Origin of the sequence: Micromonospora pattaloongensis (assembly GCF_900107255.1) — a bacterium.
In the GTDB taxonomy this organism is placed as follows: Bacteria; Actinomycetota; Actinomycetes; order Mycobacteriales; family Micromonosporaceae; genus Micromonospora_I; species Micromonospora_I pattaloongensis.
Genome location: NZ_FNPH01000001.1, coordinates 563,034 through 1,233,161, shown reverse-complemented (window position 1 = coordinate 1,233,161; position 670,128 = coordinate 563,034). Strand labels below are relative to the sequence as shown.

Genomic DNA, 670,128 nt, shown 5'->3' with positions numbered 1-670,128 from the left:
AAGAACCATAAAGATCCAAGCCGGCCGGGGTATAAATCAATTTGGCACTGGCTTATCAAGCACCCTGTTGAGTTCTCAAAGAACAAACACACACCGAACAACAACCCACCAACCAGGCGGGCCGCCCCTCGGGGCAACTCCTCAACCTTACACGCCCCGCTCCGGAAGTCAAGCCCCACCCTGTGGAACCCGAACCCATCACCAGACGCCCACACACACCAACCACCACACAAAAAGTGATGATCAGAAGGTGGAAGAAACCGCCAGACCGGCCGCACACCACGAACCCGCAGCACACGCGCCCGGCTCCCGCCGGCTCCAAACACTCTACCCGGTCAGCCCCGCAACCTCAAACCGGCCTCAGCCAGCGAAGCGCACCACCCGGGTAACCAAGGTCCGTGGAAACTAACACCCCACCACCCCGGAAGATTCCCGCCCGGGTCCGCCTGAGCGGACCGACCGGAAACCAACCCCGCGGAGATGCAACTCCCCACGGGGCCCGGACATTCCCCGTCCCGTCTGCCGAAGCAGACCGACCGGAGAACCATGGAGCTCTAACCCCATACGAACCTCGGATCTTCCCGCAGCCGGCCTTCGGCGTTTTCCACCGTTTCGTCCGTTCCCTGCGGGCAGAGAGAAAGTTACGCGGCCCGCCAACAGGACGCAAATCAACGTTCGTCGCTGTCGCTCTGACCGTCGCGGTCGCGCTGAGCACAACCGTCCTGGCCGGCCGAACATTCCGCACCCGGCGGCGCTCTTCCGTCCACCCCGTTACGGTCGGGCTGTTCCCGCCCGGGGGACCGCTGCACCACCGCGCCGCGGCCGGGCTCGGTACGTCCCTCGCCGTACACAACCGCGCCCGGACGCCGGAGATTCCCCCGCGACGCGCCCTCAACCCATCGAAAGCGGCGAGCCACCGGAGAGAACGGTCCGGTAGCCTTGCACCGAAGGGCTGCTAGCTCAATGGGCAGAGCAGCGGACTTTTAATCCGCGGGTTCAGGGTTCGAGTCCCTGGCGGCCCACCAGCACCAGAGATCAGGGGCGGTCATCGTCTGACCGCCCCTGATCCTCCGGTTTGACCCCCACCTCGGCCATCCCCGGATAACTCGGCTCGTCGGTGCTCCACCGGTGGCCTGTCACGTTCCACCCGGACGAAGCGTCCGGTCTACATGGACGGCAAGGCTAACGGCCGGCGGCGCGTCGCCGGCCGAATCGTCACGGCAGCTCCGCCTCCAGCATCCCGCTCACCACCCGGGTGCGCAGGACCTGTTGGTCCGTGGCGGCCGGGCCGGCGGCGACCGTGCCGTCGGAGAGCCGGAAGGTGCTGCCGTGCCACGGACAGACGACGCAGGCGTGCCCGTCCGAGCTGGCGATCATGCCGTGGTCGAGCGGACCGTTCTGGTGGGCGCAGCGCGCGAGCATCACGGTGACGTTCTGCCCGTCCCGGTACACCAGTACCGGCACCTCATCGACCTGCTTGGTCACGAGCGTCTCCTCGGGCAGCGAGGCCAGGTCGGCCACCGGGTGCCATCCCGCGGTGATCCGGTGCAGCGAGGGGGCCGACTGGTTGACGCCGGCCGCCTGCCGGTAGGCCAGGTGCCCGCCGAGGTACGCCCCGGTGAACGTCGCGCCGAGCCCGAGAAAGCCGAGCGTCCGACCGGTGTCGTATCGGCCCCGCAGCCGGGCGAACAGCGAGGCGCTGTAGAGCATCAGCGCGATCGTGTTCGACGCGGCGTGGACCAGGCCGACCCGGCGCTGCTCGCGGGAGAGCGAGGCCCAGTCGTTCAGGCCGGTGATCATTGTCGGTACGGCGGCGGCGGTCCCCGTCGCGACGAGCACGGTGGCGCCCCGTCGCTGCCCCGGCGTCAGATCCAGCACGGCCGCGCTGACCCATGCGCCGATCGGAAGCTCCACCAACGCCGGGTGCAGCGGATGCCCCAGCCACACCCCGTGCAGGACGTCCCGCAGGGGCTTCGGGCCCAGCGCCCGGTCGGCGGCCCGCTGCAACCGCGCGCTCACCCGGTCGAGTCCGGTGGCCTGCTCAAGCTTCATCAACAGTCTCCGCACCGAGCGCTCTTTCCCCGCGCCAACCACCCCAAACGGGTCACTTCCGGCCCGTGACATCCGGTATGAGGCATGGGCTGCGGGCTCAGGGGTAGACCTCTCCTCATGCGCATCGCGATCACCGGGGCCACGGGCAACGTCGGGACCGCCCTGCTGCGTCGCCTCGCCGATGAGTCCGACATCGAGGTCGTCGGCATCGTCCGTCGTCCGCCGCTGCCCGGTGCGGGGGCGCTGTACGACGCCGTGGAGTGGCACGCGGCGGACCTCGGCGAGCCGGCGAGCGTACCGAGCGTGACCGGTTGGCTCGGCGGGGTCGACGCGGTGGTACACCTGGCGTGGCAGATCCAGCCCAGCCACGACCGCGAGCGGCTGCGACGGACGAACGTGACCGGGACGCGTCACGTGCTCGACTCGATGCGCCAGGCCGGCGTCACCAGACTGATCTACGCCTCGTCGGTCGGGGCGTACGCGCCCGGCCCGAAGAACCGGCACGTCAACGAGAGCTGGCCGGTCACCGGCGTGCCCCGCTCGGACTACAGCGTGGACAAGGCGTCCGTGGAGGCGCTGCTGGACGGCGCCGAACGCGAGGATCCGCGACTCCGGGTGGCCCGGATGCGCCAGGCGCTGGTCTTCCAACGCGACGCCGGCGCGGAGATCACCCGTTACTTCCTCGGTCCGCTGGCGCCGGTCTCGCTGCTGCGGCGCCGCGTGCCCGTCGTACCCAGCAATCGCCGGCTGCGCGTGCAGGCCGTGCACGCCGACGACCTCGCGGAGGCGTACCTGCAGGCCCTCCGGGGTGACGCGGCCGGACCTTTCAACATCGCCGCGGACCCGGTGCTCGACGGGCCGATGCTCGCCGCGGAGCTGCGCGGCCGGGCGGTCCCGGTGCCGCTGCCCGTGCTCCGTGCGCTCGCTGCCGGCGCGTGGTGGGCGCGGCTGCAACCGACCGCGCCCGGTTGGCTCGACCTGGCCGCGGCGGCCCCGCTGATGGACTGCACGCGCGCGCACGAGGAGCTCGGGTGGCGGCCACGCCGCGATGCGCGACAGGCGTTGCGCGAGCTGATCGCCGGTATGGCATCCGGCGCCGGCACTGCCAGCCCATCGATGCGGGTCGCGCCCGGGACCTCCCGACGCCTCATCGACCGACTGCCGGGACACGGCAATCCGGCCTGAGTTCGCGGTTGGCCCTACTCGGAGTGCCGATGCGCTACGCTGCCGGCTCTAGCTGCTTTCCGGCGGTTAGTCGCCGTCGCCGACCTGGAGGCACTGGCATGGGCCGCACGACTCACGCTCTCCGGTCCCGCCCGCGTCAGTTGACCGTCGCCGACGCGACTCAGATCCCGCCCCCGCGGGTAATACCGGCCCATGGCCAGCGCTGACCCCCCGGCTGCGGCCGGCCCCTTCTCCCCGCCAGCGCCGCGCGCGCACGCGGCACCCCAGCTCGACCAGCGCTTCGGCCGGCACGACGTGCACACGCTCCGAGCCGCCGTCGCGGCGCACGCCGCCCGGCTCGGCGCCGGGGCGATGCTCACCGAGGACGTCGTGCTGATCGCCCACGAGTTGGCGAGTAACGCGATCCGGCACGGCGGCGGCAACGGACGGCTCCGGCTCTGGCAGCGCGACGGCCTGCTCTACTGCCAGGTCAGCGATGGGGGTCCGGGCTTCAGTGACCCGGAGGCGGCGGGGCGGCAGCGGCCGCCGCAGGGAGCCGCGGGCGGGCGCGGCCTCTGGATCGTGCGTCATCTGGCCGACCGCGTGGAGCTGCGGTCGGATCGAACCGGCACGGTCGCCACTGTCGCGGTCGGACTGAACCGGCACGCGTAGCGACGCCCCGTTCACCATCGCATCTTCCAGCCGGGGCGCGGGAGGCGGCATCCTATGGCGATGGGCGTACGGGTGGAAAAGACCGGGGCGGTGACCACGGTCGTGCTGTCCCGACCGGAGACGCGCAACGCCGTGGACGGGCCCACCGCCCGGGCGCTGGCCGACGCGTTCCACGGCTTCGAGGCCGACCGCGACGCGTCGGTCGCCGTGCTCTGGGGTGAAGGGGGCACCTTCTGTTCCGGCGCCGATCTCAAGGCGATCGGCACGCCGCGCGGCAACCGGGTGGAGGCCGAGGGCGACGGTCCGATGGGGCCGACCCGGATGCGGCTGAGCAAGCCCGTGATCGCGGCGATCTCCGGTCATGCCGTCGCCGGCGGCCTGGAGCTGGCCCTCTGGTGCGACCTGCGGGTAGCGGAATCGGACGCGGTGCTCGGTGTCTTCTGCCGCCGCTGGGGGGTGCCCCTGATCGACGGCGGCACCGTGCGGCTGCCCCGGTTGATCGGTGAGAGCCGCGCGATGGACCTGGTTCTCACCGGCCGTGCGGTACCGGCCGTGGAGGCGTACGAGATGGGGCTGGTGAACCGGTTGGTCGCCCCCGGTGAGTCGCGGGCGGCGGCCGAGACGCTCGCCGCGCAGCTCGCGGCGCTGCCGCAGACCTGTCTGCGCAACGACCGGCTCGCCCTGCTGCACGGCGCCGGCCGGCCGGAGACCGAGGCGATGCGCATCGAGTTGGCGTACGGAATGCAGTCGCTGGCCGCGGACGCGGTGACCGGGGCGGCGCGCTTCGCCGCGGGAGCCGGCCGGCACGGGGCGCCCACCATCGACGCGGACCGGTAATAACAGCACCGTGGTTCACCTCGTGCATCACGATGCACGAGGTGAACCACGGCGTGCGGGCCATGTTCAGCCGGCGTAGACCTCGAACTCCGAGAGCTGCCCGGCCGGCCAGCCGGTGTTGCCGGTGAACGTCAACCGCAGATAGCGCCGACTCGTCGCCGCGAAGCTGATCGTCACGCTGTTACCCGACGCCGGGTTGAACGTGTAACCCGCGGAGTTGACCACAGTGGAGTACGACGACCCGTCGGTCGACCCGAGGACCGAGAGCGTCTGCGTCCGGGTCTGCCACGCCGATATCGGCGGCAACTTCAACACCAGCCGCGACACCGACCGCGCCGAACCGAGATCCACTGTCAGCGACTGCGGAAACGCGTGGTTCGCGCTCTCCCAGTACGTGTTCGCGTTGCCGTCCACCGCGTTCGTCGCCACGTACACGTCGGTGTGGCTCGTCTCTGTCACGGGGCGGCCCTGCGCCAGGTTCACGTTCGCCGGCGGCTGGGTCGGCGGCGTGGTGGGCGGGTTGGTCGGCGGATTGCTCGGGCCGCCGCCCCAGACCGGGGCCGGCCACGGCCCGCAGTACGGGGTCGCCGTGTACCAGCCGGAGTTACCGGCCCCCTGGGTGATCTCGAAGCCGCTGCCGACGCAGTTGTGGATCGGGTTGCTCTGGGCGATGTTGCGGGCCCGGACGTTCGTGAAGGACGCGGAGCCCGGCGACTGGATCTGCAGGGCGTACGTCCCGGCGCCGTCGATGTTGACGTTGGTGAAGTTGACGCCCCGGACGGTGCCCTCGATGAAGTGGATGGCGGCGTACGAGCTGTCCAGGATGTCGGTGTCGGTGACGTTGATGGTCGCCTGGGTCATCGGCTCGTTGAGCGCGTTGAACCAGATCGCGCCGACGCCGAAATTCCAGTTGTAGTCCGAGTTGCCGGCACGGATCAGCGTGTTGCGGGCGATCGTGAAGGTCCCGGACACCGCCGTGCCGCTGCCCGAGTTCACGCCGGGATACCGGTTCCCGACGTGGATTCCGCCGCCGTTGGTGACGGTGTCGGCGACCACGTTGTCGCTCACGGTGATGTCCCGGCCACCGTAGATGGCGATGTTGTTGGCCAGCACCGTCACGCCGACCGTGTTGAACGTGAACTTGTTGTTGACGTTGGGGACGTTCTCCGCCCACATCGCCAGCGCGTCGTCGCCGGTGTTGCGGACGAAGGTGTTCGTCACGGTCGAATTGGTGACGCCGTAGTGGAAGTTCACCCCGTCGGCGGTCTGGTCCAGGATGCGGCTGTCGCGGATGGTGAAGTTGGTCATCGGGCCGTCCATCCACGCCCCGACCTTGTTGTGCTGCATCCAGACGTTCGAGACGACCGAGTTGCTCATCGCGCCGCCGATCGCGTTGACCTGGTCGCTGTCGTTGCGCTCCATCACCTCGCCGAGGATCGCGAAGTCCCGCAGCGTGACGTTCTGGCTCGGCCCGCCCTGGTTGACGTACTTGCCGTAGACGCCGACCCGGTTGCCGGCCAGCTCGCTGTACCACGGGCCCGCGCCGCGCAGCGTCACCCGGTCCACGATGATGTGGCCCGTGACCTTGAACCGGCCCTGCGGGATCCACACCTCGCGGCCCTGACTCGCGCCCGCGTTGGCCGCCGCCTGGATCGCCGCCGTCGAGTCGGCCGCGCCGCTCGGGTCGGCGCCGTGACTCACCACCGAGATCGAGTTGGCCGGCTGTGCGATCGGCGCGCCGACCAGCTCGAAGTCGGCCAGGTCGATGGTGAAGGTCGGCGAGATCGCGGTCGACGCCACCTGCACCCGCACCTTGGTGCCGGCCGCCAGCGTCGAGCCGAACATCGTGCGCACCTCGTCGTAGAAGTGGTGCGGGTTGCCGGCGCCCGGGTTGTTGGTGAACGGATAGCCGCCGTAGTACCAGCCGTACCGCGAGGTCAGCGACAGGTCCTTCAGCTTGGTGCCGTTGACCCGCAGATCGATCGGGGCCGTGATCCCGGTGCCGGCCGCGTTGTCCGGAATGCTGTAGCGCAGCACCATCGCGTTCGCCGGGGCGGTCAGCGTGAACTCGACGTACTCGCCGGCCGCGTCGAGGGTGACCGCACGGCGTCCGGACGCCTCCGACGGCAGGGTCGTGTAGAGCCGGTTCGGGCCGATCACCGTGCCGTTGGTGGCGACGTCCTCGGCCTCCTGCTCCCGGAACGGCACGGTCGCGCCGCGCCCCGGAATACCGACCGGGGAGAGCGCGGCCTGCGCCGGCGGCGCCGCCGACCAGGACGCGACGGTGACCGCGGAGGACGCCGCGACCGTGGCGGCGACCGTCGCGAGCAGCGTCAGGCGGAAGCGGCGGGGGTGCGAACGGGTACGTGCTCCAGGGGTGCCGGCCGTGGGGGCGCCGGCGCTCGTGTCGGCCATGAGGGGTCCTTTCGTCGGGTTGGTCAGATCCCCCGTGCGCTGTGGTGCCGGACCGCTACCTCCCTTCGTCCCGTGCGACGCGCAGCCAGGCGGCGGTGTCCGGCGGTAGCAACTCGCCGTCGAGCGGGCCGCTGGTCAGCAGGCAGGATTCGTACGCGGGCAACGGCACGGACCGGTCGGAGAGGTTGACGACACAGGCCACCGCCACCGCTTCGCCGTCGCGCGCGAACGCCAGCACGTCATCGGCCGCCGGCAGCCACCGCAGCGTGCCGTCCCCGAGCGCCGGCTCACTGCGCCGGATCCGCAGCGCGCTCCGATAGAGCTCCAGCATCGAGTGCGGGTCGCCCTCCTGGGCCTGCACCGTCCGGTCCTTCCACTCCGGCGGCTGTGGCAGCCACGGCGCCGCGGTGGCGTACGCCGGGCTGAACCCGAACGGCGGCTCCACACCCGCCCAGGGCAGCGGCACCCGGCAGCCGTCCCGGCCGGGGTCGACATGCCCGGAGCGGTGCCACATCGGGTCCTGCCGCAGCTCGTACGGGATGTCCTCTACCTCCCAGAGCCCCAGCTCCTCGCCCTGGTAGACGTAGGCCGCGCCGGGCAGCGCCAGGCAGAGCAGCGCGGCGGCGCGGGCCCGCGTCTCGCCGCGGTGCAGATCGGTGGGGACGCCCTCGCGCTTGCGGGCGAAGCTGAACGAGGTCTCGGCGCGGCCGTACCGGGTGACCGGGCGGGTGACGTCGTGGTTGGAGAGGACCCAGGTGGCCGGGGCGCCGACCAGGGCGTGCGCGCGCAGGGTCTCGTCGATCACCGCGCGCAGCCGGTCCGGCTCCCACGGGCAGCAGAGGAAGTCGAAGTTGAACGCGGTGTGCAGCTCGTCCGGGCGGAGGTAGTTGGCGAACCGCGCCGGGTCCGGCAGCCACACCTCGCCGATCAGGATCCGCTCGCCCGGATAGCCGTCGGCAATCCGCCGCCAGCTGCGGTAGATGTCGTGCACCCCGTCCAGGTCGGTGTACGGGTTCAACCGCGCCGGGTCGGCGTCGGGCAGCAGCGGATCTTTGACCAGCAGCGCGGCCGAGTCGATCCGGATGCCGTCCACGCCCCGGTCCAGCCAGAACCGCAGGATCTCCTCGAACTCCGCGCGGACCCGGGGGTGGTCCCAGTTGAAGTCGGGCTGCTCGGGGGCGAAGAGATGCAGGTACCAGTCGCCGGGGTTGCCGTCGGGGTCGATGGTGCGGGTCCAGGCCGGCCCGCCGAAGTTGGAGACCCAGTCGTTCGGCGGGAGGTCGCCGCCGGGGCCCCGGCCGGGGCGGAACCAGAACAGTTCGCGCTCCGGGCCGCCGGCGAGCGCCGCCCGGAACCACGGGTGCGCGGCGGAGCAGTGGTTCGGGACCAGGTCGATGATGACGCGCAGCCCGACCGCATGCGCCCGGGAGACGAGGTCCCCGGCCTGTGCGAGCGTCCCGAAGACCGGGTCGATGTCGCGGTAGTCGGCGACGTCGTAGCCGGCGTCGGCCATCGGGGACGGATACCAGGGGCTGAACCAGACGGCGTCGACACCGAGCGCCGCCAGGTGGTCGAGTCTGGCCCGTACGCCGGCGAGGTCGCCGATCCCGTCGCCGTCGCCGTCCGCGAAGCTGCGGGGGTAGACCTGGTAGATCACCGCATCCCGCCACCACGGGCGGCTGTCTGCTGTGGACACGGGCACCTGCTTTCTGGTCGGTTGCGCGGCCGGCGCCGCATGTCGTTACGCGCGTCAGCCCTTCATGCCACCGGCGGAGAGCCCACCGATGATGCTCCGTTGGAAGATCAGGAAGATCACGATCATCGGGACACTCGCGATGACCAGGCCGGCGATCATCTGCGTCGGCGGCACCTGGCTCGTGTTCGACAGCCGGCTCAGCGCCACGCTCAGGGTCTGCGTCTCCGGGTCCTGCAGTACGAGCAGCGGCCAGAGGAAGTCCTTCCACATCCCGATCACGGCGAAGATCGAGACCACCCCGAGCACCGGCCGGGACAGCGGCAGCACGACGCTCCAGAGCATCCGCAGCCGCCCGGCCCCGTCCAGGTTCGCCGCGTCGAGCAGGTCGTCGGGGATCTGGTCGAAGAAGCGCTTCAGCACGTAGATGTTGAACGCGTTCGCCGCCGCCGGCAGCCAGAGCGCCCACGGGGTGTTGAGCAGGTTCACCCCGACGATCGGCACATCGGTGATCGTCAGGTAGGCCGGGACCAGCAGCGCCGCCGCCGGCAGCATCAGGCTGGTGAGCATCATGCCGAGCACCAGCCGGCCGAGGACCGGGCGGAGCTTGGACAGCGCGTACGCCACCGCCACGTCCACCACGAGCTGGATCAGCCAGCCGCCGAGCGCGTACCCGACCGTGTTGGCGAAGTACCGGGCGATGCGCATCTCGGTCCACGCCCGGGCGTACGTCTCCGGCTCGAACGTGCGGGGCACGAACGTCGGCGGGGTGAGCGCGAACTCGGCCGGGCTCTTCACCGCGCTGCTCACCATCCAGTAGACCGGGAAAAGGAAGACCAGCGCGAAGCCGACCGTCACCAGGGTCAGCGCGACGCCGTACCAGACGCGGGTGCGGCCGCGGCTCAGCTCGAGGTCGGAGATGAGGGTGCGGACGCCGCGGGCCGGCAGCGGCCGGCGGGACCGTCGGAGCGGGTACGACGCCGTCGTCGCGGTGGGCCGGGGCGGGGCGGTGATGTCCATGTCCTCTCCCTGCCGGGTCAGGTGGCGCTGCGGGTCAGCCGCAGGTAGAGCGCGGAGAAGGCGCCGAGGACCACGAAGAGCAGCACGCTCATCGCGGCGGCGAGCCCGAAGTCGTAGTTGACCGTGAACGCGTACCGGTAGATGAGCACCATCACGGTGACGGTGTCCGGGTTGGTGGTCCCGGTGAGCTGGTAGGGCTCGATGAACACCTGCATGGTCGAGATGATCTGGAGCAGCAGCAGGACCAGCATGATGAAGCGGAGTTGCGGGAGCGTGACGTGCCGCAGCCGCTGCCACACGCTGGCGCCGTCCAGCTCGGCGGCCTCGTAGAGCTCGCCCGGGATGCCCTGCAGCGCGGCGAGGTACATCAGCGTGGCACCGCCCAGGTTCGCCCAGGTCGACACGAGGACCAGCGAGATCATCGCGGTCGACGACGACTGCGTCCACTGCGACTCGGGCAGGTGCGCGCCGCGCAGCAGTGTGTTGAACAGGCCGTTGCCCGGGTCGTAGAAGTACTTCCAGAGCAGCACCACCACGATCGGCGGCAGCATCACCGGCAGGTAGACCGCGACCCGGAAGAACCCCGCGAAATGCCGCAGCTCGTTGAGCAGGATCGCCAGACCGAGCGGGACCACGTAGCCGAAGACCAGCGCCAACCCGGTGAAGAGCAGGGTGTTGCGCCAGGCGGTCCAGAAGAGCGGGTCGTCGAAGAGCGCCCGGAAGTTGTCGAGCCCGACCCAGTACGGGTCGCTCACGAAGTTGACCTGCTGGAAGCTGAGTAGCACGCCGCGTACCAGCGGGTACCAGGAGAAGAGCGCGAAGCAGACCAGGCCGGCGGAGAGGAAGGCGTACGCCAGGAGGTTGTCGCGCACTCTCCGCCGGAGCCGCGCGGAGAGGCCCGTTGTCATCGATCTGCGCATCGGGCCCCTCCGCACCGGCTACTTGACCGTCGACAGAATCTGGTTGACCTGCGTCTCGGCGTCCGCCAGCAACCGGCCGACGTCGGCGTTGCGGTCGGTGAGCACCTTCTGCATCGCCACGTCCAGCACCGCGTAGATCTGTTGCGCGTTCGGCGGTTCGAGCTTGATCGGGATGTTCGGGGCCGCGGCCACGAACGGGGCGTAGTTCTGCTGCGGCACGTTGGCGTACTGCTTGTCGGCGGCGGCCTGCTTCTGCGCCGCCTCCCCGGTGTAGATCGCCGGCTCCGGGAGCCCCACCACGTTCTTGCTCTCCGCCGCCCACTTGTTCTCGGCCGCGATCCGGTCGGGGCTGGTGAACCAGAAGGTGAGCCACTTCAGCCCGGCGCGGATCTTTTCCGGGGTGGCCTTCGCGTTGAACATGTAGCCCTCGCCGCCGCCGAGCGTGCCCTGCCCGCCGGGGATCGGCCCGAGCCCGTAGTCGGCGAACCGGCCCTTGTACTGGTTGACGATCGTCGGGATGTTGTCGGCGGTCGCCACGTACATGCCGAGCTTGCCGGAGCCCATCAGCTGCAGCAGATCGGCCCACTCCAGCAACTGCCGACTGCCCATGCTGTTGTCGGTCCAGCGCATCTCCCTGAGCTGCTGCAGGACCTGCCGCCCCTTGTCGTTGTTGAACGCCGCCTTCCAGCGGCCCCCCTCGTTGACGGCGACGTCCCCGCCGACCGAGTAGAGCTCGGCGGTGAAGTGCCAGCCCCCGGTGTTGTTCTTGCTGTACTCGCCGTACCCGATGTGCCCGTCGCCGAGCGCGGCGATCTTCTTCGCCGCCGTCCGCACCTCGTCCCAGGTCTTCGGCGGGTTGTCCGGGTCGAGGCCGGCCCTGGCGAACAGGGTGCGGTTGTAGAGCAGCCCCATGGAGTAGTTCTTGTACGGCAGGCCGTAGACCTTGCCATCCGGCCCGGTGAAGACCCTCATCACCTCGGGCTTGACCTGCTTGGTCACCGGGAAGTCCGCCAGGTACTTCGAGATGTCCGCCGCCTGGCGCTTGGCGATCAGGTTGGCCGGGTCGGTGAAGTAGACGTAGAAGACGTCCTCGAGCTGCCCCCCGGCGAGCTTCGCCGCGAAGGTCTGCGGGTCCATCTTCCCCTCGCGGGCGTCGATGGTGATGTCCGGGTTCTGCCGTTGGAACTCCGCGACGTTGTCGAGGAAGCGCCGGTGGTTGGCGGCCTCGGTGGCCGGGGGCAACCCGTTGACCGTGATCGTGACCTTGCCGTCGGCCGCGGGCTTCTCCTCGTCACCGGAACAGGCCGCGGCGGAGACCCCGAGCCCGATGGCGAGCAACAGCGCGACGGGAGCGCGCAGGCGGATTCTCTTCATGGAACGGACACCCTTCGGGAGGTGTGACCTTCATCGATGCCATGTTGCGTGCGGATGACGATACAAACACCGACCGATGAACGCAATAACTCGACGGAAAGGAGAAAGTTTGCGACTGCAGGGGTCGCGGGCACGAAAAGAGGGCGGACCGTCGCGATCCGCCCTCCGCCGGAAGGTATCGATGCGGGTCAGCCGCGGGGCGCCGGCGCCGTCGACCCCCGCACCACCAGCTCCGGCTCGAACAACAGCTCGTCGGGGGTCACCCCGCCCCCCTCGATCTGGGTGACCAGCAGGTCCACCGCCGCCTGACCCATCGTCTCGATCGGCTGCCGCACCGTGGTCAGCGGCGGGTCCGTGCACGTCATGATCGCCGAATCGTCGAACCCGACCACCGAGACGTCCTCCGGCACCCGGCGGCCCAGCCGCCGCGCCGCGCGGATGCTGCCCAGCGCCAGCACGTCGCTCGCGCAGACGATGCCGGTCACCCCGCGGTCGAGCAACTTGGCCGCGGCCACCCGGGCGCCCTCCATCGAGAAGCTCGACCGCTCCACGCAGGCCGCCTCCCCGCCCCGCCCGGACCAGCCCGCCACCTGCGCCATCGCCGCGAGCTTGCGCCGCGACGGCACGTGGTCCCCCGGTCCCAGCACCATGCCGATCCGCTCGTGCCCCAACGACCGCAGGTGCCCGTACGCCTGCTCGACGGCGACCGCGTCGTCGGTGGAGACGCGCGGGAAGCCCAACTCGTCGACGCCCGCGTTGACCAGCACCACCGGCAGCCCGCGGTCGGTCAGCCGCCGGTAGTGGTCGTGCTTGGCGTCGGCGAGCGCGTACGAGCCACCGGCGAAGATCACCCCGGAGACCTGGTGGTCCAGCAGCATCTCCACATAGTCCGTCTCGGAGACCCCGCCGATGGTGCGGGCGCAGAGCGCGGGCGTGAAGCCGCGCTGCGCGAGCGAGCCGGTCACCACCTCGGCCAACGCCGGGAAGATCGGGTTCTGCAGCTCCGGCAGCACCAGCCCGACCAGCCGGGCCCGTTCGCCGCGCAGCTTCGTCGGCCGCTCGTAGCCGAGCACGTCGAGCGCGGTCAGCACCGCGGTCCGGGTCGCCTCGGAGACGCCCTCCCGACCGTTGAGCACCCGGCTCACGGTCGCCTCGCTGACGCCGGCCTTGCGGGCAACCTCGGTAAGTCGTCGCGTCACAACCGCAATCGTAAGTCAAAACCCTGCAAGAATTTTGCAGGGCGATGACGCATCAGGTGAGCGCGCGAAGCGCATCCTCGATTCCCCGGTGGAACGTCGGGTAGGCGTAGATCATGTGCCGCAGCTTCTCGACCGGCACCTCCCCGTGCACGGCCACCACCAGCGCGCCGAGCACCTCGCCGCCAGCCGGCCCGGCCGACGTCGCCCCGACCAGCACCCCCCGATCGGCGTCGACGACCAGCTTCACGAACACCGCGCCGTCCGCCTGGTGGATCCAGCCCCGCGCGCCGAGCTCCGCACAGCCCGTCCGAACCCGCAGTCCGCGATCGCGCGCCTGCCGCTCGGTCAGCCCCACCGCACCGATCTCCGGGTCCGTGAAGGTGACCCGCGGCAGCGCCCGGTAGTCCGCGCCGGGCCCCTCCTGTCCGAGAATGTCCCGCACCGCGATGCCCGCCTGGTACATCGCCACGTGCGTGAACGCGCCCGACCCCGTCACGTCGCCGACCGCCCAGATGCCGTCGCCGGCCCGCATCCGCTCGTCCACCGACACGGTCTGCGCGCCCGGATCCAGCCCCACCGTCTCCAGCCCCAGCTCCCCGAGGCGCGCCCGCCGACCGACGGCCACCAGCAGCCGCTCCCCGATCAGCGACGCCCCGCCGGCGAGCCGCACCGTGAACCGCCCACCGTCGTGGTCGATCCGCTCCGCCGCCGCCCCGGTGCACACCTCGATGCCGTCGGCGCGCAGGGCCGCATCGACCACCGCGGACGACTCGGGCTCCTCGGCCGACAGCAGCCGGTCGGCTGCCTCGATGACGGTCACCCGGGCGCCGAACCGGGCGTACACCTGGGCGAGCTCCAGCCCGATCGCGCCGCCGCCGAGCACGATCAGCGACTCCGGGAGCGTCGTCGCCTCGATCGCCTCGCGGTTGGTCCAGTACGGCGTGCCGGCCAGCCCGTCGATCGGCGGAATCGCGGCCGACGTGCCGGTGGCCAGCACGATCCCGCGACGGGCGTCGAAGCCCTGCCCGTCGACGCGCACGCGTCCGGGACCGACCAGCGTCGCGGCGCCCCGGACGAACCGCGCCCCCTTGCCGGTGAGCCGGTCGACGGCGACCGTGTCGTCCCACGAGTCGGTGGCCTCCTCCCGGATCCGGGCCGCGACCGGCGCCCAGTCGGGTCGTACCCGGGCCTGCCCGGCGAGCCGGTCGACGCGGCGCGCCTCGGCGAGCGTGGCCGCCGCGCGGATCATCATCTTGCTCGGCACGCAGCCCCAGTACGGGCACTCGCCGCCGACGAGGTTCCGCTCGACCGCCACCACGCTCTGGCCCGCCTCGGCGAGCTTGCCGGCGACCTCCTCGCCCCCCACGCCCAGCCCGACCACGACCACGTCCACCGGTTCGAAGCCGTTCATCCCGCCAGCATCGCACCGAACGGCCGGACTCGCCGGGCCCGTCGACCCGCACGAAGATCGCCGTGATCACGCGGGATCCGTCACGGCACGCCGACGACACGCGCGAGCCGGTCCCTGATCACGGGGATCAGGGGGATCAGGGGGCGAGCAGGGAGCGGGCGGCGAGCGCGGCGCGGCGGCGGGCGGGCACGACCGCGCGGCGGGCGAAGACGTCGTAGCCGGCGGCGGCCACCTCGTCGAGGATGCCCTGGTAGAGCGCGTACGCGGTGCGGATGCACGCCTGCGAGCCGGGGGCCAGCATGGCCACCCCGGGGGCGGCGGCCGCGTAGTGCGCCCGCGCCCGCCCGACCTCGTACTCGATCAGGTCCCGGATCGCCGGGGTGGCCGCGCCCGCCCGGGCGGCCGCGCGCAGGTCCTCCCGGCCGACCCCGAACGTCGCCAGGTCCTCGTCCGGCAGGTACGTGCGGCCGCGCCGCAGATCCTCGGCGACGTCCCGGATGAAATTGGTGAGCTGGAACGCGAAGCCCAACTGCCGGGCGGGCTCGCGGGCGGCGACGGGGTCGTCCGCGCCGAGGATCGGCAGCATCATCGTGCCGATCACCGCGGCGGATCCCTCCATGTAGTCGAGCAGATCGTCGTAGCGCGGGTAGGCACCGACGGTCAGATCCATCGCCATGCTGGCCAGAAACGACGCGAAGTCGGCGCGGTCCAGGTCGAAGACCGCGATGGTGTGCAGCACGGCCGGGAGCAGCGGGTCGTCGACCGGCGCGCCGTGCAGGCCCGCCACGAACCGCTCCGACCACGCCCCGAGCTCGGCCGCGCGCTCGGCCGGCGACGACCGCTCCGTGCGATCCACGATCTCGTCGGCGTAGCGGGTGAAGCCGTAGAGCGCGTGCACGTGCCGGCGCTTCCACGCCGGCAGCAGCCGCGTCGCGAGGTAGTACGTGCGCCCGTGCCGTCTGTGCAGCTCACGGCAGCGCTCGTAGGCCGCGGCGAGATCGCCGTCCACCGCCCCTCCTCGTAAATCGACGCAGTAATCGACGCAACTCGACCCCTAGAGTACGCTCATTCCGGATTCAGCGATGTCCGCGGAATCATGACGCTGTCGGGAGGTGATCGCGTGCGAACCGTGACCGGAGCCACGGACCGGGTGGTCGTGGTCGGCGCCGGGCTCGGCGGCCTCGCCTGCGCGCTGCACCTGGCGGGCGCCGGGCGGCAGGTCACCGTCGTCGAACGTGAGACGGTCCCCGGCGGGCGCGCCGGGCGGCTGTCGCTGGACGGCTACGAGTTCGACACCGGACCGACCGTGCTGACCATGCCCGAGCTGATCGCCGAGGCGCTGGGCGCGGTCGGTGAGGAGCTTCCGGACTGGCTGGACCTGAGCCCCGTCGACCCGGCCTACCGCGCGCACTACCCCGACGGCTCGACGTTGGACGTCATCACCGACACCGTCCGGATGGCCGCCGAGGTGTCGCGGGTGTGCGGACCCCGCGAGGCCGACGGCTACCTGCGCTTCGTCGACTACGCGCGCCGGCTGTGGCAGCTGGAGCGCCGCGACTTCATCGAACGCAACCTCGACAGCCCCCGCGACCTGCTCACCGCCAACCTGCTGCGGCTGCTCGCCGGCGGCGCGTTCCGCCGGCTGCAAACCAAGATCGATCAGTTCTTCACCGACCCACGGACCCGGCGGATCTTCTCGTTCCAGGCGATGTACGCCGGGCTCGCCCCGCAGGACGCGCTCGCCATCTACGCGGTCATCGCGTACCTGGACTCGGTCGCCGGGGTCTACTTCCCGCGCGGCGGCGTGCACGCGGTCCCGGCGGCGCTGGCCGGCGCGGCCGAGAAGCACGGCGTACGGATCCGCTACGGCACCACGGTGACCCGGGTGGAGACGTCCGCGGGGCGCGCCACCGCGGTCGTCACCGCCGACGGCGAGCGCATCCCGGCCGACGTCGTCGTGCTCAACCCCGACCTGCCGGTCGCCGAGCGCGAGCTGCTGCCGTCGGCGCGGCGGCGTCCGCTGCGCTACTCGCCGTCCTGCGTCGTGCTGCACGTCGGCTCCCGCCAGAGCTACGGCCGGATCGCGCACCACAACATCCACTTCGGCCGGCAGTGGAAGGGCACCTTCGACGAGATCATCAAGCGCGGTCAGCTGATGTCCGATCCGTCCCTGCTGGTGACCAACCCGAGCCGGGCGGACCCGTCGCTCGCGCCGCCCGGCCGCCAGACGTACTACGTGCTCGCCCCGACCCCCAACCTCGACCGCGGGCGCGACCTCGACTGGCGCGGGGGGCTGACCGCGCGGTACACCGACGAACTGATCGAGACCCTGGAACGGCGCGGCTACCGCGGCTTCCGCGACGGCATCGAGGTCTCCCGCGTGGTCACCCCGGCGGACTGGGCCGACCTCGGCATGGCGGCCGGGACGCCGTTCGCCGCCGCCCACAATTTCATGCAGACGGGGCCGTTCCGTCCGCGCAACCTGCACCCCACACTGGGCAACGTGATCTTCGTCGGTTCGGGCACGCAGCCCGGTGTGGGGGTGCCCATGGTCCTGATCTCCGGCAAGCTCGCCGCCGCCCGCGTCACCGGGGGCCCGCGGTGACGGCCTCGCGCGAGACCCACCTGGTCGAACTCGTCGACACCGCCGGCCGCGCCACCGGCGCGTGCACGGTCAGCGAGGCTCACCAGCCGCCCGGCCGGCTGCACCGGGCCTTCTCGGTCATCCTCACCGACGCGGACGGCCGGATCCTGCTGCAGCGGCGGGCCAGCGTGAAGACGCGCTTCCCGCTGCTCTGGGCCAACGCCTGCTGCGGCCATCCGGCCCCCGGCCAGTCCCCCGCCGAGGCGGCGAACCTGCGGATCGCCGAGGAGCTCGGCGCCGGGCCGGTCGCGCTGACCGAGATCGGGGTCCACACGTACTACGCGGAGGACTCGGTGACCGGGCGGGTGGAGTCCGAGTACGACCACGTGCTGCTCGGCCGGTTCTCGCCGGACGAGCCGCTGCGCCCGGACCCCGCGGAGGTGGCCGAGCTGCGTTGGGTCGACCGCGAGGAGCTGCGCGCCGACCTGATCGCGAACCCCGGGAAGTACGCCCCGTGGCTCGCCGGCGTGGTCGGCAGGCTCGACGCGCCGGAGCGGTCGCTTGGGCGATGACGCCCTGAGCGCGGGGGCGGTCGCCCGGCGTCTGGGCGTCGCCGTGACGACGCTGCGCACCTGGCACCAGCGCTACGGCCTGGGCCCCAGCCGGCACGTCCCCGGACAGCACCGCCGGTACACGGGCGACGACCTCGTCCGGCTGGAGATCATGCGCCGGCTCACCGCCGAGGGGGTGCCGCCCGCCGAGGCCGCCCGGTGGGCGCGGCGCGCGCCGCACGTACCCGAACCGACCCCCGCGTCGGTCGGGCCGCCCGGTGCGTCACCGCCCCAGCCGGCGTCGCGACCCGAGCCGGCGGCGCCCCGCGACGGCGGCGGCTTCGCGATCCCGGTCGGGCGGGCCGGTCCCGCCGCCCGCGGCCTGGCGCGGGCCGCGATGCGGCTCGACTCGGTCGCCATGCGGGAACTCATCGAGCGCTCCGTCGCGACCAACGGCGTCGTCCACACCTGGGACGCCGTGCTGGTGCCCGTCCTGGTCGGCATCGGGGAACGGCACGCCGCCACCGCCGGTCTCGTCGAGGTCGAGCACCTGCTCTCCCGGTGCGTCTCCGAGGTCCTGGGTGCGGTCGCCCGGCCGCACCCGGCCGCGCCGGCCCCGCGGGTGCTGCTCGCCTGCGCCGACGAGGAGCAGCACAGCCTGCCCCTGGAGGCGCTCGCCGCCGCGCTGGCCGAGGTCGGGGTCGCCTGCCGGCTGCTCGGCGCGCGGGTGCCGCCGGCCGCGCTCGCCGAGGCCGTCGCCCGTACCGGTCCCGCCGTCGTGGCGCTCTGGTCGCACGCGCCGTCGACCGCGCGGACGGATCAGCTCGGCGGGCTGCTGACCGGCGCGCACCGCCCGCTGCTGGTGCTGGCCGCCGGCCCCGGATGGCGGCGCGACGCGCTGCCCACCGGCGTCGCGCAGCCACGCCGATTGATCGAGGCGATCGCCCTGATCGTCGCCGCCGAGGCAAGCTGAGGCGATTCAGAGGGTTTTCACGGTTGTCCCGCCTCCGCTAGCGTGTGGAGCCTTACCCGCACCCCGCATCGGGAGTTGACGATGCACAGACGCACCCCGGCCGTGGCCGGCGTGGTCGCGCTCATCCTCCTGCTCGCCGCGCCCTGGGCCCTCGCGGCGGACGCCTCGGGTCGGGCGGAGCACACCCGTCACCGCGCCGTCGCGCGGCCCGTCCCGACCCCGACGACCCCACCGAAGCCCGGACAGGCGGCGGCGGTCCCGCAGCGCGTAACGGGGCCGTTCGGCACGCAGCGCACGACGGGTCGCAAGCAGGTCGCGCTGACCTTCGACGACGGGCCGGACCCGGTCTGGACGCCGAAGCTGCTCGACCAGTTGCGTACGGCCAAGGTCAGCGCGACGTTCTGCGTGATCGGCACGCAGGTCCGGCGCCACCCCGCGCTCGTGGCCCGGATCGTGCGCGAGGGGCACACGCTGTGCAACCACAGCTGGCGCCACGAGTTCAACCTCGGCAAGCTGCCGGCCGCCACGATCCGCGCGGACCTGGTGCGGACGAACCGGGAGATCCAACGGGCGGTGCCCGGCGCGAAGATCCGGTACTTCCGCCAGCCCGGCGGGAAGTGGACCGCCCGCGTCGTCGCCGTCGCGCGGGAGCTGGGAATGATTCCGCTCGGCTGGGACGTTGACCCCCGAGACTGGGCGAAGCCGGGGGCAAAGGCGATCCGCACCCGCGTCGTCCAGCAGGCCCGGCCCGGGTCGATCGTGCTGCTGCACGACGGCGGCGGAAACCGCAAGGGAACCCTTGCCGCGTGCCCGACAGTGATCGCCGCGCTACGCCAGAAGTACGGCATCACCCAGCTCAGGTGAGGTTCGAGCGCTCGCTGGACGCCGAAGTGTGACGCGCGCGGTACCGGTTTGGTCGTAGGGCTCGGCGTCACGTATGCTTTCGAAGCCTCCGGCGGGGCCGGATGGGAGCACAGCCGCTTGAGTTGCCATGTGCAATGATTGCGGGGCCGCCCTCATCGTCTAGCGGCCTAGGACGCCGCCCTTTCAAGGCGGTAGCACGGGTTCGAATCCCGTTGGGGGCACGACCGGCGCGAGCCGGAGCAAGAGCAAGGTCCTGTGGAGCAGTTGGAGTGCTCGCCGCCCTGTCAAGGCGGAGGTCGCGGGTTCAAGTCCCGTCAGGACCGCCAAACGCCGTCCGCCGTGCGTGCAACGCGCGGCGTTCTGCGTTTTCGGGACCGTGACAACCCGCTCCGGCGAGATCGTCGCCGGACGGGTAACATGGCCCGAGTGCCCGGCCAGGTAGCTCAGTTGGTACGAGCGTCCGACTGAAAATCGGAAGGTCGGCGGTTCGACCCCGCCCCTGGCCACATAGCCTTTCGCCGGGCTATTGCAGCGCCCACCAGCGGAAACGCCGGTGGGCGCTTTGCTTTGCACCCCGGGAACCCGCCTGTCCGGCCTGCCCCTCGTTGACCCCGGAATCCCGCTGATGGCCGTCCGTTGTTGTACGTGGACTGCACGGGCGGTGGTCTCTGGTAGCGGACCCTCTGATCCGTAGATTCCCAAGACCACTCCGCGCCGTTCGGCAACGTCCACGTCGCCCTGGTCGCCGCGCTCTCGGCAACTGGATCGGTCCGGGCTCGTCCGGCTCTGTTCGCCTGGGTGGCTTCCGCGTGGTGGCTACGCAGGTGTTAGGCGTCGTCTCCGAGCTGCACGCCCTTCCTCATGCTCGCCCAGCCAGCACCGATCGTCCGCCTCCCCGCGCGACGCGGGTTGGCCATTCAGCGCACGATGTCGTACCCGACACGCACTATGCAGGCCATGTCTCGGAGATCTCCGCACCCACACCATGCCGTCGACTACGTGGAGTTCACGGTCACCGACCTCGAACAGGCCAAGCGCTTCTACGCCGATGCGTTCGACTGGCAGTTCAACGACTACGGTCCGGGGTACGCCGGCATCCGGAGCCCGCAGGGTGACTCCGAAGTGGGCGGTCTCTGCAAGGACCAAGAAGTGCGACCGGGCGGCCCGCTCGTGCTGCTCTATTCGACCGACCTGGACCGGTCTCTAGAGGCGGTGAAGAACGCCGGCGGCCAAGTGGTGAACGGGCCGTACGAGTTCCCCGGTGGACGCCGGTTTCACTTCACCGACCCGAGCGGGAACGAACTGGGCGTCTGGGCCGAGGCGTAGGGAGCGCCGACCAGCGGAAACGCCGGTCGGCGCTCTTGCGTTGCGGCCCGGGACGGCAGCTGTCTGGTCGTTCGGACGTACAGTGCCTAGCCGTGGGCGATCTTTTCGGGACGCTGGCGGCTGCCGTCGGGGTGTTCGCCGGGACGAACGTCGACGACATCATCGTGCTGACCGTCCTGTTCCTGTCCGCTCGGGCGTCCGGCAAGCCCCGGCTGTGGCAGATTTGGGCCGGCCAGTACAGCGGGATTGGCGCCCTGGTGGCGATCTCCGCAGTGGCAGCCCTTGGCCTGACGATCGTGCCCGACCAGTGGGTGGGTCTGCTCGGCTTGATCCCGTTCGGGCTCGGGGTGAGGGGCCTCATCGGGGCCATCCGCCACCGCAATGACGAGGAGCTGCCGACTCCGGCCGTGGCTTCGGGTCTTCTCTCCGTGGCCGGGGTCACGGTCGCCAACGGCGCGGACAATATCTCGGTCTACACGCCGATGTTCCGCACGATCGGTCTCACCGCCACCCTGATCACCGTCGCGGTGTTCGCCCTCGGGGTAGCCGTCTGGTGCCTGACGGCGGCCTGGCTTGGCTCCCACCGCAGCGTGGTCAGCGTCATTGAACGGTTCGGGCACTGGATCGTGCCAGGCGTGTTCATGCTGATCGGCACCGTGATCGTGATTGAGTCCGGCGTCCTTGGTCGGATAGCTGGGTAGCCGCTCCTGGTGGTTCTGGCGGATCTCTGAGGAGGGCCGGGTTCGGGGCAGCGCCCCGAGGTCTTGGTTCTCGTTCTCGCTCTCTCCTGTCACGGCACCTGCTTGACAGCGGCGTCCCACCAGATGCTTGACATGATCTGAGAACCGGGACTGTCGGAGCGACCAGTGTCGGCGGCCAGGTGGAATTCCCCGTGGACGGCCAATTCCGAAACTACGGAAGGTAACGGCGGGTAGCTCATCGCCCGGCGTTCACGAAGGCAACGATCTCGTCGAGTCCGGGACGGTAGCCGTCGCTGGTGTCCACCTCGACCGCGGGCACGTCGAGCCGGACGCGCTGGAAGCCGTGGTGGCCGACGGCATGGGTCTGATGGTCGCCGAGGTACGCGTCGGCGTGGGCACGCCGGGTCGCGATTTCGTCCTGCCGTCGCTGGACGCGGTCGAAGGCCGTCTGCGCGGGGACTTGGCAGTGCACAACCCGAATGTCGGCGATCCCGATCAATGGCTGCAGGCCGGGGCTCCACGCCGCTGCCGGGCACCATCTTGTTTCAGGCGTTCGGCCTGCTACAGCACCACCGCGAGGGGTTCGATCCAGCAGCTCGCGACGTGGGGCTCGACCAGTCGCTTCGCCTCCTCGGCGTCCGTCTCGGTGAGGAAGACGCCCACGTTGTGCCGGCTCCGGCGGCCGTTCTCCTCGGTCACCGCCGTGAGCACGTGGACGTAGCGGTGCCGCTCCCGGCGTACACCCTCCGGCAGGCCGGTGAGGAACGCCTCCGCTACGTCGTGCGGCGAGGCGATGTCGAACTCACCGCCGACTCCGTGGAGCGGCTTGACCGGCCACATCGGGTCGTACGCGCTGAACGTGTTGAAGAACGACGGTTGCAGGTCCGACAGCACGCCTTCGCACCACCCCACGGCAGCGGTGATGACGTAATCGGTCACCCCCTCGCTCTCCAGCATGAGCACGCGGTCCTTCTCCGAGAGGCACCAGCCCGAGGTGTCCCGGTCGATCTGCGCGGCCTCCTCCTCGGTCGCGCACCGGATCACCAGGCCGCGGTACGTCCCCTGCATCTGCACCGCGTCGACCGGTTTGAACAGCACCTCCGTCGTCGTCGAAAGGCGGTGGCCAGCTCCAGGCATTGAGTCCGCCCGCAACAGCAGCTGGCCGTGGGTCGCCGAGTACGACCACCATTCGAAGTGCCGCTCGCTGCGGAAGAGTTCGGCGCCCGGGCGGAAGTCCTCATCCTTGTGAAGCCACACGCTCGACGTCATCTCGTCACCATCAGACACCCGGACGGCAGACGTCAAGATCAGAAGCGCCGGTCGGAACTCTCGCAGATTTCGGAGTGTCGGGGCATCCCGATGGCGAGGCGACGGGGCCCGCCCAACCAACGAGATCGGCTGAGATCGAGACTCAAGTCCCCATGATGCTGCGCGTTCCTCGGCACTCTCTGGTGGCTGCCGTCTGGCGCCCTGGCGACGCCCCGACGCCCCGAGCACGCCTGATCCTCGTGGAGCTTCAGCGGGCCGTCCAGCCGCTGGCTCGTTTCGGCGCGAGTCTTGGCCAATCACAGCCGCAAGTCAGTCTGCGAGGGTGGAACCTTTTCGTCGCGCCGGGAGTGGAGGTGGAGGAGAAGGGAGGTGACGGTGTCCGACGATGATGTGATCGGTGACGTGTACGCCGGGTGTTTCCGGCGCTTGGTTGTTCAGCTTTACGCGGTGACCGGGGACCTGGGTGAGGCGCAAGAGGCGGTGCAGGAGGCGTTTACTCGTGCGCTCGCCGCCCCCCGGCGGTTCGCGGGCCTTGACAATCCAGAGGCGTGGCTGCGTCGGGTGGCGGTCAACGTCGCCCGCAGCCGCCATCGGCGACGGCGGGTGCTCGATGCGCTGCTGCGCCGGATTGGGCCGCCGCCCGTGGTCGCTGACACCGCGCCAGAGCACCTTGCGCTGCTGGCGGCGCTGCGGCGTTTACCCGAGGGGCAAAGGCACGCACTCGCCCTGCACTACCTCGTGGATTTGCCGGTCGAGGAAGTGGCGCAGACATTGGCCGTCTCCGTCGGCACGGTCAAATCCCGGCTGTCCCGGGGACGTCAGGCGCTCGCCCTACTGCTCACCCCCGCTGACAACGCAGATGCCGCAACCCCCTATGGGAGGGTCGATGTCCGATCGTGAGTTCTCCGGCTTCGACGTCGAGACAGTCAAAGACAATGTCAGCCAGCCACCGCTCGATGACCTCCGGGCGGCCGCCCATTTCCGTCGTCGGCGACGCAAGGGCGGAGTCGCTCTGGCCGTTGTAGCGGTCCTCGCGGGTGTCGCCTTCGCTCCGATCGATCGCAGCCCAGACCCGCTCGAATTCGCCGGCCCGGACCCGACGGGTTCGGCAAGCCAACGCCGCGCCAGCGAATTGGTCGTGCTCTCCGACAAGGCCGCTGTGGCTGTCGAGGTGGCAGAAGAGGGCTGCAGGATCAGCTTCGCTGCGACCATCGATGCCGGACGGAGCTGGTCGGATTGGCAGGCCGCCCGCCACAGCGGCACCTGCACCATGAGCACCAACGCCGAAAGCCTCGGAGCAACGGACGTTCGGTACAGCGTGCTCAGCGAGCAGAGCTACCTGGTCAGGTTCGACGACGAGTTGGTGCTATCCACCGACGCCGGGCGGACCTGGCACGACGCCAACTCCACCGGCACTGCCGTCACCGCCTTCCCCAAGAAGGCCCGACCGGTCCCCTGCCAGCAAGGCTGCGGCGCGATCAACCAACCACTGGCCGTCGATCCCACATCCGGCCGCGTCTTTCGGCTCACCGGGCAACCACCGTCGCCCTATCCTCCCTACAACATCTACGAGAGCCCGGACGGGGCTCTCTGGATCACCTACTGGCCGGGAGAGTACGGCCGACCTTCCGTGCTCGCCCGCAGCGTCGACCGGGGTGCGACCTGGCAGACGTCGCAGGCGCCCGAGGGAACGACCTCGATCGGCGTGGCGGCGGTCAGCGGCCAGGAGGCTTACCTCCTGACCGAACCCCTCCCAGCTGATCCAAACGGACCCCGGGCCACCGCTCCGTCCCGACTGCTGCGCACCATCAACGGCGGCCAGTCATGGACAGACGTCGGCACCGATCTGCCCACCACGGATGGGGTCCGTCCGTTCACCATCGGCGCGGACGGCTCCCTGATGGTCCTCCACACCGACGCCACTCCCGCCTTCGTAATGATCAGCCGAGACGGCGGGCGGCATTTCACCAAAGCACGGGAGTACGGCGACGGTAGAGCAGATGCCAACCCGGGCCGGGCATGGCTCTACGGCCGCGACGATCAGTCGGTCGGCGGAGCGGACCACGTGCAGCTCACCACCGACGGGTCGAGCTGGACCCGCTTCCCACTCCCTCATTGACGACCGGCGGCACCGCCCGGTGAGACCGGCCGGTCTCACCGCGCGGTGCCGCCGAGCGGTTTCGTACCCCCCGGCCGCAGGCCGGTGCCGCCGAGGTCCGCGCGGCGGCCGGCGGCCGCGCCGAGCGTCATGCCGGTGCCGGCGAGCCGACGCGGACCGGCCGAGCGCAACCGCGGATACACCTCGGCGATCCGGCGCTCGACGTGCGCCGACCGGTCCGCGAGCACCAGCGCCAGCGACCCGCCCGCGCCGGACTCGGCGGCCGCCGCCGACTCCGCCTCGTGGAGCCGCGCGGCCACGGCGGCGGCGAACCCGGCGAGCCAGGAGCGCCGGAAGGCCGCCGGGTGCTCCCGCGGTGGGACCGGCGTCGCGGTGAGCCCGTGGGCGGCCTGCACCAGCAGCGACGTGAAGAGCAACTCCACCCGCTCCAGGTCGCTGGCGTGCCCGAAGAGGTGCATGGTGAAGCCCTCCGGGCCGCGCCGGCGCACCGCGCGGCAGCGCAGCGCGGTGGCGACTCCGGCGAGCAGCCCGGCCTTGTCCAGCGCGTACGGCGGCAGCAGGTCGATCAGCCGGTCCCCGACCGGGTCGCTGGCCGGATCCCGGGCGGCCAGCAGCGCCCGGTCCACGCCGTACTTCGCGATCAGCTCGGTCGCTTTCGCGGTGAACGCCTCGGCCTCGGCCACGGTGCAGGCCGGGTCTTCGGCCTTGGCGAGCAGCTTGCGCACCTTGGCGAGGATCGCGTCGGACATTCCACCAGAGCTATCACATCCCGGCGCCGGGCCGGGCAGGGCGCGCGAGGTCAGACGGTGCGGCGGCGCAACGTGGCGACCGCGGAGCCGGCCAGGGTGAGCAGGCACTCCGGCAACTGGCCGTCGGCCAGCGCGGCGCCGAAGAGGGCTTCCCCGGTCGGCACGTCGGAGTTGGCGTACGCGCTGATGAACCGCGCCACCCAGCGCGCGTCGTAGCGGGCCTCGTCGATGCCCGGGAAGTCGAGGGTCCAGGTTCCGTGCGGCACGCTGTCGCCGACCATGGCGGCGGCCAGGCACCAGGCCACGTCGTACGCGCCCGCCATTCCGGAGCGGTCGACCACGGCGTCGAAGGTGTCGACCACCGCGTCGCTGTCCCCGGCCAGGGCGCAGTGCAGCACCTGCGCGGCGTCGTCGCGCGCGTCGGGCGGAACGTCGGTCACGTCGTCACCTCGCTACGCTCCGCTTACCTCGGTCATGAGCGGAAGGGTATGCCGATCGGTCAAGGCACGCACGGCGAACGGGACAGAACGACTGCCGCGCCGTCACCGCCCAACTACCCACCGAATCCCCCTCTGACCTGGGATGTTGCTCGATCGATCCGCGCGCTAGGGTGCCGCCACGGACTCTTCCGGGGAAGGACCCACGTCATGCTCATGCGACGCGGCTCGCGCAACGCCGCTCTGGCCGCCTGCGCCTCGTTCCTGTTCACCGTCGCCGTCACCGGCTGCGGGTCGGACGATCCGGGGAACGCGGTGGCGCCGCCCGCGGTGCGGCTCTACGGCACCGACGGGAACATGGGCAATTCGTTCGGCGCGGAGTTCACGGACCAGGCCGGGCTGCTCGCGGGGATGAAGGGCACGACGCCGCTGACCCCGCTCTCCGAGGACTTCAAGACCCGGCTGCGCAGCGTCGCCCCGAAGCTCGGCGACGTCGTCTACGCCGCCGAGACGTACGACGCGGTCGTCATCAGCGCCCTCGCCGCGCAGCTCGCCGGGGAGGTCACGCCCGCGAGGATCGCCGAGCAGATCAACGGCGTGACGACCGCGGGCACCCAGTGCGACACGGTCGGAGATTGTCTGCGGCTGGCCCGGTCGGGCGCTGACATCGAGTACCGGGGCGTGTCGCTCAAGCGTGGGGGCTTCACGGACGCGGGCGAACCCTCGACCGCCACCTTCGCCACCCTGCACTTCGACACGAACAACCAGATCAACGACGGGAAGACCGAGTTCGTCGGCGCGGGCAACGAGGCGGACACCACGCGGAAGCGGCCGCCCGCGGCCGAGCGGCAGCGCCCGAATAACCGCAGCGAGCAGCCATTGACCATCGGCGGGCTGCTGCCGAAGACCGGCGACCTGGCGATCCTCTACCCGCCGCTGGCCGCCGGCGCCGCACTCGCGATCAAAGAGATCAACTCCGAGGGCGGTGTACTGGGCCGGAAGGTGCAGTGGGTCGACGGCGACGACGGCACCCGGCCCGACGTGGCGAAGGCGACGGTACGCGAGCACGTCGCGGCGGGCGTCCACGTGATCATCGGCCCGGGCGCCTCCGGCATCGCCCGTGCCGTGCTGCCCGATGTCGTCGCCGCCGGTGTCGTGCTCTTCTCCCCGTGCAACACCGACGCGGGGCTCAGCACGGTCGAGGACAAGGGACTCTACTTCCGGACCGCCCCGTCGGACCTGCTCCAGGCGCGGGCGCTCGCCGACGTGATCCTCCGGGACGGGTCGCAGCGGGTCGCGATCGTGGCGCGCAAGGACTCGTACGGCGACGGCCTGCAGAGCAGCGTGCGCACGGAGCTGGAGCGGACGGGGATCGCCGCCGACCAGCTCAAACTGCTGAGCTACGAGCCGCCGGCCGGCCCGGCGACGCCGCTGGACTTCTCGGCCGGCGCCGCCGAGCTCAAGAATTTCCGGCCCGACGCGGTAGTGCTGATCGGCTTCGGCGAGTCGGCACAGGTCATCAAGGCGCTCGCCGCCGCGGGCGTCACCCTGCGGCACTGACCGCGGGCCGCCCGCGACGTGACGCCCGCGCCGCGCGGCTGACCGGCGGTGGCGGTCAGCCGCGCCTGCGGTCGAGGAAATCGGTCATCCGCTGCCGCTTCTCCTCGTCCTCGAAGAGCACGGCCTGGCTGACGAGGTCGAGCTGCGGATGGGCCGCGGGCGGGGCGTCGACGGCGAGCTTGGTCAGCCGCAGCGCGAGGCAGGAGCCCTTCGAAATCTCGTCCAGCAGTCCGTGTGCGGCGCCGAGCAGCTCCGCGGGGTCCTCCACGACCCGGTTGACCAGGCCGATCCGCAGCGCTTCGGCGGCGTCGACCCGACGTCCCGTGAAGAGCAGCTCCTTGGCCCGCGCCTCCCCCACCAACGCCGGGAGGCGGTGCGTCGCCCCCGCGCCGGCGATGATGCCCAGCCGCACCTCGGGCTGTCCGAAGATCGCGCGCGCCGTGCAGATCCGCAGATCACATGCGTACGACAGCTCGGCTCCGCCGCCGAGGGCCGGGCCGTCGATCGCGGCCACGGTGGGCAGCGGCAGCGCGCGAATCCGGGCGAAGATCGCCGAGTTGATCGCGGCGAGCGCGTCGAGCCGGCCACGGTCACGCAACTGGGCGATGTCGGCGCCGGCCGCGAAGACGCCCTGCACGCCGCCGGTGAGCAGCAGCAGGCGCGGCTCGCGTTCGAGCCGCGCGCACACGTCGTGCGGCGCGTCGACCATCCCGGCGTCGATCGCGTTGCGCTTGTCGGGCCGGTTGAGGGTCACGACGAGGCGGTCGGCGCGCTCCTCGATCTCCAGGCTCACTGCTTGACGCCCCCTTCCCAGCGGTAGAACCCCTCGCCGGACTTCTTGCCGAGCCGTCCGGCCGCGACCATCTCCTCGAGCAGCGGCGGCGGCGCGAAGCGATCACCGTACGCGGCCTGCAGCGTCCGGGCGATGTCCAGCCGCACGTCGAGCCCGACGAGATCGGTCAGCTCCAGCGGGCCCACCGGATGCCGGTAGCCGAGCACCATCGCCTTGTCGATGTCGGCGGGGCTGGCGACGCCGTCGGCGACCATCCGGATCGCCTCCAGTCCGAGGGTGACGCCGAGCCGTGAGGTGGCGAAGCCGGGCATGTCGCGTACGACGACGGGGTCCTTGCCCAGCCGCGCCGCGAGCGCGACGCCGGCCGCGGTGGTCTCGGCGGCGGTGACGGCCCCGACCACCACCTCGAGCAGCGCCATCGCCCAGACCGGGTTGAAGAAGTGCAGCCCGAGGAAGCGCTCCGGGTGGTGCAGGCCCCGGGCGAGCTCGCCGATCGGGATGCTGGAGGTGTTGGTGGCGAGCAGCGCGGGGCGGCGCTGCTCGGCCGCGGCCAGGACCGCGCGCTTGAGGTCGAGGCGTTCGGGAACGGCCTCCACGATCACATCGGGGGCGTCGGCGACGTCGTCGAGGTCGCTCTTGACGACCAGACGGGCGCGGCTCGCGTCGGCGTCCGTTGTGGAGAGCTTCCCGCGTGCCACGGCACGGTCCCAGAGCCCGTGCAGCGTGTCGAAGGCGGCGGCGGCCCGCCCGCGGTCGATCTCGACCAGCTCGACGGCGTAACCGGCGCCGGCCGCCACGTAGGCGATGCCGAGCCCCATGGTCCCGGCACCTACCACCACGAAACGATCGTTCATGGACCCGACCCTATGCAGTCGGGTCGCGGGCGGAGCGCCGGGGCCCTACTGTCGAGACCCGGATGATCCGCGACGGAAGGGACACCGATGAGCGAGCCGCAGGAGATCGTCGAGACCCGCGGGGACGATCGCGTCGACCTGCTGAAGGTGGACGCCAACAATGACGGCAGGACCGACGTGTGGGTGGTGGACACTGACGGCGACGGCAAGCCGGACGTCTTCCAGTTCGACACGACCGGCGACGGCAGCGTCGACATCACGATGGTGGACCTGGACGAGGACGGCACGCCGGAGCAGGTGGTCGACGGCGACGGCGGACTCCCGCCGGCCTGACGCGCGCCGGGAGCCGGCGCGTCACTCGGCGAGGCGCAGGGTGGCCAGGTAGTACGGCGCGTCCGCGAGATCGACGTCGACCAGCCGCCACGGCGTGCCGTGCACCAGCCCGGCCAGCTCCTCGGGCGAGCACACCAGATAGTCGAACCAGCCGGTGGCCAGGTCGCGGTAGCGCAGCCGCAGCCGCAGCTGGCCGCCGAGCCGGCCACGATCCCGGTTGCGCTGGTGGTAGGAGGTGTGCACGGGATCGCTCGTGCCGTACGGGTCGGTGCCGTGCGCGATCACCTGCGCGCCGGGCCGGGCCATCGCGGCCAGTGCGGCGAGGAACTGCGCGGCCCGGTGCCGCCCCTCGATCAGCCCGAGGTTGTTGCCGAGCAGCAGGAACGTGTCGTAGCGCCGGCCGGACCCGGCGTGCTCGTCGACGGTGGCGCGGACCAGGTCGCGCACGCCGCGACGGCGCGCCACCGCCAGCGCCCCGGGCGAGATGTCCAGCCCGGTCACCGGGACGCTCCGCTCCTGCAGCAGCAGCGCGATCCGCCCCGCCCCGGCGCCGATGTCGAGCACCTCGCCGCGCACCCGGTCGACCGCGCGATGGTCGTACGGCTGCCACGACTCGGGGCCGTCCAGGTAGTGCGCGGCGGGCGCGCCGTTGATCAGACCGTCGTCGCGTTCGATGATCTCGATGACCGGCCGGGGCAGTCGTCCGCCGGCCAGCGGGCGCGGGCCGACGCCGGTCGCCACCGCGAGAGCGTCGCGCAGCAGTTCGCCGAAGACATCGCCGATGCGCGGTTCGGTCACCATTGCACCGACGCTACCGCCGCACACCGGCCTCGGCAGCGCGGCCGTCGCCGTACCCTGACTGGTGTGACGGCGCTGGACCGACTCGGTGAAGAGAAGTACCTGCTGCTCACGACGTTTCGGAAGGACGGTCGGGCGGTGGCCACCCCGGTGTGGGTGGTGCGGGACGGCAACGCGCTCGGGGTCTGGACCGCCGCCGACGCGGGCAAGGTCAAACGGATCCGCAACATCGACGCGGTAACGGTCGCCCCCTGCGACTTCCGTGGCAACCAGAACGCGGATCCGGTGCCGGGCCACGCCTCGATCATCGACGGGGAGGCCACGGCGCATCTCCGGGACCTGCTGAAGCGCAAGTACGGCGTGGCCGGCCGGCTCACGCTCTGGGGCAGCCGGCTGCGCCGCGGCAGCGACGGGACGGTCGGCATCCGCATCGTGCTCGACGAATGACCCGGGCGCGGAAAGGGACAGGGGCGAGGGTCGCGCGGTCGCCCGCACGTCCCCCGCCCCTGTCCGATGCTCGGCCGGCGGAAAGCTCTCTCAGTCGCCCTGGCGCTGCTGAGGAATCTGGCCCTGCAGCAGGGCGCGAACCTCCGACTCGCGGTAACGACGGTGTCCGCCCAGGGTGCGGATTGCGCTGAGCTTGCCAGCCTTCGCCCACCGCGTCACGGTCTTCGGGTCGACTCGGAACATCGACGCGACCTCGGCCGGTGTAAGTAGCGGCTCAGGTTCATGCGTTCGCGATGCCATCGGTCACTCCTCCACAGGTGTAGACATCGGCCGGGGTCCCGCCGACCGACGCGTATCCCATGGTCCGGCTAGTCCCCGATGTCCGACATGGGCCGAACGGCCGAACGTCCCTGGATAGACGGACGAGCAATGACTGATTTATGACGCTTTTTTATGCCAGAAACCGCCTTATTTGGACTCTTGATCACGCTTCGTGACGCGGTAATTACGAGCGATCTTCAGGTTGGGAGCGCTTCCACTCGCCGAGACTCGTCCCGTTTTTGCCCTAATTGCATCGTTCGAGCAACTGGACCGCGCGCCACCGCGCCACGAGCTTCTCGTACGCCTCGCTCGCCGACTCGGCGTCCCCGCGGGACAACGCGGCGAGCCCCGAGGCGACCAGCGCCGGCGAGTCGTCGGCCGCCAGCGTCTCGTCGGGCAGCAGGTCGACGAGCCCGCCGTAGTCGAGCTCGATCACCGACCGCGGATGGAACTCCTCGAGCCACCGCGCGCCCTCCTCCACCGCCTCGGTGATCGGCGCGTCGCCGACGGACTTGCGCAGCACCGCCAGCCCGCGCGAGGCCCGCCGCCGCGCCTTCGAGATCTCCGTGCGGTAGCGCAGCATCCGCTGCCCCGGTCGCGTGCTGAACTCGCGCTCACTCTCCTCGATGAACACGAACCAGCGCAACGGCACGCCCCAGGTCGCGATCTGCTCGTGCACCCGCGGCATCCCGTGCTCCAGGACCCGCGCCCCGCTGCGCCAGTCCTCCACCACCGCCTTCGCCTGGCCGGCGAGGATCGGCGGCACGAACGCGTCCGCCAGCACCGACGGAACACCGTCGCGGGCGCTCAGCGCCGCCTCGGCCACCCGCACCCGCAGATTCCACGGACAGATCAGCAGCGTGTCGTCGTGCTCCAGGACGTACGCCTCGTCGGGCGGATCCGGCAGCCGCGTCCACCCCGCGCCGAGCGCCCCGATCACCGCGGTGCGCTGGCGGCCCGGGCCGTCCGGCGGCGCGACCGCCCGGCCCTCCTGCACATAGCGGCGCCAGAAGACTTGCCGCTCGCGGTCGAAGGCGGTCAACGGCTCGTACACGCGCAGATATGAAGCGAAGAGCGACGGCACGGCGCGATCCTCCCATGAAAACGACCTTCGCTGCCGCCTGGAGCGAGCGGCCGAGCGGCGCCGGAACGCAAAGCGGGCACGCGTACAGGCCGATATTAGGCTCAACATGACCGGCACCACCCCGCCGGCCACCACACGGGCCCGCACCCCACAAGGGCGCCCCACCGACGTCAGGAGCAGCCATGGGCGTATTCGTCAGTACAGACGGCACCGAATCGGCCGGACACGAGCAGGTCGTCTTCTGCCAGGACAAGCAGACCGGCCTGAAGGCGATCATCGGCATCTACTCCACCGCGCTCGGCCCCGCACTCGGCGGCACGCGCTTCTACCCGTACGCCACCGAGGCCGACGCGCTGCACGACGTGCTGGAGCTGTCGCGCGGGATGGCGTACAAGAACGCCCTGGCCGGGCTGGACCTCGGCGGCGGCAAGGCGGTGATCTGGGGCGACCCGGAGCAGATCAAGACCGAGGCGCTGCTGCGCGCGTACGGCCGGTTCGTCCAGTCCCTCGGTGGCCGGTACTACACCGCCTGCGACGTCGGCACCTACGTGCCGGACATGGACATCATCGCGCGGGAGACCCGATTCGTCACCGGCCGCAGCGTCGAGCACGGCGGCGCGGGCGATTCGTCGATCCTCACGGCGTGGGGCGTCTTCCAGGGGATGCGGGCCGCGGCGGAACACGTCTGGGGCTCACCGACACTGGCCGGGCGCCGGGTCGGGGTGGCCGGGCTCGGCAAGGTGGGCAAGTACCTGGTCGGCCACCTGATCGAGGACGGCGCGTCGGTCGTGGCCACGGACGTCAGCGAGCGGGCGCTGGAGTGGGCGCGGCAGACGTACCCGCAGGTCGACCTGGTCGCGGACGCCGCGGCGCTGGTCGCCGCCGACATCGACGTGTACGCGCCGTGCGCGCTCGGCGGCGCGCTCGACGACGACACCGTGCCGGCGCTGCGCGCCAAGGTGGTGGCCGGGGCGGCGAACAACCAGCTCGCCCACCCCGGGATCGAGAAGCTGCTGGCCGACCGCGGGGTGCTCTACGCGCCCGACTACGTGGTCAACGCCGGTGGTGTGATCCAGGTCGCCGACGAGATCGAGGGCTTCAACTTCGAGCGGGCGAAGCTGCGGGCGACGCGGATCTACGACACCACGCGCGAGATCCTGCGGCTGGCCGACGCCGAGGGCGTGCCGCCGGCCGTCGCGGCCGACCGGCTGGCGGAACGCCGGATGGCCGAGGTCGGCCGACTCCGGACCATCCATCTCGGCTGACGCGCGTCACGCCGCTCCCCGCCGGTCACCGAATCCGTGTTGATCACGCACAACGTCACAGGGCGCGAGATCGCATTCTGTCGAACAAGTGCGTGATCACCGGATAGGCGCGTGATCGGCGGGGACGATGGGCCGGAAACGCCACCCGTGGTCGTCATGACCGAATCCGCGTGCAACTCCTTACGATCCACAAATTGCGGCACGTCGCGCGCGAGCGCGACGCGCCGAAGCGACGCGGGTAACCCGAGGTGCCGAACGGGGTCCTCCCCATGTACCGTAAGAGCCACGAGAGATGCCTGACGTCATCGGGGCCCGCCTTCGGGCTGCCCCGAATTCTGTGCGAGGGGGTCGAGCCATGGGGCGCGGCCGTGCTAAGGCCAAGCAGACAAAGGTGGCCCGGGAGTTGAAGTACCACTCCCCGAACACCGACCTCACTGCACTGCAGCGAGAACTGGCCGGCAGTCGGAAGTCGGACCGTGACTTCGACGACGACTACAAAGAGTTCGTCGACGACGATGACGAGGACGACGCGGACGACCCAGGCAACTGGGCGACTCCGACTCGCTGACCGATAGTCAGATCAGAGCACGCGGTGACGCCCGCGTGCTCATGCATGTCCGTCCGGTGCCGGTCTTCGCGGACCAGGACTGCTTGTTGTGATCAAGGGCGTGTCGGGGTCTCGATTCCGACACGCCCTTCCTCGCCGAGAACCCCCGGCCGCGTTCACCGCGGCCGATTGTTCCAGTTGTAGAACGTCGGGATGTTCTCGAAGTGGTTCCAGGCGCAGACGGCGCTGCCCCCATCCTCCGCGGCCACTTCGGCGCGCCGCCGGCGGGCCGCTTCCGCCTCGGAGAGCAGCGCGGTGAGCCCGGCCCGGGCACCGCGCACCCGCTCCGCGACCGGGTCGGGGCAGGGATCCTCGACGTGGTCAGGGCGCCGGCGACTGGTGGTCTCGGGCATGGTCCAACACTCCCTCCAATAGGCGGATCTTGCTGTTCCGGCAGTGGTTGGTCTCCGTACCGTCGAAACGCCCGTGCTCGAAGTAACGGTTGGCGGCGTGGGCGCCGCCACAGAACCCGAAGTACGGACACTGCGTACGGCACGCCTCCACCCCGGTGAGGAACTCCGCCACCCAGGGCGTCCGCTCCGGCGCCGACAGGAGTTCGGGCAACGGCGTCGCCAGGACGTTTCCGCTGCTGAAGTCCGCGTACCGCGGATCGGAGAAGCCCGCCAGCTCCGGTGAGAGCAGCACCACGGACCCGTCGTACGCGATGGTCGGGATCGGGTCGAGCTGGGCCGGCAGAACCTGGTCAGCGGTGCCGTCCAGTACGGCGGCCGCGTAGCGCAACGACCACTCCACCTCGCGGACGTGGATCCGCGGATCCCGCCGCCACGCCCCGACGAGCTCGCTCCAGAAGGCGGTCACCGCCTCCGCGGGGTGGTCGTTGCCGCGCCGGTTCACCCCCTCCATCTCCTCGATGTTGATGCCGAGCACGTCACAGCCGAGCGCGAGAAAGTACTCGTAGAGCTCGGTGGCCAGCCCCGGCTCCGGGCGGCTCACCACGCAGAGCGCGGAGAACCCGATCCCGTGGCGGCGCAGCGCTTCCACTCCCCGCACGATCCGGTCGTACGCCGGTCTGCCGCCCCGGCCGACCCGCTCGCCGTTGCGCTCCGGCGGCCCGTCGACGCTGACGCTGACCCGGATCCGGTGCGCCGCCAGGAACTCGCACCAGGCGTCGTCGAGCAGCGTGGCGTTGGTCTGGACGTGGTGCTCCACCGACGCGTCGAAGGGGGCGAGCAGGGCGGCAAAGTGCTCGCGCCCGGCCGCCAACGGCTCGCCGCCGTGCCAGACCACCGAGAACCGACCGTGCCGTGCCCACTCGTTGACCGCGCCGGCGACCGCGGTCGCCACCGTCACCGGCATCCGCCGGTCCTCGGACCGGAACGGCAGATAGCAGTAGGTGCAGTCGAGATTGCACAACGAGGTGGGCTGCATGACGACGTACGTCGGCACGGAAGCGATGCCGCGCATGCCGGGAACCGCCTGGCGCTGGCGCGTCACCGTCCCTCCTCGGGCTGTCGGATGCCGCTTCAGGCTAGGCGGAGGGATCCGCCCGGGTGAAGCCCCAATGAGGTATGCGCACGATCAGCAGTCAGTGACACGGCCGGGTCGTCAGCCGCGGGTGTGCTGCCCGATCATCTGCACGGCCCCGGATCCCTCGATGATCTCGCCCGCCTGCCACGCCTCGACGCCGCGACCCGCGAGGAAGGCGAGCGCGCGATCCGCGTCCTCCGCGGACACGATCGCGAACATGCCGATCCCCATGTTGAAGGTCGACTCCATCTCCGGGTCCTCAATCCGCCCCTTGGCCTGGACGAGGTCGAAGATCGGCTGAGGCTTCCAGGTCGAGCGGTTGACGACCGCGTCGACGTGCTCCGGCAGCACCCGCACCAGGTTGCCGGGAATGCCGCCCCCGGTCACGTGGGCCAGCGCGCGCACCTCGCACTCCTCGATCAGCTTGAGGCAGTCCTGCGCGTAGATCTTGGTCGGCGTCAGCAACTCCTCGCCCAGCGTGCGCTGCCGGCCGAAGTCCTCGACGACGGTGTCCAGCCGCATGCGCCCCGCGCCGAGCAGCACGTGACGGACGAGCGAGTAGCCGTTGGAGTGCAGGCCGGAGGAGCGCATGGCGATCACCACGTCGCCGACCTCCACCCGCTCCGGGCCGAGGATCTCGCTCTCCTCCACGACGCCCACACCGGTGGCCGACACGTCGTACTCGTCCGGGCGCAGCACGCCCGGGTGCTCGGCCGTCTCGCCGCCCAGCAGCGCGCAGCCGGCGTACCGGCAACCGTCGGCGATGCCCGCGCCGATCTCGGCGATCTTGTCCGGCACCACCTCGCCGGTGGCGATGTAGTCGAGCAGGAAGAGCGGCTCGGCGCCGCACGCGACCAGATCGTCGACGACCATCGCGACCAGGTCGATGCCGATGGTGTCGTGGATGTCGAGCTGCTGGGCGATGACCAGCTTCGTGCCCACACCGTCGGTCGACGAGGCCAGGATCGGGTTGCGGTACTTCTGGATGTCCAGCCGGAACAGCCCGGCGAACCCGCCGATACCGCCCATCACCTCCGGGCGCGTGGTCTGCCGCACCTTCGACTTGAGCAGCTCCACCGCCCGGTCCCCGGCCTCGATCGAGACTCCCGCATCCGCGTACGTCGAAGCCCGCCTGCGGCCCGTACGGGTCGCTCCCGCAACCCACGGCTGACGGGTGCCGGTCTCCGCGCCGGAGGCCGCGCCCCCATCCGGTCCGACTCCCGCGCTGCCGCGCTCGGTCACGTGCGTCACGGTTCTCCCCTTTGTGTTTCTCGCGGCCAGCCGCGTCGGGTAGGGGTCGAGGATCGCTCGACGATGTGCTCACTGCCCCGGACCGGCGTCCGGGGCACTGCTACGGGCGGTGCGACGTCTCAGCGCCGCCGGCGACGGCGACGTACGGCGAGACGGCCGGCGCCGGGCTCACCGGCCCGGCCAGGTTCTCCTGCTCGACGGTGTCCGACCCGTCGCCGGCCCCGCCGGCGACCCGGCGGCCCACACCCTCGAGCACGTGCTTGCCGACCAGGTTGCCGGCCGGCAACTCGATCGGGTATTCGCCATCGAAACACGCCCGACACAGGCGCGTCTTCGGCTGCTCGGTCGCCGCGATCAGACCGGTGAGCGAAACATAGCCCAGCGTGTCGGCGCCGATCGAGCGCCGGATGCCGTCGGTGTCCAGACCGTTGGCGAGCAACTCCGCCCGAGTCGCGAAGTCGATGCCGTAGAAGCACGGCCAGTTCACCGGCGGCGACGAGATCCGGACATGCACCTCCAACGCGCCGGCCTCGCGCAGCATCCGCACGATCGCGCGCTGCGTGTTGCCCCGCACGATCGAGTCGTCGACCACCACGATCCGCTTGCCGCGCACGTTCTCGCGCAGCGGGTTGAGCTTGAGGCGGATGCCGAGCTGCCGCAGCGTCTGCGAGGGCTGGATGAAGGTCCGCCCCACGTACGCGTTCTTCACCAGGCCCGCGCCGTAGGTGATCCCCGACGCCTCCGCGTAGCCGATCGCCGCGGGCGTGCCCGACTCCGGCACCGGGATCACCAGGTCGGCCTCGACCGGGTGCTCCTCGGCGAGCTTGCGGCCGATCTGCACGCGCGCGGCGTGCACGTTCCGTCCGGCGATCGTGGTGTCCGGGCGCGCGATGTAGACGTACTCGAAGAGGCAGCCCTTCGGCTCGGGCGCCGCGAAGCGGGCGGAACGCAGCCCGTGCTCGTCGATCGCGATCAGCTCGCCCGGCTCGACCTCGCGCACCACGCTCGCCCCGACGATGTCGAGGGCGGCGGTCTCGCTCGCGACCACCCAGCCGCGCTCCAGCCGACCGAGCACCAGCGGGCGCACACCGTGCGGGTCACGGGCGGCGTACAGCGTGGTCTCGTCCATGAACACGAAGCTGAACGCGCCGCGCAGCGTCGGCAGCACCTCGAGGGCGGCCGCCTCGACGGAGAGGTCGGGGCGGCTGGCCAGCAGCGCGGTCACCAGCGCGGTGTCCGAGGTTGACCCGTCCACGCCCATGCCCCGCGCGCTCACCTCGCGGGCCAGCTCCGCGGTGTTGACCAGGTTGCCGTTGTGCGCCAGCGCGATCGTGGTGCCGGTCACGGTGGCCCGGATGGTGGGCTGGGCGTTCTCCCAGGTCGATCCACCGGTCGTGGAGTAGCGCGTGTGCCCGATCGCGAGGTGCCCGCGCAGGCTGGCCAGAGTCGGCTCGTCGAAGACCTGGGCGACCAGCCCGAGGTCCTTGTAGACCACGACGCCGGAGCCGTCGCTGACGGCGATGCCCGCCGCCTCCTGGCCGCGGTGCTGCAGCGCGTAGAGGCCGAAGTAGCTGAGTTTGGCAACTTCTTCCCCCGGCGCCCACACAGCGAAGACGCCGCAGGCGTCCTGTGGGCCGGGCCGTTGCGGGTCGAGCTCGTGACTCAACCGGCCGTCGCCTCGGGGCACCTGTCGCTCCCTCGTACTGATCTGCTGCGCTGGTCACCGCGCCGGTGCGCGGTCGCTGCCAGGTCCGTCGCGGAACAGTGTACGCGAGCCTCCGCGGATAACAGAGAGCAGCTTTTTGAGCGCTCTCAGTGATAGTCGCCAATCTTGCTGGGGAACTAGAACGGGATGTAAGCCGATATGTCGGCCCGGTGCCCGCTCGCCCGCACCCGCCCGTCGGCGAGCGCATCGGGCCACGACAGCCGACCCGTCGCCAGCAGCACCCAGGTCACCGGATCGGTCTCGACCACGTTCGGCGGAGTCCCCCGGGTATGCCGCGGACCGGCCCCGCACTGAACTGCGCCATAAGGGGGGACCCGCACCTCCACCGTTCGGCCGGGAGCGCGTCTGACCAGCTCGGACAGGAGCGCGCGGACCGCGTCACGCAGCTCCTCCCGGCCCGGATGCACGCCCGCGTCGAGCGCCGCTTCGACCGCGGCGACCGCGGAGGACTTATTGTGCGCAGAGGACACGACGGGACGATACGACTCACCGTCGCGCTGCTTCATGCCGGGCCTGGGTCGCGCCGATCCGGTCAGACAAGGCATAGTTGCCGACGGTGTACTCGTCACGGGTGGCCCCTGCCCGAAGACATCGGTCGGGGAAGATTTCAGACCGGAAGGCGGTGGACGTGACAACACACCGACGAGCCTGGTTGACGCGGGCCGGTGTGGTCGTGGCGCTGGCATGCAGTGCCCTGGTCGCCGCCCCCGCAAACCCCGCCCTCGCAGAAGCGCCGACGGTGCAGATCACCAGCCTCGCGACGACTCTATCGCCAGGCCAGACCGTCACGCTCAAGTTCCGGGTGAAGAACAACAATGCCGGCGGGATCGCCGGGCCCGAGGATGACCAATTCACGATCAACGTGAGGTCGTCCTTCCCGGAGCTCTCCTGCCAGAGCGGTTGCTCCGCCACTGAAACGATCAGGCGCGGCGAGTCGGCGACCTTCGAAGCGACGCTGCGCGCAGGGAACGTTGCCGCCGGGCAGAGCAAGTCGGGCCAGCTTCAGATTCAGGCGCAGGCGGGGAGCGACACCGGATCGGCGCAGCAAAATGTGACCGTCAAATCGCAGCAGGCCGCGACGGTCAGGTCGGTGTCGGGGAAGGTCACCGACATCGACACCGGGGAGGCGATCCCGGGCGCGACGGTGGCGATGAGCGACTCCAAGGGCCACCGCTACACCACCAACACGAACGACAGCGGCAACTACCGCTTCACGTCGTCCGATTCCAACCCGATCTCCCCCGGCGAGATCATCGTCGCGGCGCAGGCCGACAAGTACAAGCAGAGCGAGCCCAAGACCTTCAACGCGGCCGCCGGGCAGTCGGTGACCGGCCCGACGCTGGCGCTGAAGACCGAGGCCGCTCCGACGCCGTCCGCGACGCCGTCGCCGACCGCCGACGCCGCCAACGAGGAGCCGGCCACCGACGAGAGCGAGGCTCCGGCCGCGGCCGACCCCGCCACCACCGAAGCCTCGGACAGCAGCGGTTTCAGCTCGTGGCTGCTGATCATTGGCGGCGTTCTGCTGCTCGCGCTCGGCGTGGGCGCGATCGTGCTGCTGCTCGTCCGGCGCAAGGAGAACGAGGACGACGCGGAGAACGACGAGGACGCGCCGGCCGGACGTACCGGGGCCGGGGCGGCGGCGGGCGGCTACCGCGGCGGCAACGATGCGACCCGGATCGGTGGCCCGGCCGGCGGCGGCGCGGACGCCACGATGGTCACCGGCGGCTCGCTCGCCGACGCGCCGACCATGCTGCACACCATGCCGCCGATCGACGACGAGTACCCCGACCCGTACGGGGCACCGCTGCCGCCGGCGCAGCCGGGCGGCCCGCAGGGACCGTCGTACGGCGGTGGGTACGGCGGCGGCGCGCCCACCCAGCCCGGCTACGGCGCGGCCGAGGCGACCAGCGTGTACGGCGGTGGGGCCCCGACCCAGGCCGGCTACGGCGCGGGCGACGCGACGAGTGTCTACGGTGGCGGTCCGGGCGGATACGGCAACGCCCCCTCTTCCGGCGGCGGCTACGGCGCCGGGCCGGCCGGCCCGCCCGGCGGCTACGGCGCGCCGCAGGGACCCGGCTACGGCGCCCCCAACGCCCCGTCGTCCGGCGGCGGTTACGGCGCCCCCAACGCCCCGGCGTCCGGCGGCGGCTACGGCGCCCCCGGCGGCCCGGCCGCTCCCGGCTACGGCAACGGCCCCTCGCCCGGCGGCTACGGCGCGCCGGGTCGCGGCCCGGGCGCCGAGGGCTACGGCGGGCACGACTACGCGGGTCCCGCCGGCCAGCCGGCCCCGGGTTACGGGCAACAGGGCGGCTACGGCGAACGCTACGACGAGCCGACGGGCCGCTACGACGGCGGCGCCGACCCGTACGCCCGCCCGGCGGCGCCGTATGAGCGGGACAACGAGCCGGGTCGCGGCGGTTACAGCCCGGAGCCGGGCTACGGCCAGGGTGGCGGCTACGACGCGCCCGCCGGCGGCTACGACCAGCCCGCGGGCGGGTACGACCAGCCCGCGGGCGGGTACGACCAGCGCGGCGGCGGGTACGAGACGCCGAGCGCGGGCAGCGGGTACGACCCGGGCGCCGGCTACGGCGGGGCTCCCGGCGGCTACGACCAGCGCGGCGGCGGGTACGACCAGCGGGGCGGCTACGGCGGTCCGGCCGGGCCGGACCAGCGCGGTGGCTACCCCGGCGCCGACCAGCGCGGCGGTTACGGCGGCCCGGAGCAGCGCGGCGGCCCGGACCAGCGCGGTGGCTACGGCGAGCGCGGCTACGACCAGGGCGGCTACTACGATGACCAGCCGCCGGCCGGCGGTCAGCCCCGACACGGCGGACCGCCGCAGCCGGGCCGGTCGGAGCGGCGGTCGCTGGACTGGCTCGACGACTGACGAGGCCTTCCGTCAGGGGTCTCGGCCGGGGTTCCCACCCCGGCCGGGGCCCCTGATCACTTTGCGGTGAAGACGCCGTTGCGTAGCACCGGGACCACATCGGAGACTCCCGGCTCGGCGGCGATCGCGACGTCCTCGGCGAAGCCGCGTCCGATGAGCTCGCGGCCGGATACGCAGCCGCGGACGGCAGCCGGCACGTCGGGGACGCTGGCCAGGGCCGCGAGCGCGACGGCCGCCTCCACGGACAGCCCACCGGGGACCGTGGCGAGACCGTCCAGGATGGCGGCGGCGCCGAGCAGATCCTCGACACCGGGGCGCAGCCCGCCGTCCGGCCAGCGCTCACCGGCCGCGATCACGCCGATCGGGGCGTCGGCGGTGCCGTACCCGTGGTCGATGAGCCAGCGCGCGACGGCGGGTGCGTTCCGCAGGCACCCGGCGAGCACGGGCAGGCCGGTGGCGCTGGCGGCGGCGCAGATCGCCGAGCCGTTCGGTGAGGGCAGCACCAGGTCGGGCACGACCGGGGCGTCCCGCAGCGCGGCGGGCGACACCGACCACGGTCGGTGCGGCGTGACGGCGCCACGGGCGACCCCGGCGACCGCACCGATCCGGCGCGCGTACTCGGCGGCCTGAACGCCCCAGGGGAACGGGTGCACCCGCGTTCCCCGGCCGACCGCCACGACGACGGCGGTGGTGAAGGAGAGCACGTCGACGACGACCAGGGCGGCGCAGACGCGGCCGAACTCGGCCGCGCCCGCGAGCCCCCAGTCGAACCGCGCGCCCGTGCCCGGCTGCGTGTGGACGGGCTCCGGCACCCGTCAGCCGTTGTCGGCGGCCGGCGCTCCGGGCGTCTCCGCCGCACCCCCGTCGCTCGGCGGCGCCTCCGGCGGCGCGGTCTGCGCGCTCGCCGACGCCGCGACCGGCACGCCGGCCCGCGCCGACGCCCCGGCGTCCTCGGCGGGATCGTTCACCGCGGGCCCGAAGAGCCGCGGCAGGGTCGCCGTGAACGCCGTGCGGAGCTCGTCGAGGCCGATCGTGAACTGGTCACGGACCTCAAGAGCGCCGCTGATGGCGTCGGTGACGCCGATCAGCGTGGCGGGGAGCTCGTGCTGCGCGCAGATCTCGCCGAACGCGTCCTCCCGGTCGCGCGGCACGACCACGATCGCGCGGCCGGCCGACTCGCTGAAGAGGTAGACGAACGGCATCGAGCCGGTCGCGAACTCCTCCGGCACGGTGATCTGCGCGCCGACGCCGCGGCGCAGGCACGACTCGACCAGCGTCTGGGCGAGACCACCGTCGGAGAGGTCGTGGGCGGCGCTGACGTGCCCGGCGCGGGCCGCATCGGCGATCACCCGGGCGAGCACCTGCTCGCGGACCAGGTCGACGCGGGGCGGCACCCCGCCGAGGTGCTCATGCGTCACCCACGCCCACTCGGAGCCCGAGAGCTCAAGCCGGGTCTCCCCGAGCAGGAAGATCAGATCCCCGTCCTGAGTGGTCGGGGTCGGGAAACCGATCGGCACCCGCCGCGCCACGTCGTCGACGATCCCCAGCACGCCGACGACCGGCGTCGGATGGATCGCCGCCGCCCCGGTCTGGTTGTAGAAGCTGACGTTGCCACCGGTGACCGGGATGCCAAGCTCCGCGCAGCCGTCGGCCAGGCCGCGGACGGCCTCCGCGAACTGCCACATCACCGCCGGGTCCTCGGGGGAGCCGAAGTTGAGGCAGTTCGTGACGGCCACCGGCTGCGCGCCAGTCACCGCGACGTTCCGGTACGACTCGGCGAGCGCCAGCCGGGCCCCGTTGTACGGGTCGAGCCGCGCGTACCGGCCGTTGCCGTCGAGCGAGAGCGCGACGCCGAGGCCGCTCTCCTCGTCGATGCGGATGACGCCGGCATCCTCGGGCTGCGCCAGGACGGTGTTGCCGAGCACGTAGCGGTCGTACTGCTCGGTCACCCACGTCTTGTCGCAGAGGTTCGGCGAGGCGACCATCCGCAGCAGCGTCTCCCGCAGCTCCTCCGGGGTCGCCGGACGGGGCAGCGTCTCGGCCCGGTCCGCCTGCAGCAGGATCAGGTCCGCCGGCTCGCGCATCGGGCGCGCGTAGACGGGCCCGTCGTCGGCGAGCGATCCCGGCGGCACGTCCACCACCGTGTGGCCCCGCCACGTGATGACCAGCCGCCCCGGCTCGCCGTCGGCCCCGGCCGGGGTCACCTCGCCGATCGGGGTCGCCAGCACGCCCCATTTCTCCGCGGTCGCCAGCACCGCGTCGAGCTTCTCCGGCTCGACGATCAGCAGCATCCGCTCCTGGGACTCACTGGCGAGGATCTCGTGCGGCTCCATGGAGGGCTCGCGCAGCGGGACGCGTTCCAGCCAGACCTGCATGCCGGTGCCGGCCGCGGCGGCGGTCTCGGTCAGCGCGCAGGTGAGACCGGCACCGCCGAGGTCCTGGATGCCGACGACCAGACCGGCGTCGTACAGCTCCAGAGACGACTCGATCAGCAGCTTCTCGGTGAACGGGTCACCGACCTGCACCGAGGGCCGGCGCTGCTCACTGCCGTCGTCGAAGGTCGCGCTGGCCAGCACCGACACCCCGCCGATGCCGTCGCGGCCGGTCTTCGCGCCCATCAGCACGACGACGTTGCCCGCGCCGGCGGCGGCCTTGTTCTGGAGCCGGTCGACCGGCAGCACGCCGATGGAGAGCGCGTTGACCAGCGGGTTGCCCTGGTAGCAGGGGTCGAAGACGACCTCGCCGCCGATGTTGGGCAGCCCGAGGCAGTTGCCGTACCCGCCGACGCCGGCGACCACGCCGGGCAGCACCCGCGCGGTGTCGGAGTGGTCGGCGGCGCCGAACCGCAGCGCGTCCATCACCGCGACCGGGCGGGCGCCCATCGCGAGGATGTCCCGGACGATGCCGCCGACACCGGTCGCCGCGCCCTGGTACGGCTCGACGAAGCTCGGGTGGTTGTGCGACTCGACCTTGAAGGTCACGGCGAGGGTGTCGGAGACCTGGATCACGCCGGCGTTCTCGCCGATCCCGGCGAGCATCCGGTCGCTGGGCGGTGCCTTCTCACCGAACTGCCGCAGGTGCACCTTGCTCGACTTGTAGGAGCAGTGCTCGCTCCACATGATCGAGTACATCGCCAGCTCGGACTGCGTCGGGCGCCGCCCGAGGACCTGCCGGATCCGCTCGTACTCGTCGTCGCGCAGCCCGAGCTCCGGGTAGGGCTGCAGCTCGGCCGGGGTGGCGGTGGCCCGTTCGACGGTGTCGGGTCCGGCCGGGTACGCGTCGACGGCGAGACCGTCGGCGGGCGCGGGCTCGGCGGCCGCCGCGGCGCCGTCCGGCGCGCCCGCGTCCGGCGCGGCCGGGTTGGTCACGTCGGTCGCCTCGCTCGACGCGATGTCGGGCTGAGTGGTCATGCCGGCGCTCCCGCGAGGTGCTTGAGGATCGAGGTGAAGAAGCCGAGCCCGTCGAGGGACGGGCCGGTGAGGGCCTCCACGGCGTGCTCCGGGTGCGGCATGATGCCCACCACGTTGCCCGCCTCGTTGGTGATCGCGGCGATGTCCCGCTGCGAACCGTTCGGGTTGCCGCCGACGTACCGCGCCACGACCCGGCCGGTCGCCTCCAGCTCGTCGAGCGTGCGCTCGTCGGCCACGTAGCAGCCCTCACCGTTCTTGACCGGGATGAGCACCTCCTGGCCGCTGGTGAAGCTGTTGGTGAAGGCGGTGTCGACCGACTCGATGCGCAGCAGCTGGTCGCGGTTGCGGAAGTGCAGGTGCTGGTTGCGGGTCAGGGCGCCGGGCAGCAGGTGCGCCTCGCAGAGGATCTGGAACCCGTTGCAGATGCCGAGCACCGGCAGGCCGTCCCGGGCCGCGGCGACGATGGACTCCATCGCCGGCGCGAACCGTGCGATCGCGCCGCAGCGCAGGTAGTCGCCGTACGAGAAGCCGCCGGGCAGCACCACCGCGTCGACGCCCCGCAGGTCCGGGTCGTTGTGCCACAGCCGCACGGCCTCGCCGCCGGCCAGGCGTACGGCGCGGGCGGCGTCCCCGTCGTCGAGCGAACCGGGGAACGTGACCACGCCCACCCGGGCGGTCACGACCGGCTGTCCACGGCGTCGGGCTCGGCGTCGACCACGCGGATCGAGAAGTCCTCGATCACGGGGTTGGCGAGCAGCTTGTCGGCGATCTCACGAGCCCGGTCGAGGTCGGGCTCACCAACAAAGTCGATCTCGATACGGCGGCCGATGCGCACCGATGCGACGTCGTCCACTCCGAGCCGCGGCAGCGCGTTGGCGACCGCCTGGCCCTGAGGATCGAGAATCTCCGGCTTGAGCATGACGTCGACGACGACGCGAGCCACGGGGCACTCCTGACTGTGTACGCAGTTGGGTGCCGACCCAAAGGGGCGAGCGCGCCCAGCCTACCCGGTAGATACACGCGTCGACGCGGGGGCCGCCGGCGGTAGCGGCTGGTGGACGCCGTGTGGAAGTGGTGTGGAGCGCCGGCCCGGCCCCGACTTATCGACCCGATCGGTGATCAATCGATCCACGTCGACGGATGATCGGGCGGAAGCATCAGCCCATCGTATGACCTCGATTTGATTCTTGTGGATGACCACCGAACGTCCTAGCGTCTGACGTCAAACAGCCGAAGTTCACATTCGAACGTCGGATGTAACACTCCGCCGGCCGACCCCCCGGCTCGCGGTGGCTCACCGACCCGGCACGCCCGGGCAACCCCTCGGAAGGAGCCCTCCATGCGTCTTCGCCTGACCCTGGCGGTCGCCGCCACGGCACTGGTCGGCGCGCTCACCGCGCCGGGCGCGGCGGTCGCCGCGCCGCAACCCATCATCGGCGGCGGCACGGTCTCGTCGGCGCCCTGGGCGGCGGCCGTTCTCAGCAACGGCTCGTTCACCTGCTCCGGCACGATCATCGCGTCGCGCTGGGTGCTCACCGCCCGGCACTGCCTCGGCGGGACCATGTCGGTGCGGGTCGGCTCCGTCAACCGCACCTCCGGCGGCGTCACCAGCGGCGTGACCGCTACCTACAGCCAGTCCGACCTGGCGCTGCTGCAGCTCAGCACCGCGATCAACACGTCGTACGTGACGCTCTCCAGCAGCTACCCGCCGGTCGGCTCGAACAACAGCATCTACGGCTGGGGCATGACGTGCTACAGCGGCTGCTCGGCGTCGACGGTGCTCAAGACCGCCACGGTCCAGGTGACGAGCACCAACGTCACCGACGCGTACGGCGGCCGGGCGATCCGCAGCACGCGGGTGAACGGCAACGCCTGGCGCGGCGACTCGGGTGGTCCGCAGTTCTACAACGGGGCCCAGGTGGGCGTCGCCTCCACCGCCGACGGCCAGAGCATCCAGAACTACGGCAGCGTCGCGTACAACCGCTCCTGGATCCGTTCGGTCTCGGGCGTCTGACGCCGAACGTCCCGACTCTGCGCTGCTGCGGCGCGGACTCCCGATCCGCCGGGGAGTCCGCGCCGCACTGTTTTGCACATCGCGGCCGGCCGGTTACTCTCCGCAACTGCCGTGATCGCCGCGCACCTAGCATCAGGCCGTGCTGGTTGTGACGACGAATGATCTGCCCGGATTCGAGATACGCGCGGTGCTCGGCGAGGTGGTCGTCTCGGCCGTCCGCTCCATCAACCCCTTCAAGGAAGGCGTGAAGAGCCTACGGGGCGGCAAGTCGGACCCGCAGGGCGCGGACAACCTCACCAAGTACCGGATGGACGCGATCACGAAGCTGGGCCAGGCGGCCCAGAAGAAAGGGGCCAACGCCGTCCTCGGGATGCGGTTCGACTGCCGCGAGGTGGGCCCCACCCACATCGAGCTCTGCGCGTACGGCACCGCCGCGGTTGTCCTCCAGATCCGGCCCGAACCGGACAAGCCGGAGAAGTCGCACCCGCAGCCGCCGCAGGGCAACCAGAAGACCGGCAGTGAGCAGGGTACGAACGCGGCAGCGGGTTCGACCTCCGGGGGGAGCTGACCGGGGCTACAGGATCGGCGCCGGGGCGTACCGGGCGGCCTCCGGGTGCGCGGCGACCACCGCGGCGATCCGGTCCGCGACGGCCCGCACCTGGGCCGGCGCGGCACCGACGAACGCGGCACGGTCCGCGACCAGCTCGTCGATCTCCGCCCGGGCCAGCCCCAGCCGCCCGTCGGCCGCGAGCCGGTCGAACAGGTCGTTGTCGGCCGCGCCCTTCTCCCGCATCGCCAGCGCCACCGCGACCGCGTGCTCCTTGATCACCTCGTGCGCGACCTCCCGGCCGACGCCGCGGCGCACCGCGGCGACCAGGATCTTCGTGGTGGCGAGGAAGGGTAGGTAGCGGTCGAGTTCGCGACCGATCACCGCCGGGTAGGCGCCGAATTCGTCGAGGACGGTCAGGAAGGTCTGGAAGAGCCCGTCGGCGGCGAAGAACGCGTCCGGCAACGCGACCCGGCGCACCACCGAGCAGGAGACGTCGCCCTCGTTCCACTGGTCGCCGGCGAGCTCCCCGACCATCGACAGGTAGCCCCGGATGACCACGGCCAGCCCGTTGACCCGCTCCGACGAGCGGGTGTTCATCTTGTGCGGCATCGCGCTGGAGCCGACCTGACCCGGCTTGAAGCCCTCGGTGGCCAGCTCCTGACCGACCATGAGCCGGATCGTGGTGGCCAGCGACGAGGGCGCCGCCGCGGTCTGGGCGAGCGCCGAGAGCACGTCGAAGTCGAGCGAGCGCGGGTAGACCTGCCCGACGCTGTCGAGCACGCGGCGGAACCCGAGGTGCCCGGCGACCCGCCGCTCCAGCTCCGCGGCGCGCTCCGCGTCGCCGTCGAAGAGGTCGAGCTGGTCGGCGGCGGTGCCGACCGGGCCCTTGATGCCGCGCAGCGGGTAGCGGTCGATCAGATCGTCGAGCCGCTCGTACGCAATCAGCATCTCCTCCGCCGCGGACGCGAACCGCTTGCCCAGCGTCGTCGCCTGCGCCGCCACGTTGTGCGACCGCCCGGTCATCACCAGCTCGGCGTGCTCGACGGCGAGCCGGCCCAGCCGGGCCAGCGTCGCCACGACCCGATCCCGGATGAGTTCCAGCGACGCCCGGATCTGCAGCTGTTCCACGTTTTCCGTCAGGTCGCGCGAGGTCATGCCCTTGTGCACGTGCTCGTGCCCGGCGAGCGCGCTGAACTCCTCGATCCGCGCCTTCACGTCGTGCCGCGTGATCCGCTCACGCGCGGCGATCGAGTCGACGTCGACCCGGTCGAGCACCGCCTCGTACGCCTCGACCACCCCGTCCGGCAGCGGAACGCCCAGGTCGCGCTGCGCGCGCAGCACGGCCAGCCACAGCCGCCGCTCCATCCGGATCTTCTCCTCCGGCGACCAGAGCGCGAGCAGCTCCGTCGAGGCATAGCGGCCGGCGAGCACGTTCGGGACCTGCGGGCGTTCAGTCTGCGTCACCCGGCCATTCTCCCCGACCGCCCTCCAGCGCCCGCCACGGCCTCGTGGGGAGCCCGGCCACGCTCAACGCGGGCGGAACGCGCTGTGTTGGCGCGGCTGACAAAACCGCCTACTACGCTACCAACCCCGATAGGGCCGATTGCGCTGATGAGGCGGCCGCTGCCCGCGCGCGGGAGCAGGGCGCGTCCACGGTCGGGTCTTGAGCACCGACAGCACGTCACAGCGAGACCGGATCCACTCAGCGGTCTCCGGGCAGGTCCACTCCGCGAGCGTCAGCGCTTTCTCATGCAGGTTCTGGAGGGGCCGGTTGTAGATCGGCTCGTGGTGAGCAATCCGGTTGCGTAGGTCTAGAAGCTCACCGAAGGGTTCGTTGACGGCTTGGCGGAGGCTTTGACCTGGCCAGACGTGCCGTAGACACGGCTTCCACAGGGATCGGTCGTAGGCGGAAATGAGGAGGAACCGCCAGAACCCGAACGTCAATTCCGCGACGACACGGCCAGGAGTCTCTCGGCGGTTCTTCATTATTGCCGTCTTCCGAGCGTTCTCGATTGTCTCGCGACCCTTAACCGTGAAAACGTTGCCTGGATCGAGATACCACCTGGGCTCGCTGTACGTTTCCGTCGACCACTCGGTCAGCCGCTGGTGCATGGCATTGCGGACCAGTACCTCGACGTGGCCAAGAGTTGTCCAGAAGGTAGCCGCCATCTTCGCATTCCACTCGTACAACACGAATGCGTCCTGAAGGTCGCCACCGACAGCCTCGCGGTACTTGCTCAGCCGCTCAAGGGAGAACCGCTGTTCCAGTAGCGTGGGTTCCGCGACCACGAACTACCCCACCCCCACCCGCACATCATCATGAAGGACCGAACCTGCGGAAAGCATGCTTCCGACATGAGGTCCCAGGCCCACGCAGACGACAGGTTACGGCTTCGCAGCGCGGGCGAGAAGATTCTGGTTGCAGCAATCTGACGCGCGAGGGCTGAAACAGGAATGACGCCCACCGCAACACGGTGAGCGCCATCCAAGATATCGCCAGAACTCCGGTGGCATCGTTGAGCGGCGCCCAGAGCTTTCGGGTGAAGTGTAGCGCAGGCTGGCCGTCAAGACCAGGTTTCGATGAAGACGTGGTCTGGCCGATGCAGCGTCCCGGCGGGGGCGGCAGCGCGACATCGCAGGCCACGGAGACGCCTAGCACGGCCCGAAGGCGCCTTGTTTGGCACCGTCGATAAATGTGCGCCACCCGGCGGGGTCGAACATCAGGACCGCGCCGTCGGGCTGCTTGGAGTCGCGTACGGCGATCACGTCGTGGACGGCGGCGACCTCGACGCAGTCGCCGTTTCCGCCGCCGCTCGAGCGGGTGCTCTTGCGCCACGTGACGCCTCGCAGGTCCACTGCCGCCGTCCTTACTAGGTCATGTCCCGCGCCCGCGCGATCAGCTCACGGGATTCTTCGACGCCCGCCGCTGCCGCGCGCAGGTAGTCGAACGCAAGGGTATACCTCCGCACGTCCTCCTCCCCTTCCACGTCGAGGTCGCCGGCGAGCGACTCGACGAACACCACTGGCGGATGCGCCGGGAAGGTCATAACGGTGAACGCGCCGTTCAGCCCGGCGTGCCAGACCGTCTGCTGCTTCAACACCTGGATCGTGACGTTCTTCCGCGGGACCAGCAGGTGGTCGAGCTGCGCCCGCAGCACCTCCGGCCCGCCGATCGGCCGGTGCAGCAGCGACTCGTCCAGCACCGCCCACAGCTTGAGCGACCCATCGATCAGGCGCTGCTGGCGCTCCATCCGCGCCTCAACGAGCTTGTCGATCTCCTCGGGCGTCCGGTCCCGGCCGGCCGGCTCGCCCATGAACGTGGCGCGGGCATAGTCGCGGGTCTGCAACAGGCCGTTGATCGTCCCCCAGGACCAGGAGTGCAGCTCGGACGCCTCCGCCTCGAACGCGATGTAGACGCTCAGACCACCGGTGATGATGTCCCGATAGTCCTCCCACCAGCCGCGGCCGCGGGCCTCGCGGGCCAGTCGCCAGAACTGCTCCTGCCGTTCCGCGTCCGTGATGCCGTAGCAGGCGAGCATCAGGAACAGGTCCCCCTTGCTGATGCCGGTCTGCGCCAGCTCGATCCGTGAGACCTTCCCCTGCGAGCAGCCGAGCTCCTCGGCGACCTGATCCGCGGTCAGCTTCGCCTCGATCCGCAGCCGCTTGAGCTCGATCCCCAGTTGCCGTGCGCGCACGGTCGGCGTGCGCCGCTCCCGCTTCTGTGCCATCCGGCAAGTCTCGATGAGGCGGGTCGATAGATCAAGGCCAATCAAACTTCATTGAAGTTCGTGACATGAATGGCCTTGCGGGATACATGTCGCCACCCAACACTGTGAATGATTCACATGCATCGCTTCAGGCGAAGGTGGCGGAGCCGCCGTCGCTCCTCCGGGTCGAACGGGAGGGACCACCAATGCCGCTATATCTCGCGGTCGCGGGAGTGCTGGCCGCCGCCGTCCTCGGATTCGCCGGCGGCATGGTCACGTACCAGAAGTCGCGCAGATGGTGCACCATCTGCGGGTCGTCGCTGCGCTGCCCGCGCTGCGCGAGGTGGAACCAACGATGAGCCCCGCACCGCCCGCCGACCGACCTCTCTCCCCCGAGTTGGTGCAGCACTACCGGGACGTCGTCCGCATTCACGCCGATGACCCCGTGATCGGCGCATGTCCCGTCTGCTTGCGGTCGCGATGCCGCGACTGGCGGTACGCCCGCGAGGCGTTGATCAGCGCCGGCGAGTTCGCAGCCGGGCCGGAAGACGCGGATGCGGAGCCACGGTGAGCGAGCACAACCCGGTGCCAGCCGACTGGACGTGCGCAGGCTGCGGCGGGCAGTGGCCCTGCCGCACCCGCAAGCGCCAACTGCTTGCCGAGTTCGACGGCGCACCCGTGTCGCTGACGATCTACCTCGGCGCGTACTTCGTCGACGCCGCACCCGACCTGCCCGACGTGCCCGCCGGCGACCTGCACGCGAGATTCGTCGGTTGGGCAGTCACCCGCTAGACGCTCGTTGATCGCGAAGGATTGCTGCCGTCACAGCACCAGCAATCCTTCGCGATCGTGCACGTACGCCCGGGGTCAGCGTTCCAGGATCGCGGTCACGCCCTGCCCACCGGCGGCGCAGATCGAGATCAGACCGCGGCCGGAGCCCTTCTCGGCGAGCAGCTTCGCCAGGGTCGCCACGATCCGGCCGCCGGTGGCGGCGAACGGGTGCCCGGCCGCCAGCGACGAACCGTTGACGTTGAGCTTGTCCCGGTCGATCGCGCCGAGCGGCGCGTCGAGCCCCAGCTTCTCCTTGCAGAACTCCGGCGACTCCCACGCGGCGAGGGTGGCGAGCACCTGCGAGGCGAACGCCTCGTGGATCTCGTAGAAGTCGAAGTCCTGCAGGGTCAGGCCGGCGCGGGCGAGCATCCGGGGCACCGCGTAGGCGGGGGCCATCAGCAGCCCCTCCTCGCCGTGCACGAAGTCGACGGCCGCGACCTCCGAGAACGAGAAGTACGCCAGCACCGGCAGCTTGTGCTCCTTCGCCCACTCCTCCGAGGCGAGCAGCACGGTGGACGCGCCGTCGGTGAGCGGCGACGAGTTGCCGGCCGTCATCGTGGCCTTGTCGGCGTCCGGGCCCCGGGTGCCGAAGACGGGGCGCAGCTTGCCGAGCTTCTCCAGCGTGGTGTCCGCACGCAGGTTCTGGTCCCGGTTAAGCCCGAGGTACGGCGTGACCAGGTCGTCGAAGAAGCCCCGGTCGTACGCGGCGCCGAGGCGCTGGTGCGACGCCAGCGCGAGGGCGTCCTGGGACTCCCGGTCGATCCCCCAGCGCGCCGCGGTGATCGCCGCGTGGTCGCCCATCGACAGCCCGGTACGCGGTTCGGCGTTGCGCGGGATCTCCGGCTTGAACGGCTGGAGCGGGCGCAACGCGGTCGCGGCGCGCAGCCGCTCGCCGAGCGTACGGGCTGAGTTGATCTTCAGCAGCGTCCGACGCATCTCCTCGTTGAGCGCCAGCGGCGCGTCCGAGGTGGTGTCGACGCCGCCGGCGATGCCGACGTCGATCTGCCCGAGGGCGATCTTGTTGGCGACCAGGATCGCCGCCTCCAGGCCCGTGCCGCAGGCCTGCTGGATGTCGTACGCCGGGGTGCGGGGGTCGAGTTTCGAGCCGAGCACCACCTCACGGGTCAGGTTGAAGTCCCGGGCGTGCTTGAGCACCGCGCCCGCGACCACCTCGCCGAGCCGCTCGCCGGCCAGCCCGAACCGGGCGACCAGCCCGTCGAGCGCGGCGGTCAGCATGTCCTGGTTGGACGCGGCGGCGTAGCGGCTGTTCGACCGGGCGAACGGGATCCGATTGCCTCCGAGAATCGCGACGCGACGTACCGTCTCCACGACTTCGCCTCCAATGGGTTGCCTCTAACCTACTGGCGAGTAGGCTACGCCCATGAGTGACAGGTACGCGAGCTTCGCGCACTCCGGACCCGGCAAGGCACTCGTCAAGCGGCTCGGCCTGCCCGATCCGCCCCGGCTGCGCCGCCACCGGCCGGGCGACCCGCTGGCACCCGGGCCGGTGCTGCTCGGCGCCGCCCCCGGCGGCCGCCTGCTCGAACCCGTACGCAAGATGCTGGCATCGGCCGGGGTCGAGCTCCGCGACGCGGCGCCGGCCGGCGAGAACGGGCGGCCCGCGCCGCACGCGGCGCTGATCTTCGACGCCACCGGCATCACCGACTCGACCGGGCTGCGCGCGCTCTACGACTTCTTCCACCCGGTCGCCCGCGCGCTGCAGCCCAGCGGTCGGGTGATCGTCCTCGGCACGCCGCCCGAGGCGTGCGACGCCCCGCGCGAGGCCACCGCCCAACGCGCCCTCGAAGGACTCACCCGCAGCATCGGCAAGGAGTTCGGCCGCGGCACCACGGCGCAGCTCGTCTACGTCACGCCCGGCGCGGAGTCCGCCGTGGAGAGCACGCTGCGGTTCCTGCTCTCCGGCCGGTCCGCGTACGTCTCCGGGCAGGTGATCCGGATCGGCCCGGCGGCGGCGGTCAACCCGCCGGCCGACTGGGACCGGCCGCTGGACGGCAAGGTCGCGCTGGTCACCGGCGCGGCGCGCGGCATCGGCGCGGCGATCGCCCGGGTCCTGGCCCGGGACGGCGCGCACGTGATCGCGCTCGACGTGCCCGGCGCCGGTGACGCGCTCGCGGGGGTCGCCAACGAGATCGGCGGTACGGCGCTGCAGCTCGACCTGACCGCCCCCGACGCGCCGGCGCGGCTCGCCGATCACCTCGCCGAGCGGCACGGCCAGGTCGACGTCGTGGTGCACAACGCGGGCATCACGCGGGACAAGACGCTCGGCAGGATGGACGCCGGACGGTGGGACTCGGTGCTCGACGTCAACCTGTCGAGCACCGAGCGCATCAACGACGTGCTGCTGGAGCGCGGGCTCATCCGCGAGGGCGGCCGGGTCGTCGGCGTCGCGTCGATCGCCGGCATCGCCGGCAACCGGGGCCAGACCAACTACGCCACCTCGAAGGCCGGCGTGATCGGGTTGGTGCAGTCGATGGCGCCGGTGCTCGCCGAGCGGGGCGTGACCATCAACGCCGTCGCGCCCGGCTTCATCGAGACGAAGATGACCGCGAAGATCCCGATGTTCATCCGCGAGGCAGGGCGCCGGATGAACAGCATGGCCCAGGGCGGGCTGCCGGTCGACGTCGCCGAGACGATCGCCTGGTTCGCCTCGCCCGCGTCCGGCGGCATCTCCGGCAACGTGGTCCGGGTCTGCGGCCAGAGCCTGCTGGGGGCCTAGATGGGTGTCATCGAGCTGGACCGGCCGCCCGCGACCGGGGCGCTCTACCGGCGGGCGGCGCTGGGTGCGCTGCCCGGCTTCGGCCGCCGGGGCGGCGACGCGCTGCCCGACGTGGAGCTGATGCTGCGCGGGGTCACCGTGGACCGGGCGCACCTGGCGACGTACGACCGGGTGTGCGGGTTCCGGCTGGCGGACACGCTGCCCGCCACGTACCCGCACATCCTGGCGTTCCCGCTGTCGATGCGGCTGATGTCCGGGCCGGGGTTCCCGTTCCCGGTCGTCGGGCTGGTGCACGTCGCCAACCGGATCACCGTGGAGCGCCCGATCGACGCCGGCGAGACGCTCGACCTGTCGGTGCGCGCCGTCGACCTCCGCCCGCACGAACGGGGGCGGCAGCTCGACGTCGTGGCCAGCGCGTGGGCCAGCGGCGAGCTGGTGTGGCGGGGCGTGTCGACGTACCTGCGGAAGGAGCCCACGGGCGGCGGTGAGCGGCGCGAGCCGGGTGAGCGGCCCGCGCCGCCGGCCGCTTCCGGGCAGTGGCGGGTCGCGCCGCGGGTGGGTACGGACTACGCCGCGGTCTCCGGCGACCACAACCCGATCCACACCTCGCGCCTCGGGGCACGGGTGTTCGGGTTCCCGCGTCCGATCGCGCACGGGATGTGGAGCAAGGCGCGTTGCCTGGCGGCGCTGGAGGGGCGGCTGCCGGACGCGTACACGGTGGACGTCGCGTTCAAGCTGCCGATCCTGCTCCCCGCCACGGTGGCCTTCAGCGCCACCCCAACCTGGGACTTCGCCCTACACGACGCCCGCTCCGCCAAACCCCACCTGTCTGGCACGGTCCGCTGAGCCCTTTCCACGTCGATCTTGCAGTTGTGGCCCTGCTTTTGCGGTAATTCGAACCCTTTTGCCCCGGCCATAACTGCAAGATCGACGCGTCTCTGCGGGGGTGGGGGTATCGAAGTTCTTCGAGGGGTGTGTTGACAGGGGGTGGGGGCATCGATAGCCTTCGCTGGTAGAGGAAAGCGCTTTCCGAGTAGGTTCCACTTCCCCGACTCGGAGGTTCCACCATGTCAATCGCGCACTCCGCACTGCGGCGGATGCCCGGCCTTGCCGCCACGGTTGTGGCGGTGCTGGTCGCCACCACCCTCAACGCCCCGAGCGCCGCGGCCGCGACGTTCAACCTCGAGGGCTGGGGCACCCAGGGTGGCGGCACGACCGGCGGCGGCAGCGCCGCCCCGGTGACCGTCACGTCCGCGGCGGACCTGATCAGCAACATGCAGGCCAGCGGCGCCCGGGTGATCCGCTTCTCCGGCACCATCTCGATCAGCGGCATGCAGAAGGTCGCCGCGAACAAGACCATCATCGGCGTCGGCAGCGGCGCCACCATCACCGGCGGCGGGCTCAACGTCGACAAGGTCAGCAACGTCATCATCCGGAACATCAACTTCCGGAACTGGAACGATGACGCGATCAACGTGCAGTACTCGACCCGGGTCTGGATCGACCACAACAGCTTCAGCAACGGGTACGACGGCGCCGTCGACATCAAGCGCGGCTCCGACTACGTCACCGTGTCGTGGAACCGCGTCTTCAGCCACGACAAGTCGATGCTGCTCGGCCACTCCGACAGCAACGCCGGCGAGGACGTCGGGCACCTGCGGGTGAGCTACCACCACAACTGGTTCGACGGCTCGAACCAGCGCCACCCGCGGGTGCGCTTCGGCAACCCGGTGCACGTCTACAACAACTACTACCGGTCGAACGGCGGCTACGGCGTCGCCTCCACCTGCAACGCGGGCGTCCTGGTCGAGGGCAACTACTTCGAGAACGTCGAGGACCCGTACCACCGCGGCGAGGGCAGCTCCCCGGTCGGCGGCCTGGTGGCCCGCAACAACCACTTCGTCAACTCGGGCGCCGGCCAGACCGGCGGCAGCGTGGCGAGCATCCCGTACGGCTACAGCCTCGACCCGGCCGCCAACGTCAAGTCGATCGTCACGGGTGGCGCCGGCACCGGCAGGATCTAGTGCGGGAAACGACTCCTTCCTATCGCGTTCCGCATAGGAAGGAGTCGTTTCTATGGGTCGGTGGGGTGCCAGGTGTCGCCGGCGAGCAGTTGGGCGGCGCCCAGCCAGGCGACGTTCATCATCCGGGTCGCCGTCTTCTCCGGATCGGCCTGCGGGTGGTCGGCCAACCAGTCGGCCAGCGACTCGCTCGCGCCGACCAGGGCGTACGCCATGACCTCCAGGTCGATCTCCCGGACCTCGCGCCGGTCCACGTGCGCCGACCGCGCCTCCACCGCGCGGCCCAGCATCCCCGCGACCACCTCGATGATCCGGCTGCGCATCTCCGCCAGCTCCCCGGCGAAGCGCTGCTCGGCGCGGGCCTGCCGGTAGAGCACCGCCCACCCGTCGCGGTGCGCGCCGACGAAGCCGAAGAACGCGCGCAGTCCGCGCCAGAGCTGCTCGTCCGGCGGGAGGTTGTCCCCCACCACCGCGGCGATCGCCTCCATCATCCGGGTGCCCTCGCGGTGCAGAGCCGCGATGAACAGCTCTTCCTTCGTCCCGAGGTAGGCGTAGACCATGGGCTTGGAGATCCCGGCATCCTCGGCGATCTCGTCCATGCTCGCCGCGTGGAAGCCGCGCCGGGAGAAGACCTTCACGGCCGCGTCGAGCATCTGCTGCTCGCGTACGGCCCTGGGCAGGCGCTTGAAGGTGGGAGCGGTCGACACCCTTGCGAGCATACCTACTCGTGCGTAGGGTTACGCACGAGTAGGTTTACCACCCGTCCGGAAGGTTTTCTGCGATGACCGAGTTCGACCCGGCCACCTTCGCCTCGGTGGACCCGAAGCAGTTCGCCCAGCTCGTCAAGTCCACCCCGGACGCCCAGATCGCCGAGGTGATGAGCGGCGACCTCCGCGGCAAGATCCTCGACGAGGTCTTCGGCCGCATGCCGTCGCTGTTCCGCGCCGACCGGGCCGGCTCCACCAACGCCGTCATCCACTGGAACATCACCGGGCGCCCCGACGGCGGCACCGACACCTACGAGGTCGTCATCGAGAACGGCACCTGCACCACCTCCGCGACCCCCGACCGCGACCCCAAGCTCACGCTCACCATGGGCCCGGTCGAGTTCCTCAAGGTCGTCTCCGGCGGCGCCAACCCGGTCATGATGTTCATGACCGGCAAGCTCAAGGCCAAGGGCGACCTGGGCCTCGCCGCCAACATCGCCAACCTCTTCGACATGCCCAAGGCCTGATCATGGAGTTCTCGCTCGACCTGACCGAGGAACAGCGGGACCTGCGCGACTGGGTGCACGGCTTCGCGAAGGAAGTCGTGCGCCCGGCCGCCGCCGAGTGGGACGCCCGCGAGGAGACCCCCTGGCCGGTGATCCAGGAGGCGGCGAAGGTCGGCCTCTACGGCTTCGAGTTCATCGCCAACTGCTGGGCCGACCCCACCGGCCTGTCGCTGCCGATCGCCAACGAGGAGCTCTTCTGGGGCGACGCCGGCATCGGCCTGGGCATCTTCGGCACCACCCTCGCGGTCGCCGCGATCTACGGCTCCGGCACGCCCGACCAGATGGTCGAATGGGTTCCGCAGTGCTTCGGCACGGTCGACGAGCCGGCGGTGGCGGCGTTCTGCACGACGGAGCCGGAGGCCGGCTCGGACGTCGGCTCGATGCGCACGCGGGCGGTCTACGACGAGGCCTCCGACGAGTGGGTGCTCAACGGCCAGAAGGCGTACGCGACCAACGGCGGCATCGCCGCGGTGCACGTGGTGACCGCCTCGGTCGACCCGTCGCTCGGCTCCCGCGGTCAGGCCGCCTTCGTGGTTCCGCCCGGCACGCCCGGACTGGTCGCCACGAAGAAGCTGAAGAAGCTCGGCCTGCGCGCCTCGCACACCGCCGACATCTTCCTCGACGACGTACGGCTGCCCGGCAGCTGCCTGCTCGGCGGGAAGGAGGCGCTCGACGAGCGACTCGCCCGCGCCCGCTCCGGCCAGCGCGCCTCGTCGCAGGCGGCGATGCGCACCTTCGAGCTGTCCCGGCCGACGGTCGGCGCGCAGGCGCTCGGCATCGCCCGCGCGGCGTACGAGTACGCGCTGGACTACGCCAAGCAGCGCGTCCAGTTCGGACGGCCGATCATCGAGAACCAGGCGATCGCTTTCGCGCTCGCCGACATGAAGATGGAGATCGACGCCGCCCGACTGCTGGTCTGGCGGGCCTCCTGGATGGGCCGGAACAACCGCCCGTTCTCCGCCGGCGAGGGCTCGATGTCGAAGCTGAAGGCTGGCGAGGTCGCGGTCGCGGTCACCGAGAAGGCGGTGCAGGTGCTCGGCGGCGCCGGCTTCCTCCGCGAGCACCCGGTGGAGCGGTGGTACCGGGACGCAAAGATCTACACCATCTTCGAGGGGACCTCGGAAATCCAGCGTCTGGTCATCTCCCGGGCAATCTCGGGAATGCAGATTCGCTGATCCCTGCAATAGGCTCCCCGCTACCCGGTTCGCGCGTCGCTGAGCGGCTCGCACCCGGCGGCGGGGAGCCTTCCTCGCATACCGGCCGCCAGCGGACCGCGCCGCCCACTCCGGCGTCCGCGTTGGCGTGACCCTGCTGAACGGAGGCGCGCGCTGATGGATCTGCCGTTTGTGATCGCCACGCTGGCCCGCCGGGGGCTGCTCACGCCCGGTTCCCCGCTGCGGGTCGCGGCCCAGCTGAACTCGCTGCGGAAGTGGAGCTTCACCATCGCCGGCGAGCTGCGGCAGGCGGCCGCCCGCGACCCCCACCGGGTCGCGCTCATCGACGAGCAGCGCGGCGAGATCACGTACGCGCAGCTGCTGCGCCGCGCCGAACAGCTCGCCCGGTCGCTGCGCTCCGCGGTCGGCATCCGCGCCGGCGACCGGATCGGCGTCCTCTGCCGCAACCACAACGGACTCGTCGAGACGATGGTCGCGGCCACCCTGCTCGGCGCGGACAGCGTCCTCGTCAACACCGGCCTCTCCGCGGCGCAACTCGAACTCGTCGCCCAGGAGCAGGAACTGCGCGCGCTCGTCCACGACGCCGAGTTCACGGAGCGGATCGTCCGGCTGCCGGCGTCGGTCGAGCGGATCGACGAGGGGCGGCTGGAGGAACTCGTCCAGCAGGCGCCCCCTGGCCAGCTGCGCCACCCCGAACGCGACGGGCGCACCATCGTGCTCACCTCCGGCACCACCGGCACCCCGAAGGGGGCGCGCCGGCGCACGCCGAGCGGCTTCAAGCCGCTGGTCTCGATCATCGATCGGATCCCGCTGCACGCGCGGGAGCAGATCATGATCGCCGCGCCGATCTTCCACACCTGGGGGTACGCCGCCCTGCAGGTGTCGTTCGCGCTGCGGGCGACGATCGTGCTCCAGCGCCGGTTCGAGCCGGCCGCCACCCTGCGCGCGCTCGACGAGCACCGGTGCACCGCGCTCTTCGCGGTGCCGGTGATGCTGCAACGACTGCTGGAGGTGCCGCCGCCGGCGCAGCGGCCGCCGCTGAAGGTGGTCGCCGTCAGCGGCTCCGCGCTCCCCGGCGGCCTCGCCCCACGCTTCATGGACGTCTACGGCGACGTCATCTACAACCTCTACGGCTCGACCGAGGTCTCCTGGGCCTCCATCGCGACCCCCGCCGACCTGCGCCGTGCCCCCAACACCGCCGGTACGCCCCCGTTCGGCACCCGGCTGGCCATCCTCGATCCCGCCGGCGAGCCGGTGCCGGCCGGTCAGGTCGGGCGGATCTTCGTGGGCAACGAGATGCTCTTCGAGGGCTACACCTCGGGGCTCGGCAAGGAGAGCCACGACGGCCTGATGGCAACCGGCGACCTCGGCCACCTGGACCCGGACGGGCTGCTCTTCGTGGACGGCCGCGAGGACGACATGATCATCTCCGGGGGCGAGAACGTGTTCCCGTCCGAGGTCGAGAACCTCCTCGCCGAGCTGCCCCAGGTCCGCGAGGTCGCGGTCATCGGCGTCCCCGACCCCGAGTACGGCCAGCGCCTCGCCGCCTACCTCGCGCTGCACCCGAACGAGACGCTCGACCCCGACGCGGTGCGCGAATACGTACGCCACTACCGCGCGCGCTTCTGCGTGCCGCGCGACGTGTTCTTCGTACCGTTCCTGCCGCGCAACGCCACCGGCAAGGTCGTCACCCGCGACCTGCCCCGGCCGCAGCAGCGGTAGGCGCGGCCCGCGAGCGCGCGCGTCGGCGCTCGCGGCCAGCGTCCTCGCGGGCCGGCGGTCCTCGGTGCTCGCGCGGGCCGGCGGGCCTCAAGGGCCGGCGGCGCTCGCGGTCCTCGGTGCGCGCGGACCCGGCGGCGTCAGCGCTCGCGGAGGTGTTGCGCGACCTCCTGGTGCTCGCGGTACCGCGCCCGCTCTGCCCGCTCCGGCGGGCCCACCTCCGGGGCGAGCGCGGTCGCCGCCGACCGCACCACCTCGTTCTTGTTGCGATAGTCCAGCGGTGGCAGCGCCCGCAGCGCCTTGAGGACGTGCTGCGGCGCCCCCTGCTGCTCGACCTGCCGGACGAGCTCCCATTTGTCCATCGGAAAGTCCAGCGTCTTGAGGTACCGCAGCACCTCTTCGTTCGTCACCATCACCATGGCGTCGCGTCCTCGCGTCGTCGGGTCGGCCTCGTCGCTGCCGGATACCCGCACATCGCCGGTCTACCCGCCCCCCTGTCCTTCCGTTTTGCCGAGGTAGCGCGGGGTAGCCACCGTGAGATGCCAGATGGCGAAGGAGGCTGGGACGTGAAGTACGACAAGTTTGTCGACACCGTCGCCCGGCGGACGAAACTGCCGTACGAGCAGGCGGAGGTCCTCTCGTACACGACGCTGCAGACCCTTGCTGAACGGATCCCCGGCGACGAGGCCCGCGACCTCGCGGCCCAACTGCCCAAGCCGTTGCACGAGCCCCTGACGAAGCGGCAGGTGGTGGCCGAACAGTTCGACGTCGACGAGTTCCTCAACCGTGTGTGGCAGCGCAGCGGGCTCGACGCCGAGCAGGTCACCGACGGGGTGCGCGCAGTGCTGACGACGGCGCGCAGCGCGGTCACGGCCGGGGAGTTCGAGGACGTGATGGCGCAGTTGCCGCAGGAGTTCCACGAGCTCGCCCCGGTGCCGGTGCGGTAGCGACGGGTCCCGCTCCCGCGGCCGGCGGACCCCCACGCGTTGCCCCGCGGGGGCCCACGCCGGGGCGGCGTCGCCTAACGCGGGACCCGGACGCGCCCCTCCAGCGCCGCGAGCGCGATGTCGCGCCGGTGGTGCGAACCCTCCAGCCGCACGCCGTCGACCAGGGCGTACGCCGCCGCGCGCGCCGCGCCGAGGTCGGCAGCCACCGCGGTCGCGCACAGCACCCGCCCACCGGCCGAGAGCAGCTCGCCGTCCGGGCCGCGCCGCGTGCCGGCGTGGATGATGCCGGCGGACTCCCCGCCGGTGATCACGTCACCGCTGCGGGGGCTGGCCGGGTAGCCGGCGGACGCCACGACCACGGTCACGCCGGCCCCGGGACGCCAGCGCAACGGCGGGTGCGCGGCGAGCGTGCCGGTCGCGGCCGCGTTCAGCAGCCCGGCGAGCGGCGTCTCCAGGAGCGCCAGCACCACCTGCGTCTCCGGGTCGCCGAACCGGGCGTTGAACTCGATCACCTTCGGGCCGGCGGCGGTGATCGCGAGCCCGACGTAGAGCAGGCCGACGAACGGGATCCCGCGCTGACGCATCTCGGCCAGCGTCGGGTGCACCACCGTCGCCATCACGTCGTCGACAAGCCCGGCCGGCGCCCACGGCAGCGGCGCGTACGCCCCCATCCCGCCGGTGTTCGGGCCGGTGTCCCCGTCGCCGACGCGCTTGAAGTCCTGCGCCGGGAGCAGCGGCACCGCCGCCTCACCGTCGGTCACGACGAAGAGCGACACCTCGGGCCCGTCGAGGAACTCCTCGATCACCACCTGGCCGCACTGCTGCGCGTGCGCGAGCGCGGCGGCGCGGTCCCCGGTCACCACCACGCCCTTACCGGCGGCGAGCCCGTCGTTCTTCACCACGTACGGCGGACCGAAGTCGTCCAGCGCCGTCGCCGCCTCCTCGGGCGTGCGGCAGGTGTACGCGCGCGCGGTGGGCACCTTGGCCGCGGTCATGATCTCCTTGGCGAACGCCTTCGAACCCTCCAGCCGCGCCGCCGCGCCGCTCGGCCCGAAGCAGGCGACCCCGGCCGCGCGTACCGCGTCGGCGACCCCGGCGACCAGCGGCGCCTCCGGTCCGATCACGACCAGGTCGGCTGCGGTCTCGACGGCGAGCGCCGCGACGGCCTCGGGGTCGTTCGGGTCCACCGGACGCAGCTCGGCGACGGCGGCGATGCCCGGGTTGCCGGGCGCGGCGATCAGATGCTCGACGGCGGGGTCGGCGGCGAGGCCGAGGGCGAGCGCGTGCTCGCGCCCGCCACCCCCGATCAGAAGTACGCGCACGATCCCCGATCCTACCGACGCCCCCAGCTCCTCCCGTTGATCAAGGGGCCAGCAGCAGAATTGGGGACTCCCGACGCTGCCATCCCCTTGATCAACGGGAGTGTGCCGCGGCGAGCGCGGCGCGGACGGCGTAGGGGATGTAGTCGGGGCGCAGAGTGTCGGACCAGGTGAAGCGGAGTACCGACCAGCCGGCGTTGACGAGGCGGTTCTGGCGGCGGCGGTCCTGGTAGAGGGCTTCCGGGCCGCTGTGCGGCCCTCTGCCGTCCGCCTCCCCGACGATTCGTGCACGCAGCCACGCGAGGTCGCCGATCCCGAGTAGGTAGCCGTCCTCATCGCGTATCTCATGCTGCAGCGTGTCCGGCGGCACCCTCCCGTCGGCGCAGCGCAACCGCACGCGCGTCTCGAGCGGGGACTGCGCGCGGGGATCCGCCTCGGTCAGAAAGCCACGCGCCGCGACCGCCCCCCTCCGCCCGCCGATCAACCCGGCCACGACCGCAAGATCGTCTACGGCCAGCAGCTGTGAGTTGAGCGCCGAGTCGATCGCCGACACAGCCGTCAGCCGGTCCGCGCGGAGGATGACGTCGGCAACGGTCCTCACCGGCGTGGTCGCCGGAATCCCGGAGGCGACCGCGATCGCGCTCCGCTGCAGGGTCAGCTGATGAACGACGACCGAGGGGTCACGGAAGCGCTGCCCCCGCGGTTCGTCGACGGGAACCGAGACGTGGATCTCCGGGGTGGGCCGCAGGCCCGCGATTCCGTACAGCTCGGCCGCGGTGTCGAGCACCGCGACGGCCCGCGGGCCGAGTGACGTGACGGCGGCACGGATCCGGGCCCGTCTCGGCACGTCCGGAACGAGGTGCGCGTCGACCAGGTACGTGCCCAGCGCGAGCCGTCGCCATCGGCCCGAACGGCAGAGTGAATCCACCTCGTTCTTGCGCAACCCGGCGTCGCGCGCCTGCGCCAGCGTCACCACGCCGTCCTGGCCCGCCGCCACCCCACGAATGAGCGTCTGTGCGTCCACGGCTGCCACCCTGGGCGACCGCGAGAGATCGATGTAACCCCTGGGGATAACTCAGCCCCACACCCTCCCCCACCCCTGTGGATAACCCCCCGGAGCCCTCAGGTGATCAAGGGAACGGCAGCACGGAACGTGGGCATTCCTGCTGCCGTTCCCTTGATCAACGCGCAGACTCGGGGAGGGGGAAGGGGGAGGGGGTTAGGCGAGGAGGTTGTGGCGAATGACGTTTTCGTCGCGACCGGGGCCGACGCCGACGACGCTCACCCGGGCGCCGCACAGCTCCTCGATCCGCGCGATGTAGCGGCGGGCGTTCTCCGGCAGCTCCGCCTCGGAGCGCGCCTTCGAGATGTCCTCCCACCAGCCGTCGTGCTCCTCGTAGATCGGCACGGCGTGGTGGAACCCGGTCTGCGTCATCGGCATGTCGTCGTAGCGCTTGCCGTCGATCTCGTAACCGACGCAGATCGGCACCTTCTCCAGCCCGGTCAGCACGTCGAGCTTGGTGACCACCAGGTCCGTGATGCCGTTGAGCCGGACCGCGTACCGGGCCACCACCGCGTCGAACCACCCGCAGCGACGCTCCCGGCCGGTCGTCGTGCCGTACTCGGCGCCGATCTTGCGCAGGTGCGCCCCGTTCTCGTCGAACAGCTCCGTGGGGAACGGCCCCGAGCCCACCCGCGTGGTGTACGCCTTGCTGACCCCGATCACCCGCGTGATCGCCGTCGGCGGGATCCCCGCGCCGACGCAGGCGCCGCCCGCCGTCGGGTTGGACGAGGTCACGAAGGGGTACGTGCCGTGGTCCATGTCGAGCATCGTGGCCTGGGCGCCCTCCAGCAGCACGATCTCGCCGCGGTCGAGCGCGTCCCACAGGATCGTGCGCGTCTCCGCGATGTACGGCCGCAGCCGCTCCGCGTACGCCAGGTACTCCTCGGTCACCGCGTCGACGTCGAGCGCCTTGCGGTTGTAGACCTTGAACAGGATCTGGTTCTTCTCCCGGAGCGCCAACTCCAGCTTCTTGCGCAGGATGCCCGGGTCGAGCAGGTCCTGCAGCCGGATCCCCATCCGGGCGACCTTGTCGCCGTAGGCCGGGCCGATGCCCCGGCCGGTCGTGCCGATCCGCGACGACCCGAGGTAGCGCTCCACCACCCGGTCGAGGGCCCGGTGGTGCGGCATGATCAGGTGCGCGTCGCCGGAGATCCGCAGCCGGGACACGTCGACGCCGCGCTCGGCGAGACCGTCGATCTCGGCGAGCAGCACCTTCGGATCCACCACGACGCCGTTGCCGATCACGATGACCGCGTTGGGCGACAGCGCGCCCGACGGCATGAGGTGCAGGGCGTACTTCTGACCGTCCGGAGTGATCACGGTGTGGCCGGCGTTGTTGCCGCCGGAGTACCGCACGACGTAGTCGACCCGTTCACCCAACAGGTCGGTAACCTTGCCTTTGCCCTCGTCGCCCCACTGCGCGCCGATGAGCACGATCGCTGGCATCTCTAACCCGCCTCCAGGGGGCTCGGGTGCCAGGTGGCGACCGGTCGGCGAGCCCGAGGTGTCAGGCTAACAAGAGGTGACGGCCTCCAGTCAGGGCCGTGCGGATCGGCGGGAGGCCAAAACGGTGTACGACGTGGTGCTGCTCACGCTCGGCACCGGTGCCGGGCCCGGCGGCGGTGGCGACGCGTGCTGCGGATCCTGCACGGAGGGTGAGAGCGACCGCTGCGGCGACGCTCCCCGGGTGCCGGTGCTGCGCTGCGCGGATGCGCTCACCGCCGCCGGGGCCCGGGTCGAGACCGTCACCGCGCACTCCGACGCCGAGATCGACGCCGTGCTCGCCCGCCTCGACGGGCCGCCCCGCCCCGACGGCCTCACCTGGCCGGATCAGGACGGCAAGACCCGGCTGATCGTGGCCGCGGCCACGGACGGACAGTTGCGCGCCGTGCTGCGCCGGCTGGTCCGGCGGTACGCGCCACCGCCGAGCCGTCGTCCCGCCGACCTCGCCGACAACCGCACCGTGCCCGATCTTCCCCCGATCGGCGTACTCCCGCTCGATCCGGCCCGTGCCGGCGCGCAGCGCGACCTCGCCGCCCAGCTCGGCCTGCCCCGCGAGCCGGCCGCGGTCGCTGCGGCGGCGCTGGACGGCCGGGTACGCCGGCTCGACCTGCTCCGCACCGACGGCGGCTCGGTCACCCTGGACGGCGCGCTGCTCGGCGGCGCCGACGAGGCGGGGCGGCCGCTGACGTGGCGCGGACGCGTCGAGGTGGACGACGCCGTGCTGAGCAACGGCGAGGACCCGGTGCTGGCCTGCGCGATCGGCAACGCGGGCGGGTACGCGACGCTCGACGGGCTGCCGCTGCTGGCCGGCCCGGACCCGGCGGACGCGGTCATCGAGGTGGCGATCGCGGTTCCGGTGGTGGTCAAGTCGCCGTTGCGGAAGCCGCGGACCCGGATCGAGGTCCGGCGCGCCCGCGGCCGGGCGGTCGCGGTCACGCCGCGGGACGGGGAACTGCCGTTCCTCGACGACGGGGTCGCCGGCACGCTGACCCGAAAGCGGTCGTGGTGGGTCGAGCCGGGCGCCTGGGGGGTGTACGCCGGCTGACCGCTCCGGCAGCGGGGCGGGACCGTGGTGCATATCCTCGGGGCGGGAACGACGGGAGGTAGACGTGGTGGACGACTACGGAGATCAGGTCTACGTGCCGGGGCAGGGCCGGCCGCAACCGACGCCGGACGTCGAGCCGTTCTGGCCCCCCGACGAGGTCGTCGCCGACCGCCGCGACGAGACCGGGTACCCACCCGCCGCGCCGCCACGCCCCGCTCCCCCGCAGCCGGTCGCCGGGCCACCGACCGCGCCCACCCCGCGCCCGGACGAGCCGGCGGTGTCCGCGCCGCGCCCCGGTGAGCAGGCGGCCGTCCCGCATCCGACCGGCCCGCGCCCCGGTGAGCCGGCCGTCGCCGATCCGCCGACCCGCGCCTGGCCGGTGGTCACGGGAGCCCCCGGCCCGGTTGCGGCGCCGCGTCCGCCGGAGCGGCCGGTCGGGCTCGACCAGCCGTTCACGTTGGACGTTCCGTTCCAGGTCGGTCCCGGGCCGATGCCGCCGCACGACGCGCCCGTCCACGGTGGGCCCCCGCGGCCGGTGCCCGGCCGCGCCGGGCCGGCCGACCGCCTGTCCGCCGACCCCGTCACGGGGGACACCGCACAACCCCGGACGGCCACCCCCGCCGCCGATACGCCGCCGGCCGCCGCGGCACCGCCGCAGGAGACGCCGCCGACGCCGGGCGTCGCGGCCGACGGCCCGGAGCCGCCGCACGCCCCGACGTCGCCCTGGGCGCAGCCGCCGCAGCGCCCCGCCCCGCCGCAGCCCGCCCCGAACCCCGCGCCCGCGCGCGGCCAGGCCCGCCCCCCGGTGGCCGGCGACCCGATGTCGCCGCCGCAGCACGAGGTCGGAACGCGGGAGCCGGCCCCGCCGCAGGCCGTCGCGCCGCCGCTGGCACAGCCTGCCCCGGAGGAGTGGGGGTCGCCGGCCGCGGCCCCGCCCACCAGGCCCACCCATCCCGCGTCGCCGTACCCGGGGCCGGCCCATCCGGTGTCACCGACACCCGGGCCGACGCACCCGGCGCCGACGCCACCCGGTCCGACCCGCCCCGGTCCGCAGCATCCGGGGCCCACGCATCCCGCCTCGCCGCATCCCGGCCCGAGCCATCCGGGACAGGAGGCCGACCCACTGCCGCCGCAGGCCGCCGCTCCGCAGCCCGGGGCGGAGACCCATCCCGGCGTGACGGAGGTCCGGCCGAACGGCGCCCCCGGCGTCTACTCCGTGCCGCCCGCGGCGTACACCGAGCCGGTCTGGACGCCGGAGTCGTTCGTGCCGACGGCCGAGGACTTCGCGCGGCGTCGCGCGGCACGGCCGGCCGAGCCAGTGGCCACGATGGGCGTCCGCGCCGCGCTCAACAAGAGCACGCTCGGGCTGGTCAAGCTTCCGCCCGGTCGGCACGAGCAGGAGATCAAGCGCGACATCGAGATGGTCCGCCGCAACTTCGGCGGGCTGCGTCAGGTCACCGTGGTGAACCCCAAGGGCGGCGCCGGCAAGACCGTGGCGATCCTGCTGCTGGCGATGACGTTCGGGCAGAAGCGCGGCGGTTACGTGCTGGCCTGGGACAACAACGAGACCCAGGGCACACTGGGGATGCGGGCACAGCAGGACTTCCACTCGCGTACGGTCCGCGACATGCTCCGGGACCTGTACCAGTTCCAGGGCGCGCAGGGGCGGGTGGGCGACCTGTCGCAGTACGTGCGCTCGCAGGGCGAGGGCATGTTCGACGTGCTCGCCTCCGACGAGTCCGCCACCGCCGGCGAGATGCTGACCGCGACCGCGTTCGCCGAGATCCGCGAGGTCGTGAGCCGGTTCTACAAGTTGATCTTCGTGGACACCGGTAACAACGTGCGGGCGCAGAACTGGCAGGCCGCCATCGACGCCACCGACCAACTCGTGGTCACGATGTCGGCCCGGAACGACTCGGCCGAGACGGCGGCGCGGATGCTCGACCACCTCGAGCAGACCGGCCGGCAGCGGCTGGTCCGGCAGGCGGTCACGGTGGTGTCGATGCCGCCGTCGCGGCGGGAGATCGACCTTCCGCCCATCCAACAGCATTTCGCGGCCCGGACCAGGGCGGTGCTGCTCGCGCCGTACGAGCGGCTCATCGACGCCGGTGAGCCGATCCGCTACGCGCAGCTCTCGTCCGGCACGCGGGACGCGTGGCTCAAGATCGCCGCAGCGGTGGCGGAAGGCCTGTGACGCGCCGCCGACGGCGGTGACCCGGGGGATCCGGTACCGCCGTCGGCCGTCACAGCCTCAGGAGCCGGCCAGGGCGTCGCCGGCGGCCGGGTCACAGTCCCGCAGGAACTGGGCGCACCGCGCCGCCTCGTCGGACTCGCCGATCTCGCCCGCCGCGCGGGAGAGCAGGTGCAGGCAGCGCAGGAAACCACGGTTGGGGCGGTGGGCCCACGGGACCGGCCCGTGCCCCTTCCAGCCGGCGCGACGCAGCTGGTCGAGTCCGCGGTGATACCCGGTACGCGCGTAGGCGTACGCGGTGACGGTCCGGTCCTCGGCGAACGCGCGCTCCGCGAGCGTGGCCCAGGCCGCGCTGTAGGTCGGGAACCGGGCCGCCACCTCCGCGTACGCGTCATCGGTGTTCACCTGCGCGGCCGCGGCGAGCGCCGCGTCGGCCTCTTCGTTGCCGGGCAGCAGCGTGGCCGGCGGTTCGGGCAACAGGTTCTGCATTCGGCCCATTCAACCCGGAACGGCCGGTGCACGGTGACTGAACGGCTGAGGGATTCGTCACGCGAGCGGCGGGTGTGCGCTCCACTCGACTGGACTACAAATAGAGGTCCGGAGCCTCCCCAGGACCCGGTGATGGGAGCCCGGTGGCGCAGGCCGCCGGGCTTTCCCGCGTCGGTGGACCTGCGCCGGTGGCGGCGGCGGAGGAGAATGACCTTGTGCCGACGCCACCCCCCGCAGATCTCTTCGAGCCGCACGACACCACCCCGCACGAGGTGGAGTCCCGAGCCGAGTTCGACCGCCACCTGCGCACCGGGACACTCGCCGGGCTGACCGTGCAGGGGCTGCCTCTCGACGTCGACCCGGTGCCGGACCTGTCCGCCGTCGACGTCACCGACACGTTCTTCCTGGGCTGCCGCTTCAGCTCGACCGAGGCGGAGGCGGAGCTGGTCCGCCGCGGCGCGCACGTGGTGCCCGCGTTCACCGCGCTGCCGTACCCGACCCATCCGCCGCGGCTCTACACCGCGGAGGACCTCACGGCCGGCTTCGAGACCGGCGGGTTCGCCACCATGTACGACGCCGTGGTCTACGAGCACTTCCGCGCGCACGGTGGGGCGCTGCCGGAGGTGCGGGAGGCGCTCGCGCAGCGGATGCACGACCACGCGATCGACAACGCGCTCGCCGACGTCACGGACGCGTGGCTGGCGCGGCACGGCGCGGCGTCGGTGGTCGGGGTGATGGGCGGGCACGCGGTGGCGCGCGGCACCGCCGCGTACCGGCTGGCCGCGACGCTCGGCTGGGAGCTGGCCCGCGCCGGTCGGCTGGTGGTCACGGGCGGCGGTCCCGGCGTGATGGAGGCGGCGAACCTCGGGGCGTACCTGGCGACCCGCTCGGCCGACGACCTCACGCTGGCGATCGATCTGCTGGCCACCGCCCCGAACTTCGCCGATCACGATCCGTACACCGCCGCCGCGTTGGAGGTGCGGGCGCGTTTCGGCCCGGCGCCGGAGGCGACGGACGCGCCCGACGGCTGGGCGCGTCGGGGCGGGCTGGCGATCCCGACCTGGCTGTACGGGCACGAGCCGGCCAACCTGTTCGCCGGCCGGATCGCCAAGTACTTCTCCAACGCCATCCGCGAGGACACGATCCTGCGGCTCGCCCGCGGCGGCATCGTCTTCGCGGCCGGCCGCGCGGGGACGGTGCAGGAGGTCTTCCAGGCGGCGACGAAAACCTTCTACGGTACGGACGGCGCGAGCGGGGCGTACGTCTTCCTGGACCGCGCCTTCTGGACGCAGACCCTGCCGATCGAGACGCTGCTGCGCCCGTTGCTGGCGCTCTCGCCGTTCGGTGACCTGTCCCGCTCGATCCACCTCACCGACGACGTGCACGAGGCGGTGCGGCTGCTGATCGGGGAACCGGCCGTCGCGGTCGCGCCCGTGCCCCGGACGTCGGATGAGCCGATCGAGGAGATCGCCGGAGGGTAGGGGTCAGGCGATGGAGACGCGCCGCCAGAAGCCGATCGGGAGATCGACGTCGGGGGCGTCGCTGAGGGCGTTCTCGTCGAGCGCGTTGTAGACGGCCAGCCGGGCGCCCTCGAAGAGGAACTCCACCCCGTACAGCACCCGCGGACGCCACTCGGTGGGCGTGATCCGCTCGATCACGTTGACCGCGCGCAGTCGTCGGCCGCGGACGGTGAGCAGCGCCGGGTGACAGTACGCCCGCCAGTCCAGGGCCAGGCCGGGCCAGGCCAACGGCATCGACATGTCGATCTGGCCCCAGGTGATCGCGCACTCGTCGAACTTGCGGTGCGTGACCTCGATGTTCACGTCACCGAAGCCAAGGATCACCGGGCCGGCGGCGAACCAGTCGCCCCGCCGGGCGTCCCACATCAGCCAGGCACCGTCCAGCGGCCGGCCGACGATCCGCGCGCAGCGCGCCCGGTGCGCGGCGGCCAGCGCCGACGCGCGGTGGCACCACTGCGGCTCGTACCCTTCCGTGCCGAGCACGACGGGACCTCCCGGGGACGGGCCCGCCGCCGGGGGTCGGCGGCGATTCGATTCGGCAGATCTGGACGATCGTAGCGACGCCGTCGCGACCCGCACATGCGGCGCGGCCGGCTCCCCGCCTCTGGGGAACCGGCCGCGGCGACGAAGGTGTTACTTGGCCAGGGTGGTGCCGGTGGAGCGCAGGTGCTCGCAGGCCTCGACGACCCGGTTCGCGAGCCCCTCCTCGGCGAGCTTGCCCCAGGCGCGCGGGTCGTAGGCCTTCTTGTTGCCGACCTCGCCGTCGATCTTCAGCACGCCGTCGTAGTTGGTGAACATGTGCGACACGACCGGGCGGGTGAACGCGTACTGGGTGTCGGTGTCGATGTTCATCTTGACCACGCCGTAGTCGACCGCCTCGCGGATCTCCTCCAGCAGCGAACCGGAGCCGCCGTGGAAGACCAGGCTGAGCGGCTTCTCCTTGCCGTACTTGGCGCCGACCGCGTCCTGGATCTCCTTGAGGATCGACGGGCGGAGCTTGACGTTGCCCGGCTTGTAGACGCCGTGCACGTTGCCGAAGGTCAGCGCCGCCATGTAGCGGCCCTTCTCCCCCAGACCGAGCGCCTCGACCATGGCCAGACCGTCCTCGACGGTGGTGTACAGCTTGTCGTCGATGGCGCCGACGACGCCGTCCTCCTCGCCGCCGACGACGCCGACCTCGATCTCCAGCACGACGTGCGCCGCGGCCGCCTCGGCCAGCAGCTCGGAGGCGATCTCCAGGTTCTCCTTCAGCGGGACCGCCGAGCCGTCCCACATGTGCGACTGGAACAGCGGCGCCTCACCGCGGGCGACCCGCTCCTTCGAGATCGCCAGCAGCGGCCGGACGAAGCCGTCCAGCTTGTTCTTCGGGCAGTGGTCGGTGTGCAGCGCGATGTTGACGTCGTACTTCTTCGCGACCTCCTGCGCGAACGCGGCAAACGCGACGGAGCCGGTGACCATGTCCTTGATCGTCGGGCCGGAGAGATACTCGGCGCCGCCGGTGGAGACCTGGATGATGCCGTCGCTCTCGGCCTCGGCGAAGCCGCGGATCGCGGCGTTCAGGGTCTGCGAGGACGTCACGTTGATCGCGGGGTACGCGAACGCGCCGTTCCTGGCGCGGTCGAGCATCTCGGCGTAGACCTCGGGGGAGGCGATAGGCATATCGAACGCTCCTTCAGTACCGATCTCGGCAACCGGGGACTCCGGTGTGCCCAATGTGTGTGCGCCGGACCGCGCTGTCCTCCGTGGGCAGTATCCCGCAGGTCACTGACGTTGCGGAAATCACCCCTCGGCCCGCTCAGTCGCCGGGATCGGGAACCACGAGGCTGATCACCCAGCCGACGATCGCCACCACGATCGCTCCCCAGAACGCCGCCCAGAAGCCGCTGATCCGGAACGGCAGATCGAACAGGCTGGCGATCCAGTCCGTCAGCAGGAAGAGCAGCGCGTTGACGACGAGCGCGAACAGCCCGAGCGTCAGAACGTAGAACAGGCACCCCACCGACTTGATGATGGGCTTGAGCACGGCGTTGACGAGCCCGAAGATGACCGCGACGATGACCAGCGTCAACGCGTTCCGGGCGGGCGAGCCGCCCGTCACCTCGATGCCGGGCACCACCAGCGTGGTGATCCACAGCGCGACCGCGGTGCTCAGGATTCGGATCAGGAAGCTCACGACGACATGGTGTCATCTCGGCACAATCCGGGGACATGGAAGGGCACAGGGTTTTCCCGGCAACCAGGCACCCGTCGATCTCGGTAACCCGTACCGTGGGGGGACGGAGCATGCCGCGGCTCGGAAGGAGGCGACGACGATGCAACCGGAAGAGGACCTCGCCCCCAGCGAGCACCTCAGCGCCGAGGAGCGTGACCCGGAGGCGCCGGCGGCCGACGCCGTCGAACAGGCGACCATGGCCAACCCGGCCGACCAGGACACCGAGATCCGGCGCGGTTTCGAGGTCGACGAGTGGGACGCGATGGAACAGGCCCGCGTCATCGACCTCGACGACGACTACCGCTGAACCCGTTCCGCCGGGCGCCGCGCAAACGCGGCGCCCGGCGGGACGATCACTATCGGGTGATCTGATCCGGGTGCGCGGTCGCCCAGGCCGCGACCTCGTCCCGCTGCACGGCGTCGACGAGCGCGCGCAGCGACACCCGGTCCAACTCCACCGAGCCGACGCGGTCGAACCCGCGGCTGTGACCGCGACCTTCGACCACGCCGCCGACGCTCCGCAGCGTGATGCCGGCGACGCCGTCGGCCGGGATGGCGCGGGTCGCGAACAACAGGTCGGCGAGGTCGAAGCCCTTCATGTCGAGCGTCAGCCCCGGCCCGGCCGCCCGTAGCACCTCGTGCAGGCGCAGCGGGTTGTCCCGCACCTGGGCGCTCGTCGCCTTCGCCAGTAGCGCCCGGAGGTAGCGCTGGCCCATGCGGTCCCGGCCGAACGCCCCGTCCGGCAGATCGAAGCGCTGCCGCAGCAGATCCATCGCCGCCGCGCCGTCCAGGTCCTGGCAGCCCTTCGGGAAGACCCGCTCGGTGTGTGCGGACCGGACCGGCCGGTCCAGACACATCCGCACCCCGCCGACCGCGTCGGTGACGCCGCGTAACGCGGAGAATTCCACGACCGCCGCCCCGTCCAGCTCGAGCCCGGTGAGCTGCTGGACGGCACGTGCGGTCAGTCGCAGCCCACCGGGGACGTCGAGCCGGTCCCCGCGTTGGCCACCATGGAAGAACGCGCTATTGATCTTGTCTGCGCCGTGCCCCGGGATCGCCACCCGGGCGTCCCGCGGGATGGAGATGACGAAAGCGCTCCTCCGGTCCCGCGGCACATGCAGGATCATCACCGTGTCCGCGCGCACGTCGGCCGACCCCGGCCGACGGTCCAGGCCGACCAGGAGGAAGTTCAGCGGCTTCGCCGGAACGGCGGGACCGGCGTCACCGCCCAACAAGCCGGTCCCGACCGATACGGGCCCACCGAGCACGCTCCGGGCCAGCGCCGGGACCGCGGCCCCGGCGAGCAGCACCAACGCGGCCGCCGTGGCGACGACCGTACGACGCCGGCGACGACGGCGGGCCGCCGTCCGGTCGATGATCGCCCGCAGTGGGGCCGCCGGCGGTGTCAGCTTCTCGTGCCGGGCGAACGTCGCCCGCAGGTCGTCCTCGATCACCGTCATGCCTCCACCAACTCGGCGCGGAGCGTGGCGAGCGCCCGCGAGACCGACGCCCGGACCGTGCCGACCGCACAGCCGAGCACCTCGGCGATCTCAGCGTCGGGCAGGTCCTCGTAGTACCGCAGCACCAGCGCCGCCCGTTGTCGGCGCGGCAGCCGCGCCAGCCAGGACCAGATCTGGTCCCGGTCCGCCGTGGCCTGCGCGTGGTCCGGCAGCCCACGCGGCTCCTCGTGCTCGGCTCGGAGGATCACCCGGCGAAACCACGATCCCCGCCGCCAGTCGACGTACTGGTTGGTGAGCATCCGGCGCACGTAGCGCTCCGGCGAGTCGGCGCGCGCCACCCGGCGCCAGTTGAGCTGGACCCGCACCATCGTCTCCTGCAGCAGGTCCTGCGCAAGGTGGGGGTCACCGGTCAGCATCACGGCATAGCGCAGCATCGCGGTGAGTCGGGAGTCGGCGAACTCCTCGTACGTCACGGGCACCTCCGATGGGCTCTCGACCCTAATGACGGAGGCGGGCATCGAAAACATTGCGGCGGCAACCGGAGCGCATCGAGATGGGAGGGCTCGCGCGGCGGCCACCTGAGACGATCTTCGCCGTGTTGTCGCGCTGGCGCGGCCACGCACCGGTCGCCGGAGCTGACCGCCGCGGGCGGCGCGGGAATGGTGGTGACGCCGTACGCCGGCCCGGCGCGGTGGACGGCCGGCGGGCGCTGCTGCAGCCGGGGATCAAGGGCCGGGACCGCACGTACCTGCGGATCGACCCGGCCGCCTCGCCGAGGTGGCCGGGCTTGGCGCCCCGGCCGGCCGGTCGAGAGCCCCCGAGGGCTCGCGGGACCGCCTGGCGTCACCTCACAGCGGAGGGACGCCAGGCGCTCCCGCGCTGATTCAGCGAGCCTTCTTGGTGGCGCGCTTACGCGGCGGGGTCAGCAGGTCCGCGATCGTGGCGATCGCGGCCGGCACCAGCCGGTAGTAGGCCCACACGCCACGCTTCTCCCGCTCCAGCAGGCCTGCCTCGGTGAGGATGCGCAGGTGGTGGCTCACAGTCGGCTGCGAGAGGCCGAGCGGGGCGGTGAGGTCGCAGACGCAGGCCTCGCCCTCCGGCGCCGACTGGATCAGGCTGAGCAGCCGCAGTCGGGCAGGGTCGGCGAGCGCCTTGAGGACCCCCGCGAGTCGCTCGGCGTCGGCACGTTCGATCGGCTCGCCGGCAAGCGGCGAGATCTGAGGCATAGTCATTTCAGCCAACGCAGTTCCCACGAAATCCATCCTTCCACCAACAGCATCGACCCGCCTGCATATCAGCAGGTCCGAATCGGCAAACTTTTAGGCCACTAGGCCGAGGTCGGCCAACGTGTAGGCCGCCCGATAGGGAAGACCAGCGGCCCGCACCGCGTCGCCCGCCCCTCGATCGACAATAACCGCCACGCCCACGACCTCGGCTCCCGCTTCCCTTAATGCCTCCACGGCGGTGAGCACACTGCCTCCCGTCGTCGAGGTGTCCTCGACCGCCAGCACCCGGCGGCCCGCGACGTCCGGTCCTTCGATCCGTCGCTGCAGCCCGTGCGTCTTCTCCGACTTGCGGACCACGAAGGCGTCCAGTCGACGCTGCGTGGCCGGAGCCGCGTGCAGCATCGACAGGGCGACCGGGTCCGCGCCCAGCGTGAGCCCGCCGACCGCGTCGAACTGCCAGTCCGCGGTGAGGTCCAGCAGCACCCGACCGACGAGCGGTGCCGCCGCATGGTGCAACGTCACGCGCCGCAGGTCGACGTACCAGTCCGCTTCGCGTCCGGAGGACAACACCACCTTGCCATGTACGACAGCGAGCTCAGTGATGAATTTACGCAGGTCGTCGTGGTCGCCCATGGCGGACAAGACTACTTGTCACCCCTGGGAGGGAAACTGTGGGCCCGGCGGGTGCACAGCTGGCGGTTGATCGGCACGAACGGGAGGAAGACGCAGGTCAACGCCGGGTGTGCCGCCGCGTGCGACGTCCAGCCCCGAAACGACATATTCCCACGTACGAAAGGACGAAACATCGATCGACGACACAACGCTCACGCGCTGATTTCCAACGGAATTCCGATGTGTGTGCCCGGCGACGCGCAATCACGGCCGGTCGATAAGACCGCGCGGCGGGGCGTAACACCCGACTCGGGCGCGCGCGGGCGTCGTGCCGACGACCGCGACCACCAGCGGGAACATCAGACCGATCGCTCTCGCGGACGGGTCGCCGCCGCGCGACGGTCCCGGCACGGAACCGTCGGACCCGGCGGCGCAGGTGGGTCGAGCGGGTCGGCACGGGCGACGTCGCCGGGTCGGGGCCAACTGCGCGCCACATCGGGGGCGACGCGGGGCGCGGATGAGCCGCAGGACGCCCGCCGGAGGCGGCCGGCCGGCTCGCGAGCGCGCTCCCACGACGTATTCATCGCCGCGATTTTTCACTCAATCGGGCGTCATCACTTCGATGTCCGTCGTCGGCCGAACCGCCCCGACCGCCGCCCTAAACGGCACGCGCGGTGACCGGACGGATGAACGGGGTGTCTCGCGGCCGGACGATCAGCGCTCTTCCCGGCCGATCCGCCCGCGCGTGTCCCGCGCCACCGCCTGCAGCAGCCCCCGCGGCGCGTGCCGCAGCCCGAGAACCGCGAGCTTGTACTTCCAGTCCGGAACGCTGACCTGCTTGCCACGGCCGAGATCCCGCAACGCGGCCGCAACCACGTCGTCCGCGGCCAGCCACATCCATGCAGGGGTTTTCGACATGTTTATCCCCGCCCGGTCGTGGAACTCCGTGCGCGTGTACCCGGGACAGAGCGCCATCACCCGTACGTTGAACGGCCGGACCGAGAGCGCGACGGACTCGCTGAAGTTGGTCACCCAGGCCTTGCTCGCGGAGTAGGTGGAGCCGGGCATCACCGCACCGAAGCCGGCGACGGAGGAGACGTTGATCACGGCACCGTGGCGGCGTTCCGTCATGCCGGGCAGCACCGCCAGGGTCAGCCGCATCACGGCGTGCACGTTGAGCCGCAACAGCCGCGCCTCGTCGTCGGCGGTCGAGCGTAGGAACGGCTTGTTCAGGCTGATGCCGGCGTTGTTGACCAGCAGCTCGACCGGGTCCGCCGCGTCACGCAGCCGCTCCTCCACCGCCCCGCAACCGTCGTCCGTGGACAGATCGGCCGGCAGCGTCACCGCCCGCACGCCGTACGCCGCCGTGAGCTCGGCGGCCTGCCCGGTCAGCCGCTCAGCGTCCCGGGCCACCAGCACCAGGTCGAAGCCGTCCGCGGCAAGGCGACGGGCGAAGGCGGCGCCGATGCCGGCGGTGGCCCCGGTGACCACGGCGGTACGGCGGGAAGCGGACGGTGCGACCACGACGGTTACCTCAGATCGACGGTGGGACGGGCCCCGACGCCGGCGGTGGCCCGCTCACGGGAGGCTCCCGCCGGAAGAAGGCGGTCGACGCGGGAAGCGCCAGCAACAGGGCCACCACAAGGTAGCCGAGCGCCTGGCTCACGGAAAGACCGCCGCTGAGCCAGATCCACCAGGCCGGGTAGGCGTCGGCGAGCGCGCCCAGCAGCTCCACCCGGCCCGGGCTGCCCGCCACCTCCACCTCGACCGCGCGCTGCCCGAGGGTCGCGATCGCGGTGGCGCAGCCGCAGAGCAGCCCGAACGCGCACACCACCCAGGTGCCCACCCGGGCCGCGCTGCTGCCGCGCGCGATACCGAAGGCGAGCAGGATCAGCAGGAACGCGAAGAGCAACCCGATCAGCGCGGCGGCGATCGCGCCGGCGCGTACGCCCCACACGACGGTGTCGGCGTCCGAACCGGCGACACCGACGGCGTGCGCGGCGTTCCGCACCCGGTCGACGACGCGGGCCATCACGGCGAGCCCGGCCAACGCGTGGACGAGTCCGACGACGCCCATCAGGATCAGGATCGCCACGGCCGCGGTCACCGGCGGCGGGCGGACCGGGCTCGGCTGCCCGACGGCGGGAGCGCCTGGGTACATGGAAATCCCCCCGAGTAGTGGCGAACGCTTCGAACCTACTCGGGGGGATATCCGTTCCGGTCTACTTTTGCCCGATCAGCTGGAGGGCGGAGCGGGCGGCTCCGAGGGACCCGACGGCGGGTTCGCGGCGGGGTTGCTCGGCGGCGCCGGTGGCGTGCTCGTCGACGGCGGCGTACTCGTCGCCGGCGTGCCCTGGCCGGACGGATAGCCCGGGGTCGCCGGGTATCCCGGGTAGGGACCGCCCGGGACCGGCGGGTACCCCGCGCCCGGCACCGGCGGCTCCCAGGCCGCCTGCGGCTTGCGGAAGAACTCGTTGGACGCCGGCAGCGCGAGCAGGATGAGCGCCACGAGCAGAGCGATCACCGAGATCACGCCGAGCACCACGCTGACCGGGGTGTACCAGGGCAGCTCCTGCTCGATCCGGCGCTGGATCTCCGCCTGGTCCGGCATGCCCGCGCCGCCGGACGAACCGCCGCCCAACGCGCTGCCCAGCGCGCTGCTGAGGACCCCGAAGCCCGAGCAGCAGGCGAAGAGACCGCCGAGCACCCAGGTGATGATGCGGGAGACGTTCTTGCCCCGGTTGTTGAGAATCCCGAGCACCACCAGGCCGATCGCGACGATCAACCCCAACACGGCGGCGACGACCATCGCGGCCGTCGCGAAAGCCGCGCCCGGCCCCTCGGTCCCCGCGAAGGCGTCCTCGTAGATCTCCTGCAGCGGGCCGAGCGCGGACAGCGCAACGACCAAGCCGATCACCTGAAGCGCGGCGACCAGATACAGCAGATAACTCGACACGGTGACGCTGGTCGGCCGCGCCCTGCCCGGCGGCGGGGCCGGATTCGTCAGCTCCGACACGGCTCTTCCTCCCTAGATCGTGAAGATCACGCTATCGATACCCGTCCAGTGATACACGTCAAACCGGGGATCAGTAGCCCCGCCACTCCGCGCGCGCGTATTCGAGCACCCGCGGATGCAGCAGCGTCGACGGCTCGACGGGCACCCGGCGACGGTCCGGCGGGAAGTTCGCGGCCGACACCAGGGTCTCGGCGTCGAGCGACCGCAGCGGCGGCGCGTCGGCCGGCAACGCCAGCGACGGCGGGCCGGAAGCATCCGCCCCGAGCACGAATCCCCAGTCCCCGAAGGACGGCACGTCGACGTGGTACGGGCGGGTGGCGAAGCCGGCGCCCCGCAGCGACGCCTCGATGCACCAGTACGAGCGGGGCGCGAAGTACGGCGAGCCGGCCTGCACCACGATCCGGGCGCCGTCGGCCAGCACGTTGCGCACCAGCGCGTAGAACTCCACCGAGTAGAGCTTCGCCGTCGCGGTCTCGTCCGGGTCCGGCAGGTCGACGATCACCGCGTCGAACCGGTCCGCGGCGCTGCGCAGCCAGCCGAACGCGTCGGTGTGCACCAGTCGTATCCGGCGGTCGTCGAACGCGCCCCGGTTCAGCGCCCGCAGCTGCGGTTCGGTCCGGGCCAGCGCCACCACGGCCGGGTCCAGCTCGATCACCGTCACCGACGCGACGTCGGGGTAGCGCAGCAGCTCGCGCACGGCCAGCCCGTCGCCGGCCCCGAGCACCAGCACGTTCCGACGTGGACCGTTCAGCACCGGGTGCACCAACGCCTCGTGGTACCGGTATTCGTCAACGGAGCTGAACTGCAGGTCGCCGTTGAGGTAGAGCCGGAGGTCGGTGGCGCCCCGGCCGGCGGCCGGCACCGACCGGGTCAACACGATCTCCTGGTAACGGCTCCGCTCGGCGTGCACCACCGGGTCGCGGTAGAGCTGCTGCCGGGCCGTCACCTCGAAGTCGCGCGCCACCGCGTAGGCGTACCCGAGGCAGAGCGCGACCACGGCGGACCCGGCGGTGAGCGCGACGACCGACCGCCGGCCCAGGTCGCGCCGGAAGACGGTCAGCACCAGCGCGAGCCCGGCGGCCGCGTTCACGGCCCCGACCACCAACGCCCCGCGGAGCTGGCCGAAGACCGGCATCAGCAGGAACGGGAAGGCCAGCCCGCCCAGCAGCGCGCCGACGTAGTCGGCGGCGAACAGGTCGGCGACCGCGCTGCCCGCGGCCTGCGCGCGGATCCGCTGCAGCAGCACCATCAGCAGCGGGATCTCCGCGCCGATCAGCAGGCCCAGCACGAGCGCCGTGACGACCAGCGCCGGCGCGTAGAGATCCAGCCAGGCGAACGCGGCGTACAGGCCGAGCACCGACAGGCCACCGAGCAGGGCGAGCAGCAGCTCCACCGCGGCGAACGCGACGGCCGCCCGGCCCTGCAGCGGCTTCGCCGCGAGCGCCCCGATGCCCATCGCGAAGACCATCACGCCGAGCACGATCGACGCCTGCCCGACCGTGTCGCCGATCAGGTAGCTGCCGAGCGCGACGAGCGCGAGCTCGTACACCAGGCCGCAGGCCGCGCAGACGAAGACCGCGACCAGCACGGCGGCCCGGGCCGCCCGCCGTCGCGGTCCGGCGTCCACCCCGGGTACGGCGTCGCTCATCGGCGCTGCCCGGCTTTCGGCTTGCGCGTCCGCTCGACGGACGGCGGCCGGACCGCGGCGAGCTCGTGCCGGCGCTGGAACCAGCCGATGGTGACCAGCACCGCCGTGACCACGAAGAGCAGGAACGCCCCGACCAGGTAGGGGCTGCGGTCCCGCGCGAAGTCGCTGCCGGCCTCGGGAAGCGGACTCGGTTGCGCGGTGGGCGTGCCGGTGGCGACCGGCGCCGGCTCGGCGTGGCCCGCCTCGGCCGTCAGCAGCGGCAGCGCGACGGCAGCCCGACAGATCGCCCAGCCCGGCTCGTCGAGGAACGCGTCGTTGTCCAGGCCGAGCCGCTCCAGGCCGGCAGTGAACGCGCCCTGCCACAGCGGGTCCGCGCTCTCCACCTGGACCGAGGCCCAGTCCTCGGACTCGCTGCTCTCGCTGGTGTAGGTCACGGTGGCGACCACCTCGACCCAGCGCGGGCAGCGCGCGGGGTTCGTCGCCACGGCGACGTTGTCGCCGAGGTTGGAGCCCACGCTGACGATGTCGCCCTCGCCGTCCTGCAGCCGCCAGCCGTAGCAGACGTCCTGCGCGTCGGCGCTGCGTTCGAGCACCGCCACGGTGTCGCGGCGCTCGGTCTCCGTCGGGGCGGGCACCACCGTCGAGTCATCGTCGCTGAACGCGCCGAGAAGGCAGAACCCGACCAGCAGCAGGGCGCCGAGCGCAATGCCGACGCCCTTGATCCACCCGACGACCCGCTGGTCGCGGGAGGGCGCCGCGGGGCGCTTCCGCGCCGCCATCAACTGATCGCCGCGGCGACCACGGCGCCGGTGGCGAGGTGGATGACCGCGGAGACCCAGACGGCCGGATGCGGCTCCGGGTCCACCAGGATCTGCCCGAGCTTCCCGGGCGTGGCGAGGTCCAGCAGCAGGAACGCACCGGCCATGACCAGCAGGCCGACGAGACCGTACGCCGCGGAGCCGATCAGCCCGAGCAGGAAGCTCTCGTCGCTCGCGTTGATCGCGGCGACCACGATGATGCCGACGCCGGCGAGGTTGGAGGCGAGCAGCAGCGCCGCGTTGCGGTTGCGGTCGGTCCAGATCAGCTCGTGCAGCCGTCCCGGCGTCGCCACGTCGACCAGGACGTAGCCGATGCCCATCAGCAGGACGCCGACCGCGCCGTAGGCGAGAGACACCAGCAGGTCGGTGATGAGGGTGGTCAACTTGAGCTCCTGTCGGGAAGGTCGTGCTACTTGCCGGCGCCGGGGCCGCCGCCCCGGATGGTCGTGCCGCGGCCCCAGCCCCAGCCGCCGCCCACGATCCCGTGGTAGCGCGGATAGGCGGTCGACATCCGCTCGAGCAGGATCACCGAGCCCGCGGCCAGCGGCAGGATCACCACGGAGTCGTCGTCGTACCGCAGGTAGATCCCGCTGCCGTCGACGTACTGGTCGGCCGGCTCCCAGGCGCCGGTGATGTCGGCGGCGACCTCGCTCGGCGACTTCGCCGACGTGTACGCCTCGGCGTCGTCGCCGATGTCGTGCGCCACGGCGCGGCTGTACCGGTCCTCGACGTAACCGCGCGGGGAGAAGTTGCCGTAGAAGATCCCGAACGCGGCGATGAGCACGCCCGCCAGCGCGAACGCCGCTCCCACCACGAACCACCTGCGGTACGTCATCGCAGCATCACCGCCGTCTCGGTCTCGACCATCTCGCCGCTCTGCGGGTACGCGTGCCAGGTGCGCCACCCGACCTCCGTGCCGTCCGGCCCCGGCGCCCCCACCCGCGCGTGCAGCGCGGTGATCGCGTCGGCGCTGCCGGGAAAGACGCCCACCAGCGCGTACGGGTCGGCGGCGAGGGCCCGGCGCAGCACGGCGGCCCGGGCGGAGATCTCGTCCGGGTGCAGCCGGTGCACCGTCGCGGCGAACCGGTACCCGGTGGCCCGCTCGTGCACGGTGGACGGCAGCTCCGGTGCCCGGCCCGGTAGGCAGGCGACGGTCTCGACGAGCTCGGTGGCCGCGGCGCGCAGCACCACCTGATGGGAGGCGCCGAGCAGCCGCAGCCGCAGCGCGCCGTCGGGAACGCCGGGCACGTCGAGGTCGAGTACGTGCAGCGCCGGCTGCTCGGGCAGGCCCAGCGCGAAGCTGAGGTCCGCGGCCGTGGTGTCGGCGTACGGGGCGTCGATCGTGATGAGCACGGTCACCGGCCCCGTTCCGACTGCGGGTAGATCATGACTTCCCCGCGGTGCAGCCGCTCGCCGCGACCGACCTCCCAGCGCGTGCTGTCGCCGTAGGATTCGAACGAGAGCAGCGCCCCGTCCGGGGCGGCGTAGTCGTGGTAGCGCACCGTGCCGGTCGGGTCGAGCCCGGTGGTGCCGGTGGCGGTGTAACGGGCCCGGCCGGACTCGTCGCGGGTGTAGCGGCGTCCGTCGAAGTCGACCGTGGCCGCGCCGGGCTTCACCGTCGCGCTCGGCACCTCGGTCCAGAGCGCCAGCTCCAGGTCCGGGTCCTCCTCAACCGAGAGCCAGACCTTCCGGCCCTGCGCGTCGTCGAGGAGGTGCTCCGCCCAGCTCCAGGCGCCCTCGGTGAAGCGCAGCGTCCCCCGCACCCCGTACGACGTGCCGCGGATCTCCACGATGTCGCCGGGTCCGATCCGACGCGGGTCGCCGCGCAGCGCGTCGGCGTCGTCGTCCACGCTCCGGAACGGGTCGGCGGTGCCCTTCCGGGCCGGGCCGGCGCCGCGGTCGGCGCGGCGCACGGCGACCACCGCCACCACGACGCCGGCGACCGCGACGAGGCAGCCCAACCCCGTGACCAGGAACGCGACCGTTCCGTTCATCGCCTCAACCCTCCCGAGCAGCGGTTCCGCCGGCCGACGGTAACAACCACCGGCACATGGTGAACCACAAGGTCAACTCGGTGACGGACCGCGCAGGTCTGGCGACGGACCGCTGGGCGAAGATCCGCGTGATCAGGAGAGATCCACGACGGCGCGCCGACGACACGCCCGACGTACTCCCTGATCACGCGGATCTTGCGGTTAGGCGGGCGAGATGGTTAGGGCGTCCTTCGTGTCAGAGAGGTCCACCAGGACGGTGTTGCCGTCGCGGATGTCGCCGGCCAGGAGGGCCTTGGCCAGTTGATCGCCGATGGCGGACTGGACCAGGCGGCGGAGCGGGCGGGCGCCGTAGAGCGGGTCGTAGCCGTGCTCGGCCAGCCAGCCCCGCGCCGTGTCCGTGACGTCGAGGGTCAGGCGCCGGTCGGACAGGCGGCGGCGCATCCGCTCCAGCTGGATGTCGACGATCGCGCGCAGCTCGTCGCCGGTCAGCATCGCGAACACCACGATGTCGTCGAGCCGGTTCAGGAACTCCGGCTTGAAGTGCGTTCGCACCACCGCGAGCACCGCGTCGCGACGCTGCTCCTCGGTCAGCGTCAGATCGGAGATCACCGACGAGCCGAGGTTGGAGGTGAGGATCAGGATCGCGTTCCGGAAGTCCACCGTCCGGCCCTGACCGTCGGTGAGCCGGCCGTCGTCGAGCACCTGCAACAGCACGTCGAAGACGTCCGGGTGCGCCTTCTCCACCTCGTCCAGCAGCACCACCGAGTACGGCCGACGCCGCACCGCCTCGGTGAGCTGCCCGCCCTCCTCGTACCCGACGTAGCCGGGCGGGGCGCCGACCAGCCGCGCCACGGAGTGCTTCTCGCCGTACTCGCTCATGTCGATCCGGACCATCGCCCGCTCGTCGTCGAAGAGGAACTCCGCGAGCGCCTTGGCCAGCTCGGTCTTGCCCACGCCGGTCGGGCCGAGGAAGAGGAAGCTGCCGGTCGGCCGGTCCGGGTCGGCGATGCCGGTCCGGGCCCGCCGGACCGCGTCGGAGACCGCGCCGACCGCGACGGCCTGCCCGATCACCCGGCTGGCCAGCGACGACTCCATCCGCAGCAGCTTGGCGGTCTCGCCCTCCATCAGCCGCCCGGCGGGGATGCCGGTCCAGGAGGCGACGACCGCGGCGATGTCGTCCGCGCCGACCTCCTCCTTGAGCATCGCGCCGTCGGTCTGGAGCTGCGCCAGCTCCTCCTCGGCGCGGGCCAGATCCCCCTTGAGCTGCGGGATCCGGCCGTAGCGCAGCTCGGCGGCGCGCTCCAGCTCGCCGTCGCGCTCCGCGCGCTCCGCCTCGCCGCCGAGGCGTTCCAGCTCCTCCTTGGCCGTGGAGATCTTGGTGATGTGCTCCTTCTCCAGCCGCCACCGGTCGGAGAGCGCGCTGAGCTGCTCGCGCTTGTCCGCCAGCTCCTTGCGCAGCCGTGCCAGCCGCTCGGCCGACGCCGGGTCCGGCTCCTTGGCCAGCGCCATCTCCTCGATCTCGAGCCGCCGCACCGCGCGCTCGATCTCGTCGACCTCGACCGGCCGCGAGTCGATCTCCATGCGGAGCCGCGACGCCGACTCGTCGACGAGGTCGATCGCCTTGTCCGGCAGGAAGCGGTCCGTGATGTAGCGGTCCGAGAGGCTCGCGGCCGCGACCAGCGCCGCGTCCGTGATCCGTACGCCGTGGTGCACCTCGTAGCGCTCCTTGAGGCCGCGGAGGATGCCGATCGTGTCCTCCACGGTCGGCTCGCCGACCAGCACCGGCTGGAAGCGCCGCTCCAGCGCCGGGTCCTTCTCGATGTGCTCGCGGTACTCGTCCAGCGTGGTCGCGCCCACCATCCGCAGCTCGCCGCGGGCGAGCATCGGCTTGAGCATGTTGCCGGCGTCCATGGACCCCTCGCCCTTGCCGGCGCCGACCACGGTGTGCAGCTCGTCCAGGAACGTGATGACCTGGCCGTCCGAGTTCTTGATCTCCTCCAGCACCGACTTGAGGCGCTCCTCGAACTGGCCGCGGTACTGCGCGCCCGCCACCATCGCGCCCAGGTCGAGCGAGACCAGCTTCTTGTCGCGCAGCGACTCCGGGACGTCCCCGGCCACGATCCGCTGGGCGAGCCCCTCCACGATCGCCGTCTTGCCGACGCCGGGCTCGCCGATCAGCACCGGGTTGTTCTTGGTACGCCGGGAGAGCACCTGGATCACGCGACGGATCTCCGAGTCCCGGCCGATCACCGGGTCGATCTTGCCGGCGCGGGCGCGCTCCGTGAGGTCGACGCCGTACTTCTCCAGCGCCTGGTAGGTCTGCTCCGGATCGGCCGTGGTCACGCGCCGGTCGCCGCCGCGCACGGCGGGGAACGCGGCCACCAGGTTCTCCTCGGTCGCGCCGGCCGACCGCAGCGCGGTCGCGACCGCCCCGCCGACCTGGGCGAGACCGGCGAGCAGGTGCTCGGTGGAGGTGTACTCGTCGCCCAACGGACGCGCGATCTGCTCCGCCGCCCCGATCGCGTTCGCGAACTCGCGCGAGACGCTCGGCTCGGCGACGCTCGACCCGCGCGCGCTCGGCAGCGCGTCCACAGCATGCACGGCGGCGCGCCGGAGGTCGGCCGGATTGGCGCCGACCGCGCGCAGCAGGCCGGCGGCGGTCGAGCCGCCGGTGTCCAGCAGCGAGAGCAGCAAATGCCAGGGCTCGACGGTCGCGTGGCCGCGGCGCTTCGCCATCGCGACCGCGCCGGTGATGACTTCACGACTCTTGGTGGTCAGACGTTCGGCGTTCATGGGCTCCCCTGATCGGCGTGTCCACTGGTGACGACACAACCAGACTTGAGCGTATTCCACTCAACCTTACGCCGCGACGTGGATCACGTCCGCTCCAGAACCAGCTTGATCCACCGCCGCTGCCCGAACATCCCGGAGCCCAGCCAGGCGTTCCCGTCGGACGCCCGGGCGAAGAGCGTGCCGTCCGGCAACAGCTGCAGATACTCGTTCCGCACCGGCCAACGCACGTCGCTGTAGCGGGCGGCGTCGTCGCCGGCGCTGATCACGCCGGACCCGTCCGGCCCCGTCACCGCGAGCAGCCCCGCGCCGAGCGGGACCAGTGAGGTGACCGGACCGGGATAGCCGGGCACCTCGACCCGGGGACACCATTGGTCGCACCGCCACAACTGCGGAAACCGCGTGTCACCCGGCCCGGCGCTCCCGATCAACCAGACGTCGCCGTGGTTGCCCACGACCCGAAGCACGGCGGGCGGCCCGTCGGGAGGTGCGACCTTCATCGGCCGCCATTGCCTCGCCGCCTCCGACGAGACCGCCGCCGACAGCTCACCGTCACGCTCTCCCACCGCCACCAGCCGTCCCCCGGCGAACGCCACCACGCGCAGGCCGGGCACCGGAGGCTGCGCCGGAACGGGGCGCAGACGGTCACCGACTAACTCGACCACCCTCGGCGGGTCCTCGCCGTCGCAGCAGAGCTGAAACCGGCCCTCCAGGGTCCGCACCGCCGCGGGTGGCTCGGCGCTCATCGGCTCGCGGCGGAACGTGCCGCCCCGGTCGTTCGAGATGTACCAGCCGTGCGGCTCCGCCAGCAGCAGGAGCTTCTCCCCGGCCGCGTACAGCTGGTGGTTATTCGCCAGCGGCTCCGGGTGTCGCAGCCGCCGCCAGGAGCGTCCGCCGTCCGACGTCGCGAGCAGGATCGCGCCGCAGTCCGACGCCGGCGCCGAGGTGGCCTCCGGGTTCCCGCAGCGGGTGAACAACGCGTAGCCCTGCTCCGCGTCGGCGAACTCGACGAACGGCGTGGCGTACTGCCGTGGCACGGGCACCGGGACCCGCCGTACCTCATCGGGCGGCGACGCGACGGGCGATGACGGTGCGGGCGGCGGCGCGGGGGTCGGCGGCCGCCGCCGGATGTCCCCGATGGAGCAGCCGGCGGTGGCCACGACCACCGCCGCGAGCAGGACGAGCCGGTGCCGTACGTTGCGCCGCCGCATTGACCTAGTCCAACACGGTACCGTGATCACGTGCGAGTACGGGTAGAGCAGACGTCACTGCCGGGAATCGGCGTACGCCACGACCTGATCACGGAGTCGGGTCGGCGCATCGGTGTCGTTTCCCATCGATCGGGCCGCCGTGACCTGGTGCTGTACGACGAGGACGACCCGGACGCCTGCACCTCCGACATCCCGCTCACCGACGACGAGGCGGAGGCGCTCGCCGACCTGCTCGGCGCGTCGCTGATGCTGGGTCAGCTCTCCGGACTCCGGCAGCAGGCCGCCGGGCTCCTCACCGAGCAGGTCCCGATCCCCGCCGGGTCCCGCTTCGTCGGGCGCACCCTCGGCGACACCCGGGCCCGCACCCGGACGAGCGCCTCGATCGTCGCGGTGCTGCGCGACCGCGAGGTCATCGCCTCTCCCGCCCCGTCGTTCCGGTTCGACGCCGGCGACGTGGTGGTCGTGGTCGGCACCCGGCAGGGACTCGACGGCGTCACCGCGATCTTCGCCGACACCGACCCGGCCGACTGACCGCATGCACGACACCACAGAGCTGCTCATCGAGGTCGGCACTCTGCTGCTGCTCCTCGGCCTGCTGGGCCGGATCAGCCGGCGGATCGGCCTCTCCCCCATCCCGCTCTACCTGCTCGCCGGGCTCGCGTTCGGGCACGGCGGGCTGCTGCCGCTGCCGGCCAGCGAGGAGTTCTTCGCGATCGGGGCCGAGATCGGCGTGATCCTGCTGCTGGTCATGCTCGGTCTGGAGTACTCGGCGGGCGAGCTCGTCGGCAACCTCCGCGCGGCCGCGCCGGCCGGCCTGATCGACGGGCTGCTCAACGCGCTGCCCGGCGCGGCCTTCGCGCTGCTGCTCGGCTGGGGCTGGGTGACCGCCGTGGTGCTCGCCGGGGTGACCTGGGTTTCCTCGTCGGGCGTGATCGCCAAGGTCCTCGCCGACCTCGGCCGGCTCGGTAACCGGGAGACCCCGGTGATCCTGTCCGTGCTGGTCATCGAGGACCTGGCGATGGCCTTCTACCTGCCGCTGGTGACGGCCGTGCTGGCCGGCGCCGGCTGGGCCGTCGGCGGCAAGATGCTCGCCATCGCGGTCGTCACGGTCGTGCTGGTGCTGGTCGTCGCGATCCGGTACGGGCGCGTCATCTCCGAGGCGATCTCGGCGAAGGACCCGGAGGCGCTGCTCCTCGGCGTGCTCGGCCTGACCCTGCTGGTCGCCGGCGTCGCCGCACAGCTGAAGGTCTCGGCGGCGGTCGGCGCGTTCCTGGTCGGCATCGCGCTCTCCGGCCCGGTCGCGCACCACGCCACCCAGCTGTTGTCGCCGCTGCGCGACCTCTTCGCGGCCGTGTTCTTCGTCTTCTTCGGGCTCGCCACCGATCCGCGCGACATCCCGCCGGTGCTGCTGCCGGCGCTGGGCCTGGCCGTGGTCACCATGGCGACCAAGGTCGTCACCGGCTACATCGCCGCCCGCCGCGCCGGGATCGCGCTACCCGGACGGTGGCGCGCCGGCCTCGGGCTCATGCCCCGCGGGGAGTTCTCGATCGTCATCGCCGGTCTCGCCGCCGGCACGGCCGGAGTCGCCCCGCAGCTCGCGCCGCTCGCCACCGCGTACGTGCTGATCACGGTGGTGACCGGGCCGGCGCTGGCCCGGCTCCCCGACTTCGCGTGGTTCAAGCGGATGGTCCGGCGCCAGGCGGCGCCGCGGGCGGCGACGGTGTCGGCGCACGAGTGACCAGCGGGCGATACCGACTGTTGGGAGACGAGCGGCGACTGTCGGATTTCCTCTTCCCCACGTCGGTCGGCGCACGCTACCGTGTCGCGGCAGCGACTAGTGGGGTGCCCGGGCCACGGACGGCCCGACAGACGCGAGCGGAAGGTCATTCCGGGTGAGCTTGCAGCAGTCCGTGTTCCGCGGTTTCGCCAATCCGGTCGATCCGGCCCCCGACGAGCTGCGGGCATGGGCGTTCCAACCCGGCTCCGTTCCGCTGGAGTCGATGCCGAAGGACTGGGATCTGCTCGTGTCGGGCGACCGCCTGATCGGCACGCTCTTCGATCTGGCGATGGACCGGTCGTGCCCGGCGCGCCGCTTCGCCCTGCACTGCCTCTACATCTACGCCGCGGACGGCATCCGCACCAACTTCAAGGCCCATCCGCGCCGTCGGCTGCGCAAGCTGGTCGAGCAGGCGCAGGAGCTCGGCGACGAGATGATGCTGACCTGGGCGCACAACACGCTGGTGCTGATGGCCAAGCCGCAGCTGTTCGACTACCACAACTGGTGCGAGGGCGGGCTGGTACGCAGCGGCCAACGGTTGAGCTGACCGGCGACGGTTGGGTTGACCGGCACAAGTCGGTAGCCCGGCGCCGGTCCGTCGGCCCGATCACGCCGAACCGTTCACGGGGCCGGGCGGTTGCGGTCCCTGACCTCGCGCTGCCCGCGCCCCACGTCCATGCCCCGGTCGAGGTGGTCCCAGTACGCCCCGCGATCGGCCTCGTCGGAGCGCTCGTCGACCGACGTCGCGTCGTCGTCGGCACGTCCGGCGTTCATCTCGCCGCTCGCCCGGCCGGCGGTGTTCCTGATCGAATCAGCGTCCCCCATGGGTCTCCCCCTCAGCGCCGCGCGACGTCCGACATGACCTCTGAGCGACGCTAGTCCAGGTTCGTGGGGGTCCGCGGGGAAACGGCGGGCCCGCCGGCGCTACGAGCCGGTCGGACGCCAGATCACGAGCGCGTTCGAGACGCGGGCGGTGGGGACCAGATCACGGCGGGGGAAGGGGGACATCGCCTCGAGCTCCGCCACCCGCTGGTGCGCGGCGGCGAGCTCGGCCTCCATCCGCAGCAGCCGTTGCTGCAGCTCGACCACGAGCTGTTCCAGGTCGATGATGCGCTTGATGCCGGCGAGGTTGACCCCGTCGTCCTGGCTGAGCCGCTGCACCTCGCGGAGCAGCGCCACGTCCCGGACGCTGTAGCGGCGGCCGCCACCGGCGGCCCGGCCCGCCTGGACCAGGCCCATCCGGTCGTACTGCCGCAGCGTCTGCGGGTGCATCCCCGCCATCCGCGCGGCCACCGAGATGATCAGAACCTTGGCGTCGGAGGCCACGTCGATGGAGATGTTCACATCCTCGTCCACCCGGCTCACCTCCTTGTCGCGTCGTCGAAGCGGCGCACCCGCGCGTCGATTCTCTCCCGAGTCGCCACCGGTGCCTCAAGAGCAAATTTCTCCAGCGCCGCCCGAGCCTCGTCGGAGAGGTCCTTCGGGACCGACACCTCCACCGTCACCAGCAGGTCCCCGGCCTGCCCGTTCCGGCGCACCACGCCCTTGCCGCGGGCGCGCAGCGTGCGGCCGCTCGGCGTGCCCGGCGGGACCCGGAGGGTGACGGCGCCGTCCATCGTCGGTACCCGCAGATCGGTGCCGAAGACCGCCTCCGGGAAGGTGATCGGCACGGTCAGCGTGAGGTCGTCACCCGAGCGACCGAAGAGGTCGTCCTCGCGCACCCGCACCAGGACGAAGAGGTCCCCGGTGGGGCCCCCGCGCTCGCCCGGCTCGCCGCGACCGCTCAGCCGGATCCGCTGGCCGTCCGCGACCCCCGCGGGGAACCGGACGTTCAGCGTTCGGGTCTTGGTGACGCCGCCGCTGCCGTGGCACTCGGGGCACTTGTCCTCGACGATCGACCCCACGCCCTGGCACTCCCGACAGGGCTCGGAGAAGCTGAAGGAGCCCTGATTGCGGTTGACCAGCCCCGACCCGCGGCACTGTGGGCAGGTGCGCGGCTGGGTGCCGGGCTTGGCGCCGTTGCCGTGGCAGGTGTCGCAGACGCCCGGCGCCCGCAGCGTCAACGGCAGCGTCGTGCCGCGGACGGCGTCGGCGAAGTCGAGCGTGACCTCCGCCTCGACGTCGCGCCCCTTGGCCGGCCCACGCCCGCGCGGACCGGCGCCACCGCCCGAGAAGATCGAGCTGAACAAGTCGGAGAAGCCGGCTCCGCCGAACCGCCGGTCGCCCGTTCCGCCACCGGCGCCGCCGCCGGAGAAGTTGCCGAACAGGTCCGCCGGGTCGAAACCGGCGCCGCCGCCGCCGCGGGCGCCGCGCCGGAACGCGCCGGACCCGAAGAGCGTGCGCATCTCGTCGTACTCTTTGCGCTTCCGCTCGTCGGAGAGCACGTTGTAGGCCTCGGAGACCGCCTTGAAGCGCTCCTCCGACGCCGTGTTGCCGGGGTTGTGGTCGGGGTGCAGCTCCCGGGCCAGCTTCCGGTACGCCTTCTTGATCTCATCCGCGGAGGCGGACTTCGGCACCCCGAGCACGGCGTAGAAGTCCTTCTCCAGCCAATCCTTGGAACTCACCGGGTCCACCTCCTCGGCTGCGCGTTGTCGATGAGCAGATCGTCCTGCCGGCCGGGGAGTTGACGGGACGGACCCGCCAACTCCCCGATCAGCGTCGTCGTTCGGGTCACTCCGGGTCGGCGACCGCGACCAGCGCGGGCCGGAGCAGCCGGTCCCCCACCTGGTAGCCGCGGCGCATCACGTCGATGCACGTCGGCTCGGTCACCTCCGGCGAGGTGAGGTGGGCGACGGCCTCGTGCCGGGTCGGGTCGAAGGGGTCGCCCTTCTCGCCGAACGCGGTCAGCCCGAACTTGCCGAGCGCCGCGGTGAGCTGCTCGGCCACCGTCCCGAACGGCCCCACCAGGTCGCCGTGCTCGCGCGCCCGGTCCAGGTCGTCCAGGATCGGCAGCAGCGCGCCCAGCACGGTGGCCGTGGTCTGTTCGGCGGCCACGCCCCGGTCCCGGTCGACCCGCTTGCGGTAGTTGGCGTACTCCGCCGACACCCGCTGCACGTCCCGGGTCCGCTCCTCGAGCTCGGCGCGCAGCGCCTCCAGCTCGGCGCCGAGCGCACCGGAGCTGGCGACGGGGCTGCCGCCCCCGGGCGCGACGCCCTCGGTGCTCACCGGGGCGCCGCCGTCCTGCTCGGGCCCCGTCGCCGCGGTCGGCTCCGGGGCCTGCGCGTCCGCGTCCTCGGCGTGCTTGCCCGCCTTGCCGGCGGACACGTCGATCTTCCGCTTGTCGCGGATGACGACGCGCTCGTCGGCCTGGCCGTTCTCCGGCCCGTCCGGCGCGGAGCCACCCCGCGCCGGGCCGGCGGTCTCCGGGCCGGCGGCTCGTGGCTTGTGCGTCATGGGGCTACCTCGCTCCGTTCATCGGTGGGACGACGGGTCACTTCTTGTCGTCCTCGACGATCTCGGCGTCCACCACGTCGTCGGCGCCACCGGCGGCCCCGCCCGGCGCACCCGCGCCCGCGGCGCCCGCACCCGGCGCACCCGCACCCGCACCCGCACCCGCGTCGGCGCCCGGGCCGGCCTGCTCGGCCTGCTGCGCGTAGAGCAGCGAGCCGGCCTGCTGCGAGACCTGCGCCAGCTTCTCGTGCGCCGACTTGATCTTCTCGATGTCGGTGCCGCCCAGCGCGCCGCGCAGCTCACCGAGGGCCTCGTTGATCTGGTCGCGCGACTCGGCCGGCAGCTTGTCGCCGCTCTCGGCGAGGAACTTCTCGGTCTGCCACTGCAGCTGCTCGGCGACGTTGCGGGTCTCCGCCTCCTCACGGCGGCGCTTGTCGTCGTCGGCGTGGTCCTGCGCGTCGCGCATCATCCGCTCGATGTCGTCCTTCGGCAGCGCGGAGCCGCCGGTGATCGTCATCGACTGCTCCTTGCCGGTGCCGAGATCCTTCGCGCCGACGTGCACGATGCCGTTGGCGTCGATGTCGAAGGTGACCTCGATCTGCGGGACGTTGCGCGGCGCCGGCGGCAGGCCGGTCAGCTCGAAGGTGCCGAGCTTCTTGTTGTACGCGGCGATCTCCCGCTCACCCTGGAAGACCTGGATCAGCACCGACGGCTGGTTGTCGTCAGCGGTGGTGAACACCTCGGAGCGCTTCGTCGGGATGGTGGTGTTGCGCTCGATCAGCTTGGTGAAGATGCCGCCCTTGGTCTCGATGCCCAGCGACAGCGGGGTCACGTCGAGCAGCAGGACGTCCTTGACCTCACCCTTGAGCACACCGGCCTGCAGGGCCGCGCCGACCGCCACGACCTCGTCCGGGTTGACGCCCTTGTTCGGCTCCTTGCCGGTGAGCTGCTTGACCAGGTCCGAGACGGCGGGCATCCGGGTGGAGCCACCGACCAGGATGACGTGGTCGACGTCGCCGACCTTGATCCCGGCGTCCTTGATCGCCTGCTCGAACGGGCCCTTGCAGCGGTCCAGCAGGTCCTGCGACATCCGCTGGAACTCGGCGCGGGTCAGCGTCATGTCCAGGTGCAGCGGGCCCGCCTGGCCGGCCGTGATGTAGGGCAGGTTGATGCTGGTGGTGGTGGCGGCCGACAGCTCGATCTTCGCCTTCTCGGCCGCCTCGCGGAGCCGCTGCATCGCCATCTTGTCCTGCGACAGGTCGATGCCGTGCTCACCGCGGAAGGTCTTGACCAGGTGGTCCATGATCCGCTGGTCCCAGTCGTCGCCGCCCAGGTGGTTGTCACCGCTGGTCGACTTCACCTCGATGACGCCCTCACCGAGCTCCAGCAGCGAGACGTCGAAGGTGCCGCCGCCGAGGTCGAAGACGAGGACGGTCTGCTCCTTGGAGCCCTTGTCGAGGCCGTACGCCAGCGCGGCGGCGGTCGGCTCGTTCACGATCCGCAGCACGTTGAAGCCGGCGATCTCACCGGCCTCCTTGGTGGCCTGCCGCTGGGCGTCGTTGAAGTACGCCGGAACGGTGATCACCGCGTCCGTGATCTGCTCGCCGAGGTACGCCTCGGAGTCGCGCTTCAGCTTCATCAGCACCCGCGCGGAGATCTCCTGCGGGGTGTACTTCTTGCCGTCGATGTCGATCGACCAGTTGGTGCCGATCTCGCGCTTGACCGACCGGATGGTCCGGTCCGGGTTCGTCACCGCCTGGCGCTTGGCGACCTCACCGACGAGCACCTCGCCGTTGCGGGCGAACGCGACGATCGAAGGCGTCGTACGCGAGCCCTCCGCGTTGGCGATGACCGTGGGCTCACCGCCTTCGAGAACGCTGACGCAGGAGTTCGTCGTGCCGAGGTCGATGCCGACCGCACGTGCCATGTTCGCTTCCTCGCTTCGTTCCAAGAGCAGGTGCCGGGCACCGCCCGCAGCACACCCACCCGCAACTTGAGTGGACCGGACTCAATAGTGCCACGATGATCCGGGGCGTCAAGTCGGGGTTGAGTGAAGTTGGCGCAACTTCAGCGGCGCGGCGCTCACGCAGAGCGCCGCGACGACCACTGTTCCGGTTGTCTACGGTGCATAGATCGGGCACGCTTTAGCAGTGACCATGCACGGTGAGCCCGCGGCCGAGCCCGGCCGGGCCGTCGTCGTGCCGGACTCTCCGTCCGACGACGGCACGCCCTCCGACGGCGCGCCCTCCGACGGCGCGCCCTCCGACGGCGCGCCCTCCGACGGCGCGCCGGACGCGGCCGCGCGCAGCGGCGCGCCCGCGGCCTCCCCGGAGTCCGTCGCGCCCACCGAGCTGGCCGCACCCACCAAGCCGGACACGCCCACCCAGCCGAACGCGCCCACCGGACCCGGGCTGCCCGCCGCGCTCGCACGACTGCGGGCAGCGGTGGCCGCGGTGACGTACCCGCTGGTGATGCCCTCGGCCGACGAGGCGCGACGGGTCGCCCGCGGCGTCGTCACCCAACTCGACGACTACCTGCTCCCCCGGCTCGCCCGGCTCGACGCCCCGCTGCTGGTGGTGGTCGGCGGGTCCACCGGGGCGGGCAAGTCCACCCTGGTCAACAGCCTGGTCCGTGCCCGGGTGAGCGCCGCCGGCGTGCTCCGCCCCACCACCCGGTCCCCCGTGCTGGTCTGCAACCCCGCCGACTCGGGCTGGTTCCGGCAGGGCGAGCTGCTGCCCGGCCTGACCCGCACCGCCGAGCCGACCGACGAGCCGGACACGCTGCAGTTGGTCGCCGCGCCCGCGCTCGCCCCCGGCCTGGCGCTGCTCGACGCCCCCGACATCGACTCGGTGGTCGACGCCAACCGGGCGCTCGCCACCCAGCTGCTCGCCGCCGCGGACCTGTGGCTCTTCGTCACCACCGCGGCCCGGTACGCCGACGCCGTGCCGTGGGAGCTGCTGCGCACCGCGCGGGCGCGCGGCACCGTCATCGCGCTCGCGCTCGACCGCGTCCCGCCGGAGGCGGCCGACGAGATCTCCGCACACCTGTCGGAGATGCTCGCCGCGAACGATCTGGCAGCGGCGCCGCTGTTCGTGCTGCCGGAGACCGAGGTCGACGGCCAGGGGCTGCTGCCGGAGCCGGTGACGGCCGAACTGCGTGAGTGGTTCGACCGGCTCGCCGGCGACGCCGCCGCCCGGGCCGCGGTGGTGCGGCAGACCCTCGACGGCGCGCTGGCCGCGCTCGTCCCGGCGGTCGCCGGTCTGGCCACAGCCGCCGACGAGCAGGCGGCGGCGGCCGCCACGCTGACCGAACGGGTCCGCGGCGCGTACCGGGGGGCGCGGACCGGGGTCGAGCAGGCGATGCAGGACGGCCGGCTGCTCCGCGGCGAGGTGCTGGCCCGGTGGCAGGAGTTCGTCGGCACCGGTGAGCTCTTCCGGACGCTGGAGGCGCGGATCGGGCGTCTCCGCGATCGCGTGGTCGCCGGGGTGACCGGCCGCCCCGGGCCGGGCCGACAACTGCAGGCGGCGATCGAGTCGCAGCTCGTGACGGTGCTGCGCGAGGCGGCGGCCGAGGCGGCCGAGCTCGCGTACACCGGGTGGCAGGCGCACCCCGCGGGCGCCGCGCTGTCGACCCCGGAGCTCGGCCGCCCGAGCGACGACCTGCCGGACCGGGCCGAACGCCTGGTGCGGGACTGGCAGCGCGACGTGCTGGAGCTGGTGCGCGCCGAGGCCGGCGAGCGGCGGTTCGTGGCGCGCACCGCGGCGTACGCGGTCAACGCGACCGGTCTCGCCGTCATGGTCGCGGTCTTCACGGCGACCGCGTTCATCCCTACCGGCCTGGAGGTCGCCGCGGCCGGCGGCACCACGGTCGCCGCGCAGAAGGTGCTGGAGGCGATCTTCGGAGACCAGGCGGTCCGCAACCTCGCCAACAAGTCGCGCGCCGGCCTGCTCGGCCGGGTCGACGCGCTGTTCGAGGCGGAGGCGGCGCGCTACTCGGCGCGGATCGAGGCGATCGGCGTGACGCCGGCCGCCGACGCCGGGGGCGCCGTGGCGGCGACAACCGACGGGGCGGCGACAACCGAGCACGCGGCGGCAACCGAGCACGCGGCGGCAACCGACGGGGCGGTGATGAGCGTGGCCGACCGGCTCCGCGGGGCGGCGGCCGAGGTCGAGCAGGAGCGGATGCGGGCGCAGCTCACCGAGGGCACACCGCTGACACTGCCGGCAGTGGCGTCGTGACGGGCGTCGTCGGCAAGGTCCGGGACGCGCTGCGCGGCGAGCGGCGGGTCGACCCGGACGCGTTGATCGGGCGGATCGGGGCGATGGAACGCTTCCTGGCGCTGGCCACGGGGCACCTGCCCGAGGAGCGGCTGGTGCCGGCGCACACCCTGGTCGAGCGGGCCGGCGCCCGACTGCGGCTCTCCCGCGACCACACCGTGGTGGCGCTCGCCGGCAGCACCGGCAGCGGCAAGTCGAGCCTGTTCAACGCGCTCGCCCGGCTCGAACTCTCCCCGGTCGGGGTGCGCCGACCGACCACCGGCGTCACGCACGCCTGCGTGTGGGGCCCGCTGGAGGGCGCCAACCAGCTCCTCGACTGGATCGGCGTGATCCCCCGGCGCCGGTTCGTCCGGGAGAGCGCGCTCGACGGCGACGACGAGGCCGCGCTGCACGGGCTCGTCCTGCTCGACCTGCCCGACTTCGACTCCGTGGAGCAGGCGCACCGGCGGGAGGTCGACCGGCTGCTCGGCCTCGTCGACCTGGTCGTGTGGGTGGTGGACCCGCAGAAGTACGCGGACCGCGTCGTCCACGAGAGCTACCTGCGCGAGTTCCACCGGCACCGCGACGTCACCGTCGTCGTGCTCAACCAGGCCGACCGGCTGCCCGCCGCCGAGCTTCCGCACGTCCTCGACGACCTGCGTCGACTGTTGAAGGCCGACGAGCTCGACGGCGTTCCCGTGCTCGCCACCGCGGCGGTCGACCCGGCCGCGACGACGAACCTGCGGGCACTGCTCGAACGCACCGTCGCGGAGCGGCAGGCCGCGCTGCGCCGCCTCGCCGGCGACGTCGACGCGGTCACCGACCGCCTCGGTGACCTCGTCGGGCCCGCCGTGGCCGAGGACGGCGTCGACCGGGCGACCGCGCAGCGGCTCACCGGGGCGCTCGCCGGCGCGGCCGGCGTAGCGGTCGTCGCCGAGGCCGCCGAACGCGCGTACCGGCATCGGGCCGGCGCCTCGACCGGCTGGCCCCTGGTCCGTGGTTGGCGCCGGCTGCGTCCGGACCCGCTGCGCCGGCTGCACCTGCCGCAGCTCGCCGGGCCGGCCGATCCGACCCGTCCGGTGGCCGCCACCTCGATGCCCAACCCGACCGCCGCGCAGCGCTCCGCCGTCGGTCTCGCCGTCCGCGCGGTCGCCGACGGCGCCGGCGCGGGACTGCCCGCGTCCTGGCCGAGCGCCGTCGCCGCCGCCGCGCGGTCACGGCTCGACGACCTGCCCGACGCGCTCGACCGGGCCGTGGCCGGCACGGACCTGGGGCTCGACCGGAAGCCGGTGTGGTGGCGGTTGGTCGGGGCGCTGCAGTGGCTCGTCACCCTCGCCGCGGTGGTTGGTCTCGGCTGGCTGGCCGCCGGGTACGGGCTCCGGGCGCTGGGGCTGCCGCGGCTGGAGTACCCGATGGTCGGCGTGGCGCCGCTGCCCACCGTCCTGCTCATCGGCGGCCTGCTCCTCGGCCTGCTGATCGCGGCGCTGGTGCGGCCGGTGACCGGCTGGGCGGCCCGCCGCGCCGGTCGCCGGGCGCGACAGCGGCTGGAGTCCGCGGTCGCCGAGGTGGGCCGGGACCACGTGGTGGCGCCGGTCCGCGCCGTCCTGCGGTCGTACGCCGAGGCGCGGGACGCGCTGCACGCGGCGAAGTCGCCGGGGTGATCCGGCGCGCGGCGCGGGCCCGGCTGTGCGTGCCCGATCACGGCAACCGGGCGTAGGGTCGATCCATGGCGACGCCCCTGACCCCATACGACGCGGTGCTCGAGGCTGCCCGCGACGTCACCAAGCTCGACTGCGCGCTCGACGCCGAGATGCTCGGCGCGGCGCTGCTGGGCAGCGTCTACGCCGTCGCCGAGCACGACCGCGCCGGCGCGATGCGCGACTTCGTCGGCGGGTTCCTCTCGGCGACCGCCCGCCGGCGCACCGCGGCGGCCATCACGATCCGCAACGTCTTCGCCCACCTGGTGCCGGACGCGCCGGGCGCGGCGGCCGTCAGGGTCGGCGCGTCCGCGCCGCCCTGGTCGCACCAGCTCGGCCGGGTACGGCTCACCGGCAGCTACGCGTACGGCGACGTCTACGGCGACCAGACCTCGTACGTGGCCACGTTCGCGTACGACGACAGCGACGCCGGCGGTCCGGAACACGCCGTCGTGGCGCTGATCGACCACAACATCGGCATCACCAAGGACGTGTACGTCGGCGGGCCGGCCGAGCGGGTCCTCGCGCAGGTGCGCGAGATGTGCGCCTCCGACGAGCTGACCTGGTTCCGTGAGGAGGATCCGGGACGGCTGCGCGGCGAGGTCGACCGGCACCTGGGCATCACGGACGAGCTCCGCGCGCTGCCGGGCCGGGGATCGCTGGCGACCGACCGGGCACTGGTCGGCGCCCGGCTCGCGCTGCTGCCGGCGCCCGCCGGGCCGACCGTCACCGACGAGCCGGAGCCGCTGTCGGCCGACGCGCGCACGCTGCTCGTCCGTGGCTTCCTCGCCTCGCCGGCCGCGGCGCGCTTCGGGCTGCACGAGGTTTCCGAGCCCGACCTGGCCTCGCTGCACTTCTGCCTCAGCCTGGTCCTCGACCACGCGGCGACCCTGCCCGACCCCGACCCGCTGCGGTGGAGCCCGGCCGTCGCCGAGCTCTTCCTGCTCGACTGGGTGCACCGCCGGGCGGTGCTCGACATGGACGACGCCGCGATGCTGCCGCGGGTCGTGCGCGGCTGGGCGGCGTACGCCAGCGAGCGGCGGGGGCTGGCGGAGCCGGCGGCGACGCAGACCGACACCGCGATCGAGGAGATGATCCCGGAGTTCGCCCGCCTCTACGCCACCGGCGAGCGGCGCAGCCCCGCCACCGCCGCGGTCGCGCAGCTCATCGCCGACGGGGTGGACCCCAACGACCCGGCGGCGCTGGATGCCTGGATCGAGGCCAACCGGCACCGCCTGTCGGACGAGCCGGGCTGAGCGGCGCTCGCGCCCGTACGACAGCGGGAGGCGACGCCGTGCGCCGCCTCCCGCCCGTCGGTTCGTCGGGTCAGCTCTCCAGCTCGTGGTCGTGGTCGTGCAGGCCGCCGCCGCCCTGCGCGGGCGCGGTGGTGCCGCGCGCCGTCCCGCTGGTCGGGCCGGTGACGCTCCGGGTGTCGAACGCGTACGTGATGATGGCGTGCGCGACGGCGTCCGACATCTCGTCGATCGCCGCGCGGCTCACGTTGTCGATCGTGTCGCACGCCTGGTGGTAGCAGGGGTCGTACGGCTGCCCGGCGGTGCCGCCGTAGGCCGCCGCCTCCTCGGCGGTCTTCACGCCCTCCGCGCCGGTGAACAGACCGCCGGACGGGATGTCGACGCCGGCCGCGATGAACGGGCCGTAGTCGCTGCGGCCGGAGAACGGCGTCTCGGCGGAGTCGAGCCGCTGGGACTTGAAGTAGTCGTGGAACAGCTTCTCGATCGCGCCGGAGCCGGCCGGTCCGGGCGCGGAGCCGGTGCCGGGCGGGAACGCCGAATTGTCGCCGTCGTAGACGAAGCGCACGTAGTTCGGCGAGCCGATCATGTCGAAGTTCAGGTAAAGCGCGATCTTGTCGCGCTCGGCCTGCGGCAGGTTGGCGATGTAGTGCGTGGAGCCGACCAGGCTCGCCTCCTCGGCGGCCCAGAGCGCGAAGCGCACCTTGTTCTTCGTCGGCACCAGGCGCATCTGCTCGGCGATCTCGAGCAACGCGGCGGTGCCGCTGGCGTTGTCACTGATGCCCGGGCCCTCGGCGACGGAGTCGAGGTGGGCGCCGGCCATCACCACGTTGTTCGGGTTGCCCCAGCGGGACTCGGCGAGGATGTTCTCGGTGGTCGCCATTCCGCGGAAGGTGTCCGCCTGCACCCGCAGGGTCAGCCCGTTCGGGACCTGGGCGACCAGCTCCTGGCCGAGCGCCTGGGTGATGCCGACGGCGGCGATGTCGCGGGTGAAGGTGTTGCCGAGCGTGCCGTTGAGCTCGCCGGTGGTGTTGTTGTAGATGACCACCGCGGCCGCGCCGGCGTCCGCGGCGTTGCTCGCCTTCTGACCGAAGGGGCAGGTGCCCCGGCTGACCAGGACCACGGTGCCGGCGTTGGCCGGCCCGAAGTCGCCGGCGGCGCAGCCGAGCGCGTTACCGGTCGGCACGGTCGCGCGGGCGGTGGCGTCGCCGCTGCCGGAGTAGCTCATGATGCGGTTCTCGAGGTCGCCGGCGGGCGCCGGGGTGACCCGGTGCAGCACCGACGGTGCGTTGGGGATGAAGGTCTGGAACTCGAACGCCTGCCGGGTCACGCGGTAGCCGGCGCGCCGCAGGACCTTCTCCGCGTAGTCGACGGACCGGTCGTACCCGGGGGCGCCGGAGACGCGGTTGCCGCCATTGCGCTCGGCGATCTTCTGCAGTTCCTTCAGGTGTTCCATGACGCCGTTGGCGCTCACCGCCTTGCGCAGCGCCCACGACCTGAGATCGCCGGGGTGCGCCTGCGCCGGCGGCTGCGCCACGACGACTGCCACGCTGACCGCGGTCGCCGTGGCCAACAGGCCTCGACGCCACGTACGACTGGATAGAGCCACACTGCCCTCCGTTCGAGCGTCCGGGGTGGCCGGACTTGATCGACATCGGCGAGCATAGCCACCCGTCACTCCACGATGAACGGGGCGAACGGCGGTCATCGTCGGACCGAACGGGCGGGCGGGCGGCCGACAGGCAGGGCAGTTACCGATCACGATGCCCGTGCCACGCCGCCGGACCGCGCGGTCGGGTCAGCGCGAGCGGTGCGGACGGGAGCGGTGCCCCGTCTTCCCCTTCGCCTTCGGCTGCGACCCGTCCTTTGCACGTGGCTTCACCGTCGGGCGGTGCCGGGCGACGGCGGTCGGCTTGCGTGCGCTCGTCCGGCCGCCCGCCCGGCCGGTCGAGCGCTGCCCGCCGCTGTCGCCGCGCTCAACGGTGACGCGCCGCGTCTGCACCGTGTCGGCCCCGCTCGGCTGCTTGCCGGCGCGCGGGTTGTTGGGGCGCTGGGTCTTCGGGCGCTGGGTCTTCGGCTGCTGCGTCCCGGCACGCTGTTCGGTCGCGTGCCGCGTCCGGTTCCGCTCGGTTCGGGCGCGCTTCTCCGCGCGTTCGTCCTCGTCGCGCACACCGCGCGCCCTGCCGGGCGGGTTCGGCGCGGCGCCCGGGCTGGTCGACCGGCACGACGGCGACGCCGATTCCCGGATCGGCCGCCAGGGCTCGAACGGCGCGGCGGGCAGCACCGGCAGGAGCGGGATGCAGGGGGGCGGGGTCGGGCTGCACGGGCGGCTGCGCCATTCGCACCACTGGCCCGGCTCCTCTGACGCGCCGCCCCGCTCCGGCGCCGACTCCACGGGCCGCTGCGGCGGGGGCGCGTCGTTCCCGCGCGCGGGCTGCGGCGCGGCGACCGGCTGCCGCGCGACGACCGGCGGTCCCGCGGCGACCGGCGGTCCCGCGGCGACCGATTGACTGGCCGCACCGGCGGACGCGACCGGCTGCCGGGGCGCGGCGAGCAGGCCCGCCGGGTCGCCCACGCGTACGACCACGCGCGGGGGCAGCACCGACGGCGGCAGCGGCACGACGACGGGGCCGTCCGACGGCTGCGGGATGAATGGTGTCACGCCGCCGGGCAGGGCGCTGTCGTTGATCGTGGACGATCCCGCGCTGATGGACGCCAGCACGGGCAGCGAGGTCATGACGACGAGCCCCAGGACGATGAGCGCGTAGCGGCGCGTCGGCCCGGCGAGTCCTTCGACGCGGTGGGCCCCCGGGTTCTGACGGTAGGACCCGCGTCCGCCACCGGGCTGCCGGTGGCGCGGTGATGGCGAGGGTAAGGGATCGTCCCCGTGGTCCCGCACGGTTCGACCTCCTCGTCGTCGTGCAACAACGACAGCGGGTGTCCGGCTGTTGCAGGCCAGACCAATAGAGTGGCCTAGTAACCGTCCGTTGGCCAGTCATCTACAGCGTGTCAACGCGACAAGTTTCGTCACCGCGTTGACGCATCTACCCAAATAGGCATACACGTCGCAAAGATCCTCTGGCCCCGATAAATGATCGAGGCCGTACTGTGGGCGGGCTCACCTCCTCTGCGAATATGGACCCGACGGCAACGCCGCCGTGGTTTCCCGCTCCACCAGCGGAAGGCGCGGCACGGGGCCGACGCTCCCGGACCGGATTCGGCCAGAATCCGGTCCACGCCGCGCGGCAACCCCACCGGGCTAGGCGTGGCAGGCGACAGCTCGGACGGCACCAGCCGGCGGGCGCGAACAGCTGCGCGGTCGGGACACCCCCGGGGCCGACGCACACAGGACAGGGAGAGACGGATGGCGAAGGGCGACCGCGGGACGACGACCCGCGGCAGGCAGACAACTGCCCGACCACGGGGGCCGAAAGCGGCGGGCGGGAACGAACCCGAGCTGGTCCAGCTGCTCACCCCCGAAGGTGAGCGCGTGGAGAAGGTGACCGGCCCGGACGGGACCGAGTACACCGTGGACTTCACCGACGAGGAGTACCGCGGGCTCTACCGCGACCTCGTCATCGTGCGCAAGCTGGATGCCGAGGCGACGGCGCTGCAGCGGCAGGGCGAACTGGGCATCTGGGCGAGTCTGCTCGGCCAGGAGGCGGCGCAGGTCGGCTCCGGACGCGCGCTCCGACCCCAGGACATGGCGTTCCCGACGTACCGCGAGCACGGCGTGCTCTACTGCCGCGGCATCGACCCGATCATGCCGCTGGGCCTGTTCCGCGGCGTCGACCAGGGCGGCTGGGACCCGAACGAGTTCAAGTTCAACATGTACACGATCGTCATCGGCGCCCAGACGCTGCACGCCACCGGCTACGCCATGGGCGTCACGATGGACGGCAAGACCGGCGGCGACGACGGTGAGGCCGTCATCGCCTACTTCGGCGACGGCGCCACCTCGCAGGGCGACGTGAACGAGGCGTTCGTCTGGGCCGGCGTCTTCAACGCCCCGATGGTCTTCTTCTGCCAGAACAACCAGTACGCCATCTCCGAGCCGCTCGAGCGGCAGACCCGCATCCCGCTCTACCAGCGGGCCGCCGGGTTCGGCTTCCCCGGCATCCGGGTGGACGGCAACGACGTCCTCGCCACGTACGCGGTGACCCGCGCGGCACTGGACAGCGCCCGGCACGGTCAGGGGCCCACCCTGATCGAGGCCTACACGTACCGGATGGGCGCCCACACCACCTCGGACGACCCCACCCGCTACCGCATCGCGAGCGAGGTGGAGGCCTGGCAGGCCAAGGACCCGATCGCCCGGGTACGCGCCTTCATCGAGAAGCAGCAGATCGCGGACGCCGACTTCTTCGCGGAGATCGACGAACAGGCCCGGCGGGAGGCGGTGGACCTGCGCGAGCGCGTGCTGGCGATGCCCGACCCGCAGCCCGACACGCTCTTCGACCACGTCTACCCCAACGGGTCCCCGCTGCTCGACGCGCAGCGCGACCAGTTCAGCCGGTACCTGGAGTCCTTCGAGGGGAGCGCGCACTGATGGCCACCGAGACCCTCACCCTGGGCAAGGCGCTCAACACCGGACTCCGCCGCGCGCTCGAGAACGACCCCAAGGTCGTCATCATGGGCGAGGACGTCGGCAAGCTCGGCGGCGTCTTCCGGATCACGGACGGGCTGCAGAAGGACTTCGGCGAGAACCGGGTGATCGACACCCCGCTCGCGGAGTCCGGCATCATCGGCACCGCGGTCGGGCTCGCCATCCGCGGCTACCGCCCGGTCTGCGAGATCCAGTTCGACGGCTTCGTCTACCCCGCGTACGACCAGATCGTCTCGCAGGTGGCGAAGATGCACTACCGCTCCCGGGGCAAGGTGAAGCTGCCGATCGTCATCCGGATCCCGTTCGGCGGCGGCATCGGCGCGGTCGAACACCACTCCGAGTCCCCGGAGGCGTACTTCGCGCACACCGCCGGGCTGAAGGTCGTCTCCTGCGCCTCGCCGCAGGACGCGTACTGGATGATCCAGCAGGCGATCGCCTCCGACGACCCGATCGTGTTCATGGAGCCGAAGCGGCGCTACTGGGAGAAGGGGCCGGTCGAGCTGGACGCCCCCTTGACCGGCGCGTACCCGCTGCACTCCGCCCGGGTCGTGCGGCCCGGCTCCGACGCGACCGTGCTCGCGTACGGTCCGATGGTGCGCACCGCGCTCGACGCCGCGACGGCCGCGGCCGAGGACGGTCGCGACCTGGAGGTCATCGACCTGCGCTCGCTCTCCCCGCTCGACCTCGGGGTGGTCTACGAGTCGGTCCGCCGGACCGGCCGCTGCGTGGTCGTGCACGAGGCCCCGTCCAACCTGGGCCTGGGCGCCGAGGTGGCGGCCCGGATCACCGAGGAGTGCTTCTACTCCCTGGAGTCGCCCGTGCTGCGGGTGACCGGCTTCGACACCCCGTACCCGGCCGCCCGGCTGGAGGAGGAGTACCTGCCGGACCTCGACCGGGTGCTCGACGCCGTCGACCGCGCCTTCGGGTGGTGACCGGGATGTCGCGGATCAAGGAATTCCCGCTGCCGGACCTCGGGGAGGGGCTCACCGAGGGTGAGATCCTGAGCTGGCTGGTCAAGGTGGGCGACACGATCGAGCTCAACCAGCCGATCGTGGAGGTCGAGACGGCGAAGGCGGCGGTCGAGATCCCGGCGAAGTGGGCCGGGCAGGTACACGCGATCTTCCACCCGGAGGGCACAACCGTCGAGGTCGGTACCCCGATCATCGCGATCGACACCGACCCGGGCGCCGGTCCGGTCGGCACGGACGGGGCGGCCGCGGCCGGCGACCTGCCGACGCCGTCGGCCGCGTCCCTGGCGGCGGTCGAGCTGGCGCCCGCCGAGGGCGCCGTCGAGCCCGGCCTGATCGGGGGCCCGGCCCCCGGCGGCCGCACCGCGGTTCTGGTGGGCTACGGCCCCCGCACCACGGCGGCCAAGCGCCGCCCGCGCAAGACCCCCGCCGAGCCGGCGCCCGCGCCGCGCGCGGCCGGTCTTGCGGTGACGGCGCCCGACAGGCCCGCCGATCCGCCGACGAGCCCGGCCCCACGGCTGCCGGATCGCCGGACCGGGGCGGGGGTGCTGGCGAAGCCGCCGGTACGGAAGCTCGCCAAGGATCTCGGCGTCGACCTGAGTACGGTGACCGGGACGGGGCCGCTCGGGTCGATCACCCGGGAGGACGTACAGGCGGCGGCCGCCGGCCCGGCGACCGGGCCCGCCCCGAGCCGCGCCGTCTCCGTCGCGCCGTCCTTCGACGGCGGACGCGAGCAGCGGATCCCGGTGAAGGGGGTACGGAAGCTCACCGCGGAGAACATGGTGGCCTCGGCGTTCAGCGCGCCGCACGTCACCGAGTTCCTCACGGTCGACGTGACCCGATCGATGAAGGCGCTCAACCGGCTGCGGGCGCTGCCGGAGTGGCGCGACGTACGGGTCTCGCCGCTGCTGCTGGTCGCCAAGGCGGTCCTGCTGGCGGTCCGCCGCCATCCGATGGTCAACTCGACCTGGGCGGGCGACGAGATCGTCGTCAAGGAGTACGTGAACCTGGGCATCGCGGCCGCCACCGAGCGTGGGCTGATCGTGCCGAACATCAAGGACGCCGGTCGGCTCTCCCTGCGGGAGCTGGCGGACGCGATGACCGGACTGGTGCAGACGGCGAAGGCGGGTCGGACGGCTCCGGCCGACATGTCCGGCGGCACGTTCACGATCACCAACGTCGGGGTGTTCGGCGTCGACACCGGCACCCCGCTCCTGCCGCCCGGAGAGTCGGCGATCCTGGCCTTCGGGGCGGTGCGCGAGATGCCGTGGGTGCACAAGGGCAAGATCCGCGCCCGGCAGGTGACGACGCTCGGCCTGTCGTTCGATCACCGGATCATCGACGGCGAACTGGGCTCGAAGTTCCTGCGGGACGTCGGAGCGTTCCTGGCCGACCCCGAGGCGACGCTGCTCGCCTGGACCTGATCGCCACCGCGACGCGCCCGGCCGGCGTGTCCCCGCAGCCTGCGGGGACACGCCGGCCGTTCTCTTGTCGGCCGCCACCGGCCCGGTGACCCTCCCGGTCGGCAGGTAGAACCTTCAGCGCTACCCGAGGTCTAACTTTAGATTATTCAGCGCGTGGCCCAACTCACCTAATAATCGATGGCGGACGCGGCGTCAATCCGGTCTAATGGACCCAGACGACACGACAGGCCGACAACCGGATCGGCACCAGGGAGCACGCCATGAGCACCATGATCGACCGCCTCCGCACCCGTCGGGACGCCACCCGCCGTGCACGTGCCATCGAGCGCGCGCTGCGTTCCGCTACGTCGCCCGCTGTGCGCGACGAGATCCTCCTGATCGCGCAGCGCTACTACGGCTGAGCGGTCCGCACCGCCGGATCGCAGGCTGCCACAGCGCGCCGCGGTCCGGCGGCCACCAGACCAACCCTCCCTCCAGATCGATGACCCGTCCGGGCTGCCACCCGGGCGGGTCATCGGCATTTCTGGACGGCTGACACCGGGATTCCTCCGACGAACGGGGACCGGTACGGTTGGCGTCGGTCACATCCGGTCTCCCCCGAACCGCGTAGTCGGAGCTTCGCAACGGCTCAGGGGCCGCCCGGTCGGTGACCCGCCCCTCGAACGAACGGTCATCGACAGTTACGTTCGAGGAGCGCGCACGGCCGATTCGCCGGCGTCGCTGGCAACCAGGCCAGAGAGCCGGAGCGAAATCGGCACGGCCAGATATGTCATGGAGGAGGCGCACATGACGTCCGAGGGCCTGCAGCACCCGGGTCAGGAGCCGGACGAGGCGGCGCCGGGCAGCGGCGGGACGCCGTACGGCGGGACCGCCCCACGCACCGCGGAGCAGCCACCCCCGCAGGGCGACGAGGGCTCGGCGAACCGCGGCACCTGGACCCCGACGGCCCCGACCGGCTGGGAGCCCCCGCCGCCGGCCGTCGTGCGGTCCGCCCCGGTCGCACCGTGGCCGGCCCCGCCCGCGGCGGCCGGTCCGGCCGACCGCGAGCCCCCGGCGACCGCACGGACCAGCTCGGGCTTCCCGCCCGACTGGGCCGCCTCGCCGCCCCCGTTCCCACCGCCGACCGGATCGGCGAGCGTGCCATCCGCCACGGCCGCGGCGCCACCCGCGCCGCAGCCCCCGCTCGCCGCCGCCCCCGAGCGCGACCGCGCGTCCTTCGACGAGCCCGCCGGGGAGCGGAACAACACCTGGCCACCGGTGGACAACACGTGGCCGCCCCCGCCGGGCGCGGCCGCCCCGCGACAGAACGCCTGGGCCGCGGTCGCCGCCGATCCGGAGCCCTGGCCCGCCAGCGAGGCCTGGGGCACCGCCCAGCCCGCGGCGCGGCCGCACACCGACGACGACCCGAGCCCGGCCCCCATCGACGAGGCGACGGCTCTGCCGCCGTCCCGCGAGGGCGCCGTGGAGGCTCCCACGCCGGACGCCGCCGCCCAGCTGCCGCAGCGCAAGCCGGCATCGTTCGAGCCGGCCTCCTCCGGGCCGGAAGCCACCTGGTCCGAGACGCCGCGGTCCGAGCCGGAAGCCACCTGGTCCGACACGCCGCGGTCCGAGCCGGAAGCCACCTGGTCCGAGCCGGTGCGGTCGGAGCCGGTGCCGTCGGAGCCGGTGCGGTCGGCACCGGTCCGCCCGGTGCCCGGGCCGGACGCGTCGAACGGCCGCGAAGCGACGCCGTTCGGGTCGCGCCCGGACGCCGCGGGCCCGTCCGCGACGTGGCAGGAGCCGTCCGCGAGCTGGCAGGGGCCGGCCCAGCCGGAGCCGGGACCGGAGCCCGCCCGGGGTGAGGCGCCCGGCTATCAGCCCGCGCCCGCGCCCGTACCCTTCGCGGGGCCGGCTCCGCTGCCGCTGCCCCCGCAGGAGGTCCGCGTCCCCGGTGCCGCGCTCGCGGCGTCTCCTCCCGAGGACTACGCGCCGGCATACCCGCCGCACCCCGCCGACGACGCCCCCTACCGCGCGGCCGTGGCGCCCCAGGCGCCGGAACCCGGCGGGCAGGAGCGCGAGCCGCAGCCGTTCGCCCCCACGGCCCAGGAGCGGCCGCGGCAGGACTTCGAGACCCCCGAGTACGAACGCGCCCCGCAGAGCTTCGAGGCCCGCGAGTACGAACGGACGCCGCAGGGCTACGAGGCCCGCGAATACGAACGCGCCCCGCAGGACGTCGAGGCCCGCGAGTACGAACGGACGCCGCAGGGCTTCGGGGCCGGTGCCCGGGAGCGCGAGCCGCAGCCGTTCGCCCCCACGGCACCGGAGCGGCCGCGGCAGGAGTTCGAGACGCCCGAGTACGAGCGCGCACCGCAGGGCTTCGAGCCGGCGCCGGCGCCGGAGCGGGGGTCGGCGGGACAGGCGGTGCCGCATCCGCGGGAGTCGGCCGAACCGCAACCGGCGGCGTCGGCGGCGGCCCCGGTCTCGCCGGCGCAGCCGGTGCCCGTGGAGGCGGGACACGGCGCGGTGGGCCGGGCGGTCTCCGCCAGCGCGTCCGTCCCGGCGACGAGCCGGGTGACGCCCCCCAGCGACCACGTACCCGCAGCGGCCCCGAACCCCCAGCCGCGGGTCTACGGCCGCCGCGCCGCGCCCGAGGCCGTCCAGGACGAGGACCAGAACGGGTACGGCCCGGCCACCGTGCCGCCCGCCTTCGGCGGCACCACGCCGCGCCCCGCGAGCGCGTCGGCCCGGGTAGCGCCGCCGCCCACGTCGGCGCCGCCGGCGCCGCCGGTGTCAGCGCCGCCGGTGTCAGCGCCGCCGGTGTCAGCGCCGCCGGTGTCAGCGTCACCGGTCTCGCCGTCGCCGGTGTCGCACGTGCCGGTTCCCGCCCCGGCGGCGCCCGCCTACGATCCGGCGGTGCACGGGCAGCGCTCCACCGCACCGGTCTACGGCGACCTGATCGACCACGTCGCCCCGACCAGCCCGGCGAACGCACCATCGCGCCCCGGCGGTTACGGCGATCCCGAGCCGGGTGGCCACCCGGGCTACGGCGCCCCCGGTCCCGGCGGTCACCCCGGCTACGGCGCCCCCGGTTCCGGCGGTCACCCCGGCTACGGCGATCCCGGCGCCGCCACCCGCCCCGGCTACGCGCCGTTCCCGCCCGACCCGGCGGGAGGACACCCCGGCGCCCGGGGGCAGTCCGGAGCGGCAGCGTCCCCGCCGATCACCGCCTGGAGCACGACGAACGAGGACGATCAGGGTCGCTTCGACGCGTTCAGGCCCGAGGAGAGCGCGAAGCCGGCGCAGGAGTCGACCGCCGAGCCGACGCCCCAGGTGCGCAACGGCCGGGTGCTGCTCGCCGTGCTCACCGTGGCGGTGCTGCTGCTGGTCGTGCCGCTGGGCATTGTCTGGCTGGTCACTCGCGGCGGGGACGCGGGGTTCGACCCGAAGGTCGGCGACTGCGTGAAGCAGGCCGGCGCGCAGGCGCAGGCGGCCGACTGCGGCGACCCCGGGGCGTTCTCGATCGTGTCCAAGGTCGACAACAAGGACCAGTGTCCCGACCCCGGTCAGCCGCACGTGATCGTGACCGGTAACAACGGCAAGGACCAGGTGCTCTGCCTGAAGGCCGCGGCGGCCGGATAACCCTGGAACCCGCGTCCGCCCGACGCCCCTCGGCGCCCCCGCGCCGGGGGGCGTCGGCGTGTCAGGCCGTTTCTCGGGTGGGTGACGACCCGGCCCTCTCTGCGCCCATCAGCGTTGGCAGACTGGACCGCATGACGGACATCCGCACCGCCCGCGTTCGGGCACCCGAGCTTCGCGGCCGAGGCTGGCTCAACACGGGCGGCAAGGATCTGACCCTCGCAGACCTGCGCGGCAAGGTGACGATCGTCGATTTCTGGACCTTCTGTTGCATCAATTGTCTGCACGTGCTCGACGAGTTACGGCCGCTGGAGGAGGAGTTCGGGGACGTGCTCGTCGTCGTCGGCGTGCACTCGCCGAAGTTCGAGCACGAGCGTGACCCCGACGCGCTCGCGGCGGCGGTGGAGCGCTACGGCGTCGCGCATCCGGTGCTCGACGACCCGGACCTGCAGATGTGGCAGCAGTACGCGGCGAAGGCGTGGCCGACGCTCTCGGTGATCGACCCGGAGGGCTACGTGGTCGCCTCGATGGCCGGCGAGGGCCACGCCGAAGGGCTGGCGCGGCTGATCACGGAGCTGATCGAGACGCACGAGGCGAAGGGGACGCTGCACCGCGGCAGCGGGCCGTACGTCCCGCCGGCCGAGCCGGAGACGGCGCTGAGGTTCCCGGGCAAGGCCGTGGCGCTCGAGGGGGGCGGGTTCCTCGTCACGGACTCCGCCCGGCACTCGGTGGTCGAGCTCGCCGCCGACGGCGAGACCGTGGTGCGGCGGATCGGCTCGGGGACGCGGGGCCGCGCGGACGGCGCGTCGGCCGAGTCGTCCTTCTCCGAGCCGCAGGGCCTCTGCCTGCTGCCCCGGCAGACGGCCGAGATCGCCGGGTATGACCTGGTCGTCGCCGACACCGTGAACCACCTCCTGCGGGGCGTGCGCCTGGCCACCGGCGAGGTGCTGACGGTGGCCGGCACGGGGCGGCAGTGGCGCTCCACGGTCGACAACCACCCGCACGACGCGGTCTCGATCGACCTCTCCTCCCCCTGGGACGTCGCCTGGTACGACGACCGCGTGATCATCGCGATGGCCGGCATCCACCAGCTGTGGTGGTTCGATCCGGTGAAGCGGACGGCCGGGGTGTACGCCGGGACGACGGTGGAGGCGCTGCGTGACGGTCCGCTGCCGGACGTGTGGATGGCGCAGCCGTCAGGCCTGTCCGCCTCGGCGGACGGCCGGAGACTGTGGGTGGCGGACAGCGAGACGAGCGCGCTGCGCTACGTCGAGGACGGCGCCCTGCACACCGCGGTCGGGCAGGGGCTGTTCGACTTCGGTCACGTGGACGGGCCCGCGGCGGAGGCGTTGTTGCAGCATCCGCTCGGGGTGTGCGCGCTTCCGGACGGCTCGGCGCTGGTGGCGGACACCTACAACGGCGCGGTGCGCCGCTTCGACCCGACCGCCGATGCGGTCTCCACCGTCGCGGACGGGCTGGGCGAGCCGAGCGACGTGGTGCTGGGCCCCGAAGGTGAGGTTCTGGTCGTGGAGTCCTCGGCGCACCGGCTGACCCGGCTCGCGCCGGGCGCGCTCTCGGCGGCAGGGGCGAGGACGGTGACCGGGCAGCGGCACCGCACCGAGCGACCGCCCACGGAGCTGGCCGCCGGCGAGGTGACGTTGGAGATCGTCTTCACGCCGGCGCCGGGTCAGAAGCTGGACGACACGTTCGGGCCGTCCACCCGGCTGGAGGTGTCGGCTTCCCCGCCCGAGCTGCTCGTCGAGGGGGCCGGCTCGACCACGGAGCTGACCCGCCGGCTCGTCATCAACCCGGCGGTGTCCGCGGGGGTGTTGCAGGTGGTCGCGCAGGCCGCCACCTGCGACGCCGACGTCGAGCACGCCGCCTGCCACCTGACGCGGCAGGACTGGGGGGTGCCGGTCCGGGTCACCGACGCCGGCACCGGGCGGCTACCGCTGATCCTGCGGGGGCTCGACGCCTGAGCCGCGGCGGCGCCGGCCGCCGAGACGAAGCCCGGCGCGTCCGGTCTAGGCGAACGGCGCCGGGTCCAGGCCGGCATCGACCAGGGCCGCGCGCACCTGCCGGGCGATCGTCACGGCGTCCGGGGTGTCGCCGTGTACGCAGATCGACTCGACGCGGACGGGCACGATCGGCCCGTCGACCGAGACCACCTCGCCGTCGACCGCCATCCGGAGCGCCCGCCGCGACACCTCGTCGGGGTCGGCGACCAGCGCCCCCGGCGCGGTGCGCGGCACCAGTCGCCCGTCGGGCAGGTACCCGCGGTCGGCGAAGCCCTCCGCGACGGCGCGCAGCCCGGCGCCGGTAGCGAGCTGGGCGAGGACCGAGCCGGGCTGGCAGAGCACCGGCAGCGTCCGGTCGTAGTCGACGACGGCGGCCACGACGGCGGCGGCCTGCAGCTGGTCGACGGCGGCGGTGTTGTATAGGGCGCCGTGCGGCTTCACGTACCGGACGCGGGCGCCGGCTACCCGGCAGAAGCCGTCGAGCGCGGCGATCTGGTAGAGCACGTCATCGCGGAGCGCGTCGTACGCGTACTCGATCCGCCGCCGGCCGAAGCCGGCCAGGTCCCGGTAGCCCACCTGCGCGCCGACCGCGACGCCGCGCGCGGCGGCGTCGGCGCAGATCCGCCGCATGGTGGAAGGGTCGCCGGCGTGGAAGCCGCAGGCGACGTTCGCCGAGGTGACGACGTCGAGCAGGGCGGTGTCGTCGCCGAGCTGCCAGATGCCGAAGCCCTCGCCGAGGTCAGCGTTGAGGTCCATGCCCTCGCACGGTAGTGCCCGCGGCGGCGCGCGACCGGACTGCACGGCGGAGCGGGAAAGGGGGACGCGTGAGCCGCTTCACTACTGACGAGTAACCTACGGTGCCGTAACCTGAGATGGTGACGACCCAAGCCCCCCTTCGCCTGAAGCCGGTCGACATCGGCAAACCCCGAATGCGCGGCTGGCTGCACACGTACGCGTTCTTCGTCGCTCTGGCGAGCGGCATCGTGCTCTGCTCGCTCGCCGCGACTCGGCCCGGCGTCGCGCCGTTGGTCAGCTGCGCCGTCTACAGCCTCACCGTCTGCGGGCTCTTCGGCACCAGCGCCCTCTACCACCGCCGGGTGTGGTCGGAGCGCGGCTACCAGATCATGCGGCGTCTCGACCATTCGATGATCTTTGTGTTCATCGCCGGCACGTACACGCCGTTCTGCGTGCTGCTGCTTCCCCAGCGCGGTGCCACCACCCTGCTCGCCCTGGTCTGGGCCGGCGCGGTCGGCGGGGTCGCGATGAAGCTGGTCTGGCCGCACCTGCCGCGCTGGGCCGGGGCCCCGCTCTACATCGCGCTCGGCTGGGTAGCGATCGCCGTACTCCCGGACATCCTGCACCGCGGCGGCGTCACCGCGCTGGTCCTGCTGATCGTGGGCGGCGCCGTCTACAGCGTCGGAGCGGTCTTCTACGCCCTGCGCCGCCCCAACCCGTGGCCCACCGTCTTCGGCCACCACGAGTTCTTCCACGCCTGCACGCTCGTGGCGGCGCTCTGCCACCACATCGCGATCTACTTCGCGCTCTACGCCTGACGCACCCCGGTCAACGAACGGGGTCGCGGCGCGCCGTCGCGCCGCGACCCCGTCGTGGATCGTGCCGGGATGGATCAGACGGCGTTCCCGGGGCGGCGGACCTCCCGGTACTCCTCCACCACGCGGTCCGTCTGCTGCGGCGCCACCACGCGGCGCTCCTCGACCGGAACCTGCGTGACGACGGCACGGCGCCGGTTCTGCCAGAACCACATGGTGAGGATCAGACCGACCACGCCGGCGAGCATGAGCACCCAGCCGACCACCTGCACGTCGAGGAAGCCCAGGTTCGCATCGACCGCGAAGGCCAGAATCGCGCCCAGGGCGATCAGGAAGATGCTCCCACCGATGCCCATTCGTTCCTCCTTGGCTACCGGCTGGCTCCTTCCGCCAGCCCTGGCCGCTTACGAGGTTGCGGCGGTTCTGGAGTTACCCATGTGCTTCGGCTTTCAATCAGGCAAGCTGGCGCTATGCCGGAACGCACCATCGTGCTGCTGCGCCACGCGAAGGCGGAAAACCCCGACGGGATCGCCGATGCCGATCGTCCGCTGACCGCGCGCGGCCACGCCGACGCCGCCGCGGCCGGCGCGTGGCTCGCGCACAGCGGCCACCTGCCCGACCTGGTGATCTGCTCCCCCGCCAAGCGCACGCGGCAGACCTGGCACGGGGTGGCGCTGGCGCTGGCCGAGGCGGTGACGTCGGCGGAAAACCCGGCCGAGTCCTCCATCGCGTCGGCGACGGACCCCGACATCGCGCGCGCGACGGGGTCGTCGCCGGTCGTGCGGTACGAGGACAAGGTCTACAGCGGCAGCGCCGAGGACCTGCTGACGCTGGTACGCGACGCGGACGAGAGCGTGTCGGCGATCCTGGTCGTCGGGCACAACCCCGCGATCTCGCAGCTCTCCGCGCTGCTCGACGCCGCGCTCACGCCCGACTCGGACGGGCTGCGCACGAGCAGCCTCGCCGTACACCGTTTGAACGGCTCCTGGCGGGAATGCGGTCCCGGTGCGGCGTCCCTGCTCGCCTCCCACACCGCCCGAGCGCCCGGCTGAGGCGCCGGCCGCCCGCAGCGGCCCGTCGTGGCCGGGCAGCGAACGGCCGGCCACGCGTCACGCGGCCGGCCACAAAAGCGCCCCGGCGGGCCCGGAACGGGCAGCCGGGGCGGGACGTGCCCTGCTCAACAGGGCGGTGTCGGCGGCTCGGCCGGAGGTGGGCAGACCTGAGCCGGGTGAGCCAACTTGTTCTCCTCGACAATCACCGTACGTGCCCGGCGACGGCGGTCGTTCCAGAACCAGAGCACGGAAAACAAGATCGTGGCGCCGGCCAGGATCAGGACCCAGCCGACCGTGTGCACGTCGAGCCACCAGACGTCCGCGCGGATCGCGAACGCCAGGATGGCGCCGAGTGCGATGAGGAAAATTCCACTACCGATGCCCATCGCGTAGCACTCCTTGTCGCGGTCGCTCCAAGTTGTGCGTTCCCTACTAGGCCTACCCCCGCCCCCTGGCGCCAAACGATCAGCGGCGGCCCGGGCCCTTGACGGCGGAGCGGCCGGCGAGCAGATGCTCGCCGGCCGCTCGGCCGAACCCACCGCGGCAGTTCGGTGGGATCAGAAGGCGTCTTCGGAGAGGTCCATCAGGTCGAGGTTGCTGGACTCGATGATCCGCCGGTCGGCGCCGATCCGCGGCAGCACCTCGTGGGCGAAGAAGCGGGCCGCCGCGACCTTGCCCTCGTAGAAGGACTTGTCGGCCGGGGACACCTCGCCGCCCAGGGCGCGCAGCGCCACGTCGGCCTGCTTCTGCAGCAGCCAGGCCACCACCAGGTCACCGATGGCGAGCAGCAGGCGCCGGCTGTTCAGGCCCACCTTGTACAGCGAGCGCACCTCGCCGGCCTGGACCTCGCCCAGCCACCCGGTGAGCACGCCGAGGATGTTCTGCACCTCGGCGAGCGCCTTGCCCAGCGCCGCCCGCTCCTCCTTGAGCTGACCGTTCCCGCCCTCGGACTCGATGAACGCCTGGATCTCGCCGGCCACGGTCATCAGGGCCTTGCCGTTGTCCTTCACGATCTTGCGGAAGAACAGGTCGAGGCTCTGGATCGCGGTCGTGCCCTCGTACAGGGTGTCGATCTTCGCGTCCCGGACGTACTGCTCGAGCGGGTAGTCCTGCAGGAAGCCGGAGCCGCCGAACGTCTGCAGCGCCTCGTGGCCGAGCAGCTCGTACGCCCGCTCGGAGCCGACGCCCTTGACCAGCGGGAGCAGCAGGTCGTTGACCCGCTTGGCCAGCTTGGTGCCCTTCTCGTCACCCGCGGCCTCGGCGATGGCGACCTTGTCCTGCCAGGTCGCCGTGTAGCAGACCAGCGCGCGCAGACCCTCGGCGTACGACTTCTGCAGCATCAGCGAGCGGCGCACGTCCGGGTGGTTGGTGATCGTGACCCGCGGCGCGGTCTTGTCGGTCGACCGCAGCAGGTCGGCGCCCTGGACGCGGTTCTTGGCGTACTCCAGCGCGTTCAGGTAGCCGGTGGAGAGGGTTGCGATCGCCTTGGTGCCGACCATCATCCGGGCGTACTCAATGATCATGAACATCTGCCGGATGCCGTCGTGCACGTCGCCCAGCAGCCAGCCCTTGGCCGGCACGCCGTGCTCGCCGAACGTGACCTCGCAGGTGTTCGAGACCTTGATGCCCATCTTGTGCTCGACGTTGGTGACGAACGCGCCGTTGCGCTCGCCCAGCTCGCCGGTCTCCTCGTCGAAGTGGAACTTCGGCACGACGAAGAGCGACAGCCCCTTGGTGCCCGGGCCGCCGGCACCCTCGACGCCGACCGGACGGGCCAGCACGTAGTGGACGATGTTGTCCGAGAGGTCGTGCTCACCGGAGGTGATGAAGCGCTTCACGCCCTCGATGTGGTACGAGCCGTCCGACTGCGGGATCGCGCGGGTGCGACCGGCGCCCACGTCCGAGCCCGCGTCGGGCTCGGTGAGGACCATCGTCGAGCCCCACTGCTTGTCGATGAAGAGCTTCGCCCACTTCTTCTGCCGCTCGGTGCCCTCGACGTGCAGCACGTGGGCGAAGGACGGGCCGGAGGCGTACATCCAGATGGGCGCGTTCGAGCCGAGGACCAGCTCGGCGATGGACCACCACAGCGCGCGCGGGGCGTTGGTCCCGCCGAGCTCCTCCGGCAGGTCCATCCGCCAGAACTCGGCGTCCATGAACGCCTTGTACGACTTCTTGAACGACTCCGGCAGCGGCGCGGTGTGCGTCGCCGGGTCGAAGACCGGCGGGTTGCGGTCGCTGTCGACGTAGCTGGCCGCGAGGTCCTCGCGGGCGAGCCGGTCAACCTCGGCGAGGATGTCCCGGGCGGTGTCGGTGTCGAGTTCCGAGTACGGCTGCTGGCCGAACGTCCGGTCGGCACCGAAGACCTCGAAGAGGTTGAACTCGAGGTCACGGAGATTGCTCTTGTAGTGGCTCATGCTCGCTGGCCCCCGCTTTCGGGCAGGTGTTACCGGTCAGTAACGTCACTATATTACTGGCCGGTAGCCTGCGACAAGTGATCGCCCCGAGTCGCCGGGATCACATCTGTCACCCTGCGGGATGATCTCGGGTTTACCGGCGAACGTGAACGGTTATTCGCGTCCCCACCGAAGCACCGCTGCGGAGAAAACCGCAGGTAAATGGGGAGGACAGCATGGTCGCCAAGATCCTGGACGCGCTCTTTGAGCCGACCCGCCGTTACGTGGGACGCCACCGTGCGCCCGAGGCCTGGCGTTCCGCGGAGACCGCGGACGGTCGCCGCCGGGCGGCCTGACCGGTCAGCTCTCCGCCGCGCCGACCTCCCAGCTGGGCACGGCCGCGGTGGTCACCGGACGGGGTCCGGAGTATTCCATCAGCACGAGCGCGATGTCGTCGTCGAGTCGCCCGTACACCCACTCCACCAGTGCGGTCTCCAGCGAGGCGAGCCCGTCGCCGACCGTGCCGTGCCCGAGCAGCCGCCATGCCCGGTCCGCCGTCGGGAAGAACTCGCCCTCCCGGCGGGCTTCGCCGAGCCCGTCGGTGAAGAGCAGCAGCCGGTCGCCGGGCTCCAGCCGCTCGACCCGGGGGCGCACCACGGGCATGAAGCCGAGCGGGGGCGCCGGAGCCGGCGGTTCGAGCGGGATCACCTGGCCGCGGCGGAGCAGCAGCGGAGCCGGGTGCCCGCAGTTGACGATCGTCAGGGTGCCGCCCCGCTCCTCGACCAGGGCCGCCGTCACGAAGTCCTCGTCGCCGACGCTGCGCGCCACGGCCCGGTCGAGGTCGGCGACGATGGCGCGCAGATCGGCCCGCTCGTACGCGACGTGCCGGTACGAGCCGAGGACGATGCTGGCCAGCCGGACCGCGTCGAGCCCCTTGCCACGCACGTCGCCGATGATCATCCGGACGCCGTACGGGGTGTCCACCGCCTCGTAGAGGTCGCCGCCGATGTCGGCGGTCGCGGTCGCGGAGATGTAGCGGCCGGCGACCGCGAGCGTGCCGACCTGCGGGCCGATCGGACGCAGCACAGCCTGCTGGGCCACCGACGCGAGCTTCGACAGCTCGGCGATCCGTTCGGCCTGCCGCTGCCGGATCGCCGCGACCGCTCCGGCCAGACCGGTCGCCAGGCCGATGCCGACCACGTTGACCGCGGTGGCGATCGTGACCATCTGGCCGGTCAACGCGAACGCGCCACCGACCACGGTGGCCAGCGCGCCGACCCCGAGTACCACCCGCCAGCTGGCGAACGCCGCGGTCAGGAACGGCGCGGCGGCGACCAGCCCGACGTAGTTGGTGCCGGATCCGTCCGCCAGCTCCACGGCGGACACGAGCGCGAGCAGCACAAGGGCCGCGCCGATGCCGGCACGGGATCCTGGGCTCAGCGGGCGTCGGCCCGTCGGAATGATGCGCATGGGTACGCCGAACAGCATGCACGATCCGAACGCTCGACTGAACGAGGTTGACCCCTCGGCCGATGCGGAAATGACCGGCCGGCGTATTGGAAAAGATCAGTATTTGGGACAACCACCAACCGTCCGTCAATGATCGCGGCGCGGTCGTCAGCGTGAGCTGACTCAACAGTCAGTCTCCGGTCCCGTACCCGGGACTCACCTGTGGACGCGGTCGGCGCAGGATGGAGCCGTGCACAGCGAGCTGACGAGACGACTGACCGAGACGTTCCGGTGGACGGATCCGGGCCCGCAGAGCACGCACCTGGTCAGCGACGTCTCCGGCTGGTGGCGCGAGCCGCTGGTCCTGGCCGGGCTCGGACCCGCGCTCGCCGCGCTGCACGCCCCCGCCCGTCCCACGGTGGTGATCGCCCCCGAGGTGACCGGTCTGCTGCTCGGCCCGCTGGTCGCGACCGCGCTCGGCGCCGGGTTCCTCCCCGCGTACAAGGACACCGGGGCACGCCGGATCGCCGAGCCCACGACCTGGGAGCGGACCGGCGGCGACTACCGCGGTCGGCGACTGGCGCTCGGCGTACGCGATCGACACCTGAACCCCGGCGATCGCGTCCTCGTCGTCGACGACTGGGTCGCCACCGGCGCGCAGCTGCGCGCCCTGCACCGGCTGGCCGCCGCCCGCGGCGCCGAGGTGATCGGCACCGCGGCGATCGTCGCCGACTGCGCGCCCGCGCTCAGCGCCGAGCTGCGGCTGCGCAGCCTGCTGCGCGGCTCGGACCTCGCTCCCTGACCGCTACATCAGGGAGGTGGCGCGATCCTCCGGGCCGCGCGCCAGGTCGTCGAGGAACACCTCGATCGCGCTGCACACCTTGCCCAGCGCCTCCGCCGAGCGGGCCATCGGACCCGGCACCAGCAGACCGTGATCGGCGTCCGGGATCTCCAGGACGTACGTGGTGAGCCGGCGCGCGGTCTCGCCGTCCCACGACGCGTCGGCGCCCCCGCCGATCAGCAGGAACTGCGACGGCGACCGTTCGAGCTCGGCCACGACGCCCGGGTAGCGCAACAGCGGCGTCAACCAGACCGCCGGCAGCCGGCGCTCGGCGGCGAGCGGCACGGCGAGCGTGCCGAGCGACTTCCCGACGAGCAGATCGGTCCGATCATCGATCGCGGCGGCCACCTGCCGCTGCACCCACGGGGCGCGGTCGGCCTCGGACAGCTCCGACGGCACCTGCCACTCGATGCCGGACGGCTCCAGGCCGCGCCGGGTCAGCGCCTCGGCGGCGTACGCGAACAGCGGGTCGCGGACGGTGTATCCGCGTCCCGGAATCAGCACGGCACGGCGGCGGTCCGTCACGCTTCGACGCTCCTCATGGCCCTATGTGAGCACACCGCCCGTTCGCTCGCCTGGTAATCGCCGACGGACCGGGTTCGGCCAGCGCCGGTGTTCCCCGTTGGCGTGGGGATCCTGCTACGCCTTCGGCTCCGCGACGAAGACACCGACGCCGTGTGCGCTCTCCACGAGCCCCTCGGTCCTGAGCGCGTGCATCGCGTAGCGGATCACCGAGTCCGATACTCCGTGCTCCTGCTTCAGCTGTGCCGTCGATGGCAGGCGGTCACCCGGCCGAAGCTCACCGGACTCAATCTGTTGACGGATGTGGGCAGCAAGCTTCTCCCACTTGGCTGCGGGTGGCATAGGCACTCCTTGGTCTCCGCTGACCATGAGAGCACGCAGCTAGTTGTCGCAGCAAGAACGCAGTACAGCGCACTAGTACCGTTGACTTGAGTGCACTAGTTCGCTTAAGTTCCTGAGGCGGGCAGCCCTTGGTCTCCAAACTGCGGATCGGCCCGCAACCTTCGGCCGGGGCGGATCTCCAAAGGCAATCAGCCGTCCCGACCCCAGCTCCCCATCGCCGATGCCGTGGTCGCTGCGGCGGTGGGTGCGAGAGGGGAAGGCCGCCGAGCCCTCGCGGCGGCCTTCCCTACCCGGCTGTCAGGAGGTGGCGATGTCCCGCTTCACGCGAGCCCTGGCGCGGCTCCGCACTGCTCACGATCCGCACCGACACTCCGGCGAGGAGATCCCCCACGGCGTCTACGGCGGCCGCCGTTCTCAACGAGTCCTGCCGGGCGAGGTACGACGCAAGCGGTTCCGGCCGACGAGGCTCGGACGGCGGGGCCTGGACCCGGAGGAGGTGCACCATTTCCTCAACCGCGTCGCGGAAGAGATGAACGCGCTGTACCGCGACCTCGCGGTGTCGGAGGAGCAGGCGGCGCGAATTCGCAACGCACTGCGCGAGTGGCAGACGCAGCAGGCGCGGCATCGGTACGACGGTCCTGGGCAGGCGCAGCAACGACCGCCGGGACGGCACGGGGCCCGGCAGCCTTCTCCACCGCACCCGAGCACGAGGTTCGGCATTGGCTGACTACCCACCGATCCATGCACCGCTTCAGCCGAGCTGGCGGTGCAGCGCATGCGGTGCCGAGTGGCCTTGCCTCGCGCGGAAACGACAGTTGAAGGAGTTTCTGCGCTGCGACGTCGAGCGCCTGCGGCGCTACATGCGGCCGTACCTGCGGCTCGCGCTGACCGAACTCCACGACCCACGGATCCGGGACCGTTTTCTCGGCTGGTGCGACAGGCCGCTGCGGTCAGCACGCGAACGGCCGAACCGGCGCGGCATCGGCCGATAGCCCGCGCCACCGGGGTTTTGGGTGCATCTGTTGCTGCTATGGCCGCAACAAGTGCATGCAAACCCTCGGCGCGCCCGCGCCATCACGTTGCGGGCCGCGGCACCGGATGGGCACGCCGTGTCGCGACCACGCGAGTACGTTGCTCGGAATGGAGCAGCGCATCAGCCTGGTCACGCTCGGGGTCGCCGACGTCACCCGGGCGCGGACGTTCTACGAGCAGCTCGGCTGGCAGGGGCAAGAAGTCGAGGAGACGGTTTTCTTCCAGGCCGGCGGCGTGGCCGTCGTGCTGTGGGGACGCGACAAGCTCGACGCCGACGCCGGCGTCGAGGGCCGCAACGGCGTCGGCTTCGGCGGCATGACGCTGGCGCACAACGTTCGGTCGCGGGCCGAGGTCGACGAGGTGTTGGAGGCGGCGGCCACGGCGGGGGCCGTGATCACGCGCCCGGCGCGCGAGACGTTCTACGGCGGCTACGCCGGCTGTTTCACCGATCCGGACGGCCACGTCTGGGAGATCGCCTACAACCCCGGCTTCCCGATCGCCCCGGACGGCGCGATCACGGTTCCCGACTTCGGCGCGTCGTAGCGACCGGGCGGCAGCTCCGGATGCGGGCGGTCGCCGTCAGTCGCAGAACTCGGCCTGCGCTCGGAGCGCGACCGCCGGCGCCTCCCCCTTGCCGTACGTGGTCGCGCACACCACCACACCGGTTTCGGCGTCCGCCCAGGTGGACAGTGTTCCCTTGACCCTGCTCCCGTCCTCGCATTCACCGGTCAAGGGAACAGACACCTTTTCCACGGCTGAATAACCGACGTATGTGCGCGATTCCTTGACGCCGGACAGGAACCGGTCCAGTTCAGCGAGCGTCCCACCAGTACCGGAGGCGGCATATTCGAGCGAGTTCTCGATCGCCGCGACGGCAGCGTCCTTGTCGACGCGAGGGGACTCCCATTCGACGCCGGCGACGAATGCCTTGTCCAGCTCGGCGGGACGTGTTACCTCTCCCCATTCCGGCTCTACCTTGCGGACTGCGGTGAACACCCACTCCCGGGAGCGCGGGCCGGCCTCGGCCGCGGCGACGTCAACATGCCGGCACCCGCTGTCGGCGACCGGAGTTCCGGCGGGTCGGCTCCCACCTTTCGACGCTCCGGCGGGTCGGCTCTCACCTTTCGACGGCTCGCCGCTCGCGGTGCAACCCCCGGTCGACAGCGCAAGAACAGCGGCAGTTGCCAGCACCGGCGCAAGCCTCATGGGACGACCTCGTTCTCGATGATGGGCGGTGCCCATGGGGCCGACCCCGCACTGCGCGGTCGGCCCCGCCGGGGACACAGACGGTCAAATCAGCAGTACTGGCTCTTGGCGAGCGCCGCCATGCTGCCGGAGGGCTGGGTGATGTCGCACTGAGCGGCCCCCACCTCCTGCACGTGGAAGGACTTGCCGGTGCCCTGCCCGGAGGTGACCACCATGCTGCCGCCGCTGGAACAGGTCTGCTTGATCCAGTTACCGGTGACCTGGACCCGGCCCGCATAGGTGACCACGTACTTCTTCGGCTTCACCGTGGCGGTGACGGAGACCGAGGACGAGGTGGTGGCGCTTCCGGAAACGGCGAGGGACATGCTCGTGCTCGCCTCCAGTTCCCCGATGATCGCGCTGGCCGAGATCGACGAACCGCTGGTGATCGTGATGCCGGCGGTGAGCGTCAACTGGTGACCGGTGGTGTAGTTCGATGTCATGTCCGACGAGGTGCCGTTGTAGTGCCGCGTCGCGTGGGTGATCTTCTTCGGCTTCGCCACGTTGGACACGGCGTACCAGGATCCGACGTATCCATCACAGGGAATCCCCATGACGCTGACGTCGCCGTCACCGGAAGGCGGTGCCGGGTTACCTGCGGCAAATGCTGGCGAGCCCGTGCCGGCGGCCAGGGCCAGGCCCAGCAACGCTACGGCTGCCGGACGACGTACCATGCTGAGACGACGGTTCACGTGCATCTCCTCTTTCCGGGTGGTGGATGTGAATTGCCGTTCAGGTGGAGTCGCGGTTGCAGCGCGGCTCCACCTCTCTAATTCGGGGTGTGCACGGTCCGTCTCATGGCCCGACTCGGAAGTCAAAGCCCCGATTTCGGCGCCCCCTACGTCGTTGTCAGTCCCCTCGGGTGCAGGAAACTTACATGATCTACAGAAGACGCGGAAGACTCTTCACTTTTCGGTGATCTCGATCGGGCTAACGTCCCCTGCCTGCCGCCCTTACCGAGCTCGGCGACGCCACCGGGCCCGCCACTGCATCGAAGGCCCTGCACAAGGTCGTCCGAGCCGGACGCACTCTCGGGGCGTCAGGGGCGGCCGCGTCGACCCGCGGCGTCCATCCGATGGCGCTCACCGTTCCGCGAGAGTTATCAGCTTGTTCAGCATTCGACCCAGGTGCGGTTCGACGGTCGCTGGGTCGGCGTCCGTTACCTCTTGCGGCGTCCACCATCGAACGCCGCGAAACTCGCCGGAATCCGGGACGAATTTCTGATTGCGACTCCCGCTCAACACGAACCAAAGACTCACATCGACGTGTCGCTCCTCTGGTGGACCAACCGTCTGAGTGACGGTGACGAAGGTTGGACGCTCGCCGAAGCGCGGATGGAACACCGCCGGCACACCCAATTCCTCCATCACCTCCCGACGTACCGTCTCGGCCGGGTGCTCTCCGGGCTCAACGTGACCGCCGCTGGGCAGCCACATTCCGGCCTTGCGGTGGTCGACCAGCAGCACGCTGCCATCCGTCTCGTCGTGCAACAGGAAGTACGCCACCAGGTGCGGCGACGGAGTGCGTGGCTTCTCCCGACGGAATATGTCATGGGTCCCGCCCAACCAAGCCAGGCACTCTGCCCGGTGCCGCGCCTCTAGCTCGTCGGCCGGCACGACCGCCTCAACCAGCGCCCGGATTTCGTTGTGTACCCGCACTCCGCGGATGCTGCCCACCACCCGCAACACCCGTCAACCCGTTGATGGGCCCTGGATCTGGGTGCTGGACTGACGATTCCCGACCACCGGCCGCAAGCCGTACCGACGTCACACGACGCCCATTGATGGACTGTGGATCAGCGGTGGTCCAGAGCCTCGGCCGTACCGACCCCGTCCAGCCGCGCGAGCACCATTTCCTGGAAATGGGGGCACGACTGGTAGTCCGGGTGTCGGCATCGCAATGCGTGCTCCAGCAGCGTCTGCGACAGCGTGAGCCGGGCGATGCGGGTCCGCACCTGGGCCAATTGGCCGCGCAGCAGATCTCGTCGCCGCTCCCGATCCGGAGCGACGAACAACTCCCGCAACTGCTCCAGACTGAACCCCGCCTCCTTACCCAGCAGGATCTCCGCCACCCGGGTCACATGCGCCGCGCCATACACCCGGCGGCCCGCCACCCGCCGCGCCGGCGACAGCAATCCCATGTCTTCCCAATGCCGCAAAACGTGCGTGGCCAGACCGAAGCGGGCCGCCAGCTCGCCGATCGAGTACTCCATCGACCATCTCACCGACTTCAGGTTCACCGTGGCTGGAGCGGAGTTGACTTCAGGTCAACCTGAAGTCGCACCGTAGGACACATGCCCGATACTCACACCGCCCACGCGGACGCCGAAAGGCTTATCCGAACCCTCGACGCCGCCGAAACCGCGCCCGACGCCGCCACGCTACGCGCACGCAGCTACCAGCTACTTCGGCTGCACCCCGGCGCGACAGTGATCGACGTCGGCTGCGGCACCGGCCGCGCCGTCGCTGAACTCGCCCAGCACGGTGCCCGCGCCATCGGTGTCGACCTCGACCCGGCGATGCTGGCCGCCGCCCGCAGCCGGTTCCCCGACATCGACGTGCGCGCCGCCGACGCCACCGACCTGCCCCTGGCTGACGGGCAGGCCCACGGCTACCGGGCCGACAAGGTCTACCACGTGCTGCCCGAACCCCCCGCCGCCCTGGCCGAAGCCCGCCGGGTCCTCGCCCCGGGCGGCCGCATCGTGCTGGTCGGCCAGGACTGGGACACCATGATCATCGACTCCGACCAACCCGACCTGACCCGCCGCATCGTGCACGCGCGGGCCGACGCCATCCCCCACCCCCGCATCGCCCGCGCCTACCGCAACCTCCTGCTCGACACCGGTTTCCACGACGTCGAGGTCGAGGTCCACACCGCGATATTCACCGACGCCACAATGCAGCCGCTGCTCGCCGGACACGCTGACGCCGCCCGTCAGACCGGCGCCGTCAGCGCCGAGCAGGCCGAGGCATGGGTCAGCGAGCAGAACGGCCGTGCCGCCAGCGGCCGGCTGATGGTCGCCGTCCCCATGTTCGTGGCCGCCGCTACCCGCTGACCCCGGACCCCTCGTGAGATATGCCGTAGCGTCGATGGCATGAGGACTATGGCGGTGTCTCTCGTAGTGTTCGTGGTGTTGCTGATCGCGGCGTTCGTCATCGTTGCCTGGCGGGACCGGAAGCGGCTTTCCTCGCCGGAGGATTCGGCTGCGGCACGCGATGCAACATCTACCCAGGAGCGGTACGCGGCCGAGCGTCATGGCGCGCAGGGTGAGGTGTGGCGGCGCGGCCAAAATCCGGGATCACACATCTAGCGACCCGACCCGGAACGTAACGGATCCCATCGGGCTGATCCTCGGGCCCGGCGCCGCGCAGCGCGACCTAAAGCTGACCGTGATGAGTCGGCAAGGCATGCGGAGATGCTGCGGCCGGGCCCGCCCTGCTGGGGCGGGCCCGGCGCTGTCGGCAGCAGCTACGAGCTCACTCGTTGCCAGCTCTGATTTATGGCGGAGGGACGGTACGACCACACCTGCTGCTGTCCGCTTGTGGTCGTGACGGTCACCTGCACGATGTCCCCGCTGACTTCCGCCTTCTCGATACGGCTGACTCCGTTGGTGCCCGACCGGAGAATCTCCCAGCCGAGCGGGTGGTCCCCACCGCGCTGGAAGGATTGCAAGGTCTGCGACATCTCGCCGCTGGGGGACCGCAATGTGAGGATGGCGAACGTCGCTTCGCCGTCGCTGGTGTTCACGAAGGTCACGGCGCCGATCGTGATCGTGTAGCGGGTCGTGCCCTTGTTCGGGTCGCCGTTGTTGTCCAGGTCGGCCTCGCCGGCCCCGTTCACCATCGGCACGCAGTAAAACTTGCCGGACCCGTCGGGATTGTTGCGGCCCATGAGGAGCCCCGTGTTGCGGAAGTCGACCTCGTGGAAGTTCTTGGATGGCACCCGGAAGGTGGTCGGACCGCTCACCTGACGGAAGGCACCATCCCGGAGCGCGTAGCCCCGCACCTGCCGGTCGCAGGGCCGCCACCCGTTGGTCTGGTACGGGCCATAGACGACCAGCCGGACGACGCCGTCATCGACCGTGATGGCCTCGCGGGAGAACGTCGCGTACACATTGGGGGTGTCCGCCGAGTTGATCACGTATCCCAACGATGTCAGTGCGCCGTCCGAGGCGACCTTCAGCGCCAGCAGTTGGGTAACGTTCATCGAGCCCCTGTGCTGGCAGCGGATGGTGGTGAGTTGCTCGTCGCCGGGCACACCATCGAGGTCGGCCTTGATGGGAGCCAGCTCCCCGATGACCAGTTGCACGCCATCCCGGGGCGTCGCCGTACCGTTGACGAATTTCCTCTTCCCCTTCGCCATGCACCCGGCTTCGTAGTCAGGGAACGCCGGCAGGTTGAGGGTGGCATTGCGCAAATCGGCCGCCGCAGGAGCCGACGACCCAGGAGCCGGTGACGCAGGAGCCGACGACGGGGCGAGCGACGGAGTCGGACTGGCCGTTTCGGCGGGGCTGGCGGATCCGACCACATTGGGTGGCGAGTTGTTTCCCCGTGGGCTGGTCGCGTAGGCCGCGATTGGCACGGCGATCAACAACGCACCGGCCACGCTGAATGCCGTGAGGTGGACTCTCCGCCGGACCGCCACCTTGTGGCGGACTGCGGGGGCGCCCGGCGCCGGCAGGTAGGAGGAACGCTCCGCCGCGTCGAATTCAGCGAAGGCGTCGGCAATGAGGGTGTCAAAGTTGTCAGACATAATACTTTCCTTTCCGGTCATCCCTGGAGTTGCTCAGCGAGAGCTGTTCTCCCGCGGCTGAGCCAACTTTTCACGGTGCCCTCGGGCACGTCTTCCTGCGCAGCGATTTCGGCGACGGACAACTGGCCCAGGTAGTGCAGGACGACGGCCTTGCGAAGCTTCGGCGGAATCTTGGATAAGGCCGCAACCAGCGCCACGCGATCTGGTGACGGGCCGGCGTGGTGTTCTTCACGCTGGCGGCGCAGGAATAGCGCCGACGTCTTCTGTCGCCGGAGCCTACTGGTGGCGAGATTCCATGCGACCCGGCGCACCCAGGCATAGGGGTCTTCGTATTTCCTGATCCTGGCCCATCTGGCGTAGGCGCGGCAGAATGCCTCCTGGACCAGGTCCTGCGCCTCTGCCCGGTCACCGAGGTACGCGTAGAGCTGCGACCTGAGAACGTCGAACTTTGCCGAATAAAACTCGTCGAAATTGCGCTGGTCGTCTTTTGTCGAGGCTTGAGGTGCGGCCGCGGCTGCGGTCATCACTGCGGTCACGTTTCCTTCCTCCCGTGGTGCCACCCTCGTGGGCGGGCAGCACGAACACGTGCAGGCACTCCCGTCGGTTGCAAGTTCTTTCCGCTGTCGCGTGCACTCCGGCGGCGGGTGGGCAGCCACTAGGCCGGCGGCCTGTCGAGGATTCCCCGCCGAGTGGGCGAACCGCGACGGCCCGGGCGATCTTGGCGACCTGCCCCCTCGCCGTCCGGACCGGGCGAGCACGAGCGACCTGATGGCGCGGATGGGACACGACTCGCCGCTGGCGGCAATGATTTGCCAGCAGGCAGCGACGGAGGCGGATCGGGCCATCGTGGACGCGCCGCGGTCGGACCGCAAGAGGGCCACGACGTCGTCCGGCGGTCGCCCACGACCGGGACCATTGCCACGCCGCATGATCCTTGACTCTGGAACGTCGAAGGCCCCGATGTCTACCTGTCCAAGGGCTTGGTGGCCTTGTCTCGCGGGTATCGCGTGGCCTCAGCTGGCCTGCGCTGCCCTGGCCGAGTGGCACGATAACGGCACGCCGGGCTTGCTCTCCTCGAAGCGCGGGCAGGACCGAAACGTCGCTGACTGATGCGGCCACCTGATCGGTATCAACCGCCTGCCCGGCATACCACTCGAAGGGATCGCAGCGTGAACCAGCCGATCACCGGCACGCTCCACCACGTCGAAGTGTGGGTACCCGACCTGCAGCGCGCCGTTACCAGCTGGGAATGGCTACTCCGGCAACTCGGCTACACCGAGTACCAGAACTGGCCTGCCGGGCGCAGCTGGCAGCTTGGCCCGACCTACATCGTCGTCGAGCAGTCACCCGCCCTGAGCGGACCCGACCACGATCGGTGCAGGCCCGGACTGAACCATCTCGCCTTTCACATCGGCAGCACCGAGCTGGTCGACGCCCTCACCGCACAGGCTCCCCAGCACGGCTGGACCCTACTGTTCGCCGACCGTCACCCATACGCTGGCGGCAAAAACCACTACGCCGCCTACCTGGAGAACGCCGATGGGTTCGAAGTCGAACTCGTCGCATAAACCAAGCCCGATTCAGCTGCGGGAACTAGCGACGCGACAGTGGAATGAGGCTACCCCGGTCGACTCCTGATCCACGACTAAGAGCGGGCGGCCGATCTGGCGCGGCAACCTTGGCGGCGCGGCCCGGGGCGAGCACTCGCGACCTGATGGCCCGGATGGGGCACGACAGTTCGCATGCCGCGCTGATCTATCAGCACGCCACGGCCGAGGCTGACCGCGCCATCGCCCAGGCGCTGCACGAGGCGGTGCGGGCAGACCGGAAGTCCAAGAAGTCGCGCGGTGGCTCGGGCAAGAAGTCGAGCGCCAAGAAGGACAAGAAGCGGCCAGCGGAGCGCGACGGCGGCCGAGATGACCGGGTGTCATGGCACCCCGCATGATCCTTGACCTTGGAACGTCGAAGGCCCCGGCTGGGACTTGCGTCCTGACCAGGGCCTTCGATCGTGGAGCGGGTGACGGGAATCGAACCCGCACTGTCAGCTTGGGAAGCTGATGTTCTGCCATTGAACTACACCCGCAAGCGCGACCCACTGTACCTGGTCGCGCAACTACGTGCACCCGCCTCCCCCTGCGGCGTCGCGCGGGTCACGGGCGACGGCGGGCGGTGGTGCCGGTGGGCGCCACAGATGCGCCGGTCGGCGCACATCTGTCACCGAAAGTGTTGATACAGATACATCAGCCTCTTTCGTCATCTCCCGGACGGCTGTAGGGTCCCTCGCACCTTTGCGCAGGCGGCCCGGTCCGATCGGCCGGGTCATGGGGAGGAAGAGGGAAGCCAATGCGACAACATCGATCGCGCTGGTCGTGGCGCGCGGCGGGCGTCACCACGACGTCGCTCGCGCTCCTGGTGAGCACCGGGGGTGCGGCCATGGCGCAGGCCACCGCGCTGGGCGGCGCGCACGCGCACACCGGATGCGCCGAGCCGGCGTCCACGCACGCCGATGCGCACACCGACGCCCGCGTGAAGCCCGGCGTGTCGGGGAAGAAGGATCCGAACGAGCTGTCCGCCGCGGAGGTGACGCAGCGCGAGGCGGATCTGGCGAGCGCGCTGAAGGAGAAGGCGCGCAAGGCCCCCGCCGGACCGTCGGCGCTGGCCACCGTCACGATCCCGGTGGTCGTGCACGTCATCCAGCGGGACAGCACGCGGGCCGGCGGCAACATCCCGGACTCCATGATCAGCTCGCAGATCAACGTGCTCAATCAGGCGTACGCCGGCTCCACCGGGGGCGCCGCGACCGCCTTCGCGTTCCAGCTCACAAAGATCAACCGCGTCGTGAACCCGGCGTGGTACCCGATCGTCAGCGGCTCGTCCGCGGAGCGCTCGATGAAGACGTCGCTCCGGGTGGGCGGCAAGAACACGCTCAACATCTACACCGGCGAGTTGAGCGACAACCTGCTCGGCTGGGCGACCTTCCCGAAGCGCACGCTCGACGCGATGGACGGCGTCGTCGTGCTGGCCGAGTCGCTGCCGGGCGGCACCGCGACCAACTACAACCAGGGCGACACCGGCACGCACGAGGTCGGTCACTGGCTGAACCTCTACCACACCTTCCAGGGCGGCTGCTCCGGCCAGGGCGACCAGGTCTCGGACACGCCGGCCGAAGCGTCGCCGGCGAGCGGCTGTCCGACCGGCCGTGACACCTGCACCGCGCCGGGCACCGACCCGATCACCAACTTCATGGACTACTCGTACGACTCGTGCATGTACCAGTTCACGAGCGGTCAGGCCACTCGCATGATCAATGCGTGGAACGCCTACCGCGTTGCGTAACGCAGGCTGAGCCCGTCGGTGCCGGCCCCCGTGGTGGGGCCGGCACCGTCGCGTCTGTGACCGCGCCGCCCGCGGCGGCGGCCCGCCCCCGGCCCGTCGCCGTGGGCGTTGGCGCTGGTCGGGTCGACCCAGACCTGCACCGCCGGTCGGCGCGCCGCGTCCGCCGCCGGCGACACCGACCCGCTGTGGCCGTGGCGGGCCAGCATCGCCACGTCCACAGTGAACTCGAACAGCCGCCAGTCGACCTGTGCGGCCGCCCGCCACCGCAGCGCGAGCCGGGCCACCCGGGCCGGGTCGGTGACCGCCCGCGCGCGTCCCGCGACGTACGCCTCGTCGTTGCTGTCCTCCGGCGGGAAGGAGTGCAGCGCGTACCGGCCGTCGCGCTCGAGGTCGCGGCGTTTCGGCGAGTCGATGACGAAGCAGAAGAGCCCCTCATCGGTGATCACGGGCGAAACCGGATGCACCCGCGGCCCCCCGTCGGCGCGCACGGTTGCCAGGTAGCCCAGACCCGGCCCGTACTGCTGCAGGAGGGAGCGGATCGCGTCGGCGAGCCGCGGCTCGTCGGCGGCGAAGTCGGACCAGGAAGCCATGGGAGGATTCTATCGAACATATGTTCGAGATCGGTAGTCGAACGCGGCCCTCACCCGATCGGTATCGGCCGGTCGCTTAAGGTGTGACGATGCTGCTCTCCGACCGGGATCTGGTCTCCGCGATCAAGACGGGCGACCTCGCGCTGGAGCCGTTCGAGCCGGGGCTCGTCCAGCCCTCCAGCATCGACGTACGGCTGGACCGGCACTTCCGGGTCTTCAACAACCACCTGTACACCCACATCGACCCGGCGCGGCAGCAGGACGACCTGACGTCGCAGGTCGAGGTCCCGGACGGCGAGCCGTTCGTGCTGCACCCGGGCGAGTTCGTGCTGGCCTCGACGCTCGAAGTGATCTCGCTCGGTGACCAGCTCGCCGGCCGCCTGGAGGGCAAGTCGAGCCTGGGCCGGCTCGGGCTGCTCACCCACTCCACGGCGGGCTTCATCGACCCCGGCTTCTCCGGCCACGTGACGCTGGAGCTGTCCAACGTGGCGAACCTGCCGATCACGCTCTGGCCCGGCATGAAGATCGGCCAGCTCTGCATCTTCCGACTGTCGTCGCCGGCCGAGCACCCGTACGGCTCGGCGGTCTACGGATCGCGCTACCAGGGGCAGCGCGGTCCGACGCCGAGCCGCTCCTGGCAGAACTGGCGGACCTGGCCGACCGCCTGACGCACGAAACGAAGAAGGTGTCCTCCCGGACCGTGCGGGTCCGGGAGGACACCTTCTTCTGGTGCGGCCGATGCGCGGTACGCGCCGGGGGAAACGCGCCCGCAGGGGCCGCCGGGGAAAGTTATCCCGGTCGTCCGTAGCCGCTGATCGGGCTCGCGTCGACCTTCGCCATCTTGATCGGCACGCCGGTCTGCGAGGCGTGCACGATCCAGCCGTTTCCGACGTACATCCCGACGTGGTGCACGTCGGCGTAATAGAAGACCAGGTCACCGGGGCGCAGCTCCGCGCGGCCGACCGGGGTGGTGGCCTCCATCTGGGCCGCGGCGTTGTGCGGCAGCTGCACCCCGGCCTGCCGCCAGGCCGCGAGCGTCAGGCCGGAACAGTCGTAACCGTCGGGTCCCTCGGCGGCCCAGACGTAGGGCTTGCCGATCTGTGCGCAGGCGAACCGGACGGCGGTGCCGGCGGCGCCGCCGGGGTAGGTAGCGGGGCACGGGGCCGGCCGCAGCGAGCCGATGCCGCCGCCGCTGCCGTACGCCTTGAGCCGCAGCGCCTGCAACCGCTTGATCTCGCGGTCGATCCCGGCCTTCTTCCTGGCGAGGTCGGCCTCGGCGCGGGTCAACTGCGTCACCAGCGCGTCCAGCGGCGCCTTCGTGGCGGTGTACCGGTCCTTCAGCTCGACCACCGCCCGCACGTCGCTGGCCTGCCGACGGGCGAACCGGTCGAGCAGCTCCAGCTGATCGGCGAACGTGGTCGGCGAGCCGCTGCTGAGCACCGCGTTGATCGCGGCGGTGTTACCGCTCTTGTAGGAACGCGCGGCCAGCCCGCTCACCTTGGCCATCGCCGAGTCCACCCGGATCTGCAGCGGCCGGATCTTCTTGTCGAGGGCGTCGGCCTGCTTCCGCTTGGCCGCCAGCTGCTGCCGCGTGGCGTTGTGCCGCTCGATCACCGGTTCGAGCTTCTGCCAGGCGGCGTCGATCTGCTTCTCGATCTCCGCCACGGAGGGCTCTGCGTGGGCGGGCGCGCCGGCGAGCAGGACGGCGACCGCGGCCAGCGCGGCGGCGAGGATCAGGTGACGCGGGCGTGACGCGGAACGCCACCGGCCGGAGAACGGCCGACGGGACCGCCGCGGGGCATGGGTAGCCACCGGACTCCTTCTTTCCAGTCCGCCTACCGGGTTAGCTGACGGGTTCGGGCGGGAAAGAGTGGCGCCCTACCGCGATGCGGATTCACCCCAGTGGTACGTGGGTCCCCGGCTCGTGCTGCGTGAACGATTCGGCGGCGTCGGGTCGGGGCCGACCAGGTTGGGCGACCGCGTTCCGGCTCGACAAGGACCCACATTAGAGACGCCGGTTCTCCGGGCGCAAGCGTGACGACCACTCAGTTTCGGACGTATATCCGCCGGTAACGCGCCACGCCTACAATCGACCAACGAAAATGTATCGGGCGCAACGGTCGAGGTGGGTCATTGTCGATGGTCTATCGGATCCCACCCCGGGCCCGATGAAGCTTTTCTTCTCTCTCGATGCACCAACCGCAACCCATTGACGGGCGTGCGCGGTCGGGGCGAGGGTGGGCGGGGAAGCAACACCCTGAATGGAGGTCCGAATGCACCGTTCCAAAGCGCTGAGCAGGCTGGCCCTGCTCAGCACCGCGGTCGTCGGGGCGACCACGCTGCTGTCGCCGGGACCGGCGCCGGCCGTGGGCGCCGCGCCCGACGACCGGCAACAGGAGTACGCGGCCGCCGCCGCGGCGTACGGGGTGCCGGAGAGCGTGCTGCTCGGCGTCTCCTACCTGGAGTCGCGCTGGGACACCAACGCCGGCACGCCGAGCACCAGCGGCGGCTACGGCCCGATGCATCTCACCGACGCCGCGCACGTGGCCTCCCCGGGCGGGCAGCACCACGACGACGACGAGGACCCGCGCGGCGATGACAGCCGACCGGCCAAGGACGTCGACTCGGGCGAGACGGGCACGCCGCCCGCCGCCTCGATGCAGACCCTCGACGCCGCCGCCGCGCTGACCGGCGTCGCGAAGGAGGCGTTGCGCGCGGACCCGACGGCGAACATCCGGGGCGGCGCGGCGCTGCTCGCCTCGTACCAGAAGGCGCTCGGCGCCCCGGTCGGCGCCCGCACCGACCCCGCGGCCTGGTACGGCGCGGTGGCGCGCTACTCGGGCGCGGACAACGCCGACGCCGCGGCGGCCTTCGCCGACGAGGTCTTCGGCACGATCCGGGACGGCGCGAGTCGGGTGACCGACGACGGGCACCGCGTCACGCTGGCCCGGCACGCCGGCCTCGTCCCCGTGCGGGCCTGGCTGGAGCGGCTCGGGTTGCGCAAGCCCGCGCGGACCGACGGCCTGGAGTGCCCGAGCGACGTCGCCTGCGAGTGGATCCCCGCCCCCTACGAGCAGTACGGCCCGACCTCGGGCGACTACGGCAACCACGACCTCGCCAACCGGCCCGCGCAGCAGAAGATCGAATACATCGTCATCCACGACACCGAGGGCTCCTACGCCGGCACCATCAACATGGTGCAGGACCCGACGTACGTGAGCTGGAACTACACGCTCCGCTCCGTCGACGGCCACATCGCGCAGCACGTCAAGGCCAAGGACGTCGCGTGGCACGCCGGCAACTGGTACGTCAACGCCAAGGCGATCGGGCTGGAACACGAGGGCTTCGCGGGCGCGGGCACCTGGTACACCGAGGCGATGTACCGCACCTCGGCGAAGCTGGTGGGCTACCTCGCGCAGCGGTTCGACATCCCGCTCGACCGCAACCACATCATCGGCCACGACAACGTCCCCGGCATCACCCCGGCCGCGGTCGGCGGCATGCACTGGGACCCCGGCCCGTACTGGGACTGGGGGCACTACTTCGATCTGCTCAGGGCCCCGTTCCGGCAGTTCGGCACGGCGCGGACCGGACTGGTCACCATCGACCCGGACTTCACCACCAACCGGCCGGCGTTCCAGGGCTGCAACCGGCAGCCGCCGGAACGGCCGGCCCCGCCGGCCCCCGTCCCGCCGTCCGCGCCGTGCCCGTCGCGCGGATCGTCGGCGGTGATCCTGCACAGCGCGCCCAGCCACGACGCGCCGCTGGTCGTCGACCTCGGCCTGCACGCGGACGGTGCACCGAGCACGATGGAGGTCTGGGACCACGGTGCCCGGGCGTCGGCCGGCCAGACGTACGCGGTCGCGGAGCGGCAGCGCGACTGGACGGCGATCTGGTACCTCGGGCAGAAGGCGTGGTTCCACAACCCCGCCGCCGCTCCCACGGCCAAGTGGTCCACCGGCCTGGTGGCGACGCCGAAGGCGGGCAAGGCGACGATCCCCGTGTACGGCCGGGCCTACCCGGAGGCGGCGGCTTACCCGGACGGCGTGCCGGCGCAGGCGATCGTGCCGCTGCAGTACACGCTCGCGGCCGGCCAGCGCTACGCCGTCGGCAACATCCTGCCGAGCGAGTACTACCGCGCGGTGAGCTTCGACGGCTCGGCGCCGGGTGACCGCACGGTCATCCGCGGCGAGCTGACCTACGTGCAGATCCAGTTCGGCCACCGGATCATGTACGTGAACAAGGACGACCTGCGGCTCCTGCCCTCACCGGTGGGTGCCCCGCGCTGATCCCGCGATCACAGCAAGGGCCCCTGCTCGCGAGGAGCAGGGGCCCTTTGCCGGGTGCCGTCGGCGCGCCGAACGTCAGCCGGGTCGGCGGAAGCCCGCGATCGGCAACTGGTTGATGGGCGCCATCCGCACCACGTCACCGCTCGTCGGCGCGTGCACCATCAGGCCGTTGCCGACGTACATCCCGACGTGGGACAGGTCGCTGCGGAAGAAGACCAGGTCGCCGGGGCGCGCCTCGCTCTGACTCACCGGGGTGCCCTCGTTCCACTGGGCGCCGGTGAAGTGGGTGAGGGACACGCCGGCCGCGGCCCAGGCGTACTGGGTGAGGCCGGAGCAGTCGAACGACCCCGGCCCGGACGCGTTGAAGACGTACGGCTTGCCGATCTGGGCGCAGGCGGTCTTCACCGCGATCCCGGCCTTACCGCCCGGGTAGGTCGCGGGGCATGGCCCAATCCGCAGGGAGCCGCCGGCGCTGCTCGAGCCGTACGCGGTCACGCGGAGCTTCTGCAGCCGGTCGAGATCTTTCTCGATCTTCTTCTTCCGCGCGGCCAGCTCGGCGTCCTGCTTCTGCTGCTGCGCGACGAGCGCGTCGAGCTTGCGCTTCTCGCCGTCGAACTTGTCGCGGGCGGCCGTGACGCCGGCGATCTGCTCCCGCTGCTGCCGGGTGAGCCGGTCGAGCAGGGTGAGCTGTTCGGTGAGGGCGCTGGCGGACCCGGATGCGAGCAGGGCGTTCAGATCCGAGGAGGGGCCGACCCGGTACGACTGGTTCGCCATCTGGCCGACCTGGAACATCGCCATCTCGACCTGCAACGACAGCGGTCGGATCTTCTTCGCCAGCTCGGTCTGCCGCTTCTTGTTGGCCTTGAGCTGGCTGTGCACCTTGTTGTACTGCTCGATGACGGGCTCGAGCTGCTCCCACTGGGCGTCGATCTGCTTCTCGATCTCGCCGACCGAGGGCTCGGCGTGCGCCTGTGCGGGCGAGAGCGCGCCGACGGCGAGCACCGCCGCGAGAGCGAGGAGCACACGGCCTGCGACGCGGAGTGGCGGGCGGGAACGCGTCTGCTGATGTTCTCGGTTCTGTGGCTGGCGCAGATTGTCGCGCGCACGTGCCATCGGGCACCGACTCCTTCATCACCGACCGCCGGGGCCTCCCGCGGGGGAAGTGGAGACCGACATCCACAGCGGCCAGTGGCTCACGTTAGAAGAGGTTCCGAACCAAATCAAGGCGGGAAAGGGCGCATGTTCGCTGCGCGGTCGCGCCAATACCATGTGTTGCGTGAGAACGAGACTCATGAATGCCGCGCGTATATTGTGAATGCACTATTTTCGCTAGTCAGCGCGCATTCCCGGCCCCCGAACGCGAAGGCCCACACCGATCGGGTGACCGATGTGGGCCTTTGGTGACGTGCGTTACGCCCCGCTCGCCGCCGGCTCGCGCTCGGCGGTGGTCTCCGGCTTCACCGACCGGAGCAGCACCGTAGCCACGTCCACGACCTCGACGTTGTCGCCGGCCTCGCCGGTCGACTTCTTCCCGGTCACGCCGTCGCCGAGCATCGTGTAGCAGAACGGGCAGCCGACCGCGATGGTCTGGGCCCCCGTCGAGAGCGCCTCCTCGACCCGCTCGACGTTGATGCGCTTACCGATGCGCTCCTCCATCCACATCCGGGCGCCACCGGCGCCGCAGCAGAAGGAGCGCTCGGAGTTGCGTGGCATCTCCGTGAGGCCCTCGGCCGCCGCCGACCCGAGCACCTCGCGCGGCGGGGTGAAGACGCGGTTGTGCCGGCCCAGGTAGCAGGGGTCGTGGTAGGTGACCGCGCCGTCGACCGGCTGCACCGGGGTGAGCTTGCCGGTGGCGACCAGGTGCGCCAGCAGCTGCGTGTGGTGCACGACCTCGAAGTGGCCGCCGAGCTGCCCGTACTCGTTGCCGAGCGTGTTGAAGCAGTGCGGGCAGGTCGCGACGATCTTGCGCTTGGCCGGCTCGCGGTCGCCGAACGCCTCGTTCAGCGTCTCGACGTTCTGCTGCGCGAGCATCTGGAACACGAACTCGTTGCCGATCCGGCGGGCCGGGTCGCCCGAGCACGTCTCGCCCTCACCGAGGATCGCGAACTTCACACCCGCCTCGTTCAGCAGCGTGGCGACCGCACGGGTGGTCTTCTTCGCCCGGTCCTCGAACGCGCCGGCGCAGCCCACCCAGAAGAGGTACTCGAAGTCATCGACCTCGCCGACCCGCGGCACCTCGAAGTCCAGGCCCTTGGTCCAGTCCTCGCGGGTGTTCTGCGGCGCGCCCCACGGGTTGCCCTTGTTCTCCAGGTTCCGCAGCATGACGCCGGCCTCGGACGGGAAGCTCGACTCGATCAGGACCTGGTAGCGGCGCATGTCGACGATGTGGTCGACATGCTCGATGTCGACGGGGCACTGCTCGACGCAGGCGCCGCAGGTGGTGCAGGACCAGAGGACGTCCGGGTCGATGACGCCGCCGACGTCGGCGCCGCCGATCAGCGGACGGTCGCCCTCGGCGAGCGCCAGCACGTCCATGTGCGCGAGCTGCGCGGCGGTCGCCTTCTCCTCGCCGGTCAGGTCCTTGCCGCCGCCGGCCAGCAGGTAGGGCGCCTTGGCGTACGCGTGGTCGCGCAGCGACAGGATCATCAGCTTCGGCGAGAGCGGCTTACCGGTGTTCCAGGCCGGGCACTGCGACTGGCAGCGGCCGCACTCGGTGCAGGTGCTGAAGTCGAGCAGGCCCTTCCAGGTGAACTGCTCGACGTGCGCGACGCCGAACTGGTCCTTCTCCGGGTCGGCCTCCTCGAAGTCGAGCGGCTTGCCCTGGCTCATCATCGGGCGCAGCGCGCCGAGACCGGAGCCGGCGGGCTTGGCCGGCTCGCGCTTGAAGAAGATGTTGAAGAACGCGAGGAAGCGGTGCCACGCGACGCCCATCGTCACGTTGAGGGCGATCACGATCAGCCAGGTCATCGAGATGGCGATCTTGAGCAGCGCGGTGACCGAGACCGCGTCCGGCCAGTTCGGCAGCAGCGCGCCGACGGCGTGGCTGACCGGGGTGGCCCAGACCGGGTACTCGAAGTGGTCGGTGGCGACCTTGAAGCCGCGGATGAAGAAGCCGACGACCAGGACGGCCAGCACGACGGCCTCGACGAAGTAGCCCTGCCACATCGTCGAGCCGGTGAAACGCGAGCGACCCTTGGCCCGGTTCGGGCGGTTGGCGAGTCGGATCCCGATCAGCACGAGGATGCCGACGAAGCCGAAGATCCCGATGAGCTCGGTGACCAGCCCGTACGGCAGCCACCCGCCGACGATCGGCAGCTCCGCCTTCGGGTCCACGACCTCGAAGTACGCCTCCAGCACCAGCGACGACAGCGCGATGAACGCCACCATCACGAACCAGTGCGCGGCGCCGACCACGCTCCACTTGAGCATCCGGGTGTGCCCGACCGTCTCGGTGAGCATGGTCCTGGTCCGGACGCCCTTGTCGCCGAACCGGTCGGGATCGGGTTGGCCGAGGCGGATCACGGCGACCATCTGCCGCACCGCCCGTACGGCCAACCACACCGCGACGGCCGTGACGGCGGCGGCAAGCACCGTAGTGACGATCTGGACGCTGCCCATTGCCTTGGCCTCCCGGTTTGCTGCTTGGCAAGCGCTGGTGACCGAACCAGCCGGTCACAGTGTGAGCGTACGCGCAATGTTACTCATCAGTAGCGTGAGTAACCTCGCAGCTCGCACGCGGTTCGACGGCGCACCCGTCGCAGGTTTCGGCGACCGCCACGGGTGGCGGTCGCCGAACGGGTCAGACGGGTTTGCGGCCCTGCGCCCGGGCCGGCGGCCGGCGCGGGCCGCGGGCTCAGCGCCAGCGGGAGAGCAGGATCAGCGAGCCGACCATCGCGCCGAACCCGACGGCGAGGTTCCAGTAACCCCACGAAGCGACCGGGTAGGAGGTCTCGGAGAGGTAGTAGACCACCAGCCAGGCGATGCCGAAGACGATCAACGAGACGGCGGTGATCGGCAGCCAGACGGGGCTGGGCTTGCGCGTCGCCGCGGTCGCCGCCGGGCGGACGTCGGTCGGCGGCGTGTACACCTTCTTCTTGCGGACCTGAGACTTTGGCACGACGCTCTCCTGAAGGGTGGCAATCCTCTGTCCGGCCTGACAACCGGACGCAGCGGCGACGGTCCATGGCCAATAATGTTCGACAGCTAGCGTAGTCAAGTCTGCGCGCTCAGGCCACGGACGGGGGCGGGGAGATCGCCGAGACGCGGCACAATGGGTGCCAGCAGGGCGGAAACCCCAACGTGGTGGCGCGGAAGCACGAGTCGAGATCAATGCCGGAGGACGGAGGGGAGCCGATGGAGTACACGTCCGGTGCCTCGTCCTGGGGCAAGGCGTTCCGGCGTGCGATCGTCGGCCTGCTCCCCCGCCGTACCCGGCGCCGCAGCGTCTGGTCCATCGGCGTCCCGCTGATCTCCCTCGCCGCCGGTCTACTCTTCACCACCACCGCCACCACGGCGGGCGGCACCTCGCTACGCGAGGACCGGCGACCGGAGATCACGCAGGTGATCAACGAACGCCGCGAGCGGGTCGCCGCGAGTGAGGAGCGCGCCCGGAGGCTGCGCGACCAGACCGAGCAGCAGGCCGACGCGATCGCGGGCAAGGACGGGCCGATCAACGAGCAGCGGGCCCGGGTCGCCCGGAGCCTCGCCGGAGCCGGCTTCACCGCGCTGCGCGGCCGGGGGCTCACGGTCGAACTGAACGACGCCCCTCGACTGAACGACAGCAGCCGCCCCGGCAACCCCAGCAACGATGATCTCGTTGTTCATCAGGGTGACGTTCAGGCAGTCGTCAACGCGATGTGGGCCGGGGGAGCTGAGGCAATGTCGATCATGGGTGTCCGGGTGCTCTCCACCAGCGCCGTGCGCTGTGTGGGGAACACCCTCCTGCTGGACGGGCGGGTCTATTCGCCGCCGTTCCGGATCACCGCGATCGGTGATCCCGCCGCGCTGAGGCGCGCGCTCGACTCCGACCAGGGCGTCCGCGAGTTCAAGGACGCGGTGCTGCACTACCGGCTCGGCTACCGCGAGACCGTCGAGTCCAACGTGACGGTGCCGGCGTACGCCGGGTCGAGCGGGCTCCGCTCCGCCGGCGTCCCCGGGGAGTGACCGCCATGACCGACGAACCGAACCACGGTCGGCACGGGCGACACCGCGCGCGGGACGAGGACGCGACGGCTGTGATGCCGCGCGTCACCGACGCCCCGCCGGACGCGCCCCCGGCGGCTCCCCGCCGGCCCCGACCCGCCCCGTCGGCGGCCGCGCCCGTGTCGCCGCCGCCGACCGGCATCCCGCCGGCTGCGCCGGCACCGCCACACCCACCGTCGGGATGGCCCTCCCCCGAGGCGCCGCCCCGTCCGGCCGGCTACCGGCCCGGTCCGCGCCCCGGCGCGCCGGCCGAGGGGCCGCTGCCCGGCGACCGGCCGACGCCACCGGCGCGCGACTACGGCCCGGACGCCCGCCCCGGCATGACCGCGCGTGACTACGGGCCCGGCGACCGGGCCCGGACGCCGCGCGAATACGGAGCGGGAAGTCCGGCCGGAGCGCTCCACGACTACCACCCGGTCGATCGGGCGGGGGTGCCGCCGCGCGGCCACGAACCGGGCCGGCCGCCCTCCCCCGCGCCGACCGGCTACGAGCCGCGACGTCCCTCGCCGGCACCACCCGGGCCCCCCTCGCCGGCGGTGCCCGCGCAGCCCGGCACCGGACAGCCGCCGCAGCCGCCCCCGCTGAGCGACGCGCCGACGATGATCCAGCCGGCCGCGCTCGTGCCGCCGACGGTCGACGTCCCGACCACGGTGATCCCGGCGATCACCGACCGGCCGATGCCGGCCTCGAACCCGGTGGACAGCGACGCGACGACCGTGCTGCCGGCCCTGCCCGGCCCAGCGGGCCCGCACGACGGCGTACCCGGCCAGGACGAGCGCCCGCCCACCCCGGACGAGCCGCGGCGGGCGTCGGACGATCCGGCCGAGAAGGCCGCGGAGGAGGCGACCGACGGGCCGCAGCCGCGCCGGGGCGAACAGGTCGTCCAGCTGCGTCCGGAACTGACCGACGAGGGCTACAAGAGCGTCTACTCCGAGTTGACCCGCCCGACGATCGGCTCGCGGCTGCGCTCCGGCGCCCGCGCCACCGGCGAACTGCTGATGACGTTCGGCCTGGTGGTGCTGCTCTTCGCCGCGTACGAGGTGTGGGGCAAGTCGGCGATCGTCAACGCCGAACAGCAGGATCTCGGCGCCCAACTCGCCCAGGAGTGGGAGCAGCCGGGCCCGGACCCGACCGTCGGACCGTCCCCGGCGCCCACTCGCTCGCCGACCGCACCGAAGATCGGCAAGCCGATCGCCTGGCTGCACATCCCCAAGCTCGGCAAGGAATGGGTCGTGGTGGAGGGCGTGAGCCAGGCGGACATCCGGTACGCCCCCGGCCACTACCCGAAGAGCGCCGACCCCGGACAGGTCGGGAACTTCGCGGTCGCGGGCCACCGCAACCCGGCCACCTTCTGGCGGCTGGACGAGATGAAGGCCGGCGACGTGATCGTGGTGGAGACCAGGAACACCTGGTTCGTGTACCAGACCACGCAGAACCACATCGTCAAGCCGACCCGGGTCGAGGTCGTCGCCCCGGTGCCGAACAGGCCGGGCGTCAGACCGACACAAGCCTTCCTCACCCTGACCACCTGCAACCCGAAATACGACAACTACGAGCGGCTGATCGTGCACGCCAAGCTCGTCCGCAGCCAGCCGAAGTCGGCCGGCGATCCCGCAGAGTTGGGGGGCTGACCGTGTACGCGTGGATCTGGCGCCGCCTCCCCTTCGGACTACCCGGCAAGATCATTGGTTCGCTGCTGCTCGCCGCCGGGTTCACCGCGCTGCTCTGGTTCTTCGTCTTCCCGTGGGCGGAGCCGCTGCTGCCCTTCGACGACGTGCAGGTGACGCAGGAGGGCGGGGTGCCGGGGGATCCCGGTTCCGTCGACCCCGGCGCCCCCGGGCTCGACGACCACGACATCCCGTACGACACGAGCGAGAACAACCCCGCTCCCTCCGCGACGTCGAACAGGTGACCCGATGCGCGTACTCGTGATCGACAACTACGACTCGTTCGTCTTCAACATCGTGCAGTACCTCGGTCAGCTCGGGGCGGAGTGCGAGGTGCGGCGCAACGACGAGATCGAGCTGGCCGACGTCGGCCGCGCCGGCGCCGCCGGGGTGCTGCTCTCCCCCGGTCCCGGCACGCCCGAGCGGGCACGGCTCTGCATCGACATCATCCGGGAGTACGGCGAAACGCTGCCGATCTTCGGGGTCTGCCTGGGGCACCAGGCGATCGGCGCCGCGTTCGGCGCGACCGTCACCCGGGCCCCGGAGCTGCTGCACGGCAAGACGTCGCGGGTGCACCACCGGGGCGACGGGGTGCTGGCCGGGCTGCCCGACCCGTTCACCGCGACCCGCTACCACTCGCTCGCCGTGGTGGCCGAGACGTTGCCGGACGAGATCGAGGTGACCGGTCGGACCGAGTCCGGGATCGTGATGGCGATGCGGCACCGCACGCTACCGATCGAGGGCGTGCAGTTCCACCCCGAGTCGGTGCTCACCGAGGGCGGCCACACCATGCTCGCCAACTGGCTCGCCGCGTGCGGCCTGCCGGAGGCGCTGGACCGGGCGCCCGCGCTCGCCGCCGAGGTCGACGAGCGCCGCCGCGGTGCGTTCGCGGCCGCCTGACAGCTCCGGCCGCTGACGCCAAACGGCGCCGGCGATCCCCGTGGTCGCCGGCGCCGTTCGCGTTCCGTGGCGTCAGTTCCGCCCGCTGACCGCCCCCAGGCCGCCCCCGAGTCCACCGAGCGGCGGCGTGACCTCGGGGGTCGGTGACGGGTCCGGGGTCGGCTCCTCCTGCTGCTCCGGAGTGACGACGATCGTCACCTGGGAACCCTTCGTCGCCGTCCGCCCGGCCCTCGGGTTCTGGTCGACGACCGTACCCGGCCTGGGGCCCGGCTGACCCTCCTCCACGTTGACCGTGAAGCCGGCATCCGTCAGGAGGCGTCTCGCGGTGCCCTCACTCTCGCCGACCACGTTCGGCACGACCGCCTGGTTCCCCTTCGAAACCTGGAGCTCGACCGTCGCGTCTTTCTTCACCGCCTTGCCCTGCTGCGGCACCTTCACGACCCGGCCCTGGGGCTCCGTGCTGTTGACGTATTCGACCTTGGCTTGCAGATTCCTCTCGGTCAACTGCTTCCGCGCGTCGTCCTCGGTCAACCCGACGAGGGGCGGGACGACGACGGTGTCCGGCGGGGCGCAGACGACCAGCTCGACCGGGCTCCCCTCGTCCACCTGCTGACCACCCGGCGGGGTCTGCGCCAGCACCGTCGGCGTCTTGCAGTCGTCCTGCTCCTTCGGGGTGCTCGTCACGACGAACCCGGCCGTGCGGAGCTGCGCCTCGGCGGTGTTCGCCGGCTTGCCGACGAACGACTCCAGGGCGACCTGCTTCGGCCCGTCCGGTTCCTGCATGGCGAAGATCAGGCCGGCGATCAGGGCGACCACGGCGAGCACGCCGAGCGCGCTCAGCGTGGCGAGCACCCAGGCCGAGTTCTTCCGCTTCGCCTGCTGCGCCGGAATCGCCCGCGTGGCCCCGGTCGGGGTACGGATCGCGGTCGCCGCCGCGGCCATCGCGACGGTTTCGTCCTCCCGCAGCACCGGCGTGGCCATCACCGGCCGACCGTTGGCGCAGCGCAGCAGGTCGGCCCGCATCTCGCCGGCGCTCTGGTAGCGGTTGAGCGGGTTCTTGGAGAGCGCCTTGAGCACGATCGCGTCGATCGGCGGCGTGACGTCGGGGTTGATGTCGCTCGGCGCCCGCGGGTCCTCCCGGACGTGCTGGTACGCCACGCTCACCGGGCTGTCACCGACGAACGGCGGATGCCCGCAGAGCAGCTCGAAGAGCACGCAGCCGCCGGCGTACACGTCGGAGCGGGCGTCCACGGCCTCGCCGCGCGCCTGTTCCGGCGACAGGTACTGCGCCGTGCCGATCACCGCGCTGGTCTGGGTCATCGTGGTGGCGCCGCTGGCCAGAGCCCGGGCGATACCGAAGTCCATGACCTTGACCTGGCCGTTCTGCGTGAGCATCACGTTGCCGGGCTTGATGTCGCGGTGGATGATCCCGTGCCGGTGGCTGAACTCCAGCGCGGCGCAGATGTCGGCGGTGATCTCCAGCGCGCGGCGCGGCATCAGCCGCCCCTCGGCCGCCAGCACCTCCTTGAGGGTCCGCCCGTTCACGAACTCCATGACGATGAAGGGCAGCGCCTCGCCGGTCGGGGCATACTCCTCACCGGTGTCGTAGACCGCGACGATCGCCGGATGGTTCAGCGACGCCGCGTTCTGGGCCTCCCGGCGGAAACGCTCCTGGAAGGTCTTGTCCCGGGCCAGATCCGTCCGGAGCGACTTGATCGCGACATCCCGGCCGAGCCGGAGGTCGCGCCCCCGGTGCACCTCGGCCATGCCGCCGTAGCCGAGCAGCTCGCCGACCTGATACCTGCCACCGAGCAGGCGGGCCTGCGCCGTCATCTCGTCTGTCGTCCTTCGCTCATGTGGTCGTCACCTTGCCGGAATGCAGAATGCGCGCCCACCTGACGGTACGGCGCGCCCCAGTGACCGGCATCATCGACGCCCGCCTGTCTCACGGCCGCGATCGAATGCTGTCGCGTGCCGAGGCCGCTGACGGCGTCGTCCTGCCGCCAGCGGTAGGAGATCGCCGCGGAGCAGATCAGCACCAGTACGCCGAGCAGGATCGCCAGCACCACGAGAAGCTGCCGGTGTCCCGCGTCTCCGCCCCCTTGTGGTGGTGCCGGCGGTCGGGCATATCCATATGAAGTCGATTGCTGTGGGCGCGCCGGGGGTAAGGGCGCCGCTCCCCGATTGTATCCGGGTGCCGGCGGTGGACCGGCCGACGCGATCATGGGGGCGGCCCGGTGCGGAATGGCGGCCGAACCCGCCACCGGTGGCCGGTACGCCGGCGCCGGCGAGACCGGCGGGCGTACCGGTGAGGTGGCCCGGACCTGCGCGGTCGCCGGGCGGGCCGGCGCGGCGAGCGTGGCGGCCTGGCGCGCCACCGCCGCGAGCGTGGCGGCGCTCGGCCACCGGGCCGCCGGGTCCTTGGCGAGTGCCCGGTCGACGATCGATCGAACCGCGGGCGGGGTGTCCGGCGGCAGCGGCGGCACCGGCTCCCGTACGTGCTTCATGGCGATGTCGAGCGGGTTGTCCCCCTCGAACGGGCGACGTCCGGAGAGGCACTGGTACGCGACCACGCCGAGGGCGTACACGTCGGAGGCCGGCGTGGCGGTCGCGCCGGTGGCCTGCTCGGGCGAGATGTACGAGGCGGTGCCGAGCACCGAGCCGGCCGCGGTGAGCTGCCCCACCAGCTCGGAGCGGGCGATGCCGAAGTCGGTGAGCACGAGCGTGCCGTTGGGGCGGACGAGCAGGTTGCCCGGCTTCACGTCGCGGTGCACGATGCCCTTGTCGTGAGCGGCCTGCAGCGCGTCGGCGGCCTGCGCCACCAGGGCCATCGTGCGGGCCGGCGTGAGGCGGCCGACCCGGCTGAGCGTGCGCGACAGCGCGTCGCCCTCGACGTACTCCATGATCAGGAAGGCGAGGTCGCGGTCGCTGCCGTAGTCGTAGACGTCGACCACGCCGGGGTGGTTGATGGTGGCCATCGTGCGGGCCTCGCCGCGGAAGCGCTCCGCGAAGCCCGGCTCCTCGAGCAGCGCGGGCAGCAGCACCTTCACCGCGACGGTGCGGCCGAGCACGTCGTCGATGCCGCGCCAGACGTCGCCCATCCCGCCGCTGGCGATGCGCTCGTCCAGCCGATATCGGCCGCCGAGCGCCACACCGGGGCTCAGCATGTCACTTGCCTCCCCGGTCGGCGATGACGGCCTTCATGATCTGGCCCGCGATCCGGGTGGCCTCCGCGCTGCCGCCGTCGCCGGCCGACTCCAGCGCGACCGCGACGGCGCTGATCGGCTGGCCGTCCTTCATGACGAAGCCGATGAACCAGCCGTGGTCGTCGCTGACCTCACCGGCCTGGGCCGTGCCGGTCTTGCCACCGACGGTGTAGCCGCTGATCTGGGCGTTGGTGCCGGTGCCGTTCTCGACGACGCTGCGCATCATCTGCTGGAGGCTCTGGGCGACCTGGCTGGAGACCGGCTTGCGCAGCTCGCGCGGCGCGGCGGTGTAGTGGATGGTGGTCCGGTCCGGGCCGAGCAGCTGCTGCACCAGGTAGGGACGCATCTGGCTGCCGCCGTTGGCCACGGCCGCAGCGATCATCGCGCCCTGCAACGGCGTCATCCGCACGTTGTTCTGCCCGATCGCGGACTGGGCCAACGCCCCCTTGTCGTCGCTGCCGTCCGGGTTCTTGATCTCACCTGTACGGCTGGGCGCCACCGGCAGCCCGCCCTCGTTGAGCCGCCCGACGGTGAGCTCGGTGTCCTCGAAGCCGAACGCCCGCGCCTTCTCCTTGATCGTGTCGGCTCCCAGCCGGACGCCGAGCTGCGCGAAACCGGTGTTGCAGGACTCGGTGAGCGCGTCGATCAGGGTGACCTGCGACTCCGGGCAGATCGACGGGTGGGCGTTGCGGATCGGCGTGCCGGAGGTCGGCGCCGTGTAGCTGGGGCCGGCCGGGATGTTGCTGTTCGGGGTGAGCCCGCTCTCCAGCGCGGCCGCCGAGTCGATCACCTTGAAGGTCGAGCCGGGCGGCAGCACCTCACTCAACGCCCGGTTCTTCAGCGGGCCGTCCTTGTCCTTCTCCAGCGCCTCGTACGCCTTTCCGGCGGCGTCGGTGCGATGGCTGACCAGCGGATTCGGGTCGAAGCTCGGCATCGACACGAGGGCCTGGATCGCACCGGTCCGGGGGTCGATCGCGATCGCCGCGCCCTTGTCGACCCCGACCCGGTTGCGGGTCAGTTCCCGGTACGCGGTCTCCTGCGCCCGGCGCGACAGCGTCAGCAGCACGTTCCCGCCGGCGGTGTCGTTGCCGGTGAACAGGTCGCGCACCCGGTCGGCGAAGAGCTGGTCGCTGTTGCCCGCCAGGAACTCGTCCTCGCTCTTCTCGATGCCGGTCGGCACCCCGTTCACCGGCTTGAAGCCGAGCACGTGGGCGTAGATCTCGCCGTTGGGGTAGCTGCGCTGGAACTTGAGCTCGCCGTCGGTCGCCCTGCTGGTGCCGATCGCCCGGCCTGCGACCTCGATGTTGCCGCGCTGGCGGTCGTACTCGGCGACCTGCACGCGACCGTTGTAGTCGCTGGTGCGGTACTCGTCGGCCTTGTAGGCCTGCACCCAGTTGAGGTTCGCGAAGAGCAGGCCGAACAGGATCATGACGACCACGCCGACCCGGCGGAGGGGAGCATTCACGGCCTGATCACCTCCGTGGGGGCACCGTGCAGCTGGGCGGGCGGACCGGCGGGAACCCCGGCGGGACGCCCGGGGCCGTTACCGGTCACCGGCTGCCCGGCCGCGTCGGAGATCCGCAGCAGCATCGCGATCAGCAGCCAGTTGGCCATCAGTGAGGACCCACCGGCGGAGAGGAACGGGGTGGTCTGACCGGTGAGCGGGATGAGACCGGTGACGCCCCCGACGATCACGAACACCTGCAGGCCGAGCGTGAACGCGAGACCGCCGGCCATGAGCTTCCCGAAGGAGTCCCGTACGGCCAGACCGGCCCGCAGACCGCGCTCGACGACCAACAGGTAGAGCACCAGCAGCGCGGAGAGACCGAAGAGTCCGACCTCCTCGCCGATGCCCGCGAAGATGAAGTCGTTGTGCACCTCCGGCACCTTGTCCGGCTGACCGCCGCCCGGTCCCGCGCCGAAGAGCCCGCCCGTGCCGAGGCCGAGCAGGCCCTGCACCAACTGGTAGCCCTTCTCGTACGGATCGGCGAAGGGGTCGAGCCAGATCTCGGCCCGCTGGTAGAAGTTGGCGAACGGCCCGCCGATGGTCCCGCCGAGGAAGTACGCCAGGAAGGCGCCGCCGAAGAAGAGCAGCAGACCGATGATCAGCCAGCTCACCCGCTCGGTCGCGATGTAGAGCGTGACCACGAACATGCCGAAGTAGAGCAGCGAGGTGCCGAGGTCCTTCTCGAAGATCAGGACCAGGAGGCTCAGCATCCAGACCAGCACGACCGGACCGAGATCCCGCCCGCGCGGGAAGTCGATGCCGAGGAACCGGCGGCTCGCGAGCGAGAGCACCTCGCGCTTGCGCACGAGGTAGTACGCGAAGAACGACAGCAGGGCGATCTTGGCGAACTCACCGGGTTGGATCGAGAACCCGCCGACCCTGATCCACAGCTTCGCGCCGTTGATCTCCGAGTAGGCCCGGGGCAGCACCGCCGGGATCATCACCAGCACGATGCCGGCGAGGCCCAGGGTGTACGCGTACCGGGAGACCGAACGGTGGTCGCGGATCATGAACAGCAGCACCGCGGCGAGGATCACCGCCGCGAGCGTCCAGGCGAGCTGCCGACCGCCGGTGCCCGCGAAGACCGGATATCCGAGCCGCTGGGCCGGCGCGACGTCGGCCAGGTCGAGGCGGCGCAGGAAGCCCACCCCGATCCCGTTGAGCAACGCCACCGCCGGCAGCAGCGCGGGATCGGCGTACGGCGCCCGGAGCCGGATCACCACGTGCAGCCCGAGGAAGACCGCCGCGAGCGACGCGGTCGGCAACCAGAAGTCCAGGGTCACCGTCTGGAGCATGTTCGCCTCGATGGTCGCCGAGTAGGCGGCCACCACCAGCATCGAGAGCGCCAGCAGCGCCAGTTCCGCGTTGCGCCGGGTCTTCGGTGCCCGGACGCGCGGCATCTCGCCCGTGATGGTGGGCGTGGCTGCCGGTCGGGCGGGCGCGGTCACTGTGAGAATCCCTCGGTCGTCGAGTGTGCGCTCAGTCTGTCTGTCGACAGCCCGCCGGATCGGTGAGCGGCGGCACCGTGTCGGAGGGTTGAGCGTCGGGCGTGGTCGCCGGGGCACTGGTCGTCGCCCTCGGCGTGGCGCCGGGCGTGGTGCCCGTCACCGTTGCGGCCGTGGGGGTGGGCGTCGGCGGGACGGCGCTCGCCGTCACCTCCGGCTCCGGGCTGGTGGAACAGACCGGCTTCAGGTTGGGGTTCAGCGGATTGTCGTTGGTCAGCTCGGCGAGCCGGCGCTCCGCGTCGGACTCGTTCTTCGCCTGGATGCCCTGCTTAACCCGTTCCTGCGCGACCGACGTCAGGTCGTCCAGGGCGGTGTCGCTGGTCGCATGGACGCTGGAGAGACTGACTCCCGCGATCGCCCCCGGCATCCCCTGGAAGACAGCCAGCTGCCCGTCGTCGGTGGCGCCGACGTAGTACTGCCGCTGCGTGTAGCTCCAGCCCAGCCACAGGCCGCCACCGAGGATACCCAGCAGAACGGCGAGCAGCACCGTGGTTCGCACCGGGTGCCGGCGCGGACGCTCCGGATCCTCATGGCGGCCCGCGGTCGCGGCGGCCTCGGTCGGCTCCGGGGTGGCGGGACGGGGCGCCGGCGCGAGCGCGGCGGACGCCCGTGCCGCCGGGGTCGAGTCGTCGGCCGCGGTCGCCATGCCGCGGTCGCGGGCGGCGGCGCCGCCGACGATCGGCGCGGCCTCGACGATGTCCTGGTCGGTGGCGTCGGCCACGATCACCGTGATGTTGTCGGGGCCGCCGCCGCGGAGCGCCAGCTGGACGAGGCGCTCGACGCACTGCTGCGGGTCGACGTATTCCCGCAGCGTGTCCCCGATGGTCTCGGCGCTGACCACGCCGGAGAGCCCGTCGCTGCAGATCAGGTAACGGTCACCGGGGAGCACCTGCCGCACGGAGTACTCGGGGTCGATGTCACGGCCGTCGAGGGCGCGGGTGAGCAGCGACCGTTGCGGATGGCTGCTGGCCTCCTCGGGGCTGATCCGCCCCTCGTCGACCAGCATCTGCACGTAGGTGTCATCCTTCGTGATCTGCGTGAACTCGCCGTCGCGCAACAGGTACGCGCGGGAGTCGCCGATGTGCACCATGCCGATCTTGCTGCCGGAGAAGAGCGTCGCCGTCAGCGTGGTGCCCATCCCCTCGAGCTGGGGATTGGCGTCGACGGTGTCACGCAGGTGCTGGTTGGCGGTGTCGACGGCCGAGCGCAGGGCGTCGACCAGGGCATCGCCCGGGACGTCCTCGTCGAGCGGAGCCATGGCGCCGATGACGATGTTGCTCGCGACGTCACCGGCCGCCATGCCGCCCATGCCGTCGGCCACCGCGAGCAGCCGCGGTCCGGCGTAGACGGAGTCCTGGTTCCCGTCTCGGATCAGACCGCGGTCGCTGTGAGCCGCGTAGCGCAGGGTGAGAGTCATGGCCGTAACTCGAGAGAAGTGCGGCCGATGCGAATCGGCACGGCGAGGGGTACGGGGGTGGGCCCGGTGACCTTAGCGCGATCGAGGTACGTCCCGTTAGTGGAACCCATGTCCTCGATGAACCATTGGCCGTCACGCGGGACGAGCCTCGCGTGCCGGGCGGAGGCGTAGTCGTCCGTGATCACCAGGGTGGAGTCCTCGGCGCGGCCGATCGTGATCTGGGCCTCGCCGAGGGTGATCCGGGTGCCCGCCAGCTGACCGGCGGTCACGACCAACTGACGGGCGGCACGACCTCGCTTCACCTTCGCCGGCCGGTTCTGCCCCGTCGCCGCGCCGACCCCCCGTGGCGCGGCGACCAGACGGCTCGACTTGGCTCCGGCGAACAGGTCCCGGCGGATCACCCCGACCACGGTGAACACGAAGATCCACAGTAGGACGATGAAACCGATCCGGGCGACGGCGACGACGAAGTCGGGCAAGGTTTCTAGCCGTCCACTCGGAACGTGAGGGTGGTCGTACCCAGCTGGATCATGTCGCCCGGGTTGAGGGCCACCGCCGAAACCCGCTGACCGTTGACCATCGTCCCGTTCGTCGAGCCGAGATCGGTGAGCACCACCTGGGCGCCGTCGAAATCGAGCCGGGCGTGTCGGCGGGAGATGCCGACGTCGGGCAGCCGCAGGTTGGCCTGGTCGCCACGGCCGATCACCGTCGAGCCCATCTGCAGCGGGTAGTTGCGCCCGTCACCGGAGACCAACCGGATGTTCCGCCCGCCCTGTCCCGGCGGCGGCCCGTAGCCGCCACCCTGGTCGTACGGCGAGTACGCCGGCGCCGCGTCGTAGGCCTGCTGGGGCACCGGGGCGACGTCGCCGCCGGTGTAGACCTCGGCCGTGACCCGGAACATCCCCGTGTCCAGGCCGTCGCCGCGCTCGATCTCGACGATCACGTCCCCGTAGACCGTCCAGGCCTGCTCGCCGATGAACTCGGCCTGCGACTGGGCGAGCTCCTGCGCCAGCGCGGCGGCGTACGGCGCGAGGCGGCTATGGTCATAGGGCGAGAGATCGATCACATAGCGGTTCGGCACCAGAGTGCGCCCGCCGGCCAGGATAGCCTTGTGCGCCTCAGCCTCCCGCTGCATGGCGTTGAGGATCTCCACAGGGTGGACGACCCCCTTGAACACCTTCGCGAAGGCCCCTTCGACCAGGCCTTCCAAACGCTTCTCGAAGCGTTGCAGCACGCTCACCGGCTCCTCCTCGGGTTCCGAGGACATGATGGTATCCGGCCGTCGCGCGCGCATCTCACGCGCCGATCGGCCCCTGCTTACGGCCTGTGGTTACGGCCGATGTTGCCGTGCTACTCTTCCCAGGCGCCACGGGCGGCGGATACCGCTCGTGACGACGCCAGGGACAGCGTAATATGTCCCAGCACCTGCCGAAGGGTGGGATTGCAGATACTCCTGGGGGAGCACGAGCAATCCGCACGGGACTGAGTATTATGTCCCGAGCCGGCCCGGGGAAGTGGCGGAATGGCAGACGCGCACGGTTCAGGTCCGTGTGCCCGAAAGGGCGTGGGGGTTCAACTCCCCCCTTCCCCACCAGAGCCGAAGGGGCTCCGCGAAAGCGGGGCCCCTTCGGCGTTTCCGGCATCTTCGGCGCCCGCCGGGAGCGCTCCGCACCGGGCCGCGCGCGCCCGCGCCGCGTTATGCTCCTGAGGTTCTGCTGCCCCCCACGCCCTGGAGTGCCGTGTGAGTGTCGCGTTGGTGACCGGATCAGGTGGCCTGATCGGCTCGGAGGCCGTCCGGCACTTCGCCGGGCTGGGCCTGGACGTGGTGGGCATCGACAACGACATGCGCCGGGAGTTCTTCGGGGCCGAGGCGTCGACGGCGTGGAACGTGCGGCGGCTGAGCGAGGAGCTCGGCGGCGCGTACACGCACCTGACCGTGGACATCCGGGACCGGGACGCGCTCGCGGGCATCTTCCGGCGGTACGGCCGCGACATCGCGGTCGTCATCCACACCGCCGCGCAGCCCTCCCACGACTGGGCCGTCCGCGACCCCTTCACCGACTTCGACGTCAACGCGGGCGGCACGCTCAACGTGCTGCAGAACGTCCGCGACCACTGCATCGAGGCGCCCGTCATCCACTGCTCGACCAACAAGGTCTACGGTGACCGCCCCAACAGCCTGCCGCTGGTCGAGCTCGAGACGCGCTGGGAGATCGAGCCGGGGCACCCGTACGAGAACGGCATCAAGGAAGACATGTCGATCGACGCGTGCCTGCACTCCGTCTTCGGGGCCTCCAAGGTCGCGGCGGACGTGATGGTCCAGGAGTACGGGCGGTACTTCGGCATGCGGACCGCCTGCTTCCGCGGCGGCACGCTGACCGGGCCGGCCCACTCCGCGACCGAGCTGCACGGCTTCCTCGCTTACGTGATGCGGTGCAACATGGAACGCCGCACGTACAAGATCTTCGGCTACAAGGGCAAGATGGTGCGGGACGCCATCCACAGCCACGACGTCGTCTCCGCGTTCGAGGCGTTCTTCCGCGACCCGCGCTCCGCCGCGGTCTACAACCTCGGTGGTGGGCGGCACTCCAACACCTCGCACCTGGAGGCGTTCGCGGTCGCCGAGCGGATCACCGGGCAGCCGATGATCACCGAGTACCACGAGGCCAACCGGATCGGCGACCACCAGTGGTGGATCGGTTCGAACGAGGCGTTCCAGCGGGACTACCCGGACTGGAAGCAGGTCTACGACGTGCCGATGATCCTGCAGGAGATCTACGAGGCGAACGTCGACAAGTGGGTGCCGCAGGCATGATCGCGCAGGGTAAGCGCAACGTACTCGGCGTCCTGGTCGACGCGGTCGACTACGAGGCGGCCACCGCCCAGGTGATCGCGGCAGCGCACGAGCGCCGGCCGCTGGCGCTCACGGCGCTGGCGGTGCACGGCGTGATGACCGGCGTCCTCGACCCGGCGCACAACGCGCGGCTCAACTCCTTCGACCTGGTCACGCCGGACGGCCAGCCGGTGCGCTGGGCGCTCAACCTGCTGCACGGCGCCGGCCTCACGGATCGGGTCTACGGGCCGTCGCTGACGCTGAAGGTGCTTGAGCGGTGCGCCGCGGACGGGCTCCCGGTCTACCTCTACGGGTCCACCGACGAGACGCTGTCCCGGCTGTTGCCGGCGCTGGAGCGGATGTTCCCGGCGCTGAAGATCGCCGGTGTGGAGGCGTCCAAGTTCCGGCAGGTGCAGCCCGGCGAGGACGCGGAGATCGCGGACCGGATCCGCTCGTCCGGCGCGCGGCTGGTGCTGGTCGGTCTGGGCTGCCCCCGCCAGGAGGTCTTCGCGTACGCCATGCGGCCGCTGCTGGACATGCCACTGATGGCGGTCGGCGCGGCCTTCGACTACCACGCGGGGCTGCTGCGCAAGCCGCCGCCGTGGATGCAGCGCGCCGGCCTGGAGTGGCTGTGGCGCCTCGGCCTGGAGCCGAAGCGACTGTGGCACCGCTACATCGTGCTCAACCCCGCCTACCTGGCGCGGCTCGGGGCGCAGAAGACGAAGCTGTGGGCCGCGACGCCGCCCCCGGCCGCGACCGAGCGCCCCGCCTCGTTCAGCGTCTGACCCGGCCGCAGTTCCCGCGTCGCGCACCGACGTCGGACATGGTGAGGTCCCGGCGCGAGCGGCGCCGGGACCTCAGCCGACCCTCCCCAGGTCGGTACGGGGGCTGACTAGACCGTCAGCGTCCAGGTGTCGACAAACCCGGTGTCGCCGGAGTAGACGTCGCGGACCTGGAGCCGCCACGTCCCGTCCGCCGCCTCGCCGGACACGTTGACCGTGTACGTGGCGTTCACGTTGTCCGCGCCGTCGAGGAAGCTGCTGTTCTTGAGCCGGTACGCCGACCCGTCCGGGGCGAGCAGGTCGATGACGAGGTCGCCGCGGAACGTGTGCCGGATGTTCACCGCGACCGTCGCGGACGCCGAGGCGGCCCGGCCACAGCCGGCGATGCTGATCGCGCTGGTCACCGCGGCGCCCGCGTCCGGGATCGGCACGTCGGTGCCGTTGCTGCCCGAGCAGCCGATCGGGGGTGGCGGCGGCGGGGGCTCGGTGCCGCCGTCACCGACGTAGAGCAGGCGGTTCGGGGTGCCGCTGCCCGGGTTGGTCACCACGTTGGGGGTCGCCTTACCGACCAGCTCGTCGCGCACCTGCTGCGGCGTCCAGCTCGGGTTGGCGGCCAACACCAGCGCGGCGGCGCCGGCCACGTGCGGCGACGCCATCGACGTGCCGCTGATCGTGTTCGTCGCCGTGTTGTTCGTGTGCCAGGCGGAGGTGATGTCGACCCCCGGCGCGAGGATGTCCACGCAGGTGCCGTAGTTGGAGAAGCTGGCGGCGGCGTCATTGTTCTGCGTCGCGCCCACCGTCACCGCGGCCGGCACCCGGGCCGGCGACGTGTTGCAGGCGTTCTGCCGGACTCCCAGGATGTTGCCGTTGCCGGCCGCGATCGCGTACGTGATCCCCGAGTTGATCGAGTTGGCCACCGCGTTGTCGATCGCGGTGTCCGCCGAGCCACCGAGGCTCATGTTGGCCACCGCCGGCTTGACCGCGTTCGCCGTCACCCAGTCGATGCCGGCGACGACCTGCGCGGTGGTGCCGCTGCCCTGGCAGTTCAACACCCGGACGCCGACCAGCCGGACGCCCTTCGCCACGCCGTACGACGCGCCGCCCACCGTGCCGGCCACGTGCGTGCCGTGCCCGTTGCAGTCGTCCGCCGACCCGCCGTCGACGGCGTCGAAGCCGCTGGTCGCGCGGCCGCCGAAGTCGTTGTGCGCGAAGTTGATCCCGGTGTCGATGACGTACGCGCGGACGGTGTCCGCCGTACTCGGATAGGTGTACGAGTTGTTCAGCGGCAGGTTGCGCTGGTCGATGCGGTCGAGGCCCCAGGACGGCGGGTTGGGCTGGGTGCCCTGGATCGTCACGGTGTGGTTCTGCTGGACGTACGCGACCGCCGGGTTCGCGGCGATCCGGGCCGCGCGGGTCGCGTCCAACCGCACCTCGAAGCCGCGCAGCGCCGCGCTGTACGTGTGCCCGAGCCGCCCACCGTGCCGCCCGGCGAGATCCCGCGCGGCCGCCGCGACACCGCCACGGCTGACCGAGTTGTCCTTGAAGACGACGATGTAGCTGTCGGCGATCGCCGTGTCACCGCCGACGTTCAGGATCGCGCCCTCCGCCGGCGCTGCGGCGGCCGGCACGGCCGCCGCGGCCAGCATGGCCGACGCGACCGCCCCCACGACCGCCGATCTCCGCGGGATTGTCATGACTTCCTCCCCTCCGACCGGCACGCGCCGCCCGCACGCCGCGCGGCGAGGAATCAGCGGTGCCCGATCTATGGGAAGGCTATTGGGTTGGGCTGGTCGGGTACAGATGCCGGAGTTCCCATACCGCGACGCGATGCACCCGTACGGGGTGCGGATCGGGGAGGCGCCGGGGCCGCGCCCGGATGCGCGGGTGCCGGGCGCGCGGCGACGCTGATGCGGTGAACGCCGACCTCGCCCTGCTGCTCGCGACCGCCGCGGTGTGGCTCGCCGCCGGCGTCATCGTCGAAGGGCTGCCGCGGACCCGCTCGGCACGGGCGCTGCGCCGCCGGGCGGTCGGCATGGTCGTACTGGCCGGGGCGGGACTCGCCGCGATGGCGGGCGGGACGCTGGCCGCGCTCGGCACGGCGGATCGGGGACCCGATCACCTGCTCGCCGCGTTCGCGCTGCCGGCCGGACCGGCGTTCGCGGTGGCGGCGGGGACGCTGCGCCGGCTCCGCCGGTTGTGCCGCACGGCGGCCGCGTTCGCCACCGCGCCCCGGACACCCGCCGCGCCGACGCTGCGGGCCTCGGCCGCGCATCCCATGGTGGCGCTGCCGGTGCAGCTCACAGGCCTGGCGATGCTACCGGGAACGGTCGCGGCGACCGGCGTCGTCGAACTCACCGGCCCCGCCGGAACCGGTCCGGTGATCACCGCCGCCGTGATCGCGGCGGCGGTGATCGGCGCGCGTCACGCGCTCCGACACAGCCGGCTCGTCGAGCGGGTGGTGGCGCCGTCAGCGACCGCGGGTCATGTCCTGCGCGTACAGCAGTTCGAGGATGGACCGGGCGGCCTCGAACCACCGGTCGAGCCACTCCGCGCTCGGCGCGTTGCCCTTCGGCGGCAGCTCCATCAGCAGGCCACGCAGGACCGGGTGATCCGCCAGCGAAGCGCCACCGGACGCGTCGAGCCAGCCGGCCGGCGGGAAGACCGGCTCCTTCAGCCCGCTGTCGAGTGAGGGCAGCGCCGGACGGTCGGACGACGCACGAGCGGCAGCGGAGCCGTTGCGCGGCGCGAGGTCGTCGGCGGTGTCGCCGTTGAGCGCGTCGCGGCGGCTACCGCGGTACTGGCTCCCGAACCGATCCTGCGTCGCCGAGCCGTTGGTCAGATTCTCGGACCCCATGGTCATCACCTGTCGCCTGTCCCTCGCTCGGTCTGCGAACCCGCGCGGCGGGTTGACGCGGCATCCGCCGCGCCGTTGGGTACAACGACGTGTCGCCGCGCCGGCGACGGGCACGGACGGGTGACAACCGCCACGCGGAAGGCGTCAGACCAGGTCGAACTCCCCGTCCCGCGCGCCCCCGACGAAGGCGTCCCACTCGTCCGGCGTGAAGATCAGCGCCGGGCCGGTGGGGTTCTTCGAGTCGCGGATGGCGATGGCGCCCCCGACGAAGGCGACCTCGACGCAGTTGTCGCAGTTGGGTCCGCTGCGCGAGCTCTTGCGCCACTCGGCGGCGGTCAGGTCAACCCGGAACCCCTTGATCTCAACGTCCACAATGGCTCCTTTGCCAGCTTTGCGATAACCGACACGGACTCCTCCGGTCGGAGGGCGGCGGCGCAGACGTGGTCGAAGATGAAGACGTACTTCCGCAGCTCCTCCGCCTTCTCCAGGAACAACCCGCCGGTGGCGTTCTCCGCGTACACCACCGCCGGATCGTTCGGCTCGGGGAAGTCGAGGATGGCGAAGGTCCCGTCCATCCCGGCGTGCGCTCCGGCGTCGAACGGCAGGATCTGCAGCGTCACGTTCGGCAGCTCGGCCGCTTCGAGAAGCCGCTCCAACTGCGCGCGCATCACCGCGTCACCGCCGACCGGTCGGCTCAGCACCGCCTCATCGAGCACCACCCGCAGGTCGATTGGATCGTCCTGGATCAATAACGATTGACGGCCCAATCGGACGCGCACCCGCCGCTCGACCTCGTCGGCCGTGATGTCCGGCCGGGCCGCGCGGATCATCGCCCTGGCGTAGTCGGCCGTCTGCAGCAGCCCGGGCACCACCTGCTGCTCGTACGCCCGGACGGAGGAGGCCGCCGCCTCCAGCCCGACGTACGCGCCGGTCAACACCGTGCTGTACGGGTGCCACCAGCCCTTCTGCCGCGCCTCCCGCGCGATCTGCACGAGCTCGTCGCGCTCCGCCCCGGCAGTGCCGTAGATCGCGAGCATGTCCCGGACGTCCCGCGGCGTCGCGCTGGTGTGCCCCGTCTCAATCCTCGACACCTTGGACGCCGAGCACTCCAGCAGCTCGGCGACACCGTCGATCGTCACCCCGGCCGCCTCCCGGCGTCGGCGCAGCTCGGCGCCGAGCCGGCGGCGACGGATGGTCGGGCTCCGGCGCTCGGTCACCGGTCACCTCCGTAGCAGGCGGTCGGGCGAGCGCACCGTAGCCGTGTCGACGCGGACGGCGGAGCGGGGAACCGTCGCGGCGTCCCGCTCCCCCGGCAGCCCCGCCGGGACATCAAGGATCAATTCCGCCCGAAACAAGGCAGGTACGCAGGCCCACATTGCAACTTGCATTGAGCATACGGTTCGTGCACCCTGTGCGTATGCCGTGGGTCACTCAGCGTGGCGGATCGACCGGAGAAGGCGCTGGCCGCCCTCTCCAACGATCCACCGGGCGCGGGGCGACGGCATCACAAAAGCATGCCGGGGCGGCGCCACCGGAATCCCGGAGGGACGCCGCGCCGCATCGGTGGAGACGCTGACACCGCGGCGACGGCTCCGGGGCGACGGCGGTCAGCCGACCCCGGGCGCGGGCAGGCAACCACGCTGGATGCCCGCGGGTCGCGGCGGGAGTACCGCACGGGTCGACTCGACCGGGTGATCTGTGGGATGCGGACGGGGGTCCGGGGTAAGACGCGAACGATCGCACGGCCAAAATGGCAGATTCGGGACAGGAGTCGATGTGCTACCCCGCTCTGGTGACGTCCTCCATGTAACCCGCGCGGCGAGCGTGCAGTTCGCCGAGCCCCTGCTCTTCCGGGTGATCCGGGTGCACGACTGGCCCACCTACGACGGCTGGATCTGGCTCGACGGGTACGAGCTCAACGCCGCCGGCGACGCCGTGGAACGGCGATCGATCTTCGTGCAGGCCAGTGGCCTCCGCCAGGTGCACCCGGCCGCCGAGCTGCGCTCGCGCGGGATCCGCCGGGCCCCCGCCGTGCCGGCGCGGGTTCCGGCGCGCGCCGGCTGACCCGTCGCGTTCACCCGCGCGCCGCCCGACCCACGACGCCGACCGCGCCGCACCGCGTACTGCCGACGCGTCGGTTCGCCTACCGCCGGCCACACGGCGGCGGCGCGCCGTCCCGGGAGGGAACGACTGACGCTGTGATCATCGGGTGCGGGTCGGCTGCGGCGAGGCCGTCGGGCCGGAGGTGCCGGGCGCGGTCCGTGGCACGGCGATCACCAGTGTCACGGGCTCTCCCGGTGACACCGCCGTCCCCACCGGGGGGTCCGTCTCGATGACGGTGCCCGCCGGCTGGTCCGAGCCGCGATACTCCAGCCGATAGATCAACCCGGCGTCGTCGAGCGCGGCACGCGCGTCGGCCTCCGGCAGTCCGATCACCGACGGCACCTGCGCCGGTGCGGCGGTCGTCGCCGACGGCGTCGGCCGAGCGGTCGTCGGCGCGGCCGTGGTCGGCCGGGGCGCGGGTGCGGTCGTCGCAACGGCGCTGGAGGTCGACGGCGATGGCGACGGCAGCACCGGACCGGTTCCGGCGTCACGCGACTGAAGAATCAGCCATACGCCGAAGCCGATGACGCCCACCAGCAGCAACGCGACCAGACCGAACAGGATCGGGAGCCACCACCGGCGGTTCCCGTCCTCGGCGAGCGGCTCCCAGCCGCCCGGTTCCGGGCCGGGCAACGGCCCGGCCGTGCGCGGCGGCACCTCCGCGCGGCCCGCCCACGCCGCACCGGGCGACAACCGCCGCGTCGCGTCCCCGCCGGGCAGATGACTGGTCTCAGCGCCCCGCGGCATCGGGGCGGTTTCGTCGCCCCGCGGCAGCCGCGCCGTTTCATCGCCCCGCCCGAGCTGCGTGGTTTCATCGCTCCACGGCATGGGGGCGGTCTCGTCGCCGCGGGACAACGACATGGTCTGCTCCGGGTTCTCCGGAGCCACCGCGGGGTCGGACGGCTCCTGCGGCGCGCCACCCGGCTCGGGGCGCGCGTCGCGCTCCGCATCGTCGTCGGTCGTCGGATCGTCGTCCCGGAACGGATCGAACGCCTGCGTACGATCCGGCGCCTCCCCCGGGTTCACCTCCCCCCGGTCCGCCGCCGCATCGCGCTGCGCCGACTCGCGCCGCTCCTGACGGTCGTCGGTCATGTCACGTCCTCTCGCGCGCGGTCGAAGCGATCCGCCGTCACCAAGTTATCCGGCCGGTGTCTCGTTCGCCGCGTGCGGCGCGGCGCCGGGCGCGGCCGCGTATACCGACCGACGCAACGGTCACGCGCCACGCATCGTGATCACGGGGATACGGTCACCGGTCGGGACAGCCGAAGGCTCGCCCCGACACGGGGTGAGCGCTACGCTGCCCGGCATGGCCGTTCGAGGCTGGGGAGCGATCGCGAGCGCGATCGGCATTGCTGCTGGCGCCGGCGCGGCACAGCTCGGGCTGGGCTACGGGCTCGGCATCGTCACCTGGTCCCCATCCGTCGGGTTGGCGGGCGAGGCGACGTGGATCGCCAGCCTCACGTGGGCGACCTGGATCGGCGCGACGTCCACTGTGCTCGGAGCGGTCTGCGCCCAGGCTCTCGGCGCCGGACGCGCGCCGTCGCCGGTCGCCGAGGACGCACCGTCACGGGCTTCCGCGTTCGCCACGGCGCTCTGGCGAACGGCGGTGGCGCTCGCCGCCGGGGTCGGGGCGCTCGTCACGGTGGCGCTCGTCGCCGTTCCGGCCCGCGACGCCACCCGCGCGGACACGTTCTCGCCGCAGACGATCGCGGCGGGGTACGCGGTGGTCGGCGTCGTCGTCGGGCTGGTCATCGCCGTCTGGGCGCTCGTCTCCCGGGCCGGCGCCACCAACGTCGTCGCCACCCTCGCCTGGTTGTGGCTGATCGCCGTGCTGGCGGTCGTGCACGGGGCGCTCTCCGGTCGTGGACTGACCGCCGCGCAGCTCGGGGTCTGGGAGATGACCGCCGACAGCGAGCGGTTCTGGTTCCGCAACTACTTCTACTGGCCCGGTGCGGCGTTGGCGCTCGGCTCCGCGCTGGTGATCGGTGCCCTCGCGGCCTGGCCGTCGGCGCGGCGCTCGGAGAACCGCGTGGGGGCGGCCATCTCCGGGGGTGTCGGACCGCTGCTGGTGGCCGCGGCGTACTTCCTGGCGGCGCCGCGGCTGGCCGGCATCCGCGGCGAGCAGTTGTCGGCGCATCTGATGGCGCCGTACGCGGTGATCGCCGGGCTCGCCGGCTCGGTGCTGGTGACCGCGCTCGTGCAGCGCGCGCAGCCGTCGCCGGCACCTCAGCCGGGCCCGGCAGCCGTCGCACCGGAGCGGGACGAGCCGGCCCCGTCACCGGCGGCCGCACAGGGGGACAGCGCCGCGCGCACCGACCAGCCGGCCCCCGTCTACTCGCCGTCCGGCCCGGCCCAGAGTTCGGGGTCGCCGGCGCGCGGCACCGCGTCCGTCACCACCGCCGTCCGCTCGACCGAAGCGGGCACCGCGGAGGCCGCCAAGGCCGGCCCCCGCCGCCCCGCACGTCGCCCGCACTGACACCGCCCCGCCGCGGGCAGGGGCGTCAATCGGGGATCGGCCAGGTGTGCACGGGGGTGTTGCCCTGCTGCAGTTCGCCGTAGCGCTGCAGCATCTCGTGCAGCGCCGCGGAACGGCTCAATCCGCGCCCACGCTCGGCCGCCCACACCGCCTCCGTCTGCCACACCGCGCCGTTGCGGCGCGTCCGGCAGCGCTCCTCGATGATGCCGAGGAGCCGGTCGCGGTCCGCCGGCCGCACCCCGAACCGGTCCAGCCCGGTGTATGCCTTCGGCAGCAGCACGTCCAGCACGAGATCCGTGATGCGCACCTCGCCCATGCGCGGCCAGTGCACGGTCGCCTCGATCCCGCGCCGCGCGGCCGCGTGGAAGTTCTCCTCGGCGGCGCTGAACGTCAACTGGCTCCAGATCGGCCGGTCCGCCTCCGCCAGCTCCCGCACGAGGCCGAAGTAGAAGGCCGCGTTGGCGAGCATGTCGACCACCGTCGGTCCGGCCGGCAACACCCGGTTCTCCACCCGCAGGTGCGGGCGGCCGTTCATCACGTCGTAGACCGGGCGGTTCCAGCGGTAGACGGTGCCGTTGTGCAGCCGCAGCTCGCCCAGCGTCGGGACGCCGCCGTTGTGCAGCACCTCGACCGGGTCCTCGTCCTCGCAGATCGGCAGCAGCGGCGGGAAGTAGCGCACGTTCTCCTCGAAGAGGTCGAAGATCGACGTGATCCAGCGCTCGCCGAACCACACCCGGGGCCGTACGCCCTGCGCCTTCAGCTCGTCCGACCGCGTGTCGGTGGCCTGCTCGAACAGCGCGATCCGGGTCTCGGCCCAGAGCTGCTTGCCGTAGAGGAACGGCGAGTTGGCGCCGACCGCGACCTGGGCGGCCGCGATCGCCTGGGAGGCGTTCCAGTAGCTCGCGAACGTGTCCGGCGCGACCTGCAGGTGGAACTGGACGCTCGTGCAGGCCGCCTCGGGAGCGATCGAGTCGGTGTGGGTGCGTAACCGGTCGACGCCGTGGATGTCCAGGCCGATGTCCTCGCCGCGTGCCGAGACGATCTGCTCGTTGAGCACGCGGTAACGCGCGTTCGTGGAGAGGTTGTCCACGACGAGGTGGCGCGCGGTGAGGGTGGGCAGGATCCCGATCATCATGATCGTCGCGTCCGCCTTCAACGCCCGCTCCTCGGCGCGCCCGAGGCTGGCGCGCAGATCCTCCTCGTAGTCGGCGAAGCCGGCCCCCTCGATGAGCCGCGGCCGCGCGTTCAGCTCGAGGTTGAACTGTCCGAGCTCGGTCTGGAAGGTCGGGTCGGCGAGGTTGGCGAGGATCTCGGCGTTGCGCATCGCCGGTTCGGCCCGGGGGTCGACGAGGTTGAGTTCGACCTCGAGTCCCGTCGTCGGGCGGTCGGCGTCGAAGCCGAAGTCGTCGAGCATGAGCGCGAACACGTCCAGGCACCGGCGTACCTTCTGGCGGTAGCGGACGCGGTCCTCCCGCGAGAATCCGCCCGGCGGGACGTCCTTGCCCATGTGCCCTCCCCGACGCGAGGTGTTGTCGACGCGGTCGCGGGGCTATATGCCCACCGTGCAGCCCGATGCAACGTCCACGGTAAGAGCGCCGACTCCTCTGGGCCAGAGACAGGGCGGGCTGCAGTCACCCGTACGTGAGCGGGTGAGAACGCTATGTCCACCCTTCCACATCCGGTCGGAGTCCTCCAGACCCCGGATACGGCGGCGTCCCGGCCGCCATCGTGGCGACCGGGACGCGACCGTGGCGACGATCAGGCCTGCCGGATGGCCTCACCCTCGATGTCAATCTTGATCTTCTTGCCCACCAGCACGCCGCCGGTCTCCAGCGCCACGTTCCAGGTCAGGCCGAATTCCTCGCGGTCGATCTCGGCGGTCGCCGTGAAGCCGAAGATGTCCTGCCCGTACGGGCTGCGGCCGACGCCCTCGAACTCGACCTCGAGGTCGACGGGACGCGTCACGCCCTTGATGGTCAGCTCGCCGGAGAGCACGAACTCGTTGCCGTTGATCTCCTTCACACCCGTGCTGCGGTACTCCAGCGTCGGGTGGTTCTCCACGTCCAGGAAGTCGGCGCTCTTGAGGTGGCCGTCGCGGTCGCCCTGGGCGGTGCCGATGCTCGCGGCCTGGATCGTCGCGGACACGGCGGACTGCAGCGGGTCCTCGCCGACGGTGATGGTGGCGGTCGCCTCGGTGAACTCGCCGCGCACCTTGCTCACCATCATGTGCCGCGCGCTGAAGCCGACGCGCTTGTGCGCCGCGTCGAGCTCGTACGTGCCGGCGGTCGGGATGGTGAGGCCGTTCCACTCGCGGGTGTTCAGGTCAGTGGTGGTCATGTTGCTTGCCCCTCCGGGACCAGATAGTTGAGGATGCCAACGGCTGACGCAACAACTATAGAACGAACAACATTCCCCGTGTCAAGTACTGCTACCATGGTCGGGTGACCGAGAACATGTCCGACGATCCGCGGATCACGGCGGTCGGCCTCTTCTTCGAGGCCCACGCCGGCCTCGCGGCCCGGTTCGCCGCCCAGTTCGCTGAGCACGACCTCTCCACCGTTGAGTTCGAGGTCCTGATGCGGCTGTCGCGCTCTCCCGGGATGCAACTGAGGATGACGGACCTCGCGGCCCAGACGTCGCTGTCGACCAGCGGCGTCACCCGCGTCGTCGACCGGATGGAGCGCGACGGACTGCTCTGCCGCCGCGCCTGCCCCTCCGACCGGCGCAGCTCGTACGCCGTCCTCACCGAGGCCGGGGTGACCCGCCTCAACCAGACGCTCCCCGGCCACCTGCGGCTGATCGAGGAGTGGTTCACCGGACAGCTCACGCCGACGGAGCTGCGGAATCTGCTCGACGCGTTGCGCAGCGTGCGGGACGCGGTGCACCCGGGCGCGACGGCCGGCAGCACCGAGACCGACCCCGCCGAACTCGGGGCGTAGCCGGCGGAGCCGGGGTGGACCGCACGGCGGGCCGGGGACCGGAGGCGGACCCGGGTGCGGCACCGCGTCAGCGTACGGCCGACACCGGCAGAAAGACCGGCAGAACTGCCGGCGATATCCGGACTCTCTCCGCCAACCAGACAGCTTTCCGTGCCCCGTGCGGCTACGGTTTCACGGCGAGAAGCACCACGGGGGGTGCCGGCGCGGACGACGAGCGAGGGGACTCTTGTCGGGGAGCGCTCGCCCGCGCCGACCCGGGGGCGTGTCGACAGCCGGCACTGGCCGTCCGTGAGGCGGCTCAGTGCCGGCTGTCCACGCCGCCGCCGGGTGCCGGCCGCCGCGCCTCCGCCGACCCGATCAACGCCCGCTGCCGCGGCAGCAGCGTGACCGCCCCGTTCCGGCAGATTTCGGCGAGGCGTTCGAGCGCGGACTTCCGCGCGGCGTCGTCGTCGGTGGTCGCCACGAGCCCCACCAGCGCCTCGACCACGTACCGCGGGTCGTCACCGCCGGTCAACGCCTCGGCCGCCGCCGCGAACCACTCCGCTGCCACCGCGCGCTCGCCCCGGTGCAGCGCCATCGACGCCTCGATCACCGCCGACAGGCCGTCCTCGCTGCGCTCCGGCGACGGCGCGTCCCACCCCCGCAGCTCCGCCAGCACCGCCGCCGCGTCGGGCAGCCGGCCGTCCTGCGCCAGCGCCAGTCCGATCGTGCCGAGCGCGAGCCCGACCAGGCCCACCACCTCGCCGCCCCGCAACGCCGACTCCGCCGACTCCGCCACGTCACCGTCGTCCCGACCAGCGAGGTCGACCGGGGGCGGCAGCGCGCGGCCGGGCGCCGACGCCGGACCGCGGCCAGCGGTCGGGGTCTGACCGCGCGCGGCAGCGAAGAACTCCGTACGGTCGTCGCCCGCGACCCCGAGCGCCGCGGCGAGCAGTTCGACGGTGGTGCGCTGGGGACGCGAGGAACGCCCCCGCTCCAGGTCCCGCACCGTCCGCACCCCGACCCCGGCCCGCCGGGCGAGCTCCGCCTGGGTCAGGTTGGCGGCGGACCGGCACCGGCGCAGCAGCACCGAAAACGGAATCATGCCCTGCTCAGGAGCATGATCCAGTGTCATGGACTGGAGATTACGCACCCGGTCCGACGGACGGGAGTGGTCCGTCGGCGTCGTGACGCTGGAGCGCTCGGATATCCGACAGCTGGCAGCGCGCTAGAGGCCGAGGTCCCGCGCGATGATCATCCGCTGAACCTCGGAGGTCCCCTCCCCGATCTCCAGGATCTTCGAGTCCCGCCAGAAACGCGCCACCGGGAACTCGTTCATGAAGCCGTAGCCACCGTGGATCTGCGTCGCCTCCCGCGCGTTGTCGACCGCGCTCTCGCTGGCGTACAGCTTCGCCATCGCGGCCTGCCGCTTGAAGTCCTCGCCCGCGAGCATCCGCGCCGCCGCGTCGTAGTACGCCAGCCGCGCGGTGTGCGCCCGCAACTCCATGTCCGCGATCTTGAACTGGATCGCCTGGTAATTGCCGATCGGCTGGCCGAAGGCCTGCCGCTGGGTGGCGTACCGGATGGACTCGTCGACGCAGCCTTGGGCGAGTCCGACCGCGAGCGCGGCGATGGCGATCCGCCCCTCGTCGAGAATCCGGAGGAACTGCGCGAAGCCCCTCCCCCGCTCACCGAGCAGGTTCGCCGCCGGCACCCGGCAGTCGTCGAAGGTGAGCTCGTGGGTGTCGGAGGCGCACCAGCCGACCTTCGAGTAGCCCGGTGCGACCGTGAAGCCCGGGGTGCCGGACGGCACGATGATCGTGGAGAGCTCCTTGGACCCGTCGGGCCGGATCCCCGTCACCGCGGTCACCGTGACCAACGCGGTGATGTCGGTGCCGGAGTTGGTGATGAACGCCTTCGAGCCGTTGATCACCCACTCGTCGCCGTCGAGCACGGCGCGGGTGGCGGTGCCGCCGGCGTCGGAGCCGAAGCCCGGCTCGGTGAGGCCGAAGCCGGCGAGCGCCTCCCCCGAGACCAGCTTCGGCAGCCAGCGCTCCTTCTGCTCCGCGGTGCCGAAGCGGTAGATCGGCATCGCGCCGAGCGAGATCGCCGCCTCGAGCGTGATCGCCACGCTGGAGTCGACGCGGGCCAACTCCTCCAGCGCGAGGCAGAGCGCGAAGTAGTCGCCGCCCATACCGCCGTACTCCTCCGGGAAGGGCAGGCCGAACAGCCCCATCTTCCCCATCTGCCGCACGACGTCGTACGGGAAGGTGTGCCGCTCGTAGTGCTCCGCGATCACCGGCGCGACCACGTCGCGGGCGAACTCGCGGACGCTCTGCCGCAGCGCTTCGTGCTCCTCGTTGAGCCGGAAGTCCATCGTTCCTCCTAGATTCCCACGGCATTCGTCCGGGTTCGGGCCGGACGTGTCCGCGTCAGACCGGCGTGACGCCGTGTCGGCGGCGCGAGAAGTGGCGATCCCGGCCGCGGGCGGCGGCGAAGCGGCGAACGAGTTCGGCCCGGAGCTCGTGCGGCTCGACGATGGCGTCGACCACCAGCTCGCTGGCGAGCCGGACGATGTCGATGTCCCGCTCGTACTCCTCGCGCCGGGCGGCGACGAACGCGGCCCGCTCCTCGGGGTCCGCGATGGCCGCGATCTTGTTGGCGTAGACCGCGTTGACCGCCGCCTCCGCGCCCATCACGGCGATCTTCGCGGTCGGCAGCGCGATGGTGGCGTCGGGCTCGAAGCCGGGACCGGCCATCGCGTAGAGGCCGGCGCCGTACGCCTTGCGCACCACCACGCAGATCTTCGGCACGGTGGCCTCGGAGATCGCCGTGATCATCTTCGCGCCGTGCCGGATGATGCCCTGCTTCTCCACCGCCGTGCCGACCATGAAGCCGGGCACGTCCGACAGGAAGAGCAGCGGTACGTTGAAGGCGTCACACAGCTGGACGAACCGGGCGGCCTTGTCGGCCGAGTCCACGAAGAGCACGCCGCCCTTGAACATCGAGTTGTTGGCGACGACGCCGACCACCTCGCCGTTCAGCCGGCCGAACCCGACGGTCAACTCCTTCGCCCACAGCGCCTGGATCTCCAGGAACGACCCGTCGTCGAGAAGCCCCTTGACGTACCGGCGCATGTCGAACGCCTGCCGCTCGCTCGCCGGCACCAACGCGGCCAGGTCCACCTTGGACGACGGCTCGACCGCAGTGGCGCTGGGTGGCTGCTGGGTCCAGTTGTCCGGCAGGTACGACAGATAGCGCTTCACCACGTCGAGCGCCTCGGCCTCGGTCTTGCACAGGAAGTGCCCCACGCCGGATTCGGCGCAGTGCACCCGCGCCCCGCCCATCTCCTCAAGGGTGGTCTTCTCGCCGGTGACCATCTCGACCATCCGGTCGGAGCCGAGATACATGCTGGCGTTGCCCTCGACCATCGCCACCACGTCGCAGAACGCCGGGATGTAGGCGCCGCCGGCCGCCGAGGGCCCGAACAGCGCGCAGACCTGCGGAATGGCGCCGGAGGCGCGCACCTGGTTCCAGAAGATCTTCCCGGCGCCGCGCCGGCCCGGGAAGAGCTCGACCTGGTCGGTGATCCGGGCGCCGGCCGAATCCACGAGGTAGACCATCGGATGCCCCGCGCCGTACGCGCGCTCGATGATCCGGATGATCTTCTCGACGGTCCGGGCGCCCCAGGAACCCGCCTTCACCGTCGAGTCGTTGGCCATCACGCAGACGGGTCGCCCGCCGATGGTGGCGACGCCGGTGACGACGCCGTCCGCCGGCAGCCCCTCGGCCATGGAGTTGGCGTAGAGCCCGTCCTCCACGAACGAGCCCTCATCGACGAGCAGGGCGATCCGTTCCCGGGCGAAGAGCTTGCCCTTCGCGGCGTTCGCCGCGTGGTACTTCTCCGCCCCGCCGGCCCGGACCCGCTTGCGCAACTGCTCCAGCGCCTCACCGTCGAGCGTCACGTGGACTCCCTCGCCGTCACCAACCTGAACGATCGTTAGGCTAGCGCATCTGGGCGGGCCCGGGCGAGTCGACCTGCGGACCGCAAACACGACGAGCGGGGCCCCCGCCGATGCGAGGGCCCCGCCGTGACTGTCGATCAGGGCGCGACGGGCTCAGCCGAGCGGAAGCCCGGCCAGGAGCCGCTGGGCCGCCCCGGCGACCGGGGTCATTTCCGCGTCCGCGGTGCCGCCGTCGGCGTCGTCGTCGCCGCAGGTCCCCATGGCGCCCGCGTCGTCGAGCACGCCCAGCCCGGTCCCGCACACGTTGATCGGCGCCTGCACCGGCGCGTACACCTGCGTGCCGGTCAGCACCCCGTCGTTACCACCGGTGCTCATCGCCGCGCCACCGGCGGCCGCGCCGGCGTCGTCGGCCGTCTCGCCACTCTCGCACTCGGCGACCGCGCCGGCGTCGCCCAGCAGCCCGAGCGCCGTGCCGCACAGGTTGATCGGCACCTGCACCGGCGCGTACACCTGCGTGCCGGTCAGCACCCCGTCGTTACCACCGGTGCCCATCGACGCGCCGGTCCCGTCTGCCAACGGGACGATCGGGGGCACGGCGCTGACGACGCCACCGGCACCGCAGGAGCCGGTGGCGAAGCCGTCGCCGGCGAGCCCGATGCCGGTGCCACAGACGTCCAGCGACAGGTCGACGGGGGCGACGATCTGCGTGCCGCTGCCGACACCGGAGTTGTCGACCCCGCCGAGGTCGGCGGCGTGCGCGGCGGTCGGCCCGAACAGGAGCGCCCCCGCGGCGAGAACCCCGACGCTCAAGGTCTTGCGAACCCAGGTCTTCATGATCAATCAGTACCTTCCGCTAATCGTCAAAGGATTGGTTCCGTTTTCCGCATGCGGTGCGATTTCGGGCGCGGCGGTGCCCGGGCGATTCACTGCTGCCCCGACCCGCCTGTCGACGTGCGCCCGCGCTCATGGCGTGATGTGTCGGCAGATCCCCGCCGATCCGGCGGATCAGAACGAATCTGCCCTGGACGCGACCCACACGGGTCACCGCGGATCCCCGCCGCCACCACCGGCGGCGACGTCACGGGTGACTAGTCGGGTGAGACGGTCGGGGCCTCGGCGTCGTGCCGCGGGACCCCGATGTCGGTCGCCGCCGGGGGCTGGCGGAACGCCAGCATGCTGCCCGCGACCGAGGAGATGACGACGGTGGCCAGGCCACCGTCGACCGGGGAGCCGCCGCCGTTCGCGGGGGCTCCCGGACCGGTGCCCAGGTACGCCCCGAGCGGGGCGGGATGGGTCCGGTCGGGCAGGTGCCTGCCCAGGCGGGCGGCCGACGCGCCGGCCGCCCGCAGCTCCGTGGCGACCGACCTCCGCCCGGAGGCACCGCTGTCGCTCGCCCCGACCCCCTGCCCCGGTTCGACACCGCCGGTGTGCCCGTCCGGGTCGTCGGGGGTCGGGGAAAGAACCGGGGTCTGCGGTTGGGCACCGTCCGGCCGGCCGGTGCCGCCGGCGATCGACCGCACCACGGGCCGCAGCGTCCCGGCGAACGGTGCGGTCAGGCCGTGCAGCACGTCGGTGGCCGGATCGAGGACCACGTCGACCGACGCGAACAGGCCCGTCGGGGCGGTCGGCGCATCGGTCGTCCCGAGCGGGGTGACCAGCCCTACGACGGCGCCGAGCGGGTCGCCGGTGCCGGCACGTCCGGCCCGGTACGCCGCTCGGACAGGGACCGCGTCCGCTCCGGCGGTCCCGGCGGCGTCCGCCGTCGGGTCGGTCGACGCGTGCGTCGATCCGGCGCGCGACGGATCCGCGGTCGGGGTCCCCCGGTCGACCGTCGCGCACGGCAGCGCGACGGCGGTGGCCCGGCGCACGGGCGCGAGCAGCTCGCCGACCGATGACGGGGTCGCGGGACCGGTGCGCCGCCCCGGGACGTCCGTCCCCGGCGTGACCGGCGCGCACGGTCCGTCACCGGCACGCCCGACCGCCCCGCTACCGGAGCCGTTGACGAGCGTGACCACGGGCAGATCGCCGACGGCGATCGTGACGGGCGTGTCGACGTCCGCGGCCCGGGCCGCACCGGCGGTGAGCAGCCAGGCCACTCCCGCGAACCCGCCGACGACGAGGGCACGTACGGCGATCCGCAGCGCGGACCGGCGCCGCCGGAATCGCGACCGTTCCCGCCCCGGCCGGTTGGCCGGCGGCGCCAGCGCCTCGCCCGTCGACCGGGCATGTTCCGATCGTGAGATCGCGCGCGCGGTGCGCCCGACTCCCGACCGTGTCATGTCCCGCCCCCGTCGACGACTCGTTCCCAGCGGGGATGCGGCAATTGCCCGAAATGCCCCACTGCACTGGGTAACGAGACGCTGACGGACGGGTCACGCGTTTCGCCAGAGAAAGTACTAACTAGACAAGACGGGTACGCGGGCCGGCCCGAAGCACCCCGGACGGCAATCGCCGACCGACGATCTCCTCGGCGAGCGCCGCTGCCTCGATCATCGCCTCCAGGTCGATCCCGGTCGCGATCCCCATGTCGTGCAGCATGTGCACGACCTCCTCGGTCGCGACGTTCCCGCTCGCCCCCGGCGCGTACGGGCAGCCGCCCAGCCCACCGACGCTGGCGTCGAACTCGGTGACGCCCAGTTCGAGCGCCGCGAGGATGTTCGCCAGCCCGGTGCCCCGGGTGTTGTGGAAGTGCAGCAGCAACGGGACGTCGGCGTGCCGGTCCCGTACCGCGCCGAGCAGCTCGCGGACCCGCCGCGGGGTGCCCATACCGGTCGTGTCGCCGAACGCGATCCGGTCCGCGCCGTCGGCCCGGACCCGGTCCACGATGCCCGCCACCCGCGCCGGGTCGATGTCCCCCTCGTACGGGCAGCCGAAGCTGGTCGCGATGATCACCTCGACCCGGGCTCCGGCGTCGTGCAGGAGCGCGATCAACGCGGCGATGTCGTCGAGGGACTCGGCGGTCGAACGGTTGACGTTCCGGCGGTTGTGCGTGTCGCTGGCCGACACCACGACCTCGATCTCGGTGAAGCCGGCGGCGAGGGCGCGCTGCGCGCCCCGGGAGTTGGGCACCAGCGCCGAGTAGCGCACCCGCGGCGGTTTCGCGGCCCGCTGCCACACCTCGTCCGCGTCGGCCATCTGCGGGATCGCCTTCGGATGCACGAACGAGACCGCCTCGATCCGACCGACGCCGGTCGCCGAGAGCGCGTCGATCAGCCGCACCTTCGCATCGGTCGGCACCGGATCCTCGTTCTGCAGCCCGTCGCGCGGCCCGACCTCGCGGATCGACACGGACTCCGGCAGTGGTTCCATCTGTCACCTCGCTGTGACGTCCACCCTGAATATTGTCGCGCGCGACTTCGCTCTGCGTCGGCTGCGGAGGCGGCGCCCGGCGGTAAGGCGCGACCCGGGCGCTTCCTATCGGTAAGCAGAGCAAAGGCGCAAACACGCATGCGTCCCGCGGATCCCCCGCCGGGCGGGGGATCCGCGGGAATGCGTCAGCGCATCCGGCCGACGATGCCGGTGTCGTAGTCGCCGGAGACGAACTCGGCGTTGTCGAACAGCTCCGTGAAGAACGGCAGGTTGCACTTCGGACCGGCGATCTCGAAGCCGGCGACCGCGGTCCGGGCCCGCTCGAGCGCCTCGGCGCGGTCGGTGCCGTACACGATCAACTTGGCCATCAGCGAGTCGTAGAACGGGGTGACCGTAGTCCCCGCCGCGTAGCCGGAGTCGACGCGCACCCCGTCACCCTCCGGCTCGACCCACGTCGTGATCGCCCCCGGGCCGGGCAGGAAGCGCTTCGGGTCCTCCGCGTTGATCCGCACCTCGATCGCGTGCCCGCGCGGGGCGAGCGCGGCCGGGTCGAAGGTCGGCGGCAGCCCGGCGGCGACCCGGAGCTGCTCCTCGACCAGATCGACGCCGTAGACGAACTCCGTCACCGGGTGCTCGACCTGCAGCCGCGTGTTCATCTCCAGGAAGAAGAACTGCCCGGTCGTGGGATCGAGCAGGCACTCCACGGTGCCGGCGTTGCGGTAGCCGACCGCTTCCCCTGCCCGCACGGCCGCGGCCAGCAGCTCGGCGCGCAGCTCCGGCGAGACCGCCGGGGACGGCGACTCCTCGACGAGCTTCTGGTTGCGCCGCTGCACCGAACACTCGCGCTCACCGAGCGCGACCACCCGGCCGTCGGCCAGCCCGAGAATCTGCACCTCGACGTGGCGTACCCGCGGGAAGTACCGCTCGATCAGGACGGAGCCGTCGCCGAACATCCGCTCCGCGAACGCGCGCACCTTGTCGTACTCCGTGCGCAGCGCCGCCTCGTCGGCGGCCACGCCCATGCCCATGCCGCCGCCACCCGCGGCGGCCTTGACCATCACCGGGTAGCCGATCTCCGCCGCGGCCGCGACCGCGGCGTCCACATCGGCGGCCGGGTCGGTCGTGCCGGGCGCGACCGGCACGCCGGCCGCGGCCATCAGGTTACGGGCGTTGATCTTGTCGCCCATCGCGCTGATCGCGTCCGCGCCGGGACCGACCCAGATCAGGCCGTTGGCCTCGACCGTACGGGCGAAGTCGGCGTTCTCGGAGAGGAACCCGTAGCCGGGGTGGATGGCCTGCGCGCCGGTGCTCTTCGCGGCGGCGAGGATCGCCTCGGTGTTGCGGTAGCTCTGCGCGGGGTTGGCGGGCCCGACGCAGACGGCCTCGTCGGCCTCCGCCACGAACGGCAGGCCCGCGTCGGCCTCCGAGTACACGGCGATCGCGCGGATGCCCAACCGGCGGGCCGTCCGGATGACTCGACGGGCGATCTCGCCCCGGTTGGCGACGAGCAGCGACTCGATCATTCTTTCCCTTTCATTGCGGTGGTGCGTGACCAGGCGCGGCTAGCCGAGCAGGGCGGCGAGGGTGGCCGCGCGCAGCAGCGTCGCACGCCGATCCCGGTCGACCTCGCCACCGAGGAACGGGGTGGAGTTCATCAGGCCGAAGGCGGCGTGCGCCAGCACGCGGGCCTCCGCCGGGGCGAGCTCACCGCGCAGCGCGGTGAGGACCGTCACCCACTCCTCGACGTAGAGTCGCTGCAACCGCCGGATCTGGCGACGCGGTTCCTCGGGCAACCGGTCCAGCTCGTGCAGGTGGAGCGCGATGACCGCCGGGTTCGCCAGAGCGAACTCGACGTGGAAGTCGATCAGTGACTCCAGCGCCGCACGCCCGTCCCCGGGGTGCCGTGCCACGCGGGCGCGGCCGCCCCCCAGCAGGCCCTCGCTGACCGGGATCAGCGCCGCGACCAGCATCGCCTCCTTGCCGGCGAAGTGGTGGTAGAGCGCGGGACCGGTCACCCCGGCGGCGGCGCCGACGTCGTCCATCGATACGCCGTGATAGCCGCGTGATGCGAACAGACCCACCGCGATCTCGAGGATCTCGTCCCGACGCGACCGCTTCCGAGGGGCGGTCGCCGACGCCCCGTTTATCTGCTGCTCCACCGTCACCCGGCCAGCCTAACCTCGTGTCAAGCCCGTCCTGAACGAGCGTTCACCTACCGCGGCACGCCGGCGGCTGGGAACCGAGCGACCGCCGGGTGGTCACCGATGACCCCGCGTACGTCCGACCGACACGGTACCGGCGTCCACAATCACGTCAGCCCTGCGGGGTGATCCCGCCCGGCTCTTCGCCGCGGGCGATCGGCGCCCGCACCAGGTTGCCCCACTCGGTCCACGAGCCGTCGTAGTTGCGCACCTGCGGGTAACCGAGCAGGTGCCGGAGGACGAACCAGGTGTGGCTGGAGCGCTCGCCGATCCGGCAGTAGGCGATGATGTCGTCGTCGCGCGACAGGCCCAGCTGGTCGGCGTAGATCGCGCGCAGCTCCTCCACCGGCTTGAACGAGCCGTCCTCGTTCGCCGCCGACTTCCAGGGCTTGTTCACCGCGCCGGGGATGTGCCCGCCGCGCATCGCACCCTCCTGCGGATAGTCCGGCATGGAGAGCAGCTCGCCGCTGTACTCCCCCGGCGACCGCACGTCGACCATCGGCCGACCCGCCGACATGTGCGCCATCACCTGGTCGCGGAACGCGCGGATGTTGGCGTCGTTGCGGACCGGGACCGGGTAGTCGGCACGGGGACGCTGCACCCGCTCCCGGGTCAGCTCCCGGCCCTCGGCGATCCACTTCTGCCGGCCGCCGTCGAGCAACCGCACGTCGGCGTGACCGAACAGCTCGAAGACCCAGAGCGCGTACGCGGCCCACCAGTTGAAGTTGTCGCCGTAGAAGACGACCGTGTCGGCACGGCCGATGCCCTTCTCCGCACAGAGCGCGGCAAACCGCTCGGCGTCGAGGTAGTCGCGGCTGAGTTCGTCGTTCAGCTCCGTGTGCCAGTCGACCTTCACGGCCCCGGGAATGTGGCCGGTGTCGTAGAGCAGCACGTCCTCGTCGGACTCCACGACGACGAGGCCGGGCGTGTCGAGGTTGTCCGCCAACCACTGGGTGGTCACCAGGCGCTGCGGCTCGGCGTACCCCTGGAGGTTCGGCGCGGGATCGCTCGGTACAGGCATGTGCTGACCGTATCCCGACCGGCGGCCCGCGGGGCCGGTAGGGGCGTCAGTCCGTCAGCGGCGCGAGCACCGGGCGCTTCGCCGTCACCGTGTCGCCGGACGATCGCCCGGTCAGCCGCCGCTTGATCCAGGGCGCCAGGTGCTCCCCCGCCCACCGCAGGTCCGCGCCGCGCGCCGCGAGCCACGGCGTGGGCGCCGGCTTCGGCGGCACCAGCAGCCATTCCGGGTCGCACTCCACGCCGAGCGCCGTCAGCACCCGCGCCGCGACCCGCCGGTGGCCGTGCTCCGACATGTGCAGCCGGTCCCGGCTCCACAGCAGCGGGTGCAGGAACGCGTCGTCGGCGAAGAGGTCCACCAGGATCGCGCCGTGCCGCTCCGCCGTCTCCCCCACCGCCTTGTTGAGGATCGCGACCCGCGGCGCGACGATTCGCTGCCCGGGCAGCCGCGCCATCACGTCGGCGAACCGGAACAGCAGGACGTCGGCGCCGGTGGCCCGGAGCTCGCCGACGACCGCGTCGAAGCGCTCCATCAGCGCGTACGCGTCGAAGTTGCGGCGCAGCACGTCGTTCCCGCCGGCGGCGAAGCTGATCAGGTCGGGGCGCATCGCCAGCGCCGCCGGCACCTGCTCGGCGACGACGCTCGGGAAGAGTCTGCCCCGGATGGCGAGGTTCGCGTACCCGAAGTCGGGTCCGGCCTGCGCGGCCAGCGCCGTCGCGACCAGGTCCGCCCAGCCCCGGTAGGTGCCGTCCGGGTAGGCGTCGTCCATGCCCTCGGTGAAGCTGTCCCCGACCGCCACGAAGCTGCCCCAGCGCACGTCCGCCCCCTGCCGTCCCTGTCTGCGTGTCGGTCAGTCTGGCATCCGTCACCGGTGCGGGTCGCCGGGCGGACCGGTGACGTGGCGCACGCCGCACCGCCGAATCTCATCGACACCGGCTCCGCGGCGTGCCACGCTGCCCGCATGCTGCTGCGGATGTCGACGTTGCTGCTGCGTACGCTCCGGGACGATCCGGCGGAGGCCGAGGTGCCCAGCCACCGCCTGCTGCTGCGGGCCGGCTACATCCGGCGGGCCGCGTCCGGGGGCTACACGTGGCTGCCGATGGGCAAGCTGGTGCTCGACCGGGTGACGCAGGTGGTGCGCGAGGAGATGACCGCGATCGGCGGTCAGGAGGTGCACTTCCCTGCCCTGCTCCCGCGGCAGCCGTACGAGACGAGCGGCCGCTGGGCCGAGTACGGCGACGACATCTTCACCCTCGCCGACCGACGCGGCGCCGAGCACCTGCTCGCGCCGACCCACGAGGAGATGGCGGCGCTGCTGGTCCGCGACCTGTTCACCTCGTACCGGGACTTCCCGGTGACGCTCTTCCAGGTGCAGACGAAGTTCCGGGACGAGGCGCGGCCCCGGGCGGGGCTGCTGCGCGGCCGCGAGTTCCTGATGAAGGACGCGTACTCCTTCGACCTGGACGAGACGGGCCTGCAGGCGGCGTACGACCGGCACCGCGCGGCCTATCGGCGGATCTTCGACCGGCTCGGGCTGGACTACACGGTCGTCGCCGCGATGTCGGGCGCGATGGGCGGCTCGGCCTCGGAGGAGTTCCTGGCGGCGACCCCGGTCGGCGAGGACACGTACGTGGGCTGCACGGGCTGCGACTACGCCGCCAACACCGAGGCGGTCACGACGCCCGCGCCGCCCGCCGGTGACCCCGACGCGCATCCGGCGCCGACCGTGCACGACACCCCGGACACCCCGACGATCGCCACGCTGGTCGCGCTCGCCAACGAGCGGCGGCTCGGCGACCGTGCCGACTGGACGGCGGGCGCCACCCTCAAGAACGTCGTCGTCACGGTCACCCGCCCCGGCGCCGAGGAGCCCGAGCTGCTGGTCATCGGGGTGCCCGGCGATCGCGAGGTGGACCTGAAGCGGGTCAACGCCGCCCTGCACCCGGCCACCGTGGCGATGTTCGACGACTTCGCCGCCCGTCCGGAGCTGGTGCGCGGCTACATCGGCCCGCAGCTGCTGGCCAAGCAGGGGCTGCGCTACCTGGTCGACCCGCGGGTGTCGCCCGGCACCGCGTGGTTGACCGGCGCGAACGAGCCCGGCCGGCACGCGGTGAACGTGGTCTGCGGCCGGGACTTCACGCCGGACGGCGTGATCGAGGCCGCGGACGTCCGCGCCGGCGACCCGTGCCCCCGCTGCGGCGCGGCCCTGAGCATGCGCCGCGGCATCGAGATCGGGCACATCTTCCAACTGGGTCGCCGCTTCACCGACGCGTTCGAGGTGGACGCGCTGGGCCCGGAGGGCAAGCCGGTGCGGCTGTTGATGGGCTGCTACGGCATCGGCGTGTCCCGAGCGGTCGCGGCGATCGCCGAGCAGCACCACGACGAGCGGGGCCTGACCTGGCCTGCGGCGGTGGCGCCGTGCGACGTGCACGTGATCCCCGCCGGCAAGGGCCCGCAGATCGACGCGGCGCTGCGGCTCGCGGGCGAGCTCAGCGCGCGGGGCCGGCGGGTGCTGGTCGACGACCGGCCGCACGTCTCCGCCGGGGTGAAGTTCACCGACGCGGAGCTGATCGGTATCCCGCGGGCCGTCGTGGTCGGCCGCCGCCTGACCGACGGGTACGTGGAGCTGCGCGACCGGCGGACCGGGGAGCGGACCGAGGTTGGCGTTGGGGACATCGTGACGCATGTGCTCGACGGGGTGTAGCGCGGACGTCAGCGGGTACGGATCAGGTATCGACGTTGGACGCCGGAGGCTCTCATGACCAATCACAGGGTCGCGGACCTGATGACCAAGCAGGTGATCTACCTGCCCGCGGAGACCACCCTTGAGGAGGCCGCGCGCGCGATGCGCGACGCCGACATCGGCGACGTGGTGGTGACCGACGGCCCGAACCTGGCCGGCATGCTGACCGACCGAGACATCGTGGTGCGGGCGATCGCCGAGCGGCGGGACCCGGCCGCGACGACGATCGGTGAGGTCGCCACGCGGGAGATCGTGCTGATCGAGCAGAACGCCAGCCCGGCCGAGGCCGCGCACGTGATGCGCAGCCGCGCGGTGCGCCGGTTGCTGGTCTGCGACGCGGACCGGCAACTGGTCGGCATCGTTTCCCTCGGGGATCTGGCGATGCTGATGGACCCGGAGTCCGCGCTGAGCGACATCAGCGAGGCGACGGCCAACCGGTGAGGCGTCGGCGACGCCGGGCGGGCCGGGTGCCCGCCCGGCGACGGTAGGCTGACGCCATGCCACCCAGGTTGGCCGAGATTGTCGACGAGTTTGCCTCCGCACCCCGTGACGTGGTGCTGGAGATGCTGCTCGAGTACTCCGACGCGGTCCCACCGCTGCCGCCGGGGATGACGGCCGAGGGCATGGAGCAGGTCGTGGAGTGCCAGACGCCGTTCTTCCTGCACGCCGAGGTGGGGCCGGGCGCGGCCGGCGGCAACATCGCCGACGAGCAGGTCACGGTGTGGTTCGACTGCCCGCCGGAGGCACCGACCACCCGGGCGTTCGCCGGCATCCTCGCCGAGGGGTTGTCGGGGGCGACCGTCCGGGACGTGCTCGCCGTACCTGACGACCTCTACCAGCGGATGGGGCTCGCCCAGGCGATCAGCCCGCTGCGGGTGCGCGGCGGCACGGCGATCCTGGCCCGGCTCAAGCGGCAGGTCCGGGAACAGATCGCCTGACCACGGACGTTGCGCCCGGCGTGGAAATTGACATCTACTCCGACGTGGTCTGCCCGTGGTGCTACATCGGCAAGCGCCGGCTGGAGCAGGCCCTGGAGTCGTACGACGGCGACGTGACGATCCGGTTCCGCCCCTTCCAACTCGACCCGACCCCGGTCGACGAGCCGCGGCCGCTGGTCGACGCGCTCGCCGCCAAGTTCGGTGGCCCGGAGCGCGCTCGGCAGATCTTCGAGCACACCACCGCGACCGCGGCGCAGTCCGGCCTGACGCTGCACTTCGACCGCGCGGTCAACGCGAACACCTTCGACGCGCACCGGCTGGTCTGGTTCGCGGACACCCGCGGACGGGCCGCGGAGATGATCGACGCGCTCTACCAGGCCCACTTCACCGAGGGCGTCGACGTCGGCTCGCGCGCCGCGCTGGCCGCGCTCGCCGGGCGGGCCGGCCTGGACGAGTCCGAGGCGCGGGAGTTCCTGGACTCCTCCGCCGGCGAGGCCGAGGTGCGCGCGGAGATCGACGGTGCCCGGCAGCTCGGCGTCACCAGCGTCCCGACCTTCGTCTTCGCCGGCAAGTACGCCGTCACCGGGGCGCAGGAGCCCGAGACGCTGCGCGCCGTGCTCGACGAGGTGACCCGGCGTGAGGCGGCGGACAAGGCGATCCGGCCGCTCGGCCAGCCGGGCGGCACGCCGGCCGCCGGCGAGTGCACGGACGATGCCTGCGCCGTCTGAGCGCGATGCCTCCCGCGCCGTCTGAGCGCGATGTTTCACGTGCAACGGTATTGATCACCGTCGCGGCGCCGGACCGCTCGTCCGGTCCGGCGCCGCGCCGTCACTTCGCCAGGCCCTCGATGACCTCGGCGTTGGGCAGTACGCCGAGTGCGGGACCCGGAATCACGATCTTGCTGTGCCGCACCCCCGAGCCGACAATCACGTGCGGCACGGCGATCACCCGCGAGTCGACCAGGATCGGCCACTCCGGCGGCAGCCCGATCGGGGTGATGCCGCCGTACTCCATGCCGGTCATGCCGACCGCCTCCGCCATCGGCGCGAAGCTCGCCTTCCGCACGTTCAGGTGCCGGCGCACCACCCCGTTGACGTCGGCACGGGTGGTGGCGAGCACGATGCAGGCCGCGTACCGGGTCTCCCCCTCGCGCTTGCCCGCGATCACCACGCAGTTCGCCGACACGTCCAGCCCCACGTCGTACGCCGCGCAGAACGCGGCCGTGTCCGCCAACTCGGCGTCGATCGGCGCCACCAGGACGTTCTCGACGTCGACCGGCGCGTCCGCCGGCCACAGCTCCAGCGCGCCCGCCACCGGGTCGGCCAGCAGGTCCGGACGGCTGCGCGCCGGCTCCGTCTTCAGATTCCCCATCACGTCCACGATCTTCGCACCGGTCGGCCGGTCGCGCCGCCGGGCCCGCTCCCCGGCTACCGCCGCGGGGCCGGCGGGGTCGGGGTGACCGGCACCCGGCGGTACGCGTCCAGCGCCTCCCGCACCGTGCCGTCGACGCGCAACGTCCCCGCCTCGAAGTAGAGCCCGCGCGAGCAGAACCGGGTCAGGTCCGCCTCGTTGTGCGAGACCAGCACCAGCGTGCGCCCCTCCGCCAGCAGCCGCTCCATCGTGGCGTAGCACTTCGCCCGGAACTCCTCGTCGCCGACCGCCATCACCTCGTCGACGAGAAGGATCGGGTGCGGGAGCTGGGCGATCACGGCGAACCCCAGCCGCACCTTCATCCCGGACGAGTAGTGCCGGACAGGGGTGTCGATCGCCTGCCGCACCTGCTCCCCCGCGAACGCCACGATCTCCTCGAACCGCGACCGCAGAAACGGCAGGCCGAGTCCGTGCAACGAGCCCACCAGGTAGAGGTTCTCGCGCCCGGTCAGGTCGTTGGAGAAGCCGGCGGAGAGCTCGAGCAGCGGCGCCACCCGCCCACGCACGTCGATGACGCCCTCGTCGGGGATCAGCGCGCCCGCGATCAGCCGCAGCAGTGTGCTCTTGCCGGTTCCGTTCCGCCCGATCACCCCGACCGCCTCGCCCGGCGCGACCGCGAACGACACGTGCCGCAGCGGCCAGAACCCCTGCCGTTGCGGCTGCCGGCGCCCACCGTGGATGAACAGCTCACGCAGCTTGGCCCGGCGCAGCTGGTGGCGGGTGAACCGGATGCCGAGATCGCGCGCCTCGATGATCGGCTCGGCCATCATCGCCCCCAGGCGGAGCACCGGCTCGACACGACGAAGCCCCCCAGGGACGTGGTGAACGAAGGTGAGGGGTACGGCGCGTACACGTGACGGCCCGACCGTATCAGCGGTGGCGCGCTGATGTGCGCGTTCGGCCAGCTCATCCTGCGACGGCCCGGGACGTGCGCCCCGCGTCGCGCCGGGTGGCCCGCGGCCCACCCGGCGAACCGGTCGTCCGTGCAGGGGTTTGGGTGCGTCTATTGCTGCTAGAGCGACAACAGATGCACCCAGAGCGCCATCGGGCGAGTTGCTGGATCAGCTTTTCGGGGTGGTGGAGCCGAGGGGACTCGAACCCCTAACCCCTGCCTTGCAAAGGCAGTGCTCTGCCAGTTGAGCTACGGCCCCGGATGCGGGCGGAGCCGCTGGGGGGAATGACAGTCCGGGCGGTCGGACTATCGGAGGTCGGGCGCCGTGGTGGCCTCGTGCCAGAGGGCCCGCTCGTCGTTGGAGGCCTTGACCTTCTTGGCGACGAGGGCGACAGCGCCGATCACACCGGCGACGACCAGGAGCTTCTTCATCATAGAGCGGATCCCCTCACGCTCGAATGCTGCCGGACCGGGGTGTGAGTGGGGCTAGCTGGAATCGAACCAGCGACCTCAGAGTTATCAGCTCTGCGCTCTAACCGACTGAGCTATAGCCCCCCGTGCGACCGAGCAAGGTTACCTCACCGCCGGAGCTTCTCCCAACTCGGGGGTCGTCCGGCGGCGGGGGCGCCTACCGTGTCGGACGCTACCCCAAAACGGAACACCGGGGCGACCGCTTTCGCAGCGCCCCGGTGTTCCGCGTACGGGCTCAGTCGCGCTCGGCGAGGGTGAGCTCGATGCCGCCGACCAGGTCGGCGCAGACGTTGTAGATGAACGCTCCGAGCGTGGCGAGCGCCGTGAAGAGCACGACGTTGACCAGGCCGACCAGCGCGGCGGTCCCGATCACGCCCTTAGCCGTGATCTTGAAGCCGCCGCCGGACGAGCCACCGGCGCTGATCAGGTCGGTCAGGCTGCCGTTGACGCTCTTGAAGACCCCCATGGCGTCGAGCGCCAGGTAGAGCACCGAGGTCGCCACGATCACGACGATGAAGAGCACGAGCGAGACCGCGAACGAGAACTTCATCACGGACCACGGGTCGATCCGCTTGACGTTCAGCCGGGCCCGGCGCGGACCGCGGGCGGCCGCCGAGCTGACGGTGCTGCGCGCCGCGCGGACGGCCTCGGTGACCCGCGCCGCCCCGACCGCCTGGCCGACGGTGCGCACCGCGCTGGCGCCGGCGGCCGCGCGACCCGGGCCGGTTGCCACCGGCCGCGGTCCGTCCGGTGAAGCGCTGCCGCCGTCCGAGCCCGCCTTCGTGCCGCCCTGGGCGCTGCCCGGCAGGTCGGTGACGACGGGTGCGGCGACCGCGACCGGGGACTTCGTCCCGGTCTGCTTCTTCGCGCCCGCGGCCTTGCTCTCCCCTTCCGCGGGCGGCTGGTCGGGCGGTGGGGTCATGCCCGGCGCCCGGGTGAACTTTGGGGACGGCGCGTCGGCGGGGACGGCCGCACGGCCGACGGCCGCGCGGCCGGTTGCTGCTGTGCCAGCATCAGCGGCCTCCTCGTCGACGGGGGTGGTCGAGGTCCCGGAAGCCCCCGACTGCGCCTGTGTCTCCGTCATCAACTAGTCCTGTTCGTCAGGCTCGTCGGCATTGCGAGCAATCGCCACGATGGTTACGCCGTCTGGGAGGTCCATGAGCTTAACCCCCATTGTGTTCCGATCCCGCGTGCGCCGTACAGGCTTCACCGGAGTCCGAATGACACCACCGTTGCTGGTGATGGCGAACAGCTCGTCATCCGGGCTGATCACGACCGCTCCGACCAACCCGCCGCGGCGCTCGGTGATCTTCGCAGTCAGCACGCCCTTGCCGCCCCGGCCCTGCACCGGGTACTCCTCGATGGGCGTCCGCTTTGCGTACCCCCCGTTTGTCGCCACCAAAACATCCATGCCCGCGCGAACGACCTCCATCGCGAGCAGCTCGTCGTCGTCGGTGAACCGCATCCCGATGACGCCCGAGGTGGCGCGGCCCATCGGCCGCAGCGCCTCGTCGGTCGCGTTGAACCGGATGGCCTGCGCCTTCTTCGACACGAGCAGCAGGTCGTCCTCGGCCGCCGCCAGGGCGGCGCCGACGAGCTCGTCCTCCTCGCGCAGGTTGATCGCGATGATCCCCCCGGAGCGGTTGGAGTCGAACTCCTCCAGCCGCGTCTTCTTCACCAGACCGTTCCGCGTGGCGAGCACGAGGTAGGGCGCGACCTGGTAGTGCGGGATCTCGATGATCTGGGCGATGTGCTCGTCGGGCTGGAACGCGAGCAGGTTGGCCACGTGCTGGCCCTTCGCCACCCGGCTGGCCTCGGGGAGCTCGTACGCCTTCGCCCGGTAGACCCTCCCCTTGTTCGTGAAGAACAGGATCCAGTCGTGAGTCGAGCAGACGAAGAAGTGGCTGACGATGTCGTCCTGCCGCAGGGTCGCACCGCTGACGCCCTTGCCGCCGCGCTTCTGCGACCGGTAGAGGTCGGTCTTGGTGCGCTTGGCGTAGCCGGTGCGGGTGATCGTGACGACCACGTCCTCCCGCGCGATGAGGTCCTCCATCGAGACCTCGCCGTCGAACGGGATGATCTGGGTACGCCGCTCGTCGCCCCACTTCGCGACGATCTCGCCGAGCTCCTCGGAGATGATCCTCCGCTGCCGCTCCGGCTTCGCCAGGATGTCCTTGAGGTCCGCGATCTCCAGCTCGATCTTGGCGAGCTCGTCGATGATCTTCTGGCGCTCCAGGGCGGCGAGCCGACGGAGCTGCATGTCGAGGATCGCCGTCGCCTGCACATCGTCGATGTCGAGCAACTGGATCAGGCCCTGACGCGCCTCGTCGACGGTGGGCGAGCGCCGGATCAGCGCGATCACCTCGTCCAGCGCGTCGAGCGCCTTGACCAGACCGCGCAGGATGTGCGCCCGCTCCTCGGCCTTGCGCAGCCGGAACGCCGTACGCCGCCGGATCACGTCGATCTGGTGATCGACGTAGTAGCGGATGAACTGCGCGAGATTGAGCGTGCGCGGCACGCCGTCGACCAGCGCCAGCATGTTGGCGCCGAAGGTCTCCTGTAGCTGCGTGTGCTTGTAGAGGTTGTTGAGGACGACCTTCGCGACAGCGTCGCGCTTGAGGACCAGAACGATCCGCATGCCGGTGCGGCCGGAGGATTCGTCGCGGATGTCGGCGATGCCGGCGAGCTTGCCCTCCTTGATCAGCTCGGCGATCCGCTCGGCCAGGTTGTCCGGGTTGACCTGGTAGGGCAGCTCGGTGACGACCAGGCAGGCCCGCCCCCGCTTGTCCTCCTCGACCTCGACGACCGCGCGCATCCGGATCGAACCGCGCCCGGTCCGGTAGGCGTCCTGGATCGCGGTGGTGCCGACGATCAGACCCGAGGTCGGGAAGTCGGGGCCCTTGACGATCCCGATCAGCGCGTCGAGGGTGGTGGCCTCGTCCTCCTCCGGGTGCTCCAGGCACCACTGGACGGCCGCGGCGACCTCGCGCAGGTTGTGCGGGGGGATCTTGGTCGCCATGCCGACCGCGATGCCCTCGGAGCCGTTGATGAGCAGGTTCGGGATCCGCGACGGCAGGATGGTGGGCTCCTTGGCCCGGCCGTCGTAGTTGTCCTGGAAGTCGACGGTGTCCTCGTCGATGTCCCGCAGCATCTCCATCGCGAGCGGGTCGAGCTTGCACTCGGTGTACCGCATCGCGGCCGCGGGGTCGTTGCCCGGCGAGCCGAAGTTGCCGTTGCCGTCGACCAGCGGGTAGCGCAACGACCAGGTCTGCGCCATCCGGACCAGCGCGTCGTAGATCGCGGAGTCGCCGTGCGGGTGGAACTGACCCATGACGTCACCGACGACACGGGAGCACTTGACGTAGCCGCGGTCCGGGCGGTAGCCGGAGTCGAACATGGCGTAGAGGATCTTGCGGTGTACGGGCTTGAGCCCGTCCCGCACGTCCGGCAGCGCGCGTCCGACGATGACGCTCATCGCGTAGTCGAGGTAGGAGCGCTGCATCTCCACCTCGAGGCCGACCGGCTCGATGCGGTCGTGCTGCACGACCGCGGCGGCCGTGACGTCCGGCTCGCCCTCGAAGGACCCGGGAGTTTCCGTCACTGTTTACCCTTATCAGACTCAAAGCCGTTTTTCCGCTGTGGATAACGGCTGTGGAAACCGGCGAAGCTGTGGATAACTGTGTGGAGCCGTGCGGCCGCCCAGGTCGGCGGCCGCACGGCTCCATCGGCTAGATATCCAGGAACCGCACGTCCTTGGCGTTGCGCTGGATGAACGATCGGCGTGCCTCGACGTCTTCGCCCATCAAGACGCTGAACAACTCGTCCGCGGTTGCCGCGTCGTCGAGAGTGACCCGGCGGAGCGTCCGGGTCGCCGGGTTCATCGTGGTCTCCCACAGCTCCGGGTAGTTCATCTCGCCGAGACCCTTGAAGCGCTGGATGTCGTCCGGCTTGGCGTTCGCCTTCTTCTGCTGGCGCAGCGCGATCAGGCCGTCGCGCTCCCGGTCGGAGTACGCGTACTGCGCGTCGTCGCCCTTCTTGTTCCACTTGATCTTGTAGAGCGGCGGCGCCGCCAGGTAGACGTGCCCGAGCTCCACCAGCGGCCGCATGAACCGGAACAGCAGGGTGAGCAGCAGCGTCTGGATGTGCTGGCCGTCGACGTCCGCGTCGGCCATCAGCACGATCTTGTGGTAGCGCAGCTTCTCGATGTCGAAGTCGTCGTGGATGCCGGTGCCGAGCGCGGTGATCAGCGCCTGGACCTCGTTGTTCTTGAGGACCCGGTCGATCCGCGCCTTCTCGACGTTGAGGATCTTGCCGCGGATCGGCAGGATCGCCTGGGTCCGCGGGTCACGCCCCTGCTTCGCCGAGCCACCGGCCGAGTCGCCCTCGACGATGAAGACCTCCGACTCACGTGGGTCGGTGGACTGGCAGTCCGCCAGCTTGCCCGGCATGGAACCGGACTCCAGCAGCGACTTGCGCCGCGCCAGCTTGCGGGCCTGCGCGGCGGCGATCCGGGCCCGGGCCGCCTGCGACGCCTTCGTGATGATCGTCTTGGCCTCGGCCGGATTCCGGTCGAGCCAGTCGACCAGCCACTCATTGCAGATCCGCAGCACGAAGCTCTTCACCGGGGTGTTGCCGAGCTTGGTCTTGGTCTGGCCCTCGAACTGCGGGTTCGCCAGCTTGACCGAGATGATCGCCGCAAGCCCCTCCCGGATGTCCTCGCCGGAGAGCTTCTCGTCGCCCTTGAGCAGCTTCTTGTCCGCGCCGTACTTGTTGATCACGCTGGTCAGCGCAGCCCGGAAGCCCTCCTCGTGCGTGCCGCCCTCGTGCGTGTTGATCGTGTTCGCGAAGGTGTAGACCGACTCGCCGTAGGACTCGTTCCACTGCATCGCGATCTCGACCGACATCCCCTCCTCCGGGTCCTCGGCGCCGAACTCCACCACGCTCTTGTGGATCGGGTTCTTCGACGCGTTGAGGTGCCGGACGAAGTCCGCGATGCCACCCGCGTAGCAGAAGGTGACCTGGCGGGGCTCGCCGTCCTCCTCCCGGGCGCGCTCGTCACGCAGCCGGATGGTCAGCCCGCGGTTGAGGAAGGCCATCTCCTGCAGCCGCCGGTAGATCGTCTCGAACGAGAACTCGACGGTCTCGAAGATGTCGGGGTCCGGCCAGAACGCGACGGCGGAGCCGGTGCGGTCGGTCGGCTCCCCCTTGTCCAGCGGCGACGGCTTCGAGTTCTGGTACTGCTGCCGCCAGACGAAGCCGGTCTTGTGGATCTCGACGGCCATCCGCGTCGACAGCGCGTTGACCACGGAGACGCCGACGCCGTGCAGACCGCCGGAGACGGCGTACGCCTTGCCGTCGAACTTGCCGCCCGCGTGCAGCACGGTCAGCGCGACCTCGACACCCGGCTTCTTCAGCTTCGGGTGCAGGTCGACCGGGAAACCACGCCCGTTGTCGGTGACCCGCACGCCGCCGTCGGCGAGCAGCTCGACGTCGATCGTGTCGCAGTGGCCGGCGAGCGCCTCGTCCACCGCGTTGTCGACGACCTCCCAGACCAGGTGGTGCAGACCCCGCTCGCCCGTCGACCCGATGTACATACCGGGACGCTTGCGGACCGCCTCGAGCCCTTCGAGCACCGTGAGCGACTCGGCGGTGTACTCCTGCTTGTTCTGCTCTGCCACCCTGGCCACTTTCTCGCACCACCCTGGCCGGAGCGCAGAGGGCGCGGGTTCGGCGGGCGGACCACGACGGCAGGCACGTGGGCCGGCGCCACGATCGGCGATCCGCGTATCGTTGGATCGCCGATGGGCGGCGGACGCGTCGGTCGCCGCGGGTCGCCCGCGGATCACGATCGGCTGGGACGCCGCCGGAATGGCGACCCCCGGGCGCCGCCGTAGCGGGCCCCGCGTCGCCGCGCCGAGCGGCATTCCTCGTCTCGACATCAATCCTACTGCGCGAACCGGAGAGAACCGGGATGCGGCACCCCGCCGGGGCGTCTCAGAGGTTCGTAGCGGGCCGAACCCCGCCGGCCGCGACTCCCCCCACACGCACGGGGTCGGATCGTCGGCGTGCGGTGGGAACCACGACCCGTCCGCGGCGCCGGCCGGCACGGACCGGACAGCCCGGCCGGGGGTCGCGCAAACGCCTCGGCATGCCGTAACTTTTCCCCGCCGTTCTCGCACCGGCACCCCGGTAACCCAGCGCACGCCCCGCCGTCCGCGGCGGGTGTCGCGGTCAGGAAAGGTGACGCCCGATGGGGCTGGACAACGTCGCCGTGCAGTGGCCGCGAACCGGCCAGTTCTACGAGCCGGTGGCGCCGGCGGAGTTCGTCGACTTCGGTGACCTGGCCTACGGGCCGGCGACCGCCGCGCCGACCGCCGCGCTCGCCGAGCACATCGCCAAGACCGGCACGGTCCGGGCCACCGCGTACACCGAGCTGGTCGACCTGCTCCTCGGGCTGCAGGGTGTGCTGTACGCCACAGACGCCGCCGCCGAGGACGAGGACCCGGTGATCGACCCCGACGGGTGCGCCTGGATCGCGGGCGGGCTGGAGCGCTTCGTCGAGGGACACGGCGAGCACGGCGAGGTGGTCACGTTCGACAGCACCGGCGCGGTGCTGCGGGGCGCGCTGGCCGACGGGCGCCTCGCGGAGCAGCAGCTGCGCTGGCTGCAGAGCCGGCTCGACGGGATGCGCGACGAGTCCGGGAACGCCCCGCAGTGGAGCTTCCCGCGGTCGGAGCTGGCGGTGCTCGCCCGCTTCTACCGCCGCTGCGCGGATCGCGGCTTCGCGGTCTACGCCGACTCCTGACCGGTGTACGACCGGCGTGTCGTGGCCGTCCCTCCGGCGGGTCGCGCCACCCGATCGGCTCCGCTGTCTCCGCCTCCCGTTCCGGTCCTCATCCATGCCCGGTGAACTGCCTCACCACATGCGAACAAAACGGCTCAACTGAAGCCAGACTTGCCGATCGTCGCCGAGCTCCGGCGATGCATCGAGGACGTCGTGGCGGCCCCGCCAACCGTCCGGAGGGAGGTCTGGCGGCGGCCATGCGTACGACGTTTGCTGCCCTGCGGCACCGCAACTACCGCATCTGGGCGGGCGCGGGATTCGTGTCGATCATCGGCACCTGGATGCAGGTGCTCGGAGTCAACTGGTACGTACTGCAGGAGACCGGGTCGGCGACCAAGATGGGGCTCGCCGTCCTGCTCCAGGCGATCCCCACCCTGCTGCTCAGCACCTGGGGCGGGGCGCTCGCCGACCGGCTGCCCGCCCGCCCGCTGCTGGTCGCCAGTCAGGTGATCCACGCGGCCCTCGCCGCCGGGCTCGGCGCCGCCGCCTGGTCCGACTCCGCCGGCCTCCCCCTGGTGTACGCCATCTCGCTGTTCAGCGGCGCGGTCTCCGCGATCGAGGGCCCGGTGATGGGCCGTTGGGGCTCGACGCTCGTCGACCGTGACACCCTCGGCAACGCGCTGGCCCTCGGGTCGCTGACCAACTCCGCCGGCCGGATCCTCGGCATGAGCGCCGGCGCCATCCTGGTGGCCGCCGCCGGTCCCGCGCCGCTGTTCGCGGTCAACGCGCTCAGCTTCCTGGCGGTGGTCGTCGCGCTGCTCGCCGTACGCCAGCAGGAGCTGCACGCCCCCACGTCCGCGCCGGTCCCCACCCGCAACGCGGCGGCGATCCGCGCCGGCTTCGCGTACCTGCGCCGGCAGCCGGTGATCCTGATCGCGCTGGCGCTCTCCTTCGTGCTGGGCAGCCTCGGCCGCAACTACCAGGTCACGATGGCGGCGATGAGCGACGGACCGTTGGGCTCGGGCGCCTCCGGCTACGGCACGCTGTCGACGGTCTTCGCCGTCGGCACGGTCGTGGGCGCGCTCTTCGCGGCCCGCCAGCGGGAGCTGACCTACCGCACGCTGATCGGGGTGGGCCTGCTGGCGAGCCTGCTGCAGATCCTCGCCGGGCTCGCCCCCGGCACGTGGAGCTTCGCCGCGCTGATCCTGCCGATCGCGGCCGGCGCGGTGCTGATCGACACCACCGTCGGCACCCGCGCGCAGCTCGACACCGACGGCACGATGCGCGGCCGGGTCCTGGCGGCGCTCGCGGTCACCGGCTCGGTCTCGGCCGCCGTCGGCGCTCCCCTGCTCGGCTGGCTCTCCGACCATGCCGGGCCCCGGCAGACCCTCGTGCTCGCCGGCGCGCTCGCCGCGGCCGCCTCGCTGGCGGCCGGCGCGGCGCTGGCCCGCCAGCGCGGGCTCGCGGTAGAGCCGGTGCAGCTGCGGATCACGCTGCGCGAATCCGTCGGCTGGAACGCCGATCGGCTCCGTTCGCGGGTGCCGCTCAGCCGTACGTGTCCCGGGGGCCACGCCCCCGCACGCGTCGTGGCCCGCGCGACCACGACGGGGCGGCCGGCCCGTGAATGTGCAGTTTGCGCACCACGTTATGGCCGACCTCGGCAGCGATCCGCCGCAGCAGCGACGCCGCCAGCAGCCGAAGCTGCGTCGCCCAGGCCGTAGATTCCGCCTCGACCGTCAGCTCGCCGTTCTCGAGCTTCACGGGTCGGCTGTGCTTCGCGATGTCCGGACCGACCACCCGCTCCCAGGCGCCGAAGACCGTCGCCTCGGCGGCCGGCTGTTGCCAGCCGCGCGCCTTCATCAACCGCGCCAGCACGTCGCCGAAGAGTTGCGGGTCGCGCGGGTCGGGGCCGGGGCCGGAATAACCGCGCAGCCGGCGCCGCGGCTGGCCGCCGTCCGCGCCGGACTCACCGTCGCCGGAGCCGGAGGTACGCCGCCGCGGACGGTTCGCCTCCCGCCGCGCCTTCGCGGCGTCCAGCACCGCCCGCGCCAACTGCGGCCCGGTCGACGGCGGCGGCAGTTCGACGCCCTCGACGTTCGGGCGCACCGGCTTCTCCGGGCGCTCCTGCTTCTCCTCATCCGGCACGGCGCGCCTCCCCTTCCCGCACCTGGTAGCGCGCGCCCCGCAACTCCGCCGGCACGTCCTCGGCGACCGCGCACGTCACCAGCAGCTGGCTCGCGCCGCTGACCAGGTCGGCGAGGCGCTCGCGGCGCCCGGCGTCGAGCTCGGCGAAGACGTCGTCGAGGGCGAGCACCGGCTCGATGCCGTCTGCCCGCAGCAGGTCGTACGCGGCCAGCCGCAGCGCGAGCGCGTACGACCAGGACTCGCCGTGGCTGGCGTACCCCTTGGCCGGCAGCGGCCCGAGACTGAGCGTCAGATCATCGCGGTGCGGTCCGACGAGCGTGACGCCGCGCTCCACTTCGGACTGCCGCGCCTCGGCGAGCGCGGCGTGCAGCGCCGCCTCCAGCGCGTCCCGGTTCGGCGCCGGCTCGGCGAGTTCCAACGACGGCCGGTACGCGATGCCGGCCGCCCCCTTGCCGGCCGCCACCGCGTCGTACGCCTTCGCCACGTGCGGCGTGAGCGCGGCGACCAGCTCCAGCCGGCCGGCGAGCAACTCCGCCCCATGCCGCGCCAGGTGCGCGTCCCAGACGTCCAACGTGGACAGATCGCCGCCCCGCGAACCGCCCGTCTTCCGGGCCAGGTACGCGCTGCGCAGCAACGCGTTGCGCTGCTTGACCACCCGGTCGTAGTCCGCGCGCACCCCGCCGAACCGGGGCAGCCGCGCGACCAGCAGGTCGTCGAGATAGCGCCGGCGCTCGGCGGGGTCACCGCGGACCAGCTCGAGATCCTCGGGGGCGAAGAGCACGAGCCGCAGCGCCCCGAGGACCTCGCGGGCCCGCCGCACCGGTGACCGTCCCAGCCGTGCCCGGTTCGCCTTGCCCGGCACGATCTCCAGCTCCACGAGGAGCTCACGTCCATCGTGGACGATCTCGCACCGGATCACCGCGGATGCCGCACCGGCCCGGACCAGCGGGGCGTCCGTGGCGACGCGGTGGCTACCCAGCGTCGCCACGTAACCCAACGCCTCGACGAGGTTCGTCTTGCCGACCCCGTTCGGGCCGACCAGCACGCTGGCGCCGGGATCGAACTCCAACTCCACGCGCTCGTACGAACGGAAGTTGACCAGTTCGAGCCGACGGACGTACACCGGCGTCAGGGGTTCTTGTGGATGGCGTGGCCGCCGAACTGGTTGCGCAGCGCGGCTACCGCCTTCATCGCCGGGGAGTCCTCCTGGCGCGACGTGAAGCGCGCGAACAGCGATGCGGCGATGACGTTCATCGGCACCGCGAGCCGGATCGCCTCCTCGACCGTCCAGCGCCCCTCGCCGGTGTCGTCGGCGTAGCCGCGCAGGCCGGCGAGCTGTGGGTCGGCCTCCAGCGCCGCGTCGAGCAGGTCGAGCAGCCAGGAACGGACGACGGTCCCCTCGCGCCAGGACTTGATGACGCCGGGGACATCGGTGATCAGCTCCGACGCCGCCATCAGCTCGTAGCCCTCGGCGTAGGCGTGCATCAACGCGTACTCGATGCCGTTGTGGACCATCTTCGAGTAGTGGCCGGCGCCGACCGGGCCGGCGTGCACGAACCCGAACTCCCCCGCCGGCTTCAACGCGTCGAAGATCGGCATGAGCCGCTCGACGTGCTCGGGCGCCCCGCCGACCATCAGCGCGTAGCCGTTCTCGCGGCCCCAGACGCCACCGGAGACGCCGGCGTCCACGTACCCGATGCCCTGCGCGCCCAGCCGCGCCGCCCGCGGGCCGTCGTCGCTGTAGCGGGAGTTCCCGCCGTCGACGATGATGTCGCCGGCGTCGAGCAGCCCGGCCAGCTCGTCGATGGTCGCCTCGGTGACGCCCGCGGGCACCATCACCCAGACGGCGCGCGGCGCGGCCAGCTTCTCCACCAGTTCGGCGACGCTGGCAACGTCGCTCACCTCCGGGTTGCGGTCAAAGCCGACCACCTCGTGCCCGGCGGCGCGCAACCGCTCGCGCATGTTGCCGCCCATCTTGCCGAGCCCTACGAGGCCGAGCTGCATCTGACGTCCCCCTCCAGTTTCGCCGGTCACGCGCGTCAGCGGGTTACCCGGATCGGCATGATCAGGTAACGGTAACCGGGAATGATCTCCCCGTCGGCGTCGGCCGGCGTGATCACGGCCGGCTTGAACGCGTCCACGAAGGAGAGCACCGCGTGGGGCGCGTTGAGGTTCTGCAGCCCGTCGATCAGGTACTGCGGGTTGAAGCCGACGGTCAGCGGCTCGCCGGTGAACGTCGCCTCCATCGCCTCGCTCGCCCGCGCCTCCTCGGTGCCGCCGGCCTCCACGACCAGCCCGTCGGCGCTGAAGCTCAGCAGCACCGGGGTGGTGCGCTCGGCGACCAGCGCCACGCGGCGTACCACCTCGACCAGCGCGGAGACGGAGACCTGGGCCTGGGAGTTGTGGGTCGCCGGGAAGAGCGAGCGCACCGGCGGGTAGTTCGCGCCATCCAGCAGCCGACTGGTCGTCCGGCGGGTGCCGCCGGCGAAACCGATCATCCCCTCGCCCGTGCCGCCCTGGGCCAGCGCCATCGTCACCACGCCGCCGAGCGGGCCCATCGTCTTCGCGGTGTCGGCCAGCGTCCGGGCCGGCACGAGCGCGTTGAGGCTCACGTCCGGATTGTCCGGGTGCCACTCCATCTCGCGCATCGCGAGGCGGTAGCGGTCGGTCGCGAGCATCGCCAGGGTGGAGCCGTTGAGCTCGATACGGACGCCGGTCATCATCGGCAGGGTCTCGTCCCGGCCGGCGGCGATGGCGACCTGCTGGACGGCGGTCGCGAACGCGGCGGCGTCGATCCGCCCGGCGCTGGCCGGCATCTCCGGCAGGCTCGGGTAGTCCTCCACCGGCATCGTCGGCAGCGTGAACCGGGCGCTGCCGCAGACCAGCTCGAGGTGCGCGCCGACGGCGGCGATGTCCACCGGCTTGGCCGGGAGCGCCTTGGTGATCTCGGCGAGGAGCCGCCCGGAGACGAGGGCGGCCCCGTCGGCGTCGCCCTGCACCTCGACGGTCACCTGGCTGGAGACCTCGTAGTCGAAGCCCGAGACGTGCAGGCTCCCGTCGGCGACGCGCAGCATCACGCCGGCGAGCACGGGGACCGACGGCCGGCTGGGCAGGCTCTTCGCCGTCCACGCAACGGCGTCGGCGAGCGCGTCGCGCTCCACTCGGAACTTCATGCCATGCCTCCGCGTCGACTCAGGGGGTGCCTCGTGTGCGTATCGACTGTGCTTGCTCAACTGCTGTGCTTGCCCAACCGCTGGGCGTGCCCGCCCGTCGCGCGCCCGTGGGGCGGCGTCGGAGAGGCGACGGGCCGCACGGGCCCTATTGAACTGTAGGGCGGGGCGTCGCGGGGCGTGCGCCCGCCCCCGGTGATTCCGCCTTTTGGTGCGTGACTCTGACCGACCCGTCCGGCAACCCACAGAATCCCCAAGCCTGGTGATTGGGTTTTCTTCTCTTGAAGAAATATCTCATCGTCTTCTTCGGGGCTGTGTGATCTGTGGAGATCGGGCGTTTTCGCAGGTCAACCACGTTATCCACCGGTGGTTTGGGTGTGGAGAACCACGGTAATAACGTGCCCGGATCTCCACAGGCGTCGCCGTTTCCACGGTTGTCCCCAGTTGTCCACCGGTCATCCACCGGATATCCCCTGGGTTTCTCCCCACCTGTGGGGATGATCGCACCGTGGAAGGTCATGTTCTTCCCCAGAACCTTCAACAGGACATGCACAGCCGAGGGCGGGCCGTGGACAACGTGGCCTCCGGTCCGTCGACATCCCCAGAACCTTCAACAGCGTGCACACAGGTGGATTCGAATCCGTGGACAGCCGGCTGTCGTCCACACTGTCGTCCCCAGAAGTTGTCCACAGGTTGTGGGTTCTGCGAGCAGACGGCACCGCCGGTTGTCCACGGGTGGTGGAAAGACGGGGTGGATAACGTGTGGACGAACGTGGAAAAGCCCACGGCCGGGCGCACAGGACGGCGCTGCGGCGGTGGGCCCGGCGGCTATGAGTTCTGCTTGATCCGGTTGGTGAGCTCGGCGATCTGGTTGTAGAGCGACCGCCGTTCGGCCATCTGCTGGCGGATCTTCCGGTCCGCGTGCATCACCGTGGTGTGGTCGCGGCCACCGAAGGCCTGGCCGATCCGGGGCAGGGAGAGGTCGGTCAGCTCGCGACAGAGGTACATGGCGACCTGGCGGGCGTTGACCAGAACGCGCGAGCGCGAGTGGCCGCGCAGGTCCTCCATGCTCACGCCGAAGTAGTCCGCGGTGGAGACCATGATCTGGTCGGCGGTGATCTCCGGCCCGGCACCGTCGGGGATGAAGTCCCGCAGGACCTCCTCGGCCAGCGACAGCTCGACCGGCGATCGGGTCAACGAGGCGAACGCGGTGACCCGGATCAGCGCGCCCTCGAGCTCGCGGATGGAGGCGGAGATCCGGGAGGCGATGAACTCCAAGACGTCCGGCGGCGCGAACAGCCGCTCCTGCGCCGCCTTCTTCTGCAGGATCGCGATCCGCGTCTCCAGGTCCGGCGGCTGGATGTCGGCGAGCAGTCCCCACTCGAAGCGGGTGCGCAGCCGATCCTCCAGCGTCGCCAGCTGCTTCGGCGAGCGGTCCGAGGTGATCACGATCTGCTTGTTCGCGTTGTGCAGGGTGTTGAAGGTGTGGAAGAACTCCTCCTGGGTCCGCTCCCGGTTCTCCAGGAACTGGATGTCGTCGATCAGGAGGATGTCCACGTCGCGGTAGCGCCGCTGGAAGGCGCTGATCTTGTCGTCCCGCAGGGAGTTGATGAAGTCGTTGGTGAACTCTTCGGTGGAGACGTAGCGCACGGAACGGGCGTGGCCCAGCGTCGTCGCGTAATGCCCGATCGCGTGCAGCAGGTGCGTCTTGCCCAGCCCGGAGTGGCCGTAGATGAAGAGCGGGTTGTACGCCTTCGCCGGCGACTCGGCGACGGCGACGGACGCCGCGTGGGCGAACCGGTTCGACGAGCCGATGACGAACGTCTCGAACATGTACTTCGGGTTGAGCCGGTTCCCGCTGCCTCCGGTCTCCGGGCCCGCGCCGGGGCGGCGGTCGTCACGACCGGGCGCGCGGCGGTCGGCCGACAGCCGACCCGGCCCGTTGTCGGTTCCCTCGCGCCGCAGCGGCTCGTCGCGCGGGCCGAGTTGCGGCTGGTGTGCGCTCTCGTGGTAACGCCGGTCCGGCTGCCGGTGGTCCATCGCGCCGCGCTGCGGGTCTCGCTCGGTCTCGCGCGCGTCCATCCCGCGGTGGTCCGCGTCGCGCGGCAACCCCCGATGGTCCGTCGGCCGGTGCTCCGCCTCGGGGTAGCCGGGGTCCGGGTACTCCAGGCCGCGTTGCGTGCCGCCGCGGCGGTCGGGGCCCGGACCCGCCGGGGCGACCTGGTCGGGATAGGGAGCCGCGAACAGCGCCTCCTGTGCGTTGCGGGCCGCCGGCAGTGGGTCGGCCGGGGGCGCGGCGTGCGGGAACGCGTGCGGTGCGGGCGCGGTGTCACGCGCCTGAATGACCGGCTGCTCCCCCGACTCCGATCCCGCCCGGCGTGGCTCGGGCGCCCGACCGAGGCCGCCCTGGTGGTAGTCCTCCGGATAACCGGAGGGGGCCGGGAACCCGCCGTCCGTGGTGGCACTGCCGTACAGCGTGCCGGTGGGGCGACCCTGTCCGTCCTCGGGCGGCCGGACCGTCACGGCCACCTGGATGGCGCGGCCCAGTCTCCGGGAGAGCGCCTCGGTGATCGCCGGGCGCAGTCGGGATTCGATGACGTCGCGGGTGAAGGCGTCCGGCACCGCGAGCAGCGCGGTGTCCTCGACGATGGCGCGCAGCCGGGTCAGCCGGAGGTAGGCACGCTGCTGGGCCGAGATGATCTCGTCCGCCAGCTCCTCCGTCGCGGCCATCCACACCGCGGCAAGGTCGACCGTCTCGGCCACCGTCGCGCCACCCCCATCGCTTCCGCTTCCCGGCCGCCGTCTGACGCTGCCGAGGTGGCCAATTCGGCGCCCGCGCCGCTCGCTACCAGCCAAAATATCCGGTGGGCAGAGCAGCTCCCGGACCGTCGTCCACAGGTTATCCACATCCTGTGTACCGACCGGTCTCGGTCCCCACTCGACGTGACCTTCCTGACGGCCGGGCAGTGCTGAAGCGGGTTCACCTTTCCGAACGATCGACTGCCTCATCCGGTTCTGCCCCCGATGCCCGCGCCACAGGTGCACGAGGCCGACCGGCAAACGGGCACGCTAACAGCGTTGTCCACAACCCTTCAACCGCTGGCCACCGCGCCCGTTCTCGGCATGAGTGAAAACCACCTTCGCGGGCGTACCGTGGAGGCGGGCCGGCACGGCGTGTCCGGTGACTCACGGTGTTTGACGGTGATTGTCGCGGTGCGTAAGCTGGAGCGGCTGCTCCGTTGCCCTCTGGTAGGGTGACGGGTGTTCGCTGCTCGCGGTCGCACGTCAACCGCCGTCGAGCCGCGCAAAGTATGGCCACGACCGCGGCAACCGTCGGCGGTGCGAGGGCCGAAGACCATCACACGACCCCGGACGGCACCGTGCGGGGCGTACGAAGACGGAGAGCCTGACGTGAGCAAGCGCACGTACCAGCCCAACAACCGCCGGCGCGCAAAGACCCACGGCTTCCGGCTGCGCATGCGCACCCGGGCCGGCCGCGCCATCCTCTCCGCCCGCCGCTCCAAGGGCCGTGACCGCCTGTCGGCCTGAGGCCTGACGGCGACCGCTCCGGGGAACATGTAGGCATGCTGTCCGCCGCGCAGCGACTGCGGCGCAGCACCGAGTTCGCCGCGGCGGTCCGTCGTGGACGGCGGGCCGGCCGGGGTGCGGTGGTGGTTCACCTCACCCTTCCGCCCGCACGTGAAGAAGGAACACCGAAGCCGGCGCCGGCCGGGAGCGATTCGCAACAGCTCCCGGCCCGCGCCGGCTTCGTCGTGTCCAAGGCCGTCGGGAACGCGGTCGTCCGGAACCGGGTACGCCGCCAGCTGCGGCACCTCACCAGGGAGCGGCTCGCCGCCCTGCCGCCCGGTGCCACCGTGGTGGTGCGGGCGCTGCCCGAGGCCGCCGGCCTCCCGTACGCCCGGCTCGGGGCCGATCTGGACGCGGCGCTCGCGGCAGCGTCCCGGCCCGCGCGGCGGCCACGGTGAACGCCGACATGCCGCCGCGGCCGCCGACACTCGGTGGCCGCATGCTGGCCGGACCCATCATCGCGTACCGTCGTTGGATAAGCCCGGCACTGCCGGCCCGCTGTCGGTTCTACCCGTCGTGCAGCGCCTACGCCCTCGAGGCGATCGCGGGGCACGGTCCGTTACGGGGGATCGGCCTCGCGGTCCGGCGACTGCTGCGCTGTCACCCCTTCCACCCCGGTGGATATGACCCGGTGCCCCCGGGCCGCCGCCACCCTCGCGTCGACGTGACTGGAGCCCCGAATTGAGTCTCGACTGGGTCTACTGGGCGATCTCGTGGATCCTGCTGTTCTGGCACTCGGTCTGGGACGCGATCGGCGTGCCGGTCAACGCCGTGATCGGCACGAACTGGGCCTGGATCCTCTCGATCATCTTCCTGGTGGTCACGGTCCGGGTGATCCTGTTCCCGGTCTTCGTCAAGCAGATCAAGTCGCAGCGGGCCATGCAGGCGCTCCAGCCCAAGGTCAAGGAGCTGCAGGAGAAGCACAAGGGTGACCGGGAGACGCTCCAGAAGGAGATGATGGAGCTCTACCGGACGGAGAAGGCGAACCCGCTCATGGGCTGTCTGCCCATGTTCCTCCAGATTCCGGTCTTCCTCGGTCTCTTCCACGTGCTCCGCCGGCTCGACCCGGGCAAGCAGGCCAAGACGCTGTACGGCTGGACCGCGGAGCAGTTCGACAGCGCGGCGACCGCGAAGCTGTTCACCGCGCCGATCGCCGGCAAGTTCGGCTCCACCGCCGATGAGCTGGCGCGGCTCCAGGCGAACGGCACCACCGTCAAGGTCATCGCCGGCATCCTCGTCCTGATCATGATGGCCACGACCTACCTGACCAGCCGTCAGATGATCCTCAAGACGGGCTGGGCCGAGGACCCCCAGCAGCGCATGGTCCAGAAGCTCATGCTCTACGGCATTCCGCTCTCGCTGCTCGTCTCCGGCGCGATCTTCCCGATCGGCGTGATCATCTACTGGGTCACCAACAACCTCTTCACCCTCGGCCAGCAGCAGTGGGTGCTCCGCAAGTTCCCGCCGCCACCGGTCATCGGCAAGGACGGCAAGCCGATCCCGGCGCCGGCGAAGAAGGCGCAGCCGACCAAGGGCGGCCTCTTCGGGCGCGCGAAGCAGACCGACGCGCAGCCGGAGACCAAGCCGACGACGCCGGGTAAGGCGCTCGCTCCCAAGCCGGGCGCCAGGCCGGCGAACCCCAAGAAGGGCCGCCCGGCCAAGCGCCAGGGTTGACGCGACCGGTAGGCCGGGGACCGCGGCTCGCGCCGCACGCGACGCCGCTCCCCGGCCACGGTGGCGCTCCCCTCTCCGTCGCGAACGACGGGCGGACCACCAGACGTGCCCGTGGGCATCGGCGATCTCCCGCCGGCCCCGGGGAACCAGCGGACCGGACAGGTCCGGCCGAGCGAGTACGGAGATGAGACCGTGACGGACACCAGCCTTCCCCGCACCGAGCAGCCCGTTGACGAGGAGGACGCCCCGACCACGGTCGCGGTGCAGGACGTGGAGACCGACGACGAGGAGACCGCGACCGGGGCGCGCAGCAGCACCGAGAGCGACCTCTTCCGGCAGAGCGAGATCGCGGCGGACTACGTCGAGGGCCTGCTCGACATCCTGGACTACGACGGCGACATCGACGAACTGGTCGCGGGTGGCCGCCCGGTCGTCGAGGTCGTCGGTGGTCGCCTGCAGGCGTTGGTCGGCCAGCGGGGTGCGACCTTGGAGGCGCTGCAGGAGTTGACCCGGCTCGCGGTCTTCCGGCAGACCGGCACCCCCAGCCGCCTTCTGCTCGATGTCGGCGGCTACCGGGCCAACCGCCGTAAGGAGCTCGCAGCGGTGGCCAAGAACGCGGTCGAGAAGGTCAAGGAGTACGGCGAGCCCGTCCGGCTGGAGCCGATGTCCGCCTTCGAGCGGAAGTGCGTGCACGACGTGATCAACGCGCTTGACGGCGTGCAGAGTGAGTCCGAGGGCGTCGAGCCGAACCGGCGCATCGTCGTGCGCCCGGTCGACTGACGACGCGATGACCGCACCATACGAACGCGCGACTGGCGCAGAGTCCGGCCCGGGTGGCACCACGGCACCCGGGCCGGTCCCGTTGTCGGGCCCGACCGCGCCACCGGCGCACACCGGACCGCGCGCCGTACCGCTGCCCGCGGAGTTGGCCGACGCGGCCCGTGCCCTGTTCGGCGATCGGCTCGACCTGGCCGAGGCGTACGCGGATCTACTCGCGACCGACGGCGTCGTCCGGGGGCTCATCGGCCCGCGGGAGGCCCCGCGGATCTGGGAACGCCACCTGTTGAACTGCGCCGCGGTCGCCGAACTCATCCCGACCGGCGCGTCCGTCGTCGACGTCGGCTCCGGTGCCGGCCTACCCGGACTCGTGCTGGCGGTGGCGCGGCCCGACCTCGCCGTCACGTTGGTCGAGCCGCTCGCCCGCCGCACCGCGTTTCTCTCCGAGGCCGTCGCGGCGCTCGGGCTCGAGGACACTGTCACGGTGCTCCGGGCGCGGGCCGAAGACGCCATCCCCGACGCTGGCCGCGATGCGCTTCCCTCCCCCGCCGACATCGTCACCGCCCGCGCGGTCGCCCCGCTCGACCGGCTCGCCGGTTGGTGCCTTCCGCTGGCCGCGATCGGCGGCCGGGTCCTCGCTCTGAAGGGCGCGTCGGCGGCCGATGAAGTGGTGCAGCACCGTGACGTAATTGATCGCTTCGGCGGTGGCACCCCGGTCGTTAGGTGCTGCGGGGTCGAGTTGATCGAGCCGCCGACGACCGTCGTGGAGATCGTTCGAGAGCGCGACGTCGTGCCGGCACGTGCAGGGTCGTCTAGAAAGGCGGCCCGCTCGGGTCGCCGCTCCAAATCGGAGGGGAGGCCCGGGCGCGGGAGATCGCGGAGGGACTAGATGGTCGGGTGGGGGTCGCCGAAAGACGGCGCAGACTCTGCCACGCCGAACGGTGACGTCGGACACGCGCACGTCGGGCGGACGGTGGAGGTCGGTTGGCCGGTCGACGCCCCACCACGATTCGGTGGAACTCTGCGGCTTACGTCCGGTTTCCTGGTGTTTGTCGTCCCGTCTTCGGGCATCGATCGGGCTCACGTCGCGGACAGCCGTGGCCACAGCAGACCATCGGCCGTAGGCTGGCCGCGCGTCGGTAGTGTGGACCGGGCGGCGGTGAGCGGAGGGATGCAGCCATCGCCGTTTCTTGCCGGTCCATACGCTACGTCCGATAGCGCGGAGGGAAGCGCTGCCGGTGCCGATCCATCCGAAGCGGGCAGGGATGACACGGTGCATGACAAGGGTAGATACGACGACCCGGAGCTGAGCGTGCGCGGCCGTCGCGCTGGCGCCACCCCGGTTTCACGTGAAACCGAGGACGACGGTCGGCCGGGCGACCGGGAGGGCCGGCGGGCGGGCGGCGATGTCGGGGCGGTGCCACAGCCCCGGGTCGGCAGCGGCTACTCGGGATACGCCACGGTGCCCCAGCCGGAGGCCCCGACCAGCGCTCCCTATCCCCCGGCGCCGCGGCCGCCGGCGGCGACCGCCTCCGCCCGTGTCGAGGTGGCGCAGCCGAACCGCGCCGACGCGAATCACTCCGACACGCCCGGCGCTTCAACCGGACCCTTCCCGGATGAACCGGCGGCCGACGGATACGTTTCACGTGAAACTCCGTCGCGTGAAGAGGATGATCCCCCATTGGCTATGGAGGCGTTGCGCGCCGTGCAGATCCTGAATCCGACTGGCGAGGTCTCGATGCCGCGTCCGGCACACACCCGGATCATGTGCGTCGCGAACCAGAAGGGCGGCGTCGGAAAGACGACGACCACGGTTAATCTCGCGGTGGCGCTGGCGCTGCACGGAAACCGGGTGCTCGTCGTCGATCTGGACCCCCAGGGCAACGCTTCGACCGGCCTGAACGTGCCCCATCACGCCGGTGTGCCCGACGTCTACGACTGTCTCATCGACAACGTGCCGCTCGCCGAGGTCGCCCAGGCCGTCGAGGGCATCCCGAACCTCTGGTGCGTACCCGCCACGATCGACCTGGCCGGTGCCGAGATCGAGCTGGTGTCCGTGGTGGCGCGCGAGTCCCGACTCGCCCGCGCCATCGCCGCGCACCCCGAACGATTCGACTACGTCTTCATCGACTGTCCTCCGTCACTCGGGCTGCTGACCGTCAACGCTCTGGTCGCGGCCCAGGAGGTGCTCATCCCTATTCAGTGCGAGTACTACGCGCTGGAGGGGCTGAACCAGCTGATCAACAACATCAACCTGGTCAAGCAGCACCTCAACCCCAACCTCGACGTCTCGACCATCCTGCTCACGATGTACGACCGGCGGACGCGGCTCGCCGACGCCGTGGAGCAGGACGTGCGCAACCACTTCGGCGACAAGGTGCTCCAGGCGGTCATCCCCCGGAACGTGCGCGTCTCGGAGGCACCGAGCTACGGCCAGTCCGTTATGACCTACGATCCCGGTTCGCGGGGTGCGACGAGCTACTTCGAGGCGGCTCAGGAGATTGCGGAGCGCGGGGTCAAAGCACCCCTCGGCCACAATGCGTAGGCGGGACACGATGGTGGGAGGCGTGGCATGAAGAACCGTCCGCGGGGCGGGCTCGGACGAGGGCTCGGGGCTCTGATCCCCACGGCCCCCGTACAGGCGTCGGGGGTCGCCACCGTCGAGGCGCAGCCCAGCCAGCCGCCGGCGCCCGCGCCGGTACCGGCACCGGCAGCAGCGGCACCGGCGGAGAGCGCCGCGCCATCGGTGGAGAGCGCGCCTCCATCGGCGGAAAACGCCGCGACGGCAGAGAGCCCGGCGACGGCCTCTCCCGACGCGACACCGGCGGTCGAGACCACGACCGCGTCCGGGGACGTGCCGGAGGCGGAATCGGCACCTGAGCTCGCGCCCGTGCCGGGTGCCCGGTTCGCCGAGCTGCCGATCGAGTCGATCGTCCCGAACTCGAAACAGCCACGACAGGTCTTCGACGAAGAAGCGCTCGAGGAGCTGAAGGTCTCGATCCAAGAGGTCGGTTTCCTGCAGCCGATCGTGGTCCGGCAACTCGACGAGCAGCGGTACGAGCTGGTCATGGGTGAGCGTCGGTGGCGGGCAGCTCAGGCGGTCGGGCGGGAGACGATCCCCGCGATCGTCCGCGACACCCGGGACGACGCGATGCTCCGCGACGCCCTCCTGGAGAACATCCACCGGGCGAACTTGAACCCGCTGGAAGAAGCGGCGGCCTATCAGCAGCTCCTCGACGAGTTCGGCGTCACGCACGAGGAACTGGCTCGCCGGATCGGCCGGAGCCGGCCGCAGATCTCGAACACAATTCGTCTGCTCAACCTGCCGGCCGTCGTGCAGCGTCGGGTCGCGGCGGGCGTGCTCTCCGCCGGTCATGCCCGGGCGCTGCTCGGGCTGGAGGACGCGGAGACGCAGGAGTCGCTCGCGCAGCGGATCGTCGCCGAGGGGCTCTCGGTCCGCGCGACCGAGGAGCTGGTCTCGCTCGCGCTCTCGGACGGTCCGGCCAAGAAGGCGGCGCCCAAGCGCCGCGCGAAGCCGCACGCGCCCGCGCTCACCGATCTCGCCGACCGGCTCTCCGACCGGTTCGACACTCGGGTGAAGGTGGACATCGGGCGGAGTAAGGGCAAGATCACGATCGAGTTCGCCACCGTCGACGACCTGGAGCGGATCGTCGGCATCATCGGGGTCGAGGACCGCAAGCCCGCAGACTGATTTCCTGCACAGCGCCGATGGCCGCGGACCCGGACGGGTCCGCGGCCATTTTGTTGCCTACGCCAAACCGCGCACCACGTCTCTGAGCCGTTCGGGGTGTACGTCGGCCCTGCGAGCTGCTCGGTGACGCGACGCCGGCCGCGTGTCCGGCGATACCGGTGCCGGCCGCCGTCGCCGCGGTCGCGATCGGCGTCGCCGCGGTCGCCACCCCTCCCTACGCGAAGCCGATGCGCGGATCGTCGTTTCACGTGAAACGCGAATGGGCGCAATGTGTTTGGCCCGGGGCGGATGCGCGTCCCCGTCGCACTGCTGCACGCCGGCGACTCTCCCTGCTGCGTGGTGGGGTCTCGGCGCCAGGAGGGTGGTGGCGCGCCCGGGCGGCCACCGTGCCGGTGGCGCAGAGCGTTGGCGGCGGCGTCGCGGGCGGCGCTATCGCCGTGGAGGGGTCCGGGTCACAGCCCCGGGTAGCTTCGGCCACTCCCCTGCGCTCCCGTCCCCCATCGGCACAGCGGTCTCGTGCCCCCATCGGCACAGCGGTCTCGTGCCCCCATCGGCACAGCGGTCTCGTGCCCCCATCGGCACAGCAGTCGCGCGCCCCCATTTTGGAACCCGGCGCGTGTTCTACGTGGCGGCGACCTGCCTATTGGTTTCGCCGCGGGCGCTTTCGATCCGGCGATCCGTCGAGCCCTCCGGACGCCTACTACCCTGGCCGGGTTGCCGGCGTCGACTGCGGACGCGGACCGCGGACGTCGACGGCCGGCGCGGACCGCGGACGTCGGCTGCCGGACGTGGGCAGCGGAGAGCGACTGCGGACGGCTGACGCCCGCCGACTGCTGGGGCCGATCGTCCGACGTAGGACGCCGCCGCACCACGTCGGCGGCGGACGGAGACGCCGGACGCGGAACGGTCGGACGTCGGCGGCGGACCGCAGGTCGCCGAGCGGCCGGGGCTGGCGGGGGCACCGTTCCCGCGAGGACGGCCATCCGTGATGATCACCCTGGGCGTCTGACGTCGCTCGGCGTGCAATGACTCTGCCCGGACGTGATGCCCGCATGTGCGGCGGCCCGTCCCGGCATCACGGCCGTGCCGAGCGCCGGATGGGCGACCGGCGTCCCGGCAAACCGGCGTGATCCGTCGGGAGACGAAATCGACCCGCGCGGGGCGGGGATCAGATCGCCTCCCGATCGGCCCAGGCGGCACCACCCGCAGCCGCTTGGCCCTTCACTGATACCGCCCCGCCCGCTGGGCTGTGCGTCGGCACCAGCGGATACCGGTCCCCCGCTTCCTCGGTCGGCCTCCGGTGCCGCGCATCGCCGCAGTCGCCGGCCGGAAGGCTCAGCAGCGGTTGCATTCTTGATCTGCTGGTCGTGGTGGCCGGCCGCCCCTTGGTCACCCACGGATTTCTCGGTAGCCAAGCCGACGCGGCACCACGGGCACCGCGTCGTCTCGTGGCACCGGGAGACGAGGTCGTTTCACGTGAAACAAAGCGGGGCCCGCAGGGGGCTCGACTGGGAGCGACGTCCTCCATTGCTCGTACGCACCGGCGCGATCCCAGATCTCCCCCGGGGCATGCCATGGAGCGTCGACCAGCCGCGACCAGCGCCGAATGCAGCGGATGAAACTCGCGGGTGGCCGAAACCCGTGGCCGGCGAGCCCGACGCCAGCACCCGGTACAAAGCGCGCAGCCCCTCGACCGGGTCCTGCGTCCCTGTCAGCCCGCGCGGCCGGGCGTCCGGCGGCCAGGACTGGCCGGGTGCCTGCGAAGCCGCCACACAGAGCCTGCGTAGCTGCCAATCAGGCCCTGGCCGACCCGCGCTCCAGGACTCCGGCGTCTTGCCCCCGAAAACTTGGATCCGCCGGTCACGTCGCCCAACGGGCCGGAGCTGAACAACCAGCGGAGTTGCGGACGGCGAGATGTCGACGCCGCTCATGCGGCCATGCCGCACCGCGAAAACCCCGCAGCGTCGACGCACGACGGTCCGCATCCCCGGAGCCGCCATACCGCAACCCCCGGCACGCGCGCCGTGAAACGAGGATCCGCGGTGCCCGTCAGGTATCCGCCGTCATCCACAGCGGTTTTCCACAGGGCACCCCGTTTCACGTGAAACCGCGCGTAAAACGCCCTTCCGCCCTGTGGACGACGGACCTTTTGACCGCCGTCCCGCATGCTCGGCCCGCACAGCTGCGCTCCACCCTCTCCGTCCGAAACGGGGACGGACAGGCGTGCCTGGCTCCGTTAGGGTCAGCGTCGTGCCTCACACGCCTGGCTCTGTTCCCGACTTCACGAAGTGGCCCTCGTTCCCGTTCGAAGGTGAGCTGCGCGTCAAGCAACTCGATGATCCGGTGGCGGTCGAACCGCCGCGCAAGGGTGAGGACTCTGCCGACTGCAGCGCCTGCGCCGCGCCGGACGAGGCGTACATCTGGGTGAGTGACCGCTGGCGGGTACGCGCCATGGACCGCCCCACCGGACTGCCCATGGTGCTGATCCTGGAGTCCCGGTCGCACCTCGATCTCGGCGACCTGCCCAACCTGCTCGCGGCCGAACTCGGGGTTATGACCGTGCGGTTGGAGCGGGCGATCCGCTCCCTCGACGGCGTTGCCCGGGTCCACGTCAATCGGTGGGGCGACGGCGCCGCGCACCTGCACGTCTGGTTCCTGGCCCGGCCCCGTGGGCGGCTCCAGCTGCGCGGAACCTTCCTCTCGTTGTGGGACGACATCCTGCCGCCGATCCCCGAGTCACAGTGGCGGGAGAACCTGGCGCTTGTGGCCGCCTGGCTGGCCGAGTTCGGCGGGCGGCCGCTGGCGGCGCCGCCCCGGATCGAGTGGCAGGCCCCGTCGAGCCTGACGGACCAGGTGCTCGGGTCGGTGCTCGGCGACGACGATGCGGACGACGCGCGTCCCGACGAGGACGGCCAGAACGCGCCCACAGCGGCGCGAGGCGACCAGGCGATGGCGTCACCGGGACGTGGGGATGCCGGAGGGCGGGCGACGGCGACGCCGGATGCGCCGGGCGTCCCGAAGCGGAGCGGCGACGGGGGTGCAGGACGGGCGGGTGCCGAACCGGACGCGGCGGAGCTGGGCGGTCCCCCGGCGGCCAACGATCGGGCCGTCAACGATGGGTCGGCCGCAACCGCGGGGTCGGGCAGGAACGAGACGTTGGCCGCGTCGGGTCAGCCGGCGGTTCCGCGGGCGACATGGGCGAGTGCGCCCGAGCCGGCGGGGAGCTAACCGCGGCGGGCAGCCGCGCGCGAGACCAGGGTGGCGAGCAGCTTGCCGAAGTCGAGGCCGGCCGCCTGTACCGCGAGCGGCAACAGCGACGTCTCCGTCATGCCGGGCGACACGTTGACCTCCAGCACGTGTGGCTGGCCGGACGCGTCGACGATCAGGTCGACGCGGGACAGGTCGCGTAGACCGAGGGCCGAATGGGCGGCCAGCGCGGTCTCTGCCACCCGGGTCGCCACCGCGGCGTCGAGCCGGGCGGGGGCGTGCCAGGTCGTGAGCCCCGCGGTGTAGCGGGCGGCGTAGTCGTACACGCCGTTGCGGGGCACGATCTCCACGGCGGGCAGCGCCTGCGGGCCCTCACCGAGGTCGACGACGGAGACCGCGACGTCCATGCCGGGGACGTAGCGCTCGACGAGCGCCGTCGAGTCGTACGAGAAACAGCCGACCATCGCCGCCGGGAGCGCGCCGACGTCCCGGACCACCGCGGCGCCGAGCCCGGATCCACCGTGCGCCGGCTTCACCATCAGCGGCAGGCCGATCCGCTCGGCGATCCGGTCGAGTACGACGACCGCGCCGAGCTCGGAGAAGCGGTCGTGCGGCAGCGCCACCCAGTCCGGGGTGGGGATGCCCGCCTCCCGCAGCACCGTCTTCGCCGACGGCTTGTCCCACGCGAGCCGCGAGGAGCGGGCGTCGCAGCCGACGTACGGGATGTCGTAGAGGTCGAGGACGCCGCGCAGTGAGCCGTCCTCCCCCGTCGCGCCGTGCAGCGCGATGACGACGGCGTCCGGCGGGTCGGCCTCGAGCGCGGGCAGCAGCGTCACGTCCGCGTCCCGCAGCTCGGCCTCGATGCCGCTGGCCCGCAGCGCGTCGAGCACCCGCCGGCCGGACCGCAGCGACACGTCCCGTTCGTACGACAGGCCCCCGGCGAGCACGAGGACGCGGATCTCCGACGTCGGGACGGGGGATGGTGCAGTGGGTCGTGCGCTCATGCCGAGATCATGCCAAGTCCGGACCCGGGGTGTCCGACCCGGCCTGTCCGCGGCGCCGACCGGTGGGACCGCCGATGGCCCCGAAGACCTGGCGCATAGCGATCTCCTGCTCCATCACGCCGGCCAGCCGTCGCACGCCCTCACGGATCCGATCCGGGGGCGGGAAGGAGAAGTTGAGGCGCATGTGGCCGGCCCCGTTGCCGTCGGCGTAGAAGCCGGTGCCCGGCACGTACGCGACGCGGGCGGCGATCGCGCGCGGCATCATCGCCTTCGAGTCGAGGCCGTCCGGCAGCGAGGCCCAGACGAAGAGGCCGCCGCCCGGCCGGGTCCAGGTCGTGCCCGGGGGCATCAGATCCTGCAGGGCGGTCAGCAGCGCGTCGCGGCGTTCCCGGTAGACCTCCCGGTACGTCTTGAGCTGTTCGCGCCACGGCATCGTGCTCAGGTACGTCGTGACGGCGGCCTGCGCGTACGCGCTGGGACAGAGGATCTGGGCCTCGCTGGCGATGACGAGCTTGTCACGCACGGCGTGCGGCGCGAGGATCCAGCCGACGCGCAGCCCGGGGGCGAACGTCTTCGAGAAGGTGCTCAGGTAGAAGACCCCGTCGCGTCGGCGGGCGCGCAGCGGGGCGGGAACGTCCCCGTCGAAGCCGAGCTGCCCGTACGGGTCGTCCTCGATGACGAGCAGCCCCGCGCGCTCGCAGATGTCCAGCACCCGCTCCCGGCGCTCCTCGGTGAGCGTCACTCCGGCGGGGTTCTGGAAGGTGGGGATCGTGTAGAGGAACTTGGCGCGCCGGCCCGACTTCGACACCTCGGCGATCGCCAGTTCCAGCGCCTCGGGCACCAGCCCGTCTTCGTCCATCGGCACGTGCACGACCTGCGCCTGGGCGGCCTGGAAGACGCCGAGCGCGCCGACGTACGTGGGCCCCTCGGCGAGCACCACGTCGCCGGGGTCGAGGAAGAGGCGGGCGACCAGGTCCAGCGCCTGCTGGCCGCCGACCGTGACGACCACGTCCTCCGGGGAGGCGCCGCTGCCGACGTCGATCCCGGAGAGGGACATCACCTCGCAGATCCGCTCGCGCAGCTCCAGCGTGCCCTGGCCGATGCCGTACTGCAGGGTGGTCACCCCGTCCTCGCTGCCGAGCCGGCCGAGCATCTCGCCGACGGCGTCGAGCGGCAGCGCCGCGATGTACGGTGCGCCACCGGCGAGCGACACGACCTCGGGGCGGCTGGCGACCGCGAACAGTGCGCGGATCTCGGAAGCCGTCATTCCCCGTACCCGCCGGGCGTAGCGGTCGGTGTAGTCGTCGAGCGTCGTGCCGGTCATGACATCACCTCGATCGCGCGCTTGCCACGCGGTAGTGCCGGCGCCGGTGGCGGCAGAAAAGGGCTGGTTGGTCGATCGTAGTCCGGCGTGTCGCGGCGCGTGGCCGTATCGCGTGTCGGCTCACATGCCGGACAGTGCTCTGTGCCCACCCCGCCCGACCTCTCCCGGCTCGCGAGGTTCCGGCGTACGATCCGACCTTGGGGGCAACGAGGCGGCGCGTGGCAGGCTCCGCGGTGTTTCGACACTCGACCGGTTTTTGAGGATGCGCCAATGTCGCGACGTTTGGTCAGCTTGACGCTGGACACGCTCGAAGACCTGCCGCAGCCGTGTCGGCGGTGCGTCTTCTGGGAGCTCGACCCCGTGTCGGCCGAGCGGGCCCGCGCCGCCGGTGACCCGGGGCTGGAGAAAGAGGCCTGGGTTTCGCAGACGCTGCTGGAGTGGGGCTCGTGCGGCAAGCTGGCGTACGTCGACGGTATGCCGGCGGGGTTCGTGATGTACGCCCCGCCGTCGTACGTGCCCCGGTCGCTCGCGTTCCCGACCTCCCCGGTCTCGGCCGACGCCGCCCTGCTCACCACCGCGCACATCGTGCCGGCCTTCGCCGGCGGCGGGCTGGGGCGGATGCTGGTGCAGGGGGTGGCGCGCGACCTGACGAAGCGGGGCATCAAGGCGATCGAGGCGTTCGGTGACGCCAAGTTCGGCGACGTCGCCGAGGGCATGCCGGGGTGCGTGGCGCCCGCCGACTTCTTCCTCTCGGTCGGTTTCAAGACCGTCCGGCAGCACCCGCGTTATCCCCGACTGCGGCTGGAGCTGCGGACGGCGCTGTCGTGGAAGTCGGACGTGGAGTACGCGCTGGAGAAGCTGCTCGGCTCGATGAGCCCGGAGACGCTGCTCCGGCCGGTCCGCCCAGCCACCCGCAGCACCACGGTCTGACCGGGGCTGAGCGCACCGGCGCGGCTGGGTCAGTCGGCCGCGGCGGCAGCGACGACGGCGCGCAGCGTGCGCACGTCGATCGAGCCGGTCGGCACGTCCTGCTCGATCGGAAAGTACATCCGCTGCACCGCGGCGACGATCGCCTCGACGACGCGGTCCCGGAAGAGCGGGTCGACCAGCCGTGCGCGGTCGGTGGGAGACGTCAGGTAGCCGACGTCGACCCGGACCGCGGGCATCCGGGTCAGGCGCAGCAGCTCCCACGTCTTGGCGTGGGAGCGGCAGTCCCGCAGGTCGGTGCGGACGACGATCTCGCGTTGGACGAGGTTGGCGAGACGCTCCCCCACCGTCGACGTCACACCGTTGCCGGTGCCGAAGTGGTAGGTGGCGACGCCCTCGGCCTCCGGGTTCGCGTGACCGTCGATGTGCAGCGAGATGAACAGATCGCCACCCAGGTCGTTGGCGAGCTGGGTGCGGACCAGGTCGGGCAGCGGCGCGGTCGGCGCCGGGCCGCGCGTCAGGTGCACCCGCATCCCCGCCGCCGCCAGCCGGCCCTCCAGCCGGGCCGCGAGGTCGTACGCCAGATCGGCCTCGGTCCAGCGCAGCAGGCCGTCGGGGACCACGATGCCCGGGTCGGCGGAGCCGTGGCCGGGGTCGATGATGATGGTCTTGCCGACCAGGTTGGGGCCCGACTCGCGCAGCGCGTCGGCCTCGCGCAGCCACTGGGGTCGCCCGCCGATCACCTTGCGGCCGAGCCGACGCAGCGCGTGCATCGTCTGCGGGCCGCAGGACCCGTCGGGCGACAGCCCGATCTCCCGTTGGAACTGCGCGACGGCGCGCGCGGTCCGGGCGCCGTAGACGCCGTCCGGGCGGCCCACGTTGTACCCCATCTCCAGCAGGCGTTCCTGCAGGATCCGCACGTCCTCACCGTTCAGGGGTTCGGGGATGGCGTGGTAGAGCGCCCGGTCCCCGAGCCGCCACCGGGCCGCGTCCAGGGCCCGCCAGGTCTCCGCGCCGACCTGACCGTCGATCGTCAGGCCCCGGCTCTGCTGGAACGTGCGGACCGCCCACTCCGTCCCGGCGTCGAATTCGTCGGTGCCGGGCGCGAATCCGTCCGTTAGATCCGGATCGGTCGGCCGCAGCAGGTCGAGCCCGACGAGAACGGCTCGGATCTCGGTGACCGCCGGTCCGCGGTCCCCGCGTCGGATCGGACGCACGTACGACCTCCCTCTGCGCGCGTGGCGTGCTTGGCGAACCGCGCCCCGTTCGGCGGCCGCAGGGCTTCCGGCTGCACGCTCGGTGAGAACGCTTCCGGAGCGTACCGTGACGCGCTGCGCGGTGTTGGCGTTGTTGACGCTATGCAGCCGGGCGCCGCGCCGGGCGGCGCGGATGCGGCCCGGGCACGGACCGCGCCCCGCATCGGCGGGCGATGCGAGGCGCGGACGGCTGCGGATGGTCGGTCGCTACAGCGCCGATTCGATCAGCTTGACCAGGTCGCCCTTGGGACGGGCGCCCGCCACGGACTGCACCGGCTGGCCGCCCTTGAAGATGGTCAGGGTCGGCACGGACATCACGCGGTAGGCGCGGGCCGTCTCCGGGTTCTCGTCGATGTTGAGCTTCACGATGGTGACCTTGTCCCCCATCTCGCCGGCGATCTCTTCGAGCAGCGGCGAGACCTTGCGGCACGGCGCGCACCACTCGGCCCAGAAGTCGACGAGCACCGGCTTGTCGGACTGCAGCACGTCAGTGACGAAGTTGGCGTCGGTGACCGCCTTGGTTGCTCCCACTAGAACCCTCCCTCGGGCACCCGCTCGGGGTGTGTTTCAGACTTCTTCCAGCGTTGCGATGAACCGCTCCGCGTCCAGGGCCGCGGCACAGCCGGTACCGGCGGCGGTGATCGCCTGACGGTACGTGTGATCGACCACGTCACCGGCGGCGAACACGCCGGGAATGCTGGTCCGCGTGGTCGGGGCGTCCACCTTGACGTAGCCGCTCTCGTCGAGCTCGACCTGGCCGCGGAACAGCTCGCTGCGCGGGTCGTGACCGATCGCGACGAACACGCCGGTCACGTCGAGGACCTTCGCCTCGCCGGTGTGCGCGTTGCGGACGCGGACGCCGACCACCTTGCCGTCGTCGCCGAGGATCTCCTCGACCACGGTGTTCCACTCCACACGGATCTTGTCGTTCGACAGCGCACGCTCGGCCATGATCTTGCTGGCCCGGAACTCGTCGCGGCGGTGGATGATCGTCACCGTCTCGGCGAAGCGGGTCAGGAAGGTCGCCTCCTCCATCGCCGAGTCACCACCGCCGACCACGACGATGTGCTGGCCGCGGAAGAAGAAGCCGTCGCAGGTGGCGCACGAGGAGACGCCGTGGCCCAGCAGCTCCTGCTCCCCCGGCACGCCGAGCGGCCGCCAGGCCGAGCCGGTGCTGAGGATGACCGCCTTGGCGCGGTACGCGGTCTCGCCCACGTACACCGTGTGGGCGGCGCCGGAGCCCGGTACGCCGGTGTCGACCAGCTCCACGCGCGTCGCGTCGTCGGTGATGAACTCGGCCCCGAAGCGCTCGGCCTGCTTGCGCATCGAGTCCATCAGCTCCGGCCCCATGATGCCGTCCGGGAAGCCGGGGAAGTTCTCGATCTCGGTGGTGGTCATCAGGGCACCACCGGACTGGACGCCCTCGATGACGAGGGGCTTGAGGTTGGCGCGTGCGGCGTACACCGCCGCGGTGTAACCGGCCGGCCCCGAGCCGATGATGATCAGGTTACGGACCTCGTCCACTGCCGACTCCCGATAGTCTCTGGTGCGCCGTGCGGTGATGGGCCGACGGCGGGCTGGTTCCGCCCGCGCGGGGCGCAACGGCAACTGCGATGCAGAACGTCATGTTACGAAGCGGAGATTCCCGAACCGGTCAAGTGGTGGGTCACGTCACGTACCCGCCGACCGTCGTTTCACCCTACCCGCGCGTGGTGACGCGTGTCCGAGCCAGCTCCGGGGTGTCCGCACCTCGGACCGGCGACCCACACCCACCGCTCGGCGGTGCCGTCGGTGAAGGCGACGACGACCGCCGGCGCCCGCTGGAAGGACGCGAAGTCGACCACGTCCACCACGATCGGTCCCCGCCCGTGCGCGGTGGTGACCGCATCGAGGCAGGCGGCGAGCGCCGCATCGTCCGCGAGCGGCCGGAGCGCCCGCGGCACCGCGGGGAATGACCCCTGCGCGGCGTCGGTGGCGGTCAGCGGAGACGCGTACCGGGGGCGCCCGGTGTCGTCGGGGAGCCCCTTCAGCGTGCCGGGACCGTAGTCGGTGCCGCTGCTCACCACCCGCGCCGGTCGCCTCGCGAATTGGGGGCTGCCCGATCGCGCGGAGGTCACCGCCGGCGCGTCCTCCTGCGCGTCGCGCGGCCCCACGGTGTCCCTGGCCGCCGTCGAATTGTCCCGCGCGGGCCGGTCACCACCCGTGAGCTGCGTGAGCCCGAAGCCGGCGAACGCGGCCATGCCGGCGGCGGCAGCGATCGGCGCCGCCCACCGGGGCCAGCCGCGACGCGGGCGTACGACGTTGTCGTCTCCGTCGCGTCCGGGAGCTGGCGGAACGACGGCGAGCCCGACCTTCGGAGGTGTCGCGGCGGCGGACGGGGCGTCGCGCAGGTTCGCGTCGACGAGCGCGCGCGCCAGCCGGTCGGCGACCTCCGACGGCATCGGCTCGGGCGTCGCACCCCAGTCGGCGAGGTCGGAGCCGACGGCGCGGGTCGCCTCGGTGAGCGCCATGTGGGCCGCGGCCCACGCCGGGTCCGCGACGATGAGCCGGGCCACGACCGCCGCCTCGCCGGTGTCGTCCAGCGCCCCGCCGACGTAGTCGGCGAGGAGGTCGTGATCGACCTCTCGGAACTCGCCGGCGCTCACTCTTCCTCCTCGCTGCCGTCGCGCGCTGCGCGGGACCCCGATGTGACGTCGGTGCGGGCTGCGAGGTTCCCCGGCGTGACCGACGGCACGGTCACCGCACGCGATTGCGGGCTCCGGTCGGGGCGCAGATAGCCGAGCAGCACGGCCAGCCGCGCGCGCCCCCGGGCGCATCGGCTCTTCACCGTGCCCTCGGCGATCCCCAGGAGTTGCGCCGCCTCCGCCACCGGATAGCCCTGCACGTCGACGAGGACGAGCGCGGCCCGCTGTTCGGGCGGGAGCTGGGCCAGCGCCTGCCGGACGACGAGCGCCGTGTCGTGGTCGGGTGCCGGAGCGGCCGGCTCCGGCCCGCCCGTCGGTGCCCCGCCGTCGGACCGGGCGTGCCCGTCCGGCAGCGGGACCGTGGGATGGGCCTGCCGGCGGCGCAACCGGTCGAGGCACGCGTTGACCACGATGCGGTGCAGCCAGGTGGTGACCGCCGAGTCGCCGCGGAACCGGTCCGCCGCGCGATGGGCGGAGAGCAGCGCGTCCTGCAGCGCGTCGGCCGCCTCCTCGCGGTCGGCGAGGAGGCGCAGCGCGACGGCCCAGAGCCGGTCGCGGTGACGGTGGAACAACTCGGCGAACGCGTCGGGGTCGCCCTGCGCGTGCGCCCGCAGCAGCTCGTCGTCAGCGAGGTCGCTCGACACGTGCGGCCGTGGGGCGCTCTCGGCGGAGCCGGGACTGCCGTCGTTGCGCGGCGCTGAACCGGTCATGGCTCTCCCCCGAGGCGTCCTCCGGTCGACCGCGTCGGGCCCGGCGCGCGGTCACCGTCCCTCGACCGTGATTTCCTGGACGCCGATCTGGAATTTGCCGGCCTCGGAGGCCGGGGGCAGCTCGGTGATCCACACGAGCAGGTAGCGGTAGGACAGGTCCGGCGAGAAGCCGCTGAACGCCATGGTGGTGCCGCGGTGATTCTCCAGCGGCTCTCCGATGCGGCCGTTCTTGAACGCTTTGAGGAGTTGCTCGTCGCCGCTCTTGCTCGAACCGGGGTCGCTGGCGCCGGAGAGCAGCTGGGCGGAGGCACCGGGGGCGGAGAGGACCACCTGGACCGACGTGACCGAGCGCTCCTGCTTCAGGTCGATGAGGATCCCCATGCCCTGCTTGATGTTGCCGAACTTGGGGCTGGTCACGTACGCGTCGGTCTTCCAGCCGGTGTCGATGTTTCCGTCCACGGCCGCCTCGACCCCGTCGAGCTCGTCCCGCTGCCCGTCCGGGTCGACGACCCGCACCTGGTCCGGCCCCAGCGCGATCTTCTGCGGCTTCTGGACCGGCGCGTTGGTCCCCTCTCCGGCCCCCGCGGACGCGTTCGGCGGGTTGGTCGGGTCAGCGGTGTTGTCTCCGCTGCCGTTGCCGAGGGCGTTGATGCCGAAGAACAGCCCGGCGATCGCGATCACCACCAGGGCGGCGACGCCGGCCAGGAGCTTCCGGTTGGTGGCGCGGGGCGGATCCGCCGGCTCGTCGGTCGAGGCGAAACGCAGCGGGCCGGGATCCTCCAGGTAATGCTCCTCCGCGGCAGCGTCCAACCGTGCGAGCTCCGCGGCGAGGACATCGGAGGACGGGGCCTCGACCCGCGGGTCGAGCAGGTCCATCGTGAGGTCGTCCAGGTACGCCGGGATGCCGGCCCGCACCTGTCGCGGGGCCGCGATCGTGCCGCTCGCGTCGCGTACGGCGTCGGGCAGCGTCGAGGCGCCGGCTTCGGCGTGCGGCCAGTGGCCGGTCAACGCGAAGTACAGGACCCCGCCGATCGCCCGCACGTCGGTGGCGTGCGTCTCGCCGCCGTCGGCCCGGGCGTCCGCGAGCACCACGCGGGCGTCGTGGCCGATCATGACCGTCCCGGGGTGGATGTTGCCGTGCACCATCCCCGTGGCGTGCACGGCGGCGACCGCCCCGGCGACGGCGTGCGCGACGCTCGTGGCGCGGCCCGGGTCCAGTGGTCCGCCCTCGGCGACGACCTCGCGCAGCGCCTCGCCGTCGACCCACTCGCGGACGACGTACGCCCGCTCGCCCTCGTCGATCGCGTCGTAGACGCCGACGAGGTTCGGATGGATGACGCGGCTCGCCGCCACGGCGGCGGTGAGCATCTCCATGGCCGAGTCGCCGCCGGGGTAGCGCAGCACTACGGCGACCGGCCGGCGGAGCACGACGTCGACGCCGCGCCATACCTGCCGGCCCGCGCTGTCGTCGTTGATGTGTTCGGCCAACTCGTACCGGTCGGCCAGGATCTCACCGACGGTAGGTGCACCGAAGGTCACCACGGGCGGCGCGACCTGCTCCGCCTCCTGACCTTCGCCGACCTTGGTCACCAGTCCTCCCTCGGTGATCGTTTACGATCGATGGTCCGGTGCTGTTCGGGCTGTCCGCACGTTGAAGACAGCAACACCCGCCGCCGAGCGTCGCTGCACAGCCTAGGCGCTGCGCGCACGGGCCGAGACCGACCTTACCTGTGTTCGTCGGATACCCAACATGTCATCTTCGCGCCACGCCCGTCCCGATGCCAGTCGACACCGGGTGATCGTCCCTTACATCCCTGTTAATCGTCTGTGGGCGTCCGGCGACCGACGTCGTCGGCCGGCGACGGTAGGGCCGGGCGCGGCCCGGAAAATCGCCCATGAAGCCGTAACCGCCTGATTACTGAGAGCGTTATCCACAGGGATATCCCCTGCCTGGCAGCGCGGAGCGGCGAAGTTGTCCACAGGCCCCCGTCCGTGCACAGCCCCACCGTCGTGGTCAGCGTCCGATCTTGCGCCGGACCATCGCCACCACGTCCGTCACCTCACGCAGCCGCAGCGCCAGCGCCACCGCGCCGTAGACTCCGCAGATCACGATCCCGCCCGCCACGAGCGCGACGAGATTGCGCCCTCCCCCGGCGTCCGCCGCGCCCCCGCCACCGAAGATCAGGCTGACCACCGCGAGCCCGGCCACCCCGGCGACGAGCGCGGCGACGAGCACCTTGCCGAAGGAAGTCATGATCTCCCGGAGGCCGATGCGCCCGATCCGCGGTCGCAGCAGCACGGCGGAGAGCACGGCGGCGGCCACGTACGAGAGCGCGTTTCCGACCATCAACCCCGACGCGGTGAACTCCGCCGCGAACGCCAGGAACACGCCGACCTGCACCGCGACCCGCAGCAGGACCACCGGAATGTTGATCAGCGCCGGCGTCTTCGTGTCGGGCAGGGCGTAGAAGGCGAACGTGAAGAGCTGGCTGATCGCGAACGGCACCAGCGCCAGCGCGGCGACGAGCAGCACCAGGGAGGTCGCCGTCGCGTTCTCCCGGGTGAACGCGCCGCGGTTGAAGAGCGTGGTCGCAATCGGCTGGGCGAGCACGGCGTAACAGACCGCGATCGGGGCGAGCACCGCGGTGGTCATCCGGGTCCCCCGCGACAGGTCCGCCGCCAGATCGTGCATGCGTCCGTCCGCCGCGGCCGCGCTCATCCGCGGCATCAGCGCGGTGATGATGGAGACGGCGACGATGCCGTGGGCCATCATCATCAGCAGATAGACGTTGTTGTAGATCATCGCGCCGGCGACGTTGCCCTCGGCGTTGGCCTGGCTGAGCAGCCGGAGCAGCACGATGACGCCGACCTGGCTGACCGCCACGTAGCAGAACATCCACCCGCCGAGCCGACCCAACTCGCGCAGGCCCAGCGCCCGGAAGTCGAAGCGCCAGCGCCAGCGGAAGCCGACCTTGCGCAGCGCGGGCCACAGCCCGAGCGATTGGACCACGATGCCGAGCAGCGTGCCGCCGCCGATCACCAGGACCCGGGCCGGCGTCATCTGGCTCGGCCGGATCAGCTCGGCGCCGAAGACCAGGATGTAGAGCCCGGCGGTGCCGATGACGACCAGGTTGTTGAGGATCGGCGCCCACATCGGCGCCGCGAAGTGCCCGCGCGTGTTGAGCACGCCGCTGAGCATCGCCGACAACCCGGAGAAGAACATCATCGGCAACATCAGGTACGACAGCGCGGTGAGCAGACCCCGCGTGGACCCGTCCGACGTGTAGATCATCCCCAGCAGCGGCGCGGCGAGCACCGCGAGCAGGGTCGTCGCGCCGAGCGTCAGGACCGCCAGCGTGAGCAGCCGCTGCGTGTACGCCTCACCGCGGTCGGCGTCGGTCTTGCGCCGCCGCACCAGCACCGGGATGACGACGCTGGTCAGGATGCCACCGAGCAGCAGCTCGTAGATCATGCCGGGGAAGAACTGCGCCGTGGTGTACGCGTCGCCGACGAGCCCGCCGCCGAGCGCGGCGGCGATCACCGCGGTGCGCAGGAACCCGGTCCCCCGACTGACCAGGCTGCCGATCGCCATCATGGCGCTGTTGCCCGCGGCGCTGCCCCGCCCCGCTTCCGCGCCGGGGTCGCCCGCCGGCTCCGGCCCGGTGCCGGGGGGTTCGGCGATGGCCTGGTCCGCGGCGCGCACCGAGATCAGCGTGGCGCCGTCGTCCGGCGGAGCATCGCCGCCGGGCCCCGCGTTCGCACTGCGGTACAGCCCGCCGCTCATCCGACCTCCTCCAGCGCCAACGGACGGACCGGGAGCGTCCGCCAGACGAGATCCGACCTTAGCCGCCGCGGTGACAGCGGGGCGCGCCTCATCCAGGGGCGCTCCGGAAATGACGGCGCGCCATCGTGCCCGGCTCCGCCCAGACCAGCGCCTCGACCACCCAGCACGCCTGGGCGGGAACCAGCGGAGCCGTCAGCGCGTCCATCACCGTGGGGTGGTCGCACCCGGCCCGTTCGAGGGCCGCGGCCAGTGCCGGCACCTCGGTGAGATCGCCGGTGTCGCAGATCCGCCGCGCGAGCGGGATCACCGTGTCCGGGTCGCGCCAGGGCGCGTCGAGCAGTCCGGCGAGCCGGCGGCGGGCGTGCTTGAGCAGTTCGGCCAGGCCGTAGAACGGAAAGTTCTCGTTGCCGCGCGCCCGCGTGGTGCGCCACATCGTGTCCGGTTCGTCGTCCCCGGCGGCCACCCAGCCCCAGCCGTGCCGGTGCCGCCACGCGAAGCCCGACGACCGGGCGTCGTTCTCCCGTACCTGCGCCGCGATCCGCTGTTCGTCGAGGACCGTGACCGGCGCCGGCGGCGGCGCGGGCCACCACCGCGGATCCTCGAAGAGGGCCAGCGGTGGCTGTTCCGGACCGGTCCGGGGCAGCGGGAGCGCGGGCTCGGGCCGACGCAGGGAACGCAGCGCCGCGCTGAGGAACTCCGCCGCCACCGTGGCGTCGTCGCCGAGGGCGGTCGGGGCGAACCGGAACAGCAGCGCCGTGGGGAGCCCCGGGTGTGGCAGCGAGGGGTCGTCCAGGGCGATCACCCGCCCGATGAGATCCAGCTCCGTCCAGCGCAGGGCGTACGGGTGGCGGTGCGCCGCGTCGATCCGGGCGAGCTCGACCGGCTCGGTGGCGCCCGGGTGGCGCAGCCCGAGGCGGTGCTCGCGGTACGGCAGGTCCAGGTCGAGGACGAGACCGTAGCCGCCGGCCACCGGGAAGGTGATGCGCAGCTCGTCGGGGAGCGCCGCCGCGGCGGGCGGATCGGGCTCGAGGAGGAACGCGCGCCAGAAGTCGTGGTCCCGGGTCAACGTCCGGATGGTCTCGGGGAACGGCACGGGTGACCATCCTGCCCGCCGGGATCGCCGCCGGCCAAGGCGGATAGGCTGGCGATCCCATGTCCGAATCACCCGCTGCCAGCGCTGCCGACCGGCGTGAACTGACCGCCGTCCAGCGCAACGCCGTCACCGAGCTGCTGCGCGTCTCCCCCGTCGCCGACGAGTTGGGGCGCCGATTCGCGGCCGCCGGGCACGAGCTGCACCTGGTGGGCGGCTCGGTGCGCGACGCGTTGCTGGGGCGACTCGGCAACGACCTCGACTTCTGCACGGACGCGGAGCCGGACGAGACGCTGCGGGTGCTGAAGGGCTGGGCGGAGGCGACCTGGGAGACCGGGCGCGAGTTCGGCACGATCGGGGCGCAGCGGCGCGGCCTGCTGTTGGAGATCACCACCTTCCGCGCCGAGTCGTACGACGGCGTCAGCCGCAACCCGGTCGTCGCGTACGGGACGAACCTGATGGACGACCTCCGGCGGCGCGACTTCACGATCAACGCGATGGCGGTGAGCCTCCCGGACCACCGCTTCACCGACCCGTACGGCGGGGTGGACGATCTCGCGGCGAAGGTGATCCGGACACCGGGGACGCCACAGGAGTCCTTCGGCGACGACCCGCTGCGGATGCTGCGCGCGGCGCGCTTCGCCGCGCAGTTGCGGTTCGCGCTCCACCCGCAGGTGCGGGCCGCCATGGTGCAGATGGCCGCCGATCTCGACCGGATCACCGCGGAACGGATCCGTGACGAGTTCACCAAGCTGCTCTGCGGCGCGGACCCGATCCGTGGGCTGCGGCTGCTGGTGGAGACCGGGCTCGCCGACCGGTTCCTGCCGGAGCTCTCCGGGTTGAAGCTGGAGATCGACGAGCACGCCCAGCACAAGGACGTGTACGAGCACACCCTGACCGTGGTGAGCAACGCCATCTCGCTGGAGTCCGACGGCGCGGACTTCGTGCTGCGGATGGCGGCGCTGATGCACGACGTCGGCAAGCCGGCCACGAAGGCGGTCACGCCGGACGGCCGGGTCAGCTTCCACCATCACGAGGTCGTCGGCGCGCGGCTGACGAAACAGCGGATGAAGGCGCTGCGCTACCCGAAGGACGTGATGACGCAGGTGGTCGGCCTGGTGGGCCTGCATCTGCGCTTCTACGGGTACGGCCGGGGCGAGTGGACCGACTCGGCGGTGCGGCGCTACGTCACCGACGCCGGGGATCTGCTGTCCCGGCTGCACAAGCTGACCCGCTCCGACTGCACCACCCGCAACCGCCGCAAGGCGGCGCAGCTCGCGGCCGACTACGGCGCGTTGGAGGAGCGGATCGCGCGGCTGCAGGCCGAGGAGGACCTGGCACGGGTCCGGCCGGACCTCGACGGCAACGCGATCATGGAGCTGCTCGGGGTGCCGCCGGGGCCGATCGTCGGCCGCGCCTGGCGGCACCTGAAGGAGCTGCGGCTGGAGCACGGCCCGCTCGACCGGGACGCGGCCGAGGCGGCGCTGCTGCGCTGGGCCCGCGCCGAGGGGATCGTCGACTGACGGCCGCCGGCGTCGAGGCCCTGTCGACGCCCGCGGAGGAAGAATGGGCGGATGCGCTGGACGTTGGTCGACTCGCCGATCGGTGAGCTCTCGGTCGCCGCTGACGGGGCCGGGGTCTGCGGGGTGCGCTTCGGCGCGATCGAGTCGGCGGCGGCGCCAGAGCTCCCCGACGAGCCGCTGCGCGCCGCGGTGGCCGAACTGCGGGCGTACTTCGCCGGTGAGCTGACCGCGTTCACCGTGCCGCTGTCGGTGCCGCGCGGCTCCGACTTCGAGCGCGCCGTGTGGCGGGAGATGACGACGGTCCCGTACGGCGAGACGCGGACGTACGGCGACGTGGCGAAGGCGCTCGGCGAGCCCGGCGCGGCGCGGGCGGTCGGCGTCGCCTGCAACCGCAACCCGATCCCCGTGATCGTGCCGTGCCATCGGATCGTCGGCGCCGGCGGCAAGCTGGTCGGGTTCGGCGGCGGCCTGCCGCGCAAGCGGCACCTGCTCGAACTCGAGGCGCGGGTCGTGTTCGCGCGATCCTGGGCCTGACGTGGCGGGTCGCCGCCGGGACGCGGCGGCGACCCGACCGTCGATCAGCAGTTCGTGTAGCTGCCCTTCGACCCCCAGCTGCAGGAGTCGATCGTCTTGCCGGACGCGTTGCGGACGTACGCGGCGTCGCCGGTGTTGTTCCAGATGTAGGCGCGCGAGCCCCAGTAGCGGTGCGCGGCGGAGTTGCTGCCGCGTCCGGTGTGGATGGTGACCGACTTGCCGGCGCCCAGGTAGAAGGTCCCGGTGAACGTGTAGACGTGGTTGGACTTGTCGCGCAACGTCCACCGGTAGAGGTTGAGCGTGCCGCGCGTGGTGTTCTTCAGGGTCACGTACTCGGCGTTGAGGCTGCTGTTGGAGCGGTTGTCGCTGCCGGGCGAGTTGTAATAGACCTTGGTGATCTGCACGGCGGGAGCCGCGGCCTGGGCCGCGGTGGCGGGCGCCAGCACGCTGCCGAGCAGCGCGGCGACCAGCACGAAGAGGCGGAGACGCAAGGTTAACCCCTCAAAACTCGTGAATCGGAGGCACGCACGAGGGCACGTACGAGTGCGGTTATGGGGAGTTAACTCTGGGTTAGTTGCGCGAACAATCATCCGCGCGCGCGAGGGTCCCGGCCGATCGGCCCTCGTCGTTGCGCCGCCTGGATGCCCCGCTCGACCCGCCGGTGGGACGCGCCCTGGTCAGCGGCGCGGCGGAAGCCGCGCCGGCAGGGACGCGACCGCGGCGGGCAACGAGCGAGGGGCCGGTCCGTGATCGGACCGACCCCTCGGCTGCTTCGCGACGGTGAATCTACCGCTCGACCTTGCCGGCGATGAAGTCCTCGACCGCCTGGTGGGCGTCGTGGTCGGCGTACTGCACCGGCGGGGACTTCATGAAGTAGGACGAGGCCGACAGGATCGGACCGCCGATCCCCCGGTCCAGCGCGATCTTCGCCGCCCGCACCGCGTCGATGATGACGCCGGCCGAGTTCGGCGAGTCCCACACCTCGAGCTTCAGCTCCGCGTTGAGCGGCACGTCGCCGAAGGAACGGCCCTCCAGCCGGATGTACGCCCACTTGCGGTCGTCGAGCCACGGCACGTGGTCCGACGGCCCGATGTGCACGTCGCCCTTGGTCATCTCGTGCGGGATCTGGGACGTGACCGACTGGGTCTTCGAGATCTTCTTCGAGACCAGCCGGTTGCGCTCCAGCATGTTCATGAAGTCCATGTTGCCGCCGAAGTTGAGCTGGTACGTGCGCAGCAGCTCGACGCCGCGGTCCTCGAACAGCTTGGCCAGCGCCCGGTGCACGATCGTCGCGCCGACCTGGCTCTTGATGTCGTCACCGACGATCGGCAGCCCGGCGTCTTCGAACTTCTTGGCCCACACCGGGTCGGAGGCGATGAACACGGGCAGCGCGTTGACGAAGGCGCAGCCGGCGTCGATCGCCGCCTGGGCGTAGAACTTGTCGGCCTCCTCGGAGCCCACCGGCAGGTACGAGACGACGACGTCGACCCGGGCGTCGCGCAGCGCCTGCGCCACGTCGACCGGCGCGGCGTCCGACTCCTCGATGATCTCGCGGTAGTACTGGCCCAGGCCGTCGAAGGTCGGGCCGCGCTGGACGAGCACGCCGGTCGGCGGCACGTCGCAGAGCTTGATCGTGTTGTTCTCGCTGGCGACGATCGCCTCCGCGAGGTCCATGCCCACCTTCTTGGCGTCCACGTCGAACGCCGCGACGAATTCCACGTCCGATACGTGGTAGTCGCCGAAGGTGACGTGCATGAGACCCGGGACGCGGTCGTTCGGGTCGGCGTTGCGGTAGTACTCGACGCCCTGGACCAGGGAAGACGCGCAGTTACCAACACCGACGATGGCGACGCGGACGGAGCCCATTGCGTGTGCCTCCTTCTCATTCATCACGGCCGCTCCGGCTCTTTCCTGGACTGCCCAGGCGGAGGCGGGCTGTTGTCTTGTCGTGGGCCCCCGTCGTCGGGAGCCCGGCCGGAGCGCTCGTTGGCGATGAGCTCCTCCAGCCAGCGGACCTCGCGCTCGCAGGCATCGAGACCGTGGCGCTGAAGTTCGAGGGTGTACGCGTCCAGCCGTTCAGCGGCGCGGCTGAGCACGTCCCGCAGACCCTCGCGGCGTTCTTCGACCTTGCGTCGTCGCCCCTCGAGGATCCGCAGCCGGGTGGCGCGGTCGGTGCGGGCGAAGAACGCGAAGTGCACACCGAACCCCGTGTCCTCGTACGTCTCCGGTCCGGTCTGCGCTATCAGTTCGGCGAATCGTTCCTTCCCGTCGGCGGTGATCTTGTAGACCACCCGGCCCCGACGGCTGGTCAGCGGCGGTGCCTCCTCCACGTCAGCGGCCGTCGCGGAGGCCTCGGTGATCCAACCAGAGGCCTGGAGGCGGCGCAGCGTCGGGTACAGCGATCCGTAGCTGATCGCCGCGCGGATGGCACCCAGCTTGGCCGTGAGCTCTTTGCGCAGCTCATAGCCGTGCATCGGAGACTCCTGCAGAAGGCCGAGGATGGCAAGTTCGAGCATTGCCTCCGCCTCCTTGCCCGTTCGTGCGCCTGACTAACCTGCCGATGTATCGGAGCGATACATCGCCACCGTAAACAACGGGATGGTTGAGGGCAAACCCCGGGTCCGTACATGTCGAGTAACGCAGCGTCACCTTGGTCGCCACTCCGCGCGGGACCGCGTACCCTCGTGCGCATGCGCACGCAGCGGCAGGTGGTGGACTACTCGCTTCAGAAGCGGGCGCTGCTGCGCGAGGTCTACTCCGGCCGGGTCGGCACCTACGAGGTCTGCGACGCCTCGCCGTACCTCAAAAGTGCTGCTCGCTTCCACGGTGAGCTCACCGAGGAGCGGTGCCCGATCTGCCGCCGCGAGAACCTCACTCACGTCCATTACATTTACGGCGATGAGCTCAAGCAGTCGGCGGGACAGGCGCGCACCAAGGCGGAGTTGCCCGTGCTGGCGATGACGCTGCGTGAGTTCCAGGTGTACGTGGTGGAGGTCTGCCGCGGGTGCGCCTGGAATCACCTCGTCGAGCAGTTCCTGCTCGGCCGCGACGGGCTCTCGGCCGCCGGCCCGGACCCGCAGCGCGGTGGCGCGGTGGCGGCGGGGCTCCCCGGCACGGCCGGCGCCGATCCGCGCGCGGACAAGCGAAGGCGAGAGGGTCGACGGTGATACTCGCCCGCCTGGCCAGTCTTCCGCCGATCCGGCGTAGTCGAGCCGAGTGGACGATCTTTAATCGGATAAGTCCGGTTATTTTTGGTCAGGCAACCTTCGACCGACGCGTCCGGTTCGAGACGGAGCGTGGCCTAACTCACGGCAACCCGGTGGTGTCGCGTACGCGCATCACCGCGACCGGCAGGGTGTGACGAATGAACTCGTACGGCGACCCCAGTTCCGCGCGCGGGCGGGCCAACATCCCCGGCCCGGGCCCCGATCACGGACAGGCCGACCCCTGGGCATCCGCCCCCGGCGCCTACCGGGCGTCGGCCTCCGCCGGCCCCGACCACGGTTGGTCGGGCGGCGGACAGGGATCCACCGGAGCCGCGCCCGCGGGGCGGGCGTCGGTCGGCTCGGCCTCCGCCGGACGTGCGTCCGTCGGGCGCGCGAACATCCCGGCTCCGGCCGCGCCGGCACCGGATGAGTCACTGAGCGCGGGCGAGCGGCCGTCCGGTCGCGCCGTCGTCGGGGCCGCCCGGGTGGGCGGCGCGTCCGGCAGTGGCCGCGCCGCGGTCGCCCGCGCCAGCGTCCGGCCGGTCTCCGGCGCCGGGCCGCGGGCGGGCGGTGGCGCCGGTGGCGGCCCGAACGGCCCAGGTGGCAGGGGCCCCGGCGGCGGGGGCGGTGGCGGTCGGGGCGGCGGCAAGGGTGACCCCGCCGACGCCAAGAAGGCGAAGAAGCGCAAGCGGATCAACCTGATCATCGCCGCGTTCGCCGTTCTGGTCATGCTGCTCGGCTCCGGCGTCGTCGCCTTCACCTGGTTCGCGGACACGGTCAAGACGCCGACGGACTTCGGCGAGCCGATGGCGACCACGATCATGTACAACAACGGGCAGCAGCTCGCCAAGCTCGGCGAGCAGAACCGCACGATCGTGCCCGCCGACAAGATCAACCCCGACGTCAAGCACGCCGTGATGGCCGCCGAGGACAAGAACTTCGAGCAGCACGGCGGCATCGACATGAAGGGCATCGCCCGGGCCGCCTGGAACAACTTCACCGGTGGTACGACGCAGGGCGCCTCCACCATCACGCAGCAGTACGCCCGGCACGTCGCCGAGCTGAGCGGCATCAACTACGCGCGGAAGCTGCGCGAGGCGGTGCTAGCCTCCAAGCTCGAGGACGAGTTCAGCAAGGACGAGCTGCTCGGCTTCTACCTCAACGCGATCTACTTCGGCCGCGGCGCGCACGGTGTCGAGGCCGCCGCCCGCGCCTACTTCGGCAAGTCCGTGCTCGCGCCGCCGGGGCGGAAGGACGCGATCACCCCTGAAGAGGCGGCGGTGCTGGCCTCGGTGATCAAGCAGCCGGAGCCGGACGCGAATACCGGGCACAAGGGCTACGACCCGCAGATCAACCCGGAGGCCGCCAAGGAGCGCTGGGAGTACACGCTCAACAACATGCAGGAGAAGGGCTGGATCGCGCCCGAGACGCGGGCCGCGGCGAGGTACCCCGCGCCGGCCCCGAAGGGCACGCTCCGGGCCTGGGACCCGAAGAAGGACTGCGCGGTCGGCTGCGGTCTGAACACTCCGTCCGGCAACGTCGTGAACTACGTGCGTGCCGAACTGGAGGCGAACAACATCACGGACTGGAAGGAGGGTGGCTACCGGATCAAGACCACCATCAACCAGCAGGCGCAGAAGGCCGCGGAGAGCGCCGCGCGGCGGGCCAGCAAGAGCTCCCCGATGAACGGCCTGCCGAAGCACTACATGGCGGCCCTGGTCGCGGTTGACGTGAAGACGGGCAAGGTGCTCGCCTACTACGGCGGCGACAACGCCTCCGGCACCGACTACGCCGGCCTCAACACCGACAACGGCAAGGTCTACGGCGGCCACTCCCCCGGCTCGACCTTCAAGGTGTACACCCTCGCGGCGGCGCTGCGCGCCGGGATCTCGGTCGACTCGCACTGGGACGCCACCAAGACCAAGGACCCGGAGACCGGGTTCGAGATCTCGAACGCCGGACGCACGAACCTGAACTGCGACAACGGCGGCAAGTGGTGTGACCTCGACAAGGCCACCGTCGAGTCGTACAACGTGCCGTTCTACTGGATCGCGAAGGCGCTCGGCCCGGACAAGATTGTCGAGGCGGCGCGCGACGCCGGTATCCGGACCATGTGGACGGACAAGACCGAGACGATCGACCTGACCAAGAGGAAGCCGGCCGAGGTCGCGCCGGCGAAGTTCGACAAGCAGGTCAGCTACGGCCAGTACGCGGTGACGGTGCTCGACCACGCGAACGGGATGGCGACGATCGCCAACCGGGGCACGTACAACAAGGCGCACTTCATCGAAGAGGTCCACAAGTACAACCTGAAGACCGGTAAGTGGGATCTGGTCTACGGCCCGAAGGCCGACCCGCAGGAGGTTTTCCCGAAGGCGCAGATGGACGACCTCAACTCGGTGCTGAAGAAGATCCCCGGATCGACCGGCGACGCGCTCGCCGCCAACCGTGTGTCCGTCGGCAAGACCGGTACCTGGGAGCTCAACGACACCCAGAACGGGGACGCCTGGATGATCGGCGCTACCCCGCAGATCGCCGCGGCGGTCTGGGTCGGCACCACCGGCAACCGTCGAGCCATCGAGGAAGCGGATGGTTCCATGATGTTCGGTGGCGGCACACCGGCCGCGATCTGGAAGAAGTTCATGGACGACGCGCACGCCGCCATGAAGGTGCCGCAGGAAGGCTTCCCGGAGAAGAAGGGCACCGGCGACCCGAACCCGCCCCAGGCCAACGGGGTGCCGCCGAAGCAGGAGCAGCCGAAGCCCGACAATGGTGACTGCAACAACCCGCTCCGGCTGTTCTGTCCGCCGGACGGCAACCAGAACCCGGGCGGCGGAAACGGAAACGGCAACGGCAACAACCCCGGGCCCGGCAACCCCGGCAACCCCGGCGGCAACCCGGGTGGCGGCGGGGATCCGAACAATCCCGGCGACACCACCAACCCGTTGAACGGCACCGCTCCACCCCGGCAGAACTGACGCCGCGACGCACGCCGGCGGTCGGGCTCAACGCCCGGCCGCCGGCGTCGTTTGTGCCGCGCCCATCGACACGGCGATCCGGAGCAGACGCGACCGGTCGCCGTGCGGCAGGATGCCTGGGCATGAGCGCGCAACAGTCGACGGAGACCGACGGTTCCGACAAGCTCGACCACCCGTCCCGCTCCGATGCGTTCGTCCGGGGGCTCTCCGAGGTGATCGGGGGCCCGCTGGGCGAGCACGCCGTCGGTTACGGGCGTTCGCCGGGCCACTGGCGGGGCCGGTTCTGGACGGCGAGTCGGATCGTGCTGGCGCTCACCTGCCTGACCCTGGCGCTGCACTGGGTGCAGAAGTCGCCGTGCCAGGAGGGCGCGTGGCAGAACAACATCCAGTACACCCGGTTCTGCTACACCGATGTGCTCGCGCTCTACTACGCGGAGGGCCTGAACGAGGGGAAGGTGCCCTACCGGGACCACCCGGTGGAGTACCCGGTCGTCACCGGGTACTTCATGGGGGCGCTCGGCCTGCCGGTGCACGAGCTCGGCGCGACGCGGCCGGAGCTCAACCAGGGCCAGTGGTTCTACAACCTGAACGCGCTCGTGCTCGGCGTGCTCGCGGTCGCGACCGTCGCCGTCATCCTGTCGCTGCGCCGCCGCCGGCCCTGGGACGCGGCCCTGTTCGCCCTCTCCCCCGCGCTCCTGTTGACCGCCACGGTCAACTGGGACCTGCTCGCGATCGCATTCGCGGCCTTCGGGCTCTACGCCTGGGCCCGCCGCCGGCCGATCGTCGCCGGCATCATGCTCGGGATCGGCTGCGCGGCCAAGTTGTGGCCGCTCTTCCTGTTCGGGCCGATCCTCGTGCTCGCGCTGCGCACCGGCCGCTGGCGGGCGCCGCTCACCACGGCCGGCGCGTTCGTCGCCACCTGGCTGGCGCTGAACCTGCCGATCATGGTGCTCTACTACGACAGCTGGAACCGCTTCCGCGAACTCAACTCGACCCGCCCGATCGACTGGGGCACGCTCTGGTACATCGGCCGCTATCTCGACGGCAATTGGGGTGAGCGGGGCCCGTTCCAGTGGCTCAGCGACAACATCCCGGCGCTCAACGCGCTGTCGTACCTGCTGTTCGGGTTGGCCTGCCTCGGGATCGCCGCGCTGGCCGTGCGCGCGCCGCGCCGGCCGCGGCTGGCGGCGCTCGCCTTCCTGGTCGTGGCGGCGTTCCTGCTGACCAGCAAGGTGTGGTCGCAGCAGTTCGTGCTCTGGCTGTTGCCGCTCGCGGTGCTCGCCCGGCCCCGGTGGGGCGCGTTCCTGGCCTGGCAGTTCGCCGAGGTGTGCTATTTCGTGGCCTTCTACGGCGAGCTGCTCGGCGCCACCGGCAAGCAGGTCTTCCCCGAGGGCGTCTTCGTGCTCGCGGCCACGCTGCGCTGGATCACCGTCGCGCTCCTCTGTGGACTCGTCATCCGGGACATCCTCCGGCCGGAGCGCGACGCCGTGCGCCGCAGCTACGACGACGACCCGGACGGCGGTGACTTCGACGGCGCGCCGGACGCGGGCTGGGTGCGACGACGGGTGGACCCGGAGACAGCCGAGGTCCCGGCACCGGCCACGGTCGCGGCCGTGACCGGCTGATCCGACCGCGCCCGGCGCCCCCGAGGTTCGCTCGCGGGCGCCGGGCGCGGTCGGTCAGAGCCGGAACACGAGGGCGTCGCCCAGTTCCTCGCGCTGGATGCCGAGCGAGGTGACCGGAGCATCGGCGGCGTGTTCCCACGACGTGCCCGCTACCCGGTCCCGCAGCAGCACCACCACCCGTACGCCGCGCTGCCGCAGGTAGTCCACGCTCGTGACATCGGGGAAGGTGCCGGCGGCGGCCCGGATGTCGGCCAGGGCCTGCGGGGTGAACCCGCTTCCCCCGTTGACCACCTGCTGGAAGTCGCTGGTCGACCAGAGCATGACGTTCTGGTCGACGTTCTGGTTGGTCGGCAGCACCAGCATCGGTCCGTCGACGGTGCGCAGCGCGGCCGGCTGCGCCGGCACGATCGGATGCTTCGTGACGTTGAGCCCCTCGACCAGAACGAGGATCAGCGGGAGCAGCGTGGCGAGCCGCAGCCACACGCCGGGACGGGGCGGCACCCAGTTCGCGGCGATCTCCGAGACCCGGACCACGAACGCGGAGACCGCGCCCGCGGCGAGAACGCCGAGCAGCAACGTCGTCCAGAGCATCAGCCGTCCGGGCGTACGGATGCCGTCCCAGCCGGGCAGGTACTCGAAGAGCGGGCGGTAGGTGAACGTGCCGTCGAAGAACCTGGTCCCCATCGCGAGGATCCCGGTGACCAGCACCCCGGCGAGCAGCAGCAGGCGCTGGCGTACGGTCCAGATCGAGAAGAACAGCCCGGCCAGCGCCAGCCCGTAGAGCACGAAGCCGGGCAGCAGGGTCATCTCCGGGTGCCAGGGCAGCGCCGCCCGGGCCGGCTCGTGGAGCCCGCCCCAGATCCGCGACTCCGCGGGGGCGGTGAAGAACCCGCTGACCGGCGGCGAGTAGAGCTCGATCTCCTCGATCGTCCGCTTGGCGTACGGGTGCAGCTCGGCGACCTTGAAGTACGGGATCGCCAGCAACGCCCCGGTCGCCGCGAAGATCGCGCCACCCCAGAGGTCCGCGAGGAGGAGCCGCACGCCGAAGGGCCGCTTCACGCCCCAGCCCCAGTGCCGCCGGATGTACCACATGACGGGCGCGACGATCGCGATCAGCGCCATGACGTACGCGAAGGGCAGGCCGATGCCGAAGCCGAGCGTGATCTGCCAGGCGGCGACCAGCCAGCCGGCGAACGCCCACGCCGCCCGGCGGCGTTCCGGGCGGTAGCCGTGGCGCAGCGACCAGCCGTGGCCGCGGGCGAGCATGGCGAGGGCGAGCGGGATGCCGCCGTTGGAGATGACGTGCAGGTGGCCCGCCTGGGCGAGCAGCCAGGGCGCGGTGGCGTAGCCGGCGGCCGCGACCGCGGCGCCGGTGCGGCCCGCGCCGAGCTGTCGGACCAGGGCGTACGCCCCGAGCAGCGCGAGCGCGTGCGCGAGCACGAACACGATGTTGTAGCGGAGCACCGCGGCGACCGGGCCGGTTCCGATCATGCCTGCGGGCGCGTAGCCGAGCAGGGTGTCGGAGAAGGCGAAGCTCCAGGACTCCGGGTAATGGGTGTTGGAGTGCCACAACTGCGTCGGGTCGGTCAGCAGGATGTGGCCGGACCAGGCCATCTGCCAGGCCTGCAGGGTCGGGTCCCAGATGTCGTGCGGGATCGTGTGCAGCGGATAGCGCAGCGTCGGCCACGTGATCAGCACGGCGAGCGCGAGCGCGGCGACGCCGGCCAGGGTCCACTCGTGGGTGAACACCCGGCCCACGGCCCGGACCACTCGGCGCACGCGGCCGGGGACGGGCTCCGACGCCGGTCCGAAGGACGTCCACGGGTCGGCGGTCCCCGACTCCGCGCCCGTCGCCGCATCGGCCTTCGCCGCCTCGGCCTTCGCCGCCTCGGCCGCGCCGGCGCCGTCCTTCTCGGCGCCGCCATTGTCCGCGTCCGGCTTTTCAGTGCCGCCCTTGCCCGCGTCCGGCTTCTCGGTGCTGCCCGGTGCCGTGTCCGGCTTTTCGGCGCCGCCGTTGTCCGCGTCCGGCTTTTCGGTGCTGCCCGGTGCCGCGTCCGGCTTTTCGGCGGCCTTCTCCGCGCTTCCGGCGGTGATGTCGGGCTGTTCCGTGCTCATCGACCGATCCTGCTCCAGCCGGCCCACCTGAGTTACCCGCCGACCCGGTCACGGAGGAACGTGATGTCCGCCGCCTGGGCGTCCGCGCCGCCCGGCGTCTCGACGATCGCGGGGGCGTCGGCCGCCCGCACCACGGCGACCACGAGTTCGGGATCGATCAGACCGTTCCCCAGGTTGTCGTGCCGGTCCCGGCCCGTGCCGAACCCGTCCTTGGAGTCGTTCGCGTGCACCAGGTCGATCCGGCCGGTGATGGCCTTCACCCGGTCCACGACGTCGAGCAGGTCCTCCCCCGCCGCGTGCGCATGACAGGTGTCCAGGCAGAAGCCGACGCCGTACTCGCCGACCGCGTCCCAGAGCCGGGCGAGCGCGTCGAAGCGTCGGGCGCACGCGTTGTCGCCGCCCGCCGTGTTTTCGATCAACACCGGAACCGCGAAGCCGCCGGATTCGGCCGCGTACGCGAAGGTCTTGCGCCAGTTGTCGAAACCGGCCTGGATGTCGTCGCCCTTGTTGACGTGTCCACCGTGCACGATCAGCGCCTTCGCGCCGATCTCCGCGGCCGCGGTGGCGTGGCTGATGAGCAGCTTGCGACTCGGGATCCGGATCCGGTTGTTGAGGGTCGCGACGTTGATGACGTACGGAGCGTGGACGTAGACGTCCACATCCGCCGCCCGCAGCGCCTCGGCGTCCGGCCGCGGCTCCGGCGCCTTCCAGCCCTGCGGATCACTGAGAAAGAACTGCACGGCCTCGGTCTTGCGGGCCGCCGCCTCCTCGAGCGGGGCGGCGGGATCGACGTGGGCTCCGATACGCATGGTGGCGAGCCTACGTCGCGCGGCCCGGCGGGCCGTGACGGCGTCGATGAACGCCGTTTCATGCTCGTACGCCGGAAATCGCCCATCTTCCGTGCGTCACCGCCAGGGCCGCCAGGTCGTTACCCAGATAGATCCCCGTTACATCCCACAGATCCACGGTCCTGCCTCCGGCCGACCGGCCCCGTCGAGCCTTATCGATCTCGGGAGATGGTGAATGTCGCAGCAGCTACGGCAGCGCTCCGCGGCCGCCGCCGTCGCCGTGTTCCTCGCCGGGACGCCCCTGCTCGACCCGAGCGTCGCGTGGGCCGACCCGGTGCCGGCGCCGACCGGGGCCGGCGACGCCAGCGGGGTCGAGGTCGTGTTCACCGGCCGGAATCTGCTCGGCGTCTCGTGCGCGTCGTCGCCGAGCGCCACGGCGGTGACGGTGCCGGCCGAGAGCACGCTGCGGGTGGTCAACGACACCGGTCGACGCGCCCGGCTCCTGATCGACGGCGACACCCGGGGGGAGATCGCGGACGGTGCGGCCGCGGAGGTGCTCTTCCATCGCGGGCCGGTCTCGCTCGCGCTGCGGCCCAACTGCGTCGTGGCCGACGAGTCCGAGGTCCGGGTCGAGGTCGCTCCCCCGCCGCGTCGCTCCGTCGAGCGGCCGGGACCGGAGCGGGTGGCGCCGGTCCCGACGGCGACGCCGGGTACGGGCGATCGACCGGACGGTGCCGAGGCACGGGCGGGTGGGGCCGACGCGTTCCCGGACGTCCCGGACGACGGTGGTGACGATGACGGGTCGTCGCCGCTGACCGCCGCCGCCGGCAGGTCGGTGGGAGAGTCCGACGCCCGGTCGGCCCTCCCCGCGCCGATGCCGCCGCGGGGCGTCGCGGCCGAGCCGACGGCCTCCGTGGAGCCGGTCCGCCAGACCGGGACGGTGGCACTGCTGGCACTGGTGGCCACAATTTCCGTCATTGGCGTGTCAGCGGGTGCGATTCGGGCTATTCTCGCTCAACGTACAAGCCGGACTGTTCCGGCGTAGAATAACTACACACAGGCTCCGCGGGGCGCTTCTTATCCAACCTCGTCGGTGTGGTCGTTCCTCCCCAGGTCCCACCCAAGGAAAGCGGATAGGTCGCGCCCCGCGGCTGGATGTCAGACGGGGGCTCCGTCCGGTCGCGATGCGCGCGCCGGCCGGGGCCCCCGTCGCCGCGGCGGGGCCCCCGAAGGCGTCCGCCGCGACCGGGTATTCTGGTCAGGTTGTGCGTGTCGCCGGGGACCATCCCCGGTCGTCACGCGCCACGACGCATGACCTCCTGCCACGGAAGGACCGTGGCCGCTAGCCCAGAGGAGGTGAGAACGTCTTGCGTCATTACGAGATCATGGTGATCCTCGACCCAAGCCTCGAGGAGCGCACCGTCGCCCCGTCGCTCGACACGTACCTCAACAACGTGATCCGCAGCTCGGGTGGCTCGGTGGAGAAGCTCGACGTGTGGGGCCGCCGGCGCCTCTCGTTCGAGATCAACAAGAAGGCCGAGGGCATCTACGCCGTCATCGACCTGCAGGCCACGCCTGCGGCGGTGGCCGAGCTGGACCGTCAGCTCCGACTCAACGAGTCGGTGCTGCGCACCAAGGTCATCCGGCCGGAGATGCGCTGACGCGCGTTTCCCGGCACGCCCGGATCAGCCTCATCGCTGCTGTCGTACGACTCTGGCAGCCTTACGGCAGACAACGATGAGTGCGCGAGGAGAGGGTCATGGCAGGAGATACCACCATCACGGTCATCGGCAATCTGACCGATGATCCCGAGTTGCGCTTCACCCCCTCGGGTGCCGCGGTCGCCAAGTTCCGGGTCGCCTCGACGCCCCGGTTCATGGACAAGGCGTCCGGCGAGTGGAAGGACGGCGAGCCGCTCTTCCTGGCCTGCACCGTGTGGCGGCAGGCGGCGGAGCACGTCGCCGAGTCGTTGCAGCGGGGCGCACGCGTGATCGTGTCCGGTCGGCTGCGCCAGCGGTCGTACGAGACGCGTGAGGGCGAGAAGCGCACCGTCATCGAGCTCGAGGTCGACGAGATCGGCCCGTCGCTGCGCTACGCCACGGCGAAGGTGCAGAAGATGTCGCGCTCCGGTGGCGGCGGTGGCGGTTTCGGTGGCGGCGGCGGCCAGGGCGGCGGAGGCAACTTCGACGACCCGTGGGCGACGGCGGCGCCGGCTTCCTCGTCCTCCGGTTCGGGCGGCGGCAACTTCGACGACGAGCCCCCGTTCTGATGCCGGCCCCCAGCGGCCGAGATCGCAAACCAGGAGCAAGAGCAATGGCTAAGGCTGCGGCACTGCGCAAGCCGAAGAAGAAGGTGAACCCGCTCGACAAGGACGGGATCACCTATATCGACTACAAGGACACCGCGCTGCTGCGCAAGTTCATCTCCGACCGCGGCAAGATCCGCGCTCGGCGGGTGACCGGGGTCACCTCCCAGCAGCAGCGGCAGATCGCCCGTGCGGTCAAGAACGCCCGTGAGATGGCGCTCCTGCCGTACACCACCACGGCCCGCTGAGAGGAGGCACCGACATGAAGATCATCCTGACTCAGGAGGTGTCCGGCCTCGGTGCCCCGGGCGACATCGTCGAGGTCAAGGACGGCTACGGCCGTAACTACCTGCTGCCGCAGGGCCTCGCGATCGGCTGGACGAAGGGCGCGGAACGCCAGGTAGCGGTCATCCAGCGGGCCCGTGCGGCGCGCGAGATCCGCGACCTCGACCACGCGAACGAGGTCAAGGGCCAGCTCGAGGCGGTCAAGGTCAGCCTCAGCGTGCGGGCCGGCGACGGCGGTCGGCTGTTCGGGTCGGTCACCCCGGCGGAGATCGTCGACGCGGTGAAGGCCGCCGGCGGTCCGCTCCTCGACCGGCGTCGTCTGGAGCTGCCCGGCACCATCAAGGCCCTCGGCTCCTACCCGGTGCGCGTGAAGCTGCACCCGGAGGTCACCGCCAAGTTCGACCTGAACGTGGTCAAGGCCTGACAGCACCGTAGCGAGAAGGGGCGGCACACCGACCGGTGTGCCGCCCCTTCCGTCGTTGTCGCGGTGCCGGGCACCGACGGCGAGGGCTAGCCGGTGACCGCGCTGAACAGCACCGTCGAGAGGCCGCCGCCGACGACCGCGGAGGCGAGCCCCACGCTCGCCGCCCGCCACGTCCCGCTGGCCCAGCGCAGCACGACCGCCACCACCAGGCTGGCCGCGAAGGCGGCGCCGAACGGCGGCGCGCCGCCGATGAGCGAGGCGATCGCCTCCGCGCGCTCCGACTGGCACCCGCCGCCGAGCACGTCCGTGACGCAGCCCGGGGGCGGCGGGGTGTTGTCGAGAGTGAGCAGCCACAGGGCGAAGAACAGCACCGGCACGGCGTACCAGAGGGCGGTGTAGAGCAGGGTCGCGACGTGGCCGCCCGGATCGAAGTCCAGCAGCTCCTCGTCGAGCCGGTTGCCCCGGCCGCGCCGCACCGGTGGGCGATAGGCCGGGCGGGCGGTCGCCGGGGTCGGCCGCACCGTACGGGTACGCGGCGGGGCCGGGCGCACGCTCCGCTGCGGCGGGTAGGCGACGGCCGGCGAGCGGGGCGCGGACGGCGGGGTCTCGACCCACCGCGGGTCGTCACCGGCCAGGCGCGTGCCGGACCAGAACGTGTCGCCGGAGGTCTGCCACGAATCGGCCGGCTCGGCAACGGCGGGGCGTCCCCGGCGCGTCCGCTCCGACCGGTCCCACTCCCCGGTGTTGCCCTCGACGCCCCAACCGGCGTCGTCGGTGACCCGGTCGAACTGTCCGGTGTGCGCGTCGCGGCGCCACTCCCCGGCGCTCGTGTCGTCGCGCCAGTCCCGCGGGTGGGCGTCGCGCTGCCAGTCGTCGCTCACGGCGGGCTCGGACCAGCTGTGGGCGTGCGGATTGCGCCAGGTGCCGGTGTGGGCGGACCGGACCCACTCGCCGGTGTCGTCCGAGCGCTCCCACCGGTCGGACTCGGGCGTCCGCTGCCAATCAGCGGGCTCCGCCGGCCGATCCCAGCTGCGGCCCGGCGACGCCGGTCGCCAACCGCCGCCGGAGACCGGCCCACTGCTGGCCGGCCCGGCGCTCACGGAGCCGCCGCTGATCGGCCGGGTGCCGTACGAGCCACTGCTAACCGGGCTGCTGCTGGTGAAGGAGCCACTGCTCACCGGGCTGCTGGTGGGCCGGCTGCTGACCGGGCTGCTGCTGATCGGGTCGCTGACCGGGTAGCCCTCATCGCTGTCGTCGCGGTGCCGGCCGGTGCCGCGTTGCCCCGGAATCGCGGAGCTCGGCGTCGGCGCCGCGGAGGTGGGCGCCGCCGGGCTCGACGCGGCGGAGCTCGGCGGAGTCCAGTAGGCGTCGTCGAAGTCGGTGTCCGTCAGATCCGCCGCCCCGAGCCCGGGCCGGGGCCGGAGGTCCCATGACGTGCCGCTCGGGTCGTCGGCCGAGCGTCCAGCGCCGTCACCCGCCCAGGAGCTACCCGGGCGGCGCTCATACGGGGCGCGGTCGCCGTATCCCCAGTCCCGGTAGTCCACCGCCGGAGCGTGACCTTTCTGATATCAAGTCGCAATCGGCCATCCGGACAGATCCGTCGCGGCCGATGATAGCGGGTCGCCGGGGTTCCGGCACGGCCGCATTTCTTTCGTCCACACGATGGGGACGCGACATCCGCAGGTCAGCGCGGGTGTGGACAACGATCCTCCACGGTTATACACAGCCTGTGCACAACGTTGCGCACACCCGTCCGGGTTGCTGTCCACAGCTTGTCCCGAACTTCGTCCACGCCGATGTTTGGGCCGTTGACCTCGGGTTTCGTATCGTGGCGGCGGACAAGAATGTCGTACCCCGGCGGTTCGCTACGGGCACAGTCAAACGAGCGGAGGCTCCGGGTGTCGATCACGGACGATGTGCGTGCCGAGGCCGGCCGTGGCGGCGGCCCGCCCAAGGACGCGGCCCCGGCCGGCGGACACTTCGAGAAGACCCCACCGCAGGACATCGCGGCCGAGCAGTGCGTGCTCGGCGGCATGCTGCTCTCCAAGGACGCGATCGCGGACGTCGTCGAGATCCTCAAGGTCAACGACTTCTATCGTCCGATCCACGCGACGATCTTCGACACCATCCTCGACCTGTACGGCCGCGGCGAGCCGGCGGACGCGATCACGGTGGGGGCGGCGCTCGCCGACTCCGGTGACCTGGGCCGCATCGGCGGCGCGCCCTATCTGCACACGCTGATCGCCAGCGTCCCCACGGCGGCCAACGCCGCGTACTACGCACGGATCGTCGGCGAGCGGGCCGTGCTGCGGCGCCTCGTCGAGGCGGGCACCCGGATCGTGCAGCTCGGTTACGGGTCGGCCGCGGGCGGTGGGCGGGACGTCGACGACGTCGTCGACCTCGCTCAGCAGGCGGTCTACGAGATCACGGAGAAGCGGGTCAGCGAGGACTTCGCGGTCCTCGCCGACATGCTGCAGCCCACCCTCGACGAGATCGAGGCGGTCGGCGCGCAGGGCGGCGTGATGACCGGTGTGCCCACCGGGTTCTCCGACCTCGACCGGCTGCTGAACGGGCTGCACCCCGGCCAGCTGATCATCGTCGCGGGACGTCCCGGTCTCGGGAAGAGCACGGCCTCGATGGACTTCGCCCGGAACGCGGCGATCCGGGCCAACTGCGCCAGCGCGATCTTCTCGCTCGAAATGAGCAAGGTCGAGATCGTCATGCGGCTGCTCTCCGCCGAGGCGCGGGTGCCGCTGCACGTGCTCCGTTCCGGGCAGCTCTCCGACGACGACTGGTCGAAGCTCGCCCGGCGGATGGGCGAGATCAGCGAGGCGCCGATCTTCGTCGACGACACCCCCAACATGAACCTGATGGAGATCCGGGCCAAGGCGCGGCGGCTGAAGCAGAAGCACGATCTCAAGCTGATCGTGGTCGACTACCTCCAGCTGATGAGCTCGCCGAAGCGGACCGAGAGCCGGCAGCAGGAGGTCGCGGAACTGTCGCGTGGTCTGAAGCTGCTCGCGAAGGAGGTCGAGTGCCCGGTGATCGCGGTGAGCCAGCTCAACCGTGGTCCCGAGCAGCGCACCGACAAGCGTCCGCAGCTGTCCGACCTGCGTGAGTCCGGCTCGATCGAGCAGGACGCGGACGTGGTCATCCTGCTGCACCGCGACGACTACTACGACAAGGAGTCGCCCCGCGCCGGCGAGGCGGACTTCATCGTCGCGAAGCACCGTAACGGTCCGACCGACAGCATCACCGTCGCGGCGCAGCTGCACCTGTCGCGCTTCGTCGACATGGCGGTCTGACCGGCGCATCCGGTGCTGTGCCGGTCAGCATCTCGGGCCAACGGGTGCCGCCGGTCGGGGTGCGCGCCCGGCCGGCGGCGACGTCCGCAGGTCAGTCGAAGAGCTCGCCCAGGAAACCGCGGTGGCGCTTGTTGCGGTAGTGGCCGTGGTAGCCGTAGTGGCCGCCGTACGCGGGCGCCGGCGGGTACCCGTGGCTCACCGGCTGCGGCGGGACATGCGCCGGCGGGTATCCGGGCTGGTGGTGGCCGGGCGCGGGCGGCGGGGGCGGCGGCGGGACATATCCACCGCCGGCGGCCGGCGCGCCGTGGGCCGGCTGGGGCGCTCCCGGCGGGGCCTGGGGCGTGTGCTGCCGGTTCCAGCTCGCCTCGGCCTCGAAGAGCTTCTCCAGCTCGCCACGGTCGAGGAAGATTCCGCGGCACTCGCCGCACTGGTCGACGACGACGCCGCTGCGCTCGTACTGACGCATCTCGCCATGACACTTCGGACAGGTCATCTGCATCATTCGACGGTACCGGCTGTTGTCACGTGCGCTCCGTCAACATCGCGGTCACCTGCTCGTCGGAGACCTGCTCGAAGTTCTCGTAGAACTGCCCCACGGCGTGAAAGTCGGCCGGCCGCAGCAGACAGAGCAGCTCGTCGGCGTCGGCAGAGACCACCGCGCAGGCCTCGACGGACCCGACCGGCACGGCCACCATGATCCGGTGCGCGTGGAGTTGCCGACAGAGCACCACCGCGGCCCGGATCGTCGCGCCGGTCGCGAGCCCGTCGTCCACGATGACCACCGTGCGGTCGCGCAGGTCCAGCGGCGACCGGCCCGGCCGGTAGACCTCCTCGCGCCGCCGCAGCTCGGCGGTCTCCGCCCGCACCACCTCGGCGATCCGCTCCGGTTCGATCCGCTCCGAGATCTCCGGGTTGAGCACCTGGACGCCGTCCGGACCGATCGCCCCGAATGCCAGCTCCGGCGCCGAGGGAACGCCCAGCTTGCGCACGACCAGCACGTCGAGCTGCACGCGCAGCTCGGTCGCGACGACCGCCGCGACCGGCACCCCGCCCCGGACCAGACCGAGCACCACGACGTCGGGCCGGTCGGCGAGGTGCTTCAGCCGGGCGGCGAGGGCGCGCCCGGCTGCGACCCGGTCGAGGTACGGCTTCTCCATGCATCTGGTCTACGCCTCATCACCGGCGTGCGCTGCGCACTCCGGCAAGCTACCCGGTGGGCCGCGTGCTTACGGCCCGACCCGGCGGGCCGCGTGCTTCCGGCCGGACGCGGCGTCAGCCGGGCGAGCCCGGTGCGACGAGCCACCCGAGCGTGGCCGCCGCCAGCCCGACGGAGAGGGTGAGCACGACGTTCAGCAGGGCCCGGCGTCGACCGTTACCGCCGCCGACGGCAAGGTGGACGGTCTCGTAACCGAAGGTGGAGTAGGTGGTCAGGGCGCCGCAGAATCCGGTCCCGAGCAGCGCGCCGAGCCAACCGGGTAGCGCGGCGCCGGCGCCGGCCAGCAGACCGAGCAGGAACGAGCCTGCCAGATTGACGGTGAGCGTCCCCCACGGCAGGGCGCGGCCGAACCGGGCGGTGACGGCCCGGTCGGTGAGGAACCGGGCCGCCGCGCCGACCGCTCCCCCGGCCATGACCAGCAGCAGCGTCACGCTCCGCCCCCGGCGGGCTCCAGCCGCAGCCGTCGTACGACCAGCATCCCGAGCCGCACCGCGACGAGCGCGCCGGCGAGGGTGCCGAGCACGTACCCGGCCGCGAGGGCGGGCCGACCGGCCGCGAGCAGGGCCCGGGTCTCCACGGCGTACGTGGAGAACGTGGTGAAGCCACCGAGCACTCCGGTGCCGAGGAAGGGCCGGAGCAGCCGGTGCGGGGCGGTGCGGACCGCGATGGCCTGCATGAGCGCCCCGATCAGGACGCACCCGGTCAGATTCGTGAGCAGGGTGGCCCAGGGAAAACTCGCCGGCGGCGCGGGCCAGGCCAGCGCGAGGCCGTACCGGGCGGCGGAGCCGAGGGCGCCACCGGCGGCGACCACGACCAGGACGCAGCGTTCCAACCGGGTCATGCGGCCGGTGCCGTCGCGCGCCGTGACCCGCGGCCGGTGGGGCGTCCGACAGCGCGGACCAGCCGCAGCGCCGGGGCCCAGGCCAGGAACGCGACCGGGTAGAGCAGGTAGCCGAAGCGCGTGGCCGGCATCAGCAGCATCGCGGCGAGCAGTCCGTACCCGCACACCACCGCCGCGTCCGCGGCCGTGCGCGGCGGACGCCGCGCGAGCCGGACGGCGATCGCCAACCCGGCCGCGACCAGCAGTGCCGCGGCGATGGCGCGCCCGGCCGGCAGCGTCGCCGCGATGAGGTGGCCGGGCAGCGGCGATTGGGCGGGACTGGTCACCAGTCCCCGGCCGAGCGGAAAGAGCACGACGTTCTCGACCAGCGCGTCGGCGTCGACGAGCTGCGCCGGGACCAACGCGACGAGCGGCAGCCCGAGCCCGCCGACGGCGAACCGGAGCGCGGTGCGCCGGCCGCGGGTGGCGGCGTACGCGAGGAGCACCAGCGTGACCGGCCAGGCGAAGAGCTTGAGGGCGCCGGCGAATCCGACCGTGAGCCCGGCGGCGCCGTGCCGCCCGGCGGCGCAGAGCGCGAGCGCGAGCAGGCAGAACGCCAGCACGGGGAGGTCGTCCCCGCCGGTGGCCAGGGTGAGCGCGCAGACCGGCAGCACGGTGGCGAGCTGCGCGGCGCGCAGGAGCGACGGCGCCGCTTCGGGGTCCGGCCGCCGGCGGGCCAGGATCGTCAGCGCCGCGGCCAGCGCGATCGTCGTGGCGACCGCGAACCAGACGCGCGCGTCGGTCCACCAGGCGACGCCGGCGACCGCTCGCGGCAGGCCGAAGAGCGCCATCCCGGGCTGGTACGGCAGGTAGCCGAGCAGCTGCTCCGCGGGCGGCAGCGCCGCGATCACCTCGCGACCGAGGTAGGGAGTGCCGTCGTGGAGCAGCCGCAGCCCGCCGTCCTCGACGACCACGACCTCTTCCTGCGCGCGGTCCGGGCGTCCGCCGGCCCGCTGCACGCACTGCAGCAGCATGGGCAGCAGCGCGACGGCCGCCCAGGCCACGGCCGTGACGGTGGCGCGGGCCGCCGCGCCGGTGAGCCGGGGCACGACGCCCCGGCGGCGGGCGACCAGCTGGACCGCGGCGGCGAGCGCCGCCGCGGCGTACCCGATCATGGCCACCGCGCCCCAGGCGCGATGGGGGGCCAGCGTGGAGGTGACCGCGGTGACGGCGGCGAAGAGCGCGGAGAGCCCGTAGAGCAGGAGGTCGCCGCCGAGGCCGCCGATCCGCCGCGCCACCGACCGGAGACGGGCAGGACCGGTCGACGGGTTGGGGGAGATCACGCGGGCAAGTGTGGCAGACGGTCGGGACGGCCACGTCCGCTCGCCCGCCGTCCCGGCGTCAGCCGGATCACCGCCCCGTCGTCGTGCAGCGGTGGCGCGAGCGATCCGGACCGACCGCCGGAGCCCCGCCGCAGGGCGCTCAGCAACCGGGGCGCCGGCATCGGCCGGGCGAACAGGTGTCCCTGCCCGGCCGTGCACCCCAGCTCCCACAGGGCGCGGCGCTGCGGCTCGCTCTCCACCCCCTCGGCGACCACGACGAGCTCGAGGCTGCGGCCGAGCTCCACCGTCGACCGGACGACCGCAGCGGCCTCGGGCGAGTTCTCCATGGCCATGACGAACGCGCGGTCGATCTTCAGTTCGTGCACCGGGATCCGGGACAGGACCGACAGCGACGAGTACCCGGTGCCGAAGTCGTCGAGCGCCAGCCGGATCCCGGCGTCCCGCAGCTGACCGAGGACCCGGTCCACCACTTCGAGCTGACTGATGGTCAGGGTCTCGGTCAGCTCCAGGAAGAGGCGGTCCGGTGGCAGGTCGTGCGCCTGCAACCGGGCCACGACCGAGCTGGGGAAGCGGGGGTCCAGCAGGCTGCGCGGCGAGACGTTGACCGCGACCGGCAGGTCGAATCCGGCATCGCGCCAGGCGCACGCCGCGGCGAGGGACTGATCGAGTACGGCGTCCGCGAAGGCCGGTAGCAGCCCCGACCGTTCGACGGTCTCCAGGAATCGCAGCGGGTCAATGCTGCCCCGGTCCGGGTGGTGCCAGCGCGCCAGCGCCTCGGCGCCGAGCACCTCCCCGGTGCCCAGGTCGACGATCGGCTGGAAGGTGACGGTGAACTCGTGTTCGGCGACCGCGCGGGGCAGGTCGCCGCCGAGCGCCAGTCGCGCGACGTCGGCGGTGTCGCGGTCGCGCGCGTACGTGGCGATCCGCTGGCCGGACCGCTTCGCCTGGTACATCGCCACGTCCGCGCGGCGGAGCAGCTCCGGCATCCCGCCGGTCCCCGGCGCGACCGCGATCCCCCCGCTGGCCTCGACGTTGATCCGCATGCCCTCCAGCTCCATCGGCTCGCGCAGGGCGGTCAGCAGCCCCTCGGCGCGGTGGGCGGCCATCGCCGGCGCCGGCAGGCCGCTGAAGAGCACGGCGAACTCGTCGCCGCCGAGCCGCGCCACGACCTCGGCCGGGCGGGCCGCCTCGCGTAACCGGTGCGCGACCTCGGTGAGCACCCGGTCGCCGGCCGGGTGGCCGAGGGTGTCGTTGATCTCCTTGAAGTGGTTGAGGTCTATCAGGAGCAGCGCGGCGACGCCGTCGGCGTGCCGGCGGGCCAGCAGTTCGGTGCCGCGCTCGAGCAGCTCCCGCCGGTTGGCGAGGCCGGTGAGCGGGTCGTGCGACGCCGCGTGGGCGTGCGCCCGCGCGGCCCGGGCGAGCTCCGCGTACGCGGAGGCGTTGCGGATCGCGGTGCACAGCGCCGACGCGAAGGTGCGCAGCGTGTACTCCTCGCGTTCCGAGAGCGTCACCGGTTGCCGGAAGCGCAGCCGCAGCGCGCCGACGTCCCCGCCGCCCGCGTGGTCCTCCAGCGGCGTACGGATCACCGCGTCCGCCGTGCCGGGCGGCTCGGCGGGGGGCCCGTCGTACGCGATCGCGTCGGCGGTCCCCCGCACCATCCGCGGCTGCGGACCGAGGTGCACCTCGACGTCGACCTGATCGGCGGAGAACAGCTGGGCGGCGCGGGTGACGGCGGTGCGGAGCACGGCGTCCAGGTCGACGACGTTGAGCTCGTCGGTGGTCTGCGCGAGCCGCTGCCACGCCCGGCGTTCCTGCTGTGCCCGCAGTCGGCCGACGTGGGACAGGTGCAGGGCGACCACGACGGGCGGCATCGCCAGCAGCAGTCCGGGACCGTAGCTGAGGATCGCGACGGTGGCGACCGCGATGACCAGGTTCGCGAGCCGGAACGTGATCCGGCTGTCGCTGTCCTGGAAGGCGACCTTGCGCCAGGAGCGGCCGGTGGCCAGCGCCATCACGCGGGTGCCGAGGAGCTCGTCGACCACCGTGTAGAGGGCTGCGGCGGCGAGCAGCCCGACCAGCTGCGGGCCCCAGGCGACGCCCCCGGTCTCCTCCAGCGTCGGCAGCAGCCCGGCCCGGTGCGCCGCGAGGCTCGCCAGCGCGGCGGCGGTGGTGTCCTTTCCGACGTTGAAGGCCAGTTTGATCGGCTGGTTGCGGGTCAGGCCGTTCGCCAGCGCGACGCCGGCGGCGGTGCAGAGCACCACCCAGGGCGGTGGCAGCAGGGCGATGGCGACCAGGATCGCCGCGGAGGTCGAGGAGAAGGCCTTGATCTGGGCGCGGACCCGGATCTTCGCCTGCAGGGCGTTGGTGACGGCGACCAGCCCGGCGAGCGCGATCGGATAGAGGAGGGACCGCGGCGGCGCGGTCAGGTGCGCGACGGCGACGGCCAGGCAGATCGTCGCCGTAACGACGACTAGACCGACGAGCAGCCGGAGCCGCTCTTCGGTCTGGTCGTCAGTGCTCGTAGGTGACCCGTCGTGTCGCATCCCTGCTGCATCGTGACCGATGGGTGGGACCCGCTGTCAACCACGCCGGGTCGGGAATCTGCAGATCGGGCCAAGATAGCCATTCACCGCCAGTCGTAGTCGCGCATGTCACACCTCTCATCAATCGCCAAGCTGAACTTTGGATTAATTCGCCGACTCGGGGTGCCGGATGTCGGGTATCCCGTGGCGAACTGATCAAAGAGTAAATGCGAGGACGGCCATTTGTGAATGATGATATGTCGGTCTTTTCATGAATTGCGAATCGTAAACGCCTTCATCTAATCTCGGTGACCAAATGGCGACGCAGAGCGAAAGTCGGAATGCCGCGAGGGCGGCCGGTGGCGGCCATCCGGCCTGATCCGGCGGCACACCACTCCGTTACCAATCGGGCGCTTCGTGTTCATTTTGTCATCGTTTAAAGCGGTCCAAAGGTTGGCGCGAACGCGTCCATTACCGCACGCGACCGGCGACCGTCCAAGTCGCACGCTCAATATCACGTATCCGGCGACGCGCCGCCCCGCCGGGTGTCTTCCGACGCAATAGTCCACCCCTGTCGGGCCCGCCGATACGGGCGCGACGACCGGCTCCTGGTTACGCTCCCCCGGTGACCGATCCCGCACACCTGACGCACGTCGACGAGACCGGAGCCGCCCGCATGGTGGACGTGACCGCCAAGGGGGTGACCGCGCGGCGGGCGGTCGCCGCCGGGCGGGTGCAGACCACCGCGCACGTGGTCGAGCTGCTGCGCCGCGACGGCCTGCCGAAGGGGGACGCGCTGGCCGTCGCCCGGATCGCCGGCATCATGGGCGCCAAGCGCACCCCGGACCTGATCCCGCTGTGTCATCCGATCCCCCTGCACGGCGTCGCCGTCGACCTGCGTCTCGACGTCGACGCGGTCGAGATCACCGCCACGACCCGGACGGCCGACCGCACCGGCGTGGAGATGGAGGCGTTGACGGCCGTCGCCAGCGCCGCGCTGGCGCTGATCGACATGGTCAAGGCCGTCGACCCGGCCGCGTCGATCGAGCGGGTACGGGTGCTGAGCAAGGAGGGCGGCAAGACCGGCCACTGGACGCGACCCGGGGAGCGCGGATGATCCGGGCCCGGGTGATCGTCGCCTCCAACCGCGCCGCCGCCGGCGTGTACGCCGACACCAGCGGCCCGCTTCTCGTGGCCGGACTCCGCGACCTCGGCTGCCGGGTCGATGACCCCATCGTCGTCCCCGACGGTGACCCGGTCACCGCGGCGCTGCGCAGTGCGGTGGCCGACGGCGTGGACGTGGTGGTCACCAGCGGCGGCACCGGTGTCACCCCCACCGACCGCACCCCGGAGGCGACGCGGACGGTGCTGGACTACGAGATACCGGGCATCGCGGAGGCGATCCGGGCCCACGGCCGGGCGAAGGTGCCGACCGCCGCCCTGTCCCGGGGGATCGCCGGGGTGGCGGGCCGCACGCTCGTGGTCAACCTGCCCGGCTCGACCGGGGGCGCGCGGGACGGGCTCGCGGTGCTGGGGCCGATCCTGGCGCACACGGTGGACCAGTTGCGCGGCGGCGACCACCCCGCGCCGTGACACGGCACCACTGACCCGCTGCTGACACCGCCGGGGCTCCCGTCGATCGCGCGTGACCGGATCGTTCGGCGGCGGGACCGCCGACGATAGGCTCGGCGGGTGACCGCACACAGCGCCGTCGCGGCAGAACACACGCCCGCGCCGGCCCCGATCGCCTGGGACGAGGCCCGCTCCCGGGTCCACGCCGCCGGGCTGGCCGCCGCGCCGGACGCCGTCGAGTTGGCCCTGCCGTTGACCGACGGGCACACGCTCGCCGCGCCGCTGACCACCCGGACCGCGCTGCCGGCCTTCCCCACCTCCAGCGTGGACGGCTGGGCCGTCCGGGGCGCCGGACCGTGGCGGCCGGTCGGGCGGGTGCTCGCCGGCGGCACGCCCGCGCCGTTGACCGAGGACGGCACCGCGGTCGAGATCGCGACCGGGGCGATGGTGCCGGACGGCGCGGCGGCGGTGCTGCGGGTGGAGGAGAGCTCCCGTACGCCGGACGGGCGGATCAGCGGCACGCCCCGCTTACAGCCGGAATGGCGTACGCCCGGGGAGGAGGCCGCCGCCGGTGAGGAGCTGCTCCCGGCGGGCACCCCGGTCGACCCCGGAGTGATCGGACTCGCCGCTTCGTGCGGTCACGACCTGCTGCGGGTCCGTCCGGCGCCGCGCGCGGCGCTGCTCGTCTTCGGGGACGAGTTGCTGACCTCCGGGCCGCCCGGCGCCGGCCGTGTCCGGGACGCGCTCGGGCCCGCCGTCCCGGCGTGGCTGCGCCGCTACGGCGTCCGCGTCGATCCGCAGAACGTGATCGGCCCGGTCGAGGACACGCTCGACGCGCACGTGGGGGCGCTGCGCCGCGCGCTCGCCGAGGTCGACCTCGTCTGCACCACCGGCGGTACGATGCACGGCCCGGTCGACCACCTGCATCCGGCGCTGCGGCAGCTGGACGCGGAGTACGTCGTGAACACGGTGGCCGTACGGCCAGGGTTTCCGATGCTGCTGGCCCGGGTGCGCGGCGCGGACGGCCGGCCCCGGTTCGTCGCCGGCCTGCCCGGCAATCCGCAGTCCGCCATCGTGGCCCTGGTGTCGCTCGTCGCGCCGCTCGTCGCCGGCCTGCAGGGGCGGCCCGAGCCCACGCTGCCGCGGGTGACGCTCGCCGAACCCGTGCCGGGCCGGGGCGACTACACGCACCTGGCGCTGGTGCGGGTCGATCCCCGCGACGGGACCGCGCGCCCGTTGCGGCACGTCGGCTCGGCCATGCTCCGCGGTCTCGCCCGGGCCGACGGCTTCGCCGTCATCCCGCCGGGGACGAACGGCGACGCGGGGTCGCGCGTTCTGCTCGCGCCGCTGCCGCTGGCCGCCGGGGAACGCCCGTGAACCGGCTGCGGCGATCCGTACGGGACGAAAGGGCCCCGCGATGACCTCCTCGACGACCGTACGCGTCCCGCTCTGCGCGGTGACCACGCAGCCGCTCGACCTCGCGGCCCACGAGGCGGCCGTCGCCGACCGCCGGGCCGGCGCGGTGGTCTCCTTCCAGGGTGTGGTGCGGGACCACGACCACGGTCGGACGGTGACGCTGCTGGAGTACGAGGCGCACCCGAGCGCCGCCGGCGTGCTGGGCGAGGTGGCGGCGGAGATCGCGGCCGACCCCGACGTCTACGCCGTGGCGGTCTCGCACCGCGCCGGGACGCTGGCGATCGGCGACGTCGCGCTGGTCGCGGCGGTGAGCACCGCGCACCGGGCGGCGGCCTTCGCGGCCTGCGCCCGGCTCGTGGACGAGGTCAAATCGCGGCTTCCGGTGTGGAAGCGGCAGGTGTTCGCCGACGGCGCCGAAGAGTGGGTCAACTGTCCCTGAGGGTCACGCCGCGACGCGGCCCACCGGCCGCCGGTCGAGGCGCACGCCGTACTCGCCGTAGAAAGCGGGCTCGGCGCCGGGCCGCCATGGCAGCGCCGCCACCAGGACGATCAGCGCCAGCGCCAGCGAGTTCTCCATGAGCAGGCCGAACAGCCCGTCCTGGTAGTGCGAGACCCCCTGTGACAGCTGGTGCTCGTACGGCCAGATCGGCGAGACCAGGAACAGCACGTAGAGCCCGACCGCCGCTGTCGCGTGCCGGAACCCGGTCAGGATCGGGAACCAGATCGGGCTGCGCAGCCCGGTCACGCCGACGATGCCCGGGTTGCCCGACAGCGCGCCGCGGTACGCGAGCCCACGGCTGGCGCCGCGCCGCCGCAGCGCCGCGTCCGCGAGCACCACGATCGCCGGGATCACGAAGACCAGATGGTGCGACCAGGAGATCGGGCTGATCACGTTCGCGGTGAGACCGATCAGCGTGAACGCGGTCAACTCGTCACCGTCGGCGTGCGCGTGCGAGGCCCGGGACAGCCCGAGCGCCAGCATCAGCAGCGCGAACGACAGCCACAGCAGCCCCGGCGTCTCGATCGAGTCGTACAGCCGGGCGAGTACGCCGGCGAGGGACTGGTTGGGGGTCATGTCGGCGGCGCCGACCCGCTCGGTCTGCCAGAGCACGCTGGTGAAGTACGTGGCTGACTCGCGGCCCGCGACCAGGAACGTCCCGACGGTGACCCCGAACGCCGTGCCCACGGCGGTCAGCGCGGCCCGCCACTGCTTCGTCACGACGAAGTAGACGATGAACAGCGCCGGGGTGAGCTTGATCGAGGTGGCCAGCCCGACACCCGCGCCGGCCCACGCCCCGCTCAGCCAGAACCGGCGCAGCAGGCCGGCCGTCTCCTCCCGACGCGCGCCGCCGCGGGCGCGCCACCGGAGCGCGACGAGATCGGCCATGATCAGGGCGAACAGCAGGAGGTTGACCTGCCCGTAGCCGAGGGTTTCCCGGACCGGCTCGATGGCGGTCGCGAGCGGCACCGCCAGCGCGACCGCGAACCAACGCGACCAGCCCAGCCGGTCGGCGATCGGCCGCAGCAGCGCGGCCAGCACGACCGCGAGCGCGGCCAGACTGGCGGCGACGTTGACCCAGCCCGCCGCCTCGGTGGGCAGGGCCGCCATCGGCAGCATCACGAGGCCGGCGAACGGCGGGTACGTGAAACCGAGGGTCGTCAGCGGCGCGATGAACTCGTAGAGATCGTTACCGCCTGCCCACCAGACCACCGCCCCGTGGTAGATCTTCATGTCGAAGAAGTTGTACGGACGCCCGAACGTCTGGATGGCGAGCCATGCAGCGTAGAAGGCGCCGGCGACGATGCCGAGCCGTACCACCGTCCGAAGGTCGATCCCACGGGTCATGCGACGGACTGGGGCAAGGCGGCTCGTCCGCGTCCCGACGGTCGCCGGCATGGCGTGGCCACCCCCGTACCAATGTTGTGCTTCCCGCCCAGGTCCATCCATGAGCCTAGAACGGTGCGCCTGGTGATTGCTGGGCGCGTTACCCGACCGTGTCCGATCCCACACTGGTTCGCGACTTTTACCACCGGATAACGCAGCGAGTGCCGTTCAGGTGGTTGCCACCACCCGATGCCTACAAATTATCAAACGTCCGTATCGACGGTGGTCACCCCGGTAGGTGCCGCGCGGCCGCCGCCGACCGGACCGCGATCCGCGCGTCCCGCTTGGCGGAGCGGACGGTGCGCCGCAGCGCGCGCCGCCCGTCGTCCACGGCGTGTGTCGTGCGCCACCGCAGGCCCGGTCGCCCTTCAGTGTCCGCCGCCGCGAGCAGCAGCCCGCCCAGAAGGCCCAAATTTTTCAGGAAATGTATCTGCTGGGTCTGCCGCTCGACACGGTCGTCCACCGTCCAGAAGGGATGTCCGGCCATTGTGGTGGGAACCAGTGAGCCGGCCAGCACGGCCGCGGCCGGTCGGGTGGCATGGCCGGTCGCGAGCAGCACGCCCCCGACGAGCTGCGCCGCGCCGTTGATCTGCACCAGCGTCCGGCCATCGCTCGGCAGCCGCGCGTCGAGCTTCTGCAGCAACGGCGACACCCGGTCGGTCACCCGTTTCGCGCGTGGCAGGAGCTGCTCGGGGTTCGCCAGCGCCCGCGCCCCGCTGACCACGAAGATGCCGCTCAGCAGCGCGCGGGCGGCGGTGCGTACCGGTGTCATGGACCAGTCATACCCGCTGCGTCCACTCTCCACGCGCGGAATGCCCGACGTGGTGCAGCCGGCGCCGACGTCCGCAGGGGACGGACGGGGCCGCTCGTCGGCGTAGGCGGGACCCGGCCGCCGCGGCTCAGGCCGGTTGGGTACGCAGGTAGCGGCCGAAGTGGGGCACGGTGAACGCCACCGTGCCGCGCTCGCCGGAGTAGATCAGACCCTTTTTGATCAGGGCGTCCCGGGCGGGGGACAGACTCGCCGGCTTGCGCCCCAACGACCTGGCGATCACTGCCGTCGGGACCGCGGCGTCCATATCGTCCCGACCGGCGCCGTCGGACTCGCCGGTCACCGGAGACAGCGCCGCCATCGCCCTCATGTACTCGCGTTCGGCCGGCGTGGCCCGCTCGAAACGCGACCCGAAGAAGCCCACCGCCAGCTCGGCCTCCGCCTCCGGCGCGGCCACCTGGACGTCCGCGGCGGTGATCGGGGAGCTGGGGGCGTGGTCCCAGGTCGCCTTGCCGTACGCCTGGACGAAGTACGGGTAGCCGCCGGATTTCTCGTAGAGCAGCTCCAGCGCCTTCGGCTCGTACTCGACGTCCTCGCGCGCCGCGGGGGCACAGAGCGCCTGCTCCGCGGCGCCGCGGTCGAGCCGGTCGATGCGCTGGTAGCGGAAGAGCCGTTCGGAGTACGACTTGGCCGCCGACAGCACGGCGGGCAGGTGCGGCAGGCCGGCCCCGACCACGATCAGCGCCCCGCCGAGCTGGGAGAGCTCGTGGCAGGCGGCGCAGAGCGCCGAGACGTCCTGGGGGCCAAGGTCCTGCATCTCGTCGATGAACAGGGCGATGCCGGTGCCGACGTCGGTGGCGATGTCGGCCGCGTCGCTGAACAGCTCGACCAGGTCGATCTCGATGTCGCCGGAGTCGGCCCGGCCGGTGGTCGCGGGCACGTCGATCCCCGGCTGCCAGCGGTCGCGCAGCCGGGGCGCGGCACGACCGGTGGTGGTCGCCGGGGTCGCGCGCAGCGCGAAGGCCTTGAGGACGCCGAGGAACGCGTCGATCCGGTCGGGGGCGCGATGGTGCGGGGCCAGCTCGCGGACCGCCATGTGCAGCGCCCCGGCCACCGGCCGGCGCAGCGACTGCTCGGGACGGGCTTCGATCTTTCCCGTACCCCAGAGGCGTCCGATCGCCTGCGAGCGCAGGGTGTTGAGCAGCACGGTCTTGCCGACGCCGCGCAGCCCGGTGAGCATCAGACTCCGCTCCGGGCGACCCCGGGCCACCCGTTCCAGCACGACGTCGAAGACCTCCAGCTCGCGGGCGCGACCGGCGAGCTCGGGTGGGCGCTGCCCGGCGCCGGGTGCGTACGGGTTGCGGACCGGATCCACGCCCAGCACGCTATCGGCCCGTCTACCTCGACGGCTAGACAAACGTAGATGCGGGTAGCGCGTGTCGACTGTGGCCGGCGCGGATCGAGGAATAACTAGGGCTGTCTAGCATTTTCGCTAGACAGCCCTAGTTATTCCTATCGGCCTCTGGTGCTGACGCCGCGGCTCAGCGCTCCTTCATGCAGAGCACGAAGTCGTTGAGGCTCCCCGGCCCGTCGCTGGTGAAGGTCGTGTCCGTCTCCGGCGACCCCATGAACTGGTTCTCGCAGCGCTTCGAATCCGTGGTGAAGGGGATCTTCGCAAGGATCTCGAAGGTGTCCGGCCCGCACGGCACCTTGCGCAGCTCCGCGTCGGAGTCGGTCCCCTCGTTGACCACGCAGTCGCCCTTGACCAGATCGTCGTCGGCGGTGTCGTCCTCGCTGGGGCTCGGGCTGACGCTCGGGCTCTCCGACGGCGACGCGCTGGCCGTCGGCGCCGCCACCGAGTCGGCGGCGTCGTCCTCGTAGTTCGCCACCGCGTACACGAACAGGCCGCCGCAGAGGCAGAGCAGCAGCAGGACGACCGCCCCGATGATCAGGCCGATCTTGAGCCCGCGCTTCGATGACGCGGGGGGCGGCACGGGCATGCCGGGCGCCGGCGGCTGACCCCACGCCGGGGCGCCGGAGGACGGCGCCGGATAGTCGGGGGCCGGGAAGCCGCCCTGCGGGGGCGGCGGAAAGCCACCGGGCGGGGGCGGGGGGAAGGCACCGGGCGGGGGCGGGGGGAAGGCGCCGGCCGGCGGAGGGCTGCCGGCCGGGGCACCCGGCGCCGGCGGCGGGGTATAGGCGGGCGGTGGCGGATATTCGCCGGGTGGCGGCGGCGCCGGCGGCTGGGGCGGCTGCCCGTACGGCTCGTCGGGCTGGCCCTGGCCGGGCGCGCCCGGCGGTCCGTAGCTGGACATGATCTTCCTAGCGTCGAAGGGTGTACAGGGGAGATCGGCGTCGGTGATCGCCCCGTGCTCCCCGCACGGTAGCGTGACCGCGCCAGCCGCCCTGCTCGCGGGCAATCCGGACCACGTCGCGGGATCTTGAAACCGGCGATCACCGCAGCTTGAGACAGAGGACGTAGTCGAGGGCGTTGAACTCCGTCTTGAAGTAGAACCAGTCGGTGTAGCCCGGCACGGCACGGCACTTCTGCTTCGCGTCCGCCTCCCCGGCCGTCGCGCCGTCGAAGCGCGCCAACACCTCGTACGTGGCGGGGCCGCAGGTCGCGATCACCAGCTTCGGCCGGCGCGGCTCCCCCTCGTTGCGCAGGCATTCGCCCGCCTTGACGAACCGCGCGTCCGACGAGCCGGCCTGCGGCGCGGGAGCGCGCCCGGACGCGCCCTCCCCCGGTCCGGCCGCCGTGTCCCCGTCGCCGCCGAGCAGGCGGATCACCGTTCCGGCCCCGACGATCACGAGGAGCGGCACGACCACGGCGAGCACCATCCACCACCGGGGCCGGGATCGGGCCGGCGGCCGGGTGTCCGGGGAGGGGACCGCCGCCGCGTAGTACCGGCCGTCGCCGGCCGCGGGGTCAGGCCGCCCGGCGCGGCCGTCCGGCCCCGCCGCCCGCGGCTCTGCCGCCCGGGGCTCTGCCGCCCGGGGCTCCGCCGGTCGCCCGTACGCCTCCGGTGGCCGCCGGCCGGGATGCGGATCACCGCCGGACGGTCCTCGGTGCGGCATGGGGCTGTCCTCCTGCGCGACGAACCCGGCAACGAAGAGGTGAGACGCCCACCCCGTTCGGGACGGCGACCTCTGGCCACCGTAGCGTGATCTTCCGATGACCTCATCCACCGGAAGCATGCGAACGTCGCCGGGACACCCGCCGGCGCCCGTCCCGGCCGCCACGTCACCGGGACTGATCTGGCTGGCGCTGGCGATCGTCTACGTCGTCTGGGGCTCCACCTACCTGGGCATCCGCATCGCCGTCGAGACGATGCCGCCGTTCCTGTCGGCCGCGGCGCGGTTCGCGACCGCGGCCCTGGTGCTCGCCGTGATCCTGCGGCTCCGGCGCGGCCGTTCCGCCCTGCGGGTGACGCCCCGACAACTCGGCTCCGCCGCGCTGGTCGGCGTGCTGCTGCTCGCCGGCGGCAACGGACTGGTCGTGCTGGCCGAGTCGGGCCCGCCCGGGGTGGCCGTCCCGTCGGGGATCGCGGCGCTGCTCGTCGCGACCGTGCCGCTGCTGGTCGTGCTCTTGCGCCTGGCCACCGCCGACCGGCCCCGGATCGCGACGGTGGCCGGTGTCGCCGTCGGCTTCGCCGGGCTGATCGTGCTGATCCTGCCCGGTGGCGAGGCCGGCGTCGTCCCGATCGCCGGCGCCCTGACGGTGGTCGCCGCGGCCGCGTCCTGGTCGATCGGCTCGTTCGCCTCCGGCCGGCTCCCGATGCCCGACGACCCGTTCGTGGCGACCGTGTACGAGATGCTCGCCGGCGCCGCCGCGATCGCGCTGCTCGCCGTGGCACGGGGCGAGCAGCGCGGGTTCGACCTCGGCGCGGTCTCCACCCGGTCCTGGCTCGCCCTGCTCTACCTGATGGTCGCCGGCTCGCTCGTCGCCTTCACGGCGTACGTGTGGCTGCTGCACCACGCGCCGATCTCGCTGGTCTCGACGTACGCGTACGTCAACCCGGCGGTCGCGGTGGCGCTCGGCGCGCTGCTGCTCGCCGAGCCGGTCAGCGTTCCGGTCCTCGTCGGCGGCGGGATCATCGTGGTCGGCGTCGCGCTGGTGGTCTCGACCGAACGGCGGTGACACCGGGCCGGGTTCACAGCAGCCGCAGCTGGCGGTCCTTCGGTCGGCGCGGTTCGGTCTCGCCGAGGCGTTCGAAGAGCCCGGCGTCGATCGCGTCGAGGAACGGGGTCGGCGCGCAGTCGCGTTCGCTGCCGTGCCGGAGCCGGCGTCGGACGTGGCTGACGTAGAGCCGGTCCTGCGCCCGGGTCAGCCCGACGAAGAACAGTCGCCGCTCCTCGGCCACCTCGCCGTCGTCCGGCGTCGCGCCCGGCAGTCGCAGCGGGAGCAGGCCATCCTCGGCGCCGACCAGGAAGACCACCGGGAACTCCAGGCCCTTGGCGGCGTGCAGGGTCAGCAGCGTGACCGCCTCGGCGCGCGGGTCGAGCGCGTCGACCTCCGCGCCGGTGGCGATCTGCGACAGGAAGAGCGGCAGGTCGTCGCCGCAGCGCTGGGCGAGCGGGGTGAGCACCTCCACCGCGGCCCAGATGTCGGCCGGGGCGACGGCCGGGGTCGCGTCGAGCGTGGGCATCGCGAAGCGGTCGGCGAGAACCTGCCCGGCGAGGCGGACCCGGGCGGCGAGCGACCCGCCCAGCCCGCTCGCGTGCCGCAGCTCGCGCGCGATCGCGGCCACGCCGGGCCGGTCGCGCAGCCGGTCGTGTGACCGCTTCTGCACCGGGATTCCGGCGCGGGTGAGCGCGTCGACGATCGGCGCGGCCTGCGCGTCGGTGCGGTAGAGCACCGCGATGTCGGAGAAGGAGACGCTCGAGGAGCGCCCGTCGATGCGGCCGGTGTCGAGGGAGCGGTGCGAGACGCCACCGACGAGCTCGTCGACCGTACGGGCGACGAAGCCCGCCTCGTCGGCGACGGAGGCGGCCGGGTAGCGGCCGACCAGCGGCGCCTCCGGGTCGAGCCGGGCCGGGTCGAGTCGTCGGCCGCGCACCAGGGTGGTCGGCCCGATCGCCTGCACGGCGGCGGCGAGGATCGGCGGCGACGAGCGGTAGTTGCGGGTGAGGCGCACCAGGCGGGCGTCGACGAAGTCCTCCGAGAACCGCAGGAAGTACGAGACGTCCGCGCCGCGGAACGAGTAGATCGCCTGGTCGGGATCGCCGATCGCGCACAGGTTGCCGTCGGCGGGGCTGAGCAGCCGCAGCAGCTCGTACTGGACGGCGTCGACGTCCTGGTACTCGTCGACGAAGACCCACCGCCACCGGTCCCGGTAGCGCTCGACCAGCTCCGGGTCGTCGCGCAGCAGCCGTACCGGCAGGGTGACCAGTTCGTCGAGGTCGACGAGGCCCTCTCCGCGCAGCAGCTTCAGGTACGCGGCCTCGTTGTCGCCGGCCTCCGCACGGGCCTGCGCCCGTTCGGTGTCGTCCGCGATGCGGAAGTCGGCGGGCAGCCCCGCGGCGCCGGCGTTCTCGCGCAGGATCGTCAGACCCAGCGAGTGGAAGGTGCCGACGGTGACGTCCTCGGCGACCGGGCCGAGCAGCGTGTCGAGCCGGGCGCGCAGCTCCTCGGCGGCGCGCCGGGTGAAGGTGATCGCCAGGCAGTGCTCGGGGTAGACGTTGAGCTCGGCGCAGAGGTACGCGATCCGGTGGGTGAGGGTGCGGGTCTTGCCCGTCCCCGGTCCGGCGACGATGAGCAGCGGCCCGCCCGGCGCGGACGCCGCCACCCGCTGCATCGCGTCGAGCCGGTCCAGCAGCCCGGTCCCGACCTCCTCCATCCCGGCGAGCATCGGTTCGAACGGCTCGTGCGGGGAGGGCGGGGGCGCGATCGGCGGCGCCACCGGCGCGACCGGGGCGTTCTTCACCCGCTGGGGGGCGGAAGAAGGCGCCTTCGCCGTCCGCTTCCGCTTCGGCGCCGGCGCCGCGGTCGGCCGCGGGTCCGGCGCGGGTACGTCGAAGAGCGCGTCGGGCTGGCTGGCGCGGCCCGTCCGGGGCAGCTCGGTCGGGTCGAAGAGCTTGATCACTCCGTACTCCCCGTCGTAGCCGGGCGTGCGGCGCACCTCGCCGCGGCGCAGCCGCCCGATCGCCTCGGCCAGCAGTTCCCCGCCGGCCTGTCCGATGTCGTCGAGCGGGGTGGTCGTCAGGATGTCCAGCTCGGCGCCGAGCGCGGCGACGACCGTGTTGAGCTGGCCTTCCACGGTCTTCGACTTCGGGCCGACGCCGTTGATCTCCCCGAGGATCTCGGGGAGCGGGACCAGGTGCGTGACGTCCCGGGCGTGCGGCGGCCGCTCGCCGTCGGCGCGGTCGGCGAGCTCCTCGACCCGGCTCAGCACCCCGACGGTCAGCGCCTTCCCGCACTGCGGGCACCGCCCCTGTGCCGCGCGGGTCTGCTCGGGCTGCCAGTTGACGCCGCAGAGCCGGTGACCGTCGGCGTGGTACTTCCCCTCCTCGGGGAAGAACTCGATCGTGCCCCGCAGCCCGTCGCCGGTGCGCAGCGCGTCCCGGATCGCGAAGTAGTCCAACGGGGTTTCGAAGACGGTCGCCTCCCGCGCGAGGGCGCCGGGGGAGTGGGCGTCGGAGTTGGAGACGAGGCGGTAGCGGTCGAGGCTGGAGACGCGCCAGTTCATCGCAGGGTCGGAGGAGAGGCCGGTCTCGACCGCGAAGATGTGGTCGGCCAGGTCGGCGTAGCAGTCGGCGATGGCGTCGAAGCCCGACTTCGAACCCAGGGCGGAGAACCACGGGGTCCAGATGTGCGCGGGCACCAGGTACCCGTCGGGACTGGCCTCGAGGGTGATCTCCAGCAGGTCGCGGGAGTCGAGCCCGAGGATCGGGCGGCCGTCCGAGCCGAGGTTGCCGATCCGGCCCAGGGCCGTGTTGAAGCGGGCGACTGCGTCGAGGTCCGGCAGATAGATCAGGTGGTGCACCTTGCGCGTGCGGTCGTCCCGCTTGTAGATCGTGGAGATCTCGACGCTGAGCAGGTAACGCACGGGGTTGGCCTCGGCGACGCTGGCCAGCCGCGGCGGCAGCCGGCGCGCGATCTCGCGCTCGGCGTCGGGGTCGAGACGGTAAAGGCCGGGCTCGGCCGGGCGCAGCGTCTCCCGCAGGTGCTCGAACCAGGCGGGGTGCGTGAAGTCGCCGGTGCCGAGGAGGCTGACTCCCTTGCGTCGGGCCCACCACGCGAGGTTCGGCAGGTTGAGGTCACGGCTGCAGGCACGCGAATACTTCGAGTGGATGTGCAGGTCCGCCACGAACGAGCCGGTGCGCACGGTCGAGCCCCCGGCGGGTACGGCGCTGAACGGAGGCACGCCGCATCCTGTCATGCCCGTCCGGCGGCCGGCGTGTCGCCACGCGCGACCGTGATCTGCGCAATGCCGACCGCGTCGGTGCCGGCGTCAGGCGCTGCGCAGCTCGACGAGGCTGACCTGCGGCGGCGCGCCGACCCGGACGGGCGGTCCCCAGAATCCCGCGCCGTTGGTCACATAGACCTGCGTGCCGTCGACCGTCCCCAGCCCGGAGACGACCGGCTGCTGCAGCCGGACCAGGTAATTGAACGGGACGATCTGGCCGCCGTGGGTGTGGCCGGACAGCTGCAGGTCCACCCCGTGCCGCGCCGCCTCGTGCGCCTGCACCGGCTGGTGCGCCATCAACACGACGGGCCGGCCCGGATCCCGTCCGCCGAGCGCCCTGGCGTAGTCCGGCCCGGACCCCGGGCCCGCGCTGGCGCCCGTCACGTCGTTGACCCCCGCGAGGTCGAGCACCCCGCCGCGCGCCGCGATCTCCAGCCGCTCGTTCTGCAGCACGCGCAGACCGAGCCGCCCCAGCTCGTCGATCCACTCCTCGGCGCCGGAGTAGTACTCATGGTTGCCGGTGACGAAGAAGGCGCCGTGGCGCGACCGGAGGTCCCGCAGCGGGGCCGCGGCGGGCCCCAGCTCGCCGACCGTTCCGTCCACCAGGTCGCCGACCACCGCCACGACGTCCGCGTCCAGCTGGTTGATCATCGCCACGATGCGTTCCGTACGGGCGCGCCCGTTCAGCGGGCCGAGGTGGATGTCGGAGACCGTCGCGATCCGGAACCCGTCCATGCTCCGCGGGAGTTTCGCCAGGGGGATCTGCACCCGGTCCAGCCGGGGCGGTGCCAGGGCGGTCCGCACGCCGTACCCGGTGAGCCCGGCGGCGGTCAGGCCGGCGAAGATCGCGGCGCCGCGGGCGAGCAGCAGCCGCCGCTGCGGGTCGTGGTCCGGCGCCGGCCCGGCCGGCGGCGTGGCGGGCGGCGGGACGGACGGGTCGATGGCCGCGGTGCGCTCCGCCGGGTCGGTCACGCCCGGCCGCGCCGGCTCCGGGTCCGCCGGGGAGCTTGCCACCGGTTCGGTCGCGCCGACCAGCGCCGGCTCCGGCCGCGGCTCGGGTCGCGGGGCGGGGCGGCGGGAGCGCCGGCGCAGCGCGATCCGCACCGGCAGCAGCGGCAGCTCGAGCACGGCCAGGATCACCAACAGGTAGAACATGACGGCCAGCCAGATGTAACCCGGCCAGGCCAGCCAGGTGACGCCCGACCGGGTCCCGACCAGCGTGGCCGGCACGAGCACCGCCAGGGCGAGCATCACGAGACCGCCGACGCGACGCCCACGCCCGGGTCGGGTGGTGTCGCGGATCAGCCGTTTCCACAGGTACAGGTGAATCAGGCCGGTGACGACCGCCATCGTGGTCGCGAAACCCAGGACCGCCACTACGCCAGCTCCCCTCAGCCGCCCGCGAACGGCGGTAACACGTCGACGGTGGCACCTGCGGGCAGCGTCGCCCCATGATCATGCCAGGCCATCCCGTCGACCAGAAAACTCGCCACCGCGAGCACCGCGCCGAGTCGTGCGCCGTGCCGGGAGCTCAACTCGGCGACCAGGGCGGCACGGTCCAGCCCGCACGGCAGCCGTTCCTCGGTCACCCCGGCCGCGGCCCGCGCCCCGGCGAAGTAGCGCACGGTGACCGTGCTGTTCCCGTCGATTCCGCTCACCCCCCGATCGCCGACATCGGGCGAGCCGGCTGCAGGAACGACGGGTCGTCGATGCCGTGCCCCGCCCGCTTGCCCCACATCGCCGCGCGCCAGCGCCGGGCCAGCTCCGCATCGTCGGCGCCCGCGCGCAGCGTTCCGCGCAGATCCGACTCCTCGGTGGCGAACAGGCAGGCCCGGACCTGTCCGTCGGCGGTGAGCCGGGTGCGGTCGCAGTCGCCGCAGAAGGGACGGGTCACGCTGCCGATCACACCGACCCGGGCGGGGCCGCCGTCCGGCGCGGTGAAGCCGTCGACGAGCCAGGTCTCGGCCGGCGCCCCACCCCGGGCCACCGGGTCGGGCAGCAGGATGAACTCGGCCGCCAGCCGGTCGAGGATCTCCGCCGCGGTGATCATCGCCGCGCGGTCCCATGAGTGCTGCGCGTCCAGCGGCATCTGCTCGATGAAGCGCAGCTCGTAGCCGTGTGCCAGCGCGAACCGGAGCAGCTCGGGGGCCTCGGTGTCGTTGACGCCGCGCATCAGCACAGCGTTGATCTTGACGGGGCCGAGCCCCGCGTCGGCCGCGCCGGCCAGCCCGGCGAGCACGTCGGGCAGCCGTCGCCGCCGGGTCAGCTGGGCGAACCGGTCCGAATCGAGCGTGTCCAGCGAGACGTTCACCCGGTCAAGTCCGGCGGCGCGCAGCGGCCCGGCGAGCCGGGCGAGGCCGATGCCGTTCGTCGTGAGCGACAGGGTGGGGCGCGGCGTCAGCGCGGCGGCCGCGGCGACGATGCGCGGCAGACCGGGACGGAGCAGCGGTTCCCCGCCGGTGAACCGGACCTCGGTCACGCCGAGCCGCTCGACGGCCACCCGGATCAACCGTCCGACCTCGTCGTCGGTCAACACGTCCGGGCCGGGCAGCCACGCCAGGCCCTCCGCGGGCATGCAGTACGTGCACCGCAGGTTGCACCGGTCAGTCAGCGACACCCGCAGGTCGGTCGCGACCCGGCCGTAGCGGTCGACGAGCCCGCCCCCCGGCTCCCCCGCGATCGTCATCGCTCGACGGTAGCGCGTCATGACCGCAGCACGGCACGGGCGGCCCGGGCGACCGCATCCCGGTATGCCGCGCCGAAGAGCGTGGTGTGCACCAGGAGGAGATGGAGCTGGTGCAGGGGACGGCGCTCGCGCCAGCCGTCCGCGAGCGGCCACGTCTCGCGGTACGCGTCGACGATCCGGTCGAGGTGCGGCGCCCCGCCGAAGAGGGCGAGCTGGGCGAGGTCGGTCTCCCGGTGCCCGCCGTGCGCGGCGGGGTCGACGAGCCACGGTCGCCCGTCCGCGCCCCACAGCACGTTGCCGGGCCACAGATCGCCGTGGATCCGCGCCGGCGGCTCGGCGCCGCCGTACCCGTCGATCCGGGAGATCACCCGCTCGACCAGCGCGACCTCGGCGGCGGACAACGCGCCGTTCGCCACGGACCGCCGCAGATACGGCTCCAGCCGGCGCTGCGCGAACCACTGCGGCCACGGGCCGGCCGAGGGGGTGTTGTCCTGCGGCAGCGCGCCGACGAAGCCCACCCACTCCGCGCCGAAGGCCGGGGCGCCGGCGCGGTGCAGCGCGGCCAGGTCCCGCCCGAGCCGCTCCGCCGCGGCCGGTGTCGGCGGTCCCGGGTCGATCCATTCGAGCGCGAGCAGCGTCGGCAGGGCCACGATCACCTCGGGGACCGCGACCGCGTCCGCGGCGCGCAGCCAGCGCAGCCCCGCCGCCTCCGCCGCGAAGAACCCGTCCGGCGCGGGTGCGGCCGCGCGCTCGGGCCAGGTCTTGGCGAAGATCGAGGCGCCGTCGTCCAGGGTGAGACGCGTCGTGGTGCAGATGTCACCGCCGGGGACGGGGGTCTCGCGGATCCGCTGGTGCGTCAGGAATGTCGGAAGGTGCTGCGGGTGCGAGCGCAGGTACGACAGATCCATGGGCGCAACGTAACCGTTTCCCACCAACCGGGTGTCGCGGCCCGGCTATGCGGAGTAAGCATGAACCATGACCGATGTGTCGATCCGCCCCTACCGGCCGCACGACCACCGCGCGGGACGTCGGCTCTGGGTTGAACTGGCCGAGCAGCACCGCGAACTCTACGACGACCCGGGCTTCGGCGGGGCGGACCCCGGCGCGGCATTCGACGAATACCTGACCCGGCTGGACCTGTCCGGGTTGTGGGTCGCCGAGGATCCGGCCGACGGGGTGATCGGTCTGGTCGGGCTTCTCATGAAGGGCCGGACGGGGGTCGTGGAGCCGGTGGTCGTGACGGCCGGGCGGCGCGGGCGGGGCGTGGGGCGGGCACTGCTCGATCACGTGGCGGAACAGGCCCGGCGGCGGGGACTGACCCGGCTGACGATCTCGCCGGAGTCCCGCAACCTCGAGGCGCTGCGCTGCCTGCACGGCGCCGGCTACGACGTGCTGTCCGCGCTCGAGTTGACCCTCGATCTCGGGCGGCAGGCGCAGCGCTGGCGGGACGGAATGGCGCTGCACGATCTGCAATTCCGCTCCTGACCAGCGCGGATACTCTCCGTGCCTGTGGATAACCCGCGTGTCGTCCACAGGTGCGACCGGGGCTCCTGGCGATCACGGTGCGTGGCGGCCAGGCTCCCGCCATGACCTCGACCGAGCCGACCAGGCTGTCCGTGCGTTCCATCGCCGATCTGATCGCGGCCGTCCCCTATCTGCTGGGGTTCCACCCGGCCGACAGCGTCGTGGTGGTCGCGATGCGCGGCAAGAAGATCACGTTCGTCGCCCGTGGCGACGTGCCCGACCCCGCGGGCGGCGGGCCCACGCCCGACGCCGCCGCGGCGCACGTCGCCGCCGTCGTCGCACGGCAGGAGGCGCAGAGCGCGACCGTCCTCGGGTACGGGCCGCCGCAGCGGGTGACCGCGGTGGTCGCGGCGGTCGGCGCGGCGCTGCGGGAGCGGGGCGTACGCGTGCTCGACTCGCTGCGCGTCACGGACGGACGCTACTGGTCCTACACCTGCGACAACCCCGACTGCTGCCCGCCCGAGGGCACCCCCTTCGACCCGGCCGCCAGCCAAGTGGCCGCGGCCGCGACCGTCGCCGGCCACGTCGCGCTGCCGGGGCGCGACGCGCTCACCCGACAGGTCGCGCCCGTCGACGGGCTGGCCGCGGAGTCGATGCGGCAGGCCACGACGCGGGCGGACGAGCGGCTCGGCATGCTGTTGGAGCGGGCGCCGTCGGCGGACCTGCTCGGCGGGCGCGCGCTGCGCGAGGCGGGTGCGGCGGCGGTGCGCGAGGCGATGGAGCGGCATCGCGAACGGGGCCGGCTGACCGATGACGAGACGGCCTGGTTGACCGTGCTGCTGCTGCATCTGCCGGTCCGCGACCACGCGTGGGAGCGCATCGGCGACGACGACTGGCACGTCGAGCTCTGGACCGAGGTGGCGCGCCGGGCGCAGCCGGACCTGGTGGCCGCGCCGGCGAGTCTGCTCGCGTTCGCGGCGTGGCGCGCCGGGCAGGGGGCGCTGGCCGGCGTCGCGGTGGAGCGGGCGCTGGGCTGCGACCCCGGCTACTCGATGGCGTTGCTGATGGCCGACGTGCTGCGGCAGGGCGTTCCGCCCGCCACCCTGGACGGCTGGCCCGAGGTGAGCCCGGCGCCTCCCGACCGGCGCCGGGCGCCGGGGTCACGGGGCCGTCGCCGGCGCGCGCGGGCGTGAGCGGTCCTCAGGTCAGCACCCGATGCCCGCCGGCGTAGACGTTCATGGTGGGGCCGCGCAGGAAGCCGACCAGCGTCATGCCGGCCTCGGCGGCCAGGTCCGCCGCCAGGGTGCTCGGGGCCGACACCGCGGCGAGCAGCGGGACCCCGGCCATCCAGGCCTTCTGGGTGAGCTCGAAGCTGGCCCGGCCCGACACGAGCAGCACGTGTCCGCGCAGCGGCAGCCGCCGCTCGCGCACCGCCCAGCCGATCACCTTGTCGACCGCGTTGTGCCGTCCGACGTCCTCGCGAAGCACGACCAGTTCGCCGTCGGGCGTGAACAGCCCGGCCGCGTGCAGGCCGCCGGTGCGCTCGAAGGCACGCTGGGCGGCGCGGAGCCGGTCCGGCAGTCCGGCGAGCGTGGCCGCCGTGACCGTCACCGGGTCGTCGGCGACGGTGAACCGGGACCGCGTCCGCACCGCGTCGATGCTCGCCTTGCCGCAGACGCCGCAGGAGCTCGTGGTGTAGAAGTTCCGGGTGGGGTCGGTCTGCGGCGCCGGGACGTGCGCGGCGAGCACCACGTCCACCACGTTGTAGGTGTTCGGGGTGTCGGTTCCGGCGCAGAGCTGGGCGGTCAGCACGTCGTCGGCGTCCCGGATCAACCCCTCGGTGAGCAGGAAGCCGACCGCCAGATCCAGGTCGTCGCCGGGGGTGCGCATGGTGACGGCGAGCGGCGGTCGCCGCTCCGGCCCCCGCGTCCCGACCCGGATCTCCAGCGGCTCCTCCGCGGCGAGTGTGTCCGGCCGTCGCACCGCTCCCCCGTCGGTCGAGAGATCGATTCGCAGCACCGAACGCCGATCAGTAGCCCGTCCCATGCCGTCATTCTCCGCCAGGACGGTCAATTCGCCCGCGCGCCCCGACGTTGGGCCGGCCGGGCCGGCCGGTGACGGCGCTACGGTGGGGCGATGGCGGCGTTCGCGGCGGCGGTGCTGGCGGGTGGCGCGGCCCGCCGGATGAACGGTGTCCACAAGCCTGCGCTGCCCGTCGCCGGCCGGGCCATGCTGCACCGGGTGCTCGCGGCCGTCGCGCCGGCCGACCCGTGCGTCGTCGTCGGACCCCGGACCGACGTCGCCGTGCCCGGCGCGGTGCGGTGGATCCGCGAGGACCCGCCGGGCGGCGGACCGGTCGCCGCGATCGCCGCCGGTATCGAGCTGCTCGACCCCGGCGCCCAGCTGGTCGCGGTGCTCGCGGCCGATCTGCCGCTGCTGACCACGCCGGCCGTGCTGCGGCTCTACGACGCCGTTCACGCGTCCACGTCGGACGGCGCCGTCTACGTCGACGACGACGGGCGGCGGCAGTCGCTCTGCGGGATGTGGCGCGTGGGTCCCCTGCGGGCGGCGCTCGCCCGGCTCGCCGCCGCGCGACCGGAGGGGTTGGCGGGGGCCTCGATGCGGGGGCTGCTCGGCGGCCTGACCGTCGCCGAGATCGCGTGGCCCGGGTCGGGGCCGCCGCCGTGGTTCGACTGCGACACTGACGCCGACCTGCGACGTGCGGAGGAGTGGGCGCGATGAACGTGCTGGACGAGTGGACCGCGACGGCCTGCCGGGAGCTGGGCCTGGCGCCGGACGACGCCCGGACGAGGCTCGTGCTGGACCTGGCACGGGACGTGGCGCACAACGTGGTGCGTCCGGGTGCGCCGGTCACGGCGTACCTGCTGGGCCTCGCCGTGGGTCGCGGCGCCGATCCCGCGACGGCGGCGGCGCGGCTCACCGCGCTTGCGGCCACCTGGCCCTCCGCGACCCCCGGGGCGGCGTCGGCCGCCCCCTGATCCACGAGCCCGCGGCGCCGGCCGCCCGCGTGACCCACGATCCCGCGGCGCCTGCGGTTCCCTGACCGCCGATCCCGCGGGGCCGGCCGTTCCCCGGTCCGCGATCCGGTGCTGCCAGGCCGACGCCCGGCACCTGCGGCCCGGGTCGCGCTCCGATCACGCGCGACGGGCGCGTACCGGGTGCCCTCGCCCGCCAGAGCCGGGCGCGCCGGCCCGCCGGTCCGGTCGATAGGGTTGTGGCCGACGGACGGGGAGGGTGATCATCATGGCGGACGACGGCGCGGGCGCGGCGAGCGACCAGGCCCGTGAGCAGCCCGGGGACGCGGCCCAATACCTGGACCCGGTGCTGCTCGACGAACCGACGACGGCGGATCTGCGCGCCAAGGTGCGCGAGGCGTGGCAGGAGTTCGCGCGCGCGCTCGGCGACGCGCTGCCGCGGCTGCCGGCCGGGGCGCGCGTCGAGCTGACCCTGGACCCGACAGCCTCCGGCACCGGCGACGCGATCTACTCGGTCAGCGTTCAGATCGGCGACGACGGCCGGATCACCGCGCTGGCGGTCGGCAACGCCGCCCTGCCGCCGGGATTCCGGATGGACCGGGCCGCGGTCGCGGACCTCGTCGCGCTCGGCTGGTCCCCGCCGGGTGTGGTGGAGGGCTCGGGTGAGGACTTCGGGCTGAGCACCACGACCGCGCAGGCCGGCCGCCTCGCCGCGACGATCGCCCGCACGCTCCGCGACGTCTACGGCGCGCCGCACCCGGCGTTCCTGGTCTACCTCGTGCACGACGCCGACGATGAACCGATCGAGGCGGAGCCGATCGGCGCCGCGCGTCCCGAGGCGGTGCGGAACGGCGATCTCGACGCGGCGCTGGAGGCGGCCCGTTCGGCGCAGCGCGACGCGGAGGCAATCCCGCTCGACGAGCGGGTACGCACGGTCGTCGCCACGATGATGAAGAGCAATCCGGAGCAGCTGCAGGTCGACTCCGACGGGGACGTGAGCATCCGCGCCGGTTCGGCGATGGTCTTCGTCCGGGTGCGGGACAATCCGCCGCTGGTCGACGTCTTCTCCCCGGTGCTCACCGAGGTCGAGCCGACCGAGCGGCTCTACGTCCGGCTCTCCGAGCTGACCAACCGGATGCCGATCGGTCGGCTGTACTGCACCGAGGACACGGTGTGGGCGTCGGTGCCCGTGTTCGGCCGGAACTTCCAGGCCAGCCATCTCATGCTCGCGATCCAGGTGATGACCGGCTTGGCGGACGAGTTGGACGATCGGCTGCACGGCGAGTTCGGCGGTAAGCGTTTCTTCGGCGAGGGGGACAAGCCGGCCCAGCGGGATCCGGGTGAGCACCGGACCGGGATGTACCTGTAGGAGCGACCTCACCGAGCGGCGTGTGGGGCCCGGCACGCCGAAACCGGGCCCCACACCACCTGGGGAGGAGAGTCAGGTCAAGGGCGTCCAGCCGAGCCTCTCCATCGTGGACAGATCGGTGGCCAGCAGTCCGTCGTCGGACAACGTCCAGAGCGTGTCGCCCACGACCAGCGACCGGCGTACCGGCACGGCGCCCTGTGCGGCCTTCGGATGGGTGAGCACGCCGAGTCGGGTGAGCCCGTCGTCGGTGACACGCAGGGCGAGGGCGCCGGGGCCGTTGGCGGTGTCGAGGGGCATGACCAGCAGCCGCTGCGGCGGCCAGTAGAGGAACGCGTGCGGGTCGTGCTCGGCCTCCGACGATGCCTCCGGCACGTGGTGCTGGGCGATCCGGGTGGGCTTGGCCGGGTCGGCCACGTCGAAGAGCGACACCTGGGTGCCGGTGACCCGGCCGCGATCCGTCGCCTCCTGGCCGACGCCGATCAGCCGTCCACTGTCGACCGGATGCAGGTACGCCGAATATCCGGTGATTTTGAGCTCGCCGACGAGCCGGGGCGCCCCCGGCTCCCGAAGATCCACTGTGTAGAGCGGGTCGATCTGCCGGAACGTCACCACGTACGCCTTGTCGCCCGTGAAGCGCACCGCGTAGATCCGCTCCCGCTTCCCGAGCCCGCCGAGGCGCCCTGTCTCGCGCAGGGTCCGGCCGTCGGCCCGGAGCACGTAGACAGTGGAGCTCTGCTGGGCGGGATCGCCGCCAAATCCCGATGTGGTGGCGACCCGAAGGTGTCCGTCCCATTCGGACATCGCGTACTGGTTGATCAGCCAGCCCGGCACCTTGGTCGACGTCACGAAGCGCGGCCGTCCCGACGGCCCGAGGGCGAACTGGTAGATCTCGCTGCTCTGTTCGGGCGCGGCCGAGTCCGCCCGCCCCGGCACGACCCGCCAGCGCTGGTCGTTCACGACGTAGAGGTTCGCGCCGTTGCTGTAGACCGTGTCGCCGTCGGCGAGCACCGTCAGGGGGTCGCCGTCGCCGAACTCGGGCCGGGTCAGGTCGAAGCTGAGCACCGTCACCATCGAGGTCCCGGAGTACGTGTCCGGATGGCGGAGGCGGTCGCACCCGATCCGGCCGCTGGTGGTGCGGCCCCCGGAGTCGATCTCGTACCGTGGGAGCCACGCCTCGATCGGGGCCGCGTCGATCGCCTCGCGGTTGGCGGCGAGGCGCTGGGCGTCGGTGCCGCCGCGCGGCGCCGGGAAGGTCAGCCGGGGCGAGGACCGGACGACGACGCGGGCGGCGCCGCCGACCTGGCGGGCGTCGACGAGGGCGCCGTCGATGCGGTACCGACCGAGCAGCTTGGGTGCCCCGGCCAGGTCGACCAGGAGCAGCACGGGTCGCTCGGGGCCGGCGACGATCATCGAGTCGCCCGCGATGTCCGGTCGCGCTCCGCCCCGGCCGTGGCCGGAGATGAGCACGAGCGCGCGGTCGCCGTGCAGCAGCAGGCTGCTCTGCGCCCACCGGTACCCCTCGGCCTCATCGCCGGTGGCCAGCGCCAGCTCGCCGGTGACGCGGCGGGTGTGCGGGTCGACGCTGCGCAGCACCCCCGCGCTGACCGTGACGATCCGCCGGCCGTCCGTCTTGACGATGTCCGGCTCGTCGACGCCGGCCTCGTGCGTGTTGGTGCCGGAGTGGTCGGGCCCGGCAGGGGCGCCGCCACCCGCGGCGGACTCGGCCGCCGCGGCGGGGTTGCCGCCGCGGTCGAGGCCGGTCCGGAAGCTGTAATCGATGGAGCCCGGCAGGCCCCACGGCCCCACGCTCTTTTTCGCCGCGGCCCTCAGCCCGGCGAGCACGTCGGTGCAGGAGTCGAACGCGACGAGCCGCAGCGGCGGCGCCGGTTGGGCCGGCTCGCGGCGCGGCGCGGCGTCGCAGCCGGCCAACAGGAGGACCGCGACGCCTGCGGCGAGACGGCGGCGGGGTGTCATGCCGGGTTGGACGCGGCGCCGCGCCGTCCGGTTCCCGGTCAGTTCGGCGTGATCGCCGTGGCGCCGTCGACCAGTCGGGAGAGGACGATCATGCTGCGGGTCGAGGTGACGAACGGCTCGGCCCGGAGCCGTTCGAGCGCCTGCTCGAGGTGGGAGATGTCGGCGGCGCGCAGGTGGACGAGGGCGTCGGCCTCGCCCGACACGGTGTACGCGCCGACGACCTCGGTGTGCCGCCGGGTCGCCGTCGCGATCTGGGCCGGCGTGGTGCGACCGGTGCAGAAGAGCTCGACGAAGGCCTCGGTGTTCCAGCCGACCGCGGCGGGGTCGACCACGGCCGTGAAGCCCCGGATGACCCCGGCGGAACGCAGCCGGTCGACCCGGCGCTTCACGGCGGGAGCGGAGAGCGAGACGCGCGCGCCGATGTCGGCGTACGAGGCCCGGGCGTCGGCGACCAAAGACGCAATGATCCGCTGATCTACCTCGTCGATCTGCAACGTTCCGCCTCTCGCAAGCAACAGTTGCGGCTGTTATCGCCGCTGCAGCGTACCTACTCTTTGTCCGTGACCCAGCAGCGGAACCCGCGAAAGCGGACATACCTGATGTGCCCGCCGGAGCACTTCACGGTCGAGTACGTGATCAACCCGTGGATGGACACGTCCACGCCGGTCGACGTCGAGCTGGCGCTGAAGCAGTGGGAACGGCTGCGCGAGACGCTCGTCGACCTCGGGCACACCGTGCACGTGCTGCCGCCGCGGGCCGGACTGCCGGACATGGTCTTCGCCGCCAACGGCGGATTCGTCGTCGACGGGACGGTCTACGGCGCCCGGTTCAAGTACCCGCAGCGCGCCGCCGAGGCCGCGGCGCACCGGGAGTTCTACGAGGCGCAGGGCTGGACGTACGTGGCGCCGAGCGAGGTGAACGAGGGCGAGGGGGACTTCGCCTACCTGCCGGACGCGTACGGCGGGACGATCCTCGCCGGCTACGGCTTCCGCACGGAGCCGGCCGCGCACGCACAGGCGCAGGACGTCCTCGGCCGGCCCGCGGTCTCGCTGCGGCTGGTCGACCCGCGCTTCTACCACCTCGACACTGCGCTCGCGGCGCTCGACGACCGGACGGTCACCTACTTCCCGGGCGCGTTCTCGCCGGCCTCGCAGCGGGTCCTGCGGCAGCTGTTCCCGGACGCGGTGCTGGCCGACGAGGCGGACGCCCTGGCGTTCGGGTTGAACCTGGTCGGCGACGGCCGGCACGTCGTGCTCAACGACGAGGCGAGCGGCATGGCGGCCAGGGTGGCGGCGGCCGGCTACGTGCCGGTGCCGGTCGAGCTGTCGGAGCTGAAGAAGGGCGGCGGCAGCGTGAAGTGCTGCGTGGCGGAGCTGCGCCACTGAGCCGTACGGACACTGCGAAAGGGCCCCGCCGACGGCGGGGCCCTTTCCGTCAGCCGAGCGTGGTGAGCTCGTCGATCAGGACGTTGCCGTAGACCGGCCCGTCGCGGCGCACCTCGCGCAGGTACCACTTCTGCTGCGGCGTGCGCCCCTGGTTGAACTGCCACGGGCCGCGCGGGCTGTCCACCTGGCCGACCGTGCCGAGCGCCAGGTTGACCTGCTGCGATGTCGGGCGCGCGCCGGCGTTGCGGATCGCCTTGTCCAGCACGTGCGCGGCGTCGTAGGACGCGACCGCGTACGTGGTGGGGGAGGTCCCGTGCTTCTTGCGGTAGGCCGCCGCGAACCGCGTGTTCGCCGCGTTGCTCAGGTCGGAGGAGTAGTTGAGGGCGGTGCGCGTCCCCACGGCGTCGGCGCCGAGCTCGTCGAGGACGTTGCCCTCGGTGAGGAAGCCGGGGGCGTAGATCCGCCCGTCGTAGCCGGTCGCGCGGAGCTGCCGGATGAACTCGACGGCCGCGGCGCCCGCGAAGAAGCAGTAGACCGCCGCCGGGTCGTCGGCCAGCAGTTCCGCGATGTCCCGCTGGTAGGCGCGCTTGCCGGGGCTGGTCTGGAACGTCGACCAGACCGGCTTGCCGAGCCGCCCGTCCCGGCCGAACGCCTCCTGGAAGCCCTGGACGGCGTCCCGCCCGGCGGAGTAGTCCGCCGCGATGATCCCCACCTTCCCCCGGGGGACCTCCTTCTTCACGTACGCCGCCAGCGCCGTTCCGGGCTCATCGGTGATGTACGAGGTGCGCCAGATGTAGACGACGCCCTGGAGACTGCGCGGCGACGCGTTGGAGCCGATCAACGGGATCCTCGCCTGCTCCACCGTCTCGCGCAGCCCGAGCATGGCCGCGGAGTTGGCGACGCCGGTCAGCGCGAGGACGCCGTCCCTGATGAGCCGCTCCGCCGCCGCCTTGCCGCTCTGTTCGCTCTCGCCCTCGTCGGCGATCAGCAGCTCGACGGGGTGGTCGCCGAGTCGCTTGTTGTTCAGGTCGAGGAAGAGTTGGAACCCGTTGACCAGTTCCTGCCCGATCGGCTTGTAGCCGCCGGTCTGCGGCGCGATCAGACCGATCCGTACCGGCTCACCGGCGTCGGAGTCGGAATCCCCGTCCGTGCACGCGGCGACGAGCCCGGTCGCGCCGAGCGCGGCCAGGAGCTTCAGTGCCTGCCGGCGGTCCATCTGCGACACGGGCTGTCCTTCCACGCGGTCGTCGGGCCGATCCGACCCCCTCGGCGTTCTACCCGGTTCGCGACGCTGCGTCAATGCCGCGTGATCTTCGGTGGCGCTGGTCCGATCGCGCCGGCGTACGCCGACGTCGCCGCCCTGCCACCGAAAGATCCCGTTATGCCGGTCTTGACCAGCCGGAAGGCCGGCCTGCCTGCCGTAGCGCGCGCTCCCGCCGGGCCGCGCTCCGGACCAGCGGAGGCCGAGGATGCCGACGGGCGGCCACTACGATCGGTAACTGAAAGGGTACGCGATCGCGGGGATCCTGGATCCCGGCGCACGGCCGGGGCGGTCGCTGAGCGAAGATGGATCGCATGACCGAAGCGCCGCGAAACCCGGAAGAGAACGAGCCGAAGCCCTCGGTCCCGAGCGCCCCCGGCGCGGTCGTCGTGGTCGGGCCCGACGGCCGCCCGGTGGGCACCGTCGAGAGCGACGCCGACGGCGAGACCGACGCCGAGGACCCGTCGCGGCTGATCGAGCAGCCGGCGAAGGTGATGCGCATCGGCAGCATGATCAAGCAGCTGCTCGAGGAGGTGCGGGCGGCGCCACTCGACGAGGCGAGCCGGCACCGGCTCCGCGAGATCCACCAGCGGTCGATCACCGAGCTGGAGGACGGGCTCGCGCCGGAACTGCGCGAGGAGCTGGCGCGGCTCTCGCTGCCGTTCGAGGAGGGCGCCACCCCGAGCGAGGCCGAGCTACGGGTCGCCCAGGCACAGCTCGTCGGCTGGCTGGAGGGGCTCTTCCACGGCATCCAGGCGGCGCTGGTCGCGCAGCAGATGGCCGCGCGGATGCAGCTGGAGCAGATGCGCACCGGCGGGCGCCGGGCGCTGCCGGTGGGGCCGGGGATGGTGCCGGGGATGCCCGGGCAGCCGGGCCAGCCCGGCGAGGACCCCAGCCGCACCGGCCAGTACCTCTAGGTCCGGTCCGGCGACCCGAGCGCGAACAGCTCTTCCAGGTAGGCGGCGACGCCGTCCTCGGAGTTCGACGCCGTCACCGCGTCGGCGATCTCCCGCACGGTCGGGTGGGCGTTGGCGACCGCCACCGCCCGCCCGGCCCAGGTCAGCATCGGCACGTCGTTCGGCATGTCCCCGAAGGCGATCACGTCGGCCGCGGTCAGCCCGAACCGGGAGCAGAGCCAGGCGAGCCCCGCGGCCTTCGTCACCCCGGCCGCCGAGATCTCCACGAGCCCCGAGTACGACGAGTGGGTGGCCTCGGCGAGCCCGGCGATGGCGCCCGCCACCGTCTTCACGAACACCTCCGGGTCCTGCGTGCTGCGCGCCAGCAGCTTCACCGCGGGCGCGGAGAGCAGTTCCTCCGGGGTGGCGACCAGCCGGGCGGTCGGATGGTCGCTGTTCCAGTGCGTCGGCCAGTCCTCGCCGTGCCGCATCAGGCGCCCGTCCTGCACCTCCACCGCGAAGACCACGCCGGGTACCTCGGCACGCAGCCGGCGGACCACCTCGGCCATCAGGTCGGGGGCGAGCGGGTCGGCACGGAGCACCTCGTCGGTGACCGGGTCGTAGACGACCGCCCCGTTGGCGCAGACCGCGGGCACGGGCGCGTGCAACTGCTGGTAGACCAGGTCCAGCCAGCGCACGGGGCGACCGGTGACCAGCACGACCCGCACGCCCTGCGCGGAGACCCGCTCCAGCGCGGCGGCGGTCCGCGCGCTGACCGACTTGTCGGGGCGGAGCAGCGTCCCGTCGAGGTCCGTGGCGATGAGTCGTGGCGGCTGTCCCATCACCGGGACAGTAGCCGATCCAGGTACACCGCCACTCCGTCGTCATCGTTGCTTAACGTGACCTCGTCGGCGACCGCCCGCAACGCCGGGTGCGCGTTGGCGACCGCCACCCGGCTCCACCCCGCCCACTCGAACATCGGCAGGTCGTTCGGCATGTCCCCGAAAACCAGCACCTCCGACGGATCGACGCCGAGCGCCTGCGCCACCACGGAGAGCCCGGTGGCCTTGTCCACCCGCGGCGGACAGATCTCGATGAAGCCCAGCCCGGACTGCGTGACGGTGGCGAGCTCGGGCGGCATCACCTCGCGCGCCCGAGCCAGCAGGACGTCGACGTCGTGGTCTGCGGCCCGGGCGAACGCCTTGATCACATCGCCGCGCAGGCACTCCGCCCGGGTCCGTGCCTCGAACCGGTCGGGGTAGCGCCAGGACGGATCCGGGTCCCCCCACAGCGGGGCGTCGACCGCGTCCAGCGCCTCGACCATCACGGTCAGCGGCCCGATCGCCGCCTCCAGCTCCGCGATCAGCTCGGCCAGCATCGCGCCCGAGATCCGCTCGTCCCGCAGCACCACGGGGCCGCTCGGGTCGGTCTGGTCGACCACCCGGCCGCCGTTCGCCATGACCAGGAAATCGGCGGCGCGGATGTCGTTGCGGGTGAGCTCGGCCAGCCGGGGGCCGCGTCCGGTCGCGCCGACCACCGGTATCCCGGCCGCCCTGACCCGGTCGAGAACCCCGTGGGTGTACGCGGAGACGGTCTCGTCCGTGCGGACCAGGGTGCCGTCGAGATCGGTCGCGATCAGCTTCGGGAGACCGGGGCGCGGCATCGTTCCTCCTTCACCCCGGAACGGCGGGGCAGCAAACGTACCTCGCTGAATGCGACCGCACCATTACTTCCGGGGGAAGTGAGGCCTACTTCCGGCAGACGCGATTACCACCTTCTCCGAAGAAGCGACCGCCACCTTCCGGCAGCAGCGGTCAGCGCCGCGGCTCCAGCACGTCCCGCCCGCCGACGTACGGCTGCAGCGCCTTGGGCACCCGCACCGAGCCGTCCGGCTGCTGGTGGTTCTCCAGGATCGGCACCAGCCAGCGCGTCGTGGCGAGCGTCCCGTTCAGCGTCGCGGCGGTCTGCGGCTTGCCGTTCTCGTCGCGGTAGCGGACGTTGAGGCGACGGCCCTGGAACGTCGTGCAGTTGGAGGTGGAGGTGACCTCGCGGTACCGCCCCTGCGACGGCACCCACGCCTCGCAGTCGTACTTACGGGCCGCGCTGGAGCCCAGGTCGCCGGCGGCGACGTCGATCACCCGGTACGGAACCTCGACCTTGGCGAGCATCTCCTCCTCCCAGGCCAGCAGCCGCAGGTGCTCGGCGTGCGCCTCCTCGGGCCGGCAGTAGGAGAACATCTCGACCTTGTCGAACTGGTGCACCCGGATGATGCCGCGGGTGTCCTTGCCGTACGAGCCGGCCTCGCGCCGGAAGCAGGACGACCAGCCGGCGTAGCGCATCGGGGAGTCGAGCTGCAGGATCTCGTCGGAGTGGTACGCCGCCAGCGGCACCTCCGAGGTGCCGACCAGGAACAGGTCGTCGGCTTCGAGCCGGTAGACCTCGCTGGCGTGGGCGCCGAGGAACCCGGTCCCCTCCATCGACTCCGGCTTGACCAGCGCCGGGGTGATGGCCGGGGTGAAGCCGTACTCGACGGCCTGCGCGAGCGCCAGCTGGAAGAGCCCGAGCTGCAGCAGCGCGCCGACTCCGGTGAGGAAGTAGAAGCGGCTGCCGGAGACCTTGGCGCCGCGTTCCATGTCGATCGCCCGCAGCGCCTCGCCCAGCTCCAGGTGGTCACGCGGGTTGTCGATCGCCGGCTTGGCGCCGACCTCCCGCAGCACCACGTAGTCGTCCTCGCCGCCGGCGGGCGCGCCCTGCTCGACCACGTTCGGGATCGCCATCTGCGCCCGGCGCAGCCGCTGCTCGGCCTCGCCCGCGGCGGCCTCGGCCGCCTTCACCTCGGCCGAGAGCTCCTTCGTACGCTGCAGCAGCGCCGTCTTCTCGTCGCCGCTCGCCCTGGGCATCTGCTTGCCGAGCTGCTTCTGCTCCGCGCGCAGCGTCTCGAACCGCTGCACGGCGGCGCGTCGGTCCTCGTCCGCGCGGAGCAGGTCGTCGACGACCGACTCGGACTCGCCACGGGCTCGCTGGCTGGCGCGGACGGTGTCGGGATCTTCGCGGAGCAGGCGCAGGTCAATCACGGGGTCTGAGCCTACCGGGGGCCGCTACGAGATTCGCGTCGATATGGGTCCGTCCCGTCCGGCGGCGGCCCCGATCGCCGTTGCGACCGCTGGGCGCTGCGCTCGTACCCGTGTCCCGGCGGCGCCGCCCGGGGGAGCGACTGCGCCTCCGGGTCGAGGAACGGCGGCGCGGGCGTGACCGACAGATCCGCAGGTTGCCGGGCGGAGTCGGACCCCGGCCCGTCGGAGCGGCGCCGCGACGGCCGGCCGGGCTCGTCACCGGACCCGCCGCCACCGCCGGGAAGCGTCGGCGCCCGGCGCGCGAGCAGCAGCGCCGCGCCGAGCATGGCGACCCCGACGAAGGCCAGGACGAGTCCCCGTCCGTGCCGGACGGCCAGCGCCTCGACGCCGAAGTACCGACTCATGATCTGATGCAGGGCGGCGAGCAGCGCGCCGAGCATCACCAGCAGGCCGCCGGCGAGCGCCAGCCCGGCGACCCGCAGCTCCCGCCGGACCGCAGGGGCACCGAACAGCGCCAGCGCGACGCAGCCGGTCAGCGCGAGGACCCCCACCAGGTACGTGGTGCCGAACGATCCGATGTCGTTGACAGTCTGCGGCACGGTGGGCGGCCCGTCGCCGGCCGGCGCGGTGTCCCCGGGCGCGGTGACGGCCCACTCCCCGAACAGCGACCCGGCGACCGCGGCCGTCCCGAGGGCGGCCACGCCGGTGACCACCCGCGGGTCGCGCGCGAAGGCGGTCAGCGGGCTGCGGAGCGGCTCCAGCAGCGGGCCGCGCCGCGGCCCCCATGCCACGATCGTCGGCCCGGGTGCCGGGCCGTCGACGGGGTGTTGCTGGGACATCGGGTACGCCCTCCGTGCGCCGCTTCCGCCGCATCATGGCACGCGCGCAGGGCCACCCAGGCGTTCATCGACGCAGCTGAGCGGGGGTCCGCACGGACAGCAGGGCCGCGCCGAGGGCGAGCAGTGCCGGCGCGGCAACGCCGTACGTGCTGCCCGGCGCGCTTTCGGGCCGGAAGTCCACCTCCGCCAGCCCGGTGGGCAGCGGGGCCACGGCGGATCCGGTGAGCTGGTCGCCGAGCGCGGACGCCACCAGCATCGCCCCGACCCCGACCCCGATGCCGGCGACCGCGGCGATCCGCGCCGCCCGCCCCGACGCCGCCGCCGCGCCGGCGAGGCAGCCGATCAGCACGAACAGCAGGGTGACGTACCACCAGCCGCGGTCGACCTGGAACACCGCGACCGCGGCCGCGACGGAGTCGTCACCGGCGTGCACCTCGTAGCGCGCCCACGGTACGGCGAGCGCCATCAGCGCGAGGACGAACCCGATCGTGCCGAGCAGCGAACCGAGCGTGAGTGCCGCCTTGCGGCCCATGGACCAACCCTCCGTCGGTGAGCATCTCGCCGCATCGTCGCATCACGGTCCGGTTTGGGCTAGCGTCGTGTTCATGCCTATCCGCACCGCATCAGCCCAATGGCAGGGCAATTTGACCGACGGCTCCGGCACCGTCCGCACCGGGAAGGGCGGACTCCAGGGCAACTACTCCTTCCGGTCCCGCTTCGAGGAGGGTGAGGGCACCAATCCCGAGGAGCTGATCGCGGCCGCCCACTCCGGCTGCTTCTCGATGGCGTTCTCCAAGGCGCTCGCGGACGCCGGGTTCAACCCGGTCTCGGTCAACACCACCGCGTCGCTGCACTTCGACAAGACGGACGCCGGCATGACGGTGACCCGGATCGACCTCGACACCGTGGGTGACGTCCCCGGCATCGACGCCGCGCAGTTCCAGAAGCTCGCGGAGGCGGCCAAGGACAACTGCCCGATCTCCCGGCTGCTGTCGCCGGCCGCCCAGATCACCCTCGCCGCGCGCCTCGCGGGCTGACCACCATCGGCGTGATCGGGGACCGGCCCGCGCGGGTCCCCGATCACGCCGATCTTCGTATCGCGCTCGTGCGGCACAATGGACCGGTGCCCGTCGAGATGAGCCGCGAACGCTTCGAGGAGCTGGTCGGCGAGGCCCTGGACGAGGTGCCCGAGGAGTTGCTCGGGCTGATGAGCAACGTGGTCATCCTCGTCGAGGACGAGTCCCCGCCCGACGATCCCGAGCTGCTCGGCCTGTACGAGGGCCACGCCCTGACCACCCGCGGCTGGGACTACGCCGGGGTGTTGCCGGACCGCATCACCATCTACCGCAATCCAATCCTGCGCATCTGCGACAGCGAGGAGGATGTGGTGGACGAGGTGGCGGTCACCGTGGTGCACGAGATCGCCCATCACTTCGGCATCGACGACGAGCGGCTGCACGCGCTCGGGTGGGGGTGAGCGTGCCGATTGGGGGGGATTGTCATGCGCAGTGAACTGTTTGCCGCGGAGAACCTGGAGAAGGAGTCCGCCCAGCCCGGTCTGCGGCTGCAGAACTCCAAGATGCTGAAGATCGAGCTCAACGGCGAGTGCATGGCGCGGGCCGGCTCGATGGTCGCGTACCAGGGTGACGTGCGGTTCCAGGCGCTGGGTGCGGGTGGGTTCGGCAAGTTCCTGAAGCAGAAGCTGACCGGCGAGGGCGTCCCGCTGATGAAGATCTCCGGTCGCGGTGACGTGTTCCTGGCGAACTTCGCCGCCGACGTGCACCTGATCGACCTGGAGCCCGGGGACGCACTGTCGATCAACGGTTCGAGCGTGCTCGCGTTCGACTCGACCCTGCAGTACGACATCAAGATGGTGCAGGGGATGGGGATGGCGTCCTCGGCCGGCCTCTTCAACTGCGTCTTCACCGGGCAGGGGCGGATCGCGATCACCACGAGGGGCGCCCCCGTCGTGCTCACCGTGGACCAGCCCACCTACGTCGACCCGCAGGCCGCGGTCTGTTGGTCGGCGGGGCTGCAGACCGGCTACCACCGCGCCGAGCAGCTCGGCCTCGGCACGCTGCTGGGCCGCAGCACCGGCGAGGCGTTCACGATGAGCTTCGCCGGCCAGGGCTTCGTGGTCGTGCAGCCGTCCGAGGAGCCGCCGGTGGCCGGCGCGGGCCAGCAGCAGGGCGGCGGGGTGCTGGGCGGTCTCTTCGACTGACGGCGCCCGAGAGCCGGCCGCTAGTCCAGCCGCCCGGTCCGCAGGCGGGCCAGCCACGCGGCCGCGTCCGCGTAGTCCACGTCCGACAGTCCGGCGGGCGCCGGCACGGGGCGGTCGCCGGTGGCGGTCCAGCGATGCCTCGGGTAGGACCCGAGGAAGCGCACGTCGGCGCAGATGCGCCGCAGCCCCTGCAGCGCCTCGCCGAGCCGGTCTTCCGCGACGTGCCCGGAGCAGTCGAGGAAGAACAGGTAGCGGCCGAGCGCCTCGCCGGTGGGCCGGGACTCGATGCGGGTGAGGTTCACCCCGCGGACGGCCAGTTCCATCAGCACGGCGAGCAGGGCGCCGACCCGGTCGTGGGCGATGAAGACGGCCAGCGAGGTGACGTCGTCGCCGGTCGGCGGGGGCGGCGGGGCGGGGCGTGCGACCAGCACGAACCGGGTCACGGCGTCGGCGTGGTCGGCGATCTTGTCGGCCAGCACGGTGAGCCGGTGCGCGGTGGCGCCGACGGGCGCGCAGATCGCGGCGTCGTGCTCGCCCGTCGCCGCGCCGGCCGCGGCCGCGCCGTTCGACAGGACGTCGACGACGACCGCGTCCGGCAGGTGGTCGGCGAGCCAGCCGCGGCACTGCGTCGAGGCCTGCGGATGAGCCGCGACGGTCCGTACGTCGGAGAGCGCGACGCCGGGGCGGGCCGCCAGCACGAAGTCGACGGGCAGCACCACCTCGCGGGTGATCACCAGCGGGGCGCCCTCGGCGATCTCGTCGAGCGTCACCCCGACGGCGCCGCCGATCGAGTTCTCCAGCGGCACCAGTGCCGCGTCGGCCTCGCCGGCGCGGACGGCGTCGAGCGCCTCGGGGATGCTCCGGGCCGGCGTGCGGGTGCCGTGCTGGGCGGCGGAGATGGTCCGCAGCGCCTGCTCGGCGAAGGTGCCCTCGGGGCCCAGATAGACGAAGCGCGTCGGCGGTGTTCCCGGCATGGCCCCTAGCCTACGTACCCGGGCCCGGAAGCCGACGTCGCGTCGCAGGCCAGGGCGCGGATTCCGGGCGGGGCGGTGACCCGGACCGGGATGCCGCAGACGTCGGTCCCGGCGGCCACCAGCGTGAGTGCCGTGGGGGTGCCGCTGGTCACCACCTGGAGCGGCTCGCGGCCCGGCACGACGAGCACCGTGTACTGCCAGTCGCGGGCGCAGAGCGGGCCCTGGCGCACGGTCACCCGGGCGTTCGTCGGCAGGAGGCCCGGGGTACGTCGCAGCAGCGCGACGATCTGCGCCCCGTCGGGCCGGCGCCGGCAGTCGACCGCCGTGGTGTCGTTGAATCCCGGGGCCGCGGTGGTCGCGGTCGGCGTGGGGATGACGATGGGTGGCGCGGACGGGGTGGGGGACGGTGTCGCCGTTGCGCCGCCGGTCGGTGACGGCGCGGCGCCGCCGGGCCCGTCGCGCAGCTCGGGCGGCGTGCCGCAACCGACCAGCAGAGCGGCCCAGGCCAACAGGGCGGCCAGGGCGGCGGGGGCAGGGGTGCGGGACACCGGCCGGTTCCTTGCGCAGAGGTGGTCTCGTCGGTCGCGGGGGACCGACCGCCATCGTAGGTGCTCAGACCGTGACTCGGTGCCCGGTCTGGGTCAGCGTCGCCACCGCCTCGTCGGCCCGTACGGCGGGGACGAGCAGGTAGTCGGTGTCGTACGTGGAGAAGGCGACGATGTTGACGCGGGCCTCCGCGAGGGGGACCACCAGCGAGGCGAGGATGCCGGTCAGCGCCAGGTCGAGCGGGCCCGCCACCCGCAGGCAGCGCCACGGGGTCTCGACGACCGCGCCGTCGGGCACCCGGTCGGCCGGGCAGATGATCGAGACCTCGTCGGCCGTCCAGGTCACCGAGACCAGGCCGCCGGCGTCGGGACCGCGCAGGAGCTCGGCGGGGATCGACGTGCCGGCCGGCAGCCGGCACACCGCGTATTCCTCCGGAAGCAGATCGAGGTCCAACATGAGGAGAGACTACGGTTCGTCGCTGGCCGGCCCAACTCCCCGCGGGTGCGTCGATCGCCACATCGGTGAGCGCGAGTGGGTGGTCAGACCTCGGAGAAGAACGTGAGGGACCCGGCGACCACGCCGTCCTCCCACAGGGGTGTGGCGATGGCGTCGACCGTGGCGTCGCCCTCGCCCGCCGGCCCCGACTGGACGCGGAGCAGGCCGCGCGCGAGTCGGCCGGAGGTCAGCGCCAGCAGCGGCGGGATCTTGTCGATCTCGCCCTCGGTGAGCTCGCCACGGGCCGCGGTGAAGTCGAGCAGGCGCAGGACGCCGAGCAGCGGCCGCCCCACCGACTCGGGCCGGGCGCCGATCCCGAGCAGCGAGCAGCAGGAGGCGGAGGCCGCGCAGATCCGCATCTCGACGTCGATCACGAGGCACGGCTCGACCGCGGTCGCGACCGTCGTGCACCACTGGTCGATGCCGGTGGCCGACGGCGGTGACTCGGCCGCGCGCGGCACGAACGCTTCGGAGAGCGAGAGTTCGACGTGCGCCAAGGCGCCTCCCATGCAATTCGCCGGATCACCCGCCACGCTAACCGGCCGGTGGCGATGGCGCAGCGATAGCGCTGTCGGGCCGACAGCCCCGTCGGGACGACAGCGACTGTCGCCAACCGCCGCGCGCGAGCCGGCACCGGATGGGTCAGCGCTCCCGGGTGACGTTACCGGCGCGTTGCGCTCTTGTCAGCCACCGTTCGCCCGTCGCGGTACCAGCGATAGTCGTCACCGCCGCGGTACGGCGCGTTGAGCCAGGTGTTCGGGTTCCCCGCCACCCGGGACAGTTTCTCCGCGGTCGCCGCGCTGATCCGGTTACCGCCGGCGACGAGCAGCCGGTCGAGCTCACGGTGGGTGGCGACCAGGCAGTCGTTGGGCAGCCCGTACACGCTGATCACGCCCGATCCGACGAACGTCAGCACCGGGGTGACCGGCACGGTCAGCCCGACGGCGCGCGAGATCGCCTTGCTCGCCCGGCGCGCGTCCCGCTGCGCCTCGGCCACATAGGGCGGACGCTTCCCGTTGATCTGCACCACGTCGCCGGCGATGAGCACGCGGGCCCGGCCGTGGTCGGCGACGGTGACGGCGAAGAGGCCGCTCGGTCCGATCGCGAGGAAACCGGCGCGCTCCTGCTGCCCCCGCTCGTCGACGTCGAGCCATGTCGCTGCCGGGTCGGTACGCGGCCAGTCCACGACGTGCCACGCCGGGCCGAGGTGGTCGAGCCGGTTGAGCGCCCGCGCGCCGGCGGCCTCGACGCGCCGTGCCTCGCGTTCCGCGCGGCGGCGCCGCGCCCACTCCACCGGGCCGGGTCGAACCGCTTCGAGGGCGCCTGGCGGAGGTGCGGGGGACGGCGGTGTGCTGGTGGCCGCCGGTAGTGCCCGTCGTGGGGGAAGGGCTCGGCGCGCGGGGAAGACTGTCATTCCGACCTCCGGCAAAAGGTCTCCTACAGTTGTCTTGCCACTACCGTAAGTCGCTGTACCCGCGTGGAAGCAAGCCGTGACACCGGAATGAATGAGGATGAATGGCTCATTCACCCGAGCCTGATTCTCCGGATAGTGTGAATCCGCTGCCCTAGGCTGCGGGTGTGACGCATTACGTCGACAGCGAGGTCGGCCGGCTCGGCACGGTGTTGCTGCACCGCCCCGGCCCCGAACTCGCCCGGTTGACCCCGCGCAACAACAACACCCTGCTCTTCGACGCGATCCCCTGGGTCGCGCGCGCACAGGACGAGCACGACGCGTTCGCCGCCCAGCTGACCGCGCACGGGGTCGAGGTGCTCTATCTCGGACAGTTGCTCGCCGAGACGCTGGAGGTCCCGGACGGCCGGCAGGAGCTCACCCGCCTCGTCCTCGCCGACCGCCGGCTCGGCGACAGCCTGCGGCAGCGCGTCGCCGACCACCTCGCCCAGCTCGACCCGGTGGCCCTGGCCGGCGTCCTCATCGCCGGCCTGGCGCACGAGGAGCTGCGGCCGACGGCGGGGCGTTCGGCGGGCCTGGTCTACATGCTGATGGACCGCCACGACTTCGTCATCGACCCGCTGCCCAATCTGCTGTTCACCCGCGACTCGGCGGTCTGGATCCGGGACCGGGTCGCCGTGACCAGCCTCGCCATGCCGGCCCGTCGACGCGAGACCACCCTCACCGACGCGATCTACCGGCACCACCCCCGATTCGCTGGTACGGAGCTGGTCTACCAGCCCTCGCTGGAGCATCTGGAGGGGGGCGACATCCTGTCCCTGGCGCCCGGCGTGCTCGCCGTGGGCGTGGGCGAGCGGACCACCCCCGCCGGCGCGGAACGGCTGGCCCGGCGGGTGCTCGCGGCCGAGCTGCCGGGCGGACCGCTCGCGCACACGGTGCTGGCCGTGCCGATCGCCCAGCAGCGGGCCACGATGCACCTGGACACGGTCTGCACGATGGTCGACGTCGACGCCGTGCTGATGTACCCGAACCTGGCCGACTCGCTGCTGGCGTACACGATCGTCGCCGGGGCGGACGGGGAGCCGCGGGTCACCGGTCCGACCCCGTTCCTGCGGGCGGCCGCCGACGCGATGGGGATCGACGAGCTGCGGGTCATCGACACCGGGCTCGACCCGGTGACCGCCGAACGCGAGCAGTGGGACGACGGCAACAACACGCTCGCGATCGCGCCCCGGCTCTGCGTGGCGTACGAGCGCAACACCGAGACGAACGAGCAGTTGGAGTCGGCGGGAATCGAGCTCATCCGGATCGCCGGGTCGGAGCTGGGCTCCGGCCGCGGCGGCCCGCGCTGCATGTCCTGCCCGATCTCGCGCGCCCCGCTGCGCCCCTGATCCGCGCGACCGCCCGTGGCGCCGGCGGGCACGCGGACCAGGGGAGAAGATCAGCGGATGGTGAGCTGGCGACCCAGCAGCCCCTGCTTCGCCCGGCGGGCGGCGCTGTCCAGCGGCCCCTCCTGCGCCAGCGCGTCGGCGTACCGCTTGGCGAAGTCGGCCAGCGGCGCCTCCCACTCGGCGGCCTCCGGCTCTCCCGGCACGTCCCACACCGGCACCAGCAGGCCGTGCGCCCGGAACATGCCGGCGAACTTCGTCCCCTCCCCGAGCGGTAGCTCGCCGCCGGCGGACAGCCGGGACAGCGCGTCCAGCGCGGTGTCCTCGTCGTCCGGGAGCACCCACCGCACGTGCGCCTTCTCCGGGACACGGCACCAGTACGCGGCGCGGGCCGCCGCCAGCCGGACCGTCGGGTAGATCGACGCGTTGGCGCGTTCCAACGACGCCTTCACGTTCGGGTCGTCCGAGGCCCCCTCGTCGAGCCAGAAATCGAAGCCGTCGTGCATGGTGATGTCGAGCGCCCCGTCGACCAGGATGTCCTGCAGCCGCGGTCCCTGTCCCGGCAGCGCCGGCACCGCCACCGTCCCGCCGGGTTCGGTCTGCAGCGCGCACAGCACCGCGACCGCCAGGTCCCGGGAGATGTCGCCGGACTGCACGTGGCGCTGCAACCCGACGAACACCCGTCCGTCCGGCTTCGTCATCGCGGGCCAGGCCATCGGCAGCACGGTGGCCAGGGTGACAGGGCGGTCGCCGTACTGTTCGACCAGCTCCGGGGCGAGCCGCAGCGGGGCGGACGCCGCCGGGACCAGCTCGCGCAGCGCGATCCACTCCGCCTCGTCGGCGAGCCCCGCGAACGGGCGGGGTACGAACGTGTCGCGCAGCTTCTGCCGCTTGGGGGCCGCTTCGGCGGCGGACCGGGGATTCTTTCGACGCTTACTCACGGCGACACAGCCTAGGCCCCCGGTGGACCGCCCGCGGTGGATAACCCTCCCGGTCGCGCACTTCCCCCGGTCGATCGACGCGCGCGGCGGCGGGTCGACGCCTCAGGAGAGCTGCGCCCAGACGCTCTGCCCGAGACCGTCGCGGTTGACGCCCCACCGGTCGGCGAGCGCCGCGACGATGCTCAACCCGCGCCCGTCCAGCGAGTCGGGGCCGACGGTACGGGGCCGGGGGTCGCCGTTCGCGCCGCCGTCGGTCACCCGCACCTCGACCGTGTCGTTGTCGACGCCCGGGCAGAGCCGCCAGGCGACCCGGATCACGCCCCCGGGCAGCGGGTCGGCGTGGCGCACGGCGTTGCCGACCAGCTCGGCGAGGACCGCCACGGCGTCGGCGAGCAGCGGCGCCGGGACCGCGGCCGAGAGCTCGGCGGCGAGGCGATGCCGGGCCGCGCGGGCCCCCTGCGGGTGGTGCGGGACGACGACGCACCAGGACCGCTCGGACAACGCCATGGACACGCTCGTGCCTCCTCGCACAACGCCCCGGGGGGTTCGCCCCGACGGGAGAACGCCGGCAACCGCCGCGCCGGCCTGTCTCACCCGCGAGGCAGTCGGACCTCTGCGACCGTACCGCCCCCTTCGCGCGGGCGCAGGGAGACCCATCCCTTTTGTCGCTCGACGATCCGCCGCACGAGATAGAGCCCGAGACCGGCCCCCGGATACTGCCGCCGGTCACCCTGCTCCCCCTGCCAAAAGCGGTCGAACGCCCGCTCAACATGCTCCGGGCGTACCCCTATACCCCGGTCGCTCACCCGGAAAACCACCGTCCGCTCGTCCGACTCCGCGGTCAGCTCGATCGGCGTCCCCGGCGGCGAGTACTTCACCGCGTTGGTGGCGAGCTCGGTCAGAACGGTGGCGAGGCTCGCCCGGTCGCCGAGCGCCTTGGGCAGGTCCACGGGGAGGTCAAGGGCCAGCCGGTGGCGCAGGTCGGCGGGGAGCCCCCGGGCGGCGACCCGCAGCGCTTCGAGGAGATCGAACGGTACGGGGGCCGAGCCGCCGACCGGACCGACGTCGTTGGCCGCCGACAGCAGCCGGTCGACCAGCCGCGCCAACTCGCCGGCGCGCTGGCCGATCGTGCGGGCCGCCTGCAGCCGCTCCGATTCCGGCAGCGAATCCCAGTGGTTGTTGAGCGTGTCGGCGTAGCCCTTGATGACGGTGACCGGGGTGCGCAGCTCGTGGCTGGTGACCGCGAAGAAGAGATCCCGGTCGTGGTCGCGTTGCCGCTGGTCGGTCGTGTCGCGGAAGGTGATCACCCGCGACTCCGCCTGCCCGGGCAGCTCCCCGGACGTGATCCGCAGCCATCGGCCGTCCGGCAGCTGGTGGTCGATCACCTGGCCCGGCGGCGGGACCGGGAAGGGCAGCGGCCGGTCGCGCATCTGCGCCGCCGGCCGGCCGGTGACCGTCTCGGCGGCCGGGTTCCAGAGCAGCACGCGGTCGTGCTGGTCGACGATGGCCAATCCGTCGGCGAGCGCCGCCACCACCGGGCCGTCGCCGTGGACGGGCAGCCCGTAGTGGTCGCCGTACATGTGGGCGATGCAGGCGGCGAGGTAGGCGATGAGCACGTGCTGATCGGGGTGCGCCCGCTCGGCGGCGTCGGAGTAGTAGGCGTGCAGCGTGCCGATGACCAGACCGCCGATCTCGGCGCGCGCCGTGAGGACGCGGCGCAGTCCGCGCCCGGAGAGCTGGTTGGCCTGCTCGCCGGAGAGCACGTCGTCGACGCCGAACTCCTGGGTACGCGCGCCGGTCAGCAGCCGGGCGATCCCCGGATCGGTGCGCTCGACCGGCCGGCCCAGCTCCCATTCGGCGGCGCCGACGGCGCCGATGATCCGTCCGGTGCGACGGCCGTACTCGACGAAGGACACCCCGGTGGCGCCCAGGGCGCGCTGGGCGAGCTGCAGCATCCGGTCGAGGACGGGAAGTCCCCCCTCGCCGGAGTTGATCATCTCGATGACCGCGGTGTGGCCGGCGATCAGAGCGGCGTAGTCAGGGCTCTCCGGCATGTCCTGAGTCTGCACTCTCCGCGCGTGCTTTGGGCAGTCCTGCCCGGATCGGAGTCGCTAACGTCCCAGCCGTTGCAGCACCAGGGCCGGCCGGTCGGTGATGATGCCGTCCACGCCGGCCTCCAGCGTGAGATCGAGGTCGTCGGGCTCGTTGACCGTCCAGACGTACACCTGGTTGCCGGCGGCGCGCAGCGCGGGCACCAGCTGCGGCCGGGCGCGGAGCAGGTTGACGCCCGGTCCGGCGATCCGCGCGCCGAAGGGCAGCCGGGTCAGCCGCAGTCCCCGCGGGATGACCTCGAACAGCAGCACGGTCGGCACCCGCGGCGCGAGCTCACGCATCCGGCGTACCGCCAGCGGCGAGAAGGACATGACCGTGACCTGTACGGGGTCGGACTCCCGTGGGTCGGCCAGCCCGTGCTGCCGCAGCAGCGCGACCAGCCGGCGCTCCACGTCCCCGCCGTACCGCGTGGGGTGCTTGGTCTCGATGAGCAGCCGGACGGTGCGGCCGGAGTCGCGAACGGCGGCCAGCAGCCGTTCGAGGGTGAGCAGCCGGGTCCGGTCCGGGTCGGCGGGGACGTCGGTGGTGAGGTCGTCGCTGGTGCCGCCCGGATGCCAGGAGCCGAAGTCGAGCTGGTCCAGCTGGGCGAGGGTGTGCGCGCTGACCCGCCCCCGACCGTTGCTGGTGCGGTCGAGCCGTCGGTCGTGCACGCAGACGAGGTGACCGTCGCGGGTCAGGCGTACGTCGCACTCCAGCCCGTCGGCGCCCTCGTCGAGCGCCTGGAGGTACGCCGCGAGGGTGTGCTCGGGCAGCGCCGCGGACGAGCCGCGATGGGCGAACACCAGCGGTTCGGGCATGCCTACCTACTGATCGTGGAAAGCGGCGGCGGAAGCTACAGCACGCGGGCGGGGGAGCCGTCCTCGCTCACCAGCGGGCGCCCGGCGGCCGACCAGCTCTTCATCCCGCCGTCGAGGTTGCGGACGTTGTCCCAGCCGTTGCCCATCAGGTAGGAGACGACCTGGGCGGAGCGGCCACCCGACCGGCAGACCACCACCACGTCGGCGTCGGTGGGCACCTCGGCGAGCCGGGCGGGGATCTCCATCATCGGCACGTGGTGGGCGCCGGGCGCGTGCCCCGCGGTCCACTCGTCGTGCTCGCGCACGTCGAGGAGGTACGCCTCGCCGGAGATCTCGGGCGCGGTCACGGAAGGAACCTGAGGTCCGAACACGGCTACCAAGCCTAGAGGGCTAGATGCGGTTCACCCACCGCGGGTTGGCCGTGACCCAGCTCTCCGTGTCCGTGCCGCGCAGCGCCGCGAACAGGCTGTCCGCGGCCGGGTCGAGCTGTTCGGAGTAGATCTCGTCGACGACGCTGCCCGTGGTCGGCACCTGCAGCCCGACCAGCGCGTCGGCACGGAGGCTCCAGAGCGCGGAGGCCACGTTCGCCGGCGGCACCCGGTTGGTGTCGACGATCATCGCCGAGCCGAGCGCCCGGATCAGCTGGTCGGCCCGGACGGGATTGGCCAACAGTCCGCCGGTGCCGGCCTTCTGCATGATCGCTTTCAGGATCTGCTGCTGGTGTCGTTCCCGGTCGTGGTCCCCGCCCGGTAGCCCGTAGCGTTGGCGCGCGTAGTCCAGCGCCTGCGCCCCGCCCATCTGGTGACATCCGACGGGGAACACGGCTCCGGTGTGGATCGACCGGACCTCGGTGTCCACGCAGATCGTGACGCCGCCGAGCAGGTCGATCACCTTGCGGAAGCCGCCGAAGTTGATGATCGCCGCGCCGTCGAAGCGCAGCCCGGTGAGCCCGGTCAGCGTCGCCGAGAGCAGTCGCGCCCCGGCCGCGCCGCCGCCGCCGTACAGGAACGCAGAGTTGATCTTGTCGGTGCCGCCGGGGTAGCCGGCCGGGCCGTCCGGGGGGATCTCGGCGAGCAGGTCGCGGGGCACCGAGACCAGGTACGCCCGCTTGAGTCCGGCCGGGACGTGCGCGATGAGGATCGTGTCGGCGAGACCGCCGCCGGGGTCCTTCGGTCGCCGGTCGGTGCCGACGAGCAGATAGTTGAGGGAGCCGGAGACGTGCTGCCGCAGCCAACTGCCCGACTCGTCGCGGCGCGCCGCCGGATCGAGCAGTTCCTGCTTGGTGAGCGCGCGGTCGTACCGTTCGGTCAGACGGTGCAGGGCGAAGCCGGCGGCGCCGGCGGCGATGAACAGCACGAGCCCCAGCGCGATGAGGATGCGGGCCCAACGGGGCGCGTGGGCGTGTCGCGGCCGGCGGCCACGTCGGACGAGAGCGACAGCGGTCGCCGGAGTGCGGTCAGGGTAGCCCGGCCGAGCCGGCGCTCCCCGCTCGGATCGGGACGTCATGCCTCCCAGGCCGTGCCAGGTGAAACCCTCTCACGACCCAGGCTACGGACCTATTTGCCCGCCTTACGGCTATTGCCGTTCTGCCACATTCTTTCCGGGAACCCCGGACCCGCGGCCTATTTTTGCGGGACGAGCACGCTCGGGTTGTTCATGATGAACTCGTCGAGGTTGTCGTTCTTGACCGCCCGGAACATCTCCTGGCTGATCGGCTGCAGCGCCTCCTGCCCGGCGCCGTTGGTGCTGAACGTGCCGTTGTTGGTACGCAGCAGCACCAGGTCGTTGGTGGTGACCCCGCGCATCGTGAAGATGAAGTCCGCGATCGGGGTGCCCCCGGTGTCCAGCACCAACGCCGTGCCGGCGGCCTTGGTGAGCTGCTGGAGCTTCGCGGGGTTGGTCAGGACGCCGCTGGCCATCGCCTTGCTGGCCATCGCCTTGATCAGCTTCTGCTGGTTCTGCTGGCGGTCGTAGTCGCCGTTGTCCAGGCCGTACCGCTGGCGCGAGTAGTCCAGCGCCTCCCAGCCCTTCATCTCCCGGCAGCCGACCTTGTGCACCACCGGCTTCTTCTCGCCGGAGGCGTTCCGGGCCTCGGCGAGCCACATCGGCTTGCCGTCGACCAACATCATGTGCGCGGACGTGACCTCTTTGGTGACGCACATCCGGATCGAGCCCAGCGCGTCGATGATGTTCTTGAAGCCGCCGAAGTTGACGATCGCGGCGCCGTCGAAGCTGATGCCGGTCATGTTCTTGATCGTCTGAGCCATCAGCTGCGCCCCGCCGCCCCAGCCGCCGCCGTTCTGCGCGCCGTGGAAGAACGCTGCATTGATCTTGTCGGTCGTGCCGCCGAAGCCGTTCTTCTTGAATGCCGGGATCTGTGCCTCGGTGTCCCGCGGGATGGAGATCAGGTACGCCTGGTCGTGACTGGCCGGGATGTGCAGCACGATGATCGTGTCCGCCCGGACGTCGTCGGCCTCGAGCCGGGCGCGGGCGTCGACGCCGAGCAGCAGCAGGTCGATGGGGCCGTCCAGGTCCGCGCCGCCCTCGGCGTCGGTCTTGCCCGCGCCGCCGATCAGGTTCTCCGTTTCGATGCTGCCCGTGGCCTGGCCGATCAGGACCTTGGCGCCGACGATCGATCCGCCGGCCAGCACCATCAGCACGGCACCCATGATCACGATGAGGCGGGCCCACGTCGGGTCCTTCCGCCGCCGCGTGGTGCTCTTGCCCGTCTTCGGCCTACCGCCCGGCCCGGCCGGTCCGGCGAGCCGCGTCACGGCGGGCGCGGCGGTCGGCTCGAGCGATGGCGGACGTCGACGGGTTTGCACCGGCATGCGTGCTCCAGGGGACGCGACAAGGGAGAGGGGATCACTCTACGGATTCGACATGCAATCCGCGAGCATCGTTCGGTTTCACCTTCGTATCAAGAAAGTGCAATCCCCATCGGCCGTCCGGCTGACCCCCGCAGGGTCAATGGCCTGCGAATAGAGATGGGAGTCACTTCGGCGGACGGCAATCGAGCAGGTCGGACGCGGTGGCCGGAGCCCGGTCACCCACCGTTCGACCGAACGGGCGGCTTGTTGGCCCGCACCCAGTCGGCCATCTTGTCGTTCCGCATCGCCTTGTACATCGCGAGCGCCTTCTCCCGGTCCGACACGACCACCGATTCGCCGTTGATCATCTGGCTGCCCAGGTGCGGGCTCGTGAGGAACTGCAGGTTCTCGCCACGGAGCTTGCGGAACTGGAGCACCGTGTCGGGCAGGGAGAACCCGTCGTCGACCGTGACCGCGTCGGTCGTCGCCTTGAGGAACGACGTCAGCTTCGCCGGGTTGGTCAGCGTGCCGGTGCTGGCGGCCTTGTCCATCAGCGCCCGCAGGAACTCCTGCTGGTGGCGCATCCGGGCGAAGTCCCCCTCGGGGAACTGCTTGCGCTGCCGCACCCAGTCCAGCGCCTCGGCGCCGGTCATGTGGTTCGTGCCCTTCCGGAACTTGCGGTAGGGCTTGTGGATCGAGGTGATGTTCTGCTCGACGTACAGATCGACGCCGCCGAGCGCGTCCGTCACCTGCTTGAAGCCGGCAAAGTCGATCGCCGCCACGTGATCGATCCGGACGTCGGTGAAGCACTCGACCGTCCGCACGGCGAGCGGGACGCCGCCCCACGCGAACGCGGCGTTGATCTTCGCGCGCTGGCCGGAATCGCACGCGTCGCCCGCGCTCTCCGGGATCGGCACGTAGAGGTCGCGCGGGATGGAGACCAGGTAGGCGCGGTCGTGGCTGGCCGGCACGTGCATGATCATCACGGTGTCGGCACGCCACGCGCCGGGCTTGTCGAGCACGGCGTCGGGGTCCCGCGAGTCGCTGCCGACCATCAGGATGTTGACCGCGCCGCTGGCGCCGGCCGCCGGCCGGCCGCTGGCGATCGGGGAGAACGCGTCGGTGCGCCCGAGCGATCCGTCGAGCCGGTGCACGTACATCCACAGGCCGCCGCCGGTGAGCAGCGCCAGCACGAGCAGGGCGACGACCGCGACCAGCGCGATGCGGCCCCACCGCGGGCGCGGGCGGGGCCGCGGCCCCGGAAGCGGGCCGCCGGGTCCCGGAGGCCCGCCGGCGCGCCCGCCGCCACCGCCGAGGCGCCCACCGCCGCCGCCGGGCCGGCCGGCGTCACCGCCGAGTCGGGCGGCGCTACCGCCGACGCCCACCCGCGCGCCGTAGGCGTCGCGCTCCCGGTCGTCGCGGGAGCCGGTCGGAACGTGCGCGCGGCCGGAGACGCGGCCGGACGTGTCTGGCGTGGTGGGGGGTGTGTGCCCGGACGAGCTGCGGCGGGGGGACCTGCTCACTGACATGCCACCAGCGTACGTACCGGGCGCTGCACGCCCGCTGTGCGCACGCTGTGGGGCGACGGGTGTTACGTCAGGCGCTGCCGGAAGTACTCGATTGTGCGCCGCAGGCCATCCTCCGGAGTGACCGACGGCTCGTAGCCCAGCCGCGTCCGGGCCAGCGTGAGGTCCGGCCGCCGCATCTCCGGGTCGTCCGCGGTGCGCGTCAGGTACGCCACCTCCGACGTGCTCCCGGCCAGCGCGACGATCCGCTCCGCCAGCTCGCGCATCGACATCTCGTGCTCGGTCCCGCAGTTGATCGGCCCGGTCTCGGTGGAATCGAGCAGCAGCAGAATGCCCCGGACGAGGTCGTCGACGTAGCAGATCGACCGGGTCTGCGCCCCGGTGCCGTGCACCGTGATCGGCTCCCCGCGCAGCGCCTGGCTGATGAAGGTCGGGATCGCGCGGCCGTCGTCCGGCCGCATGCGCGGGCCGTACGTGTTGAAGATCCGGACGATCGCGACGTCGACGCCCCGGTAGCGGTGGTACGCCATCGTGGCGGCCTCGGAGAAGCGCTTGCCCTCGTCGTAGACGCTGCGCACCCCGATCGGGTTGACGTTGCCCCAGTACGTCTCGGTCTGCGGGTGCACCAGCGGGTCGCCGTACGCCTCCGAGGTGGAGGCCATCAGGAACCGCGCGCCGTCGGCGGCGGCCCGGTCGAGCAGGTGCAGGGTCGCCAGCGAGCCGACCCGGAGGATCTCGACCGGCAGTGTGGCGAAGTCCTTCGGGCTGGCCGGGGACGCCATGTGCAGGATCGCGTCGAACCGCGGCGCGATCGCCGGGTGGTGCGCGGGGAGCCCGTCGGAGGCGTCGGCCTCGACGAGCGTGAACCGCGGGTGGTCCGCCAGGTGCGCGACGTTCTCCTTCGATCCGGTCACGAAGTTGTCGAGCGCCACCACCGTGCAACCACGGTCGATGAGGGCGTCGACCACGTGGGACGGCACGAAACCGGCCCCACCGGTGACGAGAATCCGATGACCTTCTCCGAAACGCGGACTAACCACCATGACGGTCAGCCTACCGAGACGGACGGACGGGGCCCATTCGCGATGGACCCCGGGTGGCTGTCGCCACCCGGGGTCCGGTGAGAGGTGCTGCGCCGGTCAGTGGGCGCCGGCGCCGGTCAGGGCGCGGACCTCCAGCTCCGCGTACTTCTCGTCGTCACTCTCCTTCGAGATCACCGTGCCGATCCAGCCGCAGAGGAAGCCGAACGGGATCGAGATGATGCCCGGGTTCGACAGCGGGAACCACTGCCAGTCGGAGTTCGGGAACATCGCCGTCGGCGCGCCCGAGACCACCGGAGAGAAGAACACCAGCAGTACGGCGCTGAGCAGACCGCCGTAGATCGCCCACACCGCGCCGGAGGTGTTGAACCGCTTCCAGAACAGGCTGTAGAGGATCGCCGGCAGGTTGCCGGAGGCGGCGACCGCGAACGCGAGCGCCACCAGGAACGCCACGTTCAGGTTCTGCGCGAAGATCGACAGCACGATCGAGATCGCGCCGATCACGAAGGCCGAGATCCGTGCGACGCTCACCTCCTGCCGTTCGGACGCCTGGCCCCGCTTCACGACGTTCGCGTAGAAGTCGTGGGCGAGGCTGGACGACGACGCCAGGGTGAGTCCGGCGACCACGGCGAGAATGGTGGCGAAGGCGACCGCCGCGATGATCGCCAGGAGCGTGGCCCCGCCGATGTCACCGCCGAGGAAGTCGACGCCGAGCGCCTGCGCCAGCTGCGGAGCCGCGGTGTTGCCGGCCTTGTCCTGCGCGGTGATCGCATCCTTGCCCACCAGGGCCGCCGCGCCGAAGCCCAGCGCCAGCGTGAACAGGTAGAACACGCCGATGATGCCGATCGCCCAGAGCACGCTCTTGCGGGCCGCCTTCGCGGTCGGGACCGTGTAGAAGCGGATCAGGATGTGCGGCAGGCCGGCGGTGCCGAGCACCAGCGCGATGCCGAGCGACAGCAGGTCGACCTTGCTGTAGAAGGTCTTCAGCGCGTCGCCGCTCTCCACGCCGTACCGCAGACCGGGTTCGAGGAACGCGTTCCCCTTGCCGGAGGCGGCGGCCGCGTCGCCGAGGAGCGCCGAGAGATTGAACTTGTAGTGCGCGAGCACCAGCAGCGTCATGATCAGCGCGCCGCTCATCAGCAGGAACGCCTTGACGATCTGGACGTACGTGGTGCCCTTCATCCCGCCGACCGTGACGTAGATGATCATTAGGGCGCCGACCAGGATGATCGTGGCGATCTTCGCGGCGTCGGCGTCCATGCCGAGGAACGTGGTCCCGGGACGGATGCCGAGCAACAGCGCCACGAGCGCGCCCGCGCCGACCATCTGCGCCAGCAGATAGAAGATCGACACCGTGATGGTCGAGACGGCGGCGGCGGTGCGCACCGGCCGCTGCCGCATCCGGAACGCGAGCACGTCCGCCATCGTGTACTTGCCGGAGTTACGCAGCAGCTCGGCGACGAGCAGCAGCGCGACCAGCCACGCGACCAGGAACCCGATCGAGTAGAGGAAGCCGTCGTAGCCGTACAGGGCGATGATGCCGGCGATGCCGAGGAACGACGCGGCCGACATGTAGTCGCCGCCGATCGCCATGCCGTTCTGGAAGCCGGAGAACGAGCGGCCGCCGGCGTAGAAGTCCGCCGCGCTCTTGGTCTGCCGGCTCGCCCAGAGGGTGATGCCGAGCGTCACCGCGACGAAGAGCAGGAAGAGCGTGATGGTCAGCGTGCGGGCGGTGCCGTTGGTGGCCTCCGCGGCGAGCAGGATTTTCATCGCGCGGCACCTTCGCTTTCGAGCTCCGCCCGGATCCGGTCGGCCACCGGGTCCAGCTTGCGTTCGGCGTACCGGGAGTAGAGCCAGGCGATCAGGAACGTGGAGACGAACTGGAGCAGGCCGAATACGAGCGCCACGTTGATGTTTCCGACCAGCTTCACGCTCATGAAGCCGCGCGCGTACGCCGAGAGGATCACGTACAGCGCGTACCAGAGGAAGAACGCCACGGTCATCGGGAAGACGAAGCCGCGCAGCGCCTTGCGGAGCCCCGCGAACTCGTCCGATGCCTGCACGGCGAGGTGCCGTTCCGGGCTGATCGGCGTCGTGCCGGCGTCGGCCGCGGCGGTCTCGGTCGCGCCGCCGTCGGGCGCGGCGGTTGTGCCGGCGTCGGCCGCGCCCTCGGGCGCGGTCGCGTCGGGGGCGTCGGTGCTCATGCCGTCACCTCACAGGGGGCCTCGGCGGCGAGAGGGATTATCGGGATGCGCGTGCCTGTTCGCTGGTGCGCACTCACGCGGTTCACCACCTTCATCGGACTACGGTTTTGGCGCACCGTAGGAAGGCGGGAGACGGCGGGGGTAGCAGCGATGGCGGTGCGGCGGCCGGATGCGCCGAACGGCCCCCTGGCTGCGCCGAGTGACCCAGCTCACGCCGCTCACCGGCGCGCCGGCGCCGCCCCTGCATAAACGATCCGTGCGCGATCTCCGCGTCGGCACTGACACCGTGGGCGCCACTGCCGCCATCCTGGAAGCTCGGACCGCCGCCAAGAAAATCTATGACGAACGTACTAGACATCCTTGCCGCGACTAGCTAGTGTTCCTGGCGTTGACAGAAGAGATCCGAGAAAGACGCAGACGAGTCAGACCGAGCGTCAAGCAGGGCCCGGAACCATTTCGTGGCTCGCTCGGCACGGCGGTGGAAGTACGCATCACCGCACGCAGCAAGGCAAGGCACGTGGAAGGTAAGCCCTGATGTAGGTCCAGGTCAGGGCAAAGCAGGCGGGGCGATGCTGATTGAGCGCCCGGCCTGGCAGGACAGTTCGCCGCACGTGTGCGGGGCCATGAAGTTGCGTGGGGCTTCGACACCGGCGGACAGCACCACAGCACCACAGATATCGGAAGCAGAGGAAAGGGAGGGCTGAACACCGTTGGATCGCCCGCCGCCAGGACGCAGTTCCAACTCTGGCGCGGACACCGCAGTTTCCATCGAACGAGAGGTGGTCTCCGGTCACGCTTACGCGATCCTCGCACCCCACGCCGCCGACGGCGGCAGGTGCGGATACGACAACCCGACGAACCTGTCGGTAGATGGTGTTTTCGACCCGTAACCCTGGGCCCCGGCGCTCTCGCGCCGGGGCCCTCGTCATGGAGAGATGTATATGGCCCAACCCGATGACATGTTCGGCGACGACGACTACCCCGCCTACACGATGGGCCGCGCTGCGGAGATCACCGGCGCCTCGCCGGATTTCCTGCGCCGGCTGGACGAGGCGAAGCTGATCACCCCGTCCCGGTCATCCGGCGGGCACCGCCGCTACTCCCGCTACCAGTTGCGCCTCGCCGCCCGGGCTCGCGAGATGGTCGACCAAGGCACCCCTCTGGAAGCCGCCTGCCGGATCATCATTCTCGAGGACCAGCTCGAAGAAGCCCTTCGGCAGAACGAGAATTACCAGCGGCAACAAGAAGCCGGCGCCTGACCCAGTTCGCCTCACGGTCCTTCTCCGCCACGAGAGGGACCGTTTGTCGCACTCTCTCCGCTGATCTGAGCGCAGAGCGCACCGCCCAGACAGGTGACCTCCTGCCGGCTCGCCCCGCTCGCCAGGCCACTACCCGCGCCGTAGCACTACCGGCACCGCCCCGACCTGCACCGATCGCAGCACCGCCGACGTCACGCACTCGTGGCGTCGGCTACCGCCGTTTGGCGAACTCCACGAACGCCCGCCACGCGTCCGGACCGAACGTCAGCATCGGCCCCTGCCGGTCCTTGGCATCCCGCACGAGGACGACCTCGTGGAGGTTGTCCGCGACCTCCACACAGGACCCGCCGTTGGTGCCGGAACGAGTCGACTTCCGCCACCGCGCCGGGTTCAGGTCCACTTCTCCACAGCTCCCTTGATCAGGTCGGCGGACTGTTGGCGTCGGCTACCGCCGTTTGGCGAACTCCACGAACGCCCGCCACGCGTCCGGACCGAACGTCAGCATCGGCCCCTGCCGGTCCTTGGTGTCCCGCACGAGGACGACCTCGTGGAGGTTGTCCGCGACCTCCACACAGGACCCGCCGTTGCCGCTGGAACGGCTCGATTTCCGCCACCGGGCGCGGTTCAGGTCCATGTCCTCGCCACTTCCTTCACCAGCTCTAGTGATTGGCGCCGTGACAGTCGCCGTCGATATCAGCCATCGCCGAGGGTAGTGGTGCGCTGACCGGCCTGTCAGCCCGCGAGCTCCCGGTACCGGCCGCGGTAGTGCAGCAACGGCGGCTCGTCGGCGCCGATCTCGACGGTCTCGATGGTCGCCTCCACGAGCAGTGCCCAGCCGTACTCCCGCGCGCTGTCCAGGCGGCATCCGGCCCAGGTCGTCACCCCGCCGGGCACCGGCCCGTACGGCGTGCGCGTCCAGTCGCCGCCCGCGAACAGCCCGCCGGGGGCCGGGAACAGCCCGGCGAACTGGTCCGCGAGCTGGCGGTGCGGCGGCCCGAGCGGCGCGATCGCGAAGCGCCCCGACTCGGACACCGCCTCCCACACCTCCGACTCGTCGTCGATCAGGCCGAGTAGCCGCCCCGGGTCGCCGTCCACCACCAGGGTGGAGGAGACGGTGAGACCGGCCGGCGCGGCGGAGTTGTCGTACGCGGTCCAGAGCGTGACCGGCGCGGCGAGCCGGCCCCGCAGCCGGCGCAGCGGCGACCGGGCCTGTTCCGGGGTGGCGAACGGATCGGTGCCGTGGATCTGCGCACCGGGTTCGGGCTGATTCACGTGAAACATTCCCCCGTCTCAGCGTCGCGGCGTGACCGTCTGCAGCAGTTCCGGCATGCGCCGGTCGAGCACGTCACCGGCGAGGTACGTGCCGAGCGCGGCCGCGCCGACGCCGTACGCCAGGCCGACGGGCAGGGCCAGCCAGAACCACACCTCGCCGAGCAACGCGGTGGCGATCACCATCGGCATGGCGGCGGCCCCGGCCCCCACCATGGCCAGCAGGCTGAGCAGGCTGCGGGCCATGCCGGCGCCGCTGTTCATGGCGAACGGGTTGGAGGTCTCGGGCAGGGCGTAGGCGCCGAACACGGAGACGAAGAGCGTGATCGCGAGCCCGGCGCCGTACGCGGCGAAGAGCGTGCCGGCGGCGACGCCGATCCAGGCCGGCTCGCGCAGGAAGAGCCCGAGGACGATCGAGATGGCGACGAGCAGCGGCACGATGTAGATCGAGTACGCGACCAGCCGCGCGCGCAGTTCCACCTTGCCCGGCACCCCGGCGATCACGTTGGCCGCGTACGCGCTGCCGTCGAAGCCGAACTGGTTGGCGAGGCTGAGAGCCGCGAGCATGCCGACGAAGAGCATCGAGAGGCCGACCAGCGTCGGCGAGGCGTCGAAGTCGTTCTGCCCGTCCATCAGGCCCTTGCCGCCGACGTTCGCCATCACGGGCACGAAGATTCCGACGACCGCGAAGGTGATCAGACTGGCCCGGCGCCGCGTGTCCCGCCACCAGTACCGCAGCTCGCGCGCCACCAGCGCGCCGTACCGGTCGCGGGACAGCCACCGCGTGCCACGCGGGAAGAGCCGCGCCACCGGCTGCCCGGGCAGCCCGGCCTCCGGTCGCACCCGCCCGGTCGCCGCGGTGCCGACCATCGCCGACTCCAGCGACCGCGACCACCACGCGAGCAGGGCGGCGATCGTCACCGCGGTGATCGCCAACTTCAGCGGCACCGCCCAGGCCCGCCCCTCGACCACGTCCATCCCGACCGTGTACGGGGCGGCGAGCGGCGTCCAGCCGATCACCCGTGCCACCCCGCTCAGCCGCTGCCAGTCGGCGTTGTTCACGGCGCTCATCACGGCGATCTGCAGCGGGCCGAGGAGGGCGGCGAGCACGGCGAGCAGGACCGCGGCCAGGTCACGCACCCGGCGGGAACGCAGCAGCGTGGCGAAGGCGCTGGTCACCGCGCGGCTGACGGCGACGCAGAGGAGCAGCCCGGCGACGATCCCGACGGCCTGCGCCGCGGCGGCGCCCGCGCCGCCGAGCAGGGCGGCCGAGACCACGATCCCGCCGGTGCCGAGGAAGGTGGCGATCGCGGGAACGCCGATCAGCGCCGCGAGGAACATGCCGCTCACGAGGGTGCGCCGACGCAGCGGCAGAAGCGCGAAGCGCGCCGGGTCGAGCGTCTCGTCGACGCCGAAGAAGACCAGCGGCAGGAACAGCCAGCCCAGCACGATCAGCCCACCCGCGAACGCGGCCGTCAACCCGGCGAACTCGGTGTTGTCGGCCAGGCCGGGCGCGGCGAGCAGCAGAAACGCGGTCCCGGCGAACCAGAGCCCGACCAGGACCCCGACCACGAAGAGCGCGATCCGCCAGCCCTGCCCGCGGAAGTTGTTGCCCATCACCCGCAGCTTCAGCCGGACGAAGTGGCGGGGGGAGACCCGCCGCACCGGCGCGCCCGACGAGGCGGCGGCGTTCACCGGGACAGCCACGCCAGCTCCTCGCCGGTCGCGGTCCGACCGCCGACCACCTCGACGAAGACCTCCTCCAGCGCACGGTCCCCGCGTACCTCGTCGAGGGTGCCGACCCGCTTGATGGTGCCGGCGGCGAGGATCGCCACGTGCGAGCAGAGCCGCTCGACCACCTCCATGACATGGCTGGAGAAGACCACCGTGCCGCCCCCGGCGACGTACCGCTGGAGGATGTCCCGGATCAGCGCGGCCGACACCGGATCGACCGCCTCGAACGGCTCGTCCAGCACGAGCAGCCGGGGACCGTGCAGCAGCGCGCAGGCCAGGCCGATCTTCTTCTTCATGCCGGCCGAGTAGTCCACCACCAGGGTCCGCCCGGCGTCGCCGAGCGCGAGCACGTCGAGCAGTTCGGCCGCCCGCTGGTCCACCACCGTCGGGTCCATGCCGCGCAGCAGCCCGTGGTACGCCAGCAGCTCCGCCCCGGTGAGGCGGTCGAAGAGGCGTACGCCGTCGGGCATGACGCCGAGCAGCTGCTTCGCGTGGACCGGGTCGGCCCACACGTCGTGCCCGAGCACCCGGGCGCTCCCGGCGTCCGGCCGGAGCAGCCCGACCGCCATCGACAGGGTGGTGGTCTTGCCGGCGCCGTTCGGGCCGAGCAGGCCGTAGAAGGAACCGGTCGGGACGTCCAGGTCGACACCCGCCACCGCCACCTTGCTGTCAAAGCGCTTCGCCAGGCCGCGCAGGGCGAGAGCCGGGTGCTCACCAGTCATGGGTCCGACCGTATCCGGCGCAGGCCACGTGACACTCCGGCAGGGGGATGGTCTCCCGTCATACCCCAGATGTACGAGGGCCGCGTGCGCCTGGCGGACGGGACAGCACGTTCGCGGATCGCGTGCAACCGCACGCCACGGTCACGGGTGACAGAGGCAGGATCTCGACCGGGGAGGCGCGTTGGACAGAGACGAGGGGTTCGAGGAGTTCTATCGGACCACCAGACATCGGGTCGTCACGGTGCTGTACGCACTCGGCGGTGACCTGAGCGAGGCCCAGGACGCGGCGCAGGAGGCCTACGTGCGGGCGTGGCAGCGCTGGTCACAGATCCCCGCCGGCCGGAGGACCCGCTTGTCATCATCGACTCGGGTTTCGCCGGCGACGAGTCGCTTCTGATCGGTTCGAACGTCGAGGGCACGCAGAGCCGCTGGCTCTTCGTCCGGCAGGGCGACCTGGTGGCGGAGGTCTGGCTGAAAGGCCCGGACGCCCCGGCCGAGGCGCGGCGGACCGGGCAACGCGCGGCCGAGCGGCTCTGTGCCGGCACCGACGCTGCTGACGTCCCGGCCGTTGCCAGCGCCCCCTCCTTACAGCCGCAGGGCCTCGGGCGCGTGGAGGCGGAGCATGGTGGCGCCGACGTCGGCCGGGGCGCGCCGGCGGGTCGCCATCGAGACCGCCACCATCACGGTGAAGGCCAGCGGCACCGTCCAGGCGGCCGGCTGCGCGATGAGCGTGGCCGGCCAGCCGGACAGCGGCGGGCCGAGCACCGTCACCAGCACGGCCCCGACAGCGGCCCCGCCGCCGACCAGCACCCCGGCGGCGGCGCCGAGGTCGGTCAGCCCGCGCCACCAGATGCCGAGCACCAGCAGCGGGCAGAAGCTGGACGCGGCGACCGCGAACGCGAGCCCGACCACCTGCGAGACGTTCAGCCCGGAGACGTTGAGCGCGAGCACCGCGGGCACCGCGCCGGCGATGACCGTGGCCAGCCGGAAGCCGCGTACCGAACCCCGGCCGAGCACGTCCGTCGAGATCACCCCGGCGACGCTGGTGAGCAGCCCGGAGGAGGTGGAGAGGAAGGCCGCGAACGCGCCGGCCGCGACCAGCGCCGCGAGCAGCCGGCCGGTGGTGCCGTCGCCGAGCGCGGCGCCGGGCAGCAGCACCACCACCGCGTCGGTCTGCCCGGTGACCAGCAGTTGCGGGGTGTAGATGCGGCCGAGCACCCCGTAGATGGTGGGCAGCAGGTAGAAGGCGCCGACCATCGCGAGCACCACCAGCGTGGTGCGGCGGGCGGCGGCGCCGTCCGGGTTGGTGTAGAAGCGCACCAGCACGTGCGGCAGCCCCATGGTGCCGAGGAAGGTCGCCAGGATCAGCGAGTACGTGGCGAACAGGCCGCGGTCGTCGGCCCCGGCGGTGCTGGGCAGCAGCCAATCGGACGCGTCGGTAGCCACTCCGGAGACCGCCGGCACCGGGTCGCCGGCGGCGAACGTCAGCTCGTCGCCGGGGCGTACCTCCCGGGTCTGGCCGTCGGACAGGGCGAGCGTCGCCGGGTGCTCGACCACCACGGTGGTCGCGGTCCGGAACGCCGGCCCGTCGGGCGGGGTCACCGCCGGGCGGGCGTCGGCCTGCCACTGCAGCGCCAGGAAGATCGCGGGTACGGCGAGCGCGGTCAGCTTGAGCCAGTACTGGAAGGCCTGCACGAAGGTGATCGCCCGCATGCCGCCGAGCGCCACGTTCGCGGTGACCACGGCGGCCACGACCAGAGCGCCCACCGGGTACGGCGAGCCGGCCACCGTGGCCAGGGTGAGCCCCGCCCCCTGCAACTGCGGCACCAGATAGAGCCAGCCGATGAAGATCACGAACGCGGTGGCCAGGGTGCGCAGCCGCCGCGAGCCGAGCCGCACCTCGCAGAAGTCGGGCAGGGTGAACGCGCCGGAGCGGCGCAGCGGTGCGGCCACGAAGAGCAGCAGGGCGAGGTAGCCGGCGGCGAAGCCGACCGGGTACCAGAGCACGTCGACGCCGTACTTGAGGATGAGGCCGGCGATGCCGAGGAAGCTCGCTGCGGAGAGGTACTCGCCGCCGATCGCGGCGGCGTTCCAGGTCGGACTGACCGCGCGGGAGGCGACCAGGAAGTCCGAGGTGGTGCGGGCCAGTCGCAGGCCGTAGAAGCCGATGGCGACGGTGACCAGGGTGACCGCCACGATCGCCGGCACGAGGTAGGGGTTCGGCACGGTCAGCGCTCCGGCCGCCGCACCAGCGCGGTGAAGTCCTGTTCGTTGCGTTCGGCGAGCCGCACGAAGATCCATCCCACTGCGACGAGCAACGGGAAGGCGGCGACGCCGAGCAGCAGCCACGGCAGGTTGATCCCGAAGAGCGTGGCGGTGCCGACCGCCGGGGCGACCGCGAACAGCAGCGGCAGCCCGCCCAGCCCGATGGCGACGACGAGCGACAACCGCAGCGCCAGGGCGAGCTGCGCGCGGACCAGACCGCGGACGAGCGCCTCCCCGACCCGGGTCTGCTCGGCGAGCTCCGTGCGGGTCCGGTCGGAGTCTCCGCGGTCGCGCGTCACCTCGGCCAGCACCAGTCGGGTCCGCCGGGGCGGGGTGACCGCGCCGGCGGACCCGCTCCGATCAGGGGGTCCGGCCATGCCGGCAGTCTCACCTACTCCCGGCCGATGTCAAGCTCCGCGCGGTTGTGCACAACCTGTGGATAACGGTGGACCCCTGTGGATAACCCTGTGAACCGCCGAAGGGTCCCTCCCGGAACGGGACGTTGTAGCTGAAGTGATGCGCTACTTGCTCCAGTCCTGTTTGGCCGCGCGCACCAGCTTGTCCTTCAGCTCACGCGTGTGCCGGCGGGAGACCGGCAACTGGGCGCCGTCCACCACGACCACGTAACCGGAGTTGGCCAGCCGCAGCTCCGCGATGAGCCGCAGCTGCACCAGGTACGACCGGTGGATCCGGACGAACCCGGCGTCGGCCCACCGCTCCGCGAGCGTCGCGAGCGGCACTCGGACCAGGTGCGACCCCTCCGAGGTGTGCAACCGGGCGTAGTCGCCCTGGGCCTCCACCCACCGCACCGCGGAGCGGGGCAGCATCCGCGTGCTGCCGGCCAGCTCGATCGGGATCGTCGGATCCTCCTCGGCCCGCGCGAGCGCGGCGGGGTGCGTCGGGACCACCCGCGAGCTGACCACCCGGCGCAGCGACTCGGCGAGCCGTTCGGCCCGCACCGGCTTGCGTACGTAATCGGTCACGCCCAGGTCGAAGGCGTCGACGGCGCCGTCGTCGTACGCGGTGACGAAGACGATCGCGGGCGGGCGTGCGAAGCGCCGCAGCAACCGCGCCAGTTCCATGCCGTCCAGACCGGGCATCCGGATGTCGAGGAAGACGGCGTCGACGTCGTTGTCGCGCAGCACCCGCAGCGCGTCGGTGGCGTCCGACGCGGTGTGCAGCCGGGCCACCCGAGGGTCGGCGCGGAGCAGGTAGGCCAGCTCGTCGAGGGCGGGCGGCTCGTCGTCGACGGCCAGCACCCGGAGGAAGGCGGTCACCACGGCACTCTCCGTTCGCGTCGTCACCGGCCGGTCCGTACGCCCGCGTGGAATTTCGGCACCCGCATGCTCACCCGTGTCCCCGCCCCCAGACCGGTCTCCACGACGAGACCGAACTGATCGCCGAAGACCGAGCGCAACCGCTCGTCTACGTTGGACAGACCGACGTGCTGGCCGGAGTCCTCACCGGCGTCGGCCGCCAGATCCGAGATCCCCGCCGCCAGCACCGCCGGGTCCATGCCGACCCCGTCGTCCTCGACGGTGATGTGGCACTCGGCCCCGGCGTCACGCGCCTCGATGCTCACCATACCGACGCCGGGCTTTCGCGACAGCCCGTGCCGCACCGCGTTCTCCACCAGCGGCTGCAGGCAGAGGAACGGCACGCTCACCGGCAGCACCTCCGGAGCGATCTGCAACCGGACCTGCAGGCGGTCGCCGAAGCGCGCGCGTTCGATCGTCAGGTAGCGGTCGATGGAGCGCAGCTCCTCGGCGAGCGTGGTGAACTCGCCGTGCGCCCGGAACGAGTAGCGGGTGAACTCCGCGAACTCGAGGATCAGATCGCGGGCGCGCTCGGGGTCGGTGCGGACGAAGGACGCGATCGCGGTGAGCGCGTTGTAGATGAAGTGCGGGCTGATCTGGGCGCGCAGCGCCCGCACCTCGGCGCGGGCCAGCCGTTCGCGGGACGAGTCCAGCTCCGCCAGCGCGAGTTGGGTACCCGCCCAGCGCGCCGTCTCCAGGGTCGCCTGCACCAGCCCGGGGGCCGGCTGGTCGTCGGCGATCGCGACCAGCGCGGCGACCGGCTTGCCGTCCGGGCCGGTCACGGGCGCGACCACCGCGCCACGTACGGCGCAGTCGATCCGGTCGCAGTCGAGCTCCGACTGCCGCAGCACCGTCGACCGGTGCGCGGCCAGCGCCCGCCGGGCGGCGGCCACCACCTGCCCGGCGTGGTGCGCGCCGTCACCGTCGACCGCCAGCACCTCGACGCGGTCCACCAACGCCAGGCCGGGCGCCCCGACCAGGGTGCGCAGGTGGCGTACCGCCTTCGCGGCCCCCGCCCGGGTCAGCCCGGCGCGCAGCGGCTCGGCGGCCAGCCCGGCGGTGTGCAGCACGTCATACGTCGCCCGCTGGGTGGCGGTGGCGATGCCGCGCCGCCCCCGCAACCGGACGACCGCGAAGACCGCCGCGGCCAACGCGCTGACCAGCGCCAGCACGGCGACCGACGCCGACAGATTCCCACCCACGCACAGATCTTGACGGGTGCGTGGGCAATAGCCAAGGGGTCGTCAGTACGCGCCCTTGCGGGCCAGCACGACGCCGATCGTGCGCCACAGGATGCTCAGGTCGTACGCGAGCGACCAGTTGTCGACGTAGTAGAGGTCGAGCCGGACCGCCTCGTCCCAGGAGAGATCGGAGCGGCCGGAGACCTGCCACAGCCCGGTCATGCCCGGCCGGACCAGCAGCCGCCGCCGCACGTCGCCGAGGAAGTCGCCGTCGTCGGCCGGCAGCGGTCGCGGCCCGACCAGCGACATCTCGCCCTTCAGCACGTTGATCAGCTGGGGCAGCTCGTCGAGGGAGCTGGCACGCAGGAAGCGGCCGACCGGGAAGACCCGCGGGTCCTGCCTGATCTTGAACAGCATCCCGTCGGTCTCGTTCTGGTCGACGAGCGCGGCGAGCCGGTCCTCGGCGTCCACGTACATGGTCCGGAACTTCCAGACCCGGAACGTGCGCCCCTCGTGCCCCACCCGCGGCTGCCGGAAGAAGACCGGGCCCGGGTCGGAGATGCGGATCGCGATCGCGATCGCGGCGAAGACCGGCAGGAGCACCAGCAGCCCGAGGCCGGCGGCGACCCGGTCCATCAGGTTCTTGGCCAGCAGCGCCGGCCCGGACAGGGTCGGCTCCTCGACGTGCAGCAGCGGCAGGCCCTCGATGGGCCGGATGTGCACCCGCGGGCCCGCGATGTCGGTCAGCTGCGGCGCGACCACGAGGTCGACGCCGCTGCCCTCCAGCTGCCAGGCCAGCCGGCGCAGCTCCCCGGGCTCCGCGCTCGCCGACCCGCAGACCGCGATCGTGTCGGCGCCGACCTCGCGGACCAGCGCCAGGACGTCGCGGCCGGAGTACACCGGGACCGGCGTCTCGATCCCGCGGGCCGCCGCGTAGCCGTCGGTGAGATGGATGGCGACCGGGATCAGCCCGGCCGCCGGGCTGCGGGTGACCGCGGTGTGCACCTCGAGCGCCTCGGGGAGCGTGCCGACCAGCACCATCCGGTGGGCGGCGTAGCCGGCGCGCCGGCGGATGATGTGCAGCAGCAGCCGGGCGACGGCGCGCCCGTACAGGATGAACATCATCGCGCCGACCAACGCGGTGGCGACGGAGAGCCGGGACAGGTTGGTCTTGGTGGAGAAGGCGAGGAACGACACGCTCGCCGCCACCGTCACGGCGGCGCGGATCACCCGCTTGAACTCGTCGGTCCCGAGCCCCAGGTAGCGCCGGTCGTAGGCGCGGTTGCCCCAGAGCACGACCAGCCAACCGAGCGGCAGCAGCAGGTAGGTGACGGTGTGGAACCAGGTGGCGTCCTTGTCCGCGTCCGTGAAGCCCGCGGTGGCCTTCTCGAACAACGAGATGGAGAGCCAGCTCGCGAGCACGGCCGCGGCGAAGTCGAGGACGAGCAGGATCGCGATGTAGGGGCGGTGCCAGCGGGAGACGCGTCGTCGCGTACGGGACCACGCGGAGCGGGGCACACCGTTATGCGCCGGCGGCGGCGGGGCCTGGATCTCGAAGCTGTCGACGTGGCGCACGGTGTTGTTGCTCCGGCCTGTGGTGGTTCCCGGGCGATGGAGGCTCGTCGTCACCTCACCCATGTCCTCCCGCGTGACACGTGCCGCCCAGTTGCCGTGAAGGCTCGGGTCGCCCACGGGCCAAGTCTCGCACGGGCCCCGCGTGGGGGCGAAAACCGAAGAGACCTCAAGCCCCACCGACGATTGGTGGGATCCGCCGGCTTCTGCGGCTGAAGCACTGGGACCGGGCAACTATACCGATGGCAGAGCGGGAAAAAAGCCTCCGTTGTGCACCGGTTCATCGCCGTGCGCGCGGTTCTCCACATGTCGTACCGGTGTGGTCACCTAGCGCACGAGCCGGGACAGTCGGCGGTCGGCGAGCGGTTTGCCGCCGGTCTGACAGCCGGGGCAGTACTGCAGGCTGGAGTCGGCGAACGAGACCTCGCGCACCACGTCGCCACAGACCGGACACGGCAGCCCGGTCCGGGCATGCACCTTCAGGCCGGAACGTTTCTCGCCCTTCAGCTCCGCCGCCCGCTGTCCCACCGACCGCGTCACCGCGTCGGTCAGCACCGACCGTGTCGCCTCGTGCAACGCCGCCATCTGGCCGTCGGTGAGCCGGCTGGTGATCGCGAACGGCGAGAGCCTCGCGGCGTGCAGGATCTCGTCCGAGTACGCGTTGCCGACGCCCGCCAGCACCTCCTGATCGGTGAGCACCCCCTTGACCTGACCCTTGCGCCCGCGCAACCGTTCCGCGAAGGCCGGCAGGTCGACGGCGAGCGCGTCCGGGCCGAGCCGGGACACCCCCGGCACCTGCGCGGGGTCGGTCACCAGGTAGCCCGCCAGCTTCTTCTGGGTGCCGGCCTCGGTCAGGTCGAAGCCGGAGCCGTCGTCGAGCCGGACCCGGAGCGCGACCGGGCCCTTGCCGGGCTTCAGCGGTGACGCCGACGGGAACGACTCGCGGTAGTGCAGCCAGCCGGCGCGGGCGAGATGCACCACCAGATGCAGCTCGTCGACCTCGGCGGTGTGGTCGGCGGCGGGAGAGAGCACGAGATCCAGGAACTTCCCGTGTCGCCGGGCGTCGACGACCGGGCAGCCGGCGGCGGCCGTCGGCGGTGGGTCATAGGTCTTCAGGGCGCTGATCGCGGCCACCTCGAGCCGCTGGACCGTACGGCCGACCGCGCGTTCACGCAGGTAGGCCGCGAGCGCTTCCACCTCGGGCAACTCGGGCATGAATTCAAAGGTAGCGTTTATCGGCGTGAGTGAAGGGTCAGCACGGTGAAGGTCGTCGTCGCGCACAACCGGTACCGCGAGGCGCAGCCCTCCGGCGAGAACACGATCGTCGACCTGGAGATCGAGCAACTCGGCGCAGCCGGGGTGCAGGTGCTGCCGTTCCTGCGCAGCTCCGACGAGATCCCCGCGATGTCCGGCGGGCAGAAGGCGCTGCTGCCGATCTCGCCGATCTACGCGCCGCGGGCGCAGCAGGAGCTCGGCCGGCTGCTCGACGAGCACCGGCCCGACGTGCTGCACCTGCACAATCCGTACCCGTTGATCTCGCCCTGGGTGGTGCGGACCGCGCACCGGCACGGCGTGCCGGTGGTGCAGACGGTGCACAACTACCGGCAGGTGTGCGCGTCGGGGCTCTACTTCCGGGACGGGCGGATCTGCCAGGACTGCCGGGGCAAGCTCGTCGGGGTGCCCGCCGTCGTGCACCGGTGCTACCGCGGCTCCCGGGTGCAGAGCGCGCTGATGGCGACGACGCTCGCCGTGCACCGGCCGACGTGGCGTTCGGTCGACCGCTACATCGCGCTGACCTCGGCGATCGCCGATCACCTGCGCGACTACGGGGTGCCCGACGACCGGATCGTGGTCAAGCCGAACGCGATCCCCGACCCGGGCCCGCCGGCGCCGATCGGCGAGGGCTTCCTCTTCCTCGGCCGGCTGTCACCGGAGAAGGGGATCGGGCTGCTGCTCGACGCGTGGACGCGGCACCCGGAGGGCGCGCTGGGGACGCTGCGGATCGCGGGCGACGGCGAGCTGCGGCCGATGGTGGAGGAGGCCGCCGGGACCCGGTCGGACGTCGTCTACCTCGGGTCGCTCGACCGCGACGGCGTCCGGGCCGCGCTGCGGGCGACCGCCGTCGTGCTGGCGACCTCGACCTGGCACGACGTCCTGCCGACCGTGGTGATCGAGGCGCTCGCCAACGCCCGTCCGGTGCTCGGCACGGCGCTGGGCGGCATCCCGTACCTGATCGGGGCGAACGACCCGGCCGGCGCGGCCGGCTGGGCGGTTCCCCCGGAGCCCGCCGCCCTGGCCACCGCGCTGCCGGTCGCCCGCGACCGCGCCGCCGCCCTGGCCGATCTCGCCCGCTCCCGCTACGAGCAGACCTTCCACCCCGACGTGGTCACCAAGCACCTGCTGGACATCTACGCCTCCCTGTCCCGCCCCGCATGATCCGCGGCCCAAGATTCGCGTGATCAGGGAGCCGAATCGCGGCGCGCCGGCGACACGCCGGAGCTACTCCCTGATCACGGGCGAGAGGCGTGGCGGGCGGTGAAGGCGATGCTCGCGAGGAGGAAGCCGCCGTTCACCAGCGTGAACGCGGCGACCAGCCAGGTCGTCCAGTCCGGCGCGAGCGTCAGCACGACGCCGGCGAGCGTGATCACCGCGCCGTAGTCGCGGATCAGCTTCACGAGCCGCACCGGCAGCGAGGTCGACGGCACCATGCTGGCCGCGTTCGGGCCGGACTGCATCACCGAGGTCACCAGGTTGACCATCCAGGTGCCGGCGAACGCGGCGACCAGCCACACCGGCGTCGACGGGCGCTGCGCCACCGCCACCGTCGACAGCGCGGTCACCAGCGTGATCTGCGCCGCCACGTCGCAGAGCACGTCCACCCGCGCCCCGGACGGGCTCGTGCGCCCGGTCACCCGCGCCAGCTGACCGTCGGCGCAGTCCAGGGCGTACGCCAGCTGCCACCCGACGAGCGCGACCAACCCGATAGCCCAGCCGGGCACCGTGCCGGCCGCGACCCGCTCGGCGAGCGCGACGACGGTGACCGAGGTGGCGAGGCCGAGCACCAGGTTGGCCAGGGTCAGCGCGGTCGGCGACAGCCCGAGCCGGTGCCCCAGCAGGGCGAACGCGGCGCCCAGCCGCTGGCTCACCGCCTCGCTGAACAGGCCGCCGCCCCGGTTGACCCGGTAGAAGTCGCCGGCGGTGGGTCGGGAGAGCTCAGCCGAGGTGATCGCGGAGTGCATCGACGTAGTCTGCCAGCCGGCGGTGGATCTCGCCCGGGCCCATCTCGAGGTGTTCGAGGATCGTGTAGCGGTCCGGCCGGGTGCGCGGCGCGAACGCCACCGCCTCGACGAACTGGTCGTCGCTCAGCCCCACGTCGGCCGGGGTACGCGGCAGATTGTGCCGCTCCAGGCAGGCCGCCATCTGCGCGAGTCGCTTCTCGTCGCCGCGCAGGAAGGTGCAGAACAGCGCTCCGAGCCCGGCCAGCTCCCCGTGTGATCCGGTGCCCGGGAAGAGCGCGTCGATGGCGTGCATGATCTCGTGGCACCCGCCGCTGGCCGGGCGGCTGGTGCCGCAAACCGCCATCGCCAGTCCGCTGGAGATCAGCGACTCGGCCAGCACGGTGACGAACCCTTCGTCGCTCATGTCGCCGGGGTGGTTGATGATCGCCTCGGCGCCCGCCCGGGCGAGCGAGGCGGCCAGCCCGTCGACCGGCTCGCCGCGGACCTGCCGGGCGAGCTCCCAGTCGGCCAGCGCGCTGATGTTGCTGACCACGTCGCCGATGCCGGCCCGGTTGTGCCGCTCCGGACCGCTCTCCACGAAGTCGAGGTCGACGATGACCGCGATCGGGATGTGCACGCCGTACGAGCCCTTGAGCCCGTCAGTGACCAGGCTGGCCACTGGAGAGGCGATGCCGTCGTTCGCGAGGGCGGTCGCCACCGACACCATCGGGAGCCCGCGACGCGTCGCCGCGTACTTGGCGACGTCCACGGTCTTGCCGCCGCCGATGCCCACCACGGCGTCGTAGGAGCGGGCGCGCAGCTTGGCGGCGAGATCGTTGGCGGCGTCGAGGGTGCCTCCGGCTGCGGTGAAGACGTCGGCGGAGCGCAGCGTCGGACGGATCAGCTCGGCGATCTTCTCGCCCTGACCGGGGCCGACCACGACGGCGACCTCACCGCCGGCCGAGATCCGGCCGTCGGAGAGGATCGCGCCCAGGTCGACCACCGCGCCCCGCCGCACCTCGATGGCGAGCGGCGCCATCACCGTACGGGCTAGTAGCGGCACGCGATCTCCCGCGCCCGCGCCAGGTCCTCGTGGTTGTCCACCTCGACCCAGGGCACGTCCCCGATCGTGGCGGCGCGCACCTCGCCGCCGCGCTCCGCGTACTCCTGGTAGCCGTCCTCGTAGTAGAGGTGCGGGTCGCGCCGCCAGGTCGCCTCCAGCGCGTCGGCCAGCCCCTCGGCGGCGTGCGCCTCGATCAGCGTCGCCCCGATGTACTCCCCGAACGCCTCGTCGGGGTCCATCAGCTTGGTGATCCGGGTGAGCCGGCCGTCGGCGTCGAAGGTGGTCTTCATCTCCTCCTCGGCCAGCTTCTTCACGTTGTCGACCGCGAGCAGGATGCCGGGGCCGCGCTGGGCGAGCAGGGTGTGCTCGACGCTGACCGGGTGCACGGTGTCGCCGTTGACCAGCAGCGCGCCCCGGGCGAAGTGCCGGCGGGCCAGCCACAGCGAGTACGCGTTGTTCCACTCCTCGGCCTTGTCGTTGTGCACGAGGGTGAGCCGGACGCCGTAGCGCCGCTCCAGGTCGGCCTGGCGCGCCTCGACCGCCGAAGCCGCGTAGCCGACGACCACGACGACGTCGGTGAGCCCGGCCGCCGCGAGGTTGCGCAGCGAGATGTCCAGGATCGTGGTCTCGCCGTCGACCGAGACCAGGGCCTTCGGCAGGGTGTCCGTGTACGGGCGCAGTCGACGCCCGGCGCCTGCCGCGAGCACGAGTCCGATCATTCGGCGATCCTTGTCCGGAGTTGGTGGCGGGTACCGGTGGAGGATAGCGCCGCACGTCGCGGCGTCGACCGAAAGACCTCGTCCGCGGGCGAGACGGGCCGCGCGCGGCGGGGACGGCCACCGTCGGCTCCGCTGACCGGCGACGATGTCGGACATTGATCGGGGTCTTGTGGTTTCGTCGCCCGGAGGGCCAGTATGTCCGTACCGTGCCTTCCGGGGGTGATCAGCGATGCAGGTCCGCGATGCGATGTCCACCGAAGTGCTGATGGTGGGTCCCGAGCACACGCTCCGGCAGGCCGCCCAGATGATGGCCGAGCGCCGGATCGGCTCGGCGGTGGTGGTCGATCCGGATTCCGCCGGCGTCGGCATCATCACGGAGCGCGACGTGCTGTACGCGATCGGCGCGGGTCTCGACTGCGACGCGGAGCGGACGGCGGGCCACATCACCTGGGAGGTGGTCTACGCCGGTCCCGACTGGACGCTGGAGGACGCGGCGTTCGCGATGGCGCGCGGCGGGTTCCGCCACCTGGTCGTGATGGACGGCAGCGAGGTGCTCGGCGTGATCTCCGTCCGCGACATCATGCGGGTCTGGGCGACCAACCGCGCCGGGGCGACCGCCGTCTGATCCGCCCGCCGCGGGCGGAGCGGCCGCTCAGGATGCGGACATCGTCGTGCTGCCGCCGGGTCGCCGGCCCCCGCCCGTACGCTGGAGAACCATGACCGTCGCGCAGCTGATCTCGTTCGCCCGTGGGGCGCCATCGCTGGACATTGTCGATATCGAGGGGTTGAAGGCGGCCGCGGTGCGCGCCTTCGACGCCGACCCGGCCGGTGTCACGGCCTACGGCACTTCGGTGGGGTACCCGCCCCTGCGGAAGTGGATCGCCGACAAGCACGGCGTGGGCGTCGACCAGGTCCTGGTGACCAACGGCTCGCTGCAGGCCGACGCATTCCTCTTCGACTACCTGGTCAAGCCCGGCGACGCGGTCGTCGTGGAGCGCCCGACCTACGACCGGACCCTGCTCAACCTGCGGCAGCAGGGGGCCGAGGTGCACGCGGTGACCATCCAGCCGGATGGGGTCGACACCGACGAGCTGCGCAAGCTGCTGGAGTCCGGGGTGCGCCCGAAGCTCGCGCACATCATCCCGAACTACCAGAACCCGGCGGGTGTGACGCTGTCGCTGGAGAAGCGCCGCGCGCTGCTCGCGCTCGCCGCCGAGTACGGTTTCACGATCTTCGAGGATGACCCGTACGCGGACATCCGGTTCCGGGGCGAGCCGCTCCCCTCGATGCTCTCGATGGACGAGCACGGGGTCGTGGTGCACGCGTCCAGCTTCACGAAGACGGTGTGCCCGGGCGTGCGGGTCGGCTACCTGGTGGGTCCCGCGGCGCTGATCGCGGACATCGCCAAGCGTGCCACCAACCTCTACATCTCGCCCGGCATGGTCGCGCAGGCGATCGTCCACCAGTTCTGCGTCTCGGGCGACATCGACCGGTCGATCGAGACGGTCCGCACCGCGCTGGGGGAACGGGCCCGAGTGCTGGCGGCGTCGCTGCGGGAGCACATCCCGGGGGTGCGCTTCACGGAGCCGGACGGCGGGTACTTCCTCTGGGTGGAGCTGCCGACCGACGTCGACGTCGACAAGCTGGTCCCGGCCGCGGCCGAGCGGGGCGTGGCGGTGGTGAAGGGGAGCGACTTCCTGATCGAGGGCGGCCGGCACGCGCTGCGGCTGGCGTACTCGGCGGTGACGGTCGACCAGATCGACGAAGGGGTGCGGCGGTTGGCGGCCGCGGTGGCGGACGTCCGGGGCTGACCGAATCCTGTCAGATTCTTGACAATCGGCCTTCCTGGCTGGTCCGGGGTTTCCCTCGGGCCAGCCAGCGCCGCACAATGCTGCGAGCGTCAATCGCCATGCGGTTGACCAGATAGGCACAACCCCCCGCCCCCTCGGCGCCGGGTGGGCCGATCGCACCCCCCATCCCCCCGACGCGATCGGTCCACCCGGCGCCACCCCGGCACCGGGGACCCGCCACCGAGGTCGGCGTAAGGTGCAACCGCGGAGCCATCGGTCGGAGCGGGGGAGGCGAGACATGGCGGACGTCGACCGTGACCGGGCCTGGCCGGAAGGCAACCGGCCGCCCCTGTCCCGCGCGTGGTCCGCGCCGGTCCGCGCGGTCAGCCGCATCCTCAGCCCGAACGACGGCACCCAGCGCTTCACCGCTGACGACGCCGGCTCCGACCGCAGCGCCGTCATCGACTGCGCGCTCTACATCGACGGCGTGCGGCAGCCCGGGAAGTGGCAGCACGCCGAGGCGATGGCCGCCGCCCAGCGCGCAGAGAACTCGTTCGTCTGGCTGGGGCTGCACGAGCCGTCCGAGGCCGAGATGGCGGAGATCGCGGAGACGTACGGCCTGCACGAGCTGGCCGTGGAGGACGCGGTCAAGGCGGAGCAGCGTCCCAAGCTGGAACAGTTCGGCGAGGTCGACTTCCTGGTGCTGCGCACCGCGCGGTACGTCGAGCACGACGAGCTGACCGAGAACTCCGAGGTGGTCGAGACCGGCCAGGTGATGCTCTTCATCGGCCGATGCTTCGTGATCACCGTGCGGCACGGCGACGCGTGCCGGCTGGCCCCGGTCCGCGCGGACCTGGAGCGCAAGCAGGACCTGATGGTGCAGGGTCCGTGGGCGGTCGCGTACGCGGTGCTCGACCGCGTGGTGGACCTCTACCTGGAGGTCGCGGACAAGATCGAGATCGATCTCGACACGGTGGAGGCGGAGGTCTTCGCGCGCGACGGTCGCGGCAGCATCCAGGGGATCTATCAGCTCAAGCGCGAGCTGGTCGAGTTCAAGCGGACGGTCGCGCCGCTGCAGCGGCCGCTGATGACGCTGACCGCCGAGATCAACGACCAGGTCCCGCCGGAGATCCGCAGCTACTTCCGCGACGTGCAGGACCACCTCACCCGCACCGTCGAGCAGGTGAACTCCTTCGACGACCTGCTCAATTCGATCCTGCAGGCGCGGCTGGCGCAGGTGACCGTCGACCAGAACAACGACATGCGCAAGATCGCGGCGTGGGCCGCCATCGCGGCCGTCTGGACCGCGGTGGCCGGGATCTACGGGATGAACTTCACGGTCATGCCGGAACTCCAGTGGGCGTACGGCTATCCCACGGTGCTCGCGGTGATCCTGGGTGTCTCGTTCGGCCTCTACCGCTGGTTCCGCCGCAACGGTTGGCTCTGACGCATCCGCCCCCGGACGCGCCGGTGCCCCGACCCGGGCCGGATCGCGCGGGTCGGGGCACCGGGTGCGTGGTCAGGGCCGGTTCGTGGCGGAGTTCCGCTGCCGGGCGACGAAGAGCAGCGCCAGACCGGCCAGCAGGAGTCCGGCCGCCAGGCCGATCATCCCGAACGGCAGCCGGTCGCCGGTCTTCGGCAGGCCGTCGCCACCGCCGGAACCCGAGGCGGTGATGGTGACCGCGATGTCCTGGCTGAGCGGCAGCCCGTTGAGCCCGGTGCCGATCGCCCGGGCGGTGTGCCCGCCGGTCACCCCCTGCGGCAGGTCCGCGGTCAGCGTGGCGACGCCGCTGGCGTTGGCGACGGCGCTGCCCAGGAAGACCGGGTCGGAGTGCAGGTAGAAGTCGACACGGGTGCCGGCGCGGTAGCCCTCGGCGACCAGCGTGACCGTGCCGCCTGGCTCGACGGTGGGCCGGTCGATCGAGAGATCCTTGTTCGTGGTCGGGGCCGGCGTGCGCGGGTCGCTGGCCGGGCTGGCGGCCGAGTCGCCCGCCGCGGACCGCGCGAGCACCTTGAAGGTGTACGGCGTGCCGTTGCTCAGCCCGGCGATGACGCACGACGTCTCGTTGCCCTTGGCGGTGCAGGTCGCTCCGCCGGGGCTCGCGGTGACCACGTAGCCGGTGATCGCCGCGCCGTTCGTCGCCGGTGCGACCCAGGTGATCTTCGCTGCGCTGTCGCCGGCCACCACGGTGGGCTTGGCCGGCGCGGCCGGTGGCTCCGGGTCGCCGCCGAGCGCCCGACCGGTCCGGCTGGCCGACGCGGTGCCGGTGTACCCGGACCCCTCGTTGGCCGTGGCCGTCACGGTGACCGTCGCGCTGCCCCCGGCCGCCAGCCCGGTGACCGTCACCAGCCCGTCCTCGTCGACCGTGGCCTGGGCGTCGTTGGTCGCGGTGATCGCGTAGCTGTACCGCGTCGCGTTGAAGTTGGTGATGGCGAACGTGAAGCCGTCGGCGGTGCGGGTCGCCGCGCCGAGGGCCGGGGCCGCCGCGGCGGCCTCGAGCGCGGAGCCGCTGTACGTGGTGCAGGCCGTGCCGGACGGCAGCAGGTTCGCGTTCACCGTCAGGATCGAGGCCTGGCCCGGCGTCAGGCCCGTCACGGTGGCGATCAGCGGAGGCTGACCCGTCTCCCAGCTCGTGCCGCTGATCGTCACGGTGCCGGGGTTCGCGCTGACGGTGATGCCGTTGGCCCCCGCGAAGATGGTCGTGACCTCGACGGTGTAACCGGCGGCGCCCTTCACCTCGTTGGCGAACGCCATGCCGTGGCACGCGAACGCCGGCGCGGCGGTGGTGGCGACGACCGCGACCGATCCGAACAGGCTGAGCGCGGCGGCGAGGAGCGTGCTCCTCAACCGTCCGGCGGCGCGCCGCCGTGGCCGGGCTGTGTGCACGACTGTGCTCCGTTCTCATGGGGGGCATGTGCGCTGCGCGCATGAGTGATCACACTCAGCAAGACACGATCACATAAGTAACGGGCAACCAGCCGATATGACACGGCAAAGCCGAAAATTGGACGTTTAGGGGAGATGGGGTCGCACGAGCGGCTTCCGCTACACACGCGCGCCCGCGCGGCGCCCCGACGGGGTCGGGACGCCGCGCGGACGGGCGCGATTCCTCCGGCGTGCTCAGCCGCGACCGTCGCGGGACCCCGCCGCCGCGTTGCCGGCGACGTCGCCGGCGAGCTTGTCGCCCTGCTTCTTGGTGCCGCCCGTCATCGGGGCGGCCGGCTGCTCCGACATCGTGAGGTCGGCGGTGCCGTCGGTCGAGCCGCTCGCCGTCGCGCCGTTGCGGGCCATCGACGCCATCGAGGCGCGTACGGGATCATCACCCGACGCCCCGGATGACGGGCCGGCCATCGCCGTGGAGCCGGCGTGCACCGGGTCGAGACCCTGTGTCGGGTCGTACTCCTCCCATTGCTGCGAGCTCCGCCGCCGCCGCATCATGACGCCGGCGGCGCCCACGGCGGCGCCGGCCGCGACCAGCCCGGCCAGCATCGGCCACCGTTTACGCGACATCTGGGACCCCTTCTTCTTCATCATGCGCGGCTTCTTCGGCTTCGCCTTCCGCGCGGCCCCACCGGCCTGGCGGGCGCCCTCGGCGGCGGCGACCGCCAGTGGCGCCAGCACGGTCACGGCTGATTCCCAGCCGTGCGACGCGGTGTTGCGGACCCGGTCCGCCGTCGGTCCGACGAACTCGCGGGCCGCGTTGACCCGCGGGCCGACCGTCGCCCCGACCCCGTTCGCCGCGTGTGTGGCCGCCTGCATGAAGTGATCCAGGCTCTCGCCCAGCTCACCCTTCAGAAGCTCCCTGTGCGTCCTGCGACGCCCGATTGCAAACATCGGTCCCCCACCTCCCAGGGTGCTGTTCCTCTTCATCCTCCACCTTCGGATGCCTCCGCAGTGCGGGAACGGGCACATGGGAGGATCCGCATGGAAGCTGACCAACGACCGAGGAGTACCCGTGGCTGAAGCTACCTACGCCACCCTGCACACCAACGTCGGACCGATCCGGCTGGAGCTCTTTCCGAACCACGCGCCGAAGACCGTCCGAAACTTCGTCGAACTCGCCGAGGGGACGCGCGAGTACATCGACCCGCGGACCGGCCAGCCGGGCAGCGGCCCGTACTACGACGGCACGATCTCGCACCGCGTCATCAGCGGTTTCATGATCCAGATGGGCGACCCGACCGGCACCGGCCGGGGCGGCCCCGGTTACACGTTCGCCGACGAGTTCCACCCGGAGCTCCGCTTCGACCGGCCGTACCTGCTGGCGATGGCGAACGCCGGACCCGGCACCAACGGGTCGCAGTTCTTCATCACGGTGGGCCCGACGCCGCACCTCAACAACCGGCACACGATCTTCGGTCAGGTGGCGGACGAGGCGTCGGCGAAGGTCGTCGACGCGATCGCCAACACGCCGACCGACCCGGCCGACCGGCCGCGCAACGACGTGGTCATCGAGCGCGTCGAGATCGAACGGCCGCAGGGCTGATCGGAATACCGAGATAATCTGGCGTCCATGAGTGGCGACCGTGGGCGGAGCGGAGTGACGGCATGAGCGAGTCCCCTCCGACGGCCCCGGTCTGCTACCGGCACACGTCCCGGGAGACCTGGGTGCGGTGCACCCGGTGTGAGCGCCCCATCTGCCCCGACTGCATGCGCGAGGCGTCGGTCGGGCACCAGTGCCCGGAGTGCGTGGCCGAGGGACGGCGCACCCAGCGGTCGGCCCGCACCGCCTTCGGTGGCGGTGTGGCCGGCCGCGAGGGCTACGTCACGAAGGCGCTGATCGGGCTCAACATCCTGGTCGCGCTGATCGGCGTCGCCCTCTCCGGCGCCCAGGCGCTCATCGGCAACGGGCTCTTCACCTCCGCCGGCCAGCTCCAGGCCATCGGCGGGGTCGTCGGGCCGTCCGTGCAGATCTCCGAGTTCGGCCCCGTCTATCCCGGCATCGACAACGGCGGGGTCTACCGCCTGGTCACCGCGATGTTCATCCACTACGGGCTGCTGCACCTGCTGCTCAACATGTGGGCGATCTGGGTGCTCGGGCGCAATCTCGAAGCGGTGCTCGGTCCGGTGCGGTTCCTGGCGCTCTACCTGCTCGCCGGCCTCGGCGGCAACGTCGCGGCCTACCTGCTGAGTCCCGGCAGCCTGTCCGCGGGGGCGTCGACGGCGGTCTTCGGACTCTTCGCCGCGTACTTCATCGTCCTGCGCCGACTTCGGATGGACACCTCGTCCGTCGTCGGCGTGCTCGTGGTCAACCTGGTCCTCACGTTCGCGGTCCCGCGGATCTCGTGGGAGGGGCACGTCGGCGGGCTGATCGCCGGTGGCCTCGTCGGGCTCGTGCTGGCGTACGCGCCGCGTCCGCACCGCACGCTGATCCAGGCGGCCGGCTGCGGCGCGCTGCTGCTCGTGCTCCTCGCGCTGACCGTGTTGCGGATGCTCACGCACTGAGCGCCGCCGGCCGCTACCCGCCGATCGCGCGGGCCCGCGTCTCGCGCAGCCGCGCCGCCACCTCGTCCGGTGGGGCGCCGAGGTCGTTCGCGCTGAACAGGTGCAGCGAGTCGCCGGCGTCGATCTCCAGCAGCTGGGTGCGCAGACCGCGGTGCGCGCGGGCCTCCGCCGTGATCCGTTCGATCCGCGCCCAGGGGAGCCGCCGGCGGCCGGCGAGGCCGGCGACCACCGTCACCCCGCCGGAGTCGGCCGCGAGCCGTACCGGCACGAGCAGGTCGCGCAGCCCCCAGCCGAGCAGCGCGGCGGCGCTCAGCATCGCGAGCCCGAGCCGGACCGGGTCGTCGGCGCCGAGCATCAGGCCGGCGAGGAGCATCAGCGCGGCCCCGGTGAGCTTGAGCGCGGGCAGCGCCGGGCGGACCCGCCAGCTGTCTCCGTCCGAGTCGGTCTCCACGCGCCCAGCATGCCAGCCGCCGCACGAAACCGGTCTACGACGTATCATCGGGACAGCCCAAGTTACCGGGGAGTAGCCATGAGAGACGCGGTCATTGTCGGTGCCGTCCGCACCCCGGTGGGGCGACGCAAGGGCGGCCTCGCCGGCGTCCACCCGGTCGATCTCTCGGCGCACGTGCTGCGCTCGCTCGCCGAGCGCAGCGGCCTCGACCCGGCGGACGTCGACGACGTCGTCTGGGGCTGCGTCTCGCAGAGCGGCGACCAGGCGTGGAACGTGGCCCGCAACGCGGTGCTCGCGGCCGGCTGGCCGGAATCGGTCCCCGGCACCACACTGGACCGCCAGTGCGGCTCCAGTCAGCAGGCGCTGCACTTCGCGGCCGCCGCCGTCGTCTCCGGCCAGGCCGACCTCGTCGTCGCCGGCGGGGTCGAGTCGATGACGCGGGTGCCGATGGGCGCGAGCGCGCACGGCGGGCTCCCGTACGGCGACCAGGTGCGCGACCGCTACCGCGGCGCGGAGGGCTTCGCCGCCGACGAGCCGGTCCCGTTCAACCAGGGCGTCGGCGCCGAGATGATCGCGCAGCGCTGGGGCTTCTCGCGCCGCCAGCTCGACGAGTTCTCCCTGGCCAGCCACGCCAAGGCCGCCGCCGCGCAGGACGCGGGCGCCTTCGACGCCGAGATCGCCCCGGTGGCGGTCGCCGACGGCGCGAAGGTGACCGCCGACGAGGGCGTCCGACGGGACACGTCGCTCGAGAAGCTCGGTCAGTTGGCGACGCCGTTCCGCCCCGACGGCGTGGTGACCGCCGGATCCGCGTCCCAGATCTCCGACGGGGCCGCCGCGCTCGCCGTCACGACCTCCGAGTGGGCCCGCGAGCGCGGGCTGCGCCCGCTCGCCCGGATCCACACCGCGGTCGTGGCCGCGGACGACCCGGTCATCATGCTCACCGCCCCCATCCCGGCCACCGCGAAGGCGCTGCGCCGCGCGGGGCTCGGCATCGAGGAGATCGGGGTGTACGAGGTGAACGAGGCGTTCGCCCCGGTGCCGCTCGCGTGGCTCGCGGAGACCGAGGCGGACCCGGAGCGGCTGAACCCGCGCGGCGGAGCCATCGCGCTCGGCCACCCGCTGGGCGGCTCCGGCGCCCGGATCATGACGACGATGCTGCATCACATGCGCGACAACGGCATCCGGTACGGCCTGCAGACCATGTGCGAGGGCGGCGGCATGGCCAACGCCACCATCGTGGAACTTTTGTAACCCCTACTGCCGAACTCCTGTTCAGTTGGTTGACCATGCTAGCGACCTGCTGCTTCTCCTTGCGTGTTAGTCGAGTTGGCTGTCGTTCGTTGACACCTGACGGCCCCGTAACGGCCCGGACGGCTCAGCGACTGCCCGGCGCTCTCTTGCTGCCTGCGTCTGCAAGCGGCGTCGATCGCCGTGGGTGTGGATGATGGGTCGAGCGGAGAGGTGATTTACCAGCACTGGGAGTAGGAGCGCAGTGCAAATTCGTCGCGAAAGCTTCGGAGGTTTGAATCCTTCACCTGCCACCAGTTGCGCGAACGGCCCTCGACCAGCAGAGATGTGGTCGAGGGCCCGTCCTCGTCTAGTCCCACCCGGTCCCGCCAACGTCCCCCGTCGCTTACTACGTGGGGGCGTAATGGGGGAACGCGTCTGTCTGGTGGTGACCGGTCAGAGTCGTCCTCGACCCCATTTCCCCGACCGAGGACGGAGTACCGGCAAATCTGGTAGGTGCTGCCCCGAGCGGCAGAGACCCGACCTGCCGGCGGGCCACTTCCCGACCTTCTTGGTCTTGCCCGACGCCTGTGCGAGCGCGCTCGCAGCGAGCATCCGGGTGCGGGCCGACGAGCGGCCGTGGCGCAGGGCAGCAGAAGCCTTTCGGGCTACTTTCGCGCTGGTGACCTTGCCTCGTCCCGTGCTCGTGCTCTGTTACCTGGGCAAACGTGGTCACCATGGTCGTCGTCGATCGGCCATGATCGGCCTACGGCGGCCTGGCGACGGCCTGGCCGAGTCAAATCGTGCCCTCCGCCCGTTGGTCGAGCAAGGCATGGGCAACTGCCGCATGCGTCGGCTGGTCGACAAGAAAGATCGTCTGAACGTCTTTCAATCCGTACGCATGTTCGACAGTATTGACATAACCAACCCAGGGAGTGGCCATGGCAGATAAGAGCGCCATCGAGTGGACCGAGGCGACCTGGAACCCCACGACAGGTTGCGACCGAATCTCCGCAGGCTGCGACAACTGCTACGCCCTCAGCCTGGCGAAGCGCCTGAAGGCAATGGGGTCTGCGAAGTATCAAAACGACGGCGACCCACGCACCTCCGGACCTGGCTTCGGCGTCACGCTCCACCAGGACGCGCTGAGCATCCCTATGCGCTGGCGGGAACCGCGAACAGTGTTCGTCAACTCCATGAGCGACCTGTTTCACGCTCGCGTGCCGATCGACTACGTGCGTCGGGTGTTTCAGGTCATGGCTGACACCCCGCGCCACACTTACCAAGTCCTCACGAAGCGGGCATCACGGCTGGCGCGAGTTGGTGACCAGCTTGACTGGCCGCCGAACGTGTGGATGGGCGTCAGCGTGGAGACGAAGCAGGAACTCGCAAGAGTGGATCACCTCCGGGTCGTGCCGGCAGCGGTCCGATTCATCTCCGCGGAACCATTGCTTGGCCCCCTGGACGGCATCGATCTCACCGACATCCATTGGCTGATTGCCGGCGGCGAGTCTGGACAGGGCGCCCGCCCTGTAGACCCCGCGTGGATCCGAGGCCTACGGGACGAGTGCGTCGGGGCAGGGACAGCCTTTTTCTTCAAGCAGTGGGGTGGGAGGACACCGAAGGCAGGTGGCCGGCTGTTGGATGGTCAGACGTGGAACGAGATGCCGTCGAGGGAACTTACGCCGGCTCGATGAGTGTCTGGAGGAGCTTGCTCTTGCCCTTAGGGCTGGTCTTAGTCACATGAGGGTAGAGGCGCGTCCACGCGTTGCGTAGGTGGGTCTGGCGGGCCTGGCCGGCGGCCTCCCCATAGACCTCGCTGTACCGCTTGCTGATCACGAAGGGTTTGCCCTCGCCTAGCAGTCGACGTAGGTTCGCCTCGATTTCGTTGATCCAGCCATCCTCTAGCGCCTGTTCACTCGCCAGGAACGTCGCCTCGTCCGCAAACAGCGTGTCGGCGTTCTCGATGTCGTACACAGCCTTGCGCCACTGGCCGAGACCGAGGGACAGGGCTTCGGCGAACTCGCTGAATCCGTCGCGATGGCGAGTGAGAAAGACCAGGTAGTAGACGGGCTTGTGGCGAGCACGGTTACGAACCGGCGTCACCCACCAGCTGCATCGTTGATTGGCAGCCAGCCGGCGCGTGTACTCGACGACCACCGCCATCTCCGCGTGCTCCTTGTCGTCTCCGTGATCGAGCCAGACCTTCTGCCACCAGTCCCCGCCGCAGGCGGCATCCATCCGGGCGAGGGTTGCTGGCTTTCCGGGGTTCTCTTTGGTGCTCGTGAGAAGCCCGGCCACCCGCCGTAGGCCAACGGCGCTGAAGTTGATCAGCAGCTCGGTAGCCGGGGGGTGCCCTGGCCGCTGCGCGAACACTCGCGCCGTCGTCGCGAACGGAATCATGACCCCGAATGGATCGAGGTAGACCAGTGCGGGAATGCCCTTCACCAGAGTCAACAGGTCGTCAAGGTGGTCCTCGATGCTGCCGGAGAAGACCTGCATTGGCAGACCTGCTCCCTCAGTCCGGACCAACTGCTGAAGTTTTGCCAGGGACTCCGGGTCACTCTCGACGAAGTAGCCCTCCAACTTCCGGTTGATCGGCTGGAGTTCTCGCGCCTTCCGCAGCAAAAGGGCAGGAGAAGCCTCGTCGCCGTTGTCGTACCGCCCCTCCCCCGCGTACCCGTCGATGACGGCCACCCTGTGGTCAGGGGAGTACAGGCCGGTCTTTCCCACGAAGGGACTGACGTACTTGTCGATGATTGAGTGCTTCAAGATCGCTGCTGGCTTCTTGCCCTCAAAAAATCCCACCTGTCCCTACACCTGACCTTCTTGGCTGGCGATCTGACTTATAGTGAACGATCGATGCCTTTCTGTCATTATGATCTATCGCCCCGGTTCCGAGACACCCTCTCGTTAGTCGATTTGTGTCAGGTGGACGACAGCCGTGCCCCGTAGCAATACCGTCTGCATCTCAATCCGATCTTGACGCGAAACGGGCAGCAGCGCGCCCGGCAGGCGACCGACGAGGCCGTGGTGGGGATGCGGCGCGAGCATCACGGGCGGCCTGGCCTGCCGGCAACGCCGGCCCGAGGGGTCGCAGAGGCTCCAGGTCAAGGACGGCCCGCAGGGCCGTCGCGTAGCGACGCGAAGCGCCCTTGAGGTCGGAGGGGCAGCCCGGCATCCTTCGCGTCGCATCCCCGCCTCGGCCGGCGGTGAGTCGCCCTACGGCGCGGCGGTGCGACGGCCGGCGCGCGCGGGCGGCTACGGCCCACGAACCTGGCTGAGGCGGGTGTCGCGAGAGGTATCCGCAGCGTAGGAGAGGTCCAATCGCCGGAAGTGGAAATTCTGTAATCCGATATTCACAGCCGCTTCGCCGAGTCATCTGCCGATGACGCGTCGTTACATGGGCATGGACGTGTTTTCACGAACGTTCCTGCCCGCCGCCGCTGAAGCCGGCGTGGCAATTCCGATCGTCAGCCGACACATGCCCGTCTTCCGGCGCTGCGTGGCGCCCGACGACGTCACCGTGCTCGTCACCCGCTGCCTCCGGCCGGACCGCGCGCTGCAGGGCGAATTCCTGCTGCTGCTGACCTACCGCCGGTTGGTCGTGACCCAGCAGACCCGGGTGCTGCACCGGCTCCGCCTGCACCTCAACACCGACCTGCGGGACCTCGGCAACGTCACCTGGAACGCCGATCCCCGGGCCGGTTCCGTCGAGCTCGCGGCCACCGCCGTCGACGGCGTCCGCGAGCGCTTCCACATGAAGGTCGGCCAGCCGAAGCAGGTGTGGCACCTGGACGCGCTGCTCACCCACGCGTTCCGGCGCCGACTCCCGACCGCGCCGGCAGGCCCGATGCCGCAGCCGCCCGCGGCCACGACCCCGCAGACGACACGCCGACTCAGCCCCGCCGCCGCCTACTGACCCCAGGATCGTCGTGACCTCGGCTTGCCGGGTCCGTACAGAACTTGCCGGGGTCCGTACAGAACTCGAACACGGCGGTGACGTCGGCGTGGTCGCCCATCCGTCACGATGGGCGGCGTGACGACCGAGCAGCAGCAGCGCGGCCTGGTCCTGGTGGTGGAGGACGAGCGCGCCATCGCCGACCTGGTCCGGATGTACCTGACGCGCGACGGGTTCGGGGTGCACGTCGAGCACGACGGAACGGCCGGGCTCGCCGCCGCCCAGCGGCTGCGCCCGGTCGCCTGCGTGGTGGACATCGCGCTGCCCGGCATCGCCGGAACCGAGTTGTGCCGACGGCTGCGTGGGGCCGGTGACTGGACCCCGGTCATCTTCCTGACCGCCCGCGACGACGAGGTCGACCGCATCGTCGGGCTCGAACTCGGCGCCGACGACTACGTCACCAAGCCCTTCAGCCCCCGCGAACTCGTCGCCCGGGTCCGCGCCGTGCTGCGGCGCGCCGGCGGGGACCCCGGCGCCCCTCCGCCGCGTACGGTCGGCGCGGTCACGCTCGACCCGCTCCGCCGGCTGGTCAGCGTGGACGGCGCGCCGATCCATCTCACCTCGACCGAGTTCGACCTGCTCGCGCACCTGATGAGCCGGCCCGGGCGGGTCTTCACCCGCGAGGAGCTGCTCGCCAGCGTCTGGGGCTACGCCTCGCACAGCGGCACCCGCACCGTGGACGTGCACGTCGCCCAGGTACGCGGCAAGCTCGGCGGCGCCGCGACGCTGATCCGTACCGTCCGCGGCGTCGGGTACGCCTGCGATGACTGAGCCGCACCGCGGGCGATCCGAGCCGACCGTGCCGTTGCCGGTGCTGCGGAGACGCGGGCCCGAACCCGGGCCGGGATCACGCGTCGGCCGTACCCTGACGGCCCGCGCGGTGCTGGTGTCCTGCGCGGTGGCGCTGGTGTCGATGGTCGTCACCGCGCTCGTCGCGGTGCCGCTCGCGGTCCGCGCCGTGGAGCGGGAGGCCCGCGAGTCGCTGGCCGCCCAGGCCCGGCTCGCCGCGGACCTGATCCGTCCCCGTCTGGACCGGGGCCGGGCCGCCGACGAGGAACGGGTGCTCCGGCGGCTGCGCGATCAGGGGATCGACGCGTACCTGATCCGCGCGGGCACGCCGGACCGTCCGGGGCTGCCGCCCCAGCTCGTCGAGCGGGTGGCCGCCGGTCGGCCGGTCTCCGGCGTACGGGTCGTCGCGGGCGTGCCGTCGATCGTGGAAGCGCGCCCGCTGCCCGGCGGCAGCGGTGTCGTGCTCACCCGGCAGCGGGCCACCGGACTGTGGCGGCAGGTGGGACGCAACCTCTGGCTGCCGCTGCTCGCGGGCCTCGGCGCGGGCGTCGTCGCCGGTGCGCTGCTCGCCCGCCGGCTCGCCCGGCCGATCCGCAACGCCGCGACCGCCGCCGCCCGGCTGCGCGCCGGCGACCGGAGCGTCCGGCTACCGGTCGAGCCGCCGGCAGAGGCGGCCGATCTCGCCCACGCGCTCAACGCGCTCGCCGCGGCGCTGGCGACCAGCGAGGGGCGGCAGCGGGAGTTTCTCCTGTCGGTCTCGCACGAGCTGCGGACCCCGCTGACCGCGATCCGCGGCTACGCCGAGGCGCTGGCCGACGGGGTGATCGCCCCGGACCAGGCGGCCCGGGCGGCCGAAACCGTGCTCACCGAGGCCGAACATCTGGACCGGCTCGTGAGCGATCTGCTCGCGCTCGCCCGGCTGGACGCGGCGGACTTTCCGCTGGACCCGGTCCCGATGGAGCTGACCCGATTGGCGGCGGAGGCCAGCCGCGCCTGGGCCGACCGGTGTGCCGCGGTCGGAGTGGTGCTGCGTACGGAGATCCCGCCGGAGCCGGTGCCCGCGTACACCGATCCGGGGCGGATCCGGCAGGTGATCGACGGACTGCTGGAGAACGCGCTCCGGGTCGTACCGCCCGGCGCGCCGGTGGTGCTCGCGGTGCGCGACGCCGGGCCGGACGGGGCGGTGATCGAGATCCGGGACGGCGGCCCCGGCTTCACCGACGACGACCTCGCCGTGGCGTTCGAGCGGGGCGCTCTGCACCAGCGCTACCAGGGGATCCGCAAGGTTGGCAGCGGCCTGGGACTCGCGCTCGCGGCGGGTCTGGTGCGGCGGCTCGGGGGCGCGATCGTGGCCGGGCACGCCCCGGAGGGCGGCGCGCGGTTCACCGTCTCGCTGCCGCGCGACCCGGCCCGGCGCCCTCTTACCTGATCCGTACAGAGCGTTGACGGCGCGCTCGTGCGCGTCGGGGACGCTGACCGCACACCCGACGAGAGGAAAGCGATGAGACGTTTCGGAGTCGTCGTGACGACCGGCTTGATGGCGGCGGCGGGCGCCCTGGGGCTCACCGGCTGTGCTGCGGGCGGCGGCGCCGTCGACGGGGCCCGGGAGTCCGCGGTGGAGGTGATGGCCGCGATGGGTGCCGAGGGCCAGGCGCTGGTGGCGTTGGGGTTCGACGCGGATGACGTCGCGCCCGACGCCGAGCCGGTGGCCGCGCCCGCGGGCTCGCCGAGCGCCGAGCCCCGGAAGGGCGAACGCGGCGAGGCGGCGCGCAAGCGGCACCCGGCCCGGGTGCTGTTGCGGCGCAACACGCTGCACGGCGAGGCCGTGGTGCAGACCAAGGACGGCACGAAGACCGTCGCGGTCCAGCGCGGCACGGTGACCGCGATCGACGGCACCACGATCACCGTCAGGTCGACGGACGGGTTCACGTTGACGTGGACGTTCGGCGACAAGCTCCGGGTGGTGGAGCGTCGTGCCGAGGTGCAGCCGGACCGGGTCGCGGTCGGCACGGTGGTCGGGGTCGCCGGTACGAAGGACGGTGACCGGGGGGTCGCCCGTCTGATCGTCATTCCGAAGAAGAAGTAGCCATGCCCGGCGGTCCGGCCGTGCGCCCCCGGGGCGGTCGGACCGCCGGGTCGGCTGGTGACCCCCGGCGGGGACGAGCCCATGGTCCCTACGGCCGAAAATCGTCGGAAAGCGCCCGATCGTCGGCCGCGGCTAATGTGCGCCGGCCCACCAGGCTAGGCTAGGGCGGATTCGTCGTCAGCACCGTGGAGATTCCCGTGAAGCTCTCGATCCTCATGCCGGTCTACAACGAGGAAGAACGCATCGCGGACGCCCTGAAGCAGGCGCTGGCGGTCGACTATCCGTGCGACATCGAGCTGGTCATCGTCGATGACGGCAGTCGCGACGGCACCGCCGAGGTGCTCGGCCGCACCGACGACGCGAGAGTCCGGGTCATCACCCATCCCCGCAACGCCGGCAAGGGCGCCGCGATCAAGACCGCGGTGGACAGCGCCGAGGGCGAATACATGGTGATCCTCGACGCCGACCTCGAATACGACCCGCAGGACATCCCGAAGCTGCTCGACCCGGTCCTCGACGGCCGGGCGACCGTCGTCTACGGCAACCGGACCTTCGGCAGCCACAGCGCCTACAGCTTCTGGTACGTGATGGGCAACAAGGGCGTCACGATGGCCGCCAATGTCCTCTTCAACTCCTACATCGGCGATCTTGAGACCTGCTTCAAGCTGATGCCGGTCGCCCTCTACCGCTCCCTCGACATCCGCTCCCGCGGCTTCGGGATGGAGGCCGAGGTCACCGGCAAGCTGCTGCGCCGGAAGATCCGCCCCTACGAGGTCCCGATCAGCTACCGGGCCCGTAACCGCGAAGAGGGCAAGAAGATCACCTGGAAGGACGGCGTCGAGGCGCTCTGGATCCTGGGCCGCGAGCGCACCCGACGCCGTGTGGTCACCGCAGGAAACCGCTGATCGACCGCCGCAGTCCGGCGGCGTCCAACCCGTGCCACCGGTCGTGGTCGGCCGGGGTGCCGTACCGGTGCAGATCGGCGTGGCCGACGCCGAGGCTCAGCAGCCGGTGCGGCCGGTCGGTCAACGCCGCCGCGACGACGGCGCTCGACGTGCCCGCCAGGTACGGCTCGACGAGCACCACGTCCCCGGCCGCGAGCGCGCGTAGCCCGGCGACGTCGAACGGCCGCGGCGTGTGCGTGTAGGCGACCGTCACGTCCAGTCCCTCGACCGCGCCGAGCGTCGCGTCGAGCAGCGGCCCCACCGCGATCACCAGTGGCGCGTCGCTCCGGCCCTGCCGCAGCACCCGCAGCCCCCCGTCACCGGCGTGCGGATGCGCGTTCTGCGCGGTGGTCAACCGCACGTAGACCGGGTCGTCATGGGTCGCCGCGGCCCGCAGCAGCGCCGGCACCTCGTCGGGGTGCCCCGGCACGTGCACGGTCCAGCCGCCGAGCGTGTCGAAGAGCGCCACGTCGCCGGGGGACATGTGCGTCCGTCCCATCTGGGACCCGTCGTACGAGGCCCCGACGCTGACCAGCACCGCGCCGACGCCCTGGTGGCCGAGGTCCAGCTTGATCTGCTCGTACGCCCGGTCCACCACGAACGGCGCGTAGGAGTGCACGAAGGGGCGCAGTCCGGTCAGCGCCAGCCCGCCGGCGACCCCGAGCATGAGCTGCTCGCGGATGCCGACGTTGAGCACCCGGTCCGGATGGCGCACGGCGGCGGGCGCGAAGGCGCTGGCCGAGATGTCGGCGAGCACGAGCGCGGTGCGCGGGTCGGCGTCGAGCAGGGCGGTGGTGGTGTCGACGAAGGTCTGCCGCATGGTCATGCTCCTACCTGGTCCGCGTCGCCGGCGCCGTCGGCGCTCCGCGCCCCGCTGACGTAATCGTCCTTGGGGGCGACGACCGCGACGACGACGTGCGGTCGGTGACTGTCGTGCCCGGTCAGCGCGGCTTCCAGGGCGTCGTGGTCGCGTCCGTCGACGGTGGTGGCGCTCCATCCGTTGACGGTGAAGCGGCTGGCGATCCCGCCCGGCCAGCCGTGGCTGGCCGAGTGGTTGTCGACGACGATCGCGGTGAGGCTGCGCAGGCCGGTCGCGCCGGCGTACGCGATCGCCTCGTGGTTGGAGCCCTCGTCGAGTTCCGCGTCACCGAGCAGGACGTAGACCCGCTGGTCGGTGAGGCCCTGGGCGCGCAGTCCGAGGGCGGTGCCGACGCCGAGACCGAGGCCATGGCCGAGTGAGCCGGAGCCGATCTCGACGCCGGGCACCAGCAGCCGGTCGGGGTGGTGGCCGAGCCGGCTGGCCGGGCCGGCGAGGTCGTCGAGCCAGTCCGCCGGGATGAAGCCCTTGGCGGCCAGCACGGCGTAGTACGCGGCCGGCCCGTGCCCCTTGGAGAGCAGGAACCGGTCCCGTTCCGGATCGTCGACCCGGTCGGGCGTGACCCGCAGCACCCGGTCGTAGAGCACCCAGAGGACGTCCAGGGTCGAGTGCGCGCTGGGGCCGTGTTTCTCGTCGCCGGTGAGCCGGCGCAGCAGCGGGCCGAGCGTGGGCGCGCTGTCGGTGGCTGTCATAACGCTCATGCGGATAGCCTGCAAGTTGAAGGGCACTTCAACTCAAGGCGGCGCGATGCACGAATCCCTCACCATCGGCGAGCTGGCGGCCCGTTCCGGCGTGGCCCCGTCCGCGCTGCGCTACTACGAGCGGCTCGGGCTCATCCGCGCGGTGCGCACGACCGGCAACCAGCGCCGGTACGAGCGGTCGGAGCTGCGGCGGGTGTCGTTCATCCGGATCGCGCAGCAGGTGGGGGTGTCGCTGGAGGAGATTCGCGAGGCGCTGGACTCGCTGCCGGATTCGCGTACGCCGAACAAGAGCGACTGGGCGCGGCTCTCCGAACGGTGGCGCGCCCGGTTGGACGAGAAGATCGGGCTGCTCACCCGGCTCCGCGACGACCTCACCGGCTGCATCGGCTGCGGCTGCCTGTCGCTGCAGCGCTGCGGCCTCTACAACCCGGGCGACGCGCTCGCCGCCGACGGCCCCGGCCCCCGCATCCTCATGCGTTCCGCCCCGGTTCCCGCTCGACGGTGAGCAGGACCTTGCCGAGGTGGTCGCTGGATTCGACGATCCGGTGCGCCTGCGCCGCCTCGGCCAGCGGGAGGCGGCGGTCGACGATGGGGCGGACGGTGCCCGCGGAGATCAGCGGCCACACCTCCTGGTGCACGCCGCGGACGATCTCCGCCTTCTCCGGCACCGGCCGCGCCCGCAGCGTCGTCGCGTGCACCGAGGCGCGCTTGGCCAGAAGCGCGCCGAGGTTCAACTCGGCCTTGCGGCCGCCCTGCAGACCGATGATCGACAGCCGGCCGCCGATGGCGAGCGCATCGACGTTCCGGTCGAGGTACGGCCCGCCGATGATGTCGAGAATGACGTCGGCACCTCCGGCGATGCGCTTCGTCTCGGCGACGAAGTCCGCGTCCGTGTAGTCGATCGTGTGGTGCGCGCCCAGCTCCCGGAGCCGGTCGTGCTTGCCCGCGCGGGCGGTGGTGATCACGGTGGCGCCGAGCGCCGCGCCCAGCTGGATCGCGAACGTGCCGATCCCGCTGCCGCCGCCGTGCACCAGCAGCGTCTCGCCGCTGCGCAGCCCGGCGAGCCGCACGACGTTGGACCACACCGTGCAGGCCACCTCGGGCAGCGCGGCCGCGTCGGCCAGGCTGACGCCGGTGGGGATCGGAAGCAGCTGCCCGGCCGGCACCACGACCCGCTCCGCGTACCCGCCGCCGGCCAGCAGCGCGCAGACCCGGTCGCCGACGCGGTGGTCCGGCACGTCGGGCCCCACCGCGGTGATCACACCCGAGCACTCCAGACCGGGGTACGGCGGGGCGCCGGCCGGCGGCGGGTAGAGGCCCTGCCGCTGCAGCAGGTCCGCCCGGTTGACCGCGGAGGCGGTGACGTCGACGACCACCTCGCCGGGTCCGGGCTCGGGGTCCGGGACCTCGGCCCAGACCAGCGCGTCGGGTCCACCTGGCTGCGGGATGGTGATGGCGTGCATGGGTGCCTCTATACCCTTCTCGGTCACGGCCAGTCGGTGACGCGCCACCCGCGAGGGTCCGGCGCCATGGCAGACTATGCACGGCGGCGGATGTCCCGGTCTGCGGGTCCGCGGCTGCCGGGAGGGCTCGCCTAGTGGCCGATGGCGCTGGTCTTGAAAACCGGTAGGGCGGGTAACCGTCCTCGTGGGTTCGAATCCCACGCCCTCCGCTCATGCTCCGGGCTCTAGTGACCATGGCCGTCGATCCGTACCGTGTGGGTACACGATGTACCCCACCGGGTGAGGTGTGCCATGACGGATCAGACGCAACCCACCCCCGGCAGCCGTGTCGAGCGTCTGCGCCGCGCCGCCGGTCACTCCCGCGAGCGCCTTGCCGGGCTCGCAGGTCTCAGTCCCACCACCATCAAGTTCATCGAGACCGGCCGCCGCTCGCTGACGCTCCGCGCCGCACAACAGCTCGCACCGCACCTCGGGGTGCGCGACCTCGGCGACCTGTTCGGCCCGGCTGTCACCCTGTCCCTCGATGTCCGCCCTCTGCATCCCGCTGTGGACGATGTCCGCAAGGCGCTTACCGCCTGGCATGTTCGTGTCGACGGCGAGCCGAACTCGCCGGAGTACCTGCGCGGTGCGGTCGATTCGGCATGGCAGACGTGGCACACGTCCCGGCAGCAGCGTACGGAGGCCGGAATGATCCTGCCCGGCCTCCTCGACGCCACCCAACGCGCGGCGCGGCTGCATGAGGGCGCTGACCGCCGTCGCTCGCTGGCGATGCTGGCGCAGGCGTACCACCTCGCGCAGGCATACCTGGCCTGGCACGGAGATCGTGAGCTGTGCTGGCTGACGGTCGATCGCGGCATGACCGCGGCACTTGACGCGGACGACCCGCTGGCTGTCGCGCAGGCGATTTGGTACGCGGCGCACCTGTTGCGCGCCGTCGGTCGCGGAGAGGAAGCGCTCGAACGGCTGCGCGAGGCGCGGGAGCTGATAGAGCCCCGCGTTGCCGATGGCCCGATCGAGTACGCCGAGATGCTCGCCGACCTGCATTTGTGCATGGCGCTGACCCGTGCTCGCATCGGCGACCAGGGAGCCTGGTCGGACTGGGGGACGGCACGCGACGTGGTGCACCGGGCGCTCCCTGCTGACTACGTGGGTCTGCGTACGCGGGTCTCGCGGCCGCTGGTCGACGTGTACGCGGTGATGTGCGCGGTCGACCTCGGAGATCCGGACGAGGCGCAGCGGCGGGCCCACTCGCTCGATCCGGCCTCGATTCCGTCAACGGAGCGACGCGGCCGGCACTACGTGGAACTCGCACGTGGCGCCGACCTGGAAGGGGCGCCGGAGGCGACTCTTCACCTGCTCGCGAAGGCGGATGCCACGTCACCGGAAACCGTGCGGTATTCGCCGGCGGCGCGGGACATGCTGACCCGGCTGGCCGCCGACGCTCCGGCGGCAATTCGTTGGGAAGCGGTCGACCTCGCGAGCCGGGCTGGCGTAACGCTGTAGGGGTACGGGCCGTAACCGGGTACAGCACGTACCCATCGACCACCATTCACCTACGTAGTGTCACCTCACGGTCGTCTGATCGCGCGTCGCACCGAGGCCGAGCCCCGTAGCCGCTCGCCCGTCGACGGCCGCCCCAAGGCGAGGTGCCTGCGGTCCCTCATCCCGTAGGCGCCCGCCTCATCCGGGCGCGGTGGTCCGCATGTCCCCCGTGGCGGACCACCGCGCCTCCGCGCTGGAGGTGACGACATGCGCAGATGGAAATGGTTCCAGCGACGCGACGAACCGGTCGACATGGTCGGTCCCGCGACGAGTTATGCCCGGAGACGCGGCGCGAGCGCCCCGGGCTGCGCGCCGACAGAACGCCCGGCCTGGGACGCCGTGACGTTGATGATCTCGGACACTCCTCTGATCACGATGGGGATGCGTCAGCTCTACGGCATCCGGCAGCGCCCCATGGATCCGTCATGATCCGGATGTTGCTGCGGACCGGGTGGCCGGGTGCGTTACTCCTCGTGATCTTCCTGGTTGTCGTCACGAGCCCGCTGTGGAAGCGCCTTTGATGCACGATGGGCCGCCGACAGCCAGCGACATCGCCTGGGCGGCTCGTCTGGTCGTCCGTCAACACGAATCGAGCGAGTGCCCGCACTGTCGGCCCGACGGGTGCTGGATGTTGCAGTGGGCAATGGCTGAGCTTGTACCGAAACCGCGGGGCGTGCATGGGCGCGATCGCTTGTGGGGAGATAACGCGCCGGTAGTCCCATTACGGAAGGATTGGCGCATGACTCTTGAACGCCCGATGGCCCCCGATCCGTACGACCTGTTGCCCGCCGTGCCGTCGTTCGAGCTGACCAGCGAGGACGTGCGGGACGGGCAGCCGATGGAGAGCGTGTTCGCCCACGACAGTGTCGGCGGCGACAACGTCTCGCCGCAGCTCACCTGGTCGGGCTTCCCGGCCGAGACGCGCAGCTTCGTGGTGACCTGCTTCGACCCGGACGCCCCGACCGGCAGTGGCTTCTGGCACTGGGTGCTGGCCAACGTCCCGGTGCAGGTGACGCAGTTGCCGCGCAACGCCGGCAGCGAGGCGAGCGCGGGCGCGGTCTCGGTCCGCAACGACTACGGCGCACTCGGGTACGGCGGCGCCGCCCCGCCACCGGGCGACCGCCCGCACCGGTACGTCTTCGCGGTGCACGCCGTCGACGTGGACGAGCTGCCGGTAACGGCCGAGTCGAGCCCCGCCTACGTCGGCTTCAACCTCGCCTTCCACACGCTCGCCCGCGCTACGCTGCGGCCGACGTACCAGATCACGGACTGACGACCGGGCCCCGCGGTCCCCGGCGCGCGCCGAAGCCGCGCCGGGGACCGACCGCCGCCCGCGCCCGCGGGGGCACGTGAGAAGTTCTCGTAACGGTACCCGGTCACCTCACCCGATTTGGCCATTCCCACGGAATTCCGCGGTTTTATCCCTGCGCCCCTGATAAGTCGGCCAACCGGCAATTCGATCAAGAATGGCTGGGCCATCATGTGGGCGGACCTACCGATTCGCCGGGCCAGCGCGGGTTAATGCGGCATCGCGCGTGATCCCGTGCGCACTCATCTCGCGGAGGGATACCGACATGGGCACCAGGTGCTCGGCGAGGCTGCGCCCGTTATGACCACCCCGAACCTGGGCGGGCCGCCCGCCACCGACACACAGGATCAGGCGCTTGAGACGGTGACGACATCAGGGGATGGCCCGAAGCCGCTGAAAATCATCATCAAGGCCCTCGGTGGTCGCCCGCAGCAGACCCGGCGGGAGCTCCCGTCCGTGACCGAACCCCCGCCCGACCCCGAACCCCACCCCCGCCGCTGGCTGCCTGACCTCGCCGCGGTGGCGAGCTTCGTCCTGCTCTCGTTCTGGGTCACCGCCCGGCTGTGGCGGCATCCCCGGCACGGCGTCGCGGACAACCCGATGGATCAGGCGTTCTTCGAATGGATGCTGGCGCACGGCGCCCGCGTCGTGACCGCATTCACGTATCCATTCGTCTCCACACAGATGAACGTGCCCGACGGCGTGAACATGATGGCGAACACTTCGGTACTCGGCATTTCCATTCCGATGTCGCCGATAACACTGGCGTTCGGTCCGCACGTGGCTTTCAACGTATTTCTCACCGGAGCCCTGATCGCCACCGCGACCTCCTGGTATTTCGTGCTCTCCCGATTCATTGTGCGCTCCCGGGCCGCCGCGTGGATCGGGGCGCTGTTCTGCGGGTTCGCGCCGAGCATGGTGTCGCACTCGAACGCGCACCCCAACATCGTCGCGCAGTTCCTGGTGCCGGTGATCATCTGGCGTACGCTCCGGCTGCGCGAGCCCGGACGCTGGCTGCGCAACGGCCTGCTGCTCGCGCTGGCGATCGTCTGGCAGGCGTTCATCAACCTCGAGATCCTGCTGCTGACGGCGGTCGGACTCGGGCTCTTCGTCGGGATGCTCGCGCTGCTGCGGCGGGATCTGCGCCGCGACGCCCGGACGTTCGCCGCCGGGCTCGCGGTCGCCGCCGTGGTCGCCGGCGCGCTGCTGGCGTACCCGATCTACGTGCAGTTCTTCGGCCCGCAGGCCTACCACGGCCTGCCGCCGGATATCCGCCGGTACGGTGCCGACGCCGCGTCGTTCGTGGCCTTCGCCCGCGAGTCGCTCGCCGGGAGCCCGGCCACAGCGGCCGGACTGGCGCAGAACCCGACCGAGGAGAACGCGTTCTTCGGCTGGCCGCTCATCATTCTCGTCGGCGCGATCGTGCTGTGGCTGCGGCGTACCCCGACCGTGCTGGCCCTGGCGGTGGTCGGGGCCGTCTTCGCGGCGCTCTCGCTGGGCCCCTACGTCCGGTTCGCCGGGCACCGGACGGACATCCCGTCGGTGTGGCGGCTGATGACGAACGTGCCGGTGCTCAACTCGGTGGTGCCGACCCGATGGGCCCTGGCCATCGCGCCGGTCGTGGGGCTGCTGCTCGCGATCGCCTGGGAGCACAGCCGCACCCTGGCGCAGCGCAACCCGAACGTTTCCGGGCAGATCCGGTTCGCGACCGGGGCCGGGCTCGCGATGGCGCTGGTGCCGATCGCGCCGACGCCGCTGCCGAGCGTGAAGCTGCCGGAGACACCGCAGTTCATCGCCGCCGGGACCTGGCGGGAGTACGTCGGCGCGGGCCAGAGCGTGGCCACCCTGCCGCTGCCGTCGCTGGCCTACTCCGATCCGCTTCGCTGGTCCGCGCAGACCCGGCTGGAGATGCCGATCCCCCGCGGCTACTTCCTCGGCCCGCGCAACGACCCGAAGCGGCCGAAGGACCGGACCGCCATCTTCACGGCGCCGGCCCGCCCCACGGCGAGCCTCTTCGCCTCGATCCAGCGCACCGGCCGACTGCCCACGATCACGCCGAGACTGCGGGACCAGGCGCGGGAGGATCTGCGCTACTGGCGGTCGCCGGTGGTCATCCTGGCGCCGCAGAAGCGTGAGGCGCTGCACCTGCGGGCGATGACGGAGCTGGTCGGCGTTGCGCCGCGGTGGATCGGCGGGGTGTGGGTCTGGGACGTGCGGCCGCTGTTGCGGTGACGGACACGACGCGCCCCGCCGTCCGCCGACCGCGGGCGGTGGGGCCGCGGCGTGCGGGTCAGGACGGCCGGATGCAGCAGCCGGAGCAGACCTTGGGCGTCGGCAGGGTGAAGGCGAGGCAGCAGGTCTTGCGCTGCACGGTCAACTCGCCCGCCGGGCCGGGCACGAGCTCGACCAGGTCGTCCACGTCGAGCGCGGTGAGCAGCGCGCCGACGTTCTGCAGGGTGGAGCCGGGCAGCGCGTCCGCGGCGCGCAGCACGCCGTAGGCCACCCCGGAGGCCAGCGAGCCGAGCAGCGTGCGGCCGCCGAGCCGGACCCGGTCCTGGATCGCCTCCAGCAGCGGCGCCAGGTGCCGGTCGAGCAGGGAGACGCGCAGCATCCGCAGCAGGTCGGCCTCGTCGGCGGCGACGCGGACGTTCGGCAGGCCGGAGAGCGCCAGCGGATCCGAGGGGAGCACCGCGACCGTGACGGAACGCCGCAGGCCGATGGTGAGCAGCGGGCGGTGGTCCTCGAAGTGCACCAGCACGTCGTCGGCGTCCAGCAGCGGCACCCGGCGGGCCGACGCCCAGCCGAGCACGGCGGGCAGCGCGAGCCAGTAGGTGTACGACTTCCAGGCGAGCGCGGCGGCGGCGTGCGGGGACGCCTGCCAGCGGTTCTTCGCGGCGTCCAGCAGCTCGGGCAGCCGGCTGCCGTCGACGAGGTGGCGGGCGGACAGCCAGCGGTACTCGTCGTCGACCAGCAGACCCGGCGCCAGACCGGGCAGATCGTCGGTGCCGAACATCGCGCGGAGCGTCGCGGTGACCGGCGCGAGAGGCGCGACGGTCTGCGTCGACTGGTTGATCAGAGCGGTCACGCGGCGACGCCGGCCTCACCGGTGACGCCGGCCGAGGCGACCCGCGCGACCCGGCCCGGAACGGACCCGGTCTGCTCCCGCTTCATCGCTGTCACCTCGAAACATCCTCCTGATGTCGTCGCACCGAAGGGCAACCTTAGCGTGCTAAGGCTAACCTAACCAGAGGTTCCACGGAAATCGTCGCCTCCGCCACGCGCGGGTGGATGGGGGTGGGTGTTGAACATGACCTACCCGGCGGGATGATCGGCTAACCCGGGGCGGGGGAAGGCGGCGGCGAGGTGACCTGCCGTATCGAGCGCGTTGCTCACCGTGGAGCAGGTCTGCGGCGCTTGTCAAGGAAAATGTCGGTAAAACGCCACTTCTGTCTGGCCATCCATCGGCGCCGAGCACACTGAGGTTCCCGGCCTGAGGGGACGTGCCATGACCACCTCGCCCATCGAGCGGGCTGCCGACACGTTCGCCGCCGAACTCGCGCAGCGGCGCGTCGAGCGGGGCATGACCAAGAAGCAGCTGGCTGCCCGGATGGGTTTCGACCCCTCCTACATCTGCCACGTGGAGAGCCGCCGGCACCGCCCCACCGAGGACTTCGCGCGGCGCGCGGAGGCCGTGCTCGGCGCGGGGGGCGCGATCTGGCAACGCTTCCAGCAGTACGACGAGCTGCGGCGGATCCGGGTGGGCCCGCCCCCGCACCGCGACCCGCCCGTCCCCGAGCACTGGCTGCCCCCGGGCACCGGCCTGATCGTCGAACAGGAGGAGGCCTCGCTCGACTACGTCGACGGCGCCTACCGGTGCGTCGTCCGGCGCGCCCTCTACAACGCCGGCACCGAGCCGGTCACCCGCTACCTGATCAGGGTGGCCGTCGACCGCTACCCGCACGACCCCGAGCGCTCCAACCGGCACCACCGTCGCCACCCGCTCAGCTTCAGCGAGCTCGACCTGCGGGCGTACTGCGACGACGGGGACACCCGGGAGCCGATGGACTGGCGCAAGAAGCACGACCGGGACGCCTTCAAGGAGGTGTGGCTGCTCTTCGAGAACGCGCACGGGCGGTTCCCGCTCTACCCCGGCGACCGCGTGACGATCGAGTACTCGTACACGGTCGGGCAGGAGAAGTGGGGACAGTGGTTCCAGCGCGCGATCCGGCTGCCCACCCGGCAGATGACCGTGCGGCTCGACTTCCCGCTCAGCCTCAACCCCCAGGTCTGGGGGGTCGAGACGTCGCTGTCGTCGGAGGAGGCGCCACTGCGCACGCCGCTGGCGCGGCGGGACGCCGACGGGCGGGCGGTCTTCGAATGGTTCACCGAGGCGCCGCCGCTCAACGCCCGCTACCGATTCGAGTGGCGGTTCCGCGGACAGCCCGACCGGGGGCAGTCAGACCGGGGGGCGTCATCGGCGTCGACGCCCGCCGGCGGGGCGCGGGCCAGTGAGCGGATGCGCGCCGCGGGGATCGTCCAGCGCGGCGACGACCTGCTGCGGCAGCCGGCCCGCCCCTTCGACCTGCCCCGGGACGAGGGCGCCGCGCTCGACACCGTGGCCCGGCTGCGGGACACGCTGGCGCGCCTGGAGGAGCTGCACCTGTTCAGCAAGGGCGTCGGGCTCGCCGCGCCCCAGATCGGGCTGCCCCTGGCCGCGGCCCTGATCCGCCCCCCGGACCGTACGGTCGAGCCGCTCGTGCTGCTCAACCCCCGAATCGTGGACGCGTCCGGGGAGACCGACGAGAAGTACGAGGGCTGCCTGTCCTTCTTCGACGTGCGCGGGCTGGTGGCGCGGCCACTGCGGATCGACGTCGAGCACGCCCGCTGGGACGGGGGGCGCGTGATCACCTCGTTCGAGCAGGCGATGGCGCGCCTCGTGGCGCACGAGGTCGACCACCTCGAGGGGCGGATCTACGCCGACCGGATGGCACCGGGAGAACCGCTGATCCCGGTCGAGGAGTACCGGGACACCGGCCACCCCTGGCGCTACTGACGCCCGCGATCAGCTGTCGCCGAACGCGTCGTACTTGATGCGCATCGACGGCACCTGCAGCTCCGCCAGGGTACGCAGCGTCGCCTTGACCATCTGCGACGAGCCGGAGACGAAGAAGTCGTGGTCGTTCCAGGGGCCGTACCGGCCGACGACCTCGGAGACGTTGCCGTGCTCGCCGGGGAAGCCCGGATCGTCGCTGCACGCCGGCACGATGGTCAACCACGGGTAGTGCGCGGCGAGTTGGTTCAGCGCCTCGAGGTCGTACAGGTCGTCCCGGTCCCGCGCGCCGTAGAAGACGTGCACCCACCGCGTCCGGTTGTACCGGGTCAGCTCGTCGATGATCGCCTTGATCGGGGCGAGCCCGGTGCCGCCGGCGACGCAGACGATGTCGCGGGTGGACTTGCGATCCAGCGTCATCGACCCCATCGGGGCCGCGAGCCGCAGCAGATCGCCCGGCTGGATCCGGCGGACGAGCGCGCTGGAGACCCACCCGGCGCCGAGTGCCCGGACGTGGAACTCCATCAGGTTGTCCTCGTTCGGCGCGTTCGCCATCGAGTACGTGCGCCACAGCCGCGGCTGGTAGCGCGGCACCTCGACGCTGACGTACTGCCCCGCCCGGTAGTCCAGCGGATACTGCAGCGGTCGGCAGGTGAAGACGGCGATGTCGCGGCTACGCCGCTCGTGCGTGATCACCTGGGCGTGCCAGAACGGCGGGTTCGGGTCGTCGGCCGCGCCCGACAGCATCTTGCGGGCGATCAGGTCGTACGCGTCGATCCACGCCTGGTCGTACTCGATGCTCCACTGCTCGCCCGCGAACGTGCGGAACGCCTCCAGCAGCGCGTCCCGGACCACGTTGTAGTGCTCGGGCTCCACGCGGAACTTGCGGTGGTCGCGGCCGAGCGACCGCAGGTACTCGTCGAACCGCTCCGGGTCGTCGATCGTCTGCACGGCGGTCACGATCGCGCCGAGCAGCCGGGCCCGCTGCACGTCCATGTGGACGGGGAAGAGTTCACGCAGGTGCGGGTTCGACAGGAACATCCGAGCGTAGAAGTAGCCGGCGACCTTGTCCTGCTGTTCCTCGACGAGAGTCCAGCTCTCTTTCAGCAGCCGTGAGAGGTTACCCATTGACGCCCTCTTCGTGACGGCACGCGGCGTCATGCCTGCGTGACTGAGCGGTGATCGGTTACCGATCCGTGGGTGTGTGGCCATGCCCCTGTGCACGCGAGTTCAAGACTGCCGCATCGCCGGTCTGCCGCTATCGCACAGGGTGTGCGACATTGTTTCACGTCGCCTGGCGGGTGCCTACGTCCTGTGTCAACGTGGGCGACGTGTGGTTATGCCTCAGGCACCTTTAGTAACGAATGTCACGTCCCAGCGGAGGGGTGAATGGAGCGCAGTCAGCTTGTCCACCTGCCGGGCTCGGCGGGTGAGCATGTGCTGCAACAGCAGTACGGCACGACCGAGCGGGCTGAGCGCTTCTACGAGCAGCAGGTCCTCGACCACCTCAACCAGCGGATGCGGGAGTTCATCGGCCGCCAGGAGATGATGTTCGTCGCCACGGCCGACGCGCGCGGCGAGTGCGACAACACCTTCCGCGCCGGTCCCCCCGGCTTCGTCTACGTCATCAACGAGCGGTGGCTCGCCTGGCCCGAGTACCGCGGCAACGGCGTGATGGCCAGCCTCGGCAACATCAGCGAGAACCCGCACGTCGGCCTCATCTTCGTGGACTTCTTCCGCGACGTCATCGGACTGCACGTCAACGGGGCCGCGAAGATCGTCGAGGACGACGAGATGCGGCTGGACGTCCCGCAGCTCCCCGTCGACCCCGTGCCCGGCCGCCGCGCCGAGCGGTGGGTCGCGGTACGCGTGGAAGAGGCGTACATCCACTGCGCCAAGCACATTCCCCGGCTCCACAGGAACCCGCAGGGCCGCGCCTGGGGGACCGACGATGCCAAGCGCAAGGGCGGGGACTTCTTCGGCGCCCGCGCCACCCCGCAGTCCCGCGTCCCGCTGGATTGATCGTTCGGGCACAGTGGTCGGGTGACGGTTGATCTGGAGACCCGGCGCGCCCGCACCGCGCTCCGCTCCGAGGTGCTGCTCGTCCTCGGGGTGTCCCTCGGGCAGTCCGCGATCTACGCAGCGGTGACGCTGATCGCACGGCTGACCGCCGCGCGACCGCTGTCGCAGCAGACCGCGACGCTCAACGCCTCCCAGTCGTCCCGACCCCTGCTCGACCTCACCTACCAACTTCTCGGCATCGTCTTCGCGCTGGTGCCGGCGCTGCTCGCCGTACACCTGCTGAACCGGGACCGCGGCGACGCGCGGGCGACGCTCGGCCTCGACGCCCGCCACCCCGCCGCCGACCTCGCCCGGGGCGCCGCGCTGGCGGCCGGCATCGGACTGCCGGGGCTGGTGCTGTTCTGGCTCGCCGCGCGGCTCGGCGTCAACGCCACCGTCGTGCCGGCCGCGCTCCCGGAGCTCTGGTGGGCCGTGCCCGTCCTGATCCTCGCGGCCGCCCAGAACGCCATCCTGGAGGAGGTCGTGGTCGTCGGCTACCTGATGACCCGGCTCCGCGAACTCGGCTGGCGGACCGGCGCCGTCATCGCCACCAGCGCGGTGCTGCGCGGCTCCTACCACCTCTACCAGGGCTTCGGGGCATTCATCGGCAACGTGATCATGGGCGTCGTCTTCGCGCTCTTCTTCCTCCGGACCCGGCGGGTGCTGCCCTTGGTCGTCGCGCACACCCTGCTGGACGTGGTGGCGTTCGTCGGCTACGCCCTGCTGCCGCGAGAGTGGTTCAGCTGGCTGTGACCCGGTAGCGCGCGACCGCCCGCGCCGCCAGCCGCTCCGCCGCCGCCGAGTCGCCGGCCGCCGCCGCGAGCGCCGCCGCACCCGGCAGCAGCCGGCCCGCCAGGCGCAGCGCCAGCCACCCGCCCGTCTGCGCGGCAAGCGGAACGGCCAGCCGCCAGACCGCCTCGGCGGCCCGGTGCAGTGGCGCGTCACCGGAGCGCGGCGCCTCTGCCGCGGCCGCCAGCGCCGCCCGTGCCACCTCCTCGTCCGGGTGCACCCGGGTGAGCACCAACAGGTCGGCCGCGCGGTCCGGATGCGCCGGGTCGCGCCCGTACGCGGCGGCCAGATGCAGCACCAGCGCCGCCTGCGTCCACGCCACGGCGGTGATCTCGGCCACCGGCGCGAGCAGCCCCGCGGTCGCCGACAGCGCCCCACCGGCCCGGGACAGCCCGACGAACCGCCGGGTGGCGAGCCGCGCCAGTCCGTCGGCGGTGGCCGCGGGATAGGTGGCGCGAAGCTCGTCGGCCCAGGCGCGGGCGTGTGGTCCGAGGACCCGCACGGCCGCGAGCGCGAGCAGCTCCGGCGCGAAGCCGGGATGCGTCAGCAGCCGCCGGGCCGTGGGCGCGTCCGGCACCTCCCGGGGTACGTCGGGACGTGGCTGCGCCGGCACCACCGCCTTCTTCGCGGGCGCCGGCGTCGCCGCCGCCTGCTTCTCTACGACGGCCTGCTTCTCTGCGGCGGCCTGCTTCTCTGCGGCGGCCTGCTTCTCTGCGGCAGCCTTCTTCGCCGGGCTGGCCTTCTTGACCGGGGTGGCCTTCTCGGGCGTGGCCTTCTTCGCGGGCGTGGCCTTCGCGGGCGTCGCCTTCTTCGTCGTCGGGGTGGCCTTCCCGCCGGCCTTCTTCGCCGGGGTGACCTTCTCCGCCGGGGTGGCCTTGTTCGCGGGGGTGGCCCTCTTTGCCGGGGTGGCCTTCTTTGCGGGGGTGGCCCTCTTTGCGGGGGTGACGTTCGGCGCCGTGCTTGCCGCCGCGCCCGTCGCGGGCGGCGTCTCCGGGCCCGGCCCGGTCGTGGTCGCCGGCGCTGTCTCCGCCGCGGGCGGCTGGAACAGCACGGCCGGAGCGGACTGCGCGCGTGAGGCGGGCCGGGCGGGCGCGCCCTCGTCGAGGACGCCCTCGGGCGGGGTGAACGCGGCCCTCGGGGTACGCGGCCGTGGTGTCGGCTTAGTTGGGCCGGACGTCGCCTCGGGGGTCGGCTGCTCCTCCATGCACGCAGCCTAGTGCGATCGCTCACTTTTGCCAGGTGGAAGGAGGGCGAGCACCGCGGCAGGTGTTGTCGCAGGTGGCTCGGAGAGCAGGCGACCGAGGGCGGGCGGTCTGCCCAGGTTTGTGGGCCGCTGTCCCGTCGCCGCGACGCCTGGCAGGCCTCTTTGGCGTCTGGCGTCACCGACCTGTATTCTCGACCGGCGGTGGTCTGCTGGGCCACCCTGGAGACTTCGCCTAGTCTGGTCTATGGCGCCGCACTGCTAATGCGGTTGGGGTCTTAAAGCCCCTCCCGGGTTCGAATCCCGGAGTCTCCGCGCGAAGGTTGGTTGTGTAGACTGACCGAGCACCTGCGCCCGTAGCTCAACGGATAGAGCATCTGACTACGGATCAGAAGGTTAGGGGTTCGAGTCCCTTCGGGCGCGCAACACAGGGGAAAGCCCCCGGCCAGCCAAAACGGCGAGGTCGGGGGCTTTTTCGTATGCGCTGCGAAGACGCCCGGGCGGTTCATGGGAACCACGTTGGGAGCCACTGCTCCTCAGCCCCCGAACAAGGCTTTGCTCATGGCTTCGGCCGCCGCGCGCCGGTCGCCCTCCATTCAACTCGCTGACCACCAGCCGGGTACGCCGGCCGCTCGTAGCCGAGTCTCGTTCCCACCTACCCATATGCCAGCGTCCCCGCGGACCAGACATGGTCCGCGGGGACAGTGGCGTTGGCGGTGGTGGCGAAGCCGTCAGAACGTGGCGGTGACTCCGACCGCCTTGCAGGCGGCGCTGAGGTCCGCGCCGACCTTGAGGAAGGCGGGGTTGTCGGCGGCGGTCCCCGGGTCCGCGGCAGCTGCCGCCTTCGCGGCCTCCGCAGCGAACTGCTTCATGATGCGGGCTACCTTGCCGTCGCCCCCGGCGGCGGCAGCCGTGGTGAACTTCTGCTCCAGATCCGTCAGGATCTCCTTGAAATCGGCCGGCGTCGGCGCCTTGCCGGACCGCGCGGCCTTGACGAGCAGCGCCCGTCCGTCGTCGCTCGCCTTCTTGGCGGACTCGCAGAGCTCCTTGTCGCTCGCGGCGGCCGTGGTGCTCGCCGACGTCGACGGCGCGGCCGTCGAGGAAGAAGCCGTGGAGGCGGACGGCGTGGAGGCGGACGGCGTGGAGACGGCCGTGGTGGCGCTGTCCTCCCCGCCGCAGGCGGCGAGAGTCATCAGGGAGGCACAGAGCAACACAGTGGAGGTAACCCGAAAGCGCTTCACGGCCGGTACGCTAACCGACACCCCGCCGATTGATCAACAAAGCCGGCGGTCGAATCCGCAGGCCGGGTCCGCGCGGGCGGACCGGGCTCGGGCCGGACCACTCGGCGTGCCGCAGGGACGCGTGCAAGCCGGTGGCCGTGACGGGCCGTCCACGGGCCAGTAACCGTGGCGCGCAGCGGTCATGAGCGGGCACGAGCGGCATTCGGCTCTGCTGCCGGCCGCAGGCGTTTCGGCCATCACGGCCGGTTGAGCACGCTCTCCCAAACTGAAGACCCGCTGCTCGCACTTGAATGACTACTCGCTGCCCCCACCTGCATCGCCGCCCCCGTCCACTGGCGGGTGAAGCGGGTAACCAGTGGATTCGTCATCGGGCCGGGACCGCTTTGGCTTTAACAGGCGCATCGCTATGACCACCACGACGGTCAGTAGGAGAGCGACGACGAAAACAAGTCCCACCATGTCGATCACCGACGCCATGCGGCGAGCCTACGATCGCCGGGGAAGTGAGGCTACGCAGGGTCAGGGCCAGGTGACCCCAGCTCGACCCAGCGAAGCGCAACCAACCGCCACCAAGTGAACATCGGCGGAGAGCTGCCGACGAGGTGAGCGGGGGAGGAGCCATGCGGCCTTCTTCTTTCCCGCCTTTTCGGCCGCTTCTCTCATCTTTGGGACAAGGCTCCGTTGGTGCCCCTCCGCTTCAGCGGCGGCCGGTGCTGGCCTGAGCCGCAACTGTCAGGGGCGATGGCGTCGGCGTACCCGGGGGAGCACGCCGCAGGACTACCGGGCCGTGACGCGGCCGCGCCGCGCGGGCGCCCGCTTTACGGGTGCGGCGAGTTGGCCGGTGGCGTGGGGAGGCATTGCCCATCGGTGTCGCGAACCGGGATAATTGCTGATGTACGTCGATGCCTGGAGGTCACGTGCTCGGTGCGATCGTTCGGACGCATCGGGAGCGGCTGGGGATCAGCCAGGAGGAGTTGGCCGCGCGCGTCGGCGTCAGCGTGCGAGGTATCCGTGACATCGAGGCCGGCAGGGTTGCGCGCCCCCGGCCGAGCACCGTGCGGCTGCTCGCCGACGCCTTCGCCCTCTCGGGGGCCGAGCGAGACCGGTTCTGCTCTGATCTGCTTTCAACGCGACGGCGGCGACCCGCTGATCCGAGCTCCCTGGCGGACTGGCCGGTGCCCGGACAGTTGCCCGCCGACGCCGAGTACTTCGTCGGCAGGTGTGCAGAGCTGCACCGGCTCACCGCCCTGCTCGATTCGGCCGCGCCGCGGACGACCGTGGTGGCCATCTCCGGCATGGCCGGTGTCGGGAAGACCACCCTGGCCGTCCACTGGGCGCATCAGGTGGCTGATCGGTTCCCGGACGGGAAGCTCTACGTCAACCTGCGCGGATGGGAGGGGGACGGCGCGTCGATGGCCGGAGAGGAGGCGTTGCGGACGCTGCTCGGTGCTCTCGGCGTGTCGCCGGCCCGGATGCCGGTCGAGGTGCCGGCGCAGGACGCGCTGCTGCGCAGCCTGTTGGTCCAGCGCCGGATGCTGCTCGTGCTGGACAACGCCCGCGACGCCGAACAGGTCCGACCGCTGTTGCCCGGCACCTCCGGCTGCCTGGTCCTGGTCACCAGCCGGAGCCGGCTGGCCGGCCTGGTGGTCGGACACGGCGCCTGGTCGATGCCGCTGGACATGCTCACCGCCGCCGAGTCGTACGCGTTGCTCACCAGGCGTCTGGGGCCGGCCCGATTGGCGACCGAGCCGGCCGCCACCGCGGAAATCATCGAGCGGTGTGCCCGGCTGCCGCTGGCGCTGGCGGTGGTCGCGGCCCGGATCACCACCGAGCCGGAGCTGCGGTTGCGCGACCTCGCCGCCGAGCTACGGTCGTCCGACGGCGAGTTGCACCCGTTCGCCGGAGTTGACCCGGCGACCGACCTGCGGACGCTTTTCTCGCTGTCCCACGGGGTGCTGACGGGGTCGGCCGCCCGGCTGTTCCGGCTGCTGGGACTGCACCCGGGGGCCGAATTCACGGTGGCCCTGGCAGCGAGTCTCGCCGGCATCCCCGCCGCCCGGGTGCGCCCGGTACTGGCTGAGTTGGTGCAGGCGAGCCTGGTCACGCGAGTCGGGGGCGACCGGTTCGCGCTGCACGATCTGATCCGCGCCTACGCCCGAGAGCTGGTCCGGTCAACCGAACCGGACGCGGTGCGCGCCTGCGCCGAGCACCGGATGTTCGACCACTACCTGGGTACCGCGCTGGCTTCGGCCCGCCGGTTGGAGCCGAGCCGCGAAGGCCTGCCGGCCTGGCCGCTCGGGGCCGGGGTGGTGACCTCGCCGGTGGGCGGGGCAGCCAGCGCCGCAACGTGGTTCGCCCGGGAACTCCCGACCCTGCTGCGGGTCGTCGAATGGGCCGGCGTGACCGGCCGTGGTGCCCACGCCTGGCGGCTGGCCTGGGCGGTCACCACCTACCTACAACGCAGTGGCCGGTGGAGGGAGCAGGTTTCCATGCAGCGTGCCGCGCTGACCGCCGCGCGGGCGGCAGCCGATCAGGTCGGGCAGTCCTACGCCCACCGCGGGCTCGCCCGTGCCCAACTGCGGCTGGCCCGGTACGACCTGGCGGAGGCCGAGGCCCGATCCGCGTTGGAGCTGTCCCGCGCTCTCGACGACCCCTTTGGGCAGGCGCGGGCGCAGCAAACCCTCGCCGCGGTGTTCACTGGCTCGAGTCGGCACCAGGTGGCAATGTGGCACTCACGCCAGGCGTTCGTGCTGTTCCGGGCCGAAGGTCGACGTGGACCGGCGGCGGAGTCGTTGAACTCGATCGCCTGGAGTAACGCCCAGCTCGGCCGGTACCATCCGGCGCGCGGTTGCGCCCGCCGCGCCATCCGCCAACTCCGGGCGGTGGGTGACCGGCACGGTGAGGCCAGCGCCTGGGACACCCTCGGCTACGCGCACGCCCACCTCGGTGACCAGGTCGCCGCGACGCGATGTTACCGCCGGGCGCTGCGGCTCTTCACCATGCTCGGCGACGAGTTCTTGCAGGCCGAGGTGCTGCTCCACCTCGGTGACGCCCGAGTCGTGGTTGGTGATCTGTCGGGTGCGCGGGCGGCCTGGCGCCGTGCGCTGAGCCTGCTCGACCGGCTCGGTCACCCAGGCGCCGAAGCACTGCGGGGGCGACTGTCAGGCTGAGGTCCGGCCCGACCGCGTGGGTCGGGCCGGACCCCCGTTCTCAGCAGACCAGGATGTCGTCCATTCGTGAGCACTTTTCAAGCTGATGTTGCAGCTCAGGACGGGTGCGGCAGGCCCGGTGATGGATAAGTGTGAGGCTCCAGGTTGGACAGCTGCCGACCAATAGTCGAAGCCCGGCCTCTACATCCGCAGGCGCATCGCCCGAACGGGCCGTTCCGGTCCGGTCGTCCCTCCGGCATTCTCTACCTCCGTGATCATCAGCGAGGCGGCCGCCGACCGTTGTGCGCGGTGTTCCTCGGCAACCGTGACAATCCGTGAGGCCGTGCCGTGGTGCCCGCGCTGCGAGTGGAACCTGGACCGGTACGAGCCGAAGCGGCACCGCCCGGAGTTCGGCTGGCAGTGGATCGACCGGCGGACGCATGGTCTCGCCTACCGCCTGACGCGGCAGCAGTTCACCGCGCTGGCGCAGCGCCCCCTTGAGCAGGGTGGCCTCGGACCGGCGCGGATCGTGACGGTGACGGCCTCGGTGCTGTTGCTCGCCGCCGTCGCCCTGCTCGCGGCGGCCGGCGGGTGGCTGTTGGTGGCTTACCGGTTCCCGGGGCTGAACATGCTGGTCGGCATCGTCGCGCTCGCGGTGGCGTTCACGCTGCGCCCGCGGTTCGGTCGGCTCGATCCCGAGCTTGAGGTGCTGACGCGCGAGCGCGCGCCAGCGCTGTTCCGGCTGATCGACGAGGTGGCGACCGTCATCGGCGCCCCCACGCCGGACATCGTGGCGCTCGATGAGGGGCGCCTCAACGCGTACGCGACGTGCGTGGGGGTGCGGCGGCGCCGGGTGCTCTGCCTCGGGCTGCCGCTCTGGGGCTCGCTGCCGCCGCAGGAACGGGTCGCGCTGCTCGGCCACGAGCTGGGGCACTTCGTCAACGGCGACTCACGGCGCCTGCTGTTGACCCAGCCGGCCTTCACCATGCTCGCGAACGCGGCCGACCTGGTCCGGCCGGTCGACACGGTCCGTGGCGCGGGTCTGCTGGAGATGGTGGGCGCACTGCTGGCCCACGTGGTGCAGGCGACGATGGCCCGCCTGTTGTTCGGTGCGCACCTGCTGCTGCTCTGGGTTGCCCTGCGCGACACCCAGCGCGCCGAGTACCTCGCGGACGAGATGGCGGCCCGGGTGGCCGGTTCCGCGGCGGCGGCGAGCCTCTCCGATTCGTTTCTGCTGGCCGACGTCATCGACATGCTGGTGCGCCGGGACGCGCGCGCCGGTCACGGGCCGGCGCGCTGGCGTCGGACGGCGGACGAGGCACGGGCCGCGAACGCCGGGCAGCTGCCGCTGCTGCGCCAGCTGTCGATCCGCGACGACGTGTCCCTCTTCGCGACGCACCCGCCGAACGGGCTGCGGGCGCGAATGATCACCGAGCGCACCTGGCGGGAGCCGGCGGTGGCGCTCACCGAACCGCGGGCCGCGCAGATCGACGCCGAGTTGTCCCGGGAGTACGAGCGGACCCGGCGGGCTCTCGCCTGGAACGCCTGACGTAGCAGATCCACAGGCCGTTCAGTTATCCACAGGGGGCGTCCGCCGGCGATCTTCACCGACGTCAAGCCGCAGACGCGCCGCCCCGGCCGGCCGGTACCGCCGAGGCCGGGGCGGTTGTGCACCTGCTCCTATCGTCTGCTCCCTGTCTGACGCCCCCGCCTCACTTCAGGTGCCGGGCGAAGAACCGGTTCCCGTCGTCCCCCTCGAACTGCGGGACGCCGGTGTGCCCGCCCATATTGGCGTGCAGCGTCTTCTCCTTGGAGCCGAAGGCGTCGAACAGGTCCAGGGCCAGCTGCCGGTCGTTCCCTTCGTCGTCCCACTGCAGCAGGACCTGCAGCGGAATGGTGACCTGCCGGGCCTCCTCGAACATGGTGCGGGGCACGAAACTCCCGGCGAACAGAAGGGCGGCCGAGATGCGCGGCTCGACCACCGCCAGCCGGAGGCCGATGGCTATCAGGCCTCCCGCGTACCCGACCGGGCCGCCGATCTCGGGCAGCGAAAGGAGGGCGTCCAAGGCGGCCCGCCATTCCGGGACCGCCTTTTCGACCAGCGGGAGGACGAGCCGGTCGACGATCTCGTCGTCGACCGGCTCGCCGGCTTCCAGCGCCCGACGCAGGTCGGCGCGGGCCTCCTCGGCGGCGGCGGAACGGGGCCGGTCACCGCTCCCGGGGAGCTCGATGGTGGCCGCGGCGAAGCCCTCCGCCGCGGAGTGCCGGGCCCGGGCCACCAGGCGGGGGTACATCATGTGCAGTCCGCCGGGGTGGCCAACCAGGATCAGCGGCGCCGGTGCGGATGCGGATCCGGGCGTCCACAGGATGCCAGGGATCTCGCCGAGGGTGAATTCGCGCTCGAGGACACCGTCGTCGAGGCGCCGTTCGGAAGTGAATCGCAAGGTCGTGCCTTTCGGGAGTGCTCTTGAACGGCGCTCCCGGACGACCTATCGCCCGACCGTGACCCCAGAGGGGAGCACCCACGTCGAAACGTTCACGGGTACCACCTCCTCGGTCTCTGACACGGCCTCCGGAAAGGTAGCAGTGGTCGCCGTGGCCTGCCAACGGGTTTTGCGGAGAAGGAATCGCGCTCAGCGTTTCGTCTCGTACCTGGTCAGGATCACGCCGCCGGGAAACGTCCGCGTCTCCACCAGGTTCAGGTTCACCCAGCCGTCCAGCGCACTGAAGAACGGTGTGCCGCCGCCCACGAGAACCGGATGGGTGACGATCTCGTACTCGTCGATCAGCCCGGCCCGCATGGCCGCGCCGGCGAGCGTTGCGCCAGCGACCCGCATCCGGCCGCCGTCCCCGGCCTTGAGCCGGGTGATCTCGGCGATCGCGTCGCCGGTGACCAGGCGAGTGTTCCAGTCGACCCTGTCGATCGTTGAGGAGAACACCACCTTCGGCGTGTCCCGCCAGTTCCGCGCGAACTCGATCTGCGCCGGGGTGGCGCCCGGCTGCAGGTCACCGGTCGGCCAGTAGGCGCTCATGGTCTCCCACAGTCGGCGCCCATACATAAACAGGCTGATCTCCCGCTCCTGATCGAGCCACCACTGGAACAGCTCATCGCTCGGCTCGCTCCAGCCGAGGTCGTCGCCGGGCGCGGAAATGTAGCCGTCCAGGGTCAGGTTCATGCCGTAGATCAGTTTCCGCATAGTGCCATGCCTTCCGTCAGGAGGTCCGCCGTTCGCAGTTAGCGAGCCGACTGTTGCATGATCCAGATAGGCAGCGGTTGCGTTACGACACCGTGAACCTCCCAGCCGGCGCGGCGGTACACCTCAACGTTGGCGGGATTGCTGGTCTCCAGGAACGCCGGCAGGCCGTCCGCCGCGGCACGACGCAATCCAGCCGCCATGACGGCATGACCCCAGCGGCGGCCGGCGTAGTCGGGGTGGGTGCCCAAGACGCCGAGGTACCAGAACGGCGCGGCCGGCAGCGCGGCGTGGACGGCCTGGTCGTAGGCACGAACGCGCGCGAATGTGTCGGCGGGGAGTTGGGCGGCGAGGCACTCGTCTGGCGCCCCGTCCTCGGTTGAAGGTGGCTCCCAGATCGCGACCGAGGCCCCGTTTCCGACCGTCCAGATCGCTTCCTTGTGCACCCGCTTGTCGAAGAGGTGTCCGAAGAAGGCGGCGGCGTGCTGCGGATAGGTGGCCTCGTCAGGGAATAGATATCGCAGAACGGGATCGGTGGCGAATGCGGCGACCAACGAGTCGATGACCCGTCCACGATCTGCCACGGTGGCAACGGTGATCTCAGGTGAAGTCACATTGGACGACGGTATCTGCCTTACGGGTCATCGTGCCAGCAGGTGCCTTGTCGGATCTGATCGCGTCCTTCCACGCTGGCGGTGCCGCCGTCGGCGGCGCCGGCCGCACTCCGGCAGCGGCTCCGGCGCCCTTCCGGCCGAACCCTCAGGTGCCCACGGCGCCGGCGGAATCCCGATAGCATCACGGCGCCGAAAGCCGTAGCCGGTCGTCTATGCACCGGGGTCGTGGAGGTAAGACGTTGAGATTGACGGGGATCCGCTGGAGTAGGCGCGCGACCGGGATCGGTGCGGGCGTCGCCGCCACGACCATGGCGGCCGGCGCGGCCGTGGTGGCGTTGGCGTTCGGCGCCGACGGCGTCGACGAGGCGTCCGCAGCCGAAGAGGCGCCCACCGCGACGCTGCGTACCGTCGAGTTCCCGGCGGTCGCCGCGGCGGCGCGGCCGGAAGCCACGATCCCGTCGCGCGACACCGAGCGGTTCAGCCTGGTCGGTGTCTCGTGGCGTGACCCCGCCGCTCACCTCGACGGCACGATCAAGATCCGTACTCGCGCGGCCGGCAGCGGGGTTTGGCGTGGCTGGCAGGAGCTGGACAGCCACGGCCACGGGGGCCCGGAGGGGACGGCGGCACGGGCCGGCGGGCGGTTGCGGGGCAGCACGGACCCGCTCTGGGTCGGGCCGTCGGACGGCGTCGAGGTGCGGGTTACGTCGGCGGCCGGGGGTACGTCGGAGAAGCTTCCGGACGGCCTGCGGCTGGAGCTGGTGGACCCGGGTGAGTCATCGGGCCGCAAGGCCGGCGCGGCCGGCACCGGCCAGCGCGCGGGGACGGGCCTGCGGCCGGTCGCCAACGTGCGTCAGGTCGCCGCGGAGCCGACTCCCGCCGATCCGGCGCCGGCCGGTGAGCCGACCGGCGAGCCGACCGGCGAGCCGGCGACCTCCGACCCGACGCCGGGCACGCCGCCCGCGGCGACCCCGACCTCCCAGCCGACCCCGTCGACGCCCGCGCCGGCCACCACGGCGACCCGGGCGTCCGCGGCCGCCGAGTCCGTTCCGCGGCCGAACATGGTCACGCGGGCGGGGTGGGGCGCCAACGAGGCGATCACCAGACCGGCCGAGTACCGCAAGGAGGTCAAGGCGGTCTTCGTCCATCACACCGCCGGTAGCAACACCTACAACTGCAGCGAATCCGCCTCGATCATCCGGGCGATCCAGACGTACCACGTGCAGACCAACGGCTGGGAGGACATCGGTTACAACTTCCTGGTCGACAAGTGCGGCACGCTCTTCGAGGGCCACGCCGGCGGGATCGACAAGCCGGTGCTCGGGGCACACACCCTCGGCTTCAACACCGACACGACCGGCATCGCGGTCCTCGGCACCTACATCGACGCCGGGGTGAACACCGCGGTCCAGGACGCGATCGCGAGTCTCGCGGCGTACAAGCTCGGCCTGTACGGGTACGACCCGGCGGGGAAGGTGATGATGACCGCCGGGCTGAGCAACGGCAAGTTCAACCAGGGCGACCGGGTGGAGATGTTCCGGATCTCCGGCCACCGCGACGGCTACGCCACGGAGTGCCCCGGCGAAGCGTTGTACCGGCAGCTTCCGACGATCCGCACCAGGGCCGCCGGCGTGTCCGGACTGACGCTGACCGGGCTCACCCCCACCACCAGGTCCGGCAAGGTCCACTACACCACGGGCAACGTCACCGCCTCCTGGTCCGTGAACACCCCGAGCAGCCTGATGTCCCGCTTCGAGCTCCTGATCGACGGCAAGGTCGCCGCTACCACCCGCGCGACCGACCGTACGGCGGCCGTGACCGTCCCCGACGGTCAGCACACCGTGCAGGTCCGCGGCGTCCACCTCCGGGGCGCCACCGCCACCACGGCCGCGCAGACCGTCGTGGTCGAGACGGCCGCGCCGAGGTTTGTCCGCCGGCCGCAGCTGCGGATGCGCACCGGCACGGTCACCGCCACGGCCGTTCCCGCCACCCTGACCTGGTACGCCACCGACAACATCGCGCTGGATTCGGTCGCTCTCACCGCGCCGTCGGCCCGCACGTTCTCGCCGAAGGCCCTGAGTGTGTCGACGACGGTCAAGCCGGGCGCGGCGAGCACCTGGAGCATGACCGCCAAGGACCTGGCCGGCAACACGGCGTCCGCGTCGACGGCGTGGACCCCCGTCCTGGTCAGCGAGGCCGCGGCCACCCGCACCGGTACGTGGAGCACCGCCACCGGCAGCGGCTACCTCGATGGGTCCGCGCTGACCAGCACGGCGGCGAACGCGTCGCTGACCTGGAGCTTCACCGGCCGGTCGGCGTCGTTCATCGCGTCGAACGTCTCCGGCTCCGGCCGGGTGCACCTCTACGTCGACGGCGAGCAGGTGGACACGCTCGACCTGGGGTCGAGCACGGCCGGGCACCGACAGGCCGTCTGGACCATCGACTGGGCCACCAGCGCGGCCCATACGATCAAGATCGTGGTGGCCGGCACCTCCGGCCGCCCCCGCGTCACCACGGACGGCATCGCGTACATCCGGTAGCCCGGAGCACGAGCCGACATCGCGCCGGCGCCCGCGTCATCCCGACGCGGGCGCCGGCGTCTTTCGTGGTCCGTAGCCGACCGCCGCAGCCGCGACGTCCACTCTCGACGGCGAGGGGCCTGGGACGCGCCCGGCGGCAACACCGGGGACACCGGGTCGGCGCGGTCGGGTCGCGTCTCCACCCGGGGGAGTGCACCGCCCGTCGCGGTGCCGGCGCCCGCCCGCTCAATCGCTCGACGGACTGCCGGGTCACCGATAGTGCCGCGCCTCGTGTCCTGGATTGGCGCGAGCGACGCGCCGATGGCGCGCGACTCCCGGTAGTAGGGGGCTTCCGGTGGGACGGCTGTTTACGCGACGTTCCCTACGAGTCGCCACTGTGGACGGACGCCTCCGAGAGGCACGGTACGGTGGCTCAGGCAAAAACGAAGGGGCCCAGCCGTACCGGCTGGGCCCCTTCGGGTGGCGAGGTTACTTACCGCGCGAACCGCTCCCGGAGCTGGTCGGCGGCGGCCGCCGCCTGCTCGGGCGTGCGGACCCGGTTGACGTCCTGCGCTGCCGAACCCGCCGTCGCGGCGGACCGGCTGCTCAGGGCGCGGGCCCCGTTCGGGCTGGCGCCGCCGCTGCCGAACTCCAGACCGATGTCGGTCGGGTTGACCGGCCGGCTGTACCCGGCCGGCCCGCTGATCCAGCTGCCGATCTGGTTCCGCTGGGTGTCGTTCACGACCGGCGCGCCACCGAAGACGATGCCGGTGTGCAGCGAGCCGGCGCCCTCGTCGGCGACGAGCTCCGCGTGGAAGCCGAGGCTGCTCGCGGTGCCCGGGGTGAGCATCAGCGGCCCGTTGAGCAGACCCATCAGCGCGCCACCGGCCAGCGCGTCCGGCCAGTTGGCGCCGGTGGCGAAGCCGGCGTAGTTGCTGCCGGCGAAGAACGTGAACGCCGTGAAGAGTGCCGTCTCGTACCGGTTCTCGCCCCACACCTCGACGGTGGACGGGTCGTAGCTGAGGCCGGCCTGGGCCGCGAACCGACCGATGCCGAACAGCACCGGCCCCTCGCTGTTGTCGTTGTAGAGTCCGTCGAGGTACGTCTTGACCGGCGCGGGCATCGCCGCGTCGTTGGTGAGCATCACGACGGCGGACAGCCCGCTGCCCGGCGTGTTGTAGGAGCCGGCCGCGGCGCCGGCCGCGAGGGCGTCGGGGAAGTTGTTCCCGGTCGCCGCCAGCACCAGGTCGGGCGTCGGGTCGATCGCGTTCGCGATGGCGACCGCCGTCGTGTACCGGTTGGCGCCCTGGAGCCGCGTCGTGTTGTAGCCCAGCGCCTTGATCGCGTTCTCGACCGAGGCGGAGATCGCGCCGGGACCGCCGAGCAGGTAGACGGTCTTGCCCGGGGCGAGCACCCGCTGGATCTCGGCCGTGGTGGCGGTGTGCAGCGTGGTCGGCGCGGTCATCAGCAGCGGACCGGTCTTGGCGACCGCGAGCGCCGAGCCGCCGAGCGCGTCGGCGAAGGTGTCGGAGCGCGACAGGATGACCGACTCTGCCTTCTGGCGCCGGTCGGTCGAGTCGCTGATCGTGGCCCAGTGCGACTGGGAGACCGCCGTGGCCGTGGTGTAGCGGTTCGAGCCGGCGAGCCGGGCCACCCGGTCGGCGCGGCGCGGCTGGTAGGCGGGAACGCCGGACAGCCCGGACACCACGGTCGGGCTGGCCGCCTGGGTGCCGTTGGCCGCGGCGGTCGCCACGCCGCTGCCCTGGGTGAAGGCGATCGTCGTGCCGTCCGGCGACCAGGTCGGGTTGTCGTGGGACGCGGCGTTGCTGGTCACCACGACCTCGTTGTCGCCGGCGAGGTCCGACACGATGATCTGACCGTCGCGGACGAACGCGACCTTGGTGCCATCGGGCGAGATGGCGGGGTTCGCCCCGTTCTCGTCGACGACCGAGATCTGCGAACCCTCCGGCTGCAACGGGTCGTAGAGAACGACGGCCGGGGTGCCGGTCGGCGTGCCGTTGGAGTCCGCCTGGCGCTGGAAGACGATGCGGAGGTCGGCCCCGCCGTCGGGGTTGAGGTAGTGGTTACCGTCGGCCGGCGAGATCTGCCGGGTCGTCCAGCCGGACGTGTTGGCACCCACCCGGATGGTCCACGGCACGGACGCCGAGGCCCGCTCGGCCCAGACGATGCCGCTGCCGTCGCCGCGCCAGCTGGGGCCGCGCCGCAGGGCGGGGCTGTCGACAATCGACCAGATGTTCTGGGCGTCGTTGTGGCGAAGCTTGGCAATGTTGCCGTCGTTGTCGACGTAGAGCGCCTGGCTGCCGTCCGGGGCCCAGGCGACGTCGGTGAGGTTGTCCGACGAGGCCAGGGAGCCGCCGCCGGCAAACCGGATCGTGGTGCTGCCGTTGCTGCTGGTGAGGGGGCTGTTGGCAGCCCCGGGCAGGCTGGCGTTGGCCGCGCCCGTGCCCGCCACGAGGGTGGTGGCGCCGACCGCGAGGGCCGACGCGAGCACAAGGGGTCTACGGAAAACTGAAGAAAGCAATGAGGTCTCCCCGTCGGAGAATGCGCCGCATCGTCCTACGCGTACGCCGTGTTTCGGGCGCTGGGCGGCGCATCGCAGACTTTAATGCCCATTTACGGTTCGCCGCTGCCCGGGACGTCCCGATGGCGGGGCAAGTCCGGCCGAAAAGCCGAGTCGACCAGGCAAAATCGACACTCGCCGTAGTCATCGATTTCCATTGGGTCACCGACCTTTCGGTCGCTGTCGGATAGGCGTCACCTCCCGTATGCGCGGTTCCGGTTCCGCAAAGACGGAATCCGCCTCGGCTCGCCACCCGGCGTGCGAAGCTGTCGAGCGGGGGTTGCCGCACGCGCGCTGACGGGGAGGCCCGATGCGGGTCCGATTGGCGTCCGAGGCCGCGCCGGGCCACGCCGAGAACGAGGACCACGCGTTCCAGGCGGGGTCGCTGGTCGCCGTGCTGGACGGGGTGACGACGCCGCCCGGCATCGACACCGGGTGCGTCCACGGACCGGCCTGGTACGTCCGGCGCCTCACCGCGCGGCTCACCGAGGTCGCCGCCGCCTCCCCCGACGGTTCGCTGGCCGAGCAGCTGGCTGAGGCGATCCGCCGGGTACGTGGTGACCACGACGGCCGGTGCGACCTGGACAATCCGGCGACCCCGGCGGCGACCGTCTGCCTGGCCCGCGACGCCGGGGATACGCTCGACTACCTGGTCCTCTCGGACGGCACCCTCGTCGTCGAACTCGGCGCCGACGTCCGGGTCGTCACCGACAGTCGCTTCCGGCGCGCGGTCGCCGAGCTGCGCCAGATCGCCGTGGCGGGGGACTATGACATCGGCCGCGCCGAGCAGGGCGCGCGGATGCGGCAGACCGCGGCGCGCAAGCACGAGCTCACCAACACACCCGACGGATACTGGATCGCCGCCGCCAATCCCGAGGCCGCGCATCGGGCCGTCACCGGCAGTCTGCCGCTGGCCGGGCGGCGGCGGGTCCGGCGCGCCGCGTTGCTGACCGACGGCGCCTCCTGCGCGGTCGACGACTACGCGTTCCTGACCTGGCCCCAGCTGCTCGACCTGCTCACGGACGCGGGCCCGGAGGAGCTGATCCGGCGGGTACGGCTGGCGGAGAACGCGGATCGCGACGCGCGCGCCCACCCCCGGTACAAGCTGCACGACGACGCCTCCGCCGCGCTCTGCGTCTTCGACGAGTGACGTCCCGCTTGCCGCAGAGGGCAAGACATTGATATATCTCAATGGTGAGCCGGGGTGTCGCTGTCACGGTCTCCTCCCGGGCGGGAGTCCGATCATTCGATCGCAAGGAGTCACCCGTGAGCCCCGTCAACCTCTCCACAGTCGTCACCACGCTCTTCCGGATGGTGCTCGGCCTGCTGTTCGCGCTGCACGGCGCGTCCTCGCTGTTCGGCATCTTCGGGGGCGCCCGCGGCACCGGCCAGGCCGTCGAGATCGGCGCCTGGCCCAGCTGGTGGGCCGCGCTCATCCAGTTCGTGGGCGGGCTACTGGTCCTGATCGGCCTCGGCACCCGGGTCGCCGCCGTCATCTGCTCCGGCTCCATGGCGTACGCCTATTTCGTGGTGCACCAGCCGGCCGCGCTGCTGCCGCTGAACAACGGCGGCGAGTTGGCCGCCCTCTTCTGCTGGTCGTTCCTGCTGATCGCGGCGCTCGGAGCGGGCGCGTGGTCGCTCGACGGACTGCTGACGCGGCGACACGGCCGTGCCACGCGGCCGGAGCCCGCGCCGGAGACCGCCCGGGTCTGACCCCGCGCCCGGTCGCCACGCCGAAAGCCCATGCCGTCGGTGCCCGAGACCGGCGGCATGGGCGGTGGCAGAACGGGTAGCCGCCGCACTGACACGGTGGTCCAGCTGATCGGGGGTAGGCATGGCGCTCAACAGTCCGAGCGAGTTGTTCATGTACGAGCTGTCCGCGACGCGGGATGCGGAGCAGAAGAGCGGTCAGTTGTTCGCCCAGGCGGCCGGAAAGGTCAAGGACGGTAACCTCTCGCAGCTGCTGCGGATGGAGGAGCAGTCGAGTCAACAGAAGCTGAGAAACCTCGACGCGTGTTTCCAGGCCATGGGCACGCGGCCGAAGAACATCACCTGCGCCACCCTCGACGGCGCGGGCACGGAGTTCCAGGCGTTCATGAGTCAGAACCCCTCGCAGCATGTCATGGAGCTCTATGCGCTGGGCACGGCGATGAAGCTCTCGCACTACGGCGTCGGCACCTACCGGGGGCTGGTGGACAAGGCGGTGCTGATGGGCGACAGCCAGTGCGCGCAGTTTCTGCAGACGAACCTGGTGCAGAAGGAGGAGAGCGCCGGCACGTTCGAGCGGATCAGCCACGAGATGAGCCAGCGGGCGATGGCGACCGTCTAGCGCCGTGCGCGTCCGGCGATGACGGCGGCGCGTCCCGCGGGAGGCGCCGCCGTGGAAACGACTCGGGGGAGCCCGCCGTCGATCGTGACGGCGGGCTCCCCCGACAACCGGGCTCCGGTCAGGAAACCGTGTAGCGGAACGTGCTACCGCTGCTGGCGGCGGTGACGCCGCCCGGCGTCGTGACCACCACCGGGTAGGTGCCGGCCGCGCGCGGCGGCATCGTCACCCGCACCTGGGTGTCCGAGAGCCGGACCAGCGTGACCGCCGTCCCGCCGACGGTCACCCGCGACGCCGCGGTCAGCCCGGTCCCCGTGATCACCACCGTGGTGCTCTTGGTGGTCAGCCCGCTGGCGGGGCTGAGCGAGGAGAGCGTCGGCACGGGCGGCGCCACGAACGTGAACTCCGACGCCGGGCTCGCCGTCGTCGTACCGCCCGGCGTCGTGACCTGGACGTCGACCGTGCCGGCCGCGCTCGCCGCCCGCGGCGGCAGGACCACCCGCAGCTGCCCGTCGTTGACGACGGTGAACGGGGTGGCGACGCCGCCGGCCGTCACGCGGGAGGCGGCGGTGAAGTTGCTGCCGTTGACCAGCACGACCGTCGAGACGTACGTCATCGCGCTGGTGACGGTCAGCGACGAGATCGCCGGTGGCGGCGGCGTTTCGTACGTGAACGTGCCCGCCTCACTGGTCCCGCCCGGCGTGGTCACCCGCACGCCCAGCGCGCCGGCCGGCCGCGGCGGCAGCGTGACCCGCAGCTGCGTGTCGGAGATCCGGACGAACGACACCTTTACGCCGCCGAGCGTGACCGCCGACGCCGCCGTGAAGTTGCTGCCGGTCAGCCCGACCGTCGTCGTCTTGTACGTGTACGCCTTCTCCGGGCTGATCGCGTCGATCACCGGCGGCGGCGGCGCCTCGTACGTGAACGGCACCGCCTCACTGGTCCCGCCCGGCGTGGTCACCAGCACGTCGACGCTCCCGGCGGCGCGCGGCGGCAGGGTCGCCCTGATCTGCGTGTCCGAGACCCGGGTGAACGACACCCGCGTCCCGCCCGCCGTCACCGCGGACGCCGCGGTCAGGTCGGTGCCGGTCAACGTCACCGGCGTCGACACGTACGTCAGGCCCTTGCCGACGCTGAGGCCCGTCACCTTCGGCGGCGGCGGCGCGACGTACGTGAATGTGCCCGTGCTGGTGCCACCCGGCGTGGTGACCGTGAGCTGCACGTCACCGGCCGCCCGCGGCGGCAGCGTCACCCGCAGCTGGGTCGAGGAGATCCGGCTGAACGTGACCTTGACGCCGCCGGCCGTCACGCCCGACGCGGCGGTCAGGTCGGTCCCGGTCACCAGCGCGGTGGTGGTCAGGTAGGTGAGCCCGCTGGCCGGCGACACCGTGTCGACCACCGGCGCCGGTGGCGCCGTGTAGCTGAACTGCGCGTCCGACCCGGTCGCGGTCACCCCGCCCGGCGTGGTCACCTGCACGTCGACGTCGCCGGCCGCGTGCGGCCGCATCGACACCTTGATCTGCGTGTCGGAGACGCGGGTGAACGAGACCGCGACGCCGTCGACGGTCACCTTCGAGGCGGCGGTGAGGTTGACGCCGGTGATGACCACCGGCGTGGTCACGTACGTCAGGGCGCTCTTCGGACTGATCGAGGTGATCGCCGGCGCCGGCGGCGTCCGGTACGTGAACTGCGCCGAGGTGCCCACCTCGCTGGTCCCGCCGGGCGTGGTGACCTGCAGGTCGACGGTGCCGGCGGTGCCCGGCGGCACCGTGAGCCTCAGCTGGGTGTCGGAGACCCGGGTGAAGGTCAGCGCCTTACCGCCCAGCGTGACGCGCGACGCGCCGGTGAGGTTCGTGCCGGTCACCACGACGGGCGTGGAGAGGTAGGTCAGCGCGCTGCTCGGCGTGACGGACTCGACCGCCGGCGGCGGCGGGTTGACGTAGGTCAACCTGGCCGCGGGCCCGGTGGGGCTGGTGCCCTGCGCGGTGGTGACGGTGACGTCGTACGTGCCGACCGGCATCGGAGGCGCCACGAAGGTCAGGCTGGTCGCCGAGAGCACCTTCGGGGTCGCGATCTTCGTGCCGATCTTGACCGACTTGGCGCCGGTGAGGTTGGTGCCGTTCACCGTGATGGTCGTGCCGCCGAAGATGAGCAGGCTGCTCGCGCTCATTCCGGAGACCGCGGGCGGCGGCGGCACGTACGTGAACTTGCTGGCCGTGCCGACCGGGCTGGTGCCGGCGGTGTTGGTGACCGTGACGTCGACCGTGCCGAGCGCGTTCGCCGGGGCGGTGGCGACCAGCTTGGTGACCCCGTTGGCCTGGACGGGGCTGAACGTGGCGGAGGCGGAGCCGAAGCGCACCGCCGACGCGCTGGCCAGGCCGGCGCCGGTGATCGTCACCTGGGTGCCGCCGTCGGAGCTGCCCTTGTTGACCGAGAGCGACGCCACCGTCGGCGGCATCGGGATCGGCGCCGACGGCGTCTGGATGCCGCTGACCGTGTACGCGCCGTTGACGACGCTGTTCACGAACGACCAGGAGACCTTCGCGTCGCCGCCGTTGCCCCAGCCCGTGCCCCACGAGTTGCGGATGAAGACGCCCTGGGCGTCGTACCCGAACGCGGCCACCATGTGGCCGCCGAGGTTGGTGCCGGAGGTCGTGCTGTAGACGCTGTGCGTCCGCAGGTTCATGAAGTCGTTGAAGACCGGGAAGCCGATCGCGACGGGCGAACCCGAGGCGAGCGCCTGCTGGACCGCGGTCTGCGCGGCCGAGCCCTGGTTGCCGCCGAGCCACAGCCGGCTCCAGCCGGTCACCTTGAAGTTCTTCGCGTTCTCGATCTGTTGCGCGGTCGGCGGGGTCTGCCAGCCGGTCGTGCCCTGGAAGTAGTTGTCCTGGGTGTCGACGCCGCCGGACTGTGCGTTCGCCAGCGCCTGGTCGGGGTTGAGGCCGGCGCTCGGGGCGCCGCCCGGCGCGACCGTGCGCATGTAGAGGAAGAGGGGGGCGTACGGCGCGCCGACGCCGCCCGTGCGGGTCGCGTAGTAGCCCATGATCCCGTGGGCGATCGTCCACGCGACGCAGGAGCCGACCTGGCCCTGGTCGCCGACGGGCGGGGCGTACTGCCGCAGGTCCACGCTGGCGGGCAGCGTGGTGGAGGCGTAGACGCCGGCCTGGTCGGCGCCGGCGAGAATGCGTCCGCCGCTGGGGATGTAGCCCCCGACGACGTGGGGCAACGGTGCGGGCGCGGCGACCGCCGCGGTCGCGGGGACCGTGACGGCTATCACGGCGAGCAGGGCGACCAATGGACTGGTCAGCCTGCGCAAGAGGACGGACATCCGTGCTCCTTCGGACATAGGCCATCCCCAGTGTCCGCAAGCACCCTGTGGATGCCTCGCCGGCGCCGACACCGAGAACCGTCCGATCGGCACAGATGATCTTTAGTTGAGCGCTTTACCCATAGTGATCCCGGCTACACGACCCGGGCGCCGAGCGGCGGTACGGAGACGCCGATTACCGGCTCGCCGGCCTGCGCATCGAGAAGCTCACCGGGCGCCGCTGTCGGCGGGGCCCGGGGTGAGGAGTGCCATCGCGGCAGTCACGGTGGTGCCCTCGGCGGTGCTGTCGACGGTGAGGGCGTCGCAGAACTCGGCGACCAGCCAGAGGCCACGGCCGCCGACCGCGCCCGGCTCGGGGCGGCGCGGCCGGACGGGGGCGTCGCCGGCGAATCCCGGTCCGTCGTCGGTGACCTGGCAGTGCAGCATCCCGTCGGCCGTCCACAGCCGCAGCCGCCCCCGGCCGTCCCCGTGCCGGATCGCGTTCGTGACGAGCTCCGACGCGACCACCACCAGCTCGGCGACCCGGGCGGTGGGCAGGCCGGCGCGATCGGCGTGCGCGGCCACCGCCTGGCGCAGCGCCACCAGGTCGCGCTGCTCGAACGGCGCGTCGAGCAGCAGCCGGGACCGTTCGCGCGGTGCCCGGGACGGCTGCAGCGGCTGGGCGTCCGGGCTACTCGTCATCGCTGATCACCAGGTCCAGCTGCGGGATCTCGTCCGCGCCGAGCGTGCGGAGCACCTTGTGGATCAGCGGCCGGCAGCGCAGGACCATGCGCTGGCCGGTCGCCAGGCTCAACGCCGCCTGGAGCAGCGCCCCGGCGGCCTGGACGTCGATGAAGGCGAGTTGCGTCAGGTTGACGTGGACGTGTTCGTCCAGGCTGAGCGACTCGGTGAGCGCGCGCGTCAGGGGCGCCACCGCCCGGTAGTCGAGCTCGCCGGCGACCCGCAGCCCACCCGGCACGTACTGCCGGCAGATCCGCAGCAGCGCGTCATCGTGATAGGTCACGGCCGCGACGGCGAGCTCGTGCGCGGCGGTCACCCCGGCGAGCGTCACCGGGTCGAAGCAGCGCCGGTCGTACTGGCAGATCGCGATGCCGCCGCCGTCGGCGAGCAACGACCGCAGCTGCGACTCGTACGTCATCAACTCGTCGACTCCCGCGACCGGCCGGAGCGCCCAGGACATGTCGCCGGCGATCCGCAGTGCCCGGTACCCCTCCGACCGCGCCTGCTCGATCCGATCGGAGAGCAGGTCGAGCATCCGGTTCGCCGCGAACGAGCCCTCCGCGAGGTAGGTCTCCGCGCTCGTCGCCAGGTGCAGCCGGCCCGCCTGCGTCGCCTCGTCGATCGGCAGGCCCCGCCCGGCCAGCTCGGCGTGCAGCGCGGAACACGGAACGGAGTCGGTGATGCAGAGCACCCGATCGCCGAGGCGCAGCCCGTCCCGGATGAACGCGGCGACCAGGTCCAGGCGTTCGTCGACGTCCGAGAACGTCAGGCAGGCGTGATCGCCCGGCTGCAGTTCGTCCACCCGTGACGGGTCGGTCAACGACGTCTCCTCTGTGATCTACAGGTGATGCTGCGCACCACATTAAATCGGCTGACCCGCGAATGCGTGGTATGCGGTGCCGCGCCTCACCGGTGGGCGCGGCGACCGTCGGAACGCACCGCGACCGCCTCCTCCGGGTACGCGCCGAGCGGCACCCCGCGCACCGCCGCGTTGATCACCTCCGCGAGGTGCACCGGTCGGCGTCCCGGCCCGGCGTCCTCGATCTGGGTACGGCAGGAGAAGCCGTCGGCCAGCAGCAGCGTGTGTTCGTCGGCGGCGCGGACGGCCGGCAGCAGCGCCTGCTCCGCGCAGCCGAGCGAGACGTCGCGGTGTGCCGGCACCATCCCGAAGTTCCCCGCCAGCCCACAGCAGGCCGAGTCGATCCGCTCCGGCGCGAGCCCGATGTCGCGCATCAGCGCGAGGTCCGGGTCGAAGCCGAGCACCGCGTGCTGGTGGCAGTGGGCCTGCACGATCGCCCGCACCGGCTGCGGGTCGCGGCCGGACAGCCGGGGGCGGAAGTCGGGGGCGCGTTCGGTGAGCAGCTCCGCGAGCGTCTTCGTCCGGGCGGCCAGCCGGCGCGTGTCCGGGTCGTCGCCGAGCAGCTCGTGGGCGTCGGCGCGGAGCACGGCCGCGCAGCTCGGCTCCAGCGCGACCACCGGCACGTCGTCGTGCAGCTGCGGGGCGACCGCGGCGACGCTGCGGCGCAGCACCCGTTCGGCGACCCCGAGCTGCCCGGTCGAGATCCAGGTGAGCGCGCAGCAGACGGCGCGGTCGGGCAGCGTCACCCGGAACCCGGCGGCCTCGAGGACGCCGACCGCGGCGGCCAGCACCCCCGGTGAAAGGTAGGTGTTGAAGCTGTCCGGCCACAGCAGGACCCGCCCGCGGTGCCCGCTGCCGCGCGGGGTGCGGCGGCGGAACCACCGGATGAAGCTGGCCCGGGCGAACCGGGGCAGCTCCCGGCGCGGGTCGATGCCGCCGAGCCGCTTGACGATGCCGGAGACGCCGGGCAGGTGGGCGGCGGCGTTGACGGTGTTCGGGGCCAGCAGCGCCAGCCGCGCCCAGAGCGGCAGCCAACCCAGGCTGTAGTGGTCGAGGGGACGGATCCGGCGGGCGTAGTGGTGGGACAGGAACTCCGCCTTGTAGGTGCCCATGTCGACGAAGACCGGGCAGTCGTGCTTGCAGCCCTTGCAGGCCAGGCAGAGGTCGAGCGCCTCCGCGACCGCGGGACTCCGCCACCCCTCGGTGATCGTCTCCCCGCGCAGCATCTCGAAGAGCAGTCGCGCCCGGCCGCGCGTCGAATGTTGCTCCTCGCGGGTCACCAGGTAGCTGGGGCACATCACCCCACCCTCGGGCTCCAGCCGCCGGCACTGCCCCACGCCGGCGCACCGCACCGCCGCGCGGGAGAACCGTCCGCTGTCCTCCGGGTACTCGAAGACCGTGGGCGGCTCCATCGGCGCGTAGTCGCCGCCCAGCCGGAGCTGGGTGTCCAGCCGGTTCGGGTGCACCACCTTGCCGGGGTTCATCCGGTTCTCCGGATCGAAGATCGCCTTGAACTCCTCGAACGCCCGCACCATCGTCTCGCCGTACATCTTGGTCAGCAGCTCGCCGCGCGACTGCCCGTCGCCGTGCTCCCCGGACAGCGAGCCGCCGAGCCCCAGGCACAGGTCCGACGCCCGCTCGACGAACCGCCGGTACCGCCGCACCCCCTCGGCGGTGACCAGGTCGAACGGGATCGAGACGTGCAGGCAGCCGTGGCCGAAGTGCCCGTAGAGGCTGGCCGCGGAGTAGCCGAACTCGTCGAACAGCGCGGTCAGGCCGCGCAGGTACTCGCCGAGCCGCTCCGGCGGCACCGCGGAGTCCTCCCAGCCCGGCCAGGTGTCCGGCCCGCCGCCCGGCGTGCGGGCGGTCGCCCCCAGCCCCGACTCGCGGACGTCCCAGACCTGGTCGCGCAGTGACTTCTCGGTCAGCACCGTGGCGTCGTCGTGGCCGATGCGCGCCGCGACCTCCTCGGCGCGCTGCCGCGCCTCGTCGAGGGTGTCAGCGCCGAACTCGGCGAGCAGCCACGCTTCCCGGCCCGGGAAGAGCGGAAACGCCTCCGGGTGCAGGCGCTCCAACTCCTCGTACGCCAGCAGCTTGGCGTCCATCCCCTCCAGGATGAACGGGGTGTACCCGTTGACCTCGGGCACGTGATCGCCGGCCGCACCCAGCTCCCGATAGCCGAGCATCAGCATCGCCCGCGCCCTGGGCTCCGCGCGGAGCCGCAGCTCGGCGCGGAGCACGGTCACGCAGGTCGATTCGGTGCCGACCAGGGCCCGCGCGACGTTGAATCCCCGCTCCTCCAGCAGGTCCACGAGGTTGTAGCCGGAGACCCGGCGCGGGACGTCCGGGGTGCGGCGACGGATCTCGTCGCCGTACCGGTCGCGCAGCTCCCGCAGCCGGCGGTAGATCTCCGCCCGCCGGCCCCCCTCGGCCTGGATCCGCGCGTACTCGTCCTCCGAGGTCGGCCCGACCCACATCCGCACCCCGTCGTAGGTCAGGACCTCGAGCCGTTCGACGTTGCCGGCGGTGGTGCCGCACCACTGGGTGGTGGTGCCGCACGAGTCGTTGCCGATCATCCCGCCGATCGTGCAGTGGCTGTGCGTGGCCGGCAGTGGCCCGAAGACCAGCCCGCTGTGCCGCGTGGTGATCCGGCTCAACTCGTCGCGGACGCAGCCCGGCTGCACGATCACGGTCTGCGAATCCGGGTCGATCGCCTCCACCCGGTTGGCGTACTTCGACCAGTCCAGCACCACGGCGACGTTGCAGCACTGTCCCGCCAGGCTGGTGCCGCCGCCGCGGGAGAGCACCGGCGCGCCGTGCTCGCGGGCGACCTCGACCGCCGCGACCGCGTCGTCCGGGTCGTGCGGCAGCACCACGCCGATCGGCACCTGCCGGTAGTTGGAGGCGTCGGTGGCGTACATCGCCCGGGTACCCGCGTCGAAGCGGACCTCGCCGCGCACCCGCGCCCGCATCGCCCGCGCCAGCTCCCCGTGGTCGGCCTCCCGGCGGCGCAGCACCGGGGTCGGAAGCTTGACCGGGGCCATTCAGTCGGCCCGCAGCTGCTGGATCCGGTCCTTGAAGAGCGTCGTCGCGATCGCCGTCTTGCTCGGTTGGCCGCGGAGGAACGACTGACTGAACTTCTTCGCCTGCTCGTAGCTGACCTTGCCCGGCATCGGCGGCTCGTTCGGATCGACCGCCACGTCCACCAGCGCCGGGCCCGGATGGTTCAGCGCGTCCCGCAGCGCATCCCTTAGATCGCCGGGGCGGTCGATCCGCGCGCCGTAACCGCCGCAGCCGTGCGCCCACTCCGCGAACGCGGGCTGCGGGTTCGCGTAGCGCACCCCGTGCTCCGGATAGCCGAGGACCATCTGCTCCCAGAGGATCTGGCCCAGGCTGTTGTTGTTATTGATCACGACCTTGATGGGGAGCTCGTACTGCGCCGCCGTGTGGAACTCGGCCATCAGCATCGCGAAGCCGCCGTCGCCCTGGTAGCAGATCACCTGCCGGCCGGGGTACGCGTGCTGGATCGCGATCGCGTACGGCAGGCCGGGCGCCATCGTCGCCAGGTTGCCGGAGAGGTAGAACTCGCGGTCGCCACGGATCTGCCAGTGCCGTGCGGCCCAGGTGGCGATCGTGCCGGAGTCGCAGGTCAGCACCGCGTCGTCGGTGGCGAGATCGTCGAGGAGCCGGGCGAGGTACTGGGGCGCGATCGGCTCGCGCTCCGCCGACTCCAGCGCGGCGAGCTTCTCCCGCCAGTCGCGCATCTTCGCCGCGTACGTGCCGAGCCGACCGTGCCCCACCCGGCCGTTCAGCATCGGCAGCAGCGCCTCCAGTGTCGTCGCGACGTCGCCGATCAGCGGCACGTCCGTGGGCAGCCGTACCCCGGCCCGGACCGGGTCGATCTCGATCTGGACCACCTTCGTCTTCCCCGCCGGCGGCAGATGCTTCGTGTACGGGAAGTTCGTCCCGAGCATCACCAACGTGTCGGTGTCCTGGACCAGGTCCTCGCTCGGTCCGGTCCCGAGCAACCCCAGCCCGCCCGTCGTGTACGGCGAGTCGTCCGGGATCACCATCTTGCCGTTCAGGGTCTTGATGACCGGCGCGTCGAGGGTCTCCGCCAGCTGCTCCACCAGCCGGCCCGCGCCGCGCGCCCCGACGCCGGCCAGGATCGTGATCGCCTTACCCGCGTTGATCACGTCCGCCGCGGCCCGCAGATCCTCGTCGCGCGGCCGCGCCGCCGGCTGCAGATAGACCGCCGCGGTCTTCGGCGCCCGCACCGGCGCCACGTGCTGGTACGGCGTCGCGCTCGCCGACGCGACCTGGATGTCGTTCGGGATGCTCAGATGCGCCACGCCCCGCCGCGCGTACGCCGTGCGGATCGCCAGGTCGACCAGGGTGGGCAGCTGCTCCGGGTTGACCACCACCTGGTTGTAGACCGAGACGTCCGCGTAGAGGCGGTCCAGGTGGACCTCCTGCTGGTAGCCGGTGCCGAGCACCGCCGTCTCCTGCATACCGGTGATCGCCAGCACCGGCGCGTGGTCCATCGCCGCGTCGTACAGGCCGTTGGCCAGGTGGATGCCGCCCGGCCCGGAGGTCGCCAGGCAGACGCCGAGCTTGCCGGTGGCCTTGGCGTACGCGGTCGCCATGAAGGCCGCGGCCTCCTCGTGGTGCACGAGGAAGAACCGAACGCGGTCGGAGTGGCGGCGCAGGCCCTCCATGATCCCGTTGATGCCGTCGCCGGGAATCCCGAAGACGGTGTCGACCCCCCAGTCCGCGAGCCGGGTGACCAGGTGTTCCGAGGCGATCTGCTCCACGGGGCGGCCTACCCCGTACACCGACGGACAAACCAGCGCGAAGCGCCGATATTCGTCGGTCCGCCAGCGCCCTAGATCACAGTCCCGGGGGCAGGTGCTCGGTGAGCCGACCGGCCTTGACGCTGGTGATGAAGGCCGCCCAACTCTTTCCGTCAAAGACGAGGGCAGCCTTCGAGGTGTCCTTGCTGTCGCGCACACCGATACCCTCGGCCGCAAGGTCTGCGACCTCGACGCACTGGCCGTTCCCACTTGAACGGCTGCTCTTGATCCAGGTCATCCGTCTACCTCCACCTGTCACAGGCTCCCCGCTGTCACCTGCCGGATTTCATCGCCGCGACGAACGACGTCCACGCGTCAGTGTTGAACGCCAGCACGGGACCGGTCTTGTCCTTACTGTCCCGGACCATGACCGTCGTGTCGCCCGGCGCTGCGACCTCGACGCAGTTCCCGTCGCTGTTCGACTTACTGGACTTCCGCCATTCCATGGGACTTCTCCTTGATGAACTTGACTGACTCCGCCGGCGACATCGCCAGCGTCTTCAGGTGGTCGTAGACGGCGTTGAGTTTGCGCAACTCGTCGGGCGACTCCAGGAACAGCGCTCCGAATCCCTTCGAGTTCAGCCATAGACCAACGTTATAGTCGTCGCGTGCAGCTGCGGTACAACTACCGCGTCTACCCGACGCCGTGTCAGCGGGAAGCGCTGGCGCGGGCGTTCGGGTGCGCGCGGGTGGTGTTCAACGACGGGCTGCGGGCGCGGCAGGAGGCGCGAGCCGAGGGTCGGCGGTACTTGTCGGACGCCGAGTTGTCGAGGCGGGTCATTACCGAGGCGAAGAAGACCCCCGACCGGGCGTGGTTGGGTGAGGTGTCGGCGGTCGTGTTGCAGCAGGCGTTGGCGGATCTGAATGTGGCGTACCGCAATTTCTTCGCCTCGCTGTCCGGTAAGCGCAAGGGCCGCAAGGTCGCGCCGCCGCGGTTGCGGTCGCGTAAGGACAACCGTCAGGCGATCCGGTTTACCAAAAACGCCCGGTTCGCGGTGTTGGGCAACGGCCGGCTGCGTTTGCCGAAGATCGGCGACGTGGAGGTGCGCTGGTCGCGGGATCTGCCGGCAGAGCCCAGCTCGGTCAGGTGATCAAGGATGCGCCCGGCCGGTACTTCGTCTCGTTCGTCGTGCAGACCACCGACGAGCCGCTGCCCGAGACGGACTCGGAAGTAGGCATCGATCTTGGCCTGACCCACTTCGCGGTCCTGTCGGATGGCACGAAGGTGGCGGCGCCGAAGTTCCTGCGCCGAGCGGCCCGGAAACTGCGCCGGTTGCAACAAGACCTGTCCCGCAAGGCCAAGGGATCGAACAACCGCAAGAAAGCCGTGGTGAAGGTCGCTCGCGCCCATGCGCGGGTGGCCGACACCCGGCGAGACTGGAATCTCCGTCCTTCAAAGCGGAGAGATCGTCAATGGGCTGCCTGCCGTGGAGGCAGCTCGTTGTAGATCAGCGCGGCGGCAACGATAGCGGGGAAGAAGGAGACGGTTAGCGCGACCGTGGCGAGATCGACCCACTCGGGGTACACCTGACCGAACGCGGCGGGCAGCGCTTCGTCGAGCCCATCCACCGGTTCGTCGGCTGCGTACAGCCGGAACCCGGAGCAGAAACAGCACAGAACGCTGAACAGGGTCGTTACGAGCGCGGCAATTCGTGCAATTCGTCGGCCGGTCCTGGCCCAGATTCCCGTGCCTACAAGAAGAGGCGTGAAGAGGCACGCGTGCCAGAGGGTCAGGCGGACCTGGAAGTGAAAGTACTCCGCCTTCCAGGTGATTTGGTAGCTCTCGACCGGGACGTCGGACTCTAGCGCTGCGGCGTTTACCGCCGCATCTATGTGGAAGTGGGCGTATCCGGCACCGATCGCCGCAAACAGGAGCGCTGACGCCTGAAGAACCATCAATCCGCTTGCGATGTTGAGCTGCGCAGAAACGTGGCGACGGGTGTTCCCGCCAGGCGTCTTGAGGCTCTCAGGGGTCACGCTGCGATGGTAGACGCCATGATCATCGACCGGCCACAGTGGTAGCCGTGGCCGCGCGACCGCGTTCTGTACACCGCGCCTGTTTTGAGGGCCTCGGAGCAGAATGCGGTGACTGTTGCGCGGCAGAACGTGCGCTATGTCGCGCTCGCGTGTGCACCAATTACAGTGGACGGCCGGTGACCCGGTGCCGATCAGACATCTAGTCCGAACGGTCTATACGACGGCCATTGGATGTCTGGCAGTCTGCCAAGATCCCCTTTCCTTCGCCACGGGAGACTCATGCCTCTTCGCCGTACGGTGGCGGCTGCGTTCGCACTGGCTGTTCTGGGGCCGATCGCCCCGGCCCATGCCGCGCCGCCGCCCTCCGCTCCGAAGCTCGACATCGAAGAACTGCCCCGGCCGGCGCGCCCGGATGAACGCAAGGAGACCGCGTACGACCCGAACTCCGTTCTGGTCCGGTTCAAGCGCGGCGCCTCGGCTGCGGCGAAGGACAAGGCGTTGACAGGCCGCGGCGCGCGCAGCGCCAGCGCCGTAGCTGGGACCGGGTACGTCAAGGTCCGCACGCAGGGCGCGGCGACGGACATGCTCCGGGAACTGCGTCGGGACCCCGCCGTGGAGAGCGTCTCGCTCGACTACCGGCGGCATCTGACCGCCGTGCCCAATGACCCCGGATACGCCTACGGCGATCAGAACTACCTCAACACCATCCGGCTGCCCCAGGCGTGGGACCGGACGAAGGGCTCGGCCACCCAGGTGATCGCGGTGGTCGACACCGGCGTCGACGTCAACCATCCCGACCTCAAGGGCCGGACCGTTCCCGGCTACAACGCGGTCACCCCCGGCGCCGCGCCGACCGACAGCGAAGGCCACGGCACGATGGTCGCCGGCATCGCCGCGGCGAACACCCACAACGGTGTCGGCGTGGCCGGTGCCGCCTGGACGGGCCGGATCATGCCCATCAAGGTGTTCGGACCGGGCGGCACCGCCTTCGACTCGGACATCGCCGAGGGCATCATCTGGGCCGCGGATCGCGGCGCGAAGATCATCAACCTGTCGTTGGGTGGCCCGGGCACCAGCTCGACCCTGCATGACGCCGTCAAGTACGCCACGAGCAAGGGTGCCGTGGTTGTGGTGGCGGCCGGCAATGAAGGGGACGACACGCCGCAGTACCCGGCCGCCTACCCCGAGGTGCTCGCGGTCGGCGCCACCGACACCGCCGGCGCGCTGACCGACTTCAGCTCCTGGGGCGATTGGATCGACGTGGCCGCCCCCGGCTTCGGGATCGTCTCCACCGGTCCGGGCAACCAGTACTACATCGGCAGCGGAACGTCGTTCGCCGCGCCGCTCGTGTCGGGCGTCGCCGCCCTGGTCCGCACGGCGTACCCGAGCCTCACGCCCGCTCAGGTCATCGCCCGGCTGAAGGACACGGCCCGGGACGCCGGGCCGCGGGGCATCGACCCGTACTACGGCAACGGGGTGATCGATGCGTTCCACGCCGTGGGTGGCGCGTGGGCGGCGGAGTTCCCGCAGCGTGCCGCAGGCGCCGCCGAGCCCAACGACGTTCCGGCCCGGGCCATCGCGTTCACCACGTCGATCACCGGCACCTCGGCGATGGAGGGTGACGTCGACTGGTACCGCTACGAGTCGGACAGGGAGAAGACCGTCACGTTCCGCGTGACGCCTCCGGCGTACAACGACACGTGGGCGCAGAACTCCGACCCCATCCTCGAGGTCTACGACAAGGAGCTGCGACTCATCGGTCGGGCCGACAGCCCCAACGTGACGGCGCAGGAGACGGTCACCGCAATGCTGGCGGCGGGCCGGTACTACGTCGCCGTCCGCAACTACAACGGGGCACCCGACACGCGGCCGTACACCCTGGCCGTCTTCGGCGACTTCAGCGCGGGGCCGTCGCCCGCGGGCGAGCAGACGTGGGTGTGGGATGTCTCGCCGGCCGACTTCGCCTCCGGGGTTGCGCGAGGCGCGGCGCCCGCGGTGAGGTTCCAGCGCATCGTCGATCCGGCGTCGGTCACGGCGGATACCGTCCGGCTCGTGCACGGACGTACCGGCGCGACCGTGGCGGCCACGCCGGCCTTTGACGCGGCCACCCGGACGGTGGTGCTGACGCCGGAGGCCGCGTTGCAGGACAACACGCCGTACCGGATCGTCGTGGACGGGGTGCGCGACACGGACGGAGCCGCGCAGGCCGAGCGGTTCCGCACGACGTTCCGCACCGTGGACGAGGCGCCGTCGCCGGTGGGGAACCCGCGCGCGACCGGCGGCGTGGGCACGGCGACGCTGTCCTGGACGACGCCGGCGATCAGCGACCTGGATCAGGTGATCGTGCGGATGGCGGTCGGCCTCACCCCGCCGTCGTCGCCGACCAGCGGCACCGCCGTGTACGCGGGCACCGGCAGCAGCGTCACCGTGTCGGGCCTGAACGCGCGCAACGCGTACGCGTTCGGGGTCTGGGTCCGGGACCGCAGCGGCAACCTCTCGGCGGCGGCGAGCGCGCGGCTGATCGGCAGCAAGGTTCTGATCAACGGCGGTGCGACGACCATCACCCGCGGCCAGGCCGCGGTGGTCACCGCGAAGGTGGTGCGCGGCGACAAGCTTGTCGCGATCACCAACGTGCCCGTGCAGCTTTACGTCAGGACCAAGGGCAGCACCACGTGGACGCTGGTCACCACCGTGACCACCAACCGGTACGGCAACGTGGCCCACACCCACAAGCCGTCATCGAGCGTGGACTACAAGTGGGTCTTCCGGGACTCGACCGCGTACATCGGCGCGGAGAGCGCCGTGCGGGCGGTGACCGTCTCATAGGGAACGTGCCGGCGTATCCGTTGCCGTTCCATCGGCAACGGATACGCCGGAAAAACCGTCGCAGGGGGCTGGCAGGCTGCGCGGCATGCCGACATGGACATTGATGGAGTTGGAGATTGTGCTGCGCGCGGCCTGGAGCGCGGCGACCTGCGATCCCGTCGACCTGCCGGACTGGCATCCCGGCAACCCGGCGCGGGGGCAGTGCGGCGTGACCGCACTGGTGCTGCAGGACCTGTTGGGCGGCGACCTCATGCTCGGCCAGGTACACGTCGACGGCGAGCAGATCATGTGGCACTGGTGGAACCGGCTGCCCGGCGGGCTCGAAGTCGACCTCACGCGCGAGCAGTTCGCTCCGCACGAGGTGGTCGTCGGCGGCGAAATGTTGGAGCGGCCGGCGGGCCCGCCGAAGCGGTGCCGCGAGCAGTACGAGCTGCTGCGGGCGCGGGTGCTCGACGCGCTCGGAACGGAGACCCCGGCGGCGGAATAACCGCAATGCGCGACGGGCGCGTGCCGGAACTGGCACGCGCCCGTCGGAAAAAGACGTACGTCAGCGGCTCTGCAGCGCGTCCAGCGCGACGGCCATGGCGATCACCAGGCGGCGGTCGAGCTGCGGGTTGTGCACGTCCACAATGTACTTGTCGCGCAGGCCCCACTTCTTGACCACCGAGAAGGCCGGCTGGCCGCCGATGGTGAAGTCGAAGTGGTACGGCAGCCAGGAGAGCGAGTCGACGAAGCGGCGCAGGATCGCCACGGCCATGTTCCGCTCCTGGCCGACCGCCTCGCCGAGCCCCGGCTGCTCCACGATCCAGGTGGAGCGCAGCAGCGACGCGGCGAAGTTCTTCCGGAACAGCCCGATCGCGTTGCCGGCGGCGTCCGTCACGTCGTACGTCGCGCCGAGGTCGATCACCTGGCGGGCCTTGAAGCCCAGCACCGGCTGCTGCTTGGTGTCGTCCGTGTAGAGCGTCACCTGCTCCTTGAAGGCCAGCCGCTTCTGCTGCGCGAAGGCGAGCAGCTCCCCCTCGGAGCCGTCCGGCGCGACCGCGCGCACCTCGTACTGGTTGACCATGAGCCGCACCCGCTGCCGCACGTGGAACTGCCGTTGGGTCTGCAGCGCCTGAAGATCCATATCTGCTCCCGCGTGTTGAGATTCATTCACGAAGATTTGCCCGCGGCGGAGTGTCGCACAGCGTCGTCGGCCGCGCGGTCCCCGCCATGGCGTGACCAGCTCCTTGATCGACGGGAAAGGCGGGAACGGCGCGGTGGTGGCGTGGTTATGGTCGGGGTCGTGTGGCGGCTGACGGGGTTTCCGCGACCGACGCCGGGGGAGCGACTGGACCGGCTCGTCGGGGCACGCGTCGCGCGGCTGCCGCCCGGCTCCGGCAGCGTCGTCGTGGTCGCCGGATCGGTGGCACGGCTGCGCGACCTGACGAGCGACCCGGCGACCCTGGGGCCCGCGCGGCGGCTCCTGGTCCTGGTGGCCCGGTGGCGCGCCCCGCACCGGGACTGGTCGGGCCGGATCGGCGTGCTCGACCACCTTCTCCGTTACCGGGTCCGGCTCCCGGCCGGTGGGCGCGGCACGGCCCGGGTCGGCCTCCGGGTCGGCGCGCCGGCCCCGCTGCGCGATCTCATCGCCGCGGCGCTGCCCGCGCTGGCCCCGACCGCGCCGCTGCCCGCGCCGGGCAGCGCCGACGTGACCGCCCACGGCCTGCTGCCCGCGTACCTGCCCGCCCACCCCGGTAACCGGGTCGTCGCCGGTGACCTCGCGCCGAACCCGGAGATCCGCCCGCACGACCTGCTGCTGCGCCCCGGCGGGACGGGGACGCCGCCGCCCGACCCGCGGCAGCTGCCGACCACCGCGGCCCGGGCCGCCGAGCCGGCCGAGCCGCGCTACGCCGTCGCGTACACCTCGACGCGGCACGTGGCCCACGCCCCGACCGGGCCGCTGATCCTGGTGGACGCGGAGCGGGTCAACCCGGTCGGCCGCCGCGGCTCCTGCTACCAGCCCGGCGCCCCGCGCGTGGTGCTGGAGTCCGGGCCGGCGGGCGGGCCCCGCCCGGTCGGCGAATCGATCGTGCTGCGCGGCCCGACGCTGGACGTCGGGACGGTCGCCCGGCTGCGCCGGGTCGGTCGGGTGCGCTGTCCGCGGCTGCCGGAGCGGGACGCCGTCGGCGCCGCCACCCTGCTGGTGCAGTTGGCGATGACCGGCGTCGTCCTAGACGTACCCGCGTTGCCGCCGGCGGTGGCCGAGCTGCTCGACCCGGCCCTGCGTGCCCTGCTGGCCGCCCGCCCGGCGCCGACCGACGCCCTCGGCGCGGAGGCGCAGAGCGTCCGGCAGCGCCGTGCGGCGCTGCGCGGCCACGCCACCGGGCTCGCGCTGCCCCGCGCGGCCGGCGCGACCTTTCCCGCCCTCGCCCGGCCGCCGTCGGTCAGCGCCGTCCTGCTGACCCGCCGGTCCACGGCGCTCCCGGCCGTGCTGGACGCGATCGCCGCGCAGACCTACCCGGAGCTGGAGATCATCGTCGGGCTGTACGGGGTGGCCCCGCCGGCACAGCTCCCCGTCCACGACCGGCGGATCGAGCTCGTGCCGCTGCCCGCCGGTCTCGGCCTCGGCGCGGCGCTGGGCGCGCTGACCGCACGGGCCGCCGGCAGCCTGATCAGCACGTTCGCCGACGGCGACAGCTACGGGCCGGAACACGTCTGGGACCTCGTGCTCGCCCGGCACTACTCGGGCGCGACGCTGGTCGGCAAGGCCGCCGAGTTCGTGCACCTGCCGCCGCTCGACACGACGGTTCGGCGGCCCGGCGTGGCGGAGTCGGAGACCGAGGTCGTCGCGGGCGGCGCGATGCTGATCTCGCGGGGCGACCTGGAGGCGGTGGGCGGATGGCGCCCGGCGCCGCGGTCGCCGGAGCGGGCGCTGTTCGAACGGGTCATCCGGCACGGCGGGCGGATCTACCGGACGCATCCGCTCGGCTACGTCCACCGCCGCCGTGGCCAGGGACAACCCGGCCGGGGCGGCGACGGCTATCTGCTGGACACCGGGGCCGCGCGGTGGCGGGGGCTGCCGCCGCACGAGGAGTTCGGCGTCGACCCCGCGCCGCAGCGCCAGCCGATCTGACGCCGGAAGCGGAGCAGAGCCCGCGTCGCATGGGCCGGACCTGGCGGGGTACTCGGGTGGGCAGAAGAGCCGCACACGACGGGAGGCCGCCAGATGCCAGCACGGCCCGGCAGCAACGCGTACGACATCAAGCGTGCGCGGCTGCGTCATTCGCTCGAGAACGCCGGACAGGCCGTCGACGACGACGCGAACGACGTCGCGAACGAGATCCTCCAGGAGGACCGCGGCGCGCAGGGATTCGTCCGGGGTCCCCGTGGGCTCGGCCCGAAGGGGGAGCGGGGGCGGGGTGAGCCGAGATGACCCGAGGCCAGACGACGGGAGGCCGGACTCACGTGGTCGACGGGATCGTCGCCGGCGCGGTCGGCACCCTCGCCATCGACGCCGCCACCTACCTGGACATGACGGTGCGGGCCCGACCGCCGAGCAGCACCAGTCAACAGAGCGTGGCGAAGCTCGCCGAGGTCACCGAGCTCGACCTCGGCCCCGAGCAGCAGGCGTCGAACCGGCGCTCCGGGCTGGGGCCGCTGCTCGGGTACGGGATCGGCCTGACCACCTCGGTGGCGTTCGCGCTGCTCACCAAGGGGCGGCGTGTGCCCCTGCCCGTGGCGGCGGTCCTGCTCGGGGCCGCCGCGATGGTCGCCGCCAACACCCCGCTGACCGCGCTCGGCGTCACGAACCCGCGTCGGTGGAGCCGCAACGACTGGCTCTCCGACATCGGCCCGCACCTCGCGTACGGGCTGGCGAGCGCGGCCACCTGGAACCGGTTGAGCAGCCGCCGCTGACGGCGCTCACCGGGTCAGCTCGTCGGCGAGCTTCGCGTCGAGCGACACCCGCACCAGCGCGGAGGCCAGCCGCGGAAAGTCCCCGTCGTCGGTGAGCGCGGCGAGTCGGTCTGCCGAATCCGGCAGCCGCACCCGCTGCGCCCCGGCGACCACCCGCCGGTCCGCGTACGGCCGGACGTCCGGCCACACCACCTGCACCTCGCGCAGGAAGATGTCCGTCCCCGTGGCACCGATGCCGGGAAACTCGTCGAGCAGCCCGCGCAGCCTGCCGAGGTCGCCGTCCGCCGCGGCGTGCAGGCGGCGCAGGTCGCCCCTCCACCGGTCGAGGCAGAGCTGCGCGCTCTCGCCCAGCATCGTCGCGGTCCGTTCGTCGTACCGCCGGTAGTGCCCGCGCCCGAGCGCGTCCACCCGCTCCTGCCAGCCCGCCTGCGCCATCCGCCCGGCGGAGCGGTATCCCGCGGCGAAGAGCTCCCGCGCCGCGGCGATGCCCATGCCGGCCCGGATGCGGGTGCTCAGCACCGTCGTCAGCACCAGCAGCTGGTAGAGCGGCTCCGGACGGTCGGCCAGCCGGATGCCGGCCTCCTCGGCGTACGTGCGTCCGTGCCGGTCGAGCAGCGCCGTCACCAGTTCGTGATCCTTGCTCACCCGTCCCGGTTACCCGCGTTCGGCCGGGGTACCCGATACAGAACAGTTCCGACTCCGCCAGCGAGAGGAAGCGGACATGACCAACGTGCAACAGCCGGAGATGCGCCGCACCGGGACGAATCCCCTGGTGCAGGAGAGCAAGACGCCGCGTCCGGGGGACCGGCGTGCGCCGGGGGCGCAGGGCGGCGGGGCGCGGCCGGTGCCGCCGGAGCAGGTGTCGCCGTACGGGCCGGCCGCTCGGCCGGTCGCGGAGAGCAGTTCGGAGGACGAGGACGAGGCGGGGGTCTAGCCGGCGTCATCCGTCGGGGTCCGGGTCGGCGAGGGCCGGGGCCCCGGCGGCGGCACCGCCTCTACTGTCGCACCGATGGAGCGCGGGCGGATCACCGACGACGGGCCGCGGGAGGCGGACGCCTACGGGCACGGGGGCAAACGGAACGTGCTCGGCGTGCTGGTCGACGTCGTCGACTACGACGCGGTGGTCCGCCGGGTCCTGGAGGCGGCCCGCGCGCGCCGGCCGCTGGCCGTGACGGCGCTCGCGGTGCACGGCGTGATGACCGGGGTACGGGAGCCGGCGCACAACGCGCGGCTGAACGGCCTGGACGTCGTCGCCCCGGACGGGCAGCCGGTGCGGTGGGCGTTGAATCTGCTGCACGGGGCGGGGTTGCGCGAGTGGGTCAGCGGTCCGGAGCTGACGCTCCGCGTGCTCCGCGGGATGGCCGGCGAGCACCTTCCCGTCTATCTGTACGGCTCCACGCCGGAGATCCTCGGGGCGCTGTCCCGCTCACTGCGCCACGTTGTCCCCGGGCTCCGGATCGCCGGGGCGGAACCGTCGAAGTTCCGGACCGCACGGCCCGGCGAGGAGATCGCCGTCGCGGAGCGGATCCGCGCCTCGAGCGCCCGGCTGGTGCTCGTCGGACTGGGCTGCCCACGCCAGGAGGTTTTCGTCGCCGCGATGCGGCCGCTGCTGGACGTGCCGCTGCTGGCCGTCGGGGCGGCGTTCGACTACCACGCCGGACGGCTGCGACCCGCTCCACTGTGGATGCAGCGGTCGGGGCTGGCCTGGTGCTGGCGGCTCGCAATGGAGCCGGGGCGACTCTGGCGGCGCTACCTCGGGCTCAATCTCGGCTATCTCGTGCGGCTGGCGGCGCAGGCGACGCGGCTGTGGCAACCGTGTCCCCCGCCACCGCGAGGCGACCGGGCGGACATCGTTCCGCTGTGAGCCGTGACCGTTTCGCCGCCGGTCGTGTCGGACGTCCCGGTACGCACCCGCGGTCCGTCCCGACGCCGAAGGCCCGGCGGCGCTGCCCGACAGGGCGGTATCGCGCGGACCGCCGGTCAACCACCCCCCGCCCGTGTCAGGCTGAATGCGATTCGCACGGCACATTCGCCGCACAGCGCACGGGGCGACCGGACAGTTAGCGAGGGGGCATGTGCGGTATCTCTGGCATGGTTTATGACCCGAATACCCGACTGGTGGATCCGGATCGTCTACTCGCGATGTGCCGCACTCTTTCCCATCGCGGCCCCGACGACGAGGGAATGTACGTCACCGGTAATGCCGGCCTGGCGATGCGGCGGTTGGCGGTGGTGGACGTCAGGTCCGGCCGGCAGCCGGTCCGCAACGAGGGAAAGAACATCCACGCCGTGTTCAACGGCGAAATCTACAATCACGTCGCGCTCCGCCGGGAGCTGATGCGTCGCGGGCACCGCTTCGAATCCGCGGCGGATTCAGAGGTGATCCCGCACCTGTACGAGGAGCACGGACCGGACTTCCCGGGCCGACTCGAAGGAATGTTCGCGATCGCCGTCTTCGATGAGGCCGCGCAGCGGCTCGTGCTGTGCCGCGACCGGATCGGGATCAAGCCGCTCTACTACGCCTCGTCCCCGACCGGCCTGGTGTTCGGGTCCGAGATCCGGGCGATCCTCGCCGCCGGCGTGTCGGTCACGCTCGATCCGCAGGCGCTGAGCAACTACCTGTCGCTGATGTACGTCCCGGGCCCGCGCAGCATTTACCACGAGATCCGTAAACTGCCGCCCGCCACCACGCTGATCTGGGAGAACGGCGTCTGCCGCACGCGGCGGTACTGGGACCTGGCGCGGCACGAGCAGCGCGCGGACCTGTCGCGGGACGCGGCGGAGCGGACGCTGCGCCAGTTGGTCACCGACAGCGTCGAGCGGCACCTGATGGCGGACGTGCCGCTCGGGTTCTTCATGAGCGGCGGGATCGACTCCACGTCCGTGGTCGCGGCCGCCCGGCGGGCGCGCCCCGACGGGATGCTCCGCACGTTCACCGTGGGCTTCCCGGACCGGTCGTACGACGAGCGGCCCGAGGCGGCGCTGGTGGCTCGGCACCTGCGCACGAACCACACCGACCTGGCGGTGGAGCCGCGCGCCGAGGACGTGGTGAACCGGATAGCGCCGAGCTTCGACGAGCCGTTCGCCGACCCGTCGATGGTGCCGACGTACTACCTGTGTCAGCTGGCGCGCGAACACGTGACGGTGGCGTTGAGCGGCGACGGCGGGGACGAGTTGTTCGCCGGCTACCACTCGTACAAGGCCGACAAGCTCGCCCGCTACTACCGCTATCTGCCGCGCGCGCTGACCGGCCGGCTCGCACCGGAGCTGCTGCGCTTCATGCCGACCTCGCACGCGCGGGCGAGCCTGGACTTCCGAGCCCGCCGTTTCGTCGAGAACGCGCTGGAGGACCCGGCCCGCAGCCACTACCTGTGGCGGGTCGTCTTCCGCGAGGCGCGCAAGGCGCGGCTGCTCCGACCCGACCTGTACGCCGAGGTCGTCGACGCGTACGAGACGCACGAGCCGCACTATCTGGCCGGGGACCGCTTCGACGCGTTGACCCGTTTCCAGTACACCGACGCCAACGTCTACCTCGTCGAGGACGTGCTCGCGAAGATGGACCGGCTGAGCATGGCGCATTCGCTGGAGGTGCGGGTGCCGCTGCTCGCCACCCCGGTCGCCGAGTTCGCGTTCTCCCTGCCCGGCCGGCTCAAGATGCCCGGCTACCGACCGAAGCGCCTGCTCCGGGACGCGATGGCGGACGCGCTGCCACCGAAGATCGCCACGATGCGCAAGAAGGGCTTCAACGCCCCCCTGCCGCGCTGGCTGACCGGGGTGTTCCGCCCGCTCGTCGCGGAGTACCTGAGCCGCGCGGTGGTCGAACGGCAGGGGTACCTGCGCTTCGAGGAGGTGGACCGGCTCGTCACCCAGCACATGGAGCGCACCGCCGAACACAGCCGGGAGCTCTGGACGCTGCTGATGTTCAGCCTCTGGGTGGAAGAGCACAAGGCGTACCGATAGCCGAGCAGTCCGACGATGGGGGCGTCATGGACGTGTGGCTGTTCCTGGCCTCGCTCCTGCTGACCGTGGCCACGACCCGCGCCCACCGGCGGCGGTCCCGCTGGACCGTGCCGCCGTGGACGTACCGCAGATCCGTCCTGGCCAGCGTCGGCCTCGCCGTGCCCGTCTGGTGCTGGTCCCACTGGAGCGGCGGTGTTCCGTCGCGCGCCTCGCTGGCGACGGTGGCCGGGGCCTTCCTCGGCGGGCTCGTGACCACGACCTCCACCGTCGGGCTGGCGGAGGAGAACGCCCCGCCCTCGCCGGGCGTCCGGCAGAAGGTCCTCGCCTACCACGCCGGCCTGCGGTATCCGGCCGAGCCGCGCCTCAAGCGCGTCCTCGACGTCACGCTCGCGCTACTCGGGCTGGCCGTCACCGCGCCACTGTGGATAGTCGTCGCGCTGCTGATCTGGTTCGAGGAGCCCGGGCCGATCCTGTTCATCAAGAACTCGGTGGGTCGGGGCGGCGTGACGTTCCGGCAGCTGAAGTTCCGGAGCATGCGCTACGACGCGGAGCGGCTGACCGGACCGATCGCGTCGCCGGCGTGCGATCCGCGGACGCTGCGGTGCGGCCGGTGGCTGCGGCGCTGGCACGTCGACGAGCTGCCGGAGCTGGTCAACGTGCTGAACGGGTCGATGAGCATCGTCGGGCCGCGGCCGCTGCGCACGGTGCTGGTGCAGCGGTATCTGGAGGAGATCCCGGGCTTCGCGGAGCGGCACGTCGTCCGGCCCGGCATCGCCTGCATCGCCCAGATCGAGAAGTACCACATCGCGCCGGCGGAGCGGCTGCGCAAGGACAAGGTCTACATCCGGCGGATGAGCGTCGGGATGGACGTCCGGATGTTGGGTCGGGCGGTGGTCACGACGGTGCGGGGCGAGCGGGAGAGCTAGCGCGTGCCGCGGTGGGGGCGAAGACCTCGCGTACGGCGGCGGCGAACCGGCGGTGCGGCACGGCCGCGGCGGCGACGAGCGCGTCCGCCATCGTGTCCACATCAGACAGCACAGGTAGTGCGCGCGGCCTCAGCCCCCGGTCCCGCAACGCCCGCGCGGTGCGCGCCCCGGTGTCCGGCCGCGACATCGGAACCGTCCGCAGCGCCACGGCGTCGTCCGGCCGCCGCAGCCCCAACGCCCACCAGCCGCCGTCGGTGGCCGCCCCCAGCAGGGCCTCCGCCCCGTCGGCGAGCTGCCGCAGCGCGCTGTCCAGGACGACGGCGGGCACGTGCGGGGTGTCCATGCCGAGCTGCAGGACGGGGCGTCCCGGAAACCGGGCCGCCACCTCGGCGTGCGCCGCGGCGAGCCGATCGGCGAAGGTCGCGCCGCGCTGCCCGAAGACCGTCCAGCCGCGCAGGGCCCGCGCGATCCCGGCCGACCGGTTGGCGTGGCGCAGCTCCCCGGTCAGCGCCAGCGCGGCGGTGGCGCCGGTCGCGGCGACCACGTCGAGCGTGTCCAGCAGCGCCGCGGCCGCGATCCCGGCCGCCTGCGCCGGTGTGGCCGGCGGGCACAGCCGCGTCTTGACGGCGCCGGCCACCGGGGCCTTCGCCACGACCAGCAGGACCGGTCTCACGCCAGCACCCGCGCCATGTCCCGGGTCGCCCGCAGTGTCCCCCGCACCGACCCGGAGACCTTCGACCGCGTCCCGGCGATCCGCGGCCGGTACGGCACCGGCCGCTCCGCGATCCGCCACCCCGCCGCGGCGGCCCGGACCAGCAGCTCCAGCGGGTAGCCGAACGCCCGGTCCCGGACGTCCAGTCGCAGCAGGTCGGCGCGGCGGAAGGCGCGGACGGGGGCGATGTCGTGCACCGGCGCCCCCCGACGCCGCAGCAACGCGGCGAGCGCGGCGTTGCCGGCGCGGGCGTGCCACGGCCAGACGCCCGGCGCGACCGGGACGCGCCGGCCGACGGCGAGCTCCGCGGCGCCCCGCTCGACGAGCGCGACCAGCGCGATCAGGTCGGCCGGGTCGAGCGACCCGTCGGCGTCGATCACGCAGACGATGTCGGCGGTGGTGGCGTTCAGCCCGGTGTGCACCGCGGCCCCGTACCCCCGGCGCGGCTCCACCACGACCCGCGCGCCGCACGCCGCGGCGACCCGGGGCGACCCGTCCCGGGAGCCGTTGTCCACCACGACGGCCCGGTAGTGGCGGGGCAGGCGTGCGAGGACGTGCGGCAGCGCCGCGGCCTCGTCAAGGCAGGGAAGTACGACGTCCACCGGGCACGGGTCGGTCATGCCGCGACGTTTCCGGTGGTCGCCCGCCTAAACCCGACCGGGCATTCGGCCCCCGCCGCGGTGTCGCGCCGATAGCGTGACCGCGTGCAGGACGCGGGGCCGGCGGTCCGCGCCGGCCGGCGGATCGACCCGGACCTCGCGGTCGCCGGGGCCGCGCTGGCGCTCGTCGCGCTCGCCGTGACGGTCGGCGCGGCGCTGAACCACGCCGGCGTCCCCGTCTACGCCAGCACCGCGCCGATCTTCGCGCGCTGGGGGCCACGGGTCGGGCCCGGCACCCCGCTCGCGCTGCTGGTGGCCGCGGCCGTGATCCGGTACGGGCCGACGCTCGCGACCCGACTGCGGTGGCGGCGGCTGCTCGCCGCGGCGTACGGCGGCGCCCTCGCGTGGACCGTCTCGCTCGCCCTGGTCGACGGGTGGCACGACGGGCTGGCCACCAAGCTCGACCAGGAGCAGGAGTACCTGCCCGAGGTGGCCGGGGTGCACGACGTCCCGGCGATGCTGCGCGGCTTCGCCGGCCGGATCGCCGACTTCCAGCCCGACTCGTGGAACACGCACGTCGCCGGGCATCCGCCGGGCGCGCTGCTGGTCTTCGTCGGACTGGATCGGGTTGGTCTCGGCGGCCCCGACTGGGCGGCCGCGGCGTGCGTCGCGGTGGGGGCGCTCACCGCGGTCGCGGTGCCGGTCGCGCTGCGGGCGCTCGGCGGCGACGCGGCGGCGCGGGCCGCCGTACCGTTCGTGGTGCTCTTTCCCGGCGCGGTCTGGCTGGGGGTCTCCGCGGACGCGGTGTTCGCCGGGGTCACCGCCGCCGGTGTCGCGCTGCTCGCGGTCGGCGGGGCGCGGTCCGGCGGTCGCGGGCTCCCCGCCGCGCTGGCCGGTGGGATCCTGCTCGGTGCCGGGCTGTTCCTCTCCTACGGCCTGACGTTGATGGCGCCGCTCGCGCTCGCCACCGCGCTGGTGCTGCGGCGGGTGGCCCCGCTGCTGACCGGCGCGGCCGGCGTGCTCGCCGTGGTCGCCGCCTTCGACGCCGCCGGCTTCCGGTGGTCCGAGGGCTACCGGCTCGTCGTGCACCGCTACTACCAGGGGATCGCCCACGAGCGCCCCTACGCCTACTGGGCCTGGGCGAATCTGGCCTGCCTCGTGCTGGCCGCCGGCCCGGTCGTAGCGCCGGTGCTGCGGCGGGTGCTGCGCACGCTGCGGCCGCCGGCGCGGTCGATCGCCGCCCGACTCCGAACCCCGGCGGTGGCGCTCCCGCTCGCCGCCGCGGTCGCGATCGCCGCCGCCGACCTGTCGGGGCTGAGCAAGGCCGAGGTCGAACGCATCTGGCTGCCGTTCGCGGTGTGGCTGCTCGCCGGCGCGGCGCTGCTCCCGCCGGACCGGCGGCGTGGGTGGCTCGCCCTCCAGGCGGTGACCGCGCTCATCGTCAACCACCTGCTGCTGACCGTCTGGTGACCGCCGCCGCCTGGCGCGCGGGCGCCGGCGGAAACAGCCTGGCCCGCCCGGCTCAGGGGCGGCCCGCCGAGGGACGCATCGGCTCGGTCGCGAACGCCGCCATCCCGGTCGCGAAGTCCCGCTCCGCCCGGAACCCGAGCACCGCCGCCGCCTTCGCCGGGTCCGCCACCACGTGCCGCACGTCCGCCGGGCGGCAGCCGCCGATCACGACCGGAGCCGGCCCGTCGGTCGCGGCGGCCAGCGCCTGCGCCAGGTCGCCGATCGTGTGCGGCTGGCCCGAGCACACGTTGACGGGCTCGAAATGCCCGTCGGGCAGTTCCGTCTCGACGGCGAGCCGGTTGGCCACCGCCACGTCGTCGACGTGCACGAAGTCGCGGCGCTGCAGTCCGTCCTCCAGCACCCGCGGCGCCTCGCCGCGGGCGAGCGCGGAGCGGAACAGCGAGGCCACGCCGGCGTACGGGGTGTCGCGTGGCATGCCCGGGCCGTAGACGTTGTGGTAGCGCAACGCCCACACCCGGCCGCCGGTCTGGGCGGTCCACGCGGCCGCCAGATGCTCCTGTGCCACCTTGGTCGCCGCGTACGTGCTGCGCGGCGCGAGCGGCGCGCTCTCGGTGACCAGGCCGGGACGCAGCTGTGTGCCGCACTCGGGGCACAGGTGCTCGTAGCGGCCGGCGAGCAGGTCCTGCGGCCGCCGCCGCTCCACCCGTACCTCGTCGTGCGCGTCGCACGCGTAGATCCCCTCGCCGTAGACCACCATGGAACTGGCCAGGACCAGTCGCCGCACCCCGGTGCGGTACATCGCGGCGAGCAGCACGGCGGTGCCGTAGTCGTTGTGGCTGGCGTACGCGGGGGCGTCGTTGGGGTTCAGCCCGTGCCCGACCATCGCCGCCTGGTGGCAGACGATGTCCACGTCGTTCAGGAGCCGATCGAGCAGCTCGGTGTCGCGGACGTCCCCGATGATCACTCCGGGCGCGTCGGGCCGGCCGTCGCCGTGCGCCTCCGGCAGCAGCGCGTCCAGACCGACGACCTCGTGACCCCCGCTCCGCAGGGCCCGGGTCACACTCCCGCCGATGAACCCCGCCGCACCGGTGACCAGCACCCGCATCCCGCGAGAATAGCGACCGGAGCGTCGCGTCGGACCCGATTCGCGGCCGAGCGGCACATGGCGCCCGGAGTGCTTACTTCGGCTTCATCGCTGCCGATGTGCCATTGGCTGAGGCGGACGGGCGGGGAGGTGACGGTGGCCGGTCGAGGCGAGGGCACGGTGCGCCCGTTCCGGCTGACCCCGGACCTGTCGTTGGTCGCGGTGCTGACCGTCGGGGTGTTCGCATGGCTGGCCGGGGCGCTGCTGGGCTGGTGGCGGGCGCCGCTGGTCGCGTGGATCGCCGTCCAGGTCATCGCGCTGGTCACGGTCTGGCCCGCCTGGCGCACCGCCCGGATGCCGCAGCTCGCCGAGCCGGCCCGCCGCTTCTGGCGGTCGCTCGCGTTCGGCGTGACCCTGTTGGCGGTGGGCTCGGTCAGTGGCGCGTTCGATGCGCTCGCCGGCCCCGACGCCCCCAGCCAGCGGGTGAGCCCGCGCACCATCGTGTTCTACATCGGCACCGTGCTGTCGGTGTTCTGGGCCCTGCTCCGGCTGCCGGGCGCCCGCCGCTCCCGGTCGAACCGCCTGCAGTACATCCTGGACACCGGCGCGGTCATGGTCACCGCCGCGATCTTCGCCTGGCATTTCTCGTTCCGGGAGTACGAGCAGTGGCGGCTGGCCTTCGGCACCGTGCTGGCGCTGGGCGTGGTGATCGTGCTGTCGTGCGTCGCGATGCTCGCGTTCGTCAAGATCACGGCGGTCGGTACCGAGCTTCTCGACCGGACCGCGCTGCGGATCCTCGGCCTGGCCACCGCGGCCAGCGCCGCCACCGGGGCGCTCGCCCCGGCACTCAGCGGGCTGCCGTACGTGCACGGCACCCAACTCTCGGTGCCGACCGCGTGCCTGCTGCTCGCCCTCGCCGCGGACCGGCAGCGACGCGCGGCCGGCGTCGCCGTTCCGCCGTCCCCGCCGCGGCGCGGCTGGAGCGTTCTGCCCTACGCCGCCGTCGCCGCGACGAACGCGCTGTTGCTGATCGAGTGGACCGGCTCCCCACCGCTGTACCTGGTGGGCGGGGCGGTCGCGCTCACCGCCATCGTGGTGATCCGGCAGATCGTCGCGTTCGCCGAGAACAGTCGGCTGCTCGCCCGGGTCGACCACAGCCTCCGCGAGTTGCGCGAGGCCCGCGATCAGCTCGCCCAGCAGGCCACCCGGGACGACCTGACCCAGCTCGCCAACCGGCGGCTGCTCCAGCAGCACCTCGACGACGCGCTGGCGCGGTTCGCGCCGGAGACGGTGCACCTGGCGTTGATCGACCTCGACGACTTCAAGACTGTCAACGACCGGCTCGGGCACCACGTCGGCGACGACCTCCTGGTCGCCGTGGCGCAGCGGCTGACCGGGGTGACCGGTCCGCCGACGCTGGTCGGCCGGCTCGGCGGCGACGAGTTCGCACTGGTGATCGCGCCGGCGTCGAGCTGGCAGGCGGACGCCGCCGTGCAGCTCGTCGCCGAGGCGCTGCACCGCCCGGTGCACGCCGGCGGCCACGAGCTGCTCGTGCAGGCGAGCGTCGGGCTGACCGACGCGGTTGACACCCGCGAGCCGCGGGAGCTGCTGCGCCGCGCCGACGTGGCGATGTACGCGGCCAAGGAGCGGGGCAAGCACCGGCTGGCCCGGTACGAGCCGTCGCTCGACCACGACGCCCACGAGTACGCGCGGCTCGGTGCGCAGCTGCGGCGGGCCATCGACGAGGGGGAGCTGTACCTCGTCTACCAGCCGATCGTCGAGCTGCCGGCCGGCCGTACCGTCGCGGCCGAGGCGCTGGTCCGGTGGCAGGACCCGGAGCGCGGCTTCGTGCCGCCCGACGTGTTCATCCCGGTCGCGGAGCGCAACGGCCTGATCGTGCCGCTGGGCGAGTGGATCCTGCGGGAGGCATGCCGGCAGGCCACCCAGTGGCAGCCCCGGGACGGGCACGCCGTGCACCGGATCTCGGTGAATGTCTCCGCCCGGCAGCTGCGCGAGCCGGCGTTCCCGGCGACCGTGGCCGCGATCCTCGCCGAGACCGGTCTCGACGCGGGTCGGCTGGTCGTGGAGATCACCGAGACCGCGGTCTTCGACGGCGGCGTGGCGCTGGACTCCGTACGCGCCCTGCACGGGCTCGGCGTGACGGTGGCGCTGGACGACTTCGGCACCGGGCACTCGTCGCTCGGGCTGCTCCGCACCTGCCCGGTGGACGTCCTCAAGGTCGACAAGAGCTTCGTCGACGAGGTGACGACGCAGAGCGACCAGGCGGTCATCGCGACGGCGTTGATCCAGATCGCCGGCGGGCTGCGGCTGCAGGCCGTCGCCGAAGGGGTGGAGACCGCCGACCAGGCCACCCGCTTGCACCAGCTCGGGTACCGCTACGCCCAGGGCTACCACTTCGCGCGTCCGATGCCGGCCGCCGATCTCACCCGGCTGCTGCAGGCCGATACCCCGGACAGCGTCCCGGCCTAGCTTCTCGGGCCCGCGGTCGGTGCGCCGCGCCGGCTCCGTAGCGTCGTGCCCGTCTCCGCCACGGACGACCAGGCTTTTCGGTCTCCACCGAACGGTCCATTCAGGTTGTTGGCAGGGTTCCGTTATGCAATCGTGACGTATCCATGCCCGGACTACTGCGGGTGAGACGAACCTTCCCGTTCGGGTGATTTAGCGCGGTTTTGCGGTCCCCGCCCTCACACGGCTTGTTAACCACCGGTGACGGGAAGTGACCTTCGACCGTGACATCGGTTACTGGTCAGTAGCACGGGGGTTGTGAGCCACCTCTCTTCGCGAGAGCATCGGGCCCAGCCCTGCAGACCGGCCGAATCCCCCGCCGGAAGGGGCAGCTCATACCACCCATGCTCCCAGTCGTCCGGCGTGCCGACGCGCCGACGACAGCCACGGAGGAGGACCCGTGAAGGTTTCACAAGGCAGTGCGGTGCAGGGACGCACCCGGTGGCGGCGCTTCGCCGTCGCGATGGTCCCCGCGGCCGCCGTCGCCGGCGCGATCGTTTTCGGCATGGCCAACGGCGCGATCGCCGCGTCGTTCGCCGTCTCCGGCCAGACCTTCAAGGTCTCGGCCTCGAAGCTCGAGGGTGACGGCTTCGCCCAGTACGGCGGGCTCGTGCACGACCGGACCGGCGCCGAGTCCCCGGTCGCCGTCTCCGGCATCCGCAGCGCCAAGCTCTACGACCTCTGCCAGTCGGTGAAGGTCCCCGGCGCGCCGATCGTGCTCACCATCAACGCGGGCGGCGACGGCGACCCGGCGACGGCGAGTAACCTGATGATCGACATGAACTCGCTCGAGGGCGACGCGACCTTCACGAACATCGAGATCGGCCGCGACGCGAGCACCCTCGACGCCGGCCCGGCCAGTGCCAAGGGTCAGGCAGGCGCGTTCGGCCAGCAGGCCGACAGCGTTGTGATCACCGACCTCAAGCAGGTGGCCCGCTCCACCAGCGCCGGCACCTTCGCGCTGACCGGCCTCAAGCTCAACCTGAACGTCGGCCCCAACGCCAAGGAATGTTTCTGAGCTAGCCACGAGGCCCGCGGATGGCGCCGTCCGCGGGCCTCGCTCGCATCACACCCGCCAGATCGCAGGAGGAGTACGTGACAAGCGCGGACCCGCAGCACGTGCGTGTGAGCGCGCCTGCTGGTGGCTGGCCGTCCTTCCGTCGGTGGCAGCGCGCCCGACCGTTCTGGGGCGGACTGTTCACCATCCTCTCCGGTGGGGAGATCTTCGCGACCACTCAGATGACGCTGGGCGGGCTCAGCTTCCAGATGGGGCCCACCGGCTTCCTCTCCTGGCTGATCCCGACGATCCTGGTCGCCTGCGGCCTGTTGATGTGGTTGACCCCGCAGCACCGGATGTTCTACGCGATCATCGCGTCGATGACCGCCGTCTACTCGCTGATCGCGGTCAACCTCGGCGGGTTCTTCATCGGGATGCTGCTCGGCATGGTCGGTGGCGCCCTCGGGTTCGCGTGGACGCGGGTTCCGGTGGCCACCGGCCAGCCGGACACGGCGGTTGGCGACGGCGGCCAGCCGGCCGACCCGGAGTTCGACGAGCACGAGGCCGCGGGCTATGACGACGGCGACGGGCGGCTGGCCGACGTGCTGCCCAGGCCGCGGGACCCGCTCGCAGACCCGGTGGAACCGACCGGGGAGCAGCCGGCCTACGGTCGTCACGGCTACGACCGGGCCGGTCATCACCAGCCGGGCTGCGACCAGGCCGGGCACGACGAGCCCGGCTACGAGCACCCCGGTCACGAGCAGCCGGACTACGAGCAGCCGGACTACGAGCAGCCCGACTACGAGCAGCCCGGTTACGACCAGCCGGGCTACGACCCCCGGCGTCACGAGCAGCCCGGCGCGGCGGGGCACATTCCGACGCACCGGCCGGGCGAGCCCCCCGTGGTGCCGGGCAACGGCCAGGAGTTGCCGCGTCGCAGCCCGCGACTGCTGGCGATCACCCTGGTGCTGCTCAGCGTCTCGGCCATCGGGCTGACGGCCCTCTCCCGGAACACCCCCGCGCTGGCCGCCCCCGCGTGCCTCCCGGCCGTGCCGCCCGCCACGCCGACGCCGACCGCGACGCCGTCCGCGCCGCCGAACGGTGACGGCGGGCAGGAGGGCGCGAACGACGGCAACCTGGTCACCGACATCATCGACGGGATCACCGGCATCCTCGGCATCGGCGACGAGGAGAAAACCGAGCAGCCCGCCGCGTCGGTGACGCCGGCCCCGACGGTCGCCCCGACCGCGAAGCCCGCCGCCACGCCGGACCCGACCGCCACACCGGCCCCCACGACGTCACCCGACGTGCCCGGGGCCTGCCCGGAGAAGCCGGCCGATCCGACGCCCGGTCCGGACGGGGTGAAGCGGCTCCCCGCCGATCCCGACCAGCCGCCGGTGGCGAAGAAGCCCTCGCTGCTGACCGGCTCGAAGGTCACCATGCGGGGCCTGCGGATGGACGGCATCGTGCAACTGCCGACCGTCGGTGGCGGCACCATCGAGGCGCTGCAGTTCTCGATGACGCAGGCGGTCACCGACGACTTCCTGCTGCAGGCGCCGGGCCCGGCCGGCAAGACCATGCGGTTCCAGACCCCCGAGCTGGCGGTGCGCGGCGACGTCAAGTTCTACGCCAGTCGGTTCGTGGGGTGGATCGGGCCGATCAAGCTCACGCTCACGCCGGAGTCGCCGATCCCGCCGGACGGGATCCCGCTCTCGGTGCCGCTGATCAGCTTCACCGACCCCCAGATGGACCTCGTGTTCGTCAGCTCGAACGTGCTGACCGGTCAGCCGACCCTCAAGGTCACGCTCGCCTGACCCGTTCCCCCCGGCTGCGGGCCGGCGCCGTTCCCCCCGGTGGCGCCGGCCCGTACGTCAGCTTCCGGCCCTCGCCAACGCGTGCCGGTAGACGTCGAGCATCGCGGCGCCGTACCGCTGCGGGGTGTGCCGCACCGCCCGGGCCCGCGCCGCGGCGCCCTGCCGCCGCGCCGCCGCCGGATCGCGGAGCAGCCGGGTGACGGCGGCGGCGAAACCGGCCGGGGACCCGTCGGCCAGCACCGCGGTCTCGCCGATCGCCCCGGAACGGTGCAGCACCGGATCGGCGAGCACGCTCGGCACCCCGGCCAGCGCTGCCTCCTGCAGCACCAGCCCCTGCGTGTCGGTGCGGGACGGGAAGGCCAGCACGTCGGCCGCGGCGTAGGCGTCCGCCACGGACCCGCCCGGCAATTGCCCGGTGACCACCACCCGGTCGCCGACGACGCCGGAACACTCGATCAGCCGGCGCAGCCAGCGGCGCTCGTAGACCGCGCCGACGAGCACCAGCCGGGCCTGCGGCTCGGCGGCCAGGATCCGCGCGAACGCCGGCAGCAGCAGGTCGACACCCTTTTCCCGGTTCACCCGGCCGACGAAGAGCACCACCCGGTCGGTCGGCGCGATGCCGTACCGGTCGCGGAACGCGGCGGGCCCCGCCGTCCCCGCGCGCTCCGGCACGGCCGCCGGAACCAGGAAGATTCGCTGCTGCGGTACCGGCAGGCCGGCGCGGGCCAGCACCGCCGGCGTGGGAACGACGACGGCATCCGCGTCGGTCAGCAGCAGGCCGTTGACGGCGTCGACCACCCCGTGCCGGGTGCGGCCGTCGGCGCGCGGCGGGTCCGTGACGCCGAGGCGACGGGCGTACAGCCGGACGAGCAGCCGGAGCGCCGCGATCGGAATGCGGTACGCGTCGACGTACGCGTGCAGATCGGTGTGGTACGTGTGCACGATGGGCAACCCGAGGCGGCGCGCGACGAGCGTGCCGAGCAGCCCGACCGGGCCCGGCGTGTGCACGTGGATCAGGTCCGGCCCCCAGGCGGCGACCCGCTCGACCTGCGCGTTCGTCGGCCACGGCAGCAGCCGCAGGTCGGCGACCCCGCAGGCCAGCGCGCGCAGGCCGAGCAGCTCGGGCGCCGCCGGCTGCTGCCGGTGCCGCGGCACCACCGTGAGGCAGCCGTGACCGGCCGCGGTCAGCGCCTCGGTCAGCGTGTGCAGCGACGAGATCACGCCGTCCCGACGGGGCAGGTAGGTGTCCGAGAAGTGCGCGATCTGCAGGGCGCGGGACGGGGCTCGGCCACCCGGTCGTGTCGCCGCTGGGGTGAGCAGGGTGGGTGCGGTCATGACGCCTCCCGGCAGAGGTCGGGGTACGGCTCCGCGCGTCGGTCAGCTACTGGCTGCCCGGCGCGTCGGTCTGCAAACGCAGTGGACCTTCTCGACCGGATTGCCGGCGGGCCGCAGGGTGGATTTCGGGCGACCGCTCGGTGACATGTGCGTGGCGGTGCCGCCGCGGGTGCGCGGGACGGGTCCGCGGCGGTCGCGGGTGGGCGCTGACCGCCCGTCGCTCAGATCCGCGTTAGCGCCGACTTCAGCGGGTCCAGACCGAGCGCGCCGAGGTTGAGCGCGTCGCGGTGGAACTCCTTGAGGTCGAACGCCGACCCCTTGCGGGCGCGGGCGTCCTCGCGGGCCTGCAGCCAGATCCGCTCGCCGACCTTGTACGACGGGGCCTGCCCCGGCCAGCCGAGATAGCGGTTGAGCTCGAACCGCAGGTTCTCGTCGGGCACCCGGCAGTGCGCCCGCATGAACTCCCAGCCGAGCTCGGGCGTCCAGCGCTCACCGGGGTGGAAACCGAACGGGTTGTCGCGCGGGATCTCCAGCTCCAGGTGCATCCCGATGTCGACGATCACCCGGGCCGCCCGGAACGCCTGCCCGTCGAGCATGCCGAGCTTGTCGCCCGGGTCCTCCAGGTAGCCCAGCTCGTCCATCAGCCGCTCCGAATAGAGCGCCCAGCCCTCGCCGTGCCCCGAGCACCAGCAGAGCAGCCGCTGCCAGCGGTTGAGCAGCTCCGCCCGGACCTGCGTCTGCGCGACCTGCAGGTGGTGCCCCGGCACGCCCTCGTGGTAGACCGTCGTGACCTCGCGCCAGGTGGAGAACTCGGTGATCCCCTGCGGGACGGCCCACCACATCCGCCCCGGACGCGAGAAGTCCTCGCTCGGGCCGGTGTAGTAGATGCCGCCGTCGCTGGTCGGCGCGAGGCAGCACTCGATGCGCCGCACCTGCTCCGGGATGTCGAAGTGCGTGCCATGCAGCTCGGCGATCGCCTTGTCGGCGAGCGCCTGCATCCAGTCGCGGAACGCCTCCTTGCCCTGGATGTTGCGGGCCGGGTCCGCGTCCAGCGCCGCGACCGCGTCGTCGATGCTCGCCCCCGACCCCACGATCCGGGCGGCCACCGCCCGCATCTCCGACTCCAGCCGGGCCAGCTCGGCGAACCCCCAGGCGTACGTCTCGTCGAGGTCGACCTTCGCCCCCAGGAAGTACTGCGAGGCGAGCTGGTAGCGCTCGCGCCCGGCGGCCTGCTTCTCCCGGCCGCGCGGCGCCAGCTCGTCCCGGAGGAACTGGCCGAACTGTGCGGTCGCGGCGGTCGCCGCCGCGGCCCCGCGCCGCAGGTCGGAGGCGAGCGCGCCGTCGGCGTCGAGCCGGTCGACGAGCCCGTGGAAGAAGTTGTCCCCGTCGGTGTCGGTCCAGATGTCGCACTGCTTGGCGACCTCGAGCATCTGGGCCCGGGGGCTCACGTGACCGGCGTCCGCCGCCGCCCGCAGCGTCGTCTTGTACTGCTCGACGGCGCGGGAGAACTGGTTGAGACGGGCCGAGATGTTCCGGACCGCCTCCTCGCCCCGGGTCGGCATCAGGTCGAAGACCTGGCGCAGCCCGTGCAGGGCGCTGGCGATGACGTTGATCTCGCTGGTCGCCTCGCCGGCGTCGTAGCGCGCCAGCTCCAGCCCCAGGCGCTCGGCCATCGCGTCCTTCGCGACCCGCTCCGCCTCGGTCTCCGGCTCCGCCACGTCGAGTTCGCGCAGCGTGCGACGCGTCAACTCGGCCTGGGCGGCGAAACCGTCGGGCGACAGGTCGTCGAGCTGATCGTCGTAGCCGGGAATGCCGACGTAGGTTGCGCCGGCCGGGTTGAGCGGTGCCCACTCGTCGACATACCGGTTCGCGAGGTCATCGATTCGTCCCACGGAATGACCCTACGTGACTCATCCGCTGATTCGTCCACCCATTCCGCGGACGCGTCGCCGAGCGCGCACTGTGCGAAGCCGAGTGGTCTCCGTCAGCGCCTCGGGGCGGGGGCCGTACGACAAGATCCTCCGGCAGTCGTCGACACGATGTCCGAAAGTCGCGGGACATTTGTCGGACCCCTGGGGCAAAGTGTCAGGAGTGACCACCGCAACCGCTCCTGACAAGGCCGAACTCCGCAGTTGGCTGCCGGGCTTTCTCGCCCTCGGCGCGATCTGGGGGAGCAGCTTTCTGTTCATCAAGATCGGAGTGCGCGAGCTGCACCCGGTCTACGTCACCCTCGGCCGGGTCGCGGCCGGTGCGCTCACCCTGCTCGTCGTGCTCGCCGTGCTGCGCGACCGGCTGCCCCGCGACCCCCGGCTCTGGCTGCACCTCGCGGTGGTCGCGGCCATCGGCGTCGCCCTGCCCTTCACCCTCTTCGGATACGGCGAGCAGCTCGGCGTGGCCTCGATGCTCGCCGGCATCTGGAACGCGACCACGCCGCTGGTGGTGCTGCCGATGGCGGTGCTGGTCTTCGGGACCGAACGGATGACGGCGCGCAGCGCGACCGGGATGGTGCTCGGGTTCGTCGGCGTCCTCGTGGTGCTCGGCGTCTGGCAGGGTGTCGGCGGTGCCCAGTTCACCGGGCAACTGCTGTGCTTCGGCGCGGCGGCCTGCTACGGCGTGGCGATCCCGTACCAGAAGCGGTTCATCGCGGCCGGGCGCGAGTCCGGCGTCGCGCTCTCCGCCGCGCAGCTGCTGCTGGCGACGGCCCAGCTCGCGATCGTGGCGCCGCTGGTCGCCGGCGCGCCACCCGCGCCGACGCGGCTCTCCGCCGACGTCGTCGCCAGCGTTCTCGCCCTGGGCGCGCTCGGCACCGGTCTGGCGTTCGTGATCAATCTGCGCAACATCCGGCTGGCCGGAGCCAGCACCGCGTCCACGGTGACGTACCTGATCCCGGTCTTCGCCGTGCTCATCGGCGTCACCGCCCTCGACGAGCGCCTCACCTGGCACCAGCCGGTCGGGGCAGTGATCGTGCTCGCCGGCGTGGCGGTGTCGCAGGGGTTGCTGGGTCGCCGCCGCCGCGCGCTCGCGCCACCGGAGCCCGCCGCCGCGCCCACCGTCGGGCACGTCGCCCGCCGCTGACCCGGCGCGCCGCGCGTCAGTCCCGCGATGTGCGCGGTGGCGCTAGCGATCGTGCGTGGCCGTCCACTTCAGCAGCTCGTCGGCGCCCCACGTGTTCACGACCCGGTCGGCGGGCACCCCGCACAGCGCCGCGCGCTCGCAGCCGTACCGCTGCCAGTCGAGCTGGCCCGGCGCGTGCCCGTCAGTGTTGATCGCGAAGAGGCAGCCCGCCTCCAGCGCGAGCCGGATCAGCCGCTTCGGCGGATCCTGACGCTCCGGCCGTGAGTTGATCTCGACGGCCTTGCCGTGCTCCGCGCAGGCCGCGAACACGGCGGCCGCGTCGAAGCTGCTCTCCGGCCGGCTGCGGGTCCGGTGCCCGCGGTCGCCCGGGCCCGTGACGCCGGGCGGCCGCTTCGCGACCATGCGCCCGGTGCAGTGCCCGAGGATGTCGAGGTGCGGGTTCTCGACCGCCCGCAGCATCCGCCGCGTCATCTTGGCGCTGTCATCCTTGAGCCCGCTGTGCACCGAGCCGACCACCACGTCGAGCCGCGCCAGCAGCTCGTCCGACTGGTCGAGCGAGCCGTCGGCGAGAATGTCGACCTCGATGCCGGTGAGGATGCGGAACCCCTCCGGCAGCGCGGCGTTGAGCGCCGCGACGTGGTCGAGCTGGCGGCCCAGCCGCTCGGGGCTGAGCCCGTTGGCCACGGTCAGCCGGGGGGAGTGGTCCGTGAGCACGAGGTACTCGTGGCCGAGACCCACCGCGGCCAGCGCCATCTCCTCGATCGGCGAGCCCCCGTCGGACCAGTCGGAGTGGGTGTGGCAGTCGCCGCGTAGCGCCGCGCGCAGCGCCGCGGCCGCCTCGTCGAGATCGGTGCCCTCGGTGGCGAGCAGCCGCCGCAGATAGACCGGTTCCTCGCCGCGCAGCGACTCGGCCACGCAGCGCGCGGTCACCTCGCCCACGCCGGCGAACTCGGTCAGCGTCCCCGCCTCCGCGCGCGCCGCGAGCTCGGCGCCGGGCAACGCACCGAGAGCGTTCGCCGCGGAGCGGAAGGCCCGGACCCGGAAGGTCGCCTCGTTCGCCCGTTCCAGCAGGAACGCGATCTGTCGCAGGTCGGCGATCGCGTCCCGGGCAGCCATGGCCGCTACGTTAGCCCGTGGGTGCCGATCGTGCGCGCGATCAATCCCCCACGTCGGACTGGTCGAGGGTGTCGCCGGGCCGGGGCCGGACGGCCGTCACCGTGCGCCGGTCCTCCGCGACCCCGGTGATCCACCCGCCGGCGCGGCCCAGCCGCAGCAGCGCGTCCGCGCGGGCGGGCAGCTCCAACGGTTTCCCGGGCTGCGGTGGCCACGCCGTGCGGGCGGCGCAGCCCGGCGCGAGCCACGGCCGGAGCGCGGCGATCGGGTCGTCGGCGTCGAGCGCGGCGCGCGCGTCGCCCAACGCGTCGAGGATCGCGTCGAGCGCGGGCCGTACCGCGGGGGCGTTCCCGCCGCACATCGCCGCCACCAGATCCGGGTGGCTCGCCGCGACCCGGGTGCCGTCCCGGAACGAGCCCGCGGCCAGGGTGCCGGCGAGCGGGTCGGCCGTCGTGGCCGCGGCGAGCGCCGCGGCGAGCAGATGGGGTACGTGGCTGACCGTCGCGACCGCCCGGTCGTGCTCGGCGGCGGTGGCCGGCACGACCCGGGCGCCGAGCGAGGTGGCGAGGACCGCCAGCTCCAACCAGTCGGTCAGCGTGGTGGCCCCGGGCTCGAGGCAGAGCACCCAGGCCGCCCCGGCGAACAGGCCGGGATCGGCCGCGGTGAAGCCCGACGTCTCCCGCCCCGCCATCGGATGACCGCCGACGAAGCTGGCGAGCCGGTTGTGGCGGTGCAGGCGCTGCTCAGCGAGGAGCTGCACGGGTGACTTCACAGACGTGACATCGGTGACGAGCCCGGCGTACCCGACGTCGGCCAGCTCGTCGAAGACGGCCGCGACCGCGGGCAGCGGCACGGCGACCACGACCAGCTCCGCCCGCGCCACCGCGTCCCGTACGGTCGGCACGACCTGCCAGCGGGCGGCCGGGGGCGCCTGGGCGGCCGCGGTGCGCGCGGTCGCGCGGGCGGCCGGGTCGGCGTCGTGCCCGTACCCGGCGTGTCCGGCGAGGGCGAGCGCCCGCAGCACGGAACCGCCGATGAGACCGAGCCCGATCACCGCGACATTCACGCCGAGGACTCTCGCACATCGCCGCGCCGGGACCGCGCGTGGTGTCGACCGGACGCGACATTCCGCCGCGCGGGTCGCGGGAATACCGCTACCTCGCAGTTACCCTGCCTCAGTGACTTTCCGGGACAAGACGGGCCGGCGTCTCCGGCGCGCCCTGCTGCGGGCCACCGTCACCCTGGCGGCCACCGTCGGCATCATCCTGGCCGGGTCGGCCGCCAAGGTGGACGTCGGCCCGGCGCCCGACGACACCGCCGCCGTCGGCGGAGGGCTGCGCTGAGGCGATCAGGGCGCCTTGGGACAGCCGCGGTCGCGGTGCCAGGCGGTGACCTTCGCGACCGGTGACCGCGCGCTCTTCTTCCGCCACGAGTCCAGGAACGGCGCCGGCCACACCACGCCGCGCCGGATCCACCAGTCCCCGGTCCGGGCACACGGCGGCGAGATCGCGAAGTGCAGGTGGCAGACGTTGTTGGCGTTGCCGGTCCGACCGACCGTGCCGAGCCGCTGCCCCGCGCGCACCCGCACCCCGGCCTCGATGCCGAGCGCGACCTCGGTCAGGTGCGAGCCGTAGTAGCGGACCCCGTCGTCGCCGAGGATCGAGACGAACCGGCCGCCGTTGAGCGGTCCGTCCGGGCCGGTCTTGCGGTACCGGTCCACCCGGCTGATCTCCAACACGCGGCCGTCGGTCACCGCCACCACGGGGACGCCGCAGTCGGCGAAGATGTCCGTCGCCGGATAGGCGGCGTGGGTCGGGTGGTACGACACGTTCCCGCCCGGGACCGGGAAGACGTAGCGCCAGTCGGGGGCAGCGCGGGTGGGGGCCGCCGTCGAGCCGGCGGTCGCGCGGGGCGTCGCGGCGGCCGTCGCCGTCGGGGCGCGGGTCGCGGTGGCGCTCGGGCCCGGCTCCCCCGCCGGAGACGTCCACGCGCTGCGCGGCGAGGGCGCACCCTGACCGCACGCCGCGACCGCCGACAACGACAGCAGGGCCGTCAGCGACAACACCCGGTGGACGCGTCGCGGGACCGGCGGTTCGTGCGTGGACATGCGCGCCATCCTGGCAGAGCGCATCGACCGCCGCAGACCCGGCGAACCCGCGCGGGCCGGGCCGCGCTGTGGGTACGCTGCGCCCGAACCGGTGCAGTCGTGAGCGAAGGAGCGCGCCGATGGCCGATCGGTCCGCGAGCTGGTCGCCGTCCGGCGTGCCGGCGCCGCCCCGTTGGTCGCCGCCGTCACGTGTCCCGTCCGGACTGTTCCCCGCCCCGCCGCCCGCGTACCCGGCGGCGCCGTCGCGCCCGACCTACCGCGAACCCCACCCGGTACGGCCGGGCGCGATCGCGGCCGGCGCCGGCGGGGCTGCCGCCTGGCTGCTGCTGTTCGGCCTGCTCGGCACGAGTCTGCCCGGGTACGCCTGGTGGACGCTGTTCGCCGGGGCGCTCGCCTGGCTGGTGGCGTTGGCGCTCGTCCGGTTCGGTGACCGCGGGGTGGCCGTCGGGGTCGCCATGGTCACCGCCGTCGGATGGGGCATCGCCGCCACCGCCGTGGCGCTCCGGTGGGCGGGGGCCGGCGACTGGCCGCTGTGGTGACGCTGCGCGGCGCGTTCGACATGCTCGGTGACGGGGTGGTCGGCGGTGCGTGCCCGCGTCGCTGCGCACCGCGACCGGCCTTGACGAATGTTGTCCCGGTCGGCACGCTCGGCGGCATGGTCTGGACAGCGCAGCGGCTCGACCCCGTCCGGAGCCGCCGCCGGATGGAGCTTCTCGCCGAGATCGCCGGCGCGAGGGCCGCGCGGGAGACCCAGCAGCCCCGCCGGAAGCGCGGCGTCCGGCTCCGCGGGTTGATCGCCACCCGCCGCCGGCTGGCAAACTGACCGTCACCCGTTCGCTGCGATCCATTGCCGTCCTTCGGGGCGTTGCACCGTCAGTCACCCAGGTGACCGGCTACCGTCACGCGTGACAACACGGTTGACGTAGTGGCGCTTGCGACAGCGCCGCAGACATCAATGGGGGAGACGTGCCCTATTTCGCGGCTGGCGTGGCGCGCGGCGCGGACGGTTGGACGGCGGCGGAGGTCGACCTCGGCGGGGTGGCGGACCTCGACGAGGTCGCCGACCGGCTCCGCGACGTGGAGCCGGACGCGGAGCTCTCGCTGCTGTTCGTCGAGGCCGACGACACCTACCTCGCGATCCTGCGGCTCGACGACGGCGAGGATCTGCGGATCTTCGGCTCGGACTCGGCGTTCGCCGAGGAGTCCCGGCTGGGCGCGCTGCTGATCGGCGACGTGAAGGCCGCGCCGTCGGAGGCCGAGACCGCCGAGACGGCGGACACCCGGTCCGGCGACGATGACGACGAGCGGCCCGTCGCGGACCCCGACGCCGACCCCGTCGGGGACGCCGATCTGCTCGCCGACCTCGGCGTCCCCGCCCAGCGACTGCTGGCGCTCTGCGCCCGCGAGGGGATGCTCCCCGCCGACGTCACCGCCGAGGTGTGCCAGGCGATCGGCTGCGGCGACGAGGTGGAAGAACTGCGCGAGGCGTGACGGGTGCTGTGCCGCGGCAGGACTCCGGCGACCGGCGGGAACGCCACGAGTCCTGGATGCGCCGCGCCCTGCAGGTGGCCCGAGGGGTCGACGTGGCGGGCCTGGCGTCCGGGGACGTCCCGGTGGGCGCGGTGGTCTACGACGCGAACGGCGTCGAGCTCGCCATCGGACGCAACGAACGTGAACTGACCGGCGATCCCACCGCGCACGCCGAGATTTTGGCGCTACGCCGGGCCGCCGCCGAGCTCGGCGCGTGGCGACTCGACGGCTGCTCGCTCGTGGTCACCCTGGAGCCGTGCACGATGTGCGCCGGGGCGCTGGTCCTGGCCCGTATCTCCACAGTGGTCTTCGGTGCCTGGGAGCCGAAGACCGGGGCCGCCGGCTCCCTCTGGGACGTCCTCCGCGACCGCCGCCAGAACCACCGCCCCGACGTCTACGCAGGCGTCCTGGAACCCGACTGCGCCACCCTCCTCCGCACCTTCTTCAGATCCTGATCCCCCCGCCCCCCGCCAAGATCCGCGTGATCAGGGAGTAGCTCGGGCGTGTCCCCGGCATGGCGTGAGCAGAACCCCCTGATCACCGGGATCTTGCGCCCGCCGCCAGCGCCCGCTGAACCGTCTGCACGATGTACGCCGGTCGTCGGGTGTCCGCCCAGGTGAACCGGACGACGATGAACCCGAGCGCGAGCAACGCGTTCTGCCGCCGTCGGTCGTGCAGCAGCGCGTGCGGCGTGCTGTGCGGCGCGCGCCCGTCCGCCTCGCCCAACACGTTCCGGCTCGGCCAACCGAAGTCCGCCACCGCGAGCAGCGACCCGACGTCGTCGTGCACCGGGAACTGCAGCTCTTCGGGCGCCACCCCGCCGTCCCGACAGATCAGCCGGATCCGCGTCTCCAGCGGTGACTGCGCGCGCCCGTCGGCCTCGTCCATCGCCGCCCTCGCCCGGACCGCGCCGCGGTTGCCGTACACCAGGGCCCGCGCCGCGTCGAGGTGCTCGTCCGTGAGGAGGCCGGCCCCGAGCACCGCGTCCAGCATCGCGACCGCGTCTGTCCGGGGCAGCCGCGGCAGCAAATCGGCGGCGGTGCGGGCGGGCGTGGTCACGGCGATGCCGTCGAGGCGCATGACGTCGTCGTCGGCGAGGACGAGCTGCCGGGCGGCGAGTCCCGGCTGATCCAGTCGTCGGCGCCGCGCCGGCAGCGAAACCTGTACGGTCGGGTCGTCCGGCAGCACCGGCCAGCCGTGCAGTCGCGCGGCGCTGGTGAGTACCGCGACGGCCGGTTCGCCGCACGCGAGCACGCCCGCGCGTACGCGTTGGCGTTCGGAGATCACCTCGGGCCGGGTCAGGTACACGCCCCGGAAGATCCCGCGCCACTCGCGCCCCCGGACCAGCCGGGCGACCTCGGCCGGGGTGATGCCGAGCTGCCGGCACTGGGCGGACGTGAGCAGTCCCTCCTGGCCGTCCGCGACGGAGCGGGCGAGGTCGAGTCGAGAGGTCATGGCAGCGGAGCTTGCCGCCTTTCCCGGCTCCGCCACCGACCCACGCCGCCCGGCTGTGGACAACGCGGACCCCTGTGGAGAACCCCGTACGCCTATCGGCGACCTGCTATGGGCCCCAAGGAGATGATCCGCGTGATCAGCGAGGTGCACGCGCGGCACACCGGGACACGCCAGAGTTACGCCCTGATCACCGGTGTTTTGAGAAGGTTGGCGGCCACGGCGCGGGCGGCGTCGGTCCAGGGGGCGGGACGCAGCGTGGCGGGGTCCAGGCGGACGATGGTGCGGTGGCCATCGGCGTGCACGGTGGCCGCGTCGGGGGAGAGGAAGCGGAAGCGGTAGACGGCGCTGGTGGAGCCCCAGCGCTCCAGCCAGAAATGCACCAGCACGTCGCCGGTACCTCGGATCGGCGCGTGGTACGTGATCGCGAACTCGCGTACGGCGTGGAAGACGTCCGGCGAGGTCGGGCGGCCGTTCTCGAACGAATGGCCGCGCGCGGCCCAGTACTGGCTCACCGCCCGCTCGAACAGCACCGCGTACCGCGCGTTGTGCACGATGCCCATCGCGTCGAGGTCGTCGAAGTGCACCGGGATCGGCTGGATGTGGCCGTGGTCCACGACCGGGGTGGTGAGAACGGTCATCGAGAGTCCTCCGGAAGCAGGGTCGGGTCGGTGCACAGCGCCCGGAGCCGGTCGAGCACCGCGCGGCGGGCGAAGACGTATGCGGATTCGGGCGCGAGCAGCCGGGACCGGAGGGCGGCGTTCAGCCCGAACGCCTCGAACTCGTACGCCAGTTGCCGCACGTCGACATCGGGTTCCAACTCGCCGGCCGCGATCGCCTCGGCGCCGAGCCGTTCGACGAAGGCGATCCACTCGGTGAGCGCCTCCGCCAGCCGGTCACGGACGGGGCCGGAGCGGGCGTTGTACTCGAACTCCGCGTTGCCGAAGAAGCAGCCGCCGGGCAGGACGGCGGCGGCGTAGAAGTCGAGACGTGCCTCGTGCAGCGCCCACAGCCGGCGGATCCCGCGCGGCACCCGCAGCGCGGGAGCGATCACCTGCTCGGACCACTGTTCACGAGCACGCTCGATCGTCGCGAGCTGCAACTCCTCTTTGGACCGCCAGTGGGCGAAGAGCCCCGACTTGCTGACCCCGAGCGTCTCGGCGAGCTGGCCGAGGGAGAGACCGTCCAGCCCGGCCTCGGTGGCCAGCGCGACGGCGGCGTCCAGGATCGCCGTCCGGGTGCGGGCGCCGCGGGCGAGCCGACCGTCGGTTGTCATGGCGATGAGCGTACACAAACAAACCGACCGATCGTGCTCTTTGTTACCGCGACCACAGTGCTGTACGTGGCAGTTGATCGCGGTGGCGCCGCACCGTGAAGATCCGCGTGATCAGGGGGCGGCGACGGCGACACGCCGTCGACACGCCCGAGTCAGTCCCTGATCACGCGGATCTTTGGGTTAGGCGATGGCCGTGTCCAGGGCGATTTCGACCATTTGGCCGAAGGTTTGTTCGCGTTCCTGAGCGGTGGTCTTTTCGCCGGTCTTGATGTGGTCGCTGACCGTCAGGAGGGTCAGGGCGCGGCAGCGGAAGCGGGCCGCGATCGTGTAGAGCGCCGCGGACTCCATCTCCACGGCCAGCACGCCGTAATCGGCGAGCGTGTCGTAGAGGTCCGGCCGGTCGGTGTAGAAGGCGTCGGCGGCGAGGATCGGGCCGACCCGCACCGGGATGCCGCGCCGCTCGGCCACGTCGACCGAGGTGCGCAGCAGTCCGAAGTCCGCGACCGGGGCGTAGTCGATCAGGCCGTCAAAGCGCATCCGGTTCATGTTCGAGTCCGTCGACGACCCGCTGGCGGCGATCACGTCGCGCAGCTTCAGCTCCTCGGTCAGCGCGCCGCACGAGCCGACCCGGATCAGCGTCTTCACGCCGTACTCGTTGATTAGTTCATGCGCGTAGATGGAGGCCGACGGCATGCCCATGCCGGATCCCTGGACCGACACCTCCACGCCCTGGTAGCGGCCCGTGAAGCCCAACATCCCCCGGACCGTCGAGTAGCACTTGGCGTCCTCGAGGTAGGTCTCCGCGATCCACTTCGCCCGCAGCGGGTCGCCGGGCATCAGGACCCGCTCCGCGATCTCTCCGGGCTTCGCTCCGATGTGCGTGCTCATGGCTCCTGATCCTGCCAGGTCGACGCGCGGGGAACCCCTTCGACGGCTGCCTCGATCGTCGGGTACCCTTCTCGGCGGTGGTGTGTCCGAGTGGCCTAAGGAGCACGCCTCGAAAGCGTGTGAGGGGGCAACCCCTCCGCGGGTTCAAATCCCGCCGCCACCGCTCTTGTAATGCAGAAGCGCCCGGTCGATCCGCAGGGATCGGCCGGGCGTTCCGCATTGTGTGAGCTCCTACGCCGTGCGCGTATCGACGTGCAGCAGGGGGAGCACCCGCCCCGGCACCGATCCCGATGGCGTCTCGCCGACCCGCACGGCGCCCATCGCGAGATAGAAGCCCTCGGCGTACGGCTCCGCCTCGATCATCAGGCGGGTGAACCCCGCGGCCCGGGCCGTGCCCATCGCGTGTTCCCAGAGCCGTCGACCCATGCCCGTCCCGATCGACGCGGGATCGATCCACAGGTGTCCCAGCTCACCGTGCGGCGGCGCGCCCTCCACGCCGTAGAACCCGAGCACCCGCCCCGCGAGCTCGGCGACGACGATCCTCCGCGCGGCCAGCTCCTCCGGGCGCAGCGTCAGCTCCGCGCGGCAGGCTTCCAGGAAGACCTCGTCGTATCCCCAGTGCGACTTCGAACGCAGCGCCAGCTCGGTGAGCTGCTCCGCCTCGTCCGTCCGTGCCGCCCGAAACAAGATCACTGCCACCCGGGCAGTGTCGCGCTACGACCGTCGGCAGATGCAGAAGGGGTGGCCCGCCGGGTCGGTCAGGACCCGCCACGTCTCGCCCGGCTGGAAGTCGGGCTTGCCGGCGCCCCACTCGCGGCACTGCGTCTCCGCCTTGTCGAGGTCGTCGACGTACAGGTCGAGGTGGTAACGCTTCGGGGTGGCCGGGTCGGGCCAGGCCGGCGGCGTGTAGTTGTCCACGCGGCCGAATCCGATGGAGGTCTGCCCGTCGCTGATCATCGCGTACTCGTCCTGGCTGTGGGTGATCTCCCAGCCGAGCACGCGGTGGTAGAACCGCGCGAGCCCGGCGGGGTCCGCGCAGTCCAGGCTGACCATGGCGAGAGAGGCGATTCCGGTCATCACGCTCCTTTCCTGTCGGCGCGGGTCGTTCCCGCACCGACAGGAATCCTGGTCGCCGTACCTGCCGTCTCCTGTCAGGTACGGCGAAGTGCTGCCGTTCAGCAGGAGCCGAAGCCGTCGTCGAAGAGGCGGCGGACGTACTCGGCGTACCCGATGATGGCTTTTCGGACCTTGTTCCCGTCGTGCAGGAAGAGGTACGCGCGGTCGCCCTCGGCCACGAGCATCCCGTCGTAGCGGTACGTCTTCGGCGGGGCCTGCAGCTCCTCGATCTTCGAGTAGAGCGTGCGGACCTTCGTGACCGGCGTGCCGACGGTGACGCCCTCGGGCGTCTGCTGCGGCGGGTCCATCCAGACCAGGACCAGCCGGTCGTCGGCGAAGACCGGGCTGACCGCCGGCAGATTCGCGAACGCCGGCCCGCACCCGTGCGCCTCGGCGTCGAGCGCGCCGCGCTCGGTCAACTGCCCGGTCGTCTCGCCGAACCGAATGTCCCGGACGCCCCCGAAGTGCACGACGTTCGGGCCGAGCGTCGGGGTCTGCGGGGCCTCGCGCTCTTCCGCCGCCGCCCGCCCGCATCCGGAGATCAGGATTCCGGAGAGAACTACCGCCGCAAACGCGAGGGGTCGTCGCGTCATGTGATCCTCCAGTTACCAGTGGTGCCTAACGCTACTGATAACGCCGCAAGTCGCAAAAGGGTCTGCCCTGTCCACAACCTGTGGATAGAACATGTGTACGACGGTGTGTGGGGGCGGGACATTCGTTGCCGCTATCACCCGATTGGCCCCTTATGCCCCACCGTTGCCGGTGCGCGCGCTCGTATCGATCAAGGACTTCACCCTGATGGAGGAACTGACGGATCGGAGCGGTGGCCGCCGCTACGGGGTGGCGCCGTGCTCGGAGACGACTCGGGCCGTCCGCAGTGGCGTTGACGCCGGCCGGCGGGCGATCGACCAAGTGATGTGTGAAATGTCCTTACAGGACGATGGCCGATCGGGAGCCATGAGATCATCTCCCGCGCCCACCTGGTTCGCGTGGGTCCTACGCGGGAGTTGATGTGAAAGAAAACAATCTCGTCTACTCGAATCTTCGTGCTCGGCGTGGCTCCTTAATCCTGGTCTTCATCGTCGCGGTCGCCACGATGCTCTCCGCGATCCTCGTGGGCCCGGGCGCGGCAATGGCGTCGGCGCGCCCGGCTCCGGAGCAGTCGAGCGCGCCGAAGGCGGTGACGGCCAGCCCGTCCGAATCGCCGACCACCAGCCAGTCGCCCGCCCCGCTGAAGTCACCGGCTCCGAGCGGATCCGCTGGCGCGGCAGAGTCCCCGAGCCGGGCCGAATCCGCGAGTCCCGTCAAGCCGGCCGATCGCGGCCGGCGACGGAGCGCCGACACCGGCGAGTGTCGCGGGAAGTTGACCTTCGGGAAGATCGTTGTCTGCCCGTCGATCACCGATGAGCAGGAGAACGTCTGGACGGTCACGTCGACCGTGGACTCGGACATCCTGCTCGCCAAGCTGACCCAGGCGTCGGGTGACGGGGTCGGCGGTCGGGTGACCGACCGGAACGGCGAGTACGTCTGCTACCTCGGGCCCTACCCGGAAGAGTGTCAGCTCGGGGCCGCCGGCATCTACACGATCACCGTGTCGCTTTACTACGGCACGGGGACGGGCAGCTACAAGCTGTCGGTCGAGTCGACGCGGACGCCGTCGGAGTGCGAGAAGCTCCCGGAGAAGTTCTTCTCCTTCGCCTCGGCGGGCCGCACGGGCACGCTGCCGGCCGGTGCCGCGGGCCACTGCTACAAGTTCAACCAGCCCACCGGCGCGGTGCTGCACCTGGCCGGCCCGGGGGGCGCCGGGGATGTGCAGGGGAGCATCCTGGACGCCCAGTACAAGCCGCTCTGCCAGGTGCGCTATACCACTGAGTGCACGCTGAGCCGGCCCGGACCGTATCGGCTGTTCCTCAGGGAGCTCTACGGCAACGAGACCGCCTACACGCTCAAGATGCCCCGGATCTCACACGCCGCCGGGTGCCCCGTCGTGCCGCTTGCCTCCTTCGGAGACCCCGGCACCAACGTCGGCACCGGCACCGTGGCGCAGCAGGATGAGGTGGCCTGCCACGCGCTGACCACCACAACGGCCGGCGCTGTCGTCGTCCGCTTCGCCCAGCACCACGATCAGTACCTCTGGTGGTACATGTACGGCCCCGATGGCCAGCGGATCTGCGAGGAGTACTCGTCCGCCCGCTACTGCGCCCTGCCGGCGGCCGGCACGTACACCCTGCTCGTGCAGCACCAGAACATCATGGGCACCGAGATCAACTACCAGGTGGCGGTGACCGCACTCAACCGGAACGACGGCTGCGCGCAGGCCACCGGCACGTCCTGGGACCAGCCGGCTCTCCTGGTGCACCAGACCTCGGCCGTGCAGACCAACTGCCAGCCGTTCCAGGGCCAGGCGGGTGACCAGATCATCACGTACGCCGCCCCGACCGTGTACAACGAGGTGTCGACGTGGCTCGTCGACGACGCCGGTGTCACCCTGTGCACCGAATGGTCGGAGCGGGACGGCTGCGTGCTGCCCGCCACCGGGACGTACCGGGTCATCTCCTACCTCAGGAGCTGGAATGACCCGACCGAAGACCACACGTACAAGATGCAGGTCCGCCGGCTCTCCGACGCGGCCGGCTGCCCGACCGTCACGCCGGGAACCTACGGTGCGGCTCCCGCGAGTGCCCTCGGTGGCATCCGCTGCCGGATTCTGGACATCCCGGCGTCGGGCGTCTATCGCGTGAAGGCGGTCGACGCGCAGAACTACCGGTCGTACGCCCGGGTGTACGACAGCGCCGGGGCGCGGGTCTGCGACGACATGTGGTGCAACTTCCCGGCGCCCGGCAGGTACACGATGGTGCTCGCGGGAGCCGCGACCACCACCGTGATCGACAACGACTTTCGGTACGCCGTCGCTCTGCTGCCGTACGTGCCGTCGGGCTGCGACCCGGTTTCGGAGACCGGTTATCAGGAGGCCCCGTACCGCGGCGAGTTCGTGGCCGCCGGACAGCACGACTGCCTGCAACTGCCCAGCCCGGCCGGGGCGCGGATCGTCGCACTGCTGCCCGGCGACGCGACCGGTGCGGGGATGCCAGAGATCGCTGTGCTGGACTCGACCGGTGCCTACCTGTGTGACTCGTCGTGGTCGCTGCGGCAGTATTCCTGCGAGCTGACCGGCACGGCACCGTTCTTCGCGGTGCTCAACGCGGACGACGGTGACGCGACCGGTTCCTACGCCGTGGCCTTCGCCCGGGTGGACGGCGCCCCCAGCTGCCCGGTCCTGCCCCGGGACGCGACGGGCGTCACGGTCACCACCGGGGCCGACCGCTTCGCCGCCTGCTTCTCCATCCCCGCCGACCAGCACGCGGCCCGTGAGGTCTTCACCTATCGCCGCACGTCCGGCGAGGGTGACGCCCGGCTGTCGGTCTTCGACGGAGGGGGCGTGCGGTACTGCGGCCCGACCGGCCCGTCGGTCGACCGCACGGTCACCTGCTCGCTGCCGGCTGGCCCGGTGATGGTCATCCTCGAAACGGATGCCGTTGACGCCACCTACCAGCTCACCCACCGCGACGCGACCACGCCGGCACCGTAGGCGTAGAAACGGAAGGGCCGGCCCCGTGCGGGGCCGGCCCTTCCGTTTGTGCTGCTCAGAGCGGAGGATACGAGATTCGAACTCGTGAGGGTGTTAACCCAACACGCTTTCCAAGCGTGCGCCCTAGGCCTCTAGGCGAATCCTCCGCCGGCAAGGATACAGGTATCCCCGCCGTGACCCACGCCACCACCCTCCGGGATGTCCCGGGGCCCGCGCTAGAGTGGAGACACCCCCCGTGCGGCGTTCATCTCGTGAACCTCCCCAGGGCCGGAAGGCAGCAAGGATAAGCGAGCTCTGACGGGTGCACGGGGGGCCTTTTTATGCCCCGCTGACCTGTGCGACGACCTGTCGTACCCGGGTGGGAGGCTGGGGTGGCCGAGCCCATCCGCCGGCGGGAAGAATGGCGCGGTCGAGAGGAGGCGGGACGAGTGGCACTGGCGCTCTACCGCAAGTACCGGCCCAGGACGTTCGCCGAGGTCATCGGGCAGGAGCACGTCACCGAGCCGCTGTCGCAGGCGCTGCGCACGGGCCGGCTCAACCATGCCTACCTGTTCTCCGGTCCGCGGGGCTGCGGCAAGACCTCCAGCGCCCGCATTCTGGCCCGCTCGCTCAACTGCGAGCAGGGGCCGACCCCCGAGCCGTGCGGGTCGTGTGACTCGTGTCGCTCGCTGGCGGCGGACGGCGCGGGCTCGATCGACGTGATCGAGATCGACGCGGCCAGCCACGGTGGCGTCGACGATGCGCGGGAGCTGCGTGAGCGCGCGTTCTTCGCGCCCGCGAGCAGCCGCTTCAAGATCTATGTGATCGACGAGGCGCACATGGTCTCGCCCGCCGGCTTTAACGCGCTGCTCAAGCTCGTCGAGGAGCCGCCGGAGTACGTCAAGTTCATCTTCGCGACGACCGAGCCGGAGAAGGTGCTCGGCACGATCAAGTCGCGTACCCACCACTACCCGTTCCGATTGATCCCGCCGGGCGTGCTCCGCCCCTACCTCGAGCAGCTGTGCGAGGCCGAGGGCGTGACGGTGGACCCGGCGGTCTTTCCGCTGGTGGTCCGCGCCGGCGGCGGCAGCGCGCGGGACAGCCTGTCGGTGCTGGACCAGCTGATCGCGGGCGCGGGGCCGGAGGGGGTCGGCTACGCGCGGGCGGTGGCGCTGCTCGGGGTGACCGACGGCGCACTGCTCGACGAGATGTGCGATGCGCTGGCGGCCGGTGACGGCGCGGCCGCGTACGCGACGATCGACCGGGTCGCCGAGGCGGGGCATGATTCGCGGCGGTTCGCCTCCGACCTGCTGGAGCGACTGCGTGACCTGATCGTGCTCCAGCAGGTGCCGGACGCGGTGCAGAAGGGCCTGATCGACGGGCCGGCGGACCAGATCGAGCGGATGACGGCGCAGGCCGAACGCCTCGGACCGGCCACGCTGTCGCGCTGCGCCGACATCGTCCACAACGGGCTCGTCGAGATGCGCGGCACGACCGCGCCGCGCCTGCTGCTCGAGCTGGTCACGGCGCGCATGCTGCTGCCGGGGGCCGAGGACTCCACCGGGGCGCTGCTGCAGCGGCTGGAACGCATGGAGCGCCGGCTCACGCTCACCGGCGGCGAGGTGCCGCCGGTGGCCGCCGGCCCCGCGGCGACCCCGGCGGTACGTCCGTCGGGCGCCCCCGCGCCGGCCCAGGCTCCGGCCCCGCCGGCCCCGCCGGCCGAGCCGCCGGCCCCGCCGGCCGAGCCGCCGGCCCCGCCGGCGCCGTCCGCGGCGGACCGTGCGGCCCCGGCCGTGCAGTCGCCGTCGGTCCAGTCCCCGTCGGCCCCACCCGCGTCAACCCCCGCCGCGACGCCGCGGCCCGCGACGCCCCGCGCGGTGCCGCCCGAGGCGGTCATGCCCGATCCGGCCACCCCGGAGCCGGCCCGACCGGATGCGGTCGTGCCCGGCCAGCTCGACGCGGCCGCCGTACGGCGCGTGTGGGACGAGGTCCTCGGGATGGTGGCCCGGAAGAGCAAGCGCGCCGCCGCGGTGGTGCGGGAGGCGACGGTGCGGGACGTCGACGGCCAGACGCTGGTCCTGACGTTCCGGCACAGCGTGCACGCCAACATGCTCACCAGCTCCCCGGACCTGCTCGTCGAGGCCGTCTACGAGGTCCTCGGCGTCCGCTGGCAGATCCGGTGCGAGGTGGCGGGCGACCAGCGGGCGGCGGCCACGGCCGCGCCGGCCCGTCCGGCGTCGCCCCCGGCCCAGCCGCCCCGACCCCCGGTGGCCCCCGCCGAGCGGGTGGAGCGCGGCGCGACGACCGCGCGCGTCGCGCCCGCGAGCGGTCCGGCCGGCGACTCCGACTGGCCCGAGCCGGCGCGTCCGGGGGGTGTCGCGGCGGCGGCCCCGGCCGCCGACAACGGAGGCTGGCCGACCCCGGCCACGCCCGGTGGCGGGTCGCCGGCACCGGCTGGCGCCGACCCGGCCGGCGGTGGTGGCGCGACCGCCAAGAGCGGCAGCGGCGCGACCGCGACCCCCGGTAACGGCGCGACCGCCAAGACCGGTAACGGCGTGACCGCCCCGGAGGGCAACGCCAACGGCGGCGACCGGGCGCAGGGCAACGGGGTCCCGGGTCCCGGCCTGGCGGCCGCGCGTGCGGCGGCCGCGGGGCGCGGCGCGCGGCCCGGAGCGCCGGCGCCCGCGCAGGGCCAGGCGCAGGGCGCCTGGCGGGACGGGACGATGCCGGAGGAGCCGCCGTACGACCCCGAGTACGACGGCCCGCCGAAGGCGGCGGTCGCCGCCTACGAGGGGTTCGACCCGGGTGACGAGCCGCTCGATGAGGTCATCGACGAGCGGACCGCGCGGCAGACCAGCGAACAGCAGGCGCTGCAGTTGCTGCAGCAGACGCTCGGCGCCGAGAAGATCGGTGAGGAGGAGACGGCGCGGTAGCGTGCCCGATCTCACCGATCCGCCCGGTCCCGGCGCGCGCCGGTCGGGGTGGCGGCGCGGCCGTGACGGCGTGCCGGCGGCTAGGCTTGGCGGCGGCCCGAGCCCAGACATGAAGGAGCCCCCTGTGCGTCCCGGTGGACAGCCCAACCTGCAGCAGCTCATGAAGCAGGCGCAGAAGATGCAGCAGCAGATGGCGACCGCTCAGGCGGAGCTCGCCGAGGCCGAGCTGACCGGCACGGCCGGCGGCGGCCTCGTGACGGTGACCGTCTCGGGCACGGGTGACATCAAGGCTGTCAAGATCGACCCGAAGGCCGTCGACCCGGAGGACGTGGAGACGCTGGAGGACCTGGTGTTGGCGGCGGTGCGCAACGCCAGCGAGGCGGCGCGGCAGCTGACCGAGGAGAAGATGGGCCCGGTCACGGGTGGCATGGGCGGCCTCGGCCTGCCCGGTTTCTGAGCCGCCAGATGTACGAAGGCACCATTCAGGACCTGATCGACGAGCTGGGCCGGCTGCCGGGCGTGGGCCCGAAGAGCGCGCAGCGGATCGCGTTCCACATCCTGTCGGCGGACCCGGCCGACGTCACCCGACTGGCCAACGCGCTGCGCAAGGTCAAGGACCTGGTGCGGTTCTGCACGGTCTGCTTCAACGTGGCCGAGTCCGAGCAGTGCCGGATCTGCCGCGACGCGCGTCGCACCGACGAGGTGCTCTGCGTCGTGGAGGAGCCGAAGGACGTGGTGGCGATCGAGCGGACCGGTGAGTTCCGCGGTCGCTACCACGTGCTCGGCGGGGCCATCAATCCGCTGGAGGGCATCGGCCCGGACAATCTGCGGATCCGGGAGCTGATGCAGCGGCTCGGGTCCGGCGCGGTGCGGGAGCTGATCCTCGCCACCGACCCGAACACCGAGGGCGAGGCGACGGCGACGTACCTCGCGCTGATGGTCAAGCCGATGGGGATCGCGGTGACGCGGTTGGCGAGCGGGTTGCCGGTCGGCGGTGACCTGGAGTACGCGGACGAGATCACGCTCGGCCGGGCGTTCGAGGGGCGGCGCGCGGTCTGAGGCGCCCGCTCGGGGCGGTCGTCGACCGCCGCTGTATCGGCACGATCGATGACGCTTGATCTGCCGCTCGACCGAATTTCCCTCTGACAGGGGCTTGTCGAAACACCCGATCGATGTAACAAATTTGCATCGAGTTTATCCGGACAAAACGCCCATTTCTCCGCCCCGTCACGTGGGTTCGCGTACGGGCCGACACGGTAAGGACACGATCCGGTACCAACCGCTCACCGGTGAGTTTCCGGCCGCTCCGAACGCCCGCTAAGGTCTCGCCAACGGTGACCCCTGTCACCGCGTTGTTCGTACCGACAGGACGAGGTGAAGCACCATGCGTGCAGCAAGGCCGAAGGCCGCGCTGGCGGCCGTCGCGGTCGCGGCCCTCGCGGTAGCTGGCTGTGCCGAGAGCGACCGCGGTGATAGCTCGGGCTCGACGAAGGACACGTTGATCTTCGGCGTCGCCGGAGATCCGAAGGTCCTCGACCCCGGCCTCGCCAGCGACGGCGAGTCGCTGCGCGTCGCCCGGCAGGTCTTCGAGACGCTGGTCCGGCCGGAGGAGGGCGGCACCAAGGTCACGCCCGGCCTCGCCGAGAGCTGGACGCCGGACGCCGCCGGCACGACCTGGACGTTCAAGCTGCGTTCCGGCGTGAAGTTCCACGACGGCACCGACTTCAACGCCGAGGCGGTCTGCGCGAACTTCAACCGCTGGTACAACGCCAAGGGCCTGATGCAGAGCCCGGACGTGACGGCGTACTGGCAGGACGTGATGGGCGGCTTCGCGGCCAACGAGAACAAGGAGCTGCCGCCGAGCCTGTTCAAGTCGTGCACGGCGAAGGACGCCACCACGGTGGACCTCTCCTTCACCCGCGTCTCCAGCAAGATCCCGGCTGCGCTGATGCTGCCGTCGTTCTCCATCCACTCGCCGAAGGCGCTGGAGCAGTACCAGGCCAGCAACATCACCGGCAGCGCGGACGACATCAAGTACCCGTCGTACGCGATGGAGCACCCGACCGGCACCGGGCCGTTCAAGTTCAAGTCCTGGGACGTGGCGAACAAGACGCTGACCCTGGAGCGCAACGAGGACTACTACGGCAACAAGGCCAAGCTGAAGACGCTGATCTTCAAGACGATCTCGGACGAGAACGCCCGCAAGCAGGCGCTCCGCTCGGGTGACATCCAGGGCTACGACCTGGTGGGCCCGGCCGATGTCGAGCCGCTGAAGAAGGACGGGTTCAACGTCCTCACCCGGCCCGCGTTCAACATCCTCTACCTGGCGATCAACCAGAAGGGCAACCCGAAGCTGGCGGACGTGCGGGTGCGGCAGGCGATCGCGCACGCGCTCAACCGGCAGGCGCTGGTCGACTCGAAGCTGCCCCCGGGCGCCAAGGTGGCCGAGAACTTCATGCCGGACACCGTCGAGGGCTGGAACGGCGACGTCACCAAGTACGACTACAACCCGGAGAAGGCCAAGCAGCTGCTGGCCGCGGCGGGCGCGTCGAACCTGACGCTGCGGTTCCACTACCCGACCGAGGTCACCCGGCCGTACATGCCGAACCCGAAGGACATCTTCGAGCTGCTCTCGGCTGACCTGAAGGCGGTCGGCATCAACGTCCAGGCCATCCCGCTGAAGTGGAGCCCGGACTACCTCAACGCCACCACCTCCGGGACCAAGCACGACCTGCACTTCCTCGGCTGGACCGGTGACTACGGCGACGCCTACAACTTCATCGGCACCTTCTTCGACCGGCCGAAGGACGAGTGGGGCTTCACGAACAAGGCGCTGTTCGACCAGTTCAAGGACGCGGACACCACCGCCGACGCGGCGGCCCGGACGGAGAAGTACAAGGCCCTCAACAAGGCGGTCATGGACTTCCTGCCGGGTGTCCCGGTCTCGCACTCGCCGCCCGCGATCGTGTTCGGCAAGGACGTGACCGGCGTGAAGGCGAGCCCGCTCACCGACGAGCGGTTCGCGACCGCCGAGTTCAAGTCCTGACATAGCGAAATGGCCCCGTGGGCGGACGCGCGCTGCGCGTCCGCCCACGGGCTCCTCCTCCCCCCATCGAGGCGGCCGTGTTCCGTTTCATCGTCAGACGCCTGCTGCAGGTGATTCCCACCCTGTTCGGGCTCTCCATCCTGCTGTTCATCTGGCTCCACCGGCTGCCCGGCGGTCCGGAGACGGCGATCCTGGGTGAGCGCGGCACGCCCGAGATGCGGGCCGCGATCCGTCGCAATCTCGGCCTCGACGAGCCGATCCTGGTGCAGTACGGCCGCTTCATGAAGCGCCTGATCCAGTTCGACCTCGGCACCTCGACCTCCACCAAACGCGAGGTCACCACCGAGTTCCTGCAGCGGTTCCCCGGCACCGTCGAACTCACCGTCATGGCCATGCTGATCGCGATCGGGCTGGGCATCCCGCTCGGGTACCTCGCCGCGCGGCGCCGGGGCACCATCGTGGACCACGCCTCGGTCGCCGGCTCCCTCATCGGCATCTGCATCCCGGTGTTCTTCCTGGCGTACGTGCTGAAGGCCGTCTTCGCCGAGAACCTGGGCTGGCTGCCGTCGGCCGGGCGGCAGGACCCGACGATCGGGGCGACCCGGATCACCAACTTCTTCGTGCTCGACGGCCTGATGACCCGGGAGTGGGACGCCGCCGCCGACGCGCTGATACACCTGATCCTGCCGGGGCTCGCGCTGGCCAGCATCCCGCTGGCGGTCATCGTCCGGATCACCCGCGCGAGCGTGCTGGAGGTGCTCGGTGAGGACTTCGTGCGCACGGCGGAGGCGAAAGGGCTGACCGAGTCGGTGGTCCGCCGGCGCCACGTGCTGCGGAACGCGATGCTGCCGGTGGCGACCTCGATCGGTCTGCTCACCGGGCAGCTGCTCTCCGGGGCGGTGCTCACCGAGACCGTCTTCGCCTTCAGCGGGATCGGCGCCTTCCTCGCCGACGCGATCAGCCAGCGCGACTACCCCGTCCTGCAGGGCTTCATCTTGATCATCGCGTTGGTCTACGTCCTCGTGAACCTGGTGGTCGACGTGTCGTACACCCTGATCGACCCTCGGGTGCGTGTCCGATGAGCGGCGTCGCCACCCCGGGCCGGAAGAAGGCCGAGAAGATCGACCGGCTCGCCGAGCTGTCAGCGGCGCACGACGACGAACGCGGGGTCAGCCTCTGGCAGGAGGCGTTCCGACGGCTGCGGCGCAACCCCGCCGCGATCACCGGCGCCGCGATCCTGATGCTGTTCGTGCTGGTCGCCGTGTTCGGCCCGTTCCTGGTGCCGTACGCCACGACCGACACGATCGGCGTGCGCGAAGGGCTGGTGAAGTCCGGCCAGGGCATCATCCCTGGCAGCTCCGCGGACCACTGGCTGGGCTTCGACCACCAGGGCCGGGACGAGTTCAGCCGGCTGGTCGTCGGGGCGCGCCAGACGCTGCTCGTCGGTGTCGTGTCGACGCTGGTCGGTCTCGCCGTCGGTGCGCTGATCGGCGGAATCGCCGGCGCGGCCGCCGGCATCGGCGGGCGTTGGGGTCGGTGGATCGACACGACCCTGATGCGCATCGTCGACATGCTGCTGGCGCTGCCGAGCCTGCTGCTCGCGGTGAGCATCGCCGCGCTGCTCGGCGCGAGCCTCGTCACGGTGATGATCGCCGTCGGCATGATCTCGGTGCCGGTCTTCGCGCGGCTGCTGCGCGGCTCGATGATCGCCCAGGCCGGCTCGGACTACGTGCTCGCGGCCACCGCGCTCGGCGTACGCAAGTCGAAGATCGCGTTGACCCACATCGTGCCGAACTCGCTCGCCCCGGTGATCGTCCAGGCGACGTTGACGCTGGCCACCGCGATCATCGAGGCGGCCGCGCTCTCCTTCCTCGGGCTCGGCAACCCCGACTCGGCCGTGCCGGAGTGGGGCGTGATGCTCGCCGACGCGCAGCCGTACCTCGGTACCCGGCCGGCGCTGGCGATCTACCCGGCCGTCGCCATCATCATCACGGCGCTGGGCTTCACGCTGCTCGGTGAGGCGATGCGCGAGGCTCTCGACCCGAAACTGCGGAAGTGATCCGTCATGGCGTTGCTTGATGTTGAGGATCTGTCCGTGACCTTTGCCCGCCGCGGTCAGCGCACCGTGCGCGCGGTGGACGGGGTGTCGTTCTCGGTCGACGCCGGAGAGGTGGTCGGGCTCGTCGGCGAGTCCGGCTGCGGCAAGAGCGTCACGTCGCTGGCGATCATGGGACTGCTGCCGCGCCAGAAGGGCGTGCACATCGGCGGCAAGGCCAGCTTCGACGGCACGGACCTCCTGCAACTGGACGCCCGGTCGATGCGGGACGTCCGCGGCCGCGACGTGGCGATGATCTTCCAGGACCCGCTCTCGTCGCTCAACCCGGTCGTCCCGCTCGGGATCCAGGTGACCGAGGTGCTGCAGCGCCACCGCGGCATGAAGGGCGAGGCCGCGGCCAAGGAGGCGGCGGCCCTGCTCGACCGGGTCGGCATCCCGGACCCGCGGCGGCGGCTGAAGGAGTTCCCGCACCAGCTCTCGGGCGGGATGCGGCAGCGGGCGCTGATCGCGATGGCGGTGGCCTGCCGTCCCCGGCTGCTGATCGCCGACGAGCCCACCACCGCCCTCGACGTCACCATCCAGGCGCAGATCCTGGAACTGCTCAAGGAGCTGGTGCGCGAGTCCGGCACCGCGCTCGTCATGATCACGCACGACCTGGGCGTCGTCGCCGGGATGTGCGACACGATCAACGTCCTGTACGCCGGCCGGGTGATCGAGACCGCCCGCCGTCGCCCGCTCTTCGCGGAGCCGCACCACCCGTACACCGTGGGGTTGCTCGGTTCGGTTCCGCGGCTGGACGCGGGCCGGGGCGAGCGCCTGACGCCGATCCCCGGCTCGGTCCGGGACGTGCTGCCCTGGCCCGACGGCTGCGCGTTCGCGCCCCGCTGCCACCGGCGGGTCGACGCGTGCGTCGGCGAGCCCCCCGAGTTGGTGCTCACCCATACCGGGCACAGCTACCGATGCGTCAACCCGGTCACCGGACCGGTGGCGCCGGCCCGCGCGCAGGAGGAACAGGCGTGACCGAGACGCTCGTGGAGGTCCGCGACCTCAAGGTGCACTTCCCGATCAAAAAAGGCGTGCTCTTCGACCGGGTCGTCGGGCACGTCAAGGCCGTCGACGGGGTCGATCTGCGCATCGAGCGGGGGAAGACGTACGGGCTGGTCGGGGAGTCCGGCTGCGGCAAGTCCACCCTCGGCCGCGCCATCCTGCAGCTGACGCCGCCGACGGGCGGCGAGGTGAGCTTCGACGGCGTGCGGCTGACGTCGCTGCGCCCTGCCGAGCTGCGCGGCATGCGCCGCCGGATGCAGATGATCTTCCAGGATCCGATGTCCAGCCTGGACCCGCGGCAGAACGTCGAGTCGATCCTTGTCGAGGGGCTGCAGGCGCACGGCATCGGTGCCAACCGCGACGAGCGCCGGCAGATCATCGCCAAGACGCTCGACGCCGTCGGACTGCCGCGCTGGGCGCTGTCCCGGTACCCGCACGAGTTCTCCGGCGGGCAGCGCCAGCGGATCGGCATCGCCCGGGCGCTCGTGCTGGGCCCCGATCTGATCGTGGCGGACGAGCCGGTCTCCGCGCTCGACGTCTCGATTCAGGCGCAGGTGGTGAACCTGCTGGACGAACTCCAGGACGAGCTGGGTCTGACGTACCTGGTGATCGCGCACGACCTCGCCGTGGTCCGGCACATCTCCGACGTGGTCGGCGTGATGTATCTCGGAACCCTGGTCGAGGAGGCGCCGAGCGACCGTCTCTACCGCGAGCCGCTGCACCCGTACACCCGCGCGCTGATGTCGGCCGTGCCGGTGCCCGACCCGGAGGTGGAGGACCGCCGCGAGCGGATCCTGCTCGCCGGTGACCTGCCCTCGCCGGCCAACCCGCCGGCCGGGTGCCGCTTCCATACCCGCTGCCCGTGGGCCCAGCCGACGCGGTGCGCGGACGAGCGGCCGGCGCTGCGGCAGGTGGGCGAGAGCCGGGTGGCCTGCCACTGGGCGGAGCAGATCGCCAGCGGCGAGCTGCGGCCGCACCGGGTCGCCCCCCAGATGGTCCGCCCCGCGGACGAGGGGGCGGAGCCGGGGACGGTGTCAGCGCCGAGCGAGCCCGGCTCGTACGTCTGACGGCCGGCGGCGTCAGCCCTCGGGGCGGTGGAGCAGGCCGACCGCGATCGTGTGCACGGCGTCCAGGCCGGCGGGGTCGGCCAGCGGCGCCCGTGCCCCGGTCACCGCGTACCACTCGTCGGCGTCCTTGTACTGCACGCGGAGCGTGACCTGGCCGTCGGAGAGTTCGGTGCGCAGGGTCAGTTCGCCGGTCACGACCCCGACCTCGTCCGTCATCACGCCGCCCGGCCCCGGCACGATGTCGGCCGTGCGACTGTCGGCCCCGGCTACGGTCGCTTCGCCCATGAGCATGTCTCCAACATGTCGGTGAGCGTGGCCTTCTCCGCGCTCGTCACGGACAACCGCCAGTGGTGCTTCACCGCGATCCAGTGCTCGGCGTACGTGCACCAGTAGTCGCGGTTCGGCGGCTTCCACTGGGATGGATCCTGATCACCTTTTGCCCGGTTGGACGTCGCGGAAACCGCGATCAGCTGCGGTCGGGTCAGATCGTTGGCGAACTCGCCGCGCCGTTGGTCGTCCCAGTCCGCCGCCCCGGACCGCCACGCGTTGGCCAGCGGCACCACGTGGTCGATGTCCACCTGCGACGGGTCCGACAGCGTGCGGTCGTCGTACACGCTCACCCAGCGCCCGCCGACCACGTTGCAGCCGCGGAGCCGGACGTCGCGCCCGTCCCGCTTGAGCACCGTGTCCCGGACATCGCAGTTCTCCCCGGTCTCGCGCCAGTGCGGGAATCGGGACCGGCTGTACCCGCGCATCGAGCCGGCGGTGGCCACGGTGAGCCGCCCGAGCAGTTGGACGGAGTCGGCCGCCGATGAGGGCGCGGTCGTCGGGCCGGGGGACGGGGCGCAGGCCGCGGCGCCGGCGACGGCCGCGGCCGCGAGGAGCGCGGCCGCCGTGCGGCGCCAGGTCGCGGATCGGGTACGGAAGGAAGGCACGGGACAAGCTTGCGGGGTACGGGCGGCGCGCGCGAGCGGAGGCGACGGTTTCGGCGATTCGCGGCTAACCCGATATTTTGCCGGCACATTGGAAACCATGACCGAGCCCCCGGCCACGCTGCGGCTGGCCTCGCCGGCCGGCCGCGGCGTGATGCTCGCCACGACGCTCGCCTCCGGCATGGCCTTCCTGGACGCCACCGTCGTCAACGTCGCGCTGCCGCATCTCGGCCGCGAGCTGCACGCGTCCACCGCCGGTCTCCAGTGGACGGTGGACGGCTACCTGCTGACGCTCGCCGCGTTCGTGCTGCTCGGCGGCGCGCTCGGCGACCGGTACGGCAGGCGCCGCGTGTTCGTCATCGGCGTCGTGTGGTTCACCGTCGCATCGGTGCTCTCCGGGCTGGCCGGCGGCGTCGAGCTGCTGATCGCCGCGCGGGTGCTGCAGGGCGTCGGCGCGGCGCTGCTCACGCCCGGCTCGCTGTCGGTGCTGCGGGCCAGCTTCCACCCCGACGACCGGGGACGCGCGATCGGCGTCTGGTCCGGGCTCTCCGGGGTGTCGACGGCGGTCGGCCCGTTCCTCGGCGGCTGGCTGATCGACGCCCTCTCCTGGCGGTGGATCTTCTTCCTGAACCTGCCGCTCGGGGCGCTCGTCCTGCTCGCCGCGCTGCGCTGGGTGCCGGAGAGCCGCGACCCCGCCACCGAGCGTCCGCCCTTCGACCTGGCCGGGGCACTGCTCGGCGCGCTCGGCCTCGGCGGCGTCGCGTACGCCCTGATCGAGGCCCCGGCCCGCGGCCCCGGCTCCGCATCGGTGCTCGCGGCCGTCGCGTTCGGGGTCGCCGCCACCGCGCTCTTCGTCGCGGTCGAACGGCGTCGCGGCTCCGCCGCGATGCTGCCCCCGGAGCTCTTCGCGGTCCGGCTTTTCGGCGTCCTCAACCTCTACACGGTCGCGATCTACGCCGCGCTCGGCGGGCAGCTCTTCTTCCTTTCCGTGCAGCTCCAGACGGTCGCGCACTACTCGGCGCTGCAGACCGGGTTGGCCACGCTGCCGATCACGATCCTGCTCGCCGCGGGCTCGCCCGCGGCGGGCGCGCTCGCCGCGCGGATCGGACCCCGCCTGCTACTGGTCGCGGGGCCGCTGGTCGGCGGGCTCGGTGTGCTGCTGCTGCGCGGCGTCGGACCGAACGCGCCGTACTGGACCGACGTGCTGCCGGGTGTGTCGCTCTTCGGACTCGGCATGATGATGGTCGTCGCGCCGCTGACCACCGCCGTGCTCGGCGCGGTCGACGACCGGTTCTCCGGGGTGGCGAGCGGCTTCAACAATGCCGCGGCCCGGGCCGGCGGGCTGCTGGCGGTGGCGGCGCTGCCGCTGCTGGTCGGCCTCTCCGGCTCCGCGTACCAGATGCCCGGCGCGTTCACCGCGGCGTTCCGGGCCGCGATGCTCTGGTGCGCCGGGCTCATGCTCGCCGGCGCCGCCCTGGCCGCCCTCTTCGTACGGAAGGGCCCCTCGTCAGCGCAGCCCGGCTGACAAGGGGCCCCTTCCTGACGCCCGGTTCAGGCGTGCGCGCGGTTCACGGCGCTCGTGACGGCCTTCACCGAGGCGGTCACGATGTTCGGGTCGAGCCCGACGCCCCAGACCGTGCGGCCGTCGACCTCACACTCCACGTACGCGGCGGCCTGCGCGTCGCCACCCGAGGACATCGCGTGCTCCGCGTAGTCGAGCACCCGGACCCGGACGTTCAGCGCCTGCAGCGCGTTCACGTACGCGTCGATCGGGCCGTTGCCCACCGCGACCAGCGACCGGCGTTCGCCGCCCGTGCGGACCGTCGCGTCGATCTCGACCTTGCCGTCGACGGTGGCCGTGGCGTAGCCGTCCAGCGCCACCTTCGGCGATTCCTGGTGGTCGACCAGGTACTGGCCCGCGAAGATCTCCCACATCCGCTGCGGTTCGACCTCGCCGCCGGAATCGTCGGTGAACTGCTGCACCACGCCCGAGAACTCGATCTGCAGCCGGCGCGGCAGGTCCAGGTGGTGCTCGGTCTTCATGATGTACGCGACGCCGCCCTTGCCGGACTGCGAGTTCACCCGGATCACGGCCTCGTACGTGCGACCGACGTCCTTCGGGTCGATCGGCAGGTACGGCACGCCCCACACGTGGTCGTCGACTCCGACGCCCGCGGCCCGGGCGTCGGCGCCGAGCGCGTCCAGCCCCTTCTTGATCGCGTCCTGGTGGGAGCCGGAGAAGGCCGTGTAGACCAGGTCGCCGGCGTACGGGTGCCGCTCGTGGACCGGCAGCTGGTTGCAGTACTCGACGGTCCGCTTGATCTCGTCGATCCGGGAGAAGTCGATCTGCGGGTCGATGCCCTGGGAGAAGAGGTTGAGCCCCAGCGTCACCAGGTCCACGTTGCCCGTGCGCTCGCCGTTGCCGAACAGGCAGCCCTCGATCCGGTCCGCGCCGGCCAGCAGGCCGAGCTCGGCGGCCGCCACACCGGTGCCGCGGTCGTTGTGCGGGTGCAGCGACAGGATCAGGCTGTCGCGCCGCGGCAGCCGGCGGTGCATCCACTCGATCGAGTCGGCGTAGACGTTCGGCGTCGCCATCTCGACGGTGGCGGGCAGGTTGATGATCAGCGGCCGCTCGGGGGTCGGATCGATCACGTCGATGACCGCGCTGCAGACCTCCAGCGCGTAGTCCAGCTCCGTGCCCGTGTAGGACTCGGGGGAGTACTCGTAGTAGATCTCGGTGTCGGGCGTGTGGATCTCGGCGTACTTCTGGCACAGCCGTGCGCCCTGCGTGGCGATGTCCTTGATGCCGTCGCGGTCGAGGCCGAAGACCACTCGGCGCTGCAGTGTCGAGGTCGAGTTGTAGAAGTGCACGATCGCGCGCTTGGCGCCGCGCAGCGACTCGAAGGTGCGGTCGATCAGGTGCTCACGGCACTGGGTCAGCACCTGGATCGTCACGTCGTCGGGGATCAGGTCCTGCTCGATCAGCTGCCGCACGAAGTCGTAGTCGGTCTGGCTGGCGGACGGGAAACCGACCTCGATCTCCTTGTAGCCCAGCTGGACCAGCAGGTTGAACATCCGGCGCTTGCGCTCCGGCGACATCGGGTCGATCAGCGCCTGGTTGCCGTCGCGCAGGTCCACCGCGCACCACCGCGGCGCGGCCTCGACCCGCCGCCCCGGCCACTGCCGGTCCGGCAGCTCGATCGGGAACTGCTGGTGGTACGGCTGGTAGCGCTGGTACGGCATGCGGCTCGGGCGCTGCCGGGCGATCGGATCGACGTCGGTATCGGCTACATCAGACATGTCGGAACTCCTGGGTCATGTGACGGGGGCCGCCGTCGGCGGGGCAGGTCTGTCGGTGCGAGAGCCTTCGATCCGCCGGGTGAGGAACGGGGATCGACCGGAAGAGACGAGGCGGCGCGCGTCAACTCCGCGACGAGGTGCCGGCCTGGTGGGCCTCGCCGCGGCAACGAAGAAGGATCGCCTGCCACATGACTTCCGTCACCCTACGTGATCAACAGGGCTCCTCCAAGCCGAGCCCGGACTCTGAGACGAAGCTCCCTTTCGGCGCGCCACTTTCACCCGGCGTGTTCGGGTGATATCCGTGTGTAGAACCTATTCCGAGAGTAACGTGCTTATGGGCGATTTATGCCCTACGGGGGAGGCGGGGATGGGCGAGGCCACAGCTGGCGGCGTGCGGACCGAACACCGCGACGCGGACCAGGTGACGGAGGTATTCCGGCGGCCGGACCTACCCGCCGGGGCGACGCCGCAACCGCCGACGGCCGGCGCTGAGCCGGCCGCGGCGGACGCGGCGCGACACCGCCCCGAACCGCTCCCCGACCCGGAGCCCGGCGGGCGGCCCGAGCCCGTACGCCTGACGTGGATGACCGCGCCCGCCGCCGACCCGCGTGCCGCGGCGCCGGTCGATCCCGTCTTCGACATCGATCTTCCGCTCGACGTCGAGCCCGAGCCCGAGCCCGAGCCCGCGCCCCCGGTCGCCGCGCGGCCGCCCGCGTCGCCGCACGACGTCGGGCTGTCGCACGACGCCGCGGCGATCAGCGCCGAGCCGGCCCCCCGCGACGTCACGGACGCCGACGACGCCTCGGCGCCGTCCTGGAACCGTCCCAGCGGCGTCTCCCCCATCACCCGCGCGGAGCGCCGGGCCGCGGAGGCCGCGGCCACGGCGCGGGCGACCGGAGTGGAACAGTCGGGCACGGTGCTGGGGCAGGCCGTCTGGGCGCTCACCCGCGTCGCGTTCGGCGTCGCCTTCCTGTGGACGTTCCTCGACCGACTCCTCGGGTTCGGCGCCCCCACGCCCGCGGCCGCGTCCTGGCGCGCCGGAGCGCCGCCGATCAGCGGCGTCCTCGGCGCGGTGGACGGGCCGTTCGGCGAGGCGTTCGGCCGGCTGGCGGGGCACGCCTGGGTGGACTGGGCGTTCATGGTCGCGCTTGCCGCGGTCGGGCTCGGGCTGCTGCTCGGCGTCGGGATGACCGTCGCCGCGACGGCCGGCACCGCGCTGCTGGTGCTGAGCTGGCTGGCGGCGCTGCCGATCGAGGGCAACCCGTTCCTGGACGGGCGGCTTCTCGGGGCGCTGGTGATCATCTGCCTCGCCGTGAGCGGCGCCGGACTGCGCTTCAGCCTCGCCCCGTGGTGGCGGCGCACCGCCGCGGTCCGGAAGCTGCCCGTCCTGCGGTAGCGGCCCGGCCGTGCCCGGGTCTGTAGGCGGATCAGCCCGGTGCCGGGCATAACGGCGGATCAGCCGACCGTCCGGGTGCTCGGGGCGTCCGACGGCGCGGCGGGCCCGCCCACCTCGAGCGGCTCGCGGTCGACGACCGGGGCGGGCAACGAGATCGTGGGTGGCCCGGCGGCCGGCGGACCCGAGAGCGCCAGCGTCCCGAAGTCCAGCTTCGCGCCGGTCGGGGTGCCGGAGCCGTCGTAGCAGTAGATGCCGGGCTCCAACGCGGGCGCGATCGACGCGGACGTGGATTCGACGGAGAAGCAGGAGCCTTCGAGGCCGAGCGGGGCCTCGGCCGTCGAGACCGACAGCGGCGCCTGGCGGTCGGTCAGCACCTCCTGCCAGTCGGCGAAGGCGTGCTGCACCCGCGGGTCGATGCGGGTCGGCAGCGTCGAGCCGGGCTCACCGACCCGTACGCAGACGGGATCCACGTGGTTCATGTCGGACGGCAGGGCGCACTGGTAGATGCCGTCGGCGTTCTGCGCGATCGAGATGTCGATGGTGCCGCCGAGCGCCCCGCCCGGGATGTCGACGCGCCAGCTGCGGTCGGTCGCCCGGGTCACGCCCACCGTCCGGTCGGGCTGGCCGGGCACGGTCAGCGTGTAGAACGCGGTGAGGCCGCGGTCCTGGGCCAGCGCGGCGAACCCCGCGATCTGCGACCGCGGGTCGGCGGCGTCGGCCCCGGCGGTGCTGCCGCTCGGTGTCGGCCCGCTGGGCGTCGACTCCGACCCGCACCCCGTGAGCAGCAGGGGAACGGCGAGCAGCACCATCGGCAGCAGAGCACGACGGCCGGCAGCGGGCGGGACCGCAGGAACGCGCATCCGACTATTCTGTCCACGGAGAAGCGTTTCGATCGGCCAGGTCGGTCCCGCAACGCCCGGCGTGTCGCGTACCGGCCGGATCGTGGGATCGGTTGTCTGTGCCGGTAGTGGCCGCCGGTACCCTGATGGGGACTTACCTGGGCGCCGCCGGCAGCAGACCGGCGGCGTCGGCACGCTCAGCCCGACCGGAGGGAGTGGACCGCCGTGGCACTGGTGGTGCAGAAGTACGGCGGCTCCTCGGTCGCCGACGCCGAGCGGATCAAGCGCGTCGCGGAACGCATCGTCGGCGCGCGCAAGGGCGGCGACGACGTCGTGGTCGTCGTCTCCGCGATGGGCGACAGCACCGACGAGCTGCTCGACCTGGCTCACCAGGTCAGCCCGCTGCCGCCGGGCCGGGAGCTCGACATGTTGCTCACCGCCGGCGAGCGCATCTCGATGGCGCTGCTCGCCATGGCGATCAACAACCTGGGGTACGAGGCCCGGTCCTTCACCGGATCGCAGGCCGGCGTGCTCACCACCTCCGTGCACGGCCGCGCCCGGATCATCGACGTCACGCCCGGCCGTCTGCAGGGCGCGCTCGACGAGGGCGCGATCGCGATCGTCGCCGGCTTCCAGGGCGTCGCCCAGGACACGAAGGACATCACGACCCTGGGCCGGGGTGGCTCCGACACCACCGCAGTCGCGCTGGCCGCGGCGCTGGGCGCGGACGTGTGCGAGATCTACACCGACGTCGACGGCGTGTTCACCGCGGATCCGCGTATCGTCCCCAACGCACGTCACATCAAGCAGATCACGTACGAAGAGATGCTGGAGTTGGCCGCCTGCGGCGCGAAGGTGCTCCACTTGCGAAGCGTGGAGTACGCGCGCCGGGCCGGGCTGCCGATCCACGTCCGCTCGTCGTACTCGACCAACGTCGGCACCATGGTCACCGGATCGATGGAGGAGCTTCCCGTGGAGCAAGCGCTGATCACCGGGGTCGCTCACGACCGCAGCGAGGCGAAGATCACGATCGTCGGGGTTCCGGACGAGCCGGGGGCGGCCGCGCGGATCTTCGAGACCGTCTCGAACGCCGAGATCAACATCGACATGATCGTGCAGAACGTGTCGACCGAGGGCACCGGGCGGACCGATATCTCGTTCACGCTGCCCAAGGCCGACGGGCCGACCGCGATGGCCGCGCTCAGCAAGATCCAGGAGCCGGTCAAGTTCAAGGGCCTGCTCTACGACGACCACGTCGGCAAGGTGTCCCTGATCGGCGCCGGCATGCGGTCGCACCCCGGCGTGGCCGCCGGCTTCTTCGCGGCGCTCGGCTCGGCCGGGGTCAACATCGAGATGATCTCCACGTCGGAGATCCGGGTGTCCGTCGTCTGCCGGGACACCGACCTGGACACCGCCGTGCGAGCCGTGCACGAGGCCTTCGACCTCGGCGGCAGCGAGGAGGCGGTCGTCTACGCCGGCACCGGGAGGTGAGCCGGCATGGCTGAGCCCGACCGGTCCCACCTGCCCACCCTCGCGGTCGTCGGCGCCACCGGTGCCGTCGGCACGGTGATGTGCGACCTGCTCTCGTCCCGCAAGAACGTCTGGGGCGAGATCCGCCTGATCGCGTCCGCCCGGTCCGTGGGCAAGACGCGGATGTGCCGTGGCGAGGAGCTGACCGTCCAGGCGCTCACCCCGGAGGCGTTCGACGGCGTCGACGTGGCGATGTTCGACGTGCCGGACGACGTGGCGGTGGAGTGGGCACCGGTCGCCGCGTCCCGGGGCGCGGTGGTGGTGGACAACTCCGGCGCGTTCCGGATGGATCGCGACGTTCCGCTGGTCGTCCCGGAGATCAATCCGGAGCAGCTCCGCAACCGGCCCAGGAACATCATCGCGAACGCCAACTGCACGACGCTGGCGATGATCGTCGCGATCGCGCCGCTGCACCGCGAGTACGGCCTGCGCGAGCTGGTGCTCGCCTCCTACCAGGCGGTCTCCGGGGCCGGGCAGCTCGGCGTCGACACGCTGCACGACCAGCTCACGAAGGTCGCCGGCGACCGCCTGCTCGGCTCGCGCTCCGGCAACGTGCGGCAGGCCGTCGGCGACGACCTCGGCCCGTTCCCGGCGCCGCTCGCCCTCAACGTCGTGCCCTGGGCCGGATCGCTGGGCGACGCCGGGTGGTCCTCCGAAGAGCTCAAGATGCGCAACGAGTCCCGGAAGATCCTCGGGCTGCCCGACCTCAAGGTGTCGGCGACCTGCGTGCGCGTCCCCGTCGTTACCGGCCACTCGGTGGCCGTACACGCCGTCTTCGGCACCGAAGTCGATGCCGAGGGCGCCCGCGAGGTGGTGCGGAACGCTCCCGGCGTGATCCTGGTCGATGACCCGGCCGCCGGCGAGTTCCCGATGCCGATCGACGCGGTCGGCACCGACCCGTCCTGGGTGGGACGCATCCGGCGCTCGATCGACGATCCGCGCGCCCTCGACTTCTTCATTACCGGCGACAACCTGCGCAAGGGCGCGGCGCTCAACACCGCGCAGATCGCCGAGCTGCTCGCCGCCGAGTTCACCGCAGGACGCTGAGCGCGGGCGGTTCGGCCGGGCGGACCGCGGCCAGGCGTACGCCGTCCCGGCCGTCCCGCTTCACGTCGTAGAGCGCGACGTCCGCGCGGCGCAGCGTCTGCTCCGACGCCTCACCCGGACGCTGCACGGCGACGCCGACACTGACCGTGCGTCCGACGGCGCGTGCGGCCCTGACGAGGCGTTCGCCGATCTCCAGGGCCTCGGCCGGGCGCCGAACCTCGACCACCGCGACGAACTCGTCGCCGCCGATCCGGTAGAGCTCGTCGCCGTGCCGCAGGGCGGCCTGCAGCGCCCGCGCGAGTTCCACCAGCACGCGGTCGCCGACCTGGTGCCCGTACGTGTCGTTGATGCTCTTGAACTCGTCCACGTCGACCGCGACCAGCGCCGTGCGGCCGGGCGTCGCCGTCGTCATGCGTTCCGCGAACGGGCCGTGATGGCGCAGCCCCGTCAGGGGGTCCGACATCGCACGCTCGTGCAGCTGCTCCAGCGTGCGCAACCGGTCGAGGCAGGTCCAGGTCTGCGCCGCGAGCAGCTCGATCAAATTGACGGTCTCGGCATCGGGACGCACCGCCTGGGTGTCCGCCACCAGCATCACCCCGCCGGCGCCGAGCCGGCCGACCGGCACCGCGATCAGGGTCCGTACCCCGGCGTCGGCGAGGATGGCGTAATCGTCGGGCGCGTCCTGTCCGGGCTCGCCGAGGGTGTAGAGCGCGCCGTGCCGTTGCGCGCGCGAGACCAGCCGATGCAGCTGGGAGCGTCCCGCCGTGCACAGCCGGCCCCGGATCCGCAGCTCCAGGCCGTTCGGCGGCGTGACCGGGATATTGAGTCGCGGGCCGTCGGGCGTGGTCAGCACGAGGACCGCCGCGGTGAGGCCGGCGACGTCCCGGGCTGCCTCCACGGCGGCCGCCGCGAGCTGCGGCTCGGACGCCGCGCTGGTGAGCGCCATCGCGTGTCGCAGCAGCTTCTCGCTGTGCGTCTCCGTCGGCGCCCCGCCGAGCTGCTCGAGGCGGGCGCTGAGCCGCTCCGCGATCCGCTCTACCGTCTCGCGCCACCGCTCGCTGTCGACGTGCTCCGTCCACTCCAGGTTGATCGCGCCCACCGGCCGGCCCCGCCTGTCGACGATGGGTGCGCAGATCTCCAGCGTCACGTTCGGGGCGGTCGGAATGTAGTCGGGATCGCCCTCGACCGCGGTGATCGTTTCGGTCTTGCCGCTGAGGTACACGCGCCCGGAAACCCCGGCGCCGGGCGGCACCGAGGCGAAGACCTGCCACGAGCCGGTTGCCGCGACGCAGCGCAGCTGATCGCGACCGTGCAGCAGCACGGCGATGATCGCGTCCGTGTGGCGGCTGAGTTCCACCACGGCCGCGTCGCACGCCGCTACCGCGGTCCCGGCCTCGGTGAGGCGGGCCGACACGGCATCGACGATGCCCTCATGGTCCAGTCGCACGTCGTCGTCTCGGGTGGGGAAGCGGACGGAAAAATTACGTCTCCCGGGCGGAGGGGCCGGACGACGTGCGGGATAGCTTACTCAGCGTGGCTGGAGCGTCGCTCGCGCCCCGTGCCTGATCGAGCGCGGAGCGCAGCGTCGCCGGCGAACAGGCTGCGCCGCGTCGTTAGGAGACCGGGGCCGCCGCGGCCCCGGTCTCCTATTGATCAGGAGGCGACCAGGCCGTCAACCTGGTTGATCGACAATGTGGCGCCCTCCACGATGCCCATGTCCAGCACCTGCTTCAGCGCCTCGGCGGAGGCGTACGTGCTCACGTAGGTCGCGCGTGTGCCGCCGTTGTGCTCGGTGAAGGTGTAGGCGTTCTTGGAGACCGGCAGCTCCGGCCTCGGGTTGAAGTCCAGGTCGGCGAAGCCGTCGTCGAAGGAGAAGCCTCTTGGCTCGTCCACGGTGGTGACCAGCCAGTATCCGGCGTGCCTGTCGCCCTCCGGACCGGTCATGTAGTAGGTCACGCGACCGCCGGGCGTGAGGTCGTGGTCGACCACCGTCGCCGGGTAGGTCGGCGGTCCCCACACCTTCTCCAATTGGCGCGGGTCGGCGTAGACCTGCCAGATGCGCTCTACCGGCGCGGCGAAGTCTGCGGTGATGGTCAGAGTCAGGTTGTCGAGGTCCTGCTGAACGTCGGTTACGGGCATTTTCACTCCTCCTGGTCGGGGTCGGATGCGATGAGCACATCGATGCGTGCGATGCGGCCACGCCAGACCTGTTCGAGCTCGGTGAGCATGGACGCCACCGACCGCACCGCCTCCACGTCGCCGCTGGCCAACTGCTCGCGACCGCTGCGTCGCTTGGTCAGCAGGCCGGCCTTCTCCAGCACGGCGACGTGCTTCTGCACCGCGGCGAAGCTCATGTCGTATTTCGCCGCGAGCGCGGAGACGGAGTGCTCCCCGGCCAGCACGCGGCGCAGGATGTCGCGTCGGGTGCGGTCGGCGAGCGCGTGGAACAGGGCGTCCGCCCGGTCAGCGCTCTCCTCCGTCACGGGTCAAATATACAACCGACTGGTTGTACGTTGTCAAGGTGGTCTTCCGTCGCCATCGTGCCGATCGGAGCGACTCGTCGTACCAACCGGGACGGCAATGAGGTGATCGAGGAGTTTCCGAATCGAGAACGGAAGCGCCGGCTGCTCGGCGGTCCGAGTCGATGGAGGAAAGCGCCGAGGGAATGACAAAAGGCCAGGTGAGAGAAGCTCTCACCTGGCCTTTTGGCCTCTGGTCGGGGTGGCCGGATTTGAACCGACGACCTCTTCGTCCCGAACGAAGCGCGCTACCAAGCTGCGCCACACCCCGAGGCGTGCTGGGCAATAGTAGCCCACTGCGGCCGATGCACAAATTCGGTACCCCCGCCGGAGGACGGGGGTGGTCCGGGACCCCGGTCACGACGGCTCGGGCGACCGGGCCGGCGGCGGGGAGGGCTCAGCGGGGGATCAGGGTCAGCAGGGTCGCCTCGGGCGGGCAGGCGAACCGGACCGGGGCGGTGGGGTGGGTGCCGACGCCGGCGGAGACGTGCAGCCAGCTGTCCGTGCCGGGCCAGCGGTGCAGCCCGCGCGCCATCTGCCGCGGCAGGTCGCAGTTGGTCACCAACGCGCCCACGAACGGCACGCACACCTGACCCCCGTGCGTGTGGCCGGCGAGCAACAGGTCCAGCCCGTCCGCGGCCATCTCGTTCAGCACCCGCGGCTCCGGGGAGTGGGTGAGGCCGATCGACAGCTCGGCGTCGGCCGGGACGGGACCGGCGACGGACGCATAGTCGTCCCGCTCGATGTGCGGATCGTCGACCCCGACCAGCTCGATCCGCCGCCCGCCCGCCTTCATCGAGACGCGGGCGTTGTTGAGGTCCGCCCACCCCGCCCCGACGAACACCTCGCGCAGGTCCTCCACGGGCAGCTCGACGCCCTGCCGGTACTCGCGGTTCGGGTTGAAGTAGGTGAACGGGTTCTTCCAGACCGGGCCCCGGTAGTCGTTGGAGCCGAAGACGAAGGCGCCGGGGAAGTCCAGCAGCGGCTGGAGCGCGCGCAGCGCGCCCGGCACGGCCGCCGGGTCGGCGAGGTTGTCGCCGGTCACCAGCACGAGGTCCGGGTCGGTACCGGCGAGCGACGCGACCCACCGCTGTTTCCGCCGCTGGTCCGGCATCATGTGCAGGTCGGACAGGTGCAGGATGCGCAGCGGCTCGGCGTCCGGCGCCAGCACCGGTACGTCGTACCGGCGCAGGGTGAAGCGATTGCGCTCGATGAGCGACCCGTACGCGAAGGTGGCGGCACCCAGTGCGGCGGTCCCGGCGGCCAGCCGGAATACAGTGCGCTTCTGCATGCCGCCCAGGGTAGTTTGACCGTCCATGAGCACCCTGAAGGACTCCCTGACCGCCGACATGCGTGCCGCGCTGAAGGCGCGCGACGACCTGACCACCTCCACGCTCCGGATGGCGCTCGCCGCGATCGGCACCGCCGAGGTCGCCGGCAAGACCAAGCGAGAGCTCTCCGATGACGAGGTGCTCGCGGTGCTGACCAAGGAGGCCAAGAAGCGTCGGGAGGCGGCGACCGCGTTCGCGGACGCCGGCCGCACGGACCAGGCGGCCAAGGAGACCGCGGAGGGCGAGGTGCTGGAGCGCTACCTGCCGAAGCAGCTCGGCGACGCCGAGCTGGCCGAGCTGGTGTCGGGGGCGCTCGCGGCCGGCGGCTTCACGGGCAAGGCGCAGATGGGACCGGCGATGAAGGCGGCGCAGGCCGCGGTGGCCGGCCGGGCCGAGGGCGGCCGGGTGGCCGCGGAGGTACGCCGCCAGCTCGGCGTCTGAGATCGGTCGCACACGAAGCGGGCGGGCACCCTCGGTGCCCGCCCGCTTCGCCGTTATGCGGTTATCCGTTGTTCCCCCGGCCGGGCCGGCCGGGCGGGCTGGGTCGATCCTGGCCGCCGTTGTTGCCGCCCTTGCCCTCGCTGACCTGGATGGTCACGGTGCCGCCCTTGATGGTGCGGCCCGATGGGCTGGTGCCGGCCGCCGTGCCCTTCGGGCAGCTGGAGGTGACCGGGTTGTTGTCCACCACGGCCTGGAAGCCGGCGCCCTCGATCCGGGACCGCGCCGTCTCGATCGACACGCACGTGACGTCCGGGATGGAGCGCTGGTCCCCTTCCACGATCTTGCCGTTCGGCGGCGTGAAGTCCACCTTCGGCTTGCCCTTCATCCCGTCCCGCAGCGTCCGGTAGACCGCCGGGTTGACCTTGTTGTGGTCCATCACCGAGGTGGTCTGCGCCCAGTCCGGGTCGGCGAGGATGCCGGCGACGGCGAGCTGCTTGGTCGTGACCACGAGCGATGCGGTCTTCTCGCCGTCGGTGGTGCCGGTCTTGCCGGCGACCGGGTACTTCACCACGCTCCGGACCTCGGGGGCGGTGCCGCCGTCGCACCGGTCGGTCGGGGAGTTGTCGCCGACGGGGCAGCGGGCGGCGTCGATGGCGGAGCGGGCGACCTCCGGCTTGACCGCCTGGTTGCAGCGCGGGTTGGCCACGTCGAGCTTCTTCCCGTCCTGGTCGCGGATCTCCTGCACCGGAATCGGCTCACAGTACTTGCCGTCCGCGGCGAGGGTGGCGTACGCGTTGGCCAGGTCCAGCGGCGTGGTGCCGGAGACGCCGAGCGTGAACGCGCCCCACTGGTGCGCGGCGTCCTTGTTGTTGGCGAACTGCGCGTCGCTGCCGGCCCGGAACTTGATGCCCAGCTTCTTCGCCACCGCGACCGCGTTCTCCGCCCCCACCTCTTCCTGGAGCTTCACGAAGTAGGTGTTGACCGAACGGCCGAAGCCGCTCCACATGGTGCGGGACCCGTTCATCCAGCTGGGGTTGGCGTTGGTCGGGCAGTAGAAGTGGGTGCCGCCACACGCGGCCGGCGCCCCCTGTTCGACGATGTAGTTGGTCCGCATCGGCGACCGGGCGTTGATCGTGTACGCCAGCGGATAGCCGCGCTCCAGCGCGGCCACCATCGTGAAGATCTTGAACGTCGAGCCGGCCTGGTAGCCGGTGATGTCGCCGCCACCGGTCATCAGCGGGTTGGTCGTGTTCGGGTAAGTGCCCCGGAGGCCCAGCTTGGCCTTCGCCGGGTTGCTGGAGATCTTGTTCTGCGGCTTGTTCGAGTCGTCCAGCTTGTAGTAGCGGTTGACGGCCAGCGCGCGTACCCGGCCGGTGCCGGGCTCGACCGCTGCCACCATCAGCGCGTGCTTGCTGCCGGTCTTCAGCTGGGCCTCGACGTTCTTCTTCGCGGCGTTCTGCGTCTTCGCATCGAGTGAGCTGATGATGCTGTAGCCGCCGCTCTTGAGCCGCCGCTCCCGGTCGTACGACGTGGCGCCGAAGGTCTCCTGCTCCATCCACCACCGGTAGACGTAGTCGCAGAAGAAGCCCCAGCCGTACTTGAGGTTGTTGTTGGCTTGGACGCAGCCGTTCGGGGCGCGCTTGCCGGTGACCTTCAGCGGGGTCGCCTTGGCGGTGTCCGCCTCCTTCTGGGTGATCGCGCCGATCTTGGCCATGTTGTCGATCACGTAGTCGCGGCGGATCTTCGCCTCGTCCTTTCCACCGGGGGTGGTCGGGTTGAAGGCCGACGGGGCCTTCACCATGCCGGCGAGCATGGCGGCTTCCTCGATTTTCAGGTTCTTCGGCGCCTTGCCGAAGTAGACCTGGCTGGCCGCGTAGACGCCGTACGCGCCGTTGCCGAAGGGGGCGATGTTGAGGTACCGCTCCAGGATCTCGTCCTTGGAGAACTCCTTGTCGAGCTGCAGGGCGTAGCGCATCTCGCGCAGCTTCCGCGCGCTGGTGTCCTCGGTCGCGGCGACCACGTCCTCGGGGTGGGTCGCCGAGTACGCGATCGCGAGGCGCACGTACTGCATGGTCAGCGTCGAGGCGCCCTGGGTCGTCTCGCCGGCACTGTTGTTGGCGACGAACGCCCGGGCGATGCCCTTGGCGTCGACGCCGTTGTGCTGGTAGAACCCGTGATCCTCGGCGGCGATGATCGCCTTTTGCATGATCGGCGGAATTTCCTTAAGCGGGATATCCTTCCGATTCTCGTCGTAAAAGGTCGCCAGCAGCGTCTTGCCGTCGTTCGCGTACACGTACGTCATCTGCGGCGGCCGCTTGACGGTCAGCTCGCTCGGCAGCTTGTCGAACGTTTCCGCGCCGGCCTTGGCCGCGAGTCCCGACATCGCGACTGCGGGAAAGGCTGCCGCGGCGACCACCACGCCGGCCAGGAGTCCGCAGATCAACAGCGATGCGGCGTTGGTCAGGAGGCTGTGGTCTCGCTTCCGCATCCAGGTCACGTACGTCAGGGTACGTGAATACCCCAGGAGGGCACGGGACGGCCGCCCGCCCCATTTCCCGCGCCGGGTGGCCTCGTTGTGTTAAGCGCACGGCTTCGCGCGTGCGACCGCTCCGCGGTACCGCCCAGTTTCCTCCGCTCGACCGGCCACGGCGGCGTTTTCACGGAACGAGACCGGGTATGCGGGCCCCAGCGGCCGCAGAACAGCAGAGTGTCCGGATTAATGGATTTGGCAGACAACGTTGCGTAGTCGGTTGACTACAGAGCATGATAGTCCGGCGAGTATCGCACGTCACCCGTGCGCGGCTTGGGGGAGAACAGGGCCGATACGGGTGGCCGGGGGTTTTGCCGGCTGGTGTCCAGAGTCGGTAGCGGGACTGCAAGGGGGGACGTGGACAGATGGGCATGATCGCAGACTGGCCCACGCTGGCGGCATGTCAGAGTGGTGATCCGGACGCGCTGTTCGTGCAGGGCGCGGAGCAGAACGTGGCGAAGAGGGTTTGCCGCAGCTGCCCGGTCCGGTACGAATGCCTGGCCGACGCGCTCGACAACCGCATCGAGTTCGGTGTGTGGGGTGGCATGACCGAACGGGAACGGCGCGCGCTGCTGCGCCGTCACCCGAACGTGGCCAGTTGGCGGAAGATGTTCGAGGCCGCGATGCGCGACCGGGAGAAGGTGCTCGTCACGGCAGGCTGATCGCAGCGCCGATCGTGCGCAGCCCGTCGACGTCATGGACGTCGGCGGGCTGCGCCGTGACCGCCACCGTCGGCACGCCGGGGAAGGCGTTCGTGAACGTCGCCGCCATCCCCCGCTCGCGTACGGCCCGCTCGGCCAGCGCGGCATGCACCCGCAGCGCGTCCGCGGCGCCGTCGTGGCCGCCGGCCGCGGTGAGTTCCGCCGCCGCGGCGAGACTCTGCTCGGCGGAGAGTTCCGGCACGGCGGTGCGGTGCACGCGGTTGAGGACCAGGCCGCCCAGCGGCATCCGCTCCTCGCCCAGTCGCCGCGCGAAGTAGGCCGCCTCGCGGATCGCGTCCGGTTCCGGTGTCGCGACCAGCAGAAACGCGGTCTCCCGCGCCTGCAGGATCTGGTACGTCTGCTCCGCCCGCTGCCGGAAGCCCCCGAACATGGAGTCCAGCGCGGCGACGAAGCCGGACAGGTCCGTCAGCAGCTGGGCGCCGAGGATCTTCTGTACCGCCCGGGAGAAGAGCCCGAACGAGGCGGTGACCAGGCTGAACATGCTCCGCCCGCCGGCCCGGGCCGGCGCGAGCAGCATCCGCAGCATCTTGCCGTCGAGGAACCGCGACAACCGGGCGGGGGCGTCGAGGAAGTCCAGGGCCGACCGCGACGGCGGGGTGTCCACGACGATCAGATCCCACTCGCCCCGCGCGTGCAGCTGGCCGAGCTTCTCCATCGCCATGTACTCCTGCGTGCCGGCGAAGGTCGAGCTCACGGCCTGGTAGAACGGGTTGGCGAAGATCTCCGCCGCCTTCGCCGGGTCGGTGTGCGCCAGCACGACCTCGTCGAAGGTGCGCTTCATGTCGAGCATCATCGCGTGCAGCTCGCCGCCGCTCGCCTCGATGTCGATGCCCTTCACCGGCCGGGGCGTGTTGTCGAGCTCCGTCAGCCCGAGCGACTGGGCCAGCCGGCGGGCCGGGTCGATGGTGAGCACGACCGTGCGCCGGCCGTGCCGCTCGGCGGCGCGCAGCGCGAGCGCCGCGGCTGTGGTCGTCTTACCGACCCCGCCCGCGCCGCAACAGACCACGATCCGGACGCCGGGGTCGGCGAGGATCCGGTCGACGTCCAGGCGCGGAGCGGCGTGATCGGAAGGCACTGATCGAGCGTATAGGGGCCGACCCCTCGAATGCCGGGACAGCGGCCGGGGTGTGAGTCAGTTGGCTGTCCGCAACACGGTCGCCAGCTCCTCCAGGCTCGCGCGGTCCACCCCGCCGGGCAGCAGCGGCAGCTCGACCAGGGGCCGCCCGAGCTCCGCGAGTTCGGCGCGCAGCGACTCCTCCAGCGCGAGCCGCGTCCGGTGCGCCTTCGTCTCGGTGAGCAGGCCGGCCACGGTGGCCCGGTCGGTCGGCAGTCCCGCGGCGGCCAGCCCCTGGCGCAGCTCGGCCTGCGTGACCCGGCCGCTGGTCAGCAGGGGCGCGCCGGTGGCGTTGACGATCACCTTGCCGATCGGGATCTCGAGCTGGTTCAGCTCCGCGATCGCGTCGACCGTCTCCTGAACCGGCATCTCCTCGAGCAGCGTGACGACGTGCACGGCGGTCATCGGCGAGCGGAGCAGCGCCGCGACCCCTTCGCTCTGCGACTTGATCGGCCCGACCTTGGCCAGCCGGGCGGTCTCGGCGGTGACGTTGAGGAAACGTCCGATACGCCCGGTCGGCGGCGCGTCGAGGACGACGGCCTGGTAGACGCGGTTGCCGTCCGTCGTCCGCGTCGTCGCCTCCTTGACCTTGCCGGTCAGCAGCACGTCGCGCAGACCGGGGGCGATCGTGGTCGCGAAGTCGATCGCGCCGAACTTGCGCAGCGCGCGGCCGGCGGCCCCCAGCTTGTAGAACATGTCCAGGTACTCGAGGAGCGCCTCCTCGGGATCGACCGCGAGCGCGCGCAGCTCCGCGCTGCCTTCCGCGGTCGGCAGCGGGCGCTCCTCGTAGGGCAACGGGGGCGTCCCGAAGAGCTGAGAAATCCCCTGGCGTCCCTCCACCTCGACCAGCAGCGTCCGCCGCCCCTCGGCGGCGAGCGCCAGCGCGAGCGCTGCGGCGACGCTGGTCTTGCCGGCGCCGCCCTTGCCCGTCACGACATGCAGCCGGGCCGGCCAACCGTGGTTGACCGGCCCGTTGGACTGTTCAGCGACCCTCACCCTCCGAGGGTAGCCAGCCCGGCGACGCGTCGCGGAATCAGCTGACCTCGCAGATCCACCAACCGGTCTTCTCCACGACGGTGAAGCGCAGCGCCTGCTCGGAGGTCTTCTCGTCGCCGGTGATCATGGTCAGCTTCGCGGAGACGATCGCCCGCTCGGCGTTCTGCTCGTCGACCTTCGGCGGGTCCCACCGAAAGCGCGGGCTCTTGTACGTCTTCGCGTACCCCTCGACCTCATCGACCTTCTTGGCGATCGCCGCCTGGTCGCGCGCCTCGGAGCAGACCATGCCGGCCGCCTTGTCCGCGTCCCGGTCCTGGTAGACCGCGCGGAGGAAGTTGTCGACCGCCGCTACCGGCTCGGCAGCCCCCTCGCCGCTCTCGGCCTGACGCAGCAGCAGGAACGCCCCGATGCCGCCGCCGGCGCAGAGCAGCAGCACCACGGCGAGCACGATCGACGTGATCAGCAGGCCCCGCCGGTTCTTCGGGGCGGGCGGCGGCGGGAAGCCGGGATGTCCGGGCGGGAAGCCGGGCTGGGGGAAACCCCCGGCGCCCATCGGGTACGGCTGTCCGGGGACCGGCTGCCCGGGGTACGGCTGGGCGGAGACGGGCTGTCCGGGGTAGGGCTGCCCGGAGACCGGCTGTCCGGGGTAGGGCTGCGCGGAGACGGGCTCTCCGGGGTACGGCTGCGCCGACACGGGCTGGCCGGGGTTGGGACCGGCGGGGACGGGCTCGGCGGACTGCGACGCGACCAGGGTCGGCTGGTCGGACGCGCCGAGGACCGGGACATGCGCCGTGGGCGCGTCGGCGGGCGGCGCCGGCGGGCGCTCGGCCGCGGTGTCGACCGTCCGGAGCTGCGCGGTGATCGGCTCGTCCGGTACCGACGCCGACGCCGGCGCGGCCCCGGAGGGCGCGGGCGCCGGCCCGGAGGGCGCGGGCTCGGAGGGCGGCATGGGCGCGGGCGTGGACTGCGCCGCGGGTGGCTCCGCCCGGGGCGGCTGCGCGGGCTGGCCGTCCGGCGGTTGCGTCCCGCCGTCGGACGGTTGGGTCATCGTTCCCCCCGGGGTCGTGGTGCCGGCCGGCCGCTGCGGCCGTCCGCCGGTCAGGGTAACCGTCGATGCCGGACGTCCACCGACCCGGCGGCCGGGAGCGTGTCGCGGGACGGGCCGGCGACACCGCGGCGGCGCTCGTCCGCGGCGCCGCCGCGAGCCCGTAGGCTGTCGCCGTAGCCGAGCCAAGGGAGCCTTCGAGCAATGCAGAAGTGGGAGTACTCGACCGTGCCCCTGCTGGTCCACGCGACCAAGCAGATTCTCGACAACTGGGGCGAGGACGGTTGGGAGCTGGTGGCCGTGGTGCCGGGTCCCAACCCGGACCAGCTCGTCGCCTACCTCAAGCGGCCGAAGTCGTGACCGCCGCGCAGCCGGCGGCGGGCGCCGTGGACCCGCACGCCAAGCTCGCCGAGCTCGGTCTCACGCTGCCCGAGGTGGTCCCGCCGGTCGCGGCGTACGTGCCGGCCGTGCAGTCGGGCACGCACGTCTACGTTTCCGGTCAGGTGCCGATCGCCGACGGGCAGCTGCTCGCCACCGGCAAGGTCGGCGCGGGCGTCTCCCCGGAGCAGGCCAAGCAGCTCGCCCAGCAGTGCGCGCTCAACGCGCTCGCCGCGGTCGACGCGCTGGTCGGCCTGGAGAACGTGGTCAAGGTCGTCAAGGTGACCGGCTTCGTCGCCTCGGCGGAGGGGTTCACCGGGCAGCCCGCCGTGATCAACGGCGCCTCGGAGTTCTTCGTCGCGGTCTTCGGCGAGGCGGGCCGGCACGCGCGCAGCGCGGTGGGCGTCGCCGAGCTTCCGCTGGGCGCGCCGGTCGAGGTCGAGGTCATCGTCGAGGTCGCCTGACGCGTAAGTCGACGCGGCCCCGTCAGGTCCGCGCCGTACCATCGCAGCCATGACGGGGCACGTGACCGCGCCGGCCGCGGCGCTGGCGGATCAGCTGCCGGGTTGGGTGACGCTGTTGCGCGCGCCCAACCCGGGGCCGATGACGCTCGACGGCACCAACACCTGGGTGCTGCGCGCGCCGCGTGCCGCCGAGGCCGTGGTCGTCGACCCCGGCCCGCTGGACGAGGGTCACCTTGACGCGATCATGGCCCATGCGCCGATCTCGCTGATCCTGCTCACCCACGGGCACCCCGATCACGTCGAAGCGGTCGACGAGCTCGCGCGGCGCGCCGGGGCGCCCGTGTGGGGGCTGGCCGATGGCTACCAGCGCCCCGACGACCCGCTGACGGACGGTGCGTTGTTCCGGGCGGCCGGCCTGACGATCACCGCCGTGCCCACGCCGGGCCACACCGCCGACTCCGTCTGCTTCCTGGTGGAGGGCGGCAGCGACCGGGCGGTGTTCACCGGCGACACCATTCTCGGTCGGGGCACGACCGTGGTCGCGCACCCGGACGGCGACCTCGGGGACTATCTGGCCAGCCTGGAGACGCTCGCGGCGTACGAGGACCTGCCGGCGCTGCCCGGTCACGGCCCGGCGCTGGCCGACTGCGCCGCCGCGGCCCGGTTCTATCTGGCGCACCGCCGGGCCCGCCTCGATCAGGTGCGGCAGGCCGTCGCGCAGGGCGCCCGGACGCCGTCGGAGGTTGTCGCCGCTGTCTACGCGGACGTGGACCGGTCGCTGTGGCCGGCGGCCGAGTGGTCGGTCCGGGCGCAGCTGGCCCACCTCGACCGGGAAACCCGGGAATCCGACCCCGGGGTCGTGGGGTTGGACACACCGTGACCTGCGCAGTGTGCGGAACCGTAGCCGTGCCGGGCGGGCGGTTCTGCCACAACTGTGGCGCCGCGCTGCCCGCTGCGGCGTCCCTTCCGGCGGCCGAACGCCGCGTCGTTACCGTGCTTTTCGGCGATTTGTCGGACTTCACCTCGTGGTCCGAGGATCTCGACCCCGAGCGCGTCGGCGCGGTGACCGACCGTGTCCTCGCCGCCCTCGCCGGCGCCGTCAAGACTTTCGGCGGCCACGTCGACAAGCTGACCGGTGACGGGATCATGGCCGTCTTCGGCGCCCCGGTGGCGCACGAGGACGACGCGGAGCGGGCCGTCCGGGCCGCGCTCTCGATGCAGCGCGCCGTCCGGCGGGTGCTCGACGACGAGCGGGGCGGGGGCGCGCCGCTCGGGCTGCGGGTCGGGCTCAACACCGGTCAGGTCGTGGCCGGCATCCAGGCCGCGATCGAGTACACCGTCATCGGCGACACCGTCAACACCGCCGCGCGGCTCGCCGACGCGGCGGCGATCGGCGCGGTCTACGCCGGCGCCACCACCGCCGCCGCGACCCGGCACGTGGCCTCCTGGCGACACCTGCGGCCGCTGCGACTCAAGGGCAAGCGGGAGCCGGTCGAGGCGTACGAGCTGCTCGGTCTGCACGACGCGCCGGGCACCCGCTCCGGGCTCGGTGACGAGGCGCCGTTCGTCGGCCGAGAGGCCGAGATCGGCCGGGTCGCCGGCCGGCTCGCCGAGGTCGTCGACCGGGGCGAGCCGCGGGTGCTGGTCGTGACCGCGGAGGCGGGGATCGGCAAGTCGCGGTTCGCGGCCGAGGCCGAGCGCTTCGCCGCCGGCCACGACGTCGGCGCGGGCCGCCGCGCCACCCACACCGGAGCGCGCGTGCTCTCCGTACGCTGCGCCGCGTTCGGTGAGCGTCGCCGGCTCGGGCCGCTCGCCGACCTGGTCCGGATCGCCGTCGGTCTGCCGACCGACGCCGCCACCGCCGTCACGCGGGCGGTCGTCGAGGAGCGGCTGCGGCGACTCGGACAGCGCCTGTCCCGGCTGCGTTCCGACGCGCCGCCGATCGCCACCGATCTGTTGCTGGCCCTGCTCGGGTACGGCGACCTCGGCGCGCCCACCGGCGTGCCGGCGAGCGCGGACTGGGACGCCGAGGGTCCGGCCGTGGACGGCGAGGCCGTTCCGATCGCCGTGGCGGAGCTGCTGAGCGGGCTCGCCCTGCAGACGCCGCTGCTGCTCGTGGTCGACGACCTGCACGACGCCACCCCCGACACCGTGGACGCGCTCGGCGCGATGCTGTCCCGGCTGACCGGTCCGGTGCTCGTCCTGCTGCTCGGCCGTCCCGAGCTGGTCCGCACCGCCGGGACGTTGACCCGGGTCGCCGACGCCGAGGTCTACCCGTTGCCGCCGTTGCGCGGCGCCGACGCCGGCCGGCTGCTCACCTCGTACCTCAATGGCGGGCGGCTGCCGCAGTCGGACGCCGACCGGCTGCTCGCCACCGCCCAGGGCAACCCGTTCTACCTCGCCGAGCTCGTCACCCTGCTGATGAAGCGGGGCGCGCTGACCGAGACGACCGAGCGCGCCACGGTGGGACGCGAGGCCCCCGGCCAGGGCGCCGGGTTGTGGCGGCTCGCGCCGGGTTCGCTGGGCAGCCGGCTGCTCTCCCGCGACCTGGCGGCGGTGCTCGCCGCCCGTATCGACGCGCTGCCCCCCGACGCCCGCTCGGTGCTCCGCGACGCCGCCGTCATCGGCGACACGGTCCCGGCCGGCACGCTGCAGGCGCTGCGGGAACGCCGGGGTGGCCGGGACGGCCGTCCGGCCGCGGTGGCCGCCGTGGAGCTGGAGCGCGCGATCGACGAGCTGCTGCAACGCCGCATGCTGCACCGCACGCGCGGTGGCTTCACCTTCGCCACCCCCTTGATGCGGGAGGCCGCGTACGCGGGGATCGGCAAGGCCGACCTCGCCGAGCGGCACGCCTATCTCGCGCGCTGGGCCGCGCCGCCCACCCCCGATGAGATCAACCCGGTGATCCGGCCCGGGGACGGGGTCATCGCGGCGCCGTCCGGGATGACCGCCGCGGCGCGGGACGACTTCATCGCCGACCACGTCGAGCGGGCCGTCGCGCTCGCCGACGCCGTCGGGCTGCGCTCGGACGCCACGGCGCGCACGGTCATGCCGCTCGGCGTCACGGCGCTCGGGCGGGCGGCGCGACGGGCGGTGGCGGCCGGGGAGCCGGCGCTCGCCGTCGAGTACGCGGAACGCGCGGTCGCGCTCGGCGGGGAGGCGGTGCCGAGCGGGGACCGGCTCGTGCACACCCGGGCGCTGCTGCAGAGCGGCCGCCCCGCGGACGCGCTCGCCGACGCCGAGAAGATCCTCGCGAACGCCGGGGACGACACCGGCGCGCGCGCCGGGGCGCTGCTGGTCAGCGGCCGGGCGCACCGGGCCCTCGGCGACCTGGAGCGCGCCTCCACCGCGTGGCGGGAGGCGCTGCAGGTCGCGACCGACGCCGGGTTGCCGGCCGAGCGGGCGGAGTCGATGCGCCGGCTCGGGATGGCGGACTTCCTCACCGGCCGGCTCGCGCAGGCGAGCAGCCGGTTCGCGGCCGCGTACCAGGTCAACGTCGCGGCGGGGGACCGGCGCGGCCAGGCGTGGTCGCTGCAGAACCTCGCGTGGGTGACCACCACCCGGGGCGACTTCGCCGGCACGGACGCCGTGCTCGGGCGGGCCGCCCGGCTCTTCGCCGAGCTCGGCGACCCGGTCGGGCGCGCCTGGCTGCGCGGCACGACCGCCTTCGCCCGGCTGCTCGCCGGGCGTCTCGCCGAGGCCCGCCGGCTGGCCCGGATCTTCCTGCCCTTCGGGGAGCGGGTCGGTGAGGCGTGGGCGGTCGGCACGCTGCAGGCGACCGAGGCGTTCGCCGCCGCCGAGCTGGGCGAGTTGGCCGAGGCCGATCGCGAGGCGCGTCGCGCGTACCGCGATTTCGACGCGGCCTCCGACGACTGGGGGCGTGGCTTCGCGCTCGTGGTCCGTGGCGCGGTGGCGCGCGGGCTCGGCCAGGCCGACCACGCCATCGACCTGTTCAGCGACGCGCTGAGTCACGGGGAGCGGATCGGCCACCCGCTGTTGACCGGGATGGCGGGGACGCTGCGTGGGTTCGTCTCGCTGGACCGCGGCGACGTCGAGTCGGCCGAACGTGACGCGCGTCGGGTGCTCACCTCGGTCGAGCCGCACAATCCGCTGGCGGCCGCCCAGGTCGCGCCGCGGGTGCTGCTCGCCGCGGCGCGGTTGGCCGCCGGGGATCCGCCCATGGCGATCGGGCTGCTCGCGCCGATCGCCGCCAACGCCAACGTGCCGTCGCTGTTGTTCCCGCGCCGGCTGGCGCTGGCCCGGTACGCGTCGGCGCTGCTCGCCGAGGGCCAGCAGGTCCAGGCGCTGGACTGGGCGCAGCGGGCGGTGGCGATGCCCGCCGAGGACGTCCGCAGCGGGGTGGTCGCGTCCGCCGTGCTCGCCGAGGCGCTGGCCGCGGCCGGGCAGGCCGAGGCGGCGCGGGCGGCCGCCGATGAGGCGGTGCGGCTGGCGTACGCCACCGAGCAGGCCAGCGAGCGGGCCGCGGCCGACGCGGTGTGGGCGCGGATCGTCGGGAACGAGCCGTCGGGACGGGGTGGCCCTGGCCAACCTGGCGATGATCTGACGGCTTCCGGACGGGTAGCCTAGGCCGCCGTCGGGTCCACTGCGGACACCCCGTCGCCGGAAGGACCGCGCGTGAAGCTGCCCCGCTCTGCTCCAGGATGGACGGTCGCCGTCTTCGGCGCGATGGCGCTGCTGCTCGGGGCCGTCGGGCTGGTCGCTCCCGACGTGCTGCTTGGCCTGCTCGGTTTCGAGCAGCTCTCCCCGGCCGAACGCGCTCCCGGCGACCACACCCGTACGTTCATGGCGGCGTCCTCGATGGCGTCCCTGAACATGGGCGTCTACTACCTGCTCGCCGCCGCGACGGACTGGCAGCCGTTCTTCTCGTTCAGCGCGGTGTTCCGGCTGCTGACCTTCACGGTCTTCACCCTGCTGGTGGTCTTCGACGTCGCGCCGCTCCGGTTCCTGGGGGTGGCGTTCTGGGAAGGGCTCGGCGGGCTGGTCACCGGGGCGGCGATCTGGTGGGACCGGAGACGGCCCGCGGGCGCGGTCACGGACGGGGTGCGGTGACGTGCCCACCGGCTTCGGTACCGTTTAAGCCGTGACCGAGACGCCGCCCGCCGCGCTGCCCGCGCCGGTAGTGCCCGGTCTGTCGGATTTATCGGTCTTTGCCCGCGGCGGCTACGCCACCGTGTACCGCGCCACGCAGGGATCGGTGGGGCGCGAGGTCGCCGTGAAGATCGAAAATCGTACGCTCGACAGCGCGCGGGACCAGCAGCGCTTCCTGCGTGAGGCGCGCGCGGCCGGGAAGCTCTCCTCGCACCCGCACGTCGTCGACCTCTTCGACGCGGGCGTCACCGCCGACCGCCACCCATACCTGATCATGGAGCTCTGCGACGGCTCCTACGCCGACCGGATGCGCACCTCCCCGCTCGGGGCGTACGAGGCGCGCGACGTCGGCGTGAAGATCGCGGATGCGCTCGCCGACGCGCACCGCCTCGGCATCCTGCACCGCGACGTGAAGCCCGCCAACATCCTCTACTCCGGCCTCAACCGGGCGTCGCTGGCGGACTTCGGCCTGGCGGTCCTGGCCGAGTTCCGGGACCCGTCCGTCACCATGGACGCGCTCACCCCCGCCTACGCCGCGCCGGAGGTGTTCCGGCACTGTGAGCCCGCACCGGCGGTCGACGTGTACGCGCTCTGCGCGAGCCTCTACGCCGTCATGTGCGGCCGGCCGCCACGCTGGCGGGACGGCAACCCCAGCCTGGTCATGCTGCTGGAGTTGTTCGACGAGCCGGTCCCGGACCTGCCCGGCATCCCGCCCGAGCTGACCGAGGTGCTGCGCTGGGGCATGGACAACAGCCCCGCCGCCCGTCCCTCCGCCGAGCAGCTGCGGGACGTGCTGGCCGCGATCCCGCTGGCGCCACCGCCCCGCACGACCACGTCGAGCACGGCGCCGATCCCGAACGCTCCGGTCTCCGGAGCGGCGTTCTCCGGTTCCGGCGGCTACGGCACCTCGCCGACCCGGGTCCCCGCCGTCGTGCCGCTCGGCGACGAGACGCCGACCGAGCGGGTCGCCGTGCGCCGCCGCCGTCGGCTGCCCTGGTTCTTCGGCCGTCCGGACTGAACCGCGACCGCCCCGGCCGGTAGGACCGGGGCCTGTCCGCCTCGGCCCACAGCTCGGTGGTGTGCTCGCCTGGCCCGGGGACTACTCGGGGGTGAGCACCGCCAGCACCGCGCCGGTGTCGACCTGGGCGCCGGCACTGACCGGCAGCGCCGAGACCACGCCCGAGGACGGCGCGTGGACGGGATGTTCCAGCTTCATGGCCTCCAGGGTCATGAGCAGCTCGCCGGCGTTGACGCGCTGGCCGGGCACGACCAGGACCCGACCCACCGCGCCCGGCAGCGGGGCGACCAGGGACCCCTCGGCAACCTCGGTCGCCGGCTCGGGGAAGCGCGGCAGCTCGGTCAGCCGGACCGAGCCCTCCGGGCTGTCCACGTAGGAGGTCTCCTCGACCCGGTGCACGTCGAAGTCGAGCCGGGTGCCGTCCACGTTGAGCACGACCCGCTCGCCGGTCGCGGAGACGACAGTGACCGGCGGGTGGTCGTCGGTCACGGTCGGTTGGCCCAGCCCCGCGATGTCCAGCTCGTCGGGGTCGATCGACCGGACCCACCAGCGCGCCAGCTCCCCGGCCCGGTCCAGCCGGTAGCCGACCTCCACCGGGCCGGACGGTCCGTCGTACAGCGAGATCTGTGGAGTGGCGGGGACGTTGCGCCAACCGGACGGGATTCCGGCGAGCACCGGCGCGGCCGCCCGGCGGGCCGCGGCGCCGGCGAGCGCCGCCGCCAGACAGGAGACCCGCACGGCGTCGATCGACGACAGCAGCGGGGCGAAGACCTCGGGATGGTCGTCCAGGAACGCGGTGTCGATCGCGCCGGACCGGAACGACGGGTGACGCAGGATCCGGACGAGCAGATCGCGGTTGGTGACCACGCCGTGGATCCGGGCGCGGGTCAGCGCGGCGGCGAGCAGCCGGGCCGCCTCGTAGCGGGTCGGCGCCCACGCGACCAGCTTGGCGAACATCGAGTCGTAATGGACGCCGACCACCGCGCCGTCCCGTACCCCGGCGTCGAGTCGCAGCCCCGGCCGGGTGAGCGGGCGGAACCGTCCCGCCACGTCGGGCACGTCGAAGCGGTGCAGCGTGCCGGTCGAGGGCAGCCAGGCGTACGCGGGGTCCTCCGCGCAGAGCCGCGCCTCGATCGCGTGGCCGCGCATCGGCGGCGGCGTGGTGATCGGCAGCGGGTTGCCCTCGGCGACCAGCAGTTGCAGCCGGACCAGGTCGAAGCCGGTGACGCACTCGGTGACCGCGTGCTCGACCTGCAGCCGGGTGTTCATCTCCAGGAAGTAGAACTCGCCGTCCGGCGCGAGCAGGAACTCCACGGTGCCGGCGCCGACGTACCCGACGGCGCGACTCGCGGCGACCGCCGCGGCGCAGAGCCGCTCGCGCAGCTCCGGTGTCACGGCCGCGGACGGCGTCTCCTCCACGATCTTCTGGTGCCGCCGCTGGATCGAGCACTCGCGCTCGCCGAACGGCACCACCGTCCCCCGAGCGTCGGCGACGATCTGCACCTCGACGTGCCGGGCCCGCTCGACGTACCGCTCCAGAAAGACCGTGCCGTCCCCGAACGCCGCGGCCGCCTCGCGGCGCGCCGACGCGATCGCGCCGGGCAGCGTCTCCGGGTCGTGCACGATGCGCAACCCGCGGCCGCCGCCGCCGGCCGACGCCTTCACCAGCACCGGAAACTCGGCGACCTCGGTCGCGTCGGTCCAGGTCGGCAGCATCGGCACGCCCGCCTCGGCGAGCCGGGCCTTCGCCCCGATTTTCGAGCCCATCGCCGCGACCACCTCCGGTGGCGGACCGACCCAGGTCAGCCCGGCGTCGACGACGGCGGCGGCGAACTCGGCGTTCTCGGCCAGGAAGCCGTAGCCCGGGTGGATCGCGTCGGCCGCGGTGCGCCGGGCGGCGGCGACGATCAGATCACCCCGCAGGTACGTCTCCGCGGCGGTCTCGCCGGGCAGGCGTACGGCGTAGTCGGCCTCGGCGACGTGCGGGGCGTCGACGTCGGCGTCGGAGTAGACCGCGACGGTCTCGATGCCGATCAGCCTGCAGGTGGCGAAGACCCGACGGGCGATCTCGCCCCGGTCCGCGACGAGGAGCCTGCGAATCATCTGTCACCTCACATCCGGAAGACGCCGAAGCCGTCGGCGCCCCGGACCGGTCCGCTGTGCACCGCCGAGAGGCCGATCCCCAGCACGGTGCGGGTGTCCCGGGGATCGATCACGCCGTCGTCGTAGAGCCGGCCGGAGAGGAAGAGCGCCGCGGACTCCGACTCGATCTGCTGCTCCACCGTCTGCCGCATGGCCCGGTCGGCATCGGCGTCGTACGGCTGGCCCTTCGCCTCCGCCGCCTGCCGCGCCACGAGCGACAGCACCCCCGCGAGCTGCGCCGGCCCCATCACCGCGGACTTCGCGTTCGGCCAGGTGAACAGGAAACGCGGCCCGTACGCCCGCCCGCACATGCCGTAGTTTCCGGCCCCGTAGGACGCCCCGAGGTTCACCGTCAGGTGCGGCACCGTCGAGTTCGACACCGCGTTGATCATCAGGGCGCCGTGTTTGATGATCCCGCGCTGCTCGTACTCCGCGCCGACCATGTATCCCGTGGTGTTCTGCAGGAACAGCAGCGGGGTGTCCGCGGTGTTGGCGAGCTGGATGAACTGGGCGGCCTTCTGCGCCTCCTCGGAGAACAGCACCCCGCGGGCGTTGGCCAGCACGCCGACCGGGTAGCCGTGCAGCTCACCCCAGCCGGTCACCAGGGCAGGCCCGTAGGCGGGCTTGAACTCGTCGAACTCGCTGCCGTCGAGGATCCGGGCGAGGACCTCGCGCGGATCGAACGGCACCCGCAGGTCGGCGCTGGCGACGGCGAGCAGCTCCTCCGGGTCGTACTTCGGCGGGGCCGGCAGCGTGGTGCGCGGCGGCGGTCCCTGTTTGCGCCAGTTGAGCCGGCGGACGCAGCGCCGGGCCAGCCGCAGGCCGTCCCGTTCGTCCTCGGCGAGGAAGTCGGCGAGGCCCGAGGTGGCCGCGTGCATCGCGGCGCCGCCGAGCGACTCGTCGTCGGTGATCTCACCGGTCGCCATCCGGACCAGCGGCGGCCCGGCGAGGAAGACCTTGGCCTGGTTGCGGACCATGATCGTGTAGTCCGACATGCCGGGCACGTAGGCGCCGGCGGCGGTGGCGTTGCCGAAGACCACCGAGATGGTCGGGATGCGCGCCGCCGAGAGCCGGGTCAGGTCCCGGAACACCGCGCCGCCGGGGATGAAGATCTCGGCCGGGCTGGGCAGGTCGGCGCCGCCGGATTCGACGAGGTTCACCAGCGGCAGCCGGTTGGCCAACGCGATCTCGCCGGCCCGCCGGGTCTTCTTCAGGGAGTACGGGTTGACCGCGCCACCGCGTACGGTCGGATCGTTGGCGATGATCACGCACTCCACGCCCTCGATCACGCCGATTCCGGTCACGACGCCCGCGCCGACCGGGAACTCCGTGCTCCAGCCGGCCACCGGCGACAGCTCCAGGAACGGGGAGTCCCGGTCGACCAGGAGGTCGATCCGCTCCCGGGGGAGCAGCTTGCCGCGTGCGTGGTGCCGGGTCACGTGCTTCTCGCCGCCGCCCTCGCGCGCGCCGCGCAGCGCCGCGTCCAGTTCGGCGAGCCGCGCGAGCATCGCGCCCCGGTTCTCCAGGTACGCCTGGTCGCGCGGGTCGATGGCCGTGGATAGCACCGTCACGTCACATCCCCATGCCCTTCGCGCCGATCCCGTTCCTCCGTAAACGAATGGATCGGGGCAATCGTCACGGATACGTCGTAACGGACATATCAGTGAGATGGGACGGTGCGGTCGCCGGCGGTGCAGACGTGCCCGGCCTGACCCGGCGGGCAAGGAACCGTCAAGGACGGCGGAAAGGCATCAGCCCGCCCCGCGCGGCGGGACGGGCTGATGGCGACGACGGGTCAGACGCGGGCGCGGCGGGCCAGGCGCTCCGGGTCCAGGATGATGATGCTCTTGCCGTCGAGCCGGAGCCAGCCGCGGGAGGCGAAGTCGGCGAGCGCCTTGTTGACGGTCTCCCGGGAGGCGCCGACCAGCTGCGCGATCTCCTCCTGGGTGAGGTCGTGCGTCACGCGCAGCACGCCGCCGTCGCGGGTGCCGAACCGGCCCGCCATCTGCAGCAGGTTCTTCGCGACCCGGCCGGGCACGTCGGTGAAGATCAGGTCCGCGAGCGCGTCGTTGGTCCGGCGCAGCCTCCGGGCCAGCACGCGGAGCAGCTGCTCGGCGATCTCCGGCCGGTTGTTGAGCCAGGGACGCAGCGCCTGCTTGCGCAGCCGGGCCAGCCGGGTGTCGGTGACCGCCGTGGCGGTCGCGGTGCGCGGGCCGGGGTCGAAGAGCGACAGCTCGCCGACCATGTCGGAGGGGCCCATCACCGCAATCAGGTTCTGCCGCCCGTCCGCGGCGCGGCGACCCACCTTGATCTTGCCTGAGAGCACGATATACAGGCTGTCGCCGGGCTCGCCCTCGTTGAAAACGATCTCGCCCTTGCGGGCCTCGATCGTCTCCATCTCCTTGGCGAGCGCATCGGCCGCCTCCGGGTCGACGCCCTGGAAGATCCCGCTGCGAGCAAGTACCTCGTCCATCGCGCACCTCCGCCGCGCGCGCCGCTTCCGGCCGGCTCTCCAGCCGGCACCCTGTTGCGCGCAGTCAGTCTAGGTGCACGTCGGCCGGAAACGGACGTGCACCCCTGGAATGTTGATCCAGTAGCGTAGCTCATCAACGGCCGAATGGCTGTTGACGTGCGCGGCAACCGCCGGCGCGCCGCGCCGCGCGGTCGGCGCCGACGCCTCGTCGCGGGGCGCCGGGCCGTAGGGTCGGCGCGTGCTCACCGACCCGCTGCTCACCGCCCGCCACGAGGACGGACGCGAGATCCCGCTGCTGCTGTGGCGTACCGCCGAACCGATGCTGGCGGTGAGCTCCGGACCGCTCGGCGGCGGGATCGGACCGCGACACTGGGTGATCAACGCGACCGTGCCGATGTCGTACCGGCGCGACGACCCGGACGCACACCTCGCCGAGGTGGCCGCCCGGCTCGGCCTCGCCGGGCCCGGCGTCGGGCTGCTCACCGGGGTCGACGTGGCGCGGGTGGAGAGCGCGGCCGACGCCGGCGTGCGCGTCTGGGCGACGGTCGGGCTCGGCGCGCCGATCTGGGCCGCGGCGCCCGAACCGCGCGACCACGATGTCGACGACCCCGCCGTGCCGGTCGGGACCGTCAACATCGTGGTCAGCACGCCCGTGCGGCTGAGCGACGCCGCCCTGGTCAACGCGGTCGCCACCGCCACGGAGGCGAAGGCGCAGGCGCTCTGGGAGCTGGGCCTGCCGGCGACCGGGACCGCCACAGACGCCGTCACGATCCTCTGCCCCGTCGACGGGCCGTCCGCCGCGTACGGGGGACCCCGGTCGGCGTGGGGCGCGCGGATCGCCCGCGCCACCCACCGGGCCGTGCTCACCGGCGGCGCGGCCGAGCGACAGCCCGACATGCCGTGGTCGGTACGGCACGATCGCTGACCCGAACCGGCCGGATGGCCGTGGTCCGCCGTGCCGGGTGGCCGGTATGTTCCCGTCGATGTCCGCCACCCCGCACCCGCCGCGCCCCGGGCGATCCCGCGCCGTCCGCGCCGACCGACGACCGGTCCGTGCGCTGGGCACGTTCCTGATGATCATGCTTGCCGTGCTCGCCGGCACGACCGCGTGCGCCCGGACCGGCGGGGTGCCGCTGTGGCAGGACGCCGCGGCCGACGCGGCCCCCGCGTCACCCGCGCCCGCCACGCCCGCCGCGCCCACCAGCACGCCGGGTGACGCCAAGGTGATCACGCTGTCGGCGACCGGCGACATCGTGATGGGCAACGTGCCCGGCCGGCTCCCCGCCGACGACGGCCGGGGCTTCTTCGACTCGGTCACCGACGCGCTCGCCGCGGACCTGGTCATGGGCAACCTCGAGGAGCCGCTGACCGACGACACCGGCACCTCCAAGTGCGGTAAGAACGCCGACGACTGCCACCAGTTCCGCGCCCCGCCCGGCTACGCGGCGCACCTGCGCGACGCCGGCTTCATGCTGCTCAACCAGGCCAACAACCACGGGTACGACTTCGGCGCCGCCGGCTACCGCAACACCCAGAAGGCGCTGGAGAAGCACGGCCTGCAGCACACCGGGGCGGTCGATCAGATCACGGTGGTGACCGTCGAGGGCGTGACGGTCGCGGTCGTCGGCTTCTCCCCGTACTCGTGGAACAACAGCGTGACCGACATCGACGCGGCCCAGGCCATCGTCGAGCGGGCCGCCGCCGACGCCGACCTGGTCGTCGTGCAGGTGCACATGGGTGCCGAGGGATCCGAAAAGACGCGCGTGAAGCCGGGCACCGAGATGTTCCTCGGCGAGAACCGCGGTGACCCGATCACGTTCTCGCGCGCGGTGATCGACGCGGGCGCCGACGTGGTGATCGGGCACGGGCCGCACGTGCTGCGCGGGATGGAGTTCTACCAGGGGCGGCTGATCGCGTACAGCCTCGGCAACTTCGCCGGGGGTGGCGGGACGCTCAGCAACCGGGCGGCGCTCGGCCTCGGCGGGGTGCTGAAGGTGTCGCTCACCCCGGACGGGGAGTGGGCCGGCGGCGAGTTCGTCTCGACGTACATGAACGGCGCCGGGAAGCCCACCCTGGACGCCGACGCGCGCGGACTCGACCTCATCCGCACCGTGACCCGCTCGGACTTCCCGAACACGGGCCCGCGCTTCCGCGACGACGGCAAGATCTCACCGCCGGCCGCGTGAGCGTTCGCGGCCGGCTGTCGGCCCCGGAAGTAGGCTGGCGGATGTGACCCCTTCCCCTGTCCGCACCGAGACCGACCTCGGCCGTAAGCGTCGGGCCCGGCGGATGGCCCGGCTGCTCGCCGAGACCCACCCCGACGCCCACTGTGAGCTGGACCACGACACCCCGCTGCAGCTCGCCGTCGCCACGATCCTCTCCGCGCAGTGCACCGACAAGCGGGTCAACGAGGTCACGCCCAAACTGTTCGCGCGCTACCCCACCGCGGCCGACTACGCCGGCGCCGACCGGGGCGAGCTGGAGGAGCTGATCCGCCCCACCGGGTTCTTCCGGAACAAGGCCGACTCGCTGATCCGGCTCGGTCAGGGGCTCGTCGAGCGGCACGACGGGGAGGTGCCCGGGCGTCTCGTCGAGCTGGTGAAGCTGCCCGGCATCGGTCGCAAGACCGCGAACGTCATCCTCGGCAACGCCTTCGACGTCCCCGGCATCACCGTCGACACCCACTTCCAGCGGCTCGTCCGGCGCTGGGCGTGGACGGACGAGAGCGACCCGGTCAAGATCGAACATGCGATCGGCGCGCTGATCGAGCGGCGGGACTGGACGATGCTCTCGCACCGCGTGATCTTCCACGGCCGCCGCGTCTGCCACGCCCGCAAGCCCGCCTGCGGCGCGTGCACGCTCGCGCCGCTCTGCCCGTCGTACGGCACGGGCCCGACCGAGGCGGCGGCCGCCGCGAAGCTGCTCAAGGGACCGCGCGCCCGGGAGCTGGCGGTGCAGGCCGGGGTGGATCCCGAGCTCGTGCCGGCGCAGGCCGTCGTCGCGGAGGTGCCGTGACCCGACGCGTTGCCTGGCTGCTGGCGCCCCTGCTGCTGCTCGCCGCCTGCACGCCGTCCGACGGCGGCGACGCGGCGGGCGCGAGCCGCGCCCCCTCGCCGTTCGCCGACTGCGCCGCGCTGACGACACCCCCGGGATCCACGCCCCCGGGATTTACGCCCCCGGGATCCACGCCCCCGGGATCCGGTGGCCCGAGCGCCGCGCCCCCGTCGCGGTCCCCCGGCTCAAGCGCCGCGTCGACCGACCCGGGCGTTGCCGCATCGCCGGGCCCGACCAACGCCGCGTCGTCGGCCACCGGCGGCGCGGGCGAGACGCTGCCCCGGATCGAGCTGCCCTGCTTCACCGGCGGCCAACCGGTGCGGATCGGGGCGATCCGCGGTCCCGCCGTGATCAACGTCTGGGCGTCCTGGTGCGGGCCGTGCCGCAAGGAGCTCCCCGCCTTCCAGCGTCTCGCCCGGCGGGCGCCGGAGACGCTGCACGTCATCGGGGTGAACAACCGGGACAGCCGCGAGGCCGCGCAGTCGATCGGTGACGTGACGTTCCCGAATCTGTTCGACCCCGACGAGAGGCTGCGGACCGAGCTGGGACTGGCCTGGCTCCCGCTCACCCTCTTCGTCGACGACCAGGGGCGGATCCGCCACGTCGACGCGTCCGGGGCGCTCGACGACGCGGAACTCGCCGCGCTGGTCCAGCGGCACCTCGGCGTGGCGGTGCCGGCGTGACGTCGCCGCTGCCCGACTGGTGGGAGCCGTTGCTCGGCCGGGTCCGGGCGGCGCGCACCGAGGACTTCACCCGGCTGCGCACCCCCGCCCGCGGTGGGCGGCCGAGCGCCGTTCTCGTGCTCCTCGGCGAGGAGCGGCCGGGCAGCCCGGACGTGCTGATGCTGCAGCGCGCGGCCACGCTGCGCAACCACGCCGGCCAGCCGGCGTTCCCCGGCGGCGCGGCCGACCCCGGCGACGTCGACGCGGCCGGCACCGCGCTGCGCGAGGCAGAGGAGGAGGTCGGTCTCGACCCGAGCACCGTCACCGTGCTCGCCCAACTGCCCCTGCTGTGGATCCCGGTCAGCGACTTCGTGGTCACGCCGGTGCTCGGCTGGTGGCACCGCCCGCATCCGGTCCACCCGCGGGAGCCCGCCGAGGTGGCGCACGTGGCCCGACTCCCCGTGCACGAGCTGGTCGATCCGGCCAACCGGCTGCAGGTGCGTCACCCGAGCGGATGGGTCGGCCCGGCCTTCCAGGTCCGCGGCATGCTGGTCTGGGGGTTCACCGCGGGCGTGCTGTCGGCGCTGCTCGAGATGGCAGGCTGGGCGCGGCCCTGGCCGCGGGACCGGGTCACCGAGCTGCCGCCCACCCGGGCCGCCGATCCGGCGCCGAGCGCCGGCACCGACGAGGCCGACGAGCTGAGCCGGCCGGCGTCGGCGACCGACCGGCACGGGTGAACCGCCCCCCGGTCGTCCGCGTGCCGGGACGCGCGCTGCGGGAGCACCCGTAGGCTTGTCGCGTGTCCGCCGTCGATGCCGTCCTGATTCTGCTCATGTTGGTGTTCGCGTTCAGTGGTTACCGCCAGGGCTTCGTCATCGGGGTGCTGTCGTTCGCCGGGTTCTTCGGTGGGGCGCTGATCGGGCTGCAGCTCGGCCCGCTACTCGCGCAACGGTTCGCCGACGGCGCGGTCCGGGTGGTCGTCTCGCTCGTGACCATCTTCGGGGTCGCGGTGCTCGGTCAGGCCCTCGCGGGCTGGGCCGGCTCACATGTGCGCCACGCGATCACGAGCCGGGCCGGACGCCGGATCGACGACGCCGGCGGCGCCGTCGTCTCGCTGCTCGCCGTCCTGCTGGTCGCCTGGCTCGTGGCCGTCCCGCTCGGCTCCTCGTCGCTGCCCTGGCTCGCCGGCGCCGTCCGCAACAGCGCGCTGCTGAACACCGTCGACGGGGTGCTGCCGTCGCAGGCGAAGGCGCTGTCGCAGGCGCTGCGGGACACCGTGGACACCAACGGGTTCCCGGACGTCTTCGGCGACCTGGCGCCGACCCGGGCCCGTCAGGTGGCGCCGCCGGACCCGGCGCTGGCCGGTTCGCAGGTGGTCGTCAACGCCGAGCGTTCCGTGGTCAAGGTGCTCGGATCCGCCCCGAGCTGCTCCCGCCGAATCGAGGGCTCGGGCTTCGTCTACGCCAAGGACCGGGTGATGACCAACGCGCACGTCGTGGCCGGCACCCGGAGCGTCGTCGTGGAGGTGCGGGGCGACCGGCATGAAGGTCGGGTGGTCATCTACGACCCGGCGCGCGATCTCGCCGTCGTCTACGTGCCCGGGCTCGACGCGCCGGTGATGCCGTTCGTGTCGCGTCCGGCGCCGACCGGCTCGGACGCGATCGTGCTCGGCTTCCCGCTCGACGGCCCCTACAACGCCCAGTCCGCGCGGGTCCGCGACGTCGGCCCGATCACCGGGCCTGACATCTACCGCTCCGGCGACGTGACCCGCGAGGTCTACACGATCCGCGCCCTCGTGCAGAGCGGTAACTCGGGCGGTCCGCTGATCGCCCCCAACGGGCAGGTGCTCGGCGTGATCTTCGCCGCCGCGGCCGACGACCGCAACACGGGCTTCGCGGTCACGGCGGACGAGGCCGCACCGGTCGCGAGCGCCGGGGCGGAGCGGACCAGGGGCACCGGCACCGGCGAGTGCGCGTAGCGCTCCGGCGCCTTCCGGACGCCTAGCGGAGGCGGCGCCACCGACGGGTCGTGTCCGGCTGCTGCCGCCGCATCACCCGGCGCAACGTCAACTCGCGCCGGCGTACCGTCTCCTGCCGCCGGCTCAGCACCCGTTGCAGCGTGAGCTCCCGGCGCCGGTCCGCCAGCTGCTCCCGCCTGAGCAGGCGGTGCCGGGTGAAGAGCGTGCCGGTGACCAGCATGGCGACGAAGACGGCGGCGACGAGCAGCCCCGGCGGCCGGGGGATATCCCCGGAGCCGGCAGCCCGCGCCACCCAACTCGCGTGCTCCCCGGTCGCGCGGTTGCCGAGCTGGCCGAGCGGGGCGGTTGTCGTACCCGGCTGCTCCAGCCCGGGAGCCCGGCCGAACCCGACGACGCCGGGCGAGGTCTGGTCGTCGAGCGGGTTGTGCTCGACCGTCGGCACCGGGCGGGTGAGCGCGGCGACGGGGTCGACCACGCCGAAGCCGAACCGGTCGTCGCGGCCCGGCGGTCCGACGTCGCTCGCGGTCCTGATCAGCCGGTTGACCACGTCGGCCGCGGACATCTCCGGCCAGCGGGAGCGGATCAGCGCCGCCGTGGCGGCGACCAGGGGTGCCGCGAAGCTCGTGCCCTGCACCCGCCAGTGGCCGCCCGGACGGGCGCCGACCAGTCCGTTCCCCGGCGCCGTGATCACGGTCTCCCGGCCCGTGATCGAGCCCGACCACAGCTCGGGCGCCTCCTTCTCCATCCCGGCGACCGCGACGACCCCGGGCTCGCGTGCCGGGTACCAGACGTCCGTCGGCGCCGACGGCGTGACGTTGCCGGTGCAGGCGATCACGACGACGTCGCGGGCGAACGCGTAGTCGAGCGCCGCGGCCAGCGCGGGGCTGCGCCCGTGGCCACCAAGCGACATGTTGATCACTCGCGCGCCGTTGTCGACGGCCCAGCGCACCGCCTTGGCGATGACCAGCGAGTCGTCGTACCGGTTCTCCTCGTCGAGCACCCGCACCGGCAGGATCTTCGCGTGCGGCGCGAGCCCGACCGCGCCCCGGTCGTCGTCGTCGCGCCCGGCGATCAGCCCGGCCACCGTCGTGCCGTGCCCCACCGGATCGAACTGGCCGTTGCCGGGCTTCACGAAATCCATCCCCGGCAGCACCTGGCCGACCAGGTCGGCATGCGTCGCATCGACCCCGGAGTCGAGCACCGCGACCGTGACCCCGTCGCCCTTGGCGTGCCGCCACGCCGCGGTCGCGTGCAGCTCCCGCAGCTGCCACTGATCATCGCGGACCGGGTCGGCCCGCAGCGGGACGGTGACGTCGGGCGGCGGCGTCGCGGTCGCGGGGACCGCCGGAACCAGCGTGGCGGCGATCCCGGCCACGCTGAGCAGCGCCGTGCCCACGATCCTCGCGACGGCGCTCCGGTCACGGTGCGGCAGCCTGGTCACACTATGGCCTTTTCACCCCGGCAGACACTCGATGCACGGAGGTTACCGTGATTCGCCGTATTCCGGTGCCGCACAAGGGGTCCGACGCCGTGTCACGTCGCGGGCAGGTACGCCAACTGGACCAGCCGTACGCCTTCCTTCCGGGTGACCAACCGGCCGCGTCCCGGCGGCATCGGCGCCGGTCGCAGGTTCCCGATCAACGGCCCCTCATCGGAGTCCCCGGCCATCACCAGGCCCGGCGAGGAGAGTTCCCGGAGCTTCTGGATGATCGGGTCGTACATCGACCGTGAGGCGCCGCCGGAGCGACGCGTCAACACCAGGTGCAGCCCGATGTCGCGGGCCTGCGGTAGGTAGTCCTCCAGCGCCCGCAACGGGTTCGCCGGCCCCGTGGCCACCAGGTCGTAGTCGTCGACCAGCACGAACAGCTCCGGCCCCGTCCACCATGACCGGTCGCGCAGTTGCTGCGGCGTGACGTCCGGCCCCGGCAGCCGCCGCTGCATGTAACCGGCCACCGATTCGATCAGCTCCGCCGTGCCGGTCGCCGCGGTGCCGTACCCGATGAGATGTTCGGACTGGATCACTCCGAGCAGGCTGCGCCGATAGTCCACCAGGATCACGCGGGCCTGCTCCGGCGTGAACCGAGCCGTGATCGAGGTGGCCAGCGCCCGCAGGAACGACGACTTGCCGCACTCGGCGTCGCCGAAGAGCAGGAAATGCGGCTCGGTCGCGAAGTCGACCGAGACCGGCTGCAGGTCCGCCTCGGCGATGCCGATCGGCAGCCGCAGCCCGGACGTGCGAGACAGGTCCACATCGGAGTACGGCAGCACCGGCGGCAGCAGCCGGACCCGCGGCGCCGGCGCGCCGGCCCACGACGCGGCCACCGTCTTGACCAGCGCGGCGGTCTCGCCGCCGAGGCTGGCGAGCTCGGGGAGCACGGTCAGGAAGTGCAGACTGTCCGCCGTGATGCCGCGCCCGGCCGCCTTGTCCGGCACGTTCGCCGCCGAGCGGCGGGAGACCATCGAGTCGCTCGGGTCGCCGAGCCGCAGCTCCAGCCGCGACCCGAACAGGTCGCGGACGGCCGGCCGGAAGTCCATCCACCGTGGAGCGGATGCCACCACGTGGATGCCGTAGGACAGGCCGCGGGTCGCGATGTCGGTGACCAGCGGCTCCAGGTCGTCGTACTCGCCGCGGAGCGTCGTCCAGCCGTCGACCACCAGGAACACGTCGCCGAACGGGTCGCCCGGATCGTGGCCGGTCCGCGCGGCACCGGCCCGCCGCTTGCGGTAGGTGGCCATCGAGTCGATCCCCAGCTCCGCGAAGCGGCGCTCCCGGTCGGCCAGCAGCGTCGCGACCTCGCCGACCGTACGCCGCACCGCGGCCGTGTCCAGCCGGCCCGCGACGCCGCCGACGTGCGGCAGTTCGCGCAGCGCCGCCAGCGACCCGCCGCCGAAGTCCAGGCAGTAGACCTGCACCTCCGCCGGGGTGTGCGTCAGCGCCAGGCCGCAGATCAGCGTGCGCAGCGCGGTCGACTTCCCGCTCTGCGGTGCGCCGACGACGGCCACGTGTCCCGCCGAGCCCTCCAGTGACAGCCACAGCACGTCGCGACGCTGCTCGAACGGCTTGTCCACCAGCGCCACCGGCACCTGCAGCGCCCCGTGCAGCTCGGGATTGGCGAAGGTCAGGCCGCGCACCGGGTCCGTGGAGACCGGGCCGAGCAGCTCGTCGAGGGCGGGCGCCTGCGACAGCGGCGGCAGCCACACCTGGTGCGCCGGCGGGCCCTGCCCCACCATTCGGGAGACCATGAGGTCGAGGAGGCTCTGCCCGCCGGCCGCCTCGTCCGCAGTGGGCTGCGGCGGCCGCTGCGCGGGCTCCAGCGCGGGCACGTAGTGCGTGCTGTAGTTGAGCACCCGGGCCGTTCCCGGGCGCCCGTCCGTCCCCGCGCCCCCGCCCGGCTTGCGGAACGCGCCGGAGACGTAGGCGGCCTTGAACCGCACCAGCGGCTCGGTGCCGAACTTCAGGTAGCCGTGACCGGGCGAGCGCGGCAGCTCGTACGCGTCGGGAACGCCGAGCACGGCCCGGGACTCCAGCGCCGAGAAGGTCCGCAGGCCGATCCGGTACGACAGGTGGGTGTCCAGGCCGCGCAGCCGGCCCTCCTCGAGACGCTGCGACGCGAGCAGCAGGTGCACGCCGAGCGACCGACCCACTCGTCCGATCTGGACGAACAGGTCGATGAAGTCGGGCTTGGCCGAGAGCAGCTCGGAGAACTCGTCGCAGACGATCAGCAGCGAGGGGAGTGGGGCGAGCGCCGCGCCACCGGCCCGCGCCTTCTCGTAGTCGCGCAGGCTGGCGAAGTTTCCGGTCCGGCGCAGCAGCTCCTGTCGGCGGATCAGCTCGCCGTTGATGGCGTCCACCATGCGGTCGACGAGCGGCAGCTCGTCGGCGAGGTTGGTGATCACGGCGGCGGTGTGCGGCAGCCGGTCGAGCGAGGCGAACGTCGCGCCGCCCTTGAAGTCGACGAGCACGAAGTTGAGCGATTCGGAGGAGTGCGTCGCCGCCAGCGCCAACACCAGGGTGCGCAGCAGCTCGGACTTGCCGGAGCCGGTGGCGCCGATGAGCAGCCCGTGCGGCCCCATCCCGTCCTGCGCCGACTCCTTCAGGTCGAGCTCGATCGCGCCGCCGTCGGCGCCGATCCCGATCGGCACCCGCAGCCGGTCGCGATTCGCCCGCGGCGCCCACCCGTGGGCGACGCTGAAGTTGTCGGGGTCGGTGACGCCGAGCAGCTCGGCGAGCCCCATCTCGGCGGCGAGCGGCGCGTCCGACCCCTTCGACGCGGCGGCCAGTCGCAGCGGGGCGAGCCGACGGGCCACCGCCTCCGCCTCGCCGACCTCCAGCCGGTCCGGCGTGCCGACCTCGGCCTCGCCGTCCGACGAGTACGTGTGCAGCCGCCGGCCGGGCCGTACCTCCAGGGCCAGCATCGAGCGGTCCAGCAGCCGGGGCGGCGGGCCGTCCAGGTCGAAGACGGTCACGCCGTCGATCCCGCTGTCGCTGACCAGGTGCGTGGCCCCGGTCAGGTCGCCGCCGTCGAGAACGATCACGACGTGCGGCCCGTCGGTCGCCGGGCCCGCCGCGCTGAACCGCGGCCGGTTGCCCAGCACGTCGTCGATCAACTTCTCCAGGTCGGCGGCCGCGCTCGTCACCAGCCGCACCGGCCCGAGCGCGTCGGTGCGGGTCGGGTGCTGCGCGTGCGGTAGCCACTTCACCCATTCCCACGCCGCGCGGCGTTCCGGCCCCGCGCAGACCGCGATCAGCAGGTCGTCGGGGGCGTGGAAGACCGAGAGCTGGGTGAGCATCGCGCGCGTGAGCGCCTGCGCCTCGCTGCCCGTCACCGCGGCATCGCCGGGGGTGCCCGCGTCGCGCAGGAACACCCGCGCGAAGCCGCGCAGCGACAGCGCCACCGGCAGGTCCGGCACCACGGAGTACGCGTCGAGGAAGCGGCGCAGCGCCCCCGCGGTCATCGGCTCCAGGTCCTCCAGCGGCCGGGTGACCGGCGGGACGAGCGGGGTGGCGAGCGTCTGCGGGCCCACCGCGACCCGCACGACCCCGAAGTCCGGGTCCGTGCCGCGGCGCTCCCAGAGCCGGTGGCTGCCCACGGTGGACCAGAGCTGCGCGGGGTCGGGGTGCCGGTAGAAGAGGCCGGCGCGCTGCTTGGCCGCCGTCTCCCGTACCCGCCGGCGCAGCGTGGCGAGATGCCGCAGGTACTCCCGGCGCGCCGTCATCATCTCGGCCTTCTTCGGCGAGCCCGACGCGCTGCCCCAGGACGTCGCCAGCATCGCCAGCGACGAGATGCCGAACATGGCGCCGACGACGTAGGAGTAGGTGCCGCCACCACGCCCGAACATCATCGCCATCGCGACGGAGCCGCCCAGCATCGGCAGCATCATCATGAGCTGCTGCCAGCGGGCCCCGGTCGCCTGTGGAATCTCCGGCGGCGGCTCCACCCCGAGCTCGCCGGTCGGAATCTCCGGCGCCGGACGTCGCGGCGGCCGCTTGATGACAACCGTGCTCATGCGACCGTCCCGTCACCCAGCGTGGTGCGGCTGCTGCCCGCGCTCACGTGACCTCCCCAATCGCTCGGTGGTCCGAGCCGGGCCCATGGTAGGTAAAGTGCGGTCGTCCCCGCAGCCATGGCTGCCCCCTCAATGGAGGACTCTCGATGAGCATCGGGCTCGCCCGGGTCACCATCAACGCGCCGCAGCGCCGGGTCGACGTCGCGCTCCCCGAGCACGTTCCGCTCGCGGAGCTGCTGCCCGAGGTGCTGCGGCACGCCGGCGAGGGTCTCGCCGACGACGGGGAGCGGCACGGCGGATGGCTGCTGCGCCGCACCGACGGTGCCCCGTTGGCCACCGGGCAGGGGCTGCTGCCGCAGGGCGTACGCGACGGCGAGGTGCTGCACCTCGTGCCGGCGCGGGCGCAGTGGCCGGAGCTCGAGTACGACGACGTGGTCGAGGCGATCGCCGACGGCGCGCGGCGGCGCGGCTCCGCCTGGTCGGGCGCCGCGACCCGCGCGGCTACCCTCGCCGGCGCCGGCGTGCTGCTCGCCGTGGGGCTCTTCGCGCTGCTGCACGCCGGAACGTCGTGGGGGCTGGGAGCCTCCGTCGGGCTCGGCGTCGCGCTCCTGCTCGCCCTCGCCGGCGTGGTCGCCTCGCGGGCGTACGGGGACGCGACCGCGGGCGGGGCGCTCGGCGGCTACGCGCTGCCGTACGCCTTTGTCGGCGGGGCGCTGCTGGTCGCCTCCGGCGATCCGGTCGGGGTGATCCGGCCGCTAGCCTGGATGGGCGCGCCCGAGCTGCTGGTCGGGTCGGTGGCGCTGCTCCTCGTCGCCCTGCTGGGCCTGGTCGGGGTGGCCGCGGCGCTGCGGGTCTTCGCCGCCGGGGTGACCGCGGGGTTGGTCGGCGCGCTGGCCGCGCTGGCCGGGTTCGGCCTGCCTGCCGCCGGGTCCGCCGCGCTGCTGATGTCCGTGCTGGTCTGCGGGATCGGCGTGCTGCCGCTGCTGGCGATCCGCCTCGGCAAGCTGCCGATGCCGCCGATCACGCTCCCCACCGGGGCCGCGGCCGAGGGATTCGGGGCGGGTGACGCGGGCTCGGCCGACGGCGCGCGGGAGCGGCCGGAGCGCGGGCGGGTGTACGCCGCGGTGGCCCGCACCGAGGAGCTGCTGACCGGCATGCTGACCGGGCACGCCGTGCTCGCGACCGCCGCGGCGTTGGTGCTCGTGACGGCGGGCGGGCTCGCCGGCCCGCTGCTGGCCGCGGTCTCGTCGGTCGCCCTGCTGCTGCGCTCCCGGCTCTTCGTCACGCTGCGGCAGCGGGTGCCGATGGTCGCCGCCGGTCTGGCCGGCCTGGCGGTGCTCGGCGTGACCGTGGCCGCCCGGGGCGGCGACGCGGTACTGCTCGGGTTCACCGTGGGCGGCGTCCTGCTCGCCCTGCTGACCGTCGCGACCGGCGCGACCTATTCGCGGCGCCCGCCCTCGCCGTACCTGGGCCGGGCGGCGGATGTGGTCGACACCCTGATGGTGGTGTCCGTGGTGCCGGTCGCCTGCGCCGTGCTCGGGCTGTACGCCCGGGCCCGCGGCCTGCTCGGCTGAGCACGCCGGACACCGATCCGCGCCGACGGCCGTGGGGGCCGGCGGCGCGGATGGACGAACCCGCGGTGCGACCCCGGGTCAGTGGGCGGCGTCGCCGCGCGCCTCGGCCTCCTGGTGGCGCCGGTACGACGCCTGGATCTCGGCCTCGGCCTCCATGCGGCCGACCCAGGTCGCGCCCTCGACGGACTTCCCCGGCTCGAGGTCCTTGTACACCTCGAAGAAGTGCTGGATCTCCAGCCGGTCGAACTCGCCGAGGTGGTGGATGTCGCGCAGGTGCTCCTGGCGCGGGTCCTCGAACGGCACGCAGAGGACCTTGTCGTCGCCACCCTTTTCGTCCGTCATCCGGAACATGCCGATCGTCCGGCAGCGGATGAGGCAACCTGGAAACGTGGGTTCCGGAACCAGCACGAGCGCGTCGAGCGGGTCGCCGTCCTCGCCGAGAGTCCCCTCGATGAAGCCGTAGTCGGCCGGGTACTGGGTGGACGTGAAGAGCGTGCGATCCAGCCGGATCCGGCCGGTCGCGTGGTCCACCTCGTATTTGTTGCGGTGACCCTTAGGGATCTCAACCGTCACGTCGAAATCCATCTCACGCTCCCTCGTTGCCGCACCGGCTGGCCAGAACCCGGGGCAGGGCCGGAGTGAGTGATCCGCACTCGTATCGTTCCGGGCGCCCCAGGATGTTCGAACGCAAGTAGTGTCGCCTAGGCGCGTTGCTGAATGGGAGGAGGGGCCGATGGGGAGGGAAGATTCACATTCCGGCCCGGGCGCGGCGGATCAGCCGCCCGCCGAGCGGATGCCCTTCCGGCCGGATGGCCAGTCGCCGGAACGGCCGCGCGGGCGGGCCTCGGTGCCGCCGCCAGCGCCTTCGTCCGCCGCGCCGTCGCCGACCGCGCCGCCGTCGGCGTGGCCCCCGCCGCCCGCCGCGCCTCCCTCCGGATGGCCCGGGCCGTCGCCGTCGCGCCCGGCGGTGCCGCCGCCCGGGACGCCGACGCCTCCGCCGCTGTCGCCGCCCGGGACGCCGACGCCTTCGCCGCTGCCGGCCGGGCCGGCGGGACCGATGACGCCGGCGTCCGGCGCGCACACGCCCCCGCCGACATCGCCCCCGCTGACATCGCCCCCGCTGACATCGCCCCCGTCGACGCCGACCCCGCCGGGCCACCCGCCCGCGGCCGGCTCGTCCGCGGAGCCGTCGTCCGCGTCGGCGCGGCGTTCCCGTACCGGCCTGGTCATGGCGTTGGTCACAGTGCTCGTGCTCGCGGTAGCGATCTCCGGGTTGGTGATCGTCCGGCCCGGTCCGGTCGCCGGATGGCTCGGTGACCGTCCGGCCGGCCGCACCGCGGTCGTCGTTCCGCCGGAGCCGACGCCGGGACCGGTGTTGGCCGGCGCCGCGGTCGACGCGCCCACCCCCGCCGCCGCCCGGGTCCAGGCCGCGCTCGACAAGGTCATCGCGGGATCGCCGGTGAGCGGTGCGCGCGTCGCGGTCGTCGACATCGTGACCGGGCAGTCCGTCTACTCGCGCGAGGCCGAGACCCCGACCGTGCCGGCGTCCACCACCAAGCTGCTCACCGCGGCGGCGGTGCTGGCCGCCCGGGGCGACGCCCACCGGATCCCCACCCGCGTCGTGGCCGGGGCGGCGCCGGGTGAGGTGGTGATCGTGGGCGGCGGTGATCCCACGCTCGCCGCGGACGCCAACGGCTACTACGCGGGCGCCGGCCGGCTGGACCAGTTGGCCGAGCAGGTGAAGAGCGCGCTCGGCGGAACGGTTCCGACCAAGGTCACCGTGGACTCGTCGCTCTACTCCGGCCCCGTGCACGAACCGGGCTGGGACCCCGACATTCCGGGCAGCACCTTCGCGGCCTCGACCACGGCGTTGATGACCGACGGCGCCCGGATCGATCCCGCCGACGAGAAGAGCCCGCGCTACACCAGCCCGGACATCGCCGCGGGGCGCGCGTTCGCCAAGGAGCTCGGCCTGCCGACGGACGCGGTCAAGGCCGTGTCCCGGGGCGCCGCGCCGCCCGCAGTCGGGGGGCAGAGCGGCGCGCCCACGTCGGGCGGCAGCGCCGCCGCCCCGGTCGCCGGCGCGGCTGTCACGCCCGGCACCGAGCTGGGGCGGGTGCTCTCGCCCCCGATGGTCCGGCTGGTCGAGTTCATGTTGAACGAGAGCGACAACGTCGTCGCGGAGGCGCTGGCCCGGCAGGTCGCGCTCGCCCGCAACCAGCCGGCCTCGTTCACCGGCGGCGCGGCCGCGACCCGGGCGGTGCTCGGTGAGCTCGGGCTCCCCGTGGACCGGATCGAACTGGCCGACGGCAGCGGACTCTCCCGCAAGAACAAGATCCCGCCCTCGGTCCTGGTCCAGGTCCTCACGCTGGCCGCCAACGGTTCGCGCCCCGAGCTCGCCGCGCTCTTCAACGGGTTGCCCGTGGCGGCGTGGTCCGGCACGTTGCAGGAGCGGTTCCGCAGCCCGGCGGTCCAGAACGAGCCGGGCGCCGGGGTGGTACGCGCCAAGACCGGGACGCTCTCCGGCGTGAACGCGCTGTCGGGTGTGGTCACCACGGCCGACGGCCGACTGCTGGCCTTCGCGGCCCTCGCCGACGGGGTCTCCGCCGCTGCCGAGGTCGCCCAGCCCGCGCTCGATCGGATCCCCGCCACGTTGGCGGCCTGCGGCTGCCGCTGAGTTCCCGCCGCCCGCCGTGCTCGCATCCGAGCCGGCGTCGCGGTGTTGTGCCGCGGGTACGGTGGACGCATGGCGCAGTTCGTGGACTGGGATCTGGCCGCTGCCACCGCCGGCGCGCTCGGCAAGTCGGGTCCGAAGGTCTCGTACGACGAGGCCACCGAGGTCGTGACCGACCTGCGGCGGCTGACCGACGAGGCCGCGGGCCACGTGAGCGCCTACACGGGCCTGCGCTCGCAGGTGGCGCACCCGCCGGTGCGCGTCGTCGACCGGCGCGACTGGGCCGCGGTCAACATCGCGGGCCTGCGGGAGGTCATCACTCCACTGGTCGCGCGGCTCTCCGGGGACAAGCAGCCGGGGGCGCTGACCGAGGCGATCGGGTCGCGCCTGACCGGGGTGCAGGCCGGCACCGTGCTCGCGTACCTCTCCGGCCGCGTGCTCGGCCAGTACGAGGTCTTCTCCGCCGAGCCCGGCCAACTGCTGCTCGTCGCGCCGAACATCGTCGAGGTGGAGCGCAAACTGCAGGCCGATCCGCGCGACTTCCGACTCTGGGTGTGCCTGCACGAGGTCACCCACCGCACCCAGTTCACCGCGGTGCCTTGGATGCGCGGCCATTTTCTCGGCGAGGTGCAGGCGTTCGTCGACGCGTCGCAGGCCGGCGGTGAGCACCTGCTGGACCGGCTGCGCCGCGGCGTCGCCGCCCTGGCGGACGCGGTGCGTGATCCGGACAGCCGGGCGAGCGTCCTCGACATCGTGCAGACCCCGGCGCAGCGGGCGGTCCTCGACCGGCTGACCGCGCTGATGACGCTCCTCGAGGGGCACGCCGAGTTCGTGATGGACGGCGTCGGGCCGGCGGTGATCCCGACCGTCGAGCAGATCCGCGCGCGGTTCAACCGGCGGCGGGAGGCCGGCAACCCGCTGGAGAAGGCGATCCGCAAGCTGCTCGGCATCGACGTGAAGATGCGCCAGTACGCCGAGGGGCGCAAGTTCGTGCACGGCGTGGTCGAGCGGGTCGGGATGGACGGTTTCAACAAGATCTTCAGTTCGCCGCTGACCCTGCCGCGCCTGGACGAGCTGGGCGACCCGGACGCCTGGGTGGCGCGCGTTCACGGTCCCGTGCCCGGCGGCGCGCCGAGCGTCTGAGCGACCGCTGTGGCCCCGCTCCCGCCGCCGGTCGCCGCGGTCCGGCTCGCCGTCCGGCGGGCCCTGGCGCGGTTACCACGCCCCGCCGGTCCGGTTCTGGTGGCCTGCTCCGGTGGCGCCGACTCGCTCGCTCTGGCCGCCGCCACCGCGTTCGTGGCGCCCCGGCTGGGCCTGCGCGCCGGGTTGGTGACCGTCGACCATGGCCTGCAGGCGGGCTCGGCGGAACGCGCGACCGAGGTGGTCGAGTGGGCGGCGAAGCTCGGGTTGACGCCGGCCGAGGTCGCCACGGTGGTCGTGGCCGGCCGGGCGGGCGGCCCGGAGGCGGCGGCCCGCGCGGCGCGTTACGAGGCGCTGCTGGCGGCGGCGCGCCGCCATGAGGCGGCCGCGGTGCTGCTCGGGCACACCCGCGACGACCAGGCCGAGACGGTGCTGCTGGCGCTCGCCCGCGGCGGCGGTCCCCGCGGCCTGGCCGGGATGCCCTCGCTCCGGGAACTGGACGGGGTACGCCTGCTGCGCCCGCTGCTCGATGTCTCCCGGGACGAGACGCGCCAGGCCTGTGCCGCGATCGGTCTCACGCCCTGGGAGGACCCGCACAACGCGGACCCGTCGTACGCGCGGGCTCGGGTCCGGTCGACCGGCCTGCCCGCGCTCGTCGAGGCGCTCGGTCCGGACGTCGTCGACAACCTTGCCCGCACCGCCCGGCTGGTTGCCGCGGACACCGCCGCGCTGGACTCGCTGGCGCGGGCGGCGTTGGACGCGGCGCGCGCGCCCGCCGGCGGGCTGCGGGTGGAGGCGCTCGCCGCGCTGTTGCCCGCGGTTCGTACCCGGGTGCTGCACGCCTGGGCCGGGGAACTCGGCGCGCCGGCCGCGGCGTTCTCCTCCCGGCACGTGGCGGCGCTCGACGCGCTGATCACCGACTGGCACGGCCAGGGGGCGGTGCACCTGCCGGCCGGGATCCTTGTGGCGCGCCGGGACGGGCGGCTCACCCGCTCGCCATGACGCGCGGCCGCGGCGTCAGACGCGGGCCCGGAAGGTCGTCCGGTACGCGTGTGGGCTGGCTCCGACGCGGCGGCCGAAGTGGTGCCGCAGGGTGGCCGCGTCGCCGAAGCCGGAGCGCGTGGCCACCGCCTCCACGCCGAGCTCCGTCTCCTCCAACAGACGGCGGGCGAGCAGCACGCGCTGGTTGGTGAGCCAATCGTGCGGGGTCGTGCCGGTCTCGGCGCGGAACCGCCGCGCGAACGTGCGGGGCGCCATGTGCGCGCGGGCGGCGAGATCGTCGACGGTGACGCTCCGGTCCAGGTTGGCGACGAGCCACTCCAGCACGGGTTCCAGGGTCGGCGCGTCCGGGGTGCGCGCGATGGGCGCCTCCACGTACTGCGCCTGCCCACCGTCCCGGTGCGGTGGCACCACCATCCGCCGCGCCAGCTTCACCGCGACCGCCGACCCGTGCTCCTGCCGGACCAGGTGCAGGCAGGCGTCGATGCCGGCGGCGGTGCCGGCGCTGGTCAGCACCGTGCCGTCCTGCACGTACAGCGAGTTGCACTGGACCCGCGCCTTCGGGTGGCGGCGGGCCAGCTCGTCCGCGTAGCGCCAGTGGGTCGTGCATTCCCGGCCGTCGAGCAGCCCGGCCGCGCCGAGCACGAACGCGCCGGAGCAGACCGACAGGACGTATGCGCCGCGCGCGTGGGCGCGGCGCAGCGCCGCGAGGACCGGCTCCGGGAATTCGCCCCCCTGTTTGTGCGCCGGCACGGCGACCAGGTCTGCCTCGTCGACGGGCGCCAGGCCGGACTGCGGTAAGAGCTGTAGCCCGGAGCCGGTGCGGACGGGACCGTTCGTCGGGCTGCACACGGTGAACCGGTACCCCGGAAAGCCGTCGTCCGTGCGGTCGGTGCCGAAGACCTCGCACAGAACGCCCAGCTCGAAGGGGGCGACCCCGTCCATCACGATCACGGCGACGTTGCGCAGCATGACCCCACGGTACGGGTTATGTGGCAGGAAATCTACGTTCAATGGCATTACTGCCACTGTCCCCCGGTCGGGTGAGGCGGGAAGCTGAACTCGACGTCCGGTGCGCACCGGCGGCGAAGACCACAGACCCTCACGAAAGGCTCCGCCGCCATGGAACTCCTCGTACTTCTGCTGTTTCTGCTCGTTCTGGTGGTCGCCGCCGCGGCCGGCCTGACGGTCGACTCCCGCGACTCCGCCGACTGGAAGCCCACCTGCGGCGGCTTCCGCTGACGTCCGTGCGCCACGGGGCCTCGCCCGTCGCCGTCCGGGCCCTGACCCGGTGCTTCGCCGGAGCGGTCCACCCCACGAAGTGGCCGCCCCGGCGACAGCCCGCCAGCGGCGTACGGCAGGCTTAGGTCATGGCTGAGGGCTCCTGGTACGACGCCGACATCGACCACGTGATCATTTCCGAGGCGCAGATCCGCGAGAAGACCGCGGAACTCGCCAAGCAGGTCTCCGCCGACTACGCCCACGTGGACGACGGCCTCCTGCTCGTCTGCGTGCTCAAGGGCGCGGTCATGTTCATGGCCGACTTCGCCCGGGCCCTCGGCCGCAACGGCCCGTGGGCCGAGCTGGAGTTCATGGCCGTCTCCTCGTACGGGCAGGGCACGACCTCCTCTGGCGTGGTGCGCATCCTCAAGGACCTGGACCGGGACATCGCCGGGCGGCACGTGATCGTGGTCGAGGACATCGTCGACTCCGGGCTGACGCTCAACTGGCTGATGAAGTACCTGGAGTCGCGGGCGGCCGCGAGCGTCGAGGTGGTCGCGCTGTTCCGCAAGCCCGACGCCGTCAAGGTGCCGGTCGAGGTGAAGTACGTCGGCTTCGACATCCCGAGCGAGTTCGTCGTCGGGTACGGCCTGGACTTCGGGGAGCGCTACCGTGAGATGCCGTACGTGGGGGTGCTGAAGCCGGAGGTGTACTCGCGGGTGTGACCCGTCCGGGGGGCCGCCCGACCTTCACCGGCGACGTACAGCCGACTTTCAGGAAACCGGGCTACCGTAACCGGTAGTGCGGTAAAGCTTCCCTGATCTTGCTGCTCGTCCCGTTTGTCCAGCTTGCGGGCCGATCGTCGGATCGGCCGATGCCTCGCCGCACGAACCGAGGCGTCGTCAGGGCGAGTGCGCAAAAGGGCTCGCAACCGCACACCTCGCGCCCACGGTGTACCGTCGAATGACCGTGGCGCGGTGTGTCAGCGCCCGGGGTCGCGGTCGGCCGACACGGCGGCTGCGACCGGTGGCCCGACAGCCACAGCCAACCAGACGGTCAGAACGGCGATCAGGAGGGTCCGGGCGCAGCCGCGCTCGACAACAGTATGGAACGTACGCGTTTCTTCCGCCGCCCGGTGGTCTGGATCATCCTGGTGATCATCGGTGCGATTGCGCTCAGTTCGTTCTTCACCAGCGGCCCGAGCTACCACAAGGTCGATACCTCGGTGGCGCTCGACCAGCTGAACCAGGGCGACATCAAAAAGGTGGTCGTCCAGGACAAGGAGCAGACGCTCCGCATCGACCTCAACAACCCGAAGAAGTTCGGCGAGACCGAGGCGACGCGGATCGAGGCTCAGTATCCCTACCAGGTCGGGGACCAGGTCTGGAACAAGGTGCTCGAGGCGAAGGCCGCGGGCAAGATCAGCGGTGACGCCAACACGGAGGTCTCCTCCGACAGCGTGTTCCTCACGCTGCTGGTCAACCTGCTGCCGATCGCGGTTCTCGTCATCCTCCTGCTGCTGTTCATGTCGCAGATGCAGGGTGGCGGCTCTCGCGTGCTCAACTTCGGCAAGTCCAAGGCGAAGGTCATCACCAAGGACACCCCGAAGACCACGTTCGCCGACGTGGCCGGCTCGGAAGAGGCGGTCGAGGAGCTGCAGGAGATCAAGGACTTCCTGCAGAACCCGGCGAAGTACCAGGCGCTCGGCGCCAAGATCCCCAAGGGCGTGCTGCTCTTCGGCCCGCCCGGAACGGGTAAGACGCTGCTGGCCCGCGCCGTCGCCGGCGAGGCCGGGGTGCCGTTCTACTCCATCTCCGGTTCCGACTTCGTGGAGATGTTCGTCGGCGTCGGCGCGAGCCGGGTCCGTGACCTGTTCGAGCAGGCCAAGTCGAACGCGCCGGCGATCGTCTTCGTCGACGAGATCGACGCGGTCGGCCGCCACCGCGGCGCCGGCATGGGCGGCGGTCACGACGAGCGCGAGCAGACGCTCAACCAGCTGCTCGTCGAGATGGACGGCTTCGACACCAAGGGCGGCGTGATCCTGATCGCCGCCACCAACCGGCCCGACATCCTCGACCCGGCGCTGCTGCGTCCGGGCCGCTTCGACCGCCAGATCGCGGTCGACACCCCCGACATGGAGGGCCGCAAGGCCATCCTGCGGGTGCACGCCAAGGGCAAGCCGTTCGCCCCGGACGTCGACCTCGACTCCGTGGCCCGGCGGACCCCCGGCTTCACCGGTGCCGACCTGGCCAACGTGATCAACGAGTCGGCGCTGCTCACCGCCCGGCACGACAAGCGGGCGATCTCCAACGACTACCTGGAAGAGTCGATCGACCGGGTTATCGCGGGTCCGCAGCGGCGTACCCGGGTGATGAGCGACCACGAGAAGAAGATCACGGCCTACCACGAGGGCGGCCACGCGCTGGTCGCCTGGGCGCTGCCGCACTCCGCTCCGGTGCACAAGGTGACGATCCTGTCCCGCGGCCGGTCCCTGGGTCACACCCTGGTGCTGCCGACCGAGGACAAGTACACCCAGACCCGGGCGGAGATGATCGACACCCTGGCGTACGCGCTGGGTGGTCGGGCGGCCGAGGAGCTCGTGTTCCACGAGCCGACCACGGGTGCCGGCAACGACATCGAGAAGGCCAGCGCGCTGGCCCGCGCGATGATCACGCAGTACGGCATGAGCTCCAAGCTCGGTGCGGTCAAGTACGGCACGAGCGGCGACGAGCCGTTCCTGGGCCGGACGATGGGCCACGAGCGCGACTACTCGGACGCGGTCGCGGCCGAGATCGACGCCGAGGTGCGGGCCCTGATCGAGCTCGCCCACGACGAGGCGTGGGAGATCCTGGTCGAGTACCGGGACGTGCTCGACAGCATCGTCCTGGAGCTGATGGAGAAGGAGACCATCTCCCAGGCCGACATGGCACGGATCTGCGCGCGGGTGGTGAAGCGCCCGCCGATGGCGCCGTACAACGGCTTCGGCAAGCGCCAGCCCTCGACCGAGCCGCCGGTGCTCACGCCGGCCGAGAAGGAGAGCCTCACGGTGCAGGCCGCGGCCGACGGTGCCGAGGCCACCGTCGGGGGCAGCTCGACCAACTCGGACGGCCCGCGCTGAACGGGGAACTCGAGTCCAGCGCGTCGTCCACCGAACCCGGTGACGACGCGCTGGACTACCTCGCCGCCCGGCTGATCGACGGCAAACTGACCGGCACCCCGGTCGAGAACGCCGTCGACCTGGGCCGGATCGAGAACGCCGTACGGGAGATCCTGATCGCCGTCGGCGAAGACCCCGACCGGGACGGGCTCCGCAAGACGCCGGCCCGGGTCGCCCGGGCGTACGCCGAGCTCTTCGCCGGGCTGCGGGTCGACCCCGCCCAGGTGCTCACCACGACCTTCGAGGCCAACCACGAGGAGTTGGTGCTCGTCCGGGACATCGAGGTGATGTCCCTCTGCGAGCACCACCTCCTGCCGTTCCGGGGCGTCGCGCACATCGGCTACATCCCCGGCACCCACGGCCGGATCACCGGCCTCTCCAAGCTCGCGAGGCTCGTCGAGGTCTACGCCCGGCGACCGCAGGTGCAGGAGCGGCTCACCTCGCAGATCGCCGACCTGCTCATGGAGCGGCTCGACCCCCGCGGCGTGATCGCCGTGCTGGAGTGCGAGCACATGTGCATGGCGATGCGCGGCATCCAGAAGGCCGGGTCGAAGACGATTACGTCCGCGGTGCGTGGCCTCTTCCAGCGCGACGCGAAGTCGCGCGCCGAAGCGATGACGCTGATCATCCACTCCTGACCACGGCCCGCGGTTGCAGGCCGTCCGCGCTACGTCGTGCGGGAGGCCAACGCGGCCGCCGTGACCAGCAGTGGCGCGGCACAGACGGCCGCGCCGAGCAACGCGGTCCGGTCCACCCGCCCGGCGGGGGCGGATCGGAACACCAACCCGACGGTGAGCCAACCCAACGCGAACGCGGCCACCGGCATCGCCAGCCCGCACAGCAGCGCGCCGGCCTGCGCCCGACCGCCCGCGGCGATCACGAGCCCGAGCTGGACGACGAGCACGACCAGCGCGAACGGGCCGTACACCAGCAGGTTGCGCCGCCACGGCGGAACCTCCCGCGGCGGCAGCGGCGCGGTGCCGATCAGCACCGCGTCCGCGGCGTCGGCGGTGATCCGCGCCTGCCGCAGCGCCGCGAGCACCGCCGGCGGGCCGGCCGTCATGGTCTGCGCGGCGGCGGCGATCTCCGAGGGCGTCGGCGTCAGCATCGGCTCCGGTACGCCCGCCTCGCGTAGCCGGGACCGCTGCGGCGCCAGCCGTGCGTCGACCCGGACCAGCTCTTCCCGAGCCCCCTGTGCCGGCTCGCCCGGGACGTCCGCCGCGCCCTGCTGCGCCGCCGTGTCCTGCTGCGCCGCCGCGCTCTGCTGCGCCGCTCCGAGCTGCTGCGCCGCCTCCAGGTAGTCGCGCCAGGCCGCGTCGAGCTCCTGCCCCGCGGTCACGACGCCCGCTCCGGACGGACGAACGGGACGATCACCGTGGTGCGGTCGGCGTGCCGGTCGTGCAGCAGGGCGCGGTTCGGTCGCGGCGTCCAGTCGACCGCCGCTCCGAGCAGCAGCGACACGTCCGCGCCGGGCACGTTGAGGAACACCATCCCCGCGACCTCCTCGCGGGCGTCGCCGTCGAGCTCCTCGGCGAACCGCCGCACCCCCCGCCACCACGAGAGCAGGTGCAATCCCCGCCCCGGACCGTCCCGCAACAGGCTGCGCAGCGTGTCCGGCGGCAGCCGTCCCGGACCGGCCGCGTCCATCCCGAAGACCACGAGGTAGCCCGGCTCGGTGCCGCCGAGTGCCGCGAGCAGGCCGCCCACGTCGACGGTCTCCACCTCCTGCCGCTGCGTCAACTCCGCGGCCAGCGCCGCCGCCGGCTCGTCGCCGGCGGCCACCAGCGAGGCGATCACGAACCGGGTCGTCCGCGGCGCATGGTGGGCCGCGACGCTGCGCGCCGCCGCCTCCAGGACGTCGGCGCCGATCGGACTCGGGCCGAGGATCGCGAGGTGCCGCCCGGGTGAGGTGTCGAGCGGGAACGTGGCGGTGGAGAGCGGCACGTCGATCGTCCGCCCGATCAGCGCGGCCGGCCGGGTGCTGCGCCCGGCCAGCGCGGCCCGGTACGTCGGGTCGTCGTTGAGGAACTGCTGGGCGTACCCCGCGAAGACGCGCGGTGGCGAGGCCTCGGGTGACCGGGCCGACCACACCCGGTGTCGCAGCGCGGTCAGCGCGGCGCGGTCGGCGTCCGGGTCGGGGAAACGCACGGTCCGTTCGTGGCCGCGGGTCGCCCCGCGCGGACCGCCGAGACCGCCCGCGGTGTTGACCACCGCCGTGCCGACCGGTAGCCCCGCCGCCGCATCGTTGGCCGGTTCGAGCACATCCCCGCCACCGGGCAGCGCGACCCGGACGGGGATGTGCCCGAACATCGATTCACGCCCGCCGTGCAGCGCCGGCACGTCGCGCAGCCGCCGGCTGGCGAGCAGCAGATGGATGCCGTACGAGCGTCCCCTGCGCGCCAGCGACTCCAGCAACGAGACCGCCTCGTCGGCGAGCGCGTCGCGGCCGTCGAGCAACGCCGGGAACTCGTCGATCACGCACAGCATGCGGGGCAGCCGGTGCTCCTCGCGGAGCTCGGCGAAGCGGCTCACCCCCGCCTTCTTGCACGTCACCGACCGGCGGGTCAGCTCGGCGTCGAGCTCGCGCAGCACGGCGACACCGTACTCCCGGTCGCATTCGACGCCGACCGCCAGTGCCTGCGGCAGCCAGCTGCGGTCCCGGTCGCTCGGCACGAACTCCGCGAACGCTCCGCCCCCACTGAAGTCGAGGAGATAGACCGTCAGCTCTGCCGGCGCATATCGGGCCGACAGTCCGTACAGGACGTTGATGAGGAAGGCGCTGACCCCGGCTCCGGAGCGGCCGCCGACCATCCAGTGTGGCGTCAGATCGTTGAACTGAAGCGTCACGCTGGTGTCCGAGTCGTGGCCGACGGGGGTGGACAATCCGTCCGCGGACTCCTCCGACCACAGCTCGTCCGCCTCGGCCGGCAGCAGATCCGTCAACCGCAGCCGCGGCTCGGCCGAAAGGGCCGCGCGCAGCCCATCGCACACCCGCCGCACGAGCTCTCCCGGCGGGTCCGCGTCGAGCAGGACCGGGGCGTTGAGCCCGGTCGCGGTGGGCTCCGGGGCCGGCGCGCTGAAGAAGCCGCCGGGCGGATCTCCGACCAGCGCGTACGACTCGCGCACCGCGACCGTGGTGCTGCGCGGCAGTGGCGGACGCGGCGACCCGTCCGCCGGCCGGGGCGGCCAGCCGGCCACGGCGAGGTGGAGCCCGCGCTCCGGGCCCTGCTGCGCGAGTGCCTCGATCCGGGCGAGGTCGGCGCCGTCGGTCTGCGCCGGCAGCGACGCGATCACCAACAGCAGCGTCCGGGAATGGTCGTCCCGCCGCGCGTTCGCGACCCGCCCCGTCCACTGTTCGGCCTCGGCGAGCACAGCACGCAGGCCGCCGACGTCGGTGACCGGGGGCGGTAGCACGCCGGCGTCCGCCAGCGGCGCGAACGGCGCGAAGACGACACCCGAGCCGGCGCCATCGACCGCCCGTACCAGCAGGGACCCCACCGGTGCGGCCGCGAGCAACCGCAGCAGCAGCGCGCGGAGCAGCCCCGCCACCCGGGAGTCGCCGGCATCGGCGTCCAGGGCCAGGTGCCCGACCCCGAGCAGCGGCACCAGCGCCGGAAAGCGCGCGTCGTCGAGCGGCTGCGCGGTGCCGATCCGAACGAACCGTGCCGGGAACGACGCGCCCAGCGGTGTCTCGGGCGGCGCCGCGTCGAGCTGCGCACCGAGCCAGCCCGGCGTGAGGGTGGCGGCGGCAGCCCGCAGCCGCCCGGCCAGGTCACGCTGCCGGGGGAGGCCGGCAGCCGGCGGGCCGGCCCGGTCGAGCACCGGGCGGGCGGCGGCGATGACGGCCGCGGCCTGACGGTGCAGCGCGGCAGCGTGGCTCCTGCGCGTCGTCAAGCTGGCCACACTGTCCGCCTTCCCCTCGGCCGGCGCCCCTGCGACAGAGACGGTATCCCAGCGCGCCGACTTCGTCGGGGACGCGCAGCGGTTGTCCGCCCAGCGCGTATAGCAGCATCTGAGCTGCCGTTACTGATAGTCATCAAATAATCACCCATTGAAGTCTGGCGGGGTGTTGGCCGCGCCCCGACCGGCCGATAGGCTCGATTTGTGGACATGGCGCAGCCCCCCATGCGCTCCGAGCACACCCCCGGACCGCCGCCCGCGATACCGATGCCGGTCGGTGCTCCGATGCCGCCCGGCCGGCGGTTGCGCCTCACGCTGGCGATCGTGGGCGGCATGGTCCTGCTGCTCTGCATGGGCGGGGTCGGGATCTCCTACGCCCTGTACGACAACGCCACCGCCCCGGACCGCAGCGCCCCGGACGTCGTCGTCGACAACTACCTCCGCGCTCTGCTCGTCGAGCGCAACGACACGAACGCTGCACTGTACGCGTGTGATGAGCCGGCGCTGGAAGACATAAAAGCGTTCCGCGAAGACGTGATACGCCAAGAGGCGCGCCTGAACACGTCGATCACTTTTTCGTGGGGCCAGCTGACCGTCCAGAGCGGGACCGGCGGTGAGGCTGAGGTGACTACGACGGTTCGCCGCTCGGGCACGATCGATGGCGCGGGCCAGAGCGTTGTGGACGTCTGGACCTTCAGGGCGGTTGATCAGAACGGCTGGCGGGTCTGCGGCGCGCAGCGCAGGGAATGACTTTTACTCCACCCATAGCTCGTGCACGGGGATCTCGAGCGTTTTGGGCGGCTGGCCGGACCAGGCCCACCGGTACCAATCGAGTTCGGCGGCGACCCGGACGCAGATGTCGCCGTCGGCGCTGGTGTGTACCTCCGTGACGGCCCGCAGGTCGCGCCGCTCCGCCCCCTCCACCACCTGCACGACGCGCCGCCCCGTCACCGAATCGGCGTCCACGACGGGCACCGGAACCCGCAGCGGTGGGGCGTCGAGGGACACCAGCCGGGACACCACGTCGCCGCGGTGCGGCGGTGTGGGGTTCGCCGAGCCCAGTTGTTCCACCCAGATCCGCTCCGCCGGCACCAGCGGCGCGAACACCTCGATCTGCTCGGCCTCCGCCCGGTACCACTCGTGTTCGGGAATGACGGGGACGTAGCTGCGGCTGCCCTGCACCACCTTCTCGTCGGCCCGCAGATCGGCGCGCCAACCGTGCCCCGGAAGCCCGGCGATGACCCGGCGACCGCGCAGCTCAGCGGCGCTGCCGGCCGGCGCGGGCGCGACCGGGCGCGGCGGCCGGGGGGCCCACTGCGGCTGCCCGGCGAACGGATCCGGCAACGGCTCGCGGCTCATCGGTCTTCCTGTTCAGGTTGCTTTTCCGAACGCCGCACCCCGCTGCCGCATGAACGGCACGGGGTCGACCGCGCCGGCGGCGCTGCGGTCACCGCGGCGGTGCACCTCGAAATGCAGGTGCGGCCCGGAGGAGTTACCACTCGATCCGACCTTACCGATCTGCTGGCCGGCCGCCACCCTGTCGCCCTCGTTGACCAGCGGCTTCTCGACCATGTGGCAGTATCGCGTCACCACGTTTCCCGCGTGCAGGATGTCGACGAACCAGCCGCACCCCTGCTTCGCGGGCGAACCATCGACGTTACAGCTCAGCCTGCCGTACTGGTCGGGATCGCACTGCGACACGAGCACCCGGCCGGCGGCGGCCGCCCGGATCACCGTCCCCTTCGGCGCGGCGATGTCCACGCCGTGGTGGTCGGGGCGACCGCCGGTGCGGAATCCCGAGCCGACAGAGCCGGGGACCGGGTGGGTCCAACCCGAGGCGGCGACCTCACCGGCGCCGGCGCACCGCAGCTCCTCTCCGGCGCGCACGGAGCGGGCCGCGCCGCTCGCCAGCAGGTTGACGATCTCCGTGGCGACCGGCTCGTGCTTCGCGTAGGCGTCCGGGTAAGCGCTGACCTGCACACGCTGAGCGGCCTCGGTCAGCGGCATTGTCTGCCACCCCTTCACCGTGAGCAGCTTCTGGTAGAACTTGCGCGCGGAGTACGCCGGGTCCCGCAGCTGAGCCGGCCGACCCCACCCCTGGCTCGGCCGTTGCTGGAACAGCCCCACCGAATCGTGGTCGTTCTCGGTGCCGAGGTGCGGCAGGTTGTTCAACGTGGATTCCTGCATCGCCGTCGCGACCGCGATGACCCACCCCCGCGGCGGCACCTTCAGGTCCGCCCCGACCCGGATGATGACCGCGGCGTTGCGCAACTGGGAACTGCTGTAGGACGCGACGGACGGCATGGGCCCGTTGACATCGACCGGTCCGCCCTCGCCGCAGTCGGACGCGCTGAGCGCGAAGATCTCCCCCTGGTCGGCGGCGTCGAAGAACATGCCGGCGGCACCCCCGGTGCAGCAGAGCAGGGCGAATGCGGCCGTGAGCGCCACCGCGAGTGCCAGCCGGCGGGCCGGCCGGGGTCGACGCCCAGCCTCACCCGGCATCCCGTCCACGGTCATCCGCGCTCCCAGTCCACGCCGTCCACCAGCCACCGCCCGTCGGGCCCGATCAGACGGAGCCGCAGCGTTCCCGAGTCGAGGTCGATCGCCACCTCCACCAGGCCGGCGGCGAGTGGCGTCAGGGCGGGCTCCCCGCTCACCTCGTCCGCCGGGACCGATACCGGATCCACCTCCGCGAGCTTGCCGGCCAGTTCCGCCGTCGACAGCGGTCGCAGCCGGTCGCGCCACCGCGCCGCGGGGACGTCGCGGTGGTCGACCCAGGCCGCCGCGAACGATCGCGCCACGGTCTCGGGCGGCGGCGTGCCCGGTCGGGCCGTCGGTGACGGCGGTGGTGGCACCGAGACCAGGCCGTCGTCCCCGGTGGTCGGGGTGACCGTCACCAGGGGGTCGTTCGGCGTCCCGGTCAACAGACCGGACGACTCGTTCGGGCCGGCGAGAACGCGGGCCAGCCCGACCACCCCGAGCACGATCACCGCGAGGGCGAGCGCGATCCCGACCCGGGATCGGAGGATCCCTTTGACGAGAAACCCGACGGCGCCGCGCATCGCGTCACCTGGCCTCGGTGCGGATCCGGGGCGGCGGGCTGACGCTGGTCTCGCCGGTGTCGGGGCGGTAGATGGCGTACGACGGCGAATCGGCCGGCACGTCCGGCTCGGTCCACTGGGGCACCCGCCGCGACCGGGAAGCGCCGGTGCGCACCGGCGCCGACGGGCGGTCCGCCGGTGTCGGCGCTTCGTCGGCGCGTTCCCGTCCGTCCGGGCGGGTGGCGGCCGTGTGCGCCGGATCCTCCAGCCGCGCCTCCGGCCGCAGGTTCGTCTGCTCGACCACGACCTGTCGCCGCCTGCCGACCTGCGGTTCCGAGGGGCCGCCCGGCTCCGCCACGTTGAGCTTCGCCGCCTCGCGCATGTCCCGGAAGAACCGTCGGTGCCACGACCCGGCGGAGCTGACCGCGGCGGTGCTGTCCTTGCCGCCGAGCTGGGTGATCCGGCGGTAGGGGCGGAGCAGCAGCCACCCGACGACCCCACAGAGCCAGACGAGCACCACCTGCAGCCACCCGGGCAGCGTCGGGGTGTTCATCACCAGATCGACGGCGAAGAGGTAGATGGCGGCGCCGGTGCCGAAGATGGCGATGTTGAACAGCGCCGCCACCACCGCGTTGGCCAGCCGCCGGATGCCGGCGCTCGCGGGACGCATCAGGCCGATCGTCCCGAGGATCGGCGCGGCGATGACCGCCCAGCGGAAGATGAGGAAGCCCAGCAGGACCAGCAGCGACGCGGTGAGGTCGAACATCGCGAAGAGCACCGCGGCCAGCACCGCGATGAAGCCGGCACCGATCCGCTCCATGTCGCGCGTGCCCTGGAGGTACTCGTACGCCTCCGGATCCTCTTCCTTGATCTGGGCCGCGACCGTCCCCCACTGCCCCTGCTTGGCCTTGATCGTCGCCTCCCGCGTGCCCGGATTCTGGCGCAGCTTCTGCGCCTCGTCCCAGGAGAGCGACTTGGCGTCGTAGAGCGCTCGGCCATACTTCTTCGCGGTCTCGCTGTCGGCCGAACCCAGCACACCGCGCAACCAGTTGCGGTACAGCATGCTCTCGGTCGCGGTGTCACTCGCCCGCACGGCTGGAGGGCGCAGATCTTTGCACCTGTTCGGGTCGGGGTCGATACACCGTCCCGGCGCAGGCTGAACCGGCCGCGGTCCCACCGCGTCGTGGACGACGCCGAGCGTGCTCACCAGCGCCCCGTCCGCGATGTTCGCCGACTTCACCGGCCAGGCGGCCAGCGCGGTGACCGCGACCATCACCAGGAGCGCCCAGCCGGCGGTCGTCATCGCGTTGCTCATGTCGGACTGGCGTGAGCGCCAGATCAGATAGAGCCCCACCACGCCGAGCGTGACGATGCCGAAGACGCTGAAGACCTTCTGGTACACGGCCTTCGTCGCCTGCTCGACCAGCGGGTCGGCCCAACCCCACATCGACTGCGGCATCCAGGCGCGCTCCCGCACGGCGTTGGACGCGCCGATCACCGCGGTGGCGATCATGAATTCGCCGTTCGCCACCGTCGTCGTGAACTTGTATTCGGGACTGGTGAGGGTGGAGGCGCAGCCGTCCTCCAGGTCATAGGTCGAGTAGCTGTATCCGGCGTATCCGTAGATGCTGTAGTAGCCAGCTCCAGCACCCCTCGGATCGGTCGTTGGCCGGCTCGCGAACCAGCCTGCCAAACCCGAATCGGGGGTGCTCGGGGTGGGAGCGTCCTTGCACTTCGCCTCGTCGGCCGCGACCTGCTTCAGTTTCGCCACGCAGGCGCGGAAGTCCGTCTGCCACTGCTCGGTGGAGCACAGGTCGCCGGGCGCCTGCGTCGGCACCGGCGCGGCCGACGCCGGCCCGGCCAGCGCCGGCCAGCCGACGGTCGCCAGCGCGGCCACGAGAACGGCGAGAATCAGGGCGGCCATTCGGGGGGCGACGGCCCGCGGCGCTCTCGCCATGTCACGACTCCAGGTCCGGAAGGTTGACGGGGAGGTTCGAGGCGGTCGGCGCGGCGACGGTCGGGGTGGTGTCGAGGTGTTCGAGCAGCCCTTCCACGTACGACACGTCGACGCGCACCTTCTGGACCCGCCCGTCGACGTCGCGCATCACGAACTCCCGGAATCCCAGCCGGGACGCGGACGACGCGTCCACGCTGGACAGTGACGCCAGCGTCGCCTCGTAGCCGTCGTTGACGGGCACGCGCAACAGTCGCAGCGCCTCCGAGGCGATCTCCTCGTCCTCGGCGATGCGTCCCACGAACACCGTGGAGACGAGGTTCTGCACGTCGAGTCCGAGAATGTCGCGTGGGTTCTGGGACGCGACCAGGGCGGCGAGGTTCCACTTCCGGGAGTCGCGGGCGAGCCGGACGAGGAACGAGCGCCCGGAGCGCCAGCCCTCCATGAAGTGCGCCTCGTCGAGGGCGACCAGCTTGCGCGAGGACATCGACCCGCCGTAGCAGCGGCGCACGGCGAGCCGGTGCGCGGTGTGCAGCATGGGCAGCGCGAGCGCTTCCTCGGCGGACCAGTACTCCCGTTCGATCTTCAGGTCCGGCAGCCGCAGCCCGGCCATGGTGATGACGGTGAGCGCCGCGTCCGCGCCGAGCAGCCCTTCCGGCTGGCGGCCGAAGAAGAGCAGCGCGAGCGGCATCTCGGCGGTGTCGAGGAGCAGGTTCGCCAGTTCCCGCCCCTCGTCGTCGTCCAACCCGGACAGGCAGGCCACCACGTCGTCCAGGGTGGACGTCTCCTCGGCGGGTACCTGCCGGACGGCGTGCCGCAGCAGCGTCGCGGTCGCGGACTCCCGGGCGACCTGGGGCGGCAGGAGCATCATGCAGATGTCCTGGACGAGCATCCGTCGCTCGGCGCGGGCGTTGGAGACGGCGATCTGGAACTCCCGGTCGCCGGCCGCGCCCGCCGGGAACTCGGTGCGCACGGGCGTCGGGATCAGCGAGTACGGCGCCAGCGTCCCCTGCTCGGAGCCGGTCAGGTTGAGCACCCGCGAGTACGGCCGCAGCTCCGGCATCGCGCAGAGCCGGGCGAGCGGGCCGGAGGGATCCAGCAGGGTGACCTGGACGCCGCGTCGGGCGGCCAGGTAGCCGAGCGCGCCGAGCAGCGTGGACTTTCCACCGCCGGGCTCGGCGACGAAGACGGCCAGCCCGGAGCGCTCGCGGACCTCCATCGGGAAGTGCAGGTCGAGGAAGACGGGACGCCGGCAGGTGCCGGCGGTCCGCCCGATCAGGTCACCGCGGCGGTCGCCGACCGTCGAGGCCGCCTGCGGAAGCGCGGCGGCGAGCAGCTTGACCGGCATCCGACGGATGTAGCCGGTGTTGGCGATGGGCTCGCCGGGGATGAACTCGCGGGCCAGCCAGTCCTGGTTCTTGGGGTGTTGCAGCGAGATGCGCAGCTCGCGGGAGTAGAGCTGGATGAGCCGTCGCGCCCGTTCGAGGCACTCCTCCCGGGTGCGTCCGCCGACCGCGATGCGGTGCCACCCGTGTGCCCGGGCGGATTCGACCGGCAGTCCGGTGGTCATCTCGTCGCCGATGACCAGCGCCCGCTTGGCCAGCCGCTCGAGCTCGGGTGGGGCGTCGATGCCGTGTTCGGCGTAGTCGAGCTGCTGGGAGCGGATCATCCGCAGTCGGTGCTCGAGGTTGCGGAAGGAGTCGCCCGGGCCGAGCAGGTCGATCCGTGAGGAGAGTTCCATGGGCCAGGGGAGCCGCTCGTGGAAGTGCAGCCACGGCTCGTGCCGTTCGGGGATCTCGAGCGGTTCCATCCGGCCGACCGCGAGCACGGCGACGTGCCGTTCCTCGCCGGTCATCCGGTTGACCAGCTTCACCGTCGACCCGTACGGGGTCCGGTAGCGCTCGATCTGCTCGGTCAGGGCCAGCAGGTCGCCCTGGTCCCACTGTCCGTCGGTGACGGGGGAGAGCGCGCCGGGCGGCGACATGCACAGCGCGACGGAGCGGTAGAGCAGCCACTCCAGCTCCTGCGCCGTGACCCGGCGCCCGCGCATGCCGAACGCCCCGAGCACCTCGTCGAACTGCTCCACCGTCCGGCCCAGCTTGCGCCGCTCGCTGTCGGCGACGCCGCGGCCGAACGCGCGCAGCACGCGCTCGGTGAGCGTGTCGCCGAGCGACCGGCGTGCGAACGTCACGCCGAGGTAGGTCTGTCCCTCGGCGTGGTTGACGGAGAGCAGGTGCCGTTGGGCGGCGACGAGATGGTCGGACCAGGAGGTCGCGCCGGGCACCGGGGGGAGCGGCCGGGCGGTGTGGGCGTCGATGGTGCGCGCCCACTCGTCGGCCGGGAACGGGCGGGTGGTGCGGCGCAGGTGCACCCGGAATCCGGCGAGGCCGGCGTACTGCTCGGAGATGGCGGCGAGCAGCGCCTCCCGCTCGGCGTCGGGGCGGAACGCCCAGCGGACCTCGGGTAGCCAGTACCACGCGGTCACCGTGTTGGGGGTGAAGGTGAGGTGTCCCGCGATCTCGGTGATCGCGAGCTCGATCGAGGGGTCGCGGTCGCCGAACCGGACCTTCGGCGCGCGCACCTGGATCGGCTTGGGGGCTCGGGCCGGGCGTTGCTGCCGGGGACGCTCGGCCGGCCGGGTCGCGATCTCGTCGGGTTCGCGCACGGCGGGGAGATTGGGTGGCTCGGTCCGTCGCGCCGGCCGCCGGGGCAGCGCGGTGCGGTCGGGTCGTGCCGTGGAGGCCGGCTGCGTCCCCGGCGCGGTCTCCGGATCGGGTACGGCGGGCAGCGGCGCGAGGTCGGCGGGTCGTTCCGGTTCGGGGGGTCGGACGTCCTCATCGGGTCGCCGCCCGGCCGTCTCCCGGTCACCGGCCCGCCGTGCCGGGGCGAGCGCGGGCGCCGCGCTCTCGGACTGCCGCGCTGGGGCGGGCGCGGGCGCGACCGTCTCCGACTGCCGTGGCCGTGCGTCCCCCGCCGGCGGGCGGGAGACCTGGGACGGCAGCGCGGGGCGGGCGTCGGACCGGAGCGCGGGGCGGGCGTCGGACGGCAGCGCGGGCGGGGCGTCGGGCTCCCAGGCCGGTAGCCCGGTCGGCGTCTGCGTTTCGTCCGGGAGCCGACCGTTGCCGGGGCCCGCCGGGTTGGCGGGGACGGAGGCCGGGGTGGGCCGGACGCCGGGGGTGGAGCGCGCCGGTGCCGCGGCGAAGAGGTCGAGGAAGGGGGAGTCGATGTCGGGATGCTCCCGGGGCGGTTCGCCCGGGGCCGGGACGGCGGCTGGCGGCTCGCTCCGGGTGGCGGCGGGGAGTGGGCCCGGCCGGCGGGGCGGCTGTGGCGCCTGGAAGACGGCGACCGCCCCGTGCCCCGGGCTGGTCACCAGCTGGTCTTCCAGCTCTGCTTCGTCGTAGTCGGGTGACCGCAGACCGTTACCGCGGGTGTCGTGGGGCGAGCCGGCCGGGCGGGGGGAGCCCGGCGGAGGGGATCCGGTCATGCCATCGCCCCGCCGGAGACGGAGATCCGCCGACTACGTTGCGTCATACCAGTTCCTCCCGGACCCGGATGCGGGTGGCGACAAGCCGCGGATCCCGTTGCTCCGCGGCGGGCTCGCGGGTGCGACGCCAGTCGGTGAGGGCCGTGCGGATGACCATGCGCGCCGGGAGATCCGGGTCGACGTACCGGAAGATGAACGACGTCGTGACGATGGCCAGCGCGATCTCCCAGGCCGGGAAGAGTTCGACGGTGAACGTGAACAGCCAGTGGATGAACATGAAGAGCGGCACGAGGAGCATGAACATGCCGTACTGCGCGTACGGCAGGTGCACGGGAAGCGTGTAGCCGGGCGGCCCGAGGTAGACCAGGCGGGCCCGGTAGATGTCGTCATCGGTGCGCAGCCGCATCTCCTGCTCCGCGCCCTATTTGAACATCAAGTTGATCAGGTAGTCGCCGACGAAGAAGAGCGTGGCGGCGCCGGCGATGAAGGCCAGTCCGACGATCGCGATCGCGGAGCTGGTCAGGACCTTCGAGATCTCGCCCCGGCTGGCCCGCCCGATGAAGATGACGCCGAGGACCGCGAGCAGGATCGGCGCGATCTTGCTGGCGAGGAACGAGACGACGCCCTCGGTGTTGAAGCCGGTGGGGGCCGGAGCTGCCAGGACGATATCGAGCGCGTTCGCGGTCTGCGTGGCGCTGGTCCACGCTCCCTCGACGAGCGCTATGGCGATCATTGGAAACCTCCCCGGTGCGCGGCCGGCGGAGCCGCGACACTGCAGTTGTCAAGCTGCGCGGTACGCCGAGTCGGACACGATGCCCGATGACTCTGCGCTTCGCATTCACCGCAACGGGTGATGCTTTCTGGGCGTCATGTCCTGGTTTGGCCCATCTCCTCAAGCTTCGACGTCTGAATGATTCGCAATTGCAAAGCGTACGGGGAGGCCCTGTCCGGAACAAGCTGGGAGGAACGTCACTCGGCGTCCCGCCCCGGATCCGTCTGTCGGCTTCATCGTACATCTGTTCTAATCCGTGCTGCCATCCTGGGCGTCCGTGCCGGTGGGTACGGTCTAGCCGTGAGTGATCTGCTGCGGCCGGCCCACCCCGTGGTGATGGGCGTCCTCAACGTCACGCCCGACTCCTTCTCGGACGGTGGGCGCTACGCGGGCGTCGACGCCGCGATCGCGCACGGGATCGAGCTGCACCGCCAGGGCGCCGACCTGGTGGACGTCGGGGGCGAGTCGACGCGGCCCGGCGCGGGCCGGGTGGACGCGGAGACGGAAATCCGCCGGGTCCTGCCGGTCATCCGCGAGCTCGCCGCGGCCGGCGTACCGATGAGCATCGACACCACCCGGGCGAGCGTCGCCGCCGCCGCGCTCGCGGCGGGCGTGACCGTCGTCAACGACGTCTCGGGCGGCCTCGCCGACCGCGACATGGCCAGGGTGGTGGCGGAGGCGGGCTGCCCGTGGGTGCTGATGCACTGGCGTGGGCACTCCGCGCGGATGCAGGACCTGGCCAGCTATACCGACGTGGTCGCGGAGGTCGCCGCGGAGCTGCGGCAGCGCGTCGACGAGGCGCTGGCGGCGGGAGTCCCCGCCGACCGCATCGTGGTGGACCCCGGCCTCGGGTTCGCCAAGCGCGCCGAACACAACTGGCAGCTCACCGCGCGCCTGGCGGAGCTGCTCGCGCTCGGCTACCCGCTGCTCTTCGCCGCCAGCCGCAAGTCCTATCTCGGATCGCTGCTGGCCGCTCCGGACGGCACCCCCCGGCCGCCGGTCGAGCGGGACGCCGCCACGAGCGCGACCAGCGTCCTGGCGGTGGCCGCCGGCGCCTGGGGCGTCCGGGTGCACGATGTCCGGGGCACGGTCGACGCGCTCGCGGTCTGGGCGGCGAGCGGTCGGCCGCGGCTGGCCCTGGAGGAGGCGGCGTGACGGATCGGATCGAGCTCCGGGGCCTGCGCGCGCACGGCCGACACGGGGTCTACGACTTCGAACGCGCGCAGGGCCAGGACTTCCTGGTCGACGTGGCGCTCGAGCTGGACCTCGGGCCGGCGGCGCGCTCGGACGACGTGGCGGACACCGTGCACTACGGCGAGCTGGCGGAGCGGCTGGTCGCGATCGTGACCGGCGAGCCCGTCAACCTGATCGAGACGCTGGCCGAGCGTCTCGCGGAGGCATGCCTCACCGACCCGCGGGTCGACGGGGTCACCGTGACGGTCCACAAGCCGCAGGCGCCGATTCCGCACGAGTTCGCCGACGTCGCCGTCACCGTCACCCGGCGGCGGCCATGACCAGGGCGGTGCTGTCGGTGGGCAGCAACCTCGGCGACCGGATCGGCCATCTCCGGTCGGCCGTGCGCGCCCTCGACGGCGCGCTGGTGGCCGCGTCCGAGGTGTACGAGACGCCCCCGTGGGGCGACCCGGACCAGCCGCCGTACCTGAACGCGGTGCTGCTGGTCCGTGATCCGGCCGCGTCGGCGAGGGACTGGCTCGGCCGGGCGCGCGCGATCGAGGAGGCCGCGGGCCGGGTTCGCGATCCGGAGCGGCGGTTCGGCCCGCGCAGTCTGGACGTCGACGTGATCGGGGTCTGGGCGGACGACGGGGCACCGGTCCGCAGCGACGCGCCCGAGTTGACGCTGCCGCACCCGCGGGCGCACCTGCGGGCGTTCGTGCTGCGGCCCTGGCTCGACGTCGAGCCCGACGCCGCGCTGCCGGGGCACGGTCCGGTCACGGCGCTGCTGGCCGCCGAGCCCCTCGCGACCGAGCTTGTCGCGCTGCGTCCGCGTGGCGATCTGCCGCTAGAGTCGACGTGGTGAGCGTGCGAATCATCGGGCGCGTCTGCTGCGCCCCCGACGGCGGGGTCCCCGACGGCGGGGCGCGCGTCTGCGGCGGCGTCGACGGGACGGCGGCGTGAGCGCACCGAAGACGCCGCCGCGGCGGTCGCCGACCCCGCCGCCGACCCTGGGGCCGACCCGTCCGGCCACCCTCGTCGTCGCCGGCCTCGCCGCGGCCGGGCTGGCGTGGCTGCTCATCACCAGCTCCTACAACGCGCTACCCCCGCTTCCATGGCTACCGACCGTGACGCTGGTGGGGCTCGCAGTGTTGGAGGGGTACGCCGCGGTCAACACGCGGGCCCGCGTCGAGCGGCGGCCGGGCCGTGACCCCGTGGACCCGCTCGCGGTGGCCCGGTTCGTCGTGCTGGCCAAGGCGTCCTCGCTGGCCGGCGCGATCTTCGCGGGGTTCTACGCCGGCCTGCTGGCCTGGCTGGCGTTGGAGCGGACCAACGCCGCGTACAACGACATCCCCGCGACGGCGAGCGGCTTGATCGCGTCGTTGGCCCTGGTGGCCGCGGCACTGTGGCTGGAACGGTCGTGTCGGGTGCCGAACCGGCCCGACGACGAGAGCCGCGGGCCGGACGAACCGGTCCAATAGCCGCGGCACGCGCGTCGGCGCGATAAATACAGGGGGTGACGGCCGGACCCGGACGCGGGTACCGTGCGTCGGACGGTTCGGACCCCCGCCATCCGCGGGGCCGGGCCTGGTCGGGTCGACGACCACAGGAGGCGCGCGAGATGGCGTACGACGACTCCGCCTACCGGCGAGGTGACGGCGGTACGGAGCAGGTCGGCACCGGTTCCCGCTACGACGACCCGAGCTACCGCGCCGACACGGATTTCCGCTCCGCCGCCTCCGGCTACCAGTCGACCGGCTTCGGTGCCGGCGACTTCGTCGATCCAGAGCCGGTCGCGGCGCCTCAGCGGCGCACCCTCTCCCCGGTCGCGCTCGACGAGGTCTTCGACGACCCGGCGCACGGCGAGCGCGGGCGCGACCGGATGGCCGTGCACTTCCTGTGGGAGGTCGTGCTGATCGCGGCGGCGGCCGGCGTGGCCTCGCTGCTGTACCGGGACTATCCCGCAGCCGTGCAGCGGCCGGCGTTGGACTCGTTGCTGGTCTACGCCACCGGGCTCGGGCTCCTCGCCCTCGCCGCCGGCCTGACGCTGCGCACCGGGGCGCCGAACCTCGCCATCGGGCCGGTGGCCGTCGCCGCCGCGCTGCACTTCGCGGAGAACGGCGACGGCGGGGTGGTCGTCGCGGTCCTCGTCGCGGCCGGCGGGGCGGCCGCGCTCGGCTTGGTCGTGGCCGCGCTCGCGGTCGGCTTCCACGTGCCGGGCTGGGCGGCCAGCCTGGCGGCCGCGCTGGCCGCGATCGTCTTCATTCAGCAGCGGTCCGGCCCGGTTGAGCTGCAGGGGGAGTACGACCCCACCCGGCACGCGATCTACCTCTTCGCCGGCTTCGTGACCCTGGCGCTGGTGGGCGCGGCGTTCGGTTCGATCAAGGCGATCCGGCGGGCCGTCGGCCGGTTCCGGCCGGTCGCCGATCCCGCCGAGCGGCGCGGCCCGCTCGCTGCGACGCTGACCGGCGGCTCGATCGTCGTGTCGATGGTCGTCGCGGCGGTCGCGGGCGTGCTGCTCGCGTCGAGCACCAGCGCGCCGGTGACGCCGTCGCCGGGGATCGAGTGGAGCGGTCTCGGCCTGGGGATCGCGCTGCTCGCGGGCACCAGCGCCTTCGGCCGTCGCGGCGGGGTCACCGGCACCGTGTTCGCGGTCGCCCTGCTCGCGCTCTTCATCACGTACGCGGAGCTGCGGGGTTGGAACATCTCGCTGCACGCCATCGCGGGCGTCGTGCTGGCGGTCGGGCTGATGGTGACCCGGCTGGTCGAGTCGTTCGGCCGGCCCCGGTCGGCGCGGGACACGGACGAGCCGGACTGGGAACGTGACGCGCCGCGCCCGGCGTGGACCTCGGCGGGGCCGGAGCCCCCGGAGTCGTGGTCGTCGGCGCTGCCGGCGCAGCCGACGGAGGGACGCGGCGACGCCTGGAACGACGACCGCTGGGGCGGCGGTCGCTGAGCGGCCACCGGGGGGCCACGGCAACGCCGTGGCGCGTGCGGCGTACCGCCGCTTGCCGTGCCGCCGCCGGCGCCGACGGTTAGGCTCGGCGCCATGACCGAATCGTCACCGTCGAACGGATCCGGCCTCTCCTTCGCCGAGCTGGACACGCTGTCCACAGAGGAGCTGCGCGAGCGTGCCTTCGACCTCGCGCGGGAACGGCGCGACGTCCGCTTCTTCTGGTCGGTCGTGCAGCACCTGCCGAACGCCGACGAGGCGGCGGTGCTGGACGGGTCGCCGAACAGCGTCGGCCCGACGGTCGACGAGGCGTCGGCGCTGTGGCGGGAGTTCACCGGCCACGAGGGCTATGCCGAGACCGAGCCGCTGCTCCGCGCCGCCTTCATCGATTATCTGCTCAACCGCTGATCGTCGGGCTCATTCCTCGGGGCCCGGCCGGGCCTCGTCGCCGCCGCGCCGCGGCACCGGGTCTGCCGGATAGTCGATGCTGAGGATGCGGTGCCGGCTGATCAGGCCGACGTGGTCGTGCCCGTCGGTCACCCGCGCGTAATCGGCGTTGGCGGTGAGCATCCGGGCGAGCGCGTCGTAGAGCGACGAGCCCAACGGCACGTCCGGGAAGCCGTCGGTCTCCGGCGCGGCGTCCGGCCGCAGCAGCATCTCGCGCGTGATCGCGATGACCGCCAGCCGCCGGATGGCGCGGTCGGCGCCGACGAAGTCCCGCACGAACTCCGAGGCCGGCTGCCCGAGCAGGGTCGCGGGGTCCGCGTACTGCTCGAGCCTGCCGCCCTGGGAGAGCAACGCGATCCGGTCGCCCAACCGCACCGCCTCGTCGAGGTCGTGGGTGACCAGCACGACGGTCTTGCGCACCTCGGCCTGCAGCCGCAGGAACTCTTCCTGCAGCCGCGCGCGGGCGATCGGATCCACCGCGGAGAACGGCTCGTCCATCAGCAGCAGCACCGGGTCCGCGGCCAGCGCTCGGGCCACGCCGACCCGTTGCCGCTGACCGCCGGAGAGCTCGTGCGGATAGCGGCGCGCGAACCGGCCCGGATCGAGCCCGACCAGCTCGAGCAGCTCGTCGGCGCGGGCCCGGATCCGCGCCCGTGGCCAGCCGAGCAGACGGGGCACCGTGCCGATGTTGGCGCGGATCGTCTCGTGCGGAAAGAGCCCGACGTTCTGGATCACGTACCCGATCCGCCGGCGTAGCTGTACCGGGTCGGCGCCGGTGACGTCCTCGCCGTCGAGCAGGATGCGGCCGGCGGTCGGCTCGACCAACCGGTTGATCATCCGCAGCACGGTCGACTTGCCACATCCCGACGGCCCGATGAGGACGACCACCTCGCCGGCGGCGACGGTGAGGCTGAGGTCGCCGACCGCGACCGTGCCGTCGGGATACTCCTTGCGGACTCCGTCGAGCTCGATCGACGCCGCGCTGGTCGGCACTGCTGTCCGCGCCGCGCCCGAGCCGCCCCCCGGGGTACCGTCCACGTATGTCCTTCCGCCTGGCCTACCGGGACGACCCGGGGAATCCCTGGTTCTCCTGGCAGTACGTGCGGGACAACTCTGACACGATCGTCGCCGCGCTGCGCGAGCACGCGACGCTGACCGTGCAGGCGGTGCTGATCGCCACGCTGCTGGCCGTCCCGCTCGCGGTGCTCGCGTACTGGTTCCGCCCCCTCACCGGGCCGATTCTCGCATTGTCGGGCGTGCTCTACACGATCCCGTCCCTCGGACTGTTCGCGTTCATCGCCCCGTACCTGGGACTGGGCACGACAACCGTGCTGGTCGGTCTGGTGCTGTACGCGCTGCTGCTGATCATCCGTAACGTGCTCGTCGGCCTGGACCAGGTGCCCGCCGAGGTCCACGACGCGGCCGCCGGGATGGGGTACGGCAGATGGGGGCGCCTGCTGCGGATCGAGCTGCCGCTGGCACTGCCCGGCATCGTGACCGGGCTGCGGCTGGCCACCGTCTCCACCGTCGCGCTCGTGACCGTGGGGGTCCTGGTGGGCCACGGCGGGCTGGGGCAGCTCATCATCGGCGGCTTCCGGAACAACACGTACAAGGCGGAGATCGTCACCGGCGCCGTGCTGACCGTCGTGCTCGCCCTCCTGCTCGACCTGGTGCTCGCCGCCGCCGGTCGGCTGCTCACGCCGTGGCACCGGCGGGGCGCGTCCCGATGACCGCGACCGGAAGGGCCGAGGCGTGAACCCCGTCGAGCAGGCGGTCGTGTGGCTCAACGACCCACTCAACTGGACCAACCCGGGTGGCGTCCTGGACCGGCTCGGTGAGCACCTGTTCATCTCCGCGGTCGCCGTCGCGCTCGGCTGTCTGGTGGCGTGGCCGGTCGGGCTCTACCTCGGGCACACCGGTCGCGGCGGCGCCGCCGTCGTGCTGATCTCCAACGTGACGCTCGCCATCCCGACGATCGCGTTGCTGACCATCCTGCCGCTCACCTTCCTCGGCTTCGGCCAGCGGCCAGTGATCATCGCGTTGGCGGTCTTCGCCGTGCCGCCGCTGCTCGCCAACGCGTACACCGGGTTGCGCGAGGTCCACCCCGAGGTCCGGGACGCCGCCCGCGGCATGGGGCTGTCCGGCCCCCAGCTGCTGCGCCGGGTCGAGCTGCCGCTGGCCGTGCCCTACCTCGCGGCGGGGTTCCGCACCGCGGCCGTGCAGGTGGTCGCGACCGCGGCGCTGGCCTCCTTCGTCAACGGCGGCGGGCTCGGGCAGATCATCAGCGCCGGCTTCGGTCTCGGCATCGCCACCGGCGGCGGCCAGATTCTGGCCGGTGGCCTGCTGGTGGCGCTGCTGGCGCTCGCGGTCGAGGGCGTGTTGGCGCTCCTGGAGCGGCTGGTCACGCCGCGGCCGCTGCGCCGCACCGGCGGACGGGCGCGCCGACGCGCCGCCGCGGCCGGGCAGGCGTGACCCCGACCACTCCCCGAGGTCCGCGAAAGGCGTCATAGATGACGATCCGGTGACAACTGCCACCCGAGGTTGTCGGTCGAACCGGTGAGGATGTTGGGTGAAAGTCACGGGCGAACGGGAAAGAACCGCCCGTCGGACACGCGGCCGGCCATCGTGGTCGCGCCGGGACACGGAAGGCGGGCAGTCATGCGCGCAGGTTCACGTCTTGCTCTGGCCGCCGTCGGCACGGTGGCCGCGGCGGGGTTGCTCACTGGATGTGGCGGTGCCGGCTCCTCCGGCACGAAGGCGCCGGAAGGCGCGGCGTCGGGCGCCGGTTGCGCCCCGGTCGCCGGGAACACATTGGTCGTCCTCGCCGACGACAAGAAGCTGCAGAACAGCGACAACGTCGTGCCGGCGATCAACGCGAAGGTCGCCAAGCCCGACCTGGTCGCCGCGTTGGACAAGGTCTCCGACGCGCTCGACACCCCGAAGCTGATCGCGCTGAACAAGGCGGTCGGCGTCGACCGCAAGACGCCGAAGGTGGCCGCGGAGGAGTTCGCCGGCAACGCCAAGCTCACCGAGGGGCTCAGCCGGGGCGCGGGCGGCAAGATCACGGTGGGCGCCGCGAACTTCAGCGAGAACCAGATCCTCGGCGAGCTCTACCGGATCGTGTTGACCGCGGCGGGCTACGAGGTCACGGTGCAGCAGATCGGCAACCGGGAGCTCTACGAGCCGGCGCTGGAGAAGGGTGAGATCCAGGTGGTGCCGGAGTACGCCGCGAGCATCGCCGATTTCCTGGCCCCGAAGCTCAAGTCCCCGGAGGTCTCGGCTCCCGAGATCGACAAGACGATGGCCGGGCTGAAGCCGCTCGGCGAGAAGGTCGGCATCACCTTCGGCAAGGCGTCGGCGGCGCAGGACCAGAACGCGTTCGCGGTGACGAAGGAGTTCGCCGACAAGTACGCGGTGCGTACCCTCTCGGAGCTCGCGGCCAAGTGCTCCGGCTCCGCGACCGTGCTCGCCGGCCCGCCGGAGTGCCCGCAGCGCCCGAAGTGCCAGCCGGGGCTGGTCCAGACGTACAACTTCAACGCGGGCTCGTTCAGCTCGCTGGACGCGGGCGGGCCGCAGACCAAGTCGGCGCTGCGGACGGGCGCGGCCAGCGTCGGGCTGGTCCTCTCCTCGGACGGTGAGCTCGCCGCGGGCTGACCCGCCAGCTTTCCCGCCGGCCGGCGTCGCGTCCGCGACGCCGGCCGGCCTCGTTCCGGGGCGCTCCGGGACCGGGGCGTCCGCCGGTCGCGTCCGGAGCGGAGGAGATTCCGGCGAACCCGGGCCGCCGATCGACGTCCGGCCATTCCGTTGACCCGCAACTCTCGGTAGGCTCCACAGGCATGCCAGCCCCGGAGGCCTCAGCGGACAGTCGCCGCCGAACGCTACTCATGGCGCTCTTCTGGGTGGGGGTCGGACTGGCCCCGCTAGCTGCGTTATTGCTGCTCCTGGCGCAGGGAAGCGGCTCGTTGCGAATGGCCGCCGTGCTCTCCGTGCTGGCGGTCGTCCTCATCGGACTGTCGATAACGCTGCGTGGTGATTCCGAGACCGTTCGTCTCCACCTCGAGGAGACGCTCCTGGATGAGGTCGAGGCGCTGCGGGAGGATCTGCGCCACGACATCGCGACCGCCGCGCGCGCCACGCACCGGGCCTTCGGCGAGAAGCTCCAGGTGGTGCAGGACAACGTGGAGGCGTTGCGGGCGCAGGTCGCGACGGGACGCGTCGAACCGCCGCGCCCGGGCTACGACGGATACGACCACACCGACCCGCCGATGCCCGTCGCGGCGCAGCACCCCGGCCCCGTTCGCCCGCCCGCGGCCGGCCAGTACGGCGCGCCGGCCGGAGCGCAGGGCGCGGCGGGGCACCAGCAGCCGGCGCGGAGCCCCAGCGGCGGCCGGGCGAGCGTCCCTGTCGCCGCGATCCCCATGCCGCGCCCGCCGGTCTCCGGCGCGCTGGTGCGGCACACCGAGACCGTTCAGGTCACCACCCGGCACACCGTCGTCGACCCGCACCACGACCCGCACCACGAGGAGCCGAACGCCGGCAACGTCTACGGCGGGGGCGGGTACGACGGCGGCGGGTACGGCGGCCACGAGGCGGAGCCGGTGGCCGAGCGGAGCCGGCCGCCGCAGCGGGGGCGGCGCGCCGAGGCGGACGAGGATCCCTGGGGCGACCAGTTGCGACCGCAGCCGCGCGGCGGGGACCGCCGCCCGTACGACGAGGGCCCGGCCGACGACGACTGGTCCGGGGTCCGGGCCGGCGACCGGTGGGCGAGCGTGCGCAGCGACGAGCACGGGCGCGAGCTGCGGATGGGAGAGCGGCGCGCAAGCATGTACGCCGACGAGTCCGGGGCGGAGCTGCGCGTCGAGGACCGGTGGGCGGCGGTGCGGCACGAGGATCCCCGGCGCGACGGGCCCTGGCGGGACGGCAGCCACGACGCCCGGTGGGACGAGGAGCCGCGGTGGCGGGACGCCGACCGGGGAGCGCGCGAGGAAACGGGCTGGGACCGCCGGGGCGGGCCGGCGGCGCTGCCGGCCGGCGGCACCGCGATGCCGGCGTCCTGGACGCAGGTCGGGGCGGAGCCGGAGCGTGAACCGGTGCGGCGCGGGCGGCGCCACCGGGACGACGAGGGGTACGGCTACCCGCCGGTCGACGACGCGCCGCGCGCCGGCCGTGGCCGCCGGATGGAGTACGAGTACTCCGACGACGGCTGGCGCTGACGGGGCGCCCGTCAGGGCGCGCGCGGTGGACGGCCGCGGTGCGGTTACTTGTCGATGTCGCCGACGACGAAGAACATCGAGCCGAGGATCGCGATCAGGTCCGGCACCAGGCAGCCGGGGATCAACGTCGACAGCGCCTGCACGTTCGCGTACGACGCCGTGCGCAGCTTCAACCGCCACGGCGTCTTCTCGCCCCGCGACACCAGGTAGTAGCCGTTGATCCCGAGCGGGTTCTCGGTCCACGCGTACGTGTGCCCCTCCGGGGCCTTCACCACCTTCGGCAGCCGGACGTTGACCGGCCCGGTGATCTGATCGACCCGGTCGAGGCACTGCTGCGCCAGGTCGAGGGAGACGTACACCTGGTCGAGGAGGACCTCGAACCGGGCGTGGCAGTCGCCGGTGGTCCGCGTGACGACGGGGACGTCGAGCTCGCCGTAGGCCAGGTAGGGGTCGTCGCGGCGCAGGTCCAGGTCGAGGCCGGAGGCGCGGCCGACCGGACCGGAGGCACCGAACGCGGCGGCCTGCTCGGCGGTGAGCACCCCAACCCCGACGGTGCGGGCCAGGAAGATCTCGTTGCGCCGGATCAGGTTGTCCAGGTCGGGCAGGCGGCGCCGGACCTCGTCGATCGCCTCGCGGGCGCGACGGGTCCACCCCGCCGGGACCTCCTCCTTGAGCCCGCCGACGCGGTTGAACATGTAGTGCACGCGCCCGCCGGAGACCTCTTCCATCACGGTCTGCAGCGCCTCGCGCTCGCGAAACGCGTAGAACATCGGCGTGATCGCGCCGATCTCCAGCGGGTAGGAGCCGAGGAACATCAGGTGGTTGAGGACCCGGTTGAGCTCGGCGAGCGCGGTCCGCAGCCAGATGGCCCGCTCGGGCACCTCGATGCCCATCATCCGCTCGACGGCGAGCACCACGCCGAGTTCGCTGGAGAAGGCGGAGAGCCAGTCGTGCCGGTTGGCGAGCACGATGATCTGGCGGTAGTCGCGTACCTCGAAAAGCTTTTCCGCCCCCCGGTGCATGTAGCCGACGATCGGCTCGCAGGCGACCACCCGTTCGCCGTCCAGGACCAGCTTGAGTCGGAGCACGCCGTGGGTGGACGGGTGCTGCGGGCCGATGTTGAGCACCATGTCCGCGGTGTCCAGGCCCGATCCGGTGCCGACGGTCAGCTCGCGCAGCGCCCCGGTGTCGGTGGTCATGCCCAGCATCGTGCCACGGCCGCCGTCGTTCTCACCCGAGCAGCCCGTCGAGCTGGGCGCGGACCGGCTGCAGCAGCCATCGGTGGGCGCCGAGCCCGGCGGGGTCGGTGAGCTCGGCGGCGGCGGTCGCGGCGGCCAGCGCGCGCAGGTAGCCGGCCGGGTCCGTGCCGGCGAGCGCCAACGGCGGTCGGCGCCCGTCGATCCCGAGCGCGTGCAGCGCCGCCCGCTGGGAGAGCAGGGTGTACGGCGCTCCGTCGGCGGCCGCCGCGCCGGCCGCCGCGACGGAGTCCAGCGCGACGTGAGCGGTGACGTCGCAGCTGCCGTCGGGCACCGGGGGCACCTGGCGGCCGTGCCGGTACCCGGTCAGCGTCCCGCCGGCCGGCCGCTCGGCACGAACGTGCCCGTAGTCCACGGTGAGCGCGAGCCCGCGCCGCAGCGCCGCGACCGCGCCCGCCCAGGCGTCGTCGCGGGCCCGCCCGATCTCCACCCGGTCCTGCGGGGGCGCCGGCCACCATTCCCGCGCCCAGGCGGCGTCCGCCGCGTCTAGCCGGGGTCCCGGCCCCTCGTCGCCGGTCTCGGGATCGACCAGCAGGTACCGGCCGTCGGTCGCGACGTCCAGCGGCACGTTGTCCAGCCACTCGGTCGCGAGCAGCAGGCCGGTGAGCTCGGTGGGCGTGTCGGATCGCCACGCGATCGCGGGCGGCAGGTCGTCCGGGCGGGGGGCCAGCTCGACCGCGGTCAGCCGGAGCCGTCCGGCCAGCGGGGCCGGTGCCTGTCCGGCGAGCCGGGCGAGCAGTTCGCCCCGGCCGGCGCCCACGTCGACCACGTCGAGCCGTTCGGGGTGACCCAGCGCCGCGTCGACGCGGTCGAGCAGGCGCAGCAGCGCCTCGGTGAAGAGCGGCGACGCGTGCACGCTCGTCCGGAAATGCCCCGCCGGCTCGGACCCCGCCGCGACGAAGAACCCGCCGGCCCCGTACAGCGCGCGAGCCATCGCGTCCCGCCACCGCACCCGCACCGCGCTCCCTCCGCCAAGATTCCGACGATCTTGGACTTGTGGCTCCACATTTCGGCCATTTCCGCGCCATAACTCCAAGATCGTGGGGATCTCGGAGGGCGGGTGAAGGTTTTCACACATGGTTGTGTCGGCTCCGCGATCCCGGCGCATACTTGCGGGCGACCGGTACCACACTTCGAGGACTGGATCACATCATGAGCGCATCGCCGCGCCAGCGCCCGGGCCATGCCCCGGCGATCCCGGCTCAGGCCCCCGCCGGCTCCGGCGGGCGGGCCGATTCTTCCTCCCTCACCGTCGGCGTGATCGGCGCCGGCCGGGTCGGCGCCGTGCTCGGCGCCGCTCTCGCCCGGGCCGGCCACCACGTGGCCGCCGCCTCGGGGGTCTCCGCCGCCGCGAAGGCGCGGATCGCGCGCCTGCTGCCCGGCGCCGCCAACCTGCCCGCCGACGAGGTGGCCCGGGCCGCAGCCGACCTGCTGATCGTCGCGGTGCCGGACGACGCGCTCGCTGCCGTGATCGCCGGACTGGCCGAGACCGGGGCGCTGCGCGCGGGTCAGGTCGTGGCGCACACCTCCGGCGCGCACGGTCTCGCCGTGCTGGCGCCGGCCGTCGCCGCCGGGGCCCGCCCGCTGGCGCTGCACCCCGCGATGACCTTCACCGGCGAGCCGGCCGACCTCGACCGTCTCGCCGGCATCTCGTACGGCCTGACCGCGCCGCCGCCGCTGCGGCCGCTCGCCGAGCGGCTCGTGGCCGAGCTGGGCGGCAGCCCCGAGTGGGTCGCCGAGGCCGACCGTCCGCTCTACCACGCCGCGCTCGCGCACGGCGCCAACCACCTGGTGACGCTCGTGAACGAGGCGCTGGACCGGCTCGGCGACGCCGGCGTGCGGCACCCGGAGAAGGTGTTGGGCCCGCTGGTGCGCGCGGCGCTGGAGAACACGCTGCGGCTCGGGGACGCGGCGCTCACCGGCCCGGTGTCGCGCGGCGACGCCGGCACCGTCGCCCGGCACCTCGACCGGCTCGCCGGGACCGCCCCGGAGTCGGTTCCGACCTACGTGGCGCTGGCCCGGCGCACCGCGGACCGCGCCATCGCGGCGGGACGGCTGCGCCCGGCGGACGCCGAGTCGCTGCTCGACGTGCTGGCGACCGACGCCGCGCCGGCCGAGCGGGAGGCGGCGGCATGACGCGTGATCAGCAGGGGGTGGCGGTGGCGCCGGAGGTGGCCCGGACCCGCGGCGAGCTCGCCGCGGCGCGGAGCCGGATGACCGGCACCGTCGCGGTGGTGATGACGATGGGCGCGCTGCACGAGGGGCACGCGGCGCTGCTGCGTGCGGCCCGCGACCGCGCCGACCACGTGATCGTGACGATCTTCGTGAACCCCCTCCAGTTCGGGCCCACCGAGGACTTCGACCGGTACCCCCGCACTCTCGACGCGGACCTGGAGCTCTGCCAGCGGGAGGGCGCGGCGCTGGTGTTCGCGCCGAGCGCGCAGGAGATGTACCCGGCGGGCGAGCCCGCGGTGCGGGTGAACCCGGGGCCGCTGGGGGAGCGGCTGGAGGGGGCGAGCCGACCGGGCTTCTTCCACGGCGTTCTCACCGTGGTGCTCAAGCTCCTCCAGCTCACCCGCCCCGATCTCGCGTTCTTCGGTGAGAAGGACTACCAGCAGCTCGCGCTGATCCGGCTGATGGTGCGGGACCTGGAAGTGCCGGTCGAGATCGTGGGGGTGCCGACCGTACGCGAACCGGACGGCCTGGCGCTGTCCAGCCGGAACCGGTACCTGTCGGCGCCGGAGCGGCAGGCCGCGCTGAGCCTGTCGGCGGCGCTGCGGGCCGGCGCGGCGGCGGCCGGGCGCGGCGCGGGCGCGGAGGCGGCAATAGCGGCGGCCCGCGAAGCGTTCGACGGTGTGGAGGGCGTGGAGGTGGACTACCTGGTGCTGACGGACCCGGACCTGGGTCCGGCACCCGGGTCCGGTCCGGCGCGCCTGCTGGTCGCCGCGCGGGTAGGTACGACCCGCCTGATCGACAACGCCCCGGCGGACCTCGCTCCCGCTCAGTAACCGAAGGCCCAGTCGACACGGACCGTCCCGCGGTCCGGATAGCCCCTGACCGGCGGACGCCGAAAGGATCTCCGATGTTCCGCACCATGCTCAAGTCCAAGATCCACCGCGCCACGGTGACGCAGGCCAACCTGCACTACGTCGGCTCGGTCACCATCGACCAGGACCTCCTCGACGCCGCGGACCTGCTCCCCGGCGAGCAGGTCGCCATCGTCGACGTCACCAACGGCGCGCGGCTGGAGACGTACGTGATCCCGGGTCAGCGGGGCAGTGGCGTGATCGGGATCAACGGCGCGGCGGCGCACCTCGTGCAGCCGGGCGACCTGGTCATCCTCATCTCGTACGGGCAGATGGACGACGCCGAGGCGCGGTCGTACGAGCCGCGGGTGGTGCACGTCGACGCGGCGAACCGCGTGATCCAGCTCGACAGCGACGCGGCGGGCGTGGCGCCGGGGATGGCCGGCGACCTGGTCCGGGGGGACCAGACCCTCGCTGCGTGACGCTGCGTGACGCCGAGTGTCGACGCCGCAGGGCCGTCAGGCGGGTGCCGTATGCTCGGCCGCCGGAGAGTGCTGCCGGCCGGGAGGGACGCGATGCGTCGTTGGTTGACCGCTGTGGCATTGGGCGGTGCCGCCGCGCTGCTGCTGACGGCCTGCGGGAAACCGGCCGGCGTTGACGGCGCGCTGACCGACGACTGGGCGGCGGTCCCGAGCCCGAAATCGTTCACGCCGCCCGCCGGCACCTGCTACGCCGCCGACTTCGCCGACACCGCGTACCTGTCCGCGTTCGACCCCGTCGACTGCGCGACGAGCCACCGCGTGGAGACCGTGCACGTCGGCACACTCGGCGGCAGCGCCGGCAAGCGCAGCACGCCGCCGCCCGTGGGCTCCGCCGAGCTGCGCGCCGCGTACGCCGAGTGCGACGCCAAGACCGCGCAGTACGTCGGCGGCGCCTGGCGGACCGGCCGGCTCTGGATGGGCATGGCGCTCCCGTCCGCCGCGGCCTGGGCCGGCGGCTCGCGCTGGTTCCGGTGCGACGTCACCGAGGTGACCACCATCGAGGACAACGGCGACACCGCGACCCGCACGGCCAGTCTGCGCAACGCCCTGAAGGCGCCGTCGTCGCCGCTGCGCCTCGGCTGTTACGCGATCAAGCTCGCCAAGGACGACTCCATCGACACCATGCCCGCCACGAGCTGCGCGAAGCCGCACAACGGCGAGTTCGCGGGCGTCTGGAAGGCTCCGGACATCGCGTATCCGACGAAGGACGCGGACTGGAGCCGGTTCCACAACGAGTGCCGCAGCGTCATCGCGCGGTACGCGGGGCTGCCCGACGACGGGAACCTCAAGTACCGGGTCGGCGTGATCTCGCTGCCCGGCGGCAGCGGCGACTGGAAGGCCGGCAACCGGGGCGTCCGGTGCTACCTGTGGCTCAGCGACCGCACGGTGACGAAGCCGCTGAAGGGCGCCGGCGCCGGCGCGCTTCCCATCCAGTACGAGTAACGGCCCGCTCAATCCCCGCCCCCGGCGCTCGGCTCGGTGAGCGCGCGCGGTTGACTGTCCGGATGCACGTTCGCAGACCTGACCTGCCGGCGCTGCCCCGCCGGCTGGCCGCGCCGGCGCCCGGCTGGGCGGAGACCACCGACGTCGTGGTCGTGGGGTCCGGGATCGCCGGGCTCACCGCCGCGCTGCACCTGCGCGAGGCGGGACTGCACGTCACCGTGGTCACGAAGGTCAACATCGACGACGGCTCGACCCGGTGGGCGCAGGGCGGGATCGCGGCGGTCCTGGACCCGCTGGACTCCGCGGACGCGCACGCCACGGACACCGAGATCGCCGGGGTCGGGCTCTGCGATCCGCGCGCGGTCCGGACGCTCGTCGAGGAGGGCCCGACCCGGCTTCGCGAGCTGATCCGCCTCGGGGCGGAGTTCGACCGGAACTCCGACGGCTCGCTGATGCTGACCCGGGAGGGCGGGCACCGCGCCAACCGGATCGTGCACGCGGGCGGCGACGCCACCGGCGCGGAGGTGCAGCGGGCGCTGCACGCCGCCGTGCGCCGGGACCCGTGGATCCGCCTCGTCGAGCACGCGCTGGTGCTGGACCTGCTGCGTGACCGCGACGGACGGGCGTGCGGGGTGACGCTGCACGTGCTCGGCGAGGGCAGCGAGGACGGCGTGGGGGCCGTGCTGGCCCGCGCGGTCGTGTTGGCCACCGGTGGGATGGGGCAGATCTTCGCCGCGACCACCAACCCGGCGGTCTCGACCGGCGACGGCGTCGCGTTGGCGATGCGTGCCGGGGCCGCCGTGACCGATCTCGAGTTCGTCCAGTTCCACCCCACCGCCCTGGTCGTGCCGGCCGGCGGGGCGCAGCAGCCGCTGGTCTCCGAGGCGCTGCGCGGCGAGGGCGCGCACCTGGTCGACGGCGACGGCAAGCGGTTCATGGTCGGCCAGCACCCGCTGGCCGAGCTGGCGCCCCGCGACGTGGTCGCCAAGGGCATCCACCGGGTGCTGATCGCCGACGGCGTCGACCGCGTCCACCTGGACGCCCGGCACCTCGGCGGGGCGTTCCTGGAACAGCGCTTCCCCACCATCGTCGCGTCCTGCCGGGCCGCCGGGATCGACCCCGTGACGGAGCTGATCCCGGTGACGCCCGCCGCGCACTACGCGTCCGGCGGCGTCCGCACGGACCTGTCCGGCCGCACCTCCATCCCCGGCCTGTACGCCTGCGGCGAGGTCGCCTGCACCGGCGTGCACGGCGCGAACCGGCTCGCCAGCAACTCGTTGCTGGAGGGGCTGGTCTTCTCCCGGCGCATCGCCGACGACATCGCCCGCGACCTGCCGGCGCAGTCCGACCCGGCGCCCGGCGACGACGACCGGGTCGGCTGGGCGGCCGACCCGGCGACCCGGCCGGCGCTGCAGCGGGCGATGACGCGGGGCGCGGGCGTGCTGCGGTCGGCGGAGTCGCTGGCGGCGAGCGCCGCGGAGCTGGTGCGGCTGGGGACCGAGACGGCCGCGGCCCGGACGGCGAGCTGGGAGGCGGCAAATCTGCTCACCGTCGCCTCGGCGCTGGTCGCGGCGGCGTATGCCCGGCAGGAGACCCGGGGGTGCCACTGGCGGGAGGATTTCCCGACGGCGGGCGACGACTGGCTGGGGCATCTGGTGAGCGGGATCGCGCCGACGGGATCGGTGCAGCTGACTTGGGACGGGGGCGCGCCGTCCGGCGCGGCGGGGATGGACGGGGGCGCGCCGTCCGGCGCGGCGGGGATGGACGGGGGCGCGCCGTCCGGCGCGGCGGGGATGGAGGGTTCGTGCTGACACCAACGACGGCGCAGGCGCTGCGGGAGGCCGGGCTGCCGGCGGCGGCCGTGGAGCGGATCGTGCGCGAGGCGCTGACCGAGGATCTGGGTCCCGAGCTGCGGGACGTGACGAGTCTGGCGACGATTCCCGAGGCGCAGACCGACACCGCGGACGTGGTCGCGCGGGCCGACGGGGTGGTCGCCGGGCTCGCCGTGCTGGCGGCCGTCTTCGAGCTGGTCGGCGCGGTCGGCGCGGGTGGCCGTACGGTCGAGGTGGTGCTGCGCGCCGGCGACGGCGCGGTGGTGGCGCGCGGCGACGTGCTGGCGACGGTGACCGGACCGACCCGACTGCTGCTCACGGCCGAGCGCACCGCGCTGAACCTGCTGAGCCGGATGTCGGGGGTGGCCACGCACACCCGGGCCTGGGCCGACGCGCTGGCCGGCACGAAGGCGATGGTGCTGGACACGCGCAAGACCACGCCGGGGCTTCGGCTGCTGGAGAAGTACGCGGTCCGGGCCGGTGGCGGCACCAACAAGCGCATGGGCCTCTACGACGTCGCGATGATCAAGGACAATCACAAGCTCGCGGCCGGCGGCATCGCGGCGGCGTACCGCCGGGTCCGGACCGCGTTCCCCGAGGTTCCGGTCCAGGTCGAGGTCACCACGGTGGCGGAGGCCGTGGAGGCGGTGGAGGCCGGAGCGGACTTCCTGCTCTGCGACAACATGTCGCCGGAGACGTTGCGCGAGGTGGTCGAGGTTGTCGGCGACCGCGCCGAGCTGGAGGCGACGGGCGGCCTGACGCTGGAGGTGGCGGCGCGGTACGCGGCCACGGGGGTGGACTACCTCTCGGTGGGGGCGTTGACCCACTCCTCGCCTATCTTGGACATCGCACTGGACCTGCGGCCGACCGGCGCCGGCGGGGCGGTGCCCGATCCGCTGCCGAGGGGATGAGACGCGGTGCTGCTCTGCATCGACATCGGTAACACCAACACGGTCCTGGCGACGTTCGACGGCGACAAGCTGGTCCACTCCTGGCGGATCAAGACCGACGCCCGCTCCACCGCCGACGAGCTCGGCCTGATGTTCCGCGGCATGTTGGCGGGCGACGCCGTGGAGATCACCGGGGTGGCCGCGTGTTCCACCGTTCCCGCCGCGTTGCGGTCGCTGCGCACCATGCTGGCCCGCTACTACGGCGACATCCCGAGCGTGATCGTCGAGCCGGGCGTGAAGACCGGCGTGCAGCTGGCGATCGACAACCCGAAGGAGGTCGGCGCGGACCGCGTGGTGAACACGCTCGCGGCGCATGCGCTCTTCGGGGGGCCGTCCATCGTCGTGGACTTCGGCACCACCACCAACTTCGACGTGATCAGCGCGCGCGGGGAGTTCCTCGGCGGCGCGTTCGCGCCGGGGATCGAGATCTCGTTCGACGCGCTCGCCGCCCGCGCCGCGCAGCTGCGCAAGGTGGAGCCGACGAAGCCGCGGTCGGTGATCGGCAAGAACACCGTGGAGTGCCTGCAGTCCGGCATGTATTTCGGCTTCGCGGGCCAGGTCGACCGGATCGTGGAGCGGATGGTGGAGGAGCTGGGCGAGCTGAAGGCGGTGATCGCCACCGGTGGCCTGGCGCCCGTGGTGATCGGGGAGTGCCGGACGATCACGCATCACGAGCCGATGATCACGCTGATCGGGCTGCGGATGGTGTACGAGCGCAACACCTGACGCAAGCGGGGACGAAACGGGCGGCAGGGTGTGGCCCGCGACCCGTGCGCCGGTTATCCCGTAACTCGCCAGTTGTCGCTTGAGTAGGCTGGCCGCAACCGCCGGAACCTATTCTTGGGAAGACTCAGTGACCGAGCAGACGCCCGTCCCCGTTGACGTGACCGACGACCTTCCGGAGCAGATGCGGGTCCGCCGGGAAAAGCGGGAACGCATGCTCGCCGAGGGGACCGAACCGTATCCGGTCGGTTATCCGCGGACCACCAGCCTCGCCGCGTTGCGCGAGCGCTTCGCCGAACTGCCGACCGATACGGCCACCGGGGAAACGGTGTCCGTGACGGGACGCGTCATCTTCCTCCGCAACACCGGGAAGCTCTGCTTCGCGACGCTGCGCGAGGGCGACGGGACCGAGCTGCAGGCCATGCTCTCGCTGGACCGGGTCGGCGCGGAGCGGCTGGACGAGTGGAAGCGTCTGGTCGATCTCGGCGACCATGTCGGCGTCACCGGCGAGGTGATCACCAGCCGCCGCGGCGAGCTGTCGGTGCTGGCCGAGTCGTGGGAGCTGACCGCGAAGGCGCTGCGGCCGTTGCCGGTGGCGCACAAGCCGCTGAGCGAGGAGGCGCGGGTCCGGCAGCGGTACGTGGACCTGATCGTGCGGCCGCAGGCCCGCCAGACGGTCCGCACCCGCGCCACCGTGCTGCGCAGCCTGCGTGATTCGCTGCATGGCCGCGATTTCCTCGAAGTCGAGACGCCGATGTTGCAGTTGCTCCACGGCGGCGCCGCGGCGCGGCCATTCGTGACGCACAGCAATGCGCTCGACACGGACCTGTACCTCCGAATCGCTCCCGAACTTTTTCTCAAGCGCTGTGTCGTCGGCGGCATCGATCGCGTCTTCGAGATCAACCGCAACTTCCGTAATGAGGGCATCGACTCTTCGCACTCGCCCGAGTTCGCGATGCTGGAGTGCTACGAGGCGTACGGCGACTACAACACGATGGCCACGCTGACGCGGGAACTCGTCCAGGACGCCGCCCGGGCGATCAGTGGATCGCACGTGGTGGCCCACGCCGATGGCACCGAGCTTGATCTGGGTGGCGAGTGGCGGTCGGTGACCCTCTACGGCGTGCTTTCCGAGGCGCTGGGTGAGGAGGTCACGGTCGACACCGACATGGCGCGGCTGGTGCAGTACGCCGAGAAGCACAATCTCGCCGTCGACCCGAAGTGGGGCCCGGGCAAGCTCGCCGAGGAGCTTTTCGAAGAACTCGTCGTGCCGCGCCTGCACGAACCCACGTTCGTGCGCGACTATCCGATCGAGACCAGCCCGCTCACGCGGGCGCACCGGGAGCGGCCCGGCCTCGCGGAGAAGTGGGACCTTTACGTCATGGGCTTCGAGCTGGGGACCGCGTACAGCGAGCTGGTGGACCCGGTGGTGCAGCGTGAGCGCCTCGTGGCGCAGGCGCAGTTGGCGGCAAAGGGCGACGACGAGGCCATGCAGCTGGACGAGGACTTCCTCCGGGCGATGGAGTACGGAATGCCCCCGGCGGGCGGCATGGGAATGGGAATCGATCGGCTGCTGATGGCGCTGACCGGCCTCGGTATTCGGGAAACCATCCTGTTCCCGTTGGTCCGTCCCGAGTAGTTGCCGTGTCCTATTGACGTACCGCGCATCTTTCAAGCTATTGTTCTCTTGTTTGCGGAACACCTGCTCGAAAGGATTGCGGCCCGTGGCCAAGCAGATCATTCACAAGCTGGTCGACGACCTGGACGGCGGCGACGCGGACGAGACCGTCAAGTTCTCGCTCGACGGCGTTCAGTACGAGATCGACCTCTCCACCAAGAACGCCGAGAAATTGCGGAACGTATTCGCTCCGTACGTGGCGGCCGGATCGAAGATGGGCCGCGGTGGCGTCGTGGTCGGTGGGCGTGCCGCCCGTGGTCGCGGTGGTGCGGCCGCCGACCGCGAGCAGAACAAGGCGATCCGCGCCTGGGCGAAGAAGGAAGGCAAGGACATCTCCGACCGCGGTCGCATCCCGCAGGAGATCGTCGACGAATACCACGCCAAGGCCGGGCGCTGAGACTGTCGTTTTCGCGGTCAGTGCTGGTCCCGCCGCGGCGGGCCGTCCATGCGGCATCGGGTACGGGGTTCTCGCCCCGCACCCGGTGCCGTTTGGCGTTTATGCCCCGGTCTGGTGTTGTCTGCCGCCCTCTGCGGCGTTGTCCACACCCCGTGGAGACGTTGTCCACAGGTTGTGGACAACGTCCGCTCCGGGCTGTGGACGATCTCCGGTGCGACGCGCGCGGCGGGATTTCGCTCAGCGCGTAGACCGCCGGGCTCTGGGAACAGCCGTGGAGCCTGCACAGTTGGATAAAACGTCGCGGACAGGGTCCAGCCCGGCAACGCACGGCAGGAGCAGAGTCGGTCCGCGGCGATAGAGTGATGCCACGGGCGTCCACCTGGACGTCCGGGCGCTGGCCCCGCCAGATCAATGGCGCACGGCACGTGAGGAGCACGAGGGCATGTTCGAGCGGTTCACCGACCGAGCGCGACGGGTTGTCGTCCTGGCCCAGGAAGAGGCCCGGATGCTCAACCACAACTACATCGGCACGGAGCACATCCTGCTCGGCCTCATCCACGAGGGTGAGGGCGTGGCGGCCAAGGCCCTGGAGAGTCTCGGTATCTCCCTGGAGGGCGTCCGCCAGCAGGTGGAAGAGATCATCGGCCAGGGTCAGCAGGCGCCGAGCGGGCACATCCCGTTCACGCCGCGGGCCAAGAAGGTGCTGGAGCTCTCCCTGCGTGAGGCGCTGCAGCTCGGCCACAACTACATCGGCACGGAGCACATCCTGCTCGGGCTGATCCGTGAGGGCGAGGGCGTCGCCGCCCAGGTGCTGGTCAAGCTCGGTGCCGACCTCAACCGGGTCCGCCAGCAGGTCATCCAGCTGCTCTCCGGCTACCAGGGCAAGGAGCCGGCCGCGGCCGGTGCCGCGCCGGGCGAGGCCGCGCCGTCGACCAGCCTGGTGCTGGACCAGTTCGGCCGCAATCTCACCCAGGCGGCCCGTGAGGGCAAGCTCGACCCGGTCATCGGGCGCGAGAAGGAGATCGAGCGGGTGATGCAGGTGCTCTCCCGCCGTACCAAGAACAACCCGGTCCTGATCGGCGAGCCCGGTGTCGGTAAGACCGCGGTCGTCGAGGGGCTGTCGCAGAAGATCATCAAGGGTGAGGTCCCGGAGACGCTGAAGGACAAGCAGCTCTACACGCTTGACCTCGGTGCCCTGGTGGCCGGTTCCCGCTACCGCGGTGACTTCGAGGAGCGCCTGAAGAAGGTGCTGAAGGAGATCCGCACCCGCGGCGACATCATCCTGTTCATTGACGAGATCCACACCCTGGTCGGCGCCGGCGCCGCCGAGGGCGCGATCGACGCGGCGAGCATCCTGAAGCCGATGCTGGCCCGTGGTGAGCTGCAGACCATCGGCGCGACGACGCTCGACGAGTACCGCAAGCACCTGGAGAAGGACGCGGCGCTGGAGCGCCGGTTCCAGCCGATCCAGGTGGGTGAGCCGTCGCTGGCCCACACGATCGAGATCCTCAAGGGTCTGCGTGACCGTTACGAGGCGCACCACCGCGTCAGCATCACCGACGCCGCGCTGGTGGCGGCCGCGACGCTGGCCGACCGTTACATCTCCGACCGGTTCCTGCCGGACAAGGCGATCGACCTGATCGACGAGGCCGGCGCACGGATGCGCATCCGCCGGATGACCGCGCCGCCAGACCTGCGTGACTTCGACGAGCGCATCGCCCAGGTGCGTCGCGACAAGGAGTCCGCGATCGACGCGCAGGACTTCGAGCGGGCCGCGCAGCTGCGCGACAAGGAGAAGCAGCTCCTCGGGCAGAAGGCCCAGCGGGAGAAGGAGTGGAAGGCCGGCGACCTCGACGTCGTCAGCGAGGTCGACGACGAGCAGATCGCCGAGGTGCTGGGCAACTGGACCGGCATCCCGGTCTACAAGCTCACCGAGGAGGAGACCTCCCGGCTGCTGCGCATGGAAGATGAGCTGCACAAGCGGGTCATCGGCCAGGAGGACGCCGTCAAGGCGGTCTCCAAGGCCATCCGTCGTACCCGGGCCGGCCTCAAGGACCCGAAGCGTCCGTCGGGCTCGTTCATCTTCGCCGGTCCGTCCGGTGTCGGTAAGACCGAGCTGTCCAAGGCGCTGGCGGAGTTCCTCTTCGGCAGCGAGGACGCGCTGATCCAGCTCGACATGAGCGAGTTCCACGACCGCTACACCGTGTCGCGGCTGGTCGGGGCGCCCCCCGGCTACGTCGGCTACGACGAGGGTGGCCAGCTCACCGAGAAGGTGCGCCGTCGGCCGTTCTCGGTGGTCCTGTTCGACGAGATCGAGAAGGCCCACCCCGACGTGTTCAACACGCTGCTGCAGATCCTCGAGGACGGTCGGCTCACCGACGGTCAGGGCCGCATCGTGGACTTCAAGAACACGGTGATCATCCTGACCACCAACCTGGGCACCCGCGACGTCGCCAAGGCGGTGTCGCTCGGCTTCCAGGCGTCGGAGGACTCCGAGTCCAACTACGACCGGATGAAGCAGAAGGTCAACGACGAGCTGAAGCAGCACTTCCGCCCGGAGTTCCTGAACCGGATCGACGACACGATCGTCTTCCACCAGCTCCAGCAGACCGAGATCCTCTCGATCGTGGACATCATGATCGCGCGGATCGAGAGCCAGCTCCGCAACAAGGACATGTCCATGGAGCTGACCGACAACGCCAAGAAGTACCTGGCGAAGAAGGGCTTCGACCCCGTGCTGGGCGCCCGGCCGCTGCGCCGGACCATCCAGCGCGACATCGAGGACAACCTGTCGGAGCGGATCCTGTTCAACGAGCTCAAGCCGGGTCAGATCGTGGTCATCGACTGCGAGGGTGACCCGGAGGACACCGACAAGTCGCGCCTGGTGTTCCGCGGCGCGGACAAGCCGGTGGTCGTGCCGGACGCCGTGCCGGCCGATCTCGGCGGCACCGCCGCCGCCGGCGCCGACGAGTAATCGGTAGTCAGCTCAGCGACCGGCCCCGGTCGAGCGGTTCCCCCGCTCGACCGGGGCCGTTCCGTATCTCCACCCATCGACCGCGACGATCCGCACCACCTCCAGGCGCGAATCCGCGCCACGGCTGCAAGCCCGTGGCGGTCATCCGGGGCGGTCGCCGGCGAGGACGCAGGCGTCGCCGACCAGCTCCACCAGGCCGTCGGCGACCAGGCCCGCCAGCGCGCGCGAGCGCTGCGCGGCGTCCGCCCAGACCAGGTCCAACCGCTCATGCGGCACCGGGCCGGTCGCCTCCCGCAGCACCGCCAGCAGCAGCCCGCGAACCTGGCGGTCGGTGCCGGCGTACTGCTGCGGACGGCGGGTCGGGCCGGTCGGCGCCGGCCGCCCGGACGCCCGCCACGCGCAGACCTCCGTCACCGGGCAGTCCGCGCAGCGCGGCGTGCGGGCCGTGCAGATCAACGCGCCCAGCTCCATGAAGGCGGCGCTCGCCCGCGCGGCCCGGACCGGCTCGGCGGGGAGCAGTGCCTCGGTCGCCACCAGATCGGCCGGCCGGGTCGCCGGGCCGGCGTCCGGTTCCCCGGCCACCGCCCGCGCCACGAACCGGCGCACGTTCGTGTCCACCACCGGATGCCGCTGCCCGTACGCGAACGTCGCGACCGCCCGCGCCGTGTAGGTGCCGACGCCGGGGAGCGCCAGCAGAGCGTCCAGGTCGGTCGGCACCACGCCGCTGTGCCGTTCGACGATCGCCACCGCGCACTCGCGCAGCCGCAGCGCGCGTCGCGGATAGCCCAACCGACCCCACATCCGGATCGCCTCGGCCGGGGTGTCCGCCGCCAGGGCCGCGGGGGTGGGCCAGCGGCTGAGCCAGGCACGCCACGCCGGCAGCACCCGTACGACCGGGGTCTGCTGCAGCATGATCTCGCTGACCAGGATCGCCCAGGCCCCCACGTCGGGCTCCCGCCACGGCAGGTCACGGGCGTTCTCGTCGTACCACCGGATGGCCGCGGCGGCGAGCGTGGTTTCGGGCATGGCGGGGTCGATCCTGTCACGCCCGTCCCGATCGCTGCCGCCCGCCCACCGCCGGAACGGGGGGATGACGACGATCACGTCCCGTACCGTGGACGCGCCGGGCCGGCCGGCCGCGCGCGCGTCCGGCGATCGGGCAGACTGCCCGGATGAACGAGCTTGCGATCACCGTGATCGGACGGGACCGGCCCGGCATCGTGGCGGACGTCGCCGAGGTGCTCGCCGGACTCGGCGCCAACCTCACCGATTCCACCATGACCCGGCTGCGCGGACACTTCGCGATGACGTTGGTCTGCTCGGGGCCGGCCGCGCCGCAGGTCGAGGCCGCGCTCGAGCCGCTCACCGCCGACGGGCAACTGCTGGCGACGGTGCGGATCGTCCGCGGCGACGGGGCCGCCCTCTCCGGCGGCGAGCCGTACGTCATGAGCGTGCACGGCGCCGACCGGCTCGGCATCGTCGCGGCGGTGACCCGCGTGCTGGCCGAGGCGGGCGGCAACATCACGGACCTCACCACCCGGCTCAGCGGATCGCTCTACGTGCTCGTCGCCGAGGTGGAGCTGGCCCCGGAGGTCGTGGAGCGGGTCACGGCGCGGCTCGCGGAGGTGGGGCGCGGCCTCGATGTCGAGGTGACGCTGCGCCGCTCCGAGTCGGACGTGCTGTGAGCGGCGAGGGCACGGGCCTCGGCGACTGGACGGTCGACGCGCTCGGGGTGGCCGGTCAGGTGCAGCCGGTGGTGACCGCGCCGGACGCGGTGCTGAGCCGGGCGGGCGAGGAGGTGGACCCGACCGCCCCGGAGACCGTGCAGCTCGCCGCGGACCTGGTGGCCACCATGCGGGTCTCGCCGGGCTGTGTGGGGCTGGCCGCGCCGCAGATCGGGGTCGGCGCCCGCGTGTTCGCCGTCGATGTCACCGGGCATCCCAAGGCGCTGACGGTGCACGGCACCTTCGTGCTCTGCAACGCCTCGCTGGTCGAGGCGACGCGGTGGAAGGCCGGGCGCGAGGGATGCATGTCCGTGCCGGACCTGACCGGCGACGTCAAGCGCGCCGGCCGGGTCGTGGTGGAGGGGGTGCTGCCCGGCACGGGGGAGCCGGTGCGCCTGACGACCGACGGGTTCGAGGCGCGCGCCCTGCAACACGAGATCGACCACTGTGCCGGCCTGCTCTTCCTCGACCGGGTGGCCGGGGCGCATGCGGTGTACCAACGCAAGGTATACCTGTGATGCACAACGATCTCTGAAAGCGGTGACGCGTCGGTGCGCGTCGCCCCGGCGCGTCGTCGGGATCAACGCGATCCGCCCCGATACGGTGAGGCATCATGCGACTGACGGTTGGGCCACTGCCGACCGCCGTCTACTGGCGGCGGCGAGCCGCGGTGCTCGGCGCGCTGCTGGTTTTCCTAATGATCATCGTCTACTCGTGCAGTGGATCCGGTGGCGACGACCGGAAGACCGGCGCGAACGGCTCGCCGAGCCCGGATGCCTCCGCGCCGGCCAGCCCCGGCGTGCTCACGCCGGAGACCGGCGCGCCGCCCACGGAGGACGACGACGTGGTGGATGCGCCGGGCAGCGCCGATCCGCCGACCGACACGGCGCCGACGCAGGAGCAGCCGGCCGTCGGGGCGGTGGACGGCGACGCGTGCACGGACGCGGAGATCTCGGTGACGCCGGTGCCGGCGCAGAGCGCCGTGCGGCAGGGCGGGACGATCGAGTTGCGCCTGAAGGTCAAGAACGTCTCTGCGCGGACCTGCAGCCGCGACGTCGGGGCGGACCTTCAGGAGATCTACATCAAGCAGGGCGCCCGGACCGTGTGGTCCTCGGACCGCTGCGGCATCGCGAAGGGGTCGCGGGTGGAGGCGTTCTCGCCCGCCTTCGAGCGCGAGTACCAGGTCTCCTGGAACGGCCGCCTCTCCACCGCCTGCGCGAACGGGATGGCGACCGGAAACCCCGCGCCGGCCGGCGACTACCAGGTCTTCGGCCGGGTGGGCAGCAAGGTGAGCGACCCGGTGCGGCTGCAGGTCGTCGCCTGACGCGCCGTCAGACGTAACGCTCCAAGATGGATGCCTCGGCGAGCCGGGACAGTCCCTCCCGTACGCCGCGGGCGCGCGCGTCGCCCACCCCGTCGACGGCCTGCAGGTCTTCGACGGTCGCGCCGAGCAGCCGCTGCAGGCTTCCGAAGTGATCGACGAGACGGTCGACGACCATGCCGGGCAGCCGCGGCACCTTGGCCAGCAGCCGGAAGCCGCGCGGGCTGACCGCCGCGTCGAGCGCGTCGGACGCGCCCGGGTAGCCGATCGCCTTGGCGACCGCGACCAGATCGATCATCTCGGTCGCGGTTAGCAGGTCGAGCTCCACCAGCGCCTCGTCCAGGGTGCGCGCCTTCCGGCCCACCGGCAGGTAGTCGCGGATCACCAGCGTCCGGTCCGCGTCGACGCCGGCCATCAGCTCGTCGAGTTGCAGCGCGAGGAGCCGGCCGTCGGTGCCGAGCTCGACGACGTACCCGGAGATCTCGTCAGCGATCCGGCGGACCATCTCGAGGCGCTGTACGACGGCGACCGCGTCCCGGACCGTGACGAGGTCCTCGATCTCCAGCGCGGACAGCGTCCCCGAGACCTCGTCCAACCGCAGCTTGTAACGCTCCAGCGTGGCCAGCGCCTGATTGGCGCGGGACAGGATCGCGGCGGAGTCGTCGAGGACGTGCCGCTGGCCGTTGACGTAGAGGCTGATGATGCGCATCGACTGGCTGACCGAGATGACCGGGTAGCCGGTCTGCCGGGCGACACGTTCGGCGGTGCGGTGGCGGGTGCCGGACTCCTCGGTCGGAATCGACGGATCGGGCATCAGGTGCACGGCGGCCCGGACGATGCGGGTGCCGTCGCTGGAGAGCACGACGGCGCCGTCCATCTTGCACAGCTCACGGACCCGCGTGGACGAGAACTCGACGTCGAGCGGGAACCCGCCCGTGCAGAGCGACTCGACGACCTTGTCGTACCCGAGCACGATCAGCGCGCCGGTCCGCCCGCGCAGGATCCGCTCCAGGCCGTCACGGAGCGCGGTGCCCGGTGCCATCAGCGCGAGGTTGGCCCGGAGCGGGTCGCCGGTGGGCCCTGAACCGGCCAGGGTGTTCCCGCTGGCGCTCATGGCGCGCCCAGGCGAGCCGACGACGCCGGCGCGGCCGGGTGGGCTGGCGCTGGCGGCTCTGTTCGCATCGCGGTCGATCGGCACGGGCACAGTCTACGGACCGCCATGCGCTCGGTGCTGTCGTGGTTACTGCGCAGCGCCGTGGGGCGCCCGCCGGCCCGCGCCGCCCGGCGATGGTCCTCCCGCACGGCGGCGCGGCATCGGTGCCCGGCTTGCGGTGACTTGACGCCCCTTGTCCGGGGCAGCCGCGCGCCCGCCGTCGTTGTCGCACCCCCGGCGGTGACCGGCGACATCATTCCGCCGAGAACTTCGCCGCCCATTGCAGCGCGGCGCGCACGTCAGTGACCTCTGTCACCTGCATGTTGTCGGCCTTCACGCCGGTGGACTCGGGGCCGCAGCCGGGCGGCACGAGCGCGAACCGGAAGCCGAGCCGGGCCGCCTCGGCCAGTCGGCGCGGCACGGCGCCGACCCGGCGGACCTCGCCGGTGAGCCCCACCTCGCCGATCGCCACCAGGTGCGGGGCGATCGCCAGGTTGAGGCCGCCGGAGGCGACCGCGAGGGCGACGGCGAGGTCTGCGGCCGGCTCCACGACTCGGATGCCGCCGACGGTGGCCGCGAACACCTCCCGGTCGTGCAGGGTCAGCCGCTCGGTGCGGCGCTGCAGCACGGCGAGGACCATCGCGAGCCGGGCGCTGTCCAGACCCGACACGGTCCGCCGCGGCGAGCCGGCGACGGTGGCGCCGATCAGCGCCTGCACCTCGGTGACGAGCGCGCGGCGCCCCTCCATCGCGACCGTCACGCAGGTGCCGGGAACCGGCTCGGCGTAGCGGGTCAGGAAGAGCCCGGACGGATCCGCGAGGCTGGTGATGCCCCCCTCGTGCATCTCGAAGCAGCCGACCTCGTCGGCGGCGCCGAAGCGGTTCTTCACCCCGCGCACCATCCGCAGCGAGGAGTGCTTGTCGCCCTCGAAGTGCAGGACCACGTCGACGAGGTGTTCGAGCACGCGGGGACCGGCGACCTGCCCGTCCTTGGTGACGTGGCCGACCAGCACGGTCGCGATGTTGCGCTCCTTGGCGATCGCGACGAGCGCCGCCGTGACCGCGCGGACCTGGGTGACCCCGCCCGGCACGCCCTCGGTGCCCGGGGTCGAGATGGTCTGCACCGAATCCAGCACGAGCAGCCCGGGCTTGACCGCGTCGAGGTGGCCGAGGACGGCCCCCAGGTCACTCTCCGCCGCGAGGTAGAGCTGGTCGTGCAGCGTGCCCATCCGCTCCGCGCGCAGCCGTACCTGGCTGACCGACTCCTCGCCGCTCACGACCAGCGACGGAGAGCCGCCGGCGGCCCACTGCTGGGCCACGTCCAGCAGGAGCGTGGACTTGCCGACCCCCGGCTCGCCGGCGAGCAGAACCACCGCGCCCGGCACGAGGCCGCCGCCGAGCACCCGGTCGAGCTCGGCGACCCCGGTCGGACGGGCCTTCGCCGGCGCGGCGCTGATCGTGGCGATCGGGCGGGCCGGCTCGGCGGGCATCCGCGAGCTGACCACGCGGCCGGAGACGACCGGGCCGGTGAGGGTGGACTCGACCACCGACCCCCACTCGCCGCACTCCGGACACCGCCCCACCCACTTCGGAGGCTGGTGGCCGCAGGCATCGCACTCGAACGCGGGCCGTGGCTCGCGGGAACGGGCGGCGGCGCGGGGGGCGGATCGGGAGGTCACGTCAGGACGTTAACCAACGGGTACGACGAAACGGGCCGGGCATGGCCTCGCCACGCCCGGCCCGCGCCGTAGCTCACGTTCGGCTCAGTGGCCGCCGCTGATCTCGTCGTGGCCCGCGCTGCCGCGCGGCGCCGGGCTGAGCGGCAGGCCCACCGGCGCCGCGGCGTGGAGTTCCTGCCGCTCGCCGTTGTGCTCGAACTCGAAGACCAGGTTCACCGACTTGCCCGGCACCAGGTCGCGGTCGAGCCCGTTCACCTGGATGCCTTCGCGGTTGCTACCCGCCAGGAAGATCGCGGAGCCGCCGGCCGGGATGGTGATCTCGGCGGGGCGCTCGGGCTCGCCGCTCGGCGACGCGCTCTCCGCCGGGGCGCCGCTCGGGCTCGCGGAGTCGCTCGGGCTCGCCGACGCGCTCGGGCTCACGGTGTTGGCGCCGCTCGGGATCGCGGTGACCGAGGCGCTCGGGCCCGGCGACGCGCCCGGGCTGGCCGCGCCGGCCGCGACCAGCGAGACCGACCGGCCGGACAACACGGAGTCCTTGCTCTCCGGGTCCTGCGGCGGGGCGGTCGTGATCCGTACGGTGATCGGGGAGCCGGTCATGTTGTAGAGCGCCACCGAGATCGGGGCGCTGCTCCCGGCCGGGTAGCCCTTCGGGTCCTTGTAGGGGACCAGGAGGTTGCGGAGCTGGATCGCGCCGTCGCGGGAGTCGGCGTTCACTCCCGGCACTGCGGAATCCTTCAGCGCGGTCTCCGCGAGCTGGCCAGTTCCGCAGCCGGCCAGCAGCAGGGCGCTGGCGGCGGCGCCGGCCAGCAGCACCGCAGCCCGGCGGGTTCCCCGGATCGAGCGCGTCACGTGGGTCCTCCTCGTTGCGATCGGCGCCGATTGGGGCGCCCGGCGCGGCGGTCACGGCCGCGCAGACCGGTTCCAGCGTAGTTGCCCGTGATCCGCCGCCCCGCGCCGACCCGCCATTTCGCCCCCGACGCCCGCGTCACACGACCCGGCCGCCGAGCACGAGCAGGAGCACATCCACGACGGCCACGAGCATCACCGCCCGGAACGCCCCCACCGACCGGCTCCCCCGGCGCTGCGCGGCGCGGCTGACGTACCACCCGGCCGGCAGGACCACGGCCGCGGTCGCGAGCGCGGCCCACCCCACCCACCCCGGCGGTCCGGGCGGTCCGAGGACCAGGACGAGGGTCGCGGTGAGCAGCAGCGCCATCGCGGCGAGCCGCGATCCGGCGGCGCCGAGCCGGTGCGGCAGCCCGCGTACGCCGGTGCGGGCGTCGTCGTCGAGGTCGGGCAGCACGTTGGCGAAGTGCGCGCCGCCGCCGAGCAGCGCCCCGGCGACGACCAGCCAGGCCGGCGGGGCGGGCGCGCCGGGCAACGCCAGCACGATGAACGCGGGCAGGGCGGCGAACGAGATCATGTAGGGCAGCACCGACAGCGGCGTGCGTTTGAGCGGCCAGTTGTAGAGCAGCGCCGACACCAGCGCCGCGGTCAGGCAGGCCGCCGCGGTCGCGTTGCTGATCAGCGCCAGCACCGGTGTGGCCAGCGCGGCCAGCACCCCGGCCACGCCCACGGGATCCCGGCGTACGGCTCCGGTCGCCACCGGTTTGTCGGCCCGGCCCGCGACCGCGTCCCGGCCGGCGTCGAGCCAGTCGTTCGTCCAGCCGACCGCGAGTTGGCTGGCCAGCACGGCGGCCCCGACGGCGAGCGCGCCGGCGGGCCGGTGCCCGACACCCACGGCGAGCAGCACCGTGACGGTCGTGACCGCGACTGCCGGCTCGGGGTGGCTCGCCCGGAGCAGCCCCAGACCGTGGCGTAACACCAGGCGAGTCATACCGGAAGTCTGGTTGTTACCAGCGAGTCGTGCCACGCTCAGCACCATGCGCACCCTGCCGCGCAACGATCCCCGCCAGTACGACGAACTGGCGGACCAGTGGTGGCGGCCGGACGGCGCCTTCGAAATGCTGCACTGGCTCGCCGAGGCGCGGGCCCGGCTCATTCCGCCGGCGCGCCACCCGCGCGCCGTGCTGCTCGACGTCGGCTGCGGGGCGGGTCTGCTCGCCCCGCACGTGGCCGCGAAGGGCTACCGGCACGTCGGCGTGGATCTGGTGCGCTCGGCGCTGCGGCAGGCGGGGGAGCGCGGGTTGACGCCGGTGCTGGCCGACGCCGGCGCCCTGCCGCTCGCCGCCGGCGCGGCGGACGTGGTCGCCGCGGGGGAGCTCTTCGAGCACGTGCCCGACCTGCCGGGGACCGTCGCCGAGGTGTGCCGGGTGCTGCGTCCCGGCGGGCTGCTGGTGCTGGACACGCTCAACGCCACGGCGTTGAGCCGGCTGCTGGCGGTGTCGGTCGCCGAGCGGGTGCCCGGGGTGCCGCGCGGCATCCACGACCCGCGGCTCTTCGTCGACCCCCGGGTGCTCACCGCCGAGTGCGCGAGGCACGGCGTACGCCTGGCGGTCCGCGGGATCCGCCCGACCCTGCCCGGCCTGCTGCGATGGCTGGTCCGGTGCAGCCGGCCGGGGCGGGCCCGGATCGTGCCGACGTGGTCGACCGCGGTGCTCTACCAGGGGCGCGGGACGAAGGACGGGCAGGGTCGGCGATCGGCGGGACCCGGGGTCAACCGCGAAGGGGGATGACGATGGTGGTGGATGCGTCGGAAGTGGCGCGGCGACTGGCGCCGCGGCTGGCCGCGCGTGCCGGGGAGTACGACCGGGCGGGGGCGTTCCCGGTCGAGGACTTCGCGGAGCTGCGTGACGCGGGGCTGTTCGGGTTGATGGTGCCGGGCCGGCTCGGTGGTGTCGGCGCGGGCTTCGCCGAGTACGTGGCCGTCGCGTACGAGTTGGCGCGGGGGAATGGGGCGACCGCGCTGGTGTTCAACATGCACGCCTCGGTGACCGGGGCGCTGAGCGCGGTCACGGAGGAGTTGGCGGAGGCGCTGGGGGTGCCGGACGCGGCGCTCGCGGCGCGCGACAAGCTGCTCGCCGACGCGGCGGCGGGCTCCTGGTACGCGGTGGCGATGAGCGAGCGGGGCGCCGGCTCGCGGCTGTCGCAGCTCAGCACGGTGTACGAGGCGGTCGACGGCGGATACCACCTCAAGGGCGCGAAGAGCTTCTGCTCGGGCGCGGGGCACGCGGACGCGTACCTGGTCGCGGCCCGCAGCGCCGCCGACCCGGCCGTGGTGTCGCAGTTCCTCGTGCCGGCGACGCTCGAGGGACTGCACGTCGAGCCGACCTGGGACTCGCTCGGCATGCGTGCCACCTCCTCCCACGACCTGCACCTGGACGTCACTGTCGGGCGCGACACGCTGCTCGGCGGGGTCGAGGGGCTGGCGCTGGTGGTCGCGCAGCTGATGCCGCACTGGATGGTCGCCAGCTACGCGGCGGTGTACGTGGGGGTGGCGCGGGCGGCGGTCGACGCCGCGGTGGAGCACGTCACCGCGCGCGGGCTGGCCGGGCTGCCGGCGATCCGGTCCCGGATCGGACGGGCCGAGGCGAGCGTGGCCGCCGCGAGGCTGGTGGTGGCGGAGGCGGCACGCCGGGTCGACGAGGCGCCGGGGGATCCGGAGACGAACCGCTGGGTGTGGCGGGCGAAGCTGCTCGCCGGCACGACCGCGGCCGAGGTGGCGGCCTCGATGCTGGAGGCGGCCGGCACCTCGGCGACGCGGCGGGGGCATCCGCTGGAGCGGCTCTACCGGGACGCGCGGTGCGGTTCGCTGCACCCGCCGACCTCCGACGTCTGCGCCGACTGGCTCGGGGTCGCCGCGCTCGGCGGGGACCCGGACCGCGAGGGATCGGCGCCGCGATGGTGAGCGCGCCGGTGATGGCCGGCATCGGGCTCGCGCTGCCCCCGTCGACGACACAGGAGGAGCTGTGGGAGCGCTTCTTCGCCGGCCGCTACGCGGGCACGACGCGTGCGCTGGCGGAGCGGATCTTCGCGAACTCGGGGGTACGGCGTCGGCAGGCGGCGGTCAGCCCGCTGCTGGAGGACGTCGCGGAGTGGCCGACGGAGCGGCGGATGCGCCGCTATCTGGTTGAGGCGCTGCCGCTGGGCAAGGAGGCGGTGGACCGCGCGCTGACCGCGAGCGGGCTGACCGCCGGTGACGTCGGGCTCTTCGCGGTCTGTTCCTGCACCGGCTACGTCACGCCCGGGCTGGACATCCTGCTCGCCCGGGACATGGGCATGGCGCCCGACACGCAGCGGCTCTTCGTGGGGCACATGGGCTGTTACGCCGCGCTGCCCGGGCTGGGGGCGGTGACGGATTTCGTCGTCGCCCGCCGGCGGCCGGCCCTGCTGCTCTGCGCGGAGCTGACCAGTCTGCATCTGCAGCCGTCGGCCGTCCGGGTGGACACGCAGCAGATCGTGGCGCACGCGCTCTTCTCGGACGCCGCGGCGGCCGTCGTGGTGGTGCCGGGAGCCGGTCCGGGGTACGCCGTGCGCGAGGTCACCGCGCTGACCGACACCTCCACCGCCGACCACATGACGTGGGACGTGACGGATCTCGGCTTCCGGATGGGGCTGTCGCCGCGGGTGCCGCAGGTGCTGGCGCTGCACGTACGGGATCTGGTCGGGCAGTTGCTCGGCCGGCACGGTCTGCGCCTCGTCGACGTCGACGGGTGGGCGGTGCATCCCGGCGGTCCGCGGATTCTGACCGTCGTGGAGCGCGAGCTCGGGTTGGATCCCGAGGCGTTGGCCGAGTCCCGGTCCACGCTCGCCGAGCACGGAAACTGCTCGTCCCCGACGGTGCTGCTGATCCTGGACCGGCTGCGCCGCGCGCCGCGGCCGCCGCGCTGGATCGTCATGCTCGCGTTCGGCCCGGGGCTGACGCTCTACGCGGCGCTGCTGTCCCGGACGTCCGACTGACGGCCGACGTGCTCAGCGCGCGAGCGACGGCAGGTGCCCGGCGTACTCCGTCATCGAGGTGGTCGCCGGCAGCAGCAGCACGATGTCGCCGGCCGCCCCGACCAGCAGCACGGTTGCCGTGGCGGGTGTCGGGGTCAACCGCAGGTGGCCGCGGAGCCCGCTCGCCGGGTCGGCGAGCGCGCGGATCGGCGTGGCGAGGGCGGGCGCGCGCGGCGCCGGGCTGGGCTGCGCGGCGCCGCTGGTCAGCACCACGACGTTCACCTCCGCCGGTACGGCGGCCGCGGTCGCGAGGATCTGATCGGCGCACTCGCACCGTTCGGGCAGCATGATCACGGCGGGCAGGAGCGCGCGCAGCGGCACGGTCGTCCCGTTCGCGTCGATGACGTCGAGCGCCGGCAGGGGCTGTCCGGCCCGGCTCCCGCCGGTGGCGGGCCCATGCGCGGGCGGTGGCGGCGAGCTCCAGCCGATCCCGAAGAGGCTGGTGAGGGTCGTGAGCATCGCGATCGCCACGATGAGCAGCGGCATCCGCAGCCGGGTGGGCGCGGTGGCGCCCGCGTCGGGGCGCCGGCTCGGACCGCCGGTCCGTGTCGCGTTCTCGCGCAGCTCGCGGCGGAGGGCAAGGGCCTCGGCCGCCAGCTCGGCGGGGTCGTCCGGGATGACGATCGGACCCCAGTGGGGTGGCAGCTCCGGCAGGCCGTCGGGCGGTCCGTCGGGAGAGCCCGGCCCGGCCATCGTCGCCCCCCTGTCGCTGCGCACCATCGATCGGGGTCACCGCCCAGCGTCCTGGATCGGGCCGGGTACCGCCAGTGGTGGTCGCTGGCCCGTACGGAGAGATATGCTTGAAGCGCCGAAACGCCCTACGTCCGATATTTACGACTCTCGCTACACGCGCGTGATCAAAAAGTCACGGAGAGTGTTGAAAACGTCGGACAGTCCGGTTGTCAAGCCGGAGAAAGACCTCTCACAACGCCTCTGAGCTGGGCTAACGGTCAGGCCCGGGGTGGGACATCGGTGCCTGAGCGTGTTACCCTAGACACAGCGAAAGGGGTTTCGAACCTATGGTTTTCAGTGTCGGCGAGACCGTTGTTTACCCCCACCACGGGGCCGCACTCATCGAGGCAATCGAGACTCGGGTCGTCAAGGGCGAGGAGAAGCAGTACCTCGTTCTCAGGGTCGCTCAGGGTGATCTGACGGTGCGGGTGCCCGCCGAGAATGCCGAGATCGTCGGCGTGCGAGAGGTCGTTGGCGAGGAGGGCCTGGGCAAGGTCTTCGACGTTCTGCGCGCCCCGCACACTGAGGAGCCGACGAACTGGTCGCGGCGTTACAAGGCGAATCTCGAGAAGCTTGCCTCCGGCAACCCGCTGAAGGTCGCCGAGGTGGTGCGTGACCTGTGGCGTCGTGAGCGCGAGCGGGGCCTCTCCGCGGGTGAGAAGCGGATGCTCGCGAAGGCGCGTGACATTCTGGTCGGCGAGGTCGCCCTCGCCGAGAAGAGCACCAAAGACGAGGCCGAGATCCTGCTCGACAAGGTGCTGACCGAGGCGTAAGACGCCGAGTCACTCGTTCGTTGCCGATCCAGCGCATCAACCAGCCGAGGACCGCGACGTGACCGCGCATCAAAATCCGCGCGGTGACGTCGCGGTCCTCGTTCCGGCTGCCGGCGCGGGCGTCCGGCTCGGTCCGGGCGCGCCCAAGGCGCTGCGACTGCTCGGCGGCGAGCCGCTGCTGGTGCACGCCGTGCGTCGGGTCGCCGCCGCGCCGTCCGTGGCCGCGGTCGTCGTCGCCGCCCCGGCGGCCGAGGTCGAATCCGTCCGCGCGTTGCTCGCCGACGTCGCTCCGGTGGTCGTCGTGCCCGGCGGCGACACCCGGCAGGAGTCCGTTGCGGCGGCGCTGCGCGCCGTACCCGCCGGCCCGCAGATCATCCTGGTGCACGACGCCGCCCGCGCGCTCGCCCCGCCCGCGCTCGTCGAGTCCGTGGCCGCCGCCGTGCGGGCCGGGGCCGACGCGGTCATCCCCGTGCTCCCGGTCGTCGACACCGTCAAGGAGGTCTCGGCCGACGGCGTCGTGCTCGGCACCGTCGAGCGATCGGCGCTGCGCGCCGTCCAGACCCCGCAGGGCTTTCGGCGGGACGTGTTGGCCGCCGCCCACGCCGCCGCGGTGGACGCGTTGACCGATGACGCCGGCCTGGTGGAGAAGCAGGGCGGCGTCGTCACCTGCGTCCCCGGTTCCGAATACGCCCTGAAGATCACCCGACCGTTCGACCTGGCGCTCGCCGAGCACCTGCTGGCGACCGCCCCGCCGGTGTCGGCCGGCTGAGCCGCGTACCCTTTCGGGGTGATCATTCCGCGGGTCGGCGTCGGCACCGACGTACACGCCTTCGAAGCCGGCCGCGCGTGCTGGGTGGCGGGCCTGCTCTGGCCGGACGTCGACGGCCTGGCCGGGCACTCCGACGGCGACGTCGCCGCGCATGCCGCCTGTGACGCGCTCTTCTCGGCGGCCGGCCTGGGCGACCTCGGCTCCAACTACGGCGTGGCCGAGCCGGAGTGGGCCGGAGCCGCCGGCGTCGCGTTGCTCGCCGAGACCGCCCGCCGGGTTCGCGCCGCGGGCTTCGAGATCGGCAACGTCTCGATCCAGGTGATCGGGGTCCGGCCGAAGATCGGACCGCGCCGGGACGAGGCGCAGCGGGTGCTCTCCGACGCGGTGGGCGCCCCGGTCAGCGTCTCCGGCACCACCACCGACGGTCTCGGGCTGACCGGCCGCGGCGAGGGCCTCGCCGGGCTCGCCGTCGCGATGATCCACCCCCGCTGACCCCGCGCGGCGCTTCTGTCGCGACAACTCCTTGATCGACGGGGTGCGGCGGCCGGCTAGGCTCGGCCGCGTGTCCAGCGACGCCGCCTCTTCCCCGGACGCCTCCACCGAGGGCTACCTCCAGCGCGCCCAGCTCCTCGCCGATCTCGGCCGCTACGACGAGGCGGCGGCCGAGCTGGGCTATGCCGTCGCGCTCGAGCCCGGCAACCCGATCGTCCTGACCGTTCTCGCCCGGGTGCACCTCGCGGCCGAGCGGCCCGACGACGCGTTGGCCGCCGCGGACTCGGCGGTTGCTGCGGCCCCCGACTTCATTCCGGCGGTTGTGGCGCGCGGGCTCGCCCTCGCCGACCTGCGCCGGTTCCGCGAAGCGGCGGCGATGGCGGATCGGGTGCTGGTGCTGGGCCCGGACGACGCGTACGCCCAGCGCAGCGGCGCGGCGATCCTGGCCGAGGCACGCAACGGGCAGCAGTCGCTGAACGCGGCGTGGCGGGGCGTCGAGCTCGCGCCGGAGGAGCCCGAGGCGCATCTGGTGCTCGGGCTGGTCGCCGCGCGACTGGAGCTCTTCGACCTGGCCGAGCGGGCCTACCGGGAGGCGCTGCGGCTCGACCCGGAGCTCGCGGAGGCGCGCCACGACCTGGGCGTGATCCGCCTCGAACAGCGGCGGTACGCCGAAGCGTTGGAGCACATCGCGGAGGCGGCGGCGCTGCAGCCCACGCGGATGGACGGCGGCCGGACGATCGGGATGGCGCTGCGGCAGCTCGTGCTCATCGGCGCCGGTTACGGGATGGTGGCGGCGGTGCTGGTCGCGTTCGTCGCGGCCGGCAGCGGGACCGCCTCGCGGATCTGGGCAGGGCTGCTGGCGATCGGCGGGTTCATCACGGTCTGGGTGCTCGCCGCCCGGCTGCCCGGCTCGATCAAGACGCTGCTGCCGAACCTGGTGCGCGCCGACCGTCCCCTCGCGCTGGCCGTGTACGCCGTCGCGGCGGCCCCCTGCCTGATCCTGCTCTACACCCTGATCGGCACCCCGTGGCCGCTCGCGCTGGCGATCGCGGTCAGCGCCCTCGCGCAGTTCGCGGCGTGGCGCGAACTGCTGCCCCGCGCGTGAACGCAGCGACGCCGGGCGGCCGGGGGGTGCCGCTCGTCCGTTACCGCTCCGTGGCCGGGCCGCGCCGGGCCCAGGTCCAGGCGTACGCCGTGTCCTCGCAGGCGAGCGCCGGGTCGCAGAGGTCGAGCGGCCGGAAGGTGTCGACCATGACGGCCAACTCGTCGAAGTAGTCCACCCCGATCGCCCGCTCGGCGGCGCCGGGCTGCGGTCCGTGCGTGAACCCGGCGGGGTGCAGCGAGATCGACCCCTGCTCGATCCCGGAGCCGCGCCGGGCCTCGTAGTTGCCGCCGGTGTAGAAGAGCAGCTCGTCGGAGTCGACGTTGTGGTGGTTGTACGGCACCGGGATGGCCAGCGGATGGTAGTCGACCTTCCGCGGCACGAACGAGCAGATCACGAAGTTCGGGCCCTGGAAGGTCTGGTGCACCGGCGGCGGCTGGTGGATGCGCCCGGTGATCGGCTCGAAGTCGTGGATCGAGAACGCCCACGGGTAGAGGTGGCCGTCCCAGCCGACCACGTCGAACGGGTGGTGGGCGTAAACATGACGGGTCCATCCGCGACGGTGTTGCACATACACCTCGACGTCCTCGTCGTCGACCAGCAGCGGTTCCGCCGGTCCCCGCACGTCGCGCTCGCAGTAGGGGGCGTGCTCCAGGAACTGCCCGCGCACCGACAGGTACCGCTTCGGGGGCCCGATGTGCCCGGTCGCCTCGATCGTCAGCACCCGGAGCGGCTCGGGACCGGTGGGGACGATCCGGTGGATGACCGAGGTCGGGATGATCACGTAGTCGCCGGCGGAGACGTCCAGCGCCCCGAACGGCGACTCCACCCGCGCCGTGCCGGACTCGACGTACAGGCACTCGTCGCCGATGGCGTTGCGGTAGAGCGGCGACGGGCGGTCCGCCACCACGTACGAGATCCGGACGTCGTCGTTGGCCAGCAGGTGCTGCCGGCCGAGCACGGCGTCGGCTCCGCCGCTGTCGAGCTTGTGGGTGCGCAGGTGACGGGGCTTGAGCGGCCGGTTCGGCACCCGTGTCCAGGCCGGCGGGTCGTACTCCTCGGCCGCGACGATCGCGGTGGGCAGGTGCCGGTGGTAGAGCAGCGACGAGTCGGAGGAGAAGCCCTCCTGCCCCATCAGTTCCTCGGCGTACAGCGTGCCGTCGGGCTGCCGGAACTGGGTGTGCCGCTTACGGGGCACCTCGCCGACGCTGCGGTAGTACGGCATGACAACCCTCCGTAATGTCGCGTTCACCGGCCGATACCGTCCGATTATCGGACGCTGTTGTCCGTTTCTCGTAGCGTCCACTAAGTTCTGTGTTCGTGTCAACGCAGGTGCCCCGGCTCTTCGCCGGACTCGTCGACGACGCCGCGGTGTTCCCGCCCGGCAGCGCCACGCTCCCCGCCGCCGTGACCGCGCACCGGAAGCACCGCGCCGCCCGGTACGCCGACCTGGTCGGCCCGCTGCTCGTGCCGGTCGCGGCCCTGGCCGAGCTGCCGCCGCTGCTGGGGGCCGACGAGCGAATCGACGTCGGCGTCATCGGCGACGTGCCCGCGATCGCCCGGCTGCACGCGACCCGGGGCGGACTCGACCCGCGGATCCGGATCCGGCAGGTCGAGGCCGCGGTCGCCAAGCGGGGCGAGGACCCGCACCCCGGGCTCGCCGAACTCCTCGGCCTGCCGTGGCAGGCCGACGGCGTCGACGTGTACGCGGAGATCCCGCTGACCTGGGGCCTGCTCGGTGCCCTCGACACGGTCGCCGCCGCGCGGGCGCGGGTCGGCCGGGTCGCGGCGAAGTTCCGCACCGGCGGGCTCGCCGCCGAGCTCTTTCCGACCCCGGTCGAGCTGGCCGCCGTGATCTGCGCCTGCCGCGACCGCGATCTCCCCTTCAAGCTCACCGCGGGGCTGCACCACGCCGTGCGCGACACCGACCCGGAGACGGGCTTCGCGCACCACGGCTTCCTCAACGTGCTGGTCGCCGCGGCGGCGGCCGCCGACGGCGCCGAGGTCGCGGAGATTGCCGAGCAGCTCGCGGTCACCGACGCATTGCAGCTGGTCGAGGCAGCGCGGGCGCGCCGGCTCGAGCGACGTCCACTGTGGATAGGGTTCGGCTCGTGCAGCATCGCCGAGCCGTTGACCGACCTGATCCGGCTCGGTCTGATCGATGGGGGCTACGAGGAATGACGTGGGTTGACGGCGCCGCCGGCTCGCCGTACGGGGTGCAGAACCTGCCGTACGGGGCATTCCGGCACGACGGACGCGAGCCGCGGCTGGGCGTACGCGTCGGGGATTTCGTGCTGGACCTCGACGGCGCGGAGGCGGCCGAGCTGGTCCTCGCGGGCGGCGCGCTGCGCCGGCCGGTCCTCAACGACTTCCTCGCGCTGGGTCGCCCACAGTGGACGGCGGTACGCCGCCGCATCATCGAGCTGCTCACCCTGCCGGAGCACCGCGCGGCGGTGGAGCCGTTGCTGATCCCGCTCGCCGAGGTCGAGCTGACCCTGCCCTTCGCGGTCGGGGATTACGTGGACTTCTACTCCTCCGAGCACCACGCCTCCAACGTCGGGCAGATCTTCCGACCGGGCCAGCCGATGCTGCTGCCCAACTGGCGGCACCTGCCGATCGGCTACCACGGCCGGGCCGGCACGGTCGTTGTCTCCGGCACCCCGGTGGTGCGCCCGTGCGGCCAGCGTCCCACCTCCGACGGCCCGGTCTACGGGCCCTCGGCGCGGCTGGACATCGAGGCCGAGGTGGGCTTCGTGGTCGGGGTGCCGACGGAGCTGGGCGACCGGGTGCCGATCGAGAAGTTCGCGGACCACGTCTTCGGGGTGGTGCTGGTCAACGACTGGTCGGCGCGGGACATCCAGGCGTGGGAGTACCAGCCGCTCGGGCCGTTCCTCGGCAAGTCCTTCGCCACCTCGGTCTCGGCGTGGGTCGTGCCGCTCGACGCCCTCGCCCACGCCCGGGTGTCGGCGCCGCCGCAGGACCCGCCGGTCCTCGACTACCTGCGCGACGAGCCGCACCACGGCCTCGACCTGCGACTGGAGGTCGAATGGAACGGCGGCGTCGTGAGCCGGCCGCCGTTTTCGACCATGTACTGGACCCCCGCGCAGCAGCTCGCGCACCTGACCGTGAACGGCGCGTCGCTGCGGTCCGGTGATCTCTTCGCCTCCGGCACCGTGTCCGGTCCCGAGCGGGACCAGACCGGGTCGTTCCTCGAGCTCAGCTGGGGTGGGCGGGAGCCGGTGACGCTCGCCGACGGCAGCGCCCGGACGTTCCTGGAGGACGGCGACACGGTGACGATCCGGGCGACCGCCCCCGGACCGGACGGCACCACCATCGGGCTGGGTGAGGTGACCGGCACGATCCTGCCGGCCCGCCACGGTTAGGACCCGGCCTTCGGCGCACCCCTGCCCGCGCCCGGTCGATGAACCCACGGTCGCGAAACGGCTACAGGTTCCCGGCGTCTGGCCTTACTGTTGACCCAGGGAGGCGCCATGTCGACGGTGACGGTGACACGCTTACTCGACGCGCCCGCCGAACACATCTGGCGGGTCATGACCGACCTGACCGAACGGATCACGTGGCTCTCCACCGTGGACGAGGTGCGGGTGTTGACCCCCGGCCGGTTCGGCCTCGGCACCATCTGGTGCGAGTCACGGACGATGCCGGACGGCACCTGCGTCACCGAGGAGTTCCACGTCGACGACTGCGCCGCGCCGCACCGCTTCGTGGCCAGCTCGCGTGGGGACGGCGCGGACTACCGGATGACGTACACGCTCACGCCCGTCGACGCCGGCCGCCGTCGGGGCAGGACGGCGGTCACGGTCGTGCACGACGGGGCCCCGAACGGCCCGGGTGGACGATTCCTGGCGTTCGTGCTCGGCGGGCTCGCCGCCCGTACCGTCGAGGGCGCCCTCCGGCAGGACCTGGCCGACCTCGCGCTCGCCGTCGCGACGCCGGTGCCGGCCAACGGCGATCCGGCCGCGGCCGCCTGATCGGGCGCCGCGCGGGATCGATAGGGTGCCCGCGGAGGTGCGGGCATGGCGGACGCCGAGGTCACGGCGGGTGGGCGCGGCCGGCGACGCCGCATCGCGGTGATCGCCGCCGCGGCGGTCGTGTTGCTCGTGGCGACCGCGGTGATCGGCTACCGCGTTCTCGCCCCGACCGAGGTGGTCACGGCCGCCCGCGGCGGGTATCCGCCGCCCCCGACCGCGCAGCCCGGGGTCGTCGCCCGGTTCCCGGTCGCGCCGCTGCTCGTCGACGGCCGGCTCCGGGTGTACGCGGCGAAGCGCCAGGTCCGCGCGGACGGCCCGATCGACGCGAAGGCGCAGGTCACGCCGTACTGGTCGTACCGGCGGTGGCCGGAACAGCTGGTCGGGGTCGTCGCGGACGGCGCAACGGTCCTCAGCCGGTGGTCCGACGGGGAGCTGGTCGCGCTGGACGCCCGGAGCGGACGTCCCGTCTGGCGGGCCGCCGGCCCGCGACCGGAAACCCCCGGGTACGCCGGCCGACGCACCGGCGCCCTCACCGTCTACGCGCCGGCCGGGCTGCACACCGCCACCGCTCGCGACGGACGCCCCGTCGCGGTGGTGACGGGCGAGGATGGGCCGCGCGGGTTCGACCTGCGCAGCGGCGCGGAGCTGTGGCGCGGCGACGCGGCCTGCGACCGGGACGGCTTCACCACCCGCTCGGGCGAGTACGTGACGACGGACAGTTGCGCGTCACCGCAGACTCTTCGCCGACGGGACGTGGCCACCGGGCAGCCGGCGCCGGCGTGGCGGCCGGACGGCGGCGGACCGCTCGTCGTGGAGCCGCTCGGCTGCGGCGTCGCGCGCTCGGGCTGCGCGGCGATGCGCAGCACGAGCGGCGACCGGGCGCGCGGCTGGCTGCTCGACGGCGGCGCGCCGGTGGCGGCGGGCGTGCTCGATCAGCCGGACGCGTGGCTGGTCGGAGAGGCCGCGGTGCGGCGCGACGGCGCCGAGCTGACCGCGCGGTCCGTCCGCACCGGGGCCGAGCTGTGGCGGCGGCCGGTGGAGGCCGGGACGCGGGTGGTCGCCGTGCAGCCGGGCCGGGTGCACCTGCTGACCCCCGGCCGCGACCTGGTCACCATCGACGTGGCCAGCGGGGCCGAGCGGTCCCGGTTCGTGCTCCGCACCGGGCGGGAGAAGACCAACTGGGCGCCCGGGTACGGCTACGCCGCCGACGGCTTCGTGGCGGTGGAACGCCTCGCCCAGCCGGTGGACCCGACCGAAAAGGACGCCCGGTACTACCGCAGCGCCGACCCGATCATCTTCGCCGCCAGCTGATCTCGACGGGCGGTCAGCCGAGGGCGGTCTCGGCGACCGCGAGGAAGGCGTCGTTCTCCTCGGGGGTGCCGATGGTGACCCGGACGCCGTCGCCCTGGAACGGCCGGACGATCACGCCGCGCGCCTCGCACGCCGCGCTGAACGCCGCCGCGCGGTCGCCCAGCGGAAGCCACACGAAGTTCGCCTGGCTTTCCGGCACGTCCGGCAGCAGCTTGCGCAGCGCCTCGGTCACCCGCTCCCGCTCGGCGACGACCAGCGCGCAGCGCCGGCGTACCTCGTCCTCCTGCGCCAGCGCGGCCAGCGCCCCGGCCTGGGCGGCCATGCTGGTCGAGAACGGGGTCACCACCTTGCGGACCGCGGCGGCGACCTCGGGGTGGGCGACGAGGAAGCCGATCCGCAGACCGGCCAGCCCCCACGCCTTCGACAGCGTGCGCAGCACGACGACGTTCGGGCGGTCGGCGTAGGTCGCCAGCCCGTCGGGCACGTCGGGGTCGGTGACGAACTCCCGGTACGCCTCGTCGAGGATCACCAGCACGTCGTCGGGGACGTCGGCGAGGAACCGGTCGAGCTCCGCGCGGCGCAGGGCCGTGCCGGTCGGGTTGTTGGGGTTGCAGACCAGGATCATGCGGGTCCGGTCGGTGACCGCCGCGGCCATCGCCGGCAGGTCGTGGCCGTGGTCGGGGGTGTTCGGCACCCGGATGCTGGTCGCGCCGGTGGTCGCGGCGATGATCGGGTACGCCTCGAACGAGCGCCACGAGTAGAGGATCTCGTCGCCGGGCAGGCAGGTGGCGCGCGCCAGGTGCTCGGCGAGCGCGACCGACCCGCAGCCGGTGGCGATCCGGTCGGCGTTCACCCCGTACCGCTCGGCGAGGGTTTCGCGCAGGGCCACCACGCCCATGTCCGGGTAGCGGTGCACGCCCGCGACGGCCTCCGTGACCGCCTCCACGACGCCGGGCAGCGGCCCGTACGGCACCTCGTTGCTCGCCAGCTTGATCGCCTCGGGCAGCCCCAGCTCGCGGGCGAGGTCGGCCGGGCTGCGGCCGGGCACGTAGTTGGGCAGCGCGTCCAGGTCGGCGCGGGTCAGCCCGAGCCGCCGGGGCCGCTGCTGGGGGTCGGAAGACCGGGTCATGCTGAGCCTCCAGGAGTGTCGGAGCGGTCCTCGGGTTCGGCGCCGGGGCGGTGCGACGGGGTGGCGTCGCGGGGGAGCTGCACCACCACGGTCTGCGCCGACTTGTCGTGCAGCGCCTGGTGGAGCGGCCGATCGAACAGTACATACGCGGAGTCGACGATCTGCAGCACGAAGCCGACGCAGCAGACCCAGAGCAGGGTGGGCAGCCCCATCGTGTTCCAGCGCCGGAACGCCCGGCCGAAGCCGAGCGGGCCGTCGGCCTCCAACCGGGCCACCCTCAGCCGCATGATCCGCTTACCCAGCGTCTGTCCGGTGTTCGCGGTCGACGGCACCTCGTAGGCGAACCACAGCGCCGCCGCGATCAGCACGATGACCATCTGCAGGCTGGTGGCGCGTTCGCTCGCCGTCGGCAGCCCGTCCATCGACTGCTCGCCGGCGCGGGCGCGCCGCCACGCCTCCGCGAAGACGGGGGAGACCTCCTGCGCGTACTGCCAGACGAACCAGCCGTTGACCACGACGTTGAGCAGCAGCACCATGCCGATGTCGATCAGGCGGGCGGCCAGCCGGGCGCCGAGCGGCGCCAGCGCGAGCCCGTGCGGGCGCGGGGGCGGGGGCGGAAGGTGGCCGTACGGGTGGGGCCAGCCGGGCGGCGGCGCGCCCGGTCCCGGCGGGAAGCCGGCGGGCGGCCCGGCGGGCGGCCCGTACGGCGGGTACGGCGGGTGGCCGGCCTGCGGCGGCGGTCCCGGCGCCCACGACCCACCGGGCTGCGGCGCACCGGGCAGCGGCGCGCCGGGCAGCGGTGCGGCGGGCTGGGACGCACCCGGTTGCGGCACACCGGGCAGCGGTGCGGCGGCGGGCGGGGCGGGGGCCGGCTCGGCGGGCGGTGGGCCCGGCGGTGGCGTCGCGCCCGCGGGCAACGGCGCGCCGACCCACCCCTCGCCGTCCCAGTAACGCTGCGTCGTCGGCTCGGCGGGGTCCTTGTACCACCCCGGGGCCACAGAACTCACGGTGCCACCTTCTGCTCGCGACCGCGCGGGGCGCTCCCCGTCGCGGAGTTCACGCTGGCACCTTAACGACAACGGTCCGGCCGAACTCGTGGTGCAGGCACTGCTGGTGCGGCTCGTCCCACAGCTGGCGGAGCCCGTCGAGGTAGACGAGGCCCGGCAGGAACGCCGCGGCGCCACCGGGGCCGGGCGGTGGCCCGTACCCCGGTGGCGTGGCCGGCGCGGACGGCCGCGCCACCGGCGTTCCGGTTGCGGTCCTGGCGTCGGAAGGCTCGTCGATCACCAGGACAGTGTTACAGGTTGCCGCGACGTTCCTGCTCGCGCTCGATGGCCTCGAAGAGCGCCTTGAAGTTGCCCTTGCCGAAGCCGAGCGAGCCGTGCCGCTCGATCAGTTCGAAGAAGACGGTGGGGCGGTCCTGGACCGGCTTCGTGAAGATCTGCAGCAGGTAGCCGTCCTCGTCCCGGTCGACCAGGATCTTGCGCTTCTTCAGCTCCTCGATCGGCGCGCGCACCTCGCCGATCCGCGCCCGCAGCTCCGGGTCGTCGTAGTACGAGTCGGGGGTGTCGAGGAACTCGACGCCGGCCGCCCGCATGGCGTCCACGCTGGCCAGGATGTCGTTGGTGGCCACCGCGATGTGCTGGGCGCCGGGGCCGCCGTAGAACTCCAGGTACTCGTCGATCTGCGACTTCTTCCGGGCGACCGCCGGCTCGTTGAGCGGGAACTTCACCTTCCGCGTGCCGCTGGCGACGACCTTGCTCATCAGCGCCGAGTAGTCGGTGGCGATGTCGTCGCCGATGAACTCCGCCATGTTGGTGAAGCCCATGACGCGGCGGTAGAACTCCACCCACTCGTCCATCTTGCCGAGCTCGACGTTACCGACGATGTGGTCGACGGCCTGGAAGAAGCGCTTGGGCTGCACCCCGGCGTCGATCATCGGCTGGCGGTCCACGATCGGCTTGCGGGCCACGAAGCCGGGCAGGAACGGCCCGCTGTAGCGGGAGCGGTCGACCAGCGAGTGCACGGTGTCGCCGTACGCCGCGATCGCGGCCATCCGGACCGTGCCGTGCTCGTCGGTGAGGTCGTGCGGGGCGGTCACGCCGGTGGCGCCCTGGGCGAGCGCGTGGGCGTACGCGTTGTCGACGTCCGGGACCTGCAGCGCGATGTCGGAGACGCCGTCGCTGTGCGCGGCGACGTGCGCCGACGCCGGCGCCCCGGCGTGCACGGCCCCGGCGAGCACGAAGCGGGCCGATCCGCTGGTCAGCACGTACTCGGCGTGGTCGCGGTAGCCCTGCTCCGGCCCGCGGTACGCCACGCAGGTCATGCCGAACGCGGTCGAGTAGTAGTGCGCCGCCTGCTTCGCGTTGCCGACCAGGAACCGGACGTGGTCGAGCCCCTTGACCGGGAACGGGTCGGCGGTGATGTCGTGGGCGACCGCGCCGATCAACTCGTCGACGTCGACGTCCTCAGCGGTCTGCGGGCGGTCGATGGCGTGGGTCATCGCGGTCACTCCCTCTCTGGCCGTGGCGCGGGCGGCCGGCGCCGTGGAACCGTGTTGTGCGGGAAGGATCGCGGGACGACGGTGACCTGGGCAACTGTCCACTGAAATGCTGGTCAGGTTGTGCACTTGGTAGGGTCGGTCGCCGTGACTACTGCGCAAGATGTCCAGCTCGATTCGCTCGATGCCGAGCTGATCGCGCTGCTCGCGGCCGAGCCCCGGATCGGCGTGCTGGAGTGTTCGCGGCGGCTGCGGGTCGCGCGCGGGACCGTGCAGGCCCGGCTGGACAAGTTGCTCGCCCGCGGCGTGATCCGCGGGTTCGGGCCGGAGATCGAGCCCGCCGCGATCGGCTTCGGGGTGACCTCGTTCGTGACGCTGGAGATCAGCCAGCGCTACGGGCACGACGCGGTGGCGGCGCACCTGTCGGACATCCCGGAGGTGCTGGAGGCGCACACGATCACGGGCTCCGGCGACCTGCTCTGCCGGATCGTCGCCCGCTCCAACACCGACCTGCAGCGGGTGATCGACCAGATCGTGTCGTACGAGGGCATCGTCCGGGCCTCGACGATCATCGCGCTGGCCGAGCAGATCCCGTACCGGGTGCTGCCGCTCGTCCGGTCGGCGACTGTGAACCCCCGCCAAGCCGGGCATACCTCATCGACACGGGAAAATAACGCCGATTAGGCAAGGTCGATTTCCCCGTCCCGGCGTCGCTACCGTGACCGGGTGCCGAAGGGGACCGGCGGCCCGTGCGTGAAGTGTTACGTCGCCTTCGCGGCGACGGTCCTCATCGTGCTCGTCGCCACCAACGTCTGGAACCCCTTCCCGGACATGTGGGGCTGGGTCGGCCGGACCCAGCCGATGTCGGAGCCCGACGTCGCCTGGCAGCAGCGCATCGGTGGCACCCCGAAGACGGTGACGATCACCGACACGGCCGTCGTGGTGGAGGAGCGCCTCGCCGTCGAGGCGCGCAGCCTCGCCTCCGGCGTCCAGATCTGGCGGCGCAAGGCCGACTGGGCGGCGGTCGCCGGCGACGGTCCCGGCGCGGTGGTCGCGATCGGGCAGTTGCTCGTCAAGGGGTACGAGGTGCTGGACCCGGCCACCGGAGCGGTGCGCCGCCGCGACAGCCAGGCGGTCGCCGTCTGGAGCTACCGGGACGCGCTGCTCGACGTGCGCTGTTCCGGCCCGACGGACTGCCTGCTGACCGCCTGGGCGCCGCGCGGCAGCACCCCGCTCTGGACCGCGCCGGTGCCCGGGATCGGCTTCGTGCTCTTCGCCGACAACCCGGAGCTGCGCGGCACCCGGCCGCTGACCACTCGTCAGGTGGCGACCCAGGCCGGGGGGCCGGAGCCGATGCCGCCGATGCTGGGTTTCCCGGTGGACGGCCGGGTCCACGTGCTCGACACCGCGCTCGGGCGGTTCGTGCAGCAGCTCGAGCCCGGCCAGCACGAGCGGATCAGCGTGGTCGGCGGGCGGGTGCTGCACACCGTTGCCACCAGCGACGACGGCACCTGCTACTTCACCGTCGAGGCGTACGACCCGGCGAACGGTCAGCGGGTGTGGCGCCGGGTCGGGATCAACCTGCGGACCGCGAACGGCGCCGGCTGCCCGCACCGCGACAACCCGACCGGCACCGACAACGTGCTCGTGGGGGTGACGCCGGAGCGGCTGGAGGTCGTGCTCGACGCGTACGACGGGCGGACGCTCTGGACCGGCGCGGAGCGGGAGACGCTGCTCGCGGTCGACGACCGGCGGGCGCTGGTGCGCTCGGCGGACAACAAGACGATCAAGGGGTACGAGCTGGGCGTGCCGGGGCCACGGTGGACGCGTCCCGCGGAGCCGGAGACCTCCGCCGGGCTCGCCCGCTACGCCGCGGTGCTCGTCGAGCGCAAGGCCAACCGGATCATCGCGCTGGATCCGCGTACCGGACGGGAGCTGATCAACCTGCACTCGTCGGCGAAGGTGCTGGCCCTCGGGCCCGGCGGCATGGTGATCGGCGAGGGTCGGGAGATCGGGTACGTCCGCTTCGGCACCGTGGCCGTGCCGCCCGGTCGCCCGCGTCCGGGCGGCACCGGACCGCCGCCCGGCGGTGGGGTGCCGGACCCCGGTGACGGCGTTCCGGGGCCGGGGCCGGGCGACGGGGAGCCGGGACCGTGCGGCGGCCCGAAGGAGCCACGCTGCCCGAGCGCCGTCCCGGGCCGCGGCTGAGCTGGCCGGGCACGCCGCTGCGCGGCTGAGCTGGCCGCGCGACACGCCGGTGCAGTGGTACGTCCCACGACCGGCCCCGCCGCTACGCCAACCGCCCCCGGCTGGCCTAGGCTTGCCGCTCATGAGCAGTGCCGCCGCGTTCTCGTACTCCCCCCTGCTTCCCCTCGGCGATGACCTGACGGACTATCGCCTGGTCACCGACGAGGGCGTCGATGTGGTGCACGGCCCGGGCGGGCGGCGATTCCTCACCGTCGAGCCGTCGGCGCTGACCGCGCTGACCGCGGAGGCGATGCACGACATCTCGCACTATCTGCGCCCGGCGCACCTGGCCCAGCTCCGCTCGATCATCGACGACCCGGCGGCGTCGCCGAACGACCGGTTCGTCGCGCTCGACCTGCTGCGCAACGCGAACATCGCGGCCGGAGGCGTGCTGCCGATGTGCCAGGACACCGGCACCGCCATCGTGATGGGCAAGCGCGGCCGGCACGTGCTGACCGACGGCTCGGACGAGGCGGCGATCGCGCGCGGCGTGTACGAGGCGTACACCCGGCTCAACCTGCGCTACTCCCAGCTCGCCCCGCTCACCATGTGGGACGAGCGGAACACCGGGACGAACCTGCCCGCCCAGATCGAGCTCTACGCCGAGGACCCGGGCGGCCAGCCGGACGCGTACAAGTTCCTCTTCATGGCCAAGGGCGGCGGCTCGGCCAACAAGTCCTTCCTCTACCAGGAGACGAAGGCGCTGCTGAACCCGACGCGGATGATGCAGTTCCTGGAGGAGAAGCTGCGGCTGATCGGCACCTCCGCCTGCCCGCCGTACCACCTTGCGGTGGTCATCGGTGGCACCTCCGCCGAGCACGCGCTGAAGACCGCGAAGCTGGCCTCGGCGAAGTACCTGGACACGCTCCCCACGTCGGGGTCGATGCTCGCGCACGGCTTCCGGGACGTGGAGCTGGAGGCCGAGGTGCTGGAGCTGACCCGCAACTTCGGCATCGGCGCGCAGTTCGGCGGTCGCTACTTCTGCCATGACGTACGGGTGATCCGGCTGCCCCGGCACGGCGCCTCCTGCCCGGTCGCGATCGCGGTCTCCTGCTCCGCCGACCGCCAGGCGGTCGCCAAGATCACGCCGTCGGGCGTCTGGCTGGAGCGCCTGGAGACCGACCCGGCCCGCTTCCTGCCGGACGTCACCGACGCGCAGCTCGACTCCGCCGAGGTGGTCCGCGTCGACCTGAACCGGCCGATGGACGAGATCCGCGCCGAGCTGTCGAAGTACCCGGTGAAGACCCGGCTGTCGCTCACCGGCCCGCTGGTGGTGGCGCGCGACATCGCGCACGCCAAGATCGCCGAGCGGCTGGACGCGGGCGAGCCGATGCCGCAGTACCTGCGCGACCACGCCGTCTACTACGCGGGCCCGGCCAAGACGCCCGAGGGCTTCGCCTCCGGCTCCTTCGGACCGACCACGGCGGGCCGGATGGACGCGTACGTCGAGAAGTTCCAGGCGGCCGGCGGCTCTCAGGTGATGCTGGCCAAGGGGAACCGGTCGGCGCAGGTGACGCGGTCGTGCCAGCAGCACGGCGGCTTCTACCTCGGCTCGATCGGCGGCCCGGCCGCGCGGCTGGCGCAGGACTGCATCAAGCACGTCGAGGTCCTCGAATACCCGGAGCTGGGTATGGAGGCGGTCTGGAAGATCGAGGTGGAGGACTTCCCGGCCTTCATCGTCGTCGACGACAAGGGCAACGACTTCTTCGCCGAGGTCACCAAGCCGGTCCTCACCATCGGCCGCGCCTGACGGTTCCGCCGCGTTGATCATGAGGTTTGCGGCCCGTTCGCGCGCGTCCCGGGCGCGGTAAACATCATGATCAACGGAAGCCAGGCGTAGCCGCGCCCGGTTCCGGGCAGGATGGGCGTGTGACGACGAACGAGGTGCCCGGGTTCCGGATCGAACGCGACACGATGGGCGAGGTGGAGGTGCCCGCCGAGGCGCTGTGGGGGGCGCAGACCCAGCGCGCCGTACAGAACTTCCCGGTCTCGGGGCGCGGGCTGGAGCCGGCGCACATCCGCGCGCTCGCCCAGATCAAGGGGGCGGCCGCCCAGGTCAACGCGGAGCTCGGGGTCATCCCGCTCGCCGTCGCGGAGGCGATCGCGACGGCGGCGGCGCACGTCGCGGACGGCACCTACGACGACCATTTCCCGATCGACGTCTTCCAGACCGGCTCGGGCACGTCGTCCAACATGAACGCCAACGAGGTGATCGCCACCCTTGCCGCCCGCGTGCTGGGCCGGCCGGTGCACCCGAACGACCACGTCAACGCGTCGCAGTCCAGCAACGACGTCTTTCCCTCGTCGATCCACCTCGCCGCCACGTACGCCGTGCTGCACGACCTGGTGCCGGCGCTGCGGCACCTCGACGGCGCGCTGAGCGCCAAGGCCGAGGAGTTCGCCTCGGTGGTGAAGTCGGGGCGTACGCACCTGATGGATGCCACCCCTGTCACGCTGGGCCAGGAGTTCTCCGGCTACGCCGCGCAGGTCCGGTACGGCATCGAGCGCCTGGAGGCGTCCCTGCCCCGGCTGGCGGAACTGCCGCTCGGCGGCACCGCGGTCGGCACCGGCATCAACACCCCGCCCGGCTTCGCCGCCGCCGTCATCGGCCGGCTGCGCGAGATGACCGGGCTGCCGCTGACCGAGGCGCGCAACCACTTCGAGGCGCAGGGGGCGCGGGACGCGCTCGTCGAGGCGTCCGGGCAGCTCCGCACGATCGCGGTGGGGCTCTACAAGATCGCCAACGACATCCGGTGGATGGGCTCGGGCCCGCGAGCCGGGCTGCGCGAGCTGCGCCTGCCCGACCTGCAGCCCGGTTCGTCGATCATGCCCGGCAAGGTGAACCCGGTGGTCTGCGAGTCGGTCCGCCAGGTCTGCGCCCAGGTGATCGGCAACGACGCGGCGGTCGGGTTCGCCGGCTCGCAGGGCGACTTCGAGCTCAACGTGATGCTCCCGGTGATGGGCCGCAACCTGCTCGAATCGATCCGGTTGCTGGCCGCCGTCAGCCGGTTGCTCGCCGACCGCTGCGTGGTCGGCCTGGTCGCGGACGAAGACATGTGCCGGGAGTACGCCGAGGGCTCCCCGTCGATCGCGACCCCGCTCAACCGCTTCCTCGGGTACGACGAGGTCGCCTCGATCGCGAAGCAGGCGCTGGCCGAGGGGAAGAGCATCCGGTCGGTGGTGATCGAGCGCGGCCACGTCGAGGCCGGGCGCCTCACCGAGCAGCAGCTCGACGAGGCGCTCGACGTGCTCCGGATGACGCGTCCCGCGCCGGAGCCGCCCGCCGGCACCGAGTGATCACGTCGGTCGGCGCGGCACCCAGCCGAGAAACCGTTCGAAGACCGCGCGCGGGTCGGGGCCGTCGTCGGGGTTGAGCCGGTACAGGTCGGCGACCGCCTCGTGGAGCGTGGCGCAGAGGTAGACGCAGAGCCCGACCGGATCGTCGGCGTACTCGGCGGTGAGCGCGAGCCGGGCGGACCCGCACGGCCACGGCGCGGCGCAGGCACGGCAGAGCCAGATCGGGCGCAGCGGCGTGTGCGGGGTGTGGCTCACCAGCGGCCGCCGTTGGCCCGCCAGGTCTGCGCGGGCGTCAGCCGGCCGGCCCGTCCGACCTGCGGGTTCGCCACGGTCGCGTCCGCCCACGCGGGGCGGTTGCGGCGGCGCGGGTCGGGCGCCGCCACAACGGGCACGGTGGCGTGGCGGTCCGGGCACGACCTCCAGCGCTGACCGCAGGAGCAGCGCGGTCGCAGCCCGCGCCAGACGCGGCGGTGCCGCGGCGCGAGTGGGATCGGTTGCGGCCCACGATTCAGCCATCGCATGTACGACCTCCTGTCGAGCTGCTGGCGTCGGTGCTCGCGCCCGCGTCTGGGGCGCGTTGGTGCTCGCACCCTCGTCGCGCTGGCGCGGGCTGGATCGGGACCGCGCCGGGGGAGTCGGCGCGGTCCCGGCGGTTCCGCCCGTCCTCGTCTGTCTGCTATGGATCCGAGCGGTTCCGGCCTTCACAGTCTGGTGAGGACGGCACTACGGTCGGAAGGGTCCGCGGCCGTCCCGGCAGTCGCGTTGGAAGCGGCGTTTCCGCAGGTGGACAGCGGGTGGAATCGAGGGCTTCGGCGGTGGAGGCATCCTGGATATGACTGAGCAGAAGACCGCGGCGACGTTCCTGATCGGCGAGCTGCGCCGGGCGCGCACCGGCCGGGGGATGAGCCAGGAGGACCTGGGCAGGGCGATCAACTACTCGGGGTCGCTGGTGAGCGCCGTCGAGCTGGGCCAGCAGCGGCCAAGCGCCGACTTCCTGAGTCGCGTGGACAAAGCGCTAGAAACTGGCGGCCTCTTCGGCCGGATGCTGGAGGACCTGGTTAGCCACGATCCGACTCAGCCGTGGCTGCGCCCTTGGCTGGCGGTCGAGCGTGAGGCGACCGCATTGCGGCAGTACGAGCCGCTACACGTACCGGGCCTGTTCCAGACCGAGGCTTACGCCCGAGCGGTGTTCGCCAGCGGTGAGCTGCTCGAAGCGCAGGAGGTCGAGCGGCGGGTGGCGGCCCGGATGGAGCGACAGGCCATTTTTGCGCGCAAGAATCCGCCGCGCCTCGTGGCTGTTGTGGACGAGGGAGTGCTTCGACGAGTGGTCGGTGCGCCAGCGGTCATGCGGGAGCAACTGCTCCACCTGGCCCGCGTGGGGAGCGAATACCCTCGGGTGCGGCTGCACGTCGTGCCGCCGTCCGCCGGTGAGTACCCTGGCCTGAACGGTCCGTTCGTCCTCGCCATGCTGCCTGACGGTAACGAAGTCATGTATCTCGACGGCCAGGTCCCAGGTGAGGTAAGCGAGCGCGCGGCGGACCTGGCGTGGGTACGGCGGGTCTGGGAGGCCACACTCGGTGAGACGTTAACTCCACGCCAGTCGATCGAGTTGTTCAGGGAAGTGGCGGAGACATGGAGTTGACCGGCGCCGTCTGGCACAAGAGCAGCCGCAGCAACCAGCAGAACAACTGTGTCGAGGTGGCCACGAACCTGCGCGGGGTCGTCGCCGTGCGGGACAGCAAGGACCGCGTTGGTCCGGTCCTTGCGTTCACGCCGGCCGCCTGGAGGGCCTTTCTCACCGGCGTCAGCCGTTACTGATCCCCGAGGCCGGGGTTTGGGTGCGACGGGTATGGGAGGCGACGCTCGGCGAGACGCTGACGCCGCGCCAGTCGATAGAGCTGATGAGGGAAGTGGCGGGGACATGGAGCTGACCGGCGCCCGTTGGCGCAAGAGCCGTCGCAGCGCTCAGGACGGTAACTGCGTCGAGGTGGCGACGAATCTGCGCGGGGCCGTGGCGGTGCGGGACAGCAAGGACCGCGTTGGCCCGGTCCTCGCGTTCACGCCGGCCGCCTGGCGCGCCTTCCTCGCCGGCGTCACCCGTTACAGACTTCGGCAGCAGGATGAGTTGGTGGGTACAAATCGACGGGCGATGCGTGACCCGAGTCTCGCTCGTAGCGTGCCCACCGAGAGACACGTTCAGTCCAGCGGCCTGCCGATTGCTTCGACGCCATTGGGTCACGCCGACACGTCTGCGGTAGTGCCATCAGGTGAAGGTGACGCCATCGCGTGGTGCCACGACTGTCGCGCAGTCACGATCGGCCCATGACCCCGATCTCACCCCACCGGGTCGGCCGCTCTCTGTCCCTCGGCGTGGTTCTGGGTGCGCTCACCTGGGCCGCCTGGCTGGGCTGGGACCGGTCGCCGTCCTATGACGTGATCACCGACAGCGTCCAGACCCCGTACGTGACCCTGCAGGTGTTGGGGTGCGCGCTGACCGTCGCGGTGGCGACCGTGGTGCTCGCGGTGCGCGCTCATCCTGTGGCCGGGCCCGGGGGTGTGGCGGTCGGCTTCTGGGTGGTCTGGACGGTGGACGCTGCCTCCCATGACGACACCGGACTCTTCGCCGTCGGAGCCGTGCTGCTCGCCTTCGGGTTGGCGGCCGGTATCAGCTTGACCGCGGCCACCGCAGTGGGTGTGCGTACAGCGATCGAGGCGAGGACACGACGCCGGACGGACGGTCGCTAGGTGACGAGTCGCGCGCCGAGGACTGGGAGCGTGGCAGCGGAACGCATCCACAGCTGACGGTCTCATCGGTAGGCGGATTTGTACCCACCCACCTCATCTTGCTGCCGAACTCACCCGTTACTGACCCCGCGGCTGATCCCCGAGGCTGGGGCACGAGGCCGGCCCCTCCGTGGCCCGCTCCCCTCGGCCGAGTGAACCTGCGATGGGAATCGGTCGATCTGCCGAAGCTTCCGGTCGCCCCCGCCGATGGGTCCGAGCGGTGAGGCCCTGCTGGCGGAGCTGAAACGCCGGCCGGCGCTCACCGCGTGATCAATGGCGAGGGGATCGAGCGGCGGTCCCACGAAGCCGAAGGAGTGCCGGCGTGGGTGGCAGGTCACGGCGGATGGCGGCGACCGGGTTGGCGCTGGCGGTCGCGCTGGCCGCGAACGCGGGGTGTGCGGGCCAATCCGCGGCCGGCGCCCCGAGCGGCCGGACCAGCACGGTGACGGCCGCCCCGTCGACCACGCCGGGGCCGGACCGGGCGACGCCGGGCGAGATCAGGTCGGGGCCGGACCGGACGACGCCGGGCGAGATCAGGCCCGGCCCCGTCATCGTGGACCCGCCACCGAAGCCCCCGACCCGCCCGCCGGTGATCAGCTATCCGCAGGCCGGCAAGGGCACCTGGTCGATCGCCGCGGGCCGGAGCCGGATCGCCGGCAAGGCCGGGCAGTTGCTGCGCTACCGCGTCGCGGTGGAACGGGGCATCAACAACGTGAACGTCGCGCAGTTCGCCGACGCGACGTACTCGATCCTCGCCGACCCGCGGGGCTGGACCGGCGGCCGGAGCTGGCGGTTCCAGCGCGTCGGGCCGGGCGACCCGTACGACTTCACGCTCTACCTGGCCACTCCCGTGACCCGCGACCAGCTGTGCGGCGGCGGGCGTGACCGCTACACGTCCTGCCGCAACGGCGACCGCGTCGTGATCAACGTGGCGCGCTGGGCGCACGGCGTGCCGAAGTACGGCGCCCCGCTGGAGGTCTACCGGCAGTACGTGGTGAACCACGAGGTCGGGCACCGGCTGGGCCACGGGCACGAGACCTGCCCGGCGCGCGGGCGACCGGCGCCGCTGATGCAGCAGCAGACCCTCGGCCTGCACGGCTGCCGTGCCAACCCGTGGCGCATCGTCGGCGGTCGGGCGTACTCCGGGCCTCCCGGCGTCTACAACGACCCGGTGCCGCGGGCCTGAAACGCAGCGCACCTCCCGTCGCGTGTAACAAGCAGCAGCCGCCGCGACGGGAGGACCGACTGTGCAGATCTCCTTTGAGGAGTTCGTCACCGCACGAGGGCCGGCGCTGCTGCGCTTCGCCTATCTCCTCTGCGGCGACCGCTACCTCGCGGAGGATGTGCTGCAGGAGGTGCTCGCCCGGGCGTACCGCCGGTGGTCGCGGATCGGTGGGGCGCCGGAGCCGTATCTGCGCAAGGCGGTCCTGAACCAGTACCTGTCGTGGTGGCGGCGGAAATCCAGCAGCGAAGCGCTGGTCGCCACCGTTCCGGACCGCGTCCAGGCGTACCGGACGGCGGACGAGCTGGCCGCGCGGGACGAGATCTGGACGCTGCTCGCCACCCTGCCGCGGCCGCAGCGTGCGGTGCTGGTGCTGCGGTACTACCTCGACCTTTCGGACTCGGAGATCGCCGAGCTGCTGGGATATGCGGTGCCGACGGTCCGCGTGTACGCCTTCCGGGCGCTCGGCCGGCTGCGCGCCGCTCTCTCTGGCCGGGCACCTACCACGGAGGCACGCAGTGGATGACACCGAGGACCTGCTCCGCGCGACATTGCACGACCGGTCCGCACAGATCGTCGCCGCGCCGCTGCTCGACCCGGTCCGGCGGCGCGCCGACCGGCAGCGGCGTCGCGGGCACGTGGTCGCCACTGGGCTGGCGGCCGCCGCCGTCCTGCTCGGCGGGCCCGCCCTGCTGACCGTCGTGACCCCGGACGCGGTGCCGGACATCGCCGCGGTCCCGGCCGACCCGCCCGATCCGCGTACGCCGGTCCGGCTCGGCCCGGCGGCGTCCCCGCTGCCGACGTTCCCGTTCGCTCCGCGGGTCCGGCCCGACGGGTACGGCCGCCCGGTCGCGCAGATCGCGGCCGGGGAGGTGATCCTGCGCTACTCCGGCGCCGCGGGCCGCTGGCTGACCGTGACCGCCGGCACCGTCGAGCCGCCGGTGCTCGACCCGGGGCCGGTCGCGTCCGTCCGGGTGCATGGCCGGCAGGCGGCGCTGCGGGCGGCCTCCGGGGCCAGCCCGGCGTCCTCGGTGCGGTGGCGGGAGAGCAGCGGGCTCTGGGTCGAGGTCCGTGCCGACGCCGGGCTGAAGACCAAGGAGCTGATCAGGTACGCCGAGGGCCTGCGTCCGGGCGCCGTCGCGGTCGCCGTGCCGTGCAGCTTCGCCCGCGTCCCGCTCGACATGCCGCTCGACGTGGTGACCCCGACCGCCATGTCGTTCCGGCCCGCGGCGCTACCGCCGAGTGACGACTTCGTGGGCAAGCTGACCGTCCTGCTCAGCGCCCCCGGCGAGCAGCCGCCCGCCGACGCCCGCCCGGTCACCGTCGGCGGGCGCCCCGGCTGGATCACCACCGGCCCCGACGCGACGTCGCTCGCGGTCGACCTCGACGATCGTGTCCTGGTGGTGCAGGTCGGCGCCGGCCTCCGACTCAGCGACGGGGAGTTGGTGTCGTTCGCGGCGGGGATATCCCTCACGCGGCACGCCGAGGTGGGGGTCGGCTAGCGGAGGCAGGAGTCAGCCGGCTCCTACCCTTGGCGCGTGATCACGACCGTGGTGTTCGACGCCGATGAGACCCTGATCGACCTGCGCCCGGCGGTGACGGGCGCGCTGGTCGCCGTACTCGATGAGATGCGGGCCCTGACCCCGGCGGCGGCCGGGGTCACGGTCGCGGACCTGGAGTCGGATTGGGACGCGGTCTTCGGCGACCTGGCGGCGGCGCCGGTGGCGGAGATCCGGCGGGCGGCGCTGGCCCGGTCGGTGGCGCGGGTCGGCCTGGACGGCGAGCTCGACCGGATCGCCGAGTTGTTCTTCGCGCGGCGGTACGCGCTGAGCCGGCCGTTCGCGGACGCGTTGCCGGCACTGGCGCGGCTGCGCGAGCGGTACGCGGTGGGCTTCGCGACCAACGGCAACAGCCGGGCGGAGCGGTGTGGCCTGGCGGGCGAGTTCGCGTTCGAGCTGTACGCGCACGTCAACGGGGTGCCGAAGAAGCCGGCGCCGGGTTTCTACGCGGCGGTGGTCGCGGCGGCCGGTGTCGCGCCGTCCTCGATCGTCTATGTCGGTGACAACTGGGAGCACGACGTGGTGGGGCCGCGCGCGGCCGGCCTGCGGGCGGTGTGGCTGAACCGGCACGGCGCGCCCCGGCCGGGCGGTCCGGTGCCCGACGCCGAGATCTCGTCGTTGGCCGAGCTGCCAACGGTGCTGACAGAAATGCTCGCGGCGACCGGGTGACGAATACGGGACAATCCGGACGGGAGTCTGGCATTGGCCGGCCTGATCGGGTGAGATGCTCTCACGTCCCGTAACGAGAGGATCATCTGGTGAGCAGACGCTTCACCGCCGGCGCCGTCGCTACCGCGGCGGCCCTGGCCCTGGTGGTGACGATGCCGTCCGGCGGGGCTACCGCCGCCCCGGCCCGCGCCGCCGAGTACACCGTGGTCGCCGCCGACGGGGTCTCCGCCGACGCGGCGCTGGCCGCGATCACCGCGGCCGGCGGCACCGTGGTCTCCCGCACCGACGGCGTCGGTGTCTTCCAGGTCGTCAGCGACCGCACCGACTTCGCCGCCCGCGCCGCCGCCTCGACCGCGCTGGTCGGCGCCGCCGAGCGCAAGGCCATCGGCTACGCCCCCAAGGCCCGCCTCGACAAGGTCGAGCGGGAGAACCTGAAGACCGCCGCGAAGAACAAGGGCTCGGAGAGCCGGCGCGCCGCCAAGGCCGACCCGCTGGACGACAAGCTCTGGGGCCTGGACATGATGCGGGCGAAGGCGGCCCGCAAGATCGAGTCCGGTGACCGGCGGGTGACCGTCGGCGTCATGGACACCGGCGTGGACGCCAGCAACCCCGACATCGCCGCGAACTTCGACTGGAGACTGTCGAAGAACTTCGCCAAGGACCTGCCGGACGTCGACGGTCCGTGCGAGGTCGAGGCCTGCCTCGACCCGGTCGGCACCGACGACAACGGCCACGGCACCCACGTCGCCGGCACGATCGGCGCGGCCGCCAACGGCTTCGGCCTCTCCGGCGTCGCGCCGAACGTCTCGCTGGTCGAGCTGAAGACCGGCCAGGACTCCGGCTACTTCTTCCTCGACTCCGTGGTCAACGCGCTGGTCTACGCCGCCGACAAGGGCATCGACGTGGTCAACATGTCGTTCTACGTCGACCCGTGGGCGTTCAACTGCCTCAACAACCCCGCCGACTCCGCCGAGGAGCAGGCCGCGCAGCAGGCCACGATCAAGGGCATGCGCCGGGCGCTGGAGTACGCGCACGCCCGCGGCGTGACGCTGGTCGGCGCGCTCGGCAACAACCACGAGGACCTGGGCGCGCCGCGCACCGACACGTCGAGCCCGAACTACGGTGGCACGCCGCGCCCGCGGCCGATCGACAACAACACCTGCTGGGACCTCCCGGTTGAGGGTCCGCACGTCATCGGCGTCTCCGCGATCGGGCCGTCGGGCAAGAAGTCCGACTTCTCGAACTACGGCGTCGAGCAGATCTCGGTCGCCGCGCCGGGCGGCTGGTACCGCGACGGGTTCGGCACGGCGTCGTACATGACGGACGCCAACATGATCCTGTCGGCCTACCCCGTGAAGGTCCTCAAGGAGGAGGGGCTGGTCGACGCGGACGGCAACATCACGCCGGACGGTGAGGGCGCGGTCTTCAAGGAGTGCACCAAGGCCGGTAAGTGTGGCTACTACACCTACCTGCAGGGCACCTCGATGGCGTCCCCGCACGCCGCCGGCGTCGCCGCGCTGATCGTGAGCAGGTTCGGCGGGCCGGACTTCCGCCGCGGCGGCCTGACCATGTCGCCGGACCTGGTCGAGCACCAGCTGCTGCGTACGGCCGCCGAGCGCGCCTGCCCGGAGCCGCGCCTGCAGACCTACACCAACGAGGGCCGGAGCGCCGAGTTCAACGCCTACTGCGAGGGCGACGAGAACTTCAACGGCTTCTACGGCTACGGCATCGTCGACGCGTACGCCGCCGTGACGAGCCCGCTGCAGCCCTGGAAGCGCCCGTAACGCATCGCGCAGGTGGCGGGGTCCGGTCGGTCGACCGGGCCCCGCCCGCTTTTCTACGACAGCGCGTCGGCGACGGCGGCGGCCGCCGCCAGCACCTGCGGACCGACGACCGTGACGTCCAGCGGGGCCAGCGCGACCACCCCGACGCTCGCCTCCAGCCCCTCGACCCCGAGCACCGGCGCCGCCACCCCGTACGCCCCGGGTTGCAGCTCACCGCTGGTGGCGACGGGGCCCGCGCCGCCGGCCCGGCCGGCGAGGATCGCCTGGCCCGCAGCCCCGCGGTCCACGGGGTGCCGGGAGCCGGTCCGGTAGGCGACGTGGAACGTCGTCCAGCTCGGCTCGACGGCGGCCACCGCCACCGCCTCGCCGCCGTCGGCCATGGTCAGGTGCGCGGTCGCCCCGACCTGCTCGGCGAGGCGGCGCAACGCCGGCAGCGCGGCGTCGGCCAGCAACGGCTGGGTGCGGCGGGCCAGCTGCAGCAGGCCCACCCCGAGGCGGAGTCGTCCGTTGCCGTCGCGCCGCAGCATCCCGTGCTCGACGAGGGTGCCGACCAGCCGGTAGACGACGGCCCGCCCGACGCCGAGCCCCGCGGCCGCCTCGGTCACGGTCAGCCCGCCGGGCGCGTCGGCGACGAGCCGCAGCAGCCGCAGCCCGCGGTCGAGGGTCTGCGCGGTCTCGGTCGGCCTGGGCGGGGCATCCACGCCGACGAGGGTACGGCCCGGCCGGGCGGCTCCGTCCGGATGCCCGTGCAGCTGGGCCGACGGCTACCCTTGTACGGTGACGCTACGGCTGTATGACACCGCGACCCGGTCGATGCGGGACTTCGTCCCGCGCGAGCCCGGCAAGGTCGCGATCTACCTGTGTGGCCTCACCGTGCAGTCCGCGCCGCACATCGGGCACCTCCGCTCCGGGGTCAACTACGACGTGCTGCGCCGCTGGTTCCTGCACACCGGCTACGACGTCACGTTCATCCGCAACGTCACCGACATCGACGACAAGATCCTGGTGAAGTCGGTCGAGCAGGGTCGCCCGTTCTGGTCGATCGCGTACGCCAACGAGGTGATCCTGGCCGAGGCGTACCGGGCCCTCAACGTGCTGCCGCCGACCTACGAGCCCCGCGCCACCGGGCACATCCCCGAGATGCACCAGCTGATCCAGAAGCTGATCGACGACGGGCACGCGTACGCCGCCGGCGACGGCTCGGGCGACGTCTACTTCGACGTGGGCTCGTACCCGGAGTACGGCGCGCTCTCCGGGCAGCGGCCCGACGCCATGCAGGCCGGGGGCGAGGAGGCCGAGCGCGCCAAGCGCGACCCGCGCGACTTCGCGCTTTGGAAGGGCGCCAAGCCGGACGAGCCCGCCGACGCGTACTGGCCGTCGCCGTGGGGGCGGGGGCGCCCGGGCTGGCACATCGAGTGCTCGGCGATGACCTGGCGCTACCTCGGCGCGGAGTTCGACATCCACGGCGGCGGCCTGGACCTGACGTTCCCGCACCACGAGAACGAGTTGGCGCAGTCGAGGGCGGCCGGCCTGCCGTTCGCCCGCTACTGGGTGCACCACGCGCTGCTCAATCTCGGCGAGGCCAAGATGAGCAAGTCGCTGGGGAACGTGATCGATCTCGACCACGTGGCGGAGCTCGGCATCCGCCCGGTCGAGCTGCGCTACTACCTGCTCGCTCCGCACTACCGGTCCCGCATCGACTATTCGGATGAGGCCCTGCGCGAGGCGGCGGTCGCCTACCGTCGGGTCGAGGGCTTCGTGCAGCGCGCGGCGGAGCGGGTCGGCGCCGGCGCGGTGGGCGAGGTGCCGGCCGGGTTCGTCGCGGCGATGAACGATGACCTCAACACCTCCGGCGCGCTCGCCTTCGTGCACGAGGAGACCCGCGACGGCAACACGGGGCTCGCGGGCGGCGACGACGAGACGGTCCGGACGGCGCTGGGTCGGGTCCGGGCGATGCTCGGCATCCTCGGTGTCGACCCGCTGGACCCGCAGTGGAGCGGAGCGGAGCGGACCGGTGACCTGCGCGACGTGATCGACTCGCTGGTGGCGCTGGCGCTGGAGCAGCGCGCCCAGGCACGCGCCCGGAAGGACTGGGCCGCGGCCGACGCGGTCCGCGACCAGCTCAAGCACGCCGGCGTGGTCGTTGAGGACACCCCGCAAGGCCCCCGTTGGACCATTGGAGAGCAGGACTGATGCCCGGAAACTCGCAGCGCCGCGGAAAGCGGGTGGCGTCGAAGAAGGGCGCCACCGTCGGCTCGGGCGGTAAGAACAAGGCGGGTCTCGCCGGCAAGGGTCGGACCCTCCCGGCCGACGAGCGCCCGTGGCACAAGGCGTACTCGGGCACCGAGAAGCTGCCGCAGCGCACCGCCTGGAAGCAGGAGAAGGAGCGCCGCGCCGCGGCCGAGGAGGGACGCGCGCCGAAGATCGGCACCCCTGGCGCCAAGGACACCACGTGGGGCGGCGGCTGGGGCACCGGCAAGGGCTCCCGGGGAGTCGCCGCCGGCCGCGGCGGGCGTGCCGGCGTGGGCCGCACGGGGGGCAAGGCTCCGGCCCGGTCCGGGCCGCGGGTCGCGCCGGGACGCAAGTCGACGCCACCGAAGGACGCCCCCGAGCTGCTCGTCGGGCGCAATCCGGTGGTGGAGGCGCTGCGCGCGCAGGTGCCGGCGACCGCGCTGTACGTGGCGCAGGGCATCGACATCGACGACCGGGTCAACGAGCTGGTGCGCACCGCCGCCGACCGGGGCATCGCGATCATGGAGATCAGCCGGGCGGAGCTGGACCGGATGACCGGCGGCGTGCTGCACCAGGGCGTCGGGCTCCAGGTGCCGCCGTACGCGTACGAGCCCTTCGACGACCTGGTGGCCGCCGCCGCCGAGCAGGCCGCGCCGCTGCTCGTCGCGCTCGACGGGGTGACCGATCCGCGCAATCTCGGCGCGATCGTCCGCTCCGCGGCGGCGTTCGGCGCGCACGGGGTGTTCGTGCCCGAGCGTCGCGCCGCGGGGATCACCGCGACCGCCTGGCGGACCAGCGCGGGCGCGGCCGCCCGGGTGCCGGTCAGCCAGGTGATCAACATGACGCGGGCGCTCAAGGCGTGCCAGGACGCCGGGTTCACGGTGGTCGGGCTGGACGCCGACGGCGAGACCGACCTCTACTCGCTGGAGGCCGCGGTCGGCCCGCTGGTGGTGGTGGTCGGCTCGGAGGGGCGCGGCCTGTCCCGGCTGGTCGGGGAGACCTGTGACCTGCGGGTCAGCATCCCGATGATGTCCGAGGTCGAGTCGCTGAACGCCAGCGTCGCGGCCGCGGTCACCCTCGCCGAGGTCACCCGCCGCCGCCTGGCCGCCTGACCCGCCCGCCCCGCCCGCCCCGCCCCTGATCACGACGATCTTGGACTTATGGCGACCATTCGTCCGGTTTGCTGAACCATAAGTCCAAGATCGTCGCGATCATGCCGGCGCTACCCGGCGCGTCACGGCGTGCAGGGCGAAGAGGGCGTGGCCGGCGAGGATCGGGGTGAGCGGCGGGAGCACCAGCGCGCCGAGCGTGGCGGCCAGGGCCAGCACGCCGGCGACGGAGATCAGCGCGAGTGGTCGCGACTCGGCCGTCCGGAGCGCGGCGCGGCCGGCCCCCCGCCAGCCGTGGCCGCCGCGTCGGCCGAGCTCGACGACGGTGAGCCCGGCGAAGCCGACCGCGGCGGCGAGCACCGCGGCGGTGACCGCGAGCAGCACGGCACCGCCCGGCACCGCGCCGCGGGCGAGCGCGACCAGGTTGAGAACGAGCAGCCCGGCCGTCCCGCCGGCGACGGCGGTGGCGCCAGCGCCGGGCAGCAGCGCGCGGACGAAGGTACGCAACGTCGGGCGCAGCCCGGGCCAGGTGTCCCGCTCGATCCAGTGGTGTACGGCGGCGCTGGCGGTGGCGACCGCGGCTCCGGCGGTCAGCACGCCGAGCGCCGCCACGGTGGTGAGGATCCCGAGCAGCGCGAGGTCGCTCGCGGCGCGCACCGTGTCCCGCCAGTCCTGCCCACGACGAGGCACCTCAGCCAACGACGCGGCTCGACCGGCCGCCTGCCCACGACGAGGCACCTCAGCCAACGACGCAGCTCGACCGGCCGCCTGCCCACGACGAGGCACCTCAGCCAACGACGCGGCTCGACCCGTCTGCGCACCCACCGACCACCCCGCCGTGACCCTCCGATTCATCCTTTGAGCCCGCTGGTGTTGATGCCCTCGACGAGCATCCGCTGGAACGCGACGAAGAACAGGAACACCGGGAGCAGCGACAGCAGCGACATCGCGAACATCGGTCCCACCGCGCTCTGGCTGGTGGAGTCGATGAACAGGGTCAGCGCCACCGGGACGGTGTAGTCGGACAGGTCGGAGAGGAACACGAGCTGTCGGAAGAAGTCGTTCCAGGTCCAGATGAACGAGAAGATCGCGGTGGTGACCAGCGCCGGCCGGCTGAGCGGCAGGATGACGTGCCGGAAGATGCCGTACGCGCTGGCGCCGTCGATCTTGGCTGCCTCGTCCAGCTCGCGGGGGATTCCCCGCATGAACTGGACCATCAGGAAGACGAAGAACGCCTCGGTGGCGAGGAACTGCGGCACCAGCAGCGGCAGGTACGGCCAGTCGCTGCCGACCCAGCCGAACGTGCGGAACAGGATGTACTGCGGCACGATCAGCACGTGGCCGGGGAGCAGCAGCGTTCCGATCATGATGGCGAACCAGAACCCGCGCAGCCGGAACCGCAGCCGGGCGAAGGCGTACGCCGCCAGCAGGCAGGAGACGGCGTTGCCCACCACGGTCAGCAGGCTGATCATCGCGCTGTTGAGGAAGAACCGGCCGAAGCTGACGTCGAAGTTGTTCCAGCCGTCGCTGAAGTTGCCCGGGGTGAACGTCTCCGGCAGCAGCCCGATGTTGTTGACGATCTCCTCTTGGGACTTGAACGACGTCCCGATCATCCAGAACAGCGGGTAGAGCACGGCGGCGAGGATGGCGGTCAGGATCGTCAGTCGGACGACCTGCCGGCCGAGCCCGGAGCGGCGGCGGGGCACCGTCGGTGTCTGCGCGACCATCACCGGTCCTCCCCGTCAGAGTAGTGCACCCAGAAGCGGCCGGTGCTGAAGAGCGCGATCGTGATCAGCGCGATGGCGAGCAGGAAGACCCAGGCCATCGCGGAGGCGTAGCCCATCTCCAGCTCGGTGAAGCCCGTGATGTAGAGGTTCAGCGTGTACATCAGGGTGGAGTCGACCGGGCCGCCGGTGCCGTTGCTGAGCACGAACGCCGCGGTGAAGCCCTGAAAGCCGTTGATGGTCTCCAGCACCAGGTTGAAGAAGATGACCGGCGAGAGCATCGGCAGCGTGACGTTGACGAACTGCCGCCACGTGCCGGCGCCGTCGACGGACGCGGCTTCGTACAGCTCGGTCGGCACCTGCTTGAGCCCGGCCAGGAAGATGACCATCGGCGCGCCGAACTGCCAGATGGCGAGCACCATCAGCGTCTCCAGCGCCCAGTCGGGGTCGTTCACCCAGGGCTTGCCCTCGATCCCGAACAGGCTCAGGAACGAGTTGAAGGCGCCGTCGCGGTTGAACATGTTGACCCAGACGATGGCGAGCGCGACGCTGCCGCCGAGCAGCGACGGCAGGTAGAACAGGCCGCGGAACAGGCCGACGCCGCGCCAGGCGCGGTTGAGTAGCAGGGCGACGCCGAGCGCCGCGGCCAGCTTCAGCGGTACGGCGATCAGCGCGAACGACAGCGTGACGGAGACCGCGTGCCAGTAGGACGGGTCGCTGGTGAACATCCGCTCGTAGTGGGCGAGCCCGACCCACTCGACCTCCGACCAGGGGGTGAGGACGTCGTAGTTGGTGAAGCTCAGGTAGAGCGACAGGAGCATGGGGATCGCCGTGATGGCCATCAGGCCGATGAGCCAGGGCGACAGGAAGACGTACCCCGCCAGACCCTCGCGTTGGCGGACCCGGCTCGACCCGCGTGGCGTGGCGGGGGCCGCGGCGGTGCCGTCAGCGCTCGGTGTCGGGTTGGGCGTCGTGGTCAGCGCCACGAGCGGACTCCTCTCCGGACTGTCGTGCGCGACGGGGGCGCAGCCCGCGCGTGCGGCGGACCGGCGCCCCCGCCGTCGGCTAGGCGATGGCGGCCCTACAGGCCTCGACGAAGGCGGCGGCCGCCTGCGCGGGCGACTGCCGGCCGAACTGCGCGTTCTCGGCGGCCTTGATCAGCTCGGAGCGCACCTTGCTGTGCCCCTTCAGCGGCACCTGCGGCGACTTGCCGAACTTTGCGGTCAGCTCGTTCTCCACGGCGATCGACGCCTTCATCGCCGGGTCGGTCACCGCTTCGGCGACCGCCTTGCGGACGTCCAGGTTGGACGGCAGGCCGCGGTCGGTGCCGAGGATCCTGCCGGCCTCCGGGTCGTTGGCGAGGAAGTTGATGACGTCGACGGCGACGTCCTTGTGCTTGCTGCCGCGGAACACCGAGAAGTACATCGAGGCGCGCGCCCACTGGGCGCCCGGGTCACCGGGGTACGCGACCACGCCGAGCTCGTCCTTGGTGTTTTTCTTCAGCTCGGGCATCTGATTGGCCCAGACGAACGACGTCGCCGCCTTGCCGGTGACGACCAGCTGTTTGGTGATGTCGGTGGCATTGCCCTCGTGGATCACGTCCGGGGTGGGGGTCGCGCCGCGGTCGCGGGCGCCCTTCCACAGCTCGAACCACCGGGTGACGTCCTCGGCGGTGAAGCCGAGCTCCTTGCCCTGGTAGAGGTCCTTGCCCTGCTGGCGCAGCCAGACCCAGAACGCCTTGTAGTCGGCGCTCGGGTCCATGGTGCCGGGGACCTTCGTCTTCTTCGAGACGCTCTCCGCCCAGGTGATGAGCTCGTCCCAGCTCATCCCGGTCCTCGGCTCGGGCAGCCCGTTCCTGGCCAGCAGGGTCTTGTTGTAGACCATGCCCTGGGTGTTCTCGCCGAACGCGACGCCGGCGAGCTTGCCGTCCACGACGCCGTACTGCCAGAGGCTCTCCGGGAACTTCGAGACGTCGAGCTTGCCGGAGTCCTTGTACGGCATCAGGTCGAGCGTGGTGTTCCGGGAGGCGTACTCGGTGAGGTAGTTGTCGTCGATCTGGAAGAGGTCCGGCGGCTCGCCGCCGGCGGTCAGCGTGGCGAGCTTGTCGAAGTACCCCTGGTTGGCCTGCCACGTCTTCTTGAACGTGACGTTGGGGTGTTTCTTCGTGTAGAGCGCGAGCGCCTCCTCGGTCAGCTTCGCGCGGGCCTCACCTCCCCACCAGAAGATGGAGAGCTCGACGGGGGCGTTCGGGTCCGTCGGCTCGTCGTTGCCGCCGCAGGCGGCGGCGCCGAAGGCCAGTGGAAGCGCGACCGCCACGGCGGCGAGGCCGCGCAGCAGGCGGTGACGGCGGAAAGGGGTACGGCGACCACGCGTGGTGGGCGTGTTCGCCGCCGGGGTTGAAGCGGGGTGCATTTCGCTCACTCCTTGGCGTTAGGAGGCGACACCGTCGGGGGCGGCCGCGGCCGCGTCGCCCGGGTCCGCGGGGCGGTGCGGGCCCGGGCCCGTCGAGTCGCGGATGACCAACTCGGTCTGGAGCGTTACCTGGGCGGTGGTGCGACGGCCGTCGCCGGCGATCGACCTTCCTCTGGGGGAGGAGGGGTCGTGCGCCAGCAGCATGTCGACGGCCGCCCGGCCGGCGGCCGCCGTGGGGGTGGCGACCGTCGTCAGCTTGGGTCGGGTGAGCCGGCTCAGCGCGATGTCGTCGATGCCGACGACGCTGATGTCGGAGGGCACCCGGACCCCCAGCGAGTCGAGCCTTTCGATCAGGCCGATCGCCATCAGATCGTTGTAGGCGAGCACGGCGGTGACGCCGGACCGCTGGACCTGTTCGGCCATGGCCAGCCCGCCGTCCTCGGTGGGCGGGTTCGGGCCGAGCACGGTCAGCGTCGCGCCGACGGCACGTGCGGCGTTGCCCGCCGCCCGCCGGATCTCGCGGTTGGTCCAGGAGCCGCGGGGCCCGCCGAGCAGCGCGATGTCGCGGTGACCCAGCCCGCTGAGGTGTTCGATCGCGAGCCGCGCGCCCTGTCCCACGTCCATCACGACCGAGGGCAGGCCGGTCACGTGTCGGTTGACCACCACCAGCGGGACCTCGCGGCTGAGCTGCTGGATGAGGTCGTTGCTCATCCGCGGGCTGCACAGCAGCAGGCCGTCGACCTGTTTGGCGAGGGCGTGGACGAGCTCCTCCTCGACCGCCGGGTCCTCGTTCGTGTCGGTCACGAAGATGTGGTAGTCGCGGTGCCGCGCCTGGCTCTCGGCCGCCTTGATGAGCGGCGGGAAGAAGGGGTTCGCGATGTCCGCGACCATCAGCCCGATGTTGTGGGTGCGTCCGGTGATGAGCGCGCGGGCGGCGCGGTTGGGCCGGTAGCCGAGGTGCTCGGCGCAGGCCAGGACGCGGCTGCGGGTCTCCGGGTTGACCAGGTGCGGCGCGGAGAACGTGCGGGAGACGGTGGAGATGTGTACGCCGGAGGCGCGGGCGACGTCTCGGATGGTGGCTGGCACGCCGCTCCTCTCCATCGTTCGGGGGTGTTCGGGCCGGCCGCGGTGTGGCGCCGGCCACTCAAGTTGGCCAATTAATGCAAACGGTTGCTCAGGTGTCAACGGGCTTCGATTACGGATGTGTTGCGGGGCCTCACCTCTGACCTGTGCATGTCCCGACGAATCGCCATATTGGACGCGAGTTTCCTCCGTCCCATTGACGGTCATGGTCGCCCCGTGGTTACTTCTGCTGCAAACCTTTGCAGTTGCGATCGGGGTGAGTGGATGCCACGCGACTCCCACCAGCGACGCCGGTACGCGCTCGTCGGCGCGGGCGCCCGGGCCGAGATGTTCGTCCGGTCCCTCGTCCTGGACCACCGGGCCACGGCCGAGCTCGTCGCGTTCGCCGACGTGAATCAGGCGCGGATGGACGCGCACAACGCCTGGCTGGAAGAGCTCGGCGTCGACGCCGTCGCGACGTACCCGGCGCGCGAGTTCGGCACGATGCTGGAGAAGGAGCGCGTCGACGTCGTGCTCGTGACCACAATGGATCGGGTACACGACGAGTACATCGTCGCGGCGCTGAAGGCCGGCTGCGACGTGGTGACCGAAAAGCCGATGACCGTCGACGTGCCGCGCTGCGAGCGCATCCTCGACGCGGTCGCCGGGACCGGCCGCCAGGTCTCGGTCGCCTTCAACTACCGCTACAACCCGTTGCACGAGAAGGTGCGCCAGGTGCTGGGCGAGGGCGCGATCGGCGAGGTCGGCTCCGTGCACTTCGAGTGGCTGCTCGACGTGCGGCACGGCGCCGACTACTTCCGGCGCTGGCACCGCGACAAGGCCAACTCCGGCGGGCTGATGGTGCACAAGGCAAGCCACCACTTCGACCTGGTGAACTGGTGGCTGGACGCCGCACCGGTCGAGGTCTTCGCGTCCGGTCGGCTCTTCTTCTACGGCGAGCAGGGCCGCCGGCACGGCTACGCGCGCGACTACGACCGGGCGCACGGGTCGAGCGCCGCCGCCGGTGACCCGTTCGCCCTGCAGATGGCGTCGCACCCCCGGCTGCGCGCGCTCTACCTCGAGGCCGAGGCGGAGGACGGCTACCACCGCGACCGGAACGTCTTCGCGCCCGGCGTGACGATCGAGGACGACATGGCGGTGCTGGCCCGCTACTCGACCGGCGCGACCATGACCTACCACCTGACCGCGTACGCCCCCTGGGAGGGCTACCGGGTGATGTTCAACGGCAGCAGGGGCCGGCTCGAGCTCGAGGTGGTGGAGAGCGACTTCGTCAGCCCGTACGCCGCCGGCGAGCTCAAGGGCGCGGCGCTGCACGGCGTGCAGGCCGCGGTCGAGGAGGGCTGGACCAAGCTCACGCTGCGGCCGTTCTGGGAGCAGCCCCGGTCCGTGCCGGTCTCCGGCTACACCCGGGGCGGTCACGGCGGCGCCGACGCCCGGATGACCGCGGTGCTCTTCGGGGACGAGCCGGACCCGATGGGCCGCGGCGCGACCGCCCGCGACGGCGCGCTCGCCCTGCTCACCGGCCTGGCCGCCAACCGGTCCTTCGAAACCGGGCTGCCGGTGAGGGTGGCCGACCTGCTGACGATCCCCTGACCCCGACCGCCCGCACCGCGAGGAGCCCGCTTCCGTGTCCCCGACCGCCCGGACCGATCTGCTCCTCCCGGCCGACCCCACCCAACGCGGGATCGCCCGGGAGCTGTACGCGCTCGCCAAGGACCAGCCGCTGATCTCGCCGCACGGCCACGTCGACCCGGCGATCCTCGCCGACGATGTGCCCTTCCCGGACCCGGCCCGACTGCTCATCGTCCCCGACCACTACGTGACGCGGATGCTGCTCAGCCAGGGCATCCCGCCGGCCTCCCTCGGCGTGCCGAGCGTCGACGGCTCGGCGGTGGAGACCGACGGGCGCACGATCTGGCGCCGCTTCGCCGCAAACTGGCACCTTTTTCGCGGCACGCCGTCGCGGTTGTGGCTGGAACGGACCTTTGCCGAGGTCTTCGGCGTGCGGACGTCGCTGCGTCCGGAGACCGCCGACGCGGTGTACGACGAGATCGCGGCGCGGCTGGCCGAGCCCGGGTTCCGGCCGCGCGCCCTCTTCGAGCGTTTCCACATCGAGGTCCTCGCCACCACCGAGTCGCCGCTGGACGACCTCGGGCGGCACGCCAAGCTGGCCGCCGACGGCTGGGGTGGCCCCGGCGGGCGGGTGATCACCACGTTCCGCCCGGACAACGTGGTGGACATGGAGTTCGACAACTGGGCGGCGAACGTGGCGCGGCTCGGCGAGGTCGCGGGCGAGGACACCGGGACGTACCGCGGCTATCTGGCGGCGCTGCGGCAGCGGCGGGCGGCGTTCATCGCAGCCGGGGCAACCTCTTCCGACCACGGCCATCCGACCGCGCTGACGCTCCGGCTGGACGAGGCCGAGGCGGCGGCGCTGTACGAGCGCGGCCTGCGCGGCGCGGCGACGCCGGCCGACGCGGAGGCGTTCCGGGCGCACATGCTGGTGGAGTTCGCTCGCATGTCCATCGAGGACGGTCTGGTGATGCAGCTGCATCCGGGCGCGGTGCGCAACCACAACCGGCCGCTGCACGCGCGGCACGGGCGCGACGTCGGCGGCGACATTCCCGCCGCCACCGAGTACGTGCACGCGCTCGCCCCGCTGCTCGACGCGTACGGCAACGACCCGCGGCTGCGGGTGGTGCTCTACACGCTCGACGAGTACACGTTCACCCGCGAGCTGGCCCCGCTCGCCGGCGGCTACCCCGCCCTCTACCTCGGCGCCCCGTGGTGGTTCCTCGACTCGCCGGAGGGGCTGCGCCGGTTCCGCGAGGCGGTCACCGAGACGGCCGGCTTCTACAACACCGCCGGCTTCGTCGACGACACCCGCGCGTTCTGCTCGATCCCGGTGCGGCACGACGTGGCCCGCCGGGTCGACGCCGGCTTCCTCGCCCGCCTCGTCGCGGAACACCGCCTCCCGCTGGACGAGGCGGCGGAGACGATCGTCGACCTGGCGTACCGGCTGCCAAAGCGGATCTTCAAGATCGGAGAGCCTCTATGACCGTCACCATCACCGCGGTCGACGTGCACGACGTGCGGTTCCCGACCGCGGCGGCCGGGGACGGGTCCGACGCGATCAACCGCGGCGACTACTCCGCCACCTACGTCGAGCTGCGCACCGACGCCCCCGACGGCACCTTCGGCGCCGGTTTCACCTTCACCAACGGGCGCGGCAACGAGATCACCTGCGCCGCGGCCCGCGCGCTGGCCCACCACCTGCTCGGGAAGACGCTCGCGGAGATCTCCGCGGAGCCGGTGGCGTTCTGGCGCTCGCTCACCGCCGACGTGCAGCTGCGCTGGCTCGGCCCGGAGAAGGGCGTCATCCACATGGCGACCGGGGCGCTGGTCAACGCGGTCTGGGACCTGCGCGCCAAGGTGGAGGACAGGCCGCTGTGGCGGCTGCTCGCCGAGCTGCCCACCGACGAACTGGTGCGCAGCGTCGACTTCCACCACATCACCGACGCGATCACCCCCGACGAGGCGGCGGCGATCCTCGACAAGGGGCTCGTCGGGTACGAGGAGCGGCTCGCCACGCTGGAGCGGGAGGGCTTCCCGTCGTACACCACCTCCGTGGGGTGGCTCGGCTACCCGGACGACAAGGTCCGGGCGCTGACGCGCGAGGCGTACGCGCAGGGGTGGCGGGCGATGAAGATGAAGGTCGGCGGCCCGATCGACGACGACGTCCGGCGGGCGCGGATCATCCGCGAGGAGATCGGGCCGGACGCGCTGCTGATGATGGACGCCAACCAGGTGTGGGACGTCGACGAGGCGATCGCCAACATGGGGCGGCTGGCCGAGGTCGACCCGTACTGGATCGAGGAACCGACCCACGCCGACGACGTGCTCGGGCACGCGCGGATCGCGAGGGCGGTGAGCCCGATCAGGGTGGCCACCGGCGAGGTGGCGGCGAACCGGGTCATCTTCAAGCAGCTGCTCCAGGCCGAGGCGATCGGCGTCATGCAGATCGACGCCTGCCGGGTCGGCGGGGTCAACGAGGTGCTCTCCGAGCTGCTGATGGCGGCCAAGTTCGGCGTGCCGGTCTGCCCGCACGCCGGTGGCGTCGGGCTCTGCGAGTACGTCCAGCACCTGGCGATCTTCGACTACCTGCGGGTGGGCGCCTCCCTCGACGGCCGGATGGTCGAGTACGTCGACCACCTGCACGAGCACTTCGTCGACCCGGTCCGCACCCGCGAGGGCCGCTACCTGCTGCCCGAGCAGCCCGGCTACAGCGCGACGATGAAGCCCGAGTCGATCGCCGCGTACTCGTTCCCGGACGGCCCGGTATGGCGTTGACCGCCAGCTCCCCGCCCGGTCCCTCCCGGCCGGCGGCGGCACCCGCGCTGCTCGGCCTCGGCGCGCTGCGCCGGCTGCCGACGCCGTCCCGGCCGCTGGTGCGGCCCGGCACGGTCCCGGCGGGCATCGTGCACCTCGGGCTCGGCGCGTTCCACCGCGCGCACCAGGCGGTCTACACCGAGCGCGCGGTCGCCGAGGCCGGCGGTGACTGGGGGATCGTCGGGGTGGCCCCGCGCAACCCCGACACGGTGGCCAGGCTCGCGGCCCAGGACTGCCTGTTCAGCGTGACCTCGCTCTCCGGCGAGGGCGCGCGGACCAAGGTGATCGGGGCGCTCGCCGGGGTGCGGCACGCGGCCGCCGACCCGGCCGCGATCGTCGCGCTGCTCGCCGATCCGGCGATCCGGGTGGTCACGCTCACCGTCACCGAGAAGGCGTACCAGCTCGATCCGGCCACCGGCCGGCTCCGCCCGGACGGGGCGGTCGCCGCCGACCTGACCACCGGCCGGCCGCCGCTGACCGTGCCCGGACTGCTGGTCCGCGGGCTGCTCGCCCGCGCGGCGGCCGGCGCCGGACCGGTCGCGCTGGTCAGCTGCGACAACCTGCCGTCGAACGGCAGGCGGCTGCGGGGCCTGGTGGAGCAGTCGCTGGCGTACGCGGCCGCACCGGCCGCCGGAGCCGAGTGGATCCGGGAGCACGTGTCGTTTCCCGGCACGATGGTCGACCGGATCGTGCCGGCCAGCACCGCCGGCACGCTCGCCACCGCGCAGCGGGCGCTCGGCGTCGCGGATCTCGCCGCGGTCGCCGGTGAGCCGTACCTGCAGTGGGTGATCGAGGACGAGTTCCCGGGCGGACGGCCGGCGTGGGAACGGGCCGGGGCGGTGCTGACCGACGACGCGGGCCCCTGGGAGCGGTTGAAGCTGCGGGCGCTGAACGGGGTGCACTCGGCCACCGCGTATCTCGGCGCGCTCGCCGGGCGGGAGACGATCGCCGAGGCGCTGACGATCCCGCGGCTGCCGGAGGTGCTGCGCCGGCTGATCGCCGACGACGTGGCGCCGAGCTTCACGCCCCCGGACGGAGCCTCCACGGTGGAGTACGGCGAGTCGGTGCTGGAACGCTTCGCCAACCCGGCGATCGGGCACCGGACCGTCCAGGTGGCGATGGACGGCTCGCAGAAGCTGCCGCAGCGGGTGCTGCACACGATTCTCGACCGTCGGGCGGGCGGCGCGGAGCCGCGCTGGGCGGCGCTGGTCGTGGCCGCCTGGATGCGGTTCGTGCAGGGGCGCGCCGACGACGGCGCGGAGCTTCCGCTGGACGATCCGCTCGCGCCGCAGATCCGGGCCGCGCTGGCCGGCGCCCCCGACTCCGCGCCCGGCGTCGTCGACGCGCTGCTGGGCCTGGGCGCGGTCTTCCCGCCCGAGCTCGCCGAGGACGCGGTGACCCGCCGGCTCATCGTCGAGTGGCTGACCGCGTTGCAGCGGCACGGGGTCGAGGACGCCCTGCGGACGGCCGCCCGATGAGCGGGCAGCGGCCACGGGTCGCGCTGGTCGGGGCGACCGGACACGGCCTGTGGCACCGGCGGCGGATCGCGCCGCTGCACGAGGCGGGACGGCTGCGGCTGGTCGCGCTCGTCGACGTACGCCCGGTCGAGCCGGCCCCGGACGCGCCCGTACCCGACGGGGTGGAGGTCTTCACCGACCACCGCGAGATGCTGCGCGCGGCCCGGCCGGACGTGGTGGTGGTCTGCACGCCGCCGCACACCCACCTGCCGATCGCGCTGGACGTGCTGGCCGCCGGCGCGGACCTGCTGCTGGAGAAGCCACCGGTGCTGTCGGTGGCCGAGCACCGGACGCTGTCGGCGGCGGTCGCCGAGACCGGCCGGGCGTGTCAGGTCGGGTTCCAGGCGCTCGGCTCGGCCGCGCTCGCCGAGCTGCTCGCCGCGGTCCGCGACGGCCGGCTCGGAACCGTGACCGGCATCGCCACCGTCGCGTCGTGGCAGCGCGACGACGCCTACTACGGGCGGGCGCCGTGGGCGGGGCGGCGCAGCGCGGACGGGCGTCCCGTGCTGGACGGCGCGCTGGTCAACCCGCTGGCGCACGCCGTGATGCAGTGCCTGGCGGTGGCGGCCGCGGCCGGCGGGGGCGCGCCGGTGGCGATCGAGCTGGAGCGCTACCGCACCCGGCCCATCGAGGTCGACGACACCGCGTCGCTGCGGGTGACGCTCGACGAGGGGCCCGTCGTGGTCGCCGCGGTGACGCTCGCCGGCGAGGAGTTCATCCCGGGTGAGGTGATCGTGCACGGCACGCGGGGTCGGGCGGTGCTCGAATATCCGACGGACCGGCTGATGCTCCCCGGCGAGCCGGGGCTGCGCGAGGTGCCGGGGCGGGTGTCGCTGCTGGAGAACCTGCTCGACCACCGCGCGGATCCGGCCCGGGTGCCGTTGATCGCGCCGCTGTCCCGGACCGGCGGGTTCACCGCGGTCGCCGGGGCCGTGCACGCGGCCCCCGAGCCGCTGCTGCTCGGCGGCGACCTCGTGGCGGCGACCGGCGAAGGGCCGGCGCGGGTCACGACGATCCGGGGGATCAACGGGGCGCTGCGGCGCGCGGCCGAGGAGCTCGCGCTGTTGTCGGAGTTGCCGGTGGGGTGGGCGGCGCGGCCGTACCGGGTCGCGCTCCCGGTGGCGGACAGGCCGGTGGCGGACAGGACAGGAACGTGGACGCGGAGGATGCGATGCGACGGAAAATGATGAGCGCCCTGCTGGTCGGCGTCTCGCTCGCCGTCCTGCCGTCGGCGGCGGCGACCGCGGGCGGGCGCGACGACGGGCTGTCCCGGGCGGCGCGGTTGCTGGGCCGGCAGGCGCTGCCGGCGAACGACGGCTGGGGCGCGGCGGGACCGGGCACGACCGGCGGTGCCGCCGCGGCCGCCGACCGGGTGCGCGTCGTGGCCACCCGCGCCGAGCTGGTCGCCGCGCTCGGCGGCGACAACGCCACGAACATGACCGACGCCACCCCGAAGATCATCTACGTGAAGGGGGTCGTCGACGGCTTCGAGGACGCCGACGGTGCGCTGTTGAGCTGCGACGACCTGGCCGACCCGGGGTACTCGCTCGACGCCTACCTCGCCGCCTACGACCCCGCGGTCTGGGGCCGCGTCGCCCCGAGCGGGCCGCTCGAGCAGGCGCGCCTGCGGTCGGTCGCCAACCAGACCCGGCAGACGCAGATCAACGTCGGCCCGAACACCACCATCATCGGACTGCGCGGCGCGACCCTGACCGGGCTGACGCTCATGATCGACGGCGCGGACAACGTCATCGTCCGCAACCTCACCTTCGTCGACGCCCGCGACTGCTTCCCGGCGTGGACGCCCACCGACGGCGACGCCGGGGCGTGGAACTCGCAGTACGACCAGATCTCCGTGCGGCGCAGCGAGAACGTGTGGCTGGACCACAACACCTTCACCGACGGCGACAATCCCGACAGGGCCCAGCCGCGCTATTTCGGCCGCCCCTACCAGGTGCACGACGGTTCCGCCGACATCACGCACACCGCCAGCTACGTCACCGTCTCGTACAACACATTCGGGGCGCGCGACAAGACGATGCTGATCGGGTCGTCGAACACCGTCGGCCCGGACGTCGACCGGCTGAAGGTGACGCTGCACCACAACCTCTTCGACGGCAGCTTCCAGCGCCTGCCGCGGGTGCGTTTCGGCCAGGTCGACATCTACAACAACTACTACAAGCTGTACGGCGAGAGCTTCTCGTACGCCTGGGGCGTCGGCGTGCAGTCCGCGATCCACGCGGAGAACAACGCGTTCGCGCTGGGCGCCGGGATCACGCCCGCGGACCTCATCTACGACTGGGGCGGCACGGCGATCACCGAGAAGGGCAGCTGGGTCGGGCAGAGCGGACAGCGGCCCGGCCCGGTCGACGTGCTCGCCGCCTACAACGCCGCGCACGACCCCGACCTGGGCGCCGACTCGGGCTGGACCCCGACCCTGCGCAGTGGCCCCCTGCTGCCCGCCGCCGTGGTGCCGCTCGCGGTCACCGCGCTCGCCGGTGCCGGTCGCCTGCCGATCTGACGATCGGCCGGACCCGGCCACGGGCGCGGCCGCCCTGCGCCGCGCGCTGCGGACGGGGCGGCCACCCCGGTGTAAACGAAAGTGGCCCCTTCCCGCGGGAAGAGGCCACTTCCCTGACGTCAGATGCGGTTGCCGGTCACCGCGTGGAAGACGTGGTGCCGGTCGGGGCGCGGCTTCACGAAGATGGTGTCGCCCATGTTCGGCATGTGCCGCCGGTCGGTGCGCACCACGAACCGCTCGTTCGTGCCGTTGAGCGCCGCGTGGCCGTAGACGTTGGCGTCCGAGCCGAGGTCCTCGACCAGCTCCACCACCACCGGCATGCCGCCCTCGGTCGGGCTGACCATGTCGCAGTCCTCGGGCCGGAAGCCCACCGTCACCTTGCCGTCGCCGCCGTCGGCCTGCGCCGCCGCGACCTGCTCGCGGGAGAGCGGCACGGTCATGTCGGCGAAGAGCGCACCGCCCTCGGTCACCGGCACCGTCTTGATGTTCATCGCCGGGGAACCCATGAAGCCGGCGACGAAGACGTTGGACGGCTGGTCGTAGAGGGCGCGCGGCGTGTCGACCTGCTGGAGCACGCCGTCGAGCATCACGGCGACCCGGTGGCCCATCGTCATGGCCTCGACCTGGTCGTGGGTCACGTACACGGTGGTGATCCCGAGGTTCGCCTGCAGCGCCGCGATCTGGGTACGGGTCTGGACGCGGAGCTTGGCGTCCAGGTTGGACAGCGGCTCGTCCATCAGGAAGACCTGCGGCTTACGGACGATCGCGCGGCCCATCGCGACCCGCTGGCGCTGACCACCGGAGAGCGCCTTCGGCTTGCGGTTGAGGTAATCCTCGAGCTGCAGCAGCGCCGCCGCTTCCTTGACCCGCTTGTCGATGTCGGCCTTGGAGGTCTTACGCAGCTTCAGCGCGAACGCCATGTTCTCGTAGACCGTCATGTGCGGGTAGAGCGCGTAGTTCTGGAAGACCATCGCGATGTCGCGCGACTTCGGCGGCAGGTGGGTGACGTCGCGGTCGTCGATGTGGATCGATCCGTCGTCGACATCCTCCAGCCCCGCCAGCATCCGCAGGCTCGTGGACTTGCCGCAGCCGGAGGGGCCGACCAGGACGAGGAACTCGCCGTCGCCGATCTCGAGGTCGAGGTGGTCGACCGCGGGGCGTTCGGTGCCCGGGTAGATCCGGGTGGCCTTGGAGTACGTGACCGTAGCCATGGTGAAGCGCTTCCTTTCACCGGCAGGAACGTGCCGGACGATCCGAGTGAAGGAGCTGCCGGGACACCGCGTGCCCCGGTGCGCGGGAAGCAGCCGGAGTGAGCCCCGGGTGTAGCCCGCGTCACGTCACGGTAAACGCGATTCCCGTCACTGCCAAGGTCGCTCTCACAGCCATTCCAAGGGATCATTGGGACATCTGCGTATCGTGCGCCATCAACCGGTCGAGCCGGCGGGAACACCCCGGCCGTCACGCGGGGACTCGCGCTGCTCCGACGCGTACGCTGCACTGTCATCGTCGCCGCAGTGGCTATGCTGGCGGCGGACGCACGCCCCTGTAGCTCAGTTGGCCAGAGCGCTCGCCTTGTAAGCGAGGGGTCGCCGGTTCGAGCCCGGCCGGGGGCTCCATTCACCACCAGGCAAATCCGCCCGCACCCGACAGACTGGCCGGGCCGGGCAGCTGTAGTTGGTGAACTGCTGACCCGTCTGAGACTGCTGAACCGCAGTTGAAGGCTGGGGAAGGCCCTTTGCGGCGCCGCATGGCGGGCCTATTCCGGGTGGTTGGCGGTGCCGCGCCCGGTCTGGAAGGGCGTGGTGATGCCTGTGTAGCCCAGGTGCAGAATCATGCCGTTGGCAGCGTGTTCGAGGTTGTGGCAGTGGTCCATCCAAATCCCCGGGTTGTCCGCCCGGAACGCTACCCGGTAGGTCTCGCCTGGGCCGACGTCGAGGGTGTCGACCCACCACGGGCTTCCGCTTGTGGGTCGGCCGTTGCGGTTCAGCACCAGCATGTGGTGGCCGTGCAGGTGCATCGGGTGGTGTTGGCCGCTGCGGTTGACGTAGGTGACGTCGACGAGGTCACCGGGGGCGACCATGAGCATCGGCACGTCGGGGAACGACTCGTTGTTGAGGGTGTACCGCACTGCCGGGCGGCCGTCGTAGAAGCCGAGTCTCTCGTCGACGCGTAGCGTGAAGCGCCGGTCGAAGTGGCTGTCCGCCCCGAACGGCGTGGCGGCGGGCGTGCCATATCGCGCGGGGTCCAGCAACGCCGGAGCGGCACTCACGCGGCCCGGACCTGCATTCCCGTCGGGGCTGTAGACGATCGTTGGACCGTCTGCGTGGAGGACCACCGGCTGGTCGGGCATTGTGAAAGCGAGGTCGTAGCGGGCGCCACCGCCGACCAGGATCCGCACGCCGCTGAGAACGTTCGGTTCGTGCACGTCGGCGCCGTCGATCGCGACGACCCGCACCGCGGCGCCGGTCAGGGTGAATGCGGCGGGATTTCCGTCAGTGTTGACCAGCCGTAGCCGTACCTGTCGACCGGCCGGAACCTGTCGCCGCTGCTCACCGGCGGTCACGCCGAGGGTTGCCACGCCGTCCTCGTCGAGCCAGGTGTGCCGCAGCACCGTCTCATCCACAGCGTCGCCCTGCTCCGGCGTGTCGACGGGCAAGACCACGAACGCCCCGAAGAGTCCCCGACGCACCTGGAGGGAGGACATCTCGTGGGAGTGGTACCAGTAGGTGCCGACCTGCGTGGCCCGGAACCGATATACGAAACTGCCCCCCGGCGCGACCGCGTCCTGGGTCACCCCGGCCACGCCGTCCATCGCGTTCGGCACGTCCACGCCGTGCCAGTGCAGGGTCACCCCGACGCCGGGTAGCCGGTTGACCAGCGTCACTTCCACCAGGTCCCCTTGCCGGACCAGCAACTGTGGGCCTGGAGCGACGCCGTTGAACGTCCATGCCTCCACCCGCTGGCCCGAGTCCAGCTGCACCGTGGCGGGCTGCGCGGTCAAGGTGAACCGACGTGTCGGTACGCCTGCGGTGTCGGTGCCGGTCAACCTGACCACACTGACACCATCGTGGTGGCTGTGGCCGGTCATGCTGCCGCCGCCGATGTCGGCGGGGCCGCCGGTCATGCTGCTGCTCGCCGGCAGCCGGCTGGCCGTGGACATCGCCGCGAGCACCGCAGCGGCCACCACGACGCCGAGAACCCCTTCCGCCGCCGAACGCCACCATCGGCCGGCCAACCGCCGGCTCCACCGGGTCGGCCGCGACACCGATCCCATCGCGGCAATGCCGAGGACGCCAACCCCGGCCAGCGCAGCGGAGCCCATGCCGGCCAACTGTGCCGCGCTGGCCACCAGCATCACGCCAGCCGCGACCATCACCGCCCAGTAGTCGCCGGGCCACGTGGCTGCCCGCCGCTCACCACCTGGCGACCCCAGGGCCCGCCGCACCCACACCACATGCACCGCCGCGACCACCGCCAGCGCCGGCGCGACGAACACCAACCTCGGCCCCGCGAAGTCCCACCCGTTCGGAAGCAGGAGCAGAGCTGCGACAACCCGCAGCGCAGCCCCGCCGAGCAACAGCCCAAACAGCAGACGCCACATCCGCGAAGGCCCTGAGCCTGGCGAGGCAGGGAGACGCAGCGCAGCCCACACCGCCACCACCGCGGCGGGCGCAGCCAGCATCGCGGTCACCATGTCGGTGTAATGCACCCAGAGGAACACGTGTCCACCCCTGCTCAACGTCGATGATCAACCCGCCGCCACCGGACCATACCGGCGGCGGCACCATCACTGCGGGCGCCCATGGCGATGCCGACGTCGGCGGCGGCGAGGGCTGGGGCGTCGTTGCCGCCGTCCCCGGTTACCGCAACCACCTCGCCTCGCCGTTGCAGAACGTCGACGATGCGGCGCTTGGCGGTGGGGGTGGCGCGGGCGATCACCGTGCCGTGCACGAGAAAACGCGCTGACTCAGGCCGATCCGTACGACCACCGGACGGCTCACGGCCCCTGCACACCGAGGCAGCACGACACCGGGCGGCACGGGACGACAACGGGTGTCCGGCTCCCCCCGACGGGGGTCGTCGCCTGACACCCGCCAGTGTCGGGTAGCGCTATGCCCGGACCCAGTGGTTTACCAAGGACACCACAGCTGCCATCTGGGACTGGATGGTTTCGAGGTCTGGGAAGGTCACGACGCCCCGGTCGGGTGCCAGCCATGTCATCAGCCCGGTGGAATCGCGAAAGGCGAACTCGGCAAGGTCCGATCGGACCTTCGCTCCGCGGTGGAAGATGAGTTGCAGACGATCAGCGGGTCGAAGCCGGAAGGTCACCCGGTCCTCTCCGTTGTACCGGAAGCTCGGGGCGTTCCATTTCACATGCTCTGAGATGTCAGCGTTCGACGCCAATATTGCCGATCTTAACTCCTCGACACCGGCTTTCAGCGGGTGATCGAGAGTAGCCATGAAGTCATCAACCTCGCCAGACTTGCTTGGCACCTGCCACGTCCTTCCGTGGTGTCCTCGAAGGATGAGGACCATCAGTCTGACATTTGCGGCTGACATCAACTGTTTCCACACGGCGGTGGACAGAAGCGGACTCGCGGCGGGGCCGGCCAGAATGTCGCAGCCGTCGGTGAACGGCGCCGCACATGCTGGAGGCGCCTTGTAAGCGAGGGGTCGCCGGTTTGAGCCCGGCGGGGCCCTCCATCACCACCAGCCACGTGTGATGCCGTGGCTGGCGTCCGGGCGCTGCCAGCCGCACCCCTACAGTTGGCGCGTGCCGTCACTCGTCACACCCGCTGTGCCGCCCGGTTCGATGGCGGCGCTGTCGCAGCCCGAGATCCGCGCGAACGGCGTGGTGCTTCGACCGTGGCAGTCGTCGGATCGTCCGGCTGTCGTGGCCGCGTACGCCGACCCTGCCATTCAGCGCTGGCACTGCCGATCGATGGGTGACGACGAGGCCCGCGACTGGATAGCTGGCTGGCCGGGCCGGTGGCGCGATGAAACCGGCGCCGGGTGGGCCGTGCTCGACGCGGGGGAGATCGCCGGTCAGATCAGCCTGCGTCGGATCGTCCTGGCCGAAGGTCTGGCCGAGGTGTCGTACTGGGTGCGGCCGGGCGCGCGCGGTCGTCGTATTGCGCCGCGAGCGCTGTCCGCGGTCACTGGGTGGTCCTTCACGACACTCCGGCTCCACCGCGTTGAGCTGTGCCACTCAACGGCGAACGTCGCGTCCTGTCGGGTCGCGCACTACGCCGGCTTCGCCGCAGAGGGTACGAAACGCGGCGGGGCGCGGCACGCCGACGGCTGGCATGACATGCACCTTCACGCCCGTCTTCGTAGCGACCGCTGACGGAGGACGATCCGCGGGTAGAACGGCCCACCGTGTCGGCGCCTCGCACAGATGATGTCAGGGTGGGCTCAGCACCTCGAGCCCGGCGTCGACCGCCGCGCCCTGTTGTTGAAGCTGAGCTTCGCGCTGACGTTGGCGGCGTCATCGTCGGTCGAAGCGTCGACGCCGCCCGCCGAGGCATTGCCGGCCGGTCACATGCCGGACCTTCGCGGAATCTGGCGCAGCGAGTACACCTACATGAGTTCCGGGCGTGAAGAGGAATTCCGCGACGTTCACTTCGTCGTGGTCGACCAGAAGGGCAGGAACCTCAACGTGACGAGCCTGCCGCATAGCACCGGATCCAACGTCCGCATCGCGTTGACGCTCGACGGCCTCGCAGCTACCGGAACGTGGGAAGAGCGTACGTCGCCCACGGGGTACTACAAGGGCACCATTTACCGAGGCGCGATCCAGCTCCTGCTGACACCGTCGATGACTCACATGACCGGGAAGTGGCTCGGCTTCGGCAAGGAATTCTCTATCGACACGGGCGCGTGGGACTTGACGTTGGAGGACCGGTCGATGTCCGCGAGGACGCGCGCGGGTTATGACCTACGGGTGTAACTGGCTCAGCCGGTGATGACGACGACGACCACGGTGCCGGGCGCGAACCGGCCGAGGGCCACGAGTGAGAACAGGCCGAACATCATCTTGCCGACGTAGACCCGGTCGAGCTGGATCTTGTGTCGCCGGCTGAAATCGTTGATGAAGTTGTCCAGGTCGTTCGTGCGTCGCGCGAATCCGCCGAAGTGAAATCCCGTCTCTACCGACCAGTTCGACGTCTCCCGGCCGTAGTCATGCTGAAGACGACGCACGTCATCGGCCAGAAAGTCCCCACCCTTGAGTGCCGAGAAGCCGACAGCTTGCTTGCCCGGTGGGAGTCCGACCGCGATGCCCGCCAACGTTCCACCAGTCCCCGCGGCGCAGCAGATGACGTCGAAGTCCGTATTGATCTCGCCTACCAACTCCGCGCAGCCGCGCAGCGCGAGGGCGTTACTGCCGCCCTCGGGTACCAGGTAGAAGTCGCCGAACTGGTCCCGCAGCGCGTCAGTCACGGCCTGGTCGTGTTTCATCCGGTACGTGGTGCGATCCACATACGTGAGCCGCATCCCGCGCTGCTCGGCGTACGCGAGGGAGGGATTCAGCGGTAGATGTTCTTCTCCGCGGATGACCCCGATGGTCGAGAAGCCAAAGTAGTAGCCGGCGGCGGCGACAGCGCGGATGTGATTGGAGTAAGCGCCGCCGAAGGTGAGCAGGACACGATGCCCCTGCTCGCGCGCCGCCTGCAGGTTGTATTTCAACTTGCGCCATTTGTTACCAGGGACATCAGGATGGATCAGATCATCGCGCTTCAGGAGCACCCGGACGCCATGCGAGGCGAGCCGATCGTCGGCCAACTCCTCCAGCGGCGATGGCAACGACAAGGTCAGCTCGTGCACGGGAACAGGTCCACCTGGCACGGCACCACGGTACTCGGGCTCAAACGGCGGGTCGGGGAGGCCGACCGTCGATGTCGACGGCCGGGATGCTGTGCAAACTCTCTGTACATCTATTTAAGGCAGCCGCAACGGGCCGCACGCGCCGCTGCCTGGGCGCGCGCCGGCCGCTGCCGCTCGCGGTCCTGCGGCCGTCACGCCTGATGCCCGGCGGCTGGCGCGGATCGCGGGGATCCCGGAGGGCCGCCGCAGAACGACAGGCAGTTGAGTGGGCAGAGCGCGTGCGTAGGGTAGGCGGAATGATCAATGCGGTAGGCGACGCGCGACCCGTCACCGTGGGGCCCGGCGTGGCACGCTGCCGATGTGGGTTTTTGGGGGAGTGCACCGTGGGCGTCATCATCGACAAGGTCGCCTGGATGCGATTGGAGAACGGCGCCATCCTGAGCTCCCGCTCGCGAGGCAAGGACGTGTACTACCTCCCCGGCGGGAAGCGGGAGGCCGGCGAGAGCGATATCCAGACGCTCACCCGTGAGATCCGGGAAGAGCTCGGCGTGATGATCGCCGCCGACACGGTGGAGCATGCCGGCACGTTCGAGGCGCAGGCCCACGGCCACCCGGACGGCACGCTCGTGCGGATGACCTGCTACACCGCCGACTACCGGGGCACGCTGCGGCCGGACAACGAGATCGAGGAGATCGTCTGGCTGACGTACGCCGACCGGCACCGGGTCTCGCCGGTCGACCAGGTCATCTTCGACCACCTGCACCGGACCGCTCGTCTCCGCTGACCGGCCGCAGCCTCGCAGCGGGTCCGCGATGCCCGGCTCTCTCCACAAAGTACGCAGCGTTGCGGCTGACCGACGGGATCCGTGACATTCGCCGTCTCCTCCGGGGCATCGTCGGCGATTAATGTGATCGGGTGCGGAACGCGTTTTGACGTACCGGTGACCTCACCGCGGGAAGTGCGGGCCGGTGGGGCCGGGCGGAGGCCGCCGCCACACGCCGGAGGGGGGTCGTATGCGCTGGTGGAAGTGGTGTCGATGCAGGTTTCGTCGGAAGGCCGGCCGGCGGGATCGTGACCCCGGCGCCGGTCCGGCCCCGCGCCCGGCGTGGGACGTCCCGACCGGCGAGTTCGAGCAGCCGGTGGTCAGGCGACGCGCGCAGGCCCGGCGCCGGCAGGGCGGGCACTGGTAGGTGTCGCGGGGACGTTCCAACGCCCCGTCCGTGATGAGCCGATTCCTCGTTTCTCATACCGGTTTGTCGCAACGAAGCCGTGGAAATGAAGCTGTTGACCGGGGCCGGCTCGACATGCGCCCGTGAAGATCACTAACGCTGCCGCCCGTCGCGCCGATGGGTATCGCACACACCGCACCTCCGCATCGTGAGGAGGCAGAGCTATGCGTGGACCGCAATGGTCATGGTTGCCCTGGGTCCGCCGGCGCGCGAAACAGGCGGTGCGTCGGGCGGTCCTCGCCGCGGCGCAACGGCAGCAGCGCGCCGAGTACGAGCGGGCCGTCCGCCGAATCGGCGGCACTCCGCGCTGACCGCGCGTCCCCGCGGCGCGCCCGATGCCCTTCGGCGCCGGGTCGCGACGCTGAAGGGCGTGTGCACCCCACCGTCAGCTCTCAGTGCGTCTGGAAGAGCTGGGGGTGCTGTGCGGTCAGCGCGTCACCGATCAGCGCCGGCAGCTGGTCGGTCGGCAGGGGCGCGAGTCGGTCCAGCGCGGTGCCGGAGATCGCCGCGGCGCCCGCGACCCGGGCCGACTCGGCCAGTGGAAGCGGCACGGCGTCGATGGGCGCGCCGTCGGGTGCCTCGGTGATCTCGGCGGCGGGGAGCGTGGGCGGGTCTCCGGCCGGCGCGTCGGCCGCCGGGTCGGGGCCGGGCAACTCGAGCGCGCTGGGGAGTTCCTGCGGGTCGGGCGTCGGGAGCGGTTGCGCGTCCTGGGCCTGGGCGGGGCCGCCCGCGAGCATCAGAAACCCGCCCGCGACGCCGAGAGTGCCCACCGTGCGGTGGAGCCACGTGCTCATAACAGGTCCAATCAGGTGTGAGGGGGTACACCGGTCATTGGGTGTGTTGCTCGCCAAACGTCTAACGAGTGATCCTCCGAACCGTTGCGCCGGTCAACCGAAAGAATGATTCGGGGGCAGCGACGGGTGATCCGGCTGACTACCATCCGGGCATGGCCGCGGACCCCTGGCGCAACCGCGCCCGGCGTGTGGTCGAGTCGCGGCTACGCCCCAACGGCGACGTCCGCCCGCACCACGTGGTCTGTGGCCAGGACGCGCTCGCGTTCTACGTGGTCAACGAGCTGCTCGCCGCGGGCGCCCGGGTCACCGTGATCGTCGGGCTGCGGCCGCGCGCCGACGGGCCCGACATCCGTGCCGTCCGCGGCATCCGGGTCGTCCGGGCCGCCCGCGTCGACGAGGCGACGCTGCGGGCCGCCGGCCTGGCGGGCGCGCAGGGGCTGGCGTTGATGGAGCAGAACGACGTCGGCAACATCCACGCCGCGCTCTGCGCGCAGGAGGTCGAGCCGCACGTCCGGCTGGTCATGCGGATGTTCAACCCGGGGCTCGGCGCCGGCGTGAAGCGACTGTTCGCGGACTGCCAGGTCCTCTCCGACGCGTCGATGGCCGCGCCCGCGTTCGTGGCCGCCGCGCTCGGCGAGGTGACGCCCACGCACTTCCGGCACGGCGGGCGGACGCTGCACGTGGCGCGCCGTGCCGACGTACGCCCGGAGCATGTGGTCTGCGGCCTGGCCGACACCCGCGACCGCAACCACCCGCGGGTCCTGCCGGCGCAGCAGGACCAGGCGGACCTGGTGCTGGCGGAGGCGACCGGCCAGCCGGCCGGCACGGTGGTGGCCGCCCGGCGGCTCATCCGCGCGCGCCGGCGGCGACGCCCGGCCTTCGCGGTGCTGCGCGCGCTGCGGCTCTTCGTCAGCCGCAAGATCGGCATCGCGACGATGGTCGTGTTCGGGATCGTCGCGGTCTCCGGCGTGCTGCTCGCGCGGGCGACCGAACACCTCAACCTGTGGCAGGCGCTCTACCTGACGCTGCTCACCGCGGTCACCGGCGCCGAGGTCGACCTCGGCGAGCGCCCCGGCGCGCAGGTCATGCAGGTCGTGCTCACCCTCGCCGGGCTGGCGCTGGTGCCGCTGATCACCGCCGTCGTGGTCGAGGGGATCGTCAACGCGCGGCTCGCGATCAACGCCGGCCGGCTGCGTACGCCGCGCACCGACCACGTCGTCGTTCTCGGGCTGGGCAACGTCGGCACGCGCGTGATGTGGCAGCTCCACGACCTCGGCGTCGAGGTGGTGGCGATCGACAAGGATCCCGACGCGCGCGGCGCCGAGGTGGCGCGCCGGCTCGGCGTCCCGCTGATCATCGGTGACGGCGCGCAGGAGGAGACGCTGCGGGAGGCGTCCGTCGCCACCTGCCAGGCGCTCGTGGTCGTCTCCACCGACGACGTGACCAACCTGCAGGCGGCGCTCAACGGCCGCGCGATCACCGGCGATCTGCGGGTCGTGCTGCGGCTCTTCGACGGCGACTTCGCGGAGCGGATCCAGAAGGCGTTCAACATGACGATCTCCCGCAGCGTCTCCTACCTCGCCGCGCCCGCCTTCGCGGCGGCGCTGATGCGGCGCGACGTGATCGCGACGATCCCGGTGAGCCGGCACGTCCTGCTGGTGGCGGAGGTCACGGTCGCGGCCGGGTCGGCGCTCGACGGCGAGCGGCTCGCCGCCCTCACCGACAACCCGGGCGTACGGGTGATCGCGTTCGCCCGCGCCGGTCAGGCCCGGCTCCGGTGGGGCCCGCCGGCCGGGGAGCGGCTCGCGGCGCGCGACCGGGTGACGGTGGTGGCGCGCCGGGCGGGGCTGAGCTGGCTGCTCAAACAGACGAGCGCGGAGCCGCCACCGGACGGCCGGGTCGAGATCCCGGCGCCCCGCGACCCCACCCCGCCGGCCTGACGCCGCCGCGCGACCTCAGGCGGTGTGGACGTCGATGCCGAGGACGGCCTGTTCGTCGGGGCGGTGGACCAGGACGTCCGCCAGGAACGACTGCACCGCGGGGGCCAGGCCGACGTCCCGACCGGCGTCCTCGGACAGACGCCAGCGGTGCTCGATGACCTGCGCGAACAGCTCCGCCGCCTCCAGCTTGCGCCGCAGGTGCGCCGGCACCGCCCGGATCACCGGCTCGAAGACCTCGGTCAGCCAGCGGTGCGCGGCCTGCTGTTCGTCGGTCAGGTCGCTCTCGGCGCGGTAGGTGTCCAGGTCGTTGAGGAGCCGCCGCGCCTGGTTCTCCTCGGCGTCGAGGCCGGTCAGCCGCAGCAGCCGCCGCGTGTGGTAGCCGGCGTCCACGACCTTCGGCCGGACGAGGTAGCCCCGGTCGACGACGGACATCGCCACCTCGGCCACGTCGAAGCCGAGCTCGTTGAGGCGCCGGATCCGCCCCTCGATGTCGTGCCGTGCGTCCCGCTCGACCTGCTGCTCGTACGTCACCTCGTGCCACAGCCGCTCGTAGCGCTGCACGACCTCCTCCGAGACGGCCTCCGGGTCGATCGACTCGTGCAGCACTCCGGCGGCCTGCAGGTCCAGCGCCTCGCCGAAGATGTTGACCCGGGCGATCTCCAGATCCTCGCCGCGCTGGCCGGTGGAGAGCCGCGGGCGCAGCGCGCCGGTCTCGGCGTCGACGAGGTAGGCGGCGAACGCGCCGGCGTCGCGCCGGAAGAGCGTGTTCGACAGCGAGCAGTCGCCCCAGAAGAAGCCGGTGAGGTGCATCCGGACGAGCAGGGCGGCGAGCGCGTCGAGCAGCCGACTCATCGTCTCCGGGCGCAGCGTGTGCGAGAACAGCGCCCGGTAGGGGAGCGAGAACTGCAGATGCCGGGTGATGAGCACCGGATCGAGGGGTTTGCCGTCGTCGTCGACGCGATCGGCGACGATCGCGACCGCCTCGACGGCGGGGAAGTCGATCCGTTCGAGCGCGCGCAGCAGGTCGTACTCCCGCTCGGCGACGCGCTCGCCGGTCTCCTTCACCGCGTAGACGGTGCCGGCGAGGCGCACGAAGCGGACGACGTGCCGCGAGATGCCCTGGGGGAGCGCCACCAGGTGATCGGCGGGCCACTGCGTCAGCGGCGTCGACCAGGGCAGGTCGAGCAGCGCGGGGTCCACAAGCGCCGATGTGATGCGCACGGGTCAAGGATGACGGACGCGCCCCCGAATCGCTCCTCCACGTGGCTCGTTACACAGTGGCGAGATGACCTAAATGCGACATCTGGCGGATTTGCCCTCCCGATGCCGCGTCGATCACGTACGGGAGACAGGTATGCGGCGAGCGATCGCGGTGGTCGTCGGAGCGTGCGCGGTCGTGGCGCTCGTCGATGTGGCCGGAGCGGCGATCCGGCCGACGGAGGCGGAGAACCTCGCCCCGGTCTTCAGCCGGCATCAGGTGGCGGCGCCGGAACGCACGACCGAGGCCATGGTACGACCGGCGGCGCTCCCGTCGTCGCGCGCCGAGGCGGATCCGGCGCCCTCCGCCCCGACCGACCCGCCCCGCCGGATCCGGGTCGGCGCCGTCGAGTCCGTCGAGCGGGCGATCGGCTATGCGGGCGGGGAGCGCTCCACCGTCTTCCGCTACCCCGGCGCGCGCTACGTCAAGGTCCACTTCAACCGCCTCCTGCTACTCCCCGGCGACCACGTGACGGTGGCCGATCCGACCGGCGCCGAGGTGCACCGCATCGACGGCGACCCGGTGCGCGGCGTGGCCGAACTGGCCGACACGGCGGTGCGGGGCGCACCGCTCGCCCGGTGGGCGATGTCCGTCTCCGGCGACACCGCCGTCGTCACGCTGCACCGGGCCCGGCCCGAGCTGCCCGTCCTCGGCGCCGCGCTCGCCCGGCTCGGCGTCGGCATCGACAAGGTGGCGCGCGGCCTCACCGACGCCGAGCGCGACCGCGCGTCGGAACCGGCCGGCCCGGGACGCGAGGAGAGCGTCTGCGGCGGCGACGACGCCGTCGACGCGGTCTGCTACCGCTCCGCGCACCCGGTCGCCTACCAGCGCTCCCGCGCGGTGGCGCGCATTCTGATCAACGGCACCGAGTTCTGCACGGCGTGGCGGATCGGCGACCAGAACCGGATGTTGACCAACAACCACTGCCTGAGCAGCGCCGCGGACGCCGCGGACACCGAGGTGTGGTTCGACCACCGCTGCGTGGTCTGCGGCGGCGACGACGTCACGCGCGCGACGAAGGTCTGGGGGCACCGGGTGCTGAGCACCGACCGGGACCTGGACTACACGCTCTTCACCGTCGGCGACTTCGCCGCCGTGCGGCCGTACGGGTATCTCGAACTGGATCCGCGCCGCCCGGCCCGGGGTGAGGAGCTCTACATCCCACAGCACCCCGGTGGCGACCCGATGGTCATCGCGATGGGCAGCGACCGGGACCGCAGCGGCATCTGCGCGGTCCGCGACCCCGCCTACGACGGCTACCGGCGCGGCTCGGACGTGTCGTACCTCTGCGACACCGCGGGCGGCTCGTCCGGCTCCCCGGTCATCTCGCGCGTCACGAACCGCGTCATCGCGCTGCACCACTTCGGCGGCTGCCCCAACTCCGGCGTGCGCGTGGACCTCATTTACCCCCGCATCCGCCACCTCCTCTGACGATGGTCCGTTGATCAAGGGACGGGCAGCGCCCAAGCCCGCCGGATCCGCTGCCGAGCCCTTGATCAACGGGCCCGAATGGGGCGGGGGTGCGAGCCGGTAGCGTGTGCGGGGTGCAGGAGACGACGCGGCGGGTGCGGGCAGTCCCGTTCGGCGGGTGGTGGGTCGACGGGGTGTTGGTCGCCGCGTTCGTCGCGCTGACCGCGGCCCTCGCCAATGGACACGTCCTCGGGGTGGACGTCGCCGTCGCCACGTGGGTCGACGCACACCGGCCGCCGGTCGCCGCGCTGATCGGACGGGGGCTCAACTTCCTCGGCAGCGGCGGCACGCTCACCGTGATCTGCGCGCTGCTCGCGATCGTGCTGGTCGTCCGGCGACGCTCGGTACGGCCGATCGTGCCGGTGGTCGCCGCGTTCCTGGCGACGGGCTTCGCGATCCTGCCGCTGAAGCTGTGGACCGACCGGGCCGCGCCGCGGTCGACCGTGCCCGACAAGGTGCAGATCTTCAATCACCTGCCGGCCGTGGAGTACGCGGAGTCCTACCCGTCGGGTCACCTGGTGAACACCCTCGTCTGGTACGGCGTGCTCGCGCTGCTGCTCGCCCCGTGGCTCGCGCCGCGGGCGCGGCGCTGGCTGCGGATCGCCCCGCCGGTGATCGTCTTCGGCTCCACCGTCTACCTCAACTACCACTGGCTCACCGACTCGATCGCCGGTCTGCTGCTCGGCGTCGTCCTGGACCGGCTGCTCGCCCGCGTGCCCTGGGACGACGTGCCGCTGCCGCCGCTGCCGCGCGGCGTCCACCGGCCGGGGGTGTTCGTGGACGGCGCCGGGGCGGGGACGGCGGACTGATGGCCCGGCTGGCGCGCCGGCTCGGGGTCGCGGACGCCGTCGTGATCGGCCTCGGCTCGATGCTCGGCGCCGGGGTCTTCGTGGCGTTCGCGCCCGCGGCGGCCGCCGCCGGCGGGCCCGGCCTGCTGCTCGCGATCGCGGTCGCCGGCTTCGTCGCCTACTGCAACGCGACCAGCTCCGCCCGGCTCGCGGCCCGCTATCCCGAGTCCGGCGGCACGTACGTCTACGGCCGCGAGCGCCTCGGCGACCTCGCCGGCTTCGCCGCCGGCTGGGGGTTCGTGGTCGGCAAGACGGCGAGCTGCGCCGCGATGGCGCTGACCATCGGCGCGTACGTCTGGCCCGCGCACGCCCGACCGGTCGCCGTCGCGGCGGTCGTCGCGCTCACCGCCGTCAACCTGCTCGGCGTCCACCGCACCGCGCGCGCGACCCGCTGGCTCGTCGCGATCACCCTCGCGGTGCTCGCAGGGGTCGCCGCCGTCGGGCTCGCCGGCCCGTTCGAGCCGGCCCGGCTGGGCGGGCTCGCCGACACCGCGCCGCACGGCGTGTTGACCGCGGCCGGGCTGCTCTTCTTCGCCTTCGCCGGGTACGCCCGGATCGCCACGCTGGGCGAGGAGGTGCGCGATCCGGAGCGGACGATCCCGCGCGCCGTGCCGCTCGCGCTCGGCCTGGTGATCGCGGTGTACGCCGTCCTGGCCGTGGTCGCCCTCGGCGCGCTCGGCCCCGACCGGCTGGCCGGCTCGACCGCGCCGCTGGCGGACGTGGTGAGCGCGGCCGGTCACCCCGCGTTCGCCGGGGTGGTGCGGGCCGGAGCGGCGGTCGCGGTCACCGGCGTGCTGCTGTCGCTGATCGCCGGCGTCGGGCGGACCACGCTCGCGATGGCGCGCCGCCGCGACCTGCCCGGGGTGCTGGACGCGGTGCACCCGCACCGCAAGGTGCCGCACCGCGCCGAACTGGCGGTCGCCGCCGTCGTGGTCGTGCTGGTCGCGCTGGGCGACCTCCGCGACGCGATCGGCTTCTCCAGCTGCACGGTGCTGGTCTACTACGCGATCGCGAACGCCTCCGCGCTGACGCTCGGCCCGGACCCGTCCCGCCGGCTGCCGGTGCGGCTGCTGGCCGTGCTCGGGCTGCTCGGCTGCGTGGTGCTCGCGGTGACGCTGCCGCTGACGAGCGTGCTGGCCGGCTTCGCGGTGCTGGCGGTGGGCGTCGCCGGCCACGCGCTGCGCCGCCGGGTGCGCGGTTGACCGGCGGGTGCGCGGCCGACCGGCGGGTCAGCGCAGCTCGGTGACGGTGACCGCGGCGCGCTGCCGCTCGTACTCCTCGAGGGACAGCTCGCCGGCGACCGGGGCGGCGACCGCCGCGGCGGAGAGCGCCACCGCGTCGCGGAGCCGTTCCGGCCAGGGCTGCCCGGTCCGCGCCCCGCGCGCGAGCCCCGCGACGGCGGCGTCGCCCGCGCCGGTCGGGTTGCCGGCGACGTGTTCCGCCGGCACGGCGCGGTAGACGCGCTCCCCGGCGGCGGCCAGCAGCCCGTCCGGGCCGAGCGAGGCCACCACCGACCGCGCGCCGAGCGCCCGGATCGCGGCCGCCGCGTCGACGGCCCCGTCCACGGTGCCGACCGTCACGGACCGCCCGAGGATGATGCCGTGCAGCGCCGACAGCTCCCGGGCGTTCGGCTTGACCACGTCCGGGCCGGCGCGGACGCCGAGGTAGGCGGGGTCGCCGTCGGCGTCCAGGATCGTCGCGACGCCGGCGTCGGCGGCGAGCCCGACCAGCACGGCGTACGCGTCGCGCGGCACGCCGGGCGGCAGCGAACCGGAGAGCACGGCGACCCCGGCGTCGGCGAGCAGCTCCCGGTAGCGGCCCAGGAAGGCGTCCCACTCGTCGGCCGTGACCCGCGGTCCCGGCTCCCAGAAGCCGGTCGGCTCGTCGTCGCCCGCCGCCACCACGAGGGTCCGGCGGGACTCGCCACCGATCGGCACGAACGCCTCTCGCACGCCGCCCCCGGCGAGCAGCCGCCGGATCCGGGCGCCGGTCGCGCCGCCGGCGAGCCCGGTGGCCAGCACCGGCTCACCGAGCGCGTGCAGGACGCGGGCGACGTTCACGCCCTTGCCGCCCGGCCGCTCCGCGACCCCGGCGACCCGATGCGTGGTCTGCGGTCGCAGCGCGTCGACCCGGTACGTGATGTCGAGCGCCGCGTTGAGCGTGACGGTGAGGATCACGTCCACCGTCCGGCGCGCATGATCCGGACGACGCGCAGCCGCTCGTCGAGGTGGACGACGTCGGCGCGGAGCCCGGCCACCAGCGCCCCGACCCGGTGGCCGAGCCCGGTCGCCCGCGCCGGGGTGGTCGCCGCCATCCGGGCCGCGTCCACCAGCGACACCCCCGCGGCGACCGCCTGCCGCAGCGCCGCGTCCATGGTCAGCGTGCTGCCGGCGATCGCGCCGTCCCGGGCCAGCCGCGCCACCCCGTCGGCGACCACCACCGCCTGGCCGCCGAGCTCATACTCCCCGTCGGCCATCCCGGCCGCGGCCATCGCGTCGGTGATCAGCGCGGCCCGGTCCGGCCCGGTGACCGAGGCGGCGAACGCGATCGTGCCGGGGTGCAGGTGGATCCCGTCGGCGACCAGCTCGCAGACCACGCCGGCCGCGCCGAGCAGCGCGAAGACCGGCCCCGGTTCGCGGTGGTGCGGCGGGCGCATGCCGTTGAAGACGTGGGTGCCGACGCTCGCCCCGGCGGCGACCGCGGCGAGCGTCTGGTCGTACGTGGCGTCGGTGTGCCCGACCGCGGCGACCACCCCGCGGGCGACGAGGAACTCGATGGCGGGCAGCGCGCCGGTCCGCTCCGGGGCGATCGTCACCATCCGCACCGCGCCGCCGCCGAGCTCGATCAGCTCGGTCAGCTCGTCGAGCGAGGCGTCGCGCAGGTGCTCGGGGTTCTGCGCCCCGCACCGCAGCTCCGACAGGTAGGGCCCCTCGTAGTGCAGCCCGGCGAGCACGCCCTCGGCGACCAGCGGCGCGAAGGCGGCGGTGGCCCGGCGCATCAGCGCGAACGGGGAGCTGACCAGGCTCGCCAGCAGCGTGGTGGTGCCGTGTGCCAGGTGGAACGCGGCTGCGCCGCGCGCCGAGTCGGCGTCTCCGGTGGTGAAGGTGTGCCCACCCCCGCCGTGGGTGTGGATGTCGACGAAGCCGGGGAGCAGCCAGTGCCCGTCCGGCACCCGGTCGGCCGGGCCGCCCTCGCCGACGGCGGCGATCGTCTCGCCGTCCACCTCGACGTACCCGTCCTCGATGACGCCCCGCGGGGTGACCACCCGGCCGCCGATCCTCACCGTTCCTCCAGGGTGTCGAGGGCGAGTAGCGCGGCGCCGAGCCGGCCCGCCTCGTCGCCGAGCGCCGCGCGGACCAGCCGCGGCTCGCGATGGAAGGTGATCCGTTGCCGCAGCGCGGCGCGCAGCGGCGTGAGCAGCGCGTCGCCGGCCTCGGCGAGCCCGCCGCCGAGCACCATCACCTCGGCGTCGTAGAGCGCCTGGGCGATCAGCAGCCCGTCGGCGAGCGCCTCGACGGTCTCCTGCCAGATGCGCGCCGCGAGCGGTTCGCCGGCGGCGGCCCCGGCCGCGACCCGGGCGGCGTTCGCCGGGGTGCCGGCGGCCGCGGCGTAGCGCGCGCCGACCGCCGCCGCCGAGGCCAGCGCCTCCAGGCAGCCGCGCTGGCCGCAGCTGCAGGTCGGCCCGCCGGGGCGGACGACGATGTGGCCGAGTTCCCCGGCCGCGCCGTGCGCGCCGGGGAAGGCGACGCCGTCGACGACGTGCGCGGCGGCGATGCCGGTGCCGATGGCGACGAAGAGGACGTGCCGGCTGTCCCGGCCGGCCCCGACCCGCGCCTCCGCGATGCCGCCGACGCGCACGTCGTGGCCGAGCGCCGCGGGCAGCCCCAGGCGCGTCGCCACAAGATCACGCAGGGGTACGTCCCGGAAGCCGACGTTCGCCGACCAGATCGCGACCCCGGCCGCCTCGTCGATCACGCCGGGCACGGCGATGCCGGCGGCCAGCGGGGTGAGCCCGTCGGCGCGGGCCCGGCCGGCCAGGCGCTCGGCCAGTTCGAGGATCGTCTCGGTGACCGCCTCGGGTCCGCGCTCGGCGCGGGTGGGGTGCCGCTCGGCGTGCTGCACCCGGCCGTCGGGCCGGACGAGACCGCACTTGATGCCGGTGCCGCCGACATCCAGGGCGACGACGACTGAACCGCTCATGCCGCCACTCTGCCGTGTGCTCTCACGCGAGCACGACCGACCGGGTCAGGTGACGGGGCGCGTCGGGGTCGAGACCCCGGGTGGTGGCGAGGGCGACGGCGAAGCGCTGCGCGAGGATCAGGTCGGCCATCGGGTCGAGCGGCTTGCGGCCGGCCGCCCAGCGGTCGAGGGTGGCGTAGACGCAGCTGGACCGGTTGTGCACGAAGGCGGCGCCGGTCGCCGCGACGTCGTCGGCGAGCCCCTCCGGGATCTCGCCGAACGCCCACACCAGACGGCGCGGCGCGGCGATCGAGATCGGGCCGTGCCGGTAGTCCATCGCCGGGTACGCCTCGGCCCAGAAGGTGGCGGCCTCCCGGCACTTCAGCGCGGCCTCGTGCGCCAGCCCGACCGTCCAACCCCGACCGAGGAAGGTGGCCTGCTCGATCCGGTCGGGTACGACCGGCAGCGGCGCCCGCACCGCCACCTCGGCGTCGGCGGCGACGGCGGAGAGGTCCTCGCCGATCCCGGCGCGCAGCAGGGCGAGCGCGGAGGTCGCGAACCGGGTCTGCACCACGGAGCGCTCGTCGGCGAAGGGCATCGCCACCGGGTCGGTGGCGAGCGCGACGGCGGGGGAGGCGGGGTCGCCCACGATCAGCGTGGTCGGCTGGCCGCGGAGCGCGCCGAGGAGGTCGAGCACCTCTGTGGTGGTGCCGGAGCGGGTGATCGCCACGACCCGGTCGTAGCGGCGGCCGGCGGGAAACTCGGACGCCTGGAACGCGTCGGTTTCGCCGTGGCCGGCCCGCTCGCGCAGCGCCGCGTACGCCATGGCCATGAACCACGAGGTGCCGCAACCCACGACCGCGACCCGCTCGCCGTGGCGCGGTAGCGCCGGGGCCGACTCGGCGGCGAGACGCGCCGCCCGCCGCCAGCAATCCGGCTGGCTCGCGATCTCCGTGTCGACGTACGCCATGACACTCTCCAGCGGCGGGAAGCTGCGCAATACGGCGCGCTTCAACGGCTTTTCGAGCGTCATTGTGCGCGAATCCGGACGGGCGTGGCAAGGACGTGATGGAATGCGCAGCGGAGAGTTTTGCGTGTCGGAGTTTCGCGCACTACTGTGCACGCAATCATGCACCGTCTGCGCATGGAGGCCGCGGTGGACCGGTACGCCCGCTGGAACGCGCTGCTGGAGCTGCTGACGGAGAGCGGCCGGGTCAGCGTGGAGGACGCCGCTGCCCGGCTCGACGTGTCGCAGGCGACGATCCGGCGCGACTTCGACCAGCTCGCGCAGCAGCAGATGATCACGCGCACCCGCGGTGGCGCGGTAGCCAACGGTGTCTCGTACGACCTGCCGTTGCGCTACAAGACGGCCAAGCACTCGGCCGAGAAGCAGCGGATCGGCACCGCCGCCGCCGCACTCGTTTCGCCCGGCATGGTGGTCGGGCTCAACGGTGGCACGACCACCACCGAGGTCGCGCGGGCGCTCGCGGTGCGCCCCGACCTGAACACCAGCGCCGAGGGGGCGCAGCTGACCGTGGTCACCAACGCCCTCAACATCGCCAACGAGCTGCTGGTCCGCTCCCGGATGAAGATCGTCGTCGCCGGCGGTGTGGTACGGCCGCAGTCGTTCGAGCTGGTCGGGCCGCTCGGCGGCGCGCTGCTGCGCGAGGTCACCCTCGACGTCGCGTTGCTCGGCGTCGACGCGATCGACGCTCATCTGGGGGCGGCCGCGCACCACGAGGGCGAGGCGTCGATGAACGCGCTGATGGTGGCGCGCGCGAAGCGGGTCGTGATCATCGCTGACTCGTCGAAGCTGGGCGGGCACGCGTTCGCCCGGATCTGCCCGATCGACCGGGTGGAGATGCTGGTGACCGACTCCGGCGCCGACCCCGCCGTCGTCGAATCGTTCCGTTCCGCGGGGCTGACGGTCATCACTGCCTGACCCTCCCCGCGTGCCGGCCCGGCATCGCGCTGATCTTGCCTCCGCGTGTCATGCATACCGAGTATTGACCCGTCGTGCATACCGAGTATGGTGTCGCTGTCATTCGATCGATGGGTCCCGGACGGGGGAGGCAGGGCTTGACAGCCGTACTGGAGATAGCCGGACTACGGAAGACGTACAAGAGTCGGCGACGAGGCGCGCGACAGGCGCTCGACGGCTTCGACATGACCGTCGAGGCCGGACAGGTGCACGGGTTCCTCGGGCCGAACGGCTCGGGCAAGACCACCACGCTGCGTACGCTGCTCGGGCTGATCAAGCCCAACGGCGGCCGGATGGCGATCCTCGGTCAGGAGGTGCCGGCCGCGCTGCCCGTCGTCGCCGGGCAGGTCGGGGCGATCGTCGAGAGCCCGCAGTTCTTCCCGCACTTCACCGCCCGGGACACGCTCTCGCTGCTCGCCGACGCCGGCCGCGTCCCGCAGACGCGGGTCATGGAGGTGCTCGAACTCGTCGGCCTGCAGGAGCGGGCCAAGGAGCGGGTGAAGACGTACTCGCTCGGCATGAAGCAGCGCCTCGCGGTGGCGTCCGCGCTGCTGAAGAACCCCAAGCTGCTCATCCTCGACGAGCCGGCCAACGGCCTCGACCCCGGCGGCATCCGCGAGATGCGCACCCTGATGCGCGACCTCGCCGCCTCCGGCATGACCGTGGTGCTCTCCAGCCACATCCTCGGCGAGATCCAGCTGATCTGCGACTCCGTCACGATCATCTCGCGGGGCCGGCGGGTCGCGGCCGGACCGGTCGCCGAGGTCCTCGCCCAGCACTCCGGCGGCGGGCTCCGGGTACGCCTGGAGGCCGTCACCGACCTCCCGGTCGCCGCCGAGCTGCTCACCCGGGCCGGCGCGCAGGTCAGCACGCACGCCGACCACCTGATGGTCGACGGCGTCGACAAGCCCGCCGCGGTGACCCGCGTGCTCGCCGAGCGCGACCTGTACGTCAGTGAGCTCGCCCCGGTCACCGTCGACCTGGAGAGCGTCTTCCTGGAGCTGACCGGCACCGCGCCGATGCCCGGACAGCACCGGCAGGTCGACGAGTCAGTCGTGGTCGGCGCCGACGCGCCGGCGCAGGGAGGGTGGGGAGTATGAGCCTGTTCAAGGCCGAGTTCCGGCGGCTGCTCAAGCGGCGCTTCGTGCGGTACATGACGCTGGGCGGGCTCCTCGTGCTCATCGCGGTCGCGGTCGGCACCTTCGCGACGAACCACAAGATCGGGCCGGCGGAGTTCGCGGCCGCCGAGCAGCAGGCGGAGCAGCAGTACCGGGAGAACGTCCGATGGGCGACAGAGGAGAAGAAGCAGTGCGAACAGGCCAAGGCTTCCGGAAACTTTGACGCGAACCGCTTCCCGGCGGACTGCTCCCAGATCTCGCCCGCGCCCCGGGACGCGTTCGAGGCCCGGTGGTTCCTGCCGTCGACCTTCGACTTCCGCCGCCAGTTCGAGGACATGATCACGGCCTGGGCGGCGATCCTCGCGCTGGTGGCGTTCGTGGCCGGGGCGTCGTTCATCGGGGCCGAGTGGAGCACCGGCGGAATGATGAACCTTTTGCTCTGGCGGCCGCAGCGGCTCCGGGTGCTGCTGACCAAGCTCGGCGCGCTGCTCACCGGCCTGCTCGGGGTCGCGCTGGTCACCGCCGCCGCCTGGGTCGGGGCCTTCTGGGCGATCGCCAGCCTCCGCGGCACCACGGAAAAGACCACCTCCGGGGTCTGGCAGTCGTTCGGGCTGACCGGCCTGCGCGGCCTGGCGGTGGTGCTGGTCGCCGGCGCCGTCGGCTTCGCGCTGGCCTCGCTCGGCCGGCACACCGCGATGGCGCTCGGCGGCGCGCTCGGCGTCATGGTCGTCGGCCAGTTCGGCCTCGGCATCGTGCTGAACATGGCGGGAGTCACGTTCGCCGAGGCGTGGCTGCTCCCGACCTACCTGCTCGCCTGGATGCAGAAAAAGGTCGTCCTGCAGGACTGGGATGCCTGCAACGCCACGTACACCGGGGAGTGCAAGCCGGCGACGATGGAGATCGTCTGGCAGGACGGCGGCACTCTCCTCGCGGTCGGCCTGGCGTTGACCCTCGGCGCGGCGCTCTGGATGATGCGCCGTCGCGACGTCGCCTGACGGTAGTTTGGGCAGCTGGGACGGGGCCCTCGGGCCCCGCCCCAGCTGTCTGATGCGGATGTCGTCGAGGGCCGATAGCCTGGTGTCCATTCGCACGTCCGTGCTATTCGACGTCCGAGGTGCGCCATGAAGCCCCCCGCCGCTGACGCTCCCGCAGCCGACAACGGGTTCGACGACGAGCCGCCGACCGAGGGCATCGATCCCGAGCTCAGCTCCACGCTCGACGAGGTCGGGGCGCTGCACGACGCCCCGCCGTGGGAGCAGTCGACGACACCGACCGACACTGCTCTCACCGATCGTGAACAGCAGATCCTGGCGTTCGAGCGGAAGTGGTGGAAGCACGCCGGCGCCAAGGAGCAGGCGATCCGGGACGCCTTCGACCTCTCCGCGACCCGCTACTACCAACTCCTCAACGGGTTGCTCGACAACCCCGCGGCGCTCGCCGCCGACCCCGTGCTGATCGGCCGGCTCCGCCGGCTGCGCTCCGCCCGGGCGCGCGGCCGCCGCCGCTGACGCTCACTTCTCGTACGTGCGCAGCCCGTTGCCGAGGCCGATGAACGTCGGCGCCCACTCGCCGATGAAGATGCCCCACCGGTCGGCGCGCGCGATCCCGTTCTCCTCCAGCCGCTTGGACAGTAGCCAGCTCGCGAATGCGGCCCCGATGCTGGCCATCCCCAGCATGTAGCAGTGCTCCGACCGCAGGCCCTTCTCGTGCAGCATCTGCAGCATCGCCGATCCCCCGCTCTTCCGACGCCTTCCTCAAGTTACCGCTGGTCACGGCGCTGGACCCCCGGCTTCGCGCAGACGGCCGACGCCGCGGGCGGCGCGCCGTAGAGTCGGGCCATGGCCGAGCCGAGCTATTCGGTGAGCGTCGCCGCGGTCGTGGTGGACGACGTCGAGGGCGAAGGCCGGGTCCTGGTGATCCAACGCCGCGACACCGGCGCCTGGCAACCGCCCGGCGGTGTGCTCGGCGCCGACGAGTTCGTGGCCGACGGGGTGCGGCGCGAGGTCCGCGAGGAGACCGGCGTCGAGATCGAGGTCGAGCGGCTCACCGGCGTCTACCAGAACGTAACGCTGGGCGTACTGGCCCTGGTCTTCCGGGCGCGGCTCGTCGGCGGCGCACCGACGCCGACCGAGGAGGCGACCGCGGTCGAGTGGTGGACGGTCGGCCAGGTCGAGGCGGGAATGGACCCGACCTTCGCCGTCCGGATCGTCGACGCCCTCACCGGGGCCGCCGCCCCACCCGTTCGCGCCCACGACGGCGTCCGCGTGCTGCATCACGCCTGACCCGCGGACTGCCGCGTCGCACGGGCACCGGGAATCGCTGATCGGGGGGAAAGGCGAGGCGGGCGGGAGAAGAATCGGCTCATGGGTGAACGCGGGGAGTGGGGGCAATTGCGGGAGCGTCGGCGGGGAACGCCCGGGGTCGCCGACGCGTACGACGCGGCGCGGCTGGCGACGGAGCTGGGCAGTGCGGTGCGGGAACTGCGCGAGAACCGGGCCTGGAGCCAGGCGCAGCTCGCGCAGACCGCCGGGATGACGCCGGCGGAGGTGGCCCGGGTGGAGACCGGCAGCACGATGCCCACGCTTCTGATGTTGAAGCACCTCGCCCGCGCGCTCGACGCCGATCTCGCCGTACAGCTCCGGCCGCACGGCGCGGCGCCCGCGCCGCGTTGATCAAGGGGCGGGCAGCGGGAAAGCGTGCGATCCCGCCGCCGATCCCTTGATCAACCAGATCTAGAGGGCGGCGCGTTGCTCGGCATAGGCGGCCAACCGGGCGACCTGGGCGGGGTCGAGGGAGGGGCGGACGCGGTCCCGGGCCGCCGCGACGTGGGCGCCCGTCACCGTGGTGGCCTCCAGGGATTCGCGCATGGCGGCGAGCGCCGCCTCGCGGATCAGCGCGGCGCAGTCGGCGGCCGAGAAGCCGTCGAGCGTCTCGGCGAGCGACGCCAGCTCGACGTCCGGGGCGAGCGGCACCGACCTCGACGCCGCCCGCAGGATCTCCACCCGGGCGGTGGCGTCCGGCGGTGGCACGTAGACCAGTCGTTCCAGCCGGCCGGGGCGGAGCAGCGCCGGGTCGATCAGGTCCGGACGGTTCGTCGCCCCGATCACGACCACGTCGCGCAGCGCCTCGACGCCGTCGAGCTCGGTCAGCAGGGCCGCGACCACGCGGTCCGTCGTACCCCCGTCGCTGGCCTGGCCGCGCACCGGCGCGAGCGCGTCGACCTCGTCGAGGAAGACCAGCGTGGGCGCGGCCTCGCGGGCCCGGCGGAACAGCTCGCGGACGGCGCGTTCGCTCTCGCCGACCCACTTGGACAGCAGCTCCGCGCCCTTGACCGAGAGCACGTTCGCCCGCCCGGTGCCGGCGAGCGCGGTCACCAGGAATGTCTTGCCGCAGCCGGGCGGGCCGTAGAGCAGCACCCCGCGCGGCGGTTTCACGCCCAGCCGGGCGAAAGTGTCCGGATAGTTGAGCGGCCAGAGCACCGCCTCCGTCAGCACCTCCTTGACCTCGACCAGGTCGCCGACGTCGTCGAGGGACACCTCGGCGATCTCCAGGGTCGACGACGCCATCGAGGTCGGGCGGACCACCTCGAGCGCCGCGGTGAAGTCGGCCATCGTCACGGTCGGCGTCGGCGCGGACTTCTGGCGCAGCGCCGCCCGGACCCCGGCCTCGCGGGCCAGCGCGGCCAGGTCGGCGAAGACGAAGCCGGGGGTACGCCCGGCGACCTCGTCGAGCCGGACGTCCTCGGCGAGCGGCATGGCGCGGGTCAGCACGGCCAGCTGTTCGCGCCGGAGCGCGGCATCCGGCAGCGGGACCGTCACCTCCAGCGCCAGCAGGTCCGGGGCGCGCAGCCCGGGGTCGACGGCCTCCGGGCGGCTGGTCGCGCAGACCACGGCCGCGCCGGCGGCGACCGCCTCGGCGAGCACCTGCCGGAAGACCGTGGCGACCGGGTCGGGCTGGTCGCGCGGGGCGAGCGCCTCGACGTCCGAGATCAGGAGTACGGCCGGGCCGTCGCCGCGCACCACCGAGGCGGTCGCCGCGCGCAGCCGGGCCGCCGCGGCGTCGTTGGTCAGCGCCGCCACCTCCGGCCCCCACACGGAGACCAGCCGCGCCCCGACGGTGGCCGCGACCGCCCGGACCAGCGCCGACTTCCCGGAGCCGGCGGGGCCGGAGAGCAGCACGCCGAGCGAGATGGTGGTGCCGAGTCGGCTCAGCACCTCCCGGTGGTGGAAGCCGAGGTCGAACAGCTCGGTGAGCTGCTGCGCCGGGGCGCGCAGCCCGGGCAGCTCGTCGAGGCTGGGGGCGCCCTCGGGCACGGTGCCGGTGCCGGAGGCGACGGCCGCGGGCGTGACGTCGGCGGGGCTCGGGCCGTGCGTGGCCGGCCCGTCGCGCCAGCCGACGACGGTGTCCATCGTGACCAGCACGGACCCGGCCGGCTCGGTGGTCGAGACGGTGAGCAGCGCGCTCGTCCAGGCGTACCCGACGGTGGTGGCGAGGCTGCGGCGCGCGGCCTCGATCAGCGGTCGGGTGGCCGCGTCGGGGAGCACGTCCTGGGGGAGCAGCGAGACGTCGTCGGCGGGCGTGACCACCTTGCCGAGCAGCGCGAGCCGGAGCATCTCCGCCGGCACCGCGGCGGCGATCTCGGGCGGTCCGGTGAGGACGACCCGCCGCGCCGCGGCGACCGGGGACGGGGAGACCGTGACCTGGTCGCCGTCGCGGACGCCGAGATTGCCGAGGGTCAGGTCGTCGGCGTAGAGCAGTGCACGGCTCGCGCCCGTCCGGGCCCGCGCGACGATGCCGGCGGTGACGCGCCGGCCGGCGAGCCGGACCGGATCGCCGGTGCTGAGCCCGAGCGCGGCGAGGACCTCGGGGTGCAGCCGGACGATGCCGCGCCGGGCGTCCAACGCCGCCGGCCGCAGGCTCGCCGTCAGGGTGAGATCGCGATCCGCCACGCGCCGAGACTAGCCGGGGGGTGCCCGCCAGCACGCAGGTCGACACCGACGAGGGGCGCTGAGAGACTTCTCAGGCACCGGTCGGCCCGGTGGCCGTAACGTGTCGGCATGCCTACCCCGCTGTCGGCACGGCTTCGCCGTGCCCTGCCGCGGATGACCCGTCGCCGGGTCGTCACCGGCTCGGTGCTGCTTGCCCTGCTCGTCGGCGCGGTCGTCTGGGCGGTGTGGCCGGAGTCGAAGGCGTACACCGCCGAGGAACGCATGATCACCGTGCGCTCCGGGCCGGGCGGTGACGAGCCGGTCGACCTGGACACCACGTTCTACCTGCCGAAGGAGGCCGGGCCCGGCCGGAAGGTGCCGGCGGTGCTGCTCGCGCACGGCTTCGGGGGCACGAAGCGCACCGTCAGGACCGACGCCGAGGACCTGGCCGGGATCGGGTACGCGGTGCTGACCTTCACGGCGCGGGGCTTCGGCCGCAGCGGCGGGCAGATCCACCTGGACCACCCGGACTACGAGGTACGCGACGCGCAGCGGCTGCTGGACTGGCTCGCCGCCCGCCCGGAGATCCGCACCGACGCCGCGGGGGACCCGCGGGTGGGCGTGGTCGGCGGCTCGTACGGCGGCGGGCTGGCGCTGCTGCTCGCGGCGCAGGACAAGCGGGTCGACGCGATCGTCCCGATGATCACCTGGAACGACCTGGCGCGCGCCTTCCTGCCCGAGTCCACGGGGGGCCAGCCGGTGAACGGGGTACTCAAGAAGGGCTGGGCGGGACTCTTCTTCGGCAGCGGATCGGCCGGGCCGGGCGGCATCGGCGGCTTCGGCAACCTCGGCACACCGGAGCCGCCCGGCGTGGACCCGGGCGCCGCCGGCGGCGGGGCGGGCGCCCCGCCGTCACCCGCGCCGACCGGGAGCCCGGCGCCGGGGGTGCGCCCGCCGTCGCCGGCCCCCCCGGCCAGCCCGGGCGCGACCGCGCCGCCGGGTCGGGTCGTCCCGCCCGGCAACCGCGGCGTCGACCCGCAGTGCGGCCGCTTCGCCCGCGAGGTCTGCGAGGCGTACCTGCAGATCGGCGCGACGGGGCGCGGCACCGAGGAGGCGGTCGCGCTGCTGCGTCGCTCCAGCCCGGCCGGGGTGCTCGACCGGATCAAGGCCCCGACGCTGCTGATCCAGGGCGCGGCCGACACCCTCTTCCCGCTGGCGGAGGCGGATGCCAACGCCCGCGGCATCGCCGCGAACGGCACGCCGGTGCGGGTCGCCTGGTTCACCGGGGGGCACGACGGCGGCTCCGGGCCGGACTCGGACCGGGATCGGCTGAAGTACCTCACCGCGCAGTGGCTCGGCCACTACGTCAAGGGGGAGGGGCCGGAGCCGGACCGGAGCTTCACCTGGTCGCGGATCGCCGGCTTCAACGCGCTCGACCGCGGGCTGGTGGCCACCGGCTACTCCACCGCCGACTATCCCGGCCTGGCCGGTCGGGCCACCCAGGGCGTGATCGTCGGCGGACAGCCGCAGTCGATCGCGAACCCGCCCGCCGGCAACCCGGCGGCGATCTCGTCACTGCCGATGGCCCAGGGACTCTCGTCGCTGCTCGACGGGATCGCCGGCGACCTGGCGGGGCAGCACGCGCGCTTCGACTCGCAGCCGCTGGACCGCCCGGTCGACGTGGTCGGCGCGCCCACCGTGACGATCCGGGCCGCGTCGCCGACCGGCGAGGCGGTGCTCTTCGTCAAGCTCTACGACGTCGATCCCCAGGGCGGGTCGACGCTGTCCAGCGGGCTGATCGCGCCGGTCCGGCTGACCGGCCTGCCGACCGACATCGCGCAGGCGCGGCCGATCACCGTGACGCTGCCGGCGATCGTGCAGCGCGTCGAGGCCGGCAACCGGCTGCGCGTCGTGGTCGCCACCGCCGATCAGGGGTTCGCGACCCCGTCGGAGCCGGCGGTCTACACGGTCGGGCTCGGGGACGGCAACACCGCGACGGTCGCGCTGCCGACCGTGCCGGGCGACCCGATCGCCACCCCGGGCGTGCTCTGGCGCTGGGTGCTCTTCGGTCTGCTGGTGGCGATCGCGGTGGGGCTCGCCCTGGTCCTGCTGGTCGTGCGGCGGCGGCACCGCCGCACCGACACCTCGGTGACCCCGGAGTACGCCGACACCCCGCTGGTCGTCCGGAACCTCCGCAAGGAGTACGCCGACGGCTTCGTCGCGGTGTCGCACGTCGACTTCACGGTCGACCGGGGCCAGGTCGTCGGGCTGCTGGGGCCGAACGGCGCCGGCAAGACGACGACGCTGCGGGTGCTGATGGGGCTGACCCAGCCGAGCGCCGGGGAGATCTACGTCTTCGGGCGCCGGCTGGTCCCCGGCTCGCCGGTGCTGTCCCGGATCGGGGCGCTGGTCGAGGGGCCCGGCTTCCTGCCGCACCTGAGCGGGCTGGAGAACCTGCGCTCGTACTGGCGGGCGACCGGGCGGTCGCTGGAGGACGCGCACTTCGAGGAGGCGCTGGAGATCGCCGGGCTCGGCGAGTCGGTGCACCGGAAGATCAAGACGTACAGCCACGGTATGAAGCAGCGGCTGGCAATCGCCCAGGCGATGCTCGGCCTGCCCGAGCTGCTGGTGCTCGACGAACCGACCGACGGACTCGACCCGCCGCAGATCGCCGAGATGCGCCGGGTGCTCAAGCGGTACGCCACCGGTGGCCGGGCGGTGCTGGTCTCCAGTCACCTGCTCGCCGAGGTGGAGCAGACCTGCACGCACGCGGTGGTGGTGAACAAGGGCGCCATCGTGGCGTCCGGGCCGGTCGCCGAGCTGGTCGGCGAGTCGCCCAGCGTCCACCTCGACGTGTCGGACGTCGAGGCCGCGCAGCGGGTGCTGGAGCGGCTGGCCGGGGTCCGCACGACGGCCACCGAGGGCGGCACCGGGCTGGTCGTCGACATCGACGGCCGGCAGCGCAGCGAGGTGGTGGCCGAGCTGGTGCACGCCGGGATCGCGGTGGACCGGGTGATGCCGCGGCGCCGGCTGGAGGACGCGTTTCTCGCCCTGGTCGGCGAGAGCTCTCGGGGAAGCGGGGACCGCTGATGTCCGTACTGCACGATGAGGCGTCGGCGGGGGCGGCGGCCGGCTATCGGCCGCACGCGACGCTGTCGGTCTGGACGGAGTTGCGGCGGCAGGCGTCGCGGCGCCGCACCCAGCTGGCGCTGGGGTTCATGGTCGTGCTGCCGTTGATCGTGCTCGCCGCGTTCCAGTTCGGTGGCAACGGCGACGAGGACAACGGGCGCGGCGAGTTCGGCAGCCTGGTCGAGATGGCCACCTCCGGCGGCCTCAACTTCACGCTCTTCTCGATCTTCGTGTCGGCGTCGTTCCTGCTGGTGGTGATCGTCGCGCTGTTCTGCGGCGACACGGTGGCGAGCGAGGCGAGCTGGGGCAGCTTGCGGTACCTGCTGGCCATCCCGGTGCCGCGGGCCCGGCTGCTCGCGGTCAAGCTGGTCGTCGCGCTCGCGTACTCGGTGCTCGCCCTGCTGCTGCTCGCCGGCACCGCGCTGCTGGTCGGCACCCTGCGCTACGGCTGGAGTCCTCTGCGCAGCACCATCGCGGCGGAGATCCCGGCCGGCGAGGGGGTGCTGCGGCTGCTCGGCATCCTCGGCTACCTCGCGGTGATGCTGATGATCGTGGCTGGGCTGGCGTTCCTGCTGTCGGTCTCGACCGACGCGGCGCTCGGCGCGGTCGGCGGCGCCGTGCTGCTCTGGATCCTCTCCAGCATCCTCGACCAGATCACCGCGCTCGGGGCGCTGCGGGACTTCCTGCCCACCCACTACAGCACCGCGTGGCTGGGGCTGCTGTCGACGCCGATCCAGACCGACGACATCGTCCGCGGCTGCATCTCGGCCATCTGCTACGCCACCCTCTTCTGGTCGCTCGCGTTCTGGCGCTTCACCCGCAAGGACGTCGTCTCGTAAATCACACCTCGAGAATCCCTCTCGGGATCGCAACCCGCAGGTCGTAGACTCTGCGGCACAACTGAATACCTCATCCAGAGGGGCTGAGGGATACGGCCCGATGACGCCCCGGCAACCACTTCACGCGACTCGACGGCGAGGCCACGTGAGGCAGGTGCCAAATCCGTCCCCCGTCGCGCAATGCGGCGTGTGGGGAAAGATGAGAGGAAGGCCTCTGATGACGTCGATTCTCGACGGACGCGACACCGACGCCCCGGTCTCCGCCAGCCCCGCCCGTGCCCTGGTCTGTCGCGGCTGCGGCGCCGAATACCCGCTCGCCGCGCAGCACGCCTGTTACGAGTGTTTCGGCCCGCTCGAGGTCGGCTACGACCCCGCGGCGCTCGCCCGGGTGACCCGCGCGCAGATCGAGGCCGGCCCGCAGAACCTCTGGCGCTACGCCGGGCTGCTCCCCGCCGGCCAGGACCCGGCCAGCCGGGTGACCCTCGACCCCGGCCTGACGCCGCTGGTCGCCGCGCCCGCGCTCGCCGCCGAGCTGGGCCTGCGGGCGCCGCTGTGGGTCAAGGACGACAGCGCCAACCCGACCCACTCGTTCAAGGACCGCGTCGTCTCGGTCGCGCTGACCGCCGCCCGCGGTCTCGGCTTCACCCGCTTCGCCTGCGCCTCCACCGGCAACCTGGCCAATTCGGTCGCCGCGCACGCGGCCCGCGCCGGGGTGCCGTCGATCGTGTTCATCCCCGGCGACCTGGAGCCGGGCAAGGTGGTCACCACCGCGGTCTACGGCGGCGACCTGGTCGCGATCGACGGCTCGTACGACGACGTCAACCGGCTCTGCAGCGAACTGGTCGAGACCGACGAGTTCGAGGACACCGCGTTCGTCAACGTGAACGTCCGGCCGTACTACGCCGAGGGCTCGAAGACGCTCGGCTACGAGGTGGCCGAGCAGCTCGGCTGGCGGATCCCCGAGCAGGTGGTGATCCCGATGGCGAGCGGCGAGCTGTTGACCAAGGTCGACAAGGCGTTCAGCGAGCTGGTGGAGATCGGCCTGGTGGAGGCGCCGGCCAACGGCTGGCGGGTCTTCGGCGCCCAGTCCGCCGGCTGCAACCCCATCGCGACCGCGCTGCACGACGGCAGTGACGCGATCACCCCGGTGAAGCCGACCGGCATCGCGAAGTCGCTGAACATCGGCGATCCGGCGGCCGGCCTGTACGCCCTGGAGGCGGTGCGCCGGACCGGCGGCTGGATGGACTACGCCACCGACGAGGAGATCCGCGAGGGCATCCGGCTGCTGGCCCGCACCACCGGGGTCTTCGCCGAGACCGCCGGCGGGGTGACGGTGGCCGTGTTGAAGAAGCTGGTGGAGAGCGGCCGGCTGGACCCGGACGCCGAGACCGTCGTCTACAACACCGGCGAGGGGCTGAAGACCATCGACGCGGTGGCGTCGCAGGTCGGCCCGACGCACCGGGTGAAGCCGTCGCTGCGGTCGGTGCGCGAGGCGGGGCTGCTCGGATAGCGCTACCGGCGTCTCATCAGCTGACGGCCGACGTACCGGCGCCTGTTCGGCCCGGCGGCCTGTGCAGGGCGTAGTCGTCCATTTGCCATAGGTTGAGAAAACTCGCACACCCGGACTTGACGTCGGCTTCAGGGAGACGCAGGATGCTGCGTGCGGGAGGACGCATCGCCGTAAGGACCCGACCAGAGCTTGGCAACAATCTCACCCGGGCTTCCAACGACCCAGCGCCGGAGGCGCTGTGCGAGCGTCCTCCCGACCAACGTTTCGCGGCCGAGTAAATCGGTGGCGACCGCGTCGCCGCACCGGCACGCTCGACGCATGGACATCGCCGTCGCCGCCATCGATCCCGCCGATCCCGTCGCCGCCGAGCAGGCGTACGGCATCGTCGCGGCCGGCACCGCCGCCGACCTTCCCGATTTCCCGCCGGTCTGCCGCCAGCACTTCTTCGGGCGGCTGCGGCATGACCGGCCGAGCACTCGCTTCGAGCGCGCGTTGGCGTACGCCGGGGGTGTGGCGGCCGGATTCCTGGTGCTGCAGCTGCCGCAGCGGGACAACCTCGACAACGTCGTGGTGGATTTGACCGTGCACCCCGGGAGCCGGCGGCGCGGCGTCGGGCGGGCGTTGCACCGGTACGCCGTCCGTCGGGCCCGCGAGCTGGGGCGCAAACGGCTCGTCGGAGCCGCCGTGGAGGGGCCCTCCGGTGGCAGCGCCTTCGCGGCCGCGGTCGGCGCGGTGCCGGCGCTCGCGGAGGTGCGCCGGCGGTTGGACGTCTCCCGGGTGGACTCGCCGGCGCTGTCGGAGCTGCTCGCCGCGAACGCGCCGCGCGCCGCCGGCTACCGCGTGGTGCGGTGGCACGGCGCGGTGCCCGAGGAGTACGTCGAGGACGTCGCTTATCTCGACGCGCGGCTCTCCACGGATGCGCCGAGGGGCGAGCTGGCCTGGGAGCCCGAGCAGGTGGACGCCGTCCGGGTGCGCGAGACCGAGGAGGCGATCGCCGCGTGGGGCCTGCGGATGTACCACTCGGGGCTGCGGCACGAGGCGTCGGGCCGGCTCGTCGCGTGGACCACTCTGGAGCTCGCCGCCTCGACCGACTGGCACGCGTTCCAGGGGATCACCATCGTGGATCCGGGCCACCGCGGGCACCGGCTCGGGCTGATCGCGAAGGTCGAGAACCTGCGGTACGTGCTGGCGCACGAGCCGGCGCTGACCGTGGTGGACACCTGGAACGCGGCCTCCAACGAGCACATGATCGCGATCAACGAGGCGCTGGGGTTCCGCCCGGTGGACCGGTGGGTCCACTGGCAGCAGCCGATCTAGCCGCGCGTCACCGCGGCGCGCAGTCGCGTTGCCCAGGGGCGCAGCGGGCGCTCGCCGTAACCGCCGGCGTCCAGGCCGGCGTGCCGCTCCAGGACGTTGCGGCTGAAGAAGTCGCCGGTCAGCGCCGCGGAGTAGGCGCTCGCCGCCCAGTAGACCGGCCAGTAGAGCGGGCCGAGCAGCGCGTAGTGGGTGACGTGCCGGCTCTCGTGCGCCACCAGCGCGGGGTGCTCCGAGAGCCAGCCGGCGGTGGTGCGGGTGAAGATCACCGACCCGATCGTGAAGAGTGGCTGCTTCGGCGCCGGGAAGCGGTAGCCGCCGGCCAGCAGCACCCCGTCCGGGCCGCGCCGCAGCGCGGTCCGCGCCGCGAGCGCCAGCGCCAGCCCGACGACGCTGGTGCCGTTCGCCCAGGTGAGCGCGGTGCGTAACACCTGCGGTCCCGCCATGCCCCGAGCATGGCACGCGACCCCGTGCCGGCGCTGATGATCACCGGTCCTCGCGCGTGTGACGGCGGGGATGCATGATGACTGGCATGACGGAGACCCCGCACCCCCTGTACGCCAAGCATGCCGACACCCTCGGTCGGGCGCTGACCGCGATCGCCGAGCGCGGCTACTGGTCGGCCTACCCCGAGTCGCCCAGCCCCCGCGTCTACGGCGAGAACGCCGCCGCCGAGGGCGAGGTCGCCTTCCGGGCCTACCTGGGACGGGACTTCCCGCTCGACCAGCCCGGCGCGCGGGACCGGGTGGCCACCGAGTCGAGCCCGTTCGGCGTGGACCTGGACGTGCGCTACCCGCACGGCGACCCGGACGCGCTGATCGCCGCGGCCACCGCCGCCCTGCCCGCCTGGCGCGACGCCGGCCCGGCCACCCGGCTCGGCGTCTGCCTGGAGATCCTCGCCCGGCTGCACGCCAACATCTTCGAGCTGGCCAACGCGGTGCAGTTCACCAGCGGACAGGCCTTCGTGATGGCGTTCCAGGCCGGCGGCGCGCACGCGCTGGACCGGGCGCTGGAGGCACTGGCCTACGCGTACGCGGAGATGACCTGGCACCGCGGCACCGCCGACTGGGAGAAGCCGGCCGGCAAGGGCGACCCGCTGCGGATGACCAAGACCTTCCATGTGGTGCCGCGGGGCGTCGCGCTGGTGATCGGCTGCAACACGTTCCCCACCTGGAATTCGTATCCCGGCCTCTTCGCCTCGCTGGCCACCGGGAACCCGGTGATCGTCAAGCCGCACCCGCGTGCGGTGCTGCCGCTCGCGATCACCGTGAGGTACGCCCGAGAGGTGCTCGCCGAGGCCGGCTTCGACCCGAACCTGGTGCTGCTGGCGCCCGAGGCGCCGGGCGAGGGGCTGGCGTCGACGCTCGCCACCCGCCCCGAGGTGAGGATCGTCGACTTCACCGGCTCGACCGAGTACGGCGACTGGCTGGAGGCGAACGCGCGGCAGGCGTCGGTCTACACCGAGAAGGCCGGCCTGAACACGGTGGTCATCGACTCCACCGACGACTTCGCCGGGCTGTGCCGCAATCTCGGCTTCACGTTGACCCTCTACAGCGGCCAGATGTGCACCACCTCGCAGAACCTGTTGATCCCGCGGGACGGCATCGAGACCGACCAGGGGCACAAGAGCTTCGTCGAGGTGGCGGCGGGCATCGCGGCGGCGGTCGGCAAGCTCACCGCTGACCCGGCGCGCGGCGTCGAGCTGACCGGCGCGATCGTCAACGACGGCGTGCTGGAGCGGCTGGAGGAGGTGACCAAGGTCGGTGAGCCGGTGCTGGAGTCCCGGCCGGTCGAGCACCCGTCCTTCCCGGGCGCGGTGGTGCGTACCCCGACGATCGTGCAGCTGGACGCCGCCGACACCGGCACCTACTCCCGCGAGTGGTTCGGCCCGATCTCGTTCGCGATCGCGACCGACTCCACTGCGCACAGCCTGGAGATCCTCCGCTCCACGGTCGGGGAGAAGGGCGCGCTCACCGCGGCGGTCTACTCCACCGACGAGGCGGTGCTGGACGCCGCGGAGTCGGTCGCTCTGGAGGTCGGGGTGCACCTGTCGTGCAACCTCACCGGCGGCGTCTTCGTCAACCAGTCCGCCGCCTTCTCCGACTTCCACGGCAGCGGCGCGAACCCGGCGGCCAACGCCGCGCTCACCGACGGCGCGTACGTTGCGAACCGGTTCCGGATCGTCCAGTCCCGCCGGCACCGCTGACGTCGCGACGAGGGCCCTTCCGGCGTCGCGGAGGGGCCCTCACGCCATCCGGCGCATCTGCAGCTCGGTCAGCGTCGGGACGGTGGGGTGCGGCACCCGCACGCCGGTGTCGACGAACCCGATCCGACGGTACGCCCGGTAGGCCCGGTCGTTGCCGACCACCACCTCCAGCAGCAGCTCCGGCCGGCCGACCGATTTCGACCACGTCGCCACCGCCTCGACGAGCGGGCCGAGCAGGCCGCGTCCCCGCCAGGCCGGCGTGATGTAGACCGCGAAGATCACGGTGATCGTCGGATCGTCCGGCGCCACCAGCCCGCCGGCGTGCGCCACCAACCGCCCGTCCGCCTCCGCGACGAACTGCGCGGCCTCGTCGCCGACCGATAGCCGGGCCACCCGGGACGCGAACTCCCGGTGCGGGCGGGCCGCCGCCTCGGCCAGCGTCTCGATGAAGGCGAGCGGCGCGTCGGCGAGCATCTCGAGGCGCAGCGCGCGCATCCGTCCGGCATCCGCCGCACGGATGCGGCGTACGGTCACCCCCGCTCCGGTCACGCAGATCATGGTGGCATGCCGCCGAGGTCGCGGGTCGGGGGCAGGCCGGTTACCCGTCGGTCAGCCGCGGCGGTCGAGCACCGACCACGCCGTGAGACCGCCGCCCCCGGCCGGGCGGCCGGGGGCCCCGGCGTGAACGCGCGTCGATCTCCGGGCCCGTGTCGGCGTGCGGCTCGACCCCGTTCCGGACGGCGTTTCAAACAGACCATGACCGATCAATGACAGTGTCACCGGTCCGGCTTCGACGAACAGGACAGGCAGGCCCAGACTGTCCTTTTTGGGGTAGTGCGCCGCTGGGAGACCTCGTGTAGCGTGCGGTTTCGGCCGCTGTTTTCGCCGGACCATCACGGGCCGCGGACCGGCGGCTCCGGCAAGCGAACGCTCCTGCCGGGGGTTGTCGCGACCCAGCACCATCGAAGTGAGGAAGTGCACCGTGGCACAGGGCACCGTGAAGTGGTTCAACAGCGAAAAGGGCTACGGTTTCATCGCGGTCGACGGGGGGGAGGACGTCTTCGTCCACTTCTCGGCCATCGAGATGGACGGTTACAAGGCGCTCGATGACGGCCAGCGCGTGGAGTTCGAGATCGCGCAGGGTCAGAAGGGTCCACAGGCCGAGAAGGTCCGCGTTATCGCCTGAGCCTCACGGCTCCATGATCGGCGCAGGGTGTCGGTCCTCACGACGTGAGACCGGCGCCCTCGTTCGTACTCGGCCCCGTCCGGCGCGTCCGGCTCGGCGCCGCGCTCCGGTACGGCCTGCGGCGCTGCCTGGCGACGGTGGGGCTGGAGCCCGCGGCGCGTTCTGATCGTCACCGTCGGAATCTGCGGTTGTGCCTGCCCGGCATCTGTCTCGCGTTCGCGCTGAGTCTGGTCGGCCCCGCTGTGCTTCTTCGACCGAGCGGTCCGATGTCATCGGCCGATCGTTCCGCCTGTTTCATGACCGGATCCGCATCGTGCGCGACCGGGCCGGCGTCGTTACCGCGGACAGCTCCTCGGTCCCGTCGTCATGTACGCCGAGCGGCGCGGCCGGGAGCTCCGGTGACCGCGGCCCGCCCCGCGGACGAACTCGGATGAGCCGGGGGTTGCGGGCGCTCCAAGCGGCTTGCACTCGGCAGGGGAGAGTGCTAAACAAGTCATTGGCACTCGCACTCGGTGAGTGCCAATGGTCGGGGCGGTGGGGCCACGGTCGCGGACTTCCAGAAGGAGCGAGCGACGCGGGCCGGTCGTCGCGGGCTATCCGGCCCGGCCGGCGGACGTCACTGTCGCCAGGTAGTGACGTCCGAAGGTGCGTAAAGCAGGCGGCATCGGCGGGCCCGACAGGGGCCCGGGTGCCGCGAGCGTCCAGGAGGACAACGCCGTATGGCCAAGATGATCGCGTTCGAAGAGGAGGCGCGCCGCGGCCTCGAGCGGGGTATGAACACCCTCGCCGACGCCGTTAAGGTGACGCTGGGCCCCAAGGGCCGCAACGTGGTGCTCGAGAAGAAGTGGGGCGCCCCCACCATCACCAACGATGGTGTGAGCATCGCCAAGGAGATCGAGCTCGAGGACCCCTACGAGAAGATCGGCGCTGAGCTGGTCAAGGAGGTCGCGAAGAAGACCGACGACGTGGCCGGTGACGGCACGACGACGGCGACCGTCCTCGCCCAGGCGCTGGTCCGGGAGGGCCTGCGCAACGTCGCGGCCGGCGCGAACCCGATGGCCCTGAAGCGGGGCATCGAGGCCGCCGTCGGCGCCGTGGCGGAGGAGCTCGCCAAGCTCGCCAAGGACGTCGAGACCAAGGAGCAGATCGCCTCGACGGCGTCGATCTCCGCCGGTGACAGCACCGTCGGTGAGATCATCGCCGAGGCGATGGACAAGGTCGGCAAGGAAGGCGTCATCACCGTCGAGGAGAGCAACACCTTCGGCCTGGAGCTTGAGCTCACCGAGGGTATGCGCTTCGACAAGGGCTACATCTCGGCCTACTTCATGACCGACCCCGAGCGGATGGAGGCCGTCTTCGACGAGCCCTACATCCTGATCGCGAACAGCAAGATCTCCTCGGTCAAGGACCTGCTGCCGATCCTCGAGAAGGTCATGCAGTCGGGCAAGCCGCTGGTGATCATCGCCGAGGACGTCGAGGGCGAGGCCCTGGCCACCCTGGTCGTCAACAAGGTGCGCGGCACGTTCAAGTCCGTCGCCGTCAAGGCCCCGGGCTTCGGCGACCGCCGCAAGGCCATGCTGAACGACATCGCCATCCTCGCCGGTGGCCAGGTCATCAGCGAGGAGCTCGGCCTCAAGCTCGAGGCCGCCGGCCTCGACATGCTGGGCCGCGCCCGCAAGGTCGTCATCACCAAGGACGAGACCACCATCGTCGACGGTGCCGGTGACGCCGAGCAGATCCAGGGCCGGGTGAACCAGATCCGCGCCGAGATCGAGAAGAGCGACTCCGACTACGACCGCGAGAAGCTGCAGGAGCGCCTGGCCAAGCTGGCCGGCGGTGTTGCGGTGATCAAGGTCGGCGCGGCCACCGAGGTCGAGCTGAAGGAGCGCAAGCACCGCATCGAGGACGCCGTGCGCAACGCGAAGGCGGCCGTCGAGGAGGGCATCGTCCCCGGTGGTGGCGTCGCGCTGGTGCAGGCCGGCAAGACCGCCTTCGACAAGCTGGACCTCGTCGGCGACGAGGCGACCGGTGCGCAGATTGTCCGGCTCGCGCTGGACGCCCCGCTGCGTCAGATCGCCGTCAACGCCGGCCTTGAGGGTGGCGTCGTCGTGGAGAAGGTCCGCAACCTCGAAGCGGGTCACGGCCTCAACGCCGCGTCCGGCGAGTACGTGGACCTGCTCAGCGCGGGCATCATCGACCCGGCCAAGGTGACCCGTTCGGCGCTGCAGAACGCGTCGTCGATCGCGGCCCTGTTCCTCACCACGGAGGCCGTGGTGGCGGACAAGCCGGAGAAGACCCCGGCCCCGGCCGGTGCGCCGGGCGGCGGGGAGATGGACTTCTGATTCCACCAGGAATCAGGTGACCACCTGTTCCACGTCGAAGGGGCGGGCCGCGTCAGCGGTCCGCCCCTTCTTCATGTCGCCGCACCGCCGGGCCGTGCCCTAGTGCCGTGGCTGGTTATGTCTCTTCTCCGCCCGGGACACGCTCTCCGGCACCTGCCGCACCGGCGCGTCCACCAACTCGATCGATTCGTCGAACCCGACCTCGTCCAGATCGTCCGGCTCGACCGTGCCCGCGTAGTCGAGCCGGCCGCCGGCCGCCTCCGTGGACGGCGTCCCCACGAGGTGGGCCCGGGTCGCGGTGTGGAGATCGTCCGGCGGTTCCTTGTCGTTGGCCATGACCGCCTCCTTCCCTCGTCACCGTAGGTGACCGTCCAGAGCCGCTACGGCCGAACGGGGCTATCGGCGGCAACGCGCGCCGCGTCCGGTTACATCTCCTCCAGTTCGCGCCCCTTCGTTTCGCGTACCGCGCGGAGCACGAAGATCAGAGCAAGCGCGGCGAAGAGCGTGTAAAGGCCGTACGCGAAGGTCAGGCCGAGGTCCGCGAGCACCGGAAAGCTGGTGGAGACCAGCCAGTTGGCGACCCACTGGGCGGCCGCGGCGACCGCCAGCGCGGTGGCCCGGATCCGGTTGTTGAACATCTCGCCGAGCAGCACCCAGACGACCGGACCCCAGCTCATGCCGAAGGCGACGACGTAGAGATTGGCGGCGACGAGCGCGATCTTCCCGACCGTCGGGTCCAGCGTGAGGCTCGCGCCCGACCCGGTGGCGGTGCTGAAGCACCAGGCGAGGACACCGAGCGTGACGACCATGCCGCTCGCGCCGATCACCAGCAGCGGCTTGCGCCCGATCCGGTCGATCAGCGCGATCGCCACCAGCGTGGTGACGATGTTGGTGATGCTGGTGATGACGCTGGTCAGCAGCGCGTCCGATTCGGAGAAGCCGACGGCGCGCCAGAGCGTGGTCGAGTAGTAGAAGATGACGTTGATGCCGACGAACTGCTGGAACACCGAGAGCAGGATGCCGACCCAGACGATCGGGAGCAGGCCGAAGCGCGGGCCGCGCAGCTCCGACAGGTGCACCTTCTGTTCGCCGCCCGCCAGCGACCGACTGATCTCGCGCAGCCGCGCGTCCACATTGCCCCCGACGAACCGGGCCAGCACCCGACGCGCCTGGTCGAGGTGGCGCTGCTTCACGAGGAAGCGCGGCGACTCGGGGATCTGCAACGCCAACACGCCGTAGACGACGGCCGGGATCGCCGCGGAGACGAACATCCAGCGCCAGGCCGCGCCGCCCCACGGCACCGGCTCGGCGGCGCCGCCCGCGACCCGCGCGAGGGCGTAGTCGACGAGCAGCGAGATGAAGATGCCGAGCACGATGGCGAGCTGCTGCAGCGATCCGAGCCGGCCGCGCAGCCCGGCCGGCGACATCTCGGCGATGTACGCGGGCGCGATGACGCTCGCCGTGCCGATCGCGAGCCCGCCGACGATCCGCCATACCGCCAGGCTGACCGGGCCTACCGCCAGCCCGGATCCGATCGCGCTCACCGCGAACAGGGCGGCGGCGATGAGCATGACCCGGACCCGGCCGACGCGGTCGGCCAACGGGCCGGCGAACCAGGCGCCCACCGCGCAGCCGAGCAGCGCCGACGAGACAACGAAGCCGAGCAGCCCGGCGGACATGTGGAACTCGGCCTCGATGGCGTCCACGGTGCCGTTGATGATCGCCGTGTCGTAGCCGAACAGGAAGCCGCCGAGGGCGGCCGCGCCGGAGACCAGAACGACGGCGCCGTGGTGGGTCGGCTCGGCCCCGCTGTCGCGGGGTGCGGCGGAAGAGGACGTGTTGGAGAGGTCGCCGGTGGCGTCGCGTCGGTCCGGATCCACACCTTCATCCTGTCGTACAAATCGGATGTGTCTGACTAACTACAACTCTTTGCGATACAGGAAAAACACCCGGCGGATCCATGCCCCGGCGTTGTCCGCGTAAAACTCCACCGGCCCCACCCAGCCGATCTCCGCGCGCGCCTGACCGGCCGCGTGCTGGTCGCGCAGACACCGCCGCAGCAACACCCCGCCGATCCCGAGTCCCCGCGCCGCCGGCGCCGTCCCCATCGGCCCGAACCAACTCGGCCGGCACGACCCGTACGCGGCGAACCCGAGCAGCTCGCCGTCGCGTTCCGCGAGGTGACACCCCGCGCCCGGCCGCGCCACCGAACCGGCCAGCTCCCCGGCCCACGAGCCGCCGAAGGCGGTGTCCGCGAACGCCGTGAGCGCCGGCAGGTCGTCAACGGTCGCCGCCCGGACCGTCACCCCCGCGGCGGCGAGCCGCCGCTCGGCGGGGGCGGTCGGCCGCCGCGCGGGCGATTCCGGCGCCGACAGCTCGGCGGTCATGTTCCACGCCGTACGCTCGTGCCCGTAGCCCAGCGCCAGCGCGGCGCAGACCGCCGGGGTGTAGCGCACGTCGATCCCGGGCCACGCGTAGTGCGGCGGGTTCCCGGCCAGCCACACGTCGGTGACGCCGCGGGCCGCGAGCGCCGACTCGGCGCGGCGCAGCAGCGCCCGGGCGATGCCGCGCCGGCGCGCCGCCGGATGCACGGCGACGAGATCGATGTGGCCCGCCGACGCGTCGCGCCGCCCCACCGAGGCGAGCACGACGCCGCGCAGCGCGCCGCCGACCAGCGCGGCGAACCCGAACGCCCGGGCCGACCCGGCCCCGCCCCACAGACACGACACGATCTGCGCGGCCTCGGTCGCGTCCTCCGGCAGGTCCAACGCCGCGCCGCACAGCGCCACCACGGCGGGCAGGTCGGCGTCGGTCAACTCTTCGATCGAGAATTCGGGATCCATGGCCGCCGACCATAGGGAGTCGGCGTGGGCTTGGCGAGGGGGCGTCAGCCGCGGGCGGCCCGCACCGCCGCGTACGCGTCGACCAGACCCGCGCCGTCGACGTTGCCGGTCGGGCCGCACCCCTGCCCGCTCGTCACCGGCGTCACGGTGCCGGTGAGGAGCTGACGGGTGCGCGGCAGGTCGCCGATGAGCCGGGGGTTCGCCGACCACATCAGCGCGACCACCCCGGCGACGTGCGGCGTCGCCATCGACGTCCCGTCGAGCCGGGCGTACCCGCCGCCGGGCATCGCCGACAGCACGTCAGCGCCCGGCGCGACCAGGTCCGGCTTCACCGACCCGTCCGGGGTGGGCCCGCGGCTGGAGAAGTCGGTGACCCGGCGCCGCGCGTCGACCGCGCCGACCGTCAGCACGTCCTCGTAGATCGCCGGTGGATCCTCGACCGACCCGCAGGACGGCCCCGTGTTGCCGGCGGCGGCCACCACGAAGATCCCGGCGGCGGCGAACGCGGCCGTGGCCGGGGCCAGCGCGCGCGGGTCGCAGCCCTCCATCGGTGGGCAGCCCCACGAGTTGGTCAGCACGTGCGGGGCGCGCTCCGGCCGACCGTCGGCGAACGCCTCGCCGCCGGGCGGGAACGGCGCCAGCATGAACTGTAGACAGTCCAGGTAGCGGGCGGGATTGCCGAGATTGCGGTCAAGGTTGACGCAGCCGACCCAGCGCGCGCCCGGCGCGACGCCGACGTGCGCGGCGCCGACCGCGGAGCCGAGCGTGTGGGTGCCGTGGCCGGCATGGTCGGTCGGGGTACGGGTGCCGTTCCACGGGTCGTACCAGGAGTCGTCGCCGCCGCGGAAGCCGGCCGCGAGCGCGGGGTGGGCGCCGTCCACGCCGGAATCCGACGAGCCCACGACGATCCCCGAGCCGTCCACGCCGAGCTCGGACCGGACCCGGTCGGCGCGGATCATCGTGACGTTCCAGGGCGGGGCGGAGGGCCCGGCCTCCCCGCCGCGTTCGGTCGGGGGCGCGGCCGGCAGCGGCCGGAGCTGCTGGCTGAGCAGCACCCGGTCCACGTCGGCGCGGCGGGACAGCCAGGCGCGCACCGCCGGGCCGCCGTCCACCTCGATCGCGTTGACCAGGTAGTAGGGCCGGTAGTCCAGGCGCCACCGGTCCAGATCGCGCCGCAGCCCCGCCTGGGAGCGCTGCGCGTGCGCGACCAGCCGCCGGTAGACCTCGGCGACCCGCGCGTCCCGGCCGACCTGCCCCGGTGGGCCGCCCACTCCCAGATCCGCGATACCGCTCAGGTCGGCTTGCGCCTTCAGCACCACGAAGAGCTTCTCGCCGTGCAGCCCCGGCTGGCCCGCGCCGACGTACACCCCGGCCGCCCCGGCGAGCACGGCCGCGACGGTCAGCGCCCCGACCGCCCGGCGGGGTGCGGCCGGGCGGCGTCGACCGAACACGCCCGCGTACCCGAGGGCGAGCCCGAGCGCGACGGCGAGGGAGCCGGCGGCGGCGACCGCCACCCAGAACGGCACGTCGCGCCCGATCGCGAGGACCAGGGAGATCTCCTCGGGATCGGCGAAGGCCAGCGGACCGAGCGCGGCGGGCCCGACCAGCCAGCCGACCGGGGCGGGGCCGCCGCCCCGGGACAGCGCGGCCGCCGCGAACGCCGTGGCCGGCAGGACGAGCAGCGCGGGCAACTGCGCGCCGCTCTGCCCGGCGCCGGCGGCGACGAGCGACAGCGCGACCCCGGCGACCAGACCGCCGAGCAGGACCAGCCGGACCGCCGGCCGTCCGGACCCCCCGTCGTACGCCGCCCAGAAGGGCCGGTCCAGGATCGCCGCGGCGAGCCAGCCGAGCGCCGCGGCCGCCGCGACCGCGAGCGCGGTCTCGGTCAGGCCGCCGAGCGCCCCCAGCGCCAGCCAGGGCAGCAGCAGCGCCAGCCCGGCGGCGAACGCGAACAGGGCTGGCGTCGCCGGCTCCGCCGCCCGGTGTTCGTCGCCCTCGGGACTGCTCTGCGGGCCCCGGCCGGCGGGCCCGCCGCGCAGCCGGCGTACCGCCAGGGCGCCGCCGGCGGCGACCACCGCCAGCGCGGCCAGATAGAGCTCGTGCCGGGCCGGCGGGATGGCCCGCAGCAGGCCGAGCGCGCCCAGCGCGGCGGCACCGAGCGTCCAGGCGCGACCGGCGGCGCGTACCCCGGCCGCGCGCGGCAGCACGGCGAGCAGCCCGGCCGGCAGCCCCACCACCAGCGCGTCGAGCAGACCGGTCAGCGGCCGGGTCCAGGCTGGCTGATCGACCCCCATCGTCAGCAGCAACTGCTCGACGAGCCAGCCGCCGGCCTGGGTGGTGACCGTGAACACGACCGCGCCGAGTCCGATCAACGCTGCCGCGACCACCGGCCACGGGTTGCTCCGGGGCGCGGGCGGCGGCATCACCGGTGGTGGCGGCAGGTACGGAGGGCCGGGGTGCATGCCGGACACAGTACGACGGGGTCGACAACCGATGAGATCTGCCGATGCGGGGGATACCGTGGAGGCGTGCGTGATCCTGCCGTTTCCCGGTACACCGCCGGCCAGCTCTCGGCCCAGCGCCGCGCCGACGACCTGCGTCGCCTGCGCGGCGAGCGCTTCGACGTGCTCATCATCGGCGGCGGGGTGACCGGCGCGGGCGCCGCCGTCGACGCCGCCGCCCGCGGCCTCAAGGTCGCGCTGGTCGAGGCGCGCGACTACGCCGCCGGCACGTCCAGCCGGTCCAGCAAGCTCATCCACGGCGGCCTGCGCTACCTGGAGCAGCTGGAGTTCCATCTCGTGCACGAGGCGCTCACCGAGCGCGGGCTGCTCGCCACCCGGCTCGCGCCGCACCTGGTGCGACCGGTGCCGATCCTGGTCCCGCTGCCGGCGGGCGAGGGGGTCGCCGGACTCCCCGGCCGGGCCTGGCGGCGGTCGTACTACGGCACCGGGGTCGCGGCGTACGACGCGTTCGCGGGTCTCTTCGGCGGCGGTCGGGGGATGCCGCTGCACCGGCACCTGACCCGCGAGGGGGCGCGGCGGATCTTCCCGAGCCTGCGCCCGGAGGCGCTCGCGGGGGCGATCCGCTACTACGACGGGCAGGTCGACGACGCGCGCCTGGTGGTCACGCTGGCCCGCACCGCGGCGAGCCTCGGGGCGGCCGTGGTGACCAGCGCCCGCGCGGTCGGCCTGAAGCGTCAGGCGCGCGAGGTGACCGGTGTCCGGGTGCGGGACATGGAGGCGGCCCCCGGCTCGCCGGACGCCGAGTTCGAGGTGAGCGCGCGGACGGTCATCGCCGCCACCGGGGTGTGGAGCGACGACCTGTCGCGGATGCTCGGCGACGTCGGGGTCCGGCCGGGGCTGCGGGTACGGGCCTCGAAGGGCGTCCACCTCGTCGTGCCACGTTCGGCGATCACCGGGGAGGCGGGGCTGATCCTGCGTACCCCGACGTCGGTGCTCTTCGTCATCCCCTGGGGCGGGCACTGGATCATCGGGACCACCGACACCGACTGGCAGCTGGACCGGGCGCACCCGGCGGCCTCGGCGCGCGACATCGACTACCTGCTGGAGCAGGTCAACACGGTGCTCGACCGGCCGCTGTCCACCTCGGACATCGAGGGCGTCTACGCCGGACTGCGGCCGCTGCTCTCCGGCGAGGCCGAGTCGACGTCGAAGCTCTCCCGCGAGCACGCGGTGGTCGAGCCGATGCTCGGGCTGCTGCTGGTCGCGGGCGGCAAGTACACCACCTACCGGGTGATGGCCAGCGACGTCGTCGACCGGGCGGTGCGCCGGCTCGGGATCGACCGCCCGTCCCGCACCGCGGATCTGCCGCTGCTCGGCGCCGACGGGTTCGCGGCGATGTGGCGAGACCGGGCGGACCTGGCGCGGCGGCACGGCGTACCGGCCGGCGTGGTCGAACACCTGCTGGAGCGGTACGGCTCGCTCACCGTCGAGCTGCTCCGGATGATGGCGGCGGACCCGCTGCTGGCCACTCCGGTCGCCGGCGCCCCCGAGTACGTGGCCGCCGAGATCGCGTACGCCGCCCGGGCGGAGGGGGCGCTGCACGTCGACGACGTGCTGACCCGGCGCACGCGGATCTCGATCGAGACCGTGCACCGCGGGTCGGAGTCCGCCGAGCACGTCGCGGAGATCATGGGTTCCGTGCTGGGCTGGGACGCGGCGGTGCGCGCCCGCGAGGTGGAGCACTACCGGGCGCGGGTGGCGGCCGAGCGGGAGTCGCAGCAGATGCCCGACGACGCCACCGCCGACGCGGCCCGGATGGGCGCCCACGACGTGCGCGGCTTCGCCGCCGACCGCGCCGCCGACAGCGGGCCCGTCGAGCTCCCCTCGCCGCAGTAGGTCCGCCGATAGGGAGACCGTTCCTCAGAACACCTTGCCGGGGTTGAGCAGGCCGGCCGGGTCCAGCGCCGCCTTGATCGCCTGGTGCACCCGTACGCCCACCGGGCCGATCTCGCGCGCCAGCCAGTCGCGCTTGAGCAGCCCCACGCCGTGCTCGCCGGTGCAGGTGCCGCCCATCGAGAGCGCGATCTGCATGATCGCGTCGAAGGCGAGCCGCCCCCGCTCCACACTGGCCGGGTCGGCCCGGTCGACCACGATGTTGGGGTGCAGGTTGCCGTCGCCGGCGTGGCCGACGACGCCGATCGGCACGCCGTACTCGGCGGAGACCTTCTCGATGCCGTCGAGCAGCGCGGCCAGCGCGGTGCGCGGCACGGCGACGTCGTCGATGATCAGCCCGCCGTTGCCGCCCGGGAACGCGTCCAGGGCGAACTTCTCCATCGCCGGGTGCGCCAGCCGGCGGGCCTGCAGCAGCGCCGCGGCCTCCACCGCGTCGGTGGCCGCGTAGACCTCGTCGGCGCCGGCCGCCGTGCAGAGCTCGGCGATCCGTTCCAGCTCCGCCGCCGCCCGCGCGCCCGTGTCGGCCGCGGCGAGCAGCAGCGCCTTGGCGTCCGTGCGCAGCCCCATCGGCTGGTACGCCTCGATCGCGCCGAGGTGCGTCCGGTCCAGCAGCTCCAGCAGGCTCGGGGTCAGCCCGGCCGACGAGATGGCCGCGACCGCCGCCCCGGCCGCCGCGGTGGACGGGAAGACCGCGACCAGGGTGAGCGAGTCCTCGGGAGCCGGGCGCAGCGCCACCGTGATCTCGGTGATGATCCCGAGCGTCCCCTCGGAGCCGACGAAGAGCCGCGTCAGGTCGTAGCCGGCGACGCCCTTGGCGGTGCGCCGCCCGGTGCGCAGCACCTCGCCGGAGGCGAGCACGACCTCCAGGCCGAGGACGTACTCCGTGGTGACCCCGTACTTGACGCAGCACATCCCGCCGGCGTTGGTCGAGACGTTCCCGCCGATCGTGGACGACTCCCACGAGCCGGGGTCGGGCGGGTAGCGCAGGCCCTGTTCGGCGACCGCGCGGGCGAGCGCCGCGTTGACCACGCCGGGCTGGACCACGGCGATCCGGTTGACCGGGTCGATCTCGACGATCCGGTCCATCGCGGTCATCGCGATCACGACCGCGCCGTCGACCGCGTTGGCCGCGCCGGCCAGGCCGGTGCGGGCGCCCTGCGGGACCACCGGGACCCCGCGCGCGGCGGCGGCCCGGACCACCGCGACCACCTCGTCCGTGCTGCGCGGCCGCACCACCACCGCCGGCATCCCGTATGCGCAGAGGTCGGCCTCGTCGCGCCGGTAGCCGCGGAGCAGATCGGGGTCGGTCAGCACCGCGCCGTCGGGGAGGGCCGCGCGTAGTTCGGCGAGAAGGTCTGACATGCGTCGCAGGCTAGCCGGCCGGATACGGTGACGGCCATGCTCTACGTCGACCCGCCCGTCTGGCCGGCCCGCGGCCGGCTCTGGTCCCACCTGGTCAGCGACGTGTCGTACGCCGAGCTGCACGCCTTCGCCGAGATGCTCGGCGCGCCCCGGCGGGCCTTCGACCGCGACCACTACGACCTGCCGGCGGAGCGGTTCCGGATGGCGGTGTGGCTGGGGGCGCGGGTGGTCCCGGGTCGGGAGATCGTCCGGGTGCTCCGGGCGTCCGGGCTGCGCCGGCCGAAGCACACCGTGCGGTAGCGGGGCTCAGGGCGCCTCGCCGAGCGCCGCCAGCTCGCGGGCCAGGTTCGCCCGGGCCGGCCGCTCCCAGCGCCCGGCGAGCGGCGGCACCCGGTAGAGCGCGGGCAGCGCGAGCAGCTGCCGGAGAACCGCGGCCCGCCCCGCCCGGAACGCCGGGTCGGGCACGTGCGCGTACTCCCGGCGGATCGCGGCCGCGTAGGCGTCGTAGGCCGCCGGGGGGCCGGCGAGCACCGCCAGGTCCGCGTCGCAGAGCAGCGCGCCGTCGCGGTCGCCCGGTGGCACGGCGTGGCCGGCGGTGAGCAGTACGAGCCGTTGCACCTCCGCCACGTCCGTCGGGGCGATCCCGAGCCGCCGCAGGACCCGGCCGGCCAGCTCCGCGCTGTCCCGCTCGTTCGCGCCGTCACCGGCGGCCGGGTCGTACACGGCGTCATGCCAGAACGCGGCGAGCCGCACCAGCGCGGGCCGGGTGGCGAATTCCGCGTGCTCCCGCACCACCGCCAGCACGGCGGCGAGGTGCGCGACGTCGTGGTACCGCCGGTGCGGCTCCCGCCACCGGTCGATCAGCTCCGCGCCGGCCGCGGCCACCGTGTCGCCGTCCGCGGTCGCGCCGCTGTCGCGTACCGCGTCCCGCCAGTCGTCGATGAGCGCTGTCACGCCGGTCAGTCTGCCGTGCGCCTCGCCCGGGGCGTCCCGCCGGTGACCTGGGCGGGCCGGGGCGGGGTTTTCCACCGGAGATCCACGAACGGGATGACGGTGGCTAGGCTGGCCGCATGGCTGACATTCCTCCGGGTGCGGAGCCCGCTGCGCCGACGCCCGCGTCCGGTGGGGGTGCAGCGCCGCCGCCCGCGGCCGCTGGGGGTCCCACGCCGCCGCCCGTGCCGGCCACGCTGCCCGGCCGGCGCAGCGCGTGGCGCCGTGGCCTGGTGATGGCCGGCGTCATCCTGCTGATCGCGGGCTGCGCCGTCTTCATGCTCTTCACCCTCGGCGAGAGCCTCGGCCTCCAGGCGCTGATCATCGGTCTGATCGCCGCGATCCTGCCGGTGCCCGTACTGGTGGCGTGCTTCCTCTGGCTCGACCGGTACGAGCCGGAACCGATGCGCTACCTCATCTTCTGCTTCGGCTGGGGGGCGTTCGTCTCCACCGCCGCGTCGCTCAACGTCAACACCTGGGCGGCGGACCTGTTCCAGGGGTGGGGGCTGCCGGACGCGCTGGTGGCGGTCCTGGTCGCGCCCTTCATCGAGGAGCTGACCAAGGCGCTCGGGCCGATCCTGCTCTTCGTCGCGCGCCGGCGGGAATGGTCCGGCATCACCGACGGCATCGTCTACTGTGGGCTGTCGGCGGTCGGCTTCGCGATGGTGGAGAACATCCTCTACCTCGGCGGGCACGGCTACGCCGCCGGCGCACACGAGTACGGGCCGGCGACCGGGGCGCAGAACGTCTTCGCGATCTTCATCGTGCGGATCCTGCTCACCGGCTTCGCGCATCCGCTCTTCACCTCGATGACCGGCGTCGGCCTCGGCATCGCGGCCCGGGCCGCGGACCGCCGGGTGCGCTGGCTGGCGCCGCTCGCCGGGCTGCTGTTGTCGATGATGCTGCACGGCACCTGGAACCTGATGCCGTCACTCGCGGTGGCCACCGGGCAGAACCTGATCCTGCTCTACGGCTACATCGGCGTGATGGTGCCGATCTTCTTCGGCATGGTGGGGCTCGCCGTCTGGCTGCGCGGCTGGGAGGGGCGGCTCACCGAGCGCGTCCTGCCCGACTACGTCCGGGCCGGCTGGCTCACTCCGCCGGAGGTCGCCGCGTTGGGCAGCCTGGGACGGCGGCACTCGGCCCGTCGGTGGGCGCGCCGGGTCGGGGGGGACGCCGGACTCAAGGCGATGCGGGGCTACCAGGTCGCCGCGACACGGCTGGCGCTGCTGCGCGACGGGATGCTGCGCGGGCTGGACACCCGGCCGGCCGACCTGGCCCGGACGGCCGCCGAGGAGTGGCGGCTGCTGCAGGCCATCGCCGCCTACCGGCAGGCCTTCGTCGGACGGGATCCGCAGACCCCGGACGCGTTCTGGGACGGCAGCCGCTACCAAGTGAGCTTCCCGGACGGGGTGCGGCGCACGCTGGAGCCGCCGGACGAGCCCGTGGTGCCGATCCCGGTGGTGCTGGTGCCGCCGCCCGCTCCGGTCGCGCCCGCCGCGCCGTACCATCCCGGCGGGTTCGGCCAGCCCGGTGTCCCCGGCCAGCCCGGTGTCCCCGGCCAGCCCGGTGTCCCCGGATACGGCCCGCCGCCGCCCGGCTATGGTCCGCCCGGCTATGGTCCCCCGCCTCCGGGGTACGGTCCGCCCGGCTACGGCGCCCCGCCGCCCGGCTACGGCCCGCCGCCGGGCTATCGCTGACCGCGGCGCCGGCAGCTCACCGGCCGCGCGGCGTCAGCTCACCGCCCGCGCGGCGTCACAGGTAGAGCCCCGTCGCGTCCGGCTGGACCCGCTCCGCGGCCACCGCGTGCACGTCGCGCTCCCGCAGCAGCACGTACTCCCGGCCGTGCAGCTCCACCTCGGACCGATCGTCGGGATCGAAGAGCACCCGGTCGCCGACCACGATGGAGCGGACGTTGGGGCCGACGCCGACGGCGCTGGCCCAGGAGAGCCGTTTGCCCACGGACGCGGTCGCCGGGATGACGATGCCGGCGGTCGAGCGCCGCTCGCCCTCGATCCCCTCGAGGCGGACGAGGACGCGGTCGTGCAGCAGGCGGATCGGAAGGCCCTGCTCGGTGTGCTGATCGGCGGTCACGTCCGGAACCGTACCGCGCCCGGCGGCCGGGCCGCCGAGATGGTTACGCAGGGCCGGCGGTGGAAAAGTGGGGGACGACTCAGGGCTCGATAGCCACGGATGGGACGTTACCGACCGCTACCGTAGGAAGACCGATTCGCGATCAGGGGGGTGCGCTTGAGCCGGTTCGAGCAGATCCGTGGGAGTCTGCGCCGCGCGTACGAGACCGGGCGCGCCTCCGTCCGGTCGGCGCGGGTCAAGTCGCACGACTCGCGGCAGGTCCCGGACGGGACGCTGCGGTACTCGGCCCCGTCGGAGCCGCCGACCGCCGCGGGCGGGGGCGAGCCGCCCCACGAGGTCCATCCGTCGACCTCCAGCCGTGACGACGCGGACGTGCCGCACGGCCTGCGGATCGCCGCGGCCTGGTGCTGGCGCCTGATCGTCATCGGCATCGTCGGCTGGGCCATGCTGAAGGTGATCGGGACCGTCCGGATCGTCGTGATCCCGCTGCTGATCGCGATGCTGCTCTCCGCGCTGCTCGCGCCCGCGGTCGGATGGCTGCTGCGGGCCCGGTTCCCGCGCTCGCTGGCCACCGCCGTGGTGCTGATCGGCGGCCTGGCCGCGGTCGTCGGCACCCTCACGCTGGTGGTGAACGAGTTCATCGCCGGGGTGCCGCAGCTGTCCGAGAAGTCCACGGCGGGCATCCGGCAGATCCAGGACTGGCTCAAGACCGGCCCGCTGCATCTCTCCGACGGGCAGCTCAACCAGTACATCGACGCCGGTGAGCAGTGGATCCAAACCCACACGTCGTCGGTGACCAGCGGGGCGTTCTCGACCGCGGCGACCGTCTTCGAGGTGCTCACCGGCACCGTGCTGGTGCTCTTCGCCACCTTCTTCTTCCTGCGTGACGGGCAGAAGATCTGGCGCTTCCTGGTCGGCCTGCTGCCGCTCAAGGCACGCTGGCGGGTGGACGATGCCGGCCGGGCGTCCTGGCGCACGCTGGTGGCCTACGTCCGGGCGACCGTGCTGGTCGCCTTCATCGACGCGGTCGGCATCGGCCTGGTCCTGGTGGTGTTCGACGTCCCGTTCGCGTTCCCGCTCGCCGCGCTCGTCTTCCTCGGCGCGTTCATCCCGATCGTCGGCGCCACCCTCTCCGGCGCGGTCGCGGTGCTGGTCGCGCTCGTGGACAGCGGCTGGGTCACCGCACTGATCATCCTCGGCGCGGTGGTCGCCGTGCAGCAGGTCGAGGGACACATCCTGCAGCCGCTGATCATGGGGCGGGCGGTCGCCATCCATCCGCTCGCGGTGATCGTGGCGATCGCCTCCGGCGTGGTGCTCGCCGGCATCACCGGCGCGCTGATCTCGGTGCCGCTGGTGGCGGTGGTCAACACGGCGGTCCGGCGGCTGGCCCGACGCCGGTCTCCCGAGCCGCCGCCGGACGCCGTGGTCGTCGGCACCGAACCGCCGCAGCTGCCGATCTGACCGCAGATCGGCGGTTGGGGCCGGCGGCTAGGACGCTGCGAGGCGTTGCAGGGCGCCGTGCACCACGTCGGGCCGGGTGGTGTACCAGAACGGCGGCAACGACCGGCGCAGGAACGCCCCGTACCCGCGGGCGGTCTCCAGCCGGGAGTCCAGCACCGCGACCACGCCCTTGTCGCCGGTCGCGCGGATCAGCCGGCCGACGCCCTGGGCGAGCCGGACCGCCGCGATCGGGACGCTCACCGCGGCGAACCCGGAACCGCCGCCGGCGTCCACCGCGGCGGCGCGCGCCGCGGCGAGCGGCTCGTCGGGGCGGGGGAAGGGCAGCCGGTCGATGACGACGAGCTGGCACGCGTCGCCCGGAACGTCGACGCCCTGCCAGAGCGACATCACCCCGAACAGGCAACTCGACCGGTCCTCGCGGAACCGCCGGACCAGCAGCGGCAGCGACTCCTCGCCCTGCAGCAGCACCGGCAGGTCGGTCTTCGCGCGCAGCAGCTCCGCCGCCTGCTGCGCGGCGCGCCGGGACGAGAACAGCCCGAGGGTACGGCCGCCGAGCGTGCCGACCAGTTTGAGCAGCTCCTCGCCGGCCGCGTCCGGCAGGCCCGAGGCGGCGGGCCGGGGCAGGTGGGCGGCGACGTAGAGGATGCCCTGGCGCGGGTAGTCGAACGGCGACCCGACGTCCAGGCTGCGCCACCCGGGCCCCTCGGTCGCCCCGTGCCCGTCCCGCTCGGCCCGTGTCGCGGCGCGCCGGTCGTCCCGGTCTGAGGCGGCGGGCACGCGTCGGCCGCCCGCCGCGGTCGCCAGCGCCGCGGCCGCCGGTGACGGATCGGGGGCCGGGGCCGGGCCGAGGCCGAGGGCGCGGGCGACGGTGTCGAACCGCCCGCCCAGCGCCAGCGTGGCGGAGGTGGCGACGACGGTGCGTTCGTCGTACAGGTGGGTGGCGAGCGTGCCGGCGACCGAGAGGGGCGCGACCACCAGCGCGCGGCGCCCCGCGCCGGCCCCCTCCGGCTTCTCCACCCACGCCACGTCGTGGTCGGCCTCTTCGAGCAGGCGCTGCGTCGTCGTCGACAATTCGTCGAGCACCGCCTTCGCCTGCTGTTTGCGCACCGGGTCGGGGTCGTCGGCCTTGATGTCGCCGATCGCCTCGAGCCCGGCCCGGGTGGCCGCGTCGAGCAGCGTGCACGCCTCGCGCAGCGCCGGCGGCAACCCGGCCGTGAGCCGCCCGCCCGGGGTCTCGGCCAACCCGACCGCCAGCGCGTCGCCCGCCTCGACCAGCAGCTCGGCCGAGTCCGCGGGCAGCAGCGGACGGGCCCGGCGCGCGGCCCGGTCGATCAGCTCGGGGACGAGCTCCGCCTGCGCCGCTGAGGAGACCCGGTCGGCCAGCTCGTGGGCCTCGTCGACGATCAGCAGCTTGTGCGGCGGCACGATGTGCCGCCCGGCGAGCATGTCGACGGCGAGCAGGCTGTGGTTGGTCACCACCACGTCCGCCTCACGCGCCCGGGCGCGCGACGCCTCCGCGAAGCACTCGTCCCCGTACGGGCAGCGGGCCGCGCCGACGCACTCCCGGGCCGGCATCGAGACCAGCCGCCACGCCTGGTCGTCGACGCCCGGGTCGAGCTCGTCGCGGTCGCCGGTGTCGGTCTCCAGCGCCCAGTCGCGCAGCCGTTGGATCTGCTTGCCGAGCCGACCCGCCTCGCCGAGCCACTTCGTCCCGGCCGGCGCCGGGGCGTCGAAGAGCGTGTCCTCCGGCTCGTCTTCGTTCGAGTTGTCCAGGCGGGCCAGGCAGAGGTAGTGGTGGCGGCCCTTGAGCACCGCGAAGGTCGGCCGCCGGCCGAGCACCGGCTCGACCGCCTCGGCCAGCCGGGGCAGGTCGTGGTCGACGAGTTGGGACTGGAGCGCGAGCGTCGCGGTGGAGACCACCACCGGGCCGTCGACGGTGAGCGCCGGCGCCAGGTAGGCCAGCGACTTGCCGGTGCCGGTGCCGGCCTGGACGAGCAGGTGCTCGCGGGACGAGACGGCGTGCTCGATCGCGGCGGCCATCTGCTGCTGACCGGGGCGCGCGGCACCGCCCGGGACCGCGCCGACCGCGGCGGCGAGCAGCTCCTCGGCGCTCGCCCGGGCGGAACGCCGGCGGCGGGGGGACGGCGTGGTGTCGGTGGCGGGGGTGGCGGTCACCGTGCGACGGTACCGTCCGGCGTGTCGCGGACCGTGGTTATCCACAGCGGGGGCGACGGATGGCACACCTGGGCGTCGGCGCCGGTGACCTGCCGGGTCCCGGCCCGGTGGCCGGGGGTCGTGCCGCCGCGCGCCGCACCACCGGCTTGCCGTCCGTTGTAGACATCCGCGGATGTCGCTGCGTGGGCGACGTGCCGCGGCGGCGGGGAGGGCGTGCGATCCGCGGTCGCGGGGCCATGGCGTACGGGACGCGCGGTGGCGTGCTGACGCGGTTAGCTCGCCGCGGGGGTCGGGTGCGATCGGTTAGGGTTCGGAGCATGTCGAGCGATGTTGTCCGCGTCGTCTACCGCAAGTACGACGGCGCGGCGCACCGGGACTACCCCGCACGACGGCTGACCGAGGACGACCTGGGGACGTGGCTCGGCGTGGCCAGGGGGACCCGCTCGGTCTACCACGGGCGTCCCTCCGTGGAGCAGATCCCGTTCGTGCTGCTCGTCCCGCACGGCGCCTGGTGGACCGGGATGTTCAACCCGCCGCCGCGGACCAGCGAGGTCTACTGCGACATCGCCACCCCGGCGCGCTGGGAGGGCGACACGGTGCACCTGGTCGATCTCGATCTGGACGTCGTGCGTCGCCGGGGCACGGGCGCGGTGGAGCTGCGCGACGAGGACGAGTTCGCGGAGCACCGCCGGAGGTTCGGCTATCCCGACGAGCTCGTCGCGCACGCCGAGGCCGCGGCGCGGTGGCTCTTCGACGCGCTCGGCGACGGCACCGAGCCGTTCGCCACGGCGTACCGGAAGTGGCTGGCCCTGGTGGTCTGAGCCGCGCCCGCCCGTGGCGCCCATGATCACCGGGCGGGGCCGCGAAGGTTGGGCGATCATCGGCTGATGACCGAGGAGACATTCCGGCTCATCCGTCCCCGCGCCGCCGACATCTCGCTGCGCCGGCTGCTGCGCGTCGACGGCGAGGCGGGTCCGGTCCGGCTGGACGCGATCGACCCGCGGTCGACGCCGGGGCTGCCGCCGGCGGAGGTCGTGGGGGACCGGCCGAAGCTCTGGGCGCGGGCGCAGCTGGCCGGCCTCGGCGCGGAGCTGGCGCGGCAGCAGGAGATGCTCGTCGCGACCGCGAAGCGCGCCGGCTCGGGCGGCCCGCGGGTGCTGGTGGTGCTGCAGGCGATGGACGCCGGCGGCAAGGACGGCGTGGTCAAGCGCGTGGCGGGCGCGATGAACCCGCTCGGGCTGCACATCCGGGCGTTCGGCCCGCCGACGGATGAACAGCGGCGGCACCACTTTCTCTGGCGGGTGCGCCGCGCGCTGCCCGCGCCGGGGCAGGTCGGCATCTTCAACCGCTCGCACTACGAGGACGTGCTGATCGCCCGGGTGGAGTCGCTGGTCCCGGAGGAGGTCTGGCGGGCGCGGTACGACGAGATCAACGACTTCGAGGCCGAGTTGCGGGGGTCGGGGGTCTCGTTGGTCAAGGTGATGTTGCACATCTCGTACGAGGAGCAGCGCGACCGGCTGCTGGCCCGGCTGGACGATCCGACGAAGCACTGGAAGTACGACCCGGCGGACGTGGACGCGCGGGCGCGGTGGGGCGACTACCGGGCGGCGTACGCCGAGGCCCTGTCCCGGACGAGCACGCCAGCGGCCCCGTGGCACGTCGTGCCGGCCGACCGGAAGTGGTACCGCGACTGGGCGGTGGCCCAGTTGCTGCGGGAGACGTTCGCGGAGCTGGGGCTGAGGTATCCGGCGGCGGACTTCGACGTCGCCGCGGAACGAACGCGCCTGCTTCGGGACGCAGAAAGTGAACACCAGGTGAACGCGGACTGAATGTGGTGTGACTGGAGGTAGCCGCCCAGAAGTCCCAAATCCGGGTTGCCTAGCATTCCCCGAGGATTCAGGGGAAACACCTTCCCGCGGACCCGACATCCGCCAACCAGACGCAGCGAGGTCGTCGTGAAGTTTTCCTTCCGCCCCGTCGAGGGCGCCTTCTACGAGCTCTTCACCAGGGCCGCGCAGAATCTGGTGCGCGGCACGGAACTGTTGAACGAACTGGCGCTGCCCGGCGCCGAAGTGCAGTCGGTGAGCGAGCGGCTCACCGAGGTCGAGCACGACAGCGACCAGATCACCCACGAGCTCTACAAGAAAATCAACTCCACCTTCATCACGCCGTTCGACCGGGAGGACATCTACCGGCTCGGCTCGCAGCTCGACGACGTGATGGACCACCTGGAGGCGGTCGGCAACCTGCTCTACCTCTACGGGCTGACCAAGCTGCCGTCGCTGCCCCGCGAGATGCACGAGCTCGTCGACATCCTCGACCAGCAGGCCAAGGTCACCGCCGACGCGATGCCCCGGCTGCGGGCGATGAAGAACATCGAGGACTACTGGATCGAGTGCAACCGGCTCGAGAACGACGGCGACCGGGTGTACCGGATGCTGCTGGTCCGGCTCTTCTCCGGCGAGTACGACGCGCTGACCGTGCTGAAGATGAAGGAGGTCGCCGACGAGCTGGAAGCCGCGTGCGACGCCTTCGAGCACGTGGCGAACACCGTCGAGACGATCGCGGTCAAGGAGTCCTGAACCAGTGAGTCCGGAACTCATCGCCGTACTGGCGGTGATCGCGGTAGCGCTGGTGTTCGACTACACCAACGGCTTCCACGACGCCGCCAACGCGATCGCGACCAGCATCTCCACCCGCGCGCTGACCCCACGGGTCGCGCTGGCCATGGCCGCGGTCGGCAACTTCATCGGCGCGCACTTCGGCGCCGAGGTGGCCAAGACCGTCGGCAGCGGCCTGGTGAAACTGCCGACCGGCTCGGCCAGCCTCGGCATCGTCTTCGCCGGGGTGATCGGCGCCATCGCGTGGAACCTCATCACCTGGTACTTCGGTCTGCCCTCGTCGTCGTCGCACGCGCTGATCGGCGGCCTGGTCGGCGCGACGATCGCGGCCTCCGGCACCGTGCTGTGGAGCGGCCTCGCCGAGAGCGTCGTCATCCCGATGATCCTGTCGCCGATGGTCGGCTTCGTGCTCGGCTACGTCGTCATGATCGCCGTACAGTGGGTCTTCCGGAGGGGCAACCCGGGCAGGCTCAACCGGGGCTTCCGCTGGGCGCAGACCGCCTCCGCGGCGCTCATGTCGGTCGGTCACGGCATGCAGGACGCCGCCAAGACCATCGGCATCGTGGTGCTGGCCCTGTACGTCGGCGGCTACCAGAGCAGCGCGACGCACATCCCGGAGTGGGCGTTCTGGACCTCCGCGGCCGTGTTGGCCGCCGGCACGTACGCCGGTGGCTGGCGGATCATCCGTACCCTCGGTCGCAAGATCATCGACCTGCGGCCGCCGGAGGGCTTCGCCGCCGAGACCGTCGCCAGCGGCGTGCTCTACTTCAACGCCCTGGTGCTGGGTGCGCCGATCTCCACCACGCACACGATCACCTCGGCGATCATGGGCGTCGGCGCGACCAAGCGGCTCTCGGCCGTGCGGTGGGGAGTCGCCGGCAACATCGTCGGCGCGTGGATCCTGACCTTCCCGGCCGCCGGGTCGATCGGGGCGCTCATGTACTTCCTGGCGCGGCCGCTGTTCAGCTGACGCCCGTCCGGCCGAAGGGCCTCCGCGCACCACCGGTGTGCGGAGGCCCTTCGGCCGTCAGGCGTACGTGACGCCGATCTGCTCGCGCACGGTGTCCAGCAGCCCCATCACCTCGAGCGTCACGGCGTGCGGCACCAGCGGGCTCTCCCGCAGCCCCGCCGCCAGGCAGCGCTGCACCTCGGCCGCCTCGTACTGGTAGCCCCAGCCCTGCTGCTCGGTGGTCACCACCTCCGGCTCCGCGCCGTCGCGGCGGAGCGTGAACCGGTTCGGGCAGTGGAAGTCCGGCGGCAGCTCGATACGCCCCTTCGTCCCGGTGATCGCCGCCACCGTCGGAGTGCCGCCGATGATCCCGCAGGTCAGCGCGGCGACCGCCCCGGAGTCGTAGCCGAGGACGATTCCCGTGTTCTCGTCGACCCCCTCGGGGCTCAGCTTGGCCCACGACCGCACGTGGTGCGGCGCCCCGAGCAGCAGGTGCGCCAGGCTGACCGGATAGATGCCCAGGTCGAGCAGCGCGCCGCCGCCGAGGGTGCGGGCGCGCAGCCGGTGCTCCGGCGGGAACGGCCCGGCCAGGCTGAAGTCCGCATGCACGGTCGTCACCTCGCCGATCGCGCCGTCGCGGATCAGCCCCACGGCCTTGCGGACCGTGGGGTTGCACCGCATCCACATCGCCTCCATCAGGAAGACGTCCCGCGCACGGGCCGTGTCGATGAGCTCGGCGCTGGTCGCCCGCTCCAGCGTGAGCGGCTTCTCGCACAGCACCGCCCGGCCCGCCTGCAGGCAGGTCATCGCCGCGGCGTGGTGCGCGGCGTGCGGGGTGGCGACGTAGACGACGTCGATGTCGTCGTCCGCGGCGAACTCGGCCCAGGAGCCGTACGCGCGGGGGATGCCGTGCCGGTCGGCAAACGCCCGGGCGCCCGCGGGCGTACGGGAACCGACCGCGACGACCTCCGCGTCCGGCACCAGCCGGAGGTCTTCGACGAACTTCGTGGCGATGCCACCGGTGGCCAGAATGCCCCAACGTGTCATGCGGGCACGCTAACCGATGAATCGACGCGGCACATCCGTCAAGATCCGTGCGTCGACGTGGCACCGCGGGCGCGCGGCACCTAGGCTCGCGGCGTGGTCCTGGAAGACACTCCGCGGCCGGGCGACGCCCGGGAGTTCGACGTCCCCGACGCGCTGGTGGAGCACGCCAGCAAGTTCTACGCCACCGGCGGCACCCCGGCCGTGCCGCGGGTCGCCGCCACCGTGCTGCTGCTGCGGCCCGCGCCCGACGGTTTCGAGGTGTACGTGATCCGCCGCGCCGCGACCATGACGTTCGGCGGCGTGTACGCGTTCCCCGGCGGCGGCGTCGACCCCTCCGACTCGCAGGTCCACCTCGCGTGGTCCGGGCCGGAGCCCGACGAGTGGGGCGTGCGCCTGGCGCTGCCCGCCGAGTCGGCGCAGGCCGTGGTCTGCGCGGCGGCGCGCGAGGTGTTCGAGGAGGCGGGCGTGCTGCTGGCCGGGCCGCACCCCGGCACGGTGGTGGGGGACGTGAGCGGCGACGACTGGGAGACGGCGCGGCGGGCGCTGGTGGGCCGGGAGACGGGCTTCGCCGGGCTGCTCCGGGACCGCGGGCTTGCGCTCCGGTCGGACCTGCTGGCGCCCTGGGGGCGGTGGATCACGCCCGAGTTCGAGCCGCGGCGCTTCGACACGTACTTCTTCGTGGCCGTGCTGCCGGAGGGGCAGCGCACCCGCGACGTCTCCGGCGAGGCCGACCACACCATGTGGATCCGGCCGGCGGACGCGCTGGCCCGTGCCGAGGCGGGGGAGTTGGCGATGCTGCCGCCGACCATGGTGACGCTGCGGGAGATCGCCGCCTGCCCCGACCTGCCGGCGGTGCTCGCCGCCGCGGCCGGGCGGGACGCCTGCACGGCGGTCACCCCGACCCTGCAGGTCTACGCCGACGGCAGCGTCCGCTTCGTGCTCGGCTGACCGCTGTGCTGCGGCGAAGCCCCCGCCGAGGGAACGGGTCCTGATCGGCGGGGGCGTGGCGTGGCCGTGGGGCGGTGCCGGTCAGCCGAAGCGGCCGGTGATGTAGTCCTCGGTCTTCTTCACGCCCGGGTTGCTGAAGATCTTCTGCGTGGCGTCGTACTCGATGAGGCGGCCCGGGTCACCGGTGCGATCGATCGAGAAGAAGGCGGTGCGGTCCGAGACCCGCGCGGCCTGCTGCATGTTGTGGGTCACGATGATGATCGTGTAGCGGTCCTTCAGCTTGAACATCAGGTCCTCGATCGCCAGCGTGGAGATCGGGTCCAGCGCCGAGCAGGGCTCGTCCATCAGCACCACCTGCGGCTCGACCGCGATCGTGCGGGCGATGCAGAGCCGCTGCTGCTGGCCGCCGGAGAGCCCCGCGCCGGGCTTGCCGAGCCGGTCCTTGACCTCGTCCCAGAGGTTCGCCGACCGCAGCGCCCGCTCGGCCGCCTCCGCCAGGATCGACTTCTTCTTCACGCCGTTGAGCCGCAGCCCGGCCACCACGTTGTCGAAGATCGACATCGTGGGGAACGGGTTGGGGCGCTGGAAGACCATGCCGATCGTGCGGCGTACCGCCGTCACGTCGACGTCGGGGTCGTAGATGTCCTGGTCGTCGATGGTCAGCTTGCCGTCGACGCGGGCGCCCGGCAGCACCTCGTGCATTCGGTTGATCGACCGCAGGAAGGTGGACTTGCCGCAGCCGGAGGGGCCGATCAACGCCGTGACCGTCTTCGGCTCGACGGCCAGGTTGATGTCCTCGATGGCCTTGAAGGACCCGTAGTACGCGGTGACACCCACCGCCTCGATGCGCTTTGCCATGGTGGTTGTTCCTCCGGGATTCATCGGCCGAGCCGGTTGCGCCGGGCGAGCAGTTTCGCCGCGATGGTCAGGACCAGCACGAGCGCGACCAGCGTGAGCGCCGCCGTCCACGCCCGCGCCGGCGCGTACTTCGAGGAGTCGGTGGCCTGGCTGTAGACGAACAGGGCGAGCGAGGACTGGTTGTGCTCGAACGGGTTGAAGTTGATGGCCGCGGTGCCGCCGGCGACCAGCAGGACGGGCGCGGTCTCGCCCGCGGCCCGCGCGATGGAGAGCATGACGCCGGTGACGATGCCGGGCAGCGCCGTGGGCAGCACGATCCGCAGGATCGTCTTCCATTTCGGCACGCCCAGCGCGTACGCCCCCTCGCGCAGCGGCGCGGGGACCAGCCGCAGCATCTCCTCCGTCGAGCGCACCACGGTCGGCAGCATCAGCACGCTCAACGCCAGCGCCGCCGCGAAGCCCGAGTAGCCGGGGCGGCCGTCGTTGACGTACGGCGAGACGATCAGCACCCAGAACGCCAGGACGAACAGGCCCGCCACGATCGACGGGATGCCGGTCATCACGTCCACGAAGAACCGGATGGTGTTGGCGAAGCGCCCGCGACCGTACTCGACGATGTAGATCGCGGCGAGGATGCCGAGCGGCACGCTGATCAGGGCGGCGATCCCGACCTGCTGCAGCGTCCCGACGATCGCGTGGTACGCGCCGCCGGTGGCGTCCCGCGGCCCGATGTTGTTCATCGAGGTGCCGAAGAAGGTGCCGTCCAGCCGCTCGGCGCCCTTCGACACCAGTGTCCAGATCACCGAGCTGAGCGGGAGCACGGCGAGAACGAACGCCGAGTGGATCAGGGCGCTCCAGGTGCGGTTCCGCGCCGCCCGGCGCCCCTCCACCGCGGTGGCGACGGCGTACAGGCCGGTGAGGTAGAGCAGCGCGCCCACCGTGAGGGTGAGCACCCAGCCGCCGAGTCCGGCGCCGTGGACGAGGGCGGCGGCCAGCGCCAGCGCGAGCGCGGCGATGGCGATCGGCGCCCACTTCGGCAGCCGCCGGCCGCGCAGCGCGGTGGCGGTGGGGGCGAGGGTCGTGGTCGTCATGCGGCCACCTCCGTGAACTCGCGGCGGCGGTAGATGATCGCCCGCGCCGTCATGTTGACCACGAGGGTGATCGCGAAGAGCACCAGGCCGGACGCGATCAGGGCACCGCGGCCGAGGTCGCTGGCCTCGCCGAACCCGTTGGCGATGTTCGCCGCGATCGAGTTGCCGCCGCTGCCGATGAGGTTGAAGGAGATCCCGAAGGTGGCGCCGAGCGTCATGGCGAGCGCGATGGTCTCGCCGAGCGCGCGGCCCAGGCCGAGCATGACGGCGGCCACGACGCCGGGCCGGCCGTACGGGAGCACGGCGGTCCGGATCGTCTCCCACTTGGTCGCGCCGAGCGCGAGCGCGGCCTCCTCGTTGGCCTTCGGTGTCTGCGCGAACACCTCGCGGGAGAGCGAGGTGATGATCGGCAGCACCATGATCGCCAACACCAGTGAGCCGAGCATGATCGACCGGCCGTACGGGCCCTCGCTGTCGAAGAACGGGATCCAGCCGAAGTACCGGTTGAGCCAGGCCGCGAAGTCGTTGACCGGGTCGATGAAGACTTCCCGGCCCCAGAGGCCGAAGACCACGCTCGGCACGGCGGCGAGCAGGTCGATCAGGAAGCCCAGCGTCGTGGCGATCCGACGCGGCGCGTAGTGGGACAGGTAGAGCGCGATCCCCAGCGCGACCGGCACGGCGACCAGCAGCGCGATGACCGCGGTGAGCACGGTGCCGAAGGCCAGCGCGGCGATGCCGAACCGGCCCTCGTTCGCGAACCACTCCTTCGCGGTGAAGAAGTTGACCTGGTTGGCCCGCAGCGCGGGCACCGCCTTCGCGATCAGGAAGATCGCGATGGCGATGATGATGACGAGAACCATGGTGCCGGCCGCGACGGAGAGGCCCCGGAAGGCACGTTCGGCGCCGAAGGTGCGGCGCCGGGGCAGTGCGCCGCCGCCGCCCATGCCGGGGCCCGGCTCGAATTCCGGCCCCGTCGGCAACGGTGTTCCGGTCAGGATGCCGGCGGACGCCACGGCACCGGCGGGCCGGGCGTGACTGGTGGTCACGCCCGACCCGCCGGTGCGGGCGTCCGCCGAGCGGGAAGGCGATTCGCCCATCAGCTCGCTGCCTGTCGTCTCGAGGGGTGGAGGGATCTCGCTCAGGAGAGGTTGTTGACCGCGGCCTCGACCTTGGTGCGGACCGAGTCCGGCAGCGGCGCGTAGCCCAGGTCGGTCAGTGTGGACTGGCCGGCGCTGCTGGCCGCGTAGCCGAGGAAGCCCTTGACGAGCGGGAGCTTGTCCGCGGCAAGGCCCTTGCCGCAGACGATCTCGTACGTCACCAGGACGATCGGGTACGCCCCGGCCTCCTTGGTGTTGTAGTCGATCGACATCTTCAGGTCGTCGCCCTGCCCGGTCACCTCGGCGCCGGCGATGGTCTTACCGGCGGACTCCGGGGTCAGCTCGACGAACTCGCCCGCCCCGTTGCCGACCTTGGCCATGTCCAGGCCGGAGTTCTCGGCGAAGGACATCTCGACGTACCCGATCGCGCCGTCGGCCTGCTTGACCGCGCTGGCCACGCCGTCCGAGCCCTTGGCGCCGGTGCCGCCCGGGGCCTTCCACGCCTTGGCCTTGCCGAAGGTCCAGTCCTTCTCGGCGGTCTTGCTCAGGAAGTTGGTGAAGTTGTCGGTGGTGCCGGACTCGTCCGAGCGGTGCACCGCCTGGATCGGGGTGGACGGCAGCTTCACGTCGGGGTTGTCCGCCTTGATCGCGGCGTCGTCCCACTTCTTCACCTTGCCGGCGAAGATCTGCGCGATCGTCGCGGGCTTGAGCTGCAGGTTGTCGACGCCCTGGACGTTGTGGACGACCGCGATCGGGCCGATCACCATCGGCAGGTGGATCGCCTTGCCGCCGGCGCACTTGGCGTCGGCCTTCGGCTGCTCGTCCTCCTTGAGGGCGGAGTCCGAGCCCGCGAAGTCGGCGGTGCCGGCGATGAAGGCCTGGATGCCGGCGCCCGAGCCGCTGGGCTCGTAGTTGATCGTGACGCCGGAGCACTGCTGCTGGTACGCCTTGATCCACTCAGCCATGGCGTTCTTCTGCGCGGACGAACCCTGCGCGTTGAGGGTGCCGGTGGCGCAGTTGGCGGCGGCGGACCCGGAAGCGGAGCCGGAGGTCCCGCTGGGCGCGTTGTTGTCCGAGCCGCACGCACTGAGCGCGACGACCGCGGTCAGGGCGATGCCGGCAAGGATGCCGTGCCGCTGGAGCTTCACCTGAGGATGTCCCTTCCCACATTGCGTTACGCCGGGGCGCCGCCCCGGGAGCTGGTCAGTGACCAGCCATTACGCAAGTTAGGAGGGGTAGGTGGCCGGTTCGCCGGACGCAAGTGAACAGCGGGTGAACAGGTGCGACCGCGTAGGTGGCGCGGGGCCGAGGGCGAGTTGTCCGTTCCGTGAACCGCGGGGCGGGAGACGGATTTGTCGGCTTCAGCCGCGCCGGTAGTTCACGTCGGCGGTCCAGCGCGCGAATCCGAGGCGGCCGTAGAGCGCCACCGCCGGGGTGTTCGACTCGTCGACGTACAGCATCGCCTGGCTCAGGCCGCGATCGTGCAGGTGGCGCAGCCCCGCGACGGTCAGCGCCGTCCCGAGCCCCCGCCCGTGCGCGTCCGGGTCGACGCCCAACACGTAGACCTCGCCGATCGACTCCGCGGCCCCGGCGTGCACCTTCGTCCAGTGGAAGCCGAGCAGCCGGCCGGTCGCGTCATCGGTGGCGAGCAGGAAGCCGGCCGGGTCGAACCACGGCTCCGACATCCGCACCCGCAGGTCGTCGATGGTCCACCGACCCTGCTCGGGGTGGGTCGCGAACGCGCGGGAGTTCACCGCGAGCCAGGCCGCGTCGTCGGCGCCGGGTCGGAACGGTCGCAGCGAGATCCCGGTCGGCAACGGCCGGTCGGGCAGCGGGAGCCGCAGCGGGCGGCGCAGTTGCAACAGCACCCGGGCCCGCGCGAAGCCGAGGTGAAGCGCGAGCGCGCCGGCCGACGGGTGGTCGCCGTGCGCCCACACCCGGAGCCGCCCCGCGGGGTCGAGCCGGGTGGCGGCGGCGACCGCCGCGGTGACCAACCGGCGGCCCAGGCCGTGCCGTCGGCGCAGCGGGTGCACCACGAGTTCGGCCCACGGCCCCTCGCTCGGGTCGCCCGCGTCGATGTGGCCGTATCCGGCGAGCGCGCCGTCGGGGTCGCGCAGCATCAGGTGTACGACGTCGGCCGCGGCGTCGTGCCGCAGGTGCAGCAGGACGGCCTCGGAGAGCGGATCGGCGCCGTCGGTGTCGCCGGCGGCGCGGGCCAGCGCCAGCACGTCCCGGACCTCGGTCGCGTCCAGCCGCGCGGTGCGTTCGACGGGGGGCTCTTCCGGGGTGTGCGCGCTGCTCATCCGATCACGGTATCCCGTGATCATCGGGTGGGCGCGACGTCTCGTCCCGATATGTTGATCATGAGGTTGCCGCACGGCATGCCGTACCCGTGCGGCAACCTCATGATCAACCCGGGCGCGTCAGTTCGGCGGGTTCGCCGGAGCGCTGCCGGGTGGTAGGGCATCGAGTCGGAAGCGCTGCGTGAGATGGGGGAGGATCTCCTGGAGCGCGGCGATCGTCTCCGTCCGGGTTCCGCCGCCGTCGTGCATCAGCACGATCGATCCCGGAGCCGTGTTGGTGTTCACCATCGCCGCGATCGCCGCCCCGTCCGGCCGCTCCCAGTCCCGTGGGTCGACGGCCCAGTCCAGCGAGGTCATCCCGAGGTTGCGCGCCTCGGCGACCACGGAGGGAGTCCAGTTGCCCCCGGGCTGGCGGTAGTACGAGACCGGGTGGCCGGGAGCGGCGGCGCGGATCGTCGCGGACGCGCGCGTCAGGTCGGCCTGAATGTCGGCGGTCGACCGGGAGCCGAGGGACAGGTCGTGATCCCACGAGTGGTTGCAGAGGGTGTGCCCCTCCGTGGCGATCTGCCGCACCAGCGTCGGGTAGGCCTGCGCGTTCGCCCCGATCAGGCAGAACGTGGCCTTGACCTGGTAGCGGCGCAGCAGCGCGAGTATCTGCGGGGTGTAGCGGGGGTCCGGGCCGTCGTCGAAGGTCAGTGCCACGCTCTGGCCGCCGGTGGTCTGCCGCGACCCGTACGGCCCGTCGGTGCCCGCCCCCAGTGCCGGGGGTGCCGGCGCGGCTGCGGGCCGGCTGTCCGGCGCGCGCGGTACGTCGGCCGGTCCGCCGGACGGATACGCCCAGGCGGCGGGGCGCGGATGGTGCGAATCCGGCAGGCGGGCGGAGCCCCAGGTGTATCCCGCCGCCATGATGGTGACCGCGGCCAGAGCGGCGACCATCAGCATGCGGGTACGACGCGCGATGGTCATCTCACACGCCCCGGCCCGGGGTGCGGTGCGGGTGGTTCGTGGCGGTGGTGGTTCGTGGCGGTGGTGGATCGTGGTGCCAGCGGCTCGGTCAGGTGCACGGCGACCACGTTAAGAACGATTTACCGCGCGAAACGGGCGTTTCATATTATTAGCCAAAAAGCGACACGCTTGGCGTTGCCGATACGCCGAAGCGCCGTCCGGGTGCTTCCGGACGGCGCTCCGCGACGAGGTCGTCAGATCCGCAAACGCGCCGGTCAGACCGGGACCGGCGCGGTTTCGGCCTCCGGCAGCGGCCGGGTCGGTGGCACGACGAACTTGTAGCCGACCTGTCGCACCGTGCCGATCATCGACTCGTACTCCGAGCCGAGCTTGGCCCGCAGCCGCCGCACGTGCACGTCGACGGTCCGGGTGCCGCCGAAGTAGTCGTAACCCCACACCTCGCGCAACAGCTGGTCGCGGGTGAAGACCCGACCGGGGTGCTGCGCCAGGAACTTGAGCAGCTCGAACTCCTTGTACGTCAGGTCGAGCGGCCGTCCTTTGAGTTTCGCGGCGTACGTGTCCGGATCGATGCTGAGCTCGCCGGCCCGGATCAGCCCGCCGGTGCCGGCGCCGGCGCTGTTCAGTCGTCCCACCGCGAGCCGCAGCCGCGCCTCGACCTCGGCCGGGCCGGCGCTCGCCAGAATCACGTCGTCCACGCCCCAGTCGGCGTTCAGTGCGATCAGCCCGGCCTCGGTCACGACCGCGACGAGCGGGACGCCGAGCCCGGTGGCGTGCAGCATCCGACAGGTCGCGCGCGCCTCGGAGAGCTCGGCGCGGGCGTCGACCAGGACCACGTCGGGGGTCGGCCCGGAGACGAGGGTGCGCACGTCGCGCGGTGCGGTGCGGACGGAGTGCGGGAGCAGATCCAGGGTGGGCAGGATCGCGGCCGGCTCCGCCGTACGCGCCGTCACGAGCAGCAGGATTTCCATGAGACCTCCGTCCTCGCGGCGCGCGGGGTGCCGCACGGCGACCGGCGGTGGCGCGGCGCAGGGCCGCTCACCGCAGAGAAATCGTCGGTCCCGGCGTCGCTGACGGGCGGGTAAGTCCTGATCGTAACCGACCCGGCCCGCCTGAGGCGCCTGCGCTGTCCGTTCAGTTTGACTATCCGGTCACAACGGTCACCCCCGGCGCTGGCGCCCCCGCCGCGCCGGACGCGCCGCCGCGCCGGATCTGGCACGATCGGGGCGTGTTCCCCTCCACACCTCCCGACACGGGTCGCGACCCGTGGTCCGACGGCGGCCGTCCGGCGCCCCCGGGGCCGCCGCGCGGCGTCGCGCCGCACGGCCGCGGCGTCGTGCCCAGCCAGTCCGCCGCGCCGCACCCGGAGCCGGAAGGCGGGTCGGAGCCGGGGCGCCGGCGCGAGCGGGCCGGCGGTCGGGCTTCGCGGCGCGGGCCCGACCGGGGGGCCGAGCCGACCGGCGGCGAGGACGCGGAGACGCCGCAGGACGAGGTGGAGCCGGTGCCCATCCGCCGGCCGCTCTCCGTGGCGATCGCCGGCTTCGCCGCGTTGCTCGGCATCGGTCTGGTCTTCGGGGCGCAGACCGCGGGCCCGGGCAGCGCGCGGATCCCGTTCGCCGTGGTCGTGTTCGGGGTGCAGGTGCTCTTCGTCCTGGCCTGGACGATGGCGATCCGACCGCCGGCGCTTCCGGTGGTGGCGGTGATCAGCCTGGTGGTCGCCGGCGCCGCCGACATCGCGGCGGTGGCGCCGCAGGTCGCCTCGCTCGCGCCGTTGGGCTACGTGGCCGCGGCCGGCTTCATGGCGGGGGTGCTCGGCCAGCTCGTCCGGCCGCACGACCGGGCCCGGGCCACCGACTCGCTCGGCTCGACCCTATTGATCATGGTCGGCGTCGTCTCCTTCGGCACCCTCGTCGTGCTCAGCCGGATCCCGGTCGGCACGCAGGCGATCTTCGTGTCGCTCGCCGCCGCCGGTGTGGCGCTGATGGTGGCCCGGCTGACCGACGCCGTGCTGCCCTGGCCGCGGCTCGCGCCGCAGGTGCCGCGGGGCGCGGCCGGCGTGGTGCTCGGGGCCATGCTGGGCACGTTGACCAGCGCCGTGATCGGGATCTACCTGGTGGGCTTCACTCCGACCAGCGCCGCCGTGGTCGGGCTCGTCTCGGCCGGCACGGCCGTGCTGGCCGACCTCGCCGTCGGGTACGCGGAGGCGGGCCGCCAGATGGCCGGCCAGCCTCCCACGATGTGGGTGGCGCGGCACATGCAGGGACCGCTCGGCGGCTTCGCCCTGGCCGCACCGGTCGCGTACGCGATCAGTGTGTTGTTTCTCGGCACCTGAGTGACGGCCGGCGAAACGGGGTAGATCCCCGGACAGACAATGGTCGATCATCCGACGGCGGCGCGGCAGGGGAGGCGGGCGTGGCAGAGAGCTACCCGGTGTACGGACAGGACCGGCCGCGCCGGCGGTGGGGCCGCCGGCTGCTGATCACGGCGATCGTCCTGCTGCTGGTCCTCGCCGGCCTGCTCGTCGTCGCCGACCGGGTGGCGGCCAACTACGCCGAGGACCGGATCGCCGACGAGGTGCGGCAGCAGGTGGCCCAGCAGCAGCTGCACTCGTCGCCGCCGAGCGTGACCGTCGGCGGGTTCCCCTTCCTGACCCAGGTGCTCGACGGCCGGTACCGGTCGATCGGCATCGTGCTGCGCGACGTGCGGGGCGAGGTGTCGGGCGCGAGCGTGCGGCTGCCGCAGCTGGACGTGGAGGCGCGGGACGTGATCGCGTCGCTGGACACGCTGCGTAGCGGGCAGGGCGACGTCATCGCGCGGACCGTGGACGGGAAGGCGACGATCTCGTACGAGAGTGTGGCCGAGTTCATCAAGCAGCCGGGCGTGCAGCTCTCCGAGCAGAACGGCAAGCTCGCGGTGACCGCTCCGTTGCAGGTGCTGAACTCGCAGGTGACCGTGCGCGGCACTGCCGACCTGACGGTGGCCGATGGCCAGGTGCGGCTGCGCTTCGCCGAGCTCGCCGCCGACGGGCTGCCGAGGATTCCCGCGGCGCAGGCGCTGGTCAACGCGTACGCCCAGCAGATCTCCGTCGCGGTGCCGCTGCCGAAGCTGCCGTTCCGGCTCGACGTGCGCGAGGTGCGGCCCACCCCGGACGGGCTCGCGGTCACGGCCACGGCGACGGACGTGCCCATCAACGGGGTCGCCTGAGGCGACGTGCCATCAACGGGGTCGCCTGAGGCGACGTGCCATCAACGGGGTCGCCTGAGGCGGGTCACGTCCCGGATCGTGGTCAGCCCTGGGAGGGCCGCTGGCCTGGCTGGTAAGCTGCCCCCCATGGGGACGTTCCTCACCAAACGGCGCGCGGTCGACCTGTGCCGCGTGGCCACCTGCCTGTGTCGCCCCGCCATCTGACGGCGGGGTCACCTCTGCAGGTCTTCTGCCGGCCTCGGCTTTCCGGCCGGCGACGGACCCTCTGAACCCTTTACCGCCCGGCAGCGGCGCCGTCGCACGTACCCGTGATCCGTCCTAACTGGGTCCCGCGCGTGGTGCGACAACTGATCATCCGCGCGCAGGCTCACCGTCTTCCAATCTCCCCGACGATTCGTGGGGAGGCATCAACCAGGGAGTGATCTGATGAGTCGCGACACCGCACTCGTTTCGGCCGACTGGGCCGAGAAGAACATCGACGCCCCGGGCGTCGTCTTCGTCGAGGTCGACGAGGACACCAGCGCCTACGACACCGGCCACATCCAGGGCGCGATCAAGCTCAGCTGGAGCGTCGACCTGCGCGACCCGGTGCGCCGGGACATCGTCAACAAGTCTCAGTTCGAGGCGCTGCTCTCCGAGCGGGGCATCAGCAACGACGACACCGTGATCCTCTACGGCGGCAACAACAACTGGTTCGCCGCCTACGCGTACTGGTACTTCAAGCTCTACGGCCACCGCGAGGTGAAGCTGATCGACGGCGGCCGCAAGAAGTGGGAGCTCGACGGCCGTCCGCTGGTCACCGAGGTGCCGTCCCGCGCCGCCACCCAGTACGTCGCCCAGGAGCCCGACCTGTCGATCCGGGCGTTCCGCGACGAGGTCGTTGACTCGATCGGCAAGAAGGGCCTGCTGGACGTCCGCTCGCCCGACGAGTTCGCCGGCCGGCTGCTCGCCCCGGCGCACCTGCCCCAGGAGGCGGCGCAGCGCGCCGGCCACGTCCCGACCGCGGTGAACGTGCCCTGGTCGAAGGCGGCCAACGAGGACGGCACCTTCAAGTCCGACGACGAGCTGCGCGCCCTCTACACCGAGGCCGGCCTCGACTTCGACAAGGACCTCATCGCCTACTGCCGGATCGGCGAGCGCTCCTCGCACTCGTGGTTCGTGCTGAAGGAGCTGCTCGGCCACCAGAACGTGAAGAACTACGACGGTTCGTGGGCCGAGTACGGGTCGCTGGTCGGTGTGCCGGTGGCCCTCGGCGACGAGCCCGGGCAGGCGTGACGATGGCCGCCGTCATCGACTCCGGCTGCGCTGCGCCGGACCAGGCCGCGCCGCTGTCGACGAGCGTCGACCTGGAGCGCGAGACCGTGATCACCGGCACCGTCCTGGCCTCCTCCGGTGAGGTCGTCGCCGGGGCGTACGTCCGGCTCCTCGACGCCACCGGCGAGTTCACGGCGGAGGTCGTGACCTCCCCGGCCGGCCAGTTCCGGTTCTTCGCCGCGCCCGGCACCTGGACGCTGCGGGCGCTGTCCCGGCACGGCAACGGCGACGCCTCGGTGACCGCCGGTCGCGGGATCAACGAGGTCGCCGTCACCGTCGCGTGAGGCGCATAGGACGCATGTGGTGAGGGGCCCGCCGGTTCAACCGGCGGGCCCCTCACCGTCTCCCCCTTGTTCCGGCCCCGTGCGGGCCGTCGACTCCCATCCCGCGAACCCGGGCAAAACGGCGCCGCCGTGCAGCCCCTGGGCGGCGTTGATGTACGCACCGTGCCCCCACGGCGGCTCGGAGTCATGGTTTAGTGGCAGCGGTAGTCATCAATAGGTGCTGCCGAGCCGGCTTCGGGCAGTGCCCGGGCGGTCCGTCAGGGATGCCGGATGCCCGACGTATCGGTGCTTGTCGCTGTTGACTCGCCGCCGGAAACGGCGTTGTCTGGGAAGACGCGGCGACCGGGAGGTTTGCGGTGGTCAATGGGGAAGTTCCACTGGTCGTGTGCGTTTCCGCGGACGTCGCGGTCCGGGAGCGCGTCGTCCGGCGGCTCGACGACTGCGGCACGGTGGTGGTCTGCACCGACCTCGCCGAGCTGCGGGCGATGCTCTTTCCGGCGCCCCCGACCGAGCAGGCCGGTCAACCCGGACCGGTCGTCCTCGGCGACCTGGTCGTCGACACCCGCGGTCACCTCGTGACGTGGCGGGAACAGCCGCTGTCGTTGACGCGGCTGGAGCGGGAGCTGCTGGCCCGGCTCGCGAGCCCGCCGATCGCCGTCTGGACGTACGAGCGGCTCTTCGGCTCCGTCTGGGGCGGCGCGTACCTCGGCGACACCGCGATCCTGCACTCCGCGGTGAAGCGGTTGCGCCGCAAGCTGCGCTCGGCCGAGGGCGGCCCGGAGGTGCAGACCGTACGCGGCGTCGGCTACCGCCTCGCCCTCCCCACCTGACCCGCCCGCGCGCATCCCGCCGTGCGGAGCGCTTTCCCCGACCTGGCACCATGGCCCGGTGACCAGCGACCCCGCGGCCCCACCCCCGACGCCGAGGCAGCCCGCGCCGCGGCCGTCCCGACGGCGCGGCCGTTGGCCGCTCGCGGTGGTGGTCGTCTGGGCGCTGCTGCTCGTCGGGCTCGGCTACCTGTCGGCGCGCCGCGACCCGCCGAGCGTCCGCGAGCAGCGGAGCATCGGGCAGGCCACGCCGGTGGTCGACCGCGCGACCGCCCAGCTGCTCGTCGCGGCCGGGCGTGACGTGGTGGCGGACATCGCGGGCCGCACCCTCGACGAGGGGTGCCGGATCACCCCGTTGCGCTCCGGGGGTGTCCTGTACAGCGAACTCACCCTCTATACGTCCGAGGCGGGCGGACCGGCGCTGCTCGACCGGATCGCGGGCGCTCTGCCGGGCTCCTACGGCGCGCGGGTGCGGCACGACGCCGATCAGGGGACGCACGCGCTGCGGGCCGACGCGGGCGAGTTCGTGACGATCCGCGGGCGGGTGGATCCGCCGGGGGCGGTCATCCTGACGGTGTCGACCGGCTGTCGCCCGGTCGACGTCCAGGTCGCGGATCTGGCGGTCGGCAGGCCCATCGACGAGGAGCCGATGCGGGTGCTGGCCGCGCTCGGCGCCGCCGGGGTTCAGTCGGGACGGACCGTCGGGGTCAGCTGCCCGGTCGGGAGCGCGATGTTCACCGCGCACGCCACGGGGCGCGTCGACGGCGATCGACCGTTCGCCGACGCGCTGCGGCCGCTTCGGGCCGGCGCCACCGTCGTGCTCGACACGCCCGAACGCTTCGCCTATCGCACCGAAACGCGGGGGGTCGTCGTGCAGCGCGGCGACGACCAGGTGCGGGTCAGCGTCACGGCCGCCTGCGCGGCCGGCTGATCACGCGGTACGTCCGCGCAGGCGTCAGTAGACGAGCGCCTGCGCGCCCTCGGCGAGCGTCTCCTCGACGAAGACGGCCGCACCGGCGATCCGTACGCCGGGGATCACGTCGTCCTCGCCGATCTCGCGGCGCGCCGCGCACTGCGTGCAGACCGTTACCCGGCCGCTGGTCAGGATCACGTGCAGCAGTTCGGCGAGCGGCGCCGAGTGCGGCAACTCGAACTCCTGCGCCCGTCCGGGCAGCGCGAACCACGACGACTCGCCGGTCAGCCAGAGCGAGACCTCGACGCCGGACGCCGCCGCGGTGGCCGCCACCGTGAACGCCTGCGAGCAGCGCTCCGGAGCATCCGATCCCGCGGTGGCCTTGACGACGAGAGTGCGAGCCATGGGGCCAGCATAGGATGACCTTGTCATGGTTACCGAGATTGGGTTCGTCAGCCTGCTGGTCGCCGCCCTGGGCGCGCTGGCCGGCGGTTTGGTGTATCTCGCGGTGCGCATTTCGAGAGGACGCTGGTGAGTGAGAATCCGCTGCAGCCGCCCTGGCTGAACGCGCCGCCGGTGGACCCGTACCCGTACGAGGAGAGCCACGACCTGCGCGTCGGTCCGAAGCTGCACCCGGCGGTGGACCGGCTGTTGCCGTACATCGGGGTGTGGCGCGGGCGGGGGCGCGGCGGCTACCCGACGATCGAGGACTTCGACTACGCGCAGGAGATCCGGATCAGCCACGACGGCCGGCCGTTCCTGCAGTACGAGTCGCGGGCCTGGCTGCTCGACGAGGAGTCCCGGCCGGTCCGCCCGGCGGGCCGGGAGCTCGGCTGGTGGCGGCCGGTGATGGACGGCGACCGGGCGACCGACGAGCTCGAGGTCATGATGATCAACCCGACCGGGGTGATGGAGCTCTACCTCGGGAAGGTGACCGGGACGCGGGTGGAGATGGCGACCGACGCGGTCGTGCGTACCGCCACGGCGAAGGAGGTCACGGGGGGCCACCGCCTCTTCGGCATCGTCGAGGGCGCGCTGCTCTACGCCCAGGAGATGGCCGCCGTCGGCCACGGCCTCTCCCCGCACCTCTCCGCCCGCCTGATCCGCGTCGGCGGCTGACCCGCAGGCCCACGCGGGTTAGGGGAAGCCGAGCAGGGTGCGCAGCGCGGGGGTGTGCGGGCTGGGTGCAAGTGGCGCTCCGTCCAGGGTGCGGAGCTCCGCCAGGCCGCGTAGCGATGAGGTGAGCCAGACGCCGCCCGCGTCGGTGCGCAGCTGATCGGGGGTCACCATCCGGTGCTCGGCCGACCAGCCGAGGGTTCGCGCCTGCTCCAGCAGCCAGCCGGCGGTGACGCCGGGCAGGATGCCGGTGTCGGCGGGGGGCACGGTGCAGAGCACGTCGCCGTGGAGCCAGACCAGGTTCGCGGTCGGCGCCTCCAGCGCGTACCCCTCGGTGGAGGTCCAGAGCACGTCGTCGACGCCGTTGGCGGCGGCCCAGCGGCGGGCGGCGAGATTCGGCGCGTACGACGTGGACTTGATGCCGGCGGGCAGCCAGCCCAGTCCGGCGCGCGCTCCCGCGGGGACGCCGAGCGGCAGTGTGGCGACGGCGATGCCGGCGTGCCGGGCCCGGATCGCGCCCGGATCCACCTCGGACAGCGTCGCGAACACCACCGGCGGCCCGCCGCCCTCGGCGCCGCGCGTGCAGACCAGCCGCAGCGCCCCTTCCGTGCCGGCCGGCCAGCCGGCGCAGACCTCGTCGAGCAGGGCGGTCAGTTCGGCCGACGGCGGCAACGGCAGCGCGATCGCCGCCGCGGCGGCGCGGAGCCGGGCGAGGTGCCGCTCGGGCAGCCACGGCCGGGCGTCCCGGACGTGCATCGTCTCGAAGAGCCCGTCGCCGTGCAGCACGGCGCGGTCGGTGACGGGCAGCACCGGCGTGTCGGCGGGCACCACGCCGCGGCCGAGCACCGCGACGACCTGACGGCGGGACATGGCTCCCACACTATGATCGGACGGTGTCGGAATCATCCCTGGCGGAGATGCTGCGGTCGCGCGGTCTGCGGTTGACCGCGCAGCGGCAGCTGATCCTGGAGGCCGTCTACGAGCTGGGGCACGCGACACCCGAGCAGGTGCACTCGGCGGTACGCGAGGTCGCGGCCGGGGTCAACATCACCACCATCTACCGGACCCTCGAACTGCTCGAAGAGCTCGGGTTGGTCACCCACACGCACCTGTCGCACGGGTCGCCGACCTATCACCGGGCCGGCGCCGACCAGCACGTGCACCTGGTGTGCCGGTCGTGCGGCACGGTGACGGAGCTGGACCCGGCGCTGCTGGAGCCGTTGGCGCGGCAGCTGGAGGAGCGGCAGGGCTTCTCGGTCGACATCGGGCACGTGGCGCTGTTCGGGGTCTGTCGGCAATGCGGGGAGCGAGAATGATCAACATAGCGGGCGCGGTGGCCGTCGAGGCCATCGACGAGGAGTCGCGCGACGCCGGTGTGGCGGCGCATTACGGCGACCCGATGCGCGAGCAGCGGATCCTGGCCACGGAGGTGGGGCTGGTCGACCGGTCGCACCGCGGGGTGGTCGCGGTGCCGGGTGCGGAGCGGATCGGCTGGCTGCACACGCTCACCACCCAGCACTTGGCGAACCTGGGAAGCGGCGAGGGGACGGAGCTGCTGGTGCTCTCGCCGCACGGGCACGTCGAGCACCACGCGCTGGTCGCCGAGGACGGCGGCACGACCTGGCTGGACACCGAGCCGGGCGCGGCGGCGGAGCTGCTGGGCTTCCTGGAGAAGATGCGGTTCTTCACCCGGGTCGAGCCGCGCGACGCGACCGCCGAATGGGCCGTGCTCTCGCTGGTCGGCCCGCGCGCGGCCGAGGCGGCCGCCGCCCTGGGCGTCGACGGGCTGGCCGAGCCCGACGCGCTGCCGGTGCCGGGTCCGAAGTTCGCCGCCGGCGAGCTGCCACCCCGCCCCACCACGAGGTACGCCGTGCGGCCGTTGCCCGGCGACGGCGCGGGCTGGGCGCGCCGGGTGCGCCTCGGCGTGGACCTGCTGGTGCCGCGGACGGCGATCGAGGAGGTCGCCGGTCGGCTCGTGGCCGCGGGGGTGCCGGCGGCCGGGCTCTGGGCGTACGAGGCGCTCCGGGTGGCGGCCCGGATCCCGCGGGTGGGTTTCGAGACCGACCACCGCACCATCCCCGCCGAGATCGATCTGGTGGCGCCCGCCGTGCATCTCGACAAGGGGTGCTACCGCGGGCAGGAGACGGTGGCCCGGGTGCACAACCTCGGCCGCCCGCCGCGCCGGCTCGTGCTGCTGCACCTCGACGGCATCGCCACCGATCAGCCGCCGGCGGTCGGCACGCCGGTGACCAGCGAGGGGCGGACCGTGGGCTTCGTCGGCACCGCCGTACGCCACTTCGAGCTCGGCATGGTGGCGCTCGCGGTGGTCAAGCGCAACGTCGCCGACGACGCGCCGCTGCTCGTCGGCGAGTCGGCGGCCGCGATCGACCCAGCCTGACCCGCGCCGGTGGGGCGAGTGGATCATCGGGTGTGCGAGTATCACTGACATGACAACAATGACGTTGATCACGGTTGCGCCGACCGGTGCGGAGTCGACCAAGGCGGCGGTGCCGGCGTTGCCGGTGACCCTCGACGAGCTGGTCACGACGGCCAAGGAGTGCGAGGCGCTCGGCGCGTCCGTGATCCACGTCCACATCCGCGACGACGACGCGCGCCCCACCCTCGATCCGGGCCGCCTGCGTGACACCGTCGCCGCGTTGCGCGACAGCACCGATCTGATCGTGCAGCTCTCCACCGGTGGCGCCGTCACCGACCCCGAGGCCGACCGGATCCGCGTGCTCGGCGCCGCGCCGGACATGGCCTCCTGCACGATGGGCACGGTCAACTTCGGCGACGACGTGTTCCTCAACCGGTGGGACTTCATCGTCGCGCTGCACGCCTCGATGCAGGAGCTCGGCATCGTGCCGGAGTACGAGATCTTCGACCTCGGGCACCTGACCGCGCTGCAGCGGCTGCTCGACAAGCACGGGCTGCCGGCCGGGGGGCACGTACACGTCGACCTGGTGATGGGGGTGCCCGGCGGGATGCCGGGGACGACGGAGGCGCTGGTCGCGTGCCGGCAGGCGATGCGCGATCTGCCGGAGGGCACCACGTTCTCCGCCACCGGCATCGGCCGCGCCACGATCCCGGTCATGCTGGCGTCGCTGTCGGCCGGCGGACACCTCCGGGTCGGGATGGAGGACACGATCACGTACGCGAAGGGGCAGCCGGTCGAGTCGAACATGCAGCTCGTCGCCCGCGCCGTCGGCTTCGCGCAGCTCGCCCAGCGTCCGCCGGCGACCACCGCCGAGGCGCGGCGGCTGCTCGGCGTTCCCGCGCGGTCCTGACGTTGCCGGCGGCGGAGAGCGGCGTGATGGGTACGGTCGGAAAAATGGGTAAGACGTACGAGGGCGGGGTTCCGCTCGCCGAGGTGGTCCGCTCCGGTTTCGTGGAGGGGTTCCACCGCGGTTCGGTGGTGGTGCTCGACGCCGACGGAGCGGTGCTGAGCTCGGCGGGGGATATCGCATCGCCGATCTTTCCGCGCTCGTCCAACAAGCCGATGCAGGCGGTCGGGATGCTCCGCGCCGGGCTGCGGCTCGCCGACCCGGCCGACCTCGCTCTCGTCTGTGCCAGCCACTACGGCGAGGAATTCCACCTGGCCCGGGTGCGCGCGCTGCTGCGCACCGCCGGCCTCAACGAGTCCGCGCTGGGCTGCCCGCCGGACATGCCGATCGGGTCGGAGGCCGCGGCCGCGGTGCTGCGCGCCGGCGGTGGCCCGGCGCGGATCCAGATGAACTGCTCGGGCAAGCACACCGGAATGCTGTTGACCTGCCTGGCGGCGGGCTGGCCGACCGAGGAGTACTGGACGCCGGAGCACCCGCTGCAGCAGCACCTCAGCGCGGCGGTGGAGGAGTTCGCGCGGGAGCCGGTCGGCGCGCGGGGGATCGACGGGTGCGGGGCGCCCGTGCTCGCCATCTCGTTGACCGGTCTGGCCGGCGCGTACCTGCGGCTGGTCTCCGGCGCGCCGGGCTCGGTCGAGCAGACGGTCGCGTCCGCGATGCGGGCGCACCCGGCGATCGTCGCCGGCACGACCGCCGAGGACACCCGGCTGATGACCGGCGTGCCCGGGCTGCTCGCGAAGGGCGGCGCCGAGGGCGTCCTCGCGGTCGCGATTCCCGGGGTGGGCGCCGTCGCGATGAAGATCGACGATGGTCAGATGCGTCCGCGGATGCCGGTGCTGGCCTCCGCGCTGCGGCGACTCGGCGCCGAGCCGCCGGTGCTCGCGGAGTTGGCCGAGGTGCCGTTGTTCGGCGGCGGTCAGCGCGTCGGCGAGGTGCGCGCCATCTGGTGACGCGGGTGACCGGCGTCGCTAACTCCCGCTAGCACATCGCTTGCAGTTGCAAGCAGCGCCGGCTACCGTCGTATTCATGGCCAGCCCGAAGGATCTGCCCCGCGACGTCGGCGGCTTCATCCGCGACCTGCGGCGCAACGCGAAGATTTCGCTGCGGCAACTCGCCGAGCAGGCCGGGGTGAGCAACCCGTACCTCAGCCAGATCGAGCGCGGCCTGCGCAAGCCGAGCGCGGAGGTGCTGCAGCAGCTCGCCAGCGCGCTGCGGGTCTCCACCCCGGTCATGTACCTGCGCGCCGGACTGCTCGACGACAACAACGGTCAGGGCGTGCTCGCCGCGATCGCGGCGGACAACGAGCTGACGATGTCGCAGAAGCAGTCGCTGAGTCAGATCTACGAGACGTTCCGCCGGGAGAACGCCCGGCTCGCGGAGGCCGAGGCGGCGCCCGCGCCCGACGCGACCACCGCCGCCGGGGCCGCTCCGGCAGCCGAGCGACCGGCGACCCCGACCGACGGCGCGCTGGAGTCCGTCGCCGTCACCGAGGCCGGCGCCACCCCCACCCCGAAGCGCAAACCCGGAAGGCGGGCCGCCACCGAGGCGAGCCGGCCCCGCCGGGAAGGAACCGGACCGAACCGCGCGGCCGCATCCGTGGCCGAGGAGGAGAAATGATGACCGAGCCCAGGACTACCCGTATCCCCGCCCCGCTCTACGCCGTCGCCGGCGCCGGCGACCTCGCCTACCAGCAGCTGCGCAAGCTGCCGGACGTCGTCACCGAGCTCGGCGGCAAGGCCGTGACGACCACGGTGGAGCTGCGCGAGAAGGCCGCCGCGACGCTGCGCGCCGCCAACACCACCGAGCTGCGCGAGAAGGCAGCCGCGACGCTGCGCGCCGCCAACACCACCGCGGTCACGCTGCGGGACAAGGCCGCCGGCCGGGAGTTCGACGTGGAGCGCCTCCGCGAGGCCGCCACCCGGAACACCGCCGCGCTGGTCTCCAACGCGCAGGCCGCGCAGCAGCGGGCGGTCGCCGCGTACGACGCCCTCGTCGCGCACGGTGAGCGCGTCGTCGGCGCCGGCGTCGTGCAGGCCGCCGACACCGTCAACGCCGACATCGAGGCCACCGAAGCGCCGGCGGAGACCACCGAGGCGCCGGCGGAGGTGGCCGCCACCCCGGCCGACGTCGCCGAGGTCGTCGCGGAGAACGCGGTACCCGCGAAGGCCACGAAGGCCGCCAAGCGCACCCGCGCCGCCGCCAAGTAACGACCGCCGTGGAAGCCCCGGGTGCGGCAGATGCCGCCCACCCGGGGCTTCCGGCATAAACTTCACCGCATGGTCTCTGCCGCGCCGCTCTTCTACCAGGACGTCAGACTCGTCATCGACCTGGCGCTTCTCGTCTTCGCCGTGGTCGTGGAGGGCGTCGCGTTCGTGCACTGCCTCACCCAGCGCTCCGACGCGTTCCCGGCGATCGGCACCCTCCCCAAGGGAGGCTGGCTGCTCATCCTCGGGCTCTGCCTGCTCCTCACGCTGGTGGGAGGCTTCGGCGCGACGAGCATCTTCGGCCTGATCGGGATCGCCGCGGCTCTCATCTACCTGCTCGACGTCCGGATCGGGCTGCGTGACCTCACCGATGGCAAAGGCTTCTGGTGAGAGGTTTCCGCTGGCCGCCACCGCCTGACGGGGGCCCGCGGACGTACGGACCGGGGCCCACCGCGCCGCGCACCGGCCGGCCGGCGCTGCCGGAGCCCGAGACGGAACTCGTCGCGACGCCGCACGGCGTGCGGCTCGAGCAGCTGATCACCGGCGTCGGCGACCCGGTGACGGTGTTCGCGCACGGCTTCGCCAGCGGCATCGCCGTCACCCGGCCGCTCGGCAGCGGGGTGGCCGGCCGCAAGGTCTTCTTCCAGTTCCGTGGCCACGGCCGCTCGGACGCCCCGGCCGGGCCGTGGAGTTACGGTGAGCTCGCCCGCGACCTGCGCGCCGTCGCCGACCTCTCCGGCGCGAGCAGGGCCGTCGGCGTGAGCCTCGGCGCCGGGGCGCTCTGCCAGGTGCTGGCGGAGAGCCCGGAGCGCTTCGAGCGGGCGGTGTTCTTCCTGCCCGCCGTGCTCGACAGGTCGCGGGCGACCGCGGCCCGGCAGCGGCTGACGGACCTCATCGCGACGGTCGAGGCCGGCGACCTGTCGGCGGTGGCCGACGTGGTCTCCACCGAGCTGCCCGCTGCCGTGCGCAACACCCCCGCCGGCTGGGCCTACCTGCGACAGCGGATCGACCAGCTGATGCGCGACGGCCTGGCCCCGGCGCTCGCCGGCCTGCTCGACGACGTCCCGGTCCGCGACCCCGCCGCGCTCGCCCCCGTGACCGCCCGGTCGCTCGTGATCGGCTGCGTCGGCGACGAGCTGCACCCGGTCGAGGTGGCCGAGCGACTCGCGGCCGCGCTGCCCGGGGCGGAGCTGCACGTGTACGACAAGCCGGGCGTGCTCTGGACGAACCGCGCCGACCTGCGGGAGCGGGTCGCGGGCTTCCTGAACGGATAGCGGAGTCCGTCCGCGACACGCTCGGGTTCACCCGCGCGCCGACGCGTAACCAATGGCCCCGAATAGCGGTGTTCCTGTGTGCAGATGTCACCCCAGAAGGTCTTCGCGCTGATCGTGGTGCTCGGGATGCCGTTCGCAGTCTCGGCCGGCTGGGCCTGGGCGGACCGGGCCGCGCCGGCGCGGTCGGCGCCGGCCGGGATCGCGGCGATGGGTGCGGCGGCGACCGGCGTCGTCCCGCCGGCGACGCCCCGGCCGAGCGAGACCGGCGCCGCGCGCGTGGTGCCCGGATGGACGCCCAGGACGGTGCGGCCGTCGATCGCCCGGAGCCGGACCGTGCCGTCCACGCCGGCCGCGCCGCCGACCCTGGCGCCGTCGGCCCCCGTGCCGTCGCCGACGCCCGAGCTGACCGCGCAGCCCACCGTGGAACCCTCAAGCCCGCCGACCCCGACCCCGACCGTGACGGCCTTTCCCCGCTGAGCCCCGACCGGCGGGGCGCTCGCCGCGCCACCGTGGACGGGGGGCACTACGCTTCCCCGTCGTGAAGGGACCTCAGAGCGCGTTCAACCAGTTCTTCGGGGGCGTCGTGCTGCTCGGCCGCGGCCTCGGGATGTACGTGAGCAGTCCTCGTCTGCTGCTGCTCGGCACGATCCCGGCGCTGATCTCCGGCGCGCTCTTCGTCGCCGCGTACGCCACGCTGATCTATTTCGTCTCCGACCTGGCGGACATGCTCACCCCGTTCGCCGACGGCTGGTCGGAGGGCGCCCGTGACCTGGTCCGGTTCGTGGTCGCGGGAGCGTTGCTCGCCATCGGCGCGCTGGTCGGCGTGCTCACCTTCACCGCGATCACGCTGCTGATCGGGGATCCGTTCTACGAGAAGATCTCGGAGCGGGTGGAGGAGCGCTACGGCGGCGTGCCCGACCAGGTCGAGGTGCCGTGGCGGGTGTCGCTGCGGCACAGCCTGCTCGACTCGCTCCGGCTGGTGTTGATGTCGCTGCTCATCGGCATCCCGCTCTTCCTCGGCGGGTTCATCCCGGTCGTCGGGCAGACCGTCGTGCCGGTGCTCGGGGCCGTCATCGGTGGCTGGTTCCTGGCGGTGGAGCTGGTGGCCGCCCCGTTCTACCGGCGCGGGCTCCGGCTCCCCGACCGCCGGGCCCTGCTGAAGGCCAACCGGCCGCTGGCGTTGGGCTTCGGGGTGGCCGTGTTCTGCTGCTTCCTGATTCCGCTCGGCGCGGTGCTGGTGATGCCCGCCGCGGTGGCCGGCGGCACGCTGCTCGCCCGCCGGGTCTTCGGCCTGCCGACCGAGGCCGCGTGACGGAGGTCCGTCAGGAGCTTTCCCGGACGATCAGCTCGGTGGGGAGGATCAGCGCCAGCTCGATCTCCTCGCCCGCGGCGAGCCGCAACAGCTGGCGCGTCATCTCGCGCCCCATCTCGTGGATCGGCTGCCGGACCGTGCTCAGCGGCGGATCCGTGTAGCGCGCGATCTCGATGTCGTCGAAGCCGATCACGGCCACGTCGTCCGGCACCCGCCGCCCCGCCTCGCGCAGCGTGCGCAGCGCGCCGTGCGCCATCAGGTCGGAGGCGACGAAGACCGCGTCCAGGTGCGGGTCGTCGTTGAGCAGCTGCCGCATGGCCTGCGCGCCGGACTCCCGGGTGAAGTCGCCGACCGCGACGATCGAGCGGCAGCCCGAGTCCTGCAGCGCGTTGCGGTAGCCGGTGAGTCGGTCTATCCCGCCGACCATGTCCTGCGGCCCGGCGATGGTGGCGATCCGTCGCCGACCGGAGTCGAGCAGGTGCCGCACCGCCGTGGTCACGCCGCCGACGTGGTCGACGTCGACGTACGGCACCGACGCGGCGGCGCGACCGAGCGGGCGGCCGTTGCAGATCACCGGGATGCCCATCCGGGCCAGGGCGCCGGGCAGCGGGTCCACGCCGTGCATGGAGGCGAACATGACGCCGTCGACGTGGCGGCCGGTCGCGTACCGCTCGATCCGCTCCTGGCTGGCGGTCGAGCTGGCCATCATCAGCACGAGCTGCTTGTCCGCGGCCTCCAGCTCCTGGCTGACGCCGCGGATGATGCCGGGGAAGAACTGGTCGTCGGAGAAGACCCGGGTGGCCGACTCGGGCAGCACCAGCGCGATCGAGTCGGTCCGCTGGGTCACCAGGCTGCGGGCCGCGAGGTTGGGCACGTAGCCCAGCTCGCGCACAGCCTGCCGGACCGCCTCCTGGATGGGTTCGGCGACGGTGGTCGAGCCGTTGACGACGCGGGAGACGGTGGCCCGGGAGACGCCGGCGCGCCGGGCCACCGCCTCCAGCGTGGGTCGCTCCCGGGCCGTCGTCATGCCGCGTCCTCCACAGTTCGATCACAGCCCATTACGGTGGATAACCTCCTGATACCACCGTGCGCTGTCCTTCGGCACCCGTCGCTGGGTCAGATAGTCGACGTAGATGATCCCGAACCGCTTGCGGTAGCCCTCGGCCCACTCGAAGTTGTCCAGCAACGACCATACGAGATAGCCGCGCAGGTCGACGCCACGGGCGATCGCCTCGTGCGCCGCCCGCAGGTGCCCGTCGAGGTAGCTGACCCGGTCGGCGTCGTGTACCCGGCCGTCGGTGCCGGGGGCGTCCCGGTGGAACTTGTCGTCGAACGCGGCGCCGTTCTCCGTCACGATCATCGGGACGCCGGGGTAGTCGTTCGAGATCCGCTCCAGCAGCGCGGTCAGGCCGCCGGGCTCGATCATCCAGCCCATGTCGGTCAGCGGCCCGACCGGCGGCAGGAACTCGATCCCCTCGGTGCCGGGGTACGCGCCGCCGCCCCCGGCCGCGCCGGGACGCGCCGCGACGTAGGTGGGGGCGTAGTAGTTGACCCCGAGCAGGTCGATCGGCGCCCCGATCAGCTTCTCGTCGCCCGCCCGGAGATAGCCGAGATCGGTGAACCGGGCGACGTGCTCCAGGACGTCGGCGGGGTACTGGCCGCGGAGCAGCGGGTCGAAGAAGATCCGGTTGTGCAGCCCGTCGACGAGGCGGACCGCCTGGGCGTCGGTGGGGCTCTCCGGGTCGGCGGGGAAGACCGCGGCCGGGTTCAGGGTGATCCCGACGGTGGTCGCGCCGGCGGCGCGCAGCGCCGCCGCCCCCAGGCCGTGCGCGAGCAGCAGATGGTGCACGGCGGCGAAGGTGGCCGCCGGGTCCTGCCGCCCGGGCGCGTGCACGCCGTTGCCGTAGCCGAGGTACGCCGAGCACCACGGCTCGTTGAGCGTGGTCCAGGTGGTGACCCGGTCGCCGAGGCGGCCGTAGACGGCGGCGGCGTAGTCGGCGAAGCGCTCGGCGGTCTCCCGGTTCGTCCAGCCGCCCCGGTCCTCCAGCGTCTGCGGCAGGTCCCAGTGGTAGAGCGTGATGATCGGGTCGATGTCGCGACCGCGCAGCTCGTCGACGAGCCGGTCGTAGAAGTCCAGCCCGCGCGGGTTGACCGGGCCGGAGCCGTCGGGCTGGATCCGCGGCCACGCCACCGAGAACCGGTACGCGTGCAGCCCGAGCTCCGCCATCAGCGCGACGTCGTCGGGGTACCGGTGGTAGTGGTCGCACGCCACGTCGCCGGTGTGTCCGGCGTGCACCTTGCCGGGCGTACGGCAGAAGGTGTCCCAGATGGACGGGCCGCGCCCGTCGTCGTGCGCCGCGCCCTCGATCTGGTACGCGGCGGTGGCCGCGCCCCAGACGAAGCCCTCGGGAAACCGGACCGGGGTCGCCGCCGGCTCCAGCAACGCGCTGCCGGTCACCGCCGGCCGATCGAAGCTGTTCACGCCTTGACCGCACCTTCCATGATTCCGCCGATGATCTGACGGCCGAACACGATGAATACGAACAGTAGTGGAAGCGTAGCGATCGCGGTTCCGGTGAAGATCTGTGACATGTCCTGGTAGTAACCGTTCGACAGGGCGCGCAGCGAGAGCTGCACGGTGGGGTTCTCCGGATCGTTGAGGACCGCGTACGGCCAGAGGAAGTCGTTCCAGGTGGTCATGAACGTCAACAGCCCCAGTACGGCGGCGGCCGGACGCAGCGCCGGCAGCACCACGTTCCAGTAGATCCGCACGGTGCTGCAGCCGTCGACCCGGGCCGCCTCGATGAGCTCGTTGCTGACCGCCTGGCTGGCGTACTGGCGCATCATGAACACGCCGAAGCCGGTGACCAGACCGGGCACGATCACCGCCTGCAGCCGGTCGTTCCAGTTCAGCTCCGACATCAGCATGTAGAGCGGGATGACGCCGAGCTGGGTGGGGACCATCATCGTCGCGATGATCACCAGGAGCAGCCCGTTGCGGCCGCGGAACCGCAGCTTGGCGAAGGCGAAGCCGGCCAGTGACGAGAAGAAGACCACCGAGACCGTCACCGCGCCGGCCACGATCGCCGAGTTGAGCATGCCGGTCAGGAAGTGCGCGTCCGGGTTGCCGAGCAACCGTTCCACGTTGCCCGGCAGGTTGCCGCCGGGCGTCACCGGCGGCGGCAGCTGCCCCATCGCGTCGTTGGAGCGGGTGGCCACCACGAACATCCAGTAGATCGGGAAGACGGAGAGCAGACCGGTGAGGATGAGCGCGCCGTACGTGAGCCGGCTGGCGCTCCAGAGCTGTCCGCCGGCGCCGCCGCGGGGCGGTCGGGCGGCGAGGTTGCCGAGACTGACCATGGTCACTCCCCTCCGGTCTGGTTCTTGCCGAGCCCGCGGATGACCAGCACGTTGATGATCGCCACGATCGCGATCAGCGCGAAGAGCATCCAGGCGATCGCGGAGCCGTACCCGAAGTTGAAGTGCGGGGCGAACGCGTTCTCGAACATGTACATGGTCATCGTCTGGGACTCGCGCATCGGCCCGCCCCGGATCGGGTTGGTGCCGGAGTTGAAGAGCAGCGGCTCGGTGAAGAGCTGCAGCCCGCCGATGGTCGAGACGATGACGCAGAAGATGATGGTCGGTCGCAGCATCGGCACGGTGATGGACCAGAACTGGCGGGCCTGCCGGGCGCCGTCGAGCGCCGCCGCCTCGTACAGGTCGCGGGGGATGGCCTGCATGGCGGCGAGGAAGATCAGCGCGTTGTAGCCGGTCCACCGCCAGTCGACCATCGTGGAGACCGCGATCCAGGCGGTGAGCTTGCTGCCCTTCCAGTCGATGCCGTCGACGCCGACGAGATCGAGCAGCCAGTTGATCATCCCGAACTCGCGGCTGAAGAGCTGCCCGAAGACGATCGCGACCGCCGCGGTGGAGGTGATGTTGGGGATCAGCACCCCCATCCGGAACAGCGTGCGGGCGCGCAGCCCGCGGTTGAGCAGGTGGGCCAGCCAGAGCGCGAGCAGCAGCTGCGGCACGGTGGAGATGACGAAGATGCCGAGCGTGTTGACCACCGAGTTCCAGAAGTCGGGGTCGCCCAGCAGCCGCTGGTAGTTCTCCAGGCCGACGAAGGGGTGGTCCTCGGCGAGCAGGTCCCAGTCGTGCAGCGAGACCCAGAGGGTGTAGCCGAGGGGGTAGGCGCCGAAGATCGCGAAGAGGATGAAGAACGGCGCGATGTAGAGGTAGGGGGAGACCTTCAGGTCGAATCGGTTCAGCCGGGCGCGTACGGGCCGGTCGGCGTGGCGGTGCCGGGGCGGCGGCCCGGAGCCGGCCGTCGCGCCCGGGTGGGGCGCGTCGACCTCCAGACGCAGACTCATCGGATTTCCTTAGCGGTCGAGGGGACGGGCGGAAACGGGCCGGTGCGACTGGCGGCGGGGCCGACGGCGTTGTCCGCCGTCAGCCCCGCGCGTCGCGTCCGCGGGCTACCTGTCCGCGGGCTACTTGTCCGCGGCCTTCTTCGCGTTGGCCGTCGCGTCCTGCCAGCCCTTATCCGGGGTGCGCTGCCCCAGCTCCACCGTCCGGACCGCGTTCTCGACCTCGGTGCGCACCGCCTGGTTGCGCGGTCCCATGTAGACCGGCTTCAGGCTCTTCGCGCCCGCGCCGAAGATCTGCCCGACCGGGGCGTCGCTGAAGTACGGGTTGGTCGCGTCCTTGATCGCCGGGTCGTCGAGGGCCTGCGGGGACGAGGGGAGCGGGCCCTTGGCCTTGAACGCGCCGATCTGCCCCTGCGGGTTGGTCAGGAACTTGGCCAGCTCGATAGCCTCGGCCTGGTGCTTGCTCTGCCGCGGCACGGCGAGGAACGAACCACCCCAGTTGCCGCCGTTGCCCGGCACCGACGCGATGTCCCACTTGCCCTTCGCGGCGGGGCCGGCGTTCTGCTCGATCACGCCGGTGAGCCAGGCGGGGCAGGCGATGGTGGCGAACTTGGCCTGCTTGAACGCGGCCACCCACTCCTCCGACCAGGCGCCGTACTTGCCGGAGAGGCCCGAGTCGATCACGTCCATCGTGATGTCCCAGGCCTGCCGCACCGCCGGGTTGCTGTCCACGACGAGCTTGTCGCTGGTGTCGTAGTAGTGGTAGCCGGTGCTGTTGCCCGCGGTCTGCAACACGATGGTGTTGAAGGTGTTGGTCGCGGCGTCGAGGAACGCGGCGCCGGTGTTCGCCGCCTTGAAGCGCTCGCCGACCTTGATGTACTCCTGCCACGTCGGCCAGAGCTTGGAGACCTCCGCGCGGTCGGTGGGCAGGCCGGCCTTGGCGAAGAGGTCCTTGCGGTAGCACATCGCCATGCCGCCGACGTCGGTGCCGAGGCCGATCAGCTGCTTACCGTCCGCGGTGAGGGCCTGGTTCCACTTCCACTCCATGAAGTTGCCCTTGAGGTCCGCGGCCCCGTGGTCGAGCAGGTTGACGAAGTTCTTCGGGTTCGCCTTGTACTCGACGAGCAGCCCCTCCTCGATCGCGACGATGTCGCCGGCGCCCTTGCCGGAGGCGAGCCACTGCGTCAGCTTGGGCGAGTACTCGTCCAGGTTGCCACCGGTGCCGCGCTCGACGATCTTCACGTTGGGGTGGCTGTCCATGTACTGCTTGTAGAGCTCGTCGTATCCGAACTGACCGAAGACGTCCACGGTCAGGGTGATCTTGCCGTCGGCGCTCGTCTCTTCGGCGCCGCCGCAGGCGGCGACCGCGGTGAGCGCGGCCAAGGCGGCGGCGGCCGCGACGACGCGGCGGCGCGGGGTGACGCCCATTGTGACCCCTCTCAGGTCGTGACGGGGTGGGGGTTGACGTGCAGGTGAGAGCGCTCTCACGGAAGAGTGGACCGGGGTCACCGGCGTGTCAAGAGAGCGCTCTCAGAAAGTTGCGAGCGTGTTACCCGGGCGGTCCCCGGTCGGGTCGATCGCGGGTGGGCCGGGCGGGCTCAGCGGTCGGTGCGCAGCGCTTCCAGCAGCATCGGGTCCCCGGCGACCGCGAAGACGTCGAAACCGACCCGGCCCCAGAGCGCGAGCAGCAGGTCACTGGCGGTGCCGGAGGCCGTCGTCCGGGTGTTGTGGTCGTCGCTGTCCAGGATCGTGTCCGTGTCGAGCAGCGCGACGCCGTCGCCGCGCAGCCGCAGGTACCACTCCTGCGCCGCGTCCACCGCGATCAACTGCACCACGCCGTACGGCGCGAGGTCCGCCCGTCGCCGCCCCGCCGGCAGCCAGGTGTCGAGCACCTCGCTCACCCCGTCCGCCGCGAGCTTCGCCTCGATCGGCTCGGTCCCGCCGATCGACATCTGCGCGTCCCAGCGGTGCACCGCGGTCTCGTGCGCCATCCGCCGGGGCCAGAAGCCGGCCCGCTTCGCCTGCGGCGCCCAGTTGTACGCCGGCAGCTCGGGGTCGAGCGCGTCGAACTGCAGCATCAGCTGGTCGAACTCGTGCTGCCACCAGTCGACCGCGGCCGCCCCGCCGGGCACCCCGTCGGCGCTCGGCCCGCCGGCGGGCGGCTCCGTGACGCCGCGCGCCACATGTCCGCGCACCCAGGCGTAGAGCGCGCCGAGGTGCTGAACGAGATCGGTCACCGTCCATCCGGGGCACGACGGCACGGGGGTGTCCGGCTCCGCCTCACGGACCGCGGCGAGGAACGCCGGTCCCTCCGCGCGCAGTGCTCCGATCCAGAAATCCTTGGTCCCGTGCAGTCTGCTCATCGCGTCCTCCGGATTGACCGGACCGCCCGTGGCTCGGCCCGGCTCCCTCCAGCCTAGGGTGAATAGCGTGCCTGACGTTAGCGCCGACGCGCCAACCGCCGCGGACCCGACCGCCCCGCGATCGCTGGGAAGTTTCACCACCCTGCAGTTGGGCGGACCGCCCCAGCGACTCGTCGTGGCGGCGGATGTGGACGGATTGGTGGAAAGAGTACGCGAAGCCGCGCTGCTCCAGAGCCCGACGCTGATCCTGGCCGGCGGCAGCAACGTCGTGATCGACGACGCCGGCTTCCCCGGGACCGTCGTGCTGGTCCGCTCCCGCGGCGTGCGCGTGGTCGCCGAGGGGGCCGGGACGGTCACGGTGCGGGTCGAGGCCGGCGAACCGTGGGACGAGCTGGTGGCCGCCACCGTCGAGGCGGGCTGGCCGGGGCTGGAGTGCCTCTCCGGCATCCCGGGCAGCACCGGCGCCACCCCGATCCAGAACGTCGGAGCGTACGGCCAGGAGGTGGCCGAGACGATCACCTCGGTGCGGGTCTACGACCGGGTCGCCGACGAGGTGCGGACGATGCCGGCGGAGGAATGCCGGTTCGGCTACCGCGGCAGCGTCTTCAAGCACAACGACCGCTGGGTGGTGCTCTCCGTCGACTTCCGGCTGGCCCGCTCGCCGCTGTCGACCCCGATCCGGTACGCGGAGCTGGCCCGGACGCTCGGCGTCGAGGTCGGCGACCGCGTCCCGCTCGCGGCCGCCCGCGCCGCCGTGCTCGCGCTGCGGGCCGGGAAGGGCATGGTGCTGAACCCCGCCGACCCGGACACCCGCTCGGTCGGCTCGTTCTTCACCAACCCCGTGCTGGACCCGGCGGCGTACGCGCTGTTCCGCGAGCGCGCCCGGGACGCCGGCGAGCCGCCCTGCTGGCCGGGGCCGGACGGGGTGGTGAAGGTGAGCGCGGCGTGGCTGATCGACCGGGCCGGCTTCCCGAAGGGGTATTCCGGGCCCGGTGGGGTGGCCATCTCCACCAAGCACACGCTCGCGCTGACGAACCGGGGCGGGGGCTCGACCCGGGCGCTGTTGGCGCTCGCGGCCGAGATCCGCGACGGGGTGCGCGAGCGCTTCGGCGTGACCCTGCACCCCGAGCCGGTCCTGGTCAACTGCGCGCTGTGACCGGCCCGCCCGGCGCGACCGCGGACCAGGCCACCGTCAGCTCGCCGAGCCGCCACCGCGACGGCCGGTCCAGCAGCGGCCACCCGGCCTCGCCGAGCGCGGTGATCGCGCGCACCCAGCGCTGCCGCGGGCCGAAGGTGGCGTACGGCGCGGCGGCCCGCCAGCCGTCGTCGAGGGCGCGGATGAGCGCGTGGACCGGCTCGCCGGGGACGTTCCGGTGGATCAGGGCCTTCGGCAGCCGTTCGGCGAGCTCGGCGGGGGACTCCAGGGTGGCGAGCCGCGCGGCCAGCGTGAGCGTCCGCGGGCCGGACGCGTCGAGCAGCACCCAGGAGGCGAGCCGCCCCAGCTCGTCGCAGGTCCCCTCGACGATCACCCCGTCCGGGGCGAGCCCGGCGGTCATCGTCCGCCACGCCCCGGCGACCTCCGCCTCGTCGTACTGCCGAAGCACGTTAAACGCCCGGACCAGCACCGGGCGCAGCCCGGCCAGCTCGAAGCCGCCCCGCGCGAAGGTCAACCGGGGCGGGTCGGCGGCGGGCGCCGCGGCCGCGACCCGGGCCGGGTCGATCTCCAGTCCGACCACGCGGACGTCCGGGCGGACGGCGGCGGCCAGCCGCGCCCGCAGCTCGATCGCGGTGATCGGTGTGGCGCCGTAGCCGAGGTCGACCACGAGCGGGTCGGACGCGTCGGCGAGCAGGTCACGGCAGGTGACCGCGATCCAGTTGTCGACCCGGCGCAGCCGGTTGGGGTTGGTCGTGCCGCGGGTCACGACCCCCTGGGGGCGCGGCGCGGAACGCGACACGCGATCACCCCGCCGTGACCCGGTGCACCTTGTGCTGCGCGGCCTGGGCGAGCGGCCGGACGACCAGCCGATCCACGTTGACGTGGTGCGGCCGCGTCGCGCACCACGCGATGCAGTCCGCGACGTCGTCGGCGACCAGCGGCTCCGGCACTCCCTCGTAGACGGCCGCCGCCCGGTCCGCGTCCCCGCCGAAGCGCACCAGGGAGAACTCGTCGGTCCGGACCATGCCGGGATCGATCTCGATCACCCGGACCGGTCGCCCGCACAGCTCCAGCCGCAGCGTGCCGGTGAGCGCGGTCTGCGCGTGCTTCGCGGCCGTGTAGCCGCCGCCGCCCTCGTACACCGTGAACCCGGCGGTCGAGCCGACCACCACCACCGTGCCGGCGCCGGACGCCTCCAGCGCCGGCAGCAGCGCCTGGGTCACCCGCAGGGTGCCGAGCACGTTCACCTCGTACATCCACTGCCAGTCCGCGACCGACCCGGTCGCGACCGGGTCGAGCCCGTGCGCCCCGCCGGCGTTGTTGACCAGCAGCGTGACCGGTCCGGGCAGGTCGGCGACGGCGGCCGCCAGACCGGCCACCGACTCGTCGGAGGTGATGTCGCAGCAGATCGCGGTGGCGGTGCCCCCGGCCGTGTCGATCTCGGCGACCAGGTCCGCGAGCCGGTCCGCGCGGCGGGCCGCCGCGACCACGTGGAAGCCCTCCGTGGCCAGCCGGCGGGCCGTGGCCGCGCCGATCCCGCTGGAGGCGCCGGTGACGATCGCGATTGGGGTCATCCCGTCATTCTTTCCCACCGTCGCCGTCGTGGCCGGAGAGAGGTGGATCACGTCCGCAGGCGTGCCGGGATCGTCGCGGGGAAGATGTATCGCGGTCTGACGGTTTTTGCCGGAGGCCGAGTGTCGCCGGCGTCGCGTGCCGCCGGCGGCGTGCGGGCCGTCGGAGCGTCAGCCGGAAGGAGTAGACGTGGCGGATGTGCAGAGCGGGCGGGCGCGGCTCCGGCCGGCGCAGTCCTGGCCCACCCCGCGACGCGTCGCGACCGTTTCGGTGCACACCTCGCCACTGGACCAGCCGGGCACCGGCGACGCCGGCGGGATGAACGTGTACGTCGTCGAGGTGGCCAAGCAGCTGGCCCGGGTGGGCGTCGAGGTGGAGATCTTCACCCGCGCCACCGCCAGCGGACTGCCCCCGGTCGTGGAGATGACCCCCGGGGTGCGGGTCCGGCACATCATGTCGGGCCCGCTGGAGCCGCTGCCCAAGGAGGACCTCCCCGCCCAGCTCTGCGCCTTCACCACCGGGGTACTGCGCGCCGAGGCCGCCCGCGCCCCCGGCTTCTACGACCTGATCCACTCGCACTACTGGCTGTCCGGGCAGGTGGGCTGGCTCGCCAAGGACCGCTGGGGGGTGCCGCTGGTTCACACCGCACACACCCTGGCCAAGGTGAAGAACGCGCAGCTGGCCGTCGGTGACCGGCCGGAGCCCAACGCGCGGGTGATCGGCGAGGAGCAGGTGGTCGCCGAGGCCGACCGGCTGGTGGCCAACACGCAGGTCGAGGCGCGCGACCTGATCGCGCGCTACGACGCCGATCCCGAGCGGGTCGCGGTCGTCGCGCCCGGCGTCGACCTGGAGCGCTTCCGGCCGGCCGCCGCCGGCCGGGAGACGGCCGCCCGGCGCGACGCGCGGCGCCGGCTCGGCCTGCCGGAGCAGGGGTACGTGGTCGTCTTCGTCGGCCGGATCCAGCCCCTCAAGGCCCCGGACGTGCTGCTGCACGCCGTCGCGGCGCTGCGCCGGCGCGATCCCCGGCTCGCGGAGCAGTTGACGCTGCTGGTGGTGGGCGGGCCGAGCGGCACCGGACTCGACCGCCCGAGCGCCTTGATCGAGCTCGGCGCGACGCTGGGGGTCTCGGACGCCGTCCGGTTCCTGCCCCCGCAGGCCGGCGACGACCTCGCCGCCCTCTACCGGGCCGCCGACCTGGTCGCGGTCCCCTCGCACAACGAGTCGTTCGGACTGGTCGCCCTGGAGGCGCAGGCCTGCGGCACCCCGGTGGTCGCGGCCGCGGTCGGCGGGCTGGTCACCGCCGTACGCGACGCCACGAGCGGGATCCTCATCGACGGGCACGACCCGGTCGACTGGGCACGGGTCCTCGGCGGTCTGCTGGCCGCGCCCGGTCGGCGGGCGGAGCTGGCCCGGGGCGCGGTCGCGCACGCGCGGCAGTTCTCCTGGGCGCGCACTGCGGAGCGGCTGCTCGAGGTCTACCGTGGGGCCGTGACAGATCACCGGGGCAGGATCACGTCCGAGTTGGCCGGTGACGCCGCCGCGCTGGGGGCCGGCGCGTGGTGAGCCCGCGCGAGGCGGTGGCCGAGCTGATCGAGTCGGTCTGCGCGGAGCGCGAGCTGGCCTGGGAGAAGACCGGCGAGTTCTCGTACGCGGTCACGCTGCCGGGCACCCACAAGCTCAAGACGGTGTGCAACCTCATCGTCGGCGAGCACGCGCTGCGGGTCGAGGCGTTCGTGATGCGGCAGCCGGACGAGCGCCGTGAGGAGCTCTGGTCGTGGCTGCTGCAACGCAACGCGCGGATGTACGGGGTGGCGTTCTCGATCGACGCCAACGGCGACGTCTACCTGACCGGGCGGACGGGGCTGGGCGGCATCAGCGAGGACGAGCTGGACCGGCTGCTCGGGTCCGTGCTCACGTACGCCGACGACTCGTTCGACTCGATGCTCGAGATCGGCTTCGGCACCGCCATCCGCCGGGAGTGGGAATGGCGGGTCAAGCGCGGGGAGTCGCTGGCCAACCTGCAGGCCTTCGCGCACCTGTTCGAGCCGTCGACCGCCGCCGACGCTCCGGGTTTGGACCGACCCTGACGGGTACTGCTTCCGCTGGCGGCGGGTGAGGCCGCCGCCGGCCGAGGACGCGACTGTCGAGGGAGCGTGAGCAGGACCATGGCTCAGCGGAACGACTCAGGTCGCGGCAGCAGCGCCGCGTCGTCGACGACGAACCAGCCGGGCAATCAGACGCCGGACACGCCCCCGATCCAGGAGAGCGACGTGGCGCGGTTGAAGGTCGATGAATTGCGTTCGCAGCTACGGGCCCGGGGCGTGAACGGCACGTCGGGACTGCGCAAGGAACAACTGGTGAAAGCGTTGGTCAAAACCCTCCAGGAGGGGACGGGCTTTTCGCCGGACGGCGGGGAGCCGCGAAAGGACGGCGACGGTGTGCGCCGGGGCCCGAAGTCGGCGCGGTCGCTGAAGTATTCGCAGGAGATCCGGTCTCCCGACGAGCACCAGGAGCGACCCGGACGGAGCCTGGTGACGACGAACCACGACGTGATCCGGCAATGGGCGGAGGAACGGGGCGCGTCGCCGGCGGCGGCGGGCGCGGACCGGGGTCGGCCCAGCGTGTTGCGGTTCGACTTTCCCGGCTACAACGGCGGCGGACTGCATCCGGTGTCCTGGGAGGACTGGTTCCGCGCGTTCGACGAACGGGGCCTGAACTTCATCTATCAGGAGCAGAAGACGGACGGCCGGCAGAGCAACTTCTTCCGGGTTGAATCGCCCGAGCGAGAGGACGCTTGAGGATTATTCGGTGTGACGGGCGGTACATGATTTCCGGCTTGTGCGGTCATTCCCCGGAGAACTACCGTATTCCCACACGCGCCGCGCTCGAAAAGGTTCGGGGGAACGGCGAATCGGTCAGATTCGCGTAACGAGCGCGGTGTCGGGGTACCGGTGGCATTTGTAGCCGTTGGGGGACGGCGCCACCTGAACCGGCGGCGAGCGCGGGCGACGCTTACGGGGGTGAGCGTCGCCCCTCGCCGCCGGGCCGACCCCTTACAGTGACTGCCATGACCGGACCGTTGGCTGGCCTCACCGTCGTCGAGCTCGCCGGCATCGGGCCGGCACCGTTCGCCGGAATGCTCCTGGCGGACCTCGGCGCGGAGGTGATCCGGGTGGACCGCCCGGGCGGCCCCGGTCTGCCGGTCGAGCCGCGACACGACCTGCAGGGCCGCGGGAAGCGCTCCATCGCCGTCGACCTCAAGCATCCCCGGGCCGCCGGGGTCGTCCTCGCCCTGGCCGCCCGCGTCGACGTGCTGATCGAGGGCTTCCGCCCCGGGGTGGCCGAGCGGCTCGGCGTCGGTCCGGCGGACTGCCAGGCCGTCAACCCGCGGCTGGTGTACGGGCGGATGACCGGCTGGGGCCAGGACGGCCCGTTGGCGCAGACCGCGGGCCACGACCTGACGTACCTCGCGCTGACCGGGGTGCTGCACGCGATCGGCCCGGCCGACGGCGCGCCGGTGGCGCCGCTCAACCTGCTCGGTGACTACGGTGGCGGCGGCATGCTGCTCGCCGCCGGCGTGCTGGCCGCGCTCTGGCGCGCGGAGCGCACCGGCGTCGGTCAGGTGGTCGACGCGGCCATCGTGGACGGTGCCGCGCTGCTCGCCACGCAGCTCTACGGTCTGCTCCACGGTGGACAGTGGCGGGACCGACGCGGCGCCAACCTGCTCGACGGCGCCGCCCCCTTCTACGGCGTCTACGAGACCGCGGACGGCGGACACCTCGCGGTCGGCCCGCTGGAACCCCGGTTCTACGCCGAGTTCGTGGCGCGGCTCGGCGGCCTCGGCCCGGACGCGCCGGCCCAACTGGACGTCGCGCAGTGGCCGCGGCTGCGCGAGTTGATCGCGGCGCGTATCGCGACCCGCAGCCGCGCCGAGTGGACGGAGGTCTTCGCCGGGAGCGACGCGTGCGTGGCGCCGGTCCTCTCGCTGCGCGAGGCGCCCGACCACCCGCACCTGGCGGCGCGGGAGGTCTTCGTCGACGCGCACGGCGTGCGGCAGCCCGCGCCCGCGCCCCGGTTCTCCGGCACCCCGACCGCGCCGCCGGTGCTGCCCCCGCCGCGCCCCGGCGAGCACACCCGCGCCGTGCTGGCGCGCTTCGAGGTGCCCGACGTCGACGCGCTGCTCGCCGACGGCGTCGTCCTCGACGCCCCCTGACGCCACCGCGCCGCGCGTTCGGGGAGCGGACCGCCCGCCCGCTCAGGCCGCGCCGGTCAGGGTCCGCTCTCCGGTCACGGCATCCGGCGCCGTCCGCTCCGCCGCGCGCAGCGCCGCGACCCGGCGTTCCCGGCGCGGCCCGGCGACCAGGTGACCGATCACCGCCGCCAGCCCCACGCCGGCGCTGACGATCCAGTGCCGGTCGCCGAGGTGCTGCAGGCTCACCCCGCCGAGCGCGGGCGCGAGGAACGCGGCCGCCGGAAAGGTCAGGTAGAAGACCGCCTGGTAGCGGCCGCGCAGCGCGGTGGGGGACAGCTCCGCGTTGATCTCGGCGTTCGGCGGCGCGGCGAGCATCGACCCGACGGTCCAGATCAGCGCCGCCGCCAGGTACGCGGGGAGCGCGTCGGCGAAGGCCAGCGCGCCGAAGCCGACCGCGAGCAGTCCGGTGGAGACCGCCAGCACGACGTGCTTGCGGTGCCGGTCGATCAGACGCGGCACGAAGAGCTGCCCGACGACGATGAGCGCGCCGCCGAACGCGACCACCGTGCCGTACGCCGCGGAGCTCAGGCCGTCGGCGCGCATCGCCAGCGGCATGATCGTCGAGGTCTGCGCGGTCAGCACGGCGAGCACGAAGGTCAGCCCGACGAAGGCCAGGAACGTGCGGTCGGTCAGCGCCGCCCGCAGTCCCGAGGGGGGCCGCGTGTCCGGCGTCCGGGAACGGCGTACCAGCGTCTCCGGCACCCGGGCCGCGATGATCAGCGCGGTGGCCAGCGTGGCGCCGGCGTCGACCAGGAACAGCGCCAGGTAGCTCGCCTGGGCGAGCAGCCCGGCGAGGAACGACGCCCCGGCCATGCCCAGGTTGAACGCCCAGAACTGCAGATTGAACGCGCGGGAGCGTTTCTCGGGCGGCACGACGTCGACGATCGCGGCGACGAATGCGGGGCCGGGCATGGAGTGCACGACGCCGATCAGCGCGGCCAGCACCGCGATCGCCGCCAGGTGGCCGGCGAACGCCATCAGCACCATGAGCGCGGCCGCCGTCAGGTGCGACCAGAGCAGCGTCGCGCGCCGGCCCCAGTTGTCGGCCAGGACGCCGCCGAGCAGCACCCCGGCCGCGCCGCCGATCCCGTACGCGCCGACGACCACTCCGGCCAGCGCCTTGCTCGCGCCGCGTACCTCGGTCAGGTAGAGCGACAGGAACAGCATCGCGAAGGCGCCGACGCGGTTGACCAGCAGGCCGGACCAGAGGTACCAGTAGGTGGCGGGGAGCCCGCCGACCGTGTCGTGCAGCCACCTGCGGACGCCGCCCACGCACCCTCCACGAAGGATCGTCTTCGCTCATTTCCCGACGGGTCACCGGTCAGTTCCCGACGGTAGGAAGCTACCTGTGGCGGTGGCGCGGGCGCGACGCGATTACCCGACGGCGGTCAGGTCGGCGGCGGTCTCCGCCGGGCTCCGCGTCGCGGCGGGGACGGCGGCGTCCGCCGTCGGGCCGGTGATCGGCGGCGCCGCCGCGTCGGAGCGCGGTGTGGCGGGCGTGGCGTCGCAGGTAGCCGGCGCGCCGCGCAGCTCGGCGGCGCGTCGCTCCCGGGCCGGGCCCGACACCAGGTGTCCGATCGCGACCACCGCGCCGATCGCGGCGCAGCCCAGCCAGAGTGCCGCATCGCCCACGTGGTCCCGGACGAACCCGCCGGCGATCGGGGCCACGAACCCGGCCACGGACCAGGAGAGCGAGAAGACGCCCTGGTAGCGACCGCGCAGCGCGGACGGGGAGAGCTCCGCGATCAGCGTCGAGTTGGAGGGGGAGTTCAGCATCTCGCCGAGCGTCCAGATCAGCACGGTGAGCGCGTAGAGCCAGGCGTGGTCGGCGACGGCGGTCAGACCGAAGCCGGCGCCGAAGATCACCGCGGCGAGCGCGAGCACGTGCGAGCGGCGGCGGCCCCGGATCAGGCGGGGAATGAAGAGCTGACCGACCACGATCAGAACGCCGTTGAGCGCGATCACGGTCCCATAGGTGGCGGCGGGGAGCCCGTCCGCGCCCATCGCGATCGGCAGCATCGAGATGTGCTGCAGGAAGACCAGCGCGGTCAGCAGGTTCAGCGCGACGAAGCCGAGAAAGACACGGTCGCTGAAGGCCGTGCGCAGCCCGCCGCGGGCGGGCGCGGTCGGGGCGCTCCCGGTGGCCTGCGGCACGCGGACCGGGCGGGTCTCGCGGACCTTGAAGAAAATGATCGCGGCGGTGAGGAGCGTGGTGGTCGCGTCGACGACGAAGAGCAGCAGGTAGTCGAGTTCGGCGGCGAGCCCGGCGAGCACGGCCGCGCAGGCGAAGCCGAGGTTGATCGCCCAGTAGTTGAGGGTGAACGCGCGGAGGCGGTCCCGCTCCGGGACCACGTCGATCATCATCGCGGAGAACGCCGGCCGGGCCGCCTCGGCGAACGCGCCGAGCAGCAGCGCACCCGTGGCGACCAGCCAGAGCTGCTCGGCGAGGCCGAGCGCGAGCATCATCGCGGCGGCGCCGATGTGCGCGGCGGTCAGGGTCGGGCGGCGTCCCCACCGGTCGGCCAGGACGCCGCCGACCATGGTGCCGACCGCGCCGCCCGCGCCCCAGAGCCCGATCACGAGCCCGGCCTGTACGGCCGTGAAGCCGCGCGCGGTCGTCAGGTAGATGGCGAGGAAGACCAGGATGAACGAACCGAGCCGGTTGATCAGGGTCCCGGTCCAGAGATACCAGAAGGTCGATGGCAAACCGCCGGTGGTGTCCCGGAACCATCCCCGTACGGTCCGCACGTCCGCCCCCCGATTAGTAATGACCGACGCCCCAGCAACGCCTTACAACCTAATCGGCCGGCCTGTGTCGGGTCATTCGATTTTCCACGTGGTGGTCGTCACTGCGGCCCCCTCCGGCCCTGATGGGGCGATCGGGCAGTATGTGCCACATGACTGTGGGGACGTTGGTGCTGCTGCGGCACGGCGAGAGCGAGTGGAACGCCAAGAACCTCTTCACCGGCTGGGTCGACGTGGACCTGACCGCCAAGGGCGAGGCCGAGGCGCGGCGCGGCGGCGAGCTGCTGCGCGAGCACGGCCTCCTGCCCGATGTGGTGCACACGAGCGTGCTGCGGCGGGCGATCCGCACCAGCGAGCTCGCGCTGCACGCCGCGGACCGGCACTGGATCGCGGTGCGCCGGTCGTGGCGGCTCAACGAGCGGCACTACGGGGCGCTGCAGGGCAAGAACAAGAAGCAGACCCTGGAGACGTACGGCGAGGAGCAGTTCATGCTCTGGCGCCGGTCGTACGACACCCCGCCGCCCCCGATCGACGACAACGACGAGTGGTCGCAGGTGGGCGACCCGCGCTACGCCACCCTGCCGCCGGAGCTGATGCCCCGCACGGAGTGCCTCAAGGACGTGGTCGCGCGGATGCTGCCGTACTGGTACGACGAGATCGTGCCGGACCTGCTCGCCGGCCGCACCGTGCTGGTCGCCGCGCACGGCAACTCGCTGCGGGCGCTGGTCAAGCACCTCGACGGCGTCTCCGACGAGGCGATCGCCAAGCTCAACATCCCGACCGGGATCCCGCTGCGCTACGACCTCGACGCCGAGCTGCGTCCGGTCACCGCCGGGGGCACCTACCTCGACCCCGCCGCGGCCGCCGAGGCGGCCGCCGCAGTCGCCAACCAGGGCCGCTGACCCGACGGGAAGGGCCGGTTCTCATCGGGAGACGATAAGAACCGGCCCTTCCCGTCACGCGTCAGCTGTTCAGCGTCTCACCGGTGATCAGGTAGACGACGTGCTCGCCGGTGTTGACGGCGTGGTCGGCGTAGCGCTCGTAGAAGCGGCCGAGCAGCGCGCCGTCGATCGCGGTCTCCGCGCCGTACGGCCAGTCGTCGCTCAGCAGCACCCCGAACAGCTCGCGGTGCAGGTCGTCCATGGCGTCGTCGTCGCGGTCGAGCTCCGCGGCCAGGTCCGCGTCGGGCTTCGACAGCACCGCGCCGATCTTCTCCGACATCCGGTCGGCGACCGTGGCCATCTGCGTGAACACCGTGCGGAGCTCGGCGGGCACGGCCGGCAGCGGGTGCCGGCGCAGCGCGGTCTTCGCGACGTGGTCGGCGAGGTCGCCCATCCGCTCGATGTCCGCCGCGACGTGCAGCGCGGTGATCACGGCGCGCAGGTCGGACGCGACCGGGGCCTGCCGGGCCAGCAGGTCGCACACCCGCTCCTCCACCTGCCGGTAGAGGTTGTCCACCTCGGCGTCCCCGGCGAGGACCGCCTCGGCCGCCGGCCGGTCGGCGGTGAGCAGCGCCTTGGTGGCCTGGCGCATCGCCGCACGGACCGCTTCGGCCATGTCCACCAGCAGTTGGCTGACCGTGTGGAGCTCGGCCCGGAACTCGTCGCGCATGTTCTGTCCTGTGGTCGGGGGCGGCGGCACGCGTCGGCGTACGGCGACCGCGGGTGAGCAGGTGCGCTGCCTACCGTAGGGTCGCCGGACTGCGTGAAGGTGAACTGCGGTGAACGGCATCGGACCGAGCGGTGAACTTTCCTGGATCCCGGTCTCTTTCGTCCTGTTATGAGCGATCGTCGGGTTAACAACGACCCTACGATCACCACGTGGATTGGGCGGTCGTGACCGGCGTTGCCGGAGGTGCATTCGGGGGTGTGCTCGCCACCGTCGCCGCGACGCGGCTGCTCCTGCGGGGCGCCGACCCGGCGGCGGACGCGAGCGACCGACCGGCGGTACGTCATCGGGGCGACGGGAGAGGCGCGATCACGCGAGAGCAGCAGGGCCCGCTCGCCGGGCTGGGACGCAGGAGTCTCGACTCGCTGCGGGTGGGTGTCGTGGTGCTCGACAAGGACGACGAACCCGTGCTGGTCAACCCGGCCGCCCGGGCGATGGGACTGCTGCGCTCCGCCGGCCGGCCCGGGACGCTCGTGGCGCACCCGATCGTCCGTACCCTCGCGGGCCAGGTGCGTCGGACGGGCGTGCGGCGCGAGGTCGAGCTCGACCTGCCGCGCGGCCGCGAGGGCGGCCCGCAGGACCCGCTCGGGGTGCACCTGCGGGCGGTCGGACTCGGCGCCGACTACGTCGCGGTCGAAGCCGCGGACGTGACCGAGGCGCACCGGGTGGCGCGGGTCCGCCGCGACTTCGTGGCCAACGTCAGCCACGAGCTCAAGACGCCGATCGGCGCGCTGCAGCTGCTCGCGGAGGCGCTGCTGGACGCGACGCGTCCGGAGACCGAGGTGACGGAGCTCTCCGAGGACGTGGCGGCCGCCCGGCGCTTCGCCGAGCGGATCCACCACGAGTCCAACCGGCTCGGGCGGCTCGTCACCGAGCTGCTGGAGCTGAGCCGGTTGCAGGGCGCGGAGCCGCTGCCCGCCCCGGAGCCGGTCTCCGTCGACTGGGTGGTGGCCGAGGTCATCGACCGCACCCGCACGGCGGCGACCGCGGGCGAGATCGAGATCGCGGTCGAGGGGCCGCGCGGGCTGACCGTCTACGGCAACGACAACCAGATCGCGACGGCGGTGGCGAATCTGGTGGCGAACGCGATCACCTACTCGGCGGTCGGGACGCGGGTCACCCTGGCGACCGGGCGCGACGAGCGGTACGTCACCATCGCGGTCACCGACCAGGGCATCGGGATCGCCCCCGACGACGTGGAGCGGATCTTCGAGCGGTTCTACCGGGCGGACCAGGCGCGCTCGCGGACGACCGGCGGGACCGGGCTGGGGTTGGCGATCGTCAAACACATCGCCACCAACCATGGCGGTCGGGTGGATGTGGCGAGCACCCTGGGTGGGGGCTCGACGTTCACCCTGCGGTTGCCTGCCGTCCCGGTGGACGCCGCCCTGCCGCCATCGACGTCGGATGAGATCGAAGCCGGTCCGGCCGAACTCCGGCAACCCTGACCGGGGTCGGACAGAGGGAAGGAAATATCAGTTGGCCCGTGTGCTCGTGGTCGAGGATGAGGAGTCGTTCTCCGATGCCCTCTCCTACATGCTCCGGAAAGAGGGCTTCGAGGTGTCGGTCGCGGCGACCGGCACGCAGGCGCTCACCGAGTTCGACCGGACCGGGGCGGACATCGTGCTGCTCGACCTGATGCTGCCGGAGATGTCCGGCACCGAGGTCTGCCGCGAGCTGCGGCAGCGGTCCCGGGTGCCCATCATCATGGTCACCGCCCGGGACAGTGAGATCGACAAGGTCGTGGGCCTGGAGATCGGGGCCGACGACTACGTGACGAAGCCGTACTCGCCGCGGGAGCTGGTCGCCCGGATCCGCGCGGTGCTGCGCCGGCAGACCGCCGAACCGCCGGAGGACAGCGCGGCGACGCTCGCGGCCGGCCCGGTGCGGATGGACGTGGAGCGGCACGTGGTGACCGTGGCCGGCGACGCGGTGCAGCTGCCGCTGAAGGAGTTCGAGCTGTTGGAGCTCCTGCTGCGCAACGCGGGTCGGGTGCTCACCCGCGGCCAGTTGATCGACCGGGTCTGGGGCGCCGACTACGTGGGCGACACGAAGACGCTGGACGTGCACGTCAAGCGGCTGCGGTCAAAGGTCGAGCCCGAGCCGTCGGCGCCGCGGCACATCGTCACCGTGCGCGGCCTGGGCTACAAGTTCGAGCCGTAGCCGCTCACGGCTGCCGGGGGCTGGCCGGCTCGCGCCCGCCCCGCGCGGTCGGCGGGTTACGGCGCGGCGTCGCCGGATGCGGAGCCACCAGCCCGCGCCGGGCCCGCGCCGCGCACAGCTCGGCGAGCTTCGCGTACGCCGCCTTGCCGACCAGGGCGGTCAGCTCCGGCTCGTACGACAGGTACATCGCCTCGCGCCCCACGTGCGCCTCCGGCGACGAGGTGCACCACCAGTGCAGGTCGTGTCCGCCGGCGCCCCAACCGCGCCGGTCGAACTCGGTCAGCGTCGAGATCAGCACCTTGGTCCCGTCCGGCCGCTTGCTCCACTCCTGGTCGCGGCGGACCGGCAGCTGCCAGCAGACGTCCGGCTTGTACTCCAGCGGGTGCACGCCGTCGCGCAGCGCCTGGGCGTGCAGGGCGCACCCGCCGCCGCCCGGGAAGTCGGCGTCGTTCAGGAAGACGCAGGGCCCGCCGTCGGCCTGGGTGGCGGTGCGCCGGGCCGGGGTCTTCCCGTCGATGGTGTCCATCTCCGTGTAGTTCTTGAACCCACGCCGGTAGTGCTGCCAGGTCTGCGGGGTCAACCGCTTGGCGGCCGACTTCACCCGCTGCTCGTCGTCGGAGTCGGTGAAGAAGGCGCCGTGCGAGCAGCAGCCGTCGCCGGCGCGGCCGGCGATGATCCCGTGGCAGGCCTTGCCGAAGACGCAGGTCCAGCGGGAGAGCAACCAGGTCAGGTCGGCCCGGATCAGGTGTTTGGTGTCCGCCGGGTCGGTGAACTCGATCCACTCGCGGGGGAAATCGAGAGGAACTTCCCGACTGCGGGGTTCATCGGGGTCTTCGACCAGTACGCGTAGCTCGTCACGGCTCACCACTGGGCCAGCGTACGCCGCATCCCACCGGCCGGCCCGTCAACGCGCAGCTCGGCCCGGTTGGCCCTAGGGTCTTGCCCATGCGACTGGGTGTGCTCGACGTCGGCTCCAACACCGTGCACCTGCTCGTGGTGGACGCGCATCACGGCGCGCACCCGTGGCCGGCGCACTCCGAGAAGGCGGTGCTGCGGCTGGCGGAGCGGATCGGTCCGAACGGCGAGCTGAGCGACGCCGGCGCCGACGCGCTGGTGGAGGCGGTGGCCGCCGTCCGCGCCGCGGCGGAGCGGCTGGAGACGGCGGACGTGATCGCGTTCGCCACCTCGGCCGTCCGCGACGCCACCAACTCGGCCGAGGTGCTCGCGCGGGTCCGCGCCGAGACCGGCGTGGAGCTGCAGGTGCTCTCCGGCGCGGACGAGGCGCGGCTGACGTTCCTCGCCGTGCGGCGGTGGTTCGGCTGGTCGGCGGGGCGGTTGCTCACGCTGGACATCGGCGGCGGCTCGCTGGAGATCGCGGCCGGCCTCGACGAGGAGCCGGATGTCGCGCTCTCGCTGCCGCTCGGCGCCGGCCGGTTGACCCGCCGGCTGCGGGACGCGGCGCCCGGGAACCCCGACGGGCCGCCGCCGGCGGCGGCGGTGGAGGAGCTGCGGGAGTACGTCGACGCGCTGCTCGACCCGGTGGTGGAGAAGGCCGTCGGGGTGGGCTGGGACCGGCCGGTCGCCACCTCGAAGACGTTCCGCACGCTCGCCCGCCTCGCCGGGGCGGCGCCGTCGCGCGCCGGGCTGTGGGTGCGACGCACGCTGTCGGCCACCGGGCTGCGGCAGGTGCTCGGGTTCATCCGGCACATCCCGCCGGCTCAGCTCGCCGAGCTGGAGGGGGTGAGCCCGCGGCGGGCGGACCAGTTGCTCGCGGGCGCGGTGGTGGCCGAGGCCGCCATGCGGCGGCTCGACGTCGAGGAGCTGGAGATCTGCCCGTGGGCGCTGCGCGAAGGGGTGATTCTGCGGCGACTCGACCATCTCGATCCGGTGTGAGCCGACCCGCAGTTATGGTTCGTTTGAGATGTTCTATCCCTGTGCCGTTTCGGCGGCCGGGCTACCCTGGCACACGTGACTGCCCGAGCCCCGGTCCTGCTTTCCAGTTCGTCGGTCTTCCCCGAGCCGACGGCGGCGACCTTCGAGATGGCGGCGACGCTCGGTTACGACGGCGTCGAGGTGATGGTCTGGACTGACCCGGTGAGCCAGGACGCGGGGGCGCTGCGCGGCCTCGCCGAGCACTACGGGGTGCCGGTCCTGTCGGTTCACGCGCCGTGCCTGCTGGTCACCCAGCGGGTGTGGAGCCCCGACCCGTGGGAGCGGCTGCGCCGCTCCGCCGTCCTCGCGGAGACGCTCGGCGCGCCCACGGTCGTCGTCCACCCACCCTTCACCTGGCAGCGCGACTACGCGCGCTCGTTCGCCACCGGGCTGGGCCGGCTCGCCGGCCACCACCCCGACGTGCGGTTCGCTGTGGAGAACATGTACCCGGTGCGGATGGCGGGCCGCCAGTTCGTGCCGTACGTGCCGGGCTGGAACCCCACCGACACCGGCTACGACGCGTACACCCTCGACCTGTCGCACTGCGCGGCGTCCCGCAGCGACGCGCTGGAGATGGCCGACGCGATGGGCGCGCAGTTGGCGCACGTGCATCTCGGCGACGGCACCGGCGAGGGGCGCGACGAGCACCTGGTGCCCGGGCGGGGCACGCAGCCCTGCGCCGAGCTGCTCGCCTCGCTCGCGGCCCGCGGCTTCACCGGCGCGGTCGCGGTCGAGGTCGCGACCAGGGGCGCGAAGAGCCGCGCCGTCCGGGAGGCGGACCTGCGGGCCTCGCTGGAGTTCGCCCGCGAGCACCTGGCCGCCCCCGCCCCGGTCCGCTAGCTGCCGGTGCGCGCCCGCGTGCCGTCGCATCCCGGCGTTCCGGCCCGCCCCGGCGTTGGCGGCCCGGCCGTTCAGGAGACCGGGGTGAGCTGCTCCTCCGCCGCGCGCTTGCGGGCGCGGTGCGCGGCCACGTGGGAACGCGTCGCGCAGCGCTCCGAGCAGAAGCGGCGGCAGCAGTTGGACGACGTGTCCAGGTAGACGTTGCCGCAGCGGTCGTCGGCGCAGACGCCGAATCGGGCGCTGCCGTACTCGCAGAGCCACACCGACAGGCCCCAGACCGCGCCGGCCAGGTACTCGGCGGCCACCGAGGCGCCGCGGCTGGTCACATGCATGTGCCAGTCGCTGGCGTCGTGCCCCGAGATGCGCGGCTGCACCGGGAAGCTCTCCAGCAGGGCGTTCAGCTCGTTCACCGCGTCGCCGTCGCGTCCGGACGTGCCGTACTCGAACACGTCCCTCAGTCGTTTCTGCGCGCGCCGGAAGATGGCCACGTCGCGGTCGGTGATCTCCTCGCGCATCCAGCTGTTGTCGTCGCTGAACAGCGCCTTCAGGTCCTCGATCTCCTCCAGCGGAGCGTTGACGAGTTCGACCGCGGTCCGCGCGTACGCATCGAAGTTCACCCGACAACGGTAGACGATTCGCGGGGGAGGTTGGGGATTCGTGTAGTGCGGTAGGAACAGGGCGTAGGGCGGCAGCCGGTGCCCGCAGCCCGCGGGGTCGGTGGGCGCTACGCTCGGCACATGCTCCGATCGGTCATTCTCGCCGCCTCCCGCTCGTCCCGGGTCGAGCGGGTCGTCGCGACGGCCCCGTTCAGCCGGGACGTGGTACGCCGGTTCGTCCCCGGCACCACCACCGACGACGCGCTGCGCGCCACCCGTGAGCTCGCCGCCGGCGGCCTGGCCGTCACCCTCGACTACCTCGGCGAGGACACCGTCATCCCCGAGCAGGCCGTCGAGATCCGGGACGCCTACCTGGAACTGCTCACCGCGCTCTCCGCCGCCAACCTGGCGGCCGGCGCCGACGTGAGCGTCAAGCTCTCGGCGCTGGGGCAGAAATTCGACGAGCAGCTCGCCTACGAGCACGCGCGGTCGATCTGCGTGGCCGCGAGCGAGGCCGGCACGACTTTGACCCTCGACATGGAGGACCACACCACCACCGACTCCACCCTGGACATCCTCACCAAGCTGCGGACCGACTTCCCGAACACCGGGGCGGTGCTGCAGGCGTACCTGCGGCGCACCGAGGCGGACT

628 protein-coding genes, 15 tRNA genes, 1 other RNA gene, 7 pseudogenes and 2 riboswitches (1 of these 653 cut by a window edge) are annotated in these 670,128 nt (G+C 72.3%); of the genes and pseudogenes, 319 read left to right on the top strand and 332 right to left on the bottom strand.

Translation table 11 applies throughout. From position 1 onward, the window contains the following. Positions 1-949: 949 nt before the first annotated feature. Positions 950-1,025, top strand: a tRNA-Lys gene (locus tag BLW47_RS05995). Positions 1,026-1,215: 190 nt separating this feature from the next. Here BLW47_RS05995 and BLW47_RS05990 read toward each other — a convergent pair. Then, complete coding sequence (locus BLW47_RS05990) at positions 1,216-2,052, bottom strand: Rieske (2Fe-2S) protein (protein WP_245736387.1); 837 nt, start codon at positions 2,050-2,052, stop codon at positions 1,216-1,218. A gap of 117 nt (positions 2,053-2,169) precedes the next feature. Between BLW47_RS05990 and BLW47_RS05985 the strand changes: the two genes are divergently transcribed. The 3 genes from BLW47_RS05985 to BLW47_RS05975 all read left to right on the top strand — a co-directional run bounded on the left by BLW47_RS05985 (position 2,170) and on the right by BLW47_RS05975 (position 4,725). Beyond that, entirely contained in the window at positions 2,170-3,237 is a 1,068-nt protein-coding gene (locus BLW47_RS05985) for an NAD-dependent epimerase/dehydratase family protein (RefSeq protein WP_091552244.1), read from the top strand. A 192-nt stretch (positions 3,238-3,429) separates the two neighbouring features. Continuing rightward, positions 3,430-3,888: an ATP-binding protein gene (locus BLW47_RS05980; protein ID WP_091552242.1), complete on the top strand. Its 459-nt coding sequence runs from the start codon at positions 3,430-3,432 to the stop codon at positions 3,886-3,888. 60 nt (positions 3,889-3,948) lie between these two features. Further along, the gene (locus BLW47_RS05975) at positions 3,949-4,725 is read left to right on the top strand and encodes a crotonase/enoyl-CoA hydratase family protein (RefSeq protein WP_091552678.1); all 777 of its coding nucleotides are present in this window, start codon (positions 3,949-3,951) and stop codon (positions 4,723-4,725) included. Between the two features lie 66 nt (positions 4,726-4,791). Here the strand turns inward: BLW47_RS05975 and BLW47_RS05970 are convergent, their stop codons facing one another. The 8 genes from BLW47_RS05970 to BLW47_RS05935 form a co-directional block, all read right to left on the bottom strand. Continuing rightward, entirely contained in the window at positions 4,792-7,140 is a 2,349-nt protein-coding gene (locus BLW47_RS05970; RefSeq protein WP_091552239.1) for a galactose-binding domain-containing protein, read from the bottom strand. 55 nt (positions 7,141-7,195) lie between these two features. Next, complete coding sequence (locus tag BLW47_RS05965) at positions 7,196-8,836, bottom strand: glycoside hydrolase family 13 protein (RefSeq protein WP_217634774.1); 1,641 nt, start codon at positions 8,834-8,836, stop codon at positions 7,196-7,198. 54 nt (positions 8,837-8,890) lie between these two features. After that, positions 8,891-9,853 (bottom strand): carbohydrate ABC transporter permease, encoded by a 963-nt coding sequence (locus tag BLW47_RS05960; RefSeq protein ID WP_091552234.1) that lies wholly within the window; start codon positions 9,851-9,853, stop codon positions 8,891-8,893. A 17-nt stretch (positions 9,854-9,870) separates the two neighbouring features. Further along, positions 9,871-10,773 (bottom strand): carbohydrate ABC transporter permease, encoded by a 903-nt coding sequence (locus BLW47_RS05955; RefSeq protein WP_091552232.1) that lies wholly within the window; start codon positions 10,771-10,773, stop codon positions 9,871-9,873. 18 nt (positions 10,774-10,791) lie between these two features. Beyond that, the gene (locus tag BLW47_RS05950; protein ID WP_091552230.1) at positions 10,792-12,147 is read right to left on the bottom strand and encodes an ABC transporter substrate-binding protein; all 1,356 of its coding nucleotides are present in this window, start codon (positions 12,145-12,147) and stop codon (positions 10,792-10,794) included. A 188-nt stretch (positions 12,148-12,335) separates the two neighbouring features. Then, entirely contained in the window at positions 12,336-13,346 is a 1,011-nt protein-coding gene (locus BLW47_RS05945; protein WP_091552228.1) for a LacI family DNA-binding transcriptional regulator, read from the bottom strand. 52 nt (positions 13,347-13,398) lie between these two features. Then, positions 13,399-14,757: a dihydrolipoyl dehydrogenase family protein gene (locus tag BLW47_RS05940; RefSeq protein WP_091552226.1), complete on the bottom strand. Its 1,359-nt coding sequence runs from the start codon at positions 14,755-14,757 to the stop codon at positions 13,399-13,401. A gap of 136 nt (positions 14,758-14,893) precedes the next feature. Then, positions 14,894-15,766 carry a phytoene/squalene synthase family protein gene (locus tag BLW47_RS05935; protein WP_091552224.1) on the bottom strand — a complete coding sequence of 291 codons (873 nt, stop codon included), beginning with the start codon at positions 15,764-15,766 and terminating at the stop codon, positions 14,894-14,896. A gap of 111 nt (positions 15,767-15,877) precedes the next feature. Here BLW47_RS05935 and crtI point away from each other — a divergent pair, with 111 nt between their 5' ends. From crtI to BLW47_RS05890, 9 genes are all read left to right on the top strand, one after another. Beyond that, the gene (crtI, locus tag BLW47_RS05930) at positions 15,878-17,362 is read left to right on the top strand and encodes a phytoene desaturase family protein (RefSeq protein WP_091552222.1); all 1,485 of its coding nucleotides are present in this window, start codon (positions 15,878-15,880) and stop codon (positions 17,360-17,362) included. Then, positions 17,359-17,913, top strand: coding sequence for an isopentenyl-diphosphate Delta-isomerase (gene idi / locus BLW47_RS05925; RefSeq protein ID WP_091552220.1), 555 nt, complete (start codon positions 17,359-17,361; stop codon positions 17,911-17,913). The genes crtI and idi overlap by 4 nt, the downstream gene beginning before the upstream one ends. Then, complete coding sequence (locus BLW47_RS05920; protein ID WP_091552217.1) at positions 17,903-18,865, top strand: MerR family transcriptional regulator; 963 nt, start codon at positions 17,903-17,905, stop codon at positions 18,863-18,865. Before idi ends, BLW47_RS05920 begins: the two co-directional genes overlap by 11 nt. Before the next feature lie 81 nt (positions 18,866-18,946). Next, a complete protein-coding gene (locus BLW47_RS05915; RefSeq protein WP_091552215.1) occupies positions 18,947-19,729 on the top strand; it encodes a polysaccharide deacetylase family protein in 783 nt (260 codons plus the stop codon). A gap of 148 nt (positions 19,730-19,877) precedes the next feature. After that, a tRNA-Glu gene (locus tag BLW47_RS05910) sits at positions 19,878-19,950 on the top strand. A 28-nt stretch (positions 19,951-19,978) separates the two neighbouring features. After that, positions 19,979-20,055: transfer RNA gene (locus BLW47_RS05905), tRNA-Asp, on the top strand. A gap of 106 nt (positions 20,056-20,161) precedes the next feature. Continuing rightward, positions 20,162-20,235, top strand: a tRNA-Phe gene (locus BLW47_RS05900). A 451-nt stretch (positions 20,236-20,686) separates the two neighbouring features. Beyond that, positions 20,687-21,055, top strand: coding sequence for a VOC family protein (locus tag BLW47_RS05895; protein WP_091552675.1), 369 nt, complete (start codon positions 20,687-20,689; stop codon positions 21,053-21,055). A gap of 92 nt (positions 21,056-21,147) precedes the next feature. Further along, positions 21,148-21,756, top strand: coding sequence for a cadmium resistance transporter (locus BLW47_RS05890; RefSeq protein WP_091552212.1), 609 nt, complete (start codon positions 21,148-21,150; stop codon positions 21,754-21,756). A gap of 235 nt (positions 21,757-21,991) precedes the next feature. Here the strand turns inward: BLW47_RS05890 and BLW47_RS05885 are convergent, their stop codons facing one another. Both BLW47_RS05885 and BLW47_RS05880 read right to left on the bottom strand, forming a co-directional pair. Beyond that, positions 21,992-22,228: a hypothetical protein gene (locus tag BLW47_RS05885; RefSeq protein ID WP_091552210.1), complete on the bottom strand. Its 237-nt coding sequence runs from the start codon at positions 22,226-22,228 to the stop codon at positions 21,992-21,994. Between the two features lie 89 nt (positions 22,229-22,317). Beyond that, complete coding sequence (locus tag BLW47_RS05880; RefSeq protein ID WP_091552208.1) at positions 22,318-23,025, bottom strand: hypothetical protein; 708 nt, start codon at positions 23,023-23,025, stop codon at positions 22,318-22,320. A 369-nt stretch (positions 23,026-23,394) separates the two neighbouring features. Between BLW47_RS05880 and BLW47_RS05875 the strand changes: the two genes are divergently transcribed. Continuing rightward, a complete protein-coding gene (locus BLW47_RS05875; RefSeq protein WP_425435330.1) occupies positions 23,395-23,925 on the top strand; it encodes an RNA polymerase sigma factor in 531 nt (176 codons plus the stop codon). Next, positions 23,912-25,144, top strand: a complete 1,233-nt coding sequence (locus tag BLW47_RS05870) for a WD40/YVTN/BNR-like repeat-containing protein (RefSeq protein ID WP_091552206.1) — start codon at positions 23,912-23,914, stop codon at positions 25,142-25,144. The genes BLW47_RS05875 and BLW47_RS05870 overlap by 14 nt, the downstream gene beginning before the upstream one ends. Positions 25,145-25,179: 35 nt before the next feature. On the opposite strand, the gene BLW47_RS05865 is transcribed toward BLW47_RS05870, so the two are convergent. Both BLW47_RS05865 and BLW47_RS05860 read right to left on the bottom strand, forming a co-directional pair. Next, the gene (locus BLW47_RS05865; protein WP_091552203.1) at positions 25,180-25,893 is read right to left on the bottom strand and encodes a DUF2786 domain-containing protein; all 714 of its coding nucleotides are present in this window, start codon (positions 25,891-25,893) and stop codon (positions 25,180-25,182) included. 50 nt (positions 25,894-25,943) lie between these two features. Then, a complete protein-coding gene (locus BLW47_RS05860; protein ID WP_091552201.1) occupies positions 25,944-26,333 on the bottom strand; it encodes a hypothetical protein in 390 nt (129 codons plus the stop codon). Between the two features lie 207 nt (positions 26,334-26,540). Between BLW47_RS05860 and BLW47_RS05855 the strand changes: the two genes are divergently transcribed. Beyond that, on the top strand, positions 26,541-27,890 hold the full coding sequence (locus tag BLW47_RS05855) for an ABC transporter substrate-binding protein (RefSeq protein WP_091552198.1): 1,350 nt from the start codon (positions 26,541-26,543) through the stop codon (positions 27,888-27,890). 55 nt (positions 27,891-27,945) lie between these two features. Here the strand turns inward: BLW47_RS05855 and BLW47_RS05850 are convergent, their stop codons facing one another. Both BLW47_RS05850 and BLW47_RS05845 read right to left on the bottom strand, forming a co-directional pair. Further along, a complete protein-coding gene (locus BLW47_RS05850) occupies positions 27,946-28,683 on the bottom strand; it encodes an enoyl-CoA hydratase/isomerase family protein (RefSeq protein ID WP_245736385.1) in 738 nt (245 codons plus the stop codon). Then, complete coding sequence (locus BLW47_RS05845) at positions 28,680-29,537, bottom strand: 3-hydroxyacyl-CoA dehydrogenase family protein (RefSeq protein WP_091552192.1); 858 nt, start codon at positions 29,535-29,537, stop codon at positions 28,680-28,682. The genes BLW47_RS05850 and BLW47_RS05845 overlap by 4 nt, the downstream gene beginning before the upstream one ends. An 87-nt stretch (positions 29,538-29,624) precedes the next feature. On the opposite strand from BLW47_RS05845, the gene BLW47_RS05840 reads away from it, so the two are divergent. Continuing rightward, a complete protein-coding gene (locus tag BLW47_RS05840) occupies positions 29,625-29,870 on the top strand; it encodes a hypothetical protein (protein WP_091552189.1) in 246 nt (81 codons plus the stop codon). Positions 29,871-29,891: 21 nt separating this feature from the next. Here the strand turns inward: BLW47_RS05840 and BLW47_RS05835 are convergent, their stop codons facing one another. Beyond that, a complete protein-coding gene (locus BLW47_RS05835) occupies positions 29,892-30,671 on the bottom strand; it encodes a class I SAM-dependent methyltransferase (RefSeq protein ID WP_091552187.1) in 780 nt (259 codons plus the stop codon). Between the two features lie 63 nt (positions 30,672-30,734). Here BLW47_RS05835 and BLW47_RS05830 point away from each other — a divergent pair, with 63 nt between their 5' ends. After that, on the top strand, positions 30,735-31,115 hold the full coding sequence (locus BLW47_RS05830; protein WP_091552184.1) for a PPOX class F420-dependent oxidoreductase: 381 nt from the start codon (positions 30,735-30,737) through the stop codon (positions 31,113-31,115). A 90-nt stretch (positions 31,116-31,205) separates the two neighbouring features. Here the strand turns inward: BLW47_RS05830 and BLW47_RS05825 are convergent, their stop codons facing one another. Together BLW47_RS05825 and BLW47_RS05820 are read right to left on the bottom strand one after the other, a co-directional pair. Beyond that, a complete protein-coding gene (locus BLW47_RS05825) occupies positions 31,206-31,415 on the bottom strand; it encodes a BldC family transcriptional regulator (protein WP_007073996.1) in 210 nt (69 codons plus the stop codon). A 265-nt stretch (positions 31,416-31,680) separates the two neighbouring features. Beyond that, positions 31,681-32,520: a DUF8083 family protein gene (locus tag BLW47_RS05820; RefSeq protein ID WP_091552182.1), complete on the bottom strand. Its 840-nt coding sequence runs from the start codon at positions 32,518-32,520 to the stop codon at positions 31,681-31,683. 182 nt (positions 32,521-32,702) lie between these two features. On the opposite strand from BLW47_RS05820, the gene BLW47_RS05815 reads away from it, so the two are divergent. Beyond that, positions 32,703-33,785 (top strand): Glu/Leu/Phe/Val family dehydrogenase, encoded by a 1,083-nt coding sequence (locus BLW47_RS05815; RefSeq protein ID WP_091552180.1) that lies wholly within the window; start codon positions 32,703-32,705, stop codon positions 33,783-33,785. Positions 33,786-34,140: 355 nt separating this feature from the next. After that, complete coding sequence (locus BLW47_RS05810) at positions 34,141-34,353, top strand: DUF3073 domain-containing protein (RefSeq protein WP_091552177.1); 213 nt, start codon at positions 34,141-34,143, stop codon at positions 34,351-34,353. A 155-nt stretch (positions 34,354-34,508) separates the two neighbouring features. Here the strand turns inward: BLW47_RS05810 and amcA are convergent, their stop codons facing one another. The 5 genes from amcA to BLW47_RS05785 all read right to left on the bottom strand — a co-directional run bounded on the left by amcA (position 34,509) and on the right by BLW47_RS05785 (position 39,327). Then, positions 34,509-34,745 (bottom strand): multiple cyclophane-containing RiPP AmcA, encoded by a 237-nt coding sequence (amcA, locus tag BLW47_RS05805; protein WP_091552174.1) that lies wholly within the window; start codon positions 34,743-34,745, stop codon positions 34,509-34,511. Next, positions 34,714-35,817, bottom strand: coding sequence for a cyclophane-forming radical SAM peptide maturase AmcB (amcB, locus tag BLW47_RS05800; protein WP_091552171.1), 1,104 nt, complete (start codon positions 35,815-35,817; stop codon positions 34,714-34,716). Before amcB ends, amcA begins: the two co-directional genes overlap by 32 nt. A 141-nt stretch (positions 35,818-35,958) precedes the next feature. Next, positions 35,959-37,131 carry a phosphoribosylformylglycinamidine cyclo-ligase gene (gene purM, locus BLW47_RS05795; protein ID WP_175543504.1) on the bottom strand — a complete coding sequence of 391 codons (1,173 nt, stop codon included), beginning with the start codon at positions 37,129-37,131 and terminating at the stop codon, positions 35,959-35,961. A gap of 100 nt (positions 37,132-37,231) precedes the next feature. Continuing rightward, positions 37,232-38,818, bottom strand: a complete 1,587-nt coding sequence (purF, locus tag BLW47_RS05790; protein ID WP_091552169.1) for an amidophosphoribosyltransferase — start codon at positions 38,816-38,818, stop codon at positions 37,232-37,234. A 155-nt stretch (positions 38,819-38,973) separates the two neighbouring features. Next, complete coding sequence (locus BLW47_RS05785; protein ID WP_091552668.1) at positions 38,974-39,327, bottom strand: sterol carrier family protein; 354 nt, start codon at positions 39,325-39,327, stop codon at positions 38,974-38,976. 158 nt (positions 39,328-39,485) lie between these two features. On the opposite strand from BLW47_RS05785, the gene BLW47_RS05780 reads away from it, so the two are divergent. After that, complete coding sequence (locus tag BLW47_RS05780; protein WP_091552666.1) at positions 39,486-41,741, top strand: carboxypeptidase-like regulatory domain-containing protein; 2,256 nt, start codon at positions 39,486-39,488, stop codon at positions 41,739-41,741. A gap of 56 nt (positions 41,742-41,797) precedes the next feature. Here the strand turns inward: BLW47_RS05780 and BLW47_RS05775 are convergent, their stop codons facing one another. The 4 genes from BLW47_RS05775 to purS are packed head-to-tail and all read right to left on the bottom strand — an operon-like array spanning position 41,798 to position 46,094. Beyond that, positions 41,798-42,553 (bottom strand): 2-phosphosulfolactate phosphatase, encoded by a 756-nt coding sequence (locus BLW47_RS05775; RefSeq protein WP_091552166.1) that lies wholly within the window; start codon positions 42,551-42,553, stop codon positions 41,798-41,800. A gap of 3 nt (positions 42,554-42,556) precedes the next feature. Further along, positions 42,557-45,151, bottom strand: a complete 2,595-nt coding sequence (purL, locus tag BLW47_RS05770; protein WP_091552164.1) for a phosphoribosylformylglycinamidine synthase subunit PurL — start codon at positions 45,149-45,151, stop codon at positions 42,557-42,559. Continuing rightward, a complete protein-coding gene (gene purQ / locus BLW47_RS05765; protein WP_091552161.1) occupies positions 45,148-45,831 on the bottom strand; it encodes a phosphoribosylformylglycinamidine synthase subunit PurQ in 684 nt (227 codons plus the stop codon). The genes purL and purQ overlap by 4 nt, the downstream gene beginning before the upstream one ends. Beyond that, on the bottom strand, positions 45,828-46,094 hold the full coding sequence (gene purS / locus BLW47_RS05760; RefSeq protein WP_091552158.1) for a phosphoribosylformylglycinamidine synthase subunit PurS: 267 nt from the start codon (positions 46,092-46,094) through the stop codon (positions 45,828-45,830). The genes purQ and purS overlap by 4 nt, the downstream gene beginning before the upstream one ends. A gap of 396 nt (positions 46,095-46,490) precedes the next feature. Here purS and BLW47_RS05755 point away from each other — a divergent pair, with 396 nt between their 5' ends. Then, complete coding sequence (locus tag BLW47_RS05755) at positions 46,491-47,165, top strand: S1 family peptidase (protein ID WP_091552155.1); 675 nt, start codon at positions 46,491-46,493, stop codon at positions 47,163-47,165. Positions 47,166-47,304: 139 nt separating this feature from the next. Next, positions 47,305-47,733: a YbjQ family protein gene (locus BLW47_RS05750; RefSeq protein ID WP_091552152.1), complete on the top strand. Its 429-nt coding sequence runs from the start codon at positions 47,305-47,307 to the stop codon at positions 47,731-47,733. A gap of 6 nt (positions 47,734-47,739) precedes the next feature. Here BLW47_RS05750 and purB read toward each other — a convergent pair whose 3' ends face one another. From purB to BLW47_RS05730, 4 genes are all read right to left on the bottom strand, one after another. Beyond that, positions 47,740-49,179: an adenylosuccinate lyase gene (gene purB, locus BLW47_RS05745; RefSeq protein WP_091552150.1), complete on the bottom strand. Its 1,440-nt coding sequence runs from the start codon at positions 49,177-49,179 to the stop codon at positions 47,740-47,742. 117 nt (positions 49,180-49,296) lie between these two features. After that, on the bottom strand, positions 49,297-50,004 hold the full coding sequence (locus tag BLW47_RS05740) for an Abi family protein (RefSeq protein WP_245736381.1): 708 nt from the start codon (positions 50,002-50,004) through the stop codon (positions 49,297-49,299). A 363-nt stretch (positions 50,005-50,367) separates the two neighbouring features. Further along, positions 50,368-50,571, bottom strand: coding sequence for a DUF397 domain-containing protein (locus BLW47_RS05735; protein WP_091552147.1), 204 nt, complete (start codon positions 50,569-50,571; stop codon positions 50,368-50,370). A gap of 14 nt (positions 50,572-50,585) precedes the next feature. Further along, positions 50,586-51,443 carry a helix-turn-helix domain-containing protein gene (locus BLW47_RS05730; protein WP_245736380.1) on the bottom strand — a complete coding sequence of 286 codons (858 nt, stop codon included), beginning with the start codon at positions 51,441-51,443 and terminating at the stop codon, positions 50,586-50,588. A gap of 274 nt (positions 51,444-51,717) precedes the next feature. On the opposite strand from BLW47_RS05730, the gene BLW47_RS05725 reads away from it, so the two are divergent. After that, positions 51,718-51,993 carry a hypothetical protein gene (locus BLW47_RS05725; RefSeq protein ID WP_091552144.1) on the top strand — a complete coding sequence of 92 codons (276 nt, stop codon included), beginning with the start codon at positions 51,718-51,720 and terminating at the stop codon, positions 51,991-51,993. Then, positions 51,990-52,214 (top strand): hypothetical protein, encoded by a 225-nt coding sequence (locus BLW47_RS05720; protein WP_091552141.1) that lies wholly within the window; start codon positions 51,990-51,992, stop codon positions 52,212-52,214. The genes BLW47_RS05725 and BLW47_RS05720 overlap by 4 nt, the downstream gene beginning before the upstream one ends. 75 nt (positions 52,215-52,289) lie before the next feature. On the opposite strand, the gene BLW47_RS05715 is transcribed toward BLW47_RS05720, so the two are convergent. After that, positions 52,290-53,582: an acetyl-CoA C-acetyltransferase gene (locus BLW47_RS05715; RefSeq protein ID WP_091552138.1), complete on the bottom strand. Its 1,293-nt coding sequence runs from the start codon at positions 53,580-53,582 to the stop codon at positions 52,290-52,292. 52 nt (positions 53,583-53,634) lie between these two features. On the opposite strand from BLW47_RS05715, the gene BLW47_RS05710 reads away from it, so the two are divergent. From BLW47_RS05710 to BLW47_RS05700, 3 genes are all read left to right on the top strand, one after another. After that, positions 53,635-54,990 (top strand): 3-oxoacyl-ACP reductase, encoded by a 1,356-nt coding sequence (locus tag BLW47_RS05710; RefSeq protein WP_091552135.1) that lies wholly within the window; start codon positions 53,635-53,637, stop codon positions 54,988-54,990. Next, complete coding sequence (locus BLW47_RS05705; RefSeq protein ID WP_091552132.1) at positions 54,991-55,836, top strand: MaoC/PaaZ C-terminal domain-containing protein; 846 nt, start codon at positions 54,991-54,993, stop codon at positions 55,834-55,836. 221 nt (positions 55,837-56,057) lie between these two features. Further along, a complete protein-coding gene (locus tag BLW47_RS05700) occupies positions 56,058-57,014 on the top strand; it encodes a pectate lyase family protein (RefSeq protein ID WP_091552129.1) in 957 nt (318 codons plus the stop codon). Between the two features lie 50 nt (positions 57,015-57,064). On the opposite strand, the gene BLW47_RS05695 is transcribed toward BLW47_RS05700, so the two are convergent. Then, positions 57,065-57,718, bottom strand: coding sequence for a TetR/AcrR family transcriptional regulator (locus tag BLW47_RS05695; RefSeq protein ID WP_175543502.1), 654 nt, complete (start codon positions 57,716-57,718; stop codon positions 57,065-57,067). Between the two features lie 74 nt (positions 57,719-57,792). Here BLW47_RS05695 and BLW47_RS05690 point away from each other — a divergent pair, with 74 nt between their 5' ends. The 3 genes from BLW47_RS05690 (at position 57,793) to BLW47_RS05680 (ending at position 61,181) form a co-directional block, all read left to right on the top strand. After that, entirely contained in the window at positions 57,793-58,245 is a 453-nt protein-coding gene (locus tag BLW47_RS05690) for an SCP2 sterol-binding domain-containing protein (RefSeq protein ID WP_091552124.1), read from the top strand. After that, positions 58,245-59,459, top strand: a complete 1,215-nt coding sequence (locus tag BLW47_RS05685) for an acyl-CoA dehydrogenase family protein (RefSeq protein ID WP_091552121.1) — start codon at positions 58,245-58,247, stop codon at positions 59,457-59,459. The genes BLW47_RS05690 and BLW47_RS05685 overlap by 1 nt, the downstream gene beginning before the upstream one ends. Positions 59,460-59,615: 156 nt before the next feature. Beyond that, a complete protein-coding gene (locus tag BLW47_RS05680; protein WP_091552118.1) occupies positions 59,616-61,181 on the top strand; it encodes an AMP-binding protein in 1,566 nt (521 codons plus the stop codon). A gap of 137 nt (positions 61,182-61,318) precedes the next feature. Here BLW47_RS05680 and BLW47_RS05675 read toward each other — a convergent pair whose 3' ends face one another. Next, complete coding sequence (locus BLW47_RS05675; RefSeq protein WP_245736379.1) at positions 61,319-61,597, bottom strand: DUF2795 domain-containing protein; 279 nt, start codon at positions 61,595-61,597, stop codon at positions 61,319-61,321. A gap of 147 nt (positions 61,598-61,744) precedes the next feature. Between BLW47_RS05675 and BLW47_RS05670 the strand changes: the two genes are divergently transcribed. Next, positions 61,745-62,125, top strand: a complete 381-nt coding sequence (locus tag BLW47_RS05670; RefSeq protein WP_091552115.1) for a DUF2267 domain-containing protein — start codon at positions 61,745-61,747, stop codon at positions 62,123-62,125. Between the two features lie 74 nt (positions 62,126-62,199). Here the strand turns inward: BLW47_RS05670 and purD are convergent, their stop codons facing one another. From purD to BLW47_RS05655, 3 genes are all read right to left on the bottom strand, one after another. Further along, positions 62,200-63,447: a phosphoribosylamine--glycine ligase gene (gene purD / locus BLW47_RS05665; protein ID WP_091552113.1), complete on the bottom strand. Its 1,248-nt coding sequence runs from the start codon at positions 63,445-63,447 to the stop codon at positions 62,200-62,202. Positions 63,448-63,538: 91 nt separating this feature from the next. Next, on the bottom strand, positions 63,539-64,468 hold the full coding sequence (locus BLW47_RS05660) for a type IV toxin-antitoxin system AbiEi family antitoxin domain-containing protein (RefSeq protein WP_091552110.1): 930 nt from the start codon (positions 64,466-64,468) through the stop codon (positions 63,539-63,541). Positions 64,469-64,663: 195 nt separating this feature from the next. After that, entirely contained in the window at positions 64,664-65,953 is a 1,290-nt protein-coding gene (locus BLW47_RS05655; RefSeq protein WP_091552108.1) for an adenylosuccinate synthase, read from the bottom strand. A 124-nt stretch (positions 65,954-66,077) separates the two neighbouring features. Here BLW47_RS05655 and BLW47_RS05650 point away from each other — a divergent pair, with 124 nt between their 5' ends. Next, on the top strand, positions 66,078-67,055 hold the full coding sequence (locus BLW47_RS05650) for a diacylglycerol kinase family protein (protein ID WP_091552105.1): 978 nt from the start codon (positions 66,078-66,080) through the stop codon (positions 67,053-67,055). 64 nt (positions 67,056-67,119) lie between these two features. After that, a complete protein-coding gene (locus tag BLW47_RS05645; RefSeq protein WP_091552103.1) occupies positions 67,120-69,249 on the top strand; it encodes a MinD/ParA family ATP-binding protein in 2,130 nt (709 codons plus the stop codon). 57 nt (positions 69,250-69,306) lie between these two features. On the opposite strand, the gene BLW47_RS05640 is transcribed toward BLW47_RS05645, so the two are convergent. Further along, positions 69,307-69,735, bottom strand: coding sequence for a DUF3151 domain-containing protein (locus BLW47_RS05640; RefSeq protein WP_091552100.1), 429 nt, complete (start codon positions 69,733-69,735; stop codon positions 69,307-69,309). A 215-nt stretch (positions 69,736-69,950) separates the two neighbouring features. Here BLW47_RS05640 and BLW47_RS05635 point away from each other — a divergent pair, with 215 nt between their 5' ends. Next, positions 69,951-71,216 (top strand): LOG family protein, encoded by a 1,266-nt coding sequence (locus BLW47_RS05635; RefSeq protein ID WP_175543501.1) that lies wholly within the window; start codon positions 69,951-69,953, stop codon positions 71,214-71,216. Positions 71,217-71,219: 3 nt separating this feature from the next. Here BLW47_RS05635 and BLW47_RS05630 read toward each other — a convergent pair whose 3' ends face one another. The 3 genes from BLW47_RS05630 to BLW47_RS05620 all read right to left on the bottom strand — a co-directional run bounded on the left by BLW47_RS05630 (position 71,220) and on the right by BLW47_RS05620 (position 73,428). Continuing rightward, positions 71,220-71,738, bottom strand: a complete 519-nt coding sequence (locus BLW47_RS05630; RefSeq protein WP_091552098.1) for a hypothetical protein — start codon at positions 71,736-71,738, stop codon at positions 71,220-71,222. Positions 71,739-71,888: 150 nt separating this feature from the next. After that, complete coding sequence (gene fbaA, locus BLW47_RS05625) at positions 71,889-72,914, bottom strand: class II fructose-bisphosphate aldolase (protein WP_091552095.1); 1,026 nt, start codon at positions 72,912-72,914, stop codon at positions 71,889-71,891. A gap of 136 nt (positions 72,915-73,050) precedes the next feature. Beyond that, entirely contained in the window at positions 73,051-73,428 is a 378-nt protein-coding gene (locus BLW47_RS05620) for a phage holin family protein (protein ID WP_091552092.1), read from the bottom strand. A gap of 139 nt (positions 73,429-73,567) precedes the next feature. On the opposite strand from BLW47_RS05620, the gene BLW47_RS05615 reads away from it, so the two are divergent. After that, positions 73,568-73,774, top strand: coding sequence for a hypothetical protein (locus BLW47_RS05615; protein WP_091552090.1), 207 nt, complete (start codon positions 73,568-73,570; stop codon positions 73,772-73,774). Positions 73,775-73,823: 49 nt separating this feature from the next. Here BLW47_RS05615 and BLW47_RS05610 read toward each other — a convergent pair whose 3' ends face one another. The 15 genes from BLW47_RS05610 to BLW47_RS05540 form a co-directional block, all read right to left on the bottom strand. Then, a complete protein-coding gene (locus BLW47_RS05610) occupies positions 73,824-74,927 on the bottom strand; it encodes an LCP family protein (RefSeq protein ID WP_091552087.1) in 1,104 nt (367 codons plus the stop codon). Further along, positions 74,924-75,400, bottom strand: a complete 477-nt coding sequence (locus tag BLW47_RS05605; RefSeq protein WP_175543500.1) for a SigE family RNA polymerase sigma factor — start codon at positions 75,398-75,400, stop codon at positions 74,924-74,926. Before BLW47_RS05605 ends, BLW47_RS05610 begins: the two co-directional genes overlap by 4 nt. A gap of 411 nt (positions 75,401-75,811) precedes the next feature. Further along, a complete protein-coding gene (locus tag BLW47_RS05600) occupies positions 75,812-76,189 on the bottom strand; it encodes an ArsR/SmtB family transcription factor (RefSeq protein ID WP_091552084.1) in 378 nt (125 codons plus the stop codon). 57 nt (positions 76,190-76,246) lie between these two features. Next, positions 76,247-76,786 carry an orotate phosphoribosyltransferase gene (pyrE, locus tag BLW47_RS05595; protein WP_091552082.1) on the bottom strand — a complete coding sequence of 180 codons (540 nt, stop codon included), beginning with the start codon at positions 76,784-76,786 and terminating at the stop codon, positions 76,247-76,249. Between the two features lie 693 nt (positions 76,787-77,479). Next, positions 77,480-78,289, bottom strand: a complete 810-nt coding sequence (locus BLW47_RS05590) for an SDR family NAD(P)-dependent oxidoreductase (RefSeq protein ID WP_091552080.1) — start codon at positions 78,287-78,289, stop codon at positions 77,480-77,482. Between the two features lie 10 nt (positions 78,290-78,299). Beyond that, positions 78,300-78,926, bottom strand: a complete 627-nt coding sequence (locus BLW47_RS05585) for a hypothetical protein (protein WP_139307162.1) — start codon at positions 78,924-78,926, stop codon at positions 78,300-78,302. A gap of 75 nt (positions 78,927-79,001) precedes the next feature. After that, complete coding sequence (locus tag BLW47_RS05580) at positions 79,002-79,781, bottom strand: hypothetical protein (protein ID WP_245736377.1); 780 nt, start codon at positions 79,779-79,781, stop codon at positions 79,002-79,004. Positions 79,782-79,851: 70 nt separating this feature from the next. Continuing rightward, positions 79,852-81,429 carry a polyamine aminopropyltransferase gene (locus tag BLW47_RS05575; protein WP_091552075.1) on the bottom strand — a complete coding sequence of 526 codons (1,578 nt, stop codon included), beginning with the start codon at positions 81,427-81,429 and terminating at the stop codon, positions 79,852-79,854. After that, complete coding sequence (locus BLW47_RS05570; protein ID WP_245736375.1) at positions 81,426-82,208, bottom strand: hypothetical protein; 783 nt, start codon at positions 82,206-82,208, stop codon at positions 81,426-81,428. The genes BLW47_RS05575 and BLW47_RS05570 overlap by 4 nt, the downstream gene beginning before the upstream one ends. Continuing rightward, complete coding sequence (locus BLW47_RS05565; protein WP_091552073.1) at positions 82,208-82,630, bottom strand: DUF350 domain-containing protein; 423 nt, start codon at positions 82,628-82,630, stop codon at positions 82,208-82,210. Before BLW47_RS05565 ends, BLW47_RS05570 begins: the two co-directional genes overlap by 1 nt. A gap of 26 nt (positions 82,631-82,656) precedes the next feature. Beyond that, positions 82,657-83,082, bottom strand: coding sequence for a DUF4247 domain-containing protein (locus BLW47_RS05560; RefSeq protein ID WP_091552070.1), 426 nt, complete (start codon positions 83,080-83,082; stop codon positions 82,657-82,659). After that, entirely contained in the window at positions 83,079-83,600 is a 522-nt protein-coding gene (locus BLW47_RS05555) for a DUF2617 family protein (RefSeq protein ID WP_091552647.1), read from the bottom strand. Before BLW47_RS05555 ends, BLW47_RS05560 begins: the two co-directional genes overlap by 4 nt. Before the next feature lie 2 nt (positions 83,601-83,602). Next, on the bottom strand, positions 83,603-84,241 hold the full coding sequence (locus tag BLW47_RS05550) for a DUF4178 domain-containing protein (protein WP_091552068.1): 639 nt from the start codon (positions 84,239-84,241) through the stop codon (positions 83,603-83,605). Between the two features lie 201 nt (positions 84,242-84,442). Beyond that, entirely contained in the window at positions 84,443-87,034 is a 2,592-nt protein-coding gene (gene clpB / locus BLW47_RS05545) for an ATP-dependent chaperone ClpB (protein ID WP_091552065.1), read from the bottom strand. Between the two features lie 83 nt (positions 87,035-87,117). Then, positions 87,118-88,242 (bottom strand): beta propeller repeat protein, encoded by a 1,125-nt coding sequence (locus tag BLW47_RS05540; protein ID WP_091552063.1) that lies wholly within the window; start codon positions 88,240-88,242, stop codon positions 87,118-87,120. Between the two features lie 30 nt (positions 88,243-88,272). Between BLW47_RS05540 and BLW47_RS05535 the strand changes: the two genes are divergently transcribed. The 3 genes from BLW47_RS05535 (at position 88,273) to BLW47_RS05525 (ending at position 90,566) form a co-directional block, all read left to right on the top strand. Beyond that, positions 88,273-88,773, top strand: a complete 501-nt coding sequence (locus BLW47_RS05535; protein WP_091552060.1) for a cation:proton antiporter regulatory subunit — start codon at positions 88,273-88,275, stop codon at positions 88,771-88,773. 4 nt (positions 88,774-88,777) lie between these two features. Continuing rightward, positions 88,778-89,980, top strand: a complete 1,203-nt coding sequence (locus BLW47_RS05530) for a cation:proton antiporter (RefSeq protein ID WP_091552057.1) — start codon at positions 88,778-88,780, stop codon at positions 89,978-89,980. A 154-nt stretch (positions 89,981-90,134) separates the two neighbouring features. Further along, positions 90,135-90,566: a hypothetical protein gene (locus BLW47_RS05525; RefSeq protein ID WP_091552055.1), complete on the top strand. Its 432-nt coding sequence runs from the start codon at positions 90,135-90,137 to the stop codon at positions 90,564-90,566. Positions 90,567-90,640: 74 nt separating this feature from the next. Here BLW47_RS05525 and BLW47_RS05520 read toward each other — a convergent pair whose 3' ends face one another. The 5 genes from BLW47_RS05520 to dnaK form a co-directional block, all read right to left on the bottom strand. Continuing rightward, entirely contained in the window at positions 90,641-90,844 is a 204-nt protein-coding gene (locus tag BLW47_RS05520) for a hypothetical protein (RefSeq protein WP_091552053.1), read from the bottom strand. 99 nt (positions 90,845-90,943) lie between these two features. After that, the gene (locus BLW47_RS05515; RefSeq protein WP_091552644.1) at positions 90,944-91,375 is read right to left on the bottom strand and encodes a heat shock protein transcriptional repressor HspR; all 432 of its coding nucleotides are present in this window, start codon (positions 91,373-91,375) and stop codon (positions 90,944-90,946) included. Between the two features lie 5 nt (positions 91,376-91,380). Next, on the bottom strand, positions 91,381-92,583 hold the full coding sequence (gene dnaJ, locus BLW47_RS05510; RefSeq protein WP_091552642.1) for a molecular chaperone DnaJ: 1,203 nt from the start codon (positions 92,581-92,583) through the stop codon (positions 91,381-91,383). Positions 92,584-92,689: 106 nt separating this feature from the next. Then, positions 92,690-93,412, bottom strand: a complete 723-nt coding sequence (gene grpE / locus BLW47_RS05505; RefSeq protein ID WP_091552049.1) for a nucleotide exchange factor GrpE — start codon at positions 93,410-93,412, stop codon at positions 92,690-92,692. Between the two features lie 37 nt (positions 93,413-93,449). Then, positions 93,450-95,336, bottom strand: coding sequence for a molecular chaperone DnaK (gene dnaK / locus BLW47_RS05500; RefSeq protein WP_091552047.1), 1,887 nt, complete (start codon positions 95,334-95,336; stop codon positions 93,450-93,452). Positions 95,337-95,565: 229 nt separating this feature from the next. Between dnaK and BLW47_RS05495 the strand changes: the two genes are divergently transcribed. The 3 genes from BLW47_RS05495 (at position 95,566) to BLW47_RS05485 (ending at position 100,618) form a co-directional block, all read left to right on the top strand. Next, entirely contained in the window at positions 95,566-97,647 is a 2,082-nt protein-coding gene (locus tag BLW47_RS05495; RefSeq protein WP_139307166.1) for a GTPase domain-containing protein, read from the top strand. Next, the gene (locus BLW47_RS05490; RefSeq protein ID WP_245736372.1) at positions 97,644-99,326 is read left to right on the top strand and encodes a GTPase; all 1,683 of its coding nucleotides are present in this window, start codon (positions 97,644-97,646) and stop codon (positions 99,324-99,326) included. Before BLW47_RS05495 ends, BLW47_RS05490 begins: the two co-directional genes overlap by 4 nt. A 65-nt stretch (positions 99,327-99,391) precedes the next feature. Then, complete coding sequence (locus BLW47_RS05485) at positions 99,392-100,618, top strand: hypothetical protein (protein WP_091552044.1); 1,227 nt, start codon at positions 99,392-99,394, stop codon at positions 100,616-100,618. Positions 100,619-100,688: 70 nt separating this feature from the next. Here the strand turns inward: BLW47_RS05485 and BLW47_RS05480 are convergent, their stop codons facing one another. Beyond that, a complete protein-coding gene (locus tag BLW47_RS05480) occupies positions 100,689-102,161 on the bottom strand; it encodes a M28 family metallopeptidase (RefSeq protein ID WP_217634773.1) in 1,473 nt (490 codons plus the stop codon). Between the two features lie 249 nt (positions 102,162-102,410). Further along, positions 102,411-103,349 (bottom strand): hypothetical protein, encoded by a 939-nt coding sequence (locus BLW47_RS05475; protein WP_091552040.1) that lies wholly within the window; start codon positions 103,347-103,349, stop codon positions 102,411-102,413. Positions 103,350-103,976: 627 nt separating this feature from the next. Between BLW47_RS05475 and pdhA the strand changes: the two genes are divergently transcribed. The 6 genes from pdhA to BLW47_RS05450 all read left to right on the top strand — a co-directional run bounded on the left by pdhA (position 103,977) and on the right by BLW47_RS05450 (position 113,204). Then, complete coding sequence (gene pdhA / locus BLW47_RS05470) at positions 103,977-105,161, top strand: pyruvate dehydrogenase (acetyl-transferring) E1 component subunit alpha (RefSeq protein ID WP_091552036.1); 1,185 nt, start codon at positions 103,977-103,979, stop codon at positions 105,159-105,161. After that, on the top strand, positions 105,161-106,150 hold the full coding sequence (locus BLW47_RS05465) for an alpha-ketoacid dehydrogenase subunit beta (protein ID WP_091552031.1): 990 nt from the start codon (positions 105,161-105,163) through the stop codon (positions 106,148-106,150). The genes pdhA and BLW47_RS05465 overlap by 1 nt, the downstream gene beginning before the upstream one ends. A gap of 5 nt (positions 106,151-106,155) precedes the next feature. Then, on the top strand, positions 106,156-107,610 hold the full coding sequence (locus BLW47_RS05460; RefSeq protein WP_091552636.1) for a dihydrolipoamide acetyltransferase family protein: 1,455 nt from the start codon (positions 106,156-106,158) through the stop codon (positions 107,608-107,610). Between the two features lie 260 nt (positions 107,611-107,870). Then, complete coding sequence (locus tag BLW47_RS25050; RefSeq protein WP_175543499.1) at positions 107,871-108,011, top strand: hypothetical protein; 141 nt, start codon at positions 107,871-107,873, stop codon at positions 108,009-108,011. A gap of 385 nt (positions 108,012-108,396) precedes the next feature. Next, entirely contained in the window at positions 108,397-111,228 is a 2,832-nt protein-coding gene (locus BLW47_RS05455) for an LppU/SCO3897 family protein (RefSeq protein WP_139307161.1), read from the top strand. Between the two features lie 140 nt (positions 111,229-111,368). Next, on the top strand, positions 111,369-113,204 hold the full coding sequence (locus BLW47_RS05450) for an NHL domain-containing thioredoxin family protein (protein WP_091552633.1): 1,836 nt from the start codon (positions 111,369-111,371) through the stop codon (positions 113,202-113,204). A 45-nt stretch (positions 113,205-113,249) separates the two neighbouring features. Here the strand turns inward: BLW47_RS05450 and BLW47_RS05445 are convergent, their stop codons facing one another. Continuing rightward, positions 113,250-113,999 carry a LamB/YcsF family protein gene (locus BLW47_RS05445; protein WP_091552025.1) on the bottom strand — a complete coding sequence of 250 codons (750 nt, stop codon included), beginning with the start codon at positions 113,997-113,999 and terminating at the stop codon, positions 113,250-113,252. A 119-nt stretch (positions 114,000-114,118) separates the two neighbouring features. On the opposite strand from BLW47_RS05445, the gene trhA reads away from it, so the two are divergent. Next, positions 114,119-114,796 (top strand): PAQR family membrane homeostasis protein TrhA, encoded by a 678-nt coding sequence (gene trhA, locus BLW47_RS05440; protein ID WP_091552631.1) that lies wholly within the window; start codon positions 114,119-114,121, stop codon positions 114,794-114,796. 74 nt (positions 114,797-114,870) lie between these two features. Here the strand turns inward: trhA and BLW47_RS05435 are convergent, their stop codons facing one another. Then, a complete protein-coding gene (locus BLW47_RS05435) occupies positions 114,871-115,149 on the bottom strand; it encodes a DUF6458 family protein (protein ID WP_091552023.1) in 279 nt (92 codons plus the stop codon). A gap of 114 nt (positions 115,150-115,263) precedes the next feature. Between BLW47_RS05435 and BLW47_RS05430 the strand changes: the two genes are divergently transcribed. Beyond that, a complete protein-coding gene (locus tag BLW47_RS05430) occupies positions 115,264-115,845 on the top strand; it encodes a SixA phosphatase family protein (protein WP_091552020.1) in 582 nt (193 codons plus the stop codon). Positions 115,846-115,970: 125 nt separating this feature from the next. Here the strand turns inward: BLW47_RS05430 and BLW47_RS05425 are convergent, their stop codons facing one another. The 3 genes from BLW47_RS05425 to BLW47_RS05415 all read right to left on the bottom strand — a co-directional run bounded on the left by BLW47_RS05425 (position 115,971) and on the right by BLW47_RS05415 (position 119,726). Then, positions 115,971-116,231 carry a DUF6458 family protein gene (locus BLW47_RS05425; RefSeq protein WP_091552017.1) on the bottom strand — a complete coding sequence of 87 codons (261 nt, stop codon included), beginning with the start codon at positions 116,229-116,231 and terminating at the stop codon, positions 115,971-115,973. Between the two features lie 171 nt (positions 116,232-116,402). After that, complete coding sequence (locus BLW47_RS05420; protein WP_091552015.1) at positions 116,403-118,259, bottom strand: acyl-CoA dehydrogenase; 1,857 nt, start codon at positions 118,257-118,259, stop codon at positions 116,403-116,405. Positions 118,260-118,598: 339 nt separating this feature from the next. Then, positions 118,599-119,726, bottom strand: coding sequence for a PP2C family protein-serine/threonine phosphatase (locus tag BLW47_RS05415; RefSeq protein ID WP_091552013.1), 1,128 nt, complete (start codon positions 119,724-119,726; stop codon positions 118,599-118,601). A gap of 211 nt (positions 119,727-119,937) precedes the next feature. On the opposite strand from BLW47_RS05415, the gene BLW47_RS05410 reads away from it, so the two are divergent. Continuing rightward, the gene (locus BLW47_RS05410; protein WP_091552012.1) at positions 119,938-120,489 is read left to right on the top strand and encodes a phosphoribosyltransferase family protein; all 552 of its coding nucleotides are present in this window, start codon (positions 119,938-119,940) and stop codon (positions 120,487-120,489) included. A gap of 3 nt (positions 120,490-120,492) precedes the next feature. Here the strand turns inward: BLW47_RS05410 and BLW47_RS05405 are convergent, their stop codons facing one another. Then, a complete protein-coding gene (locus BLW47_RS05405) occupies positions 120,493-121,053 on the bottom strand; it encodes an alpha/beta hydrolase (protein ID WP_091552011.1) in 561 nt (186 codons plus the stop codon). Between the two features lie 114 nt (positions 121,054-121,167). After that, positions 121,168-121,392: a winged helix-turn-helix domain-containing protein gene (locus BLW47_RS05400; protein ID WP_091552009.1), complete on the bottom strand. Its 225-nt coding sequence runs from the start codon at positions 121,390-121,392 to the stop codon at positions 121,168-121,170. A 310-nt stretch (positions 121,393-121,702) separates the two neighbouring features. Between BLW47_RS05400 and BLW47_RS05395 the strand changes: the two genes are divergently transcribed. After that, positions 121,703-122,119, top strand: coding sequence for a DivIVA domain-containing protein (locus BLW47_RS05395; protein WP_245736366.1), 417 nt, complete (start codon positions 121,703-121,705; stop codon positions 122,117-122,119). A gap of 413 nt (positions 122,120-122,532) precedes the next feature. After that, positions 122,533-122,967 carry a VOC family protein gene (locus BLW47_RS05390; RefSeq protein ID WP_091552006.1) on the top strand — a complete coding sequence of 145 codons (435 nt, stop codon included), beginning with the start codon at positions 122,533-122,535 and terminating at the stop codon, positions 122,965-122,967. 36 nt (positions 122,968-123,003) lie between these two features. Here BLW47_RS05390 and BLW47_RS05385 read toward each other — a convergent pair whose 3' ends face one another. The 4 genes from BLW47_RS05385 to BLW47_RS05370 form a co-directional block, all read right to left on the bottom strand. Beyond that, positions 123,004-123,630: a hypothetical protein gene (locus tag BLW47_RS05385; protein ID WP_139307160.1), complete on the bottom strand. Its 627-nt coding sequence runs from the start codon at positions 123,628-123,630 to the stop codon at positions 123,004-123,006. Positions 123,631-123,719: 89 nt separating this feature from the next. Beyond that, positions 123,720-124,361, bottom strand: coding sequence for a hypothetical protein (locus BLW47_RS05380; RefSeq protein ID WP_139307159.1), 642 nt, complete (start codon positions 124,359-124,361; stop codon positions 123,720-123,722). Positions 124,362-124,751: 390 nt separating this feature from the next. Then, positions 124,752-125,348: an NUDIX hydrolase gene (locus BLW47_RS05375; RefSeq protein WP_245736364.1), complete on the bottom strand. Its 597-nt coding sequence runs from the start codon at positions 125,346-125,348 to the stop codon at positions 124,752-124,754. 116 nt (positions 125,349-125,464) lie between these two features. Then, a complete protein-coding gene (locus BLW47_RS05370; RefSeq protein WP_175543498.1) occupies positions 125,465-125,881 on the bottom strand; it encodes a MerR family transcriptional regulator in 417 nt (138 codons plus the stop codon). A gap of 81 nt (positions 125,882-125,962) precedes the next feature. Between BLW47_RS05370 and BLW47_RS05365 the strand changes: the two genes are divergently transcribed. Together BLW47_RS05365 and BLW47_RS24605 are read left to right on the top strand one after the other, a co-directional pair. After that, positions 125,963-126,724: a methyltransferase domain-containing protein gene (locus tag BLW47_RS05365; protein ID WP_091551998.1), complete on the top strand. Its 762-nt coding sequence runs from the start codon at positions 125,963-125,965 to the stop codon at positions 126,722-126,724. Between the two features lie 54 nt (positions 126,725-126,778). Beyond that, entirely contained in the window at positions 126,779-126,979 is a 201-nt protein-coding gene (locus BLW47_RS24605) for a hypothetical protein (RefSeq protein WP_139307158.1), read from the top strand. 158 nt (positions 126,980-127,137) lie between these two features. Here BLW47_RS24605 and BLW47_RS05360 read toward each other — a convergent pair whose 3' ends face one another. Together BLW47_RS05360 and BLW47_RS05355 are read right to left on the bottom strand one after the other, a co-directional pair. Continuing rightward, the gene (locus BLW47_RS05360) at positions 127,138-128,421 is read right to left on the bottom strand and encodes a hypothetical protein (RefSeq protein ID WP_091551995.1); all 1,284 of its coding nucleotides are present in this window, start codon (positions 128,419-128,421) and stop codon (positions 127,138-127,140) included. 17 nt (positions 128,422-128,438) lie between these two features. After that, positions 128,439-128,945, bottom strand: a complete 507-nt coding sequence (locus tag BLW47_RS05355; protein ID WP_425435345.1) for an RNA polymerase sigma factor — start codon at positions 128,943-128,945, stop codon at positions 128,439-128,441. Positions 128,946-129,590: 645 nt separating this feature from the next. Here BLW47_RS05355 and BLW47_RS05345 point away from each other — a divergent pair. Next, positions 129,591-129,989, top strand: coding sequence for a VOC family protein (locus BLW47_RS05345; protein ID WP_245736362.1), 399 nt, complete (start codon positions 129,591-129,593; stop codon positions 129,987-129,989). A 155-nt stretch (positions 129,990-130,144) separates the two neighbouring features. After that, complete coding sequence (locus BLW47_RS05340) at positions 130,145-130,366, top strand: hypothetical protein (RefSeq protein ID WP_425435328.1); 222 nt, start codon at positions 130,145-130,147, stop codon at positions 130,364-130,366. A gap of 64 nt (positions 130,367-130,430) precedes the next feature. Here the strand turns inward: BLW47_RS05340 and BLW47_RS05335 are convergent. Continuing rightward, positions 130,431-130,504 (bottom strand) — tRNA-Gly (locus BLW47_RS05335). Positions 130,505-130,764: 260 nt separating this feature from the next. Between BLW47_RS05335 and BLW47_RS05330 the strand changes: the two genes are divergently transcribed. Further along, a complete protein-coding gene (locus BLW47_RS05330; protein ID WP_091551988.1) occupies positions 130,765-131,757 on the top strand; it encodes a zinc metalloprotease in 993 nt (330 codons plus the stop codon). On the opposite strand, the gene BLW47_RS05325 is transcribed toward BLW47_RS05330, so the two are convergent. After that, positions 131,742-132,347, bottom strand: a complete 606-nt coding sequence (locus BLW47_RS05325; RefSeq protein ID WP_091551985.1) for a pyridoxamine 5'-phosphate oxidase family protein — start codon at positions 132,345-132,347, stop codon at positions 131,742-131,744. The genes BLW47_RS05330 and BLW47_RS05325 overlap by 16 nt on opposite strands. A gap of 89 nt (positions 132,348-132,436) precedes the next feature. Here BLW47_RS05325 and dcd point away from each other — a divergent pair, with 89 nt between their 5' ends. Next, positions 132,437-133,015, top strand: coding sequence for a dCTP deaminase (gene dcd / locus BLW47_RS05320; protein WP_091552619.1), 579 nt, complete (start codon positions 132,437-132,439; stop codon positions 133,013-133,015). Positions 133,016-133,136: 121 nt separating this feature from the next. Here dcd and BLW47_RS05315 read toward each other — a convergent pair whose 3' ends face one another. After that, the gene (locus tag BLW47_RS05315; protein ID WP_091551983.1) at positions 133,137-134,159 is read right to left on the bottom strand and encodes a C40 family peptidase; all 1,023 of its coding nucleotides are present in this window, start codon (positions 134,157-134,159) and stop codon (positions 133,137-133,139) included. 5 nt (positions 134,160-134,164) lie between these two features. After that, positions 134,165-134,303, bottom strand: a riboswitch (cyclic di-AMP (ydaO/yuaA leader). A 317-nt stretch (positions 134,304-134,620) separates the two neighbouring features. On the opposite strand from BLW47_RS05315, the gene BLW47_RS05310 reads away from it, so the two are divergent. Then, positions 134,621-136,636 (top strand): N-acetylmuramoyl-L-alanine amidase, encoded by a 2,016-nt coding sequence (locus BLW47_RS05310; protein ID WP_091552617.1) that lies wholly within the window; start codon positions 134,621-134,623, stop codon positions 136,634-136,636. Between the two features lie 75 nt (positions 136,637-136,711). On the opposite strand, the gene BLW47_RS05305 is transcribed toward BLW47_RS05310, so the two are convergent. From BLW47_RS05305 to BLW47_RS05295, 3 genes are all read right to left on the bottom strand, one after another. Beyond that, a complete protein-coding gene (locus tag BLW47_RS05305; protein ID WP_091551980.1) occupies positions 136,712-137,749 on the bottom strand; it encodes a C40 family peptidase in 1,038 nt (345 codons plus the stop codon). Between the two features lie 297 nt (positions 137,750-138,046). Then, entirely contained in the window at positions 138,047-140,254 is a 2,208-nt protein-coding gene (locus BLW47_RS05300; protein WP_091551977.1) for a (Fe-S)-binding protein, read from the bottom strand. Between the two features lie 235 nt (positions 140,255-140,489). Then, entirely contained in the window at positions 140,490-140,753 is a 264-nt protein-coding gene (locus BLW47_RS05295) for a cell division protein CrgA (RefSeq protein ID WP_091551975.1), read from the bottom strand. 236 nt (positions 140,754-140,989) lie between these two features. On the opposite strand from BLW47_RS05295, the gene BLW47_RS05290 reads away from it, so the two are divergent. Genes BLW47_RS05290 through BLW47_RS05275 form a run of 4 tightly spaced genes read left to right on the top strand, consistent with a single transcriptional unit; the run spans position 140,990 to position 144,405 of the window. Next, complete coding sequence (locus BLW47_RS05290; protein ID WP_091552615.1) at positions 140,990-141,799, top strand: DUF881 domain-containing protein; 810 nt, start codon at positions 140,990-140,992, stop codon at positions 141,797-141,799. Positions 141,800-141,804: 5 nt separating this feature from the next. Then, entirely contained in the window at positions 141,805-143,469 is a 1,665-nt protein-coding gene (locus tag BLW47_RS25765) for a class E sortase (RefSeq protein ID WP_091551972.1), read from the top strand. Between the two features lie 2 nt (positions 143,470-143,471). Continuing rightward, complete coding sequence (locus tag BLW47_RS05280; protein WP_091551970.1) at positions 143,472-143,750, top strand: hypothetical protein; 279 nt, start codon at positions 143,472-143,474, stop codon at positions 143,748-143,750. Between the two features lie 4 nt (positions 143,751-143,754). Continuing rightward, positions 143,755-144,405: an aminodeoxychorismate/anthranilate synthase component II gene (locus BLW47_RS05275; protein WP_091551967.1), complete on the top strand. Its 651-nt coding sequence runs from the start codon at positions 143,755-143,757 to the stop codon at positions 144,403-144,405. 72 nt (positions 144,406-144,477) lie between these two features. Here the strand turns inward: BLW47_RS05275 and pknB are convergent, their stop codons facing one another. Genes pknB through BLW47_RS05240 form a run of 7 tightly spaced genes read right to left on the bottom strand, consistent with a single transcriptional unit; the run spans position 144,478 to position 153,307 of the window. Beyond that, entirely contained in the window at positions 144,478-146,238 is a 1,761-nt protein-coding gene (pknB, locus tag BLW47_RS05270) for a Stk1 family PASTA domain-containing Ser/Thr kinase (RefSeq protein WP_091551964.1), read from the bottom strand. After that, complete coding sequence (locus BLW47_RS05265; RefSeq protein ID WP_091551962.1) at positions 146,235-147,572, bottom strand: serine/threonine-protein kinase; 1,338 nt, start codon at positions 147,570-147,572, stop codon at positions 146,235-146,237. Before BLW47_RS05265 ends, pknB begins: the two co-directional genes overlap by 4 nt. Position 147,573: 1 nt before the next feature. After that, positions 147,574-149,076: a peptidoglycan D,D-transpeptidase FtsI family protein gene (locus tag BLW47_RS05260; RefSeq protein ID WP_091551960.1), complete on the bottom strand. Its 1,503-nt coding sequence runs from the start codon at positions 149,074-149,076 to the stop codon at positions 147,574-147,576. Beyond that, positions 149,073-150,566, bottom strand: a complete 1,494-nt coding sequence (locus BLW47_RS05255) for an FtsW/RodA/SpoVE family cell cycle protein (protein WP_425435327.1) — start codon at positions 150,564-150,566, stop codon at positions 149,073-149,075. Before BLW47_RS05255 ends, BLW47_RS05260 begins: the two co-directional genes overlap by 4 nt. 31 nt (positions 150,567-150,597) lie before the next feature. Further along, the gene (locus BLW47_RS05250) at positions 150,598-152,040 is read right to left on the bottom strand and encodes a PP2C family protein-serine/threonine phosphatase (protein WP_091551956.1); all 1,443 of its coding nucleotides are present in this window, start codon (positions 152,038-152,040) and stop codon (positions 150,598-150,600) included. Beyond that, positions 152,037-152,519, bottom strand: a complete 483-nt coding sequence (locus BLW47_RS05245) for an FHA domain-containing protein FhaB/FipA (RefSeq protein WP_091551954.1) — start codon at positions 152,517-152,519, stop codon at positions 152,037-152,039. Before BLW47_RS05245 ends, BLW47_RS05250 begins: the two co-directional genes overlap by 4 nt. A gap of 5 nt (positions 152,520-152,524) precedes the next feature. Then, positions 152,525-153,307 (bottom strand): FHA domain-containing protein, encoded by a 783-nt coding sequence (locus BLW47_RS05240; RefSeq protein ID WP_091552609.1) that lies wholly within the window; start codon positions 153,305-153,307, stop codon positions 152,525-152,527. Between the two features lie 241 nt (positions 153,308-153,548). Between BLW47_RS05240 and BLW47_RS05235 the strand changes: the two genes are divergently transcribed. The 3 genes from BLW47_RS05235 to BLW47_RS05225 all read left to right on the top strand — a co-directional run bounded on the left by BLW47_RS05235 (position 153,549) and on the right by BLW47_RS05225 (position 155,658). Then, a tRNA-Leu gene (locus BLW47_RS05235) sits at positions 153,549-153,634 on the top strand. A gap of 147 nt (positions 153,635-153,781) precedes the next feature. Next, positions 153,782-154,855, top strand: coding sequence for an NAD-dependent epimerase/dehydratase family protein (locus BLW47_RS05230; RefSeq protein ID WP_091551951.1), 1,074 nt, complete (start codon positions 153,782-153,784; stop codon positions 154,853-154,855). Further along, positions 154,852-155,658 carry a WecB/TagA/CpsF family glycosyltransferase gene (locus BLW47_RS05225; RefSeq protein ID WP_091552606.1) on the top strand — a complete coding sequence of 269 codons (807 nt, stop codon included), beginning with the start codon at positions 154,852-154,854 and terminating at the stop codon, positions 155,656-155,658. The genes BLW47_RS05230 and BLW47_RS05225 overlap by 4 nt, the downstream gene beginning before the upstream one ends. A 107-nt stretch (positions 155,659-155,765) precedes the next feature. On the opposite strand, the gene BLW47_RS05220 is transcribed toward BLW47_RS05225, so the two are convergent. The 5 genes from BLW47_RS05220 to BLW47_RS05200 all read right to left on the bottom strand — a co-directional run bounded on the left by BLW47_RS05220 (position 155,766) and on the right by BLW47_RS05200 (position 159,726). Further along, on the bottom strand, positions 155,766-157,349 hold the full coding sequence (locus BLW47_RS05220; RefSeq protein ID WP_091551949.1) for a S8 family peptidase: 1,584 nt from the start codon (positions 157,347-157,349) through the stop codon (positions 155,766-155,768). A 421-nt stretch (positions 157,350-157,770) separates the two neighbouring features. Beyond that, the gene (locus tag BLW47_RS25525) at positions 157,771-157,956 is read right to left on the bottom strand and encodes a hypothetical protein (protein ID WP_091551946.1); all 186 of its coding nucleotides are present in this window, start codon (positions 157,954-157,956) and stop codon (positions 157,771-157,773) included. A gap of 166 nt (positions 157,957-158,122) precedes the next feature. Further along, on the bottom strand, positions 158,123-158,518 hold the full coding sequence (locus BLW47_RS25520) for a hypothetical protein (RefSeq protein ID WP_091551943.1): 396 nt from the start codon (positions 158,516-158,518) through the stop codon (positions 158,123-158,125). A 135-nt stretch (positions 158,519-158,653) separates the two neighbouring features. Then, entirely contained in the window at positions 158,654-158,881 is a 228-nt protein-coding gene (locus BLW47_RS05205) for a DUF397 domain-containing protein (protein WP_091551941.1), read from the bottom strand. Further along, the gene (locus tag BLW47_RS05200) at positions 158,845-159,726 is read right to left on the bottom strand and encodes a helix-turn-helix domain-containing protein (RefSeq protein WP_091551938.1); all 882 of its coding nucleotides are present in this window, start codon (positions 159,724-159,726) and stop codon (positions 158,845-158,847) included. Before BLW47_RS05200 ends, BLW47_RS05205 begins: the two co-directional genes overlap by 37 nt. A gap of 559 nt (positions 159,727-160,285) precedes the next feature. On the opposite strand from BLW47_RS05200, the gene BLW47_RS05195 reads away from it, so the two are divergent. After that, positions 160,286-160,573 carry a hypothetical protein gene (locus tag BLW47_RS05195; protein ID WP_245736358.1) on the top strand — a complete coding sequence of 96 codons (288 nt, stop codon included), beginning with the start codon at positions 160,286-160,288 and terminating at the stop codon, positions 160,571-160,573. A 138-nt stretch (positions 160,574-160,711) separates the two neighbouring features. Here BLW47_RS05195 and BLW47_RS05190 read toward each other — a convergent pair whose 3' ends face one another. Beyond that, entirely contained in the window at positions 160,712-161,704 is a 993-nt protein-coding gene (locus BLW47_RS05190; RefSeq protein WP_245736356.1) for a Stk1 family PASTA domain-containing Ser/Thr kinase, read from the bottom strand. A gap of 214 nt (positions 161,705-161,918) precedes the next feature. Here BLW47_RS05190 and BLW47_RS05185 point away from each other — a divergent pair, with 214 nt between their 5' ends. Beyond that, a complete protein-coding gene (locus tag BLW47_RS05185; RefSeq protein ID WP_091551937.1) occupies positions 161,919-163,088 on the top strand; it encodes a hypothetical protein in 1,170 nt (389 codons plus the stop codon). A 25-nt stretch (positions 163,089-163,113) separates the two neighbouring features. On the opposite strand, the gene BLW47_RS05180 is transcribed toward BLW47_RS05185, so the two are convergent. Both BLW47_RS05180 and BLW47_RS05175 read right to left on the bottom strand, forming a co-directional pair. Then, a complete protein-coding gene (locus BLW47_RS05180; RefSeq protein WP_091551935.1) occupies positions 163,114-164,595 on the bottom strand; it encodes a glutamate-cysteine ligase family protein in 1,482 nt (493 codons plus the stop codon). Positions 164,596-164,846: 251 nt separating this feature from the next. After that, a complete protein-coding gene (locus BLW47_RS05175; protein ID WP_091551933.1) occupies positions 164,847-165,425 on the bottom strand; it encodes a YceI family protein in 579 nt (192 codons plus the stop codon). A gap of 116 nt (positions 165,426-165,541) precedes the next feature. Here BLW47_RS05175 and BLW47_RS05170 point away from each other — a divergent pair, with 116 nt between their 5' ends. Continuing rightward, positions 165,542-166,027 carry a MarR family winged helix-turn-helix transcriptional regulator gene (locus BLW47_RS05170; RefSeq protein ID WP_425435344.1) on the top strand — a complete coding sequence of 162 codons (486 nt, stop codon included), beginning with the start codon at positions 165,542-165,544 and terminating at the stop codon, positions 166,025-166,027. A 298-nt stretch (positions 166,028-166,325) separates the two neighbouring features. Here the strand turns inward: BLW47_RS05170 and BLW47_RS25880 are convergent, their stop codons facing one another. The 10 genes from BLW47_RS25880 to BLW47_RS05120 all read right to left on the bottom strand — a co-directional run bounded on the left by BLW47_RS25880 (position 166,326) and on the right by BLW47_RS05120 (position 177,316). Further along, entirely contained in the window at positions 166,326-167,141 is an 816-nt protein-coding gene (locus BLW47_RS25880; protein ID WP_091551930.1) for a helix-turn-helix domain-containing protein, read from the bottom strand. Positions 167,142-167,234: 93 nt separating this feature from the next. Then, positions 167,235-168,383: an acyl-CoA dehydrogenase family protein gene (locus tag BLW47_RS05160; RefSeq protein ID WP_091551928.1), complete on the bottom strand. Its 1,149-nt coding sequence runs from the start codon at positions 168,381-168,383 to the stop codon at positions 167,235-167,237. Positions 168,384-168,438: 55 nt separating this feature from the next. Next, positions 168,439-169,971, bottom strand: coding sequence for an acyl-CoA carboxylase subunit beta (locus BLW47_RS05155; protein WP_091551925.1), 1,533 nt, complete (start codon positions 169,969-169,971; stop codon positions 168,439-168,441). Positions 169,972-170,124: 153 nt separating this feature from the next. Continuing rightward, entirely contained in the window at positions 170,125-170,805 is a 681-nt protein-coding gene (locus BLW47_RS05150) for a chaplin family protein (RefSeq protein WP_091551924.1), read from the bottom strand. Between the two features lie 254 nt (positions 170,806-171,059). Next, positions 171,060-172,250: a hypothetical protein gene (locus BLW47_RS05145; RefSeq protein WP_091551922.1), complete on the bottom strand. Its 1,191-nt coding sequence runs from the start codon at positions 172,248-172,250 to the stop codon at positions 171,060-171,062. A gap of 121 nt (positions 172,251-172,371) precedes the next feature. Beyond that, positions 172,372-173,280, bottom strand: coding sequence for a hydroxymethylglutaryl-CoA lyase (locus BLW47_RS05140; RefSeq protein ID WP_091551920.1), 909 nt, complete (start codon positions 173,278-173,280; stop codon positions 172,372-172,374). A 185-nt stretch (positions 173,281-173,465) separates the two neighbouring features. Beyond that, positions 173,466-174,803, bottom strand: coding sequence for an acetyl-CoA carboxylase biotin carboxylase subunit (locus BLW47_RS05135; protein ID WP_091551918.1), 1,338 nt, complete (start codon positions 174,801-174,803; stop codon positions 173,466-173,468). Positions 174,804-174,842: 39 nt separating this feature from the next. Next, positions 174,843-175,445, bottom strand: coding sequence for a TetR/AcrR family transcriptional regulator (locus BLW47_RS05130; RefSeq protein ID WP_091551916.1), 603 nt, complete (start codon positions 175,443-175,445; stop codon positions 174,843-174,845). Positions 175,446-175,593: 148 nt separating this feature from the next. Further along, positions 175,594-176,502, bottom strand: coding sequence for a sulfurtransferase (locus BLW47_RS05125; protein ID WP_091551915.1), 909 nt, complete (start codon positions 176,500-176,502; stop codon positions 175,594-175,596). Between the two features lie 46 nt (positions 176,503-176,548). Beyond that, on the bottom strand, positions 176,549-177,316 hold the full coding sequence (locus BLW47_RS05120; protein ID WP_091551913.1) for an SGNH/GDSL hydrolase family protein: 768 nt from the start codon (positions 177,314-177,316) through the stop codon (positions 176,549-176,551). A 144-nt stretch (positions 177,317-177,460) separates the two neighbouring features. Between BLW47_RS05120 and BLW47_RS05115 the strand changes: the two genes are divergently transcribed. From BLW47_RS05115 to BLW47_RS05100, 4 genes are read left to right on the top strand one after another with little or no spacing between them, the layout of a single operon-like run. Further along, positions 177,461-179,203, top strand: coding sequence for a proline--tRNA ligase (locus BLW47_RS05115; RefSeq protein ID WP_091552601.1), 1,743 nt, complete (start codon positions 177,461-177,463; stop codon positions 179,201-179,203). Between the two features lie 54 nt (positions 179,204-179,257). Continuing rightward, positions 179,258-179,683, top strand: coding sequence for a CBS domain-containing protein (locus BLW47_RS05110; RefSeq protein ID WP_091551911.1), 426 nt, complete (start codon positions 179,258-179,260; stop codon positions 179,681-179,683). A gap of 56 nt (positions 179,684-179,739) precedes the next feature. Then, positions 179,740-180,180 (top strand): SufE family protein, encoded by a 441-nt coding sequence (locus BLW47_RS05105; protein WP_091551910.1) that lies wholly within the window; start codon positions 179,740-179,742, stop codon positions 180,178-180,180. 20 nt (positions 180,181-180,200) lie between these two features. Further along, positions 180,201-180,908, top strand: a complete 708-nt coding sequence (locus BLW47_RS05100) for a DsbA family oxidoreductase (protein WP_091551908.1) — start codon at positions 180,201-180,203, stop codon at positions 180,906-180,908. A 100-nt stretch (positions 180,909-181,008) separates the two neighbouring features. Here the strand turns inward: BLW47_RS05100 and BLW47_RS05095 are convergent, their stop codons facing one another. The 8 genes from BLW47_RS05095 to gyrB form a co-directional block, all read right to left on the bottom strand. Then, the gene (locus BLW47_RS05095) at positions 181,009-181,551 is read right to left on the bottom strand and encodes a YbaK/EbsC family protein (RefSeq protein WP_091552599.1); all 543 of its coding nucleotides are present in this window, start codon (positions 181,549-181,551) and stop codon (positions 181,009-181,011) included. 56 nt (positions 181,552-181,607) lie between these two features. Then, positions 181,608-182,378, bottom strand: coding sequence for an ABC transporter ATP-binding protein (locus BLW47_RS05090; RefSeq protein WP_091552597.1), 771 nt, complete (start codon positions 182,376-182,378; stop codon positions 181,608-181,610). 308 nt (positions 182,379-182,686) lie between these two features. After that, positions 182,687-182,762 (bottom strand) — tRNA-Ala (locus BLW47_RS05085). Between the two features lie 47 nt (positions 182,763-182,809). Continuing rightward, a complete protein-coding gene (locus BLW47_RS25335; protein ID WP_217634772.1) occupies positions 182,810-182,938 on the bottom strand; it encodes a DLW-39 family protein in 129 nt (42 codons plus the stop codon). 46 nt (positions 182,939-182,984) lie between these two features. Next, positions 182,985-183,058, bottom strand: a tRNA-Ile gene (locus BLW47_RS05080). Between the two features lie 151 nt (positions 183,059-183,209). Further along, positions 183,210-184,058 carry a DUF3566 domain-containing protein gene (locus tag BLW47_RS05075; RefSeq protein WP_091551906.1) on the bottom strand — a complete coding sequence of 283 codons (849 nt, stop codon included), beginning with the start codon at positions 184,056-184,058 and terminating at the stop codon, positions 183,210-183,212. A gap of 3 nt (positions 184,059-184,061) precedes the next feature. Next, positions 184,062-186,575 carry a DNA gyrase subunit A gene (gene gyrA / locus BLW47_RS05070; RefSeq protein ID WP_091551904.1) on the bottom strand — a complete coding sequence of 838 codons (2,514 nt, stop codon included), beginning with the start codon at positions 186,573-186,575 and terminating at the stop codon, positions 184,062-184,064. Positions 186,576-186,702: 127 nt separating this feature from the next. Next, positions 186,703-188,652: a DNA topoisomerase (ATP-hydrolyzing) subunit B gene (gene gyrB / locus BLW47_RS05065; RefSeq protein ID WP_091551901.1), complete on the bottom strand. Its 1,950-nt coding sequence runs from the start codon at positions 188,650-188,652 to the stop codon at positions 186,703-186,705. A 572-nt stretch (positions 188,653-189,224) separates the two neighbouring features. Between gyrB and BLW47_RS05060 the strand changes: the two genes are divergently transcribed. Together BLW47_RS05060 and BLW47_RS05055 are read left to right on the top strand one after the other, a co-directional pair. Beyond that, positions 189,225-189,779: a hypothetical protein gene (locus BLW47_RS05060; RefSeq protein WP_091551899.1), complete on the top strand. Its 555-nt coding sequence runs from the start codon at positions 189,225-189,227 to the stop codon at positions 189,777-189,779. 176 nt (positions 189,780-189,955) lie between these two features. After that, a pseudogene (locus BLW47_RS05055) lies at positions 189,956-191,176 on the top strand (MFS transporter); the annotation flags it as partial. Positions 191,177-191,303: 127 nt separating this feature from the next. Here BLW47_RS05055 and BLW47_RS05050 read toward each other — a convergent pair. The 5 genes from BLW47_RS05050 to dnaA all read right to left on the bottom strand — a co-directional run bounded on the left by BLW47_RS05050 (position 191,304) and on the right by dnaA (position 197,836). Next, on the bottom strand, positions 191,304-191,864 hold the full coding sequence (locus BLW47_RS05050) for a DciA family protein (protein ID WP_091552594.1): 561 nt from the start codon (positions 191,862-191,864) through the stop codon (positions 191,304-191,306). A 28-nt stretch (positions 191,865-191,892) separates the two neighbouring features. Beyond that, on the bottom strand, positions 191,893-193,026 hold the full coding sequence (gene recF, locus BLW47_RS05045; protein ID WP_091551896.1) for a DNA replication/repair protein RecF: 1,134 nt from the start codon (positions 193,024-193,026) through the stop codon (positions 191,893-191,895). Positions 193,027-193,031: 5 nt separating this feature from the next. Next, positions 193,032-193,907, bottom strand: a complete 876-nt coding sequence (gene gnd, locus BLW47_RS05040) for a phosphogluconate dehydrogenase (NAD(+)-dependent, decarboxylating) (protein ID WP_091551893.1) — start codon at positions 193,905-193,907, stop codon at positions 193,032-193,034. 35 nt (positions 193,908-193,942) lie between these two features. After that, positions 193,943-195,076 (bottom strand): DNA polymerase III subunit beta, encoded by a 1,134-nt coding sequence (dnaN, locus tag BLW47_RS05035; protein ID WP_091551890.1) that lies wholly within the window; start codon positions 195,074-195,076, stop codon positions 193,943-193,945. A gap of 825 nt (positions 195,077-195,901) precedes the next feature. Continuing rightward, on the bottom strand, positions 195,902-197,836 hold the full coding sequence (gene dnaA, locus BLW47_RS05030; RefSeq protein WP_091551888.1) for a chromosomal replication initiator protein DnaA: 1,935 nt from the start codon (positions 197,834-197,836) through the stop codon (positions 195,902-195,904). Between the two features lie 648 nt (positions 197,837-198,484). Between dnaA and rpmH the strand changes: the two genes are divergently transcribed. The 9 genes from rpmH to BLW47_RS25875 all read left to right on the top strand — a co-directional run bounded on the left by rpmH (position 198,485) and on the right by BLW47_RS25875 (position 208,052). Then, positions 198,485-198,622: a 50S ribosomal protein L34 gene (gene rpmH / locus BLW47_RS05025; RefSeq protein WP_091551885.1), complete on the top strand. Its 138-nt coding sequence runs from the start codon at positions 198,485-198,487 to the stop codon at positions 198,620-198,622. Between the two features lie 35 nt (positions 198,623-198,657). After that, the gene (rnpA, locus tag BLW47_RS05020) at positions 198,658-199,059 is read left to right on the top strand and encodes a ribonuclease P protein component (protein WP_091551883.1); all 402 of its coding nucleotides are present in this window, start codon (positions 198,658-198,660) and stop codon (positions 199,057-199,059) included. Positions 199,060-199,100: 41 nt separating this feature from the next. Next, a complete protein-coding gene (gene yidD, locus BLW47_RS05015; protein ID WP_217634771.1) occupies positions 199,101-199,346 on the top strand; it encodes a membrane protein insertion efficiency factor YidD in 246 nt (81 codons plus the stop codon). After that, positions 199,343-200,335, top strand: a complete 993-nt coding sequence (gene yidC, locus BLW47_RS05010) for a membrane protein insertase YidC (protein WP_091551880.1) — start codon at positions 199,343-199,345, stop codon at positions 200,333-200,335. The genes yidD and yidC overlap by 4 nt, the downstream gene beginning before the upstream one ends. A gap of 192 nt (positions 200,336-200,527) precedes the next feature. Next, positions 200,528-201,115, top strand: a complete 588-nt coding sequence (locus BLW47_RS05005; RefSeq protein ID WP_091552588.1) for a Jag family protein — start codon at positions 200,528-200,530, stop codon at positions 201,113-201,115. Positions 201,116-201,122: 7 nt separating this feature from the next. Then, positions 201,123-202,001, top strand: a complete 879-nt coding sequence (gene rsmG, locus BLW47_RS05000; protein ID WP_091551877.1) for a 16S rRNA (guanine(527)-N(7))-methyltransferase RsmG — start codon at positions 201,123-201,125, stop codon at positions 201,999-202,001. Positions 202,002-202,385: 384 nt separating this feature from the next. After that, positions 202,386-203,657 carry an AAA family ATPase gene (locus BLW47_RS24600; protein WP_091551874.1) on the top strand — a complete coding sequence of 424 codons (1,272 nt, stop codon included), beginning with the start codon at positions 202,386-202,388 and terminating at the stop codon, positions 203,655-203,657. A gap of 27 nt (positions 203,658-203,684) precedes the next feature. Continuing rightward, positions 203,685-204,824 carry a ParB/RepB/Spo0J family partition protein gene (locus BLW47_RS04990; protein WP_245736353.1) on the top strand — a complete coding sequence of 380 codons (1,140 nt, stop codon included), beginning with the start codon at positions 203,685-203,687 and terminating at the stop codon, positions 204,822-204,824. 2,250 nt (positions 204,825-207,074) lie between these two features. Then, a complete protein-coding gene (locus BLW47_RS25875) occupies positions 207,075-208,052 on the top strand; it encodes a hypothetical protein (RefSeq protein WP_091552586.1) in 978 nt (325 codons plus the stop codon). On the opposite strand, the gene BLW47_RS04980 is transcribed toward BLW47_RS25875, so the two are convergent. Both BLW47_RS04980 and BLW47_RS04975 read right to left on the bottom strand, forming a co-directional pair. Next, on the bottom strand, positions 208,049-209,035 hold the full coding sequence (locus BLW47_RS04980) for a D-alanine--D-alanine ligase family protein (RefSeq protein WP_091551868.1): 987 nt from the start codon (positions 209,033-209,035) through the stop codon (positions 208,049-208,051). The two genes, BLW47_RS25875 and BLW47_RS04980, sit on opposite strands and share 4 nt — an antisense overlap. Positions 209,036-209,042: 7 nt before the next feature. Further along, positions 209,043-210,359: an aminotransferase-like domain-containing protein gene (locus BLW47_RS04975; protein WP_091551866.1), complete on the bottom strand. Its 1,317-nt coding sequence runs from the start codon at positions 210,357-210,359 to the stop codon at positions 209,043-209,045. 270 nt (positions 210,360-210,629) lie between these two features. Between BLW47_RS04975 and BLW47_RS04970 the strand changes: the two genes are divergently transcribed. Continuing rightward, a complete protein-coding gene (locus tag BLW47_RS04970; RefSeq protein WP_091551863.1) occupies positions 210,630-211,289 on the top strand; it encodes a GNAT family N-acetyltransferase in 660 nt (219 codons plus the stop codon). A gap of 29 nt (positions 211,290-211,318) precedes the next feature. On the opposite strand, the gene BLW47_RS04965 is transcribed toward BLW47_RS04970, so the two are convergent. From BLW47_RS04965 to BLW47_RS04930, 8 genes and pseudogenes are all read right to left on the bottom strand, one after another. After that, positions 211,319-212,503, bottom strand: coding sequence for an N-acetylmuramoyl-L-alanine amidase (locus tag BLW47_RS04965; RefSeq protein ID WP_091551860.1), 1,185 nt, complete (start codon positions 212,501-212,503; stop codon positions 211,319-211,321). Between the two features lie 246 nt (positions 212,504-212,749). Further along, positions 212,750-213,073: a thioredoxin gene (trxA, locus tag BLW47_RS04960; RefSeq protein WP_091551858.1), complete on the bottom strand. Its 324-nt coding sequence runs from the start codon at positions 213,071-213,073 to the stop codon at positions 212,750-212,752. Between the two features lie 36 nt (positions 213,074-213,109). After that, entirely contained in the window at positions 213,110-214,066 is a 957-nt protein-coding gene (gene trxB, locus BLW47_RS04955) for a thioredoxin-disulfide reductase (protein ID WP_091551856.1), read from the bottom strand. A gap of 170 nt (positions 214,067-214,236) precedes the next feature. After that, positions 214,237-215,187 carry a hypothetical protein gene (locus BLW47_RS04950; RefSeq protein WP_091551853.1) on the bottom strand — a complete coding sequence of 317 codons (951 nt, stop codon included), beginning with the start codon at positions 215,185-215,187 and terminating at the stop codon, positions 214,237-214,239. Continuing rightward, the gene (gene sigM, locus BLW47_RS04945; protein WP_091551851.1) at positions 215,184-215,936 is read right to left on the bottom strand and encodes an RNA polymerase sigma factor SigM; all 753 of its coding nucleotides are present in this window, start codon (positions 215,934-215,936) and stop codon (positions 215,184-215,186) included. Before sigM ends, BLW47_RS04950 begins: the two co-directional genes overlap by 4 nt. A gap of 51 nt (positions 215,937-215,987) precedes the next feature. Then, positions 215,988-217,554 (bottom strand): annotated as a pseudogene (locus BLW47_RS04940) (protein kinase family protein). Positions 217,555-217,950: 396 nt separating this feature from the next. Continuing rightward, entirely contained in the window at positions 217,951-219,720 is a 1,770-nt protein-coding gene (gene murJ, locus BLW47_RS04935) for a murein biosynthesis integral membrane protein MurJ (protein ID WP_091551845.1), read from the bottom strand. 88 nt (positions 219,721-219,808) lie between these two features. Beyond that, positions 219,809-220,813 (bottom strand): hypothetical protein, encoded by a 1,005-nt coding sequence (locus BLW47_RS04930; RefSeq protein ID WP_245736351.1) that lies wholly within the window; start codon positions 220,811-220,813, stop codon positions 219,809-219,811. A gap of 59 nt (positions 220,814-220,872) precedes the next feature. Here BLW47_RS04930 and BLW47_RS04925 point away from each other — a divergent pair, with 59 nt between their 5' ends. Together BLW47_RS04925 and BLW47_RS04920 are read left to right on the top strand one after the other, a co-directional pair. Next, complete coding sequence (locus tag BLW47_RS04925) at positions 220,873-222,333, top strand: CCA tRNA nucleotidyltransferase (protein WP_091551842.1); 1,461 nt, start codon at positions 220,873-220,875, stop codon at positions 222,331-222,333. 51 nt (positions 222,334-222,384) lie between these two features. After that, a complete protein-coding gene (locus BLW47_RS04920) occupies positions 222,385-222,867 on the top strand; it encodes a methylated-DNA--[protein]-cysteine S-methyltransferase (protein ID WP_091551840.1) in 483 nt (160 codons plus the stop codon). A gap of 44 nt (positions 222,868-222,911) precedes the next feature. On the opposite strand, the gene BLW47_RS04915 is transcribed toward BLW47_RS04920, so the two are convergent. The 3 genes from BLW47_RS04915 to BLW47_RS04905 all read right to left on the bottom strand — a co-directional run bounded on the left by BLW47_RS04915 (position 222,912) and on the right by BLW47_RS04905 (position 225,383). After that, positions 222,912-223,358, bottom strand: a complete 447-nt coding sequence (locus tag BLW47_RS04915) for a lamin tail domain-containing protein (RefSeq protein WP_245736349.1) — start codon at positions 223,356-223,358, stop codon at positions 222,912-222,914. 295 nt (positions 223,359-223,653) lie between these two features. Continuing rightward, positions 223,654-224,733: an inositol-3-phosphate synthase gene (locus BLW47_RS04910; RefSeq protein ID WP_091551835.1), complete on the bottom strand. Its 1,080-nt coding sequence runs from the start codon at positions 224,731-224,733 to the stop codon at positions 223,654-223,656. 23 nt (positions 224,734-224,756) lie between these two features. Beyond that, positions 224,757-225,383, bottom strand: a complete 627-nt coding sequence (locus BLW47_RS04905; RefSeq protein ID WP_091551832.1) for a PadR family transcriptional regulator — start codon at positions 225,381-225,383, stop codon at positions 224,757-224,759. A gap of 174 nt (positions 225,384-225,557) precedes the next feature. Here BLW47_RS04905 and BLW47_RS04900 point away from each other — a divergent pair, with 174 nt between their 5' ends. From BLW47_RS04900 to BLW47_RS04890, 3 genes are all read left to right on the top strand, one after another. Continuing rightward, positions 225,558-226,034 (top strand): DUF5318 domain-containing protein, encoded by a 477-nt coding sequence (locus BLW47_RS04900; RefSeq protein WP_091551829.1) that lies wholly within the window; start codon positions 225,558-225,560, stop codon positions 226,032-226,034. A gap of 197 nt (positions 226,035-226,231) precedes the next feature. Continuing rightward, positions 226,232-229,051: a transglycosylase domain-containing protein gene (locus BLW47_RS04895; RefSeq protein ID WP_091551826.1), complete on the top strand. Its 2,820-nt coding sequence runs from the start codon at positions 226,232-226,234 to the stop codon at positions 229,049-229,051. Between the two features lie 122 nt (positions 229,052-229,173). Further along, positions 229,174-230,676: a glycosyltransferase family 87 protein gene (locus tag BLW47_RS04890; protein ID WP_091551823.1), complete on the top strand. Its 1,503-nt coding sequence runs from the start codon at positions 229,174-229,176 to the stop codon at positions 230,674-230,676. A 54-nt stretch (positions 230,677-230,730) separates the two neighbouring features. On the opposite strand, the gene BLW47_RS04885 is transcribed toward BLW47_RS04890, so the two are convergent. Beyond that, a complete protein-coding gene (locus tag BLW47_RS04885; RefSeq protein ID WP_245736347.1) occupies positions 230,731-232,791 on the bottom strand; it encodes a hypothetical protein in 2,061 nt (686 codons plus the stop codon). A 32-nt stretch (positions 232,792-232,823) separates the two neighbouring features. Next, a complete protein-coding gene (locus BLW47_RS04880; protein WP_091551821.1) occupies positions 232,824-233,600 on the bottom strand; it encodes a deoxyribonuclease IV in 777 nt (258 codons plus the stop codon). Between the two features lie 214 nt (positions 233,601-233,814). On the opposite strand from BLW47_RS04880, the gene BLW47_RS04875 reads away from it, so the two are divergent. From BLW47_RS04875 to rplI, 5 genes are all read left to right on the top strand, one after another. Beyond that, positions 233,815-234,624, top strand: coding sequence for a hypothetical protein (locus BLW47_RS04875; protein WP_091551818.1), 810 nt, complete (start codon positions 233,815-233,817; stop codon positions 234,622-234,624). Positions 234,625-234,946: 322 nt separating this feature from the next. Further along, on the top strand, positions 234,947-235,240 hold the full coding sequence (gene rpsF, locus BLW47_RS04870) for a 30S ribosomal protein S6 (RefSeq protein ID WP_091551816.1): 294 nt from the start codon (positions 234,947-234,949) through the stop codon (positions 235,238-235,240). An 80-nt stretch (positions 235,241-235,320) separates the two neighbouring features. After that, a complete protein-coding gene (locus tag BLW47_RS04865) occupies positions 235,321-235,848 on the top strand; it encodes a single-stranded DNA-binding protein (RefSeq protein WP_175543496.1) in 528 nt (175 codons plus the stop codon). Positions 235,849-235,892: 44 nt separating this feature from the next. After that, a complete protein-coding gene (gene rpsR / locus BLW47_RS04860; protein ID WP_091551811.1) occupies positions 235,893-236,132 on the top strand; it encodes a 30S ribosomal protein S18 in 240 nt (79 codons plus the stop codon). 14 nt (positions 236,133-236,146) lie between these two features. Then, a complete protein-coding gene (gene rplI, locus BLW47_RS04855) occupies positions 236,147-236,593 on the top strand; it encodes a 50S ribosomal protein L9 (RefSeq protein ID WP_091551808.1) in 447 nt (148 codons plus the stop codon). Between the two features lie 86 nt (positions 236,594-236,679). On the opposite strand, the gene BLW47_RS04850 is transcribed toward rplI, so the two are convergent. Beyond that, positions 236,680-237,474 carry a hypothetical protein gene (locus tag BLW47_RS04850; RefSeq protein WP_091551806.1) on the bottom strand — a complete coding sequence of 265 codons (795 nt, stop codon included), beginning with the start codon at positions 237,472-237,474 and terminating at the stop codon, positions 236,680-236,682. 40 nt (positions 237,475-237,514) lie between these two features. Here BLW47_RS04850 and BLW47_RS04845 point away from each other — a divergent pair, with 40 nt between their 5' ends. Together BLW47_RS04845 and dnaB are read left to right on the top strand one after the other, a co-directional pair. Next, a complete protein-coding gene (locus tag BLW47_RS04845; protein ID WP_139307157.1) occupies positions 237,515-237,832 on the top strand; it encodes a hypothetical protein in 318 nt (105 codons plus the stop codon). Positions 237,833-238,491: 659 nt separating this feature from the next. Further along, positions 238,492-239,898 (top strand): replicative DNA helicase, encoded by a 1,407-nt coding sequence (gene dnaB, locus BLW47_RS04840; protein WP_091552581.1) that lies wholly within the window; start codon positions 238,492-238,494, stop codon positions 239,896-239,898. Positions 239,899-239,989: 91 nt separating this feature from the next. Here dnaB and BLW47_RS04835 read toward each other — a convergent pair whose 3' ends face one another. The 6 genes from BLW47_RS04835 to BLW47_RS04810 all read right to left on the bottom strand — a co-directional run bounded on the left by BLW47_RS04835 (position 239,990) and on the right by BLW47_RS04810 (position 245,820). Continuing rightward, positions 239,990-240,400 (bottom strand): TFIIB-type zinc ribbon-containing protein, encoded by a 411-nt coding sequence (locus tag BLW47_RS04835; protein ID WP_091551800.1) that lies wholly within the window; start codon positions 240,398-240,400, stop codon positions 239,990-239,992. 19 nt (positions 240,401-240,419) lie between these two features. Beyond that, positions 240,420-241,055: a phosphoribosyltransferase gene (locus BLW47_RS04830; protein WP_091551798.1), complete on the bottom strand. Its 636-nt coding sequence runs from the start codon at positions 241,053-241,055 to the stop codon at positions 240,420-240,422. Positions 241,056-241,170: 115 nt separating this feature from the next. Further along, positions 241,171-241,545: a fluoride efflux transporter CrcB gene (gene crcB / locus BLW47_RS04825; RefSeq protein ID WP_091551795.1), complete on the bottom strand. Its 375-nt coding sequence runs from the start codon at positions 241,543-241,545 to the stop codon at positions 241,171-241,173. Beyond that, positions 241,542-241,955, bottom strand: a complete 414-nt coding sequence (crcB, locus tag BLW47_RS04820; RefSeq protein WP_091551793.1) for a fluoride efflux transporter CrcB — start codon at positions 241,953-241,955, stop codon at positions 241,542-241,544. Before crcB (BLW47_RS04820) ends, crcB (BLW47_RS04825) begins: the two co-directional genes overlap by 4 nt. Next, a complete protein-coding gene (locus tag BLW47_RS04815; protein WP_091552578.1) occupies positions 241,952-243,274 on the bottom strand; it encodes a glycosyltransferase 87 family protein in 1,323 nt (440 codons plus the stop codon). The genes crcB (BLW47_RS04820) and BLW47_RS04815 overlap by 4 nt, the downstream gene beginning before the upstream one ends. Beyond that, positions 243,274-245,820 (bottom strand): putative bifunctional diguanylate cyclase/phosphodiesterase, encoded by a 2,547-nt coding sequence (locus BLW47_RS04810; protein ID WP_091551790.1) that lies wholly within the window; start codon positions 245,818-245,820, stop codon positions 243,274-243,276. The genes BLW47_RS04815 and BLW47_RS04810 overlap by 1 nt, the downstream gene beginning before the upstream one ends. A gap of 604 nt (positions 245,821-246,424) precedes the next feature. Between BLW47_RS04810 and moaC the strand changes: the two genes are divergently transcribed. The 4 genes from moaC to BLW47_RS04790 all read left to right on the top strand — a co-directional run bounded on the left by moaC (position 246,425) and on the right by BLW47_RS04790 (position 249,226). After that, positions 246,425-246,916 carry a cyclic pyranopterin monophosphate synthase MoaC gene (gene moaC, locus BLW47_RS04805; protein ID WP_091551787.1) on the top strand — a complete coding sequence of 164 codons (492 nt, stop codon included), beginning with the start codon at positions 246,425-246,427 and terminating at the stop codon, positions 246,914-246,916. Continuing rightward, the gene (locus BLW47_RS04800) at positions 246,913-247,392 is read left to right on the top strand and encodes a MogA/MoaB family molybdenum cofactor biosynthesis protein (RefSeq protein WP_091551785.1); all 480 of its coding nucleotides are present in this window, start codon (positions 246,913-246,915) and stop codon (positions 247,390-247,392) included. Before moaC ends, BLW47_RS04800 begins: the two co-directional genes overlap by 4 nt. A 150-nt stretch (positions 247,393-247,542) precedes the next feature. Beyond that, on the top strand, positions 247,543-248,748 hold the full coding sequence (locus BLW47_RS04795) for a molybdopterin molybdotransferase MoeA (RefSeq protein ID WP_175543516.1): 1,206 nt from the start codon (positions 247,543-247,545) through the stop codon (positions 248,746-248,748). A 40-nt stretch (positions 248,749-248,788) separates the two neighbouring features. Continuing rightward, on the top strand, positions 248,789-249,226 hold the full coding sequence (locus BLW47_RS04790) for a molybdenum cofactor biosynthesis protein MoaE (RefSeq protein WP_091551779.1): 438 nt from the start codon (positions 248,789-248,791) through the stop codon (positions 249,224-249,226). A 3-nt stretch (positions 249,227-249,229) separates the two neighbouring features. Here BLW47_RS04790 and BLW47_RS04785 read toward each other — a convergent pair whose 3' ends face one another. The 5 genes from BLW47_RS04785 to BLW47_RS24590 form a co-directional block, all read right to left on the bottom strand. Then, positions 249,230-250,684 carry a glycosyltransferase 87 family protein gene (locus BLW47_RS04785; RefSeq protein ID WP_091551776.1) on the bottom strand — a complete coding sequence of 485 codons (1,455 nt, stop codon included), beginning with the start codon at positions 250,682-250,684 and terminating at the stop codon, positions 249,230-249,232. Between the two features lie 214 nt (positions 250,685-250,898). Further along, complete coding sequence (locus BLW47_RS04780; protein WP_091551773.1) at positions 250,899-251,444, bottom strand: DoxX family protein; 546 nt, start codon at positions 251,442-251,444, stop codon at positions 250,899-250,901. 127 nt (positions 251,445-251,571) lie between these two features. Next, positions 251,572-252,816, bottom strand: coding sequence for an ATP-binding protein (locus BLW47_RS04775; protein ID WP_091552576.1), 1,245 nt, complete (start codon positions 252,814-252,816; stop codon positions 251,572-251,574). Between the two features lie 166 nt (positions 252,817-252,982). After that, a complete protein-coding gene (locus BLW47_RS25040) occupies positions 252,983-253,756 on the bottom strand; it encodes an LppU/SCO3897 family protein (protein ID WP_175543495.1) in 774 nt (257 codons plus the stop codon). A 139-nt stretch (positions 253,757-253,895) separates the two neighbouring features. Next, positions 253,896-254,519 (bottom strand): LppU/SCO3897 family protein, encoded by a 624-nt coding sequence (locus BLW47_RS24590; RefSeq protein WP_139307156.1) that lies wholly within the window; start codon positions 254,517-254,519, stop codon positions 253,896-253,898. A gap of 97 nt (positions 254,520-254,616) precedes the next feature. Between BLW47_RS24590 and BLW47_RS04755 the strand changes: the two genes are divergently transcribed. Beyond that, on the top strand, positions 254,617-255,582 hold the full coding sequence (locus BLW47_RS04755; protein ID WP_245736345.1) for an EamA family transporter: 966 nt from the start codon (positions 254,617-254,619) through the stop codon (positions 255,580-255,582). Positions 255,583-255,595: 13 nt separating this feature from the next. Here the strand turns inward: BLW47_RS04755 and BLW47_RS04750 are convergent, their stop codons facing one another. The 5 genes from BLW47_RS04750 to BLW47_RS04730 all read right to left on the bottom strand — a co-directional run bounded on the left by BLW47_RS04750 (position 255,596) and on the right by BLW47_RS04730 (position 262,444). Next, positions 255,596-258,808: a UvrD-helicase domain-containing protein gene (locus BLW47_RS04750; RefSeq protein ID WP_425435322.1), complete on the bottom strand. Its 3,213-nt coding sequence runs from the start codon at positions 258,806-258,808 to the stop codon at positions 255,596-255,598. Between the two features lie 87 nt (positions 258,809-258,895). After that, the gene (locus BLW47_RS04745) at positions 258,896-260,200 is read right to left on the bottom strand and encodes a metallophosphoesterase (protein ID WP_091552574.1); all 1,305 of its coding nucleotides are present in this window, start codon (positions 260,198-260,200) and stop codon (positions 258,896-258,898) included. A gap of 41 nt (positions 260,201-260,241) precedes the next feature. Beyond that, entirely contained in the window at positions 260,242-260,508 is a 267-nt protein-coding gene (locus BLW47_RS04740) for a MoaD/ThiS family protein (RefSeq protein WP_091551759.1), read from the bottom strand. Then, complete coding sequence (gene moaA, locus BLW47_RS04735; protein ID WP_091551756.1) at positions 260,505-261,536, bottom strand: GTP 3',8-cyclase MoaA; 1,032 nt, start codon at positions 261,534-261,536, stop codon at positions 260,505-260,507. Before moaA ends, BLW47_RS04740 begins: the two co-directional genes overlap by 4 nt. A gap of 17 nt (positions 261,537-261,553) precedes the next feature. Next, on the bottom strand, positions 261,554-262,444 hold the full coding sequence (locus BLW47_RS04730) for a fructosamine kinase family protein (RefSeq protein WP_091551753.1): 891 nt from the start codon (positions 262,442-262,444) through the stop codon (positions 261,554-261,556). 67 nt (positions 262,445-262,511) lie between these two features. Here BLW47_RS04730 and BLW47_RS04725 point away from each other — a divergent pair, with 67 nt between their 5' ends. Both BLW47_RS04725 and BLW47_RS04720 read left to right on the top strand, forming a co-directional pair. Beyond that, complete coding sequence (locus BLW47_RS04725) at positions 262,512-263,021, top strand: GNAT family N-acetyltransferase (protein WP_091551750.1); 510 nt, start codon at positions 262,512-262,514, stop codon at positions 263,019-263,021. A gap of 101 nt (positions 263,022-263,122) precedes the next feature. Then, positions 263,123-264,193 carry a DUF4192 domain-containing protein gene (locus tag BLW47_RS04720; RefSeq protein WP_091551747.1) on the top strand — a complete coding sequence of 357 codons (1,071 nt, stop codon included), beginning with the start codon at positions 263,123-263,125 and terminating at the stop codon, positions 264,191-264,193. Positions 264,194-264,200: 7 nt separating this feature from the next. Here the strand turns inward: BLW47_RS04720 and fdhD are convergent, their stop codons facing one another. After that, on the bottom strand, positions 264,201-265,046 hold the full coding sequence (gene fdhD, locus BLW47_RS04715; protein ID WP_091551744.1) for a formate dehydrogenase accessory sulfurtransferase FdhD: 846 nt from the start codon (positions 265,044-265,046) through the stop codon (positions 264,201-264,203). Positions 265,047-265,136: 90 nt separating this feature from the next. Here fdhD and mobA point away from each other — a divergent pair, with 90 nt between their 5' ends. The 3 genes from mobA (at position 265,137) to BLW47_RS04700 (ending at position 267,365) form a co-directional block, all read left to right on the top strand. Next, a complete protein-coding gene (gene mobA / locus BLW47_RS04710) occupies positions 265,137-265,742 on the top strand; it encodes a molybdenum cofactor guanylyltransferase (protein WP_091551742.1) in 606 nt (201 codons plus the stop codon). After that, on the top strand, positions 265,739-265,999 hold the full coding sequence (locus BLW47_RS04705) for a DUF6457 domain-containing protein (RefSeq protein WP_091552572.1): 261 nt from the start codon (positions 265,739-265,741) through the stop codon (positions 265,997-265,999). The genes mobA and BLW47_RS04705 overlap by 4 nt, the downstream gene beginning before the upstream one ends. Positions 266,000-266,264: 265 nt before the next feature. Then, positions 266,265-267,365 carry a YbjN domain-containing protein gene (locus tag BLW47_RS04700; protein WP_245736343.1) on the top strand — a complete coding sequence of 367 codons (1,101 nt, stop codon included), beginning with the start codon at positions 266,265-266,267 and terminating at the stop codon, positions 267,363-267,365. Positions 267,366-267,437: 72 nt separating this feature from the next. Here the strand turns inward: BLW47_RS04700 and BLW47_RS04695 are convergent, their stop codons facing one another. Continuing rightward, positions 267,438-269,339 carry a beta-propeller domain-containing protein gene (locus tag BLW47_RS04695; RefSeq protein WP_091551739.1) on the bottom strand — a complete coding sequence of 634 codons (1,902 nt, stop codon included), beginning with the start codon at positions 269,337-269,339 and terminating at the stop codon, positions 267,438-267,440. A 38-nt stretch (positions 269,340-269,377) separates the two neighbouring features. Then, positions 269,378-269,833 (bottom strand): Lrp/AsnC family transcriptional regulator, encoded by a 456-nt coding sequence (locus BLW47_RS04690; RefSeq protein ID WP_091551737.1) that lies wholly within the window; start codon positions 269,831-269,833, stop codon positions 269,378-269,380. Between the two features lie 66 nt (positions 269,834-269,899). Between BLW47_RS04690 and ddaH the strand changes: the two genes are divergently transcribed. Then, a complete protein-coding gene (gene ddaH, locus BLW47_RS04685; RefSeq protein ID WP_342708805.1) occupies positions 269,900-270,724 on the top strand; it encodes a dimethylargininase in 825 nt (274 codons plus the stop codon). Between the two features lie 49 nt (positions 270,725-270,773). Here the strand turns inward: ddaH and BLW47_RS04680 are convergent, their stop codons facing one another. Beyond that, the gene (locus BLW47_RS04680) at positions 270,774-271,949 is read right to left on the bottom strand and encodes an ABC transporter substrate-binding protein (protein WP_091551732.1); all 1,176 of its coding nucleotides are present in this window, start codon (positions 271,947-271,949) and stop codon (positions 270,774-270,776) included. Between the two features lie 341 nt (positions 271,950-272,290). On the opposite strand from BLW47_RS04680, the gene BLW47_RS04675 reads away from it, so the two are divergent. Continuing rightward, complete coding sequence (locus BLW47_RS04675; protein WP_425435321.1) at positions 272,291-272,902, top strand: bacterial proteasome activator family protein; 612 nt, start codon at positions 272,291-272,293, stop codon at positions 272,900-272,902. Here the strand turns inward: BLW47_RS04675 and BLW47_RS04670 are convergent. The 5 genes from BLW47_RS04670 to BLW47_RS04650 form a co-directional block, all read right to left on the bottom strand. Next, positions 272,899-273,723: an HAD family hydrolase gene (locus tag BLW47_RS04670; protein ID WP_091552567.1), complete on the bottom strand. Its 825-nt coding sequence runs from the start codon at positions 273,721-273,723 to the stop codon at positions 272,899-272,901. The genes BLW47_RS04675 and BLW47_RS04670 overlap by 4 nt on opposite strands. Further along, entirely contained in the window at positions 273,723-274,544 is an 822-nt protein-coding gene (locus BLW47_RS04665; protein WP_091551727.1) for an HAD family hydrolase, read from the bottom strand. Before BLW47_RS04665 ends, BLW47_RS04670 begins: the two co-directional genes overlap by 1 nt. A 151-nt stretch (positions 274,545-274,695) precedes the next feature. Continuing rightward, positions 274,696-275,955: a serine--tRNA ligase gene (serS, locus tag BLW47_RS04660; protein ID WP_091551725.1), complete on the bottom strand. Its 1,260-nt coding sequence runs from the start codon at positions 275,953-275,955 to the stop codon at positions 274,696-274,698. An 11-nt stretch (positions 275,956-275,966) separates the two neighbouring features. Then, a complete protein-coding gene (locus BLW47_RS04655) occupies positions 275,967-276,794 on the bottom strand; it encodes a hypothetical protein (RefSeq protein ID WP_091551722.1) in 828 nt (275 codons plus the stop codon). A gap of 64 nt (positions 276,795-276,858) precedes the next feature. After that, the gene (locus tag BLW47_RS04650) at positions 276,859-277,326 is read right to left on the bottom strand and encodes a hypothetical protein (RefSeq protein ID WP_091551720.1); all 468 of its coding nucleotides are present in this window, start codon (positions 277,324-277,326) and stop codon (positions 276,859-276,861) included. A 73-nt stretch (positions 277,327-277,399) separates the two neighbouring features. On the opposite strand from BLW47_RS04650, the gene BLW47_RS04645 reads away from it, so the two are divergent. The 3 genes from BLW47_RS04645 (at position 277,400) to BLW47_RS04635 (ending at position 279,015) form a co-directional block, all read left to right on the top strand. Further along, positions 277,400-277,831 (top strand): OsmC family protein, encoded by a 432-nt coding sequence (locus tag BLW47_RS04645; RefSeq protein WP_091552564.1) that lies wholly within the window; start codon positions 277,400-277,402, stop codon positions 277,829-277,831. Positions 277,832-277,929: 98 nt separating this feature from the next. Next, a complete protein-coding gene (locus BLW47_RS04640; RefSeq protein WP_091552562.1) occupies positions 277,930-278,271 on the top strand; it encodes a metallopeptidase family protein in 342 nt (113 codons plus the stop codon). Positions 278,272-278,295: 24 nt separating this feature from the next. After that, positions 278,296-279,015 (top strand): AIM24 family protein, encoded by a 720-nt coding sequence (locus BLW47_RS04635; protein WP_091551717.1) that lies wholly within the window; start codon positions 278,296-278,298, stop codon positions 279,013-279,015. Between the two features lie 20 nt (positions 279,016-279,035). Here BLW47_RS04635 and pheA read toward each other — a convergent pair whose 3' ends face one another. The 5 genes from pheA to BLW47_RS04610 form a co-directional block, all read right to left on the bottom strand. Then, a complete protein-coding gene (gene pheA / locus BLW47_RS04630; protein ID WP_091551714.1) occupies positions 279,036-279,989 on the bottom strand; it encodes a prephenate dehydratase in 954 nt (317 codons plus the stop codon). Between the two features lie 5 nt (positions 279,990-279,994). Continuing rightward, a complete protein-coding gene (locus tag BLW47_RS04625) occupies positions 279,995-280,537 on the bottom strand; it encodes a hypothetical protein (protein ID WP_091551711.1) in 543 nt (180 codons plus the stop codon). A 64-nt stretch (positions 280,538-280,601) separates the two neighbouring features. Continuing rightward, the gene (locus tag BLW47_RS04620) at positions 280,602-280,991 is read right to left on the bottom strand and encodes an ACT domain-containing protein (RefSeq protein ID WP_091551709.1); all 390 of its coding nucleotides are present in this window, start codon (positions 280,989-280,991) and stop codon (positions 280,602-280,604) included. Positions 280,992-281,074: 83 nt separating this feature from the next. Further along, complete coding sequence (locus BLW47_RS04615; RefSeq protein ID WP_091551707.1) at positions 281,075-281,527, bottom strand: hypothetical protein; 453 nt, start codon at positions 281,525-281,527, stop codon at positions 281,075-281,077. Between the two features lie 164 nt (positions 281,528-281,691). Then, positions 281,692-282,444, bottom strand: coding sequence for a hypothetical protein (locus tag BLW47_RS04610; protein WP_091551704.1), 753 nt, complete (start codon positions 282,442-282,444; stop codon positions 281,692-281,694). Positions 282,445-282,608: 164 nt separating this feature from the next. On the opposite strand from BLW47_RS04610, the gene BLW47_RS04605 reads away from it, so the two are divergent. After that, complete coding sequence (locus tag BLW47_RS04605; RefSeq protein ID WP_091551702.1) at positions 282,609-283,832, top strand: arginine deiminase; 1,224 nt, start codon at positions 282,609-282,611, stop codon at positions 283,830-283,832. A gap of 50 nt (positions 283,833-283,882) precedes the next feature. Here BLW47_RS04605 and BLW47_RS04600 read toward each other — a convergent pair whose 3' ends face one another. The 11 genes from BLW47_RS04600 to BLW47_RS04550 all read right to left on the bottom strand — a co-directional run bounded on the left by BLW47_RS04600 (position 283,883) and on the right by BLW47_RS04550 (position 295,259). Next, positions 283,883-284,770: a DUF5926 family protein gene (locus BLW47_RS04600; RefSeq protein ID WP_091551699.1), complete on the bottom strand. Its 888-nt coding sequence runs from the start codon at positions 284,768-284,770 to the stop codon at positions 283,883-283,885. Positions 284,771-284,872: 102 nt separating this feature from the next. Then, on the bottom strand, positions 284,873-285,277 hold the full coding sequence (locus tag BLW47_RS04595) for an ATP-binding protein (RefSeq protein WP_091551697.1): 405 nt from the start codon (positions 285,275-285,277) through the stop codon (positions 284,873-284,875). 83 nt (positions 285,278-285,360) lie between these two features. Further along, positions 285,361-286,824: a sensor histidine kinase gene (locus BLW47_RS04590; protein WP_091552559.1), complete on the bottom strand. Its 1,464-nt coding sequence runs from the start codon at positions 286,822-286,824 to the stop codon at positions 285,361-285,363. A 57-nt stretch (positions 286,825-286,881) separates the two neighbouring features. Next, positions 286,882-287,679: a glycerophosphodiester phosphodiesterase gene (locus BLW47_RS04585; RefSeq protein WP_091551694.1), complete on the bottom strand. Its 798-nt coding sequence runs from the start codon at positions 287,677-287,679 to the stop codon at positions 286,882-286,884. Positions 287,680-287,714: 35 nt separating this feature from the next. Next, entirely contained in the window at positions 287,715-288,050 is a 336-nt protein-coding gene (locus BLW47_RS04580) for a rhodanese-like domain-containing protein (protein ID WP_091551692.1), read from the bottom strand. 19 nt (positions 288,051-288,069) lie between these two features. Next, positions 288,070-289,035: an LCP family protein gene (locus tag BLW47_RS04575; protein ID WP_245736341.1), complete on the bottom strand. Its 966-nt coding sequence runs from the start codon at positions 289,033-289,035 to the stop codon at positions 288,070-288,072. 266 nt (positions 289,036-289,301) lie between these two features. Next, positions 289,302-290,510 (bottom strand): LCP family protein, encoded by a 1,209-nt coding sequence (locus BLW47_RS04570; protein ID WP_091551686.1) that lies wholly within the window; start codon positions 290,508-290,510, stop codon positions 289,302-289,304. 215 nt (positions 290,511-290,725) lie between these two features. Continuing rightward, the gene (locus BLW47_RS04565; protein ID WP_091551684.1) at positions 290,726-292,018 is read right to left on the bottom strand and encodes an LCP family protein; all 1,293 of its coding nucleotides are present in this window, start codon (positions 292,016-292,018) and stop codon (positions 290,726-290,728) included. A 62-nt stretch (positions 292,019-292,080) separates the two neighbouring features. Continuing rightward, on the bottom strand, positions 292,081-293,058 hold the full coding sequence (locus BLW47_RS04560) for a UDP-glucuronic acid decarboxylase family protein (protein WP_091551681.1): 978 nt from the start codon (positions 293,056-293,058) through the stop codon (positions 292,081-292,083). A gap of 96 nt (positions 293,059-293,154) precedes the next feature. Then, a complete protein-coding gene (locus tag BLW47_RS04555) occupies positions 293,155-294,825 on the bottom strand; it encodes a solute symporter family protein (protein WP_091551678.1) in 1,671 nt (556 codons plus the stop codon). Then, complete coding sequence (locus tag BLW47_RS04550) at positions 294,822-295,259, bottom strand: DUF485 domain-containing protein (RefSeq protein WP_091551676.1); 438 nt, start codon at positions 295,257-295,259, stop codon at positions 294,822-294,824. Before BLW47_RS04550 ends, BLW47_RS04555 begins: the two co-directional genes overlap by 4 nt. Before the next feature lie 941 nt (positions 295,260-296,200). On the opposite strand from BLW47_RS04550, the gene BLW47_RS04545 reads away from it, so the two are divergent. After that, positions 296,201-296,518 carry a helix-turn-helix domain-containing protein gene (locus tag BLW47_RS04545; RefSeq protein ID WP_091552556.1) on the top strand — a complete coding sequence of 106 codons (318 nt, stop codon included), beginning with the start codon at positions 296,201-296,203 and terminating at the stop codon, positions 296,516-296,518. Positions 296,519-296,729: 211 nt separating this feature from the next. On the opposite strand, the gene BLW47_RS04540 is transcribed toward BLW47_RS04545, so the two are convergent. The 5 genes and pseudogenes from BLW47_RS04540 to BLW47_RS04520 all read right to left on the bottom strand — a co-directional run bounded on the left by BLW47_RS04540 (position 296,730) and on the right by BLW47_RS04520 (position 300,243). Then, complete coding sequence (locus tag BLW47_RS04540) at positions 296,730-296,918, bottom strand: DUF397 domain-containing protein (protein WP_175543494.1); 189 nt, start codon at positions 296,916-296,918, stop codon at positions 296,730-296,732. A gap of 45 nt (positions 296,919-296,963) precedes the next feature. Further along, a complete protein-coding gene (locus tag BLW47_RS04535) occupies positions 296,964-297,152 on the bottom strand; it encodes a DUF397 domain-containing protein (RefSeq protein WP_091551674.1) in 189 nt (62 codons plus the stop codon). Between the two features lie 98 nt (positions 297,153-297,250). Continuing rightward, a pseudogene (locus tag BLW47_RS04530) lies at positions 297,251-297,808 on the bottom strand (flavin reductase family protein); the annotation flags it as partial. Then, positions 297,809-299,482: an ABC transporter permease gene (locus BLW47_RS04525; RefSeq protein ID WP_091551668.1), complete on the bottom strand. Its 1,674-nt coding sequence runs from the start codon at positions 299,480-299,482 to the stop codon at positions 297,809-297,811. Further along, positions 299,479-300,243, bottom strand: a complete 765-nt coding sequence (locus BLW47_RS04520) for an ABC transporter ATP-binding protein (protein WP_091551665.1) — start codon at positions 300,241-300,243, stop codon at positions 299,479-299,481. Before BLW47_RS04520 ends, BLW47_RS04525 begins: the two co-directional genes overlap by 4 nt. 181 nt (positions 300,244-300,424) lie before the next feature. Between BLW47_RS04520 and BLW47_RS25505 the strand changes: the two genes are divergently transcribed. After that, positions 300,425-300,640 carry a sigma factor gene (locus tag BLW47_RS25505; protein WP_281247230.1) on the top strand — a complete coding sequence of 72 codons (216 nt, stop codon included), beginning with the start codon at positions 300,425-300,427 and terminating at the stop codon, positions 300,638-300,640. Between the two features lie 188 nt (positions 300,641-300,828). Here the strand turns inward: BLW47_RS25505 and BLW47_RS04505 are convergent, their stop codons facing one another. The 6 genes from BLW47_RS04505 to BLW47_RS04480 form a co-directional block, all read right to left on the bottom strand. After that, positions 300,829-302,469 carry a sodium/solute symporter gene (locus BLW47_RS04505; protein ID WP_091551663.1) on the bottom strand — a complete coding sequence of 547 codons (1,641 nt, stop codon included), beginning with the start codon at positions 302,467-302,469 and terminating at the stop codon, positions 300,829-300,831. A gap of 2 nt (positions 302,470-302,471) precedes the next feature. Beyond that, on the bottom strand, positions 302,472-302,885 hold the full coding sequence (locus tag BLW47_RS04500) for a DUF485 domain-containing protein (RefSeq protein ID WP_091551660.1): 414 nt from the start codon (positions 302,883-302,885) through the stop codon (positions 302,472-302,474). A 144-nt stretch (positions 302,886-303,029) separates the two neighbouring features. After that, entirely contained in the window at positions 303,030-303,785 is a 756-nt protein-coding gene (locus BLW47_RS04495) for a LytR/AlgR family response regulator transcription factor (protein ID WP_091552551.1), read from the bottom strand. Positions 303,786-303,808: 23 nt separating this feature from the next. Continuing rightward, on the bottom strand, positions 303,809-305,026 hold the full coding sequence (locus tag BLW47_RS04490; RefSeq protein ID WP_091551657.1) for a sensor histidine kinase: 1,218 nt from the start codon (positions 305,024-305,026) through the stop codon (positions 303,809-303,811). A 42-nt stretch (positions 305,027-305,068) separates the two neighbouring features. Beyond that, positions 305,069-306,580 (bottom strand): sugar transferase, encoded by a 1,512-nt coding sequence (locus BLW47_RS04485; RefSeq protein WP_245736337.1) that lies wholly within the window; start codon positions 306,578-306,580, stop codon positions 305,069-305,071. A 324-nt stretch (positions 306,581-306,904) separates the two neighbouring features. Beyond that, complete coding sequence (locus BLW47_RS04480) at positions 306,905-307,792, bottom strand: Fpg/Nei family DNA glycosylase (RefSeq protein ID WP_091551651.1); 888 nt, start codon at positions 307,790-307,792, stop codon at positions 306,905-306,907. 45 nt (positions 307,793-307,837) lie between these two features. On the opposite strand from BLW47_RS04480, the gene BLW47_RS04475 reads away from it, so the two are divergent. After that, positions 307,838-309,013, top strand: coding sequence for a glycosyltransferase family 4 protein (locus BLW47_RS04475; RefSeq protein ID WP_091551648.1), 1,176 nt, complete (start codon positions 307,838-307,840; stop codon positions 309,011-309,013). A 74-nt stretch (positions 309,014-309,087) separates the two neighbouring features. Here the strand turns inward: BLW47_RS04475 and BLW47_RS04470 are convergent, their stop codons facing one another. Genes BLW47_RS04470 through BLW47_RS04460 form a run of 3 tightly spaced genes read right to left on the bottom strand, consistent with a single transcriptional unit; the run spans position 309,088 to position 311,577 of the window. Further along, entirely contained in the window at positions 309,088-309,816 is a 729-nt protein-coding gene (locus tag BLW47_RS04470) for a CDP-alcohol phosphatidyltransferase family protein (protein WP_091551647.1), read from the bottom strand. Continuing rightward, positions 309,791-310,858 carry an iron-containing alcohol dehydrogenase family protein gene (locus BLW47_RS04465; protein ID WP_091551644.1) on the bottom strand — a complete coding sequence of 356 codons (1,068 nt, stop codon included), beginning with the start codon at positions 310,856-310,858 and terminating at the stop codon, positions 309,791-309,793. Before BLW47_RS04465 ends, BLW47_RS04470 begins: the two co-directional genes overlap by 26 nt. Continuing rightward, entirely contained in the window at positions 310,846-311,577 is a 732-nt protein-coding gene (locus tag BLW47_RS04460; protein ID WP_091551641.1) for a phosphocholine cytidylyltransferase family protein, read from the bottom strand. Before BLW47_RS04460 ends, BLW47_RS04465 begins: the two co-directional genes overlap by 13 nt. A gap of 229 nt (positions 311,578-311,806) precedes the next feature. On the opposite strand from BLW47_RS04460, the gene BLW47_RS04455 reads away from it, so the two are divergent. The 3 genes from BLW47_RS04455 to corA all read left to right on the top strand — a co-directional run bounded on the left by BLW47_RS04455 (position 311,807) and on the right by corA (position 314,814). Further along, positions 311,807-312,202: a CBS domain-containing protein gene (locus tag BLW47_RS04455; protein ID WP_091551639.1), complete on the top strand. Its 396-nt coding sequence runs from the start codon at positions 311,807-311,809 to the stop codon at positions 312,200-312,202. A 91-nt stretch (positions 312,203-312,293) separates the two neighbouring features. Next, positions 312,294-313,388, top strand: coding sequence for an aminotransferase-like domain-containing protein (locus tag BLW47_RS04450; RefSeq protein ID WP_091551636.1), 1,095 nt, complete (start codon positions 312,294-312,296; stop codon positions 313,386-313,388). 277 nt (positions 313,389-313,665) lie between these two features. Beyond that, on the top strand, positions 313,666-314,814 hold the full coding sequence (corA, locus tag BLW47_RS04445) for a magnesium/cobalt transporter CorA (RefSeq protein WP_091551633.1): 1,149 nt from the start codon (positions 313,666-313,668) through the stop codon (positions 314,812-314,814). Positions 314,815-314,886: 72 nt separating this feature from the next. On the opposite strand, the gene BLW47_RS04440 is transcribed toward corA, so the two are convergent. Together BLW47_RS04440 and BLW47_RS04435 are read right to left on the bottom strand one after the other, a co-directional pair. After that, positions 314,887-316,254: a fibronectin type III domain-containing protein gene (locus tag BLW47_RS04440; protein WP_139307155.1), complete on the bottom strand. Its 1,368-nt coding sequence runs from the start codon at positions 316,252-316,254 to the stop codon at positions 314,887-314,889. Positions 316,255-316,488: 234 nt separating this feature from the next. Continuing rightward, entirely contained in the window at positions 316,489-317,127 is a 639-nt protein-coding gene (locus tag BLW47_RS04435; protein WP_091551631.1) for a hypothetical protein, read from the bottom strand. A 196-nt stretch (positions 317,128-317,323) separates the two neighbouring features. Here BLW47_RS04435 and BLW47_RS04430 point away from each other — a divergent pair, with 196 nt between their 5' ends. Both BLW47_RS04430 and BLW47_RS04425 read left to right on the top strand, forming a co-directional pair. Then, positions 317,324-317,854, top strand: coding sequence for a peptidylprolyl isomerase (locus BLW47_RS04430; RefSeq protein ID WP_091551628.1), 531 nt, complete (start codon positions 317,324-317,326; stop codon positions 317,852-317,854). Between the two features lie 62 nt (positions 317,855-317,916). Then, the gene (locus tag BLW47_RS04425; RefSeq protein WP_091551626.1) at positions 317,917-318,813 is read left to right on the top strand and encodes a rhomboid family intramembrane serine protease; all 897 of its coding nucleotides are present in this window, start codon (positions 317,917-317,919) and stop codon (positions 318,811-318,813) included. 13 nt (positions 318,814-318,826) lie between these two features. Here the strand turns inward: BLW47_RS04425 and BLW47_RS04420 are convergent, their stop codons facing one another. Then, complete coding sequence (locus BLW47_RS04420) at positions 318,827-319,312, bottom strand: PH domain-containing protein (protein WP_091551623.1); 486 nt, start codon at positions 319,310-319,312, stop codon at positions 318,827-318,829. Between the two features lie 30 nt (positions 319,313-319,342). On the opposite strand from BLW47_RS04420, the gene BLW47_RS04415 reads away from it, so the two are divergent. Both BLW47_RS04415 and BLW47_RS04405 read left to right on the top strand, forming a co-directional pair. Beyond that, a complete protein-coding gene (locus BLW47_RS04415; protein ID WP_091551621.1) occupies positions 319,343-320,515 on the top strand; it encodes a thiolase family protein in 1,173 nt (390 codons plus the stop codon). 917 nt (positions 320,516-321,432) lie between these two features. Next, on the top strand, positions 321,433-322,188 hold the full coding sequence (locus BLW47_RS04405; RefSeq protein WP_091552546.1) for a DUF5131 family protein: 756 nt from the start codon (positions 321,433-321,435) through the stop codon (positions 322,186-322,188). Here BLW47_RS04405 and tcmP read toward each other — a convergent pair. Then, complete coding sequence (gene tcmP, locus BLW47_RS04400) at positions 322,172-323,299, bottom strand: three-Cys-motif partner protein TcmP (RefSeq protein ID WP_091551618.1); 1,128 nt, start codon at positions 323,297-323,299, stop codon at positions 322,172-322,174. The genes BLW47_RS04405 and tcmP overlap by 17 nt on opposite strands. Before the next feature lie 601 nt (positions 323,300-323,900). On the opposite strand from tcmP, the gene BLW47_RS04395 reads away from it, so the two are divergent. From BLW47_RS04395 to BLW47_RS04375, 5 genes are all read left to right on the top strand, one after another. Continuing rightward, positions 323,901-324,413, top strand: coding sequence for a hypothetical protein (locus tag BLW47_RS04395; protein WP_245736433.1), 513 nt, complete (start codon positions 323,901-323,903; stop codon positions 324,411-324,413). Between the two features lie 117 nt (positions 324,414-324,530). After that, positions 324,531-325,223 (top strand): response regulator transcription factor, encoded by a 693-nt coding sequence (locus tag BLW47_RS04390; protein ID WP_245736336.1) that lies wholly within the window; start codon positions 324,531-324,533, stop codon positions 325,221-325,223. Continuing rightward, positions 325,216-326,670, top strand: a complete 1,455-nt coding sequence (locus BLW47_RS04385) for a sensor histidine kinase (protein WP_091551613.1) — start codon at positions 325,216-325,218, stop codon at positions 326,668-326,670. Before BLW47_RS04390 ends, BLW47_RS04385 begins: the two co-directional genes overlap by 8 nt. Positions 326,671-326,742: 72 nt before the next feature. Further along, entirely contained in the window at positions 326,743-327,327 is a 585-nt protein-coding gene (locus BLW47_RS04380) for a hypothetical protein (RefSeq protein ID WP_091551611.1), read from the top strand. A gap of 197 nt (positions 327,328-327,524) precedes the next feature. Further along, positions 327,525-328,232 (top strand): glycosyltransferase family 2 protein, encoded by a 708-nt coding sequence (locus BLW47_RS04375; protein ID WP_091552543.1) that lies wholly within the window; start codon positions 327,525-327,527, stop codon positions 328,230-328,232. On the opposite strand, the gene BLW47_RS04370 is transcribed toward BLW47_RS04375, so the two are convergent. Next, on the bottom strand, positions 328,213-329,091 hold the full coding sequence (locus BLW47_RS04370) for a transketolase family protein (RefSeq protein WP_091551608.1): 879 nt from the start codon (positions 329,089-329,091) through the stop codon (positions 328,213-328,215). The two genes, BLW47_RS04375 and BLW47_RS04370, sit on opposite strands and share 20 nt — an antisense overlap. A gap of 2 nt (positions 329,092-329,093) precedes the next feature. Continuing rightward, a complete protein-coding gene (locus tag BLW47_RS04365; RefSeq protein WP_091551605.1) occupies positions 329,094-329,849 on the bottom strand; it encodes a transketolase in 756 nt (251 codons plus the stop codon). A gap of 46 nt (positions 329,850-329,895) precedes the next feature. On the opposite strand from BLW47_RS04365, the gene soxR reads away from it, so the two are divergent. After that, positions 329,896-330,354, top strand: a complete 459-nt coding sequence (soxR, locus tag BLW47_RS04360; protein ID WP_091551602.1) for a redox-sensitive transcriptional activator SoxR — start codon at positions 329,896-329,898, stop codon at positions 330,352-330,354. On the opposite strand, the gene BLW47_RS04355 is transcribed toward soxR, so the two are convergent. After that, positions 330,320-331,312, bottom strand: a complete 993-nt coding sequence (locus tag BLW47_RS04355) for an NAD(P)H-quinone oxidoreductase (RefSeq protein WP_091551600.1) — start codon at positions 331,310-331,312, stop codon at positions 330,320-330,322. The genes soxR and BLW47_RS04355 overlap by 35 nt on opposite strands. Positions 331,313-331,432: 120 nt before the next feature. On the opposite strand from BLW47_RS04355, the gene BLW47_RS04350 reads away from it, so the two are divergent. The 4 genes from BLW47_RS04350 (at position 331,433) to BLW47_RS04335 (ending at position 336,395) form a co-directional block, all read left to right on the top strand. Beyond that, positions 331,433-331,521: transfer RNA gene (locus BLW47_RS04350), tRNA-Ser, on the top strand. Positions 331,522-331,603: 82 nt separating this feature from the next. After that, complete coding sequence (locus tag BLW47_RS04345) at positions 331,604-332,815, top strand: helix-turn-helix domain-containing protein (RefSeq protein ID WP_091551597.1); 1,212 nt, start codon at positions 331,604-331,606, stop codon at positions 332,813-332,815. A gap of 778 nt (positions 332,816-333,593) precedes the next feature. After that, entirely contained in the window at positions 333,594-334,127 is a 534-nt protein-coding gene (locus tag BLW47_RS04340) for a YbhB/YbcL family Raf kinase inhibitor-like protein (RefSeq protein WP_091551595.1), read from the top strand. Between the two features lie 492 nt (positions 334,128-334,619). Further along, positions 334,620-336,395: a DUF6311 domain-containing protein gene (locus tag BLW47_RS04335; protein WP_245736334.1), complete on the top strand. Its 1,776-nt coding sequence runs from the start codon at positions 334,620-334,622 to the stop codon at positions 336,393-336,395. 58 nt (positions 336,396-336,453) lie between these two features. Here BLW47_RS04335 and BLW47_RS04330 read toward each other — a convergent pair whose 3' ends face one another. Beyond that, entirely contained in the window at positions 336,454-337,176 is a 723-nt protein-coding gene (locus BLW47_RS04330) for an IucA/IucC family C-terminal-domain containing protein (protein WP_091552538.1), read from the bottom strand. Positions 337,177-337,668: 492 nt separating this feature from the next. Between BLW47_RS04330 and BLW47_RS04325 the strand changes: the two genes are divergently transcribed. Beyond that, entirely contained in the window at positions 337,669-339,216 is a 1,548-nt protein-coding gene (locus BLW47_RS04325) for a peptide deformylase (RefSeq protein WP_091551592.1), read from the top strand. Positions 339,217-339,225: 9 nt separating this feature from the next. On the opposite strand, the gene BLW47_RS04320 is transcribed toward BLW47_RS04325, so the two are convergent. Beyond that, a complete protein-coding gene (locus BLW47_RS04320) occupies positions 339,226-340,341 on the bottom strand; it encodes a globin domain-containing protein (RefSeq protein ID WP_091551590.1) in 1,116 nt (371 codons plus the stop codon). Positions 340,342-340,602: 261 nt separating this feature from the next. Here BLW47_RS04320 and BLW47_RS04315 point away from each other — a divergent pair, with 261 nt between their 5' ends. Next, the gene (locus tag BLW47_RS04315; RefSeq protein WP_091551588.1) at positions 340,603-341,235 is read left to right on the top strand and encodes a pyridoxamine 5'-phosphate oxidase family protein; all 633 of its coding nucleotides are present in this window, start codon (positions 340,603-340,605) and stop codon (positions 341,233-341,235) included. Between the two features lie 21 nt (positions 341,236-341,256). Continuing rightward, positions 341,257-342,027: a CPBP family intramembrane glutamic endopeptidase gene (locus tag BLW47_RS04310; protein ID WP_091551586.1), complete on the top strand. Its 771-nt coding sequence runs from the start codon at positions 341,257-341,259 to the stop codon at positions 342,025-342,027. Here BLW47_RS04310 and BLW47_RS25760 read toward each other — a convergent pair. Then, positions 342,014-343,267 (bottom strand): hypothetical protein, encoded by a 1,254-nt coding sequence (locus tag BLW47_RS25760; protein WP_281247229.1) that lies wholly within the window; start codon positions 343,265-343,267, stop codon positions 342,014-342,016. The two genes, BLW47_RS04310 and BLW47_RS25760, sit on opposite strands and share 14 nt — an antisense overlap. A gap of 221 nt (positions 343,268-343,488) precedes the next feature. Between BLW47_RS25760 and BLW47_RS04295 the strand changes: the two genes are divergently transcribed. After that, positions 343,489-343,579 (top strand) — tRNA-Ser (locus tag BLW47_RS04295). 35 nt (positions 343,580-343,614) lie between these two features. Beyond that, a tRNA-Arg gene (locus tag BLW47_RS04290) sits at positions 343,615-343,687 on the top strand. 308 nt (positions 343,688-343,995) lie between these two features. Here BLW47_RS04290 and BLW47_RS04285 read toward each other — a convergent pair. Next, on the bottom strand, positions 343,996-344,505 hold the full coding sequence (locus BLW47_RS04285; protein ID WP_245736332.1) for a hypothetical protein: 510 nt from the start codon (positions 344,503-344,505) through the stop codon (positions 343,996-343,998). A 917-nt stretch (positions 344,506-345,422) separates the two neighbouring features. Here BLW47_RS04285 and BLW47_RS04275 point away from each other — a divergent pair. After that, a complete protein-coding gene (locus BLW47_RS04275; protein ID WP_175543492.1) occupies positions 345,423-347,675 on the top strand; it encodes an ATP-binding protein in 2,253 nt (750 codons plus the stop codon). A 304-nt stretch (positions 347,676-347,979) separates the two neighbouring features. After that, the gene (locus BLW47_RS04270) at positions 347,980-349,203 is read left to right on the top strand and encodes a M48 family metalloprotease (RefSeq protein ID WP_245736330.1); all 1,224 of its coding nucleotides are present in this window, start codon (positions 347,980-347,982) and stop codon (positions 349,201-349,203) included. 163 nt (positions 349,204-349,366) lie between these two features. Here the strand turns inward: BLW47_RS04270 and BLW47_RS04265 are convergent, their stop codons facing one another. From BLW47_RS04265 to BLW47_RS04250, 3 genes are all read right to left on the bottom strand, one after another. Further along, complete coding sequence (locus BLW47_RS04265; protein ID WP_091551573.1) at positions 349,367-350,098, bottom strand: alpha/beta hydrolase family protein; 732 nt, start codon at positions 350,096-350,098, stop codon at positions 349,367-349,369. Positions 350,099-350,287: 189 nt separating this feature from the next. After that, positions 350,288-350,851, bottom strand: a complete 564-nt coding sequence (locus BLW47_RS04255; RefSeq protein WP_091551570.1) for a dihydrofolate reductase family protein — start codon at positions 350,849-350,851, stop codon at positions 350,288-350,290. 38 nt (positions 350,852-350,889) lie between these two features. Next, the gene (locus BLW47_RS04250) at positions 350,890-351,462 is read right to left on the bottom strand and encodes a GNAT family N-acetyltransferase (protein WP_091551568.1); all 573 of its coding nucleotides are present in this window, start codon (positions 351,460-351,462) and stop codon (positions 350,890-350,892) included. A gap of 239 nt (positions 351,463-351,701) precedes the next feature. Between BLW47_RS04250 and BLW47_RS04245 the strand changes: the two genes are divergently transcribed. Next, complete coding sequence (locus BLW47_RS04245; RefSeq protein ID WP_175543491.1) at positions 351,702-353,999, top strand: peptidoglycan recognition protein family protein; 2,298 nt, start codon at positions 351,702-351,704, stop codon at positions 353,997-353,999. A 472-nt stretch (positions 354,000-354,471) separates the two neighbouring features. Here BLW47_RS04245 and BLW47_RS04240 read toward each other — a convergent pair whose 3' ends face one another. Continuing rightward, positions 354,472-356,490: a cell wall-binding repeat-containing protein gene (locus BLW47_RS04240; RefSeq protein WP_139307154.1), complete on the bottom strand. Its 2,019-nt coding sequence runs from the start codon at positions 356,488-356,490 to the stop codon at positions 354,472-354,474. 379 nt (positions 356,491-356,869) lie between these two features. Here BLW47_RS04240 and BLW47_RS04235 point away from each other — a divergent pair, with 379 nt between their 5' ends. From BLW47_RS04235 to BLW47_RS04225, 3 genes are all read left to right on the top strand, one after another. Continuing rightward, positions 356,870-357,709, top strand: coding sequence for a protein phosphatase 2C domain-containing protein (locus BLW47_RS04235; RefSeq protein WP_091551561.1), 840 nt, complete (start codon positions 356,870-356,872; stop codon positions 357,707-357,709). 161 nt (positions 357,710-357,870) lie between these two features. Further along, a complete protein-coding gene (locus BLW47_RS04230; protein ID WP_245736432.1) occupies positions 357,871-358,272 on the top strand; it encodes a DoxX family protein in 402 nt (133 codons plus the stop codon). A 121-nt stretch (positions 358,273-358,393) separates the two neighbouring features. After that, entirely contained in the window at positions 358,394-358,888 is a 495-nt protein-coding gene (locus tag BLW47_RS04225; protein ID WP_091551556.1) for a YciE/YciF ferroxidase family protein, read from the top strand. A 118-nt stretch (positions 358,889-359,006) separates the two neighbouring features. Here BLW47_RS04225 and BLW47_RS04220 read toward each other — a convergent pair whose 3' ends face one another. From BLW47_RS04220 to BLW47_RS25990, 8 genes are all read right to left on the bottom strand, one after another. Further along, positions 359,007-362,213 (bottom strand): IPT/TIG domain-containing protein, encoded by a 3,207-nt coding sequence (locus BLW47_RS04220; protein ID WP_175543490.1) that lies wholly within the window; start codon positions 362,211-362,213, stop codon positions 359,007-359,009. Positions 362,214-362,420: 207 nt separating this feature from the next. Continuing rightward, positions 362,421-362,894 carry an ATP-binding protein gene (locus BLW47_RS04215; RefSeq protein ID WP_091551551.1) on the bottom strand — a complete coding sequence of 158 codons (474 nt, stop codon included), beginning with the start codon at positions 362,892-362,894 and terminating at the stop codon, positions 362,421-362,423. After that, positions 362,884-363,753 carry an MEDS domain-containing protein gene (locus tag BLW47_RS04210; RefSeq protein ID WP_175543489.1) on the bottom strand — a complete coding sequence of 290 codons (870 nt, stop codon included), beginning with the start codon at positions 363,751-363,753 and terminating at the stop codon, positions 362,884-362,886. Before BLW47_RS04210 ends, BLW47_RS04215 begins: the two co-directional genes overlap by 11 nt. An 86-nt stretch (positions 363,754-363,839) precedes the next feature. Beyond that, positions 363,840-366,836 (bottom strand): FAD-binding and (Fe-S)-binding domain-containing protein, encoded by a 2,997-nt coding sequence (locus BLW47_RS04205; RefSeq protein ID WP_091551545.1) that lies wholly within the window; start codon positions 366,834-366,836, stop codon positions 363,840-363,842. Continuing rightward, positions 366,837-368,606 (bottom strand): thiamine pyrophosphate-dependent enzyme, encoded by a 1,770-nt coding sequence (locus BLW47_RS04200; protein WP_175543488.1) that lies wholly within the window; start codon positions 368,604-368,606, stop codon positions 366,837-366,839. Between the two features lie 76 nt (positions 368,607-368,682). Beyond that, positions 368,683-368,883 (bottom strand): DUF397 domain-containing protein, encoded by a 201-nt coding sequence (locus tag BLW47_RS04195; RefSeq protein ID WP_091551543.1) that lies wholly within the window; start codon positions 368,881-368,883, stop codon positions 368,683-368,685. Between the two features lie 34 nt (positions 368,884-368,917). Continuing rightward, complete coding sequence (locus BLW47_RS04190) at positions 368,918-369,091, bottom strand: DUF397 domain-containing protein (RefSeq protein WP_091551540.1); 174 nt, start codon at positions 369,089-369,091, stop codon at positions 368,918-368,920. Continuing rightward, complete coding sequence (locus tag BLW47_RS25990; RefSeq protein WP_425435342.1) at positions 369,069-369,227, bottom strand: Scr1 family TA system antitoxin-like transcriptional regulator; 159 nt, start codon at positions 369,225-369,227, stop codon at positions 369,069-369,071. Before BLW47_RS25990 ends, BLW47_RS04190 begins: the two co-directional genes overlap by 23 nt. 26 nt (positions 369,228-369,253) lie before the next feature. Here BLW47_RS25990 and BLW47_RS25325 point away from each other — a divergent pair, with 26 nt between their 5' ends. Then, on the top strand, positions 369,254-369,736 hold the full coding sequence (locus tag BLW47_RS25325; RefSeq protein ID WP_217634769.1) for an RNA-guided endonuclease InsQ/TnpB family protein: 483 nt from the start codon (positions 369,254-369,256) through the stop codon (positions 369,734-369,736). After that, complete coding sequence (locus BLW47_RS25320) at positions 369,733-370,092, top strand: transposase (RefSeq protein ID WP_217634768.1); 360 nt, start codon at positions 369,733-369,735, stop codon at positions 370,090-370,092. Before BLW47_RS25325 ends, BLW47_RS25320 begins: the two co-directional genes overlap by 4 nt. Here BLW47_RS25320 and BLW47_RS04180 read toward each other — a convergent pair. Continuing rightward, positions 370,056-370,622: a hypothetical protein gene (locus tag BLW47_RS04180; protein ID WP_091551537.1), complete on the bottom strand. Its 567-nt coding sequence runs from the start codon at positions 370,620-370,622 to the stop codon at positions 370,056-370,058. The two genes, BLW47_RS25320 and BLW47_RS04180, sit on opposite strands and share 37 nt — an antisense overlap. Positions 370,623-370,901: 279 nt before the next feature. Between BLW47_RS04180 and BLW47_RS04175 the strand changes: the two genes are divergently transcribed. Further along, positions 370,902-373,448 (top strand): S8 family serine peptidase, encoded by a 2,547-nt coding sequence (locus BLW47_RS04175; protein ID WP_175543487.1) that lies wholly within the window; start codon positions 370,902-370,904, stop codon positions 373,446-373,448. Between the two features lie 85 nt (positions 373,449-373,533). Next, positions 373,534-373,935 (top strand): YunG family protein, encoded by a 402-nt coding sequence (locus BLW47_RS04170; protein ID WP_091551532.1) that lies wholly within the window; start codon positions 373,534-373,536, stop codon positions 373,933-373,935. 60 nt (positions 373,936-373,995) lie between these two features. Here BLW47_RS04170 and BLW47_RS04165 read toward each other — a convergent pair whose 3' ends face one another. Then, positions 373,996-374,574, bottom strand: a complete 579-nt coding sequence (locus BLW47_RS04165) for an LURP-one-related family protein (protein WP_091551529.1) — start codon at positions 374,572-374,574, stop codon at positions 373,996-373,998. A gap of 159 nt (positions 374,575-374,733) precedes the next feature. On the opposite strand from BLW47_RS04165, the gene BLW47_RS04160 reads away from it, so the two are divergent. The 3 genes from BLW47_RS04160 to BLW47_RS04150 all read left to right on the top strand — a co-directional run bounded on the left by BLW47_RS04160 (position 374,734) and on the right by BLW47_RS04150 (position 377,345). Beyond that, positions 374,734-376,563 carry a hypothetical protein gene (locus tag BLW47_RS04160; protein WP_139307153.1) on the top strand — a complete coding sequence of 610 codons (1,830 nt, stop codon included), beginning with the start codon at positions 374,734-374,736 and terminating at the stop codon, positions 376,561-376,563. Positions 376,564-376,656: 93 nt separating this feature from the next. Then, the gene (locus BLW47_RS04155; RefSeq protein ID WP_091551525.1) at positions 376,657-376,863 is read left to right on the top strand and encodes a phosphatidylethanolamine-binding protein; all 207 of its coding nucleotides are present in this window, start codon (positions 376,657-376,659) and stop codon (positions 376,861-376,863) included. Beyond that, positions 376,860-377,345: a hypothetical protein gene (locus tag BLW47_RS04150; protein ID WP_091551522.1), complete on the top strand. Its 486-nt coding sequence runs from the start codon at positions 376,860-376,862 to the stop codon at positions 377,343-377,345. Before BLW47_RS04155 ends, BLW47_RS04150 begins: the two co-directional genes overlap by 4 nt. 6 nt (positions 377,346-377,351) lie before the next feature. On the opposite strand, the gene BLW47_RS04145 is transcribed toward BLW47_RS04150, so the two are convergent. After that, positions 377,352-377,990, bottom strand: a complete 639-nt coding sequence (locus BLW47_RS04145; RefSeq protein WP_091551520.1) for a hypothetical protein — start codon at positions 377,988-377,990, stop codon at positions 377,352-377,354. 76 nt (positions 377,991-378,066) lie between these two features. Here BLW47_RS04145 and BLW47_RS04140 point away from each other — a divergent pair, with 76 nt between their 5' ends. The 4 genes from BLW47_RS04140 to BLW47_RS04125 all read left to right on the top strand — a co-directional run bounded on the left by BLW47_RS04140 (position 378,067) and on the right by BLW47_RS04125 (position 382,231). After that, positions 378,067-378,279: a hypothetical protein gene (locus BLW47_RS04140; RefSeq protein ID WP_091551517.1), complete on the top strand. Its 213-nt coding sequence runs from the start codon at positions 378,067-378,069 to the stop codon at positions 378,277-378,279. A 75-nt stretch (positions 378,280-378,354) separates the two neighbouring features. Beyond that, entirely contained in the window at positions 378,355-379,209 is an 855-nt protein-coding gene (locus tag BLW47_RS04135) for a WecB/TagA/CpsF family glycosyltransferase (protein ID WP_091551515.1), read from the top strand. 209 nt (positions 379,210-379,418) lie between these two features. Beyond that, the gene (asnB, locus tag BLW47_RS04130; RefSeq protein ID WP_091551512.1) at positions 379,419-381,305 is read left to right on the top strand and encodes an asparagine synthase (glutamine-hydrolyzing); all 1,887 of its coding nucleotides are present in this window, start codon (positions 379,419-379,421) and stop codon (positions 381,303-381,305) included. A 26-nt stretch (positions 381,306-381,331) separates the two neighbouring features. Continuing rightward, entirely contained in the window at positions 381,332-382,231 is a 900-nt protein-coding gene (locus tag BLW47_RS04125) for a sugar transferase (protein ID WP_091551509.1), read from the top strand. Here the strand turns inward: BLW47_RS04125 and BLW47_RS04120 are convergent. Together BLW47_RS04120 and BLW47_RS04115 are read right to left on the bottom strand one after the other, a co-directional pair. Continuing rightward, positions 382,200-382,904: a TIGR04282 family arsenosugar biosynthesis glycosyltransferase gene (locus BLW47_RS04120; RefSeq protein ID WP_091551508.1), complete on the bottom strand. Its 705-nt coding sequence runs from the start codon at positions 382,902-382,904 to the stop codon at positions 382,200-382,202. The genes BLW47_RS04125 and BLW47_RS04120 overlap by 32 nt on opposite strands. Next, positions 382,901-383,563, bottom strand: coding sequence for a glycosyltransferase family 2 protein (locus BLW47_RS04115; RefSeq protein ID WP_091551505.1), 663 nt, complete (start codon positions 383,561-383,563; stop codon positions 382,901-382,903). The genes BLW47_RS04120 and BLW47_RS04115 overlap by 4 nt, the downstream gene beginning before the upstream one ends. Before the next feature lie 84 nt (positions 383,564-383,647). On the opposite strand from BLW47_RS04115, the gene BLW47_RS04110 reads away from it, so the two are divergent. Further along, positions 383,648-385,012 (top strand): hypothetical protein, encoded by a 1,365-nt coding sequence (locus BLW47_RS04110; RefSeq protein ID WP_245736329.1) that lies wholly within the window; start codon positions 383,648-383,650, stop codon positions 385,010-385,012. A 52-nt stretch (positions 385,013-385,064) separates the two neighbouring features. Here BLW47_RS04110 and BLW47_RS04105 read toward each other — a convergent pair whose 3' ends face one another. Further along, positions 385,065-386,117, bottom strand: coding sequence for an NAD-dependent epimerase/dehydratase family protein (locus BLW47_RS04105; RefSeq protein ID WP_091551503.1), 1,053 nt, complete (start codon positions 386,115-386,117; stop codon positions 385,065-385,067). Positions 386,118-386,252: 135 nt separating this feature from the next. Here BLW47_RS04105 and BLW47_RS04100 point away from each other — a divergent pair, with 135 nt between their 5' ends. The 3 genes from BLW47_RS04100 to BLW47_RS04090 all read left to right on the top strand — a co-directional run bounded on the left by BLW47_RS04100 (position 386,253) and on the right by BLW47_RS04090 (position 391,433). Continuing rightward, positions 386,253-388,586, top strand: coding sequence for a putative bifunctional diguanylate cyclase/phosphodiesterase (locus tag BLW47_RS04100; RefSeq protein ID WP_245736328.1), 2,334 nt, complete (start codon positions 386,253-386,255; stop codon positions 388,584-388,586). Between the two features lie 499 nt (positions 388,587-389,085). After that, positions 389,086-389,640 (top strand): DUF6230 family protein, encoded by a 555-nt coding sequence (locus BLW47_RS04095; protein WP_091552528.1) that lies wholly within the window; start codon positions 389,086-389,088, stop codon positions 389,638-389,640. Between the two features lie 77 nt (positions 389,641-389,717). Continuing rightward, on the top strand, positions 389,718-391,433 hold the full coding sequence (locus BLW47_RS04090; protein ID WP_245736326.1) for a DUF6114 domain-containing protein: 1,716 nt from the start codon (positions 389,718-389,720) through the stop codon (positions 391,431-391,433). A 57-nt stretch (positions 391,434-391,490) separates the two neighbouring features. Here the strand turns inward: BLW47_RS04090 and BLW47_RS04085 are convergent, their stop codons facing one another. Next, positions 391,491-392,768: a glycosyltransferase gene (locus BLW47_RS04085; RefSeq protein WP_091551499.1), complete on the bottom strand. Its 1,278-nt coding sequence runs from the start codon at positions 392,766-392,768 to the stop codon at positions 391,491-391,493. 221 nt (positions 392,769-392,989) lie between these two features. Next, a complete protein-coding gene (locus BLW47_RS04080; protein ID WP_091551496.1) occupies positions 392,990-394,660 on the bottom strand; it encodes a DUF885 domain-containing protein in 1,671 nt (556 codons plus the stop codon). Between the two features lie 199 nt (positions 394,661-394,859). Between BLW47_RS04080 and BLW47_RS04075 the strand changes: the two genes are divergently transcribed. Next, on the top strand, positions 394,860-395,843 hold the full coding sequence (locus tag BLW47_RS04075) for a DMT family transporter (RefSeq protein ID WP_091551494.1): 984 nt from the start codon (positions 394,860-394,862) through the stop codon (positions 395,841-395,843). 42 nt (positions 395,844-395,885) lie between these two features. On the opposite strand, the gene BLW47_RS04070 is transcribed toward BLW47_RS04075, so the two are convergent. Continuing rightward, complete coding sequence (locus BLW47_RS04070) at positions 395,886-396,959, bottom strand: PHP domain-containing protein (RefSeq protein WP_091551491.1); 1,074 nt, start codon at positions 396,957-396,959, stop codon at positions 395,886-395,888. A gap of 40 nt (positions 396,960-396,999) precedes the next feature. Next, positions 397,000-398,022: a prephenate dehydrogenase gene (locus tag BLW47_RS04065; protein WP_091551488.1), complete on the bottom strand. Its 1,023-nt coding sequence runs from the start codon at positions 398,020-398,022 to the stop codon at positions 397,000-397,002. A gap of 112 nt (positions 398,023-398,134) precedes the next feature. Here BLW47_RS04065 and BLW47_RS25035 point away from each other — a divergent pair, with 112 nt between their 5' ends. Further along, a complete protein-coding gene (locus tag BLW47_RS25035) occupies positions 398,135-398,299 on the top strand; it encodes a hypothetical protein (protein ID WP_175543485.1) in 165 nt (54 codons plus the stop codon). A 5-nt stretch (positions 398,300-398,304) separates the two neighbouring features. Here BLW47_RS25035 and BLW47_RS04060 read toward each other — a convergent pair whose 3' ends face one another. After that, the gene (locus BLW47_RS04060; RefSeq protein ID WP_091551486.1) at positions 398,305-399,063 is read right to left on the bottom strand and encodes a M23 family metallopeptidase; all 759 of its coding nucleotides are present in this window, start codon (positions 399,061-399,063) and stop codon (positions 398,305-398,307) included. A gap of 119 nt (positions 399,064-399,182) precedes the next feature. On the opposite strand from BLW47_RS04060, the gene BLW47_RS04055 reads away from it, so the two are divergent. The 4 genes from BLW47_RS04055 (at position 399,183) to tadA (ending at position 401,048) form a co-directional block, all read left to right on the top strand. After that, positions 399,183-399,602 (top strand): hypothetical protein, encoded by a 420-nt coding sequence (locus tag BLW47_RS04055; protein ID WP_245736325.1) that lies wholly within the window; start codon positions 399,183-399,185, stop codon positions 399,600-399,602. An 80-nt stretch (positions 399,603-399,682) separates the two neighbouring features. Continuing rightward, entirely contained in the window at positions 399,683-399,886 is a 204-nt protein-coding gene (locus BLW47_RS04050; protein ID WP_139307151.1) for a hypothetical protein, read from the top strand. A 143-nt stretch (positions 399,887-400,029) separates the two neighbouring features. Then, the gene (locus tag BLW47_RS04045; RefSeq protein WP_175543484.1) at positions 400,030-400,554 is read left to right on the top strand and encodes a tRNA adenosine deaminase-associated protein; all 525 of its coding nucleotides are present in this window, start codon (positions 400,030-400,032) and stop codon (positions 400,552-400,554) included. After that, the gene (gene tadA / locus BLW47_RS04040; RefSeq protein WP_281247227.1) at positions 400,551-401,048 is read left to right on the top strand and encodes a tRNA adenosine(34) deaminase TadA; all 498 of its coding nucleotides are present in this window, start codon (positions 400,551-400,553) and stop codon (positions 401,046-401,048) included. Before BLW47_RS04045 ends, tadA begins: the two co-directional genes overlap by 4 nt. Positions 401,049-401,130: 82 nt before the next feature. Here the strand turns inward: tadA and BLW47_RS04035 are convergent, their stop codons facing one another. The 4 genes from BLW47_RS04035 to deoD form a co-directional block, all read right to left on the bottom strand. Then, entirely contained in the window at positions 401,131-402,048 is a 918-nt protein-coding gene (locus BLW47_RS04035) for an endonuclease domain-containing protein (RefSeq protein ID WP_245736323.1), read from the bottom strand. A 176-nt stretch (positions 402,049-402,224) separates the two neighbouring features. Beyond that, the gene (locus BLW47_RS04030; protein WP_091551475.1) at positions 402,225-402,686 is read right to left on the bottom strand and encodes an acyl-CoA thioesterase; all 462 of its coding nucleotides are present in this window, start codon (positions 402,684-402,686) and stop codon (positions 402,225-402,227) included. Continuing rightward, positions 402,683-403,321: a TetR/AcrR family transcriptional regulator gene (locus BLW47_RS04025; RefSeq protein ID WP_091551472.1), complete on the bottom strand. Its 639-nt coding sequence runs from the start codon at positions 403,319-403,321 to the stop codon at positions 402,683-402,685. Before BLW47_RS04025 ends, BLW47_RS04030 begins: the two co-directional genes overlap by 4 nt. A gap of 180 nt (positions 403,322-403,501) precedes the next feature. Beyond that, entirely contained in the window at positions 403,502-404,209 is a 708-nt protein-coding gene (gene deoD / locus BLW47_RS04020) for a purine-nucleoside phosphorylase (protein WP_091551469.1), read from the bottom strand. Between the two features lie 76 nt (positions 404,210-404,285). Between deoD and BLW47_RS04015 the strand changes: the two genes are divergently transcribed. After that, positions 404,286-404,372, top strand: a tRNA-Ser gene (locus BLW47_RS04015). 68 nt (positions 404,373-404,440) lie between these two features. Here BLW47_RS04015 and BLW47_RS04010 read toward each other — a convergent pair. From BLW47_RS04010 to BLW47_RS03995, 4 genes are all read right to left on the bottom strand, one after another. Continuing rightward, a complete protein-coding gene (locus tag BLW47_RS04010) occupies positions 404,441-404,908 on the bottom strand; it encodes a GNAT family N-acetyltransferase (RefSeq protein ID WP_245736321.1) in 468 nt (155 codons plus the stop codon). Positions 404,909-404,923: 15 nt separating this feature from the next. After that, the gene (locus tag BLW47_RS04005; protein ID WP_091551466.1) at positions 404,924-405,286 is read right to left on the bottom strand and encodes a VOC family protein; all 363 of its coding nucleotides are present in this window, start codon (positions 405,284-405,286) and stop codon (positions 404,924-404,926) included. Positions 405,287-405,384: 98 nt separating this feature from the next. Then, the gene (locus BLW47_RS04000) at positions 405,385-405,918 is read right to left on the bottom strand and encodes a hypothetical protein (RefSeq protein ID WP_245736320.1); all 534 of its coding nucleotides are present in this window, start codon (positions 405,916-405,918) and stop codon (positions 405,385-405,387) included. A 439-nt stretch (positions 405,919-406,357) separates the two neighbouring features. Then, a complete protein-coding gene (locus tag BLW47_RS03995) occupies positions 406,358-406,777 on the bottom strand; it encodes a hypothetical protein (protein WP_139307150.1) in 420 nt (139 codons plus the stop codon). On the opposite strand from BLW47_RS03995, the gene BLW47_RS03990 reads away from it, so the two are divergent. Then, entirely contained in the window at positions 406,764-408,914 is a 2,151-nt protein-coding gene (locus BLW47_RS03990; protein ID WP_139307149.1) for a hypothetical protein, read from the top strand. The genes BLW47_RS03995 and BLW47_RS03990 overlap by 14 nt on opposite strands. A gap of 61 nt (positions 408,915-408,975) precedes the next feature. On the opposite strand, the gene BLW47_RS03985 is transcribed toward BLW47_RS03990, so the two are convergent. Further along, positions 408,976-409,060: transfer RNA gene (locus BLW47_RS03985), tRNA-Ser, on the bottom strand. Between the two features lie 81 nt (positions 409,061-409,141). On the opposite strand from BLW47_RS03985, the gene ffs reads away from it, so the two are divergent. The 9 genes from ffs (at position 409,142) to BLW47_RS03940 (ending at position 419,042) form a co-directional block, all read left to right on the top strand. Continuing rightward, positions 409,142-409,232: signal recognition particle sRNA small type (ffs, locus tag BLW47_RS03980), an RNA gene on the top strand. A gap of 110 nt (positions 409,233-409,342) precedes the next feature. Then, positions 409,343-411,826, top strand: a complete 2,484-nt coding sequence (locus BLW47_RS03975; protein ID WP_091551458.1) for a DNA polymerase III subunit gamma and tau — start codon at positions 409,343-409,345, stop codon at positions 411,824-411,826. 148 nt (positions 411,827-411,974) lie between these two features. Beyond that, on the top strand, positions 411,975-412,283 hold the full coding sequence (locus BLW47_RS03970; protein ID WP_217634781.1) for a YbaB/EbfC family nucleoid-associated protein: 309 nt from the start codon (positions 411,975-411,977) through the stop codon (positions 412,281-412,283). Positions 412,284-412,291: 8 nt separating this feature from the next. Further along, positions 412,292-412,885: a recombination mediator RecR gene (gene recR / locus BLW47_RS03965; protein WP_091551454.1), complete on the top strand. Its 594-nt coding sequence runs from the start codon at positions 412,292-412,294 to the stop codon at positions 412,883-412,885. A 325-nt stretch (positions 412,886-413,210) separates the two neighbouring features. After that, positions 413,211-414,872, top strand: coding sequence for an ABC transporter substrate-binding protein (locus BLW47_RS03960; protein ID WP_091551451.1), 1,662 nt, complete (start codon positions 413,211-413,213; stop codon positions 414,870-414,872). A 77-nt stretch (positions 414,873-414,949) separates the two neighbouring features. After that, entirely contained in the window at positions 414,950-415,954 is a 1,005-nt protein-coding gene (locus tag BLW47_RS03955) for an ABC transporter permease (RefSeq protein ID WP_091551449.1), read from the top strand. Beyond that, entirely contained in the window at positions 415,951-416,931 is a 981-nt protein-coding gene (locus tag BLW47_RS03950; protein ID WP_091551446.1) for an ABC transporter permease, read from the top strand. The genes BLW47_RS03955 and BLW47_RS03950 overlap by 4 nt, the downstream gene beginning before the upstream one ends. A gap of 6 nt (positions 416,932-416,937) precedes the next feature. Next, positions 416,938-417,948 carry an ABC transporter ATP-binding protein gene (locus tag BLW47_RS03945; RefSeq protein WP_091551443.1) on the top strand — a complete coding sequence of 337 codons (1,011 nt, stop codon included), beginning with the start codon at positions 416,938-416,940 and terminating at the stop codon, positions 417,946-417,948. Continuing rightward, on the top strand, positions 417,945-419,042 hold the full coding sequence (locus BLW47_RS03940; RefSeq protein WP_091551441.1) for an ABC transporter ATP-binding protein: 1,098 nt from the start codon (positions 417,945-417,947) through the stop codon (positions 419,040-419,042). Before BLW47_RS03945 ends, BLW47_RS03940 begins: the two co-directional genes overlap by 4 nt. Before the next feature lie 12 nt (positions 419,043-419,054). On the opposite strand, the gene BLW47_RS03935 is transcribed toward BLW47_RS03940, so the two are convergent. Further along, the gene (locus BLW47_RS03935) at positions 419,055-419,411 is read right to left on the bottom strand and encodes a hypothetical protein (protein WP_342708891.1); all 357 of its coding nucleotides are present in this window, start codon (positions 419,409-419,411) and stop codon (positions 419,055-419,057) included. Beyond that, a complete protein-coding gene (locus tag BLW47_RS03930; RefSeq protein ID WP_245736318.1) occupies positions 419,309-419,977 on the bottom strand; it encodes an HNH endonuclease family protein in 669 nt (222 codons plus the stop codon). The genes BLW47_RS03935 and BLW47_RS03930 overlap by 103 nt, the downstream gene beginning before the upstream one ends. Before the next feature lie 97 nt (positions 419,978-420,074). On the opposite strand from BLW47_RS03930, the gene BLW47_RS03925 reads away from it, so the two are divergent. After that, complete coding sequence (locus tag BLW47_RS03925; RefSeq protein WP_091551434.1) at positions 420,075-421,499, top strand: MFS transporter; 1,425 nt, start codon at positions 420,075-420,077, stop codon at positions 421,497-421,499. Positions 421,500-421,525: 26 nt separating this feature from the next. Here BLW47_RS03925 and leuA read toward each other — a convergent pair whose 3' ends face one another. Beyond that, complete coding sequence (leuA, locus tag BLW47_RS03920; RefSeq protein ID WP_091551431.1) at positions 421,526-423,274, bottom strand: 2-isopropylmalate synthase; 1,749 nt, start codon at positions 423,272-423,274, stop codon at positions 421,526-421,528. 367 nt (positions 423,275-423,641) lie between these two features. On the opposite strand from leuA, the gene BLW47_RS03915 reads away from it, so the two are divergent. After that, positions 423,642-424,670, top strand: a complete 1,029-nt coding sequence (locus tag BLW47_RS03915) for a hypothetical protein (RefSeq protein WP_091551428.1) — start codon at positions 423,642-423,644, stop codon at positions 424,668-424,670. A 59-nt stretch (positions 424,671-424,729) separates the two neighbouring features. Here the strand turns inward: BLW47_RS03915 and BLW47_RS03910 are convergent, their stop codons facing one another. After that, positions 424,730-425,530, bottom strand: a complete 801-nt coding sequence (locus BLW47_RS03910; RefSeq protein ID WP_139307147.1) for a hypothetical protein — start codon at positions 425,528-425,530, stop codon at positions 424,730-424,732. Between the two features lie 204 nt (positions 425,531-425,734). On the opposite strand from BLW47_RS03910, the gene BLW47_RS03905 reads away from it, so the two are divergent. Together BLW47_RS03905 and BLW47_RS03900 are read left to right on the top strand one after the other, a co-directional pair. Further along, on the top strand, positions 425,735-427,000 hold the full coding sequence (locus BLW47_RS03905; protein WP_091551423.1) for an aspartate kinase: 1,266 nt from the start codon (positions 425,735-425,737) through the stop codon (positions 426,998-427,000). Positions 427,001-427,006: 6 nt separating this feature from the next. Beyond that, on the top strand, positions 427,007-428,086 hold the full coding sequence (locus BLW47_RS03900) for an aspartate-semialdehyde dehydrogenase (RefSeq protein ID WP_091551421.1): 1,080 nt from the start codon (positions 427,007-427,009) through the stop codon (positions 428,084-428,086). On the opposite strand, the gene BLW47_RS03895 is transcribed toward BLW47_RS03900, so the two are convergent. From BLW47_RS03895 to BLW47_RS03875, 5 genes are all read right to left on the bottom strand, one after another. Continuing rightward, positions 428,070-429,527 (bottom strand): sensor domain-containing diguanylate cyclase, encoded by a 1,458-nt coding sequence (locus tag BLW47_RS03895; RefSeq protein ID WP_091552518.1) that lies wholly within the window; start codon positions 429,525-429,527, stop codon positions 428,070-428,072. The two genes, BLW47_RS03900 and BLW47_RS03895, sit on opposite strands and share 17 nt — an antisense overlap. Before the next feature lie 212 nt (positions 429,528-429,739). Further along, positions 429,740-430,225 (bottom strand): SRPBCC family protein, encoded by a 486-nt coding sequence (locus tag BLW47_RS03890; protein WP_091551419.1) that lies wholly within the window; start codon positions 430,223-430,225, stop codon positions 429,740-429,742. 2 nt (positions 430,226-430,227) lie between these two features. Then, the gene (locus BLW47_RS03885) at positions 430,228-430,569 is read right to left on the bottom strand and encodes an ArsR/SmtB family transcription factor (protein WP_091551417.1); all 342 of its coding nucleotides are present in this window, start codon (positions 430,567-430,569) and stop codon (positions 430,228-430,230) included. 230 nt (positions 430,570-430,799) lie between these two features. Then, positions 430,800-430,876 (bottom strand) — tRNA-Pro (locus BLW47_RS03880). A gap of 126 nt (positions 430,877-431,002) precedes the next feature. Continuing rightward, positions 431,003-431,896, bottom strand: coding sequence for a metallophosphoesterase (locus BLW47_RS03875; protein WP_091551414.1), 894 nt, complete (start codon positions 431,894-431,896; stop codon positions 431,003-431,005). Between the two features lie 25 nt (positions 431,897-431,921). Between BLW47_RS03875 and BLW47_RS03870 the strand changes: the two genes are divergently transcribed. After that, entirely contained in the window at positions 431,922-432,377 is a 456-nt protein-coding gene (locus BLW47_RS03870; protein WP_091551411.1) for a GatB/YqeY domain-containing protein, read from the top strand. Between the two features lie 61 nt (positions 432,378-432,438). Here BLW47_RS03870 and BLW47_RS03865 read toward each other — a convergent pair whose 3' ends face one another. Further along, positions 432,439-434,865, bottom strand: a complete 2,427-nt coding sequence (locus BLW47_RS03865; protein ID WP_091552516.1) for a penicillin-binding protein — start codon at positions 434,863-434,865, stop codon at positions 432,439-432,441. Positions 434,866-435,272: 407 nt separating this feature from the next. Here BLW47_RS03865 and BLW47_RS03860 point away from each other — a divergent pair, with 407 nt between their 5' ends. Beyond that, complete coding sequence (locus tag BLW47_RS03860; protein WP_091551408.1) at positions 435,273-435,569, top strand: WhiB family transcriptional regulator; 297 nt, start codon at positions 435,273-435,275, stop codon at positions 435,567-435,569. Here the strand turns inward: BLW47_RS03860 and bagB are convergent. The 3 genes from bagB to BLW47_RS03845 are packed head-to-tail and all read right to left on the bottom strand — an operon-like array spanning position 435,556 to position 438,787. Continuing rightward, positions 435,556-436,704: an ArsA family ATPase gene (gene bagB, locus BLW47_RS03855; protein ID WP_091551405.1), complete on the bottom strand. Its 1,149-nt coding sequence runs from the start codon at positions 436,702-436,704 to the stop codon at positions 435,556-435,558. The genes BLW47_RS03860 and bagB overlap by 14 nt on opposite strands. Before the next feature lie 57 nt (positions 436,705-436,761). Continuing rightward, entirely contained in the window at positions 436,762-437,739 is a 978-nt protein-coding gene (bagA, locus tag BLW47_RS03850) for an ATPase BagA (RefSeq protein WP_091551402.1), read from the bottom strand. 37 nt (positions 437,740-437,776) lie between these two features. Then, the gene (locus tag BLW47_RS03845) at positions 437,777-438,787 is read right to left on the bottom strand and encodes an Rv0361 family membrane protein (protein ID WP_091551399.1); all 1,011 of its coding nucleotides are present in this window, start codon (positions 438,785-438,787) and stop codon (positions 437,777-437,779) included. A gap of 201 nt (positions 438,788-438,988) precedes the next feature. Between BLW47_RS03845 and sp36 the strand changes: the two genes are divergently transcribed. The 6 genes and pseudogenes from sp36 (at position 438,989) to BLW47_RS03815 (ending at position 445,753) form a co-directional block, all read left to right on the top strand. After that, positions 438,989-439,144 (top strand): Sp36 family protein, encoded by a 156-nt coding sequence (gene sp36, locus BLW47_RS25030; protein ID WP_091551397.1) that lies wholly within the window; start codon positions 438,989-438,991, stop codon positions 439,142-439,144. Positions 439,145-439,170: 26 nt separating this feature from the next. After that, positions 439,171-439,626, top strand: coding sequence for a RidA family protein (locus BLW47_RS03835; RefSeq protein ID WP_091552514.1), 456 nt, complete (start codon positions 439,171-439,173; stop codon positions 439,624-439,626). 49 nt (positions 439,627-439,675) lie between these two features. Next, positions 439,676-440,506, top strand: a complete 831-nt coding sequence (locus BLW47_RS03830; RefSeq protein WP_091551394.1) for an MBL fold metallo-hydrolase — start codon at positions 439,676-439,678, stop codon at positions 440,504-440,506. Then, positions 440,503-444,135 (top strand): annotated as a pseudogene (locus BLW47_RS03825) (adenylate/guanylate cyclase domain-containing protein); the annotation flags it as partial. The gene BLW47_RS03830 and the pseudogene BLW47_RS03825, both read left to right, overlap by 4 nt. 126 nt (positions 444,136-444,261) lie before the next feature. Further along, positions 444,262-444,696 carry a hypothetical protein gene (locus tag BLW47_RS03820; RefSeq protein WP_091551389.1) on the top strand — a complete coding sequence of 145 codons (435 nt, stop codon included), beginning with the start codon at positions 444,262-444,264 and terminating at the stop codon, positions 444,694-444,696. A 31-nt stretch (positions 444,697-444,727) separates the two neighbouring features. Beyond that, a complete protein-coding gene (locus BLW47_RS03815) occupies positions 444,728-445,753 on the top strand; it encodes a serine/threonine-protein kinase (protein ID WP_091551386.1) in 1,026 nt (341 codons plus the stop codon). 81 nt (positions 445,754-445,834) lie between these two features. Here the strand turns inward: BLW47_RS03815 and BLW47_RS03810 are convergent, their stop codons facing one another. From BLW47_RS03810 to BLW47_RS03800, 3 genes are all read right to left on the bottom strand, one after another. Continuing rightward, positions 445,835-447,856: an ATP-binding protein gene (locus BLW47_RS03810; RefSeq protein WP_091551383.1), complete on the bottom strand. Its 2,022-nt coding sequence runs from the start codon at positions 447,854-447,856 to the stop codon at positions 445,835-445,837. An 8-nt stretch (positions 447,857-447,864) separates the two neighbouring features. Then, positions 447,865-449,403, bottom strand: coding sequence for an acyl-CoA carboxylase subunit beta (locus BLW47_RS03805; RefSeq protein ID WP_425435341.1), 1,539 nt, complete (start codon positions 449,401-449,403; stop codon positions 447,865-447,867). Between the two features lie 287 nt (positions 449,404-449,690). After that, a complete protein-coding gene (locus BLW47_RS03800) occupies positions 449,691-450,368 on the bottom strand; it encodes a Crp/Fnr family transcriptional regulator (protein WP_091551377.1) in 678 nt (225 codons plus the stop codon). Positions 450,369-450,606: 238 nt separating this feature from the next. Here BLW47_RS03800 and BLW47_RS03795 point away from each other — a divergent pair, with 238 nt between their 5' ends. The 6 genes from BLW47_RS03795 to BLW47_RS03770 all read left to right on the top strand — a co-directional run bounded on the left by BLW47_RS03795 (position 450,607) and on the right by BLW47_RS03770 (position 456,062). Further along, complete coding sequence (locus BLW47_RS03795; protein WP_091551374.1) at positions 450,607-451,293, top strand: adenosylcobinamide amidohydrolase; 687 nt, start codon at positions 450,607-450,609, stop codon at positions 451,291-451,293. A gap of 58 nt (positions 451,294-451,351) precedes the next feature. Further along, entirely contained in the window at positions 451,352-452,554 is a 1,203-nt protein-coding gene (locus BLW47_RS03790) for a CapA family protein (protein ID WP_091552511.1), read from the top strand. A 43-nt stretch (positions 452,555-452,597) separates the two neighbouring features. Further along, positions 452,598-453,383, top strand: a complete 786-nt coding sequence (gene nth, locus BLW47_RS03785; RefSeq protein ID WP_281247226.1) for an endonuclease III — start codon at positions 452,598-452,600, stop codon at positions 453,381-453,383. Further along, positions 453,380-454,105, top strand: a complete 726-nt coding sequence (locus BLW47_RS03780; RefSeq protein ID WP_091551369.1) for a TlpA family protein disulfide reductase — start codon at positions 453,380-453,382, stop codon at positions 454,103-454,105. Before nth ends, BLW47_RS03780 begins: the two co-directional genes overlap by 4 nt. Next, a complete protein-coding gene (locus BLW47_RS03775) occupies positions 454,102-454,821 on the top strand; it encodes an NUDIX hydrolase (RefSeq protein WP_091551366.1) in 720 nt (239 codons plus the stop codon). The genes BLW47_RS03780 and BLW47_RS03775 overlap by 4 nt, the downstream gene beginning before the upstream one ends. Before the next feature lie 62 nt (positions 454,822-454,883). After that, positions 454,884-456,062 carry a MarP family serine protease gene (locus BLW47_RS03770; RefSeq protein WP_091551363.1) on the top strand — a complete coding sequence of 393 codons (1,179 nt, stop codon included), beginning with the start codon at positions 454,884-454,886 and terminating at the stop codon, positions 456,060-456,062. A 22-nt stretch (positions 456,063-456,084) separates the two neighbouring features. Here BLW47_RS03770 and mycP read toward each other — a convergent pair whose 3' ends face one another. Together mycP and eccCa are read right to left on the bottom strand one after the other, a co-directional pair. Then, a complete protein-coding gene (mycP, locus tag BLW47_RS03765; protein ID WP_175543482.1) occupies positions 456,085-457,503 on the bottom strand; it encodes a type VII secretion-associated serine protease mycosin in 1,419 nt (472 codons plus the stop codon). A 92-nt stretch (positions 457,504-457,595) separates the two neighbouring features. Then, positions 457,596-461,570 carry a type VII secretion protein EccCa gene (gene eccCa, locus BLW47_RS03760; RefSeq protein ID WP_091551360.1) on the bottom strand — a complete coding sequence of 1,325 codons (3,975 nt, stop codon included), beginning with the start codon at positions 461,568-461,570 and terminating at the stop codon, positions 457,596-457,598. 146 nt (positions 461,571-461,716) lie between these two features. On the opposite strand from eccCa, the gene eccD reads away from it, so the two are divergent. After that, positions 461,717-463,144, top strand: coding sequence for a type VII secretion integral membrane protein EccD (gene eccD, locus BLW47_RS03755; RefSeq protein ID WP_091551357.1), 1,428 nt, complete (start codon positions 461,717-461,719; stop codon positions 463,142-463,144). A 78-nt stretch (positions 463,145-463,222) separates the two neighbouring features. Here the strand turns inward: eccD and BLW47_RS03750 are convergent, their stop codons facing one another. Further along, entirely contained in the window at positions 463,223-463,729 is a 507-nt protein-coding gene (locus tag BLW47_RS03750; protein WP_091551354.1) for an inorganic diphosphatase, read from the bottom strand. Positions 463,730-463,918: 189 nt separating this feature from the next. After that, positions 463,919-464,374 (bottom strand): hypothetical protein, encoded by a 456-nt coding sequence (locus tag BLW47_RS25755; RefSeq protein ID WP_281247225.1) that lies wholly within the window; start codon positions 464,372-464,374, stop codon positions 463,919-463,921. On the opposite strand from BLW47_RS25755, the gene dacB reads away from it, so the two are divergent. From dacB to tilS, 3 genes are all read left to right on the top strand, one after another. Continuing rightward, a complete protein-coding gene (dacB, locus tag BLW47_RS03740) occupies positions 464,373-465,821 on the top strand; it encodes a D-alanyl-D-alanine carboxypeptidase/D-alanyl-D-alanine endopeptidase (protein ID WP_245736427.1) in 1,449 nt (482 codons plus the stop codon). The two genes, BLW47_RS25755 and dacB, sit on opposite strands and share 2 nt — an antisense overlap. A gap of 69 nt (positions 465,822-465,890) precedes the next feature. Further along, positions 465,891-466,961, top strand: coding sequence for a zinc-dependent metalloprotease (locus BLW47_RS03735; RefSeq protein ID WP_091551346.1), 1,071 nt, complete (start codon positions 465,891-465,893; stop codon positions 466,959-466,961). Positions 466,962-466,970: 9 nt separating this feature from the next. Continuing rightward, positions 466,971-467,960, top strand: a complete 990-nt coding sequence (gene tilS / locus BLW47_RS03730; RefSeq protein ID WP_091551343.1) for a tRNA lysidine(34) synthetase TilS — start codon at positions 466,971-466,973, stop codon at positions 467,958-467,960. A gap of 15 nt (positions 467,961-467,975) precedes the next feature. On the opposite strand, the gene BLW47_RS03725 is transcribed toward tilS, so the two are convergent. Continuing rightward, positions 467,976-468,929 (bottom strand): GlxA family transcriptional regulator, encoded by a 954-nt coding sequence (locus BLW47_RS03725; RefSeq protein ID WP_091551341.1) that lies wholly within the window; start codon positions 468,927-468,929, stop codon positions 467,976-467,978. A gap of 398 nt (positions 468,930-469,327) precedes the next feature. On the opposite strand from BLW47_RS03725, the gene hpt reads away from it, so the two are divergent. From hpt to folE, 3 genes are all read left to right on the top strand, one after another. Beyond that, positions 469,328-469,903: a hypoxanthine phosphoribosyltransferase gene (gene hpt, locus BLW47_RS03720; RefSeq protein WP_091551338.1), complete on the top strand. Its 576-nt coding sequence runs from the start codon at positions 469,328-469,330 to the stop codon at positions 469,901-469,903. Between the two features lie 380 nt (positions 469,904-470,283). Next, positions 470,284-472,296: an ATP-dependent zinc metalloprotease FtsH gene (gene ftsH, locus BLW47_RS03715; protein ID WP_091551335.1), complete on the top strand. Its 2,013-nt coding sequence runs from the start codon at positions 470,284-470,286 to the stop codon at positions 472,294-472,296. A 50-nt stretch (positions 472,297-472,346) separates the two neighbouring features. Next, complete coding sequence (gene folE, locus BLW47_RS03710) at positions 472,347-472,973, top strand: GTP cyclohydrolase I FolE (protein ID WP_245736425.1); 627 nt, start codon at positions 472,347-472,349, stop codon at positions 472,971-472,973. A 29-nt stretch (positions 472,974-473,002) separates the two neighbouring features. Here folE and BLW47_RS03705 read toward each other — a convergent pair whose 3' ends face one another. Then, positions 473,003-473,674, bottom strand: a complete 672-nt coding sequence (locus BLW47_RS03705; RefSeq protein ID WP_091551332.1) for a hypothetical protein — start codon at positions 473,672-473,674, stop codon at positions 473,003-473,005. Next, positions 473,671-476,238, bottom strand: coding sequence for an FtsK/SpoIIIE domain-containing protein (locus BLW47_RS03700; RefSeq protein WP_425435316.1), 2,568 nt, complete (start codon positions 476,236-476,238; stop codon positions 473,671-473,673). Before BLW47_RS03700 ends, BLW47_RS03705 begins: the two co-directional genes overlap by 4 nt. A gap of 201 nt (positions 476,239-476,439) precedes the next feature. On the opposite strand from BLW47_RS03700, the gene BLW47_RS03695 reads away from it, so the two are divergent. Further along, on the top strand, positions 476,440-476,985 hold the full coding sequence (locus BLW47_RS03695; RefSeq protein WP_091551329.1) for a hypothetical protein: 546 nt from the start codon (positions 476,440-476,442) through the stop codon (positions 476,983-476,985). A gap of 3 nt (positions 476,986-476,988) precedes the next feature. Here BLW47_RS03695 and BLW47_RS03690 read toward each other — a convergent pair whose 3' ends face one another. The 7 genes from BLW47_RS03690 to BLW47_RS03660 are packed head-to-tail and all read right to left on the bottom strand — an operon-like array spanning position 476,989 to position 485,447. Next, positions 476,989-477,594: a hypothetical protein gene (locus BLW47_RS03690; protein WP_091551327.1), complete on the bottom strand. Its 606-nt coding sequence runs from the start codon at positions 477,592-477,594 to the stop codon at positions 476,989-476,991. 12 nt (positions 477,595-477,606) lie between these two features. Continuing rightward, on the bottom strand, positions 477,607-478,737 hold the full coding sequence (locus BLW47_RS03685) for a M23 family metallopeptidase (RefSeq protein ID WP_091552501.1): 1,131 nt from the start codon (positions 478,735-478,737) through the stop codon (positions 477,607-477,609). 11 nt (positions 478,738-478,748) lie between these two features. Then, positions 478,749-479,297 (bottom strand): hypothetical protein, encoded by a 549-nt coding sequence (locus BLW47_RS03680; RefSeq protein WP_091551324.1) that lies wholly within the window; start codon positions 479,295-479,297, stop codon positions 478,749-478,751. Positions 479,298-479,301: 4 nt separating this feature from the next. Next, positions 479,302-481,233 (bottom strand): hypothetical protein, encoded by a 1,932-nt coding sequence (locus BLW47_RS03675; RefSeq protein WP_091551321.1) that lies wholly within the window; start codon positions 481,231-481,233, stop codon positions 479,302-479,304. Between the two features lies 1 nt (position 481,234). Beyond that, positions 481,235-484,714, bottom strand: coding sequence for an ATP-binding protein (locus BLW47_RS03670; protein WP_091551318.1), 3,480 nt, complete (start codon positions 484,712-484,714; stop codon positions 481,235-481,237). Positions 484,715-484,757: 43 nt separating this feature from the next. Beyond that, the gene (locus tag BLW47_RS03665) at positions 484,758-485,120 is read right to left on the bottom strand and encodes a hypothetical protein (protein ID WP_091551315.1); all 363 of its coding nucleotides are present in this window, start codon (positions 485,118-485,120) and stop codon (positions 484,758-484,760) included. 15 nt (positions 485,121-485,135) lie between these two features. Beyond that, positions 485,136-485,447 (bottom strand): hypothetical protein, encoded by a 312-nt coding sequence (locus tag BLW47_RS03660; protein ID WP_091551311.1) that lies wholly within the window; start codon positions 485,445-485,447, stop codon positions 485,136-485,138. 375 nt (positions 485,448-485,822) lie between these two features. Between BLW47_RS03660 and folP the strand changes: the two genes are divergently transcribed. From folP to BLW47_RS03630, 6 genes are all read left to right on the top strand, one after another. Next, entirely contained in the window at positions 485,823-486,641 is an 819-nt protein-coding gene (folP, locus tag BLW47_RS03655) for a dihydropteroate synthase (protein WP_425435340.1), read from the top strand. Continuing rightward, positions 486,638-487,000, top strand: coding sequence for a dihydroneopterin aldolase (gene folB, locus BLW47_RS03650; RefSeq protein ID WP_091551305.1), 363 nt, complete (start codon positions 486,638-486,640; stop codon positions 486,998-487,000). The genes folP and folB overlap by 4 nt, the downstream gene beginning before the upstream one ends. Next, positions 486,997-487,524, top strand: coding sequence for a 2-amino-4-hydroxy-6-hydroxymethyldihydropteridine diphosphokinase (gene folK, locus BLW47_RS03645; protein ID WP_091551303.1), 528 nt, complete (start codon positions 486,997-486,999; stop codon positions 487,522-487,524). The genes folB and folK overlap by 4 nt, the downstream gene beginning before the upstream one ends. 145 nt (positions 487,525-487,669) lie before the next feature. Further along, positions 487,670-488,140, top strand: coding sequence for a DUF3180 domain-containing protein (locus tag BLW47_RS03640; RefSeq protein WP_091552498.1), 471 nt, complete (start codon positions 487,670-487,672; stop codon positions 488,138-488,140). 140 nt (positions 488,141-488,280) lie between these two features. Beyond that, on the top strand, positions 488,281-489,615 hold the full coding sequence (locus BLW47_RS03635; RefSeq protein WP_091551300.1) for a hypothetical protein: 1,335 nt from the start codon (positions 488,281-488,283) through the stop codon (positions 489,613-489,615). Between the two features lie 93 nt (positions 489,616-489,708). Continuing rightward, positions 489,709-490,020: a hypothetical protein gene (locus BLW47_RS03630; protein ID WP_091551297.1), complete on the top strand. Its 312-nt coding sequence runs from the start codon at positions 489,709-489,711 to the stop codon at positions 490,018-490,020. Between the two features lie 9 nt (positions 490,021-490,029). Here the strand turns inward: BLW47_RS03630 and BLW47_RS03625 are convergent, their stop codons facing one another. Beyond that, on the bottom strand, positions 490,030-491,097 hold the full coding sequence (locus BLW47_RS03625; protein WP_245736315.1) for an ABC transporter ATP-binding protein: 1,068 nt from the start codon (positions 491,095-491,097) through the stop codon (positions 490,030-490,032). 2 nt (positions 491,098-491,099) lie between these two features. Here BLW47_RS03625 and BLW47_RS03620 point away from each other — a divergent pair, with 2 nt between their 5' ends. The 4 genes from BLW47_RS03620 to BLW47_RS03605 all read left to right on the top strand — a co-directional run bounded on the left by BLW47_RS03620 (position 491,100) and on the right by BLW47_RS03605 (position 495,272). Then, positions 491,100-491,789: an ABC transporter permease gene (locus tag BLW47_RS03620; protein WP_091551292.1), complete on the top strand. Its 690-nt coding sequence runs from the start codon at positions 491,100-491,102 to the stop codon at positions 491,787-491,789. A 22-nt stretch (positions 491,790-491,811) separates the two neighbouring features. Continuing rightward, positions 491,812-492,531 (top strand): ABC transporter permease, encoded by a 720-nt coding sequence (locus BLW47_RS03615; protein WP_091551290.1) that lies wholly within the window; start codon positions 491,812-491,814, stop codon positions 492,529-492,531. Positions 492,532-492,717: 186 nt separating this feature from the next. Next, positions 492,718-493,713, top strand: coding sequence for a glycine betaine ABC transporter substrate-binding protein (locus BLW47_RS03610; RefSeq protein ID WP_091551288.1), 996 nt, complete (start codon positions 492,718-492,720; stop codon positions 493,711-493,713). Between the two features lie 182 nt (positions 493,714-493,895). Continuing rightward, positions 493,896-495,272, top strand: a complete 1,377-nt coding sequence (locus BLW47_RS03605; RefSeq protein WP_139307146.1) for a splicing factor U2AF large subunit — start codon at positions 493,896-493,898, stop codon at positions 495,270-495,272. A gap of 44 nt (positions 495,273-495,316) precedes the next feature. On the opposite strand, the gene BLW47_RS03600 is transcribed toward BLW47_RS03605, so the two are convergent. After that, on the bottom strand, positions 495,317-496,480 hold the full coding sequence (locus BLW47_RS03600) for an NADH-quinone oxidoreductase subunit D (protein WP_091551283.1): 1,164 nt from the start codon (positions 496,478-496,480) through the stop codon (positions 495,317-495,319). A 22-nt stretch (positions 496,481-496,502) separates the two neighbouring features. Then, positions 496,503-497,486, bottom strand: a complete 984-nt coding sequence (locus BLW47_RS03595; RefSeq protein WP_091551280.1) for an SAM-dependent methyltransferase — start codon at positions 497,484-497,486, stop codon at positions 496,503-496,505. A gap of 194 nt (positions 497,487-497,680) precedes the next feature. Between BLW47_RS03595 and BLW47_RS03590 the strand changes: the two genes are divergently transcribed. The 10 genes and pseudogenes from BLW47_RS03590 to BLW47_RS03545 all read left to right on the top strand — a co-directional run bounded on the left by BLW47_RS03590 (position 497,681) and on the right by BLW47_RS03545 (position 509,592). Continuing rightward, positions 497,681-498,664, top strand: coding sequence for a Rossmann-like and DUF2520 domain-containing protein (locus tag BLW47_RS03590; protein WP_091551277.1), 984 nt, complete (start codon positions 497,681-497,683; stop codon positions 498,662-498,664). Continuing rightward, complete coding sequence (gene panC, locus BLW47_RS03585; protein WP_091551274.1) at positions 498,661-499,536, top strand: pantoate--beta-alanine ligase; 876 nt, start codon at positions 498,661-498,663, stop codon at positions 499,534-499,536. Before BLW47_RS03590 ends, panC begins: the two co-directional genes overlap by 4 nt. A 74-nt stretch (positions 499,537-499,610) precedes the next feature. Continuing rightward, positions 499,611-500,036 (top strand): aspartate 1-decarboxylase, encoded by a 426-nt coding sequence (gene panD / locus BLW47_RS03580; RefSeq protein ID WP_091551271.1) that lies wholly within the window; start codon positions 499,611-499,613, stop codon positions 500,034-500,036. Between the two features lie 93 nt (positions 500,037-500,129). Beyond that, positions 500,130-501,038 (top strand): septum formation family protein, encoded by a 909-nt coding sequence (locus BLW47_RS03575; RefSeq protein WP_091552496.1) that lies wholly within the window; start codon positions 500,130-500,132, stop codon positions 501,036-501,038. A gap of 62 nt (positions 501,039-501,100) precedes the next feature. Further along, positions 501,101-502,780: pseudogene (locus BLW47_RS03570) on the top strand (L-aspartate oxidase); the annotation flags it as partial. Between the two features lie 65 nt (positions 502,781-502,845). Beyond that, positions 502,846-503,781, top strand: coding sequence for a carboxylating nicotinate-nucleotide diphosphorylase (gene nadC, locus BLW47_RS03565; protein ID WP_091552494.1), 936 nt, complete (start codon positions 502,846-502,848; stop codon positions 503,779-503,781). A 6-nt stretch (positions 503,782-503,787) separates the two neighbouring features. Next, complete coding sequence (locus tag BLW47_RS03560) at positions 503,788-504,546, top strand: type III pantothenate kinase (RefSeq protein WP_091551265.1); 759 nt, start codon at positions 503,788-503,790, stop codon at positions 504,544-504,546. A gap of 127 nt (positions 504,547-504,673) precedes the next feature. Continuing rightward, entirely contained in the window at positions 504,674-506,182 is a 1,509-nt protein-coding gene (lysS, locus tag BLW47_RS03555; RefSeq protein ID WP_091551263.1) for a lysine--tRNA ligase, read from the top strand. A gap of 85 nt (positions 506,183-506,267) precedes the next feature. After that, positions 506,268-506,618 carry a histone-like nucleoid-structuring protein Lsr2 gene (locus tag BLW47_RS03550; protein ID WP_091551260.1) on the top strand — a complete coding sequence of 117 codons (351 nt, stop codon included), beginning with the start codon at positions 506,268-506,270 and terminating at the stop codon, positions 506,616-506,618. A gap of 442 nt (positions 506,619-507,060) precedes the next feature. Beyond that, entirely contained in the window at positions 507,061-509,592 is a 2,532-nt protein-coding gene (locus BLW47_RS03545) for an ATP-dependent Clp protease ATP-binding subunit (RefSeq protein ID WP_091551257.1), read from the top strand. Positions 509,593-509,733: 141 nt separating this feature from the next. On the opposite strand, the gene BLW47_RS03540 is transcribed toward BLW47_RS03545, so the two are convergent. Continuing rightward, positions 509,734-510,618, bottom strand: coding sequence for an HhH-GPD family protein (locus BLW47_RS03540; protein ID WP_091552491.1), 885 nt, complete (start codon positions 510,616-510,618; stop codon positions 509,734-509,736). A gap of 146 nt (positions 510,619-510,764) precedes the next feature. On the opposite strand from BLW47_RS03540, the gene BLW47_RS03535 reads away from it, so the two are divergent. The 3 genes from BLW47_RS03535 to BLW47_RS03525 all read left to right on the top strand — a co-directional run bounded on the left by BLW47_RS03535 (position 510,765) and on the right by BLW47_RS03525 (position 512,640). Beyond that, the gene (locus tag BLW47_RS03535) at positions 510,765-511,277 is read left to right on the top strand and encodes a glycine cleavage system transcriptional repressor (protein ID WP_091551254.1); all 513 of its coding nucleotides are present in this window, start codon (positions 510,765-510,767) and stop codon (positions 511,275-511,277) included. Then, positions 511,274-511,834 carry a peptide deformylase gene (locus tag BLW47_RS03530; RefSeq protein WP_091551251.1) on the top strand — a complete coding sequence of 187 codons (561 nt, stop codon included), beginning with the start codon at positions 511,274-511,276 and terminating at the stop codon, positions 511,832-511,834. The genes BLW47_RS03535 and BLW47_RS03530 overlap by 4 nt, the downstream gene beginning before the upstream one ends. A gap of 95 nt (positions 511,835-511,929) precedes the next feature. After that, positions 511,930-512,640, top strand: coding sequence for a hypothetical protein (locus tag BLW47_RS03525; protein ID WP_091551249.1), 711 nt, complete (start codon positions 511,930-511,932; stop codon positions 512,638-512,640). Between the two features lie 7 nt (positions 512,641-512,647). Here the strand turns inward: BLW47_RS03525 and disA are convergent, their stop codons facing one another. From disA to BLW47_RS03505, 4 genes are all read right to left on the bottom strand, one after another. After that, positions 512,648-513,835, bottom strand: a complete 1,188-nt coding sequence (gene disA / locus BLW47_RS03520) for a DNA integrity scanning diadenylate cyclase DisA (RefSeq protein WP_091551247.1) — start codon at positions 513,833-513,835, stop codon at positions 512,648-512,650. 208 nt (positions 513,836-514,043) lie between these two features. Continuing rightward, positions 514,044-515,468: a DNA repair protein RadA gene (gene radA, locus BLW47_RS03515; RefSeq protein WP_091551244.1), complete on the bottom strand. Its 1,425-nt coding sequence runs from the start codon at positions 515,466-515,468 to the stop codon at positions 514,044-514,046. Positions 515,469-515,552: 84 nt separating this feature from the next. After that, positions 515,553-516,317 carry a copper chaperone PCu(A)C gene (locus BLW47_RS03510; protein WP_139307145.1) on the bottom strand — a complete coding sequence of 255 codons (765 nt, stop codon included), beginning with the start codon at positions 516,315-516,317 and terminating at the stop codon, positions 515,553-515,555. 136 nt (positions 516,318-516,453) lie between these two features. Further along, positions 516,454-517,353 carry a UbiA family prenyltransferase gene (locus tag BLW47_RS03505; protein ID WP_091551239.1) on the bottom strand — a complete coding sequence of 300 codons (900 nt, stop codon included), beginning with the start codon at positions 517,351-517,353 and terminating at the stop codon, positions 516,454-516,456. On the opposite strand from BLW47_RS03505, the gene BLW47_RS03500 reads away from it, so the two are divergent. The 3 genes from BLW47_RS03500 to BLW47_RS03490 are packed head-to-tail and all read left to right on the top strand — an operon-like array spanning position 517,352 to position 520,328. Then, the gene (locus tag BLW47_RS03500) at positions 517,352-518,104 is read left to right on the top strand and encodes a methyltransferase domain-containing protein (protein ID WP_091551236.1); all 753 of its coding nucleotides are present in this window, start codon (positions 517,352-517,354) and stop codon (positions 518,102-518,104) included. The genes BLW47_RS03505 and BLW47_RS03500 overlap by 2 nt on opposite strands. A gap of 2 nt (positions 518,105-518,106) precedes the next feature. After that, positions 518,107-519,276: an acyl-CoA dehydrogenase family protein gene (locus BLW47_RS03495; RefSeq protein WP_091552490.1), complete on the top strand. Its 1,170-nt coding sequence runs from the start codon at positions 518,107-518,109 to the stop codon at positions 519,274-519,276. Then, entirely contained in the window at positions 519,270-520,328 is a 1,059-nt protein-coding gene (locus tag BLW47_RS03490; RefSeq protein ID WP_091551234.1) for a type III polyketide synthase, read from the top strand. Before BLW47_RS03495 ends, BLW47_RS03490 begins: the two co-directional genes overlap by 7 nt. 12 nt (positions 520,329-520,340) lie before the next feature. Here BLW47_RS03490 and BLW47_RS03485 read toward each other — a convergent pair whose 3' ends face one another. Continuing rightward, positions 520,341-521,060 carry a hypothetical protein gene (locus tag BLW47_RS03485; RefSeq protein WP_091551231.1) on the bottom strand — a complete coding sequence of 240 codons (720 nt, stop codon included), beginning with the start codon at positions 521,058-521,060 and terminating at the stop codon, positions 520,341-520,343. A 326-nt stretch (positions 521,061-521,386) separates the two neighbouring features. On the opposite strand from BLW47_RS03485, the gene BLW47_RS03480 reads away from it, so the two are divergent. From BLW47_RS03480 to BLW47_RS03465, 4 genes are all read left to right on the top strand, one after another. Next, positions 521,387-521,872, top strand: coding sequence for a CarD family transcriptional regulator (locus BLW47_RS03480; protein ID WP_091551228.1), 486 nt, complete (start codon positions 521,387-521,389; stop codon positions 521,870-521,872). Positions 521,873-521,930: 58 nt separating this feature from the next. Beyond that, on the top strand, positions 521,931-522,641 hold the full coding sequence (gene ispD, locus BLW47_RS03475) for a 2-C-methyl-D-erythritol 4-phosphate cytidylyltransferase (protein ID WP_091551226.1): 711 nt from the start codon (positions 521,931-521,933) through the stop codon (positions 522,639-522,641). 18 nt (positions 522,642-522,659) lie between these two features. Beyond that, positions 522,660-523,133 carry a 2-C-methyl-D-erythritol 2,4-cyclodiphosphate synthase gene (gene ispF / locus BLW47_RS03470; RefSeq protein ID WP_091551224.1) on the top strand — a complete coding sequence of 158 codons (474 nt, stop codon included), beginning with the start codon at positions 522,660-522,662 and terminating at the stop codon, positions 523,131-523,133. A 70-nt stretch (positions 523,134-523,203) separates the two neighbouring features. Next, positions 523,204-524,238: a tetratricopeptide repeat protein gene (locus tag BLW47_RS03465; RefSeq protein WP_091551222.1), complete on the top strand. Its 1,035-nt coding sequence runs from the start codon at positions 523,204-523,206 to the stop codon at positions 524,236-524,238. Between the two features lie 40 nt (positions 524,239-524,278). Here BLW47_RS03465 and BLW47_RS03460 read toward each other — a convergent pair whose 3' ends face one another. Further along, on the bottom strand, positions 524,279-525,460 hold the full coding sequence (locus BLW47_RS03460; RefSeq protein ID WP_091551219.1) for a homogentisate 1,2-dioxygenase: 1,182 nt from the start codon (positions 525,458-525,460) through the stop codon (positions 524,279-524,281). Between the two features lie 95 nt (positions 525,461-525,555). Between BLW47_RS03460 and BLW47_RS03455 the strand changes: the two genes are divergently transcribed. From BLW47_RS03455 to BLW47_RS03440, 4 genes are all read left to right on the top strand, one after another. Next, complete coding sequence (locus BLW47_RS03455; protein ID WP_091552489.1) at positions 525,556-526,416, top strand: hypothetical protein; 861 nt, start codon at positions 525,556-525,558, stop codon at positions 526,414-526,416. Then, a complete protein-coding gene (gene fahA, locus BLW47_RS03450; RefSeq protein WP_091551216.1) occupies positions 526,413-527,618 on the top strand; it encodes a fumarylacetoacetase in 1,206 nt (401 codons plus the stop codon). The genes BLW47_RS03455 and fahA overlap by 4 nt, the downstream gene beginning before the upstream one ends. A gap of 108 nt (positions 527,619-527,726) precedes the next feature. After that, positions 527,727-528,227 (top strand): SRPBCC family protein, encoded by a 501-nt coding sequence (locus tag BLW47_RS03445; RefSeq protein WP_091551214.1) that lies wholly within the window; start codon positions 527,727-527,729, stop codon positions 528,225-528,227. A 45-nt stretch (positions 528,228-528,272) separates the two neighbouring features. Beyond that, a complete protein-coding gene (locus BLW47_RS03440) occupies positions 528,273-529,538 on the top strand; it encodes an outer membrane protein assembly factor BamB family protein (protein WP_091551211.1) in 1,266 nt (421 codons plus the stop codon). 13 nt (positions 529,539-529,551) lie between these two features. Here the strand turns inward: BLW47_RS03440 and hisC are convergent, their stop codons facing one another. Genes hisC through hppD form a run of 4 tightly spaced genes read right to left on the bottom strand, consistent with a single transcriptional unit; the run spans position 529,552 to position 533,170 of the window. Beyond that, a complete protein-coding gene (gene hisC / locus BLW47_RS03435) occupies positions 529,552-530,667 on the bottom strand; it encodes a histidinol-phosphate transaminase (RefSeq protein WP_091551208.1) in 1,116 nt (371 codons plus the stop codon). Beyond that, the gene (locus tag BLW47_RS03430; RefSeq protein WP_091551205.1) at positions 530,664-531,674 is read right to left on the bottom strand and encodes an RDD family protein; all 1,011 of its coding nucleotides are present in this window, start codon (positions 531,672-531,674) and stop codon (positions 530,664-530,666) included. Before BLW47_RS03430 ends, hisC begins: the two co-directional genes overlap by 4 nt. A gap of 49 nt (positions 531,675-531,723) precedes the next feature. Then, positions 531,724-531,954 (bottom strand): hypothetical protein, encoded by a 231-nt coding sequence (locus BLW47_RS03425; protein ID WP_091551203.1) that lies wholly within the window; start codon positions 531,952-531,954, stop codon positions 531,724-531,726. A 10-nt stretch (positions 531,955-531,964) separates the two neighbouring features. Continuing rightward, complete coding sequence (gene hppD / locus BLW47_RS03420) at positions 531,965-533,170, bottom strand: 4-hydroxyphenylpyruvate dioxygenase (protein WP_091552487.1); 1,206 nt, start codon at positions 533,168-533,170, stop codon at positions 531,965-531,967. Positions 533,171-533,314: 144 nt separating this feature from the next. On the opposite strand from hppD, the gene BLW47_RS03415 reads away from it, so the two are divergent. The 4 genes from BLW47_RS03415 (at position 533,315) to BLW47_RS03400 (ending at position 538,711) form a co-directional block, all read left to right on the top strand. Continuing rightward, positions 533,315-533,851 (top strand): Lrp/AsnC family transcriptional regulator, encoded by a 537-nt coding sequence (locus BLW47_RS03415; protein WP_091552485.1) that lies wholly within the window; start codon positions 533,315-533,317, stop codon positions 533,849-533,851. Between the two features lie 147 nt (positions 533,852-533,998). After that, positions 533,999-535,375 carry an outer membrane protein assembly factor BamB family protein gene (locus BLW47_RS03410; RefSeq protein WP_091552483.1) on the top strand — a complete coding sequence of 459 codons (1,377 nt, stop codon included), beginning with the start codon at positions 533,999-534,001 and terminating at the stop codon, positions 535,373-535,375. 121 nt (positions 535,376-535,496) lie between these two features. Beyond that, on the top strand, positions 535,497-537,164 hold the full coding sequence (locus tag BLW47_RS03405; RefSeq protein WP_091551200.1) for a fumarate hydratase: 1,668 nt from the start codon (positions 535,497-535,499) through the stop codon (positions 537,162-537,164). 119 nt (positions 537,165-537,283) lie between these two features. Continuing rightward, positions 537,284-538,711: a class II fumarate hydratase gene (locus tag BLW47_RS03400; RefSeq protein WP_091551197.1), complete on the top strand. Its 1,428-nt coding sequence runs from the start codon at positions 537,284-537,286 to the stop codon at positions 538,709-538,711. On the opposite strand, the gene BLW47_RS03395 is transcribed toward BLW47_RS03400, so the two are convergent. Further along, complete coding sequence (locus BLW47_RS03395) at positions 538,712-538,990, bottom strand: hypothetical protein (protein ID WP_175543513.1); 279 nt, start codon at positions 538,988-538,990, stop codon at positions 538,712-538,714. Continuing rightward, entirely contained in the window at positions 538,963-539,094 is a 132-nt protein-coding gene (locus BLW47_RS25750) for a hypothetical protein (protein ID WP_281247238.1), read from the bottom strand. The genes BLW47_RS03395 and BLW47_RS25750 overlap by 28 nt, the downstream gene beginning before the upstream one ends. 449 nt (positions 539,095-539,543) lie before the next feature. On the opposite strand from BLW47_RS25750, the gene BLW47_RS03390 reads away from it, so the two are divergent. The 9 genes and pseudogenes from BLW47_RS03390 (at position 539,544) to BLW47_RS03350 (ending at position 546,729) form a co-directional block, all read left to right on the top strand. Next, the gene (locus BLW47_RS03390; RefSeq protein WP_091551194.1) at positions 539,544-540,353 is read left to right on the top strand and encodes a helix-turn-helix domain-containing protein; all 810 of its coding nucleotides are present in this window, start codon (positions 539,544-539,546) and stop codon (positions 540,351-540,353) included. Next, a complete protein-coding gene (locus BLW47_RS03385) occupies positions 540,344-540,529 on the top strand; it encodes a DUF397 domain-containing protein (protein ID WP_091551192.1) in 186 nt (61 codons plus the stop codon). Before BLW47_RS03390 ends, BLW47_RS03385 begins: the two co-directional genes overlap by 10 nt. Before the next feature lie 103 nt (positions 540,530-540,632). Then, positions 540,633-540,812, top strand: a pseudogene (locus tag BLW47_RS25495) (DUF397 domain-containing protein); the annotation flags it as partial. 221 nt (positions 540,813-541,033) lie between these two features. Then, positions 541,034-541,456: a hypothetical protein gene (locus tag BLW47_RS03375; protein WP_091551188.1), complete on the top strand. Its 423-nt coding sequence runs from the start codon at positions 541,034-541,036 to the stop codon at positions 541,454-541,456. 361 nt (positions 541,457-541,817) lie between these two features. Continuing rightward, positions 541,818-542,681 carry a DUF3152 domain-containing protein gene (locus BLW47_RS03370; protein ID WP_245736310.1) on the top strand — a complete coding sequence of 288 codons (864 nt, stop codon included), beginning with the start codon at positions 541,818-541,820 and terminating at the stop codon, positions 542,679-542,681. A 61-nt stretch (positions 542,682-542,742) separates the two neighbouring features. Further along, positions 542,743-543,243 carry a SigE family RNA polymerase sigma factor gene (locus BLW47_RS03365; RefSeq protein WP_245736309.1) on the top strand — a complete coding sequence of 167 codons (501 nt, stop codon included), beginning with the start codon at positions 542,743-542,745 and terminating at the stop codon, positions 543,241-543,243. Next, positions 543,236-544,219, top strand: coding sequence for a hypothetical protein (locus BLW47_RS03360; RefSeq protein WP_091551186.1), 984 nt, complete (start codon positions 543,236-543,238; stop codon positions 544,217-544,219). The genes BLW47_RS03365 and BLW47_RS03360 overlap by 8 nt, the downstream gene beginning before the upstream one ends. A 36-nt stretch (positions 544,220-544,255) precedes the next feature. Beyond that, positions 544,256-544,945, top strand: coding sequence for an HAD family hydrolase (locus BLW47_RS03355; RefSeq protein WP_091551185.1), 690 nt, complete (start codon positions 544,256-544,258; stop codon positions 544,943-544,945). An 89-nt stretch (positions 544,946-545,034) separates the two neighbouring features. Next, positions 545,035-546,729, top strand: coding sequence for a S8 family serine peptidase (locus BLW47_RS03350; protein WP_175543480.1), 1,695 nt, complete (start codon positions 545,035-545,037; stop codon positions 546,727-546,729). A 53-nt stretch (positions 546,730-546,782) separates the two neighbouring features. Here BLW47_RS03350 and BLW47_RS03345 read toward each other — a convergent pair whose 3' ends face one another. After that, positions 546,783-547,430, bottom strand: coding sequence for a helix-turn-helix domain-containing protein (locus BLW47_RS03345; RefSeq protein WP_091551183.1), 648 nt, complete (start codon positions 547,428-547,430; stop codon positions 546,783-546,785). Between the two features lie 76 nt (positions 547,431-547,506). Here BLW47_RS03345 and cysS point away from each other — a divergent pair, with 76 nt between their 5' ends. After that, positions 547,507-548,922 (top strand): cysteine--tRNA ligase, encoded by a 1,416-nt coding sequence (gene cysS / locus BLW47_RS03340; protein WP_091551181.1) that lies wholly within the window; start codon positions 547,507-547,509, stop codon positions 548,920-548,922. Next, the gene (gene rlmB, locus BLW47_RS03335; RefSeq protein ID WP_091551179.1) at positions 548,922-550,073 is read left to right on the top strand and encodes a 23S rRNA (guanosine(2251)-2'-O)-methyltransferase RlmB; all 1,152 of its coding nucleotides are present in this window, start codon (positions 548,922-548,924) and stop codon (positions 550,071-550,073) included. The genes cysS and rlmB overlap by 1 nt, the downstream gene beginning before the upstream one ends. 99 nt (positions 550,074-550,172) lie before the next feature. On the opposite strand, the gene BLW47_RS03330 is transcribed toward rlmB, so the two are convergent. The 5 genes from BLW47_RS03330 to BLW47_RS03310 form a co-directional block, all read right to left on the bottom strand. Next, the gene (locus BLW47_RS03330) at positions 550,173-550,760 is read right to left on the bottom strand and encodes a hypothetical protein (RefSeq protein WP_139307144.1); all 588 of its coding nucleotides are present in this window, start codon (positions 550,758-550,760) and stop codon (positions 550,173-550,175) included. A gap of 161 nt (positions 550,761-550,921) precedes the next feature. Further along, the gene (locus tag BLW47_RS03325) at positions 550,922-551,797 is read right to left on the bottom strand and encodes a carbohydrate ABC transporter permease (protein ID WP_091551174.1); all 876 of its coding nucleotides are present in this window, start codon (positions 551,795-551,797) and stop codon (positions 550,922-550,924) included. Continuing rightward, on the bottom strand, positions 551,797-552,780 hold the full coding sequence (locus BLW47_RS03320) for a carbohydrate ABC transporter permease (protein ID WP_091551171.1): 984 nt from the start codon (positions 552,778-552,780) through the stop codon (positions 551,797-551,799). The genes BLW47_RS03325 and BLW47_RS03320 overlap by 1 nt, the downstream gene beginning before the upstream one ends. 79 nt (positions 552,781-552,859) lie before the next feature. Then, positions 552,860-554,206 (bottom strand): ABC transporter substrate-binding protein, encoded by a 1,347-nt coding sequence (locus BLW47_RS03315; protein WP_091551168.1) that lies wholly within the window; start codon positions 554,204-554,206, stop codon positions 552,860-552,862. Positions 554,207-554,224: 18 nt separating this feature from the next. Beyond that, positions 554,225-555,292 (bottom strand): LacI family DNA-binding transcriptional regulator, encoded by a 1,068-nt coding sequence (locus BLW47_RS03310; RefSeq protein WP_091551165.1) that lies wholly within the window; start codon positions 555,290-555,292, stop codon positions 554,225-554,227. 261 nt (positions 555,293-555,553) lie between these two features. Here BLW47_RS03310 and BLW47_RS03305 point away from each other — a divergent pair, with 261 nt between their 5' ends. Genes BLW47_RS03305 through BLW47_RS03280 form a run of 6 tightly spaced genes read left to right on the top strand, consistent with a single transcriptional unit; the run spans position 555,554 to position 563,716 of the window. After that, on the top strand, positions 555,554-556,882 hold the full coding sequence (locus tag BLW47_RS03305; protein WP_091551162.1) for a Gfo/Idh/MocA family protein: 1,329 nt from the start codon (positions 555,554-555,556) through the stop codon (positions 556,880-556,882). A 34-nt stretch (positions 556,883-556,916) separates the two neighbouring features. Beyond that, a complete protein-coding gene (gene uxaC, locus BLW47_RS03300) occupies positions 556,917-558,347 on the top strand; it encodes a glucuronate isomerase (protein WP_091551160.1) in 1,431 nt (476 codons plus the stop codon). Then, on the top strand, positions 558,344-559,639 hold the full coding sequence (locus BLW47_RS03295; protein WP_091551157.1) for an enolase C-terminal domain-like protein: 1,296 nt from the start codon (positions 558,344-558,346) through the stop codon (positions 559,637-559,639). The genes uxaC and BLW47_RS03295 overlap by 4 nt, the downstream gene beginning before the upstream one ends. Continuing rightward, positions 559,636-561,156 carry a mannitol dehydrogenase family protein gene (locus BLW47_RS03290; RefSeq protein ID WP_245736306.1) on the top strand — a complete coding sequence of 507 codons (1,521 nt, stop codon included), beginning with the start codon at positions 559,636-559,638 and terminating at the stop codon, positions 561,154-561,156. Before BLW47_RS03295 ends, BLW47_RS03290 begins: the two co-directional genes overlap by 4 nt. Further along, positions 561,153-562,382 carry a Gfo/Idh/MocA family protein gene (locus BLW47_RS03285; protein WP_091551152.1) on the top strand — a complete coding sequence of 410 codons (1,230 nt, stop codon included), beginning with the start codon at positions 561,153-561,155 and terminating at the stop codon, positions 562,380-562,382. The genes BLW47_RS03290 and BLW47_RS03285 overlap by 4 nt, the downstream gene beginning before the upstream one ends. Then, a complete protein-coding gene (locus tag BLW47_RS03280) occupies positions 562,367-563,716 on the top strand; it encodes a pectate lyase family protein (RefSeq protein ID WP_091552474.1) in 1,350 nt (449 codons plus the stop codon). The genes BLW47_RS03285 and BLW47_RS03280 overlap by 16 nt, the downstream gene beginning before the upstream one ends. A gap of 119 nt (positions 563,717-563,835) precedes the next feature. On the opposite strand, the gene BLW47_RS03275 is transcribed toward BLW47_RS03280, so the two are convergent. Continuing rightward, positions 563,836-564,927 carry an ABC transporter ATP-binding protein gene (locus BLW47_RS03275; protein WP_091551149.1) on the bottom strand — a complete coding sequence of 364 codons (1,092 nt, stop codon included), beginning with the start codon at positions 564,925-564,927 and terminating at the stop codon, positions 563,836-563,838. 328 nt (positions 564,928-565,255) lie between these two features. On the opposite strand from BLW47_RS03275, the gene BLW47_RS03270 reads away from it, so the two are divergent. Beyond that, positions 565,256-565,332: transfer RNA gene (locus tag BLW47_RS03270), tRNA-Thr, on the top strand. Positions 565,333-565,472: 140 nt separating this feature from the next. On the opposite strand, the gene BLW47_RS03265 is transcribed toward BLW47_RS03270, so the two are convergent. The 3 genes from BLW47_RS03265 to BLW47_RS03255 all read right to left on the bottom strand — a co-directional run bounded on the left by BLW47_RS03265 (position 565,473) and on the right by BLW47_RS03255 (position 568,210). Next, entirely contained in the window at positions 565,473-567,437 is a 1,965-nt protein-coding gene (locus tag BLW47_RS03265) for a multicopper oxidase family protein (RefSeq protein WP_091551147.1), read from the bottom strand. A gap of 14 nt (positions 567,438-567,451) precedes the next feature. Beyond that, positions 567,452-567,655: an HAD-IC family P-type ATPase gene (locus tag BLW47_RS25490; protein ID WP_342708886.1), complete on the bottom strand. Its 204-nt coding sequence runs from the start codon at positions 567,653-567,655 to the stop codon at positions 567,452-567,454. Between the two features lie 171 nt (positions 567,656-567,826). Then, positions 567,827-568,210, bottom strand: coding sequence for a DUF1801 domain-containing protein (locus BLW47_RS03255; RefSeq protein ID WP_091552472.1), 384 nt, complete (start codon positions 568,208-568,210; stop codon positions 567,827-567,829). A 280-nt stretch (positions 568,211-568,490) separates the two neighbouring features. Between BLW47_RS03255 and BLW47_RS03250 the strand changes: the two genes are divergently transcribed. Further along, positions 568,491-569,063 carry a GNAT family N-acetyltransferase gene (locus BLW47_RS03250; RefSeq protein ID WP_245736304.1) on the top strand — a complete coding sequence of 191 codons (573 nt, stop codon included), beginning with the start codon at positions 568,491-568,493 and terminating at the stop codon, positions 569,061-569,063. A 51-nt stretch (positions 569,064-569,114) separates the two neighbouring features. After that, positions 569,115-569,666, top strand: coding sequence for a hypothetical protein (locus BLW47_RS03245; protein ID WP_091551139.1), 552 nt, complete (start codon positions 569,115-569,117; stop codon positions 569,664-569,666). A 5-nt stretch (positions 569,667-569,671) separates the two neighbouring features. Here BLW47_RS03245 and BLW47_RS03240 read toward each other — a convergent pair whose 3' ends face one another. Then, positions 569,672-570,541, bottom strand: coding sequence for a 1-aminocyclopropane-1-carboxylate deaminase/D-cysteine desulfhydrase (locus BLW47_RS03240; protein WP_245736302.1), 870 nt, complete (start codon positions 570,539-570,541; stop codon positions 569,672-569,674). Positions 570,542-570,954: 413 nt separating this feature from the next. On the opposite strand from BLW47_RS03240, the gene BLW47_RS03235 reads away from it, so the two are divergent. Both BLW47_RS03235 and BLW47_RS25025 read left to right on the top strand, forming a co-directional pair. Then, positions 570,955-571,326, top strand: coding sequence for an NUDIX hydrolase (locus BLW47_RS03235; protein ID WP_245736421.1), 372 nt, complete (start codon positions 570,955-570,957; stop codon positions 571,324-571,326). A 609-nt stretch (positions 571,327-571,935) separates the two neighbouring features. Continuing rightward, on the top strand, positions 571,936-572,082 hold the full coding sequence (locus tag BLW47_RS25025; RefSeq protein ID WP_175543479.1) for a hypothetical protein: 147 nt from the start codon (positions 571,936-571,938) through the stop codon (positions 572,080-572,082). 81 nt (positions 572,083-572,163) lie between these two features. On the opposite strand, the gene BLW47_RS03230 is transcribed toward BLW47_RS25025, so the two are convergent. Then, complete coding sequence (locus BLW47_RS03230; protein ID WP_091551134.1) at positions 572,164-572,565, bottom strand: hypothetical protein; 402 nt, start codon at positions 572,563-572,565, stop codon at positions 572,164-572,166. 152 nt (positions 572,566-572,717) lie between these two features. Between BLW47_RS03230 and BLW47_RS03225 the strand changes: the two genes are divergently transcribed. Then, a complete protein-coding gene (locus BLW47_RS03225; RefSeq protein WP_091551132.1) occupies positions 572,718-574,505 on the top strand; it encodes a potassium channel protein in 1,788 nt (595 codons plus the stop codon). A 15-nt stretch (positions 574,506-574,520) separates the two neighbouring features. Here BLW47_RS03225 and BLW47_RS03220 read toward each other — a convergent pair whose 3' ends face one another. Next, on the bottom strand, positions 574,521-575,726 hold the full coding sequence (locus BLW47_RS03220) for a DUF4032 domain-containing protein (protein WP_091551130.1): 1,206 nt from the start codon (positions 575,724-575,726) through the stop codon (positions 574,521-574,523). A gap of 133 nt (positions 575,727-575,859) precedes the next feature. On the opposite strand from BLW47_RS03220, the gene BLW47_RS03215 reads away from it, so the two are divergent. The 3 genes from BLW47_RS03215 (at position 575,860) to BLW47_RS03205 (ending at position 579,283) form a co-directional block, all read left to right on the top strand. Next, the gene (locus tag BLW47_RS03215) at positions 575,860-577,194 is read left to right on the top strand and encodes a trypsin-like serine peptidase (RefSeq protein ID WP_091551127.1); all 1,335 of its coding nucleotides are present in this window, start codon (positions 575,860-575,862) and stop codon (positions 577,192-577,194) included. 113 nt (positions 577,195-577,307) lie between these two features. Further along, positions 577,308-578,042, top strand: a complete 735-nt coding sequence (locus BLW47_RS03210) for a phosphatase PAP2 family protein (protein ID WP_245736301.1) — start codon at positions 577,308-577,310, stop codon at positions 578,040-578,042. Next, the gene (locus BLW47_RS03205; RefSeq protein WP_091551124.1) at positions 578,042-579,283 is read left to right on the top strand and encodes an APC family permease; all 1,242 of its coding nucleotides are present in this window, start codon (positions 578,042-578,044) and stop codon (positions 579,281-579,283) included. The genes BLW47_RS03210 and BLW47_RS03205 overlap by 1 nt, the downstream gene beginning before the upstream one ends. Positions 579,284-579,310: 27 nt before the next feature. On the opposite strand, the gene BLW47_RS03200 is transcribed toward BLW47_RS03205, so the two are convergent. The 4 genes from BLW47_RS03200 to BLW47_RS03185 are packed head-to-tail and all read right to left on the bottom strand — an operon-like array spanning position 579,311 to position 583,230. Beyond that, positions 579,311-580,264 carry a 1-phosphofructokinase family hexose kinase gene (locus BLW47_RS03200; protein ID WP_245736299.1) on the bottom strand — a complete coding sequence of 318 codons (954 nt, stop codon included), beginning with the start codon at positions 580,262-580,264 and terminating at the stop codon, positions 579,311-579,313. Further along, positions 580,255-581,364, bottom strand: a complete 1,110-nt coding sequence (gene nagA, locus BLW47_RS03195; protein WP_245736298.1) for an N-acetylglucosamine-6-phosphate deacetylase — start codon at positions 581,362-581,364, stop codon at positions 580,255-580,257. Before nagA ends, BLW47_RS03200 begins: the two co-directional genes overlap by 10 nt. Continuing rightward, positions 581,361-582,281, bottom strand: coding sequence for an ROK family protein (locus BLW47_RS03190; protein WP_091551121.1), 921 nt, complete (start codon positions 582,279-582,281; stop codon positions 581,361-581,363). The genes nagA and BLW47_RS03190 overlap by 4 nt, the downstream gene beginning before the upstream one ends. Before the next feature lie 22 nt (positions 582,282-582,303). Continuing rightward, positions 582,304-583,230, bottom strand: coding sequence for an SIS domain-containing protein (locus BLW47_RS03185; RefSeq protein ID WP_091552458.1), 927 nt, complete (start codon positions 583,228-583,230; stop codon positions 582,304-582,306). Positions 583,231-583,416: 186 nt separating this feature from the next. Here BLW47_RS03185 and BLW47_RS03180 point away from each other — a divergent pair, with 186 nt between their 5' ends. The 4 genes from BLW47_RS03180 to BLW47_RS03165 all read left to right on the top strand — a co-directional run bounded on the left by BLW47_RS03180 (position 583,417) and on the right by BLW47_RS03165 (position 586,867). Continuing rightward, positions 583,417-584,202, top strand: a complete 786-nt coding sequence (locus BLW47_RS03180; RefSeq protein ID WP_091552456.1) for a DeoR/GlpR family DNA-binding transcription regulator — start codon at positions 583,417-583,419, stop codon at positions 584,200-584,202. Between the two features lie 137 nt (positions 584,203-584,339). Beyond that, complete coding sequence (locus BLW47_RS03175) at positions 584,340-585,341, top strand: ATP-binding cassette domain-containing protein (RefSeq protein WP_091551118.1); 1,002 nt, start codon at positions 584,340-584,342, stop codon at positions 585,339-585,341. Further along, the gene (locus tag BLW47_RS03170; RefSeq protein WP_091551115.1) at positions 585,338-586,354 is read left to right on the top strand and encodes an ABC transporter permease subunit; all 1,017 of its coding nucleotides are present in this window, start codon (positions 585,338-585,340) and stop codon (positions 586,352-586,354) included. Before BLW47_RS03175 ends, BLW47_RS03170 begins: the two co-directional genes overlap by 4 nt. 126 nt (positions 586,355-586,480) lie before the next feature. Further along, positions 586,481-586,867, top strand: a complete 387-nt coding sequence (locus tag BLW47_RS03165; RefSeq protein ID WP_091551113.1) for a DUF3263 domain-containing protein — start codon at positions 586,481-586,483, stop codon at positions 586,865-586,867. 3 nt (positions 586,868-586,870) lie between these two features. Here the strand turns inward: BLW47_RS03165 and BLW47_RS03160 are convergent, their stop codons facing one another. After that, the gene (locus BLW47_RS03160) at positions 586,871-587,083 is read right to left on the bottom strand and encodes a hypothetical protein (RefSeq protein ID WP_091551110.1); all 213 of its coding nucleotides are present in this window, start codon (positions 587,081-587,083) and stop codon (positions 586,871-586,873) included. 114 nt (positions 587,084-587,197) lie between these two features. On the opposite strand from BLW47_RS03160, the gene BLW47_RS03155 reads away from it, so the two are divergent. Both BLW47_RS03155 and BLW47_RS03150 read left to right on the top strand, forming a co-directional pair. Next, a complete protein-coding gene (locus BLW47_RS03155) occupies positions 587,198-587,641 on the top strand; it encodes an NUDIX domain-containing protein (protein ID WP_091551107.1) in 444 nt (147 codons plus the stop codon). Positions 587,642-587,722: 81 nt separating this feature from the next. Then, positions 587,723-588,031, top strand: a complete 309-nt coding sequence (locus BLW47_RS03150; RefSeq protein ID WP_091551105.1) for a helix-turn-helix domain-containing protein — start codon at positions 587,723-587,725, stop codon at positions 588,029-588,031. A gap of 60 nt (positions 588,032-588,091) precedes the next feature. Here BLW47_RS03150 and BLW47_RS03145 read toward each other — a convergent pair whose 3' ends face one another. Next, positions 588,092-590,308 carry an AAA family ATPase gene (locus tag BLW47_RS03145; RefSeq protein WP_091551103.1) on the bottom strand — a complete coding sequence of 739 codons (2,217 nt, stop codon included), beginning with the start codon at positions 590,306-590,308 and terminating at the stop codon, positions 588,092-588,094. Between the two features lie 108 nt (positions 590,309-590,416). Here BLW47_RS03145 and BLW47_RS03140 point away from each other — a divergent pair, with 108 nt between their 5' ends. The 4 genes from BLW47_RS03140 (at position 590,417) to BLW47_RS03125 (ending at position 597,082) form a co-directional block, all read left to right on the top strand. Then, the gene (locus BLW47_RS03140) at positions 590,417-593,377 is read left to right on the top strand and encodes an alpha/beta fold hydrolase (protein WP_091551100.1); all 2,961 of its coding nucleotides are present in this window, start codon (positions 590,417-590,419) and stop codon (positions 593,375-593,377) included. Continuing rightward, entirely contained in the window at positions 593,377-594,255 is an 879-nt protein-coding gene (locus BLW47_RS03135) for an ABC transporter permease (protein ID WP_091551098.1), read from the top strand. Before BLW47_RS03140 ends, BLW47_RS03135 begins: the two co-directional genes overlap by 1 nt. Positions 594,256-594,322: 67 nt before the next feature. Continuing rightward, positions 594,323-594,461, top strand: a riboswitch (SAM riboswitch). An 11-nt stretch (positions 594,462-594,472) separates the two neighbouring features. Further along, entirely contained in the window at positions 594,473-595,765 is a 1,293-nt protein-coding gene (gene thrC / locus BLW47_RS03130) for a threonine synthase (protein ID WP_091551095.1), read from the top strand. A gap of 318 nt (positions 595,766-596,083) precedes the next feature. Then, the gene (locus BLW47_RS03125) at positions 596,084-597,082 is read left to right on the top strand and encodes a GNAT family N-acetyltransferase (RefSeq protein WP_091551092.1); all 999 of its coding nucleotides are present in this window, start codon (positions 596,084-596,086) and stop codon (positions 597,080-597,082) included. On the opposite strand, the gene BLW47_RS03120 is transcribed toward BLW47_RS03125, so the two are convergent. Next, positions 597,079-597,525, bottom strand: coding sequence for a hypothetical protein (locus BLW47_RS03120; protein ID WP_091551089.1), 447 nt, complete (start codon positions 597,523-597,525; stop codon positions 597,079-597,081). The genes BLW47_RS03125 and BLW47_RS03120 overlap by 4 nt on opposite strands. 86 nt (positions 597,526-597,611) lie before the next feature. On the opposite strand from BLW47_RS03120, the gene paaN reads away from it, so the two are divergent. Next, complete coding sequence (paaN, locus tag BLW47_RS03115; RefSeq protein WP_175543477.1) at positions 597,612-599,285, top strand: phenylacetic acid degradation protein PaaN; 1,674 nt, start codon at positions 597,612-597,614, stop codon at positions 599,283-599,285. A 39-nt stretch (positions 599,286-599,324) separates the two neighbouring features. On the opposite strand, the gene BLW47_RS03110 is transcribed toward paaN, so the two are convergent. Next, on the bottom strand, positions 599,325-599,843 hold the full coding sequence (locus BLW47_RS03110) for a GNAT family N-acetyltransferase (protein ID WP_425435314.1): 519 nt from the start codon (positions 599,841-599,843) through the stop codon (positions 599,325-599,327). Positions 599,844-600,267: 424 nt separating this feature from the next. Between BLW47_RS03110 and BLW47_RS03105 the strand changes: the two genes are divergently transcribed. Then, positions 600,268-600,471 (top strand): cold-shock protein, encoded by a 204-nt coding sequence (locus BLW47_RS03105; RefSeq protein ID WP_091551083.1) that lies wholly within the window; start codon positions 600,268-600,270, stop codon positions 600,469-600,471. A gap of 719 nt (positions 600,472-601,190) precedes the next feature. Continuing rightward, on the top strand, positions 601,191-602,813 hold the full coding sequence (gene groL, locus BLW47_RS03100; protein ID WP_091551081.1) for a chaperonin GroEL: 1,623 nt from the start codon (positions 601,191-601,193) through the stop codon (positions 602,811-602,813). A gap of 99 nt (positions 602,814-602,912) precedes the next feature. Here groL and BLW47_RS03095 read toward each other — a convergent pair whose 3' ends face one another. The 4 genes from BLW47_RS03095 to BLW47_RS03080 form a co-directional block, all read right to left on the bottom strand. After that, positions 602,913-603,149, bottom strand: coding sequence for a hypothetical protein (locus tag BLW47_RS03095; RefSeq protein ID WP_091551078.1), 237 nt, complete (start codon positions 603,147-603,149; stop codon positions 602,913-602,915). An 89-nt stretch (positions 603,150-603,238) separates the two neighbouring features. Further along, a complete protein-coding gene (locus BLW47_RS03090; protein ID WP_091551075.1) occupies positions 603,239-604,693 on the bottom strand; it encodes a sugar porter family MFS transporter in 1,455 nt (484 codons plus the stop codon). Between the two features lie 39 nt (positions 604,694-604,732). Further along, positions 604,733-605,656: a GNAT family N-acetyltransferase gene (locus BLW47_RS03085; protein ID WP_091551073.1), complete on the bottom strand. Its 924-nt coding sequence runs from the start codon at positions 605,654-605,656 to the stop codon at positions 604,733-604,735. Positions 605,657-605,700: 44 nt separating this feature from the next. Further along, positions 605,701-608,118 (bottom strand): S8 family serine peptidase, encoded by a 2,418-nt coding sequence (locus tag BLW47_RS03080; RefSeq protein ID WP_091551070.1) that lies wholly within the window; start codon positions 608,116-608,118, stop codon positions 605,701-605,703. Positions 608,119-608,184: 66 nt separating this feature from the next. Here BLW47_RS03080 and BLW47_RS03075 point away from each other — a divergent pair, with 66 nt between their 5' ends. Beyond that, positions 608,185-610,014 (top strand): glycerol-3-phosphate dehydrogenase/oxidase, encoded by a 1,830-nt coding sequence (locus BLW47_RS03075; protein ID WP_091551068.1) that lies wholly within the window; start codon positions 608,185-608,187, stop codon positions 610,012-610,014. A 24-nt stretch (positions 610,015-610,038) separates the two neighbouring features. Here the strand turns inward: BLW47_RS03075 and BLW47_RS03070 are convergent, their stop codons facing one another. Next, positions 610,039-611,433, bottom strand: a complete 1,395-nt coding sequence (locus BLW47_RS03070; RefSeq protein ID WP_091551065.1) for an FAD-binding oxidoreductase — start codon at positions 611,431-611,433, stop codon at positions 610,039-610,041. A 36-nt stretch (positions 611,434-611,469) separates the two neighbouring features. Here BLW47_RS03070 and BLW47_RS03065 point away from each other — a divergent pair, with 36 nt between their 5' ends. Next, positions 611,470-611,733: a DUF4031 domain-containing protein gene (locus tag BLW47_RS03065; protein WP_091551062.1), complete on the top strand. Its 264-nt coding sequence runs from the start codon at positions 611,470-611,472 to the stop codon at positions 611,731-611,733. A gap of 6 nt (positions 611,734-611,739) precedes the next feature. Here BLW47_RS03065 and BLW47_RS03060 read toward each other — a convergent pair whose 3' ends face one another. After that, positions 611,740-612,387, bottom strand: a complete 648-nt coding sequence (locus tag BLW47_RS03060; RefSeq protein ID WP_091551059.1) for an HD domain-containing protein — start codon at positions 612,385-612,387, stop codon at positions 611,740-611,742. A gap of 116 nt (positions 612,388-612,503) precedes the next feature. Here BLW47_RS03060 and BLW47_RS03055 point away from each other — a divergent pair, with 116 nt between their 5' ends. Further along, positions 612,504-614,123 carry a PrsW family intramembrane metalloprotease gene (locus tag BLW47_RS03055; protein WP_091551057.1) on the top strand — a complete coding sequence of 540 codons (1,620 nt, stop codon included), beginning with the start codon at positions 612,504-612,506 and terminating at the stop codon, positions 614,121-614,123. A gap of 55 nt (positions 614,124-614,178) precedes the next feature. Here the strand turns inward: BLW47_RS03055 and BLW47_RS03050 are convergent, their stop codons facing one another. Next, positions 614,179-614,517 carry a GroES family chaperonin gene (locus BLW47_RS03050; RefSeq protein ID WP_091551054.1) on the bottom strand — a complete coding sequence of 113 codons (339 nt, stop codon included), beginning with the start codon at positions 614,515-614,517 and terminating at the stop codon, positions 614,179-614,181. 141 nt (positions 614,518-614,658) lie between these two features. Between BLW47_RS03050 and BLW47_RS03045 the strand changes: the two genes are divergently transcribed. Beyond that, positions 614,659-615,978 (top strand): AI-2E family transporter, encoded by a 1,320-nt coding sequence (locus tag BLW47_RS03045; protein WP_425435339.1) that lies wholly within the window; start codon positions 614,659-614,661, stop codon positions 615,976-615,978. Positions 615,979-616,005: 27 nt separating this feature from the next. On the opposite strand, the gene BLW47_RS03040 is transcribed toward BLW47_RS03045, so the two are convergent. Beyond that, positions 616,006-618,198 (bottom strand): ATP-dependent DNA helicase, encoded by a 2,193-nt coding sequence (locus BLW47_RS03040; RefSeq protein WP_425435313.1) that lies wholly within the window; start codon positions 618,196-618,198, stop codon positions 616,006-616,008. A 272-nt stretch (positions 618,199-618,470) separates the two neighbouring features. On the opposite strand from BLW47_RS03040, the gene BLW47_RS03035 reads away from it, so the two are divergent. The 4 genes from BLW47_RS03035 (at position 618,471) to BLW47_RS03020 (ending at position 621,744) form a co-directional block, all read left to right on the top strand. Beyond that, positions 618,471-618,974 (top strand): DUF402 domain-containing protein, encoded by a 504-nt coding sequence (locus BLW47_RS03035; protein ID WP_091551051.1) that lies wholly within the window; start codon positions 618,471-618,473, stop codon positions 618,972-618,974. A gap of 66 nt (positions 618,975-619,040) precedes the next feature. After that, positions 619,041-619,982, top strand: coding sequence for a PPK2 family polyphosphate kinase (locus BLW47_RS03030; protein ID WP_091552444.1), 942 nt, complete (start codon positions 619,041-619,043; stop codon positions 619,980-619,982). 126 nt (positions 619,983-620,108) lie between these two features. After that, complete coding sequence (locus tag BLW47_RS03025) at positions 620,109-620,735, top strand: DUF47 domain-containing protein (protein ID WP_091551049.1); 627 nt, start codon at positions 620,109-620,111, stop codon at positions 620,733-620,735. Positions 620,736-620,739: 4 nt separating this feature from the next. After that, positions 620,740-621,744: an inorganic phosphate transporter gene (locus tag BLW47_RS03020; RefSeq protein WP_091551046.1), complete on the top strand. Its 1,005-nt coding sequence runs from the start codon at positions 620,740-620,742 to the stop codon at positions 621,742-621,744. 57 nt (positions 621,745-621,801) lie between these two features. Here the strand turns inward: BLW47_RS03020 and BLW47_RS03015 are convergent, their stop codons facing one another. Continuing rightward, complete coding sequence (locus BLW47_RS03015; RefSeq protein WP_091551044.1) at positions 621,802-622,770, bottom strand: Gfo/Idh/MocA family protein; 969 nt, start codon at positions 622,768-622,770, stop codon at positions 621,802-621,804. Positions 622,771-622,869: 99 nt separating this feature from the next. Between BLW47_RS03015 and BLW47_RS03010 the strand changes: the two genes are divergently transcribed. Continuing rightward, positions 622,870-623,718, top strand: coding sequence for an NUDIX hydrolase (locus tag BLW47_RS03010; protein ID WP_091552441.1), 849 nt, complete (start codon positions 622,870-622,872; stop codon positions 623,716-623,718). An 81-nt stretch (positions 623,719-623,799) separates the two neighbouring features. Here BLW47_RS03010 and pstB read toward each other — a convergent pair whose 3' ends face one another. The 7 genes from pstB to BLW47_RS02975 form a co-directional block, all read right to left on the bottom strand. After that, positions 623,800-624,576, bottom strand: coding sequence for a phosphate ABC transporter ATP-binding protein PstB (gene pstB, locus BLW47_RS03005; RefSeq protein ID WP_091551042.1), 777 nt, complete (start codon positions 624,574-624,576; stop codon positions 623,800-623,802). 20 nt (positions 624,577-624,596) lie between these two features. Then, complete coding sequence (gene pstA, locus BLW47_RS03000; protein ID WP_091551039.1) at positions 624,597-625,667, bottom strand: phosphate ABC transporter permease PstA; 1,071 nt, start codon at positions 625,665-625,667, stop codon at positions 624,597-624,599. Beyond that, positions 625,664-626,764, bottom strand: coding sequence for a phosphate ABC transporter permease subunit PstC (pstC, locus tag BLW47_RS02995; protein WP_091551036.1), 1,101 nt, complete (start codon positions 626,762-626,764; stop codon positions 625,664-625,666). Before pstC ends, pstA begins: the two co-directional genes overlap by 4 nt. 41 nt (positions 626,765-626,805) lie before the next feature. Beyond that, a complete protein-coding gene (gene pstS / locus BLW47_RS02990) occupies positions 626,806-627,912 on the bottom strand; it encodes a phosphate ABC transporter substrate-binding protein PstS (protein ID WP_091551034.1) in 1,107 nt (368 codons plus the stop codon). Between the two features lie 213 nt (positions 627,913-628,125). Further along, on the bottom strand, positions 628,126-629,067 hold the full coding sequence (mshD, locus tag BLW47_RS02985) for a mycothiol synthase (protein WP_091552438.1): 942 nt from the start codon (positions 629,065-629,067) through the stop codon (positions 628,126-628,128). Between the two features lie 120 nt (positions 629,068-629,187). Beyond that, the gene (locus tag BLW47_RS02980; RefSeq protein WP_091551031.1) at positions 629,188-630,033 is read right to left on the bottom strand and encodes a polysaccharide deacetylase family protein; all 846 of its coding nucleotides are present in this window, start codon (positions 630,031-630,033) and stop codon (positions 629,188-629,190) included. Positions 630,034-630,287: 254 nt separating this feature from the next. Then, complete coding sequence (locus BLW47_RS02975) at positions 630,288-631,001, bottom strand: winged helix-turn-helix transcriptional regulator (RefSeq protein ID WP_091551029.1); 714 nt, start codon at positions 630,999-631,001, stop codon at positions 630,288-630,290. Between the two features lie 257 nt (positions 631,002-631,258). On the opposite strand from BLW47_RS02975, the gene BLW47_RS02970 reads away from it, so the two are divergent. The 7 genes and pseudogenes from BLW47_RS02970 to BLW47_RS02945 all read left to right on the top strand — a co-directional run bounded on the left by BLW47_RS02970 (position 631,259) and on the right by BLW47_RS02945 (position 636,590). Then, positions 631,259-632,362: a hypothetical protein gene (locus tag BLW47_RS02970; RefSeq protein WP_091551027.1), complete on the top strand. Its 1,104-nt coding sequence runs from the start codon at positions 631,259-631,261 to the stop codon at positions 632,360-632,362. An 80-nt stretch (positions 632,363-632,442) separates the two neighbouring features. Then, positions 632,443-633,234 carry an LmeA family phospholipid-binding protein gene (locus tag BLW47_RS02965; RefSeq protein ID WP_091551025.1) on the top strand — a complete coding sequence of 264 codons (792 nt, stop codon included), beginning with the start codon at positions 632,443-632,445 and terminating at the stop codon, positions 633,232-633,234. A 123-nt stretch (positions 633,235-633,357) separates the two neighbouring features. Next, positions 633,358-633,438 (top strand): annotated as a pseudogene (locus BLW47_RS25870) (Ms5788A family Cys-rich leader peptide); the annotation flags it as partial. 222 nt (positions 633,439-633,660) lie between these two features. Then, positions 633,661-634,509, top strand: a complete 849-nt coding sequence (locus BLW47_RS02960; protein ID WP_091551023.1) for a sulfurtransferase — start codon at positions 633,661-633,663, stop codon at positions 634,507-634,509. Between the two features lie 2 nt (positions 634,510-634,511). Continuing rightward, complete coding sequence (locus BLW47_RS02955; protein ID WP_091551020.1) at positions 634,512-634,832, top strand: DUF1416 domain-containing protein; 321 nt, start codon at positions 634,512-634,514, stop codon at positions 634,830-634,832. A gap of 356 nt (positions 634,833-635,188) precedes the next feature. Then, entirely contained in the window at positions 635,189-635,662 is a 474-nt protein-coding gene (locus tag BLW47_RS02950; protein WP_091551018.1) for a winged helix-turn-helix domain-containing protein, read from the top strand. Between the two features lie 58 nt (positions 635,663-635,720). Then, positions 635,721-636,590 (top strand): hypothetical protein, encoded by an 870-nt coding sequence (locus tag BLW47_RS02945; protein ID WP_139307143.1) that lies wholly within the window; start codon positions 635,721-635,723, stop codon positions 636,588-636,590. Positions 636,591-636,614: 24 nt separating this feature from the next. On the opposite strand, the gene BLW47_RS02940 is transcribed toward BLW47_RS02945, so the two are convergent. Beyond that, positions 636,615-636,977: a DsrE family protein gene (locus BLW47_RS02940; protein ID WP_091551013.1), complete on the bottom strand. Its 363-nt coding sequence runs from the start codon at positions 636,975-636,977 to the stop codon at positions 636,615-636,617. Positions 636,978-637,002: 25 nt separating this feature from the next. On the opposite strand from BLW47_RS02940, the gene mtfM reads away from it, so the two are divergent. Next, positions 637,003-637,107: a small membrane protein MtfM gene (mtfM, locus tag BLW47_RS25745; protein ID WP_281247224.1), complete on the top strand. Its 105-nt coding sequence runs from the start codon at positions 637,003-637,005 to the stop codon at positions 637,105-637,107. Continuing rightward, positions 637,101-637,691, top strand: coding sequence for a heme-binding beta-barrel domain-containing protein (locus tag BLW47_RS02935; RefSeq protein ID WP_091551010.1), 591 nt, complete (start codon positions 637,101-637,103; stop codon positions 637,689-637,691). The genes mtfM and BLW47_RS02935 overlap by 7 nt, the downstream gene beginning before the upstream one ends. Positions 637,692-637,709: 18 nt before the next feature. Here the strand turns inward: BLW47_RS02935 and BLW47_RS02930 are convergent, their stop codons facing one another. After that, entirely contained in the window at positions 637,710-638,558 is an 849-nt protein-coding gene (locus BLW47_RS02930; protein WP_091551007.1) for an aminotransferase class IV, read from the bottom strand. Positions 638,559-638,581: 23 nt separating this feature from the next. Between BLW47_RS02930 and BLW47_RS02925 the strand changes: the two genes are divergently transcribed. The 10 genes from BLW47_RS02925 (at position 638,582) to BLW47_RS02880 (ending at position 645,819) form a co-directional block, all read left to right on the top strand. Next, complete coding sequence (locus tag BLW47_RS02925) at positions 638,582-639,004, top strand: Fur family transcriptional regulator (protein ID WP_091551004.1); 423 nt, start codon at positions 638,582-638,584, stop codon at positions 639,002-639,004. After that, positions 639,001-640,086 carry a CAF17-like 4Fe-4S cluster assembly/insertion protein YgfZ gene (gene ygfZ, locus BLW47_RS02920; protein ID WP_091551001.1) on the top strand — a complete coding sequence of 362 codons (1,086 nt, stop codon included), beginning with the start codon at positions 639,001-639,003 and terminating at the stop codon, positions 640,084-640,086. Before BLW47_RS02925 ends, ygfZ begins: the two co-directional genes overlap by 4 nt. Before the next feature lie 49 nt (positions 640,087-640,135). Continuing rightward, on the top strand, positions 640,136-640,975 hold the full coding sequence (locus tag BLW47_RS02915) for a beta-keto acid cleavage family enzyme (RefSeq protein ID WP_091550999.1): 840 nt from the start codon (positions 640,136-640,138) through the stop codon (positions 640,973-640,975). Positions 640,976-641,019: 44 nt separating this feature from the next. Further along, entirely contained in the window at positions 641,020-641,979 is a 960-nt protein-coding gene (locus BLW47_RS02910; protein WP_091550996.1) for an asparaginase, read from the top strand. A gap of 76 nt (positions 641,980-642,055) precedes the next feature. Beyond that, complete coding sequence (locus tag BLW47_RS02905; RefSeq protein WP_091550993.1) at positions 642,056-642,646, top strand: helix-turn-helix domain-containing protein; 591 nt, start codon at positions 642,056-642,058, stop codon at positions 642,644-642,646. After that, entirely contained in the window at positions 642,643-643,236 is a 594-nt protein-coding gene (locus BLW47_RS02900; protein ID WP_091550990.1) for a hypothetical protein, read from the top strand. The genes BLW47_RS02905 and BLW47_RS02900 overlap by 4 nt, the downstream gene beginning before the upstream one ends. A gap of 69 nt (positions 643,237-643,305) precedes the next feature. Then, complete coding sequence (locus BLW47_RS02895; RefSeq protein ID WP_091550988.1) at positions 643,306-643,623, top strand: DUF2516 family protein; 318 nt, start codon at positions 643,306-643,308, stop codon at positions 643,621-643,623. Next, positions 643,620-644,507 (top strand): alpha/beta fold hydrolase, encoded by an 888-nt coding sequence (locus BLW47_RS02890; RefSeq protein WP_091550986.1) that lies wholly within the window; start codon positions 643,620-643,622, stop codon positions 644,505-644,507. Before BLW47_RS02895 ends, BLW47_RS02890 begins: the two co-directional genes overlap by 4 nt. Positions 644,508-644,591: 84 nt before the next feature. Continuing rightward, the gene (locus BLW47_RS02885) at positions 644,592-644,984 is read left to right on the top strand and encodes a hypothetical protein (RefSeq protein ID WP_139307142.1); all 393 of its coding nucleotides are present in this window, start codon (positions 644,592-644,594) and stop codon (positions 644,982-644,984) included. A 61-nt stretch (positions 644,985-645,045) separates the two neighbouring features. Further along, on the top strand, positions 645,046-645,819 hold the full coding sequence (locus tag BLW47_RS02880) for an EI24 domain-containing protein (protein ID WP_281247223.1): 774 nt from the start codon (positions 645,046-645,048) through the stop codon (positions 645,817-645,819). Between the two features lie 10 nt (positions 645,820-645,829). Here BLW47_RS02880 and BLW47_RS02875 read toward each other — a convergent pair whose 3' ends face one another. The 6 genes from BLW47_RS02875 to BLW47_RS02850 all read right to left on the bottom strand — a co-directional run bounded on the left by BLW47_RS02875 (position 645,830) and on the right by BLW47_RS02850 (position 652,552). Beyond that, positions 645,830-646,846, bottom strand: coding sequence for a LacI family DNA-binding transcriptional regulator (locus BLW47_RS02875; protein WP_091550981.1), 1,017 nt, complete (start codon positions 646,844-646,846; stop codon positions 645,830-645,832). Between the two features lie 21 nt (positions 646,847-646,867). Next, a complete protein-coding gene (locus BLW47_RS02870) occupies positions 646,868-648,259 on the bottom strand; it encodes a GH1 family beta-glucosidase (RefSeq protein ID WP_091552433.1) in 1,392 nt (463 codons plus the stop codon). 38 nt (positions 648,260-648,297) lie between these two features. Beyond that, on the bottom strand, positions 648,298-649,179 hold the full coding sequence (locus BLW47_RS02865) for a carbohydrate ABC transporter permease (RefSeq protein ID WP_091550979.1): 882 nt from the start codon (positions 649,177-649,179) through the stop codon (positions 648,298-648,300). Between the two features lie 2 nt (positions 649,180-649,181). Further along, complete coding sequence (locus BLW47_RS02860) at positions 649,182-650,192, bottom strand: carbohydrate ABC transporter permease (protein ID WP_091550976.1); 1,011 nt, start codon at positions 650,190-650,192, stop codon at positions 649,182-649,184. Between the two features lie 120 nt (positions 650,193-650,312). Then, entirely contained in the window at positions 650,313-651,617 is a 1,305-nt protein-coding gene (locus BLW47_RS02855) for an ABC transporter substrate-binding protein (RefSeq protein ID WP_091550973.1), read from the bottom strand. Between the two features lie 170 nt (positions 651,618-651,787). Continuing rightward, positions 651,788-652,552 (bottom strand): maleylpyruvate isomerase family mycothiol-dependent enzyme, encoded by a 765-nt coding sequence (locus BLW47_RS02850; protein WP_091550971.1) that lies wholly within the window; start codon positions 652,550-652,552, stop codon positions 651,788-651,790. A 58-nt stretch (positions 652,553-652,610) separates the two neighbouring features. On the opposite strand from BLW47_RS02850, the gene BLW47_RS02845 reads away from it, so the two are divergent. After that, positions 652,611-653,708 carry a UDP-N-acetylmuramate dehydrogenase gene (locus BLW47_RS02845; protein WP_425435312.1) on the top strand — a complete coding sequence of 366 codons (1,098 nt, stop codon included), beginning with the start codon at positions 652,611-652,613 and terminating at the stop codon, positions 653,706-653,708. On the opposite strand, the gene BLW47_RS02840 is transcribed toward BLW47_RS02845, so the two are convergent. Together BLW47_RS02840 and BLW47_RS02835 are read right to left on the bottom strand one after the other, a co-directional pair. Next, positions 653,692-654,507: an SAM-dependent methyltransferase gene (locus tag BLW47_RS02840; protein ID WP_091550966.1), complete on the bottom strand. Its 816-nt coding sequence runs from the start codon at positions 654,505-654,507 to the stop codon at positions 653,692-653,694. The genes BLW47_RS02845 and BLW47_RS02840 overlap by 17 nt on opposite strands. A 4-nt stretch (positions 654,508-654,511) precedes the next feature. Beyond that, positions 654,512-655,282, bottom strand: coding sequence for an SDR family NAD(P)-dependent oxidoreductase (locus tag BLW47_RS02835; protein WP_091550964.1), 771 nt, complete (start codon positions 655,280-655,282; stop codon positions 654,512-654,514). 187 nt (positions 655,283-655,469) lie between these two features. Between BLW47_RS02835 and mshA the strand changes: the two genes are divergently transcribed. The 4 genes from mshA to BLW47_RS02815 all read left to right on the top strand — a co-directional run bounded on the left by mshA (position 655,470) and on the right by BLW47_RS02815 (position 659,493). Then, positions 655,470-656,843 carry a D-inositol-3-phosphate glycosyltransferase gene (gene mshA / locus BLW47_RS02830; RefSeq protein ID WP_091550962.1) on the top strand — a complete coding sequence of 458 codons (1,374 nt, stop codon included), beginning with the start codon at positions 655,470-655,472 and terminating at the stop codon, positions 656,841-656,843. Further along, entirely contained in the window at positions 656,840-657,367 is a 528-nt protein-coding gene (locus BLW47_RS02825; protein ID WP_091552430.1) for a type III secretion system chaperone family protein, read from the top strand. The genes mshA and BLW47_RS02825 overlap by 4 nt, the downstream gene beginning before the upstream one ends. 78 nt (positions 657,368-657,445) lie before the next feature. Continuing rightward, positions 657,446-658,078 (top strand): hypothetical protein, encoded by a 633-nt coding sequence (locus tag BLW47_RS02820; protein WP_091550960.1) that lies wholly within the window; start codon positions 657,446-657,448, stop codon positions 658,076-658,078. A gap of 269 nt (positions 658,079-658,347) precedes the next feature. Beyond that, positions 658,348-659,493, top strand: a complete 1,146-nt coding sequence (locus tag BLW47_RS02815) for a CaiB/BaiF CoA transferase family protein (RefSeq protein ID WP_091550957.1) — start codon at positions 658,348-658,350, stop codon at positions 659,491-659,493. A gap of 42 nt (positions 659,494-659,535) precedes the next feature. Here the strand turns inward: BLW47_RS02815 and BLW47_RS02810 are convergent, their stop codons facing one another. Together BLW47_RS02810 and BLW47_RS02805 are read right to left on the bottom strand one after the other, a co-directional pair. Beyond that, positions 659,536-660,804, bottom strand: a complete 1,269-nt coding sequence (locus tag BLW47_RS02810; RefSeq protein ID WP_091550955.1) for an MFS transporter — start codon at positions 660,802-660,804, stop codon at positions 659,536-659,538. 102 nt (positions 660,805-660,906) lie between these two features. Next, positions 660,907-662,280 carry an MDR family MFS transporter gene (locus BLW47_RS02805; protein ID WP_091550953.1) on the bottom strand — a complete coding sequence of 458 codons (1,374 nt, stop codon included), beginning with the start codon at positions 662,278-662,280 and terminating at the stop codon, positions 660,907-660,909. A gap of 149 nt (positions 662,281-662,429) precedes the next feature. Here BLW47_RS02805 and BLW47_RS02800 point away from each other — a divergent pair, with 149 nt between their 5' ends. After that, positions 662,430-663,179, top strand: a complete 750-nt coding sequence (locus tag BLW47_RS02800) for a phosphoglyceromutase (protein WP_217634766.1) — start codon at positions 662,430-662,432, stop codon at positions 663,177-663,179. A 61-nt stretch (positions 663,180-663,240) separates the two neighbouring features. Here BLW47_RS02800 and phoU read toward each other — a convergent pair whose 3' ends face one another. Then, positions 663,241-663,888, bottom strand: coding sequence for a phosphate signaling complex protein PhoU (gene phoU / locus BLW47_RS02795; RefSeq protein WP_091550947.1), 648 nt, complete (start codon positions 663,886-663,888; stop codon positions 663,241-663,243). 284 nt (positions 663,889-664,172) lie between these two features. Between phoU and BLW47_RS02790 the strand changes: the two genes are divergently transcribed. After that, positions 664,173-665,393, top strand: a complete 1,221-nt coding sequence (locus tag BLW47_RS02790; protein ID WP_425435338.1) for a sensor histidine kinase — start codon at positions 664,173-664,175, stop codon at positions 665,391-665,393. 31 nt (positions 665,394-665,424) lie between these two features. Next, positions 665,425-666,108 carry a response regulator transcription factor gene (locus BLW47_RS02785; protein WP_091550942.1) on the top strand — a complete coding sequence of 228 codons (684 nt, stop codon included), beginning with the start codon at positions 665,425-665,427 and terminating at the stop codon, positions 666,106-666,108. A 4-nt stretch (positions 666,109-666,112) separates the two neighbouring features. On the opposite strand, the gene BLW47_RS02780 is transcribed toward BLW47_RS02785, so the two are convergent. After that, positions 666,113-666,976 (bottom strand): DUF3109 family protein, encoded by an 864-nt coding sequence (locus BLW47_RS02780; protein ID WP_091550940.1) that lies wholly within the window; start codon positions 666,974-666,976, stop codon positions 666,113-666,115. 77 nt (positions 666,977-667,053) lie between these two features. Between BLW47_RS02780 and BLW47_RS02775 the strand changes: the two genes are divergently transcribed. Next, entirely contained in the window at positions 667,054-668,001 is a 948-nt protein-coding gene (locus tag BLW47_RS02775) for a Ppx/GppA phosphatase family protein (protein ID WP_091550938.1), read from the top strand. 75 nt (positions 668,002-668,076) lie between these two features. Beyond that, positions 668,077-668,880, top strand: coding sequence for a sugar phosphate isomerase/epimerase family protein (locus BLW47_RS02770; protein ID WP_175543476.1), 804 nt, complete (start codon positions 668,077-668,079; stop codon positions 668,878-668,880). A 71-nt stretch (positions 668,881-668,951) separates the two neighbouring features. Here the strand turns inward: BLW47_RS02770 and BLW47_RS02765 are convergent, their stop codons facing one another. Next, complete coding sequence (locus BLW47_RS02765) at positions 668,952-669,497, bottom strand: CGNR zinc finger domain-containing protein (RefSeq protein ID WP_091550934.1); 546 nt, start codon at positions 669,495-669,497, stop codon at positions 668,952-668,954. A 120-nt stretch (positions 669,498-669,617) separates the two neighbouring features. Here BLW47_RS02765 and BLW47_RS02760 point away from each other — a divergent pair, with 120 nt between their 5' ends. Continuing rightward, positions 669,618-670,128: the 5' portion of a proline dehydrogenase family protein gene (locus BLW47_RS02760; protein ID WP_091550932.1), read on the top strand. It continues 410 nt past the right edge of the window; the window shows 511 of its 921 coding nt (coding positions 1-511); the start codon lies at positions 669,618-669,620; its stop codon lies beyond the right edge, outside the window.

What these genes read in the sequence shown, in the direction of transcription:
- BLW47_RS05990 (WP_245736387.1), bottom strand. Translation starts at nt 2,052, where the DNA reads ATGAAGCTTGAGCAGGCCACCGGACTCGACCGGGTGAGCGCGCGGTTG.
- BLW47_RS05985 (WP_091552244.1), top strand. Translation starts at nt 2,170, where the DNA reads ATGCGCATCGCGATCACCGGGGCCACGGGCAACGTCGGGACCGCCCTG.
- BLW47_RS05980 (WP_091552242.1), top strand. Translation starts at nt 3,430, where the DNA reads ATGGCCAGCGCTGACCCCCCGGCTGCGGCCGGCCCCTTCTCCCCGCCA.
- BLW47_RS05975 (WP_091552678.1), top strand. Translation starts at nt 3,949, where the DNA reads ATGGGCGTACGGGTGGAAAAGACCGGGGCGGTGACCACGGTCGTGCTG.
- BLW47_RS05970 (WP_091552239.1), bottom strand. Translation starts at nt 7,140, where the DNA reads ATGGCCGACACGAGCGCCGGCGCCCCCACGGCCGGCACCCCTGGAGCA.
- BLW47_RS05960 (WP_091552234.1), bottom strand. Translation starts at nt 9,853, where the DNA reads ATGGACATCACCGCCCCGCCCCGGCCCACCGCGACGACGGCGTCGTAC.
- BLW47_RS05955 (WP_091552232.1), bottom strand. Translation starts at nt 10,773, where the DNA reads ATGCGCAGATCGATGACAACGGGCCTCTCCGCGCGGCTCCGGCGGAGA.
- BLW47_RS05950 (WP_091552230.1), bottom strand. Translation starts at nt 12,147, where the DNA reads ATGAAGAGAATCCGCCTGCGCGCTCCCGTCGCGCTGTTGCTCGCCATC.
- BLW47_RS05940 (WP_091552226.1), bottom strand. Translation starts at nt 14,757, where the DNA reads ATGAACGGCTTCGAACCGGTGGACGTGGTCGTGGTCGGGCTGGGCGTG.
- BLW47_RS05915 (WP_091552215.1), top strand. Translation starts at nt 18,947, where the DNA reads ATGCACAGACGCACCCCGGCCGTGGCCGGCGTGGTCGCGCTCATCCTC.
- BLW47_RS05895 (WP_091552675.1), top strand. Translation starts at nt 20,687, where the DNA reads ATGTCTCGGAGATCTCCGCACCCACACCATGCCGTCGACTACGTGGAG.
- BLW47_RS05880 (WP_091552208.1), bottom strand. Translation starts at nt 23,025, where the DNA reads ATGACGTCGAGCGTGTGGCTTCACAAGGATGAGGACTTCCGCCCGGGC.
- BLW47_RS05870 (WP_091552206.1), top strand. Translation starts at nt 23,912, where the DNA reads ATGTCCGATCGTGAGTTCTCCGGCTTCGACGTCGAGACAGTCAAAGAC.
- BLW47_RS05865 (WP_091552203.1), bottom strand. Translation starts at nt 25,893, where the DNA reads ATGTCCGACGCGATCCTCGCCAAGGTGCGCAAGCTGCTCGCCAAGGCC.
- BLW47_RS05855 (WP_091552198.1), top strand. Translation starts at nt 26,541, where the DNA reads ATGCTCATGCGACGCGGCTCGCGCAACGCCGCTCTGGCCGCCTGCGCC.
- BLW47_RS05845 (WP_091552192.1), bottom strand. Translation starts at nt 29,537, where the DNA reads ATGAACGATCGTTTCGTGGTGGTAGGTGCCGGGACCATGGGGCTCGGC.
- BLW47_RS05840 (WP_091552189.1), top strand. Translation starts at nt 29,625, where the DNA reads ATGAGCGAGCCGCAGGAGATCGTCGAGACCCGCGGGGACGATCGCGTC.
- BLW47_RS05835 (WP_091552187.1), bottom strand. Translation starts at nt 30,671, where the DNA reads ATGGTGACCGAACCGCGCATCGGCGATGTCTTCGGCGAACTGCTGCGC.
- BLW47_RS05825 (WP_007073996.1), bottom strand. Translation starts at nt 31,415, where the DNA reads ATGGCATCGCGAACGCATGAACCTGAGCCGCTACTTACACCGGCCGAG.
- BLW47_RS05815 (WP_091552180.1), top strand. Translation starts at nt 32,703, where the DNA reads ATGGGCGTATTCGTCAGTACAGACGGCACCGAATCGGCCGGACACGAG.
- BLW47_RS05810 (WP_091552177.1), top strand. Translation starts at nt 34,141, where the DNA reads ATGGGGCGCGGCCGTGCTAAGGCCAAGCAGACAAAGGTGGCCCGGGAG.
- amcA (WP_091552174.1), bottom strand. Translation starts at nt 34,745, where the DNA reads ATGCCCGAGACCACCAGTCGCCGGCGCCCTGACCACGTCGAGGATCCC.
- amcB (WP_091552171.1), bottom strand. Translation starts at nt 35,817, where the DNA reads ATGCGCGGCATCGCTTCCGTGCCGACGTACGTCGTCATGCAGCCCACC.
- purL (WP_091552164.1), bottom strand. Translation starts at nt 45,151, where the DNA reads ATGACCACTCAGCCCGACATCGCGTCGAGCGAGGCGACCGACGTGACC.
- BLW47_RS05755 (WP_091552155.1), top strand. Translation starts at nt 46,491, where the DNA reads ATGCGTCTTCGCCTGACCCTGGCGGTCGCCGCCACGGCACTGGTCGGC.
- BLW47_RS05730 (WP_245736380.1), bottom strand. Translation starts at nt 51,443, where the DNA reads ATGGCACAGAAGCGGGAGCGGCGCACGCCGACCGTGCGCGCACGGCAA.
- BLW47_RS05725 (WP_091552144.1), top strand. Translation starts at nt 51,718, where the DNA reads ATGGTGCACCATCTGCGGGTCGTCGCTGCGCTGCCCGCGCTGCGCGAG.
- BLW47_RS05710 (WP_091552135.1), top strand. Translation starts at nt 53,635, where the DNA reads ATGAGTGACAGGTACGCGAGCTTCGCGCACTCCGGACCCGGCAAGGCA.
- BLW47_RS05705 (WP_091552132.1), top strand. Translation starts at nt 54,991, where the DNA reads ATGGGTGTCATCGAGCTGGACCGGCCGCCCGCGACCGGGGCGCTCTAC.
- BLW47_RS05700 (WP_091552129.1), top strand. Translation starts at nt 56,058, where the DNA reads ATGTCAATCGCGCACTCCGCACTGCGGCGGATGCCCGGCCTTGCCGCC.
- BLW47_RS05690 (WP_091552124.1), top strand. Translation starts at nt 57,793, where the DNA reads ATGACCGAGTTCGACCCGGCCACCTTCGCCTCGGTGGACCCGAAGCAG.
- BLW47_RS05680 (WP_091552118.1), top strand. Translation starts at nt 59,616, where the DNA reads ATGGATCTGCCGTTTGTGATCGCCACGCTGGCCCGCCGGGGGCTGCTC.
- BLW47_RS05675 (WP_245736379.1), bottom strand. Translation starts at nt 61,597, where the DNA reads ATGGTGATGGTGACGAACGAAGAGGTGCTGCGGTACCTCAAGACGCTG.
- BLW47_RS05655 (WP_091552108.1), bottom strand. Translation starts at nt 65,953, where the DNA reads ATGCCAGCGATCGTGCTCATCGGCGCGCAGTGGGGCGACGAGGGCAAA.
- BLW47_RS05640 (WP_091552100.1), bottom strand. Translation starts at nt 69,735, where the DNA reads ATGCAGAACCTGTTGCCCGAACCGCCGGCCACGCTGCTGCCCGGCAAC.
- fbaA (WP_091552095.1), bottom strand. Translation starts at nt 72,914, where the DNA reads ATGCCTATCGCCTCCCCCGAGGTCTACGCCGAGATGCTCGACCGCGCC.
- BLW47_RS05615 (WP_091552090.1), top strand. Translation starts at nt 73,568, where the DNA reads ATGCAACCGGAAGAGGACCTCGCCCCCAGCGAGCACCTCAGCGCCGAG.
- BLW47_RS05610 (WP_091552087.1), bottom strand. Translation starts at nt 74,927, where the DNA reads ATGACGGTGATCGAGGACGACCTGCGGGCGACGTTCGCCCGGCACGAG.
- BLW47_RS05600 (WP_091552084.1), bottom strand. Translation starts at nt 76,189, where the DNA reads ATGGATTTCGTGGGAACTGCGTTGGCTGAAATGACTATGCCTCAGATC.
- pyrE (WP_091552082.1), bottom strand. Translation starts at nt 76,786, where the DNA reads ATGGGCGACCACGACGACCTGCGTAAATTCATCACTGAGCTCGCTGTC.
- BLW47_RS05585 (WP_139307162.1), bottom strand. Translation starts at nt 78,926, where the DNA reads ATGTACCCAGGCGCTCCCGCCGTCGGGCAGCCGAGCCCGGTCCGCCCG.
- BLW47_RS05575 (WP_091552075.1), bottom strand. Translation starts at nt 81,429, where the DNA reads ATGAGCGACGCCGTACCCGGGGTGGACGCCGGACCGCGACGGCGGGCG.
- BLW47_RS05570 (WP_245736375.1), bottom strand. Translation starts at nt 82,208, where the DNA reads ATGGCGGCGCGGAAGCGCCCCGCGGCGCCCTCCCGCGACCAGCGGGTC.
- BLW47_RS05560 (WP_091552070.1), bottom strand. Translation starts at nt 83,082, where the DNA reads ATGACGTACCGCAGGTGGTTCGTGGTGGGAGCGGCGTTCGCGCTGGCG.
- BLW47_RS05550 (WP_091552068.1), bottom strand. Translation starts at nt 84,241, where the DNA reads ATGAACGGAACGGTCGCGTTCCTGGTCACGGGGTTGGGCTGCCTCGTC.
- clpB (WP_091552065.1), bottom strand. Translation starts at nt 87,034, where the DNA reads ATGAACGCCGAACGTCTGACCACCAAGAGTCGTGAAGTCATCACCGGC.
- BLW47_RS05540 (WP_091552063.1), bottom strand. Translation starts at nt 88,242, where the DNA reads ATGCGGCGGCGCAACGTACGGCACCGGCTCGTCCTGCTCGCGGCGGTG.
- BLW47_RS05530 (WP_091552057.1), top strand. Translation starts at nt 88,778, where the DNA reads ATGCACGACACCACAGAGCTGCTCATCGAGGTCGGCACTCTGCTGCTG.
- BLW47_RS05520 (WP_091552053.1), bottom strand. Translation starts at nt 90,844, where the DNA reads ATGGGGGACGCTGATTCGATCAGGAACACCGCCGGCCGGGCGAGCGGC.
- grpE (WP_091552049.1), bottom strand. Translation starts at nt 93,412, where the DNA reads ATGACGCACAAGCCACGAGCCGCCGGCCCGGAGACCGCCGGCCCGGCG.
- dnaK (WP_091552047.1), bottom strand. Translation starts at nt 95,336, where the DNA reads ATGGCACGTGCGGTCGGCATCGACCTCGGCACGACGAACTCCTGCGTC.
- BLW47_RS05495 (WP_139307166.1), top strand. Translation starts at nt 95,566, where the DNA reads ATGCACGGTGAGCCCGCGGCCGAGCCCGGCCGGGCCGTCGTCGTGCCG.
- BLW47_RS05485 (WP_091552044.1), top strand. Translation starts at nt 99,392, where the DNA reads ATGGCGACGCCCCTGACCCCATACGACGCGGTGCTCGAGGCTGCCCGC.
- BLW47_RS05475 (WP_091552040.1), bottom strand. Translation starts at nt 103,349, where the DNA reads ATGACCTCGCTGCCCGTGCTGGCGTCCATCAGCGCGGGATCGTCCACG.
- pdhA (WP_091552036.1), top strand. Translation starts at nt 103,977, where the DNA reads ATGGCGAAGGGCGACCGCGGGACGACGACCCGCGGCAGGCAGACAACT.
- BLW47_RS05465 (WP_091552031.1), top strand. Translation starts at nt 105,161, where the DNA reads ATGGCCACCGAGACCCTCACCCTGGGCAAGGCGCTCAACACCGGACTC.
- BLW47_RS05460 (WP_091552636.1), top strand. Translation starts at nt 106,156, where the DNA reads ATGTCGCGGATCAAGGAATTCCCGCTGCCGGACCTCGGGGAGGGGCTC.
- BLW47_RS25050 (WP_175543499.1), top strand. Translation starts at nt 107,871, where the DNA reads ATGAGCACCATGATCGACCGCCTCCGCACCCGTCGGGACGCCACCCGC.
- BLW47_RS05455 (WP_139307161.1), top strand. Translation starts at nt 108,397, where the DNA reads ATGACGTCCGAGGGCCTGCAGCACCCGGGTCAGGAGCCGGACGAGGCG.
- BLW47_RS05445 (WP_091552025.1), bottom strand. Translation starts at nt 113,999, where the DNA reads ATGGACCTCAACGCTGACCTCGGCGAGGGCTTCGGCATCTGGCAGCTC.
- BLW47_RS05435 (WP_091552023.1), bottom strand. Translation starts at nt 115,149, where the DNA reads ATGGGCATCGGTGGGAGCATCTTCCTGATCGCCCTGGGCGCGATTCTG.
- BLW47_RS05430 (WP_091552020.1), top strand. Translation starts at nt 115,264, where the DNA reads ATGCCGGAACGCACCATCGTGCTGCTGCGCCACGCGAAGGCGGAAAAC.
- BLW47_RS05425 (WP_091552017.1), bottom strand. Translation starts at nt 116,231, where the DNA reads ATGGGCATCGGTAGTGGAATTTTCCTCATCGCACTCGGCGCCATCCTG.
- BLW47_RS05420 (WP_091552015.1), bottom strand. Translation starts at nt 118,259, where the DNA reads ATGAGCCACTACAAGAGCAATCTCCGTGACCTCGAGTTCAACCTCTTC.
- BLW47_RS05415 (WP_091552013.1), bottom strand. Translation starts at nt 119,726, where the DNA reads ATGCTGTTCGGCGTACCCATGCGCATCATTCCGACGGGCCGACGCCCG.
- BLW47_RS05400 (WP_091552009.1), bottom strand. Translation starts at nt 121,392, where the DNA reads ATGCCACCCGCAGCCAAGTGGGAGAAGCTTGCTGCCCACATCCGTCAA.
- BLW47_RS05395 (WP_245736366.1), top strand. Translation starts at nt 121,703, where the DNA reads ATGTCCCGCTTCACGCGAGCCCTGGCGCGGCTCCGCACTGCTCACGAT.
- BLW47_RS05390 (WP_091552006.1), top strand. Translation starts at nt 122,533, where the DNA reads ATGGAGCAGCGCATCAGCCTGGTCACGCTCGGGGTCGCCGACGTCACC.
- BLW47_RS05385 (WP_139307160.1), bottom strand. Translation starts at nt 123,630, where the DNA reads ATGAGGCTTGCGCCGGTGCTGGCAACTGCCGCTGTTCTTGCGCTGTCG.
- BLW47_RS05370 (WP_175543498.1), bottom strand. Translation starts at nt 125,881, where the DNA reads ATGGAGTACTCGATCGGCGAGCTGGCGGCCCGCTTCGGTCTGGCCACG.
- BLW47_RS05365 (WP_091551998.1), top strand. Translation starts at nt 125,963, where the DNA reads ATGCCCGATACTCACACCGCCCACGCGGACGCCGAAAGGCTTATCCGA.
- BLW47_RS05360 (WP_091551995.1), bottom strand. Translation starts at nt 128,421, where the DNA reads ATGTCTGACAACTTTGACACCCTCATTGCCGACGCCTTCGCTGAATTC.
- BLW47_RS05355 (WP_425435345.1), bottom strand. Translation starts at nt 128,945, where the DNA reads ATGACCGCAGCCGCGGCCGCACCTCAAGCCTCGACAAAAGACGACCAG.
- BLW47_RS05340 (WP_425435328.1), top strand. Translation starts at nt 130,145, where the DNA reads ATGGGGCACGACAGTTCGCATGCCGCGCTGATCTATCAGCACGCCACG.
- BLW47_RS05330 (WP_091551988.1), top strand. Translation starts at nt 130,765, where the DNA reads ATGCGACAACATCGATCGCGCTGGTCGTGGCGCGCGGCGGGCGTCACC.
- BLW47_RS05325 (WP_091551985.1), bottom strand. Translation starts at nt 132,347, where the DNA reads ATGGCTTCCTGGTCCGACTTCGCCGCCGACGAGCCGCGGCTCGCCGAC.
- dcd (WP_091552619.1), top strand. Translation starts at nt 132,437, where the DNA reads ATGCTGCTCTCCGACCGGGATCTGGTCTCCGCGATCAAGACGGGCGAC.
- BLW47_RS05310 (WP_091552617.1), top strand. Translation starts at nt 134,621, where the DNA reads ATGCACCGTTCCAAAGCGCTGAGCAGGCTGGCCCTGCTCAGCACCGCG.
- BLW47_RS05305 (WP_091551980.1), bottom strand. Translation starts at nt 137,749, where the DNA reads ATGGCACGTGCGCGCGACAATCTGCGCCAGCCACAGAACCGAGAACAT.
- BLW47_RS05300 (WP_091551977.1), bottom strand. Translation starts at nt 140,254, where the DNA reads ATGGGCAGCGTCCAGATCGTCACTACGGTGCTTGCCGCCGCCGTCACG.
- BLW47_RS05290 (WP_091552615.1), top strand. Translation starts at nt 140,990, where the DNA reads ATGGAGTACACGTCCGGTGCCTCGTCCTGGGGCAAGGCGTTCCGGCGT.
- BLW47_RS25765 (WP_091551972.1), top strand. Translation starts at nt 141,805, where the DNA reads ATGACCGACGAACCGAACCACGGTCGGCACGGGCGACACCGCGCGCGG.
- BLW47_RS05275 (WP_091551967.1), top strand. Translation starts at nt 143,755, where the DNA reads ATGCGCGTACTCGTGATCGACAACTACGACTCGTTCGTCTTCAACATC.
- pknB (WP_091551964.1), bottom strand. Translation starts at nt 146,238, where the DNA reads ATGACGGCGCAGGCCCGCCTGCTCGGTGGCAGGTATCAGGTCGGCGAG.
- BLW47_RS05265 (WP_091551962.1), bottom strand. Translation starts at nt 147,572, where the DNA reads ATGCTGAGCCCCGGTGTGGCGCTCGGCGGCCGATATCGGCTGGACGAG.
- BLW47_RS05250 (WP_091551956.1), bottom strand. Translation starts at nt 152,040, where the DNA reads ATGACTCTCACCCTGCGCTACGCGGCTCACAGCGACCGCGGTCTGATC.
- BLW47_RS05240 (WP_091552609.1), bottom strand. Translation starts at nt 153,307, where the DNA reads ATGTCCTCGGAACCCGAGGAGGAGCCGGTGAGCGTGCTGCAACGCTTC.
- BLW47_RS05225 (WP_091552606.1), top strand. Translation starts at nt 154,852, where the DNA reads ATGATCGCGCAGGGTAAGCGCAACGTACTCGGCGTCCTGGTCGACGCG.
- BLW47_RS05220 (WP_091551949.1), bottom strand. Translation starts at nt 157,349, where the DNA reads ATGACAATCCCGCGGAGATCGGCGGTCGTGGGGGCGGTCGCGTCGGCC.
- BLW47_RS05190 (WP_245736356.1), bottom strand. Translation starts at nt 161,704, where the DNA reads ATGACCGACGACCGTCAGGAGCGGCGCGAGTCGGCGCAGCGCGATGCG.
- BLW47_RS05185 (WP_091551937.1), top strand. Translation starts at nt 161,919, where the DNA reads ATGGCCGTTCGAGGCTGGGGAGCGATCGCGAGCGCGATCGGCATTGCT.
- BLW47_RS05180 (WP_091551935.1), bottom strand. Translation starts at nt 164,595, where the DNA reads ATGGGCAAGGACGTCCCGCCGGGCGGATTCTCGCGGGAGGACCGCGTC.
- BLW47_RS05175 (WP_091551933.1), bottom strand. Translation starts at nt 165,425, where the DNA reads ATGACCACCACTGACCTGAACACCCGCGAGTGGAACGGCCTCACCATC.
- BLW47_RS05170 (WP_425435344.1), top strand. Translation starts at nt 165,542, where the DNA reads ATGTCCGACGATCCGCGGATCACGGCGGTCGGCCTCTTCTTCGAGGCC.
- BLW47_RS25880 (WP_091551930.1), bottom strand. Translation starts at nt 167,141, where the DNA reads ATGACACTGGATCATGCTCCTGAGCAGGGCATGATTCCGTTTTCGGTG.
- BLW47_RS05160 (WP_091551928.1), bottom strand. Translation starts at nt 168,383, where the DNA reads ATGGACTTCCGGCTCAACGAGGAGCACGAAGCGCTGCGGCAGAGCGTC.
- BLW47_RS05150 (WP_091551924.1), bottom strand. Translation starts at nt 170,805, where the DNA reads ATGAAGACCTGGGTTCGCAAGACCTTGAGCGTCGGGGTTCTCGCCGCG.
- BLW47_RS05145 (WP_091551922.1), bottom strand. Translation starts at nt 172,250, where the DNA reads ATGACACGGTCGGGAGTCGGGCGCACCGCGCGCGCGATCTCACGATCG.
- BLW47_RS05140 (WP_091551920.1), bottom strand. Translation starts at nt 173,280, where the DNA reads ATGGAACCACTGCCGGAGTCCGTGTCGATCCGCGAGGTCGGGCCGCGC.
- BLW47_RS05135 (WP_091551918.1), bottom strand. Translation starts at nt 174,803, where the DNA reads ATGATCGAGTCGCTGCTCGTCGCCAACCGGGGCGAGATCGCCCGTCGA.
- BLW47_RS05125 (WP_091551915.1), bottom strand. Translation starts at nt 176,502, where the DNA reads ATGCCTGTACCGAGCGATCCCGCGCCGAACCTCCAGGGGTACGCCGAG.
- BLW47_RS05115 (WP_091552601.1), top strand. Translation starts at nt 177,461, where the DNA reads ATGCTGCTGCGGATGTCGACGTTGCTGCTGCGTACGCTCCGGGACGAT.
- BLW47_RS05110 (WP_091551911.1), top strand. Translation starts at nt 179,258, where the DNA reads ATGACCAATCACAGGGTCGCGGACCTGATGACCAAGCAGGTGATCTAC.
- BLW47_RS05105 (WP_091551910.1), top strand. Translation starts at nt 179,740, where the DNA reads ATGCCACCCAGGTTGGCCGAGATTGTCGACGAGTTTGCCTCCGCACCC.
- BLW47_RS05095 (WP_091552599.1), bottom strand. Translation starts at nt 181,551, where the DNA reads ATGGGGAATCTGAAGACGGAGCCGGCGCGCAGCCGTCCGGACCTGCTG.
- BLW47_RS05090 (WP_091552597.1), bottom strand. Translation starts at nt 182,378, where the DNA reads ATGGCCGAGCCGATCATCGAGGCGCGCGATCTCGGCATCCGGTTCACC.
- BLW47_RS25335 (WP_217634772.1), bottom strand. Translation starts at nt 182,938, where the DNA reads ATGATGAAGAAGCTCCTGGTCGTCGCCGGTGTGATCGGCGCTGTCGCC.
- BLW47_RS05075 (WP_091551906.1), bottom strand. Translation starts at nt 184,058, where the DNA reads ATGACGGAGACACAGGCGCAGTCGGGGGCTTCCGGGACCTCGACCACC.
- BLW47_RS05060 (WP_091551899.1), top strand. Translation starts at nt 189,225, where the DNA reads ATGGGGCTGGACAACGTCGCCGTGCAGTGGCCGCGAACCGGCCAGTTC.
- gnd (WP_091551893.1), bottom strand. Translation starts at nt 193,907, where the DNA reads ATGCAGCTCGGCCTCGTAGGGCTCGGCAAGATGGGCGGCAACATGCGC.
- dnaN (WP_091551890.1), bottom strand. Translation starts at nt 195,076, where the DNA reads ATGAAGTTCCGAGTGGAGCGCGACGCGCTCGCCGACGCCGTTGCGTGG.
- rnpA (WP_091551883.1), top strand. Translation starts at nt 198,658, where the DNA reads ATGCTGTCCGCCGCGCAGCGACTGCGGCGCAGCACCGAGTTCGCCGCG.
- yidD (WP_217634771.1), top strand. Translation starts at nt 199,101, where the DNA reads ATGCTGGCCGGACCCATCATCGCGTACCGTCGTTGGATAAGCCCGGCA.
- rsmG (WP_091551877.1), top strand. Translation starts at nt 201,123, where the DNA reads ATGACCGCACCATACGAACGCGCGACTGGCGCAGAGTCCGGCCCGGGT.
- BLW47_RS04990 (WP_245736353.1), top strand. Translation starts at nt 203,685, where the DNA reads ATGAAGAACCGTCCGCGGGGCGGGCTCGGACGAGGGCTCGGGGCTCTG.
- BLW47_RS04980 (WP_091551868.1), bottom strand. Translation starts at nt 209,035, where the DNA reads ATGAGCGCACGACCCACTGCACCATCCCCCGTCCCGACGTCGGAGATC.
- BLW47_RS04975 (WP_091551866.1), bottom strand. Translation starts at nt 210,359, where the DNA reads ATGACCGGCACGACGCTCGACGACTACACCGACCGCTACGCCCGGCGG.
- BLW47_RS04970 (WP_091551863.1), top strand. Translation starts at nt 210,630, where the DNA reads ATGTCGCGACGTTTGGTCAGCTTGACGCTGGACACGCTCGAAGACCTG.
- sigM (WP_091551851.1), bottom strand. Translation starts at nt 215,936, where the DNA reads ATGACCGGTTCAGCGCCGCGCAACGACGGCAGTCCCGGCTCCGCCGAG.
- murJ (WP_091551845.1), bottom strand. Translation starts at nt 219,720, where the DNA reads ATGAGCGGCGGGCTGTACCGCAGTGCGAACGCGGGGCCCGGCGGCGAT.
- BLW47_RS04925 (WP_091551842.1), top strand. Translation starts at nt 220,873, where the DNA reads ATGTCCGAATCACCCGCTGCCAGCGCTGCCGACCGGCGTGAACTGACC.
- BLW47_RS04920 (WP_091551840.1), top strand. Translation starts at nt 222,385, where the DNA reads ATGCGCTGGACGTTGGTCGACTCGCCGATCGGTGAGCTCTCGGTCGCC.
- BLW47_RS04910 (WP_091551835.1), bottom strand. Translation starts at nt 224,733, where the DNA reads ATGGGCTCCGTCCGCGTCGCCATCGTCGGTGTTGGTAACTGCGCGTCT.
- BLW47_RS04905 (WP_091551832.1), bottom strand. Translation starts at nt 225,383, where the DNA reads ATGCTCGAACTTGCCATCCTCGGCCTTCTGCAGGAGTCTCCGATGCAC.
- BLW47_RS04900 (WP_091551829.1), top strand. Translation starts at nt 225,558, where the DNA reads ATGCGCACGCAGCGGCAGGTGGTGGACTACTCGCTTCAGAAGCGGGCG.
- BLW47_RS04895 (WP_091551826.1), top strand. Translation starts at nt 226,232, where the DNA reads ATGAACTCGTACGGCGACCCCAGTTCCGCGCGCGGGCGGGCCAACATC.
- BLW47_RS04890 (WP_091551823.1), top strand. Translation starts at nt 229,174, where the DNA reads ATGAGCGCGCAACAGTCGACGGAGACCGACGGTTCCGACAAGCTCGAC.
- BLW47_RS04885 (WP_245736347.1), bottom strand. Translation starts at nt 232,791, where the DNA reads ATGAGCACGGAACAGCCCGACATCACCGCCGGAAGCGCGGAGAAGGCC.
- BLW47_RS04880 (WP_091551821.1), bottom strand. Translation starts at nt 233,600, where the DNA reads ATGCGTATCGGAGCCCACGTCGATCCCGCCGCCCCGCTCGAGGAGGCG.
- BLW47_RS04875 (WP_091551818.1), top strand. Translation starts at nt 233,815, where the DNA reads ATGTCGCAGCAGCTACGGCAGCGCTCCGCGGCCGCCGCCGTCGCCGTG.
- rpsR (WP_091551811.1), top strand. Translation starts at nt 235,893, where the DNA reads ATGGCTAAGGCTGCGGCACTGCGCAAGCCGAAGAAGAAGGTGAACCCG.
- rplI (WP_091551808.1), top strand. Translation starts at nt 236,147, where the DNA reads ATGAAGATCATCCTGACTCAGGAGGTGTCCGGCCTCGGTGCCCCGGGC.
- BLW47_RS04835 (WP_091551800.1), bottom strand. Translation starts at nt 240,400, where the DNA reads ATGATGCAGATGACCTGTCCGAAGTGTCATGGCGAGATGCGTCAGTAC.
- BLW47_RS04830 (WP_091551798.1), bottom strand. Translation starts at nt 241,055, where the DNA reads ATGGAGAAGCCGTACCTCGACCGGGTCGCAGCCGGGCGCGCCCTCGCC.
- crcB (WP_091551793.1), bottom strand. Translation starts at nt 241,955, where the DNA reads ATGACCCGGTTGGAACGCTGCGTCCTGGTCGTGGTCGCCGCCGGTGGC.
- BLW47_RS04810 (WP_091551790.1), bottom strand. Translation starts at nt 245,820, where the DNA reads ATGCGACACGACGGGTCACCTACGAGCACTGACGACCAGACCGAAGAG.
- BLW47_RS04800 (WP_091551785.1), top strand. Translation starts at nt 246,913, where the DNA reads ATGATCCGGGCCCGGGTGATCGTCGCCTCCAACCGCGCCGCCGCCGGC.
- BLW47_RS04790 (WP_091551779.1), top strand. Translation starts at nt 248,789, where the DNA reads ATGACCTCCTCGACGACCGTACGCGTCCCGCTCTGCGCGGTGACCACG.
- BLW47_RS04785 (WP_091551776.1), bottom strand. Translation starts at nt 250,684, where the DNA reads ATGCCGGCGACCGTCGGGACGCGGACGAGCCGCCTTGCCCCAGTCCGT.
- BLW47_RS04780 (WP_091551773.1), bottom strand. Translation starts at nt 251,444, where the DNA reads ATGACACCGGTACGCACCGCCGCCCGCGCGCTGCTGAGCGGCATCTTC.
- BLW47_RS25040 (WP_175543495.1), bottom strand. Translation starts at nt 253,756, where the DNA reads ATGTCCAGCTACGGACCGCCGGGCGCGCCCGGCCAGGGCCAGCCCGAC.
- BLW47_RS24590 (WP_139307156.1), bottom strand. Translation starts at nt 254,519, where the DNA reads ATGCCGCACCGAGGACCGTCCGGCGGTGATCCGCATCCCGGCCGGCGG.
- BLW47_RS04755 (WP_245736345.1), top strand. Translation starts at nt 254,617, where the DNA reads ATGACCTCATCCACCGGAAGCATGCGAACGTCGCCGGGACACCCGCCG.
- BLW47_RS04745 (WP_091552574.1), bottom strand. Translation starts at nt 260,200, where the DNA reads ATGGCGGTCGTCACCGGCCTGATTCACCTGTACCTGTGGAAACGGCTG.
- moaA (WP_091551756.1), bottom strand. Translation starts at nt 261,536, where the DNA reads ATGACGATCGCGGGGGAGCCGGGGGGCGGGCTCGTCGACCGCTACGGC.
- BLW47_RS04730 (WP_091551753.1), bottom strand. Translation starts at nt 262,444, where the DNA reads ATGGATCTGTCGTACCTGCGCTCGCACCCGCAGCACCTTCCGACATTC.
- BLW47_RS04725 (WP_091551750.1), top strand. Translation starts at nt 262,512, where the DNA reads ATGACCGATGTGTCGATCCGCCCCTACCGGCCGCACGACCACCGCGCG.
- BLW47_RS04720 (WP_091551747.1), top strand. Translation starts at nt 263,123, where the DNA reads ATGACCTCGACCGAGCCGACCAGGCTGTCCGTGCGTTCCATCGCCGAT.
- fdhD (WP_091551744.1), bottom strand. Translation starts at nt 265,046, where the DNA reads ATGGGACGGGCTACTGATCGGCGTTCGGTGCTGCGAATCGATCTCTCG.
- mobA (WP_091551742.1), top strand. Translation starts at nt 265,137, where the DNA reads ATGGCGGCGTTCGCGGCGGCGGTGCTGGCGGGTGGCGCGGCCCGCCGG.
- BLW47_RS04705 (WP_091552572.1), top strand. Translation starts at nt 265,739, where the DNA reads ATGAACGTGCTGGACGAGTGGACCGCGACGGCCTGCCGGGAGCTGGGC.
- BLW47_RS04700 (WP_245736343.1), top strand. Translation starts at nt 266,265, where the DNA reads ATGGCGGACGACGGCGCGGGCGCGGCGAGCGACCAGGCCCGTGAGCAG.
- BLW47_RS04695 (WP_091551739.1), bottom strand. Translation starts at nt 269,339, where the DNA reads ATGACACCCCGCCGCCGTCTCGCCGCAGGCGTCGCGGTCCTCCTGTTG.
- BLW47_RS04675 (WP_425435321.1), top strand. Translation starts at nt 272,291, where the DNA reads ATGGATCGCATGACCGAAGCGCCGCGAAACCCGGAAGAGAACGAGCCG.
- BLW47_RS04670 (WP_091552567.1), bottom strand. Translation starts at nt 273,723, where the DNA reads ATGGGACAGCCGCCACGACTCATCGCCACGGACCTCGACGGGACGCTG.
- BLW47_RS04665 (WP_091551727.1), bottom strand. Translation starts at nt 274,544, where the DNA reads ATGCCGCGCCCCGGTCTCCCGAAGCTGATCGCGACCGATCTCGACGGC.
- BLW47_RS04655 (WP_091551722.1), bottom strand. Translation starts at nt 276,794, where the DNA reads ATGTCCCAGCAACACCCCGTCGACGGCCCGGCACCCGGGCCGACGATC.
- BLW47_RS04650 (WP_091551720.1), bottom strand. Translation starts at nt 277,326, where the DNA reads ATGGGCCGCAAGGCGGCACTCACGCTCGGTTCGCTGCTCGGCACGATC.
- BLW47_RS04645 (WP_091552564.1), top strand. Translation starts at nt 277,400, where the DNA reads ATGCCTATCCGCACCGCATCAGCCCAATGGCAGGGCAATTTGACCGAC.
- BLW47_RS04640 (WP_091552562.1), top strand. Translation starts at nt 277,930, where the DNA reads ATGAGCCGCGAACGCTTCGAGGAGCTGGTCGGCGAGGCCCTGGACGAG.
- BLW47_RS04635 (WP_091551717.1), top strand. Translation starts at nt 278,296, where the DNA reads ATGCGCAGTGAACTGTTTGCCGCGGAGAACCTGGAGAAGGAGTCCGCC.
- pheA (WP_091551714.1), bottom strand. Translation starts at nt 279,989, where the DNA reads ATGCCGGGAACACCGCCGACGCGCTTCGTCTATCTGGGCCCCGAGGGC.
- BLW47_RS04620 (WP_091551709.1), bottom strand. Translation starts at nt 280,991, where the DNA reads ATGTTGGACCTCGATCTGCTTCCGGAGGAATACGCGGTGTGCCGGCTG.
- BLW47_RS04610 (WP_091551704.1), bottom strand. Translation starts at nt 282,444, where the DNA reads ATGACAGTCTTCCCCGCGCGCCGAGCCCTTCCCCCACGACGGGCACTA.
- BLW47_RS04595 (WP_091551697.1), bottom strand. Translation starts at nt 285,277, where the DNA reads ATGGCGTTGTCCGAGCGGTCCTGGTGCGTCGTCGTCCCGCACCACCCG.
- BLW47_RS04590 (WP_091552559.1), bottom strand. Translation starts at nt 286,824, where the DNA reads ATGCCGGAGAGCCCTGACTACGCCGCTCTGATCGCCGGCCACACCGCG.
- BLW47_RS04585 (WP_091551694.1), bottom strand. Translation starts at nt 287,679, where the DNA reads ATGCCCGAACCGCTGGTGTTCGCCCATCGCGGCTCGTCCGCGGCGCTG.
- BLW47_RS04570 (WP_091551686.1), bottom strand. Translation starts at nt 290,510, where the DNA reads ATGCCGGTGCAAACCCGTCGACGTCCGCCATCGCTCGAGCCGACCGCC.
- BLW47_RS04565 (WP_091551684.1), bottom strand. Translation starts at nt 292,018, where the DNA reads ATGTCAGTGAGCAGGTCCCCCCGCCGCAGCTCGTCCGGGCACACACCC.
- BLW47_RS04560 (WP_091551681.1), bottom strand. Translation starts at nt 293,058, where the DNA reads ATGGTGGTTAGTCCGCGTTTCGGAGAAGGTCATCGGATTCTCGTCACC.
- BLW47_RS04555 (WP_091551678.1), bottom strand. Translation starts at nt 294,825, where the DNA reads ATGAAAATCCTGCTCGCCGCGGAGGCCACCAACGGCACCGCCCGCACG.
- BLW47_RS04550 (WP_091551676.1), bottom strand. Translation starts at nt 295,259, where the DNA reads ATGAGCACCGACGCCCCCGACGCGACCGCGCCCGAGGGCGCGGCCGAC.
- BLW47_RS04545 (WP_091552556.1), top strand. Translation starts at nt 296,201, where the DNA reads ATGGCCCAACCCGATGACATGTTCGGCGACGACGACTACCCCGCCTAC.
- BLW47_RS04535 (WP_091551674.1), bottom strand. Translation starts at nt 297,152, where the DNA reads ATGGACCTGAACCGCGCCCGGTGGCGGAAATCGAGCCGTTCCAGCGGC.
- BLW47_RS04520 (WP_091551665.1), bottom strand. Translation starts at nt 300,243, where the DNA reads ATGACTGGTGAGCACCCGGCTCTCGCCCTGCGCGGCCTGGCGAAGCGC.
- BLW47_RS04500 (WP_091551660.1), bottom strand. Translation starts at nt 302,885, where the DNA reads ATGGCCGGACCCCCTGATCGGAGCGGGTCCGCCGGCGCGGTCACCCCG.
- BLW47_RS04480 (WP_091551651.1), bottom strand. Translation starts at nt 307,792, where the DNA reads ATGCCCGAGTTGCCCGAGGTGGAAGCGCTCGCGGCCTACCTGCGTGAA.
- BLW47_RS04470 (WP_091551647.1), bottom strand. Translation starts at nt 309,816, where the DNA reads ATGCACTCCGCGATCACCTCGGCTGAGCTCTCCCGACCCACCGCCGGC.
- BLW47_RS04460 (WP_091551641.1), bottom strand. Translation starts at nt 311,577, where the DNA reads ATGATCGGACTCGTGCTCGCGGCAGGCGCCGGGCGTCGACTGCGCCCG.
- BLW47_RS04455 (WP_091551639.1), top strand. Translation starts at nt 311,807, where the DNA reads ATGCAGGTCCGCGATGCGATGTCCACCGAAGTGCTGATGGTGGGTCCC.
- BLW47_RS04450 (WP_091551636.1), top strand. Translation starts at nt 312,294, where the DNA reads ATGACCGTCGCGCAGCTGATCTCGTTCGCCCGTGGGGCGCCATCGCTG.
- corA (WP_091551633.1), top strand. Translation starts at nt 313,666, where the DNA reads ATGGCGGACGTCGACCGTGACCGGGCCTGGCCGGAAGGCAACCGGCCG.
- BLW47_RS04435 (WP_091551631.1), bottom strand. Translation starts at nt 317,127, where the DNA reads ATGCAGGCGGCCACACACGCGGCGAACGGGGTCGGGGCGACGGTCGGC.
- BLW47_RS04425 (WP_091551626.1), top strand. Translation starts at nt 317,917, where the DNA reads ATGAGCGAGTCCCCTCCGACGGCCCCGGTCTGCTACCGGCACACGTCC.
- BLW47_RS04420 (WP_091551623.1), bottom strand. Translation starts at nt 319,312, where the DNA reads ATGATACGTCGTAGACCGGTTTCGTGCGGCGGCTGGCATGCTGGGCGC.
- BLW47_RS04415 (WP_091551621.1), top strand. Translation starts at nt 319,343, where the DNA reads ATGAGAGACGCGGTCATTGTCGGTGCCGTCCGCACCCCGGTGGGGCGA.
- BLW47_RS04405 (WP_091552546.1), top strand. Translation starts at nt 321,433, where the DNA reads ATGGCAGATAAGAGCGCCATCGAGTGGACCGAGGCGACCTGGAACCCC.
- BLW47_RS04395 (WP_245736433.1), top strand. Translation starts at nt 323,901, where the DNA reads ATGGACGTGTTTTCACGAACGTTCCTGCCCGCCGCCGCTGAAGCCGGC.
- BLW47_RS04385 (WP_091551613.1), top strand. Translation starts at nt 325,216, where the DNA reads ATGACTGAGCCGCACCGCGGGCGATCCGAGCCGACCGTGCCGTTGCCG.
- BLW47_RS04380 (WP_091551611.1), top strand. Translation starts at nt 326,743, where the DNA reads ATGAGACGTTTCGGAGTCGTCGTGACGACCGGCTTGATGGCGGCGGCG.
- BLW47_RS04370 (WP_091551608.1), bottom strand. Translation starts at nt 329,091, where the DNA reads ATGCGGCAGACCTTCGTCGACACCACCACCGCCCTGCTCGACGCCGAC.
- BLW47_RS04365 (WP_091551605.1), bottom strand. Translation starts at nt 329,849, where the DNA reads ATGAGCGTTATGACAGCCACCGACAGCGCGCCCACGCTCGGCCCGCTG.
- soxR (WP_091551602.1), top strand. Translation starts at nt 329,896, where the DNA reads ATGCACGAATCCCTCACCATCGGCGAGCTGGCGGCCCGTTCCGGCGTG.
- BLW47_RS04355 (WP_091551600.1), bottom strand. Translation starts at nt 331,312, where the DNA reads ATGCACGCCATCACCATCCCGCAGCCAGGTGGACCCGACGCGCTGGTC.
- BLW47_RS04345 (WP_091551597.1), top strand. Translation starts at nt 331,604, where the DNA reads ATGACGGATCAGACGCAACCCACCCCCGGCAGCCGTGTCGAGCGTCTG.
- BLW47_RS04340 (WP_091551595.1), top strand. Translation starts at nt 333,594, where the DNA reads ATGACTCTTGAACGCCCGATGGCCCCCGATCCGTACGACCTGTTGCCC.
- BLW47_RS04330 (WP_091552538.1), bottom strand. Translation starts at nt 337,176, where the DNA reads ATGTTCGGCACCGACGATCTGCCCGGTCTGGCGCCGGGTCTGCTGGTC.
- BLW47_RS04325 (WP_091551592.1), top strand. Translation starts at nt 337,669, where the DNA reads ATGACCACCTCGCCCATCGAGCGGGCTGCCGACACGTTCGCCGCCGAA.
- BLW47_RS04320 (WP_091551590.1), bottom strand. Translation starts at nt 340,341, where the DNA reads ATGGGTAACCTCTCACGGCTGCTGAAAGAGAGCTGGACTCTCGTCGAG.
- BLW47_RS04315 (WP_091551588.1), top strand. Translation starts at nt 340,603, where the DNA reads ATGGAGCGCAGTCAGCTTGTCCACCTGCCGGGCTCGGCGGGTGAGCAT.
- BLW47_RS25760 (WP_281247229.1), bottom strand. Translation starts at nt 343,267, where the DNA reads ATGGAGGAGCAGCCGACCCCCGAGGCGACGTCCGGCCCAACTAAGCCG.
- BLW47_RS04255 (WP_091551570.1), bottom strand. Translation starts at nt 350,851, where the DNA reads ATGCGGAAACTGATCTACGGCATGAACCTGACCCTGGACGGCTACATT.
- BLW47_RS04235 (WP_091551561.1), top strand. Translation starts at nt 356,870, where the DNA reads ATGCGGGTCCGATTGGCGTCCGAGGCCGCGCCGGGCCACGCCGAGAAC.
- BLW47_RS04230 (WP_245736432.1), top strand. Translation starts at nt 357,871, where the DNA reads ATGGTGCTCGGCCTGCTGTTCGCGCTGCACGGCGCGTCCTCGCTGTTC.
- BLW47_RS04225 (WP_091551556.1), top strand. Translation starts at nt 358,394, where the DNA reads ATGGCGCTCAACAGTCCGAGCGAGTTGTTCATGTACGAGCTGTCCGCG.
- BLW47_RS04220 (WP_175543490.1), bottom strand. Translation starts at nt 362,213, where the DNA reads ATGTCCGTCCTCTTGCGCAGGCTGACCAGTCCATTGGTCGCCCTGCTC.
- BLW47_RS04215 (WP_091551551.1), bottom strand. Translation starts at nt 362,894, where the DNA reads ATGACGAGTAGCCCGGACGCCCAGCCGCTGCAGCCGTCCCGGGCACCG.
- BLW47_RS04205 (WP_091551545.1), bottom strand. Translation starts at nt 366,836, where the DNA reads ATGGCCCCGGTCAAGCTTCCGACCCCGGTGCTGCGCCGCCGGGAGGCC.
- BLW47_RS04195 (WP_091551543.1), bottom strand. Translation starts at nt 368,883, where the DNA reads ATGACCTGGATCAAGAGCAGCCGTTCAAGTGGGAACGGCCAGTGCGTC.
- BLW47_RS04190 (WP_091551540.1), bottom strand. Translation starts at nt 369,091, where the DNA reads ATGGAATGGCGGAAGTCCAGTAAGTCGAACAGCGACGGGAACTGCGTC.
- BLW47_RS04175 (WP_175543487.1), top strand. Translation starts at nt 370,902, where the DNA reads ATGCCTCTTCGCCGTACGGTGGCGGCTGCGTTCGCACTGGCTGTTCTG.
- BLW47_RS04170 (WP_091551532.1), top strand. Translation starts at nt 373,534, where the DNA reads ATGCCGACATGGACATTGATGGAGTTGGAGATTGTGCTGCGCGCGGCC.
- BLW47_RS04165 (WP_091551529.1), bottom strand. Translation starts at nt 374,574, where the DNA reads ATGGATCTTCAGGCGCTGCAGACCCAACGGCAGTTCCACGTGCGGCAG.
- BLW47_RS04155 (WP_091551525.1), top strand. Translation starts at nt 376,657, where the DNA reads ATGCCAGCACGGCCCGGCAGCAACGCGTACGACATCAAGCGTGCGCGG.
- BLW47_RS04150 (WP_091551522.1), top strand. Translation starts at nt 376,860, where the DNA reads ATGACCCGAGGCCAGACGACGGGAGGCCGGACTCACGTGGTCGACGGG.
- BLW47_RS04140 (WP_091551517.1), top strand. Translation starts at nt 378,067, where the DNA reads ATGACCAACGTGCAACAGCCGGAGATGCGCCGCACCGGGACGAATCCC.
- BLW47_RS04135 (WP_091551515.1), top strand. Translation starts at nt 378,355, where the DNA reads ATGGAGCGCGGGCGGATCACCGACGACGGGCCGCGGGAGGCGGACGCC.
- asnB (WP_091551512.1), top strand. Translation starts at nt 379,419, where the DNA reads ATGTGCGGTATCTCTGGCATGGTTTATGACCCGAATACCCGACTGGTG.
- BLW47_RS04125 (WP_091551509.1), top strand. Translation starts at nt 381,332, where the DNA reads ATGGACGTGTGGCTGTTCCTGGCCTCGCTCCTGCTGACCGTGGCCACG.
- BLW47_RS04115 (WP_091551505.1), bottom strand. Translation starts at nt 383,563, where the DNA reads ATGACCGACCCGTGCCCGGTGGACGTCGTACTTCCCTGCCTTGACGAG.
- BLW47_RS04105 (WP_091551503.1), bottom strand. Translation starts at nt 386,117, where the DNA reads ATGCGGGTGCTGGTCACCGGTGCGGCGGGGTTCATCGGCGGGAGTGTG.
- BLW47_RS04095 (WP_091552528.1), top strand. Translation starts at nt 389,086, where the DNA reads ATGGTCCCCGCGGCCGCCGTCGCCGGCGCGATCGTTTTCGGCATGGCC.
- BLW47_RS04085 (WP_091551499.1), bottom strand. Translation starts at nt 392,768, where the DNA reads ATGACCGCACCCACCCTGCTCACCCCAGCGGCGACACGACCGGGTGGC.
- BLW47_RS04070 (WP_091551491.1), bottom strand. Translation starts at nt 396,959, where the DNA reads ATGGCTGCCCGGGACGCGATCGCCGACCTGCGACAGATCGCGTTCCTG.
- BLW47_RS04060 (WP_091551486.1), bottom strand. Translation starts at nt 399,063, where the DNA reads ATGTCCACGCACGAACCGCCGGTCCCGCGACGCGTCCACCGGGTGTTG.
- BLW47_RS04055 (WP_245736325.1), top strand. Translation starts at nt 399,183, where the DNA reads ATGGCCGATCGGTCCGCGAGCTGGTCGCCGTCCGGCGTGCCGGCGCCG.
- BLW47_RS04035 (WP_245736323.1), bottom strand. Translation starts at nt 402,048, where the DNA reads ATGACCTCTCGACTCGACCTCGCCCGCTCCGTCGCGGACGGCCAGGAG.
- BLW47_RS04030 (WP_091551475.1), bottom strand. Translation starts at nt 402,686, where the DNA reads ATGACCGTTCTCACCACCCCGGTCGTGGACCACGGCCACATCCAGCCG.
- BLW47_RS04025 (WP_091551472.1), bottom strand. Translation starts at nt 403,321, where the DNA reads ATGACAACCGACGGTCGGCTCGCCCGCGGCGCCCGCACCCGGACGGCG.
- deoD (WP_091551469.1), bottom strand. Translation starts at nt 404,209, where the DNA reads ATGAGCACGCACATCGGAGCGAAGCCCGGAGAGATCGCGGAGCGGGTC.
- BLW47_RS04005 (WP_091551466.1), bottom strand. Translation starts at nt 405,286, where the DNA reads ATGACCGGAATCGCCTCTCTCGCCATGGTCAGCCTGGACTGCGCGGAC.
- BLW47_RS04000 (WP_245736320.1), bottom strand. Translation starts at nt 405,918, where the DNA reads ATGACGCGACGACCCCTCGCGTTTGCGGCGGTAGTTCTCTCCGGAATC.
- BLW47_RS03995 (WP_139307150.1), bottom strand. Translation starts at nt 406,777, where the DNA reads ATGTCCGAGTCCACGGTCGACGTGACCGTCCAGACGTTCTCCTGCTCA.
- recR (WP_091551454.1), top strand. Translation starts at nt 412,292, where the DNA reads ATGTACGAAGGCACCATTCAGGACCTGATCGACGAGCTGGGCCGGCTG.
- BLW47_RS03960 (WP_091551451.1), top strand. Translation starts at nt 413,211, where the DNA reads ATGCGTGCAGCAAGGCCGAAGGCCGCGCTGGCGGCCGTCGCGGTCGCG.
- BLW47_RS03950 (WP_091551446.1), top strand. Translation starts at nt 415,951, where the DNA reads ATGAGCGGCGTCGCCACCCCGGGCCGGAAGAAGGCCGAGAAGATCGAC.
- BLW47_RS03945 (WP_091551443.1), top strand. Translation starts at nt 416,938, where the DNA reads ATGGCGTTGCTTGATGTTGAGGATCTGTCCGTGACCTTTGCCCGCCGC.
- BLW47_RS03925 (WP_091551434.1), top strand. Translation starts at nt 420,075, where the DNA reads ATGACCGAGCCCCCGGCCACGCTGCGGCTGGCCTCGCCGGCCGGCCGC.
- leuA (WP_091551431.1), bottom strand. Translation starts at nt 423,274, where the DNA reads ATGTCTGATGTAGCCGATACCGACGTCGATCCGATCGCCCGGCAGCGC.
- BLW47_RS03915 (WP_091551428.1), top strand. Translation starts at nt 423,642, where the DNA reads ATGGGCGAGGCCACAGCTGGCGGCGTGCGGACCGAACACCGCGACGCG.
- BLW47_RS03910 (WP_139307147.1), bottom strand. Translation starts at nt 425,530, where the DNA reads ATGCGCGTTCCTGCGGTCCCGCCCGCTGCCGGCCGTCGTGCTCTGCTG.
- BLW47_RS03900 (WP_091551421.1), top strand. Translation starts at nt 427,007, where the DNA reads ATGGCTGAGCCCGACCGGTCCCACCTGCCCACCCTCGCGGTCGTCGGC.
- BLW47_RS03890 (WP_091551419.1), bottom strand. Translation starts at nt 430,225, where the DNA reads ATGCCCGTAACCGACGTTCAGCAGGACCTCGACAACCTGACTCTGACC.
- BLW47_RS03875 (WP_091551414.1), bottom strand. Translation starts at nt 431,896, where the DNA reads ATGCAGAAGCGCACTGTATTCCGGCTGGCCGCCGGGACCGCCGCACTG.
- BLW47_RS03870 (WP_091551411.1), top strand. Translation starts at nt 431,922, where the DNA reads ATGAGCACCCTGAAGGACTCCCTGACCGCCGACATGCGTGCCGCGCTG.
- BLW47_RS03865 (WP_091552516.1), bottom strand. Translation starts at nt 434,865, where the DNA reads ATGCGGAAGCGAGACCACAGCCTCCTGACCAACGCCGCATCGCTGTTG.
- BLW47_RS03860 (WP_091551408.1), top strand. Translation starts at nt 435,273, where the DNA reads ATGGGCATGATCGCAGACTGGCCCACGCTGGCGGCATGTCAGAGTGGT.
- BLW47_RS03845 (WP_091551399.1), bottom strand. Translation starts at nt 438,787, where the DNA reads ATGACCCAACCGTCCGACGGCGGGACGCAACCGCCGGACGGCCAGCCC.
- sp36 (WP_091551397.1), top strand. Translation starts at nt 438,989, where the DNA reads ATGCAGAAGTGGGAGTACTCGACCGTGCCCCTGCTGGTCCACGCGACC.
- BLW47_RS03830 (WP_091551394.1), top strand. Translation starts at nt 439,676, where the DNA reads ATGACGGGGCACGTGACCGCGCCGGCCGCGGCGCTGGCGGATCAGCTG.
- BLW47_RS03810 (WP_091551383.1), bottom strand. Translation starts at nt 447,856, where the DNA reads ATGATTCGCAGGCTCCTCGTCGCGGACCGGGGCGAGATCGCCCGTCGG.
- BLW47_RS03805 (WP_425435341.1), bottom strand. Translation starts at nt 449,403, where the DNA reads ATGCTCGCGCGGCTCGCCGAACTGGACGCGGCGCTGCGCGGCGCGCGC.
- BLW47_RS03800 (WP_091551377.1), bottom strand. Translation starts at nt 450,368, where the DNA reads ATGGACGAGGTACTTGCTCGCAGCGGGATCTTCCAGGGCGTCGACCCG.
- BLW47_RS03790 (WP_091552511.1), top strand. Translation starts at nt 451,352, where the DNA reads ATGTCCGCCACCCCGCACCCGCCGCGCCCCGGGCGATCCCGCGCCGTC.
- eccCa (WP_091551360.1), bottom strand. Translation starts at nt 461,570, where the DNA reads ATGAGCACGGTTGTCATCAAGCGGCCGCCGCGACGTCCGGCGCCGGAG.
- eccD (WP_091551357.1), top strand. Translation starts at nt 461,717, where the DNA reads ATGAGCATCGGGCTCGCCCGGGTCACCATCAACGCGCCGCAGCGCCGG.
- BLW47_RS03750 (WP_091551354.1), bottom strand. Translation starts at nt 463,729, where the DNA reads ATGGATTTCGACGTGACGGTTGAGATCCCTAAGGGTCACCGCAACAAA.
- dacB (WP_245736427.1), top strand. Translation starts at nt 464,373, where the DNA reads ATGGCGTTGGTCACAGTGCTCGTGCTCGCGGTAGCGATCTCCGGGTTG.
- BLW47_RS25755 (WP_281247225.1), bottom strand. Translation starts at nt 464,374, where the DNA reads ATGACCAGGCCGGTACGGGAACGCCGCGCCGACGCGGACGACGGCTCC.
- BLW47_RS03735 (WP_091551346.1), top strand. Translation starts at nt 465,891, where the DNA reads ATGGCGCAGTTCGTGGACTGGGATCTGGCCGCTGCCACCGCCGGCGCG.
- BLW47_RS03725 (WP_091551341.1), bottom strand. Translation starts at nt 468,929, where the DNA reads ATGCTGCGCAACGTCGCCGTGATCGTGATGGACGGGGTCGCCCCCTTC.
- hpt (WP_091551338.1), top strand. Translation starts at nt 469,328, where the DNA reads ATGGCTGAGGGCTCCTGGTACGACGCCGACATCGACCACGTGATCATT.
- ftsH (WP_091551335.1), top strand. Translation starts at nt 470,284, where the DNA reads ATGGAACGTACGCGTTTCTTCCGCCGCCCGGTGGTCTGGATCATCCTG.
- BLW47_RS03690 (WP_091551327.1), bottom strand. Translation starts at nt 477,594, where the DNA reads ATGAGCCGCGAGCCGTTGCCGGATCCGTTCGCCGGGCAGCCGCAGTGG.
- BLW47_RS03685 (WP_091552501.1), bottom strand. Translation starts at nt 478,737, where the DNA reads ATGCCGGGTGAGGCTGGGCGTCGACCCCGGCCGGCCCGCCGGCTGGCA.
- BLW47_RS03680 (WP_091551324.1), bottom strand. Translation starts at nt 479,297, where the DNA reads ATGCGCGGCGCCGTCGGGTTTCTCGTCAAAGGGATCCTCCGATCCCGG.
- BLW47_RS03675 (WP_091551321.1), bottom strand. Translation starts at nt 481,233, where the DNA reads ATGGCGAGAGCGCCGCGGGCCGTCGCCCCCCGAATGGCCGCCCTGATT.
- BLW47_RS03670 (WP_091551318.1), bottom strand. Translation starts at nt 484,714, where the DNA reads ATGACCGGATCCCCTCCGCCGGGCTCCCCCCGCCCGGCCGGCTCGCCC.
- BLW47_RS03665 (WP_091551315.1), bottom strand. Translation starts at nt 485,120, where the DNA reads ATGCGGCTGCGCACCGATGACGACATCTACCGGGCCCGCCTGGTCTAC.
- BLW47_RS03660 (WP_091551311.1), bottom strand. Translation starts at nt 485,447, where the DNA reads ATGATCGCCATAGCGCTCGTCGAGGGAGCGTGGACCAGCGCCACGCAG.
- folP (WP_425435340.1), top strand. Translation starts at nt 485,823, where the DNA reads ATGGGCGTCCTCAACGTCACGCCCGACTCCTTCTCGGACGGTGGGCGC.
- folK (WP_091551303.1), top strand. Translation starts at nt 486,997, where the DNA reads ATGACCAGGGCGGTGCTGTCGGTGGGCAGCAACCTCGGCGACCGGATC.
- BLW47_RS03635 (WP_091551300.1), top strand. Translation starts at nt 488,281, where the DNA reads ATGGCGTACGACGACTCCGCCTACCGGCGAGGTGACGGCGGTACGGAG.
- BLW47_RS03630 (WP_091551297.1), top strand. Translation starts at nt 489,709, where the DNA reads ATGACCGAATCGTCACCGTCGAACGGATCCGGCCTCTCCTTCGCCGAG.
- BLW47_RS03620 (WP_091551292.1), top strand. Translation starts at nt 491,100, where the DNA reads ATGTCCTTCCGCCTGGCCTACCGGGACGACCCGGGGAATCCCTGGTTC.
- BLW47_RS03610 (WP_091551288.1), top strand. Translation starts at nt 492,718, where the DNA reads ATGCGCGCAGGTTCACGTCTTGCTCTGGCCGCCGTCGGCACGGTGGCC.
- BLW47_RS03605 (WP_139307146.1), top strand. Translation starts at nt 493,896, where the DNA reads ATGCCAGCCCCGGAGGCCTCAGCGGACAGTCGCCGCCGAACGCTACTC.
- BLW47_RS03600 (WP_091551283.1), bottom strand. Translation starts at nt 496,480, where the DNA reads ATGCTGGGCATGACCACCGACACCGGGGCGCTGCGCGAGCTGACCGTC.
- BLW47_RS03590 (WP_091551277.1), top strand. Translation starts at nt 497,681, where the DNA reads ATGAGCGCATCGCCGCGCCAGCGCCCGGGCCATGCCCCGGCGATCCCG.
- panC (WP_091551274.1), top strand. Translation starts at nt 498,661, where the DNA reads ATGACGCGTGATCAGCAGGGGGTGGCGGTGGCGCCGGAGGTGGCCCGG.
- panD (WP_091551271.1), top strand. Translation starts at nt 499,611, where the DNA reads ATGTTCCGCACCATGCTCAAGTCCAAGATCCACCGCGCCACGGTGACG.
- BLW47_RS03575 (WP_091552496.1), top strand. Translation starts at nt 500,130, where the DNA reads ATGCGTCGTTGGTTGACCGCTGTGGCATTGGGCGGTGCCGCCGCGCTG.
- BLW47_RS03545 (WP_091551257.1), top strand. Translation starts at nt 507,061, where the DNA reads ATGTTCGAGCGGTTCACCGACCGAGCGCGACGGGTTGTCGTCCTGGCC.
- BLW47_RS03540 (WP_091552491.1), bottom strand. Translation starts at nt 510,618, where the DNA reads ATGCCCGAAACCACGCTCGCCGCCGCGGCCATCCGGTGGTACGACGAG.
- BLW47_RS03535 (WP_091551254.1), top strand. Translation starts at nt 510,765, where the DNA reads ATGAACGAGCTTGCGATCACCGTGATCGGACGGGACCGGCCCGGCATC.
- BLW47_RS03525 (WP_091551249.1), top strand. Translation starts at nt 511,930, where the DNA reads ATGCGACTGACGGTTGGGCCACTGCCGACCGCCGTCTACTGGCGGCGG.
- BLW47_RS03500 (WP_091551236.1), top strand. Translation starts at nt 517,352, where the DNA reads ATGCGCACCCTGCCGCGCAACGATCCCCGCCAGTACGACGAACTGGCG.
- BLW47_RS03505 (WP_091551239.1), bottom strand. Translation starts at nt 517,353, where the DNA reads ATGGTGCTGAGCGTGGCACGACTCGCTGGTAACAACCAGACTTCCGGT.
- BLW47_RS03495 (WP_091552490.1), top strand. Translation starts at nt 518,107, where the DNA reads ATGGTGGTGGATGCGTCGGAAGTGGCGCGGCGACTGGCGCCGCGGCTG.
- BLW47_RS03490 (WP_091551234.1), top strand. Translation starts at nt 519,270, where the DNA reads ATGGTGAGCGCGCCGGTGATGGCCGGCATCGGGCTCGCGCTGCCCCCG.
- BLW47_RS03485 (WP_091551231.1), bottom strand. Translation starts at nt 521,060, where the DNA reads ATGGCCGGGCCGGGCTCTCCCGACGGACCGCCCGACGGCCTGCCGGAG.
- BLW47_RS03480 (WP_091551228.1), top strand. Translation starts at nt 521,387, where the DNA reads ATGGTTTTCAGTGTCGGCGAGACCGTTGTTTACCCCCACCACGGGGCC.
- BLW47_RS03460 (WP_091551219.1), bottom strand. Translation starts at nt 525,460, where the DNA reads ATGCCGTACTACCGCAGCGTCGGCGAGGTGCCCCGTAAGCGGCACACC.
- fahA (WP_091551216.1), top strand. Translation starts at nt 526,413, where the DNA reads ATGACGTGGGTTGACGGCGCCGCCGGCTCGCCGTACGGGGTGCAGAAC.
- BLW47_RS03445 (WP_091551214.1), top strand. Translation starts at nt 527,727, where the DNA reads ATGTCGACGGTGACGGTGACACGCTTACTCGACGCGCCCGCCGAACAC.
- BLW47_RS03440 (WP_091551211.1), top strand. Translation starts at nt 528,273, where the DNA reads ATGGCGGACGCCGAGGTCACGGCGGGTGGGCGCGGCCGGCGACGCCGC.
- hisC (WP_091551208.1), bottom strand. Translation starts at nt 530,667, where the DNA reads ATGACCCGGTCTTCCGACCCCCAGCAGCGGCCCCGGCGGCTCGGGCTG.
- hppD (WP_091552487.1), bottom strand. Translation starts at nt 533,170, where the DNA reads ATGACCCACGCCATCGACCGCCCGCAGACCGCTGAGGACGTCGACGTC.
- BLW47_RS03410 (WP_091552483.1), top strand. Translation starts at nt 533,999, where the DNA reads ATGTGGGGCTGGGTCGGCCGGACCCAGCCGATGTCGGAGCCCGACGTC.
- BLW47_RS03405 (WP_091551200.1), top strand. Translation starts at nt 535,497, where the DNA reads ATGAGCAGTGCCGCCGCGTTCTCGTACTCCCCCCTGCTTCCCCTCGGC.
- BLW47_RS03390 (WP_091551194.1), top strand. Translation starts at nt 539,544, where the DNA reads ATGACTGAGCAGAAGACCGCGGCGACGTTCCTGATCGGCGAGCTGCGC.
- BLW47_RS03385 (WP_091551192.1), top strand. Translation starts at nt 540,344, where the DNA reads ATGGAGTTGACCGGCGCCGTCTGGCACAAGAGCAGCCGCAGCAACCAG.
- BLW47_RS03375 (WP_091551188.1), top strand. Translation starts at nt 541,034, where the DNA reads ATGACCCCGATCTCACCCCACCGGGTCGGCCGCTCTCTGTCCCTCGGC.
- rlmB (WP_091551179.1), top strand. Translation starts at nt 548,922, where the DNA reads ATGCCCGGAAACTCGCAGCGCCGCGGAAAGCGGGTGGCGTCGAAGAAG.
- BLW47_RS03325 (WP_091551174.1), bottom strand. Translation starts at nt 551,797, where the DNA reads ATGGTCGCGCAGACACCGACGGTGCCCCGCCGCCGCTCCGGGCTCGGC.
- BLW47_RS03315 (WP_091551168.1), bottom strand. Translation starts at nt 554,206, where the DNA reads ATGCACCCCGCTTCAACCCCGGCGGCGAACACGCCCACCACGCGTGGT.
- BLW47_RS03305 (WP_091551162.1), top strand. Translation starts at nt 555,554, where the DNA reads ATGCCACGCGACTCCCACCAGCGACGCCGGTACGCGCTCGTCGGCGCG.
- BLW47_RS03295 (WP_091551157.1), top strand. Translation starts at nt 558,344, where the DNA reads ATGACCGTCACCATCACCGCGGTCGACGTGCACGACGTGCGGTTCCCG.
- BLW47_RS03285 (WP_091551152.1), top strand. Translation starts at nt 561,153, where the DNA reads ATGAGCGGGCAGCGGCCACGGGTCGCGCTGGTCGGGGCGACCGGACAC.
- BLW47_RS03280 (WP_091552474.1), top strand. Translation starts at nt 562,367, where the DNA reads ATGCGACGGAAAATGATGAGCGCCCTGCTGGTCGGCGTCTCGCTCGCC.
- BLW47_RS03275 (WP_091551149.1), bottom strand. Translation starts at nt 564,927, where the DNA reads ATGGCTACGGTCACGTACTCCAAGGCCACCCGGATCTACCCGGGCACC.
- BLW47_RS03245 (WP_091551139.1), top strand. Translation starts at nt 569,115, where the DNA reads ATGATGTCAGGGTGGGCTCAGCACCTCGAGCCCGGCGTCGACCGCCGC.
- BLW47_RS03235 (WP_245736421.1), top strand. Translation starts at nt 570,955, where the DNA reads ATGCGATTGGAGAACGGCGCCATCCTGAGCTCCCGCTCGCGAGGCAAG.
- BLW47_RS25025 (WP_175543479.1), top strand. Translation starts at nt 571,936, where the DNA reads ATGCGTGGACCGCAATGGTCATGGTTGCCCTGGGTCCGCCGGCGCGCG.
- BLW47_RS03230 (WP_091551134.1), bottom strand. Translation starts at nt 572,565, where the DNA reads ATGAGCACGTGGCTCCACCGCACGGTGGGCACTCTCGGCGTCGCGGGC.
- BLW47_RS03225 (WP_091551132.1), top strand. Translation starts at nt 572,718, where the DNA reads ATGGCCGCGGACCCCTGGCGCAACCGCGCCCGGCGTGTGGTCGAGTCG.
- BLW47_RS03215 (WP_091551127.1), top strand. Translation starts at nt 575,860, where the DNA reads ATGCGGCGAGCGATCGCGGTGGTCGTCGGAGCGTGCGCGGTCGTGGCG.
- BLW47_RS03205 (WP_091551124.1), top strand. Translation starts at nt 578,042, where the DNA reads ATGGCCCGGCTGGCGCGCCGGCTCGGGGTCGCGGACGCCGTCGTGATC.
- BLW47_RS03190 (WP_091551121.1), bottom strand. Translation starts at nt 582,281, where the DNA reads ATGAGCGGTTCAGTCGTCGTCGCCCTGGATGTCGGCGGCACCGGCATC.
- BLW47_RS03185 (WP_091552458.1), bottom strand. Translation starts at nt 583,230, where the DNA reads ATGGCGTACGTCGACACGGAGATCGCGAGCCAGCCGGATTGCTGGCGG.
- BLW47_RS03170 (WP_091551115.1), top strand. Translation starts at nt 585,338, where the DNA reads ATGAGCCTGTTCAAGGCCGAGTTCCGGCGGCTGCTCAAGCGGCGCTTC.
- BLW47_RS03165 (WP_091551113.1), top strand. Translation starts at nt 586,481, where the DNA reads ATGAAGCCCCCCGCCGCTGACGCTCCCGCAGCCGACAACGGGTTCGAC.
- BLW47_RS03160 (WP_091551110.1), bottom strand. Translation starts at nt 587,083, where the DNA reads ATGCTGCAGATGCTGCACGAGAAGGGCCTGCGGTCGGAGCACTGCTAC.
- BLW47_RS03155 (WP_091551107.1), top strand. Translation starts at nt 587,198, where the DNA reads ATGGCCGAGCCGAGCTATTCGGTGAGCGTCGCCGCGGTCGTGGTGGAC.
- BLW47_RS03150 (WP_091551105.1), top strand. Translation starts at nt 587,723, where the DNA reads ATGGGTGAACGCGGGGAGTGGGGGCAATTGCGGGAGCGTCGGCGGGGA.
- BLW47_RS03140 (WP_091551100.1), top strand. Translation starts at nt 590,417, where the DNA reads ATGCCTACCCCGCTGTCGGCACGGCTTCGCCGTGCCCTGCCGCGGATG.
- BLW47_RS03135 (WP_091551098.1), top strand. Translation starts at nt 593,377, where the DNA reads ATGTCCGTACTGCACGATGAGGCGTCGGCGGGGGCGGCGGCCGGCTAT.
- thrC (WP_091551095.1), top strand. Translation starts at nt 594,473, where the DNA reads ATGACGTCGATTCTCGACGGACGCGACACCGACGCCCCGGTCTCCGCC.
- BLW47_RS03125 (WP_091551092.1), top strand. Translation starts at nt 596,084, where the DNA reads ATGGACATCGCCGTCGCCGCCATCGATCCCGCCGATCCCGTCGCCGCC.
- BLW47_RS03120 (WP_091551089.1), bottom strand. Translation starts at nt 597,525, where the DNA reads ATGGCGGGACCGCAGGTGTTACGCACCGCGCTCACCTGGGCGAACGGC.
- paaN (WP_175543477.1), top strand. Translation starts at nt 597,612, where the DNA reads ATGACGGAGACCCCGCACCCCCTGTACGCCAAGCATGCCGACACCCTC.
- BLW47_RS03110 (WP_425435314.1), bottom strand. Translation starts at nt 599,843, where the DNA reads ATGATCTGCGTGACCGGAGCGGGGGTGACCGTACGCCGCATCCGTGCG.
- groL (WP_091551081.1), top strand. Translation starts at nt 601,191, where the DNA reads ATGGCCAAGATGATCGCGTTCGAAGAGGAGGCGCGCCGCGGCCTCGAG.
- BLW47_RS03095 (WP_091551078.1), bottom strand. Translation starts at nt 603,149, where the DNA reads ATGGCCAACGACAAGGAACCGCCGGACGATCTCCACACCGCGACCCGG.
- BLW47_RS03085 (WP_091551073.1), bottom strand. Translation starts at nt 605,656, where the DNA reads ATGGATCCCGAATTCTCGATCGAAGAGTTGACCGACGCCGACCTGCCC.
- BLW47_RS03080 (WP_091551070.1), bottom strand. Translation starts at nt 608,118, where the DNA reads ATGCACCCCGGCCCTCCGTACCTGCCGCCACCACCGGTGATGCCGCCG.
- BLW47_RS03070 (WP_091551065.1), bottom strand. Translation starts at nt 611,433, where the DNA reads ATGTCAGACCTTCTCGCCGAACTACGCGCGGCCCTCCCCGACGGCGCG.
- BLW47_RS03065 (WP_091551062.1), top strand. Translation starts at nt 611,470, where the DNA reads ATGCTCTACGTCGACCCGCCCGTCTGGCCGGCCCGCGGCCGGCTCTGG.
- BLW47_RS03055 (WP_091551057.1), top strand. Translation starts at nt 612,504, where the DNA reads ATGGCTGACATTCCTCCGGGTGCGGAGCCCGCTGCGCCGACGCCCGCG.
- BLW47_RS03035 (WP_091551051.1), top strand. Translation starts at nt 618,471, where the DNA reads ATGTCGAGCGATGTTGTCCGCGTCGTCTACCGCAAGTACGACGGCGCG.
- BLW47_RS03030 (WP_091552444.1), top strand. Translation starts at nt 619,041, where the DNA reads ATGACCGAGGAGACATTCCGGCTCATCCGTCCCCGCGCCGCCGACATC.
- BLW47_RS03015 (WP_091551044.1), bottom strand. Translation starts at nt 622,770, where the DNA reads ATGACACGTTGGGGCATTCTGGCCACCGGTGGCATCGCCACGAAGTTC.
- pstB (WP_091551042.1), bottom strand. Translation starts at nt 624,576, where the DNA reads ATGGCAAAGCGCATCGAGGCGGTGGGTGTCACCGCGTACTACGGGTCC.
- pstA (WP_091551039.1), bottom strand. Translation starts at nt 625,667, where the DNA reads ATGACGACCACGACCCTCGCCCCCACCGCCACCGCGCTGCGCGGCCGG.
- pstC (WP_091551036.1), bottom strand. Translation starts at nt 626,764, where the DNA reads ATGGGCGAATCGCCTTCCCGCTCGGCGGACGCCCGCACCGGCGGGTCG.
- mshD (WP_091552438.1), bottom strand. Translation starts at nt 629,067, where the DNA reads ATGAGCAGCGCGCACACCCCGGAAGAGCCCCCCGTCGAACGCACCGCG.
- BLW47_RS02980 (WP_091551031.1), bottom strand. Translation starts at nt 630,033, where the DNA reads ATGACCATCGCGCGTCGTACCCGCATGCTGATGGTCGCCGCTCTGGCC.
- BLW47_RS02975 (WP_091551029.1), bottom strand. Translation starts at nt 631,001, where the DNA reads ATGGAAATCCTGCTGCTCGTGACGGCGCGTACGGCGGAGCCGGCCGCG.
- BLW47_RS02960 (WP_091551023.1), top strand. Translation starts at nt 633,661, where the DNA reads ATGAGTCGCGACACCGCACTCGTTTCGGCCGACTGGGCCGAGAAGAAC.
- BLW47_RS02955 (WP_091551020.1), top strand. Translation starts at nt 634,512, where the DNA reads ATGGCCGCCGTCATCGACTCCGGCTGCGCTGCGCCGGACCAGGCCGCG.
- BLW47_RS02940 (WP_091551013.1), bottom strand. Translation starts at nt 636,977, where the DNA reads ATGGCTCGCACTCTCGTCGTCAAGGCCACCGCGGGATCGGATGCTCCG.
- mtfM (WP_281247224.1), top strand. Translation starts at nt 637,003, where the DNA reads ATGGTTACCGAGATTGGGTTCGTCAGCCTGCTGGTCGCCGCCCTGGGC.
- BLW47_RS02930 (WP_091551007.1), bottom strand. Translation starts at nt 638,558, where the DNA reads ATGTCCCGCCGTCAGGTCGTCGCGGTGCTCGGCCGCGGCGTGGTGCCC.
- ygfZ (WP_091551001.1), top strand. Translation starts at nt 639,001, where the DNA reads ATGATCAACATAGCGGGCGCGGTGGCCGTCGAGGCCATCGACGAGGAG.
- BLW47_RS02915 (WP_091550999.1), top strand. Translation starts at nt 640,136, where the DNA reads ATGACAACAATGACGTTGATCACGGTTGCGCCGACCGGTGCGGAGTCG.
- BLW47_RS02910 (WP_091550996.1), top strand. Translation starts at nt 641,020, where the DNA reads ATGGGTAAGACGTACGAGGGCGGGGTTCCGCTCGCCGAGGTGGTCCGC.
- BLW47_RS02905 (WP_091550993.1), top strand. Translation starts at nt 642,056, where the DNA reads ATGGCCAGCCCGAAGGATCTGCCCCGCGACGTCGGCGGCTTCATCCGC.
- BLW47_RS02900 (WP_091550990.1), top strand. Translation starts at nt 642,643, where the DNA reads ATGATGACCGAGCCCAGGACTACCCGTATCCCCGCCCCGCTCTACGCC.
- BLW47_RS02895 (WP_091550988.1), top strand. Translation starts at nt 643,306, where the DNA reads ATGGTCTCTGCCGCGCCGCTCTTCTACCAGGACGTCAGACTCGTCATC.
- BLW47_RS02885 (WP_139307142.1), top strand. Translation starts at nt 644,592, where the DNA reads ATGTCACCCCAGAAGGTCTTCGCGCTGATCGTGGTGCTCGGGATGCCG.
- BLW47_RS02875 (WP_091550981.1), bottom strand. Translation starts at nt 646,846, where the DNA reads ATGACGACGGCCCGGGAGCGACCCACGCTGGAGGCGGTGGCCCGGCGC.
- BLW47_RS02865 (WP_091550979.1), bottom strand. Translation starts at nt 649,179, where the DNA reads ATGGTCAGTCTCGGCAACCTCGCCGCCCGACCGCCCCGCGGCGGCGCC.
- BLW47_RS02860 (WP_091550976.1), bottom strand. Translation starts at nt 650,192, where the DNA reads ATGAGTCTGCGTCTGGAGGTCGACGCGCCCCACCCGGGCGCGACGGCC.
- BLW47_RS02855 (WP_091550973.1), bottom strand. Translation starts at nt 651,617, where the DNA reads ATGGGCGTCACCCCGCGCCGCCGCGTCGTCGCGGCCGCCGCCGCCTTG.
- BLW47_RS02850 (WP_091550971.1), bottom strand. Translation starts at nt 652,552, where the DNA reads ATGAGCAGACTGCACGGGACCAAGGATTTCTGGATCGGAGCACTGCGC.
- BLW47_RS02835 (WP_091550964.1), bottom strand. Translation starts at nt 655,282, where the DNA reads ATGACCCCAATCGCGATCGTCACCGGCGCCTCCAGCGGGATCGGCGCG.
- BLW47_RS02820 (WP_091550960.1), top strand. Translation starts at nt 657,446, where the DNA reads ATGGCTCAGCGGAACGACTCAGGTCGCGGCAGCAGCGCCGCGTCGTCG.
- BLW47_RS02815 (WP_091550957.1), top strand. Translation starts at nt 658,348, where the DNA reads ATGACCGGACCGTTGGCTGGCCTCACCGTCGTCGAGCTCGCCGGCATC.
- BLW47_RS02800 (WP_217634766.1), top strand. Translation starts at nt 662,430, where the DNA reads ATGACTGTGGGGACGTTGGTGCTGCTGCGGCACGGCGAGAGCGAGTGG.
- phoU (WP_091550947.1), bottom strand. Translation starts at nt 663,888, where the DNA reads ATGCGCGACGAGTTCCGGGCCGAGCTCCACACGGTCAGCCAACTGCTG.
- BLW47_RS02775 (WP_091550938.1), top strand. Translation starts at nt 667,054, where the DNA reads ATGCGACTGGGTGTGCTCGACGTCGGCTCCAACACCGTGCACCTGCTC.